The sequence below is a fragment of the Gordonia sp. ABKF26 genome (assembly GCF_041103195.1).
Lineage (GTDB): Bacteria > Actinomycetota > Actinomycetes > Mycobacteriales > Mycobacteriaceae > Gordonia > Gordonia terrae.
The window spans coordinates 2,870,820-3,793,565 of the sequence record NZ_JBGCVZ010000003.1 but is presented as its reverse complement, the minus strand read 5'-3'; the positions used below and the strand labels follow the sequence as shown (position 1 = coordinate 3,793,565).

General features: G+C 68.0%; 842 protein-coding genes, 10 tRNA genes, 3 rRNA genes, 11 pseudogenes, 3 riboswitches and 2 other annotated features (2 of these 871 running past the window's edge). Of the genes and pseudogenes, 503 read left to right on the top strand and 363 right to left on the bottom strand.

All coding sequences use genetic code 11. The features are described 5' to 3' along the window. The 5 genes from AB4Z55_RS17555 to orn form a co-directional block, all read right to left on the bottom strand. Nucleotides 1-764, bottom strand: the start of a protein-coding gene (locus AB4Z55_RS17555; RefSeq protein ID WP_369520192.1) for a neutral/alkaline ceramidase. Its footprint begins 1,291 nt before the window's first position; only the first 764 of its 2,055 coding nucleotides appear in the window; the start codon lies at nt 762-764; its stop codon lies beyond the left edge, outside the window. A 354-nt stretch (nt 765-1,118) separates the two neighbouring features. Next, nucleotides 1,119-2,387 (bottom strand): RNA polymerase sigma factor, encoded by a 1,269-nt coding sequence (locus AB4Z55_RS17550; RefSeq protein WP_369520191.1) that lies wholly within the window; start codon nt 2,385-2,387, stop codon nt 1,119-1,121. 51 nt (nt 2,388-2,438) lie between these two features. Continuing rightward, nucleotides 2,439-2,783, bottom strand: coding sequence for a YciI family protein (locus AB4Z55_RS17545; RefSeq protein WP_004019567.1), 345 nt, complete (start codon nt 2,781-2,783; stop codon nt 2,439-2,441). 173 nt (nt 2,784-2,956) lie between these two features. Then, nucleotides 2,957-3,029: transfer RNA gene (locus tag AB4Z55_RS17540), tRNA-His, on the bottom strand. A 102-nt stretch (nt 3,030-3,131) separates the two neighbouring features. After that, nucleotides 3,132-3,731: an oligoribonuclease gene (orn, locus tag AB4Z55_RS17535; protein ID WP_369520190.1), complete on the bottom strand. Its 600-nt coding sequence runs from the start codon at nt 3,729-3,731 to the stop codon at nt 3,132-3,134. Nucleotides 3,732-3,799: 68 nt separating this feature from the next. Between orn and AB4Z55_RS17530 the strand changes: the two genes are divergently transcribed. After that, nucleotides 3,800-5,359: a helicase HerA-like domain-containing protein gene (locus AB4Z55_RS17530; protein ID WP_369520189.1), complete on the top strand. Its 1,560-nt coding sequence runs from the start codon at nt 3,800-3,802 to the stop codon at nt 5,357-5,359. A 15-nt stretch (nt 5,360-5,374) separates the two neighbouring features. On the opposite strand, the gene cmrA is transcribed toward AB4Z55_RS17530, so the two are convergent. The 3 genes from cmrA to AB4Z55_RS17515 all read right to left on the bottom strand — a co-directional run bounded on the left by cmrA (nt 5,375) and on the right by AB4Z55_RS17515 (nt 8,900). Then, a complete protein-coding gene (gene cmrA, locus AB4Z55_RS17525; protein WP_369520188.1) occupies nt 5,375-6,181 on the bottom strand; it encodes a mycolate reductase in 807 nt (268 codons plus the stop codon). A gap of 41 nt (nt 6,182-6,222) precedes the next feature. Continuing rightward, nucleotides 6,223-8,286, bottom strand: coding sequence for an FAD-dependent oxidoreductase (locus AB4Z55_RS17520; RefSeq protein ID WP_369520187.1), 2,064 nt, complete (start codon nt 8,284-8,286; stop codon nt 6,223-6,225). Between the two features lie 65 nt (nt 8,287-8,351). After that, nucleotides 8,352-8,900, bottom strand: a complete 549-nt coding sequence (locus AB4Z55_RS17515; RefSeq protein WP_369520186.1) for a PadR family transcriptional regulator — start codon at nt 8,898-8,900, stop codon at nt 8,352-8,354. Between the two features lie 137 nt (nt 8,901-9,037). Between AB4Z55_RS17515 and AB4Z55_RS17510 the strand changes: the two genes are divergently transcribed. Next, a complete protein-coding gene (locus tag AB4Z55_RS17510) occupies nt 9,038-10,357 on the top strand; it encodes a uracil-xanthine permease family protein (RefSeq protein WP_369520185.1) in 1,320 nt (439 codons plus the stop codon). On the opposite strand, the gene AB4Z55_RS17505 is transcribed toward AB4Z55_RS17510, so the two are convergent. The 3 genes from AB4Z55_RS17505 to AB4Z55_RS17495 all read right to left on the bottom strand — a co-directional run bounded on the left by AB4Z55_RS17505 (nt 10,340) and on the right by AB4Z55_RS17495 (nt 12,642). Further along, nucleotides 10,340-12,073, bottom strand: coding sequence for a hypothetical protein (locus AB4Z55_RS17505; RefSeq protein WP_369520184.1), 1,734 nt, complete (start codon nt 12,071-12,073; stop codon nt 10,340-10,342). The two genes, AB4Z55_RS17510 and AB4Z55_RS17505, sit on opposite strands and share 18 nt — an antisense overlap. Beyond that, nucleotides 12,073-12,435, bottom strand: coding sequence for a hypothetical protein (locus AB4Z55_RS17500; RefSeq protein WP_369520183.1), 363 nt, complete (start codon nt 12,433-12,435; stop codon nt 12,073-12,075). The genes AB4Z55_RS17505 and AB4Z55_RS17500 overlap by 1 nt, the downstream gene beginning before the upstream one ends. Nucleotides 12,436-12,568: 133 nt before the next feature. After that, nucleotides 12,569-12,642, bottom strand: a tRNA-Arg gene (locus AB4Z55_RS17495). Nucleotides 12,643-12,775: 133 nt separating this feature from the next. Between AB4Z55_RS17495 and AB4Z55_RS17490 the strand changes: the two genes are divergently transcribed. Further along, on the top strand, nt 12,776-14,800 hold the full coding sequence (locus AB4Z55_RS17490) for a cytochrome c oxidase assembly protein (RefSeq protein ID WP_369520182.1): 2,025 nt from the start codon (nt 12,776-12,778) through the stop codon (nt 14,798-14,800). Between the two features lie 12 nt (nt 14,801-14,812). Here the strand turns inward: AB4Z55_RS17490 and AB4Z55_RS17485 are convergent, their stop codons facing one another. Beyond that, nucleotides 14,813-15,397 carry a chorismate mutase gene (locus tag AB4Z55_RS17485; RefSeq protein WP_369520181.1) on the bottom strand — a complete coding sequence of 195 codons (585 nt, stop codon included), beginning with the start codon at nt 15,395-15,397 and terminating at the stop codon, nt 14,813-14,815. Nucleotides 15,398-15,554: 157 nt separating this feature from the next. Here AB4Z55_RS17485 and AB4Z55_RS17480 point away from each other — a divergent pair, with 157 nt between their 5' ends. After that, nucleotides 15,555-15,983 carry a single-stranded DNA-binding protein gene (locus AB4Z55_RS17480; protein ID WP_004019578.1) on the top strand — a complete coding sequence of 143 codons (429 nt, stop codon included), beginning with the start codon at nt 15,555-15,557 and terminating at the stop codon, nt 15,981-15,983. A gap of 9 nt (nt 15,984-15,992) precedes the next feature. Here AB4Z55_RS17480 and AB4Z55_RS17475 read toward each other — a convergent pair whose 3' ends face one another. From AB4Z55_RS17475 to AB4Z55_RS17450, 6 genes are all read right to left on the bottom strand, one after another. Beyond that, nucleotides 15,993-16,118 carry a three-helix bundle dimerization domain-containing protein gene (locus AB4Z55_RS17475; protein WP_369520180.1) on the bottom strand — a complete coding sequence of 42 codons (126 nt, stop codon included), beginning with the start codon at nt 16,116-16,118 and terminating at the stop codon, nt 15,993-15,995. A gap of 61 nt (nt 16,119-16,179) precedes the next feature. Then, nucleotides 16,180-16,593 (bottom strand): ATP-binding protein, encoded by a 414-nt coding sequence (locus AB4Z55_RS17470; RefSeq protein WP_004019579.1) that lies wholly within the window; start codon nt 16,591-16,593, stop codon nt 16,180-16,182. A 39-nt stretch (nt 16,594-16,632) separates the two neighbouring features. Next, nucleotides 16,633-16,971, bottom strand: a complete 339-nt coding sequence (locus tag AB4Z55_RS17465) for an STAS domain-containing protein (protein ID WP_004019580.1) — start codon at nt 16,969-16,971, stop codon at nt 16,633-16,635. Then, nucleotides 16,971-18,947: a glycosyltransferase family 2 protein gene (locus AB4Z55_RS17460; protein ID WP_369520179.1), complete on the bottom strand. Its 1,977-nt coding sequence runs from the start codon at nt 18,945-18,947 to the stop codon at nt 16,971-16,973. The genes AB4Z55_RS17465 and AB4Z55_RS17460 overlap by 1 nt, the downstream gene beginning before the upstream one ends. Then, complete coding sequence (locus AB4Z55_RS17455) at nt 18,944-20,176, bottom strand: PP2C family protein-serine/threonine phosphatase (RefSeq protein WP_369520178.1); 1,233 nt, start codon at nt 20,174-20,176, stop codon at nt 18,944-18,946. Before AB4Z55_RS17455 ends, AB4Z55_RS17460 begins: the two co-directional genes overlap by 4 nt. Continuing rightward, nucleotides 20,173-21,165, bottom strand: coding sequence for a glycoside hydrolase family 26 protein (locus AB4Z55_RS17450; RefSeq protein WP_369520177.1), 993 nt, complete (start codon nt 21,163-21,165; stop codon nt 20,173-20,175). The genes AB4Z55_RS17455 and AB4Z55_RS17450 overlap by 4 nt, the downstream gene beginning before the upstream one ends. A gap of 274 nt (nt 21,166-21,439) precedes the next feature. Here AB4Z55_RS17450 and ettA point away from each other — a divergent pair, with 274 nt between their 5' ends. The 5 genes from ettA (at nt 21,440) to AB4Z55_RS17425 (ending at nt 31,461) form a co-directional block, all read left to right on the top strand. After that, complete coding sequence (gene ettA / locus AB4Z55_RS17445) at nt 21,440-23,113, top strand: energy-dependent translational throttle protein EttA (RefSeq protein WP_004019585.1); 1,674 nt, start codon at nt 21,440-21,442, stop codon at nt 23,111-23,113. A 40-nt stretch (nt 23,114-23,153) separates the two neighbouring features. Further along, nucleotides 23,154-27,884: an NAD-glutamate dehydrogenase gene (locus AB4Z55_RS17440; RefSeq protein ID WP_369520176.1), complete on the top strand. Its 4,731-nt coding sequence runs from the start codon at nt 23,154-23,156 to the stop codon at nt 27,882-27,884. A 60-nt stretch (nt 27,885-27,944) separates the two neighbouring features. Further along, nucleotides 27,945-30,206 (top strand): molybdopterin-dependent oxidoreductase, encoded by a 2,262-nt coding sequence (locus tag AB4Z55_RS17435; RefSeq protein ID WP_369520175.1) that lies wholly within the window; start codon nt 27,945-27,947, stop codon nt 30,204-30,206. A 74-nt stretch (nt 30,207-30,280) separates the two neighbouring features. Continuing rightward, nucleotides 30,281-30,772 (top strand): thioesterase family protein, encoded by a 492-nt coding sequence (locus AB4Z55_RS17430; protein ID WP_354559766.1) that lies wholly within the window; start codon nt 30,281-30,283, stop codon nt 30,770-30,772. After that, nucleotides 30,772-31,461, top strand: a complete 690-nt coding sequence (locus tag AB4Z55_RS17425; protein WP_354559764.1) for a hypothetical protein — start codon at nt 30,772-30,774, stop codon at nt 31,459-31,461. Before AB4Z55_RS17430 ends, AB4Z55_RS17425 begins: the two co-directional genes overlap by 1 nt. A gap of 13 nt (nt 31,462-31,474) precedes the next feature. Here the strand turns inward: AB4Z55_RS17425 and AB4Z55_RS17420 are convergent, their stop codons facing one another. Together AB4Z55_RS17420 and AB4Z55_RS17415 are read right to left on the bottom strand one after the other, a co-directional pair. Next, nucleotides 31,475-33,280, bottom strand: a complete 1,806-nt coding sequence (locus tag AB4Z55_RS17420) for a glycoside hydrolase family 13 protein (RefSeq protein ID WP_369520174.1) — start codon at nt 33,278-33,280, stop codon at nt 31,475-31,477. 77 nt (nt 33,281-33,357) lie between these two features. Next, the gene (locus tag AB4Z55_RS17415; protein ID WP_010841643.1) at nt 33,358-33,795 is read right to left on the bottom strand and encodes a globin; all 438 of its coding nucleotides are present in this window, start codon (nt 33,793-33,795) and stop codon (nt 33,358-33,360) included. A 215-nt stretch (nt 33,796-34,010) separates the two neighbouring features. On the opposite strand from AB4Z55_RS17415, the gene AB4Z55_RS17410 reads away from it, so the two are divergent. The 3 genes from AB4Z55_RS17410 (at nt 34,011) to AB4Z55_RS17400 (ending at nt 35,456) form a co-directional block, all read left to right on the top strand. Beyond that, nucleotides 34,011-34,571 (top strand): HNH endonuclease, encoded by a 561-nt coding sequence (locus AB4Z55_RS17410; RefSeq protein ID WP_369520173.1) that lies wholly within the window; start codon nt 34,011-34,013, stop codon nt 34,569-34,571. A gap of 149 nt (nt 34,572-34,720) precedes the next feature. Further along, the gene (locus tag AB4Z55_RS17405) at nt 34,721-34,975 is read left to right on the top strand and encodes a hypothetical protein (RefSeq protein WP_004019594.1); all 255 of its coding nucleotides are present in this window, start codon (nt 34,721-34,723) and stop codon (nt 34,973-34,975) included. Further along, a complete protein-coding gene (locus tag AB4Z55_RS17400; RefSeq protein ID WP_193363240.1) occupies nt 34,962-35,456 on the top strand; it encodes a DUF5130 family protein in 495 nt (164 codons plus the stop codon). Before AB4Z55_RS17405 ends, AB4Z55_RS17400 begins: the two co-directional genes overlap by 14 nt. 75 nt (nt 35,457-35,531) lie before the next feature. On the opposite strand, the gene AB4Z55_RS17395 is transcribed toward AB4Z55_RS17400, so the two are convergent. After that, nucleotides 35,532-36,965 (bottom strand): cation:dicarboxylase symporter family transporter, encoded by a 1,434-nt coding sequence (locus tag AB4Z55_RS17395; protein WP_369520172.1) that lies wholly within the window; start codon nt 36,963-36,965, stop codon nt 35,532-35,534. A gap of 115 nt (nt 36,966-37,080) precedes the next feature. Here AB4Z55_RS17395 and AB4Z55_RS17390 point away from each other — a divergent pair, with 115 nt between their 5' ends. Beyond that, nucleotides 37,081-38,640, top strand: a complete 1,560-nt coding sequence (locus AB4Z55_RS17390) for an ATP-binding protein (protein WP_369520171.1) — start codon at nt 37,081-37,083, stop codon at nt 38,638-38,640. Beyond that, a complete protein-coding gene (locus tag AB4Z55_RS17385) occupies nt 38,637-39,317 on the top strand; it encodes a response regulator (protein WP_369520170.1) in 681 nt (226 codons plus the stop codon). The genes AB4Z55_RS17390 and AB4Z55_RS17385 overlap by 4 nt, the downstream gene beginning before the upstream one ends. Before the next feature lie 56 nt (nt 39,318-39,373). Here AB4Z55_RS17385 and AB4Z55_RS17380 read toward each other — a convergent pair whose 3' ends face one another. After that, nucleotides 39,374-40,435, bottom strand: a complete 1,062-nt coding sequence (locus tag AB4Z55_RS17380) for a fatty acid desaturase (RefSeq protein WP_369520169.1) — start codon at nt 40,433-40,435, stop codon at nt 39,374-39,376. A gap of 417 nt (nt 40,436-40,852) precedes the next feature. On the opposite strand from AB4Z55_RS17380, the gene AB4Z55_RS17375 reads away from it, so the two are divergent. The 3 genes from AB4Z55_RS17375 (at nt 40,853) to AB4Z55_RS17365 (ending at nt 42,012) form a co-directional block, all read left to right on the top strand. Then, nucleotides 40,853-41,038, top strand: a complete 186-nt coding sequence (locus AB4Z55_RS17375; protein WP_369520168.1) for a hypothetical protein — start codon at nt 40,853-40,855, stop codon at nt 41,036-41,038. 63 nt (nt 41,039-41,101) lie between these two features. After that, nucleotides 41,102-41,509 (top strand): hypothetical protein, encoded by a 408-nt coding sequence (locus AB4Z55_RS17370; RefSeq protein ID WP_369520167.1) that lies wholly within the window; start codon nt 41,102-41,104, stop codon nt 41,507-41,509. A gap of 5 nt (nt 41,510-41,514) precedes the next feature. Further along, the gene (locus AB4Z55_RS17365) at nt 41,515-42,012 is read left to right on the top strand and encodes a DUF5994 family protein (protein ID WP_369520166.1); all 498 of its coding nucleotides are present in this window, start codon (nt 41,515-41,517) and stop codon (nt 42,010-42,012) included. Nucleotides 42,013-42,115: 103 nt separating this feature from the next. On the opposite strand, the gene pepN is transcribed toward AB4Z55_RS17365, so the two are convergent. Further along, on the bottom strand, nt 42,116-44,716 hold the full coding sequence (gene pepN, locus AB4Z55_RS17360; RefSeq protein WP_369520165.1) for an aminopeptidase N: 2,601 nt from the start codon (nt 44,714-44,716) through the stop codon (nt 42,116-42,118). Nucleotides 44,717-44,914: 198 nt separating this feature from the next. On the opposite strand from pepN, the gene AB4Z55_RS17355 reads away from it, so the two are divergent. Beyond that, nucleotides 44,915-45,535, top strand: a complete 621-nt coding sequence (locus AB4Z55_RS17355; protein ID WP_369520164.1) for a DsbA family protein — start codon at nt 44,915-44,917, stop codon at nt 45,533-45,535. Between the two features lie 35 nt (nt 45,536-45,570). Here the strand turns inward: AB4Z55_RS17355 and AB4Z55_RS17350 are convergent, their stop codons facing one another. After that, nucleotides 45,571-46,617 (bottom strand): M48 family metallopeptidase, encoded by a 1,047-nt coding sequence (locus AB4Z55_RS17350; protein ID WP_354559753.1) that lies wholly within the window; start codon nt 46,615-46,617, stop codon nt 45,571-45,573. Nucleotides 46,618-46,639: 22 nt separating this feature from the next. On the opposite strand from AB4Z55_RS17350, the gene AB4Z55_RS17345 reads away from it, so the two are divergent. From AB4Z55_RS17345 to AB4Z55_RS17330, 4 genes are all read left to right on the top strand, one after another. Next, nucleotides 46,640-47,122, top strand: a complete 483-nt coding sequence (locus AB4Z55_RS17345) for a ribose-5-phosphate isomerase (RefSeq protein WP_064571045.1) — start codon at nt 46,640-46,642, stop codon at nt 47,120-47,122. A gap of 15 nt (nt 47,123-47,137) precedes the next feature. Further along, nucleotides 47,138-47,941, top strand: coding sequence for a DNA-formamidopyrimidine glycosylase family protein (locus AB4Z55_RS17340; protein WP_239402728.1), 804 nt, complete (start codon nt 47,138-47,140; stop codon nt 47,939-47,941). A 105-nt stretch (nt 47,942-48,046) separates the two neighbouring features. Then, nucleotides 48,047-48,484 carry a hypothetical protein gene (locus AB4Z55_RS17335; RefSeq protein WP_004019608.1) on the top strand — a complete coding sequence of 146 codons (438 nt, stop codon included), beginning with the start codon at nt 48,047-48,049 and terminating at the stop codon, nt 48,482-48,484. Between the two features lie 86 nt (nt 48,485-48,570). After that, a complete protein-coding gene (locus AB4Z55_RS17330; protein WP_239402729.1) occupies nt 48,571-49,479 on the top strand; it encodes a PE-PPE domain-containing protein in 909 nt (302 codons plus the stop codon). Between the two features lie 60 nt (nt 49,480-49,539). On the opposite strand, the gene AB4Z55_RS17325 is transcribed toward AB4Z55_RS17330, so the two are convergent. Next, nucleotides 49,540-50,244 (bottom strand): L,D-transpeptidase, encoded by a 705-nt coding sequence (locus AB4Z55_RS17325; RefSeq protein WP_004019610.1) that lies wholly within the window; start codon nt 50,242-50,244, stop codon nt 49,540-49,542. A 311-nt stretch (nt 50,245-50,555) separates the two neighbouring features. Beyond that, nucleotides 50,556-50,741: a hypothetical protein gene (locus AB4Z55_RS17320; protein WP_039865834.1), complete on the bottom strand. Its 186-nt coding sequence runs from the start codon at nt 50,739-50,741 to the stop codon at nt 50,556-50,558. Between the two features lie 249 nt (nt 50,742-50,990). On the opposite strand from AB4Z55_RS17320, the gene AB4Z55_RS17315 reads away from it, so the two are divergent. Beyond that, the gene (locus AB4Z55_RS17315) at nt 50,991-51,257 is read left to right on the top strand and encodes a hypothetical protein (RefSeq protein ID WP_101818652.1); all 267 of its coding nucleotides are present in this window, start codon (nt 50,991-50,993) and stop codon (nt 51,255-51,257) included. Nucleotides 51,258-51,296: 39 nt separating this feature from the next. On the opposite strand, the gene AB4Z55_RS17310 is transcribed toward AB4Z55_RS17315, so the two are convergent. Next, a tRNA-Gly gene (locus tag AB4Z55_RS17310) sits at nt 51,297-51,370 on the bottom strand. A gap of 232 nt (nt 51,371-51,602) precedes the next feature. Here AB4Z55_RS17310 and AB4Z55_RS17305 point away from each other — a divergent pair. From AB4Z55_RS17305 to clpX, 5 genes are all read left to right on the top strand, one after another. After that, nucleotides 51,603-51,676: transfer RNA gene (locus AB4Z55_RS17305), tRNA-Pro, on the top strand. An 87-nt stretch (nt 51,677-51,763) separates the two neighbouring features. Beyond that, nucleotides 51,764-53,131, top strand: a complete 1,368-nt coding sequence (tig, locus tag AB4Z55_RS17300) for a trigger factor (protein ID WP_064571047.1) — start codon at nt 51,764-51,766, stop codon at nt 53,129-53,131. A gap of 278 nt (nt 53,132-53,409) precedes the next feature. Then, complete coding sequence (locus AB4Z55_RS17295; RefSeq protein ID WP_004019614.1) at nt 53,410-54,009, top strand: ATP-dependent Clp protease proteolytic subunit; 600 nt, start codon at nt 53,410-53,412, stop codon at nt 54,007-54,009. A 65-nt stretch (nt 54,010-54,074) separates the two neighbouring features. Next, on the top strand, nt 54,075-54,770 hold the full coding sequence (locus tag AB4Z55_RS17290; protein ID WP_101818935.1) for an ATP-dependent Clp protease proteolytic subunit: 696 nt from the start codon (nt 54,075-54,077) through the stop codon (nt 54,768-54,770). A 210-nt stretch (nt 54,771-54,980) separates the two neighbouring features. Beyond that, nucleotides 54,981-56,261, top strand: a complete 1,281-nt coding sequence (gene clpX / locus AB4Z55_RS17285) for an ATP-dependent Clp protease ATP-binding subunit ClpX (RefSeq protein WP_004019616.1) — start codon at nt 54,981-54,983, stop codon at nt 56,259-56,261. A 77-nt stretch (nt 56,262-56,338) separates the two neighbouring features. On the opposite strand, the gene AB4Z55_RS17280 is transcribed toward clpX, so the two are convergent. Beyond that, the gene (locus AB4Z55_RS17280) at nt 56,339-58,639 is read right to left on the bottom strand and encodes an FdhF/YdeP family oxidoreductase (RefSeq protein WP_369521031.1); all 2,301 of its coding nucleotides are present in this window, start codon (nt 58,637-58,639) and stop codon (nt 56,339-56,341) included. Nucleotides 58,640-58,715: 76 nt separating this feature from the next. Between AB4Z55_RS17280 and AB4Z55_RS17275 the strand changes: the two genes are divergently transcribed. The 11 genes from AB4Z55_RS17275 to proB all read left to right on the top strand — a co-directional run bounded on the left by AB4Z55_RS17275 (nt 58,716) and on the right by proB (nt 72,794). Further along, nucleotides 58,716-59,363, top strand: a complete 648-nt coding sequence (locus tag AB4Z55_RS17275; RefSeq protein WP_369520163.1) for a molybdenum cofactor guanylyltransferase — start codon at nt 58,716-58,718, stop codon at nt 59,361-59,363. A gap of 95 nt (nt 59,364-59,458) precedes the next feature. Beyond that, nucleotides 59,459-62,122 (top strand): valine--tRNA ligase, encoded by a 2,664-nt coding sequence (locus tag AB4Z55_RS17270; protein ID WP_369521030.1) that lies wholly within the window; start codon nt 59,459-59,461, stop codon nt 62,120-62,122. Beyond that, a complete protein-coding gene (locus AB4Z55_RS17265) occupies nt 62,119-63,651 on the top strand; it encodes a folylpolyglutamate synthase/dihydrofolate synthase family protein (protein WP_369520162.1) in 1,533 nt (510 codons plus the stop codon). The genes AB4Z55_RS17270 and AB4Z55_RS17265 overlap by 4 nt, the downstream gene beginning before the upstream one ends. After that, a complete protein-coding gene (locus tag AB4Z55_RS17260) occupies nt 63,648-64,040 on the top strand; it encodes a DUF4233 domain-containing protein (RefSeq protein WP_369520161.1) in 393 nt (130 codons plus the stop codon). The genes AB4Z55_RS17265 and AB4Z55_RS17260 overlap by 4 nt, the downstream gene beginning before the upstream one ends. A 219-nt stretch (nt 64,041-64,259) precedes the next feature. Next, nucleotides 64,260-64,721: a hypothetical protein gene (locus AB4Z55_RS17255; protein WP_369520160.1), complete on the top strand. Its 462-nt coding sequence runs from the start codon at nt 64,260-64,262 to the stop codon at nt 64,719-64,721. Nucleotides 64,722-64,759: 38 nt separating this feature from the next. Continuing rightward, nucleotides 64,760-65,176 (top strand): nucleoside-diphosphate kinase, encoded by a 417-nt coding sequence (gene ndk / locus AB4Z55_RS17250; protein WP_064571050.1) that lies wholly within the window; start codon nt 64,760-64,762, stop codon nt 65,174-65,176. A 426-nt stretch (nt 65,177-65,602) separates the two neighbouring features. Then, nucleotides 65,603-69,184 carry a translation initiation factor IF-2 N-terminal domain-containing protein gene (locus tag AB4Z55_RS17245; protein WP_369520159.1) on the top strand — a complete coding sequence of 1,194 codons (3,582 nt, stop codon included), beginning with the start codon at nt 65,603-65,605 and terminating at the stop codon, nt 69,182-69,184. Nucleotides 69,185-69,467: 283 nt separating this feature from the next. Continuing rightward, nucleotides 69,468-69,779, top strand: coding sequence for a 50S ribosomal protein L21 (gene rplU, locus AB4Z55_RS17240; protein WP_004019625.1), 312 nt, complete (start codon nt 69,468-69,470; stop codon nt 69,777-69,779). A gap of 38 nt (nt 69,780-69,817) precedes the next feature. Next, complete coding sequence (gene rpmA / locus AB4Z55_RS17235; protein WP_004019626.1) at nt 69,818-70,081, top strand: 50S ribosomal protein L27; 264 nt, start codon at nt 69,818-69,820, stop codon at nt 70,079-70,081. A gap of 95 nt (nt 70,082-70,176) precedes the next feature. Then, complete coding sequence (gene obgE, locus AB4Z55_RS17230) at nt 70,177-71,646, top strand: GTPase ObgE (protein WP_239402735.1); 1,470 nt, start codon at nt 70,177-70,179, stop codon at nt 71,644-71,646. Next, on the top strand, nt 71,643-72,794 hold the full coding sequence (proB, locus tag AB4Z55_RS17225) for a glutamate 5-kinase (protein ID WP_248645254.1): 1,152 nt from the start codon (nt 71,643-71,645) through the stop codon (nt 72,792-72,794). Before obgE ends, proB begins: the two co-directional genes overlap by 4 nt. 15 nt (nt 72,795-72,809) lie before the next feature. Here proB and AB4Z55_RS17220 read toward each other — a convergent pair whose 3' ends face one another. Both AB4Z55_RS17220 and AB4Z55_RS17215 read right to left on the bottom strand, forming a co-directional pair. Beyond that, nucleotides 72,810-73,688 carry a Sir2 family NAD-dependent protein deacetylase gene (locus AB4Z55_RS17220; protein ID WP_369520158.1) on the bottom strand — a complete coding sequence of 293 codons (879 nt, stop codon included), beginning with the start codon at nt 73,686-73,688 and terminating at the stop codon, nt 72,810-72,812. 21 nt (nt 73,689-73,709) lie between these two features. Continuing rightward, the gene (locus tag AB4Z55_RS17215) at nt 73,710-74,345 is read right to left on the bottom strand and encodes a helix-turn-helix domain-containing protein (RefSeq protein WP_354559736.1); all 636 of its coding nucleotides are present in this window, start codon (nt 74,343-74,345) and stop codon (nt 73,710-73,712) included. Between the two features lie 76 nt (nt 74,346-74,421). Here AB4Z55_RS17215 and AB4Z55_RS17210 point away from each other — a divergent pair, with 76 nt between their 5' ends. After that, entirely contained in the window at nt 74,422-75,276 is an 855-nt protein-coding gene (locus AB4Z55_RS17210; RefSeq protein WP_248645257.1) for an alpha/beta fold hydrolase, read from the top strand. A 48-nt stretch (nt 75,277-75,324) separates the two neighbouring features. Here the strand turns inward: AB4Z55_RS17210 and AB4Z55_RS17205 are convergent, their stop codons facing one another. The 3 genes from AB4Z55_RS17205 to ectA form a co-directional block, all read right to left on the bottom strand. Then, a complete protein-coding gene (locus AB4Z55_RS17205) occupies nt 75,325-75,759 on the bottom strand; it encodes an ectoine synthase (RefSeq protein WP_004019634.1) in 435 nt (144 codons plus the stop codon). Next, the gene (gene ectB, locus AB4Z55_RS17200; RefSeq protein WP_354559734.1) at nt 75,756-77,027 is read right to left on the bottom strand and encodes a diaminobutyrate--2-oxoglutarate transaminase; all 1,272 of its coding nucleotides are present in this window, start codon (nt 77,025-77,027) and stop codon (nt 75,756-75,758) included. Before ectB ends, AB4Z55_RS17205 begins: the two co-directional genes overlap by 4 nt. A 238-nt stretch (nt 77,028-77,265) precedes the next feature. Beyond that, nucleotides 77,266-77,793, bottom strand: coding sequence for a diaminobutyrate acetyltransferase (gene ectA, locus AB4Z55_RS17195; RefSeq protein WP_064571055.1), 528 nt, complete (start codon nt 77,791-77,793; stop codon nt 77,266-77,268). A gap of 23 nt (nt 77,794-77,816) precedes the next feature. On the opposite strand from ectA, the gene AB4Z55_RS17190 reads away from it, so the two are divergent. The 28 genes from AB4Z55_RS17190 (at nt 77,817) to AB4Z55_RS17055 (ending at nt 102,904) form a co-directional block, all read left to right on the top strand. Beyond that, entirely contained in the window at nt 77,817-77,876 is a 60-nt protein-coding gene (locus AB4Z55_RS17190; protein ID WP_354559857.1) for an SWIM zinc finger family protein, read from the top strand. A gap of 81 nt (nt 77,877-77,957) precedes the next feature. Further along, a complete protein-coding gene (rsmD, locus tag AB4Z55_RS17185) occupies nt 77,958-78,509 on the top strand; it encodes a 16S rRNA (guanine(966)-N(2))-methyltransferase RsmD (protein ID WP_239402740.1) in 552 nt (183 codons plus the stop codon). 16 nt (nt 78,510-78,525) lie between these two features. After that, nucleotides 78,526-79,014 (top strand): pantetheine-phosphate adenylyltransferase, encoded by a 489-nt coding sequence (coaD, locus tag AB4Z55_RS17180; RefSeq protein WP_004019642.1) that lies wholly within the window; start codon nt 78,526-78,528, stop codon nt 79,012-79,014. A 117-nt stretch (nt 79,015-79,131) separates the two neighbouring features. Next, nucleotides 79,132-79,983 carry a DivIVA domain-containing protein gene (locus AB4Z55_RS17175; protein WP_033203506.1) on the top strand — a complete coding sequence of 284 codons (852 nt, stop codon included), beginning with the start codon at nt 79,132-79,134 and terminating at the stop codon, nt 79,981-79,983. Nucleotides 79,984-80,088: 105 nt separating this feature from the next. Next, complete coding sequence (locus tag AB4Z55_RS17170; RefSeq protein WP_248645258.1) at nt 80,089-80,736, top strand: DUF177 domain-containing protein; 648 nt, start codon at nt 80,089-80,091, stop codon at nt 80,734-80,736. Further along, entirely contained in the window at nt 80,729-81,454 is a 726-nt protein-coding gene (gene rnc, locus AB4Z55_RS17165; RefSeq protein ID WP_004019647.1) for a ribonuclease III, read from the top strand. Before AB4Z55_RS17170 ends, rnc begins: the two co-directional genes overlap by 8 nt. A 51-nt stretch (nt 81,455-81,505) precedes the next feature. Next, the gene (mutM, locus tag AB4Z55_RS17160) at nt 81,506-82,423 is read left to right on the top strand and encodes a bifunctional DNA-formamidopyrimidine glycosylase/DNA-(apurinic or apyrimidinic site) lyase (RefSeq protein ID WP_369520157.1); all 918 of its coding nucleotides are present in this window, start codon (nt 81,506-81,508) and stop codon (nt 82,421-82,423) included. A gap of 110 nt (nt 82,424-82,533) precedes the next feature. Beyond that, nucleotides 82,534-82,992, top strand: a complete 459-nt coding sequence (locus AB4Z55_RS17155) for an OsmC family protein (RefSeq protein WP_248645260.1) — start codon at nt 82,534-82,536, stop codon at nt 82,990-82,992. A gap of 4 nt (nt 82,993-82,996) precedes the next feature. Beyond that, nucleotides 82,997-83,302 carry an acylphosphatase gene (locus tag AB4Z55_RS17150; RefSeq protein ID WP_004019654.1) on the top strand — a complete coding sequence of 102 codons (306 nt, stop codon included), beginning with the start codon at nt 82,997-82,999 and terminating at the stop codon, nt 83,300-83,302. 44 nt (nt 83,303-83,346) lie between these two features. Continuing rightward, complete coding sequence (gene smc, locus AB4Z55_RS17145; protein ID WP_101818669.1) at nt 83,347-86,955, top strand: chromosome segregation protein SMC; 3,609 nt, start codon at nt 83,347-83,349, stop codon at nt 86,953-86,955. After that, nucleotides 86,952-88,529, top strand: a complete 1,578-nt coding sequence (gene ftsY, locus AB4Z55_RS17140; RefSeq protein WP_369520156.1) for a signal recognition particle-docking protein FtsY — start codon at nt 86,952-86,954, stop codon at nt 88,527-88,529. The genes smc and ftsY overlap by 4 nt, the downstream gene beginning before the upstream one ends. Before the next feature lie 228 nt (nt 88,530-88,757). Continuing rightward, nucleotides 88,758-90,107 (top strand): ammonium transporter, encoded by a 1,350-nt coding sequence (locus AB4Z55_RS17135; RefSeq protein ID WP_369520155.1) that lies wholly within the window; start codon nt 88,758-88,760, stop codon nt 90,105-90,107. Nucleotides 90,108-90,157: 50 nt separating this feature from the next. Next, nucleotides 90,158-90,496, top strand: a complete 339-nt coding sequence (locus AB4Z55_RS17130) for a P-II family nitrogen regulator (protein WP_004572306.1) — start codon at nt 90,158-90,160, stop codon at nt 90,494-90,496. A 110-nt stretch (nt 90,497-90,606) separates the two neighbouring features. After that, on the top strand, nt 90,607-93,147 hold the full coding sequence (locus AB4Z55_RS17125; RefSeq protein ID WP_354559726.1) for a [protein-PII] uridylyltransferase: 2,541 nt from the start codon (nt 90,607-90,609) through the stop codon (nt 93,145-93,147). 37 nt (nt 93,148-93,184) lie between these two features. Further along, a complete protein-coding gene (gene ffh, locus AB4Z55_RS17120) occupies nt 93,185-94,762 on the top strand; it encodes a signal recognition particle protein (RefSeq protein WP_239402747.1) in 1,578 nt (525 codons plus the stop codon). A 25-nt stretch (nt 94,763-94,787) separates the two neighbouring features. Next, a complete protein-coding gene (locus AB4Z55_RS17115) occupies nt 94,788-95,864 on the top strand; it encodes an amidohydrolase family protein (RefSeq protein WP_369520154.1) in 1,077 nt (358 codons plus the stop codon). 463 nt (nt 95,865-96,327) lie between these two features. Beyond that, nucleotides 96,328-96,765, top strand: a complete 438-nt coding sequence (gene rpsP / locus AB4Z55_RS17110; protein ID WP_004572302.1) for a 30S ribosomal protein S16 — start codon at nt 96,328-96,330, stop codon at nt 96,763-96,765. Further along, on the top strand, nt 96,762-97,004 hold the full coding sequence (locus AB4Z55_RS17105) for an RNA-binding protein (RefSeq protein ID WP_004572301.1): 243 nt from the start codon (nt 96,762-96,764) through the stop codon (nt 97,002-97,004). Before rpsP ends, AB4Z55_RS17105 begins: the two co-directional genes overlap by 4 nt. 26 nt (nt 97,005-97,030) lie before the next feature. After that, a complete protein-coding gene (rimM, locus tag AB4Z55_RS17100; RefSeq protein WP_004572300.1) occupies nt 97,031-97,564 on the top strand; it encodes a ribosome maturation factor RimM in 534 nt (177 codons plus the stop codon). Further along, nucleotides 97,564-98,283, top strand: coding sequence for a tRNA (guanosine(37)-N1)-methyltransferase TrmD (gene trmD, locus AB4Z55_RS17095; RefSeq protein WP_369520153.1), 720 nt, complete (start codon nt 97,564-97,566; stop codon nt 98,281-98,283). The genes rimM and trmD overlap by 1 nt, the downstream gene beginning before the upstream one ends. A gap of 40 nt (nt 98,284-98,323) precedes the next feature. Next, nucleotides 98,324-98,668: a YbaB/EbfC family nucleoid-associated protein gene (locus AB4Z55_RS17090; protein ID WP_369520152.1), complete on the top strand. Its 345-nt coding sequence runs from the start codon at nt 98,324-98,326 to the stop codon at nt 98,666-98,668. Further along, nucleotides 98,655-99,011: a hypothetical protein gene (locus AB4Z55_RS17085; RefSeq protein ID WP_369520151.1), complete on the top strand. Its 357-nt coding sequence runs from the start codon at nt 98,655-98,657 to the stop codon at nt 99,009-99,011. Before AB4Z55_RS17090 ends, AB4Z55_RS17085 begins: the two co-directional genes overlap by 14 nt. Then, complete coding sequence (locus tag AB4Z55_RS17080; protein ID WP_354559719.1) at nt 99,008-99,979, top strand: hypothetical protein; 972 nt, start codon at nt 99,008-99,010, stop codon at nt 99,977-99,979. Before AB4Z55_RS17085 ends, AB4Z55_RS17080 begins: the two co-directional genes overlap by 4 nt. A 207-nt stretch (nt 99,980-100,186) precedes the next feature. Continuing rightward, nucleotides 100,187-100,528: a 50S ribosomal protein L19 gene (gene rplS, locus AB4Z55_RS17075; protein WP_004572295.1), complete on the top strand. Its 342-nt coding sequence runs from the start codon at nt 100,187-100,189 to the stop codon at nt 100,526-100,528. A gap of 18 nt (nt 100,529-100,546) precedes the next feature. After that, entirely contained in the window at nt 100,547-101,389 is an 843-nt protein-coding gene (lepB, locus tag AB4Z55_RS17070) for a signal peptidase I (protein ID WP_369520150.1), read from the top strand. Nucleotides 101,390-101,399: 10 nt separating this feature from the next. Further along, a complete protein-coding gene (locus AB4Z55_RS17065) occupies nt 101,400-102,089 on the top strand; it encodes a ribonuclease HII (protein ID WP_004572293.1) in 690 nt (229 codons plus the stop codon). After that, entirely contained in the window at nt 102,086-102,397 is a 312-nt protein-coding gene (locus tag AB4Z55_RS17060) for a DUF2469 domain-containing protein (protein WP_004572292.1), read from the top strand. The genes AB4Z55_RS17065 and AB4Z55_RS17060 overlap by 4 nt, the downstream gene beginning before the upstream one ends. A 102-nt stretch (nt 102,398-102,499) precedes the next feature. Then, nucleotides 102,500-102,904: a YraN family protein gene (locus AB4Z55_RS17055; RefSeq protein ID WP_369520149.1), complete on the top strand. Its 405-nt coding sequence runs from the start codon at nt 102,500-102,502 to the stop codon at nt 102,902-102,904. A gap of 6 nt (nt 102,905-102,910) precedes the next feature. Here the strand turns inward: AB4Z55_RS17055 and AB4Z55_RS17050 are convergent, their stop codons facing one another. Continuing rightward, entirely contained in the window at nt 102,911-104,251 is a 1,341-nt protein-coding gene (locus AB4Z55_RS17050) for a DUF4185 domain-containing protein (protein ID WP_369520148.1), read from the bottom strand. A gap of 129 nt (nt 104,252-104,380) precedes the next feature. Here AB4Z55_RS17050 and AB4Z55_RS17045 point away from each other — a divergent pair, with 129 nt between their 5' ends. Continuing rightward, nucleotides 104,381-104,971: a GIY-YIG nuclease family protein gene (locus tag AB4Z55_RS17045; RefSeq protein ID WP_369520147.1), complete on the top strand. Its 591-nt coding sequence runs from the start codon at nt 104,381-104,383 to the stop codon at nt 104,969-104,971. Here the strand turns inward: AB4Z55_RS17045 and bluB are convergent. Beyond that, on the bottom strand, nt 104,968-105,606 hold the full coding sequence (gene bluB, locus AB4Z55_RS17040; RefSeq protein ID WP_369520146.1) for a 5,6-dimethylbenzimidazole synthase: 639 nt from the start codon (nt 105,604-105,606) through the stop codon (nt 104,968-104,970). The genes AB4Z55_RS17045 and bluB overlap by 4 nt on opposite strands. A gap of 225 nt (nt 105,607-105,831) precedes the next feature. Here bluB and AB4Z55_RS17035 point away from each other — a divergent pair, with 225 nt between their 5' ends. From AB4Z55_RS17035 to dprA, 3 genes are all read left to right on the top strand, one after another. After that, the gene (locus AB4Z55_RS17035; protein ID WP_369520145.1) at nt 105,832-106,173 is read left to right on the top strand and encodes a hypothetical protein; all 342 of its coding nucleotides are present in this window, start codon (nt 105,832-105,834) and stop codon (nt 106,171-106,173) included. 131 nt (nt 106,174-106,304) lie between these two features. Then, nucleotides 106,305-107,813, top strand: coding sequence for a YifB family Mg chelatase-like AAA ATPase (locus tag AB4Z55_RS17030; protein WP_239402755.1), 1,509 nt, complete (start codon nt 106,305-106,307; stop codon nt 107,811-107,813). Next, nucleotides 107,810-108,955, top strand: coding sequence for a DNA-processing protein DprA (gene dprA, locus AB4Z55_RS17025; protein ID WP_369520144.1), 1,146 nt, complete (start codon nt 107,810-107,812; stop codon nt 108,953-108,955). The genes AB4Z55_RS17030 and dprA overlap by 4 nt, the downstream gene beginning before the upstream one ends. Before the next feature lie 2 nt (nt 108,956-108,957). On the opposite strand, the gene AB4Z55_RS17020 is transcribed toward dprA, so the two are convergent. After that, on the bottom strand, nt 108,958-109,536 hold the full coding sequence (locus AB4Z55_RS17020; protein WP_369520143.1) for a TetR/AcrR family transcriptional regulator: 579 nt from the start codon (nt 109,534-109,536) through the stop codon (nt 108,958-108,960). A 174-nt stretch (nt 109,537-109,710) separates the two neighbouring features. Between AB4Z55_RS17020 and AB4Z55_RS17015 the strand changes: the two genes are divergently transcribed. Both AB4Z55_RS17015 and AB4Z55_RS17010 read left to right on the top strand, forming a co-directional pair. Further along, complete coding sequence (locus AB4Z55_RS17015) at nt 109,711-110,577, top strand: siderophore-interacting protein (protein WP_369520142.1); 867 nt, start codon at nt 109,711-109,713, stop codon at nt 110,575-110,577. Nucleotides 110,578-110,663: 86 nt separating this feature from the next. After that, nucleotides 110,664-111,548 carry a tyrosine recombinase XerC gene (locus AB4Z55_RS17010; protein WP_101818939.1) on the top strand — a complete coding sequence of 295 codons (885 nt, stop codon included), beginning with the start codon at nt 110,664-110,666 and terminating at the stop codon, nt 111,546-111,548. Nucleotides 111,549-111,573: 25 nt separating this feature from the next. Here the strand turns inward: AB4Z55_RS17010 and AB4Z55_RS17005 are convergent, their stop codons facing one another. Continuing rightward, nucleotides 111,574-112,047, bottom strand: a complete 474-nt coding sequence (locus tag AB4Z55_RS17005; protein WP_239402783.1) for a M23 family metallopeptidase — start codon at nt 112,045-112,047, stop codon at nt 111,574-111,576. A 369-nt stretch (nt 112,048-112,416) separates the two neighbouring features. Between AB4Z55_RS17005 and rpsB the strand changes: the two genes are divergently transcribed. Then, nucleotides 112,417-113,238: a 30S ribosomal protein S2 gene (gene rpsB, locus AB4Z55_RS17000; RefSeq protein ID WP_064571072.1), complete on the top strand. Its 822-nt coding sequence runs from the start codon at nt 112,417-112,419 to the stop codon at nt 113,236-113,238. A gap of 56 nt (nt 113,239-113,294) precedes the next feature. Further along, on the top strand, nt 113,295-114,119 hold the full coding sequence (gene tsf / locus AB4Z55_RS16995) for a translation elongation factor Ts (protein ID WP_004572281.1): 825 nt from the start codon (nt 113,295-113,297) through the stop codon (nt 114,117-114,119). 54 nt (nt 114,120-114,173) lie between these two features. Here the strand turns inward: tsf and AB4Z55_RS16990 are convergent, their stop codons facing one another. Together AB4Z55_RS16990 and AB4Z55_RS16985 are read right to left on the bottom strand one after the other, a co-directional pair. Beyond that, nucleotides 114,174-115,859 (bottom strand): MFS transporter, encoded by a 1,686-nt coding sequence (locus AB4Z55_RS16990; RefSeq protein ID WP_369520141.1) that lies wholly within the window; start codon nt 115,857-115,859, stop codon nt 114,174-114,176. Next, nucleotides 115,856-117,277: a condensation domain-containing protein gene (locus tag AB4Z55_RS16985; RefSeq protein ID WP_369520140.1), complete on the bottom strand. Its 1,422-nt coding sequence runs from the start codon at nt 117,275-117,277 to the stop codon at nt 115,856-115,858. The genes AB4Z55_RS16990 and AB4Z55_RS16985 overlap by 4 nt, the downstream gene beginning before the upstream one ends. A 303-nt stretch (nt 117,278-117,580) precedes the next feature. Here AB4Z55_RS16985 and AB4Z55_RS16980 point away from each other — a divergent pair, with 303 nt between their 5' ends. The 4 genes from AB4Z55_RS16980 (at nt 117,581) to AB4Z55_RS16965 (ending at nt 120,913) form a co-directional block, all read left to right on the top strand. Then, nucleotides 117,581-118,612 (top strand): alpha/beta hydrolase family protein, encoded by a 1,032-nt coding sequence (locus tag AB4Z55_RS16980; RefSeq protein ID WP_004572278.1) that lies wholly within the window; start codon nt 117,581-117,583, stop codon nt 118,610-118,612. Nucleotides 118,613-118,713: 101 nt separating this feature from the next. After that, nucleotides 118,714-119,448 carry a UMP kinase gene (gene pyrH / locus AB4Z55_RS16975; protein ID WP_004572277.1) on the top strand — a complete coding sequence of 245 codons (735 nt, stop codon included), beginning with the start codon at nt 118,714-118,716 and terminating at the stop codon, nt 119,446-119,448. A gap of 59 nt (nt 119,449-119,507) precedes the next feature. Then, nucleotides 119,508-120,065, top strand: a complete 558-nt coding sequence (frr, locus tag AB4Z55_RS16970) for a ribosome recycling factor (protein WP_004572276.1) — start codon at nt 119,508-119,510, stop codon at nt 120,063-120,065. Beyond that, nucleotides 120,062-120,913 carry a phosphatidate cytidylyltransferase gene (locus AB4Z55_RS16965; RefSeq protein WP_004572275.1) on the top strand — a complete coding sequence of 284 codons (852 nt, stop codon included), beginning with the start codon at nt 120,062-120,064 and terminating at the stop codon, nt 120,911-120,913. The genes frr and AB4Z55_RS16965 overlap by 4 nt, the downstream gene beginning before the upstream one ends. A 7-nt stretch (nt 120,914-120,920) precedes the next feature. Here AB4Z55_RS16965 and AB4Z55_RS16960 read toward each other — a convergent pair whose 3' ends face one another. Next, entirely contained in the window at nt 120,921-121,328 is a 408-nt protein-coding gene (locus AB4Z55_RS16960; RefSeq protein ID WP_004572274.1) for a lipopolysaccharide assembly LapA domain-containing protein, read from the bottom strand. A gap of 30 nt (nt 121,329-121,358) precedes the next feature. Here AB4Z55_RS16960 and rlmN point away from each other — a divergent pair, with 30 nt between their 5' ends. Beyond that, entirely contained in the window at nt 121,359-122,465 is a 1,107-nt protein-coding gene (gene rlmN, locus AB4Z55_RS16955; protein ID WP_101818689.1) for a 23S rRNA (adenine(2503)-C(2))-methyltransferase RlmN, read from the top strand. Nucleotides 122,466-122,542: 77 nt separating this feature from the next. Here rlmN and AB4Z55_RS16950 read toward each other — a convergent pair whose 3' ends face one another. Further along, on the bottom strand, nt 122,543-122,845 hold the full coding sequence (locus tag AB4Z55_RS16950) for a DUF2631 domain-containing protein (protein WP_064571075.1): 303 nt from the start codon (nt 122,843-122,845) through the stop codon (nt 122,543-122,545). Between the two features lie 125 nt (nt 122,846-122,970). Between AB4Z55_RS16950 and dxr the strand changes: the two genes are divergently transcribed. The 5 genes from dxr (at nt 122,971) to AB4Z55_RS16925 (ending at nt 129,484) form a co-directional block, all read left to right on the top strand. Further along, nucleotides 122,971-124,164 (top strand): 1-deoxy-D-xylulose-5-phosphate reductoisomerase, encoded by a 1,194-nt coding sequence (gene dxr / locus AB4Z55_RS16945; protein WP_369520139.1) that lies wholly within the window; start codon nt 122,971-122,973, stop codon nt 124,162-124,164. A gap of 51 nt (nt 124,165-124,215) precedes the next feature. Continuing rightward, nucleotides 124,216-125,442 carry an RIP metalloprotease gene (locus AB4Z55_RS16940; RefSeq protein WP_248645275.1) on the top strand — a complete coding sequence of 409 codons (1,227 nt, stop codon included), beginning with the start codon at nt 124,216-124,218 and terminating at the stop codon, nt 125,440-125,442. Nucleotides 125,443-125,527: 85 nt separating this feature from the next. Then, nucleotides 125,528-126,715 (top strand): flavodoxin-dependent (E)-4-hydroxy-3-methylbut-2-enyl-diphosphate synthase, encoded by a 1,188-nt coding sequence (gene ispG, locus AB4Z55_RS16935; protein ID WP_369520138.1) that lies wholly within the window; start codon nt 125,528-125,530, stop codon nt 126,713-126,715. Between the two features lie 33 nt (nt 126,716-126,748). Beyond that, nucleotides 126,749-127,585, top strand: a complete 837-nt coding sequence (locus AB4Z55_RS16930) for a GNAT family N-acetyltransferase (protein WP_004572268.1) — start codon at nt 126,749-126,751, stop codon at nt 127,583-127,585. Nucleotides 127,586-127,642: 57 nt separating this feature from the next. Next, complete coding sequence (locus AB4Z55_RS16925; protein WP_033203486.1) at nt 127,643-129,484, top strand: penicillin-binding transpeptidase domain-containing protein; 1,842 nt, start codon at nt 127,643-127,645, stop codon at nt 129,482-129,484. Here the strand turns inward: AB4Z55_RS16925 and AB4Z55_RS16920 are convergent. The 3 genes from AB4Z55_RS16920 to AB4Z55_RS16910 are packed head-to-tail and all read right to left on the bottom strand — an operon-like array spanning nt 129,426 to nt 132,417. Beyond that, nucleotides 129,426-130,268, bottom strand: a complete 843-nt coding sequence (locus AB4Z55_RS16920; RefSeq protein WP_004572266.1) for a heme ABC transporter ATP-binding protein — start codon at nt 130,266-130,268, stop codon at nt 129,426-129,428. The genes AB4Z55_RS16925 and AB4Z55_RS16920 overlap by 59 nt on opposite strands. Further along, entirely contained in the window at nt 130,262-131,398 is a 1,137-nt protein-coding gene (locus tag AB4Z55_RS16915; RefSeq protein WP_064571080.1) for an iron ABC transporter permease, read from the bottom strand. The genes AB4Z55_RS16920 and AB4Z55_RS16915 overlap by 7 nt, the downstream gene beginning before the upstream one ends. Continuing rightward, nucleotides 131,395-132,417 carry a hemin ABC transporter substrate-binding protein gene (locus AB4Z55_RS16910; RefSeq protein WP_369520137.1) on the bottom strand — a complete coding sequence of 341 codons (1,023 nt, stop codon included), beginning with the start codon at nt 132,415-132,417 and terminating at the stop codon, nt 131,395-131,397. The genes AB4Z55_RS16915 and AB4Z55_RS16910 overlap by 4 nt, the downstream gene beginning before the upstream one ends. Nucleotides 132,418-132,539: 122 nt before the next feature. Between AB4Z55_RS16910 and map the strand changes: the two genes are divergently transcribed. Continuing rightward, on the top strand, nt 132,540-133,403 hold the full coding sequence (map, locus tag AB4Z55_RS16905) for a type I methionyl aminopeptidase (protein WP_033203484.1): 864 nt from the start codon (nt 132,540-132,542) through the stop codon (nt 133,401-133,403). 75 nt (nt 133,404-133,478) lie between these two features. On the opposite strand, the gene AB4Z55_RS16900 is transcribed toward map, so the two are convergent. Next, a complete protein-coding gene (locus AB4Z55_RS16900) occupies nt 133,479-135,743 on the bottom strand; it encodes a protein kinase (RefSeq protein ID WP_369520136.1) in 2,265 nt (754 codons plus the stop codon). 171 nt (nt 135,744-135,914) lie between these two features. Between AB4Z55_RS16900 and AB4Z55_RS16895 the strand changes: the two genes are divergently transcribed. Together AB4Z55_RS16895 and AB4Z55_RS16890 are read left to right on the top strand one after the other, a co-directional pair. Beyond that, nucleotides 135,915-137,462: a cobyric acid synthase gene (locus tag AB4Z55_RS16895; protein WP_369520135.1), complete on the top strand. Its 1,548-nt coding sequence runs from the start codon at nt 135,915-135,917 to the stop codon at nt 137,460-137,462. 68 nt (nt 137,463-137,530) lie between these two features. Then, nucleotides 137,531-138,334, top strand: a complete 804-nt coding sequence (locus AB4Z55_RS16890; RefSeq protein WP_064571096.1) for an alpha/beta fold hydrolase — start codon at nt 137,531-137,533, stop codon at nt 138,332-138,334. A 23-nt stretch (nt 138,335-138,357) separates the two neighbouring features. Here AB4Z55_RS16890 and mtr read toward each other — a convergent pair whose 3' ends face one another. Further along, the gene (mtr, locus tag AB4Z55_RS16885; protein ID WP_369520134.1) at nt 138,358-139,755 is read right to left on the bottom strand and encodes a mycothione reductase; all 1,398 of its coding nucleotides are present in this window, start codon (nt 139,753-139,755) and stop codon (nt 138,358-138,360) included. Then, nucleotides 139,752-140,780, bottom strand: coding sequence for an alpha/beta hydrolase (locus tag AB4Z55_RS16880; protein ID WP_004572258.1), 1,029 nt, complete (start codon nt 140,778-140,780; stop codon nt 139,752-139,754). Before AB4Z55_RS16880 ends, mtr begins: the two co-directional genes overlap by 4 nt. A gap of 198 nt (nt 140,781-140,978) precedes the next feature. Here AB4Z55_RS16880 and mqo point away from each other — a divergent pair, with 198 nt between their 5' ends. The 6 genes from mqo to AB4Z55_RS16850 are packed head-to-tail and all read left to right on the top strand — an operon-like array spanning nt 140,979 to nt 148,765. Beyond that, nucleotides 140,979-142,505, top strand: a complete 1,527-nt coding sequence (gene mqo / locus AB4Z55_RS16875; RefSeq protein WP_064571083.1) for a malate dehydrogenase (quinone) — start codon at nt 140,979-140,981, stop codon at nt 142,503-142,505. 47 nt (nt 142,506-142,552) lie between these two features. Next, nucleotides 142,553-143,032 (top strand): GNAT family N-acetyltransferase, encoded by a 480-nt coding sequence (locus AB4Z55_RS16870; RefSeq protein WP_004572256.1) that lies wholly within the window; start codon nt 142,553-142,555, stop codon nt 143,030-143,032. Continuing rightward, nucleotides 143,029-145,017: a VWA domain-containing protein gene (locus tag AB4Z55_RS16865; protein WP_369520133.1), complete on the top strand. Its 1,989-nt coding sequence runs from the start codon at nt 143,029-143,031 to the stop codon at nt 145,015-145,017. The genes AB4Z55_RS16870 and AB4Z55_RS16865 overlap by 4 nt, the downstream gene beginning before the upstream one ends. A 42-nt stretch (nt 145,018-145,059) precedes the next feature. Then, on the top strand, nt 145,060-145,677 hold the full coding sequence (gene cobO, locus AB4Z55_RS16860; protein ID WP_064571085.1) for a cob(I)yrinic acid a,c-diamide adenosyltransferase: 618 nt from the start codon (nt 145,060-145,062) through the stop codon (nt 145,675-145,677). Beyond that, nucleotides 145,671-147,152 carry a cobyrinate a,c-diamide synthase gene (locus AB4Z55_RS16855; protein WP_239402770.1) on the top strand — a complete coding sequence of 494 codons (1,482 nt, stop codon included), beginning with the start codon at nt 145,671-145,673 and terminating at the stop codon, nt 147,150-147,152. Before cobO ends, AB4Z55_RS16855 begins: the two co-directional genes overlap by 7 nt. Then, on the top strand, nt 147,152-148,765 hold the full coding sequence (locus AB4Z55_RS16850) for a GAF domain-containing protein (protein ID WP_101818942.1): 1,614 nt from the start codon (nt 147,152-147,154) through the stop codon (nt 148,763-148,765). Before AB4Z55_RS16855 ends, AB4Z55_RS16850 begins: the two co-directional genes overlap by 1 nt. Nucleotides 148,766-148,778: 13 nt before the next feature. Here the strand turns inward: AB4Z55_RS16850 and AB4Z55_RS16845 are convergent, their stop codons facing one another. Further along, nucleotides 148,779-149,474 (bottom strand): response regulator transcription factor, encoded by a 696-nt coding sequence (locus AB4Z55_RS16845; RefSeq protein ID WP_004572251.1) that lies wholly within the window; start codon nt 149,472-149,474, stop codon nt 148,779-148,781. Nucleotides 149,475-149,615: 141 nt separating this feature from the next. Between AB4Z55_RS16845 and AB4Z55_RS16840 the strand changes: the two genes are divergently transcribed. The 5 genes from AB4Z55_RS16840 to AB4Z55_RS16820 all read left to right on the top strand — a co-directional run bounded on the left by AB4Z55_RS16840 (nt 149,616) and on the right by AB4Z55_RS16820 (nt 154,456). Then, a complete protein-coding gene (locus tag AB4Z55_RS16840) occupies nt 149,616-150,623 on the top strand; it encodes an acyl-ACP desaturase (protein WP_354559695.1) in 1,008 nt (335 codons plus the stop codon). A gap of 41 nt (nt 150,624-150,664) precedes the next feature. After that, nucleotides 150,665-150,931 (top strand): hypothetical protein, encoded by a 267-nt coding sequence (locus AB4Z55_RS16835; RefSeq protein WP_369521029.1) that lies wholly within the window; start codon nt 150,665-150,667, stop codon nt 150,929-150,931. 28 nt (nt 150,932-150,959) lie between these two features. Beyond that, nucleotides 150,960-152,249 carry a uroporphyrinogen-III C-methyltransferase gene (cobA, locus tag AB4Z55_RS16830; protein ID WP_369520132.1) on the top strand — a complete coding sequence of 430 codons (1,290 nt, stop codon included), beginning with the start codon at nt 150,960-150,962 and terminating at the stop codon, nt 152,247-152,249. 86 nt (nt 152,250-152,335) lie between these two features. Continuing rightward, nucleotides 152,336-153,886, top strand: coding sequence for a DHA2 family efflux MFS transporter permease subunit (locus tag AB4Z55_RS16825; RefSeq protein WP_354559693.1), 1,551 nt, complete (start codon nt 152,336-152,338; stop codon nt 153,884-153,886). Nucleotides 153,887-153,889: 3 nt separating this feature from the next. Then, nucleotides 153,890-154,456, top strand: coding sequence for a pyridoxamine 5'-phosphate oxidase family protein (locus AB4Z55_RS16820; protein WP_369520131.1), 567 nt, complete (start codon nt 153,890-153,892; stop codon nt 154,454-154,456). Nucleotides 154,457-154,474: 18 nt separating this feature from the next. Here the strand turns inward: AB4Z55_RS16820 and yaaA are convergent, their stop codons facing one another. Beyond that, nucleotides 154,475-155,257, bottom strand: a complete 783-nt coding sequence (gene yaaA / locus AB4Z55_RS16815) for a peroxide stress protein YaaA (RefSeq protein WP_180819256.1) — start codon at nt 155,255-155,257, stop codon at nt 154,475-154,477. On the opposite strand from yaaA, the gene AB4Z55_RS16810 reads away from it, so the two are divergent. Next, on the top strand, nt 155,256-156,986 hold the full coding sequence (locus AB4Z55_RS16810) for a proline--tRNA ligase (protein WP_064571101.1): 1,731 nt from the start codon (nt 155,256-155,258) through the stop codon (nt 156,984-156,986). The genes yaaA and AB4Z55_RS16810 overlap by 2 nt on opposite strands. A gap of 7 nt (nt 156,987-156,993) precedes the next feature. Here AB4Z55_RS16810 and AB4Z55_RS16805 read toward each other — a convergent pair whose 3' ends face one another. Further along, nucleotides 156,994-157,476 (bottom strand): ferritin-like domain-containing protein, encoded by a 483-nt coding sequence (locus AB4Z55_RS16805; protein ID WP_369520130.1) that lies wholly within the window; start codon nt 157,474-157,476, stop codon nt 156,994-156,996. Further along, on the bottom strand, nt 157,473-158,036 hold the full coding sequence (locus AB4Z55_RS16800) for a hypothetical protein (RefSeq protein WP_369520129.1): 564 nt from the start codon (nt 158,034-158,036) through the stop codon (nt 157,473-157,475). Before AB4Z55_RS16800 ends, AB4Z55_RS16805 begins: the two co-directional genes overlap by 4 nt. Before the next feature lie 96 nt (nt 158,037-158,132). Between AB4Z55_RS16800 and rimP the strand changes: the two genes are divergently transcribed. From rimP to truB, 10 genes are all read left to right on the top strand, one after another. Continuing rightward, nucleotides 158,133-158,729, top strand: a complete 597-nt coding sequence (rimP, locus tag AB4Z55_RS16795; RefSeq protein ID WP_101818707.1) for a ribosome maturation factor RimP — start codon at nt 158,133-158,135, stop codon at nt 158,727-158,729. A gap of 16 nt (nt 158,730-158,745) precedes the next feature. Then, nucleotides 158,746-159,756 (top strand): transcription termination factor NusA, encoded by a 1,011-nt coding sequence (nusA, locus tag AB4Z55_RS16790; RefSeq protein ID WP_004572239.1) that lies wholly within the window; start codon nt 158,746-158,748, stop codon nt 159,754-159,756. Nucleotides 159,757-159,859: 103 nt separating this feature from the next. Further along, nucleotides 159,860-160,144, top strand: coding sequence for a YlxR family protein (locus tag AB4Z55_RS16785; RefSeq protein ID WP_338085710.1), 285 nt, complete (start codon nt 159,860-159,862; stop codon nt 160,142-160,144). A 99-nt stretch (nt 160,145-160,243) separates the two neighbouring features. Continuing rightward, nucleotides 160,244-163,102: a translation initiation factor IF-2 gene (infB, locus tag AB4Z55_RS16780; protein ID WP_369520128.1), complete on the top strand. Its 2,859-nt coding sequence runs from the start codon at nt 160,244-160,246 to the stop codon at nt 163,100-163,102. 100 nt (nt 163,103-163,202) lie between these two features. Further along, nucleotides 163,203-163,655, top strand: coding sequence for a 30S ribosome-binding factor RbfA (gene rbfA / locus AB4Z55_RS16775; protein WP_004021895.1), 453 nt, complete (start codon nt 163,203-163,205; stop codon nt 163,653-163,655). Beyond that, nucleotides 163,652-164,608, top strand: coding sequence for a bifunctional oligoribonuclease/PAP phosphatase NrnA (locus AB4Z55_RS16770; protein WP_369520127.1), 957 nt, complete (start codon nt 163,652-163,654; stop codon nt 164,606-164,608). The genes rbfA and AB4Z55_RS16770 overlap by 4 nt, the downstream gene beginning before the upstream one ends. A gap of 17 nt (nt 164,609-164,625) precedes the next feature. Next, a complete protein-coding gene (locus tag AB4Z55_RS16765) occupies nt 164,626-165,957 on the top strand; it encodes an MATE family efflux transporter (protein WP_004021893.1) in 1,332 nt (443 codons plus the stop codon). A 28-nt stretch (nt 165,958-165,985) separates the two neighbouring features. Further along, nucleotides 165,986-166,987 (top strand): metallophosphoesterase, encoded by a 1,002-nt coding sequence (locus AB4Z55_RS16760; RefSeq protein ID WP_172622053.1) that lies wholly within the window; start codon nt 165,986-165,988, stop codon nt 166,985-166,987. Next, the gene (locus AB4Z55_RS16755) at nt 166,984-167,640 is read left to right on the top strand and encodes a 4'-phosphopantetheinyl transferase (protein ID WP_239403431.1); all 657 of its coding nucleotides are present in this window, start codon (nt 166,984-166,986) and stop codon (nt 167,638-167,640) included. The genes AB4Z55_RS16760 and AB4Z55_RS16755 overlap by 4 nt, the downstream gene beginning before the upstream one ends. Nucleotide 167,641: 1 nt before the next feature. Then, nucleotides 167,642-168,541 (top strand): tRNA pseudouridine(55) synthase TruB, encoded by a 900-nt coding sequence (gene truB / locus AB4Z55_RS16750; protein WP_004021890.1) that lies wholly within the window; start codon nt 167,642-167,644, stop codon nt 168,539-168,541. 27 nt (nt 168,542-168,568) lie between these two features. Here the strand turns inward: truB and AB4Z55_RS16745 are convergent, their stop codons facing one another. Then, entirely contained in the window at nt 168,569-169,261 is a 693-nt protein-coding gene (locus AB4Z55_RS16745) for a metal-dependent transcriptional regulator (RefSeq protein WP_033203472.1), read from the bottom strand. A 76-nt stretch (nt 169,262-169,337) separates the two neighbouring features. On the opposite strand from AB4Z55_RS16745, the gene AB4Z55_RS16740 reads away from it, so the two are divergent. From AB4Z55_RS16740 to AB4Z55_RS16730, 3 genes are all read left to right on the top strand, one after another. Next, on the top strand, nt 169,338-170,306 hold the full coding sequence (locus AB4Z55_RS16740; protein WP_081487019.1) for a bifunctional riboflavin kinase/FAD synthetase: 969 nt from the start codon (nt 169,338-169,340) through the stop codon (nt 170,304-170,306). A 146-nt stretch (nt 170,307-170,452) separates the two neighbouring features. Next, nucleotides 170,453-170,722, top strand: a complete 270-nt coding sequence (rpsO, locus tag AB4Z55_RS16735) for a 30S ribosomal protein S15 (protein WP_004021887.1) — start codon at nt 170,453-170,455, stop codon at nt 170,720-170,722. Nucleotides 170,723-171,195: 473 nt separating this feature from the next. Further along, nucleotides 171,196-173,484 (top strand): polyribonucleotide nucleotidyltransferase, encoded by a 2,289-nt coding sequence (locus AB4Z55_RS16730; protein WP_369520126.1) that lies wholly within the window; start codon nt 171,196-171,198, stop codon nt 173,482-173,484. A 72-nt stretch (nt 173,485-173,556) separates the two neighbouring features. On the opposite strand, the gene AB4Z55_RS16725 is transcribed toward AB4Z55_RS16730, so the two are convergent. Continuing rightward, complete coding sequence (locus AB4Z55_RS16725; protein WP_369520125.1) at nt 173,557-174,297, bottom strand: hypothetical protein; 741 nt, start codon at nt 174,295-174,297, stop codon at nt 173,557-173,559. Nucleotides 174,298-174,433: 136 nt separating this feature from the next. Here AB4Z55_RS16725 and AB4Z55_RS16720 point away from each other — a divergent pair, with 136 nt between their 5' ends. Both AB4Z55_RS16720 and AB4Z55_RS16715 read left to right on the top strand, forming a co-directional pair. Next, nucleotides 174,434-175,915: a putative nucleotidyltransferase substrate binding domain-containing protein gene (locus AB4Z55_RS16720; RefSeq protein ID WP_369520124.1), complete on the top strand. Its 1,482-nt coding sequence runs from the start codon at nt 174,434-174,436 to the stop codon at nt 175,913-175,915. A gap of 6 nt (nt 175,916-175,921) precedes the next feature. After that, entirely contained in the window at nt 175,922-176,701 is a 780-nt protein-coding gene (locus AB4Z55_RS16715) for an NRDE family protein (RefSeq protein ID WP_369520123.1), read from the top strand. Nucleotides 176,702-176,711: 10 nt separating this feature from the next. Here AB4Z55_RS16715 and ald read toward each other — a convergent pair whose 3' ends face one another. Then, nucleotides 176,712-177,827, bottom strand: coding sequence for an alanine dehydrogenase (ald, locus tag AB4Z55_RS16710; protein ID WP_369520122.1), 1,116 nt, complete (start codon nt 177,825-177,827; stop codon nt 176,712-176,714). 145 nt (nt 177,828-177,972) lie between these two features. On the opposite strand from ald, the gene AB4Z55_RS16705 reads away from it, so the two are divergent. The 4 genes from AB4Z55_RS16705 (at nt 177,973) to AB4Z55_RS16690 (ending at nt 180,276) form a co-directional block, all read left to right on the top strand. Next, nucleotides 177,973-178,455, top strand: a complete 483-nt coding sequence (locus AB4Z55_RS16705) for an Lrp/AsnC family transcriptional regulator (protein ID WP_369520121.1) — start codon at nt 177,973-177,975, stop codon at nt 178,453-178,455. Between the two features lie 68 nt (nt 178,456-178,523). Further along, on the top strand, nt 178,524-179,273 hold the full coding sequence (gene dapB / locus AB4Z55_RS16700; RefSeq protein ID WP_101818948.1) for a 4-hydroxy-tetrahydrodipicolinate reductase: 750 nt from the start codon (nt 178,524-178,526) through the stop codon (nt 179,271-179,273). 3 nt (nt 179,274-179,276) lie between these two features. Next, the gene (locus tag AB4Z55_RS16695; RefSeq protein ID WP_369520120.1) at nt 179,277-179,816 is read left to right on the top strand and encodes a hypothetical protein; all 540 of its coding nucleotides are present in this window, start codon (nt 179,277-179,279) and stop codon (nt 179,814-179,816) included. Between the two features lie 4 nt (nt 179,817-179,820). Further along, nucleotides 179,821-180,276 carry a flavodoxin family protein gene (locus AB4Z55_RS16690; protein WP_101818717.1) on the top strand — a complete coding sequence of 152 codons (456 nt, stop codon included), beginning with the start codon at nt 179,821-179,823 and terminating at the stop codon, nt 180,274-180,276. A gap of 114 nt (nt 180,277-180,390) precedes the next feature. Here AB4Z55_RS16690 and AB4Z55_RS16685 read toward each other — a convergent pair whose 3' ends face one another. After that, the gene (locus tag AB4Z55_RS16685) at nt 180,391-180,564 is read right to left on the bottom strand and encodes a hypothetical protein (RefSeq protein ID WP_180819258.1); all 174 of its coding nucleotides are present in this window, start codon (nt 180,562-180,564) and stop codon (nt 180,391-180,393) included. A gap of 457 nt (nt 180,565-181,021) precedes the next feature. On the opposite strand from AB4Z55_RS16685, the gene AB4Z55_RS16680 reads away from it, so the two are divergent. After that, a complete protein-coding gene (locus tag AB4Z55_RS16680; protein ID WP_369520119.1) occupies nt 181,022-182,401 on the top strand; it encodes a DUF222 domain-containing protein in 1,380 nt (459 codons plus the stop codon). A gap of 129 nt (nt 182,402-182,530) precedes the next feature. Next, entirely contained in the window at nt 182,531-183,853 is a 1,323-nt protein-coding gene (gene nhaA / locus AB4Z55_RS16675) for a Na+/H+ antiporter NhaA (RefSeq protein WP_101818949.1), read from the top strand. Here the strand turns inward: nhaA and AB4Z55_RS16670 are convergent. Then, on the bottom strand, nt 183,838-184,761 hold the full coding sequence (locus AB4Z55_RS16670; protein WP_369520118.1) for an NAD(P)H-binding protein: 924 nt from the start codon (nt 184,759-184,761) through the stop codon (nt 183,838-183,840). The two genes, nhaA and AB4Z55_RS16670, sit on opposite strands and share 16 nt — an antisense overlap. A gap of 42 nt (nt 184,762-184,803) precedes the next feature. On the opposite strand from AB4Z55_RS16670, the gene AB4Z55_RS16665 reads away from it, so the two are divergent. After that, a complete protein-coding gene (locus AB4Z55_RS16665; protein ID WP_369520117.1) occupies nt 184,804-185,883 on the top strand; it encodes an AraC family transcriptional regulator in 1,080 nt (359 codons plus the stop codon). On the opposite strand, the gene AB4Z55_RS16660 is transcribed toward AB4Z55_RS16665, so the two are convergent. Further along, nucleotides 185,884-186,258 carry an HNH endonuclease gene (locus tag AB4Z55_RS16660; protein ID WP_369520116.1) on the bottom strand — a complete coding sequence of 125 codons (375 nt, stop codon included), beginning with the start codon at nt 186,256-186,258 and terminating at the stop codon, nt 185,884-185,886. Nucleotides 186,259-186,366: 108 nt separating this feature from the next. On the opposite strand from AB4Z55_RS16660, the gene AB4Z55_RS16655 reads away from it, so the two are divergent. The 4 genes from AB4Z55_RS16655 to AB4Z55_RS16640 all read left to right on the top strand — a co-directional run bounded on the left by AB4Z55_RS16655 (nt 186,367) and on the right by AB4Z55_RS16640 (nt 189,809). Next, nucleotides 186,367-187,200, top strand: a complete 834-nt coding sequence (locus AB4Z55_RS16655; RefSeq protein WP_369520115.1) for a thymidylate synthase — start codon at nt 186,367-186,369, stop codon at nt 187,198-187,200. Further along, on the top strand, nt 187,197-187,724 hold the full coding sequence (locus tag AB4Z55_RS16650; protein ID WP_369520114.1) for a dihydrofolate reductase: 528 nt from the start codon (nt 187,197-187,199) through the stop codon (nt 187,722-187,724). The genes AB4Z55_RS16655 and AB4Z55_RS16650 overlap by 4 nt, the downstream gene beginning before the upstream one ends. After that, nucleotides 187,724-188,953 carry a winged helix-turn-helix domain-containing protein gene (locus tag AB4Z55_RS16645; protein ID WP_369520113.1) on the top strand — a complete coding sequence of 410 codons (1,230 nt, stop codon included), beginning with the start codon at nt 187,724-187,726 and terminating at the stop codon, nt 188,951-188,953. Before AB4Z55_RS16650 ends, AB4Z55_RS16645 begins: the two co-directional genes overlap by 1 nt. Before the next feature lie 76 nt (nt 188,954-189,029). Further along, nucleotides 189,030-189,809, top strand: a complete 780-nt coding sequence (locus AB4Z55_RS16640) for an HAD-IIB family hydrolase (protein WP_064571803.1) — start codon at nt 189,030-189,032, stop codon at nt 189,807-189,809. Here AB4Z55_RS16640 and AB4Z55_RS16635 read toward each other — a convergent pair. Next, nucleotides 189,806-191,464 carry an alkaline phosphatase gene (locus AB4Z55_RS16635; RefSeq protein WP_369520112.1) on the bottom strand — a complete coding sequence of 553 codons (1,659 nt, stop codon included), beginning with the start codon at nt 191,462-191,464 and terminating at the stop codon, nt 189,806-189,808. The genes AB4Z55_RS16640 and AB4Z55_RS16635 overlap by 4 nt on opposite strands. Nucleotides 191,465-191,613: 149 nt before the next feature. On the opposite strand from AB4Z55_RS16635, the gene thyX reads away from it, so the two are divergent. The 6 genes from thyX to AB4Z55_RS16605 all read left to right on the top strand — a co-directional run bounded on the left by thyX (nt 191,614) and on the right by AB4Z55_RS16605 (nt 200,306). Next, entirely contained in the window at nt 191,614-192,366 is a 753-nt protein-coding gene (gene thyX, locus AB4Z55_RS16630; protein ID WP_004021867.1) for an FAD-dependent thymidylate synthase, read from the top strand. 38 nt (nt 192,367-192,404) lie between these two features. Then, nucleotides 192,405-193,310: a 4-hydroxy-tetrahydrodipicolinate synthase gene (dapA, locus tag AB4Z55_RS16625; protein WP_064571729.1), complete on the top strand. Its 906-nt coding sequence runs from the start codon at nt 192,405-192,407 to the stop codon at nt 193,308-193,310. After that, nucleotides 193,310-195,286 carry a ribonuclease J gene (locus AB4Z55_RS16620; protein WP_248645301.1) on the top strand — a complete coding sequence of 659 codons (1,977 nt, stop codon included), beginning with the start codon at nt 193,310-193,312 and terminating at the stop codon, nt 195,284-195,286. Before dapA ends, AB4Z55_RS16620 begins: the two co-directional genes overlap by 1 nt. Nucleotides 195,287-195,332: 46 nt before the next feature. Next, complete coding sequence (locus AB4Z55_RS16615; RefSeq protein ID WP_369520111.1) at nt 195,333-195,965, top strand: TIGR03085 family metal-binding protein; 633 nt, start codon at nt 195,333-195,335, stop codon at nt 195,963-195,965. Between the two features lie 81 nt (nt 195,966-196,046). Continuing rightward, a complete protein-coding gene (locus tag AB4Z55_RS16610) occupies nt 196,047-199,040 on the top strand; it encodes a DNA translocase FtsK 4TM domain-containing protein (RefSeq protein WP_369520110.1) in 2,994 nt (997 codons plus the stop codon). Between the two features lie 219 nt (nt 199,041-199,259). Further along, nucleotides 199,260-200,306 carry a TerC family protein gene (locus tag AB4Z55_RS16605; RefSeq protein ID WP_004021861.1) on the top strand — a complete coding sequence of 349 codons (1,047 nt, stop codon included), beginning with the start codon at nt 199,260-199,262 and terminating at the stop codon, nt 200,304-200,306. Between the two features lie 37 nt (nt 200,307-200,343). Here AB4Z55_RS16605 and AB4Z55_RS16600 read toward each other — a convergent pair whose 3' ends face one another. Together AB4Z55_RS16600 and AB4Z55_RS16595 are read right to left on the bottom strand one after the other, a co-directional pair. Beyond that, nucleotides 200,344-200,628 (bottom strand): YciI family protein, encoded by a 285-nt coding sequence (locus AB4Z55_RS16600; RefSeq protein WP_004021860.1) that lies wholly within the window; start codon nt 200,626-200,628, stop codon nt 200,344-200,346. A 2-nt stretch (nt 200,629-200,630) separates the two neighbouring features. Beyond that, entirely contained in the window at nt 200,631-201,146 is a 516-nt protein-coding gene (locus tag AB4Z55_RS16595) for an amino-acid N-acetyltransferase (RefSeq protein ID WP_369520109.1), read from the bottom strand. A 163-nt stretch (nt 201,147-201,309) separates the two neighbouring features. On the opposite strand from AB4Z55_RS16595, the gene pgsA (AB4Z55_RS16590) reads away from it, so the two are divergent. The 7 genes from pgsA (AB4Z55_RS16590) to AB4Z55_RS16560 all read left to right on the top strand — a co-directional run bounded on the left by pgsA (AB4Z55_RS16590) (nt 201,310) and on the right by AB4Z55_RS16560 (nt 206,724). Beyond that, nucleotides 201,310-202,011 (top strand): CDP-diacylglycerol--glycerol-3-phosphate 3-phosphatidyltransferase, encoded by a 702-nt coding sequence (gene pgsA, locus AB4Z55_RS16590; RefSeq protein ID WP_369520108.1) that lies wholly within the window; start codon nt 201,310-201,312, stop codon nt 202,009-202,011. 146 nt (nt 202,012-202,157) lie between these two features. Next, the gene (locus AB4Z55_RS16585) at nt 202,158-202,535 is read left to right on the top strand and encodes a helix-turn-helix domain-containing protein (RefSeq protein ID WP_064571734.1); all 378 of its coding nucleotides are present in this window, start codon (nt 202,158-202,160) and stop codon (nt 202,533-202,535) included. A 143-nt stretch (nt 202,536-202,678) separates the two neighbouring features. Continuing rightward, a complete protein-coding gene (gene pspA, locus AB4Z55_RS16580; RefSeq protein ID WP_033203461.1) occupies nt 202,679-203,494 on the top strand; it encodes a phage shock protein PspA in 816 nt (271 codons plus the stop codon). Nucleotides 203,495-203,531: 37 nt separating this feature from the next. Further along, the gene (locus AB4Z55_RS16575) at nt 203,532-204,740 is read left to right on the top strand and encodes a glycosyltransferase (protein ID WP_369520107.1); all 1,209 of its coding nucleotides are present in this window, start codon (nt 203,532-203,534) and stop codon (nt 204,738-204,740) included. Beyond that, nucleotides 204,731-204,925, top strand: coding sequence for a DUF3046 domain-containing protein (locus AB4Z55_RS16570; RefSeq protein ID WP_004022862.1), 195 nt, complete (start codon nt 204,731-204,733; stop codon nt 204,923-204,925). Before AB4Z55_RS16575 ends, AB4Z55_RS16570 begins: the two co-directional genes overlap by 10 nt. Before the next feature lie 198 nt (nt 204,926-205,123). Continuing rightward, the gene (recA, locus tag AB4Z55_RS16565; protein ID WP_004022863.1) at nt 205,124-206,167 is read left to right on the top strand and encodes a recombinase RecA; all 1,044 of its coding nucleotides are present in this window, start codon (nt 205,124-205,126) and stop codon (nt 206,165-206,167) included. Between the two features lie 8 nt (nt 206,168-206,175). After that, a complete protein-coding gene (locus AB4Z55_RS16560; RefSeq protein WP_248645304.1) occupies nt 206,176-206,724 on the top strand; it encodes a regulatory protein RecX in 549 nt (182 codons plus the stop codon). Nucleotides 206,725-206,739: 15 nt separating this feature from the next. Here AB4Z55_RS16560 and AB4Z55_RS16555 read toward each other — a convergent pair whose 3' ends face one another. From AB4Z55_RS16555 to AB4Z55_RS16540, 4 genes are read right to left on the bottom strand one after another with little or no spacing between them, the layout of a single operon-like run. Beyond that, nucleotides 206,740-207,630 (bottom strand): amino acid ABC transporter permease, encoded by an 891-nt coding sequence (locus AB4Z55_RS16555; RefSeq protein WP_248645305.1) that lies wholly within the window; start codon nt 207,628-207,630, stop codon nt 206,740-206,742. Continuing rightward, the gene (locus tag AB4Z55_RS16550) at nt 207,627-208,304 is read right to left on the bottom strand and encodes an amino acid ABC transporter permease (RefSeq protein ID WP_064571738.1); all 678 of its coding nucleotides are present in this window, start codon (nt 208,302-208,304) and stop codon (nt 207,627-207,629) included. Before AB4Z55_RS16550 ends, AB4Z55_RS16555 begins: the two co-directional genes overlap by 4 nt. 15 nt (nt 208,305-208,319) lie before the next feature. After that, complete coding sequence (locus tag AB4Z55_RS16545; protein WP_248645306.1) at nt 208,320-209,312, bottom strand: glutamate ABC transporter substrate-binding protein; 993 nt, start codon at nt 209,310-209,312, stop codon at nt 208,320-208,322. 1 nt (nt 209,313) lies between these two features. Then, the gene (locus AB4Z55_RS16540) at nt 209,314-210,042 is read right to left on the bottom strand and encodes an amino acid ABC transporter ATP-binding protein (protein WP_180819281.1); all 729 of its coding nucleotides are present in this window, start codon (nt 210,040-210,042) and stop codon (nt 209,314-209,316) included. 134 nt (nt 210,043-210,176) lie between these two features. On the opposite strand from AB4Z55_RS16540, the gene miaB reads away from it, so the two are divergent. After that, entirely contained in the window at nt 210,177-211,715 is a 1,539-nt protein-coding gene (gene miaB, locus AB4Z55_RS16535; protein WP_033203552.1) for a tRNA (N6-isopentenyl adenosine(37)-C2)-methylthiotransferase MiaB, read from the top strand. Nucleotides 211,716-211,792: 77 nt separating this feature from the next. Here the strand turns inward: miaB and AB4Z55_RS16530 are convergent. Further along, a pseudogene (locus AB4Z55_RS16530) lies at nt 211,793-211,978 on the bottom strand (hypothetical protein); the annotation flags it as partial. Between AB4Z55_RS16530 and AB4Z55_RS16525 the strand changes: the two are divergent. Next, nucleotides 211,893-212,438, top strand: coding sequence for a hypothetical protein (locus AB4Z55_RS16525; protein WP_110117494.1), 546 nt, complete (start codon nt 211,893-211,895; stop codon nt 212,436-212,438). The pseudogene AB4Z55_RS16530 and the gene AB4Z55_RS16525 sit on opposite strands and share 86 nt — an antisense overlap. A 78-nt stretch (nt 212,439-212,516) precedes the next feature. Here the strand turns inward: AB4Z55_RS16525 and AB4Z55_RS16520 are convergent, their stop codons facing one another. Continuing rightward, on the bottom strand, nt 212,517-213,920 hold the full coding sequence (locus tag AB4Z55_RS16520) for a DUF349 domain-containing protein (RefSeq protein ID WP_033203456.1): 1,404 nt from the start codon (nt 213,918-213,920) through the stop codon (nt 212,517-212,519). A gap of 261 nt (nt 213,921-214,181) precedes the next feature. On the opposite strand from AB4Z55_RS16520, the gene AB4Z55_RS16515 reads away from it, so the two are divergent. The 4 genes from AB4Z55_RS16515 to hflX all read left to right on the top strand — a co-directional run bounded on the left by AB4Z55_RS16515 (nt 214,182) and on the right by hflX (nt 218,361). Then, a complete protein-coding gene (locus tag AB4Z55_RS16515; RefSeq protein ID WP_369520106.1) occupies nt 214,182-214,952 on the top strand; it encodes a hypothetical protein in 771 nt (256 codons plus the stop codon). Then, a complete protein-coding gene (gene miaA, locus AB4Z55_RS16510) occupies nt 214,949-215,884 on the top strand; it encodes a tRNA (adenosine(37)-N6)-dimethylallyltransferase MiaA (protein ID WP_369520105.1) in 936 nt (311 codons plus the stop codon). The genes AB4Z55_RS16515 and miaA overlap by 4 nt, the downstream gene beginning before the upstream one ends. Nucleotides 215,885-215,945: 61 nt before the next feature. Further along, on the top strand, nt 215,946-216,836 hold the full coding sequence (gene dapF / locus AB4Z55_RS16505; RefSeq protein ID WP_369521028.1) for a diaminopimelate epimerase: 891 nt from the start codon (nt 215,946-215,948) through the stop codon (nt 216,834-216,836). Nucleotides 216,837-216,888: 52 nt separating this feature from the next. After that, nucleotides 216,889-218,361 (top strand): GTPase HflX, encoded by a 1,473-nt coding sequence (hflX, locus tag AB4Z55_RS16500; RefSeq protein WP_369520104.1) that lies wholly within the window; start codon nt 216,889-216,891, stop codon nt 218,359-218,361. Between the two features lie 20 nt (nt 218,362-218,381). Here hflX and AB4Z55_RS16495 read toward each other — a convergent pair whose 3' ends face one another. From AB4Z55_RS16495 to AB4Z55_RS16480, 4 genes are all read right to left on the bottom strand, one after another. Beyond that, on the bottom strand, nt 218,382-218,642 hold the full coding sequence (locus tag AB4Z55_RS16495; protein WP_369520103.1) for an HPr family phosphocarrier protein: 261 nt from the start codon (nt 218,640-218,642) through the stop codon (nt 218,382-218,384). 110 nt (nt 218,643-218,752) lie between these two features. Next, a complete protein-coding gene (locus AB4Z55_RS16490) occupies nt 218,753-220,858 on the bottom strand; it encodes a fructose-specific PTS transporter subunit EIIC (RefSeq protein WP_369520102.1) in 2,106 nt (701 codons plus the stop codon). Between the two features lie 77 nt (nt 220,859-220,935). Beyond that, nucleotides 220,936-221,901 carry a 1-phosphofructokinase gene (gene pfkB / locus AB4Z55_RS16485; protein WP_354559648.1) on the bottom strand — a complete coding sequence of 322 codons (966 nt, stop codon included), beginning with the start codon at nt 221,899-221,901 and terminating at the stop codon, nt 220,936-220,938. Beyond that, nucleotides 221,898-222,668, bottom strand: coding sequence for a DeoR/GlpR family DNA-binding transcription regulator (locus tag AB4Z55_RS16480; RefSeq protein WP_010840857.1), 771 nt, complete (start codon nt 222,666-222,668; stop codon nt 221,898-221,900). Before AB4Z55_RS16480 ends, pfkB begins: the two co-directional genes overlap by 4 nt. Before the next feature lie 149 nt (nt 222,669-222,817). Here AB4Z55_RS16480 and AB4Z55_RS16475 point away from each other — a divergent pair, with 149 nt between their 5' ends. Next, nucleotides 222,818-224,527, top strand: coding sequence for a phosphoenolpyruvate--protein phosphotransferase (locus AB4Z55_RS16475; RefSeq protein ID WP_369520101.1), 1,710 nt, complete (start codon nt 222,818-222,820; stop codon nt 224,525-224,527). Here AB4Z55_RS16475 and lexA read toward each other — a convergent pair. After that, nucleotides 224,505-225,209: a transcriptional repressor LexA gene (gene lexA / locus AB4Z55_RS16470; RefSeq protein ID WP_004019393.1), complete on the bottom strand. Its 705-nt coding sequence runs from the start codon at nt 225,207-225,209 to the stop codon at nt 224,505-224,507. The genes AB4Z55_RS16475 and lexA overlap by 23 nt on opposite strands. A gap of 242 nt (nt 225,210-225,451) precedes the next feature. Here lexA and AB4Z55_RS16465 point away from each other — a divergent pair, with 242 nt between their 5' ends. Together AB4Z55_RS16465 and nrdR are read left to right on the top strand one after the other, a co-directional pair. Further along, a complete protein-coding gene (locus tag AB4Z55_RS16465) occupies nt 225,452-225,991 on the top strand; it encodes a LysM peptidoglycan-binding domain-containing protein (protein WP_369520100.1) in 540 nt (179 codons plus the stop codon). Nucleotides 225,992-226,090: 99 nt separating this feature from the next. Beyond that, entirely contained in the window at nt 226,091-226,603 is a 513-nt protein-coding gene (gene nrdR / locus AB4Z55_RS16460) for a transcriptional regulator NrdR (RefSeq protein WP_369520099.1), read from the top strand. On the opposite strand, the gene hrpA is transcribed toward nrdR, so the two are convergent. Beyond that, nucleotides 226,577-230,566, bottom strand: coding sequence for an ATP-dependent RNA helicase HrpA (gene hrpA, locus AB4Z55_RS16455; RefSeq protein WP_369520098.1), 3,990 nt, complete (start codon nt 230,564-230,566; stop codon nt 226,577-226,579). The two genes, nrdR and hrpA, sit on opposite strands and share 27 nt — an antisense overlap. Before the next feature lie 83 nt (nt 230,567-230,649). Between hrpA and AB4Z55_RS16450 the strand changes: the two genes are divergently transcribed. Continuing rightward, nucleotides 230,650-231,903, top strand: a complete 1,254-nt coding sequence (locus AB4Z55_RS16450) for an aspartate aminotransferase family protein (RefSeq protein ID WP_033203550.1) — start codon at nt 230,650-230,652, stop codon at nt 231,901-231,903. Nucleotides 231,904-231,979: 76 nt separating this feature from the next. Here AB4Z55_RS16450 and AB4Z55_RS16445 read toward each other — a convergent pair whose 3' ends face one another. Next, nucleotides 231,980-232,513 (bottom strand): alkyl hydroperoxide reductase, encoded by a 534-nt coding sequence (locus AB4Z55_RS16445; RefSeq protein WP_004019398.1) that lies wholly within the window; start codon nt 232,511-232,513, stop codon nt 231,980-231,982. Nucleotides 232,514-232,524: 11 nt separating this feature from the next. Continuing rightward, entirely contained in the window at nt 232,525-233,112 is a 588-nt protein-coding gene (locus tag AB4Z55_RS16440; protein ID WP_004019399.1) for a peroxiredoxin, read from the bottom strand. Between the two features lie 126 nt (nt 233,113-233,238). On the opposite strand from AB4Z55_RS16440, the gene AB4Z55_RS16435 reads away from it, so the two are divergent. Beyond that, on the top strand, nt 233,239-234,171 hold the full coding sequence (locus tag AB4Z55_RS16435; protein WP_239403463.1) for a hydrogen peroxide-inducible genes activator: 933 nt from the start codon (nt 233,239-233,241) through the stop codon (nt 234,169-234,171). Here AB4Z55_RS16435 and AB4Z55_RS16430 read toward each other — a convergent pair. Together AB4Z55_RS16430 and AB4Z55_RS16425 are read right to left on the bottom strand one after the other, a co-directional pair. Then, entirely contained in the window at nt 234,168-236,300 is a 2,133-nt protein-coding gene (locus AB4Z55_RS16430; RefSeq protein ID WP_033203449.1) for an RNA helicase, read from the bottom strand. The two genes, AB4Z55_RS16435 and AB4Z55_RS16430, sit on opposite strands and share 4 nt — an antisense overlap. Nucleotides 236,301-236,317: 17 nt before the next feature. After that, complete coding sequence (locus tag AB4Z55_RS16425) at nt 236,318-237,289, bottom strand: proteasome assembly chaperone family protein (protein ID WP_004019402.1); 972 nt, start codon at nt 237,287-237,289, stop codon at nt 236,318-236,320. Nucleotides 237,290-237,467: 178 nt separating this feature from the next. Here AB4Z55_RS16425 and AB4Z55_RS16420 point away from each other — a divergent pair, with 178 nt between their 5' ends. Together AB4Z55_RS16420 and AB4Z55_RS16415 are read left to right on the top strand one after the other, a co-directional pair. After that, nucleotides 237,468-238,172, top strand: a complete 705-nt coding sequence (locus AB4Z55_RS16420) for a hypothetical protein (RefSeq protein ID WP_239403464.1) — start codon at nt 237,468-237,470, stop codon at nt 238,170-238,172. A gap of 93 nt (nt 238,173-238,265) precedes the next feature. Beyond that, nucleotides 238,266-239,396: a DUF4192 domain-containing protein gene (locus AB4Z55_RS16415; RefSeq protein ID WP_369520097.1), complete on the top strand. Its 1,131-nt coding sequence runs from the start codon at nt 238,266-238,268 to the stop codon at nt 239,394-239,396. 47 nt (nt 239,397-239,443) lie between these two features. On the opposite strand, the gene AB4Z55_RS16410 is transcribed toward AB4Z55_RS16415, so the two are convergent. Further along, nucleotides 239,444-240,139: a metal-dependent transcriptional regulator gene (locus tag AB4Z55_RS16410; protein WP_004018860.1), complete on the bottom strand. Its 696-nt coding sequence runs from the start codon at nt 240,137-240,139 to the stop codon at nt 239,444-239,446. A 185-nt stretch (nt 240,140-240,324) separates the two neighbouring features. On the opposite strand from AB4Z55_RS16410, the gene AB4Z55_RS16405 reads away from it, so the two are divergent. Together AB4Z55_RS16405 and AB4Z55_RS16400 are read left to right on the top strand one after the other, a co-directional pair. Further along, the gene (locus AB4Z55_RS16405; RefSeq protein ID WP_064571751.1) at nt 240,325-241,569 is read left to right on the top strand and encodes an acetoin utilization protein AcuC; all 1,245 of its coding nucleotides are present in this window, start codon (nt 240,325-240,327) and stop codon (nt 241,567-241,569) included. Next, on the top strand, nt 241,562-244,411 hold the full coding sequence (locus tag AB4Z55_RS16400) for a GNAT family N-acetyltransferase (RefSeq protein ID WP_369520096.1): 2,850 nt from the start codon (nt 241,562-241,564) through the stop codon (nt 244,409-244,411). Before AB4Z55_RS16405 ends, AB4Z55_RS16400 begins: the two co-directional genes overlap by 8 nt. 56 nt (nt 244,412-244,467) lie before the next feature. On the opposite strand, the gene AB4Z55_RS16395 is transcribed toward AB4Z55_RS16400, so the two are convergent. Continuing rightward, nucleotides 244,468-245,406, bottom strand: a complete 939-nt coding sequence (locus AB4Z55_RS16395) for a sigma-70 family RNA polymerase sigma factor (protein WP_369520095.1) — start codon at nt 245,404-245,406, stop codon at nt 244,468-244,470. Nucleotides 245,407-245,682: 276 nt separating this feature from the next. Next, the gene (locus AB4Z55_RS16390) at nt 245,683-246,135 is read right to left on the bottom strand and encodes a DUF3099 domain-containing protein (protein WP_369520094.1); all 453 of its coding nucleotides are present in this window, start codon (nt 246,133-246,135) and stop codon (nt 245,683-245,685) included. Nucleotides 246,136-246,235: 100 nt separating this feature from the next. On the opposite strand from AB4Z55_RS16390, the gene AB4Z55_RS16385 reads away from it, so the two are divergent. Next, nucleotides 246,236-246,508 carry a DUF3039 domain-containing protein gene (locus tag AB4Z55_RS16385; RefSeq protein WP_010840877.1) on the top strand — a complete coding sequence of 91 codons (273 nt, stop codon included), beginning with the start codon at nt 246,236-246,238 and terminating at the stop codon, nt 246,506-246,508. 52 nt (nt 246,509-246,560) lie between these two features. Here the strand turns inward: AB4Z55_RS16385 and AB4Z55_RS16380 are convergent, their stop codons facing one another. Then, on the bottom strand, nt 246,561-247,766 hold the full coding sequence (locus AB4Z55_RS16380) for a YihY/virulence factor BrkB family protein (RefSeq protein WP_369520093.1): 1,206 nt from the start codon (nt 247,764-247,766) through the stop codon (nt 246,561-246,563). A gap of 283 nt (nt 247,767-248,049) precedes the next feature. On the opposite strand from AB4Z55_RS16380, the gene AB4Z55_RS16375 reads away from it, so the two are divergent. Further along, nucleotides 248,050-249,810 carry a DEAD/DEAH box helicase gene (locus AB4Z55_RS16375; protein WP_369520092.1) on the top strand — a complete coding sequence of 587 codons (1,761 nt, stop codon included), beginning with the start codon at nt 248,050-248,052 and terminating at the stop codon, nt 249,808-249,810. Between the two features lie 131 nt (nt 249,811-249,941). On the opposite strand, the gene AB4Z55_RS16370 is transcribed toward AB4Z55_RS16375, so the two are convergent. The 4 genes from AB4Z55_RS16370 to ppgK all read right to left on the bottom strand — a co-directional run bounded on the left by AB4Z55_RS16370 (nt 249,942) and on the right by ppgK (nt 254,275). After that, nucleotides 249,942-250,148: a hypothetical protein gene (locus AB4Z55_RS16370; RefSeq protein WP_004018852.1), complete on the bottom strand. Its 207-nt coding sequence runs from the start codon at nt 250,146-250,148 to the stop codon at nt 249,942-249,944. A 258-nt stretch (nt 250,149-250,406) separates the two neighbouring features. After that, nucleotides 250,407-251,456, bottom strand: coding sequence for a sulfite exporter TauE/SafE family protein (locus tag AB4Z55_RS16365; RefSeq protein WP_369520091.1), 1,050 nt, complete (start codon nt 251,454-251,456; stop codon nt 250,407-250,409). Nucleotides 251,457-251,849: 393 nt separating this feature from the next. After that, on the bottom strand, nt 251,850-253,415 hold the full coding sequence (locus AB4Z55_RS16360) for an RNA polymerase sigma factor (RefSeq protein WP_239403468.1): 1,566 nt from the start codon (nt 253,413-253,415) through the stop codon (nt 251,850-251,852). Nucleotides 253,416-253,471: 56 nt separating this feature from the next. Further along, nucleotides 253,472-254,275, bottom strand: a complete 804-nt coding sequence (gene ppgK / locus AB4Z55_RS16355) for a polyphosphate--glucose phosphotransferase (RefSeq protein ID WP_248645323.1) — start codon at nt 254,273-254,275, stop codon at nt 253,472-253,474. A gap of 157 nt (nt 254,276-254,432) precedes the next feature. Between ppgK and AB4Z55_RS16350 the strand changes: the two genes are divergently transcribed. Beyond that, nucleotides 254,433-255,359: an inositol monophosphatase family protein gene (locus AB4Z55_RS16350; protein ID WP_248645324.1), complete on the top strand. Its 927-nt coding sequence runs from the start codon at nt 254,433-254,435 to the stop codon at nt 255,357-255,359. A 1-nt stretch (nt 255,360) separates the two neighbouring features. Here AB4Z55_RS16350 and cei read toward each other — a convergent pair whose 3' ends face one another. Continuing rightward, on the bottom strand, nt 255,361-256,053 hold the full coding sequence (cei, locus tag AB4Z55_RS16345; protein WP_004018847.1) for an envelope integrity protein Cei: 693 nt from the start codon (nt 256,051-256,053) through the stop codon (nt 255,361-255,363). A 411-nt stretch (nt 256,054-256,464) separates the two neighbouring features. Between cei and AB4Z55_RS16340 the strand changes: the two genes are divergently transcribed. Continuing rightward, complete coding sequence (locus AB4Z55_RS16340; protein ID WP_004018846.1) at nt 256,465-256,764, top strand: DUF4193 domain-containing protein; 300 nt, start codon at nt 256,465-256,467, stop codon at nt 256,762-256,764. 81 nt (nt 256,765-256,845) lie between these two features. Here AB4Z55_RS16340 and AB4Z55_RS16335 read toward each other — a convergent pair whose 3' ends face one another. Continuing rightward, nucleotides 256,846-257,418, bottom strand: a complete 573-nt coding sequence (locus AB4Z55_RS16335; protein WP_064571759.1) for a DUF3093 domain-containing protein — start codon at nt 257,416-257,418, stop codon at nt 256,846-256,848. Nucleotides 257,419-257,440: 22 nt separating this feature from the next. Here AB4Z55_RS16335 and dut point away from each other — a divergent pair, with 22 nt between their 5' ends. Both dut and AB4Z55_RS16325 read left to right on the top strand, forming a co-directional pair. Continuing rightward, the gene (dut, locus tag AB4Z55_RS16330) at nt 257,441-257,926 is read left to right on the top strand and encodes a dUTP diphosphatase (protein ID WP_101818756.1); all 486 of its coding nucleotides are present in this window, start codon (nt 257,441-257,443) and stop codon (nt 257,924-257,926) included. A gap of 84 nt (nt 257,927-258,010) precedes the next feature. Then, nucleotides 258,011-258,907 carry a DUF3710 domain-containing protein gene (locus AB4Z55_RS16325; protein ID WP_369520090.1) on the top strand — a complete coding sequence of 299 codons (897 nt, stop codon included), beginning with the start codon at nt 258,011-258,013 and terminating at the stop codon, nt 258,905-258,907. A 7-nt stretch (nt 258,908-258,914) separates the two neighbouring features. Here AB4Z55_RS16325 and AB4Z55_RS16320 read toward each other — a convergent pair whose 3' ends face one another. Next, on the bottom strand, nt 258,915-259,646 hold the full coding sequence (locus tag AB4Z55_RS16320) for an alpha/beta hydrolase (protein ID WP_369520089.1): 732 nt from the start codon (nt 259,644-259,646) through the stop codon (nt 258,915-258,917). Between the two features lie 214 nt (nt 259,647-259,860). Between AB4Z55_RS16320 and AB4Z55_RS16315 the strand changes: the two genes are divergently transcribed. Continuing rightward, complete coding sequence (locus AB4Z55_RS16315; protein WP_004018839.1) at nt 259,861-260,235, top strand: OB-fold nucleic acid binding domain-containing protein; 375 nt, start codon at nt 259,861-259,863, stop codon at nt 260,233-260,235. Beyond that, nucleotides 260,232-260,924, top strand: coding sequence for a DUF3159 domain-containing protein (locus AB4Z55_RS16310; RefSeq protein WP_369520088.1), 693 nt, complete (start codon nt 260,232-260,234; stop codon nt 260,922-260,924). The genes AB4Z55_RS16315 and AB4Z55_RS16310 overlap by 4 nt, the downstream gene beginning before the upstream one ends. Here the strand turns inward: AB4Z55_RS16310 and AB4Z55_RS16305 are convergent. Both AB4Z55_RS16305 and AB4Z55_RS16300 read right to left on the bottom strand, forming a co-directional pair. After that, nucleotides 260,905-261,567 carry a TrkA family potassium uptake protein gene (locus AB4Z55_RS16305; RefSeq protein WP_004018837.1) on the bottom strand — a complete coding sequence of 221 codons (663 nt, stop codon included), beginning with the start codon at nt 261,565-261,567 and terminating at the stop codon, nt 260,905-260,907. The two genes, AB4Z55_RS16310 and AB4Z55_RS16305, sit on opposite strands and share 20 nt — an antisense overlap. A 22-nt stretch (nt 261,568-261,589) precedes the next feature. Then, nucleotides 261,590-262,258: a TrkA family potassium uptake protein gene (locus AB4Z55_RS16300; protein ID WP_004018835.1), complete on the bottom strand. Its 669-nt coding sequence runs from the start codon at nt 262,256-262,258 to the stop codon at nt 261,590-261,592. A 78-nt stretch (nt 262,259-262,336) separates the two neighbouring features. On the opposite strand from AB4Z55_RS16300, the gene AB4Z55_RS16295 reads away from it, so the two are divergent. The 4 genes from AB4Z55_RS16295 to AB4Z55_RS16280 all read left to right on the top strand — a co-directional run bounded on the left by AB4Z55_RS16295 (nt 262,337) and on the right by AB4Z55_RS16280 (nt 268,958). Next, nucleotides 262,337-264,352, top strand: a complete 2,016-nt coding sequence (locus AB4Z55_RS16295; protein WP_004018834.1) for an APC family permease — start codon at nt 262,337-262,339, stop codon at nt 264,350-264,352. Beyond that, nucleotides 264,349-265,653, top strand: coding sequence for a class I SAM-dependent RNA methyltransferase (locus AB4Z55_RS16290; RefSeq protein ID WP_369520087.1), 1,305 nt, complete (start codon nt 264,349-264,351; stop codon nt 265,651-265,653). The genes AB4Z55_RS16295 and AB4Z55_RS16290 overlap by 4 nt, the downstream gene beginning before the upstream one ends. 151 nt (nt 265,654-265,804) lie before the next feature. Continuing rightward, nucleotides 265,805-267,763, top strand: coding sequence for a 1-deoxy-D-xylulose-5-phosphate synthase (gene dxs, locus AB4Z55_RS16285; protein ID WP_004018832.1), 1,959 nt, complete (start codon nt 265,805-265,807; stop codon nt 267,761-267,763). Nucleotides 267,764-267,842: 79 nt separating this feature from the next. Beyond that, a complete protein-coding gene (locus tag AB4Z55_RS16280) occupies nt 267,843-268,958 on the top strand; it encodes a glutamate--cysteine ligase (protein ID WP_369521027.1) in 1,116 nt (371 codons plus the stop codon). Nucleotides 268,959-268,971: 13 nt separating this feature from the next. On the opposite strand, the gene AB4Z55_RS16275 is transcribed toward AB4Z55_RS16280, so the two are convergent. The 3 genes from AB4Z55_RS16275 to AB4Z55_RS16265 all read right to left on the bottom strand — a co-directional run bounded on the left by AB4Z55_RS16275 (nt 268,972) and on the right by AB4Z55_RS16265 (nt 271,421). Continuing rightward, nucleotides 268,972-269,400, bottom strand: a complete 429-nt coding sequence (locus tag AB4Z55_RS16275) for an SRPBCC family protein (protein WP_086536809.1) — start codon at nt 269,398-269,400, stop codon at nt 268,972-268,974. Nucleotides 269,401-269,520: 120 nt separating this feature from the next. After that, the gene (locus AB4Z55_RS16270; protein WP_369520086.1) at nt 269,521-270,798 is read right to left on the bottom strand and encodes an HRDC domain-containing protein; all 1,278 of its coding nucleotides are present in this window, start codon (nt 270,796-270,798) and stop codon (nt 269,521-269,523) included. After that, complete coding sequence (locus tag AB4Z55_RS16265; protein ID WP_033203548.1) at nt 270,795-271,421, bottom strand: DUF3000 domain-containing protein; 627 nt, start codon at nt 271,419-271,421, stop codon at nt 270,795-270,797. The genes AB4Z55_RS16270 and AB4Z55_RS16265 overlap by 4 nt, the downstream gene beginning before the upstream one ends. Before the next feature lie 91 nt (nt 271,422-271,512). On the opposite strand from AB4Z55_RS16265, the gene hemE reads away from it, so the two are divergent. From hemE to hemQ, 3 genes are read left to right on the top strand one after another with little or no spacing between them, the layout of a single operon-like run. Further along, entirely contained in the window at nt 271,513-272,577 is a 1,065-nt protein-coding gene (gene hemE, locus AB4Z55_RS16260; RefSeq protein ID WP_082932142.1) for a uroporphyrinogen decarboxylase, read from the top strand. Continuing rightward, on the top strand, nt 272,577-273,983 hold the full coding sequence (locus AB4Z55_RS16255; protein ID WP_369520085.1) for an FAD-dependent oxidoreductase: 1,407 nt from the start codon (nt 272,577-272,579) through the stop codon (nt 273,981-273,983). Before hemE ends, AB4Z55_RS16255 begins: the two co-directional genes overlap by 1 nt. A 57-nt stretch (nt 273,984-274,040) precedes the next feature. Then, nucleotides 274,041-274,736 (top strand): hydrogen peroxide-dependent heme synthase, encoded by a 696-nt coding sequence (gene hemQ / locus AB4Z55_RS16250; RefSeq protein WP_004018825.1) that lies wholly within the window; start codon nt 274,041-274,043, stop codon nt 274,734-274,736. A gap of 15 nt (nt 274,737-274,751) precedes the next feature. On the opposite strand, the gene msrB is transcribed toward hemQ, so the two are convergent. The 4 genes from msrB to AB4Z55_RS16230 all read right to left on the bottom strand — a co-directional run bounded on the left by msrB (nt 274,752) and on the right by AB4Z55_RS16230 (nt 279,073). Then, nucleotides 274,752-275,183 (bottom strand): peptide-methionine (R)-S-oxide reductase MsrB, encoded by a 432-nt coding sequence (gene msrB, locus AB4Z55_RS16245; protein ID WP_101818957.1) that lies wholly within the window; start codon nt 275,181-275,183, stop codon nt 274,752-274,754. A gap of 37 nt (nt 275,184-275,220) precedes the next feature. Beyond that, nucleotides 275,221-276,525: a glycosyltransferase family 87 protein gene (locus AB4Z55_RS16240; protein ID WP_354559614.1), complete on the bottom strand. Its 1,305-nt coding sequence runs from the start codon at nt 276,523-276,525 to the stop codon at nt 275,221-275,223. Between the two features lie 60 nt (nt 276,526-276,585). After that, nucleotides 276,586-278,196 carry an alpha/beta hydrolase gene (locus AB4Z55_RS16235; protein ID WP_369520084.1) on the bottom strand — a complete coding sequence of 537 codons (1,611 nt, stop codon included), beginning with the start codon at nt 278,194-278,196 and terminating at the stop codon, nt 276,586-276,588. 76 nt (nt 278,197-278,272) lie between these two features. Continuing rightward, nucleotides 278,273-279,073 carry a pyrimidine reductase family protein gene (locus tag AB4Z55_RS16230; protein WP_369520083.1) on the bottom strand — a complete coding sequence of 267 codons (801 nt, stop codon included), beginning with the start codon at nt 279,071-279,073 and terminating at the stop codon, nt 278,273-278,275. Nucleotides 279,074-279,108: 35 nt separating this feature from the next. Here AB4Z55_RS16230 and zapE (AB4Z55_RS16225) point away from each other — a divergent pair, with 35 nt between their 5' ends. Then, nucleotides 279,109-280,122, top strand: coding sequence for a cell division protein ZapE (zapE, locus tag AB4Z55_RS16225; protein ID WP_239403482.1), 1,014 nt, complete (start codon nt 279,109-279,111; stop codon nt 280,120-280,122). A gap of 176 nt (nt 280,123-280,298) precedes the next feature. Here zapE (AB4Z55_RS16225) and zapE (AB4Z55_RS16220) read toward each other — a convergent pair whose 3' ends face one another. The 4 genes from zapE (AB4Z55_RS16220) to AB4Z55_RS16205 all read right to left on the bottom strand — a co-directional run bounded on the left by zapE (AB4Z55_RS16220) (nt 280,299) and on the right by AB4Z55_RS16205 (nt 284,768). Further along, entirely contained in the window at nt 280,299-281,321 is a 1,023-nt protein-coding gene (gene zapE / locus AB4Z55_RS16220; protein WP_369520082.1) for a cell division protein ZapE, read from the bottom strand. A gap of 90 nt (nt 281,322-281,411) precedes the next feature. Beyond that, complete coding sequence (locus AB4Z55_RS16215; RefSeq protein WP_369520081.1) at nt 281,412-281,987, bottom strand: GNAT family N-acetyltransferase; 576 nt, start codon at nt 281,985-281,987, stop codon at nt 281,412-281,414. Further along, entirely contained in the window at nt 281,984-282,802 is an 819-nt protein-coding gene (locus AB4Z55_RS16210; protein ID WP_239403959.1) for a sulfurtransferase, read from the bottom strand. The genes AB4Z55_RS16215 and AB4Z55_RS16210 overlap by 4 nt, the downstream gene beginning before the upstream one ends. 22 nt (nt 282,803-282,824) lie before the next feature. Further along, entirely contained in the window at nt 282,825-284,768 is a 1,944-nt protein-coding gene (locus tag AB4Z55_RS16205) for an NAD(P)/FAD-dependent oxidoreductase (protein ID WP_064571774.1), read from the bottom strand. Nucleotides 284,769-284,906: 138 nt separating this feature from the next. Between AB4Z55_RS16205 and AB4Z55_RS16200 the strand changes: the two genes are divergently transcribed. From AB4Z55_RS16200 to AB4Z55_RS16185, 4 genes are read left to right on the top strand one after another with little or no spacing between them, the layout of a single operon-like run. Then, nucleotides 284,907-285,545, top strand: a complete 639-nt coding sequence (locus tag AB4Z55_RS16200) for a nitroreductase family protein (protein WP_369520080.1) — start codon at nt 284,907-284,909, stop codon at nt 285,543-285,545. Beyond that, nucleotides 285,542-287,152, top strand: a complete 1,611-nt coding sequence (locus AB4Z55_RS16195; protein ID WP_369520079.1) for a class I adenylate-forming enzyme family protein — start codon at nt 285,542-285,544, stop codon at nt 287,150-287,152. The genes AB4Z55_RS16200 and AB4Z55_RS16195 overlap by 4 nt, the downstream gene beginning before the upstream one ends. Beyond that, nucleotides 287,133-287,777, top strand: a complete 645-nt coding sequence (locus tag AB4Z55_RS16190) for a TetR/AcrR family transcriptional regulator (protein WP_369520078.1) — start codon at nt 287,133-287,135, stop codon at nt 287,775-287,777. The genes AB4Z55_RS16195 and AB4Z55_RS16190 overlap by 20 nt, the downstream gene beginning before the upstream one ends. Further along, entirely contained in the window at nt 287,774-288,868 is a 1,095-nt protein-coding gene (locus AB4Z55_RS16185; protein ID WP_369520077.1) for a CaiB/BaiF CoA transferase family protein, read from the top strand. Before AB4Z55_RS16190 ends, AB4Z55_RS16185 begins: the two co-directional genes overlap by 4 nt. 49 nt (nt 288,869-288,917) lie before the next feature. Here AB4Z55_RS16185 and AB4Z55_RS16180 read toward each other — a convergent pair. The 3 genes from AB4Z55_RS16180 to AB4Z55_RS16170 form a co-directional block, all read right to left on the bottom strand. Further along, a tRNA-Val gene (locus AB4Z55_RS16180) sits at nt 288,918-288,992 on the bottom strand. 21 nt (nt 288,993-289,013) lie between these two features. Further along, a tRNA-Cys gene (locus AB4Z55_RS16175) sits at nt 289,014-289,087 on the bottom strand. A 22-nt stretch (nt 289,088-289,109) separates the two neighbouring features. Then, nucleotides 289,110-289,182, bottom strand: a tRNA-Gly gene (locus tag AB4Z55_RS16170). A gap of 253 nt (nt 289,183-289,435) precedes the next feature. Between AB4Z55_RS16170 and AB4Z55_RS16165 the strand changes: the two genes are divergently transcribed. Continuing rightward, nucleotides 289,436-289,507, top strand: a tRNA-Val gene (locus AB4Z55_RS16165). An 85-nt stretch (nt 289,508-289,592) separates the two neighbouring features. Here AB4Z55_RS16165 and AB4Z55_RS16160 read toward each other — a convergent pair. Next, complete coding sequence (locus AB4Z55_RS16160) at nt 289,593-290,354, bottom strand: GTP pyrophosphokinase family protein (protein WP_369520076.1); 762 nt, start codon at nt 290,352-290,354, stop codon at nt 289,593-289,595. A gap of 271 nt (nt 290,355-290,625) precedes the next feature. On the opposite strand from AB4Z55_RS16160, the gene AB4Z55_RS16155 reads away from it, so the two are divergent. Continuing rightward, on the top strand, nt 290,626-290,955 hold the full coding sequence (locus tag AB4Z55_RS16155; protein WP_369520075.1) for a hypothetical protein: 330 nt from the start codon (nt 290,626-290,628) through the stop codon (nt 290,953-290,955). 43 nt (nt 290,956-290,998) lie between these two features. Here the strand turns inward: AB4Z55_RS16155 and AB4Z55_RS16150 are convergent, their stop codons facing one another. Continuing rightward, nucleotides 290,999-291,532, bottom strand: coding sequence for a hypothetical protein (locus tag AB4Z55_RS16150; RefSeq protein WP_369520074.1), 534 nt, complete (start codon nt 291,530-291,532; stop codon nt 290,999-291,001). A gap of 148 nt (nt 291,533-291,680) precedes the next feature. On the opposite strand from AB4Z55_RS16150, the gene AB4Z55_RS16145 reads away from it, so the two are divergent. The 24 genes from AB4Z55_RS16145 to AB4Z55_RS16030 all read left to right on the top strand — a co-directional run bounded on the left by AB4Z55_RS16145 (nt 291,681) and on the right by AB4Z55_RS16030 (nt 316,540). Then, on the top strand, nt 291,681-293,078 hold the full coding sequence (locus AB4Z55_RS16145) for a glycosyltransferase 87 family protein (RefSeq protein ID WP_369520073.1): 1,398 nt from the start codon (nt 291,681-291,683) through the stop codon (nt 293,076-293,078). A gap of 85 nt (nt 293,079-293,163) precedes the next feature. Next, complete coding sequence (locus AB4Z55_RS16140; protein ID WP_369520072.1) at nt 293,164-293,676, top strand: TIGR02611 family protein; 513 nt, start codon at nt 293,164-293,166, stop codon at nt 293,674-293,676. 121 nt (nt 293,677-293,797) lie between these two features. Further along, nucleotides 293,798-295,891 (top strand): threonine--tRNA ligase, encoded by a 2,094-nt coding sequence (thrS, locus tag AB4Z55_RS16135; protein ID WP_369520071.1) that lies wholly within the window; start codon nt 293,798-293,800, stop codon nt 295,889-295,891. Then, nucleotides 295,884-296,447, top strand: coding sequence for an HIT domain-containing protein (locus AB4Z55_RS16130; protein WP_004018806.1), 564 nt, complete (start codon nt 295,884-295,886; stop codon nt 296,445-296,447). Before thrS ends, AB4Z55_RS16130 begins: the two co-directional genes overlap by 8 nt. Before the next feature lie 96 nt (nt 296,448-296,543). After that, nucleotides 296,544-297,245, top strand: coding sequence for a phosphatidylinositol phosphate synthase (pgsA, locus tag AB4Z55_RS16125; RefSeq protein ID WP_369520070.1), 702 nt, complete (start codon nt 296,544-296,546; stop codon nt 297,243-297,245). Next, nucleotides 297,242-298,165, top strand: coding sequence for a phosphatidylinositol mannoside acyltransferase (locus AB4Z55_RS16120; RefSeq protein ID WP_369520069.1), 924 nt, complete (start codon nt 297,242-297,244; stop codon nt 298,163-298,165). Before pgsA (AB4Z55_RS16125) ends, AB4Z55_RS16120 begins: the two co-directional genes overlap by 4 nt. A gap of 46 nt (nt 298,166-298,211) precedes the next feature. Continuing rightward, nucleotides 298,212-299,336 carry a glycosyltransferase family 4 protein gene (locus AB4Z55_RS16115; protein ID WP_101818781.1) on the top strand — a complete coding sequence of 375 codons (1,125 nt, stop codon included), beginning with the start codon at nt 298,212-298,214 and terminating at the stop codon, nt 299,334-299,336. Beyond that, entirely contained in the window at nt 299,336-299,881 is a 546-nt protein-coding gene (locus tag AB4Z55_RS16110; RefSeq protein ID WP_248645347.1) for a LemA family protein, read from the top strand. The genes AB4Z55_RS16115 and AB4Z55_RS16110 overlap by 1 nt, the downstream gene beginning before the upstream one ends. Nucleotides 299,882-299,976: 95 nt before the next feature. Beyond that, entirely contained in the window at nt 299,977-300,888 is a 912-nt protein-coding gene (pdxS, locus tag AB4Z55_RS16105; protein ID WP_004018801.1) for a pyridoxal 5'-phosphate synthase lyase subunit PdxS, read from the top strand. 131 nt (nt 300,889-301,019) lie between these two features. After that, the gene (locus tag AB4Z55_RS16100; protein ID WP_101818783.1) at nt 301,020-301,886 is read left to right on the top strand and encodes a PP2C family serine/threonine-protein phosphatase; all 867 of its coding nucleotides are present in this window, start codon (nt 301,020-301,022) and stop codon (nt 301,884-301,886) included. Between the two features lie 11 nt (nt 301,887-301,897). After that, nucleotides 301,898-302,665 carry an FHA domain-containing protein gene (locus AB4Z55_RS16095; RefSeq protein WP_354559588.1) on the top strand — a complete coding sequence of 256 codons (768 nt, stop codon included), beginning with the start codon at nt 301,898-301,900 and terminating at the stop codon, nt 302,663-302,665. A gap of 170 nt (nt 302,666-302,835) precedes the next feature. Further along, on the top strand, nt 302,836-303,330 hold the full coding sequence (locus AB4Z55_RS16090; RefSeq protein ID WP_354559587.1) for a LuxR C-terminal-related transcriptional regulator: 495 nt from the start codon (nt 302,836-302,838) through the stop codon (nt 303,328-303,330). A 64-nt stretch (nt 303,331-303,394) separates the two neighbouring features. Continuing rightward, nucleotides 303,395-304,237: an acyl-CoA thioesterase II gene (locus AB4Z55_RS16085; protein ID WP_004018797.1), complete on the top strand. Its 843-nt coding sequence runs from the start codon at nt 303,395-303,397 to the stop codon at nt 304,235-304,237. Then, nucleotides 304,234-304,854, top strand: a complete 621-nt coding sequence (pdxT, locus tag AB4Z55_RS16080) for a pyridoxal 5'-phosphate synthase glutaminase subunit PdxT (protein ID WP_064571788.1) — start codon at nt 304,234-304,236, stop codon at nt 304,852-304,854. The genes AB4Z55_RS16085 and pdxT overlap by 4 nt, the downstream gene beginning before the upstream one ends. Before the next feature lie 155 nt (nt 304,855-305,009). Beyond that, the gene (locus AB4Z55_RS16075; protein WP_004018794.1) at nt 305,010-305,765 is read left to right on the top strand and encodes a YebC/PmpR family DNA-binding transcriptional regulator; all 756 of its coding nucleotides are present in this window, start codon (nt 305,010-305,012) and stop codon (nt 305,763-305,765) included. 104 nt (nt 305,766-305,869) lie between these two features. After that, complete coding sequence (gene ruvC, locus AB4Z55_RS16070; RefSeq protein WP_064571789.1) at nt 305,870-306,439, top strand: crossover junction endodeoxyribonuclease RuvC; 570 nt, start codon at nt 305,870-305,872, stop codon at nt 306,437-306,439. Further along, the gene (gene ruvA / locus AB4Z55_RS16065) at nt 306,436-307,029 is read left to right on the top strand and encodes a Holliday junction branch migration protein RuvA (RefSeq protein WP_239403945.1); all 594 of its coding nucleotides are present in this window, start codon (nt 306,436-306,438) and stop codon (nt 307,027-307,029) included. Before ruvC ends, ruvA begins: the two co-directional genes overlap by 4 nt. After that, nucleotides 307,030-308,118, top strand: a complete 1,089-nt coding sequence (gene ruvB / locus AB4Z55_RS16060) for a Holliday junction branch migration DNA helicase RuvB (RefSeq protein WP_004018789.1) — start codon at nt 307,030-307,032, stop codon at nt 308,116-308,118. It abuts the gene before it with no gap. A 149-nt stretch (nt 308,119-308,267) separates the two neighbouring features. Further along, the gene (gene yajC / locus AB4Z55_RS16055; protein WP_239403944.1) at nt 308,268-308,651 is read left to right on the top strand and encodes a preprotein translocase subunit YajC; all 384 of its coding nucleotides are present in this window, start codon (nt 308,268-308,270) and stop codon (nt 308,649-308,651) included. 162 nt (nt 308,652-308,813) lie between these two features. Beyond that, the gene (gene secD / locus AB4Z55_RS16050; RefSeq protein WP_101818788.1) at nt 308,814-310,529 is read left to right on the top strand and encodes a protein translocase subunit SecD; all 1,716 of its coding nucleotides are present in this window, start codon (nt 308,814-308,816) and stop codon (nt 310,527-310,529) included. Beyond that, entirely contained in the window at nt 310,526-311,722 is a 1,197-nt protein-coding gene (gene secF / locus AB4Z55_RS16045; protein WP_004018786.1) for a protein translocase subunit SecF, read from the top strand. The genes secD and secF overlap by 4 nt, the downstream gene beginning before the upstream one ends. A gap of 10 nt (nt 311,723-311,732) precedes the next feature. Further along, a complete protein-coding gene (locus AB4Z55_RS16040) occupies nt 311,733-313,454 on the top strand; it encodes an ABC transporter substrate-binding protein (RefSeq protein ID WP_239403942.1) in 1,722 nt (573 codons plus the stop codon). A 16-nt stretch (nt 313,455-313,470) separates the two neighbouring features. Then, on the top strand, nt 313,471-314,046 hold the full coding sequence (locus tag AB4Z55_RS16035) for an adenine phosphoribosyltransferase (RefSeq protein ID WP_004018784.1): 576 nt from the start codon (nt 313,471-313,473) through the stop codon (nt 314,044-314,046). A 109-nt stretch (nt 314,047-314,155) separates the two neighbouring features. Next, nucleotides 314,156-316,540: a bifunctional (p)ppGpp synthetase/guanosine-3',5'-bis(diphosphate) 3'-pyrophosphohydrolase gene (locus AB4Z55_RS16030; protein ID WP_239403941.1), complete on the top strand. Its 2,385-nt coding sequence runs from the start codon at nt 314,156-314,158 to the stop codon at nt 316,538-316,540. Nucleotides 316,541-316,931: 391 nt separating this feature from the next. Here the strand turns inward: AB4Z55_RS16030 and AB4Z55_RS16025 are convergent, their stop codons facing one another. Further along, the gene (locus AB4Z55_RS16025) at nt 316,932-317,852 is read right to left on the bottom strand and encodes a peptidylprolyl isomerase (protein ID WP_033203425.1); all 921 of its coding nucleotides are present in this window, start codon (nt 317,850-317,852) and stop codon (nt 316,932-316,934) included. Nucleotides 317,853-318,062: 210 nt separating this feature from the next. Here AB4Z55_RS16025 and AB4Z55_RS16020 point away from each other — a divergent pair, with 210 nt between their 5' ends. Next, nucleotides 318,063-318,803, top strand: a complete 741-nt coding sequence (locus tag AB4Z55_RS16020; protein WP_354559581.1) for an MBL fold metallo-hydrolase — start codon at nt 318,063-318,065, stop codon at nt 318,801-318,803. Then, nucleotides 318,800-320,065 carry a histidine--tRNA ligase gene (hisS, locus tag AB4Z55_RS16015; RefSeq protein WP_004018779.1) on the top strand — a complete coding sequence of 422 codons (1,266 nt, stop codon included), beginning with the start codon at nt 318,800-318,802 and terminating at the stop codon, nt 320,063-320,065. Before AB4Z55_RS16020 ends, hisS begins: the two co-directional genes overlap by 4 nt. Before the next feature lie 15 nt (nt 320,066-320,080). Here hisS and AB4Z55_RS16010 read toward each other — a convergent pair whose 3' ends face one another. Further along, nucleotides 320,081-320,752 (bottom strand): TetR/AcrR family transcriptional regulator, encoded by a 672-nt coding sequence (locus AB4Z55_RS16010; protein WP_004018778.1) that lies wholly within the window; start codon nt 320,750-320,752, stop codon nt 320,081-320,083. 113 nt (nt 320,753-320,865) lie between these two features. On the opposite strand from AB4Z55_RS16010, the gene AB4Z55_RS16005 reads away from it, so the two are divergent. Beyond that, a complete protein-coding gene (locus AB4Z55_RS16005; protein WP_239403939.1) occupies nt 320,866-321,543 on the top strand; it encodes a hypothetical protein in 678 nt (225 codons plus the stop codon). Continuing rightward, nucleotides 321,540-322,355, top strand: coding sequence for an SDR family oxidoreductase (locus AB4Z55_RS16000; protein WP_354559579.1), 816 nt, complete (start codon nt 321,540-321,542; stop codon nt 322,353-322,355). The genes AB4Z55_RS16005 and AB4Z55_RS16000 overlap by 4 nt, the downstream gene beginning before the upstream one ends. A 16-nt stretch (nt 322,356-322,371) precedes the next feature. Here AB4Z55_RS16000 and AB4Z55_RS15995 read toward each other — a convergent pair whose 3' ends face one another. Together AB4Z55_RS15995 and AB4Z55_RS15990 are read right to left on the bottom strand one after the other, a co-directional pair. After that, nucleotides 322,372-324,045, bottom strand: a complete 1,674-nt coding sequence (locus AB4Z55_RS15995; protein ID WP_354559578.1) for a DUF885 domain-containing protein — start codon at nt 324,043-324,045, stop codon at nt 322,372-322,374. A 10-nt stretch (nt 324,046-324,055) separates the two neighbouring features. Continuing rightward, the gene (locus AB4Z55_RS15990; RefSeq protein WP_239403936.1) at nt 324,056-324,919 is read right to left on the bottom strand and encodes a neutral zinc metallopeptidase; all 864 of its coding nucleotides are present in this window, start codon (nt 324,917-324,919) and stop codon (nt 324,056-324,058) included. A gap of 140 nt (nt 324,920-325,059) precedes the next feature. On the opposite strand from AB4Z55_RS15990, the gene aspS reads away from it, so the two are divergent. From aspS to aroB, 14 genes are all read left to right on the top strand, one after another. Further along, nucleotides 325,060-326,892, top strand: a complete 1,833-nt coding sequence (aspS, locus tag AB4Z55_RS15985) for an aspartate--tRNA ligase (protein WP_239403935.1) — start codon at nt 325,060-325,062, stop codon at nt 326,890-326,892. Nucleotides 326,893-326,990: 98 nt separating this feature from the next. After that, the gene (locus AB4Z55_RS15980; RefSeq protein ID WP_369520068.1) at nt 326,991-330,476 is read left to right on the top strand and encodes a DUF2126 domain-containing protein; all 3,486 of its coding nucleotides are present in this window, start codon (nt 326,991-326,993) and stop codon (nt 330,474-330,476) included. Beyond that, nucleotides 330,473-333,178, top strand: a complete 2,706-nt coding sequence (locus tag AB4Z55_RS15975) for a circularly permuted type 2 ATP-grasp protein (RefSeq protein ID WP_354559574.1) — start codon at nt 330,473-330,475, stop codon at nt 333,176-333,178. The genes AB4Z55_RS15980 and AB4Z55_RS15975 overlap by 4 nt, the downstream gene beginning before the upstream one ends. After that, a complete protein-coding gene (locus tag AB4Z55_RS15970) occupies nt 333,175-334,080 on the top strand; it encodes a transglutaminase family protein (RefSeq protein ID WP_004019012.1) in 906 nt (301 codons plus the stop codon). The genes AB4Z55_RS15975 and AB4Z55_RS15970 overlap by 4 nt, the downstream gene beginning before the upstream one ends. Nucleotides 334,081-334,228: 148 nt before the next feature. Further along, entirely contained in the window at nt 334,229-335,407 is a 1,179-nt protein-coding gene (locus AB4Z55_RS15965; RefSeq protein ID WP_033203545.1) for a hypothetical protein, read from the top strand. A 7-nt stretch (nt 335,408-335,414) separates the two neighbouring features. Then, entirely contained in the window at nt 335,415-336,800 is a 1,386-nt protein-coding gene (locus AB4Z55_RS15960) for a replication-associated recombination protein A (protein WP_369520067.1), read from the top strand. 123 nt (nt 336,801-336,923) lie between these two features. Then, complete coding sequence (gene alaS, locus AB4Z55_RS15955) at nt 336,924-339,635, top strand: alanine--tRNA ligase (protein WP_239403931.1); 2,712 nt, start codon at nt 336,924-336,926, stop codon at nt 339,633-339,635. Next, nucleotides 339,635-340,096, top strand: coding sequence for a Holliday junction resolvase RuvX (gene ruvX, locus AB4Z55_RS15950; protein WP_239403930.1), 462 nt, complete (start codon nt 339,635-339,637; stop codon nt 340,094-340,096). Before alaS ends, ruvX begins: the two co-directional genes overlap by 1 nt. Then, nucleotides 340,083-341,942 carry an endolytic transglycosylase MltG gene (mltG, locus tag AB4Z55_RS15945; protein WP_369520066.1) on the top strand — a complete coding sequence of 620 codons (1,860 nt, stop codon included), beginning with the start codon at nt 340,083-340,085 and terminating at the stop codon, nt 341,940-341,942. Before ruvX ends, mltG begins: the two co-directional genes overlap by 14 nt. Beyond that, nucleotides 341,939-342,826 carry a shikimate dehydrogenase gene (locus AB4Z55_RS15940; RefSeq protein ID WP_369520065.1) on the top strand — a complete coding sequence of 296 codons (888 nt, stop codon included), beginning with the start codon at nt 341,939-341,941 and terminating at the stop codon, nt 342,824-342,826. The genes mltG and AB4Z55_RS15940 overlap by 4 nt, the downstream gene beginning before the upstream one ends. Before the next feature lie 86 nt (nt 342,827-342,912). After that, entirely contained in the window at nt 342,913-343,317 is a 405-nt protein-coding gene (locus tag AB4Z55_RS15935) for an A24 family peptidase (protein WP_239398569.1), read from the top strand. 51 nt (nt 343,318-343,368) lie between these two features. Next, nucleotides 343,369-344,577, top strand: a complete 1,209-nt coding sequence (aroC, locus tag AB4Z55_RS15930) for a chorismate synthase (RefSeq protein ID WP_004020875.1) — start codon at nt 343,369-343,371, stop codon at nt 344,575-344,577. Then, entirely contained in the window at nt 344,574-345,122 is a 549-nt protein-coding gene (locus AB4Z55_RS15925; protein WP_004020876.1) for a shikimate kinase, read from the top strand. Before aroC ends, AB4Z55_RS15925 begins: the two co-directional genes overlap by 4 nt. An 11-nt stretch (nt 345,123-345,133) precedes the next feature. Continuing rightward, nucleotides 345,134-346,249, top strand: coding sequence for a 3-dehydroquinate synthase (gene aroB, locus AB4Z55_RS15920; protein WP_248645366.1), 1,116 nt, complete (start codon nt 345,134-345,136; stop codon nt 346,247-346,249). 41 nt (nt 346,250-346,290) lie between these two features. On the opposite strand, the gene AB4Z55_RS15915 is transcribed toward aroB, so the two are convergent. After that, nucleotides 346,291-346,821: a B-4DMT family transporter gene (locus AB4Z55_RS15915; protein ID WP_004020878.1), complete on the bottom strand. Its 531-nt coding sequence runs from the start codon at nt 346,819-346,821 to the stop codon at nt 346,291-346,293. A gap of 96 nt (nt 346,822-346,917) precedes the next feature. On the opposite strand from AB4Z55_RS15915, the gene AB4Z55_RS15910 reads away from it, so the two are divergent. The 18 genes from AB4Z55_RS15910 (at nt 346,918) to AB4Z55_RS15825 (ending at nt 366,896) form a co-directional block, all read left to right on the top strand. After that, nucleotides 346,918-348,027 carry a Xaa-Pro peptidase family protein gene (locus AB4Z55_RS15910; RefSeq protein WP_354559568.1) on the top strand — a complete coding sequence of 370 codons (1,110 nt, stop codon included), beginning with the start codon at nt 346,918-346,920 and terminating at the stop codon, nt 348,025-348,027. A gap of 21 nt (nt 348,028-348,048) precedes the next feature. Further along, nucleotides 348,049-348,612, top strand: a complete 564-nt coding sequence (efp, locus tag AB4Z55_RS15905) for an elongation factor P (RefSeq protein WP_004020880.1) — start codon at nt 348,049-348,051, stop codon at nt 348,610-348,612. Between the two features lie 3 nt (nt 348,613-348,615). After that, the gene (gene nusB / locus AB4Z55_RS15900) at nt 348,616-349,092 is read left to right on the top strand and encodes a transcription antitermination factor NusB (RefSeq protein WP_004020881.1); all 477 of its coding nucleotides are present in this window, start codon (nt 348,616-348,618) and stop codon (nt 349,090-349,092) included. A gap of 118 nt (nt 349,093-349,210) precedes the next feature. Further along, nucleotides 349,211-349,795: a bifunctional pyr operon transcriptional regulator/uracil phosphoribosyltransferase PyrR gene (gene pyrR, locus AB4Z55_RS15895; protein ID WP_354559567.1), complete on the top strand. Its 585-nt coding sequence runs from the start codon at nt 349,211-349,213 to the stop codon at nt 349,793-349,795. Further along, nucleotides 349,795-350,745 (top strand): aspartate carbamoyltransferase catalytic subunit, encoded by a 951-nt coding sequence (locus AB4Z55_RS15890; protein WP_354559846.1) that lies wholly within the window; start codon nt 349,795-349,797, stop codon nt 350,743-350,745. The genes pyrR and AB4Z55_RS15890 overlap by 1 nt, the downstream gene beginning before the upstream one ends. A gap of 31 nt (nt 350,746-350,776) precedes the next feature. Continuing rightward, entirely contained in the window at nt 350,777-352,102 is a 1,326-nt protein-coding gene (locus AB4Z55_RS15885) for a dihydroorotase (RefSeq protein ID WP_354559565.1), read from the top strand. Further along, nucleotides 352,099-352,773 (top strand): hypothetical protein, encoded by a 675-nt coding sequence (locus AB4Z55_RS15880; protein WP_248645369.1) that lies wholly within the window; start codon nt 352,099-352,101, stop codon nt 352,771-352,773. Before AB4Z55_RS15885 ends, AB4Z55_RS15880 begins: the two co-directional genes overlap by 4 nt. Next, nucleotides 352,770-353,957 carry a glutamine-hydrolyzing carbamoyl-phosphate synthase small subunit gene (gene carA / locus AB4Z55_RS15875; RefSeq protein ID WP_354559563.1) on the top strand — a complete coding sequence of 396 codons (1,188 nt, stop codon included), beginning with the start codon at nt 352,770-352,772 and terminating at the stop codon, nt 353,955-353,957. The genes AB4Z55_RS15880 and carA overlap by 4 nt, the downstream gene beginning before the upstream one ends. Further along, entirely contained in the window at nt 353,957-357,292 is a 3,336-nt protein-coding gene (gene carB / locus AB4Z55_RS15870) for a carbamoyl-phosphate synthase large subunit (protein ID WP_239398579.1), read from the top strand. Before carA ends, carB begins: the two co-directional genes overlap by 1 nt. Further along, nucleotides 357,289-358,119 carry an orotidine-5'-phosphate decarboxylase gene (gene pyrF, locus AB4Z55_RS15865; protein WP_239398581.1) on the top strand — a complete coding sequence of 277 codons (831 nt, stop codon included), beginning with the start codon at nt 357,289-357,291 and terminating at the stop codon, nt 358,117-358,119. Before carB ends, pyrF begins: the two co-directional genes overlap by 4 nt. A gap of 506 nt (nt 358,120-358,625) precedes the next feature. Next, nucleotides 358,626-358,940, top strand: a complete 315-nt coding sequence (mihF, locus tag AB4Z55_RS15860; protein WP_004021989.1) for an integration host factor, actinobacterial type — start codon at nt 358,626-358,628, stop codon at nt 358,938-358,940. A gap of 40 nt (nt 358,941-358,980) precedes the next feature. Beyond that, on the top strand, nt 358,981-359,610 hold the full coding sequence (gmk, locus tag AB4Z55_RS15855) for a guanylate kinase (protein WP_180819267.1): 630 nt from the start codon (nt 358,981-358,983) through the stop codon (nt 359,608-359,610). Between the two features lie 41 nt (nt 359,611-359,651). Further along, nucleotides 359,652-359,951 carry a DNA-directed RNA polymerase subunit omega gene (gene rpoZ, locus AB4Z55_RS15850; protein WP_004021987.1) on the top strand — a complete coding sequence of 100 codons (300 nt, stop codon included), beginning with the start codon at nt 359,652-359,654 and terminating at the stop codon, nt 359,949-359,951. A 13-nt stretch (nt 359,952-359,964) separates the two neighbouring features. Further along, nucleotides 359,965-361,236: a bifunctional phosphopantothenoylcysteine decarboxylase/phosphopantothenate--cysteine ligase CoaBC gene (gene coaBC / locus AB4Z55_RS15845; RefSeq protein WP_354559560.1), complete on the top strand. Its 1,272-nt coding sequence runs from the start codon at nt 359,965-359,967 to the stop codon at nt 361,234-361,236. An 86-nt stretch (nt 361,237-361,322) separates the two neighbouring features. Next, nucleotides 361,323-362,534, top strand: a complete 1,212-nt coding sequence (gene metK / locus AB4Z55_RS15840) for a methionine adenosyltransferase (protein ID WP_211255327.1) — start codon at nt 361,323-361,325, stop codon at nt 362,532-362,534. A 64-nt stretch (nt 362,535-362,598) separates the two neighbouring features. Further along, complete coding sequence (locus AB4Z55_RS15835; RefSeq protein ID WP_369520064.1) at nt 362,599-364,563, top strand: primosomal protein N'; 1,965 nt, start codon at nt 362,599-362,601, stop codon at nt 364,561-364,563. Next, nucleotides 364,564-365,526 carry a methionyl-tRNA formyltransferase gene (fmt, locus tag AB4Z55_RS15830; RefSeq protein WP_369520063.1) on the top strand — a complete coding sequence of 321 codons (963 nt, stop codon included), beginning with the start codon at nt 364,564-364,566 and terminating at the stop codon, nt 365,524-365,526. Next, nucleotides 365,523-366,896 carry a transcription antitermination factor NusB gene (locus AB4Z55_RS15825; RefSeq protein WP_354559557.1) on the top strand — a complete coding sequence of 458 codons (1,374 nt, stop codon included), beginning with the start codon at nt 365,523-365,525 and terminating at the stop codon, nt 366,894-366,896. The genes fmt and AB4Z55_RS15825 overlap by 4 nt, the downstream gene beginning before the upstream one ends. 147 nt (nt 366,897-367,043) lie before the next feature. Here the strand turns inward: AB4Z55_RS15825 and AB4Z55_RS15820 are convergent, their stop codons facing one another. Genes AB4Z55_RS15820 through AB4Z55_RS15810 form a run of 3 tightly spaced genes read right to left on the bottom strand, consistent with a single transcriptional unit; the run spans nt 367,044 to nt 368,340 of the window. After that, nucleotides 367,044-367,532 (bottom strand): dihydrofolate reductase family protein, encoded by a 489-nt coding sequence (locus tag AB4Z55_RS15820; protein ID WP_354559555.1) that lies wholly within the window; start codon nt 367,530-367,532, stop codon nt 367,044-367,046. Beyond that, a complete protein-coding gene (locus AB4Z55_RS15815) occupies nt 367,529-368,008 on the bottom strand; it encodes an SRPBCC domain-containing protein (protein WP_354559553.1) in 480 nt (159 codons plus the stop codon). Before AB4Z55_RS15815 ends, AB4Z55_RS15820 begins: the two co-directional genes overlap by 4 nt. Next, entirely contained in the window at nt 368,005-368,340 is a 336-nt protein-coding gene (locus AB4Z55_RS15810) for a helix-turn-helix transcriptional regulator (protein ID WP_064570765.1), read from the bottom strand. Before AB4Z55_RS15810 ends, AB4Z55_RS15815 begins: the two co-directional genes overlap by 4 nt. Nucleotides 368,341-368,530: 190 nt before the next feature. Between AB4Z55_RS15810 and AB4Z55_RS15805 the strand changes: the two genes are divergently transcribed. The 19 genes from AB4Z55_RS15805 (at nt 368,531) to ppc (ending at nt 390,082) form a co-directional block, all read left to right on the top strand. Beyond that, nucleotides 368,531-369,790 carry a DUF222 domain-containing protein gene (locus tag AB4Z55_RS15805; protein ID WP_354559845.1) on the top strand — a complete coding sequence of 420 codons (1,260 nt, stop codon included), beginning with the start codon at nt 368,531-368,533 and terminating at the stop codon, nt 369,788-369,790. A 96-nt stretch (nt 369,791-369,886) separates the two neighbouring features. Continuing rightward, entirely contained in the window at nt 369,887-370,195 is a 309-nt protein-coding gene (locus tag AB4Z55_RS15800) for a hypothetical protein (protein WP_064570767.1), read from the top strand. A 41-nt stretch (nt 370,196-370,236) separates the two neighbouring features. Then, nucleotides 370,237-372,705 carry a hypothetical protein gene (locus AB4Z55_RS15795; RefSeq protein WP_369521026.1) on the top strand — a complete coding sequence of 823 codons (2,469 nt, stop codon included), beginning with the start codon at nt 370,237-370,239 and terminating at the stop codon, nt 372,703-372,705. Nucleotides 372,706-372,925: 220 nt separating this feature from the next. Next, on the top strand, nt 372,926-373,486 hold the full coding sequence (locus tag AB4Z55_RS15790) for a hypothetical protein (protein WP_369520062.1): 561 nt from the start codon (nt 372,926-372,928) through the stop codon (nt 373,484-373,486). A 52-nt stretch (nt 373,487-373,538) separates the two neighbouring features. After that, nucleotides 373,539-374,243: a ribulose-phosphate 3-epimerase gene (gene rpe / locus AB4Z55_RS15785; RefSeq protein ID WP_239398599.1), complete on the top strand. Its 705-nt coding sequence runs from the start codon at nt 373,539-373,541 to the stop codon at nt 374,241-374,243. A 4-nt stretch (nt 374,244-374,247) separates the two neighbouring features. Further along, nucleotides 374,248-375,273 carry a bifunctional diaminohydroxyphosphoribosylaminopyrimidine deaminase/5-amino-6-(5-phosphoribosylamino)uracil reductase RibD gene (ribD, locus tag AB4Z55_RS15780; RefSeq protein WP_369520061.1) on the top strand — a complete coding sequence of 342 codons (1,026 nt, stop codon included), beginning with the start codon at nt 374,248-374,250 and terminating at the stop codon, nt 375,271-375,273. Between the two features lie 82 nt (nt 375,274-375,355). Continuing rightward, nucleotides 375,356-375,512, top strand: a riboswitch (FMN riboswitch). A gap of 44 nt (nt 375,513-375,556) precedes the next feature. Beyond that, complete coding sequence (locus AB4Z55_RS15775; protein WP_101818961.1) at nt 375,557-376,195, top strand: riboflavin synthase; 639 nt, start codon at nt 375,557-375,559, stop codon at nt 376,193-376,195. A 20-nt stretch (nt 376,196-376,215) separates the two neighbouring features. Continuing rightward, the gene (locus tag AB4Z55_RS15770; RefSeq protein ID WP_064570772.1) at nt 376,216-377,541 is read left to right on the top strand and encodes a bifunctional 3,4-dihydroxy-2-butanone-4-phosphate synthase/GTP cyclohydrolase II; all 1,326 of its coding nucleotides are present in this window, start codon (nt 376,216-376,218) and stop codon (nt 377,539-377,541) included. After that, a complete protein-coding gene (gene ribH, locus AB4Z55_RS15765) occupies nt 377,538-378,050 on the top strand; it encodes a 6,7-dimethyl-8-ribityllumazine synthase (protein WP_101818827.1) in 513 nt (170 codons plus the stop codon). The genes AB4Z55_RS15770 and ribH overlap by 4 nt, the downstream gene beginning before the upstream one ends. After that, complete coding sequence (locus AB4Z55_RS15760; RefSeq protein ID WP_004021969.1) at nt 378,047-378,541, top strand: PH domain-containing protein; 495 nt, start codon at nt 378,047-378,049, stop codon at nt 378,539-378,541. Before ribH ends, AB4Z55_RS15760 begins: the two co-directional genes overlap by 4 nt. A 10-nt stretch (nt 378,542-378,551) precedes the next feature. Then, nucleotides 378,552-380,603 (top strand): excinuclease ABC subunit UvrC, encoded by a 2,052-nt coding sequence (gene uvrC, locus AB4Z55_RS15755; protein ID WP_239398605.1) that lies wholly within the window; start codon nt 378,552-378,554, stop codon nt 380,601-380,603. Continuing rightward, nucleotides 380,596-381,528: an RNase adapter RapZ gene (rapZ, locus tag AB4Z55_RS15750; protein ID WP_248645384.1), complete on the top strand. Its 933-nt coding sequence runs from the start codon at nt 380,596-380,598 to the stop codon at nt 381,526-381,528. Before uvrC ends, rapZ begins: the two co-directional genes overlap by 8 nt. Next, nucleotides 381,525-382,550: a uridine diphosphate-N-acetylglucosamine-binding protein YvcK gene (gene yvcK / locus AB4Z55_RS15745; RefSeq protein WP_101818829.1), complete on the top strand. Its 1,026-nt coding sequence runs from the start codon at nt 381,525-381,527 to the stop codon at nt 382,548-382,550. Before rapZ ends, yvcK begins: the two co-directional genes overlap by 4 nt. Before the next feature lie 70 nt (nt 382,551-382,620). After that, nucleotides 382,621-383,598, top strand: a complete 978-nt coding sequence (gene whiA / locus AB4Z55_RS15740) for a DNA-binding protein WhiA (RefSeq protein ID WP_174316851.1) — start codon at nt 382,621-382,623, stop codon at nt 383,596-383,598. A 192-nt stretch (nt 383,599-383,790) separates the two neighbouring features. Next, a complete protein-coding gene (gap, locus tag AB4Z55_RS15735) occupies nt 383,791-384,810 on the top strand; it encodes a type I glyceraldehyde-3-phosphate dehydrogenase (RefSeq protein WP_004021964.1) in 1,020 nt (339 codons plus the stop codon). 33 nt (nt 384,811-384,843) lie between these two features. Continuing rightward, nucleotides 384,844-386,055, top strand: a complete 1,212-nt coding sequence (gene pgk / locus AB4Z55_RS15730) for a phosphoglycerate kinase (protein WP_064570775.1) — start codon at nt 384,844-384,846, stop codon at nt 386,053-386,055. Nucleotides 386,056-386,058: 3 nt separating this feature from the next. Continuing rightward, nucleotides 386,059-386,847, top strand: coding sequence for a triose-phosphate isomerase (gene tpiA / locus AB4Z55_RS15725; protein ID WP_369520060.1), 789 nt, complete (start codon nt 386,059-386,061; stop codon nt 386,845-386,847). A 121-nt stretch (nt 386,848-386,968) separates the two neighbouring features. Continuing rightward, nucleotides 386,969-387,205 carry a preprotein translocase subunit SecG gene (gene secG, locus AB4Z55_RS15720; protein WP_010841002.1) on the top strand — a complete coding sequence of 79 codons (237 nt, stop codon included), beginning with the start codon at nt 386,969-386,971 and terminating at the stop codon, nt 387,203-387,205. A gap of 45 nt (nt 387,206-387,250) precedes the next feature. After that, on the top strand, nt 387,251-390,082 hold the full coding sequence (ppc, locus tag AB4Z55_RS15715; RefSeq protein ID WP_369520059.1) for a phosphoenolpyruvate carboxylase: 2,832 nt from the start codon (nt 387,251-387,253) through the stop codon (nt 390,080-390,082). 8 nt (nt 390,083-390,090) lie between these two features. On the opposite strand, the gene pgl is transcribed toward ppc, so the two are convergent. The 5 genes from pgl to tkt are packed head-to-tail and all read right to left on the bottom strand — an operon-like array spanning nt 390,091 to nt 396,594. Then, a complete protein-coding gene (pgl, locus tag AB4Z55_RS15710; RefSeq protein ID WP_369520058.1) occupies nt 390,091-390,828 on the bottom strand; it encodes a 6-phosphogluconolactonase in 738 nt (245 codons plus the stop codon). Continuing rightward, nucleotides 390,825-391,757, bottom strand: a complete 933-nt coding sequence (locus AB4Z55_RS15705) for a glucose-6-phosphate dehydrogenase assembly protein OpcA (protein ID WP_369520057.1) — start codon at nt 391,755-391,757, stop codon at nt 390,825-390,827. The genes pgl and AB4Z55_RS15705 overlap by 4 nt, the downstream gene beginning before the upstream one ends. 49 nt (nt 391,758-391,806) lie before the next feature. Next, nucleotides 391,807-393,360 carry a glucose-6-phosphate dehydrogenase gene (gene zwf, locus AB4Z55_RS15700; RefSeq protein ID WP_369520056.1) on the bottom strand — a complete coding sequence of 518 codons (1,554 nt, stop codon included), beginning with the start codon at nt 393,358-393,360 and terminating at the stop codon, nt 391,807-391,809. A gap of 6 nt (nt 393,361-393,366) precedes the next feature. After that, nucleotides 393,367-394,488 (bottom strand): transaldolase, encoded by a 1,122-nt coding sequence (tal, locus tag AB4Z55_RS15695; RefSeq protein ID WP_369520055.1) that lies wholly within the window; start codon nt 394,486-394,488, stop codon nt 393,367-393,369. A gap of 27 nt (nt 394,489-394,515) precedes the next feature. Further along, on the bottom strand, nt 394,516-396,594 hold the full coding sequence (tkt, locus tag AB4Z55_RS15690; RefSeq protein ID WP_004021954.1) for a transketolase: 2,079 nt from the start codon (nt 396,592-396,594) through the stop codon (nt 394,516-394,518). Between the two features lie 338 nt (nt 396,595-396,932). Here tkt and AB4Z55_RS15685 point away from each other — a divergent pair, with 338 nt between their 5' ends. Beyond that, nucleotides 396,933-397,928 (top strand): heme o synthase, encoded by a 996-nt coding sequence (locus AB4Z55_RS15685; RefSeq protein WP_086535445.1) that lies wholly within the window; start codon nt 396,933-396,935, stop codon nt 397,926-397,928. A gap of 7 nt (nt 397,929-397,935) precedes the next feature. Here AB4Z55_RS15685 and AB4Z55_RS15680 read toward each other — a convergent pair whose 3' ends face one another. Further along, nucleotides 397,936-398,910, bottom strand: coding sequence for a quinone oxidoreductase (locus AB4Z55_RS15680; RefSeq protein ID WP_369520054.1), 975 nt, complete (start codon nt 398,908-398,910; stop codon nt 397,936-397,938). Between the two features lie 32 nt (nt 398,911-398,942). Between AB4Z55_RS15680 and AB4Z55_RS15675 the strand changes: the two genes are divergently transcribed. Next, nucleotides 398,943-399,329, top strand: coding sequence for a hypothetical protein (locus tag AB4Z55_RS15675; RefSeq protein WP_004021951.1), 387 nt, complete (start codon nt 398,943-398,945; stop codon nt 399,327-399,329). 12 nt (nt 399,330-399,341) lie between these two features. Here AB4Z55_RS15675 and AB4Z55_RS15670 read toward each other — a convergent pair whose 3' ends face one another. The 4 genes from AB4Z55_RS15670 to mptB form a co-directional block, all read right to left on the bottom strand. After that, a complete protein-coding gene (locus AB4Z55_RS15670) occupies nt 399,342-400,385 on the bottom strand; it encodes a heme A synthase (RefSeq protein ID WP_239398621.1) in 1,044 nt (347 codons plus the stop codon). Next, entirely contained in the window at nt 400,382-401,197 is an 816-nt protein-coding gene (locus AB4Z55_RS15665; protein WP_004021949.1) for an ABC transporter permease, read from the bottom strand. The genes AB4Z55_RS15670 and AB4Z55_RS15665 overlap by 4 nt, the downstream gene beginning before the upstream one ends. After that, complete coding sequence (locus AB4Z55_RS15660; protein ID WP_248645393.1) at nt 401,194-402,225, bottom strand: ABC transporter ATP-binding protein; 1,032 nt, start codon at nt 402,223-402,225, stop codon at nt 401,194-401,196. The genes AB4Z55_RS15665 and AB4Z55_RS15660 overlap by 4 nt, the downstream gene beginning before the upstream one ends. Nucleotides 402,226-402,291: 66 nt before the next feature. Next, the gene (gene mptB / locus AB4Z55_RS15655; RefSeq protein ID WP_248645594.1) at nt 402,292-404,124 is read right to left on the bottom strand and encodes a polyprenol phosphomannose-dependent alpha 1,6 mannosyltransferase MptB; all 1,833 of its coding nucleotides are present in this window, start codon (nt 404,122-404,124) and stop codon (nt 402,292-402,294) included. Nucleotides 404,125-404,257: 133 nt separating this feature from the next. On the opposite strand from mptB, the gene AB4Z55_RS15650 reads away from it, so the two are divergent. From AB4Z55_RS15650 to AB4Z55_RS15615, 8 genes are all read left to right on the top strand, one after another. Then, the gene (locus AB4Z55_RS15650) at nt 404,258-405,112 is read left to right on the top strand and encodes a helix-turn-helix transcriptional regulator (RefSeq protein WP_369520053.1); all 855 of its coding nucleotides are present in this window, start codon (nt 404,258-404,260) and stop codon (nt 405,110-405,112) included. Beyond that, on the top strand, nt 405,109-406,557 hold the full coding sequence (sufB, locus tag AB4Z55_RS15645; protein ID WP_354559540.1) for a Fe-S cluster assembly protein SufB: 1,449 nt from the start codon (nt 405,109-405,111) through the stop codon (nt 406,555-406,557). Before AB4Z55_RS15650 ends, sufB begins: the two co-directional genes overlap by 4 nt. Beyond that, on the top strand, nt 406,557-407,744 hold the full coding sequence (gene sufD, locus AB4Z55_RS15640; protein ID WP_369520052.1) for a Fe-S cluster assembly protein SufD: 1,188 nt from the start codon (nt 406,557-406,559) through the stop codon (nt 407,742-407,744). The genes sufB and sufD overlap by 1 nt, the downstream gene beginning before the upstream one ends. 55 nt (nt 407,745-407,799) lie before the next feature. Then, nucleotides 407,800-408,573 (top strand): Fe-S cluster assembly ATPase SufC, encoded by a 774-nt coding sequence (gene sufC, locus AB4Z55_RS15635; protein WP_239398630.1) that lies wholly within the window; start codon nt 407,800-407,802, stop codon nt 408,571-408,573. A gap of 44 nt (nt 408,574-408,617) precedes the next feature. Continuing rightward, the gene (locus tag AB4Z55_RS15630) at nt 408,618-409,907 is read left to right on the top strand and encodes a cysteine desulfurase (protein WP_369520051.1); all 1,290 of its coding nucleotides are present in this window, start codon (nt 408,618-408,620) and stop codon (nt 409,905-409,907) included. 3 nt (nt 409,908-409,910) lie between these two features. Further along, nucleotides 409,911-410,378, top strand: coding sequence for a Fe-S cluster assembly sulfur transfer protein SufU (sufU, locus tag AB4Z55_RS15625; protein WP_004021941.1), 468 nt, complete (start codon nt 409,911-409,913; stop codon nt 410,376-410,378). After that, the gene (locus tag AB4Z55_RS15620) at nt 410,375-410,767 is read left to right on the top strand and encodes a metal-sulfur cluster assembly factor (protein WP_101818846.1); all 393 of its coding nucleotides are present in this window, start codon (nt 410,375-410,377) and stop codon (nt 410,765-410,767) included. Before sufU ends, AB4Z55_RS15620 begins: the two co-directional genes overlap by 4 nt. A 101-nt stretch (nt 410,768-410,868) precedes the next feature. Further along, the gene (locus AB4Z55_RS15615) at nt 410,869-411,261 is read left to right on the top strand and encodes a DUF1992 domain-containing protein (protein WP_004021939.1); all 393 of its coding nucleotides are present in this window, start codon (nt 410,869-410,871) and stop codon (nt 411,259-411,261) included. On the opposite strand, the gene AB4Z55_RS15610 is transcribed toward AB4Z55_RS15615, so the two are convergent. Both AB4Z55_RS15610 and AB4Z55_RS15605 read right to left on the bottom strand, forming a co-directional pair. Next, nucleotides 411,262-412,389: a lycopene cyclase family protein gene (locus AB4Z55_RS15610; RefSeq protein ID WP_354559536.1), complete on the bottom strand. Its 1,128-nt coding sequence runs from the start codon at nt 412,387-412,389 to the stop codon at nt 411,262-411,264. A 57-nt stretch (nt 412,390-412,446) separates the two neighbouring features. Then, nucleotides 412,447-413,259, bottom strand: coding sequence for an SDR family oxidoreductase (locus tag AB4Z55_RS15605; RefSeq protein WP_004021937.1), 813 nt, complete (start codon nt 413,257-413,259; stop codon nt 412,447-412,449). A 100-nt stretch (nt 413,260-413,359) separates the two neighbouring features. Between AB4Z55_RS15605 and AB4Z55_RS15600 the strand changes: the two genes are divergently transcribed. Continuing rightward, nucleotides 413,360-414,988: an ABC-F family ATP-binding cassette domain-containing protein gene (locus AB4Z55_RS15600; protein ID WP_033203399.1), complete on the top strand. Its 1,629-nt coding sequence runs from the start codon at nt 413,360-413,362 to the stop codon at nt 414,986-414,988. On the opposite strand, the gene AB4Z55_RS15595 is transcribed toward AB4Z55_RS15600, so the two are convergent. The 6 genes from AB4Z55_RS15595 to AB4Z55_RS15570 all read right to left on the bottom strand — a co-directional run bounded on the left by AB4Z55_RS15595 (nt 414,972) and on the right by AB4Z55_RS15570 (nt 422,859). Then, nucleotides 414,972-416,030, bottom strand: a complete 1,059-nt coding sequence (locus AB4Z55_RS15595; RefSeq protein ID WP_354559534.1) for an aminotransferase class I/II-fold pyridoxal phosphate-dependent enzyme — start codon at nt 416,028-416,030, stop codon at nt 414,972-414,974. The two genes, AB4Z55_RS15600 and AB4Z55_RS15595, sit on opposite strands and share 17 nt — an antisense overlap. Further along, nucleotides 416,027-417,058 (bottom strand): 3-oxoacyl-ACP synthase III family protein, encoded by a 1,032-nt coding sequence (locus AB4Z55_RS15590; RefSeq protein WP_064570809.1) that lies wholly within the window; start codon nt 417,056-417,058, stop codon nt 416,027-416,029. The genes AB4Z55_RS15595 and AB4Z55_RS15590 overlap by 4 nt, the downstream gene beginning before the upstream one ends. Further along, nucleotides 417,055-417,720, bottom strand: a complete 666-nt coding sequence (locus AB4Z55_RS15585; protein WP_354559532.1) for an SRPBCC family protein — start codon at nt 417,718-417,720, stop codon at nt 417,055-417,057. Before AB4Z55_RS15585 ends, AB4Z55_RS15590 begins: the two co-directional genes overlap by 4 nt. Beyond that, a complete protein-coding gene (locus tag AB4Z55_RS15580) occupies nt 417,717-419,399 on the bottom strand; it encodes a thiamine pyrophosphate-binding protein (RefSeq protein ID WP_354559531.1) in 1,683 nt (560 codons plus the stop codon). The genes AB4Z55_RS15585 and AB4Z55_RS15580 overlap by 4 nt, the downstream gene beginning before the upstream one ends. A 219-nt stretch (nt 419,400-419,618) precedes the next feature. Then, nucleotides 419,619-421,181 (bottom strand): acyl-CoA synthetase, encoded by a 1,563-nt coding sequence (locus AB4Z55_RS15575; protein WP_354559530.1) that lies wholly within the window; start codon nt 421,179-421,181, stop codon nt 419,619-419,621. A 112-nt stretch (nt 421,182-421,293) separates the two neighbouring features. Beyond that, the gene (locus AB4Z55_RS15570; RefSeq protein ID WP_239399254.1) at nt 421,294-422,859 is read right to left on the bottom strand and encodes a GMC oxidoreductase; all 1,566 of its coding nucleotides are present in this window, start codon (nt 422,857-422,859) and stop codon (nt 421,294-421,296) included. A 196-nt stretch (nt 422,860-423,055) separates the two neighbouring features. Between AB4Z55_RS15570 and AB4Z55_RS15565 the strand changes: the two genes are divergently transcribed. Further along, complete coding sequence (locus tag AB4Z55_RS15565) at nt 423,056-423,919, top strand: hypothetical protein (protein WP_239398640.1); 864 nt, start codon at nt 423,056-423,058, stop codon at nt 423,917-423,919. Between the two features lie 3 nt (nt 423,920-423,922). On the opposite strand, the gene AB4Z55_RS15560 is transcribed toward AB4Z55_RS15565, so the two are convergent. Both AB4Z55_RS15560 and AB4Z55_RS15555 read right to left on the bottom strand, forming a co-directional pair. Then, on the bottom strand, nt 423,923-424,489 hold the full coding sequence (locus AB4Z55_RS15560) for a TetR/AcrR family transcriptional regulator (RefSeq protein ID WP_101818848.1): 567 nt from the start codon (nt 424,487-424,489) through the stop codon (nt 423,923-423,925). A 15-nt stretch (nt 424,490-424,504) separates the two neighbouring features. Beyond that, nucleotides 424,505-427,327, bottom strand: coding sequence for an aconitate hydratase (locus tag AB4Z55_RS15555; RefSeq protein ID WP_085944170.1), 2,823 nt, complete (start codon nt 427,325-427,327; stop codon nt 424,505-424,507). A gap of 372 nt (nt 427,328-427,699) precedes the next feature. Between AB4Z55_RS15555 and AB4Z55_RS15550 the strand changes: the two genes are divergently transcribed. From AB4Z55_RS15550 to AB4Z55_RS15510, 9 genes are all read left to right on the top strand, one after another. Further along, entirely contained in the window at nt 427,700-428,311 is a 612-nt protein-coding gene (locus tag AB4Z55_RS15550) for a DUF6676 family protein (RefSeq protein ID WP_239398643.1), read from the top strand. Between the two features lie 373 nt (nt 428,312-428,684). Then, complete coding sequence (locus AB4Z55_RS15545) at nt 428,685-430,196, top strand: NlpC/P60 family protein (protein ID WP_033203537.1); 1,512 nt, start codon at nt 428,685-428,687, stop codon at nt 430,194-430,196. Nucleotides 430,197-430,389: 193 nt separating this feature from the next. Further along, a complete protein-coding gene (locus AB4Z55_RS15540) occupies nt 430,390-431,589 on the top strand; it encodes a MoxR family ATPase (RefSeq protein WP_004019125.1) in 1,200 nt (399 codons plus the stop codon). Next, nucleotides 431,579-432,517, top strand: coding sequence for a DUF58 domain-containing protein (locus AB4Z55_RS15535; RefSeq protein WP_004019124.1), 939 nt, complete (start codon nt 431,579-431,581; stop codon nt 432,515-432,517). Before AB4Z55_RS15540 ends, AB4Z55_RS15535 begins: the two co-directional genes overlap by 11 nt. 4 nt (nt 432,518-432,521) lie before the next feature. Continuing rightward, on the top strand, nt 432,522-433,490 hold the full coding sequence (locus tag AB4Z55_RS15530; protein ID WP_354559528.1) for a VWA domain-containing protein: 969 nt from the start codon (nt 432,522-432,524) through the stop codon (nt 433,488-433,490). Nucleotides 433,491-433,576: 86 nt separating this feature from the next. After that, nucleotides 433,577-434,311 carry a 3-oxoacyl-ACP reductase FabG1 gene (fabG1, locus tag AB4Z55_RS15525; protein WP_004019122.1) on the top strand — a complete coding sequence of 245 codons (735 nt, stop codon included), beginning with the start codon at nt 433,577-433,579 and terminating at the stop codon, nt 434,309-434,311. A 76-nt stretch (nt 434,312-434,387) separates the two neighbouring features. Beyond that, the gene (gene inhA, locus AB4Z55_RS15520) at nt 434,388-435,227 is read left to right on the top strand and encodes an NADH-dependent enoyl-ACP reductase InhA (RefSeq protein ID WP_004019121.1); all 840 of its coding nucleotides are present in this window, start codon (nt 434,388-434,390) and stop codon (nt 435,225-435,227) included. Then, entirely contained in the window at nt 435,224-436,357 is a 1,134-nt protein-coding gene (locus AB4Z55_RS15515) for a ferrochelatase (protein WP_369520050.1), read from the top strand. The genes inhA and AB4Z55_RS15515 overlap by 4 nt, the downstream gene beginning before the upstream one ends. A gap of 286 nt (nt 436,358-436,643) precedes the next feature. Next, on the top strand, nt 436,644-437,303 hold the full coding sequence (locus AB4Z55_RS15510; RefSeq protein ID WP_369520049.1) for a hypothetical protein: 660 nt from the start codon (nt 436,644-436,646) through the stop codon (nt 437,301-437,303). Here the strand turns inward: AB4Z55_RS15510 and AB4Z55_RS15505 are convergent. Then, nucleotides 437,289-438,158, bottom strand: a complete 870-nt coding sequence (locus AB4Z55_RS15505) for a serine/threonine protein kinase (protein ID WP_369521025.1) — start codon at nt 438,156-438,158, stop codon at nt 437,289-437,291. The genes AB4Z55_RS15510 and AB4Z55_RS15505 overlap by 15 nt on opposite strands. A 143-nt stretch (nt 438,159-438,301) precedes the next feature. Here AB4Z55_RS15505 and AB4Z55_RS15500 point away from each other — a divergent pair, with 143 nt between their 5' ends. The 3 genes from AB4Z55_RS15500 (at nt 438,302) to AB4Z55_RS15490 (ending at nt 440,914) form a co-directional block, all read left to right on the top strand. Further along, nucleotides 438,302-439,129, top strand: a complete 828-nt coding sequence (locus AB4Z55_RS15500; RefSeq protein WP_064570799.1) for a DUF3097 domain-containing protein — start codon at nt 438,302-438,304, stop codon at nt 439,127-439,129. A gap of 82 nt (nt 439,130-439,211) precedes the next feature. Further along, nucleotides 439,212-439,640, top strand: coding sequence for an NfeD family protein (locus tag AB4Z55_RS15495; RefSeq protein WP_004019116.1), 429 nt, complete (start codon nt 439,212-439,214; stop codon nt 439,638-439,640). Between the two features lie 50 nt (nt 439,641-439,690). Continuing rightward, a complete protein-coding gene (locus AB4Z55_RS15490) occupies nt 439,691-440,914 on the top strand; it encodes an SPFH domain-containing protein (protein WP_369520048.1) in 1,224 nt (407 codons plus the stop codon). Between the two features lie 16 nt (nt 440,915-440,930). Here AB4Z55_RS15490 and AB4Z55_RS15485 read toward each other — a convergent pair whose 3' ends face one another. The 3 genes from AB4Z55_RS15485 to AB4Z55_RS15475 all read right to left on the bottom strand — a co-directional run bounded on the left by AB4Z55_RS15485 (nt 440,931) and on the right by AB4Z55_RS15475 (nt 443,056). Continuing rightward, a complete protein-coding gene (locus tag AB4Z55_RS15485; protein WP_369520047.1) occupies nt 440,931-441,581 on the bottom strand; it encodes a hypothetical protein in 651 nt (216 codons plus the stop codon). Continuing rightward, the gene (locus tag AB4Z55_RS15480) at nt 441,578-442,189 is read right to left on the bottom strand and encodes a hypothetical protein (RefSeq protein ID WP_101818860.1); all 612 of its coding nucleotides are present in this window, start codon (nt 442,187-442,189) and stop codon (nt 441,578-441,580) included. The genes AB4Z55_RS15485 and AB4Z55_RS15480 overlap by 4 nt, the downstream gene beginning before the upstream one ends. A gap of 81 nt (nt 442,190-442,270) precedes the next feature. Beyond that, complete coding sequence (locus AB4Z55_RS15475) at nt 442,271-443,056, bottom strand: TVP38/TMEM64 family protein (RefSeq protein WP_004019112.1); 786 nt, start codon at nt 443,054-443,056, stop codon at nt 442,271-442,273. 145 nt (nt 443,057-443,201) lie between these two features. On the opposite strand from AB4Z55_RS15475, the gene AB4Z55_RS15470 reads away from it, so the two are divergent. Genes AB4Z55_RS15470 through meaB form a run of 3 tightly spaced genes read left to right on the top strand, consistent with a single transcriptional unit; the run spans nt 443,202 to nt 448,431 of the window. Next, nucleotides 443,202-445,148 carry a methylmalonyl-CoA mutase family protein gene (locus AB4Z55_RS15470; protein WP_369520046.1) on the top strand — a complete coding sequence of 649 codons (1,947 nt, stop codon included), beginning with the start codon at nt 443,202-443,204 and terminating at the stop codon, nt 445,146-445,148. Next, nucleotides 445,145-447,433: a methylmalonyl-CoA mutase gene (gene scpA, locus AB4Z55_RS15465; RefSeq protein WP_369520045.1), complete on the top strand. Its 2,289-nt coding sequence runs from the start codon at nt 445,145-445,147 to the stop codon at nt 447,431-447,433. Before AB4Z55_RS15470 ends, scpA begins: the two co-directional genes overlap by 4 nt. Next, nucleotides 447,433-448,431: a methylmalonyl Co-A mutase-associated GTPase MeaB gene (gene meaB / locus AB4Z55_RS15460; RefSeq protein WP_004019109.1), complete on the top strand. Its 999-nt coding sequence runs from the start codon at nt 447,433-447,435 to the stop codon at nt 448,429-448,431. The genes scpA and meaB overlap by 1 nt, the downstream gene beginning before the upstream one ends. Nucleotides 448,432-448,517: 86 nt before the next feature. Here the strand turns inward: meaB and AB4Z55_RS15455 are convergent, their stop codons facing one another. The 3 genes from AB4Z55_RS15455 to AB4Z55_RS15445 all read right to left on the bottom strand — a co-directional run bounded on the left by AB4Z55_RS15455 (nt 448,518) and on the right by AB4Z55_RS15445 (nt 451,968). Next, the gene (locus tag AB4Z55_RS15455) at nt 448,518-449,582 is read right to left on the bottom strand and encodes an IS110 family transposase (RefSeq protein ID WP_369519140.1); all 1,065 of its coding nucleotides are present in this window, start codon (nt 449,580-449,582) and stop codon (nt 448,518-448,520) included. A gap of 363 nt (nt 449,583-449,945) precedes the next feature. Next, on the bottom strand, nt 449,946-450,896 hold the full coding sequence (locus AB4Z55_RS15450; protein WP_369520044.1) for an LLM class F420-dependent oxidoreductase: 951 nt from the start codon (nt 450,894-450,896) through the stop codon (nt 449,946-449,948). A gap of 4 nt (nt 450,897-450,900) precedes the next feature. Then, nucleotides 450,901-451,968, bottom strand: coding sequence for a nucleoside hydrolase (locus AB4Z55_RS15445; protein ID WP_369520043.1), 1,068 nt, complete (start codon nt 451,966-451,968; stop codon nt 450,901-450,903). A 112-nt stretch (nt 451,969-452,080) separates the two neighbouring features. Between AB4Z55_RS15445 and AB4Z55_RS15440 the strand changes: the two genes are divergently transcribed. Next, nucleotides 452,081-453,343: a M23 family metallopeptidase gene (locus tag AB4Z55_RS15440; RefSeq protein WP_369520042.1), complete on the top strand. Its 1,263-nt coding sequence runs from the start codon at nt 452,081-452,083 to the stop codon at nt 453,341-453,343. A 92-nt stretch (nt 453,344-453,435) separates the two neighbouring features. Then, complete coding sequence (locus AB4Z55_RS15435) at nt 453,436-454,365, top strand: mechanosensitive ion channel family protein (protein ID WP_064570804.1); 930 nt, start codon at nt 453,436-453,438, stop codon at nt 454,363-454,365. Nucleotides 454,366-454,436: 71 nt separating this feature from the next. Here AB4Z55_RS15435 and AB4Z55_RS15430 read toward each other — a convergent pair. Then, a tRNA-Leu gene (locus AB4Z55_RS15430) sits at nt 454,437-454,525 on the bottom strand. A 108-nt stretch (nt 454,526-454,633) separates the two neighbouring features. Between AB4Z55_RS15430 and AB4Z55_RS15425 the strand changes: the two genes are divergently transcribed. Beyond that, nucleotides 454,634-455,968, top strand: coding sequence for a M20/M25/M40 family metallo-hydrolase (locus tag AB4Z55_RS15425; protein ID WP_369520041.1), 1,335 nt, complete (start codon nt 454,634-454,636; stop codon nt 455,966-455,968). A gap of 130 nt (nt 455,969-456,098) precedes the next feature. After that, nucleotides 456,099-456,644 (top strand): YbhB/YbcL family Raf kinase inhibitor-like protein, encoded by a 546-nt coding sequence (locus AB4Z55_RS15420; protein ID WP_248645411.1) that lies wholly within the window; start codon nt 456,099-456,101, stop codon nt 456,642-456,644. 66 nt (nt 456,645-456,710) lie between these two features. Here AB4Z55_RS15420 and AB4Z55_RS15415 read toward each other — a convergent pair whose 3' ends face one another. From AB4Z55_RS15415 to AB4Z55_RS15405, 3 genes are all read right to left on the bottom strand, one after another. Continuing rightward, entirely contained in the window at nt 456,711-457,847 is a 1,137-nt protein-coding gene (locus AB4Z55_RS15415; RefSeq protein WP_369520040.1) for a quinone-dependent dihydroorotate dehydrogenase, read from the bottom strand. Beyond that, on the bottom strand, nt 457,841-458,176 hold the full coding sequence (locus AB4Z55_RS15410) for a DUF5703 family protein (RefSeq protein ID WP_369520039.1): 336 nt from the start codon (nt 458,174-458,176) through the stop codon (nt 457,841-457,843). Before AB4Z55_RS15410 ends, AB4Z55_RS15415 begins: the two co-directional genes overlap by 7 nt. Before the next feature lie 95 nt (nt 458,177-458,271). After that, nucleotides 458,272-459,348, bottom strand: coding sequence for a hypothetical protein (locus AB4Z55_RS15405; protein ID WP_369520038.1), 1,077 nt, complete (start codon nt 459,346-459,348; stop codon nt 458,272-458,274). A gap of 100 nt (nt 459,349-459,448) precedes the next feature. Here AB4Z55_RS15405 and AB4Z55_RS15400 point away from each other — a divergent pair, with 100 nt between their 5' ends. From AB4Z55_RS15400 to AB4Z55_RS15375, 6 genes are all read left to right on the top strand, one after another. Next, nucleotides 459,449-460,291 carry an undecaprenyl-diphosphate phosphatase gene (locus tag AB4Z55_RS15400; RefSeq protein WP_004019098.1) on the top strand — a complete coding sequence of 281 codons (843 nt, stop codon included), beginning with the start codon at nt 459,449-459,451 and terminating at the stop codon, nt 460,289-460,291. 69 nt (nt 460,292-460,360) lie between these two features. Further along, complete coding sequence (locus AB4Z55_RS15395; protein ID WP_004019097.1) at nt 460,361-461,122, top strand: MSMEG_4193 family putative phosphomutase; 762 nt, start codon at nt 460,361-460,363, stop codon at nt 461,120-461,122. 25 nt (nt 461,123-461,147) lie between these two features. Next, entirely contained in the window at nt 461,148-461,882 is a 735-nt protein-coding gene (locus AB4Z55_RS15390) for a DUF3090 domain-containing protein (protein ID WP_004019095.1), read from the top strand. Next, on the top strand, nt 461,845-462,708 hold the full coding sequence (locus AB4Z55_RS15385; protein WP_004019092.1) for an SCO1664 family protein: 864 nt from the start codon (nt 461,845-461,847) through the stop codon (nt 462,706-462,708). The genes AB4Z55_RS15390 and AB4Z55_RS15385 overlap by 38 nt, the downstream gene beginning before the upstream one ends. 84 nt (nt 462,709-462,792) lie before the next feature. Beyond that, complete coding sequence (mshC, locus tag AB4Z55_RS15380) at nt 462,793-464,043, top strand: cysteine--1-D-myo-inosityl 2-amino-2-deoxy-alpha-D-glucopyranoside ligase (RefSeq protein ID WP_369520037.1); 1,251 nt, start codon at nt 462,793-462,795, stop codon at nt 464,041-464,043. Between the two features lie 56 nt (nt 464,044-464,099). Further along, nucleotides 464,100-464,408 carry a hypothetical protein gene (locus AB4Z55_RS15375; RefSeq protein ID WP_004019090.1) on the top strand — a complete coding sequence of 103 codons (309 nt, stop codon included), beginning with the start codon at nt 464,100-464,102 and terminating at the stop codon, nt 464,406-464,408. A gap of 16 nt (nt 464,409-464,424) precedes the next feature. Here the strand turns inward: AB4Z55_RS15375 and AB4Z55_RS15370 are convergent, their stop codons facing one another. Continuing rightward, nucleotides 464,425-465,303 (bottom strand): PAC2 family protein, encoded by an 879-nt coding sequence (locus tag AB4Z55_RS15370; protein WP_004019089.1) that lies wholly within the window; start codon nt 465,301-465,303, stop codon nt 464,425-464,427. A gap of 51 nt (nt 465,304-465,354) precedes the next feature. Here AB4Z55_RS15370 and metH point away from each other — a divergent pair, with 51 nt between their 5' ends. After that, entirely contained in the window at nt 465,355-468,945 is a 3,591-nt protein-coding gene (gene metH, locus AB4Z55_RS15365) for a methionine synthase (RefSeq protein WP_369520036.1), read from the top strand. 38 nt (nt 468,946-468,983) lie between these two features. Beyond that, nucleotides 468,984-469,751: a crotonase/enoyl-CoA hydratase family protein gene (locus tag AB4Z55_RS15360; protein ID WP_239398677.1), complete on the top strand. Its 768-nt coding sequence runs from the start codon at nt 468,984-468,986 to the stop codon at nt 469,749-469,751. Here the strand turns inward: AB4Z55_RS15360 and AB4Z55_RS15355 are convergent. Continuing rightward, nucleotides 469,748-470,671 carry a manganese-dependent inorganic pyrophosphatase gene (locus AB4Z55_RS15355; RefSeq protein ID WP_239398679.1) on the bottom strand — a complete coding sequence of 308 codons (924 nt, stop codon included), beginning with the start codon at nt 470,669-470,671 and terminating at the stop codon, nt 469,748-469,750. The genes AB4Z55_RS15360 and AB4Z55_RS15355 overlap by 4 nt on opposite strands. A 127-nt stretch (nt 470,672-470,798) precedes the next feature. Here AB4Z55_RS15355 and AB4Z55_RS15350 point away from each other — a divergent pair, with 127 nt between their 5' ends. Continuing rightward, a complete protein-coding gene (locus AB4Z55_RS15350; RefSeq protein ID WP_004019084.1) occupies nt 470,799-471,251 on the top strand; it encodes a MarR family winged helix-turn-helix transcriptional regulator in 453 nt (150 codons plus the stop codon). After that, entirely contained in the window at nt 471,248-472,723 is a 1,476-nt protein-coding gene (locus tag AB4Z55_RS15345) for an MFS transporter (protein WP_369520035.1), read from the top strand. Before AB4Z55_RS15350 ends, AB4Z55_RS15345 begins: the two co-directional genes overlap by 4 nt. A 3-nt stretch (nt 472,724-472,726) precedes the next feature. Here the strand turns inward: AB4Z55_RS15345 and AB4Z55_RS15340 are convergent, their stop codons facing one another. Next, nucleotides 472,727-473,545, bottom strand: coding sequence for an alpha/beta hydrolase (locus tag AB4Z55_RS15340; protein ID WP_369520034.1), 819 nt, complete (start codon nt 473,543-473,545; stop codon nt 472,727-472,729). A 119-nt stretch (nt 473,546-473,664) separates the two neighbouring features. Here AB4Z55_RS15340 and AB4Z55_RS15335 point away from each other — a divergent pair, with 119 nt between their 5' ends. The 5 genes from AB4Z55_RS15335 to hisG all read left to right on the top strand — a co-directional run bounded on the left by AB4Z55_RS15335 (nt 473,665) and on the right by hisG (nt 476,950). Beyond that, nucleotides 473,665-474,135 carry a CinA family protein gene (locus AB4Z55_RS15335; protein WP_369520033.1) on the top strand — a complete coding sequence of 157 codons (471 nt, stop codon included), beginning with the start codon at nt 473,665-473,667 and terminating at the stop codon, nt 474,133-474,135. Nucleotides 474,136-474,206: 71 nt separating this feature from the next. Then, nucleotides 474,207-475,007, top strand: coding sequence for a helix-turn-helix transcriptional regulator (locus AB4Z55_RS15330; protein ID WP_033203530.1), 801 nt, complete (start codon nt 474,207-474,209; stop codon nt 475,005-475,007). A gap of 80 nt (nt 475,008-475,087) precedes the next feature. Then, nucleotides 475,088-475,759: an HAD family phosphatase gene (locus AB4Z55_RS15325; RefSeq protein ID WP_051987029.1), complete on the top strand. Its 672-nt coding sequence runs from the start codon at nt 475,088-475,090 to the stop codon at nt 475,757-475,759. Then, a complete protein-coding gene (locus AB4Z55_RS15320) occupies nt 475,756-476,019 on the top strand; it encodes a phosphoribosyl-ATP diphosphatase (protein WP_004019076.1) in 264 nt (87 codons plus the stop codon). The genes AB4Z55_RS15325 and AB4Z55_RS15320 overlap by 4 nt, the downstream gene beginning before the upstream one ends. 85 nt (nt 476,020-476,104) lie before the next feature. Next, nucleotides 476,105-476,950, top strand: coding sequence for an ATP phosphoribosyltransferase (gene hisG / locus AB4Z55_RS15315; RefSeq protein WP_004019075.1), 846 nt, complete (start codon nt 476,105-476,107; stop codon nt 476,948-476,950). A 122-nt stretch (nt 476,951-477,072) separates the two neighbouring features. Here the strand turns inward: hisG and AB4Z55_RS15310 are convergent, their stop codons facing one another. Together AB4Z55_RS15310 and AB4Z55_RS15305 are read right to left on the bottom strand one after the other, a co-directional pair. Next, the gene (locus AB4Z55_RS15310) at nt 477,073-477,924 is read right to left on the bottom strand and encodes a thioesterase family protein (protein WP_369520032.1); all 852 of its coding nucleotides are present in this window, start codon (nt 477,922-477,924) and stop codon (nt 477,073-477,075) included. Nucleotides 477,925-477,993: 69 nt separating this feature from the next. After that, complete coding sequence (locus AB4Z55_RS15305; protein ID WP_239399260.1) at nt 477,994-478,884, bottom strand: RecB family exonuclease; 891 nt, start codon at nt 478,882-478,884, stop codon at nt 477,994-477,996. 199 nt (nt 478,885-479,083) lie between these two features. Here AB4Z55_RS15305 and AB4Z55_RS15300 point away from each other — a divergent pair, with 199 nt between their 5' ends. The 3 genes from AB4Z55_RS15300 (at nt 479,084) to AB4Z55_RS15290 (ending at nt 484,587) form a co-directional block, all read left to right on the top strand. Next, nucleotides 479,084-479,914: a tRNA (adenine-N1)-methyltransferase gene (locus AB4Z55_RS15300; protein WP_064571363.1), complete on the top strand. Its 831-nt coding sequence runs from the start codon at nt 479,084-479,086 to the stop codon at nt 479,912-479,914. 179 nt (nt 479,915-480,093) lie between these two features. Further along, complete coding sequence (gene arc / locus AB4Z55_RS15295; protein WP_354559493.1) at nt 480,094-481,911, top strand: proteasome ATPase; 1,818 nt, start codon at nt 480,094-480,096, stop codon at nt 481,909-481,911. Between the two features lie 117 nt (nt 481,912-482,028). Continuing rightward, nucleotides 482,029-484,587, top strand: coding sequence for an FHA domain-containing protein (locus AB4Z55_RS15290; protein WP_369521024.1), 2,559 nt, complete (start codon nt 482,029-482,031; stop codon nt 484,585-484,587). Nucleotides 484,588-484,628: 41 nt separating this feature from the next. Here the strand turns inward: AB4Z55_RS15290 and AB4Z55_RS15285 are convergent, their stop codons facing one another. Together AB4Z55_RS15285 and glgP are read right to left on the bottom strand one after the other, a co-directional pair. Next, entirely contained in the window at nt 484,629-485,054 is a 426-nt protein-coding gene (locus tag AB4Z55_RS15285) for a nitroreductase family deazaflavin-dependent oxidoreductase (RefSeq protein ID WP_369520031.1), read from the bottom strand. 86 nt (nt 485,055-485,140) lie between these two features. Next, nucleotides 485,141-487,738 (bottom strand): alpha-glucan family phosphorylase, encoded by a 2,598-nt coding sequence (glgP, locus tag AB4Z55_RS15280; RefSeq protein WP_369520030.1) that lies wholly within the window; start codon nt 487,736-487,738, stop codon nt 485,141-485,143. A 67-nt stretch (nt 487,739-487,805) separates the two neighbouring features. Here glgP and dop point away from each other — a divergent pair, with 67 nt between their 5' ends. From dop to AB4Z55_RS15225, 11 genes are all read left to right on the top strand, one after another. Next, entirely contained in the window at nt 487,806-489,305 is a 1,500-nt protein-coding gene (gene dop / locus AB4Z55_RS15275) for a depupylase/deamidase Dop (protein ID WP_004019065.1), read from the top strand. 294 nt (nt 489,306-489,599) lie between these two features. Next, nucleotides 489,600-489,791, top strand: a complete 192-nt coding sequence (locus AB4Z55_RS15270; RefSeq protein WP_004019064.1) for a ubiquitin-like protein Pup — start codon at nt 489,600-489,602, stop codon at nt 489,789-489,791. Then, nucleotides 489,788-490,669, top strand: a complete 882-nt coding sequence (prcB, locus tag AB4Z55_RS15265; RefSeq protein ID WP_239398691.1) for a proteasome subunit beta — start codon at nt 489,788-489,790, stop codon at nt 490,667-490,669. Before AB4Z55_RS15270 ends, prcB begins: the two co-directional genes overlap by 4 nt. Beyond that, entirely contained in the window at nt 490,666-491,487 is an 822-nt protein-coding gene (prcA, locus tag AB4Z55_RS15260; RefSeq protein ID WP_004019053.1) for a proteasome subunit alpha, read from the top strand. The genes prcB and prcA overlap by 4 nt, the downstream gene beginning before the upstream one ends. 75 nt (nt 491,488-491,562) lie before the next feature. Further along, nucleotides 491,563-492,921: a Pup--protein ligase gene (pafA, locus tag AB4Z55_RS15255; protein WP_004019052.1), complete on the top strand. Its 1,359-nt coding sequence runs from the start codon at nt 491,563-491,565 to the stop codon at nt 492,919-492,921. A 68-nt stretch (nt 492,922-492,989) separates the two neighbouring features. Beyond that, nucleotides 492,990-493,982 (top strand): helix-turn-helix transcriptional regulator, encoded by a 993-nt coding sequence (locus AB4Z55_RS15250; protein ID WP_369520029.1) that lies wholly within the window; start codon nt 492,990-492,992, stop codon nt 493,980-493,982. Continuing rightward, nucleotides 493,982-494,953 (top strand): YafY family protein, encoded by a 972-nt coding sequence (locus AB4Z55_RS15245; protein WP_004019050.1) that lies wholly within the window; start codon nt 493,982-493,984, stop codon nt 494,951-494,953. Before AB4Z55_RS15250 ends, AB4Z55_RS15245 begins: the two co-directional genes overlap by 1 nt. A 106-nt stretch (nt 494,954-495,059) precedes the next feature. After that, a complete protein-coding gene (tatA, locus tag AB4Z55_RS15240; protein WP_004019049.1) occupies nt 495,060-495,332 on the top strand; it encodes a Sec-independent protein translocase subunit TatA in 273 nt (90 codons plus the stop codon). Between the two features lie 93 nt (nt 495,333-495,425). Then, nucleotides 495,426-496,346 carry a twin-arginine translocase subunit TatC gene (gene tatC / locus AB4Z55_RS15235; protein ID WP_101818884.1) on the top strand — a complete coding sequence of 307 codons (921 nt, stop codon included), beginning with the start codon at nt 495,426-495,428 and terminating at the stop codon, nt 496,344-496,346. After that, a complete protein-coding gene (locus tag AB4Z55_RS15230; protein WP_101818885.1) occupies nt 496,343-499,153 on the top strand; it encodes an RNA helicase in 2,811 nt (936 codons plus the stop codon). Before tatC ends, AB4Z55_RS15230 begins: the two co-directional genes overlap by 4 nt. Before the next feature lie 217 nt (nt 499,154-499,370). Then, a complete protein-coding gene (locus tag AB4Z55_RS15225) occupies nt 499,371-500,267 on the top strand; it encodes a DUF4333 domain-containing protein (protein WP_239398723.1) in 897 nt (298 codons plus the stop codon). A gap of 31 nt (nt 500,268-500,298) precedes the next feature. Here the strand turns inward: AB4Z55_RS15225 and AB4Z55_RS15220 are convergent, their stop codons facing one another. Further along, nucleotides 500,299-501,270: a 5'-3' exonuclease H3TH domain-containing protein gene (locus AB4Z55_RS15220; RefSeq protein WP_369521023.1), complete on the bottom strand. Its 972-nt coding sequence runs from the start codon at nt 501,268-501,270 to the stop codon at nt 500,299-500,301. A 54-nt stretch (nt 501,271-501,324) separates the two neighbouring features. Here AB4Z55_RS15220 and AB4Z55_RS15215 point away from each other — a divergent pair, with 54 nt between their 5' ends. Beyond that, nucleotides 501,325-502,485 carry a M24 family metallopeptidase gene (locus AB4Z55_RS15215; RefSeq protein WP_369520028.1) on the top strand — a complete coding sequence of 387 codons (1,161 nt, stop codon included), beginning with the start codon at nt 501,325-501,327 and terminating at the stop codon, nt 502,483-502,485. Between the two features lie 360 nt (nt 502,486-502,845). Here the strand turns inward: AB4Z55_RS15215 and AB4Z55_RS15210 are convergent, their stop codons facing one another. Both AB4Z55_RS15210 and AB4Z55_RS15205 read right to left on the bottom strand, forming a co-directional pair. Further along, nucleotides 502,846-504,492, bottom strand: coding sequence for a DUF222 domain-containing protein (locus AB4Z55_RS15210; protein WP_369520027.1), 1,647 nt, complete (start codon nt 504,490-504,492; stop codon nt 502,846-502,848). 213 nt (nt 504,493-504,705) lie between these two features. Next, the gene (locus tag AB4Z55_RS15205; RefSeq protein ID WP_369520026.1) at nt 504,706-505,107 is read right to left on the bottom strand and encodes a PPOX class F420-dependent oxidoreductase; all 402 of its coding nucleotides are present in this window, start codon (nt 505,105-505,107) and stop codon (nt 504,706-504,708) included. 48 nt (nt 505,108-505,155) lie between these two features. Between AB4Z55_RS15205 and AB4Z55_RS15200 the strand changes: the two genes are divergently transcribed. From AB4Z55_RS15200 to AB4Z55_RS15185, 4 genes are read left to right on the top strand one after another with little or no spacing between them, the layout of a single operon-like run. Beyond that, nucleotides 505,156-505,953, top strand: coding sequence for an SDR family NAD(P)-dependent oxidoreductase (locus AB4Z55_RS15200; protein ID WP_248645427.1), 798 nt, complete (start codon nt 505,156-505,158; stop codon nt 505,951-505,953). Then, complete coding sequence (gene cbiE / locus AB4Z55_RS15195; RefSeq protein ID WP_369520025.1) at nt 505,950-507,275, top strand: precorrin-6y C5,15-methyltransferase (decarboxylating) subunit CbiE; 1,326 nt, start codon at nt 505,950-505,952, stop codon at nt 507,273-507,275. Before AB4Z55_RS15200 ends, cbiE begins: the two co-directional genes overlap by 4 nt. Continuing rightward, a complete protein-coding gene (locus AB4Z55_RS15190) occupies nt 507,272-508,048 on the top strand; it encodes a cobalt-precorrin-4/precorrin-4 C(11)-methyltransferase (protein ID WP_239398737.1) in 777 nt (258 codons plus the stop codon). The genes cbiE and AB4Z55_RS15190 overlap by 4 nt, the downstream gene beginning before the upstream one ends. Beyond that, nucleotides 508,045-508,824, top strand: a complete 780-nt coding sequence (locus AB4Z55_RS15185; RefSeq protein WP_239398739.1) for a cobalt-precorrin-6A reductase — start codon at nt 508,045-508,047, stop codon at nt 508,822-508,824. Before AB4Z55_RS15190 ends, AB4Z55_RS15185 begins: the two co-directional genes overlap by 4 nt. On the opposite strand, the gene cobJ is transcribed toward AB4Z55_RS15185, so the two are convergent. The 3 genes from cobJ to cobG are packed head-to-tail and all read right to left on the bottom strand — an operon-like array spanning nt 508,777 to nt 512,184. Further along, nucleotides 508,777-510,384 carry a precorrin-3B C(17)-methyltransferase gene (gene cobJ / locus AB4Z55_RS15180; protein ID WP_354559477.1) on the bottom strand — a complete coding sequence of 536 codons (1,608 nt, stop codon included), beginning with the start codon at nt 510,382-510,384 and terminating at the stop codon, nt 508,777-508,779. The genes AB4Z55_RS15185 and cobJ overlap by 48 nt on opposite strands. A gap of 2 nt (nt 510,385-510,386) precedes the next feature. Beyond that, nucleotides 510,387-511,010 carry a precorrin-8X methylmutase gene (locus AB4Z55_RS15175; RefSeq protein WP_239398743.1) on the bottom strand — a complete coding sequence of 208 codons (624 nt, stop codon included), beginning with the start codon at nt 511,008-511,010 and terminating at the stop codon, nt 510,387-510,389. Between the two features lie 13 nt (nt 511,011-511,023). Beyond that, nucleotides 511,024-512,184 (bottom strand): precorrin-3B synthase, encoded by a 1,161-nt coding sequence (cobG, locus tag AB4Z55_RS15170; RefSeq protein WP_354559476.1) that lies wholly within the window; start codon nt 512,182-512,184, stop codon nt 511,024-511,026. 60 nt (nt 512,185-512,244) lie between these two features. After that, nucleotides 512,245-512,323, top strand: a riboswitch (cobalamin riboswitch). Nucleotides 512,324-512,395: 72 nt separating this feature from the next. Here cobG and AB4Z55_RS15165 point away from each other — a divergent pair. From AB4Z55_RS15165 to AB4Z55_RS15145, 5 genes are all read left to right on the top strand, one after another. After that, nucleotides 512,396-516,187, top strand: coding sequence for a cobaltochelatase subunit CobN (locus AB4Z55_RS15165; RefSeq protein WP_369520024.1), 3,792 nt, complete (start codon nt 512,396-512,398; stop codon nt 516,185-516,187). Nucleotides 516,188-516,313: 126 nt separating this feature from the next. Continuing rightward, the gene (locus tag AB4Z55_RS15160) at nt 516,314-516,823 is read left to right on the top strand and encodes an FxsA family protein (protein WP_369520023.1); all 510 of its coding nucleotides are present in this window, start codon (nt 516,314-516,316) and stop codon (nt 516,821-516,823) included. A gap of 105 nt (nt 516,824-516,928) precedes the next feature. Continuing rightward, on the top strand, nt 516,929-518,563 hold the full coding sequence (locus tag AB4Z55_RS15155) for an amidohydrolase (RefSeq protein WP_369520022.1): 1,635 nt from the start codon (nt 516,929-516,931) through the stop codon (nt 518,561-518,563). Then, nucleotides 518,560-520,251, top strand: coding sequence for an apolipoprotein N-acyltransferase (gene lnt, locus AB4Z55_RS15150; protein ID WP_369520021.1), 1,692 nt, complete (start codon nt 518,560-518,562; stop codon nt 520,249-520,251). Before AB4Z55_RS15155 ends, lnt begins: the two co-directional genes overlap by 4 nt. After that, complete coding sequence (locus AB4Z55_RS15145) at nt 520,235-521,053, top strand: polyprenol monophosphomannose synthase (RefSeq protein ID WP_004019028.1); 819 nt, start codon at nt 520,235-520,237, stop codon at nt 521,051-521,053. The genes lnt and AB4Z55_RS15145 overlap by 17 nt, the downstream gene beginning before the upstream one ends. A gap of 77 nt (nt 521,054-521,130) precedes the next feature. Here AB4Z55_RS15145 and AB4Z55_RS15140 read toward each other — a convergent pair whose 3' ends face one another. After that, entirely contained in the window at nt 521,131-521,475 is a 345-nt protein-coding gene (locus AB4Z55_RS15140) for an RNA polymerase-binding protein RbpA (protein ID WP_004019027.1), read from the bottom strand. A gap of 416 nt (nt 521,476-521,891) precedes the next feature. Between AB4Z55_RS15140 and AB4Z55_RS15135 the strand changes: the two genes are divergently transcribed. The 6 genes from AB4Z55_RS15135 to AB4Z55_RS15110 all read left to right on the top strand — a co-directional run bounded on the left by AB4Z55_RS15135 (nt 521,892) and on the right by AB4Z55_RS15110 (nt 526,032). Continuing rightward, nucleotides 521,892-522,173, top strand: coding sequence for a hypothetical protein (locus AB4Z55_RS15135; protein ID WP_033203387.1), 282 nt, complete (start codon nt 521,892-521,894; stop codon nt 522,171-522,173). Next, nucleotides 522,170-523,321, top strand: a complete 1,152-nt coding sequence (locus AB4Z55_RS15130) for a DUF475 domain-containing protein (protein ID WP_369520020.1) — start codon at nt 522,170-522,172, stop codon at nt 523,319-523,321. The genes AB4Z55_RS15135 and AB4Z55_RS15130 overlap by 4 nt, the downstream gene beginning before the upstream one ends. A gap of 219 nt (nt 523,322-523,540) precedes the next feature. Next, nucleotides 523,541-523,762, top strand: coding sequence for a DUF3263 domain-containing protein (locus AB4Z55_RS15125; protein ID WP_004019024.1), 222 nt, complete (start codon nt 523,541-523,543; stop codon nt 523,760-523,762). A 96-nt stretch (nt 523,763-523,858) separates the two neighbouring features. Further along, complete coding sequence (locus tag AB4Z55_RS15120) at nt 523,859-524,182, top strand: hypothetical protein (protein WP_101818899.1); 324 nt, start codon at nt 523,859-523,861, stop codon at nt 524,180-524,182. Beyond that, complete coding sequence (locus tag AB4Z55_RS15115; RefSeq protein WP_369520019.1) at nt 524,179-524,904, top strand: VOC family protein; 726 nt, start codon at nt 524,179-524,181, stop codon at nt 524,902-524,904. Before AB4Z55_RS15120 ends, AB4Z55_RS15115 begins: the two co-directional genes overlap by 4 nt. Nucleotides 524,905-525,024: 120 nt before the next feature. Beyond that, the gene (locus AB4Z55_RS15110) at nt 525,025-526,032 is read left to right on the top strand and encodes an oxygenase MpaB family protein (protein WP_369520018.1); all 1,008 of its coding nucleotides are present in this window, start codon (nt 525,025-525,027) and stop codon (nt 526,030-526,032) included. Nucleotides 526,033-526,052: 20 nt separating this feature from the next. Here AB4Z55_RS15110 and AB4Z55_RS15105 read toward each other — a convergent pair whose 3' ends face one another. Continuing rightward, entirely contained in the window at nt 526,053-527,228 is a 1,176-nt protein-coding gene (locus AB4Z55_RS15105) for an NAD(P)/FAD-dependent oxidoreductase (RefSeq protein ID WP_369520017.1), read from the bottom strand. Nucleotides 527,229-527,340: 112 nt separating this feature from the next. On the opposite strand from AB4Z55_RS15105, the gene AB4Z55_RS15100 reads away from it, so the two are divergent. The 5 genes from AB4Z55_RS15100 (at nt 527,341) to AB4Z55_RS15080 (ending at nt 533,736) form a co-directional block, all read left to right on the top strand. Beyond that, nucleotides 527,341-528,570: a glucose-1-phosphate adenylyltransferase family protein gene (locus AB4Z55_RS15100; protein ID WP_248645437.1), complete on the top strand. Its 1,230-nt coding sequence runs from the start codon at nt 527,341-527,343 to the stop codon at nt 528,568-528,570. Next, nucleotides 528,567-530,237 carry a phospho-sugar mutase gene (locus tag AB4Z55_RS15095; protein WP_369520016.1) on the top strand — a complete coding sequence of 557 codons (1,671 nt, stop codon included), beginning with the start codon at nt 528,567-528,569 and terminating at the stop codon, nt 530,235-530,237. The genes AB4Z55_RS15100 and AB4Z55_RS15095 overlap by 4 nt, the downstream gene beginning before the upstream one ends. A 25-nt stretch (nt 530,238-530,262) precedes the next feature. Then, nucleotides 530,263-530,694, top strand: coding sequence for a helix-turn-helix domain-containing protein (locus tag AB4Z55_RS15090; protein ID WP_369520015.1), 432 nt, complete (start codon nt 530,263-530,265; stop codon nt 530,692-530,694). A 19-nt stretch (nt 530,695-530,713) separates the two neighbouring features. After that, nucleotides 530,714-531,124: a VOC family protein gene (locus AB4Z55_RS15085; protein WP_064572129.1), complete on the top strand. Its 411-nt coding sequence runs from the start codon at nt 530,714-530,716 to the stop codon at nt 531,122-531,124. A gap of 206 nt (nt 531,125-531,330) precedes the next feature. Further along, the gene (locus tag AB4Z55_RS15080) at nt 531,331-533,736 is read left to right on the top strand and encodes an ATP-binding cassette domain-containing protein (RefSeq protein WP_369520014.1); all 2,406 of its coding nucleotides are present in this window, start codon (nt 531,331-531,333) and stop codon (nt 533,734-533,736) included. A gap of 626 nt (nt 533,737-534,362) precedes the next feature. Here the strand turns inward: AB4Z55_RS15080 and AB4Z55_RS15075 are convergent. Together AB4Z55_RS15075 and AB4Z55_RS15070 are read right to left on the bottom strand one after the other, a co-directional pair. Beyond that, nucleotides 534,363-535,625, bottom strand: coding sequence for a DUF222 domain-containing protein (locus AB4Z55_RS15075; RefSeq protein WP_369521022.1), 1,263 nt, complete (start codon nt 535,623-535,625; stop codon nt 534,363-534,365). A gap of 399 nt (nt 535,626-536,024) precedes the next feature. Continuing rightward, the gene (locus AB4Z55_RS15070) at nt 536,025-536,558 is read right to left on the bottom strand and encodes a glyoxalase superfamily protein (RefSeq protein ID WP_369520013.1); all 534 of its coding nucleotides are present in this window, start codon (nt 536,556-536,558) and stop codon (nt 536,025-536,027) included. 457 nt (nt 536,559-537,015) lie between these two features. On the opposite strand from AB4Z55_RS15070, the gene AB4Z55_RS15065 reads away from it, so the two are divergent. The 4 genes from AB4Z55_RS15065 to AB4Z55_RS15050 all read left to right on the top strand — a co-directional run bounded on the left by AB4Z55_RS15065 (nt 537,016) and on the right by AB4Z55_RS15050 (nt 541,715). Then, on the top strand, nt 537,016-538,287 hold the full coding sequence (locus AB4Z55_RS15065) for a reverse transcriptase family protein (RefSeq protein WP_369520012.1): 1,272 nt from the start codon (nt 537,016-537,018) through the stop codon (nt 538,285-538,287). A 119-nt stretch (nt 538,288-538,406) separates the two neighbouring features. Further along, complete coding sequence (locus AB4Z55_RS15060) at nt 538,407-538,853, top strand: globin domain-containing protein (RefSeq protein ID WP_369520011.1); 447 nt, start codon at nt 538,407-538,409, stop codon at nt 538,851-538,853. A 71-nt stretch (nt 538,854-538,924) separates the two neighbouring features. Continuing rightward, complete coding sequence (locus tag AB4Z55_RS15055; protein ID WP_369520010.1) at nt 538,925-540,199, top strand: glycosyltransferase 87 family protein; 1,275 nt, start codon at nt 538,925-538,927, stop codon at nt 540,197-540,199. 100 nt (nt 540,200-540,299) lie between these two features. Continuing rightward, nucleotides 540,300-541,715: a cytochrome P450 gene (locus AB4Z55_RS15050; protein ID WP_369520009.1), complete on the top strand. Its 1,416-nt coding sequence runs from the start codon at nt 540,300-540,302 to the stop codon at nt 541,713-541,715. 161 nt (nt 541,716-541,876) lie between these two features. On the opposite strand, the gene AB4Z55_RS15045 is transcribed toward AB4Z55_RS15050, so the two are convergent. The 13 genes and pseudogenes from AB4Z55_RS15045 to AB4Z55_RS14985 all read right to left on the bottom strand — a co-directional run bounded on the left by AB4Z55_RS15045 (nt 541,877) and on the right by AB4Z55_RS14985 (nt 553,342). Then, nucleotides 541,877-542,485 (bottom strand): FKBP-type peptidyl-prolyl cis-trans isomerase, encoded by a 609-nt coding sequence (locus AB4Z55_RS15045; protein ID WP_369520008.1) that lies wholly within the window; start codon nt 542,483-542,485, stop codon nt 541,877-541,879. Nucleotides 542,486-542,514: 29 nt separating this feature from the next. Beyond that, nucleotides 542,515-542,979, bottom strand: coding sequence for an SRPBCC family protein (locus tag AB4Z55_RS15040; protein WP_369520007.1), 465 nt, complete (start codon nt 542,977-542,979; stop codon nt 542,515-542,517). Continuing rightward, nucleotides 542,979-544,013, bottom strand: a complete 1,035-nt coding sequence (locus AB4Z55_RS15035) for an LLM class F420-dependent oxidoreductase (protein WP_369520006.1) — start codon at nt 544,011-544,013, stop codon at nt 542,979-542,981. The genes AB4Z55_RS15040 and AB4Z55_RS15035 overlap by 1 nt, the downstream gene beginning before the upstream one ends. Further along, nucleotides 544,010-544,420 carry a nuclear transport factor 2 family protein gene (locus AB4Z55_RS15030; protein ID WP_369520005.1) on the bottom strand — a complete coding sequence of 137 codons (411 nt, stop codon included), beginning with the start codon at nt 544,418-544,420 and terminating at the stop codon, nt 544,010-544,012. The genes AB4Z55_RS15035 and AB4Z55_RS15030 overlap by 4 nt, the downstream gene beginning before the upstream one ends. After that, nucleotides 544,386-545,426, bottom strand: a complete 1,041-nt coding sequence (locus AB4Z55_RS15025; protein WP_369520004.1) for a DMT family transporter — start codon at nt 545,424-545,426, stop codon at nt 544,386-544,388. The genes AB4Z55_RS15030 and AB4Z55_RS15025 overlap by 35 nt, the downstream gene beginning before the upstream one ends. After that, nucleotides 545,423-546,535 carry an MSMEG_0565 family glycosyltransferase gene (locus AB4Z55_RS15020; RefSeq protein ID WP_369521021.1) on the bottom strand — a complete coding sequence of 371 codons (1,113 nt, stop codon included), beginning with the start codon at nt 546,533-546,535 and terminating at the stop codon, nt 545,423-545,425. Before AB4Z55_RS15020 ends, AB4Z55_RS15025 begins: the two co-directional genes overlap by 4 nt. 20 nt (nt 546,536-546,555) lie before the next feature. After that, entirely contained in the window at nt 546,556-547,404 is an 849-nt protein-coding gene (locus tag AB4Z55_RS15015; protein ID WP_369520003.1) for a carbon-nitrogen hydrolase family protein, read from the bottom strand. A gap of 64 nt (nt 547,405-547,468) precedes the next feature. Then, nucleotides 547,469-548,899, bottom strand: coding sequence for an MSMEG_0567/sll0787 family protein (locus AB4Z55_RS15010; RefSeq protein ID WP_369520002.1), 1,431 nt, complete (start codon nt 548,897-548,899; stop codon nt 547,469-547,471). A 1-nt stretch (nt 548,900) separates the two neighbouring features. Further along, entirely contained in the window at nt 548,901-549,956 is a 1,056-nt protein-coding gene (locus AB4Z55_RS15005; protein WP_369520001.1) for an MSMEG_0568 family radical SAM protein, read from the bottom strand. Between the two features lie 174 nt (nt 549,957-550,130). Continuing rightward, nucleotides 550,131-551,403, bottom strand: a pseudogene (locus tag AB4Z55_RS15000) (MSMEG_0569 family flavin-dependent oxidoreductase). Further along, on the bottom strand, nt 551,400-551,801 hold the full coding sequence (locus AB4Z55_RS14995) for an MSMEG_0570 family nitrogen starvation response protein (protein WP_369520000.1): 402 nt from the start codon (nt 551,799-551,801) through the stop codon (nt 551,400-551,402). Before AB4Z55_RS14995 ends, AB4Z55_RS15000 begins: the two are co-directional and overlap by 4 nt. Beyond that, a complete protein-coding gene (locus AB4Z55_RS14990) occupies nt 551,794-552,699 on the bottom strand; it encodes a carbon-nitrogen hydrolase family protein (RefSeq protein WP_369519999.1) in 906 nt (301 codons plus the stop codon). The genes AB4Z55_RS14995 and AB4Z55_RS14990 overlap by 8 nt, the downstream gene beginning before the upstream one ends. Before the next feature lie 118 nt (nt 552,700-552,817). Further along, nucleotides 552,818-553,342, bottom strand: a complete 525-nt coding sequence (locus AB4Z55_RS14985; RefSeq protein WP_004019804.1) for an MSMEG_0572/Sll0783 family nitrogen starvation response protein — start codon at nt 553,340-553,342, stop codon at nt 552,818-552,820. A gap of 551 nt (nt 553,343-553,893) precedes the next feature. Between AB4Z55_RS14985 and AB4Z55_RS14980 the strand changes: the two genes are divergently transcribed. Then, nucleotides 553,894-554,580 carry a ZIP family metal transporter gene (locus AB4Z55_RS14980; protein WP_064570247.1) on the top strand — a complete coding sequence of 229 codons (687 nt, stop codon included), beginning with the start codon at nt 553,894-553,896 and terminating at the stop codon, nt 554,578-554,580. 135 nt (nt 554,581-554,715) lie between these two features. On the opposite strand, the gene AB4Z55_RS14975 is transcribed toward AB4Z55_RS14980, so the two are convergent. After that, nucleotides 554,716-555,831, bottom strand: coding sequence for an alpha/beta hydrolase (locus tag AB4Z55_RS14975; RefSeq protein ID WP_101818921.1), 1,116 nt, complete (start codon nt 555,829-555,831; stop codon nt 554,716-554,718). 124 nt (nt 555,832-555,955) lie between these two features. Here AB4Z55_RS14975 and AB4Z55_RS14970 point away from each other — a divergent pair, with 124 nt between their 5' ends. From AB4Z55_RS14970 to istB, 9 genes are all read left to right on the top strand, one after another. Next, nucleotides 555,956-557,470 carry a DUF3375 domain-containing protein gene (locus AB4Z55_RS14970; RefSeq protein ID WP_369519998.1) on the top strand — a complete coding sequence of 505 codons (1,515 nt, stop codon included), beginning with the start codon at nt 555,956-555,958 and terminating at the stop codon, nt 557,468-557,470. After that, a complete protein-coding gene (locus tag AB4Z55_RS14965; RefSeq protein ID WP_369519997.1) occupies nt 557,467-558,411 on the top strand; it encodes a DUF4194 domain-containing protein in 945 nt (314 codons plus the stop codon). The genes AB4Z55_RS14970 and AB4Z55_RS14965 overlap by 4 nt, the downstream gene beginning before the upstream one ends. Then, a complete protein-coding gene (locus tag AB4Z55_RS14960; RefSeq protein WP_369519996.1) occupies nt 558,408-561,752 on the top strand; it encodes an ATP-binding protein in 3,345 nt (1,114 codons plus the stop codon). Before AB4Z55_RS14965 ends, AB4Z55_RS14960 begins: the two co-directional genes overlap by 4 nt. A 235-nt stretch (nt 561,753-561,987) precedes the next feature. Beyond that, a complete protein-coding gene (locus AB4Z55_RS14955) occupies nt 561,988-565,083 on the top strand; it encodes a BPTD_3080 family restriction endonuclease (RefSeq protein ID WP_369519995.1) in 3,096 nt (1,031 codons plus the stop codon). Then, nucleotides 565,073-566,854, top strand: a complete 1,782-nt coding sequence (locus AB4Z55_RS14950; protein ID WP_369519994.1) for a site-specific DNA-methyltransferase — start codon at nt 565,073-565,075, stop codon at nt 566,852-566,854. The genes AB4Z55_RS14955 and AB4Z55_RS14950 overlap by 11 nt, the downstream gene beginning before the upstream one ends. 68 nt (nt 566,855-566,922) lie before the next feature. Next, nucleotides 566,923-567,795, top strand: a complete 873-nt coding sequence (locus AB4Z55_RS14945; protein WP_369519993.1) for a hypothetical protein — start codon at nt 566,923-566,925, stop codon at nt 567,793-567,795. Between the two features lie 44 nt (nt 567,796-567,839). Beyond that, nucleotides 567,840-570,641: an ATP-dependent helicase gene (locus AB4Z55_RS14940; protein WP_369519992.1), complete on the top strand. Its 2,802-nt coding sequence runs from the start codon at nt 567,840-567,842 to the stop codon at nt 570,639-570,641. Between the two features lie 976 nt (nt 570,642-571,617). After that, nucleotides 571,618-573,243, top strand: a complete 1,626-nt coding sequence (gene istA, locus AB4Z55_RS14935) for an IS21 family transposase (RefSeq protein ID WP_354563582.1) — start codon at nt 571,618-571,620, stop codon at nt 573,241-573,243. Continuing rightward, nucleotides 573,243-574,034 (top strand): IS21-like element helper ATPase IstB, encoded by a 792-nt coding sequence (istB, locus tag AB4Z55_RS14930; protein ID WP_354563584.1) that lies wholly within the window; start codon nt 573,243-573,245, stop codon nt 574,032-574,034. The genes istA (AB4Z55_RS14935) and istB overlap by 1 nt, the downstream gene beginning before the upstream one ends. Before the next feature lie 21 nt (nt 574,035-574,055). Here the strand turns inward: istB and AB4Z55_RS14925 are convergent, their stop codons facing one another. The 6 genes and pseudogenes from AB4Z55_RS14925 to AB4Z55_RS14900 all read right to left on the bottom strand — a co-directional run bounded on the left by AB4Z55_RS14925 (nt 574,056) and on the right by AB4Z55_RS14900 (nt 580,472). Then, on the bottom strand, nt 574,056-576,374 hold the full coding sequence (locus tag AB4Z55_RS14925; protein ID WP_369519991.1) for a S8 family peptidase: 2,319 nt from the start codon (nt 576,372-576,374) through the stop codon (nt 574,056-574,058). A 142-nt stretch (nt 576,375-576,516) separates the two neighbouring features. Then, the gene (locus AB4Z55_RS14920; protein WP_369519990.1) at nt 576,517-577,485 is read right to left on the bottom strand and encodes an AAA family ATPase; all 969 of its coding nucleotides are present in this window, start codon (nt 577,483-577,485) and stop codon (nt 576,517-576,519) included. Nucleotides 577,486-577,774: 289 nt separating this feature from the next. After that, nucleotides 577,775-578,101 (bottom strand): annotated as a pseudogene (locus AB4Z55_RS14915) (ATP-binding protein); the annotation flags it as partial. Nucleotides 578,102-578,279: 178 nt separating this feature from the next. Next, nucleotides 578,280-578,459, bottom strand: a pseudogene (locus AB4Z55_RS14910) (hypothetical protein); the annotation flags it as partial. A gap of 83 nt (nt 578,460-578,542) precedes the next feature. Beyond that, nucleotides 578,543-579,106, bottom strand: a pseudogene (locus tag AB4Z55_RS14905) (ADP-ribosylglycohydrolase family protein); the annotation flags it as partial. Between the two features lie 94 nt (nt 579,107-579,200). Then, a pseudogene (locus AB4Z55_RS14900) lies at nt 579,201-580,472 on the bottom strand (VWA domain-containing protein). A 393-nt stretch (nt 580,473-580,865) separates the two neighbouring features. Between AB4Z55_RS14900 and AB4Z55_RS14895 the strand changes: the two are divergent. Beyond that, nucleotides 580,866-581,357: a nuclear transport factor 2 family protein gene (locus AB4Z55_RS14895; RefSeq protein ID WP_369519989.1), complete on the top strand. Its 492-nt coding sequence runs from the start codon at nt 580,866-580,868 to the stop codon at nt 581,355-581,357. A 58-nt stretch (nt 581,358-581,415) separates the two neighbouring features. Here AB4Z55_RS14895 and AB4Z55_RS14890 read toward each other — a convergent pair whose 3' ends face one another. From AB4Z55_RS14890 to AB4Z55_RS14865, 6 genes and pseudogenes are all read right to left on the bottom strand, one after another. Next, entirely contained in the window at nt 581,416-582,021 is a 606-nt protein-coding gene (locus tag AB4Z55_RS14890; RefSeq protein WP_369519988.1) for a trans-aconitate 2-methyltransferase, read from the bottom strand. Nucleotides 582,022-582,094: 73 nt separating this feature from the next. Then, a complete protein-coding gene (locus tag AB4Z55_RS14885; RefSeq protein ID WP_369519987.1) occupies nt 582,095-582,442 on the bottom strand; it encodes a hypothetical protein in 348 nt (115 codons plus the stop codon). Continuing rightward, a protein-coding gene (locus tag AB4Z55_RS14880) for an IS3 family transposase (RefSeq protein ID WP_369519986.1) occupies nt 582,439-583,601 on the bottom strand; the annotation gives its coding sequence in 2 pieces (ribosomal slippage) (nt 582,439-583,314 and nt 583,317-583,601; 1,161 coding nt in all). Before AB4Z55_RS14880 ends, AB4Z55_RS14885 begins: the two co-directional genes overlap by 4 nt. A gap of 429 nt (nt 583,602-584,030) precedes the next feature. Then, nucleotides 584,031-584,558 (bottom strand): annotated as a pseudogene (locus AB4Z55_RS14875) (uracil-DNA glycosylase); the annotation flags it as partial. A gap of 6 nt (nt 584,559-584,564) precedes the next feature. After that, nucleotides 584,565-585,281: a DUF3558 family protein gene (locus AB4Z55_RS14870; RefSeq protein WP_369521020.1), complete on the bottom strand. Its 717-nt coding sequence runs from the start codon at nt 585,279-585,281 to the stop codon at nt 584,565-584,567. Next, the gene (locus tag AB4Z55_RS14865; RefSeq protein ID WP_369521068.1) at nt 585,223-585,474 is read right to left on the bottom strand and encodes a hypothetical protein; all 252 of its coding nucleotides are present in this window, start codon (nt 585,472-585,474) and stop codon (nt 585,223-585,225) included. Before AB4Z55_RS14865 ends, AB4Z55_RS14870 begins: the two co-directional genes overlap by 59 nt. A gap of 366 nt (nt 585,475-585,840) precedes the next feature. Between AB4Z55_RS14865 and AB4Z55_RS14860 the strand changes: the two genes are divergently transcribed. Genes AB4Z55_RS14860 through AB4Z55_RS14845 form a run of 4 tightly spaced genes read left to right on the top strand, consistent with a single transcriptional unit; the run spans nt 585,841 to nt 593,790 of the window. Continuing rightward, nucleotides 585,841-586,233 (top strand): SseB family protein, encoded by a 393-nt coding sequence (locus AB4Z55_RS14860; RefSeq protein WP_369519985.1) that lies wholly within the window; start codon nt 585,841-585,843, stop codon nt 586,231-586,233. Then, complete coding sequence (locus AB4Z55_RS14855; RefSeq protein WP_369519984.1) at nt 586,230-586,877, top strand: hypothetical protein; 648 nt, start codon at nt 586,230-586,232, stop codon at nt 586,875-586,877. Before AB4Z55_RS14860 ends, AB4Z55_RS14855 begins: the two co-directional genes overlap by 4 nt. Beyond that, a complete protein-coding gene (locus AB4Z55_RS14850) occupies nt 586,878-593,363 on the top strand; it encodes a putative T7SS-secreted protein (RefSeq protein ID WP_369519983.1) in 6,486 nt (2,161 codons plus the stop codon). It begins immediately after the preceding gene. A gap of 25 nt (nt 593,364-593,388) precedes the next feature. Beyond that, the gene (locus tag AB4Z55_RS14845; RefSeq protein WP_369519982.1) at nt 593,389-593,790 is read left to right on the top strand and encodes a hypothetical protein; all 402 of its coding nucleotides are present in this window, start codon (nt 593,389-593,391) and stop codon (nt 593,788-593,790) included. A gap of 301 nt (nt 593,791-594,091) precedes the next feature. On the opposite strand, the gene AB4Z55_RS14840 is transcribed toward AB4Z55_RS14845, so the two are convergent. The 4 genes from AB4Z55_RS14840 to AB4Z55_RS14825 are packed head-to-tail and all read right to left on the bottom strand — an operon-like array spanning nt 594,092 to nt 598,111. Further along, a complete protein-coding gene (locus tag AB4Z55_RS14840) occupies nt 594,092-595,453 on the bottom strand; it encodes an MFS transporter (protein WP_369519981.1) in 1,362 nt (453 codons plus the stop codon). Continuing rightward, nucleotides 595,453-595,989 (bottom strand): 3-isopropylmalate dehydratase, encoded by a 537-nt coding sequence (locus AB4Z55_RS14835; protein WP_369519980.1) that lies wholly within the window; start codon nt 595,987-595,989, stop codon nt 595,453-595,455. Before AB4Z55_RS14835 ends, AB4Z55_RS14840 begins: the two co-directional genes overlap by 1 nt. Then, nucleotides 595,986-597,242 (bottom strand): aconitase family protein, encoded by a 1,257-nt coding sequence (locus AB4Z55_RS14830; RefSeq protein ID WP_369519979.1) that lies wholly within the window; start codon nt 597,240-597,242, stop codon nt 595,986-595,988. The genes AB4Z55_RS14835 and AB4Z55_RS14830 overlap by 4 nt, the downstream gene beginning before the upstream one ends. A gap of 5 nt (nt 597,243-597,247) precedes the next feature. After that, nucleotides 597,248-598,111: an oxaloacetate decarboxylase gene (locus AB4Z55_RS14825; protein WP_369519978.1), complete on the bottom strand. Its 864-nt coding sequence runs from the start codon at nt 598,109-598,111 to the stop codon at nt 597,248-597,250. 109 nt (nt 598,112-598,220) lie between these two features. Between AB4Z55_RS14825 and AB4Z55_RS14820 the strand changes: the two genes are divergently transcribed. Further along, on the top strand, nt 598,221-599,057 hold the full coding sequence (locus tag AB4Z55_RS14820) for an IclR family transcriptional regulator (protein WP_369519977.1): 837 nt from the start codon (nt 598,221-598,223) through the stop codon (nt 599,055-599,057). A gap of 77 nt (nt 599,058-599,134) precedes the next feature. Here AB4Z55_RS14820 and AB4Z55_RS14815 read toward each other — a convergent pair whose 3' ends face one another. Continuing rightward, the gene (locus AB4Z55_RS14815) at nt 599,135-599,890 is read right to left on the bottom strand and encodes a M23 family metallopeptidase (RefSeq protein WP_369519976.1); all 756 of its coding nucleotides are present in this window, start codon (nt 599,888-599,890) and stop codon (nt 599,135-599,137) included. Nucleotides 599,891-600,054: 164 nt separating this feature from the next. On the opposite strand from AB4Z55_RS14815, the gene AB4Z55_RS14810 reads away from it, so the two are divergent. Then, nucleotides 600,055-600,339 (top strand): hypothetical protein, encoded by a 285-nt coding sequence (locus AB4Z55_RS14810; protein WP_369519975.1) that lies wholly within the window; start codon nt 600,055-600,057, stop codon nt 600,337-600,339. A 3-nt stretch (nt 600,340-600,342) separates the two neighbouring features. Here AB4Z55_RS14810 and AB4Z55_RS14805 read toward each other — a convergent pair whose 3' ends face one another. After that, nucleotides 600,343-600,948 carry a TetR/AcrR family transcriptional regulator gene (locus AB4Z55_RS14805; protein ID WP_369519974.1) on the bottom strand — a complete coding sequence of 202 codons (606 nt, stop codon included), beginning with the start codon at nt 600,946-600,948 and terminating at the stop codon, nt 600,343-600,345. A 360-nt stretch (nt 600,949-601,308) separates the two neighbouring features. Here AB4Z55_RS14805 and AB4Z55_RS14800 point away from each other — a divergent pair, with 360 nt between their 5' ends. The 5 genes from AB4Z55_RS14800 to AB4Z55_RS14780 all read left to right on the top strand — a co-directional run bounded on the left by AB4Z55_RS14800 (nt 601,309) and on the right by AB4Z55_RS14780 (nt 607,045). Beyond that, nucleotides 601,309-602,544, top strand: a complete 1,236-nt coding sequence (locus AB4Z55_RS14800) for an ABC transporter substrate-binding protein (protein WP_101822950.1) — start codon at nt 601,309-601,311, stop codon at nt 602,542-602,544. A 66-nt stretch (nt 602,545-602,610) separates the two neighbouring features. Further along, the gene (locus AB4Z55_RS14795) at nt 602,611-605,406 is read left to right on the top strand and encodes an ATP-binding cassette domain-containing protein (protein WP_369519973.1); all 2,796 of its coding nucleotides are present in this window, start codon (nt 602,611-602,613) and stop codon (nt 605,404-605,406) included. Next, the gene (locus tag AB4Z55_RS14790) at nt 605,403-606,125 is read left to right on the top strand and encodes an ABC transporter ATP-binding protein (RefSeq protein ID WP_369519972.1); all 723 of its coding nucleotides are present in this window, start codon (nt 605,403-605,405) and stop codon (nt 606,123-606,125) included. Before AB4Z55_RS14795 ends, AB4Z55_RS14790 begins: the two co-directional genes overlap by 4 nt. Before the next feature lie 234 nt (nt 606,126-606,359). Next, nucleotides 606,360-606,644 carry a helix-turn-helix transcriptional regulator gene (locus AB4Z55_RS14785; protein ID WP_231895883.1) on the top strand — a complete coding sequence of 95 codons (285 nt, stop codon included), beginning with the start codon at nt 606,360-606,362 and terminating at the stop codon, nt 606,642-606,644. Further along, nucleotides 606,641-607,045, top strand: coding sequence for a VOC family protein (locus AB4Z55_RS14780; RefSeq protein ID WP_369519971.1), 405 nt, complete (start codon nt 606,641-606,643; stop codon nt 607,043-607,045). Before AB4Z55_RS14785 ends, AB4Z55_RS14780 begins: the two co-directional genes overlap by 4 nt. Here AB4Z55_RS14780 and AB4Z55_RS14775 read toward each other — a convergent pair whose 3' ends face one another. Beyond that, entirely contained in the window at nt 607,046-608,236 is a 1,191-nt protein-coding gene (locus AB4Z55_RS14775) for a DUF2235 domain-containing protein (RefSeq protein WP_369519970.1), read from the bottom strand. A 104-nt stretch (nt 608,237-608,340) separates the two neighbouring features. Between AB4Z55_RS14775 and AB4Z55_RS14770 the strand changes: the two genes are divergently transcribed. The 4 genes from AB4Z55_RS14770 (at nt 608,341) to fadD5 (ending at nt 612,667) form a co-directional block, all read left to right on the top strand. Next, on the top strand, nt 608,341-608,850 hold the full coding sequence (locus AB4Z55_RS14770; RefSeq protein ID WP_369519969.1) for a M15 family metallopeptidase: 510 nt from the start codon (nt 608,341-608,343) through the stop codon (nt 608,848-608,850). A gap of 235 nt (nt 608,851-609,085) precedes the next feature. Next, nucleotides 609,086-609,463, top strand: a complete 378-nt coding sequence (locus tag AB4Z55_RS14765; protein WP_369519968.1) for a YciI family protein — start codon at nt 609,086-609,088, stop codon at nt 609,461-609,463. Continuing rightward, nucleotides 609,460-610,713, top strand: coding sequence for an RNA polymerase sigma factor (locus tag AB4Z55_RS14760; protein ID WP_369519967.1), 1,254 nt, complete (start codon nt 609,460-609,462; stop codon nt 610,711-610,713). The genes AB4Z55_RS14765 and AB4Z55_RS14760 overlap by 4 nt, the downstream gene beginning before the upstream one ends. Nucleotides 610,714-611,056: 343 nt before the next feature. Then, nucleotides 611,057-612,667 (top strand): fatty-acid--CoA ligase FadD5, encoded by a 1,611-nt coding sequence (fadD5, locus tag AB4Z55_RS14755; protein WP_064570210.1) that lies wholly within the window; start codon nt 611,057-611,059, stop codon nt 612,665-612,667. Between the two features lie 268 nt (nt 612,668-612,935). Here fadD5 and AB4Z55_RS14750 read toward each other — a convergent pair whose 3' ends face one another. The 10 genes from AB4Z55_RS14750 to AB4Z55_RS14705 form a co-directional block, all read right to left on the bottom strand. Continuing rightward, entirely contained in the window at nt 612,936-613,736 is an 801-nt protein-coding gene (locus AB4Z55_RS14750) for a crotonase/enoyl-CoA hydratase family protein (protein ID WP_369521019.1), read from the bottom strand. A gap of 4 nt (nt 613,737-613,740) precedes the next feature. Then, nucleotides 613,741-614,454, bottom strand: coding sequence for a hypothetical protein (locus tag AB4Z55_RS14745; protein ID WP_369519966.1), 714 nt, complete (start codon nt 614,452-614,454; stop codon nt 613,741-613,743). Between the two features lie 52 nt (nt 614,455-614,506). After that, on the bottom strand, nt 614,507-615,628 hold the full coding sequence (locus tag AB4Z55_RS14740) for an FAD-dependent oxidoreductase (RefSeq protein ID WP_369519965.1): 1,122 nt from the start codon (nt 615,626-615,628) through the stop codon (nt 614,507-614,509). Beyond that, on the bottom strand, nt 615,625-616,554 hold the full coding sequence (locus AB4Z55_RS14735; protein WP_369519964.1) for a DUF1295 domain-containing protein: 930 nt from the start codon (nt 616,552-616,554) through the stop codon (nt 615,625-615,627). The genes AB4Z55_RS14740 and AB4Z55_RS14735 overlap by 4 nt, the downstream gene beginning before the upstream one ends. 4 nt (nt 616,555-616,558) lie before the next feature. Beyond that, entirely contained in the window at nt 616,559-617,035 is a 477-nt protein-coding gene (locus tag AB4Z55_RS14730) for a glutathione peroxidase (RefSeq protein WP_004018565.1), read from the bottom strand. A 60-nt stretch (nt 617,036-617,095) separates the two neighbouring features. Next, on the bottom strand, nt 617,096-617,812 hold the full coding sequence (locus tag AB4Z55_RS14725) for a ferredoxin reductase (RefSeq protein WP_369519963.1): 717 nt from the start codon (nt 617,810-617,812) through the stop codon (nt 617,096-617,098). Then, complete coding sequence (locus tag AB4Z55_RS14720) at nt 617,809-618,405, bottom strand: sulfite oxidase-like oxidoreductase (protein WP_239398923.1); 597 nt, start codon at nt 618,403-618,405, stop codon at nt 617,809-617,811. The genes AB4Z55_RS14725 and AB4Z55_RS14720 overlap by 4 nt, the downstream gene beginning before the upstream one ends. A 141-nt stretch (nt 618,406-618,546) precedes the next feature. Continuing rightward, complete coding sequence (locus AB4Z55_RS14715) at nt 618,547-619,890, bottom strand: permease prefix domain 1-containing protein (RefSeq protein WP_248645499.1); 1,344 nt, start codon at nt 619,888-619,890, stop codon at nt 618,547-618,549. Continuing rightward, the gene (locus tag AB4Z55_RS14710) at nt 619,887-620,246 is read right to left on the bottom strand and encodes a PadR family transcriptional regulator (protein WP_101823231.1); all 360 of its coding nucleotides are present in this window, start codon (nt 620,244-620,246) and stop codon (nt 619,887-619,889) included. Before AB4Z55_RS14710 ends, AB4Z55_RS14715 begins: the two co-directional genes overlap by 4 nt. Nucleotides 620,247-620,317: 71 nt before the next feature. Then, nucleotides 620,318-620,521, bottom strand: a complete 204-nt coding sequence (locus tag AB4Z55_RS14705) for a DUF2945 domain-containing protein (RefSeq protein WP_004018570.1) — start codon at nt 620,519-620,521, stop codon at nt 620,318-620,320. Nucleotides 620,522-620,619: 98 nt separating this feature from the next. On the opposite strand from AB4Z55_RS14705, the gene AB4Z55_RS14700 reads away from it, so the two are divergent. Both AB4Z55_RS14700 and AB4Z55_RS14695 read left to right on the top strand, forming a co-directional pair. Then, nucleotides 620,620-621,585 carry an ABC transporter ATP-binding protein gene (locus tag AB4Z55_RS14700; protein WP_248645500.1) on the top strand — a complete coding sequence of 322 codons (966 nt, stop codon included), beginning with the start codon at nt 620,620-620,622 and terminating at the stop codon, nt 621,583-621,585. 4 nt (nt 621,586-621,589) lie between these two features. Further along, nucleotides 621,590-623,179 (top strand): ABC transporter permease, encoded by a 1,590-nt coding sequence (locus AB4Z55_RS14695; protein WP_248645501.1) that lies wholly within the window; start codon nt 621,590-621,592, stop codon nt 623,177-623,179. Between the two features lie 103 nt (nt 623,180-623,282). Here the strand turns inward: AB4Z55_RS14695 and AB4Z55_RS14690 are convergent, their stop codons facing one another. The 3 genes from AB4Z55_RS14690 to AB4Z55_RS14680 all read right to left on the bottom strand — a co-directional run bounded on the left by AB4Z55_RS14690 (nt 623,283) and on the right by AB4Z55_RS14680 (nt 626,461). Then, nucleotides 623,283-624,143, bottom strand: a complete 861-nt coding sequence (locus AB4Z55_RS14690) for an LLM class F420-dependent oxidoreductase (protein WP_369519962.1) — start codon at nt 624,141-624,143, stop codon at nt 623,283-623,285. Between the two features lie 52 nt (nt 624,144-624,195). Next, entirely contained in the window at nt 624,196-625,083 is an 888-nt protein-coding gene (locus AB4Z55_RS14685) for a hypothetical protein (RefSeq protein WP_369519961.1), read from the bottom strand. Nucleotides 625,084-625,252: 169 nt separating this feature from the next. Continuing rightward, complete coding sequence (locus tag AB4Z55_RS14680; protein WP_369519960.1) at nt 625,253-626,461, bottom strand: beta-ketoacyl synthase N-terminal-like domain-containing protein; 1,209 nt, start codon at nt 626,459-626,461, stop codon at nt 625,253-625,255. Nucleotides 626,462-626,754: 293 nt separating this feature from the next. Here AB4Z55_RS14680 and AB4Z55_RS14675 point away from each other — a divergent pair, with 293 nt between their 5' ends. From AB4Z55_RS14675 to AB4Z55_RS14660, 4 genes are all read left to right on the top strand, one after another. Further along, the gene (locus AB4Z55_RS14675) at nt 626,755-629,154 is read left to right on the top strand and encodes an EAL domain-containing protein (RefSeq protein WP_369521018.1); all 2,400 of its coding nucleotides are present in this window, start codon (nt 626,755-626,757) and stop codon (nt 629,152-629,154) included. 221 nt (nt 629,155-629,375) lie between these two features. Beyond that, nucleotides 629,376-630,842, top strand: a complete 1,467-nt coding sequence (locus AB4Z55_RS14670; protein WP_064570301.1) for a sugar porter family MFS transporter — start codon at nt 629,376-629,378, stop codon at nt 630,840-630,842. Beyond that, nucleotides 630,843-631,856 carry an NAD(P)H-dependent flavin oxidoreductase gene (locus AB4Z55_RS14665; protein ID WP_369519959.1) on the top strand — a complete coding sequence of 338 codons (1,014 nt, stop codon included), beginning with the start codon at nt 630,843-630,845 and terminating at the stop codon, nt 631,854-631,856. 131 nt (nt 631,857-631,987) lie between these two features. Beyond that, nucleotides 631,988-632,965, top strand: a complete 978-nt coding sequence (locus tag AB4Z55_RS14660; protein ID WP_369519958.1) for an IS481 family transposase — start codon at nt 631,988-631,990, stop codon at nt 632,963-632,965. 108 nt (nt 632,966-633,073) lie between these two features. Here AB4Z55_RS14660 and AB4Z55_RS14655 read toward each other — a convergent pair whose 3' ends face one another. Next, on the bottom strand, nt 633,074-633,832 hold the full coding sequence (locus AB4Z55_RS14655; RefSeq protein ID WP_369519957.1) for an SDR family oxidoreductase: 759 nt from the start codon (nt 633,830-633,832) through the stop codon (nt 633,074-633,076). 101 nt (nt 633,833-633,933) lie between these two features. Here AB4Z55_RS14655 and AB4Z55_RS14650 point away from each other — a divergent pair, with 101 nt between their 5' ends. Continuing rightward, nucleotides 633,934-634,785 (top strand): helix-turn-helix transcriptional regulator, encoded by an 852-nt coding sequence (locus AB4Z55_RS14650; RefSeq protein WP_354563173.1) that lies wholly within the window; start codon nt 633,934-633,936, stop codon nt 634,783-634,785. 18 nt (nt 634,786-634,803) lie between these two features. Here the strand turns inward: AB4Z55_RS14650 and AB4Z55_RS14645 are convergent, their stop codons facing one another. Continuing rightward, nucleotides 634,804-635,274, bottom strand: a complete 471-nt coding sequence (locus AB4Z55_RS14645) for a MarR family transcriptional regulator (protein WP_354563175.1) — start codon at nt 635,272-635,274, stop codon at nt 634,804-634,806. Between the two features lie 114 nt (nt 635,275-635,388). On the opposite strand from AB4Z55_RS14645, the gene AB4Z55_RS14640 reads away from it, so the two are divergent. From AB4Z55_RS14640 to AB4Z55_RS14630, 3 genes are all read left to right on the top strand, one after another. Next, nucleotides 635,389-635,853 carry a DoxX family protein gene (locus AB4Z55_RS14640; protein ID WP_354563177.1) on the top strand — a complete coding sequence of 155 codons (465 nt, stop codon included), beginning with the start codon at nt 635,389-635,391 and terminating at the stop codon, nt 635,851-635,853. Nucleotides 635,854-635,942: 89 nt separating this feature from the next. Further along, nucleotides 635,943-636,287 carry an SMR family transporter gene (locus AB4Z55_RS14635; protein WP_354563179.1) on the top strand — a complete coding sequence of 115 codons (345 nt, stop codon included), beginning with the start codon at nt 635,943-635,945 and terminating at the stop codon, nt 636,285-636,287. 2 nt (nt 636,288-636,289) lie between these two features. Next, nucleotides 636,290-636,610, top strand: coding sequence for a multidrug efflux SMR transporter (locus tag AB4Z55_RS14630; RefSeq protein WP_004018584.1), 321 nt, complete (start codon nt 636,290-636,292; stop codon nt 636,608-636,610). A 157-nt stretch (nt 636,611-636,767) separates the two neighbouring features. On the opposite strand, the gene AB4Z55_RS14625 is transcribed toward AB4Z55_RS14630, so the two are convergent. The 6 genes from AB4Z55_RS14625 to AB4Z55_RS14600 all read right to left on the bottom strand — a co-directional run bounded on the left by AB4Z55_RS14625 (nt 636,768) and on the right by AB4Z55_RS14600 (nt 643,667). Beyond that, complete coding sequence (locus tag AB4Z55_RS14625) at nt 636,768-637,772, bottom strand: YihY/virulence factor BrkB family protein (RefSeq protein ID WP_354563180.1); 1,005 nt, start codon at nt 637,770-637,772, stop codon at nt 636,768-636,770. A gap of 137 nt (nt 637,773-637,909) precedes the next feature. Beyond that, nucleotides 637,910-639,244 (bottom strand): NAD(P)H-binding protein, encoded by a 1,335-nt coding sequence (locus tag AB4Z55_RS14620; protein WP_354563182.1) that lies wholly within the window; start codon nt 639,242-639,244, stop codon nt 637,910-637,912. A 130-nt stretch (nt 639,245-639,374) separates the two neighbouring features. After that, a complete protein-coding gene (locus AB4Z55_RS14615) occupies nt 639,375-640,730 on the bottom strand; it encodes an LLM class flavin-dependent oxidoreductase (protein ID WP_354563184.1) in 1,356 nt (451 codons plus the stop codon). 38 nt (nt 640,731-640,768) lie between these two features. Next, nucleotides 640,769-641,986 (bottom strand): oxidoreductase, encoded by a 1,218-nt coding sequence (locus tag AB4Z55_RS14610; RefSeq protein WP_354563185.1) that lies wholly within the window; start codon nt 641,984-641,986, stop codon nt 640,769-640,771. Then, nucleotides 641,983-642,894: a haloalkane dehalogenase gene (locus tag AB4Z55_RS14605; protein ID WP_354563187.1), complete on the bottom strand. Its 912-nt coding sequence runs from the start codon at nt 642,892-642,894 to the stop codon at nt 641,983-641,985. Before AB4Z55_RS14605 ends, AB4Z55_RS14610 begins: the two co-directional genes overlap by 4 nt. A 323-nt stretch (nt 642,895-643,217) precedes the next feature. Next, nucleotides 643,218-643,667, bottom strand: coding sequence for a nuclear transport factor 2 family protein (locus AB4Z55_RS14600; protein ID WP_354563188.1), 450 nt, complete (start codon nt 643,665-643,667; stop codon nt 643,218-643,220). Between the two features lie 369 nt (nt 643,668-644,036). Here AB4Z55_RS14600 and AB4Z55_RS14595 point away from each other — a divergent pair, with 369 nt between their 5' ends. The 3 genes from AB4Z55_RS14595 (at nt 644,037) to AB4Z55_RS14585 (ending at nt 646,989) form a co-directional block, all read left to right on the top strand. Continuing rightward, entirely contained in the window at nt 644,037-644,831 is a 795-nt protein-coding gene (locus AB4Z55_RS14595; RefSeq protein ID WP_354563190.1) for a PfkB family carbohydrate kinase, read from the top strand. A gap of 99 nt (nt 644,832-644,930) precedes the next feature. Further along, the gene (locus AB4Z55_RS14590) at nt 644,931-645,371 is read left to right on the top strand and encodes a DUF1622 domain-containing protein (protein WP_004018594.1); all 441 of its coding nucleotides are present in this window, start codon (nt 644,931-644,933) and stop codon (nt 645,369-645,371) included. Nucleotides 645,372-645,456: 85 nt separating this feature from the next. Continuing rightward, nucleotides 645,457-646,989: an NAD(P)/FAD-dependent oxidoreductase gene (locus AB4Z55_RS14585; protein ID WP_354563191.1), complete on the top strand. Its 1,533-nt coding sequence runs from the start codon at nt 645,457-645,459 to the stop codon at nt 646,987-646,989. Here the strand turns inward: AB4Z55_RS14585 and AB4Z55_RS14580 are convergent. Beyond that, nucleotides 646,962-647,909, bottom strand: a complete 948-nt coding sequence (locus tag AB4Z55_RS14580; protein ID WP_369519956.1) for a GlxA family transcriptional regulator — start codon at nt 647,907-647,909, stop codon at nt 646,962-646,964. The two genes, AB4Z55_RS14585 and AB4Z55_RS14580, sit on opposite strands and share 28 nt — an antisense overlap. A gap of 122 nt (nt 647,910-648,031) precedes the next feature. Between AB4Z55_RS14580 and AB4Z55_RS14575 the strand changes: the two genes are divergently transcribed. Beyond that, complete coding sequence (locus tag AB4Z55_RS14575) at nt 648,032-648,667, top strand: isochorismatase family protein (protein WP_369519955.1); 636 nt, start codon at nt 648,032-648,034, stop codon at nt 648,665-648,667. A gap of 27 nt (nt 648,668-648,694) precedes the next feature. Here the strand turns inward: AB4Z55_RS14575 and AB4Z55_RS14570 are convergent, their stop codons facing one another. The 8 genes from AB4Z55_RS14570 to AB4Z55_RS14535 all read right to left on the bottom strand — a co-directional run bounded on the left by AB4Z55_RS14570 (nt 648,695) and on the right by AB4Z55_RS14535 (nt 655,429). Further along, the gene (locus AB4Z55_RS14570) at nt 648,695-649,513 is read right to left on the bottom strand and encodes a DUF1206 domain-containing protein (protein ID WP_369519954.1); all 819 of its coding nucleotides are present in this window, start codon (nt 649,511-649,513) and stop codon (nt 648,695-648,697) included. A gap of 79 nt (nt 649,514-649,592) precedes the next feature. Continuing rightward, nucleotides 649,593-650,684, bottom strand: a complete 1,092-nt coding sequence (locus tag AB4Z55_RS14565) for a YihY/virulence factor BrkB family protein (RefSeq protein WP_369519953.1) — start codon at nt 650,682-650,684, stop codon at nt 649,593-649,595. 68 nt (nt 650,685-650,752) lie between these two features. After that, entirely contained in the window at nt 650,753-651,478 is a 726-nt protein-coding gene (locus AB4Z55_RS14560; protein ID WP_369519952.1) for a lysophospholipid acyltransferase family protein, read from the bottom strand. Nucleotides 651,479-651,560: 82 nt separating this feature from the next. Continuing rightward, entirely contained in the window at nt 651,561-652,604 is a 1,044-nt protein-coding gene (locus tag AB4Z55_RS14555) for an NAD(P)-dependent alcohol dehydrogenase (RefSeq protein WP_369519951.1), read from the bottom strand. Nucleotides 652,605-652,718: 114 nt separating this feature from the next. Further along, complete coding sequence (locus AB4Z55_RS14550; RefSeq protein ID WP_369519950.1) at nt 652,719-653,090, bottom strand: TraR/DksA family transcriptional regulator; 372 nt, start codon at nt 653,088-653,090, stop codon at nt 652,719-652,721. Nucleotides 653,091-653,112: 22 nt separating this feature from the next. Beyond that, nucleotides 653,113-654,618, bottom strand: coding sequence for a YdiU family protein (locus tag AB4Z55_RS14545; protein ID WP_369519949.1), 1,506 nt, complete (start codon nt 654,616-654,618; stop codon nt 653,113-653,115). Between the two features lie 88 nt (nt 654,619-654,706). Next, nucleotides 654,707-654,910, bottom strand: coding sequence for a zinc-ribbon domain-containing protein (locus tag AB4Z55_RS14540; protein WP_033205967.1), 204 nt, complete (start codon nt 654,908-654,910; stop codon nt 654,707-654,709). A gap of 54 nt (nt 654,911-654,964) precedes the next feature. Continuing rightward, nucleotides 654,965-655,429 carry a GNAT family N-acetyltransferase gene (locus AB4Z55_RS14535; protein ID WP_369519948.1) on the bottom strand — a complete coding sequence of 155 codons (465 nt, stop codon included), beginning with the start codon at nt 655,427-655,429 and terminating at the stop codon, nt 654,965-654,967. Nucleotides 655,430-655,672: 243 nt separating this feature from the next. Between AB4Z55_RS14535 and AB4Z55_RS14530 the strand changes: the two genes are divergently transcribed. Then, a complete protein-coding gene (locus AB4Z55_RS14530; protein ID WP_101822439.1) occupies nt 655,673-656,428 on the top strand; it encodes a hypothetical protein in 756 nt (251 codons plus the stop codon). Nucleotides 656,429-656,467: 39 nt separating this feature from the next. Here AB4Z55_RS14530 and AB4Z55_RS14525 read toward each other — a convergent pair whose 3' ends face one another. Continuing rightward, the gene (locus AB4Z55_RS14525; protein WP_369519947.1) at nt 656,468-657,307 is read right to left on the bottom strand and encodes a helix-turn-helix transcriptional regulator; all 840 of its coding nucleotides are present in this window, start codon (nt 657,305-657,307) and stop codon (nt 656,468-656,470) included. Between the two features lie 122 nt (nt 657,308-657,429). Here AB4Z55_RS14525 and AB4Z55_RS14520 point away from each other — a divergent pair, with 122 nt between their 5' ends. Beyond that, complete coding sequence (locus AB4Z55_RS14520) at nt 657,430-658,371, top strand: SDR family oxidoreductase (RefSeq protein ID WP_369519946.1); 942 nt, start codon at nt 657,430-657,432, stop codon at nt 658,369-658,371. Nucleotides 658,372-658,501: 130 nt separating this feature from the next. On the opposite strand, the gene AB4Z55_RS14515 is transcribed toward AB4Z55_RS14520, so the two are convergent. After that, a complete protein-coding gene (locus AB4Z55_RS14515; RefSeq protein ID WP_180819487.1) occupies nt 658,502-658,642 on the bottom strand; it encodes a hypothetical protein in 141 nt (46 codons plus the stop codon). 205 nt (nt 658,643-658,847) lie between these two features. On the opposite strand from AB4Z55_RS14515, the gene AB4Z55_RS14510 reads away from it, so the two are divergent. Further along, nucleotides 658,848-659,591, top strand: coding sequence for a DUF6319 family protein (locus tag AB4Z55_RS14510; RefSeq protein ID WP_248642647.1), 744 nt, complete (start codon nt 658,848-658,850; stop codon nt 659,589-659,591). A gap of 18 nt (nt 659,592-659,609) precedes the next feature. Here the strand turns inward: AB4Z55_RS14510 and rsgA are convergent, their stop codons facing one another. The 3 genes from rsgA to AB4Z55_RS14495 form a co-directional block, all read right to left on the bottom strand. Beyond that, on the bottom strand, nt 659,610-660,695 hold the full coding sequence (gene rsgA / locus AB4Z55_RS14505) for a ribosome small subunit-dependent GTPase A (protein WP_248642649.1): 1,086 nt from the start codon (nt 660,693-660,695) through the stop codon (nt 659,610-659,612). A 264-nt stretch (nt 660,696-660,959) separates the two neighbouring features. After that, nucleotides 660,960-661,100, bottom strand: a complete 141-nt coding sequence (locus AB4Z55_RS14500) for a LuxR C-terminal-related transcriptional regulator (protein WP_369519945.1) — start codon at nt 661,098-661,100, stop codon at nt 660,960-660,962. Between the two features lie 1,426 nt (nt 661,101-662,526). After that, entirely contained in the window at nt 662,527-663,441 is a 915-nt protein-coding gene (locus AB4Z55_RS14495) for an AAA family ATPase (protein WP_257881350.1), read from the bottom strand. Nucleotides 663,442-663,628: 187 nt separating this feature from the next. Between AB4Z55_RS14495 and AB4Z55_RS14490 the strand changes: the two genes are divergently transcribed. Continuing rightward, nucleotides 663,629-664,447 (top strand): class I SAM-dependent methyltransferase, encoded by an 819-nt coding sequence (locus AB4Z55_RS14490; RefSeq protein WP_058250547.1) that lies wholly within the window; start codon nt 663,629-663,631, stop codon nt 664,445-664,447. Then, on the top strand, nt 664,444-664,968 hold the full coding sequence (locus AB4Z55_RS14485; protein WP_058250548.1) for a hypothetical protein: 525 nt from the start codon (nt 664,444-664,446) through the stop codon (nt 664,966-664,968). The genes AB4Z55_RS14490 and AB4Z55_RS14485 overlap by 4 nt, the downstream gene beginning before the upstream one ends. Before the next feature lie 84 nt (nt 664,969-665,052). Here the strand turns inward: AB4Z55_RS14485 and AB4Z55_RS14480 are convergent, their stop codons facing one another. Further along, the gene (locus AB4Z55_RS14480) at nt 665,053-666,852 is read right to left on the bottom strand and encodes an ABC transporter ATP-binding protein (RefSeq protein ID WP_369519944.1); all 1,800 of its coding nucleotides are present in this window, start codon (nt 666,850-666,852) and stop codon (nt 665,053-665,055) included. A gap of 110 nt (nt 666,853-666,962) precedes the next feature. Between AB4Z55_RS14480 and AB4Z55_RS14475 the strand changes: the two genes are divergently transcribed. Further along, the gene (locus AB4Z55_RS14475; protein ID WP_369519943.1) at nt 666,963-667,538 is read left to right on the top strand and encodes a TetR/AcrR family transcriptional regulator; all 576 of its coding nucleotides are present in this window, start codon (nt 666,963-666,965) and stop codon (nt 667,536-667,538) included. A gap of 470 nt (nt 667,539-668,008) precedes the next feature. Here the strand turns inward: AB4Z55_RS14475 and AB4Z55_RS14470 are convergent, their stop codons facing one another. The 9 genes from AB4Z55_RS14470 to AB4Z55_RS14430 form a co-directional block, all read right to left on the bottom strand. After that, nucleotides 668,009-668,245 carry a hypothetical protein gene (locus tag AB4Z55_RS14470; protein WP_101822478.1) on the bottom strand — a complete coding sequence of 79 codons (237 nt, stop codon included), beginning with the start codon at nt 668,243-668,245 and terminating at the stop codon, nt 668,009-668,011. 55 nt (nt 668,246-668,300) lie between these two features. Next, the gene (locus tag AB4Z55_RS14465; protein ID WP_180819485.1) at nt 668,301-668,474 is read right to left on the bottom strand and encodes a hypothetical protein; all 174 of its coding nucleotides are present in this window, start codon (nt 668,472-668,474) and stop codon (nt 668,301-668,303) included. 26 nt (nt 668,475-668,500) lie between these two features. Further along, entirely contained in the window at nt 668,501-668,695 is a 195-nt protein-coding gene (locus AB4Z55_RS14460) for a hypothetical protein (protein ID WP_101822429.1), read from the bottom strand. Between the two features lie 22 nt (nt 668,696-668,717). Then, nucleotides 668,718-669,404, bottom strand: coding sequence for a hypothetical protein (locus AB4Z55_RS14455; RefSeq protein ID WP_101822427.1), 687 nt, complete (start codon nt 669,402-669,404; stop codon nt 668,718-668,720). Between the two features lie 29 nt (nt 669,405-669,433). Further along, nucleotides 669,434-669,601 (bottom strand): hypothetical protein, encoded by a 168-nt coding sequence (locus AB4Z55_RS14450; RefSeq protein WP_180819484.1) that lies wholly within the window; start codon nt 669,599-669,601, stop codon nt 669,434-669,436. A 21-nt stretch (nt 669,602-669,622) separates the two neighbouring features. Continuing rightward, nucleotides 669,623-669,868, bottom strand: a complete 246-nt coding sequence (locus tag AB4Z55_RS14445; RefSeq protein ID WP_101822425.1) for a redoxin NrdH — start codon at nt 669,866-669,868, stop codon at nt 669,623-669,625. A gap of 115 nt (nt 669,869-669,983) precedes the next feature. Then, the gene (locus AB4Z55_RS14440) at nt 669,984-670,475 is read right to left on the bottom strand and encodes a hypothetical protein (RefSeq protein WP_101822424.1); all 492 of its coding nucleotides are present in this window, start codon (nt 670,473-670,475) and stop codon (nt 669,984-669,986) included. Continuing rightward, nucleotides 670,472-670,657 (bottom strand): hypothetical protein, encoded by a 186-nt coding sequence (locus AB4Z55_RS14435; RefSeq protein ID WP_101822422.1) that lies wholly within the window; start codon nt 670,655-670,657, stop codon nt 670,472-670,474. Before AB4Z55_RS14435 ends, AB4Z55_RS14440 begins: the two co-directional genes overlap by 4 nt. Nucleotides 670,658-671,173: 516 nt before the next feature. Continuing rightward, nucleotides 671,174-672,133: a DUF4192 domain-containing protein gene (locus AB4Z55_RS14430; RefSeq protein WP_369519942.1), complete on the bottom strand. Its 960-nt coding sequence runs from the start codon at nt 672,131-672,133 to the stop codon at nt 671,174-671,176. Nucleotides 672,134-672,571: 438 nt separating this feature from the next. On the opposite strand from AB4Z55_RS14430, the gene AB4Z55_RS14425 reads away from it, so the two are divergent. The 5 genes from AB4Z55_RS14425 to AB4Z55_RS14405 are packed head-to-tail and all read left to right on the top strand — an operon-like array spanning nt 672,572 to nt 675,581. Further along, nucleotides 672,572-672,934 (top strand): metalloregulator ArsR/SmtB family transcription factor, encoded by a 363-nt coding sequence (locus AB4Z55_RS14425; RefSeq protein WP_020173050.1) that lies wholly within the window; start codon nt 672,572-672,574, stop codon nt 672,932-672,934. Next, complete coding sequence (arsB, locus tag AB4Z55_RS14420) at nt 672,931-674,031, top strand: ACR3 family arsenite efflux transporter (RefSeq protein ID WP_005193688.1); 1,101 nt, start codon at nt 672,931-672,933, stop codon at nt 674,029-674,031. The genes AB4Z55_RS14425 and arsB overlap by 4 nt, the downstream gene beginning before the upstream one ends. Then, complete coding sequence (locus AB4Z55_RS14415; RefSeq protein WP_369519941.1) at nt 674,024-674,707, top strand: three-helix bundle dimerization domain-containing protein; 684 nt, start codon at nt 674,024-674,026, stop codon at nt 674,705-674,707. Before arsB ends, AB4Z55_RS14415 begins: the two co-directional genes overlap by 8 nt. A gap of 41 nt (nt 674,708-674,748) precedes the next feature. After that, complete coding sequence (locus AB4Z55_RS14410; protein WP_006360546.1) at nt 674,749-675,174, top strand: arsenate reductase ArsC; 426 nt, start codon at nt 674,749-674,751, stop codon at nt 675,172-675,174. Further along, nucleotides 675,171-675,581, top strand: a complete 411-nt coding sequence (locus AB4Z55_RS14405) for a low molecular weight phosphatase family protein (protein WP_005193685.1) — start codon at nt 675,171-675,173, stop codon at nt 675,579-675,581. Before AB4Z55_RS14410 ends, AB4Z55_RS14405 begins: the two co-directional genes overlap by 4 nt. Nucleotides 675,582-675,607: 26 nt before the next feature. Here the strand turns inward: AB4Z55_RS14405 and AB4Z55_RS14400 are convergent, their stop codons facing one another. Next, nucleotides 675,608-676,096 carry an ArsI/CadI family heavy metal resistance metalloenzyme gene (locus tag AB4Z55_RS14400; RefSeq protein WP_174351863.1) on the bottom strand — a complete coding sequence of 163 codons (489 nt, stop codon included), beginning with the start codon at nt 676,094-676,096 and terminating at the stop codon, nt 675,608-675,610. A 99-nt stretch (nt 676,097-676,195) separates the two neighbouring features. Between AB4Z55_RS14400 and AB4Z55_RS14395 the strand changes: the two genes are divergently transcribed. Continuing rightward, the gene (locus AB4Z55_RS14395) at nt 676,196-676,558 is read left to right on the top strand and encodes an Rv2640c family ArsR-like transcriptional regulator (RefSeq protein WP_005193682.1); all 363 of its coding nucleotides are present in this window, start codon (nt 676,196-676,198) and stop codon (nt 676,556-676,558) included. A gap of 569 nt (nt 676,559-677,127) precedes the next feature. Here the strand turns inward: AB4Z55_RS14395 and AB4Z55_RS14390 are convergent. Next, nucleotides 677,128-677,724 (bottom strand): class I SAM-dependent methyltransferase, encoded by a 597-nt coding sequence (locus AB4Z55_RS14390; protein WP_005193680.1) that lies wholly within the window; start codon nt 677,722-677,724, stop codon nt 677,128-677,130. Nucleotides 677,725-677,816: 92 nt separating this feature from the next. Between AB4Z55_RS14390 and AB4Z55_RS14385 the strand changes: the two genes are divergently transcribed. From AB4Z55_RS14385 to AB4Z55_RS14370, 4 genes are all read left to right on the top strand, one after another. Then, entirely contained in the window at nt 677,817-678,218 is a 402-nt protein-coding gene (locus AB4Z55_RS14385; protein WP_101822417.1) for a helix-turn-helix transcriptional regulator, read from the top strand. Beyond that, nucleotides 678,215-680,215 carry a cation-translocating P-type ATPase gene (locus AB4Z55_RS14380; protein WP_005193676.1) on the top strand — a complete coding sequence of 667 codons (2,001 nt, stop codon included), beginning with the start codon at nt 678,215-678,217 and terminating at the stop codon, nt 680,213-680,215. The genes AB4Z55_RS14385 and AB4Z55_RS14380 overlap by 4 nt, the downstream gene beginning before the upstream one ends. Next, the gene (locus AB4Z55_RS14375) at nt 680,212-680,727 is read left to right on the top strand and encodes a signal peptidase II (RefSeq protein ID WP_005193672.1); all 516 of its coding nucleotides are present in this window, start codon (nt 680,212-680,214) and stop codon (nt 680,725-680,727) included. Before AB4Z55_RS14380 ends, AB4Z55_RS14375 begins: the two co-directional genes overlap by 4 nt. Nucleotides 680,728-680,994: 267 nt before the next feature. Next, on the top strand, nt 680,995-681,648 hold the full coding sequence (locus tag AB4Z55_RS14370; protein ID WP_006360542.1) for a thioredoxin: 654 nt from the start codon (nt 680,995-680,997) through the stop codon (nt 681,646-681,648). 9 nt (nt 681,649-681,657) lie between these two features. Here the strand turns inward: AB4Z55_RS14370 and AB4Z55_RS14365 are convergent, their stop codons facing one another. Beyond that, nucleotides 681,658-682,866 (bottom strand): IS110 family transposase, encoded by a 1,209-nt coding sequence (locus AB4Z55_RS14365; RefSeq protein ID WP_005193666.1) that lies wholly within the window; start codon nt 682,864-682,866, stop codon nt 681,658-681,660. Between the two features lie 302 nt (nt 682,867-683,168). Here AB4Z55_RS14365 and AB4Z55_RS14360 point away from each other — a divergent pair. After that, a pseudogene (locus AB4Z55_RS14360) lies at nt 683,169-683,446 on the top strand (hypothetical protein). 618 nt (nt 683,447-684,064) lie between these two features. On the opposite strand, the gene AB4Z55_RS14355 reads toward AB4Z55_RS14360, so the two are convergent. The 4 genes and pseudogenes from AB4Z55_RS14355 to AB4Z55_RS14340 all read right to left on the bottom strand — a co-directional run bounded on the left by AB4Z55_RS14355 (nt 684,065) and on the right by AB4Z55_RS14340 (nt 687,534). Further along, nucleotides 684,065-685,237, bottom strand: a complete 1,173-nt coding sequence (locus AB4Z55_RS14355; RefSeq protein WP_006357614.1) for an Ig-like domain-containing protein — start codon at nt 685,235-685,237, stop codon at nt 684,065-684,067. 436 nt (nt 685,238-685,673) lie between these two features. Next, a pseudogene (locus tag AB4Z55_RS14350) lies at nt 685,674-685,916 on the bottom strand (M23 family metallopeptidase); the annotation flags it as partial. A 301-nt stretch (nt 685,917-686,217) separates the two neighbouring features. Then, nucleotides 686,218-687,057, bottom strand: a complete 840-nt coding sequence (locus tag AB4Z55_RS14345; RefSeq protein WP_035718240.1) for a F510_1955 family glycosylhydrolase — start codon at nt 687,055-687,057, stop codon at nt 686,218-686,220. 111 nt (nt 687,058-687,168) lie between these two features. After that, the gene (locus AB4Z55_RS14340) at nt 687,169-687,534 is read right to left on the bottom strand and encodes a hypothetical protein (protein ID WP_006357617.1); all 366 of its coding nucleotides are present in this window, start codon (nt 687,532-687,534) and stop codon (nt 687,169-687,171) included. Nucleotides 687,535-687,721: 187 nt separating this feature from the next. Between AB4Z55_RS14340 and AB4Z55_RS14335 the strand changes: the two genes are divergently transcribed. Next, nucleotides 687,722-688,672, top strand: a complete 951-nt coding sequence (locus tag AB4Z55_RS14335) for a M56 family metallopeptidase (RefSeq protein ID WP_006357618.1) — start codon at nt 687,722-687,724, stop codon at nt 688,670-688,672. 28 nt (nt 688,673-688,700) lie between these two features. Here the strand turns inward: AB4Z55_RS14335 and AB4Z55_RS14330 are convergent, their stop codons facing one another. Continuing rightward, nucleotides 688,701-689,354: a DUF305 domain-containing protein gene (locus AB4Z55_RS14330; protein WP_035718242.1), complete on the bottom strand. Its 654-nt coding sequence runs from the start codon at nt 689,352-689,354 to the stop codon at nt 688,701-688,703. A 269-nt stretch (nt 689,355-689,623) separates the two neighbouring features. On the opposite strand from AB4Z55_RS14330, the gene AB4Z55_RS14325 reads away from it, so the two are divergent. Further along, entirely contained in the window at nt 689,624-690,559 is a 936-nt protein-coding gene (locus tag AB4Z55_RS14325) for a M23 family metallopeptidase (RefSeq protein ID WP_006357620.1), read from the top strand. Between the two features lie 22 nt (nt 690,560-690,581). On the opposite strand, the gene AB4Z55_RS14320 is transcribed toward AB4Z55_RS14325, so the two are convergent. The 7 genes from AB4Z55_RS14320 to AB4Z55_RS14290 form a co-directional block, all read right to left on the bottom strand. Next, nucleotides 690,582-690,911 (bottom strand): metal-sensitive transcriptional regulator, encoded by a 330-nt coding sequence (locus AB4Z55_RS14320; protein ID WP_006357621.1) that lies wholly within the window; start codon nt 690,909-690,911, stop codon nt 690,582-690,584. Next, nucleotides 690,908-692,842, bottom strand: a complete 1,935-nt coding sequence (locus tag AB4Z55_RS14315; protein ID WP_006357622.1) for a heavy metal translocating P-type ATPase — start codon at nt 692,840-692,842, stop codon at nt 690,908-690,910. Before AB4Z55_RS14315 ends, AB4Z55_RS14320 begins: the two co-directional genes overlap by 4 nt. Before the next feature lie 263 nt (nt 692,843-693,105). Continuing rightward, nucleotides 693,106-695,460, bottom strand: coding sequence for a cation-translocating P-type ATPase (locus tag AB4Z55_RS14310; protein ID WP_010844647.1), 2,355 nt, complete (start codon nt 695,458-695,460; stop codon nt 693,106-693,108). A 77-nt stretch (nt 695,461-695,537) separates the two neighbouring features. Continuing rightward, nucleotides 695,538-696,488, bottom strand: a complete 951-nt coding sequence (locus AB4Z55_RS14305) for a hypothetical protein (protein ID WP_006357624.1) — start codon at nt 696,486-696,488, stop codon at nt 695,538-695,540. 92 nt (nt 696,489-696,580) lie between these two features. Beyond that, a complete protein-coding gene (locus tag AB4Z55_RS14300) occupies nt 696,581-696,787 on the bottom strand; it encodes a heavy-metal-associated domain-containing protein (RefSeq protein ID WP_006438347.1) in 207 nt (68 codons plus the stop codon). Nucleotides 696,788-696,890: 103 nt separating this feature from the next. Further along, nucleotides 696,891-698,159 carry an MFS transporter gene (locus tag AB4Z55_RS14295; protein ID WP_006357626.1) on the bottom strand — a complete coding sequence of 423 codons (1,269 nt, stop codon included), beginning with the start codon at nt 698,157-698,159 and terminating at the stop codon, nt 696,891-696,893. Nucleotides 698,160-698,162: 3 nt separating this feature from the next. Then, nucleotides 698,163-699,296 carry a PLP-dependent cysteine synthase family protein gene (locus AB4Z55_RS14290; protein WP_035718250.1) on the bottom strand — a complete coding sequence of 378 codons (1,134 nt, stop codon included), beginning with the start codon at nt 699,294-699,296 and terminating at the stop codon, nt 698,163-698,165. 207 nt (nt 699,297-699,503) lie between these two features. On the opposite strand from AB4Z55_RS14290, the gene AB4Z55_RS14285 reads away from it, so the two are divergent. The 3 genes from AB4Z55_RS14285 to AB4Z55_RS14275 are packed head-to-tail and all read left to right on the top strand — an operon-like array spanning nt 699,504 to nt 701,930. Next, entirely contained in the window at nt 699,504-700,280 is a 777-nt protein-coding gene (locus AB4Z55_RS14285) for a response regulator transcription factor (RefSeq protein WP_006357628.1), read from the top strand. Next, a complete protein-coding gene (locus AB4Z55_RS14280; protein ID WP_006438349.1) occupies nt 700,270-701,502 on the top strand; it encodes a cell wall metabolism sensor histidine kinase WalK in 1,233 nt (410 codons plus the stop codon). The genes AB4Z55_RS14285 and AB4Z55_RS14280 overlap by 11 nt, the downstream gene beginning before the upstream one ends. A 47-nt stretch (nt 701,503-701,549) precedes the next feature. Next, on the top strand, nt 701,550-701,930 hold the full coding sequence (locus AB4Z55_RS14275; protein WP_006438350.1) for a BlaI/MecI/CopY family transcriptional regulator: 381 nt from the start codon (nt 701,550-701,552) through the stop codon (nt 701,928-701,930). 38 nt (nt 701,931-701,968) lie between these two features. Here AB4Z55_RS14275 and AB4Z55_RS14270 read toward each other — a convergent pair whose 3' ends face one another. After that, nucleotides 701,969-702,298, bottom strand: a complete 330-nt coding sequence (locus tag AB4Z55_RS14270) for a hypothetical protein (protein ID WP_248642662.1) — start codon at nt 702,296-702,298, stop codon at nt 701,969-701,971. A gap of 27 nt (nt 702,299-702,325) precedes the next feature. Beyond that, a complete protein-coding gene (locus AB4Z55_RS14265; RefSeq protein WP_231380857.1) occupies nt 702,326-702,769 on the bottom strand; it encodes a hypothetical protein in 444 nt (147 codons plus the stop codon). 1,010 nt (nt 702,770-703,779) lie between these two features. On the opposite strand from AB4Z55_RS14265, the gene AB4Z55_RS14260 reads away from it, so the two are divergent. Next, entirely contained in the window at nt 703,780-704,013 is a 234-nt protein-coding gene (locus AB4Z55_RS14260; RefSeq protein ID WP_051995443.1) for a helix-turn-helix transcriptional regulator, read from the top strand. 498 nt (nt 704,014-704,511) lie between these two features. Here the strand turns inward: AB4Z55_RS14260 and AB4Z55_RS14255 are convergent, their stop codons facing one another. Next, entirely contained in the window at nt 704,512-704,904 is a 393-nt protein-coding gene (locus AB4Z55_RS14255) for a hypothetical protein (protein ID WP_040005028.1), read from the bottom strand. 307 nt (nt 704,905-705,211) lie between these two features. Here AB4Z55_RS14255 and AB4Z55_RS14250 point away from each other — a divergent pair, with 307 nt between their 5' ends. The 7 genes and pseudogenes from AB4Z55_RS14250 to AB4Z55_RS14220 all read left to right on the top strand — a co-directional run bounded on the left by AB4Z55_RS14250 (nt 705,212) and on the right by AB4Z55_RS14220 (nt 711,333). Continuing rightward, nucleotides 705,212-705,772 (top strand): hypothetical protein, encoded by a 561-nt coding sequence (locus AB4Z55_RS14250; protein WP_006438310.1) that lies wholly within the window; start codon nt 705,212-705,214, stop codon nt 705,770-705,772. 166 nt (nt 705,773-705,938) lie between these two features. Next, nucleotides 705,939-706,715, top strand: a pseudogene (locus AB4Z55_RS14245) (DUF4158 domain-containing protein); the annotation flags it as partial. A gap of 52 nt (nt 706,716-706,767) precedes the next feature. Next, a protein-coding gene (locus tag AB4Z55_RS14240; protein WP_085949824.1) for an IS3 family transposase occupies nt 706,768-708,050 on the top strand; the annotation gives its coding sequence in 2 pieces (ribosomal slippage) (nt 706,768-707,056 and nt 707,056-708,050; 1,284 coding nt in all). Beyond that, nucleotides 707,046-707,174 (top strand) — a sequence feature (AL1L pseudoknot). (Overlaps the previous gene by 129 nt.) 124 nt (nt 708,051-708,174) lie before the next feature. Further along, nucleotides 708,175-708,576, top strand: a complete 402-nt coding sequence (locus tag AB4Z55_RS14235) for a MerR family DNA-binding protein (protein WP_006438312.1) — start codon at nt 708,175-708,177, stop codon at nt 708,574-708,576. Further along, a complete protein-coding gene (locus AB4Z55_RS14230; RefSeq protein ID WP_369519940.1) occupies nt 708,573-709,574 on the top strand; it encodes an alkylmercury lyase family protein in 1,002 nt (333 codons plus the stop codon). The genes AB4Z55_RS14235 and AB4Z55_RS14230 overlap by 4 nt, the downstream gene beginning before the upstream one ends. Before the next feature lie 12 nt (nt 709,575-709,586). Beyond that, nucleotides 709,587-710,869 (top strand): IS3 family transposase gene (locus AB4Z55_RS14225; protein ID WP_085949824.1). Its coding sequence is split into 2 segments (ribosomal slippage): nt 709,587-709,875 and nt 709,875-710,869, totalling 1,284 coding nucleotides; the frame shifts between segments, so codons are not numbered across the junction. Further along, nucleotides 709,865-709,993 (top strand) — a sequence feature (AL1L pseudoknot). (Overlaps the previous gene by 129 nt.) Before the next feature lie 203 nt (nt 710,870-711,072). Next, nucleotides 711,073-711,333 carry a hypothetical protein gene (locus AB4Z55_RS14220; RefSeq protein ID WP_248642666.1) on the top strand — a complete coding sequence of 87 codons (261 nt, stop codon included), beginning with the start codon at nt 711,073-711,075 and terminating at the stop codon, nt 711,331-711,333. Between the two features lie 53 nt (nt 711,334-711,386). On the opposite strand, the gene AB4Z55_RS14215 is transcribed toward AB4Z55_RS14220, so the two are convergent. Continuing rightward, the gene (locus AB4Z55_RS14215; protein WP_248642668.1) at nt 711,387-712,001 is read right to left on the bottom strand and encodes a hypothetical protein; all 615 of its coding nucleotides are present in this window, start codon (nt 711,999-712,001) and stop codon (nt 711,387-711,389) included. Between the two features lie 221 nt (nt 712,002-712,222). Here AB4Z55_RS14215 and AB4Z55_RS14210 point away from each other — a divergent pair, with 221 nt between their 5' ends. Continuing rightward, entirely contained in the window at nt 712,223-713,167 is a 945-nt protein-coding gene (locus AB4Z55_RS14210) for an NADP-dependent oxidoreductase (protein ID WP_248642670.1), read from the top strand. 29 nt (nt 713,168-713,196) lie between these two features. Here AB4Z55_RS14210 and AB4Z55_RS14205 read toward each other — a convergent pair whose 3' ends face one another. After that, the gene (locus AB4Z55_RS14205) at nt 713,197-713,694 is read right to left on the bottom strand and encodes a hypothetical protein (protein WP_248642671.1); all 498 of its coding nucleotides are present in this window, start codon (nt 713,692-713,694) and stop codon (nt 713,197-713,199) included. A gap of 160 nt (nt 713,695-713,854) precedes the next feature. On the opposite strand from AB4Z55_RS14205, the gene AB4Z55_RS14200 reads away from it, so the two are divergent. The 3 genes from AB4Z55_RS14200 (at nt 713,855) to AB4Z55_RS14190 (ending at nt 717,452) form a co-directional block, all read left to right on the top strand. Continuing rightward, nucleotides 713,855-714,322 carry a hypothetical protein gene (locus AB4Z55_RS14200; protein WP_064570179.1) on the top strand — a complete coding sequence of 156 codons (468 nt, stop codon included), beginning with the start codon at nt 713,855-713,857 and terminating at the stop codon, nt 714,320-714,322. A 545-nt stretch (nt 714,323-714,867) separates the two neighbouring features. Further along, nucleotides 714,868-715,824: an adenylate/guanylate cyclase domain-containing protein gene (locus AB4Z55_RS14195; protein ID WP_369519939.1), complete on the top strand. Its 957-nt coding sequence runs from the start codon at nt 714,868-714,870 to the stop codon at nt 715,822-715,824. Between the two features lie 465 nt (nt 715,825-716,289). Further along, a protein-coding gene (locus AB4Z55_RS14190) for an IS3 family transposase (protein WP_369519938.1) occupies nt 716,290-717,452 on the top strand; the annotation gives its coding sequence in 2 pieces (ribosomal slippage) (nt 716,290-716,574 and nt 716,577-717,452; 1,161 coding nt in all). Between the two features lie 342 nt (nt 717,453-717,794). Here the strand turns inward: AB4Z55_RS14190 and AB4Z55_RS14185 are convergent. Beyond that, the gene (locus AB4Z55_RS14185; protein WP_369519937.1) at nt 717,795-718,079 is read right to left on the bottom strand and encodes a carboxymuconolactone decarboxylase family protein; all 285 of its coding nucleotides are present in this window, start codon (nt 718,077-718,079) and stop codon (nt 717,795-717,797) included. A 148-nt stretch (nt 718,080-718,227) separates the two neighbouring features. Here AB4Z55_RS14185 and istA (AB4Z55_RS14180) point away from each other — a divergent pair, with 148 nt between their 5' ends. After that, entirely contained in the window at nt 718,228-719,853 is a 1,626-nt protein-coding gene (gene istA, locus AB4Z55_RS14180) for an IS21 family transposase (RefSeq protein WP_354563582.1), read from the top strand. After that, complete coding sequence (locus AB4Z55_RS14175) at nt 719,853-720,644, top strand: ATP-binding protein (protein WP_369519010.1); 792 nt, start codon at nt 719,853-719,855, stop codon at nt 720,642-720,644. The genes istA (AB4Z55_RS14180) and AB4Z55_RS14175 overlap by 1 nt, the downstream gene beginning before the upstream one ends. A gap of 21 nt (nt 720,645-720,665) precedes the next feature. Here AB4Z55_RS14175 and AB4Z55_RS14170 read toward each other — a convergent pair whose 3' ends face one another. Beyond that, a complete protein-coding gene (locus tag AB4Z55_RS14170; protein WP_369519936.1) occupies nt 720,666-720,893 on the bottom strand; it encodes a carboxymuconolactone decarboxylase family protein in 228 nt (75 codons plus the stop codon). Nucleotides 720,894-721,023: 130 nt separating this feature from the next. On the opposite strand from AB4Z55_RS14170, the gene AB4Z55_RS14165 reads away from it, so the two are divergent. After that, nucleotides 721,024-721,497, top strand: coding sequence for an Rrf2 family transcriptional regulator (locus AB4Z55_RS14165; protein ID WP_239399013.1), 474 nt, complete (start codon nt 721,024-721,026; stop codon nt 721,495-721,497). Between the two features lie 248 nt (nt 721,498-721,745). Here the strand turns inward: AB4Z55_RS14165 and AB4Z55_RS14160 are convergent, their stop codons facing one another. The 5 genes from AB4Z55_RS14160 to AB4Z55_RS14140 all read right to left on the bottom strand — a co-directional run bounded on the left by AB4Z55_RS14160 (nt 721,746) and on the right by AB4Z55_RS14140 (nt 726,126). Beyond that, a complete protein-coding gene (locus AB4Z55_RS14160) occupies nt 721,746-722,054 on the bottom strand; it encodes a hypothetical protein (RefSeq protein ID WP_369521017.1) in 309 nt (102 codons plus the stop codon). A 175-nt stretch (nt 722,055-722,229) separates the two neighbouring features. Beyond that, complete coding sequence (locus AB4Z55_RS14155; protein WP_369519935.1) at nt 722,230-723,123, bottom strand: SGNH/GDSL hydrolase family protein; 894 nt, start codon at nt 723,121-723,123, stop codon at nt 722,230-722,232. Between the two features lie 158 nt (nt 723,124-723,281). Further along, a complete protein-coding gene (locus AB4Z55_RS14150) occupies nt 723,282-723,662 on the bottom strand; it encodes an SRPBCC family protein (protein WP_004018650.1) in 381 nt (126 codons plus the stop codon). Between the two features lie 314 nt (nt 723,663-723,976). Next, a complete protein-coding gene (gene sigJ, locus AB4Z55_RS14145) occupies nt 723,977-724,882 on the bottom strand; it encodes an RNA polymerase sigma factor SigJ (protein WP_369519934.1) in 906 nt (301 codons plus the stop codon). A gap of 29 nt (nt 724,883-724,911) precedes the next feature. Then, the gene (locus AB4Z55_RS14140; protein ID WP_369519933.1) at nt 724,912-726,126 is read right to left on the bottom strand and encodes an NAD(P)/FAD-dependent oxidoreductase; all 1,215 of its coding nucleotides are present in this window, start codon (nt 726,124-726,126) and stop codon (nt 724,912-724,914) included. Between the two features lie 85 nt (nt 726,127-726,211). Here AB4Z55_RS14140 and AB4Z55_RS14135 point away from each other — a divergent pair. Next, a pseudogene (locus tag AB4Z55_RS14135) lies at nt 726,212-726,871 on the top strand (DUF3500 domain-containing protein); the annotation flags it as partial. A gap of 55 nt (nt 726,872-726,926) precedes the next feature. On the opposite strand, the gene AB4Z55_RS14130 reads toward AB4Z55_RS14135, so the two are convergent. Continuing rightward, nucleotides 726,927-727,763, bottom strand: a complete 837-nt coding sequence (locus tag AB4Z55_RS14130; RefSeq protein ID WP_369519932.1) for a DUF4436 family protein — start codon at nt 727,761-727,763, stop codon at nt 726,927-726,929. A gap of 240 nt (nt 727,764-728,003) precedes the next feature. Between AB4Z55_RS14130 and AB4Z55_RS14125 the strand changes: the two genes are divergently transcribed. Next, on the top strand, nt 728,004-728,306 hold the full coding sequence (locus AB4Z55_RS14125) for a hypothetical protein (protein ID WP_248642688.1): 303 nt from the start codon (nt 728,004-728,006) through the stop codon (nt 728,304-728,306). A 212-nt stretch (nt 728,307-728,518) separates the two neighbouring features. Here AB4Z55_RS14125 and AB4Z55_RS14120 read toward each other — a convergent pair whose 3' ends face one another. Beyond that, nucleotides 728,519-728,962 carry a DUF1801 domain-containing protein gene (locus AB4Z55_RS14120; RefSeq protein ID WP_369519931.1) on the bottom strand — a complete coding sequence of 148 codons (444 nt, stop codon included), beginning with the start codon at nt 728,960-728,962 and terminating at the stop codon, nt 728,519-728,521. A gap of 179 nt (nt 728,963-729,141) precedes the next feature. Here AB4Z55_RS14120 and AB4Z55_RS14115 point away from each other — a divergent pair, with 179 nt between their 5' ends. Together AB4Z55_RS14115 and AB4Z55_RS14110 are read left to right on the top strand one after the other, a co-directional pair. Further along, on the top strand, nt 729,142-729,663 hold the full coding sequence (locus tag AB4Z55_RS14115; protein ID WP_369519930.1) for a DoxX family protein: 522 nt from the start codon (nt 729,142-729,144) through the stop codon (nt 729,661-729,663). A gap of 134 nt (nt 729,664-729,797) precedes the next feature. Then, entirely contained in the window at nt 729,798-730,238 is a 441-nt protein-coding gene (locus AB4Z55_RS14110) for an SRPBCC domain-containing protein (RefSeq protein WP_004018658.1), read from the top strand. Nucleotides 730,239-730,301: 63 nt separating this feature from the next. Here the strand turns inward: AB4Z55_RS14110 and AB4Z55_RS14105 are convergent, their stop codons facing one another. Beyond that, a complete protein-coding gene (locus AB4Z55_RS14105; protein WP_101823131.1) occupies nt 730,302-731,189 on the bottom strand; it encodes a DUF5996 family protein in 888 nt (295 codons plus the stop codon). Nucleotides 731,190-731,382: 193 nt separating this feature from the next. On the opposite strand from AB4Z55_RS14105, the gene AB4Z55_RS14100 reads away from it, so the two are divergent. Next, entirely contained in the window at nt 731,383-731,730 is a 348-nt protein-coding gene (locus AB4Z55_RS14100) for a hypothetical protein (protein WP_369519929.1), read from the top strand. A 73-nt stretch (nt 731,731-731,803) separates the two neighbouring features. Here the strand turns inward: AB4Z55_RS14100 and AB4Z55_RS14095 are convergent, their stop codons facing one another. Then, nucleotides 731,804-732,379: a TetR/AcrR family transcriptional regulator gene (locus AB4Z55_RS14095; protein ID WP_248642693.1), complete on the bottom strand. Its 576-nt coding sequence runs from the start codon at nt 732,377-732,379 to the stop codon at nt 731,804-731,806. A 22-nt stretch (nt 732,380-732,401) separates the two neighbouring features. Between AB4Z55_RS14095 and AB4Z55_RS14090 the strand changes: the two genes are divergently transcribed. The 3 genes from AB4Z55_RS14090 to AB4Z55_RS14080 all read left to right on the top strand — a co-directional run bounded on the left by AB4Z55_RS14090 (nt 732,402) and on the right by AB4Z55_RS14080 (nt 734,879). Further along, entirely contained in the window at nt 732,402-733,262 is an 861-nt protein-coding gene (locus AB4Z55_RS14090; protein ID WP_369519928.1) for an SDR family NAD(P)-dependent oxidoreductase, read from the top strand. A 138-nt stretch (nt 733,263-733,400) separates the two neighbouring features. Continuing rightward, nucleotides 733,401-734,240: a PE-PPE domain-containing protein gene (locus AB4Z55_RS14085; RefSeq protein WP_004018663.1), complete on the top strand. Its 840-nt coding sequence runs from the start codon at nt 733,401-733,403 to the stop codon at nt 734,238-734,240. 105 nt (nt 734,241-734,345) lie between these two features. Beyond that, complete coding sequence (locus AB4Z55_RS14080; RefSeq protein ID WP_004018664.1) at nt 734,346-734,879, top strand: hypothetical protein; 534 nt, start codon at nt 734,346-734,348, stop codon at nt 734,877-734,879. 128 nt (nt 734,880-735,007) lie between these two features. Here AB4Z55_RS14080 and AB4Z55_RS14075 read toward each other — a convergent pair whose 3' ends face one another. Beyond that, on the bottom strand, nt 735,008-735,457 hold the full coding sequence (locus AB4Z55_RS14075; RefSeq protein ID WP_239399042.1) for a GNAT family N-acetyltransferase: 450 nt from the start codon (nt 735,455-735,457) through the stop codon (nt 735,008-735,010). Nucleotides 735,458-735,625: 168 nt separating this feature from the next. Here AB4Z55_RS14075 and AB4Z55_RS14070 point away from each other — a divergent pair, with 168 nt between their 5' ends. Beyond that, nucleotides 735,626-735,919, top strand: coding sequence for a hypothetical protein (locus AB4Z55_RS14070; protein ID WP_101822705.1), 294 nt, complete (start codon nt 735,626-735,628; stop codon nt 735,917-735,919). A 15-nt stretch (nt 735,920-735,934) separates the two neighbouring features. On the opposite strand, the gene AB4Z55_RS14065 is transcribed toward AB4Z55_RS14070, so the two are convergent. After that, complete coding sequence (locus tag AB4Z55_RS14065; protein ID WP_248642697.1) at nt 735,935-736,450, bottom strand: MarR family winged helix-turn-helix transcriptional regulator; 516 nt, start codon at nt 736,448-736,450, stop codon at nt 735,935-735,937. 78 nt (nt 736,451-736,528) lie between these two features. Between AB4Z55_RS14065 and AB4Z55_RS14060 the strand changes: the two genes are divergently transcribed. Next, a complete protein-coding gene (locus tag AB4Z55_RS14060) occupies nt 736,529-738,640 on the top strand; it encodes an MMPL family transporter (protein ID WP_248642699.1) in 2,112 nt (703 codons plus the stop codon). A 60-nt stretch (nt 738,641-738,700) separates the two neighbouring features. On the opposite strand, the gene AB4Z55_RS14055 is transcribed toward AB4Z55_RS14060, so the two are convergent. From AB4Z55_RS14055 to AB4Z55_RS14040, 4 genes are read right to left on the bottom strand one after another with little or no spacing between them, the layout of a single operon-like run. Next, on the bottom strand, nt 738,701-740,392 hold the full coding sequence (locus tag AB4Z55_RS14055; protein WP_369519927.1) for an ATP-binding cassette domain-containing protein: 1,692 nt from the start codon (nt 740,390-740,392) through the stop codon (nt 738,701-738,703). Further along, nucleotides 740,389-741,285 (bottom strand): ABC transporter permease, encoded by an 897-nt coding sequence (locus tag AB4Z55_RS14050; RefSeq protein ID WP_369519926.1) that lies wholly within the window; start codon nt 741,283-741,285, stop codon nt 740,389-740,391. Before AB4Z55_RS14050 ends, AB4Z55_RS14055 begins: the two co-directional genes overlap by 4 nt. A 1-nt stretch (nt 741,286) precedes the next feature. Further along, nucleotides 741,287-742,357 carry an ABC transporter permease gene (locus AB4Z55_RS14045; protein WP_248642703.1) on the bottom strand — a complete coding sequence of 357 codons (1,071 nt, stop codon included), beginning with the start codon at nt 742,355-742,357 and terminating at the stop codon, nt 741,287-741,289. Beyond that, nucleotides 742,357-743,952, bottom strand: a complete 1,596-nt coding sequence (locus tag AB4Z55_RS14040) for an ABC transporter substrate-binding protein (RefSeq protein ID WP_248642704.1) — start codon at nt 743,950-743,952, stop codon at nt 742,357-742,359. Before AB4Z55_RS14040 ends, AB4Z55_RS14045 begins: the two co-directional genes overlap by 1 nt. Nucleotides 743,953-744,191: 239 nt before the next feature. Between AB4Z55_RS14040 and AB4Z55_RS14035 the strand changes: the two genes are divergently transcribed. From AB4Z55_RS14035 to AB4Z55_RS14015, 5 genes are all read left to right on the top strand, one after another. Beyond that, nucleotides 744,192-745,394 (top strand): GNAT family N-acetyltransferase, encoded by a 1,203-nt coding sequence (locus AB4Z55_RS14035; protein WP_248642706.1) that lies wholly within the window; start codon nt 744,192-744,194, stop codon nt 745,392-745,394. A 54-nt stretch (nt 745,395-745,448) separates the two neighbouring features. Further along, nucleotides 745,449-746,699 carry an acyl-CoA dehydrogenase gene (locus AB4Z55_RS14030; protein WP_248642708.1) on the top strand — a complete coding sequence of 417 codons (1,251 nt, stop codon included), beginning with the start codon at nt 745,449-745,451 and terminating at the stop codon, nt 746,697-746,699. Nucleotides 746,700-746,702: 3 nt separating this feature from the next. Beyond that, a complete protein-coding gene (locus tag AB4Z55_RS14025; protein ID WP_248642709.1) occupies nt 746,703-747,602 on the top strand; it encodes a N5,N10-methylene tetrahydromethanopterin reductase in 900 nt (299 codons plus the stop codon). A 58-nt stretch (nt 747,603-747,660) separates the two neighbouring features. Continuing rightward, the gene (locus tag AB4Z55_RS14020) at nt 747,661-748,956 is read left to right on the top strand and encodes an NtaA/DmoA family FMN-dependent monooxygenase (protein WP_248642711.1); all 1,296 of its coding nucleotides are present in this window, start codon (nt 747,661-747,663) and stop codon (nt 748,954-748,956) included. A gap of 168 nt (nt 748,957-749,124) precedes the next feature. Beyond that, nucleotides 749,125-750,720, top strand: coding sequence for an APC family permease (locus AB4Z55_RS14015; protein WP_369519925.1), 1,596 nt, complete (start codon nt 749,125-749,127; stop codon nt 750,718-750,720). Between the two features lie 83 nt (nt 750,721-750,803). Here the strand turns inward: AB4Z55_RS14015 and AB4Z55_RS14010 are convergent, their stop codons facing one another. Further along, nucleotides 750,804-751,976, bottom strand: a complete 1,173-nt coding sequence (locus AB4Z55_RS14010) for an acetyl-CoA C-acyltransferase (protein WP_369519924.1) — start codon at nt 751,974-751,976, stop codon at nt 750,804-750,806. A gap of 124 nt (nt 751,977-752,100) precedes the next feature. On the opposite strand from AB4Z55_RS14010, the gene AB4Z55_RS14005 reads away from it, so the two are divergent. The 3 genes from AB4Z55_RS14005 to AB4Z55_RS13995 all read left to right on the top strand — a co-directional run bounded on the left by AB4Z55_RS14005 (nt 752,101) and on the right by AB4Z55_RS13995 (nt 754,042). Continuing rightward, the gene (locus tag AB4Z55_RS14005) at nt 752,101-752,604 is read left to right on the top strand and encodes a helix-turn-helix domain-containing protein (protein WP_248642715.1); all 504 of its coding nucleotides are present in this window, start codon (nt 752,101-752,103) and stop codon (nt 752,602-752,604) included. Continuing rightward, nucleotides 752,601-753,107, top strand: coding sequence for a putative immunity protein (locus tag AB4Z55_RS14000; RefSeq protein WP_248642717.1), 507 nt, complete (start codon nt 752,601-752,603; stop codon nt 753,105-753,107). The genes AB4Z55_RS14005 and AB4Z55_RS14000 overlap by 4 nt, the downstream gene beginning before the upstream one ends. A 188-nt stretch (nt 753,108-753,295) precedes the next feature. Next, the gene (locus tag AB4Z55_RS13995; RefSeq protein ID WP_369519923.1) at nt 753,296-754,042 is read left to right on the top strand and encodes an MBL fold metallo-hydrolase; all 747 of its coding nucleotides are present in this window, start codon (nt 753,296-753,298) and stop codon (nt 754,040-754,042) included. 98 nt (nt 754,043-754,140) lie between these two features. On the opposite strand, the gene AB4Z55_RS13990 is transcribed toward AB4Z55_RS13995, so the two are convergent. After that, on the bottom strand, nt 754,141-755,517 hold the full coding sequence (locus AB4Z55_RS13990) for an NAD-dependent succinate-semialdehyde dehydrogenase (protein ID WP_369519922.1): 1,377 nt from the start codon (nt 755,515-755,517) through the stop codon (nt 754,141-754,143). Nucleotides 755,518-755,767: 250 nt separating this feature from the next. On the opposite strand from AB4Z55_RS13990, the gene AB4Z55_RS13985 reads away from it, so the two are divergent. Then, the gene (locus tag AB4Z55_RS13985; protein WP_248642722.1) at nt 755,768-756,763 is read left to right on the top strand and encodes an alpha/beta hydrolase family protein; all 996 of its coding nucleotides are present in this window, start codon (nt 755,768-755,770) and stop codon (nt 756,761-756,763) included. 1,023 nt (nt 756,764-757,786) lie between these two features. Next, nucleotides 757,787-759,148, top strand: coding sequence for an NADP-specific glutamate dehydrogenase (gene gdhA / locus AB4Z55_RS13980; RefSeq protein WP_082932020.1), 1,362 nt, complete (start codon nt 757,787-757,789; stop codon nt 759,146-759,148). Between the two features lie 56 nt (nt 759,149-759,204). On the opposite strand, the gene AB4Z55_RS13975 is transcribed toward gdhA, so the two are convergent. Further along, nucleotides 759,205-759,420 (bottom strand): hypothetical protein, encoded by a 216-nt coding sequence (locus AB4Z55_RS13975; RefSeq protein WP_369519921.1) that lies wholly within the window; start codon nt 759,418-759,420, stop codon nt 759,205-759,207. 27 nt (nt 759,421-759,447) lie between these two features. Between AB4Z55_RS13975 and AB4Z55_RS13970 the strand changes: the two genes are divergently transcribed. From AB4Z55_RS13970 to AB4Z55_RS13960, 3 genes are all read left to right on the top strand, one after another. Next, nucleotides 759,448-759,810 (top strand): hypothetical protein, encoded by a 363-nt coding sequence (locus AB4Z55_RS13970; protein ID WP_369519920.1) that lies wholly within the window; start codon nt 759,448-759,450, stop codon nt 759,808-759,810. Continuing rightward, nucleotides 759,807-760,328 (top strand): hypothetical protein, encoded by a 522-nt coding sequence (locus tag AB4Z55_RS13965; protein WP_369519919.1) that lies wholly within the window; start codon nt 759,807-759,809, stop codon nt 760,326-760,328. The genes AB4Z55_RS13970 and AB4Z55_RS13965 overlap by 4 nt, the downstream gene beginning before the upstream one ends. Before the next feature lie 100 nt (nt 760,329-760,428). Next, complete coding sequence (locus AB4Z55_RS13960; protein WP_369519918.1) at nt 760,429-761,307, top strand: hypothetical protein; 879 nt, start codon at nt 760,429-760,431, stop codon at nt 761,305-761,307. A 208-nt stretch (nt 761,308-761,515) separates the two neighbouring features. Here the strand turns inward: AB4Z55_RS13960 and AB4Z55_RS13955 are convergent, their stop codons facing one another. Continuing rightward, the gene (locus tag AB4Z55_RS13955) at nt 761,516-761,815 is read right to left on the bottom strand and encodes a putative quinol monooxygenase (protein ID WP_101822672.1); all 300 of its coding nucleotides are present in this window, start codon (nt 761,813-761,815) and stop codon (nt 761,516-761,518) included. A 157-nt stretch (nt 761,816-761,972) separates the two neighbouring features. Between AB4Z55_RS13955 and AB4Z55_RS13950 the strand changes: the two genes are divergently transcribed. Further along, nucleotides 761,973-763,616 (top strand): alkaline phosphatase D family protein, encoded by a 1,644-nt coding sequence (locus tag AB4Z55_RS13950; protein WP_369519917.1) that lies wholly within the window; start codon nt 761,973-761,975, stop codon nt 763,614-763,616. Between the two features lie 23 nt (nt 763,617-763,639). Here the strand turns inward: AB4Z55_RS13950 and AB4Z55_RS13945 are convergent, their stop codons facing one another. Beyond that, nucleotides 763,640-764,077, bottom strand: coding sequence for a VOC family protein (locus AB4Z55_RS13945; RefSeq protein ID WP_369519916.1), 438 nt, complete (start codon nt 764,075-764,077; stop codon nt 763,640-763,642). Between the two features lie 80 nt (nt 764,078-764,157). Beyond that, complete coding sequence (locus tag AB4Z55_RS13940) at nt 764,158-764,589, bottom strand: PPOX class F420-dependent oxidoreductase (RefSeq protein ID WP_369519915.1); 432 nt, start codon at nt 764,587-764,589, stop codon at nt 764,158-764,160. A 125-nt stretch (nt 764,590-764,714) separates the two neighbouring features. Between AB4Z55_RS13940 and AB4Z55_RS13935 the strand changes: the two genes are divergently transcribed. Both AB4Z55_RS13935 and AB4Z55_RS13930 read left to right on the top strand, forming a co-directional pair. Beyond that, the gene (locus AB4Z55_RS13935) at nt 764,715-765,275 is read left to right on the top strand and encodes a DUF4334 domain-containing protein (protein ID WP_369519914.1); all 561 of its coding nucleotides are present in this window, start codon (nt 764,715-764,717) and stop codon (nt 765,273-765,275) included. Nucleotides 765,276-765,515: 240 nt separating this feature from the next. After that, nucleotides 765,516-765,761 carry a hypothetical protein gene (locus AB4Z55_RS13930; RefSeq protein WP_369519913.1) on the top strand — a complete coding sequence of 82 codons (246 nt, stop codon included), beginning with the start codon at nt 765,516-765,518 and terminating at the stop codon, nt 765,759-765,761. A gap of 31 nt (nt 765,762-765,792) precedes the next feature. Here AB4Z55_RS13930 and AB4Z55_RS13925 read toward each other — a convergent pair whose 3' ends face one another. Beyond that, nucleotides 765,793-766,689: a hypothetical protein gene (locus tag AB4Z55_RS13925; protein ID WP_369519912.1), complete on the bottom strand. Its 897-nt coding sequence runs from the start codon at nt 766,687-766,689 to the stop codon at nt 765,793-765,795. 130 nt (nt 766,690-766,819) lie between these two features. Here AB4Z55_RS13925 and AB4Z55_RS13920 point away from each other — a divergent pair, with 130 nt between their 5' ends. The 5 genes from AB4Z55_RS13920 (at nt 766,820) to upp (ending at nt 772,960) form a co-directional block, all read left to right on the top strand. Further along, a complete protein-coding gene (locus AB4Z55_RS13920) occupies nt 766,820-767,251 on the top strand; it encodes a Fur family transcriptional regulator (RefSeq protein WP_064570279.1) in 432 nt (143 codons plus the stop codon). Between the two features lie 80 nt (nt 767,252-767,331). After that, nucleotides 767,332-769,593 (top strand): catalase/peroxidase HPI, encoded by a 2,262-nt coding sequence (gene katG, locus AB4Z55_RS13915; RefSeq protein WP_369519911.1) that lies wholly within the window; start codon nt 767,332-767,334, stop codon nt 769,591-769,593. Nucleotides 769,594-769,777: 184 nt separating this feature from the next. After that, nucleotides 769,778-771,025: a GTP cyclohydrolase II gene (locus AB4Z55_RS13910; RefSeq protein ID WP_004018696.1), complete on the top strand. Its 1,248-nt coding sequence runs from the start codon at nt 769,778-769,780 to the stop codon at nt 771,023-771,025. After that, nucleotides 771,025-772,269, top strand: a complete 1,245-nt coding sequence (locus tag AB4Z55_RS13905; protein WP_369519910.1) for a URC4/urg3 family protein — start codon at nt 771,025-771,027, stop codon at nt 772,267-772,269. Before AB4Z55_RS13910 ends, AB4Z55_RS13905 begins: the two co-directional genes overlap by 1 nt. A 61-nt stretch (nt 772,270-772,330) precedes the next feature. Beyond that, the gene (gene upp / locus AB4Z55_RS13900) at nt 772,331-772,960 is read left to right on the top strand and encodes a uracil phosphoribosyltransferase (protein WP_369519909.1); all 630 of its coding nucleotides are present in this window, start codon (nt 772,331-772,333) and stop codon (nt 772,958-772,960) included. Between the two features lie 80 nt (nt 772,961-773,040). On the opposite strand, the gene AB4Z55_RS13895 is transcribed toward upp, so the two are convergent. Further along, on the bottom strand, nt 773,041-773,751 hold the full coding sequence (locus AB4Z55_RS13895) for a lysostaphin resistance A-like protein (protein WP_369519908.1): 711 nt from the start codon (nt 773,749-773,751) through the stop codon (nt 773,041-773,043). A 36-nt stretch (nt 773,752-773,787) separates the two neighbouring features. Between AB4Z55_RS13895 and AB4Z55_RS13890 the strand changes: the two genes are divergently transcribed. Further along, nucleotides 773,788-774,789, top strand: coding sequence for an arsenic resistance protein (locus AB4Z55_RS13890; RefSeq protein WP_369519907.1), 1,002 nt, complete (start codon nt 773,788-773,790; stop codon nt 774,787-774,789). Here AB4Z55_RS13890 and AB4Z55_RS13885 read toward each other — a convergent pair. After that, complete coding sequence (locus AB4Z55_RS13885) at nt 774,764-775,498, bottom strand: glucose 1-dehydrogenase (RefSeq protein ID WP_004018701.1); 735 nt, start codon at nt 775,496-775,498, stop codon at nt 774,764-774,766. The genes AB4Z55_RS13890 and AB4Z55_RS13885 overlap by 26 nt on opposite strands. 134 nt (nt 775,499-775,632) lie before the next feature. Between AB4Z55_RS13885 and AB4Z55_RS13880 the strand changes: the two genes are divergently transcribed. Continuing rightward, nucleotides 775,633-776,718, top strand: a complete 1,086-nt coding sequence (locus AB4Z55_RS13880; protein WP_369519906.1) for a diacylglycerol kinase — start codon at nt 775,633-775,635, stop codon at nt 776,716-776,718. A gap of 74 nt (nt 776,719-776,792) precedes the next feature. Here AB4Z55_RS13880 and AB4Z55_RS13875 read toward each other — a convergent pair whose 3' ends face one another. Together AB4Z55_RS13875 and AB4Z55_RS13870 are read right to left on the bottom strand one after the other, a co-directional pair. Then, nucleotides 776,793-777,443: a response regulator gene (locus AB4Z55_RS13875; RefSeq protein ID WP_369519905.1), complete on the bottom strand. Its 651-nt coding sequence runs from the start codon at nt 777,441-777,443 to the stop codon at nt 776,793-776,795. Further along, nucleotides 777,440-778,573, bottom strand: coding sequence for a sensor histidine kinase (locus AB4Z55_RS13870; protein WP_369519904.1), 1,134 nt, complete (start codon nt 778,571-778,573; stop codon nt 777,440-777,442). Before AB4Z55_RS13870 ends, AB4Z55_RS13875 begins: the two co-directional genes overlap by 4 nt. 159 nt (nt 778,574-778,732) lie before the next feature. Here AB4Z55_RS13870 and AB4Z55_RS13865 point away from each other — a divergent pair, with 159 nt between their 5' ends. The 5 genes from AB4Z55_RS13865 (at nt 778,733) to AB4Z55_RS13845 (ending at nt 783,877) form a co-directional block, all read left to right on the top strand. Then, a complete protein-coding gene (locus AB4Z55_RS13865) occupies nt 778,733-779,647 on the top strand; it encodes an ABC transporter ATP-binding protein (RefSeq protein WP_239399081.1) in 915 nt (304 codons plus the stop codon). Beyond that, nucleotides 779,644-780,456, top strand: coding sequence for an ABC transporter permease (locus AB4Z55_RS13860; protein ID WP_101822655.1), 813 nt, complete (start codon nt 779,644-779,646; stop codon nt 780,454-780,456). The genes AB4Z55_RS13865 and AB4Z55_RS13860 overlap by 4 nt, the downstream gene beginning before the upstream one ends. A gap of 101 nt (nt 780,457-780,557) precedes the next feature. After that, complete coding sequence (locus AB4Z55_RS13855; protein WP_239399085.1) at nt 780,558-782,309, top strand: alpha/beta-hydrolase family protein; 1,752 nt, start codon at nt 780,558-780,560, stop codon at nt 782,307-782,309. Between the two features lie 66 nt (nt 782,310-782,375). Beyond that, a complete protein-coding gene (locus tag AB4Z55_RS13850) occupies nt 782,376-783,323 on the top strand; it encodes a helix-turn-helix transcriptional regulator (protein ID WP_248642741.1) in 948 nt (315 codons plus the stop codon). Beyond that, nucleotides 783,323-783,877 carry a dihydrofolate reductase family protein gene (locus AB4Z55_RS13845; RefSeq protein ID WP_239399089.1) on the top strand — a complete coding sequence of 185 codons (555 nt, stop codon included), beginning with the start codon at nt 783,323-783,325 and terminating at the stop codon, nt 783,875-783,877. The genes AB4Z55_RS13850 and AB4Z55_RS13845 overlap by 1 nt, the downstream gene beginning before the upstream one ends. Before the next feature lie 58 nt (nt 783,878-783,935). On the opposite strand, the gene AB4Z55_RS13840 is transcribed toward AB4Z55_RS13845, so the two are convergent. Continuing rightward, complete coding sequence (locus AB4Z55_RS13840) at nt 783,936-784,595, bottom strand: PaaI family thioesterase (protein WP_248642743.1); 660 nt, start codon at nt 784,593-784,595, stop codon at nt 783,936-783,938. Between the two features lie 124 nt (nt 784,596-784,719). On the opposite strand from AB4Z55_RS13840, the gene AB4Z55_RS13835 reads away from it, so the two are divergent. After that, on the top strand, nt 784,720-785,562 hold the full coding sequence (locus AB4Z55_RS13835) for a crotonase/enoyl-CoA hydratase family protein (protein WP_248642745.1): 843 nt from the start codon (nt 784,720-784,722) through the stop codon (nt 785,560-785,562). 159 nt (nt 785,563-785,721) lie between these two features. Here AB4Z55_RS13835 and AB4Z55_RS13830 read toward each other — a convergent pair whose 3' ends face one another. After that, nucleotides 785,722-786,690 carry an N-acetylglucosamine kinase gene (locus AB4Z55_RS13830; RefSeq protein WP_248642747.1) on the bottom strand — a complete coding sequence of 323 codons (969 nt, stop codon included), beginning with the start codon at nt 786,688-786,690 and terminating at the stop codon, nt 785,722-785,724. Between the two features lie 150 nt (nt 786,691-786,840). On the opposite strand from AB4Z55_RS13830, the gene AB4Z55_RS13825 reads away from it, so the two are divergent. Beyond that, nucleotides 786,841-787,308: a nitroreductase family deazaflavin-dependent oxidoreductase gene (locus AB4Z55_RS13825; protein WP_101821475.1), complete on the top strand. Its 468-nt coding sequence runs from the start codon at nt 786,841-786,843 to the stop codon at nt 787,306-787,308. Between the two features lie 11 nt (nt 787,309-787,319). Here AB4Z55_RS13825 and AB4Z55_RS13820 read toward each other — a convergent pair whose 3' ends face one another. Both AB4Z55_RS13820 and htpG read right to left on the bottom strand, forming a co-directional pair. Continuing rightward, complete coding sequence (locus AB4Z55_RS13820; RefSeq protein WP_248642748.1) at nt 787,320-788,345, bottom strand: hypothetical protein; 1,026 nt, start codon at nt 788,343-788,345, stop codon at nt 787,320-787,322. A gap of 31 nt (nt 788,346-788,376) precedes the next feature. Next, nucleotides 788,377-790,386, bottom strand: coding sequence for a molecular chaperone HtpG (htpG, locus tag AB4Z55_RS13815; RefSeq protein ID WP_239399099.1), 2,010 nt, complete (start codon nt 790,384-790,386; stop codon nt 788,377-788,379). Between the two features lie 173 nt (nt 790,387-790,559). Here htpG and AB4Z55_RS13810 point away from each other — a divergent pair, with 173 nt between their 5' ends. Then, complete coding sequence (locus tag AB4Z55_RS13810; RefSeq protein WP_004018721.1) at nt 790,560-791,315, top strand: PIG-L family deacetylase; 756 nt, start codon at nt 790,560-790,562, stop codon at nt 791,313-791,315. An 89-nt stretch (nt 791,316-791,404) separates the two neighbouring features. Here AB4Z55_RS13810 and recD read toward each other — a convergent pair whose 3' ends face one another. From recD to AB4Z55_RS13790, 4 genes are read right to left on the bottom strand one after another with little or no spacing between them, the layout of a single operon-like run. Beyond that, on the bottom strand, nt 791,405-793,312 hold the full coding sequence (recD, locus tag AB4Z55_RS13805) for an exodeoxyribonuclease V subunit alpha (RefSeq protein ID WP_369519903.1): 1,908 nt from the start codon (nt 793,310-793,312) through the stop codon (nt 791,405-791,407). After that, on the bottom strand, nt 793,309-796,689 hold the full coding sequence (locus tag AB4Z55_RS13800) for a UvrD-helicase domain-containing protein (RefSeq protein WP_369519902.1): 3,381 nt from the start codon (nt 796,687-796,689) through the stop codon (nt 793,309-793,311). The genes recD and AB4Z55_RS13800 overlap by 4 nt, the downstream gene beginning before the upstream one ends. After that, complete coding sequence (gene recC / locus AB4Z55_RS13795) at nt 796,686-800,225, bottom strand: exodeoxyribonuclease V subunit gamma (protein WP_369519901.1); 3,540 nt, start codon at nt 800,223-800,225, stop codon at nt 796,686-796,688. Before recC ends, AB4Z55_RS13800 begins: the two co-directional genes overlap by 4 nt. Nucleotides 800,226-800,256: 31 nt before the next feature. Beyond that, nucleotides 800,257-800,763 carry an acyl-CoA thioesterase gene (locus tag AB4Z55_RS13790; RefSeq protein WP_369519900.1) on the bottom strand — a complete coding sequence of 169 codons (507 nt, stop codon included), beginning with the start codon at nt 800,761-800,763 and terminating at the stop codon, nt 800,257-800,259. A gap of 134 nt (nt 800,764-800,897) precedes the next feature. Between AB4Z55_RS13790 and AB4Z55_RS13785 the strand changes: the two genes are divergently transcribed. Together AB4Z55_RS13785 and AB4Z55_RS13780 are read left to right on the top strand one after the other, a co-directional pair. Then, a complete protein-coding gene (locus tag AB4Z55_RS13785; RefSeq protein WP_369519899.1) occupies nt 800,898-801,503 on the top strand; it encodes a GNAT family N-acetyltransferase in 606 nt (201 codons plus the stop codon). A 170-nt stretch (nt 801,504-801,673) separates the two neighbouring features. Beyond that, nucleotides 801,674-803,203, top strand: a complete 1,530-nt coding sequence (locus AB4Z55_RS13780; RefSeq protein WP_369519898.1) for an NAD(P)/FAD-dependent oxidoreductase — start codon at nt 801,674-801,676, stop codon at nt 803,201-803,203. A 20-nt stretch (nt 803,204-803,223) separates the two neighbouring features. Here the strand turns inward: AB4Z55_RS13780 and AB4Z55_RS13775 are convergent, their stop codons facing one another. The 7 genes from AB4Z55_RS13775 to AB4Z55_RS13745 form a co-directional block, all read right to left on the bottom strand. Next, nucleotides 803,224-803,952 (bottom strand): urease accessory protein UreD, encoded by a 729-nt coding sequence (locus AB4Z55_RS13775; protein ID WP_369521016.1) that lies wholly within the window; start codon nt 803,950-803,952, stop codon nt 803,224-803,226. A 2-nt stretch (nt 803,953-803,954) separates the two neighbouring features. After that, entirely contained in the window at nt 803,955-804,641 is a 687-nt protein-coding gene (ureG, locus tag AB4Z55_RS13770) for an urease accessory protein UreG (RefSeq protein ID WP_064570111.1), read from the bottom strand. Nucleotides 804,642-804,701: 60 nt separating this feature from the next. Further along, on the bottom strand, nt 804,702-805,358 hold the full coding sequence (locus tag AB4Z55_RS13765; protein ID WP_369519897.1) for an urease accessory protein UreF: 657 nt from the start codon (nt 805,356-805,358) through the stop codon (nt 804,702-804,704). Then, on the bottom strand, nt 805,358-807,076 hold the full coding sequence (locus AB4Z55_RS13760) for an urease subunit alpha (RefSeq protein ID WP_369519896.1): 1,719 nt from the start codon (nt 807,074-807,076) through the stop codon (nt 805,358-805,360). The genes AB4Z55_RS13765 and AB4Z55_RS13760 overlap by 1 nt, the downstream gene beginning before the upstream one ends. Before the next feature lie 3 nt (nt 807,077-807,079). Continuing rightward, complete coding sequence (locus AB4Z55_RS13755) at nt 807,080-807,457, bottom strand: urease subunit beta (RefSeq protein WP_369519895.1); 378 nt, start codon at nt 807,455-807,457, stop codon at nt 807,080-807,082. An 85-nt stretch (nt 807,458-807,542) separates the two neighbouring features. Then, the gene (locus tag AB4Z55_RS13750) at nt 807,543-807,845 is read right to left on the bottom strand and encodes an urease subunit gamma (RefSeq protein ID WP_004022149.1); all 303 of its coding nucleotides are present in this window, start codon (nt 807,843-807,845) and stop codon (nt 807,543-807,545) included. 132 nt (nt 807,846-807,977) lie between these two features. Beyond that, the gene (locus AB4Z55_RS13745) at nt 807,978-808,400 is read right to left on the bottom strand and encodes a PaaI family thioesterase (protein WP_004022150.1); all 423 of its coding nucleotides are present in this window, start codon (nt 808,398-808,400) and stop codon (nt 807,978-807,980) included. Between the two features lie 353 nt (nt 808,401-808,753). On the opposite strand from AB4Z55_RS13745, the gene AB4Z55_RS13740 reads away from it, so the two are divergent. From AB4Z55_RS13740 to AB4Z55_RS13700, 9 genes are all read left to right on the top strand, one after another. Continuing rightward, nucleotides 808,754-809,152, top strand: coding sequence for a BlaI/MecI/CopY family transcriptional regulator (locus tag AB4Z55_RS13740; RefSeq protein ID WP_004022151.1), 399 nt, complete (start codon nt 808,754-808,756; stop codon nt 809,150-809,152). Between the two features lie 44 nt (nt 809,153-809,196). Beyond that, the gene (locus AB4Z55_RS13735) at nt 809,197-810,150 is read left to right on the top strand and encodes a M56 family metallopeptidase (protein WP_004022152.1); all 954 of its coding nucleotides are present in this window, start codon (nt 809,197-809,199) and stop codon (nt 810,148-810,150) included. Nucleotides 810,151-810,236: 86 nt separating this feature from the next. Continuing rightward, nucleotides 810,237-811,694, top strand: coding sequence for an NADP-dependent phosphogluconate dehydrogenase (gene gndA / locus AB4Z55_RS13730; protein ID WP_004022153.1), 1,458 nt, complete (start codon nt 810,237-810,239; stop codon nt 811,692-811,694). A gap of 16 nt (nt 811,695-811,710) precedes the next feature. Further along, on the top strand, nt 811,711-813,144 hold the full coding sequence (locus tag AB4Z55_RS13725) for a GuaB1 family IMP dehydrogenase-related protein (RefSeq protein ID WP_004022154.1): 1,434 nt from the start codon (nt 811,711-811,713) through the stop codon (nt 813,142-813,144). Nucleotide 813,145: 1 nt separating this feature from the next. Next, nucleotides 813,146-814,588, top strand: coding sequence for a hemolysin family protein (locus tag AB4Z55_RS13720; RefSeq protein ID WP_369519894.1), 1,443 nt, complete (start codon nt 813,146-813,148; stop codon nt 814,586-814,588). Continuing rightward, nucleotides 814,581-815,654, top strand: coding sequence for a hemolysin family protein (locus tag AB4Z55_RS13715; RefSeq protein WP_004022157.1), 1,074 nt, complete (start codon nt 814,581-814,583; stop codon nt 815,652-815,654). The genes AB4Z55_RS13720 and AB4Z55_RS13715 overlap by 8 nt, the downstream gene beginning before the upstream one ends. Then, complete coding sequence (locus AB4Z55_RS13710; protein ID WP_369519893.1) at nt 815,651-816,562, top strand: 3-methyladenine DNA glycosylase; 912 nt, start codon at nt 815,651-815,653, stop codon at nt 816,560-816,562. The genes AB4Z55_RS13715 and AB4Z55_RS13710 overlap by 4 nt, the downstream gene beginning before the upstream one ends. A 74-nt stretch (nt 816,563-816,636) precedes the next feature. Then, nucleotides 816,637-818,829 (top strand): malate synthase G, encoded by a 2,193-nt coding sequence (locus AB4Z55_RS13705; RefSeq protein ID WP_369519892.1) that lies wholly within the window; start codon nt 816,637-816,639, stop codon nt 818,827-818,829. A 140-nt stretch (nt 818,830-818,969) separates the two neighbouring features. After that, a complete protein-coding gene (locus tag AB4Z55_RS13700) occupies nt 818,970-820,205 on the top strand; it encodes a substrate-binding domain-containing protein (RefSeq protein WP_369519891.1) in 1,236 nt (411 codons plus the stop codon). Between the two features lie 172 nt (nt 820,206-820,377). Here AB4Z55_RS13700 and gcvP read toward each other — a convergent pair whose 3' ends face one another. From gcvP to secA2, 8 genes are all read right to left on the bottom strand, one after another. Further along, nucleotides 820,378-823,287 (bottom strand): aminomethyl-transferring glycine dehydrogenase, encoded by a 2,910-nt coding sequence (gene gcvP / locus AB4Z55_RS13695; protein ID WP_369519890.1) that lies wholly within the window; start codon nt 823,285-823,287, stop codon nt 820,378-820,380. A gap of 173 nt (nt 823,288-823,460) precedes the next feature. Further along, nucleotides 823,461-823,562: riboswitch (glycine riboswitch) on the bottom strand. Between the two features lie 29 nt (nt 823,563-823,591). Next, nucleotides 823,592-824,236 (bottom strand): MerR family transcriptional regulator, encoded by a 645-nt coding sequence (locus AB4Z55_RS13690; RefSeq protein WP_064570103.1) that lies wholly within the window; start codon nt 824,234-824,236, stop codon nt 823,592-823,594. Between the two features lie 295 nt (nt 824,237-824,531). Beyond that, entirely contained in the window at nt 824,532-825,044 is a 513-nt protein-coding gene (locus AB4Z55_RS13685) for a bifunctional nuclease family protein (RefSeq protein WP_004022163.1), read from the bottom strand. A gap of 161 nt (nt 825,045-825,205) precedes the next feature. Continuing rightward, nucleotides 825,206-825,892, bottom strand: a complete 687-nt coding sequence (locus AB4Z55_RS13680; RefSeq protein WP_004022164.1) for a MerR family transcriptional regulator — start codon at nt 825,890-825,892, stop codon at nt 825,206-825,208. Nucleotides 825,893-825,933: 41 nt separating this feature from the next. Continuing rightward, nucleotides 825,934-826,386, bottom strand: a complete 453-nt coding sequence (gene garA, locus AB4Z55_RS13675) for a glycogen accumulation regulator GarA (RefSeq protein WP_086536550.1) — start codon at nt 826,384-826,386, stop codon at nt 825,934-825,936. A gap of 316 nt (nt 826,387-826,702) precedes the next feature. Beyond that, nucleotides 826,703-827,107 carry a glycine cleavage system protein GcvH gene (gcvH, locus tag AB4Z55_RS13670; RefSeq protein WP_004022166.1) on the bottom strand — a complete coding sequence of 135 codons (405 nt, stop codon included), beginning with the start codon at nt 827,105-827,107 and terminating at the stop codon, nt 826,703-826,705. A gap of 21 nt (nt 827,108-827,128) precedes the next feature. Further along, nucleotides 827,129-827,758, bottom strand: a complete 630-nt coding sequence (locus AB4Z55_RS13665) for a CDP-alcohol phosphatidyltransferase family protein (RefSeq protein WP_239399135.1) — start codon at nt 827,756-827,758, stop codon at nt 827,129-827,131. Beyond that, the gene (gene secA2, locus AB4Z55_RS13660; protein ID WP_369519889.1) at nt 827,755-830,196 is read right to left on the bottom strand and encodes an accessory Sec system translocase SecA2; all 2,442 of its coding nucleotides are present in this window, start codon (nt 830,194-830,196) and stop codon (nt 827,755-827,757) included. Before secA2 ends, AB4Z55_RS13665 begins: the two co-directional genes overlap by 4 nt. A gap of 152 nt (nt 830,197-830,348) precedes the next feature. Between secA2 and AB4Z55_RS13655 the strand changes: the two genes are divergently transcribed. Then, nucleotides 830,349-831,899, top strand: coding sequence for a hypothetical protein (locus AB4Z55_RS13655; RefSeq protein WP_369519888.1), 1,551 nt, complete (start codon nt 830,349-830,351; stop codon nt 831,897-831,899). 21 nt (nt 831,900-831,920) lie between these two features. Here the strand turns inward: AB4Z55_RS13655 and AB4Z55_RS13650 are convergent, their stop codons facing one another. Then, nucleotides 831,921-833,135: a hypothetical protein gene (locus AB4Z55_RS13650; protein ID WP_369519887.1), complete on the bottom strand. Its 1,215-nt coding sequence runs from the start codon at nt 833,133-833,135 to the stop codon at nt 831,921-831,923. A gap of 164 nt (nt 833,136-833,299) precedes the next feature. On the opposite strand from AB4Z55_RS13650, the gene AB4Z55_RS13645 reads away from it, so the two are divergent. Genes AB4Z55_RS13645 through AB4Z55_RS13630 form a run of 4 tightly spaced genes read left to right on the top strand, consistent with a single transcriptional unit; the run spans nt 833,300 to nt 835,834 of the window. Beyond that, nucleotides 833,300-833,716, top strand: a complete 417-nt coding sequence (locus AB4Z55_RS13645) for an META domain-containing protein (protein WP_004022171.1) — start codon at nt 833,300-833,302, stop codon at nt 833,714-833,716. After that, nucleotides 833,713-834,696: a malate dehydrogenase gene (locus AB4Z55_RS13640; RefSeq protein ID WP_064570098.1), complete on the top strand. Its 984-nt coding sequence runs from the start codon at nt 833,713-833,715 to the stop codon at nt 834,694-834,696. The genes AB4Z55_RS13645 and AB4Z55_RS13640 overlap by 4 nt, the downstream gene beginning before the upstream one ends. 11 nt (nt 834,697-834,707) lie before the next feature. Further along, nucleotides 834,708-835,538, top strand: coding sequence for a polyphosphate kinase 2 (ppk2, locus tag AB4Z55_RS13635; protein ID WP_239399146.1), 831 nt, complete (start codon nt 834,708-834,710; stop codon nt 835,536-835,538). Continuing rightward, a complete protein-coding gene (locus AB4Z55_RS13630) occupies nt 835,538-835,834 on the top strand; it encodes a DUF503 domain-containing protein (protein ID WP_004022174.1) in 297 nt (98 codons plus the stop codon). Before ppk2 ends, AB4Z55_RS13630 begins: the two co-directional genes overlap by 1 nt. Here the strand turns inward: AB4Z55_RS13630 and AB4Z55_RS13625 are convergent. Further along, nucleotides 835,815-836,402, bottom strand: a complete 588-nt coding sequence (locus AB4Z55_RS13625) for a mismatch-specific DNA-glycosylase (protein ID WP_369519886.1) — start codon at nt 836,400-836,402, stop codon at nt 835,815-835,817. The two genes, AB4Z55_RS13630 and AB4Z55_RS13625, sit on opposite strands and share 20 nt — an antisense overlap. Nucleotides 836,403-836,442: 40 nt before the next feature. After that, nucleotides 836,443-836,811, bottom strand: coding sequence for a VOC family protein (locus tag AB4Z55_RS13620; protein WP_369519885.1), 369 nt, complete (start codon nt 836,809-836,811; stop codon nt 836,443-836,445). 115 nt (nt 836,812-836,926) lie between these two features. Between AB4Z55_RS13620 and AB4Z55_RS13615 the strand changes: the two genes are divergently transcribed. The 10 genes from AB4Z55_RS13615 (at nt 836,927) to AB4Z55_RS13570 (ending at nt 849,505) form a co-directional block, all read left to right on the top strand. Beyond that, entirely contained in the window at nt 836,927-840,127 is a 3,201-nt protein-coding gene (locus tag AB4Z55_RS13615) for an AAA family ATPase (protein ID WP_369519884.1), read from the top strand. 122 nt (nt 840,128-840,249) lie between these two features. Then, nucleotides 840,250-841,674 carry an FAD-binding oxidoreductase gene (locus tag AB4Z55_RS13610; protein WP_369519883.1) on the top strand — a complete coding sequence of 475 codons (1,425 nt, stop codon included), beginning with the start codon at nt 840,250-840,252 and terminating at the stop codon, nt 841,672-841,674. Between the two features lie 55 nt (nt 841,675-841,729). Further along, nucleotides 841,730-842,140: a hypothetical protein gene (locus AB4Z55_RS13605; RefSeq protein WP_101821422.1), complete on the top strand. Its 411-nt coding sequence runs from the start codon at nt 841,730-841,732 to the stop codon at nt 842,138-842,140. 118 nt (nt 842,141-842,258) lie between these two features. Continuing rightward, nucleotides 842,259-843,887: an FAD-dependent monooxygenase gene (locus tag AB4Z55_RS13600; RefSeq protein ID WP_369519882.1), complete on the top strand. Its 1,629-nt coding sequence runs from the start codon at nt 842,259-842,261 to the stop codon at nt 843,885-843,887. A 73-nt stretch (nt 843,888-843,960) separates the two neighbouring features. Next, the gene (locus AB4Z55_RS13595) at nt 843,961-845,274 is read left to right on the top strand and encodes a polysaccharide pyruvyl transferase family protein (protein ID WP_239399157.1); all 1,314 of its coding nucleotides are present in this window, start codon (nt 843,961-843,963) and stop codon (nt 845,272-845,274) included. A gap of 70 nt (nt 845,275-845,344) precedes the next feature. Then, complete coding sequence (locus AB4Z55_RS13590) at nt 845,345-846,541, top strand: serine hydrolase (protein ID WP_239399159.1); 1,197 nt, start codon at nt 845,345-845,347, stop codon at nt 846,539-846,541. 29 nt (nt 846,542-846,570) lie between these two features. Further along, complete coding sequence (locus AB4Z55_RS13585) at nt 846,571-847,056, top strand: PPOX class F420-dependent oxidoreductase (RefSeq protein WP_064570092.1); 486 nt, start codon at nt 846,571-846,573, stop codon at nt 847,054-847,056. Between the two features lie 31 nt (nt 847,057-847,087). Further along, on the top strand, nt 847,088-848,056 hold the full coding sequence (locus AB4Z55_RS13580) for an ATP-binding cassette domain-containing protein (RefSeq protein WP_369519881.1): 969 nt from the start codon (nt 847,088-847,090) through the stop codon (nt 848,054-848,056). Continuing rightward, nucleotides 848,053-848,856 carry an ABC transporter permease gene (locus AB4Z55_RS13575; RefSeq protein ID WP_369519880.1) on the top strand — a complete coding sequence of 268 codons (804 nt, stop codon included), beginning with the start codon at nt 848,053-848,055 and terminating at the stop codon, nt 848,854-848,856. The genes AB4Z55_RS13580 and AB4Z55_RS13575 overlap by 4 nt, the downstream gene beginning before the upstream one ends. Nucleotides 848,857-848,866: 10 nt before the next feature. Continuing rightward, nucleotides 848,867-849,505 carry a GyrI-like domain-containing protein gene (locus AB4Z55_RS13570; RefSeq protein ID WP_239399286.1) on the top strand — a complete coding sequence of 213 codons (639 nt, stop codon included), beginning with the start codon at nt 848,867-848,869 and terminating at the stop codon, nt 849,503-849,505. Nucleotides 849,506-849,534: 29 nt separating this feature from the next. On the opposite strand, the gene AB4Z55_RS13565 is transcribed toward AB4Z55_RS13570, so the two are convergent. Further along, nucleotides 849,535-850,575: an LLM class flavin-dependent oxidoreductase gene (locus tag AB4Z55_RS13565; RefSeq protein ID WP_369519879.1), complete on the bottom strand. Its 1,041-nt coding sequence runs from the start codon at nt 850,573-850,575 to the stop codon at nt 849,535-849,537. Between the two features lie 131 nt (nt 850,576-850,706). Between AB4Z55_RS13565 and poxB the strand changes: the two genes are divergently transcribed. Then, nucleotides 850,707-852,443 carry a ubiquinone-dependent pyruvate dehydrogenase gene (poxB, locus tag AB4Z55_RS13560; protein WP_369519878.1) on the top strand — a complete coding sequence of 579 codons (1,737 nt, stop codon included), beginning with the start codon at nt 850,707-850,709 and terminating at the stop codon, nt 852,441-852,443. On the opposite strand, the gene AB4Z55_RS13555 is transcribed toward poxB, so the two are convergent. Beyond that, on the bottom strand, nt 852,440-853,090 hold the full coding sequence (locus AB4Z55_RS13555; RefSeq protein ID WP_369519877.1) for an MBL fold metallo-hydrolase: 651 nt from the start codon (nt 853,088-853,090) through the stop codon (nt 852,440-852,442). The two genes, poxB and AB4Z55_RS13555, sit on opposite strands and share 4 nt — an antisense overlap. A gap of 143 nt (nt 853,091-853,233) precedes the next feature. Between AB4Z55_RS13555 and AB4Z55_RS13550 the strand changes: the two genes are divergently transcribed. Further along, the gene (locus AB4Z55_RS13550; RefSeq protein WP_369519876.1) at nt 853,234-854,493 is read left to right on the top strand and encodes an oxygenase MpaB family protein; all 1,260 of its coding nucleotides are present in this window, start codon (nt 853,234-853,236) and stop codon (nt 854,491-854,493) included. 65 nt (nt 854,494-854,558) lie between these two features. Beyond that, on the top strand, nt 854,559-855,611 hold the full coding sequence (locus AB4Z55_RS13545) for a fused (3R)-hydroxyacyl-ACP dehydratase subunits HadA/HadB (protein WP_239399176.1): 1,053 nt from the start codon (nt 854,559-854,561) through the stop codon (nt 855,609-855,611). 9 nt (nt 855,612-855,620) lie between these two features. Here the strand turns inward: AB4Z55_RS13545 and AB4Z55_RS13540 are convergent, their stop codons facing one another. Next, complete coding sequence (locus AB4Z55_RS13540; protein WP_354563104.1) at nt 855,621-856,097, bottom strand: phage tail protein; 477 nt, start codon at nt 856,095-856,097, stop codon at nt 855,621-855,623. Between the two features lie 80 nt (nt 856,098-856,177). Beyond that, nucleotides 856,178-856,603: a nitroreductase family deazaflavin-dependent oxidoreductase gene (locus AB4Z55_RS13535; protein WP_369519875.1), complete on the bottom strand. Its 426-nt coding sequence runs from the start codon at nt 856,601-856,603 to the stop codon at nt 856,178-856,180. Nucleotides 856,604-856,748: 145 nt separating this feature from the next. Here AB4Z55_RS13535 and AB4Z55_RS13530 point away from each other — a divergent pair, with 145 nt between their 5' ends. Then, the gene (locus tag AB4Z55_RS13530; protein WP_369519874.1) at nt 856,749-857,228 is read left to right on the top strand and encodes a methylated-DNA--[protein]-cysteine S-methyltransferase; all 480 of its coding nucleotides are present in this window, start codon (nt 856,749-856,751) and stop codon (nt 857,226-857,228) included. A 198-nt stretch (nt 857,229-857,426) separates the two neighbouring features. On the opposite strand, the gene AB4Z55_RS13525 is transcribed toward AB4Z55_RS13530, so the two are convergent. After that, entirely contained in the window at nt 857,427-858,335 is a 909-nt protein-coding gene (locus AB4Z55_RS13525) for an alpha/beta fold hydrolase (RefSeq protein WP_369519873.1), read from the bottom strand. A gap of 230 nt (nt 858,336-858,565) precedes the next feature. Between AB4Z55_RS13525 and AB4Z55_RS13520 the strand changes: the two genes are divergently transcribed. Both AB4Z55_RS13520 and AB4Z55_RS13515 read left to right on the top strand, forming a co-directional pair. Further along, nucleotides 858,566-860,164: an AMP-binding protein gene (locus tag AB4Z55_RS13520; RefSeq protein ID WP_369519872.1), complete on the top strand. Its 1,599-nt coding sequence runs from the start codon at nt 858,566-858,568 to the stop codon at nt 860,162-860,164. Nucleotides 860,165-860,254: 90 nt separating this feature from the next. Further along, nucleotides 860,255-861,109: a LuxR C-terminal-related transcriptional regulator gene (locus tag AB4Z55_RS13515; RefSeq protein ID WP_369519871.1), complete on the top strand. Its 855-nt coding sequence runs from the start codon at nt 860,255-860,257 to the stop codon at nt 861,107-861,109. Nucleotides 861,110-861,192: 83 nt separating this feature from the next. Here AB4Z55_RS13515 and AB4Z55_RS13510 read toward each other — a convergent pair whose 3' ends face one another. Continuing rightward, the gene (locus tag AB4Z55_RS13510; protein ID WP_064572051.1) at nt 861,193-861,948 is read right to left on the bottom strand and encodes an enoyl-CoA hydratase/isomerase family protein; all 756 of its coding nucleotides are present in this window, start codon (nt 861,946-861,948) and stop codon (nt 861,193-861,195) included. A gap of 290 nt (nt 861,949-862,238) precedes the next feature. On the opposite strand from AB4Z55_RS13510, the gene AB4Z55_RS13505 reads away from it, so the two are divergent. The 9 genes from AB4Z55_RS13505 (at nt 862,239) to AB4Z55_RS13465 (ending at nt 870,327) form a co-directional block, all read left to right on the top strand. Then, entirely contained in the window at nt 862,239-862,808 is a 570-nt protein-coding gene (locus tag AB4Z55_RS13505; protein WP_101821395.1) for a recombinase family protein, read from the top strand. Continuing rightward, nucleotides 862,805-863,107: a hypothetical protein gene (locus AB4Z55_RS13500; protein ID WP_239399196.1), complete on the top strand. Its 303-nt coding sequence runs from the start codon at nt 862,805-862,807 to the stop codon at nt 863,105-863,107. Before AB4Z55_RS13505 ends, AB4Z55_RS13500 begins: the two co-directional genes overlap by 4 nt. A gap of 289 nt (nt 863,108-863,396) precedes the next feature. Then, on the top strand, nt 863,397-863,816 hold the full coding sequence (locus AB4Z55_RS13495) for a chorismate mutase family protein (protein ID WP_101821393.1): 420 nt from the start codon (nt 863,397-863,399) through the stop codon (nt 863,814-863,816). Nucleotide 863,817: 1 nt separating this feature from the next. Then, entirely contained in the window at nt 863,818-865,935 is a 2,118-nt protein-coding gene (gene pabB / locus AB4Z55_RS13490) for an aminodeoxychorismate synthase component I (RefSeq protein WP_369519870.1), read from the top strand. Beyond that, complete coding sequence (locus AB4Z55_RS13485; RefSeq protein ID WP_101821390.1) at nt 865,932-866,822, top strand: prephenate dehydrogenase dimerization domain-containing protein; 891 nt, start codon at nt 865,932-865,934, stop codon at nt 866,820-866,822. Before pabB ends, AB4Z55_RS13485 begins: the two co-directional genes overlap by 4 nt. Next, on the top strand, nt 866,819-867,760 hold the full coding sequence (locus AB4Z55_RS13480; protein WP_101821388.1) for a diiron oxygenase: 942 nt from the start codon (nt 866,819-866,821) through the stop codon (nt 867,758-867,760). Before AB4Z55_RS13485 ends, AB4Z55_RS13480 begins: the two co-directional genes overlap by 4 nt. 52 nt (nt 867,761-867,812) lie before the next feature. Further along, complete coding sequence (locus AB4Z55_RS13475; protein WP_101821479.1) at nt 867,813-868,286, top strand: GNAT family N-acetyltransferase; 474 nt, start codon at nt 867,813-867,815, stop codon at nt 868,284-868,286. Between the two features lie 38 nt (nt 868,287-868,324). Then, on the top strand, nt 868,325-869,413 hold the full coding sequence (locus tag AB4Z55_RS13470; protein WP_242697077.1) for an ATP-binding protein: 1,089 nt from the start codon (nt 868,325-868,327) through the stop codon (nt 869,411-869,413). 182 nt (nt 869,414-869,595) lie between these two features. Continuing rightward, nucleotides 869,596-870,327, top strand: a complete 732-nt coding sequence (locus tag AB4Z55_RS13465; RefSeq protein ID WP_369519869.1) for an alpha/beta hydrolase — start codon at nt 869,596-869,598, stop codon at nt 870,325-870,327. 15 nt (nt 870,328-870,342) lie between these two features. Here AB4Z55_RS13465 and AB4Z55_RS13460 read toward each other — a convergent pair whose 3' ends face one another. Beyond that, nucleotides 870,343-870,813, bottom strand: coding sequence for a DUF6389 family protein (locus tag AB4Z55_RS13460; RefSeq protein ID WP_239399214.1), 471 nt, complete (start codon nt 870,811-870,813; stop codon nt 870,343-870,345). 57 nt (nt 870,814-870,870) lie between these two features. On the opposite strand from AB4Z55_RS13460, the gene AB4Z55_RS13455 reads away from it, so the two are divergent. Further along, entirely contained in the window at nt 870,871-871,410 is a 540-nt protein-coding gene (locus AB4Z55_RS13455; RefSeq protein WP_239399216.1) for a hypothetical protein, read from the top strand. A gap of 76 nt (nt 871,411-871,486) precedes the next feature. Here AB4Z55_RS13455 and AB4Z55_RS13450 read toward each other — a convergent pair. From AB4Z55_RS13450 to infC, 42 genes are all read right to left on the bottom strand, one after another. Continuing rightward, a tRNA-Pro gene (locus AB4Z55_RS13450) sits at nt 871,487-871,560 on the bottom strand. A gap of 150 nt (nt 871,561-871,710) precedes the next feature. Further along, entirely contained in the window at nt 871,711-871,974 is a 264-nt protein-coding gene (locus AB4Z55_RS13445) for a GlsB/YeaQ/YmgE family stress response membrane protein (RefSeq protein ID WP_033204961.1), read from the bottom strand. Nucleotides 871,975-872,024: 50 nt separating this feature from the next. Beyond that, nucleotides 872,025-873,464, bottom strand: a complete 1,440-nt coding sequence (gene der / locus AB4Z55_RS13440; RefSeq protein ID WP_369519868.1) for a ribosome biogenesis GTPase Der — start codon at nt 873,462-873,464, stop codon at nt 872,025-872,027. Then, nucleotides 873,461-874,174 carry a (d)CMP kinase gene (gene cmk / locus AB4Z55_RS13435; RefSeq protein WP_369519867.1) on the bottom strand — a complete coding sequence of 238 codons (714 nt, stop codon included), beginning with the start codon at nt 874,172-874,174 and terminating at the stop codon, nt 873,461-873,463. The genes der and cmk overlap by 4 nt, the downstream gene beginning before the upstream one ends. Beyond that, nucleotides 874,171-875,106 (bottom strand): pseudouridine synthase, encoded by a 936-nt coding sequence (locus AB4Z55_RS13430; RefSeq protein WP_064572061.1) that lies wholly within the window; start codon nt 875,104-875,106, stop codon nt 874,171-874,173. Before AB4Z55_RS13430 ends, cmk begins: the two co-directional genes overlap by 4 nt. Before the next feature lie 6 nt (nt 875,107-875,112). After that, nucleotides 875,113-875,871 carry an SMC-Scp complex subunit ScpB gene (gene scpB, locus AB4Z55_RS13425; RefSeq protein ID WP_239399234.1) on the bottom strand — a complete coding sequence of 253 codons (759 nt, stop codon included), beginning with the start codon at nt 875,869-875,871 and terminating at the stop codon, nt 875,113-875,115. After that, a complete protein-coding gene (locus AB4Z55_RS13420; RefSeq protein ID WP_248642837.1) occupies nt 875,868-876,746 on the bottom strand; it encodes a ScpA family protein in 879 nt (292 codons plus the stop codon). The genes scpB and AB4Z55_RS13420 overlap by 4 nt, the downstream gene beginning before the upstream one ends. Further along, nucleotides 876,743-877,690, bottom strand: coding sequence for a ParA family protein (locus AB4Z55_RS13415; RefSeq protein ID WP_101821374.1), 948 nt, complete (start codon nt 877,688-877,690; stop codon nt 876,743-876,745). Before AB4Z55_RS13415 ends, AB4Z55_RS13420 begins: the two co-directional genes overlap by 4 nt. A 178-nt stretch (nt 877,691-877,868) precedes the next feature. Beyond that, nucleotides 877,869-878,789 carry a site-specific tyrosine recombinase XerD gene (xerD, locus tag AB4Z55_RS13410; RefSeq protein ID WP_004022215.1) on the bottom strand — a complete coding sequence of 307 codons (921 nt, stop codon included), beginning with the start codon at nt 878,787-878,789 and terminating at the stop codon, nt 877,869-877,871. Further along, nucleotides 878,786-879,421: an NUDIX hydrolase gene (locus tag AB4Z55_RS13405; protein ID WP_064572064.1), complete on the bottom strand. Its 636-nt coding sequence runs from the start codon at nt 879,419-879,421 to the stop codon at nt 878,786-878,788. Before AB4Z55_RS13405 ends, xerD begins: the two co-directional genes overlap by 4 nt. Nucleotides 879,422-879,427: 6 nt before the next feature. Next, nucleotides 879,428-881,227, bottom strand: a complete 1,800-nt coding sequence (locus AB4Z55_RS13400) for a CTP synthase (RefSeq protein ID WP_004022217.1) — start codon at nt 881,225-881,227, stop codon at nt 879,428-879,430. A gap of 143 nt (nt 881,228-881,370) precedes the next feature. Continuing rightward, nucleotides 881,371-882,390, bottom strand: a complete 1,020-nt coding sequence (locus AB4Z55_RS13395; protein ID WP_369519866.1) for an IS481 family transposase — start codon at nt 882,388-882,390, stop codon at nt 881,371-881,373. Nucleotides 882,391-882,504: 114 nt separating this feature from the next. Then, complete coding sequence (locus AB4Z55_RS13390; RefSeq protein ID WP_239399240.1) at nt 882,505-883,440, bottom strand: copper transporter; 936 nt, start codon at nt 883,438-883,440, stop codon at nt 882,505-882,507. 3 nt (nt 883,441-883,443) lie between these two features. Next, nucleotides 883,444-884,631: a putative cytokinetic ring protein SteA gene (gene steA, locus AB4Z55_RS13385; protein WP_369519865.1), complete on the bottom strand. Its 1,188-nt coding sequence runs from the start codon at nt 884,629-884,631 to the stop codon at nt 883,444-883,446. A 103-nt stretch (nt 884,632-884,734) separates the two neighbouring features. Beyond that, nucleotides 884,735-886,489 carry a DNA repair protein RecN gene (gene recN, locus AB4Z55_RS13380; protein WP_239399242.1) on the bottom strand — a complete coding sequence of 585 codons (1,755 nt, stop codon included), beginning with the start codon at nt 886,487-886,489 and terminating at the stop codon, nt 884,735-884,737. Nucleotides 886,490-886,491: 2 nt separating this feature from the next. After that, nucleotides 886,492-887,514, bottom strand: coding sequence for an NAD kinase (locus AB4Z55_RS13375; protein WP_239399244.1), 1,023 nt, complete (start codon nt 887,512-887,514; stop codon nt 886,492-886,494). A 76-nt stretch (nt 887,515-887,590) separates the two neighbouring features. Beyond that, a complete protein-coding gene (locus AB4Z55_RS13370; protein ID WP_004022222.1) occupies nt 887,591-888,478 on the bottom strand; it encodes a TlyA family RNA methyltransferase in 888 nt (295 codons plus the stop codon). Between the two features lie 43 nt (nt 888,479-888,521). Further along, on the bottom strand, nt 888,522-888,812 hold the full coding sequence (locus AB4Z55_RS13365) for a hypothetical protein (RefSeq protein ID WP_004022223.1): 291 nt from the start codon (nt 888,810-888,812) through the stop codon (nt 888,522-888,524). A gap of 11 nt (nt 888,813-888,823) precedes the next feature. Then, a complete protein-coding gene (locus AB4Z55_RS13360; protein WP_369519864.1) occupies nt 888,824-890,860 on the bottom strand; it encodes an HAD-IIA family hydrolase in 2,037 nt (678 codons plus the stop codon). Nucleotides 890,861-890,898: 38 nt separating this feature from the next. Next, nucleotides 890,899-891,054: a hypothetical protein gene (locus AB4Z55_RS13355; RefSeq protein ID WP_369519863.1), complete on the bottom strand. Its 156-nt coding sequence runs from the start codon at nt 891,052-891,054 to the stop codon at nt 890,899-890,901. Between the two features lie 136 nt (nt 891,055-891,190). Then, nucleotides 891,191-891,307: ribosomal RNA gene (gene rrf, locus AB4Z55_RS13350) — 5S ribosomal RNA — on the bottom strand. A gap of 114 nt (nt 891,308-891,421) precedes the next feature. Next, nucleotides 891,422-894,555 (bottom strand): 23S ribosomal RNA (locus AB4Z55_RS13345). A 430-nt stretch (nt 894,556-894,985) separates the two neighbouring features. Then, nucleotides 894,986-896,508: ribosomal RNA gene (locus tag AB4Z55_RS13340) — 16S ribosomal RNA — on the bottom strand. The 16S, 23S and 5S rRNA genes sit together here, the layout of an rRNA operon. A gap of 447 nt (nt 896,509-896,955) precedes the next feature. Continuing rightward, nucleotides 896,956-898,272 (bottom strand): tyrosine--tRNA ligase, encoded by a 1,317-nt coding sequence (tyrS, locus tag AB4Z55_RS13335; protein WP_101821495.1) that lies wholly within the window; start codon nt 898,270-898,272, stop codon nt 896,956-896,958. An 87-nt stretch (nt 898,273-898,359) separates the two neighbouring features. After that, complete coding sequence (locus AB4Z55_RS13330) at nt 898,360-898,575, bottom strand: Trm112 family protein (RefSeq protein ID WP_033206417.1); 216 nt, start codon at nt 898,573-898,575, stop codon at nt 898,360-898,362. A gap of 5 nt (nt 898,576-898,580) precedes the next feature. Next, nucleotides 898,581-901,577: an AMP-binding protein gene (locus AB4Z55_RS13325; protein WP_101821497.1), complete on the bottom strand. Its 2,997-nt coding sequence runs from the start codon at nt 901,575-901,577 to the stop codon at nt 898,581-898,583. 94 nt (nt 901,578-901,671) lie between these two features. Further along, nucleotides 901,672-903,144: an argininosuccinate lyase gene (argH, locus tag AB4Z55_RS13320; protein ID WP_004018768.1), complete on the bottom strand. Its 1,473-nt coding sequence runs from the start codon at nt 903,142-903,144 to the stop codon at nt 901,672-901,674. After that, complete coding sequence (locus tag AB4Z55_RS13315; RefSeq protein WP_004018767.1) at nt 903,141-904,340, bottom strand: argininosuccinate synthase; 1,200 nt, start codon at nt 904,338-904,340, stop codon at nt 903,141-903,143. The genes argH and AB4Z55_RS13315 overlap by 4 nt, the downstream gene beginning before the upstream one ends. Before the next feature lie 159 nt (nt 904,341-904,499). After that, nucleotides 904,500-905,006 (bottom strand): arginine repressor, encoded by a 507-nt coding sequence (locus tag AB4Z55_RS13310; RefSeq protein ID WP_004018766.1) that lies wholly within the window; start codon nt 905,004-905,006, stop codon nt 904,500-904,502. Between the two features lie 47 nt (nt 905,007-905,053). Then, on the bottom strand, nt 905,054-905,977 hold the full coding sequence (gene argF / locus AB4Z55_RS13305; RefSeq protein WP_369519862.1) for an ornithine carbamoyltransferase: 924 nt from the start codon (nt 905,975-905,977) through the stop codon (nt 905,054-905,056). Continuing rightward, complete coding sequence (locus AB4Z55_RS13300) at nt 905,974-907,167, bottom strand: acetylornithine transaminase (protein ID WP_004018764.1); 1,194 nt, start codon at nt 907,165-907,167, stop codon at nt 905,974-905,976. Before AB4Z55_RS13300 ends, argF begins: the two co-directional genes overlap by 4 nt. Then, nucleotides 907,164-908,081, bottom strand: coding sequence for an acetylglutamate kinase (gene argB / locus AB4Z55_RS13295; RefSeq protein WP_004018763.1), 918 nt, complete (start codon nt 908,079-908,081; stop codon nt 907,164-907,166). Before argB ends, AB4Z55_RS13300 begins: the two co-directional genes overlap by 4 nt. Continuing rightward, entirely contained in the window at nt 908,078-909,346 is a 1,269-nt protein-coding gene (argJ, locus tag AB4Z55_RS13290; RefSeq protein ID WP_369519861.1) for a bifunctional glutamate N-acetyltransferase/amino-acid acetyltransferase ArgJ, read from the bottom strand. Before argJ ends, argB begins: the two co-directional genes overlap by 4 nt. Beyond that, nucleotides 909,343-910,401 carry an N-acetyl-gamma-glutamyl-phosphate reductase gene (gene argC / locus AB4Z55_RS13285; RefSeq protein WP_239404039.1) on the bottom strand — a complete coding sequence of 353 codons (1,059 nt, stop codon included), beginning with the start codon at nt 910,399-910,401 and terminating at the stop codon, nt 909,343-909,345. The genes argJ and argC overlap by 4 nt, the downstream gene beginning before the upstream one ends. Before the next feature lie 65 nt (nt 910,402-910,466). Further along, the gene (pheT, locus tag AB4Z55_RS13280; protein ID WP_239404040.1) at nt 910,467-912,944 is read right to left on the bottom strand and encodes a phenylalanine--tRNA ligase subunit beta; all 2,478 of its coding nucleotides are present in this window, start codon (nt 912,942-912,944) and stop codon (nt 910,467-910,469) included. Between the two features lie 63 nt (nt 912,945-913,007). Then, nucleotides 913,008-914,060: a phenylalanine--tRNA ligase subunit alpha gene (pheS, locus tag AB4Z55_RS13275; protein WP_004018759.1), complete on the bottom strand. Its 1,053-nt coding sequence runs from the start codon at nt 914,058-914,060 to the stop codon at nt 913,008-913,010. A gap of 125 nt (nt 914,061-914,185) precedes the next feature. Beyond that, entirely contained in the window at nt 914,186-915,595 is a 1,410-nt protein-coding gene (locus tag AB4Z55_RS13270) for an acyltransferase (RefSeq protein WP_239404041.1), read from the bottom strand. Between the two features lie 159 nt (nt 915,596-915,754). Beyond that, nucleotides 915,755-918,226, bottom strand: a complete 2,472-nt coding sequence (locus AB4Z55_RS13265) for a Tex family protein (protein WP_369521015.1) — start codon at nt 918,224-918,226, stop codon at nt 915,755-915,757. Nucleotides 918,227-918,272: 46 nt separating this feature from the next. Further along, nucleotides 918,273-919,082 carry a TrmH family RNA methyltransferase gene (locus tag AB4Z55_RS13260; RefSeq protein WP_369519860.1) on the bottom strand — a complete coding sequence of 270 codons (810 nt, stop codon included), beginning with the start codon at nt 919,080-919,082 and terminating at the stop codon, nt 918,273-918,275. A 47-nt stretch (nt 919,083-919,129) separates the two neighbouring features. Then, nucleotides 919,130-919,510, bottom strand: a complete 381-nt coding sequence (gene rplT / locus AB4Z55_RS13255; RefSeq protein WP_004018755.1) for a 50S ribosomal protein L20 — start codon at nt 919,508-919,510, stop codon at nt 919,130-919,132. Between the two features lie 43 nt (nt 919,511-919,553). Beyond that, entirely contained in the window at nt 919,554-919,748 is a 195-nt protein-coding gene (gene rpmI / locus AB4Z55_RS13250) for a 50S ribosomal protein L35 (protein ID WP_004018754.1), read from the bottom strand. Between the two features lie 131 nt (nt 919,749-919,879). Then, nucleotides 919,880-920,521: a translation initiation factor IF-3 gene (infC, locus tag AB4Z55_RS13245; RefSeq protein ID WP_239404045.1), complete on the bottom strand. Its 642-nt coding sequence runs from the start codon at nt 920,519-920,521 to the stop codon at nt 919,880-919,882. 266 nt (nt 920,522-920,787) lie between these two features. Between infC and AB4Z55_RS13240 the strand changes: the two genes are divergently transcribed. Next, nucleotides 920,788-921,213, top strand: a complete 426-nt coding sequence (locus tag AB4Z55_RS13240; protein WP_369519859.1) for a DUF1844 domain-containing protein — start codon at nt 920,788-920,790, stop codon at nt 921,211-921,213. Nucleotides 921,214-921,302: 89 nt separating this feature from the next. Then, nucleotides 921,303-921,590, top strand: a complete 288-nt coding sequence (locus tag AB4Z55_RS13235) for a hypothetical protein (RefSeq protein WP_004018749.1) — start codon at nt 921,303-921,305, stop codon at nt 921,588-921,590. 45 nt (nt 921,591-921,635) lie between these two features. Here the strand turns inward: AB4Z55_RS13235 and uvrA are convergent, their stop codons facing one another. Further along, nucleotides 921,636-922,746, bottom strand: partial view of an excinuclease ABC subunit UvrA gene (gene uvrA, locus AB4Z55_RS13230; protein ID WP_064572033.1) — the 3' end only. The gene runs 1,772 nt beyond the window's last position; the window shows 1,111 of its 2,883 coding nt (coding positions 1,773-2,883); its start codon lies beyond the right edge, outside the window; the stop codon is at nt 921,636-921,638.

The following is a 922,746-nucleotide window of genomic DNA, read 5'->3' as shown; positions in this document are numbered from 1 at the left end:
ATGAGGACGTTGCGGTCGGTGAGGGACGTTCCGTGGGTCGGGAACCATGTGATCGCGCCGATGTCCCGGCCCCCGGAACGGTCGTGCTGACGCAGTCGGAGGACCGTGACCTGCGGGTCGATCGCGTTCGGGAAGTGGCGCCTGTCCGACGACGGGTTCGCGTCGAAGGCGACCCGGGATCGGTTGCGGCTGGCGTCGTGCAGTTCCTCGCGGCCGATCGTCAGGGTGCCGGGCGCGAGGTTCTCGTGTGCGCGGACGATGGCCGCGAACATGCCGTCGACTTCGGCGTCATAGGAGTTCTTCTTGAACCCGAACGCGGCGAGGGAGTACGCGTAGTCCCACGATGTGCCACCACACGACGCGTGCGTGTGCTGCGCGTTCAGGTTCACGTTCGATTCGGTGTAGAGCGACCCGAACCGCTTGCGCAACTTGGTCATCAGCCCCATGTGATGTGACTGGAACAGACAGGCGAGGTCGGCGGTGAGGAAGACGATGCGCTTGCCGGTGGCGCGGTCGACCACGATGTAGGCCCGCGCCCAGCAGCGCTGGAGAAGTCCGGCCGCGATCTGCTCGGGATTGGAGTACCCCATCATGCCCTGCCCGGCGACCGCGCCGGTGACGTCCGCGATCCCGCAGCCGACGAGAAGGTTCGTCGATTCGGCAGGCGATGCGGTGGTCTGGCCCGCGGCGAGGGTGCTGCCGAGCGCCGCACCGGCGGCGGTCGTGGCGGCACCGGCCAGCCACTGTCTACGTGTGAGGTCCACGTGGCGTCCTTCCGGGCGTCGGACGACACCGCCAGACATCCGGTGTCATCGCGGCACGCACCCCGACGGTACGGCCGTGTGATCGTGCCTCGTCCGAGGCGTCGACCTCAGTCCTTGTCGCTGTGGTCCCGGTCGCCGGGGATTCCGACGATGAAGCCGATCCCGATGATGATGCACGAGATCAGCGCGACAGCAGGCATGACCCAGTAGGAAGGCATGGGGTGGACGTTACTGCGCCGCATGCTCATGCGCCGGGCTTCGGGGACTTTTGAGGTCGAAGGTCCCCGGTCGGGGTGCGACCACCGAAACGACGGGCCAGATGTAGTGCGTCGTTGCGCCAGGAGCAACGACGCACTACATCTGCGGGCCCGACCGGAGTCCGGCCAATGCATCGGCCAGGTAGTCGTCCTCGGCATCGTTTCCGGGCAGGTCGAGTGCTCGGCGGTACGCGTCAGCCGCGCCGACGTCGTCGCCCAGTTCCGAGAGCGTGAGCGCTCGCGCGATGTGGAACGGCCGGAAGCGGTCGAGCTGTGGATCCGACCGCAACTCATCGAGCATCGCGATGCCGCGCGCCGGGCCGTAGGCGCGACCCACGGCGACGGCGCGGCCGACGCGCACCACGGGCCCGGGATCATGTGCCTCGAGCAGCCGGTACAGAACCGCGATCTGAGCCCAGTCGGTCTCCGTCGCGGTCGGAGCCTCGGCGTGCACCGCGGCGATTGCCGCCTGGATCGTGTACGGACCCGCATCTGGTTGTGCGGCCGCATTTTCGGCGAGAGCGATGCCCTCGTCGGTGAGGCTTCGGTCCCAGAGACGGCGATCCTGGTCGCCCAGCGGGACCGGCCTTCCGTTCCCGTCGAGTCGCGCCGGACGGCGAGCCTGGGTGAGGAGCAGCAAGGCGAGCAGCCCGGACGTCTCGGCGCGAGGGAGCAGAGACCGCAGGGTTCGTGCGAGGGTGAGGGCCTCGCCGGTGAGATCGTCGCGGATGTGCGCGTCGCCGCTCGAGCGGGCGAATCCCTCGGAGAACATCAGGTAGACCACGCGCAGAACCCCGCCGAGCCGGGCGGAGAGGTTGTCGTCGCGCGGTGGGGTGAACGGAACCCCCAGCGCGCCGATTCGCTTCTTGGCGCGCACGATTCGCTGCTGAGCCGTCGGGACGCCGATCAGCAGGGCGTGCGCGACCTCCGCGGTGGTCAGGCCGGCAACGAACCGGAGGGTGAGCGCGATACGGTCCTCGGTGCGAAGCACGGGGTGGGTGCAGGCGAAGAACATGCCGAGTCGCTCGTCGGGGAGCTGCGGCGGCGGCGCATCGGCCGGGTCCGCGAAACCCGCAGGCGCCGGGGCGCGTTCGGTCTCGGCGTGCAACCGGGCGAGCTTGCCGGCGAGAACGGATTCACGTCGCACCACATCGAGTGCCTTGCGTTTGGCCGTCGTCGTCAGCCACGCCTCCGGCGAGTCCGGGACGCCGCTCCGGGGCCAGGTGGTCAGCGCCTGGGCGATCGCGTCCTGAACCGCGTCTTCCGCGAGGTCGAGGTCGCCGAATTTCCGAGTCAGAGTGGCGAGTACACGCGCGCGGACATCTCGGTCGATGCCGGACACCGCCCGGCGGGTCACGGACCCCATGGACCTCATGGACTCCGTGGCCGCCGGACGATGCAAAGGACTCGTCATCGCTCAGTAGGGTGCGAGCGGTCGGATCTCGACGTGGCCGCCGGGCGCCGAACCGGGGCTGCGTCGGGCCCACTCGATCGCCTCGTCCACGTTCGCGACGTCGATGACGTAGACCCCGCCGACAAACTCCCGCACCTCCGCGAACGGTCCGCTCGACGCCACGACACGTTCGCCGCTGTCGTCGGTGTGCACCACCGCGCGCTCGTCCTCCAGGGCGAAGGAGCTGACCACGACACCGGCCTTGGTGATCTCCTCGTCGAAGGCGAAGAACTCCTCGGGACTGGCGCCCCCGTCCTCACCACACGCCGGATCGTTGACGTGTCCCATGAGCAGCAATGCGTACTTCATCGTTCCTCCAGTTCTCGGCCGGACGCACCTCGGTGCGGATGTGGCCATCATGTCGAACCGGATCGGTCCGACACCATGGTGACGTACGGGGAACACAGGTATCGACAGCCCTGCGAAAAAAGATTCGGGGACGAGAAAGCCCCGCCTGCGGATCGCGGGCGGGGCTTCGTCGGGGTGGATGACGGGACTCGAACCCGCGACAGCCAGGATCACAACCTGGTGCTCTACCAACTGAACTACATCCACCATCGGCGTCGGAAACCTGGGCGTCAGCGCCGGGTCTCAGAGCCATCAACACTCTAGCGGGTCGGTGCCGCAGAACTCCAATCGGTTAACCGACCAGCGTGTTCACGCGGGGCCGAGGTCTTTCACGATGTCGGCAAGAGCGTCGGTGTCGGGTCCGGGAGGCGGCACGAACGCCGCTGCGCGGTAGTAGCGCAGCTCGCGGATCGACTCGCGGATGTCGGCCAGTGCCCGGTGTGCGAGACCCTTCTCCGGCTGACCGAAGTAGACCTTCGGATACCAGCGACGGCATAGCTCCTTGATCGAGCTGACGTCCACCATGCGGTAGTGCAGGTAGGCGTCGAGTTCGGGCATGTCCCGGGTGATGAATCCGCGGTCGGTGGCGATCGAGTTGCCCGCGAGCGGAACCGCTCCGGCTGTGGTCACGTGCTTGCGGATGTAGTCCAGGACCATCTTCTCCGCCTCGGCGAGGGTGACCGTGGACGCCCGCACCTCCTCGGTGAGACCCGACGCCGCGTGCATCTTGGTCACCACATCCGGCATCGAGGCGAGGGCGGCATCGTCGGCGTGGATCACGACGTCGACGCCGTCGCCGAGGATGTTGAGGTCGCCGTCGGTCACCAGGGCCGCGATCTCGATGAGTTTGTCCGATTCGAGTCGGAGTCCGGTCATCTCGCAGTCGATCCACACCAGTTTGTCCTGCACCCGACAACCTTAGCCAACCCAGCGCGCAGAACCGCGGGAGATCGGCCCCCGAGGGCTATCGTGTGCTCGTGACCGAAGCCTCCAGTCCCGCCCAGGGCATCGCCGCCGGATACGCGTTCACCTCCACCGCACTCGAGCTGGGCGCCGTCTCGGTGTCGGGGCAGGTGAATCCCGAGGCGAAGGTCCGTATCCCACTGTCGATGATGAACCGACACGGTCTCGTCGCAGGTGCGACCGGGACCGGAAAGACCAAGACGCTGCAACTGATCGCCGAGCAGCTGTCGAGCAACGGCGTCCCCGTCGTGATGGCCGACATCAAGGGTGACCTGTCGGGACTCAGCCGGCCGGGCGTGAGCAACGACAAGATCGCCGACCGTTCCCGGCAGACCGGTGACGACTGGCAACCGGCCGCGCACCCGGTCGAGTTCGTCTCGCTGGGGTCGGAGGGGATCGGGGTGCCGATCCGCGCCACGATCACCTCCTTCGGGCCCATCCTGCTCAGTAAGGTGTTGGGACTCAACGCCACTCAGGAGTCGACACTCGGCCTCATCTTCCACTGGGCGGACAAGAAGGGTCTGCCGCTCCTGGATCTCAAGGACCTGCGGTCGGTCATCGCCTTCCTCACCGGCGACGAGGGCAAGGCCGAACTGAAGGGGATCGGCGGGGTGTCACGTCAGACGGCGGGCGTGATCCTGCGTGCACTGTCGAATCTCGAGGCCGACGGCGGTGACACGTTCTTCGGCGAGCCCGAGATCGATCCCGCCGACCTCATCCGGATGGCGCCCGACGGGCGCGGCATCATCACGCTGTTCGAGCTCGGTACCCAGGCGGCCCGCCCCGCTCTGTTCTCGACGTTCCTCATGTGGATCCTGGCCGACCTGTTCGAATTCCTGCCCGAGGTCGGCGACCTCGACAAACCCAAGCTGGTCTTCATCTTCGACGAGTCGCACCTGCTGTTCGACGACGCGTCGAAAGCCTTCGTGGACCAGGTCGTCCAGACCGTCAAACTCATCCGGTCGAAGGGCGTCGGCGTCTTCTTCTGCTCTCAGCTGCCGACCGACATTCCCAAGGAGGTGCTCTCGCAGCTCGGTGCGCGAGTCCAGCACGCGCTGCGGGCCTTCACACCCGACGACCAGAAGGCGCTGCGCACGACCGTCAAGACGTATCCGGTGTCGGAGGTCTACGACCTCGAACAGGCCCTGACCTCCCTCGGTACCGGCGAGGCGATCGTGACGGTGCTGTCCGAGCGCGGCGCGCCGACACCGGTCGCCTGGACGGTGATCCGTGCGCCGCGCTCGTCGATGGAGGCGATCGGCGCCGACGCGATCACGGCGGCTGCGAAAGCCGGACCGCTGTATGCGAAGTACGGCACCTCGGTCGATCGGGAGTCGGCCTACGAGATGCTCGCCGCCAACACCCTGGCGCCGGGCGAGCCCGCCGATGCGCCGGCTCCGGTTCCGTCGCCTGCGCCGGCCCCGACACCGGGTCCTGCATCAGAGGAGCCGGGGCTGCTGACCGAGGTGCTGACCAGCAAGCCGATGCAGAGTTTCCTGCGCTCGGCGGCCAGTGCGGCCGGACGTGAGTTCAGCCGCGCGATTTTCGGTACCGGACGTCGCCGGCGGCGCTGAACGTTGCCGCGAGGGCTACTCGGCGCCGAACTTGCGGTAGAAGCCGCCGACGATGGGCGCCACCACGGCGCGCGGTGTGTAACCGCCCGCCACCGACATCGCCTTCGACAGGGTGCCGGGAACGACCCGCATCTTGTTGTGCGCCAATGCATCCAGACTCATCTCGGCGACCTTGGCCGAGGAGTGCCACAGGAAATCCGGGACGACCTTGTCGACGATGGACGCCTCGTCGGGGGTGGGGGTGTGCGTGCGCACCGGTCCGGGCGCGAGCAGGGTGACGTGCACGCCCTGCGCGGACACCTCGCCGCGCAGGGACTCACTGAAGCTGTTCACGAACGCCTTCGACGCCGCGTACGTCGCGTTGTTGGGGATCGGCATGTTCCCGGCTGCCGACCCGACCATCAGGATGCCGCCGGAGCCGCGCTTCACCATCTGGGGCAGTACCGCCAGGGTGAGGTCGTGAACGGCGTTGACATTCAACCGGACCTGCGCGCGTTCGTAGTCGGCGTCGAGCTCGGCGACCGGACCGAATGTTGCGATGCCCGCGTTGTTGCAGAGGATCGAGATGTCGCGCCCGGCGAACTCGGCGGCGAGCACCTCGACCTTCGTGGGGTCGGACAGGTCGACAGCACGCACCTCGACCGAGACCTCATGGGCCGTCCGCAGTTCGCCCGCGAGCTCTTCGAGCAGTTCACCGCGACGGGCGACGAGGATCACCGAGTGGCCCCGAGCGGCCAACGCACGGGCGAGTTCTCGTCCGATCCCGGACGAGGCGCCGGTGACGACGGCGCGGGCGGTGGCGGAGGGCGGCGGTACCGGCATGTCGCAATGGTAGCCGCCGCCTCTCACGCCGAGGCCGACCGTCAGTCGATACCCGCGGCCACCTCGGTGCCCTGGCGGATCGCGCGCTTGGCGTCGAGCTCACCCGCGTAATCGGCCCCGCCGATGACGTGTGTGGTGACACCGGCCAGCGTCAGCGGGTCGACGAGATCCCGGACCGATTCCTGGCCCGCGCAGATGACCACGTTGTCGACCTCGAGAACGCGGGTGTCGGTGACGTTGCCCTCGTCGTCGCGGAAGCTCAGATGCAGTCCCTGATCGTCGATCTTGTCGTAGGTTGCGCCGGTGATCTGCTCGACGCCCTTCATCTTGATCGTCGCGCGATGCACCCAGCCGGTGGTCTTGCCGAGCGACTTGCCCTGTTTGCCGGCCTTGCGCTGGACCAGGTAGACCTGGCGCACCGGGGGGAGGGGCCGCGGCTTGGTGACGAATCCGGGCTTCTCCGGGTCGTCGGTGACACCCCACTCCTGTTCCCATTCTTTGAGATTCAGGGTCGGCGACTCATCGGTCGTGAGGAACTCGCTGACGTCGAAACCGATACCGCCGGCGCCGATCACAGCCACCCGCTTGCCGATCTCCCGATGCCCGAGCACGGCCTCGGCGTACGACATCGCCATCGGATGATCGACGCCGGGGAAGCTCGGGATGCGCGGCACGACGCCGGTCGCGACGATCACGTCGTCGAACTTCTCGGCGATGATCGCCTCGGCGTCGGCGCGGGTGTTGAGCCGGACCTCGATACCGAGCACATCGATCTGGCGGGTGAAGTAGCGGATCGTCTCCTTGAACTCCTCCTTGCCCGGAATGCGTGCGGCGATGGAGAACTGGCCGCCGATCGAGTCGCCACCCTCGAACAGGGTGACCTTGTGGCCGCGTTGCGCACCGGCCACGGCTGCCGACAGGCCGGCCGGCCCCGCACCGATCACGGCCACGCGCTTGGCCTTTCGCGTCGGACCCAGGATCAGGGTGGTCTCGCGGCCCGCGATCGGGTTCACCAGGCACGACACGTGTTTGCCGACGAAGGCGTGGTCGAGGCAGGCCTGGTTGCAGCCGATGCAGGTGTTGATCTCGTCGGACCGGCCCTCGCGGGCCTTGTTCGCCAGGTGGGGGTCGGCGAGGAACGGGCGCGCCATCTGGATGGCGTCGACGCGGCCGTTGGCGAGGATCTCCTCGCCGAGCTCCGGGGTGTTGATGCGGTTGGCCGCGATGAGGGGGATCGAGACCTCGTCACGGAGGCGTTCGGTGAACTTCACGAACGCGCCGCGCGGCACCGAGGTGACGATCGTCGGGACCTGCGCCTCGTGCCAGCCGATGTCGGTGTTGATCGCGTCGACGCCGTACTGCTCGGCCTTGCGGGCCATCAGCGCGACCTCGTCCCAGGTCTGGCCCTTGCGGATCAGGTCGGCGATCGACTGGCGCAGGATCACCGGGTAGTCGCGCGGGACCTGACGGCGGATCTCCTTGATGACCTCGACGAGGAAGCGCTGGCGGTTCTCGGTGTTGCCGCCCCATTTGTCGGTGCGGTCGTTGGTGTGGGGGCAGAGGAACTGGTTGATGAGATAGCCCTCGCCGCCCATGATCTCGATGGCGTCATAACCCGCCTTGCGTGCGAGCTTGGCGGACTGGCCGAACGACCGGATGACGTGGCGGATGATCGGCTCGGTCATCTTCAGGTGCTTGAACGGGTGGATGGGCGACGGATCGGTGCCCGGTGCGACCTTGAACGGTGTGTAGCCGTATCGGCCGGCGTGGATCAGCTGCATCGCGATCTTGCCGCCCTCGTCGTGCACGGCCTTGGTCACGCGCTTGTGGCGGGTCATGTCGACGACGTTGGTCATCTTGCCGCCGGCGAACGCGAGCAGGCCTGTCCGGCTGGTGCCGAACCCGCCTGTGATGATGAGTCCCGCACCACCTTTCGCTCGTTCGGCGAAGTACGCGGCCAACTTGTCGGTGTCCCAGAACCGATCTTCGAGACCGGTGTGCATCGACCCCATGACCAATCGGTTCTCGATGGTCATGCCGCCGATCTGCAGGGGCGTGAACAGGTGCGGATAGTGCTGATTCGGTTGTGCCGTCGGGGCTGACATGGCGCGACCTTTCATCTCGGTGGGACCTGGGTGGGCGGTGTTCGTGGTCTGGGGGACTGGCGGATTCAGCTCTCGGCCAGTTCGCGTTCAAGGCTGTGGATGACCTCGTCGCACCATTCGATGTATCCCTCCTCCTGGCGAATGCCGCCGCGGAGGACGAGGTATTGGTGCAGTTTGCGGCCGATCAGCGCGTCGGGATCGGGGTAATAGTCGGCCTGGAAGCCGGTGTAGAGCTTGAGCTGTGCGAGATGTTCGTCGCGGTGTGCCTTGAGTTCGCCGATGATGGCGGCGAGGTCACCGAACTCCGCGGCCCGTAGCTTCACGCCGATGTCGCTGCGAAGCGGTTGCAGCGGAGTCGGACTCATGGCCCACTCGGCGAGGGCGTCGCGACCGGCATCGGAGATCGTGTAGACCTTCTTGTCCGGGCGACCATCCTGGCTGAACGATTCGACGCTGACGAGGTCGTCGTCGAGAAGCTTCTTGAGTGTCCGGTAGATCTGCTGGTGCGTGGCCGACCAGAAGTAGCCGATGCTGCGGTCGAACTGCTGACCGATCTCGTAGCCCGTTCCCGGTCGCTCGGCCAGCGACACCAGAATCGCATGTTCGAGCGCCATGAGAGCAAGCTAACACTGCAACAACGCACTATGCAACAAGGTGTATATGAGTCTAGTTGCATATCGAGCGGGCGTGCCGAGGTGACCGCGGACCCGAAGTGAGGCGTCGGTGAGGTCTGTGCCGCACACTGTTCGGCATGAGTGAACCGGAGACGAGGTCTCTGAAACTGCTGTCGTGGAGGCTGACCGACAACGCGGTGGTCGCGCCCGAGGAACGATTGACCTGGCCTCGCACGGTCAGCATCGGTCTGCAACATGTGGTCGCCATGTTCGGGGCGACGTTCCTGGTGCCGGTGCTGACCGGGTTCCCGCCGTCGACGACGCTGTTCTTCTCCGGTATCGGCACGATCCTGTTCCTGTTGATCACCCGCAACCGGTTGCCCAGTTACCTCGGTTCGAGCTTCGCCGTCATCGCGCCGGTGACGGCCGCCGTCGCCTCCGACGGCGCGTCGTCGGCGCTGGGCGGACTCGTGGCGGTCGGCGCGATGCTCGTCGTCATCGGACTCATCAGCCACTTCGCCGGTGTCCGATGGATCGAGACCCTCATGCCACCGGTGGTGACCGGCGCGATCGTCGCGCTGATCGGCCTCAATCTCGCACCGGCGGCGAAGAACAACTTCGTCGAGGATCCTGTTCTCGCGACGATCGTGCTGGTGTTGCTGGTGGCTTCGGCAGTGCTGTTCCGCGGCCTGCTGGGACGCCTCGCGATCTTCCTGAGCGTCGTGGTCGGTTATGTCCTCGCGTTGATCCTGGACCGGATCGACAGCGGCAAGGACTACATCGACACCTCCGGCATCGCCGACGCCGCGTGGATCGGGCTGCCCGACTTCCAGACGCCCACGTTCGAGCTGGGTGTGCTGCCGCTGTTCCTCCCGGTCGTGCTGGTCCTCGTCGTCGAGAACATCGGCCACGTGAAGTCGGTCGCGATGATGACCGGTAAGGACTACGACGCCACCATGGGTCGTGCGCTGGCCGCGGACGGAGTGGCCACCATGCTCGCGGGCAGCGGCGGTGGTTCGGCCACGACGACCTATGCCGAGAACATCGGCGTGATGTCGGCGACCAAGGTGTACTCGACCGCGGCCTACTGGGTGGCGGGCGGCGCCGCGATCCTGTTGGGGCTCTCGCCCAAGGTCGGTGCCGTGATCGCCGCGATCCCGCCGGGTGTGCTCGGCGGTGTCACGACGGCGCTCTACGGTCTGGTCGGCGTCATCGGCGTACAGATCTGGGTGCGGAACAAGGTCGATTTCTCCAAGCCCATCAACCAGTTCACCGCGGCGATCCCGCTCATCATCGGCATCGCCGACTACACCTGGCAGGTCGGCGACCTCGTCTTCGCCGGCATCTCGCTGGGATCGGTCGCGGCACTGGTCATCTACCACTCCATGCGGCTCATCGGCGGATGGCGGGGGACGGTCGACGTCGACCGGGAGGAGCACTCACCACGGCAGCCGTAGCGGGATGTCGGGAAACGGGCCAGGTAGGTCGATGTCCCCATCGGCACGATCGTTGAAGAGATAGAGCCACCACAGGGGAGCGGGTGCGCCGACCGGCGGTGGGAGTTCGGCGACATCGGGTTTGCGTGGCACGTAGAGATCGGGCTCGGCGCCGGTGATGACCTTCACCATGTTCTGGAAGGCCGTCGACTCCGGATCGTTCCAGTAGGCGCCGTGGGTGACGAGCCCCCCGTCGACTGTGCGTCGGTTTTCGTTCACTGTGCGTCCGTCTGCATCGACTGTGCGTTCATGCACCTCGACTGTGCCGGTGTCGAGCCTGATCACGCCGGGTGCGGTGTCGGGGTCGTGCCCGTGGGGGTTGCCGGGGAGTGACTGCACATAGTGGATGGGGTCGCCGGGGAAGGTCAGCGAGTAGCGATCGACGCCCTGGGGATGCGGGGTGTCGTAGATTCCGGTGCCCGCCGACGACGCATAGATGACGCGGTCGGGGGCCAGACCGAGCTGTTCGGCCGAGCCCACGATCGATCCGCCGTAGCTGTGGCCGATGTAGGTGGTGGTCGCCGCGGGCGCGTGACGCGCGATCTCGACGTCCAACTCCGAGCCGAACAGTTCCAGGCGGTGCGCCATGGCGGCAGCGAAACTCGGGCTCGCCGCCGCGCGTAGGTCCGGGGGCAGGTCGCCGTCGAGGTAGAGAAAGACGGGCCCGCCCGTGCGGGTCGCGAGTTCGGTTGCCGCCGTGCGGTTGCGGCCGACTGCGGTGTCGAGGTTCGTCCCGGTGCCCGGAACGTAGATCGCGGTGTTCGTGGTGCCGGGCCGCAGCGCTCCGATCATCTCGACCAGGCGGCCCCGGGGTGTGTTGACGAAGGTGAGGAAGGTCCGCTCGACGAGCCCGTCGTCACCGCGGGGTGTTCCCGCCGTGGTCGGCTCGGGTGTCGGCTCGAGAAGCCCACGGAGAGTCCGGGCCCGGAGTCCCTCTGCACGGCCGGCCCGGATCTCGTCCACGAGAGCGTTCCGGATGTTGATTTCGTTGGCCTGCGCCCGGATGGCGAACGGGACACCGGGCAGGTTTCCGACGACGTGCGGGTTCGATTGCATCAGACGACGCACGTCGTCCGGGTCCATCTGTTCGACGATGTCCCGCACCTGGGTCGGCGGGAGCGCTTCCAACTTGCGGACGACAGCATCGGCATCCATGGCTGTTCCGCCCGGTACTCGGACATCGGGCTGACCGGTGATCATCGACGCGAGGTCGGCGGTCAGATCCTCGAGCCGTTCGCCATACCGCTCGTCGAGTGTGTCGACGGTGTCGAGCGCATCGGAGACAGAGTCCGCGAGGAGGGCGGCCTGGCCGGCGCGGTCGGTGTCGGGATGGGTGACCGTGCCGTCGTCGAAGACGGTGAAGCCCAGCCCCTCGGCTCCGCGGACCACGCCCAGCGCGAAGTCGCGGGCGTGACAGAGGTCGGCACCGGCGTCGGTCGCCTCGTCGGCGACCATGTGCAGCACATTGCGTATCTCGCCCGCATGATCGTGTTCCGCCCAGATGGCTCGGTTCGCGGCATCATGAGTGACACCCGACCACGACGACGCGCTGTCGACGGCGCGGACCGCGGTGTCCACGCCGGTGTCGAGGGACCCGGCGACCGCGACCGCGGCGGATCCGGCGTCGGTGAACGACTGTGGACTCCATGCGCGCAGCTGCGAGACGGTGGGCCGCATCAGCGGTCCGCCAGGTCGCCGAAGAGCCCGCCCGATCGCGCGTCGGTGGCGGCCACCGTCGAGTCGAAGGTCCGCAGCATCCCGCTCATCGAGGTGAGTCGTTCGCCGATCGAGTCGACCGCCAGGCGCGCGGGGCGGGCGGCCGCAGCGAGGGCTCGAGCCACCCGGCTCGACGGCGCGAACGCCGCACCGATGGCCTCGACATCCGCGGCGTGGATCGCGATCCCGGAGGCCCGCCAGGTGCGCGCGATCTCCTGGACCTCGGCGGGATCGATGCCGAATTGTGAAGTCGTCGAACGGCTTCCAAATCGTCGCCCGCGGGACGGCGGCGGAAACCCGGACAGGGGGGCGGGGAGCATCATGATCCTCCAGGGAGTCGCGACCCACCGAAGTGGTGGTGCAGGACTTTGACGCGCGGAGTGCCCTGGTCGGTTCCCGATCTGGCGGTGCGGATCGGGAAGCCACACCGGCCGGAGGCCGGCAAGACTGTCACGGTGCCCCCGGCAGGACTCGAACCTGCGACCTAGGGATTAGAAGGCCCTTGCTCTATCCACCTGAGCTACGGAGGCTGACCGGCGGGCGTGACATCGCACACCAGTTGCCGGGCAGAGAGAGTCTACGACACGGCCGCGGGTATGCCGTGCGCCACGGCGGGCCAGGTCGAATTGGGATCGCGTCAGCTGCCGGTCCTACAGTTGAGGGATGACCCGCACGTCGACGCCCGCCTCCGCGGAGCAGCATCGCGACGCGATGAACGAACCGCGCGGCGTCGTCACCGCGATCCTGTGGGCATCGGGTTGGCTCGCCGCGATCGTCGCAGTCGCCGTCACCGCGATCTCCGCGGCGTCGGCGCTGCGGCTGACCGGCGTACCCGATCCGGGGCCCCTCACCACCTACGGCGCGCCGGCGCTGACCGCGGTCGGCGAGTTCGCCGCGGCCATCGCGCTCGGTTCGGCCGTGTTCGCCGCGTTCTTCGTCCCGCCCCAAGCGAGTGGTGTCCTCGACGTCGGGGGTTATCGCGCCATCCGCATCGTCGCGGCGAGTGCGTTGACATGGTCGGTCTGCGCCCTCCTCCTGATGCCGTTCTCGGCGTCGGAGGTCAGCGGGGCCCCCCTCGGCGAAGCGATCCGACCCGCCAATCTGCTGACCGCGTACAGCCAGGTCGCAGAGGTGCGCACGTGGTTCTGGACCGCAGTGTTCGCGCTGGTGGCGGCCATCATCGCGCGGATCACCCTGCACTGGGGCCCCACGATCGCGGTGATCGCGTTCGCCGTGTTCAGCCTGATGCCCTCGGCGCTGGCAGGCCACTCGTCGTCGGGCGGCAACCACGACGTGGCCACCAACAGCCTGATCCTGCACATCATCGGGGCGACCCTGTGGCTCGGTGGGCTGGCCGCCGTCGTGGTCTACGCCCTCGCCGACGGACGGTGGCGTGCGCTCGCGGTTCGACGGTTCTCTCGCGTCGCGTTCTGGTGCATCCTCGTCGTCGGCGCCAGCGGCGTCGTCAACGCCTTGGTGCGGGTACCGGTGGGGGACCTGTTCACCGACACGTACGGCCGCCTCGTCGTGGCCAAGGTGGTGGCCCTCGTCGTCCTCGGCGGATTGGGTGCCTGGCATCGGCGGGTGACCATCGCGCAACTGGATTCCGACGCCAAGCCGTCACTGTTCGTCCGGTTCGGCCTGGTCGAGTTGGCGGTGTTCGCGGCGACCTTCGGGCTCGCCGTCGGTCTGGGCCGTACTCCGCCGCCCCTCGTCGACACCGCGGAGATCTCGGCGACCGAGAACGCGATCGGATACGACCTCGACGGACCGCCGACGTTCGTCCGCCTTCTCACCGAGTGGCGCTTCGATCTGATCTTCGGTCTCGCCGCCATCGTCCTGGCCGTCGTGTATCTGCGCGGCGTCATCCGCCTGAAGCGCCGGGGCGACGCCTGGCCGGTCGGCCGTACCGTGGCATGGGTTCTCGGGTGTCTGCTGCTGTTGCTGGCGACGTCCTCGGGATTAGGCCGCTATGCGCCGGCGATGTTCAGCATCCACATGATCGCGCACATGCTGATGTCGATGATGGTGCCGGTGCTGCTCGTGCTCGGCGGCCCGGTGACGCTTGCGTTGCGGGCGCTGCCGCCGGCAGGACGGGGCAATCCGCCGGGACCACGCGAATGGATTCAGCTGGGTGTGCACTCGGCGCCGTCCCGGATTCTGACCCACCCGCTGATCGCCGCGGTCATGTTCGTCGGCAGCTTCTACGTGCTGTACTTGGGCGGTCTGTACGAGGCCGTGGTCCAGTATCACGCGGCTCATCTGCTGATGAATCTCCACTTCCTGATCAGCGGCTACCTGTTCTACTGGCTGGTGATCGGCATCGACCCGGCGCCGCGTCAGGTGTCACCGGTGGCCAAGCTCGGCCTCGTGATGGCCTCGATACCGTTCCACGCGTTCTTCGGCATCGCGCTGATGATGACCACCGCGGTCATCGCCGAGACCTACTACCGTGGACTTAATCTCCCGTGGAACTACGACCTGTTCGACGATCAGCGCGTCGGCGGCGGAATCGCCTGGGCTGCAGGTGAGATCCCGCTCGTGGTGGTCTTGCTCTCGCTGTTCGTGCAGTGGCAGCGAAGCGACACCAGGCAGGCGCGACGCTATGACCGCAATGCCGTGCGCGACCACGACGCCGACCTCGGCAGCTACAACGAGATGCTCAAGGAGCTCAACAAGCGCGGTTGAGCCGTATCCGCCTCAGCTGGACCCCGTCGACACCGCGCAGACCGACGACCCGGCCTGGACGAGGGCACCGATGTGCAGCGGATCGAAGCCGAGCCCGGCAGCGGTGGATCCGGTCGCGGCGACCAGCTCCGGTGGGCACCGAAGGCTTGTCACGAGTCCTCGTGCTGCGGCCAGCTCGTCGACGATCGCCACGGTGAACGCGTTGATCGCCGTCCGGACCGGGCCGAGATCCGGCGTCGCGGGCGGCGCCGTCTGACCGGGCAACTGCCATCGGGCGAACAACCCGCGCTGCACGGTCTTGCTCGCCTCGATCTGGTCGCGGAAGACGCTGCGGACGTAGGCGGGATCGAGGTCGCGGTCGAGCGCCAACTGCGACACCGTGTCCAGGACCACCTGTTCGCGGGCCGGGTCGTCGATGGCTGCGCCGGAGGCCCACTTGGTCGCGGCGACGGTGTCGGCCAGTGCGAGTCGGCCTGCCATCGCCTCGGTCAGGCCGGTCAACCCGGTCTGTGTGCTCGGCGCCGCGCCCGCGAGGGGCGGGGCCAGCAGCATCATGACTGTCGCGATCAGACCGACCAGAAACCCGCGCATCCGCATTCCGCGATCCTAGGGTGGGAACGACCGGTGCGCCGGTGATCTGTGGGTAACCCGTTCGATTCTCCACAGCCGGGGAAGGTGGACGTTTTCTGATGCCGTCGCGGGTGATCCTGGTGCGGCCACACCTTCCCGTGGCCGACACCCGTAGGAGACGACCATGTTTGAGACGTACACGACCGTCATCGGAACCGTAGTGTCCGATCCCCGCCGGCGTCAGACGACCACCGGCGAGGATGTGATCTCGTTCCGCGTGGCATGCACGTCGCGCCGCATCGACAAGAGCACCGGCGAATGGACAGACGGTCCCACGCTGTACCTCACGGTCAGCTGTTGGCGGCGGCTGCTCACCGGCGTCGGCCTGGCGATCGCCAAGGGGCGGCCGGTGATGGCACACGGCCAGATCAAGACCAACGAGTACCCATCGGCGGACGGGTCACGCCGCTCCGATCTCGAGATGACGGCGGTGGCCGTCGGGCTCGATCTGAGCCGCTGCGTCGTCACCTATCGGGGCACGCCCGCGCAGGGACGCGCGGTCGACGCGCCGACCGTCGCGCCGGCGCCGGCAGCCCAGGAGTCGGCGGCGTGACCTGACGGGTCAGATCTCCGCCGGTGCACGCAGTGATTCGACGACGCGGCGCTCGACGAGCAAGGGGACGAAGTCTCGTACCCGGACGTCCCGGAAATGACGGTAGGCCTCGTCGACCGTCCGGTCGATCTCCACGGGGGGCCGCCCGGGATTCGATGCCCGGACGCGGGATCGGACCTGTTCGATGGATTTTGGTTCAGGCCGAACGGTTCCGGACCAGACGCCAGTGGTTCTTCCCGTCGGCGCGGCGGTATCCCAGTTCGTCGAGCACGTTGATCGCGATCGCCAGGCCACGACCGCGCTCGGCGAAGTCGTCGGGCAGGCTGATCGCGTCGAGATCGACGCGAGCGGGGTTCCCGTCGTCGGAGTAGCGGGCCTCGACCCGATCCGGTGCGACCTCGAGTTCGAGGCGCAGCGTGACCGTGGAGCCCTCGCCGGCGTGTTCGACGACGTTCGCGCCGATCTCGGCGACCGCGAGCTCGAACTGCATGGCATCCATGTCGTCGATCGGGCACTCGGCGAGAAGGTCGGCGAGCAGGGCGTGGATGTGATCCATCGTCTCGAGGGAGGTGATCTCCTCGAGGATGCGGGTCGCGGTGTTCTCGGTCATCGCCGGGTCCTCGATCTCTGGATGAGCGGGCGGTCCCCGTCAGGCTCCGTCGAACGCGGAGTCGGCGGATGGGTGAACGCGGAGAACGCGATTGAGGTTCGTCAACTCGAGCACGGTGACCACCTGCGGTGTGGGAGCAGCGATCCGGAGGTCGCCGCCGGCCTGACGCGCCACCTTGAGGCCGGAGACCAGCGCACCCAACCCCGACGAATCGATGAAGTCGGTACCGGACAGATCGACGACGATCCGAGACGACCCCGATCCGACCAACTCGTGCAACTGGTCGCGGAGCCGTGGGGCGGCAACCATGTTGAGCCGACCCTCGGGCCGAATCACCACCGCACCTCCATCAACGCTGCGGGTCGCGAAATTCGCCATCACTGCCTTTCCTCATCGGGACCGCGGTACCGCACCGCGGTGATGACAACACTCAGGATCACCAGATCGAACAGTACCCAGAACAGGTTCACGCCCACCCCGAGAACGGAGATGGCCCCCCGATACAACTGCACGATGCCGATCACCGACGCCACCACGAGCAGCGCCATCGCGATCAGCTGCGGCCGGACGATGTGCCACGGCAGGGCATCCTGCGACTGTTTGGTCTTCGGGGTCACCGCGAAACCGAGCGGACGATTCATGTAGACGTTGCGGAATGCGGTGGTACAGGCCTTGATCCACACCGGGAACAGGGCAAGGCTGTACTGCTGGCCGCGCCAGGTCGGCGTGCCCCGCGCGACGACTAGGAACAGCAGTTGGTTGATCACCAGGAACGGGATGAGCCGCAGGAAGAAGTCCCAGCTGTAGGCCTGCACGGGCAGGATGCCCAACACCAGGTAGACGACCGGCGCCGCGATGTAGGCGATGGCCGCGAACCCGGCGAGATAGCTCCACATGGTCGCAAAGTACATGAGTCGCTGCGTGATCGTGAGACCCTTCTGGACCAGCGGGTTCTCTCGCAGCATCACCTGGATGGTGCCCTGCGCCCACCGGAGTCGTTGCGTGACCATGGTTTTCAGGTCTTCCGGGGCCAGGCCGAAGGCGAGGTTCTCGTGATGATAGGCCGAGTTCCAGCCGAGGGCGTGGAGTCGCATGCAGGTGGCCATGTCCTCGGTCACCGAGATGGTCGCGAGGGGGAGCATCGGCTGAGCCTCGTCGGATCTCCCGACGTCGACGGCCTCGACCATCGCCCGGATCGATTCGATCGCGCCCAGCGGAGACCATTCGCGCTCGGCGAGGACCGCGAGCGCGTCGTAGTCGACGGCGCCGGCGCCCGCTTCCCGCTCGCTCAGCTCGGTGAGCGCCTCGATCGCCTCCAGGTCGGCGCGCATCGCCTCGACGTCGGCGTCGGCGAGACCGCGCGCCGCCTCGTCGACCCGGGCCTGGAAACGGTAGGTGATGTCGGCGAGCGGCTCCTTCTTCTTCAGTTGTGCCCGTGCGTCTCTGACCGCCGCGTCGACGGCATCGAGGGCGGCCGAGGCGGTGGGGTTGTCGCGGCCCACCTGCTTGCGAGTCGACTTGAGCACCGATCGCGCGGTGCGCAGGGCGCGGTCGATGCCGTCGGAGACGGCCGAGACGTACTGGGTGATCCCGAGCTGCATCAACGCCTCCCGGCGCAGCACGGCATTGGAACCGCAGAAGAAGGCTGCGTTCCACCCGTCCTTGCCCTGCTGGATCGGGCCGTAGAACAGCGGCGCCTGGCTGCCGAGCGGGTCCGAGGGTGGCACGTTCACGAAGTACTGCGGGGTCTGGACCAGGGCCATCTTCTCGTCGTGGAAGTACCCGAGGGTACGGTCGAGGATCTGCGGTTCGGGGATCTGGTCGGCATCGAGGATGAGCAGGAACTCGCCCTCGGTCTGCATCAGCGCGTTGTTGAGATTGCCCGCCTTGGCATGGCGGGGTTTGTCCAGCCAGTTCGACGATCTCGTGATGTACCCGATGCCCGCCTGCGCCGCGGCCTCGGCCATCTCGGCGCGATCACCGTCGTCGAGGATCCACGTGGTGTGCGGATACGTGATCGCCTTCGCCGCGATCGCGGTCGTCATCACCAGGTCCAGCGGCTCGTTGTAGGTGGTGATGAAGACGTCGACCGTGGCGCCCTCGGGCGGGGGAGGAGGCTCGGGACGGTGCTGCAGCCGCCACATCGTCAGACCGAACAGCAGCGAGTCGATGAGACTGTAGGTCTCCGCGACGACGAGCGGTACCGCGATCCACCACGCGTCCCAGTTCACCGAGGCGAGCCACCGCCACACGATGTAGTTGATGCCCAGGACCGCGGCGACGACGATCAGCAGTCGCAACCACGGCGACGGGGCAGTCCGCGCCAGGGTGGCCTCCTCGACGCTCTCGCTCATCCGGTGTCGTCTCGACGGATGGCCACGACGGTCACATCGTCGATCGGCGGTTGTGCGGCCACGAGTTCGCGCACCATCGAGCACACGTCCGACGGTGTGGCAGTGCCGTCGAAGAGCGCGCGCAGCGCCGCGTCGTCGCCGGTGGGCAGGAGGTCCAGCAGCCCGTCGGAGGTGATGACCAGCATGTCGCCCGGAGCCAGGTCGATCTGTGCGGTGTCCCAGGTCTCGTCGCGCAGGATGCCGATCGGCAGACCGCCGCCGTTGAGCGACTCGACGCGTCCGGTGCTGCGGCGGACCACCGACAGGCCGTGGCCGGCGTCCACGTACTCGAGCCGGCCGTCGTCGGTGTGCAGCCGCGCGTGGAATGCGGTCGCGAACGTCTCGGTGCCGGCGAAGTCGTCGGCGAGCTGATCGGCGACCGTGCCCACCACCTGACCGAGGTCGGCGTCGGTCGAGTCCCGGGCCGCGGCGTCGAGGGCGCGGGAGGCCGCGCGGATCGCGGAGCGGACCGTCGCGGTGAGGATCGCCGCGCCGAGACCCTTGCCCATCACGTCGGCGACCGTGAACACCAGGCCGTCGGTCCAGGGGTAGTGGTCATAGAAGTCTCCGCCGACGGCGAAGGCAGGCAAGCACATCGCGGCGATCGACCAGCCCGGGACGACGTCGAGCGGCGGCGGCAACAGCTGGCGCTGCACTAGCGCGGCACGTTCCAGGTCGTCGGTGTTCGCGATCTCCCGCTGCGCCCACGCGGCGAGTTCCCGGAACGCCGCCTGCTGGTCGGCGGTCAGTTCCCGCGGTTGCGTGTCGTACAGACAGAACGTTCCCACCGGATGCCCGCCCGGGCCGTACAGCGGATAGCCGGCGTAGAAGCGGATTCCGCCCTCGGCGGCGATCTGGGGGATCGTGGCGAAGGCCTCGACCTTGGAGACGTCGGGGATGATGAGGGCGGGATCCTCGGGATGATCGTAGGCGCGGGCCACGGTCACCTGGCACACCGTCTGTTCGCGCGGCAGATTCTGCAGATCGATGCCGTCGACCGCCTTGAACCACTGCCGGTCCCGGTCGAGCAGCGACACCGTCGACATCGGTACGCCGAAAACGGCTTTCGCCATCCTCGTGATCTGCGCGAACCGGTCTTCCGGCGGTGAGTCGAGCACGTTCAGCTGCTGCACGGAGTGCAGGCGTGCCTCTTCGAGGTCAGCATCGATGTACGCGTCCACCAGGGTCACCTCAGTCCCGCTTTCTCGAGTGCGCGCGCCATCGCGGCGCCTGCTGCCGCCGTGCTGCCCAAGCCCCAGTCCGCTTCCTTGTCGTGGTCGAACCAGACGAAGCCGGTGACGTTGTCGGCCTCGTCGAGATAGGTCACCAGGTCGGCGATCCACTCGGCCTTCGACCCACCGACCTCCGCCGACCCGACCTCGGTGACGAGTATCGGTTTCTGCGGGGACAGGGCACGGAGCTGCTCCAGGGAGTCGGCGAACAGCTCTTTCGGGGAGGTCCATCGATGGCCGGGTACCGCGCCCCAGTTGTAGCCGTCGATCCCGAGGACGTCGACGTACTCGTCACCCGGATACCAGCGGGACAGGGGAGCGTCGTCGGCGAGTGGAACATTCGGGGCCCATACCCATTTCACGTTGCGCGCGTTCTTGGTGGCGAAGAGATCGTGGACGTGCCGCCATGCGGCGATGTACAGCTCGGGAGGTGTCCCTCCCGCGGGACTCCACGGATACCAGTCGCCGTTCGGCTCGTGCGCGAACCGCAGGTAGACGACCTGGCCCCAGGCGACGAGTTCATCGGCCCAGCGGTACAGGTAATCGTCGTGGACGCCGGCGACGATCGAGGACATCGAGAACGCACCCCGGTCGTAGGCGGCGCCACCGAGATGACGCCACGGCTCCCAGGTGACCACGGGCTCGGCGCCCTCGGCGACCACCGCATCGAGTGCGGCGATCGGCGGGATGGCGGTGAAGTCCTCGAAGAACAGATTGACGGTCGGCCGGACCCCGACCAGTTCGGTGACCGATGCGACCTCGGCCGGTCGGAGCGGGCCGCTCGGGGTGCTGACACCGAACCGCAGACAGTCCCCGGCCGGGCCGGACAGGGGCGAGATCGTCGGCGGACACTCCCGTGGCGGCGGGGTGCAGGCGACAACGCCCATCGAGCCGACCATCACGCCCAGAACCACGGACACGACCGTCCATCTGGGTAACCCACCCATCGATCGCTCCCATCGCCACGCCACCGTGCACCCGCACGGCCGCCTCACCCGATTCCCCCTTCTATGCCCCACGACATTGTCCCGGTAAACCCTCGCCACCGCGAGCCAACGTGGAAATGTCGGCTCACGGCGAGGCGGGTGCAAGCGCACCGGACCGTCGCCCGGCATCCGGCGGCGACTAGGCTGGATTCCATGTGTGTGCGCTCTGGGCGCCCACCCCCGCGTCCGCGGCTGACAATCACACGGCATCGAGCAGGTCCGAAGGAGTTTTCACGTGGCTGAGTTCATCTACACGATGAAGAAGGTTCGCAAGGCGCACGGCGACAAGGTCATCCTCGACGACGTCACCATGTCCTTCTACCCGGGCGCCAAGATCGGCGTGGTGGGTCCCAACGGCGCCGGCAAGTCGTCGATCCTGAAGATCATGGCCGGCCTGGACCAGCCGTCGAACGGCGAGGCCTTCCTCGACCCCGACGCGACGGTCGGCATCCTGCTCCAGGAACCGCCTCTGAACGAGGAGAAGACGGTCAAGGAGAACGTCGAAGAGGGCATGGGCGAGATCAAGGTCAAGCTCGACCGCTTCAACGAGATCGCCGAGCAGCTCGCCACCGACTACTCCGACGAGCTGATGGAGGAGATGGGCAAACTCCAGGAAGACCTGGACAACAACGACGCCTGGGACCTCGACTCGCAGCTCGAGCAGGCCATGGACGCCCTGCGGTGTCCGCCGGCCGACTCGCCGGTCACCCACCTCTCCGGCGGTGAGCGGCGCCGCGTCGCGCTGTGCAAGCTGCTGCTGCAGAAGCCCGACCTCCTCCTACTCGACGAGCCGACCAACCACCTCGACGCCGAGTCGGTGCTCTGGCTCGAGCAGTTCCTGGCGAGCTACCCCGGCGCCGTGCTGGCCGTGACCCACGACCGGTACTTCCTCGACCATGTCGCGCAGTGGATCTGCGAGGTCGACCGCGGCAAGCTGCACCCGTACGAGGGCAACTACTCGACCTACTTGGAGAAGAAGGCCGAGCGTCTCGAGGTCCAGGGCAAGAAGGACCAGAAGCTCCAGAAGCGGCTGAAGGAAGAGCTGGCCTGGGTTCGTTCGGGCGCCAAGGCCCGTCAGACCAAGAACAAGGCCCGTCTGGCCCGGTACGAGGAGATGGCCGCCGAGGCGGAGAAGACCCGCAAGCTCGACTTCGAGGAGATCCAGATCCCGACGCCGCCTCGTCTGGGCGACGTCGTGGTCGAGGTCTCCCACCTGGACAAGGGCTTCGAAGGCCGGGTTCTCATCAAGGATCTGTCGTTCACGCTGCCGCGAAACGGCATCGTCGGCGTGATCGGACCCAACGGCGTCGGCAAGACGACCCTGTTCAAGACCATCGTCGGGCTCGAGCAGCCGGATTCGGGCACCGTCAAGGTGGGCGAGACGGTCAAGCTGAGCTATGTCGACCAGAGCCGCGCCAACATCGACCCCAAGAAGACGGTGTGGGAGGTCGTGTCCGACGGACTCGACTACATCGAGGTCGGTCAGAACGAGATGCCCTCGCGCGCGTACGTCAGCGCCTTCGGGTTCAAGGGGCCCGACCAGCAGAAGCGCTCCGAGGTGCTCTCCGGCGGTGAGCGCAACCGATTGAACCTCGCGCTCACCCTGAAAGAGGGCGGCAACCTGATCCTGCTCGACGAGCCCACCAACGACCTCGACGTCGAGACCCTGGGCTCACTGGAGAACGCGCTCGAGCAGTTCCCGGGTTGTGCCGTGGTGATCAGCCACGACCGCTGGTTCCTCGACCGGACCTGTACCCACATCCTGGCGTGGGAGGGCAACGTCGAAGAGGGGCAGTGGTTCTGGTTCGAGGGCAACTTCGAGGCCTACGAGGCGAACAAGATCGACCGTCTCGGCGCCGACGCCGCCCGCCCCCACCGCGTCACACACCGCAAACTCACTCGCGATTAATCCCGACCCCGTCCGGCGCGGGTGACTAGCATCGGCAGATGTGACGTCACTCGTTCCGGACGCGGTGAACCACTACTTCAGGTCGCGGACCGACGGGTCGGCAGGCGAGTCGGCCGCTGACCAGGTCATCAGGCATCTCGATGCCGCTCGCGTCCGCCGTCGCGGGCAGGCGCTCGTCGAGGTGACTGCGGGTGAGGGCGGAACGGTCGAGATCCTCGTCGTCAACGACGACATGCCGATGCTCGTCGAAGCCGTCCTGGCCACGGTCGAGGCACATGACCTCACCGTCGATCGGATGGATCATCCGGTGATGCCGGTACGACGCGACTCCGAGGGCACACTCGTCGCCGTCGACGCCGGCGAGACGACCTCTGAGTCGTGGATCGTCGTCAGCGGTCTCGCGCGTCATCCGGGGATCGACCCGGAGCCGTTGCGCGAAGATCTCCGCGAAGTCGTCTCGCGGGTCATCGACGTCGATGCCGACGCATCGGACATGCGTGCGCGCATGGTGGCGTGTGCCGGCGAGATGGCCGACGCGCCGCTCGCACGGACCGGCGTCGGCGATGCCGAGCGCGGTGAATACGCAGCTCTGCTCGAGTGGTTCGCGGGTAATCACTTTCATCCACTGGGCTATGCGCGGGTGGGTGTGGACGGCTCCGTGGCGGACGCCGAACGTCTCGGCGTGTGGCGAACCGACTCCATCGACCGCGATTTCCCGTCGGTGTCCGACCGCCGACTGATGCCCAGGGTGAGCCGGGTGTTCGTTGCGACCGGCATCCAGCGGACGAATTTTCCTGTGCTGCTCCAGGTTCCGACGTTCAACGGGAGCGGTGAACACAACGGTGAGCACCGGTTCCTCGGCACCCTCACCTCGGCGGGCAACCACCAGGCCGTTCTCGACGTCCCGGTGCTGCGGGGCAAGGTGCACGATGTCCTCGCGCACGCCGGTGTCGAGGAGGACTCCTTTGCCGGGCAGTCGATGATCGAACTGTTGCAGAACTACCCGCTGGTGGAGATGTTCTCGTCGACCGAAGACGAGCTCGAACGTCGGCTCACCGAGATGCTCGACGCGGTGGCGACGCGGTCGTTGCGCCTCTTCGTGCGCACCAACTTCGACGGACGCACCGCGGTCGCGCTCATCTACCTTCCCCGGGACCGCTACAACACCGACAGCCGGCTGGCACTCGAACGTGCGCTGGTCGCCGAAGTCGACGGGACGGCACTGGAATACACGGCGCGCGTCAGTGAGATGCCGCTGGCGCTGTTGCAGGTGCTGGTCTGCATCGACCCGACGACCGCTGCCGAGCTCGGGTCCGTCGACACGGGATCGCCGGCCCACGCGCGGATGCAGGCCTCGCTGGCGGCCGCGATCCGCGGTTGGGACGAGCGGGTTCGCGAACTGGCTGCCGCCGAGGACATCCCCGGGCTCGGGGGCGGCCCGGACGTGCTGCTGCGCCAGTTGTCCTCGTTGTCGGAGGATTACAAGGAGCTTCGTGAACCGCGCGCGGCGCTCGCCGACCTGATTCGCGTCGTGGGTCTGCAGCCGGGCGAGATCGACGTGACCCTCGACGCCGCCGAGTCGGGAGGAGACGCGCAGCAGGACCGGTGGATCTTCACGCTCTACCTCTGCGGAGCGTCGGCAACACTCACCGACGTCCTGCCGGTGCTGCACAGTCTCGGCCTCGACGTCCTGGAGGAACATCCCTACGAGATCCATCGGTTGGATGAGACAGTCTGCTGGGCATACGAATTCAGTGTCCAGCTCGCGGCCGGGATGACCGTGGACCTGGATCACGCCGACGATCTCGCCGACCGGTTCACCGAGGCCTTCCGGCGCATCTGGCTGGCCGGCGCGGACGTCGACGCCTACAACGAACTCGTCATCCGGTCGGGTCTGGACTGGCGGTCGGCGGCGATGCTGCGGGCCTACGGCCAGTACCTGCGCCAGTGCGGATTCTCCTACAGCTCGGCCCACGTGGCCGCCGTACTCGGGCAGCATCTCGCCATCACCCGCGGGCTGGTGGATCTTTTCGTGGCGTCCTTCGACCCCGAGACCGCCGACGAGAAGCGCCGAGAACGACTGCGCGAACGGCTCGCCGAGGAGATCGGGCTCGTGCTGAGCCTCGACGCCGACCGCATCGTCTCCGCGTTCGCCGCGGTCCTCAGCGCGACCGATCGCACGAACTACTTCGTCGGCGGCCGGGACCCCGACACCGACCACTGTCCGGTCATCTCGTTCAAACTCCGTCCGCGCGACATCCCGCAGACCCCGAAACCCCGTCCGCTGCATGAGATCTTCGTCTACTCACCGCGTGTCGAGGGGGTCCACCTCCGATTCGGTTCGGTCGCCCGCGGCGGCCTGCGGTGGTCGGACCGTCGCGAGGACTTCCGAACCGAGATCCTCGGACTCGCGAAGGCGCAGGCGGTGAAGAACGCCGTGATCGTTCCGCTCGGCGCGAAGGGCGGTTTCGTCGTCAAGCGACCGCCGCCGCCATCCGGGGACGCCGCGCGGGACCGGGAGGCGCAGCGGGCCGAGGGAATCGCGTGCTACCGGCAGTTCATCGCCGGGTTGCTCGACGTCACCGACAACATCGATCTCACGACCGGCGAGGTGATCCCCGCCCGCGGGGTCGTCCGGCTCGACTCCGACGACACCTACCTGGTGGTCGCGGCCGACAAGGGCACCGCGTCGTTCTCCGACATCGCCAACGACGTGTCGACGTCGTACGGGTTCTGGCTCGGCGACGCCTTCGCCTCCGGCGGCTCGGCCGGATACGACCACAAGGCCATGGGCATCACCGCCCGCGGGGCGTGGGAGTCGGTCAAGCGTCATTTCCGCGAGATGGGCACCGACACCCAGTCGCAGGACTTCACCGTCGTCGGGATCGGTGACATGAGCGGCGACGTCTTCGGGAACGGCATGCTGCTCAGCGAGCACATCCGACTCGTCGCCGCCTTCGACCATCGGCACATCTTCGTCGACCCCGACCCGCAGGCGGCGGCGTCGTTCGAGGAGCGCACGCGGCTCTTCGAACTGCCCCGTTCCTCATGGGCCGACTACGACACCGACCTCATCAGCGCCGGCGGCGGAGTGTGGGCGCGCGATCTCAAGTCCATCCCGATCACCCCGGAGATGGCGGAAGCACTGGGCTTCGACGAAGCCGTCGATGAGCTGTCGCCGCCCGACCTGATCCGCGCGATCCTGCTCGCCCCGGTCGACCTGCTGTGGAACGGCGGCATCGGCACCTACGTCAAGGCCTCGACCGAATCGCACGGGAGCGTCGGCGACAAGTCCAACGATCCGATCCGCGTCGACGGCAACGAGGTGCGGGCCAAGGTGATCGGCGAAGGCGGCAACCTCGGGGTCACCGAGCGCGGTCGGATCGAATTCGACCTGGCCGGGGGCCGCATCAACACCGACGCCCTGGACAATTCGGCCGGTGTCGACTGTTCCGACCACGAGGTCAACATCAAGATCCTGCTCGACTCGGCAGTCTCGGCGGGTGAGCTCGACGCCGCCGATCGGGACCCGCTGCTGGAGTCGATGACCGACGAGGTCGCCGAACTCGTTCTCGCCGACAACATCTCGCAGAACTCCGAACTCGGATTCTGCCGGACCTTCGAGCTGACACGCGTGGAGGTGCACGCCCGCATGCTCGAACACCTCGCCGCCAAGCGCGGTGTCGACCTGCGCCTGGAGGCACTGCCCGAGCCACGCGAATTGCGGAGACGAGTCGACGGGGATCTGCACCGCGGCCTCACCTCACCCGAGTTCGCCACGCTCATGGCGCACGTCAAACTCGAGTCCAAAGCCGACCTGCTCGCCACCGACCTGCCCGACAACGACGTGTTCGCGCCCCGCATCGCGCGCTACTTCCCGGACGCGGTCCGTGCGAGGTACCCCGATGCGATCGGCGGGCACCGTCTACGCCGCCAGATCGTGGCGACGACCCTCGTCAACGATGTGATCGACCACGCAGGCATGACCCATCTGTTCCGGTTGAGCGAGGGGAGCAGCTGCACCACCGAAGAGGGTGTGCGTGCATACGTGGTGTCCAACAAGGTCTTCGGCATGAACGAGGTCGTCGAGGGCATCCGGCACGCGCCCGCGCCGGTCGAGGCCGTCGACGAGATGATGCTCTACGCGCGACGCCTGTTGTTCCGGGCCTCCCGGTGGTTGCTCGCCTTCCGGCCGCAGCCGCTGGCCATGGCCGCCGAGATCACTCGTTACGGCGAGCGGGTCGCGTCGTTGTCCGCCGTCGTCGATGACTGGTACGGCCCGACGTCGCTCCGCGATATCACCGAGCGTGCCCGGGGCTTCGCCGACCGCGGGGTGCCCGAGGACCTCGCCCGCACCGTCGCGGCGAGCCTGCACCGGTTCTGCCTGCTCGACATCATCGACGCCGCCGAGATCGCCGACCGCGACGCCGCCGAGGTCGGCGAGCTGTACTTCGCCGTGATGGAACACTTCGAGCTCGAGCAGTTGCTCACGGCGGTGTCGGGACTCGAGTACGGCGACCGGTGGCATGCGCTCGCGCGGCTGGCCGTGCGCGACGACATGCATGGTGCCCTGCGAGCGCTCACGCTGAAGATCCTCGAGGTGAGCGAACCCGAGGAGAGCACGGCGGAGAAGATTGCCGAATGGGAGTCCTCACAGTCGAGCCGGCTCAGTCGGGTTCGCAGCGTGCTCCGAGAGATCGACGAGACCGGGACCGCAGACCTCGCCACCCTCACGGTCGCCGCCCGCCAGTTGCGCAGCGTGATCCGCTGAGCCCGCGGCCGTCGGAGTAATCGTCCGACGACCGGTGTCACGACGGCCTAGCCTGGGCGTATGACTCGAATTGCGCCGCGCATCTGTCCACTCTGCGAGGCCACCTGCGGTCTTACCCTCAGTATCGACCGGGATTCCACGACCGGCCGCGAGATCGTCACCGGGGCACGCGGCGATGCCGAGGACGTGTTCAGCGCCGGATATATCTGTCCGAAGGGCGCGAGCTTCGCGCAGCTCGACAACGACCCGGATCGTCTCGACCGGCCGATGATCCGGCGCGACGGGCGGCTCGTCGACACCGATTGGGACACAGCGTTCGCGGCCGCCGTCGACGGGCTGACCGAGGTGATCGCGACCTCCGGCGGCGAATCGATCGGCTTCTATCTCGGCAACCCGTCCGCGCACACCGTCGCCGGCACGATGTACGCGCCGTTGCTCATCCGGGCCCTCGGCACCCGCAATGTGTTCAGCGCCAGCACACTCGACCAGATGCCGAAGCAGGCGGCGACCGGTTATCTGGTGGGACACGCGGGGACCTTCGCGGTCCCGGATCTCGATCGCACGGACCACCTCGTGATCATCGGGGCGAATCCGGTGGTCTCCAACGGCAGCGTCACCACGGCCGCGGACTTCCCCGGAAAACTCACCGCGTTGCGCCGGCGTGGCGGACGGCTCACCGTCATCGACCCGGCCCGTACCCGTACGGCCAAACTCGCCGACACCCATCTCGCTCCGCGTCCGGGCACCGACGCGGCCCTGTTGTCCGCGGTCGTGCACTGCCTGTTCGACGACGATCTCGTTGCCGACGACCTCGGCGGAATCGCCACACACGTCATCGGCGTCGATGCCCTGCGCCGGGAGATGGCCGCCTTCACGCCCGAACGTGTGGAGGCGTACTGCGGTGTGTCGGCGGCCGACATCCGAGCGCTCGCGCGATCGATCGCCACGTCCCCCTCGGCTGCCGTGTACGGCCGGATGGGTACCACCACAGTGCGATTCGGCACGCTGGGCAGCTGGCTCATCGACGTGATCAACATCCTCACCGGCAACTTCGACCGGCCGGGCGGAGTGATGTTCCCGCTCGCTCCGACCGCGCCGGCCCCTCGCCCGGCCCGCGCGGGACGGGGATTCCGCACCGGACGGTGGCGCAGCCGGGTGTCCGGTCATGCGGAGGTCGGGGGCGAACTGCCCGCCGTCGCGATGGCCGAGGAATTCGAGACCCCCGGGGACGGACGGCTGCGCGCGCTGGTGACGGTGTCGGGCAACCCGGTGCTCTCCGCGCCCAACGGTGGACGCCTGGGGCGCGCACTCGACGACGCGCGATTCGTGGTCTGCGTCGACCCGTACCTGAACGAGACGACACGGCACGCGCACGTTCTGCTGCCGCCGCCGCGTCCATCGCAGAGCCCGCATTTCGACGCCATCCTGAACAATCTGGCCGTCCGGGCCACCGCTCGCTACTCGCCGCCGGTCCTGCCGCTGCCGCCGGGTCGGCCCGACGAGATCGAGATCGTCGCCCGGCTGATCCTCGGTCTCTCGGGCGCCGACGTCGATGCCGATCCCGGGCTCGTCGACGAGCAGGTCATCGGAGCGACACTGGCCAAGGAGGTCGCCGACCCGCATTCACCGGTCGCGGGTCGCGACGTCGACTCACTGGTCGCGATGCTCCCCGACGCGCCGGGACACCGGCGTCGCCTGGACATGCTGCTGCGCGTCGGCGCGTACGGCGACGCCTTCGGAGCCCGCGCGGGACTGACGTTCGCGGATCTGCTGGCCGCACCCCACGGCATCGACTTGGGGCCGATGCGACCACGGCTGCCCGGGGTCCTGCGGACGGCGTCCGGGAAGGTCGAGCTCGCTCCCGACCCGCTCATCGGCGACCTCGCCCGTCTGTGGGCCGAGGTGTCCGCGGACCACGACGCGGTTCCCGTCGCCGACGGCGGCGTGTTGCTGGTCGGTCGTCGTCATCTGCGGTCCAACAACAGCTGGATGCACAACGTGCCGGCACTCACCGGCGGTACCAACCGCTGCACCCTGCAGATACATCCCGACGACGCCGACCGGCTCGGGATCTCCGACGTCGCCAAGATCCGCGGCTCGGGCGGGTCGCTGACGGTACCCGTCGAGATCACCACCGACATCCGGCCCGGCGTCGCGTCCCTGCCGCACGGATGGGGCCACGATGTCGAGGGCGTCCGACTGAGTGTCGCCGCCACCGAACCGGGGGTCAACGTGAACGAGCTCAACGACGGCACCCTGTTGGACCCGCTGTCGGGAACCGTCGTCCTCAACGGGCTTCCGGTGGACATCGCGCCTGCCTGACCTGGTGGCCCGGTGCGTAGGGTGGCACCCGGGCGGCCGCGAGGGCCACCCCGGGGATACCGATCTGACAGGGGATGACGTACGTGCTGAACGAGGACGCCGGGACCGCGACCGCCGCCGGATATGTGGTCGAGGTGCCGGTCCGGTGGTCGGACATGGATGTCTACGCGCACATCAACCATGCCCGGATGGTGACGTTGCTCGAAGAGGCTCGTATCCCGTGGCTGTTCTACGACGGCCGGCCGACCGCTCCGCTGCGGGACGGTTGTCTGGTCGCCGATCTACACGTGAGATATCAAGCGCAGCTGCGTCATTCCGAGGGGCCCATCGAGGTCACGATGTACGTGGAGCGACTGCGCGCTGTCGACTTCACCGTCGGTTACGAGGTGCGGGCGGCGGGCGCCGACCCCGCCTCGCGCCCGGCCGTCGTCGCGAGCACCCAGCTCGTCGCCTTCGACGTCGAGGCGCAACGCATTGCGCGGCTGACCCCGGAGCAGAAGGACTACCTCGCCGGATTCCGCCGGGTGAGAGACGAATCCAGCACTCGATCCGCCGGACCCAGCTGATGGAGCGGTTCATCGAGATCGCGTCGTCCGACCGATCCAATGCTCTCGCGTTCCTGGCACATGCCGTGCGTCTCGACGACGCCGCGGTCGTCCGGGTGGTGGCGCGATCGGATGGGCTGGTGGCCCTGTGGGCACACACCGGATTCGATGTCCTCGCCACGCGTTCGGTGACCGGACGGGTCGCGCCGACCGACGTCGTGTGCGACGCGTCGACCCTGCGATCCAAGGTCGAGGCGGCCGGCCCCGGCGACGCGGTCGACCCCGGTTTCTCGCTCGACAGTGCCTGGCGCGGAGCGCTTCCCGCCGCGGTCGGCTTCCGGCACATCGACGACGTCCCCGCCCGTAGCATCGTCGAACTGTCCAGGGAGGGCGCCCGTGTCGCGCGCGAGGACGGCAGCGGGCACGGTCCCGCAACCGGTCTGCTCGACCAGGATGTCCTGGAGGTCACTTCCGACGACGGTGCACTGCGGGCCGCGGTGAGCATGAGGTCGGTCTTCGCCCTCACCGGTATGGGGTTCATCCGCGACGCGGCCGGGCGCGCGGTCACCGAGACCTCCGACACCGGCGCGATCGCCGCCGACGAACCGGTGCGAATCCGGATGTCTGCGGCGTGGATTCGGATCGACGCGCGCTTCGGGTCGGTCTACCAGCGCCGCCATCGCGATCTCGCGGTCACCGTCCTGAATTAGGCGGCCGGGCCCGTCACACGAGCCAGGCCGCCGCGTCCGGCGGGAGCATCCCGTCGATGAGAGGCGAACTGACGAGCAGCAATTCACCGGGCGGGAGCGGAACCGGCACCTCGCCGGCGTTCAGTGCACAGACCAGCCGGCCCTCGGAACGGCGGAACGCCAGGCACCCCTCGGGTGCGCCGTACCATTCGATGTGCTCGCCGGCGAACTCCGGTCGCGTCACGCGCAGGTCGATGGCGGCGCGGTAGAGCGACAACATCGAACCCACGTCCTCGAGCTGGGCTTCGACGCTGAGGGCCTGCCACGAGGCGGGCATCGGTAACCAGGTGTCGGTCGACGTGCTGAATCCGAATGGGGGCTCGGTCCCTTCCCAGGGGATCGGGACGCGGCATCCGTCGCGGCCGCGTTCGGTGCGTCCCGAACGCTCCCACACCGGGTCCTGCAGGGCGTCGTCCGGGAGGTCGTCGACGTTGGGCAACCCCAGTTCGGATCCGTTGTAGAGGAAAATCGTTCCGGGCAGCGCCATCTCGACGACGAGCATCGCACGCGCGCGCCTCGTTCCCCGTTCGACGTCGAGCGAGCCGGTCTCCGGATCGACCACCGCGTAGCGGGTGACCTCGCGGGCCACATCGTGATTCGACAGTGTCCACGTGGGCGTGCCCGACACCGACAGGACCGCGTCGAGAGAGTTCTCGATGGCCTCTCTGATCGCACCGGAGTCGAACGGCGCCTTGGCGAGCCGGAAGTTGAAACCGAGATGCAGTTCGTCGGGGCGCAAGTACTCGGCGAAACGCTCGTTGTCGCTGACCCAGATCTCGCCGACATTGGCCGCACCGGGGTACTCGTCGAGAACCTTGCGGATCTTGCGGTGGATCTCGTGCACCGCATAGTTGTTGAAGCGCGGATCGTCGTCCGAGTTCTGCAGGAGTTTGGTCGCCGACAGATCCATGTCCGGCAGATCGGCGGGCTTGGCCATCCCGTGGGCGACGTCGATGCGGAAACCGTCGACGCCGCGGTCGAGCCAGAAGCGCAGGGTCTCCTCCAGATCGGCGAAGACGTCGGGGTTCTCCCAGTTCAGGTCCGGCTGTTCTTTCGCGAAGATGTGCAGGTACCACTGTCCGGGCGAACCGTCGGCCTCCGTCACCCGGGTCCAGGCCGGTCCGCCGAAGATACTGTGCCAGTTGTTCGGCGGCTCGTCGCCGTCGTCGCCACGGCCGTCGCGGAAGATGTATCGCGCCCGCTCGGGACTGCCGGGTGCCGCCGCGAGCGCGGCGACGAACCACTCGTGCTGATCGCTCGTGTGATTGGGGACGAGGTCCATCGTGACGCGGATGTCGCGCTCGTGGGCCTCGGCGATGAGGTCGTCGAACACGTCGAGATCGCCGAACAGGGGATCGATGTCGCGGGGGTCGGCGACGTCGTAACCGTGATCGGCCATGGGGGAGGCCATGATCGGACTCAGCCAGATGGCATCGATTCCGAGGAGTTCGAGGTAACCGAGTTTGTCGATGACCCCGGCGAGGTCGCCGATCCCGTCGCCGTCGAGATCGGAGAAGGAGCGCGGGTAGATCTGGTAGAACACCGCGGATTTCCACCACGAGGTGTCGGACGGATCCAGCTGCGGGACAACGGGCGGTGTGACCGGTGTGTCAGCGGCCACGACGGCCGCCTCGGTGACCGACTCATCCGGGGTCGGCTCGTCGAGCGCATCGACATCGGACTCGATCGCGCCGTCGTCGTACGGCGCGTCCTCGGGCTGGCCCACGTCAGATGACTCGGCGGGGACAACATCTGGTGTCTCGTCGCTCACCGTGGTCATTGTGCCTTACCTGAGTTTTCTCGGAGAAATCCAGGTCAGTCGGCGAGTCGGGCGGCGTGTCGGGAGGGAAACCGCTCTCAGATGGGCGAATTCATCATCGATTGCGCCGCCATCTCCATGTAGTCGATCAACGCTCGGCGGTGCGGGGCGTCGAGGGTCTCCTCGTCGATGGAGGCGATCGCGGTGTGCATGCAGCGCAGCCACGCGTCCCGTTCGATCGGCCCGACGCGGAACGGATTGTGGCGCATGCGGAGCCGGGGGTGGCCCCGCTCGTCGGAGTAGGTCCGCGGACCGCCCCAGTACTGCTCGAGGAACATCCGCATCCGGCGTTCGGCGGGGGCGAGGTCTTCCTCGGGATACAGCGGGCGCAACACCTCGTCGCGCGCCACCTCGGTGTAGAACACAGCGGTGAGGCGCCGGAACGTCTCGGCGCCGCCGACCTCGTCGTAGAAGGTCCGCGCGGGGGTTTCCGGCGCCGGTGGGGTCGGAGGGGATGTGTTGGGTTCGCCAGTCACCTACGCCATTGTCCTCACCCCGGCCGCACCTCTCAACGTCGCGCCGGTTCCAGGGCTCTGAGCTGGCCCGACACCGCGAAACGGTTCCCACGGAGACCGCCGCCGTGATGGACTTGTGCTCGTCGGAGTGGTGGGAGGCGAAAATGACGCACAGATCACACGCGAGGGCGACGCACGGTAGGGCGAGGTCGCGGGCAACGGGCGGTGCGACACCGATGCGGGACGTCGACACCGAGGAGAACGCGACCGGCACCCGCACCTGGACACGTCGTCGGGTGCTGCTCCTCAATGCCACCTACGAACCGCTGACGGCCGTGACGGTCCGGCGTGCCGTGGTTCTCGTGCTGCGCGGTCGCGCGGACCTCGTGCACGCCGACGAACACGGCGGTGCGATGCACTCGGTGGGTACCGCGGTCCCGATCCCGACCGTGGTCCGGCTCCGGAAATATGTCCACGTGCCCTACCGGGCGACGGTCCCGATGACCCGGGACGCACTGATGCGCCGGGACCGGGCGCGGTGCGGCTACTGCGGTGCACGGGCGACGACGATCGACCACGTGGTCCCGCGGAGCCGGGGCGGAACGCATACATGGGAGAACTGCGTGGCGTGCTGTGCGTCGTGCAATCACCGCAAGGCGGACCGCCTCCTCGGGGAGCTCGGGTGGGCGCTGCGTACGGTTCCGGTCGCGCCGAAGGGCAGGCACTGGCGGTTGCTCGCCACGATCAAGGACATCGATCCGGCCTGGCTCCAGTACATCGGCTCCGGCGCTGCGTGAGGCGTCGCGGAGGCCGCGCGGGGGCGCCTCGCGCGTCTACGACGCGCTGTAGGCCCCGGTGCGCCGGGCGGTGTTCGGTGGGTTAGATTGATCAACGATGACCTGCGCCCACAACCGGGCGGGTCCGGCGCGACCATCGAAAGGGTGACATGGACGTCGACAGCCTGATCGTCCCCATCGGAGTGCCAGTCACGATCGTGACGGTGCTCTTCGTGCTGCTCTGTGTTGTCGCGATGGTGTTCTCCTCCGGGGTCAAGTACCCGAAGGTCAAGGAGTACACCCTCGACCAGCAGTGGGAGCATGCACCGCTTCTCTTCAGTGCCACCGACATCGAACCGATGGCACTTCCGCGGCACGCGGAACCAAGCGACGTTGACGGGAGTTCGGCCAGTGGCAAGTGGTGAGGTTACGCACGCGAATGTGAGCGCCGAGGTCGCGGCCCGTTCGGCCGCCGAGCTGCCGGTGGGCGCGGTGTTCACCAACAGCGGCCGCATCTCCGCGGCTCGCTACCCCGGTGACTCGCCGACGACGCCGCCCTTCAGCAAGCGGGACCTGATCGCGCTCGACGACACGCTCAAGGCCGCCAGCGAGAAGGCCCTCGTCCGTTTCTCGGTGTACATCGGTGACCTCGACGGCGACGTGGAGGCCAGTGCCCGCGAGATCCTCGCGAAGTCGCCCGAGCCCGCGTACGGCACGCTGATCGCCGTGTCGCCGAACTCGCGCGACGTGGTCATCGTCTCCGGCAGTTCGGTCTCCACCCGCGTGAACGATCGTGTGGCGGCGCTCGGCGTCACCGCCGCGGTCACCGGTTTTCGTCAGGGCAACCTGATCGACGGGCTGATCGCCTCGCTGCGGGTGATGGCCACCGCGGCCGCCGCCGGCTGACCCGCCCTTCTGCACAGACGACGAGGCCGCCCCACCTTCCGGTGGGGCGGCCTCGTCGTTGCCGTGGTGTCCGCGTCAGTGGGTGAGGACCTTCTCGTGTGCACCTCGCGCGGCGGTGGCGTCCGATTCGAGTTCGTCGTCGACCATGTTGGACTCGTCGAACGGGTCCCGACCCGACAGCACATCGTCGACGCGCTGCTTGTCGACGGTGCTGGTCCATGAGCCGACGAGCAGGGTGGCGACCGCATTGCCGGAGAAATTCGTGACCGCACGTGCCTCGGACATGAACCGGTCGATACCGACGATGAGGCCGACGCCGTCGAGCATCTCCGGCCGGTGGGCCTGCAGTCCGCCGGCGAGTGTGGCCAGTCCCGCTCCGCTGACGCCGGCGGCGCCCTTGGAGGCGATGATCATGAAGGCGAGCAGGCCGATCTGCTCGCCGACCGACAACGGGTCGCCCATCGCATCGGCGATGAAGATCGACGCCATCGTGAGGTAGATCGCGGTGCCGTCGAGGTTGAACGAGTAACCGGTCGGCACCACGACGCCGACGGTCGTCTTCTCGACGCCGAGATGCTCCATCTTGGCGATGAGGCGGGGGAGCGCCGACTCCGACGACGAGGTGGCGAAGATCAGCAGGTACTCGCGGGCGAGGTAGCGCACCAGGCGGAAGATCGAGACCCCGGAGACCGTGCGCAGCAGCACGCCGAGCACGCCGAAGACGAAGACCAGGCAGGTGAGGTAGAACGCGAGCATCAGGGTCAGCAATTGCTGGACCGCGGCCCAACCGGTCTGTCCGACCACATTGGCGATGGCGCCGAACGCGCCGACCGGGGCGACCCAGAGCACCATCGTCAGAACCTTGAAGACGAGCTTCTGGAAGTACGAGACCGCGGTGAGGATCGGTTCCCCGGTGCGGCCCATGGCCTGGATCGCGAAGCCCACGAGCAGGGCGACGAACAGGGCCTGCAGGACACTTCCCTCGGTCAGCGCGGACAACATGGACTCGGGGATGATGCCCTGGATGAAGTCGAGGGTTCCGCCCGATTCGTGTGCGTCCTCGGCCAGCTCGGCTCCCTTGCCCGACATCGCGTCGATGTTGAGGCCGTCGCCGGGCTGGATGATGTTGCCGACGACCAGGCCGATCGCCAGTGCGACCGTCGACATCGCCAGGAAGTAGACGAACGCGAGGCCGCCGACCTTGCCGACCGTCGCGGCCTTGCGAACCGAGCCGATGCCCAGCACGATCGTGCAGAAGATGACCGGCGCGATCATCATCTTGATCAGGCTGACGAACATGGTGCCGAGCACGCCGAGGTCCTTGCCGACGCCGGGCGCGACGAGCCCGACCACGACACCCGCGACCACCGCGATGATGACGGCGATGTAGAGCCAATGGGTGCGGTCCCGCTTCTTCGCGGGCGCGCCGGACGTATCGTCGGGCGTGGTCGCGATCGGGTCGGAATCTTCTCCGGCCGGTGAGCCACCGGATCTGCCTCGGATGTTCATCGGTGATTCTCTCCTCATCCACCTCGGACAACTGTGATTAGGATTGTGGCCCGGTGGGGTGACGCGGGTCACGATTGTGTTCATTACGTTCAGAGTGGGAACGAGGTCGGCTGGGATGCGGTGGTACCCGCGAACGCTCGCCGGGCAGGTGGCGGCCCTCGCGCTGTCGGTCTTCGCGGTGGTCGTCGTCGCCGAGAGCGTCCTCGCGGCCGTGGACGCCCGGATCGACGGAAATCGCGCGGCGCGCGCGGAGGTCACCGCGGTGGCGGTCAGCCTCGCGGAGTCGCCGTCGACCGTTGCCGCGCTGACGTCCCCGGATCCGAGCGCGATTCTCCAGCCGGTGACCGAACGCGTGCGCGCTGCGACCGGGATCGCCTTCATCACCATCCTGGCGCCGGACCGGACCCGCTACACCCATACCGACCCCACCCGGATCGGGGAGCCATATCTGGGGAGCATCGATGCGGCCCTTCGCGGGCAGACCGTGACCGAGAACTACACGGGCACCCTCGGGCCCTCCATCCGCACGATCGCACCCGTTCGCACCACGGACGGGCGGGTGGTGGGGATGGTCGCCGCCGGCATCACACAGAGCACCCTGACCTCGGCGTGGCGTGGCCAGTTGCCGCTGATCGCCCTCGCCGCCTTCGCGGCCCTGGCCACCGCTGTCGGCGGTGTGTGGTGGATACGGCGACGCCTGCTGCGGCAGACCGGCGGTCTGGCGCCCGCGGAACTGCGGTTGATGTACGACCATCACGACGCCGTGCTCCGGTCGGTGCGGGAGGGATTGGTGGTCGTGGAGGACGGACGACCCGCCCTCGTCAACTCCGAAGCGCGACGGCTTCTCGGCATCGAGGCCGACACGTCTCCCGACGAACTGCCCGCGTTCCTCACCGACGGCGACGAGGAGACGGACGTGACCTACGCCGAGCGGGGCCGGGTGCTGCTCGTGAGCCGGTCCCCGGTGTCCGGCCGCCGTCGATCGTCGGTCGTGACCATCCGTGACCGCACCGAACTCGAGGACGCGATGGGTGAGCTCGACTCGATGACGCGGTTCGCCGAGGCCCTCCGGTCCCAGGCACACGAGGCCGCCAACCGGTTGCACACGATCGTCGCGCTCGTCGAGATGGGCCGGCCCGACGAGGCGGTCCGACTCGCGACCACCGAGTTCGAGTTGTCCCAACAGCTCATCGACCGGATGACCCAGGCGGTGGCCGAACCCGCACTGGTCGCCCTGCTGCTGGGCAAGACCGCGCAGGCCGCCGAGCGCGGCATCCCGCTGTCGCTGACCGAGGAGTCGCAGGTGAGCGATGCCGCCACCCGGGTGCTCACACCCGGCGAGATGATCACGGTCGTGGGCAACCTCATCGACAACGCACTGGACGCCTGCGACCCGGCCGATCCATGGGTCGAGGTGACCGTCGTCGGCGACGACCGCATGCTCGACATCGTGGTCGCCGACAGCGGAGCCGGCATGAACGCCGAACTGTTCGAGCGCGCGACCACCCGGGGTTATTCGACCAAGGCGGGTGGTGACGCCGCCGGCCGCGGCCTCGGCCTCGCGCTGGTCTCGCAGGTCGTCGCACGCAAGCACGGGACGATCAGCGCCGAGAACACCTACGGTTCGGTCATCTCGGTACACATGCGCGTCGACGAGCAGGCGGGCACACCGTGATCCGCGTCCTGATCGTCGAAGACGAACCGGTCATCGCCGAGGCGCACCGGGACTATCTCGTCCGGTTGGGCGGCTTCGAGGTCGTGGGTGCCGTGTCCACGGCCCAGGAGGCGCTGCGGATGGCCGCCGCCGGTTCGGTGGACCTGGTTCTGCTCGACCTGGGTCTGCCCGACGCCCGCGGGGTCGACCTCGCGTCTGCGCTGTCGGGGGTGCGCCCGGCGCCCGATGTCATCGCGATCACCGCCCAACGCGACCTCGCGACCGTCCGAAGCGCCATGTCCCGCGGAGTGTTGCTCTACCTGCTCAAACCCTTCACCTTCGCCGCGTTCCGAGAGAAGATCGAGCAGTATCTGCGCTATCGCGAGGCCCTGACCGGCGAGGCCGACGCGGTGAGCCAGCGCGACGTCGACCGTGCGCTGGCGGAATTGCGCACGAGCGACACCCGTCGGTCGGCCAAGAAAGGTGCCGCACCGCAGACCGAGGACGCGGTCAGCCGGGCGGTCCGCGACAGTCCCGACGGACTCACCGCCTCGGAGGTCGCACGCGCCCTGGGATCGTCTCGGGTCACCGCGTGGCGCTACCTCGAGCGGCTCGCGGACGACCACGTCCTCGAACGTGACACCCAATACGGCTCCGCGGGCCGCCCGCAGGTGCGTTATCGATGGCGACGGCGCTGACGTTCGGCCGGCAGGGACGTGCTCCGGCAGGGACTCGGGCGCGTGGATGCCCGCCCCTAGCGGTAGGTGCGAACCAGGGGACAGGTGAACGGATCGCGCTCACCGATGCCCACCTGGTTCAGGTAGCGGATCACGATGCCGTAGGACGCGAGGAGGGAGGTCTCGGTGTAGGTCACGCCGTGCCGGGCGCAATGGGCACGGACGAGCGGCTGCAGTTTGGCCAGATTGGGTCGTGGCATGCTCGGGAAGAGGTGGTGTTCGATCTGATAGTTCAACCCACCCATCATGAAATCGGTGAGGCGCCCACCCCTGACGTTGCGGGACATCAGCACCTGTCGCCGCAGGAAGTCCACACGTAAGTCCTTCGGTACCAACGGCATCCCCTTGTGGTTGGGTGCGAAGGCGCCGCCGAGCAGCATGCCGAAGACGCCGAGCTGGATGCCGATGAAGCACATCGCCTGCATCGGTGTCATCACGAGCAACGGCACCGCGACGCCGAGAGCCAGGCGGGCCACGATGAGGGAGATCTCCAGCGCACGGTGTGGAACCGGCGTGCGCTCGGCGAGCCCGCGCAGGCTGGCGATGTGCAGGGACACGCCCTCGAGCATGAGCAGCGGGACGAACAGCCACCCCTGACGCCGAGCGAACCAGCGAGAGAATCCGGTCCGGGCGGCGGCGTACTCGGGCACGAACGCGATCGCGCCGTCGGCGATATCGGGGTCCACGCCGATCTGGTTGGGCGCCTTGTGATGCTTGTTGTGCTTTCCCCGCCACCAGTGCAGCGACAGCCCCGCTCCCGACGCGGCGAGGAGCCGTGCCGCCCACTCGTTGGCACCGGCGGAGCTGAACATCTGCCGGTGCGCGCCATCGTGGCCGAGGAACCCGAAGTGCGTACTGATCACGCCGAGGGCGACGGCGAGCACGAGTTGCCACCAGGTGTCGCCGAGCATGACGACGAGAGTCCAGGCAGCCAGAAAAGCGACGACGGTGACGGTGATCCGGTGAATATAGAAAACCCGTCTCCGGTCGAGGAGTCCGGATGCGCGGACCTCGGCGGCCAAGTCCGTATAGGAACTCACGAATTTTCGGCTGACGGCGGGTGTGTCGATCGGGGACATGTTGGTCCTCGTGGCCTTCTGTGGTGGCCTGGTGCGTCTTCGGTATCGGAAACCGGAGCGCGTCACGAAATTCATGAACCGGACACCGATGGTCGCGGCGGCCCCGTCAGTATGCCAAAGATCTGCCGATCCGGCCGACCGTGCACTTCGCGATCTCGAATGAGGCGTACGGTGGTGGTACAGGACCGGCACGAGTTCGGCGGATTCACCGCCCACAGCACCGGCCCTGGCGACCGCACGGTTGCGGCGGAGTCAGGCATTCGACATGATCACCACCTCCAGGTTCCTCACCACCACCATTCCCCGATATCGTCCTCATGACGACGCCCACGACGACGAGCGAGTACGGCCCGACCACCTCGTCCAGGGTGGGACGTTCTCGGATGTTCCTCTCGGGCACCATGAGTCGGCGCGCTGATGGCTGGACGACTGGATCTCCCACCCAATGCTCGCCGGCTCAACGTCCGCCTGGCAGAGGGCGTCCACGCCAGCGGTCTCGACGATGAGACCATCGCCGTGCTCGACGAGATGCGCTCACTCGTCGTCAACGCGGTGACCGAGCTCGAAAACGACCAGATCATCGGCTGCTCACTCACTCGCTGAGCGTCAATCCACCTTGCCCGACGGAAGATCCACTGCTGTCGGGGGCAATGGAAAGGGGCCGTTATGACGGTCATCATCGGAGTCGTCATCCTCGTCGCGGCAGTGCTCGCGGCGGCGGTGGGATTCATCGCCAACAACGGCAGTGCGCAAACACTGCCCCCGGATAGTTTCGCCGTCTTCGGGTACCACGTCTCCGGAACGACCGGCGCGCTCCTTCTGCACGGAGTTGTGTTGGGCGCCCTGGGAATGCTGGGTCTTGCCATGATCCTCGCCGGGGCCCGACGTTCGTCCCGCCGGGGACGCGTGGCACGGCAAGAACTCAAACGCTCCGAACGACGAGTTGCCGCCTACGACAACAACGGTGGTGACGACCGGGCGCCCCGCGACCCGGACACCGCCACGGACACCTCGGACCCACCACACCGAGCCGGGCTGCCACGAAGCTGGCGTCACCCGTTGGCAAGTCGGTGACGCGCGTGTCCGGGAACCCGGCGGTCCGCGACGCCGGCGCCGACACCGTGGCGGACGAACCGGTGGTCGATGGTTCTGATCAACAACGCTTCTCGCTCAAGCCCGAAGGTTCGGCGCGGGGCGCGGTGGATGGTGCGTGGTGGCCCAGGACGCACGATCTCGCGTCCGAACTGCCCGCGATCACCCAGGCGGTCGGTCGCCGCCTGATCCGACTCGAACGGGTCGGCTACGGCCTGGTCGACTGGGACGCGGCGGCTTCGGGCAAGGTCACGTTCGACGGGCAGACGGTGCGGCTCGAAGGTTTCCGGACGTGGACTCCCGGCGTTGTTCGATTCATGGGTCCCGGCGGCGCTCTCACCGTCACCGTGATCGGCTCGGACACCGACCCTGAGGTAGCTCGCGCCACGATGACCCGCGCCACCGGCTCGACCAACACTCAGTCTGCCGCGACGCTCATCGACGCGGCGGCCACGGAAGTGGCGGGCGCCCGCTCGGGCCGGTAGACGGCAGGACGCCGGGACTCCGAGGGTGGCATCGCCACACCGCGAAACCCCGGCGCCCGCTGTCGCATCCGTCCGCGGTCAGGCGTCGACGACGTCCGAGACGTCAGGCTTCGGCGTCGAACGCCCGAGCCCGCAGCGAACGTGCGACACCGTCGCGACCCTCGGAGATCAGTCGCTTGAGCGCCGACGGATGGTCCCCGGACAGGAATTCCTCGGCGAGGTCGAGGGCGTGCTGCGACATCGCCCAGCTCGGGTACAGGCCGATGACGACCGTCTGTGCGACCTCGCTGGATCGTCGTGCCCACACCTGGGGAACCGCGTCGAAGTACTTCTCGACGTAGGGCTCGAGGAGTTCGCCCTGTCCGGGGCGGGCGAACCCACCGATCATGGTGCGGGTGTAGACGTTCGAGAGCGTGTCGTCCTCGACGGCCCGAGTCCACGTGTCCGCCTTGGCCTCCGCCAGTGGACGTGCTGCCCGCGCCAGGGCCGCCGACCGCGTGCCGGTCGCGGTGTTGTCACGCTCGGCCTCGGCATCGATGACCGGAGTCGACGCCGGGTCGGTGTCGATGGACCCGGCCGTGGCGAGCGCGGTCACCAGTTTCCACCGCAGGTCGGTGTCGACGGCGAGACCGCCGAGTCCGTGCTCGGCAGGGTCGGCGCCGCCGAGGAGCGCGTGGGCCACGTCGGTCTGGTCGTCGTTGATCCGGCCGGCGAGCCAGGTGTTGACGAACGCGAGCTGATGGTCGGAGCCGGCATCGGCGGCGCGGGCGAGTTCGAGCATGCGCGAACTGAACCCGGGACGGCCTGTCGTCGCCGCCCACTCGGGATCGGCGTAGGACTCGATGGCCGTCGTCGCCTGCAACAGGACTCGCTGCACCACACCGATTTCCGACTCGCCGGCGATGCCCCGGCGTACCAGCTCGACGAAGTCGCGGGCCCGCATCTCGGCCTGGCGGGTCATCTCCCACGCCGCCGACCACACCAGGGTGCGCGGCATCGGATCGCTGATGTCGCCGATCCGGGCGGTCGCGGTGGCCAGCGACTCCGGGTCGAGGCGGACCGAGGCATAGGTCAGGTCGCCGTCGTTGAGCAGCACCAGATCTCCGCGGTGCACACCGACGAGATCGGCGACATCGGTGCGTTCACCCTCGATGTCGAGCTCGACGCTGTGCGTCTGTTCGATGGCGCCCGATCCGTTGTCGGCGTAGACGCCCACACGCAGGCGGTGGACCCTGGTCTCGCCGGCGCCCGGAGCGGCGCCGTCCTGGACGATGGTGAACCGGGTGAACGCGCCGGAGTCGTCGAGCTCGAAGTCGGGCCGGATGACGTTGATGCCCGTGGTGCGCAGCCATTGGGCGCCCCAGTCCGACAGGTCGCGTCCCGACGACTTCTCCAGCGCGCCCAGCAGATCGGCGAACGTCGCGTTGCCGAACTCGTGCGCGGCGAAGTAGCTGCGCAGCCCGGCGAGGAAGTCGTCGAGACCCACGTAGGCGACGAGTTGCTTCAACACCGACGCGCCCTTGGCGTAGGTGATGCCGTCGAAGTTGACCTCGACCGCGGCGATGTCGGGGATGTCGGCGGCCACCGGGTGGGTCGAGGGCAGCTGGTCCTGGCGGTAGGCCCAGGACTTCTCGACGTTGGCGAAGGTCGTCCAGGCGCTGGTGTACTCGGTCGCCTCGGACTGGCACAGCACCGAGGCGAACGTGGCGAAGGACTCGTTGAGCCACAGGTCATCCCACCACTGCATGGTGACGAGGTCGCCGAACCACATGTGCGCCATCTCGTGCAGGACGGTCTCGGCGCGACGCTCGTAGAGGTATTTGGTCACGCGGGACCGGAAGACGTAGTCCTCGAGGAAGGTGACGGCGCCGGCGTTCTCCATCGCACCGGCGTTGAACTCGGGGACGAACAGCTGGTCGTACTTGCCGAAGGCGTAGGGGATGCCGAAGTTCTCGTGGTAGAACCCGAATCCCTGCTTGGTCTCGGTGAACAGTCGCTCGGCGTCCATGAACTCGGCGAGCGACGCGCGGCAGTAGATGCCCAGGGGGATGTCACCGTGCTCGTCGGAGTAGACGTCGGTCCACTCCGCGTAGGGCCCTGCGATGAGGGCGACGAGATAGGTGCTCATCGGGACGGTCTCCCGGAAGCGATGCACCACGGCGGAGGTGGCGCCGTCCGGGTCGGCCGGGTCCTCCGCGTGCGCCGCGTTGGAGATGACCTTCCAGTCCGCGGGCGCGGTGACCGTCACGGTATAGGTCGCCTTGAGGTCGGGCTGGTCGAAGCACGCGAACATCCGCTTGGCGTCGGCGGTCTCGAACTGCGAGTAGAGGTAGACCGAGTCGTCGGACTGGTCGACGAACCGGTGGAGACCCTCCCCGGTGTTGGAGTAGGCGCAGTCGGCGACCACCGTCAGCGTGTTGTCGGCGGCGAGGCCGGTCAACGGGATGCCGACCGACTCGTCGAAGCCGGACACGTCGAGGTCGGTGCCGTTCAGGGTCGCCGAGATCAGGGCGGGAGCGACGAGGTCGACGAACGTCTCACTGCCCTCCGTCGCCGTGAACCGCACCGTCGTCGTGGATCTGAACGTCTCGGACCCGGGCGCCCCGGAACCGTCGGTGAGGTCGAGCTCGATCTGATAGTTCGACACGTCGAGGATTGCTGCGCGGTCGCGGGCCTGGTCTCTGGTGAGGTTCGGAGCAGTCACGCAGGCCAGCTTATCCAGCTCAGGACGTGGGTGGTGTCCTCCGCAACGCGACGGGTCCGGGATCGCTCGGCCGGTTGCCGTGGGTCCGCCCGCGATCTCGGGAACAGTTCGGTGCGCGGCGATGTTGAGGCGTCCGACGGCGCCGCCGGGCCGGCCGCCCGGCACCCGGTGAACAGCAGACCCTCGAGAGGACGTTTCATGTCAGTGCAGGCACAGACCACCGACCGCGTCGATTTCTGGTTCGACCCGCTCTGCCCGTGGTGCTGGATCACCTCGCGCTGGATCCTGGAGGCCGAGCAGGTCCGGCCGATCGACGTGCACTTCCACATCATGAGTCTCGCCGTCCTCAACGAGGGCAAGGACATTCCCGAGGAGTACCGCGAGGGACTCAAGCACGCGTGGCGCCCCGTCCGCGTCATCGCCGCTGCAGCCGCCCAGAAGGGCGACGAGATACTCGCGCCGCTGTACACCGCGATGGGTACCCGCATCCACAACCAGGGCATCAAGGATCTCGACGAGGTCATCGCCGGAGCGCTCGACGAACTCGGCCTCGACGCCTCGCTCGCGGAGGCGGCCGACGGCACCGACTTCGACGAGACGATTCGCACGAGTCATCACGCCGGGATGGACAAGGTCGGCGACGACGTCGGAACGCCCACCATCCACGTCAACGACGTGGCCTTCTTCGGCCCCGTGCTGTCGCGTATCCCGCGCGGTGAGGACGCCGGAACGGTGTGGGACGGTGCGCGCGCCCTGGCGTCCTACCCCCACTTCTTCGAACTCAAGCGGACGCGCGACGAAGACCCGCAGTTCGACTGACCGGGTCCGGTTGCGCGACAACGGCTCCGCACGTTTCAGAAACGCGGCGGGGGCTCGATGCCGTTGGGTAGTGCGTCCGGTGCGAGTGTCGCGGGATGCGGCGGCGGCGCCACCGCCACCACGTTGCCGCTGCCGACGCCTCGGACGATCTGGCGCGGGCGCAGCAGCATCGCCCCCGGCCGGGTCCGGTCGCGGAGAGCGGCGGCACGCCAGGTCAGCACCGGATGTGACGACATCGCGTTGGTCAGGAAGGTGAAGAAGCCGCGCTCGTGGGTCGCCCGGTCGGCGAACTGGTCGAAGTCCACCGCCGAGAGCATGTACTTGCCCGCGGCCAGGACCCCCATCGCCCCGGGCGCCCCGCCGGGTCTGGCGTAGTAGCCGTAGTTGTCGGCGCTGTACTCCTGCGCGCGCGACAACGCGGCGCCGAGGACCGGGATGTTCATCCCGACGATCGTCGAGAGCTGTCGCCAGTACGAGGTGTGCCCGGCCGCGATGTGGCCGACCTCGTGCCCGATGATGAACTCGAGCGCCTGTGGGTCCCGGGCGGCGCCGCCCACCTCGAAAAGGTCGGAGTAGACGACGACGAAACGCCGGAACCCATGCCCGGACGCGAACGCGTTGATCGCACCGTTGCCGAGGACGACATAGGCATCGGGCACGTACTCGAGTCCGAAGCGTGCGGCGGCCTCGACGACCATCCGGTGCCCGTCCGGGAACTGGGTCGGCGTCATCTGCACCCCGTTCACCCGCGGCGATGCATAGGTCAGACCGCGGATCACGAAGAGCAGGAGCGGGAACAGCAACGCGCCCAACAACAGCTGGTCGAGCGTGCCCAGCGCGACGAGCAGGATGATCGCCCCGTATCCCACCACCGTCGTGACGATCACCACGACGAGCGCCGGGATCTCCCAGGGGTGGAGACGGGGTCGCGCCGCGTAGTGGGCCGGCCGCAGCCACCGACGGCCCGGGTCGGCCGGAGCGGGTGGCGGCGGGTCGGCGACACCGGGCACGTTCGGGATCGGCGCCCCGGCGGTGGGTGCGCCGCCGTTCGGCTGGTGGGGGATGGGCAGGGGCGTGTCCACGCCCTCAATCTATAGTGGCGCCATGCGTGTCTATCTCGGTGCCGACCATGCCGGATTCGAACTCAAGAACCAGATCGCCGACCATCTCGCGACGGCCGGTCACGAGGTCGTGGACTGTGGAGCCCATGTGATGGATCCCGCCGACGACTATCCGGCGTTCTGCATCGCCGCCGCGGCCCGGACCGTCGCCGACCCCGGCAGCCTGGGAATCGTGCTGGGCGGCAGCGGAAACGGTGAGCAGATCGCCGCCAACAAGGTCCCCGGCGCGCGCTGCGCCCTCGCCTGGAGCGTCGAGACCGCACAGCTCGCCCGGCAGCACAACAACGCGCAGCTGATCGGGATCGGCGGCCGGATGCACAGCACCGAGGAGGCGCTCGCCATCGTCGACGCCTTCCTCGCCACCCCGTGGTCGGAGGAGGCGCGGCACCAGCGCCGCATCGACATCCTCGCCGAGTACGAGCGCACCGGTGAGGCTCCCGAGGTGCCGGGGGCCCCGGCCGAGTAGTCGCGGGCCGAGCCCGTGCCCGAGGGCCACACGCTCCATCGACTCGCGCGCCGGCAGCAGCGTCTCTTCGGCGGGCAGCAAGTTCGTGTCAGCAGCCCGCAGGGACGGTTCGCCGACGGAGCGGCAGAGGTCGACGGATTGACCTTTCACGCCGCCGAGGCGTGGGGCAAGCATCTCGTCCATCGTTATCGAGACGGCCGTGTCGAGCGCCTCGTGCACATCCATCTCGGGCTCTACGGTGCCTTCACCGAACTCACCGTGCCCCTGCCCGAACCCGTGGGTCAGGTTCGACTCCGCATCGAGGGTGAGACGGCCGGCACGGACCTCCGCGGTCCGACCGCCTGTGAGATCTACCACCCCGCCGACCTCGAGACGTTGCTCGCCCGACTCGGGCCGGATCCCCTTCGGCGCGATGCCGACCCCGAGCGGGCGTGGACCGCGATCTCGCGGTCCGCGCGACCCGTCGGCGCTCTCCTCATGGACCAGAAGGTCGTCGCCGGAATCGGCAACGTGTATCGGGCCGAAATCCTGTTCCGGGCGGGCATCGACCCGATGCGTCCCGGAAAGCGTGTTCTCCGTGGCGAATTCGATGCACTCTGGGCCGACCTCGTGGCCCTCATGAAGATCGGGGTGCGGCGTGGGCGCATCCACGTGATACGTCCGGAGGACGACTCCGGGGCGCCGGCGTACGCGCCGAATCGTCCGCGGACATACGTGTACCGGCGGGCCGGCGAGCCGTGCCGGATCTGTGGGACAACGGTCCTGATCGCCGAACTCGAGGGCCGCAAGCTCTATTGGTGCCCGGTCTGCCAGACCTGACAAGTTACTCCCCGGTCGGTGTGGATAGCCGAACCTTAGTAGCATCGTGCGGGACCGTGAGGTCGTTGCTCATGCGAAGGGTCGGGGATGACAAGAGGGGGCAGTGTGACAGTCAGCGAAAGCATCCGGTCTCATGCCGGACTGATCTCGCGGGGTGAGGTGTCTCCACTGAAGGACGTTCCTTTCCACGGCGCCGCCGACGCGCCGATCACCCGACGCGTGCTGGCCGGCGGGGACCTGTTCCCGGAAGCCGAGAAGCGGGTCGTGGCGCACGAGATGCGGGCCGTCTCGGCCGCTTCCCGTGACTACTGCGAACCGCACGTGCACGACTGCCCGGAGATCAACATCCTGCTGTCGCTCGACCGTCTCGTCTACGAGATCACACTCGGGGACGAGGTCTATGAGGTCGAGGCGCCGGCGAGCATCTACATCCCCGCCGGGCTGGTGCACAGCGCCAACGTGATCGAGGGCAGCGGATTCTTCGTGGCGATCATCGAGACCGCCGACTACGTCGCCAAGCCGCCGCCCGCCCAAGCATCCTGACCCGTTCGGCCGGCAGCGGAGGACTCTCAGCGAGCACTCAGCGCTCCTGCGGTCGGTTCTCACCTGCCGTCGCCACCATGGGGGAGGTGCAGCAGAGTGTGGGGGTCCGCGCCGGACAGCCGGGCGGCGCGTCGTCGACGATCACCGTCTTCGTGGTGGGCGGCACAGGGGAGTCCTTCGAGGACGACGCCCGGACCGACGTGTCCGGTCTGCTGGCGGGCGTGGCGGACGAGCTCGACGACCGCTTTGTCTGCCGGTGGGTCGGGTACCCGGCGAGTTACGGGCCCGCGCCGGCTCCGGGCGGCATGAGTTTCGTCGACAGCGTGGCCATCGGAGCGCGCCGACTGCGCGCGGCCATCCACACCTCGACAGGTTCGATCGCACTGGTGGGTTACTCACAGGGTGCCGTGGTCATCCGGACGGCCCTCGCCGACCTGGACGTCGACGGCGCGCCCGACTCGGACCGGATCCTCGGTGTGGGCCTGGTCGCCGATCCGCACCAGCCGCCCGGTGCGGTTCCCGGTTGTCGCGGATGGGGCGTGGCCGGACCGGGAGTCGGTCTACCCGCGGGACTTCCGGTGCGCTGGGTGGGCGCAGCCGAGGACATGATCTGCAACGCGGCTGCCGATTCACTGGTCCGCGACATCGCCGATCTCACCGGGTCGATGACCTTCGCCGGGGTCGGCAGGTGGGGTCGAAGTGCGTGGAAGGTCCTGCGCACCAACGACTTGCAGAATGCGCGCCGTACTTCTGTCCGGCCGGCACAGTGGCGACGCGACCTCGCGCGTCTCACGGCTGCCTGGCGCGAGATCCGGTGGTACCTCCCGCCACGGATACGCATCAGCGGCCTGTGGGTCAGCAATGCCGCCGGCGGACGGCACACGTCCTACCGCAGCGAACCCTACCGGCGTACGTCGGTGACGGATCCCGCGTCGACCGGGTGTCAGGTGATCGCCCGGTGGCTCCAGGTGCAGGCGACCTTCGCGGCCGGGTAGCGACATGACGAGGGGCCGGTCACCTCTGGTGACCGGCCCCTCGTCATGTCTGTTCCGGACTCAGGTGTTCTGGTACTTCGGTCCGATGGTGTTACGCACCACGATCGGGGTGTTGCGGGGCACGTTGTCGTACACCCACTTGCCGTACTCGGTGGTCACGTTGATGCAGCCGTGGCTGACGTTGCTGCGGCCCTGCTGATTGACCGACCAGGGTGCGGCGTGGATGAAGATCCCGTCCCACGACATGCGGGTCGCGTACTCGACGTAGGTGCGGTAGCCCTCTGCGGAGTCCACCGGGACGCCGTACGTGGACGAATCCATGTACATGTCGCGGTACTTCTCCTTGGTGTAGTACACGCCGTGGGGGGTCGGGTTCTTGTCGGACCCCATCGAGATCGGCATCTTCTTGACGACCTCGCCGTTGTGCCACCAGGTGATGGTGTGGGTGTTGTCGTCGGCCAGCGCGATGTAGCCGGTCTCGGTCTTCACGTTCGGGATGGCCGGGTCGGCCGGCTTCTCCTCGGTCGTCGTGGTCGACGACGGCGGCTGCGGGGCCTCGGGGGTGCTCGGCGCCGGCGGTGTCGGCAGGCCGGGAATCGCCGGGATCTCGACCGGCGGCAAGCCGGGGATCACGGTGACCGGTACGGCGTTCGCGACGCCGGGAAGTGCGAGGGCCATCGCCAGGACGCCGAAGACGACAGCCGTGAGGCGTCGAGCCGAGCGGCGACGCGAGGCGCGCGGGGTCGGCACAGGGGAGTTCAACACAGGTCGTACCTTCGGTTCGATGGGTCTTTCCGCGCATCGGCCTGAGCGCTGCACCATCGTTACACAACCGTTGTCATGGGTCCAAGGAGTCGGGCACCCTGAATGACCCCGCGATCGCGAACGGGCGATACGACGTGGCAAAACCCGAGGTGAGCGTGGCTACGCACCTCGTGTGTGACGGTTGTCACATTCGCGAGTCGTGATGGTCTGTCGGCGGCTGGTGCGACTCATCTTCGTCGACGTACCGACGATGTCAACAGGATCGTTTGTCCCAGTGTTACTTGGGCTTTGGGGACCGTTGGGTTTCGGGGTCAGACGGGCTGTGGGTGTTCGGTCCGAAGGTGGCGCGCGGGCTGCGAACACGCTTCGTCCCGGCAGACGAGCATCACATCGACGCGGCCGACGCCCGCCTCGGACTCGGTGACGTCGCGACGGAGGTACAGGGGCGCGCCGCAGGAGCCGCAGCGACGCTGGGTTTTCGTGTGGCTGGAGGACATGGATCAACGGTACGCCACGTGTGGCGTGGATCACAGTCCGGTCTGCCGGCGGTGGCCGTCCGCAGGTGTGTGGTCCGGTCGGGTGACTCTGGCTGGGATTTGAGACATCCCGCGCGAAACCGCAGGTGGCCGAAGGCGAGCGGAGGAACGTCGACCGTGGGGGCGGTGAGCGGTGCCCTCGGAAAGGAGCGCGTTCGCATCCTCGAAACCTCTCCGGCATGAGAGGTGATTCACCGTTAAGGAACCTCGATGACCAGACTCATAGCAACACTAACATTCGCCGCGGCGGCATTCGTCGGAAGCGCTGGACTCGTGGCGGGCGCGGGGCTCGCAGACGCCGAGCCGTGCAAGATGGCGGTCGGCAACGGTCAGTTCGCACCCTGTCCGCCGCCGATCATCTCGACCGGGCCCGGCGATCCATCGGCGCCCGGACATCCCGCCGAGGAGCCGGCCCCGGAGATCGAGTACGAATATGTCCCGCTGCCGTTGCCGTGGGACGCGCCCCCGGAGCCCTGACACGTCGAAGGCCCGGAGGCGTTGCGCCTCCGGGCCCGGTGGAGCGGGTGACGGGAATCGAACCCGCGTAGCTAGTTTGGAAGACTAGGGCTCTACCATTGAGCTACACCCGCGTTGCCTGCGTTGCCGTCGAAATCCGGCGTCGCGTGCGATGAGTGACTGTACCGGCAGGGTGGCCGGAACCCGAAATCGGGGTGGGTCCGAGGGTCGGCAACTGTCGGGCCCCGGGGCATTCATCGCCGCTGTGCGGTACCCGTCGGCGGGCTCGGCCGTGGGGGCACGTACTATCTCTTGTTGGCCCTGATGCGCGGTCGCCCTCCGGGGTCCTCTCGCGTGTTCGGACCCCGGGATGTGGCGCAGCTTGGTAGCGCATCCGCTTTGGGAGCGGAGGGTCGCAGGTTCAAATCCTGTCATCCCGACTTGATCGACGTGGCCAACCGGTCACCCGGTGCACGGCCCGCGAACGACCGAACTTCCACCACCGTAGATATAAGGAGTATTCAGGCGTGAAGAGCACTGTCGAGCAACTCACCCCGACCCGGGTCAAGCTCAACGTCGAGGTCCCGTTCGAGGAGCTGTCGGCAGACTTCGACCGGGCCTACCAGTCGTTGGCCCAGCAGATCCGGATTCCCGGCTTCCGTCCGGGCAAGGCGCCCGCGAAGCTGATCGAGGCCCGCGTCGGGCGCGACTCGATCCTCGCGCAGGTCGTCAACGACGCGATTCCGGTCAAGTACTCCGAGGCCGTCGCCGAGACCGAGACCAAGGCCATCGGCCAGCCCGAGATCGACCTCTCGGAGCTGAAGTACGGCGAGTCGGTGACCTTCACCGCCGAGGTCGACGTCCGCCCGGAGATCACCCTGCCCGACTACTCGACCCTGTCGGTCGAGGTCGACGCGATCGAGGTCGACGAGGCAGCCGTGGACGAGCAGCTCGAAGGACTGCGCGCCCGCTTCGGCACCCTCAAGGGCGTCGAACGCGGTGTGGAGAACGGCGACTTCGTCTCCATCGACCTGGCTGCGACCGTCGACGGCGAGACTGTCGAGGAGGCCACCACCGAGGGCCTGTCCCACGAGGTCGGTTCCGGCCAGCTGATCGACGGGCTCGACGAGGCACTCATCGGCTTGACGGCGGGCGAGGACAAGGAGTTCACGACCAAGCTCGTCGCCGGCGATCATGCCGGTGAGGAGGCGCTGGTGAAGGTGACCGTTCAGTCGGTCAAGGAGCGCGAGCTGCCCGAGGTCGACGACGAGTTCGCCCAGATGGCCAGCGAGTTCGACACCGTCGACGAGCTGCGTGCCAGCCTGGCCGAGCGCGTCGAGCAGTCGGCGAAGCTGGAGCAGGCCAACAAGATCCGCGACGCGGTCCTCGAGAAGCTGCTCGAGACCGTCGAGATCCCCGTGCCGGAGAAGGTCGTCGACGAAGAGGTCGAGGGTCAGCAGCACCAGGTCATCCACGCCCTGGGGCACGATGACGAGCAGGTCGCCAAGTTCCTCGAGGCGCAGGGCAAGACCCGCGAGGAGTGGGACGCGGAGTCCCGCGACGAGGCCGAGAAGTCGGTCAAGCAGCAGCTGCTGCTCGACGCCATCGCCGACCAGCAGGACACCGAGGTCAGCCAGGACGAGCTGACCCAGCAGATCATCTTCACCGCCCAGCGCTATGGCATGCAGCCGCAGGAGTTCATCCAGCAGCTGACACAGGCCAACCAGGTCGGCGCCGTCTATGCCGACGTCCGTCGCGGCAAGTCGCTGGCCGCCATCGTCGGCGACGTGACCGTCACCGACACCAATGGCGCGACCGTCGACACCGCCGAGTTCTTCGGCGGCAAGGACGACGCCGAGGAGTCCGACGCGGAGACGTCCGACACCGACAACTGATCGACTTCGGCCGCGGCGCCGAGTGCCGCACCTGATCCGCGCCATCGCCGGTCCTCGTCCACGAGGACCGGCGATTGCCGTCGGTCCACCATGGCGCACAGATCGTTCACGGTGCCGAAGGTGGTTCTGCTCTCAGCGAAGTGGCGTGTCCTCGGGAGTGCCCGCGGGTCTCGATTGGTTAGTGTCGGTGAGGACGTCATCAGAGAAGTATTCGATGAGCGTGTGCGTCGCCCGCGGGTGACGCACAGGTCATGACAACAAGGCAAAGGTAGGAACCCGTGAGTGAGCCGACCATCCACACACCCACGATGAGTTCGGGTGTGGCTGGGTTGAACCTGACCGATTCGGTGTTCGAGCGTCTGCTGCGCGAGCGCATCATCTTCCTGGGCACCCAGGTCGACGACGACATCGCGAACCGTCTGTGCGCGCAGATCCTGCTGCTCGCGGCCGAGGACCCGCAGAAGGACATCCACCTCTACATCAATTCGCCCGGTGGGTCGGTGACCGCCGGCATGGCGATCTTCGACACCATGCAGCTCGCCGAATGCGACGTCGCGACCTACGCGATGGGCATGGCGGCGTCGATGGGGCAGTTCCTCCTCGCCTCCGGCACCAAGGGCAAGCGGCACGCACTGCCGCACGCGCGCATCATGATGCACCAGCCGTCCGCGGGTATCGGTGGTACCGCCGCCGACATCGCGATCCAGGCCGAGCAGTTCGCGCTCACCAAGAAGGAGATGAACCGGCTCAACGCCGAGTTCAGCGGTCAGCCGCTCGAGAAGATCGAGGCCGACGCGGACCGTGACAAGTGGTTCACCGCGGAAGAGGCCAAGGAATACGGCTTCGTCGACAAGGTGATCTCGCGTCCGGGTCAGTGAGACCCGGGGTCGATGACCGCGCCTGACAGCCACCGCCGAGCCACCTCTACTCAATGGAGCAACAGATGACCAACTCCCTTTCCCACGACGGCATGCCCGCCGAGGTCGCCGCCGGGATTCCCGCGTCGGCCCTGGCGCTGAAGAACATCGAGGCGCGGTACATCCTGCCGCAGTTCATCGAGCACACGCCGAACGGTCAGCGTCAGTACGACCCGTACGCCAAGCTCTTCGAAGAGCGGATCGTGTTCGTCGGCACCCCGATCGACCAGGTCGTGTCCAACGACGTCATGGCGCAGCTGCTGGTCCTGGAGTCGCAGGATCCCGACCGCGACATCACCATGTACATCAACTCGCCGGGCGGCAGCGTGCCGGACATGCTCGCCATCTACGACACGATGCAGTACGTGCACTGCGACATCGTCACCGTCTGCCTCGGCGAGGCGGCCTCGGCCGCGGCGATCCTCCTCGCCGGCGGAACGCCCGGCAAGCGCGCGGCACTGCCGAACGCCACGGTCCTGATCCACCAGCCGCGTACCGGCGGTGCGTACCAGGGTCAGGTGTCCGACCTCGAGATCCAGGCCGCCGAGATCGAGCGCATCCGCGACCGGCTCGACGAGATCCTGGCCGGCCACACGGGCCAGGACAAGGAGAAGATCCGTAAGGACACCGACCGCGACAACATCCTGACCGCCGCGGCGGCCAAGGAGTACGGGATCATCGACGAGGTCTTCGAGTACCGCAAGAAGTCGATGAAGAAGTAGTCGTCGCAAAAGAAGTAGTTGTGGCAGTACAGAAGTCCCGGTGATTTTCTGCCGCGACATTTGGCCTTATCGGTCGAAGTTCGGGCGGCACGCGGGTACCGTCGGGTTACTGGGCATTCGAGTGTCGATCAAATGACCCATGCCCGGCTGCGTGCGACGCGACGGACAAGACACGACAGTCCGGCAACGAGGAAGTAGGTACAGCGCGAGATGGCACGAATCGGAGACGGCGGCGACCTGCTCAAGTGCTCTTTCTGCGGCAAGAGCCAGAAGCAGGTGAAGAAGCTCATCGCCGGCCCCGGCGTGTACATCTGCGATGAGTGCATCGATCTGTGCAACGAGATCATCGAAGAGGAACTGGCCGAGAACGGCGACGTCAAGCTCGACGAGCTGCCCAAGCCGACGGAAATCCGTGACTTCCTCGAGAAGTACGTCATCGGTCAGGACACGGCCAAGCGGACACTCGCGGTGGCGGTGTACAACCACTACAAGCGGATCCAGGCGGGAGAGAAGAAGGACTCCCGAACGGGCGAGACCGTCGAGCTGATGAAGTCGAACATCCTCATGCTCGGCCCGACCGGGTGCGGCAAGACATACCTGGCGCAGACTCTGGCGAAGATGCTCAACGTGCCGTTCGCGATCGCCGACGCGACCGCCCTCACCGAGGCCGGTTACGTGGGTGAGGATGTGGAGAACATCCTGCTGAAGCTGATCCAGGCCGCCGACTACGACGTCAAGCGGGCCGAGACCGGCATCATCTACATCGACGAGGTCGACAAGATCGCGCGCAAGAGCGAGAACCCGTCGATCACCCGCGATGTGTCGGGTGAAGGTGTGCAGCAGGCACTCCTGAAGATCCTCGAGGGTACGCAGGCGTCGGTGCCGCCGCAGGGCGGGCGCAAGCACCCGCATCAGGAGTTCATCCAGATCGACACGACGAACGTGCTCTTCATCGTCGCCGGCGCATTCGCGGGCCTCGAGAAGATCGTGTCCGAGCGGATCGGCAAGCGCGGCCTCGGCTTCGGCAACGAGGTGGCGAGCAAGGACGAGGTCGACACATCGGATCAGTTCGCCGATGTGATGCCGGAAGACCTGATCAAGTTCGGTCTGATCCCCGAGTTCATCGGACGCCTGCCGGTCGTGGCCTCGGTGACCAACTTGGACAAGGATTCGCTGGTCAGCATCCTCTCCGAGCCGAAGAACGCGCTGGTGAAGCAGTACACCCGGCTGTTCGACATGGACAACGTGGAGCTGGAGTTCACCAAGGATGCACTCGAGGCGGTCGCCGACCAGGCGATCCACCGCGGGACCGGTGCCCGTGGCCTGCGCGCCATCATGGAAGAGGTCCTGCTGCCGGTGATGTACGACATCCCGAGCCGGGACGACGTCGAGAAGGTCGTCGTCACCGGTGAGACCGTCCGGGACAACGTGCTTCCGACGATCGTGCCGCGAAAGGCCTCCAGCGACGAACGTCGCGACAAGAGCGCCTGACCCGCAGCTCACCACTCACCGACGACAAGCGAGCCCCGCCCGGTCCTCCGGGCGGGGCTCGCTGCTGTCGTCTCCGGCTAGGCGGATTCGACCGGTTCGATGCGGATAATCACCGCCTTGGAGACCGGTGTGTTCGACTCCTTGGCAACCGATCCGAGCGGGACCAGCGGGTTGGTCTCGGGGTAGTACGCGGCCGCGTTGCCGCGCGGTGTGTCATACGGGACGACCTCGAAGCCGCGGACCCGTCGTTCCTCGACTCCGGCCTCGCCGTCGAACTCCGAGACGATGTCGACGAGTTGCCCGGCGCGCAGGCCGAGGGACGCGATGTCGTCGGGATTGACCATCACGATGTGGCGGTTGCCGGAGATGCCCCGGTAACGGTCGTCGTGGCCGTAGACGGTGGTGTTGTACTGGTCATGGCTGCGGAGTGTCTGCAGGACGAGGCGGTCGGCCGGGACGTCCACCCATTCGAGGGGATGGACTGCGAAGTTGGCCTTGCCGTTCGGGGTGTCGAACGACCGGGTGTCGCGGGGCGGGTGTGGCAGCACGAAGCCGTCACTCCGGCGGACGCGGATGTTGAAGTCATCGAAGCCGGGTACAACCCGCTCGATCCGGTCGCGGATGCGGTCGTAGTCGCGCTTGAGTTCCTGCCACGGAACCGGGTGATCGGCACCGAGAACGCGGGTCGCCAGGTCGCAGATGATCGCGACCTCACTGCGCAGGTGCGCCGACACCGGCGGCAGCGACCCACGGGACAGGTGCACTGCCGACATCGAGTCCTCGACCGAGACACGTTGTGCCACACCGTCGATGATGTCCCGGTCGGTGCGCCCGAGGGTGGGCAGGATGAGTGCGCGACGACCGGTGACGAGGTGGGATTCGTTGAGTTTGGTGGATACGTGCACGGTGAGTGCGCAGCGCCGCAGGGCGTCGGCGGTGACGTCGGTGTCGGGTGAGGCGGACACGAAATTGCCGCCCATCCCGACGAAGACGCGGACCTTCCCGGCGGCCATCGCGGTGATGGCGGCGACGGTGTCGTACCCGTGCTCGCGTGGGGACGTGATGCCGAACTCGGCGTCCTGAGCAGCGAGGAAGGACTCCGGCATCTTCTCGAAGATCCCCATGGTGCGATCGCCCTGCACATTCGAATGGCCGCGAACGGGGCAGAGGCCGGCGCCGACGCGGCCGATCATGCCGCGCAGGAGCAGCACGTTCGTGCCCTCGGCGATCGTCGCGACGCCGTGGCGGTGCTGGGTCAAGCCCATCGCCCAGCACAGCACGATGCGGCGCGAAGTGGCGACCGTCCGTGCGAGCTCGTCGATCTGGGTGCGGGTCACGCCGGTGACCTCGACGACCCGGTCGAGGTCGACGTCGTCGAGCAGGTCGAGGTACTCCTCGACCCCGGCGCACGACTCGTCGAGGAACTGGTGATCGAAAACCGTTCCGGGGGCGGCTCGTTCGGCGTCACGGAGCAGACGTGCGACGCCGCGGAACAGAGCCATGTCGGACCCGAGCCGGACCTGGAGGAAGTCGTCGGCCAGCTTGGTACCCGCGCCGACGACCCCGCCGACCTTCTGCGGATCCTTGAAACGCATCAGGCCTGCCTCGGGCAGCGGGTTGATCGCCACGATCCGGGCCCCGTTGTGCTTCGCCTTCTCCAGGGTGGCGAGCATTCTCGGGTGATTGGTGCCGGGATTCTGGCCCGCGATGAGGATGAGGTCGGCCGCCTCGAGATCGGGGACGGTGACCGAACCCTTGCCGATGCCGATCGACGCGCCGAGAGCGGCGCCGGAGGACTCGTGGCACATGTTCGAGCAGTCGGGGAGGTTGTTCGTACCCAGGCTTCGGGCGAAGAGCTGGTACAGGAAAGCGGCTTCGTTGCTGGTGCGACCCGACGTGTAGAACACGGCCTCGTCCGGCGAGTCCATCGCGGCGAACTCGTCAGCGATGACCGCGTTGGCCTCGTCCCAGCTCAGCGGGCGGTAGTGGGTGTCACCCGGACCGAGATACATCGGGTGCGCCAGGCGTCCCTGCTGTGAGAGCCAGTAGCCGCTGCGTGTCCGGAGGTCGTCGACGCTGTGGGCGGCGAAGAACTCGGGGGTGACGGCTCGACGCGTGGCCTCCTCGGCGACCGCCTTGGCGCCGTTCTCGCAGAACTCGGCGTGTTTGCGGTGGCCCGGCGTCTCCGGCCAGGCGCAGCCGGGACAATCGAACCCATCACGCTGATTGAGCTTGATCAAGGTCTGTGCCGTCCGGAGCGCGCCCATCTGCTCGACTCCGCGCTTGAGGGCGACCGCGACCGCCGGGACTCCGGCGGCGTAGGACTTCCGGTGCGTGCGCCGGACCTCGTGCGGCTCGTCGACGGGGTGCGTCGCCATCGATTCGGTGTCGTGAGTCTTGCTCATGATGTCCATCTTGCCCCGCCCGTGCGCCAGATCGCGCACACTGGGCACTGTGACTCAACACACGGAATCGGACACATCGGTGATCGCCGCCCTGGTGCTCGCGGGCGGACGCTCGCGGCGTATGGGCAGTGACAAGGCCGCACTGGACTGGGACGGCGAACCGATGCTCGCCCGGGTGGTGCGCGTGGTGTCGCAACGGTGCGATCCGGTGCTGGTCGTCGCGGGTGAGACATCCGCCGCATTCCGCGGCGTCGACGACATCCGGGATCGCGCGGCGCCGGGTATCGATGCGTCGAAGGTGCGCTGGGTGACCGACGAGCAGGAGGGGACGGGCCCGCTCGGGGGTCTCGTCGCGGGTCTGTCCGCCGCTGCCGCCGCGGGCGCCGAGTATGCGTTCGTGTGTGCCACGGACATGCCGCTCATCGCCCCCGAGCTCATCGACGAATTGCGGCTGGGCGTGACCGGGTCGGCTCAGGCGGTCATCGCGCACGACGCGCAGCGGGATCATCCGATGGCGGGCATCTACCGCACGGACGCGGCCGGACTGATCGCCGACATCGTCGCGGGGGGCGAACGGCGGATGCTGGGGGCGATCGAGGCACTCACCACCCACCGTGTCGGAATCTCCGATCCGGACTGGCTCGTCAACGTCAACGCACCCGAGGACCTGCACAGGTTGCGCGTGTCGGCGGGCTAGCGGCGGGCGCGGTCACGCGGACGGGTCCCGGGCGAGGTCCGGCCCGGCGAAAACATAGAATAGCGCCCGTGACATCACCCGACCAGACATCCGCGTTGCCCGAGACAGCGTCGCCCCGGACTGCCGTACCCGAGACCGGGTTGCCCAAGTCCTGGGATCCCGCTGAGCACGAGGCGTCGCTTTACCAGGGCTGGGTGGACGCCGGGTACTTCACCGCGGACGCGGCGAGTGACAAGCCGCCGTTCTCCATAGTGATCCCGCCGCCGAATGTCAACGGCTCCCTGCACATGGGCCACGCCTACGAGCACGTCCTGATGGATGCGCTCTCGCGTCGTCGACGCATGCAGGGCTACGAGGTGCTGTGGCTGCCCGGCATGGACCATGCGGCCATCGCGATGCAGACGATGGTCGAGCGCAAGCTCGCCGCCGAGGGCAAGACGCGTGACGATCTCGGCCGGGAGGCGTTCATCGACCGCGTGTGGGCCGAGAAGGCCGAGATCAGCGGCAACATCGGTGAGCAGATGCGGCGGCTCGGCGACAGCGTCGACTGGTCGCGCGAACGCTTCACGATGGACGAGGGTCTGTCGCGGGCGGTGCACACCGTCTTCAAGAAGATGTTCGACGACGGGCTGATCTACCAGGCCGAACGTCTGGTCAACTGGTCGCCGGTCCTCAAGACCGCCGTCAGCGACATCGAGGTGAGTTACGCCGACGTGGAAGGCGAGCTCGTCAGCTTCCGTTATGGATCGCTCGACGACGCCGAACCCCACATCGTCGTCGCGACGACCCGGTTGGAGACGATGCTCGGCGACACCGCGATCGCGGTTCATCCCGACGACGAGCGTTATGCCCACCTGGTCGGTACCGAGCTGCCGCATCCGTTCGTCGACCGGATGATCCCGATCGTCGCCGACGACTATGTGGACCCCGAATTCGGCAGTGGCGCAGTGAAGATCACTCCTGCGCACGACCCCAACGACTTCGCGCTCGGGCAGCGGCACAACCTCCCGATGCCGACGATCATGGATGAGTCGGCCCGGATCGCCGACACCGGAACCGAATTCGACGGCATGGACCGGTTCGAGGCGCGCGTCAAGGTGCGTGAGGCGCTGGCCGAACAGTGGCGCATCGTCAAGGAGGTGCGTCCGTACCTGCACAGCGTCGGCCACTCCGAGCGCACCGGTGAGCCGATCGAACCGCGGCTGTCGATGCAGTGGTGGGTCGCGGTCGCCACGCTGGCCGCAGCGGCCGGCGACGCGGTGCGCGACGGGTCGACGGTGATCCACCCGACGTCGATGGAGCCGCGCTGGTTCAGCTGGGTCGACGACATGCACGACTGGTGCATCTCGCGTCAGCTGTGGTGGGGTCACCGGATTCCGATCTGGTACGGACCCGACGGCGACGTGGTGTGCGTCGGACCCGACGAGCAGGCCCCCGAGGGTTATGTGCAGGAGACCGACGTCCTGGACACCTGGTTCTCCTCCGGGCTGTGGCCGTTCTCGACCATGGGCTGGCCCGACCAGACCGCGGATCTCGAGAAGTTCTATCCGACCTCGGTTCTCGTCACCGGGTACGACATCCTGTTCTTCTGGGTGGCCCGCATGATGATGTTCGGCACCTATGTCGGCAAGGATCTGGGGCCGGGCAACGAGATCCCGTTCCACAACCTGTTCCTGCACGGGCTGGTGCGCGACGAACACGGTCGCAAGATGTCGAAGTCCAAGGGCAACGGCATCGACCCGCTCGACTGGGTGGAGCGCTTCGGCGCCGACGCCCTGCGCTTCACGCTCGCCCGCGGTGCCAATCCCGGCTCGGACATCTCGGTCGGTGAGGACCACGCCCAGTCGTCGCGCAACTTCGCGACGAAGCTCTACAACGCCACCAAGTTCGCGCTGATGAACGGCGCGAAGCTCGGTGAACTGCCCGATGCCGAGGCGCTGACCGACGCCGACCGGTGGATTCTCGGCCGCCTGGACGAGGTGCTCGCCGAGATCGACGCCGGATTCGAGTCCTACGAGTTCTCCAAGGCCTGCGAGGCGCTCTACCACTTCGCGTGGGACGAGGTGTGTGACTGGTACCTCGAACTGGCGAAGGTGCAGATCGCCGAGAACGACGAGAAGCGTTCGGAGGCAACCGCTCTCGTTCTCGGCGCGGTCCTCGACCCGCTGCTGCGGGCGTTGTCGCCGGTGATGCCGTTCGTCACCGAGGTGCTCTGGAAGGCACTCACCGGGGGCGAATCGCTGGTGATCGCGCCGTGGCCGACCACCTCCGGACGTGACTGGTCGTCGGATTCGGCAGCCCGCGTGGACGATCTGCAACGGTTGATCACCGAGGTCCGGCGTTTTCGCAGCGACCAGGGTCTGCGTCCCGGCCAGCGCGTCGCCGTGCAATTCGACGGGCTCGGCGAAGCCGGGCTCGAACCGCTGCTGCCGTACGTGACCTCGTTGGCGCGCCTCGACCCGGCCGGCCCCGGTTTCGGTGCCACCGCGACCATCGAGGTCCGCCTCAGCGTCGCGACGGTGGTCGTCGCGATCGACACCTCGGGCACCGTCGACGTCGAAGCCGAACGCAAGCGGCTCACCAAGGACCTGGCGGTCGCCGAGAAGGAACTGTCGACGACGTCGGCGAAACTGGGCAACGAGCAGTTCTTGTCCAAGGCTCCCGACCACGTGGTCGCCAAGATCCGGGATCGTCAACGGATCGCGACCGAAGAGGTCGAACGGCTGAGCGCGAAGCTGGCGAGTCTGGCCGGCGCGTGAGCGACGACACCGGTTTTCCCGAAGAGGATCCCGCCGTCCTGGGAATGGATGCGGCGGGCGACCCCCTGGGTCTGTCCGCGATCCTGGGAGAGGACGAACCGGATCCGGATGCCGAGCCGGCTCGGTTGCGCGTCACCGACAGCGCCGACGATCTCGCCGAACTCGCCGAGGTCGAGGCCGAACTCGACACCCGGTGGCCCGAGACGAAGATCGAGCCGTCGCTGACCCGCATCGCCACGCTCATGGACCTGCTCGGTTCTCCGCAGCACGGGTACCCGGCGATCCACATCGCCGGGACGAACGGCAAGACATCGGTCACCCGCATGGTCGATGCCCTGCTGTCGGCGTTGCACCGGCGCACCGGACGGATCACGAGTCCGCACCTGCAACGCGTCACCGAGCGGATCTCGGTGGACGGCAAGCCCATTGCGGCCCGCACGTACATCGACACCTATCGGGAACTCGAGCCGTACATCACCATGGTCGACGATTCGTCGACCGCCGCGGGTGGGCCGCGGATGAGCAAGTTCGAGGTCTTGACCGCGATGGCGTACGCGGTGTTCGCCGAGGCGCCGGTCGACGTGGCCGTCGTCGAGACCGGTATGGGCGGACGCTGGGACGCGACCAACGTCATCGACGGCACGGTCTCGGTCATCACGCCGATCGCGATGGATCACGCGGACTATCTCGGCGACACCCTGACCGCGATCGCGGGGGAGAAGGCCGGAATCATCAAGGCTGCCGAACCCGATGCCGCCGGAACCGTCGACCCCGTCACGGTGATCGCCGAACAGAGCCCCGAGGTCATGGACGTGCTGCTGCGCGCGGCCGTCGACGCGGGCACCATCGTCGCCCGCCAGGGTTCGGAGTTCGCGGTCCTCGATGTGGGCATCGCGGTGGGCGGACAGATGCTGACCATCCAGGGGCTCGGCGGTGTCTACGACGAGATCTTCGTGCCGTTGCACGGCGCGCACCAGGCGGCGAACGCCGCGCTGGCCCTCGCGGCGGTGGAGGCGTTCTTCGGTGCGGGTGCCGATCGGCAACTCGACATCGATGCCGTCCGTGCGGGTTTCGCGACGGTCGACAACCCCGGGCGGCTCGAGCGGTTGCGCAGCGCGCCGACGGTGTTCGCCGACGCGGCACACAACCCGCACGGAGCGGCCGCACTGGCGCAGGCCCTGGCCGAGGAATTCGACTTCCGCCGTCTCGTCGGCGTGGTCGGCGTGCTCGGCGACAAAGACGCCCGCGGGGTCCTCGAGGCCCTGGAGCCGGTGCTCGACGCGGTCGTCGTCACCGACAACGGATCACCGCGCGCCCTCGACCCCGAGACGCTCGCGGAGTACGCGCGCGAGGTGTTCGGTGAGGACCGCGTCGTCGTCAAACCCTTCCTGCCCGACGCCGTCGAAGAGGCCATCGCCCTGGCCGAGGAAGCCGACGGGGAGCGTGTGTCGGGCGCGGGCGTGGTCATCACCGGGTCCGTCGTGACCGCAGGCGCCGCGCGAACCCTTTTCGGGAAGGAACCTTCATGACCACCCGGTACACCCCACCCACGAACGATCCGTGGAAGGGGCTGCGCGGCGTGATGGCCGGCACGATGATCCTCGAAGTGATCGTCATGATCCTGGCTTTCCCGATCGTGTGGCGCCTGGGCGATGGGCTGACCTGGTTGTCCGGTGGTTATCTCACGGTGGTCGTCATCGCGATGATCGTCGCCGCGGGGATGCAGGCCAGGCCGTATGCCATCAACCTCGACCTCGGCTTGCAGATCGTCGTGATCGCCGGCGGGGTCTTCCACTGGTCGATCGCGGTGGTGGGCGTCGTCTTCGGGTCGGTCTGGCTCTACATCCGCTACATCAAGGGCGATGTCGAGAAACGCGTCGAGCGCGGAATGCTGCCCGGCCAGGAACCGATCGACTAGCGGGAACGGTTCGGCACCGTCCGCATGGGCGCCTGACCAGCCGTGTTCGCGGTGCTCAGTACGGGCTTTGGTGGCCGCAAGAGCTGTGGCCGGACCGTTACCGCCGAACCGGGGCGGCCCGGCGGGTCGGCTGCAACAATGGCCCAAGCCGCGGGGGCGACAGGTCGTTCCTCGCAGCCTGTCGAACCACTTCCCGCTATACCCGATGTGAGGACATACGTGCAGTTCCAGCTCTCCCGGACCGTCATCTCCGACCGCACCCGCCGCTCCGCGTTGCCCGCGGTTCTGCTCGCCGCCGCGGCACTCGCGCTGACCGTCCCGGCGACGGCCGCCGCCGCGCCCGAGGACGAACAGGCCCCGCTCGCGATCGTGAACCTCACGGGTGCGCCGGAAGCCGGTGCGCCGGTTCCGGTCGGGCCGGGGGAGTACAGCTACGTCGCCACGCACGCGATCACCGAGCGTGCCGCGTCGATGAAGGCGCCCGAGGCGATCGCCGGCCTGCCGGTACCCACTCAGTACCGGCCCGCGAATCTCGGTCTGGCGCAACAGTTCGACCTCGCGTTGGCCGGGGCTCTCGCCTCACCGGGCGGTTGCATCCAGGTGGTCGTCGATCCGCGGTCCCGAACCGGCAGCCTGTTCAATTACGGTTTCTTCCCGGTCGCGGGTGAGTACTGCTCCTGACCGGTGCGGAAGCGTCACCGGTCGATAGGGTGTCAGTCGTGACTGAACGCACTCTCGTACTCATCAAGCCGGACGGCGTCGAACGCGGCCTCGTCGGCGACATCATCAGCCGTATCGAGCGCAAGGGACTGACCCTGGTGGCACTCGAGCTCAAGACCGCGGACGACGCGGTCGCCCGCGGGCACTACGCCGAGCACGAGGGAAAACCGTTCTATCCCTCGCTGCTCGAGTTCATCACCTCGGGTCCGCTGGTCGCGGCGGTCCTCGAGGGGGACCGCGCGGTGGCGGCGTTCCGGCAGATCGCCGGCGGCACCGATCCGGTGGAGAAGGCCGTGCCCGGAACCATCCGTGCCGACTTCGCCCTCAACACTCAGTACAACCTGGTCCACGGGTCCGATTCGCCCGAATCGGCGGAGCGTGAGATCGCGCTCTGGTTCCCCGGTCTCACGGGCTGAAACAGGTTCGTCAGCTCGACGCGCGCCGTCAAACGCTCATCCTTTGCGGTCATCCGACCGCGGTGTGGGATACTTGTGCAGTTATCGCCGACACACTTTGTCGACGGCAACCGGATGACGCGCCCTGGTTCCGGCGCGTCGCGGTGCGTCACCGACGCATCGCGACGCCACGGAACCGCAGCTGACCCCACCGAGTTCGCACTGCTGCCAGCAGCCGAACACTCAGGTTCTCCTGTGCCCGGTGGCGTGGAAGGCGTCCGGGGATGCGGTCATCGACACAGCAAGAGCGTCGTCGGGTGACCCGCAGATCGGGTCGTCGCAACGACGCGCAGACCACACAACACCGGTCCGATCAGGTCCGGGACACAGAGCAGACCCTCGCGTGGCCGCGTCAGCCCGACGCGCCCGGGGGTTCGAGGAGACTGAGTGACCGACAACGGGTCGCCGGCTGACGCGAACGCAGCGTCGGAATCGGCGGAGGAATTTCCCAGCAAACTTCGTGTGCACGCCCTGGCGCGCTTCTTGGGCCTGACGAGCCGACAGGTGCTGGCTCACCTGGCGAGCCTCGGTGTGCAGACTCGCAGCCCGCAGTCCAGCGTCGAACGCGACCTGGCGAAAGCCGTGGCCGACCGGGTGCGCGCCGGGGTCGACGAGACCGCGGCGACGCCGGCGCAGACCCCGCCGGCCGCAGACGGCCCGGCGGAGGCTCCGGCGGCGGAGTCCTCGCCGGCCCAGGCCGAAACAGCCGAGGCCCGATCTGGCCGGGCCGAATCAGCCCAGGTGGAAACAACCGAGACCGGTTCAGCCGCTCCGGTGCCGGTCGCGGTCGAGGAGACCGAGACCGAACCGATCCCGTCGCCGACGGAGACGTCGGCGGACGAGGCCGGCCCGACGCCGGCAGCGGAGGCCCCGACACTGTTCTCGGCGGCGTCGGCGCAGTACAACGCGCCGGTGGCGCCGTCAGCAGGCGAGGCCGAGCCATCTGCCGGCGTGCAACCGCTGTTCTTGCAGCCGCAGGCCCCGGCCGACAAGCCCCGCTCCGCCCGGTCCGGGCGCGCGAAGGCCAAGGCCGACGCGAATGCCCCTGCGCCGACCACCGGTGACGAGTCGGCCGGCGCCACGACCTCCGAGGCCCCGACCTCCCAAGCCGCGACAACCGAGGCAGAGACAACCGACGCCGCGACACCCGAGGCCGCGACACCCGAATCCGGGGCAGGCGGAGCGGCGGACCGGCCGGTGGTCGACGAGTCGAAGGCCGACGACGCCGGCGATTCGAACGCCACCGATTCGAATGCCGAAGACTCGAACGCCGAGGATTCGAACGCCGAGGATTCGAACGACGACGATTCTGCCGACGATTCGGGTTCGGGTCGGAGCCGCCGCCGTCGTCGTGGGCGTCGTGGTCGCGGACGCGGTCGAGGCGACCAGGGTGGAGACGGCGAGTCCGACTCCGACGAGTCGGATGCCGACGACTCCGCCGGTACCGACGCGTCGAGCGACGACGCGACCCGTGATTCCGACAGCACCGCCGGTGAGACGGACTCCGAGGACAGCTCGTCCGAGGACGAGTCGGCCGACGAGTCACGCTCGGATGAGGGCCGCCCGTCGGGGAAGCGCACACGGCGCCGCAGTCGCAGGTCGGGTTCGGACAAATCAGCCGACGCCGAGTCCGCCGGTGCATCGAGCGGCCGCGCCGACGAGGCCGGCGACGACGCCGACACCGGCGATGATGACGGTGACGACGCGTCCGGCGACGATGACAACGGCGATTCGTCGTCGACCCGCCGCCGGCGCCGGCGGCGCCGCCGCAAGGGCGGGGGCGAGGCCGACGAGGCGTCTCCCGACGATCCGCCGAACACGGTGGTGCACGAGCGTGAGCCGCGCAGCAAGCGGGCCCGCGACGAGGTGCAGGGCATCTCGGGCTCGACCCGCCTGGAGGCCAAGCGTCAGCGTCGTCGCGACGGCCGCGATGCCGGTCGCCGTCGGCCGCCGATCCTGACCGAGTCGGAGTTCCTCGCGCGCCGCGAAGCGGTCGACCGTGTCATGGTCGTCCGGGAACGCAGCGCCAACAGTCGCATCTCCGGCAACGACGGGCACGAACACGCCGCGGTCGAGGACTACACCCAGGTCGCGGTCCTCGAGGACGGCGTCCTCGTCGAACACTTCGTCACCACCGCGACGTCGTCGTCGATGGTCGGCAACATCTACCTCGGTCGGGTTCAGAACGTCCTGCCGGGCATGGAAGCCGCGTTCGTCGACATCGGCCGCGGACGCAACGGCGTGTTGTACGCGGGCGAGGTCAACTGGGACGCCGCCGGACTCGACGGCGGTTCGCGCAAGATCGAACAGGCACTCAAGCCGGGCGACAATGTCCTCGTCCAGGTCAGCAAGGACCCGGTCGGGCACAAGGGCGCTCGTCTGACCACCCAGATCTCCCTCGCCGGTCGCTACCTGGTGTATGTGCCCGGTGGTTCGTCGACCGGGATCAGCCGCAAGCTGCCCGACGTCGAACGCAAGCGTCTCAAGCAGATCCTGGCCAAACTCGTCCCCGACGAGGCCGGCGTCATCATCCGCACCGCCTCGGAGGGGGTCAGCGCCGAGGAACTCGGAGCCGACATCGCACGCCTCGAGTCGCAGTGGAAGACAATCGACGAGGCGGTCGCACAGGCCAAGAAGGGCGGGTCGTCGAACCCCAAACCGCTGTACGAGGAGCCCGATCTCCTGGTGCGAGTGGTCCGCGACCTGTTCAACGAGGACTTCAAGAAGCTCGTCGTCGAGGGCGACAAGGCCTGGAACCTGGTCGAGGGCTACGTCAGCTCGGTGGCGTCGGACCTGATGGAGCGTGTCGAGAAGTTCGACAAGCCGCACGCCGACGCGCCGGATTCGTTCGTGGTGCATCGCATCGACGAGCAGCTCGCGAAGGCGCTCGACCGCAAGGTGTGGCTGCCGTCCGGCGGCACGCTGATCATCGAGCACACCGAGGCGATGACCGTCGTCGACGTGAACACCGGCAAGTTCACCGGCTCGGGGGGCAACCTCGAGGAGACGGTGACGCGCAACAACCTCGAGGCCGCCGAGGAGATCGTGCGCCAGATGCGGCTGCGCGACATCGGCGGCATGATCATCGTCGACTTCATCGACATGGTCCTCGAGTCCAACCGGGATCTGGTGCTGCGCAGGCTCACCGAGGCCCTCGCCCGTGATCGCACCCGCCACCAGGTCTCCGAGGTGACCTCGCTCGGTCTCGTCCAGATGACCCGCAAGCGCCTGGGAACGGGTCTGCTCGAAGCCTTCTCGACCACCTGCACGGCGTGCAGCGGCCGGGGCATCATCGTGCACGCGAATCCCGTCGAGGTGAAGACCGAGGACTCCTCGCGGGGGGAGGGCTCGGGCTCGAAGCGGTCGCGTCGCGGCAAGAAGAAGGCCGACGCACAGCCGGAGGCCGCTCCGGCGGTCGCGCCGGCCCACAAGCCCGCCGAGCATCCGATGTTCCGGGCGATGGCCGCGCACTCCCACGACGACGAGCACGCCGAGGACAACGGCGGAGATCAGCCGGACCGTGACACGCCGCAAGGTTTCGGCGGGGACGCGGCACCGGGCGTCGACGCGCCGGCCGGGCAGCCGGTCACCGACGCCGAGTCGGACGCAGCTGCGGACAGCTCGACTCCGGCCGCCGACACCTCCGCGGAGCCGGTCGGGGCACAACCAGTCGAGGCGGAAGCGGACACGACCGAACGGGAAGCGCCGGAACCGGCGGCTGCCGGGACCGCCGCATCCGACGGTCAGGCGCAGGCGCGACGACGGCGTCGGGTCGTCCGTCGTCCGGCCCAGACGACCACGGCACCCGAGAACGTGGTGATGACCGCGGTGGACGTGGTCCCGGACACACCGCTGACGACCTCGGGGCCGGTCTCCTCCGGAACTCCGGAGACGGCGGTCGCGGTCCGGCGCCGACCGCGTAAACGCGGCGCCGGGCGTCCCGCGGGACCACCGCCGGCCGACGACTGAGGGGCGGTGGCCGGACGGTGACGGGCCGGCGTCGGGTGAGTTTGACCCGACCGCCGACATTCCCGTAACCTTGGAAAGTCGCCTCCCGCGGAGGGTCTGCGCTGTTCTGCCCGCTTCGGCACAGCAACGGTGCGAATCCCGTCGGCAGGCCCTCTGGTGCGAACCGCAGCTTCCCGGCCACGTGACTGGGTGCCCTGCGGCCCGCCCCGGCACGCACAACACAAACGCCCCAGGAGCGCCCGCGCCCCGAGGGTCCGAGTAGACGAGTAAGAGGAATACTTCGATGGCAACGTACGCGATCGTCAAGACCGGCGGAAAGCAGTACAAGGTCGCTGAGGGCGACACTGTGAAGGTCGAGAAGATCGACGGAGAGATCGGCAGCACGGTGAGTCTGCCGGTCGCGTTGGTCGTCGACGGGTCGAATCTGACCACCGATGCCGACAAGCTGGCCAAGATCTCGGTCACCGGCGAGGTCGTCGACCACGTCAAGGGCCCCAAGATCCGCATCCACAAGTTCAAGAACAAGACCGGCTACCACAAGCGCCAGGGTCACCGTCAGAAGCTGACGGTCCTCAAGGTCACCGGCATCAAGTAGTTCGACCCGCTTCGAGAAGACCTCAGGAGGACTGACACATGGCACACAAGAAGGGCGCGTCCAGCTCGCGCAACGGTCGCGATTCCAACGCCCAGCGACTCGGCGTGAAGCGCTTCGGCGGCCAGCAGGTGAGCGCAGGCGAGATCCTGGTCCGCCAGCGCGGCACCAAGTTCCACCCCGGCGTCAACGTGGGTCGCGGTGGCGACGACACCCTGTTCGCGCTGGCCGCGGGCGCGGTGGAGTTCGGCTCCAAGCGTGGCCGCAAGACGGTCAACATCGTCCCGGAAACCGCTTCGGTCTGACCTGAGCAACCGGCACGACACAGCTCTACACAGGGCGGGCAGGGTCATCGCGTACCCCGCCCGCCCTGTTCTTTTTTGACGGAAGAAGGATTTCGATGTCTCGGTTCGTCGACCGCGTGACCATTCACGTCGCCGCGGGGAACGGCGGCCACGGCTGCGCGTCGGTCCATCGCGAGAAGTTCAAGCCTCTCGGCGGACCGGACGGCGGCAACGGCGGCAACGGCGGCTCGGTGCGCCTCGTCGTCGACCCCCAGGTGCACACCCTGCTCGACTTCCACTTCCACCCGCACGCCAAGGCGTCGAACGGCAAGCCCGGGGCCGGCGACAACCGTGACGGTGCCACCGGAGGCGACCTCGTCCTCAAGGTGCCCGACGGCACGGTCGTCCTCGACGAGCGCGGCACGATCCTCGCCGACCTGGTCGGGGAGGGTGCGGTCTTCGAAGCCGCGCAGGGCGGTCGGGGCGGACTGGGGAATGCGGCGCTCGCGTCGAAGGCCCGCAAGGCCCCCGGCTTCGCCTTGCTGGGGGAGGAGGGCCAACAGCGTTCGCTCGTCCTCGAACTCAAGTCCGTGGCCGATGTCGGCCTCGTGGGGTTCCCCTCGGCGGGCAAGTCCTCGCTCGTGTCGGTGCTCTCGGCCGCGAAACCGAAGATCGCGGATTACCCCTTCACCACGCTCGTCCCGAACCTCGGGGTCGTGCAGACCGCCGGCGACGTCTTCACGATTGCCGACGTCCCCGGTCTGATCCCGGGCGCCTCGACCGGCCGCGGGCTCGGACTGGAGTTCCTCCGACACCTCGAGCGCTGCGCGGTGCTCGCGCACGTCGTCGATTGCGCCACACTGGAACCCGGGCGTGACCCGATCTCCGACATCGATGCGCTGGAGGCCGAGCTGGCCGCCTACGTCCCGGCACTCGACGACGATCACGGACTCGGCGACCTCGCCTCTCGCCCGCGTGTGGTGATCCTCAACAAGCTGGACGTACCCGACGCCGCCGAGCTCGCCGATCTGATCGAACCCGAACTGGCCGAACGCGGTTGGCCGGTGTTCCGGATCTCGGCGGTCGCCCACGAAGGTCTGCGCGAGCTCACCTTCGCACTGGCACGCATGGTGCGCGAGTACCGGGAGTCCCAGCCCGCCAAGGTCGCCCGGCGTGCGATCATCCGGCCCAAGGCCGTCGACGACACGGGCTTCACGATCGAGGCCGATCCCGACAACGAGGGCGGGTTCATCGTCCGCGGCGCACGCCCGGAACGCTGGATCGCGCAGACCCAGTTCGACAACGACGAGGCCGTGGGCTACCTGGCCGACCGGCTCAACCGTCTCGGCGTCGAAGACGAACTGGTGAAGCGGGGTGCGCAACCGGGTGCGCCCGTCACCATCGGTGCGGTCACGTTCGACTGGGAGCCGTCGACGCCCATGGGCGACGACGTCCCGATCACCGGCCGCGGCACCGACATCCGCCTCGACCGCTCCGATCGCGTGGGGGCCGCCGAACGCAAGCAGGCCCGACGCCTGCGGCGCGGCCTGCCGGACGAGGACGGCGGGGAGCGGGACCTCCCGTGACCGCCGGCTCCGTCGATCGGCTCCACGACGGATCGGTGCGCGACCGGATCGCCCACGCGCGCAGCGTGGTCGTGAAGATCGGGTCGTCGGCGCTGACAGACCTCACCGAGGGACTCGACCGCAACCGACTCGACGCCCTGGCCGACGCCCTCGAGGCCCGGATGCGGGCCGGGTCGGATGTGATCGTCGTGTCCTCGGGGGCCATCGGCGCCGGGATCGCACCCCTCGGCCTCAAGCGACGGCCCACTGATCTGGCCACCAAGCAGGCGGCGGCCAGCGTCGGGCAGCTGGCCCTCGCGCACGCGTGGGGTACCTCGTTCGCTCGGTACGGCCGCACGGTCGGTCAGGTCCTGCTCACCGCCGACGACATCTCCAACCGCAGTCATCACGCGAATGCGCAACGGACGCTTGACCGTCTGCGTTCGCTCGGCGCCGTCGCGGTGGTCAACGAGAACGACACCGTGGCCACCAACGAGATCCGCTTCGGCGACAACGACCGCCTCGCCGCGCTTGTCGCCCATCTGTCGGGAGCCGATGCACTCATCCTGCTCTCCGATGTCGACGGCCTGTACGACGGCGATCCGCGCAAGGTCGACGTCGACGGACGGCGTGCCCGGCTGATCCCGGAGGTCAACGGCCCCGAGGATCTCGACGGGGTGATCGCCGGATCCGGCGGCGCGCTGGGCACCGGCGGCATGGCGTCCAAGCTGGCCGCCGCACGGTTGTCGGCCGATGCCGGCGTGCCCGTGCTGCTGGCGGCCGCCTCGTCGGCGGCTCAGGCGCTGGCCGACGCCTCGGTGGGGACGGTGTTCGCCGCGCGACCCGAGCGACTGTCCGCCCGGCGCTTCTGGGTGCGTCATGCCGCCGACGCGCGGGGCCGGATCGCGCTCGACGACGGAGCGGTCGATGCGGTGTCGCGCAAACGGCGTTCCCTGCTCGCCGCGGGCATCGTCGGGGTGACGGGCAGGTTCTTCGAGGGCGACGTCGTCGAACTCGTCGACCGATACGACACCGTTCGGGCCAGGGGAGTCGCGGCCTACGGTGTCGACGACGTGACGTCGATGGTCGGTCGTTCCACGCGCGACCTCCCGCCCGAGCTGCAGCGTCCGGTGGTCCACGCGGACGATCTGGTGGTCGTCTCGCGCTGAGCTGTCGCTCGGATGTCAGAAGGTCGCCAGCGCCGGGAGAACGAAGCCGGCCTCGTGATCGATCTTCAGGGTCGAGATCTCATCGGCACGCGTCACTCCCCGGTTGACGATGATGAGCGGCTTGCCGGCGCGGTGTGCCCGCCGGGCGAACCGCAGACCGGACATGACGGTGAGTGACGATCCGACGACCACCAGGGCGTCGGCATCGTCGACCACCGAATATGACTCGTCCACAACGTCTTTGGCGACGGTCTCGCCGAAGTAGACGATGTCGGGCTTGAGGATGCCGCCACAGTTCGGGCAGTCGATCATCACGAAGTCCGACGTGTCCGACAGGGTGGCATCGGCATCGGGGGCGACCTCGATGGCCCCGCGCCCGCGGACCCGCCGGGCGAACTCGATGTTGACCTCCTCGAGGAGTTCGGCGAGGCGGTGCCGCGAGATCCGCCAGTCGCAGTCGAGGCAGCGGACTCGTCCGTAACACCCGTGCAGCTCGATGACCCCGCGTGTGCCGGCCTTGGTGTGCAGCATGTCGACGTTCTGCGTCAGGACCCGGGAGAGCCACCCGCGCTGCTGTAGCCCCGTCAGTGCGAGATGAGCGCGGTTGGGGACCGCGGCGTCCATGTGCCGCCAGCCGAGGTGATTGCGGGCCCAGTAGTGGCGGCGGAAGTCGGCGGAGGACAGGAACATCTCGAGGGTCATCGGCGTGCGCGGCGGCGACCCGGGGCTCCGGTAGTCGGGAATACCGGAATCGGTGGAGATGCCCGCTCCGGTGAGCACCGCGAAACGGCGCCCGGCGAGGATGTCGGCGGCCAGCGCGATCCGGTCCGCGACGTCGTCGTCGAGCGGGGTGTGCTCGGCCGGGGTGGAGCCGAGCTGGAGACGAGTACGCACTCTCGCCAGGATAGGCCGGTCTCAGATCTCCTCGATGCGGTCCGCCGTGGCCGTGGTCTGCGCGATGAACCACTGTTCCCATCGGGCCGCGGTCCAGCCGCGCTCCCGCGTGAGGCGGAGCCACAGGGTTCTCGAGGCGAGCATCCACATCGAGTCCACGGTGTGGTCGTCCGGCTCCCGGTCGAGGACGAGTGTGAGGGCAAAGCGGACCTCGTGCCAGCGGGTCTGCTCGCGTGCACTGCGAAGCGCCGCCGCGTCGCCGTCGGTGACCGCGGCTTCGTCGAGAACGTGCTGGATGGCCGCCGATCGGAGGTGCGCGTCGCGCAACCACGAGGCCGCCGCGCGAATGCGAGCGTGCCGGTCGCCGCGTCCCATGGCCTGGTAGTCGGCACTGTCGCGAACCGGGACGTCCTCGTCTCGTCGCAGGGCCGAGACGATGCAGGCGTCGAGCAGGTCGAGCTTGTTGTCGAACTGTCGGTAGACGGTCGGTCGGGTGAGTCCCGCGCGGGTCGCCACCCCCGACATCGTCGTCGCCACCCACCCGTCTTCGCAGAACATCTCGGTGGCGGTCTCGAGGACCAGGGCGCGGTTGTCGCGGGCTCGCTCCGCGCGAACTTCCGATGAGTAGGTCCTGGCCACGTCGACGAGTCTAGACATAATTGAAGATACACTGTGTAATGTGAATTAAAGGGTGGTCCGACTCGAGTGCCACCTCGTCAGGCAGGGAGCACCGATGGACGACTTCTTCGTACCGACGACGCTGGGGCGTCTGCACGTCCGTGCTGTGGGCAACGGGCCCCCGGCGGTGCTGTGGCACAGCATGTTCGTCGACTCGGCGGCCTGGGATCGTGTCGTCCCGGGCCTGGCGGCACACCGGCGTCTGTTCATCGTCGATGCGCCCTGGTGCGGGGAGAGTGACAAGTCGGCCGAGCCCGCCGACATCGCCGCGTGTGCGGACGCCGCGGTCGAGATAGTCGCGACCGTTCGCGACCTCACCGGTTCGGCCGCGGTGGACTGGGTCGGCAACGCCTGGGGTGGGCACGTCGGCCTGCATCTCGCCGCGGTCGAACCCACACTCGTCACCACGCTGGTGGCGATGAGTGCGCCGACGGGTCCGATCGAACGCGACCTACGACGACGGATTCGGCTCCTGCTGCCGATCTATCGGGTGATCGGCGCACGCGGCCCGGTGTGGTCGGCCATCGTGGCGACGTTGTTCACCGACGACACACGTCGAGACGATCCCGAGGCGATCGACCTGCTGCGGCGCTCGCTACGGGTCTCCGGACGGTCGATGATCCGGGCCGTCCGCACCGCCATTCTCCACCGCACCGACCTGACCTGGGCGGCCGAGGCGATCACCTGTCCGGTGCTGTTCGTGACGACCGATGATCGAGGGGAGTGGACTCCCGAGGAGGCGAGGTCGGTGGCGCGCACAATGCATGATGCGCGCGAGATCACCGTTCGCGGGGCCCGGGTGATCCCGTCGGTCGAGCAGGCGGCTCAGACGGTCGACGCGGTGCTGGCCTTCTGGGAGGCGATAGAACGACAATCGCCACCTCCGAGGGCAGTCGCGACAGACATCTGAGCGACTGCCACGCGGGGTGGCGATTGTTGGGGGGCTTGTGTCAGCAGATCAGGAGGACACGGCCTCGTCGGCGTGCTTGCCGGTCGGTTGCGGCACGGCCACCAGCGGATACACGCCGTTCTCGTCATGCACCTCGGTGCCGACGACCGGCGGGTTGAACACGCACAGCATGCGCATCTGCGTGTCGGCGGTCACCGTGTGGCGCTCGTGTCCGTTGAGCAGGTACATGGTGCCGGGCGCCAGGGGATAGGTCTCGCCCGTCTCACGATCGAGCAGGTTGCCGGTGCCCTCGACGAGCCAGACCGCCTCGACGTGATTGGCGTAGTGGAATTCGTTCACCGAACCGGCCTTGATGGTGGTCTCGTGGAACGAGAAGCCCACCTGGTCGCCGCCGAGCACGATGCGCTTGGAGACCCAGTTTCCCTTCGGGTCGGCGACCTCGCGTTCGGTACCGGTGATCTCTTCTGTGGTGCGGACGATCATCCGATCACCTCCTTGACTGCGTCGGACAGGATGGTCAGGCCACGGTCGAGATCCTCGCGGGAGATGGTCAGTGGCGGGAGCAGCTTGACGACCTCGTCGGACGGACCCGACGTCTCGGCCAGGAGCCCCGCGCCGAAGGCCTGCGCGCAGACCTTGCCGGCGGCGGTGTGGTCGTCGAAGGCGAGTCCGCGCACCATGCCGCGACCGCGGGTGGAGATGCCGTCGTAGCGGCTGCACAGGTCGGTGAAGACCTCGTGGATCCGCTCACCCTTGGCATGGATGTCGCGGGTCAGCGCGTCATCGGCCCAGTAGGTCTCGATGGCCTTGGCGGCGGTGACGAACGCGGGATTGTTGCCGCGGAAGGTCCCGTTGTGCTCGCCGGGGGTCCACACGTCGAGCTCGGGCTTGAACAGGGTCAGCGCGAACGGCAGGCCGTAACCGCTGATCGACTTCGACAGCGTGACGATGTCGGGCTTGATGCCGGCTTCCTCGAACGAGAAGAACTCGCCGGTGCGGCCACAGCCCATCTGCACGTCGTCGACGATCAGCAGGATGTCGCGACGCTCACAGAGCTCGGAGAGCGCGCGCAGCCACTCGGCGCGGGCGACGTTCACGCCGCCCTCACCCTGGACCGTCTCCACGATGACCGCTGCCGGACGGTTCAGGCCGCTGCCCGAGTCGTCGAGCACGCGCTCGAACCAGTGGAAGTCCTCCATGACACCGTCGAAGTAGTTGTCGAACGGCATCGGGGTCGCGTGGACGAGGGGGATACCGGCGCCGGCGCGCTTCATCGAGTTGCCGGTCACCGACAGCGACCCGAGGGTCATGCCGTGAAAAGCGTTGGTGAAGCTGATGATCGACGTACGTCCGGTCACCTTGCGGGCCAGCTTCAGCGCCGACTCGACCGCGTTGGTACCCGTCGGTCCGGGGAACTGGATCTTGTAGTCGAGGCCGCGCGGCTCGAGGATGTGGCTGGTGAACTTCTCGATGAAGTTCCCCTTGGCAACGGTCGCCATGTCGAGACCGTGCGTGATGCCGTCGGCTTCGATGTACTCGAGGAGCGCCTTCTTCAGGACCGGGTTGTTGTGGCCGTAGTTCAGCGAACCGGCGCCGGCGAAGAAGTCCAGGTACTCACGACCGTCTTGGTCCTTGATGTGTGAGCCCTTCGCGGTGGTGAACACGGCAGGCCAGTTGCGGCAGTAGCTGCGCACCTCGGACTCATGGGTGGTGAAGATGGCGTCGTCGATCTGGGTGTCGAGAAGTTGCATGTCTTGTGCTTCCTTCTGGTGTGACAATGTGGGGCTCTTCAGGTGTGCCCGGCTCGTCATTCGCTTCGTTGCGATCGCCGGACCGGATGGGTCCCACGGGGCGGGGTCGGCGATGGTCGAGATGTCATCGGGGACAATCGATCACGGGGTCTGCGTCCGACAAGTGGTGTGCGGGCCGGAAGCCCGGACGCGCAGCGTCCACCTGCGATCTGCGCAGGCGGACCCAGTGCTCAGAACCTCAGGGCTCGGGGATCTCCGGTTCGAGCATGTAGAGGTCCTCCGGCTCATGAGAGTCGGGGAACGTGTTGGCAGCGAACAGATCCCGGCGTTCGAAGCGGAGTCCGCGAGCCTTGGCGACCGATGCGAACAAGCGCTGCGACGGGATGTTGTCCGGGCTGATGGTCGTGTGCATGGCCACCATGCCCTGCTGGTTGACGCGATCGAACAGTTGATGGAGCATCGTCGCGGCGATGCCGTGTCCACGGACGTCGTCGTCGACGGCGACCTGCCACACCATGAGGGTGGACGGATCGCTCTGCCGACGGTAGCCGGTGACGAAACCGACTGCGCGACCGTCTACTTCGGCGACGATGGACGTGGTGGCGAAATCGTGGCACCACAGGACGTAGGAGTAGCTCGAGTTGACGTCGAGAACCTTTGAGTCCGAAGCGATTTCCCAGAGGCGGGTGCCGTCGTCGACTGTGGGTGTCCGATAGTCGACGGCGAGGGTGGTTGTTGGGGCCGTTCTTGTTTGGGAAGGGCTCATAACGCATTCGACGTTAACAACGCGTGTCGGCGAAGTCATGTACCTGCGGAAATTGGTCCGCGGAACACCTACCTTGTCCCTGATCAGACATGCAATGTGAAGTGGGTCACAAAGACGTGATTCACGATTGGTTCGGGCGGCTTCCCGGGTTGCAGAATGGCTTCATGACGAGGATCATCGCCGGCCGCTTGGGGGGTCGCCGGCTGCGCGTTCCGGGAGAGGGCACCCGACCCACGTCGGACCGGGTTCGCGAGTCGGTGTTCAACATGCTCGCCGCCAGATCCGACCTGGACGGCCTCTGGGTGCTCGATCTGTATGCGGGGTCGGGGGCGCTGGGGCTCGAGGCGATCTCACGGGGGGCCGCCGGGGCGACGTTCGTCGACTCCGGCCGCCGGGCCGCCGCCACGATCGCCGCGAACGTGCGGGCCTGCGGGGTGGCCTCGAACGCCACCGTACATACGCGTGCGGTGTCCGCCTACCTCGCCGGCGCCCCGGAACGGCGCTTCGGAGTGGTCTTCGCCGACCCGCCGTACGACGTCGTCGCCGAACGGATCACCGAGGACCTGACCCTGCTGACCGCACATCTGGACGACGACGCGCTGGTGGTCGTCGAACGGTCGGCGCGGTCCATCGGAGAGGTCTGGCCGTCGGACTACGAGGTGGTCGTCGACAAGTCCTACGGAGACACCCGGGTGGAGATCGGCCGCCTGGTCTGACCGGTAGGTTCGGACCATGACGACGGCTGTGTGTCCCGGTTCCTTCGATCCCTTCACCCTCGGTCACCGATACGTGGTCGAACGCGCTGCGGCGTGTTTCGACGAGGTCGTGATCACGGTGGTGGTCAATCCCAACAAGCGCGGCATGTTCGCGGTCGACGAGCGCATCGCACTCATCGAGGAGGACTGCGCCGACATCCCGAACGTGCGGGTCGATCGGTGGGAGGGCCTCCTCGTCGACTATCTACGCCAGGAGTCGATCCACACGATCGTGAAGGGACTGCGTTCCGCGGTGGACTTCGACTACGAGGTGCCGATGGCTCAGATGAATCGCGAGCTCGCCGACGTGGAGACCGTTTTCCTGCTCACCGACCCGCGGTTCGCGCACGTGTCGAGTTCGCTCGTGAAAGAGGTGGCGAAATTGGGAGGCGACGTCTCGCCGTTCCTGTCGAAACACGTGCACGGCCGATTGCTGGGTCGACTGTCCGGCGAGCTTACGGCCTGATCGGACACGAGCTGCGACACACCCCACGCGCTTCACGAGTCACAGACGCACCATTCGGCACAATAGTCACAGATTCACCAACTGTTGCAACCAGGCAAGCGCCGGATTGGGGTGGCTGTGTACCGGGTATTTGAGGCTCTCGACGAGCTGGTCGCGATCGTCGAAGAGGCACGGAGTGTGCCGATGACCGCAGGCTGCGTCGTCCCGCGCGGCGATGTGCTGGAACTCCTCGACGACATCAAGGACTCCATCCCCGGCGAGCTCGACGACGCGCAGGACGTGCTCGATCAGCGCGACACGCTCATCGGCGATGCCCGCGAGCATGCCGAGACGACGGTGGCGAAGGCGGATTCGGAGTCCGAGGCCGTTCTCGCGCACGCCCGCGCCGAGGCGGACCGGATTCTGTCCGAGGCGAAGGCGCAGGCCGACCGAATGGTCGACGAGGCGAGCGCGCACTCGAACTCGCTGGTCGGGGATGCCTCCGAGGAGGCCCATCGCCTGCAGACGAGCGCTGCTCGCGAGTTCGAGGCCGTCACCGGCCGGGCGCGGGCCGAGGCCCAGCGCACCATCGACGCGGCCAACAACTCTTACGACAAGTCGGTGGCCGACGGCATCGCCGAGCAGCAGCGGCTGGTCTCCGAGACCGAGGTCGTCGGCGCCGCGAAGTCCGAGGCGGAGCGCATCATCGATGCCGCCCACGCGGAGGCGGATCGTCTGCGCGGTGACTGCGACGTCTACGTCGACGAGAAGCTCGCCCAGTTCGAAGAGGTCCTGACCGGCACGCTGCGGTCGGTGAACCGTGGGCGGCACCAGCTGCGCACCGGTGCCGGAATGCACGATTACGTCGAGTACCCCCGCGGCGTCGACGAGTCCGGCCGGACCGAGAACAAGGGTGACGGTTCACGCTCACGTGAGGCGTCCGCGCGTCACACCTACGACCGGGATCATGGTTCGCCGCTCGCGGTGTGACCCTGGGTGTGACACGGTCGTCGACCCGGCTGTCCACACGCCGCCGGCGTCGGTCGATCATTCGGGGACGCCAGCGTATGGTGGGCGTTTGTGGCTGATCATGCTGTGACATCAGAGCCGTCGCACGGTCCCGGTTCGACCCCCAGGCGCGAGCCGTTCGTGCTGGATGTGCGTTCGATGGGACGCCGCCCGGGCACCATGTCCGAGGTGCACCGAACGGTGCGGACACCCGAGCGGCTCGGCGTCGAGATGGTCGGTATCCCGGCGGATTCCGACGTCGATCTCGACCTGCGCCTCGAGGCGGTGTCCGAGGGGATCCTGGTGACCGGAACGGTGTGCGGCGAGACCGTCGGTCAGTGTTCACGGTGCCTCGAACCCGTCGACGGAACGGTCACGGTCTTCCTCACCGAACTGTTCGCCTATCCGGACAGCGCGACCGAACAGACGACCGACGCCGACGACATCCATCGCATCGCCGATGACCGCATCGATCTCGAGCAGTCGATCATCGATGCGGTCGCGCTCGAGCTGCCGATGTCGCCGTTGTGTTCCGAGGACTGTCAAGGTCTGTGCCAGGTGTGCGGCGTCCGGCTCGCCATCGCCGAACCGGGCCACTCCCACGAGGTCATCGACCCCCGGTGGGCTGGTCTCGCGAGCAAGTTCGCGGACCTCGACGCCGACGACTCGGTATCGGCGTCGGAGGGCGACGCCGCCGACACCGCGGATCCCGACCGGAAACGACATCGTGACTGAGGCCGTGCGGGAGGATGGTCCGCGAGCCGCGCTGCTCGACGCCCTGGACACCGACATCCCCGACGAGCTCCTCACGCTGGCGCTGACCCATCGGTCCTACGCGTACGAACACGGCGGCCTCCCCACCAACGAGCGCCTGGAGTTCCTCGGCGACTCGGTGCTGGGCGTCGTCATCACCGAGCGTCTCTACCTGCGCTATCCCGATCGTCCCGAGGGTGAACTGGCCAAGATCCGCGCGAGCGTCGTCAACATGCACGCCCTCGCCGATGTGGCCCGCGGGCTCGGGGACGAGGGCGGGCTCGGAAAATACCTGTTCCTCGGTCGCGGCGAGGAGATGACGGGCGGCCGCGACAAGGACTCGATCCTGGCAGACGGTCTGGAATCACTGTTCGGCGCGGTCTTCCTCAGCCATGGTCTCGAGACCTCGCAGCGGGTCATCCTGCGCTTGTTCGACGAGCGTCTCGACCGTGCCGGCAGCCTCGGCGCGGGCCTGGACTGGAAGACCTCGCTCCAGGAGCTGAGTTCCGAGCGCGGCTTCGGTCCGCCGCAGTACCAGATCAGCGCGACCGGTCCAGACCACAACAAGGAGTTCACCGCGACCGCGCTGGTCGCGGGCGAGAGTCTCGGCGAGGGCGTCGGCCGGACCAAGAAGGAAGCGGAGCAGCAGGCCGCTGCGCATGCCTGGAAAGTGCTCACCGAGCGCGCTTCCGCCTCGTGAACCCCGGCCTCGTGAACTTCCGCCTCGTGCACGACCTGCCCGCGGTGTCGCATGCCTGAACTGCCCGAGGTCGAGACCGTCCGCAGCGGTCTCGAGACCCATCTCGCCGGGCGCGTGGTGACCTCGACCGAGGTCCTCCATCCCCGCGCGATCCGTCGTCATGCCGGGGGTGAGCCGGATCTGATCGGCCGGCTCGCCGGCAAGCAGGTGACCGGCGTCCGCCGCCGCGGCAAGTACCTGTGGATCGATCTCGCCGACTCCACCGACCGGGCGGCGCTCGTGGTCCATCTCGGGATGAGCGGCCAGATGCTCATCGCACGGGTCGGAACCCCCGACCACACGCATCTGCGGGTCCGCGCCGTCCTCGACGACGAGAACGAACTCCGCTTCGTCGACCAACGCACCTTCGGCGGTTGGCATCTCGACGACTACACCCCCGATGTGTATGCGCCCCAGTATAATTCCGGCACGACCGACGCGGCATCCGCTGACGTCCCGATATCGGTGGCGCACATCGCCACCGATCCCTTCGACCCGGCTTTCGATCCCGGCCGTGTCGTGGAACGCATGCGCGCCAAGCACTCCGAGATCAAACGGGTGCTGCTGGACCAGACCGTCATCTCCGGGGTGGGCAACATCTACGCCGACGAGGCGCTCTGGCGCGCGCGTCTGCACGGCGCCCGGGTCGCCGAGACGATCAGCCGCAAGAAGCTACGCGAACTGATCGACGCCGTCACCGAGGTGATGGCGGCGGCGCTGAAGGTCGGCGGTACGTCGTTCGATGCCCTGTACGTGAACGTCAACGGACAGTCCGGGTACTTCGAGCGCTCGCTCAACGCCTACGGACGGGCAGGGGAGCCGTGCCGACGCTGCGGAGCGATCATGCGGCGGGAACAGTTCATGAACCGGAGCTCGTTCTTCTGCCCTCGCTGTCAGCGGCCCCCGAGTGAGCGATCGAACGCGCGCTGACCCAAGCGACTTCGCCGAGGCGCCGGGAACAATTCATGTGCCGGGGCTCTTACTATTGTTCGCGATGCCGGTGGCACCCGCCGGAAAGACTGTGAGAGGACCCGCCTTCGATGACCACCGAAGCAACTGCCCCCGCCGCCGGGGTTCCCGCCGACCAGGTCCACACCGACCTCTGGGTCGAGCGCACCGGCACGCGCCGCTACACCGGACGCAGCTCGCGCGGCGGCGAGGTGCTGATCGGCTCACAGGATGTCGACGGTGTGTTCACCCCGGGTGAGCTGCTCAAGATCGCATTGGCCGCCTGCACCGGCATGTCCTCGGATCGCCCGCTGGCGCGTCGCCTCGGTGACGACTACGACGCGACGATCCGGGTGAGCGGCGACGCGGACCGCGACAACGAGGTCTACCCGCGCATCGAGGAGACCCTCGAGATCGACCTGTCCGAACTCGACCCCGATGCCGCCGCGCGCCTGCTGGTCGTCGTCGAACGGGCCATCGACGCGGTGTGCACGGTCGGGCGCACGGTGAAGGCCGGTGCCGAGGTGGATCTGCGGATCGAGACGGACTGACCCGATGACCGACGAGACCCGGATCGGGGACGGCGCCGACCGCATCAGGCTGACCGCGCATGTCCACGGACACGTGCAGGGCGTGGGCTTCCGGTGGTGGACGCGGTCCCGCGCCCTCGAACTCGGTCTGGTCGGCTACGCATCGAACCAGGCCGACGGCCGGGTGCTCGTCGTCGCCGAAGGGACACGGGACTCGGCGCTCGCCCTGCTGGAGGCGCTCCGGTCCGGCACCACGCCGGGACGGGTCGACCTGGTCGTCGAGCGTGTGGATGAACCGCGCGGGGACCTCGACGGCTTCGTCGAACGGTGAGCGGAGCCCGGAACATGTCGCGATGGTGAGTAGTCTGTACCGTCGTGCACCTCAAAAGCCTGACCCTGAAGGGCTTCAAGTCGTTCGCCTCGGCGACGACCCTGCGCTTCGAGCCGGGTATCACGTGCGTGGTGGGCCCCAACGGCTCCGGTAAGTCGAATGTCGTCGACGCCCTGACCTGGGTGATGGGCGAGCAGGGTGCCAAGGCGCTACGCGGCGGGAAGATGCAGGACGTCATCTTCGCCGGCACATCCGGCCGGCCGCCGCTGGGCCGCGCCGAGGTGACATTGACGATCGACAATGCCGACGGCGCGCTGCCCATCGAGTACTCCGAGGTGTCGATCACGCGCCGGATGTTCCGCGACGGTGCGGGTGAGTACGAGATCAACGGCAGTACGTGCCGGCTGATGGATGTGCAGGAGCTGCTCTCCGACTCGGGCATCGGCCGAGAGATGCACGTCATCGTCGGCCAGGGCCGGCTGTCGGCGATTCTCGAGTCCCGGCCCGAGGACCGCCGCGCGTTCATCGAAGAGGCGGCGGGCGTCCTCAAACACCGCAAGCGCAAGGAAAAGGCGGTCCGCAAGCTCGACGCCATGCAGGCCAATCTCGCGCGCCTGTCCGACCTGACCGCCGAACTCCGTCGTCAGCTCAAGCCGCTCGGCCGGCAGGCCGAGGTGGCGCGCCGCGCCCAGACCGTCCAGGCAGATCTCCGCGACGCGCGGTTACGCCTGGCCGCCGACGACCTCGTCACCCGCCGGACCGAGATGGCCGAACACGCGGCCGTCGAGGACGAGGTCCGTCGCAGGCAGGACGAGGTGGCCGCCGAGCTGGACCGCGCGAACGCGGAAGTGGCCGAACACGAACAGCATCTCGCCGAGATCACGCCCGCCGCGGCCGCCGCGAACCGCGCGTGGTTCCGGCTGTCGGCGCTGGCCGAGCGCGTCGACGCGACCCGCCGGGTCGCCGCCGAACGCAGCCGATACCTCAGTGAACCGTCCGGCGAGGCGTCCGGACCCGACCCCGACGAACTCGACGAGCAGGCCCTGGAGGCCGCCGAACTCGAAGCCGAACTCACCGAGGGCGTCGAGATCGCCGCGGAACAGCTGGAGACCGCCCGAGAAGTCCTCGGTGAGCGCGAGTCGATCGCCGAAGCCGCCGAGGCCGCTCACCTCGCCGCCGTCCGCGCCATCGCCGACCGTCGGGAGGGATTGGCGCGTCTGGAAGGGCAGGTCGACAACCTACGGACGCGTTCGGAGTCGGTCGACGCCGAGGCCGAACGCCTCACGAACGCGATCTCGGCGGCCACCGAGCGCGCCGAAGGTGCTGTGACGCAACAAGACTCGGCCGCCGGAGAGCTGGCGCAACTCGAGGCCGCCGAACGCGCTCTCGACGAGCACCACGAACGCTGCGTCGCCGCGCTCAACCTGTCCAACGAGCGCGTCGCGACCCTGCAGGCATCCCACCGCGAGGCCGAGCACGCCATCGCCTCGCTGTCGGCGCGGGTGGACGCGCTCGCCATGGGACTCGAACGGGGCGACGGCGGTGCCTGGTTGCTGGAGAACGCGCCCGAGGGTCTCCTGGGTCCGATGTCCGAGCTGGTCACGGTCGAGGCGGGCTTCGAGACGGCCATCGCCGGGGCGCTCGGACCCGCCGTCGACGGCATCGTCACCGTCGACGGGATAGCCGCGGTGCGAGCGCTGGCGGCCCTCAAATCCGGCGACGGGGGACGGGCGGCGCTGATCTGCGGCGGGCTCACCGGTCCGGACCGGAAGAGTGAGGTCGCGTTGCCGGACGGGGCCAGGTGGGCCGCCTCGGTGGTCGACACCCGGCCCGAGATCCGCGGTGCCATCGACACCGTCCTGGCCGACACCGTCATCGTCGACGATCCCGCCCAGGGACTCGAACTCGCCCGCCGCCTCGGGGTGCGGGCGGTGACCCCCGCGGGCGACCGCATCTCGGCGGCGTCGGTCGAGGGGGGTTCGTCGCGCCGACCCTCCACGCTGGAGGTCCAGTCCGCGATCGATGCGGCGACCGCCGAACTCGGCGCGACGCGCCGACGCGTCGAAGAACTGGAGGCGGCGCTCGACGGTGCGCTGACCGAACAGCACGAGCGACGCGAAGCGGCCGAGGAGGCGCTCGCCGCGCTGCACGAGTCCGACGCCGGCGTCGGCGCCGCGTACGAGCAGATGGCCCGGCTCGGTCAGGAGATCCGGGCGTCGCGCGCCGAGGCCGACAAACTGACGCGCCAGCGGAACCTCCTCGAGAAGGGTCGCGCGGAGACCCTCGAATCGTTGCAGGAACTCACCGAGCGGCTTCGGCTCGCGCGCGACGAGCCCGAGGTGGGGACCGAGATGTCGGCCGACGACTCCGAGCGCGCGACCGCATCGGCGGCGGTCGGGGTGGCGCGCAGCGCCGAGATGGAGGCGCGTCTGACGTTGCGGACCGCCGAGGAACGCCTCGCCTCGGTCCGGGGCAAGGCCGACTCGCTGCGTCGCGCCGCCCAGCGCGAGCGGGAGGCGCGCGAACGAGCCCGCCGCCAGGACGAGATCCGGCGACAGGCCGCCGGCGTCGCGGTGGCCGTCGAACGCGCGGGCGCGCAGGTCAGTGAGCGCCTCGCGGCAGCGGTGGCCTCGGCGCAGGCCGGGCGCGACGAACTCGAGGAGATACGGACCGCACGTACCGCAACCCTGGACGAGCTCCGCGTTCGGGCGGGCGAGCTGACGACCACGCTGAACTCACTGCGCGACACCGTCCACCGCGACGAGGTGGCGCGAGCCCAGGTCGCGCTCCGCATCGAGCAACTCGAAGAGCAGGTGCTCGAGACGTTCGCGATGGCACCCGACGATCTGATCGCCGAATACGGACCCGACGTGCCGATGCCCCCGTCGGCGCTGGAGATGGCCGAGTACGAGCAGGCGAGGGAACGCGGCGAGCAGGTCGTCGCGCCGGCGCCGATGCCGTACAACCGGGCGACCCAGGAAGCCCGCGCGAAGAAGGCGCAGAAAGACCTCAACACGCTCGGCAAGGTCAACCCGCTCGCACTCGAGGAGTTCGCCGCGCTCGAGGAGCGATACAACTTCCTGTCCTCACAGCTCGAAGACGTCAAGGCGGCGCGCAAGGATCTCCTCGACGTGGTCGAGGAGGTCGACGCCCGCATCCTGCAGGTGTTCACCGAGGCCTATGCCGACGTCGAACGCGAATTCGCGCAGGTCTTCCAGACGCTGTTCCCGGGCGGCGAAGGGCGACTGGTCCTCACCGAACCCGGCGACATGCTCACGACCGGCATCGAGGTCGAGGCGCGTCCGCCCGGCAAGAAGGTCAAGCGGCTGTCACTGCTGTCGGGTGGGGAGAAGTCGCTCACGGCCGTCGCGATGCTGGTGGCGATCTTCCGGGCACGGCCGTCACCCTTCTACGTCATGGACGAGGTCGAGGCCGCTCTCGACGACACCAACCTGCGGCGACTCATCACATTGTTCGAGCAACTGCGGGAGAAGTCCCAGCTCATCGTCATCACCCACCAGAAGCCCACGATGGAGGTCGCGGATGCGCTCTACGGGGTCAGCATGCGCGGCGACGGCATCACGACGGTCATCTCACAACGCATGCGCGGAGTGAACATGCCCGTCGGACAACAGGAGGACACCAGCCAGTGAACACCGGAATCATCATCGGCATCGTCGTCGCGGTGCTCGTCGTGATCGCGTTGATCGTGCTCGGTCTGGTGCTGTCGCGCCGCCGGCGCATCTCGCTCACCGACGAACGACAGCCAGAGGTCGTCGACGGCACGACCCGTCAGGTCGACCGGTCGGGCGGTTACCAGGCCGGGTCGGGCTTCAGTTTCAGCCGCGGGGACGCCGGTACGGCGCTCGCGGAACCGCCGGCGCGCAAGCCCGAACCCGTGCGCAAGCCGGCCGAGCCAACCGTGCGGCCGCCGGGAGATCGCACCGACGTGGACGGTCAGCCGGGTGTCGGCGACGACGCCGCGGTCCCGCGTGACTCGATTCGACGCGGCGTCACCGACGTATCCCTTCCCGAGCCGGACACCGCCGAGCCGGCGACCGCCGAGCCGGAGGCGAGCAAGCCCGGGACAGCCGAGCCCGAGGCTGCTGAGCCCGAGACGGTTGAGCCCGAGACGGTGGAACCGGAGGCCGCCCGGCCTGCGACCGCACCGCCGGACACGGTGGTTCCGGACACGGCTGAACCGGACACGGCGGAACCCGCGGCAGTCGAGCCGGAGATCGTCGAACCCGAGACGCGGGTGCCCGACGATGTCGCGGAGGCGACCACGGCGCCGCCGCTGGACGACATCGCGCCGACGGCGGGCCGGATCGGTCGGCTGCGTGGCCGGCTGTCCCGGTCGCAGGGCGCGATCGGCAAGGGTGTGCTGGGACTCCTCGGTGCGGGCGATCTCGACGAGGAGAGCTGGGAGGAGATCGAGGACACGCTGGTGATGGCCGACCTCGGCGCCGCGACCACCGCCACCGTCGTCGAGACGTTGCGAACCGAACTCGCGGCCAATCCGGTCCGGACCGCGGGGGAGGCCCGGGCCTTGCTCAAGCGGGTCCTGATCGAGCAGCTCGACCCGACCCTCGACCGGTCGATCCGGGCGCTGCCGCACGCCGGTCGCCCCGCCGTCGTGCTCGTCGTCGGGGTCAACGGCACCGGCAAGACGACCACGACCGGCAAACTGGCGCGCGTGCTCGTCGCCGATGGTCGTCGCGTCCTGCTCGGAGCCGCCGACACCTTCCGCGCCGCCGCCGCCGATCAGCTGCAGACCTGGGGTGAGCGTGTCGGTGCCGAGATCGTGCGCGGCAAGGAACAGGCCGATCCCGCCGCGGTCGCGTTCGACGCGGTCGACCGCGGCATCGAGACGGGTGTCGACGTGGTCATGATCGACACCGCGGGCCGCCTGCACACCAAGACCGGCCTGATGGACGAGCTGGGCAAGGTCAAACGCGTCGTCGAGAAGAAGGCACCCGTCGACGAGGTGCTGCTGGTCCTCGATGCGACCGTCGGACAGAACGGCCTCATGCAGGCCCGCGTGTTCGCCGAAGTCGTGAACATCACCGGTGTGGTGTTGACGAAGCTCGACGGCACCGCGAAGGGTGGCATCGTCTTCCACGTCCAGAAGGAACTCGGGGTACCGGTCAAGCTCGTCGGGCTCGGCGAGGGAGCCGACGATCTCGCGCCGTTCGAACCGGACGCATTCGTCGACGCCCTGCTGTGAACTCCGCTGCTGCTGTGAATTCCGAATCTGTGATCGGAAATGTCGGGTTAGACGTCGGACGAGGAGTCTGAGAGTCGGCTCAGAGCCGAACTGGGACGTTACCTGTGCGCAATACAAACCGCTCAGGGGGTTACGCGCCCGAAACGTCAGGGCACCACGGCTGAAACCGACTGCCGACAATCTCTGTGGAGGCGCCGAGCCGTCGGCGCATCCTGAGGAGGTTTCGTAGTGGATTTGGCTCAGTTGCCAAACGAATCGTTTGGCCCGATCGACACGGGCAACACGGCATTCATGCTCGTGTCGGCCGCGCTCGTGTTGCTGATGACCCCAGGCCTCGCGTTCTTCTACGGGGGGTTGGCGCGAGGCAAGTCCGTCCTGAACATGATGATGATGTCCTTCGGCGCGCTGGCGTCGATCAGCGTCGTGTACGTGCTGTGGGGCTTCTCGATGTCGTTCAGCGACGGGATCACCGGTAGCAGCGACATCGGCGGGATCTTCGCGAACCCGTTCGCTCTGTTCGGGTCCGACCAGTTGATGAGCACCATCGGCGAGGGCGACACCGAGCTGTACGTCACCGGCGGCCTCTCGATCCCGGCGATCGTCTTCATGGGCTTCCAGCTGACCTTCGCGGTGATCACCGTCGCTCTCATCAGCGGTGCCCTGGCCGAGCGCGTCAAGTTCTCCACCTGGATTGTCTTCACCGTCCTGTGGGCGACGATCGTCTACTTCCCGCTGTCGCACATGGTCTGGGGCGGCCTGGTCGGCGGCGGCGGTCTCCTGGGTGCGGGTGAGGACGGCCTGGCGGCCAAGATGTTCGGCACGACCGACGGGGAGGCCAACGTCGCCCCGATCGACTTCGCCGGCGGCACGGTCGTCCACATCAATGCCGGCATCGCGGCGCTGGTCCTGGTCCTGATCATCGGCAAGCGCGTCGGCTTCGGTCGCACCGCGTACCGTCCGCACAACATCCCGTTCGTCATGCTCGGCGCCGCCCTGCTGTGGTTCGGCTGGTTCGGGTTCAACGTCGGCTCCGAGCTGGGCGCCGACCTCCTCGCCGGACAGGTGTGGGTCAACACCACCGCCGCGACGGCTGCCGCGATCATCGGCTGGCTCGTGGTCGAGGTCATCCGCGACAAGCACGCGACGAGCGTGGGCGCCGCATCGGGCATCGTCGCCGGTCTGGTCGCGATCACCCCGGCGTGTGGCTCGCTGACCCCGATCGGCTCGTTGATCCTCGGTCTCGTCGCAGGTGCGCTCGCCGCGACGGCCATCGGACTGAAGAACAAGTTCGGATACGACGACTCGCTCGACGTCGTCGGCGTCCACCTCGTCGCGGGCCTCTGGGGCACGGTGGCCATCGGTCTGATCGGCGAGGACGTGGGCCTCTTCTGGGGCGGCGATTACAAGCAGCTGGTGGTCCAGGTCGTCATCGCACTGTTCGCGCTCGTGTTCACCGCTGTTCTCACCGCGATCATCGCCTTCGCGCTCAAGCCGCTGGGTTGGCGCGTCAGCGATGAGGACGAGAAGACCGGCATCGACGAGGCGGAACACGCCGAGACGGCCTATGAGCTGGCATGACGCTCGAAGCCATTCGCTACTACGCTGAATCCTGTGGAGAGGGATAACTTATGAAGCTGATCACTGCAATCGTCAAGCCGTTCACGCTCGAGGATGTCAAAGCCGGGTTGGAGCAGGCCGGCATCCTGGGCATGACCGTGAGTGAGGTCCAGGGCTACGGACGCCAGAAGGGCCACACCGAGGTCTATCGCGGCGCCGAGTACTCGGTCGACTTCGTGCCCAAGGTCCGCGTCGAGGTCGTGGTGGACGACGCGGCCGTGGACAAGGTCGTCGATGTGATCGTCGAGGCCGCCCGGACCGGCAAGATCGGTGACGGCAAGGTGTGGGTGTCGCCGGTGGAATCCGTGGTCCGCGTCCGCACCGGTGAGCGCGGCGGCGACGCTCTGTAGCGAGCCCGTGCTGCGTTGACGAACTCCCGGTGAACGGCCCCGTGCCCGACGACCAGTCGGACGCGGGGCCGTACCGTTCGACAGCTCGAATCATCTCTCTCCCACACACTTTGGAGGCAGTCGTAAGCGCCGCAGACCTGGCCAAGACCCGACGGCAACTCACCGAGTCCGGCCGCTCGGGAAAACTCGATGCACCGGCACTGCGCCAGGTGCTCGTCGACCTGCACGAGTTCTGGCTGACCAGCAAGGGTGCCGAACTCGGCATCAAGCCGCACAGCGGTTTTGCGATCGTCGCCGTGGGCGGGCTCGGCCGCGGTGAGATGCTCCCGTACTCCGACCTCGACCTGATCCTGTTGCACGACGACATGCCCGTCGAACGGGTGTCCGAGGTGGCCGATGGGCTCTGGTATCCGTTGTGGGACGCCAACATCCCGCTCGACCACAGCGTGCGGACGGTGCCGCAGGCGCTGCAGGTCGCGGGGGATGACGTCACCGCGGCGCTCGGCTTGCTCGAGGCCCGCCACATCGCGGGTGACGAGGATCTGTCCACGCTGCTGATCGGCGGCGTCCGTCAGCAGTGGCGCAACGACATCCGCACCCGGTTCCCCGAAGTCGTCTCCCACGCCCAGGACCGCTGGCGGCGCGCCGGCGATATCGCGCACCGTGCCGAACCCGATCTCAAGAGCGGCCGGGGCGGGCTGCGCGACGTGCAGTTGCTGGGAGCGCTGGCGATCGCGCAGCTCACCCATGGGATGGCGAGCCTGCGGCCCGACTCGCCCGGTGCCGGACCGCAGGTCGCCTACACCAGGCTCCTCGACATCCGCACCGAGTTGCATCGCATCGCCGGACGTCCCCGCGAGCACGTGCAGGCGCAGGACGCCGACGAGATCGGGGCAGCACTCCGGATCGGGGACCGGTTCGACCTCGCGCGGGTCATCAGCGACTCGGCCCGCACCATCAGCTACTCCATCGACGCCGGCCTGCGGACAGCAGGCAACGCCCTGCCGCGTCGCGGTCTGGCCAAGCTGCGGCGCTCGCCGCTGCGTCGTCCGCTCGACGAGGGCGTCGTCGAACACAGCGGCGAGATCGTGTTGGCGCGCAACGCGATCCCGAGCAAGGACCCGGGACTCATCCTGCGGGTGGCGGCGGCGTCGGCACGCACCGGTCTGCCGATCGGCGCATCGACGCTGAGCCGGCTCGCCGACTACGCGCCGGAACTGCGTGAGCCGTGGCCGGCCGAGGCGCGCAGCGACCTGCTGGTGCTGCTCAGTTCGGGGCACCACATGGTCGATCCGATCGAGGCCCTCGACCGCACGGGTCTGTGGGGCCGGCTGCTGCCGGAGTGGGGCGCCGTCCGCGACCTGCCGCCCCGCGATGCCATCCACACCTGGACCGTCGACCGTCACCTCGTGGAGACCGCCGCGTACGCGAGCGCGATGACCACGCGGGTGTCCCGGCCCGATCTCCTCGTACTCGGCGCGCTCATCCACGATCTGGGCAAGGGGCGGGGTGCCGATCACAGCATCGTCGGCGCGGATCTGGCCGTTCAGGTCGGCAACCGGTTCGGGCTCTGGCCCCAGGACGTGACGATCCTGTCGGACATGGTCCGGCATCACCTGCTGCTGCCCCAGGTCGCCACCCGCCGCGACCTCGACGACCCCGCCACGGCCGAATCCGTCGTCGAGACCCTCGGGCACAACCGTGTTCTCCTGGAACTCCTTGCCGCACTTGCCGAGGCGGACTCGCTCGCCACCGGACCGGGGGTGTGGGGGGAGTGGAAGGCCTCGCTGATCCTCGACCTCGTCCGCCGGTCGATGCGGCTCATCGACGGGGAGAAGCCGAGCGCTCCCGATCCGCTGACCGCCGAGCAGCTCGCCACCGCGGCCGAAGGTGATTTCGCGGTGCGGCTCGTCCGGGCCGAGGGCCAGCACACCTATCGCGTCACCATGGTCGCGCCCGATCAGCCCGGCCTGCTGTCGAAGATGGCCGGGGTCCTCGCCCTCGGCGGGCTGCGCTCCCACTCCGCCTGCGCTCAGAGCGCCGACGGCAAGGCGATCAACTCGTTCCTCGTGGTGCCGATGTTCGGCAGTCCGCCCGATGCCGGACTGCTGCGCCAGCAGCTCATAGCCGCGATCGACGGCAAGATCGACGTGCTCGCGCGGCTCGACGCGCGCGAACGGGACTCGCCGGTCCCGACGATCGGCACGGTCACCACGATCCCCGGCACCGTCGTGACCATCGGCGCCAGCGCCGGCAGCACCGATCCCGAGGTGGACGGGGCAGGCCATCCGAAGAACGCGGTTCCCGCGCTGTTCGCCGTCGCGCCGCCACGGGTGACGTGGCTCGATGCGCCGGCGGGGGAGGCAGTGCTCGAGGTCCGCTCGGACGACCGGATCGGCCTGCTCAGCCGGGTCAGCGCGGTCCTGGAACGCCACGGCGCCGACATCCGGTGGGCCAAGGTCGCGACCCTGGGGGCGACCGGCGTGGACATCTTCGGCCTGCGACTGGCGACCGACACCGACGCCGCGCGGGCGGAGCTGGCCGACGCCGTCGTCGCGGTCTGCCCGCCTCCGCAACCGGTGCGCGAGGAAGACGGCGACGGGCCACAGTCATACGGCGGGACCGGGCGGTCCGGAGTGCCGATCTCCTAGCTGTTCGGTCCCGGGACCCACATGGAAGGATGGGGCCATGTTCGATTCCCTCTCCGACCGGTTGACCGGTGCCCTGAAGGACCTGCGTGGCAAGGGGCGGCTCTCCGACGCCGACATCGACCGCACCTGTCGCGAGATCCGGCTCGCCCTGCTCGAGGCGGATGTCTCGCTCGCCGTGGTCCGGTCCTTCATCGCCCGGATCAAGGAGCGAGCGAAGGGCGCAGAGGTCTCCGCGGCGCTGAACCCGGCGCAGACGGTCGTCAAGATCGTCAACGAGGAACTCATCGGCATCCTCGGCGGCGAGACCCGCCGCGTGCGGTTCGCCAAGAACCCGCCGACCGTCATCATGCTGGCCGGCCTGCAGGGCGCGGGTAAGACGACCCTCGCCGGAAAGCTGGGCAACTGGCTCAAGCAGCAGGGTCACACGCCCCTGCTCGTCGCCTGTGACCTGCAGCGTCCGGGGGCCGTGTCGCAGCTCCAGATCGTCGGCGAACGCGCCGGCGTCCCGGTGTTCGCGCCCCATCCGGGCACGAGCGTCGGCGGCGACGGCGTCCTCGGTGTGACCTCGGGCGATCCGGTCTCGGTCGCGCAGGCAGGCGTGGACGAGGCGCGGGCCAAGCACTACGACGTCGTGGTCATCGACACCGCCGGTCGCCTGGGTATCGACGCGGAGCTGATGAAGCAGGCGTCCGACATCCGGGATGCGACCTCGCCCGACGAGGTGCTCTTCGTCGTCGACGCCATGATCGGTCAGGACGCGGTGACCACCGCCGAGGCCTTCGCCGACGGTGTGGGGTTCACCGGCGTCGTGCTGACCAAGCTCGACGGTGACGCACGCGGTGGTGCGGCGCTGTCCGTGCGCGAGGTGACCGGCCAGCCGATCATGTTCGCGTCCTCGGGCGAGAAGCTCGAGGACTTCGACGTCTTCCACCCCGACCGCATGGCCAGCCGCATCCTCGGCATGGGCGACGTGCTGTCCCTCATCGAGCAGGCCGAACAGCACTGGGATGCCGAACAGGCCGAGGCCGCGGCCGCCAAGATCACGCAGGGCGAGCTCACCCTCGAGGACTTCCTCGACCAGATGCTGATGATCCGCAAGATGGGACCCATCGGCAACATCCTGGGCATGTTGCCCGGCGCGGGCCAGATGAAGGACGTGCTGTCGCAGGTCGACGACAAGCAGCTCGACCGGGTGCAGGCGATCATCCGCGGCATGACGCCCGCCGAGCGTGACAATCCGAAGATCATCAACGCCTCCCGCCGCATCCGGATCGCGAACGGCTCGGGGGTGACGGTCAGCGAGGTCAACCAGCTCGTCGATCGGTTCTTCGAGGCCCGCAAGATGATGGCGCAGATGTCGGGACGCATGGGCATGGGCGGGATGAACCGCAAGTCCAACCGCAAGAAGGGCAAGGGCAAGAAGGGCGGCGGAAAGAAGAGCACCGGCCGCGGCCCCACGCCGCCGAAGGTCCGCGGCGGCTTCCCGGGCATGCCCGGGGGGATGCCGGCCGGGTTCCCGGACCTGTCGAACATGCCGGCCGGCCTCGACCAGCTGCCGCCGGGACTCGAAGGTCTCGACGTGTCGCAGTTCCAGCAGCCCAAGAAGAAGAAATAGTCACGTGGGCGCGAGCAGGGACGGGATGGGAGCGCCGAAGCACTACCGCGGCACCGACCCGCTGACCGCGGAGCCGGTCGAGTTCTGGGTCAGCGGTGACACCATCAGTGCGACACCGGTTCCCGACGCCGAGACGGCCGTCGACGGCGGCTGGATCCTGCCGGGCCTCGTCGATGCCCACAATCATGTGGGCATCGCCCCCGGTCTTGGGGTCGACATCGAGCAGGCCCGCGGCTTCGCCTATGCCGATGCGCGCGCCGGCACCCTGCTGATCCGCGAGGTCGGGTCGCCGCTGGACACGCACCCGCTGGACGACGATCCCGCATGCCCGCGCTTCATCCGATCGGGCAAGCACATCGCGCGACCCAAGCGATATCTGCGCGACTACGGCGTCGACCTCGACGATCCGAACGAACTGGCCGCCGAGGTGGCCCGGCAGGCGCAGGCCGGCGACGGCTGGGTGAAGATCGTCGGGGACTGGATCGATCGCGAGGTCGGCGATCTGGCCCCGCTGTGGACGCGAGCGCAGATCGAGTCGGCGGTCGCGGTCGCGCACGAGCACGGTGCGCGGATCACTGCCCACGTCTTCGGAACCGACGCCCTGGTCGACCTGATCGGCGCGGGTGTGGACTGCATCGAGCACGGCACCGGACTGACCGGTGATCTCGTCGACCAGCTCGTCGAACGCTCGATTGCCTTGGTGCCCACCATGATCCAGGTCGAGAACTTCCCCGGGATCGCCGACGGCGCCGAGCGCTTCCCGACCTACGCCGCGCACATGCGGGCTCTGCACGCGGGTGCGCCGAGCGTGTTCGACGCCGCATACGAGGCCGGAGTGCAGATCTACGCCGGAACGGACGCGGGCGGATTCGTCGAGCACGGTCGCATCGTGGACGAGATCGAGGCGCTGTCGGGCATCGGGCTCGGTCCCGCGGCCGCGATCGCGGCGGCGTCGACGGCGGCGCGGGGCTGGCTCGGTGCCGACGTCCTCGAAGACGGTCATCGTGCCGACTTCGTGGTCTACGCAGACAACCCATGTGACAATCTGGGCGCGCTGCGGCACCCGGTAGCAGTGGTGTCGTCGGGTCGCCACATCGTGTGAGCAACGCCACACGATGGCATCTGGTTGCTCTTCTTACCGCCGCGTAACGTAGCAACGGCGTTGCAACGGTTCGGCCCACGATGCCGACCAGTCCACGCCGGAATCCCTTCAGCCTGGGTCCGGCGACGCGGAACCGTCGGAGCCGGGGGTCGAGGGAGGCTCCGGCGGTGTCGTGATCTCGGACACCGATGAGCCGACACCGATGAGTGACGGAATGGCGACGTGCGGCATGTGGTCGCCTTCGCGGGGTGGGTGACCACATGCCGGTACATCGGCCGCCTTCGTCGGCATGGACGCCGGTGCCGGATTCGGTGTCCGCCGTCTGGTCTGGCACAATGGCTCGCTGGTTCGTCGGATCCGGTCACGGCCGCCCGACGGTCACACCGATACAGACGCAAAACCGGGTCCGCCATTCCGGGCGGTCTGCTGAATTGCGCAGTGACCATACGAAAGCGAAGTAGACATGGCTGTCAAGATCAAGCTCACGCGGCTCGGCAAGATCCGCAACCCGCAGTACCGCATCGTCGTCGCCGATGCCCGCACCCGCCGCAACGGCCGGGTCATCGAGACCATCGGCAAGTACCACCCGAAGGAAGAGCCCTCGCTGATCGAGGTCGACTCCGAGCGCGCACAGTATTGGCTGGGAGTCGGCGCGCAGCCGACCGAGCCCGTCGCCGCGATCCTCAAGGTGACCGGTGACTGGCAGAAGTTCAAGGGCCTGCCGGGCGCCGAGGGCACCCTGAAGACCGCCGAGGCCAAGCCGTCGAAGCTCGACCTGTTCAACGCTGCGCTCGCCGCCGCCGACAACGAGCCCGTCGCCGCCGCGACCACCCCGAAGAAGAAGGCCGCCAAGAAGGACGACGAGGCAGCCGAGGCGCCCGCCGCCGAGGGTGACGCGTGAGCGCAGTCGTCGCCGACGCGGTCGAACATCTCGTCCGCGGAATCGTCTCCAACCCCGATGACGTCCGGGTCGACCTCGTCACCGGCCGCCGCGGCCGGCTCGTCGAGGTCCACGTGAACCCCGACGATCTCGGCAAGGTGATCGGACGCAACGGTCGGACCGCGACCGCACTGCGGACCCTGGTCTCCGGAATCGGCGGACGCGGGATGCGCGTCGACATCGTCGACACCGACCGCTGACCGAGAACCCGAACACCGAACGCATCGTGGATCTCGTCGTCGGCCGTGTGGTCAAGTCGCATGGAATCCGTGGAGAACTCGTCGTGGACGTCCGCACGGACGAGCCCGAGATGCGTTTCGCACCGAACTCGGTGCTGCGTGGCCGTCTGCCGCGCGGCGCCGGGGAGCGGGACTTCACCGTCACAGCCGCCCGGGAACATTCCGGGCGGCTGTTGGTATCCCTGGCCGGTGTCGCCGACCGGAATTCGGCCGACGCCCTGCGCGGCACGCTGTTCCTCATCGACTCCTCTCAGGTCGAGCCGTCCGACGACCCGGATGAGTTCTACGACCACGAACTCGAGGGCGTCCCCGTACAACTCGTCGACGGTTCCGCGGTCGGCGTCGTCGAATCGGTCCTGCACCTGCCCGGCGGTGAGCTGCTGTCGGTGCGGACCACCGACGACCGCGAGGTGCTCGTCCCGTTCGTGCGGGAGATCGTGCCGGGCGTCAGCCGCGAACTCATCGTGATCGACCCACCCGACGGACTGCTGAATCCGGACTCGCTCGACGAGGCGCCCTGATGCGTCTCGACGTCGTGTCGATCTTTCCCGAGTACCTCGATCCGCTCCGAGTCGCCCTGCTGGGCAAGGCGATCGACGCCGGACGGATCAGCGTCGCGGTCCATGATCTACGAAACTGGGCCCACGACGTCCACCGCAGCGTGGACGACTCGCCCTATGGCGGCGGACCCGGGATGGTCATGAAACCCGAGGTGTGGGGACCGTGCCTCGACGAGGTGTGCCCCGACGACGCCCTGCTGATCGTGCCGACGCCCGCCGGTGTGCCGTTCACCCAGGAGACCGCGCGTCGCTGGAGCGCCGAGAAGCACCTGGTGTTCGCCTGCGGCCGGTATGAGGGCATCGACCAGCGCGTCTTCGACGACGCCGCCCGACGCGTGCGCGTCGAAGAGGTCTCCCTGGGCGATTTCGTCCTCATCGGGGGAGAGGTCGCGATCATGGCCATGATCGAGGCGACCGTGCGTCTCCTCGACGGCGTGCTCGGCAATCCCCGGTCGCATCAAGAGGATTCCTTCTCCGACGGACTCCTCGAAGGTCCGAGCTACACGAGGCCGGTGAGCTGGCGCGGCCTCGACGTCCCGCCCGTGTTGCTCAGCGGCGACCACGCGAAGGTGGCCCGCTGGCGTGCCGAGCAGGCCCTCGAGCGCACGCGTGTGCGGCGCCCCGACCTGCTTCCGGACGCTGTGGACACCGCCACGGACCATCCGGGCGATTCCGGCTAGGATCTGCCGGAGAGTCGACTCGCAGGGGGTTCGGGGGACGATGCAGGGATATTCGGCCATGGTCGACGAGCTCGACCGTCAGCGCACCGAACTCGAGCGCATCCGGAAGGTTCTGTCGCAGCTGACCTCTCGGGCCACCAGTCACGACCGGCTCGTCGCGGCGACGGTCGACGCACGCGGGCTCGCGGTGGACATCGCCATCGAACCCGCCGCGCTGCGGCGCTACCGCGCGGATCAGTTGTCGACCCTGCTCACCACGCTGATCGCCGAGGCGGACACCGCCCTGCGCGTCCGTGTCGCCGAAGTGCTCTCCGGCGCACCGGATCTGGCGATCGACTACGCCGACATCCGCCTCGAGAGCGTGATGGCCGATGACGAATCCTGATCCGGTCGCCGGAGGACAGAACCACGCCGACCGGGTGAGCGCCGATCCCGCCGCGGCCGTCGCCCTCGCGCTGCGTCTTGCGCAGGCCGCCGAGGGGCTGGCGGCGGTGCGCGGCGAACTGTCCACGCTGCTCCTCGACATCGACGCGGCGGTGGGCGCCGATGGCGCAGCCGGTGCGTTCCGGACGGGGTTCGCGCCGGCGGCCACGGAGGTCGCCGCGTCCCTGCGGGACGCCGAGGATCGACTCGGAGAACACCGTCGGGCCCTCGAGACCGGCGTCGACGCACTGGTCGGCGCCGACGCCGACGCGTCCGCGCATCTCGGCCGGAGCGCGGCGCGATGAGGCCGGGCGAGGCCGAGCGGATCGCGGAGGGGCTGGCACCAGGGGTGTGGCCGAGAGCCGACGCCGTCGCCCTGCACGACTCGGCGCAGCGGGCCCGCGCGCTGGCCGCGACGCTGGACGGCCTTGCCGAGACGGTGACGTCGGCGATCGGGTCGTACACGGCCGGCGACGTGACCGCAGGCCGGTTCCATGAGGCCGTCGTGGGCGGGGTCGGGCGCACTGCCGGCGCCGACCTGCCCGGAGCGGCGGAACGACTCCGTGCGCTGGGGACGTCGTTGGACGCCTATGCCCGGACGGTGACCGACACCCGACAGCGGATGACGGTGATCGCATTGATCGCCGACCGCGACGCGCGGCGGGCCGAGGTGAACGCCGCCGTCGGAGACGACACGTGGCGGGTGGAGGCCGCGGGTGCGGGCCGGATGGCACTCACCGCCGCCGGTGACGACCACACCGAACGGTCGGAGGACGCGGGTCAGAGTGCCGGCGCGCCTGCGGCGACGAGCGGCATGATGCCGATGATGCCGCTCGGGGCGATGGGCGCGGCAGGAGCGGTGGCAGCCGGCGTCGTGGGTCTGGCCGGTGGGCGGGCTCATGCCGCCCACAGCGGGGTCGGCGCGAGCGATCTCACCTGGCTGCGGACCCGCGCCGAGCGACTGCAGACAACGGTTCCGTCGTCGATCGCCGGGTGGTTCCGGACGGCGGTCGGGTTGGGGACCGGTGACCGCGGTACCCGGGTGGTCGTCGTGGGGACGAACGATCCGCAGCCCTACCAGCGGGCCGGCGTCGAGCTCGCCGACGACGAGGCGATCACGGCCAACGGTCGGGCGCCGGAGCTCGCGATCCTCGACCACATGGTGCACGCCGGTGTCACGCCCAGGGCGATCGCGGCGGCGACCCCGATGGACGCCGCCACCATCTCCGCCCTACAGGCCGAGGACGTCGTGGTCATCGGGCCGCGCGCATAGCCACTCCGCGATTTCGTCGGCTCGGGGTGTCTCTGGCACAATAGTCGGGTTGCCTGTCGACGATGCCCCGCCACGGGGCCGTCCGTGACCGCGATGTCTGTGACACCGTCGACAGTGACGCCAACGACTCGGAGCACGAACCGGTCGAGCCCTCGGGCCGCCAGGTTCCTCTGCTCAACGTTTCCCGCCAGACAAGGACCACGACACATGAACACGCTCGACTTCCTCGACAAGCAGTCCCTCCGCGACGACGTGCCGGACTTCGGCCCCGGCGACACCCTCGACGTCCACGTCAAGGTCATCGAGGGCAGCAAGGAGCGCGTGCAGGTGTTCAAGGGTGTCGTCATCCGCCGCCAGGGCGGCGGCGTGCGCGAGACCTTCACCGTCCGCAAGGTGTCCTTCGGCGTCGGCGTCGAGCGCACCTTCCCCGTGCACAGCCCGAACATCGCCAAGATCGACGTCCTCACCCGCGGTGACGTCCGTCGCGCCAAGCTGTACTACCTGCGCGATCTGCGCGGCAAGGCAGCCAAGATCAAGGAAAAGCGCTGACGCGTCTAACCTGACGAGGTGGCCGACACACAGCGACCCGACGGTGACCGCGACGAGGACGCCAAGCGTCCGTGGCGGTTGAAGACCGACCGGGACGACCCCACCGACGACCGCGGAAAGCGTAAGTCCGGATCGGGCTCGCTCCTACGCGAAGTCGTGATCATCGTGGGGTGCGTCCTGCTCCTCACCTGGGTTCTGCAGACCTTCATCGGTCGGCAGTACGTGATCCCGTCGGAGTCGATGGAGTCGACGCTCATCGGCTGCGACGGGTGCACCAACGACCGCATCGTCATCGACAAGCTGACGTACCGGTTCGGCGATCCGCAGCCCGGTGACGTCGTCGTGTTCAAGGGTCCGTCGGAGTCGTGGAACGGCGCCTGGGTGTCACCCCGGTCGACGAACCCGGTGATGCACAAGGCGCAGGATGCCCTCTCGTGGTTCGGGTTCGCGCCACCGGACGAGAACAATCTCGTCAAGCGCGTCATCGCCACCGGTGGTCAGACCGTCGAATGTCGCAACGACGAGGGTGTCGGCGTCAAGGTCGACGGGCGACCGCTGCGTGAGCCCTACATCGACATGAAGCTCCAGGAGGAGACGGTCACCTCGTTCGGCCCCGGCGTCGCCGGGCCGGGCAACCAGGTGCCGCCGTGTCTGGGTCCGGACTTCGGTCCGATCAAGGTCCCCGAGGGCAACGTGTGGGTGATGGGCGACAACCGGCTGAACTCCCAGGACTCCCGGTACCACGTGGACGACCAGTATCAGGGCACGGTCCCGGTCAGTGACATCCGCGGCAAGGTGCGCTTCATCATCTACCCCTTCTCGCGGATCGGTGGTGTCGGTTCGTTCAATCCGCAGCAGTGATGGGTGCACTGTGACGACTCGATGGCCTCCGCGCTCTCCCGTCCGCCGCGCCGCGGGGCTGCGGACGTTCGAATTCGCGCTGCATCGCCAGGGCCTCGGACCTGTTGCCGGCGTCGACGAGGCCGGTCGCGGTGCCTGCGCCGGGCCGCTCGTGGTCGCGGCGTGTGTGCTCAAACCCACGCAGCTCGTCTCGCTGGCGGAACTCGACGATTCCAAGCGTCTCTCGGAGCGCACGCGCGAGGGTTTGTACCGCTCGGTGACGCGCTACGCCCAGAGCTGGAGCGCGGTGGTCATCGAGGCCGCGGAGATCGATCGCATCGGGATCCACGTCGCCAACATCGAGGGCATGCGACGTGCGGTGGCGGCGCTCGACGTGAAACCCGGATACGTATTGTCCGACGGCTTCGCGGTGCCGGGACTGACCGCGCCGTCACTGCCGGTGATCGGGGGAGACGGGGCGGCCGCGTGCATCGCCGCCGCCAGCATCATCGCCAAGGTCACCCGAGACCGCATCATGGTCGCGATGGACGACGACCTGCCCGGCTACGACTTCGCCATCCACAAGGGCTACAGCACGGCGCTGCACATGTCGCGCATCGACGCGGCAGGCCCCTCACCCCAACACCGCATGTCGTACCGTAATGTCGCGGCACGTGTGGTCACCAGCGCAAACGACAACAGGGATAGGCTGACAGGATGAGTGCTGAGGATCTCGAGAAGTACGAAACCGAGATGGAACTCTCTCTGTACCGCGAGTACAAGGACATCGTCGGGCAGTTCACGTATGTGGTGGAGACAGAGCGGCGCTTCTACCTCGCCAACGCGGTCGAGATGATCCCGCGCAACACCGACGGCGAGGTCTACTTCGAACTCCGCATGAGCGATGCGTGGGTGTGGGACATGTACCGGCCCGCGCGTTTCGTCAAACAGGTTCGCGTGATCACGTTCAAGGACGTCAACATCGAAGAGCTGGAGAAGTCGGAACTCCGCCTGCCCGACGAGCCCTGATCGAGATCGAAATCTGTTGACAACGCCCTGATCCTCCACAGATCAGGGCGTTGCTCGCTCTCGAGGGGTCGCCGAAAGCGGTTCTGCGCGAAGCTGATCGGCATGAGTTCTGAACCGCGCGGACATCCCCGCCCCGATCGACGTGGCCACATCGGCCGACTCGGCGAGGACGTGGCCGCGGACTACGCGACGTCGCTGGGTTGGGTTGTCCTGGATCGCAATTGGCGTACCAGATATGGCGAGCTCGATCTCGTTGCGTGCGATGGGTCGATCCTGGTGATCGTCGAGGTCAAGACGCGAGCGAGCCGCACCTACGATGATCCGGTCATGGCGGTGACGCCGACCAAGCTCACCCGGATGCGTCGACTCGCCCGGTTGTGGCTGGCCGCGCAGGACCGCCGGTGGTCGCAGATCCGGTTCGACGTCGTCAGCGTGCGGCTCGATCAGGCCACGCCCGATGATCTGGCTCGCGCGCGGGTGCGGCATCACCGGGGCGTGTACGTGTGAGGTGCGTCAGAGTTTGCTCAGGTCCGTGCGGATCAGCATCACGTTGTAGTCGCTCCACCTCGACGCATTGAAGTACAGGTCCTTCGAGTCACTCTGCAAGGCAGGGGAGTTCGGCAGCATCATCGGCCCGTACAGCACCAGTGCGCCGCGGGGCACGATGGTTTTCGGAGCGCTCCACGGTCCTTCGGGATGGTCGGAGGTGCGCAGCGTGATGTCGTTGTCGCCGTCGAGCATGATGTATTTCTCGAGGTATGGGCTCCAGGCGACCGAGAGTTCGGTGACCGGCTGCCGGACGACCACCGCGGAGCCGTCGTCGGGGATGGCGGCGATGTCGTTCACCCACCCCCGGCTGGTTCCCGCCCAGTACTCGTAGGCGTCGAGTTTCAGGATGTCCGCCGGCTTGAACCGCGCGAGGAACGCGGCGCCGAAGCGGCCGTTCGGCGTGCCGTACTGGTAGACGTAGTCCGCTTCGGGCGTCCCGGGGCGACCGCGGACGTAGGCGTTCTGCTGGAACTTGCCGTTGTTGAACTCCACCGGACGGAACTCGCCGGGGAGTCGGAGCGAGACCGGCGCGTTGACGAGGATCGTGTCCTGGTCGGTGACCCAGGTCTGGCCGTTGTCGTCGGAATGGGCGATCGCCGAGAAGTTGGTGACCCAGTTGCCCGGCGATCCCCACGATCGCACCGACATGTAGTTGATGTACTGGCGGAAGCCGTCACCGTGTGGGAGGGAGATGGCCGCGGTCGGGATGGTCGTGACCTCGACGTTGGAGATGCCGACCGACGGGATGAGTTCCTGCGCGTAGTTCGGTTGTCCGGGCGCGATGACCGAACCGGACGTCACGTCGCCAGCCCGGCCGTCGGGCACCGACAGTCCGTTGGCGAGGTTGTCGTCGTCGGTGCGCAGCAGCACGTTGTGACGCCACTGCTGTCTCGGGGCGTTGCAGTTGCCGAAGGTGTCACCGAACGCCATCAGGGTCTGGCCGCGCCCGTTGTCCCAGGCGACGCCTAGGTCGGTGCCGCCGATGCCGAACCGGCTGAACGTCCGGTTGGCGCTGAGCGGGCCCGTCACCCAGCCGACGGTGCGGGACTTGGCGCCGACGTAGGGCACGAGCGGGGCCTGCGGACCCGGATTCGGGATGTTCGAACTGCCGGAGGAGCCTGCTGAACCGCTCGATCCGCTCGAACCGCTGGATCCGGAGCCGAGAAAACTCGATCCGGTGCTCGCGTTGCCACAGGGTGCAGCGTGCGCGACGCCGGCGCCGGTCGTCAGGGCGATTGCGGTACCGCTGAACGCGATGACCCCGGCGAGCGCCAGCCGGACACTCGTGGTGAGACGGCTCGACACGCGCGTCCTCCAGTTACTCTCGTGGCAGAAGTGATTGACGTGACTATTGTTACTGGAGTTACTACCGGTTCGCGCGATCCGAGGGGTCACGATCTGGTGTCGAGGCGCGTGCGTCGGAAGAATGCTGACATGACGGAGTTCTCCGATCGCTTCGCACCTGTCCGATTCGGCGAGTTCTTCCGCCAACCGCTGTACGGTCGCGATGAGGTCATCCGGGTTGATTCTGTGGTCCCTGCATTGTCGGGCGTATACGGGTGGTGGTTCAGGCGCCCGCCGTCCCGGCTCATCGACACTTCAGGGTGTAGAAGCCGGGATGGCCTGACACTGCTGTATGTCGGCATCAGTCCTCGGAGGCCCTCCAATTCGGGCGTAGTCAGTCGGCAGAACCTTCGTCGACGGTTGCGAACCCACTACAAAGGACGTGCGTCGACGTCGACCTTGCGCCTCAGTCTCGGTGTGCTCCTGGCTGATGAGCTCGGCATCCAGCTCGCCTTGCACGGGACCAGAAGGCATTTCGGTGCCGGCGAGCCGGTCCTCAGTGAATGGATGGGAAACAACACCCGGGTCTCGTGGTTGGCGGACGACGAACCCTGGCTGGTTGAGGACGCGGCGATCCGCCACTTGATTGTGCCACTGAATCTGGAAGGTAACTCGCACAACCCCTTCTACCGCGAGCTCAAGCTGGCCCGGGCTCGAGCTGCGGCCTCCGCGAATTCCTAGCGCACGAAGAACCGCTCCTCGGACCTCGTCCGTGACTGCCAGCCGACGCGTTCGAGCTCCGGCGTCTCCGAGTCGTGGGCGGGGTGGCCGATGCACAGATAGGCGACCAACTTCCAGGAAGACGGTACGTCGAGTGCCGTGGTCACCCGGTCGGGTTCGATGATCGACACCCACCCGACCCCGACGCCCCGCGCCCGCGCCGCGAGCCAGAGCGTGGAGATCGCGGTGACGACCGAATACTCCAACGTCTCGGGCACTGTTTGTCGGCCGAGTCCCCGGCCCTGCTCGACAGCGGGTTCGCAGAAAACGGCGAGGTGGACGGGAGCGTCGTCGAGCCCGGCGAGCTTGAGCGACGAATAGAGCTGTGCGCGTTCGCCCGTGTAGCCGCCGAGCGCACCGGCATTGCAGCGAGTGAAGCTCTCGCGCACCGATTGTCGGGCTTCGGCGGACCGCACCTCGACCCAGCGCCACGGCTGACTGTTGCCCACGGACGGTGCCAGTTCGGCCGCCTCGAGGATCTCGGGAAGCACGTGGGGTTCGAGTGGTTCGCGGCGGAAGCGACGGACGTCGCGCCGCCATCGAAGTAGTCGGTCGAGATCGCCGACGAACTCATCGTCGAAAGTTCCGTCGCTCATCGGTTGTCGAGCCTAGTCTGCGTGTCGACCGACGGAGCGGGTCCCGTGTGTGCGTGCCGACCGACGGGGCGGGTCCCGTGTGCGCGTGCCGACCGACGGAGCGGGTCCCGTGTGTGCGTGCCGACCGCTGGGTCAAATCGCTGGACAACCTCGGGTTCGCGCGGGGAGTCTGTATCTTTCGTCGTCAGGAGGGCAGATGGACGCATACAGCGCGCACGCGCTTCCTTGTTCGAGCGGTACGTCACCGAGGTGTGGGGCGAACGCTGCGAAACCACTGACCTGGAGGACTTCCCGGAGCTCGAGACGGAGTCCAGGTCGACTCGTTGCGGTGTCTGTGTGGCGTGGGAGGAAGCCGACCAGTTCAGAGAATGGCTGTTGGCCACGTCGAAGGACTCGCGATCCGCGCCCGCTCCGAGCGATGTCACTCGTTTCGAGGTCATCGATCACACCACAGGCGGTGAGGGCCGCGCCTACGTGAAGTACGACGTATCGGCGGAGTTGAGCTACCAGGATGACGGGAGGACGCTAAAGGTGTTCGTGAGAGATCGGAAGGTCGCCGATACCTAGCTCGGCACGACTGACGAACGACCCCGCTTGCGCCTGCAGGGCGACGTGCACAACCACGGGGTCATCCACAGATCGGCTGTCGGAGCGGTTCGGCGCCGTCCGCCACGCGCGTCACCGCCGAGACTGTGCTCATGCTGGGGCAAACACAGGCGGTGGGGCTCAATGCCTTTGCCGCAAGCGTCGTCGACGTGCAGGCGAGTGTCAGTTCGGGGTTGCCGGGATTCGCGGTGACCGGCAACCCGGATCCGTCGGTGCGAGAGGCGCGGGACCGGGTGCGGGCCGCGATCAAGAACTCCGGGTTCAGTTTTCCCGAGTTGAAGGTGACGGTGGCTCTGTCGCCGGCCGACATACCGAAGATCGGTTCGGGGTTCGATCTGTCGATGGCCGTCGCGATCCTGGCTGCCACCCAACAGGTGTCGGCGGAGAGACTGTCATCGACGATCTTCTTGGGCGAACTCGGTCTGGACGGCAACGTGCGGCCGATCCGCGGAGTCCTGCCGGCGGTGATCGCGGCGCGGCAGGCTGGCTACTGCCGGGCGGTCGTGCCGATCGAGACGGTCGCCGAGGCGGCGCTGGTCGTCGGGATGGACGTCGGCGGCGCGACGAGCCTCAAGGAGGTGACGCAGTGGCTGGCCGGTGATCACGTGCTCGACACCGTGCACGAGGCGACGACGACGAAGCCGCCGCCGATCCCGGACATGGCCGACGTCGTGGGGCAGCAGGAGGCGCGGCATGCGCTCGAGATCGCCGCGGCCGGAGCGCATCACGTGTTGATGACGGGGTCGCCGGGGATCGGCAAGACGATGTTGGCGCGGCGGTTGCCGGGTATTCTGCCGCCGCTGGGCCTCGAGGATTCCCTGGAGGTGACGGCCATCCATTCGCTGGTGGGCGAGTTGTCGCCCGGGCGTCCGCTGATCACCGAGCCACCGTTCATCGCCCCGCATCACAGTTCGACGACCACAGCCCTGCTCGGAGGGGGTACGGGTTTCGCGCGTCCGGGTGCGGTGTCCAAGGCACACCGAGGGGTGTTGTTCCTCGACGAGTGCGCCGAGATGAGTGTCAAATCCCTGGAGTCGCTTCGAGAACCCCTCGAGGACGGTGAGGTCCGGGTGCCGCGACGAGACGGCGTGGCGGTCTACCCCTCCAGGTTCCAGCTGATCCTGGCGGCGAACCCGTGTCCGTGTGCGCCCGCCCACGACGTGGATTGTGTGTGCTCGGCCGTCGTTCGACGACGCTATCTGGGCAAGTTGTCGGGGCCACTGCTGGACCGCGTGGACATCCGCGTACGCATGGATCCGCCGGGAAACACGGCCCTGATGAGCGGTGCGGGGGAGTCCAGCGCCGATGTCCGGGCCCGCGTGACCACTGCGCGCGCCACCGCGATCGACCGGTGGGCGCAGTTCGGGTGGCGCACCAATGCCGAGGTCCCCGGGTCCGCGCTGCGACAGCGGTTCCGACTGCCGCCGGACGTGTTGCGGCCCATCGAATTGTTCCTGCGCGACGGCCGCGTGACGGCTCGCGGCGCCGATCGCGCGCTGCGCCTGGCGTGGACCCTCTGTGATCTGCGCGGTACGGGTCGTCCCGTGGAAGACGATGTCGCGCAGGCGCTTCTGTACCGAGACCGAGGAGCGACCTGGTGACCGCCGCCCATCCGTCGGAGTCCCGTTCTCCCGAATCGATCGCGTGGGCTTATCTGGCTCGGGTGGCCGAACCGCCGTGTGCCGCGATCATCGCGCTCGTCGACGACATCGGTCCGGTCGAGGCCGCATCGGCGATTCGTCGACGCACCGTGCCCGGGGGTCACGACGCGGTGCTCGGCGCGACCGCGGCCCGGTGTGATTCCGACTGTGCGACAGTCGACCTCGACACCGCCGACCGGATCGGCGCACGGTTGGTGACCCGCGCCGACCCGGAATGGCCTGCCTGGTCGATGCTGGCACTGGGACAGGCCGACACCGCGGCGCGTGGGGGCGAACCGCTCGCCCTGTGGGTGCGCGGTCCCGCCCGCCTCGACGATCTCGCCGCCGCGTCGGTGGCGGTGATCGGGTCCCGCGCCGCGTCGGCCTATGGCGAACACGTCACGCAGACACTCGCGTCGGGACTGTCGGGCGAAGGTTTCGCGGTGCTGTCCGGGGGTGCGTTCGGCATCGATGGCGCCGCCCACCGTGCGGTGGTCGCGGCGGGTGGAGTGACCGCGGCGGTGATGGCGTGCGGCATCGACCGGGACTATCCGGCGTCGCACGCGGCTCTGCTGACCGCGATCGCGCGCACGGGTGCGGTGATCAGCGAGTACCCGCCGGGGACGACGGCCGCCAAACACCGGTTCCTCACCCGGAACCGTCTCGTGGCGGCGATGAGCGGTGCGACCGTGGTGGTCGAGGCCGGACGACGGTCCGGCGCGGCGAACACCGCCGCGTGGGCGCGCAAGCTCGGCCGGCCGCTGGGCGCGGTGCCCGGCCCGGTCACCTCGGCGACCTCGGTCGGCTGCCACCGCATGATCGCCGACGACCTCGCGGTGCTGGTCTCCGACGTCGCCTCGATCGTCAACCTGGTGCGCCCCGACGGAGGGGGTGACATCGGCCGCGGTCGCACGAAGCCGACGGACGGACTCGACGCCGAGCAACTGCGTGTCCACGACGCCATTCCCGGCCGCGGCGCCGTGGGGATCGACGAGATCGCCTTCGCCGCGGGTCTCGACATCGGGGCGGTCCGGTCGGCGTTGGCGCACCTCGACATCAGGGGGTATGTGCAGAACGTCGATGGACGATGGCGGCTGGCGTGAGCTCAGCGGCGGGTGAGGACGTCGATGATGACGCGCAGATCGTCGGGGGTCGCCTCGTTCAGCCGGCCGTGCGCGTGGACATAGCCGATGCCCGCGTACAGCAACGTCGTGGCCCGAGCGTGTGTCTCGGCCTCCGAGAAGCCGAGCTCGCGCATCGCCGAGATCGCGATCGAGAAGATCCGGCAGTCGAGCTGGTCGACCGAGTCCGCGATCGATGCGTCGGTGTCGGCCCACCGGCGCAGAGCCGACTCCATCGCCCAGCGGCGCGGGTCGGACAGCAGGCGCGCCATCCCTTCCACCCGTTCGACCGGCGGTAGGGCTTCGAGCGCCTCGATCCGATCGGCTGCCGCCGACTGAGCCCGCCGACAGTGTTCCGCGAGCGCGGCCTTCAATGCGCCGATGTCGGTGAAATGCCAGTAGAAACTGCCCTTGGTCACACCGAGACGCGCGCTCAGACGCGAGATCTTCAGTGCGTCGATGCCGTCGTCGACCAAGATCTGGGTCGCGGCCTCCAGCCAGTCGTCCACGCTCAACCGCGAACCGCGGCGCGGGGTGGATTGATCCACGGGCTGATCCGGCATGGAGTCACCTCTGGTCGGGTCTCGCGACGTCTGATTTTAGTAATGGCAAAGTCTCAGATACACATCGCTCGATCGAAGAGAAACCTTACAACCGCGGATGGGTGGTTCGCTCGACTAAAGCTAAGGGTCACCTAATCTGGAAGGCGTAGGGTTGACGCCTGAAAGGGAGGTTCGATGGCGAAACGCGTGAACACGATGACGGTGCTGCGGAGCAAGCGGATCAGTCCGCACTTCGTACGCCTGTTCCTGGGTGGAGAAGGATTCGACGACTTCCAGCCGGCGCTGGGGAAGTCCGGGGAGCCCGACACCGACATGTACGTGAAGTTCGTCTTCGCGCCGCCGGGTGTCACCTACCCGGAGCCGTTCGATCTCCAGGAGATCCGTTCCGCCGAGCCGGCGGAACGCCAACCGGTGCTGCGCACCTACACCGTCCGCCGCGTGGATGCGGCGGCCCGCGAGCTCGTCGTCGACTTCGTCGTCCACGGCAGCGAGGGCATCGCCGGCCCCTGGGCGGCGTCGGTCCAGCCAGGGGAGACGATCCGCTTCATCGGCCCGGGCAGCGGTTACCGCCCGCGGACAGACGCTCCCTGGCACCTGCTGGCCTGTGATGAGGCCGGACTCCCTGCGGTGGCGGCCGCACTGGAGGCGTTGCCCGCCGACGCCGTCGCCAAGGTCTTCATCGAGGTGGCCGGTCCCGAAGACGAGCTCGAACTCCGGGCGCCGGTCGGGGCGGAGATCTCCTGGGTGCATCGCGGCGGGCCCGCGGGCGAGGTGGACGACTCACTCGCCGGCGACAACGCCCCGCTGATCGAGGCGGTCCGCGCGGCGGAATGGCTCGACGGCGAGCCGCACGTGTTCATCCACGGTGAGGCGCAGGCGGTCATGCACAACCTGCGGGCCTATGTCCGCAAGGAGCGCGGAGTGGGGGCGGCGAACGCGTCGATCTCCGGCTACTGGCGGCGCGGACGGACCGAGGAGGGCTTCCGGCAGTGGAAGGCCGACCTGCGTGCCGAGGAAGAGGGTGTCGGCGCCCAGGGCTGACGCGGACCGACCATCGTGGCACCGATTCGGCCACGACGCCGCGTGTGCTGTTGCGCCCGGCTGTCCGACACGGTGAGGTCGTGACCATGCTCGACGACTTCGCCGACCACCTGCGCCTCGAGAAAGGGCGCAGTGAGCACACGATCCGTGCCTACGTCGGTGGTGCTCGTGCGCTGGTCTCGTTCGCCGGTGCCCGGGGGATCGAGGTCGGCGCCATCGACCTCGCATTGCTGCGGGCCTGGCTCGCCGAACTGACCCGCCGTGGCGCTGCGCGGACAACCGTCGCCCGACAGGTCTCGGCGGCGAAGACCTTCTGCGCGTGGGCGGTCCGCGAGGGCTACCTGGCCACCGACCCGTCGCAGCGGCTGAAGGCGCCCAAGGCGCACCGGACCCTGCCCGCGGTCCTGGCCCCGGCCCAGGCCGAAGCCGCGATCGCGGCCACCGGCGTGGACCGAGCGGCCGACGACCCGATCGCATTACGCGACCGGGTGATCCTGGAGCTGTTGTACGCGAGCGGGGTTCGCGTGGGGGAGCTGTGCGGGCTCGACGTCGGTGACGTCGATGCCGACCGGCGGGTGGTGCGCGTGATCGGCAAGGGCGACAAGGAACGGTCGGTGCCCTACGGTGAGCCGGCCGCGCGCGCGATCGACGACTGGCTCCGGACCGGACGCCCGGCCCTGGTGACCGACGCCTCGGGGGCGGCGCTGCTCCTCGGTGCCCGCGGGGGCCGGTTGGACCAGCGGATGGCGCGCTCGGTCGTGGCACGGGCGGTCGACGCGAGCGGCGGGCCGGCGACCGGACCGCACGGGCTCCGCCACAGCGCCGCCACACACCTGCTCGAGGGCGGTGCCGACCTGCGCGTCGTCCAGGAACTGCTCGGGCACTCGTCGCTCGCGACGACACAGATCTACACCCATGTGAGCGTCGAGCGCCTGCGCGCCGTCCATCGTCAGGCGCACCCGCGGGCCTGAGGACTCCGGGCGGCGCGCCCGTGGGTCATCCAACCGGTTTGAGTCGGACTCGGACCGCGCCGAGCAGTCCCAGCGGGTCCATGTAGTCCGACCCGCGGCCGCTGCCGCGCCGAGCTCCCCAGTGCAGGCAGACGACCACCGGGCAGCCCGGATGCCCGCCGATCACCGTCCCGATGATCTCGCCACGAGAGACGTGGTCACCCGCCGCGACGCGGGCCTCCACCGGCTCGTACGTCGTGATCACACCGTCGGGATGCGCCACCGAGACGACCGGCCGTCCCACGACCGTTCCCGCGAACCGCACCCGCCCGGCACCGGCCGCGCGGACGGCCTGTCCGGGCCCGGCGGCGAGGTCGACGCCCCGGTGCCCCCGCTGCCAGCGTTTCTCCGGTTCGTCGAAGGCCGTCACCACGGTCGGCCGAGGTGTCAGCGGGGCCGAGTACACCCCGTCGGTGGAGGCAGTGGCGATCGGACCGGCACACCAGAGGGCGGCGAGCACGAGCGTGGCCACGACACGCGGTGAAGGAAATGGCACCTGGATTGGACGCAGCAGAGGCCGTGCGGGATCCGCCGGTTGGTGCACCGCTGCCGGATTCGCACTCCGACGTGGGCGAAGGCGTTTTGGTGTTCCTTCTGCGGCGGCGTAAACTTCTCACCGCACCTCATCGATCGTTGATGAGGTGACTTCGCGCGCCTGCATTCGGTTCCGTGTTGCTCAGCGGCTTCGACGCCCTGACCAGCACAGTCGAGAAAACACACGCCAAGTGAGCAGTCCCGGAACGGTCCATGCCGTCCCGGGTGGCACTCGGCCGCAGGCGCCAGGGTCGGTACCGACGGTGCCGACGACAACTGCGAGAAAAGGACGATCATGGCTGTCGTGACCATGAAGCAGCTGCTTGACAGCGGCGCACACTTCGGGCACCAGACCCGCCGTTGGAACCCGAAGATGAAGCGATTCATCTTCACCGACCGCAACGGCATCTACATCATCGATTTGCAGCAGACGCTGACCTACATCGACAAGGCGTACGAGTTCGTCAAGGAGACGGTCGCCCACGGTGGCACCATCCTCTTCGTCGGCACCAAGAAGCAGGCGCAGGAGTCGATCGCCGCGGAGGCGACCCGTGTCGGCATGCCGTACGTCAACCAGCGCTGGCTCGGTGGCATGCTCACCAACTTCTCGACCGTCCACAAGCGCTTGCAGCGCCTGAAGGAACTCGAGACCATGGAGCAGACCGGTGGCTTCGAGGGTCGCACCAAGAAGGAAATCCTCATGCTCACGCGTGAGAAGAACAAGCTCGAGCGCACGCTCGGCGGTATCCGTGACATGGCCAAGGTCCCCTCGGCCGTGTGGGTCGTCGACACCAACAAAGAGCACATCGCCGTCGGTGAGGCGCGGAAGCTGAACATCCCGGTCATCGCGATCCTCGACACCAACTGCGATCCCGACCTCGTCGACTACCCGATCCCGGGCAACGACGACGCCATCCGCAGCGCCGCGCTGCTCACCCGTGTCGTGGCCTCGGCCGTGGCCGAGGGTGTCCAGGCCCGTGCCGGTGCCGCCAGTGGCGACGCCAAGCCCGAGGCCGGCGGCGGCGAGCCCCTGGCAGAGTGGGAGCAGGAACTGCTGACCCAGGCTGCCGCGCCGGCAGGCGGCGACGCCGCGACCGACGCACCGGCCGCTCAGTAGTCCCGACTGCTCTGCAGTCCGGTCCCAACACACTTCCCGAAGGAGGCTCGCCGACGATGGCGAACTACACCGCAGCTGATGTGAAGCGTCTCCGTGAGCTCACCGGCTCTGGAATGCTCGACTGCAAGAACGCGCTGGCCAACAACGACGGCGATTTCGACAAGGCCGTCGAAGAGCTGCGCATCAAGGGTGCCAAGGACGTGGGCAAGCGCGCTGAGCGTTCCACCGCCGAGGGCCTGGTCGCGGCCAAGGACGGCGCGCTCATCGAGATCAACTCCGAGACCGACTTCGTCGCGAAGAACGGTGAGTTCCAGCAGCTCGCCGACGACATCGTGAACGCGGCGGCCGCGGCCAAGACGAACGATCTCGACGAACTGAAGAAGGCTCCGCTCGGCGACGGGACCGTCGACGAAGCGGTCGCCGCCCTCTCGGCCAAGATCGGCGAGAAGCTCGAGCTCCGTCGCGTGGCGTACTACGACGGCCCGGTGGCCGTGTACCTGCACAAACGTGCCTCCGATCTGCCCCCGGCGGTCGGTGTGCTCGTGTCCTACACCGGTGAGGGCGAGGGTGCCGAAGAGGCCGCTCGCGGCGCCGCGATGCAGGTCGCTGCCCTGAAGGCGCGCTACGCCACTCGTGACGAGGTTCCCGCGGACGTCGTCGAGAACGAGCGTCGTATCGCCGAGCAGACCGCCAAGGAAGAGGGCAAGCCGGAGCAGGCTCTGCCCAAGATCGTGGAGGGTCGCGTCAACGGCTTCTACAAGGATGTCGTGCTGCTCGACCAGTCGTCGGTGCAGGACTCCAAGAAGACCGTGAAGGCACTGCTCGACGAGGCCGGCGTGACCATCAAGGGCTTCACCCGGTTCGAGGTCGGCCAGGCCTGATCGAACTCGCTCCGCATCGCCCCGTCTCCGTCGAGGAGACGGGGCGATGTGCGTTCACGGGGTCTGTCGTGCCCGCAGAGCAGTCGTGAGTGCCGCGATCGCCATGGCGACGAGGCCCAGTGTCACCAGGGTCGTCTGCAGCGCGGCCAGGAACGTCCGGGCGGTCACCGACCGCGCCGCATCCTGGGTCCAGGGTCGGGCCTGCGCGGCGACCGCGGCGACCGCCGGCGACGTCGGTCCGCCCGCGCAGGCGGGCACCGGTCGCTCCGGATGAGCGGACCGCAGCTGATCGCTCGCGCAGGAGGCGAAACGGTCGGCGACCGCCTCATGGAACATCGGCTGAACGGGTGACTCCGACAGCGAGGCAACGAGTTCGGCTCGAACCGCCGGAACCGTCTCGGTTGTCTGGCCGGCCACCTGACCGAAGAAGAAGAGGGTGACGACCGCCAGGCCGAGCGAGGCGCCGATCTGCTGGACCGTGGGGATCGTCCCGGTTGCCGTGCCCGCCGTGGCCTCGGTCGTGTCGGAGAGGATCACCGCCTGCAGTGGTGCGATGAACAAACCCGTGCCCACGCCGCCGAGTACGAGGGGACCGAGAATCCCGGGCATCGGCAAGCTCTCCGCCGCCGGTTCGATGATCATCGCGAGCCAGACGAATCCGGCTCCGACGGCGAGAGATCCGGCCATCAGGGTGTACGGAGCCGTGAACCGGGCAACCACCCGGGGCGAGCAGAGCGAGCCGACCGCGGCGCCGATCGCGAAGGGCAGGGCCAGTAACCCGGTTCGGAACGCCGAGTAGCCGAGTCCGAACTGGGCCGAGATCGACACGGTGAAGAAAAATCCCGCGAACACGCTGAAGAACACGAGGGACAGGAGAAGTCCGACCGCGAACCGGCGCGAGGCGAACAGCTGTGGTCGCAACAGGGGAGTGCCTCCGCGGGCGTCGACGCGGACCTCGTGAAGGGCGAACAGCGCCAACAGGACTCCGGCTGCCCCGATCATCATCCACAGGATCGGGGGCCACCCCATCTCGCGTCCGAGGGCCAGTGGGTACAGCAGCAGGAACAGCGCCGTCGCCGACAGAACCACGCCCGGGACGTCCACGCGTCCCGGCGCCGGCTCGCGCGCGTCGGGTAGGCGGCGGTGGGCGAGCAGACAGGAGAGCAGGCCGAGCGGGACGTTGACGAAAAAGATCGCGCGCCAGCCCCATCCGAGGACGTCGGCGTCGACGAGCACGCCGCCGATCACCGGACCGAGGATGGCGGCGAGACCGGCGACGGCCCCGTAGACGCCGAAGACGAGTCCGTGACGCCTCTTGTCGAACAGGGCCGCGATGAGCGCCAGGGTCTGTGCGGACATGAGCGCCGCACTGACGCCTTGTATCCCGCGGAGGGCGATGAGCTCACCAGGGCCGGTCGCCACCCCGCACAGGACCGAGGTCAGCGTGAACGCCACCATCCCGGCGACGAACATCCGGCGGCGTCCGACTCGCGCCCCGAGCGTTGCCGCGGTCAGCAGGGTGCAGGCGAACGACAGCGTGTACACGGTCAGCACCAGGAGTTGCTGCGAGGTCGACGCACCGAGATCCCGTGCGAGATCGGGCAGAGCGATGTTGACGATGGTGGTGTCCAGCATCTGCATGAACACACCGAGCAGGCATCCCGCGAGGGCCGCCCATGCGCCCGGACGATCGCGCAGAGCGCCGGCGGTCTCCCGGCCCGCCGCGGGACCGGCGGTCACGGAGCGAGAGCCGGCAGCGATGGTCGGTAATCGCCGAGGTCGGCGACCGCCGACATCACCGCGACGAATCGTTCGACGTACTGCGCCACGGAGTCGTGCGCGATCTCGGTGTCGGGGTACAGCAACGTGATCGAGGTCTGGCCGGAGAACCGGTTGACCCACATGTACACCTCTTCGCTGCTCCCGCGATTGCCGAAGAGGCACCCGTTCCCGGCCTCGAAGATCTCGACGCCGGGCAGTTTGCGGACGTCGATGTAGGACACCATCGGTACCGCCCAGCCGGACCGGACCGCGATCTCGTCACCGGGTTCCACGAGTTCGAGCACCCGGTGAAACGAGATGTCGGTCAGCTCTTTTCCGGATTCGTAGCTGCGCGCGGCCGCCGGCGCGAGGGAGCGGAACGTGGTGTCGTCGCCGACGGTGAGCGGAACGGGGATCAGGCTCGTGAACCAGCCGACCGACTTCAGTTCCGCGGCACCCGATCTCGTGCTCTTCGGGGTCATCCCGAAATACTCGGTCCGACCGGTGAACTCGGCATACACGAGGGCGGCCGCCGTCATGATCCCGGCGATCATGTTGGCGCCCAGATCGCGACAGATCTGCTCGAAGCGCGCGGCCGTGGGCTCGTCGAACAGGGTCGAGTTCACGATTGCGCTGCGGGTGTAGGTCTGCGCGCCGGTGCCGAGCGGCAGCGGGAAGCCGGGCAGGTGCCCACCGTTGGCCTGAACAAGGTCGATCCAGCGCTGGACGTGCGGTGATCGGCGGGTCAGCCGGCGCGACACGGCGCGCTCGCGCACGCAGTAGTCGAGGTAGCTGCCGACCGGGGGCAGCTCGGCATCGCCGCCGAAGGCCTCGTTCATGTAGAGCGTCAACAGGTCCACGCAGGTGATGGCCTGGGAGATCCCGTCGGTGTTGAGATGGTCGGCCGCGGCGTAGAGGGTGAACCCGCCCTCCCACTCGATGGCCCCGAAGGTGAAACAGTCCCAGTTGAACGGCCCGGAGGTCTCGTCCTGCACGTGCGTCCGCAGTTGCGACGCGTCGCGGTCGCCGTGTGCGACCGGAACCAGTTCGACGACCTCCGGGGGCACGAGATGGCGGAGGACCGAACCGTCGTCCTCCATCGAGAACCAGGACCGGAAACTGTCGTGGCGCTTCACGAACTCGTTGACCGCCTTCGTCATCGCGGACACGTCGAGCGGTGCCGAGACGTCGAAGGCCATCAGGCAGAGCCGCGCGAAGCGGAACCCCGCGGACTCGTTGCGCCACGCCACCCGCAGGTACTCCTCCTGCTGGTGGGACGGCGGGGAGGGATGCACAGGAGCCCGATCGGCATTCGTCACCGAAGCGAGGGAGGCGACCCAGCTGGTCAGGTGACCGGGACGTGGCTCCCATTGCTCGATGAGGCCGAACTTCATCATGTGTGTTCCTCGATTCGCCTGTGGGAAAGTGGATCCGGCGACCGCTCGCTCGAGAGGCGTCCGAGGTCTCCCGGACGGTGGAGCGGCCGACCGGGACGCACCCTACCGCACGGTAACCTCGACGGTCGGGGAAACGGGACAACCTCGATGCGATGAGACGGTGTATCGGTTCGTGTATCTCTGTGTCATCGAATGCCGTTGCGGTGCTGGACGATTGACCCATGTGGACATCGGGCGGTGCGTCGGGCACACTGCCGGGGTTGCGCGTGTGACGCCGGTCGCACCCGAATGAAGGCGAGGGGTATGGACGACGGGTCTGTCAACGAGGACCGACCACGGCACCGGCACACGCCGGTGCGACCGGCCGTGCTCGTGATCGCGCTGGTCGCTGCGACTCTCGGGCTGGCGGTGCCCGCCGCCGCGACACCCGCGCCCGCTCGCATCGTCGGCGAGACGGTTCAACGCGGTGGTGAGATCGACGTCGCCGTCCGGTCGGCGGCGATGCGCCGGGTGGTCCCGGTCAAGGTGTGGCCCGCCCGCGGGAACCGGCCCGCGCCGACGCTCTATCTCCTCAACGGCGCGGCCGGCGGCGAAGGTGGGAGCAGTTGGTTCGACCGGACCGACATCCGGACCTTCTTCGCCGACGAGAACGTCAACGTCGTCGTCCCGATGGGCGGTGCGGCGAGCTACTTCACCGACTGGCACCGCCCCGACCCCGTGTTGGGGAGGCAGAAATGGGCGACCTTCCTCACCGAGGAACTGCCCGGGACGATCGACGACCGATTCGGCGGCACCGGGCGCAACGCGATCGCCGGGATCTCGATGGCGGGCACGTCGGTGTTCCAGTTGGCCTTGCACGCGCCGTCGGTGTACCGGGCGATCGGCTCGTTCAGCGGCTGCGCCCAGACCAGCGATCCGCTTGGCCAGGCTGTCGTCCGGATGGTCGTCGAGGGGCGTGGCGGCGCCAACACCCTGAACATGTGGGGCCCCCCCGACGATCCCGCCTGGCGTGCCAACGACCCCTATCTGCATGCCGAGGCGTTCCGGGGGATGTCGATCTATGTCTCGAACGGGTCCGGGATGCCGGGACGGTATGACACCCTCGACGGTCCCGGCATCGACGGCAACGGCTCCAAGCTGTTCGACCAGATCGCGGTCGGGGCGGTGATCGAGACCGCCACGGCCCAGTGCACGCGGAATCTCCAGCGCCGGATGCGCGACATCGGTGTGCCTGCGACGTTCCACCTCTACGAGGGCGGCACGCATGCGTGGCCGTACTGGCAGGACGAACTGCATCGCGCCTGGCCGCAGTTCGAGGCGGCGCTGCGCGGCTGACCTCGCGCGAGGCGGTTTCCCGAGGCGCGCACGACGCGTGTCGCGGGTCGGTTCCGGTGACGACGTACGATAGTTCACCGAACCGACGAGTGAGGAAGCCGATGAGTGAAGCGTCCGACCCCATCCGGCGGGATGGATTCCGTAGGGTCTTGCTGAAGTTGGGCGGCGAGATGTTCGGTGGCGGCGAGGTCGGGCTCGATCCCGACGTCGTGGGCACCGTCGCCGACCAGATCGCCGACGTCGTCAATTCCGGTGTCCAGGTCGCTGTCGTGATCGGCGGCGGAAACTTCTTCCGCGGCGCCGAGCTGCAGCAACGAGGCCTCGACCGGAGCCGCTCGGACTACATGGGCATGCTCGGCACGGTCATGAATTGCCTTGCACTGCAGGACTTCCTGGAGAAGCGGGGAGTCTCGACCCGCGTGCAGACAGCCATCACGATGGGACAGGTCGCCGAGCCGTATCTGCCGCTGCGCGCGCAGCGGCATCTGGAGAAGGGGCGCGTGGTCATCTTCGGCGCCGGCATGGGCATGCCGTACTTCTCCACCGACACCACCGCCGCCCAGCGCGCGCTGGAGATCAAGGCCGAGGTGGTCCTGATGGCCAAGGCGGTCGACGGTGTGTACGACGCCGACCCGCGCACCAACCCCGATGCCACCCTCTTCACCGAGATCACCCATCGCGAGGTGCTCGACAAGGAACTCAAGGTCGCCGACGCGACGGCCTTCAGCCTGTGTATGGACAACAAGATGCCGATCTTGGTGTTCAATTTGCTCCAACAGGGCAATATCGCCCGTGCGGTCGCAGGCGACCGCATCGGCACCCTGGTCAGCACCTGACCCGACGCCCCACCCCGAGATCGACGAGAACCCCGACCGAACGGAACAAGGACGAACACATGATCGACGACGCGTTGCTCGACGCCGAGGAGAAGATGGAGAAGGCGGTCAACGTCGCCAAGGAGGACATGGGTTCGATCCGGACCGGGCGCGCCAACCCGGCCATGTTCAACAAGGTCAACATCGAGTACTACGGCTCGTTGACCCCCGTCACGCAGGTCGCCAGCATCAACACGCCCGAACCGCGCCTCGTCGTGATCAAGCCGTACGAGGCGTCCACGCTGCGCGACATCGAGACCGCGATCCGCAACTCCGACCTCGGGGTGAATCCGACCAACGACGGCACGATCATCCGGGTGGCCGTCCCGCAGCTCACCGAGGAGCGACGCCGCGACCTCGTCAAGCAGGCCAAGGGCAAGGGTGAGGACGCGAAGGTCGCGATCCGCAACGTGCGCCGCAAGGCCGCCGACGAGCTCAAGCGCATCCAGAAGGACGGCGAGGCCGGCGAGGACGAGGTCACCCGCGCCGAGAAGGAACTGGACAAGACCACGGCGACCTACGTGCATCAGATCGACGAGCTGGTCAAGCACAAAGAAGACGAATTGCTCGAGGTGTGAACGAGGTTCCGCAACGAGGCGGTGAGAAGAAGTCGCGCGCGGGGCGCGACCTGCCGGCCGCCATCGCGGTCGGCGGCACACTCGGCATCAGCATCATCGCGATACTGATCTTCGTACCGAAGGTCTGGTACGGCCTCGTGGCGGTTGCCTTCGCGATCGCCACCTGGGAGGTCGTCAAACGCCTCCGCACCGGGGGTTACGAGGTTGCGCTCTGGCCGCTGCTCATCGGCGGGCAGGCCATCATCTGGGCGAGCTGGCCCTGGGGTCCGACCGGCGCGCTCGTCGCGTTCGTCGCGACGGTCCTGGTGGCCATGGTGTGGAAGCTCCTCGGGCAGGGCATCAACCATGCGCCGGTCAACTACCTGCGCGACCTCGCGGTCACCGTCTTCGTGCTCGCGTGGCTGCCGCTGCTCGCCTCCTTCGGCGCACATCTGGTGGTGCAGGACGACGGAGCCGCGCGGGTCGCCACGCTGATGGTGGTCGTGGTGTGCTCCGATGTCGGCGGTTACGCCGCGGGCGTGCTGTTCGGCAAACACCCGATGGCACCGGCCATCAGCCCGAAGAAGTCCTGGGAAGGCATGGTGGGGTCGCTGGTCGTCGGCACGGTCGGTGCCGTCGGCTGCGTGGTGTATCTGCTCGGGAGCCACTGGTGGATCGGCATCATCCTCGGACCGGTCCTGGTTGTCTGTGCGACCCTCGGCGACCTGGTCGAGTCGCAGGTGAAGCGCGACCTCGGGATCAAGGACATGGGCACGCTGCTGCCCGGGCACGGCGGGATCATGGACCGGCTCGACAGCCTGCTGCCGTCGGCGTTCGTGGTGTGGGTCGTGCTGACCGGATTGCTCTGACCGGGCGCTACTTCGCGGCTTTCTTCAGCGCACGCCGCAGTTGCAACATGCGCAGGCCACCCACCAGTGCGACGATCAGCGCGCCGGCGATCGCCGCGATGAGCAGGCTCACCCCGAGCGGCAGATTCACCTCCCAGAACAGCAGCTCGATGGTCTGCGAGCCGAGGTTCTGGACGATGAAGACCAGCAGCAGGACGAGGATGATCGCACCGATCACCACTCCGAACCAGGTGGCTCTGGTGCGTGTGTGCTCCACGTCGGCGACCGTGCGACGGAGACGATCGCGGGGGTCGGGCTCGGGGGAGTGCTGCTCGGGGGTGTGCGGGTGGCCGGCCGCCGGGACCGGCGACCCGGCGGGTTGTTCGCCCCACGCTGGTACCGAACCCGTGTGCGGTCGATCCTCGGGTGTCGTCATCGCTTCATCATGACATGCGACAATGGCGAAATGACCTCATTGCCACTTGTGTTCGACGCGCCCCGACGCGGGCGTCCGCCGACACACTTCGCCGACCTCGACGCCGCCGGTCGCGTCGCGGCGCTGGCCGAGCTGGGGCTGCCGAAGTTCCGGGCCGACCAGTTGGCCCGGCAGTACTACGCGCGTCTCAACGGGAACGTCGACGAGATGACGGACCTGCCGGCCACCTCTCGTGAAGCGGTGCGGGACAAGCTCTTCCCGCAACTGCTCACCCCGGTCCGGCACATCTCGTGCGACGACGACTCGACACGCAAGACGCTGTGGCGCCTGCACGACGGCACTCTTCTGGAGAGCGTCCTCATGCGCTACACCGACCGCAACACCCTGTGTATCTCGAGCCAAGCCGGGTGCGGCATGGCCTGCCCGTTCTGCGCGACCGGGCAGGGCGGGCTCGACCGCAACCTGTCGACCGCGGAGATCGTCGACCAGGTCCGGGCCGCGGCGCGCGCGCTGCGGGACGGCGAGCTCGGCGAACCAGGGCGCTTGTCGAATGTCGTGTTCATGGGCATGGGCGAGCCGCTGGCCAACTACAAGCGAGTCGTGAGCGCGGTCCGGCAGATCACCTCGCCCGCGCCGGACGGACTCGGCATCTCGGCGCGCTCGGTGACCGTCTCGACCGTCGGTCTCGCGCCGTCGATCCGTCGGCTCGCCGACGAGGGGCTCGCGGTCACGCTCGCCGTCTCGCTCCACACGCCCGACGACGAACTCCGCGACACCCTCGTCCCGGTCAACAACCGGTGGTCGGTCGCCGAGGTGCTCGAGGCTGCGCGATACTACGCCGACACCACCGGACGGCGCGTCTCGATCGAGTACGCCCTCATCCGGGACGTCAACGACCAGCCCTGGCGCGCCGATCTGCTGGGGGAGAAGCTGCACCGCGCGCTCGGATCGTTGGTGCACGTGAATCTCATCCCGCTGAATCCGACCCCGGGCTCGGAATGGGACGCCAGTCCCAAACCGGTCGAGCGCGAATTCGTCCGGCGGGTCCGCGAGCAGGGAGTCTCCTGCACCGTCCGCGATACGCGCGGTCAGGAGATCGCCGCCGCATGTGGCCAGCTCGCGGCCGAAGAGCGCTGAGTCTCGACGAGGCAGACACGAGAAACGCCGAGCGGATCACCGCTCGGCGTTTTCTCTGGGTCTGGCGAGGTGGCCGGTCAGGACCACTTTCCGCGGTTCATCCACCAGCCGCGGACCGCGAAGAACAGCGTGCCCACGGCGAAGGCGATGAGGTAGAGGTCCTCGATGTGGCCGGTGTGGTTGCCGATGATCATCGCGAGCAGGAACAGCGCGAAGAAGATGGCCGCACCGTAGAAGGTCTTGGTCGCCGCGCCGTGCCAGCCGAACCGGGCGGACGGGGCATCGGCGGGCTCGCGGCGCCAGCCGGTGTCGATGACCTCGACTTCGCCATGCCCCCCATCGCCGTGCCCCACAGTGTGCTCCACATCGGTGCTTGCCACAGCCACTCCTCACAGCGCGGACGTCAGATGTCTGACGATCGGTAGTAGTTCTCCGAGCAGCATAGCGGCACGCCCCGCCCGCGGGTCGGTCCGGTGTCGCCGGCCACGGTGGGCCGCGCGACCCGATGGTCCAGAATGGGTGCGTGCCCACACGTGTGCTGATCCTCGGTTCCACCGGTTCCATCGGCGTCCAGGCGCTCGAGGTGATCGCCGAGCATCCCGACCTCTTCGAGGTCGCCGGTCTCGGTGCCGGCGGGTCGAACCCCGATCTCCTCGCCGACCAGGCCGCCGCGTTCGGCGTTCCGGCCGCGCGGATCGCCGTCGCGGACACCGCGCGGGCGCAGGAGCTCGCGGACCGTCTCGGCGGCCGGGTCCTCGGCGGACCCGACGCCATGTGTGACCTCATCGACGCGGTTGTCGCGGACACCGGTGTGGATGTGATCCTCAACGCGGTCGTCGGCTCGATCGGGCTCGCACCCAGTCTCGCCGCGCTCCGCTCGGGTGCCCGGCTCGCGCTGGCGAACAAGGAGTCGCTCGTCGCCGGCGGCGCCCTCGTCCTCGACGCCGCGGCGCCCGGGCAGATCGTGCCGGTCGATTCCGAACACTCCGCCATCGCCCAGTGCCTGCGCGCCGGGACGGCCGCCGAGGTCGACCGGCTGGTCCTCACCGCGTCGGGCGGCCCGTTCCGCGGGTGGTCCCGCGCACAGCTCGAGGACGTCACCCCCGAGCAGGCCGGCCGACACCCCACCTGGTCGATGGGTCCGATGATCACCCTCAACTCGGCGACCCTGGTCAACAAGGCTCTCGAAGTCATCGAGGCGCACCTGCTGTTCGACGTCGACTACGACCGCATCGACGTCACCGTCCATCCGCAGTCCATCGTCCACTCGATGGTGACCTTCGTCGACGGCGCGACGGTGGCGAAGGCCTCGCCGCCGTCGATGAAGCTGCCCATCGCGCTGGCGCTGGGCTGGCCGGACCGGGTGCCCGGTTCGTCGGCGGCGTGCGACTTCTCGACCGCGTCGTCGTGGACCTTCGAGCCGGTCGACGACGCGGTGTTCCCCGCGATCGATCTGGCGCGGCGCGCCGGCGATGCGGGGGGCAGCCTGACGGCGGTCTACAACGCGGCCAACGAGGCCGCCGCGGCCGGGTTCTTCGCAGGTGTGATCCGGTTCCCGCGCATCGTCGAGGTGATCGAGGAGGTGCTCGGCGAGGCCGATCAGTGGCGCCGGACGCCAGGTACTGTGGAAGAGGTCTTCGCCGCCGATCGGTGGGCCCGGGATCGCGCCGCGCAGCTGGTCGCGGCGGCATCCCGCTGATCGGCGGCCCTCGTGAGCGGGTGCGTCCCGTGATCCGGATGGAGTAGGTACGTGAGTTTCGCGATCGGCGTCACGCTGTTCGCCGTGGCGCTGTTGCTGTCGGTCGCCTGGCATGAGTGTGGTCACATGTGGGCCGCCCAGGCGACGGGCATGAAGGTCCGACGCTACTTCGTCGGCTTCGGTCCCACGATCTGGTCCACCCGCCGCGGCGAGACCGAGTACGGGATCAAGGCGCTGCCGCTGGGCGGTTTCTGCGACATCGCGGGGATGACCCCGCACGAGGAGCTCGCCTGGGACGAGAAAGACCGGGCGATGTACAAGCAGAAGGCGTGGAAGCGCCTCGTCGTGCTGTTCGCCGGTCCGGCCCAGAACTTCATCCTCGGTTTCGTCCTCATCATCATCGTCGGATTGAGCTTCGGGCTGCCCGACCTCAGTCCGCCGCCGGTACCCGCGCGGGTCGCGGAGACACAGTGCGTGTCGTCGACCATCACCATCGCCGGAAACGAACAGAACAACTCGCCCTGCACCGGCACCGGTCCCGCGGGCGCCGCCGGACTGCTCCCCGGCGACGACATCGTGGCGATCGACGGCCGGCCGGTCGGCCAGGCCTCGGACCTGACCCCGGTGATCCGCGAGTCCACCGGCCCGGTCGCCCTGACCGTCGACCGCGACGGTCGGCGACTCGACCTGACGATGACCCCCGAGCCGGTCACGGTCACGGCGACGCGTGCCGACGGCACCAGCGAGACCCAGACCTACAACATGGTCGGCATCGCCTACGACGTCCCGCCCGGGATCATCCAGTACGGCGTGACCGACATCGTGCCCGGCGCGTTCGCCTTCACCGGCGACCTGATCGTCGAGACCTGGAACGCGCTGCTGTCGCTGCCGTCGAAGATCGGTGACCTGTGGACGGCGGTCACCGGCGGGGAGCGCGCGCTCGACACCCCGGTCAGCGTGTACGGCGCGTCGGTGCTCGGCGGGCAGGCCGTCGAGCGCGGTCTCTGGGACATGTTCTGGATGCTGCTGATCAGCATCAACTTCTTCCTGGGCCTGTTCAACCTCGTGCCGCTGCTCCCGCTCGACGGCGGGCACATGGCCATCGTCGGCTACGAGAAGGGCCGCGACACGATCCGCCGCTGGTTCGGCCGCGCGCCCGGCGGAGCCGTCGACTACTACAAGCTGCTCCCGATCACCTACGCGGCGGTGGTGGTGATGGCGGGCTTCATGGTCCTCACGTTGACCGCCGACATCGTCAACCCGATCAACCCGTGGTGAACACATCCGGGGTGAGCCCGCACGACGAACACCTTGTGACCCAGCCCGAACACACCGACACTCCGATTCCCCAGAGGTGAACGAGATGAACGCCCCGACTTCCGCGAACGCCGTGCCGATCGGACTCGGCATGCCCGCCGGACCGCCGCCGGTGCTCGCTCCGCGCCGCCAGACCCGCCAGCTGTTCGTCGGCTCGGTCGGGGTCGGCAGCGACCACCCGATCTCGGTGCAGTCGATGACGACCACCAAGACCCACGACATCAACGCGACCCTGCAGCAGATCGCCGAGTTGACCGCCTCCGGCTGCGACATCGTGCGGGTCGCGTGCCCGCGTCCGGAGGACGCCGAGGCGCTGCCGATCATCGCCAAGAAGTCCAAGATCCCGGTGATCGCCGACATCCATTTCCAGCCGAAGTACATCTTCTCCGCGATCGACGCCGGCTGCGCCGCCGTGCGCGTCAACCCCGGCAACATCAAGGAGTTCGACGGACGCGTCAAAGAGGTCGCCAAGGCAGCCGGTGATGCGGGTATCCCGATCCGCATCGGCGTGAACGCCGGCTCCCTCGACAAGCGCATCCTGCAGAAGTACGGCAAGGCGACGCCCGAGGCGCTGGTCGAGTCGGCTCTGTGGGAGGCGAGCCTGTTCGAGGAACACGGCTTCGGCGACATCAAGATCTCGGTGAAGCACAACGACCCGGTGATCATGGTCGAGGCCTACCGGCAGCTCGCCGCCGCCAGCGACTACCCGCTGCATCTCGGCGTCACCGAGGCCGGCCCGGCATTCCAGGGCACCATCAAGTCCGCGGTCGCCTTCGGCGCGCTGCTGAGCGAGGGCATCGGCGACACCATCCGGGTCTCGCTCTCGGCGCCGCCCGCCGAGGAGATCAAGGTCGGCGACCAGATCCTGCAGTCGCTGAACCTCCGCCCGCGCAAGCTCGAGATCGTCTCGTGCCCGTCGTGCGGCCGCGCCCAGGTCGACGTCTACAAACTCGCCGACGAGGTCACCGCGGGACTCGAGGGCATGGAGGTCCCGCTGCGCGTCGCCGTGATGGGCTGCGTGGTCAACGGTCCCGGTGAGGCCCGGGAAGCCGACCTCGGGGTCGCGTCCGGCAACGGCAAGGGACAGATCTTCGTCAAGGGTGAGGTCATCAAGACCGTCCCCGAGGCGCAGATCGTGGAGACCTTGATCGAAGAAGCGCTGCGGATCGCCGAGGAATCAGGAGAAACTGGAGACAGTACTCACGTGGGCCCACCCGTGGTGACCGTCTCGTAGGTCGGGCGCAAGGCTCGAGAGGGAGGAGCGGCGTTGCTGAAGCTTCTGGGCGACAAGCCGCTCGGTGCTCGTGATGCGGCTGTCGTCGAGCGCGTCCTCACCTCGGACCCGGTGGCGATGTGCATGGTCGCGGCCCGATTCGAGACGCACGGGATCAATCCGCGCCTGCTCGGTGGTGAACTGTGGACGGCGCACGACCCGGCGTCGTCGCTGTGTTTCTCCGGGGCCAACCTGATCCCGCTCAGCGGGTCGCCCGGAGACCTGGACTACTTCTCCGATCGCGCCATCGCCGGACCGCGAGCCTGTTCGTCGATCGTCGGCCGCGCCGAACTCGTGCTCCAGATGTGGGATCAGATCGAGCCGGTATGGGGTCCGGCGCGCGAGGTCAGACCGGTGCAGCCACTGCTCGCGCTCACGACCTGCTCGGCGGTGCCTGTCGACCCGCTCGTGCGGCTGGTCACCCTCGACGACCTCGACGCGTACATGCCCGCGGCCGTCGACATGTTCATCGGGGAGGTCGGCGTCGATCCGACGGCCGGGGACGGCGGCCGGTCGTACCGGCGGCGTCTCGCCTCGCTCATCACCGCGCAGCGGGTGTTCGCGCGGTTCGACGGCCCCGACGTGGTGTTCAAGGCCGAGATCGGCTCACTGTCCCGTCGAGTCGGCCAGATCCAGGGTGTCTGGGTCGCCCCGGACCGGCGTGGTGAGGGGCTCGGGCTGGGCGGTACCGCGGCGGTCGCCGAGGCGGTGGCCGCGCACGGTCGCATCCCGAGTCTGTACGTGAACAGCTTCAACGTCACCGCACGCGCGGTGTACGACCGCATCGGGTTCACCGAGGTCGGCACCTTCGCCACCGTCCTCGTCGACTGAACGCCCCACCGCGTGGCGTCCCGGTAATCCGACCCCGCCACCCTAGACTCGACGTCGATGTGGCACATGCGAACTCGATGGACCCCGGCGGTGATCGTCGCGCTGTGTGCTGCCGTGACGGTGGCGACGGTCGGCTGTTCGGCCTCCGAGGACGACGGCCCGCGCCATGCCGCGGAACGTTTCCTCCAGGCCTACGCCGACCGTGAGGTCGGATCCGCGGCCGCGTTGACCGACGCGCCCGCCGCCGCCGAGTCCGCGATGGAGGCGGCCTGGTCCGGTCTGGGTGCCGAGGCACTCGAGTCGCAGGCCGGCCGTGTCCGCGTCACCGGTGACACCGCCGAGGTCGACGTCGACTACCGCTGGGCGCTGCCGCGCGGTCGCGACTGGGCCTACGACGCCACCCTGCGGATGGGCCGGTCCGACACCGGGTGGGCGGTGCGCTGGGCGTCGACGAACATCCACCCGAAACTCGGCGCGGATCAACGACTCTCGCTCCAGATCGTCGAGGCGCCGCGCGCCACGGTCAACGAGGCCGACGGCTCGGAGGTGATGGTCAACGGCAGCGTCGTCGGCATCAACTTCGATGCGTCCGCCGCCGCCGAACAGGGCGCGCCGATCGCGGAGTCGGTGACCGCTGCGGTGGCGGTGCTGCGTCGGTTCAGTCCGTCGCTCGACGAACAGACGATCACCGAGCAGGTCACCGCGAACCGGCAGCAGTACCCGCTCGCCCGGCTTTCGCATGAGCAGTTCGACCGCCTGCGCGATCAGCTGGCGATCCCCGGTGTGGTGACCAACGAACAGGCCGAACTGGTCCCCGAGGACCCGCAATTCGCGCCCGCCCTGCTCACCGAGGTCAAGAAGGTCGTCGACTCCGAGGTATCGGGTCGGGCGGGCTGGCGCGTGGTGACGGTCAATCCCAACGGGCTCGACGCCGACGTGCTCGCCGACCACGACCCGGATCCGGCGCCGGCGGTCTCGCTGAGCCTGTCGCGGACGGTGCAGAACGCGGCCCAGCGAGCGGTCAACGCCACCAATCGTTTCCAGATCGCGCTGGTGGCCGTGCAACCGTCCACCGGACGCATACTCGCGGTCGCGCAGAACCCCGCCGCCGACCGACAGGGCCCGATCGCCACGACCGGTCTGTACCCGCCCGGTTCGACGTTCAAGATGGTGACCGCCGCGGCTGCCATCAGCCACCGGATGGCCACCCCCGACACCCCCGTCGGATGTCCGGGCGCGATCCAGATCGGGCCACGACTGATCCCGAACTACGACGGCTTCTCGTTGGGGACCGTGTCGATGCTCCGGGCGTTCGCGCAGTCCTGCAACACCACGTTCGCCAAGCTCGCCAGTGAGATGGGGCCGTCGGACCTTGCGCATGCCGCGGCCGCGATGGGCATCGGACAGCAGTACGAGATCGCCGGCCTCGACGCGGTGTCCGGCTCGGTGCCGATCGAGAACGAGCTCGTCGCCCGCAGCGAGGACGGCTTCGGGCAGGGCAAGGTGCTCGTGTCCCCGCTGGGCCTCGCGCTGGTGGCGGCAACCGTCGCCAACGGCACCAAGGCGCCGGTGCCCCAACTCATCCTGGACAAGCCCACCAAGGTCGAGGGCCCGAGGCCCACCATGGCGCCCGAGGTCTACGACCAGCTGCGTCCGATGATGCGTGCGGTCATCACGAGCGGAACCGCGTCGGTGATCGACGGTCAGGGAGCCGTGTTCGGCAAGACCGGTGAGGCGGAGTTCGCCGGCGGTTCGCATGCCTGGTTCGCCGGGTACCGCGGCGACATCGCCTTCGCGACCCTCGTCGTCGGTGGTGGTGACTCGAACAACGCGGTGGCCGTCACCCGGGATTTCTTCGGTGGTCTCGGACCGGGGTACGCGATTCGCTCGGCGTCCTGACCGGCAGGACCACGCGTCGACCGGCGTGCTCGATCACCTCGACGGGGTGATCGTAGGTGCGACTGAGTAGATCGACGGTCATCACCTCCGACGTCGGTCCGATCGCCAGCAACCGGCCGTCCTTCATCACTGCCACCCGGTCGGCGTAGGCGGCCGCGAGGGTCAGGTCGTGGACCACGAGCAGCACCGCGTTCCCCGCGTCGCGGTGAACCCGCAAGATGTCGAGGACCTGCTCCTGGTGGTGGATGTCGAGGGCGGCGGTCGGCTCGTCGAGCATCATCACCGGGGTGTCCTGGGCGAGTGCGCGTGCCAGGGATACGCGTGCCTGCTGGCCGCCGGAGAGCTGCCCGAACGGGCGGTCGGCGATGGCGCCGAGTTCGCACAGAGCCATCGCGTCGGCGATGACGGCGGGGGAGTTCGCGGCGCGCGGTGTCCGCAGCCACGGGTACCGGCCCATCGCGACGACCTGGGCCACGGTGAAGGGCGTGTCCACGCGGTTCAGCTGCGTGACCAGCGAGCGGTGTCGGGCGAGTTCGCGCATCGAGGTCGAGGTGACGTCCCGACCGTCGACCTCGATGTGTCCCCGCTGTGGTGCGCGGGTGCCCGACAGTGCCGACAGCAGCGTCGACTTGCCGCACCCGTTGGGGCCGACCAGCGCGACGAGTTCGCCCGGACCGACGTCGAGGGAGACCCCGCGGACCACCTCGCGCCCGCCCAGGACGACCGAGACGTCCCGGGCGTGGATACCGAGGACCGTGGTCGCCGGCTTGTCGGCGGTCACCATCCGGCACCCGCATGACGGCTTCGACGCAGCAGGATGAAGAAGACCGGACCGCCGATGAGGGACGTGAACATCCCCAGCGGGAGGTCGGCGTCACCCAGCATCGTCCGGGCGGCCAGGTCGGCGCCGGTGATGACCAGTGCTCCGCCGATGACGCTGGTCGGCAGCAGGATCGCGTGGCGCGGCCCGACGATGAGACGCATCACGTGCGGCACCACCAGGCCGACGAACGCGATGATCCCGGCGAAGGCCACTGCGGCGGCGGTCAGCACCGCGGTCAGGACTATCGCCTGTCGGCGGACGGCCTCCACGTTCACGCCGAGAGAGGCGGCCTGGATGTCACCGAGGGCCAGCAGGTCGAGCTTGTGCACGAGGAACAGACAGGCGGCGACACCACCGATCACCAGTGGTGCCACGACCCAGATCTCGCTCCAGGTGCGGCCGGCGAGCGAGCCGAGCTGCCAGAAGATGATCTGCTCGCGCGCCGCGGTGGTGGCGACGAAGGTGAGGAACGCGATGATCCCCGCGGCGAACGCGTTGACCGCGATACCCGTGAGGACCAGCATGATCGCCGACGACGAACCGTCTCGGAGCGACAGCAGGTACACGGCCGCGGCCGTGATGAGGCCGAACACGAAAGCGGCCCCGGCGAGAGCCCAATTGCCCGCGGCGCCACCGACTCCGGCGGTGCCGCCGGCCAGCACGATCATCAGACAGGCGCCGACCGCGGCGCCTGAGGAGACGCCGATGATGCCCGGTTCGGCCAGCGGATTCGCCAGCACCCCCTGGAGGAGGCAGCCCGCGGCGCCGAGTGCGGCACCGACGAACAGACCGAGCACGATGCGGGGGAATCGCACATTCCAGAGTGCGCCCTCGCCGTTCGGGTGTGACGGGAGTGGTCCCAGGTCGAGGTGGAAGTGGTGGGCGATGCTGCCGAGGACCTCGAGTGGCGGCACCGACACCTTGCCGGTACCGGCCGACACGATGACGAGAACGACGGTGGCGGCCAGCATCACCGCCACCACCGTGAGGTCGCGGACCCGGTGCGGTGTGCCGCCCGGGGGAGTGGCGACGGCCGACGAGGTCGTCGGCTCGGTCGTCGGCTCCGTCGTGGTCCGCGCGGGGTCGGTCATGCGTAGATCGACTTCGCGAGGGCGCCGAGCACCAGTCCGACCTCGGGTCCGAACGCCAGCATCTGACTCTCGTCCATCTGCACGACCCGTCCGTTGCGGCCGGCCTCGGTGTCGGCCACACCCGGCAGGGTCAGCACTCCCTCGGGCCCGCCGACGGTGGCGGCGCCCTGGGTCATCACGAGGATCACGTCCGGGTCGGCGGTGATCATGGCCTCGGCGCTGATCGCGGTGAACGCGCCGGTGAGATCGGCTGCCGCGCCGGCATCCCGGCCACCGAGCGCCTCGATCAGGTCGTCGGCGCCCGATCCGGGCCCGGCCAGCAGCAGCAGGTTGCGTCCGCGGATGTAGAGGAACGCCATCGTGGGGTCCCCGGACGGGTTCGGTACCAGTGCGCGCGCCTGCTCGATCTGGGCGTCGGTCCGCGCGACGAGCTTCTCGCCGGCGTCGGCGACGCCGACAGCGGCCGCCACCGAGCGGATCAGGGTGTCATTCGACTCCAGGTTGCGGGCGGCCGGGAACACGACGACCGCGACCCCGGAGTCGCGGATCTGGTCGACTGCGGCGGTCGGCACGGTGGACTCGCTGACCAGCAGGACGCTCGGGTCGAGTGCGAGAACCGATTCGGCGTTGAGACTGTGCCCGCGGTTGGTGACGACCGGGAGCGACCTCGCCGAGGGGAAGGCGGTGGACGTGTCACGCCCCACCACGCGAGACCCGAGTCCGAGGGCGTACACGATGTTGCCGAGGGTTCCGTTGATGTCGACGGCGATGATCCGGTCGGCGTCGTCGACGCTCACGTCGCCATACCGCAGTGAGTCGACGGTTGCGGGCAGCCGGGGAGCAGGGTTCTCGACGACGGGAGTGACATCGGACTCCACGAGCGTCGCGGTCTGGGGGCCGGTGCGCAGATGCGCGCCCGGCGAGTGCCGGTCCTGCTCGATCGGGGTCACGAAGCATGCCGACAGGCTCAGTACGGCCAGCACCATCACGAGCGCCGCCCGCCACCCCCTGGTCCGCACTGCCTCACCTCCACCGTCGACCCCGATGGCCTCCCATCGGCTCCTCCCGGCGAGCTTAGTGGCGTTCGGTCCGGAGTCCGCCCACGGGCCTCGCCGCGACGGGCAGGGATAGTCTGGACCGCATGCCAGTTCGTAGTGCCCTCACGCCTGGGATCGTGTCGCCCGTCCGGTCCGTGCCCGACTCCATCGAACGTCCCGAGTACGTGTGGAAGCCCACGGTCAACGAGGGCCACGAGCCCTGGGTGCAGACCGCCGAGACCATCGAGAAGATGCGCATCGCGAGCAAGATCGCGGCCAACGCACTCGCCGAGGCGGGCCGGGCCGTCGCCCCGGGTGTGACCACCGACGAGCTCGACGCGATCGCGCACGAATACATGATCGACCACGGCGCATACCCATCGACGCTGGGCTACAAAGACTTTCCGAAGTCGTGCTGCACGTCGCTCAACGAGGTGATCTGCCACGGCATCCCGGATTCGACGGTGATCGAGGACGGGGACATCGTCAACATCGACGTCACCGCCTACATCCACGGCGTGCACGGCGACACCAACGCGACGTTCCTCGCCGGCGACGTCGATCAGGAGGCTGTCGACCTCGTCGACCGGACCCGGATCGCCACCGAGCGGGCCATCAAGGCCGTCAAGCCGGGCCGCGAACTGAATGTCGTCGGTCGCGTCATCGAGTCCTACGCGAACCGCTTCGGCTACACGGTCGTGCGCGATTTCACCGGCCACGGCATCGGTGAGACCTTTCACAACGGGCTGATCGTGCTGCACTACGACGAACCGAATGTCGACACGGTCCTCGAACCCGGGATGGTGTTCACGATCGAGCCGATGATCAACCTCGGCGCGCTGCCGTGGGAGATGTGGGACGACGGCTGGACCGTGGTGACCGCCGACCGCCGGTGGACCGCCCAGTTCGAGCACACCCTCGTCGTCACCGACGACGGCGCCGAGATCCTCACCGTGCCAGACAACTGATACGGGCCAGACAACTGAATCGGGCCAGACAACTGAATCGGGCCAGGCAACTGACACGGGCCAGACGACTGAGGGTCAGGCGGGGAACCGGACGGGTTGCGGTTCGCTGCTCGTCGTGGTGGTCCCGTTGCCGAGCTGCCCCTTCCCGTTGAGGCCCCAGCAGTACATCTCGTCGTCGGCGACGGCGCACACGTTCGCCGAACCGGTGGTGACCTCGGTGACCCCGGACAGTCCGTTGACCCGGTCGGGGCTCTTGTCGGGCTGGTCGCTGCGCGAACCCCAGCAGTAGGCGGAGCTGCCTGCCGCGGCACAGCCGCCGTAGGCCGCGGTCGACACCTCGGTGGCACCCCGGACGTCGATCCGGGTGGGCGTGCGCCGGTTCTGCTCGGTTCCGTCGCCGAGCTGACCGCTGGTGTTCTGTCCCCAGCAGAACACGCCACCGGAGCCGGCCACCGCGCACGTCGAGTACAGGCTCGTACTGATCGACGTGGGCGTGTCGAGTCCGAGAACGCGGGTCGGGGTCAGTCGGTCGATGGTGGTGCCGTCGCCGATCTGGCCCTCCCGGTTGTTCCCCCAGCAGTACGCGGAGCCGCCGGCGATCGCGCAACTCGTGGTGTGCGAGGTGGAGACGGCGGTGACGTTCGACAGGCCGGCGACACGGGTGGGCTCCTCCACCGACCCGGTGCTGCCGTTGCCGACCTGTCCGCTCGCGTTGTTACGCCAGCAGTAGGCGTCGCCGTCGCTGATCGCGCAGATGGTCAAGCCGACCGACACCGCTGTCACCCGGGACAGACCGGCCACCTTCGTGGGGAGCGGTACGTTCTGCCCCGGTTGGCCGACCCCGTATCCCCAGCAGTACAGGTCGCCCGAACTGATCGCGCACGTCGTGCCGAGGCCGCCCATGCTGACCGCCGACACGTCGGAGATGCCGGTGATCGCGACGGGCCGCGGCCGGTCGGTCGTGGTTCCGTCGCCGAGAGTGCCGCGCTCGTTGCCGCCCCAGCAGTACAGCCGACTCTCGCGCACCGCGCACGTACTGTCGCCGCTGGAGGCGATGGACTCGAAAGTGCCGCCGCCCGAGGATGATCCGCCCGAGGTGCTGGGCCCGGTCGTCGACGATCCGGCGACCGTCGTCCCGGGTTCCGACTCCGATCCGCTGAGCGCGATGGCGGCGCCGACGACGCCGACGACGAGGACGAGGACGCCGAGAACCGCGGCGATGATCCATGCGGTGCGTGAGCCCGATCCCCGGGGTCCCGGGCCGTGCCCCTGGGGCCCGCCGGGGCCGGTCAGGTATCCGGGAGGGGGGCCGGGCGGTGGCCCGGCCGGACCGTACGCCGGGAACGGGGTGTACCGGCCGCCGCCGGGCGGTGGGGGGTTGTGGGCGGGTGCTTGCTGGGTGGGCTGGTGCTGACCCGGCGACTGGTGGTGTGGGAACGACGGTGTGGGAGCCGGGGTGGTCGCGACCCATCCCTCGGGCATCATCGGAGACGGTTCCGGCCGCCTGGCGTGCGGACTCGTCGGAGCGGTCTCGACAGCCCGCGCCAGCGTCGCCGCGAACTCCGAGCACGACGAGAACCGGTCGGCCGGGTTCTTGGCGAGGGCACGTGCGAACACCTGGTCGAGATGGCCGAGATCGGACCGACGCTCGGAAATCCGCGGCGCGGGTGAGTTGACGTGGCCGGCGATCAACGCCATGGGGGTCTGTCCGGGGAAGGGCTGGGTTCCGGTGAGCAGTTGGAACATGGTGCAGGCGAGCGCGTACTGGTCCGACGCCGGGATCGCCGCGTCTCCGGTGAGGATCTCGGGCGCGGCGTAGGCGAGAGTGCCGACGAACAGATTGGTGGCGGTCATCTTCGCGCCGTCCATCAGCCGCGCGATGCCGAAGTCGAGCACGGTGACGCGCGTGATCCGGCCATCGGGCCCGCGCGCGATCACGATGTTCGCGGGCTTGATGTCGCGGTGGATGACGCGTTGTGTGTGGGCGTAATCGAGGGCGTCGGCGACCTTGCCGGCGATCGTCACCACGTCCTCGATGGGCAGGACCGGTGCGGCGGTGAGGTCATCGCCCTCGAGATAGGTCATCGAGAACCACGGGCTCCCGTTCTCCACGCCATGCGTGTAGACGGTCACGATGCCGGGATGATCGAGTGCGGCCGCGGTGCGGGCCTCGTTGCGGAACCGCTCGGCGAAACTGGGGTCGGCGGGATTCGGTGAGATGATCTTGAGCGCCTCGCGCCGGCCCAGCGTCGGATGTTCGACGAGCCAGACCTGTCCCATGCCGCCGTGTCCGAGCAGCGAGAGAACGCGATACCCGGCGAACACGGATCCGGGCTTCACGACCTCCACGTCCGACGACCCCCCGTTGCTCGACGACAGGCTGTCCACCTGTTCGATGGGGTCACTGTATCCAGCGCTGCCGGTTCGCGAGGCGAACGGTGTGTCGTGTGAACGACGCCACTGGGGTCGGCGCCATCCGGCGGTGTGTCCCGGGACCACTACGCTGTTCGGGTGGACGGACTCGGTGGCGCGCTGCTCGTGGGTGGTACCAGCAGCGATGCCGGCAAGAGCCTGATCGTCGCCGGACTGTGCCGGGCGCTGAGCCGGACGGGCGTGCGTGTCGCGCCGTTCAAGGCGCAGAACATGTCGAACAACTCGGTGGTCACCCTCGACGGCGGCGAGATCGGGCGCGCGCAGGCGTTGCAGGCGTTCGCATGCGGGCTCGAACCGTCCACCCGGTTCAACCCCGTGCTGCTCAAACCGGGCAGTGACCGCCGCTCGCACGTCATCCTCCGGGGCCGGCCGGCCGGTGACGTCGGCGCCGCCGACTACCTGGCCTGGCGGGCACGTCTACGCGCCGTCGTCGCCGACGAATTGGCGGGTCTGCGTGCGGATTTCGACGTCGTCATCTGCGAGGGTGCGGGTTCGGTCGCCGAGATCAATCTGCGCGCCAACGACATCGCGAATCTCGGTCTCGCCCAGGCGGCACGTCTCCCCGTGCTGCTGGTGACCGACATCGACCGGGGCGGATCGCTGGCCCACCTGTTCGGGACCACCGCAGTACTCGACGACGCCGATCAGGCGCTGATCGCGGGTTTCGTGATCAACAAGTTCCGCGGCGACCCGTCGATCCTCGAACCCGGGCTTCGCCAGGTCGAGGCGATCACCGGACGGCCGACGCTCGGCGTGGTGCCGTTCGCCGACGACCTGTGGCTCGACGCCGAGGACTCCCTCGCCGCGCCGGTCGGGCGCCGCGTCGGGCCGCCACGGTCGTTCACCGAGTCCGGCTCCGGCCCTTGCGCCCGGTTACGGGTCGCGGCCATCCGTCTGCCGCGGATCTCGAACTCGACCGACGTCGAGGCGCTCGCCTGCGAACCGGGAGTCGACGTCACCTGGGTCGACGACCCGGCCGGGGTCGCGGCCGCCGACCTCGTGGTCGTGCCCGGCACCCGCGCCACCGTCGCCGACCTCGAGTGGGTGCGGGCGCGCGGCATCGGCGAGGCGCTGAGCGAACGCGCCGCTCGCGGCCGTCCGATCGTCGCCGTCTGCGGCGGTTTCCAGATGCTCGGGCGCACGCTCGACGACCGGGTGGAATCCGGTCGCGGGCGGGTGCCGGGACTGGGGTTGTTCGACCTCGACATCGAGTTCCACACCGACAAGACCGTGCGGCAGGTCACCGGCACCGGGGCCGGCCCGATCAGCGGTTACGAGATCCATCACGGCCGCGTGGTCCGGTCGGCGGAGGACACCTGGATCGTCGACGACAGGTACGGACCGGAGGGTGCGGTCCGCGGAGCCGTGCGGGGTACGCACTGGCACGGACTGCTGGCGTGCAACGATTTCCGTCGCCGTCTGCTCGTCGACGTCGCCGCCGAGGCCGGGGTGCGCGGATTCCGTGTGGCACCGGACACCGACGTCGACGCCGAACGCCGACGGCAGGTCGACCAGATGGCCGACCTCGTCACCGAGCACCTCGACCTCGACGCCGTGACGCGCCTCATCGAACAAGGGCCGCCACACAATCCGCCGATCATCCGGCACCACCTCGAAGCCTTCTAGGCGTTGCGGCCACCGTCGACGGGTGGTGCCGGCCGGGTTATCGTGGCCCAATGACTGAAGCCACGCAGGTGACCGTGAACGGCCTCACCTTCGACGTCCGGATCGGGGGACCGGAGACCGGTCCGTGGGTTCTGCTGCTGCACGGCTTCCCGGTGAACGGAAGCTGCTACGACCAGGTCCTCCCGCGCCTGCACGAGTCGGGTCTGCGCACCCTGGTGATCGATCAGCGGGGATACAGCCCGGGCGCGCGACCCGCCGAGGTGGACGACTACCGCCTCACCCACCTCGTCTCCGATGTGATCGGTGTGCTCGACGCGCTGGGCATCGGCTACGCGATCCTGGTCGGACACGACTGGGGTGGCATCGTCGCGTGGCACCTCGCCGGGAAGTATCCCGACCGGTTCACCGGACTCGTCGTCGGGAGCACCGGGCACCCGTCGGCCATGCGCGACGCGCTCGTCGGCAGCGATCAGCGTGAACGTTCGTCGTACATCCTCGATTTCGTCGCCGACGGGGCCGAGGAGAAGTTGCTCGCCGACGACGGGGCGGAGCTGCGGGCCGTCGGGATCACCGCGGACGAGCTCGCCCCTCTCCGAGAGCCGGGGGCGCTGACCGCGGCGCTGAACTGGTACCGCGCGAACTTCACCGGCGACATCAAGGCGACGATGGCATGCCCGCCCGTCGAGATCCCGACGACGCTGCTGTGGAGCGACGCCGACACCGCGCTGGGCCGCGAACAGGCGCAGGGTAGCGGCCGGTACGTCTACGGCGACTTCCGCTTCTGCGAACTCGCCGGCGTGGACCACTGGATCCCGCAGCACGCGGCTCCGGCCCTCGCCAGCGAGATCGCGCTGCGCTCAACGATCTTCTGAGCCGCCCGGCGATCGCGGCTCGGTCAGATCTCGAGCCCGAGCAGTGCGTTCTCGAGGACTTCGGGCATCGCCGGGTGGATCCAGTACTGCCCGCGCGCCAACTCGTGTGCGGTCTGTCCGAAGTGCATCGCCTGGATGACCGGCTGGATGACGGTCGGTGCCTGCGGGCCGATGAGATGCGCGCCCAGCAGCCTCCCGGTGCCCCGCTCGGCGATCAGCTTGCAGAATCCGGTGGTGTCCTCCATGGCCCAGCCGTAGGCGACGTCGCCGTAGGCCTGCACCTTGACGGCGATGTCGAGGCCGGCGTCGAGGGCCTCTCCCTCGGTCAGGCCCACCGATGCGATCTGGGGGTGGGTGAACACCGCGGCCGGCACGAACCGGTGGTCGAACGCATCCAGATCGGCTGCGTCCCAACCTTTCAGGAGATTGGCCTGGACGACCCGCTGCTCGTGGTTGGCGACGTGCTTGAGCTGGTAGGGCGAGCTGACGTCGCCGAGCGTCCACACGCCGCGCGCGGCGGTGCGCCCGTGCTGATCGCACCGCACCCGGCCCTCGTCGTCGAGTTCGATGCCGACGGAGTCGAGGTTGAGCCGGTCGCCGTTGGGCTGCCTCCCCGTCGCGACCAGGAGCACATCGGCCTCGATCGTCGTGCCATCAGAAAGCTCCACTCGCACACCGCCGTCGGGCAGGTTCTCGGCGTCGGTGATCGTGGTCTCGAGCCGGGCGTCCCACTTCTCCCGGGCGACCTCGGTGAAGCGGTTGGAGATGTCGGCGTCCTGCTTGCGCAGCAGTGCCGGTCCGCGCGCGATGATCGACACATGTGAGCCCAGTGCGCCGAAGACGTGCGCGAACTCGGCGGCGATGTAACCGCTCCCGGCGATGATCAGGCGTTCGGGCAGCTCGGGCAGACGCATGACGTCGTTGTTGGTGTAGTAGGTGACACCCGAGTCGGCGATGACGTCGGGGATGACCGCGCGCGACCCGGCGGCGAGCACCACCTCGGCGGCGAGGACCGTGTCGCCGTCTCGCGTGACCAGTCGATAGCGGCCGTCGTCGTCGCGTCCGTCGAACTCGACATGGGAGTCGTACACGGTGATGTTCTCGCACCGGTCGACGCGATACTCCTTGCCGCCCTGCGACAGTGGATCGATGCGGCCGAACACGCGCTCTACGATCCCCGGCCAGTCGACCGAGTCCACCTTCGCGTGGACGCCCAGGCGGGCGCCGTGGGTGGCGATCTCGGCCACCTCGGAGGCGTAGACGAACATCTTGGTCGGGATGCAGCCCACGTTGAGGCAGGTGCCGCCGTAGACGCCCTCCTCGAAAATCGCGAGGGTCTTGTCCGCGAACCGGTCGTCGGGGATGGCGTTGCCGCTCCCGGAGCCGATGATGGCCAGGTCGACGACCTGTGTGGCGGTCATAGGGGGTTCTCGCTTTCGGTTGAGAGGACGGCGGACAACCAGTGATCGACCTCGCGATACGCGTGTTCACGAGCGTGCCGGACGGACAGGAATACGTCATGCCGGGCGTCGGGGATCGGTACCGCGGTCACCCGGCCGCCGAGACAGCCGCTCCAGCGGGCGATGTGGGTGACGTCGAGGACGGCGTCGGCGTGATCGGTGGACGCGGAGTAGGTCCGGGCGAAATGCGTTTTGTCCGAACGTAACACGAGTGCAGGAACGCCGACGTCGATGCCGCGGTGCAGGCGCCGCTGCCCGGTGCGGACCGCGTCGAGGAACCCGAAGGTGACCGGGAAGCCGCCCAGCGGTTTCGCCGACAGGTCGTAGTTCCACTCGCCGTGGGCGCTGTCGTGCAGGCTCTCGCCGTAGGCCTGCGAGAGTTCCTTCGGGATCACCCTCGTCGGCGCGACAGCGGCGACCGCCTTGATGAGCATGGTCACCGGGAGCGTGCGCAGGATCGCATCGCCCTGCAGATCGAACCAGGGGGAGTTGAGCAGCAGCCCGTCGACCGCGGCGTGCAGGTCGGGCTCACGCTGCCGCAGCCGGTCGAGCCAGAGCGCGGTGATGAGACCGCCGGTCGAGTGGCCGGCCACCACGACCCGACAGTCGGGGCCGACCTCGCCGAGGATGATCCGGAGCGAGGCGTTGAGCTCCTCGTCGTACATCGCGAGGTCGGTGGTGAAGTGTGGCGTGTGGTGCGCCTGGCGTGACCGTCCGCATTTACGGAGATCCACGGCGTAGAACGCGTAACCGCGGTCGACGAAGAAGTCGGCGAGCGGCTCGTGGAAGAAGTAGTCGGTGAAGCCGTGGACGTAGAGCACCGCACCGCGTGCGGGTGACGTCTCGGCGCGGCGCACCAGGGTTGCGGTGACCGGCGACTCGCCGTCGGGGTCGGGGCCCAGCGGGAGCACGCGTTGCCGGTAGTCCTCGAGGAATCGGTCGGGCCGCCAGTCGGCGGCGTCGGATGCGCTCACGGCAGCCAGCATAGTGACAGGTCACCGACTGCTCAGGTGTCGTGCAGCACACAGTTGCGCAGGTCGATTCTGTCGGGGGACATGCCATGCTGGACAATGGCGGTTGAGAAGGATCGGGCGAGAAGTGCCCGGTAGAAGAAGTTGCCATCCGGGACGACGTGCCGCGACGAACTCAGGTCACAGTGTCCCACCAGGTGAAGTGGAGTCCAGGTGTCGAAAACGGAGATCACGACCGACGTCGCGTTGGTGGGTGCGGGAATCATGAGCGCCACCCTCGGTGCACTGCTCCGGCAGTTGCAGCCCGACTGGTCGATCAGCCTGTTCGAGCAGCTCGACGCGGCAGCCGCGGAGAGCAGCGACCCGTGGAACAACGCCGGCACCGGCCACTCGGCGCTCTGCGAGCTCAACTACACGCCGAAGACCGCCGACGGTGACGTCAACATCGACAAGGCGCTCACCATCAACGAGCAGTTCCAGGTCTCGCGCCAGTTCTGGGCCCATGCGGTCGACAACGGCATCCTCGGCGACCCGTCGGAGTTCATCAACCCGATCCCGCACGTCGCGTTCACGCACGGCGCGGAGGGGCAGAAGTACCTGCGCAAGCGTTACGACAATCTCGCCACGCAGACCCTGTTCGAGGGCATGGAGTACATCGACGACCCCGCCGAGTTCACCGCGCGGCTGCCGCTGATGTCGCAGGGGCGCGACTTCGCCGACCCGGTCGCATTGAACTGGTTCGATCAGGGCACCGATGTCGACTTCGGCGCGCTCACCCAGCAACTCCTCAACTACGTCGCCCAGGGCGCCGACATCTACTTCGGCCACTCGGTCACCAACCTGTCCAAGCAGTCCGACGGCAGCTGGATCGTCAAGGTCCGCAACGGGCGGACCGGGGAGAAGCTGTCCGTGCACGCGAAGTTCGTCTTCGTCGGTGCCGGTGGTGGCGCACTGCATCTGCTGCAGAAGTCGGGGATCAAGGAGGCCAAGGGATTCGGCGGGTTCCCGGTGTCCGGTGAGTTCTTCCGCTGCACCAACCCCGATCTCGTCGCCGAGCACCACGCGAAGGTCTACGGGCAGGCTGCCGTGGGTGCGCCGCCGATGTCGGTGCCCCACCTCGACACCCGGGTCATCAACCACAAGCCCGGCCTGCTGTTCGGTCCGTACGCCGGGTGGTCCCCGAAGTTCCTCAAGAGCGGCAAGATCACCGATCTGCCCGCGTCGATCAAGCCGGGCAACCTGCTCCCGATGGTGTCGATCGCACCCAAGGAGTTCGGACTCCTGAAGTACCTCATCAGCGAGCTCGCCGCCGGCCCCGCCGACCGGGTGAAGACGCTCTCGGAGTTCGTTCCCCGCGCGCTCGGCGCCGACTGGGAGCTCATCACCGCCGGCCAGCGCGTGCAGGTCATCCGCAAGACCGGCGTGGGTGGGCAGCTGGAGTTCGGCACCGCGGTCGTCGCCGCAGGCGACGGCACCATCGCCGGTCTGCTGGGTGCATCCCCCGGTGCCTCGACCGCCGTCCCGGCGATGATCTCGGTGCTCGAGCAGTGCTTCCCGAAGGAGTACGCGGGCTGGTCGTCGAAGCTGTCCGGGATCATCCCTTCCTTCGGCCAGAAGCTGAACGGCAACCGCGACCTGTACCGCCAGGTCTGGGACTGGACGAACAAGTCCCTGCAGCTGACCGAGCGGACCGAGACCCCGGCCGAGACGGGTCGGCTCGCCCCCGCCACCGCCGGCTGATCACTCGCGAGATGAAGTCCGGTCGCGTTGTGTGCTAACCACGACACATGATCTCCGAACCGCGGGTGCATCGCGCCCTGGCCGATGACATCGACGCAGCCACGCTGTATCGGATACTGCGGCTGCGGGTCGAGGTCTTCGTCGTCGAGCAGGCGTGTCCGTACCCCGAACTCGACGGACGGGATCTGGAACCGACCACGCGACAGTTCTGGATCACCGACGAGAACGGGTCCGGCGAGGCGGGGTCGGTGCTGGCCACCCTGCGTCTGCTGGAGGAACCGCAGGCCGATGGCGGTCAGGTCTTCCGGATCGGGCGGGTGTGCACCGAGCGGAACCATCGGGGCCACGGTCTCGTGTCAACCCTCATGACCGCGGCGCTCGACGAGGTCGGGGACCGGCCGTGCCGGATCGAGGCACAGGCCTACCTGACCGACATGTACGGCAAGTTCGGCTTCGCCCGCGACGGCGAGGACTACCTCGAGGACGGGATACCCCACGTGTCGATGCTCCGCGCCGGGTCGCGATGACCCCCTACGGTGAACCTCCCGCCCCTGCCGGTCCACCTGCTGAGGTGCGGTACCCCTTCAGCGCCGTCGTCGGCCAGGAGCAGCTGAAACTCGCGCTGATCCTCTCGGCCATCTCGCCGGGCATCGGAGGTGTCCTGATCCGCGGCGAGAAGGGCACCGCGAAGTCGACGATCGTCCGTGGACTCGGACCCTTGCTGAATTCCCCCGGGGCGGCGGACGAGTCCGTCGGCCGCGTCGTGGAGCTGCCGATCGGCGCGACCGAGGACCGGGTGATCGGCTCCCTCGACCTCACCTCGGTGCTGCGGGACGGCCGCGCGGAGTTCACTCCCGGTCTGCTCGCCCGTGCGCACCGCGGGGTCCTCTACATCGACGAGGTCAATCTGCTCGCCGACCATCTCGTGGACGTGCTGCTCGATGCGGCGGCGAGCGGGCGGGTCACGATCGAGCGCGACGGCGTGTCGCACACGCAGGCCGCCGATTTCGTGCTCGTCGGCACCATGAACCCGGAGGAGGGGGAGCTCCGTCCGCAGTTGCTCGACCGGTTCGGGCTCGCCGTCGACGTGGCGGCCGGTCGCGAGGTCGACGAACGCGTGGAGGTGGTGCGCCGGCGGATGGCCTACGACGCCGATCCGGCATCGTTCGTCGCCGCCCACGCCGACGCCGAACACGAACTGACGCAACGCATTGCGACCGCGCGGGCCGCAGTGGGCGCCGTCGGACTCCCGGACCGGGAGTTGCGGCGGATCGCCGGGATCTGTGCGCACCTCGACGTCGACGGCCTGCGCGGCGACATCGTGGTGGCGCGGACCGCGCTCGCGCACGCCGCCTGGCGCGGTGCCGACGTGGTCGAGGACGTCGATGTCCGCGCGGCCGTCGAACTCGCGCTGCCACATCGCAGGCGCCGCAATCCCTTCGACGAATCCGGGCTCACCCAGGATCAGCTCGACGAGGCCATGTCGGCGGGCGACGAAGCCGCCGGACCCGAGACGCCCGACGACGACCCGGGACCACCCGAGACGCCACCACCCGGTGGTGGAGGCGAGCCGCCGGCGGCACCAGAGGCCGGCACGGCACCCGATGCCGCACCCGAGGCCGCCGACGCACCCGGCACCGACGACGCCCCGCAGCACGCACCCGGCCCCGCATTCGGCGCGGCGCCGGCCCCCACCGGTCGCCGGCTGAGGACCCTGCGCGTCGACGGCCTCGGCGACGGCGACCCGGGCCGCCGCTCGAAGGCCCGCAGCCGCCGCGGGCACACCACCCACGCCGTCGACTTCGACGCCGCCCGACCGGTCCACCTGTTCGGCACCGTCCTCGCCGCCGCCGGCCGGGCCGCCGGACGCGAGCAAGGGACCGGGCCCGGCAGTGTTCGGATCGCCGCCCCGGATCTGCGGTCCGCGCAGCGGATCGGTCAGGAGTCGAACCTGGTCGTGTTCGTGGTCGATCTCAGCGGTTCGATGACCGCCCGGCGGCGGCTGGCCGCGGTGTCCGAGCTGTGCGTGGAGATGCTGCGCGACTCCTACACCCGCCGCGACCGCGTCGCCGTCGTCGTCGCGCGGGGGTCCGCCGCGACACTCGCGGTGCCGCCCACGAAGTCGGTCGAGATCGCGGTGCGCCGACTGGAGGAGATCCGTACCGGTGGCCGGACGCCCCTCGGTGAGGGTCTGCAACTGGCGGCCGACGTCGTGCAGCGGTGTCGCCGCGCCGAACCCGACCGGCGGCCGCTGCTCGTGGTGCTCACCGACGGGCGGGCCACGTCCGGCCGTGACGCGTCGGGACGGAGCGCGATGACACGCGCACGGGAGGCCGCGGACGGCATCCGGCGGCGCGGCATCGGATCCGTGGTCGTCGACTGCGAGCAGGGAATGGTCCGGCTCGGGTTGGCCGGCGATCTCGCGGCCCACCTCGGCGCGAGCCTGATCCCCATGGACGAACTGTCGGCCACCGCCCTCACCGGACCGGCACCCGCACGCGGGGCGGCCTGACCCGCCACCGAACCGACCACTGACAGCGCGAGGAGAAGTCGAGTGCCCCAAGGAGTTCCGGTCAGCATCCCCGACGACGGGCTGACGACGCGACAGCGCCGCAATCAGCCTGTGCTCGCGGTGCACACCGGCGACGGCAAGGGCAAGTCGACCGCTGCCTTCGGCATGGCGATGCGCGCGTGGAACGCGGGCATGCGCGTCGCGGTGTTCCAGTTCGTCAAGAGCGCGAAGTGGAAGGTCGGGGAGGAGTCGACGATGCTCGCCCTCGATCGGGTCCACGCCGAGACCGGTGCCGGCGGTCCGGTCGAGTGGCACAAGATGGGCCAGGGCTGGTCGTGGCTGCGCGCCAACTCCGACCACGATGACGACCACGCCGCCGCCGCGCAGGCGGGGTGGGCCGAGATCGCCCGCCGTCTCGACGCAGGCGAACACGACTTCTACGTCCTCGACGAGTTCACCTACCCGCTGCACTGGGGATGGGTGGACACCACCGAGGTGGTCGAGACCCTCGCCCGACGTCCCGGACGCCAGCACGTGGTCATCACCGGCCGGCGCGCGCCGGCCGAACTCGTCGACGCCGCCGATCTGGTCACCGAGATGCGCAAGATCGCCCACCCGATGGACGCCGGCCGCAAGGGGCAGAAGGGGATCGAATGGTGACACCCACGGGGGCCACCACCGGGGCTCCGGCCGCCGGTTCGACGCCGGCCGTCGTGATCGCCGCGCCGTCGTCCGGCAGCGGCAAGACGACCGTGACCACCGGCCTCATCGGTGCCCTGCGGGCGGCCGGTCACCGGGTGGCGCCCTTCAAGGTCGGTCCGGACTACATCGATCCCGGGTACCACGCCGTCGCGGCCGGCCGGCCGGGGCGCAATCTCGACCCGAATCTGGTGGGCGCCGACCGTATCGCGCCGCTCTTCGCCCATGGCGCCGCGGGCGCCGACATCGCGGTCGTCGAGGGCGTGATGGGCCTGTTCGACGGCCGCATCGTCGACTCCGGCACCGCGGACGAGGACGGCTCCCTCGGTGTCGGGTCCACCGCGCACGTCGCGTCGATCATCGGCGCGCCGGTGATCCTCGTCGTGGACGCCGCGGGCCACAGCCAGTCGCTGGCCGCCGTGCTGCACGGATTCCTGTCCTACGACCCCTCGGTGTCGATCGCGGGCGTGATCCTGAACCGGGTCGGTTCGCCGCGTCACGAGATGGTGCTCAGGCAGGCGGCCGCGCGGGTGGGACTGCCGGTCCTCGGCGTGCTGCGCCGTCACCCGTCGCTGACGGTGCCCTCCCGCCACCTGGGCCTGATCCCGGCCGCCGAACGCAATGCCGATGCGGTCGCGGCGGTGGACGCGATGACCGAGCACCTGCGCGGTGCCCTCGATCTCCCGGCCATCGTCGCCGCCGCCCGCGGCCGGTCGACACCCGACGCGGCGCCGTGGTCGGCGGCGGAAGCCGTTGCGCCCCATCGCCCCACTGATCTGACCGGGTCTCCGGTGATCGCCGTCGCCGGGGGAGCGGCGTTCACCTTCGGCTACACCGAGCACGCCGAGATGCTGACGGCCGCCGGCGCGCGCGTCGTCGTGTTCGACCCGCTCGTGGACCGGCTGCCGGCCGACGCGGCCGGTGTCGTGATCGGCGGTGGCTTCCCGGAGGAACACGCCGAGGCGCTGGCCGCCAACGAGGTGCTGCGCGCCGACCTCCGCGCGCATGCCGCCGCGGGCCGACCGATCCACGCCGAATGCGCGGGTCTGCTGTACCTGTGCGAGCAGCTCGACGGGCACCCGATGAGCGGCGTCCTCGACATCCCCGGCCACTTCGGCCCCACTCTGACACTCGGTTATCGCGACGCCGTCGCCGTGAGCGACTCGGTCCTGTTCCGGACCGGCGAACGCGTGACCGGCCACGAATTCCACCGCAGCGGGGTCGGGGACGGGGCGCTCGCACCCGCCTGGGCGTGGCGGGACACAGCCGGCCGGGCTTCGACGCACGGGGTGACGACCTCCTCGGTGCACGCCTCCTACCTGCACCTGCACCCCGCGGCGATCCCGGAAGCGCTGTGTCGCTTTGTCTCCCGTGCCGCCGCGGTGGCCCCGGCGAGATCGGCGTCGCGGGCCGGGAACACCGCCGGGATGTCCTGATGCTCGACCATCGGCTCCGGGAGACGCTCGACGCGTTGGCCGACCACGGCGCCGACGACCCGGCGCTGCTCCGGGAACTGCTGGAGGCGGTCCTCGTCGTCGGGCAGGGCGTCGAACTCGACCGGGCGCTGCAGCGCATCGTCGAGGTCGCGGCGGGGCTGGTCGATGCCCAGTACGGCGCCCTCGGCGTGCGCGGTCCCGACGGCGGCCTGAGTGAGTTCGTGCACATCGGGATCACCGATGCCCAGCGGGCCACCATGGGGCACCTCCCCGTCGGACGCGGGGTGCTGGGCCTGCTCATCGACGACCCCCGCCTGCACCGCATCCACGACCTCGGCGCCCACCCGACCTCGGTCGGATTCCCGCCGAACCACCCGCCGATGCACACGTTCCTCGGGGCGCCGATCATGGTGCGCGGGGAGGTCTTCGGCAGTATCTACCTGACCGAGAAGCGGTCCGCGGAGGACTTCTCCGAGGTCGACGAGACCGTCGTCGCGGTGCTCGCGGTCGCCGCGGGGATCGCCGTCGACAATGCGGGCCTGTTCGAGCGGGCCCGCACCCGGCACCGCTGGATGCAGGTCCTCGCCCGGCGCGGGTCGGAGCCGCTCGCCGGAATCGCGCTGTCGGACACCATGTCCCGCATGTGTGCCGACGTCGCCGATCTGGTCGGCGCCGTCGACGTGTACTTGTTCACCGAGCTGGCCGGACAGGTGGAACTGCGTGGTCACACCGGTGACCCGGTCGAGGTCGACACCTTCATCGCGCCGGACGCCACGGCCCTGCGGGTGCAGCGAGCCGGTCAGATCGCCGACTCGCTCATCCGCCACGGCGCGCGCTGGACCTCGGTGCAGCCGCTCCAGCGCGCCTCGGGGGCGTTCGGGTGGATGCTCATCACCCACCGCAAACGGCCGTACTGGGACGACGAGGAGATCGCCGGTCTCGCGGGTGTCGCCGAAGTCGCCTCACTGGCGGTGGTCTACGCCGAGCAGCAGCAGATCGCCCGCGATCTGGAGGTCCTCGAAGACCGGCACCGGATCGCCCGCGACCTGCACGATCACGTCATCCAGCGACTCTTCGCGGTGGGGATGTCGGTCCAGACGCTGCTGGCCGGGACCACCGACCCGGCTGCCGCGACCGCGCGCCTCGAACAGATCATGACCGATCTGGACCGCACGATCGCGCAGATCCGGACCTCGATCTTCGACCTGCAGACGGCGTATGGACCCGATGCCGATCCGACACTGCGACGGCGGGTCCTCGACATCGTCGCCGAATTGTCCGGGCACGCATCCATCTCCCCGAGCGTGGAGTTCGACGGCCCGGTCGACACGGTGGTGCCGGATTCCCTCGGACCGCACATCGACGCGGTCCTGCGGGAGGGGTTGAGCAACGCGCTGCGGCACGCGCGGGCCGAGCACATCGAGGTCTCGGTGACCGCCGACGACGTGCTGACGGTCGAGATCAGCGACGACGGCATCGGCATCGGCGCCGACGTGACCTATCGCGGACTGGAGAACCTGACACGGCGGGCCGAGGACTGCGACGGGACGTTCAGCGTCTTCACCCGCACGGGCGGGACGACGCTCACCTGGTCCGTGCCGCTCCTGGGATAGCTCGCCTCCCGGCTCAGTCCCTGCCGTCGCGAAGCTTGGTCGCCATCACCGCGACCTGGGTGCGTCGCTGCATGTCCAGCTTGCCCAGGATGCGCGACACATAGTTCTTGATCGTCTTCTCCGCCAGGAACATCCGCTCGGCGATCTGGCGGTTGGTCAGCCCCTCGCCGATGAGTGCGAACACCTCGCGCTCCTGGTGGGTCAGCTCGGCGAGCGGGTCCTTCTCGGTCTGCTTTCCGTCGCGCAACTTGGCCAGCAGCGCCGCCGTCGACCGGTCGTCGAGCAGCGAGCCGCCCCGGCCGACGGTCCGGACGGCGGCGACCAGGTTGTGGCCCAGGATCTGTTTGAGGACGAAACCCGACGCTCCGGCGAGAACCGCGGCGAGCAGCGCGTCGTCGTCGGCATAGCTCGTCAGCATCAGACATTGGATCCCGGGTTCGGCGGCACGGACGTCCCGGCACAGCTCCACCCCGCTGCCGTCGGGCAGGCGGACGTCGAGGACGGCGACGTCGGGCCTGGTCGCGAGGATGCCGACGAGGGCCTCGCCGACCGACGCCGCCTCACCGACCACCTCGATGTCGCCCGCGGTCCCGAGAAGGTCCCGCAGGCCGCGCCGGACGAGTTCGTGGTCGTCGACGAGGTAGGCGCGTACGGGGGTCGGTGACGCGGTCGGATCGGTGGTGGGCGAATCCGTCGTGACAGGGGCCATGGGTCTGAAAGTACCGGATGTCCGGCTCCGCCAACTCGCGACGTCGGACCCCATCCAGGCGGGACTTTTGCCTCACGAACACCACCCGTCCCGTCGCGCAGAGTGAACGGTACGACCCCCGGCCCGCGACCAGGAGAGCATGTGACAACCCTCATCGGACCCCCCGACACCGACCTCGGCAACCCCGGCATGACCGGCTCGGACCTGCTGCGCGAACTGCTGCCGGTGTGCGAGACCGAAGTCGAACGGCACATGAAGATGACCCGGGACTGGCACCCGCACGACTACGTGCCCTGGGACGACGGACGCAACTTCGCGGCCCTGGGCGGACACGACTGGGATCCGTCGCAATCCCGGCTCTCCGATGTCGCCAAGGCCGCGATGATCACCAACCTGCTGACCGAGGACAACCTGCCGTCGTATCACCGGGTGATCGCCGACAACTTCACCCTCGACGACGCCTGGGGCTGGTGGGTGGGCCGCTGGACCGCCGAGGAGAACCGCCACTCGATCGTCATGCGGGACTACCTGGTGGTGACCCGCGGCGTCGACCCGGTCGAACTCGAAGAGATCCGGATGGCGCACATGACGTCCGGGTTCAACCCGCTGCCCGACGACGACGGCCAGCGCGACCACAGTTTCGACATGCTCTTCGCGGTCGCCTACGTCAGCTTCCAGGAACTGGCCACCCGGGTGTCGCATCGCAACACCGGAAAGGCGTGCGGTGACCCGATCGCCGACCGCATGCTGCAACGTGTCGCGGCCGACGAGAACCTGCACATGCTCTTCTACCGCAACATCGTCGCGGGTGCCCTCGACCTCGTTCCCGATCAGACCATGGCGGCCATCCACGCGATCGTGACGAACTTCCAGATGCCCGGCGCGACCATGCCGAACTTCCGGCGCAACGCGGTGCTGATCGCCAAGGGCGGCATCTACGATCTGCCGCAACACATGTCGGATGTCGTCATGCCGGTCCTGCGCAAGTGGCGGATCTTCGAGCGCGACGACTTCGGCCCGATCGGCGAGCACTACCGCGAACTGCTCGCGCAGTTCCTGGAACAGATGGACATCAAGGTGCGCAAGTTCGAGGAGTCGCGCGAGCGCGCACTAGAACGACAGCGCGCACGCGAGCAACGGACACAGTGACCGGCATGACAGTGATCGACTCGACGATGACCGACCCGACCATGACCGACCCGACGATGACCGACCCGGGGTCCTCGGCCACCACACCCGCCGGGTTCACCACCGCGATCGCCATGGCCGAGGCCGCCGCGGATCGCAACCCGTTGTGGTGGAACGAGATCCGGGTGAACGCCGACGACTCGCTGGATGCCGCGTTCTGCACCTCGACCCTGCTCGGCGTGCTCCTGCAGTCCACAGCCCATCGCCTCGGGGTCCCGGCGGCCGACGTGTGGGCGCACATCCGCTCCACGGGTGAGGTGCCGCTCTGACCCGGCCGTCCCGGTAGTGTCAGCTCCCATGTCCGAGCCTGACTCCGCCCTGTCGAATGTCCCGGGGTCGAATGTCCCAGGACCCCCGCACGTCCCCGGGCCCGACGCCTTCCCCTCCGGCGAGGGGCACTACCTGGTCGGCCTCGACCTCCGCGGACGGAAGGTCGTCGTGGTGGGTGGTGGGTCCGTCGCCCAGCGGCGCCTGCCCAACCTCGTGGCGGCCGGCGCCGACGTCCACGTCGTCGCGCTCGACCCGACGCCCGCCGTCGAGTCCTTCACCGGCATCACCGTCACCCATCGTCGCTACGTCGACGGGGACCTCGAGGGTGCCTGGTACGCGATGGCCTGCACCGACGACCCGGCCGTCAACGAGGCGGTGGTCGCCGAGGCCGAGCGCAGGCACACGTTCTGCGTGCGCGCCGACGACGCCCGCCACGGCACCGCCGTCACACCGGCGTCCGGGCGTCACCGCGACGTGCAGTTCGGCGTCCTCGCCGGCGGCGATCACAAACTGTCGGCCGCGCTCCGCGCCGCGATCAGCCGCGCGCTGGCCGAGGGTTCGCTCAGCGTCGACGACGCCGCACCACATGCCGCAGGCGTGGCCCTCGTCGGCGGCGGTCCGGGTGACCCCGACCTCATCACCGTCCGCGGGCAGCGGCTCCTCGCCGAGGCGGACGTCGTGGTCGCCGACCGGCTCGCGCCGCCCGAACTGCTCGCCGAGCTCGGCCCGCAGGTCGAGATCATCGACGCCGCGAAGGTGCCCTACGGCCGCGCGATGAAGCAGGAGGCCATCAACGACGTCCTGGTCGAGAAGGCCAAGGAGGGCAAGTTCGTGGTCCGTCTCAAGGGCGGCGACCCCTACGTGTACGGACGGGGCTTCGAGGAACTGCAGGCCTGCGTGGCCGCCGGCGTCCCGGTGACCGTGGTCCCGGGGATCAGCAGCTCGATCGCCGCACCGGCGTCGGCGGGCATCCCGGTCACGCACCGCGGCGTCACCCACGAGATCGTCATCGCCTCGGGGCACGTGCCACCCGGTCACCCCGACTCGCTGATCGACTGGTCGGCGATGGGCAGGCTGCGGGGCACCCTCGTCCTGATGATGGCCGTCGAACGCGTCGACGTCTTCGCCGACGCGCTGCTCGAGGGCGGCCGCCGACCCGACACCCCGGTCGCGATGATCGAGAACGGGTCGCTGCCGACCCAACGGCTGTTGCGTACCGATCTCGCCCACGCCGGCGAGGTCGCCGAGGCGGAGGGACTGCGCCCGCCCGCGATCGTGGTCATCGGCGACGTGGCCGCGTTCACCGAGGGCGCCTGACCGAACCGGCACCCGGCCGAACCGGCGCCCGACCGAATCAACGGGGATTGGCATGTCCCGGCCGTCGGCCGGTACGGTCGTTCTCTATGTCGACTCCCGGACCTGTGAACACCGGAACCGTGAACACTGGAACGGTGAACAGCGAGCAGTTCCGTCCGGTCTTCGGCCTGCCGATCCTGGTGCTGTCCGGAATGCAACTGCTCGTCGTGCTCGACGGCACCGTCGCCGCGCTCGCGCTGCCGAGCATCCGGGACGCACTCGCCCTGTCGGAGTCGAGCGCCAACTGGGTCATCAGCAGCTATGTGCTGGCCTTCGGCGGGCTCATGCTCCTCGGCGGCCGACTCGGCGACACCTTCGGTCGCAAGCGGATGTTCATCGTCGGGGTCGTCGCCTTCACACTCACGTCATTGCTGTGTGGTCTGGCATGGAACGAGGCCAGTCTTCTCGCCGGGCGGGCTCTGCAGGGTGCGTCGGCCGCGATCGCGGCGCCGACCGCGATGGCCCTGGTCGCCACGACCTTCGCGCCCGGCAAACCGCGCAGCCAGGCCTTCGCGGTCTACGCGGCCATGACCGGTGTCGGCTCGGTGGCCGGGCTGATCCTCGGCGGGGTGCTGACCGAGTTGTCGTGGCGTCTGGTCTTCCTCATCAACGTGCCGATCGGTCTGATCGTCGTGGTCGGGGCGATCGTCGCGCTCCGGGAGTCCCAGGGCGAACGACTGCCCCTCGATGTCCCCGGCGCGGTCCTCGGCACGCTGGGCTGCACCCTGCTCGTACTCGCGGTGAACGAGGGACCGAACGGCTGGACCGCGCCGGTCGTCGTCGGGTCGTTCATCCTCGGCGCCCTCGCCCTGGCGGCGTTCATCGTGGTCGAACGTCGTGCCCGCAACCCGCTGCTGCCGTTCTCCCTCTTCGACAACAGCTCCCGTGTCGCGGCGCTGCTCGCGATCCTGCTGGCCAGCATGATCATGATGTGCATGGCGGTCTTCATCTCGCTGTACCTGCAGGGCATCCTGCAGTACTCACCGATCCAGAGCGGGCTCGCGGTGGTGCCCTTCGCGTTCGGACTCGGCATCGCCGCGGCGATCGCGTCGAAGCTGGCGCTGATGATCCAGCCGCGCTGGCTCGTCCTGGTCGGCGGCGCGGTGATCCTCGTCGGCTGCCTGTACGCATCGTCGATCGCGACCGACTCGCCGGATTATTTCCCGAGCATCTTCATCCCGGTCGTCGTCATCGGCTTCGGCGTCGGTCTGGCGGTCATCCCGCTGACCCTGTCCGTGGTGGCCGGGGTGGGCACCACCGAGATCGGACCGCTGACCGCACTGGCCCAGGTGGCGCAGAACCTCGGCGGCGCCGTCGGCCTGGTCGTCGTCGGTGCGATGGTGACCTCGCGAGCACTGTCGAAGGGCGGCACCACCGCGCCCGTGGAGACGATGAATCCCGCTCAGCTCGCGGCGCAGGCCGAGGGCTACGGACTGGCCTTCGGAGCCTGCGCCGGCATCGCCGTCCTCGCCGCGATCGTCGTGCTGTTCATGCGGTTCACGCCCGAACAGGTGGCCGAGGGACAAGCCGCTCAAGAAGCCGCCGACGCAGGCGTCGACGCCGAGACGAGCACCCCGGGCCACGACGCCCAGCGATGAGTTGTGACCGCCGGCGCGGTCGACCTCTGTATGGACGCCAAGAATCTCGCTGAGCTCTACGACATCGACATCCTCGACTGGCAACCCGTCGCGGCGCGACTGGCGGCCGGGGTGTCCCAGGCACCCGGCACCGGCGGTCCCGACCGGCACACGTGGTGGATCGCCACGATCAACTCCGACGGCAGTCCGCACGTCACCGGCATCGGGGCGCTGTGGCATCGAGACGCGCTGTGGCTCGAGACCGGACCCTCGACCCGGAAGGCGCGCAATCTCGCGCGCGACCCGCGCTGCACCCTGTCGGTCGCCCTCGACGACGCCGATCTCGTCGTCGACGGGCACGCGCGCCGGATCACCGAACCCGACATCGTCGCCGAACTCGCCGAACTGTGGGCGAGTGACGGCTGGCCGTGTCGCGTCGACGAGTCCGGGATCGCGCTGACCGCCGACTTCAGTGCGCCGTCGGCCGGCCCGCCGCCGTGGCACGTCTACCGCGTCGCACCGAGGAGGGCGACCGTTCTGCAGACCGTCGAGCCCGGTGGCGCGACGCTGTTCGAGTTCGACGAGCGGTAGCGCCCCATCGAGTTGGGGTCAGTCGGTCAGCACGACGATGCGGTCGGGAGCCTCGATCTCCACCCGCTGCCCGGCGTCGGCGAGGACCGCGGCCAGTCCGTCGATGTCGCGGACGGTGCGGCGCGTGCGGACCAATTCGCGCGCCATGAGGCCCTTGTAGTGCTTGTTGAAGTGGCTCACCACTTTGCGCGATCCGTCGGCCTGCTCGGTCATGACCGTCGCCGTCACCGCGTCGCGTACCGGTCCGAGCTGGTGGTAGACACCCGACCGCAGGTCCACGACGAAGTCGTCGACCGCGTCCAGCGCGGGGGACAGGTCCGATTTCCACAGCGCTGCCAGGGTCGGCATGCCGGGCAGCTTGGACCCGCCCGAGAGGCGGTAGGCGGGAATCGGATCGGGTGCTCGCACCACGCCGAACAGCGCCGAGCCGATCGCCAGCCGGTCGGCCGCCTTCGTCTTGCCCGCCCGGGTCAGCGACCGGTGGTCGAGCGCGTCGTACAGGACGCCGGTGTAGCGCTCGAGCGCCGGCCGCGTGGGCGAGAGCCAGAGTTCGGCGTTGCGGTCGACCTCGTCGAGCTGGGTGGCCCCAAGACCGAGCGCGGTGCGGCTGGCGTCGAGGTCGGCGGACAGGGCGACGAGCGCCTCGGCGAGCTGTTTGCGGACGGGGTTCAACTCGGGGAAGGACAGCGTGTCGAGATCCAGGGGAGCCCCGCGGCCGCCGTCGGATTTCGTCTCTGAGGGAGGCAGGATGACGAGCACCGCAACACCATAACTAAGCTGGTTGGTCGTGATCACACGCATGTCGACCCTGTTCCTGCGGACCCTGCGCGACGACCCCGCCGACGCCGAGGTCCCCAGCCACAAGCTGCTGGTCAGAGCCGGTTACGTCCGCCGGGTCGCACCCGGCGTGTACTCGTGGCTGCCGCTGGGATTGCGCGTGCTCAAGGCGATCGAGAACGTCGTCCGCGAGGAGATGAACGCCATCGGCGGCCAGGAGATCCTCCTGCCGGCCCTGCTGCCGCGTGAGCCCTACGACACCACCAACCGCTGGACCGAATACGGGGACGCGCTGTTCCGCCTCAAGGACCGCAAGGGTGCCGACATGCTCCTCGGCCCGACGCATGAGGAGCTGTTCGCGACCCTGGTCAAGGGCGAGTACTCGTCCTACAAGGACATGCCGGTCATCCTCTACCAGATCCAGACCAAGTACCGCGACGAGGAACGGCCGCGCGCGGGCATCCTCCGCGGCCGCGAGTTCGTGATGAAGGACGCCTACTCCTTCGACCTCGACGACGACGGGCTCAAGGCCGCCTACAACGCGCACCGCGAGGCCTACCAGAAGATCTTCGAGCGCTTGCGGATCGAGTACGTCATCGTCGCCGCGACCTCCGGCGCGATGGGAGGCAGTGCGTCCGAGGAGTTCCTGGCGGAGTCCGCGGTCGGCGAGGACACGTTCGTGCGCTGCGTCGAGTCCGGCTACGCCGCCAACGTCGAGGCGGTCATCACCCGCGCGCCCGACCCGTTGCCGTACGACGACCTGCCCGCGGCGGTCGTCCACGACACACCCGGTACCCCGACGATCGACAGCCTCGTCGACTGGGCGAACGCGACGCTCGACGGGCAGTACAGCGGCGCCGACACACTCAAGAACGTCTTGGTCAAACTCCGTGCGCCGGGTGGTGATTGGGAGATCACCGGCATCGGCGTCCCGGGTGACCGCGAGGTCGACTTCAAGCGTCTCGAGGCCTCGGTCGAGCCGGCCGAGGTGGAGTTGCTCACCGATGCCGACTTCGCCGCGAACCCCTTCCTGGTGAAGGGATACATCGGACCGAAGGCGCTGGCCGCGAACGGGGTCCGCTACCTCGTCGATCCGCGCGTCGTCGACGGGACCGCGTGGATCACCGGTGCCGACGAGCCGGGCCGGCACTACGTCGGGCTCGTCGCGGGTCGCGACTTCACGCCCGACGGAACGGTCGAGGCGGCCGAGATCCGGGACGGCGATCCGTCGCCCGACGGCGCCGGACCCCTGGTGAGCGCCAAGGGTATCGAGATCGGGCACATCTTCCAGCTCGGCCAGAAGTACACCGACGCCTTCGAGGTCGACGTCCTCGGCGAGAACGGCAAACCGGTCCGCCTCACGCAGGGGTCGTACGGGGTCGGGGTGTCGCGTCTGGTCGCGGTCATCGCCGAGCAGTCCCACGATGACAAGGGTCTGCGCTGGCCGAAGTCGGTGGCGCCGTTCGCCGTTCACCTCGTCATCGCCAACAAGGACGAGGCCGCCGTCGCGGGCGCCGAACAGCTCGCCGCCGACCTCGACGCGGCCGGGCTCGAAGTGCTCCTCGACGACCGGAAAGCCTCTCCGGGTGTGAAGTTCAAGGATGCCGAACTCCTCGGCATGCCGACCGTCGTGGTCGTCGGACGGGGATATGCCAACGGCACCATCGAGATCCGGGATCGCTTCACCGGAGAGGCCGCCGAGGTCGCGGTCGACGCCGCGGTCGACACGGTGGTGGCGGCCGCCCGGGCCTGATCGCGGCTCAGCCCTGTGCGGGAGACCCGGGGAACGCCACCGTGACCGGGCTCTCCTGCAGCACCACCCGCCACCGGGCGGCGCGCACCGAACTCTCGGTCAGTCCGTCGACGCCGATCCGCCGGCCGGTCTCGTCGTCGGCCTGTTCCAGCAATGCGCGATAGGCGACCGTGCAGTCGATCTCGGCGGCGAGGGCCGCGCGGGCCGCGGTGGTCGGATCGGTGACCTCGACGGGAAGCGTGTAACCGGCGGCGGCCGGCGGCGGTGTGTTCCCCGCCGCCTGGATCGCCCGCTCGATCTCGTCGCGACGCGCCCGGTGCGCGTCGGCGTAGTCGGCGACGGTGCGTCGGCGCGATGCGGCGACGAACGCGGTGATGACGCCGTAGGTGAAGACGGCGGCGTTCTCCGCCTCGGCGGCGACGGCGAGCGGATCGTCGGAATCGGCCTGTGCGGCCGGGCTGTTCGGGGTCGTGCTCAGTGGTGAGGTCATGCCAGCTGCACCTCTCGCATCGATGTGACCGCGGCGGCGACGGAGCCGGTGAGCCCGGAGACATACCCGCCCGCGGCGAGGGCGATCGTACGGGCCTGCAAGGCCGCGGCATCGAGATCGGTGCGGAGCCGGGCCAACGACGGTGCGGCGGGGGGCGCGCCCGCAGCCGAGGTCGCGGCGGTCGAGGAGGTGGCCGGGCGATCGAGGGTCGCCGCCACGTCCTGGTCGAGGCGGATGATCTCCTCACGCAGCGCGCGGGCGTGCTGCGCGCGCTGATCGGCCACGACCCCGAGCGCGGTAGCGTAGGCGGGCTCGACGGCGACCAGGGCGCGCGCGGTGCTCTCGTCGACGGTCGCCGACCGCACCAGAGGCACGAGGTCTTCGGCGAGGAGGGTCTCCGCGGAGGGTGACGAATCGCAACCGGTCAGTCCGACACCGGCCGCGCCGGCACCGATCACGGCGGCACCCGCGAGGAGTCCGCCGCGCAACGCCGTGCGCCGGTCGATCGGGTGCCGCACGGTCCGTCGCGCGATCGGGGGCATGCTCACCCGGGACATCATGCCAGCAGTTCTCCACCCGATCGATCCACTACGATGTTCGGAGCAACGTCGTGCGACACCCGGCACGGCCCGACAACTGAAGACGAGGGGAGTGGCATGCCGATCAGCCCGACGCACGTGAGCGAACTCGTCCAAAAGCTTGTCGCCGAACGGGGATTCGACCTCGAAGACGTCGCGGTACGCACCCGTGACGGTCAGGAGGAACTGTCGATCGTGGTCGACCGCGACGGCGGCAGCGACCTCGACGTCCTCGCCGGCCTCAGCACCGAGATCTCCGACCTCCTCGACGCCACCCCCGCTTTCGCCGACCTCGCATATGTGCTCGAGGTGACCTCGCGCGGCGTCGAGAGCCCACTGACCCTGCCCCGGCACTGGCGCCGCAACACCGGCCGCCGGGTGGTCGTCGAGCTGACGGGCGACCCCGGCTCGCCCGCGCGCACGGTCACCGGCCGCATCGGCAGGCTGCTCGACGACCCGGCCCCGGCGGTCGAGGTGGTCGCGAACCACAAGGGACGGATAGCGGTGGAGACGGTCGAGCTCGGCTCGGTGACCACGGCCGTGGTGCAGGTCGACTTCTCCCAGCCCAGCGTCCGCGAACTGGAACTGTGCGGCCTCGAACCGCACGAGATCGAGGCGCGCCGCGCACCCGCCGCGGCACGCCGGCTGGACACGACAACCGAACACGACAAGTGAATAGGAGACCGACGACATGAACATCGACATCGCCGCCCTGCGAATGATCGAGGCCGACAAGGGCATCTCGATCGAGACCGTCATCACGGCGATCGAGACCGCGCTGCTGACCGCCTACCGGCACACCGACGGATTCGCGCCGCACGCCCGCGTCGACGTCAACCGCAAGTCCGGCGCAGTCCGTGTGATGGCACAGGAGGTCGACCAGGACGGCAATGTCGTCCACGAGTGGGACGACACCCCCGAGGGATTCGGACGCATCGCGGCGACGACCGCGCGGCAGGTCATCCTGCAACGTCTGCGCGACGCGGAGAACGAGAAGAACTTCGGCGACCTCGTGGCCCACGAGGGCGAGATCGTCGGTGGCGTCGTGCAGCAGGACTCACGCGCCAACGCCCGGGGCATGGTCGTCGTCCAGATCGGCAGCGACGCCAACTCCACCGAGGGGATCATCCCGCCCGCCGAGCAGGTGCCCGGCGAGGTCTACACCCACGGCGACCGGATCAAGTGCTACGTGGTCGGGGTCAGCCGTGGACCCCGCGGACCCCAGATCACCCTGTCCCGGACCCACCCGAACCTGGTGCGCAAGCTGTTCTCGCTCGAAGTGCCCGAGATCGAGGACGGCAGCGTCGAGATCGTCGCCGTGGCGCGGGAGGCCGGACACCGGTCGAAGATCGCCGTACACACCGGGGTCTCCGGCCTCAACGCCAAGGGCGCGTGCATCGGGCCGATGGGTCAGCGCGTGCGCAACGTGATGAGCGAACTCGCCGGCGAGAAGATCGATATCATCGACTTCGACTCCGACCCGGCGGCCTTCGTCGGGAATGCACTGTCACCCGCGAAGGTTGTGTCGGTGACCGTTGTCGACGCCGAACTCAAGGCCGCGCGAGTCGTCGTGCCCGACTACCAGCTCTCGCTGGCCATCGGCAAAGAAGGCCAGAACGCCCGACTCGCGGCCCGGCTGACGGGGTGGCGGATCGACATCCGATCCGACGCCGCGCCGGCCGCCGAGGCGGGGCAGGAGTGACGCGCGCGACGGTCGATTGTCCTCCGCGCGTTCGCTCGCGCTAGACTGATCGATGGTTCAGCGATCCGCCCCACGGTCGCCCGCCGACGGCACACCCATCCGGATGTGCATCGGCTGTCGGCAGCGGGCAGAGGCCGTCGAGTTGGTTCGTGTCGTGGCGCAACTGCGCGACGGCACCCCGACAGTCGTGGTCGATCCCGCGAAGACCATGCCGGGGCGAGGCGCGTGGCTGCACGCGCGGGCGGAGTGCATCTCCACCGCGACGCGACGCCGGGCCTTCGCCACGGCGCTCCGGACCCCCGGTCTGACCGTGGACCCGGACGATCTCACCGAACAGCTCGGCGCGATCACCCACCAGAGGAAGGCTCCCCGGAGCCAGAACAGGTAGCAGAAGACATGAGCACACCGTGAAGTCACGATGAGCATGTACCGGACTTAAATCGAGGCCGTAGCGGGTGAGCCGCTTGGCCTCCAAGTGAGGAGAGCAGTGGCAGGCAAAGCCCGCGTGCACGAACTGGCCAAGGAACTCGGCGTCACCAGCAAACAGGTGCTCGAGCGACTCAAGGAACAGGGCGAGTTCGTCAAATCGGCGTCGTCGACGGTAGAGGCCCCCGTGGCCCGTCGACTGCGTGAATCATTCCCCGGCAAGGACGGGGGAGCCAAGGACTCCAAGTCGTCCCCGGCCCCCGGCCCGCGCCAGAGCGCAAAGCCCGGACCCAAGCCGTCCGGCACCACCGGTGCACCGAAGCCCGGTGCATCTGCGACCCCGGCGGCACCCGCCGCCGACCGCCCGAGCCCCGGTCCGCGTACCGGCGGCCCGAAGCCCGGCGCACCCAAGCCCGCACCCGCACCGGTGGAGACCCCGGCGCCGGCTGCGCCCGCACCGGCGGCGGAACGTCCCAGCCCGAAGCCCGCCCCCGCGGCACCCGCCCCGCAGGCCCCGGCCGCGTCGGCGGCACCTGCGGCCCCGGCACCGTCCCCGGGCGCGCGTCCCGGCCCGAAGCCGGGCCCGCGCACACCGCGGGTGGGCAACAACCCGTACTCGTCGGCACCGGCGCCCGCGCCGCGTCCGGCTGCCCGTCCCGGTCCGGGACAGGGCGGTCCGCGTCCCGGCGGCGGTCGTCCCGGCCCGGCCGGCCAGGGTGGTCCGCGTCCCGGCGGCGGTCGTCCCGCTCCCGGTCAGGGCGGCCCCCGACCCAATCCCGGCAACATGCCCCCGCGCCCGAGTCCCGGCGCCATGCCGTCGCGCGCGGCCCGTCCGGACGCCCGCCCGGGTGGTCGTGGCGGACCCGGCGGTGGCGGCGGCCGTGGCGGTGGCGGCGGCGGATACCGCGGTGGCCCCGGTGGCGGCGGCGGTGCACCCGGTGCACCCGCAGGTGGCGGCTTCCGCGGTCGTCCCGGTGGCGGTGGCGGCCGTGGACGCGGCGGCGCAGCAGGCGCCTTCGGTCGTCCCGGTGGTGCACCGCGCCGCGGTCGCAAGTCGAAGCGGGCGAAACGCGCCGAATACGAGAACATGCAGGCACCGGCCGTCGGTGGCGTCCGGCTGCCGCGCGGCAACGGCGAGATCATCCGTCTCGCCCGTGGCGCGTCGCTGTCCGATTTCGCCGACAAGATCGACGCCAACCCGGCATCGCTGGTCCAGGCGTTGTTCAACCTCGGCGAGATGGTCACCGCGACCGAGTCGGTCAACGACGAGACACTCGAGCTGCTCGGCTCGGAGATGAACTACCGCGTCCAGGTGGTCAGCCCCGAGGACGAGGACCGCGAGCTCCTCGACAGCTTCGACCTCACCTACGGCGAGGACGAGGGCGGCGAGGAAGACCTCGAACAGCGTCCGCCCGTGGTCACCGTCATGGGCCACGTCGATCACGGTAAGACCCGACTGCTCGACACGATCCGCAAGGCCAACGTCCGTGAGGGCGAGGCCGGCGGTATCACCCAGCACATCGGTGCCTACCAGGTGAACACCCACCTCAACGGCGAGGATCGCCTGATCACCTTCATCGACACCCCGGGTCACGAGGCGTTCACCGCCATGCGTGCCCGCGGTGCCAAGGCGACCGACATCGCGATCCTCGTGGTCGCGGCCGACGACGGCGTCATGCCGCAGACGGTGGAGGCGGTCAACCATGCCCAGGCGGCCGACGTGCCGATCGTGGTCGCGGTGAACAAGATCGACAAGGAAGGCGCCGACCCGCAGAAGATCCGCGGACAGCTGACCGAATACGGTCTGATCCCCGAGGAGTACGGCGGCGACGCCATGTTCGTCGACATCTCGGCCAAGCAGGGCGAGAACATCGACGCGCTGCTCGAGGCCGTCCTGCTCACCGCGGACGCGTCGCTCGACCTGCGGGCCAACCCGGACATGGACGCCCAGGGTGTCGCCATCGAGGCGCACCTCGACCGCGGCCGTGGCCCGGTGGCGACCGTGCTGGTCCAGCGCGGCACGCTGAAGGTCGGCGACTCGATCGTCGCCGGTGACGCCTACGGACGTGTCCGTCGCATGGTCGACGAGCACGGCGACGACGTCCCCGAGGCGCTGCCGTCGCGTCCGGTCCAGGTCATCGGTTTCACCTCGGTCCCCGGCGCAGGCGACAACCTGCTCGTGGTCGAGGAGGACCGCATCGCCCGGCAGATCGCCGACCGGCGCAACGCGCGCAAGCGCAACGCGCTGGCCGCACGCAGCCGCAAGCGGATCAGCCTGGAAGACCTGGATTCGGCGCTCAAGGAGACCAGCCAGCTCAACCTCATCCTCAAGGGTGACAACTCGGGTACGGTCGAGGCCCTCGAAGAGGCGCTGCTGAACATCGAGATGGGCGACGAGGTCTCGCTGCGGATCATCGACCGCGGCGTGGGTGGCGTGACCGAGACCAACGTCAACCTGGCGGCGGCCTCGGATGCGATCATCATCGGCTTCAACGTCCGTGCGGAGGGCAAGGCCACCGAGCTGGCCAACCGCGAGGGCGTCGACATCCGGTACTACTCGGTGATCTACCAGGCCATCGACGAGATCGAGAGCGCGCTCAAGGGCATGCTCAAGCCGATCTACGAAGAGGTGGAGCTCGGCCGCGCCGAGATCCGCGCGATCTTCAAGTCGTCGAAGGTCGGCAACATCGCCGGTTGTCTCGTGCAGTCGGGCATCATGCGGCGCAACGCCAAGGCCCGCCTGTTGCGCGACAACGTGGTGGTCGCCGAGAACCTCACCGTCTCCTCGCTCAAGCGCGAGAAGGACGATGCCACCGAGGTTCGCGAAGGCTACGAATGTGGTCTCACGCTGACCTACTCGGACATCAAGGTGGACGACGTGATCGAGACCTACGAGCTGCGGGAGAAGCCGCGCGACTGATCGCGGCAGCGACTGCCCTCGTACGACATCTCGACAGCTGTGGTGCGCGCCGACCGGTTTCCGGTCGGCGCGCACGCAGCGCTACGGAAGGAGTCCTGTAATGGCTGATCCGGCACGAGCTCAGCGCCTGGCCAAGCGGATCTCGTCGATCGTCGCGTCGGCGATCGCGCACGAGATCAAGGATCCGCGACTGGCGTATGTCACCGTCACCGATGCCCGGGTGACCAACGACCTGCACGACGCGACGATCTACTACACCGTGATGGGCGAATCCATCGATGCCGAGCCCGATGTCGAGGCCGCGGCCGCGGGGCTGGCGAAAGCGACCGGCGTGCTGAGGTCGAAGGTCGGCGCGGGCACCGGGGTGCGCTTCACCCCGACCCTGCGTTTCGTGCTCGACACGGTGCCCGACGCGGCACGTCAGATGGAGGAGCTCGTCGCCCGCGCCCGCGCGAACGACGAAATCGTCGCCCGGCGTGCGGCGGAGGCGAAGCCGGCGGGCGATTCGGACCCGTACCGTTCGGCGGACGACTCCACCGGTACCGAAGAGTGAGCGGTTCGTCGAGCGCGGCGATCGCCGCGACGCTGGCCTCTGCGACCGCGGTGACCATCTGCTGTCATGTCCGCCCCGATGCGGACACGATCGGCAGTGGTCTGGCGCTGGGGCTGGCACTCGACCGCCGGGGCGTCGACGTCGAGGTGTCCTACCCGGGGACCGAGCAACTGCCGGCGTCGCTCGCCGGGCTGCCCGGCAGCAAGCTGCTGTGTTCGCCCGCGCAGGTCGTCGGACATCCGCTCGTGGTGTCGGTCGACGCCGCCAACCTCGATCGTCTCGAGTCGCTCGGCGCGACGTTCACCGCGGCGCAGACCTCGGTTGTGATCGACCACCATGCGTCGAATCCCGGCTTCGGGGACCTCGACCTGGTCGACCCGGACGCCGACTGCACCGCGGTCCTGGTGCTCGACGTCCTCGACGACCTGGGCGTCGAACTCGACGCCGACATCGCCACCTGCATCTACGCCGGTCTCAGCACCGACACCGGTTCGTTCCGGTGGGCTCGTCCGGCGTCGTTCCGGGTGGCGGCCCGACTCCTCGAGACCGGCGTCGACGCGCGGAGGTGGAGCCGCATCCTGTTCGACTCGCATCCGTTCGCGTGGTTCTCGATGATGTCGGGCGTCCTGGCGTCGGCGCAGCTCGCCCCGTCGGCGTGCAACGGCGAGGGTCTCGTCTACGCGATCGTCGATCACCAGGCACTGGCCGGGATGAGTTGGGACGAGGCCGAGAGCGTGATCGACACGATCCGTACCGCGCGCGAAGCCGAGGTGGCCGCGGTCTTCAAAGAGAGCGAGCCGGGGAGGTGGACGGTCTCGCTGCGATCCAAGGACATCGTCGATCTCGTCCCGATCGCCCGGGCCCATGGTGGCGGCGGACATCGTCAGGCCTCCGGGTACAGCGACACCGGTACCGCTGACGACGTGGTCGCCAGGTTGCTGGAGTCGCTCTGAGCGAGGATTCCCCAGGCGTGGCGCGCATCGCCACGCTGACCGTCTCGGCTCTCGCGGTTCTCATCGCGCCTCCGCTCTACCTCCTGCTGGACCTTGCCGTCGTGGGACGTCTGGGCGGCGAACAACTGGCCGCACTGGGAGTCGGCACCCTGGTGCTCTCGATCGTCAGCACCCAACTGACCTTCCTGTCCTACGGCACCACGGCCCGGTCCGCGCGACGCTTCGGTTCCGGTGACCGGCCCGGTGCGGTCGTCGAAGGCGTGCAGGCGAGTTGGATCGCGGTGGCGGTCGGCATCCTGATCGTCGCGGTGGCGTATCCGTGTGCCCCGGTCGTGATGCGCCTGCTGGTCGGAACGTCGTCGCCGGAGTCGGCCGCGGTCGCCCAGGACGCGGCGGGCTGGCTGCGGATCGCGATGTTCGGTGTCCCGCTGATCCTGTTGTCGATGGCGGGCAACGGGTGGATGCGCGGAGTGCAGGACACGCGTCGTCCGGTCGTCTACGTCGTGGTCGGCCTGTCCCTCGCCGCGGTGCTCGTCGTCGGCCTGGTCCACGGCATCGGCCCGTTCCCGCGTCTGGGCCTCGACGGCAGCGCGGTGGCCAACGTGATCGGACAGGGTGTGACCGGCATGCTGTTCGCCGTGCGAGTGGTCCGTGAGGCGCGACGGGTCCCGGGTTCGCGCGCCTTCGCGCCCGACTGGTCGATCATCCGCGCCCAGCTGGTCATGGCGCGTGATCTGGTCGTGCGCAGTCTGTCGTTCCAGATCTGCTTCGTGTCCGCGGCCGCAGTCGCCGCCCGATTCGGGGTGGCCCAGGTCGCCGCTCATCAGCTGGTGCTGCAGCTGTGGGAGTTCATGGCGCTGTTCCTCGACTCGCTGGCCATCGCCGCCCAGGCCCTGGTCGGCGCCGCACTCGGTGCGGGACGCCTCGGCGCCGCCGACTCCGTGGCCCGTCGCGTCACCGCGGTGTCCGTGGTCGCCGCCACCGCGATGGGTGCACTGTTCGCCGCCGGCGCGACGCTGATCCCGCGCATCTTCACCTCCGACGCCGCGGTCCTCGATGCCGTGGGTGTGCCGTGGTGGTTCTTCGTCGGGATGCTGCCGATCGCCGGGGTGGTCTTCGCGCTCGACGGCGTCCTGCTCGGCAGCGGCGACGCCGCCTTCCTGCGCACCGCGACACTCACCGGCGCCCTGGTCGGCTTTCTGCCACTGATCTGGCTGTCGCTGGTGTTCGACTGGGGCCTCGCCGGCGTCTGGTCGGGCCTGGTGGTGTTCATGCTCGTCCGGCTGGCCACCGTGGTGTGGCGGATCCGATCCGGACGCTGGCGGCAGGCGGGTGCGGTCCGCGCCTGAGACCGCGACTCTGGCACGATGGATCCTCGTGGCTACTCTGTGGGCGATCAGCGATCTGCACATCGCACATCGGGGCAACGAGCACATCATCGACAGCATTCGGCCGACGTCGCCGGAGGACTGGCTCATCGTGGCCGGTGATGTCGCCGAACGCACCGACGACGTCGTCGACACCTTGCGTCGACTGCGGGCGCGCTTCGCCACCGTCGTCTGGGTGCCGGGCAATCACGAGCTGTACACGACGGCCAAGGATCCGCTGCAGGTGTTCGGGGTCGCGCGCTACGACTACCTGGTGCAGGCCTGCCGCGACATCGGTGTGGTCACCCCGGAGGACATCTATCCGCTCTTCGACCCGGGTGACGGCTCGGATCCGGTCCGCGTGGTCCCGATGTTCCTGCTCTACGACTACACCTTCCGCCCCGAGGGCACGGCGAACAAGCTGACCGCGCTCGCGCTCGCCCGGGAGCGCAACGTGGTGGCGACCGACGAGTTCCTGCTGTCGCCCGAGCCGTTCCCCACCCGCGACGCCTGGGGGCGAGCGCGGATCGAGATCACCCGACGCCGGCTGGAGGCCATCGATCCGGCCGAGAAGACGATCCTGATCAATCACTGGCCCCTGCGTCGGGAACCGTGCGACGCACTCATCTATCCCGAGTTCGCCCTGTGGTGCGGCAGCGAACTGACGGCCGACTGGCACACCGAGTTCAACGCGGCCTGCTGTGTCTACGGCCATCTCCACATCCCGCGGACCACCTGGTACGACGGCATCCGGTTCGAAGAGGTGTCGGTCGGCTACCCGCGGGAATGGAAGCGTCGCGGACTGCCGAATCCGTTGATGCGCAACATCGTTCCCGGCGATGGGCTCGGCGCGGCCGATCTGCCCGAGCACGGGGTCCGGTTCGATCTGCCCCCGGACTATGCCGAACGCGCCGCCGAGTTCCGCCAGCGCGTCGAGCAGCGGCAGGCGGAGCGCCGCACCCGACAGGCCGAGAGACAGGCCGAACGCCAAGCACGAGAGGACAACCGATGATCGAGCAACTCCTGCCGGCGGGCGTCGCCTCGGCGGAGGCGTTCGCCGACCCGCCCGGTCTGGTCCTGATGCCGGCCGAGCAGAGCCTGATCTCCCGTGCGGTGGAGAAGCGCCGCCGCGAGTTCACCACCGTCCGGCACTGCGCCCGCCAGGCGCTGGGCGAGCTCGGTCACGAGCCGGTCCCGATCCTCAAGGGCGACAAGGGTGCACCCGTCTGGCCGGCCGGGATCGTGGGCAGCCTCACACACTGCGACGGCTATCGCGCCGCGACGGTGGCGTATGCCATGTCGGTGCGGTCCCTCGGCATCGACGCCGAACCGCACGACGCCCTGCCCGACGGCGTGCTCGAGCACACCAGTCTGCCGGCCGAGCGGGAGGTCCTCGCGACGCGATCGGGCGACCTGCACTGGGACCGATTGCTGTTCTGTGCCAAAGAGGCCACCTACAAGGCGTGGTTCCCGGTCGCCAAGCGCTGGCTGGGTTTCGAGGACGCGCACATCACCTTCGAGCAGTCCACCCCGACGTCGGGCACGTTCACCTCGCGCATTCTCATCGACCCGGCCGCGACCGACGGGGGGCCGCCGCTGCTCGAGTTCTCCGGTCGCTGGCTGGTCGAGCGGGGCATCATCACCACCACGATCGCGCTGACCTGACGTGGCCGACGCAACCATCGAGAACGCCGGGCTGCTCGTCGTCGACAAGCCGGCCGGTATGACGAGCCACGACGTCGTCTCGCGCTGCCGGAAGATCTTCAACACCCGCCGCGTCGGCCATGCGGGCACCCTCGACCCGATGGCGACCGGCGTCCTGGTCGTCGGGATCGAGAGGGCCACAAAACTTCTCGGTCTGTTGTCGCTGACCACGAAGTCCTACACGGCGACGATCAGGCTCGGTGCGTCCACGACGACCGACGACCGCGAGGGGGAGATCCTTTCCACCGCGGACGCATCCGGGGTGTCCGATACCGAGATCGCCACGGCGATGGTCGAACTCACCGGTGACATCCAGCAGGTCCCGGCGAAGGTCAGCGCGATCAAGGTCGACGGCCGACGGGCGCACGCGCTCGTGCGTACCGGCGCCGACTTCGACCTCGCGGCGCGCCCGGTCACCGTGTCCCGCTTCGAGCTGCTCGCCACCCGACGCGACGGGGAGTTCGTCGATCTCGATGTGGTGGTGGACTGTTCGTCGGGTACCTACATCCGATCACTGGCACGCGATCTCGGCGCCGCCCTGGAACTCGGCGGGCACCTCACCGAACTCCGCCGGACCGCGGTCGGCCCGTTCACGCTCGACCATGCGCGCACGCTCGACGACGTGCGCGAGGAGCCGCGCGTCAGCCTCGACATCGACGAGGCGGTCAAGATCTCGTTCCCGCGCCGGGACATCGACGACGACGAGGCCGAGTCGATCAGTCAGGGACGGTGGCTGGAGCCGATCGGACGCAAGGAGATCTATGTCGTCGTCGACCCGCGGGAGCAGGCGATCGCGCTGATCCAGGAGAAGGGTCGTCGCGCGAGTTCGGTGATGGTGGTCCGGCCGGCGACGCTGCGCTGACGCCGGTGACCGCGCTCCCGGACCGGGTCAGGCGCGCGGGACGACGAAGATGGCGCGCGCGGCGATGTCGCCGAGGTCGATCGGATCGGCATCGTCGAGCGACACCGAGATCGTGCCCGCGAACGGGCGTTTCTCGGCGACGGTCACCACGCAGTCGAGCGCGACGCCCACCTGATCGAAGTAGCGCAGCATCTCGGGATCGGTGTCGGAGATCCGGGCGATGGCGCCCGACGCCCCCACATCCAGGTCGGCCAGCAGGGCCGCGTCCGGCGCGGGGATCGTGCCGTCCAGGGCGGGGATCGGGTCACCATGTGGATCCCGGTCGGGGAAACCGAGTTTCGCGTCCAGCCGGGCCATCAGACGGTCGGAGACCGCGTGCTCGAGGATCTCCGCCTCATCGTGCACCTCGTCCCACCGGTATCCGAGTTCGCGCACCAGGAAGGTCTCGATCAGACGATGGCGGCGCACCATCAGGATGGCCGCGGATCGACCCTCGTCGGTCAGGGTGACCGCGCCGTACGGTTCGTGGGAGACGAATCCCTGGTCGGCGAGCTTGCGGATCGCCTCCGAGGCGGTGGATGCGGACACACCGAGGGACTGGGCCAGCAGCTTGGTGGTGACCTTGACGTCCTCCCACTCCTGGCTGGTCCAGATCACTTTCAGATAGTCCTGGGTCACCTGTGACAGTTCTGTCACCGGACGATCCGATCCCCGAGGCATGACCAAGAGCTTAACCCCACCGCAAACGCGAGTGGCGGTGGTGGTTTGGAACACCGGGTGCCCGTAGTCTGGTCGCGTGTTGCGATGGCGAGGTCTGGACGACATCCCCGCGGACTGGGGACGGTGCGTGGTCACCATCGGTGTCTTCGACGGTGTCCACCGGGGACACGCCGAGCTCATCAGCGCCGCCACCACGGCGGCGAAGGAGCACGGGGTGCCGGCGGTGCTGATGACATTCGATCCGCATCCGTCCGAGGTGGTCCGGCCGGGATCCCATCCGCCGCAACTGACGACGCTGACGCGGCGCGCCGAGCTGGCCGAGGAACTCGGCATCGACGTCTTCTGCGTCATGCCGTTCACCCCCGAACTCGCCGCCCGGTCGCCGAAGGACTTCGCCCACGACATCCTCGTGGAGACGTTGCACGCCGCCGTCGTGGTGGTCGGCGACAACTTCACCTTCGGTCGCAAGGCGGCCGGGGACGTGTCCAAGCTCGCCGAACTCGGTGGGAAATTCGGCTTCTCGGTGGAATCGGTGTCGCTGTTTGGTGAACACGCGGTGACGTTCTCGTCGACCTACATCCGTTCCTGTGTCGCGGCCGGTGACGTGGACCGTGCCACCGAGGCGCTCGGTCGACCGCATCGGGTCGAGGGCGTCGTGGTGCGTGGCGACGGCCGCGGCCGCGACCTGGGCTACCCGACGGCCAATGTGGCGCCGCCGATGTACGCCGCCATCCCGGCCGACGGCGTCTACGCCGCCTGGTTCACGATCCTCGGCGCCGGTCCGGTCGTCGGCGAGGTCGAGCCGGGGGAGCGGTACGAGGCCGCGGTGTCGGTGGGCACCAATCCGACGTTCTCCGGCCGGACTCGCACCGTCGAGGCGTTCGTGCTCGACAAGAGTGCCGATCTGTACGGCCAGCACGTCGCCGTCGACTTCGTCCATCGCATCCGCGGCATGGAGCAGTTCGACGGCGTCGACGACCTGATCACCGCGATGGGTGACGACGTCACGAAGACCAGGGAGATCCTGGCCGCGGCCGAGAGCTGAGGGTTCACGGCCCGCTCGCTGCGCTCCCGGCGCCGATTTGGGCCGCGTCCCACCCGGGCTGTAGCCTGATCAGTCGGTGTTGCTGCAGTCCGCGGTGGCGCACCGTTGTCGTTTCGGACGCGGTACTGAGAAACAGGAGTATCTCCATGGCTTTGACTGTCGAGCAGAAGAAGGAAATCCTCGCCGAGTACGGTCTGCACGAGACCGACACCGGTTCGCCCGAGGCCCAGGTCGCGATGCTGACCAAGCGCATCACCGACCTCACCGAGCACCTGAAGCAGCACAAGCACGACCACCACAGCCGGCGCGGCCTGCTCCTGCTGGTCGGACGCCGTCGTCGTCTGCTCAAGTACGTCGCCAAGGTCGACATCAACCGCTACCGTTCGCTCATCGAGCGCCTCGGCCTGCGTCGCTGATCCCACGACTTCGACCGGCCGCCCCCGAATCCGGGGGCGGCCGGTTTGTCGTATGCATGTTCGTCGTATTGAGGTATTGACAGTCGGCGGTGATACGCTGACAGACGGATCGTGCCGGAACTCGAGGCAGTACGGAACGACCAGCCAGATCGGTCCTCGGTAGTGGCCGCCGGAAACCTCGCCCGGGCAATCCCCGGGCGCGCAGGATTCCGGCCGCTTCGATCGAAGGCCGTCTGAGCACTCATCCGGCGCAGATACGCTGCGCCATTCACCGTGCTGCCGCGCATTCTCGGCGCGTTCTGGGTCGGTCCGATCCGCGCGTGCGCTCTCGAGGACATGTCCGCTCGATGCGGCATGTGAGTACGTGCTGCGCACCTCCGCGATGACCACCCCCAACCGCACAAGCGGCCGACTTCGCGTGGCCGCGTCAGACGGCCGCCACCGGCAGCCGCTACGAAGGGATTCCACCCCACATGACAGATGTGAACACGACCGAAGACTTCGCCGACGACTACGACGACGCCATCACCGAGGCGACCGCCGTCATCGACAACGGGAGCTTCGGCACCCGCACGATCCGGTTCGAGACCGGACGCCTCGCGCTGCAGGCCGCCGGGTCGGTCACCGCCTACCTCGACGACGAGAACATGCTGCTCTCGACCACCGCGGCGTCGAAGCACCCGAAGGAGCACTTCGACTTCTTCCCGCTCACCGTGGACGTCGAGGAGCGGATGTACGCCGCCGGACGCATCCCCGGATCGTTCTTCCGTCGCGAGGGCCGCCCCTCGACCGACGCGATCCTGACCTGTCGCCTCATCGACCGTCCGCTGCGCCCGTCGTTCGTCGACGGTCTCCGCAACGAGATCCAGGTCGTCGTGACCGTCCTCTCGCTCAACCCCAACGACCTCTACGACGTCGTCGCGATCAACGCCGCGTCGGCCTCGACCCAGCTCGCCGGCCTTCCGTTCTCCGGCCCCGTCGGCGGCGTGCGCGTCGCGCTCATCCCGACCGAGGAGAACAAGGCCGGACAGTGGGTCGCGTTCCCGACCGTCGAGCAGCTCGAGGGCGCCGTGTTCGACATGGTCGTCGCGGGCCGCATCGTCGCCGGCTCCGGTGACACCGCCGACGTCGCGATCATGATGGTCGAGGCAGAGGCCACCGACAACGTCATCGACCTCGTCGCCGGTGGCGCACAGGCGCCGACCGAGGCGATCGTGGCCGAGGGCCTCGAAGCCGCCAAGCCGTTCATCGCCCGCCTCTGCGAGGCGCAGAAGTCCCTGGCCGCCGCCGCGGCCAAGGAGACCGCCGAGTTCCCGCTGTACCCGCCGTACCAGTCGGACGTCTACGACGCCGTGGCCGCCGCTGCCACCGATCGCCTGTCGGAGATCCTGACGATCGCGGGCAAGCAGGAGCGCGACGACAAGACCGACGAGCTCAAGGCCGACATCCTGGCCCAGCTCGGCGAGCAGTTCGAGGGTCGCGAGAAGGAGATCGGCGGCGCCTACCGGTCGCTGACCAAGAAGCTCGTGCGCCAGCGCATCCTGACCGACCACTTCCGCATCGACGGTCGCGGCATCACCGACATCCGCGCGCTCTCGGCCGAGGTCGCGATCATCCCGCGCGCCCACGGCAGTGCGCTGTTCGAGCGCGGCGAGACCCAGATCATGGGTGTCACCACTCTCGACATGGTCAAGATGGCGCAGCAGATCGACTCGCTCGGACCCGAGACGTCCAAGCGGTACATGCATCACTACAACTTCCCGCCGTACTCGACCGGTGAGACCGGTCGCGTCGGGTCGCCCAAGCGTCGCGAGATCGGCCACGGTGCTCTCGCCGAGCGTGCCCTGATGCCGGTGCTGCCGAGCGTCGAGGACTTCCCGTATGCGATCCGTCAGGTCTCCGAGGCACTGAGCTCCAACGGCTCGACGTCGATGGGCTCGGTCTGCGCGTCGACCATGTCGCTGCTGAATGCCGGTGTGCCGCTGCGCGCCCCGGTCGCCGGTATCGCCATGGGTCTCGTCTCCGACACCGTCGACGGCGAAACCCGTTATGTCGCACTGACCGACATCCTCGGCGCCGAGGATGCGTTCGGCGACATGGACTTCAAGGTCGCGGGCACCAAGGACTTCGTGACGGCCCTGCAGCTCGACACCAAGCTCGACGGCATCCCGTCGCAGGTGCTCGCGGGTGCGCTCAGCCAGGCCAAGGACGCCCGGCTGACCATCCTCGACGTGATGGCCGAGGCCATCGACGAGCCGGACGAGATGAGCCCGTTCGCGCCGCGGATCACCACCATCAAGATCCCGATGGACAAGATCGGTGAGCTGATCGGCCCCAAGGGCAAGACGATCAACGGCATCACCGAGGAGACCGGCGCGAACGTCTCCATCGAGGACGACGGCACCGTGTTCGTCGGCGCCGCCGACGGCCCGTCCGCGCAGGCCGCGATCGACCGCATCAACGCGATCGCGAACCCGCAGCTGCCGAAGGTCGGGGAGCGTTTCCTCGGCACCGTCGTCAAGACCACCGCGTTCGGTGCGTTCGTGTCGCTGCTGCCGGGTCGCGACGGCCTGGTGCACATCTCGAAGCTCGGCAAGGGCAAGCGCATCAACAAGGTCGAGGACGTCGTGAACGTGGGCTCCAAGCTCCGCGTGGAGATCGCCGACATCGACGAGCGCGGCAAGATCAGCCTCGTCCCGGTCGACGACGACGCCGACAAGGCGGAGGCACCGGCTGCCGAGGCAGCCACCGCAGACGCCTGATCTGACACCGAGTGGGTCCGGAAGGGGCCCGTCGTCCATGCGGACGGCGGGCCCCTTCGCCGTGTCGTGGCTCTACCGACGATCGGGTTCGTCGAACCAGATCTCGAATCCGTCGGTCCAGGCCGTTCCGGAGCCGGCGATCTGCTCGTACAGACCCTCGATGGTCTGGGCCGTCGAGATCGCCTGGTCGGGGTTCTGGGTACCGAAGTTCCCGCTCGAGGAGATCCCGACGAGGACGTACCGGCCGGCGCGGGTCTCCTGGTACCAGGGCGACCCGGAGTCGCCGCCCAGGACGACGAGCTCGGCGTTGACGAGCCGGTGTTCGGGTGCCGCGTCCTGATGCAGCAGTCCCGTCACGGTGCCGACTGTCGTGCCGGTGCGTTCACCGGTCTTGGCCACCGGTTCGCCGACCTCGGGGTCGGCCGCCGTCACGAACACCGGGTCCACGTCCCATTCGTCCTCGATCGCGATGACGGTGTAGCCGCGGGGATCGGCGAGGGTGATCGACCCGTCCGGGGTGCCGCCGTCGTCCTTCCATTCCACGACCTCGCCGATCGGCTCGCCGTCGGTGGTGGTGACCTCGTCGCCGACACCGTCGGCGCAGTGTCCGGCGGTGACCGCGAGACGGTCGCCGTCGGCATTGGTCCCGAAGAATCCGATGGAGCACAGTCCGTCGCCGATCAGGATGCCCTGCCCGGCGGTGAGCGTGTCGGCGTACCGGGGCGTGACCGCGGTTGCGGGGGTTGCGGTGCCCAGCGCCACGGCCAGGGCGGCCAGCAGGGTGGTCGCGGCGGCGACGTGAGGCTTGATCATCGGGGTGTCCTTTGCTCCGAGCGGGTGTCTGCTCCGTTGGAGTGCCGCACGGGTCCTGTGGTGTCCGGCCCGACCCGGAATCATCCGACCGGCCGACGGCCCGGTCGGTCGCGACGCGCGCCTAGACTCTGCAGAGATGTCCGGTGAGGAGAAGGTGCAGCTGACGGTCGCGCGCCGTCGCGACGCCGGCGACGTCTCCGCCGCGCGCGCCGTCGCCGAACTCCTGCGCACCGCACCGGTGATCGGCCGGGCCGACATGACCGTCCGTCAGGCGGCCGCGCTGATGACCGAGCGCGGACAGGATTATGTGGTCATCCCGCTGCCGGACCGACGCCACGGTGTGCTGACCGACGGCGACATCCGGGCCGAGGTGGTCGCGGCCGGGCGCAGCGTCGACACCGAGGTCGGGGAGATCGTGACGGAGCCGGCGTTCGTCGTCGATGCCGGGGCGGCCGCCGTGGACGTCCTGACCGAACTCGTCGATCGTGACCTCTCGATCGTCCCGGTGTGCGACGCCGACGGCGATGTGGTCGGTGTCGTCGGTCCCGGCGATTTCGTCGCCGACCCGGCGGGTGCCGGAATCCCTCTGCGCGAACAGATCCGGCGGTCGATCGACGTCGACGAGCTGCAGGGGCACGCGCGCCGCCTGCCGCAGTTCGTCGCCGACCTGGTGCGCCGCGACCGGCCGCCGTACGAGATCACCCGCGCGGCGTCCCTGATCGTCGATTCGGTCGTCGGTCGTGCGCTCGATGTCGTCCTCGCCGCCCATCCCGAGCTCGATCCGGCGGCGTTCACCTGGCTGTCGCTGGGCAGCACCGCCCGTCGGGAACCGGTCTTGAGCTCCGACGTGGATTCGGCTGTCTCTCTCGGTGATTCGGTCGCCGACGAGATCGATCGGTACCGGGCGGCGTTCGGTGAGGTCGACGAGGTGTTGCGGAACGCTGGACTGCGGGTCGACGCCAACGGCGCCCTCGCATCGAAGCCGCTGTTCGCGCGGACGCACTCGCAGTGGCAGGCGGCGGCGCGGGGCTGGATCGACGACCCGCTCGCGGGCAAGGGGATGATCTTCACGTCGCTGATGCTCGACGGCCGGCCGGTCCGCGGGGGCGGCGCGTCGTCGGCGACGCCGGCGGTGGCGATGATCGCCGGCCTGCGGCGTGACCCGAGGACGATGAATCTGCTTCTGGCCGAGACTCTGTCGAGGCGTGCCCGGTTGCGCTCCCGGCGTGATGTGCTGACCGGGCGGGGCAACGTCGTCGACATCAAGAAGCATGCGGTCACACCGCTGGTCAACATCGCGCGATGGGCTGCGGTCAGTGTCGGTTCGACCGACGTCGACACCCGGGGCCGTCTGCGCGCGGCGTCCGGCAGCGAGATGCTGCCGGACGAGCAGGCGTCGATGCTCATCGAGGTCTTCGACGTGTTGCAGCGCGTCCGACTGCGATATCAGGTCGCGCAGTTCGACAACGGCGACCCGCCCGGCGATCGGTTCGACGTCAGACAGTTGTCCCCGCTGGACCGCAGCCTCCTCGGGCAGGCGGTCCGCGAGATCGCCGGTGTGCAGCGGCGGATGTCCACCATGAGCCGACTCCTCCCCGGACCCGAGCAGGTGACCTGAGACCCGATGTGTCTGATCCTCTTCGCGTGGAACGCCCACCCCACCCGGCGTCTGATCGTCGCCGCCAACCGGGACGAGCAGCACCGCCGCCGCACGTTCGCGCTGTCGCACTGGGACGACCTGCCGATCCTCGGGGGTCGCGATGCCGTCGCCGGCGGGACGTGGATGGCCGTCTCGGCGGAGACGCCCGACCGGGTGGCGATGGTCACGAACGTTCGCGTCGGTCCGGCTCGACGAACCGGAATCCGTTCGCGCGGACAGCTTCCGGTGGACTATCTGGTCGGTGACGACGATCCGAAGGTGTACGCGCACCGGGTCGTCGACGACGCTGCCGCGTACGACCCGGTCAATCTGCTCGTCGCCGATCGGAACGAGCTGTGGTGGATGACGAACTGGCCGGAGCCGCGCGCCGAGCGGGTTGCCGACGGCGTGCACGGTCTCTCCAACGGGGCCCTGGACAACGACTGGCCGAAGGTCGTCGACGGTGCGGCGGCGCTGGGTGAGCTGGTCGAGGCGGAGGGCGCCGATCCAGCCGCCGCCACCCTGGACGAGTCCTACTTCGCCATGCTGGCCGACCAGGATCGGCCGGACCCGGCGAGGCTGCCCGACACCGGCGTCGGCCCACAGGCCGAGGCGGCGCTGTCGTCGATGTTCATCAACATCCCCGGATACGGCACCCGGGCGTCGACCCTTCTGCGGGTCGGGCACGACGGCCACGGATCGATGACCGAGCGACGCTATGGCTGGCGTGCGCGACGTCGAGGCACCACGACGCTGACCTTCTGACCGCTTGTGCTCAGTTGTGCGCGAAGGGGTTCGGCGACACTTCCAGGTCGAGTGCGGCGCCGACCTCCGCGGTGAACAGTTCGCCGTCTCGCGTGCTCAGCCCCGAGGCGAGTGCCGGGTCGGCCGCGCACGCCTTCGTCGGTCCCGAATCGGCCAGCCGGAGGACGTGCGGGAGGGTCGCGCCGGTGAGCGCCTGGGTCGACGTACGCGCGACATTGCCGGGCATGTTCGCGACGCAGTAGAAGACGGTCTCGTGGACGGCGAAGGTCGGATCATCATGCGTGGTGGGCCGGGAGTCCTCGAAACAACCACCCTGGTCGATCGCGACGTCGACGAGCACCGCGCCCGGCTTCATCCGGGCGACAGTGCTGTTCGAGACGAGGACCGGTGCCTTGGCGCCCGGGACGAGAACGGCTCCGATCACCAGGTCGGCGTCGACGACGGCGGCCTCGATCGCGAGTGCCGTGCTGTACCGGGTGTGCACGCGACCGCCGAAGCGGGCGTCGACGGCCCGCAGTTTGGCGATGTCGATGTCGAAGACGGTGACCTGGGCGCCCATACCGAGCGCGATCTGGGCCGCGTTGACGCCGCTGACGCCACCGCCGAGAACGACGACGTCGGCGGGCTCGGTTCCCGGGACGCCGCCCATCAGTACGCCCCGGCCACCCGCCGAACGCATCAGGTGGTAGGCGCCCACCTGCGGTGCGAGGCGTCCGGCGACCTCGCTCATCGGGGCCAGGAGGGGGAGTGCACCGTCGGCGCTGCGGACCATCTCGTAGGCGATGGAGGTGATGCCCGAGGCAAGCAGTGCCTGTGTGCACTCTCGGCCCGCCGCGAGGTGAAGGTAGGTGAACAGGGTCTGATCCCGGCGCATCAGCGGGAACTCGGAGGCGATCGGTTCCTTGACCTTCAGCAGCAGATCGGCCTGCTCCCACACCTCGGCGGCCGATCCCAGGATCTGAGCGCCCGCGGCCTTGAAATCGTTGTCGGGAATCGCCGAGCCCTCACCCGCACCGGCCTGGATCACGACGTCGTGACCGCGATTGTGGAGTTCGGCGACGCCGGCCGGGGTGATGGCCACCCGGTACTCGTGGTTCTTGATCTCGGTGGGGATGCCGATACGCATGGTGACTCCGTACTGGTTGCGTCTCCTGAATGTTCCTCGATGAACTGATTCCAGCGTGAAGGAACGTCGACCGTGTCACAATGTGACTGAAGAATATTCTCGACAGTCGGGATTCGCCGACGATTCTGTGATCGGAGAGCATGCGATGCCCGCGACGCCGAAGGATGTTCGGACGGGCGACCTCGACGCGACGGACCAGGAGCTATTGCGACTACTGCAGTCGGATGCGCGGATGCCCAACAGCGAACTGGCCCAGCGCGTCGGCATCGCCGCGTCGACCTGCCATGGGCGGCTGCGGAGGCTCATCGAACTCGGCATCATCCGCGGCTTCTTCGCCGATGTCGACCCGGCCGCGCTGGGACGTCCGTTGCGCGCGATGGTCGCCGTCAGCCTGCAGTCCGACGCGCGCGGGCGGATTCGGCAGTTCGTCGGCGAGATCGCCACCCACGACGAGGTGATCGACGTGTTCTTCCTCGCCGGCACCGACGACTATCTGCTGCATGTCGCCGCTGCCGACACCGAGGCGCTGCGCCAGTTCGTCGAACGACTCAACGGCCGGCCGGAGGTCGCCGGCACCACCACGTCGCTGGTGTTCGAGCACCGCCGCGGCGGTGCCCCGATCTTCTGAGGCTCCGACGCCACTAGACTGGCCCGGCAACGGTTGGGATGTGGCGCGTCGACAAGAAGAGGGTGGGCATGAGCGGTATCAAGGTGGGCGTCCTGGGCAGCCAGGGCAAGGTCGGGCAGGCGATCGTTGCCGCGGTCGAGAACGCCGACGACCTCACCTACACCGTGGGTGTCGACAAGGGGGACTCCCTGGAGTTCTTCACCGACACCGAGACCCAGGTCGTCGTCGACTTCACCCACCCCGATGTGGTGATGGACAACCTGAAGTTCCTCATCGCCAACGGGATTCACGCCGTCGTCGGCACCACCGGATTCACCGAGGAACGACTGGACACGGTCCGTGGCTGGCTGTCGGACAACCCCGGCGTGGGCGTCCTCATCGCACCCAACTTCGCGATCGGCGCCGTGCTGTCGATGCGTTTCGCCGCGCAGGCCGCCAAGTACTACGAGTCGGTCGAGGTGATCGAGTTGCACCACCCGCACAAGGCCGACGCGCCGTCGGGTACCGCCTATCGGACGGCAGAGCTGATCGGGCGGGCGCGGGCCGAGGCCGGAGTCGGACGGAGCCCCGACGCCACGACCGAGGAACTCGACGGCGCCCGCGGCGCTGTCGTCGACGACGTGCGCGTCCACTCGGTACGGCTCGCCGGACTCGTCGCCCATCAGGAGGTGCTGCTCGGCACCGCCGGTGAGACGCTCACCATCCGGCACGACTCCCTCGACCGGGCGTCGTTCGCACCGGGAGTGCTCCTGGGCGTGCGCAGCATGGCCGGCCGCCCGGGCCTCACCATCGGGCTCGAAGAACTGATGGACCTCTGACCGATGACCCCCGCCGACCCGCAGGGTGAACCAGCCCACGACGACGACACCGAAGGCGGCGCACCGCGCCTGGGCCCGCGGAAGAAGGACTCCCGGCCGATCGTCTGGATGATCGGCTTCCTGGTCGTGGCGCTGATCGTCTACTTCGTGTTGCTCGGATGGCGCGGCTTCCAGCTGATCGCCTCCGGTTCGCTGGCGGGCATCGGTCTGGGCGTGGGAGTCATCGCGCTGCCGCTCATCGGGGCATGGCTGGTCTACGCGACGCTGCGGGCGGGGCTCGAGCACCAGAAACTCGCCGCGATCATCGCCGACGAAGGTCGCGAACTCGACATCTCCCACCTGCCGCACCGCGCATCGGGCCGCATGGAGCGCGACGCGGCCGACGAACTCTTCGCTCAGGTGAAGGCCGAGTGGGAGGCTGACCCGAACGACTGGCGCAACACCTACCGCATCGCCCGTGCCTACGACTACGCCGGCGACCGCACCCGCGCCCGCTCGATGATGAAGCGGGCCGTCGCCCAGTACCACGGCCGGGAACAGTAGACCGGTGAGCCGGCTGCTGATCGTCCACCACACGCCGTCTCCGGCGTGCCAGGAGATGTTCGAGGCCGTCGTGTCCGGCGCGACCGATCCGGAGATCGAGGGCGTCGAGGTGATCCGACGGGCCGCGCTCGCCGTCACCGCCTCCGACTTCCTCGACGCCGACGGGTACCTCCTCGGCACGCCCGCCAATCTCGGATACATCAGCGGCGCACTGAAACACGCCTTCGACGTCAGCTACTACCAGATCCTCGACTCGACCCAGGGCCGGCCGTTCGGGCTGTACCTCCACGGCAATCAGGGCACCGAAGGTGCTGTGCGAGCGGTCGATTCGATCACCGGCGGGCTCGGTTGGACCAAGGCCGCCGAACACGTCATCGTCTCCGGGGCCCCGGGCAAAGACGACCGCGAAGCATGCTGGGAGCTGGGTGCGACGGTTGCCGCGGGGTTGATGGAGGGGTGAGCGAGCGGGGCGCGGCCGTTGCTGCGCTTATCGTGTCGACCAAGAGCGCCTGTATCTTCCTCGAGCGGCCTGAATGACAACGCATTCTTCGATAGGATCGATTGTGGCGCAGCATTATTCAATCGGTCCGTGTCGATCGGCCCCAGATGCACTGTTCTCGGCGTGCTCGGTCTCGGCGTTGATGACCTGCTCGATCTCGTCGAAGTCGACCAACCCTGCGTCGATGAGTGCCTGGTGAACTGATAGCCACTGGGTGGGGTCGAGATCCTGTGACGGGTCGCTGGGCATCGGCGGTGGTTTTCCGTCCTCGCCCGCGGGAGCCCTGGGGCGGCTGCGTGGTAGCGGTCGTCGATGCTGAGGTCTTTGATCACTGGGGATCGCGGTGTGGTGGCGTGAACCAAGTCGCCGTAGATCCAGGCGTACACGAGCTTGCGGTCGGTGATTTGGCCGCTTGCGGTGCCGACTAGGTCCGCCCGGTCTAGGTCGGCCTGGGTTGCCGCTCGTCGATCAGCGCTCTCTCGGCGAGCTGTGAAAGTACAGAGATGGACGCGGGATCGACGTCATCGCGACGATTCGTTTTGAGCTTCTGGAGTGGCTGGCGAGTGTTCCGCGGAACACTCGTGACTCGGCTTGAGGCCCGCGCGATTGTCGGTGCCGGGCGATACCTTGTTGCTGTACTTCTCGTTTGTTTCAGGGGGTTGCGGTGGGGGTCAGTGCTTTTCGTTCGGGTGGGGATGTGTCGTCGATGTTCGATGATGCGCATCCGGAGTCGCTGTCTGATGAGGTGCTCGAGGGTCGGGTGCTGGGGTATGCCGCGCAGATCACGGCACTGACAGCGAACTTCCTTGAACTGGTGGCGGAATTGGATGGGCGGGAGTCGTGGCGGGGGCCGGGGATTCACTCGCTGGCGCACTGGTTGTCGTGGAAGGCCGGCATCGCACCGCGAACGGCGCATGAGCATGTGAGGGTCGCGAAGGCGATCCGAGGATTGCCGTTGATCGGCAACGCTTTTGGCGAAGGTCGGCTCTCGTATTCGAAGGTCCGCGCCCTGACGCGGGTGGCCACGCCTGAGCGTGAGCAGGAGTTGGTCAATCTGGCGTTGTCGTGCACGGCGAGTCAGTTGGATCGGGCGGTACGGGCGATGGGCCAGATCGACCGTAACCGTGGCGTCGAAGACGAAAGCCGGCCGCCGGTGGAGTCGACGGGCCGGTGGAAGTGGAACTTCGACGGTTCGTTGTCGGTGTCGTTGACCCTGTCTCCGTTGGACGGTGCACGTTTCCTGGCGGGCACGGTGCGCGCCGAGTATGAACGCACCCGGACCTGTGATGACCCGGATCTATCGTCGGCTGAGAGTGTTCCGCGGAACACTGAACCTGATTCGGAGATGGTTCCGTCGCGGCGGCGGGATCTGTGGCGGCAGGTGCCGTCGAATGTGGCGCCGGCGGTGGTGGCGATGGCCGACATGGTGCATGAGGGGATCGCGATGCCCGATCTCGCGCCGGGTGCGGAGATTCTCATTCATGCCGGTGAGGGTGTGGACCAGTCTCATCTCAATGATGGGCCGGCGTTGTCGGAGGCTGAGGTGGCCGAAGCCCGGTGTGGTGCGTCGACGCGGGAGGTGGTGAGCCGCAGAATTGCTGGCCAGCCGGGGAAACTGGCGTTGTTGGGGGTGGGTCGTCGGAAGCGGTCGCCGAACAAGGCGTTGGTGCGGGCGTTGTTCGTGCGGGATCGGTGTTGTCAGATGCCGGGGTGTGGTCGGACGCGTCATCTGCATGCTCATCATGTGCGGTTCTGGTCGGCGGGTGGGCGGACGGATCCGGATAATCTGATCTTGTTGTGTGGGTCGTGTCACCGCTCGCTGCATCGGGGCGAGTTCTCGATCACCGCACACGGGAAGCAGCGGTTCACGTTTCATCGACCGGACGGCACTGAGATCGAGGTGGCGCCACCTACGTCGAAACCGGGCGGGTGGCGACCCGATCAACGGATCGGGGTAGATGCGACGGTGCCGATCGGTGGTGGTCGGATGGACCTGGGGTACACGACCGAGGTGCTCTACGCGGTGTGGGAGTGGAAGGCGCGCAACGCAACTCACTCCGGGTCTGCTGTGCACAGGGCTGCGTAGATGCGTAGCTGTTAGACTGAGACGCGGTGTGCCGGGAAGTCTGGTCGGCTGCGCGTTGACGGTGAGCCCTGCACGATGGGCGGCCACGACGCGTACGTAGCCCACCCGACGAAGGACTCCGTACGCACCATGACTGACACCGACTCACGTCGGGCCACCCCGACGCTCTTCTCGCGCGGCTCCTGGCCCGAGGCTTCTCGCATCGCCGACATCTTCCGGCGCGAAACCATCGGCGGCATGCTGCTTCTCGTCGCCGCGGTCGTCGCCATCATGTGGGCGAACTCCCCGTGGTCCGCCGCGTACTTCGGTCTCGGCGACATCCATGTCGGATCCGACGCGCTTGGTCTGCATCTCGATCTGTCCCTGGCGACCTGGGCTGCCGACGGCCTGCTCGCCATCTTCTTCTTCGTCGTCGGACTCGAGCTCAAACGCGAGTTCGTCGCCGGCGACCTCCGCGACCCCGCCCGCGCAGCCCTGCCCATTGCGGCGGCGGTCGGCGGAATGGCCGTTCCCGCACTCATCTTCGTCACCATCACGATGCGGGCCGGCGACGGCGCGGTTCAGGGTTGGGCCATACCCACCGCCACCGACATCGCGTTCGCGGTCGCCGTGCTGGCCGTCATCTCCACGCACCTGCCCGTTGCGCTACGCACCTTCCTGTTGACCCTTGCCGTGGTGGACGACCTGCTCGCCATCACGGTGATCGCGGTGTTCTACACCGATTCCATCAACGGCACCGCGCTCGCGGTGGCCCTCGTCCCGCTCGCGGCGTTCGCCGTGCTCGTGCAGCGGCGAATCACCTCGTGGTGGCTCCTGCTCCCGCTGGCGGCCTTCACGTGGGCGTTCGTCCACGAGTCCGGAGTCCACGCCACCGTCGCCGGCGTCGTCCTCGGCTTCACGGTCCCGGTGCTCCGTCGGGCCGGGAGCGACGAGACGGATACCCCGCATTGCCTGGCAGAGCATTTCGAACACCGGATCCGGCCCATCTCGGCCGGCTTCGCCATCCCGGTGTTCGCCTTCTTCGCCGCCGGCGTCACCATCGGCGGTCTCAGCGGCCTCCGCGAGGCGCTCACGAATCCCGTTGCGCTGGGCATCATCTTCGGTCTGGTGGTCGGCAAGACGGTGGGCATCGTCGGCACCACCGCACTTCTCGCCAGGTTCACGCGCGCCACCCTCGACGCCAGCATCCGATGGATCGACGTGACCGGGGCGGCCATGCTCGCCGGCATCGGATTCACGGTCTCCCTGCTCATCGGCGACCTTGCGTACGACCCGGAATCCGACCGCGCGGAGTACGTCAAGATCGGTGTCCTGGTCGGTTCACTGACGGCCGCCTCGGCCGCGGCGGTCATCCTGCGGATGCGCAACCGGCACTACCGCCGGGTCGCCGAAGAAGAGTCCCGGGACGACGATCACGACGGCATCCCGGATGTCTATCAGCGGGACAGCTGATCGGTGGGACTGGAGGTCGTCGCCATCGCGGCTGCCGCCAGGCCTGTGGCGTAGTCGTCGATCGTCGTCGGACCGGTGATCACCGTGGTGCCCGGACGTCGGCCGACGACCCGGCCGTCGTTGATGGCTCGGGTCATGCCCACATGGTGACGCGCGACGTCGGGGCTGAAGCCGGCCTCGGCGACGAGGGTCGCGATCATGTCGTCGTCGGACAACCGCTGGTAGTGCAACTCGGGGAGACCGAAGGCGTCGCCCAGTGCGTTTGTCACAGTCCGCTGATCGACGTCCACCGGACCCAGGATTTCACTCGTCAGATGTCCGCCGCCCCAACCCGTTTCGACCAGCGCGTCCAGCGCTGCCGCGGCGATGTCCCGCGTGGCGACCATCGGAACACGCACCTCGGCGTCGAGCGAGTCCGCGATCAAGCCCGCGTTCTGCATCAGCGGGAGGTAGGAGCGGGCGTTGTCGTAGAACCAGCCCGCACGCAGAGCGAGCACCTCGACATCGGACAACGCCGCCAAGCCCTCCTCCAGGATGTGCAGACCGACGAGAAACCCGGTGCCGGCCGGGATCTCCGCTCCGACACTGCTGAGGGCGACCACTCGCGGAACGTCCGACTCACGGACCGCACGGACAATCGATTCGGTCATCGTCCGTTGCGAGGCGAGATGGTCGGTGGCGGTGTAGTCCGCGGGCTGCAGAACGAACACGGCCGACGAGCCGCGCAGCGCTGCGGCGAGCGCGGACGGATCTGTTGTGTCGCCGACCGCGGTGTCGGCGCCCAGCCGAGCCAGGGCGTCGAGCCGCTCGGGCGAACGGCCGACTGCCCGAACCCGATGTCCGCCGTCGAGCAGGCGGGTGGTGACCTGTGCGCCGACGGTGCCCGTCGCGCCGAGAATTGTGTACATGAGACCTCCTTGACTGATGCTGTGAGTCCAGAATCGTCAGAGATGGCCGGACGTTCCATGGCGAAGAGTCCGTCATTCCTGTCCAAACGTCCGAATTCTCCGGACGTTCTGCACGCGATGGTCGATCATGGAGGGGTGCGCACCGCCGACGACATACATCCGGACCCGTTCCACACCCCCGATCCGCTCGGGGAGGCCCTGCACTTCTTCCGGCTGAACGGCGCGTTCTACTGCCGATCCGAACTGAGCGAGCCGTGGGCCCTCACGATGCCGGTGTGGGAGGACTGCCTGTGTGTACACCTGGTCGTGTCGGGAGTCCTGCGCCTGTCCGCGCCGAATGGTGAGACGCTGAGCTTCGGGCCGGGGGATCTCGTCGTCGTGCCACACGGCCGGTCGCACGTCATCCGCGGACACGCCGAGGCGACCTTCGCCCCGGTCGTCACCGATCTGCCCCATGACTACCTGAGCGACCGGTATGCCATCCTGCGCCACGGCGGCGACGGACCCGATCGAACTGTCCTCATCTGTGCGGTGGTCAGATTCGACCATCCCTCGGCGCGATCGTTGACGTCGATGCTGCCGCCGGTCCTCGCCATCCGCGCCACCGAATCCCGCTCGGGTGCGAACGCATCGTGGCTGCGGGACCTCATGCGCATCGTGATCGACGAGGCCGGCGAACTCCGCCCCGGAGGCGAAGCGGTCATCACCCGGTTGTCCGACATCATCGTCATCCACGCCATCCGTTCGTGGTTGCAGGACGCGGAGGGCACCCGCACCGGATGGCTCGGAGCTCTCGCCGATCCCCAACTCGGCCGAGCGGTCGCCGCGGTCCACCGGGATCCGGCTGCACCGTGGAGCGTCGATCGTCTGGCCCGGGTGTGCGCCATGTCGCGGTCGACATTCGCAGCGCGGTTCACCGCCGTCGTCGGCGAGCCGGCGATGCAGTACGTCACCCGGTGGCGGATGTATGTGGCGGCAGATCGTCTCCGGGATCAGGACGCGTCGGTCGCATCGGTGGCGGGCGGTCTCGGCTACTCGTCCGAAGCGGCGTTCAGCCGGGCGTTCAAGCGGGTCAACGGGTCATCGCCCGGCCGGGTTCGACGCGAGGCGCGAGCGGGGTGATCACCCGTCCTTGTCGGCGTCCGGGTCGACGGCTTCGGCGAGCGCCCTGCTCACCTCGAACTGCCGGACCAGGAACGCCTTCTCGTCCAGCTTCTTGCGCCGCATCCACGTCGTGACCTCGGAGTTGCACTTGCTCGCATTGCACGAACCGCAGCACGGCACGACATTGGCGACGGTGTAGCGGCCGCCCCGGGAGATGGCCAGCATGCAGTCCCGCTGCAAGGCGACACCGACCGCGCCGCAGTACGCGCATCCACCCCAGGCATCCTGCAGGGCAAGCCACTGGGTGTCGGTGAGGTCGTTGTCGCGCGCGGCGACACGCTTTCGACGACGCTTCGCGTAGCGATTGGCGCGGGTCGTGCTGCGGGTGGCCACGAGGGGAGAGTACCGCCCGGACCACATGAGTCACAGCTGTCACAACCCGACGTGGCGTCGTGTCGTGCGCCCGGCGGTACGACCGCGGCTTTGCCTAGACTGGCAGCCGTGAGTACGGCCATCCGCGACATGTCATCGACCGGGACCATCCCGACACCGTACGAGGACCTGTTGAGCCTCGTCATGGAGACCGGGACACCGAAGGCCGACCGCACGGGAACCGGGACACGCAGCCTGTTCGGTCGACAGTTGCGCTACGACCTCGCCGAGGGCTTCCCGCTGATCACCACCAAGAAGGTGCACCTGAAGTCGATTGTCTACGAGTTGCTGTGGTTCCTGCGCGGTGATTCCAACGTGCGGTGGCTGCAGGAGCGCGGGGTGAGCATCTGGGACGAATGGGCCGACGAGAACGGTGAACTCGGACCCGTCTACGGGGTGCAGTGGCGGAGCTGGCCGACCCCGTCGGGCGAGCACATCGATCAGATCGCGGCCGCTCTGGATCTACTCAAGACCAACCCCGATTCGCGCCGGAACATCGTGTCCGCGTGGAACGTGGGGGAGATCCCGCAGATGGCCTTGCCGCCCTGCCACGCGTTCTTCCAGTTCTACGTGGCCGACGGCAAACTGTCGTGCCAGCTGTACCAGCGCAGCGCCGATCTGTTTCTCGGGGTCCCGTTCAACATTGCGTCGTATGCGCTGCTGACCCACATGATGGCCCAGCAGGCGGGCCTCGAGGTCGGCGAGTTCGTGTGGACCGGCGGCGACTGCCACATCTACGACAACCACGTCGACCAGGTGACGCTGCAACTGTCGCGCGAGCCGTATCCGTATCCGAAACTGGAACTGCGCAGGCGGGACTCGATCTTCGACTACGAGTACGACGACATCGCCATCGTCGATTATCAGTCCCACCCCGGGATCAAAGCCCCGGTGGCAGTGTGACATCCGACCTCGCGGGGGAGGGGTCGCGCCAGGTGCGGCTGGTCTGGGCGCAGGGACGGGGCGGGGCGATCGGCCGGGACAACACGATCCCGTGGCGGGTCCCCGAAGACTTGGCTCGATTCAAGGAACTGACGGTCGGGCACCCGGTTGTCATGGGGCGCAAGACCTGGGATTCGCTGCCGCCGCGCTTTCGGCCGCTGCCCGGCCGTACCAATGTGGTGGTCACGCGCGACGCGGGATGGTCCGCCGACGGGGCGACGGTCGCGGGGTCGGTCGCCGACGCGCTCGAGCTGGCCGGCGGCGACTATATCGGGGTCATCGGTGGTGGCGAGATCTACCGGCTGGCAATGGAATTCGCCACCGAACTGTGCGTGACAGAGATCGACGTCGAGGTCGACGGTGCCGACGCGCATGCGCCGGAGATCACCGACGACTGGACGGTGGCGGTCCGTGGCGAGTGGCAGACCTCGACGAGCGGGATCCCGTACCGATTCGTCGACTACCGGCGGACCCGGCAGGCCTGATGCCGCCGGATCGTCTCTCGCCGGCTCAGGCGCGCCGAACCGCGCTGGCCGCACAGGGTTTCACCGACCGCCGGCCCGCCGCGGCACCCACCATGGCGCACCTGAAGCGGGTCGTCGGCCGGACCAGGCTCCTGCAGATGGACTCGGTCAACATCGCCGCGCGAGCCCACTACATGCCGCTGTACTCCCGGCTCGGCCCCTACGACCCCGATCTGCTGCACCGCGCCGCGTGGCGACCCGGGCGGAGTCAGCGGTTGCTCGTCGAATACTGGGCGCACGAGGCCGCGCTGATCCCGGTGGCCGACTGGCCGCTCTTCCGGTGGCGGATGGACGAATTCGCCGATGGACGGTATCGGCACACGCGAGACGTGATGCGTCGCAACCGTTCTCTGGTGAGTGACGTCCGGGCGGTGATCGAGGCGCTGGGCGCGACCACGCCCCGCGCCATCGAAGCGGAATTGGGCATCGAACGGGCACCCGGGGCGGCAGGCAGCTGGTGGCAACGCGGCGAGGTCAAGCACCTGTGCGAGGCCATGTTCGCCGCAGGTGACCTGTCCGCCGTGCGCAACGGCAACTTCGTACGCCACTACGACCTCACCGAACGGGTCGTCGGCGCCGACATTCTCGCGCAGCGACCCAGCCGCGCCGAGGCGCACCGTGAACTCGTCAGCCGCGCCGCACAGGCACTCGGAGTCGCGACCGTCGCCGATCTGGCGGACTACTACCGGCTCCGGCCGGCCGACGCGCGACCCGCGGTCGCCGAACTCGTCGAGAGCGGGGCGCTGCAGGAGATCTCCGTGGACGGCTGGCGCGACCCCGCCTACCTGGCCGCGGGCGCAGCGATGCCGCGACGCGTCGACACCTCGGCCATCCTGTCGCCGTTCGACCCGCTGGTCTTCTTCCGTCCGCGGGCCGAGCGTCTCTTCGACTTCCACTACCGCATCGAGATCTATGTGCCCGAACACAAACGCGTGCACGGCTATTACGTGCTGCCGTACCTGTTGGGCACCGACATCGCGGCGCGCGTGGACCTCAAGGCCGACCGCAAGAACCGCACACTCCTGGTCCTCGGGGCGTACTGCGAACCGGGGCATCCCCGGGATCTCGTCGCCGAGCGGCTGTCCGCGGATCTGCGGAACTTCGCCGGCTGGCAGGACCTCGACGACGTCGTCGTGGCCGGGCGCGGGGACCTCGCGCCCGACCTGCAACGCCTCGCGCACGGTGGGTGAGTCACGGCGGGTGCTGTGCACCGGTTGATGCAATCCTGGAGATCAGAAGTTCACGACAGCGATGGGAGACGAAGAGATGACCGTGTCGTATGAGGGCAACGACTACCGATTGGTGATGTTCGATCTCGACGACACCCTGGCGCCGTCGAAGAGCCCGCTCGACGACAAGATGGTCGAGCTCCTGCGTCGCATGCTCGACGTGAGCCTGGGCTGCATCATCTCCGGCGGCAACTTCACCCAGTTCGAGAAGCAGGTGCTCGCGCGCCTGGGCAGTTTCGACAGCGTCGGGAACCTCCACCTCATGCCGACCTGCGGAACCCAGTACGTGCGATGGTCCGGCGACGAGTGGGAGACGGTCTACGCGGAATTCCTCACCGACGACGAGAAGCAGCGCACTCTCGACGTGCTGGAGACCGGCGCTCGGGAACTCGGCCTGTGGGCGAGCGAGACGTGGGGTGACATCCTCGAGGACCGCGGCAGCCAGATCACCTTCAGCGCGCTGGGCCAGAAAGCCCCGGTCGATGCGAAGGCGGCCTGGGACCCCGACGGGGCGAAGAAGGAGTCACTGCGCGCCTACGCTGCCGAGCGACTTCCCGACCTCGAGGTGCGCAGTGGCGGTTCGACGTCGGTGGATGTCACCAAGAAGGGCATCGACAAGGCCTATGGCGCACTGAAGTTGATGGACATCCTCGGACTCGGCACCAGCGACATCCTGTTCTTCGGCGACCGGCTCGACGAAGGCGGCAACGACTACCCGGTCAAGGCCCTCGGGATCACCTCGATCGCGGTCCACGGCTGGCCCGACACCCACGCCAAGCTGTCGGCGCTGCTCGATCAGGTCGACACCGGCAGCTAGACCGCGGGCCCGCCCGCCGGGACGACCCGCTGGGTGCCGCTGGCGACCCGATAGGACTTCGCGTAGTACTGGCCCGACTGCGGGTTCGTCTTGTCGTGCACGAAATACCAGTCCATCTGGGTGGCCACCGGGGTCACGGTCAGGACCGAGTAGCCGTGCGCGTCGAACTCGCTCCAGCGCACGTGGTGGTTGGTGGCACCGAAGGCCGAGGACACGGCGACCCCCGCGGTGTTGGCGGGCACGTTCAGCATGTCGTCGATGTTGGTGGACGTGATCGATGTGCCGACCAGTTCGGTCGCGACACTCCCGCCGCCGGGGTAATTCGCCGGGTCGGCAGGGATGTCGCAGGCCCACGACGAGTGGATGTCGCCGGTGATGAACACGACGTTGTCCACACGATCGCGGCGGAGCGATTCCAGCAACCGCCGGCGATCGGCCGCGTAACCGTCCCACTGGTCGGCGTTGTACGGGATACCCTCACGCGGGATGCCCAGCAGTGCGGTGACCGCCCCGGTCGTCTGCGGATCCAGCGGGGGGATCAGCACCGGGGCGATCATCACCGGATTGCCGACGATCTTCCAGCGGGTCTCCGACGACGTGAGTCCGTTGGTCAGCCACGACATCTGCGCGCGGCCGAGGATCGAGCGGGCGGGATCGTCGATGGCCGCCGACCGCGCGCTGACCTGCAGGTCGCGATAGGAGCGCAGATCGAGCATGGACAATTCGAGCAGACGGCCGAAGCGGAGCCTGCGGAACAGATGCCGGCCCGCGGTGTCGACGGCGGGGCGGATCGGCATCCACTCGGCGTAGGCGCGAAGCGCCGCGGTGCGCCGCGCGGCCCAGGACCCCTCGCCCGGTTGGTGATTCTCCGCGCCGCCCGACCACGAGTCGTTCGACGACTCGTGGTCGTCCCAGATGCAGATGAACGGCTGTTCCCGGTGCAATGCGGCCAGATCCGGGTCGGTCTTGTATTGCGCGTGGCGAGTTCGGTAGTCGCGCAACGTGATGATCTCGTGCCGGGGCTCGTGCGCCCGAACGGTTCCGGTCTTGCCGGTGTAGCGGCCGGTCTCGTACTCGTAGAAGTAGTCGCCGAGATGGACCACCGCGTCGAGTGCGGGCTGCGCGGCCAGATGACGGTAGGCGGCGAAGTAACCGGCCTCCCAGTTGGCGCACGAGACGACGCCGAAACGGATCTTCGCGACGTCGGCGCCGGCCGCGGGCGCGGTGCGCGTCCGCCCCACCGGCGACACCGCACCGGCCGCCGGGCCGGACACGACGGTGAAGCGGTAGTGGTACCGGGTCCGCGGGGCCAGGCCGGTGACATCGACCTTCACCGTGTGGTCGGCGTCGGCCGAGGTGCGGGTCTGGCCCGACGCCACGACAGTCCCGAACCCGGGATCACCGGCGACCTCCCAGCGAACCAGACTCTCCGGTCCGATCCCGGAACCGGGCGTCGCCGCCGGGGTCGGGGTGATGCGGGTCCAGAGGATGACGGCATTCGAAAGAGGGTCGCCCGAAGCGATGCCGTGGGCGAAGACGCGCGCGGACGAGGACGCGGGCGACCGCGGTGCCGCGTGGGCGACGACTGCGGGTGCGGCGAGCGCGGTCCCGGTCACGACCGCACCGGTGCGCAGGAAATCGCGTCGTGTCGTCATCGCATCCCACCCCCGGTCGTCGAGCACGCCCCCAGGGACTCTACCCGCGGGCACAGCCCGAAGGTGCGGTACGGAGGCGGTGGGGGAGAATCGGGTACCGCAGGGCACGCGGAGGTGTGGCCGTACGTGAGGGACGACAGGAGACATGCGTGTCCGAATTGGTGCCGCTGAAGGTGCAGATGGTGGCGATGACCCAGTTCACCCCTCCGGAGGACGTGCCGTGGAGCACCGACGCCGAGGGTGGTGAGGCGCTCGTCGAGTTCGCCGGTCGGGCGTGCTACCAGAGCTGGGACAAGCCGAACCCGCGCACCGCGACGAATGCCGGCTACCTGCGGCACATCCTCGAGGTCGGGCACCTGTCGCTGCTCGAGCACGCCTCGGTGACCTTCTACATCAGCGGCATCTCGCGGTCGTGCACCCACGAGCTGATCCGGCACCGGCACTTCTCGTACTCGCAACTGTCCCAGCGGTTCGTGCCCGAGCACGACTCGAACGTCGTCGCGCCGCCGGCGATCGTGGGCGACCCCGAACTCGAGGACCTGTTCACCGCGGCGACCGACGCCAGCCGGGCCGCCTACACCGAACTCCTCGCGGCGCTCGAGGCGAAGTTCGCCGACGTCCCCAACGCCATCCTGCGTCGGAAACAGGCACGTCAGGCCGCTCGGTCCGTGCTGCCGAACGCCACCGAGACCAAGATCGTCGTCACCGGCAACCACCGGGCCTGGCGGCACTTCGTCGGCATGCGTGCCACCGAGCACGCCGACGTCGAGATCCGCCAGCTGGCGGTGGAATGCCTACGCCAGCTGATGCGCGTGGCGCCCACCGTGTTCGGTGATTTCGAGATCGGCACCCTGGCCGACGGGACCGAGGTCGCGACCTCACCGTTCGTGCTGGAAGGGTGAGGATCGTCACGGACAGGGAGGCGGTAGCCTTGAGCACCATGAACGCAGTCCAGGAACCGCTGCACGAGCATCCCTTCGGGACGAACGTGGTTGCGATGGTCACCCCCTTCCGCACGGACGGAAGCCTCGATCTGGACAAGGCGGCCGTCCTCGCCGACCACCTGGTCTCCAAGGGCTGTGACGGGCTGGTCGTGTCCGGTACCACCGGCGAGTCGCCGACCACCACGGTGCCGGAGAAGCTCGAGCTGCTCCGGGTCGTCCTCGACGCGGTGGGCGACCGGGCCCGGATCACCCAGGGCGCAGGCAGTTACGACACCGCCGAGAGCGTCCGGTTCGCGATCGAGTCCGAGAAGATCGGCGCCCACGCGCTGCTCGTCGTGACCCCGTACTACTCGAAGCCGCCTCAGGCCGGCCTCCTCGCGCACTTCCGGACCGTCGCCGACGCCACCGCGTTGCCGGTCCTGCTCTACGACATCCCGCCACGGTCGGTCGTCCCGATCATGAACGAGACGATGCTCGCTCTCGCCGAACACCCCAACATCCGCGGGGTCAAGGACGCCAAGGGCGATCTGCACTCGGCGGCCGGTCTGATCGCGAGCACCAGCCTCGAGTACCTCTCCGGTGAGGACGCGCTCAACCTGCCGTGGCTCTCGATCGGTGCCACCGGGTACGTCAGCGTGATCGGCCACCTCGTCCCGGATCGGTTGCGGGACATGCAGATCGCCGTCGAGAAGGGCGATCTCCACGCCGCCCGGGCGATCAACACCTCGATGCTCCCGCTGGTCAACGCCATGGGCCGGCTCGGCGGGGTCACGATGGTCAAGGCGGCACTGCGCATCCTCGGGCTGGAGGTCGGCGACCCGCGCCTTCCGCAGGTCCCGGCGAACCCGGCGCAGATCGAGCAGCTGATCGTGGATCTGCGTGCGGCAGGTGTCCTGGTCTGATGACGGACAACGACACCACCGGTCCCCACACCGGCAACGACACCCCCGGCACCGACACCCACGGCACCGACCGTCCCCGGACCCGACGCCGGGCGGCCGCCCGCAAGGCCGGCCCGCCCAGTCCGCCGCCGGCCGTGGCCACGCCGCCCGCCACTCCCGCCACCTCTGACGCGACCGCCCCGAAGCATGCGGCCAAGCGTCCGGCGAACCCCGCGTCGAACACCCGCCGGCCGCGTCACGAACGCGGTGATGCCCGCGGTGGGCGTCGGACCGAGCCGGCGACCCCGGCCCCCGTCGACCGGTTGGGCACACCCCGACGACTGCCCAAGGGTGGTCTGCGCGTGGTGGCTCTCGGCGGTATCGGCGAGATCGGCCGCAACATGACCGTCTTCGAGTACAACGGCCGTCTGCTGATCGTCGACTGCGGTGTGCTGTTCCCCGAGGACGCACAGCCGGGTGTCGACCTGATCCTGCCGGACTTCCGGTACATCGAAGACCGCATGGACGACGTCGACGCGGTGATCCTGACCCACGGCCACGAAGACCACATCGGCGCCCTGCCGTTCCTGCTCCGGCTCCGCAGCGACATCCCGGTGATCGGTGCGAAGTTCACGCTCGCCCTCGTCGAGGCCAAGTGTCGCGAGCATCGCCTGCGACCCAAGCTCGTCGAGGTCGTCGAAGGCCAGAAGACGTCGCACGGCCCGTTCGAGTGCGAGTACTTCGCGGTCAACCACTCGATCCCCGACGCGCTCGCGGTGGCGATCCGGACCCCCGCCGGCGTGGTGCTGCACACCGGCGACATCAAGCTCGACCAGCTCCCGCTCGACGGCCGCCTGACCGACCTCGCCGGCTTCAGCCGACTGGGCGACGAGGGCGTCGACCTGTTCCTGGTGGACTCCACCAATGCCGAGGTGCCGGGCTTCGTCACTCCCGAACGCCAGATCGGCGGGGTTCTCGACCAGGTCATCGGCAAGGCCAAGCAGCGCGTCATCGTGGCGTCGTTCGCCAGCCACGTCCATCGCATCCAGCAGATCATCGACGTCGCCCACACCCACAACAGGCGGGTGACCTTCGTCGGCCGTTCGATGGTGCGCAACATGCAGATCGCGCAGGACCTCGGCTACCTCTCGGTCCCCGACGGCGTCGTCGTCGACCTCGACACCGCCGCGAGCCTGCCGGACCATCGCGTCGTGCTGATCTCCACCGGTTCGCAGGGTGAGCCGCTGTCGGCGCTCTCGCGGATGGCACGCGGCGAGCACCGGCAGATCAACATCCGGGCCGACGACCTCGTCGTGCTGGCGTCCTCGCTCATCCCCGGCAACGAGAACTCGGTGTTCGCCGTCGTCAACGGTCTCGCCAAGCGCGGCGCGACCGTCATCACCCAGCAGAGCGCGAAGGTCCACGTCTCGGGCCACGCGTCGGCCGGCGAGCTCCTCTACCTCTACAACGCGGTGCGCCCCTCGAATGCGATGCCCGTGCACGGCGAATGGCGGCACCTGCGTGCCAACGCCGCACTCGCGGTCGCGACCGGTGTGCCCGAGGACCGGGTGGTCCTCGCCGAGGACGGCGTCGTGGTCGACCTCGTCGACGGCCGGGCCGACATCGTCGGACGGGTTCCGGTCGGGCACGTCTACGTCGACGGCCTCTCGGTCGGCGACGTGGGGGAGTCGACGCTTTCCGAACGCCTCGTGTTGGGTGAGGGCGGCTTCATCGCCATCACGGTGGCCGTGGACGTGGCGACGGGCCGGGCAGTGAGCACGCCCGAAGTCTCCGGCCGCGGATTCTCCGATGACCCCGACGCGCTCAAGGAGGCGGCGAACATCGTCAACCAGACGCTCGATTCGTTGGCCGCCGAGGGCGTCTCCGACACGCACCGGATCGCCCAGGGGATCCGGCGAGCGGTCGGGCGCTGGGTGTCGACCGCCTATCGTCGCCGGCCGATGATCGTGCCCACGGTCATCGCGGTGGGGGACTGACCGGCGCCAAGGAACGAATTCCCGGTGATGTCGCTACCGTGGTCGTGTGACCGGTGCACAGAACGAAAGAGCAGCCCTCGTCGAGACCCTCGCGAAGGTGGGCCCCGACGCGCCCACCCTGTGTGAGGGTTGGACCACCCGCGACCTCCTGGCCCATCTCGTCGTCCGCGAGCGGCGACCCGACACCGGCCCGGGCATCCTCATCCCCGCCTTCGCAGGCCACACCGAGAAAGTGCGGGTCCAGGCGACGTCGAAGGACTGGGATGAGCAACTCGCGCTGCTGGCGTCGGGGCCACCGGTCTTCTCGCCGTTCAAACTGGTCGACCGATTCGCCAATCTGGCCGAGATGTTCGTCCACCACGAGGACGTCCTGCGTGGCGGCGCCGATCCCGACGGCCCCTGGACCCCGCGGGCGCTGACCCCGGAACTCGAGGCGGAGCTGCGCACTCCGGCGAAGTCGATGGGCAAGATGACGCTCAAGAAGGTCCCGGCCCGGGTGACGCTGCGTACCCCCGACGGCGAGGACCTCGTCACCGAGGGATCGGGCGAGGAGGTTGTCGTCACCGGCCGGATCGGTGAGCTGGTGCTCTTCGCGTTCGGTCGTTCCCCCGTCGACGTCACCTTCACCGGCGACGACTCGGCGATCTCAGGTGTCCGAGCGAGTTCCCGGGGTCTGTAGAGCGGTCACAACTTCGACACGTACCCCGTTGTCCGTGTTGCCCGTGTGACTGATGTGATCACCGCCCACTAGTCTGTCCGTATGGCTTCGAAGGCAAGCACGGGTACGCGCGCGTCCTCTTCGCGCGGCGCCGCCGGCTCCACACGCGGCGGTTCCGCACGCGGTGGGTCGACGCGCGGGAGTTCGACATCGGGGAATCCGACCGCCGGCCGGCGTTCGACGAGCGGTTCGAAGGGTGGCGCCTCGAGGAGCGGCAAGTCCACCGGCAAGCCGACGAGCGGCGGTACCACGAGGTCGAAGGCCGGGGCCTCGCGAGGCGGCTCCCGCTCCACCTCACGATCGGCGCCCGCCGAGTCGGTGGACCTGCATCGCCGGTCGGTCGCCGCGGCCGGGGCGTCCGCGGTCGGCAAGGGCATCGGCGCCGGGTGGTCGCTGTTCGCGCGCGGAGTCGGAAGTGCCGCACGGGCGGGTTCAGGCGTCGGGCGCGGGCCGCGCACGGAAGTGGTCGGGGAGTACGACGACGACTCGGACTTCGATGCGGACCTGTTCGACGACGACGCCGGGGTGGACGAGCGTGGTCGGCCCCGCGCCGGCGGTCACAGCCATCGACGTGACGGAATCGCGCTCGGGCTCCTGGCCTTCGGCCTGCTCGTCGGTGCCAGCGTCTGGTTCGGCGCGGCCGGCCCGGTGGGCGCTTTCATCGAAGCCCTCATCCGTGCGGTGATCGGCACCGCGGCGGTGGTCGTGCCGGTCGGTCTGCTCGCGCTGGCCGTCGTCCTGATGCGCCGCCCGGCTGCTCCGGAGCGACGCGGTCGCTACCTGGCGGGCGGGTTCCTCGTGGTCCTGCCGCTACTGGGTCTGATGCACCTCGTCGCCGGGGCGCCGGTTGATCTCCCGGGCCGTTCCGGGGCCGCAGGCTTTGTCGGTTTCGCCGTCGGCACACCGTTGACGGCGGGTGTCACCGCCTGGGTGTCCGTCCCGATCTTGTTGCTGTGCATGGCATTCGGCGTGCTCATCCTCAGTGGTCGAACCGTCCGCGAGGTGGTGGACGCCGCCGCGGGCTACCTCGGTCTCGGGGTGGGGCGCGCCGACGACGCGCCGTGGGACGACGACGAGTGGGACGCGGAGGCGTGGGACACCGACGCCGAGAACTACGAGGATCCCGACTTCGGCGATCCGGCCGGCGGCGATGCGGACGCCGACTCGGACCGCTGGGATTCCGACGCCCTCGCATCGCGGTCCCGGCGCCGCCCGTACTCGTCGAATCCGTACGACAACTACCCGCCGGACTCGACGCCCGCGCGGACCTCGGGACGAACGGCGCGGCGCAAGCCCACCGACGTCGCCGACGCCGCACCGCTCGAGGAGGCCGTCACCGAGAATTTCGCGGATGCCCCCGGTGGTGTCACCGATCAGGTCACCGAGGTGATCGCACCGAGCCCCCGTACCCGCACCACCCCCGCCCGGCGGGCGACTGCGCGGCCGGCACCGCGCCCCGCACCCGAACCGGAACCCCAGCCCGACCCCGCGGACGAGAGTGCGGACGACGAGGCGTTCGTCCCGTCGGACCCGACGGGAGACGGGGACTATCGACTGCCGCCGCCCGATCTGCTCCTCGAGGGCGATCCGCCCAAGATGGGCAGCAGCGCCAACGACGACATGATCGACCGGATGACCGGGGTGCTCGAGCAGTTCAAGATCGATGCCGCGGTGACCGGATACACCCGCGGCCCGACCGTCACGCGCTACGAGATCGAACTCGGCCCGGGCGTGAAGGTCGAGAAGATCACCGCGCTGCAGCGCAACATCGCCTACGCCGCGGCGACGGACAACGTCCGCCTGCTCGCGCCCATCCCCGGCAAGTCCGCGGTCGGCATCGAGGTCCCCAACTCCGACCGCGAGATGGTCCGCCTCGCCGATGTGCTGAACTCGCCGTCGACCCGAAAAGACAAGCATCCGTTGGTGATCGGCCTCGGCAAGGACATCGAGGGCGATTTCGTCAGCGCGAACCTGGCGAAGATGCCGCACCTGCTCGTCGCCGGTTCGACCGGTTCGGGCAAGTCGAGCTTCGTCAACTCGATGCTGGTCTCGCTGCTCAGCCGGGCGACCCCGGAGCAGGTGCGGATGATCCTCATCGACCCGAAGATGGTCGAGCTCACCCCGTACGAGGGGATCCCGCACCTCATCACGCCGATCATCACCCAGCCCAAGAAGGCCGCCGCGGCCCTGGCGTGGCTCGTCGAGGAGATGGAGCAGCGCTACCAGGACATGAAGGCCTCGCGCGTGCGTCACATCGACGACTTCAACTCGAAGGTCCGGTCCGGTGACATCACCGCCCCGCTGGGCAGCGAACGCGTCTACAAGCCGTATCCGTACATCCTGGCCATCGTCGACGAGCTCGCCGACCTGATGATGACCGCGCCGCGCGACGTCGAGGACGCCATCGTGCGGATCACCCAGAAGGCGCGCGCCGCCGGTATCCACCTGGTGCTCGCGACGCAGCGCCCGTCGGTCGACGTGGTCACCGGTCTGATCAAGACCAACGTGCCGTCGCGGCTGGCGTTCGCGACGTCGTCGTTGACCGACTCACGCGTCATCCTGGACCAGCCGGGTGCGGAGAAGCTGATCGGCATGGGCGACGGGTTGTTCCTGCCGATGGGCGCCAACAAGCCGATCCGCATGCAGGGCGCCTACATCACCGACGAGGAGATCGCGGCGGTCGTCGACTTCTCCAAGGAGCAGGCCGAGCCGGAGTACACCGAGGGCGTCACCGCGGCGAAGGCCGGCGACAAGAAGGACATCGACAGCGACATCGGCAACGACCTCGACGATCTCCTGCAGGCCATCGAACTGGTCGTGTCGAGTCAGTTCGGCTCGACGTCGATGCTGCAGCGCAAGCTGCGGGTCGGTTTCGCCAAGGCCGGCCGGTTGATGGACCTCATGGAGACGCGTGGAGTGGTCGGACCCAGCGAGGGATCGAAGGCGCGGGAGGTGCTCGTCAAGCCCGACGATCTCGCCGGCGTGATCGCCTCCATCACCGGCGGGGACGGCGAAACGGACAGTTCCGACACCTGACGCATTCGCCTGACCAGCGGTTTCTGCGCGTCACCGGCGGTTTGTATATGGTGGCCGAAGATCCATGAGGGGAGTATCCCCAAAGCGGCGTCTCCGTCAATACGGTCACGACCCCCGACGATGCCGATCATCGTCGCGGCCGGGACCCGGAGCGTCGGCCCCCGTTCGGTGGGAGAGACCTCTGGCTCGTCAGCTCATGCTGCCTGCTGGAGGTATGGAATGGATGTGTCGCTGTCCGTATGGCTGATCACCTGTGCGGTGATCCTCGGACTGTTCGTGTTCGACTTCTTCACCCACGTGCGCGTGCCCCACGCGCCGTCGCTGAAGGAGTCGGGCATCTGGTCGGCGGTCTACATCGGCTTCGCCGTCATCTTCGGTCTCTTCGTCTGGTGGAACTGGGGTTCCACCTTCGGCGGTGAGTACTTCGCCGGGTACGTCACCGAGAAGGCCCTCTCGGTGGACAACCTGTTCGTCTTCGTCATCATCATGGCGAAGTTCGCGGTGCCCAAGGAGTACCAGCAGAAGGTCCTGCTGCTGGGCATCCTGATGGCCCTGGTCATGCGCGGCATCTTCATCGCCGTCGGCGCCGCCGCGATCAACGCCTACAGCTGGGTGTTCTATCTGTTCGGCGCGTTCCTGATCTTCACCGCCGTCAAGCTGCTCCGCGAGAGCGACGACCCGGTCGAGCACGAGGAGGAGCGCGAGACGCGCCTCGAGCGCTTTGTGAAGCGCTACCTGCGCACGCATGACTCGTACGACCGCGATAAGCTGTTCACCCGCGTCAACGGCAAGCGCCTCGCGACCCCGATGCTGATGGTCCTCATCGTCATCGGCTTCACCGACGTCCTGTTCGCGCTCGACTCGATCCCGGCGATCTACGGACTCACGTCCGAGCCCTACCTCGTCTTCACCGCCAACGCGTTCGCGCTGATGGGTCTGCGTCAGCTGTTCTTCCTCATCGGTGGACTGCTCGATCGTCTCGTCTACCTGTCCATCGGCCTGTCGATCATCCTCGCGTTCATCGGCGTCAAGTTGGTGCTGCACGCCCTGCACGAGAACACCCTGGGATTCATCAACGGCGGCGAGCACGTGGCGGTCCCCGAGATCTCGACGGCCCTGTCGTTGTCGGTGATCCTCGGTGTCCTGGTGATCACGACGGTGGCCAGCCTGATCAAGAGCCGTGGGATGGCCAAGACGCCGGAGGTCGAGTCCGCCGGTGATCCGACCGGCTCCGACACCCCGGCGCCGAAGACCAAGGACCTCTGACCGGTCGGTCCGTCCCGGATCGACGGGTGGACGTGGGTCAGGCCGGGAACGGCCCGAACACCTGCGTCCACTCGTCGATGCGGATGGCGTCGACTGCCTGATGGGCCTGGAACGGATCATTGGCGAGGAACGCCTCGGCCGCCTCGAGATCGGCGGCGCGGATGACGATGAGTGCGCCCGAACCGTCGGGGTACGGGCCGGCGATCAGCACGTTCCCGGCCGAGTGTTCCTCGGCGAGCCACTCACGATGCAGTGGCCGGTGCTGATCCCGCAGGGCGGCCTTGGCGGGACGGTAGGTGTACTGCACGGCGAAGAACGGCATGGTCACTCCTGCTCGATGGTTGCCAGCATCCGGGTGTTGCCCAGGGTGTTGGGTTTGACATAGCTGAGGTCGAGAAATTCCGCGACGCCGGTGTCGTACGACCGGCACATCTCCTCGAAGACCTCCCGCGTGACGGGGGTGCCCTGGATCTCGGCGAATCCGTGGCGTGCGAAGAAGGTCGTCTCGAAGGTGAGCACGAAGACGCGCGAGAGCTGCAGCTCCCGCGCGACCGCCATGAGCCGGTTGACGAGCAGGTGGCCGATGCCCCGCCCGGCGTGCGCGTTGTCGACGGCGACGGTGCGGACCTCGCCGAGGTCGGCCCAGAGCACGTGCAGCGCACCGCAACCGACGACCACCCCGTCGATGTCGGCGACCCAGAACTCCTGGACGGACTCGTAGAGCGTGACGAGATTCTTCTCGAGCAGGATCTTGCCGGCGTACTGATCGATCAGTTCTTTGATCCGCGGGACGTCGGAGGTGCGCGCACGACGGACGACGACGTGTTCGGCGGGGGGCATGGGAATCCACTTTAGTCCTGTCCGGCGCGCGCGCAGTCCACGCCGGCGCGGCGCGCAGGACCGACCTGTTCACCACGTTCACCGGGCCTGCCGATACCCTGATGGGCGTGTACATGAGGACTGCCCCGAACTGCGGCACGACGCCGCGATCGGGGACGAGCTCATGACCGACCGGATCAGGCGGGCCGTCGACGAGAAGGGCATCGCCAACGTCGGCCGCGGGCCCGATCACATCACCGACCCGGTCGACCCGGTGCCGGTGGTCAACATCGCGAACGCGCTCACCGTGTTCCGCATCGTCCTGGTCCCGGTGTTCCTCGTGGCGTTGTTCATGGAGTCCGGTGAGTCGACGCTGTGGCGCGCGATCGCGACGATCGTCTTCGGTGTCGCGGCGCTGACCGATCGCTACGACGGGATGATCGCCCGGCAGCGTGGCCTGATCACCGACTTCGGGAAGCTCGCCGACCCGATCGCGGACAAGGCGTTGATCGGCGGTGCGCTCGTCGGCCTGTCGATCCTCGGCATCCTGCCGTGGTGGGTGACCGTGGTGATCGTCGCCCGCGAGGTGTGGGTGACCGCGCTGCGTTTCTGGGTGTTGCGGCACAAGGTCATCCCGGCCAGCCGGGGCGGCAAGCTGAAGACGCTGTTGCAGGCGCTCGCCATCGGCCTCTACCTGCTCCCGCTGGGCGGTCCGTGGCAGGTCGCCGCCGACATCCTCATGGGACTCGCGGTGGTGGTGACGATCTACACCGGACTGGACTACACCTGGCAGGCCGTCAAGGTCCGGTCCGACCGCGATGATCCGGAACCGCAACCGTCGGCACCGCGGCGACGTGCTGTGGGAGGAACCGGCGGCGGCCGCTGAGTTCGACTATCGTCGACCAGACGGTGCTTCGGTGACCCCACCGGTCGGTCTGCGGGAACTCGTCGACGCCGCGAAGCGTTGGCTAGGGCAGCAGACGCGCCACCGTCAGGTGTGCGTGGCGAGAAGGTCAGTAGGGAGGAGACTCGATGGCGATGCTCTTACGCGAGGCGCTCGGCGACAGCCTGCGTCGGGTCCGCACGCAACAGGGCCGAACCCTGCGCGAGGTGTCCACCGGAGCGCGGGTGAGTCTGGGGTACCTCTCGGAAGTCGAGCGCGGGCAGAAGGAGGCGTCGAGCGAACTGCTCGCCGCGATCTGCGATGCGCTCGACGTGGAGATCGCCGACCTCCTCCTCGAGGTCGGGAGCGCCATGCGTCCGGCCGGTGCCGAACCGGTCGTGGTCGGCGCCGAGCCGATGGGCGACGCCGCCGGTGTGGATGCAGCAGACGCCGGCCTGACCGCGACCAAGGTCGTCATCCCCGCTCCCACCGGGCGGCGTGATGCCACGGCTCTGGCCGCTGCCTGATCCCCGGTTCCGCCGAAGGACGCCGTGTGCACGGTCCGACGGGCGCCGGTTTGCACCATCCGAACGACACCGAATCACCCGGGACTCACAGACGCTAGATTGGTCACCAGAGTTCTCAGACCCCGGAATGGAGTACGACGAGCATGGCGAACCCGTTCGTGAAGTTGTGGCGCTACCTCACAGCACTCGGCAACGCGAAGATCGACGAGCACGCAGACCCGAAGGTCCAGATCCAGCAGGCCATCGAAGACGCCCAGCGCCAGCACCAGGCGTTGTCGCAGCAGGCGGCCTCGGTGATCGGCAACCAGCGCCAGCTCGAGATGAAGCTGAACCGGCAGCTCGAGGACATCGAACGGTTGCAGGCCAACACGCGTCAGGCCCTGACCCTGGCCGACCAGGCCGCCGCGGCGGGTGACACCCAGAAGTCGACCGAGTACACCAATGCCGCCGAGGCGTTCGCGGCGCAACTCGTGACCGCCGAGCAGAGCGTGGAGGATCTCAAGTCCCTGCACGATCAGTCGCTGCAGGCCGCCGATCAGGCCAAGAAGGCCGTCGAGCGCAACGCGATGATCCTGCAGCAGAAGCTGTCCGAGCGGTCGAAGCTGCTCAGCCAGCTCGAGCAGGCCAAGATGCAGGAACAGGTCTCGGCCTCGCTCAACCAGATGAGCGAACTGTCGGTTCCCGGCAACACGCCGAGCCTGGATCAGGTCCGCGACAAGATCGAGCGCCGCTACGCCAACGCGCTCGGTTCGGCCGAACTGGCCAAGAACTCCGTCCAGGGCCGCATGCAGGAGGTCGAGCAGGCCGGCGTCCAGATGGCCGGTCACTCTCGCCTCGAGCAGATCCGCGCCAGCATGCGCGGCGACGCGCTGCCCTCGGGCGGTGCCACCGCACCCGGCCTGCAGAAGCCCGCGACCCAGGCTGCGCCGCCGACCACCGAACCGCCCCAGCAGAATTGACGCGGTCGAGCTGACGCGTCCGGGAGGCGGTCGCGACGTGCCCGTCCGCGTCGCGATCGTCGCGGGTTCCGACGCCGGGCACGCTTTCCCGGCCTTCGCGCTCGCCCAACGATTTCGAGCGGCCGGTGACGATCCGATCGTGTTCACCTCCCTGGGGTGGTCGGACGCCGCGCGTCGCCGGGGGATCGAGATCGCCGAACTGCCCGGATTGCGTGCCGAGGACTCCGACGACGACACCGACGCAGGGGCCAAGCTGAGCGCACGCGCCGCCCGGATGGCCCGGCAACTCGTCGGGCCGATGCAGTCGGCCGGTACCGAACTCGTCGTCTCCGATGTCATCACGGTGGGCGGTGGCTGGGCTGCCCAGCTGTGTGGCCTGCCGTGGATCGAGCTGTCCCCGCATCCGCTGTACCGGCCGTCCCGGGGACTGCCGCCGATCGGTTCCGGACTCGAGCCGGGCCGCGGCATCGGCGGACGGCTGCGCGACACCCTGATGCGGGCGGCCACCGCGTCGTCGATCCGGCAGGGCGTGCGGCAGCGTGAGGTCGCCCGACGCTCGATCGGTCTGGGCGCAGCCGACGCGGAGCCATCAGCGCGCCTGATCGCCACCCTGCCCGGGCTCGAGGTCCCGCGACCGGACTGGCCGGCGGCCGCGCATCTCGTCGGGCCCCTGGTGTGGGAGCCGACCGACGAACTCTTCGCCGTGCCGGCCGGGGACGATCCGCTCGTCGTCGTCGCACCGTCGACGGCCGAGACCGGTGCCGCCGACATGCTCGGCGCGGCCCTCCACGCGCTGTCGCCCGCCTCGCTGGGCAGGACGGTTCGAGTGGTGGTCTCCGGGCTGCGGTACCCGGCCGACGCCGACCTCGCGAGATTCGACGGCCGACTGATCACCGTCGGAGCGGGCCGGCAGGACGAGGTGCTCAGCCACGCTGATCTGCTGATCTGCGGTTCCGGGCACGGCATCCTCGCCAAGGCGATGATGGCATCGGTGCCGGTGGTCGCGGTGCCCGGTGGGGGAGACCAGTGGGAGCTCGCCACGCGCATCCGGCGTGCCGGCGCAGGCCGCGTCGTCCGCCCGGTCACCCCGGTCTCCGTCGCCGAGGCCGTGCGCGCGGTGCTCGACGATCCGGCGCACGCCCGAGCCGCGGGTGCGATCGGGGAGTCGGTGGCCGACGTCGTCGACCCGGTGGCGGTGGCGCATCGGGTCCTGGCGTCGTCCCCTAGGCTGGACCCGTGCGTCTGACCGAGTTCACCGAGCTGATGACCGCCGAATTCGGTGTGCCCTCGGCGGATTCGATCCTGTCCGATCACATCCTGATCGATGTCGGCGGCCGTACCGGCGCACAGGCGATCGACGACGGGGTCGACCCGCGCGACGTCTGGGTCGCGATCTGTCGCGACTTCGACGTGCCGCGCCACCGCTGGTGACACGCGACCGCGTGTCGCACTTGCCATCGAACAGGTGTTCGTCCATCCTGGTGCCCAGAGGTGAAATCAGACGGAACCACACGGGCCGCGTCTGCGTCTGAAGAGTTGTCGGACCCACCGGCTACCTTTCATCACATGAACGCCCGGACCGCACAGACCGCCCGCCGGAAATCCGGCTCACAACCGAGGAGAACTCCCATGGCACCTGCGCCCCAAGACCGCGAGAAGGCTCTCGACCTCGCCCTCGCGCAGATCGACAAGAACTTCGGCAAGGGCTCGGTGATGCGGCTCGGCGAGGAGACCCGTCAGCCGATCGAGATCATCCCCACCGGGTCGATCGCGCTCGACGTCGCCCTCGGCATCGGCGGGCTGCCCCGCGGCCGCGTCGTGGAGATCTACGGCCCGGAGTCGTCGGGTAAGACGACCGTCGCCCTGCACGCGGTCGCCAATGCCCAGGCACAGGGCGGCATCGCCGCGTTCATCGACGCCGAGCACGCACTCGATCCCGACTACGCCGCCAAGCTCGGTGTCGACACCGACGCGCTCCTGGTGTCCCAGCCCGACACCGGTGAGCAGGCTCTCGAGATCGCGGACATGCTCATCCGGTCGGGTGCTCTCGACATCCTGGTCATCGACTCGGTGGCCGCGCTGGTCCCCAAGGCCGAGATCGAGGGCGAGATGGGCGACAGCCATGTCGGTCTGCAGGCCCGTCTGATGAGCCAGGCGCTGCGCAAGATGACCTCGGCACTGAGCCAGTCGAAGACCACCGCGATTTTCATCAACCAGCTGCGCGAGAAGATCGGCGTCATGTTCGGTTCGCCCGAGACCACCACGGGTGGTAAGGCGTTGAAGTTCTACTCCTCGGTGCGTCTCGACGTCCGTCGGATCGAGACCCTGAAGGACGGAACCGACGCGGTCGGTAACCGGACGCGCGTCAAGGTCGTGAAGAACAAGGTCGCACCGCCGTTCAAGCAGGCCGAGTTCGACATTCTCTACGGCCAGGGCATCAGCAAGGAGGGTTCGCTGATCGACATGGGCGTGGCGGAGGGCTTCATCCGCAAGTCCGGCTCGTGGTTCACCTACGAGGGCGATCAGCTCGGTCAGGGCAAGGAGAACGCCCGTAAGTTCCTCCTCGAGAACGTCGACATCCGCGACGAGATCGAGAAGAAGATCAAGGAGAAGCTGGGCATCGGTGCCACGGTCGACGCCGACGACATCGCCCCGGCCCCGGTCGAATTCTGAGGTAGTTCTTGAGCGAGGCATCGGACCCCGACCAGACACGCAGGCAGCGGGACAGTGATCCCGACCGCAAGGGTCCCAGCGCATGGGACTCGGCGTTGCGGCTGCTCGGGGTCCGTGCGCGTTCTCGGCAAGAGATGCGGGATCGGCTGACGCGCAAGGGTTTCGAGCCCGAGGTTGTCGACGAGGTGATGGCACGCCTGGAACAGCACAAGCTGCTCGACGACGAGGAGTTCGCGTCGGAGTGGGTGCGGTCCCGGCACCTCAATTCCGGTAAGGGACGCGTGGCGCTACGGCATGAATTGCGCACCAAGGGCGTCGACGAGTCGGTCATATCCGAGGCGTTGGCCGATATCGACCCCGACGACGAACGAGAGATCGCGTCCGGTCTGGTGGCCCGCAAACTCACACCTTCGGTCGTCGACCGTATCGGCGATGATCGCGCCGAGCGTGACAAGGCGATGCGTCGCCTCGTCGGGATGCTGGTGCGGCGCGGGTATTCCCAGTCCCTCGCCTTCGAGGTCGTGGGTGAGGCGCTCAGCGCGCTTCGTAGCGGCTGAGCGCCTCACCTCGTACTACTTAGCGGTCGGCATGTTCTCCGACGCCGCGAGTTCCGTAGCCTCGGGGTCCGCGGGCGGCCCGGACGACCGGCGCCCTTGCCGAAGCCGTCGCTCGAGAGCGGTGGCGAAGGTCGAGAGCCCGAAGTTGATCAGGATCATGATGATGGCGACGACGATCAGCGCGGGGATGTAGTTGCCGTAGCGCGATGCCGAGAGCAGGCCGCTGCGCACCACCTCGGAGTACCCGATGATGTAACCCAGCGCGCTGTCCTTCAAGGCCACGACCATCTGCGAGATCAGCGCGGGCATCATCGCGGTGATCGCTTGCGGCAGAAGGACGATGCGCATCATCTGGCTCTTGCGCAGCCCCAGTGCCATCGACGCCTCGGTCTGGCCCTTGGGCAGCGAGTTGATTCCCGACCGCAGGATCTCGGCCATGACCGACCCGTTGTAGAGGGTCAGACCGGTGACCACGGCCGCGAACGCCAGGAACGACGACGGGAAGATGCCGTAGATGGCGAACAGGAACCACGTGAACACCATCAGGATCAGCACCGGGATGGCACGGAAGACCTCGACGAACACCCCCGAGAGCGTCCGCACCCACAGGTGGTCGGAGAGCCGACCGATGCCCAGGACGGCCCCGAGCAGCAGCGACAGCACGATGGACACCGCCGCGGCCGCCAGGGTTCGCCACAGGCCCGGCAGGATGTAGCCGGTCCAGGTGCTCCACGTGACGAACGGCGACCACTTCTCGGCGGTGAACTGTTCGTTGGCGGCGAGGACGGCGATCACGTAGATCGCGATGGCGGCCAGGATCGCGAGGAAGGCGATCGCCAGCAGGCGGTTGCGGGCCCGGGCGCGTGGTCCCGGCGCGTCGTAGAGAACGGTCGAGTCGGCACTCATCGTTTCACCGCCAGTCGCTTGGCGAGGTAGCCGAAGACGGCACCCTCGCTGAGTGTGATGATCATGAACCCGACTGCGATGACGCCGAAGATGACGAACAGCTGATCGGAGTAGGTCTCGATCTCGGTCTTCATCAGGGCCGCCGCCTCGGCGACACCGATCACCGAGGCGACCGTGGTGTTCTTGGTGAGCGCGATCAGGACGCTGCCCAGCGGACCGATCACCGACCGGATCGCTTGCGGCAGCACGATGATCCCGAAGACCTGCGCGAATGACAGACCGAGGGAACGAGCAGCCTCGGCCTGGCCGAGGGGGACCGTGTTGAAGCCCGACCGCAACGTCTCACAGACGAACGTCGACGTGTACAGCACGAAGGCCAGGACGGCGAGCCAGAAGTTGTTCGACTCGATCGTCGGCGCGAACGTGAGTCCCAGGTTCTGATACAGGCCGATCGCACAGAACAAGACCACCAGGGTCAGGGGTGTGTTCCGGACTATGTTCACGTACACCTCGGCGAATCCGCGCATGACCGGCACGGGGGAGACGCGCATGGCGGCGAGGATCGTGCCCCAGACCAGCGAGCCGATCGCCGAGTAGAAGGTCAACTGGATGGTCACCCAGAAGGCCGGCCACAGTTCGGGACCCATGCTCTCCCACAGAGAGACGTCATTCATCGGTTGCTCCGTCGCTCACTGGAGCCCGGGCGGGCACGGGGTGGAGGGCGAGTCGAGGAAGTCGAGATCGCCGGGATCGGGCAGGTACGGGAACTTCGAGTCCGGCCGGTCGGCACGGGCGATGATCTCGTCCACGTAGGGGTTGCCGAGCGCCTCGCGCAGTGCGGCGTTCCAGGCGGACTCGCCGTCGACCGCGGGCGCGAGCATGGCGTCGAGCGCCTTGTTCACCGCGTCCTGCGAGGCGGTGTCGTCCAGGGCGAGCCCGACGCCGTAACGCTCGGTCGAGAACGGGCTGCCCGCGGTCTTCAGGGCGTCCTTTACGCAGGCGTCCTTGAGGTAGGTCATCTCGACGAGCTTGAACTCGCCCTCCCAGAAGTTGGAGTAGCCGGCCAGGATCGCCTCGTCGGTGGTGACCGCGTCGACCTTGTCCCGGCGCAATGCCTCGACGCACGCCGAGTAGGAGTCGTACTCCTGCAACTGGACCGCGGGCAGCTGTGCCTTGACGTTCTGCGCGGGGGTCGAACCGGTCACCGAGCAGAGCTTCTTGCCCTTGTCGAGGTCGGCGAGCTCATCGATCGTGTTGTCGTCGGCGCGCACCATCAGACCCTGATAGGTGACGAGGTACGGGCCGCCGAACGACACCTTCTTCGAGCGCGCCGCGTTGATCGAGTACGTGGCCGCGATGAGGTCGACCTCGCCGTTGTCGATCATCGCCTCGCGTCGCGCCGAAGGTGTCTCGCGCCAGGTGACCTCGGGATGGGGGACACCGAGCTCGTCGGCGATGTGGTTGACCACATACCGCGACACCGACGCGTCGAATCCCTCGACGTTGCCGTCCGGCTCGTACAGACCGAGGCCCGGCTGATCGAACTTGACACCCAACACGACCGAACCGTCGCGGATCGAATCGAGCAGATTGCGGGGTTCGGTGCTGCCACACGCCGACAGCACGGTGGCCAGCAGGGCGCCGACTGCCAGGATCAACCCGGCGGTGCGTACCTGTCTCATGTCAGTGCCCCAGGATCTTGCCGAGGAAGTCCCGGGCACGGTCGGTCGAGGGGTTGCTGAAGAAGGTCTCCGGGTCGGAGTCCTCGATGATCGCCCCGTCGGCCATGAAGATGATGCGGTCGGCTGCCTTGCGCGCGAAGCCCATCTCGTGGGTCACGACCACCATCGTCATGCCGTCCTTGGCGAGGGACACCATCACGTCGAGCACCTCGTTGACCATCTCCGGGTCGAGCGCCGAGGTCGGCTCGTCGAACAGCATGATCTTGGGGTCCATCGCCAGCGAGCGGGCGATCGCCACCCGCTGCTGCTGGCCGCCGGAGAGCTGGGCGGGATACTTGTCCTTCTGGCTGGCGATGCCGACCCGTTCGAGCAGTTCGAGGGCGCGCTTACCGGCCTCGTCCTTGCTCTTCTTGCGCACCTTGATCGGTGCGAGGGTGACGTTCTCGAGAATCGTCTTGTGCGAGAACAGGTTGAAGGACTGGAAGACCATTCCGACGTCGGCGCGGAGGCGGGCGAGATCCTTGCCCTCGGCCGGCAGGACCTGACCCTCGACGAGGATCTCGCCGCCGTCGATCGGCTCGAGGCGATTGATCGTGCGGCACAGGGTGGACTTGCCCGAACCCGAGGGTCCGAGGACCACCACGACCTGGCCGGCGGGCACCTCGAGATCGATGTCCTTGAGGACGTGCAACGACCCGAAGTGTTTCTGCACCCCGCGCATCGCGATCATCGGCTTGGACCCGGGGTCCGCGGACTTGCTCGGCGAAATGGTCATTGGGGAACCCTATCCGCCGACGTGCATCCGGGTGTCCTGTGGGAGTCGATTTGCTTGCGCCCCGTACCCTCGTAAGAGTGAGTATCGAGTTGTCGGATCGGCCTGAGCAGGCAGCACCCGCCGCGCGCAGCTATCAGGTTCGTACCTACGGCTGCCAGATGAACGTCCACGATTCCGAGCGGATCGCCGGTCTCCTCGAGGACGCCGGGTACGTGCGCGCGGCCGAGGACGACGCCGCCGATCTGGTCGTCTTCAACACCTGCGCCATCCGCGAGAACGCCGACAACAAGCTGTACGGCAACCTGTCGCATCTCGCGCCGGTCAAGTCCGACCGGCCGGGCATGCAGATCGCCGTCGGCGGCTGCCTCGCCCAGAAGGACAAGGACACCGTGCTGTCGCGGGCCCCGTGGGTCGACGTCGTGTTCGGCACGCACAACATCGGTTCGTTGCCCGCGCTGCTGGATCGCGCCCGCCACAACGACGCCGCCCAGGTGGAGATCCTCGACGCACTCGAGCGGTTCCCCTCGAACCTCCCGGCCAAGCGCGACTCCGCCTATTCGGGTTGGGTCTCGGTGTCGGTGGGCTGCAACAACACCTGCACGTTCTGCATCGTGCCGTCGCTGCGCGGCAAGGAGGTCGATCGACGGCCGGGTGAGGTGCTCGCCGAGGTGCAGGCTCTCGTCGACCAAGGCGTCGTCGAGGTCACCCTGCTCGGACAGAACGTGAACGCCTACGGCATGTCCTTCGCCGATCCCGACCAGCCGCGCAACCGGGGTGCCTTCGCCGAACTGTTGCGCGCCTGCGGCGACATCGAGGGACTCGAACGCGTCCGATTCACCTCACCGCATCCCGCCGAGTTCACCGACGATGTGATCGAGGCGATGGCGCAGACGCCGAACGTGTGTCCGCAGCTGCACATGCCGCTGCAGTCCGGGTCCGATCGCATCCTGCGCGCCATGCGCCGCAGCTACCGGCAGACCAAGTTCCTGGGCATCCTCGACAAGGTCCGCGAGGCCATGCCGCATGCGGCGATCACCACCGACATCATCGTCGGCTTCCCCGGCGAGACCGAGGAGGACTTCCAGGCCACCCTCGACGTGGTCGAACGGGCCCGGTTCTCGAGCGCGTTCACCTTCCAGTACTCGCCCCGCCCCGGCACCCCCGCGGCGACGATGGCCGAGCAGGTCCCGCCCGACGTGGTGGCCGACCGCTACCGACGGCTCATCGCCCTGCAGGAGCGGATCTGTCTGGCGGAGAACGAGGCGCTGGTCGGCACCGAGGTGGAACTGCTCGTCGTCGCCGACGAGGGTCGCAAGTCGGCGAAGACCCAGCGCATGACCGGACGGGCCCGCGACGGCCGGCTGGTGCACTTCGCACCCGGCACGGCGGCGGGTATCCGCCCCGGCGACATCGTGCACGCGCAGCTCACCGCGGCCGCGCCGCACCATCTGATCGCCGACTCCGGCGTCCTCGCGCACCGTCGGACCCGCGCCGGCGATGCGCATGAACAGAGCCGTACCCCCACCACTGCGCCCGTCGGCGTCGGGCTCGGGTTGCCGGGGGTCGGTGCCCCCGCCCCGGCCCCGATCGAGGCCGACGCCGGTTGCGGTACCGGTTGCGGCAGCTGACCACCATCACGAAGTGAGGCGATGACCATGTCCGACCCCGGCAAGTCCGACCCCGGCAAGTCCGACCCCGGCAAGTCCGACCCCGGCAAGTCCGACCCGGGAAAGCCCGACCCCGAGAAGACGGCGTTCGAGAAGTCCGTGACCGAGAAGTCGACGTTCGAGCAGTACGAGCGTGACCTGCGCAAGGCCGAACGCCGGGTCGCCGGCGAGATCGATCCGGGAGCCCGTGCGGTCGTCGTCGCCGTGGCCGTCGTCCTGGCCATGGTGTCGATGGTGTTGCCGCACACTGGTTCGGTGACCGGCCTCGAGGTGCTCACCTTCACGCCCGAGGCGGCCGCCGAACGCGTCACGATCGTCTCGAGGATCTTCGTCTATCTGGTGACGATCTTCGGCATCGTCGTCTCGATGCTCGCGCTGCTCACCCGACGCTGGTTCCTGGCCTGGATCGCGCTGTGCGGGTGCGCCATCGCATGCGTCGCCGGGATGCTGGCGTGGTGGTCGCGCAACACCCCGGGAGTCGGTGGCGTCGAGCCGCCCTCGGGCGTCGGCGTCGGGCTCGTACTCGGCTGGATCGCGGTCTTCGTGCTGACGTTCCACTGGTCGCGGGTGGTGTGGGCACGTAGCTCTTACCAGCTCGCCCTCGAGGACGAACGCCGCCGCCAGGCCGCCGAGCAGGAGGCATATGCCTCGGCGCTCTACCACAAGAAGCCGCAGCAGCCCTGACCGCTCAGATCTGACCAGCGAGGTCTGACCGCCGACAACTGACCGCCGAACCCCGACCGGGGTCGGCGGTCAGCGGATTCAGCGGTCGGTGACGGCGTTCTCGGCGGCGTCGGCCCACTCGCGCCACTGCGCCGCCTGGTCGCGCAGTTTCGCGGCGTCCCGGTCCTTGCCGCGTTCGGCGGCCTTGCGTGCCTGGTCCTCGAGTTGCGCTGCGCGATCGGCGAATTGCGCCGCCCGCGCCAGCGCCTCGGGATCGGTGCGCTGCCACTGCGCGTCCTCGGCGTCGCGGATGCGCTTCTCCAGTGCCCGCGCCCGGGCCTCGAGGCTGTGCATCTGGTCGCGCGGGACCTTGCCGAGTTCGTCCCACTGGTCGCGGAACGACCGGAACTCGCGCCGGGCGGCGTCGAGGTCGGCAGCCGGGTCGATGGCCTTCTCGGCGGCGTCGAGCAGCGCGATCTTGGCAGTCGCGTTCGCGCTGAACTCGGCGTCGCGTTCCGACGATGCCGCGTTGCGCGCTCCGAAGAACACGTCCTGGGCGGCCTTGAACCGCTGCCACAGCGCCTCGTCGGTGTCACGCGGTGCGCGCCCCGAGGCCTTCCACTCGCCGAGCAGTTCCCGGAACTTCGCCGACGTCGGGCCCCAGTCGGTCGAGCCGGACAGCTCCTCGGCGCGGGCGATCAGCGCCTCTTTGCGTTCTTTCGCTCCGGCGCGCTCGCGGTCGAGTTCGGCGAAGTGCGCACCGCGCCGGCGGTTGAACGCGTCGCGCGCCTTCGCGTAGCGCTTCCACAGCGCGTCGTCGGTCTTGCGGTCGACGCCCTTGATGGACTTCCACTCGTCGAGGATCTCGCGCAACCGGTCGCCCGCGCTCTTCCAGTTGGTCGCGTCGGCGCCGATCTGCTCGGCCTCGGTGGCCAACACTTCCTTGCGGGCGACCGCCTCGGCGCGGTTCTTCTCGCGCTCGGCGCGGATCGTCTCGGCGACCTCGTCGGCGCTGCCGACGATGGCCTCGAGCCGGCGCTGCAGCGCGGCGACGTCACCGATCACATGCGCGTTGGGCAGTTCGTCGAGCAGATGCTTGGCGGCACCCTGCGCTTTGCGCGGGTCGCCCGACCGGGCGCTGAGTCGTTCCTCGAGGATCTCGACCTCGGTGGCCAGATCATCGAACCGGCGTCCGAAGTGCGCGAGTCCCTCTTCGACCGTCCCGGCCTGCCACGACGCGATCTCGCGTTCGCCGTCCTCGGTCTTGAGCCACACGACGCCCGCTTCGTCGATCCGGCCGAAGCGGTGCGGATCGGCCGTGACCAGGTGCGTGACGACCGGCTCCGATGCGACGCCCGGCCGCGGGCCGGGTTTGGGGCGCGGGCCGGGTTTGGGCGCGGGTGTCGGAGAGCTCTGGCCTGCCTGCGCCGGCTGGGTGTCGGGTGAAGCGTCGCCCGGGGCGGACGATCCGGTCGCTGGTGCCGATTCGGTCGGGTTGGTCATGTGCACGTGTCCTGCCGCTCAGTGGTGCCGCGCGTCACGGCTGCCGGTCGCTGGAGTCGGCTCCCGCCGGGCATCCGATGCCCGCGATCGCCGAGAAGTACCGTTCCATTCAAGCAGTTCAGGCCCGTCGATGTGGCGTCCGTGCCGAGTTGGTGGGTCGTGGGCCGGATGTCCCGGCGCCGGGAGCGGAGCGAGCGGGCCGAATGTCCCGGCGCCGGGAGCGGAGCGAGCGGGCGCTTTGTTTTCGACTAGCGTCGTGGTGTGCTTGCGGCCCTCGTCTTCGTTCCGAGTGCTCCTCTGCTCGTTCCCGAACTGGCCGGACCGGCCGCCTCCGACACCGAACCGGTGCGTCGGGCGGTGCTCGACGCGGTGGCGGCGGTGCGCGACAACGGCATCGACCGGTGGGTGGCTCTCGGCGCCGCCGACGTGCCGACCGCGGGTCCGGCGTGCGAGCCGGTCCGGGGGACCTTCGCGCGGTTCGGCGTCGACGTCGCGGTCGCGACAGACACGGTGACCCCGATGATCACGGGGGATACGGACCCCGGCGGTGCGTCGCGTCGGATGAGTCTGTCGATTCTCATCGCCGGCTGGCTTGCGGAGCGGATGGCGCTCGGACCCCTGCAGGTGTGCAGTGTCGGTTCGACGACGCCGCCCGCGGAGTGCGTGGCCCTCGGTGCCGGATTGTCCGCGCGGCTCGACGAGGGGACGGAGCGGGTCGGTGTCCTCGTGGTGGGGGACGGGTCGACCGCGCTCACCGACAAGGCCCCGGGCGGGGGTCGTCGGGAGTCGGCGGTGGCGCTCAACGACACGGTCGTCGCAGCGCTCGGTGCGGCGGATACCGCGGCGCTGACGGCACTCGATCAGCAGCAGTGCGATGTCGAGGTTGTCGGCGGCCGGGTCGCGTGGCAGGTTTCGGCCGGCCTCGTCGGCGACCGTTCGGTCCGGGCCGCACTCGACTTCGACGACGCGCCCTTCGGGGTGGGGTATGCGGTCGCGACGTGGACCGTCGACCGCGGCGGACGTGTTCGGTGAGCGAGGCATCCCTCCCGTCGGCTCCCACCCCGATCGCTGTCGTCGGGCCGACTGCCTGCGGCAAATCCGACCTCGCCCTCGACCTGGCCGAACGGCTCGGCGGGGAGATCGTGAACATCGACGCCATGCAGCAGTACCGGGGCATGGACGTCGGAACGGCCAAGCTCCCGCCCGGCGAGCGCCGCGGCATCCCGCACCACCAGCTCGATGTGCTCGACGTGACCGAGGTGGCGACCGTCGCGCGTTATCAACAGGCCGCGCGGGCCGACGTCGACCGGTTGCGCGCCGCGGGCCGGGTCCCGGTGATCGTCGGCGGATCGATGATGTACATCCAGGGACTCCTCGACGACTGGCAGTTCCCGGCCACCGATCCCGACGTCCGGCGGCGCTACGAGGACATGCTCGACGAGCGCGGGGTGGGCGCGATGCACCGGTTGCTCGCGTCGGTCGACCCGGCCGCGGCGGCGACCATCCTCGCCACCGACGGCCGCCGCATCGTGCGAGCGCTGGAGGTGGTCGAGTTGACCGGTGCGCCGTTCGCCGCGTCACAGCCGACGATCGGCGAGCCGCGGTGGGGCACGATCATCCTCGCCCTCGACCGGGACACCGAGGAACTCGACGACCGCATCCGACGGCGCACGAGTGCGATGTTCGAGCAGGGTCTCGTCGACGAGGTGGAGGAACTCTGTGCCCGTGGCCTGCGGGACGGGCGCACGGCCTCGCAGGCGATCGGCTACAAGCAGGTGCTCGCCGCCCTCGACGGCGAATACGACCTCGCGCAGGCCGAGGAACTGACGTTCATCGGGACCCGGCGGTACGTCCGGCGGCAGCGGTCGTGGTTTCGGCGCGATCATCGGGCCGTGTGGCTCGACGCCGCCGTACCCGACCTCCTCGACCGAGCGCTGCGTGTCGTCGCCGGCGACGCCCCGTAGGCTGTTCTCCGTGACTTCCGCCCCGCAGAGCAGTGCGAACGACGGCCTGGCCCCACCGGGTGTGCAAGCCGGCGGCCTGCCTTTCGTCAAGGGGCACGGCACCCAGAACGACTTCGTGGTCCTCGCCGACCCGGAGGCCGAGCTGTCCCTCGACGCCGAGATGGTCGCCGCGCTGTGCGACCGGCAGCGGGGGATCGGCGCCGACGGATTGCTGCGCGTCGCGCGGTCGGGTGCCCTGGTGGCCGCCGGTGTCCTCGACGCGCTGCCCGACGGGGTGTCCGCCGACGACTGGTTCATGGACTACCGCAACGGCGACGGCTCGGTCGCCGAGATGTGCGGCAACGGCGTCCGGGTGTTCGCGCACTTCGTACGCGCGTCGGGCCTGGTCGACACCGAGACGTTCCCCGTCGGTTCCCGCGCGGGCGCGCGAGGCGTCACCATCCACTCCTTCGACGCGGTACACGCCGAGGTCACCGTGGAGATGGGCGTGGCACGGCTGGACGGATCGTCGGTGGTCCGCATCGGCGACGACATCTACCCGGGCGCGATGGTCGACGTGGGCAATCCCCACCTGGCATGCGTCGTCGCGGACATGACCGCCGACGATCTCGCCGCCATCGACTTCGGGGCCGGGGTGACGATCGAGGCCGACGACTTCCCGCACGGCGCCAACGTCGAGCTCCTCACGCCTCCTGTCGACGGACCCGACGGCGGGCTGACCGCGCGCATGCGGGTCTTCGAGCGGGGTGTCGGGGAGACGCGCAGCTGTGGGACCGGCCTGGTCGCGGCCGCGCGCGCCGCGCTGGACGCCCGCGGAACGGACGCGGGGGAGCTGCGCATCGGTATCCCGGGCGGAGAGGTCACGGTGACGATCCGTCCCGACGGATCGACCCTGCGCGGGCCGTCGATGCTCGTCGCCGACGGGGTGCTCCGGCCCGGCTGGCAGCGCTGAGCTCGATATTCGCGTGCTCGCATCCTGGTGGACGTGAGACCATGGATCTCGTATGACCGAATCACGAGAAGACATCATGTCCGCAGCCGATCTCGGTGTCCGGGACACCGCAGGTCCCACCAGTGGGGACCCGAACGGCGTGGACCCCACCACCGGCGAACTCCAGCTCTCCGAGCGTGCATCTCTGCAACGCGTCGCGGGACTCTCCACCGAACTCACCGACGTCACCGAGGTCGAGTACCGGCAGCTCCGACTGGAACGCGTGGTCCTGGTCGGCGTGTGGACCGAGGGCAGCGCGGCTGCCGCCAAGGCCAACATGACCGAGCTGGCCGCGCTCGCCGAGACGGCCGGATCCCAGATCCTCGACGCGGTGATCCAGCGTCGCTCCAAACCGGATCCCGCCACCTACATCGGCAGCGGCAAGGCCGAGGAACTCCGCGAGATCGTCCTCGCGACCGGCGCCGACACCGTCGTCTGCGACGGTGAACTCACCCCCGCCCAGCTGAACGCGCTGGAGAAGGTGGTGAAGGTGAAGGTCATCGACCGCACCGCCCTGATCCTCGACATCTTCGCCCAGCACGCGACCTCGCGGGAGGGCAAGGCGCAGGTCTCCCTCGCGCAGATGGAGTACATGCTCCCGCGGCTCCGCGGTTGGGGTGAATCGATGTCCCGGCAGGCCGGTGGCCGGGCGGGCAGCAACGGCGGCGTGGGTCTTCGCGGTCCGGGTGAGACCAAGATCGAGACCGACCGTCGCCGGATCCGGGAGCGAATGGCCAAGCTGCGCCGCGAGATCCGCGGCATGAAGAAGGCGCGGACGACGAAACGCGCTGCGCGCAAGAGTGGTTCGATCCCGACGATCACCGTCGCCGGGTACACCAACGCCGGCAAGTCCAGTCTGGTCAACGCGATGACCGGTGCCGGGGTGCTCGTGCAGGACGCCTTGTTCGCGACCCTCGATCCCACCACCAGGCGTGCCACGCTCGACGACGGGCGCGCGGTCGTGTTCACCGACACCGTCGGGTTCGTCCGCCATCTGCCGACCCAGCTCGTCGAGGCATTCCGGTCCACGCTCGAGGAGGTCGTCGACGCCGACCTGTTGCTCCATGTCGTCGACGGCGCGGATGCCTTTCCGATGGAACAGATCTCGGCCGTCCGTCAGGTCATCAACGACATCGTCGCCGAGGAGGGCGTCACCGCGCCGCCAGAGCTGCTGGTGATCAACAAGATCGACGCCATCGACGGCAACCGCCTCACCGAGTTGCGCGGTGCGCTCGGTGCGGATGCGGTCTTCATCTCCGCCCGGACCGGCGAGGGACTGCCCGAACTGTTCGGACGTGTTCGCGAGTTCGTCGGTCGCGAGGACGTGGAGATGACCATCGAGGTGCCGTTCGACCGGGGCGACGTCGTCTCTCGTGTTCACAGCGAGGGTGAGGTCATCTCCTCGGAGCACACCGAGGCCGGCACGACGATGAAGGTCCGCGTCCCGGCCGCGTTCGCGGGCGAGATCGCGGACCTCCGGATCTGAGCGGGTTCGCTGCGTACGTACTAATCCGCGTCGAGATCCTTCTCGACGAGATCGACGATGGTGTCGAGCGCGGCCTGGTCGTCGGCTGTGACCACCACCCGGGTCCCCTTCTCGGCCCCCAGCGTCATGATCATCAGCGCCGATCCCGCGTCGACCGGATCGCCGCCCTCGAGACCCAGCGTCACGGGGCTGCCGATCTCGGCGACCGCCTCGGCGATGATCGTGGCGGGTCGGGCGTGCAGTCCGACGGCGGAGCCGACGGTGGCGGTGGTGCTGGGCATGGGAACTCCTTCGAGTGGGTGGGGGTGTCGGGTGGGGTCGGTCATCGTGCGATTCGGTGCCGGGGTCTGACCCGGATGTCGGGTGGTCGGGTGGTCGCGTCGTCGAGGCGTCAGGCGGCGACCGCCTCGAGTTCGTCGAACGCGACGGCGTCGCGACTGCGATGGACCTGCTTGGCCGCGATCACCAGGACGGCGGACAACACGGTACCGGCGACGAGTGCGACGAGGAAGAGCACCCAGTTGTTCATCGCGAAGAAGACGAAGATGCCGCCGTGCGGAGCACGGAGTTCGACGCCGAACGCCATGATCAGTGCACCGCTGAGCGCGCCGCCGGCCATCATCGAGGGGATGACGCGGAAGGGATCGACCGCCGCGAACGGGATGGCGCCCTCGGAGATGAACGACGCGCCGAGAAGCCATGCGGCCTTGCCGTTCTCGCGCTCCGGCTCGGTGAACGGGCCGGGGCGCAGGACGGTGGCGAGTGCGAGCGCCAGCGGCGGGACCATGCCGGCGCACATCACGGCCGCCATGATCTGGTACTGCGCGGTGCCTGCGGTCGCGGCGTCGGCGATCCCGGCGGTGGCGAACAGGTAGGCGGTCTTGTTGACCGGCCCGCCGAGATCGAAGCACATCATCAGACCGAGCACGATCCCGAGGGCGATGGCCGATCCGCCGGACATGCTCTCCAGGCCGCTGTTCATCTGCTCGGTCAGCCAGGCGAGCGGCTTGCCGAGCACCATGTAGAGCAACCCGCCGACGATCATGCTGCCGAACAACGGGATGACCACGACCGGCATGAGGCCGCGCGCCCACTGGGGCACCGGGGTCCGCGCGATCCACAGGCACACCACACCGGCGATGAGGCCGCCGATCAACGCGCCGATGAAGCTGGCGCCCACCGCGAGCGAGACGATGCCGGCCACGAAACCGGGTGCGATACCGGGTCGGTCGGCGATCGCGAACGAGATGTAGCCGGCGAGCACCGGGACCGCGAGTCCCATCACCCCCGAGCCGATCGCGAAGCTCACCGCACCCAGGTACTGCAGGAGTCCGCCGGACGGCAGGTCCCACAGACTGTTGTTCAGGGCGATGAAGGCGCCGTCGCTGAGGGTGCCGCCGTCGTCGAGGGTCGTGTTGGCGACCTCGTAACCGGCGAGGAGAAAGCCGAGTGCGATGAGCAGTCCGCCGGCGGCGACGAACGGGATCATGTAGCTGACACCGGTCATGAGGGCCTGGCGCGTGCGGCCCGCGAGGCCCACGCCCGACGTTGCGGTGTCGGCCGACTCGGCATCGGCCCCATCGCCGGTGACGCGCGTCGCGTTCGGGTTGCGCCCCGCGGCCACCGCCTCGGCGATCATCGCGTCGGGTTCGTTGATCGCCCGTTTCACCCCGGATGCGATGACGGGTTTGCCGCTGAACCGGTTGCGACCCTTCACCCCGACGTCGGTGGCGAAGATGACGGCATCGGCCGAGGCGATCACCTCCGGGTCGAAAGCGGTCGTGGCCGAGGACCCCTGGGTCTCCACCGCGAACTCGACACCGGCCCGCTCGGCCGCGTACTTGAGCGCATCGGCGGCCATGTAGGTGTGGGCGATCCCGGTGGGGCACGCGGTGATCGCCACGATGCGCGGCTTCGAGTCCGCGGTCTGGGCCGGATCGGTCGGGGCCGGGTCCTTCTGGGCCGGTGCGCTCTCGGACTTCGCGGTCGACACCGCTGCAGCTGCGGGCGCTGCGGCCGCCGGAGCGGCGGGGGCGGGGGGTGCGGGGTTGATGGCCTCGTCGACCAGTTCGATCACTCGCTCCTCGTTCTCCGCCGCGCGGAGCGAGGCCACGAAGTCGGGCCGGACGAGTGAGCGGGCCAGGGAGCTGAGGAGTTTCATGTGCGCGCTGGCGCCCCCCTCGGGGGCGGCGATGAGGAAGACCAGGTCGGCAGGCCCGTCCGGCGCGCCGAAGTCGACCTTCCGGGACAGCCGCGCCATGGCGAGACTGGCCGTGGTCACCGACGCGGTCCGGGCGTGCGGGATGGCGATGCCGCCGGGAAGCCCGGTGGCGGACTTGGCCTCCCGGTCCAGCGCGGCCCGCGCGAGATCGGCGGGATCGGTGGTCCGGCCGGCCGCGGCGAGCGCGTCGGCCAGCGTGGTGATGACGGCGGCGGGATCGCCGCCGGCGTCGACGTCGAGACTCACCGTCTGGGCGGTGATGATCTGCTCGGTCATGGGATGTCCTTCGGTGACAGGGGGTACGGGGTCAACGGGTGGTACTGGATGTGCGGTGCGGGTCCGTGAAGGTGGCGTCAGCTCATGCGGGCGGCTCCCGACAGTTCGGTCACCCGGACGCCGGGGAGGTCGAGATGGTCGGGAGTCGGGGCCTGGGTGCCCGCTAACGAGGCGGCCGCGGCGCCGTAGGCCACCGCCGACCGGAGGCAGTCCGCGGGCGAGGCCCCCGTGCTCTGGGCGATGAGGAAGCCGGCGAGCGAGGAGTCGCCGGCGCCGACGGTGCTGCGCGGCACGATCGGCGGGGGTGTCGCCGACCAGACGCCCGATGCGGTGACCAGGACGGCGCCGGCGGCTCCGAGTGTGGCCAGGACGTTGCCGCCGATCTGTTCCGCGATCGTGGTCGCGGCTTCGACCACGGGTTCGAGGTCGTTGCGCGACAAGGCTTCCCGCAGCGTGGCCGGGTCGGCGCCGGTCAGTTCGGCGAGTTCGTCCTCGTTGGGTTTGATCAGGTCGACGCGACCGGCAACGGTCGCCCGGAGCGGGGCGCCGGAGGTGTCCACCGCGACGCGGCACCCGGCCAGGACCAGGTCGTCGGCGATCGCGCGGTACCAGTTGTCGGGTACGCCGGGCGGGAGGGAGCCGCAGAGGGTGACCCACTGGGCGGAGTCGGCGTGCGCCCGGATGAGTTCGACGAGCGCATCGCGATCCCGCGCGGTCAGCGCGACACCCGGAGCGTTGATCTTGGTGGTCGTGCCGTCCGACTCGGCGATCGTGATGTTGGAGCGGACCTCGCCGTCGACGGGCACCGCGTCGTAGGGGAGTCCGAGTTCGTCGAGTGCGGTACACAGCGGGTCGCCCGTCCGCGCGGGGAGCAGGGCTCGGGTGGACAGGCCGGCGGCCGCGACGACGCGGGCCACGTTGACGCCCTTGCCGCCGGGTTCGGTGCGGACCGTACCGGCGCGCTGCACCTCGCCGCGTGCCAGCGGTGCGCCGAGCTCGAGGGTGCGGTCGAGGCTGGGGTTCGCGGTGACGGTGACGATCATGCGATCACGACCTCGACGCCGCGCGCGGACAGTGCCGCCGAGAAGGCCGGGTCTATCCCGGAGTCGGTGATGAGGACGTCGACGTCGTCGATCCCGGCGAAGGAGGAGAGGTCTTCGCGATCCATCTTCGAGCTGTCGGCGAGGACCACGACGCGTTGCGCGGCCGCGACCATCGCCGCTTTCACCGCCGCCTCGTCGGGATCGGGAGTCGACAGCCCATGGGACTCGCTCAGACCGTTGGTGCCGAGGAACGCGGTGGTGACCCGCAGGCGGCGGAGCGCGTCCACCGTCTCGACGCCCACCGTGGCCTGGGTGAGACCACGGACGCGTCCGCCGAGCGCATGGAGCCCGTCGGGGTGGGTGCCGGCCAGCAGGCCGGCGATGGGCAGGCTGTTGGTGAACAGGGTGAGCCTCCGATCGGGCGCGGTCGCCTCGGCGGCGCGGTAGGTCGTGGTGCCGGCGTCGAAGAGCACGGAACCGCCGTCCGGCGGCAGGAAACGGATCGCCGCCCGGCCGATCGCCGTCTTCTGTTCGATCTGGCTCGACTCGCGCTCGTCGATGCCGAGCTCGCCCAGGGCGCGCATGACCTCGGCGCGCACGGCACCGCCGTGGACCCGCTGCAGATGTCCGGCACGCTCCAGGACGGCGAGGTCTCGACGGACGGTCTCGCTCGTGACGTCGAACTTCTCGGCGAGCGCAGCCACCGACGCCCGTCCGGCGACGCGCACCTCGTCGACGATCGCCTGTTGTCTCTCCTCGGCGTACACACCGCTCCGATCTCCGGTTCCGACCACCCCGCTTGTTGAGGCGTGTGGGATTGCATGTTGTAGTAATTGTGTTTACGCCTGTTTGTGTTGACAAGTCAAGCACTTTTTGTAACGGTGGTCACATCGGTAGTCGAGTGAGAGGCAAGACGATGGCGCAGATCCTGACAGGGACCCCGGTGGTCGGCGGACTGGCCCACGGTCCCGCGCTGTGGCCGGGCGAGCGACCCGATCACTCGCCGGAGAAGCTCGGCGTCGGCGTGGAGATCCCCGAGGAGCGTCGTGCCGACGAGGTGACACGCTTCGCCACGGCGGCCGGCGCCGTCGCCTCGCGACTGCGTACGCGCGCCTCCCAGAACACCGGGGTGACCGCGGAGGTGCTCGCGGCGACCGCGGGACTCGCCGAGGACCGGGGGTGGATCGGGGCCGCGAGCGCGCTCATCACCAAGGGCGCCACGGCCGAGGCCGCTGCCGTCGCCGCGACCGATCAGTTCGCGGCGGTGTTCACCAAACTCGGCGGGTTGATGGCCGAGCGGGTCACCGATCTGAACGATGTGCGCGACCGCGTGCTCGCCGAACTGCTCGGTCTACCCGAACCGGGCGTGCCGACACCGCAGGTGCCCTCGGTGCTGCTCGCCGACGACCTCGCACCCGCCGACACCGCCGGTCTCGACCCGACGACCACGATCGCGCTCGTCACCCGGCTGGGTGGGCCGACCAGCCACACCGCGATCATCGCCCGGCAACTGGGGATCCCGTGTGTGGTGGCCGTGGCCGATCTCGCCGAGATCGGACCCGGCACAACGGTTCTCGTCGATGGGACGACCGGCCGGGTCGAGGTGGAGCCGGACGCGGAGACGGCGCGGGCGCGAGTCGAGGAGGATCGTCGGCACGCCGAGCTCGTCGCCGGGTGGACGGGTCCGGGGCAGACCGCCGACGGCATCGCCGTCTCGGTGCTCGCCAATGTCGCCGACGGATCGTCGGCGCGGGCCGCCGCCGGGCACCCGGTCGAGGGCGTCGGACTCTTCCGCACCGAACTCGCCTTCCTCGAACGCGCCGACGAACCATCGGTCGACGAGCAGGCGGCGATCTACCGCGAGGTACTCGATGCCTTCGACGGCCAGAAGGTGGTGATCCGTACCCTCGACGCCGGCTCGGACAAGCCCTTGAGGTTCGTGACCCACCCAGACGAATCCAATCCCGCGCTCGGTGTCCGTGGGGATCGAATCGCCCTGGCGCATCCCGAGATCCGAGCCCACCAGCTCGACGCGATCGCGCACGCCGCGTCGGGTTCCGACGTCGCGCCGTGGGTCATGGCGCCGATGATCGCCTCGCCGTCCGAGGCGCGCGCCTTCGCCGCGGAGGTCCGCGGCCGGGGCCTGGTCGCCGGGGTCATGATCGAGGTGCCCGCGGCCGCCATCCTGGCCGAGGCCGTGCTCGCCGAGGTGGACTTCGTGTCGATCGGCACCAACGATCTGACGCAGTACACGATGGCGGCCGATCGGATGTCGGCCGATCTCGCCGGATTGACCGATCCGTGGCAGCCTGCGGTGCTCAGCCTGATCGCGGGTGTCGCCGCAGCGGGTGTCCGCCAGGGCAAGCCGGTCGGGGTGTGCGGTGAGGCGGCTGCCGATCCGAATCTCGCCTGCGTGCTCGTCGGTCTCGGGGTGACCTCGCTGTCCAGCGCGCCGACCGCGGCCGCCGCGGTGGGGGCTCGGCTCGGCGAGGTGACCGCCCAGGACTGCCGCGCCGCCGCCGACGCCGCGCTGGCCACGTCCGACCCCGCCGCGGCGCGAGAAGCTGCCGCGGCGGTGCTCGACCGTTCGGTCGGGGGAGAGGTCAGACTCGCCGCATCACGGTGACGACCTTGCCGAGGATCACGGCGTCGTTGCCCGGGATGGGATCGAACAGCTCGTTGTGCGGCATCAGCCACACATTGGCGCCCTGACGCTTGAAGGTCTTCACGGTGGCCTCGCCGTCGATCATCGCTGCGACGATGTCGCCGTTGTCGGCGACGTTCTGCTGCCGCACGACGACCCAGTCGCCGTCGCAGATGGCGGCGTCGATCATCGACTCGCCCACGACGCGCAGCAAGAAGAGCGAGCCCTCGCCGACCAGCTCGCGAGGAAGCGGGAACACGTCCTCGACCGCCTCCTCGGCCAGGATCGGGCCACCGGCCGCGATCCGGCCGAGGACCGGCACGAAGGTCGGCTCGGGCAGCCGGCCGGCCGACGGGGTCTCCGGCGACGGCGATTCGCTCGGCGCGATGTTGACCGCACGCGGCCGGTTCGCATCCCTCTTGAGCAGACCCTTGCGCTCGAGGGTCCGTAGCTGGTGGGCGACCGACGATGTCGAGGCCAGGCCGACCTCGTCGCCGATCTCGCGGATGCTCGGCGGGTAACCGCGCTCGCGTACCGAGCGGCGGATGACTTCCAGGACCCCGAGCTGGCGCGGGGTGAGTGAGGCCTCGGCGGCGGCGACGTCGATAGGGGCCTCGTCGTCGGCTCCCCGCGCTCGGCCGCGCCTATCGCCGGTGTCACTCATGTTCGGTTCCTCTCGTTTTCGGAACGTGCTGGTAGATGGCCCGTGGGGATGTTCAGCCGCGTCCGAGCCTAGCGGAGTGCGACCTGCACCTCAAACATTTGTTCGATGTGTCGCGAGACTTTGTCGGTGCGCCGTGCTACAAATTCGAACATCAGTGCATCGAACATCTGATCGAAGTTCGAACACCGAACGCCAGACACCCGAACACCCGAAGATCCCGCACCGAACACCCGGAGGGCACCATGCGCACCGCCACTCTCGTCGCTCCCGTCCGTACCGAGCGTCCCGACACCATCCGGGCGCGCACCGACCGCGCCGACCGTATCCGGACCCGGACCCCGCTGTCCGACGGTTCTCGGCCCGTCGACAACCGGCCGGCAGGCAACCGTCCGGTGGGCGGGTCGCCACTGACGCCACGCGTCGGCGGCACGCACTGCGGCTCCCCGGTGGGTGCCCGGGGCCGCGGGCCGGTCGGTCCGGATGCAGCGGTGTTCCGTCGCCGTCGCCGCACCGCCGTCGCGGTCCTCGCCGGCGTCGGCCTCGCGTTCGTCGTGTGGGTGTTCGGTGTCGTCGGTCAGAACTATTCGGACTCGATGACGCCCGCCGCGGTGAGCGCAGAGGTCGTCCACGTGCGCGCCGGGGATTCCCTCAGCACGATCGCCGGCCGGGTGGCGCCCGAGATGCCCCGCGACATCGTGATCGACGAGATCGTCGCGATGAACGATCTGCCGTCGAGTGCGCTGCAGGTGGGTCAGCCCCTGCTCACCCCCCGGTACCGCTGAGGCCGGGCGGTATCCTCGATGTCACAGGGGCCGGCCGAGAAGCGGCCGGGCGCACGGTTTCGGTGCGTTCCAGCGTCCCGCGACCTGCGTGAGGACACGATGCGCTGCCCCTTCTGCAAGAACGACGACACCAAGGTCATCGACTCGCGTGTCGCAGATGAAGGGCAGGCCATCCGACGGCGTCGCTCGTGTGTGGAGTGCGGGCGCCGATTCTCCACGGTGGAGAGCGCCGTGCTCGCCGTGGTCAAACGCAACGGGGTCACCGAGCCGTTCAGTCGCGAGAAGGTCATGCGCGGTGTGCGTCGTGCCTGTCAGGGCCGGCACGTCGCCGAGGACGCACTCGCGCAACTCGCCCAGCAGGTCGAGGACACGGTGCGCGCGAGCGGATCGGCCGAGATCCCCAGCAACGAAGTCGGTCTCGCGATCCTGGGTCCGCTGCGTGATCTCGACGAGGTGGCGTACCTGCGGTTCGCGTCGGTGTACCGGTCGTTCGACTCGGTGGACGACTTCCAGCGCGAGATCGACGATCTGAAGTCGTCGGCGTCCGGTGGCGGACGTGTCGAGACCGCCACCACCGATCCCGTCTCAGCCGAGTCGGTCCAGAGCTCGTAGGACGCGCTTCTCCGACACGGGGAACGCGGTACCGAGACGCTCGGCGAACAACCCGACCCGTAGTTCCTCGACGAGCCACTGCGCCTCGTCGTCGACGATCGCCCGTCGGTGCTCAGGGACCTGTTCGAGCCGTTGGGCCCACCGCTCGACGACGCGATCGACGACCGCGACGCCGGCCTTGTCGCGCGCGGCGGACGCGGGCAGCGCCTCGAGACGTGCCCGCGCACCGTCGAGGTACCGCGGCAGGTTCTCCAGATGCCGCCGTGCGGTGGCTGCCACGAAGCCGTCGAACACGAGATGGTCGATCTGCTCGGCGACGTCGTCGGCAGCCAGCGATCCGGCGTGCCGGTCGATCGCCGCGCGGACCGGCGCCAGCCGTTCGAGCGCCGCGACGGCGAGCGAGAAATAGTCCGGGGCGGCCTCGGCGACGCGCGGCCTGATCCGCTCGAGGAAGGCCGAAAAGGACTGTGGCGAGCGGACTGCCGCCAGCTCGGCGTCGGCGACACCGATGGTCGCGTCCCGGATGGCCCGTCGAGTGCAGTCGGCGAGCAGTGCCTCGATGTCCGCATAGGGACTCAGGCTCAGGGCGAGTCGTTCGGCCGGATCGAGTGAGCCGGCGAGGCGTTTGGACAGCGGGGGAATCGCCAGTTCGAGCAGGGCGACGAGCCCGCGACGACGGAGACGCTCGCGGGCGTCGGGGGAGGACGCGTCCACGACGATCACGCCACGCGGGCGGCCCTTGTCATCGGCGACCACGTCGATCGTCGGGTACCGGGTCAGCCGCTGCCCGGCGACGTCGACCGTCGTCTGTTCGGGGAGCGTGCCGATCCCGTCGGCGGTCCAGGCCCGGTACAGCGTGCGTGACACCGTTCGCGGCGCCGCGGGCACACCCTTCTGCTGGAGCTCGGACAACGAGTCCGCGCGGGCGATGATCCGTCCGGCATCGTCGGCGACCGCGAAGTGCATCCGGAGGTGAGCCGGCACTCGTTCGACGTCGAAATCAGCTGCAGTGACCCTCATCCCGGTGATCGCCGACAGCTCGCGCGCCAGTCCGGCGGCCAGCGGCTCCTTGCGGGGGGTGAGTCGGCCGAGGGCGAGGTCGGCGAATCGTTGCGCGGGGGACATGCTCTTGCGGAGTTGCTTCGGCAGGGACTTGACCAGTGCGGTGGCCAGTTCGGCGCGCATGCCGGGGACCGACCAGTCGAATCCGGCCGGACGCACATGGGGGAGCAAAGCCTGCGGGATCACGACCGTGACCCCGTCGTCGGTCGCGCCGGGTTCGAAGCGGTAACGCAGTTCGAGTCGGGTGTCGCCCTGCTGCCAGGCGCCAGGGTAGTCCGTCGGCGCGACATCGGTGCCGCCGGTGACGTCCTCGGGACGCAGATCCAGCAGATCCGGTTCGGCCCGGCGGGCCTTCTTCCACCATGAGTCGAAGTGCCGCGCGGAGGTGACGTCGGCCGGTAGCCGCTGGTCGTAGAACTCGAAGAGCTGGTCCTCGGTGATCACCAGACCCCGGGTGCGCGTGCGGTTCTCGACGTCCGAGGCGGCGTCGAGGAGTGTGCGGTTGCGCTCGAAGAAGGCGTGCTGCGTACGCCAGTCGCCCTCGACGAGAGCGTGCCGGATGAACAGCTCCCGCGAGACCACCGGGTCGATGGGGCCGTAGTCGACGCGCCGCCGGGCGACGAGGGGGACGCCGTAGAGGGTGACCCGCTCGTAGGCCATCGCGGCCCCGCGTCTGGCGGACCAATGCGGCTCGCTGTGGGTGCGCTTCACGAGATCCCCGGCGAGTTTCTCGGCCCACAGCGGATCGATCCCGGCGACGGTGTGGGCGAAGAGTCGGGACGTCTCGAGGATTTCGGCCGCCATGATGAAGGCGGGTGGCTTCTTGGCGAGCGGAGAGGCGGGGAAGATCAGCAGTGTGGTGTTGCGCGCACCGGTGAACTCGCGGCCCTCGGTGTTGCGGGCGGCGATGTTGCTCAGCAGACCCGACAGGATGGCCCGGTGGACGGCGTCGGCGTCGAGTTCGGTGGGCGCGACCGACCAGTCGAGGTCCTTGACGATCTCGGTCAGCTGTCGATGGAGGTCCTGCCACTCCCGGATGCGAAGGAAGTGTAGGTACTCCCGCTCGCACATGCGCCGAAAGCGGCTGCCGGACAACTCCTTGCGCTGTTCGCCGAGGTATCGCCACAGCTCCACGTAGGACAGGAAGTCCGACTGTGGGACGATGAAGCGCCGGTGTTGGGCGTCGGCGGCCTCCCGGTGCTCGGCCGGCCGTTCCCGAGGATCGGGGAGCGACATCGCGGCGGCGATGACGAGAAGGTGGTCGAGACAGCCGAGCTCGTGTCCGGCGATGAGCATTCGGGCGACCCGCGGATCGACCGGAATCCGCGACATCGACCGGCCGGTCGGGGTGAGCCGAGGCGGGCCGCCCTCGCGTGGGACGGTGATGGCGCCGAGTTCGGTGAGAACGCCCATACCGTCGCGGATCGCGCGGTCGTCGGGCGGCTGGACGAACGGGAAGTCGGCGATCTCGCCGAGCTTGAGGGAGGTCATCTGCAGGATGACGGCGGCCAGGTTGGTGCGCAGGATCTCGGGGTCGGTGAACGCCGGCCGGGATTCGAAGTCGTTCTCGCTGTAGAGGCGGATGCAGACACCCGGCGCGACGCGACCGCATCGGCCTGCGCGCTGGCGGGCGCTGGCCTGGGAGACCGGCTCGATGGGCAGGCGATTGACCTTGGTCCGGGTGGAATACCGGCTGATCCGGGCGGTGCCGGTGTCGATGACATACCGGATGCCGGGCACGGTGACCGAGGTCTCGGCGACGTTGGTCGCCAGCACGATCCGGCGTCCGTCGGACGGGGAGAAGACCTTCTGCTGTTCGGCGATCGACAGCCGCGCGTAGAGCGGCACGATCTCGGCGCCGGGCCCCTTGCCGCCACCGGTGCGGCGGCGCAACGCGTCCGCGGTCTCCCGGATGTCGCGTTCGGTCGGCAGGAACACCAGGATGTCGCCGCGGCCACCGGCCCACAGTTCGTCGACGGCGGCGTCGATGCCCTGGATCTGGTCGAGGTCGGCATGCTCGCCGCCGCCGGCATCGTCGCCGTCGTCGGGGCGCTCCTGCAGGCTCAGCGGCCGGTAACGGATCTCGACCGGATAGGTGCGACCCGACACCTCGATGACCGGGACCGATGTCGTCGGCGTACTGAAATGCCGTGCGAACCGGGCCGGTTCGATCGTCGCGGAGGTGATGATGACCTTGAGATCGGGTCGTCGCGGCAGCAACCGGCGTAGGTATCCGAGGATGAAATCGATGTTGAGGCTGCGCTCGTGCGCCTCGTCGATGATGAGGGTGTCGTAGCGGCGCAGCATCGGGTCAGTGGCGATCTCGCGCAGCAGGATGCCGTCGGTCATGACCCGGACGAGGGTGTCGGCGCCAGAGCGGTCGGTGAACCGGACCGAGTAGCCGACCGCCTCGCCGAGTTCGGTGTCGGTCTCGTCGGCGATGCGTTTGGCGACCGAGCTCGCGGCGATCCGCCGGGGCTGGGTGTGCCCGATCGACCCGCGGATGCCCCGGCCGAGTTCGAGGCAGATCTTCGGGAGCTGCGTGGTCTTGCCCGAACCGGTCTCACCCGCGATGACCACGACCTGGTGGTCCCGGATCGCCTCGGCGATCTCCTCCCGTGCCGCCGAGACGGGGAGTTCGTCCGGGAAGCGCAGGATGGGGACGCTCGCGCGCCGCCGGTCGAGTCGTGCACGTGCCTTGTCGACGTCGGTGACGAGCTGCTCCCACTTCGCGTCATCCGGACGCGCCGTGAGGCGGTCGATGCGACGCCGCAGCCGGTCGGCGTCGACGAGGCCCACGTCGTCGAGTGCGCGGAGCAGGTCCGGGCGCGACACACCCGGTGAGCCTGCAGACGGGGCACTTCCCGGCGACGGGGAAGGTGAGGAAGACGGGTCCGGCATGATCCCTCCAGGATATGGGTCGGTGCGCGCGGGACTTCACCCCAGTGGCCGTGCAGGGTGCGCGGACCGGCATCATTGGGGCCATGGCTGATGGTTCGAGTACCGGAATTCCGGGGTCGCTGTGGCACGGTTTCGCCGACATGGGTGCGGTGACCGCGAGCGGTCCGTTCGTCGTCACCCGGGGCGAGGGTGCGCGCATCTTCGATCGCGACGGCAAGTCCTATCTCGATGCGACCGCGGGTCTCTGGTTCACCAATGTGGGCCATGGTCGTACCGAGATCGCCGACGCCGTCGCCCGGCAGCTCGGCTCCATCGCGCACTATTCGAACTTCGGTGACATCGCGAGCGACACGACCCTGCAACTGGCCGAGGAACTCGGTGCGATCGCGCCGGTGCCCGGGTCGAAGATCTTCTTCACCTCCGGCGGCAGCGACTCGATCGACACCGCTGTCAAGCTCGCCCGTCGCTACTGGGTGGAGCAGGGACGCGAGTCCAAGCGGGTCGTCGTCAGCCGCACCAAGGCCTACCACGGCATGCACGCCGCGGGCACCTCGCTGGCCGGCATCCCGCTGAACCACGACGGGTACGGCGAACTCATGCACGACGTCCAGAACGTCGAGTGGGACGACGCCAAGAGCCTGCTCGGCCTGATCGAACGGGTGGGCGCCGACAACATCGCCGCGTTCTTCTGCGAGCCGATCATCGGTGCCGGCGGCATCTACCTGCCGCCGGAGGGTTACCTCGCCGAGGTGCGGAGCATCTGCCGCGACCACGACATCCTCTTCGTCGTCGACGAGGTCGTCACCGGCTTCGGTCGCATCGGCGGCGAATCCTGGTTCGCCTCGGCACGATTCGGCCTCGAACCCGACATGATCACCACCGCCAAGGGCCTCACGTCCGGCTATGTCCCGATGGGCGCGGTGTTCATCGCCCCCTGGATCGCCGAGCCGTTCTTCGCCGGTGGCGTCTGGTGGCGGCATGGCTACACCTACGGCGGGCACGCGGGTGCGGCGGCGGCCGCCCTGGCCAACCTGGACATCATCCGGCGCGAGAACCTCCTCGCCGAGGCGACGCGTCTGGAGGGTGACCTCGCCGCGGCGCTGTCACCGCTCACCGATCTCGATGCGGTCGCCGAGGTCCGGACCGGTCTGGGTGCGGTCACCGCGGTCCAGCTCGCCGACGCCGCCACCGCTCCGGCCGCGGTTCGCGCGCTGCGCGAGCACGGCGTCAGCACGCGCGCGGCGGGTCAAGGGGCGCTGCAGATCTCGCCCGCCTTCGTGATGACGACCGCCGAGGTCGGCGAACTCGCCGACCGGATGCGCGCGGCCCTGAGCTGACCCCGGCCGAGATCGAGCGCGACAAGGGCCCGGCTGCTCGAGCAGCCGGGGCCCTTGTTCGTCGCGCTGCGGCGGATCAGGCGTTGGCGAGCACCTCGGTGGTGGCGATCGCCTGGGCGACGCCGCTGACGATCGAGGCGACCTTGAGCGCCTCGAGGATCGCCTCACGGTCGACGCCGGCCTCGCGCAGGGTGTTCTCGTGTGCGGCGACGCAGTGGCCGCAGCCGTTGATCGAGGACACCGCGAACGACCACAGCTCGAAGGCGGCCTTGTCGACACCTGGGTTGCCGATGATGTTCATCCGCAGGCCGGGACGCAGGTCGTCGTACTTGCCGTCGAGGAAGCCGCGACCCCGGTAGAACACGTTGTTCATACCCATGATCGACGCGGCGCCGAGTGCGGCGTTGTAGGCCTCGGCGGACAGCGTGTCGGCGGCCTCGTCGGCGATCTCGCTCAGCACCTTGGCATTACGGCTCGCCGCTGCGGTCGACAGCAGGGTCCCCCACAACTGCTCCTCGCTCAGCGCGGTGGTCCGGCTGATCGATCCGAGGTTGAGTTTGAGGTCCTTGGCGTACTCGGGGAGTGCGTTCTTCAGATTCTCGATGCTCATCTGTTCTCCTCTCAGACGCCGGCCGTCATGAGCTCGCCGGCGTCGATGGTCGGATCGCCCTTCTTCCAGTTGCATGCGCACAGCTCGTCGGACTGCAGCGCGTCGAGGACCCGCAGGACCTCGTCGACGTTGCGGCCCACCGAGCCGGCGGTGACCGACACGAACTGGATCTCGTTGTTCGGATCGATGATGAAGGTGGCGCGGTCGGCGACTCCGTCGGCATTGAGAACGCCTGCAGCGGTGGCCAGTTCACGCTTGAGGTCGCTCAGCATCGGGAACGGGAGGGTCTTGAGGTCCTCGTGCTGTGCGCGCCACTGGAAGTGGACGAACTCGTTGTCCACCGACGCGCCGAGGACCTGGGTGTCGCGGTCGGCGAACTCGTCGTTCAGCTTGCCGAACGCGGCGATCTCGGTGGGGCAGACGAAGGTGAAGTCCTTCGGCCAGAAGAACACGATGCGCCACTGACCGGGGTGATCGTCGGACGACACGGTGGTGAAGTAGTCGTCGGGCTGCTGGGCATTGACCTTGCTGAGGTCGCCACCGATGACGGCGGTGAGGTTGTAGGCGGGGAACTGGTCACCGATGGTGAGCAGGGCCATGTGTCGCTCCTTCAGCTGGTGAATGTACGGAAACTTGCGCGCGAAAGAGTTTCGCGACGTACGAGTACCATCGTGCCGGATTCTGGCCGAAAGCGAAACGTGATGATTAGCACTACACTGATAGGCATGCCCGATAGAACTTATCAGCCCACCGTCGCCGGTCTGCGCGCCTTCGTCGCTCTCGCTCATCGCCGTCACTTCGGAACTGCCGCAGCCGATCTCGGTGTCAGTCAGCCGTCACTGTCGCAGGCGCTGTCCGCGCTGGAGTCCGGGCTCGGGGTGACCCTCGTCGAACGCACCACGCGGCGTGTCCAGTTGACGGCCGACGGGGTCGAACTCCTGCCGCGGGCGATCGCGGCGACGGAGGCCGTCGACGAGTTCACCTCGGCGGCCGCGGGCGCCGGACAACCGCTACGCGGGGTGCTGCGGCTGGGGGTCATCCCGACGGTGGCACCCTACGTCCTGCCGACGCTGCTGCGCGGGCTCGGCGAGCGGCTTCCGGATCTCGTGCCCCGGGTGGTGGAGGAACAGACCGCGCGACTGGTCGAGCAGTTGCGCACCGGCACGTTGGACGTGGCGTTGCTCGCCCTCCCCGTCGAGGTGCCCGGCATCGTCGAAGTCCCCATCTACCGTGAGGATTTCGTTCTCGCGCTCCCGTCCGGACATGCCCTCGCCGGACGTCGCCGTGTCGACCCCACCGCCCTGGCGGACCTGCCGTTGCTCCTCCTCGACGAGGGGCACTGTCTGCGCGACCAGGCCCTGGAGGTGTGCCGGCTCGCCGGCGTGCGGCCCGATCTCGGACAGACCCGGGCCGCCTCGCTGACCACGGCGGTCCACTGCGTCGTCGGCGGTCTCGGTGTGACGCTCATCCCTCAGACGGCGGTGGCGTCGGAGACGGCGTCGGGCGACCTGGCCACCGCGACGTTCGCGACCCCGCGTCCGGGCCGTCGGATCGGCCTGGTCTTCCGGGCCTCCGCACGCCACGACGAGGCCTACCGCGAACTCGCTTCCGTCATCGGTGATCTCGTCGGCGCGACCGGGGCCGTGACCCCGCTCTAGACCGGCTCGCCCGTCGAGGCGAGTGACTCGGCGGCGGCCGCCTGCGCGGCCAGGGCCTCCCACTCGTCGACGAGACTCGAGTCGACCTCGCGGACCATGGTGCCCAGATCCTCGACGATCCGCTCGATCTCGGGTGTCACCACGCTCGTCGGAACACCCTGGCGCAGAACTCGATAACAGTCCGACAGGTAGCGCAGCAACACGCCTTCGCTGCGGGCGAGGCCGTAGGCGGAGATCAGCTCGGTGAAGGTCATGGCCTTCTCCAGCATCTCGCGCAGGACCGCCTTCGGCGCCGGCGGGAACGACGACACCCAGGGATGGCCGCGACGATAGATGTCGAAGGCGGCGAAGATCTCCTCGGCCAGCGGCTGCGGCCAGGTGATCTCCTCCAGTCGGGTCATGCGCTCCTCGTACTCGATGCCGTCGGCCTTCATCTCGGCGATCGCGGCGTCGCGGGCCACCTTACGCTGGGCGAGCAGCAGCGGGCGGGGATTCTCCAGCGTCGATTCGAGGACGGAGACCACATCGAGTGCGTACGTGGACGATTCGGGGTCGAGGATCTCGAAGGTCGCCAGCGCGAAGGCGGACAGCGGATTGGTCAATGCGAAGTTCGCCGGCATGTCCACGCTCAGCGCGATGTGCCGTCCGGTGTCGTCGGGTTCGTCGAGCTGCACGACGATGCCGGCATCTCGCAACCCGCGGTAGAGCTCGATCGTGTGCTTGATGGTGCGCAACTGCCGGTCGCGGGGTTCGTGGTTGTCCTCGAGGAGGTGGCGCACCGCGGCGAAGCAGTCGCCCGGTCGGCCGAGCACCTCGAGCAGCATGGCCGTCGTCATCTGGAAGTGGCTGCGCAGCGGCTCGTCGGGGGCGTCGACGAGCTGGGTGAACGTCTTCTCACCCCACGACACGAAGCCCTCGGGGGGCTTCTTGCGCACCAGCTTTCGCAGTTTCTTGGGATCGTCGCCGGCCTTGGCCACCGCGCGGGCGTTCTCCACGTCGTGATCGGGGGCCTGGGCGACGACGTAGCCGATCGTGTCGAACCCGGCACGCCCGGCGCGGCCGGCGATCTGATGGAACTCGCGCGCCCGCAGGCGCCGGACCCGGCGCCCGTCGTACTTGCTCAACGCCGCGAACAGCACCGTACGGATGGGCACGTTGATCCCGACGCCGAGCGTGTCGGTCCCGGCGATGACCTTCAGCAGACCCTGCTGGGCGAGGCGCTCCACCAGGCGCCGGTACCGCGGGAGCATCCCGGCGTGATGCACACCGATCCCGGCGCGCAGGAGTTTGGACAGGGTGTTGCCGAAGCCGGTGGAGAACCGGAAGTCCCCGATCGCTTCCGCGATGGCGGCCTTCTCGGCCTTGTCGCAGATGCGGACGCTCAGCAGTGCCTGTGCGCGCTCGACCGCGGCGGCCTGGGTGAAGTGCACCACGTAGATGGGCGCCCGGCCGCGGTCGACCAGTTCCTCGATCGTCTCGTGGACCGGCGTCATCGCGTAGGTGTGTTCGAGGGGGACGGGCCGCTGCGCACCGGTGACCTCGACGGTCTCGCGTCCGGTGCGGCGGGTCAGATCGTCGACGAAGAACGAGACGTCGCCAAGCGTCGCCGACATCAGCAGGAACTGCGTCGACGGCAGTTCGATGAGCGGCACCTGCCATGCCCAGCCGCGGTCCGGTTCGCCGTAATAGTGGAACTCGTCGGCGACCAGGGTGCCGATGTCGCTCTCACCGCCCGCGGCCAGCGCGAGATTGGCGACGATCTCGGCGGTCGCGCACACGATCGGCGCGTCGGCGTTGACCGCGGCGTCACCGGTCAGCAGACCGACCTGGTCCGCGCCGAACATCGCGCACAGCTCGAAGAACTTCTCGCTGACGAGCGCCTTGATCGGGGCGGTGTAGAACGCGCGCTCGCCGCGGCAGCGCGCGAAATACAGCGCACCCGCCGCGACGAGTGATTTACCCGAGCCCGTCGGCGTCGCCAGGATCACGTGGCTGCCGGCGAGGAGTTCGAGGAGTGATTCCTCCTGATGGGGGTAGAGGTCGAGACCACGCCCCGTCCACCAGTCGGTGTACCGCTGCAGGGCGGCGTCCTCGTCGTCGGTCGGGACCAGGACGTGGGGTCCGGGAATCGATGCGGTCTCGGGGATCAGATCGGTGATCGTGGACCCTCGTCCCCGGGGTCCGCCTCACCGTTGCCGGTCTGCTCGGCCAGGAACCGCTCGAGTTCGGCTCCGAGTTCGTCGCCGCTGGGCAGGGATTCCTCGGCGGCGAGCAGCGAGGCCCGCTCCTGGGCGGCCTGGGTGAACGTGTCGTACTGGGTCTCCAGCGCGGCCACCACCGACTCGATCTCGCTGTTGCCCTCGACCTCGGTGTCGACCTGTGCGCGCACCTTCTCCGCGGCGCTGTCCAGAGCGGCGAGGGGGAGGTCGAGGCCGGCGAGTTCGGCGACCGCCGCCAGCAACCGTGCCGAGGCCGCCGGATAGTTGGTCTGCGCGAGGTAGTGCGGGACGTGTACGGACAGCCCCGAGGCGCGGTAGTCGTGCTCACCCATGCGGAGTTCGAGAAGCATCGACGCGCTGGCGGGCAGCTTCATCGCCGATCCCCACCGGGGCAGGTCGCCCAGGGCGTCGGGATCGCTGCCGTGCGCGGTGATCGACGGCGGGCGGGTGTGCGGCACGGCCATCGGGATCGCGTTCAGGCCGATGACGTCGGTGACGCCGAGGCCGTCGCTGAGGCGACGGACCGCGTCGACGAACTGTTCCCACCGGAGGTCCGGCTCGGAACCGGCGAGGAGGAGAAACCCCTTGCCGGAGTTGTCGCGGATGGCGTGCAGCGCCAGCGACGGCATCTCCACGTCGGTGAAGGTCTCGCCGCTGAACGAGATGGTCGGCCGGCGCGAGCGGTAGTCCATCAGTTCGTCGGACGAGAAGGTCGCGACCAACTCCGACTCGAGGCTGTCGCGCAGATGCGCCGCCGCCAGGGCGACCGCATGCCCGGCATCGGCGAACCCTTCGAGTGCGTGGATCAGTACCGGACCCGTGCCGTCGGGCCGGGTCACCTGCGGAGCGGGAAAGGCGAGTTCATACAGCGCGTCGTCGCGCGCGGGCTGCTCGTCCACGTCGTCCCTCCTTCTGCTGGCAGCTGTCCATCGAGACAGCTGAACGTCCATTGTCCCGCACCGGGGTGCTGAGAGTCATCTGGGTGCAACCACCTCGGCACGCGGGTGATTCCCGGCCTGGTGCGCGCGGTGTGTCGGAGGGCGTGCGGGGCGTGCGGCGGTGGCACAGTAGACCGTTGTGACCGAGCCGCGTGTGCCCCGACCGTGTCTGCCTTTCCCGGGCCGGACCCGTGTGCCGGCCGCCTGCCTGGTGGCCGCCGCGGTCCTGCTCTCCGCGTGCTCGGTGGCCGGGGAACCGGCGCCGTCCGGCCCGGACCTCTCCGCGCGATCGGTGTCGGCCGCAGACTTCCCGGGTGGCGCGGCGAGCGAGATCCCGGCGTCCGCGGTCGCGAACGCGCTGGCCGACGTGACCGGCGCACCGATGCCCGGACAGACCGGCACCGAGGTGTCGCCGCCGGACTGCGCGCCGGCCACCGTCGCCGCCGACGGCGCGGTCGCCTACCTGGGGCCCGGCCCGGGGGAGCGGTCCACCCTGACCACGGTCGTGGCCGGCGTCGACACGACTCTCGACGACGTGGTCGACCTGGCGCAGCGGTGCGGGCAGACCACGACGACGACGTTCGGTGCGTCGTCGACGGTCACCACCGAGGTCCTACCTCCGCCACCGGCGCTCGACGGGGTCGACACGGCCACCATCCGTCGCACGATCGTGACCGGCGGCGGCGTCCCCACGACGACGAGTGCCCTCACCCTGCTCGGCGAGCGCGACGGGGTCCGGGTCTACACCGAATACCGTTGGCCCGCAGCCGGTCCGGTGGCGCCGGAGGCGGCCGCCGCGCTCGACGCACTGTTCGTCAAGGCGAACGCGGCCGCATTCGGCTGATTCCCCACCGCCCCTGTGGATGACTCGACCCGAGTTGTCCACAGGACGAGTTCCCCGGCGTTCGCGCGGCCGCCTGCGGGTGACGCTGCGTCCATGCAGATGTTCGAATCACGTCCGTCGGGGCCACACGACCCGTCTACGCTGCTCACCTCGATCCCCGCACGTCTCGGATTCGTCCCGGAGCGATCGATCATCGTGATCGCCTTCGCCGCCGACCGGACCGTGAACGCGACCATGCGACACGACCTCGCCCTCGAGGACGACGGCAGCCCCAGCCGGGAGTTGGTCACCGTCCTCGGCGGGCTCGGAGAGATCACCTCCACCTATGGCGTCGAGGAGATCGTGGTCGTCATCGCCGACGACCGGCATCCCGTCGACGACCACCGCCACCGCCGGATCATGGCGATGAGCGACCGGTACTTCGGTGAGGTAGGCGGCGTCGCGGCGGGATTCGCGCTGGCGACCTTCGACGCAGGCGCCGAGTGGACCACCATCTGGTGTCCCGAGGACCGAGCATGGTCGGTCGAGGTGTCTGCCGACGCGGTCGGGCGCATCGACGACCCGCACACGAGTCCGACGGCGATCGCCGAAGCCGTGCGCTCGGGCCGACGAATCCTCGGACGGCGCTCGGAGATGAGGTCGATGCTCGAACCGCTGGACGGCGAGTGCGGTCCGGGTCGCCCCCGGCCGGAGTGCCATCTGTGCCGCGGCCACGACCTGGACCGGACCGATCTCGACCGGTTCGATCCCGACACCGACGACGTCGAGGTCTCGGCGCTGGCGCTCGACCTGGTGATCAGCGCGATGATCGGAGCGGACCGGGCGCTGGACTGCGACGAACTGGACCTGCTCGAACGGGCGATCCTCCGCCCCGACGTCCGCGACGCCGCGCTCGCCCTGGCCGTCACCGAACTGCGGGGAGCTGCCGAACGCCTGTGGCGAGAACTCACCAGACGACTCGCCGGACGCGGACGCGGACGCGCAACCGCCGCAACACTTCTCGCGCACCTGCACTACATCGGCGGGGACGGGGCCTATGCCGGTGTCGCGCTCGACGTCGCGCTCGCGTGCACAGAACCCGGACCGCTGGCCACGCTGCTGGACTCGGCCCTACGGGCAGGCGTACGCCCGGCCAGGCTGTGGGGCACGATCGACAAGTCCTACGACGCGGCGAAACGTCTCGGCGTCGTCATCCCGGCGGCGACGTTGCGCACCGCCGGGTGACCGGACCCTGTTGGGTCAGACCTTCGCTGGGTCAGACCTTCGCTGGGTCAGACCTTCTCGACGACCTTCTCGACGAACAGCGAGTGCGCCATGTCGGGCGAGAGCTCGAGACCGTCGTGACCGGGCGTGTCGATGGTGATGGTGCCCGCGGTGTTCGAGACCGTCACGCGGGCGTTGGGGACCACACCCGCCTCCCGGAGCGCGCCGATGAGTTCGGTGTCGGACTGCGCGTGCTCCGACAGACGACGGACGATGACCGGCACCGTCTCGCCCGGCGGGAGGTCGGCGAGACGGGTGGCACCGTCGTCGGAACTCGGCACCTCCACGCCCAGCAGCTCCAGGCCCGGGATGGGGTTGCCGTACGGCGACGTCGTCGGGTACTCCAGGACCGCGAGCAGGCGACGTTCGACGTTCTCGCTCATCACGTGCTCCCAGCGGCAGGCCTCCTCGTGGACCTGATCCCAGGGCATCCCGATGACATCGACCAGCAGACGCTCGGCTAGACGATGCTTGCGCATCACCGCGACGGCGAGCGAGCGGCCGCGGTCGGTCAGTTCGAGGTGTCGGTCGCCGGCAACGCGGAGCAAACCGTCGCGCTCCATCCGGGCAACGGTCTGCGACACGGTGGGACCGGATTGGTCCAGACGCTCGGCGATACGTGCCCGCAGCGGCACGATGCCCTCTTCTTCGAGATCGTAGATCGTTCGCAAGTACATCTCGGTGGTGTCAACCAGGTCGTTCACTGTGCGCAATCCCTTTCGTCCCCGCCAAGATTACCCTCTTTGCGAGCGGTGACCGCGATCTCACCGCGGCCGGGTGGTCCGCGACGAGGATGGTGCGGTGCCCGCTCGTGTCCGACGCGACATCCGTGGCCGCTGCGCGAGGTGTACCACTAGCCTGAGGTCGTGATCAACACTACGAGCGCCCGATGACGACGGCGGTCATCTGGAGCGAGGACTTCCTGTCCTATCGCTGGGCCCACACGCACCCGATGAACCCGGTCCGACTCGCCCTCACGATGACCCTCGCGCAGAGCCTCGGGGTCCTCGACGACGTCGAGACGGTCCCGCCGCAGGCCATCGACGACGACGCGCTGACCGTCGTCCACAGCCGCGACTACATCGACGCCGTGCGTGCGGTCGGCTCCGGGACCGCGTCGCTGTCGGGCCCGTTGCTCGAGCGGTTGTTCGGTCTCGGTGACGCCGACAACCCGGTCTTCACCGGGATGCACGAGGCCGCGCGCCTGCTCGTCGGCGGCACGCTGGCCGCGGCCCAGACGGTGGTCTCGGGGGCGGCGACGCGAGCGGTCAACATCGGTGGTGGCATGCACCACGCGATGCGCTCGCGCGCGGCGGGGTTCTGCATCTACAACGACTGCGCCATCGCGATCAAGTACCTGCTCGACAACGGCTTCGACCGGATCGCCTACATCGACGTCGACGCCCACCACGGCGACGGCGTCCAGGTCGAGTTCGCGGCCGACCCGCGTGTGATGACGGTCTCGCTGCACCAGCATCCGGCGACACTGTGGCCGGGCACCGGATGGCCGACCGAGGTCGGCGACGGCGATGCCGCGGGCAGCGCGGTCAACCTGGCCCTCATGCCCAACACCGAGGATCGATTGTGGCTGCGCGCCTTCCACGCCGTGGTGCCGTCACTGATCGCCGAGTTCCGGCCGCAGATCATCGTCAGCCAGTGCGGCGCCGACAGTCATCGGGCCGATCCGCTAACCGACCTCTCGCTGACCGTCGACGGCCAGCGGGCGGCGATGATCGCCATGCGCGACCTCGCCGACAAGTACTGCGAGGGCCGCTGGATCGCGGTGGGCGGCGGCGGCTACGGCGTCGTCAACGTGGTGCCGCGCAGCTGGACGCACCTGCTGGGGGTGGCTCTCGGGCGCGAGGTCGACGTATCGTCGGTCATCGACGAATCCTGGTGTGCCACAGCCGAACAGATCTCTGAGCAGGTGCATTCCGACTACGCCGCCCCGCCGGTTCGGGTCATGGGCGACGGGGGCATCGTCGACTACCAGCCGTGGGCGGGTGACGCCGGTCAGGAGCCACCCGAGGGCGTCGCCGCCAACGCCCAGCGCCAGACCGATCGCGCAATCCTCGCCACGCGACGCGCGGTGTACCCGCTCCACGGTCTCGACCCGGAGGATCCCCGTGACTGACGACACCACGACCGCGACGGACGCTTCGCCTTCCGACCCGCCCGCCGCGGTGGCCGATCAGCCGGAACCACGCAGCCCGTGGGACTACCCGCGGCACTGGATCGCCGACGTGCTGGCCTCCGACGGCGGCGTCGTGCATCTGCGGCCGATCGTGCCCGACGACGCCGACCGCATCGTGGCATTCCACTCCAAGCTGTCCGAGCGGACGCGCTACATGCGTTACTTCGGTCCGACCCCGACCCTGCCGCCGCGCGAGGTCGCACGGATGACGACCGTCGACCATCAGCAGCGGGTCGCGATCGTCGCCGAACTCGGGGGCGAGATCATCGCGGTCGGCATCTACGAGGGCCTCGGCTTCGACGGCAAACCCGAATCGGCGGAGGTGGCCTTCGTCGTCGCCGACGAACACCAGGGGCGTGGTCTCGGACCGATCCTGCTCGAACACCTCGCCGGGGCGGCGGCGGAGAACGGCTTCACCCGCTTCGAGGCCGAGGTGCTCAGCGAGAACCCGAACATGGTCGCGGTGTTCCGCGACGCCGGGTATCAGCTGGCGCGGAGCTTCGACGGTTCGACCGTGCACGTCGAGTTCCTCATCGACCCCACCGAGGCGATGCTGTCGGTGCGCAACGCCCGGGAACGCGCCTCGGAGGCGCGCAGCGTGGCGAACCTGTTGCGTCCCACCTCGGTCGCGGTCATCGGCGCCTCGACGGACCCGAACAAGGTCGGCAACGCGCTGCTGGCGAACATCATCGCCGGGGGGTTCACCGGACCGGTGTTCCCGGTCAACGGACCCGCCCGGGTCGAGGACGAGGAGTCCGAACCGGGCCGACGCGGGGCCGGTCGTGAACCGACGCCGGCGCGTCGACGCACTCGGGAACGCCCGCCGTCGGTGCGCGGGATCCGTGCGTACGAGACCGTGCGGGACATCCCCGATCCCGTCGACCTCGCGGTGGTCGCGGTGCCGGCCGCGCGCGTGGACGACGTGCTCGACGACTGTCTCGTGAAGGGTGTGCGCACGCTCGTCGTGGTGTCGTCGGGCTTCGGCGAGTCCGGTGAGGAAGAGGGGTTGGAGAACGAGCGCCGGCTGGTGGCCCAGGTCCGCGAACACGGGATGCGTCTGGTCGGGCCGAACGCCCTGGGGGTGGCGAACAACGACCCCGCGGTCGCACTCAACGCGACCCTCGCGCCGCGCATCCCGGGCGCGGGCCGGGTGGGGTTCTTCTGTCAGTCCGGCGCGCTGGGGATCGCGATCCTCGACACCGCAGCCCGACGCCAGATCGGCCTGTCGACGTTCGCCTCGGCCGGCAACCGCGCAGATGTGTCGGGCAACGACCTGCTCCAGTACTGGGACACCGATGCCACCACCGACGTCATCCTGCTCTACCTCGAGAGCTTCGGTAACCCGCGCAAGTTCTCCCGCATCTCGCGCCGGGTGTCCCGCTCGAAGCCGATCATCGCGGTCAAGTCCGGACGGGGCGCCATGACACCGGTCCGCGCGGCGCGATCGGCGGCCACCCTCGACGACCAGATCGCCCGGATGATGCTCGAACAGGCGGGGGTGATCCAGGTCGACACGATCCCCGAATTGTTCGACTGCGCGGCGTTGTTCGCCTATCAGCCGCTCCCGCGGGGACCGCGCGTCCGGATCATCGGCAATTCCTCGGTGCTCGGCAGCCTGGCGGCCGACACCGCGCGCAACGGCGGCCTCGAGGTCGTCGACACGATCGATCTGGGAGCCGGTGCCTCCGAGGAGGAGTTCGAGTCGACGGTCTCCGCGGCGATGGCCGACCCGGGTATCGACGGGATCATCGTCGTCTTCGTGCCGCCGGTGGCGGTGGGCGCCGACTGGCATGCCCGCGCCCTCATGGCGGCGGCGAACACGCCCGACGCCGATGGCGACAAACCGATCGTCACGACCTTCCTGGCCGTGGACGGCATCCCACCGGGCCTGACCAGGCCCGGTCCGGGCGGGATGCCGACGAAGGGGTCGATCCCGTCGTACGGCTCACCCGAGCGGGCCGCGGCAGCGTTGGCGAGGGCCTGGCAGTACGCCCGGTGGCGCCAGCGGCCGGAGTCCGTCGTGCATCGTCCCGAGGGCACGGACCCCGAGACGGCCCGGATGTTCGTGCGTGAGGCCATGTCGGGCGAGGGTGTCCCCGACACTCCCGGCGAGCGATTGCTCGGACACGTGGAGTCGGCGAAGTTGTTGCGCTGGTACGGCATCCACGTGGTCCCGTTCCGGGAGGTCACCACCATGCACGAGGCGTCCGCGGCCGCGCGCGAGCTGGGACTACCGGTGGCGGTGAAGGCGACGTCGGACAAATGGCGCGGCCGGCTCGACCGCGAGGGCGCGCGCCTCGACCTGCCCGACGCGACATCCGTGGTGACCGCGTTCGCCGAACTCACCGAGCTGACCGGTGATCGGGTGCTTCACGTGCAGAAGATGGCACCGAAGGGCGTCGGCACGGTGATCCGGGTCCGCGACGACCCGTCGTTCGGTTCGGTCATCTCGTTCGGTCTGTCCGGGCGGACGTTCGATCTGCTGGGCGATCACGGTTATCGCGCCGTCCCGCTGTCCGAGCTCGACGCTCGTGAACTGATCGAGGAGCCGCGGTCGGCTCCGCTGCTGTCGGGATATCGCGGGGAGGAGCCGGCCGACAAGGAGGCGCTCGCGGATCTCCTGCTCCGCATCTCGACCCTCGTCGACGACATCCCGGAGGTACGCGAAGTCGTCTGCGACCCGATCCTGGCCTCGGTCGACGGGGTGGCCGTGCTCAATGCCCGGATACGAGTGGGCCCGGTGCCCGACAGGCGGGACACCGGACCCAGACGACTCGGCTGATCGGCGGACCCGACCGAGAGACTCAGTGAAGGCGGCAGTCGAGCGAGGGGGGACGCTCAGCTCGCGTAGGCACGCAGGCGCTCGGCACGGTCACCGTGGCGGAGCTTGCCCATGACCTCGCGCTCGATCTGACGGACGCGCTCTCGCGACAGCCCGAAAATGCGGCCGATCTGGTCGAGGGTGCGTGGCTGGCCGTCGTCGAGGCCGTAGCGCATCCGGATGACCTGCTGTTCCCGCTCGTCCAGCGTGGCGAGGACGGCCCGGATGTCGGAGTGCAACAGTCCGGCGATCACCGCGTTCTCGGCGGAGGTGGCCTCGGCGTCTTCGATGAAGTCTCCGAGCGGTGCTTCCTCGTCGCTGCCCACCGGCATGTCCAGGCTCACCGGGTCGCGGCTGTGGTCGAGGAGGTCGGCGATCTTCTCCGCGGGGATGCCCGACTCGTTGGCCAGTTCGTCGTCGGTCGCCTCTCGGCCGAGCTGCTGGTGCAGCTCGCGCTTGATACGGGCCAGCTTGTTGACCTGCTCCACGAGGTGGACGGGGAGCCGGATCGTGCGACTCTGATCCGCCATGCCGCGGGTGATCGCCTGACGAATCCACCAGGTGGCGTACGTCGAGAACTTGAAGCCCTTGGCGTAGTCGAACTTCTCCATGGCCCGGATCAGACCCAGATTGCCCTCCTGGATCAGGTCGAGGAGCGGCATGCCGCGGCCGGTGTATCGCTTGGCCAGCGAGACGACCAGGCGGAGGTTCGCCTCGAGCAGGTGCGCACGGGCGGCCTCACCTTCCCGGACGATGACCGCGAGGTCACGCTTCTTGGCGGCGGAGAGCCGCTTCTTGTTCGCCAGAACGTGTTTGGCGTAGAGGCCGGCCTCGATCTGCTTGGCGAGTTCGACCTCCTGCTCCGCGTTGAGGAGAGCGGTACGACCGATTCCGTTCAGATAGACACGGACCAGATCCGCCGCTGGAGACTGGGCGTCGAGATCTTGTTCGGTCATCGCCGGCCGGGTACCCGGAGGGGTGACTTCGGCGAAACCTTTGGTCGGGGTCGAACGTGCAACTGTCGAGCGTGACATGCGGCCTCCTGACTTGAGTGCGTTCACTGGGTCCAACGTCCATGTGTGGCCGATAGTTCCCGAGAGTGCTTCGGAGCAAACCTCGATGAGGCTTGGTGACCTGCGCATTCTTTTTCGCGACTCGACAAGCGGCTGAGAAGTTGCTGAGATGTCGCGCGCGACGGAACCGCGCCGCGATGCGGTGAACGGGTCGAGGTGTCAGGCGCGGGGATCGTCGGGGTCGACGACCTGCCCGTCGACGGTGCGCGACAGCTTGTTCTCGGTGTCGGGGAGTGCGGGCGGGCCCACGACGTGGTGGTCGGCGCCGTACTTGTACTGGGGGACCTCGCCGCGCTTGCGCGGTGGACGGTCGTTGGCGATGAGGACCGCCGCCCAGGGCAGCGGGATGGAGATCGCGACGATCGCCAGCGCCAGGAGGCCCGACCCGGTGATGCCGTAGGCGATGCCGGCGATCAGGAGGGCGGGTACGCGGAAAGCCATGAGGAACAGGTATTTCCGAACGCGTGCCCGGTGCTGGGCCTCCAGCGAGTCCGGCGCGTCGGTGATCAGGTAGGTCTCGGCGGCCGACCATTTCGACAGGGGGTGGCCGTGCTCGTCGACGTGTGGTGACGCGCTCCTGTGGCCGTACTGACCGCGACCGGTCTCACCCATGGATTCCCTTTGTTCGAACACCCTCTCCACTGTCCCACTTTCGATCATCGAATGCACCCGCGGCTTCGCCCGCCGCCGCCTGTTGACGCACAATGGACGCATGGGAACCGAAACCATCGAACGCCCGGACCTCGACGAATGGTCCGACACCAAGACCGACGAGCGTCCCGACGCCGACGCGACCGATCGGGATGACGACGACCGCCCCAAGTTCTTCCACTACGTGAAGAAGAACAAGATCGCCGAGAGCGCGGTGATGGGGAACCACGTCGTCGCCCTCTGCGGCGAGACCTTCCCGGTGACGCGGTCGGCCAAGCCCGGGTCTCCGGTGTGCCCGAAGTGCAAGAAGATCTACAGCAAGATGCGTAAGTAGCGGCTGCCTGATCGGGCCCGCCCGCTGCCGCCCGGCGGCGGGCCCGGCACCGTCAGCCGCGCCCGCGTTCGCGCGGCTGCCTGCGGATCGGACCGGAGGACAGCCGGTCGGGCAGGGTCCGGAGCTGTCCGGTGAAGTCCGAGGTCTGCGAATTCACCCAGTGGCGCACCTGAGTCGTGGTCGAGGCCTTCGCCGGCCAGAACTGTTGCACCGCGGCGTTGAACTCCGCGCCGATCACGATGCCGAATCCCAGCGAGAACGTGAAGAGCAAGAACGCGATCGGCGTGGCCAGCGCTCCATAGGAGACCCCGGCCTCGGTGATCTTGGTGAGGTAGATGCGCAGCAGATAGCTCGCCACCCAGAAGAACACGCCGGCCACCACGGCGCCGCCGATGAGCCGATGCCACGGCAGGGGATTGGGCAGCGCGAGGTGATAGAGCGTTGTGAGCACGAACAGGAGCAGGACCGCGACGAACGGGAAGTAGCCGTAGTCGATGAGGGTGGTGACGAACGATCCCCACGATTCCGGCACGATCGCCCGGAGGTAGTTCGGTCCGAGGGCGACGAGGGGCAGCAGGAACACCGCCACGCTCAGGAATCCGACGTAGAGGAACAGCGCGAAAAACCGCTGCCACACCGGATTACGGACCTCGTGCTGATCGTGGGCGTGGGCGATCGAGGCGATGAAGCACGATACGGCCGACGATCCCGCCCACAGTGACAGGACGAAGCCGACGGACATCAACCCGATCCGTCCGCGACCGAGCACGCTGTCGACGGTGGGGGTGATCAGGTCGTCGACGACGGTCGGGGTGAACGTGCGGTCGGCGAAGTCGATGATGCGGGCGTACACGACGTCGACGGTGTCGGGACCGAACCAGCCCGCGACGTAACCGACCGAACCGAGCAACCCGAGCAGCAGCGGCGGCAGGGACAGCGCCTGCCAGAACGCGGCCTGCGCGGCCCAGCCGATGATCCCGTCGTCCCAGGACTTGACGATGGTCCGCCAGATCACGCGATGGATGTTCGGCAGCACCGGCAGGCCGGGCCCGGTCGGTGCCTCGTCCCGAACCGGGTCGTCGTTGCCCGGCTTCGCCGAACGGCCGGCGTCGGCGGGCACCTCGACGTCGCCGGACGCGGCCGCGGCCCGCAACGCGGCGGAGCGCAGGGGTTCGGTCGCGGTGTCGCCGATCGGGGCGGTGATCGCGGCCGACACGGGCGCGGGTGGCGCCCCCGCGGGCAGGCTCGGCGCAGCCACCGACGACGTCTCGTCGGCCAGCGGGACCGGATTCCTCTTACGCGTTGTGATGTGTTCAATATCCCTGATCGGAGGGGCGGTTGGGTACTCGGGTCACCAGGCGAGTCGTTCGGATCGCCCACGAGGGGCGACTTCCGTGGGCACCTCGGCCCGGTGTCGGGATGCGGGAGCTGTCGCCGGTCGGCGGTACGATTGGCGGGTCCCCTTGGGCGCGGGTGCCGCACGCGAGGGGTCATTTCATGTCCGGCAGTACACCCGCACGCGTGGAGGAGCAGCACTGAAGGTGACGTCAGCCGAACCCTCCGCCAGTGGTCCGTCCGGGTCCACGAGCGCCCCCACACAGCAGCTCCGCGCCTGGCAGCGTCGTGCGCTGACCAAGTACCTGACGCAGAAGCCGAAGGACTTCCTCGCCGTGGCGACCCCCGGCGCAGGCAAGACGACCTTCGGTCTGCGCATCGCCCGCGAACTGCTCGACGACCGCACCGTCGACAAGATCACCGTGGTCGCGCCCACGGAGCATCTCAAACACCAGTGGGCCGAGGCCGCGGCGCGCGTCGGGATCGCGCTCGACTCCCGGTTCACCAATGCCGCCGGACAGACCAGTTCGGACTTCCACGGCGTCGTGGTCACCTACGCGCAGGTGGCCGCCCACCCGGCTCGGCATCGGGTGCGCACCGAGAACTACCGCACGCTGGTCATCCTCGACGAGATCCACCATGGTGGCGATGCCAAGTCCTGGGGTGAGGCGATCCGCGAGGCCTTCGACGACGCCGAGCGCCGGCTGCTGCTGACCGGTACGCCGTTCCGCTCGGACGACTCGCCGATCCCGTTCGTCACCTACGAACCGGAGGCCGGCGGGCATCAGCGTTCCAAGGCCGACCACACCTACGGCTACGCCGACGCCCTGAAGGACGGCGTCGTCCGCCCGGTCGTGTTCCTCGCCTACTCCGGTGAGGCCAGTTGGCGGGACAGCGCGGGCGAGGAGTACACCGCGCGCCTGGGCGAGCCGCTCTCGGCGGAACACACCACGCGCGCCTGGCGCACTGCCCTCGACGCTCACGGAGACTGGATCCCGGCGGTGCTCACCGCCGCCCACACCCGCCTCGGACAGTTACGCGCGACCGGCACACCGGACGCGGGCGGCCTGGTGATCGCCACCGATCAGACCGCGGCCCGCGACTACGCCGAACTCCTCACCGCCATCACCGGTAGAGAACCGACGGTCGTGCTCTCCGACGACCCGAAGTCGTCGTCGCGGATCGGCCAGTTCGCCGCGTCCACCGACGAGTGGATGGTCGCGGTCCGCATGGTGTCCGAGGGTGTCGACGTGCCGCGCCTGGCCGTGGGCGTGTACGCCACCAGTTCGTCGACCCCGCTGTTCTTCGCGCAGGCCATCGGCCGCTTCGTGCGATCGCGTCGGCCGGGTGAGACCGCGAGCGTCTTTCTGCCGTCGGTGCCGGTGTTGCTCGACCTGGCCAGCCAGATGGAGGTCGAGCGCGATCATGTGCTCGGCAAGCCGCACCGCGAGAGCGACGGCCTCGACGACCAATTGCTGATCGACGCCAACAAGCAGGAGGACGAGCCGGGGGAGGACGAGCCGAAGTTCCAGTCCCTGCACGCCGACGCCGAGCTCGATCAGGTCATCTTCGACGGCACGTCGTTCGGCACGGCGACGTTCGCGGGCAGCGATGAGGAGTCGGACTACCTCGGTCTTCCGGGGCTGCTCGACGCCGATCAGGTGCGTGCCCTCCTGCGCAAGCGGCAGGAGGACCAGGTCACCGCGCGGACGGCTGCGTCGACCGCGGAGTCCCCGGGGAATGCCGAGCAACCGACGCCCGGCCGACCCCCCGGGACGACCGGTGAGAACCTGCACGCGCTGCGCAAGGAACTGAACACTCTCGTCGCCATGCATCACCATCGCACGGGTAAACCGCACGGCATGGTGCACAACGAATTGCGGACCCGTCTCGGTGGGCCGCCGACCGCGATGGCCAGTGCCGAGCAACTCAAGGAACGGATCGCCGCGCTGCGCGAGTGGCGCTGATCGGTCGGGTCGGGCGAAGGCCCGGACATGACCGACACGACGGACAGACGCACGACACGACAGAGCCCGGCCGGATGATCCCGGCCGGGCTCTGTGCGCGTAGGAACGCCCGTGTCAGATCGTCGGGATCGTCAGACCAACTCGCCGGCGGACTCGACGACGGTGGCGCTCAGCTCGACGAGACGGGCTTCGTGCTCGTTGAAGTGATGGCGGCAGAAGAGAAGCTCGCCGCCCTTGGGCAGGACGGCCCGTACCTTGGCTGCGGCGCCGCAGCGATCGCAGCGATCGGCGGCAGTGAGCGGCAGGTAGATCGGGGCTGTGGTGGCGATGTCAGTCATGGTTGTCGTTCCTCCGTCCCGGTCCGGCGCCGGTGTCCGGTCGCCTTCCCTTCGAGCCGACACATCCGGGCGATGCGTCTACCTCACTCTGTCAGACGCTCGAGGCGTTCGTATTGTTCCGGGGTTGCGCTCGGTGTGTCGTCACTCACCGTTTACCTCGCGCAACAACTGGACAACGATCGCCCGAACGCAATGCGACCCGGCCATGGGGGCCGGGTCGCACCACTCTACGTGTTCTGCGCGGGTCGGGTCGGACGGTCAGCTCGTCCGGGTGGGGGAGTGCGTGCCGCTCGCGCCCGCGTCGGGTTCGGGTTCGGTGTCGGCGGCCGGGATGTCGGACGTTGATGCCGCCTCGGTGCCCGAACGCTCCGTGCCCTCGGCGCCCACGAGCGCCTCTTCCTGCTCCTCGCGGAAGTGGGTGACCGCGTCCGAGGACTCGTTCTCACGGTCGCGCAGGTACTCGCGAAGCGAGTAGGCGAACGCCGCTGCCCAGGCGATGGCGATCACGACGTAGAAGACGTTGCGCACCGAGCCGGGGGCATCGATGAAGTCGCTCTTCAGCAGGCTGCGGGTGTTGGTGAGGACGATCAGGCCGCCGACCGAGGCGCCCAGAAGGCGCGGCGGAATGTGGCGCACGAGCCAGGCGGCGATCGGCGCGGCGATCACGCCGCCGACGAGGATGGCGCCCACCCACGCGAAGTTGATGCCCTGCGAACCGAGGCTGAACAGGAAGCCGAGGCTGGCGGCGACGGCGATGATGAACTCGCTGGTGTCGATCGAACCGATCACCTTGCGGGGTTCGAGGCGGCCGCTGGCCAGGATGGCCGGGGTGCCGACCGGCCCCCAGCCGCCGCCACCGGTGGCGTCGACGAATCCGGCGACGAATCCGAGCGGGCTCAGGAAACGCTTGCGCAGCGGCTTGCCGAGGTTGTGCCGGGGGATGCCCTGGAAGGTGAAGCGCACCAGGATGTAGAGACCCAGCAGCAGGAGGATCACGGCCATGACGGGGGCCGCGGTCTCGGTGGAGAGATTCGACAGGATCGTCGCGCCGAGGAATGCGCCGATGGCACCCGGAATCGCGATCCGGCGCACGACGCGCCAGTCGACGTTGCCGAACTTCCAGTGCGAGACGCCGGACACCAGCGTGGTGCCGATCTCGGCCAGGTGCACCGTTGCCGACGCGGCGGCCGGGTTGGTGCCGATGGCGAGGAGGAGGGTCGTGGTGGTGACGCCATAAGCCATGCCGAGACTGCCGTCGACGAGCTGTGCAGCGAAGCCGACGAGGCCGATCAGGACAATCGTTCTCATAGTGGGTCTTTCCGGGAAGTCACACCGTCAGGGGCGTGACGAGGCTGGAGCGGGCACGATGCGGCCGCGAGAAGAGAAACGCAGAAGGTGGGGACGCACGTGGGCCCCGGGGCGGGTTGGGTCGCCTCACAGACACAGCATCGAGGCTGTGCGCAGCAGGTCAACGGTGGCGCGGCGCACCAACATGGCGCCGCGTCTGCTCCCGGTCACTGCGTAAGTCACCGCGCCATCCTATGTAGTGCCTCGCCGAAACTCCGACTCTCCGCCTGTGTCGAAATCGGAGCGCGCGCAAACCTTGACAAATCTGCCTTCGCGTGTGCGTGCGGGCACGAAAACGCCGTCGCCCCCGTACCGGTGAGGCACGGGGGCGACAGCGTCGAACGAAACGGTGAGCTAGTCCAGGTAGTCGCGCAGGACCTGCGACCGCGACGGGTGGCGCAGCTTGGACATCGTCTTGGACTCGATCTGCCGGATGCGCTCGCGGGTCACGCCGTACACCTGGCCGATCTCGTCGAGCGTGCGGGGCTGACCGTCGGTGAGACCGAACCGCAGGCGGACGACGCCGGCCTCGCGCTCGGACAGGGTCTCCAGGACCGACTGCAGCTGATCCTGCAGCAGCGTGAAGCTGACCGCGTCCACCGCGACCACGGCTTCGGAGTCCTCGATGAAGTCACCGAGCTGACTGTCACCCTCGTCGCCGATGGTCTGGTCCAGGGAGATCGGTTCCCGGGCGTACTGCTGGATCTCCAGCACCTTCTCCGGGGTGATGTCCATCTCCTTGGCGAGCTCCTCGGGCGTCGGCTCGCGGCCGAGGTCCTGGAGCAGTTCGCGCTGGATTCGACCGAGCTTGTTGATGACCTCGACCATGTGCACCGGGATACGGATGGTGCGGGCCTGGTCGGCCATGGCACGGGTGATCGCCTGGCGAATCCACCAGGTGGCGTAGGTCGAGAACTTGTAACCCTTGGTGTAGTCGAACTTCTCGACCGCGCGGATCAGACCGAGGTTGCCCTCCTGGATCAGATCCAGGAACGCCATGCCGCGGCCGGTGTAGCGCTTCGCCAGCGACACGACCAGGCGGAGGTTCGCCTCGAGCAGGTGGTTCTTGGCGCGGTTGCCGTCGCGCGAGATCCAGTTGAGATCGCGTTTCTGGGCGGTGCTGAGCTTCTCGCCGGCATCCATGATGCGGCGGAGACGTTCGGTGGCGAAGAGCCCGGCCTCGATCCGCTTGGCGAGCTCGACCTCTTCCTCCGCATTGAGGAGGGCGACCTTGCCGATCTGCTTCAGATACGCGCGGACGCTGTCGGCCGAGGCGGTGAGTTCGGCGTCCTTGCGCGCCTGGCGCAGGGCCTCCGATTCCTCCTCGTCCCACACGAAGTCGCCCGACTTCGCAGCGGCGGACTCGTCTTTGGCGCCCGCCTTCGCGGTGGCGGAGGCGGCGCCGGCGGCGGCCGGGGCCTTCGCGTCCGCGGACTCCTCGTCGTCGTCCGACTCGTCGGAATCGTCATCGTCGTCGACCTCGAGGTCGTCGATCTCGACGTCTTCCAGCTCGGCGTCGGGACCGTCGATGTCGTCGATCGAGTCCGGGTCGTCGGGCTCGGCGTTCGGATCGTCGCCGGCGCCCTCGGCCGACGCGGCCTTCTTGGCAGCTTTCTTCGGGGCCGCCTTCTTGGTGGCCTTCTTCGCTGCTGCCTTCTTGGCGGGAGCCTTCCGGGCGGCGGTCTTCTTCGCAGCCTTCTTGGCGGTCCGTTTGGCCGGGGCGTCGGTCGCGGCGGGGGTCGACTCGGTCGACTCCTCGGCCTCTACATCACCCTGATGGGTCGTGATGGCTGCCACGTACAACCTTTCGAACTGTCTTCTGTGGTGTCTACTGTCGTCTGTCACCAGACGCGACACGGCAGCACGAGCCGCCGTGGACGAGGTCTTGGTTTCGCGGTTGGAATGACCGGTGACGACCATTGTAACGACATCGTCCGGTCCGGTGTGTCAAAGACCTGGTCAATGGACGCGCGGCGCTAGGTTTTGAGGCCCCGCGAGACCGCCATGGCGGCGCCGACGATGCCTGCTGTGTTGAGCAGTACCGCCGGTACCACCGGGGTCTTGTTGGTCAGCAGCGGAATCCACTTGTCGGACTTGCGGCTGATGCCTCCGCCGGCGACGAAGAGCTTCGGCCAGAAGAGTGCTTCGTAGGTCTCGAGCACCTCGGAGACCTTCTCGGTCCACTTCTCGTAGGACCAGCCCTTCTCCTCCCGGACGCGGGAGGAGGCCTGATGCTCGGCTTCCTTCTTGCCGACCTGGAGGTGTCCGAGCTCGGTGTTGGGCACGAGGGTGCCGTCGATCAGGATCGCCGATCCGATCCCGGTCCCGAACGTCAACAGCATCACGACCCCTGCGACGTCCTTGCCGGCGCCGTACGCGTCCTCGGCCATGCCCGCGGCGTCGGCGTCATTGAGCACCGACACCTGCCTGCCGTCGAGGTGTTTGCTGAACAGCTCGTAGACGTCCGTGCCGATCCAGGCCTTGTCGATGTTGGCGGCCGTGCGCATGATCCCGTCGGTCACGACGCCGGGCAGGGTGATGCCCACCGGGCCCGTCCAGTCGAAATGCGCAACGACCTCGGCCACCCCGTCGGCGACGGCGTCGGGTGTCGCCGGCTGTGGGGTCAGCACCTTGAACCGCTCGCCGACGAGCTCACCGGAATCGAGGTCCACGATCCCGCCCTTGATCCCGGACCCACCGACGTCGACGCCGAAACCGAGGTTGGTCGAGGGCGTCGAACCGTCGGGGTCGGACGATTCGGGGACGGACGTGTCGGTCATGGCGGGGCTCCCTGTCCGGGTCGGCGGCAATCGACATCCAGGCTATCCACGCGACCTGCCGAACGCGCGACATCGCAACACTTGTCGACACCTTTCGCCCGTTCGAGGCGAGAGATCGGTCACCGCGATCGGCGATGCGGTCGGGCCATGTGCTGACATGGAAGGCGTGGATCAGACAATTCCGGTGGACGAGCTCGCCGCGGTCGCCGACGCCGTGGCCCGGGAGGCCGCCGCGCACGTGCGTCGCCGCCGGCCCGAATTGTTCGGTGCGACACCGGGACACGGCGAGCCGCCGGAACCGGGCACCGTTGACGCGACGGTGCAGCCCGGGTCGACGACGTCGACGGTGCAGGCTGTGTCGACGAAGTCGACGGAAACCGATCCGGTCACCCTCGCCGACACCGAGACCGAGCGACTGATCCGCTCGCTGCTCCGTCAGGCGCGCCCCGACGACGAGGTGCTGGGTGAGGAGGACGGCGGCACTCGCGCGGTGCCCTCCGGCGTCCGATGGGTCGTCGACCCGATCGACGGCACCGTCAATTTCATGTACGGCGTCCCGGCCTACGCGGTGTCGGTCGCGGCGCAGGTCGACGGGCGGTCGGTGGCCGGGGTGGTCGTCGACGTCGCCCGCGACGTGACCTACGGCGCGACCCTCGGCGGCGGAGCCTGGGCCGCGGACTCGACCGGGGTCCGGCGCCCGTTGCGCTGCAACCCTGTCAGTCGTGCCGAACTGGCCCTGGTGGCAACGGGTTTCGGGTACGACGCAGCACGACGCCGACAGCAGGGCCGCATCGTCGCCGAACTGCTGCCGCGCGTGCGGGACGTGCGTCGCATCGGCGCCGCAGCCCTCGACCTGTGCATGGTCGCCGCCGGCGCGGTCGACGCGCACTACGAGCACGGGCTGAGCCCGTGGGACTGGGCGGCGGGAGGCCTCATCGCTGCCGAAGCCGGCGCCGTCGTCCAGACGCCGCCGCCGGACTCCCGGGCCGACGAGGGACACATCACCGTCGCTGTCGCGCCGGGTGTGGCCGACGAATTCCTCGCGCTGCTGGACGAATTCGATGCGCGTCGCCCGCTGACCTGAGTCAGCAGGGCGTGGAGTGCACGGCCTCGACGAGTACCGGGTCGACGCCGCTCGCCGGGTTCTTCGGGTCCGCCGAGCGCAGTGCCTCCAGGGCGGCCTGCGCGTCCTGCGACATCTCGCCGCCCGAGTGGTGGACACCCAGGGCGACATCGACGGCCGTCCCGCGCCGGCCGTCGTCGACGAGCTGGGCGCACGGGAACGCGAGCCACGTGGCCGCCGCGGCGGCGCGACCCGCCGGGCCGAACCGGATCTGCGCGACGCAGTCGAGATCCCGGTTGGGGTACACCGGATCATCGGCGTATGGGTTGTCCGGCACGGGCGTGAAGCCCTGGGCGGTGAGGTCGTCGGACACCGTCCGGGCAGCGCCGCGTTCGTCGGAGGCGTTGAGTACCCGCACACCGAAGGTCGACAGCGGAGCCGGTGCGACCCCGAGCATCTCGTCGCGCCCGACGACGGTCAGCGTCGGCGGTGCGGCCGGTGCGGGTGCGCCGGCCTCCACCGACGTCGGGGGAGTCGGCTGATTGCAGGCCGTCGGTACGGATTCGGTGTCGCCGCCACCGAGCGCGATCGCCCACACCACCACACCGACGACCATCAGGACGACGACCGTGATGATCGCGGGCGCGTAGCGGCGCCGACGGTAGGGTCGGCCCTGCTCGTCTGTCGGATAGCCGGACGTAATCTTCGACACCACCGTGAACTGGCTCCTCAACTGGGCGTTGCGTGATCTCGGATCACTCTAGAGGGTGGCCCCGCGGCGGACCGCGTGCCTCGCCGGGAGCGGTGTCGGCCGCGCGAATCGGGTCGTCTGCCGACGGACGAGGTGAAACTTACCGACGAGTTGGGTGCAGTGTATTGACCTTGGATGGGGCGTCGACTATGCTTCGGGCGCCCGCGCTTCCAGACCCGGGGTGCGCCTGATATCTAACCGTGATCGAAATCACGCAATACGTTTGTTTCTCTGGTACGAATCTCGCCCGAGACGACGTTGCAGTGACCCCATCGGTAAGACAATCCCGGCGGAGTCGTGCGCAAGAACACCGGGTGGCGACGTCAGCGCCGTCACCGTGAGCGCCCCTCACACTCTCGACAAGTTAGGCACAGAATGGCTACAGATTATGACGCGCCACGGCGGACGGAGACCGAGGACCTCAACGAGGACTCGCTCGAAGAGCTGAAGGCCCGGCGCAGCGAGGCCCAGTCCTCGGCGGTGGATGTCGACGAGAGTGACACCGCGGAATCCTTCGAACTCCCCGGCGCCGATCTCTCCGGCGAAGAGCTGTCGGTGCGTGTCATCCCCAAGCAGGCCGACGAGTTCACCTGTACCAGCTGCTTTCTCGTCTATCACCGCAGCCGGCTGGCCGAGGAGAACGGAAGCTCGCTCATCTGCGTCGACTGCGCGTGAGCAGGTCCGCCGCCAGCGACTGACAGCTGACGAAAGGGGCCGTCGCCGAACACCGGCGCGGCCCCTTCGTCGTGTCCGGGGTCAGGCGGTGGGGGCGGGACGGTCGGCCGCGGCGTCCTCGATGCCCAGGGCGGCGAGGAGTTCGGCCGGGCGCCGGGTGGACACGAGCCAGTACGGGGTCGGGTCGTCGGGATCGTCGAGCACGATGAGGACCATCGTCTTCACCCAGGACCGGTGCACGAGGTAGGCGGCCGGATCGAGCTGGCGGCCGAGTGCCGCGCTCTTGGCCGACGCCGGAACCGTGGCCCCGCGGGCCACGACGCCGCGCGGCAGGACGGCGCGATGGGCGTGCAGTTCCCGATCCGGGGTCACCCGGATGCGGGTGCGGCCCATCGACCACAGCATCACCGCGCACAGCACGCCGGTGGCGACGTAGCCGATGATGCTCCAGGCGCTCCCACGCGCCGACAGCTGGATCTCGTAGCCCACCACGCCGGTGAGGACCACGGCGGCGAGCCACCACCACCAGGGGACGTACAGGCGTTCGTCGAACCGATCGGTCGTCGAGTCGGTCACGCCGGCGTTCCGCCCGGTGGGTGCGGGGGAGGCGTCCGACGTGCCCCCGGGGCGCTCGGGCGAATGATCTGCGGTCACGTGACCAGCGTAGTCTGCGTCCGTGACCCCAGATCTCCCCCCTGCGCAGCCCTCCGCCCCGGCGTCGATCGCGGTCCGTCGCCTCGACCCCGACCTACCCCTGCCGACCAGGGCGCACCCGGGTGATGCGGGGGTCGACCTCTATTCGACGATCGATCTCGAACTGCCCGCCGGGCGCCGGCAGCTCGTCGGAACCGGGATCGCGGTGGCCCTGCCGGTGGGCACCGTCGGGCTGATCCACCCGAGGTCGGGCCTCGCCGCCCGGGCCGGCCTGTCGGTCGTGAACACCCCGGGCACCATCGACGCCGGCTATCGCGGAGAGATCAAGGTGTGTCTGATCAACCACGACCCGGAGCAGACGATCTCGATCGCGCGCGGCGACCGGATCGCCCAGCTGATCGTGCAGCGGGTCGAGCTGCCCGACTTCGTCGAGGTCGACGAACTCGACCAGACCGCCCGGGGCGACGGCGGTTACGGATCGAGCGGCGGTTCGGCGATTCTCGCCTGACCGCTGCCCGGCGGTGGTGGATTACTGTTTTCCGTGTGGCCGGCAGATCGTCGTCGCCGGCGGTGACGAACCAGGAGTGACGCGATGGCACAGGACGGATCAGAGGAACTGCGGGTCGGTCAGGCGCGCGGTCCCTACGACCTCGAGGCGCTGACCACCCGACCGCAGGAGCTCGAGAACTCCCATCTCGACCTCGGCTCGGTGCTGGTGCCGGTGGTCGAGGGTGGCCAGGTCACCGTGGAGATGTCCGAGGCCCACCAACCGCAGAACGTGTACCTGGTGACCCCCATCGGCCGCATCTCGGTGACGGCCTTCGCGGCACCGAAATCCCCGGGGATGTGGCGCGAGGTGGTCCGGGAACTGGCCGGTTCGCTCCGCGACGACGGCGCCACCACGAGTGTCGAGGACGGGCACTGGGGGCGTGAGGTGGTGGCCGAGGTGGACGGTGTCACCCATCGGTTCATCGGGGTCGACGGGCCGCGCTGGCTCGTCCGGTGTGTGGGCAGCGGGCCCACCGAGAACTCCGAGGACCTCGCACGGCTGAGCCGTGCGGTGCTCGCCGAAACCGTCGTCCGGCGCGGTTCCGAACCCTTCCCCCCGCGGGACCCGCTCCCGATCGTGCTGCCCCCGGTGCTCGCCGAGCAGGTCGCGGCCGCCCAGCAACAGATGTTCGCCGACCCCGCGGCCGGACAGAATCCCCAGAACCCGAGCGCCCATAACCCGACGGCCCAGGCTCCGGTCGCCGGGGCCGACGCGGACGCGACCGACGAGTCGGGTCCCGTCGCCGGCGGCGCGCTCGATCAGGTCGCGCACGCCACCGTGTACGGCGAGAACACCTATCGCGATGACGCGGATGCCGCTGTCGAGGTCCCCCAGGACGAATCACCCGCGGCCGAGGCGCCCGATGTGCCGGCGGACGCCGATGACCAGGAGCCGCCGTCGTCGGGATCGGCGATGCAGCGCTTCCTGCGACGGCGCTGACGTCCGGTCACGCCTGCGGGTCCATCAGACCGAGGATGCCGTCCCGCGTGCCGGCTCCGAGGAGCCCCGGGTTCCGGCCCCAGTCGTCGAGGGCGACCTCTGCGAGAGCCGATCGCGGTGCGGCGGCGTGCCATTCACGGGCGACGGCGATCGGGTGCACGGGATCGTCGGGGGCCGCGACGATGGCGAGGGGCACCGTGAGGCCGCCGATCTCGGCGGGCACCGGAGCCCGGTAGCCGGCCGCCTCGCGCAGGGCGGCGGCGAGTCCCGGGTGCAGGCGCCGCCACGACCGGGTCAGTTCCGCGGCCAACCAGCCGGGGCTGCTGCTCGCCATCGCGGCGATGGTCGCCTCGAGTCCGTCACGCTCGAGGGCCTCGGCGGTGGCGACGGCACTCGCGGCCGCGGGGGCGGTGTGGGCCTCACCACTCCATGCCGGCAGCGCGGCGAGCACTCCGGAGCACCGTCGTCCGGCATCACCGATGGCCCAGTCGAGCGCGATCGCGGCCCCGATCGAGACGCCGCCCACCAGGATCGACCGATGCGCTCGAGCGGCACGCTCCAGCCCCAGTCGGTGGCCGTCGATCAGCGACGCCGTCGGTTCCAGGGCGATGAGCTCGATGCCGAGGTCGGCGGCGGCGACGCCGAAGGAGCGGGAGGCGTGGTCGGCGTCGGAACCCGTTCCCGGGATCACGACCAGAGCGGTCGGCGGCGGGCGGTGCAGACGGTCGGTGCCGGGCATCAGGGCATCATCCCCTAGTGTGTCCCGGGGCCCCGCGCAGACCCGAGTTCGCGGCGGCCCGGCACCGCGGAATGCCCCCGTGGTCGTCTACGTTGTCACTGGCACGGGCCGGGGTCTACGCTGGCGGACAGGTCACCGATCACTCGTTCGGCGACCCACGGTCACCGCTCTGCACAGCCCGCGGTACCGGCCGAAATCCATTGGGAGGGTCGAGATGCCCACTGCCGGCTATCTCAAACGACTTACCCGTCGGCTGACCGAAGATCTCGGTGACGCCGACGCAGAGAAGATCGCCGAGGAATCCAAGGCGACGGGCGCCCAGCGCGCATCCGAATGCTGCCGCGGTGACGAGGTCACCATGCACGGCGAGCTCCGCGCCGTCGAGACGTGTTCGCGGTCGGCCAAGGCGGGTGTGAAGGCCGAATTCTTCGACGGTTCCGACATCGTGATGCTCAAGTGGCTGGGTCGCAACCGCATCACCGGGATCGAACCCGGCCGCAAGGTCACCGTCCGCGGCCGCCTCGCCGAGCAGGACGGACACAAGGTGATCTACAACCCTTATTACGAGCTGCACGGCGTCGACGAGTGACCGGCCCGGCGCCCGACCAGTCGGCATCTGAACCGTCGGCTCCCGAGCGGACGACGCCGACGGTCCTCGAACAGATCGGTGGCGTCTCGGGCCTCGTCTACTCGACGGTGCCCGTGGTGGTGTTCGTCCCAGTCAACTCCTTCTTCGACCTCCGCACGGCCATCTACGCCGCGCTCGGCGTGGCAGCGCTGCTCTTCGTCGTACGACTCGTACGCCGCGAACCGCTCACACCCGCGATCTCGGGCCTGCTGGGTGTCGGGATATGCGTCTTCATCGCCGATCGGGTGGGGGATGCGAAGGGCTACTTCCTCTTCGGCATCTGGAGCACCCTCGTCTACGCGATCGTCTTCGTGATCTCGATCCTGGTGCGCCGGCCCCTCATCGGTGTGGCGTGGCACTTGGTCAACGGCGAGGGGTCGAGCTGGCGCAGACAACGCTCCATCCTGCGTGCCTACGACATCGCCACGGCGCTGTGGGCGCTGCTCTTCGCGGCGCGCTACCTCACCCAATCGGAACTGTACGACGACGGCGCGACCGGGTGGCTGGCCTTCACCCGCATCGCGATGGGGTGGCCCCTGACCGCTCTCGTGGTGCTCGCGACGATCCTGCTCGTCCGCCGCGCGCAGCGCGCCGAAGCGGCCCGCGCGGCGGCCTCGGCGGACGCCGAGATCACCGCACGATCTGCATAGCCTCGTAGAGGGCGGGTTCGGCCTCGGTCGGCGCGATGAAGATCAGTTCGTCGCCGCCCTCGATGGGGTCGTCGCGCTGCGGGACGATCACCCGGCCGCCGCGCAGGATCGCGACGAGTGCCGCGTCCCGGGGGAGTTCCAGCTTGCGTACGGGTTTGCCCGCGAGCGGCGTGTTCGACGGCAGGGTCAGTTCGACCAGATTGGCCTGTCCCTGGCGGAAGGTCATCAGCCGGACCAGATCGCCGACCGACACCGCCTCTTCGACGAGGGAGGCCAGCAGTCGCGGCGTCGACACGGCCACGTCGACGCCCCAGTCCTCGCCGAAGAGCCACTCGTTGCGGGGATCGTTGACGCGGGCGACCACCCGGTTGACCGCGAACTCCGTCTTCGCGAGGAGGCTGACGACGAGGTTGGCCTTGTCGTCGCCGGTCGCGGCGATCATCACGTCGTAGGTCTGCAGCTGCGCGTTCTCGAGATTGGCGAGTTCGCACGCGTCGGCGAGCACCCAGTCCGCGCCGGCGACGGCGTCGGTGTCGATGTGTCCGGCGTCGCGCTCGAAAAGCGTGACCTCGTGGGCGTTCACGAGCAACTCGCGTGCGATGGAGCGCCCGACCGCGCCGGCTCCGGCGATGGCGACCTTCACTTCAGGACTCCTTCGGCCCGGATCATCCGGACTCGTTCTGGGTGAACGGCTTCGCGGCGAGGCCGCGGGCGTTCTTGAGATTGTCGAGCATGACTGCCCCGTAGATCACATCGTCCTGTTGGACAACGGTTTTCGCGTCGGGCAGGACCGGGCGTCCGACGCGGCTGAGGAACACGACCCGCGCGCCGGTCTGTTCCTGGAATCGGGCGACCGAGATGCCGATCCAGGACTCGTCGACGTCGATCTGCGCGATGGCCAGCGAACCGGACGGGTCGCGCCACTCCATCGTCGTCGTCTCGCCGAGTGCCGAGACGAACCGTTCGGTCGTCCACGGCACGGTCGCCACCGTCGGGATCCCGAGACGCTCGTACACCTCGGCGCGCTTGGCGTCGTAGATGCGGGCCACGACGCGCTCGACGTCGAAGGTCTCGCGGGCCACCCGCGCCGAGATGATGTTCGAGTTGTCCCCGGACGACACCGCGGCGAAGGCGTCGGCGTGTTCGATGCCCGCCTTGACCAGGATCTCGCGGTCGAACCCGACCCCGGTGATCGTGCGGCCCGCGAAATCGGGACTCAATCGCACGAACGCGCTCGGATCGCGGTCGATGATCGCGACGTCGTGTCCGCGCTTCTGCATCGCCATTGCGAGCGAGGATCCGACCCGCCCACAACCCATGATGACCACCTGCACGGCATTCCTCTCCACATGCGGCTCGTCTGCCGCGAGTCGAACCTACCCGGCTCGGCGCCGACGCTCTAGGGTTGCCTGGTGTCCACCGTCTCCAAGGTGTCCGTCGCGACGAAACGCCTGCTGCTCGGCAGGCCGTTCCGCAGCGACACCCTCGGTCATACCCTTCTGCCCAAGCGGATCGCCCTGCCGGTCTTCGCGTCCGACGCGATGAGCTCGGTGGCGTACGCGCCGCAGGAGATCTTCCTGGTCCTGTCCGTCGCGGGGATCAGCGCACTCGCGTTCACGCCGTGGGTGGCGATCGCCGTCGCGATCGTCATGATCGTCGTCGTCGCGAGCTACCGGCAGAACGTGCACGCCTATCCGTCGGGTGGCGGCGACTACGAGGTGGCGACGGTCAACCTGGGACCCAACGCGGGCCTCACCGTCGGCAGCGCCCTCCTCGTGGACTACGTGCTCACGGTGGCGGTCTCGGTCACCTCCGCCGCGGAGAACATCGGCTCGGCGATCCCGTTCGTCGGTGAGCACAAGGTGTGGTTCTGCGTGGGCGCGATCATGCTGCTCGCCGCGGTGAACCTCCGCGGCATCAAGGAGTCCGGCGCCTTTCTGGCGATCCCCACCTACGGGTTCATCATCGGTGTCCTGGGCATGCTCATCTGGGGCTTCACCGAGATCTTCGTGCTCGGGCAGGACATCCATTCCGAGACCGCGGACTTCGGGATCGTGCCCGAGCAGGACAACCTCACCGGGCTGGCACTCGTCTTCCTCGTCGCCCGGTCGTTCTCGTCCGGCTGTGCGGCGCTGACCGGGGTGGAGGCCATCAGCAACGGCGTGCCGGCGTTCCGGAAACCCAAGTCGCGCAACGCCGCGACGACGCTGCTGCTGTTGGGTGCCTTCTCGATCACGCTGCTGCTGGGCATCGTCCTGCTGGCCGAGAAGATCGGCGCGAAGTACGTGATGAATCCGGAGCAGGATCTCATCGGCGCGCCCGAGGGCTATCAGCAGAAGGCGATGATCGCGCAACTCGCGCACGCGGTGTTCGACTCGTTCCCACCCGCGTTCTTCTTCGTCGCCACCGTCACCGCCCTGATCCTGCTGCTGGCCGCCAACACGGCCTTCAACGGGTTCCCGGTGCTGGGTTCGGTACTCGCGCAGGACCGTTACCTCCCGCGGCAGCTGCACACCCGGGGCGACCGGCTGGCGTTCAGCAACGGCATCCTGTTCCTGGCGATCGCCGCGATCATCTTCGTGGTCGCCTTCGGCGCGCAGGTGACCGCGCTGATCCAGCTCTACATCGTGGGTGTGTTCGTGTCGTTCACCCTGAGCCAGACCGGCATGGTGCGGCACTGGACGCGCCTGCTGCGCACCGAGACCGATCCGAGCGCGCGCCGCCGCATGATGCAGTCCCGGGTGGTCAACACCGTGGGCTTGGTGATGACGGCCACCGTCCTCGTCGTGGTGCTCCTGACCAAGTTCACCGAAGGGGCCTACATCGCGGTCATCGCTATGGTCGTGCTGTTCGTGATCATGAAGCTCATCCATCACCATTACGCATCGGTGCAGCGGGAACTCGACCGCGCTGAGGAGGACGACGAGGCCGTCCTGCCGAGCCGCACCCACTCGATCGTGCTCGTGTCCAGCCTGCACATGGCGTCCAAGCGTGCCCTGCGGTACGCGCGGGCGACCCGGCCGGACGTCCTCGAGGCGATCACGGTCAACGTCGACGACCGCGACACCCGCAAACTCGTCTCGGAATGGGAGGCCAGCGACATCACGGTGCCGCTGAAGGTCATCGCGTCGCCGTACCGCGAGATCACCCGTCCGGTCGTCGAATACGTGCGCCGGGTGCGCCGCGAGTCGCCGCGTGACGTGGTCACCGTGTTCATCCCGGAGTACGTCGTCGGACACTGGTGGGAGCAGATCCTGCACAATCAGTCGGCGCTGCGCCTCAAGGGACGCCTGCTGTTCGAACCCGGCGTCATGGTGACCTCGGTGCCGTGGCAGCTCACCTCGTCGGACCGGCGCAAGGAAGACCGTGCGTACTGGGCGCCGGGGGAGACCCGCCGCGCACTGGGCGAACCCGAACGGCGACCGTGACCGGGTCGGGATCGCCCCGCCGGGTCGAGGTCACCGTCGACCGATCGGCCAACGGCGGTGAGGCGGTGGGCCGCGCGGACGGCCGGGTCGTGTTCGTGCGCGGGGCGATCCCCGGCGAACGGGTGGTCGCCGAGATCACCGACGACCGGCACGACTCGTACTGGCGGGCCGATGCGGTGGACGTGCTCGCCGCCTCACCCCATCGGGTGCCCTCGCCGTGTCCGGCGGCGTCCGCCGGAGCCGGCTGCTGCGATCTCGGCCACGTGGCGCCCGATCACGCCCGGGACCTGAAACAGGCTGTGCTGCTCGATGTCCTGGACCGGGTGGGCCACCTCCCGCGGAACGTCGTCGCGAGCACCGAGCTCGCGACCGCCGGTGTCCGGCGGCTCGGGGACGCCGACCTCGGCTGGCGGATCCGTACCCGCCTGGCCGTGGACGGGCAGGGGCACCCGGGCCAGTCGGCGTTCCGCGGCCGGACGATCGTGACCGAGCCCTGCGTGCAACCCGCCGCGGGGATGCTCGACGGACTCGCCGACGGTCGCTTCACCCCGCACTCCGAGCTCGCGGTCGTGCTCGACGCCGACGGCGCACGCCACGTCACCGAGCTGGCACCGGTCGAGAAGCCGCGGCGGGGCCGCGCCGACAGCCGGCGCCGCGCGCAGCAGAACCGTGTCCGGCGGTCGCGACCCCGCGCCCAGGCGATCCTCGAAGGCGGCGCGAACGCGGTGCACCGTGTCGGCGAGCGGTCCTGGGACATCCCGGTCACGGGATTCTGGCAGGCGCACCGCGAAGCGCCCCGGACCTATTCCGAGACCGTCGCCGAACTCGTCGGTGCGCATCTCGGGACGCCGCCGCGCGTGGCGTGGGATCTCTACGGCGGCTCGGGAGTGTTCGCGGGCGCGTTGCTCGACGGTCCGGGTGGGCTGGACTCCGTTCACATCGTCGATTCCGATCCGGCCGCCCTCGACGCCGCCGACCGTGTTTTCGCCGGCGAGGGCGATCGGGTGCGCACCCACAGGGGCGAGGTCGCGACCCAGATCGCGGACCTGACCGGGCGGCCCGACGTCGTCGTGCTCGACCCGCCCCGCACGGGTGCAGGCGAGCGGGTGATCACCGCGGTCGCCGACGCCCGGCCCGGCATCGTCGTCCACGTGGGCTGTGACGCAGCCCGGTTCGCACGTGATCTCGGACTCTTCGCCGAGCGCGGATTCCGCGTCGCGGAGATCCGCGGTTTCGACGCGTTCCCGCTGACACACCACGTGGAAGCGGTGGCCTGCCTCCTCCCGTCCGCGCCCGGGTGAGCAACGCGGGCCCGGACGGTCCGGCGACGGCGGTGTCCCGGCCATCCGCCGGTCCGGCTCGCGACGAATGCTTCCGTAGACTGACCTGACATGTGCCGGACGTCGTCGGCACAACAGCCGACCCGGCCTCGCGCCGGTGATGGAGGAAACGATGGGTGTGCTCGACCGGATCAGCTCACCGGCCGATCTCCGGCCGCTGTCGGACGAGGAGATGGAAACCCTCGCGTCCGAGATCCGGACGTTCCTGATCGAGAAGGTCGCGGCCACCGGCGGGCACCTCGGTCCGAATCTCGGTGTCGTCGAGCTGACGCTCGGCATCCACCGGGTCTTCGACTCGCCGTCGGACGCGATCCTGTTCGACACCGGCCACCAGTGCTACGTCCACAAGATCGTCACCGGACGCAAGGACGGCTTCGATCAGCTGCGTCAGCGTGCCGGGCTCACCGGCTACCAGGAGCGCGCGGAGTCCGAACACGACTGGGTGGAGTCCTCGCACGCCTCGGCGGCGCTGTCGTACGCGGACGGACTGGCGAAGTCCTTCGAGCTGACCGGTCAGTCGCACCGCACGGTGGTCGCGGTCGTCGGTGACGGCGCTCTGACGGGCGGTATGTGCTGGGAGGCGATCAACAACATCGCGGCCTGCAATCGCCCGGTGGTCATCGTCGTGAACGACAACGGGCGCTCGTACGCGCCGACAATCGGCGGTCTGGCCAGCCATCTGTCCGGGCTCCGGCTGCAGCCGGGGTATGAGAAGTTCCTCGACGAGGGGCGGCGCGTCGTCAAGCAGGTGCCCGTCGTCGGCGAACCGGCCTATGCGGTCCTGCACGGGATGAAGAGCGGACTCAAGGATCTGCTGGCCCCGCAGGCGATGTTCACCGACCTCGGTCTCAAGTACGTCGGGCCCGTGGACGGTCACGACATCGACGCGGTCGAATCGGCTTTGCGGCAGGCACGCGACTTCGGCGGACCGGTGATCGTCCACACCGTGACCCGCAAGGGCATGGGGTACGCCCACGCCGAGAACCACGTCGCCGACCTGATGCACGCCACCGGGATCATCGATCCGGTCACCGGGCGACCCACGAGTGTGTCACCGCAGGACTGGACCGCGGTGTTCTCCGCCGCGCTGCTCGACGCCGGCGCCAACCGCCCCGATGTCGTCGCCATCACCGCGGCCATGCCCGGACCGACAGGACTCACCCCGTTCGGCGATCGCTACCCGGATCGCATGTTCGACGTCGGCATCGCCGAACAGCATGCGATGACCTCGGCGGCCGGGCTCGCCCTCGGCGGACTGCATCCGGTCGTCGCCATCTACTCGACGTTCCTCAACCGGGCATTCGACCAGCTGCTGATGGACGTCGCGCTGCTGAAGCAGCCGGTGACGCTCGTCCTCGACCGTTCCGGCATCACCGGCCCCGACGGTCCGAGCCACCATGGCATGTGGGACCTCTCGCTCATGGCGATGGTGCCCGGTCTGCGGGTGGCCGCACCGCGGGACGCGGTCCGGCTCCGCGAGGAGTTCGACGAGGCACTCGGTGTCGCCGACGGTCCGACCGCGCTGCGGTTCTCCAAAGGCGCGGTCCCCGAGGACATCCGGGCCGTCGAGCGGCTCGACGACGGGGTCGACGTACTGCACCGGACCGACCGTGACCTCGGCCCGGCCGGCGGCGACGTGCTGATCGTCGCGGTCGGCGCGTTCTGCGGACTGGCCGTGGACACCGCCGAACGCCTCGCGCGTCAGGGCATCGACGCGACGGTCGTCGATCCGCGGTGGGTGCTGCCCGTACCGACATCGGTGGTCGAGGTGGCGCGCCGCCATCGGCTGGTCGTCACCCTCGAGGACGGATGCACCAGCGGCGGTGTCGGTTCCGCCGTCGCGACCGCGCTGTCGACGGCCGAGGTGCTGGTGCCGGTGCAGATCAAGGGCATCCCGCAGGAATTCGTCCCCCACTCCTCCCGGGGTGAGATCCTCGCCGATCTCGGGTTGACCGCACAGGACCTCGCCCGGTCGATCACCGCCACGGTGTCGGGCATGCAGGCCGGGCCGGGCCTCGACCGCGCGATCCAGAACGCGCCCGACGCGGCGGAGAGCCGCGCAGAGGACTGACACCCACAGTGGACTGAACGCGACGGTCCCCATGCCGGACAGGTCCGGTTTGGCCGGTACCGCGGCTGGGCATTTTCACCTGGTGAACGATGACCCGCCGGCACCGACCCTCGGGGTCGAGGAGGAGTTCGTCCTGGTCGACCGGGAAACCGGACGGCCGGTCGGGCGCAATCGTGAGGTGGCTGCGGCGGCGTCGGCGCGCGGTCTCGACCTCGAGTTGGAGCTCACCTCCTCGCAGATCGAGATCGCGACGCCCACGGCCGGCTCGGGTCCGGAGATCGGCGATCACCTCCGTCGGCTACGTGACATCCTGGCCGCGGCCGCCGAGGAGGTGGGTGTCGACGTGGTCGCGTGCGGGGTGCCGCCGCGCGTGCCCGACTCGTTCCCGGTGACCGACACCGGCCGGTACCGCGCGATCGCCGACCGTTACGGCATGCTCGCCCACGAGCAGGGCATCAGCGGTTGCCACGTCCACGTGGGCGTGCCCGACACCGAGACGGCGGTCACGGTGTGCAACTGGCTGCGGCCGTGGCTACCCCTGCTGCTGGCGCTGGCGGCCAACTCGGCGATCTATCGCGACGCGGACTCGGGCCACGCGAGCTGGCGGTCGGTGCTGTGGTCGCGGTGGCCGGCATCGGGGCCACCGCCGCATCTGCGCTCGGCGGAGCACTTCGCCGACACCGTCGAACTCCTCGTCGCGACCGGCGCGATCCTGGATCCGCACATGCTCTACTGGGACGCCCGACCGTCGGATCACCTACCCACGGTCGAGGTGCGGGTCGGCGACGTGCAGATGCGGGCGGAGGAAACACAGGTCTTCGCCACCGTCGTCCGGGCCGCGGTGATGAGCGCTCTCGACGACCTACGGCACGGGGGACGACGGTCACGCTCCGGCGCGGTCCTCGATCCGGCGCTTCTGTCCGCCGCCTACTGGATCGCCGCTCACGACGGGATCGACGACCGCGCGCTGGACCCGGCGACCGGGGCGCTGATGTCCATCTGGACCCGCGCCGATCAGCTGTTCACGACCCTCGCACCCGCGCTCGACCGGCTCGGCGAACGTGAGCACGTCGAGCAGGCGCTGAGTGCGATGCGACGGGACGGTAACGGGGCCACCCGGCAGCGGCGGATCTTCGAGGAGTCCGGGTCGGCGCTCGCCGTCGTCCGGGCGGCCACGCTGCGCCGGGCCGGCTGACCGCAGCCAGGGTTCAGCGCAGCGTCGCCAGGTTCGAGATCGACTTGTGCACATCGGCTTCCAGTACCTTGGCGACGAGCCGGCCGACCGGACCGTTGAGCAGCCCGCCGGACAGCTCGGCCGAGAGGTCGAAGTGGGAGCCGTCGACGATCTCGTCGACCTTCATCGCCAGATCGATGTTCACGCCGCCGCGTCCGGTTCCGGAGAGTGCGATCAGGCGCGGCTCGTCGTAATCGGTGACCGTCCAGTGGATGACGTTGCGGAAGCCCTTGACCTTGATCAGCGACGAGATGGTGGTTCCCTCGGCGATCGTGTCGGGCACCGGCGAACGCCAGCCGCCGAAGATGGTCATCCATTCGTCGAAGCGCGAGAGGTTGCTCGCGAGAGCCCAGGCCGCGCTGGGGTCGAGGTCGGAGTCGATGCCGACGGAGACTGTGGCCACAGAACTGCTCCCATCGCAGGAGGTGGTCCGCTCGGGAAGATGACTTCCCCCGGGCGGTTCGTGCACTCGGGTGGTTCGCATTCGGGTCGTGACCGAATGTACGCGAACGACGCCTTGTGGCTACTCGCCCGCTGCTGTCGGCCCTGGTCGAGCGGCCTCGAGGAGGGCCTGCGTCAGGGGCTCGGCACACAGTGTCCGCTGCCAGACGCGGGCGCCCGCTGCGGCCAGGTGCGCATCGAGCGCCGCGGCCGTGATCGGCTCGGGCAGCCCGTCCCAGCACAGTTGCCGCACCACATCGGGAGCGAGAAGGTTCTCCATCGGCAGGGTGTGGGTTTCGGTGATCTCTTTCAGCGCCGGACGCACCGCCTGCAGTCGTGCCGCGGCCTCCGGATTGCGCTGATCCCAGCGACTGACCGGTGGCAGGCCCGGCCCGGCCGTCTTGCGCGACGGGAGCTTGCTGTCGGGGATCTCGCGGGCCCGTTGCAGCGCCGACAGCCAGATCCCGGCCTGGCGTCGTTGCCGCGGACCGCCGAAGACCGGCAACTTGGTGAGTTCGGCGATGGACTCGGGGTTCACGGTCGCGGCGTTGACGATCGCGGTGTCGGGCAGGACGCGGCCGGGTGCGACATCCCGGCGCTGCGCCAATTCCTCACGCACGGTCCACAATTCGCGCACAGCAGCCAGTGCGCGGGTCGACTTGACGGTGTGGATGTTCGAGGTCTTGCGCCACCTGTCGGTGCGCGGCGGGGCGGGCGGCCGGGAGAGGATGTATGCGAATTCCTCGCGCGCCCAACCGTCTTTGCCGGCCGCGGCGAGCGCGGCGTCCATCGCATCACGCAGTTCGACGAGGACCTCGACGTCGAGTGCGGCATAGTTGAGCCACTCGTCGGGCAGGGGACGACGCGACCAGTCGGCCGCACCATGACCCTTGAGGAGCCCGAGCCCGAGGAACTCGGCCACCATCGCCGCCAGGTTGACCTTGGCCAGGCCCAGCAGGCGTCCGGCCAGTTCGGTGTCGTACAGCTCGACGCACTCGAAACCGAGTTCACGCAGGCACGGGAGGTCCTGGTCGGCGGCGTGCAGCACCCACTCCGGTCCGCGCAGAGCGTCGATCACCGGTGCCAGTGCGTCCGGATCGCCGATGGGGTCCAGCAGGAAGCTGCCCGACCCGTGTCGTTTGATTTGGATCAGATAGGCCCGTTGTGAGTAGCGGTAGCCCGATGCGCGTTCGGTGTCGATGGCGATCGGTCCGCTGCCCGCCGCGAGAGCTGCTGCGGCGTCTGCGAATTCGGCAGCCGTCGCGAGGACCGGGGGTACGCCGTCGGCCGGCTGGAGCAGTGGGGTGACCTCCGGTGTGGGGTCGTCGGGAGCCGGGTCGTCGGGCGCGGGATCGTTCACGTCGCGCCGAGTTCGGTCACCCCGACCGGTGGGAGACCGGCTGCGGAGGCGAGGACATCGCAGAACGCCTCGAGATGGCTCCCGAGCCCGTCCGCGCTGAGTGCGGTCCACGAGGCTCGCACCTCCAGTTGGTGTGCACGCGGCGGCCCGGCGATGTCGCCGTAACGGACCGACGTGGTGGAGGTGACGGTGCCACCGAGGGCGGTCACCTCGACGCGGTGCGCCGACCCCTCCGGTGTGGCGGTCGCGCCGACCGGTACGCCGAGCGCATCGCTGATCCAGCTCCAGGCCACCTCGGGCAGCAGGGGGTCCATGGCCAGTGCGGCCTCGACCTCGGCCTGTAGGAACGCGACGAGACGCATGGTGCCGTTCCAGGCATCCTGGCCCGCGGGGTCGAAGAGCAGGATGAGCCGCCCGAACGCGCTGCCCTGCGAATCGGTGGGCACCACGTCGAGGTCCTCGGGCGGACGCACCTCGGCGCCGACGGCGTAGCTGTAGGGCGCCAGGCGCTGCGGCGGGCGGATGGGTCCGACCTCGATCTCGCGGCGCACCCGGGCAGCATGCAGCGACTCCACCGCCGCGCGGAAATCAGCAGGCTCGTCCGGAGCTCCCGAAGAGGTCACCGTTCGACCGTAGGGCGGGCGCGCCCGGCCACGGCGGAGGCGCGCCGACACCACACGTGCGGGATCGGGGGGCATGGCAGAGTAAGCGGTGATGTCGAACGCAACTGGTACCCGGGTCCATAGGTCGCACCTGCCGCTCGTCGCCGCGGCCACCGGCGCGACCCCCTCACGCCGTCCGGTGTGGTTCATGCGGCAGGCCGGCCGGTCGCTGCCCGAATACCGGGCCATTCGCGCCGATCACGGCATGCTGGAGTCCTGCTTCGACGCGGAACTGGTCTGCGAGATCACGATGCAGCCCGTCCGCCGGCACGACGTCGACGCGGCGATCCTCTTCTCCGACATCGTGGTGCCGCTCAAGGCCGCAGGCATCGACCTCGACATCGTCGCCGGAACCGGACCGGTGATCGCCGAGCCGGTGCGCTCGCCCGACGCGGTGTCGCGCATACCGCGACTGGAGCCCGCTGCCGTCGGCTCGATCGCGCGGGCCATCGAACTCCTGCTCGGCGAACTGGGCGACGCCACGGCGCTGATCGGCTTCGCCGGTGCACCGTTCACCCTCGCCTCGTACCTCATCGAGGGCGGGCCGAGCCGCAACTACGAGCGGACCAAGGCGATGATGCACGGCGACCCGGAGACGTGGGGCGAACTCATGGCACGTCTCGCCGACATCACCATCGCGTTCCTGCGCGTCCAACTCGACGCGGGCGTCGACGCGATCCAGCTGTTCGACTCGTGGGCCGGCATGCTGTCGGCCGCCGACTATCAGCGTTTCGTGGCGCCGCACAGCGCCCGCGTGCTGGCCGAGGTCGCCGAATACGGGGTGCCGCGCATCCACTTCGGTGTGGGCACCGGTGAGCTCCTCGCCCCCATGGCGCATGTCGGCGCCGACGTCATCGGCGTCGATTGGCGCGTGCCGCTCGAGGAGGCCGTCCGCCGGGTGGGTCCGGGCAAGGCCGTGCAGGGCAACCTCGACCCGACACTCCTGTTCGCCGGCCAGGACGTGGTCGACAGTGAGGTTCGGCGGGTCGTCGCCGACGGCGACCGCGCGGTGGCGGCCGGGGCGATCGGGCACATCTTCAACCTCGGTCACGGCGTGCTGCCCGGCACAGACCCGGATGTGCTGACGCGGGCCGTCGAAGTGATCCACAGCCTCTGATGTCTCCGCGCGTCCGGATCGCGATCGTCGGCGGCGGGATCTCCGGCCTGACCGCCGCGTACCGCCTTCGTCGTGCGCTCGGGTCCGACGCCCACATCGACCTCGTCGAGGCATCCGGACGGCTGGGTGGTGTGCTGCACACCGCGACCGTCGGCGAGCGGGCCGTCGACGTCGGAGCCGAGGCGTTCATCGTCCGGCGTCCCGAGGCGCTCGACCTCGTCACCGAACTCGGCCTCGCCGACCGGATCGTCTCACCGACACCGCGGCGTCCCGCCGTGTGGTCGGGGGAGCGGTTGCATCCGCTGCCCGGTCCGGCATTGATGGGGATCCCGGCCGGCCCGGCGGTCGTCGAGGGTCTCGCCGACCCCGCCGACCTCGTTCGGATGGCCGACGAACCCGGACGGCCGTTGAGTTGGCAGGCCGGCGCCGACATGTCCGTCGGGGAGCTGGTCGCCGAGCGGTTCGGGCCCTCCGTCGTCGCTCGGAGCGTCGATCCGATGCTCGGCGGGGTGTACTCCAGTCTCGCCCGTGACATCGGGGTCCGTGAGGCGCTCCCGGCCCTCGCGACGAGTCTGGACGCGGGTACGCCGTCGCTCAGTGCCGCCGTCGACGCCCTCATCACCGCCGGCGCGGGTGCCTCCGGCCCCGTCTTCGGTGCGCTCGTGGGCGGCTACGCGGTCCTCCTCGACGCCCTGCGGACCGCGGCCGGTATCGATCCCCAGATGGCCGGTCCCGTCACCGATGTCACTCCGTCGGCAGACGGCTGGGTGCTCGGATCCGATGGTGCCGTGGATCGGCCTCCGTACGACGGGGTGATCCTGGCGGTGCCCGCCTGGCGGGCCGGCGACCTGCTGCACCGGTCCGTGCCGGAGCTGTCCGCTCCGCTGCGGGCGGTCCGGCGCGCCTCCTCCGTCGTGGTGTCGATCGCGCTTGCGCCGGGAACGGTGCTACCCGAACACTCCGGCGTGCTGGTGGGCACTGGAGAAGGATTGCGCGCCAAGGCTTTCACGTTCAGCTCGCAGAAGTGGGCCCACCTGTCCGACACCGGCCGGCCGGTGTCGGTCCGGGCGTCGTTCGGACGGTTCGGTGCGCCGGTTCCGGATGAGACCACCGAACCCGGGGTCGACGAGCGGTTGCGGCACGATGCGCTCGAGGATCTCGACGAGGTGTGCCGGGCCGCCGGCGTCCCGCCGGTGTCGTCGCGGGTCGTCGACGTGTATGTGCAGCGCTGGGACGAGGGACTGCCGGTCTATGCGCCCGGACACCTCGCCGCGATGGCGCAGGTGCTGAGTGTGCGGCCCCCGCGTCTTGCCCTGGCCGGGTCGTCGTACGCCGGGGTCGGGGTGCCGGCCTGCATCGGCCGGGCCGGTCGCGCGGTGGCCGAACTGCTCGACGATCTGGCGTGACCCGGCAGGGTTGACCTGCCTCGTCGTCGGGTGGGCTGCGGTGGCACGATGGCTTCCATGAGCCGCTTGGATTACGCAGAACTCAACTCGACGATTCGCTACCTGATGTTCTCGGTGTTCGCGGTCCGCCCCGGTGAACTGGGTGCCGATCGTGATCAGGCCAAATCGGATGCCGCGGACTTCTTCAAGTCGCTCGAGGACAGCGGCGTCGTGGTGCGCGGTGTCTACGACGTGTCCGGACTGCGCGCCGACGCCGACTTCATGATCTGGTGGCACGCCGAAGACGTCGAGCCGATCCAGGCCGCCTACGCCAGGTTCCGCCGCGAGACGGTTCTGGGACGCGCGTGCAACCCGGTGTGGAGCAACGTCGCGTTGCATCGCCCGGCCGAGTTCAACAAGAGCCACATCCCGGCGTTCCTCGCGGGCGAGGAAGCCGGCAACTACATCTGCGTGTACCCGTTCGTGCGGTCCTACGAGTGGTACCTGCTGCCCGATGAGGAGCGTCGCAAGATGCTCGCCGACCACGGCAAGGCGGCCCGTGCGTACAAGGACGTCCGCGCCAACACCGTGTCGTCGTTCGCGCTCGGCGACTATGAGTGGCTGCTGGCGTTCGAGGCGCCCGAACTGCACCGCATCGTCGATCTGATGCGTGACCTGCGCGCCACCGAGGCCCGGTTGCACGTCCGCGAGGAGACGCCGTTCTTCACCGGTCCGCGCGTCGAGGTGTCCGCGCTGATCGACGCGCTGCCCTGAGCCGGGGAGCGGACGCTAGTCGGCGGACTCCAGCTTGAGGCTGATGCTGTTGATGCAGTAGCGGAGGTCGGTGGGGGTGTCGTAACCCTCACCGGCGAAGACGTGACCGAGGTGGCTCTTGCAGTTCGCGCAGAGCACCTCGACACGCCGCATGCCGAGTGAGTTGTCCTCGACCTCGATGATCCTGTCACCGGCCAACGGGGAGAAGAACGACGGCCAGCCGCAATGCGATTCGAACTTCTGCTCGCTGCGGAACAACTCGGCGTCGCAGGCGCGGCACCGGTATACCCCGACCGTCTTGGTGTCGGTGTACTCGCCGGTGAACGGTGCTTCGGTGCCTGCCTGGCGCAGGACCCGGTATTCGGCGGGGGTCAGGCGCTGCTTCCACTGGTCGTCGGTCAGATCGGCGAGATTCTCGGCGTCGGTCGACGGGGTGCTGTCGGTCATGCCCTCCACGGTAGCGCGCCTGGCCGGACCGACTGTGTCAGCGCTGTTTCGACAGGCTGACCGCGTCCTCGGCGCCGGTGGCCGTGTCGGCGGAGGCGTCGATCCCGCCGGCGGGGACACGCGGCGCATCGGACTCCGGCCGGACCGGCGGCACCATGCCGGCCACCCCGTCGGACCGCATGTCGAGGTAGCGGAACAGCAGCGAGCAGAACACCGCGATCATCAGCAGCGACCAGCCCCACGTGACCTTGTTGTACTCGACCATCCAGCCGAACGCCGTCCATCGGTCGGAGTAGAAGCCGTCGAAGGTCATACAGCCGTAGACGCCGAGCCACGCAGGCCAGTTGCGCATCGGCGACCCGGGGAGCAATACCGTCATGAGCAGCGGGAACAGGAGCATCGAGTAGTAGCCCTGACCGAGTGAACCGACCAGGAACGTGGTGCACAGCAGGACTCCCGACGAGACCGCCAGCCACATCAGCTCGTTGGTCTTGCGGTAGTAGCGGTACAGGAACCACAGCGAGAACGCGGCCATCAGCACGAACGCCGCGCGCAGCAGCAGGATCAGCCACGGGGCGACACCGAAGTAGGCACCGTTGCCGGCGATCGAGCTGTTGTAGTAGTCACGCGCCTCCCCGAGGTACGGGACCGTCCGACTGATGAAGTCGTTCGCGTCGACCGAGAGGGGCCAGGCGACGACCGTCAAGACGACCGGGATGACGATGGCGAGGGCGAACACCCGCCACTGGCGGTTGAGCAGCGGCAGGAGCATCAGGGGCGCCAGCACCGGCTTGACGGCCAGGGTCAATCCCATCGGTACACCGGCCCACCAATCGTGCCGGTTGAGCATCAGCATGAGGAATGCGATCAGTCCCAGCAGTACGAACGAGTTGAAGTTCGTGAAGATCAGTGTGTGCGAGACGGTCTCGGTGCTGAAGAAGAAGAACAGGACCGTCGGCATGACCCACGAGTCGAGGGCGTAGCCGAACATCCGGGTGAGCAGGTAGGCGCAGATGAGAAGCGCGATGACGCTGACGGCGATGAAGGCCCAGCGGGCGCGCTCGTAGTCGATGATCGCCACCGGCGCCATCAGCAGGGTGCCCGACGGCGGGTAGAGGTAGTGCGGGTCGACGGTGGCGTAGTTCTCGCCGTAGACCGGCAGGTTGTTCAGGAAGTTGTAGGCGGCGGCGTACACCGGCTTGAAGTCGTCGGTGCGGTCACCGTTGACACCCAGGAACACCGAGCGGTGCACGACCATGAGCAGGCTGATCGGCCACAGGACCATCGGGATGATCCGTTGAGCACTCATCGGTGGATAGAGATACCTGTCGAGATTCGCCACCCGCGAACCGTACTACGCTCGCCGTCGAGCTCAGAACCCCGAGCGCGCCTCCGGCGTTGCTCAGGTCGGACAGCCGCGTTGGGTCGGGCCCTGCAGCGGGGCCCGGTCGACATACTCGGTGACCACCTCGGCGGCACAGACGCTTCGGCCCAGCACCGAGAACCCCAGTCCGTCCCAGGCGACCGTCACCGGTTCGGCGTCGGCGTTCATGAACAGCGGGACCAGGGCGGCGGCTCCCTCGCCGCCGTTGATCGGGTCGCGTGTCCCGTTGAGGATCAACGGGTCGGCCGGCAGCGACGTGGGCGGCCGGACCGGATTGCCCGAGGCCCAGCCGTTGCACCGGACGAGCGAGAGCGCGCTGTCGGCCCCGGTGAGAGGGTTCTGCTTCGACCACGCGTCCACGAGACCCGGCACCTCGTTCTGGCCGACCGGTCCGGTGACGTCGTTGCACCGGGAGACCAGGGCGCCGTCGGGAAGCCGGAGGGTGGCGGCGCGATCGGCGAGACGGACGAGCGCGGCGGTCTGCCCGCGGTCGGCGGCCGCGATCGCGTCGGCGAGGTCGAGGAGAGACTGCGGCCGGTCCGAGGCGAGGGCGAGGGTCGTCGTGATCGCGTTGAGCGCGGCGGTGTCCGACAGGGAGGGGAGCTCGCCTGCGCGCGCCTTGGCCAGCACACGGGTCATCGTCGCGACTCCGTTGGTGCCGAGGGCGCAGCCGCCCAGCGCCGAACAGCGCTGTGCGAAGCCCTGCAGCGCCACCTGGACGCCCCGCGCCTGTGACAGGGCGCGTTCGCGCGCGTTCGCGCCGAACGGCGTCGGGGTGTCCAGGATGATCCGCCCGGCGCGCCCGCCGTACAGGGAGGCGTAGGCGAGCACGACATCGGAACCCTCGCCGGCGCCGATGAGTCCGAGGTGTTCGACCCCCCAGCGCTGACGAAGGGACTCGAGATCTGCGGCGGCGTTCGTCGCCCCGAAACTCAGCTGGTACGGGGTGAGTGTCTCGGTACAGCCGTCGGACGCCGACGACGCTGCCGATGCGAGCCGGGAGATCCGCGCGTCGGTGGTCGTCCCTCGCTCGGTGAGGCCGTTGTTCGCGATCGTCTCGCGTTCGAGTCGGGTCATGCAGTCGATGTCGGTGCTGAGTGGGATCCCGCGATGGTCGACCGCGACCACCGGGTGCGATGCGAGGAGCGCCCGTCCCGGTCCGGCCGTCATGACCATCAGGGTTCGCGACGACGGCAGGTCCGAGCCGGAGGTGAGGACGAGCGGCGCGGCATCGGGTGGCGTCTCGGCCGTCCGGGCGCGGGTCACCGCGATCGAGACCGCTTCGCCGTCCGGCTTGTCGCGGTCGATGGGCGAGTCGTACTCGGCGCACTCGATGGTCACACCCTCCGGACGTGCCACCCCGTACCGTTCGGTCGTCTCGGCGGCACAGTCACTCCACGCCAGATCGGTCTTCGGCGCCGCGAGCGCCGGCACCGGCGGGGCGGTCGACGAGGACGGGGCAGGCCCCTGCTGGCCGCCGCCACCCGGGATCAGGTCCGGTCCGCGATCGGGGCCGACGGCACAGGAGGACAGGACGATCGCCGCGACCGCGCCGGCGACGACACCCGCGAGAGCCCTCGGACGGGTGCGTGGTCCTACGCCGACGGCCGGGGTGTGCGCTCTTGGCATGTCCGCGAGAGTAGTCAACGCCACCGCGAAGACGCCCCGGCCGGGTGCGGGGGCGCGTCGGGATGGGACCGGCGGGTCACCGGGTCGACGAGCGCCCGTGGCGGAGCCACCGGGTGAACACGAACCCGTCGTCGTCGGTGAGGATCGACGCCGGGCGCAGCGCGTGCAGGACGGCGGATGCTCCGCCGGACTCCGCGCCGCCGGTGGTCACGATGCGTCCGGCATCGCCGCCCACCAGGTGCGGGCTCGTGGTGAGGCAGAGTTCGTCCAGGGCGTCGGCGGCCACGAGGGAACCGAGCAGACGGGGTCCGCCCTCGCACAGCACGCGGGACCATCCGCGGTCGGTGCAGTGTTCGAGGATCGCCGACGTCGCGACGGTGTCGTCACCGCAGTCCACCAGTGTCGCGCCTGCGTCGATCAACGCGCGTCGACGACCCGCGGGGGCGTTCGTGCAGGTGAGGACGACCGTGTTCGGGTCGGCGACGGGCTCGAAGTCGGGTGGGATGGACAACGACCGAGACACCAGCGCCAGTGCCGGCGCGGGTGCCTGCCCCAGCGATTCGCGATGCGCGGCGAGCGCGTCGTCGGCCTGGGGCCGGCCGTACCCCTCGGTGGTCGCGGTACCGGCACCCACGAGGATGACGTCGGCCAGTCCGCGCAGCACGCGGAACAGGGCCTTGTCGCCGGGTCCGCCGAGTCCGCCGGATTTACCGTCGTAGGTGACCGCACCGTCGATCGACGACACCATGTTGGCGCGCACGAAGGGGGTGGCGGCGTTGGAACCCGACGCCGGGCGCGGTGGGTACCGGTACAGCTCGGCCAACCGGCCCAGCTCGTCGTCGGATGTGACCTGGGTCGCTTTCTGCAGGTGGAACATGTGTTCATCATTCCGCGGATGGCTACTCTCCACACATGGTGGCCCGACTCTGCGATCGCAACCCTGCGACCTCGCCCGACGCACTCATCGACGAGATGGTGCCCCCGTCGACGTTCGACGACGTGAGCTTCGACTCCTACATCCCGGACCCGAACGAGCCGTCGCAGGCCGAGGCGGTGGCCAAGGCGCGCGACTTCGTCGTGCGGGCGTCCAAGGCGCGCTCCGGGAAGAAGGGCCTCTTCTCGCGGAAGGCGCCGGCCCAGGGAGTCGGTCTCTACCTCGATGGCGGTTTCGGCGTGGGCAAGACCCACCTGCTGGCATCGATCTACCACTCGATGCCCGCGCCGAAGTCGTTCGCGACGTTCGTGGAGGTCACCCACGTGGTCGGTGCGCTCGGCTTCGTCAACGCGGTCGAGCGGCTCTCGCAGCACACGGTGCTGTGTATCGACGAGTTCGAACTCGACGACCCGGGCGACACCATGCTCGTCTCCCGCCTGCTCACCGAGCTCACCGCCAAGGGCGTCTCGATCGTCGCCACCTCGAACACGCTTCCCGGCCAGCTCGGCGAGGGCCGGTTCGCCGCCCAGGACTTCCTGCGGGAGATCCGCAAACTGTCCGCGGTGTTCGAGACCATCCGTGTCGACGGCCCCGACTACCGCCACCGTGACCTGCCGCCCGCGCCGGAGCCGCGAAGCGAGTCCGAACTGACCGAGATCGCCGAGTCCACCGAGGGGGCGACCCTCGACGACTTCGACGCCCTGTGCGATCACCTCAGCACGCTGCACCCGTCGAAGTACAAGGATCTCGTCGACGGCGTCTCCCTGGTCTGCATCTCGGGAGTGCACCCGGCCGAGGACCAGTCGGTGGCGCTGCGCCTGGTGGTGCTCGCCGACCGCCTGTACGACGCCCACATCCCGGTCACCGTCGCCGGCGCGAAGCTCGACGAGATCTTCACCGACGAGATGCTCGCCGGCGGCTATCGCAAGAAGTACCTGCGTGCCACGTCCCGCCTGCTCGCGCTCTCGCGGTTCGCGGAGTCGGCTGCCTGACAACGTAACCGGCAAACCCACCCCTTTTCCGTAAACCCAGCCGGTCCGAGCGCGGTGGGTTTACAGAAGAGGGGTGGGTTTGCGGGTGGGCGTCAGGGCATGAGTAGGGCGCGAGCTCACATGTGGCCGCACAAGAAAATCAACCGGCGGTCGACCACGCCGGCGGAACGCTGCGACTACGCAGTCGGCCGGAGCAACTGCAGACGACTGGTCATGCGGAAGGCATCGGGCCGGGAGGCCGTTGCGGCGGTGCAGAAGTCCGGCAAGGTGTGCGGCGAGGTGAAGGTGACGGCGATGTTCTCGTCGACCAGGATGTCCACCAGGTTGACGAACCTCTGCTGTGCCTCCTCGTCGGCGCCATCGAATGTCGGAACGTCGGTGATCGTCCAGCGGGGATACGTGCGAGCCCACGTCAGATACTCGATAGTCGACACCGGCGCGTCACACAGTTGCGCAAACGAGGCCTGCAGCCATCCGTCACGCGCGGAACGGACCTCGAAAGTTCGGCCGCGAACGGTGAGCCCGACTGTCTCGGCGGTCTCGGACAGGCGATTCGACGGCGGTGCTGTGATCCAGGTTCCCGCGGCGAAGCCGACGGAGTCCCCGCGGGGAGATGCGCGATAGTCGGTCTGCCCGTCCAGGTGATGGACGTCGAAATGGACTTTGATCATCGTGATCCCGGGCTCGAAGAGGTGATGCCAGATGGGGTTCGGCAGCAGATCATCCGGGGCGTAGTTCGACGTCGCCAGGACGGTGATCCGCCGGGCGAGTACATGGTCCAGCAGCCGGGTGAGGAGACGTGCATCCCCGGAGTCGTGCACGTGAAGCTCGTCGAAGTACAGCAACTCGCTGTTGCCGACGACATCGTCGATGCCCAGGCGTAGCGACTGTGGGTCGTTCCGATGCGCGTGTACGCGGCGATGGAGCTCCTCGAAGAAGCTGTGGAAGTGGACCCGCGTCTTCCTCCATGTCGGAGTGGCGTCGTAGAAGGCGTCGGCCAGCCACGTCTTGCCCCGGCCGGCCGATCCGTAGATGTAGAGTCCGCGCCGGCCCGACGAGCGTCGTGTTCGCCGGCGTCCCTCCGGAACGAGGTCGGCGAGCCGATCGACGAGCAGCCGTTGCTGGGTGTCCAGCACGATCCCGTCGTCGGCGGCCGAAGCGGAGATCGCGGTGATCACTTCCTGACGTACTGCGAACACACTGGAATGGTCACACGGAACGCGTGGTGCCTCGGCCGCGCGTGGCCGAAGTCACCAGGTCTCGTCGCGACACCCGATCGAGCCGCAGGATCAAAGCCGTTGCGTGAACACGTAATCGTGTTCGGTGCTCTCCCCGAGGGTGAAGGTCTTCACACCGACGCGTTCGAAACCCATCTTCGTGTAGAACCGCTGGGCGCGGGCGTTCAGCTGATTCACCCCCAGCCAGATGAGCGTGCTGCCGTGTGACCGTGCGCGTTCGATCGCGGTGCCCATGAGCAGATGCGACGGGGTCGCGCCCTGCCGCGAATGGTGGTCGCGCAGCACGTACATCTTGGACACCTCGCTCACCGGACGTTCGGTCACGACCGCGCAGACGTCGGGGTGTGCCGGTTCGGTGTGCATCACGAGCGCGTAGCCGAGGATCGGGCCGCCGACGCCGTCCCGCGCGACCAGGACATCGGCGCGCGGATCGGTGATGTGGGCACGAAAGTTGCTCTCCCGCAGGTTCGCCGCGACGAAGTCCTCGATGTCGGTCGGCGACGCATGCGGTGGGCACGCGAGCGGAAACGTGATGGCGGCGACCTCGGCGACACCCCCCGCCGCGGCGGGGTCGGTCACGACCTCGACGACGACCTCGGTCGTACCGGTGACATCGGGGCCGCTCACGACAGCGGGCGGGCCGGGTCGGCGGTCCAGGCGTTCATCGACCCGTCATAGACGGCGACGTCGTCCCGGCCGAGGGTGCGCAACGCGAATGCGGCTGCGGTGGCGGCGATCCCACCGCCGCAATAGGTGACCGGTCGCACCGACGGGTCGAGGGCGCCCGCGTCGTCGAACAGTCGGCGGAGCTCGTCGAGCGGCCGGAGCCGGCCGGCGTCGTCGACCAGTTCGGCGAACGGCACGTTGACACTGCCGGGGATGTGGCCGCCCGCGAACGATTCCCGGTCGAGTGCGTTCACCAGCAGGACGGACGGATCGCCGGTGGCGGCGGCGACCTCGTCGGTGGACACGATGCGCTCGGACCGGCGGCTCGGGGTGAATGTCGCTGCCGGACGGGTGACCTCGCCGGTCTCGACCGGCAGGTCGGCTGCGGTCCAGGCGCTGTATCCGCCGTCGAGGACGAGCACGTCGTCGAATCCCTCGAGTCCGAACTGCCACCACAGGCGGGTGGCCCAGATGCCGTTCACGGTGTCGTAGACGACGACGGTCGAGTCGTCGCCGATCCCCAGCCCGCCGATCGCCGTGGCGAACCGCGCCGAGTCGGCCGCGGCGAAGGGAGCTTCGCCGTCGGGATCGCTCAGATCGGCGATCTGGTCGGCGAACACCGCGCCGGGCAGGTGACCGGCCAGATAGGTGTCCCGGCCGGAGGCGACATGTGCGCCGTCGGCATCGAAGGTCAGGTGCACGGTGGCGTCGACGATGCGCAGGTTCTCGTCGTCGAGACGGGTGGCGAGGTCGGTGGCGGAGATGAGCGAGGTCATGACAGACACCGTAGTCCCGCCGTCATCGGAGGGGCTCGGTGGTGAAGTCGGCGAGCTCGACGCGGCGGGTCTTGTCCCAGTAGTCGACGATCCGCCACGGCAGGACGGCGACCACGCGTCCGTCGGGGTTGCGATACCAGTTGGTCATCGCCGGATGCGTCCACACCATCTGCGCGTGGGCGCGGTCGACGGCGTCGTTGTACTCCTCGGTGACGTCCCGCCGGACTTCCAGTGCGCCCAAGCGGTTCTCGATCATCGCGCGGATGGCGTCGCAGACGTAGCGCACCTGGTATTCGAGGATGCTGATGAAGCTGCCGCCGTGTCCCAGTGCGGTGTTCGGTCCGGTGAGGATGAACAGGTTCGGGAAATCGGGCGCGGTGATGCCGAGGTAGGCATACGCGTCGTGGTCACCCCACGCCTCGACCGTGTTCTGCCCACTGCGCCCCACGATGTCCATGGGGTAGAGGTAGCGATCGCTGTGGAACCCGGTCGCGAAGACGATGATGTCGAAGTCGTGCGCGGCGCCGGTGCCGTCGACGAGTCCCTGGGACGTGACCCGCTCGACGCCGTGCGGGACCAGTTCCACATTCGGCCTGCGCAACATGCGAAACCAGCCGTTGTCCAACAGCATCCGCTTACCGAAGGGCGGGTAGTCGGGAGTCGACAGTTCGATGAGGTCGTCGCGGTCGCCCAGTTCGGTGCGCAGGTAGCGCAGGTAGAACTCGCGGTGACCGTGGTTGACGGCGTTGATCGACGCGGTCGGCTCGGGCCACTCCGGGTCGACGCGCAGGGTCGAGTGGACCTTGTCGTTGAAGATCCACGACAGACGTGCGCGGTACCACTCCCGGTACCCGGGGAGATTGTCCATCAGCCAGTGCACGGCGTCGCCGACCGGTGCGAAGTAGTCGTCGTTCGGCGCGATCCACTGCGGTGAGCGCTGGAAGATCGTCAGCGACCCGACCCGATCGGCGATCGCCGGCCCGATCTGCATCGCGCTGGCGCCGGACCCGACGATCGCCACCCGCTTGCCGGTGAGGGCGTCGGGCTCGTCGAGTTCGTCGGGCCACTGGGCGGAATGGAAGATCGGACCGGTGAAGTCGGCCAGGCCCGAGAGCTGGGGGAGCTTGGGGCGGTTGAGGAGTCCGACCGCGCTCACCAGGATCCGGGCCGTGAGGGTGTCCTGACGGCCGTCGCGATCCCGGACGTGGACCGTCCAGCGCTGGGTGTCGGCGTCGTAGGTCGCCGAGATGACCTCGGTGCCGAAGCGGACGCGATCACGCACCGCGTGCCGGTCGGCGAAGGCCTGAAGGTAGCCCTGCACCTCGTCGCGTTTGCCGAAGTGCGTCGACCACGGGTGGTCGAAGGACGAGATGGAGTACAGGTAGCTCGGCGTGTCCACGCCCGCGCCGGGGTAGCGGTTCTCGTACCACGAGCCGCCGACCTCATCGTTCTTCTCCAGCACGGTGTGCTCGACGCCGGCTTCGGCGAGTTGCGTGGAGATCAGCATGCCGGCCACCCCGGCGCCGATCACCAGCGCGTCGATCGACGTGGCGAGATCGGCGGGCACGGTCGGCAGGTGTGTACCCCGTAGGTCGCCGCGGACGATCTCGGTCATCATCGGCGCGAATTCCGGGGCCACCTGCTCGCCCGCGGTGAACGACATCAGGGCGGCCACGAGTGTCTCGTCGGCGGGCGTGCGCGTCGGCTGCCCCCGGTCGTACCAGTCGTCGAGAGCCTCGACGACCGCCTCGCGGATCTCCTGCTGGATGTCCGCTGCGAGCCCGCCCGAGGAGTTGTCGTCCATGCCGCGGCTGCGGGTCGGCCGGTATCGGTCGGCCATCCACCGGCGGTCACCGGTCATCTCCACGAGAACGGCGAGCAGGGTCGGGATGTTGCCGGCCGCGACCGCCGCGCGGATGTCCGCGGTGCGCGGCCGGGTGTCCGAGGGCGAGGAAACGGATGTCATGACTAAAACTAACCACTGTTAGTACTTCGACGTCAATACCGGATCGATGCACTCCTCGCGGCTATTGACGTCGCGAATCGGGTGTGTAAGTGTGTGCTCAGTCATACTAACAACGGTTAGTGATCACGGAGGGTTGACATGGAACTCAGCGAAGCAATGCGCACCACGGGCACCTGCCGCTACTTCAGCGAGCGGCCCGTCGAGGACGAGGTGCTGTACCGGGCGTTCGACGACGCGCGATTCGGCCCGCAGGGCGGGAACCGTCAGCCCGTCCGCTGGGTGGTCGTCCGCGACGAGACGACGAAGAAAGCTCTCGCCGACCTCTACCTGCCGTTCTGGGAGGGTTACTACGCCGCGGTCGTCGAGGGTTCGAAGAAGGTCGGCGCGATCCCCAAGACCGTGGAGAGTGCCAACTACTTCGCCCACCACCTCGCCGAGGTGCCGGCGCTGATCGTGGTCTGTGCCGAGATGGACGGTCTGCATCCCACCGACCACGAACTGGGCAGGCTCAGCGTCGTCGGCGGGGCGTCGATCTACCCGAGTGTCCAGAACCTCACGCTCGCGCTCCGGCAACAGGGCGTGGCGACCGCACTGACGACCCTGCTCTGCGCCGCCGAGAACGAGGTGAAAGACCTGCTCGGCATCCCCGACGGCTACCTCACCGCAGCGCACATCGCCGTCGGCTACCCGCGCGACGACTTTCCCCGCAAGCTGACCCGGACCCCGGTCGAGGACATCACCTTCCTCGACCGCTTCGACAACCAGATGTTCGCGTGAGTGCCCCCGCCATGAACCCGACCACGCGCGCCCTGTCGCCCGCACAGACCTCGATGCTCGGCCGGGCCACCATCGGTGACCAGCTCCGACGACTGGCCCGGTCCCAGGGATCGACCCCGGCGATCGTGGCGTACGACGCACAGGGCGGACGGACGTCGACGTCCTACGCCGAGCTCGACGCGATGGCCAATCGCGTCGCGCATGTTCTGCTCGACCTCGGCGTCGGGCGAGGGGACCGGGTGGCGGTGATGAGCCGCAACCGCGTCGAAACGGTCGCCACCTACTACGGCGCATTGAAGGTCGGCGCCGCGTACTCCGGCGTGAGCCCGATGTTCCGCGAAGGCGAGGTCGCACAACAGCTCCGCCACCTGGAGCCGACGGTGCTGGTGGTCGAACAACCGCTGTCCGCGCTGGCCGGCCCCATCGCCGACAGTCTCGGCATCTCGGTCCTCGTCGTCGGCGACGCCGAGGGGAACTCGTGGAACTCCTTCGACGAGTCGGTGGCCGCGGCGGACGACTCCGAACCGGAGTGTGAGGTCGACGAACACGACCTCGCGATGATCGTCTACACCAGCGGGACCGAGTCGACACCCAAGGGCGTCGAGATCGCCCACCGCAACTACCTCATCTCCACCTCGCCCGCGTACACATGGGGACTTCGCTGCCGCAACGACGACGTGTGGCTCTACGTCATGCCCTTCCACACCATCGCCGGGATCGGTTCGCTGACGTCGCTGACGCTGCTGGGTGCCACCCTCGTCCTGCCGGCCGCGGTCGACCCGGCGACGGCGTTGCGGATGATCCGGGACGAGAAGATCTCCGTCCTGGCGCAGACGCCGACGTTCTTCATCGCACTGGCCAATCACCCCGATTTCGGCCCCGACACCGTGGGTACGGTGCGTCGCTGCCTGACCTACGGCGGCCAGGTGTCGCCGCACGCGGTCGACGCGTGGGCCGCGGCCACACCCGAGTCCGTCTGGGGCACATACTGGGGACAGTCCGAGCTGACCCAGCTCGGCTCGGTCGGCTGGTTCCGGCGGCTCGAAGACGTACCGGACCAGGACCCGACCTGGATCGGCAAGCCGGTCGGGCACCTGGAGGTCCGGGTCGTCGACGCCGACGGCAACGACGCCGAAGAGGGCGAGCTGCTCTGTCGCACACCGTCGGTCATGCTCGGTTACTTCAAGGACCCCGAGCGCACCGCGCAGGTCTTCGAGGGTGGCTGGGTGCACACCGGTGACATCGTCCGCATCGATGCGGAGGGCAACCTGTTCTTCCGCGACCGGCGCAAGGACATGATCAAGACCGGCGGGTTCAACGTCGCATCACAAGAGGTCGAGCGTGTCCTGCAGGCGCACCCCGACGTCGAGCGCGCCGCCGTCGTGGGGCTTCCGGACCCCTATTGGTCGGAGGCCGTCACCGGCTTCGTGGTCCTGCGCGCGGGTGCAGAGGTGAACGGCGACGACATCCGTGAGTACTGCCGCACCGACCTGGCAAAGTACAAGGTGCCCAAAGAGGTCCACGTCGTCGACGCACTGCCGACCGACGCCCAGGGCAAACTGCTCAAGCGCGAGTTGAGGAAGGCCTATGGAACCGGTCAGGGCTGAGGACGACGCCGTCTCGGCAGCCGACGATCAGCGGCAGCGAACAGATCGACGGCCACGCCGGCGCCGCGACGAGATCGTCGAGGCCGCCGCGGGATACTTCGCCGAACACGGATACTCCAACGCCGGGATGCGTGACATCGCGCAGGCGGTCGGCATGCGGGGCGCGAGCCTCTACAACCACTTCCAGTCCAAGGAGGAGATCCTCTACGCGATCGCCCTGCGGATGACCGAGGATCCGCAGCAGGACCTGTTGCTGCTCGACGGCGAAGGCGGTCCCGTCGAGCGGTTGACCAAGCTGATCGAGGCGCATGTCCGGCGATTGGCGCGACACCGGGTGGAACACCTTGTCGCCCTGCGGGAGCTGTCGGCGCTCACGCCCGAGCATCGCCGCGTGGTCACCGACTATCGCAAGTACTACCAGCGTCGGATCCGCGATGTCATCGATGCCGGCGCGCGGCTGGGCCTGTTCGAGGTTCGCGACCCGCACCAATCGGCGATCGCGGTGCTCGACCTGATGAACGGGATCAGCTGGTGGCTCAACGATTCCCACGACGTCGACCAGTTGGTGCGCGACTACGTCGACTTCACGATCGGTGGCGTTCTCCACCACCGTCCGGCGTCGTGAGCGGCCCGCTCGCCGGCGTGCGGGTGGTCGAGATGCCCGGCCTCGGGCCGACCCCGCACGCTTGCATGCTGCTCGCGGATCTCGGTGCCGACGTCATCCGGATCCGGCGCCCCGGCCCCGATCTGCCCGGGCCCGACGGTATCCCGGATGCCGACGCAGGTCTGTACCGGTCACGGTGCAGCGTCGACGCCGATGTGAAGGATCCCACCGACCTCGCGCGCATCCGCGAGTTGGTCCTGCGCGCCGATATTCTCGTCGAGGGTTTCCGGCCGGGTGTGATGGAGCGCCTCGGCCTCGGGCCCGAGATCTGCTCCGACGCTCCGCAACTCATCTACGCGCGGATGACCGGATGGGGCCAGAGCGGTGACCGCGCCGCCACTGCGGGACACGACATCAACTACCTGGCCGTCACCGGTGTGCTCGAGGCAATGGGTCCGGCCGGATCGCCACCGGTGCCGCCGCTGTCGCTCGTCGGCGATTTCGGTGGGGGATCGATGCTGCTCGTCGTCGGGGTGCTGGCCGCCCTGCACGACCGCACGCGTACCGGCCGCGGTCAGGTGATCGACGCCGCGATGGTCGACGGTGCCGGACTCCTCGCCGCGCTCCAATGGTCGTGGAAGACGGCCGGACGCTGGGGTTCTCGGGATCAGGGCAACCTGCTCGACGGGTCGGCACCGTTCTACGCCACGTATCGGTGCGCCGACGGCAGATTCGTCGCCGTCGGTGCGCTCGAGGAGAAGTTCTGGCGGAACCTCGTCGACACCCTCGGGGTGGGCGATCTGCCCGATCGGTGGGACCGGGCCTCGTGGCCGGTGATCGGCGCGGCACTGCAGGCCCGCTTCGGTACGCGCACGCGCGACGAGTGGGGGAGCGTCTTCGCGGACGTGGATGCCTGCGTCACACCGGTTCTCGACTTCGACGAGGCCGCCGTGGACCCGGTCGCGGTGCAGCGGGGCTCGTTCGTGCGCGTCGACGACGCGATCACCCCGGCGCCGGCACCCCGCTTTTCGCGGACCGTGTTGCCTGCTCCCTTCGCGCCGTCGGCGGCGTCGCTGGGGGAAATCGTGGGCGAGTGGTCGGCGTCGAGGTAGCGAATTCATGACAACGAAAAACCCCCGGGGCGGCCCGGGGGTTTTGTCGTGGTGCGCGATACAAGGATTGAACTTGTGACCTCTTCCGTGTCAGGGAAGCGCTCTCCCACTGAGCTAATCGCGCGGGTATCAAATTGTGTAGCGGTGGAGGTGGCGACGGGAATCGAACCCGTGTACACGGCTTTGCAGGCCGTTGCCTCACCACTCGGCCACACCACCAGATGCGAGTCGACTCGCGCCGAGCGGATGACGGGATTCGAACCCGCGACCCTCACCTTGGCAAGGTGATGCGCTACCAGCTGCGCTACATCCGCATGCCCACGAGCGATCTTGTGGATCTTGCTGCTCGCGGTGCGAAGAGAAACTTACGCGATGGTTTCCGAACTATCCAAATCGCCTGGTCAGAAGCGTGGGACAGAGTGAATCCCCAGCATGTGATTCACCAGGCGACCCGAAACTCCTCGCTGTGACGTGGCCCACCGTCGGAATTTGGGACTTCTGCGCAACCCGTGTAATCTTCTGGCTCGTGCACAGGCGCCCCTGGCATCGACAGTAGGCGCCCGACACGGTCCCGTGGCTCAGTGGAAGAGCGTCCCGTTCACACCGGGAAGGTCGCTGGTTCGATCCCAGCCGGGACCACCGGATCACAAGAGCCTCGCCGGATTCCGGCGAGGCTCTTGTCGTTGACCGGGTTCCGTGACATCCGAATCCGCCGGCGGGGAGGTCAGGGGGCTTCCGGCCGGCCTTCCTCGACCTCCGGCCACGACGAATGCTGCCGCAGATACCGGATCACGTCGTCGTTGATCGGGTCGCGCCCCGAATCGGGCCCGTCGCCGTGAACCTCGGCGTGCAGCCGTTCCATCCGTTGATCCAGTTCGTTCGCGGTGCGAGCCGCCGAGGCGAGCTCGGCGGACAGATGATCGGGGACGCGGCCGTCGTACTTGTAGAAGATCTTGTGCTCCAGCGACGCCCAGAAGTCCATCGCGACGGTTCGGATCTGGATCTCCACCACCACCTCGACGGGTCCGGTGGACAGGAAGACCGGGATCGCGACGATCGCGTGCAGACTCTTGTAGCCGTTGGGCTTGGGCGCGGCGATGTAGTCCTTGATCTCGATGACGCGGATGTCGTCGTGCGAGGTCAAGGTCTCCAGGATTCGATAGGTGTCGGCGATGAAGCTGCACGTGACGCGGATGCCCGCGATGTCGGTCAGCTGGGAGCGGATCGTGGGCAGGTCGGGGGCGATGCCCTTGCGCATGGCCTTGCGCAAGATGCTCTCCGGTGTCTTGACCCGCGAGGTCACGTGCTCGATGGGGTTGTAGTGATGCAGGTGAAGGAACTCGGTGCGCAGGATGGTGACCTTGGTCAGGATCTCGTCGACCGCGAACTGATGTTCCATCTGGAATCGGGTCATGTCGCCACGCAGTCGCGCCAGATCACCCAGGATCTCGCGGTCGGTCGGACTGTCGCTGTCTCCTGCGGTCATCGGTCCTCCACTTTCTCGCTCCGATGGACGCACAACCTGGCCATCGACCATCGACGATAGAAGCTCTCGCGATTTCGCCGCGTCTGGGCGAAACATCGGGCGTTCGACCGATCAGATGAACAGCCCCTTCACCTCGATTTTCGTCGCCATTCAGTGGATATGCTGCGGACTCACGTGGGCTGTCCACAGCGGACGGATTGTTCCTCGGCAGCGACCATGCCCTCTGTCCCCGCCCCGCCTACCGCTACGAGAACTTCTGAGGAGAACCGTAATGGCAAAGAAGAGCATCGCCGGATTTGCCGTGGCCGCAGCAGTCATCGGCGCATTGGCTGGTGTCGGCGAGGCGTCGGCGGCGCCGTCTTCGGTTCAACGCGAAGGCGGACCCTGTTACCAGCACGAGTACGGCATGGACTCTGCCGACGGCGCGCTGTACTGCTCCGCCGAAACGGCAGGATGGCGCAGTCACGCCGTGACCAGTGCGCCCAAGGTCCGACTCGGCACCCCCTGCCCCACGCTCGGTGCTCGCGCGATGGTGTACCAAACCGACGGCATCGCCACCTGCCGGCAGTCGAACAATGCCGGTTTGCGATGGCAGTGGTAGTTGCCGCACCGGCGTTCTGCGGGTGTAGCACGTCCGGTCGCGGTCAGTAGGGACTGCACCCCTGAACGAACACGGGCCGGTATGGCTGTCCCGCAACCGCATCGAGGTCGGCGAGAACCCGGGCCAGCACGACGACCGCGGCATCCGCTGACCGCTGCTGCGGCGCAGTCAGGAGCGCATGACCGTGCCGCATCGTCACCGTGGCGAGGATGCGCACCTGCCAGCCCGGCGCGTCGGCCGGCGGTGACTGGATGGCGTTCAGGACGCGGCAGGTCGACCGCTGCGCGAGCTTCTCGCCGGCGTTCCCGGTCGAAAGGTCGACCAGTGCCTCGGTCGCACGCTGTTGGTCTGGCCGGAGCGCGGCGTCGTCGGGGAGTGGCCACGGATCGATGTGTGGGCGTACGGGCTCGGACGGACTGTCGACGGCGATGCGAATCGGTGGCGCCGGCCCCTCGACCACGGGATCAAACGCGCCGGCGCGCGTCATCGCCGCCGGTTCGATGCCGCTGCCCGTGCAGGCGGCGATGGTCACTGCCAGAGTTGCCGCGGCCAGTGTGCCGAGTGCTTTCGGTGGCATGGTGTCGTCCCCAAGGTGATCTCGTCACCCACCGAGATCGACGGTAGTCCGGCCCGGGCCGCCGAGACCGGGCTGTCTGTCGAACAACCGACCTCGTCACGCGGCGTTTCGCGTGAGCGGGCTCACAATTGGGGCGTACTCTCGCCGCGTGGCCGCGAAGACTGCCGTCGATCTGCCGGAGTCGCCACGTGCTGTGCCCGCACCGATCCCGACGGCGGCGATCGTCGTCGCGGCCGTCGTCGCGCTCGGGGTGATCGCCTGGCACGTCGCGGCATTCCCCATCACCAACCCGTTCTACGGACTCTTCGAGAACGCCACCGATGTCCGTGTCTACCGCGCAGGCGCTGCCACGGTGCTCGACGCCGGACCGCTGTACGACGCCCCTGTCCTGTGGCGACTGCACTTCACCTATCCGCCGTTCGCCGCGGTGGCCTTCGTCCCGCTGGCCCTGCTCACCGAGACTGTCGCCAACATCGTGTGGTGGACAATCGGATTCGCGGCGCTCACCGGCGTCGTCGCGATGAGCCTCCGCAGCCTGAAATACCGCTTCGATACCCGCCTCGGCGCGTTCGCCGTGCTGATCGCGATCGCGTCCACCGCCCTCGAACCCATCCGCACGACCATCTGGCTCGGGCAGGTCAACCTCCTGGTGATGACGCTCATCCTGGTCGACCTGGTGTTCCTCGGGAAGAGTTCGCGGTGGCGCGGAGTCGCGATCGGGATCGCGGCCGGAATCAAACTGACACCGCTGTTCGCGGTCGTCTACCTGGTGGCGAGCCGGCAATGGCGCGCGGCCGGTACCGCGGTGGCGACCTTCGCGGCGACCGTGGCCATCGGATTCGTCGTCATCCCGGGCGATTCGTGGGCCTACTGGACCCGCCACCTGACCGAGACCGACCGTGTCGGCCGGGCTGATTCGCCCGCCAACCAGTCGATACGCGGCTCCGTGTCACAGTTGTTGGCCCACTTCGACATAGGACGATTCGCCGAGCGCGCGCCCGGCGGGCCCGTCTTCGTGGCGCCGACCTGGTTGTGGCTACCGCTCGCGGTGATCGTCGCCGGTCTCGGGCTGCTCGCCGCGGTGCTCGCCCATCGCGAGTCGCGCGACCTCCTGGCGGCGACGATCGTCGGGATGACGATGTGTGCGGTCTCGCCCTTCGCGTGGGGACACCACTGGGTCTGGTGCGTACCCCTCTTCATCGTCGGGCTCGACCTGGCCCTGCGGCGGGGGACGACGGCTCGTACGTGGTGGTACTGGCTCGCCCCGGCGGGCGTGGTGGGCCTGACGTTCACCTGGTGGCGGCACTGGTGGGACAGCGGGCCGTATCTGACGTCGGATCACGCGATCGCTCTGGGGCTGTTCATGATGCCGCGTGACCCACCTGGCTCCCTCGTCGGGGACGTGCTGGTCGTTCTCTACTCGGGGTGTTACCCGTTGCTGCTCGCGGTCACGGTGTCGGCGACCCTGGTCGACGCTGCGCGGACGCGGCACCGGCGTCGTACGTCGACACTGCCGGCGCCGGAGGACGCTGCCTCGATCGCGTAGCCTGGACGTCACTTTTCCGGCACGTACGGCCGGGACGCACACCGGCCCCACACATCATCGGGCCGGACGAACAGGGTGGGAGACGATGCCGACACCGGGGGCGAGCGAGTCCGGAGTGAACGAGACCTCCACGCCGGACACCGCGCGGCGTGGATCGTCGACGTCGGACCGGGCCGATCGCGGGTCCCGCCGGCACCGGCTCCGGATCCTCGCGCGTCACCGTCGCTTCGCCGTACGCAGCAATCCGCGGTGGCACGGCATCTACCGCATCGCGGTCGGGACCATCGGCACGATCGTCCTGCTCTGCGGGATCGTCGCGATCCCGTACCCGGGCCCCGGATGGCTCATCGTGTTCCTCGGCCTCGGAATCCTGGCATCGGAGTTCGAGTGGGCCCACCGCCTGCTGAAGTTCGCGCGCGCCAAGTACGACGCCTGGATGGAGTGGATGGGCCGTCAGCACTGGTCGGTGCAGGCGATCTTCTGGCTCGGCACCTGCGCGATCGTCATCGCGACCCTCTGGGTGCTCGGTGCCCTGCACACCGTCGCCGGCTGGGTGGGTCTCGACTACGAGTGGCTGGCGAGCCCCGTCTTCGGCTGACCGCCGGCGCCACGAGGTAGGGGTGCACCCCGCGACGACCCGGCGCGGATACCATCAGAGTCGCAAACGTCCCGACCCGGACGCGTCTTCGCGTGTCCGCCCCGACCCTAGGAGCGCCCCCGTGCCCGACGACGTCCAGGTGACCAGCCCCGCCACGATCCGTGTGCCGGCTGGGACGACCGCGGGCACCGCACTGCGCGAGGCCGAGTTGCCCAACAAGGGGCCGGAGGCCGTCGTCGTCGTCCGCGACGCGGGCGGCGATCTGCGCGACCTGTCGTGGGCACCCGACGCCGACATCGATGTCGAACCGGTCGCCGCGAACACCGAGGCCGGCCGCAGCGTGATCCGGCATTCGACCGCACACGTTCTCGCGCAGGCGGTCCAGGAGCTGTTCCCCGAGGCCAAGCTCGGCATCGGCCCGCCGATCAAGGACGGCTTCTACTACGACTTCGACGTCGCCGAGCCCTTCACACCCGAGGACATCGCAGCCCTCGAGAAGAAGATGAAGCAGATCATCAAGTCGGGTCAGCGATTCTCGCGCCGGGTCTACGCGTCGAAGGACGAGGCCCGCGCCGAACTGGCCGGCGAGCCGTTCAAGCTCGAGCTCATCGACGACAAGGGTGCCGCCGACGACGCCGAGGTCATGGAGGTCGGTGGTGGCGAACTGTCGGTCTACGACAACCTCAATCCTCGTACGGGCGAACGGATCTGGTGCGATCTGTGCCGCGGGCCGCACGTCCCGACCACCAAATACATCGCGGCTTTCAAGCTGACCCGCAGCTCGGCGGCCTACTGGCGCGGCGATCAGGCCAACGCCGGTCTGCAGCGCGTGTACGGCACCGCGTGGGAGTCGGCGGAGGCCCAGGACGCGCATCTCGAGATGCTCGCGGAGGCCGAGAAGCGCGACCACCGCCGCCTGGGTTCCGAGCTGGACCTGTTCAGCTTCCCCGACGAGATCGGCTCGGGCCTGCCGGTCTTCCACCCCAAGGGCGGCATCATCCGCAAGGAGCTCGAGGACTACTCGCGACTCCGCCACTCGCAGGCCGGCTACGAGTTCGTCTACACCCCGCATGCGACGAAGGGCGAGCTGTTCAAGCGGTCGGGTCACCTCGACTGGTACGCCGACGGCATGTACCCGCCGATGCAGCTCGACGAGGAGGTCGACGCCGACGGCACCGTCCGCCGACCGGCCATCGACTACTACCTCAAGCCGATGAACTGCCCGATGCACAACCTGATCTTCAACTCGCGGGGCCGTTCGTATCGTGAGCTGCCGCTTCGCCTGTTCGAGTTCGGCACGGTGTACCGCTACGAGAAGTCCGGCGTCGTCCACGGCTTGACCCGTGCGCGCGGCTTCACCCAGGACGACGCCCACATCTACTGCACCCGGGAGCAGATGGGCGATGAGGTGCGGTCGCTGCTGCAGTTCGTGCTCGATCTGCTGCGCGACTACGGTCTCGACGACTTCTACCTGGAGCTGTCGACCCGCAATCCCGACAAGTCGATCGGCTCCGACGAGGCCTGGGAAGAGGCGACCGAGGTCCTGCGCGACGCCGCGTCGAGCTTCGGACTCGACCTCGTCGACGACCCCGGGGGCGCCGCGTTCTACGCGCCGAAGATCTCCGTGCAGGCCCGCGACGCCATCGGCCGGACGTGGCAGATGTCGACCATCCAGGTCGATCTGATGCTGCCGGACCGGTTCGAGATGGAGTACACCGGTTCCGACGGCGCCAAGCACCGCCCGGTGATGATCCACCGCGCCCTGTTCGGGTCGATCGAGCGGTTCTTCGGTGTACTCACCGAGCACTACGCGGGAGCGTTCCCGGCCTGGCTGTCCCCGGTCCAGGTGGTGGGCATCCCGGTCGCCGAGGCGTTCGTCGAGCACCTCCAGGGCGTCGTCGACGATCTGTTCGCCGCCGGCGTCCGCGCCGAGGTCGACTCGTCCGACGACCGGATGCAGAAGAAGATCCGCAACCACACCACCGGCAAGGTGCCGTTCATGTTGCTGGCCGGCGAGCGCGACGTCGAGGCAGGCGCGGTGAGCTTCCGCTTCCGCGACGGGACGCAGGTCAACGGCGTGCCGGTGGCCGACGCGGTGTCCGTCATCGTCGAGTGGGTCCGCAGCAGGCGCAACGAGTCGCCCACCAAGGAGCTGATCGAGATCGCCCTGGGCGACGTGGAGACGGTCGTGGTGGCGGGGGCGCTCGATGAGTGACGCCGCCTTCGGGGACGCGCCCGGCGAGATCCGGGACGAGGGGGTCGGCGTCGGCGATCGCCTGCAGCGGCTGTGGAGTCCGCACCGGATGACCTACATCGCCGACCCGCAACCGGCGGAGAAGACCGGACACCCGTTCCTCGACATCCCGACCATGTCCGACGAGGACGGTCTCATCGTGGCGCGCGGCGAGGCCGTCTACGCGGTGCTGAACCTCTATCCGTACAACCCGGGGCACACCATGGTGGTGCCGTACCGGCAGGTCGCCGACCTCGAGGACCTGACCGCGACGGAATCGGCCGAACTGATGTCGTTCACGCAGCGGATGATCCGGACCATCAAGTCGGTGTCGAATCCGAACGCCTTCAACGTGGGACTGAACCTCGGTTACGCCGCGGGCGGTTCGCTCTCCGAGCATCTCCACCAGCACATCGTGCCGCGGTGGATGGGCGACGCGAACTTCATCACGATCGTGGGCGAGACGAAGGTCATGCCACAGCTGCTGCGAGACACCCGCGGACTGCTGGCCGATGCCTGGCAGCGTCTGGGCGACTGACGTCCGCGGCGTGCGATCAGGTGAGGCGAGTCAGACGATGAGTGACCGGGACGCGCCGGCGCGCGGCGCGCGGCGAGATGGGGGAGGAACTCGGCGATGCTGAGCATTCTGGGTCGGGCGTCGGTCTCGAAGGTGACCCTCCCGATGGGTCGGGCGCTCCTGCGGACCGGGCTCACGCCGGACTCGGTGACGGTGATCGGCACGCTGGCCGGCGTCGCGGCCGCGCTCACCCTCTTCCCGATGGGACAGCTCTTCTGGGGCACGCTGGTCATCTGGCTGTTCGTGATGTTCGACATGCTCGACGGCGCGATGGCCCGTGCCCGCGGCGGTGGTACGCGCTTCGGTGCGGTCCTCGACGCGACATGCGACCGAGTCGCCGACGGCGCCATCTTCGCCGGCCTGGCGTGGTGGTGCGCCATCACCGAACCCCACGATCTGTTGCTCGTCGCGACCCTGATCTGTCTGGTGACCTCCCAGGTGATCTCCTATGCCAAGGCCCGCGCGGAGGCGAGCGGTCTCTACGGCGACGGCGGTCTCATCGAGCGGCCGGACCGGCTCATCATCGTGCTCGTCGGCACCGGGCTCACGGGCCTCGGGTTGTGGTGGGCCGTGCATGTGGCGATGTGGCTCCTCGCCGTCGCCAGCGTCATCACCGTCGGGCAGCGGATGTGGTCGATCGCCCAGTCGCCGGGCGCGCGGGACCTCATCCCGATCACGCCTGCACCCGAGGACACCGCATCCGAGGACGGCCCGACGGCCGGCCCGGACGGACCGACGCCACCCGTGGGAGAGCGATGACCGATCTCGGCGCACTGGCGGCCGACCTCGGGTACCGGGCGGGCTGGGCCGCGGTCCGATGGGCACCGGAGCGGGCGGCGCGGGCCGTGTTCGACCGCGCTGGGAACTTCGCCGGGCGCCGGTCCGGCGGTCCGGATCAGTTGCGGCGCAATCTCGCCCGTGTCCTCGGTGTCGAACCGGCGGAGGTGCCCGACGACCTCCTCGCCGACGCGATGCGGTCGTACGCGCGCTACTGGTGTGAGGCGTTCCGGCTGCCCGCGCAGGATCGCGCGACGGTGGCGCAGACCGCGGTGCTCCCCGACGCGGACCGGGCTCGTCTGGATGCCGCGCTGGCCCCCGGCAAGGGCGTGATCCTGGCCCTGCCGCACACCGGCAACTGGGACATGGCCGGAGTCTGGCTGGTCCAGCACTACGGCCGATTCGCGACCGTCGCCGAGCGACTCAAGCCGGAGACGCTGTTCGAGCGGTTCGTGGCCTACCGGGAGTCGCTCGGCTTCGAGATCTTCCCGCTCAGTGGCGGCGAGCAGCCGCCCTTCGGGCTGCTGGCCGACCGGCTGCGTGCCGGGGGCATCGTGTGCCTGCTCGGGGAGCGGGACATCGCCCGGCACGGGGTGCCGGTGACCTTCTTCGGCGAGCGAACCCGCATGCCGGCCGGGTCGGCGCGGCTGGCGATCGAGACCGGCGCGGCACTGTTGCCGGCCCATCACTGGTTCGAGGAGGCGCCGTACTCCCGCATGAGCCTCGGCGAGCCGATCGACGTCTCCGGCGGCATCGAATCCGCCACGCAGGCGCTGGCCGACGCCTTCGCGGACAACATCGCCGCGCATCCGGCGGATTGGCACATGCTGCAGCCGCTCTGGGAGGCGGACTGGACCGATCGGCAACGCAGTCGCGTGGAACGGGACGGGCCGCCGCGATGACCGGCCCGCACCATCAGGATTCGGGAACGACGACCAGGGGAGTGCCATGCGTATCGGGATGATCTGCCCCTACTCGTTCGATGTGCCCGGCGGGGTCCAGGCCCACGTCACCGAACTCGCCGACGTCTTCCTCGACCGCGGTCACGAGGTGAGTGTGCTCGCCCCGGCCGCCCGCGACACCGACCTGCCGGAGTACGTCGTCCGGGCGGGGCCGGCGCTGGCGATCCCGTACAACGGGTCGGTCTCCCGCGTGAATTTCAGTCCCAAGGGCTATCTCCGACTGCGACGCTGGGTCGCCGAGAACGGCTTCGACGTCCTGCACGTGCACGAACCGAATTCGCCGAGCATCTCGATGCTGTCGCTGATGGTGGCGTCCGGGCCGATCGTCACGACGTTCCACACAGCGACGTCGAAGTCGTTGTGGCTGAGTGTTTTCCAGGGAATCCTGCGGCCCTATCACGAACGGATCGCGGGCAAGATCGCCGTCTCCGAGCTCGCGCGCCGGTGGCAGATGGAATCGCTCGGCTCGGATGCCGTCGAGATCCCGAACGGCATCAACGTCGCGTCCTTCGCCGACGCGGAGCCCCTCGAGGGATATCCGCATCCCGGTGGGACGATCCTGTTCCTCGGTCGCTTCGACGAACCACGCAAGGGCATCGACGTGCTGATGCGCGCCCTGCCCGCGGTGGTGGAGAAGTTCCCGTATGTGCGGGTCCTCGTCGTCGGCGGCGGCAATCAGGCGGCGTTGCGCCGTCGGGCGGGCGCGCTCGCCGAGCATCTCGTGTTCCTCGGGCAGGTCGACGACGCGACCAAGGCGCGGGCGCTGGCTTCGGCCGACGTGTACTGCGCACCCAACCTCGGCGGCGAGAGCTTCGGCATCGTCCTGGTCGAGGCGATGGCGGCGGGTGCGGCGGTGATCGCCAGCTCGCTGAACGCTTTCCGCCGGGTCCTCGACGACGGCCGGGCGGGTCGGCTGGTCGAGACTGGTTCCCCCGATCAGCTCGCGGCGGGGCTCGTCGAGCTGCTGACCGATCCGGAAGCGCGCGCCGACCTCGTCGCCGCCGGCCGGATCCGCGCCGACAAATACGACTGGTCGCGGGTCGCCGATCAGATCCTCCGGGTCTACGACACCGTCACGGTGGGAGCCGGTCCGGTCGTGGTGTCGGACTGATGGCCACCTGGATCGTTCTCGGTGTGGTGGCCGTGCTGCTCGTGATGGGCTGGGCGTACCACACCGCGAACCGGCTCGACCGCCTCAACGTGCGGGTCGACCTCGCCCGTCAGGCGCTCGAGTCGAGTCTCGACCGTCGAGCGGTGGTCGTGCGTGCCGTCGCCGCCGAGATGATCGCGGGCGACGGTTCCGCGGGGTACCGCAAGCCCGTCGGCGACGACGTCGCCGCTCAGGCGCGCGAACTGGCGCTGCTGGCCGACCGGGCCGAGCGTGCGGCTCCGTCGGCGCGTGAGGACGCCGAGAACGCCGTGTCGGCGGCGCTGGCGCGCACCGACCCGAACCGTCGGTCCGCGGCGCTCGTCGTCGAGCTCGCCGATGCCGAGACGCGGGTGATGATGGCCCGTCGCTTCTACAACGACGCCGTCCGCGACACCAGGGCTCTCGCGCAGCGGCGGCCCGTCCGGTGGCTCCGGCTCGGCGGGCACGCCACGCCCCCGGAGTACTTCGAGATCATCGAGCGCGTCACCCCAGGCCAGGCTGACTGACCCTCGTCGGGGGCGATCGGCCGCTCACCTAGACTGGTGGGCGTACCGACGCCGCGATCGCGGCTGGTCGAGACTGCGACACGAGGAGATCTTCAGTGAGTCACAACGGCGCGACCGTTCCCGAGGTCGGCCAGGGCACGGCCCGGGTCAAGCGTGGCATGGCAGAAATGCTCAAGGGCGGCGTGATCATGGATGTCGTGACCCCCGAGCAGGCGAAGATCGCCGAGGACGCCGGCGCGGTCGCGGTCATGGCCCTCGAGCGGGTGCCCGCCGACATCCGCGCCCAGGGTGGCGTGTCGCGGATGAGCGACCCGGACATGATCGACGGCATCATCGCCGCGGTCTCGATCCCGGTGATGGCCAAGGCCCGCATCGGTCACTTCGTCGAGGCGCAGGTCCTGCAGAGCCTGGGCGTGGATTACGTCGACGAGTCCGAGGTCCTGACCCCGGCCGACTACAGCAACCACATCGACAAGTGGGCGTTCACCGTGCCGTTCGTGTGCGGTGCGACCAATCTCGGTGAGGCCCTGCGCCGCATCACCGAAGGCGCGGCGATGATCCGCTCGAAGGGCGAGGCGGGCACCGGCGATGTGTCCAACGCGACCACGCACATGCGTCAGATCCGCGATCAGATCCGTCGGCTGACGTCGCTGCCGAAGGACGAGTTGTACGTCGCGGCAAAGGAATTGCAGGCGCCCTACGATCTCGTGGCCGAGGTTGCCGAGGCAGGCAAGCTGCCGGTCACGCTGTTCACCGCCGGCGGCATCGCCACCCCGGCCGACGCCGCGATGATGATGCAGCTCGGCGCCGAGGGCGTGTTCGTGGGATCGGGGATCTTCAAGTCGGGCAACCCGGCACAGCGCGCCGCGGCCATCGTGCAGGCGACCACCTTCCACGACGACCCCGACGTGCTGGCGAAGGTCTCGCGCGGTCTGGGCGAGGCGATGGTCGGCATCAACGTCGACGACATCCCGCAGCCGCACCGCCTCGCCGAGCGCGGCTGGTGACCGGTTCGACCGAATCGTAGGTGGTCAGACGGACCGCCGTCCGCCGCGGAGCACCCGCCCAACACGCCCGAGACCGAACAGTCGACAGGCGTAGCGGGTCAAGGGCTCCGCGGCGGTAGTATCTGCTGATCATGGATGCGGCGACCATCGTTCGAGACGCTTCGGTCTCGGGCACACACATCGTGGGTGAATTGCGGCTCGAGTGGTCTGCCGCGTGCAACGTCGGACGAGTCCGCGAGACAAACGAGGACGCTGCGCTCGCGCTGCCGGGGATGTACCTGCTCGCCGACGGCATGGGCGGTCACGACAGCGGGGAGCTGGCCAGCGAGGCAGCGCTTCTCACCCTGTCGGAGGCCACCAGCGCGGGGGAGCTCAAGGCCACCCAGCTGCAGCTCGATGATCTGCTGCTCGCCGCCCAGCGTCGGATCGGGGAGATCGACACCGAGACCGAGCGTCGCGCGGGCACCACCGCGACCGGCGTCGTGCTCGTCACGCACGAGCAGAGCCCCCACTGGCTCGTGCTCAACATCGGCGACTCGCGGACCTACCGATTCCAGAACGGGTCGCTCAACCAACTCACCACCGACCACTCCCAGGTCCAGGAATTCATCGACGCCGGCTTCCTCACCCCCGAGCAGGCCCGCACCGACCCGCGTCGCAACGTGATCACCCGTGCGTTGGGCGCCGGCATGGTCGACCCGGTGGCCGACTACTCGAGCACCCCGGCTTTCCCGGGTGACGTGCTGCTGCTGTGCACCGACGGCCTGACCGGTGAACTGCCCGACGAAGAGATCGGCGACATTCTGCGCAACGCCGCGGATTCCCAACAGGCTGCCGAGCGGCTCGTCGACGCCGCGCTGGCACTCGGCGCGCACGACAATGTCACCGTGATCGTCGTGTCCGTCCACGAGTCGGTGCCGACCCTGACGATGCCCGCGCTCGACGGTTCGGCGCAGGGAGAGGCAGCCGGACAGGCTCCGGCACCCGACCCGAGCTGATCGGAGAGCAGATGACCACGGGGCAGGATCGAGCCGCGACCCCCGCAGAACCCGGCGACGCCGCGCTCGATACCGGGGCAACCTACGTCGAGTACTGCGGCGAACGCATCGCCCTCGACGCCGATCGCCGATTCTTCATCGGTCGGGAAGCCGATCTGTCGATCGACGACAATCCCTACCTCCATCGTCGATTCCTGGTCATCCACAACGAGAACGGGCTGTGGTGGCTGACCAATCTGGGTACGCACCTGTCGGCCAGCGTGTCGGCGGGCGATGTCGGGTTCTCCGCGACGTTGGGTCCCGGCGCGCGGATGCCGCTCGTCTTCGGCGAGACGACCATCGTGTTCACCGCGGGCCCCACCACCTATGAACTGAGCCTGTTCGCCCGCGCGCCGCAGGTGAAGTCCGTGACCCGCCCGGAGTACAGCGGCGGTCACACCACCCAGGGCGTGCCGACGCTCACCGAGAGCCAGAAACTGCTCATCATCGTGCTGGCCGAGGAGATCCTCCGACGCGAGGGGACAGGGTCGAGTGCCATCCCGTCGTCGGCGCAGGCGGCCCGACGGCTGGGCTGGCCGCTCACCAAGTTCAACCGCAAGCTCGACAACGTCTGCGACAAACTCGACCAGCTCGGCGTGAGCGGAATGCGCGGCGGCGGAGGCAAACTCGCCAGCAATCGCCGGACCAAACTCGTGGAATACGCGGTGTCGTCGCGCATCGTCACCCGCGAGGACCTCCCGCTCATCGACGCCGAGGCGGCACGGAACGCCGAGGGCTGAGGTCGACTCTCCTTTGCACGCTGTTGACCTGCGGTTTCACCGTGGGTAGTTCTCCCCACGGGTAGGGGAGTTCTCCCCATCGACCAGCGGGCCATCAGCCCATAATCTTCATTTCATCGCCGGGAAGACCCGGAAGACCACCGGTTCGAATGAGTGAAGAGGAAGCACACATGACTGCGATCGCCCACCAGGCTCCCCAGCACCTGCGCTCGGTCAGCGCTCGTCGCGATGCGGAGGCCATCGCCCGCCGGAAGGAAGCCCTGGCGCGTCTCGCGGCCCGCCGGATGCCGTTGCCCGGCCACCAGATCCAGACGTCGCGTGCGGGTCAGCCGCTGGGTCTGGGACATCGACCGGGCCACCCCCACCTGCACCGGGCGGTCGCCGTGTCCGCCACCACCGACATCCCCGAGGTCGCCGCGGCACCGGCCGTCGACCGGGCGAAGCCCAACCTCACCTCACGCGAGGTCGAGGTGCTGCGCACCTGGATGCTCGTCGACTCCAAACCTGCTGTGGCACAGGAGCTCTACATCTCGCTCGGCACGGTCAACACCCACCTCACCCGTATCCGGGCCAAGTACGCCGAGATCGGCCGTCCGGCCCCGACCAAGGCGTCGCTGGTCGCCCGCGCCATCCAGGACGGGATCATGACGCTCGACGAGCTCTGATCGCGGAACGCCTGGCCGGCGGGCAGGGGAGTGTCCACCGGTCCGGTGCGCGATACTGGTCTGCGTGGCAGCCATCGAGGACATACTCCAGGTCGAGCAGATCGACAACGACATCTACCGTGGCGGTGCCTTCCCGAGTCGCCTGCAGCGCACTTTCGGCGGTCAGGTCGCAGGCCAGGCCCTGATGTCGGCGACCCGGACGGTGTCCGAGGAGTTCGACGTCCACTCGTTGCACGGCTACTTCCTTCGCCCCGGCGATCCGGACCGCCCGGCGGTGTTCCTCGTCGACCGCATCCGGGATGGACGATCCTTCGTGACCAGGCGGGTGACCGGAGTCCAGAACGGTGAGGCCATCTTCACCATGTCGGCGTCGTTTCACGTCCGCACCGACGAGGGCTACGAGCACCAGGACCGGATGCCGCCGGCGCCGCGCCCGGATGAGCTCGCCGACCGATCCGAGGAACTGAGTGAGAGCGAGCGCGCGGTCTTCCAGGAGTGGCGCAACTTCGACCTCCGCATCGTCCCGGCCGACAAGCTGGTCACGTCGCCCTATTTCGCTGCCCAGCAACGGGTGTGGTTCCGTTACCGACATCCGCTGCCCGATGACACGGTGTTCCACGTCGGCACGCTCGCCTACATGAGCGACATGACCCTGATCGGTTCGTCGCGCGTGCCGCATCCGGACTCCAAGCCGCAGGTGGCCTCCCTCGACCACGCCATGTGGTTCATGCGGCCCTTCCGCGCCGACGACTGGCTCCTCTACGACCAGACCTCGCCGTCGGCGGGAGCCGGACGTTCCCTCACCCAAGGGCGGATCTTCGACCTACAGGGACGACTCGTGGCCGCGGTCACCCAGGAGGGCCTGACCCGCACCGGGCGGCGCGACCCCGCCCGGACCGATCGGTGACCGCGACGAACCGGCCGCGTATCGGGGTCCTCGCGCTGCAGGGTGACGTCCGCGAGCACGTCCACGCGCTCGAGGCCAGCGGTGCCGACGCCATCGCCGTTCGTCGTCCGGCCGAGCTCGACGAGATCGACGGGATCGTCATTCCGGGCGGCGAGTCGACCACGATGAGCAAATTGCTCGGCATCTTCGACCTGTTCGACCCGCTCGCGGAGAAGCTGTCCGACGGGCTCCCGGCCTACGGGTCGTGCGCCGGCATGATCATGCTCGCATCCACGATCCTCGACACCCGACCGGACGCGCGGCACCTCGATGCCCTCGATGTGACGGTGCGCCGCAACGCATTCGGCCGCCAGGTCGAGAGCTTCGAGACCGATCTCGACTTCACCGGGATCACCGACGTCGAGGGTGCTGCGCCGATGCGCGCGGTGTTCATCCGCGCGCCGTGGGTGGAGACGATCGCCCCCGAGGTCGAGGTGCTGGCGCGCGTGCCCGACGGTCCGGCGGCCGGGCGGATCGTCGCGGTCCGTCAGGGAAACGTCCTCGCGACGTCGTTTCACCCAGAGGTGACCGGCGACCGGCGCGTACATGAATACTTCGTGGAGATGGTGCGTCGGTAAGATCGTGCCGAACCAGAGGTAGACCATGAGCCCGGCACGCCGGGCGCAACCAACAGGGCGCACAACAAGTTGGGCGGCCGAACAGAGGCAGGAGTGCGCCGGATGCGGGCTGCGGCCCGCCGCACGTGCCGGCGCCGGGAAAGGAATCGACGGACATGAGCGGCCACTCCAAATGGGCCACCACCAAGCACAAGAAGGCGGCCATCGACGCCAAGCGCGGCAAAATGTTCGCCAAGCTCATCAAGAACATCGAGGTGGCGGCACGGACAGGCGGCGGCGACCCGGCGGGCAACCCCACGCTGTTCGACGCCATCCAGAAGGCGAAGAAGTCGTCGGTCCCCAACGACAACATCGAGCGCGCGCGCAAGCGCGGCGGTGGCGAAGAGGCCGGCGGCGCCGACTGGCAGACCATCATGTACGAGGGCTACGGACCCAACGGCGTGGCCGTGCTCATCGAGTGCCTCACCGACAACCGCAACCGCGCGGCGGGCGAGGTCCGGACCGCGATGACGCGCAACGGCGGCAACATGGCCGACCCGGGCTCGGTGTCCTACCTGTTCACCCGCAAGGGCGTGGTGACGCTCGAGAAGAACGGGCAGAGCGAGGACGACGTGCTGATGGCTGTGCTCGACGCCGGTGCCGAAGAGGTCACCGATCTGGGTGAGTCCTTCGAGATCGTCAGCGAGCCAAGCGATCTGATCGCAGTCCGCAGCGCCCTGCAGGAGGCCGGGATCGACTATGACTCCGCCGAGGCGAGCTTCCGGGCGTCGGTCGAGGTGGCCGTGGACGCCGACGGCGCCCGCAAGGTGTTCAAGCTGATCGACGCGCTCGAGGACTCCGACGACGTCCAGAACGTCTACAGCAACGTCGACATCAGCGACGACGTCCTCGCCGAACTCGAGAACGACTGACCTCAGGACTCGGCCCGGTGTGTTGATCACCGGCGTTGTCCACCCGTCCCGATAGGATCTCGAACAGTTGTTCGCAACTGTCCGCGAGGCCTGGGAGGGTACGAGTGCGCGTCATGGGTGTCGATCCGGGTCTGACCCGGTGCGGTATCGCGCTGGTCGAGTCGGGGCGTGGGAGGTCGGTGACGGCGCTCGACGTCGACGTGGTGCGCACCCCGAGCGACATGGACCTCGCCGAGCGGTTGCTCGCCATCTACACCTCGGCGTGTCACTGGCTCGACGTCCACCAGCCCGACGTGGTCGCCATCGAACGCGTCTTCGCCCAGAACCAGGTGTCCACCGCGATGGGGACCGCGCAGGCCGGTGGCGTCATCGCGCTCGCCGCGTCGCAGCGCGATGTCCCGGTCCGCTTCCACACCCCCTCGGAGGTGAAGGCGGCCGTGACCGGCAGCGGGCGCGCCGACAAGGCGCAGGTGACCGCGATGGTCACCCGGATTCTCGGCATGCAGACCAAACCGCGTCCCGCCGACGCGGCCGACGCGCTCGCGCTGGCGATCTGTCACTGCTGGCGCGGACCGATGATGGAACGGATGGCCGCCGCGCAGAAGCAGGCCGACGCCGCCGCGGCCCGTCACCGCGCGCGGGTGGCCCAGGCACGAGAGGGGAGTCGCGCATGATCGCGTCAGTTCGCGGACCGGTGTTGGAGATCGCTCTCGACCATGCCGTGATCGATTGCGGGGGAGTGGGTTACCGCGTGCTCGCCACACCCGCGACGCTGTCCCGGCTTCGCCGGGGCGACGAGGCGACGCTGCTGACCTCGATGATCGTCCGCGAGGACTCGATGACGCTCTACGGCTTCACCGAGCCGGACGCCCGCGCCCTCTTCGCTCTGCTGCAGACGGTGACCGGTGTCGGCCCACGACTGGCGATGGCCACCCTCGCGGTGCTCGAACCGGATGCGCTGCGGCGAGCACTCGCGGAGTCCGACACCAAGGCCCTCACGTCCGTGCCCGGCATCGGCAAGCGGGTGGCCGAACGGCTCTGTGTCGAACTCCGGGACAAGGTCGACCGGCCCACCGGCGAGCCCGCGAGCGGTGTGACCGTCGTCGGCGGCATCCGAGAGCAGGTCGCCGAGGCCCTCGTCGGGCTGGGATTCACCGCGGGCCCCGCCGAGAAGGCGGTCACCGCGGTCCTCGCCGAACACCCCGGCGCCGATGCGTCGACGGCGCTCCGGCACTCGTTGTCGCTGCTGGGGAAGGCGTCCTAGATGTTCGACGACACCGATGACGTCGACGACCGGGACGTGAGCGCGACCCCGGTTCGCTCCGACGGCGATCTCGACGCGGGTCTGCGCCCGAAGTCGCTCGCCGACTTCATCGGGCAGCCGCGGGTCTGCGAGCAGCTCGAACTCGTTCTGCACGGTGCCAAGGGGCGTGGCGGCACACCCGACCACATTTTGCTGTCGGGTCCGCCAGGGCTCGGCAAGACGTCGCTCGCGATGATCATCGCCTCGGAGATGGGGGCCGCCATCCGGGTGACCTCGGGGCCGGCCCTGGAGCGCGCCGGCGACCTCGCGGCCATGCTGTCCAACCTCGTCGAGGGCGATGTGCTGTTCATCGACGAGATCCATCGCATCGCGCGTCCGGCCGAGGAGATGCTGTACCTCGCGATGGAAGACTTTCGCGTCGACGTCGTGGTCGGCAAAGGACCCGGTGCGACCTCGATCCCGCTCGACGTCGCGCCGTTCACGCTGGTCGGGGCGACGACCCGGTCCGGTTCGCTCACCGGGCCGCTGCGCGACCGGTTCGGATTCACCGCCCACATGGAGTTCTACGAACCCGACGAGCTCGTCCGGGTGCTTCATCGGTCGGCCGGGATTCTGGGCATGGAACTCCGCGGCGACGCCTCCGGCGAGATCGCTCGCCGCTCGCGGGGCACGCCCCGTATCGCGAACAGGCTGCTACGCCGGGTCCGTGACTACGCCGAGGTGCGCGGCGACGGCTCGATCACCGTGGACGTCGCCCGCGCGGCGCTCGCGGTCTACGACGTCGACGAACTCGGTTTCGACCGGCTCGACCGAGCCGTGCTCGACGCCCTGATCCGTGCCTTCGGCGGCGGACCGGTCGGCGTGTCGACGCTGGCCGTGGCGGTCGGCGAGGAGCCGGCCACCGTCGAGGAGGTCTGCGAACCGTTCCTGGTGCGCGCCGGGATGATCGCCCGGACGCCCCGCGGGCGGGTCGCCACCGCCGCCGCCTGGCATCACCTCGGTCTCACCCCACCGGCGGGTGCGATGAACGCCACCTTCGGCGTGCGTCCGCGCGACGTCGGCGCGGAGACGTTGTTCGACGACCTCTGACCACACCGGCACCACCTGCGGGGATGACCTCCGCGCAAGACGTGGCACACTGTGTGGAGCACAGCTGAGCTGATGCTGCCCGGATCACCTCCGGACAGGCCGCTCGCTCACGCCGTACATCCCGATACCCAAAGGACTGACTCGCACTCATGGACGCTCTGCTCTTCCCGCTCCTGCTCGCCCTGCTGGCCGGCTTCATGTTCCTGTCGATGCGGAAGCAGAAGAAGCGTGTGGCCGAGATGCAGGAGATGCAGAACTCGGTGTCCACCGGAACCCGCGTCCAGCTGACCTCCGGCCTCTTCGGCACCGTGATCGATGCGAGTTCGCCCGACGTCGTCGACGTCGAGATCGCGACCGGCGTGGTCACCCGCTGGAACCGGCTCGCGGTCATGCGCGTGGTCCCGACCGACGAGGCCGCCGCCACCTATGCGGGTCACGTCGCCCCGGACATCCCGGCCGACGACTACGACGACGTCGACTCGGTCAGCCTGGACAAGCCTGCCGCCGACGACGCGCGCGACACCGACAAGTAAGCCGAATCCGCGCCGCGTCGATTCTGCGACGCGGCGCGCCCACCTGCCCGCACGGCCGCGTCGTACGCGGCTCCGGCGGGACCTGGCCGCGGGCCGGTGGTGGGTCGTGCCGGTCGTGATGCCCGTCGGCCGGTTGACGCTCTCAAGGAGACCTGAACAGCTGTGACAACTCCCTCTCGGACTTCGGGGAAGGGCCGGACTGCAGGGAAGCGGTCGCGACCGGCTCGAGAGATCCCGCCGTGGCGCCCGCTCGTGGCCTTCATCGGCCTGCTCGCGGTCGTGTACGGCCTGATCTTCTTCACCGGACCCCAGACCATCGAACCGAAACTCGGCATCGATCTGCAGGGCGGTACGCGGGTCACGCTGACCGCGCGGACCGAAGACGGGCAGGCGGCGACCCGAGAGCAGCTCGACCAGGCGAAGCAGATCATCGAGCAGCGTGTGAACGGCCTCGGTGTCTCCGGTTCCGAGGTCGTCGTCAGCGGCGACAACCTGATCATCACGGTTCCCGGCCAAGACGGTGCGCAGGCCAAGTCGCTGGGCCAGACGGCGCGCCTGTACGTCCGGCCGGTGGTCGGGCAGCCGGCCATGGCGACCCCGCAACCCCCGAAGCCCGAGAGTGCCGACGACCAGGCCGACGCCCTGCCCACCGAGGCCGCGGCCGCCGCGATCGACGAGCAGCGCAGACTGCGCCAGGCGCCGGCGAACGCGACCCCGCAGCAGCTCGAGGCACTGCAGCAGCAGATGGCGAAGATGGACTGCTCGCCGACGGCGAACGATCCGCTGCTGGGCAACGATCGCCCCGACCAGTACCTCGTGGCCTGTTCGACCGACGGCTCGGAGGTCTACCTCCTGGGCCCGGAGATCATCGACGGTCGCGACATCAAGAACGCCAACGCCGGTACCGATCCGCAGACCGGCGAATGGGTGGTGACCCTGGAATTCGAGGGTGAGGCCGCCAACTTCTGGCCTCGGTACACCGCCGAACAGGCACCCAACCGGACCCAGACCGCGTTCACGCTCGACTCGCGCGTCGTCTCGGCACCGGCGATCAACGAGCCCATCCCGGGTGGTCAGACGCGGATCAGCGGCGGTAGCGCCAGCCCGTTCACCGAATCGTCGTCGAACGAGCTCGCGAACGTGCTGAAGTACGGCTCGCTGCCGCTCTCGTTCACCGCGTCGGACGCCGAGACGATCTCGGCGACACTGGGTCTCGCCTCGCTGCAGGCGGGCCTCATCGCCGGACTGGTCGGCCTGATCGCGGTCTTCATCTACGCCCTGGCCTACTACCGAATGCTCGGCATCCTCACGGTGCTGTCGCTGGTCCTGGCCGGCGCCATGGTCTACGGCATCATCGTCCTGCTCGGCCGCTGGATCGGATTCACACTCGACCTGGCCGGTATCGCGGGTCTGATCATCGGTATCGGTATGACCGCCGACTCCTTCGTCGTCTACTTCGAGCGAATAAAGGACGAGATGCGCGAGGGGCGCAGCTTCCGGTCCGCGGTGCCCCGCGGCTGGGCGAGCGCGCGCCGCACCATCTGGTCCGGCAACGCGGTGAGCTTCATCGCCGCCGCCGTCATCTACGTCCTGGCGATCGGCGAGGTCCGCGGCTTCGCGTTCACGCTGGGTCTCACCACGATCCTCGATGTCATGGTCGTGTTCCTGGTCACCCACCCGCTGGTCGTCTACGCGAGCCGCTCGACGTTCCTGTCGAAACCGAGCGTCAACGGCCTCGGAGCGATCAGCGAGGTCGCCCGCCAGCGTCGCGTCGCGGCACACCGACAGGCGAGTGCTGCCCCCGACGGCACGCCCGCTGGCACCGCGGACGCCGACGACACCACTGATGCCACTCGGGAGAAGGGGACGGTGCGATGACCGGGCCGGACAACAAGGCAGCCGGCGACTCGGCCGTTCTCGACGCCGACAAGGCCCAGCCCGGCGCGGACGCCGACTTCGTCGCCGATCGCAACCGCTCGTTCCTGTCCCGGCTCTACACCGGTACCGGTGCGTTCCAGATCGTCGGGCGTCGGCGCATGTGGTACGGCGTGACCGCCGCGATCCTGCTGATCTGCCTGGCCTCGATCGGAATCCGTGGGTTCACCCTGGGCATCGACTTCGAGGGCGGCACCCAGATGTCGGTACCGGTGGCCTCCTCGGAGATCACCGCGGAGTCGGTGGAGAAGGTCGTCGCCGACACGCTGGGCGAGGCTCCCGAGTCGGTGCAGACCGCGGGTGCCGGCGGCAGCCAGACGGTCCAGGTGCGCACCGAGACACTCGATCTCGCCCAGGCGGAGTCGGTGACGCGTGCGTTGGCCGACGAGTTCGGACCGGAACTCGCGCCCGCCGAGGTGAGCATCTCGGATGTGAGCTCCACGTGGGGCAGTGAGATCACCGAGCGAATGCTGATCGCGCTGGTGGTCTTCCTGGTCATCGTCTTCGTGTACATCGCGGTGCGGTTCGACCGGGAGATGTCGATCGCGGCGATGGGGTCGCTGTTCTTCGACCTGATCGTCACCGCCGGGATCTATTCGCTGGTCGGCTGGGAGGTCACGCCGGCAACGGTCATCGGTCTGCTCACCATCCTCGGCTTCTCGATCTACGACACGGTGGTCGTGTTCGACAAGGTCTCGGAGAACACCCGCTCGGTCCTGCAGACAACCCGCCGCACGTACGCCGAACAGGCCAACCTCGGCGTCAACCAGACGCTGATGCGATCGATCAACACCACCGTCATCTCGGTGTTGCCGATCATCGCGCTGATGGTCATCGCGGTCTGGCTGCTCGGTGTCGGCACACTCAAGGACCTCGGTCTGATCCAGCTCGTCGGTGTCCTGGTCGGTACCTTCTCGTCGGTCTTCCTCGCGGCGCCGCTCCTGGCGACCCTGAAGGAACGTCGCCCCGAGATCGCCCGCCACACCGACAAGGTGCTCAAGCGTCGCGCCGCGGTCGAGGCCGGTGCGCCGGTCGGCGACGCGCGTCCCGTCCGGACCCAGCGACGAGGCGAGACCGTCGAGACCGACGAGGCGGACCGCGCGGTCCCGACCGGCAAACGCCGCCGGAACCGCTAGTCTCTCCGACGTGATCGTTCGGCGCCGGGAGTTCGTCAGGGTCCTGAGCCTCCTTGTCGGGGTCGTCTCGGTCGCCGGGCTGCTGACGGCATGCGGCGACGACGGGCCCCCGACCATCGACTACGTCGTCGACGCCCGGATCTCGACCTACAACGCGAACACGGTGGGCGGCAACGCCGACGGCGTGCTGATGGCGACCACCCGGTTGCTGCCCGGGTTCAGTCTGCTGGGCCCGGCCGGTCAGGTGATCCCCGATCGGGACGTCGGCACGGTCACCCAGGTCCCCGGCCGGTCGCCGACCCTGCGCTACGAATTCCGTCCCGAGGCGACCTTCTCCGACGGGGTGGCCCTCGATTGCGACGATCTCCTGCTGGCCTGGGCGGCGATGAGTGGACGGATGCCCGGCTTCACCCCGGCGACCACCGCGGGATACCGGGACATCGAGTCGGTGGACTGCGCGGCAGGCGACAAGAGCGCGACGGTGACCTTCGCGCCCGGGCGTGAGTACCGCAACTGGCTCTCCCTCTTCGGCGCCGGCACACTGATGCCGGCGCACGTCGTGGCCCGCGTGGCCGGACTGTCCGACGTCATCGACCCGATCCGGGCAATGGACCGGGCCGCCGTCGGACGCATCGCCGATGCGTGGAACACCGGATTCGATCTGGGTTTCGGCCCCGTCGATCACGCGCACTACCCGGCGTCGGGTCCCTACCGCATCGACCGGTATTCGCGATCGGGCGGGCTCGTCCTGGTGTCCAACGACAAATGGTGGGGTGACAAGCCCGAGACCTCGCGCATCGTCGTCTGGGGACGCGGTACCGACGCCACCCGCCGGCTCCCCGACGGACGGTTCGACGTCGTCGACGTGACGGCGGGCCTCGTCGACGGTGATGTCGCCGGATCCGCGGGTGCAGCCGGGCCGGCCTCGCCGGCGCGCGCGCTCGGCGTCGAAGAACTCGTCCTGGCCGGCCGCGGCGTGTTCGGCGACGTCCGCACGCGACGGGCGTTCGCCTCGTGTGTGCCGCGCGCCGACCTGGCGCGCGACTTCGGCGGAGGTGCGCAGGTCTGGAATCTGCGGGTGCTCTCTCCCGCCGACAACCTCGCCGGCCAGATGAACACCGAATTCGGTCAGGCCTACCAGCGACCCGACATCGAACGGGCGCGGGGACTCGTGCGGGCGGCGACCGGCCAGGGCGAGGATTCGGCCACCGGTGACACGACAACCTCGGCCGTCGCGACCCGGACGGTGCGCATCGGCTACGTCGCGCCGACACCACGGTGGCAGCAGATGACCGCGGCGATCGCGGCGTCGTGTCGCGGCGCGGGCCTCGCGGTCGAAGACGTGTCGTCACCGGACATCGGACCCGACGCGCTCGGCCGCGACGCCGACGTCCTGATCGTCGCCGGTGGCGCGTCGTTCGCGGCGGCCGGCGCCGCCGACCCGAGCCGCGACGCCTACGCCCTGCGCGGCGGGGACCCGTTGAACTTGTCCGGAATCCGGGAACCGATGGTGAGTCGAGGGGTCGATCAGCTCGCGACGACGGTCTCGGCGCCCGACCGGCTGCGTCTGGCGCGGTCCATCGAGAACGCGACCTGGTCGACGATGCCGTCAGTGCCCCTCTTCGCGGCACCGCGGGTGCGGCAATGGAAGGATCGGGTGGGCAACGTGGTGGCCGGGATGGGCCGCGACGGCACCGGATGGAACATGGATCGGTGGACGATCCGTGGCTGAGCAGGGGAGTGAACCGATGGGTGGTGTCGTGCCCGAACGTACGGCGGAGGCGGTCTCGCGAGCACGGGCGGCCATCGCCGAACACGCTCGCCTCGTGGACGACTTCCCGGCTCCCGGAATCGCATTCAAAGACCTGACCCCGGTACTCGCCGACCCGGAGGGGCTGTCGACGATCGTCACTGCGCTGACCCACGGTTGCTCCTCGATCGATCTCGTGGCCGGCATCGATGCGCGCGGCTTCCTGCTGGGCGGTGCGGTCGCACGTGAGCTCGAGGTCGGGGTGCTCGCGGTCCGCAAGGGAGGCAAACTCCCGCCGCCGGTCATCGCCGTCGACTACAGCCTCGAATACGGGCAGGCGACGCTCGAGATCCCGGCGAACGGCCTGAACCTGACCGGCCGTCGTGTGCTGCTCGTCGACGACGTGCTCGCTACCGGGGGGACCGCGGTGGCCGCGGCCGAATTGCTGCACCGCGCCGGTGCGCAGGTCGTCGGGGTCGCGGTGATCATGGAGCTCGCCGGTCTCGGCGGCCGGGACACGATCGCCCGGGGTCTCGGACCGGACGTTCCCGTCCACGCGGTCGCGTCGGACTGACGGCGTCGACACGGTGACGGCTGGACCGCGACTAGAATCGTCTGAGCCCGCCCGGGCAGGCGCGATGGGCTCATCGTGTGTCGACAGACAACCGTGAGGAGGACCGCTGATGCCCGATGAATCCGACACGGCGCAGCGCGGCGTGACCCCCGCGGAGAACGCCGGGACGACGCCCGAGAGCGCCGACCGGCCGGTCGGCGGCACGGGTGCGGTGGGTTCCATCCAGCCGGGCGCGTCCGCCTCGGCGTCGCGCCGGGTGCGCGCACGCCTCGCGCGCCGCATGACCGCGACCCGCAGCCAGGTCCGCCCCGTCCTCGAACCGCTGGTCACCCTGCACCGCGAGATCTACCCGAAGGCTGATGTCGCGCTGCTCCAGCGCGCCTACGACGTCGCCGACGAACGGCACAGCGGGCAGAAGCGCAAGTCCGGCGATCCCTACATCACCCATCCGCTGGCGGTCGCCACGATCCTCGCCGATCTGGGCATGGACACCACCACGCTCATCGCGGCACTCCTGCACGACACGGTGGAGGACACCGGCTATTCCCTGCAGGCACTGGAGAAGGATTTCGGGCCGGAGGTGGCCCACCTCGTCGACGGCGTGACCAAACTCGACAAGGTCGCCCTCGGCAGTGCGGCCGAGGCCGAGACCATCCGCAAGATGATCATCGCGATGGCGCGCGACCCCCGCGTTCTCGTCATCAAGGTGGCCGACCGACTGCACAACATGCGCACGATGCGCTTCCTGCCGCCGGAGAAGCAGGCCCGAAAAGCTCGCGAGACGTTGGAAGTCATTGCGCCACTGGCACATCGACTCGGTATGGCGACGGTCAAGTGGGAGCTCGAGGACCTGTCCTTCGCCATCCTGCATCCCAAGCGGTACGAGGAGATCGTCCGGCTCGTCGCCGATCGCGCACCGTCCCGCGACACCTACCTCGCCCGCGTGCGCGCCGACATCAACAACGCGCTCGCCGGCGCGCGCATCAACGCCACCGTCGAAGGGCGTCCGAAGCACTACTGGTCGATCTATCAGAAGATGATCGTCAAGGGTCGCGACTTCGACGACATCCACGACCTGGTCGGCATGCGCATCCTCTGCGAGGAGGACCGCGACTGCTATGCCGCCGTCGGCGTGGTGCACTCGCTGTGGCAGCCGATGGCAGGTCGCTTCAAGGACTACATCGCCCAGCCGCGATTCGGTGTGTACATGTCGTTGCACACCACCGTGATCGGTCCCGAGGGAAAACCCCTCGAGGTGCAGATCCGCACGCACGAGATGCACCGCACCGCCGAGTTCGGGATCGCCGCGCACTGGCGTTACAAAGAAAACGGTTACCGCAAGTCGGGCAAGAAGTCGGACACCGCCGAGATCGACGACATGGCCTGGATGCGTCAGCTGCTCGACTGGCAGCGGGAGGCCGCGGACCCGGGTGAGTTCCTCGAGTCGCTGCGCTACGACCTCGCCGTCCGCGAGATCTTCGTGTTCACCCCGAAGGGCGACGTGATCACGCTGCCCGCCGGGTCGACGCCGGTCGATTTCGCCTACGCGGTGCACACCGAGGTCGGTCACCGCTGTATCGGCGCGCGCGTCAACGGCCGGCTGGTCGCGCTGGAACGCACGCTCGAGAACGGCGAGGTCGTGGAGGTGTTCACCTCCAAGGCCCCGACCGCGGGCCCGTCGAAGGACTGGCAGACCTTCGTGGTCTCGCCGCGCGCCAAGGCCAAGATCCGGCAGTGGTTCGCCAAGGAGCGCCGCGAAGAGGCCCTCGAGGCAGGCAAGGACGCCATCGCCAAGGAGGTCAGACGCGGCGGACTGCCACTCCAGCGGCTCCTCAGCGCGGAATCGATGTCGGCGATCGCGCGCGAACTGCGCTACACCGACGTGACCGCGCTGTACACCGCGGTCGGCGAGAACCATGTCTCTGCACGGCATGTCGTCAACCGGCTGGTCGCGTCACTGGGTGGCATCGAGGACGCCGAAGAAGCGATCGCCGAGCGGTCGACACCGTCGACGATGCCGACGCGGTCGCGGCAGGGCGGCGACGCCGGTGTGATGGTCGACGGCATCGACAACGTCGTGATCAAGCTCGCCAAGTGCTGCACCCCGGTACCCGGCGACGACATCCTGGGGTTCGTGACGCGCGGCGGCGGGATCAGCGTGCACCGCACCGACTGCACCAACGCCGAATCGCTGCGCCAGCAGGAGGAACGCATCCTCGACGTGTCGTGGGCCCCGTCGCCGGAATCGGTGTTCCTTGTGGCGATCCAGGTGGAAGCGCTCGACCGGCACCGTCTGCTGTCGGATGTGACCAAGGTGCTCGCCGACGAACGCGTCAACATCCTGTCCGCGTCGGTCACGACGAGCCGCGACCGGGTCGCCATCAGCAAGTTCACCTTCGAGATGGGCGACCCGAAGCACCTCGGCCACGTCCTCAACGTCGTGCGCAACGTCGAGGGTGTCTATGACGTCTATCGGGTGACCTCGGCCGCCTGATCGCGACGTGGGCGGTCACCAAATCGGGGGCATCGGGGAAGGTCTTTCGTGGCCCACGAGGGTCGCCAGGCCGCAGGTGCTGAGGTGTGAGGAGCGCAAGCGATCCTCCCTCTGCTCCCTGAGGTGTGAGGAGCGCAAGCGATCCTCCCTCTGCTCCCTGAGGTGTGAGGAGCGCAAGCGACCCTCTCTCTGCTCCCTGAGGTGTGAGGAGCGCAAGCGACGAGCCTCGAAGGGTCACCATGCCCTTCGTGGCTCGCTTCGCTCGCACCTCAGGGAGCAATGGCGGGCCGCTTCTCTCGGATTGGTGAGCAGAGGTGGGTTGCTTCCGAAAGCGTTGGCCGCCAACACTCCTCGCACCTCAGCGAGCGGTGGCTCGTCGACATAGGTCGGCCTAGTTGATGGTGGCCGTCTCGATGGTCACGGGGAGCTTGGGCTCGCCGTCGCCCGGTTGGCTGCCGACCGGTCCGGGGTTGATGCCGCCGGCGTAGACCTTGTCGAGCACCGCGAGTCCGGGCTCGTCGACCTTGCCGACGATCGAGTAGTCCGGGCCGAGCTGGCTGTCGTTGATGACGATGAAGAGCTGGCTCGAGCCGGTGTTCGGATTCTGACCGCCCTGGCTGCTGTTGGCGATCGCGATCGTGCCGCGCGGGTAGGTGACGGGCGCGGAACCGGTCTGCGGATCGGGTTGTCCGGCGGGCTGCAGGTCGGTCGGCGGCTCGTCCGGGCTCGTCCAGCCGGGCCCGCTCATGCCGGTTCCGGTGGGGTCGCCACACTGCAGGATCTTCAGCGTCTCGCTGGTGGTCATGCGGTGACAGGTCGAGTCGTCGTAGAACTTGTTCTCGATCAGGGAGGTGACCGCCGCGGTGTTGCACGGGGCGCCGTCGCGTTCGAGCGTGATCGGCAGGGTGCCCTGGGTGGTGACGAAGGTGGCCTGTTCGGTGCCCGACTTGAGGACCCGTTCGTCCGGCTTGGGGGAGGTCCGCTCGTTCTTGGCGGCAGCCTTCAGCTCGTCGAGCTCGGCCTGGTACTGCGGCCGCTGCTCGGCCGGAACGGTGTCCGGCACCTGGTCGGGTAGCTGGTCGAAGCGGCTCGGGGAGTCCTCGTAGGCGCAGGTCGTCCAGCGGGCGGCCTCGCGGTCGTCCATGATCTTCTTCACCACGACGGCTGTCACGCCCGCGACGACGGCCACCACGACCGCGGTCGAGACGGAGGCGATGACGATCTTCCGCTTGCGCCGGGCGCGTCGCTCGGTCTCGAGGCGTTCTTCGAGCTTCCGCTTCGCCGCCTCACGGCGCTCCTCATTGGTGGACACGCGGGTGAATCCTCCTGAATCCCGGCACTCCAGTGCCGACGGTCTGCCGGCATGGGTGTGCCGACATCGTCGTGGATGTCACTTACTCGGGGGCAAGTGTGCCAGTTGTACCTGAGAACAGGGTGCGGCGGGTGGCGAGCCATGCCGCCTACGCAACAATGGACATCGACGTGTGCGCGTCGTCCTGTCCGTGCCGACCCGAGGAGCATCATGCTCATCACCGGATTTCCCGCCGGGATGTTCCAGACGAACTGTTACATCGTCGCCGCCGAGGCGGGATCGGACGCGGTGATCATCGACCCGGGTCAGGACGCGGCGCCCCGGGTGCGCGAATTGCTCGCCGAACACGACCTCACCCCGGTGGCGGTTCTCCTCACCCACGGTCATCTCGACCACACCTGGAACGCGACGGAGCTCTGCGACGAGTACTCCATCCCGGCCTACATCCACCCCGCGGACCGTCCGATGCTCGCCGACCCCGGTCTGGGAATCGGGCGGGCCCTGGGCGCGATGATCGGCGACGAGGTGTTCACCGAGCCGGAGAAGGTGATCGCCTTCGCCGACGGCGAGCCGGTGGAACTGGCCGGGATCTCGTTCTCGGTCGATCTCGCGCCCGGACACACGCAGGGTTCGGTGCTGCTCGGCGTCGAGGTCGACGTCCCGGACGAGGCCCGCGACCAGGCCGGAGCCGACACGCCCGCGGTCGTCGGGGTCTGCTTCGCCGGTGACGTACTCTTTGCCGGGTCGATCGGACGGACGGATCTGCCCGGTGGCAACCATCAGCAGTTGCTCGACTCGATCGCGGCGAAACTGCTGCCGCTGCCCGCGGAGACACTGGTGCTGCCCGGGCACGGACCCCAGACCACGATCGGCCAGGAGAGCGCGAGCAATCCCTTCCTGGCCGGACGCGACAGCGAGAGCACACGACCGAAGGGACGACACGGACTGTGAGCGGAGCATTTCAGGCCCCCCGGGGCATCCCGGACTACTTCCCGCCGAACTCGGCGGACTTCCGGAGGGTCCGGGACACGCTCACCGACGCGGCGCGTCGTGCCGGCTACGGCCACATCGAGTTGCCGGTGTTCGAGGACACCGCACTGTTCGCGCGTGGGGTCGGCGAGTCGACCGATGTGGTGAGCAAGGAGATGTACACCTTCGCCGACCGCGGCGACCGGTCGGTGACGTTGCGTCCGGAGGGCACCGCCGGTGTGGTGCGTGCGGTCATCCAGCACGGACTCGACCGTGGTCAGCTGCCGGTGAAGGTCTGCTACGCCGGGCCGTTCTTCCGATACGAGAAACCGCAGACCGGTCGTTACCGTCAGCTGCAGCAGGTCGGGGTCGAGGCGATCGGCGTCGACGACCCGGCGCTCGACGCCGAGGTCATCGCGATCGCCGACGAGGGTTATCGGCGCCTCGGTCTGACGGGGTTCCGGCTCGAGATCACCTCGCTCGGTGACGACGAGAGCCGTCCGCGGTATCGAGAAGCGTTGCAGGAGTTCTTGTTCGGTCTCGACCTCGACGAGGCGACCCGTATGCGCGCCGAGATCAACCCGCTGCGGGTCCTCGACGACAAGCGTCCCGAGATCAAGGCGGCGACCGCGGGTGCACCGCTGCTCATCGACTACCTGTCCGAGGACGCCAAGGCGCACTTCGATCTCGTGCTCGCGCACCTCGACCGACTCGGGGTGGTCTACGAGATCAATCCGCGCCTCGTCCGCGGGCTGGACTATTACACGAAGACCACGTTCGAATTCGTCCACGACGGGCTCGGTGCGCAGTCGGGCATCGGCGGCGGCGGCCGCTATGACGGACTGATGCGACAGCTCGGCGCCAAGCAGGACCTCTCCGGTATCGGATTCGGGATCGGCGTCGACCGCACCATGCTCGCGCTGGAAGCCGAGGGTGTGGCGGGCACCGAGGCGGCTCGCTGCCAGGTCTTCGGAGTGCCGCTCGGCACGGCGGCAAAGGCCGAACTCGTCGGCGTCGCAGGCGCTTTGCGCGCCGCCGGGATCAGCATCGATCTCGCCTACGGCGATCGTGGCCTCAAGGGCGCGATGAAGGCGGCCGACCGCTCGGGGGCACGCCTGGCTCTGGTGCTCGGCGAGAACGAACTCGCCGAGCGGCAGCTGGAGATCAAGGACCTGAGCAACGGTGAACAGCACCGGGTGGCTCTCGACGAGGTCGTCGCCGAGGTCGGTCGCCTGCTGGGCTGAGCCGCCCGGCCCGGATCACTCCACCCTGCCGGACTCCAGTCGTGCGCGGGCGAGTTCGCTCGCGGCGGTACCCAGCGCGAGCCACAGGGCGCTGATGTCGTCGACGAGATCGGCCCGGGAGACCGGCAGGGTCCCCTCGGCCCACGCGAGGATCGCCTGGGCGCTTCCCCCGATCACGAAGGCGGGGGCGGTCCGCGCCAGCGAGTCGGCCTCGAGTTCGACGTCGTGGATGGTCCGTGCGTGCTCGATCAGCACGGCGGTCAGACCCGTCATCGCCTCGGTGCGCCGTTCATCCGCGGCGGGGGTCCCGGCCGCACCGCCCAGCAGGATCCGCGCCTTGCGTCGGTCGGTGCCCAGGACGCCGACGACCGCGTCGACGGCACCGCGGGCCTGGTCGGCGAGCGGACGGTCGAGGAGGCCGAGGTAGGCGCCGACCGCCGCCTGGACCACCTCGCCGGAGATGTCGTCGATCACCGCATCGGCCAGGGCGTCGAGATCCGGAAAACTCTCGTAGAAGTAGCGCTTGTTGAGTTGCGCGTCGGTGCAGAGACCCGCGACCGTCGCGGCCCGCCACCGACCGTCGGACATCACCGTCGACGCGGCATCGACGAGAGCAGCGCGCCGTCGCGCCGTCCGTCCGGCCGCAGATTCGCCGCCATAGCTGCGGTCGGTGCTGGTCGAACTCACCGGCTCATCCTTCCATCCCTCCACACGGGAGCGGCCATTGACAGCCCGCACTCCATCTGGCACATTCTGGTACCACATTAAGTGGCACGACACAGTGCCAGATGGGAGATGTAATGAGCGCAGAGCTGAACACCGCACGAGATGTCGACGAGGCGAGCCCGACGGAGCTCCAGATGCTGGCCGAACTGCGGAGCCTCGCCGATCACAGCCCCCTCCGGGCGCGCTGCGAGGCATGGGGCTTCCTTCGGCAGCTCGGTGACCGCGACGACCGGGAGGCGCTCTCGACGCTCTTCGGTGCCGGAAGTGACCCGCAAGGCCTCGACGGCAGGCTGGAGGGACTGATCGTGGGCAAGCTGTTCGGGATTCCCGAAGCCGCCCTTGCCAACCCGCTGATGAAGATCGATCCGACGTGGCGGGGCAAGTCCTTCGACCAGCGGTCGGGAACCGGCCTCAACCGGCTGTCGCCGATCGCGGCGCTGGTGATGCCGATCATCACCGCCGGATACCTCGGCCTGCGCCCGGTCGACGGCGAGATGGAGGGATTCCATTTCGAGCACGAGCCGAGCCTCGGACTGATCGAGCCGAAGGTGCGCGTGCGCGCGCTCGACTACGGGGTGCCGAAGTACAAGAATCCGGGAGTCCGCACGTTTCCGATCCGCAAGACGCGCGACGAGATCGTCGAACTCGTCCCCGGCGTGTACCTCGGCCGGGCACTGCTGTTCCGGAGCAGCGGTGAGATCCGCCTGATCGCGTACTTCGCCCTGCGCCACCCGATCGGCAGCCCGCTGTGATCGCACTCCAGGGCGCGCGGGTGTGCGTCACCGGGGGAGCCCGCGGTATCGGTGCCGCCACCGCCGCCGCCCTCGTCGAGCGCGGCGCGACCGTGTGGATCGGCGACCGCGACCTCGACGCCGCGACCGCCACGGCCGAGCGACTCGGGCGCCGGGCCCACGCGGTGCACGTCGACGTCACCGACGCCGACTCGTTCGCCGCCTTCGTCGACGCCGCGAAGTCGACGGGACCGATCGACATGCTCGTCAACAACGCCGGGATCCAGCACATGGGGCGACTGGTCGACCAGGATCTCGCCGGACTGCACCGTGAGTTGGCGATCAATCTCGGAGCGGTCGTCACCGGCACGCACCTGGTGCTACCCGGGATGATCGAGCGCGGGCGCGGCCACATCGTCAACGTGTCGTCGATGGCGGGCAAGGTCACCACGCCGGGGATCGCGACCTACTGCGCGTCGAAGTTCGGCGTGGTCGCCTTCTCGAAGGCGATACGCGCCGAACTCACCGGGACCGGCGTCACGATGACGACCGTCCTGCCCGCGGCCACCCACACCGATCTGACCGCTGGCGTTCGCCTGCGGTTGCAGCCGACCCTCGAACCGGCCGACGTGGCAGCCGCGATCGTCGCCAGTGTCGAGCACGGGCGCGGGGAGGTCACCGTCCCGCGTTACCTCGCGCCGATCGGCATCCTCGAGGACCTCATCCCGTCGCCGATCATGTGGCGCCTCAAGCGGTTCGTCGGGGGCGCGGACTACGGCGCGTTCGACGAGGGGCAGCGGCAGGCGTACCTGGACCGCAGTCGGGCGTCCTGAACGGTGCCGGGCCGCCTCAGCTCGCGGGCCGGCCGGCGACCTCGGCCGCGAGCACATCCAGCGAGACACCGCCGAGAGCCAGTGCGCGCGAATGGAAGTCCTTGAGGGTCCACTCCGGGTGCAGGCGGAGTGCGGCCGTGCGGGTCTGTTCCCAGACGCGCTGGCCGAGGGCGTAGGAGGGGGCTTGACCGGGCCAGCCCAGATAGCGGTCGAGTTCGAAGCGCAACACCGAGTGATCCATCGCGACCGACGAGGTCAGGAACGCCCACGCCTTGTCGGCATCCCAGATGCCCCCACCGAGCGACTCCGGCGCGGGCAGTCGGCAGTGCACCCCGATGTCGACGACGACCCGCGCTGCCCGCAGCCGCTGCGAGTCGAGCATCCCCATTCGGTCGCCGGGATCCTCGAGCCAGCCGAGTTCGTCCATGAGGCGCTCGGCGTAGAGGGCCCATCCCTCGCCATGACCGGAGGTGAACGAGGCGAGTTTGCGCCAGGAGTTGAGGTCGGGGTCGACGATCGCCGAGCCGAGCTGGAGGTGGTGTCCGGGGACGCCCTCGTGGTAGACGGTCGTCTTCTCCTGCCAGGTGTGGAAGACGGTCTGGTCGTCGGGCACCGCCCACCACATGCGGCCGGGCCGGGACAGATCCGCGCTGGGCTGGGTGTAGTAGATGATGCCGGTCGACGAGGGGGCCAGCCGGCACTCGAGCCGGGACAACCGGGCCGGGAGGTCGAAGTGGATTCCCGACAGGCCGGTGACCGCCGCGTCGGAGGTCGCCTGCATCCAGTCGACGAACTCGGCGCGATCGTGGATCCGATACTGCGGCTGGCGGTCCAGCCAGGCGAGGGTCGCGCCGATGCCCTGTCCGGGGAGCAGTCCCTCGGCGATCTCCTGCTGTTCGGCGATGATCTGCTGCAGGCGGGTCATCGCCCAGGCGTACGCATCGTCGGGATCGGCGTCGGCGCCCAGATATGCGGGAAGGTGCAGCAGATACCGGTCGCGGCCGACGGCGTCGTCGTCGAGGGCGTGATCGAGAACCTCGGTGCGCAGGTAGTGGGCGAACGTCCCGAACGAGGTGCGTGCGGCGTCGAGCGCGGTTGCGAGCGTGCCGGCCAGCGCCGTGTCCGCAGCGATCGGCCCGGTGGCGCCGCCGATGGCGTCGGCCGCCGAATCCGCCTGGCGGGCGACGGCTTCCACCTGCCGGCGTGCCGGCGGTGGGCCGTGCCGAAGGCGATGGGCCAGACCGTCGACGACGCCGGTCAGCGAGGCCGGGATGGCGGTGAGCCGGGACAGGAAGATCTCGCGCTGTTCACGGGTGTCGGTGGGCATGAGGTCGAAGACGTCGCGCAGTGCCTGCAGCGGGGACGCGATGACGTTGCATTCGCCGATGTGCTCGCCGGCGTCGGCGAGCGCGAGCTCACGACGCAGTGAGGCGCTCATGGTGGCGACGGTGACGCGGTCGATCGGATCGGTGATGTCGGCGTCGGCCAGCGCGGACAGCGTTCCGGCGGCGACCTCGGCGCGTTCGGCGCACCCCTGCGCGGAGAAGTCGGTCATCCGGTCGTCGTGCTCGCCGTGGCCGATCTCGGTGGCGAAGAGCGGATTCAGCGTGCACAGCCGGTCGAGGTGCGCCTCGGCGATCGCGTCGACGGTGGTGGGCCGACGCGCGCCGACGGTGTCGGTGGGGTTCACAGGCCGGGGTTCACAGGTCGTCGGTGGCGAAGGTGTCGCAGCGATCCGGGTCGCCGCCCTGGTAGCCGACGGAGAACCAGCGCGTGCGCTGCGCGGCCGAACCGTGGGTCCACCCCTCGGGATTGGACCCCGGACCCTGGATGGTGTCGTCGCCGATGGCCTTCGCGGTCTGGATCACGCCGGCGATCTGTTCCTCGGTGATCGGTGCGAGCAGTGCGTCGGGGCCGTCGTCGGCGTGGTGGGCCCACACCCCGGCGAGGCAGTCGGCCTGCAGCTCGACCCGGACCGAACCCGATCGCGGCCCCTGCGAACCCATCCGCTGCCCCTTCGCCAGGGCGCCGGTGAGGTTCTGGACGTGATGCCCGTACTCGTGGGCCACCACGTACTCCTGCGCGAGGGGCCCGTCGCTGCCGCCCATGCGGCGGAGTTGGGCGAAGAACGTCGGGTCGAAGTACGCCGTCGAATCGGCGGGGCAGTAGAACGGGCCCGTCGCCGAACTGGCCGGGCCGCACCCGGTGTTCACCGCGTCGGCGAAGATGACCGTCTGCGGTGCCTCGTACTCGGGCCAGAGGTCCGACCACACCGAGTCGACGCTCACGGTGGTCGCCTTGATCCGGCAGATCGTGTTCTCGTTGGCCATCTCGTAGGTGCACGAGTCCAGTTGCTGCTGGATCTGCGCCGCGTCGGACGACGTCCCGGGCGCCGGACCGCCGGAGCCGAGCAGGTCGCCGGGATTCACGCCGAAGAACAGCGCGACGATCGTGATGAGGAGCCCGGCGCCACCGCCCAGCGCGATCCGGCCGCCACCGCCACCGCCCCCGCCGCCGCCGGAGACGTTGCCGGTGTCGATCGATCCGCTGCCTTGGAAGGTCACGCGGCCATTCTGGCACGATCGGCACCCGCCCTCGGCGCAGTCGCGGAGGTATGCGATTGACGCCCCGGGTCGTGGATACGGCACCATGGACACCTGGTCTGCGTTTCTGCCGACCGATTTCGACGTTGGAAGGATTCTCAGTGCTCCGCACGCATTCCGCAGGTTCGCTGCGCCGCGCCGACGCGTCGCAGACCGTCACCGTCGCCGGGTGGGTCGCACGCCGTCGCGACCACGGTGGCGTGGTCTTCATCGACCTGCGTGACGCCACCGGACTCGTCCAGGTGGTCTTCCGCGACGAGTCTGTCGCTTCGGCCGCCCACCGTCTGCGCGCCGAATACTGCGTCGCGGTGACCGGTGTCGTCGAGGTACGACCCGAGGGCAGCGAGAACCCCAACCTGAGTTCCGGCGAGATCGAGATCAACGCCGTCGGACTCGAGGTCCTCAACGAGTCGGCACCGCTGCCGTTCCAGCTCGACGAGTCGCCGGGTGAGGAGGCGCGGTTGCGCCACCGCTACCTCGACCTCCGCCGCGAGGGCCCGAGTGCTGCCCTGCGTCTGCGCTCGAAGGCGAATGCGGCCGCGCGTGGGGTGCTCGCCGCGCATGACTTCACCGAGATCGAGACCCCCACGCTGACCCGGTCCACCCCGGAGGGTGCGCGTGACTTCCTGGTGCCCGCGCGCCTGCAGCCGGGTACGTTCTACGCACTGCCGCAGAGCCCGCAGCTGTTCAAGCAGTTGCTGATGGTGGCAGGTATGGAGCGCTACTACCAGATCGCACGCTGTTACCGCGACGAGGACTTCCGGGCCGACCGGCAGCCCGAGTTCACCCAGCTCGACATCGAGATGAGCTTCGTCGACCAGGACGACGTCATCGCGGTCGCCGAAGAGGTCCTGACCGCCCTGTGGAAGCTCATCGGTGTCGACATCTCGACCCCGATCCCGCGGATGACCTACGCCGACGCGATGCGCCGATTCGGTTCGGACAAGCCGGATCTGCGCTTCGGCATCGAACTCGTGGAGTGTGCCGAGTACTTCACGAACACCCCGTTCCGCGTGTTCCAGGCGCCGTACGTCGGCGCCGTGGTCATGCCCGGCGGCGCGTCGCAGCCGCGTCGTCAGCTCGACGCCTGGCAGGAATGGGCCAAGCAGCGCGGCGCCAAGGGCCTCGCGTACGTCCTGATCGCCGAAGACGGCACGCTGTCGGGTCCGGTCGCCAAGAACCTGTCCGACGACGAGCGCGCCGGTCTGGCCGCCCACGTCGGTGCGCAGCCCGGTGACTGTGTGTTCTTCGGGGCAGGAGAGGTGAAGTCGACCCGCGCGCTCCTCGGCGCGGCGCGCGGCGAGATCGCCTCGAAGCTCGGTCTCATCAAGGACGGCGACTGGGCGTTCACCTGGGTCGTCGACGCGCCGATGTTCGAGCCGGCCGCCGAGGCGACCGCGTCCGGTGATGTCGCACTGGGACATTCGGCCTGGACCGCGGTGCACCACGCATTCACCTCGCCGAAGCCGGAGTCGGTCGACGCCCTCGAGTCCGATCCCGGTTCGGCGCTGGCCTACGCCTACGACATCGTGTGCAACGGCAACGAGATCGGCGGCGGATCGATCCGTATCCATCGACGGGACGTGCAGGAGCGCGTCTTCGAGATCATGGGCATCGGCCACGACGAGGCCCAGGAGAAGTTCGGCTTCCTGCTCGACGCCTTCGCCTACGGCGCACCGCCCCACGGCGGCATCGCCTTCGGCTGGGACCGCATCACCGCACTGCTCGCCGGTGAATCGTCCATCCGCGAGGTGATCGCCTTCCCGAAGTCGGGCGGCGGCGTCGACCCGCTGACCGACGCGCCCGCGGCGATCACCGCGCAGCAGCGCAAGGAATCGGGGATCGACGCCAAGCCCGCACCGCGGGGCGGCGATCAGAAGGACGCCGATCAGAAGGACGCCGGGCAGAAGGACGCCGGGAGCACCTCGGTCTGACCCGAAATGCGGTGGCCGGACGTGAGTTCGGCCACCGCCATCCGACGGTGGTGCTCGCCACCCGGCGCCCGCCGGTCATCTGTGATGAGATTCCCAGCATGACGATCAAGGTCGCACTCGAGCACCGGACGGTGTACTCGTTCGATCGGCCGGCCAAGATCTACCCCCACGTCGTCCGCCTGCGTCCGGCGCCGCACTCGCGCACGCCCATCGAGGCCTACTCGCTCACCGTCGAACCCGGTGCGCATTTCCTGAACTGGCAGCAGGACGCGTTCAGCAATTACCTGGCGCGCCTGGTGTTCCCGGAACCCTCGACCTCCCTCGGGATCACCGTGAGTCTCGTCGCGGATCTCACCGCGATCAACCCGTTCGACTTCTTCATCGAGGAGTGGGCCGAGTTCTACGGGTTCGACTATCCCGCCGAACTGCGCCGCGACCTGGAGATCTTCCTCCGTCCCGCCGGCGTCACCGAGGGTGAATTCGCGGGCGCGCCAGTACATCCGGAGATCGCGAGGTTCGCGGCGAAGCACCGGCCGGCGGGCCGGACGCGGGTCATCGACTTTCTCGTAGGTCTCAATGCCGCGGTCCGCGACGCCGTCGGCTACACCGTTCGGCTCGAGGCGGGCGTGCAGTCGCCCGAGTACACGCTCTCCAGCGCCATCGGATCCTGCCGCGACTCGGCCTGGCTGTTGGTCGCACTCCTGCGCGAGCTCGGGTTCGCGGCGCGTTTCGTCTCCGGCTACCTCGTCCAGCTGACCTCCGACGTCAAGGCCCTCGACGGACCGTCGGGTCCCGACGCCGACTTCACCGACCTGCACGCGTGGACCGAGGTGTACCTACCCGGTGCCGGCTGGGTGGGCCTGGACCCGACGTCGGGCCTGTTCGCCGGCGAGGGACACATCCCGCTGGCGGCCACCCCGCATCCGGTCGGTGCCGCGCCGATCACCGGTTCGACCGGTCCGTGCCACGCGACGCTCGACTTCACCAACACGGTGACCCGCTTCCACGAGGACCCGCGGGTCACGCTGCCCTACACCGCGGAACAGTGGAACCGGGTGACCGATCTCGGCGCGCTGGTCGACGAGCGGATGGATCGCAACGACGTGCGCCTGACGATGGGCGGCGAGCCGACGTTCGTGTCCATCGACAACCAGACGGACCCGGAGTGGCGGACGGCCGCGGACGGTCCCCACAAACGGCTGCTGGCCGGGCGGCTTGCCGGTCGACTGCAGAAGGCTTACGCGCCCGATGGCCTGATCCGGCGCAGCCAGGGCAAGTGGTACCCCGGCGAACCGCTCCCGCGCTGGCAGCTCGAACTCCTGTGGCGCAGTGACGGTCTGCCGATCTGGCGGGACCCGGGTCTGCTCGCCGACCCGTGGGCGACGCCGGAGCAGTGCGCGGCCGCCATCGAGACCGAGACCCACGGTCCGGATCCGGAGATCACCGGCGATGCCGGCCCGGCGCGGGAACTGCTCACCGCGTTCGCGGCGGCGCTCGGTCTTCCGGCCGGGCAGGTGATGCCGGCCTACGAGGATCCGCTGGTGCGGATGCGTGAACTCGCCGCGATGCCCCCCGGTGATCCCGGTACCGACCCCACCCTCCCCGCCGCGCGCGCCTTCGCGCAGGCCGACATCATCGTCGACGCGGACTCGACGGACGGCGAGGACGACCAGAGCCTCGCGCCGGCAACGGATTCCGTCGCCCGCAGGCGGGCGCTGATCGCCCGGCTCGACGCCGCGGTCACCGAGCCGTGTGCGCACCTGGTGCCGTTGAGTCGATCGGAGGATCGGACCGCGTGGCAGAGCGCGGTGTGGACGACCCGGCGGGGGCGCATCGTGCTGACCCCGGGCACCTCACCGGCCGGCCTGCGGCTGCCGCTCAACTCGCTCTCGTGGGGTCCGGCTCCGACGCTCTTCGAAGCCGACCCGTCCGCGCGCCACGAGGACCTGCCGGCCGACCCGTCGACGGCGTTGGGCCACGCCGTCCGCGATGTCGACCCCGTCCAGTTCCTGCCCCGCACCGCCCTGGTCGCCGAGGTGCGTGGTGGCGTCGTCCATGTGTTCATGCCGCCGACCTCGACCCTCGAGGAGTACCTCGCGATCGTCGAACTCGTCGAGGACGCCGCTGCCGCGACGTCGACACCGGTCGTCGTCGAGGGATACGGACCGCCCGCCGACCCGCGCCTGGTGTCGTTGTCGGTCACGCCGGACCCGGGTGTCGTCGAGGTCAACATCCAGCCGACCGGGAGTTTCGCCGAGCAGTCCGAACTGCTCGAGTCGCTGTACGACCATGCGCGACATGTGCGTCTGGGCACCGAGAGTTTCGACCTGGACGGCAGCCACGGCGGGACCGGCGGTGGTAACCACATCACCCTCGGCGGCGTCACGCCCGCCGACTCACCGATGCTGCGCCGCCCCGATCTGCTGGTGTCGATGCTGACCTACTGGCAGCGGCATCCCGCGCTGTCGTACCTGTTCTCCGGCCGGTTCATCGGCACCACGTCGCAGGCACCCCGCGTCGACGAGGGGCGCGAGTCGGCGCTCTACGAGTTGGAGATCGCCTTCGCCGAGATCGACCGGCTGGCGGTCAAGGACACCGTCGGCGGGCGATTCGACGGGGCGCCACCCAATCCCTGGGTCACCGACCGGGCCCTGCGGCACCTGCTGACCGACATCACCGGCAACACCCACCGGGCCGAGTTCTGCATCGACAAGCTCTACAGCCCCGACTCGGTGCGCGGGCGGCTGGGTCTGCTGGAACTGCGGGCGTTCGAGATGCCGCCGCACCATCGGATGGCGATGGTCCAGTCGCTGCTCGTGCGCAGCCTGGTGTCCTGGTTCTGGGAGAAGCCCTATCGCGCCCGGCTCATCCGCCACGGTGGCGACCTGCACGGCAAACACCTGTTGCCGCACTACGTGATCGCCGACATCGCGCTCGTCGCCGAGGAGCTCCGTGAGGCGGGCTACCCGTTCGAGACCGCGTGGCTGGACCCGTTCACCGAGTTCCGGTTCCCGCGTCTGGGGACCGTGCAGATCCGAGACCAGGAGATCGAGCTGCGCAGTGCCATCGAGCCGTGGAACACGCTGGGGGAGGAGTCGACCGGAACCGGCACCGCTCGTTATGTCGACTCGTCCGTCGAGCGGGTGCAGGTGCGGGTCCTGGGTGGTGAGGACGTTCGATACTTGTTGACATGCAATGGTTTTCCGATCCCGCTGCGGGCCACGGGGCGCACCGGGGAACGCGTCGCCGGGATCCGGTTCCGGGCCTGGCAGCCGCCGAGTTCGCTGCATCCGACGATCACCATCGACACCCCGCTCACCTTCGATCTGATCGACACGGTCAACGGCCGGTCGGTGGGTGGCGCCACCTATCACGTCGTCCATCCCGGCGGACGGGCCTACGACCGTCCGCCGGTCAACGCGGTCGAGGCCGAGTCGCGCCGCAACGGGCGGTTCGAGGCGGCCGGACACACCACCGGCACCGTCGACGTCGGACTGTTGCGCGAGCGAGCGTCCCGGCAGGCCATCGACTTCGGGGTGCCCGGAGTCCTCGACCTCCGGCGGGCACGTACAGTTCTTCGGTGATCTCTTCGCCGGGCGACGCCTCCGCGGTGTTCGACCGCTACCGCGCCGCGGGCCAGACCCTCTTCGACCCGGACCGGCCGGTCGAATCCTACGACGAACTCCTCGAACCCGGTGGGGCGATCCGTCCGGCGTGGGCGGACCTCGCCCGCATCTACCGGTTGCGCGGCACCGACCGGCTCCGGGGCTCCGCGGCGCGCCTGGCGGCCGCGGTGAGCGACGACGGCGTGGTCTACAACGAGTTCGACGGCCACGACACCGTGACCCGCGACTGGGAGGTCGACGCGGTGCCGCTGGTCGTCGACGGAGTCGAGTGGGCCGAACTCGAGAAGGCCGTCACGCAGCGGTCGATGCTGCTGGACCTGCTGTTGCGCGACCTCTACCGCGACCAGAAGACGATCGCCGCCGGACTCGTCGCACCCGAGATGGTCTTCGGACACCCCGGGTACATCCGGAAGGCAGCCCGTCTGGAGGTCGCCGGACCCCATGCGCTGTTCCTGCATGCGGTCGACATCTCACGCACCGCTGACGGCGACTTCGTCGCATACCGCGACCGCACGCAGGCGCCGTCGGGGGTCGGCTACGCGATCGCCGGGCGCCGGCTGATGTCGAAGACCTTCCCGCAGCTGTTCCAGGCGTGCGCGCCCCGGCCGATGGCCAACTTCGCCGGCACCATGCGCCTCGCGCTCACCGAATACGCCCCGCCGGGGGTCGACGATCCGACGGTGGCGGTCCTCAGTCCCGGCAGCATGTCCGAGACCGCCTTCGACCAGGCCTACCTCGCCTCGGTGCTCGGCTTCCCGCTCGTCGAGGGCGCCGATCTCACCGTCCGCGACGGTGCGGTGTACATGCGGTCGCTCGGTCGGTACAAGCGTGTGGACGTGTTGCTGCGGCGGATCGACGCCGCCTACGCCGACCCGCTGGACCTGCGAACGGACTCCCAGCTCGGTGTCGCCGGTCTGGTCGAGGCGATCTCGCGCGGCACGGTGACGGTCCTCAACACGCTCGGTTCGGGAGTGCTGGAGAACCCGGCTCTGCACACCGTGCTGGAGCGGCTGGCGCCGGTCCTGCTCGACGAGGAGCTGAAACTGGGTTCGGTCACCACCTACTGGGCGGGAGATCCGCTGCAGCGCAGCCTGATCCGCGATCGATTGGCGTCCCTCGTGCTGACCGACACGTGCACGGGAGAGGAAGTCATCGGCCCGCTGCTCGCCGCGTCCGAGCGCGCCGACCTCGCCGCCCGGATCGAGGCGCAGACCTGGCAGTGGGTCGCGCGCGAACTCGAGGCGTTCTCGGTGGCCCCCACGGTCACCCCCGGCAGCGCTCCGGGCGGGTCGCAGGCGCCGCTTCGTGCGGCGCCGGTGTCGGTGCGCGCCTTCAGCGTGGCGCAGGGTCCCGGTTACGCGGTGATGCCCGGCGGGCTGGGGGCGGTCCTCGCCGACGGGGTGGAGGGCGCCGCCCACCACGTGATCGCCGCCAAGGACGTCTGGGTCACCAGCACCGAGGTGGGCGGGCACGTCTCGCGCCGTCCGGAGACCCGCACCGAGCCGGCCGCCGAGGTCGTCGCAGGCGCTGCGGCGGGCCGTCCGGTGACGCGCGAGTACTCCGACGTCGCGGCCGCGGCCAGCCCACGAGTGCTGGCGGACCTGTTCTGGCTCGGCCGCTACGGCGAGCGGACCGAGCTCGTGACCCGACTGGCGAAGGTCTCCCGCGAGCGCTATCAAGACTTCCAGTATCGGCCGTGGATGTCCGGCACGCCGGCGGTACCGCGGCTGCTGCATGCCGTCGCCACGGTGACCGGCACCGCGCGTTACCTCGACACCGCCGGGCTGCTGATGTCGGGGTCGGACCGGCCGCCGTCGCCCGAGCAGGTGAACGAGGCGATCGAGAAGATCGCCGACCTCACCGTGTCGCGGTCGGTGCCCGGGACCATCGCGTATTCGATCGACCGGCTCATCAGTACGGCCCGGGCGGTCCGGGACCAGATGTCGACGAGCACCTGGATGGTGCTCGCCCCGGTCGAACGCGTCATGGCGAGCACGACGAGGCTGGTCGTCCGGTCGCGGGCCGAGGCGGGCGCAGGCGACGCCGCGCTCGACCTCGGCCCCGACCTGGCCCGCGCGCACGACGAGATCCTGCACGGTGTGCTGGCCCTCACCGGACTACAGGCCGAGTCGATGGTGCACGACCCGGGCTGGATGTTCATGGATGTCGGCCGGCGCATCGAGCGGGCGGTGACCCTCGCCGACCTCACGCTCGCGATGTTCGCCGACGCGCAGGACACCGACGTCGAGCAGGCGCTGCTGGAGTCGTACCTGGTGGCCAACGAGTCGTCCATCATCTACCGGCGCCGCAACCGCGGTCTGTACCAGCCGGCCGGCGTCGCCGAGCTGCTGCTGTTCGACCCGACCAATCCGAGGTCGATGATCTTCTCACTGGAGCGGTTGAACTCAGCCCTGTCCTCGGTGCCGGAGACCCTGCGGTCGGCCGGGGCCGAACGCGCCGTCCAGGACATGATCGCCGAGCTCCGGCGAAGCGACCCCGTGGATCTCGTGCACGTCGACACCGAGCGGCGCCGTCCCGAACTCGTCGAACTGATGACGACGCTGCGCACCGGTGCGCGCGAACTCTCCGACCTGCTGACCCGGACCCGCTTCGCCACCCCCCGTCAGGCGCGACCGATCTGGGCCGGTGGGGAGTCGTGAGTTCGCGCACCTACCGCGTCATGCACCGGACCACCTACACCTACGACGACGACGTGTCGTCGTCGTACGGGCGGTGCCACCTGACGCCGCGTGACCTGCCCGGGCAGCGCGTGCATTCGACGTCGCTGGAGATCGAACCCGAGCCCGACGACCGGTCGACGGGGCTCGACGTCTATGGCAACCACGACAGCTACTTCCACGTGCGGACGTCGCATCGCGAGCTCACCGTCACCGCGCGGTCCGTCGTCGAGGTGGACCCGGTGGACCCGGGTGTCCTCCTGAGCCCGGCCGCCCGTACCCCGTGGGAGCAGGCACGTCCGGCCGCCGTCGACGGCCGGGAGGGTGCCCTGGCCGCCGAGTTCGTCCTGGATCTGGAGCGGCCGGAGATCACCCCCGCGGTCCACGAGTACGCCGCCGGGGTCTTCACCCCGGGCCGGCCGCTGGTCGAGGCCGTCACCGAACTCACCTCACGGATCTTCGCCGACTTCACCTACCGCTCGGGGTCGACGGCCATCACCACCCGGGTCGACACGGTCCTGCAGCGGCGCGAGGGCGTCTGCCAGGACTTCGCCCGCGTCGCGATCGCCTGCCTGCGGTCGCAGGGCCTCGCGGCGAGGTACGAGTCGGGGTATCTCGCGACCGAGCCGCCGCCCGGCACGGAGAAGGTCTTCGGCGCGGATGCCAGCCACGCGTGGGCTGCGGTCTGGATGCCCGACGGCCGCTGGCTGCCCTTCGACCCGACCAACGACAAGCTGGTCGACGAACGCCACGTCACGGTCGCCTGGGGACGCGACTACGACGACGTGCCGCCGCTGCGCGGGGTCATCTACACCGACTCCACCAAGAGCCGGATCGAGGTGTCGGTGGACGTGAGCCCGGCGGATGGCCCCGCGCCGGGCTGAATCGGACACGGTTCCGCGACCCATGCGGTAACCCGCTGTGCCACACCGTGTTCGGTGCCCGATCTGCTGACGCCCCGATCGCGACGTGGTACAGATGAACGAACAGTGCTGTTGCGACATCGTTGCAACGGGTAGGTTGGTGGGCGACATGACGGTCATTACGGAAAGCCGCATCACCAGCGTGGTGCGGGCGGCAGAGGCGCTGCTGTCACACCGCGCCGGATCAGCAGTGGTCCTCGATGATCCCGAGGACCTCGGCGGCAGCGGGCGCACCACGGTGGTGCGGGTCCGGGTCGCCCAGAACCCTCTCAGCCTGGACCGATCGCTCGTGATCAAGGCCCTTCCCGAGCACGAGGACCCGCAGGCCTTCCACCGGGAGATCGCGTCGTACAAGTACGCGACCGCGCTGCCCAACGAATCGCGTCCGGGGCCGCAACTCATCGCCTCGGATCCCGACCTGCGGATCATGGTGCTCTCCGACCTCGGCCACGGCCGCTCGATGCTCGAGTACCTCGCCGGCGTCGACCCCGTCGAGACCTCCCGTGCGGTCAGCGCCTGGGGTCAGGCCCTCGGCCGGATGCATGCGGCCACGGTCGGTGGCGAAGGAGACTTCCTCGCGCTGCTGCGCCGCGGACCGTCGGGTACGCAGGGGCGCGACATCCTGCGCGACGAGGCGCTGCGGTCGATCGATTCGGTGGTCGGGCACGCTGCCGCGCTCGACGTCGTGGTCCCGGAGCAGGTCGTCGAGTCGTTGCGGAGCGCGGCGACGCTGTTCGACGAGGGCGACCACCGCGCCTTCAGCCCCTCCGACGTCGGACCCGAGAACATCCTGCTCAACGACGACGGTGTCCAGTTCATGGACTACGAGTGGGGCGGATTCCGCGACGCGACCCTCGACATCGCCTACGCGCTCGTCACCATCACCGCCCAGCTGCCGCCCCGGACCTCCGCGCGTGCCACCGACCTCGAGGTGTCGATGGTGGACGCGTGGCGGTCCGAGGTGCACTCGATCTGGCCGGCCCTCGCCCACGAGCGGGAGATGCAGCGCAAGGTGCTGCTCGCCCGCCAGCTCTGGGTGTGGCTGTCGACGGTGTGGATGTTGCCGGGCGATCCGGAGACGACCGACCAGCCAGATGCCGAGTTCGATGTGGCCGACTTCGGTGCCGCCGGCTTCACCCACGACTGGGCCCTGCACACCAACGACCCCCGCGTGATCGTCAGCCGCTGGACCGATCTCGCCGCCGCGGCCGGACGGGCGGGGGACGACGAGACCGCCGTGTTCGCGACCGCGATGGGCGTCGCGCTCCAGCGCATCTGGCTGGCCTGACACGCTCGTGGACGGACTGTTCGACCCACCCGACGATCCTCGGGCAGGTTCTGCCGGGCCCGGCAACGCGGGCGGCCTCACCGCGCCGCCGTCCCCGACCGCGCCGCTCGCGGTCCGGATGCGCCCGCAGAACCTCGACGAGATCGTCGGGCAGCAGCACTTGCTCGGGACCGGCTCGCCGCTGCGGAAGCTGATCAGCGGGTCGGGCGCGGCGTCGGTGTTGCTCTACGGGCCGCCGGGCACCGGCAAGACCACCATGGCCTCGCTCATCGCGCGGGCCACCGGCGGCCGTTTCGAGGCGCTGTCCGCGCTGACCGCAGGGGTGAAAGAGGTGCGGGCGGTCATCGACGTGGCCCGCCGCCGGCTCATCGGCGACGGCAAGAACGGCGGTCAGCAGACGGTCCTGTTCATCGACGAGGTGCACCGATTCTCCAAGACACAGCAGGATGCATTGCTCGACGCGGTGGAGAACCGCATCGTCCTGCTCGTCGCCGCGACGACCGAGAACCCGTCGTTCTCGGTGGTCGCCCCGCTGCTGTCCCGGTCGCTGGTCCTGCAGCTGCGGTCCCTGACCGACGCCGACATCCGCGAGGTGCTGACCCGGGCGGTCGCCGACCCGCGGGGGCTGGACGGCAAGGTCGAGGTCTCCGACGCCGCCTACGACCACCTCGTCGCGGTGTCGGGCGGGGACGCGCGCCGGGCGCTGACCGCCCTCGAGGCGAGCGCCGACTCGACCGAGTCCATCGACCTGGCCGACGTCGAGACCGCCATCGATCGCGCCGCGGTGCGCTACGACCGGGACGGCGACCAGCACTACGACGTGACGAGCGCGTTCATCAAGTCCATCCGTGGTTCGGACGTCGACGCCGCCGTGCACTATCTCGCGCGGATGATCGCGGCGGGGGAGGACCCGCGGTTCATCGCGCGGCGCCTGATGATCCATGCCAGCGAGGACATCGGGATGGCCGACCCGACGGCCCTGCAGACCGCGGTCGCGGCCGCTCAGGTCGTGAACCTGGTCGGGATGCCGGAGGCCAAACTGGCACTCACCCAGGCGACCATCCACCTCGCGACGGCCCCGAAGTCGGCGGGTGTGGTGTCGGCCATCGGCGCGGCCCTCGCCGACGTCGAGTCGGGCAAGGCCGGCGCGGTTCCGGCCCACCTGCGCGACAGCCACTATCCGGGGGCCAAGAAGCTGGGCAACGGCGTCGCCTACCGATATCCGCACGATGATCCCGATGGCGTTGTGGCGCAACAGTATGCGCCCGATGAGCTGGTCGGGAGGGACTACTACGTCCCCACCGACCACGGGCTGGAGCGCGAGATCGGTCCGCGAGTGGCGAAGTTGCGGTCGATCGTGCGCGGCGCGGTGTCGCGGCGCCGGTCCCGCTGACGTTCTCGCAGTTGAGAGTCCCTGCGCCGTTCGACGACCCGCCGACGGTAGGCTGGGATGTCGCGACATCAACGGCCGCCACCACCAACGGCTGCGATCACCAACGGCAGGACGAAACCCACAGTGCAGACGCATGACATCCGGAAGCGGTTCCTGGACCACTTCATCAAGGCCGGGCACACCGAGGTGCCGAGCGCTTCGTTGCTGCTCGACGATCCCAACCTGTTGTTCGTGAATGCCGGCATGGTCCCGTTCAAGCCGTTCTTCCTGGGTGAGCAGACCCCGCCCTACTCGCGGGCCACCAGCGTGCAGAAGTGTGTCCGGACCCTCGACATCGACGAGGTCGGCATCACCACCCGGCACAACACCTTCTTCCAGATGGCGGGCAATTTCTCCTTCGGCGACTACTTCAAGCGGGAGGCCATCACCTTCGCCTGGACGCTGCTGACCAACAGCGTCGCCGACGGCGGCTTCGGCATCGACCCGCAGAAGCTGTGGCCGACCGTCTACCTCGACGACGACGAGGCCGAGGCCATCTGGCGCGATGAGATCGGTGTCCCCGCCGAACGCATCCAGCGACGCGGCATGAAGGACAACTACTGGTCGATGGGCGTGCCCGGCCCGTGCGGTCCCTGTTCGGAGATCTTCTACGACCGCGGGCCCGAGTACGGCGTGGAAGGCGGCCCCGAGGCCGACGAGGACCGTTACATCGAGATCTGGAATCTCGTGTTCATGCAGAACGTCCGCGGCCCCGGCGGCGGCAAGGACAACTACGAGATCCTCGGTCCGCTGCCGAAGCAGAACATCGACACCGGCATGGGCGTCGAGCGCGTGGCCTGCATCCTGCAGGGCGTCGACAACGTCTACGAGACCGACCTGTGCAAGCCCATCATCGATCTCGCCGCGCAGCTGTCCGGGCGGGCCTACGGCGCCGGTTCGCACGCCGACGACGTCCGGTTCCGCGTGGTCGCCGACCACGCCCGCACGTCGGCCCTGCTGATCGGCGACGGAGTGCTGCCCGGCAACGACGGCCGGGGATATGTCCTGCGTCGTCTGCTGCGGCGGGTCGTCCGGTCCATGCGTCTGCTCGGCGCCGGGAGCGGAGCGAGCGGGCCGAATCAGCTCGGTAGTGGCGACAGTCAGCCCACCATGGGCACGATCATCGGCAAGGTCATCGATCTGATGGCGCCGTCGTATCCCGAACTCGAGACCCAGCGCAAGCACATCGTCGACGTGGCGGTGGGCGAGGAGACCTCGTTCTCCAAGACCCTCGCCGCGGGTTCGAAGCTGTTCGCCGACGCCGCGACCGCCACCAAGGCCGCGTCGCGCAGCACCATCACCGGGTCGGACGCCTTCACCCTGCACGACACCTACGGTTTCCCGATCGACCTCACCCTGGAGATGGCGGCCGAGGCCGGTCTCGCCGTCGACCAAGAGGGCTTCACCGCGCTCATGGCCGAACAGAAGCAACGCGCCAAGGCCGACGCGACCGCCCGGAAGACCGGGCACGCCGATCTCAGCGTCTACCGCGACTTCCTCGACCGCGGGCCGACCGAGTTCACCGGCTTCGACGAGCTGGTGTCGGAAGCCCGCGTCCTCGGCCTCGTCGCCGACGGTGCGCGATTGCCCGCCGCATCGGCCGGGCAGGAGCTGACGGTCGTTCTCGACCGCACGCCGCTGTACGCCGAGTCCGGTGGACAGATGGCCGACATCGGCACCATCAGCACCGGATCCGGAGTTCGCATGTCGGTCACCGACGTGCAGAAGGTCGGGAAGTCGGTGTGGCTGCACAAGGTCCGCATCGACGAGGGTGAGATCGAAGAGGGCGACGAGGTCCTGGCCGCGGTGGACACCGCCTGGCGTCACGGCGCCACCCAGGGCCACTCGGGCACCCACATGGTCCATGCGGCGCTGCGCGAGGTCCTCGGCCCCGGGGCGACGCAGGCCGGGTCCCTGAACCGTCCCGGTTATCTGCGTTTCGACTTCAACGCCGGCGGTCCGGTGACCGAGGCCCAGCGTCGTGAGATCGAGGAGATCAGCAACGCCGCGGTCGAGGCGAACTATCAGGTCAACACCTTCGAGACCGGTCTGTCCGAGGCCAAGGCGATGGGCGCGATGGCGCTCTTCGGCGAGAACTACGGCGACGTCGTCCGCGTCGTCGAGATCGGCGGGCCGTTCTCGATGGAGCTGTGCGGCGGCACGCACGTCGCGTCGTCGTCCCAGATCGGACCCATCACCCTGATCGGCGAATCCTCGGTCGGCTCGGGCGTCCGGCGCGTCGAGGCGTATGTCGGCATGGACTCGTTCCGGTTCCTGTCGAAGGAACGGGCGCTGCTGGCCGGGCTGGCGTCGTCGCTGAAGGTGCCGTCCGAGGAGGTGCCGGGCCGCGTGGAGCAGCTCGTCACCAAGCTGCGCGACGCCGAGAAGGAACTCGAGCGGGTGCGCGCCGACGCCGCACGGGCCGCGGTCTCCGGTCTTCTCGAGACCGCGACGACCGTCGGTGCGACGCTCGTGGTCGAGGGCCGGGTGCCGGGCCTGGACGCCAACGGGCTCCGCTCGGTGGTGACCGACCTGCGTGGCCGGGTCGCCGACCGGCAGGCGGTGATCGCGCTCTTCTCGCCGAGCGGTGACGGGCCGGATGCCAAGGTGCCGTTCGTGATCGCCACCACGGCCGCCGCGCGGGACGCCGGTATCAAGGCCGGCGACCTCGTCAAGGAAGTCGCACCGCTGCTCGGCGGACGTGGCGGCGGCAAACCCGACCTGGCTCAGGGTGCCGGTACCGATCCGTCGGGCATCGCCGCCGCGCTGACCCGCATCCGCGAGTTCGTCGCCTGATGCCCGACCCGCAATCCCGGCCCGACGCTGCGCCGCGGACCCGAGGACGACTCCTCGGCATCGACGTCGGGAGCGTGCGGATCGGCGTCGCCGTGTGTGACCCCGACGGCATCCTCGCCACGCCGGTGGAGACGGTGCGCCGGACTCCGTCGCGCACAGACGATCTCGACCGGATCGCGGCCCTGGTCACCGAGTACGAGGCCGTCGGCGTGGTCGTGGGCCTCCCGAAGACACTCAAGAACACCGCGGGCACGGCGGCGGAGACCGCACGTGCTTTCGGGGACCGACTCGCGTCCCGGATAGACCCGGTGGCGGTGCAGTGGCACGACGAACGTTTCACGACGGTGACCGCACAGCAGGCACTGCACGCGAGCGGCCGGACGGTGAAGTCCTCGCGCGCGGTGATCGACCAGGCCGCGGCGGTCGCTATTCTTCAGGGGTGGTTGGATGCACGACGGTGAGTCAGGGGAGCCTCCGGTGACCGACGATCGGCGTCGCACACGCCACCGCGACGGCCAGGGACGCCGAACCGAGGGCATGGATCCGGAGCGTCTGCGGTATTTCACCCAGTCCGCCGAGGGGTCCCCGCACACGCGGCATCGTCGCCGCCGGACCGGTCCGGACTCCGCGGACCCGGCCGGCCGTCGGCCGGTCCCGCCGCCCGTCCCGCCCGCCGAGCAGGCGCGTCCGGTGGCCGGCTCGCCGCGGCCGCGCGCGACGCCGGTCCGCATCCCGCCGGGACAGACGCCGACCCCGCCGCCGGTCGCGCCGCGCCCCGCGCCGCCGCAGTCCGACACCGATGCCACGATGGCTCGTCCGCCCGCCCCCGAGCAGCCCGCCCCGAAGCGGCCCGCCCCCGAGCGGCCCGCCCCGGAGCCGCCTGCCCCGGAGCCGCCCGTCCGCGGGTCCCGCGACGACGGATTCCGTTCTGCTCCAGTCGCTTACGAACCCGCCGGGTACGAGCAGGATCGCTACGCCGACGAATCATACGACGACTCGCGGTACGGCCCGCCTGTCGAGACCGCACGTCAGGTTCACGACCCCGCTCCGGCGGCCCCGGCATCGGGCCGGGGTGTCGACGAGCCCGACGACTGGTGGGCCGGGGTCGACGACACCGAGTCCGAGCCGCAGACGCGCCGTGCCCCGCGCCGCACGCGCAGCCGGGGTAGACGTCGTGCGGTGCTGGCTCTCGCGATCGTCTTCATGCTCGCGCTCATCACCGGCGTCGGCTACTACGGCGTGCGCGCCACCGGCCTGCTCGAGTCGCGCAAGGACTACACCAACGCGGCGGGTGCCGGCGACGTGGTCGTCGACATCCCGGACAACTCCACACTCGCCGATTTCGGCCGCATCCTCGTCGACGCCGACGTGGTCGGCAGCGTGCGCGCCTTCGTCGATGCCGCAGGCGGACAGCCGATGTCGGGTGGGCTGTACAAGATGCGCACCCAGATCCCGGCGACCACCGCCGTCGAGATGCTGACCGACGACGGTGCCGAACACCGGGTCGGGCGGGTGGTGATCCCGCCGGGACTGCAGCTCGATTCGAAGACGGGTATCGACGGCAAGGTCACCCCGGGCATCTTCCAGCTCATCGAGAACGCGACGTCGTTCTCGGTCAACGGACAGCAGGAGGGGGTGACCGTCGCCGACCTCGAGAAGGCCGCGGCGCAGGCCACCCCGGAGGAGCTCGGCGTACCCGAGTGGGCCCGCCAGAACGTCGCCGCGATGACGGGCGACCACCGGCGGATCGAAGGACTCATCGCGCCCACCACCTGGGAGCGGGTCGAACCCGATCACACCGCCACACAGATCCTGCAGGAGATGATCTCCAAGAGCGGGGCGATGTTCGAGCAGTGGGGGCTGCTGGACCGCAACAACTCCGGGCTCGAGCCGTACGAGACCCTCATCGCGGCGTCGATCGTGGAACGCGAGGTCCGTCACGTCGAGGACGCGCCGAAGGTGGCGCGGGTCATCCGCAACCGCCTCGACCGCGACCAGTTGCTGCAGATGGACTCCACGCAGAACTACACCGCCGACATCACGAACATCGACGTCCACGGCGAGGCCTACAAGAACGACAACGAGTGGAACACCTACCGCTACAAGGGGTTGCCGCCGACACCGATCGCGGCGGTCGGCGTACCGGCCCTCGAGGCGATGCTCGACCCGGCCCCGGGCGGATGGCTGTACTTCGTCACGGTCGACACCGCCGGGACGACGCTGTTCGCCAACACCTTCGAAGACCACAAGCGCAATCGCGAGGTCGCCTGCCGTAACAAGCTGGTGGCCACGGGATGTAGTCAGTGACCGGCGGACCCGCCGTGAACACCGTGCCCGCCGACATCCGCTCCCCGTACGGCGCTCACCGCCGGGCCGCGGTCCTGGGTTCGCCGATCACCCACTCGCGCTCGCCGCGTATCCATCTGGCCGCTTACCGGACGTTGGGGCTGGCCGACTGGCGATACGACCGGATCGAGTGCACCGCCGATCGTCTGCCCGAGATCGTGTCCGGCGCCGACGCCGACTTCATCGGCTTCTCGGTCACCATGCCCAACAAGCGGGCGGCCCTCGACTTCGCGGCCGAGCGCACCGAGCGCGCCGAGCTCGTCGGGTCGGCCAACACCCTCGTGCGGGTGCCGTCCGGATGGCGCGCCGACTGCACCGACATCGACGGAATGGCCGGTGCACTCACCGATCTCGCGGTCGGCGCCGACATCGCGTCCGGGACCACGCCCCTCGCCGTGGTCGTCGGGGCGGGCGGGACGGCCCTGCCGACGATCATGGCCCTCGCCGGCGCGGGCGTCACCGACGTCGTGGTCGTCGCCCGTGACGCCGGCCGCGCCGCGCCCGTCCTCGACCTCTGTGAACGGCTGGGCCTGAGTGGCGAGGTCCTGCCCTTCGAACCCGCCGAGGCCCTGGACCGCCGGTGTCGGGACTCCGCCGTCGTCGTGTCGACCGTGCCCGCCGAGGCGGCCTCCGGACTGGCGTCGACGCTGGCGCAGGCCCGCAAGGTCGTGGACGTGATCTACGACCCCTGGCCGACGCCGCTCGCGACGGCGGTCGGTGCGGCCGGCGGAACCGTCGTCGGCGGTCTGGTCATGCTGGTGAACCAGGCGTTCCGGCAGGTCGAACTCTTCACCGGGCTCCCCGCACCCCGCGAGGCGATGATCGAGGCCCTCACCGCCGACTGACGCCGCGACGTTCGAGGTCGTCCACACGACGAATGGCGTGTGGACAGAGGTGCGGTGATGCGTCGGTCCCGCGTCATGCTCGGCGGATGGGTGAATGCGCAATCCTGGTGTGGCTGTCGGTGGTCGCGGTGACCGACGCCGAGACCCGCCGGATCCCGAATACGCTCGTCTGGCCGGGGATCTGCGGTGCCATGGGCGCGTGCATGGTCCACCCGGGGGTGGCGGTGGCCGTCCTGACGGCCGCGACCCCGTACGCGCTGGCGTTCGGAAGGCGATGGTGCGGCGGCGGGGACGTCAAATTCGCCGCGGCGTGCGGTGCGCTCGCCCTCGACTGGGGCGCCGCGCTTCTCGTCGTCACACTCGCGTCGCTCATCGCGGTGGGCGTGGTACTCGCCGACCGAGTGGCCCGCCGGGAGCCGGCCGGTACCGCCGCGCATCCGCACGGGCCGGCGCTCGTCGCCGCGACGATCGTCGTCGCCGGTCTGCTGTGACGCGTGCTACCCGTGATTCGGCGGCGCCGCCGTCGGACGGGGCACGGCCGCATGGAACAATCGACCACTGTGTTGCGCTGGATAACTGCCGGAGAATCCCACGGCCCCGCCCTGGTCGCCATCGTCGAGGGCATGGTGGCCGGTGTCGAGGTCACCTCGTCCGACATCGGCGAGCAACTGGCTCGCCGCCGGCTCGGCTACGGCCGCGGAGCGCGGATGAAGTTCGAGGCCGACAAGGTCACCGTGCTCGGCGGGGTCCGCCACGGTCAGACCATGGGCGGTCCGGTCGCCATCGAGATCGGCAACACCGAGTGGCCCAAATGGGAGACGGTGATGGCCGCCGACCCCGTGGACGAGGCCGAGCTCGAAGGCAGCGCGCGCAACGCGCCGCTGACCCGTCCCCGGCCCGGCCACGCCGACTACTCGGGCATGCTCAAGTACGGCTTCGACGACGCCCGGCCGGTGCTCGAGCGTGCCAGCGCGCGAGAGACCGCGGCCCGCGTCGCAGCGGGCACGGTCGCCCGCAACTTCCTCCGTCAGGTGCTCGGCATCGACGTCGTCTCCCATGTCATCTCGATCGGCGCGAGCGATCCCTATGTCGGCCCCCCGCCGCGCATCTCCGACCTCGAGGCCATCGACGCCAGCCCGGTCCGGGCCTTCGACGCCGATGCCGAGAAGTCGATGATCGCCGAGATCGAGGCGGCGAAGAAGGACGGCGACACGCTCGGTGGCGTCGTCGAGATCGTCGCGACCGGGGTACCGGTCGGGCTCGGCTCGCACGTGAGCGGTGAGACCCGCCTGGACGCCAAGCTCGCGGCCGCGCTGATGGGCATCCAGGCCATCAAGGGCGTCGAGGTGGGCGACGGATTCACCACCGCGCGCCGTCGCGGCAGCGAGGCCCACGACGAGATGGTGCCCGGCGCCGACGGCGTACTGCGCTCGACCAACCGCGCGGGCGGGCTCGAGGGCGGCATGACCAACGGCGAGGACCTCCGCGTGCGCATCGCCATGAAGCCGATCTCGACGGTGCCGCGCGCACTGTCGACGATCGACATGTCGACGGGGGAGACGGCCAGCGCGATCCATCAGCGTTCCGACGTCTGCGCCGTGCCCGCGGCGGGTGTGGTCGCCGAAGCGATGGTCGCACTCGTCGTCGCCCAGGCCGCCCTGGAGAAGTTCGGCGGTGACTCGGTCGGCGAGACCGCCGCGAACCTCGCCGCCTACCGGGCCGCGGTCGACGCGCGTCCGCCCCGGGCATGACCCAGCCCCCGACCCCGACGCGTGCGACGACCGGTCGTCGTCCGGCGGCCGTGCTGATCGGTTTCATGGGGGCGGGTAAGTCCACGGTCGGCCGCGTGCTCGCCGACCGGCTCGGTGTCGACTTCATCGACACCGATGTCGAGCTCGTCCGCCGCACCGGACGCAGCATCCCGGAGATCTTCGAATCCGATGGCGTCGAGGCGTTCCGGACGATCGAGGAGAACGTCGTCACCGATGTCCTGGACAACCACGGTGGGGTGGTGTCGCTGGGCGGCGGTGCGGTGACGACCGCAGGCGTGCGCGACGCCCTGACCGATCAGCGCGTCGTGTACCTGCGAGTCTCGCCCGAGCGCGGATACGAACGCGTGTCCGGTACCGACCGCCCACTGCTGGCGACCGCCGACCCCGCCGCCCGATATGCCGAACTGCTGGCCGGGCGGACGGCCGTCTACGAGGCGGTGTGCACCTTCGACGTCGATGCCGATGCCGACCCCGACACGGTTGCCGACGCCGTCGTCGTCCGACTCGCCCGCGAACTGATGTGAGGAAGCCGAGAATGTCCGAAACCGAACCCATCGCCATCCGGGTCAACGCCGGCGCGCCCTATGACGTGACCATCGGCCGGGGACTCCTCGGCGAGGTGGCCGCCGCGGCACAGGGCGCCGACCGCATCGCGATCCTGTATCAGCCGCCGCTGGCCAAGACCGCCGAGCAGGTTCGAGAGTACCTGGCGGGCAAGGGATTCGACGCCCATCGCGTGGAGATCCCGGATGCGGAGGCCGGCAAGGACCTGTCGGTCGCGTCCTTCTGCTGGGAGGTGTTCGGCCGCATCGGCCTCAAGCGCAACGACAAGGTCATCAGCCTCGGCGGTGGCGCCGCCACCGATCTCGCCGGCTTCGTCGCGGCCACCTGGATGCGCGGCATCGGGGTCATCCACATCCCGACGACGCTGCTGGCGATGGTCGACGCCGCCGTCGGCGGCAAGACCGGCATCAACACCGAGGCCGGCAAGAACCTCGTCGGGTCGTTCCACGAACCCGACGCCGTGCTCATCGACACCGGCACCCTGGAGACCGTCCCGCGCAACGAGATCGTCGCCGGACTCGCCGAGGTCATCAAGACCGGGTTCATCGCCGATCCCACCATCCTCGACATCATCGAGGCGGATCCCGAGGCCGCCCTCGACCCGACGTCGCCGGTGCTGCCCGATCTCATCCGGCGCTCGGTCCAGGTGAAGGCGGATGTGGTGTCGGCCGATCTCAAGGAGTCGTCGCTGCGCGAGATCCTGAACTACGGCCACACCCTGGGACATGCGATCGAGCGGCGGGAGCGCTACCGGTGGCGTCACGGCGCGGCGGTGTCGGTGGGCCTCGTGTTCGCGGCCGAGCTCTCGCGCCTGGCCGGCCGCCTCGACGATGCGACCGCGGATCGGCACAAGACCATCCTGGATCTCGTCGGGCTCCCCACGACGTATGACCCCGACGCGTTCGCCGATCTCCTGCAGGGCATGGCGGGGGACAAGAAGAACCGCTCGGGCGTTCTGCGCTTCGTGGTCCTGGACGGCCTGGCCAAGCCGGGTCGTCTCGAGGGGCCCGATCCCGGATTGATCGCGGCCGCCTACTCCGCGGTGGCGGGTGGCCCGGCGGCGAAGAGCACGTCGGTGCTGCTGTAGGCCTGACGCTCGCTCAGCTGCCGGTCACCCTTTGCGCCGACTCAGCGAATGCGCTGGGTCGGCGCGTCCGCGTCGGCCGGGATGCCGTCCTCGTGATGGGTCGAGCGATCCTCGTGGACCGACCAGTCGTCGTCGGCGGCGCCCTTGTTCTGGTCGCGCCGCACGAGGAAGCGGCCGATGGCCGCGCCGACGAAGGCCGGGACGAAGACGAGCAGCGCGGTGAACGACGCACCCGCGACGAGTTCGACGAACAGGCTGGCCTGTCCGATCCCGGCGAGGACGACCGTGCCGAGGATCCAGGAGATCAGTCCGGCGAGGACGCCGGCCAGGACACCGGCCTGCAGCCACCGCACCGTGAGGTCCTCGTAGTCGTCGGGGTCCGGGTTGGCGCGCGCGTCACGGATGCCGTCGTAACCACCCCACAGCAGGGCGATGAGGACGACGACGGCGATCGCGATGGTGCGCCAGACGGTGGAGTTCAGCGGCGCCTGGACCACTGCGAATCCGAGCAACACCCGGGCGAGGACGTGAACTGCGGTCATCGTCAGACCGCGCACCAACCACGAAGACATGCGCGTCATCTTACGCACGGTGCTGGTGACAGCGGACACACCTGGTCGAAGTGGTCCGGTTCGCGCGGTTCGGGTGCCCGCCGTAGCGTGGCGGGGGTGCCGATCAACCATGACACGGCCGGGCGTCGCGCCCGGTTGCGTACCGAACTGCGGGCCGCCGACGACCCGGTCTCGTTCCTCGTCGTCTCCGACCTCGTCAACGTCCGCTATCTGACGGGTTTCACCGGCTCCAATGCCGCTGTGCTGATCGATGCGGACGACCCGGCGGGTGACCGCATCGCCACCGACGGCCGCTATCTCACCCAGGTCGCCCAGCAGGTGCCCGACGTCGAACCGATCATCGAACGCGCTGTGGCGCGGGCCCTCGTCGATCACGCCCGCTCCGGCGGGGCCGATCGAATCGGCTTCGAGTCCGACACCGAGACCGTGGCCGGGCACCGGGCACTCTCCGCCGCCGTCGGGGACTCCGGGGTCGAACTGATCGGCACGTCGGGTCTGGTGCAGAACCTCCGGGCCGTCAAAGAGCCGGGGGAGATCGAGCTGCTCCGGGTGGCGTGCGCGATCGGGGATGCGGCCCTGGCGCAGATCATCGCGGACGGCGTCCTGCGGGCCGGGACGACCGAACGCGAGGTCGCGCGGGCCCTCGAATGGGAGATGTACCGCCTCGGGGCCGACGGGATCGCGTTCGAGACCATCGTGGCGGCCGGCGCCCACTCCGCGATCCCGCATCACCGGCCGACGCACACCGCGCTGGCCGACGGCGACCTCGTCAAGATCGACTTCGGCTCCGTCGTCGGCGGGTACCACTCGGACATGACCAGGACCTTCGTCCTGCGGCGCGCCGCATCGTGGCAGCGTGACCTCTACCAGCTCGTCGAGACCGCGCAGGCCGCCGGCCGGGCGGCGCTGACCCCGGGCGCCGACCTCCGTTCGGTCGACGCGGCGGCGCGCGACGTGATCGACCGCGCCGGGCACGGGGAGCACTACGTGCACGGCCTGGGCCACGGGGTGGGGCTGGAGATCCACGAAGCACCGGGAATCGGCAAACTCGCGGCGGGTACACTGCCATGCGGTGCAGCGGTCACCGTGGAGCCCGGTGTGTACCTGCCCGGATGGGGCGGGGTCCGGATCGAGGACACACTGGTGGTCACCGACGGCGACCCCGACCTGCTGACCGCCACCGACAAGACATTCACCGTCATCTGACTGCAAGGGAACACAAACCACATGGCATCCACCGCCGACTTCAAGAACGGCCTCGTGCTGCGCATGGACGACCAGCTCTGGCAGATCCAGGAGTTCCAGCACGTGAAGCCGGGCAAGGGTCCCGCGTTCGTGCGCACCAAGATCAAGAACGTGCTGAGCGGCAAGACCGTGGACAAGACCTTCAACGCGGGCGTGAAGGTCGAGACCGCGACCGTCGACCGTCGTGACATGACCTTCCTCTACAACGACGGCACCGACTACGTGTTCATGGACGCGCAGGACTACGAGCAGTTCTCGCTGCCGCCGGCCACCGTCGGCGACGGCGCGCGCTTCCTGCTGGAGAACATGACCGTGCAGGTCTCGCTGAACGAGGGCAATCCGCTGTTCGTCGAGTTGCCGGTCACCGTCGAGCTGATCGTCGCCCAGACCGATCCCGGCCTGCAGGGCGATCGTTCCACCGGCGGGACCAAGCCCGCCACGCTGGAGACCGGAGCCGAGATCCAGGTGCCGCTGTTCATCAACACCGGGGACAAGCTCAAGGTCGATTCGCGCGACGGCAGCTATCTCGGCCGCGTCAACTCCTGACCTGTGAAACAACCCGGAACCCGACACAAGGCCCGACGCCGCGCGGTGGACCTCCTCTTCGAGGCGGAGGCCAAGGGCGTCAGTCCCGCCCAGCTGGTCACCGAACGACGCGAGTACGTCCGATCGGACGAGAGCGTCGGCTCCATCCACGACTACACCGCGACCGTGATCCAGGGACTGGCCGACGACCAGTCCCAGATCGACGCGGTCATCTCGTCGTATCTGCGGGACTGGACCCTCGAACGGCTCCCTGCCGTCGACCGCGCCATCATGCGCCTGGCGACCTGGGAGCTGTTCAACTCGCTCGACGTCGACACGATCGTGGTCGTCGACGAGGCGGTCGAGCTCGCCAAGGAACTCTCCACCGACGACTCGCCCGCCTTCGTCAACGGGGTGCTGGCCAAGATCGCCGAACTCGCTCCCCAGGTCCGGGCGGCCGCGTCCGCCGAACCCGCACCCGGACGGCCGGAGCAGAACTGATCCGCACCGGGTGTGGCGTACGTCGCGGGAATTCGTCGGCGTCGCCGCCCGGTGTAGAGTGTCGCGAGACAGACATCCTTTAACGATCCGTCCTGCGAGGCGGAGAAGGAGGTCGGCTTTGGCCAGCCCCGCTCCCAGGGTGCTGCTCGATGCCGCCGACGTGTCGCGCACGATTGCTCGTGTCGCGCACCAGGTCATCGAGAAGACTGCTCTGGACTCGCCCGACGCACCCCGCGTCGTTCTCATCGGAATCCCCACTCGCGGAACATCTCTCGCCACCCGGCTGGGTGCCAAGATCGGTGAGTTCGCGGGTGTCGACGTGCCGGTCGGTTACCTCGACATCACGCTGTACCGCGACGATCTGCGCGGCAAGCCGCACCGTCCGCTGGAGCGGACGATGGTGCCCGCGGGTGGCGTCGACAACGCCATCGTGATCCTGGTCGATGATGTCCTCTACTCGGGCCGGACGGTGCGCGCGGCGCTCGACGCCCTGCGCGATCTCGGTCGTCCCGCGGCCGTCCAGCTCGCGGTCCTCGTCGACCGCGGCCATCGCGAACTCCCGTTGCGCGCAGACTATGTCGGCAAGAACATCCCGACGGCCCGGGACGAGCAGGTCTCGGTCCATCTCGTCGAGCACGACGGCATCGACGAGGTCGTCCTCGCGTCGACATCGAGTTCGGCTGCGGCGGAGAGTGATTCGTGATGCGGCATCTGCTGTCGACGCAGGACCTCAGCCGCGACGATGCCACTGCTCTCCTCGACGACGCCGAGCGCTTCGAGCAGGCGCTCACCGGGCGCGAGGTGCGCAAGCTGCCGACACTGCGCGGGCGCACGGTGATGACCGTGTTCTACGAGAACTCGACCCGTACCCGGGTCTCCTTCGAGGTCGCGGGCAAGTGGATGAGCGCCGACGTCATCAACGTCAGCGCCTCGAGTTCCTCTGCGGGCAAAGGGGAGTCGCTGCGCGACACGGCCAAGACCCTGCACGCCGCGGGCGCCGACGCGCTGATCGTCCGGCACCCGGCCTCGGGTGCGCCGGCCCAGATCGCCGACTGGACGACGACTCCCGACGGTGACGGCCCCGCGGTCATCAACGCCGGGGACGGCACGCACGAGCATCCCACGCAGGCACTCCTCGACGCGCTGACCCTGCGTCAGCGCCTCGGATCACTCGACGGTCGGCGCATCGCCATCGTCGGCGACATCATCCATTCCCGTGTCGCCCGGTCCAATGCGCATCTGCTCTCGACACTCGGAGCCGAGGTCGTGCTGGTCGCACCGCCGACACTGCTGCCGGTCGGGGTCGAGCAGTGGCCGGTGAGCGTCTCCGGCAGCCTCGACGCCGAACTCCCCGCCGTCGACGCCGTCATGATGCTCCGGGTCCAGGCCGAGCGCATGAACGGCGGGTTCTTCCCGAGTGCCCGCGAGTACTCGGTCCGGTTCGGGCTGAACGACCGCCGACTGTCTCTGCTGCCCGATGACGCGGTCGTCCTGCATCCGGGACCGATGCTGCGCGGCATGGAGATCGGCTACTCGGTGGCCGATTCGCCCAAGGCCACCGTGCTCGAACAGGTCCGCAACGGCGTGCACGTCCGGATGGCGGTCCTGTTCCGTCTGCTCGTGGGTTCCGATTCCGCGGGAGCCCACCTATGACCCCCCTCACAACCATTGCAGGAGTTGGACAGTGAGCGCCACAACCGGATCCGTACCGCCGACCGGGTCCGTTCTCATCAGAGCCGTCCGCCCGTACGGCGAGGGAGACCCGATCGACGTCCTCGTCGTCGACGGTGTCATCAGCGAGCTGGGCTCGGCGGTCACCGCACCCGAGGGGGCCGAGGTGATCGACGGCAAGGGCGGAGTGCTCCTGCCCGGCTTCGTCGACCTGCACACCCACCTGCGTGAGCCGGGCCGCGAGGACACCGAGACGATCCGCTCGGGTTCGGCAGCCGCGGCGCTCGGCGGCTACACCGCCGTCTTCGCGATGGCCAACACCAGCCCGGTGGCCGACAACTCGACCGTCACCGACAACGTGTGGCGGTCGGGGCGCGAGGTCGGGCTCGTCGACGTCTACCCGGTCGGCGCGGTGACCGTCGGTCTCGGCGGCAAGCAGCTCGCCGAGATGGGCATGATGGCGGCCGGCGCCGCGGGCGTGCGGATGTTCAGCGACGACGGCAAGTGCGTCGACGATCCGCTGCTGATGCGTCGTGCTCTGGAATACGCCACCGGGCTCGGGGTCCTCATCGCCCAGCACGCCGAAGAACCGCGGCTGACCGTCGGTGCGGTCGCCAACGAAGGGCCGACGGCCTCGCGTCTCGGCCTGGCGGGCTGGCCGCGCGCCGCCGAGGAGTCCATCGTCATCCGCGACGCCCTTCTCGCGCGCGATGCCGGGGCGCGTATCCACATCTGCCACGCCTCCACGGAGGGCACCGTCGAACTGTTGCGGTGGGCGAAGGAACAGGGGATCGCGATCACCGCCGAGGTGACACCGCACCACCTGCTCCTCGACGACTCGGTCCTGCACACCTACGACCCGGTGAACAAGGTGAATCCGCCGTTGCGCGAGGTCCGCGACAAGCAGGCGTTGCGGCAGGCGCTCGCCGAGGGGATCGTCGACTGTGTGGCCACCGACCACGCCCCGCACGCCGCGCAGGAGAAATGCTGCGAGTTCGCCCAGGCCAAGCCCGGGATGCTCGGCCTGCAGACGGCGCTGCCGATCATCGTGGAGATCCTGGTGAAGCCCGGCCTGCTGGACTGGCGCGGCGTCGCGCGGGTCATGAGTGAGCGACCGGCGCAGATCGTCGAGCTCACCGATCAGGGCCGGCCGATCGAGGTGGGTGAACCCGCGAACCTCGCCGTTGTCGATCCGGACACGTCCTGGGTGGTCCATGGTCCCGACCTGGCGAGCCTGTCGGACAACACCCCGTTCGAAGCGATGACCATGCCCGCAACGATCACCGCGACCGTGCTGCGCGGCGTGGTGACCGCTCGCGACGGGCAGGTGACCCGATGACCCCGGCGCCGGGAGCGAAGCGAGCGGGCCGAACCAGACCCGCGAGGACAAGGCGCGGACTGATCCCGGGGATTCTCGCGGTCCTGGTCGTCGCCTCGGTGATCGCCTCGCTGCTCGGATACGGCAAGATCGTCTTCAACGCCTGGTTCATCGGCGTCGTCGCACTGCTCGCCATCGGGATCCTCTCAGTGTTCTACCTGCTGGTGACGGGGAACCGGAAGAAGACCGCGGCGCAGGCCGACCTCATCGGCGCACTCCCGACGATCCCCGCCGACCCGGGCACAGTGCTCCGAGGCCCGGACACCGGCCTCTACCTCGGCAGCACCGTCGCGCCGAGCTGGCAGAACCGGGTGACAGTCGGTGACATCGGTGATCGTGCGTCGTCGGTGCTGACCGAATTCGAGACAGGCATCCTCATCGCGCGCCAGGGTGCGAGTGACATCTGGATTCCGCGCGAGTCGGTCACCGCGGTCCGGACGGAGCGCGGCATCGCGGGCAAGGTGATGACCGCCGACGGCGTCCTCGCCATCCGCTGGGTCCTGCCCAGCGGAACCGAGATCGACTCCGGGGTGCGCGCCGACGACAAATCGATCTACCCCGGCTGGGTGAACGCCTTCGCCGGGACGCATGACAGTGGACACGGTCCACAGGGACAAGGGGCACAGGAATGAACACAGCGGTCTTGGTGCTGGAGAACGGTCAGGTGTTCACCGGCCGGAGCTACGGCGCAGTCGGCGAGACCCTTGGCGAGGCGGTGTTCTGCACCGCGATGACCGGCTATCAGGAGACCCTGACCGATCCGAGCTACCACCGGCAGATCGTGGTGGCCACCGCGCCGCAGATCGGCAACACCGGTTGGAACACCGAGGACGGCGAGAGCACCGGTAGCGCCGGGAGCACCGGCGTCGACGGTGACTCGGGCAAGATCTGGGTCGCCGGTTATGCCGTGCGCAACCCCACCCGACGCGTCTCCAACTGGCGTGCGACGACCTCCCTGGAGGAGGAGCTGGACCGCCAGGGCGTCGTCGGCATCGGCGGCATCGACACCCGCACCGTCGTCCGCATCCTCCGCGACCACGGCTCGATGAAGGCCGGCATCTTCTCCGGTCCGGCCCTGGCCGACACCGACGAACTCGTCGCCCGGGTCCGCAATCAGCCGGACATGAAGGGCGCCCGGCTGGCCGACGAGGTCACCACCAGCGACGGCTACGTCGTCGAACCCCTCGATCAGCACCGTTTCACGGTGGCCGCCATCGATCTGGGGATCAAGACGAACACGCCGCGGATGTTCGCCGAACGGGGAGTGCGCACCCACGTGCTGCCCGCGACGGTCGCGCTCGACGCGATCGCCGACCTCGAGCCCGACGGCGTCTTCCTCTCGAACGGTCCCGGCGACCCGGCCACCGCCGACGACATCGTCGAACTCACCCGCGGGGTTCTCGGCCGGGACATCCCGCTGTTCGGCATCTGCTTCGGCAACCAGATCCTGGGCCGCGCGCTCGGCCGTTCGACGTACAAGATGAAGTTCGGACACCGCGGCATCAACATCCCGGTCGTCGACCACACCACCGGCAAGGTCTCGATCACCTCGCAGAACCATGGCTTCGCACTCGAAGGCGAGGCGGGGGAGGAGTTCGACTCCGACTTCGGCCGCGCCCGCGTCAGCCATGTCTGCGCCAACGACGGCACCGTGGAGGGCGTCGAACTGCTCTCCGGTCGCGCCTTCTCCGTGCAGTACCACCCGGAAGCGGCGGCCGGCCCCCACGATGCCGCGTATCTGTTCGACAAGTTCGTCACCCTGCTCGAGGGCGACCGTGAGTCCCGCAAGACCAAGAACCAAGGAGCGAGTGCCTGATGCCGCGCCGCGAAGACATCAACCACGTCCTCGTCATCGGGTCCGGGCCGATCGTCATCGGTCAGGCCTGCGAGTTCGACTACTCCGGGACCCAGGCGTGCCGTGTGCTCAAGGCCGAAGGCCTGCGCGTGTCCCTGGTGAACTCCAACCCGGCGACGATCATGACCGACCCGGAATTCGCCGACGCGACCTACATCGAGCCGATCACGGCCGAGTACGTGGAGAAGGTCATCGAGGCCGAACGCGACGCCGGACATCCCATCGACGCGGTGCTGGCCACCCTCGGCGGGCAGACAGCGCTGAACACCGCTGTCGCACTGCATGATCGGGGTTCGCTGGAGAAGTACGACATCGAACTGATCGGTGCCGACTTCGACGCGATCCAGCGTGGTGAGGACCGCCAGATGTTCAAGGACATCGTGGAGAAGGTCGGCGGTGAGAGCGCCCGGTCGCGGGTCTGCCACACCATGGACGAGGTGCGCGACACCGTCGCCGAACTCGGCTTCCCGGTGGTCGTCCGACCCTCGTTCACCATGGGCGGCCTCGGTTCCGGCATGGCCTACGACGACGCGGACCTCGACCGCATCGCCGGCGGCGGCCTGGCCGCGTCGCCGACGGCCAACGTCCTCATCGAGGAGTCGATCCTCGGGTGGAAGGAATACGAACTCGAGCTCATGCGCGACAACCGCGACAACGTCGTGGTCGTCTGCTCGATCGAGAATCTCGACCCGGTCGGCGTACACACCGGCGACTCGGTGACGGTCGCCCCGGCGATGACGCTGACCGATCGCGAGTACCAGATCATGCGTGACCTCTCCATCGACATCCTCCGCGAGGTCGGCGTCGACACAGGCGGTTGCAACATCCAGTTCGCGCAGGACCCGCGCGACGGCCGGCTCGTCGTCATCGAGATGAACCCGCGCGTGTCGCGGTCGTCGGCACTGGCGTCGAAGGCCACCGGCTTCCCGATCGCGAAGATCGCCGCCAAGCTGGCCATCGGCTACAGCCTCGACGAGATCGTCAACGACATCACCAAGGAGACCCCGGCCTGCTTCGAGCCGACGCTCGACTACGTGGTGGTGAAGGCTCCGCGGTTCGCGTTCGAGAAGTTCCCGGGCGCGGACGACACGCTCACCACCACCATGAAGTCGGTGGGTGAGGCGATGAGCCTCGGCCGCAGCTTCGCCGAGGCGCTCGGCAAGGTCATGCGCTCGCTCGAGACGAAGGCCGGTGGATTCTGGGCCGAGCCGAACCGCCCGGACCCGGCCACGGTCGACCTGCCCGCGCTGCTGGAGGACATCAGGACCCCGAAGGACGGTCGGCTGTACAAGCTGATGCTGGCCTTCGACGCGGGCGCGACGATCGAGGACCTCTACGAGGCCACCGCGATCGACCCGTGGTTCCTCGCCGAGATCGGGGGCATCGCCGCTCTGGGAGCAGAGCTGCGCGATGCCGACACCCTCGACGAGGCTTTGCTCCGCGAGGCGAAGTCGACCGGCTTCTCGGACCGTCAGATCGCCGCGCTGCGCACGGATTTCGCCGACGAGGCGGCCGTGCGCGCGCATCGGATCGAGCTGGGCGTGCGTCCGGTCTACAAGACCGTGGACACCTGCGCGGCCGAGTTCGAGGCGAAGACGCCGTACCACTACTCCAGCTACGAGCTCGATCCGGCGGCGACCAGCGAGATCGCACCGCAGACCGATCGGGAGAAGGTCCTGATCCTGGGGTCGGGCCCCAACCGCATCGGACAGGGCATCGAGTTCGACTACTCGTGTGTGCACGCCGCGCTCACGCTGTCGGAGGCCGGGTACGAGACCGTGATGGTCAACTGCAACCCGGAGACCGTGTCGACGGACTACGACACCGCCGATCGCCTGTACTTCGAGCCGCTGACCTTCGAAGACGTGCTCGAGGTGTACCACGCCGAGTCGCAGTCGGGGACGGTCGCCGGAGTCATCGTGCAGCTCGGCGGACAGACCCCGCTCGGACTGGCGCATCGGCTCGAGGAGGCCGGCGTACCGATCGTCGGCACCAGTCCGGCCGCCATCGACCTGGCCGAGGACCGCGGTGAGTTCGGCAAGGTCCTCACCGCTGCCGGGCTACCGGCACCGGCGTTCGGCACCGCGACGAGCTTCGCCGAGGCGCGCGACACGGCCGCCCGGATCGGTTATCCGGTGCTCGTCCGGCCGTCGTACGTTCTCGGTGGACGCGGCATGGAGATCGTCTACGACGAGAAGTCCCTGGAGGACTACATCTCTCGGGCGACCGAGCTGACCCCGGATCACCCGGTGCTGGTCGACCGGTTCCTCGAGGATGCGGTGGAGATCGACGTCGACGCCCTGTGCGACGGTGACGAGGTCTACATCGGCGGCGTGATGGAGCACATCGAGGAGGCCGGTATCCACTCCGGTGACTCCGCCTGTGCGTTGCCGCCGGTGACTCTCGGGCGCGCCGATCTGGAGATGGTGCGTTCCTCGACCGAGGCGCTCGCCAAGGGCATCGGCGTGAAGGGGCTGCTCAACGTCCAGTACGCGCTGAAGGACGACATCCTCTACGTGCTCGAGGCGAATCCGCGTGCGAGCCGGACGGTTCCGTTCGTCTCCAAGGCGACCGCGGTGCCGCTGGCCAAGGCATGTGCCCGGGTCATGCTCGGCGCGTCGATCGCCGACCTGCGCGAGCAGGGCATCCTGCCGGCCACCGGCGACGGGGGCGAGGCCCCGGCCACCGCACCCATCTCGGTGAAAGAAGCGGTCCTGCCGTTCAACCGGTTCCGGCGACACGACGGAAGCGGCGTCGACAACCTGCTCAGCCCCGAGATGAAGTCGACCGGTGAGGTCATGGGCATCGACGCCGACTTCGGGCGCGCCTTCGCCAAGTCGCAGACCGCCGCCTACGGGTCTCTGCCCACCAGCGGCAAGATCTTCGTGTCGGTGGCCAACAAGGACAAGCGGGCGCTGATCTTCCCGGTCAAGCACCTCGCCGACCTCGGATTCGAGATCCTGGCCACCGAGGGCACCGCGGACGTGTTGCGGCGCAACGGGATCAAGTGTGAGACGGTGCGCAAGCACTTCGAGGCCGCCGAGGGGCAGCGCACGATCGTCGACATCATCCGGGGCGGCGAGGTGACGATGGTCATCAACACCCCGTACGGCAACTCCGGTCCGCGCGTCGACGGCTACGAGATCCGCAGCGCGGCGGTGTCGGTCAACATCCCGTGTATCACCACCGTGCAGGGGGCCTCCGCCGCCGTGCAGGGCATCGAGGCCGCGATGACCGGAGACATCGGGGTGCGGTCACTGCAGAATCGGCACGCCGACCTGGCCGGCCGGTCGTGATCGACGCGTCCGGGTTCGGAGACCGCTACGCACGTGTGGTCGCCGAGCGCGGGCGTCTGTGTGCGGGGATCGATCCGCACGGGGCGCTGCTCGAGGAGTGGGGGCTGCCGGTCACCGTCGACGGCCTGTCCCGCTTCGCCGACATCTGCGTCGATTCGCTCGGGCCGGTGGCCGCGGTGATCAAACCTCAGGTCGCGTTCTTCGAGCCGTTCGGCGCGGCCGGTTTCGCGGTGCTCGAGCGGGTCATCGCGGGTTGCCGGGATGCGGGTGCGCTGGTGATCGCCGACGCCAAACGCGGTGACATCGGATCGACGATGGCGGCCTACGCGCAGGCGTGGTTGTCGGAGTCGTCGCCGCTGTGCGCCGACTCGGTGACCGCGTCGCCGTACCTCGGCTACGAGTCCCTCCGCCCCGCGCTCGACCTCGCTCGCGAGGGCTCCCGGGGAGTGTTCGTGTTGGCGCGGACCTCCAACCCCGAGGGCGGCGACATCCAGCGGGCGCGAGCGGGGGAGCAGACGGTCGCTCAGTCGATCGTCGATGCCGCCGCCGCCGAGAACACTGACGGCACCGCGACGGTCGGTCTGGTCGTCGGAGCCACCCGCGAGCACGGCCTGGATCTGGCGGATCTACGCGGCCCGATCCTGGCGCCCGGTCTGGGCGCCCAGGGTGCCACGGCCGCCGATCTGCCCGTGGTGTTCGACGGCGCCGATCCGGCCTGGGTGCTGCCTGCCAGTTCTCGCGGGGTTCTTCGCGCCGGGCCGGACCCGACCTCGTTGCGCGACGCGTTCGTCAGGACTCGCGACGAGGTCGAGGCCGCGCTGGGCTGAGACACCGGTGGCGGGCCTGCCCGTCACCCGCACGTCCGCCGGCCCCCCGGACGGCGCGACACGCGCGACCCCCCACCTCAATCGCAGAAATTCAGGTCACACCACTCGTGTCACACGCGTATCAGCGCGTCCGGGGTCCGGACGCGGGTCTTTCGCGTTGCTAGCGAACCGCTGGCTGCGCGATGCCGCGCTGACCTGCGGTGATGATGCAAAACACGTAGTCAGGGCGATGGCGCGAACAGTGAATCGGCGCTGTGCCCGCGTGAACGCACCGAGAGCCCTACAACATGAGAAAAGACCGCGAAAACGGGGGGTCGCACTCGCAAATGCCTGCTCACGTCGGTACGGTCGCAGTCGCCGCCAACATTTGATGGCGTCGGCCGGGTGCACACCCGGCTGACAGGCCGGCGATGGCGATCCAGCCGCGGTCGCACGGCAACAGCGCCTCGGACGCCTTCTGGGCGAACGATGCAGTCCCACTCGAGAACGAAAGACGGAGGAACCCCGTGGCCCTTCCCCAGTTGACCGATGAGCAGCGCGCCGCTGCGTTGGAGAAGGCAGCTGCCGCTCGTCGTGTCCGCGCGGAGCTCAAGGAGCGCCTCAAGCGCGGTGGCACCGATCTCCAGCAGGTGCTCAAGGATGCCGAGAACGACGAGATCCTGGGCAAGATGAAGGTCTCGGCCCTGCTCGAGGCCCTGCCCAAGGTCGGCAAGGTCAAGGCGCAGGAGATCATGACCGAGCTCGAGATCGCCCCGACCCGCCGCCTGCGCGGTCTCGGCGACCGTCAGCGCAAGGCTCTGCTCGAGAAGTTCAGCTCCTGAGCGTGAGCAAGCGAACCGAATACGGCAGCGGGACGAACCCGTGGTCCGGACGGTGAACAACCGCCCGGACCGCGAGGGAACCGGACGCACGAGGGGTCGACTGATCGTTTTGGTCGGCCCCTCGGCCGTCGGCAAGTCCACCGTGGTCGCCAAGGTCTGCGCCGCGATGCCCGATGTCTACTTCAGCGTGTCGGCGACGACCCGCGATCCGCGGCCCGGCGAGGTCGACGGCCGCGACTACCACTTCGTCTCCGCCGCCGACTTCGACAAGATGATCGCCGCCGACGAGCTCCTGGAGTGGGCCGAGATCCACGGCGGCCTGCAGCGTTCGGGCACCCCGATCGCCCCGGTCCTGGCCGCACTGGAGGCCGGCAAGCCGGTTCTGGTCGAGGTCGACCTGGTCGGCGCACGCAATGTCGTCGCCCGACTCCCCGAGGCGGTCACCGTGTTCCTCGCACCGCCGAGCTGGGACGAACTCGTGTCCCGACTGACCGGCCGGGCCACCGAGACGCCCGAGGCCATCGAGCGCCGACTGGCCACCGCACGCACCGAGATGGCCGCTCAGGACGAGTTCGACCACGTCATCGTGAACAGCGAAGTCGACCGAGCAGCCGATCAGTTGGTATCCTTGCTGGTCGGACCTGAACAGCCGGCCGCATCCGCGACCTGACCGGCCCTTTCCGACACCCAGACCTCGACGCAGGAGTTCGTGTGAGCACCCCGACCAATTTCGACATCACCGAGATCGCCGACGCACCGGCCTACGACACGCCGTTGGGCATCACGAATCCGCCGATCGACGACCTGCTCGATCGCGCGTCGTCGAAGTACGCGCTCGTGATCTACGCGGCCAAGCGTGCACGCCAGATCAACGACTACTACAACCAGCTCGGCGACGGCATCCTCGAATACGTCGGCCCGCTGGTCGAGCCCGGCCTCCAGGAGAAGCCGCTCTCGATCGCCATGCGCGAGATCCACTCCGACCTGCTCGAGCACACCGAGGGCGAATAGTCCCGGCCCCCTGATGACGACAGCGACCGGAACCCGGCGTCGCGTCCTGATCGGCGTCGGCGGCGGGATCGCGGCCTACAAGGTCTGTTCGGTGATCCGGCACTTCACCGAGGCCGGCAACGACGTCCGTGTCGTGCCGACGCCGGCAGCACTCGAGTTCGTCGGCAAGGCGACCTTCGAGGCGCTGAGCGGTAATCCCGTCTCCACGACCGTGTTCGACGACGTCGACGAGGTCGCCCACGTCCGCCTCGGGCAGGGTGCCGACCTGGTCGTCATCGCCCCGGCCACCGCCGACCTCATGGCCCGCGCCGCCCAGGGACGCGCCGACGATCTGCTGACCGCGTCGCTGCTGACCGTCCGCTGTCCGGTGCTGTTCGTCCCGGCCATGCACACCGAGATGTGGGAGCACCCCGCCACGCAGGCCAATGTGGCGACGCTCCGGTCCCACGGCTCGGTCGTGATGACCCCGGCGTCGGGGCGCCTGACGGGTACCGACTCCGGCCGCGGCCGCCTCCCGGACCCGCAGGAGATCGCACTGATCGGTGAACTGCTCCTCGCCCGGTCCGATGCACTCCCATACGACCTCGCCGGGGTCCGGGTGCTCATCAGTGCCGGCGGCACCCGAGAACCACTCGACCCGGTCCGCTACCTCGGCAATCACAGCTCCGGCAAGCAGGGCTTCGCGCTTGCCCGCGCCGCTGCGCAACGCGGTGCGAGCGTCACCGTCGTCGCCGGGTCCACCGCCGACCCGGGTGACCCGGCCGGTGTGTCGATCGTGCGGATCTCGACCGCCGAACAACTCGCCGACGAGATGACCAAGCGCGCGGCCGACGCCGACGTCGTCATCATGGCCGCCGCGGTCGCGGACTTCCGCCCGATCGCCGTCGCCGACGCCAAGATCAAGAAGGGCGACACGGGCCCGGCGCCCATCGAACTCACCACCAACCCCGACATCCTGCGCGGGCTGGTCACCGCCCGCGACGAGGGCCGGATCCCCCGCGAGACGGTGATCGTCGGCTTCGCCGCCGAGACCGGCGACGAGACGGGCGGAGTCCTCGACCACGGTCGCGCAAAACTCGCTCGCAAGGGCTGTGACCTGCTCGTCGTCAACGCCGTCGGCGACGGCAAGGCCTTCGGGACCGCGGACAACACCGGTTGGTTGCTCGCCGCCACCGGCGACGAGACCGCATTGCCCTTCGGGTCGAAAACACTCATGTCGAGCCGGATACTTGACGAAGTGCGCCAACTGGTGCCTGATGGTCGAGGAGCTCGACCGACCGATTAGGTTGGATGTATTCACCCGGCCAGTCGGACCTGGCCGACACTGCCAGCGGCGCGTCGACCACCGACGCGCGTAGATCTCGAGAGGATCTGATGACCACCTCGTCACGCCTGTTCACGAGCGAATCCGTCACCGAGGGACACCCCGACAAGATCTGTGACGCGATCAGCGACTCGATTCTCGACGCCATCCTCACCGACGATCCGAAGGCGCGTGTCGCGGTCGAGACCCTCGTGACCACCGGGCAGGTGCACGTCGCCGGCGAGGTCACCACCACCGCCTACGCCGACATCCCCAAGATCGTGCGCGACAAGGTCCTCGAGATCGGCTACGACTCCTCGACGAAGGGATTCGACGGTGCGTCATGCGGCGTGAACGTCGCCATCGGTGCGCAGTCCCCGGACATCGCCGGCGGCGTCTTCAACTCGCACGAGAGCCGCAGCGGCATCTCGGAGGACGAGATCGACAGCCAGGGCGCCGGCGACCAGGGCCTCATGTTCGGCTACGCCACCAACGAGACCCCCGAGCTCATGCCGGTGCCGATCGCGCTGGCCCACCGCCTGTCGCGCCGCCTCACCGAGGTGCGCAAGAACGGCACGCTGCCGTACCTGCGCCCGGACGGCAAGACACAGGTCACCATCGAGTACGACGGTGACACGCCGGTTCGTCTGGACACCGTGGTCCTGTCGACGCAGCACGCGGCCGACATCGACCTCGACAACCTCCTCACCCCGGACATCAAGAAGCAGGTCGTCGACGCGGTACTCGCCGAGATCGACCTGCCGACCCTCGACACCACCGACTACCGCCTCCTGGTCAACCCCACCGGCAAGTTCGTCCTCGGCGGTCCGATGGGTGACGCCGGGCTGACCGGTCGCAAGATCATCGTCGACACCTACGGCGGCATGGCCCGCCACGGGGGTGGCGCGTTCTCCGGCAAGGATCCCTCGAAGGTCGACCGCAGCGCCGCCTACGCGATGCGCTGGGTCGCCAAGAACGCCGTGGCGGCGGGGCTCGCCAACCGCATCGAGGTCCAGGTCGCCTATGCCATCGGCAAGGCCGCACCGGTCGGGTTGTTCGTCGAGACCTTCGGCACCGAGAAGGTCGATCCGGCCGTCATCGAGCGCGTCATCAAGGAGAACTTCGACCTGCGTCCGCTCGCGATCATCCGCGACCTGGACCTGTTGCGCCCGATCTACGCGCCGACCGCTGCCTACGGCCACTTCGGCCGCACCGACGTCGACCTGCCGTGGGAGCGGACCGACCGCGCGGAGAAGCTGCGGGCCGCCGCGGGTCTGTAGACCCTCTGCGGAAGTACTCTCACTGACACCCAAAGGAGCACGGGTCCCGGCCGCTGAGCTGCCGGTGGCCCGTGTTCTGCCTGTTCTGGGACTCGCGCATCTCGACCGGCCGTTCGACTACCTGATCGACGCCGACCAGGACGAGGCCGCGCAGCCCGGCGTGCGCGTCCGCGTGCGATTCTCCGGCCGGCTCGTCGACGGTTACCTTCTCGATCGCATCGAGAAGAGCGATCACCCCGGCAAGCTGGGATGGCTCGACCGTGTCGTGTCCGCGGAACCGGTGCTGACCCCGCAACTGGCGACGCTATGTCGCGCCGTGGCCGATCGGTATGCGGGGACCATGGGCGACGTCGTGCGTCTGGCGATCCCGCCGCGGCACGCGCGCACCGAGAAGGAGACGACTCCAGAACCGACTTCCGTCGTGGAGACGCCCGAGCTCGCCGACTGGCATCGGTATCCGCTCGCCGATTCCTACGTCGAGAATCTCGTCGACGGCCATCCGCGCGCCGTCTGGCAGGCCCTGCCGGGGGAGGACTGGCCACGTCGTCTCGCCGAGCTCGCCGCGGCGACGCTCGCGTCCGGGCGCGGGTGCATTCTCATCGTCCCCGATCAGCGGGATCTCGATCGCGTATGGGCGGAGTGTGAGCCGCTGATCGGCGATCGTGGTGTCGCGCTGTCGGCCGGTCTCGGACCCACCGCGCGCTATCGCAGGTGGCTGGCCGTGCGGCGGGGCGCCGCGCAACTGGTGATCGGCACCCGCAGCGCGGTGTTCGCGCCGGTCGCCGATCTCGGCCTCGTCGTCGTGTGGGATGACGGCGACGACAGCATGTCGGACCCGCGGGCGCCGTATCCGCACCCCCGCGAGGTTGCGGTGCTGCGCTCGCACCACGAGCGATGCGGCCTGCTGCTCGGCGGTTTCGCCCGGACCGCCGAGGCCCAGGCGCTGGTCGCGTCGGGCTGGGCGCACGATCTCGTCGCCGATCGCGCGACCGTCCGTGGCCGCAGCCCACGCGTCCAGGCCATCTCCGACGACGACCGCCAGATCGCACGCGACCCCATGGCGAGGTCGGCACGTATCCCCGAAGTCGCGTTCGACGCGGCACGCTCGGCGTTCGCGGCCGATCGTCCGGTGGTGTTCAGCGTCCCGCGGCGCGGGTATGTGCCGTCGCTGGCGTGCACGCGCTGCCGGGAACACGCGCGCTGCCGCGCCTGTCACGGTCCCCTCCAACTCGACGCCGACCAGCGGCTGAGCTGCCGATGGTGTGGGCGTCCCGAACGGTCCTTCCGCTGCCCGGAGTGCGGCAACACCTCGGTGCGGGCGACGGTGACCGGCGCTCGCCGGACGGCCGAGGAGCTGGGTCGCGCGTTCGCCGGTGTGCCCGTCCTGACCAGCGGGGGCGACACGATCCTCGACGAGATCGAACCCGGTGCGCGGCTCGTGGTCGCGACACCGGGCGCCGAACCAGTGGCTCCGGGCGGGTACGGCGCGGCGGTCGTCATCGACACCTGGGCGCAGCTCGACCGTGCCGACCTGCGCGCCGAGGAGCACGCGGTCCGGCGCTGGATGGCACTCGCCGCGATGGTCACGCCGCACGGCGATGGCGGTCGCGTGGTGATCGTCGCCGACTCGTCACTCGCTCCCGTGCAAGCGCTGATCCGTTGGGACCCGGTGGGATTCGCGTCGATCCAGTTGCGGCAGCGGGTGGAACTCGGCTTTCCGCCGGCCGTCACGATGGCCTCGGTCGACGGACCGACCGGGGTGATCACGGACTTCGTCGAGCATCTCGAATTGCCCACTGACGCGGACGTTCTCGGACCCGTGCCCCTACCTCCAGGAGTGCGGCCCCCCGCCGGAAGCGCTGACTGGGAGGCCGCGGCAGATGACGAGATGGATCGAATTCTGGTGCGGTTGCCGCGTAAGGACGGACGGTTCCTCGCGGAGGCGCTCGTCGCGGGCCAGGTACGCCGGAACACGCATCGGCAGACCGGGCCGATCCGGGTGCAGATCGACCCGCCTACGATCGGATGAATGCGCATCGTTTTCGCCGGGACCCCCGAGGTCGCCGTGCCGTCGTTGCAGGCCCTCATCGACTCGCCGTCGCATGAGGTCGTCGGGGTCATCACCCGCCCCGATGCGGTGTCCGGCCGCGGCCGCAAGGTGATGCGGTCTCCCGTCGGCCTGCTCGCCGACGAGCACTCGCTCGAGGTGATCACCCCTCGTCGGCTGTCCGAGCCGGAGGTCGACGACGTGCTCCGGCGCTGGGGTCCCGACTGCGGCGCCGTCGTGGCCTACGGCGGGCTCGTACCACCCGGACTGCTCGACCTCCCGCGACACGGCTGGATCAATCTGCATTTCTCGGTGCTGCCCGCCTGGCGCGGTGCGGCTCCGGTCCAGGCCGCCATCGCGGCCGGCGACGAGGTGACGGGCGCCAGCACGTTCCGGCTCGAGAAGGGCCTCGACACCGGCCCGGTCTTCGGCGTGCTGACCGAGACCATCCGGCCCACCGACACCAGCGGCGACCTCCTGGCACGGCTGGCCGATGCCGGCTCCGGGTTGTTGCTGTCCACCCTCGACGGCCTGGAGGCCGGCGAACTCGCCCCCGAACCACAGCCCACGGCCGGCGTGAGCCACGCGCCCAAGATCGAGGTCGACGACGCCAAGGTCCGATGGGACCTGCCGGCGCACATCATCGATCGACTGATCCGCGCGTACACCCCCGCCCCCGGACCGTGGACGAGTCTCGACGACGCGCGGATCAAGGTGGGGCCGGTGTCGATCGTGTCGTCGACCGATGATCCCGGCCTGCCCGAGGCGGTGCGGGACGGTTCACTCGCGCCCGGTGCTCTCGCGGTCAGCAAGAAGGCGGTGTTCGTCGGAACGGGCTCGCAGCCGGTGACACTGGGCACCGTGCAACCGCCCGGAAAGAAGCCGATGCCCGCGCCCGACTGGGCCCGCGGCGCGCGTCTGACCGACGGGACGGTACTGGGATGAGCGGGAAGTTCCGGCAGAAGGATCTCGATCCCGCCCGCGTGGCGGCCCGCGACACCTTGCGCGCAGTGCGCGAACGCGACGCCTACGCCAACCTCGTTCTTCCGAAGATGCTGCGGGACAGAAGAATCGAAGGACGCGACGCTGCCTTCGCCACGGAACTGGCCTACGGTGCGGCGCGAGCACAGGGTTTGCTGGACGCGGTGATCTCGGCCGCCGCGAAACGGCCCATCGCCGACATCGACGGCACGGTTCTCGACGTCTTGCGCCTGGGTACCTATCAGCTGTTGCGGACGAGGGTCGGTGCGCACGCCGCGGTGTCCACGTCGGTCGATCTGGTGCGTTCCGAGAACGGAATGGGGCCGTCGGGTTTCGCGAATGCCGTGCTGCGCAAGGTATCGCAGAAGGACGAGGACATGTGGGTGGAGGAGCTCGCTCCGTCACCTGCCGACGACCTCGTCGGCTACCTCGCCTTCCAGTACGCGCATCCACGATGGATCGCGGAGGTGTTCCGCGATGCGCTGGGCGGTTCGGCGGGACAGCTGCAGGCTGCGCTGGCCGCCGATGACGAGCGACCGCCGGTGCATCTCGTGGCGCGTCCCGGTCTCATCACCGCCGAGGAACTCGCTCTCACCAGCGAGGGCGAGGTCGGCGACTTCTCCCCGTACTGCGTCTACCTGCCGGGCGGCGATCCCGGCGACGTCGCCGCGATTCGCGAGGGGTACGCGGGCGTGCAGGACGAGGGCAGTCAGCTGATCGCTCGTGCGGTGACCGTGGCGGAGGTCGCCGACGACGGCGGTCGATGGCTCGACATGTGCGCCGGCCCCGGCGGAAAGGCCGCACTCATCGGTTCGCTCGCCGAGATCGACGGTGCCCGACTCGATGCGGTCGAGGTATCCGAGCATCGTGCCGGCCTGATCCGCAAGGTCGTGTCCGACCTGCCGGTGACCATCCATGTCGCCGACGCCCGGTCCAGTGGGCTCGATGGTGGTTACGACCGGATCCTGCTCGACGCCCCGTGCTCGGGGCTGGGGTCGCTCCGCCGACGCCCCGAATCCCGGTGGCGCCGGACCGCTGCCGACGTCGACGAACTCGTCGTCCTCCAGCAGCAACTGCTCACCGAAGCCCTGCGGTTGGTCAAACCCGGTGGTGTGGTGGTCTATTCGACGTGTTCGCCACACCCGGCCGAGACGACCGCGGTGGTGGCCGACGTGGTGGCATCGGTCGACGGCGTGCGCCAACTCGATGCCCGCCCGCTCGTGACGGTGGGCAAACTCGGCCCGGACCTGTTGGGCGACGGCCCCCACGTACAGCTCTGGCCACATGTCCACGGCACCGACGCCATGTTCCTGGCGGCGTTGACGCGGGACTAGGTGCCCATCACGGAACGGGCCCCCGCGTAGTCCGCGACCGCGGCCGGACCCACCGGCTCGTACTCCAGGATCAACAGCCCCCCCGGCAGTGGCATCGTGCCGAATCAGCCGGAATCCGAGTCCGATCTCGTTGCGTCCGAACAGCGATCACCCGCAGCCGAGTGCGGTCGGAGCCACGACGAGACGGAGAACGTCCACGACGCCGGCCTCGAGCAGTGCGGCCGCCAGCATCGCGCTCCCGTGCACCTGCAGTTCTCGATCGGAGTCCGCGCGCAGGTCCCGGATCGCGTCGATGGGGTGGTCGGACAGCAGGGTAGCCGGTTGCCACTCCAGTTCCGTATCGGTGAGCGACGTGCTCACCACGTACCTCGGCAGCCCGTTCATCCGAGCGGTGAACGGGTCGTCGGGATCGGTGATCGCGGGCCAATCGCGGGCGAATGCCTCATAGGTGCGCCGCCCGAGAAGCAGTCCGTCGGCCAGATCGAGCCACTCCGACGCCTGGCGGATGAAGTACTCGTCCATGTGAGGTACCAGCCACCCGCCCGCGTGAAATCCGTTGGAGGTGTCTTCGTCGGCGGCGCCGGGACCCTGGGTGACCCCGTCGAGCGTGACGAACTCGGTGACGGTGATCTTCACTGCACGACTTCGTTTTCGACGATGGCCGCGAGCGCAGCGGTGACCGAACCCCAGCCGTCGTAGAACCCCAGCTCGTCGTGTCGGTCACGGTCGGACGGGCTGCGATGGCGCACCACGACGTTGTATTCGGTCCCGTCCTCGTGTTCGCCGAGGGTGATCTCCGCGGTCATGGGAACCGGCGATGGATCGGCGGGACGCCATGAGCTGTCGACGGCATTGGTGAACACCAGGCGCTCGTGGGCGTCCGCGACCAGGAAGACAGCGTCCATGTGTGGGACGAAAGTGGTTCCGTCCTCGCTCATCCGGGTCACGAGCGCGCCGCCGGGCTTGGCTTCGAGTCGGTCGACGCGGGTGACCGTCGGAGCCGGCGTCCACCACTTGGCGAACAGCTCCGGTCGGGTCCAGGCATCCCAGATCCGTTGTCGCGGAGCGCGGATCACCCGGTGCAGCGTGAGGTCGAGTTCGGGGTCGATCATGGTGTCTCCTCGGTGTCGGTGACGAAGTCTTCGAGACGGTCGGTGCGTTCGGTCCACACGGTGCGTTGGTGTTCGAGCCACGTGGACAGACGGCGCATACGGCGCCTGTCGAGCGTGCACATCCGCGTGCGTCCGACCTTCTTGGTCAAGACGAGCCCGCTGTCCTCCAGAACGCGGAGATGCTTCATGAACGACGGCAGGGTGATGGGGAAGGGGTCGGCGAGTTCGCCGACACTCGCCGGCCCATGACCCAGTCGTTCGACGACTGCGCGGCGCGTTGGATCCGACAGAGCGCCGAAGATGTCGTCCAGAGGTGCCGAACCATGTGCCATGTGGCTAAGTGTTGCAGGATTGTTCACTGAACTCAACGGCTAAATGAAAGAGACTGCTCGGAGCTGCGTAAACTTGCTCCCAAACAGCGCATATTCAGGTACTATCGAATGTATGTACGAGGCATTTCCGGACATAAAATCCTTCTTGGGTACCGACCATCTGCGGGCCATCGTGGATGGCTTGTCAGCGATGCCGGTCGGCCTCGACGAGTCGGAATCGGTGGGCAGGCTCACCCTTCTCGAGGAGATCAAGTCGGCCTGCACCGCGGCTCAGGTGCGTGAGACTGCGAATCTCGATGACCTACGCGCGGCTGACGAGGCCGCGCGCAACGTCCCTCAACGGCGGCGCGGGCGCGGCCTGGCTGCCGAAGTGGGTCTGGCACGGAAGGTGTCGCCTCGCAAGGGGAGTCAGTGCCTCGGGTTCGCCCGCGCCCTGGCGCACGAGATGCCGCATACTCTGGCGGCGCTCACCGCAGGAGTCCTCACCGAGTGGCGCGCGACGATCCTGGTTCGTGAGACCGCCTTCCTGATACGTGAATCGCGTGAGGAGGTCGACCGTCGCATCTGCGGTGATCCAGCGGCGCTGGTGGGTATGTCCGACCGCGAGATCGAGGCGCTCGCCAAGTCTCATGCCTATGAGTTGGAACCCGAAGCAGTGGTGGCTCGGAAGGCCAAGGCGGAAAAGGATCGTCACGTGAGCGTCCGGCCGGCACCCGACCTGATGACGCAGTTCTCGGCACTTCTGCCGATGACGGACGGCATCGCGGTGTACGCGGCGCTCAAGAAACACGCCGACTCGGTGCGCGGGTCCGATGGCCGCTCGCACGCAGAAGTCATGGCCGACACCCTGGTTGAACGCGTCACCGGTCGTTCCGTCGCCGAGCCGACGCCGGTGGCGCTGAATCTCGTCCTTTCCGAGCAGTCCTTGCTGGGGTTCGACGATTCGGCTGCGGACGTCCTCGGGTATGGACCCATCCCGGCGACCGTCGCCCGACACCTGGTCGCTGATTCGGTGACACCGGAGGGTGAGACCGCGTCGACGCTCCGCCGCCTGTATGCCCGACCGTCGAACGGGGCGCTGGTGACGATGGAATCGCGATCGCGCGGCTTTCCGACCGCACTCGCCGGATACATCCGTCTACGAGATCAACGGTGCCGCACCCCGTATTGCGGTGCGCCGGTCGCTGAGATCGACCACGCCACACCGCATCGCCGCCACGGCCCGACCAGCGCCGTCAACGCCGACGGAACCTGCGTCGTGCACAACCGCGCGAAGGAGGCCCGCGGTTGGTACTACGACGTGAAGGTCGTCGACGGCGTGCGCGTGATCGACGTGATCACACCGACCAGGGCCCGACATCGGAACGCGCCTCCACCTGCGGTCGGGCACCGGCCGAGGACACGGAGTGGCGTCGAAACGCGCCTGATCCAGATTCTCGCCGCGTCCTGAGTGTGGATAGAGGACGCGTGGCGGGGTGATGTCGTACTAGGTTGTTCGTCGTGGCGGTGTGCCATGTCGTAGATTGCTGCAAACTCGGGGGTTTGTATGGCTGAGCGGTTCGGGGTCGAGGAGCTGGGAATCATCACCGGCGTCGGCGACACACTGGCTCGATGCTCGTCGGAGACGCGAGCGTTGTGGTCGGGGAAGTCTGCGTTCGATGATGCGTCGGCCGCGATGCCGGCGTCGGCGATCGGCGCGGCGTGCGCAGGCAAAGACGGCACTGTTCGTTCGTTGTTGGGTCGCGCGGCGGCGAGGATGGACCAGGTGTCGCAGACCTGCTACCAGGCAGCCGGAGACGTTGCCGACACGGAGGAGTCACTGGCCAGCGGCTTCCGCGCGATCAGCGAGTTCTGATGTCACGACCATCGAGGTCCATTGTCAATGGGTGGGACGTGATGTCGCTGGATGCTGCGGCGAACGCGCTCGACGCCGGGGTGGATGGTCTACGGAAACAGACGCAGGCGATGGCGGACGCGCCGATGAGGGCCGGTGACTCGAAGGGGTGGGTCGGCGCCTCACAGCTCGGATGTGAAGCCCGCGCCGGCTCTGATCGGGTCGAGATCAACAAGCTCGGCGCCGACCTCACCCACGCTGCCAACGTCCTACGAAATACCTCGTCAGCGATCGGCCCGAATCGCACCACGGCGCTGCTTCGCGCGCTCGGACTGGAACGGGACAAATTCAGCGTTGCCGACGACTGGACTGTACGAGACACCCGGGACTATGCGGCCGAGCTCAAGGGCGTGGAGGCGGGGAGCGCGACCGAAAGTGCGATTCTCGCCGACCAGGCGTCGCGTTCTGAAGAAGCCAAAACGGCCACCCTCTCGCTTCAGTCACTGGCAGACCAGATGGGTGAGGACGATCGCAATGGGGCGCGAGTGCTCGCGACGGCCTTCGGGGACGCGGAGGGCAATGCGCCGTTGGCGTCGAGCTACTCACCGGGCCAGGCCAGTATCGATGTCCAAGCCATCATGAGTGGGACCGCCACGAGGGAGCAGAAGGATCGGTTCTTCAGCGCGACCAGCCTGACCCCGGAACAGCGTGCAGCGCTGGCCCGCGGAGATTTTGCGGTCATTCCCAAGGAGCAGTTCGACTACCTGAAGGCGATCTATACGCCGAACTGGGGTGGCGGTCCCGAAGGGCACCCACTGTCCCTCGGCGCCTTGGTGTCGTTCGGCGACAAGCACACCGGCGCTGAGCGAGAAACTCTGAAGCAGAGTCTCGCTGACGGTGTGTACATGCTCGGGAACCGCAACCTGCGGACCGGGCAGACCGACTCGAATGTGTTTGCCGAGATCTGGGGGACTCAAGCACCATTCGTGACCGGCGGGATGAGTCAGCTCCCGGCGCCGATCCGGGACGCGCTGACCGAATCTGCTGCGAGTAAGGGCCGACTGACGGTTCCGGACTCAGGCGCGCACTCCGGCGGCCACAGGTCGGTCACCGATCTGAAGACCTTCGACGACCTCAAGTCGGTGATGGACATCTTGGAACATCGCTCGGTCGATCCGGCAGGTGGAGTGTACGGTTCGGAGTCCGTGCAGTTGGGAAGCGACGTCGACCGGGCATTGATCGCGAGAGCCAGTGAGATCGCAGGTGCAGGTGCCACTGAATATGCCTCCAATCCGGGCCTGTTGGATCACAATCTCGTCGGTAAGGGCGAAGTCGAAAGTCTCCTGGTTCACATGCTCGGGGTCGCGGGCAGTGATCACATCGCGGTACACGACGCAGTGATGTCGGCAACCGGCAATCCGTCCAGCAGCACGATGCCGACCACGTTCGATATGGACGGCACCGAGCGGTCATTCAAGGATGCCGAAGCCCTCAAGCATCTACTGACGTTCGATTGGACCGATGAGGCGGGGCATGAGAGCGACGGCATCAACAAACTCTTCAACTGGATGCCAGGCGCGGCATATGCGCCGGACGGCAGTTCTCCGGAGGCGATACTCGAAAGCCAGCGAGCCGGCAATATTTCGACTGCGCTCACGCAGTACTTCGGCGACAACAAAGATGCGCTGATCGATATAGGAGATCGGAAACCGGCGCTGGGAGAACTCAACCCCGAGCTCACTCGCACGCTGGCCTCCGCGATCGGCTCGCACACTGCTGTTCTGGCAGGCGCCGATCCACAGCTCTTTCACACGCATGGAGTGTCGGAAGTCGACGCGAGCGACTTGAAGTCGACCTTCGAAATACTGAACTCGGATGCAGCCGCAGGAAGGATTGTCAACTCCTTGACCGCCCTGCAGATCGATGTCATGCAACAGGAGTTCGGCAAGAACCCGCACGACTACGGGCTCGGAGAGGTCACCGGACGCCTCGAAGGAGCCATGATCGGCGGACTGGATGCACACATCGAGGAAACGAAGATCGACGGCAGACACCTGGCCGCCCACGACGCGGCGGTTGCCGGCGCCATGTTCGACAGCGCGAAGGCGCTTCTCACCGCGGTTCCAGGTCTTGATCCAGCCGTCAAGCTACTCGTCGACGCCGCGGCGCCCCAGGTCAAGCTGAATTTGTCCGGGCTACCGACCGATCCGGACATGATCAAGGCCGACCCGGAAATCCAGCAGCTGCGCAACGACATGTTCGACGACGATGTCAATCCCAACGCGAAATACGTGCAGATTCTCGCGGGATACTTCGAGACCCATCCGGAACTCGCGGATGATCCCGACTTTCGTGATCTGTTCTTGGGTGACAGCAGCGCAGATTTCGCCGAAATGAAGCGCTCCGGTGTGATGTCGAACGTTACTGACGAAAGCGAAGCTGCTTCGTTCATCCAAAGAAAGATGCGAGTAGACATCAGTCTTTTCGCTGATCGCCACAATGAAAACCTAGAAGATGCTTACAAACGTTAGAGGCGGCAACTTTGGCCGCTCGCCAGGTGTCTTTGTCGCGGCGATGCTTAGTATGGCCCTGTTCATCGCTGGTTGTGGTGTAACACCGTCGCCCTCCGAGCAAACGACGACTAGCTCTTCGGTAGTACCCGCTGGGAAGCGGCTACCACCTGATTTGGATATTTCCTTCCGGTGGATTCCGACAGACATCCTCGACCTGTCTAGCGCTGAAGCAACTTTTGTGCGTGCGTACACGGAGTCGTTCGAACTTGCCTTTGAGGGGCAGTCGATGGAGTGGGGATATCCGGGTTTCGCGGCGGCATCGCCGCCAGGTACCGACGAGCGAATCCGTCTGGTGGCGAGCAATAGCCTGACAAGCCGGGTGGTGAACACATTGTTTATGCGGCCTCTGCGCCGAGAGGACGCCGGTGATCGCAGTCGGTTCACGCTATGCCGCAGTGAGTTGCTGTCCATCGAGCAACGATCGGATTCTGGCGTCGAGTGGCGCAATATCGGGAAACGTTGGGCGTATCCGATCACGATCGAGTTCATACGCACAGGGGAGAGGTTGCCGCCTGCTGATCGCCATGGACATCAGATCACGCCTTCAACTCCGGTTTTCGGTAGCTGGCAGGTATCGTTCTTCGACCGCTTGGGAATGGGTCCGGAGAATCGGGCCGACCACATCGCGTGCAACGCATTGCCGCCGAACCCCGACCTTCCGAGAGTCGGGGTCGAGACGGGACCCGAGCCGTGGCCGGTGCTGCCACCCACACCCGGCTGGCCGGCCAACGGCCTCTGAGACCCCGGAGCGCTTTCGTCCGTACGAACCCCGCGCCCTACACTTGTCGACCATGTGCACCGCTGGTACCGCGCCCATGATCGCCCCGTCCATCCTCTCCGCGGACTTCGCGAACCTCGCGGCCGAGGCCGCTGCCGTGGCGCGGCCGGGCGAGACCCGCGCCGATTGGCTGCACGTCGATGTCATGGACGCGCACTTCGTGCCGAACCTGACCCTGGGACTCCCCATCGTCGAGAGCCTGCTGAAGGCCACCGACATCCCGCTCGACTGCCATCTGATGATCGAGAACCCGGAGCGCTGGGCGCCGCCGTATGCCGAGGCCGGCGCGCACAACGTCACCTTCCACGCCGAGGCCACCGAGAACCCGATCGGCGTCGCCCGTGACATCCGCGCGGCGGGGGCGAAGGCGGGGCTCTCGATCAAGCCGGGAACCGCGCTGGAGCCGTACCTGGAGATCCTGCGCGACTTCGACACCCTGCTGATCATGAGCGTCGAACCGGGCTTCGGTGGTCAGAAGTTCATTCCTGAGGTCCTCGAGAAGGCCCGCGCCATCCGGAAATTCATCGACTCCGAGGATCTGCGGCTGCTCGTCGAAATCGACGGTGGGATCAACGCGGACACGATCGAAGAGGCCGCCGAGGCCGGCATCGACTGCTTCGTCGCCGGATCGGCCGTCTACGGTGCGGACGACCCCGGACAGGCCGTCGCCGCGCTCCGCGAATCGGCCGCCACCGCTCGGGCTCAGAGCCAGGGCTGACCCGATGGACATCGCCGCCGCCATGGAACGCGCGATCAGCGCGTCCCGGGAGGCGATGGGGATCAGCTCACCGAATCCGCCCGTCGGCGCGATCATCCTCGACGCCGACGGCTCCGTCGTCGGCGTCGGGTCGACCCAACCACCCGGCGGACCGCACGCCGAGGTGATGGCACTACGAGCCGCGGGCGACGCCGCGCGCGGTGGCACCGCGATCGTCACCCTCGAACCGTGCAACCACACCGGTCGGACCGGCCCGTGCGCGCAGGCCCTCGTCGAGGCGGGCATCGCCGAGGTCCACTACGCGGTGAGCGACCCCAACCCGGTCGCCGCCGGCGGCGCCGACACACTGCGGGCCGCCGGGGTGCGCGTCACCGGGGGAGTCGGCGCCGCCGACGTCGAGAACGGTCCGCTCCGCCCCTGGCTCACCCGGCAGCGTCTCGGCCGCCCGCACGTCACCGCGAAGATCGCCGCCGGAATCGACGGCCGGATCGCCGCGCCCGACGGCACCAGCCAGTGGATCACCGGTCCGGCGGCCCGCGATCACGCGCACGCACAGCGCGCCCGGATCGACGCCATCGTCATCGGTACCGGCACCGCGCTGGCCGACAACCCCACGCTCACCGCGCGCACGGCCGACGGCATGCTGTATCCGCACCAGCCGGCGCGGGTCGTTCTCGGCCATCGCGACCTCCCGGCCGACGCCCGCCTCCGCGAGCCCGCCGGTGGCCCGCTGATCCAGGTCGACTCCCACGACCCCGCCGACGTCCTCACAGCACTGCCCGACGCGTTGTGGGTGCTGGTCGAGGGCGGGCCACACATCCTGGGGGCGTTCTTCGCGGCCGGACTCGTCGACGAGGTACACACCTACGTCGCCCCGCTGGTGCTGGGCGCCGGTCGCAGCTCGGTCGAGATCCCGGGGGTGACCACCCTCGCCGACGGCCTGCGCTTCAGCACGAGCTCGGTGACCCGGCTCGGCGAGGACGTCCTCGTCACCCTGGCGCGACCGTCGACAACCTCGCGCGACAACTGAGCGACGCGACATGTCGGCGACGCTTTTCACTCACCGGAATCGCAATGCGACTGACATCGCGGACCGTGCTAGCGTCGATGTCACCAGTTCTCGGGGCGGGGTGAGATTCCCCACCGGCGGTGATGAGGGTGCGGTGGATCCGCATCGTCCAGCCCGCGAGCGCCTGCCACCAGGCAGGGACAGCAGATTCGGTGCGAATCCGAAGCCGACGGTCACAGTCCGGATGCGAGAGAACAGGCGACACGAGGCCGCCCTGTCTGCTCCGAGCGAGCAGGAGGAGTGCGTGTTCACCGGAATCGTGGAAGAACTCGGCGTCATCGCCGACCGCGAGGATCTCTCCGACGCCGCCCGATTCACCGTGCGCGGGCCAGTGGTCACCGCCGACGCCGGTCATGGCGACTCGATCGCCGTCAACGGCGTGTGTCTGACCGTCGTCGACCTCCGTCCCGGTGAGTTCACCGTCGACGTGATGGGCGAAACGCTGCGCCGCAGTTCGCTGTCCGACCTCGCCGCCGGAAGCACCGTCAACCTCGAGCGCGCCATGCCCGCGAACGGTCGTTTCGGCGGCCACATCGTGCAGGGACACGTCGACGGCACGGGAACGATCGCTGCGGTCAGCCCGTCGGAGAACTGGACGGTCGTGCGGATCGCCGTTCCCGCGACGCTCACGCGCTACCTCGTCGAGAAGGGATCGATCACCGTCGACGGTGTCTCCCTCACCGTGTCGGCGGTCGGCGGATCGGGCGACGACTCCTGGTTCGAGATCTCCCTGATCCCGACGACCCTCAACGAGACCAATCTCGGCGCCGCCCGGCCCGGCACCGTGGTCAATCTCGAGGTCGACGTCATCGCCAAATACGTCGAGCGCCTTCATCTGGGTTCGGACACGACTGGTACTCCTGATGTTGCGGGGACGAAATGAGCACAACGAGTGAGGTTCTGATGAGCGAGTCGCCAAATGACGGTGATGACGTGACCGCAGCCGGGCAGACCGGCGTCGCGTTCGACACGATCGAACGCGCCATCGCCGACATCGCGGCGGGCAAGGCCGTCGTCGTGGTCGACGACGAGGACCGCGAGAACGAGGGCGACCTGATCTTCGCGGCCGAGAAGGCGACCCCCGAACTGGTGGCCTTCATGGTGCGCTACACCTCCGGCTACCTGTGCGTCCCGCTCGACGGCGACGCCTGCGACCGACTCGGTCTGCCGCCGATGTACTCGATGAACCAGGACAAGCACGGCACCGCCTACACCGTGACCGTCGACGCCCGCGAGGGCATCGGGACCGGCATCAGTGCCGCCGACCGTGCCACGACGATGCGCCTGCTGGCCGATCCCGACGCCGCCGCGGCCGACTTCACCCGCCCCGGCCACGTGGTCCCGTTGCGGGCGAAGGAAGGCGGCGTGCTGCGCCGTCCCGGGCACACCGAGGCAGCGGTCGACCTCGCCCGCCTCGCCGATCTGGCGCCGGCCGGGGTGATCTGCGAGATCGTCAGCCAGAAGGACGTCGGCTCGATGGCGCAGACCGACGAGCTGCGTGTGTTCGCCGACGAACACGACCTGGCGCTGATCTCGATCGCCGACCTCATCGCCTGGCGTCGTCGTCACGAAAAGCATGTGGTGCGTGTCGCCGACGCCCGGATCCCCACGCGCCACGGCGATTTCCGCGCGGTCGGGTACTCCAGCGTCTACGACGACGTCGAACATGTCGCGCTCGTGAAGGGCGACATCGCCGGCGGTGACGCCGACGGACACGACGTGCTGGTGCGCGTGCACTCAGAGTGCCTGACGGGTGACGTCTTCGGTTCTCTTCGCTGCGACTGCGGTCCGCAACTCGATGCGGCGATGGAGATGGTGGCCGCCGAGGGCCGGGGCATCATCCTGTACATGCGGGGCCACGAGGGCCGCGGCATCGGCCTGCTGCACAAGCTGCAGGCCTACCAGCTGCAAGACGCCGGCTCCGACACCGTCGACGCCAACCTCGAACTCGGTCTGCCCGCGGATTCGCGCGACTACGGACTCGGTGCCCAGATCCTCGTCGACCTCGGGGTGCGGTCCATGCGACTGCTGACCAACAACCCGGCGAAGCGCGTCGGGCTCGACGGATACGGCCTGCACATCGTCGACCGCGTCCCGATGCCGGTGCGCGCCAACGCCGAGAACCTGCGCTACCTGCGCACCAAGCGGGATCGGATGGGCCACGACCTCGTCGGCCTCGACGATCACGCACAGCCCACCGACGGCGCATCCGAAGGAGCACCTGCATGAGCGGCCACGGAGAGCCGACCCTCGAACTCGCCGACGCCGGGGCCCTGCGTCTCGCCATCGTGTCGTCGCAGTGGCACGAGACCGTCTGTGGCGCACTGCTCGACGGGGCCATCCGGGCCGCGCGCGACAACGGCGTGACCGAACCGACGATCGTGCAGGTCGCGGGCGCCATCGAACTGCCCGTGATCGTGCAGGCGCTGGCCCGCACCCACGACGCGGTGGTCGCCCTCGGTGTCGTGATCAAAGGCGAGACACCGCATTTCGACTACGTGTGTGACGCCGTCACCGCGGGTCTCACGCGGGTGTCGCTCGACGAGTCGACACCGGTCGGCAACGGCGTGCTCACGGTGCTCACCGAGGACCAGGCGATCGCGCGTGCCGGCCTCCCGGGCTCGACGGAGGACAAGGGCGCCCAGGCAACCGTCGCCGCGCTGGCGTCGGCGCTGACCCTGCGCGCACTGCAGCGCGGCGAGAGCCTCCCGGCGGCCGTCGGAGGAGCATCGGCGTGAGTCCTGCGGACACCCCGCCGACCGGATCCGACGCGGCCGGGTGGGACCTGGTCTACCGGCCCCGCAACCTGCCCCGGTGGGCCATCGCGGCGGCCGTGGTGGTGCTCGCGATCCACATCACGTTCGGTCTGCTGCTGACGATCGACGACGTCGGCGTCCGCAACCTCGGCGGTTCCGACCAGGTCGCGATCATCCTCATCGGGGTGCTGGTCTCGGCGGCCATCCTGCTGTTCACCCGGCCGCGGCTGCGCGTCGGCGCCGCCGGTGTCGAGGTCCGCAATCTCGCGACGGTCCGACTCTTCGAGTGGGATCGTGTTCTCGGTCTCACGTACCCGGAGAAGGGTTTCGGCGCGTGGCTGTTGTTCCCCGCCGACGAACACATCACCGTCCTGGCTGTTCAGGCCGGTGACGGTCAGCGCGCCATCGACGCGATGGGCCGGTTCCGCGAGCTGGAGGAGCGCTACCGCGGGACTGTCCGGCCCGGCCACTAGCCTGGAACACGTGGCCGACCCGACTACCTACCGCCCCGCGCCGGGGTCCATCCCGACCGATCCCGGGGTGTACAAGTTCCGCGACGAGCATCGTCGCGTCATCTACGTGGGCAAGGCCAAGAACCTCCGGTCGAGGTTGACGTCGTACTTCGCCGACATCACCTCGCTGCACCCCCGCACCCGCCAGATGGTGACGACGGCCGCGTCGGTCGAGTGGACCGTCGTCGGCACCGAGGTGGAGGCGCTCCAGCTCGAATACAACTGGATCAAGGAATTCGATCCGCGCTTCAACGTCCGGTATCGCGACGACAAGAGCTATCCGATGCTCGCGGTCACGCTGAACGAGGAGTACCCGCGCCTGTTCGTGTACCGGGGGCCGCGTCGGCGCGGCGTGCGGTACTTCGGCCCGTACGCTCACGCCTGGGCGATCCGCGAGACGGTCGACCTGCTGACCCGGGTGTTCCCGGCCCGCACCTGTTCGGCCGGGGTGTTCAAACGGCACCGGCAGATCGACCGGCCGTGCCTGCTCGGTTACATCGACAAGTGTTCGGCTCCCTGTGTGGGACGGGTGGACGCCGAGGAACATCGCGAGATAGTCGAGGACTTCTGCGACTTCCTCGCCGGCCGCACCGACCTGATGATCCGCAGGATGGAACGAGACATGTCCGCCGCGGCCGAGGACCTCGACTTCGAGCGTGCCGCCCGGCTGCGTGACGACATCGGTGCGATGCGACGCGCGATGGAGAAGCAGGCCGTCGTGCTCGGCGACGGCACCACCGCCGACGTCATCGCGCTCGCCGGCGACCAGCTCGAGGTGTCGGTCCAGGTCTTCCACGTCCGCGACGGACGGGTGCGCGGTCAGCGCGGATGGGTCGTCGAGCGCAGCGACAACGGCACCGACGGCGATGTGGTGGGGGAGTTCGTCACCCAGTTCTACGGCGCCCAGGTCGATTTCGATGCCACGGTCGACGTCGGTACCGACCGTGCACACGGCGAGTCGATCCCGCGCGAGGTGCTGGTCCCGGAGTTGCCGTCCGACGCCGGGGAACTCGAGGAGTGGCTGTCCGGTCTCCGGGGCAGCCGGGTGCGGCTGCGGGTGCCGCAGCGCGGCGACAAGAAGGCGCTGTTCGAGACCGTCGCCCGGAACGCGGGCGAAGCCCTTGCGCAGCACAAGCTCCGGCGCGCGGGCGACCTCACGACCCGCTCGGCGGCCCTCACCGAGCTACAGGAGTCCCTGCTGCTCGACCAGGCGCCGCTGCGCATCGAGTGTGTCGACATCTCGCACGTCCAGGGCACCGACGTGGTCGCCTCGCTCGTGGTCTTCGAAGACGGTCTGCCGCGCAAGTCCGACTATCGGCACTACTCGATCCGGCATGCGGCCGGCGAGGGGCACTCCGACGACGTCGCGTCCATCGCCGAGGTCACGCGACGCCGGTTCCTCCGGCACCGCACCGACTCCGACGCGCCGCCTCCGGTGTCCGGGGAGATCAGCGCCGCCGCCGACACGCCGGCCCAGCCCCGGAAGTTCGCCTACCCGCCGAACCTCTTCGTCGTCGACGGTGGCGCGCCCCAGGTGCACGCCGCGGCGGCGGTGCTCGACGAGCTCGGCATCACCGATGTCTCGGTGATCGGACTCGCCAAACGCCTCGAGGAGGTGTGGGTGCCCGGCGACGACGACCCGATGATCCTGCCGCGCAACAGCCAGGCCCTGTTCCTGCTGCAGCGCGTCCGCGACGAGGCGCATCGCTTCGCCATCACGTTCCACCGCAGCAAGCGCAGCAAGCGGATGACCGAGTCGGTGCTCGACGGCGTCCCCGGTCTGGGCCGGACCCGCCGCACCGCGCTCGTGACCCACTTCGGGTCGGTGGCGCGCCTCCGTGAGGCATCCTTGGACGAGATATCCCAGGTGCCCGGAATCGGTCTCACCACGGCGCGTGCGGTCAAGACCGCGCTCTCCGACGAGACCCCGGCGCCCGAACAGACCCCGACCCCGGCCCCGGCGGGAGCCGAGAAGGAGATGACGGTGGCGACCGGTGACGCGGGACGTGGTGGCGATGAGTGACCACACCGAAGGGGAGAGCACGGTGACCGCGACGCAGACCGGAACCGATTTCACGGTGCTGTTCGTGACGGGGATGTCCGGTGCGGGGCGATCCACCGCGGCGAACGTGCTGGAGGACGACGGCTGGTACGTCGCCGACAACGTGCCCCCGTCACTGATCTCGACGATGGTCGGGATGGTCCGGGCGGACGATCCCGCCATCACCCGGCTCGCCATGGTGCTCCGCGCCTCCGACGACAACCTCGCCCACCAGCTCGAACAACTGCGGGACAGCCTGGGGCAGTCCGGGATTCGCACCCGGCTGCTGTACCTCGACGCCAGTGACCAGGTGCTGGTCCGGCGCTTCGAACAGGTACGCCGGCGGCACCCGTTGCAGGGCAAGGAGACCCTCGTCGAAGGGATCGCCCGCGAGCGCGCGATCCTGGCCCCGATCAAGAACGTCGCCGACCTGGTCGTGGAGACCTCCGCGCTGACCGCGGCCAAACTCCGCGCGATCGTCGAGGGCGTCGCGCCCGGTGACACCGAACCCCGGCTCTCGATCGCGGTGCAGTCGTTCGGCTTCAAGTACGGGCTGCCCATCGACTCCGATCTCGTCGCCGACGTCCGGTTCCTGCCCAACCCGCACTGGATCGACGAGTTGCGCGATCACAACGGCCGGGAGGCGCCGGTCCGCGACTACGTCCTCGGTCAGCCGGACGCGGACGGATTCCTCGACCTCTACACCGGGCTGGTGTCGATCGTCGGACGGGGTTATCTCCGGGAAGGCAAGCGCTATATGACGATCAGCGTCGGGTGCACCGGCGGGAAACACCGCAGTGTGGCCATCGCCGAGGAACTGTCGGCTCGCCTGCGCCGCGCCGTCGACGACGCCGGGACCGCGTCCTACGACGTCCGGGTGATGCACCGCGACCTGGGGCGCGAATGAGTGCCCGGGAGCCCCGCATCGTCGCCCTCGGCGGCGGACACGGCCTCTACGCCACGCTGACCGCGATGCGCTACCTCAGCGCCGACATCACCGCGGTGGTCACCGTCGCCGACGACGGCGGATCGTCCGGGCGCCTGCGTGCCGAGCTCGGACTCATACCGCCCGGCGACCTGCGAATGGCGCTCGCCGCGTTGATGAGTACCCCCACGGGGCTCGAGGACTCGCCGACCGCCGATCCGCTCGCCCGCCGTCGACAGGAGCTGTGGGCCGAGGTCCTGCAGCACCGATTCGGCGGCCGCGGGGCACTGGCCGGACATCCCATCGGCAACCTCCTCCTCGCCGGGCTCACCGAGGTCCTCGGCGACACGGTCGGGGCGCTCGCCGAGTTGCGGGCCATCTTCGGCATCACGGGGCACGTGCTGCCGATGTCGACCGTGCCGCTCGACATCGAGGCCGACGTCTCCGGACTCGAGGCGGACCCGCGGATCAGTCGCGAGATCCGCGGCCAGGTGGCCGTGGCCACCACACCCGGCAAGGTTCGCCGGGTCCGGTTGCTGCCGAACGATCCGCCGGCCTGCGAATCAGCCCTCGCGGCAATCGAATCGGCCGATCTCGTGATGCTGGGGCCGGGTTCCTGGTTCTCCAGTGTGATCCCGCACGTGCTGGTGCCCGAGCAGCTGAAGGCACTGCAGCGCAGCCACGCTCGCAAGGTGCTGGTGGTCAATCTGGCACCCGAGCCGGGGGAGACGCCGGGGTTCTCGGTCGAGCGGCACCTCCATGTGCTGCACGCGCACGCGAACACGTTCCGGGTCGACCACGTCCTCGTGGACGCGTCGTCGGTCCCCGCCGGGCGGGAACGTGACCACCTGGTGCGGGCGGCCGGATTGTTCGGCGCCGAGCTGAATGTCGGGGACGTCGCGGTGCCCGGCCGACAGGTCCATGACCCGGCGAAAGTCGCCGCCGTGGTGAACGAACTGTGCGAAGGTGAACTGACCCGTTACTCTGGCCGAGCGGACGCCTGACCCAGGCGAAGTCTCCGCGATTCTTCGAGGGACGTGTGGTCTGTTGACAGGAGGACAGGTACCGGTGGCGATGACGGCGGCGGTGAAGGACGAACTCAGTCGCCTGTCGGTGACTCAGGTGAGTTGCCGGAGAGCCGAGGTGTCGGCGTTGCTTCGATTCGCCGGTGGCCTGCACATCGTCGCGGGCCGCGTGGTGGTCGAGGCCGAGGTCGACATGGGCAACGTGGCCCGCCGGCTGCGACGCGAGATCCACGACCTGTACGGCTACGCCTCCGACGTCCACGTCCTGCGGGGCGGCGGACTGCGCAAGTCGGCGCGCTACATCGTGCGGATCACCAAGGACGGCGAAGGCCTGGCCCGGCAGACCGGACTCCTCGACCTGCGTGGCCGGCCGGTGCGCGGCCTGCCCGCACAGGTCGTCGGCGGCAGTGTCGCCGACGCCGAGGCCGCTTGGCGCGGAGCGTTTCTCGCCCACGGCTCGCTCACCGAACCGGGCCGGTCGTCGGCCCTGGAGGTCAGTTGCCCCGGACCGGAGGCGGCGCTCGCCCTGGTCGGCGCGGCGCGGCGACTCGGTGTCACGGCCAAGGCGCGTGAGGTCCGCGGCGCCGATCGGGTCGTCATCCGCGACGGCGAGGCCATCGGGGCGCTGCTCACCCGCATGGGCGCCCACGACACGAGGCTCGTCTGGGAGGAACGCCGGATGCGGCGGGAGGTCCGCGCGACCGCCAACCGCCTGGCCAACTTCGACGACGCCAACCTGCGTCGCTCGGCGCGTGCGGCGGTCGCGGCCGCGGCCCGCGTGGAACGCGCGCTGGACATCCTCGGCGACGAGGTGCCCGACCATCTCATCGCCGCCGGGCAGCTCCGCATCACGCACCGGCAGGCGTCACTGGAAGAGCTCGGCCAGCTCGCCGACCCGCCGATGACCAAGGACGCCGTCGCCGGTCGAATCCGGCGGCTGCTGTCGATGGCCGACAAGAAGGCGCGCCAGGACGGCATCCCCGACACCGAATCCGCGGTCACCTCCGAGCTGCTCGACGAGGCCTGAGTCACGCGCCGGAGGACCACCGGTGTGCCCGACCCGGACCTGCGGTGTGCCGAGCACAGGGTCGCCTACTAGGCTGGTGGCGACGTGCGCGGAAGCGTGACCACTCAGGTGTGCTTTCGCTGACCGCTCACGCGCGGCCAGACAGGGCTTGACCACCAGGCCCGACCATGAATACCGCTAAGGAGCACAACTGTGACTGTTCGGGTAGGCGTCAACGGATTCGGCCGGATCGGCCGCAACTTCTTCCGCGCCGTCGAAGCGCAAAAGGCTTTGGGCACCACCGACATCGAGATCGTCGCGGTCAACGACCTGACCGACAACGCGACCCTCGCACACCTGCTGAAGTTCGACTCCATCCTCGGTCGCCTCGCCGACGACGTCACCCTCGAGGGCGACGACACCATCGTCGTCGGTGAGCAGAAGATCAAGGCCCTGGAGGTCAAGGAAGGCCCGGCCGCGATCCCGTGGGGCGACCTGGGCGTCGACGTAGTCGTCGAGTCGACCGGCATCTTCACCGCTCGCGCCAAGGCGCAGGGGCACCTCGACGCCGGCGCCAAGAAGGTCATCATCTCCGCTCCGGCGTCGGATGAGGACATCACGATCGTCATGGGCGTCAACGACGACAAGTACGACGGCAGCCAGAACATCATCTCCAACGCGTCGTGCACCACCAACTGCCTCGGCCCGCTGGCGAAGGTCCTCAACGACGAGTTCGGCATCGTCAAGGGCCTGATGACCACCATCCACGCCTACACCCAGGACCAGAACCTGCAGGACGGCCCGCACAAGGACCTGCGTCGCGCCCGCGCCGCGGCCATCAACATCGTGCCGACCTCGACCGGTGCCGCCAAGGCCATCGGCCTGGTGCTCCCGGAGCTGAAGGGCAAGCTCGACGGCTACGCCCTGCGCGTCCCGATCCCCACCGGTTCGGTCACCGACCTCACCGCGCAGCTGTCGAAGACCGCCACCGCCGACGAGATCAACGCGGCGCTCAAGGCGGCTGCCGACGGTCCGCTCAAGGGCATCCTCAAGTACTACGACGCGCCGATCGTCTCGTCCGACATCGTCACCGACCCGCACAGCTCGCTGTTCGACGCCGGCCTGACCAAGGTGATCGACGACCAGGCCAAGGTCGTGTCCTGGTACGACAACGAGTGGGGCTACTCCAACCGCCTCGTCGACCTCATCGGTCTCGTCGGCAAGTCGCTCTGACCCGCCCCCAACGACCTTAGGAGTCAACGCCTCATGGGTGTTCCCACTCTGAAAGACCTTCTGGACGAAGGTGTTTCGGGCAGGGGTGTGCTGGTCCGGTCGGATTTCAACGTCCCGCTCGACGGGTCGACGATCACCGATCCGGGTCGCATCCTCGCGTCCCTGCCGACGCTCAACGCACTCATCGACGCCGGAGCCAAGGTGATCATCACCGCGCACCTGGGTCGTCCGAAGGGTGAGCCGGATCCGGCGTTCTCGCTGGCGCCGGTCGCCGCCCGTCTCGGCGAGGAACTCGGCCGCAACGTGCAGCTGGCCGGTGATGTCGTCGGAACCGACGCGCTCGCCCGTGCGGAGGGTCTCACCGACGGTGACGTCCTGCTCCTGGAGAACATCCGCTTCGATCCGCGGGAGACCTCCAAGGACGACGCCGAACGCGAGAAGCTCGCCAAGGCGCTCGTCGAGCTCGTCGGCGACGACGGCGCGTTCGTCTCCGACGGTTTCGGGGTGGTGCACCGCAAGCAGGCGTCGGTCTACGACGTCGCCAAGCTGCTCCCGCACTACGCGGGAGAGCTGGTGGCCGCGGAGGTCGACGTCCTGTCGAAGCTCACCGACGAGGTGACCCGTCCCTACGCGGTCGTCCTCGGCGGGTCGAAGGTCTCGGACAAGCTCGGGGTCATCGAGGCCTTGGCTCCCAAGGTGGACACGTTGGTCATCGGCGGCGGCATGGCGTTCACATTCCTTGCCGCACAGGGCCATTCGGTCGGTACGTCGCTCCTGCAGGAAGATCAGATCGATGTCTGCAAGAGCCTGCTGGAGCGGTTCGGCGACGTGATCCACCTGCCCGTCGACGTCGTGGTGGCCGACAAGTTCGCCGCTGACGCCGAGTCGGACACGGTGGCCTCCGACGCCATTCCCGACGGCTGGATGGGTCTGGACATCGGACCGGAGTCGGTGAAGCGTTTCGCCGCGGTCCTCTCGGGTGCCAAGACCATCTTCTGGAACGGCCCCTCGGGCGTGTTCGAGTTCGAGAAGTTCTCGGCCGGTACCCGTGGCGTGGCCGAGGCCATCGCGGGCGCGACCGGAAACGGCGCGTTCACCGTGGTCGGCGGCGGCGACTCGGCGGCCGCGGTGCGCACCCTGGGTCTGCCCGACTCCGATTTCTCGCACATCTCCACCGGAGGTGGCGCATCGCTGGAGTACCTCGAGGGCAAGGAACTCCCCGGACTGAAGGTTCTGGAGAGCTGAACCATGGCAACTCGTAAACCGCTCATCGCGGGCAACTGGAAGATGAACCTCAACCACCTCGAGGCCATCGCGCTGGTTCAGAAGATCGCCTTCGCCCTTCCGGCGAAGTACTTCGACAAGGTCGACGTCACGGTGATCCCGCCGTTCACCGACATCCGCAGCGTGCAGACCGTCGTCGACGGCGACAAGCTCCTGCTCACCTACGGAGCGCAGGACCTGTCACAGCACGACTCGGGTGCATACACCGGCGAGATCAGCGGAGCGTTCCTAGCCAAGCTGGGCTGCACGTTCGTCGTCGTCGGACACTCGGAGCGTCGCACGCTGCACGGCGAGACCGACGAGATCGTGCTCGCCAAGACCAAGGCGGCCCTCAAGCACGACCTCACCCCGATCGTCTGCATCGGTGAGGGTCTGGACGTCCGCGAGGCAGGCGACCACGTGGCCTACAACGTGGCGCAGCTCAAGGGCTCGCTCGCCGGTCTGTCCGCGGCCGAGATCGCCAAGACCGTCATCGCCTACGAGCCGGTCTGGGCGATCGGCACCGGCCGCGTGGCCGGCGCGGACGACGCCCAGGAGGTCTGCAAGGCCATTCGCGAGGCGCTGGTGGAGATCGCCGACGCCGAGACCGCGGCGTCGGTGCGCATCCTCTATGGCGGATCGGTCAACGCGAAGAACGTCGGCGACCTCGTCGGACGTCCGGACGTCGACGGCGCTCTGGTCGGCGGCGCATCGTTGAAGTCCGACGAGTTCGCGACGCTGTCGGCGATCGCCGCGGGTGGCCCCTTGCCCTGACGGGTCATACCCACGCGTACACTGTGGCAGGTTGGCCTCGAGTCGATTCACTTCGTCGATCGGGCCGGCCTGCCACAGCTGTATGTAGGGGCTTTACGGAAGGGCGTTGCGACTCGTGACTGTGCAAGGTGCACTCGACATCGGATTGATCGTGACCAGCGTGTTGCTGATCGTGCTCATCCTGCTGCACCGCGGCAAGGGTGGCGGTCTGTCGTCGCTGTTCGGCGGCGGTGTCCAGTCCAGCCTGTCGGGCTCGAGCGTCGTCGAACGCAACCTCGACCGGCTGACCATCTTCGTCGGACTCATCTGGGTGATCTTCATCGTCGGCGTGGGCGTCGACATCAAACTGTCCGGATAGCATCTCGGGATGCCGCGCCCGGGCTGTCCCGGGATACTTGACGGCATGAGTGAAACCGCCCCCGCACGGGGAGTCCCGGACTGGCGCCCATCCATCTCCATCGTCGACCACATCGTCGTCGACGACGAGGGCCGGGCACTCACCGAACCGCTGCGCGAGGACATTCGCCTCCTCGGCGGAATCCTCGGCGACGTCGTCCGAGAACATTCGGGACGCGACGTGTTCGATCTCGTCGAATCCGCCCGTGTGGCCGCGTTCCGCGTGCGCCGCAACGAGATCGACCGGACCGAGCTCGCCGACATGTTTGTCGATCTCGACGTCTCCACTGCCGTCCCGGTCATCCGGGCGTTCAGTCACTTCGCGTTGCTGGCCAATCTGGCCGAGGACATCCACCGCGAGCGGCGCCGGGCCATTCACGTCCGAGCCGGCGATCCGCCCCAGGACAGTAGTCTCGCCGCCACCTACCGCAAACTCGCCGATGCCGGTCTCGGCGACGACGAGGTCGGTCGAGCCCTGACCGACGCCGCGGTGATCCCGGTCATCACCGCACACCCCACCGAGACTCGCCGCCGCACCGTCTTCGAGGCCCAGAACCGCATCACCGAGCTGATGCGATTCCGCGGCCGCACCGAGCTGATGCCGGACGAGGACGCGGAGGTCACCGAGTCCATCCGGCGTCAGATCCTGACGCTCTGGCAGACCGCCCTCATCCGCCTCGAACGTCTCACCATCCAGGACGAGATCCGTTCGGGTCTGCGGTATTACGACGCGTCGTTCTTCGAGGTCGTGCCGGCGATCAACACCGCGGTGCGCGCCGCGCTGCGCTCGACATACCCCGATGCCGGGCTCGCCGACGATCCGATGATCCGGATGGGGTCGTGGATCGGCGGCGACCGCGACGGCAATCCGTTCGTGAACTCCGACGTGGTGACCCTGGCCACGACCCTCGCGGCGCAGGCCGCCGTCGGACACCACCTGTCCGAACTCGAGAGTCTCGCACAGGAACTGAGCATGTCGGCGCGACTGATCGACGCCACGGACACCCTGTTCGACCTCGCCGGGGCCGACGCCGACGATCCGGGGGCCGACGAACCCTTCCGACTCGCTCTGCGCGCCATCCGCTCCCGTCTGCTGGCGACCGCGCGGGACATGTTCGACGGCGACTTCCTCACCTCGAGCGAGGAGAATCTGATCGATGGACGGCAACCGTACGGCGACGCGGCCGAACTGCTCGCCGACCTCGATGTGATCGACGGCGCACTCCGCGCCAACAACGACGACCCGATCGCCGACGATCGGCTGCTCGCTCTCCGGGAAGCCGTGCGCACCTTCGGCTTTCACCTGTCCGGGCTGGACATGCGGCAGAACTCCGACACGCACGAGGAAGTGGTCGCCGAGCTGCTCGCGTGGGCGGGGGTGCATCCGGACTACGCGTCGCTCGAGGAGTCCGCGCGGGTGGAGATCCTCTCGGCCGAGCTGAGCGCGCGTCGTCCGTTGACCAGCCCCGACGCCGAACTCAGCGAGCTCGCGACCAAGGAGCTCGGTATCGTCCGGGCGGCCGCCAGAGCGGTTGCGACCTTCGGGCCGGCGGCGGTGCCCAACTACATCATCAGCATGTGCACCTCGGTGAGTGACATGCTCGAGGCGCTGATCCTCCTCAAGGAGGCCGGCCTCTACGACCCCGATGGCGGATCACCGCGCTGTACGGTCCGTGTGGTCCCGCTCTTCGAGACCATCGAGGATCTCCAGCAGGGTGCGCAGACACTGCTCGCGGTCCTCGACGTCCCGTTCTACCGAGCGATGGTGGACTCCCAGAACGGGATTCAAGAGATCATGCTCGGGTATTCCGATTCCAACAAGGACGGCGGCTACATGGCCGCCAACTGGGCGCTCTACCGTGCCGAACTCGATCTGGTCGCCGCGGCCTCGCAGTCGGGGATTCGGTTGCGGCTGTTCCACGGACGCGGGGGCACCGTCGGCCGTGGCGGCGGTCCCAGCTACGACGCCATCCTGGCCCAACCGCCGGGCGCGGTCCAGGGCTCGCTGCGCATCACCGAGCAGGGTGAGATCATCGCGGCGAAATACGCCGAGCCGGTCGCGGCGCGGCGCAATCTCGAGACCCTGCTCGCCGCGACCATCGAGTCCTCGCTCCTGGACACCGAGGGCCTCGGTGACGAATCCGACTCGGCCTACGAGATCATGGACGACATCGCGGCGAAGGCCCGCGCCGCCTACAGCCGCCTGGTGCACGAGACACCGGGTTTCGTCGAGTACTTCACCACCTCGACGCCGCTGTCGGAGATCGGCGCGCTCAACATCGGCAGCCGTCCGGCGTCGCGCAAGCAGACCGAGAAGATCTCCGATCTGCGCGCGATCCCGTGGGTCCTGTCGTGGACGCAGTCACGCGTGATGCTGCCCGGCTGGTACGGCACGGGGTCGGCGTTCGAGGAATGGGTCGCCGACGACCCGGACCGCCTGGAGACCCTGCGCCGCTACTACGCGAAGTGGCCGTTCTTCCGCACCGTCATGTCGAACATGGCCCAGGTGCTGGCGAAGTCCGACATGGGCCTGGCACACCGGTACGCGCAGCTCGTTCCCGACGAGGAGTTGCGCGACAAGGTGTTCGGCATGATCGTCGCCGAGCACGAACGCACGATAGCGATGTGCGCGAAGATCACCGGCACCGACGACCTGCTCCACGACAATGCCGCCCTCAAGCGGTCGGTGTACAACAGGTTCCCCTACCTCGAACCGCTGAACCTGCTGCAGGTCGAGTTGCTCCGCCGCTTCCGGGCGGGGGAGGACACCCCCATCGTCCGACGCGGAATCCAGCTCACCATGAACGGTCTCGCGACCGCGCTACGGAACTCGGGCTAGCCGGGGAATCAGGTCAGTTCGGCAGCGGCCGCGTCATCGAGGAACCAGATCGTCTCCTCGGTGCCGCGGGCGCCCGCGGCGGGCCAGTCGGCCGGATCCGCCCCGCGATGGGCGGCGCCGACGGCCTCGGACTTGTCGGCCCCGGCGACGAGGAACCACACCTGCCGCGAGCGGTTCACCACGGGCAGGGTCAGGGTGAGCCGGCGGGGCGGCGGCTTCGGTGAATCCTCGACGGCGACAACCGACTTCGTGGTCTCCGCGGTCGCGGCGGTGTGCGGGAACAATGAGTTGATGTGTCCCTCACCACCCATGCCGAGCAGGTGGAGGTCGAACTCGGGTGCCACGCCGTCGCTCGACCGCCCGGCGAGGATCGCGGCGTAGTCGGCGGCGGCCGCCTCGATGTCGTCGCCGAGCGGACTGTCGGACGGTGCCATCGGGAACACCCGCGACGGGTCGACGGGCACCTTGTCGAGGAGTGCCTCGCGTGCCTGACCGGAGTTGCGTTCCGGATCGTCGGCGGGGACGAATCGGTCGTCGCCCCAGTAGATGTCGACCTTGGACCAGTCGATGGTGCCGCTGTCCGCGGCCAGTGCCGTGAGGATTCCGATACCGTTGCTGCCACCGGTCAGCACGACGCTGGCGACGCCGCGTTCGGCCTGGGCGCGGGTGACGAGGTCCACGAACCGGGTGGCGGCGGTCTCGACCAGTTCCTGCTTGGAATCGAAGACGAGGGTCTCGGTGGTCATCGGGCGGCAACTCCTTCGGCGTCGTCTGCGAACTCGACCTCGGGCACTCCCTTGAGTGCCTCGACATACACCTCGTCGGTGTCGAGTCGTCGTAACTCTTCGGCGATACAGGCGGGCAGTTCGCGTCGGCCCATCGCCACGCGTCCGTCGGGTTTGCCCGGCATCGAGAGCACCGCGTTGTTCTCCTCGTCCACCGCGAGGATGGTCGGGCCGTCGTCACGGAGGAGCCGGATCTCGAAACTGCCGCGGCGTCGTCGCGTCGGAACCCGCAGGGTCGACCGCAACCACCCGGCGAGGAGATCCACCGACGGCGAGTTCTGCGCGCCCGTCACCTGGACCTCGGTGACCGGGGTGTGCGGCGGACGGTCGAATGCGGAGGCGAGGATCGCGCGCCAGTGCGTGACGTGCGTCCAGGCGAGGTCGGTGTCGCCGGGGGAGTAGGTCGCGAGCCGCTGGGCGAGTATCGCGACCGAGTCGTCGGCCTTGCCGGCGTCGACGATGCGCCGGTGTCCGAGCTTGCCGAGTGGATCGTCGGCGGGCCGCTCGGGACCTTTACCGGGCCACCAGGTGACGACGGGGGTGTCGGGGAGGAGGAACGGGGTCACGACACTGTCCGGGTGGTCGGCGAGCTCACCCTGAAGCGACAGCACCACCACCTCCGAGGCCCCGGCATCCCCACCCACGCGGATCTGCGCGTCGAGCCGAGAGTCTCCCTCGCGCACACCGCGATACACGACGATCACGCGGCTGGGATGTTCGCGGCTGGCGCCCACCGCGGCCTCGATGGCACCTTCCATCGGTTCGCCGAGTTCGACGCACACGACCAGGGTGAGGACGCGCCCGAGGCTCAGTGCGCCACCCGCGGCGCGCACCTCGATGATCTTCTTCGCGACCTTTCCGGTCGACGTGTCGGGCAGTTCGACGATCATCGGGAGGCCTCCTGAGCGGAACGGTCGGTGAGGGCGTGTGGACTTCTCGTCACGGTCGGCGCCACGCGCGACCGGTGCGGGCCATCATCTCCTCGGCCGAACGCGGACCCCACGTCCCGGACTCGTAGGTGTCGGGCGACCCCGACGCGGCCCAGTGTTCGAGCACCGGATCGAGGATGCGCCAGGACAACTCGACCTCTTCGTTCACGGGGAACAGCGAGGGTTCACCCAGGAGGACGTCCAGGATGAGCCGCTCGTAGGCCTCCGGGGAGGCCTCGGTGAAGGCGGTGCCGTAGCTGAAGTCCATGTTGACGTCCCGCACCTCCATGCTCGACCCGGGGACCTTGGAACCGAAGCGGAGGGTGATGCCCTCATCCGGCTGGACCCGGATCACCAGCGCGTTCTGACTGAGCTCCTCGGTCATGGTCTGGTCGAACGGCAGGTGCGGCGCGCGTTTGAAGACGAGCGCGATCTCGGTGACCCGCCGCCCCAGCCGTTTGCCGGTGCGCAGGTAGAACGGCACGCCCGCCCAGCGGCGGGAGTCGACTTCCAGGGCGATGGCGGCGAAGGTCTCGGTGGTCGAGTCCCTCGCGAAACCCTCCTCCTCCTTGAGGCCCGGCACCTTCTCGCTGCCCTGCCAACCGGGGCCGTACTGGCCGCGGGCGGTGTTCTCGTCGATCGGCATGGCGTTGCGTGTCGCGGCGAGAACCTTGATCTTCTCGGCCTGTAACTGCTTGGGCTCGAAGGAGATCGGCTCCTCCATCGCGATCAGGGCCATCAGCTGGAGCAGGTGGTTCTGGATGACGTCGCGGGCCGCGCCGATGCCGTCGTAGTACCCGGCCCGACCGCCGAGGCCGATGTCCTCGGCCATGGTGATCTGGACGTGGTCGATGTAGTGCGAACTCCACAGCGGGTCGAACAGCTGATTGGCGAACCGCAGGGCCAGGATGTTCTGGACGGTCTCCTTGCCCAGGTAGTGGTCGATCCGGAACACCGACGACTCCGGGAAGACGTTGTTGACGATCGCGTTCAGCTCGCGGGCGGACTCGAGGTCGTGACCGAAGGGCTTCTCGATCACCACTCGCCGCCAGCTGTCGCCGGTCGGGGCGGCGAGCCCGCTGCGCTCGAGCTGCTCGCAGACCTCGGGGAACGCCTTGGGCGGGATCGACAGGTAGAACGCATGATTGCCGTCGGTCCCGCGCTCGGCGTCGAGTGACTTGAGCGTGTCGCGCAGCCTGTCGAAGGCGGCGTCGTCGTCGAAAGCGCCTTGCACGAACCGGAATCCCTCGGCGAGCCGCTCCCACACCTCTTCGCGGAATCCGGTTCGCGCGTGGTCGCGAACGGCGTCGTGGACGACGGCGCTGAAGTCCTCGTCGGTCCAGTCGCGCCGGGCGAAACCGACCAGGGCGAACGAGGGTGGCAGGAGGCCCCGGTTGGCGAGGTCGTAGACCGCAGGCATCAACTTCTTGCGTGCCAGATCGCCGGTGACCCCGAAGATGACCAGGCTGCACGGTCCCGCGATGCGCGGCAGCCTCTTGTCCTGGGGGTCACGGAGCGGGTTGGTCCACGGACCGGTCCTGGTTGAGTCCTCGCCTCCCGCCACCTGGGTTCAGCCCTTGTTCGCCGCGGACAGTTGTTCGGCGGTCGCGCTGAGCAGGTCGTTCCAGGCGTCCTCGAACTTGCTGACGCCCTCGTCCTCGAGAACCTTGAAGACGTCGACGACGTCGACACCGACCGCGGCGATCTTGTCGAAGACCTCCTGCGACTCCGCGGCGAGACCGATGATGGAGTCGGTGTTGACCCAGCCGTGGTCGGCGAAGGCGTCCATCGTCTTGCCCGGCATCGTGTTGACCGTGTTGGGTGCGACGAGCTCGCTCACGTAGAGGGTGTCCGGGTAGTCGGGGTTCTTCACACCCGTCGACGCCCACAGGGCGCGCTGCGGCCGGGCGCCCTTGGCGAGCAGGTCGGGGAAGCGGGATTCGACCTCGAAGACCTGCTGGTACGCCGAGTATGCGAGGCGCGCGTTGGCCAGTGCCGCCTTGCCCTTCAGCTCGACGGCCTCCGGGGTGCCGATGGCGTCGAGCCGCTTGTCGATCTCGGTGTCGACCCGAGACACGAAGAACGATGCGACCGAGTGGATGCGCGAGAGGTCGTGGCCGGCCTGGGCGGCGGCGTCGAGTCCGTCGAGGTAGGCCTCGATGACCTTCTCGTAGCGTTCGACCGAGAAGATCAGCGTGACGTTCACGCTGATGCCCTCGGCGATGACCTTGCTGATCGCGGGGAGCCCGGCCTCGGTGGCCGGGATCTTGATGAGCAGGTTCGGCCGGTCGACGATCTTCCACAGTTCGACGGCCTGTGCCACCGTCGCGTCGGTGTCGTGGGCCAGGCGGGGATCGACCTCGATCGACACGCGTCCGTCGACGCCATCGGTCGACTCGAAGGTCGGGGCGAGGACGTCACAGGCGTTGCGCACGTCGTCGGTGGTGACCGTCCGGATGGTCGCGTCGACGTCGGCGCCCCGTGCGGCCAGTTCGTTGACCTGGTCGTCGTAGGCATTGCCCTTCGACAGCGCGGCCTGGAAGATCGACGGGTTGGTGGTCACCCCGACGACCGACTTGGTCGCGATGAGGTCCGCGAGATCGCCTGAGCTGATCAGGTCCCGGGACAGGTCGTCCAGCCACACCGAGACTCCGGCGGCGGACAGTTCGGCGAGCTTCTCGTTCTGGGTCACGATTCTCTCCTCTTGGGTTGTGGGCACTCAGCCTGCGACGGCGCGCTCGGCGGCCGCGGTCACGGCCTCGGCGGTGATGCCGAACTTGGTGAACAGCACCTTGTAGTCGGCGGAGGCCCCGAAGTGCTCGATCGAGACGATCTCGCCACCGGCGCCGACGATGCGGTACCAGGGCATGGCGATGCCGGCTTCGACCGCCACGCGCGGAACCGACGGCGGCAACACGTGGTCGCGGTAGCCCTGCGGCTGCTCGTCGAACCACTCGACACACGGCATCGAGACGACGCGCGCCTTGATTCCCTTCTCCGCCAGCGCCTTCTGCGCATCGACGGCCAGGTGGACCTCGGAGCCGGTGCCGATGAGCACGACGTGGGGGTCGCCCTCGGAGTCGCTCAGGACGTATCCGCCGTTGGCGACTCCCTGCGCGGAGGTGCCCTCGAGGATCGGGATGTTCTGGCGGGTGAGCGCCAGGCCGACCGGGTGGTTGCGGCGGGTCAGCAGGTGCTGCCACGCGTAGGCGGTCTCGTTGGCATCGGCGGGACGCACGACGTCGAGATTCGGGATCGCCCGCAGCGCGGCCAGGTGCTCGATCGGCTGGTGGGTCGGGCCGTCCTCGCCCAGACCGATCGAGTCGTGGGTCCAGACGTAGATCGGGTCGATCTCCATCAGTGCCGCGAGGCGGACCGCGGGACGCATGTAGTCGGCGAACTGCAGGAAGGTGCCGCCGTAGGCGCGGGTCGGACCGTGCAGGGCGATGCCCGACAGGATCGATCCCATCGCGTGCTCACGGACGCCGAAGTGCAGGGTGCGGCCGTACGGGTTCGCCGACCACTTCTTGGTGCTGATCGACGTCGGTCCGAACGACGGCTCGCCGTCCATCGTGGTGTTGTTCGAGCCGGCGAGGTCGGCCGAGCCGCCCCACAGCTCGGGCAGCACGGGCGCGAGGGCGCCGAGGACCTTGCCCGACGCGCTGCGGGTCGCGACGTCCTTGTCGCCCACGTTCCAGCTGGGCAGCACATCGGTCCAGCCCTCGGGCAGTTCGTGGGCGGTGAGCCGGTCGAACAGCTTCTTCGCGTCGGGGTTCTTCTCCGCCCAGGCGTCGAACGACGACGTCCACGCCGTGCGCTCCTCCGCGCCGCGGTCGACCAGCTTGCGGGTGTGGCCGATCACCTCGTCGGTGACCTCGAAGTTCTTCTCCGGGTCGAACCCGAGGACCTTCTTCGTCGCCGCGACCTCGTCTTCGCCGAGGGCCGCGCCGTGCGCCATGCCGGTGTTCATCATGTTCGGCGCGGGGTAGCCGATGATCGTGCGCAGACAGATGATCGACGGCCGGTCGATGACCTCCTGGGCTGCCTTGATCGCCGCCTCGATGGCGACGACGTCCTCGCCGCCCTCCACGGTCTGCACATGCCACCCGTAGGCCTCGTAGCGCTTGGCGACATCTTCCGAGAGCGCGATGTCGGTATCGTCCTCGATCGAGATCTGGTTCTGGTCGTAGAACACGATCAGGTTGCCGAGCTGCTGGGTGCCGGCCAGCGAGCTGGCCTCCGATGTCACGCCTTCTTCGATGTCGCCGTCCGAGGCGATGACGTAGATGTAGTGGTCGAACGGGCTCTTGCCGGGTGCGGCGTCGGGGTCGAAGAGGCCGCGTTCGCGACGGGCGGCCATCGCCATACCGACCGACGAGGCCAGACCCTGGCCCAGCGGTCCGGTGGTGATCTCGACGCCCCGCGTGTGGCGGAACTCGGGGTGACCGGGTGTGAGGGAGTCCCAGGTCCGCAGCGCCTCGATGTCGGAGAGTTCGAGCCCGAACCCACCGAGATAGAGCTGGATGTAGAGCGTGAGGCTCGAATGTCCACACGAGAGCACGAAGCGGTCGCGGCCGGCCCAGTCGGTGTCGGTCGGGTCGTGACGCATCACCCGCTGGAACAAGGTGTAGGCGAGCGGCGCGAGGCTCATCGCGGTGCCGGGGTGGCCGCTTCCGCACTTCTGCACTGCGTCGGCCGCCAGGATCCGGGCGGTGTCGACGGCGCGGGTGTCGAGGTCGGTCCAGTCGTCCGGGTGACGGGGGGTGGTCAATGCGCGGATCTCGTCTGTGTCGGCCACGATGCTGATTGTCTCCTGTGCCTGCTCGGTGCGATTCGTACTCGGTCCGTCTTGTACTGGGTGATCGGTACTCGGGGCGATCGGTACTGGGCTATCCGTATTCGGGCAACCGACGATCGTCGGCGCGTACGAGTCCAGAGTAATCGGCGCGGGGGACACGCTGCGCGGCGACCGATGGTTACCGGCGAGTTCGGGTGTCGTCGCCGGTCGTGGGCCCGCTCGCGCCGTCGCCCCGCCTCGATTCACGGTTCGCAAAGGCAAACGTCTACCATGCTCTGTAGTAGCCCGCGGGCGTCTGTGCGGGCGGACGAGGAGTGTTCGTGAGGATAGGGGAGCGTGTGAGCGGGGACAGTTCCGCCGCATCTCACTCGACCGACACCGCATCGAATCCGCAGGTATCGACCGATCCGGTCGCGCCGGCCGATCAGTCGTGGGCCGGGCGCGTGCGTGCGACGGTGCTCGCCTACATCGCACTGACCAAGCCGCGTGTCATCGAGTTGCTTCTCGTCGCGACGATCCCGGTCATGCTGCAGGCCGACCGGGGCCACGTCGACATCGCGGTCATCGCTTTCACGCTGATCGGCGGCTGGCTCGGAGCCGGGAGTGCCAACACACTCAACATGGTGGCCGACGCGGACATCGACAAGAAGATGAAGCGCACCGCCCGGCGTCCGCTGGCGCGTCGTGCCGTCGCGACCCGCAGCGCCCTCATCTTCGGACTCCTCCTGTGGGCGGCGTCGTTCGCGGTGCTGTACTTCGCCGCCAATCTGCTCTCGGCGTTGCTCGTCTCGGCGACGATCCTCTTCTACGTCGGCGTCTACACGCTCATCCTCAAGCGCCGCACCTGGCAGAACGTGGTCTGGGGCGGTGCCGCCGGATGCATGCCGACCCTGGTCGGCTGGGCCGCGGTCACCGGCTCGCTGAGCTGGCAGCCGATCGTGCTCTTCGCCGTCATCTTCTTCTGGACGCCGCCGCACACCTGGGCGCTCGCGATGCGCTACAAGGAGGACTACAAGGCCGCCGGCGTGCCGATGCTCCCGGTCATCGCGACCGAGGAACGCGTCACCCGGCAGATGCTGATCTACACGTGGCTCACCGTGGTGAGCTCGCTCCTGCTCATCCCGGCGACCAGCTGGATCTACACCGTGATCGCCCTGGCTGCCGGTGGCTGGTTCCTGGAGCGCGTGCACAAGCTCTACCGCGACACCAAGCGTGGTGCCGAGGTCGCTCCGCTGAAGGTGTTCCTGCAGTCCAACGAGTACCTCGCCATCGTGTTCTGCGGACTCGCGATCGACGCGGTCGTCGGACTGCAGACCATCTCGTCGTACTTCTGAGTCCGGCTCACACCCCGGCCGGCAGCAGCACCGTGGTGCCTGTCGTGACGCGAGCCTCCAGGTCGGCGTGCGCGACCGCCGCGTCGGCCAGTCGGTACCGCTGACCGACGCGCACCTCCACGCCGCCGTCGACGATCGCCTCGAAGTACTCACCGGCTCGCCAGTCGAGTTCCTCGGCCGTGTCGGTGAAGTGGGCCAGCGTCGGCCGGGTCACCGACAGTGATCCCGCCGGGTTGAGCCGCTGGAGATCGAACGGGGGCACCGGACCGCTCGCCGCCCCGAACAACACGACGATCCCCCGGATCGCCGTCGACGCCAACGACTGCTCGAAGGTGTCGGCGCCGACACCGTCGTAGACCACCGGCACGCCGCGCCCGTCGGTCAGTTCACGCACCCGGGAGCTGAGGTCGTCGCCGTAGCGCAGGACGTGGTCGGCGCCCGCCGCCCGGGAGAGTTCTTCCTTCTCGTTGGACGACACCGTCGTGATGACCGTCAGTCCGCGACGTTTGGCGAGCTGGGTGAGGATCAGTCCGACACCGCCGCCACCGGCGTGCACGAGAATCGGATCGCCGGCCTGTGGACGAGCACTCCCGTCCAGGAGGTAGTGCGCGGTGAGGCCGCGCAGCAGCGACGAGCCGGCCACCGCGTCGTCGACCGCGTCGGGCACCCGCACTGCCTTCGACGCCGGGACCGCGACGAGCTCGGCATAGGAACCGGGCGCCGCGCACCACGCCACGCGTTGCCCCTCCTGCAGCGAGGTCACCTCCGAGCCGGTCGCGACGACGACGCCGGCACCCTCGGTGCCGGGAATGTAGGGCGGCGTCGAGGGATACAGGCCGCGGCGCAGATACGTGTCGATGAAGTTGACGCCCACCGCGGCGGTCCGGACGATCACCTCGTCGGGAGCGGGGATGGGGTCGTCGACGCTGCCGAAGGTCAGGACGTCGGGTCCGCCGTGGCGGGTCACCTGGATAGCTCGCACGACACCGTTCTACACGCCGAAATCGTCCCGGTATGCTGACCCCCATGACGAACACCACCGCCGACGAGAACTCGAGCACGCAGCAGAAGGTCGAGGCACCCACCGAGGTCGTCGCCTCGGTACGCAAGTTCGTCGCACGCGAGGGTGGAAGCGCGAAGGTCGTCCTCCAGGCGATCGGCGACGCCGGCGTGCGTATCACGCTGGTCGGCGACGCGAACGGCATCCTCGGTGACCGGGTCGTTCCCGACCTCGCCACGGCGCAGGCAGTGGTCGACGCGGTCGACGGTCTCGAGATCGCCGAATGGGATCGTGACCTCACGTCGGAGACGACGGTGTCGACGTCGCACTACCGCAAGATGGCCGGTTGGGTCGCGCGGCAGAAGCGGTTCCCACGCGCACGCAACCGCGCCATTCTCTGAGGTCGGCGTCGATCAGGCAGACTCGCGCAGCGGGTCTGCCTTTTTCGTGCCCGTGTCCCGCGCGACCAGGAGCTGCCAGGTGGCTCCGATGAGCAGGACCGCGCTGCCGAACATGTGCGCGATGACGAGCGCGATCGGCAGGTCGGTGGCGAACTGGACGAACCCGATCAGACCCTGCAACAGCAGCAGCAGCATGAACACCACGGCCGACCGCTGCTGCGGACGCGCGAAGACGCGCGCGTAGACGAGGGCGGCGATCGCCAGCCCGACGAGAGCGAAGACGGCATCAGCGTGCAACTGTGTCGCATTGCCCGGGTCCAGACCGTTGCGCGGGGCGTCGGCGTCGCCGGCGTGGGGGCCGGAGCCGGTCACCACCGTGCCGAGGTAGATCGCCGCCCAGGTGACGACGTAGACGAGCCAGGCGAGATAGATGCCGAGGCGGCGGGTCGCGGTCGGCGGGGCGTCGGGGTCGGGCGAGTCCGGCGCGGCGGGAGTCGGATACGGGCGCATCCGGAAGACCAGGACGGTGGACGCGGACACCAAGGCCATGGACAGCAGGAAGTGCAGCGCGACGACCCACGGGTTGAGCTGCGTGAGCACCGTGATGCCGCCGATGACCCCCTGGAAGGGGATCCCGAGCGCGATCAGAGTGACCAGCCACTTGTCGCGTCGTGCGGACCCGGCGAGGCGCAGGACCGCCACCCAGGTCGCGATCGCGATGACGACCAACACGAAGGTGAGGAGGCGGTTGCCGAACTCGATCGCGCCGTGCAGACCCAGTTCACCGTGCGGCACGAAGGACTCGTCGGTGCACCGTGGCCAGGTCGGACAACCCAGTCCCGAGCCGGTGAGGCGTACGGCGCCGCCGGTTGCGACGATGCCCACGTTCGAGATCAGCAGCGCGATGGCCCAACGGTGCACGAATCGGGCTGTCGGCCGGCCGAAGCCGGGGACGAACCGCCACGGACCGGTCAGCGGGCGCGGTGCGTCGTCGGTGGACGTGGGTCGCGCGCCGGACCGGGACCCGGCCGGTGCGTTCGAAGTATCGGATGTCATCGGAATCGGAACCACCTCACGGCCAAGGTGCCGGCCACTGCGGCCCACACCAGCAAGACACCCACCCCGAAGGCGTCGAACGAACCCTCGGAGGCCATCTCGAGTGCCTCGCTCAGGGCCCCCGACGGGATGCACCGCGCGATCCAGTGCACGGCGTCGGGGATGTTGGAGTCGACGACGACCAGGCTGCCGAGGCCGATGAACGCGAACCACAGCAGGTTCGCCAGCGCCAGGACGACTTCCGCTTTGAGCGTGCCGCCGAGCAACAAACCGAGCGCCGCGAAGCACGCGGTGCCGACCGCCAGGACCACCGCGCCGATCAGCAGGCCGACGGGGCTCGGGCGCCAGCCGAACGCGGCACCGATCGCGCCCAGGATCACCGACTGCAACGCGACCACCAGGAGCACGGCGATCGATTTGCCCACGATGATCCCCCAGCGCGGAATCGGCGTGGCGCCGAGGCGTTTGAGGGCGCCGTAGCGACGGTCGAAGCCCACGGCGATGGCCTGTCCGGTGAACGCGGTCGACATCACGGCGACGGTCAGGATCGCCGGGACGAACAGCGCCGCCCGCTCTGCCGGACCGTCCCCGAAGCCGGTGTCGATCGGTAGCAGGCACAGCCCGACGAGCAGCGTGATCGGGATGAACATCGTGAGCAGCAGTTGCTCGCCGTTGCGGAGCAGGAGCTTGAGTTCGAGGGTGGATTGCGCGGCGATCATCGCGGGCAGGGACGCCGGGCGCGGGGCCGGGCGGAACAGGCCGTCAGGGAATGTGCCGGAACGCTGCGCGTCGGTGGGAACGGAGGAGGTCACGGTCGTAGGGCCCGTCCGGTGAGGTCGAGGAACACGTCTTCGAGGCTGCGGGTCTCGACCCGGAGATCGGTGGCGAGGACATTGATCTTCGCGCACCACGCCGTCACGGTGGCCAGCACCTGCGGCGTCATCGGACCGATCACGAGATACGAACCGGGGGTGGCCTCGGTGCAGTGGTAATCCTCCGGCAGCGCCAGGACCAGCATCGACAGATCGAGACCACGCGGTGCGGTGAAACGCAGTTCGTTCTCCGCGCCGGTGCTGGTGAGGTCGGCGGGTGTGCCGTCGGCGACGACCCGCCCGTGGTCGATGATCGCGACGTGGTCGGCGAGTTCTTCCGCCTCGTCCATCAGGTGCGTGGTCAGCAGCACCGACGCACCGTCGGCCCGCAGACGGTCGATCAGCTCCCACACGACGAGTCGGGCGTGGGCGTCGAGGCCGGCGGTCGGCTCGTCGAGGAAGACCAGTTCGGGCCGATTGACGACCGCGCAGGCCAGCGCGAGGCGCTGCTGTTGGCCGCCGGACAGACGCCGGTAGGAGGTGCGACGCACCTCGGTCAGGCCGAGCGCGTCGAGGAGGAACTCCGGGTCGATGGGGTCTGCCGCGTACGCCGCGACGAGGCGCAGCATCTCCTCGGCACGCGCACCCGGGTAGGCGCCGCCGCCCTGCAGCATGACGCCGATGCGGCGCCGGAGCGCGTCGTTGTCGGCGACCGGGTCGAGTCCGAGGACGCGGACGGTGCCGGCGTCGGGCGTGGTGAATCCTTCGCAGATCTCGACGGTGGTCGTCTTGCCCGCACCGTTGGGCCCCAGCAGGGCCAGGATCTCGCCGCGACGGAGGGTGAGGTCGAGCCGGTCGACGGCAGTGCGGTCGCCGAAGCGTTTGACCAGGCCGCTGATCTCGACCGCGAGACCGGCCGACCCGGGCCGATCCGCGGCGACCTCACCGGATGACGACCCGGGATCGCGGAGCCGACGATCGTTCACTCGATCGTCGTCGCTGATCTGCCGAGAGGTCGTGCTTCGCACACAGGTCAGACTAGGCGCTCGGAGCCCAGGGACGAAAAACGGTGACCCGGCCCACCACGCAGGTGCTCAACGTCGTGTCGACGGCGGGTCGGCCGGTGCCCGGTCGACGGTCGGGGCCTCGTCACGACGACGCCGGCGGCCGGGCGCGCGGTCTTCGAAGAACAGCGCGGTGAGGACCGCGACCATGATCACGCCTGCCAGAAGTCCCTGTGCCAGCACCACTCCGCTGGTGTTGGAACTGGTGGGCATGACCACGATGGCGATGATCGCCGACGCGGCGATGGTGGAGATCCGGAACCAGGCGCCGGTCGCCCACGCGGCCAGTGGGATGACGGCCCAGAGGAGATACCAGGCCTGGACGAACGGGAAGAACAGCACGACTGTGGCCATCGACACACCGAGGGCGCCGAGCGGGTGGAGCCGGCCGCCGAGGGTGGCGAGCATCCACCGGACGATGAACAGCGCGGCGACGAGCTGCCCGATGGGCCGGGCCACCTCGAGGATCGCCTGGGTGTGCTCACCGAGACCCAGGGTGACCCCGATCCGGCCGGTGGTCACCGACAGCAGGGTCGGCATCGACATCCAGGAGCGCACGATCTCGCCCGTCGACAGCGTGCCGGTCCAGCCGAAACCGAGTCCGGTGCCGAGCGAGATGCCCATCATCACGATGCCGAGCACCACCACATAGAAGGCCGCGGACGCGCTCAGCATGTACACCGACCACCGCGATCGGTCCCACCACTCGCGGATCGGCGCATGCCGGAGCGCGGGCAGGGTGGCACCCCAACGCATGGCGAGGGCGATACCGACGAAGCCCAGCGCGAGCATCGACGTGACCTTGATCATGGCCGACGCCGCGAGCACCGCGCCCCCCGCGATGAGCAGCCAGCCCGCGCGGGTGGGGACGAGGGTTCCGGGTCGGCGTAATCGTTCGGCGCCGTAGATCGCACGGAAGCTCAACTCGAGGCCGACGAGCATCAGCCCGAGCATCAGGGCCTCGTTGTGGATACCGCCGACGAGATGAAGGATGACCAGCGGATTCATCGCGCCGAGCCAGAGTGCGGCCACCGAGGACACCCCGCATCGGCGTGCCAACCGGGGGAGTGCCCAGACGATGAGGGCCACACCGATCAGCGCGACGATGCGGTGCAGGAAGATCGCGGCGGTGATGTTGTCGCCGGTGACCTTTGTGATGCCCTCGCCGATCCACAGGAAGAAGGGACCGTAGGGCGCCGGGGTGTCCCGCCACAGATTGGGGACCGACCTGGTCAGGATGTGGTCGACCCCGAGCCCGCGGACGGGGCTCACCGAATAGGGGTCCATGCCGCGGAACGCGATCGCGCTCTGCGCGAGGTAGGAGTAGATGTCCTTGCTGAGCAGTGGGGGCGCCACGATGATCGGCGCGATCCACAGCATGAGGGTCCGGTCGGCCTGGCGGCGGCTCATGCGGCGCTCCGGGCTCCGGCCGTGTCGGACCTCGACGCTGAACCGGCCGACCGCGAACCGGCCGAGAAGCAGCCACGCGACGACCAGCGTGATCGCACCGCCGATCGACAGTGCGAGGGCGGTACCGAACATGCGCGACGGCAGCGACAGCACCCGCATCCCGGCCACCGGGTTCTGCAGCACGGGCACCGCCCCGGTACCGAGGGCGCCGATGAGGATGAGGACCGAACCGGTGGCGCCGAACAGCTTGATACGGCGCAGCCGGCGGGTCTCCTCGGCGTTGAGCGGTCCGACCTCGCGCTCGTCGTCGTGGTGGAGGCGGGCGACGGTCTTGCCGTAGTCGCCGCGATCGGTGTCGGTGGGAACGGCGTCGGCGGGGCGCTGTTTGCGCAGCCCGAGATAGGTCAGCACGCCGAGCAGTCGGGTCCACACGAGTCCGAAGTAGTCCGGCACGCGGCGCGGAGCTGTGGTTTCGGGCACACGACGACTGTAATCGCCGGACGTGGTGGCCTCACGACCCCCCGCGATAAGGGCACCCTTGCTGGCAGGCGGGAAGCAATTACGTCACACTCGTGTTGTGAAAACCATGCGGAACGATGTTGTGCTGCCTTCGGGCGGCGTCGGCGCCGTGCCATCCGCTGGTACGGGCGCCACGGGAACGGCCGGTGGTGCCGACGCGCACCACGACGGTCAGACACGCGAGGCCGTGGTCACCCTTCTGGTCGAGGACGGCCCGCTCACCGCGGGTGACATCGGCGAACGTCTCGGGATCTCGGCGGCCGGTGTCCGTCGTCACCTCGACGCCCTCGAGGGCGCCGGCGACATCGAGGTCGCCTCGCCGGGCTTCGGGCAGCGCGGCCGCGGACGTCCCGCCAAATACTTCCAGCTGACGGCGTCCGGTCGCGGCAAGATGCGGCACGCGTACGACGACCTGGCCGGCGCGGCGATGCGCAAGCTCCGCGACCTCGGCGGTTCCGATGCGGTTGCCGAATTCGCCCGGGAGCGCGTCGAACGCATCGTCGCCGATGTGCTTCCCAGCACGAACCCGGTGACGGTGGCCGACACCGTCGAGGAGATCGCCGACGCGCTGACCAGCGCCGGGTACTCCACCAACACCCGTCAGGTCGGGACCGGCCTGCAGATCTGTCAGCACCACTGCCCGGTGGCACATGTCGCCACCGAGTTCCCGGAGCTGTGTGAGGCGGAGACCGCGGTCTTCACCGAACTCCTCGGCACGCACGTGCAGCGTCTGGCGACCATCGCCAACGGTGACTGCGCCTGCACCACCCATGTGCCGATCCACCCGCCGCCGGGCGGGACGCACGAGGCCAGACCCGACCCACCCGGGGCCGGCGCGGATCCCGATACCCAGCCCGTATCGCGCCGCGCGGCCCCTGCTCCGACACCGACTGCCACGACAACCCGAAAGGCCACGCGATGACTGTCACCGATCCGGCCACCCCGACCCCAGCGGCGCCCCTCTCGCAAGAGGAGACGATCGCCGCCCTCGGCAAGTACGGCTACGGCTGGGCCGACTCCGACGTCGCGGGCGCGAGCGCCAAGCGCGGACTGTCCCCGGCGGTCGTCGCCGACATCTCGTCGAAGAAGAGCGAGCCCGAGTGGATGCTCGAGCAGCGCCTCAAGGCGCTCAAGATCTTCGACAAGAAGCCGATGCCGGGCTGGGGCGCGGGGCTCGAGGGCATCGACTTCGACAACATCAAGTACTTCGTGCGTTCGAGCGAGAAGCAGGCCGCCACGTGGGACGACCTGCCCGAGGACATCAAGAACACCTACGACAAGCTCGGCATCCCCGAGGCGGAGAAGCAGCGTCTGGTCTCCGGCGTCGCGGCGCAGTACGAGTCCGAGGTCGTCTACCACTCGATCCGCGAGGACCTCGAGAAGCAGGGCGTGATCTTCCTCGACACCGACACCGCGCTCAAGGAGCACCCGGAGATCTTCCAGCAGTACTTCGGGACCGTCATCCCGGCCGGTGACAACAAGTTCTCCGCGCTCAACACCGCGGTGTGGTCGGGCGGTTCGTTCATCTACGTGCCGCCGGGAGTCCACGTCGACATCCCGCTGCAGGCCTACTTCCGGATCAACACCGAGAACATGGGCCAGTTCGAGCGCACGCTGATCATCGTCGACGAGGGTGCCTACGTGCACTACGTCGAGGGCTGTACCGCGCCGATCTACAAGACGGACTCGCTGCACTCCGCGGTCGTCGAGATCATCGTGAAGAAGGGCGGCCGCTGCCGCTACACGACCATCCAGAACTGGTCGAACAACGTCTACAACCTGGTGACCAAGCGCGCGAAGGCCGAGGCCGGCGCGACCATGGAGTGGATCGACGGCAACATCGGTTCCAAGGTGACGATGAAGTACCCGGCCGTGTGGCTGACCGGTGAGCACGCCAAGGGCGAGGTCCTCTCGGTCGCATTCGCGGGTGAGGGTCAGCATCAGGACACCGGCTCGAAGATGGTCCACCTGGCGCCGAACACCTCGAGCAACATCGTCTCCAAGTCGGTGGCGCGGGGCGGCGGCCGGGCGTCCTACCGCGGTCTGATCAAGATCAACAACGGCGCGCACGGCAGCCGGTCGACGGTGAAATGTGATGCACTGCTGGTGGACACGATCTCCCGCAGTGACACCTACCCCTACGTCGACATCCGCGAGGACGACGTGACGATGGGTCACGAGGCGACCGTCTCGAAGGTCAGTGACGATCAGCTGTTCTACCTGATGAGCCGTGGCCTGACCGAGGACGAGGCGATGGCCATGGTGGTCCGCGGCTTCGTCGAGCCGATCGCCAAGGAACTCCCGATGGAATACGCGCTCGAGCTCAACCGCCTGATCGAGCTTCAGATGGAAGGAGCTGTCGGCTGATGGCCGATCCCACACTGCCCGTGTCCACCCCAGGTTCCCAGGCGCCGGTCGTCAACAAGGGTGAACTGTTCACCTCGTTCGACGTCAACGCCTTCGAGGTGCCGAGTCCCCGTGAGGAGGCGTGGCGGTTCACCCCGTTCCGTCGTCTGCGCGGTCTGCACGACGGCTCCGCGCAGCGGACCGGCGAGGCCACGACCGATGTGACCGGGGCCGTCGAGGGTGTGACCGTCGAGACCGTCGGTCGCGACGACAAGCGACTCGGCGAGGGCGGCGTTCCGTTCGACCGCGTTGCCGCCCAGGCGTATTCGTCGTTCACCCAGGCGACCGTGGTGACCGTCGGCCGCGAGGTCGAACTCGCCGACCCGGTCACCATCGCGGTCACCGGGCCCGGTGAGGGCGAGACCGCCTTCGGCCACACCCAGATCCGTCTCGAGGCGTTCGCCCGCGCGGTGGTCGTCCTCGACCAGAAGGGCAGCGGAACCTTCGCCGAGAACGTCGAGTTCGTCGTGGGCGACAGCGCGGCCCTGACCGTCGTCAACATCCACGACTGGGCGGACGACGCGGTCCACGTCGCGACGCACCATGTGCGCGCGGGCCGCGACGCGGTGGTCCGGCACTTCGCGATCAGCTTCGGCGGCAACCTGGTTCGCCTGTCGCCGATCGTGCACTACGACGCACCCGGCGGTGACGTCGAGATGTGGGGTCTGTACTTCGCCGACGCGGGCCAGCATCTCGAGCAGCGCCTGCTCGTCGATCACAGCCAGCCGCACTGCCGCTCCAACGTCGTCTACAAGGGCGCACTACAGGGCGACGTCTCGGGCGACCGGACCCGCGAGGCCCACACCGTGTGGATCGGTGACGTGTTGATCCGCGCCGAGGCCGAGGGCACCGACACCTTCGAGCTCAACCGCAACCTGGTGCTCACCGACAACGCGCGCGCCGACTCGGTGCCCAACCTCGAGATCGAGACCGGCGAGATCGTCGGCGCCGGACACGCCAGTGCCACCGGACGTTTCGACGACGAGCAGCTGTTCTACCTGCAGGCCCGCGGTATCCCGGAGGATCAGGCCCGCCGCCTGGTCATCCGCGGCTTCTTCGGCGAGGTGATCGCGAAGATCGGTGTGCCCGAACTGCGCGAGCGTCTGTCCGCCGCGGTCGAGCAAGAACTCGAACTCGCCGGCGCCTGACCGCCGGACACCAGCCACACGAACTTCCCCAGCCCGGAGAAAGAATCCTGAGACTATGACCACACTGGAAATCCGCGATCTGCACGTCGACGTCGCGCAGACCGACACCGACGCCGAGCCCATCCACATCCTCAAGGGTGTCAACCTGACCGTGAAGTCGGGGGAGACCCACGCGATCATGGGCCCCAACGGTTCCGGCAAGTCGACGCTGTCGTACGCCATCGCCGGCCACCCCAAATACGAGGTGACCTCGGGCTCGATCACCCTCGACGGTGAGGACGTCCTGGAGATGAGTGTCGATGAGCGCGCTCGCGCCGGCCTGTTCCTGGCGATGCAGTACCCCGTCGAGGTGCCCGGCGTCTCGATGTCGAACTTCCTGCGGACCGCCGCGACCGCCGTGCGCGGCGAGGCGCCGAAGCTGCGCCACTGGGTCAAGGAGACCAAGGAGGCGATGACCTCGCTCGACATCGATCCGTCGTTCTCCGAGCGCAGCGTCAACGAGGGCTTCTCCGGCGGCGAGAAGAAGCGTCACGAGATCCTGCAGCTCGACCTGCTCAAGCCGCGCATCGCGATCCTCGACGAGACCGACTCCGGTCTCGACGTCGACGCCCTGCGCGTGGTCAGCGAGGGCGTGAACCGCTACAAGGACCGCGACAACGGCGGCATCCTGCTGATCACGCACTACACGCGCATCCTCCGCTACATCAAGCCGGACTTCGTGCACGTCTTCGTCAACGGACGCGTCGTCGAATCCGCCGGTCCCGAGCTCGCCGACGAGCTCGAGGAGAAGGGCTACGAGCGCTTCACCTCGGCCGCCAAGGCCGGCTGAGCTCCCTGACCGGTCCGAGTCCCTCAGCACAGGAGGTGTACCAGGTGACACTCTCGACCGAGGCAACGTCAAAGGCTCCCGCAGCACTGGACGTCGCCGCGTTGCGGGCCGACTTCCCGATCCTGTCGCGGACTGTTCGCGACGGGAAACCGTTGGTGTACCTGGATTCCGGCGCCACTTCGCAGCGTCCGGTCCAGGTGCTCGACGCCGAGCGGTATTTCCTCACGCATCACAACGCCGCGGTGCACCGCGGTGCGCATCAGCTCGCCGAAGAGGCGACCGACGCCTACGAGGACGCCCGCGAGGTCATCGCGGCGTTCGTGGGGGCCTCGGCGGACGAACTCGTGTTCACCAAGAACGCGACCGAGGCGCTCAACCTCGTGACCTACACCCTCGGCGACCCGCGGTCGGCAGACGTCCTCGGCGGGTCGGCTCTCGGACCCGGCGACACCGTCGTGATCACCGAGCTGGAGCACCACGCCAACCTCGTTCCGTGGCAAGAACTGTGCCGCCGCACGGGCGCGACCCTGCGCTGGTACGGCGTGACGGACGACGGTCGGATCGACCTGGACTCGCTGACCCTCGACGAGTCGGTGAAGGTCGTCGCCTTCACGCACCAGTCGAATGTGACCGGCGCGGTCGCCGATGTGGCCGAACTCGTCTCGCGCGCCCGCGCGGTGGGGGCGCTGGTCGTGCTCGACGCGTGCCAGTCGGTGCCCCACATGTCGGTCGACTTCGGTGCTCTCGGCGTCGATTTCGCCGCCTTCTCGGGGCACAAGATGTTCGGGCCCAGCGGTGTCGGTGCCCTGTACGGCCGCGCTGAACTGCTGACTGCGTTGCCGCCGTTCATCACCGGCGGATCGATGATCGAGACCGTGACGATGGAGGGGTCGACCTACGCCCCGCCGCCCCAACGTTTCGAGGCCGGCGTGCCGATGACCTCACAGGTCGTCGGACTCGGTGCCGCGGTGCGGTATCTCACCGATCTCGGCATGGACGCCGTTGCCGCGCATGAGCACGCGCTCACCGCACGAACGCTGGACCAGCTGAGTGACATCGACGGTCTGCGCATCGTCGGCCCGTCGACCGCGGAGGATCGCGGTGGGGCCGTGGCCTTCCTCGTCGACGGCATCCACGCGCATGATCTCGGCCAGATCCTCGACGACGAGGGCGTGGCCATCCGGGTGGGTCACCACTGCACCTGGCCGCTGCACCGGCGCTTCGGTGTCGCGGCGACCGCACGCGCATCGTTCGCCGCGTACAACACGTTCGCCGAGGTCGACGCGCTCGCCGCCGCCATCGTCAAGGCGCAGAAGTTCTTCGGGACGGTCTGAGCCATGCGGATGGAACAGATGTACCAGGAAGTGATCCTCGATCACTACAAACACCCGCACGGCCGCGGACTCCGCGAGCCGTTCGGCGCCGAGGTCCATCACGTCAACCCGACCTGTGGCGACGAGGTGACGTTGCGCGTCGCGGTGTCCGATGACGGCTCCAGCATCGACGACGTGTCCTACGACGGACAGGGATGTTCGATCTCCCAGGCCTCGACATCGGTGCTGCACGACCTGATCGTCGGCCTGCCGGTCGGGGAAGCGCTGGCCACCGTCGAGTCGTTCAACTCGATGATGACCTCGCGCGGTAAGGACGCCGGAGACGAGGACGTGATCGGCGACGGGATCGCCTTCGCCGGGGTGAGCAAGTACCCGGCACGCGTCAAATGCGCACTTCTGGGCTGGATGGCGTTCAAGGACGCACTCGCACAGACGATGGACAGTCACGAGACACGAGCGGAGACAGCATGAGTGACGACACAGCGACGACCACCACCCCGACCGACACCGGTGTGACCGGCACACCTCCGGCACCCGCGACCTCGCTGCCTGCCATCGAGGACGTCGAAGAGGCCATGCGCGACGTCGTGGATCCAGAACTGGGCATCAACGTCGTCGATCTCGGCCTGGTCTACGGCATCGAGGTGACCGAGGACGCGGTCGCCAAGATCGACATGACCCTCACCTCGGCGGCCTGTCCGCTGACCGACGTGATCGAGGACCAGTCCCGTGGAGCACTGGTGAGCAGCGGACTGTGCACCGAGCTGGAGATCAACTGGGTCTGGCTGCCGCCGTGGGGCCCCGACAAGATCACCGACGACGGCCGCGAGCAGCTGCGCGCCCTCGGCTTCACCGTCTAGTAGACGCCGCAGGCACCCCGAGCGCCGGCTTCGGTCACGATCGATGACCGGGTCCGGCGCTCGTCGGTTCCACAGCACCTTCCGTGCGAGGAGTAGATCGCATGAGACGCTTCGAATCACGAGTCGAGCGGATGATCCGTGAGGCGACCGAACGCGGCGAGTTCGACGATCTCCCGGGTGCGGGCAAGCCCCTCGATCTCACCGACAGCGACGACCCCGACTGGTGGGTGAAACGGAAGATCCGCGACGAGAATCTGGACTCGTCGGCGTTGCTCCCGGCGCCGCTGCAACTGCGCCGGGAGGCGCAGGACTTCCCGGAATCGCTGCGCGACATCGCCGACGAGGACGCGGTCCGCGATATCCTCGTCGACTTCAATCGCCGTGTGCGCGAAGCACATCTGGCGTCGCGTCAGATGGCGCTGCCGCACAGTGTCGTCGCGCACACCGTTGACGTCGACGACGTGATCCGGCGGTGGCGGGCGTTGCGGAGCTGATCAGTCGGTGTCGCCGGCCCACGCCGGTGTCGACATGGCGCCACGTGCCACCACTGCGCGGGTGCGCATGTCCACCGCTGTGATGACCCGCGTCATCGCGCCCATCGTGCCGGTGAGGTCGTCGCGCCCGCTGAGGTAACTGCGTTGGGCGGCAACGGGCATCGCGAAGAACGCCTCGAAGAAGGCGATGGTCTGCGACGGGCTCAGCCGCAGCAGCGCGCTGAGCCCGCGTAGACGCAGATTGTGGACCGCGCGTGCAGACGACGGCCACAGGTCGACGGCGGGGTCGCGACCCGCGGCGAGCGCGTCCACCACTGCGTCGGTGCACATGAGGGACGTTGCGACGCTGTAGCCCGTCGTCGGGTTCTTGAAGCCGCCCGCGGCGCCGAATCGGAACGTGCGGTCGCGCCACGGTTGTGGCGACGAACCGGTCAGCGGGAAGTCGACGTGTTCGACCCGCAGAACCTCGGTCGGCATCCCGCCCAGACGGGCGGCGAGTCGGCGTTCGAGTTCGTCGAGGCCCAGGGCGGGATACCCGGCGAGGCAGGTCTCCTCGAGGAGGTACTCGCCGCCCCCGAGGGGCACGACGTACAGGAACGACGGCAGCGACCGGCGGTCCGCGGCGCCGCCCCGCCAATCCATCAACATCGCCTCGTGTCCGGCCAGGATCGGTTCGGCGGTCCGCGCCCCGACGACGATCCCGTACGCGGTCTGCCGGGGCGCGTCGTGGGGGAGCGCGCCGCGGGAGTCGACCACCGCGTCCCCGGTCAGGACCGTTCCGTTGTCGAGATGCACACGCGCACCGTCGATCTCGACCACACGGGCGGCCACGGTCGCAACCCCGTCCAGGGACAGTGACCGTTGCAGGCCCGAAGTGTCGAAGACGGTGTACCCGCGGGCGACCTCCTCGAGGTCGCGGCCCGCAACGCCGACGCGCTCGGTGCGGGCGGCGATCGCGGACGGATCGATCCAGTCGGGCAACTCGTCGGACCAGCAGGCGAACGTCGACCGCCAGACCCGATCGGGAGACGGGTCGACCAGCGTGACGGCAACACCGGCACCGACCAGCCGGTGTGCGAGGGCACGGCCGGCCGGTCCGGCCCCCGCGACGATGACTCCGGAATTCACACCCCGTCCTTCGTCACGGGCGGCGATCCGGACGGGGTGTGGCGTCGGACGACGATGTCATGAACCGCCGGTCGCCAACATGCCGCCGTCGACGGCGAGGGTCTCGCCGGTGATCCACGCCGACTCGTCGCTCGCCAGGAAGGCGACCGCGCGGGCCACGTCCTCGGGCTCGCCGATCCGCTTCATGGGGTACGAGGCCGCCGCACGCGCCTCGTTGTCACCTTCGGTGAACACCGATGCGAACTTGGTCCGCACGATCGAGGGGGCGATCGCGTTGACCCGGATGTTCGGCCCGAGTTCCCAGGCGAGTTCGGCGGTGAGCCGGATCAGCGCCGCCTTCGATGTTCCGTACGCCGCGATGACGCCGGTCGACCGCAGGCCCGCGACGGACGAGATGTTGACGACCGAACCACCGGTGTCCTTCATGCCCGCCCGGTAGGCCTCCTGGACGAATCCCAGCGCGGCGACCACATTGGTGTCGAACGTCTTGCGGTAGGCAGACAGGTCGGCATCCATCAGGGGGCCGGCCAGCGGTGCGATGCCGGTGTTGTTGACGAGGATGTGGATGCCGCCGCCCTGGGCGACGGCGGCGGCCACCGCGGCCGCCCGATCGTCGGCGTCGCCGGTGTTTCCCGCGCACGCGGAGACCGTCGCGCCGGGCACCGACTCCCGAATCCGGCCGGCGGCCTCCTCGAGGGGCTCGGCCTTGCGGCTCGTGATGACGACCGACGCCCCACGTCGGGCCAGCTCGGTCGCGATCGCCTCGCCGATGCCGCGACTGGCACCGGTGACCAGTGCGGAGCGGCCGGTCAGGTCGGAGGTCTGCGGAAAATTCTGCGGAATCGTTGTGGAGTGCGTCACGCCCCACACCGTATCGGGCCACCATGTCACCGCGGGCCGACTCGCGCATGCGGTGCGCCGGCCCGTGCGTGGACAAACCAGTGGCGCGGCACCGGTAGAATCGACCGTCGTGATCACCGCGACCGACCTGGAAGTGCGAGCGGGTGCTCGGACCCTGTTGTCGGCGCCCGGCGACGCCCTACGCATTCAGCCCGGCGACCGGATCGGCCTCGTGGGCCGTAACGGTGCCGGCAAGACCACCACGCTGCGCATCCTGGCCGGCGAGACCGAACCCTATGCGGGGTCGATCCGCCGGTCCGGCGAACTCGGCTACCTCCCGCAGGACCCCAAGGAGGGCGACCTCGACGTCCTGGCCAAGGATCGGGTGCTCTCCGCCCGCGGTCTCGACCAGATCCTGCGCGACATGGAGAAGCAGCAGGCGCAGATGGCCGAGGCCGCCGACGACAAGCTGCGTGACAAGGCCGTGGCGCGCTACGGCCGACTCGAGGAGCGGTTCGCGTCGCTCGGCGGGTACGTCGCGGAGTCCGAGGCGGCGCGGATCTGCAACAGCCTGGGGCTGCCCGATCGGGTGCTGAACCAGCCGCTTCGGACATTGTCCGGCGGGCAGCGGCGCCGCATCGAACTCGCGCGGATCCTGTTCGCGGCGTCGGACGGTTCGGGGAAGTCCGACACCACGCTGCTGCTGGACGAGCCGACCAACCACCTCGACGCCGATTCGATCGCCTGGCTCCGCAGCTTCCTGCAGAACCACGACGGCGGTCTCGTCGTGATCAGCCACGATGTGGATCTGCTGGCCGACGTGGTGAACCGGGTGTGGTTCCTCGACGCGGTGCGCGGTGAGGCCGACATCTACAACATGAGCTGGAAGCGATACCTGGATGCCCGGGCGACCGACGAGCAACGCCGTCGCCGGGAACGCGCCAATGCCGAGAAGAAGGCGTCCGCGCTGCGTGCGCAGGCCGCGAAGCTGGGTGCCAAGGCCACCAAGGCGACGGCCGCGCAGAACATGCTGAAGCGCGCCGAGCGGATGATCGATGCCCTCGACGACGAGCGGGTGGCCGACCGCACCGCGCGGATCCGGTTCCCCGAACCCGCCACCTGCGGCAAGACCCCGCTGATGACGTCCGGTCTGTCGAAGAGCTATGGCTCGCTGGAGATCTTCACCGGCGTCGACCTCGCGATCGACAAGGGCAGCCGGGTCGTCGTCCTCGGTCTCAACGGTGCGGGCAAGACCACGCTGCTGAGAATGCTTGCCGGAGTGGAGAAGCCGGACACCGGACAGATCGAGCCCGGCTTCGGCTTGAAGATCGGTTACTTCGCGCAGGAACACGACACCCTGGACGATCAGGCCTCGGTGTGGGAGAACATCCGGCACGCCGCCCCCGACGCCGGGGAGCAGGATCTCCGAGGTCTGTTGGGCGCGTTCATGTTCAGCGGCGCCCAGCTCGATCAGCCGGCCGGCACGCTGTCGGGTGGTGAGAAGACCCGTCTCACTCTGGCCGGGCTGGTGTCGTCGGCCGCGAATGTGCTGCTCCTCGACGAGCCGACCAACAACCTCGATCCGATCTCGCGTGAACAGGTCCTCGACGCCTTGCGCAGCTACACCGGTGCCGTCGTCCTGGTGACGCACGACCCGGGCGCCGCGGCCGCGCTCGATCCTCAGCGCGTGATCCTGCTGCCCGACGGCACCGAGGACCACTGGAGCGAGGAGTATCAGGAGCTCATCGAGCTCGCCTGATCGCCTCGACGACCCGGTCGGTACCGGCCCGGTCGGGCACCGTCAGTCGGTGGCCGTGACCGTCGAATTCCCGTCCGACGACTCCGGCCGCCCGTAGCCGCCGGCCGAACTCGATGCCGTCGGCGCCCGGCACGAACAGGAAGTTCGCCTCGCTCGGCAGCGCGGGATGGCCCGCCCGCCGCAAGGCGTCGGCGAGTCGGTCGCGTTCGCGGCGCATCGCCGTGACCCGCCCGGCCAGTTCGTCGGACGCGCCGAGCGCCAGCGCGGCGGCCTGTTCGGCGGCCGCGGTGATCGCGAACGGGATCTCGAGGCGCCGGGCGCCGCGTACCGAGGTCGCCGACCCGAACGCGTACCCGACGCGCAGCCCTGCCAGGCCGTGGGCCTTGGAGAACGTCCGGACGACGATCAGGTTGGGGTGCTCGTCGAGCAACATCCGGACATCGGGCGTGTCCCGGCAGTACTCGACATACGCCTGGTCGAGGACCACCGGAATGGACGGATCGACACACGCCAGCAGCGCGCGCACCTCGTCATCGGTCAGGACCGCTCCAGTCGGGTTGTGCGGGCTGCACACGACGAGGGCCGCGGTCTCGGGACCCGCGGCGGCCGCGAGCGCAGCCAGGTCGGGACGCCCGTCGTCGAGCAGCGGCGTCGTGTCGAGCACCAGGCCGATCATGTCGGCGAGCAGCGCGAAACCCTCGAAAGTCGGTGCCGGGGTGACGATCGGAGGGACGAAGTGGCCCGCCGTCCGGCGTCGCGTCGCCGAGTCGTGCAGGATCGCCGCGAGTACGGCGGTCGCACCGGCGCCGACGGTGATGTGGTCGATGTCCGACCCGGTGTGCTCGGCGATGGCCCTGCGCAGATGGTCGGGACGGAACGACGGGTAGTGGTGCGCTGCGGTCGTGTGACGGCGGAGCGCGGACACGACCGCGGGTAGGGGTGGGTACGCCGACTCGTTCCGGTCGCACCACACGGTATCCGTCGAGTGCGTGATCGAGTCGTCGACGCGTGCACCCGCCGGGCCGGGGAGGAGGACGGTCACGAACGTCCGCTCCACCGGATCGCACCGGCCGCGGCGAAGTCGCCGGCGTGGGCGAACGCCGACATCATCACGACATCTCCGGGACGGACCCGTCCGTCGTCGACAGCCGCGTCCAAGGTCATCGGGATTCCGACCGCGAACAGGTTCCCGCACTCGTCGAAGGTGTCGGGATGCCGCGACTCGGGCAGCTCGAGGGCCTCGCGCCAGTTGCGCAGGAAGATCCGGTTGGGCTGATTCGTGACGAGCACATCCAGGTCGGCGGGTCGCACGCCGATTCGGTCGGCCAGTGCCGCAGCCACTTCCGGAACCATCCGGTTCCCGCGGGCCAGGACCTTGGCGATCTTCGCCTCGGTGAAGCCGACGTGGATCTGTCCCGGACCCGCCTCCCAGTACTTGCGCTCCGGTTGCGCGACGGCGGTCATGTCCGCCGAGAACTGGCCGAAGGACCGCGACTCGGTGCCCAGCACCGGGTTCCCGGAGTCGCCGAGCGTCAGGGTCGCGACCGCCGCCCCGTCGCCGGGGATCGCGGCCTGGGCCTTCACCCGGACCTGCTCCTGGGTGAAGATCTGTCCGGCGCTGTTCTGCGCCAACCCGATCAGGGCCTTGCGACCTCCGCCCGCGCGCAGCAGTGCGCCGGCGATCTCGATCAGGTGGACGAATGCGGCACAGCCGCCGTTGTGCACGTCGAGTACGGTCCGCGGCGCGAGTCCGAGTCGATGGGCGACCTCGCCCACACACCCGCGGACGGGGACCTCCGGCAGCTGACTGTGGGTGAGGACGACGTCCACGTCGTCGAGATAGGTGTCGCCGTGCCGATCGAGCAGACGGCGTGCGGCGGCGACGATCATGTCCGCGGAGGTCTCATCGTCGGCCGCATGATGCCGGAAGGCCGGTGCCCGGAACATCACGTTGTCGGCGAGTTCGTCGTCCTCGGCGTACTGCGCGAAGAACTCCGCAGGGACCCGCGCGGCCGGCCGGTAGGTGGCGAGATCGGCGAGGGAGATCGACGGGGCGGGGGCGGCGGTCATGAGCGCATCCATTCGGGGGTCAGCGGAAGGCCGTGGCGATGGCGGTGTTCGGCGATGGCCGTGAGGTTGTCGAGTTCGATCTGGTGTCCGGCACCGAACATGTCCCACAGGTCGCCGACCCACTCCTCGCGACCGGCCGGTGCGGTGTCGGGGTAGGGGTTCTCGTCGTAGAACGGGTGGTGGCAGTTGTTCCACAGGACCACCGAACCGGGGCGGTTCAGGACGAGCTGCGCGTCGACGACCCGCATCAGATAGATCATCCAGAGGTGCTCTCCCTGGTCCCAGGCGCAGTGGTAGTCGACGGTCATGGACTCGGCGTTGGCCACAGTCCGGACATAGATCTTGGTGTCCTCGTTCAGTCGGTCGTATCCGACCCAGAGGTTCGGCTCCCCGGCCGGCTCGAAACCTCGTGTGCTGTAGGTCCATTCCTCGAGTGAGCGGGTGTCGGCCAGCCATTCGTACAGTTCGCGCGGGGGTGCGTCGACGTAACCCTGCACGGGGCAGAAGTCGCCGAACACCTGGTGATGGGGATACACCGAGCGGACCTTGTCGACGACGAGTGCCGTGTTGGCGGACCGGGGGTGGGTCTCCACCCGGACCACGCCGTCGAGCGTGGCCGCGGTGTCCCCGAGGTCGGACAGGGCCGGGGAGTGCGTGGTCATGGGGTACCTCTCGCGATCAATGGGGCGAACGGGGGTGTCTCGTCGGGATCGACATCCACGACGATGCAGTTGGGTCCGGGACGTGCCAACAGCTCGTCGCACGCCGAACGCAGGGACTCCAGGTCGGGAGCGGAGCGCACCGGCAGACCGGCGAACATCGCGGCCAGCCCACCCGCGATGTCGGTGTGGCGGAACCGGTTGACGCTCGGCGCGTCGGGAAAGAAGCGCGCCTCCCGCGTGACGCACATGCCGTGTGCGTCGTTGTTGAGCACGATGAGGGTGACCGGCGCATCGTGTTCGATCGCGGTGTGGATCTCCATGCCGTGCATGAGGAACGAGCCGTCGCCGGCGATGACGACGACCCGGCCGTCGGCATCGGGGGCTAGGGCGATCGCGGAGCCGATCCCCGCTGCGATGGCCCATCCCATCCCGCCCATGCCCAGAGCGACGACGAACCGCCCGTCGCGGAATGGGAGGTGATGGATCGCCGCCGCACCGGTGTTCCCGGCGTCGGCGAACACCGCGCTTCGCTCGGGGAGGGCGTCGCCGATGGTGTTAAGAACCTCGCGCATCCCGACGGCCCTCGACGGCGGGTCCACGGGCAGATGGTCGATCGGATGGGCCCGCGGCGACCGGCGGTGGCCGACTCGGTCGGCGAGCGAGTTGCGGAGCGCGTCGACGGTGTCGGCGAGGTGCGGGGTTCGGATGTGTTCGGCGGCAGCGGGTGTGCGCGGCGGCGCGCTGCCGAGATGGACGATCGGGATCGTGGCGAGCGCGTCGTCGAGGCCCGCGCGATCCGTCATCGACATCCGGCAGCCGAGCACCAGGAGCAACTGCGCATCCCGCACGGCGCGGTGCGCCGACGGGTGTCCCATCACCCCGGTGACCCCGGAACATGTGGAGCGCCCGACGTCGCGCCCACCGGGGGACACCACGACCGCGGCGCCGAGAAGGTGAGCGAGATCGTCCACCGCAACCGACATCTCGAGACGGGACGCCTCCTCGCCGGCCCAGATGCACACGGTCCCGCCGTCGCGCACGACGTCCGCGAGCCGGCCGGCGAGTCCGTCGACCACGGCCGCGGGCACCGTGCCGGTGTCTTTCGGCCGGTCTGCGTTCGCATCTGCACCCGTCCAGGGCGAGCACTGGACGTCCTTCGGCACGATCACCGCGGCCGGCAGACCGCGCGCCATGGTGGCGAACGCAGCGTCGAGGACCAGGTCGAGACCAGACGGCTCGTCGACGAGTTCGCAGAAGCCGGTCACACCGGACAAGACCGCGCGCAGATCCACGGTGTCGGGCGGATCGAGCATGTCCTGGAAACCGCCGCGTCCCACCGAGGGGGTCGGCGCCGAACCGATCAGGGCGATCACCGGGACGCGGCTGTCGTAGGCCTCGCCCAGCGCCGGTACGACATTCAGCGCCCCGCCGCCCGACGTCGTCAGGACCGCGGTCGGCTCACCGGTGAGCCGCATGTGCCCGTCGGCCATCGCGCCGGCCCCGAACTCGTGCTTGGCGATGACCGGGCGCAATCGAGGATGCCGAAGGGCCGCGTCGAAGACGTCTTCGATGTTGGCGCCGTGAACGCCGAATGCGGTCCGCACACCGGCGTCGACGAGTCGCCCGGCGACCCGGTCGGCCACCGTTGCGCGGCCGACCGGTGCGGGTGAGTGCCCCACGCGTGTGTCCACAACCCTGCACTCCCAGCCCCGAACATCGTGCGGCACCGGTCGATTCGCCGGAGTCCGACTCACACGGACAACTCAGTTCGAGTTAGCTTAGCGTAAGCTAATGTCCGACGGCAGGGGGTATGGTCTGGACGAGTGGTCGGGTCACCAGGTGGCTTCGACTCGGCTCCTCGCTCCGCTCGGTGTCGGCTCGACCAGCGGTGGGGCGGCTCAACCAGCTGAGGGGCTTGGTGTCTCCGGCCAGTACCGCTTGCGCAGGTCGCCCTTCACGAGCTTGCCGGTGGGCGTGCGCGGCAGCTCGTCGACGAAGTCGACCGATCGGGGCGCCTTGTACGCCGCGATGCTGTCGGTGGTGAACGAGATCAGCTCCTCGGCGAGCTGATCGGTGGGTTCGTGACCGTCCGCGAGCTGGACACATGCCTTCGCCACCTCGCCGAGGTCGGCGTCGGGGACGCCGATCACCGCGACATCGAACACCGCGGGGTGATTGATGAGGACGTTCTCGGCCTCCTGCGGATAGATGTTGACGCCGCCGGAAATGATCATGAACGCCTTGCGGTCGGTCAGGTACAGGTAACCCTCCGCGTCGACGTACCCGACATCGCCTGTGGTGGACCAGTTCTCGTGTTCGGGATGCTGGGCCTTGCGGGTCTTGTCCGGATCGTTGTGGTACTGGAAGGCCACGTCCTCGCGTTCGAAGAACACCTGCCCGACCTCGCCGGTCGGGAGTTCCTTGCCGTCCTCGTCGCAGATGTGGACGACGCCGAGCAGTGGCTTGCCCACCGAACCGGGATGGTCCAGCGCCTCCTGGGGGCCGATGAACGTGGCCCCCGCGGCCTCGGTCGACGCGTAGTACTCGTGGATCACCGGGCCCCACCACTCGATCATCGCGCGCTTGACCTCGACCGGACACGGCGCGGCCGCGTGGACGGCGACCTTCAGGCTGCTGACGTCGTACTTGGTGCGGACGTCCGCCGGGAGCTTGAGCATCCGGATGAACATGGTGGGGACCCACTGGCTGTGGGTCACCTTGTACTTCTCGATGGCCGCGAGGGCTGCTTCCGGATCGAAACGATCCATCATCACGACCGTGCCGCCGACGGAATTCGTCATGCCGCAATAGCGCAGTGGCGCAGCGTGATACAGCGGTGCGGGGGAGAGGTAGACGGCGGTGTCGTCGTAGCCGTACATCGGCGCGAAGATCGCGGTGTAGGCGTCGGGGACCTCGTCGACCTGTCCTTCGGGCATCGGTGTCTTGATGCCCTTCGGGCGGCCGGTGGTACCCGAGGAATAGAGCATGTCGGTGCCGCGCGGTTGATCGGTACGGGTTTCGGATGAGGCATTGGCCAGTACCTCGTCGAAGCTGTCGAAGCCGTCGATGTCGCCGCCCCAGACGACGCGCCGTCCCGGGCCCGCCAGTGCCTCGATCTCGCCGGACGCCGACACGGCATCGACGACCGATGCGCCGGCGAACAGGACCTGGGCATTGCAGTCGGCGAGGATGTAGTTGGTCTCGGCTGCGGTGAGGTGGTGGTTCACGGCGGTCACGTACAGGCCGCTGCGCAGGGCCGCCCAGTAGACCTCGAACACGTGGAAGTCGTTGGCCGAGACCACTGCGATGCTGTCGCCGCGGCGAAGGCCGAGGGACTCGAGGTAGTTGGCGAGGCGGGTCGAGTTCTCGTCCAGCTGCCGGTACGTCAGTCCCTCACCGGTCGCGGCACGGACGACGGCCGGCTTGTCGGGAGTGGATTTCGCGAAGACTCCAGGAAACAAGGGAGGCGCTCCTCGTGACGAAGGGATGGACACCCCGAACGGCCGTATCTAACGATCGTTCGGGGTGGTGCGAGTCACATTACCCTAGCGTCGTGTCCGATTTCTCAGACCCTCACCGCGTCGCGAGAAACCTGTCCATGGTGCGTTCCGCGAGAGCGGTGATGGTGAGCGCGGGGTTCACCAGGCCCACGGCGCCCGGGACGAAGGAGCCGTCGACGACCCACAGGTTGTCGTAGCCGCGCACGCCGCCGTCCATGTCGGCAGCGGCACCCATCACCACGCCGCCGAGTCCGTGATAGGTGCTCGCGGAACCGAATCCGAGCGCCCGCGACGACACATGGGTACCGTTCGCGCCGAACCCGAACCGGCCCTCGGTGCGTTCGTGGAACCGCCTGATGAATGCGTTGCTGCGACGGTCGAGGTCGTTGCGGTCGGCCGGGTGGGGGTAGTTCAACTGCGCCCGACGCGTGCGATGGTCGTAGTCGATCGTGCCCCGCTCGTCGGTGTGGGCCTGGACGAGGTGGGTGGTCGCCGCCTTGCCGAGCGGCGCGGGCAGCGGGGTGGCCTGGTAGACCATCGAGACCGGCCCACCGGGCAGGTTGTCCTCATAGATCCGGGCATAACCCGGTCCGCCCTGGACGGCGCCGAAGTCCTCACGCGGGTTCGCGCGGATGGTGAGGAAGTCGCCGTTGACGCCGAAGCCGTCACCGATGCGCGGCGACAACCGCGGGAGGCGCCCCTGGGCGCGCGCCTGGACGAGCAAGCGAGTGGTGTGGAACGACCCCGCGGCCATGAAGAGGTGATCGGCCTCGGCGGTGACGGTACGCACCGAGCGTCCCTGCTCGTCGAGAACCCGTGCGGTGACGACGAATCCGGCGCGCCGTGACCGGGGCCGGATGTCGAAGACCTCGTGCATCGGCATGACGGACACGTTGCCGGTCCGTTCGGCGGCGAGGAGATAGCTGCGGTCGAGCGACTTCTTGGCGCCGCTGTTGACGCCGTAGCTCAGTTCGCCCGCGGTGACCGACGGGGTTGCCCGGCCGGCCAGTTCGTCGCGGACGATGTCCCAGTCGATCGCGAAGTCGAAGAAGTGTGGGGACGCTCCGTAGCGCTCGATGACCTTCAGCCACGACCGCGCGCCGACGTACTTCGGGTGCGCGAGGATGTCCGCGGGCAGCGGCGAGACGCCGAGCCCGGCCTTGGCGCGCGGAAAGTAGGTCTGGGCGAGCTGCGCGTAGTCGGCGGCCGCCGGGAAGATGTGGTCGAAGTCCTGGCGGCGGGGGACGGGAGTGAAAGAACCGAACACGAGGGATCCGCCGCCGACGCCCGCGCCGTACACGGCCTCGACACCGTTGCCCATCACATGGTCGAGGACACCGGGGTAGGGCTCGACCGGCAGTCCACTCGCCGCACTCGCGCCGGCCGGGCTGCCGAACCACGCCGCGCGCTTGTCGGGATTGGTGGTCGTGGCGAAGGTGTTGCCGTCCGGCCGAATCGGCCAGCGGCGGCCACGCTCGAAAACTGTTGTGCGATAACCGGCCTCGCCGAGCCGGCGGGCGGCCACCGCGCCGCCGAAGCCGGTGCCGATGACGATCGCGGTCTGCCCCGGCGCCGCCTGCGCCGGAGTGACAGTCGCGCCGAGCGCGACGAGTGCTCCGGCGCCGGCCGCCGAGCGCATGAGGGTCCGGCGAGAGACGGCCGGACCGGAGATGTCGTGGTTCACCTGGGCACCTTAGCGTGAGCTAAGTAAGGTTAGGAACTCCTCAACGTAGGTGAGAATGTGGGATGGATCACCGTTCGGGCCGGTTCTTTCCCATGACGTCACGGGATGTCTCGACGAGCCGGTGGGCGCGCCCGGACGATAGGCTCCGGGCGTGACGGCTTCGCTGGTGATCGGGGTGGACCGCGACAGTGTGTCGATGGGGGATGATGTCTCGCCACACGGGTATTCGCTCGCGGTGCAACCGGGTACGGCGCTGAGTGTCGTGCTCGAGTCGGCGGCGCCCGAGATCCGTGCCCGGGGGTGGTCCTGGGTGGCCGACGTCGACGGCCGGGTCGCCGCCGTCTGGTCGGTGGACCACGGCGTGCAGATGCTCGTCGAGGACGCTCCGGTGTCCGCCTCGGACGGGCCGCGACGGATCCACTACCGGTACTTCCTGCAGATCGACCCGGCGTGGCTGCATCGGCGGCTCGCCGACGGTACGGCCGCGAACCGGCCCGCATTGGAACGGGAGTACCGCCCCATCGGCGACCGGCGACGTGAGGAGGAAGAGCGTCGCCGGGAGAGCGACTCGTCGGCTCGGTATCTGACCGACGACTGCACCGCGGCGTTGCGTGGGTTCGGCGCGGAGTTCGATCTGCACAACGACCGGCTGGCACGCTTCACGCTGTTCGGATCGCCCATACGGGTACAGCGCGCCGACACCATGACCATGACCTTCGACGGCACGCATGGGGTCATGTCATCGATCCGGCCCGTTGCGGTCGCCGAGTGCTGGTTGGTTGCCGTCGCCGGACAGCGGGCGAGGCAGGCACGGGGACTGGCCCCGGTCATCGACGCCTCCCGGATGCCGGCGCCGGAGCTGTGGCCGATGGGGTCGGGGGTCGCTGGAACGGAGCGCTGGACGACGAGAGGCGATCCCGTCGTCCAGCTGACGGGCGACGAGGCGGTCCGGGCCTACCGGTTGTCGGCGAACCGTTCCATCAGTGAGGTCGTCACCATCCTGAATGCGCGGTGAGCGTCACTCGTGAGCGCGCACCGACGCCTCGACCAGGTCGAGCACCGCGTGCAGGTCGTCGGTGGGCTGGCCGGTGGCCAACCGGGTGATCAGGCCGTCGAGGACGAGGTCGAGATAGTTCAGCAGGACGTCTGTCGGCACGTCGTCGCGCAGGCGTCCCGCCTGGCGGCCCCGTTCCAGCCGACTCAGGGTCGCCTGCTCGACCTCGGCCGAGTACGACACCCACTCCGCCCGGAAACCGTTGTCCGTCCGTAGTTTTCGGGCGATCTCCAACCGGGTGCCGAGCCAGTCGAAATCCTGCGGCCGGGTGAGCATGTCGCGCATCACCTGCACCAGACCCTGTTCGGCAGCCACATCGGCCATGCGCTCGGCATCTTCCCGGGCAAGCGCGAGGAACAGCGCTTCCTTGTCCCGATAGTGGTGGAAGATCGCTCCGCGGGACAGGCCCGTGGACTCCTCGATGCGCTTGACGGTGGCGCCGTCGTATCCGTACTCCGCGAAGCAATGCCGCGCGCCGTCGAGAATCTCCCGACGACGCGCGGCAAGCCGGTCATCGCTGACCTTGGGCACGTCGAGTGCCTCCTGTCAGCTCTTGATCATGTTGCGCAGCACGTACTGCAGGATGCCTCCGTTGCGGTAGTAGTCGGCTTCGCCGGGGGTGTCGATGCGGACCTTCGCATCGAACTCCACCGTCGAACCGTCCTCCTTGGTGGCGGTGACGTGCACGGTCGACGGCGTGGTGCCGTTGTTCAGCTCCTCGATCCCGGCGATGTCGAAGGTCTCCGTGCCGTCGAGGCCCAGCGACTTGTGCGACTCACCCTCGGGGAACTGCAGCGGGATCACGCCCATGCCGATCAGGTTCGAGCGGTGGATGCGCTCGAAGCTCTCGGTGATGACGGCCTTGACGCCGAGCAGGCTGGTGCCCTTGGCGGCCCAGTCACGCGACGACCCGGTGCCGTACTCCTTGCCGCCGAGCACGACGAGCGGGATGTTCTGCTCGGCGTAGTTCTGCGCGGCGTCGTAGATGAACGACTGCGGTGCACCCTCCTGGGTGAAGTCGCGGGTGTAGCCGCCGGTGACACCGTCGAGCAGCTGGTTCTGCAGACGGATGTTGCCGAAGGTCGACCGGATCATCACCTCGTGGTTGCCGCGGCGGGCGCCCAGCGAGTTGTAGTCCTTGCGGGCCACACCGTTCGCGTCGAGGTACTGCGCGGCGGGGGTGCCGGGCTTGATCGTCGACGCGGGGGAGATGTGGTCGGTGGTCACCGAGTCGCCGAGCTTCGCGAGCACGCGTGCGCCCTTGATGTCGGAGACCGGCGACGGCTCACGCTGCATGCCCTCGAAGTACGGAGGCTTGCGCACGTAGGTGGACTCGTCGTCCCACTCGAAGGTCTTGCCCGACGGGGTCGGCAGGTTCTGCCAGCGCTCGTCGCCCTTGAAGACGTCGGCGTAATCCGAGGCGTACTGCTCCGGCGAGATCGACGAGGCGATGGTCGCCTCGATCTCCTCGTTGGACGGCCAGATGTCCTTGAGGAACACGTCGTTGCCGTCGGTGTCCTGGCCGAGGGCGTCGGTCTCGAAGTCGAAGTCCATCGTTCCGGCCAGTGCATAGGCGATGACCAGCGGCGGCGACGCGAGGTAGTTCATCTTCACGTCGGGGTTGATGCGACCCTCGAAGTTGCGGTTGCCCGAGAGCACCGCGGTGGCGGTCAGGTCGTTGTCGTTGATCGCCTTGGAGATCTCCTCCGGCAGCGGGCCCGAGTTGCCGATGCAGGTGGTGCAGCCGTAGCCGACGAGGTAGAAGCCGAGCTTCTCCAGGTACGGCCACAGGCCGGACTTGTCGTAGTAGCCGGTGACGACCTGCGAACCGGGTGCCATCGAGGTCTTGACCCACGGCTTGGAGCTCAGGCCCTTCTCGACGGCCTTCTTGGCGAGCAGCGCCGCACCGAGCATGACCGACGGGTTGGACGTGTTGGTGCAGCTGGTGATCGACGCGATGGTCACGATGCCGTGGTCGAGGATCATCGAGCCGCGCTCCTCGGAGTCGACCCGGACCGGGTTGGTCGGCCGACCCTCGGCGCCGTTGGCGGCCGAGTGCAGTGGCTCGGCGTCGTCGTCGGCGAAGGACAGCGTCGCGGGATCGGACGCCGGGAAGGTCTCCTCGACGGCCTCGTCGAGCTTCGTCTGCGGGGCGGAGTTGCCGTTCTCGACGTAGTTGTGGATGTCCTTGCGGAACGCGTTCTTGGCGTCCCACAGCTCGATCCGGTCCTGCGGGCGCTTCGGGCCGGCGATCGAGGGCACGACGTCGGCGAGATCGAGTTCGAGGTACTCGGAGTAGACGGCCTCCTCGGCGTCCTTCTCCAGCCACATGCCCTGTTCCTTGGCGTACGCCTCGACGAGCGCGAGCGTCTCCTCGCTGCGGCCGGTGAGCCGCAGGTACTTCACGGTCTCCTCGTCGATGGGGAACATCGCACAGGTGGAACCGAACTCGGGGCTCATGTTGCCGATGGTGGCGCGGTTGGCCAGCGGGACCTCGCCGACGCCGTTGCCGTAGAACTCGACGAACTTGCCGACGACGCCGTGCTTGCGGAGCATCTCGGTGATGGTGAGGACCACGTCGGTGGCGGTCACGCCGGGCTTGGCCGAGCCGGTCAGCTTGAAGCCGACGACACGCGGGATCAGCATCGAGACCGGCTGGCCGAGCATCGCGGCCTCGGCCTCGATGCCGCCGACGCCCCAGCCCAGGACGCCGAGACCGTTCTCCATGGTGGTGTGCGAGTCGGTGCCGATACAGGTGTCGGGGTAGGCCACGCCATCGCGGACCATGATCGAGCGCGCGAGGTGCTCGATGTTGACCTGGTGGACGATGCCGGTGCCCGGCGGCACGACGCGGAAGTCGTCGAAGGCGCCCTGGCCCCAGCGGAGGAACTTGTAGCGCTCTTCGTTGCGCTGGTACTCGATCTCGACGTTGCGCTCGAAGGCCTGCGCGTTGCCGAAGGCCTCGATGATGACCGAGTGGTCGATGACCATCTCGGCGGGCGCGAGGGGGTTCACCTTGTCCGGGTCGCCGCCGAGTTCCTTGACCGCGTCACGCATCGTGGTGAGGTCGACGATGCAGGGCACGCCGGTGAAGTCCTGCATGATCACGCGCGCGGGGGTGAACTGGATCTCGATGCTGGGGTCCGCGTTCGGATCCCAGTTCGCGATCGCCTCGATGTGTTCCTTCGTGATGTTGGCGCCGTCTTCGGTGCGCAGCAGGTTCTCCGCCAGGACCTTCAGCGAGTAGGGGAGTTTGCCGGTGCCCTCGACCGCGTTCAGACGGTAGATCTCGTAGCTGTTGTCGCCGACGTCCAGCGTGCCGCGGGCGTCGAAGGAATTGATACTCACGTCTAAATCCACTCTCCTCATGTACCGGCGGGCTGCGCCGGCGATACTCGATGATCCACTTGCGGTCGGGCGTGACCGGCGGGCGGGCGTCGCTCCCGTTCCGTCGGTGTGTGCGCCGTCTGACGTTCTGCACCGGCGGGCTGCGCCGGCGCCATCGGATGTCCGCGAGGGCCACCCGCGACAACATCGTCCAGTCTAACAGTACGAGCGTACTGTTACCAAGCTCGTGCCCGGGACGCGCCGGGCGGACGTGCCGCCACCGGAGTACCCAGACGACTCCATTGTGTCGTACGGTGCAGGGCGGGGTTCGGCGAGTGGACACTCGACGTCGGCGCGATACCGGCCGTCCACGTCTGCGCAACCCCGGTGATCTCGAGAGGACAGGGGTGGCGGATGGGTCCGCAGGCGACGACGTTGGTGCTGGCAGCTCCTGCGGAGAACAACGAACTCACCGGACTCGTCGGGGTCGAGATGGGCGAGCTGTCCCGGGACATCGCCGATGACGGTGTCGCCGGTGCGACACCCGAGCAGTTGCCCCGGATGCTCGAGGTCGTCGAGTACGCCCACTCCAAGGGTCACGACGTGAGCTTCGTGGTCATCGATCAGGTGCAGCCGCGCTTCACGCTCTACCGCGACATCGCGAACCAGTTGCAGGAGCAGGTCGGCGGAACCGTCATCGTGCTGGGCCCCAACTCGGTCGGTAGCTCGTCTCCGGATTTCAGCCGCGTGGTGCAGGAGCAGGCCACCGACGGCCTCACGCTGACGGACCCGGCCGGGGCGGCTCGCCAGATGATCGACACGATGACCGGTCCGAATGTGGACTGGACGATCGTCGGCGTCCTGCTGGTCCTCGTCGTCGCGATCGGTGCGGTGCTCGCCAGGCTGCGTCGGATCCGCACCCGCAAGAACCTGGCCGCCGGTCCGCTGGGACCCGTGCAGCCCGCCGGCACGACATCGGACGAACCGTCGTCGCGCCACCGCGAGTCGTCTTCTTCCGGCAGGTAGTCGCGAGGCTCCGGCGCCGCTCGACGCGACAGCCGGGGCGCCCGATCTCGACCCCCTGACACCCGTCTCGTCCCTCCCTGCGGACCATGGCCGGCGTGTCGTCCGGTCTGTTGCCAATTCGAGACCTCGACAACTGCTCGAGCTTTCGCCAGTTCACGGCATTTTCGCAGGTAATCACGCGTTTGTAATTCACGAACGCGGTTTTCTCGTGTGGTTGATGTGACGTACGGTTCTGATGTCACGTGTGATGCCTGTGTCCCCTACAGGGTCCGATGTGGCGCAAGTGCAGTGCGTGATCGCCGCGGTTTCGACGACCCGGACGATCGCCGGCCGGGGATCGCGAGATCCCCGCACGAATCGCGAGGAGTTCCAGGTGAGGCGAGGAAGAACTGGTGCGTCGTGGCCGGCGCGCGTCTCGGCAGCCCTGGCTGTCGTACTCATCTGCGCGCTCGGCGCGGGTCACGCCGACGCGGCACCCAAGAAGACGCCCGAGTCGCCCATCTCCGGTCTGATCAACCGCATCGCGACGGTCAACCAGGACATCGCCGACCTGGATCAGGCGCTCGCCGCCCGCCAGGAGAACGTGAACCGGTCGATCGCCGATTTCCAGAACTCCCTCGCCCAGCGACGCCTCGCCACGGTGGCCGCACGCGGCGCCCGGACCGAACTCGATCGCTCCAGCAAGGCCGTCGTCGATGCGCAGAAGGAGTTCGACCGGTTCGCGCGGCTGGCCTACCAGCAGGGACCCGAGCAGGGCTCGATGTCGAACTACGTGTCCTCGGAAGACCCGCAGGCCGTGCTCGACCGCATGAAGCTGATCGACCAGGTCGGCAAGAAGCAGCAGGAGATGATCCGGCGGCTGCAGGTCGCACGCAACCAGAAGGCCAACCGTCTCGCCGCGGTGGAGGCCACCCGTCGACAGGCGTCGTTCGCGGCCAAGAGCGCCGAGCAGCGCAAGATCGATGCGATGGCCGCGGTGACCGAGGCCAAGACCGCCATCACGACCCAGCAGAAGCGCAAGGCCACCCTCATCGGTGAGCGCGATCGGGTACAGAAGCGTCTCAACACCATTCGCGGCTATGTCCCGAAGAAGACGGTCGAGGGGCCGTCGGCGAGCGATCTGCTGTCCAACCTGTTCCCGAAGGACCCGTCGGCCGAGGGTGCCCTGAAGGCGCTGCCGGCCACGCCGGTCACCGACAACCAGGCGCTCGCCGTCGCGGCCGAGGCCGCCGCACGCCTCGCGGTCGATGTCGGTCAGTCGATCCTCGCGGGTCTCGTCGGTCAGCAGCAGCTGCCGCAGTCGGAGTTGCTGAATGAGCTCGGACTCGGTGGTGCGGATGTCACCGGCAGCAGCGGTGGCGACACCCTCAGCGCGCGACTCGGTTCCGGAAGCCTCGGCACCCTGTTCGGCAGCTCCTCCGGCGGTGGCGGCGGAGGTGGGATGGTCCGACCCGGACTGCGCGGCCCGCAGGCGGTGGAGATCGCGGTCAACCGCGCCCTCTCGCAGCTGAACGTGCCCTACGCCTGGGGCGGCGGCGACGCCAACGGGCCCACGCAGGGCATCCGCGACGGCGGCGTCGCCGACAGCTACGGCGACTACAACAAGATCGGCTTCGACTGCTCGGGTCTGATGATCTACGCGTTCGCCGGAGTGGGTATCGAGTTGCCGCACTACACCGGCTACCAGTACACCTCGGGACCGCAGTTCCCGCTGTCGCAGATGCGCCGCGGCGACATGATCTTCTACGGCCCCAACGCGAGTGCGCACGTCGCGCTCTACCTCGGGGACAACAAGATGGTCGAGGCGCCGCAGTCCGGAGACGTCGTCAAGGTGTCGCCGCTGCGCACCGACGGCGCGATGCCGAACGTGGTGCGTCTGCTCTGACGGCCGGCGGTCCGGGCGGGGGTCGTGAACGACCGACAACCGCCGAGTCTTCTTGGCACCTTTTCAGTTCGCACGGCTAGGCTGGCACAGACACGCGGGGTCGACGCCTGCGCGCTGCGCGATCGCGGCCGCACCCAGGGCTGACGCCTCGCCGCCCGAGAAGAACAGCAGTTCAGAGGAACAGGAGCACGGGTTGACCGAATCGCACTCCCTCGGCAAGGCGGCCACGGGGGATCCCGGGGCGGCAGGAGCGGACTCCTCGGTGCTGAGCGACGCCGACGTCGCCCTGCTCGAACGGGCCATCTACGAGGTCAAGCGCGTCATCGTCGGCCAGGATCAGCTCGTCGAGCGCATTCTCGTCGGTCTGCTCGCCCGAGGCCACATCCTGCTGGAGGGTGTGCCCGGTGTCGCGAAGACGCTCGCGGTCGAGACGTTCGCCCGCGTCGTCGGCGGGTCGTTCTCCCGCGTCCAGTTCACCCCCGACCTGGTGCCCACCGACCTGATCGGTACGCGTATCTACCGCCAGGGCCGTGAGGAATTCGACACCGAGCTGGGCCCGGTCGTCGCGAACTTCCTGCTGGCCGACGAGATCAACCGCGCACCCGCCAAGGTGCAGTCCGCCCTGCTCGAGGTGATGGCCGAGCGGCATGTCTCGATCGGCGGCAAGACTTACTCGATGCCGGATCCGTTCCTGGTGATGGCGACCCAGAACCCCATCGAGAACGAGGGCGTCTACCCGCTGCCCGAGGCCCAGCGGGACCGCTTCCTGTTCAAGGTGCTCGTCGACTACCCGTCGGTGGAGGAGGAGCGAGAGATCGTCTACCGGATGGGCAACGTCCCACCGACCGCGTCCCAGGTCCTCGATCCGGCCGCGATGCTGCGCCTGCAGCGGACCGCGGCGAACGTCTTCGTCCACCACGCCCTCGTCGACTACGTCGTCCGCGTCATCAACGCGACCCGCCGCCCGGCCGAGCTGGGCCTCAACGACGTCGCCTCCTGGCTGTCCTACGGGGCATCGCCGCGCGCGACCCTGGGCATCGTGGCCGCCGCTCGCGCGCTGGCGCTGGTCCGCGGTCGCGATTACGTGATCCCGCAGGACGTCGTCGAGATCATGCCCGACGTGCTCCGGCACCGACTGGTGCTGTCCTACGACGCGCTCGCCGACGAGATCGACGCCGACCAGGTGATCGCCCGGGTCCTGCAGACCGTCGGACTGCCGCAGGTCGGCGCGCAGCCGATCCCGCAGGGGCAGTACCCGGCCGGGCAGCCGCAGGCGCCCAACGGTGGACACGGGCCGAATGGGTATGCGGGACAGCAGGTCTCGCAGTCCGCCGGACCGGTTGACCCGAATTCGGCACCGGCGAACCGGAATTCACCTCAGTATGGCGGCTAATCGCGACCTTCCGCGCCTCGGAGCCGGTCTGCTCGACGAGCCGCAGCTGACCGCGGCCCTGAAGATGCTCGAGCTCACCGTGCGGCGCAAGCTCGACGGCGTGCTGCAGGGTGAGCACCTGGGACTGATTCCCGGACCGGGTTCGGAACCGGGGGAGGCACGGGCCTACCAGCCGGGCGACGACGTCCGGCGGATGGAGTGGTCGGTCACCGCGCGCACCACGCAGCCGCATGTCCGGCAGATGATCGCCGACCGCGAACTGGAGACCTGGCTCGTCGTCGATGCCTCGGCCAGTCTCGACTTCGGCACCGTCGACTGCACCAAGCGTGACCTCGCGGTGGCTGCGGCCGCGGCGCTGGTCCATCTCACGACCGGCGGCGGCAACCGGCACGGCGCGCTGGTGGTGACCGGCGACGACCTCGTGCGGGTTCCCGCCCGGGCGGGACGCGCGCACGCACAGAACCTCTTGAAGGCCATCGCCACGACCCGACGCAGTTCTCCCGGGGTGCGCGGCGATCTGAGGGCGGGCATCGAGGCCCTCCGCCGGCCCCAGCGTCGGCGCGGGCTCGCGGTCGTCATCAGCGACTTCCTCGGACCCATCGACTGGGAACGCTCGCTCCGCGCCATCGGCGCGCATCACGAACTGCTCGCGGTCGAGGTCCTCGACCCCCGCGACCTCGATCTGCCGGCGATCGGCGAGGTCACGCTGGCCGATGCGGAATCCGGCGAGATCCACGACGTGACGATCACCGAAGATCTCCGACGCGACTTCGCGGCCGCGGCCGCGGCGCACCAGCAGCGGGTCCACCGCACGCTGCGCAGTTGTGGCGGGGCGGTCCTGACCCTGCGTACCGATCGCGAATGGATCGCCGACACCGTCAAGTTCGTCGCACAACGCCGTCGCGGCCTCGCGGCGGGGGTGGGGTAGGCCGATGCTGTCCAGTCCCTGGTGGTTGCTGCTGCTCCTGGTCGTGGTGCTGCTCGGCGTAACCTACGTGTACATGCTGCGGCGCCGTAGGCAACGCGCGCTGACCTTCGCGAACCTCGACCTGCTGAAGTCGGTCGCCCCGGCCGACCGCGGCCGGTTGCGTCACCTGCCGATCGCGCTCCTGATCATCTCGCTGATCCTGCTGACGGTCGCGCTCTCCGGCCCGCAGGCGGATCGGAAGGTGCCGCGCAACAAGGCGACGGTGGTGCTGGTGATGGACGTGTCGCGATCGATGAACGCCACCGACGTGTCGCCCTCCCGGATCCGCGCGGCCCAGGAGGCGGCCAAGAAGTTCGCCGACGAGCTGACCGAGGGGATCAATCTCGGTCTGATCTCCTTCGCCGGGACCGCGGCGAGCCTGGTGTCACCGACACCCGACCACAACGCGACCAAGGTCGCCGTGGACAAACTCCGTCTCGACGACAAGACGGCAACCGGCGAGGGCATCTTCGCGGCGCTCCAGCAGATCAGCACCCTGAACGCGGTGCTCGGCGGCACCGAGGGCGCGCCGCCCGCGCGCATCGTGCTGCTCTCCGACGGCAAGGAGACCGTGCCGGACGACCCCGACGATCCGCGCGGTGCCTTCACCGCTGCCCGCAAGGCCAAGGAGGAGAAGATCCCGGTCTCCACCATCTCCTTCGGCACCCGGACGGGCACCGTCGAACTCGAGGGTGACCGGGTGCCGGTCCCGGTCGACGACGACTCGCTGCGCAAGATCGCCAACCTGTCCGGCGGCGACTTCTTCACCGCGGCCAGCCTCGACGAACTGAACAAGGTCTACGAGCAGCTGCAGGACGAGATCGGTTATGAGACCCGGCGAGGGGACAATTCGAAGCCGTGGCTGATCGCGGGTACGTTGTTTGCGCTGGTGTCGGCGTTCGCCGCGCTGGCGATCAATCGCCGGCTGCCCTGACGCGGAGGTGTCCGGGGTGTGCCGCCGCGCCCCCGCGCGCCGACCGCGTGCCACCCACGCAACGAGAACGGATAGGTTGAACACCCATGACGGCAGCTAGCAACGAAGCGCAGAATCCCTCCCGCTCGGTCCTGGTCACCGGCGGCAACCGCGGAATCGGCCTGGCCGTGGCACAGCGCCTCGCGGCCGACGGTCACCGGGTCGCGGTGACCCATCGTGGTTCCGGGGCCCCGGACGGACTGTTCGGCGTGAAGTGCGATGTCACCGACTCCGAGTCGGTGGACCGCGCGTTCGCCGAGGTCGAGGAGCACCAGGGCCCCGTCGAGATCCTCGTCGCCAACGCGGGCATCACCGACAACATGCTCCTCATGCGACTGTCCGAGGACTCCTTCGAGAAGGTCGTCGACGCGAACCTCACCGGCGCATTCCGGTGCGCCAAGCGCGCCACCAAGGGGATGCAGCGCGCCAAGTGGGGACGCATGATCTTCCTCGGCTCGGTGGTCGCGATGTCCGGCATCCCCGGACAGGTGAACTACGCCGCCTCGAAGGCGGGCCTGATCGGCATGGCGCGCTCGATCGCACGTGAGATCGGGTCCCGGAACATCACCGCCAATGTCGTGGCGCCCGGATTCATCGAGACGGACATGACCGCGTCGATGGAGGACCGCTACATCGAGATGGCCAAGCAGGCCATCCCGCTCGGCCGTACCGGCAAGCCCGAGGACGTCGCCGCGGCCATCAGCTTCCTCGCCTCCGACGAGGGCGGCTACATATCCGGTGCGGTCCTGCCCGTCGACGGCGGCATGGGCATGGGGCACTGACCGTCACCCGATCACCGAGCCGCCATGCGCGGCCACACGGCACGTCAATCAACGTCGATCTCAGGAGCACATCCACGTGAGCGGAATCCTGGACGGGAAGACCGTCCTCATCACGGGCATCATCACCGATGCGTCGATCGCCTTCCACGCTGCCGCCATGGCGCAGGAGCAGGGCGCGACCGTCATCATCACCGGCATCCCCGAGCGGCTCCGGCTGATCGACCGGATCGCCAAGCGGTTGCCCAAGGAGGTGCCGCCGGCCATCGGTCTCGACGTCACCAACGAGGACGACCTCGACGCACTCGCCGGGAAGATCACCGAACTGGCACCGCAGGGCATCGACGGCGTCATGCACTCGATCGCCTTCGCGCCCCGGACGTTGATGGGCCCCGAGGCCAAGCCGTTCCTGGAGGGGCCCGGCCCCGACGCCGCGAAGGCCTTCGAGATCTCGGCCTGGAGCTACGCCTCGCTCGCCCGGGCCGTGCTGCCCGCCATGAACGAGGGCGGATCGATCGTGGGCATGGACTTCGACCCCCGCACCGCGATGCCGTACTACAACTGGATGGGCGTGGCGAAGGCTGCGCTGGAATCGGTGAACCGGTACGTGGCGCGCGAGGTCGGCAACGCCAAGAACGTCCGATCGAATCTCGTGGCCGCCGGTCCCATCAAGACCCTGGCCGCGAAGGCCATCGCCGGGACCGCGACAGACGACGCCAAGCAGCTCAACATGCTCAACGAGTACTGGGACGGTGCGTCGCCGATCGGCTGGGACGTCGATGACCCGACCGTCGTCGCCAAGTCGGTCTGCGCACTGCTCAGCGACTGGCTGCCGGCCACCACCGGTTCCATCGTCTACGTCGACGGCGGCGCCAGCCACAACACCTGGTTCCCGGAGGGCATGACCACCGGCTCATGAGCTCGCCAGCACCGGGCGACACCGCGCCCTTCGATGCCGTCCTGTTCCTGTCGTTCGGCGGGCCGGACGGACCCGATGACGTGATGCCGTTCCTGGAGAACGTCACCCGTGGTCGCGGAATCCCGCGTGAGCGGCTCGAGTCGGTGGCCGAGCACTACCTCCACTTCGGTGGTGTCTCGCCGATCAACCGGCTCAACCTGGAGATGATCGACGCGCTCCGCGACGAGCTCGGCCGGCGCGGTGTCGACCTGCCGGTGTACTTCGGAAACCGCAACTGGCACCCGATGGTCGAGGACACACTGGCCGAGATGTATCGGGCCGGACATCGCCGGATCCTCGTGTTCCCGACGTCGGCGTGGGGTGGCTACTCCGGCTGCCGGCAGTATCACGAGGACATCGACCGGGCGCTGACAGCACTGGCCGAACGCGAGCCGGGCAGCAGTCGTCCCGACGACGCGGTGGTGTTGCGCAAACTTCCGCAGTACTGGTCGCATCCGGCGTTCGTCGCGGCCGGGGCCGACGCGGTACGCCGCGCGTTCGAGACGCTCGGCCCCGGTGACGAGACCCCGCGGCTGGTGTTCACCGCCCACTCGGTACCGACCTCGGCCGACGCCGCGTCGGGGCCCGCAGCGGACGGCGGCGGCCTGTACTCGCGCCAGGTGATGGCTGCCTCACAGGCTGTCGCCGACGAACTCGGCGTCACCGACTTCGATCAGGTCTGGCAGTCGCGGTCGGGTCCGCCGCAGATCCCATGGCTCGAGCCGGACATCTGTGATCATCTGGAAAGCCTTGCTGCCCAGGGGGTCCGGCGCGTGGTGGTGTACCCCGTGGGGTTCATCTCCGACCATCTCGAGGTGATCTGGGATCTGGACAACGAGGGCGCCGAGGTCGCCGAACGGCTGGGCATCGACTATGCGCGCGCCGCCACCGTGGGTCCCGATCCGCGTTTCATCTCGATGATCGGCGACTTCGTCCAGGGTTACGCCGGGGGCGACGGCGATCTGTCCGCCATGGGGTGCGGCGACAACGGTCGTACGTGTCGAGATCGGTGTTGTGTGCCTGCGGCGCGACCGAAGAGGAGGGTGGCCGACCAGATTCGGCCGACAATGGGAAGCGATTCGCGAACATAACGATTCGGTATAGGAATGGATCAAAATGTAATCTGTGCCTCAACCGAAATGCAACTCTCTTGGTACGCGCACCTGAATCAGGGTGCGAATGTGAGAGAGGAATCCCCATGGCAGAAGGACCTATCGAACTCGAAATCGATTTTCTCGGACCGATTCTCGAAACACTCTCCACCGGCTCCGCCGAGGGCAGCAGCGAACCCGTCAGCTGAGAGTGTTCGCCTCCGGTGGGCTGCGTCGTCGACGCGGCCCACCGCTGTGTGACCACCCTGTTTGGACGTGTGACCAAGTGTTGACCGCAGAGCGGACACTCACCACAGCCGATCTACGGCCCGCCGCCGAGCTCCTGGCCCGGGCGGTCGACGAGATCCCGCTGTACCGGTGGGTATTGGGCGAACACATCGCCGATCCCACCCTTTGTGAATGGCTGGCCGAGATATTGGTGCGGCCTCATCTCGAGGCCGGATATGTGATCGGATCTCACCAAGACGGTCGGCTCGTGGGAATCCTGATCTGGCATCCGCACGATGCCGATCTGTCACCCGACGGCTCGCCGCCACTCGTTCCGGCCGATTTTCTCCGGGCCGCGACCATTCCCGGACTCCGGGAGCGGCTGATCGATTTTCTCACCAGCGCGCAGTTGCCATCGCCGGCTGCCGATGCCGTCGACGTGCGCCTCGCCGCAGTGCTCCCGGAATGCCGTGGTGGCGACGCCCTCACCGGCATGATGCGCGAAGTGGAACGGTTCTGTGTCGCGGCGGCCCGGCCGTACTACGCCTGGACCGGCTCCGAGCGGCTGCGGGACTGGTTCGTCCACGAATGGGGAGCGTCGTTGTTCGCGACGGAGAGCCGGGACGGACTCGACCTGTACGGCGTCGTGTCCGAGCGCCCACCCAGACTGCGAGAAGTCCGTGCCGGTGAACAGCACCGCGACTCAGTGACGCAGTAACTCCAGAATCGTCTGGTTGACCGCGGCCGCCCTCGCGGTCCGGGTCAACACCTGGAGACCGCGGAGGGTCGCGTCGCCGGAATCCCATTGTCCGGCACTGTCGCCGATCTCCACGCCGCGCGCGCCCGCGAGGTCGACGATCGCCTCCACCTGCGCCGCGGTGTCGATCAGGCGGGTCGACCGGGCGTCCAAGATGTGGGGCGGCAGGGCGACCCGATGCCGCGAGGTGAGCGCGACCAGCTGCGCGCGGAGGTCGGTCGCGTCCGTCGCCCGTCGGCCGCCGAGACCGCCGATGATCGTGGTGGCGTCCCGGACGGCCTGCCGCAGCTCGTACTCCAGGTCGCCCGCGCTGGGTCCCGCGGAGACGAGGTGTCCGAGGTCGAGTGCGGTGTCATATCGGTGGGCGTACCACGTGCAGATGACGGACGGTGGTTCGGCGACGTCCACGGCGGACGTCGTGACGGTGAAGGTCGGCACGAGGGCGAGCGTGCCGGTGCCCGTCGCGTCGTCGACGAGCAGGACCTCGCCCGCGCCGAGGGCGGCCGATGTCGCCGCATGGGGCGGGAGCCCCTGTGGATCGCCCGTCGAGGGCAGACGGACAACGAGTCGCCGGGCCGGTCGTAGAAGCGCCAGGAGGTCGAGCACTCCGCTTCCCGAACCCGTTGGGAGCAACTCCTGTTCGACTGCCGGACCGGGGGCGTCCGGCCACTGCACCAGGTGCCGGTCGGCGGACTCCGCCAGCGTCTCGATCACGTCGTCGGGCGAGCAACGGCCGGTCAGCCAGGCGGCCGACCACGCGCCGAGAGCACACGTCGGCCACGCGACGGTCGAGGAGAGGAGGCGGCTGCGATTCATCAAGATGCCAGGGTACCGCCGCGGCCGACGGTCGGGTCGGGCGTGGCAACCCGCTGAGCGGGGCGTCGGGGCATACGGTGTGTGCGCCGCGGCAACGCTCTCCGCTGCGGCGGCGAGAGGTCGGATCGAGAAGGTGGTGTGCGATGGATGACCGCTACGGGCGCGACGTGCTCTCTCAACCCCGCCGGGCGAAGCCGCGTCCCGCGGAGGTCGCCGCGGAGCGGGACCTGGTCGTCGAGGACGCCGCCACCGGATTCTGCGGTGCGGTCGTCGGCCTCGAGAAGAGCTACGCCGGCGACCTCGTGCGACTCGAGGACCGGCGGGGGCAGACGCGGGTCTTCCTCATGCACCCCGGTGCGTTCCTCATCGACGGCCGCCCCGTGACGCTCGTCCGGCCGCGCACCAGGGGCCCGCAGAAACCGGCCATGACGGCCTCGGGTTCGCGAGCCGCGCCGCGTGCACGCGCGCGCACCGCCCGCGCGAGCCGGATCTTCGTCGAGGGCGTGCACGACGCGACGCTTCTCGAACGCGTGTGGGGCGACGATCTCCGCGCCGAGGGTGTGGTCGTCGTCAGTCTCGACGGACTCGACAACCTCGATGCGGCGCTCGAGGAGTTCCAACCCGCGTCTCATCGACGCGCGGGGGTCCTCGTCGACCATCTGGTCGCCGGGTCCAAAGAAGCACACCTGACCGCCGAGGTCGGGGAGCACGTCCTCGTGTGCGGGCACCCCTACATCGACGTCTGGGAGGCCGTGAAGCCCGCGTCGGTGAAGATCACTGCGTGGCCGCGGATTCCGCGGGGCACCGACTGGAAGACGGGGGTGTGCGCGGAACTCGGCTGGGGGGAGCCGCGCGACGGCTGGCGCCGGGTGCTGAGCGGCGTGAGCAGTTTCCGAGACCTCGAGGTCGACCTCCTGCGCTCGGTGGAAGAACTCATCGACTTCGTGACCGCGGCCGAAGAGCCCAGGTGACCACTCCGGCCGGACGCGGACAGGGATGCGTCCGCGTCGCGAGCGCCGAAGGGGGTTCGGACATCTCTGGCAGACTGGACGCATGAGCGCCCTGCTGTGGTTGGCGGCCGCGATCGTCCTGACGGTCGCGGAGATGTTCGGGGGCGAACTGGTCCTGCTCATGCTGGCCGGTGGCGCACTCGCTGCTGCGGGCGTCGACTTCGTCTTCGAGCCACCGCTCTGGGTGGACGGCGTCGTCTTCGCACTCGTCTCGGTGTTGCTGCTCGTCGCGGTTCGTCCGATCGCCCGCAGGCACATGCTCAACCGGCCCGCGGTGCTGATGAACACCGAGGCTCTCGAGGGTCGGCCCGCGGTGGTGACCGAACAGGTCGACGCCACCGACGGTCGGGTCAAGATCGACGGCGACGTGTGGTCGGCCCGCACGATGGATCCGTCTCAGGTGCTCGAACCGGGAACCCACGTGACCGTCGTGGAGATCGACGGCGCGACCGCGGTGGTGTGGCGCGCCTGATCCGCGGCGGCAGTGCGGACACGTAGGAACGACAACGCAGGAAGGTGACCATGGAGTACGAGATCTTCGGCCTGACCGTCCTCGTCTTGCTCGTGTTGCTCGTGGTGGTGATGCTGGTCAAGTCGGTGGCTCTCATCCCGCAGGCGGAGGCGGCGGTGATCGAGCGACTGGGCCGCTACACGCGGACCGTGTCCGGGCAACTCACGCTGCTGTTGCCGTTCATCGACCGCATCCGCGCTCGCGTGGATGTCCGTGAGCGGGTGGTCTCGTTCCCGCCGCAGCCGGTCATCACCGAGGACAACCTGACCCTGTCCATCGACACGGTCGTCTACTTCCAGGTCACCAACCCGCGGGCCGCCGTGTACGAGATCGACGACTACATCGCCGGCGTCGAACAGCTGACCATCACGACCCTGCGCAACGTGGTCGGCGGGATGACACTCGAGGAGACCCTGACCTCTCGCGACTCCATCAACGGTCAGCTGCGCGGCGTCCTCGACGAGGCGACCGGCCGCTGGGGACTCCGGGTCGCGCGCGTCGAGCTGAAATCGATCATGCCGCCGCCGTCGATCCAGGAGTCGATGGAGAAGCAGATGAAGGCCGACCGCGAGAAGCGGGCGACGATCCTCTCCGCCGAGGGCCAGCGCGAGTCGGCGATCAAGACCGCCGAGGGCAACAAGCAGTCGCAGATCCTCGCCGCCGAGGGTGCCAAGCAGGCCGCGATCCTCGCGGCCGAGGCCGACCGGCAGTCGCGCATCCTCCGGGCACAGGGCGAGCGGGCCGCGTCGTACCTCAACGCGCAGGGTGAGGCGAAGGCGATCGAGAAGACCTTCGCCGCGATCAAGGCGGCCAAGCCGACGCCCGAGCTCCTGGCCTATCAGTATCTGCAGCAGTTGCCCGAGATGGCGAAGGGCGAGGGCAGCAAGGTGTGGGTCGTACCCTCCGACTTCGGTTCGGCCCTACAGGGATTCGCCAAGTCGTTCGGTGTGCAGGGGGACGACGGGGTGTTCCGGTACGAGCCGACGAACTCGCCGCCCTCGCCGATCGACGACACGGAGACCGAGGACTGGTTCTCGATGGCCTCGGATCCGAAGGTCGCGCAGGCGGTCGCCGAGGCCGAGGCGGTCGCCCGTACCCCGGTCGCGCCCGAGATCACGGCGCGCGCCGGGCGCGCCTCACGACATGTACCGCCGGTCGGGACCGAGCCGGCCGAACTCACCGATGGCGGTTGGTCCGAACCCGCGGATCCGGGCACGTCCGAGCCCACGACGTAGTCGGTCGGCGCCGCGTTCAGCGGATGACGAGGTGTTCGATCCCCGCCATCCCGACGGCCCACATCACCGAGGCGAAAGTGCCCATGATGAACTGCTCGGCCGCGTGCGGCGCGCGGAGTTCGGGATAACGGGCGAGGCTCTTCACGGCGAGGATGATTGCGAGGCCCTCGGGCCATCCGGCCATGAGCGTGGTGACGACCGCGAGTCGTTCGAGATAGCCGATGACGCGGCCGCCGCGCAGCGGGCCGCCGTCGGTGGCCCCGGCCGGTCCGTCGGCGTCGGGTGCCGGGTGCTCCGGGGCGTCCGGTGATTCGGCGTCGCCGCCCGGTTCGTGGTCCGGCGAGTCCGGGGCGTCGGGCCCGCGGCCTGTTCGCGCGCCGACCCCGCCGGCGACGAGAACCGTCCGGACCACGGGTCCGCCGCCGGTGACCGCCGCGAGGGCGGCGACGACCGGGACCGCCGATGCGAGGAAGCCGGTCGCGGGCCCGGCTGCGGCGGCGAGCACGGCGGCGATCGAGGCCAGCAGGAGGAGTACGACGGCTCCGATCACGTCGAGTCTGCGGACGACGGCCACCGGAGCCCGGCCGCGCCGTGTGCGCGTCGCGAGTGCCCAGATCGGCGTCGTCAGGGCGGTCAGGAGCAGCAGGACGATCGCGGCGGTGGTCATTCCGGTCCTCCGGTCGGTGCTGTCATCCGTCGGTCTGCCTCGGCGAGCGCATCGGCGACGAGGTCGAGGGAGTCGGATTCGAGATCCCAGCCCGCGGCACGCAGGCGTTGGCTCATGGCCTGCGGGGTGATGGCGAGTTCGGCGGCTGCGTCGACCTGGGTCAGGCCGCGCCGCATGAGTTCCACCGCCTCCCGCCCGGCGGAACTGCGCGCGGTGATGACGTCGGCGATGAGCCGGCCGGCTGTCTGGGCGTGGCGGCACCAGCGGGCGTCGGGGCCGCGGACGCACAGCGGTATCCGCTGCCGTTTGGCGGCCTCGACGGCGTCGCGGGCGTGGACGAAGGCGGGTCCGCGCCCGGCGCGGGTGGACGGGGGGAGGGGCTCGTCGACATCGCCGGCGCCGATGCCGACACTCCAGTGCCCGTCGGCGGTGAGTTCGACGGCCAGTCGGGCAGTGGCCACCGGGTCGGCGAGGATGCCCTGGATCTCGTCACCCGCGGTGCGTTCGAAGGCGCGGACGGTGTCGACCGCCTCGAGTGCGGCGAGGACGGGGTCCACCCGGTCGATGTCGCGCCGGCTGCCCCGTTGGTCGACGGTCACAACGAACATCACTCAAGGCTATATGCTTGATCAGGGTGAATCAAGGCATGGAGCTGGATGAATCAAGACTGATGGCTTGATCGGTGGCCATCAACGCTCGGAGCTTGTCGCCCCGGCGCGCACCACCGGCAGGCGCGAGTCCAAGACCAGGCCGGCGATGCCGATCGCGAACAAGCCGCCGGTGACCGCCAGCTGAGCCGGATGCGTGTCACCGGTCAGGGAATCGCCGAGCATCACCACGGCCGCGGTACCCGGGGCCATCCCGAGGATGCTGGCCACCGCGTACGGCACGGGACGCACCGACGACAGGGCCGAGCAGTAGTTCGCCACCGAGAACGGGCAGGCCGCGATGAAGCGCAGTGACCCGACCGCCAGCCAGCCGCGTCGCTCGAGCCGGTACTCGACGGCCCGGACCACCGGCGTCTTCAGATAGGGCTGCACGCGATCACGCCCGACCCGGCGGACCAGGGCGAACGCGGCCACCGCCGCGATGGACGAGGCGATCATCGCCCCTGCGAAGCCGACGAGCGGCCCGAAGAACACCCCGGACATGACGGTGAACGTCGAACGCGGGATCGGCGCGATGGTGATCACCGCGTAGGCGAGGAAGAACACCCACACGAAGGCCGGGCCGAGGTCGGCGCCCCAGTCGCGCACGCTCACGATCGAGGGCAGCGGGACGAAGTAGGAACCGGCGAGGACGGCTGCGAGGAGTGCGGCGGCGAAGAGCGCCCGGCGCACGGTTCGGCGATCGAATCGCCGGCGGCCGGGTACCGGGGTCCGGGCGTCGCCGGTCGCTCCCGCGTCCGCGGCATCGGCGGCATCGGTCCCGATCGGGTCGGCGACGTCCTCGCTGACAGTGGAAGGATCGGGCACCCGGACACTCTACTCTGGACCCCGCGACGGTCAGCCTGCTCGAGTGGGCCACGTCACGCCCACCTCGGCGCCGGGCCGAGCGAGCGATCGGCTAGTGTCGTCTACGCGCTCATCACAGTGCATTCACGGAGGTGTGCTTCCCCACATGCCACAGCAAACTGACCAGCCCAAACCGGACCCAGAACTCGATCAGGCCTACCAGGCGTGGTCCACGGCCGCCGCGGCCGTTCTGGCGAAGTCGCGACGTGTCGACGTCGACGAGCTGCCCGACACACCCGAGGCGCTGCTCTCGACCGACACCGCCGACGGGCTGACCATCCGACCGCTCTACACGCGGCGCGACGAACTCGCCGAACCCGGTGTTCCCGGTCGCTTCCCGTTCGTCCGCGGTGCCGATCCCGCTCGTGATGTCACCACCGGCTGGCGTGTCACCGAGCGCTTCGGCGACGACGCGGCCTCCCCGGAGGACCTCAACGAGCTCATCCTCGAGGCGATGGCCAATGGGACGAGCGGACTCTGGCTCTCGGTGAGCAGGCCCGGCTACGGGCTCGGGGTCGCCGACCTCGCGACAGCGCTGCGCGGCGTCTACCTCGATCTGGTGCCGGTGACCCTCGATGCGGGCACGGAGGGGATCGCGGCAGCCCGCGAACTGCTCACCCTGAAGGAACAGGCCCAGTCGGCTCCGGTCGCCGCCGCTCCGACGGCGGCCACCGTCCACTCCTTCGGACTGTCGCCGCTGACGGCGGCCTTCTCCGGCCGACCCACCGTCGATCCGGACGAGGCGACCGCGCTCGCGGCCTCCGGGCTGCCCGACGGGGTGCGTACGTTCCGCGTCGACGGAAGCGACTTCGCCACCGCGGGCGCCGACAACGGCCTCGAACTGGCCCTCACGGGGGCGGCCGCGGTCGCCCATCTCCGGGACCTCACCGCCGCCGGCCTCTCGGCCGAGGCAGCGCTGGGTCAGATCACCTTCGGCGTCTCGGCCGATGACGACCAGTTCGCCACGATCGCGAAATTCCGTGCGCTGCGCAAGATCTGGGCCCGAGTGGCCGAGGTGGTCGGCGCACCCGCAGCCGGCGGTGCGCTGACCCACGGCGTGACCGATCTGTCGATGTACTCCCAGCGCGACCCGTGGGTGAACATGCTCCGCAGCACCATCGCGGCGTTCGGTGCCGGTGTCGGCGGTGCCGACCAGCTCACCGTCCTGGGCTACGACGCGACCATCCCGGCCGACAAGCGCACCTCGAGCGCCTCGTTCTCACGTCGTATCGCGCGCAACACCCAGTTGCTGCTGCTCGAGGAGTCCAACGTCGGCCGTGTCCTCGATCCGGCCGGTGGCTCGTGGTTCGTCGAATCGCTGACCGACGAGATGGCCACGAATGCGTGGACGGTGTTCACCGAGGTCGAGGCCGCGGGCGGTTACCGTGTCGCGCTCGACACCGGCTGGATCGCCGAGAAGGTCGACGCCTCGCTCGCACGCCGCGACACCGAGGTCGCACACCGTCGGATCTCGGTGACCGGTGTCAACGAGTTCCCGAACATCGACGAGCGCGCGCTGTCGGAGACGACGGGGGCCCCGGCTTCGGCGGTCACCGATGTCGTCACCGGAACACCGCGTCTCGCGCGAATCGGGCGCGCCTTCGAGGAGTTGCGGGATCGTTCCGACGTCGTGCTCGCCGAGCACGGGGCCCGGCCCTCGATCCTGCTGATCCCGCTGGGCAGCGTCGCCCAACACAATGGTCGCACCACCTTCGTCGCGAACTTCCTGGGGGCCGGCGGCATCACCGTCGTCAACCCGGGCCCGCTGACCGCCGACAAGATCGGCGACGCGGTGGCCGGGGCGAGCACCCCGATCGCGGTGATCTGTGGCACCAAGGCCCGGTACGCCGAGGAGGGGCCCGCCGCGCTCGCGGCCGCTCGCGCGGCCGGACTGTCGAAGGTCCTGCTCGCCGGACCGGACAAGGAATGGCCCGAGGGAGACGATCGCCCCGACGGTTCACTACGGGTCGGCATCGACGCGGTGAGCACCCTCGGTGACCTTCTCGACCAGCTGGCCTCGACATCCCCGACGACGGCGGGAGCTACGGCATGACCCAGACCGAACCCGATGTGACACAGTCGATCCCGAGCTTCGCCGGGATCGGGCTGACGTCGGACGACACCGGCTCGTCGACCGCAGGCGGGGGACCGTCCGGTTCCGCGGCCGCGGTCACCGACGAACTCGCCTCGGCGCACGGCTACTCGGTGGACCAGGTCACCTGGAACACCCCCGAGCAGATCGACGTCACGCCGGTCTACACCCGTGCCGAGCGCGACGCCGTGCTCGACGACGCCGAGCATCCGTACCCGCTCGACTCGGTTCCCGGTGCCGCGCCGTTCATCCGGGGCCCGTACCCGACGATGTACGTCAACCAGCCGTGGACGATCCGCCAGTACGCCGGCTTCTCGACCGCCGCCGAGTCCAACGCCTTCTACCGCCGTAACCTCGCGGCCGGCCAGAAGGGACTGTCGGTCGCCTTCGACCTCGCGACCCACCGCGGATACGACTCCGACCATCCGCGCGTCGCCGGCGACGTCGGCATGGCCGGTGTGGCGATCGACTCGATCCTCGACATGCGTCAGCTCTTCGACGGCATCGACCTCGGCAACGTGTCGGTGTCGATGACGATGAACGGCGCCGTGCTGCCGATCCTCGCGCTCTACGTCGTGGCCGCCGAGGAACAGGGTGTGCCGCCGGAGAAGCTGGCCGGGACCATCCAGAACGACATCCTCAAAGAGTTCATGGTCCGCAACACCTACATCTATCCGCCGAAGCCGTCGATGCGGATCATCTCGAACATCTTCGAGTACACCAGCCAGAAGATGCCGAAGTTCAACTCGATCTCCATCTCCGGCTACCACATCCAGGAAGCCGGAGCGACGGCCGACCTGGAACTGGCCTACACCCTGGCCGACGGCGTGGAGTACATCCGCGCGGGCCTCGAGGCCGGTCTGGACATCGACAAGTTCGCGCCGCGCCTGTCGTTCTTCTGGGGCATCGGCATGAACTTCTTCATGGAGGTCGCCAAGCTGCGGGCCGCGCGTCTGCTGTGGAGTGAGCTCGTCGCCGACTTCGAGCCGAAGAACGCGAAATCGCTGTCGCTGCGCACACACTCGCAGACCTCCGGTTGGTCGCTGACCGCCCAGGACGTGTTCAACAACGTGGCCCGCACCTGTGTGGAGGCGATGGCCGCGACCCAGGGGCACACCCAGTCGCTGCACACCAACGCCCTCGACGAGGCGATCGCGCTGCCGACCGACTTCTCGGCGCGCATCGCCCGCAACACCCAGCTGCTGCTGCAGCAGGAGTCGGGCACCACGCGCCCGATCGATCCGTGGGCCGGTTCGAACTACGTCGAGTGGCTCACCCATCAGCTGGCGCAGAAGGCGCGCAAGCACATCCGCGAGGTCGAAGAGGCCGGCGGCATGACGCAGGCGATCAACGAGGGCCTGCCGAAGCTGCGTATCGAGGAAGCCGCGGCACGGACCCAGGCGCGCATCGACTCGGGCCAGCAGCCGTTGGTCGGTGTGAACAAGTACCAGGTCGCCGACGACGAGGAGATCGAGGTCCTCAAGGTCGAGAACTCCAAGGTGCGTGCCGAGCAGCTGGAGAAGCTGGATCGGCTTCGCGCAGAGCGTGACTCGGCAGCAGTCGAGGCGGCCCTGGCTGACCTGACCCGCGCCGCCGCGTCATCCGAAGGTGGTCTGGAGAACAACCTGATGGCGCTGGCCATCGAGGCCGCGCGTCACCAGGCGACCGTCGGCGAGATCTCGGAGGCACTCGAGAAGGTCTATGGTCGCCATCAGGCGGAGATCAAGACGATCAGCGGGGTGTATCGGCATGAGGCGGGCGAGGTGAGCAACATCGATGCGGCGATCGAGGCCGTGCGCCAGTTCGCCGAGGCGGAGGGTCGTCAGCCGCGTGTCCTGGTCGCGAAGATGGGCCAGGACGGTCACGATCGCGGTCAGAAGGTGATCGCGACCGCCTTCGCCGACCTCGGCTTCGACGTCGACGTCGGCCCGCTGTTCGCCACGCCCGAGGAGGTGGCCGCCCAGGCCGCCGACAACGACGTGCACGTGGTGGGAGTGTCGTCGCTGGCCGCCGGGCACCTGACGCTGGTCCCCGCCCTGCGGGAGGCGCTGAAGGAGGTCGGCCGCGAGGACATCATGGTCGTCGTCGGCGGTGTGATCCCGCCCGGTGACTTCGCGGAGCTGTACGAGGCCGGCGCCGCCGCGATCTTCCCGCCCGGATCGGTCATCGCCGACTCGGCCGTGGAGCTCATCGGCAAGCTGGCGGATACGCTCGGCCTGGAGCTGCCCGGGGCGACCGCGAACTGATGGCGGTGCAACCTCGACGTCCCGTCGACGTCGACGCGCTGGCCGACGCCGTGCTGGCGGATCGCCGCGCCGACCTGGCGCGTGCGATCACGCTCGTCGAGTCCAAGCGCGCCGACCATCGCGCAGCCGCGCAGGAACTGCTCCTGAAGCTGACCCCGCACGCGGGCAAGTCGTTCCGGGTCGGCATCACCGGGGTTCCGGGCGTCGGCAAGTCGACGACGATCGAAGCGCTCGGTATGCATCTGCTCGAGCTCGGACACAAGGTCGCGGTGCTCGCCGTCGATCCGAGTTCGACGCGTACCCGCGGCTCGATCCTCGGCGACAAGACGCGCATGGGCCGGCTGTCGATGTCGGAGAATGCGTACATCCGGCCGTCGCCGACCTCGGGCACGCTCGGTGGCGTCGCCAAGGCCACCCGCGAGAGCATCGTGCTCGTCGAGGCGGCCGGGTTCGACGTCGTGCTGGTGGAGACCGTCGGCGTCGGCCAGTCCGAGGTGACGGTCGCCAACATGGTCGACACCTTCACGTTCCTCACCCTGGCCCGCACCGGAGATTCGTTGCAGGGCATCAAGAAGGGCGTCCTCGAGCTCGCCGATGTGGTCGTCGTGAACAAGGCCGACGGCAAACACCTCAACGAGGCCAAGGGCGCGGCCCGGGAACTCACCAACGCGCTGAAGCTCATCTACCCACACGACGCCTTGTGGATGCCGCCGGTGCTCACGATGAGCGCGATCGAGAACACCGGGGTGGACGAGTTCTGGAAGACCGTCGTGCGCCACAACGAGACCCTCACCGAGGCGGGGGAGTTCACCGCGCGCCGCAACCAGCAGCAGATCGACTGGACGTGGGCGATGGTCAACGACATCGTGCTGTCCCGGCTCGGCGACTCGTCCGCGGTGCGCGGAATCCGCGGCGAGGTCGAGCAGCAGCTGCGTGACGGGTCACTGACCCCCGCACTCGCGGCGCAACGGATCGTGGACGCGTTCGACGAACGCTGAGTGACCCACCTCTGCTCCAGTGAGGTGCAGGAGCGGCCGGTTCTGATGTTCCCTGAGGTGCGAGGAGCGATAGCGACGAGATGGTCCTATAGATTGTCAAGCGCTCCGAGGTCGGTGGTGAAGGCTTTGTAGAGTTCGCGGGCGACGTAGCGTTTGAGGCATCGGATGATTTCCTTCTTCGTTTTCTCGTTGCCGCGTCGGGCGAGGTAGGCGCGGGTGGGGTCGTGGGATTTCATCCGTCCGACGACGATCATGTGCAACGCGCTGTTAGCCGCCCGGTCACCGCCACGGTTGAGGCGGTGACGCACGGTCTTGCCCGACGATGCCGGTAACGGCGCGACACCGACGAGTTTGGCGAAGGTGGCTTCGGTGCGCATGCGTTCGGCATTGTGCCCGATCGTGATCAATAGCCGTGCGCTGGTGATCGGGCCGACCTGAGGCAGGCCCAGCACGGTAGGCACCAATGGTTTCAACAGCTTGTTGAGTTCGCGGGTCAACGTGGTGACCTCGCGGTGGGTCTGCCGGTACCGCCCGGCGATGGACTTCGCCGCGAACACAAACGCCGCGCGCGGATCGGTCAACGACGCCGGGGCCGTGAATGATTCGACCAGTGCGAGTCGTTGAGGCGTGGTGGTGCGGGTTTTGAGTTGATCAGCGAACTCATCGGGTGCCGTGGTGCACAGGTCACGGAGTTGGTCACCGAGTTCGGTGCGGTGATCGACCGCCATTCTCCTTGCCACGTACAGCATTCGGATCGACTCGACAACGCCTGTGGTGTCTTTGGCGTGGCCAGTGGCCCGCCCGGTCAGCACAGCCATCGCCGCGGCGTAAGCATCGAGCTGGTCGGACTTGCCCTGGGCTCGGCGGGCCCGCACGTCCGGGGCGTTGACCTCGATCACCTCGATACCGGCGGCGGTCAACTCGCGGGTGAGTCCCGCGCCGTATGAGGCGCTGGATTCGACCCCGGCTTGTTCGAGGCGACCGTGGGTGCGGGCCCAGTCCAGCAGCTGCTGGTAGCCGGCAGCCGAGGCGGGGAATTCGAGATCGGCCAACGGCAGGCCGAGGGTGTCGATGATCGCTGCGTGGTGGGTTTGCTGATGGGTATCAACCCCGAGTACGACCACTTGCGTAGCCGTTGCTGTCTCGGTCATTCTGGCGGTGTCTCCTTCACTGCGGTGATGGATGACCTCGCCGGGGCGGGTGGACACGACAGTGAGGAGTCACGGGCTCAAGCCCGAACACGGCCCTTATTAGGTCACACCCGCCCCGGTCTCCCAAGGTCGTTGTGTTGCGGTGATCGCCAGCGCAGTGAGGCCGACAGATCTCGTCCATGACAGCACCGTCAGCCACGAAGCAGGTCAGGCCTCAACCCATGACGACCACCACACCCATTCTCACTGCCACGAAGGGCTGCCGACGCACGAGACCGTGCCCTTCGTGGCTCGCTCCGCTCGCACCTCAGGGAGCAGGGGCTCGCTCCGCTCGCACCTCAGGGAGAGCAGAGGCGGCCGCGGTCAGGCCAGCAGCGGTGCCAGCGTCTCGCCGAGCAGCGAGACACGTCCCGCCACATGGCCGTTGGCGGGTGCGTTCACCGTGACACCGTCGATACCGGTCGCGAGCAGGTCGGCGTACCGGGCGGCCACCTCGTCGGGGTCGCCGACGATCGTCGATCCGCGACGCGACTCGGCCGCCGGTGTGCGCTCCAGGTATGCCTCCAGCTCGGCGGTCGCCTCGGCGGAGGTGGGCGCCACGCACGCCGACGTCTGCACGGTCACGGTGATCTCCGAGCGGTCGCGACCGAGTCGTTCGCAGTGTTCGGCGAGGGCGTCGAGTTTGCGGGGGATGTCGGCGGGCGTGCAGAGCAGGTTCGATTCGTCGGCGTACTGCGCGACCATCCGCAACGTCTTGCGTTCACCGCCGCCACCGATCATCACCGGGATCTTCGACAGCGGCGCAGGCACATTGAGGGCATCGGCGACCCGGTAGCGCTTGCCGTCGAGGCTGGGAGCCTCCCCGGCGAGCATGCCGAGGATGATCTGCAGCGCCTCCTCGAGACGCTCGAACCGGTCGGTGAACGTCCCGAACTCGTACCCGAGTGAATCGTGTTCCAGCTCATACCATCCCGCGCCGATGCCGAGCTGAGCCCGACCACCGGACACCACATCGAGTGCGGTGACCGTCTTCGCGAGCAGGGTCGGATTGCGATAGGTGTTGCCGGTGACCAGCGATGACAGACGGACCTTCGAGGTGTGCTGCGCGAGGGCCGCGAGCAGGGTGTAACACTCGATCATCGGATCGTCGGGTTCACCCAGCATCGGCAGTTGATAGAAATGGTCCATCACGAGAACGGTGTCGAATCCGGAGTTCTCGGCTTCTCGCGCCTGCGCCACCACGGTGGGGAACAGCTGGTCGGCGGGCACGCCGGGGTAGGTGAAGTTCGGGATCTGGTATCCGAGTCGAGTCACCCGTTCAGACTAGTCGGGCGGACTCCGCCGTGGCGCCGTTCATTTCCGTTGCACGGCGTCGGGCGAACGCGCCGATCGTCTCGATGAGTTCGTCGAACACGGCGTCGACGTCGGCCGATGTCGCGATGCGGACGTTGGGGCCGGGTGAGGTCATCCAGCGTTCGTCGGCCACGGTCATGCCCCGGGTCAGGGTCCCGGCGAGCTCGACGTCGACATACGCCGCGCGCGTCTGCACCGTGTCGGGGACCAGCGCGACGAGCGCGGCGAACGGATCGTGGAGGTGGGCGATGTAACCCTCGTCGTGGTCGTCGTGGAACTCGAAGTAGAACCGCAGGGCGTCGACGAGATGCCGGACGATCTCGTTGTCGGCGACCGACCGGAGGCCGCGGTCGTCGGTCGGGTCCGGGCATTCGACGGGTGCGCTGCCGGCCGCGGCGGCGAGCCGGACCACATGATCGGGGGTCAGCACGACCGATTCGGTGAGGTCGAGTGCGCAGACGATGGGTTCGGGCGCACCCGCGGTGCCGAAGGCCGCGAACACCTCGGCGGCGGCCTCCGGATCGACGGCGACGTTCCACTCCGAGGTGGGTGTCGTGTTGCCGTGCGTGTGAAAGGCGCCGCCCATGATGACCAGTCGCCGCAGGCGTTGCGGCAGGCCGGGGTCCCGGCGGATCGCGGTCGCCAGGGACGTGAGCGGTCCGGTCACCAGGCCGACGAGTTCACCGTCGTGCGCCTGCGACGCCTCGATCCAGGCGTCGGCGGCATCGAGATGGCTCGGCGTCGTCGTGGGGGCAGGCAGCTCGGCGTGCCCGACACCCAGCGGTCCGTGTGTGTCCTCGGTGGTCATCAGTGCCGCGACGAGGGGAGTGGCCGAACCGGTCGAGACCGGTACCTCGGGACGGCCGCAGAGTTCCAGCCAGGACAGGTTGTTGGACGTGACGACGTCGACGGGCACGTTGCCGGCCGTGGATGCGATGCCGACGAGATCGACGTCGGCGCGTGCGAGTAGGTAGATCAGGGCGAGCGAGTCGTCGATGCCGGTGTCGCAGTCGAAGAACAGGCGCTGGGTCACCACACAATTGTGCCGGGTCCGGCGCGAACGTCGCCGCACCACCCCGCCGGAGCCCTACGCTCGCCGCAGCCGGGACGAACCGACGTCGGCCCGATGAGCCCGGAGGAAACCGATGGCCTCGACACGACTCATGCTGGCCGCCCTCGGTGCCGCTGCGGTACTCCTCATGAGCGCATGCGGCCCGAACTCGTCGGATTCGGATGCCTCCGCGAGCAGTGATACGGCCGGGTCGAGCGGCACCCCGCCGGAACCCGTCGTCACACCGGTGGTCGGTTCGGTGATGTTCGCCCCCACGCCGTTCGCCGGTTCCGACGGCAACAACCATCTCGTCTACGAGATCTCGCTGACCAATTTCATGCGCGCACCGGTGACGATCACCGGGGTGGAGGTTCTCGACGCCACCGCCAATGGCGAACCGCTCCTCGCTCTCGACGAGAACGGGGTCCGCAGCCGGCTCAAACCCACCGGCGCACCGTCGGTGCCGACGGCCCCCGGCACACCGGAGGGGTACGCGGCCGTGCTGGCCGCGGGTCAGAACGGCGTCCTCTTCCTGCACGTGATCTTCTCGGGGAACGCGCCGAAGGAACTGGTCCACGAGATCGCGGTACGCGCTGACGAGGCGCCAGCGGGGATGCAGAGCGTCAACGAACGCATCGCGCCCGTCACGGTCAGCGACTCGACCGTCCCGGTCCTGGGACCGCCACTCGCCGGCGAGTACTACATCGCTGCCGATGCGTGCTGCGACGCCGTCCGGCACACCCGTGCGGTCCTTCCGCTGAACGGATCGCCGGTCCTCGCCCAGCGGTATGCGGTGGACTGGGAACAGGCGGCCGCGGACGGACGGATCTTCGTCGGCGACGCGAAGAACCCGGCGAGTTATCGGATCTTCGGCGACGACGTCCTCGCCGTCGGTGACGGCACCGTCGTCGCGAGCCGCAATGACCTGCCCGAGCAGACCCCGGGAGAGTATCCGGCCGGACTGCCGATCGACGACGCCGACGGCAACAATCTCGTGCTCGACATCGGCGATGGCTTCTACGTGAACTACGCGCACATGCAACCCGGTTCGGTGCGCTTCGCAGCGGGCGATCGCGTGCGGCGCGGCGACGTCCTCGGCAAGGTCGGCAACAGCGGGAACTCGGTGGCGCCGCACCTGCACGTGCACGTGATGAACGGACCGGAGTTCCTCGGGTCGGAAGGCGTCCCCAGTGTGACCGACAGATTCACGGTCACCGGGCGCGTGGCCGACACCGCGGCCTTCGACGCGTCGGAGGGGACCGGGGTACCGCTTCGGCTCACGCCTGGCGTGACCGAGAGCACACATGAGGATCAGATGATCCTCGATCAGAACATCGTCTCGTTCACCGCAGGCTGACAACGGTTTTCGACTCCGTCACACGCGGCCGCCCGCGATGACGCGGCCCGTCGCGACTGGACATCGAGGTCATCATCCGTACGGTCGGACCCATGTCGATTCAAGACTCTGCCTTCGAATGGACGGAAACGAATCGCGAATGGCTGATCGAGAATCCTGCTCGCATCGTCGCTTACGTGGTCGTCGCGTTGATCGTCCGTTTCGTGATCCATCGCTCCATCGACCGCGCCACCCGGCCGCGAACCGCCGGTGGCGAGCCGGGCCGGGGGACGGCCCTCATGCGTGGGCTCCGGTCGAAATCGCCCTCGCCCGAACGCAGCGCGCAGATCGCCGCCCGGCGGGCGCAGCGCGCGGCGACGATCGGCTCGGTCCTCAAGTCCACGGTGTCGATCGTCCTGCTCGTCTGGGTCGTGCTCAGCGTGCTCAGCGTCCTCGGCGTCAACATCGCACCGTTCATCGCCTCGGCCGGGATCGTCGGCCTCGCCATCGGTTTCGGCGCGCAGAATCTGGTGCGGGACTTCGTGACCGGCGTGTTCATGCTCCTCGAGGACCAGTACGGCGTGGGTGACATCGTCGATCTCGGCGAGGCGGTCGGCGAGGTCGAGTCGGTGGGTCTCCGGGTGACCACGCTGCGCGACATCGACGGCACCCTCTGGTACGTCCGCAACGGCGAGATCGCCCGGGTGGGCAACATGAGCCAGGAATTCGCGGTCGCGCGTGTCGACGTCCCGGTGGCACCGGGTGCCGACATCGACAAGGCGCAGCAGGTGGCGGACGAGGCGGCCCGCACCGCGGTCGAGGAGGACTCGACGGACATCCTCGGCCAGATCGAGATGCTCGGCGTGCAGGAGGTGTCGTCGGATCAGGTCGTCCTGCGGCTGACGGTGAAGACCAAGCCGAACGGCCAGTGGGCGGTGCAGCGGCGTCTGCGCCGTGCCATCCTGCGGGCCTTCGTGGAGAACTCGATCGACCTGCCGTACTCGCGGGCCTGGGCGGCGCTGGCGGATTCCGTCGCGCCGTGACGGGCTGCGCAGACGACTGCTGACAGAACGAGAAGAACCCCGGCTCAGAGCCGGGGTTCTTCTCGTTGTTCTGGTGTCCGAGGGGGGACTTGAACCCCCACGTCCGTTAATAGGACACTAGCACCTCAAGCTAGCGCGTCTGCCATTCCGCCACTCGGACCTGCATGCCGCGGTGAGTGTTTCCGGCGGTGTCCCGCCGTCATCTCGCTGCAGCGGGATAACCCTAACCGAGGTTGCCCGCGTATCCCAAATCCCGTAGGAGTGAGTGGTGTCTTCACAGTCTGCGACCGACGAAGTCGTCGATCTGGTCAGCCAGCTGATCCGGTTCGACACCTCCAACACGGGTGAACCCGAGACCACCAAAGGCGAAGAGGATTGCGCCAGGTGGGTGGCCCAGCAACTCGAGGAGGTGGGCTACACCACCCAGTACGTCGAGTCGGGACGTCCCGGCCGCGGAAACGTCTTCGCGCGGCTGGCCGGACCGGCGGATTCCGACCGCGGCGCGCTGCTCGTGCATGCGCACCTCGACGTCGTCCCGGCCGAGCCGGCCGACTGGAGCGTGCATCCGTTCTCCGGCGCCATCAAGGACGGCTACGTCTGGGGCCGCGGCGCCGTCGACATGAAAGACATGGCGGGGATGGCACTCGCGCTCGCCCGGCAGTTCAAGCGCGACGGCACGGTTCCGCCCCGGGAGATCGTGTTCGCGTTCCTCGCCGACGAGGAGGCCGGTGGCGCCTGGGGTTCGCACTGGCTGGTGGAGAACCGTCCGGACCTGTTCGAGGGCATCACCGAGGCGGTCGGCGAGGTCGGTGGCTTCTCGCTCACCGTCGACCGGCCGGACGGAACCCAGAAGCGTCTCTATCTCGTGGAGACCGCGGAGAAGGGTCTGGCCTGGATGCGCCTGACCGCCGAGGCGCGGGCCGGACACGGGTCGTTCCTGCACGACGAGAACGCGGTCACCGAGGTCGCCGACGCAGTCGCCCGGATCGGACGGCACACGTTTCCCCTGGTGATGACGGAATCGGTGAGCCAGTTCCTGGCCGAGGTCAGCGCGGAGACGGGTCTCGACCTGAGCCCGGAGGCCCCCGACTTGGAGACGTCGCTGTTCAAACTGGGCAATCTCGCGCGGATCATCGGTGCGACACTGCGCGACACCGCCAATCCCACGATGCTCAAGGCGGGCTACAAGGCCAACGTCATACCGCAGAAGGCCGAGGCGGTCATCGACTGCCGCGTCCTGCCCGGACGCCAGGCCGCCTTCGAGAAGGAGATCGACGAACTCATCGGGCCCAACGTGCGCCGCGAGTGGATCACTCATCTCGATTCCTACGAGACCACGTTCGACGGTGACCTCGTCGAGGCGATGAACGCCGCCATCCTCGAGCACGATCCGCACGGAAAGACGGTGCCGTACATGCTCTCCGGCGGCACCGATGCCAAGGCGTTCGCGAAACTCGGGATCCGCTGCTTCGGCTTCGCGCCGCTGCAGCTGCCGCCCGAACTCGACTTCGCGGCACTGTTCCACGGCGTCGACGAGCGCGTTCCCGTCGACTCGGTTCTGTTCGGCACCAGGGTCTTCGAGCACTTTCTGCGGCACAGCTGAACGCATCCGAGACACACCACTGAGACACATCACTACAGTGGGCGGCACGGCCTTCCTCCCGACCGGGATCACCCGCGTCGGAGAATGCCCGGCACTCTTCCGACGCGCGAAACGTGAGAAAGGTGAACACATGTCGTCATTCGACCCGTACTCCCCGCTACCGAGCCTGCCCGGCTTCACCCTGACCTCGGAGAGCCTCACCGACGGGGCCGCGCTGGCCAACGGGCAGGTGAGCGGGATCATGGGCGCGGGTGGGGAGGACCTCTCGCCGCAGCTCAGCTGGTCCGGGTTCCCCGCCGAGACCAAGAGTTTCGCCGTCACCGTGTACGACCCCGACGCTCCGACCGCCGCCGGATTCTGGCACTGGGCGGTCGCCGACATCCCCGTCTCGGTCACGAGCCTGCCCGAAGGCGCAGGTGACGAGGAGGGGGCCGGGTTGCCCGATGGTGCGGTCACGCTCACCAACGACGCCTCGCTGCGCCGCTACATCGGTGCGGCGCCGCCGCCCGGACACGGTCCGCACCGGTACTTCGTCGTCGTCCATGCCGTGGACACCGAGTCCCTGGGGCTACCGGAGAACGCGACACCCGCGTACCTGGGCTTCAACCTGTTCTCCCACGCGATCGCGCGCGCGACCCTCATCGGCACCTACGAACAGCCGGGCGAGAACGTCTGAGTCCGCCCACCTGCGCCCTCTGTCGCCGATCGCCCGGTACGAGTCGTGCCGGGCGATCGGTGTCTTTCAGGGCTGGTTGCGAGCCGCGGACCCCACCGCGTCGGAGATCGAGGCGAAGCCACCGGCACGCACCCGCTGCGCGAGGCCGGCGTGCAACTCGGCGAGCCACACCGGGCCGCCGTAGATGAAGCCGGTGTAGACCTGCAGTAGGTCGGCGCCGGCGCAGATGCGTTCCCAGGCCTGGTCGACGGTCTCGATGCCACCGACGCTGACGAGCGCGATCCGTCCGCCGACCCGGTTGTAGAGGCGCCGCAGCACGGTCAGCGACCGCGCGGCGACCGGTGGCCCGGAGAGTCCACCCGCACCGATCTCCCGGACCTCGTCGGATGCGGTGCGCAAACCCTCGCGGCCGATCGTGGTGTTGGTGGCGACGATCCCGGCCAAGCCGAGCTCGACGGCCAGGTCCGCCACGGCGTCGACGTCGTCGTCGACGAGATCCGGCGCGATCTTGACCAGCACCGGTACATGCACCGCGGCGAGCACCGCGGCCAAGATGGGCCGAAGTGAATCCACGGCCTGCAGATCACGCAGCCCCGGGGTGTTGGGCGAGCTCACGTTCACGACGACGAAATCCGACAGCGGACCCAACAACTCGGCCGAGCGCCGGTAATCGTCGATCGCGTCATCGACCGGAACGACCTTGGTCTTGCCGATGTTGGCGCCGATGGGCACCGAGACCGGGCCCCGTCGCACGCCGGTCAGATGCTGCGCGGCCACCTCAGCGCCCGGATTGTTGAAACCCATGCGGTTGATGAGCGCGCGGTCGGCGGGAAGCCGGAACAGACGCGGCGTCGGATTGCCGGGTTGCCCCTGACCGGTGATCGTGCCGATCTCGGCGAAACCGAACCCGATCTGACCCCAGGTGTTCACCGCGCCCGCGGTCTTGTCGAACCCGGCCGCCAGACCGATCGGGGCGGGGAAGTCGACACCGAAGACCCGCGTGCGCAGGACCGGATCGTGCCGGGCCAGCAATTTGGCGGTCGGGAACGCCAGGGGCGGAAACCGTCCGACGACCCGCAGGACCGCGAAGACGATGTGGTGGATCCGCTCCGGATCGACACGGAACATCGTCGAACGCAGCAGGGGATAGCACCACCGGTTGAGCACGACGAGCGCTCCGGTGGTGCCGCGGGACATCAGCATGCGCGTGCGCTCCGGGGATCGTGGCCGTTCTGGTCAGGGGACTGCTCATGGGTCGGGTCGGGGCCGCGGGATCCCCGCGGCGGTCGGCGCCGCTTCAGCAGTACCTTGCGGGTGCCGTCGGAGTAGAGCCGCACCCGCGACAGTTCCCAACCGCCGAACTCGGCTTCGAGGGCCAACCGCATCGAGGCGGTCACGCGGGTCACGTCGGGCGGCAGACGGAGCAGTACGCACTCGACATCCTCGGTGGTGACCTCCCACCCGTCCGGATAACGAGAACCGTGCCGTGCCGAGGTACGCGCGGATCGCGTGGTCGAACGGTCAGAAGTCATTCGGCCCGCTCGCTTCGCTCCCGGCGCCGGGAGTCATTCGGCCCGCTCGCTTCGCTCCCGGCGCCGGGAGTCATGCGGCCCGCTCGCTTCGGGAGTCATCTGGCCCGCCCATCAGGGACGACCTGCAGCCCGCCGTCCCGTGCGGAGAGCACATAGACGGTGCCCGACGAGTCGACGGCGATCCGGTCGGGCTGCACGACCGACGCGAACCGCTGGATCTCGGTGGGTTCACCGTCTGCCAGGTCATATGCCACCACCTCGTTGTTGCCGGTCGTCGACACCCAGAGCCGGTCCCGGGTGTCGTCGTAGTCTACGGCGTACGGTCCGTCCGCCACCGGATAGCGAAACCGCATCACCAGCGGCGAACCGAAGAACCCGAGGATCTCGCCGTCGCGGGTGTTGGCGACCAGCACCCGTCCGAACTCGTCCACGGTGGAGTTGGTGGCCCCGTTGCCCGCTCGCAGCGCCGGCCCCAGGTCGCCGGACTCCGGGTCGACGGGGGTCACCGACGACTGTGCGCGGTCGAGGACGACGACCTGCCCGCCGAGCCCCTCCGCGGAGTCCGGCGCCGCGGTCAGCGAGTCCACCCGCACGAACCGATCGAGATCGTGCTTCTTCGCGAAGTTGTTGTCGTACACGATAACTCGTCCGTCCGCAGTGCCGACGACGAGAAAGCCGGACGTGGTCCGCGCCACCGCGGTCGGTTGGTCGGATTCGAGGTCGCCGGTCTGGACCCGGCCCTCCGCATCGACGACGACGAGGACACCCGGGCCGGCGCCGACGTATGCGCCGTCGTCACCCGCGGCCAGGGCGGTGAGGCCGGGCACGGTGATGGTCTGCGGTGGCGAGGTCACCCTGCCGGTGTCGTACCGGAGGATCTGGTTGCCGTCGGCGGAGAGCACCGCGACGCTGCCGCCCGACGTCGCGAGGGCGCGCGCTCCGGCAGGCGCCGGGACGACGGTGCCCGCGGGCGCCGTCGCCGAACTCGCCGGGGCCTCCGGCGCGGTCGCCGGCGTCACGGTCGGTACGTCGGGGGTGCTGTCGTCGGAGCCGCACGCGGTGATCATGCCCACACCGATCACCAGAGCCGCCGCTGCGGCGACCGGACCCCGCAGGCGCGACATGCCCGTGCGGGACTGGTGAGGGGTGCGGGATGGTCGCGGCGAGGACATGACCCCATCTTGCGTGACCGCGTCCGCGCGGCACTCAGGCGGGTCGAGGGCGCGTGCCGTGTCGGGTCGGGCGCCGCGGTCCCAAGTAGCATCGGGCGCCGTGACCGACACCATGACGTGGACCCAGTCGATCGTCCTCGGGGCGTTGCAGGGCCTCACCGAGTTCCTGCCGATCTCCTCCTCCGGGCATCTCCGGATCGCCTCCGAGCTGATGTTCGGCGAGGACGCCGGCGCCTCGTTCACCGCGGTCACCCAGCTCGGAACCGAGGCCGCCGTCCTCGTCTTCTTCGCCCGGGACATCGTCCGCATCATCACGGCCTGGTTCCGTGGTCTCCGGCATGCCGACGAGCGGAACCTCGACTACCGGATCGGTTGGTATGTGATCTTCGCGACCATCCCGATCGGCCTGATCGGCTACCTGTTCAAAGACGAGATCCGCACCACGGGGCGCAACCTGTGGCTCGTCGCGATCATGCTCATCGTGTTCGCGGGGGTGTTCTGGCTCGCCGAGCGGTACGGGCAGAAGCAGCGGAACCTCGAGCAGCTCACCCTCCGCGACGGTCTCGTCATGGGCGGTGCCCAGTGCCTCGCGCTGATCCCGGGGGTGTCCCGTTCCGGCGCGACGGCCAGTGCGGGCCTGTTCCTGGGGCTCGAACGGGAAGCCGCCTTCCGTTTCTCGTTCCTGCTGGCCATCCCGGCGGTCACCGCGTCCGGTCTGTTCAGCCTGCCGGACGCCTTCAACCCGAGCGGCGAGGGCATGGAGGCCAGTGGGTCCCAGTTGCTCGTCGCGACGCTGATCGCGTTCGTCGTCGGCTATGCCGCGATCGCGTGGTTGCTGAAGTTCGTCAGCGCGCACTCGATGAACTGGTTCGGCGCCTACCGCGTCGTGCTCGGCGTGACCCTGATCGTGTTGCTGTCGACGGGCGTGATCTCGGCTACCTGACGCCCCCGCCCGCCGCGCCGGACTCCGCGCGCTGTGCGGCCCCGCGGGGCCGGTGCCTATGGTTGTGGGATGACCGTGATCCTTCTCCGGCACGGCCGTTCGACGGCGAACACCTCGGGGGTGCTCGCCGGTCGCAGCGCCGGCGTCCATCTCGACGACCGCGGGCGCGCCCAGGCCGATGATCTGGTTCGACGCCTCGGCGACCATCTCGGCTCCATCCGGGCGGTGGCACGTTCGCCGCTGGACCGATGTGCCGAGACGGTCGCGCCGCTGCTGGCCGCGCTGGGCGCGGACGGGCAGGCCCCGCCCGAGATCGTGGTCGACGACCTCGCGGAGGTCGACTACGGCGGGTGGACCGGGCGGTCGATCTCCGAACTGCTCAAGGAACCGCTGTGGAAGGTCGTGCAGCAACAACCGTCGGCCGCGGTGTTCCCGGACGGGGAGGGGCTGGCCGACGTCCAGGCGCGGGCGGTGCGCGCGATCCGTGAACTGGACCGGATCCACGGCGGGCCCGACGGTTCCGGGGTGTGGATCGCCTGCTCGCACGGCGACGTGATCAAGGCGATCATCGCCGACGCCATGGGCACCCACCTGGACGCCTTCCAACGCATCGTCGTCGAACCGGCGTCGATCAGCGTGATCAGGTACGCCTCGTCGCGGCCGTACGTGCACACCGTGAACACGACCGAGACGCTGTCCATACCGAAGCCCCCGCCGCCGGCACAGGACGGGCAGCGCCCGGCCGACGACGCGGTCGTCGGCGGGGACACCGGGGCGGATGTCACGCCGTCGGCGAACGGCGCCGCGACGATCCCGGCGACATCGGGATAATGAACCAGACGACGAAGGAGGTGTGATGTCTCGAGCCATCCATGTGTTCCGCAGCCCGGACCGCTTCGTGGCGGGCACGATCGGGCAGCCCGGCGACCGTACGTTCTACCTCCAGGCGGTCCACGAGGCCCGCATCATCAGCGTGATGCTCGAGAAGCAGCAGGTCCAGATCCTGGCGGATCGGATCGGTGCGCTGCTCGACGAGATCCACCGCCGCTTCGGCACGCCGATCCCGCCGGAGACCGACCGGGTCGGCGACCTGAGCCCGCTGGTGATGCCCGTCGACGCCGAGTTCCGCGTCGGCACGATGGGTCTGGGGTGGGACGCGGAGTCCGAGGCCGTGGTGGTCGAGTTGCTCGCCATCACCGAGGGGGAGTTCGACGAGAGTGTCGTTCTCGACGACACCGACGAGGGTCCGGACGCCGTGCGCGTCTTCCTCACCACCGCCGCCGCCCGCGAGTTCGCCGCACGGTCGTCGAAGGTGATCTCGGCCGGCCGGCAGCCGTGCCCGCTGTGCAGCGAACCGCTCGATCCCGAGGGGCACCTGTGTATCCGGACCAACGGCTACAAGCGGGACGCGGAGTTGAGCAAATCCCTCGACTTCATCGATCCCGAGGTCTTCAACAGCCTTGCCGCACAGAGCGACCCGGGTCTGACGGCCGACGAGGAACCGTTCGACCAGGCGGGGGACGCACCCCAGCCCGGTGATCCGGACGAACCCGATGAGCCCGGTGACACCGGCCCCTCCGCACGTGACTGACGAGCCCGCGGTCGACCACGTCCTCCGCGAAGGCGAACTCACGATCCTCGGCCGGATTCCCTCGGCCAGCAACGCGACCCTCGTGTGCGACGCGGTGCTCGACGGCCGGACGTCGGTGCGCTGTGTCTACAAGCCGGTCCGCGGCGAGGTCCCGCTGTGGGACTTCCCCGACGGCACCCTCGCCGGGCGAGAGGTGGCGTCCTATCTGATCTCCGAGGCACTGGGCTGGGACACGATTCCCACGACGGTGCACCGCGACGGCCCGCTCGGGCCGGGGATGGTGCAGCGCTGGGTCGAGACACCCGACAACACCGACCATCCGATCCCGGAGACCGAGCCGCGGATCGACCTCGTCGACCTCTGCCCGGTCGGGGCCGTGCCCGCCGGGTACCTCGCCGTGCTCCAGGCCTACGACCCGTACGGCGACCCCGTCGTCCTGGTACACGCCGACGACCCGCGGCTGCAGCGGATGTCGGTGCTCGACGTCATCCTCAACAACGCCGACCGCAAGGGCGGACACGTGCTCGAGGGTCTGGACGGTGTCGTCTACGGGATCGACCACGGCATCTGCCTGCACGGCGAGGACAAACTGCGGACAGTGCTGTGGGGTTGGGCGGGGGAGCCGGTGCCCGGGCACCTCGTCGCCGACGTCGCCGAACTCGCCGAGCGGCTCGAGACCGACGGGTCGACGCTGCGCACGCAGCTCGCCGAGCACATCACCGCCGACGAGATCGAGTCGCTGGCGATCCGGGCGATCGTGGTCGCCGAGAGCGCGACCATGCCTCATCCGCCGGGTCATCGGCCGATACCGTGGCCGCCGTTCTGAGGGAGTCCGGCGCACTCGGCACGAGGGGACCGAACTGCTCGCCCCCGAACGCGATACACGGCCGGCGGGCAATACAGTGGACGCATGCAGTCGTGGCCCGATCTCGAACTCCCCGCCGTTCCGGGTAGTGGACCCGCCCTCCGTCTCTATGACAGCGCCGATCGCGCGGTCCGACCCGTCGCACCCGGCGCCACCGCGACCATGTACGTCTGCGGTATCACCCCCTACGACGCCACCCACCTGGGGCACGCGGCCACCTACGTGACCTTCGACCAGGTCAATCGGGTGCTGCGCGATCAAGGCCACGAGGTCCACTACGTCCAGAACGTGACCGACGTCGACGACCCGCTGTTCGAGCGGGCGGACCGCGACGGCGTCGACTGGCGCGACCTCGGGGCCCGGGAGACGCAGCTGTTCCGCGACGACATGACCGCCCTGCGGGTCCTGCCGCCGCGCGACTACATCGGCGCGGTCGAGTCGGTCGACGAGGTCGTCGAGGTCGTCGACAAGCTGCTCGCCTCCGGCGCCGCCTACACCGTCGACGACGCCGAGTTCCCGGATGTGTACTTCCGTACCGACGCCACCGAACAGTTCGGCTACGAGTCGGGGTACGACCGCGAGACCATGGCGCGGTTCTTCGCCGAACGCGGCGGCGACCCCGATCGTCCCGGCAAGCGCGACCCGCTCGACGCCCTGCTGTGGCGTGCCGTGCGGCCCGGCGAGCCGTCGTGGGACTCACCGTTCGGTCCGGGCCGGCCGGGCTGGCACATCGAGTGTTCGGCGATCGCGTTGAACCGCCTCGGCATCGAGTTCGACATCCAGGGCGGCGGCAACGATCTCATCTACCCGCACCACGAGTATTCGGCCGCCCACGGCGAGGCCCTCACCGGTTCACGGCGGTTCGCCCGGCACTACGTGCACACCGGGATGGTCGGCCTCGACGGCGAGAAGATGTCCAAGAGCCGCGGCAACCTGGTGTTCGTCTCGGTGCTGCGTCGCGACGGGGTGGACCCGGCGGCGATCCGCCTCGCCCTGCTCGCCGACCACTACCGAGGTGACCGGATGTGGACCGCGGAGGTCCTCGACACGGCCGTCGAACGCCTCGCCCGGTGGCGGACGGCGCTCGGCGCGAGCACCGGTCCCGACGCCGAGCCGGTCATCGCCCGCATCCGCCAGCACCTCGCCGACGATCTCGACACCCCGAAAGCGCTTGCCGCAGTCGACGGTTGGTGCGCGGACGTGCGCACCGGCATCGGTTCGTCGACGACGGCGCCGGCCGCGCTCGCCGACGCGGTCGACGCCCTGCTGGGAATTCCGCTCGTCCCCGGCGCCTGAGCGGCGTCGTCCCACACCGAGATGTCGGCTCGCCGGCGTCTGGGTAGAGTGCTGACGTGGCGCGCGTGCAAGAGATCCGACCCGAGACCGACGCCGGGGTGTACACCGTCGTCACCCGGACGTCGACCTACCTGCTGGATTTCACCGAGATGACGCTTCTCCGGGCTCCCGGGGTCGGTGGCACCGACAACGAGGACTGGACGGTCAGCCGGCTCCGGCGTGACTCCGAGGACATCCCGCTGCTCGGCGTGAAGTCGTGCCGCCTGGGCGAATCCGCACAGTTCTGGGTGCGGGCCGCCGACGACCCGGACGTCCGCACGTGGCGGATCACCACCCCCGTGGTCTCGATCGAGAAGATCGGCTGACGCCCGGTCGCTCGATTCAGGACCCGAACGGCCCCTGGCCGCGGCGCTTGAGGTAGCGCTCGAACTCGGCGGCGAGTGCGTCGCCGTCGATCTTCGCCATCACCTCGTCCGGATCGACCTCGGCGTCCCCGCGCTCCTCGAGCCCGCGCACGTAGTCGGCGATCTCCTCGTCGTCCTCGGTCATCTCGGTGACCGCGCGTTCCCATTCCTCGGCCTGCTCGGGGAGCGTGCCGAGCGGTACCTCGATGTCGAGGACCTCCTCGACGCGGGTCAGCAGCGCCACCGTCGCCTTCGGGTTCGGCGGCGTCGACACATAGTGGGGGACCGCCGCCCAGAACGACACGGCCGGCAGGCCCGCCTGGACGAAGAGGTCCTGCAGGACCCCGGTGATGCCGGTCGGGCCCTCGTAGCGGCTCTCGGCGAGGTTGTACCGGGCCGCGGACTCGCTGCTGTAGGCCGCGCCGGTGACCGGCACCGGCCGGGTGTGCGGGGTGTCGGCGAGCAGCGCGCCCAGCATCACCGTGGTCTCGACCCCGAGCTCCTGCGCGAGGTCGACGATCTCGGCGCAGAACGCCCGCCACCGCATGTTCGGTTCGATGCCGCGGACCAGCACGATGTCGCGGTCGGCGCCGCGCGGGCTGCAGTACGAGATGGAGGTGGTCGGCCAGTCGATCCGGCGCGTGACACCGTCGATCTGATTCACAGTGGGGCGATTGACCTGGAAGTCGTAGTATTCATCGGAGTCGATGTCGGCGAGGGGTCGGGCGTCCCATTCGAGTGCCAGGTGCTCGACAGCGCTGCTGGCGGCGTCCCCGGCGTCGTTCCACCCCTCGAAGGCCGCGAGCAGAATGGGTCTGCGCAGCTGGGGAAGGTTCGACGTCTGCTCAGCGTTCACCGATCCAGCCTACGACCGAACACGCAGAGAGGGCGAACTACGCTGTCAACCATGTCCCCTGATTTCTCCGGAACCGATCCTCGCGATTTCGACACGACCTTCCTGTCGTCGATGTCGCGCCGGGTGCTGATCGGCGACGGGGCGATGGGCACCATGCTGCAGGCCGCGGATCTGACGCTCGACGACTTCCGTGGCCTCGAGGGTTGCAACGAGATCCTCAACGACACCCGGCCCGACGTCCTCGAGGGCATCCATCGTGCCTATTTCGAGGCCGGCGCCGATGCCGTCGAGACCAACACCTTCGGTTGCAACCTCTCGAATCTCGGCGATTACGACATCGCCGACCGCATCCGGGAGCTGTCGTACAAGGGCACGGCCATCGCGCGCGGCGTCGCCGACGAGATGGGTCCCTCGACCGACGGCACCGCCCGGTTCGTCCTCGGATCGATCGGGCCGGGCACCAAGCTGCCCAGCCTCGGCCACACCACCTATGCGGCCATCCGCGACGCCTACCTCGAGTGCGTGATCGGCATGCTCGAGGGCGGCGCCGACGCGGTCCTGATCGAGACCTCCCAGGACCTGCTGCAGGTCAAATCGGCAGTGGTCGCCGCGCACCGCGCGATGGAGCGGGTGGGTCGCAGGATCCCGATCATCTCCCACGTCACGGTCGAGACGACCGGCACGATGCTCCTCGGTTCGGAGATCGGGGCCGCACTGACGGCGCTGGAACCCCTCGGCATCGACCTCATCGGCCTCAACTGCGCCACCGGTCCGGCGGAGATGAGCGAGCATCTGCGATACCTGTCCAAGCACGCCCGCATCCCGGTGTCGGTCATGCCGAACGCCGGTCTGCCGGTCCTGGGCGCCAACGGTGCCGAGTACCCGCTGACACCCGAGGAACTGGCGCAGGCCATGGCGCAGTTCGTCGGCGAGTTCGGACTGGAGTTCGTCGGCGGCTGCTGCGGGACGACGCCCGAACACATCCGGCAGGTCGCGGCGGCGGTCGCCGAGGTGACCCCGGCGACCCGCACCCCGGAGCACGAGTCGGAGACGTCGTCGCTCTACTCCGCGGTGCCCTTCGACCAGGACGCCAGCTTCCTGGTCATCGGTGAGCGCACGAACACCAACGGCTCCAAGGCTTTCCGCGAGGCGATGATCGCCGAGGACTACCAGAAGTGCCTCGACATCGCGAAGGACCAGACCCGCGACGGCGCGCACATGCTCGACCTCAACGTCGACTACGTCGGCCGCGACGGTGCCGCCGACATGACCGCCCTCGCCAGCCGGTTCGCGACCTCGTCGACGCTGCCGATCATGCTCGACTCCACCGAGCCGGAGGTCATCCGTGCAGGTCTGGAGTCCCTGGGCGGGCGTTGCGCGGTGAACTCGGTGAACTACGAGGACGGCGACGGACCGGACTCCCGGTTCACCAAGATCATGCAGCTCGTCGTCGAACACGGCGCGGCGGTCGTCGCGCTGACCATCGACGAAGAGGGGCAGGCGCGCACCGCCGACTGGAAGGTCCGGGTGGCCGAGCGGCTGATCGCCGACATCACCGGCAACTGGGGCCTCGCCGAAGAGGACATCATCCTCGACACGCTGACCTTCCCGATCTCGACGGGTCAGGAGGAGGTCCGGCGCGACGGCATCGAGACCATCGAGGCCATCCGCCGCTTGCACGAGGCCCACCCCGACGTGCACTTCACACTGGGCATCTCGAACATCTCGTTCGGCCTCAATCCCGCTGCGCGACAGGTGCTCAACTCGGTCTTCCTGCACGAGTGCGTGCAGGCCGGCCTCGACACGGCCATCGTGCACGCGTCGAAGATCCTGCCGATGGCCCGGATCCCGGAGGAGCACCGCGAGGTCGCCCTCGATCTCGTCTACGACCGTCGTCGCGAGGGTTACGACCCGCTGCAGAAGTTGATGGAGCTCTTCGAAGGTGTCTCCGCGGCCTCGGCGCGCGAGTCGCGGGCCCAGGAACTGGCGAAGCTGCCGCTGTTCGAGCGGCTGGAGCGCCGGATCGTCGACGGCGAGCGCAACGGGCTCACCGACGATCTCGACGAGGCGATGACCCAGGTGCCGCCGCTGTCGATCATCAACGACACTCTGCTGTCGGGGATGAAGACCGTCGGCGAGCTCTTCGGTTCGGGTCAGATGCAGCTGCCGTTCGTGCTGCAGTCCGCCGAGGTGATGAAAACCGCGGTGGCGCATCTCGAGCCGCACATGGAGGCCACCGGCGAGGACGGCAAGGGCCGCATCGTGCTCGCCACCGTCAAGGGCGACGTGCACGACATCGGCAAGAACCTGGTCGACATCATCCTGTCCAACAACGGCTACGAGGTCGTCAACATCGGCATCAAGCAGCCGATCGCGACCATTCTCGACGTCGCGGCGGACAAGCGGGCCGACGTCATCGGCATGTCCGGGCTGCTGGTGAAGTCGACCGTGGTGATGAAGGAGAACCTCGAGGAGATCAACTCCCGCGGTCTCGCCGACGAGTACCCGGTGCTGCTCGGCGGCGCCGCGCTCACCCGCTCCTACGTCGAGAACGACCTCTCCGAGACCTACGAGGGCGACGTGCATTATGCGCGTGATGCTTTCGAGGGTCTGCGCCTGATGGACGACATCATGGCGACGAAGCGCGGCGGGGGGCCCGATCCGGACAGCGCCGAGGCGAAGGCGGCGGCGGAGAAGGCCGCCGAACGCAAGGCCCGGCACGACCGGTCGAAGCGCATCGCCGCGAAACGCAAGGCCGCCGAGGAGCCCGTGGAGGTGCCGGCCCGCTCGGATGTGGCCGCCGACAACGAGATCCCGACGCCGCCGTTCTGGGGCTCGCGGATCGTCAAGGGCGTCCCGATCGCGGATTACATGCAGCTCCTCGACGAGCGCGCGCTGTTCCTGGGCCAGTGGGGTCTTCGCGGCGCCCGTGGTGGTGACGGACCGTCGTATGAGGAGCTCGTCGAGACCGAGGGCCGGCCGCGCCTGCGCCACTGGATCGATCGCCTGTCGACCGAGAACATCCTGCAGCACGCCGCGGTCGTCTACGGGTACTTCCCGGCGGTCAGCGACGGCGACACCGTCCACGTGCTCACCGAGCCGGAACCGGATGCGCCGGTGCGGTTCAGCTTCACGTTCCCGCGTCAGCAGCGGTCGCGGTTCCTGTGCATCGCGGACTTCATCCGGTCGCGCGACGACGCGAAGGCCGCGGGCAAGGTCGACGTGCTGCCCTTCCAGCTCGTCACCATGGGTCAGCCGATCGCCGACTTCGCCAACACGCTGTTCGCCGAGGACGCCTACCGCGACTATCTCGAGGTGCACGGCATCGGCGTCCAGCTGACCGAGGCGCTCGCCGAGTACTGGCATCAGCGCGTGCGCAGCGAGCTGACGTTCGGCGACCGCACGATGGACAGCGAGGACCCGGAGAACGCGCAGGGCTTCTTCGATCTCGAGTACCGCGGCGCGCGTTTCTCGTTCGGCTACGGGGCCTGCCCCGACCTCGAGGATCGGGCCAAGATGATCGAGCTGCTCGAGCCCGGTCGGATCGGTGTCGAGCTGTCGGAGGAGTTGCAGCTGCATCCCGAGCAGTCGACCGATGCGTTCGTGCTGCACCATCCGGAGGCGAAGTACTTCAACACCTGAGGTACGTCCGCGGCCGATCGAGGGACGGGGGACAGGCGATGACGGTTCTGGAGCGGACCGAGGGGCCGGTGCGGATCATCGGGATCGACCGGCCGGATCGGCGCAATGCCGTCGACCGGGCGACGGCCGACGCGCTGGCGGATGCGTTCCGCCGGTTCGACGCCGACGACTCGGTGTCCGTCGCGGTGCTCTACGGCGAGGGCGGGACGTTCTGTGCCGGGGCCGATCTCAAGGCGATCTCGGACGGCGTCCCGAACCGGGTGGCGCCCGACGGCGACGGGCCGATGGGTCCGACGCGGATGACGTTGTCGAAACCGGTGATCGCGGCGATCTCGGGGCACGCCGTGGCCGGCGGACTGGAGCTGGCGCTGTGGGCGGACCTCCGTGTCGCCGACGACGACGCCGTCTTCGGGGTGTTCTGTCGCCGTTGGGGCGTCCCGCTGATCGACGGCGGCACCGTCCGTCTGCCGCGCCTGATCGGCGAGAGCCGGGCCATGGATCTCGTGCTGACCGGCCGGGCGGTCCCGGCGGAGGAGGCGTTGTCGATCGGGCTCGCCAATCGCGTCGTACCGTCGGGGACGTCGCTGCCGGCCGCGATCACCCTGGCCACCGAGATCGCCGGGTTTCCGCAGACCTGCATGCGCGAGGACCGGCTGTCGGTCCTCGAACAGGACGGCCTGGACACCGATGCGGCGATCGGCAACGAGTTGCGGCACGGCATGGTCTCCCTGGCGACCGACACACTCGCCGGGGCAACCCGATTCGCCGGGGGAGCGGGCCGGCACGGTGAGGGCGTCGGCAGCTAGAGGTCCAGTACCTCGGTCAGCTGCGGCACGATCTGCTTCTTGCGGGACACGACGCCCTTGCCGAAGGCGTGGCCGTCGGCGACGGTGACCCCCAGTGCCTGCTCGACGGCCGTAACGGGTTCGCCGACCACCAGGAGGTCCGAGTCGCAGGCGATCACGTCGGTGATCAGCAGGAGGTAGAGGTCGTAGCCTGCGGCGTCCTTCTCGGCGGTCATCGCGGCGAAGAACTCGTCGCGGCGGTCGAGCACCTCGGCGGAATCGACCGTGGTGAGCTGTGAGACCCGCACCGTCTTCGGTCCCATCGCGAAGCTCTTGGAGTCCCGGCCGATGATCGTCGACGCCGGCTCGTCGCCGAGGGCCGTGCCCGCGCGGAGCAGTGCGTCACCGTACTCGTCGGCGTCGACGCCGGCGATCGCGGCGAGCTCCGCGGCGGCCGCGCGGTCGGCGTCGGTGCAGGTCGGCGAGTTGAACAGGAGGGTGTCGGAGATGATCGCCGAGAGCATGATCCCCGCCTCGGCGCGCGGGATGTCGACCCCGTTCTCCGCATACATGCGGGTGAGGATCGTGCACGTGCACCCGACGGGCTCGACCCGGACGTAGAGCGGCGCCGCGGTCTCGAAGTTGGCGATCCGATGGTGGTCGATGACCTTCAGCACGGTGACGTCGGTGATGTCGGCGACGCTCTGCTGCCGTTCGTTGTGGTCGACGAGCATCACGTCCGACGGAGCCGCGGTCTCGATCACGCGGGGCGCGTCGAGGCCGAAATGCTCGAGCGCAAAGGCGGTTTCGAGACTCGGCCGGCCCAGGGCGACGGCCTCGACGTCACTGCCCAGCGCGGCTTCGAGGGAGGCGAGGCCGATCGCGGCCCCGATGGCATCGGTGTCGGGGTTGCGGTGTCCGATGACCAGGATCTTCGACATGGCGACTCAGCTTTCGCTCGACGTTGCTGAATCCCAGCCTACGGTGGCGCTACATCGTGAACCCCCGGAACACGGCTCCATCTCGACGATCATTGCCGGGCGATAGTTGTAAATATACAATCGTTGTATGTCTACAACTGATGGCACGATCGGCGCACACTCGCAGACCGCGACCGACGTGTGGTTCACGATGAACAGTCTGGTCCGCGATCAGGCCAAGCAATCGCGCGACCGCATCAGCGAAGTCATCGACATCCCCTTCAGCCGGTTCCGGGCACTCCGCCGCGTCGCGGTACGGCCGATGACCCAGCGGGACCTCGCCGAACGGATGGGCGTCGACGCATCGGCGATGAGCGGCATCGTCAACGATCTCGTCATCCGCGGGCTCGTGACCAGGGAGCCCGACGCCGACGACGGCCGATTCAAACGCGTCACGATCACCGACGTCGGACGTCGTGTGGTGGACGAGGTGGCCGCGAACCCGGCCACGGCCCCCGGCATGTTCGCCGCGCTCGACGAGGAACAGCTCCGTCAGCTCGCGGACCTGCTCGGCCTCCTCCGCGAGGCGGCCGAGTCGTGAACGCTGCACGTGCAGCGTTGCGCGCCCGCTCGGCCGACGGCGTCCTCACGCGTAGGGATCGGCTCGTCATCCTCGCCACCTGCTGTCTCAGTCTCTTCATCGTCGGCCTGGACGTCTCCGCGGTGAACGTCGCACTGCCGTCGATCAGCTCGGACCTGGGTGCGACGCCTGCACAGCTGCAATGGGTCCTCGACTCGTACGCGCTGGTGATCGCCAGCCTGCTGATCTTCGGTGGATCACTCGGAGATCGTCTGGGCCGCAAGAGGGTCTTCCAGGTGGGTCTGGTGACCTTCGGTGTCGCCTCCGTGCTGTGCTCGCTGGCGCCCACACCCGAGGCGCTCATCGGGGCGCGCATGCTGCAAGCCGTCGGCGGGGCGATGCTCAACCCGGTCGCGCTGTCGATCGTCACCAACGTCTTCGTCGATCCACGAGAACGCGCCCAGGCAATCGGATTGTGGGGCACCGCATTCGGCATGAGCCTGGCATTCGGGCCGGTCGTCGGTGGCGCGCTCGTCACCGGAATCGGTTGGGAGGCGATCTTCTGGCTCAATGTCCCGGTCTGCGTGCTCGCCGTCGCTCTGACGATGCGTTTCGTCCCGGAGTCCAAGGCCGACCGAGCCCGTCGGGCGGACCCGGTCGGCCAGGTCCTGATCCTGACCTTCCTCGCCACCCTCACCTTCGCCATCATCGAGGGGCGTCCCCTGGGCTGGACGTCCCCGGCCGTGGTCGCGTGTTTCGTCGTCTCCGCCGGTGCGCTCGTCGCGCTGATCGCCTACGAGAGTCGCCGCACGGAACCACTTCTCGACCCGCGGTTCTTCCGAAGCGCGCCGTTCTCGAGCTCGGTGGCGTGTGCGGTCCTCGCTTTCGCCGCCACCGGTGGCTTCCTGTTTCTCAACACGCTGTATCTACAGGAGGTTCGCGGGATGTCGCCGCTGAGCGCCGGACTCATGATGTTGCCGATGGCGGCGGCTTCGGTGGTCTGCGCACCGATCGCCGGTCGGCTCGTGGGCGACCGGGGAGCCCGGACGCCGATGGTGATCGGGGGAATGGCGATGGTGGCGGGCGCACTGATGCTCACCGGCCTGGGCAACGACACCGCTCTCGTCTACGTCGGTGCGTCGTACCTGGTCTTCGGACTGGGTTTCGGGTTCCTCAACGCACCGATCACCAACGGTGCGGTGTCCGGGATGCCGCGCACACAAGCGGGGCTGGCGTCGGCGATGGCCTCCACCGGTCGACAGGTCGGCACTGCCCTCGGCGTCGCGGTGTTCGGAGCGGTGGCATTCGCCGGGATCGAGGGGGCGGTCGCCGACGATCTCGCCGCGGCCGCGCGCCCGGTGTGGCTGATCATGGCCCTGTGTGGTGTCGCAGTCCTCGTTCTCGCCGTCGTCTCGACCGGTGCGTGGGCTCGTGGCACCGCCGCCCGTACCCGGGAACGGATCGAGTCCACGTCGGGGACCTGGGCGCCCTGACCGTCACTGTCGGACAGCGTCGGACTCGGTGGTCGCCGGCGTCACGATCGTGTGCGAGTCCCACCAGTCCGCGATTCGCTGCGCGACGGGGTCGGGCGTGCGGACCCATCCGATGTGAGTGGTGGTCCCGCCCGCCGGGCAGTGCGCGTCGTCGTAGCGCCAGTGGGTGATCGCCTCCGCCGCGAACGCGGCGTCGAACGCCGAGGCCGCACGGTCGGTGACGACCTCGTCGTCGTGTAGCCGGATCGACAACACCGGCACCGCGATTCGGGAGTCGAGTGGGAACGGCGCCCGCCCGGTCAGCACCATGCGTGCCCACTCCCGCATCAGCGTGCGTGGCGTCGGACCGCCGAAGCCGCGTCGTGGCCACCGGCCGGTGATCCCCGCGATCGGGGCGACCGACGCGGCCAGTGCGGCGAGCGGGACCCCGCGCACGCCGTAGTGGCGACAGTGGGGGACCGACGCGCCGATCGCCACGATCCCGTCGGGGGCATCCTCCTCCCACCGGGCCACCATGGCGGCCAGTTGCGCACCCAGGCTGTGACCGAGCACGAGAACCCTCGTCTCGGTGTCGTCCGCCCGGACCGCGGCCACGGCGTCGGCCAGATCAGCCGCCTCGTCGGCATAGGACCAGTCGGACCGTCGAGATGGTGGGTCGCTGCCCTCCTCGATCCCGCGGCGCGGGACGATCCGGGCGTCGAATCCGCTCCTCGTCAGCGCCTCGGTCAGGCGACGGTACACACGCGCGGGCACTCCCATCGCCGGCGCGACGAGCACCGTCGTGTGCAGTGCGGAAACCGGGTGGCTCTCGATGCGGGTCATGTCCCCAACCTCTCGCACCCGGTGCCGCCGGCACCACTACCTACCAGGTAGTCGTTTCAGGGTGCGGTCGAATGGATACGAACCAGCGATGACCGACGCCGACTCGAAGGGAGCGACACATGTCGGACGTGAGTGATTTCTCGGAGACCTGCCGACGCGTGGCCGACGCCGCGATGAAAGCCGGTGTACGGATTGCGGTCGCGGAGTCGCTGACCGGTGGGAATCTCGCGACGGAGCTGAGCAAAGCGCCCAATGCCGGGACGTGGTTCCGCGGAGGCGTCGTCGCATACCACAAGGACGTGAAGTACAGCCTGCTCGAGGTGCCCGAGGGGCCGGTGGTGAGCGAGACGGCGGCGCGCGCAATGGTGGCGACGACCGCGCGCCTCTTCGACGCCGACCTGGTCGTCGCGGTGACCGGCGAAGCCGGGCCCGAACCGGATGAGGCGGCGCCGGGCACGGTGTGGTTCGGACTGGATCACCGAGGACGGGTCAGCGCGTCCCGGGAGGTGTTCGACGGCGAACCCGAGGAAGTGTTGGCCAAGACCATCGGCCACTCGCTGGAGCTGATCGAGTCCTGCTTGAAGTCCTGATGTCCCGGACTTGGTGGCCGATACCCGCGAGGTAGTCGTGGCGGCACCGTCCGGGACCTAGCATGGCCCTCATGACGGTCGAGGTGGGGAGCATGCTGCGGCAGTGGCGCTCTCGTCGCTCGCTGAGTCAGCTGGACCTCGCCTACGAGGTGGGTGTGTCGCCACGCCACCTCAGCTTCGTCGAGACCGGTCGGTCCCGGCCGAGTCCTGCACTCCTCGAGGCCCTGTCCGAGCGGCTCGATGTGCCTCTGCGGGAGCGCAACTCGCTCCTCCTCGCGGCAGGGCACGCGCCTCGATACAGCGAGGAACCGCTCGATGCGGACACCATGGTGCGTGTACGGTCGTCCGTCCAGCGGTTGCTCGACGCCCACAACCCGAACATGGGCGTGGCCCTCGATCGCGCCTGGAACGTCGTCCTGGCCAACGACACCGCGCTCACGCTCCTGGAGATGCTGCCCCGCGAACTGCACTCGGTCCCGGTCAACCTGTTCCGGGTCTCGTTGCATCCGGACGGCTTCGCACAACGGACGCACAACTTCGACGACTGGGCGACCTACCTCCTCGACCTGCTCCGGCGGATGGCGCGGATCACCGGCGACCCCCGCCTCGCCGATCTCGAACGGGAGGTGTCGGCGTATCCGTCCGTCGCCGACCTCGACGGTCGCCTGGCGCGCGACCGTGCCGGCCCTCCGGACAAGACGGAGTTGCTGGTGCCCTTCCAACTCGAACTCGGCGATCAGGTCCTGTCCTTCTTCAGCACCCTCACCACGTTCGGTTCGCCGCGCGATGTCACTCTCGACGAGCTGACCATCGAGCTGTTCTACCCCGCCGACGAGCCCACCGAGCAGTGGGTTGCGATGATGCAGGGGTGACAGACACCGCCTCCGCCCGCACGTCCACCACCTCGATGACGCCCTCGGGGACTCGTTTGCCCGCCGCGGTCCTGTGGGACATGGACGGCACGCTGCTCGACTCCGAACCGATCTGGGATGTCGCGATGGCCGAGCTGGCCGCGCGGCACGGCCTCGTCATGTCGCCGGAACTCCGCGAATCCACCCTCGGGAACTCGCTGCCCGACGCGCTGGCGAAGGTGCACGACGCGGCTGGTCTGTCCGCCGCGGACCGCGATCCCGATGCCGACGGACGCTGGACCCTCGACCGGGTCGCCGAACTGTTCGCCGACGACCTGCCGTGGCGTCCCGGCGCACCCGAAGCGCTGGACCTGGTGGCCGCGGCGGGGATCCCGATGGTGCTCGTGACGAACACCGTTCGGGAGCTCACCGAGGTGGCCCTCGAGACCATCGGGCGAGAACGCTTCACCACGACGGTCTGCGGCGACGAGGTCGCCGTGGGCAAACCGGCTCCCGACCCCTACGTGCGCGCCGCAGAGCTCCTCGGTGTCCCGACAGCCGACTGCCTGGCCGTCGAGGACTCGCCGACCGGTGCCGCGGCGGCGTCGGCGGCCGGTTGTCCGACGCTCGTCGTCGAGTCCGCAGCACCGGTCGAGCCGGGTCGGCTGCGAGTCTTCCGGACCTCCCTCGTCGGGCTGGACCTCGACGATGTCGCCGACGCATGGACCGGCGGTCTCGCGCGCATCTCGACATGCAAAAATGAGGAATCGTGAAGACTTTCGAGGAGCTGTTCGCCGAACTCAGCGACAAGGCGCAGACCCGTCCCGAGGGTTCGGGTACCGTCGCCGCCCTCGACTCCGGTGTGCACACGCTGGGCAAGAAGATCATCGAAGAGGCCGGTGAGGTCTGGCTCGCCGCCGAACACGAGTCCGACGAGTCGCTCGGCGAGGAGATCTCGCAACTCGTCTACTGGCTGCAGGTGATGATGATCAAGCGGGGACTGACGCTGCCGGACGTGTACCGACATCTGTGACCGGCTGACCCGGTCCAGATCGATCCCGCACGACCCCACTGTCACCGCGCCCGACGGGCGCGACCCCCACGAAAAGGACATCGAGATGCTGCGAGTGGCCGTACCCAACAAGGGTGCGCTCTCCGAATCCGCGTCGGCCATCCTCTCCGAGGCCGGATACCGCCGCCGGACCGACGCCAAGGACCTGACGGTCCTCGACAACAACAACGACGTCGAGTTCTTCTTCCTCCGCCCCAAGGACATCGCGATCTACGTCGCATCCGGCCGCCTGGATCTGGGCATCACCGGGCGCGACCTCGCCCGGGACTCGGGCGCCGAGGTCTCCGAGCAGCTGGCGATGGGCTTCGGCTCGTCGACCTTCCGCTACGCGGCGCCCGCCGACCAGCAGTGGAGCGTGGCCGATCTCGCGGGCAAACGCATCGCCACGTCCTACCCGAACCTCGTGCGTGCAGATCTGGCCGGACACGGCATCACCGCCGACATCATCCGGCTCGACGGTGCGGTCGAGATCTCGATCCAACTCGGTGTCGCCGACGCGATCGCCGATGTCGTCGGCTCCGGCCGCACGCTGCGTCAGCACGATCTGGCCGCGTTCGGGGAGTCGCTGTGCGATTCCGAGGCGGTGCTGATCTCCCGTCGCGACGCCGACCTCACCAAGGCCGAACGCCAGTTCGTCGCCCGGGTGCAGGGCGTCGTGTTCGGACAGCAGTACGTGATGATCGACTACGACTGCCCCCGTTCACTTCTCGACCGGGCATCGCTGCTCACCCCGGGTCTCGAGTCGCCGACCGTGGCACCGATGGCCGACCCGGACTGGGTCGCCGTCCGCGCGATGGTGCCCCGCAAGGATCACCAGAACCTGATGGACGAGCTGTCCGAGCTGGGCGCGAAGGCAATCCTGGCGACCGACATCCGCTCCTGCCGGTTCTAGCCCTTGCTCCCTGAGGTGCGAGGAGCGCAAGCGACGAGCCACGAAGGTTTGGCGACGCATCTCACCAGAACCCTTCGAGACGGCCTCCGCAGGCTCCGGCCTCCTCAGGGGGCAGTGGGTGGCTACGGCACCGCGCTGAGCATCACCGTTTGGGCCGACCGGCCGATGTGCCCGGAGGCGTCGTAGAGGTCGGCGAAGGTGCTGCCGAATCCGTCCGGGCCGGTGATCATGTGGGCGTCGATGCCGACCCACGGTCCGCTCGGGACGCGCGTCAGGTGCACGGTGGTGTCGGTGTTCATCCAGGTCCACCGATTCGGCCGAAGCCGGGTTCCCAGCCCGTTGGCGACGTCGATGACGGTGAACATCGACTCGAGGTCCGCGATCTTCTCGTCGGCGACGAGCGGGATCGCCGGCCGTAGCCACACCGCGGGAGTCGTCCCGTTGCGTCCCTCGACCCGGATCGACTCGACGGTCCCGATGAATCCCAGCGTGCCCCAGTCGACCGCCTCGCCGCTGTCGTCGGAGAAACCGATCAACGCCTTCGACTCGTCCGGTTCGGGGGTCAGGGGAGCGGGACCGTCGGCGATCTCGGCGGTGTCGGCGACGCGCAGACGCCAACCCACCGATCGTGCGGCGGCGCGGAACGTCCCGTCGGCCTGCTGAACCTGCAGTTCGGTCTCCACGAGGCTGATCTGGCGGCCGGGTCGTACGACCCGGGCGGACACCCGGTTGACGCCCAACCCCACCGGGCCGAGGATCTCGGTGGTCACCCTCGTGAAGTGCTGGGCCGGGTCGGGCTCGCACCGCAGCAGCGACCGCATCAGGAGGGCCGACGGGGGACCGCCGTGCTGCATGGTCGGCGACCACACGCTCAGCGTGGCGTCGGTCGGGCGGAAGTACTCGAAGTCGTGCTCGGAGTCAGACCTCGCAGCATCCGACGGGGCGTCGATGGGTTCGTAGTACGAGTTCTCCACCCGGCCACTCTATGACCATCGACATAGTCGTCCGGTGCGGGGGCACGCCGACGGGCTGCCGGCGTGGGATCAGGCCGCGAATCCCGGCGGCGGGCCCGGGTACGGCGGGACCTCACCGCCGAACTCGGGACAGCGGGCGTGGTGCTCGCAGAACTTGCACAGCCAGGACTTCTTCGGTCGGAAATCGCCGGACGTCACGGCCGCGCGGATCGCCTGCCAGATCGCGCGCAGGGTGCGCTCGAAGCGGAGCAGTTCGTCGTGATCCGGGCGATAGATCAGCTGCTGCCCGTCGGAGAGGTACATCAGTTGCAGGCGGGCCGGCACCACCCCGCGGGTGCGCAGGATCGCGAGCGCATAGAACTTCATCTGGAACAGCGCCTTGGCCTCGTAGGCCTCGCCCGGGGATCGTCCGGTCTTGTAGTCGACGACCCGGATCTCGCCGGTCGGCGCGACGTCGATGCGATCGATGAAGCCGCGCATCAGCATGTCTTCGGCGTCGATCTCGACGTGTTCCTCCACCGCGTCGGCGTCGAACGCGGTGGGGTTCTCCATCGTGTAGTAGGTGGCGATCAGCTTGTACGCGTCGGCGAGGAAGGCCTCCTGCCCGCCCTCGCCGATCACCTTCGCCAGGTCCGGGTCGCCCTCGCACAGCGCGGCCCAGGCGCCCTCGACCAGGAGCTCGGCGGAGTCCTGGGTGCGGAGTTCGGCCGGGAGGTCGAACAGGTTCTCCAGCGCCGCGTGCACCACGGTGCCCCGGGTCTGCGCGGCCGTGGGTGTCTCCGGGAATCGGTCGATCGCGCGGTACCGATAGAGCAGGGGGCACTGCTTGAAGTCCGCGGCGCGGGACGGGGACAGCGCCAGCGGCCGCCCGACGATGCCGCGCCCACCGGTGCCCTGGGAATCCGGGCCGGGCACCCCGGCTGGGGTCGTGCTGGTCGAGGTGTCCCCGACACCGGTCATCGTGCTCACCCTTCGCAGGGTAGGCGCCGGCCCCGACAGGCCGACGCCCCGACACTCGGGTCGCACGGGACCGCGTCTCCGACCGCGCGACGGGTGACACGAGGCGGGTCGGACCCACCTGGTCGGGTAACGTCCACACGGCCCACGAACCGCTGCGCGCAGGCGCGCGGGTTCGGATCGTTCACGAGAGGAAGCACCAGTGCCCACCACCGGACCGTTCGCCATCGGCGACCGGGTTCAGCTGACCGATGCCAAGGGGCGCAAGTTCACGGTGCTGCTCGACGAGGGAAAGCAGTTCCACACCCACCGCGGGGCGATCTCCCACGACGATCTGATCGGCTCGCCCGAAGGCAGCATCGTCTCCGCGACCAGCGGGACCCAATATCTCGCGTTGCGGCCGCTGCTGGTCGACTACGTGCTGTCGATGCCGCGCGGAGCCCAGGTCATCTACCCCAAGGACGCGGCGCAGATCGTGCTCGAGGGCGACATCTTCCCGGGTGCGCGGGTGCTCGAGGCCGGTGCCGGGTCGGGTGCGCTGACGTGTTCGCTGCTGCGGGCGGTCGGTGCCGACGGCGAGGTCGTCTCCTACGAGATCCGGGATGACCACGCCGAGTACGCGACCCGCAACGTCGAGACCTTCTTCGGCGGACGCCCGGACAACTGGCACCTGACGGTCGACGACCTGGCCAACGTGGATTCCGACGAACGGTTCGACCGGGTCATCCTGGACATGCTCGCGCCGTGGGAACCCCTCGACGTGGTCCGCACGGTGTTGAAACCAGGCGGGGTCTTGACGGTGTACGTGGCAACCGTCACCCAGCTGTCCCGGGTGATGGAGGCCCTGCGCGAACAGGAGTGCTGGACCGAGCCCCGGGCCTGGGAGACTCTGCTGCGCGAGTGGAGTGCGGTGGGCCTCGCGGTGCGGCCCGAACACAAAATGCAAGGCCACACCGCCTTTCTGATCACCGCCCGGCGGCTGGCCGACGGGACCACCACGTTGCGCCCGCAGCGTCGACCCAGCAAGGGCTGACCCCGTCCGAGGTCGCGGTGAAACATCGCGAATACGTTGCGAAGACGCACATTTAACACACCGTCAACACCGGCGATTGCGCGGCAGACGGCGATTCCGCGTCGCGGCCGGTAGCGTAGGGATACGGCGCGAGCATTCCGATCGAGGGATCGGGTGATTGCCGGCGAGAGGAGTCAGCAATGACCGAATCTGACCGCCACGACGCACTGGGGGACCGCGGGGTTCCCGAGAGCGCCAGTGCATCCGACGAGGGCTTCGTCCCCGCCTACACTCCGCCCCCGCCGCGGAGCGGCTCCGAGTCGCCGCTGTCGCGGAGCGGCTCGGACTCGTCTGCGCGCGGCGCAGCCGGCCGGCCGGCCGGGGACCTCCAGGAGCGAGTGGACAGTCTCACCGCACGCAACGCGAAGCTACTCGACACTCTCAAGGAAGCCCGACAGCAACTCATCGCCCTGCGCGAGGAGGTCGACCGGCTCGGTCAGCCGCCGAGCGGCTACGGCGTACTGCTGGACGTGCATCCAGACGCCACCGTCGACGTGTTCACCTCCGGCCGCAAGATGCGGCTCACCTGTTCGCCGAACATCGACACCGAGACGCTGACCAAGGGCCAGACCCTGCGCCTGAACGAGGCGCTGACCATCGTCGAGGCCTGCGAGTTCGACACCGTCGGCGAGATCAGCACGCTGCGCGAGGTGCTCGGCGACGGCAAGCGCGCCCTGGTCGTCGGCCACGCCGACGAGGAGCGGGTGGTCTGGCTGGCCGAGCCGCTGCTCGGCGAGGTCGACGGAGAGGATGGCCTGCGCCGCAAGCTGCGTCCCGGTGACTCGCTGCTCATCGACACCAAGGCCGGTTTCGCCTTCGAGCGCGTGCCCAAGGCCGAGGTCGAGGATCTCGTTCTCGAAGAGGTGCCCGACGTCGGATACGAGGACATCGGTGGTCTGGGTCGCCAGATCGAGCAGATCCGCGACGCCGTCGAACTGCCGTTCCTGCACAAGGACCTGTTCCGCGACTACCAGCTGCGTCCGCCGAAGGGTGTGCTGCTCTACGGTCCGCCCGGGTGTGGCAAGACGCTCATCGCCAAGGCCGTGGCCAACTCCCTGGCGAAGAAGATCGCGCAGGTGCGCGGCGACGACGCCAAGGAGGCGAAGTCGTACTTCCTCAACATCAAGGGCCCCGAACTGCTCAACAAGTTCGTCGGTGAGACCGAACGCCACATCCGGCTGATCTTCCAGCGGGCGCGTGAGAAGGCCTCCGAGGGCACTCCGGTCATCGTCTTCTTCGACGAGATGGACTCGATCTTCCGCACGCGCGGGTCGGGTGTCTCCTCCGATGTGGAAACGACCGTCGTCCCGCAGCTGCTCAGCGAGATCGACGGCGTCGAGGGTCTCGAGAACGTCATCGTGATCGGTGCGTCGAACCGCGAGGACATGATCGACCCGGCCATCCTGCGCCCGGGCCGTCTCGACGTGAAGATCAAGATCGAGCGTCCCGACGCCGAGTCGGCGATCGACATCTTCTCCAAGTACCTCACCGAGGAGCTGCCCATCCACGCCGACGACATCGGCGAGTTCGGCGGTGACCGGACGGCCTGCGTCAACGCGATGATCGAGAAGGTCGTCGAGCGAATGTACGCCGAGAGCGAGGACAACCGGTTCCTCGAGGTGACGTACGCCAACGGCGACAAAGAGATCATGTACTTCAAGGACTTCAACTCCGGCGCGATGATCCAGAACGTCGTCGACCGGGCCAAGAAGTACGCGATCAAGTCGCAACTCGACACGGGTGCACCGGGTCTGCGCGTCCAGCATCTCTTCGATTCGATCCTCGACGAGTTCGCAGAGAACGAGGACCTGCCCAACACGACCAACCCCGACGACTGGGCCCGGATCTCGGGCAAGAAGGGTGAGCGGATCGTCTACATCCGCACGCTGGTCACGGGCAAGAGCGCGGGCGCGAGCCGGGCCATCGACACCGAGACCAACACAGGTCAGTACCTGTAGCGACAGACGACTCCGCCGAGCAGACAGCCGACTCCCACGGGGTCGGCTGTCTGCTCGACAGAACGGCGTGAACAGCCTCTTCACGCACTAGAGTTGTCGGCGATGAACAGCACATCGATGACGCGTGGACGGGTGATCGTCGACGGTGGGGCACCGCACCCACTGGGCGGGTCCCGCCGCGTCACCCTGGGCCGGGAACCCGACAACGACATCGTGATCAACCATCCGATGGTGTCGCGTCGACATCTCGCCATCGAGTGGCGCGGGGCGGCCTGGTGTCTGGTGGACATCGGCAGCACGAACGGCTTCTTCGTCAACGGTCAGCGGATGGCCGAGTTCATGGTGCCGGGCTCGATGCAGGTGCGCCTCGGAGACGTGAACACCGGTCCGGTGGTCGATCTCGTGGTCGACGTGCCCGTACCCGGTGGGCGGGCCCCCTCGAGTGGGCCCCATCCGGGCTTGCCGTCCCGGCCGGTTCCGCCGGGCTCGCGCCCGACGCCCTCGGGTCAGCCGCCGTCGGGTCCGCGCTCGGCGGGTTTCCCGGGGACCGGGGTGCCGGCTTCCGGCCAGATGCCGGCGCGCGCACCCGGCTATTACGATCGCGCCGGGAGCGCGCGGCAATTCGGTGGCCTGGATCCGATGCCGCAGGAAGTGCTGAACGCGCCGCATCTACAGGCGCTGCAGCAGAACGTGTCCGCGGTGTACCGGTTGCCCGGGGCGCCGACTCCGCCGGAGCGCGAGTCGATCTCACTGCGCGGCGTCCAGCGCATCGGACGCACCCCCGACAACGACATCGTGGTCAGCGACGTGCTCGCGTCTCGGCACCACGCCCAGGTGTCGAGCCGCGGGTCCGCCCTCGTGATCGAGGATCTCGGCAGCGTCAACGGGACCTTCGTCAACGGCCGGCGGGTGTCGAGCGCGCCCCTGACCGACGGTGACGTCGTCACGATCGGCAACAGCGACTTCGTGGTGTCCGGCGGCACCCTGATGCGCGGGCAGGAAAGTGCCGCGGTCGCCGACGGCCTGCACGTCCACGGGGTGAGCCTCGTCGTCGACGGCGGCAAGCGCCTGCTGGCCGATGTCGACTTCAGCGCCAGTCCCGGCACGTTGACCGCGGTGATCGGTCCCTCGGGCGCGGGCAAGTCGACGGTGTCGAAGATCGCGGCCGGACTCAATTCCCCGACAAGCGGTCTGGTCACCTTCGAGAGCCGCAACGTCCATGCCGAGTACGACGCGCTGCGCACCCGCATCGGGATGGTGCCGCAGAAAGACGTGCTGCACCACAAGCTCACGCTCCGGCAGGCGTTGCGTTACGCCGCCGAGCTGCGTCTGCCGCCCGACCTCTCGAAGGCCGACCGGGACCGGGTCATCGACGGGGTGCTCAGCGAACTCCAGCTGACCGAACACGTCGACACCCGGGTGGAGAAGTTGTCCGGCGGCCAGCAGAAGCGGGCGTCGGTGGCGATGGAGTTGCTGACCGGCCCGTCGCTGCTGATCCTCGACGAGCCGACCTCCGGTCTCGATCCCGCGCTCGATCGTCAGGTGATGGCAACACTCCGGCGGCTCGCCGACGCCGGACGCGTCGTTCTCGTGGTCACCCACTCACTGACCTACCTGTCCATGTGCGACCAGGTGCTGCTGCTCGCACCCGGCGGCAAGACCTCGTTCTGCGGCCCACCCGCGCAGGTGCAGGGCGAGATGGGAACTTCCGACTGGGCCGAGATCTTCGCCTTCGTCGCCGACCAGCCGGACACGGCGCACATGCGGTATCTGGACCGGCATCGCCGTGCACCGAATCCGCCACCGCCGCAGCGTCCGCCGGGGCCGCCGATCCCGGTGCCGCACACGAGTTTCACCCGCCAGTCGTCGACCATCGCCCGACGGCAGGTGCGGCTGATCTTCGCCGACGTCGGGTACCTGGTCTTCCTCGTGCTGCTGCCCGTGGTGCTGGGGTTGCTCACCCTGGTGATCCCGGGTTCGAGCGGATTCGCGCGTCTCGAGGTGATCCCCAACGCGCCGCCGCCGAAGGACGGTGCGGAGGCGATCCAGATCCTGGTCGTGCTGGTCGTCGGCGCCGCGTTCATGGGAGCCGCGCTGACCGTGCGCGATCTGGTCGGTGAGCGCGACATCTTCGAACGTGAGCGTGCCGTCGGATTGCGCCCAGGCGCATACCTCTTCGCGAAGATCGCCGTGTTCTTCGTCGCCGCCGTGCTGCAGACGATAATCATGGTCGGCATCACCTTCGCCGGCCGTGGGCTGCCCGACTTCGGCGGCCCGATCCTGCCGCCGCCGCTCGCGTTGCTCGTCGCGGTGTCCGTGCTGGCCTGTGTGAGCACCCTCGTCGGACTCGCCATCTCCTCGGCGGTCAAGTCCAACGAGCAGGTCATGCCGCCACTGGTCATCGTCGTCATGGTCCAGCTGGTGTTCTGCGGCGGTCTGTTCAAGCTCGACGGCATCGGACTCGAGCAGCTGTCGTGGATCTTCCCGTCGTTCTGGGGTTACGTGGCCGCAGCCGGCAGCGTCGACCTGTACACCATCAACGTCGCCGCCCCGCAGCGGATCACGCTGTGGGAGACCTCGGTCGCGCACACCGCGCTGGCCTACGGCGTGCTCGCGGTGATCAGCGCCCTCCTGCTCGCCTTCACCTATTCGCGTCTGCGACTCAAGAAGCGCTGACGAGACCCACCGCCGGGCTCAAACCAGGGGGGGCGGCTGACTCACGCGTCTCGCAGGATCGCGCTGAGCACTTCTCGTTCGTCGTCCAACCGATCGGGGAGCGGCGCACGGCTGCGGGATGCCGGTTCCACCCGGACGTCTTCTAGTCGACGCTGCCGACCGCGGTGCCGGATCGAGGCACCCTGGGCGGCGAGCACATTCGTCACCCAGTCCGACCCGGCGCCGTAGTTGAGGACCACCCAGAACCCCTCACCCGACACGATGGCCATGACCGGTGTCCGGTAGCGACGTCCGCTGCGACGGCCCACGTGCTCGACGACCGCCATCCCCGGCACGCGCCCGGCCCAGAGCAGCACGATCGGGTTGGTCACGTGCTTGTTGAGCACCGCGACCAGCCGCATGCGTCGCGCACCGAGCATCGAGGCGATCTGCGACGCCGTCCTCGCGACCGTCGACGACACGGACATCCGGCCCTCCCGTCACTGGCAACGTTCGACCAGTGTGGCGCGGCGAGGGCGGCGACGGCATCCGGGAAGACCCTGAAATCGTGAGCTCACCCGGTCGTCGTCGGGAACCGCACGAAGCCGAGTTCGGACTCGGACGACAGCTGCGGATGACGCGGCAGAACCCGGACGGTGTAACCGAGATGGCCGGACGCCGACGGCGGCACGAGTGCGGTGAACACCACCCGGTCCGACGCGTCGCGGTCGGCTCCGGGCGTCATGGCGGTGAACGTCGGATCGAGGATGTCGCCGTCATCGCCGACCCTGCCGAGCACGACCTGTACCGTCACCGACTCGGGAGCCAGGTCGCCGAGTCCGACATGAGCCGTGACGTGCAGACCATCCGCGCGCCTCTCGTCCTCGACACCGGCGACGAGGACCGAGGACCACCCCGTCTCCAATGCCCGGCGGTAGGCCGCGAGGTCGCGTGCCCCCGCGTTGGAGTCGGCGCACGCGGACTCGTAGGACCGGGCGGCCGGGCAGTAGAGCTCGGTGGTGTAGTCGCGGACCATTCGTGACGCCAACACCCGTGGCCCGAGTCGGGTGAGTGTGTGCCGCATCATCTCCACCCACCGGCGGGGTACACCGTCGCCGTCGCGGCGGTAGAACAGCGGGATCACCGTCTCCTCCAAGAGCGTGTACAACGCCTGCGCCTCGAGATCGTCGCGGCGGTGCTCGTCGGCGATCCCCTCCGCCGACGGGATGGCCCAGCCGTTCTCGCCGTCGGCCATCTCGTCCCACCAGCCGTCGAGGATCGACAGGTTGAGTCCGCCGTTGAGCGCCGACTTCATCCCCGACGTCCCGCAGGCCTCCATCGGCCGTACCGGATTGTTCAGCCACACATCACAACCCGCGTAGATCGCGCGCGCCATCGAGATGTCGTAGTCGGGGAGGAACACGATCCGGTCGCGCAGTTCCGGGTCCTCGGTGAACTGCACGACCTGCTGGATCAGCGACTTGCCGCCGTCGTCGGCGGGATGCGCCTTGCCCGCGATGACGAGCTGTACCGGACGATCGGGGTCGGTGAGGATGGCGCGCATGCGCTCGGGATCGCGGAGCATCAGGGTGAGGCGCTTGTAGGTCGCCGCGCGCCGCGCGAATCCGATCGTCAGCACACGCGGGTCGAACAGGTCGGCGGTCCAGCCCAGTTCGGCGTGGGTGAAGCCCCGTTCGAGGCCGCTCGCGAGCGCACGGCGGCGCACCTCGCCGACGAGCCTCGAGCGCAACTCCTCGTGTGTACGCCAGATGGTGTCATCGGACAGGCCCGCGTACACCTCAGGCGCGGAATCCTCGTCCCCGCCGGCGAAGTCGCGCCACTCCGGGGCCACCCAGGTCGGTCCGTGCACACCGTTGGTGACCGCCCCGATGGGGACGTCGGCGGCGTCGAACCCCGGCCAGAGGTCGGCGAACATCTCGCGACTCACCTCGCCGTGCAGTTGCGAGACCCCGTTGCTGCGCTGTCCGAGCCGAAAGCCCATGTGTGCCATGTTGAACACCCCGGGGTCCGCCTCGTCGCCGAGTTCGGCGACCGTCGCCGCGCTCAGCCCCGGCAGCAGCCGGGACCGACCGTCCGCGTCGGCGTCGAGGTATCGGGCGACGAGGTCGGCGGGGAACCGGTCGATACCGGCCGGGACCGGGGTGTGGGTCGTGAACACGTTCGACGCCCGGACCACCGCCTCCGCGGTGTCGAAGTCGAGCCCGCCGGCCACGAGTTCCCGGATGCGTTCGACACCGAGGAAGCCCGCGTGTCCCTCGTTCATGTGGAACACCGTCGGCTCGGCTCGGCCGGTGAGCCGCACGTACTCGCGGAGTGCGCGGACACCGCCGATGCCCAGCAGGATCTCCTGCGCGATGCGGTGTTCCTGGTCGCCGCCGTAGAGCCGGTCGGTCACCGCGCGCAGGACGGCGCCGTCGGGCTGGTCGTCGTTGTGGGCGATGTCGGAGTCGAGGAGCAGCAACGGGATTCGCCCCACGGTCGCGATCCACACCTGTGCCGACAACGTGGCGCCACCGGGCATCGCCACCTCGATGATCACCGGGTCGGCGTCGCTGCCCGCGTCCCCGAGAAGCGTGAGCGGGAGTTCGTCGGGATCGTTGACCGGATACCGCTCGATCTGCCAGCCGTCGTGATCGAGGCCCTGGCGGAAGTACCCGGAGCGGTACAGCAATCCGACGCCGATCAGTGGCAGCCCGAGGTCGGAGGCCGCCTTGAGGTGATCGCCGGCGAGGATGCCGAGGCCGCCCGAGTAGATCGGCAGGACCTCGGAGACGCCGAACTCCATGGAGAAGTACGCGATTCCCGGCGGCACCACCCGGTCGGTGCCCGCATCGTCGCGCGCCGGTGATTCCGCCGCGTACCGCTGAAACCACTGCGGGGCGTCGAGATACTGCCGGAGGTCGGCAGACGCGTCGGCCACCCGCGCGACGAAGCCCTCGTCGGAAGCCAGTTCGGTCAGTCGCGTCGGGTCGGCGTCGGCGAGGACCCGCAGCGGGTCGCCGGTCGAGGACCACAGCGCCGGGTCGATCGTCGCGAACAGTTCCTGGGTGGGGAGATGCCACGCCCAACGCAGGTTGGAGGCCAGCGGCGCGAGGTCGGCGATCCGGTCGGGCAGCGGGACTCGAACGGTGAACCGGCGGAATGCTTTCACGGCGTCGACCGTACTCAGCACCTGCGGTGGTTGCGACCGGTGGCAAGTGAACATCTACCCTCGAAGGATGCAGCGAATCATCGGGACCGAGGTCGAGTACGGAATCTCCGCGCCCGGCGACCCGACCGCGAACCCGATCATGACGTCCACCCAGGCCGTTCTCGCCTACGCGGCGGCCGCCGGTGTGCCGCGCGCGAAGCGCACACGCTGGGATTACGAGGTGGAGTCGCCGCTGCGCGATGCTCGTGGCTTCGACCTCGGCCGCGGCTCCGGGCCGGCCCCGATCATCGACGCCGACGAGATCGGCGCGGCCAACATGATCCTCACCAACGGCGCTCGGCTCTACGTCGACCACGCCCATCCCGAGTACTCCGCGCCCGAGGTCACCGACCCGATGGATGCGGTCATCTGGGACAAGGCAGGCGAGCGCGTGATGGAGGCCGCGGCCCGTCACGTCGCGAGCGTCCCCGGCGCCCCGAAGCTGCAGTTGTACAAGAACAACATCGACGGCAAGGGCGCGTCCTACGGCACCCACGAGAACTACCTCATGGCGCGGGAGACACCGTTCACCGCAGTCATCGCGGGGCTGACCACCTTCTTCGCGTCGCGCCAGGTGATCACCGGCTCGGGACGCGTGGGCATCGGCCAATCCGGCGACGAGGCCGGCTACCAGCTGTCGCAGCGGTCGGACTACATCGAGGTCGAGGTCGGCCTCGAGACCACCCTCAAGCGCGGCATCATCAACACCCGGGACGAACCGCACGCCGACCCCGAGCGTTACCGGCGGCTGCACGTCATCATCGGCGACGCCAACCTCGCCGAGACCTCGACCTACCTCAAGGTCGGGACGACCGCGCTCGTCCTCGATCTCATCGAGGCCGGCGTCGACTTCTCCGACATCGAACTCGCGCGTCCGGTGCAGGCCGTGCACACCATCAGTCACGACCCGTCGCTCACGGCCACGGTCGCCCTGACCAACGGTCGCGAACTGACCGGACTGGCCCTGCAGCGGGAGTACCTGGAGCGCTGCCAGAAGTTCCACGAGCAGGAGCATTCCGACGACGAGCGCGCCGCCCACGTCCTGCAGACCTGGGCGGACGTGCTGGACCGCCTGGAGCGCGATCCGATGGAGTGCGCCGACATCCTCGACTGGCCCGCGAAGCTGCGCATCCTCGAGGGCTTCCGCCAGCGCGAGAACCTGTCGTGGTCGGCGCCCCGTCTGCAGCTCATCGACCTGCAGTACTCCGACGTCCGGCTCGACAAGGGGCTGTACAACCGGCTCGTCGCGCGCGGGTCGATGAAGCGACTGGTCGACGAGAACGACGTACTCGCCGCGATCAGCGAACCGCCCCGCGACACGCGGGCCTATTTCCGTGGCGAGTGCCTGCGCCGGTTCGGCGCCGACGTCGCGGCCGCGAGCTGGGATTCGGTCATCTTCGACCTCGGTGGGGACTCGCTGGTCCGCATCCCGACCCTCGAGCCGCTGCGCGGCACCGCGGCACACGTCGGCAAGCTCCTCGACTCGGTGGACTCGGCCGCCGAACTGGTGGATCAGCTCACCACCTGACATGCCGCGGCGCCCCGCGCCCATCTCCGCGGCGCCCCGCGCCCATCTCGGCCGCGCCCCGCGCCTATCTCCGGCGTGCTTGTGCTTCGTTCCGCCACACTTGTCGCCCCCACAGGTAGTGTGGGAGCACACGATTCCGCAGGGTCGAGACACGAGGGATCACCGTCGCGGCAGCGACACCCGGATTACCGTCGCGGCAGCGACACCGGATGGCTGCCGCGACAGCGACACCCGATCCCGACTCCTCGACCGCGGTAGCCCGCCAAGGGGCGATCGGTTTCAAGGAGGCAGCAGATGGCGCAGGAACAGACCAAGCGTGGTGGCGGCGGCGACGACGAGGGCGTGGGCCCCGATTCCGGCGCCGGGCAAGAGCGTCGCGAGAAGCTGGCCGAGGACACCGACGACCTGCTCGACGAGATCGACGACGTGCTGGAGGAGAACGCCGAGGACTTCGTGCGCGCCTACGTCCAGAAGGGCGGCCAGTGAGCGACAGGTTCGGTTCACTGCCCCCGCTGTCCTCATCCCGTTCCGGTTCCTCGTTCGGCGCCGACATCTCGTCGTTCACCGAGTTCCTCCGGACCCATGCACCCGACCAGCTGCCGCAGGCCCAGGTAGACCGCGTGGGGTCGTTCGCCGGCGGCACCGACGGGGCCGGTGACATCCCGCACGGCACCACGATCGTCGCGGTGTCGTACCCGGGTGGGGTGATCCTCGCGGGCGACCGCCGGGCGACGATGGGCAATCTCATCGCTACGCGGGACGTCAAGAAGGTCTACATCACCGACGAGTACTCGGCGGCCGGTATCGCCGGCACCGCCGGGATCGCGATCGAGATGGTGCGCCTGTTCACCGTCGAACTCGAGCACTACGAGAAGATCGAGGGCGTCCCCCTGACGCTGGACGGCAAGGTCAGCCGTCTGGCGTCGATGGTTCGGGGCAACCTCGGCGCCGCCCTGCAGGGTCTCGCAGCCATCCCGCTGCTCGTCGGCTACGACATCGATCACGACGATCCGACCGAACGCGGACGCATCTTCAGCTTCGACGTCGCGGGCGACCGGCACGAGGAGTTCGGCGGTTACACGGCCATCGGCTCGGGGTCGGTGTTCGCCAAGTCCTCGCTCAAGAAGCTGTACCGGCCCGACCTGACCGCCGACGAGGCGCTCGCGATCGCCGTCGAGTCGCTCTACGACGCCGCCGACGACGACTCGGCCACCGGTGGACCCGATCTGGTCCGCAAGATCTTCCCGATGGCCGCGATCGTCGGAGCCGACGGAGCCCGGGAGGTGGACGCGACCGACATCGAGGCGGCGGCACGCGCCGTCATCGAACGCCGTGGTGCCGAGCACGAGGGGGGTGCCCGATGACATTCCCGTATTACGCCAGCGCCGAGCAGATCATGCGCGATCGCTCCGAGCTCGCCCGCAAGGGCATCGCCCGGGGGCGGAGCGTCGTGATCCTGACCTTCGCCGACGGCGTCCTGTTCGTCGCCGAGAACCCGTCGAACACACTTCGCAAGACCAGCGAGATCTACGACCGGATCGGTTTCGCGGCGGTGGGCAAGTACAACGAGTTCGAGAGCCTGCGCAAGGCCGGCATCCAGATCGCGGACATGCGTGGCTACAGCTACGACCGGGCCGACGTGTCCGGGCTGTCACTGGCCAACACCTACGCCAACGCGCTGGGCAGCGTCTTCACCGAGCAGGCCAAGCCGTTCGAGGTGGAACTCTGCGTCGCCGAGGTCGCCCGCCCGGGCAAACCGAAGCGTTCGCAGCTGTACCGGATCTCCTACGACGGGTCGATCACGGACGAGACCCGCTTCCTCGTGATGGGCGGTGCGACCGAACCGATCGCGGCGGCCCTCAAGGAGAGCTACGAACCCGACATGGAACTCGGCCGCGCCATCGGCGTCGCGGTGACCGCACTGACGGCCCCGGCCGACAGCGGCAACGGGGCCCCGGCCGAACGGCGGGTGCTGGCCGCGGGCGACCTCGAGGTCGCCGTCCTCGACCACAACCGTCCGCGGCGCGCGTTCCGGCGCCTGACGACGTCTGCGGTCGAGGGCCTGCTCCCGACGGTCGCCGGGGCCCAGGCCTCGGATACCCAGGACTCGGATACCCAGGACTCGGATACACAGTCCGGTTCCGACGAAGCCCCTGGTGAGAAGCCGTCTCCCGAACAGTGACGAGAACGCCGCGGGTCGCGGCGACCGGTGCGTGTCGACCGGTCCGCCGCGGTCCGCGCGAGTAGGGTTGGTCAAGTGCAGCGACGAATCATGGGCATCGAGACCGAGTTCGGTGTCACGTGCACCTTCCACGGCCACCGCCGGCTGAGCCCGGACGAGGTCGCGCGCTATCTCTTCCGCCGGGTCGTGTCCTGGGGCCGGTCGTCGAACGTCTTCTTGCAGAACGGCGCCCGCCTCTATCTGGACGTGGGCTCGCACCCCGAATACGCGACGGCGGAGTGCGACAGTCTCATCCAGCTGATCAATCACGACCGGGCCGGCGAGCTCGTTCTCGAGGACCTGCTCGTCGACGCCGAACAGCGCCTCGCCGACGAGGGCATCGGCGGCGACATCTACCTGTTCAAGAACAACACCGACTCGGCAGGCAACTCCTATGGATGCCACGAGAACTACCTCGTCGTCCGGGCGGGGGAGTTCTCCCGCATCTCCGACGTCCTGCTGCCGTTCCTCGTCACGCGCCAGCTGATCTGTGGCGCAGGAAAGGTGCTGCAGACCCCCAAGGCGGCGACCTTCTGCCTGTCGCAGCGCGCCGAGCACATCTGGGAGGGCGTCTCCTCGGCGACCACCCGCTCGCGCCCGATCATCAACACACGCGACGAGCCGCACGCCGACGCCGAGAAGTACCGCAGGCTGCACGTCATCGTCGGTGACTCGAACATGTCCGAGATGACGACCCTCCTCAAGGTCGGCTCGGCGGCACTCGTACTGGAGATGATCGAGGCAGGCGTTGCATTCCGGGACTTCGCGCTCGACAACCCGATCCGCGCGATCCGGGAGGTCAGCCACGACCCGACCGGCCGACGTCCGGTTCGCCTCGCCGGTGGTCGGCAGGCCAGTGCTCTCGACATCCAGCGCGAGTATCACGCCCGCGCCGTCGAACACCTCACCAACCGACGTCCCGACCCCGAGATGGACATGGTCGTGGACCTGTGGGGTCGCATGCTCGATGCCGTGGAGAGCGACGACTTCGCCAAGGTCGACACCGAGGTCGACTGGGTCATCAAGCGCAAGCTCTTCCAGCGCTACCAGGACCGGTACTCGATGGAACTGTCGGATCCGAAGATCGCGCAACTCGATCTGGCCTTCCACGACATCAAACGCGGACGCGGCGTCTTCGACGTCCTGATGCGCAAGGGCCTGGTCGCCCGGGCGACCACGGACGAGGCCATCAAGACCGCGGTCAACGAGCCGCCCCAGACGACCCGCGCCAAGCTCCGTGGCGATTTCATCTCGGCCGCGCAGAAGGCCGGCCGCGACTTCACCGTCGACTGGGTGCACCTCAAACTCAACGACCAGGCTCAGCGGACGGTGTTGTGCAAGGACCCGTTCCGCAGCGTCGACGAGCGCGTCGACCGCCTCATCGCCTCGATGTGAGCACCGGTATACCGGCCGACGCCGCGTGCCTCCGTACGCGGCGAACGGCCACGTTCTAACCTGACTCGGTGGCAACCCCCAAAGTCGAGCGTCTGCTCAACCTCGTCATCTGCCTGCTGTGGACGCGGCAGTACGTCACCGCCGACTACATCCGCCGCAACGTCGCGGGCTACTCGGATGACGGGCAGTCCGACGAGGCGTTCAACCGGATGTTCGAGCGGGACAAGAACGAGTTGCGCGACCTCGGGATCCCGCTCGTCACCGGCCGGTCGCCGATGGCCGCCGGCGCCGAGGGATACCGCATCGACCGCGATTCCTACGAGCTGCCCGAGATCTCCCTGGAGTCCGACGAGGCGGCGGCCATCGCCATGGCCGCCGCGCTGTGGGACACGCCGGAGGTCTCGACGCTGTCCCAGACGGCGATCCTCAAGTTGCGGGCCGCGGGGCTGGATGTCCGTTCCGAGGACGATCTGGGGATCACCACGGGCGGGTCGTCGCGATCACTCGGGTCCGAAGAAGTCATCGCGGGTCTGCTCGCCGCGGTCCAGGACGGGCGTGCCGTCGAGTTCCGGCATCGGTCGTCGGCGGCCGCCGCGCCGACCACGCGGCGCGTCGAACCGTGGGGAGTGGTGTCCCATCGGGGTCGGTGGTACCTCGTCGGGCACGACCGGGATCGCGACGCCACCCGGACCTTCCGGCTGTCGCGCATCGCGGCGGTTTCCGCGGTCGGTGCCGCTGACGCGGTGGTGGTCCCGGCCGGCACCGATCTCCAGCAGATCGTCTCCGCCGCCGTCGATTCCGCGTCCGGGTCCGACGGCCGGACCGCGCGGATCTGGGTGGCGGCCGACCGGGCGTTCGGCCTGCGTCGCGCTGCGACGGTAACCGAGCCCGCCGACTTCGACGGCGAACCCGGCGACATCGTCACCCTCGAGATCCACTCGCTGACCGCGGTTGCCCGCATGGTCCTGAGTGTGGGCCGGGACGCGGTCGTCCTGGATCCGCCGGAGCTGCGCGAACTCGTCGTCGCGAGCCTCGACCGCCTGAGCGGGGTGAGCGCCTGATGGCCGCCGCAGCACCGTCGCGCCTCAACAGGCTGCTGGCGATGGTCCCGTACTTCCAGGCCCGCCGCGGCATCTCGATCGTGCAGGCCGCGGCCGAACTCGGGGTCACCCAGGCACAGCTCACCAAAGATCTCGAGCTGCTCTTCGTCTGCGGGCTGCCCGGGTACTACCCCGATGACCTCATCGAGCTCGAGTTCAGCGAGGGCTTCGTGACGGTCGGCTTCACCGCCGGCATGGACCGGCCGTTGCGGCTGACGACCGTCGAGGCCAGCACGCTCCTCGTCGCATTACGGGCGCTGGTCGAGACGCCGGGTGTCGTCGACGTGGCCGCGGCGCGCCGGGCGATCGCGAAGATCGAGCAGGCGGTGGGTGCGACGGTGCCCGGGGTCGCGGGGGCGTCCGACGCGGCACCCGATCCGTCGGGGGAGAACCCGACGTATTCGACGATCCGCGAGGCCACCAAACAGGCGCGGGCACTGCGACTGCGGTACTACTCGGCCGGGCGCGACAGCGTCACCGACCGGGTGGTCGACCCGATCCGTCTCCAGGTCATGGACCAGCACACCTATCTGGAGGCCTGGTGCCGGATGGCCGAGGGGGTGCGACTGTTCCGGTTCGACCGGGTCGACACCGCGTCGGCCCTGGACGAGCCGAGCCGCCCGCCGGCCGAGGCCGCGGCGTCGAATCAGTCGGTGCTGGTGGCCGAGAACCCCGACCTCCCGGCCGTCGAGATCGAGATCGACGCCGACCATCTGTGGGTTCTCGACTACTACCCGCTCGACCCCGTCGAGAACGTCGAGGACCGACCCGACGCCGACCTGCCCGTTCGCGCCCGACTGGTCTACGGGTCGCCGGAGTGGCTCACCCGCTTCCTGCTCGGATTCGCCGGTGCCGTGCGGGTCGTCGACGAACCGACGGTCGCCGCGGCGGTCGCCGACTCCGCGGCAGCCGCACGCGCGCGCTATCGCTGAGGGTCACCGCCGCTGGGCTGGGGGGATCATCCCGACTGGCCCCTCCCGGCCGGCCGCATGTCGGGTAGCATTGGGCACTGTCTGATCCGATCTGAAGGGTGATCTCATGGGCTTCACGTCATGGTGGCACTGGGCGATCGTCGCCATTGTGCTGCTGATCCTGTTCGGCTCGAAGAAGCTGCCGGACGCCGCCCGAGGTCTGGGACAGTCGCTGCGCATCTTCAAGAGTGAGGTCAAGGAGATGCAGAAGGACGACGACAAGGACTCGCAGGCCACCGCCGACGCGACGCCGGCCGATCCGTCGCGGCGTGAGCTGCCCGCGGGTGACTCCACCCAGCCCACCACGCAGCGCGACGCCGACGTCAAGAAATCGGCTTAGGGGCGCGTCGGAGCATCGCCAGTGCGCTCTCTTCCGATTCCCCGACGACTCGACCCCCGGCAACGTAAGCGAAAGCTCAATCCCGACGGCACCATGTCGTTGGTCGAGCACCTGTACGAGTTGCGCACTCGTATGGTCATCTCGCTGCTCGCCATCATCGTCACCACGATCTTCGGGTTCGTCTGGTACAGCCACGGCTTCCTGGGTATCTCGTCGCTCGGCGACGTGCTGCGCGGACCGTACTGCGATCTGCCCGCGTCGTCGCGCGCGACGTTGACCCCGGACGATTCGTGCCGACTTCTCGCGACCGGACCGTTCGACCAGTTCATGCTTCGTCTGAAGGTCGCGCTGACCGCGGGTGTCGTGCTCGCCTGCCCGGTCTGGATCTATCAGGTCTGGCAGTTCATCACCCCGGGTCTCCACTCCCACGAACGTCGCTACGGCATCATGTTCGTCGCGATGGCGACGACCCTCTTCGTCAGCGGCGCCGTACTGGCCTACCTGGTGGTCGCCAAGGCCTTCGACTTCCTGCTGACCGTGGGCAACGAGGTCCAGGTCACGGCTCTGGCCGGTGACCAGTATTTCGGCTTCATGCTCAACGTGCTCGTGATCTTCGGCGTGAGTTTCGAACTCCCGCTGCTGATCATCGCGCTGAACGTGGTGGGCGTGCTGACGTACGCCCGGCTGAAGAGCTGGCGGCGTGGCCTCATCTTCGCGGTCTTCGTCTTCGCAGCCATCGCGACACCGGGACAGGACCCCTTCACGATGCTGGCCTTGGCGCTCGCGCTCACCGTGCTGCTCGAGTTCGCGATCCAGTTCGCACGCATCGTCGACAAGCGCAAGGCCAAGAAGGCATCGGCCTGGGCCGATCTCTCCGATGACGAGGCCAGCCCGCTGCCGCCGACGAAGCCCATCGCTCCGGCGTCGCCGATCCCGGCTCCCGCGAGTCGTGTCGGCGCCGGTACGAGCCGTGCGTCGGCCCGCGAACGCGCAACCTTCGACGACGTCCTGTGACACAACTCGACTCGTTCACGTCGAGACTCGCTTTCCGGCTCGACGCCTTCCAGCTCCGGGCGTGCGAGGCACTCGAAGGCGGGCACGGCGTGCTGGTGTGCGCGCCGACCGGCGCGGGCAAGACCATCGTCGGCGAGTTCGCCGTGCATCTCGCGCTGGCCGGGGGCACGAAGTGCTTCTACACCACGCCGATCAAGGCCCTCAGCAATCAGAAGTACAACGACCTGGTGGCCGTTCACGGGTCCGAGTCGGTCGGGCTGCTGACCGGCGACAGCTCCATCAACCCGGATGCGCCGGTCGTCGTGATGACGACCGAGGTCGTGCGCAACATGATCTATGCCGAATCGCGGGCGCTGGACGGGCTGTCGCACGTCGTCATGGACGAGGTCCACTTCCTGGCCGATCGGTTCCGCGGGGCCGTGTGGGAAGAGGTGATCCTGCACCTCGAACCGTCGGTGCGGGTGGTGAGTTTGTCGGCGACGGTGAGCAATGCCGAGGAGTTCGGCGACTGGATCCAGACGGTCCGCGGGGACACCTCGGTGATCGTCGACGAGCACCGGCCGGTCCCGCTGTCGCAGCACATGCTCGTCGGCCAGCGGTTGTTCGACCTGTTCGACCCGGCCGACACCGGACCGGCGCGCAAGGCCGGAACGCGCCCGCGGGTCAATCCGGAGCTGAAACGTCAGATCCGGCACCGAATCCTGATGGCCGACGACGAGCGGGAGTCGGCGCGCGGCCGCGGCCGAGGGCGCGGCAGCGGACCCCGCAGGCGGGACGGACGGGGACCGGCATTGTCCCGCCCGAACCTCGTCACGCGACTCGACCGGGAGGCCCTGCTCCCGGCCATCGGCTTCATCTTCTCGCGTGCCGGATGCGACGCCGCCCTGGCGCAGTGTCTGCGGTCGGGTCTCTCGCTCCTCACACCGGCGGAGATCGGTGAGGTCGACGCGATCGTCGACCGCCACCTCACCGAGTTGTCGCCGACCGACCTCGATGTACTGGGGGTGCACGAATGGCGGGAGGGCCTGCGCCGCGGCCTCGCTTCCCACCACGCGGGCATGCTCCCGACATTCCGGCACACCGTCGAAGAACTGTTCGTGCGCGGACTGGTGCGCATGGTGTTCGCCACCGAAACCCTCGCGCTCGGCATCAACATGCCCGCCCGCTCGGTGGTTCTCGAGCGACTCGTCAAGTACAACGGCGAAGCCCACGTCGATCTGACCCCCGGCGAGTTCACGCAGCTGACCGGACGCGCCGGTCGTCGCGGGATCGACGTCGAGGGCCACGCGGTCGTCGTGTGGACACCCGAGGTGGTCCCGGAGGAGGTGGCCGGCCTCGCCGGTGCCCGGACCTTCCCGCTGCGCAGCTCGTTCTCGCCGGAGTACAACATGGCGGTCAACCTGCTCGGGCGGTTGGGCCTCGACGGCGCCCGCGAGCTGCTGCACCGATCGTTCGCGCAGTTCCAGGCCGACCGTTCGGTCGTCGGGCAGGCGCGGAAACTGGACGAGGCGCAGCGGGCGCTCCGTAAACTCGACGGCGAGCTCGCTCGCGCGGCGCAGGCACGCGGTCTGGAACCTGCTGAGGCTCAGTCGGATTCGGAGGACGAGCCCTACGCCGGGTTCCTCGGTTACGTCACCCTGCGCGAAGACATCCGGCGTCGCGAGCGAGATCTCAAGTACCGCAAGCGGGTCGACACGCACGACGCCATCACCGCCGACCTGGCGGCACTCAAACGCGGGCATGTCATCGGCGTTCCGGTCGGCCGGCACCGTGGTCTGGCGGTCATCATCGAACCGGCCACTCAGGCACAGGATCCCAAGCCGCTCGTGCTGACCGAGGACGCCTGGTGCGGACGCGTCGGCACCCGCGACTTCGTCAACCCGCCCGAGGTGCTGGGCAACATGCGGCTGCCGAAGAACGCGGACCGACGCACCGGCCGCGGGCGGCGCGATCTGGCGTCGGCGCTGCGCTCGACCGGCATCGAGATGCCGCGCGGACGCCAGAAGAAGCGCGCCGACGCCGCCGACGACACCGAGCTCGCGCACCTTCGGCGCACCTTGCGCGCGCATCCGGCGCATCAGCTGCCGAACGGCGACGACCTGTTCCGGCTCGCCGAACGCCGTAACCGGCTGGTGCGCGACATCGTCAACGCCGAGCGCAGTATCGGGGAGCGGACGTCGACGCTCGGCGTCACGTTCGATCACATCGTCGGCGTCCTCAGCGAACTGGGATACCTCGAACGCGTCGCCGAATCGACCGAGTCCACCGGCCACACGATGGCCGTGACGGACTCGGGCAAGCTTCTCGGCCGCATCTACAGCGAGAGCGACCTGGTGGTGACCGAGTGCATCCGGGCCGGCGTCTGGGACGACCTCTCCGCGGCCGACCTCGCCGCGGTGGTCGCGGCGCTCGTCTACGAGAGCCGGCGTGACAGTTACAGCGGAGTCGACGCACTGCCGGGCAGCAGCTCGATGCGTGCCGCGATGGCGGCGACGGTGGAGATCTGGTCGCGGGTCACGGCGATCGAGCAGCGTCATCGGGTGAGTCCGACACGCGAACCCGACACCGGATTCTCGGTCGCCGTGGCGACCTGGGCCTCGGGACGCTCGCTCGGGGAGGCTCTGCTCCTGGCGGGTGAACGCGGGCAGCTGCTCTCGCCGGGCGACTTCGTGCGGTGGAACCGGCAGGTCGTGGATCTTCTCGAACAGATCCGGCTCGGGGTGGGGTCGGACACCCGCCTCGGCGGGACGGCGCGGGCAGCGGTCAAAGCGATCCGCCGCGGCGTGGTCGCCGCCGAACTCGGCTGAGCCGCCGCGCACCAGGCTGAGTCGGGAGGCCGGTCCGCGGGTGTCGGTTCACCGGACGACGCGTCCGCGGGGCACGTGCGATGTTTGCTGATAGTCCCAGGCAGCTGAGGTAACGTTCATCCCGCATTCGGTGTCGGCGTGCTCTGCCCCGACATCGCCGCGACGTCACAGTTCGCCGGCACCCGTCAGCGGGTGGACGGCCGAGTGGGAGGGATTCATGACCGACCCGTACAACCCCAATCCGTCTCACCCGAATCCGCAAGCGAACCCGGGCCCTTCCGGCGATCAGTCCGGTACGGACGGCAAGACCGAGATCGTGAACCTTCCCGGCGGCGGGCAGTCCGGCGCGCCGCAGGCGGATCCGACCACCATGGCCCCCAACCCGGCCGCGCAGAACCCGGGTCATGGTCAGCCGCAACCGGATCCGTACCAGCAGAACCCGTACCAGCAGCCTTACGGAGCACCGGGTCAACCACCGTATTCGGGCCCGGCCCAGTCGCAGCCGACGCAGGTGGGCAATCCCGGTCAGTACGGTCAACCGGGCGCACAGCAGCAGTACGGCCAGCCGGCTGCCCAGTACGGGGCACCGGGCCAGTACGGGTCCGGGGCCGGCCAGTACGGGGCGCCCGGGCAGGGTCAGTACGGCCAGCAGCCCTACGGCCAGAATCCGCAGGGCGTTGCGGGACCGAACGCCCAGAACCCCTACGGCCAGAACCAGTACGGCCAGAATCAGTACGGTCAGAATCAGTACGGGGGCGGCGACCAGTTCAGCGGGATGGCGACCGGGAAGTCGAACAAGACCGCCCGGACACTGATGTTCGTCGGCGGCGGTGCGCTGATCCTCATCGCCGCGATCGTGCTGATCACCGCGTTCCTGTTCCCCGGCTGGGCACCGAAGAACCTCGACCAGCAGGCCGCGCAAGACGGTGTGCAGAAGATCCTGACCGAGGACTACCAGGCCAGCGAGGTCTCCGACGTGCAGTGCCCGTCCGGCCAGCGGGTCGAGACCGGTGCGTCGTTCACCTGCTCGGTCACCGTGGGCGGACAGCAACAGCAGGTCACCGTCACGTTCATCGACGACGACGGACGCTACGAGGTCTCGCGCCCCAGCTGATCGAACCTGAGCCGGCTGGCACGTAGAGGCCTCAGCCGGCCTGCGGCCATCCGAGGGCCTTCGCCAACCGCCCGACCGACGCCCCGATGCCGAGTTCCTCGACGAGCTCGGCGAGCGCCGCGGGATCGGCGGGTTCGGCCGGCAGGACGTCCGAGCCGCTGTCGATGGTGTCGGCGTCGGTACGCACCGAGACGACGATGCGTGCCGCCTGCAGGTAGTCGACCGACGCGAGCAGTGACTTCCGGCTCCGGGTGGGCACCGACGACGACGGGTCGGCGGCGGCCGCCTCCAGGGCGTCGAGGCTGCCGTACTCGGTGATCAGCTTCGCCGCGGTCTTCTCACCGATACCGGCCACACCCGGCAACCCGTCCGAGGGGTCACCGCGCAACATCGACATCTCCGCGTAGCCGATCCCGGCGCGGTCGACCGGCACGCCGTACTTCTCGGCAACTTCCACCGGACCCATCATCTCGGCTTTCGCCAACCCTCGGCCGACGTAGAGGACGCGCACCGGTACCGGATCGTCGGCGACCACCTGCAGCAGGTCCCGATCCCCGCTGACGACGATCACCGGATCGTTCGCCTCGTCGTAGGCAAGGGTGCCGATCACATCGTCGGCTTCACATCCGACGGCGCCCGAGGTCGCGATGCCCGCCGCTGCGAGAACGGCCATGATCATGTCGACCTGCGGGGTGAGCGTGTCGGGCACCTCTTCGACGTCGACCTCCCGGCCCTCGACATCGGTGCCCCCGGCCTCGGTGTCACCGTCGGGGACCGCGACGCGATGGGCCTTGTAGGTGGAGATCAGGTCGGTGCGGAACTCCGGGCGCCAGTCGAGGTCCAGACACACCACCAGGCGCGACGGACGTTCGCGCACCACGAGATTGGCGATGGTGTCGACGAAACCGCGGACCGCGTTGACCGGGCGTCCGTCCGGACTCGTCATCTTCTCCGGGAGGGCGAAGAACGATCGGAACCACAGGCTCGCGCCGTCGAGCAGCATCAACGAATCCGTCACCCCCACACTCTGTCATGAGTCGGCGGTAGTGTTCGTCGCATGGCATCTGGGAACGGAGCAGCACGGGTCGCGACATCGGGAGTGGGGGCCGCACCGCTCTTCGGCGCGGAGGTGTACCGGGACCGGGTCCGCCGTGCCGCCGACCTCACCCGCGCCGCAGATCTCGACGCGCTCGTCGTCGCACCCGGACCGGACCTGCGCTATCTGGTGGGATCGCGGGCGGAGACCTTCGAACGGCTCACGGCGCTCGTGATCCCCGCGGCCGGTGACCCGCGACTGGTGATCGCGCGGCTCGAGGTCCCGTCGCTATCGGCCTCGGCGGTGGGCGATCTCGACATCGAGGTGGCCGACTGGGTCGACGGTGACGACGCCCACGCGCTGGCGCTGACCGGGTTGCCGCCGCAGCCGCGCATCGCCGTCTCCGACTCCATGCCCGCCCTGCACGTGATCCCGCTCGCCCGGCACACCGGCGCCACACCGCAATTGGCGACCGACGTCCTACGCGAACTCCGGATGATCAAGGACGCCGCGGAGATCGACGCTCTCCGCCGCGCCGGCGCCGCGATCGACCGCGTGCACGCGCGAATGGGCGACTGGCTGGTCCCCGGACGCACCGAACGGGAGGTCGCCGCCGACATCGCCGCCGCGATCCTCGAGGAGGGGCACACCGAGGCGGCGTTCATCATCGTCGGGTCCGGCCCCAACGGCGCCGATCCCCACCATGAGTTCTCCGACCGGGTCATCGAGCGGTCCGACATCGTCGTGGTCGACATCGGTGGTCCGGTGGAGCCGGGCTACAACTCCGATTCCACGCGCACGTACTGCTTCGACGATCCGCCCGCCGACATCGCCGATGCTTACGCCGCACTGCTCGAGGCGCAACGCGCGGCCGTGGCCGCTGTCCGGCCCGGGGTGACCGCGTCGTCTATCGATGCCGCGGCGCGCGATCTGCTCGCCGAGCGCGGCCTGGCCGAGCGGTTCATCCACCGCACCGGGCACGGCATCGGGCTGTCGGTGCACGAGGAGCCCTACATCGTCGGTGGCAACGACATCCCGCTGCGGGCCGGCATGGCGTTCAGCGTGGAGCCGGGCGTCTACGTCTCCGGCCGATGGGGTGCCCGGATCGAGGACATCGTCGTCGTCACGGAGGATGGCTGCGAGTCCCTCAACAACCGCCCACACGAACTCGTCCGGCTGTAAGTCGCGGCTGGTGTCACGCGACATCGACTCATCTGCACCCTGACCAGCGCGATAGGGGTGTTTGAGCAGTTCGGCACCGACTTCCGACGACGATGGCCGTGCGGTTGAGTCGTGGACTCGTCGTGTGGCCAGGGGTACCGCCTCACCGCTGGTCGAGCCGGCACCGAGCGCAGCCGCCGGGCCGAGCAAGCGACGAAGGAGCGGGTCGAGGTCGAGGAGCCGAGTCGAAGCCACGCGCCACAACCACCCCATTGCTGGTTGAAGACACTGGCGAATGTCGTTTCGGCTGCCGGACTTCGGTCCAGGTCAGTCGGTCGACTTGAGGTTCGTTGGTGTGATGGGTGTCGCTCCGGGTGCAGGTCAGAGGTCGGCGAGAAGCGTCATCAGATGCGCCTCCACGAGCGACGGGCAGGGCATCGGTGGTCCGGGCCGTGGTGGGCGGACGTCGATGACGTGGCTGGTGGTCAGCCATGAGCGGCGCGCGTCGTGGGGGTGTGGCGTCTCGGGGCGTGCTTGATCGCCGGGCTGCGTTGGCGGTCCGTGGATCTCGGCGCGTATGTCGCGTAGGTGTGCGGCGAACTGCCGGGGTATGTCGGGCCGGCGGTTGATGCGTTCGGGGTTGGGTGGCGCGCCGGGTTCGGCGTTCAACCGCCAGAGGCAGCGGCCTTCGTCGGGTCCGGACCGTTCGATGCGGGTGGTGTACTGGCCGGGCTGGTCGCCGACCATCCGGTTGTGCCGCGGGCAGGCCGGGGCGAGGTCGTCGATGTCGGTGAGACCACCCTTGGCCCAATCCTTGTGGGCGTGATGGAGTTCGACCTGGGTGGCGGGTTGATCGCAGCCGGGAGCCGAGCACACCTCGCCGTCGGGGCGGGCGAAGGACACGAGACGTTGTTCGCGGGTGGCCAGACGCTTGCCCCTACCGAAATGCAGCGGCACCGCGGTGGCGTCCTTGAATACTGCCAACCATGGTTGAACGTCGCCGGCCATCGCGATCAGGTCGGGGATGGGCAGCAGGGTGCCGGTGGCGGTGGTCGCGAGCCCGGCTTCACGGATCAGGTCGCCCAGATCGGCTTTGATGATCAGATGGGCGGGCAGGCCGCGGTGCGACTTTCCGAGAATCCCGTCTGAAAAGCCAGCGGTGAGTGCGGCGTCGAGCGCATCGTGATTCGTCTGGGCGAGGGTGCGGCCGTCACGATCGGCTGCGAGCGCGAGCGCGAGGGCGTCGGGGTCGGCGGTGCCGGCGGGTCCGCTGGGTGAGGCGGGGTCGTCGGGGTTGTTGAGTCCGGGTTTGCCCCAGACGGCGAACATCATCGTGAGTCGGGCGGCGAGTTCGGGGGTGAGGGTGCCGGAGATGGTGGCGGTGCCGTCGGCTCGTTGGCGTCCGATCCACAGGTTGCGGCGTCGTTTCTGGTCGGTGTCGTCGGACGGTGTGCCGTCGGGGTCGAGGTGGGCGAGGAGCCGCGCGCCGAGTTGGGTGATGTCGGCGGGGCTGTGGGCTTCGGCGATCTCGGCCATCTGACGCTCGGCAGCGACTTTCACATCATGCTCGACGGCGTGGGGGATCTGGTCGAGGACATCGAGGGCGGCCTGCACGTGTGCAGAGCCAACCGCTCCCGCAGCGAACGCCTCAGCGAGGCAGGGGTGTTCGGGCGGTAGGACCTCGCCGCCGAGGCTGGTGCGGGTGGCGGTGGCGTCCATCTGCTTACGACGCCGCACAGGGTTGGAGACCCGCAGCCGGTGGGTCATGAACTGCATGAGTGTCCTGCAGCCGGACTTGCGGGGTAGGTCACGAGCCTCGACCTGATCGATCTGCCGGTCACCGGCGACGGTCAGTCGTGCGATGGCACGTTCGGTATCGGCTGCCACGTCGGCCAACTCGGTATCGGTACACGGCGACAAGTCCACAGTCTGCAACTCATCGAGGATCGCATGCAGCTCTGTCACCAGCTCGACGGCACGCGTCTTGGGCGCTGCCGAATCGCCTCCGACGGGTGTGGTGTCGGCCATGACGGCCACCTCCCCCGAGACCCGTTGCTACGAATGTACGTTCGAGTGTACACGCGATCGGAGGATCAGGACAGGCGAAAAGTATTGTCTGGCTACTGATCTGACGGCCGCATAGCGCAGTAAGGTTGTCGGTGACGTGTGATAGAGGCGGGAACCCCGTCGACGACATCCACGCCCACGGCGAGCAGAATCCGACCTCACATGCTAGCGGCGCTAGCTGAACAACGACGCGGACCCCAGGATCCGGCTCACACTGATCTCGATCACCACGCGGCGCGGATTCGGCCTGGGTTCCCGGTATCGCTGCGCGTAGCGCTGCTCGGCCTCGCGCACGTGGTCGGGTTCGCGGCGGACCGTCGCGGGTCCCTCCAGGGTCAACCACCGCGGGCCGTCGACATTCGTGACGGCCGCGTAGGCGCCACGCTCGGCGTTGCGGACCTTCTGATTGCCGTCCGAGGTGATGACCCGTGCCAGTCCGGCCTCGGGATCCCACGTGAAGCCGACGGCGACGGCGTGTGGCGTGCCGTCGGCGCGCAGCGTGGTGAGGGTCCCGAGGTGGCGTTCGGTGAGGAACGCGAGCGCATCGGATCCTAGGTCGGCGGCGGTGCGAGGCATGACCCCACGATAGAGGTCGGTCTCGGGGCCGGTGCGATACTGGTGGTCATGTCATCACGCAGCAACGGGGCATCGGCGCGTCCGGACGCCGACCCGGCCGGCACCCTCGTGCTGTTCGGCGGCCGCAGTGAGATCGGCGTGGCCACCGCCGCGCGTCTCGCTCACGGGCGGACCGTCGTGCTGGCGGCTCGTCGCCCCGACGACCTGGCCGACGAGACGGCTCGCCTCCTCGACGCCGGGGCGGTGGCGGTGCACACCGTCGCATTCGACGCGAACGACACCGACTCCCACCCCGCACTCGTCGAGTCACTGGCGCAGCGGTACGGGCCGATCGGGATCGCGATCGTCGCGTTCGGCATCCTGGGGGACCAGGCCCGCGCCGAAACCGATGTGGCACATGCGCTTCAGATCGCCCACACCGACTACTACGCCCACATCAGCGTGCTCACACCGCTCGCGTCCGTCCTGCGCGCTCAGCGCTCAGGCACGATCATCGTCTTCTCGTCGGTCGCGGGTATCCGGGTGCGCCGTGCCAACTACGTCTACGGCTCGACGAAGGCCGGACTCGACGGGTTCGCGAGCGGTCTCGCAGATGCGTTGCACGGCACCGGCGCCCGCCTGCTGTTGGCCCGTCCCGGGTTCGTGGTCGGCGCGATGACCCGCGACCTGATGGAGTCCGGAGTGAAACCCGCACCGCTGTCGCGCAATCCCGAGCAGGTGGCCGACGCGGTGGCGCGCGCCTTCCACAAGGGACGCGGCGAGGTCTGGATCCCGGGTGTGCTCCGCCCCGTGTTCTTCGGGATGCGCCTGCTGCCACGCGCCGTGTGGCGGAGACTTCCCCGATGACGGCCCCGGATACAACTCACGGGTCGCCACCCGCATCCGAGTTCGTCGTGATCGGAATCGGTGCCGATGGTTGGCCCGGACTCGGCGAGACGGTGCGTGACGAGTTGCGTCGTGCGCAGGTGATCTACGGTGCCGCACGACAATTGGCGCTCCTCGACGGCGCTGCATCCGAACTCGGCGCGCAACTGCGACCGTGGCGGTCACCGATGTCGGAACACCTGGCCGAGGTCGTGGCGGGCGCCGGGAGCGCAGCGAGCGGGCCAATCGAGGACGGCACCGCGCACGCGGGCATCGTCCACATCCTGGCCAGCGGCGACCCGATGTTCCACGGGGTCGGCGCCAGCATCATCGGCCGCGTCGGCGCGGACCGGGTGCGGGTGTATCCGGCGGTGTCCAGCGCAAGTCTGGCCTGTGCGCGCCTCGGCTGGGATCTCGCGACCACCCGGATCGTCAGCGCGGTGCGGGCCGAGCCGAGCGTCGTGCTCGGCGAGGTCACCGACGGGGCTCGCGTGCTGATACTGAGCCGCGACGAGACCACCCCCGCGGCCGTTGCGACGCTGCTCGTCGATGCCGGTTTCGGGTCTTCGACGATGACCGTTCTCGAGCAACTCGGTGGCCCTGCCGAACAGATCGCCACCGACACCGCGGAGTCGTGGCGCCGTCGGGCCGGGGACCCGCTGAACATTGTCGCCGTCGACTGCGTTGGGCCCCGCCGGTCCCGCCTCCCCGGCCGGCCGGACGATGCCTATGAGCACGACGGCCAGATCACCAAGTCGACGATTCGCGCCCTGACCGTGTGCGCGCTCGGCCCGGCCGGGGCGCAGACCCTGTGGGACATCGGGTCCGGTTCCGGCAGCGTGGCGATCGAATGGTTGCGTGCCGACGACCGTGGGACGGTCGTCGCCTTCGAACGCGACTCCGAACGTGCTGAGCGGCTGCGCCGCAACGCAGCCCGCCACGGGGTGGCGCACCGGCTCACGGTGCGGGGGCCGGCTCCCGACGAACTCGCCGACGCACCCCGTCCCGACGCGGTCTTCATCGGCGGCGGACTCGACGAGGAGATCCTGTCGCTCGCCTGGGCGGCGCTCGCCGACCGCGGCCGGCTCGTCGTCAACGCGGTGACGGTCGAGAACCAGGCCCTCGTGACCCGGCGGCACGGCGAACTCGGGGGCACGTTGCGCCGACTGTCGGTCGAGACCGTGGCGCCCCTCGGCACGATGAGCACCTGGCGTCCGGCACTGCCGATCGTGCAGTGGGCGGTCGACAAACCGGCGCCGTCGACGCCCGACCCCGGGCCCGAACCCGCGGAGGCAGTCCGATGACCGTCTACTTCATCGGGGCCGGTCCCGGCGCGGCCGACCTCATCACCCTCCGGGGTGCGCGCCTGCTGGGGGAATGCGGCACCTGTGTCTACGCGGGATCGCTGGTGCCGCCGGAACTCCTGGCGCTGTGTCCCGACGGGGTCGAACTCGTCGACACTGCACGGATGCCGTTGCCGGACATCATCGATGTCATCGCCGCCGCCGACGCGCGGGGTCATGACGTGGCGCGCCTGCACTCGGGTGACCTCAGCCTCTACTCGGCGCTGGCCGAGCAGCAGCGCGAACTGACCGCACGCGGTATCGATCACCGGATCGTGCCGGGTGTCCCGGCGTTCGCGGCGGCCGCGGCCGCTCTGGGCACCGAACTGACCGTCCCGGGCGTCGGCCAGAGCCTGTTGATCTCGCGGGTGTCGACACTGTCGACCGACATGCCGCCGGGGGAGGACCTCGCGAGTCTCGCCGCGACCGGGGTGACGCTCGCACTTCATCTCGCGGCACACCGCGCCGAGGAGATCGTGGCGGCGCTCGCCCCGCACTACGGCAGTGAATGTCCTACCGCGACAGTGGCGTTCGCGAGTCGCGCGAACGAGCAGATCGTACGGTGCCCGCTGCGCCGGTTGCCCGAGACACTGGACGCCGCCGACATCCGCAGGACCGCGGTCATCTTCGTCGGTCGTGTGCTGGACCCGGCGAGGTCCGAGGCCACCGACAGCTACCTGTACTCGCACGCGCGCATGACCAAGCTCCGCACCGACCGTGAGTCGACGCGGTGACCGGTCCCGACACAACCGATTCGAGCCCGCCGGATGACGCTCGGCGCATCCTGATCCTGGGCGGGACGGGGGAGGCGCGGGCGTTGGCCTCGGCCCTGAGCGAGTCCGGCATCGAATTCATCAGTTCCCTTGCGGGTCGGGTGAACGACCCCCGTCTGCCGGTCGGCCCGGTGCGCATCGGCGGATTCGGTGGATCCGATGGTCTCCGCGACTGGTTGCAGAGCAACCGGATTCAGGCCGTGGTCGATGCCACCCACCCGTTCGCCGCGACCATCACCCGCAATGCGGCGCGAGCCACGGCCGACGCGGGGCTACCGCTGCTGCGTCTGCGCCGCGATCCGTGGGTGCCCGGCGACTCCGACACCTGGATCCGTGTGCCCGACCTGCCCTCTGCCGCACGAGAAGTGGCCGCCCGGGGCGGGCGGGTCTTCCTGACCACCGGACGTCAGGACGTCGGGGTCTTCGCGGGGATCGAGTCGGCGTGGTTCCTGATCCGGGTCGTCGACGCCCCGACCGGAGCGCTCCCGCCTCACCACGAGGTGGTGCGCTCGCGCGGGCCCTACGACCACGCGTCGGAGTCGAGGCTGTTGCGCGACAACGACATCGACATGCTGGTCACCAAGAACAGCGGCGGGCCGCTGACGTCGGCGAAGCTGGCGGCCGCCGCCGAACTCGGGATCGAGGTCATCATGGTCGACCGGCCCGACGAGCCCGACTCGCCGGTCGTCTCAGAGGTCGGGGCCGCCCGGGACTGGCTCGAGGCGCTGCTCGGCTGACTCGTCGGCAGTCTGATCGGTGGTGTCCACCGGGCGGTGGCTGCGTGGCGTGAACACGAGCGGGCCCGCTGCGCGCTGCACGACCCGGGTCGCCGACGATCCGATGATGATCATCGTGCGCATGTCCACGACGGCAGGGTCGAAGTCCGCGACCGTGGTGATGGTGAGCTGCTGCTCCGGACCGCCGACATCTCGCCCGAGCACCACGACGCGGTCGGGCGACACCGTCTGGGTGAGCGTGTGCTGCAGGGCGCCGACCTGCCAGGTGCGGCTCGCCGACCCCGGGTTGTAGATGGCGATGACCAGATCGGCGCCGAGCGCGGCACGGATGCGTCGTTCGATGACCGACCACGGCTTGAGCCGGTCGGAGAGCGAGATGACCGCGAAGTCGTGTCCGAGGGGCGCGCCGACCGCTGCGGCGACCGCGGTGGCCGCGGTGACGCCGGGCACCACGCGGACGGGCACCTCGTGCCACCGCGGTTGTGCGGCAACCTCGGCGACTGCGGCGGCCATCGCGAACACGCCGGGATCACCGGAGGAGACGACGGCGACACGCGCGCCGCGTCGGGCGAGGTCGAGGGCGAATTCGGCGCGTTCGGCCTCCACCCGGTTGTCGCTGGCATGCACGCGCTGGCCCGGGCGAGGGGTGACGCGCTTGAGGTAGGTGGTGTACCCGACGAGGTCGGTGGCCGTGGCCAGCTCGGTGCGCACCTCCGGGGTGGTCCAGCTGTCGTGGCCCGGGCCGAGCCCGACGACGACGAGCTCACCGGGCACGGGTTCCGGCTCGAACCTCGGATTGTTGCGGCGTCCCGGGACGACGAGGATCGAGAAGTAGGGCACCTCCGCGGGATTCACGTCGGCGGCCGGGAGCACCCGTTCGACCGTCGTGGAGGCCCGCTCGACGTAGAACGCCTCGTCGAGACGCCCGGCCTCGCGGAGCGCGTCGCGCACCCGCTCGAAGGTCCGGCCGAGTTTCATCACGACGATCGCGTCCCCGGAACGGAAACGGAAGAGCAGCTCCGACGTCGACGCCGTACCCGGAACCACCGTGAGGGTCTCCTCGCCCTCGACGAGCGGGACTCCGGTGGCCGCCGCCGCCGCGCTCACCGAGGTCACGCCGGGCACGATCTCGGCGTCGAAGTGCGGCGACAGCCGCTTGTGCATGTGCATGTACGAGCTGTAGAAGAGCGGATCGCCCTCGGCGAGGAGGACGACGTCACGCCCGGCCCGCAGGTGGACCGCGAGGCGTTCGGCGCTCTCGGTGTAGAAGTCGTCGAGTGCGCCCTGGTAGCCGCCGGGGTGGTCAGTCGTCTCGGTGGTGACCGGGTACATCAGACGTTCCTCGGTCTGGCCCTCGCGCAGGTACGGCTCCGCGACCGACCTCGCGATGCTGTTGCCGTGCCGCGCAGAGTGATACGCGATCACATCCGCGGTGGTGATGAGGCGGGCGGCCTTGACCGTCATCAGTTCGCTGTCGCCCGGGCCGAGCCCGATGCCGTAGAGCGTGCCCTGACCCGACGTCTGTCCGGCGGCCGAGCTGTCCGAGTGCATGGGGGCCATCGTCATTCCTTCGGGGTCGCGAGCGCGTTGACCGCGGCCGCGGTGATCGCCGACCCGCCACGCCGGCCCGTGACCGTGATGAACTCGAGGTCGTCGCGCTCGGCCAGGGCCGCGCAGGATTCGACCGCGCCGACGAAACCGACGGGTGCGCCGACGATCGCGGCGGGACGGGGCGCACCGTCGTCGATCATGTCGAGCAGCGCGAACAGTGCGGTCGGCGCGTTGCCGATCGCGACCACCGCACCTTCCAGGCGGGGCAACCAGAACTCCAGTGCGGCAGCGGTTCTCGTGGTCCCCAGCTGCTCGGCAAGAGTCGGGAGAGTGGGTTCGGACAGGTGGCAGAGCACCTCGTTGTCCGCGGGGAGGCGTTTGCGGGTGATGCCGGAGGCCACCATGTTGGCGTCGCAGAGGATCGGGGCGCCGGCCTCCAGCGCGCCGCGCGCGGCGGCCACGACACCGGGCGTCGCGATCACGTCGCGCGTCAGGTCGGTCTGGCCGCATGCATGGATCATCCGGACGACCACGGTCGCGACGTCGGGCGCGAACGCGGAGAGGTCGGACTCGGCGCGGATCGTGGCGAAGGACTGACGGTAGATCGCGGCGCCGTCTCGTAGGTACTCGGTCATGGTGCTGACGAGCCTAACGGCGCCGCCGTTCGTATCCGCCGTCGGGCGTGGCCTCCACCGAGAGGTGGGATTCGGCCGGCGATCCGCAACCACGGGCGCAACCGACCCAGTGCTCGCGTTCGTCGACGGGGTCGCCGGCCTGCACACGGGCCATCAGGTCGTCCCGGACCGGGGCGTGGGCGGACGCGCACCCCGGCGCTCCGACGCAGCAGCTGACGGACGCCCAGGGCGACGCGGCATCGAAGATCAGGCCCATCGGGGCGAGCACGCGGACGACGGTCTCGGCCACGCCCTCGCCGAGATCGCAGAGCAGGATCTCGCGGTCGGGCGTGAACACGATCGGCGCCTGGACCGCCGCGATGAACTCCGCCAGCCGGGCCGGCAACCGACCGAGTTCGACGACCGCGCCGAGCAGGACCGCGCCGTCGTCCTGGTCGAACCAGCCGACGATCGGCTCGCCGGGGGCGCTCGGCGTGGTGTCCGGGTCGTCGTCGATCACCGGGTCGAGACCCGACGCGACGAGGTCGGTGAGTCGACGCCGGGCGTCGGTGTCGAGGTCGCGGACCCGCCACGCGCCGGGCGAGACCTCGCCCAGACCGGCAGCCACCGCGATCAGCGCGCTCACGATGGATTCCGGACCGGTGGCCGACCCGACGGCGACCCCGGCGATGCTGATGTCCGCCGCGAACGGCGTGTCGGCCCGGATCACCGCGCACGCATCCGGGCGTCGGGCGGCGATGTCCCCGCGGCCGTCGTCGATCCCGAACAGGAACCGGCCGGACAAGGAGGCCGCGGCCGGGTCGGCACGCAGCGCGTCGTCGAGGGCCGCGGCGAGCGGACGCGCGTCGGCGACCCCGCCGATACGCCCGGTCAGTGGGCTCAGCTCGATGTTGCGCACCTTGTCGTGGGTGCTGCTCGGCGCGAGCCCGGCCGCGACGACCGCCTCGGCGACGGCCTCGACGTCGGTGATCCCGCGCAGCTGGAGGTTGCCGCGCACCGTCAACTCCAGGTGCCCGTCGGCATGGTCGGCGGCCGCCCGGGCGAGCACCTCAAGCTGATCCGGACGGATCCGCCCGCCCGGCAGCCGGACCCGGGCCAGTGCGCCGTCGGCCGCCGGATGCGTGTCGAAGACCCCTGGGCAACGGTCGGCGGCGGCCCGGGCTGGCTGGTTCATCCCACCAGCCTACGACCGGCGGGTGCGGTGGCCGTAGGCTGAACGCACCGCGAGCGGGCTGAAGCCGGTGCGATTCCGGCGCGGTCGCGCCACTGTGATCGGGGAGCCGGGATCGACCGGCCATCCGGGAGTCAGACCAGTCCCTCGCACTGCACCCGCCACCCACGGCACCGACACGCACCCGGGCGCGACAACCCGGCGAGGAGACACGATGATCCTGCTGCTCTCGACCTCGGACACCGATCTGCTCACGGCCTCGGCGGCCCATGAGGAGAACACACCGTCGGGCAGTGCTCCGACGGAGGCGTCGGTGTCCTACCGCGGCGCAAACCCCTCTCGCATCCTGGTCGAGGACATCCCGCGACTCGCCGCCGACGCCGATCTCATCGTCGTACGCATCCTGGGCGGAGTGCGCGCGTGGGAGGACGGGCTCGCGGCGGTCGAGGCGACCGGCAAGCCCCTGGTCGTGTGCTCCGGCGAGCAGCAGCCCGACCCCGACCTGATGGCGCACTCCACCGTGCCGTCCGGTGTCGCCGCGCAGGCCCACGACTACCTCGCGGCCGGCGGCGTCGCGAACCTCGTGAACCTGCACCACTTCTTGTCCGACACCGTCCTGCTGACCGGCAACGGGTTCGAACTCCCGCAGCAGACGCCCGCGTGGGGTGTGCTGGAACGTTCTTCGGTCGTCGAGGTGCCCGCCGAGCCTTCTCCGCTCCCTGAGGTGCGAGGAGCGCACGCCGAGCCTTCTCCGCTCCCTGAGGTGCGAGGAGCGCAAGCCGCCGGGCCGAGCAAGCGACGAAGGAGCGCGTCGAGGTCGACGAGCCACGAAGGGCCCGACGCCCCCACGATCGCCGTGCTCTACTACCGCGCCCAGCACCTGGCGGGCAACACCCGCTACATCGCCGCGCTCTGCGATGCCATCGAGGCGAAGGGCGCGCGAGCGCTGCCGATCTTCTGTGCGTCGCTGCGGACCGCGCCCGACGACCTCCTCGAATTGCTCGGTACGGCCGACGCGCTCGTGGTCACCGTGCTCGCCGCGGGTGGCGCCACCCCGGCCACCGCATCGGCCGGTGGCGACGACGAGGCGTGGAACATCGAGCGACTCGCCGCGCTCGACGTCCCGATCCTCCAGGGTCTCTGCCTCACCGGTTCCCGTGCGGACTGGGAGGACAGCGACGACGGACTGTCACCGCTCGACGTCGCCACCCAGGTGGCGGTGCCCGAGTTCGACGGTCGGATCATCACCGTGCCGTTCTCCTTCAAGGAATTCGACGACGACGGATTGCCGTGGTACCAGCCGGATCTCGAGCGCTGTGCCCGGGTGGCAGGCATCGCCACCGCGCACGCCCGGTTACGTCGGACACCGGCCGCGGACAAGCGGATCGCGGTCATGCTGTCGGCCTACCCGACCAAGCACGCCCGGATCGGCAACGCCGTCGGACTCGACACCCCGCGCAGCCTCCTGCGCCTGCTCGATGCGATGCGCGCGGCCGGGTACGACATCGGACCGGAGTCCGGTCCGGGATCGGTTCCCGGTCTCGCCGAGGATGATTCGGACAAACTGATCCACGAGATCATCGCCACCGGCGGCCAGGATGCCGACTGGCTCACCGAGGAGACCCTCGCCGCCAACCCGATCCGCCTCTCGGCGGGCGATTACCGAGCGTGGTTCGACACCCTGCCCGAGGGACTGCGTTCGGCGGTCACCGAGCACTGGGGTCCGGCTCCGGGCGACCTGTTCGTCGACCGCACGCAGAACCCCGACGGCGACATCGTCATCGCCGCACTGACCTTCGGCAACACCGCGATCATGGTGCAACCGCCGCGCGGCTTCGGCGAGAACCCGGTCGCGATCTACCACGACCCCGACCTCCCGCCGTCGCATCACTACCTCGCGTCGTACCGGTGGGTTGCCGCGCACGACACCGGCTTCGGCGCCGACGCGATCGTGCACGTCGGCAAGCACGGCAACCTGGAATGGCTGCCCGGCAAGAATCTCGGCATGTCGGCGGACTGCGGCACCGACGCCGCGCTCGGCGACCTCCCGCTCGTCTACCCGTTCCTGGTGAACGATCCGGGGGAGGGGACGCAGGCCAAACGCCGTGCCCATGCGGTCCTTGTCGACCATCTGATCCCGCCGATGGCACGCGCCGAGTCCTACGGCGACATCGCCCGGCTGGAGCAGCTGCTCGACGAGCACGCCAACATCTCCGCGCTCGACCCGGCGAAGCTGCCCGCGATCCGCCAGCAGATCTGGACGCTCCTCACCGCGGCGAAGATGGATTCCGACCTCGGTCTGACCGAACGGCCCGACGAAGAGGTCTTCGACGACATGCTGCTGCACGTCGACGGCTGGCTCTGCGAGATCAAGGACGTCCAGATCCGCGACGGCCTGCACGTCCTCGGCGAGCCCCCGCGCGACGACGCCGAGGTCGACCTGGTCCTCGCCATGCTGCGCGCCCGCCAACTCTGGGGCGGCACATCGGCTCTGCCCGGCCTCCGCGAGGCTCTCGGACTCGTCGAGGACGGCTCGGCCGAGCGGGGTTCCGTCGACGCCGTCGAGGCCCAGGCCCGCGAACTCGTGGCCGCCTGCGCCAAGGACGACTGGTCGTCCGAGGCAGTCGCCGCCGCGACCGCGGGACTGCCGACAGCGGTCGGGGACGTGCTCACCTTCGCCGCCACCGAGGTCGTCCCGCGCCTGCGCCAGACGACCGGTGAGGTCCCGCGTGTGCTGCACGCTCTGAACGGCGGGTTCATCCCGGCCGGGCCGAGCGGGTCGCCGCTGCGCGGCCTGATCAACGTGCTGCCCACCGGACGCAACTTCTACTCCGTCGACCCGAAGGCGGTGCCCTCGCGGCTGGCGTGGGAAACCGGTCGGGCGATGGCCGACTCGCTGCTCGAGCGCTACCTGGCCGATCACGGCGAATACCCCCCGTCGGTGGGACTGTCGGTGTGGGGGACCAGCGCGATGCGCACGTCGGGTGACGACGTCGCCGAGGTCCTCGCGTTGCTCGGTGTCATGCCCGTGTGGGACGAGATGTCCCGGCGCGTCTCCTCGCTGGAGCTCATCGGGCTCGAGGAACTCGGCCGTCCCCGCATCGACGTCACCGTGCGCATCTCCGGCTTCTTCCGGGACGCGTTCCCGCACGTGGTCACGATGCTCGACGACGCGGTCGCGCTCGCCGCGGGTGCCGACGAAACCGACGAGCAGAACTTCGTCGCCGCCCACGTGCGTGCGGCGATGGCCGAACACGGCGACCGGCGTCGTGCCGCGATGCGCGTCTTCGGGTCCAAGCCCGGCACCTACGGCGCCGGGATCCTGCAACTCATCGACTCGCGGGACTGGCGCAGCGACGAGGACCTCGCGCGGGTCTACACCGAATGGGGCGGCTACGCCTACGGACGCGACCTCGACGGTGTGCCAGCGGTCGACGACATGCGCTCCGCGTACAAGCGGATCGCGGTGGCGGCGAAGAACACCGACACCCGCGAGCACGACATCGCCGACTCCGACGACTACTTCCAGTACCACGGCGGCATGGTCGCGACCGTCCGCGCGCTGACCGGGTCCTCACCCGAGGCCTACATCGGCGACAGCACCCGGCCCGACTCCGTCCGCACCCGGACGCTGTCGGAGGAGACCAGCCGCGTGTTCCGCGCCCGCGTGGTCAACCCGCGGTGGATCTCGGCGATGCAGCGCCACGGCTACAAGGGCGCCTTCGAGATGGCCGCCACGGTCGACTACCTCTTCGGTTACGACGCGACCACCGACGTCGTCGCCGACTGGATGTACGAGAAGCTCACCGAGTCCTACGTCCTCGACGAGACCAACCAGCAGTTCATGCAGCAGTCCAACCCCTGGGCGCTGCACGGGATCGCCGAACGTCTGCTCGAGGCCGTCGAACGCGACATGTGGCGCGAGCCGCCGGCCGAGCTGCTGGACGCCCTGCGCAACGTCTACCTGCAGACCGAGGGCGACATCGAAGGCCGCGGCGAGGACTGACCGCCCACCGCTGGTTGAGCTTGTCGAAACCACCCCCTCGGGAGAAAAATCGGGCACTCGTTCGTTACCGATGCAGACCCTGACGTCAACGGGTGCCGAAGGGCACCGAAGGACAGGTGAAGCATCATGGCTCTCCGCTGGTTCGCGGCCTACGCCGTACTGGAGATCGCCGCATTCGTCGCGATGGTCATGACCCTCGGGTTCGGCTGGGCGGTGCTGATCAGCCTCGCCGCCGTCGTCCTCGGGGTCGTGGTCCTGCGCTGGCAGGGCCGCAAGGTCTTCGGCGAGTTGCAGCGGGCGTCCCGGAACGAGGTCGACGCCCGTGCACCGCTGGCCGACACCGCGCTCGTCGCCGTGTCGACCCTGCTGCTGGTCATCCCGGGTGTCGTGTCGACCGTGGCCGGGACCCTCGTGCTGTTCCCGCCCACCCGTCGGGTGATGCGTCCGGTCGTCGTGGCCGTCGGTGCGCGCCGGGTCGCGACCGCGATGGACCGGGCCGGGGTCTACGCCACCGGCGTCTACGGCGCGGGACGTGGCGCAACCGTCGTCGAGGGCTCCGTCGTGGAATCCGACACGCCCGAACCGGGGTCGGCCACCACGCCGTTCGGGACCCGGGGCCTGCCACAGGGCCGCTGAGCCCGTTCTGTACTGCGTCGGACTGGCGGCACCGCCCGGGATCCCGACGCCCGGCAACCGGACCCCTCGCCACCCTTCACCGACGGCAAGGCACACTGAACGATCGTGGCAACCCAACTGCTTCTCGGCGGCGCCGTGTACTCGCCGGCCGCCCCCGACGCGACCGCGATGGCCGTCACCGACGGAATCGTCGTCTGGGTCGGGACCGACGACGTCGGACGTGCGCTGCACCCCGACGCCGAGATCATCGATCTGGGCGGACTCTTCGTCAGTCCGGGCTTCGTCGATTCCCATGTGCACCTGACCTCCACCGGACTCGGGCTCGATGGATTGACCCTGAACGAGGCGTCGAGCCGCACGCATTGTCTGCGGCTCGTGGAGAAGGCGGTGGCCGCCGAATCCGCGCACGAGGGAGGCGACCTCATCTGGGGTCTCGGCTGGGACGACTCGACCTGGGCGGGTGCCGAACCCGACGACGGCCGGTTCCCGACGACCACCGAGCTCGACGCCGTGGTGGGGACGAGACCGGTCTATATCGCCCGGATCGACGAGCACTCGGCGGTGGCGTCCACCGCGCTTCGACGCCTCATCCCGGACCTGGCCGACGCCGTCGGGTACCACCCGGAGGAACCGCTGGTCGCCGAGGCACACCACCTTGTCCGGGGCGCTGCCCGGCTCCTCGTGACCGCCGCGCACCGTGAGCGTGCCCAGCGTCGTGCGCTGGACGGGGCCGCGGCCCACGGTGTGGTCGCGGTCCACGAGAACGGCGGACCCGACATCAGCGGTCTGGACGACTTCTTGGCGCTGGCCGAACTCGACCACCCCGTCGAGGTCCGGCGTTACTGGGGACAGGCTGTCACCGACGCCGACCACGCCCGCGAACTGATGTCGATCACGCGGGCCGACGCCCTGGGCGGCGACCTGTTCATCGACGGCGCCATCGGCTCGCACACCGCGTGGCTCTCCGAGCCCTACACCGACGATCCGCACACCCACGGCATCAGCTATCTCGACGCCGAGGCGATCCGCGACCACCTGCGGGCCTGCACGATCGCGGGCATCCAGGCAGGCTTCCACGTCATCGGCGACGCTGCGACCGGTGTGGTCGTCGGCGCCCTCGCCGACCTCGCCGACGAACTCGGCACGCCCGCACTGGCACGGTGCGCACACCGGCTCGAACACGCCGAGATGGTCACCGCCGCCGACGCGGAGGTCCTCGCGCGCTGCGGCGTCATCGCCAGCATGCAACCGCTGTTCGACGCCGAATGGGGCGGACCGGGCGACCTGTACGACGCCCGTCTGGGCGCACCCCGTGCGGCAACTCTCAACGATTTCGCGATGCTGGCCAAAACGGGAGTCGCCCTGTCGTTCTCATCGGACGCACCGGTCACTGCGATCGACCCGTGGTCGACGATCCGTGCTGCCGTGCATCACCATCAGCCGGCAAACGCGATCTCGGCACGCGGCGCCTTCGCCGCGACGACGCGCGGCGGCTGGCGGGCCGGGGGAGTCAACGACGGCGTGACCGGCACCCTCACGCCCGGTGCCCCCGCCAGCTACGCGGTCTGGGAGGTCGACGACCTCGTCGTCGCGGGATCCCACGAGAAGGTCCAGCGATGGTCGACGGATCCGCGGTCGCGGGTCCCGGCGCTGCCGGACGTCTCGCCGGGGGCCGACCTACCGCGCTGCGTACGCACCGTGCACCGGGGCCGGACCCTGTACGACCGGGACGCCGGATGAGTCCGCCGCGGGTCTCCCGGTCCTGGCTCACACAGACCGGAACCGCCGTGGCCGCGGGCGTCGCGATGTGGGCGGCCTTCCCGCCGCGCAACTGGTGGTTCCTCGCCGTCCTCGGACTCGGCCTCCTGTTCGCCGCGATGTACGTCGGGACGCCCCGGGTGCGCACCGGCGCCTGGATCGGTTTCGTCTTCGGCCTGGCGTTCTTCGTGCCGCTGCTCCCGTGGATCGGCGTCTACGTCGGCCCGCTGCCGTGGCTCGCTCTGGCAGCGATACTCGCCGGATATCTCGCGCTCTTCGGCGCGATCGCCACCGTGACGATGCGGCTACCCGTGCCACCGGTGTGGTTCACGTTGTGCTGGGTGCTCGTCGAGGCGCTGCGCTCCGCGTTCCCGTTCGGCGGATTTCCCTGGGGGCGAACGGCTTTCAGTCAGGTCGACGGTCCGCTGCTGCCGCTGGCCTCGGTGCTCGGCGCACCGGGGTTGTCGGCGGGTGTCGCGCTGTTCGGCTCCTCGGTCGCCTGGCTGCTCGTGGTCCTCGTCCGCGCCTACCGACGCACCCGCTCGAATGGCGGTCCGACGCCGGCCCCGGCACCCACTGATGGCCCGGTTCCCGTCGCCGAACGTTCCTCGGGTGTCGTGCGCATCGCCACCACGGCGGTTGCCATCGCGCTGCTCGCCCCGATCGCCGCAATCGCGGCGACCCCTGCCAGCCTCGACCGGAACATCGCCACGTCCTCGGCCCGCATCGGCGCCGTGCAGGGGAACGTGCCGCGTCTCGGGCTGGACTTCAACGCCCAGCGCCGTGCCGTCCTCGACAATCACGTGCGCACCACGATGGCCTACGGCCGGGCGATCGACACGGGGCAGACCGAGCAACCCGACTTCGTCCTCTGGCCCGAGAACGCCTCGGACATCTCACCGCTGGACAACGCCGACGCCGCCGCCGAGATCACCGCCGCCTCCGAGGCCGTCGACGCACCGATCCTGGTGGGCACCCTCATCCGCAACCCCGACGGCCGGCCCACCAACTCGGTCCTGGTGTGGGACGGGGCGAAGGGTCCGGTAGCCCGCTACGACAAGCACATCGTCCAGCCGTTCGGGGAGTACCTCCCGTGGCGGCCGTTCTTCCGCCTGTTCTCGTCCTACGCCGACATGGCCGGAGACTTCCGCCCCGGCACCGGACCCACCGTCGTCGACGTGCCCGGTCGTTCCGGGACGGTGACCGTCGGGGTCGCCACCTGCTGGGAGGTCGCCTTCGACCGGGCCGCGCGACAGTCCGTGCGGGAGGGCGCGCAGATGCTCTTCGTCCCCACCAACAACGCGACCTTCGGCCGTACCGAGATGACCTACCAGCAGTTGGCCATGTCACAGGTCCGCGCGGTCGAACACGGGCGGGCCGTCGTCGTCGCGGCCACCAGCGGTGTGAGCGCCGTCATCGAGCCCGACGGCTCCATCAGTCGGCAGTCGGGCATCTTCACCTCGGATGTGCTGACCGGACGTCTTCCGCTGCACGACGACATGACCCTCGCGACCCGGCTGGGCCCGTGGCCTGAGGTCCTGGCGATCATCGCCGCAGTGGTCGGGCTTTTGTTTGCGCTGCGCTCGCGTACTAGGTTCTCACTCAGGCCACGCAGGGTCGCCGCACGGGCGACCGGTGACACGAAGGAGCTCGATGGCATCGGGGATTGACGCCACGGCAGGGCAGCGGCGGCCCGACGACGCGCCGCAACGCGTGGTCGGCGCCGACGGCACGGGCGCATTGGTCGTCGTGCCGACGTTCAACGAACGCGACAATCTGCCGCTCATCATCGGACGACTGCAGGACGTGCTGCCGGGGGCGCACGTGCTCGTCGTCGACGACTCGAGCCCGGACGGTACGGGCGACGTCGCCGACGAACTCGCGCGGGCCGACGATGCCGAACGCGTCCACGTGATGCACCGCGTCGAGAAGGACGGCCTGGGCAAGGCCTACCTCGCCGGTTTCGCGTGGGGACTCGACCGCGACTACGCCGTCATCGTCGAGATGGACGCCGACGGCAGTCACGCACCCGAACAGCTGAACCGGCTCTTCGACGCCGTCAACGACGGTGCGGATCTGGTGATCGGGTCTCGCTACGTCCCCGGCGGCAAGCTCGTGAACTGGCCCAAGCGCCGCGAGTTCCTCTCGCGCGGGGCCAACACCTACGCCCGGCTCGCCCTCGGCGCGGGTGTCCACGACATCACCGCCGGCTTTCGCGCGTACCGCCGCATCGTGCTGGAGAAGATCCAGCTCGACACCGTCGAGTCCGCCGGATACTGCTTCCAGATCGATCTCGCGTGGCGGACCGTGCGCGCCGGGTTCGACGTCCGAGAGGTGCCGATCACCTTCACCGAACGTGAGATCGGCGTCTCGAAGATGAGCGGTGGCGTGATGTCCGAGGCATTCACGATGGTCGCCCGCTGGGGTGTCCAGAGCAGGCTCGAACGCTGGGGGCTTCTCCGGACGCGGTGAGCCGCTGAACAGACGAACAGACCCGGCAGGTGATCCTGCCGGGTCTGTTCGGTTCGGGGCGTCGAGCGCCCGCTTTGTCAGTTGGTGATGCCCTTGCGTCGCTGCTTGAGGAGGTCGAGGCGCTCGTTGAGCAGCACTTCGAGTTCTTCCTCGCTGCGACGTTCCAGGAGCATGTCCCAGTGGGTGCGCGGCGGCTTGCCCTTCTTCTCCTCGGGCTCGGCGCCCTCGAGGATGGTGCCTTCCATGCCGTTCTTGCACGGCCACTTCGACGGGACCTCCGCGTCGTCGGCGAACGGCACGTCGAAGATCTCGCCGTTGTCGGTGCGGTACTGGACGATGCGTCGTGGCGCGAGGTCGTGGTCTCGATCGGTCTCGTAGCTCACCGCGCCGAGGCGGCTACCCCGAAGTACTCGATCTGCCATGAAGGGTTCCTCTCAACTTCGTCGGATCTCCCGGTCTGCCGGGTGATCTCTGTTGCATTCCTGCTTCGCACGCAGCGCTGCGCACGACTTTCGGGTCGTCAACAGGAACATTCTACGCGCATCCGCGCGCAGGTTCCTCATCGGCGACGCCCCGTGTTGCCCGACGCGGTCAGCACGGCCGCCGCCGGGAGCGCAGCGAGCGGGTGACTGGCTGGCCGCCGCCGGGAGCGCAGCGAGCGGGGCGACTGGCTGGCCGCCGCCGGGAGCGCAGCGAGCGGGGCGACTGGCTACAGCGGTACGGTCTCGGTGTGGATCCAGGCACTTCGCACCGTGTGGAGACCGGCGCCCCAGGCGGTGACCGACTCGGCGCCGCGCGCCGGCGCCGGCCCTACTCATGCGCCTGGTGCGGTCGCACGATGGTGGACTCCGAGTTGGGGCGTCGTCGGAAGTACTGCAAACGTTCGTGCAGGCAGCGTGCCTACGAGCAGAGAACGTTGCTCGAGGGCACATCCATTCCCGACGACGCGGTGATCCTGTCCTCGGCCGAGGCCGCCGACTTCGGTGACCGGATGTTCGCACTGCGGTGTGCGGCCGAGGACCTCGGCACCGCGGTCGCCGAACGCGCCGACCATGACGTTCTCGCCGGCCTCACCGAGACCCTGCTCGAGCTCGCGCGGGAAGCCGAGAAGTTGCGGTGATCGGGCGCATCTTCGCACCGTCGCTCGTCGTCACCCTCGTGGCGCTGGTCGTCGCCTACCTCTATCTCGGCTGGACCGGACTCGCGCTCTGCGCCATCCTCGGCGTCCTCGAGGTGTCGCTGTCCTTCGACAACGCGGTCATCAACGCGACCATCCTGGAACGGATGAGCGCGTTCTGGCAGCGCATGTTCCTCACCGTCGGCGTCCTCATCGCGGTGTTCGGCATGCGTCTGCTGTTCCCGCTCGTGATCGTCTGGATCACCGGCAACCTGAACCCCGTCGAGGCGCTCGACCTGGCCATGAACCCGCCGCCCGAGGGCCAGACGCACTTCGCCGACGGTCAGCCCAGCTACGAGACGATCCTCACCGAGGCGCACCCACAGATCGCGGCGTTCGGTGGGATGTTCCTGCTGTTGCTGTTCCTCAACTTCGTGCTCACCGAGCGCCCGCAGACGTGGCTCACGTGGCTCGAGCGGCCGCTCGCGACACTCGGCAAGCTCGACCAGTTGGCGGTGGTCATCGCCTCACTCGCGCTGGTGCTCACCGCCGAGTTCCTCGCACCCGACGAGGTCCGCGCGACGGTGCTGATCGCCGGGATCCTCGGCATGGTCACCTACATCACCGTCGACGGACTGAGTTCGCTGTTCATGGCCGAACCCGACGCTGACCCGGCGACTGAGGGCGACGCAGATTCAGACGGGGCTGGGGCAGAGCAGGCCGGCCGGGGGCGGTCCGGCCCGCACCCCATCACCGTGGCCACCGGCAAGGCCGGGTTCTTCCTCTTCCTCTACCTCGAGCTGCTGGACGCCTCGTTCTCCTTCGATGGGGTGATCGGCGCGTTCGCCATCACCTCGGACCCGATCATCATCGCGCTCGGGCTCGGTTTCATCGGCGCGATGTTCGTGCGGTCCATCACGATCTATCTCGTCCGCAAGGGGACGCTGGGGGAGTATCGCTACCTCGAGCACGGCGCGCACTGGGCGATCGGAGCCCTCGCCGCGATCCTGCTCATCAGCATCGAGTTCGAGATCAACGAGGTGGTCACCGGGCTCGTCGGGGTGGCGTTCATCGGCGCGTCCCTGGCGAGCAGCATTCGTGCGAACAGACGCGAGGCACGGGCGGCGAGCCCCGACCGACTGGCCGTCTGAGGGTCGGTCCCGCGCCCTCCTCGAACGTGCGATGAACGTTTGCGGCACCTTTGGAATCAGCCTGGGCCACCCGCTGTCTTATGTCGGTCGACAGGTGTACAAATGACGTCGTCGGTGACGTGCATCACGCGTAGGCCCACAGGTAGAGGTAACTGCCGGCACGGGCTCCGCGACGCACGTTCAGGTTCTAGGTCGAAAACGCAGAATTCGGTGGCTTCCATGGACAGCAAGCAGCAGCAGATGATCCAGTTCGAGACGAACTGGTACCCCTTGGGCGGGGGTTCGTCCCGGCAGATCGGCGAGGAGTTCGGTCTCACGGATCGGGACTTCTTCTCCGAGGTCGATCGTCTCGTCGACACCGATCCGCCGTCGGCGCTCACAGCGTCGGAGCTACGTCGTATGCGTGAGGTCATCCGCCGCCGACTCTGGATGGCGCGCTGATCCTCCGCTGCTCTCGATCCGTCAGCTCTCGATCCCCTTGCGCACAACCAGGCCCGCCCGGCGCGACGAACGCCCGGCTCGGGGGATAATCGACCGGTGCCCTTCTCCGACGACGATCTCGAGGCGTTCTATCGCGACGTCGAGGCACGCACCGCATTTCGCGATCAGCCTCGTCCCGCCCGCCGCGGTGGCGTCGACTATCCGGCGTGCCCGACGCCCGACAAGTTGCCGTTCGCCTCACCCGCGGACGCGCGCGAAGGGATCGATCGGCTGCGCCGCCACCTCATCGGCACATCCTCGGAGCTGCGGTACTACGAGTGCTCCTGCGGCGCTTGGCATATCACCAGTTCCGCGCAATTGATCCACCGACGGGTGCCGCCGCCGGCGGCCCGTCGTCGAAAAGGTAAGAAGAAGCGGTGACGATACTGCCCGGACCGCACGCCCTCGTCGACCTCGCGAGCGACGATCCCTCGTCGACCGCCGCGACCTATGAGCGACTGCTCGGACGGGTGGTCGGTACCGACACCGACGGCCGGCGGACGCTGGCCGTCGGCAATGTCGTGCTCTCGCTGCGGGCGCCGTCCGGCGGGTCCGACTCCCATGGCGTCTACTTCACCGTCGACGACGTCCCGGCGACCCGACGCCTGCTCGGTCGGCGCGGTTACCCACTCACCGACTCCGTGCTCGGCGCGCTCGGCGAGACGTCTCCGATCGGGATGGCGGCGCGCCACGATCCGGTGGCCGGCCCCGACAGCGACCTCACCGGTCTCGACCATCTGGTCTTCACCTGCGACAACCGGGATGTCGCCGTCGCGCTGTTCGCGGGGACCTTCGACCTCGACTTCCGGCTCGATCAGCCGATCGGGCAGGACGCCCGCCAGTTGTTCTTCCGGCGGGGCGACCTGATCGTCGAGGTCGTCGCGGCGCCGCGACCGCCGGCCGACCCGGTGCCGTCATCGCCGGTCACACTCTGGGGCGTCGCGTGGCGCTCGATCGATGTCGATGCCACCCACGCACGTCTGACGGACGCCGGGCTCGATCTCAGCGAGATCCGGGTCGGCCGCAAGAAGGGCACACGGATCTTCACGGTCCGTCACCGCGAACTCGCCACGCGGACCGTGGTCATCGGCCCCGAGGCCTGAGTCCGGCTCCCCTCCGAGCACCTGAAATCCGGCAAACGGTGGGTTTTCGGGAACGGCTGCGCTAATCTGACTACGAATGTTGTCGAATTAGCAGTTTCCGAGACCATCGTTGGGGGCACCATGACCGCGGTACATGACGAGCGGACAGCAATCGAATCCGAAACCGGAGATTCCGTGGCGGCCGAGCCTCTGCTCAACCACCGCGATGACGAGATCGAGCTGATCCCGCCGGACTCGCTGACCGCCAAGCTCACGGGGATGTACACCTTCCTCCCGATCAACGGAGCGGCGTTCGTGATGCAGGTGATGCACCCGGTCATCGGCGACGTCGTCGGCAAATACTCCGTGTTCCGTACCGATCCGGTCGGCCGTGCGATCCGGTCGGCCGACTCCGTGCTGCGCTGGACCTACGGGGGGCAGGAGGCCCTGGAAGAGGGCAAACGACTCCGCAAGCTCCATCAACCGCTACAGATGCGCAATGCCGAAGGAAAGCACATCAGCGCGCTGAACCCGGAAGCGTACGCCTGGGTGATCGCCACTGCGCTACCCACGATCGAGACCGCCGCGCCGCTGGTTCTGGGCCGACACTTCACCCTCGAGGAGCGCCGGGAACTCCTGCGGGACAACCGTCGGATTGCGAAGATCGTCCAGGTGCCGATGAACAACTATCCCGAAACCCTCGAGGAGTTCGACGAGTACTTCGACGACTTCATCGAGAACAAACTGGTCCGGCACCCGGTCGCCCTGGAGCTGATCGATCAGATGCGTGCCGCACCGGTCATCCCGAAGTCGGTACCGAAAGCTCTGCGGCCCGCCGCCAAGAAGGCGGCCGCCACCGCGTCGGTGCCGTTCCAGAACTTCAACTACCTCACCACCGTCGGTGTGATGGACCCGCGGGTCCGCGAGATTTTGGGGCTCACCTGGACCGATGCCGAGCAGCGGCACCTCGAGCGCATCCATCGCAATCTGCGATTCGCCTACCGCACCCTGCCCGAGCGGCTCACGTATTTCCCGCTGGCCTATCACGCGCGGCGCCACCACGACGCGATCCAGGCCATGAAGGTTCGCGAGAAGGCCAGTGCCGCCTACCAGTACCACCCGAAGCCGGGTGACTCACCGCAGAGCTGAGCTCTCTCCGGTCGGTCTGGTCACGTCGTCGGGGGCGTGACCAGACCGACGACATGTTCGGCGATCGCCAGCGACGACGTGATGCCCGGCGATTCGATACCGAACAGGTTGACCACCCCGGCGATCCCGTGCGTCGCCGGGCCGTGGATCTCGAAATCGCCTGCCGCAACGCCCGGCCCGGTGACCTTCGGCCGAATGCCCGCGTACGCGGGAACCAGGGCCGCCGTGGGCAATCCGGGCCAGTAGGTGCGGATCGCGCGCTCGAACGCCGCGGCGCGCGCATCGTCGACGGCGTAGTCGAGCTCGTCCTCGGTGGCTGTCTCGCCCGCGGTCACGTCCAGCCACTCGACGTCGGGTCCGAATCGTGCGGCGCCGGCGAGATCCATCGTGAAGTGCACGCCCAGTCCACCGTCGGCGGGTACCGGATACACGAGGTGCCGGAACGGCGCTCGGACGCCGGACAGCCCGAAGTAGTTGCCCTTCGCGAGGAATCGAGGCGGTAGAGGCCCGTCGAATCCGGTCAGACTCCGGGCCACCTGCCACGCGCCGATCCCGGCGCAGTTGACGAGTATCCGCGTGACGGCCGACTCACCGTCATCCGTGTGCACGGTGATCCCGCCGCGGTCGATGTGTCCGCCGATCACTCTGCTGCGCAGGGCGATTCCGCCGCCCAGTGCCTCGAGGTCCCGGCGGAGTGCACGGACCACGCCGTCGACGTCGACGATCCCGGTCGCCGGCGAGAACAGTGCCGCGACGCCGTCGATCTCGGGTTCGCGGTCGCGTAGTTCGTCGACACCGATCCGACGCAGGTCGGTGACACCGTTGGCCAGGCCGCGCCGGTGTATCTCGTCCAGTCGTTCCCGCTGGGTGTCGTCGGTGGCGACGACGAGTTTGCCCGGTTGCGCCCACGACACGTCGTGTTCGTCGCAGAACCGCGTCAGCAGCCGTCGACCGCCGACGCACAACCTCGCCTTGAGGCTGCCCGCGGGATAGTAGAGGCCCGCGTGGATGACCTCCGAACTCCGCGACGTCGTCTGCGCGCCAACGGAATCCGTGGCCTCCAAGACGACGACCTCGCGCCCCTGCAGCGCGAACGCGCGGGCCACGGCCAGACCCACGATCCCGCCGCCGACGACCAGACAGTCGACCTCGACACGCTCCGTCGTCGCGTGCTCGGCCGGTCGGATGCGCGCCACCGATGTACCTCCTCGTCAGACCGGACCGACAGATCTGTGGTCGAGCATGCCACCCAGCGCTCCGTGGCCCCGCCATCCGGGCAAACCCGGCGCAGTGCGGCAGACTGGGGTGATGCGGTATTCGGAGGTTCTCGCGATCGTGCAGGCCGGTGGACGTGGTTCGCGGATGGAGGTGCTGACCGATCGGCGTGCGAAACCGGCGTTGCCGTTCGCAGGCAACTATCAGCTCATCGACTTTCCGCTGTCCAACCTGCACCACAGCCACATCGACGATGTGTGGCTCTGCGTGCAGTACGAGGCCGAGACCATCACGCAGATCGTGGCCGGCGGTCGGCCCTGGGACCTCGACCGCACGAGCGGCGGTCTGCGCGTCGTGACGCCCGAGCAGACCGACGCCGCGGAGACCGAAGACGGCTTCGCCACCGGCAACGCCGACCTGCTGTACCGCATCCGCGGCCGCATCGCCGCCCACGCCCCGGCCGAGGTCATCGTGATGAGCGCCGACCACGTGTACGACTTCGACTTCCGCGACGCCATCGAAACCCACCGCCGTCATGGGGCCGAATGCACCGTCGTCACCACGACGTGTCCGCTGGACGAGGCCACCCAGCACGCCACCGTCAAGGCCCGCCGCGACGGGACGGTCCGCGAGTTCCGCTACAAACCCGAGCGCGCCACCACGCGCACGATCGCCACCGAGATCTTCGTCTACGACCCTGCCGTCCTCATCGAGGGCTTGGAGTACCTCGAGAGCCGGACGACGGAGAGTTCTCCGAAGGACGACACCGGCCTGGGGGACTTCGGCGAGCACCTGCTCCCGTGGTTCGTCGATCGCGGCAAGACCGTCGCCCACGCGATGCCGGGGTACTGGATCGACGCCGGTCGTCCCGAGACGTACCTGCAGGCGCACCGCGACCTGATCTCCGGGGCGCTCGACGTCTTCCGCGGCGACCGCCCGATCCTCACCAATCAGCCGCAACGTCCGGCCGCCCGCATCGAGACCGGGGCGGTTGTCGAGGACAGTCTGGTCAGCGGCGGTGCCCATGTGCTCGGCACGGTTCGGCGTAGCGTGCTCGGACCGGGCGTGGTCGTCGAGAAGGGTGCGGTGGTGGCCGATTCGGTGGTCTTCGGCGATGCCGTCATCGGCGCCGGCGCGTCGGTTGCGTGGTCCGTGCTCGACGAACGCGTTCGCGTCGGTCCGAACGCAGTGATCGGCGGGCATCCTCGCACGCGGCCGGTGCCCACGGAGAAGATCACGCTCGTCGGCATGGACACACAGATCCTGCGAGGTGCCCGCGTCACCCTCGGTGACCGTGTCGACCCGGGCCGTCGTATCCGGTGACGACGATCGAGAGCGCACGCCGCTGGCGAGACCATGATCCCGATCCGTCGACCCGGGCCGTGCTCACCGCACTGATCGACGCCGCCGAGCACGGCGACGACGCGGCGGCCGGCGATCTCGCGTCCCGCTTCGACGGCCCGCTGGCCTTCGGTACCGCGGGCCTGCGCGGTGAGGTCGGTGCCGGTGAGTCGCGGATGAACGTCGCCGTCGTCACCCGGGCCACGGTGGGTCTCGCCCGATATCTGCTCGACACGGTCGGTCCCGATGCCCGCGTCGTGGTCGGTTGCGACGCCCGGCACGGCTCCGCGGAGTTCTTCGACGTGGCGACCGAAATTCTTGCCGCGCAGGGGATCACCGTGTTCGCGGTGCCGCCCAGACTGCCGACCCCGGTGATCGCTCACGCCACACGGTCACTGGGTTGCGACGCCGGGGTGATGATCACCGCCTCGCACAATCCGCCGGCCGACAACGGCTACAAGGTCTACCTGGGCGGCCGCGCCACCGATGATGCGGGCAGGGGAGTCCAGATCATCTCGCCCGCCGACGGCGACATCGCCGACCGGATCGCGCAGGCGCCACCCGCCGACCAGGTGCCCCGTGACTCCGCGGCCGTGATCCACCTCGACGACGCGATCGTCCGCACCTACGTGCAGCGAACCGCGGGGTTACGACCCGACTCCGGTCCCTCACCGGCTCGTGTCGTCCTGACGCCCCTGCACGGTGTCGGCGGCGGTGTTGCCCGAGATGTGTTGCGCGCCGCGGGGATCGGCGACGTCCATGTCGTGGCGGCGCAGTCCGCTCCCGACCCCGACTTCCCGACCGTGCCGTTTCCCAACCCGGAGGAACCCGGGGCCCTCGACCTCGCGCTGGATCTCGCGCGCGACGTCGACGCGGATGTCGTGATCGCACTCGACCCCGACGCCGACCGTTGCTCGGTCGCCACGCGCGGTGCCGACGGCCGATGGCGGCAGTTGACCGGTGACGAGATCGGCGGATTGTTGGGGGAGCAGGCGGCGCGTGACCCGGCGCGACCCGGCGACACCCTGGCGTGTTCGATCGTGTCGAGCCAGTTGCTGGGCCGGATCGCCGCGCACCACGGGCTCCGGTTCGCGGCGACGCTCACCGGCTTCAAATGGATCGCCCGCACGCCCGGCCTGCGTTTCGGCTACGAGGAGGCGATCGGCTATTGCACCGACCCCGACACCGTTCGCGACAAGGACGGCATCGGTGCGATGGTCCGGGTGATCTCCCTGGTCGAGGAACTGGCCCGGGACGGCCGCACGCTCACCGACGAACTCGACCACCTGGCCCGCCGCCACGGTCTGCACGCGACCGCGCCGTTGACCATTCGCGTCGAGGACACCGCGCTCATCGGCGAGATGATGGAGCGTCTTCGGTCCACGCCGATCGGTCGTCTCGCCGGCTCGCCGGTGGTGGAGAACCGCGACCTCGCACACGGATCCGCCGATCTGCCGCCCACCGACGGCATCTTGCTGCGGACCGCCGCCGACGACCGGGTCGTCGTCCGCCCCTCGGGCACCGAACCGAAGCTGAAGTGCTACCTCGAGGTCGTGCTGGACTGTCCCGACGGCGTCGTACCCCACGCCGAGGCCTCGCGTCGTCTCGACGCACTCGGCGCCGACATCGCCGCATTGCTCCAGCTGTGAACCGTCGGCGCACTACCATCGATTCGTGCCGCGAACCGATTCCGATCAGCGCCTGCGCGACCTGACCCTGCTGCGTCAGGTCCGCGACCGCATCGACCGCGAGTACGCGCAACCGCTCGACGTCGAGGCGCTCGCTCGCGGGGTGAACATGTCGGCCGGTCACCTGAGTCGCAAGTTCCGCCAGACCTACGGTGAATCGCCCTACTCGTACTTGATGACTCGTCGTATCGAACGCGCGATGACCCTCCTCCGGCGCGGCGATCTGAGCGTGACGGAGGTGTGCTTCGAGGTTGGATGCTCCTCGTTGGGCACGTTCAGCACCAGGTTCACCGAACTCGTCGGGGTGCCGCCGACGGTCTACCGCGAACAGTCGGCCGACGCGACGGACGGGATACCGGCGTGCCTGGCGAAGAACATCACCAGACCGATCAGGAATCGAGAAGCACAGCTTGGGTGAGACTGCCTAGCCTGATCCCATGAACATCACGATCCAGTACACCTTCCTCCCGCACACCGACGGCGACGCCGCCCTCGGCTTCTACCGCGACCTCCTCGGCTTCGAGCTCCGCAAGGACGTCGGCTACGAGGGCATGCGGTGGCTGACCGTCGGCCCGCCCGGTCAGCCGGGCACGTCGATCGTCCTGCATCCGCCGGCCGCGGACCCCGGCATCTCCGATGAGGAACGCCAGACGATTCTCGAACTGATCGCGAAGGGAAGCTACGGCGCTCTCACGCTGGCGACCGACGACCTCGACGGCCTGTTCGAGAAGCTGCAGGGCAGCGGTGTCGACATCGTGCAGGAGCCGATGGATCAGCCGTACGGCGTGCGCGACGCCGCCGTCCGAGATCCCGCAGGCAACCTCATCCGCATCGACCAGGCCGGCTGAGAGATGTGCGGACCCGGTCGATTCCCGCCCCCGGAAGCACTCGTCGCGGGCGTCGATGGAGAACCTGCCGCGACCGTGCCCTCCGGACTGGTTAGATCGACCGGGAGTCCGCGCACCGATCTGGCGGAACCGACCCTCCGAGATGACACGAGCACCCCGAACCCCGGCGACCGCCCACGTGCGGTCGCCGCATTGATGGAGAGACGATGAGCCGAACCGCGACCCGTTCCGAGACAAAGGTCGACGCCGTGCGGGCCGACGGCGTCCACCCCGCCGACACACACGACCTCATCCGCGTCCACGGCGCACGGGAGAACAACCTCAAGGACGTCAACGTCGATCTGCCCAAGCGTCGGCTGACCGTGTTCACCGGTGTGTCGGGTTCCGGGAAGAGCTCGCTGGTCTTCAGCACCATCGCCGCGGAGTCCCAACGCCTCATCAACGAGACGTACAGCGCGTTCGTCCAGGGCTTCATGCCGTCGATGGCGCGGCCGGACGTCGACATCCTGGAAGGTCTGACGACCGCGATCATCGTCGACCAGGAACGCATGGGAGCCAACGTCCGGTCGACGGTGGGTACGGCCACCGACGCCAACGCGATGCTGCGTATCCTGTTCAGTCGCTTGGGAACTCCGCACATCGGTTCACCGCAGGCCTTCTCGTTCAACGTCGCCTCGATCAGCGGGGCGGGTGCGGTGACGATCGAGAAGGGCGGCCAGAAGGTCAAGGAGCGGCGGAGCTTCTCCATCACCGGCGGCATGTGCCCGCGGTGCGAGGGGCGCGGGGACGTCTCGGACTTCGACCTCACCGCGCTCTACGACTCGTCGAAGTCGATCAACGAGGGCGCGCTGACCATTCCCGGCTACTCGATGGACGGCTGGTACGGCCGGATCTACCGCGGTTGCGGCTTCTTCGACCCGGACAAGCCGATCGCGAAGTACACCAAGAAGCAACTCAACGACCTGCTCTACAAGGAGCCCACCAAGATCAAGGTCGAGGGCATCAACGTCACCTTCGAGGGTCTGATCCCGAAGATCCAGAAGTCGATGCTGAGCAAGGACCGGGAGGCGATGCAGCCGCACATCCGCGCCTTCGTCGACCGCGCGATCACCTTCGCAAAATGCCCGGACTGTGAGGGCACCCGCCTCACGGCCGAGACCCGGTCGTCGAAGATCAAGGGCATCAGCATCGCCGACGCCTGCGCGATGCAGATCAGTGATCTCGCCCAGTGGGTCGCCGAACTCGACGACCCATCGGTGGCGCCGCTGATCGCCGCGCTGCGCGATCATCTCGACGCGTTCGTCGACATCGGTCTGGGCTACCTGTCGCTGGAACGTCCGGCCGGCACACTCTCCGGTGGCGAGGCCCAGCGCACCAAGCTGATCCGACATCTCGGTTCGTCGCTGACCGACGTGACCTATGTCTTCGACGAGCCGTCGATCGGTCTGCACCCGCACGACATCACCCGGATGAACGATCTGCTCCGTGCGTTGCGGGACAAGGGCAACACCGTGCTCGTCGTCGAGCACAAGCCGGAGGTGATCGCGATCGCCGACCGCGTGGTCGACATCGGCCCGGGCGCGGGCACCGACGGCGGCGAGATCGTCTTCGAGGGCACCGTCGACGAACTGCGTGTCGCCGACACACTCACCGGACGCCACCTCGAGGATCGCGCCGCCGTCAAGGACGAGGTCCGCACGCCCAGTGGACATCTCGAGGTCCGCGGGGCCGACGCGAACAACCTGCGCGACGTCGACGTCGACATCCCCCTCGGCATGCTCGTCGTGCTGACGGGCGTTGCCGGTTCGGGCAAGAGCTCGCTGATCAACTCGACGGTGGCGAAGGAGGACGGGGTCGTCTCCATCGACCAGAGCGCGATCAAGGGGTCGAGGCGCTCCAACCCGGCGACCTACACCGGGCTGCTCGAACCGATCCGCAAGGCGTTCGCCAAGGCCAACGGCGTCAAACCGGCGCTCTTCAGCGCCAACTCCGAGGGTGCCTGCCCCAACTGCAACGGTGCCGGTGTCGTCTACTCAGACCTCGCGATGATGGCCGGAGTCGCCGCGCCCTGCGAGGTGTGCGAGGGCAAGCGATTCCAGGCCGAGGTGCTCGACTACACCTTCGGCGGCCGCAACATCAGCGAAGTGCTCGAGATGTCGGTGGCCCAGGCCGAGGCCTTCTTCGCCGACGGCGACGCCAAACTCCCGGCAGCGCACAAGATCCTGCATCGGATGGTCGACGTCGGCCTCGGTTACATCAAGGTCGGCCAGCCGCTGACCACGCTGTCGGGTGGCGAACGCCAGCGACTGAAGCTGGCGAGCCACATGGGGGAGAAGGGCGACGTCTACATCCTCGACGAGCCGACCACCGGCCTCCACCTCGCCGACGTCGAACAACTCCTCGGGCTGCTCGACCGTCTCGTCGACTCCGGGAAGTCGGTGATCGTCATCGAGCATCATCAGGCCGTCATGGCGCACGCCGACTGGATCATCGACCTGGGCCCGGGCGCCGGCCACGACGGCGGTCAGATCGTCTTCGAGGGCACACCGGCCGACATCGTCGCCGACCGATCCACACTCACCGGCGAACACCTCGCCGAGTACGTTGCCTGACAAGGGAATCCCAGGGAACTGCTATCTATCCGAAAGAAGCGACCCCCTCTGATCCCTGAGGAGCGGCCGGAGCTTGCGGAGGGCGCGTCACCCCTCTGATCCCTGAGGAGCGTCCGGAGCTTGCGGAGGGCGCGTCACCCCTCTGATCCCTGAGGAGCGTCCGGAGCTTGCGGAGGGCGCGTCACGAAGGGTCTGGCGACCGAGGTTGCGAAACCCTTCGTGACGCTCGCAAGCTCGCTCCTCAGGGACCAGAGTTGGACGCGCAAGCCGGCCCCGCTGCTTCATGAGGTGAGAGGAGCGCAAGCCGGCCTACTGCTCCATGCGGTGCGAGGAGCGCAAGCCGGCCCACTGCCCCCTGCGGTGCGAGGAGCGCAAGCCGGCCCCACTGCTCCATGAGGTGCGAGGAGCGCCAGCCGGCCCACCGCCCCCTGAGGTGCGAGGAGCGCAAGCCGGTCCACTGCCCCCTGAGGTGCGAGGAGCGATAGCGACGAGCCACGAAGGGCGGCAACAGTTTTCCGCCTACACACCCGCGGGCTCAGTCAGATCCCACTATGGAGTTGTCAAGGTACAGATGCGGTCCCGGGAAGCCCGGGTGCAGAAGTGCTACGCGTGAGACTGTGCTCAGGTCACGCGGCGTCGTCGAGTCGCATGGTGCGGCGGTTGTGGGCGGGTAGGGGTCGGCGTTGTGGGTCGATGGTCGCGGGCGGGACGAGCCAGGGATGTCGGTCGAAGCCCATCACGACGTCCCAGCCGTGGTGGTGGACTTGGGTGTGGCATCGTTGGCAGAGCAGGCATCCGTTGTCGAGGTCGGTGGGGCCGCCGTCGGCCCAGTGGCGCACATGGTGCACCTGCGTATATGACGGTGGTGCACCACATTTGATACAACAGCCATCTCGTACGATCACTGCCTTGCGTAGATGTGGTGGGAACAGTCGGTGGGTGTGTCCCATCTGCAGGGGTACACCTCCGTCGTCGAGGACGATCTCGGTCAGGCTCCCGTCGCACGAGATCTGTCGGGTAGTTGCCTGGCTGACGGATCCGGTCCATGGCAGTGTTGCCGGATCGACGCCGGTGGCGGGGATGGTCAGCATGAGTTGGGTCCGTGGACTGCCGACGCTGTCGATACTGGCACCCAGTGTGGCCTGGTCGAGGATCAACTCGAATGCGTCCGCGCGGCGTTGCTCGGCGGTGCGTCGGTCGTTGGCTCCGTCGGGTTCGGGCCTTGGGCAGGACCGTTCGTCGATCATCGACAGAAACTTCTCGCCGACGGTCTGGGTGAGGTCGGCGCGGATGTCGACGCGGCCGTCGTCGGTGGTGTGCGCATTGACGGTGTTCAGAGACGGATCATCCGCGGCGGGGATTCCGCTGTCGACGGCGTCGGCGAGAGTGTTGCCAACCGCGCGGGCGTGTTCGAATACTTGCGCCGGCGTCGCACCGGACAGGGCCTGGGCGAGGAGGTCGGTCTCGTGCGTCGCCTTGACCTCATCGGAAGACGCCTCACCACAACATTTCTCGATGTAGCTGATCCCTCGAAGGATGGCGTCGACGAGTTCCGATGACAGTCGTCCGTCGGCGGCGTGGCGAGCCACAGCGGGCAGCGAAGCCAATCCGTCGACGCTTCGCATGATGCGTAGGGCTGCTGCGGGCGCGTGGCCTGACTCGATCAGCATCTTCTTGGTGGTGTCGCCGGCCTTCTGTGCGACGCCGAGTTCGTCGAGTTGTGCTGTGTGGGTGACGATCTGAGTATCGACGGTATTGCGGATCAACCGCAGTGTGTTCAACGCGTCGAATGTTGCTGCACCCGTGGGGTCATCGACGGGCGGGCTGGTCTCGATGAGCTGATCGAGGAGTGTGGCGAGCTCTGGCATGACCCCACTGTACGGGAACAATCGTTCGTTCTCGAGGACTATCCACAGGCTCAAATCGACGAATTTGGCGACTGTGCAGGGTATTTCGTCGACTGTGCGTCTCCCTGCGTTGACTGTGCGTTGATCGTCAACAGTGGTGAACTCCAGTCACACCAGTATTAGGATTCGCGACCAAGAACCGCGCCTCTGCCGACAATCGGCGAATCTGTAGCGGCGGCCACCGCCTGAGAATTCATGAGGGGGGATCGGATGAAGGCAACTCGCGAGAATCTGCCTCACCGGGACCTGCCGATCGACAACCCACATGTGTCACCCCCGGCGTGCCAACAGATCTCGGCCAGAGCGCCGGGTCGCCCTCACCCGGTAACCCCTCGCGCGATCGGACGACGTGGGCGGTACGGTGCGGAACCAGACCGAAACCTACCGCGATTCGCATATTCGCAAGACGTTGTGGAACGGGTCGATGAGCTCCATGGTGGGTCCACCCGGGGCGGATCGATCGATCCCCGGTCGTATCGACGTCAGGTGGTCGCGCGAGCGTAGCTCGCCGTGCAGCGCATCGAGCCCTGTCGCGTCGATCCACACAACGCTGCCTGGAGTCCCATCGCCATGGTGTTCGGAGAGGTCCAGTTCGATCTCGCCTCGGCCGACCCTCAGATACAGAGGTAGATCGTCGGCGAATCGATGCTCGAACAGCACTTCACAACCCAGGTACTCACAATAGAAGCGCCGTGCCGCCGCGACGTCGAAGATCCGTAGGACCGGGACCGCGAACAGAGGGCGGGCCGCGGTCAGTGCTGCGCTGTACGAGGTCCAGTCGGGGTACCCGGCGGTGTGGGACAGGATCTCCAGTGCTTGCGGATCAGTCGGCTCGGGAAAGCCATTCAGTGCAAGCGAGTTGCGCAACGCTTGTGCGGCTCGTCTGGCGTCCGCGACATTCGACGGCGTCATCATTCGGTCTCCTTCGGGGGCTGCCGGCCACGGCCGGCGCTCGCATCTCTGTCGACACTGTGCCTCAACCCAGACGCTTCGAAGCGCAACCGCACACCCGATTCGTTCACACCTTGGCGAGGGATCGGCCGACCATGGAGTCTCTCTGCATGAGTCTGGCAGGGTTTTCTGCTGGCAGGGCCGCACAATGGCGTCGGCACAGCCGCTCACCGACCGTTGGGCATCCGCTCGGTTGTCACACCACCGTGGCACGATGTCGGTTGATGAACGACGGGCGAGGTGAGAGGGGATCGTCGCGATCCGTCTCAGGGGTAACCCCTGGGTGCACTTCACAGTTGGTTCCTGCGTCCGACGCCGGCGCGCACGCTCCACGTGCCACCCGGCGCCGCTGCACCACAGCTCTGGTCACCACACCCGTCGTTCATCACCGGCCGTCGACCCGCACACAGGCGACGACGCCGTGACCGACCCGTTCCTCCACGCACACGAGGCCGCCGAAGTCGCTGCGGCGTTCTCGCGGACGTACTCGGCATGGACGTGGCCGGAGGTCGTCGACGCGCTGCGTACCGTTCTGCCTGCCGAAGCCATCACCGACGTGGCCGACCGCCTCTTCGACCTCTCGCCGCACGAACCGAGACACCCCGCATCCGTGCTCGTCGACGCATTGCTTCCGTGGACCCACCCGACGCCCGAACCCCGCCGGCCCATCCTGCTTCACGAACCGGAGTCGACGGGAACGGTGCCCAACGACCTGCCCGATCTCTACGACGTGGAGAACTTCGCGCACTGGCTCGACTTCACCGTCCCGGAACTCGAGTGGTTCGCCGACCGTGGACAGTGGCTGCGAACGGCACGTCCTCCGTTGCGGCACTACCGAATCTGGCGGCGCGACAAACGCGACGGTGTGCGCGTCATCGAAGCCCCGAAGCCGCGGATGCGCGAAACCCAACGGCGCCTGCTCAGACGTCTGGTCGAACGCATCCCGGCACATTCGGCGGCACGCGGGTTCGTGCCCGGGTCGTCGCCGGCCGCGTTCGCCTGGCCGCACACCGACCGTCCGGCGGTGGTGCGCGTCGACCTCCGGCACTGCTTCGAGACCATCACAGTTGAACGCGTTCGTGCGGTGTTCCGCGACGCCGGGTACCCATCGCATATCGCGCGCCTGCTGGCCGAATTGTGCACCACGGCAACCCCCGTCGACGAGCTCCGGGGAATCGACCGCACGCACGCAGCTGTCCTTCGCGAACGTCATCTCCCGCAGGGCGCACCGACGTCGCCCCATCTCGCCAACCTGGTGATGCGGTCGCTGGATCGGCGGCTCGACGGCTATGCCCGCCGCAACGGTCTCCGGTACACCCGATACGGCGACGACCTCGCGATCTCGGGCGACGCGATCGACGCCGACCGGGCGCTGTGGACGATGCTTCGCATCGTCGAAGCCGAGCGCTTCACCGTCCACCCGGACAAGGTCCGCATCATGCACCGCCATCAGCGCCAACGCCTCGCCGGACTCGTCGTCAACGACCGACCCCAGGTCGCCAGATCCGACTACGACAACTTGAGAGCGCTGCTCCACAACGCCCGCCGCCACGGTGCGTCGTCGCAGAATCACGACGACCACCCGGACTTCCGCGCACACGTCTACGGACTCATCGCATGGATCGGGGCGTCGGGGGAGACACGTCGACGTCGGCTTCTGGACCTGGCCGACGCGGTCGACTGGGACACCTGAGAGCGTCGACCCGAACCATCCGTAACCTCACTCCCTACGCGCTTCGATGTGAGATCCCGTTTACCTCGGTCTGCAGCGTCGTGAGTCCATTCGCAATACCCGCGCACCAAGGTTCGTACATGGACAAGCAACTGCTCCGCGACAGCCTCGCTCTTGTCGACCTGCCCGACGCAGGACTCGCGGTTCGCTGCTACGAGATCTTGTTCGACCGCTATCCCACAATCCGGGCGATGTTCGGCCGCGACACACGCGTGCAGGCGCCCAAGCTACACACCGCACTGCTGTCGGTCGTGGACCATGTCGACGACGCCGAGTGGCTGACGACGACGCTCCACGCGCTGGGTCGGCAACACGCCCGGTTCGGCGTCACCAGGCCGATGTACTGTGCGTTCGCGGAATGCACGATCGCCGCAATGCGCGAGATCGGCGGCGATGCCTGGACTCCGGTCATGACGTCGGCGTGGGATCGTGCGCTCGCCGCGGTCGCGACGATCATGCTCGACGGCTACCCGGACCAGCCCGCAATTCCGGCACGCGCGCCTCGACGTAGCGCCGGGGCTGCCTGAGGAGTCCCCGGACTCCGCTCCGCTGCACCGGGCGCGCCCCGCGATACGATCCCGCTCGGAAGTGAGGGCTCGTGACTGCTGCTGGAACCATCCGACATGCGCTGGATCGCTACCTGGGAACGCCGTGGGCCCGATGGGCGACACTCGCCGCCTTCGTCCTCAGTTCGGCGGTCGCGATCGTCGTCCTGCCGAATCAACCGCCCACCCCGTATCGCATCGACTTCGACGTCTACCGCATGGGTGGCCGGGTCCTGCTCGACGGCGGCCACCTGTACGGCATGCTGCCTCAGCTCGCCGAGGGTTCTTATCTGCCGTTCACCTACCCACCGCTCGCCGCCGCACTGTTCTCTGTGTTCACCGTCGTACCGCTCGGCCTGGGCCAGGCCCTGTTCACCGCGATCTCCATCGGCTGCCTGCTCGTGGTGTGCCGGATCGTCGTGTCCGGCCTCCTCGACCGGCCGGTGAAAGACCTCTGGTGGCTCGCAACGGCGGCCACGACAGTCGCCCTCTGGCTCGAACCCGTCCGCGACACCCTGAACTTCGGTCAGATCAACATCGTGCTGATAACGCTCGTCGTCGTCGACGCCCTACTGGGCCGGGGCAAATGGTGGAACGGTCTGCTCGTCGGCCTCGCCATCTCGATCAAGCTCACCCCCGCGGTCTTCCTGCTGTATTTCTTCGTCCGCCGGGATTGGCGCGCACTTGCCGTCGCCGCGGTGTCAGCGATTGGCTACGCCGCTCTCGGCCACCTGCTGACACCGAGCGACTCGACCACCTACTGGACCTCGACCCTCTTCGACACCGACCGCATCGGGAGCCCGCACTTCGCGAACAATCAGTCGATCAAGGGTGAACTCGGGCGCCTGGGCATCGAGTCCGACGCGGCGTGGTTCCTGGTCTCGCTCGTCGTCGGGTTGTTCATCGCGTGGGTGGCATGGCGCCTGCTGTCGCCGGCACCGGCGGACCCGCAGACGACGACACCGCACGACGTTGCCGCCCTCATCGCGGTCGCCTTCGCCGCTCTGTACTGCTCGCCGGTCGCCTGGGACCACAGCTGGGTCTGGGTGGTCCCGCTGCTGCTCGTGCTGACCTACCTCGCGACGCGCCCCGCCGCGTCGTCGATCTGGTGGTGGCTCCTCGGCCTGGGAGTGGTCATCTTCGCCGTCGCACCACACCAGCGCATCCCGCAGCGGTACGACGCCGAGCTGTCCTGGGCCTGGTGGCAGCACCTCGTCGGGTCGTCGTATCTGCTGTGGGGCCTCGCCGTGCTGATCGCTCTGGGCGTCTCGGCGCCGCGCGTGCTCGCTTCGCGGAGAGCGGCCGACACGCTCGCCCAACCTGCTTGAGCACCCCGTCCGCATCAGCCCCTTGAAACAAGCGCTAAAATCCGTTCCAATGGTGCATAGTGATGTAACGCACATCGGATCAACGGGGAGTGGCAGGTTCATGACGAGTCGGAAGAAGCAGATCCAGAGCGTGCTGGCGAAGGCGAGCAGCATGTACCCGAGCTCGGAACGCCCGCTGGCCGAGCCGCCCGCCGGGTCCGACCTCAAGCCGGTCATGGGTGACCCGGGGATCCCGTGGCTCGGCAACACGCTCGAAGCGCTCGTCGACCCCCTCAAGTCGGCGATGGAGCGGTTCGATCGCTACGGGCAGGTCTCGTGGTCGGGTGCGCTGGGCATGAACATGGTCACGCTCGTCGGCCCGGAAGCGATCGAGGCGGTCTGGATGAACCGCAAGAAGGCGTTCTCCAGCGAACTCGGCTGGGAGCCGATGATCGGCCCGTTCTTCCGCCGGGGTGTCATGCTGATGGACTTCGACGAGCACATGCAGCATCGGCGCATCATGCAGCAGGCCTTCAGCAAGCCCCGGCTCACCGGCTACCTCGACATCATGACCCCGCACATCGAGAAGACCCTTGCCAACTGGGAGGCGGGCAACGGCTTCAAGATGTACTCCCGCACCAAGGACCTCACGCTGTCGCTGGCGACCGAGGTCTTCATGGGCGCCCACGTCAGCGAGTCCGAGGCCCACCGCCTCGAGCACGCCTTCGAGGCGGCCGTGCGTGGCGGTCAGGCGATCGTGCGTAAGGATGTCGGCAACTGGACCTGGGCCAAGGGACTCCGAGGCCGCGAGGTGCTGCAGGAGTACTTCCGCTCCGAGATCCCGTTGCGTCGCGGCAACGACGCCGACGACCTGTTCAGCGTGCTCTGCAACGCCGAGAGCGACGAGGGCGAGACGTTCTCCGACGAGGACATCGTCAATCACATGATCTTCGTGATGATGGCCGCGCACGACACCAGCACCATCGCGCTGTCGATGATGACCTACTTCCTCGGCCGCCATCCCGAATGGCAGCAGCGCCTGCGCGAGGAGTCCCTGGCCCTCGACAAGCCGACGATCGACTACGACGACGTCGACAAGCTCCCCAGCATGGAGCTCGCCTTCAAGGAGACGCTGCGGCTCAACGCCCCGGTCGGCATGCTCTTCCGGATGGCGATCGAGGACACCGAGGTCTGCGGGCACTACATCCCGAAGGGCACACTGCTCAGCATCCACCCGTGGGCGACGATGCTCCGTAAGGAGTGGTGGCCCAACCCCACCCACTTCGACCCCGAACGGTTCTCCGCCGAGCGCCGCGAGGACAAGGTCCACCGCTTCGCGTGGGCACCCTTCGGTGGCGGCGCACACAAGTGCATCGGCCTGTATTTCGGTGGGATGGAAGTGAAGTCGATCCTGCACCAGATGCTGCTGCGCTTCGAGTGGGACGTCCCCGCCGACTACCGCCCGGAACTGACCTACGGCACCGGCCCGACCCCCGCCGACGGTCTGCCGATCAACCTGCGGCACCGCAAGATCTGACCTGGTGACCAGAAGCGCCACTTCCGACAAACGGAAGTGGCGCTACTGTTTTCAACTCTGTGACCCTCTGCTGATTGAGCCGGCACCGAGCGGAGCGAGGAGCCGAGTCGAAATCACCCGGCGACCCGAAGTCACCAAGTGATTCCGCGTGCCACCAACCCCTACGACGCCGCGAGAATGCTGATCTCGAAGACGAGCGTGTCGCCGACCTCGATGCCCGCCTGGGGATTTCCGGAAGCGTAGCCGTCCGCCGACGTCATGGCGACGCCCACCTTCGACCCGACCTTCTGTCCGGCGATGGCCTTGCTGAAGCCCGGGATCACGCCGTCGAGCGGGAAGGTCGCGGGGGAGCCGTTGGCGTAGGCGCTGTCGAAGGTCTCGCCGGTGCGGCCGTTGACGCCGACGTAGCAGACCGACACCGATGCGGTCTCCGGCACCACCGCGCCGTCACCCTCGACGAGCACCTTGACCTGGGTGGCATCGACGCTGAACGGGTTCTCGACGGTGATGTCCGGGGCCTGGGTCGCGGTGGACGCGACCATCTGCAGACCGCCGGTGGTGCCCTTCTCGGTCCACTGCGGTGTGGCGTCGGCGTTCGCGGGTGCGCTCGGGCAGCTCTCCGCTCCCGCTGCCGGGGTTTCGGCGCCGCCGGTCGCCGCGGTCGCAGTGGGTTCGGTTGTGCCCGAACCGGAATCGGAGTCGGAGCTGCAACCGGCGACGGCCAGGACGAGAGCGGTGCCGAGGACGAGTGTCGCGTTCTTGATGTTCACCCAGGGAACGCTACCCGAGGCGGGACCGCTCACCGAGCGTCGCGACCACCCAGCACACGTGCGGCCCGTTCGAGATCGGCCCGCACGGCTCGCGCGGCCGGCCATCGCGTCGCGGCCAGTACCAACCCACCGACCGCGGGCACCGTCAGCACCGCCTCGGCATGCACGTCGGTGCCGGCCTCGCGTTCGGCGAACGTCAATGTCAGCACCGCGTCGACCGACCGCCACCGTCCGATCTCCTGCCATATCCGGCGAGGCTCACAGGCGGTCACCTCCATCCGCGGGGACACCCCGGGGACCACGGTGACGTCGGTCCAGCTGGTGCCGACGTCACCCGCCCGGTCACCGATGGGCCGCAGGTCGTCGACCCGACGCAGGCTCGATTGCCACTCCGGACGATTCGCGGGGTCCGCGAGGTAGTCGAAGGTGACGTCGAGCGGCGCATCGAACGGCACCACGGTGTCGATGACGGTGACGCGGGCGGGGGAGAGCATCAGTGGATGAGCTCGGCGAGCTGCTCGACCTCGGCGACGCTGCCCGGCGACACGAGCATCATCGTCACCCCGCAGGCTTCCCAGACCTTGATCTGTTCACGCACGTGCTCGAGGTCGCCGACGATCGCCGAGTCGTCGACGACGGCATCGGGGATGATCTGTGCTGCTTCGTCTTTGCGGTTGTTGCGGAAGAGTGCGGTCACCTCGTCGACGACGTCGGAGTAGCCCATCCGCCGGTAGACCTCGGCGTGGAAGTTGGTGTCCTCGCTGCCCATTCCGCCCATGTACAGCGCCAGGAACGGTTTGATCGCCGCGTAGGTGCCCTCGCGATCGTCGGTGACGACGATCTGGGCGGTCGCGCACACCTCGAAGTCCTCGCGGCTGCGTCGTGCACCCGGGCGCGCGAATCCCTCGTCGAGCCATTCGTTGTACGTGTCGGCCATCCGCGGCGTGTAGAAGAGCGGCAGCCACCCGTCGGCGATCTCGGCGGCCAGGGCGACGTTCTTCGGTCCCTCGGCACCGAGCATGACCGGGATGTCGCTGCGCAGCGGATGCGTGATCGGCTTGAGTGTCTTGCCCAATCCGGACGCACCGTCACCGTCGAACGGCAGCGGGTAGTGGGGTCCGGCGCTGCTGACCGGGGCCTCGCGGGCCCACACCTGGCGCATGATGTCGATGTACTCGCGGGTCCGGGCGAGGGGTTTGGCGAACTTCTGCCCGTACCAGCCTTCGACGACCTGCGGCCCCGAGACGCCGAGCCCGACGATGTGGCGACCGCCGGACAGGTGATCGAGGGTCAGCGCGGCCATCGCGCAGGCGGTCGGTGTACGGGCCGAGAGTTGCAGCACCGACGTCCCGAGCCGGACACGTTCGGTCGACGACCCGAGCCAGGCGAGCGGGGTGTAGGCGTCGGATCCCCAGGCCTCGGCGGTGAAGATGCTGTCGAAGCCGGAGGCCTCGGCCGCGGCGACGATCTCGGCGTGATGGGTGGGCGGTTGCGCACCCCAGTAGCCCAGTTGCAGACCGAGTTTCACTGGTAGACTCCTTCTGACTCGGCGGCGGCTTCCGCGGCGATCTGGTCGAACTGTGCGCCCATCGCCGCGGCGACGGCCTGTGCGCCCGACAGCGGGCGGACCATGACCATGAGGTCGTCGATCTTGCCGTCGTCGTCGACGTGGATGAAGTCGCAGCCGGTGATCTTCTTGCCGCCGACCACCGCTTCGAAGACGAGCGCCGAGTCGTGTCCGCCGGCGTCGTTGATCTCGCGGATGTAGCGGAAGTCCTCGAAGACCCGCAGCACGCCACGCAGGATGGCCGATGTGATCGCCTTGCCCGGGTACGGCTTGAACGCGACCGGACTGGTGAAGACCACATCGTCGGCGAGCAGCGCCCTCATCGCCTGCTCGTCACGCGCCTCGACGGCCTCTCGGAACTGCTTCATGCGTCGACCTCCCTGTCGGTGATTCTGCTTCGACGCTAATGGATGCCGGGCCGGTTGATGAAGGCAGGCGAGGGGCCAGGAGTACGAGCAACGCCGTCGCGAGCAGGGTCATGCCCACCCACCCGATCGCCGTGATCGGTTCCGCGAGCACCCCGACGGCCAGCGCGGTCGCCACGGCGGGCTCGATCAGGGTGATCGTGGTGGCGGTGCTGCTGTCGATCCGGCCGAGTCCGCGGCTGAACAGGACGTAGCCGAGGAACTGCGGCACCAGGACGAGGTAGGCGAGAACGCCCAGGGTGTCGGGGTGCTCGATCACCGCGGGTATGCCGACCGCGACGATCGGCAGCAGGAACACCCCGCCCAGACCCATGACGGTTCCGGCCGCCGCGCCGCGCGGCACCGACCGGCTCATCAGTCGACGCATCGCCCACGACAACCCGGCATAGGTGACGCCCGCGAGTACGCCGAGCCCCACACCCAGCGCAGCGGAGTGGCTGCCGGACAGTGCATCTCCGTGCGAAGACTCGCTCCGCGACACCGCCAGGGCCACACTGCCGACGATGCCGAGCAGACATGCGACCGACCAGCGCGTCGTCAGCCTGCGGCCGTCGGCGACCCGCTCGATCACCGCCGAGAACAGCGGCGCCGACGCCAACGACACGACGGTCCCGAGCGCGACGCCGCCGACGCGCATCGACCCGAAGAAACAGAGCGGGTAGATCATCACGCAGATGCCGCCGAGCAGCGCGACCGGCCACTGTGCGGTCACCTGGGACGGTGTCATTCGGCCCGCTCGCTCCGCTCCCGGCGCCGTCCATGCGGTTCGAATCCCGCGGGCGTTGACCGCCGCCTGCAACAGCCCGCCACCGCACATGGCGATCGCACCGATGGTCACCGCGCTGAGTTCGGGCGCCATCGCCGCCGCGGTGCCCGATGTGCCCCACAGGATCGCGGTGAGCGCCACCGCGAGCATCCCGGCGCGTTCGGTCCGGCGGGGGTCTGTCATCCGTATACGCCGACCGGTGACACCGGATATGGATGTCGCGCGTAGAACTCGAGGTGCCGACGGGCCGCGTCGTCCCACGTCAACGAGGCGGCCAGGGCACGGCCGGTCGTGATGCGTTCGGAGTCGGCCGTGAGCGACGCGTCGAGGGCCTCGGCGAGTTCCGCGACGGTCGAGGCGTAGGCGACGGTGTCACCGAACACCTCGCGCAGGATGGGGAGGTCTCGCGCGACGACCGGCCGCCCCGCGGCGAGTGCCTCCATCGCCGCCAGACCGAAGCCCTCTTTCACCGACGGGAACGCGAACACGCGGCAGGCCGCGACCAGTGACGGCAGGTCGTCATCGGGCACGTTCCCGAGCACGACCGGTTCGACGTCGAGTTCGGCGCGCAAACGGTCGAAGTCGGCACGGTAGTCGCGGTAGTCGAACAGTGTTTCGCCACCGGCGAAGACGAGCTTCAGTCCTGGGTGCCTCTCGCGCAGTACCGCATACGCCTCCAGGAGGTCGATGCTGCCCTTGCGGGGCTCGATTCCGCCGACGGCGAGCACGTAGTCGCCCAGCTGGTCCGTCCATCGTCGTCGCGCTTCGACGGACGTGGGGGAGTCCGACTCCGCATCGGCGAAGCGTTCGTACGCAACGCCATTCGGGATCACCGTCGGCGTCAGACCCCAGCCGTGTTCGACTTCGTCGGCGACGGCACGCGACACACAGATCCGCGCATACGGGTTGACCACCGCCTTCTCGTGGCAGTCGACGAGGATCGGCGTCGTGAACTGATCGAGATGGTGAATCGTGCGGATGCACGTCCCGACGGCGTTGGCACTGATGCAGTCCTGTGCATGCACGATGTCGAAGTCGGCCGGGTCGAAGGCGGCGCGCAGGGTGTCGATGGACCGCACGATACGTTCGGTGATCGTCTCGTTCTCCCGGTCGGGGAACGGTACGAGCTGCACCCGCACAGCCGGATCCACAGCGCGGAAGAAACCCTCGTCGCCACCGCGGGCGAGCGACCACACCGTGACGTCGGCGCCGAGCCGAGCCATCGCCTCGGCGAGGTTCAGCGTGTGCACCACGCCGCCACGGGGTTTCGTCGAATAGGTCAAGAGACCGATGCGGAGATGCTGCGTACCGGTCACCGTTGGTCCGCCGGCATCGTCGACCGGTACGTGTCCGGCCGGAGTTCGGCGAGGTGACTCAGGACGCGCCGCGCCCGGTCGACCTCGGCGTCGACATCGACGGTCACCGTGGCCATCCCGCCTTTCGAACGGGTGGTTGCCAGGATGTCGCCGCCTGGTCCGACGACCTTCGCCTGTCCGAGGAAGCGCAGCGACCCCATCACCCCCGTCTGGTTCGACGACACGACGAACACCTGATTCTCGGCAGCTCGGGCGCTGTCGTAGAGATCGAACAACCGGGACTGGCGGTCGGCCGGTAGGCGTGCGGCGCGGTCGGTGACACTGGCCGGCCACGCGGACAGCGCCGCGATGATCCGTGCGCCGTCGAGCGCCAGCGTGCGTGCCGACTCCGGAAAGGTCTTGTCGTAGTCGATCAGCATGCCGACGCGGCCGACCGGGGTGTCGAAGGCACCGAAGGAGTCACCGGCCGCGTAGGCCAGTGCCTCGCCGGCGGGCTGATGCACCTTGCGGTGCGTGCCGAGGATGCCGTCCCCCGAGAGACAGACGGCGGTGTTGAATCGCTGCTCGCCGACCGCTTCGGTGTAGCCGATGCAGACGGTCATGTCGCCGGCGGCGGCGGCGATCGCGGCGAGTTCCGGACCGTCGGGTTGGAGAGCGGGTGGCAGCTCGGTCGGATCGGGCTCACGGAGATCGCCGAGATAGCCGCCGAGCGAGGCATCGGGGAAGACAAGGAGGTCGACGCCGTCGGTCGCGGCGGATTCGACGATGCCGACCGCCTTGGCAACACCGCGTTTCACGTCGCGTCCGAAGTGCGCGGCGAGGGCCCCGAGGGTGACCGTCCTCATGGGCGAACTGTACCGGTCGAGACCGTCGTCGAGGTCGGTCGCTCGAGAGTCATGCCCACGGGGTTCATGCGGCCCCCAGCCCGGTGACCGTCGATGCGACGGCGACGGTCGTCTCGCCGTCGGGCCACCGCAGTCGTACGCCGGGTTCCGTGGTCAGCCGGCCGCAGTCGGCGGTCGTGACCGGAGCAGGAGTGGGGACCGGGCGTCGGGCGCCGGCGCGATCGGTGCTGAGCATCGCATAGCCGGGGAAGCAGGTGAGCCACCCACCCATCGGCGCGTCGCCGGGGCGCGGTACTGCCGTCACATCCAGTTCGGCGCCCGTTCCCGACGCTTCGGCGAGCATGCCGAGCGTCCCCACGATCCCGGCCATGCTGACGTCCTTCGCCGACGCCGGACGCACGGTCGCGAGATGCGACGCCATGGCGACGAGTTCGTCGCTGCTGCGCGAACTCGTCGAGTCCCACTGACGATCGTGATAGCCGGGCCGCCATGAGCCGCCGAGGTCGGCGTGGAGGGTCACGGTGTCGCCGACCGCACCGCCGCCGGCCCGGAGCGGGCGATCCGTCGTGCCGAGCGCGGTGACCGACAACGCCGACGGCACTCCGACCTGCGTGTGGCCACCGAGAACGGGCGTGCGCCACGCGGCGGCCGCGGAGGAGATCCCGCGGATGATCCGTGTCAGGTGCGACGTCGTGGGCGCCCCCACGGCATCGAGCAGGCCGAGTGGGTGGGCACCCATCGCGCTGAGGTCGTTGATGTTGACGAGCACCGAACACCAACCCGCCCATTCGGGATCGCGTTCGATCATCGACGGGATGATGGCGTCGCAGGCGGCGATCACGTCGGTGCCGGGCAGCGGCACACCGTCGTCGCCGCGGAACCCGGCGGCTCCGAGGCCGCCGGGCATGTTCGCGAACGGCGCGAGCGCATCGGCGAGAACCGCTTTCGTCCCGTCGACCGTGCGTTGAATTCTGTCGAGTGGGTAGCGCATCTCGCGGTGCGACCGGCCTTCGATCCGCGGGCCGGGACCGCGGTCCAGCCAGCCGAGTCTCGAGAACATGGGTGCATAACGGTCCTGCACAGTCGCGTCGAACCGCAGGGCACCGAGTTGTTCGACGTGTGCGCAGGCCGCTCGTACGAGTGCTGCGCCGATTCCGGCTGCCAGTCCCGGATCGGCGACGACGAGCCGCGAGCCGAACCACCATCCGATGTCGGCGTGGACCGATCCCGCCCAGGGGGTGGGGGCGATCCGCACGCCACCCGCGATCGTCCCGTCGGCCAGGGTCGCGACGAGGACGGTGGTGCGCGGGTCCTCGTCGGTGTCGTCGAGATCGGTGCGCTCGAAAAGTGCCTGACGCTCGACGAATTCGCGGTGCCGCAGCGCCCGATAGGCCGCATGGTCCCGCGGGCTGCCGGCGACGGTGATCAGGAACTCCGACCGTGGCGTCGTTCGCGGAAGCCCGGACAGGATCGACAGTTCGCCCCGTGACAACACGTCAGCCTCCGACCGTCGGCAACACGCTGCAGGCACCACAGGCCGCGCAGCCCGCACGTTGGTCCGACCCGGACATCCCGATGAAACTCAGATGACCGGCGACCTCGCGGCTGATCTTCTCGACGATCGTCGGGTCGGGTGCGGGAGCGTTGTCGACGTCGACGGCGAGGGTCCCCGCGTGACGCCGGAACGGCACGATGAAGGGGTACACGCCCATGTCGGCGAGTTCTTTGGCACCCGCGACCATCTCGTCGGTGTCCTCGCCGAGTCCGACCAACAGGTAGGTCGACACCTGGTTGCGACCGAACACCCGGACCGCCTCGGCCCAGGCCGCGCGATATTCCGACATCGGGACCGTCGACTTGCCGGGCATCCAGCGACGCCGTACGCCGTCGTCGAGGGATTCGACGTGGATGCCGATGGCGTCCGCACCGGCGTCGCGGAGTTCGGTCAGGACGGCCAGGTCGGCGGGCGGTTCGCACTGGACCTGGATGGGCAGTTCGGGCACCGCCGCCTTGATGGCCCGGACGCACCGCGCGAGATGACGAGCCCCGCGGTCGCGTCCACCGCTCGTGCCGGTGGTCATGACCATGTTCGTCACGCCGTCGAGATCGACGGCCGCACGGGCGACTTCGGCGAGTTGCTCGGGCTTCTTCACCGCGATCGTCGAGCCGGACTTCAACGACTCCTCGATCGAGCAGAATCGGCACCGCTGGTCTTCGGCGTACCGGATGCAGGTCTGCAGGACGGTTGTCGCAAGCACGTTCCGACCGTGCAAGCGGGCGATCTTCTCGTAGCTCACCCCGTCCGCGGTCTGCAGGTCGTAGAACCGGGGCCGCCCGATCGCGCTGACCTCGACACCGATGTCGACCCCGTCATACAGCACACGATCGCCGTCGAAGACGAACGGACTCCGCGGGTTCCGCGGGATCGCGGCATGCAGCCCGTCGACCATCAGGTGCCCATCGTCGCTGGGCCCCGCTCCGCCGCTGCGCTGCAACGGAGGGTTCCCGCGAATCCCGAGCAACGCGAGGTCAACTCGTGTCGATACCGTCATGGGTACTCCCTTTCATTGCTGGTTGAGCCGACTCCGAGCGACCCGCTGCTTGTTGAGCCGACCCCGAGCCCCTCTGCTGGTTGAGCCGACACCGAGCGAAGCGAGGCGTCGAGTCGAAACCACCCGGCGACCGACCCCGCCAACGCAACGCACTACGGACCACAACCCCGAAACCTACTGCGCCACAACCAACCGCGCGCGCCCACCACAAACCGCCCCAACAACATGCTCCGCCACAAACCGAGCGTCACGATCAATGCCCAGGAACCGCCCTGACCCCCACGTATGCATCCACGGCAACCCGACGAAGCTGAGCCCGGGCACTTCGGTGACCCCGCGCGTCTGCATGGGGCGGCCGCCGCCGTCAAAGGCGCTGGCCTCGATCCACCGGTAGTCGGGTCGGTAGCCGATCGCCCAGATGATGGAGGTGACGCCTTCTCCCGCGAGGTCGAGTTCCACAGGATCGACCTCAGGCGCCCACACCGGTTCGTACCGAGAACTCTCCGGCGCCTCGATGCCGTGCTTCTCGATGTGCCGGTCGATGTCACCGCAGATGGAGTTGTACACCGCGTCGGCCCGGTCGAGCGCGGCGGTCAGCGTCGGCGCGAACTGCAGCGTCGAGTCCTTCCCGTCGTCGAGAACGCCGTACAGCTTCATCCCCTCCGCCGCGAAACGTCGGAGGTCGATGTCGCGGCCTCCGTCGCGGCCGGTGACGTAGTGATTGGTCTTCTCCTGCGCGGCCCGGCCGCCGGGGTACTCCTGGGTCGGTGTGTCGTAGAGACCCATGTCCGACAGCCACGTCATGCAGTCGCGCCCGCGATAGAACCGGGCGACTCTCGGCGCGTTTCCGATTGCGAGGTGCACCTGCCGACCCGCGAGGTGGAGGTCCTCGGCGATCTGCGTGCCCGACTGTCCCGACCCGACGACCAGCACGGCACCGTCGGGCAGTTGCTCGGGGTTGAAGTATTCCTCGGAGTGCACCTGGTGCACAGCCGGAATCCAGCGACGACGCGAACGGCGGCACCACCGGCAGTGGGTATCCACCGGTCGCGATGACGGCCTGGTCGCAGGTGAGCGACTGCATTCCGTCCGGGCCGTCGAGAGTCAGCTCGAACCGATCACCGGACAGTCGCTGCAGGCGAGTGACCTTCGTGTGGTCGACGAGCGGCGGTTCGAAGGTTTCCAGCCATCCGTGCAGCCACTCCACGACCTCGTCGCGCGTCATGAACCCGTCGGGGTCGGGACCCTCGTAGGCGTATCCGGGGAGTTTGCAGTGCCAGTTGGGTGTCACCAGCGTGAAGTTGTCCCAGCGCTTGTCGGCCCACGCATGAACCGCGGTGTCGGCTTCGACGACGAGATGGTCGACGCCCGCCTGCCCGAGGTACCAGCTGACCGAGAGGCCGGCCTGTCCGCCGCCGATGACGACGACCGGCACATGTGCGTTCATGACTGCTCCTCGAGTTTGCCGCTGGTTGACCCTTCACCGCTGATTGAGCCTTTATTGCTGGTTGAGCCGGGCCGGAGGGGAGCGACGCCCCGAGTCGAAGCCACCTCCGCACCCGGCAACGGCGGGTACATCGACACCACCTCGACCTGAGCGGAATCCGCATGCCGCCCGGCGTCGACCGCGATCTCCTCCGCCGACGCCGCGGCCGACGTGCAAGCGAATCCGTACTTGGCGCGGACCCGCGCGCTGGCCTCGTCGAGTGCGGTGGTGGCCCGCGACCGGAAGTCGTCGACGCGATAGGTCCCGGGTGCGAGATGGTCGTGCAGGACGAGGCTGGGGGAGTAGTACTGGCGGAACAGGCCGTCGGGCCAGCGCACCTGGACGGTCATCTCAGGCATGGGCGAGGTCCCGCCATGCGAAGTCAGTGTCTGCGTCGGACTCAGCCTCGACGAGCAACCCGTACACCTCGGGACGCCTGTCCCTCAGATGGAACATGCCGGCTCGCATGGCGGTGAAGCTCTCGGCAATGTCCACGTCGGCGACGGCCAGACCGCTGCCGAGAAGCGTTGTGTCGAGGATGTTCCCGCCGGGGTCGACGATCTTGGCGTTGCCCACGTAGCGCAGCGACCCGAAGGTGCCGCTCTGGTTGGCGGCGACCCAGAACACCTGATTCTCCAGGGCACGCGCGGTGTCGAAGAGGTTGAATCGGTAGGTCCAGCGGTCGTCTTGCAGGTTCTCCGCGGTCGCGGTGCGCGCTGCCGGCCAGGCGGACAGGCTCGCGATGATCTCGGCACCCTTGAGCGCCATGATGCGGGCCGCCTCGGGAAATGCCTTGTCGTAACAGATCTGGAGACCGATCCGGCCGACGGGAGTGTCGAAGACGTCGTACCCGGTGCCCGACGAGTAGGACATGTTCTCGCCCAGGGGCTGGTGGACCTTGCGGTAGCTGCCGTAGATGCGGGTCCCGTCGAGGACGGCGGCCGCGTTGTAGCGGGTCTCGCCGTCCTCGCCGAGCTCGCAGAATCCGATCGCCACCACCAGATCTCCGACGATGGACTGCACCCGAGCGATCTCGGGCCCGTCGAGGGAGATCGCCGGCGGCAACGATCGTGTGCTGTTCTTCTGGGTGTCGCCGTGGTTGCCCAGCGACGACAGGTATCCGCCGATCGCCGCCTCCGGGAACACCAGGAAGTTGACGCCCCGCGTTCGTGCCTCGGCGACGTACTGTTCGATGGTCGCGTAGTTCTGCTCGAGATCGCGGGTGAAGTTCGCCGCGACGGTTCCGATGGTGGTCATGTGCTTCCCAAAGTCGGTGATGGTTGTACTGGTTGATCAACCCTGTTGGTTGAGCAGGCGAGGAGCGCAGCGACGAGCCGTGTCGAAACCACTCTCGCCCAACAATTCTGGACCGATATCAGACCATGTAGGTCGAGTTGATGATGGCGCCCTTGCGTGCGTAGTGGATGAGTGCGTCCTGGACGTCGAGCGGATGTGCCGGGATGACGCCTTCGATCAGGTCCTCCTCGCGTCCGCCGTGTAGGGCGAGACCGAAGCGACAGCAGAACACGGTGCCGCCCTCGGAGATGAAGGTCTCGAGCGAGTTGTTGATGTTCTGCTCGCCCGGGAATCCGGAGTCGCCGGTCGTCGGGAATCCGCGTGTGGCAAGGCAATTGATGGCGCCGGGGCCGTAGAAGTACATGGCCGATTCAAAGCCCTTGCGCAGCGCACGGGTGGCCTGAAGGACGGCGACGAACGACACCGACGACTCGTGCGCGATGCCGTGCACGAGCGTGAAGTACGACTCCCCGTTCTCGGCCTGGTAGTCCGGGAAGATCTTGGTGCCGCCGTAGATGTTGGAGCCCTTGGGAAGTGAGGGGTGCGGGATCTCCGCCAGCGACGCGGCGATGTTCTCGGTGATGGTTTCGTCGAAAGAAGGCACAAGAACTCCTGGGATGGCGAGACGAGACAGTGTCTGATGGTCGGGCCGCATGGCGGCGGCTCGACGTGCGAGGGTGGATCGGGCATCATTGCCCTGAGTGGTTCGACCGGAGATCCGGTCTCATCGAGTAGCGCTTGCTTGCTACGACACTCAGTTCACTCGCCATCGATTACCGAATGGTTTCCGGCGGAATAAAGAAACCGCGAATTCACGTAACACGACCCTGGTCGGTCGACCGTCACACGCGGAGCAACCCGGTCATAAAAATATCCGACGAACCGGTCGGGTCGGGGGTCTGACCGGTTCGTCGGACGAGACCCAGTGTATCCCTCGCGCCGCAGCACGGTCCATCGAGGTATCCGCAATTCTGTGACCTCTTGGATTGCAGATCCTTCATCGCGTCTTGTTCCCTGAGGTGTGAGGAGCGCAAGCCGCCGGGCCGAGAAAGCGACGAAGGAGCGCGTCGAGGTCGACGAGCCTCGAAGGGCGCCCAAAATCGCTCCTGCGCGCCGCGCACGCCATCGACCGCGACACGGAGCAACCTGGACGTCATGCTCACTGCAGTTCTCTACGGGCTCGCGACCGCCATACCTATCGCGGTCGGCGCTGCGATCGGTCTGCGCTGGAACCTGCCGAATCCGATCCTGGCGACGCTGATGGCGTTCGGCGCAGGCACGATGATCGCGGCGGTGTCGACCGAACTCTTCGAACCGGCCTTCACCCAAGCCGGTACGGGTGTTGCGGCGGTCGCGCTCTTCTCCGGGACCGCGGTCTACGTCGTCGCCGACCGTCTCGTCGAGACCAAGCTCGGGTCGTCGGCGATCGGTCCCGCACTGATGATCGGTGTCTTCCTTGACGGTGTGCCGGAGAACACCGCGCTCGGCGTCTCGCTGACCGCGGGAGGCTCGCTCGTGCTGGTGGTGGCGATCGCGGTCGGCAACGTCCCCGAAGCGGTGAGCGGCGCGTCGTTGATGCGCCGCGAGCACGACGCCTCGGGCCGCTCGGCGCTCGCGATGTGGATCTTCACCGCCGTCGTCCTGGTCGCTGTCACAGTGGGCGGTTACGCGATGGCCGACGCCATCCCGTCGACCGCGATCAGCGTCGTCCAGGCGTTCGCCGGCGGCGCGACGCTCGGTGTGCTCGCCAACTCGCTGATGCCAGAGGCCTACCGCGAAGGCGGGTGGTGGGTCGGCCTCGCGACCGCAGCCGGATTCCTTCTCGCATTCGTCCTCGGCTGATCTTCATCACTCTCGGGAGAAGGCCCCCAGGCTCGCGGAGGAACGTCACCCACCGCTCCCTGAGGAGGCCCGGAGCTTGCGGAGGGCCGTCACGAAGGGTCCCCCGAGCACCCACCCAAAACGCGACCCCACAATCTAGTGCGTCTGCACCGCCTCCGGGTCACTCTCGACATGCCCGTCCGCCAGCTCCGACAATGCCCGGAACACGCGTTTCGACGCTTCGGCCCACGGCATGAGGATGGGGAAGACGTGGAACATGCCGGGTTCTTCGATGGCGTGCGTCGGTACCTCCGACGCCTCGAGTCGTGCCGCGAAATCGCGTATGCCGTCGCGGAACATCTCGCTGCCGCCCCAGCACACGAACGTCGGCGGGAACCACGACGGGTCGGGTTCGCCGTTGATGGGGGACACCCGCGCATCGTTCGGCTGCACGCCGTGCAGGTACGGCGTCACCGGGATGCTCCACGGCAGGATGTCGTAGGGGGCGTTCTCGGTGATCGACGGATGGTCGAGGTCGAGATCGATCTCGGGGGAGAACAGCGCGAGCGCGCCCGGACGCGGCAGGTCGTGATCGCGGAGGTAGGCGACGAGCGACGCCGCGAGCCCACCGCCACCGGAATCGCCGGCAACGATGATGTGGTCGGGGTCGACGCCGCGTCCCAATAGCCCGCGGTAGACATCCGCGGCATCGTGAACGCCTGCGGGGAAGGGAAATTCGGGGGCCATCCGATAGTCGGCGATGAACACCTCGTGCCCGGCGATCCGCACGAGCGACGACGCGAACGCCGAGTACATCATCGGCGATGTCCCGATGTATCCACCGCCGTGCAGGTAGAGGATCGTCGCGCCGATCTCTTCTTTCTCGCAATCGTCGTCGACGTAGGCGTCGGTGCTCGCCTTGGCGCGACACCACAGCCCGGGCACGCCGCCGACGATGTCGTCGGTGAGTTCGACGCCGTCGGTCAACTCGACGAAGGGTGGCATCACGACGCGGCACACGTCGTCGAGGATCTTCTCCATCGACCGGAACTCCTCGATCGGCAGTCCCATCGAGTAGCCCATGAACGCGCGGATGGTCTGGCGGGTGACCGACTGGCCGAGGTTGTCGAGAAGCCCGGACGGGCCCGACCACGGCTTGCGGAACGGCACCCGCGCGAGGCCGTTGACCATGCTCTGCGCGAGCCCGACGACGGTCAGCGCGGTCACCGGCGCCGACGCGGTCTGGACCTCCGGACGATCAGCCATCACCATGCCGCTCAGAGTAACGAGAGCGTCGATGCCCGGCTGGACACGCGACCCACCGGGTGGGGCGGCAGCCGCCGGGCGTGGCAGACTACCCGGGTCCTCTAGTCCCCGAGATCCCCGTGAGGCGGCGATGGAGTTCTCAGCCTTCCCGGCTCCGGTCGAGGCCCCCGGCACGTCGAGCGGTTCCGAGTCCGCGCAGGTCACGCTGGTCGACGCGTGGGAATCGAACCGATCGATCCAGAAGTCGGCCGTGGGACGACTGTTCGCGGCCACGAACTCGGCCCTCTACGTCACCTTGATGGAACGTCACCTCGATTACGGCACCAAACTGTCGGAGACCGAGCTGACGGTGCGCCTGGACCGCGACCTCGCCGACCTCGACCTCACCGACCAGGCCACCGGCCTCGAGCTGGTCAAGCTCTGGGCTCGGCAGGGCTGGCTGCACCGAGTCACCGACACCTCCGACCCGCACGCCCCCAACCTGTGCCATCTGACCAGCGAGGCGCGGTCGGTTCTGGACTTCATGCGTCGTCAACGGCGTGAGGATTCGATCGCCACCGGCGGCTCCATCACCGGTATCGCGTCGGAGCTCCGACGCGTCGCCGGTCAGGTCAGCAACGATCCCGACCAGATCCGCTCGGAGATCGAGGCACAGATGTCCGACCTCGATGCCGAGCTCGCCGACCTCGACGCCGGCCGACGCCCCCCGGTCGACCTGCGCGTCGCCGAGGACGCCGCCCGCACCATCGGCTACCAGATGGAGCAGATCGTCTCCGACATCGGCCAGTACGGCACGATGCTCGACCGCATCACCACCGCGCTGCTCGACGACCCCGGAGACTCCGACCTCGCCTACCGCGACCGTCAGCGTCAACTCTTCGACGACTACGAGGCGCTCCTCGACTCGCCGCAGTCCGCGTCGTACCAGGCGTTCTCGCACCTGATCCAGGATCCGGAGCGTCGCGCGCGCCTGAAGTCCGACATCGAGACGATCATCGACAGCTTCCCGGGCATGGATGCGGGCCTGCGGTCGGTGATGGACAACTTCTTCGGCCTCGTCACCCAGCAGATGGCCGAGGTCGGGCGTACCAGGCAACGCTGTGCGCGCCGTATTCGACGCTTTGTCGCGTCGGGCACCCTCGAGCAGAGCCGCGGCCTCGCCCGCCAGCTCAACGACGCCCTGGCCACCGCCAACGAGCTGCTCAAGACGTCCCTCGCCGATCGCCGCATCGGCTACGAGCTGCCCCTGGCCGCGCCGACGGTGAACTCGATCGGTCGACTCGCCTTCGAGATCCGGGAACACGTACCGCCCGCACCCGCGCTCCCGGCCGCGGTCGACGCCGACCTCACCTCGTTCGCCTCGCTGTCCGGCCAGGTCGACACGACCGAACTCACCGACACGGTGAACGCCGCGGTCGCCGCCGGCCCGGTCGCACTGGCCGACGTCATCGAGGGACTCGAGGAGCCGTATCTCGCCCACGTCATCGTCCTATGGTCGTGGGCCTCGAAACAGCAAGCGGCAGGGGAGAAGGTGCCGATGACCACCGTGCGATTCCGGTCCCTCATCGGCGACGACCACGCGATCGAAGTGCCCGACCTGACCTTCACCGAACCGATTCCGACTGCGGAGGTCGACGCCGAATGACATCTTTGCCCCCGAACGTGGACGCCGATACTTCGCTCCCCGAGGTGCAAGCGGACGAATCCAACCCCGTGCTCCCTGAGGTGCGAGCGCAGCGAGCCACGAAGGGCGACCCTGAGACGCGAGCGGAGGACCCTCTGCCCCCTGAGGTGCGAGCGAAGCGAGCCACGAAGGGCGACCCAACCCCCACCGAATTCGCCGGCTTCGACGACTTGCCCACCGTCGCGAACCGAGCCGCGACCCACACGCCGACCGCCCCGCGCTTCGACGGCGACGTCAGCGAGCTTCCCGACCGTGCGTGCTGGGCGCTGCAGAACCTGTTGACCCGCCGCTACATCAGCGGTGACCGGCAGCCGCAGCTGTGGTCGTGGGTGGCCGAGTACCAGGACGTGCTGCGGGGCCGCCTCTCCGAACTCGACCTCCGGCTGCGCATCGTCGACGAACTGCAGGTCGCCTTCGTCGAGCAGGCCGGCTACGACTCCCGTTGGGGCCGAAAGATCCTCAAGCGCGAGACGATTCACACCTACGACGCCATCCTGGCGCTCCACCTGGCCAAGTACGTGCGCGCCGCTCGCGACGAGCCCGTCCTGATCACCCGTGAGGAGATCCACGAGCTCTTCGCCGGCGTCACCAACACCATCGACCGCGACCTCGCACTCTTCGACAAGCGCATCGAACGCGCCCTCGACAAGATGGAGGAGCTCGAGTTCCTCCGCAAGCAGCGCGACGACACCGACACCTTCGTCGTCAGCACGGTGATCTCAGCGGTGATGACGGCGTCGGTGATCACCGATTTGCAAAGACAATTCGAGCAGTTCATCGGTTCCGGTGACACCGGGGAAGTGCCGCCAGAGGACCTCGCCGACGAGCCTGCGGAGCGCGACGAGGACGCAGCCGACATAGACGGCGCCTACGGCGAGAACGACGAAGGAGACGACTGGTGAGCGGGCAGGTCGACCAGTACCACCTGTCCCGGTTGCAGCTGATCAACTGGGGCGTGTTCGACGGGTATCATTCGATCCCGTTCAGTCCCAACGGTTCTCTGATCACCGGGTCGTCGGGTAGCGGTAAGTCGTCGTTGCTCGACGCCATCTCGCTGGCGTTCCTGCCGGATCATCGACGCAACTTCAACGCCTCGGGTGATGCGACGGCGGCCGGATCGTCCAGCGGCAAGCGCACGGTCGGCAAGTACGTGCGCGGCGCGTGGGGTGAGCGGCGCGACGGCACCAACGCCCACCGCGAGATCATGTACCTGCGGGGCACCGGCCCGGCGTGGGCGGCCATCGCGGTCACGTACACCTCAAGCTCCGGCGAGGCCATCACCGGCCTGGTGCTGAAATGGCTTGCCGCGGGCAAGATGACCGACGCGCACAGCTCGTACTTCATCTACGACGGCGACGCCGACATCGTCGAGGCCTGCAACGAGTGGGCCGCGAACAACTACAACTCGGCCAAGTTCCGCGACCGCGGATGGCGCGGCGGACCCGGCGAGGGCAAGTACCTCTCGACGCTGTACTCGCTCATCGGGATCCGCGGTTCCGACGCCGCGCAGCAGCTCCTCGGAAAAGCCAAGTCGCTCAAGAGCGTCGGCGGTCTAGCGCAGTTCGTGCGGGAGTTCATGCTCGACGCCCCGACCAGCATCGTCGGGATCGCCGACGCCCTCGACCAGATCGACCCCCTCGTCGAAGCCCGCGAACTGCTCGACGTCGCACGCCGCAAGCGCACCATCCTCGGCAACATCGAGGAGGTGCACGAGCGGTACGCGGGGGAGTCGGCCACCTTCTCTGTCCTCGACACCATCGACAACACCACCATCCGCAGCTACGTCAACAACCTGCGGATCCACAACGCGCAGCCCGAGGTCGCCGACCTCGACGACCAGATCACCCGCCTCGACGGCGATCTCGCCGCGCTGACCACCCAGCACGACCAGCTCCGCCAGGACCACAGCCTGCTGTTGTCCCGGATCGCCACGTCCACCGGCGACCTCGCTCCGCTGCGCGAACAGCTCGGCGGCGCACAGAAACGCAGCACCGAGGTCACCGCCCGACGCAACGCGTACGAGGACAAGGTCTCCGCGCTCGGCTTCACCCCGCCCACACGAGCGGAGGGATTCTGGCTGCTCCGCGAGGAACTCACCGAGGAAGCCGCCAAGATCGATGGCCAGCTCGACGCCGGGCGCGCCCACTATGCCGAGGCACTGGCCAGCGAGGTCGCCGCACGTACCCGCCGCGACGCCGCGATGGAGGAATTGGGCCGCGTCGCGAACGCCGGCTCCGCGCTGCCGCGCACCGAGCACGAGATGCGCCGCGCGATCGCCCACGGACTCCAGATCGACGAGTCCGAGCTGAAGTACGTCGCCGAACTCGTCGAACTCGACCCCGACGAAGAGCGGTGGCGCCTGGCCGTCGAGAAGGTGTTGCGCAACGTCGGTCTGCGCCTGCTGGTGCCCGACAAGCACTTCCGCGCCGCTCTGCGCTTCGTGAACTCGCACGACATGCGCGGCCGGATCCAGCTGCACCAGGCCGACTCTCGCCCGATGCCGGTTCTGGAAACGGGAACACTCGCGTCGAAGCTGCGTCCCGTCGACGCGTCACACCCGTGTGCCGCCGAGGCGATGACGGTCCTGTCGAAGCTGGGCAACCACATGTGTGTCGACAGTCCCGGCGAGTTCTCCCAGCACGCCAAGGCGGTCACCGATCAGGGTCTGCGCAAGGATTCGGCGAAGCTCGCGGTCAAGGACGACCGTCAGCAGCTCCGTCGGTCGCAGTACATCTTCGTCGGCGACGTCGCGTCGAAGATCGCCGCCCTGCGCGACGAACTCGAGTACGAGGAGCGGGCGTTCGAGGATGCCCGCCAGGATTGTGCCGAGCTTGACCGTGAGCGCAGTGCCAAGGAACGACGCCGCGACGCGTATCGCCGTGTGTGCGAGCAGTTCACGCAGTGGAACGAGATCGACGTCGACTCCGTGGATGACCGGGTCGACCAACTCACCGACCAATACGACCTGCTGATCGAAGAGAACCCCGACGTCGAGGCATTGCAGCGCAAGGCCGAAGACCTGTGGGAGCAGGTCCGCAACGCGATCTCGCAGGCCGCGCTGGTCAAGGACAAGATCGCTCGCCAGGACGCGCGGCGTACCCAGCTCCTCGACCTCATGGATCGGTTGAAGCCCGAAGACGTTCCCGCGCAGGCAGAGAAGACGCTCGACGGCTTCCGCGAGGATCTCTCTGCGACCCTCGACGTGCTCAATCCAGAGCCGTATCGACAGGAGATCGTCAAGGCCGCCGGCCGCGAGCGCGACCGGATGCGTTCGGATGCCCGACGCTCCCGCGACGAGCTGGCCCGCATCCTCGATACCTACGACGAGGAGTTCCCGGACGCCATCCCGAATGACAGCGACGACTTCGACGAACGTCTCCACGACTACGTCGCCGTCTGCCGCCGCATCGACGAGCGCGAGCTGCCCGCCGCCTACGAGCGGATGCGCCGGCTCATCACCGAGCAGGCCCCGGGCGCGATCCTCGGTCTCCATATGGCCGCCGACGCCGAGGAACGACGCATCGTCGAGCAGATCGAGCGCGTCAACACCGGCCTCGGCGCGGTGGCCTTCAACCGCGGTACCCGCCTGCGCCTGCGTCCGGGCCGCAAGAAGCTCGCTGCGGTCGAGGAGCTGACCGAGAAGGCTCGCCAGATCTCGAATCGTGCCACCGCGGTCAGCTTCGGCGACGAGCAGGCCATCCTCGAGCAGTACTCTGACATCCTGCTGCTGCGCGAACGCCTCGCCGGCAACACCCCGGAGGACCGCCAGTGGACGCGCGACGCTCTCGATGTGCGCAACCGGTTCGACTTCTACTGCGAGGAGCACGACGCCGAGTCGGGGGAGACCATCCGCACCTACTCCAACGCCGGCGACAACTCCGGCGGCGAGCAGGAGAAACTGATGGCCTTCTGTCTCGCCGGTGCGCTGAGCTTCAACTTGGCCAGCCCGCACGGCAACGACAATCGACCCATCTTCGCCCAGCTGATGCTCGACGAGGCGTTCTCCAAGTCCGACCCACAGTTCGCTCAGCAGGCATTGAGTGCGTTCCGCAAGTTCGGATTTCAGCTGATCATCGTGGCCACCGTCCAGAACACCAGCACGATCCAGCCGTACGTCGACAACCTGGTGATGGTGTCGAAGACCGAGGCCGGGCCGGAGTTGCGGCCGGTTGCTACCGCTACGTCGACGGGGATCAAGGCGTTCTCGGAGTTGCGGCGGTCGGGGAGTCAGTTGCCGGTGTAGCAGTTGATTGCGGACCTACCGAGCCATTGTTTGCGGTTGGTGGTCCTAGCGAAATTGGCGCATTCGGCGGTACACCCTGGTGGGCGCCGTCGTTCAGCGCCCACGATCTCATTTGACAAAGATCTGACATGAAATGGTGGGACATGGTCTGAGCGTGCAGCGCGTGTCCTTAGAGGGGCTCCCTCTAAGGTCGGTATGGTTCTCCTATGGCTTTGGCGATTCGAGGTAGTTTGCGTTGAGCGGCGGCATCGAGAATCCAATTCTGAACGGGCCCTACGACGCTCCCGATCGGCACTATGAGATCGGACCGTCAGGCCCGACCGGCGTCATCATCCAAGGCCGGCGACCCAGCGAGTCCTTCATCCCTATCGCGGTGACCAGGAAGGGTAACAAGGGGACCGATGGGTCGGTGCAAGAAGGCTTCGACTTCGATCTAACCGGCGAACGTCGTGAGAAGAACAGCCTAATTAACGACATCCGTCGTGACGTCGACAAGTGGCGGGCGAGCGGGCACTACGACGGCGTCACCCCTATCAGTCGCAAGCTCCTTCAGCACTGGGCTGATCCCAGCCGGGAAAACCGGGTTATCTTCGCCCAACGTGAGGCCGCCGAGACCGCGATCTTCCTCACCGAGGTGGCCGGTAGGCACCCGTCCTATGCCGACTGGCGCAATCGGCTGGAGCCGGAGAACGAGGCCCACAACGACGGGTTGCCACGAGCAGCCCTCAAGATGGCGACGGGCGCCGGCAAGACGATCGTGATGGCGATGCTGATCGCCTGGCAGACGCTCAACAAGACGCAGTCGCCGAACGACGCACGGTTCACCAACCGGTTCCTCATCGTCGCTCCTGGCATCACTATTCGCGACCGCCTCAACGTCCTACTACCCGAGACCGACGGCAACTACTACGACCTGCGCAACCTCATCCCCTCCGACCTCAAAGGCGGCATGGCGAGCGCGCGGATCGTCATCACGAACTTCCATGCGTTCCAGCTCAAGGACGCCAAGGAGATCAAGGGCGTCGCCCGGAACACTCGCCTCCTTCTGAAGGGAAACAAGACCAGCGATCCCTTCAAGGAGTCGCCGAAGGCGATGGTCAGCCGCGTGCTTCGCGGCCTCGGTGTCACCGAGGCGGGCAAGAAGCAGCAGATCATGGTCTTTAACGACGAGGCGCACCACTGCTACCTCGCAAGGCCCTTGGCATCGGGCAAGGAGACCAGCGAAGAGAAAGACGCCAACGAGAAGGCCGGGCTGTGGTTCAACGGACTTCGCGCAATCGCGAAATACGTGGGGATCAAGCAGGTTTTCGACCTCTCCGCGACCCCCTTCTACCTATCTGGGTCGGGTTACGCCGAGGGCTACATCTTCCCGTGGGTTGTCAGCGACTTTTCCCTGATGGACGCCATCGAGTCCGGCATCGTCAAAGTGCCAAGAACCCCAGTCGACGACGATGCAGAGACCGAGCACGTCGTCTTCCTCAGGCTCTGGGACTTCGTGGGCAAGGAGCTGCCGAAGAGGGCAGCCAAGGATGCGGTCACTGATTGGGCACCACCGAAGGAACTCGAGGCAGCCCTACGCAGCCTGCATCGCTCGTACGAGAAGGCCTTCGCGCACTGGGAGGAAAACCTCCAGCAGTACGGCGGGACCCCGCCGGTCTTCATCGTGGTCTGCCCGAACACTGTGGTCAGCAAGCTCGTCTATACGTGGATTGCGGGAGAAGAAGTGGTCCGCGACGACGAGATCATCGCCCACAAGCCTGGGGAACTTTCTCTGCTCAGCAACGTCGTCGACGGTAGGCCGCTGTCCAAGCCCCGGACGATCCTGATCGACTCCGCGCAGATCGAGTCCGGCGAAGCCATGAAGGCTGACTTCAAGCAGGCGGCTGGTGCCGAGATCGCTCAGTTCAAGGCCGAGTACCGCAAGACCAACCCGGGCGCCGACGTAGAAAAGCTCACCGACGAGGACCTCCTGCGCGAAGTCATGAACACGGTGGGCAAGCCCGGCAAACTGGGTGCCGACATCCGCTGCGTGGTGAGCGTCTCCATGCTCACAGAGGGCTGGGACGCCAACACAGTGACCCACATCCTTGGAGTTCGAGCGTTCAAGTCTCAGCTCCTCTGTGAGCAGGTCGTCGGCCGAGGCCTACGTCGCCGCTCCTACGAGGTAAGTGACGAGACAGGCAGGTTCGAGCCTGAGTACGCCAACGTCTACGGGATCCCGTTCCAGTTCGTCGCCGGTGAACCCGCCGAAGGTGAGTCGGCACCTCCCAAGCCGTCCATCCATGTCCATGCGGTCGAGGGACGTGAGCACCTGCGGATCAACTTCCCCAAACTCGACGGTTACCGAGTCGAGATCCCCGACGAGGACATCCACCCCGACTTCGACCAGGCGCCGGAGTTCCCCATCGGCAAGGACACCGTCCCGTCATGGGTCGAACTGGGTGGTCTCGTTGGCCAGAAGGAACTCGAAGAGGGTGACCCGACGATCTACCGAACGCAGGAAGTCGCCTTTCGTTTGGCTAAACGCATCCTCGACCAGCACTTCACGCGCGCGGGCGACAAACGACCGTGGCTCTTCCCGAAGCTCGTCGGCATCTGCTCGGAGTGGATTGACACGAAGGTTGTCGTCCACGAGGGGTATTCGCTGGGCTTCCTCGTCACCATCACCCAGGCTCAGATACTTGCCGCCGAGCAAGTCTGGAACGCTATTCTCCGGCTGCCCGGCAATCGCCGCGAGCGATTGCGGCCGATGGTCAACCGGTTCGACCCGGAGGGATCGACCGGTGACGTCGACTTCGTGACGCGGAAGAGAACCATCCCAGTCGAGAAGTCCGAGATTTCGCATGTGACGCTCGATGGGAACGGTCCCGAGGGGAACGCATGGGAGAAACGGATGGCCGCGATCCTCGAGGATGACTCGAACGTCGCAGCGTTCGTCAAGAACGACCAGTTAGGTCTCACCATCCCGTACGTCCACAAGGGCCGCAGCCATTCGTACATCCCAGACTTCTTGGTCCGTCTGAAGCGCACGGATGAAGACGTCGAGCGGACCCTGATCATCGAGATCTCCGGCAGCCAGAAGAGTCCCGGTCCGACGAACCAGAAGGCGGAGACTGCCAGGAACTCTTGGTGCGTAGCTGTAAACAACCACGGCGGATGGGGCCGATGGGCCTACATCGAGATGACGGAACCCGACCAGTTCAAGACAAGGTTGGCAGACGCGATCCAGAGTCTGTACGGCGACAAACCAATCATCGGCGACCCCGACCTACTTGACTTCGCCGAAACGAACGCAGACATCAACACCACAAGGAGCGCTCGTGGCGCGTAAGACTTCCAAGGGCCCGACCCCGATTGACTCGATCAAGCACGGCGAGACCCGCAAGAACATTCCCACGGCCGACGCACAGGACTTCGTGACCCCCGAGATCGAGGCCTTCCGCAAGGTCCGTTATCAGCGCGACGAAACCCTCGACCCCCAGCTCGTCTGGCTCGGCAAGTACCCGGCCGCCCCTAACGAAGCCGGCGACGATTCCGACCTCGTCACGGATGCTCCTCCCATCTACATCCAAGAGAAGGTCGACCCGCGCGTGCTGGTCGAGAACCTCCGCCGAACAACGGCACGTCCCGAGGATGAACCGGAACTGGCTCTCTTCGATACCTTCGACGGTCTCGACGAACTCGAGCAGGTCGATTTCTACGAGCACGACGCCAACTGGTCGAACCGCATGATCCTCGGCGACAGTCTGCAGGTGATGGCTTCGCTTGCTGAACGCGAGCATCTGCGCGGCAAGGCCCAGATGGTATATGTCGACCCGCCTTACGGCATCAAGTTCGGCAGCAACTGGCAGGTTTCGGCCCGCGATCGGACTGTCCGAGACGGCAAGATGGAGGACTCTGCTCGTGAAGCCGAGCAGATTAAGGCCTTTAGAGACACGTGGGAGCTGGGTGTCCACTCCTACCTGACTTACCTTCGAGATCGACTCCTCGCTGCGCGGGATCTTCTTACCGAGTCAGGATCGTGTTTCGTTCAGATAGGCGACGAGAACGTGCATCTCGTTCGATCGCTAATGGACGAAGTTTTCGGCCCCGAAAATTTCGTTAGCCAAATCGCATTCGCTACTACTAGCGGGGCTGGGAGCTTCGCCGGAGGCACGAACGTACTGGCCAATGTCTTGAACTATGTGGTCGTCTTTGCCAAAAACCTTGAGGCGGTGAAGTACCGCCAGCTCTTCAAGACCAAGGCTCTCGGCGGCGACTCTGTCTCGCTCTACACCTCAGTTGTACTTGAAGATGGGTCCACTCGGCCACTGACGAAGGAAGAAAAGTCCGGAGGGAACCTGCCCCCAGGCGCTCGAGCTTTCGGTATCGACAACCTCACATCGCAAACCACCCGCGTAGGACAAACTACTGTCTTTCCTGTCACGGTGAGCGGTAAAACGGTGACGCCAGCAAAAGGCGGGTGGAAAACTAATCGTGTGGGCATGGAAAGATTGGTGGCTGCCAACCGAGTTTACGCGGGTTCAGGAAAGAACCTTGGGTACATCAGGTACATCGATGACTTTCCGGCCGCGCCACTCTCAAACAGTTGGACAGATACATTCGGGCAGGGACAGTTCGGTGGCGACAAGGTTTATGTCGTGCAGACTGCCACCAAAGTCATCGAGCGTTGCGTGTTGATGGCGACGGACCCAGGTGACCTTGTCATAGACCCCACCTGCGGTTCTGGGACGACGGCCTATGTCGCCGAACAGTGGGGACGCAGGTGGATTACCGTCGACACGTCGAGAGTGGCCCTGGCCCTGGCTCGCCAGCGGCTGATGTCATCTCTATTCCCGTGGTACCTCCTGGCTGACACTCCCGAGGGTCACAAGAAGGAGCAGTCGCTTACCGCCAATTTCGTCCCACGGCACCAGTTCGGCGGTGACATCCGCCAGGGGTTCGTTTACGAGCGTGTGGCCCACGTGATGTTGAAGTCGATTGCCAACAACCCCGACATCAAGGCGGGAATGAGTCGATCGGAAATCGATGCGGCGATTAAGCGACATGCTGAATTTGAGCTGCTCTATGACAGGCCGAGGATGCCAGGAAGGTCCGCGTAGCTGGCCCATTCACTGTTGAGTCACTCAGCCCGCACCGGGCTCTGTCGTTCGGTGATGCGCCGGAATCCTTGTCCGAGAAAGATACGGGCAGGAAAGCGGACGGTCCGAACTTTGAGCAGTCGATCCTCGAGAACCTCGCCAAAGCCGGCATTCAAAACGGCAAGCGGGCGGAGAAGCTGAAGTTCGAGACGTTCGAGACCTATGCGGGCCAGTACATCCAGGCCATCGGCCGGCAGATCTCGAACGGGGAGCACGCCGCCCCAAGCCGCATCGGCGTCGCGATCGGGCCGCAGTACGGGACTGTCAGCGCGAAGTACGTGAAGGACGCCGCTCGGGAAGCTATCCGTGATGGCGACGTCGACTTGCTCTGCGTCCTAGGCTTCGCGTTCGATCCTCAAGTGACCAACGTGACGGAAGAGGACGGCTACACAATCGAACCTTCCGACGAAGGCTTCGCTCAGATCGAAGGAGCACGCAACGTCGGCCGGCTACCAGTCTTAATGGTCCGCATGAATGCCGACCTCCTCATGGGCGAGGAACTGAAGAAGACTGGATCGGGCAACCTCTTCACCGTCTTTGGCGAGCCCGACATTGACCTGCGTTCCACGGACGAGGGCTACATCGTCGACCTCAAAGGGGTCGATGTCTACGACCCCACGACGGGGGAGGTCCGGAGCAGCGACACCGGCCAGATCGCGCTCTGGATGATCGACACCGACTACAACGAGGAATCGTTCTTTGTCCGGCACTGCTACTTCACGGGCGGCAATGATCCATACAAGCGACTCAAGACGGCTCTGAAGGCAGACATCGACGCTGACGCCTGGGAGTCCTTGTACAAGACAGTCTCGCGGCCCTTCGCCAAGCCCTCCACGGGAAAGATCGCAGTCAAGGTCATCAACGACTACGGCGACGAGGTCATGAAGGTGTTCGAGGTGTAGTGCCGGACCTTTGTCGATCGGTGCTGATGTGGTCATGAGCGTAAGTGAGGGAAGTTGTGGCAGAAGGTCTGACGACCTTATACACGGCAGATCAGGTGGCCGCGATCAATACGATCGACGAGCCGCTGCAGATCATCGCCTGCGCTGGTTCAGGCAAGACCCAGGTGATCTCTCAAAGGATCGCGAAGATCTTGGGACGGCCGGGGGTCGAACCGCGCAACGTCGTCGCCTTCACGTTCACAGAGAAGGCTGCGGCGGAACTGAAGGAGCGAGTTCTGGGGATCCTTCAGGAGGAGCGAGGCGAAGTCACCGGCCTCGCTGAGATGTATATCGGCACCATGCACGGGTACACGCTCGACCTCCTGCAGCGGCTAGTGCCCGACACGTTCAAGTACTCCGTGCTGACCGAGATCACGTCACGACTTCTCGTCGACAAGTACAGCAAGCAGTCCGGACTCACCACCTGCCCCACCATCGGGACGAAGCAGAGTCATCTCAAGCGCTGGCAGAACTCTCGGCTCTACCTGCAGGTCCTCGGGACGCTTCGAGAGGACGAGATCGACGAGTCTCTGGTCCCAGCCGGGGTTCTGGATTCTCTTGACTCCTATGTCAAGCTGGTATACGGGCAGGCCAACTTCGACTTCACTGCGATGATCGCACTCGCGGTCGAACTCCTGGAGATCGATCCTGACGAGGACGACAACGCCGAGGTCATCCAGCGGCACATCCGAGATGACATTAAGTACCTCGTCGTCGACGAGTACCAAGATGTCAACCCTTTGCAGGAGCGCCTGATCCGCGGGCTTGTCCAGTACGGCGCGAACCTGTGCGTCGTCGGAGACGATGATCAGACGATCTACCAGTGGCGGGGCAGCGAAGTCGCGAACATCATCGACTTCGCCCATCGGCACGGCGACGTCAAGCAGGTCGTGCTGAACGACAACTTCCGCTCGTCCAAGGGCGTCGTCGAACTGGGGCGATCTGTAGCGGAGCTGATTCCAACCGGTGACCGTCTTCCGAAGAAGATGGTCGCTTCTGGCCACCAGAACTGGGAGCGAGGCGACCTCCTGGCCCTCGACTTTGCCACCCCTGAGGATGAGGCAGCCTGGATCTGCGATCGGATCGAGCACCTTCAGGGCGTGCCCTTCACGGACAAGCCAAGAGCGGAGCCGCGCGGCTTGTCGTACTCCGACTGCGCCGTGCTGTTGCGCTCGGTCGCCAAGGACGCGGGGCCGATCGTTGAGGAGATGAAGAAGCGCCAGATCCCCTACGTGATAAAGGGGTTAAACCGCCTCTTCGACGCGGACGAGATCAAGGCGTGCGTCGGCATCTTCCGGTACATGGTGAACGAGATCGACACGAGCCTGCTCCGAGAGCTATGGGCAAAGTCCGATTTGCTTCCAAACCCCGCCAAGTGGGCCTCAGCTGTGGCGATCCTGGACGCCGGCAAGGACTTCAAGAAAGGCGAGCGTTGGGGGGTCTACAACATTCAACGCCTCTACCTCGACTTCCTCGCTGCCCTCGAGATCCGAGAAGAGACAATCCCCGGACCGAAGGGTCGGGGGGAACTCGTGTTCTACGAATTGGGGAAGTTCAGCCAGGCCATCTCCGACTTCGAACAGATACACTTCTCGAGCGAGCCGAGCGAGAAGTACAAGACGTTCGCTGGCTGGCTCGAGCACCAGGCGCCCGACTACTACGCCGAGTCGGATGGTGACGTTGGCTACGCGACCCCCGACGCCGTCACCATCGCCACAGTCCACCAGTCGAAGGGCATGCAGTGGCCAGCCGTCTTCCTGCCTTGCATGCGCGCCAACAGGTTTCCAGCCCAGCGCATCGGCGGACTGTCGATGTTCCACGTCATCCCGGCGGAGGCGATCAAGGATCCCGACCGGTACAAGGGGACGAAGGACGACGAGCGGCGCCTGTTCTACGTCGCGGTAACCAGGGCACAGAAGTTTCTGAACGTCACCTTCTCGCCCGGGGTTGGCCGCAACCACAAGCGACAGTCCGAGTTCTTTATCCACTGCACCGGTAACCAGTGGGTGTCGACGAGCACTAGCCCGATCACGGGTAAGCGCCTCGAGCCTCGAGCCATCCACGAGATCCCTCAAGTAACTCTGTCGTTCTCGGAGTTGAAGTACCTGTTCGAGTGCCCCTACGAGTTCAAGCTCCGATTCCTCTACGGCTTCAACGCACCGCTACACGAGGCGCTCGGATATGGAAAAGGCCTTCACGATGCGCTGTCGGAAGTGCACAAGAAGGCGACCGCAGGCGAGATCATGACAGCAGATGACGCCACAGATTTGGTTGATAGGCATCTACACACTCCGTTTGCCTACCCTGAGTTGCGGCGCAACCTCGAGCGAGCTGCGGCCGAGGCGATTGAACGTTACTTCAAATTGCACGGAAGCACGATCGGGAATACTGTGCACTCCGAGAAGCAGATCCAAGTGCACATCGCCCCCGGGATCACGGTCGATGGCCGCATCGACTTGATTCGGAAGCTCGATACCGACGAGCTGGCGATTGTGGACTTCAAGTCGACCGAGCGAGCCCAGGACGAGGATGTCACTCGGGATCAGTTGCACGTATACGCGCTCGGGTACGAGGAGCTAACAGGCGATAACGCTGACGTCGTCGAAGTGCTGAACCTCGATGCCGGTGGTAAGAGCCATCGAGACCAAGTGGACGACCATATGCTAGATGACGTGCGTGAACGGATACGCACGTCGGGTGAGAAACTCCGCAAGAATGAGTTGCCTCGGCTCCCTACCTTTGGGGCCAAGTGCTCGACATGCGACGTTGTTGAGCTGTGTCGGCCCCGGCCAGAAAGCGCGCCGTAGCAAAACTCCGTTATCTGGTGGGCAAGCTTGTCTTATCCCGAGTCCGAGGCGTTAATCCGATAGTCATGTTGTTTCGTCACCACGGCGGTTAACTCGTTAGCCTGTCGGTCCAGCCACGTAGCGTCAAATTGGCAGTCCGCAAAGTAGTTATAAGAGACGAATGGCTAGGGCGTCTTTAAGTGGCGGGTCGAGTGCAGTTGCTGCGTCGTCATTAACACCTAATATTGTCGATTCGTAGTGACGATGGCCAACTAGATCTACAAGTTCTACAAGTTCTACAATACTGACCGAATCCACAGCCACATCGGTAACATCAGCCCTGACCAGTACAAGGCCTTTGGGCCTCAACCCAACAACTCCAGTAACCCACGGTCAAGAAGAGGGGAACACATCACCCGGACCGGTTCACGGGGACATCCCAACGACACTCGACGATCGGGATGCTCAGCCCAATGAACGATGAAATTCTCTGACCGCGGAGTTTCTGCCGCGAAAAACAACACTCCACTATTCGGGGAAAATTACGGTATGGCGGGCGACCGCCGATATCGACCACTCCGTTTGTCAGATCATCAGCATCTCGGGAGGTCCGGCCTCGCTGGCGGAGCACACACACAGGCGAGCATCACTGGGGAGTTTTGCTCAGCGCCGTCAGATGATGTCCCAGCGTGTTCCGTTTCGTGCGATGACCCCTAGGTCGTTACCTCAGTCTCAACGGGCACGCGGAGCTGCACCGCGATCGGAGTGTAGAGGTCTACGTCCTGCTCGTCCGTTGCCAGCGACAGAATGAGTGCGTATCGAACGGGCATGTCTAGTGTCATTTGCCACGGTGAAGGGACCGCTGTGAGCTGATTTTTGCCATGTGGATGGGACCACCTGGATTGCCAGTTATGGGACCACCGGCGCGTTGCGCTGGTGGTCTCTTGTTTTGTCAGTTGACTCGGCCGTGACGAGCAGTCATGGAAGGGGCGGCGGCATGGGCTATCGGGAGGTTGCTGTGGAAGAGATCAGAGAAGTCCTGCGGTTGTGGCTGGGTCTGGCGGTGGGGTTACCGTCGCCGGGTCTACGCACGATCGCCGCGCATGCGGGGGTGGACCGCAAAACGGTGCGTCGCTACGTCGTGGCCGCGCAGGCAGCTGGTGTGACGCGCGAGTCAGGGGCGGCGGGGCTCACCGATGAGGTGATCGGTCAGATCGTCGCTGCGGTCCGTCCGGCCCGCCCGAACGGGCATGGGCAGTCCTGGGAGCTGTTGGTGCCGTTCACCACGCAGATCAAGGCCTGGGTGGCCGGGTCGGACGACGCGAAACCGTTGACGGTGACCAAGATTCACGAATTGTTGGGCCGTCGAGGCTGTGTGGTGCCCTACCGGACGTTGGTGCGGTTCGCTACCGAGGAGTGCGGGTACCGGCGCACGGCGACGACGGTACGGGTCGCCGATGGTGAGCCGGGGGTGGAGTGCCAACTCGACTTCGGCTATCTGGGGATGCTCACTGACCCGCAGACGGGCCGGCGCCGCAAGGTGCACGCGCTGGTGCTCACGGCGGTGTATTCGCGGCACACATTCGTGTGGCTGACGTATTCGCAGACGCTAGCCGCGGTGATCGCCGGCTGCGAGGCGGCGTGGGAGTTCTTCGGCGGCGTGTTCGCGGTCCTGATCCCGGATAACATGAAAGCGATTGTCACTCAGGCGCATAAGCTGGAACCTCAACTCGGTCGCGGATGGCTCGACTATGCCCAGCATGCCGGATTCGTCACCGACACCGCCCGGGTACGCACCCCGACCGATAAACCACGGGTGGAACGCACGATCCATTTCGTGCAGAACAACTTCTGGGCCGGCGAGAACTTCACCAGCCTGTCCGAGGCGCAAGACGCGGCCCAGGTGTGGTGTGCCGATCGGGCCGGCCTGCGGGTGCACGGCACCACCGCGATGGCGCCGGCGCTCGTGTTCGCCGCCGACGAAGCTGCCCTGCTGTTACCGGTACCGGCCGCCTATGATGTGCCGATCTTCAAACAGGTGAAGGTACACAGAGACTTTCACGCCTCAGTCGGCAAGGCGTTGTACTCGCTGCCCGAAACGTGGATCGGCACCGTCCTCGACGTGCGCGCCGACAGCCAGAGCGTGAAGTTCTATCACCGCGGGCAGTTGGTCAAACAGCACCCTCGCCAGGCGCCGGGCGGGCGCAGCACCGATGCCAACGACTACCCTGCGGACAAGAGTGCGTACGCGATGCGCAACATCACCGCCCAACTCGACAGTTGTGACCGTCATGGCCCGAATATCGGAATCTACGCCGCCCGCCTGGTCGACGACCCGCAGCCGTGGTCACGGATGCGGTCGGTCTACGCGCTGATCGGGCTGGTCAGCCGCTACGGGCCCGGTCCGGTCGATACCGCATGCGCCACCGCGTTGGCCCTCGACGTGATCTCGGTGCCCAAGATCGGCTCCATGCTCGCCCGCGCCACCGAGAAGTCCACTCCGGCCCTGCCCGCCGCTGCCGGCCAGTCACCGACCCGATTCTCCCGCGACCCAGCCGAATACGCGACCACCCCAACGCAACTCACCCTCATCATCACCGATGCCGACAGTGAGGACAACTGATGACGACCCGACCGACGACTCCCGAACCGCTCGGCGCCGACATGATCGGCATGCTCAAAACGCTCAAGCTCGGTGCGCTCGCCGACACGCTGCCCGCCCGCGCCGCCCTGGCCCGACAGCACAAAACCTCCCACCTCGGGTTCCTCGAACAGCTACTCGCCGATGAAGTTTCCCGACGCGAATCCAGCTCAGCAGCACGACGATCAGCCAAAGCCGGTCTCGACCCGGCCATGCGCATCGAGGGCTGGGAAGCCACCGACGACCTCCGCTATGACCGCACCCTCCTCGAGGACCTGACCGCACTCCGCTTCCTCGACGCCGGGCACTCCGTCATCCTCCTCGGCCCCGTCGGAGTCGGCAAAACACATCTAGCAAATGCACTGGGCCACATGGCCATCGGACGCCGGCGCTCGGTCGTTTTCGGACGTGCGGACAAACTGTTCCACCGCCTCAAAGCCGCCCGCCTCGACAACAGCGTCGACGCCGAACTCCGCCGCCTGACTGCCGTCGACATCCTGATCATCGACGACTTCGCACTCCGCGCGCTCGACGCCACCGAAACCAACGATTTCTACGAACTCGTCGTCGAACGCCAAACCAAGACCACCATCATCACCTCCAACCGAGAGCCCGCCGAATGGCTCACCATGACCGCCGACGCTCTGCTCGCCCAATCGGCCATCGACCGCCTCACCTCGCGCGCCCACACCCTCGTCATCGAAGGCCCGTCCTACCGGCAACGCGACCGCACTCGTCTTGACGGCCGACACCACGACGAGCATCCTCAATAACGCGCCACGGTGGTCCCATCCTCATGGCAACACGGCGGTCCCATAGCCGTGGCAAATGACATCTAGTCTGTCGCGGCGCTTGTTGTTCTTCCACCATCCGCCGATTGGATAAATTGCGACTGAGTTGCACTGTGCTAGTTCTGCACCGGTTCCGGTCCACTCATCCTGATGCAGCGAGCCGAGAGTCCTCTGCATCTCGCCTAATAGCCACCGGTCAGATGTCGTCGCGGCGGAAGCCGACTGTCTGCCTTCCTGTGCCTCAGCGTTCCGGTTCACCCTATCGATGAATTCTCTGCGAGTTTCAAGTGCACCCTGCAGGTCGAAGCGAAGGGAATGCGACGCGTAGGCATATTTCTGCCTCCAACCTCTGCGGGAGGCAGACGGCTCGATGAAGTAGGAGAGGGTTACTCGGAGGCGAACGGTGTGATCCCCCAGCTCCGACAACGCCTCTGAGGGCCAGGGAAGAGTGTGCACGCGGAAGCGCCGTGAGCTGTATTCCATTCCCTCGAACGGAATGAACTGGTCCTGAGTAACCAGCGTCACCGCGCGACTTGAGGAGTTGAGCACTGAGTCCTCGGTAGGAACTCCCCAACCAAATCGGCGGAGCTGTTCCAACCGCTTCCTGCGGCCACTAGTCCCGGTCACGGCGTCGGCCATCGCGGACGTCCACTCAGCTTCGTGCGTCAGCAGGCCGCGCACAGTCTCCGGCCAATAGTCCGGGTAGCGGTCCATTGCGAGCGCAGCCAGCCGAGCAGCCTGGGCGGTCGCAGCGCTGGTTGCGTTCGCGGACGTCATGGCGGTGCTATTGGCCGCGCCAGTTGACCGTAACGAGAGGATCGGCAGTTTGTCCTCGAACAGGCCAGCACCGTCGGTGAGAACGTTGCCGCCCTCCATGCAGATGTCAGGCTTCACAGGCGTGTGCCGATGCCGGAACATCATCGACGTGCGGCTGTGGGGTGAAAGCTCACCGGAACCGGCGAGCACAGTCCATCCGCTGTACTGCGGATGCTGCGGGGCCTCAACCAGCTCGGTGTGAGCACCGACGGTAAGTGCGTTCCACGCTTGCGCAGGGTCCTCTATGGGCGATAGATCGCAGTTGTCCGCGTAGTTGCTCGCGTAGTCCCCGACGTTGCCAGCAGCGACGACTATCAACCGCGACGCGTCGGGGTCGGGCTCCGATACGAGTTGGAACTCATCTCCATCTCGGCCGGACTCTGTGCCGACCGCGAGTGCGTCGACTGCTGCGGACCACAGGGTCGGTTCCCCTGGATTGTCCGGCTCCGCGCTGAGAGTCAGAGCGAAGACTCTGCGCCTGCTGCGGGTGATCTCGGGAAGCGCGACTGCTTGCACAGTAGCGCTGCCGAAGTCCAGGTGGTCGGTTGCGGTTTCACCGGGACCGGGCATCAGTCGAACTGATTCCAGTCGATGCCGAAGTAAGATCGGGTCGTTTCCCTGTAGTGCAGCATCGAGATCGCCAAATAGGGCGAGACCTGCCATCGACGTTCCGTGCCCGAATGAGCTCACGTCGGAACCGCTCACTCCGATCACAGTGTGTAGGTCATCCGGATCAAGCGAGTCTTCAAGAAGTACGTGGGTGCGGAGTACCCCGGTGTCTAGGTGACATACAGCCGGAGCATCGTTCTTAGCGGCGGTCGTCCGCTGCGCCAGGTCGGTGACGTACTCGTCCTGCTCGGCGGCGGGCAGATCCTCGATCGTTTCGATGAACTCGGGGCGACGAATCTCCGCTAGCGGTACCGCGGTGAACGGTAGCGGTTGAAGCTGTGCCCACGTCGCTTCGACCCAGACAACCAGGCGGTCGCGGAAGCGGACAGATCGACGCAGCGTTCTCAACTCATGCACTTGGGCGTACCCGTCCAGCGCTTGCACGTTGCCACCGGACGTGTCTAGCCAGATTTCCCACCAGTGAACTCCCCTCTCGGGAGGGGCTCCATCTGATGTCCACAGATCCAGCAGAACTGCCTGCCGAATCCGAGAGATGTTCGCTACCAGCTCACGGTTCTTCGGCTGACCCGTAAGGGTCACTTCCCCGTCGCGAAAGTCTTCGAACAGCTTCAGAAAACCGGCACGATGCTTGTCGGACACCCACACCGTTGCTCGCTCCGGTTCGGTGTCAGATCCCGGGCGAACCGACAGCAGCAGCCACCGCGGCTGCTTCGGTCGCTTCGTATGCCGAGTGATCTGATTGAGCGAGTCCACTTTGAGTGGGTGGGCTGCATCGACACCCTCCAGGACGATGATCGTCCCCTGAGCCGCGAGCTCATCACCAGAGAGTTCCAGCGCCGCGCGATCCTCGGTAGCGGCGTCGAACGAGTCCTCCAAGTCCTTATTCAGAGCCGCGCCATGCGCAGCTCGGTCGACATCTCGCGCCTTCGAACCGCCCCCTCCCGGACCGGAGTACCGGCTAAAGGGCTCTGACGCCGCGGACCGCGGGACGTAAAGGTGATCCCGGGTCCGGCCGGCGTCAGTCAAGGCTGGCCGATCGACGGAGGTTCAATGCAGCGATGAGGTCGTCGCGTTGGACCACAGACTGTCCGCGCATCAGTACCGCCTTCGCCGCGTTCTCAGCGGCCTTGACTAGATCGGCGTGGCTAAGCCCGTTGGTGTACTCGCCAAGCTTTGTGAGACTCGACTTGTCGACGAGCGAGCCGAGACGTGCCCGCATCACCGCCGTTGCCTGTCGCGCATCTGGCAAAGAGTAAACGAGGACAGCGTCAAATCGGCGGAACAGCGCGCGATCAAGGATCGATCGATGGTTGGTGGCGGCGATAACGATCGACTCCGGACTAGAGTCCTCCAAGAACACAAGGAACGAGTTGAGGATTCTGCGAGCTTCCCCCACATCGTTCCCCGAGCGGTCTGCGCCGAGAGCATCGAACTCGTCGAAGAGATACACCGCCCGTTCAGCTGCAACGACGTCGAAAACCAACCTCAGCTTCGACGCGGTCTCGCCCATGTACTTGCTCAGCAACCCGTCGAGACGCACGGTGTAGAGCGGTAGACCTAACTCCGTGGCAATCACCGACGCAGTCATTGTCTTGCCGGTCCCCGGCGGCCCTTCCAAGAGGAGGCGATGTGCAGGAGTGAACCCGTGATCAAGCAGGTTCTTGCGTTGACGCTGCTCGGCGAGAACTTGTTTAATCTGGGCAAGACGGTCTGCTGGCGCTACGAGTTCTTTGAGCGGAACGGACGGATGCGAGACCTCGACCAGTTCACCTATGTCGCCACGTACCCGAGGAAGACTGCTCACCGTCGAGAGTGGGGCTCGCTCGCGAGAGGCCTCCACAGCGTTCTTGATGTTCTTCGCAAGCACGTGGTGCCCCTGCCGTGCCTCCCGCGCCGCGATCTGAAGGGCAATCGAGTAGAACGCGGCGTCGTCACCAGCCGCGTGGTTACGAATCATCGCGGTGATGTGCTCACCCAACCCCGCCATCGCATCTCCGTCTCGCCGCCAGGTTCACCGTGGTAACTAATGCTACGGTCCCGACATCCCTGGGCGTACCCGCGGTCGATCCCATGTTGCGCTCGTAACTCTCAGCTGGGCTTCGCCTGAACAAACGCCGATCCCGCCCCGGAGCGCACGCACACCGCTTAAACCCCTTCGGCGGTGATTGTGAACGAGGCTCATCGATTCTCCCTAGGTGCGCTCGTTGAAATTCCACACCTGTAGGTGACTCGTACTCTAGCGTTCGTCGGACTCGTGCGGCCGCAATGCGCTGGTTCTGGGAGCGTGCGTGGTGGTCGCGCAGGCGGTAGGAATCGCCGTCGAGTTTGAGGACGACGGAGCGATGCAGTAGCCGGTCGAGCATTGCAGCGGCGACGGTGGTGTCGCCGAGGACTTGGCCCCATTCGGCCACTGATCGGTTGATGGTGATGACGATGCTAGTTTCAAATATCGTTGTGCCGCAGCCTGAAACAGTGCCGTGGCTGCTTCGACGGGCAACGGTAGGTAGCCGAGTTCGTCGATGACCAGCAGTGTCGGGCCGGCGAAGAACCGCATGCAGATCGCCCAGCGTCCCTCGACGGCGGCTTTGGCAGCGGGCGGCCAGCCTTGTCATCGGGTTCGCCACCGCGGACCGCCAACGTCGCCAGCGCCACCAAGTCGCGCGAGTCGCTGGGACGCCCGTCGCGCTCGGGCAAACCGTGCACGGCACGACTCCAGAACCACGGGACCGCACTCGCACTCCACCGGGCGCCGAGAAGACCGCCGGCGATCGCGGCCACGGTGTCGGTGTCGTTGCCGACGCGGATTGCGGTGTCGAGCGCACTCTGCAGGTGACGGCACGGCATCGCGTCGGGGATCGGGGCCTGCGTGATGGCCGCGGCCGCCGATTGAAGTGCGGTAAGTGAACCCGTTCGGCGAGAACGACTTCGGAGGCTCCGAAGCAGCCGCGTCGGGCCAACCACTGGTCGACTCGCTCGTCGGGTAGTAGGTCGAGTCCGGCGCGGACGTCGAACTTGCCGTCCAGAACCGTCACCCGGATCGCCTCGCACCACAAGACACACGAATCACCGGCGAGGGGATCGGCGTGGGTGAGTCCGGCCACCAGCCGCGCGGCGTCGGCTAGGGCGTCCCGATCGTCGAGGTGCGCGAGCGCGACGGGTGCGGTTCTCATCAACGCACCGTTGCCGGCCGAGTGCGGGTGCTGCTCGGCGTAGGCGTTCGCCTCCTCGCGCATGATCGCGCCCGCGCCGAGTCCACCGCCGCTGAGCCGACGCCTCGTCGCGCTCAGAACAGCGCGGGTTTGGATGCCGATATCGGCCGGGCCGCCGTCGAACCAGCGCAGGAAGTTGTCGGCGATAGCGTCAAGCGCCTCGTCCGTGGTGAGGTCGGCACCGGTCGCCGCGACGTCGGCGATCGCCATCGCCATGGACGTGTCGTCACTCCATTCGCCGGGAGCGAAGTCGCCTAGACCTCCGCCGAGCATCTGGGGCGCCTCGTCGCCGCGCAGGACGCGGGACTCGAACTCGTACGGAACGCCGAGCGCATCACCAGCGGCTGTCCCGAGGAGAACACCTGCGGCGCGGTCGAGTTGGGCGGTGGTGAGGTGCATATCGTTCCTCCTGGTGAAGAGTTCAGTCGCGCTCGGCGCGGTGAGTCGTCGGCGTTGAGGGCAGAACCTGGGGACAGTGTCATAGAGGACGAGCTCAGTCCCGGCGCCGGCCACGCTTCCGGTTGGACATGTGGTACGAGTCTCGGGTTGCTTTCGAAACGTAGGCTGCGCCAGACTCATGCAGTCTGAACGCCAGAGCGCGAAGCGCCCGCAAATCGGCATTGATCGCGCCACGGTCGTCCGGCGAGCTCAAATTGGCGGCTTCCGCCAGCCGTGCCCGCGCGCGCCGGAGCGCATCTTGGCCGGTCGCGAGGTCGCCACGCTCGAAGGCACGCGAGGCATCCAGCTTCTCGGCCTGACCTTCTTGGTAGAGCTTCTCGGACTGCACCTTCGGATCGGGTATCCGATCACCCAGCTCGTCGCCCGGCACCACGTTGACCGAAATGGGCAGCGTCACCGTGTGCTCGGTCAACGTGGCCGTTTCTACGTAGCGCAACTCCAGGTCGGCAACCTGTGTGACCCCGAGCGCGACAAGCCCGTCGACCTTCATCTGCAGCAACAGCTTTCGCTCCTCCAGCGCGTGCAGGTCACCGAGCTCGATCATCAGCTCGCGCTCAGCGGTCTGGTGGACCGGAAGGTCGTTGTACAGAGCCAGCTTCTGCACCTGCGGTACGAAACGCACGGTCAGGGTGACGGCCTGAGCCGATTTGGCCAGCAACCCGTCCACCTCACCAGCGATTGCCGCACCGGCAGCATCCGGGTCGTCGGCGAAGACGTGGTTACCGTTGCCCGCCTTCGCCATCGCGGACAGCAGCGTTTCGTCGTACCCGCGGCCGTAACCGAGCGTCGACGTGACGATGCCGTCAGCGGCAGCTTTCGCGGTGACGCCGGCGAGGGCGTCGACGTCTTGAATGCCTTGATTCACGTGACCATCGCTGACGATCAGCACGGTCCCGCCTCGAATACCTGCCGCGGTAGTTCCGCGTCGCAGCTCCTGCAGTGCGCGTAGGTAGCCCGACGACAGGTCGGTGAGGCCCCCGGCGTCGATGCCAGCAACGGCATCGGTCGCGCGTTGCTTGTCTGTGAGAGGACCGGCGGGGACCACGACGTCGGCCTAGTCGTCGAACGTAACCAGCCCGAACACATCGGTCGGGTCGAGTTGGGCGACCACGCTCGTGAGTGCTTTGCGTGCGCCGGCCAGGGGAGCGCCCGACATCGACCCGCTCCGGTCGAGCACGACCTGGAACGCTGTCGGTGTCCGGTCCGTGACAGGACCGGCCGGTGCCTGCAGTTCGAGCAGCACGGTCACCTCGTCGGCGGCTTCGTGGGCGACGACCTCGACATCGAGCGCAGCAGAGAGTTTCATCCGTCTTCCTTCCTCCAACCCGCCTCGATCGTGTTGTCACCGAAGCCGAGGCGACGACGCTGCTCGTGGTGCGGGAGCGCGACGGCGGTAAGGCTTTGACGGCGAACGCAGATCTGGGGCGAGAACCCCTCATGACTCACTGATGATCGCATCGACCACCGACAATTTCGGTCCGCCTTGCGACTGCGGGATGACGCCGCACCGTTCTGGCGTCCGCGGGGCCAACGTGCCCCAACTCGCGTAGTGTCCCGAATCTTCGGGGCGAACGCTGCCTCCCGCAGACCAGCCTGGCGGTGTCCGCGAATCCGGTTCAGGTTGGTGCGATCGGACTTAGGCTGCCCCTGACGCCCGAGCGGACCGCGGGCGGGCCTGTGCAGCTGAGAACGGATGACGATGACGACTGATTCGGAGCATGATCACGTCGCTGCGATCGAGCGACTCAAGTACCGCTACTGGCGAGCGTCAGATGCCAAAGACGCGGACGCATTTCGCGGCTGCTTCGTGCGCACCGGCGCGCGGATCGACTACGGGCCGATGGGCAGCTTCGACGATGCCGACGCCCTGACGGACATCTTTCGGCGGGTCGCTCTGCACAAGGTCGACGACCGGTTCGCCATCCTCGACATGCACCACGGCATGCATCCGGACATCACCCTCTCCAGCGATACGACTGCGACGGGGCGGTGGTCGTTGCGCTTCCGACAGGTGAACCTGCTCGACCGGACCGAGACGGTCATGCTGGGGGAGTACGACGACGAGTACGTCGTCGAAGACGGCAAGTGGAAGATCGCCGCGTCGAAGCTGACTGAACGCTGGCGGCTGCAGCAGCCACTGTCACCTGACGTGGAGATCACTGAGGGGACGTTCGGGACCGCAGACGGCTGATTCGGGTGTCGCTCATAGCTCTTGACGGTTGGCATTACAGATGCCAAGCAGGTGACCTCTATGCGGGCCGCAAAACCGCCACGAGGAACTCCGACTTGTCGGTGAACGGCCGGACGTCCCAGGATTCCAGGAGCAGATCTTGAGCGAACCCGGCGGTGGCTGCGTTCTCGAGGAATTCGTCGAATGCGTAGTCCCGGCCGGCACCGAAGCCGATCACTGCGCGGCCGTCGTCGCGCAGATGTGCGCGCAACCGCTCGAGGACGGTGACACGGGTGCTCGGCGCGAGGAACGCCATCACGTTGCCGGCCGAGACGATGAGGTCGAACGGTTCGTCGATGCCGCGGGCGGGGAGGTCGAGTTCGGCGAGGTCGTTCACCAGCCAACGTGGGCCTGGGTGGTCTTCTTCGGCGGCCTGGATGAGGACCGGGTCGACGTCGACGCCGACGACATCATGTCCGACCTCGGCGAGGTACCCGCCCACCCGTCCCGGACCACACCCGGCGTCGAGGATGCGGGACCCACGCGACGCCATCGCATCGAGGAGCCGAGCCTCACCGACCAGGTCGTTGCCCTCGCGCGCCAGGGTGCGGAAGCGTTCGACGTACCAGCTGGAGTGGTTAGGATCCGCGGCGGACTTCTGCATCCAGATGCTCTGTTCGACCATGCCCGCATTCTGCCAAACGCGCCGGAAGCATCGACCGTGCCGAAACGCAGCGGGGCGTTGGCCGACTGTCAGGTCACTTCTGGCGCAAGTGGGGCGCTGAACGCGGATGCCAAAGGAGACTCAGTACGGCGACTTCGATGACCAACAGCAGGACGTCGAGCGTGCTGGTCACTGACCTGTCATAGGTTGCTACGGAAATGATCCCGGAGACGATGCCTACCGCGCCGATGACGGTGGCCGCCACGCGTGCCCAGCGGAAACCGCGCAGGTTGGCGTACGCAAGCAACAGCCAGAGTCCGGCGAGTGCGAGGCAGGACGCGACGATCAAACCGGTCGCGACGTTGGTCCCGGTCTCGCTCGCGACATCGAGTGCGTCAGAGCTCGGGACTGCTGCACGAATAGGTGACAGGTTGGGTGTCATGCCGCGGCAGCGGCTGTGTTGATCATCGCTTCGAACTCGACAGGCGTCAACCGGCCGAGGCGGACTTGCCGTCGCCGGCGGTGGTAGGTCCGTTCGATCCAGGTGACGATTGCGATCCGTAGCTGTTCACGGGTGTCCCAGCGTTGGCGGTCGAGCACGTTGCGTTGCAGCAGCGCGAAGAAGCTCTCCATAGCTGCGTTGTCCCCGCACGCTCCGACCTTGCCCATCGACCCCGTGAGTCCATGAGTGTTCAAGGCGTGTACGAATTTTCGCGATCGGAACTGCGACCCTCGATCCGAGTGAACGATGCAGCCGGCCACCTCACCACGACGAGCCGCCGCGCTGTGCAACGCCGCCACGGCCAGTCGGGACTTCATCCGCGAATCGACGCTGTAGCCGACGATCCGCCCGGAGTGCACGTCCTTGATCGCACACAGATAGAGCTTGCCCTCACCGGTGTGATGCTCGGTGATATCAGTGAGCCACAACCGATTTGGCTCCTCGGCGGTGAAGTCGCGCTGGACCAGATCGTCGTGGACCGGCGGCCCGGATCGTCGGCCGTTACGACCTCGTTTCTTGCCGAACACCGACCACCAGGCGTTGTCGCGGCAGATCCGCCACGCGGTCCGCTCGCACATTGCTCCGACGGTCGTGGCGGCCTCGCCGGCCAAGAATCGGTAACCGAACTCTGGGTCCTCACGGTGGGCTTCGAACAGGGCATTCGCCCGATACGCCGCGGCCAGCTCGGCATTGGTGACCGGGCTGGTCAGCCACCGGTAGTAGGGCTGGCGCGAGAGCTGAAGTACCCGACACGACACCGCCACGGCAATCCCGTCGGCGGCGAGCTCTTTCACGAGCGGGTAGAGCCTTTTCCCGGCAGGTTCGCCTGCGACAGATACGCCGCCGCTCGACGCAGCACCTCGTTCTCCTGCTCAAGCAGGCGGATCCGCTTACGGGCCTCGCGCAGTTCAGCGGACTCGGTCGAGGTCACGCCAGGGCTGCGGCCCTCATCAATATTCGCGCGTCGCATCCACTTGTGCAGCGTCATCGGGTGCACACCGAAGTCGTTGGCGACTTGCTCGATCGTGACTCCTTCGCCACGATCACGAGCCACCCGGATCACATCGTCTCGGAACTCCTGGGGGTACGGCTTGGGCACAGCTACATCCTTCCCGACCGCTCGAAGGCAAGCCAGATCAGATGTCACCTATTCGTGCAGCAGTCCCCTCCGATAAGTCGATCCGTCACTGAGGCGAACGGACTGCCGCAGACGTGCTTCTCCCTGACTGCGTCGACCAACGACAGCGCGTGGAACATGCCGATGAGCTGGATGCTTGCTCCGGTGATCATCAGTCCGGTGGCTAGCCACACCGTGGACGGTGTGGACGCGGAGCGTGTTCGTAACACTCGTTGCGCACCATGCGTGTCAGTCGTCATGCGATGACAATAGGGCGGTTCGGCGGCAGCGAGAGATTCTGCTGCACAGCGCATTGGCCCATGCTGGTCGGAACCGTGTAGGCGTCCCGAAGCTGCGACTGCACGCCGTGGCAGAACGTCACCGCAGTCCTCATCCGTTCCAGGTGGGTGCTCAGGCCAGCATGAGTCTCGTCGATACGTCGGCTATCGCGGCTTCGAACCGCTCGCGCCCGCCCGCGGTGTTCAAGCCGCGCATCGAACAGTGCGGAATCTTGCCTGCCGGCACGTAGTTGCCGACGCGCGTAATGGATGCACGACGCCAACCATCGCGAGCGGAACCACCGAGAAGCAGGACGATCTCGAGATTCGGGAGAAGACTTACCGCTTCCCGCGCCCAACGGGCCCCGCGCGCCCGCTCCGCCGTGGTCGATCAACCGTTCTTCAAACCGGCAACCGGGAACGGCGCCACATTCCAGTGGACGACATCGCCCCAGTCGACTCCGTGGCGCGCATACGCCTCTCGGCAGTTCCGTGCGATCCGGTCGTTGTTGTCCAAACTCAAAAGGCCCGAGCCGCCGGTCGATTCGGCCTTAGTCGACGGATTGTCCAAGAGCACGAGCATGCGGGCGTTGACACCGCCTGTGTCGGGGTCCACATACGGAACCTCGCCTAGGTGTCGTCCTTCGGCACCGCTCAATCGCGTCTGCTACAGGGGAATATCGGCAATCGTTGCGCGAAGGAACTCAACAGCTGTGTTGCAAACTTCAGCAGTCGGCGGTCGGACTATATCGAACCTGCTGACAGAGGTTCCGACGACCGCATCGCCGGATCGGACGAAGACTGAACAGCTTCCTTGACCTTTCGACCCTCGTATGACAGTCCTTCCCGCAACCTCGATGTCGGGTAGCAAGTCGAAAGCGATGGAGATCCGGTCCTTGTGGCCCTGAAGGCCCAAGCCGGGTCGCACCAAGTTGCCGACTGACTGACTGAGCGACGAAAGAGAGTCATCAAAGTAGTACCACCGGCATCCACGCGCAGTTTGAAAGTCGGATAGTGCTGCATCCTCAACTGAATCGGAATTCAGTCCGAATCGAGAAAGCGTGACGTTACTCACGTAGGTGCATGGCTCATATGTAGTGCCATTGTTATTTATACTCCAGCGATTAGGAAACTTATTCTCGAACGGGAGAGCACGTCCACGATCGTCGGTTTGCCTGATTTTGGTGTGCGGATCTACGGACTCGGACATCGATGAGCTAACCGCAACCTCGTCAGCAAGCGGAGTTCCCGATACAGCACATGATGCCACCAGGCAAGGCGCGCCTGCGATTACAAGCAATCGGATTACCTGCGAGATCGCAGCTCTACGTTTCAATATCCGTAGCGCTTTCAGAGTCGGTAGACGAGATTCGCCACGAAGCATCATTGCATTGGGTAGCTAAAATGCGCGCAGTTGCGAGATTATCGTCGATTTGTAAGGACAGTCGCGCGAGCGCGCCCGACAACGCTTTAAAAAAGCTATCGCCTTCGACACAATCGCCGAAATAGTTATATGAATCGATCTCTTTCAGGCTGTTGAAAGCCGCGGCTAGGTCGCGCGCGGCCTCGGTGGCCACCGTCGCACGACGTTCCCAAGCTGCACGATCCGAACGCAGAACAGTAGCGGGCCCGTGCGGACTCGTTGGCATGTCCGGGACGGGCCTCGGCAGCAACGAGTCGTCTCCGAAGGGCGTACTCACAGGCTTCCTCCCGTTGTCGGGCGTGCGAATTGGTCTACCTCGACGAACACACTAGTACGGCGTCCAGGGTCGCAACGTCAACCATCGGCCTTGTGAGTTGGCGGACGACTCTTCCTTAAACCACAGCTGACCCAACTACAAGATCAGCGATTTGCTGACGTCCCCTGTGGACACCACCGCGAGAACCTGGGCTTCATCATCTAGCATCAACCGGCACGGTGATGACTGCGGGGGAGTCCGGTGATGACGACATATGTCGATGAGGTGCGGGCGTATTTGTCCGGTTTCGGCGATCCACCTCGCCTATACAACGCGCTGCGGGACGCCACTCTCACCGTTCCTCTCGACTTCCAAGGCCGGCTGTTCACCCTGGTAGAGGCCGGTATCCCTTGGATGCTGGCGTTCACGACGCCTGAGCATCTACGCAAATTCGCCGAACTCACCGACCGGAACCTCGACGAGGTCCGCTACCTCGACGTTCCCGGTTACGCGCTGATCGACCGCGTCCTCGACCAGGCGCCCGAACCCACCGGCCTCGTCGTCGACCCCGCGACGCCCTCGACGATGACGTTCCCGCCAATACGCGAGCTGACGCCGCACTGCTACTACGACGACCAGGGCAAGGTGGTCCGGTGACCGACAATCTGAAGGTCGACCCCGGCGCCCTCGATAAGGCCAGCGCCGGCATCAACGGCGTGATCGACGGACTCGCCGACACCGGCGTCGGGTCGGACTACAGCGCCGCGCTCGGTCGCGGGTACGGCGACCTCGACCTCGACGGCCGCACCATCGGACACGCCGACCCCAAGAGCGGACTCGAGGAATACTGCGACCGCTGGGAATGGGGCGTACGGGCGCTGGTCACCGGCGCGGCAGAGATCTCGAAAGGCCTCGGACTCGGAGCGAGTCACTACGAGCGTGAAGAGAAATGGGCGGGCGACCAGCTCAAGAATTTCACGATGGACCTGATCGGCGACCCCAACCTCACGCCGGAGGATGTCAAAGACAAGTCGTGGGGCGAGTTGTGGGAGCACAACAAGAACGCCATCACCGACCCGCAGTGGGCCCTGACGCCCGAGGAGATGGCAGCGCATCGGCAGTTGGGCCAGGAACTCAGAGGAACACTGATCGAGGACCTCGAGACCATCGCCCGCCACCAGGTCGACCCGTCGACTCTTGTCACCGACACGATGGCCGGGTTCGAGCGGGACGGATTCACCGCGGACTCGCCGGAAGCCGGGCCTCAGACCAGGCCGGGTGCACGGCCTGAGGCCAACTGAATGGGCCTCTTCGACGCCCTCGAGGGCGGCAAGGAAGTGCTCGGGGGACTGGTCGACGGTGCTACCGAGATACTCGGCGGCGGTTTGCGGGCCGTCGGCCTCGACAGCATTGCCACCGGCGTCGAGGATTTCGGCGACGACGTCGCGAACTCGCTGGGCGCCATGCCCGACGAGAAGAACCTCGACGACACCAAAGACCCCAAGGAACTGATCCTCGGCGACCCTCCCGGCATCACCGCTCTCGCCGAGAAGTTTACCGGCTTTGCCGGCAACTTCGTCGCGGCGGGGGAAGGTTTACGAGGGATCTCGGTCGGTGACTGGTCCGGCACCGGCGCAGTGGAATTCCGTGGCGCCACTGGACGCCAGGTCCCGCAGTGGTTCGCAGCCGGCGACGCCGCCGCCAAAGCGGCTGCGGCGCTCTCTGGTTGGGCCGGCGTCGTCACCTTCGCGCAGCAGAAGGCCGCCGAGGCCGTCCGCATCTGGGAAGAGGGCGAGCGCAAACGGGACGAGTGGGTCACCAAGGCCAACATCTACAACGACGAGCTCGACGACTACAAGAACGACCGCCGCGACACCCCGCCCACACATCCGGGGCCCGACCCATGGCCCGGATACAAAGCCGAGGCGGAGCGAGTCCTGAAAGTCGGTCGCGACCATCGCAACTCATCGGCCCCGGGAGTCAAGGGCGAACTCAGCGGTGCTGCAAACATGGCACCGCCCATGCCATCTGCGTTCGACCAGGCACGCATGACTGCCAGCGACGTCGGGACTGCCGGGCTCACCGGCTTCAACCACTTTGAAGCGGGCCTCATCGGATCGGTCACCGAGGTCGTCAAAGGGCTCAACACGCTGAGCCCACAGAATCCCTACAACGTCGCCAATCCTCATCAGTACATGCGTAATTCGGCAACCATGGTGACGGGGATCGTGCACCAAGTCGCGCATCCGGACGAGTTCGTCCGAAGCTTCGCAGGCGCCGGATGGTCGACGGATCCGTCGCAGGCGCTGGGCAACGTCATCGGTAACACGGCCATGATGATCGCCCCGGGGCCTAAGGGCGGCGGAATGTTGACCGGCTTCATGAAGACCAGTCGCAACGTCCCTTCGACGCCGCCGACGCCACACATCAGCCCGGCGTCACATCACCCCGACGCGCCACCCGCGTCATCACATCCCACACCCGCACCGCACGGGTCGTCGCCGAGCACGCCTGGTGCCAGTCCCAGCGCCGAGCTGCCCGGTCGGCACGGTCCAGACATCCCCGTCGATCACGACGCGCCTCCTGTCCCCAGGGCCGAGGGTCCCGCGCCGGAGGCTCCGGCCGCCGAGCCCCCGTCTCCGGGCAGCTCGCCGAATCCGGCTCCCACGCCCGAATCGTCTGCGCCACCGGCAGGAGCCATCGACCCTCCGCCCGCCGGGGGAGCACCCGAACCGCCCGCACCGCGGTCTGACGCAGCGTCCCCGGATCAGCCCGTCGCCGGCGGATCTGTCGACGGTCCTGGCCCACACGCACCCAGTCCCGACACTCCGGCCCCTGCGCCGAAACCCGAGCCTGCGCCGTCGCCTGTTTCGGATGGGCCGGGATCCCCGGCGCCGGGCCCCTCGGACACTCCGACGGTCCCGCGAAATCTGGGCGACGACGACCCGCCCGGACCCAACCGCGGCGACACCACCACACCCGCAGCCGCACCCGGTGGCGACCACTCACCCGGCCAATCGACCCCCGGACACCACGACGGCGACGGAGCGCCGAACCAAACACACGACGAACCGTCACCGACCAAACCCGACGAGCCCGTCGTCGACCGGACCCCGATACGGCATGACGAGCCGGCCGGCGGCCACCCGCCAAAAGCCGACGAAGCCACGCCGACGACACCTCATGCGCGACCAGACACAGACGCGCCTGGTCCACGTCCGTCGACGCACCCGGATGCACCGACAATTCGACCCGACACCGTCGACACCCCGACACGCACGCCTGACCAGGCAGACACACCCGCAACCGGGCCCATCGCGCCGGTCGGCGGGCATCATCCGGTGTCGACGCCGCATGCCACACCGGATGCCGCGCAACCGAGGCCAGGCGCGACGCCAGCCAGTCCCGGCGCTCCGAGCCGGGCAGATGCTCCAGCGGCCCCTCCGCGCACTTCCGACCACACCCCGGACCGCACGCCTCCTACGCGCACCACACCAGAATCCACCACACCGCGCGACGTCGACCGCGGACGTCCGGTGCCGACGAACACCCATCATGTGCCCGAACCCGCCGTCCGGAACGCGCCGGAAACCACTCCCTCGCCTCGCAGCGGCCCCGATGATCGGCCGATCCCACCGGCCGTGATTCCGGACCGCCCGTTCACACCGGAACGCCCCGCTGCGGCCAACCCACGGCCAGCGGGCCCGGACGCGCCGTCGTCACCGCGCGACCCCGAACCGTCGAACCGACCCGACGGCGACCACCCAGACGGCACCAACTCCACCCCGGACAATGACACCGGCCAACTACACGACGCCGGTCACCCAGACCGCACGGACGCGGGCACGACCGAGCGCGCCGACACCAGCGAGGGCAACGAGTCGCCCGAGCAGTGCCGCAGCAACGGCGAACCGGTCAATGTCGCGACGGGCGAGTACTTCCTCCCGCTGACCGACGTCGACCTCCCGGGAGTTCTTCCGCTCCGCCTGACTCATCGACATCGATCCCGCTACCGGTGGGGACGGTGGCTCGGACCGACGACGCCGTCCACCTTCGACGCCCGTGCCATCGTCGGCGACGATCTGGTGACCATCGTCGACGCCGACGGCACCATGACGAATTTCCCCAGGCCGCAGGCGGACTCCGTGTCGCGAAGCGTGAACGACACCGACTGGGAACTGCGAGCAACCGCGACAGACGGCTACCAGCTGACCCATGTGCGCACGCTCATCAGTTGGTTCTTCATTCCGGTTCCGGAGCTGGACGGCGTCGACGTCGCGGCCGGGAGCATCGCTGTCACCGCCATGACCGACCGGCATCACAACCGGATCCGTTATGTCTTCGACGAGTACGGAAGGCCCTCGGCGGTCGAGCATTCCGCCGGTTATCGCGTCGATGTGCAGTGCGACGGCGCCCGAATCCTCGGGTACCGCCTGGTCTCTGGGGTGGATGGCGTCCCGGTCGACCAGCAGGTGTGCACCTTCACCTACCACCGCGGCCATCTCGCCGCGTCGACCAACGGCGTCGGTGCGACAACCCATTTCGGCTACGACGATGCGGGTCGAATGACCTGGTGGCGGGACTCGATCGGGATGGAGTACTGGAACCGGTACGACGACCTCGGCCGTGTGACCATCCAGTCCGGCATGAACGGAGTGTGGTCCGGGCGGTTCGATTACGAACTCCGGACGGCGGGTTCTGGGTCGATGACGACCTACACCGACGCCGTCGGCGCGACGACGCTGTACGGCATCGATGCAGACAGTCGGGTGCGGCAGGAGATCGATCCGCTGGGACGGATCATCCGGACCGACTACAACGACAGCCGGCAACCGTTGGTGCTCACCGGTGCGGATGGCGTGTCGACGCGGTTGCACTACAACGTCTTCGGTGACGTGGAGCGGATCGTCGGTCCCGACGGCGCGGCGACGGAAGTGGATTACGCGGGTCCGGGTCGTCCGGACAGGATCGTCGAGCCGGGACCGATGACGACGCGTATCACCTATACCGACAGCGGAAATCCGCTGACGGTGACCGACAATGCCGGCGCGGTCACGTCGTACACCTACGACGAACACGGCGCGCTGACGTCGCATACGGATCCTGACGGCGTGGTGGTGCGGTACCACAACAACTCGGCTGGCTTGCCGACCGAGATCGCGGACATCCTCGGCAACTCGACGCGGATTGCATACGACGCGTTTGGACGGCCCGTCGAGGTCGTCGACGCCGAGGGTGCCAGAACCGTTGTCGCGTATGACGCGATGGGGAACCAGACCAGTCTCGTCGCTCCCGACGGCGGACAGTCGCGGTGGGAGTACGACGGCGAAGGCAACTGCGTCGCCTACGTTGATCCCGTTGGCGCGACCACACGTTGGGAGTACGGCCACTACGACCTGCCGGTGGCGCGGGTCGACGCGGACGGATCGCGAACCGCGTTCACCTACGACACCGCACGCCGGCTCGTCGCCGTCACCAACCCCGACGGTCTCGTGTGGAGCTACTCCTACAACGCTGACGGTTCGTTGCAGTCCGAGACCGACTTCAACAACGCGACAACGACCTACACATACGACGCGAGCGGACGGCTCGCCATGCGGACGAATGCGGCCGGACAGACAGTGGCGTTCGAGTACGACGCAGCCGGTCGTGTTGTTGCCGAACGCAGTTCCGACCCGCTGAACCCCGACTTCGACGGCGAGGTTATTGAGTACAGCTACGATTCCGCGGGTCGGCCGGAGAGTGTTGCGGGCGTTTTCGGTCGGTGGCACTCGACGTACAACGCGGCGGGATTGCCGCAACTGACCGGAGTGAACGACGGGTCTACCGACTGGGTGATCGCGTCGGGGTGGACTGGCGCGGGCCGGTTGGCTTCGGTGACGACGCCGACCGCAGTGCACACGCGTTACGGCTACGACCCGCGCGGCGTGCTGGACTTCATCTCGTCGGCGGGTCGTAGCTGCGACATCACCACCAGCGCCACAGGGCGCGAACAGCGTCGGCGCTTCGAGGGCACGGCGATCGATTCGTCGTGGGATCCGGTCGGACGGCTCGTTGGTCGATCAGTCGCGACGGTCTCCGCAAATCCGGCGACGCTGAACTTCGGGTCTGGCGGTGCGGCTGGCGAGGGACCGGAACGCACTGTCGCACGAGCTGAGTACACGTACCGCCCTGATGGCATCCTCACTGCTTCGACGACGACGCTCGCCGATCGAGGCCGGACCGACTATCAGGTTGATGTGCTTGGACGGATCACTGCGGCGGTCGGTGTCTCCAGCTCGGAGCAACTGTCCTACGACGCGACCGGCAACATCACCGAGTACGGGATCTCAGCGACCACGTCTCCTGGTGCGCACGACACCGGCCAACCTCCGTCCCCTGAGTTGCGAAACGGCAGTCAGTCTCCGCTCCCTGAGGTGCGAGGCGCTAGCCAGTCTCCGCTCCCTGAGGTGCGAAACGGCCGCCAGTCTCCGTTCCCTGAGGTGCGAGGCGCTAGCCGAGCCTCGAAGGGTCCCCGCTGGCGATACTCCGGCACCCTGCTCGTCGACGACGGCCGGACGTCGTACCGGTACGACCCCGCCGGTCGCCTCACCTCGATGAGTCGTAGGCGACTGTCTCGGAAACCCGATGTGTGGCATTACGTCTGGGACGCTCACGATCGACTGCGCAGCGTGACCACTCCCGACGGGACCACATGGGCGTACACCTACGACCATCTCGGGCGACGCCTCAGCAAGAGGAACACGGCAACCGGTGCGGTCACGAGGTTCCACTGGCACGGCGAGCAGCTGGTCGAGCAGACCGAGTCGACGTCTGAAGTGTCGGCCGCCGAATCCAACGATGGTATTGAGGCGACTACCTGGACGTTCGCTCCCTATGCGTACACGCCTTTAGCTCAAACTCGCAGCACCGAATCGATCACGGCGTCGGACAGCGTTGACTTCGATGACGGCGCCCCTGATGGGGAGGTGAGCCTCAACCTGGGTACACCTGCGTTCGCGCCGTCCAAGCCGGTCGACTGGACGCAGACCGAGGTCGATCGAGAGTTCTTCGCGATCGTGACTGATCAGATCGCGGCTCCCACCGCACTCGTTGACCCGCTGACCGGCGAAGTCGCAGGGCAAGCGGCAAGAACGCTCTACGGCGAGAGCACGTGGGTTGGCTCATCGACGCCCTGGGCGTTCCCCGGACAGTACGTCGACCGGGAAAGCGGCCTTCACTACAACCGGTACCGGCACTACCATCCCGGAAGTGGGCGCTACATAAGTCCAGATCCGCTGGGGTTGGTGCCTGCGCCGAATCCGCACACCTATCCTGCGAACCCAGTGTCAAACTGCGACCCAACAGGCTTGACGCCTTGCGACGGTGCGGAGACTGTACGCAAATATGGACCGCACGAGGTTGGTCCCCTTCCACCAGACACAGTTCAGACGTTTCGTGGAGGTGTGTACACGGAGAGAATCACAACGGAACCCCTGATTCTGCACCGCGCCTACACCGCCGGGAAGAGTCCTGTCGGCGGTTTCTGGTCGCGAGATATGCCCCAAGGGCCAATGCAGACGCAAATGGACAGCGCCTTGAATCCGAAGTGGGGGAACCAAGCAAACGCGGTGAGCTCGATCGAAGTTCCAGCCGGAACCAGGTTCTTCGAGGGTTCAGTCGAGTTGCAAGAGCTGGGTTCGACCGGAACCCGCATTCCGTCCGGGGGCGGCGTGCTCTTGGGAGGGGGCAACCAGATCGTATTCGCGCCACGCTTCCATGTGCCTGAGGCATGGTTACTAAAGTGATTGCTCGAACCGCAGGAGAGCGCAAATGACAATGACACTGGCTGATGCCGCAAAGGCAGCGATCGAATGTTTTTTTTCGGCATACAAATCAGTGGTTATCAACATGAAGCTGCCGGATGGGAACTTTGGAAAACCGTTCGACAATTACTACAAACTTGAATCAGTAGACATTGATGACAGGCAAGTGAACGTTGACTTGGGGTATGGCCTGGTACTGCACGCCACCCCTAAAAGCGTTGCTTTCGGTCATGGATTTTTTGACTTGAAGATAGATGCCAGCAATATTCTCCTTGAATCAGGAGATTTACGACTCCGATACGATTCAGGAATTGTGACTTTCGAGGTATATTCCGACGATTCGTCGTCCATCGATGCGAGAGACGCGGCTCTGTCAAACCTGAAAGATGCGGCTTCGAACTTCAAATAATTTATGGCCCGGGTGGTGATGTAGAAGCAGGCCAGGGACCGATGCACGTCGTATGTCGATCCTTCTGTGCCACGAGGTGATTGCCGACCAAATATCGAGTGGGGGCTGCACGGACCCGCTCAAAAGGCCAGGGCAGTGACTAGCTCGAACGCACCGGGAACTAAGCGTCGCGTCCTGGTCAATGGCGCGGCCGAGGTTTCGAGAGAATCGGACTCGGACGACTCGACACTTTGCAGACAACCCCGCGAGGCGGGTTCTTCATGAACCCGCCTCGCCGGTCTGAAATAACCCTGGACCACGCTTAAGCTGGGAGAGCCGCCCTGCTGGTCTCCCGAATGGCCAACAGCGTGACCGTTCCGATCAAGCAGACACCGACCACCCAGAAGGCGGGCGCCATGGCATTGCCGGTCGACTCCACCAGCAGCGCCGCCACGTACGGCGCGGTTCCGCCCGCGGCGATGGTGCCGATGTTGAACCCGAGCGAGACACCGGTGTAACGGGTTGCGCGGGGGAACAGCTCGGTGAACAGCGGGAACGCGGGCACCTGTACGACACCGTTGAGCGTCATGTAGACGAAGTAGACGAGTCCGACGACCACGATGCTGCCGGTGGCGCCGAGGATCATGAACGCGGGGAACGCGATCACGATGTAGGTGAGGTATCCGAAGAGCAGCACGGGCCGACGTCCGAAGCGGTCGGTCATCATGCCGCTGATCGGGAACGTGGCACACGCCAACGCGATGGCGATCGCCGATGTCCAGTAGACGGAGTCCTTGCTGAAGCCGAGGTCGTTGATCAGGTAGACGTTGAAGTACGTCAATCCGATGTAGCCCGAACCGTTCATGGCGATCGCGATACCGACGACCTTGAGGACCGACCTCGGGTTGTTGCGCACGACGTCGAGTAGCGGGCTCTTGGCGACCTCCTGCTTCTCGGCCATTTCCTCGAATTCTGGTGTGTCCTCGAGCTTCATGCGCACCCGGAGGCAGATCAGGGCGAGCGGGAGTGCGAGGAGGAACGGGATTCGCCAGCCCCACGACTCCATCTGTTCGTCGGTCGTCAGGAGGGTGACGAGACCGACGACGGCTGCGGCGACGGCGAATCCGAGCGTCGAACCGATCGGGGTGAACGAGCCGAAGAAGCCGCGCCGGTGCGCCGGGGCCGACTCGGCGATGTAGGTGGCGGCGCCACCCACCTCACCGCCCGCGGAGAATCCCTGAGCCAGACGCACCAGGACCAACAGGATGGGCGCCAGGACTCCGATCGACGAATGGGTCGGCAGCAGACCGAGAATGCCGCACGCAATACCCATGCAGACGACGGTCGCCACCAAAGCCGAGCGTCGTCCGCGGCGGTCGCCGAGGCGGCCGAAAAAGATGCCGCCCAACGGCCGCGCCACGTATGCCACGCCGAACACCGCGAGGGTCGCGAGGATCGACGTACCAGGACTGTCCGACGGGAAGAACAGTGGCGCGATCACCACGGCGAGGAAGCCGTAGACGGCGAAGTCGTAGTACTCGATCAGGGTTCCGACGCCGCCAGCGATCGCGGCCCGCCGCGCCATGGTCGGCGACTTCTGCGGCTCCCCGGCTCGATGCGGTTCCGGCATTGGGGCGCCGGCGGGTCGGTCGTCGGCCCGGACGGGCTTCTCCACGCTGGTCATCAGGGCTGTCCTTGTCGTGCGGGGGAGTGTTCGGCTAGCAGGAGCTGGTAGGAGCCACCCGCTTCGATGATTTGAATCGTGCGGGGGTTGGGTGGGGTGCCCACGAGTTCCTCACCGGCGGAGGTGCGCAATGTTGCGGCACGCCAGTCGAGGACGACCGGCTCGTCGACCGATACGGCCGACGACACCCCGGGGATCGTGATCAGCGGCATCCCGTTGAACGTCTCGCCCCGCCAGAAGCCGGGGGAGAACGATTCGGCGACGATTGCCGAGATCCCGGCATTGCGCAGTGCCACCATCGGCGGGTAGTGCGGATGCCCGTACCCGAAATTGCGTCCGCCGACGATGATGTCGCCGGGACGCACCCGATCCGCGAAGCCGGGGTCGTAGGCGCTCATACACACCGAGCGAAGGTGGTCGGGATCGTAGGACTTGATGTTGGAGACGCCGACCACCAGATCGATGTCGAAATCGTCGCCGAAGATCCACGCAACCTTGCCCTCGATCAGCTCGGGTGGTGGCGGGTAGCTGCTCATCGGACCGACTCCGCGATCGAACCGCTGACTGCACTGGCGGCGACGGTGTACGGCGAACCCATGTAGATGTTCGCCTCCGGGCTGCCCATGCGCCCGTTGATGTTGAGAACACCTGTCGAGATGCAGTTCTCACCGGGCTGCAGCGGCTGCTGATAACCGAAGCAGAAGTCGCAACTCGACATGGCGATAGTTGCCCCCGCCGCGCGCAGCACGTCCAGCAGGCCCTCCTTCTCGGCCTGGTCCAGGACCTCGCGAGACGTGGGTACCACATTGAGTTCGACGGTGGGCGCGACCTTCCGGCCGTCGAGGACCAGCGCGGCCGCGCGAAGATCCTCGATCCGGCCGCTGGCACACGATCCGATGAACGCGCGGGTGATCGGCGTACCCTCCAGTTCGCGGGCGGTGGCAGTGTTGGCGACCCGCGCCGATCCCGGTCGAACCACCCTGGGCACGAGTGCATTCAGATCGATGGTGTACCGAGCGGCATATACCGCATCGGAATCTGGGTGGACGGGTTCGAAATCCGTTCGCGCGACCTTCCGCGCGTAGTCGAGCGACAACTCGTCGGGCTCGAACACCGCCGAGACCGCACCCGTGAACATCGCCATCCCACACAGGCCTTGGCGATGGTCGATCTTCATGGCCCGGGCTCCTGGTCCGCCGAACTCCATGACCTGGTGGGCGCAACCGTCGGCCCCGACCATCTCGATGATGGTGTGGACGAGGTCGCGGCTGTCGACGCCCTCGGGGAACTCCCCGACGAGGTCGAACCGGGTGGTCGCCGGAATGTCGAGGTGGATCTGCCCGGTCACCCACGCCTCGATCAGGTCCCGTCGAATGCCCCAGCCGAGCGCGTTGAACGCACCGACGCCAGAGATGTGACCGTCGAAGTGGACGAGGAAATCGCCGGGGATCGCGAGCCCCAGCTCTGCCGTGAGCTGGTGCCCGATGCCCTGCGCCTCGTGCAGCTCGATGCCGTAGAACGCGCACCAGTCGCGCGTCACCTGATGGACTTCCGCCTCGCGTTCGTTGCCCTTCGTCAGCATGTGATCGATGAACACGACATACCTGCTCGGGTCCTCGAGCTCGGTGATCCCGAAGTCGTCGCGCATCTGCTTGAACATGACATCGGTGTACCCGGGGAAGTCGTAGGCGATCATGCGTGACGGCCGAACCGCGTGATTCTCTCCGGCGCGCACGGACTCGAGACCACTGGCGCGGGCGAGGATCTTCTCGGTGATCGTGTGGCCCATCGTCATCACCGCGCTGCCGGGAGGTACTTGCGCTGCATCGCCTCGACCTCGCCGAAACCGATCAGATCGACGAACTCGTGGTGCGGCAGCGCATCGGCGCTGACGTCGGCGGGAGCTTCGCCGGCGGCGAGCCGTCGCAGCGTGGTCTGGGCGGCGCCGGTGACCGCCATCAGAACCTGGGTGGGCAACAGTGCAAGTCGAACACCGATCTGGCCGAGCACTTCTGGGGTGAACTCGCGTTCGGTCCAGGTCGACGCGGTGAGAGTTGCCATCAGCGGCACACCGACTTCGGAATGACACCGCTCCCATTCTTCGACGGTCTCGAACGTCTTGGTGACCGGCATGATCATGTCGGCGCCGGCCTCGACGTAGGCGTGCGCGCGTCGCATCGCTTTGTCGCCGCGCGCGTCGGTGCGTGCGATGAGCAAGACGTCTGCCGGACTCGCGTCGCGTACCGCCCGGATCTTCCCGGTCGCCTCCTCGACGCTGATGAGGTCGACGGGATCGCCGACACAGATCGGGCACGACTTCGGGGAGACCTGGTCCTCCATGAACATCCCGCCGACCCCGGCGTCGACGAACTTCGACGCCGTGCGGGCCGCGTTGACCGCATTGCCGTAGCCGGTGTCGATGTCGGCGACCAGCGGGAGCGTCGAGGCCGAGCGGATCGTCCGGACGGCCTGGAGATTCTCGGTCATCGTGTAGAGCTCGGCGTCGGGCAGACCCAGTGCGGCCGAGACAGCGAAGCCCGACGCACAGAGCGCGTTGAATCCAGCCTGCTCGGCCAGGCGTGCGGTCAAACCATCCCAGACACCGGGGGCATAGACGAGACCGCGTGACGTGAGTTCCTTGACCGAGGGTGCGCTCATGCAAATCATCTCCGTTTCGTGATGCGGAATGCATATCGCAATACGTAACGAGACGCTAAGGTGGTCTGAGTCACATGTCAAGAAGCCTGTACAGAGTTGTCTTCGTAAGATGTCGGAGACGGTCGCCCTACTACCCGGAAGCGAGACACCGTTCGTGGCTACGTTCGCCGACCCCGAGACGCCCTCGAGCCGGGAGGTCGTCGGTGCCGTGCTGAAGGCCTGCACCCTGCTCGAACACTTCAGTGCCGACCGGCCGTCGTGGACCCTGAACGAGCTCACCTCGGCCAGCGGGATGAACAAGACGACCGTCCACCGGCTCATGGCCACCCTCATCCACGCCGGGTGGATCGAGCGCACCGATAGCGGCGCCTACCGCGTCGGCCTGCGGGTCTTCGAAGTCGGCTCAGCTGCCTTGAGTGACCTCGACATTCGCTCCGCGGCAAAGCCGTTCATGACCGAACTCGCCGCCGACTTCGGGGACACCGCCTACCTCATGGTGCCCGCGGAGCAGGGCGCGGTCTGCATCGACCTCGTGGAGGGGAACAGCTCACTCGTGGTCGCCGGCATCTCGGTGGGCACCGTCCTGCCGTATCACGCGGCGGCTGGACCAACAGTGATGCTCGCGATGTCGGATACGTTGCGCGCCAGATGGATCAGCGATCGCCTGCCCGCGTTCACCGATCGGACCCTGACCGACGCGGCGGCATTGACTAGCCACCTCGATCGCATCCGCGAAATCGGCTACTCCGTGAGCGACTCGGACTACCTCGATGGGGTGGCAGCCGTCGCCGCGCCGATCACGGACCGATCGGGTGATCTGATCGCCTCGATCAGCATCGGCGGTCGGATCGAGGGGTTCGCCGGAGATACGCTGGCAGCAAAAGTCGATCGAGTCTGCGACGCCGCAGCTCGGATATCCGCAGTGCTGCAATCCGTTCCGCGATGAAGGTGCCATCTCGGACAACGACAACGATCCCACCGGCAAGAGCCGGTGGGATCGTGTGTTGAAGGGTCAGGCAACCGTCACGGATGCACGCCGCGCTTGTTGAGCCAGGCCTGCGGATTGATCTTGGTGCCGTTTGCATCCCAGACCTCGTAATGCAGGTGGGGACCGGTGGACTGGCCGCGGTTGCCGACGGTCGCGATCTTCTCACCGGCGCGGACCTTCTGGCCCGGGTGCACGAAGCTCTGGTCGACGTGCCCGAAGACGCCGACGGTGCCGTCGTCCTGCTTCACGCGGACCCACTGGCCGAAGCCGGAGGCCGGGCCGGACTCGAGGACGACGCCGTCGGTCACGGCGTAGATGGGGGTTCCGACTTTGTTGGCGATGTCGACTCCATTGTGGTGGGTACCCCAGCGCGGGCCGTAGCCCGAGGTCACGGTGCCGCTGACCGGCTTCACTGCCTTCTTGAATCCGGGGAGGTCGGAGCTGCCTGGGCCGAATGCCGACGGTGGCAGGACGTCGCGAGCGAGGTCGTCGATCTCGGGCGGCAGGACCAGACCGGCCGGGAGCTTCACGTTGTCGGGCAGAGCAATCTTCGGCGCAGGCGGGGGAGCGGGCTGCGCCGTTGCCTGTGCGGCGGTTCCGGCAGTCAGGCCGACCGCGCCGACAAACGCGGCCAGAGCGCCCGTGTGCAGCGCTGTGCGGGTGGCAGAACGCGTGGTGGCACGATGGCGTCCGGGGCGCCGAGTGCTCGACGTCGAGTGGAACAGTGCGCGGGTGGCGGGGCGCGTCGCAGAGTCGGTGTTCAGTCGGTGAAGAGGCAAAGCGTTGTCCATCTCAGTTTGGGTAACAGTTCGGTATCGGCAAGGACACGGCGAGGTTACCCACGGCGACTTAAGCAGACCCTGAGAAGTAACGATCAGCGCGTACAGAATCACTGCTCACGCGGCCTGAGAGATCCGGGTCACAGCACCCGCGACGGTCGTGGCACGGTGGAAACATGCCCGAACCCGAACACACCCCGGACGGCCACCATATTGTCGTCAACGGCCGGAAGTGGCGGGCGACGGATCCACTGATCCCGGACGAGCGCCGGTCCGAACTCCAGTCGATCCTCATGGCGTGGCGTCGGGACGTGAAACGGACGAAGGGCGCACCCGAGTCGCGTCAGGGCGTCCAGGCGGCGAAGGTCGCGCTCGGCGAGCGCGGAACCCCGTGGTGGGAGCAGACCGACGAGGAGCGTCGCGAACGGTGGGAAGCCGACGTCGCTCGACCTGAGGGCTGAGTCCTACCGCGGCAGCAGCGACTCTGCGGCGTAACGGCCGGCGCGCTCGAAGCTCTCGCTCACCTCGAAGCCGGGATCGATCTGCCAGTACCGCATGCTCGACACATAGATGGCCGCCACCATCTGGGCGAGAAACTCCGGCGGGTGGTCGGTGCGCACATCCTGCTGTTCGACGCCGCGCTCGATGAGCCGCAGCACCTCCGAGGTGAACACATGGCTGCGTTCGCCCAGTGTCCCGGACATCGACGAGATTCGTTCTATCTCGCTCGTCACCGTCCGCATGTAGTCCGGGTCGGCGACCGACGACCGCGCGAAGTCGACGAACACACCCACCACGCGCTCATACGTGCTGAGCGGCTTGCCGAGCATGGCGTCGACGACATACGAGAACGTCCCCATCAGCTGCCCGTACAGCTCGGTGAGCAGATCGTCCTTGCTCGGGAAGTAGTTGAAGAACGTCGCCCGCGACACCTCGGCCCGCTCGGCGATCAACTCCACCGTTGCGGCGCTCCCGTCGGACGCCAGCAGTTCGCGCGCAGCGATCAGCAGGCGCTCACGCGTCTGCTGCTTGTTGCGTTCCCGGCGGCCGATGGCCGGAGCTTCGGTCAATGTGGTGCCTTCCGTACGAGCGGGGCGACCCCGACCGACCAATTCTTGCATTCCGCCACCAAAGTTTGGATGGTCGTCTAACTTTTGCCTCTGAGTCCAGAGTGAGTTCGTCGGCAGCACGTCGACGAGGCCACGCGAGTCGACCGCGGGGGGTCTTCCGGTGCCGGACCGACGATCGATGCTGCCGTGCGCATGGATCGCCTCGAAGGCCGAGACTCATTGCAGGACAGATTATTTCGAAACCATCCAGCGACGACGACCCGACGGTTACAGTCGCCACCGAGTCATCAAATCCGACATTTCGTCCCATCTCCACACCAGGGGACGGCGTCGTGTCGAATCACGATCGAAGGGGATCGCATGAAATCACCCAGTTCACTCAGGCGTGTGCTTCGGACCGCGACGGTGATCGGCTGTTCCGGGGTGCTCGCGCTCGGAGCGCTCACGGCCTGCGCCGACGACAGCTCGGAGAGCTCGACTGCGGGCGAGACCAGCCAACTCCCCAGCAATCCGGCGACGGGCGACCCGGTCAAGGTCGGCCTGATCGTCCCCGAGGGCGGTGCGGTGACGACGCCGATGGTGCGCGAGGGCAGCGAAGCCGCCGTCGAATACCTGAACAACAACGGTGGCGGCATCGGCGGCCATCAGATCGAACTGGTGGTGTGCAAGCAGCAAGAAGAGCCCGCCTCGGCCACCAAGTGCGCGAATCAGATGGTGGAGCAGCAGGTTTCGGTTGTGGTCTCGCCGTTGGGCGCGCAGGGTGCGGTCATGCTGCCGATCATCGCGGGCGCCAAGATCCCGTTCGTCGCACAGGCTCCGGTGTCACAGGCCGAGATGGCGACCCCCGGCTCGTTCATGCTGTCCGGCGGGATCGTCGCCGTTCTCGCGGGACAAGCCGCCACCGCAGCCAAGGACGGACTCAAGAAGGTCACCCTGATCATCGGCGACTCCGGTGACGCAGCCGCATCGGTGAAAGCGCTCGGCGACCCGATGTTCCAGCGTGCCGGCGTTGCTCTCAACGTCGTCACCGTGCCGGTCGGCGCCGCCGACCTGACACCGCAGATCACCGCCGGTCTCGCCGACAACCCGGATGCGGTCAGCATCCTCGGCGACACCCGCCAGTGCATCTCGGTCCTCAAGACGCTGCAGACCGTCGCCCCCGACGCCTCGAAGTACCTCATCGCCAGCTGCCTCGACAAGCCCGTTCTCGACGCCGTCGGCAACGAAGCGGTCTCCGGCGCCAAGGCGTTCACCACGGTCAACCTCAGCTCCGACGACCCGAGCGTCACCCAATACCGCAGCGTGATGGCGCAATACGCGCCCGACACCGACCCGGCGGGCCTCGCCTACATCGGGTACCAGGTCATGACCGCTCTCGGCGAACTGACCGGGCTCGAGGGCACCGTCAGCGCCCAGACGTTCACCACCGCACTGTCGCAGGCGAAGAACGTCCCGCTTCCGGCCGCACCCGGCATCACCTTCACCTGCGACGGCAAGGCCTTCCCGCCGCTGACGTCGCTGTGCAGCAAGGCGATCCTGGTCAGTGACGTGACCTCCGACGCCAAGCTCGAGAACACCGTCGTCACCAACAACTAGTTCCTCTCCAGATCGGGGGTCGCGTCCGCGCGACCCCCGATCCCCGCACTTCCCAGTGGGAGTTCCATGACTGACCATCTCGCGTTCCTGGTCCTCGGCCTCGGCAACGGCGCCGTCTTCGCCGCCCTCGGCCTGGCGCTGGTGATGACGTTCAAGAGTTCCGGCGTCGTCAACTTCGCCACCGGAGCCGTCGCCCTGTACGCCGCGTACACGTATGCGTTTCTGCGCCAGGGGGAACTCCTCAACCCGATACCCGGTTTCCCGGCGACCATCTCCCTCGGCTCCGACCTGGGAGTTGCTGGGGCGCTGCTCATCTCCGTCGTCGTCGCAGCGATCCTCGGAGTCATCCTCTACCTGCTGGTGTTCCGCCCGATGCGCGCCGCCCCGGCCCTGGCCAAGGCCGTCGCCGCGATCGGTCTGATGCTCGTCATCCAGGCACTCATCGCGCTCCGGGTCGGCGAGAACGCACCGAGTGTCGGCCCCATCTTCAAGGTCGACACGTTCACGATCGGCTCCAGCGCGGTTCCGACGGACCGTCTGATGCTCGCCGTGGTCATCGTCGGCCTTGCTGTCTGTGCGGGACTCGTCCTGCGCTACACACGCTTCGGCGTCGCGACCGAGGCTGCCGCCGAATCCGAGAAGGGCGCACTGGTCACCGGACTCTCGCCGGACCGCATTGCCGTCGCCAACTGGGCGCTGTCGTCCGCCACCGCGGGACTCGGCGGTGTACTGATCGCACCGATCGTCCCGCTGAACCCGGTGGCCTACACCATGTTCATCGTGCCGGCCCTCGCGGCGGCGCTGGTCGGCAACTTCACCGCGATCTCGATCACCGTCGGCGCCGGACTCGTCATCGGCATGCTGCAGTCGGAAGCCACCAAGCTCCAGACCACCTGGGACTGGATGCCCGACGCCGGTGTCGCCGAAGCGGTCCCGCTGATCCTCATCATCGGCTTCCTCCTCATCCGCGGGCGTCCATTGCCGGGCCGTGGCGCGGTCACCCGCAACGACCTCGGCCGGTCGCCGCGTCCGAACCATCTGGTGATCCCGGGGATCCTCGGTGTTGTCGTCGCGGTCCTCGCCCTCGTCACCACCTCTGGCAGTCTCCGCCTCGCCGTGATCGCCACAATGATCTACGCGATCATCGCGCTGTCTCAGGTGGTCGTCACCGGTTATGCGGGGCAGGTCTCCCTCGCACAGCTGACCCTCGCCGGCGTCGGCGCCTACGCGCTCAGCCGACTCACCGACGACCTCAACATCCCGTTCCCGCTCGCCCCGCTGCTCGCGGCCTGCGCCGCGATGGTCATCGGCGTGATCGTCGGCCTTCCCGCACTCCGGGTCCGTGGACTGCCACTGATGGTCGCGACGCTCGCTCTCGCCGTCTTCTGCGAAGCGTTCTGGTTCCGCAACCCGTCACTCAACGGCGGACTACAGGGTGCGCCAGTCGACGCGCCGTCGCTGTTCGGCATCGATCTGGGAATCGGTGCGGGCGAGGGCTATCCGCGCATCGCGTTCGGCGTCCTGTGCCTCGTCGTGCTGATCCTGGTCGCGTATGCGGTGGCAGTTCTGCGCCGCAGCGGACTCGGCGCGTCGATGTTGGCCGTCCGCGCCAACGAACGGTCCGCGGCCGCGGCCGGGATCAACGTCGGCGCAACCAAACTCATCGCCTTCGCGATTGCGTCCTTCCTCGCCGGCCTCGGCGGATCGCTGCTGGCCTACCAGCAGACCCTCGCCACCGCGGGCAGTTACGCCGTCTTCGCCGGGATCGGACTCTTCGCGGTCTTCTACATCGCAGGCGTGACGTCGATCTCCGGAGCGATCCTCGCCGGGATCATCGCCCCGGGCGGGGTCATGTATTTCGCCGCCGACAAGTACGCCTCCTTCGGCGACTACTACATGTTGATCAGCGGAATCCTGCTGGTACTCACCGTGGTCACCAGTCCCGACGGCATCATCGGATACCTGCACAAGATCCCGCTGCCGGGTCGACGCCGCCGCCCGGCACCGACGCAGGTCGACGATCAGTCCGTCGCGACTGCGCCGGTACCTTCGCCGACCAACGGCAAGGTGCTCCTCTCGGCCCGCGACGTCACGGTGCGCTACGGGGCGGTGACCGCTGTCGACAACGTCAGCTTCGACCTGCGTTCCGGCGAGATCGTCGGCCTCATCGGTCCCAATGGCGCCGGCAAGACGACCCTGATTGACGCCATCAGCGGTTTCGCGACCGCGGACGGAACCGTGACCCTCGGCGGCACAACCCTCAACGGCCTTGCACCGCATCGTCGCAGCAGGGCGGGGCTCGGTCGGACATTCCAGGACATCGAGCTCTACGGCGAGCTGTCGGTCGCCGAGAATCTGGCGATCGCCGCACGTCGCGCACCGGGCGACACTGCGGACAACGTCCGCGACGTCCTGGCGATGCTGGAGATCGGTCACCTCAGTGAGGTTGCCGCGGCTGACCTCTCGCAGGGACAGCGTCAACTCGTCGCAGTCGCGCGGGTGCTCGCCGGCCAACCCGAGGTCGCGTTGCTCGACGAGCCGGCCGCCGGGCTCGACAGCACCGAGAGTCGGTGGCTGGGGGACAGGTTGCGCGCTGCCCGGGCGCACGGTGTCTCGATGGTCCTCGTCGATCACGACATGGATCTCGTACTCAGCCTCTGTGATCGGGTCGTCGTCCTGGACCTCGGCGCCGTCATCGCCGAAGGCACCCCCGACGAGATCCGACGATCACCGGCGGTCGTCAACGCCTACCTGGGCACGCCGTCATCGGCGGCTGCGGGAATCGGCGAGCCCGATGAGCTCTCGCCATCGAACGGCGCTGGCTCCGAACCTCATTCGACGACCAAGGAGATGACGCCGTGACTGTGCTCGAATGTCGCGGGCTCGACGCCGGGTATGCGCGCGGTAAGGCCTGCGTCCACGGTCTCGATCTGTCCGTCGAGGCGGGCGAGATCGTCGCGCTGCTCGGTCCGAACGGTGCCGGAAAGACGACACTGCTCACGACGCTGGCCGGTCTCCTGCCGCGCCTCGGCGGCGAGATCAGCGTCGCCGACCAGTCCGTTCGTGCGGGGGATGCGCGCGCAGCGGTTCGCGCCGGGCTTGTCCTGGTGCCCGACGACCGGTCGCTGTTCAAGCAACTGACGACACGACAGAACCTGCAATTGGCCGTTCGACGTCGCGGCGCGGCTCGGACCGAAGCGATTGACCGGGCGCTCGAGCATTTCCCCGCCCTGCGTGCGCGATTGAAGGTCGCAGCCGGGGAGCTGTCCGGGGGAGAGCAGCAGATGCTCGCCATCGGGCGCGCCCTGTTGCAGGAACCCAAGGTGCTGCTGATCGACGAACTGAGCATGGGCCTGGCGCCGATCATCGTCGAATCGATCCTGCCGGTCCTGCGGGAGGTCGCCGACACCGACGGCGCCGCAGTTGTTTTGGTTGAACAGCACGTCCGGCTGGCGCTGGGTGTCGCCGACCGGGCGGTCGTCCTCGTCCACGGCGAGATCGCGCTCGCGGACTCCGCCGCCGCCCTTGCGAATGACATCGGACGGGTCGAGGAGGCGTACCTCGGGAGCGCTGCCCACTAGCGCCAGGGAGCTGCCGTCCCCTGCTCCCTGAGGTGTGAAGAGCGATAGCGACGAACCACGAAGGGCGTCGCGCGATACCTCACCAGGCCCTTCGAGGCTCGTCGCTTGCGCTCCTCGCACCTCAGGGAACAGAGAATCGGCACCTCTAGGAGCAATGGGTGCGCACCTCAGGGCACTAGGGCAAGCGCGGTGGCCGCCGTTGACATGCAAGCAGCCGCTTGCCTATCGTCAGGTGTGGCTGACGTGTTCCATGCACTCGATGACTCGACGAGGCGGGCAATCCTCGACGAACTCGTCGAGCGTGACGGTCAGACGCTGTTCGAGATCTGCGGACGTCTCACATCTCGGCGTGGGCTGAACCTGAGTCGTCAGGCGATCTCGCAGCACCTGGGCGTGCTGGAGACGGCCGGACTCGTCCACACCGAGAAACGTGGACGCTCCAAATTCCACTACTTCGACCCCGCACCGCTCGACGAGATTGCCGACCGGTGGCCCGCCCATCGAAAGGACCTCCCATGAGACTCACATTGATGTCCGTCTTCGTCGACGACCAGCGCAAGGCGCACGAGTTCTACACCGAGATACTGGGATTCACCACACGGCACGACATTCCGATGGGGGAGGACACGTGGTGGCTGACGGTCGTCTCCCCTCAAGACCCAGAGGGGATGGAACTCCTCCTCGAACCGTCCGGCCACCCCGCTGTGAAACCCTACCGGGATGCGCTCATCGAAGACGGGATCCCGCTGGCGCAGTTCGCTGTCGACGATGTGCAGGCCGAGTACGAGAGGCTGAGCGGACTCGGCGTCGAGTTCACCCAGGAACCCACCGACATCGGCCCCGCGGTCGTCGCGGTGTTCGACGACACGTGCGGCAACCTGATCCAGATCGCCGCTACGAAAGACCCGGCCCCGCAGTGACTATCGCGGGGTAGCCAGCGGCGGTGCCTTGGGGACCGACGCAGCCGGAGGTTTCGGCGCGGTGACCGGTCGCTCGAGCGGAGGAATCCCGACCGCGCGGACCGACAAGTCTTTGATCAGCGCTTCCCACGCGCCGATGTTCGTCGCCCTCTTCTTACGTGACCCGACATCGTCATTCCACCGAGTGAGCGCAGGCGCGGCTATATACAGCGGCCTTGCAGGATCATTCTTGTCCGCCTCGAGCAATCGCGACTGACCCTTGTGACGCACGGTTTCTCCGCGCATCCGGAGCGGGCCGAAGGCGAGCTTGACGATGTTGACGATGCGGTACGCGGCGTTCATCGACTTGTTGGTCGTGTACCTCTCGTTCGACGGGTCGATGGGGAAGCTGATGGGCGTGAATCGCTTGTAGCAGAACTGCAGGCCGGCAAGGTCCGCCTCGCGCACCATCCAGGACAGACTCAGTTCCGAGGGTTCAGTGACTGCCAGACCACCGCCGATGTCGGAGTGGACCCCCTCGAACCACACCTGTTTGACGTCGATCTTGCCCTCATTTGCCTTGTCGACTTCCCAGACGCAGGGATCGAATGTCAGCCGACGTTCGTCGATGGCGAGCGCCTGTCTGGCCACTGCGACGTTCTTGCCGAGCTTCACGTCGTGGAACTTGTGCTTGACGCGGGTGATGCCGGGAACGCCGAGGGCACCGACGGTGTCGAACACACCGATGAACTTGACCGGCACCGGGGCGCCTGGGGTCTTCGCCGGACGATCTTCCCGCTTCATCCGGTAGTACCGCAGGACGGTTTCGAAGAGGTTCTCGGTCGGATGCTGCGCGAGTTCGAGCGGTGAAACCAACCCGACCTGCCAGATCATGCCCCCAAGACTCCGTGCGGTGTACGCGCCGCGACTGAACCCGAAGACGAAGATCTCATCGCCGGGCTCGTAGTTCAGAGCGAGGAATCGGTAGGCATCGACCAGGTTGGCATCCAGCCCGCGACCGAATGCACCGCCGATGATCCGGTCCGACCAGCCGGATCCGGTTCCGACTCCGTTGACATAGTGAACGAGTTGGACCGTCCCGTCGTCGGCATCAGTGGTGACGGCCCGGGCGATCTTCTCCACATTCGAAATTCTCGGGTCCTTCGACGACTTCCACGTACCGTCGCAGCAGACCACCAGACGCTTCTTCATTTTTCCGACCCTCCACAGGCTCGCACGCGGCCCACCCGACGATGACGATAGTCGCTTCGCGCAGACGGGTGCAGCAGTTGTCGGTCGTACGGTTTACTGCGGTCATGAGCTTTCTGGACGTTCTACCGAGCCGATTCGCGATCGTTTGTGCCACCGTCCTCGGCGTCCTGCTCGTCGCAGCGTTCGGCGCCGCGCCGGCCACCGCCGCGCCGCCGACCACGGGCCTCGACCCGGTCCTGGCGACGGCCTATCAACAGGCGTCGAATGCTTCTCGTGCACAGGGGGTTCCGTTGTGGATCACCTCCGGCAAGAGAACTCACGCCGAGCAGCGTCAGATGTGGCGGGATGCGATCGCGACCTACGGAAGCCCCGAAGCCGCCCGACGGTGGGTCCTGCCACCGGAGCAGTCGAGCCACGTGCACGGTCGGGCCATCGACGTCGGACCGCGGGAAGGGGCCGCCTGGCTCCAGCGCACCGGATATCGCTGGGGCCTGTGTCGGACGTTCGCGAACGAGTGGTGGCACTTCGAGATCGCGACCGTGCCCGGCCTGCCGTGTCCGGCGATGTGGCCCGACGCCGCTGTCCGCGCCGATCGCGGCGGCGACCCTTCGTGACGGCCCTCCGCAAGCTCCGGGCCTCCTCAGGGAGCAGTACAACCGCCCCCCGCAAGCTCCGGGCCTCCTCAGGGAGCAGTACCACCCCCCCCCCCCCCCCCCCCCCGCAAGCTCCGGGCCTCCTCAGGCGAGAACGACCGAAAATATCTCTGCCGAAGATGTCGAATGGCGCCCCGCGAGGTCGTCATCACTGCACACGGACCGATGAGCGGCCCGACGAACGAGAGGTCAGACCATGCATTACTCACTGCTCCTGCACTACCCGGAGATGGACGCGTCGACCCTCGGTGACGAGGCCATCGCACAGGGAGAAGCTGCGTTCGCGGCCTACACCACTGCCCTCCAGAAGGCAGGCGTGCTCGTGAGCGCCGAAGTCCTGCAACACTCGGACGTCACCACGACGCTGCGCAAGGTCGACGGTCAACTCGTGGTTCAGGACGGTCCGTTCGCCGACACCAAAGAGCAACTCGGCGGAACCGTCGTCATCGATGTCGACGACCTCGACGCCGCCATCGAGTGGGCGCGTCAGGCACCGCCTGTCGAGTGGGGAGTCGTCGAGATCAGGCCCGGCGCCACCTACACCGTCGACGGTGCCTGGACACCCAACGCATGACCCGACGAGAAGCGCACACCGCCGCCGAACATGCCGCCCGAGCGTCATATTCGCGGTTGGTGGCGCTTCTCGCAGCTTCCTCGGGCGACCTGGCTCTGGCCGAGGACGCTCTGGCAACCGCCTTCGAACGGGTGCTCGTCACCTGGTCCGCCGACGGGGTGCCCGCGAACCCGGAGGGATGGCTACTCACGGTCGCGCGCAATGAGCAGCGCGACGTCTGGAAGTCGGCGGCGCATCGCACGTCGACCGTTCTGGACGACGCCCTTTCTCCAGGAGCCACCGCCGTGACCCCCTTCGACGATGTGGACCCGGACGCCATCCCCGACAAGCGACTCGAGCTCCTGTTCACCTGTGCGCATCCGGCCATCGACGCCGCAGCCCGAACCCCGCTCATGCTGCAGTCGGTGCTCGGCTTCGAAGCGACCGACATCGCTGGTGCGTTCGCAGTCGCGCCGTCGGCGATGTCGCAACGTCTGGTTCGTGCGAAGCGTCGTATCCGCGATGCACGCATACCGTTCGTCGTTCCCGACCGCGCGTCGATGCCCGGACGCCTACCCGCAGTCCTCGAGGCCGTCTACGGATGTTTCGCGATCACATGGAACGACGCGGACGGCGCCGACCCCGACACCGTCGAATCGATGGCGGGGGAGTCGCTGTACCTGGCCGTCACGCTGGCCTCGCTGCTCGACGACCCGGAGGCCTGGGGTCTCGCCGCGCTCATCGCGCTGTCGCTGTCGCGGGCTCCGGCGCGAATCGGGCCGTTCGTTCCGCTCGACGAGCAGGATCCCTCGACCTGGGATGAAGAGCTGATCCGCGATGGCGAGGTGATGCTTCGACGCGCCTCGTCGTTCGGCCGACCACACGGCCGATTCCAGCTCGAAGCGGCCATGCAGTCCGTTCACGCCGACCGCGCACGCACCGGTGTCGTCGACTGGGCTGCACTGCGGTCGCTGTCGTCCGCGCTGGTGTCCGTGTCGCCGACGCTCGGTGCACGGGTTGTTCACGCCGGGATCGTCGGGCGTGCGAGTTCTGCGCAGGACGGACTGTCCCTGCTCGACCAATTGAGCGATGATGCAGCGGATTTCGGACCGTTCCACGCTGCGAGAGCGGATATTCTGGTACGGGCCGGGCACTGCGACGCGGCGCGTGAGCACTTCGAACGGGCCGCGGCGCTCACCGGCGACGAGCGCGCACAGGACTACCTTCGACGCCGTGCGGGCGAGGTGTCGCAGGACCGTCGGGTGACCTAGAAGTAATCACGACCGACCAGCGGAGAATTCTCCGCTCACTGAGCTCGCGCCCCGTGGTTGCCTACGCTTCGGCTGGGTTCGATGGATGCGTCTCATAACGCTCAGTGGACGAGAATCGGAGCACAGTCGACGAAGATCGGCGCACAGTCAACGGAAACTGGCGCACAGTCGACGGAATCCGATGCACAGTCGACGGGTCGCCGGCGGGTCTCACCCAAACCGCGGGAATGCCTGAATCTGGCAACACGGACGACCTAATGTGTGACGCGAGACACAACAGTGCCGACCCCTCGACGAGGGAGTTCACAACGGGTCGAGTCCGCTCGACGAATGGGAGGCAGTCATGACTGCAAGTGCCGACGTCACCAGCAATCTGACGACGGAGCCGTACCGCTCGCGCCGCAATCACTGGAACAACCAGGTGCGCCGGCACGCCATGATGACCCCGGACAAGACAGCGATCACCTACCTCGACAAGAACACCAGCTGGAAAGAACTCGACGACCGGTCGCACGCCTTCGGCGCGGCCCTCCATCGGCGTGGCGTCCAGTTCGGGGATCGGATCCTGATGGCCTTGCTCAATCGCACCGAGTACATCGAGGCGATCCTCGGGGCCACCCTCATCGGTGCCATCCCGGTGCCGGTGAACATCCGCATGAGTCCGGCCGAAGTCGCGTACCTCGTCACCGACAGCGGGGCGAAGGTCGTCGTCACCGAAACGCTGCTCGCGCCGATAGCCGACGCGGTCGCCGGGTCGACCGGCCAGATCGAGACCATCATCGTCGTCGACGGCAGCGACAACGACGCCCACCTCGACTTCGAGACCCTCCTCGCCGAGGACGCATCGGACCTGCCGGAGGTCGACGTTCCGGAGGACACCGTCGCCGCCATCATGTACACGTCGGGCACCACGGGAAAGCCCAAGGGCGCCATGCTCACCCACCAGAACATCCAGGCGCAGGCCGTGACGACGATCGCCACGGCCGGGGCACAGTCCGGTTCCGATGACGTCGCGTCGATCGTGCCGCCGCTGTTCCACATCGCGGGGATCGGCGGCTTCGCACCGATCTTCTACCGCGGGGTGCGCGCGGTACTGCACCCGCTCGGCGCCTTCGATCCTGACACGATGCTCGACACCCTCGAACGCGAAGGCGTCACCTCGGTGTTCATGGTGCCTGCGCAGTGGCAAGCGGTATCTGCGGCACAGAAGGCGCGACCCCGGGACCTCAAGCTGCGCACCATGAGCTGGGGCGCAGCGCCGGCCTCGGACACTGTGCTCAATGCCATGAACGAGTCCTTCCCGGGAGCCGCGAACATGACCGCGTTCGGGCAGACCGAGATGTCGCCGGTGACGACGATCCTGGAGGGCAAGGACGCGCTACGCAAGCTGGGTTCCATCGGCAAGGTCGTCCCGGCGGTCACCGCACGGATCGTCGACCCGCTCATGAACGACGTCAAGCCCGGTGAGGTCGGGGAGATCGTCTACCGCGGACCCAACATGATGATCGGCTACTGGAACAAACCCGAGGCGACCGCAGAAGCGTTCCGCGGCGGGTGGTTCCACTCGGGCGACCTCGTCCGACAGGACGAGGAGGGGTTCCTCTACGTCGTCGACCGTGCCAAGGACATGATCATCTCGGGTGGCGAGAACATCTACTGCGCCGAGGTCGAGAACGCGCTGTACGGGCACCCGAGCATCGCCGAGGCGGCCATCATCGGTCGTGCGGACGAGAAGTGGGGCGAGGTACCGGTCGCGGTGGTGGTGCTCGCCGAGGGCGTCGATGATCTCACCCTCGCCGAACTCGAACCGCACCTCAACGAGAACCTCGCCCGGTTCAAGCACCCGAAGGACCTGGTGATCATCGACGAGTTGCCCCGCAATGCGGGCGGCAAGGTCGTGAAGCCGAGACTTCGGGAAGCCTACGGCAGCAAGGACGCCGGCCTGTCCAACTGATCCAATGCCGGCCCGGGCGGGCTACAAAAGACTCCGCACCCGAATCCGAAAGAAGCGTCCCCCCTGCTCCCTGAGGAGCGCCCGGAGCTTGCGGAGGGCGCGTCACGAAGGGTCGTGGCGAGATGCGTCGCCGACCCTTCGTGGCTCGTCGCCAGCGCTCCTCGCACCTCAGGGACCAGGGGTCATACGGTTCCTTCGGATCAGGGACCAGTGCTTTTGCGGTTTCTTCGAATTGGGGAGCTTAGATTGACACAGGGCCGGGGTCCGGTCACTCCGGGTCGGCGAAGCTCGGCTCGCGCCGCGCCATCCCGGCGTGGACCGCCTCCATCTGATTGGGCGAGCCCATCAGGCCGACCTGGAGTTCACTCTCCAGCATCAGGGCCGCAGCCGGATCCGTGCCCGCCCACGACTCGTCGTAGAGACGTTTGGCGGCGCGGACCGCGTGCGGCGACTTCGACGCGATCTCGTGGGCCAGCTCGAGCGCAGCGGTGAGCGGATCATCGACGACGCGCGTGACCAGGCCGAGCCGCTGGGCCTCCGCGCCGTCGATGATGCGTCCGGTGAACGTCAGTTCCTTTGCGACGTCCGCGGACACGAGTCGCGGCAGCGTCTGCGTGATGCCCATGTCGGGCACCAGACCCCACTTGACCTCCATGATGGACAGGCGCGCATCAGGGGACGAATAGCGGATGTCGGCGCCCAGCGCGATCTGCAGGCCACCGCCGAAACAGTTTCCGGTGATGGCCGCGATCACCGGCGCGGGGATCCGGCCCCAGTCCAGCGACACCCGCTGCGCGTGGTTGCCGAGCACACCCGGTTCGCGGTCCAGCAGCGAGTTCACGCCGCCACCTTGACCCAGGCTCGACACGTCGAGTCCAGAGCAGAAGCTCTTGCCCGAACCGTGCACGACCACGGCCCGGACGCGCTTGTCGGCGGCCAGCGTGCCCGTCACGTCGATGAGGGCTTCGAACATCGCCGGGTCGAGGGCGTTGTGTTTGTCGGCCCGGTTGAGTGTCGCGGTGGCGACGCCCGCATCGTCGATGTTCACGATGATCCGCTGCTCGGTCATGAGGTCATTTCCCATCTGTTGCAGGGTGTTTGATCTGGTCGAGTTGACGACCGCGGCGCCGGTAGCGCCAGATGAAGTAGCCGACCCCGATCGCCAGAACGATTCCGATGACCACGCCCCACGCGGTGGCGGCTCGAAAGCCGGGCGCGTCGACGTCGAAGATCCGTTCACCGGCGTGTGCGCCGTTTCCGCCGCCGGCGACCACGGTGAGGGTGAGCAGATTGGGGATCGCGATGACCACGCCGAGAACGGCGAACATGATCGTCGGGACGTTCTTCATCCGGCTGCGGTTGACGAACGCCAGGGTGAAGAACAGCACAGGCAGGAAGGTGCAGACGATCCCCAGCACCAGCCCGGTGCCGATGCCGCGGCTGAACGATCCCTCGACGCGCTGTCCGATCTGACCGGCCCACCAGCGCGGCAGGAACGCCTCGAGGATGAAGTACGTGACCACGAGCAGGGCGGCGATGACGAGACCGATCACCACCTTCTTCACGACGGCGTTCGCACGCTCGCCGGCCGTCGGTGTGGCCGGCGGCGCGTCCGTCGTCGATCCATCCGGTGGCACCGCACCCGGGGTCTCGACGGGATACGAGGTGGCCGGCGGAGTTTTCCCGGGTGGCGTATGTCCCGGTGGGAACGCGCCTGACGGAGTCTGTCCCGGCCCGCCCGGCGTCGGGTGGCCGGAGGGATTCGCAGAGAACGGTTCGTTGCTCATGCGCCGAGTCTATGCGCGGTCGCCACCCTGTCCGCCGGGATGAGCGACACGGTCACCGGGGCTTCCGGATGCCGCCGTAGATCCCGCGCCGGACGATCCACGGTTGCAGGATCGTGTCGACCGACCACGCCGGAAAGCGGAACGGACGACCGTTGGGCGCGAAGACCTGGAGTCCGTCGGCCTGCACCCCGAGCACCGAACCCCACCGACGCCGTGGGGGAACGTAGCGTCGCGCCCGGTCGGGCCGCCCGCCGAGGTCGGCGCGGATGTTGTGTGCGAGCAGACGATCGGCACGATTGCGAGCCGAACTGCGCAGATCGTCGGTCGCCGCGACGTCGCCGATGGCGTACACGGAATCGACCCCGGGCACCCGCAGTTGAGCAGACACACGGACGAATCCCGATTCGTCGAGCACGTCCGCAGGCAGCCAGTCCGTGTTCGGCGCGACCCGGCCGATGGCCCACAGCACGGCGTCGGCCTCCACCGCCGGCTGCCCGGTCGAGAAGTTCACCGGTCCCGGCGTGATCTCGTCGCACGCGAATCCGTCCGGCACGACAGCGCGATGGCCGCCGTGGACACCGACCCCGAGCCGACACAGTCGGGCGCGGACCGTGGCCCAGGTACGCAGATGATGCTGCTGCAGGGCGCGATCGCCCGGGTGGTAGAGGTCGATCCGCTTGTCCCGCCAGGTGGCGGCCAGGTTGGCGGCGGCGCTCACCGCCGCCGCACCGCCACCGATCACGGCAATGGAGTCGGCGTCGGCGAATCGCCGATGCGCAGAAAGCAAGTCGGCGTCGATGTCGGCCGCGGACTGTAACCCGGGTTGTCGCCAGAAGCCGTTCCGTACCCCGGTGGAGATGACCAGCGCGTCGAAGCCCTCGACGGTCGCGGCGCCGGCGGCATCGACAACGGAGACGGTGCGGTTGTCGAGATCGGCGGCCGTCAGCGTGCCGTGGACGGTCCGGATGCCGTCGAGTTTGCGGAAGCGCCCGAACGGGATCCGATAGTCCCGGGCCCACTCATCGGGCCGGCTGATCCGCAGACCGAGCTCCTGGCCGCTGACCAGTCCCGGCTTCGACGAGATACCGACGACATCGGCATGCGAGGCGAGGTGGATCGCGGTCAGCAGTCCGGCGTCGCCGAGGCCGGCGACCACGACGCGGGGTCGGCTCACGCAGTGACCTGATCCGGTGGATGTGCGGCCGAACGCGGCGGCCGGGGGATGAACCGCGGCACCCGGTCGATGACGTCCTGGTAGCCGGGACGTCGCTCGAGACTTCGCTTCTCCATCATCGGGATGCTCGCGCCGAGGAACATGGCGAGCATCAGCACCGCGCCCACGAACAGCCACCACCAGTCACCGGGCGAGGCGGCAAGGCCGAACAGGGCCATCGACACCCAGAACATGACCTCGCCGAAGTAGTTCGGGTGCCGCGACCACGCCCAGACGCCGGTGTCGAGGACGGCGCCGGGCTTTCGGTGGGCGGCGAAACGACGCAACTGTCCGTCGGCGATGTACTCGAGCGCGGTGGCGGCGAGTCCGACGACGGCCGCGAGGGCGGTCAGCCATGCCACCGCGCCGGTGTGGGTGACGGCGACGTAGATCGGGATCATGCCGAGGAACACCTGGAAGGTGGGGAAGACGTGGATGGCCATCAGATCGACGGGCAGCTCGGCGCGCCCGGCACCGGACTTCAGCATCGGGTAGCGCCAGTCCTCGTGCTGCAGTCCCGGCCAGCCGATCGCCCAGTTCGCGGTGAGTCGGATCGCCCAGGCGCCGATGACGACGGCGATGACCCAACAGTGCACTGCATCTATCCCGACGTCGCCCGCCGCCCACCAGTAGAGGAATAGTGCGGGCGGTACCACACTCCAATAAGCGTCGTAGAAGCTGGAATTGCCGTAGTACCGGCTGAACCCGAAGATGACCAACGTGGCCAGCAGGTCGGCGATGAGGGTGTCCAACCACAGGTACGCGGTGGTCGGACCCCAGATCAGCCAGGCGGCAGCGACTGCGAAGGCCAGCAAGTACGCGATCGTGATCCGGGCGAACGAACCGGTCCGACTGTAGGTGCGCTCGGTGTTCACAGGGTCACCCATCTCGTCACAGCTGTTCTTCGATGGACCCGGCGAGCTTCTCCGGCTTCGTGGTCGGCGCATACCGCGCGACCACCGAACCGTCCCGCCCGATCAAGAACTTGGTGAAGTTCCACTTGATGCGGCCGCCGAGCACGCCGGACTTCTGGTCCCGCAACCAGGCGAACAACGGGTGTGCCTCCGGCCCGTTCACGTCGACCTTCGCGAACATCGGGAACGTCACGTCGTAGGTCAGCGAACAGAAGTTCTTGATCTCCTCCTCGTCGCCCGGTTCCTGATGTCCGAACTGATCGCACGGGAAGCCGAGTACACGCAGCCCCTTGTCGGCGTAGTCCCGGTGCAGGGCTTCCAGACCGCGGTACTGCGGGGTGAATCCGCACTGCGAGGCGGTGTTCACGATGAGCAGGGGACTGCCCTGGAAGTCCGAGAGTTCGACGGGTGTGCCGTCGATGCCGGTGGCGGTGAAGTCGTACGCGGAGGTCATGCCGCTACGCTACTTCCCAATCAAGCACTTGCTCGGGAGAATCGGCGAAGGATCCGCCGATCACTCCCCGAACCGCTCCGTCCGGATGCGGGTGCGATCGTGTCCGGCGTCGACCATCCATTGAGCGCAGCTCTCGACGAACCGATTGGGACCGCAGATGAACACGGTCGGCGACGTCGCGGGATCGAGTGTCAATCCGGCGAGCTCCTCGGCGGTGAGACGTCCCGCAGGTCGTGTCGCATCGTCGGGCGCCACCCGGGTGTGGATCAGGTGGACGTCCATGCGCCGGTGTTCGATCAACTGCCGCAGCTCGTCCCGGTAGTAGACGCGGTCGGGACTGCGGACCGAGTAGACGAGGGAGATCGGCGTCTGCGGGGCCTCGACCTCGCGCCCGCGGATCATCGACATCAGCGGTGCGACACCGGAGCCGCCGCCGATCAGCTGCACGGGACGATCGTCACCGGACGGCCAGGTGAACCAGTACCCGTGCGGATCGCTGATCTCCAGCGGATCGCCCACCTCGACGACGTCGACGAGGTACGGCGACACCTCACCGTCTTCCAGGCGTTCGACGGTGACCTCGACCGAACGCGTCTCGCGGACATCGGACAGCGAGTAGGCGCGTGCGGTGGAGTACCCGTCCTCCGCGGTCAGCCGGATGTCGACGTGCTGACCGGGTAGCGCGTGGACGGCCTCGGGGAGAGCGAGACGCAACGTACGCGCGGTCGGGGTGATGTCGACGACCGAGGTGACCGTCGTGAGATGCCAGGTCGTCACGAGTAGCGCTGCTCGCGCCAGGGATCGCCGTACATGTGGTATCCGCGTTCCTCCCAGAACCCGGGTGCGTCCTCGGTCATGAAGCGCAGTCGCCGAACCCATTTCGCGCTCTTCCAGAAGTACAGGTGCGGTACGAGGAGTCGGGCGGGGCCGCCGTGCTCGGCGGCGAGCGGCTCGCCGTCGTAGGTGTCGGCGATCCAGCCGCGGCCGTCGACGAGATCGGCGAGCGGCACATTGGCGGTGTACCCGCCGTGGCAGTGCGCCATCACGAACGGCGCCGGCTCCCATGGCAACGCACGTAGCAGCGTGTCGAAGGAGACGCCACGCCACCGCGTATCGAACTTCGACCACCGTGTGACGCAATGGATGTCGGTGGTGACGTCCTCGTGAGGGAGGTCCTGGAACTGCTCCCACGTGAACGTGGCCGCCTTGTGGTCTGCCGACTGCACGGCCAGCATCCAACCGGCCGGGGCGACCGCGGGCGTCGGCTCCGACGAGAGGACGGGGAAATCGAGGGTCGTGTACTGCCCGGGCGGGAGACGCCGGGCGTCCCGGTCGCGGCGTCCCACGAACCCTCGGTTGACGATCGCCATGATCGCGGAGTCTACGCGGCAGCACACTATTCGGCCCGCTCGCTCCGCTCCCGGCGCCGGCGCATCATTCGGCCCGCTCGCTCCGCTCCCGGCGCCGGTGCATCATTCGGCCCGCTCGCTTCGCTCCCGGCGCCGGTCCGGTCAGGCGAAGTCGAACAGCGGCGGCACCGCGACGACGACCGCGGCCGCCCAGAGTCCGAACACCGGCAGGTAGTCCGTCTGCCACCGCTCCGTTGCGTCGAACCCGCGGCGCCGACGCACGAAGCCGAAGAGCAGATACGCAGCCCACGACAAGTTCACCAGCAGAACGAGGTTGAGACCCAGGGCCACGGTCTTGTTGGCGGTGAATCCGAACTCGGCGATCCGCGAGGCCATGATCGTCAGCATGACCGCGTCGACCGCGAGCGCGGTGACCACCAACACCAGCTGCAGCCGGTCGAAGAGCTCCGGTCGCAGATGCGGATCGCGCGCCGAGATCGCGTACAACAGCAGGCCGAGGACGACGACAAGGATCAGGTCGATCAGGATCAACAGCTCACGATCGACGTCCACGACGTCGCCACTGGTCACCATGGCGACCAGCAACACGACGAGCATCACCGCGGTGACCGGGGTGAACACCTTGGTCAGCACCGGCGCGATGTTCTCGACCACGCTCTGCTTCGCCTCGACCAGCCACGCGGCGAGCAGCACGATGCCGGTCGCTGCGATCGGCGCCAGCCACTGACTGATCACGGTGTCCACGTTGATGTCGAGGGCACTGAAGGCGCCGGCGGTCAGCCCCGTGAGCACCGCCGCGCCGAGACCGAGAAGCGTTGCGTACACGACCCACTCACCGGTGAAACGGATGAAGTCCATGCGTCTGGGTCCCGACCGCCACCGACCGCCGACGTACGTCACGCCCACCAGGAACCACAGCACGATCGGCGCGTGGATCGCGACGATGGCCTGGGTGGGCCCGTCGGCGACGAACGGGTACATGTTGACGATCACTGCGGTCCCGACGAACGCGGTGGCCACCGCGACCGCGATGCGTGGCGTGATCCCACGCTTCCATCCGAAATACACCGCGAGGAACGGCAACACGAGAATCGTCGCGTTGCGGACGAGGACCCATTCGGGCATGACTTCCAGCGCGATGCGGACCGTCGCGGCCGCTGCGACGACGAGACCGATCACCACACCGAGTTCGTGACGCCGCCGGCCCAGGCCGTCGGTCGGTTCCGCGGTCAGAACCAGCTGTTTCCACAACCTGTCGGAATGCTCGCGGGCGAACTCGCGCGAGAGCGCATCGACCCGTCCCATCCGCTTGACGGCGACCAGGAACGCCTCGTCGTCGTCGAGACCGCCGGCGGCGAGGTCGGCGATCTGACCGCGCAGGTGATCTTCCATCTCGTCGGCATCGGTGGTGGCGATGGCCTGATGGCGCAGCACATAACCGCGCCACCGGTCGATCTGGTTCTCGAGTTCGGTGCCCGCGTTCACGTCAGGCCCTCCGCAGCCGGCGGCAGGGCGACCGTCCGCCACACCTGATCGAGCGCGTCGGCCACGACCTCCCACTGCGACCTCCGCTCGGCGAGCGCGGCCAGCCCCGCGGCGGTGATCGTGTAGTGCTTGCGACGCCGTCCGGTGTCGGCCCTGCCCCACGACGCCTCGACGTGACCGGCGCGTTCGAGACGATGAAGAAGTGGATAGAGCATCCCGTCGGTCCACTCCATCCGACCGCCGGACATCTCCCGGACGCGCTTCAGGATCGCGTAGCCGTACGACTCGCCCTCGGCGAGAATCCCGAGCACCAGCGGGGTGGCAGAAGCGGCCACCAGGTCTTTCTCGATATACATAGAACCCCTATACCTAGAGCTGCTAGTAGCATAGCAGTTCTAGGTATAGAGGTGGTCGAGCCAGGGGAGAGCTACTTCTTCGAGAGGGACGACTCCTTGTGGGCTGCCTTCGAGCCCGTCTTCGACGACTTGACGATCCAATACGGCTCGTCCTCACTCGCCTTGAACTTCTGCCCCTCGAAGGTGAATTCTTTCGTCCGCTTCTCCTCAGCGGTCCCTTCGGTCTCGCCCTGAGAGGTGTTCCAGCGCACGGTGTCGTTCTTCTTGATCGCCATGTCGGCAGTGTGCCCCGCCGATGTCGACGGTCAAACCTCCTCCGCCCCATCGGTCGCTGTGGAACGATCAGCACGTCGTGTCGAGCCGGAGGTACGTCATGAGCGTCGAACGTTCCGACAGTCGTCGGGGGGCCGATCCGGCCATCGATGTCCGGGGCCTGCGAAAGTCCTTCGGCAGGTTCGAAGCACTCCGCGGACTCGACCTCGAGGTCGCCCGCGGCGAGGTCCACGGCTTCCTCGGACCCAACGGCGCGGGCAAGTCGACGACGATCCGGGTCCTCCTGGGTCTACTGAAGGCGGACGGGGGAGAGGTCCGGCTCCTGGGCGGCGATCCCTGGCGTGATGTCGTGGAACTGCACCGTCGACTGGCGTATGTGCCCGGTGACGTGGCGCTGTGGCCGACGATGACCGGCGGCGAGATGATCGACCTGCTCGGCTCGATGCGGGGCGGACTCGACGACGCGAGACGCGCCGATCTCGTGGCCCGATTCGAACTCGACACCACCAAGCGTGGCCGGCAGTACTCCAAGGGCAACCGGCAGAAGGTCGCGATCGTGGCAGCCCTGGCATCGGATGTCGAGTTGCTCATCCTCGACGAGCCGACGTCGGGCCTGGACCCGTTGATGGAGAACGTCTTCCAAGAGGTCGTGGGCGAGGCGACCGCCCGCGGTACCACCGTGCTGTTGTCGAGTCACATCCTCGCCGAGGCCGAGACCCTCGCCAACCGGCTCAGCATCATCCGCGACGGGGCCGTCGTGGCGACCGGGACGTTGGCGGAACTGCGTGGCCACACCCGCACTTCTGTTCGCGCCGAACTGGATTCGCTGCCGGGTTCGGATCTGCTGGCGCAGTTGCACGACGTCGACGTCCAGGGCCTCGACGTGCACGACACCGGTTCCGGTGGTCATCGCCTGAGCGCGACGGTCGATTCGGCTCGGATCGGTCCGGTGATGTCGGTGCTGTCCTCCTGTGGCCTACGCTCACTCACGGTCGAACCACCATCGCTGGAGAGTCTCTTTCTCTCGCTGTACGAGGGGGCCGACCAGCCCGCGGGAGAACGGTGAGGTCATGACGGCGTCGACGATCGGCACCGCCCCGCTGGTACGGGCCTCCCTCCGCCACGAAGGTCGCGGCTTCGCCCCGTGGATCGTATTGCCGACCGCGCTCACCGTGTCGTCGGTCATCGCCTATCCGCTCCTGTTCCCCGACGCCGCGGAGCGCGCCGCCTTCGCCGCGACGATCGGCTCGAACCCGGCGCTCGGGTTGATCTTCGGACCCGCCTACGACCTGTCCACGGTCGACGGGTTCGTCGCCTGGCGCAGCCTTGCGCTCGGTGGATTCATCGCTGCCCTCGGCGCGATCTTCATCGTGGTCAAAGCCGCTCGTGGTCAGGAGGATTCCGGCCAGGCCGAACTCCTCGCCGCCGGGGTACTCGGACGCGCCGCACGGTTGTCGACCGCGTTGATCATGGCCGGAGTGTGCGCGATCGCGATCGGACTCGTGGCGGGCCTGGCGACATCCCTGTGCGGTGGGGAGTGGGAATCGTCGTTTCTGCTGGGAGCCGGGTTCACGGTCACCGGTTGGATGTTCGGCGCCGTCGCGGCGGTGAGTGCCCAGGTGGGTTCCGACGCACGGGCCGCCACGACGATGGCCGTGTCGCTTCTCGGTGTGCTGTTCGTGTTGCGCGGCTTCCTGTTCTCGGTGGAGGCGCCCGCGTGGACCACGTGGATCAACCCACTCGGGTGGGTTCAGGAGACCCGCCCGGCAACCGGCGATCACTGGTGGCCTCTGCTTCTCGGGCTCACCTTCACGGTCGTCGTCGGAGCGGCCGCCTTCGTGTTGCAGCGCGCGCGGGACTTCGGTCAGGGTCTCGTGCCGGCACGTCCGGGGCCGGCACGGGGTGGCATCGGCTCGCCGCTGGCCCTGGCCATCCGCCTCAACCGGGCTCCGATCGGCTCGTGGGTACTCGCGTTCGTCGGACTCGGCATCATCTTCGGCTACTTCACCAGGTCGGTTCGCGGCCTGCTGACCGCGAATCCGGCGATGGCCCAGATCTTCGCCTCCGGTGCGGCGTCACCTGCAGACCTGGTGTCGGCCTTCGTCACGACGATCCTCGGCCTGGTGGGGATCATCGCGTCTGTCGCCGGGGTGCAGATCGTCAACCGTATCCGCACCGAGGAACTGGAGGATCGCGCGGAAGCGGTGCTCGCCACCGCGGTCAGCCGTCCGAGTTATTTCGGTGCCGTCACCGCAGTCGCCCTCGTCGTCCCTGCGGCGCTCGTCGCCGTTGCCGGGCTGGTCATCGGCATTTTCGCCACGACGGCCGATCTCGGCCTCGGCTTCGGCGACGTCGTCCTCCAGTCGATCGCCACCATCCCCGCGGTGTGGGCCGTCGTCGGGATCGCCGTCGCCGTCATCGGCGCCCGACCCCGCGTGCGGCCCGCGATCTGGCTGGGAGTCCTCGTGTCGTTCGTGCTGACGATCCTCGGCCCCAGCTTCAAACTCCCGGAGTGGGCGTTGGGATTCAGTCCGTTCCACCACGTGCCCGATGTGTCTGCCGCGCAGCCCGATTGGTGGGGACTCGGCGGAGTGGGGGTGGTCGTGGTGGTGCTCATCGCACTCGGATTCGCCGGGTTCCGCAGACGGGACATCCCGTAGGCACATCGCGCCCGGAGAAGTGAGCTTGCGAGCCCGACCCTCCTCAGGGAGCGACAGGGCGGCGACCCCCGCAAGCTCCGGCCGCTCGGCGAGGAGCAGAAACTCAGCCCAGGGCTGCCGCGAGGCGGCGCCACTGCTCGCGCGGGAAGCCCCGGTGGTCCGCCTGCAGGACCTGCACGCACACATGGTCGGCGCCGGCGGCTCGATGCTCGTCGATCCGCTTCAGGATCGCGGTCTCGTCACCCCAGACGATCAGGGCGTCGAAGAGTCGATCGCTCACCGACGTCAGGTCGTCCTCGGAAAACCCGAGGCGGCGGAGATTGTTGGCGTAGTTGGGCATTGCGAGGTAGCCCGTGAGCCACTTCGTGCCGACCGCCCGTGCTTCGTCGCGGTCGGCGGCGATGATCGCGGTCTGCTCGGGCGCGAGGAGCGGCCCGTCGCCGAGGGTTTCGCGCGCGATCTTGGTGTGGTCCGGGGTCACCAGGTAGGGATGGGCGCCTGCGGTCCGGTCGGCCGACAACTGGAGCATCTTCGGTCCGAGCGCGGCCAGCACTCGAGCATCGCTCGGCACCGGTTGCGGCGCGTCGTCCAGTCCGTCGAGGAACGCCTTGGTGGTCGCCAGCGGCTTCTTGTAGCGTCCCGCTTCCTGGGCGTCGATCAGCGGCGCGTGGCTGATGCCGAGGCCGAGGAGGAAACGTGCACCGTGCTGCTCGGTGAGGCGGGCGTGTGCCGCCGCGACGTCGTGCGGCTCGTGCATCCACATGTTGAGAATCCCGGTGGCGACGACGGCGTTCTGAGTGGCGCCGAGCAGGTTCTCGACCGACTCGAGGACCGGACCACCCACGTCGGGGATCCACAGTGCCGTGTAACCCAATTCGTCCAGCTCGGCCGCGGCTTCGGCGGCCTCCCCGGTGTCTCCGTACCGTAGCGGTGAACTCCAGATTCCTACGCCGTCGAGTTTCATGTCGTCGACACTACCGATCGAGCGATCGGGCCGCGCCGACTGCCGGGTCCGCTCAGCCGTGCGCCGGTCGGCCCGACTGGGCCTCCAGCCGCGCGTCCATGGCGGCCGTCATGCGCTTGAACACAGTGATCGCGACCACGCCCGCGACGATCAGCACGACACCGGCGACCGAACCGAGGGAGTCGGTGACCAGTCCGGAGATGCCGATCGCGAGAACGTAGATCGGCACCCACCCGAACAGGTGCAGGATGCTCTCGGGCTTCTCGTCGGTGGCCCAGCCCTCTCGAACCGCAGCCCGATAGGTGGCGTAGTCGGGATAGAACTCGGTGAACGCGATCGCGAAGATCGTGCCGCCGATCTGGATGATCCATCCGGTCCAGAAGTTGTTCGGGTCGTCGAGCACCAGATCGCCGAACGCGCCGGAGATCGCGGCGACGCCGAATCCGGCGACCCACGCCCAGGTGATGACGTAGTTGATGTGGATGAACAGCGGGCTGTCCCAGAATTCCTTCTCGGTGGTCTCCCGCGCGTACTGGAGGGTGAACGGCTGGCGCACGAGGATCGACCCGAGCGCGAAGGCGACCAGCGCGATGTTGGTCATCTCCCCGCCCCAGCGCTCCAGCCAGTCGATGACGCCGTCGGAGGCGAACAGGGCGATGATCGCCATCGTGCCGAAGTAGGTGACGTCGAAGACTTCGAGGAGTTTGACGCTCGTGCCCCGCTTGTGACCGCCGATCACCAGCAGGAGTGACAGCGCGAACGCCGACGCCGCGGCCTCTTCGAATCTGCCGGGCCCCGCGAGGAGCGCCATCAGGATCCACGGGGACATGCCCGCGAACGGAGAGTTGAGGAACAGCGTCAGTGCGTGCCGTGCGCCCGACGTCGGTGGTGGGTCGGTCCGCGTCGAGTCGGCCACCGGCGGATTCGGGTCATCGCTCATGGCTGAATTGTGAGGCGCGCGGCGGCATTCCGCAGCGGACTGCGACAATCCGGACGATCTCGGGCAACCGGGCGGCGCGTGCCGGAGATGGTCGGCAGGTGCGTACCCGGTGCGATGCGCCCCGGCGGGTCGGCCGAGGCCGCATCGCCTCATCAGGTAGTCAAGACCCTCACGCATGGGGCGCGAGAACGACCGCCGCGTTGTGTCCGCCCATTCCGAGTGAGGTCTTCAACGTCAGCCCGTGCTCGAGATGGGTACGCCCGTCGAGCAATTGCGGGATGACCGCGTCGGCGACCCGCGGTGTCGCGGGGACCTCGCCGCGTTCGTAACCGAGCAGCGACGCCGCGAGTTCCACGGCCCCGGCAGCGCCCTGGCAGTGCCCGGCGAGCGGCTTCACCGAGAACACCTCGGCATTGGGCAGCATGGTGTCGGCGATCGCCGCCTCGGCGCGGTCGCACTGCCGGGTTCCCGGGCCGTGCGCGTTGAGATACCGGATGCGCTCGCCGCTGACGCCGGACATCGTGAGCGCCTGCTCCACACACGACCGCACGCTTGTCAGTTCCGGATCGATCGACGTGACGTGAAAGGCGTCATGAGACATCGCCCCGCCCAGCACATCCGCGTACCCGTCGGCGCGACGGTTGGTCATCGCGAACGCGATCGCCGCCTCGCCGAAGGTGAATCCGCGGCTGCCCTCCTGGAACGGTCTGCACGCATTGAGCGCATCAGTGTCGGTGATGGCGACTCCGAGTTGAACGAACATCGTGACCACTTCCGGTTTCGCCGAGAGATCTGTCGCCACCACCACGACGTCGTCGACGAGGTCGGAGTCGAGCCACGATTTCGCGGTGACGATGGCCGCCGATCCCGAGGTGCACATCGCCGACACGTTGATCGCGGGCCCGTGGAATCCGTATTCCTGCATGAGCAGCGACACCGGAGTCGACGGGGTCACCGAGAGGTACTGCCGTCCGCTGTACCGTCCGACCCCCGACGTCACCATCGGATACATGTCGAGGTCACCGAGGACGCAGGCGTGTACGAGGCCCACCCGTGCGCCCGGTGTCCAGCCCCGTGCCATCGCGTCTTCGATGGCCTCCCGTGCCGCGGCACGCATCGCCCGCGAGAAGCGTGTGCGTCCGTCGGACTGTTCGCCGCCCTCGGGTACCCGCACGATCCACCCGGGTCCGTCCGATGCGGGCTGCCCGGCCCCGGCGGCATCCTGGCCGACCGACGGCCGGCCGCCGCCGAAGCCGAAGCCGTGGTGCAGCGCGGCTGCGGACTTGCCGGACGCCAGACCGTTCCACAAGGCCTCTCGGCCCCAGCCGTAACCGGTGACAGCTCCCAGGCCGGAGATGGTCGAACGCTGAATAGTCATGATCGTGAACTTTCTGTGGGATATGCGATGACGGAGGGGTCATCGCGGCCACCCAGGTGGGTGGTCCGTCCTCAGGATCCCGCGCAAACCCGACATTCGGCCAGTTCACGCGGGTATTCGTCGGGTGCAATATCCGTTTTGGCGCACTCTTGCATCTCGCAGCGCGCCCTTTTCGATGACTCGTAGGGGAGGATGAACGGTGGGGGATGACGGATCGAGGGGGTGACGCAGTGGGACGACCGAAGGACGACGGCGACGACCGCCCCGGACTCGTGGCACCGGACGCCGAGCCGATGGCCCGTCCCAGCGACGCCGCGGTTGCCGAACGCTATCGCCTTCTCCTCGAGCTGAGCCCGGACGCCATCGCGGTCCACCAGGACGGTCTGATCGTCTATGTGAACTCCGCCGCGCTCGCATTCGCGCGCGTCGAGGACCGCAACGCGATGCTCGGTCGTTCGATCGCCGAATTCGTCCATCCCGACGAACTGCCGCAGATGATCGAGCGGATCATCGGGATGGGCGACGAGGCCGGTGCCTCGACCACACCCGAAGAGGTCGTGATGGTCGACGCGCAGGGCGTCGCCCGCCCCATGGAGGTGACCTCGGTCCGCACGGTCTGGCACGACCTGCCCGCTTATCAGGTGATCCTGCGCGACATCACCGCACAGAAAGCCGTCGAATCCGCTCTGCGTCGACAGGCGGCGCTGTTGGATCACGTGAGCAACGCGGTGATCGCGGTCGACGACCAGATGACGGTGCGCTCGTGGAATCCGGCCGCGGAACAGATGTACGGCAGGGGAGCGGCCGACGCGATCGGACGGAATCTCGACGAGGTCGTCGGAGCGCACGTCGACCCGCATGCGGCGGTCTCGCTGGGCGGCACCGTCGATCAGCTCCACCGCCGTTCCGACAACGGACGATCATTTCTCGCGCACACGTCGGTGACGACCATGGACGACGGCTTTCTCGTCGTCGCCGAGCCGACCCGTCGCCCCCTGATCGAACGGCTGGGAACGATCCTCGCTGCACTCCATCAGGCGGTGATCGTCGTTCGGGAGGACGGCGACATCGAACTCGCCAACCCGGCAGCCGGAACCATGCTCGGTCCCGAGGCGATCCCCGGCGCCAGTGTCCACCAGCTGCCGCTCGTCTTCGTCGGTGACGAATCACCGATCGCGCGCTGCCTGCGCACCCGAGAAGCGGTCACCGACACGACCGCGACGATCACCACGCCGACCGGCGAACGCTGGCTGTCGTGCAGTTGCCGCCCGATCGACGACGACGGCACCGACGTGGTCGTCCTGGTGTCCTTCGTCGACATCACCGATCGCTACCGGGAGCGCACCCAACTCGCGTGGGAGGCCGTGCACGACCCGTTGACCGGTCTGTACAACCGATCCGGCATCATCCGCGAACTCGAATCCCACATGGCCCGGCTCGACGCGGAGCACGACGCCTGCTGCGTCGCGATCTTCTACATCGACCTCGACAACTTCAAGCTCGTCAACGACTCGCTCGGCCATGCCGTGGGTGACGAGGTGTTGCACGCCGTCGCACAACGATTGGCCGCGGCGACGCCCGACGAGGCGGCGGTGGGCCGGATCGGCGGCGACGAGTTCGTCCTCGTCGCGACCCTCGGTATCGCCTGTTCCGCCGAGGAGATCGAGCAGCAGATCGACGGTATCCGCGGCACGGTCTACGAGCCGATCACGGTCAGTACCCGCAGCGAACCGCTCAAGGTCGAGGTGAGTATCGGTGTCGCCACGGTGAAAGCCGGTGACGAGTACACCGCCACCGACCTGCTGCGCGACGCCGACATCGCCCTCTACCAGGCCCGCAAGGCTTCTCGCGCACGCTACGTCCGGTTCCAGACGCAGCACCGCGAAGAACTCCAGCGCCGCCAACGCATCGAGGAAGAGCTCCGACGCGTCCTCGACACCGACACCGAGCAGCTGGAGATCCACTACCAACCCATCGTGTCGACCGGCGACGGCACGCTTGTGGGCCTGGAGAGCCTGTTGCGCTGGCGTCACCCGGAGTTGGGATCCATCTCACCGACCGAGTTCATCCCGCTCGCAGAAGGATCCAATCTCATCGACCGGGTGGGAAACTACGTCCTGGAGACCGCCACCGCCGAGGTGGCCGCCATTCCCGAACTGCGTCGGGTGATGTTGTGCATCAACGTCTCCCGGCGAGAACTCACCAACGGTCAGTTCCCCGAACGGCTCCTGGACACGATGACCCGGTCCGGGATGGACCCCGCCGCGTTCTGCCTGGAGATCACCGAAAGCGCGCTCGACCCGCTCGACGGGGACCTGCTGACCCTCTTGGGCAACGTGCGCGACCTCGGAACACAGGTGTCACTCGACGATTTCGGCACCGGAGCGTCGTCGCTCAGTGAGTTCTACCGCCTTCCGGTGAGCGTGCTGAAGACCGCCAAATCCTTCGTCGACGCCCTCGAGGAACACCCCAGTGCGAAGTCGATCCTCGCCGGCATCGTGACGATGGCCCACGCCGCCGGGATGCGGGTGGTCGCCGAGGGAGTCGAGACCGAGTCGCAGGCCGCCATCGTCGCCGAGGTGGGGTGCGACCTCGCGCAGGGGTATCACTACGGCCGCCCCGCCCCGCTGGCGGAGGTGATCGCGTCCGGAGTCCGGATCCAGGCGAATCCCGGTGTCTGGGAGACCGCCTGACCGGTGCCCGGATCCGTCGACCGCCGCGGCCACCCGACACGACGCCTCCCGGCGCGTGCCTGCGATCCCAGCTCGGCTGTGTCCGATAGCGTCAGGCTCGGCGGCTCACGCGAGTAGATTGAGCGCCACGTCGATTACCCGGCGTCCATGCAACCGGACAGCGAGGTCACGGACATGACACACATTCTGCGGTGGACTCCTCCGACGGTCAGGACGACGCCATGACCGACGCGCAGCGCGAAGTCGCCGAACAGCACACGGCAAAGGTCATCGGGGTCACGGTCGCCGCCGCGGTCGGCGGATTCCTGTTCGGTTTCGACAGTTCGGTCGTCAACGGCGCGGTCGACTCGATCGAGGCGGACTTCGGACTCGGCAAGCTCATGACCGGCTTCGCCGTCGCGATCGCGTTGCTGGGCTGCGCGCTCGGCGCGTGGTTCGCCGGCCGGTTGGCCGACGTCTGGGGCCGCAAGCGCGTGATGTTGCTCGGCTCGGCGCTTTTCATCATCTCCGCGATCGGGACCGGCTTCACCCAGACGATCCCCGACTTGCTCCTGTGGCGCGTCCTCGGCGGCATCGGCATCGGCATCGCGTCCGTCATCGCGCCCGCCTACATCTCCGAGATCGCCCCGGCCCGGTATCGCGGGGCGCTCGCCTCGATGCAGCAGCTGGCCATCACACTCGGCATCTTCGCGGCACTGCTCTCCGACGCCCTGCTCGCCGACAGTGCCGGCAGCGCCTCGAGCGACTTCTGGTGGGGACTGGAGGCGTGGCGGTGGATGTTCCTCGTCGGCGTCGTGCCCGCGATCGTCTACGGCGTGCTGGCCCTGCTGATCCCTGAGTCGCCGCGATACCTGGTGGGCCGCAACCGCGACGCCGAGGCGGCGCGGATCCTGCAGGAGGTCACCGGCGAGGAGAACCCGCTCGAACGGGTCAAAGAGATCAAGCTGACGGTCAAGCGTGAGGCGAAGTCGTCGATCAAGGACATCACCGGGCCCTCGTTCGGCCTCCACCCGCTCGTCTGGGTGGGTATCTGGCTGGCCATCTTCCAGCAATTCGTCGGCATCAACGCGATCTTCTACTATTCGACGACGCTCTGGCAGTCGGTCGGTTTCTCCGAGGCCGACTCCTTCAAGACATCGGTGATCACCGCCGTCATCAACGTCGCGATGACCTTCGTGGCCATCCTGTTCGTCGACCGCATCGGACGCCGGAAGCTGTTGCTCGGCGGATCGGTGGGCATGTTCATCGGCCTGCTCATGGCGTGTATCGCGTTCACCCAGCAGATCGGTGAGGGCGAGAACATCACGCTTCCCGACCCCTGGGGCGTGGTGGCGCTGATCGGCGCCAACCTGTTCGTGGTCGCGTTCGCCGCGACCTGGGGCCCGGTGATGTGGGTGATGCTCGGTGAGATGTTCCCCAACCGAATCCGCGGTGTCGCGCTGGGCGTCTGTACCGCGGTGAACTGGGTCGCCAATTTCACCATCTCGATGCTGTTCCCACCGATGACGGAGGCCGTGGGACTGGGGATCATCTACGGCTTCTTCGCCTTCTGCGCCGCGGCGTCGTTCTTCTACGTGCTCCGCAAGGTGGAGGAGACGAAGGGAATGGAGCTCGAGCAGATGGACTCGGTGGCAGAGGCGAGACTTTCGCAGTTCACCGCCGTCCGCGCGGCGAAGGACAAGGCCTGAATGTTCGACCTGCGTGCGCTGTCCAGACGCGTCGTCGCCGCTCCCATGGCCGGTGGTCCGACCACCCCGGAACTCGTGGTGGCGGCGGCGTCGGCCGGCGGCGTCGGCCAGCTCGCCGCCGGGTACCTGACGCCCGACAAGGTGCGCGCCGACATCGCGGCCGTGCGGGCGTCGCGCACCGAGGCCTTCGGCGTCAACATCTTCGTCCCGGAGTCCGAGCCGATCGATCGAGACGCCGTCGCCCGCTACCGCGCCGAACTCGTGCCGTACGCCCGTGGTCTCGGGGTGACCCTCCCGGAAGTGGACGACCTGGGGGAGGACGACGACCACTTCGACGCCAAGATCCGGCTGATGTGCGACGAGCGAATCCCGCTCGTCTCCTTCGCCTTCGGGTGTCCGGCGGCCGATGTCTTCGACGAGCTGCACCGGCACGGGTGCAGTGTCGGGGTCACGGTGACCACTGCCGCCGACGCCGATATCGCACAGCAGGCCGGCGCCGACTGGCTCTGCGTGCAGGGCCCGGACGCCGGCGGACACCGCTCGGTCTTCGACCGCCGGACCAGCCCTCCCACGCTTCCGCTCGACGAGCTGATCGGCGAGGTCGTCGAGCGGGTGCCGCTGCCGGTCGTCGCCGCGGGCGGGATCTCGACCCCGGCCCGTGCCGAGGAGGTCCGCTCGCTGGGACCCGTTGCAGTGCAAGTGGGTACCGTGCTCCTGCGGACCGACGAGGCCGGTACCAAACCCGCGCACGCGGCGGCTCTCGCCGATCCGGACCGAACCGAGACAGTGGTCACGCGGGCATTCAGCGGGCGGCCGGCACGAGCGCTGCGCAATCTGTTCACCGACAGGTTCTCCGCAGCGGCGGTGGCCGAGTACCCCGCCGTCAACACGCTGACGGGCGGCATCCGACGCGCCGCCGCCAACGATCCCGACGGCATCAATCTCTGGGCCGGAAGCGGATACGGCGACGCGGTGGAGGAATCCGCGGTGGAGACCATTCACAGGCTCGGTTGACGGCACCCTTCGTGGCTCGTCGCTAGCTGTAACTCTTGGGGAGGTTGTGAACGGCGTGGTTCCGGTCAACAGGTGAGGGCCTCCGGTATCGATGTGGTTACCACACACACGCCGATCACCAAGAGGCCCTCATGACCCACCGTAATGCTTTTCTCACCGAACGTGGCCGTCTGGCCCTGGCTCAGTGCGTCGTCGACCAGGGTTGGCCTCTGCGACGAGCCGCGGAACGATTCAACTGCTCCACCGCGACCGCCAAGAAGTGGGCTGACCGCTACCGGCAGACCGGTGAGGCCGGCATGGCAGATCACTCCAGCCGCCCCCGCCGCTCACCCACCCGACTTGCGGTGCGCCGTGAACGTCGAATCATCAAGCTGCGGTTTGTCCGCCGCTGGGGCGCTGCACGTATCGCCGCACACCTGCGGCTGGCGAGATCGACCGTTGAGGCGGTGTTGCGCCGGTATCGGATGCCGCTGTTGCGTCACTTGGATCAGGCCACCGGTCTTCCGGTACGCCGGACCCCGCCACGCCGCTACGAACACGACGCTCCCGGCGACCTGATCCACGTCGACATCAAGAAGCTCGGCCGCATCCCTGAAGGCGGTGGGCACCGCAAACTCGGGCGTACGATCGGCAACCGGCACAACAAGAAACACCGCCCGGGGTACGCGTACTTGCACCACGCCGTCGATGACCATTCCCGGCTGGCGTACTCGGAGATCCTCACCGACGAACGCAAAGAGACCGCCGCGCAGTTCTGGGACCGGGCGATGGCCTTCTTCCAAGGGCACGGCATCACCGTGCGGCGAGTGATGACCGACAACGGATCGTGTTACCGATCAAAGGTTTTCGCGGAATCTCTCGGCGTCGAGATCAAGCACAAGAAGACCCGTCCCTACCGTCCGCAAACCAACGGCAAGGTCGAGCGCTTCAATCGCACCCTGGCCTCGGAATGGGCCTACGCCGAGTTCTACAGCTCAGAGACCGCCCGCACAGCCACCTACGACGACTGGCTGCACCACTACAATCACCACCGAGCCCACAGCGGTATCGGCGGACTCACCCCGATCGAACGCCTACACGTTCACAACCTGCCCGGGTCTTACAGCTAGCGCTCCTCGCACCTCAGGGAGCATAGGGGGGCGCTTCTTTCGGATTAGGGAGCAGAGGGGTCACGCTCCTCGCACCTCAGGGAGCAGAGTGGTCGCGCTCCTCGCACCTCAGTGCGGGTCATGGTCGTTCAGCGTGGCCACGACGCCGGCGTAGTCGCCGCGCGCCTCGCCCCAGCGCAGGAACTTCACCCGCTCGACGAGTAGCTCGGTGGCGTCGGGGTGCGTGCCGATGAGGTCGATCACCTCGTCGGCGAACTCGTCGAGCGGCATGGCGAAGTCGCTGTCGCGCTGTCCCGGCATCAGGTCGGTGCGTACTGCCGGCGGCACGAGTTCGATGACCTCGACCGAGGTACCGGCGAACTGTAGGCGCAATGACTCGCTCAGCATGTGGATGGCGGCCTTGGTGGCGTTGTAGGTCGGTGTCACCCGCAGCGGGGCGAACGCCAGGCCCGAGGACACGGTCATGATCGTGGCGGCTGGTCGCGTCTGCAGATGGTCGATGAATGCCGCGACGAGCCGAATGGGACCGAGAAGGTTGGTCGTGATGGTCGCTTCGGCGGTGTCGAGAAACCCTGCCGGGGACGACCAGTCCTCGGCGCGCATGATCCCCGCCATCGCGATGAGGACGTCGAGGTCCGGATGCTCGGCGATGACCTGTCGGGCCGCCGCGTCGACACCCGCCGGGTCGGCGATGTCGATCGCGACGGTGTGCAGACCGGGGTGGTCCTCTCGAATCCGGTCGAGGAGTTCGGTGCGCCGCCCGCCGACGATGACGGTGTTGCCCTTGTCGTGCAGGCGGGTGGCGAGCGCCAGGCCGATCCCGCTGGTCGCGCCGGGGATGAAAATGGTGTTTCCGGTGAGGTTCATGCCTTCGAGTCTCCGATTTGCTGGCAAGCCGATCCAGAGTGCGGTCATCGGGGGATCGCCGATCCCTGGCAACGCGGTTTCCGTGCCGCGATACTGGCCAGATGGATCGTGATGCGCTGGCCGGTTTCCTCGTGAGCCGACGCAACGGGCTGCAACCGTCGGATGTGGGTATCCCGACAGGCGCCCGCCGGCGGACAACCGGTCTTCGTCGCGAAGAGGTGGCACAGCTGGCAATGATGTCGACCGATTACTACACCCGGCTCGAGCAGCGGCGTGGACCCCAGCCCAGTACCCAGATGCTCGCGGCGCTGGCCCGCGCCCTGCGGCTCACCGCCGATGAGCGCGACTACCTGTTCCGCGTCGCCGGGCACAGCGCACCGGATCGGATGGTTGCGTCGGACCACATCGCTCCCGGGCTTCTGCGCGTTCTGGACCGCTTGGCCGGGACGCCTGCCCTCATCCTCTCCGCCCTCGGCGAGACCTTGATCCAGAACGACTGCGCGCGAGCGCTGTTCGGCGACAACGGCCATCTCACCGGAATGGATCGCAGCGCCATCTACCGGTGGTTCGTGCACCCCGACGACGAGCGCAGCCGCTATCCGGCCGACGACCACGAGCGGCAGAGCCGGGCACAGGTCGCCTCACTGCGGGCCGCGTACGGCGTGATGGGCGCACAATCGCGTGCCGGGGCGATGGTCGCCGAACTCCTCCGCCGGAGCAGCGAATTCGCCGTGCTCTGGGACACCCACATGGTGAGTCGACGCTTCGAGGACCACAAGATCCTGCTCCACCCCGAGGTCGGCGCGATCGAGGTCGATTGTCAGGCCTTGTTCACCGAGGACGAGACCCAGGTGCTGCTCGTGCTGACGGCGGCACCACGGACCGATGCGGCCGGCAAGATCGAGTTGCTCAACGTACTCGGAACACAGCAGCTCGGACTCGGCCCGCGCTGACGGTCCGGCAGATCCGGACTACGCCGTCCCGGCGGGCCGGGTGTTGATCCGACGCCCGATCGCCGACACCTGCCGGAGCTGCGCACGCGTCAGCCGATCGACGACGAGTTCGCGCACATTGGCGAGATATCCGGGGGCGGTGGCGACCACCTTCTCCCAACCCGACTCGGTGAGAACGGCATTCGTGAACCGTCCGTTCTCCGGGCACGGGTGACGTCGAACCCAACCCCGCTTCTCGAGCCTGGAAACCACGTGTGACAGCCGCGACAACGAGCCATAGGACAGCTCCGCGAGCTGGCTCATCCGCAGAGTGCGCTCGGAAGCTTCGGACAGCGCAGACATCACCTCGTACTCGAAATGGGTGATCTGGGCGTCGCGGAGGAGCTGGGCGTCGAGCGCGTGGGGCAGGTGGGCGAGCGCCGTTGCCACCTGAATCCAGGCGTCCATCTCCTCGTCGTCGAGCCAGTTCGGCTCGGGGGCAGTGGACATCTGCGCAGTGTATACGAAGTGAACACGTCCGCGATCAGGTTGACGCATCAAGTGTGACCACCTAGCCTTCACTTGATACTTCAAGTCAAACCCACCTAGTAAGGCGGCTCAGTCATGACCAACCCCATCGTCCGCAGCGCGGGCATCCTCATCGGACGCGTCGCTCTCGGCGTGATCTTCCTGGCTCACGGCCTGCAGAAGTTCCAGCAGAACGGCTGGACGGGACCGCAGACCGGGTTCGACATGATGGGTGTGCCGGCCGCGTCGTTCTCGGCGTTCGTGGTCACGTGGCTCGAGATCCTCGGCGGCATCGCCCTGATCGTCGGGGTGCTGACCCCGATCATCGCCGCGCTGTTCGTCATCGACATGGTCGGCGCGCTGTTCATCGCCCACGTCGACAGCGGGATCTGGGTCTCCGACGGCGGATACGAGTTCGTCCTCGCACTCGCGGCCGGTTCGCTGCTGCTGGCGGTCGTCGGCGCCGGCCGGTTCAGCGTCGACGCCGCGCTGGGCTCGAAGGTGAATTGGCTCGCCACCGACGATTCCCGCTCGGGTGAGCTCGCCGGCACCTCTCGCTGACGCCCGCATGACGCCACGCCCTGGTCCATCGGCCAGGGCGTGGCGTCGTTCGCCTAGAGTCGCCATAGACCCCGAGCGGAACGAGAGACATGACCTGGCTGATGCTGATCGCGGCGATCGCCTCGGAGGTGGCGGCGACGTTGTCGCTGAAGGGTTCAGAGACCGAACCGGCGCTGTATGCGGTCGTCGCCGTGGGCTACACGATCGCGTTTGCACTCCTCGCCGGAGTCCTCAAGCGCGGCATGGGGATCGGCGTCGCCTACGGGATCTGGTCGGCGTCGGGGGTAGCCCTCACCGCGATTCTGGCGACCTGGATCTTCGACGAACCCTTCGGGATCGTGATGGGGATCGGCATCGTGTGCATCATGGTCGGGGTGGTGCTGGTCGAGACCGGCCACCGGCGACCTGTCGACGCCGGCGCACCGGAGGCCTGACCGTGGGCTATCTCTTCATCGTCGCGGCCATCATCGCCGAGGTCACCGGCACTCTCGCACTACGCGCCGCAGCCACCGGAAGTCGGCGTTTCTACGGACTGGTCGTGGCCGGGTACCTGACCGCGTTCGTCGCATTGACACTCGGACTGAGACACGGTGTGCCCCTTGGTGTCGCCTATGGCATCTGGGCGGCCGCCGGGGTCGCGGCCACGGCGGTCGCCGCACACTTCCTGTTCCGCGAACGCCTCAACCGCCGGATGGTCACCGGAATCGGCGTGATCATCGTGGGTGTGCTTCTCATCGAGTTGGGTGCGCTGCACTGACATCCGGGCTTCGTTCACGAGGCCGGGTCACCGGGTGGCTTCGACTCGACGCCTCGACCTCGACACGCTCCTTCGTCGCTCGCTCGGCCCGGCGGCTGCGCTCGGTGTCGGCTCGATCAGCGGGTGGGCGCGCGCACGTGACGCGTGAGCGGTCGTCTCACTCACGCGTCCGCGGGTCCTCCAATTCGGCGTCGGAGTCGACGTCGCGCGGGTTGTCGAAGGAGACATCGATCTCCTGGAAGCCCTTGTTGCGCTGCGCGAGAACCTGTGCGGCGTATGCCGCCTCATCACCCTTCGTCAAGCTGACGTTGTCGGTGAAGGGGGTCAGCAGCGACCGCGGGTAGAGGCGATCGACACGGACCGCATTGGTCTCGAGACAGAACACGATCACGATCGACGACACGTACAGAAACGCCAGCAGGCCGAGCACGATCGCGAAGACCCCGTTGGTCGAACTCGCGTTCCCGATGACGTGCTGCACGTAGACCGCGCCGAAGGTCTGGATGATCTGCCAGCAGACCGCTGCGCCGAAAGCTCCTGGCAGAACGTTCCGTACCGACACGTCACGGGCGGTGCCGATCCGGAACGCAATCGTGAACACCAACGTACTCAGCGCCACCGACGCCAGGATGGCAAGCCAACGGCCCACGATCCCAAGCTCGAATGCCGCCGAGACGCCGTTGACAATGGTCAGGCCGATCACCGCGACGCCGATGGTGGACAGCAACAACAGCCCACGCAGACGGGCGAAGATCGGATCGGGGCGCTCATTGCGCGGGACCGCCCAGATCGTGTTCATCGCGTTCTGGGCGGCGACGGCGACACCGAGGCCGCCGTACAGCGACACCACGATCCCGATGACGATCGCAGTGACCCCGCCACTGAGTTTCTCGGGTTCCTCGAGTTGCCCGCCGATGACCGGGATCTGACTCATCGCCGAGTCGAGGATTCGTTCCTGCAGGTCGGGGTTGTCGGCCAAGACGATCCCCAGCACGGTCGCGAACAGCAGGAGCAGCGGGAACAGCGAGATGAACGCGTAATAGGCGCACAGCGCAGCGAGATACGCGCCCTGATCGTCGACGAACTTGTAGATGACCGCGAGCGGAAAGCCCGTCGCGGGATGACGCCGCTGGAACCGGTCGACCCGCTCGGTCAACGACACCCGATCATCCCCTTCCTCGACGGATCGTCATTCGTCACCCGCTCCGTCGAACGAGTCGCTCACCGGGGGTTACCACGGTGCTGCCGACTCTAACCCGGGGGCTGACGAATCCATCGCTACGTCATCGGATCGGCGGTTCACCGAAGTGGATCAGCGCCGGGGATGCCGAGTGCGCGAAAAGGTCGGCCGAGACGCCAGAACGCGAGGCCGGCGAGACCGCGCGGAAAGAACCGCTCCGTGGTCGTGATCTCCACGACGCCGGCCGTCCCGGCCGCATCATCGATCTGATGCTCCCGATACGATCTGCCGAATCGATTGTCGCGGAGTCGTACTCGAAGGAGATCGGGACGTCGGGCGAGCGCGATCTCGCCTCCGTGCCGCGCCTGCCGTTCGAGCCGGTCCCAGACCGTCGTGGTGCTGGCGCGCTCGCTGGTGCGGGTGACCCGCTCGAAGATCTCCTCACCGGCCCAGTCCGGGTCGGTGGGAAGGGGTTCGGCCGGAGACACGTCGGCGGAGGCATTGGCCCACGAGGCCCGGCCGTCACCGCGCGCAGACCGCTCGAGGGTGCGGGCCACCGCCTCCGAGTAGGGGGTCAGGCCGCCCTCCGGCCGATCGATGATCGCGTCGACCGCCCGGTCGCGACACACGGCGTCGCATTCGAGAGATTCGATCAGCGGCCGAGCGATCTTGCCGCGAATGGGCGTGACGAACCGGACCCATCGACTGGCCAGTGCCGGAGTGAGATAGGGAAGCACCACCATGATGCGGGGACGGAGGCCGGCGACCTCGGCGTACACCTGCATCATGCCGCCGTACTCCAGGACGTCCGGTCCACCGATGTCCCACGTTCGTGACGACGGGACCATGGCGGTGGCCGCCTCGACGAGGTAGTGCAGCGCATCGTCGACCGCGATCGGCTGGATCTTGTTGTGGACCCATCGAGGAGTGGTCATCGCGGGCAAGCGCTCGGTGAGGTGCCGGATGAGTTCGAACGACGCCGATCCCGAGCCGATCAGCGTGCCCGCCTGCAATGCGACGGTCTCGATCGGCGAGTCGATCAGGATGTCACCGACCTCGGCTCGGGACGCGAGATGTTCGGAGAGATCGGTGCCGGTGGGGTGCAGGCCACCCAGATACACGATCCGGGCGACCCCGTTCTGCTGGGCCGCCGCGACCACGTTCTCCGCAGCGCGCCGCTCCTCCGCGGCGAAGTCGGCGTCGGTGCTCATCGAATGCACCAGGTGGTAGACGACGTCGACTCCGGCGAACGCCTTCACCAGTGAGTCACGGTCGGAGAGGTCGCCTTCGACCACCTCGGCACCCGGATCGGACAGCCACGGTGCACCGGACAGCTTGTCCGGCGTCCGCGCCAGCGCGCGGACGCTGTGTCCGCGTGCCAGCAACCGCGGCGCCAACCGACCTCCGACGTAGCCGGTTGCTCCGGTGACCAGACAGGTTCGCGACTCGTCCACCTGACTCCTCTGCTCGGGGTTTGTCCCCAGGTTAGGAGCGCGTTGGTGTCATGTCGTCCGGTCGGAGCGGTCGGTGCACGATCGTTCTCTGCGGCCACGATTCAGTAACGACAAGGCGGACCGGCGCAGCTCACCGCGCTCGATCGGCGCTGCTCGTCGACTCCCGAACCCGGTTCGGACGAGGCAGACCAAGATGGTCGCGCAAGGTAGTTCCTTCGTAGCCCTCGCGGAACAGGCCCCGTGTGCGCAGGATCGGCACCACGGTCTCGGCGAACGTGTCGAACCCACCGGGGAGGTACGGAGGCATGACGTTGAAGCCGTCCGCGGCACCGGCATCGAGCCACTCGACCATCGTGTCGGCGATCTGTTCGGGCGTGCCCGCCACGACCCGGTGTCCGCGCGCCCCGGCGAGGCGGTGCAACAACTGCCGCAAGGTGGGGCGTTCGCGGCGGACGATGTCGGCGTAGACCTGGGTGCGCGATTTCTTGTTGTTCGTAACGTCCCCCGCATCGCCGAAGGCCTCGATCGGCACCGGTGCGTCGAGTTCGAGGTCATCGAGGTCGACGTAGGCGAAGTCCTTCAGCTGCATCAGTCCGAAGGCCGGGATGGTCAGCTCGTTGAATTCGGTCTCGAGTCTGCGTGCCTCGGCTTCGGTTCCGCCGATGAACGGACTGAGACCGGGCAGGATCTTGATGTGCTCGGGGTCGCGACCGAGCGCGGCCGCCTTGCCCTTGACGTCGGCGTAGAACGCCTGCGCGTCGTCGATGCGCTGCTGGGCGGTGAAGATCGCCTCGGCGTGACGCGCCGCGAACTCCCGGCCGTGATCGGAGGACCCGGCTTGCACCAACACCGGGTGTCCCTGCGGCGGACGCGGAGTGGTCAACGGCCCGGCCACGTTGACGTGTGGACCGCTGATGCGAGGCGCCGTGATGCGGGTGGGATCGGCGTACTGTCCTGCCTCCCGATCGATCCGGACTGCATCGTCGTCCCACGAATCCCACAGCGTGAGAACTGCTTCGACGAACGCATCCGCTCGTTCGTACCGCGTGCCGGCATCCGGATTACCGGGTAGTCCGAAATTGCGGGCCGCGTCCGGGGAGTCGGTGGTGACGATGTTCCACGCCGCGCGCCCCCGGGACAGATGGTCGAGGCTCGAGAGCGCGCGGGCGAGGTGCCACGCGTAGGAGTACGTGGTCGACGCGGTGGCGATGAGGCCGATGCGCTCGGTGGCACCGGCGATCGTGGCCAACGTCAGCAACGGGTCGAGTCGGCCGGCAGCGTTGAACTCGATGTTCGCGTCGAGTTTCGGGATGTCGGCGAGGAACACCGCGTCGAAGGCTGCTGCCTCGGCCGATCGAGCCAACTCGGTGTAGAAAGCGGGGTCGAACATCCGCTCCGGCGTCGAACTGGGGTGACGCCAGGCCGCCTCGTGATGCCCGGAAGACAGAATGAACAGATTGAGATGGAGTTGGCGACGATCAGCCATGGGGGACGCGGTGTTCCTTTTCGGAAGTGATGACTTGGTCAGAAGTACGTGTTGTCGGGCAGGGTCGTGTCGTTGACCAGCAGGTCACCGATCGCGCGGTTCTTGAATCGAGTGGGGTTGTGCGACGCGACTGTCCGGATGTTGCGCCAGTGGCGGTCGAGATTGACCGATCGTTTGACGGCCGACGCACCGCCCACGTCGAACAGCAACGTCGCGGCGCGAAGGGCCAGGTCGTCGACGACGACCTGGGCCTGTGAGGCGCGCAGCGCTGCTTCGTGCACCACGGCATCGTCGGTTCGACCGTCGACAACCGTGCCGGGGATCCGGGCGAGATCATCGGCGACGTCGAGGACAACCGAACGCGTGGCCTGTGCCAGCGACGAGATCTCACCGACGACCTCGAGCAGCACCGGATCCTCTCTCGGTACATCTGCGGACCCGTGGGTGAAGCTGCGTGTGCGACCTCTGAGGAGGTTCACCGCGTCATCAACGACCGCAAGGGCGTTCCCGGCGACGACGGCGTTGAGGTAGTGCTGGTAGAAGGGACCGAGGTGCCAGCGTGGGATCGTGCTCAGGTCCTCCGGAGGGAGGGTCACCTCGTCGGCGAGAACACTGACTCCCTCGAAACGGGTTGTGCCGGTACCGGTCAGGGACTGGCCGAAGCCGTCCCAATCGTCCTCGACGATGATCCCGGGCCGATCGAGCGGTATCAGTGCCTGCACGGGCACGCCGCCCGGGGTGACACCGGTGACGAAGGTGTGCTCGGAGTACAGCGTGCCCGTCGAGTAGTACTTGACGCCGTCCAGCCGATAGCCGTCGCCGTCGGGCGTGAACGTGGTCGACTTGGCGAAGTCCCCGGCATCCCTGCTGCTCAGTTCGTTGTTCCCGTTGCCGATCAGCTCGCCGGCCGCGACCCGCTGTAACCACAGCTCACGGCGCGGAGAATGCGGCCACAGCAAGATGTCCTCGACGGTGCCGTAGTGCGCCCGGAGCAGATGGCCGAGGTTGGAGTCCGCGCGACTGAGCCGGATGACGAGATCGAAGAGTTCGCGGACGGTGGCACCCCCGCCGCCGTCGGCGGGCGTGAGCCGATAGGCGCCCAGTTTTGCTGCCTTCAGCCACCGCACCTGTTCGTGGGGTGCGGTCCCGGTGTGCTCGCGCTCGAAACTGCCGTCCGCGATCCGGTCCAGCAGGGCGTCGAGTTCGATCGAGCCCGGGCGGACCGGGACCTGGGTGGGATCTGCGGAGATGGTCATCGGACGTCTCCCGCCCGCGCCAGGAGGTCGACCACGCCGTCCGCGATGGCCTGTGGCTGTTCCTCCTGGACGAAATGCACACCCTGGCCGGCGGCCCGGACCTCGAGATCGGCGATATGTGCGGTCGCCCAGGACAGGATGTCCGGCGTCAGAAGGAATCCCGGCTCGAAGGTCAACAACAGCTTGGGAACTCCGGAGCTGCTCTCCAGCCATTCGACACTGCGGTCGAGGAACTCGACGGTCCCGACAGGGTTCCCGTCGATCGGCAGATTCCGGGGGAACCGGATGAGGTGCGCGCGGCCTTCCACGGTGGGGAAGGGAGCGAGGTACACGTCGAGATCTTCCTGGGCAGGCCGTTCCAGGAACGCGCCGGGGAAGACCTGGGTGAGGAACTGGTTGTCCTCGACCACGAACTTCTCCCCGTCACCCGGGGTCCGGATGAGTTGCTGCGCCTGCACGAAGGGCTGGGGCAGATCGGCCGAAGCGATGTCACGAAGCACCGGCTCGGCGAGAAGCACCGCCTTCACACGATCAGGATGCCGTGCCGCCCAATCGATCCCGAATGCGGCGCCGTAGTCCTGCAGAACGAGCGTCACCCGGCTCAGGTCCAGGGCCTCGAACCAGGCGTCGAGGTATCGAACGTGGTCGTCGAGCTCGTAGGCGATGTCCGGTCGGCCGGAATCACCGAAGCCGATGAGGTCGGCGGCGATCAGACGTCCGCGTCCGGTGAGGCGGGTGAAGACGTGACGCCACAGGTACGAGCTCGTCGGGCTGCCGTGGAGGAACACGATGGGGTCGCCGTCACCGTGCTCGACATGGTGGATGTGGGAATCCAGGACCGGGGTGTCGACGCTACGGGCGTCGGGTCCGAAGGCGCCGAGCGGAATCGCTCGAGAAGTCTGGGTCATCGAAGATCCTTGTCGAGATGTGGCATTGCTGCCGATGGGGGTCGTCGGCACAAGTTACCCAGCGCGAGACATGCCCAGATCGTTGCGCGATGCGGGTGACGACGGTCTCCCTCCGAACCGAGGACGAGAACCCGCGCGCGGGATGAGGGCGCACCGGTCGACGGATCAGTGAACTGGGACAACACAAGTGAGGCACGCATGTGACACGCGGCCGGACGCCCCGTTGCCGACATCGTCAAGGTCCACGAAAGATAAACCTCTACAGGTTTTAAGTCCCGGAGATCGGCGACCCGACGCCCTCGGCACCGCGACTCGGCCGCGCGTCAGCTACCTTCTGTGCCCGCGGGGGAGTTCTCGAACCACAGGCACTCTTCCACGAGCCCGGAGCTCTTCCAGCCGTCGGGTGTTCGGACCATCGTGTGGTGGTAGTTACCACCGCAGGTGCTGAGTTCGGGCATCCCCACGAAACGCATCGGGTTGTAGAACATCGCCCGCACGCCGGCACGGTCACCCGTGCCGTCGTGGTCGAAGGTGCACTCGATGTTGGTGATGAAGTGCTGGCTCACCGACACGAATGCGAAACTCTCCTCGAGCCAGGCCGCGATCTCGTCGCGCGTGCCCGCCTGACCGAACGGCGTCGACGAGTAGTCGACCACCGCCTCCGGGGTGAACACCGAGCGCCACAATTCCCAGTCCTTGGTGTCGACGGCGCGTGAGTACCGGTACAGCGTGTCCGCGATGCCGAACCGGTCGCTGATCTCCTGCAGGTCCATCGTTCTCCAGTCCGTCGAACTGCGGTCCGGGGCGGCCGTGACGCAGCGTCCCATGGCCGCGATCCGCCTCGTCGCCGACTATAGACACCGGTCCAGACGAGTGTCAGGGATTTCGGGACTGCGCGGCGTCGGGTCGCGGTCCCCGGATGCCCGGGCTCAGCCCGGCGCCACGGTGTCTCCCAATCCGAGTCATCGAGAAACCGTCGAAGCGAGCGAAGGATCAGGCAGTGGGCCGCGCCGTGGACGCACCGGAAACCGAGATCGCCCCCGCGGACGGTGCGGTGCGAGCAGACCGGTGGTTCGCGAAGGGGTGCGCGACGGGGTGTAGAAAAGGACCCGAGTCCAGGAAGGCCACGGGAGGAGATCGTGATGTCGGTGGTGTCGTATGTGATCGCCGGGTCGGAGGCCAGCGGGGGAGCGGGCATCCAAGCCGACCTGCGCACGTTCGCGCAGCTCGGCACCTACGGGGTCGGGACCATCACCTGCATCGTGTCCTTCGACCCGAACAACGGGTGGGCACATCGATTCGTACCCGTCGAGTCCGCGGTGATCGCCGATCAGATCGAGGTGGCCACCGTCGCGCATGAACCCGACGTCGTGAAGATCGGCATGCTGGGCACGCCGGCCACCATCTCGACCGTCGCGAAGGCCTTGGCCGCGCGTGCGTGGCGCGACGTGGTCGTCGACCCGGTGCTCATCTGCAAGGGCCAGGAACCCGGGGCGGCCCTCGACACCGACAACGCGCTGCGTTCGGAGATCCTGCCGCTGGCCACCGTGGTGACCCCCAATTTGTTCGAGGCAGCAACCCTGGCCGGCATGGACGAGCTGGCGTCGATCGATGACCTCGCCGAAGCGGCGCGTCGAATCCACGACCTCGGGCCTCGGGTGGTCGTCGTCAAGGGCGGGGTCGGGCTGCCCGGCGACGAGGCGGTCGATGTGGTCTTCGACGGCACCGAGGTCACTGTCTTGCGCGCCCCGAAGGTGGGTAACGAGCGCGTCTCCGGGGCCGGTTGCGTGTTCGCCGCCGCCACGACCGCCGAACTCACCAAGGGCGTCGAGGTTCTCGACGCGATCCGGACCGCCAAGCAGTTCACCCACGACGGCATCGTCGGTCGTCTCGCCTCGCGTGCGCCGTTCGACGCCGTGTGGCACGGCTCGAAGTAGTCCCGGTAGCGCGCCCGCGGGGAACGCCCGCACGACGCATCCGGTCGGTGCGCGCGATCGTTGGTCCCGAGCCGTCTCGCTTCCCGTAATCTGACGCGCATGAGCGGCGAGGACGTGTTCACCACGGTCGCGGTCGGGTTCGAGGCTGTCGGCGCATTCGCGATGATCGTCGGCGCGATCATCGCCTGCGTGCTGGGGGTCCGGTCACTCCGCCGCGGGGAGGGCGGAGGGACCGCATTCTCCGTCCTCCGCAACACGCTCGGGGCGGCCATACTTCTCGGCTTGGAGGTACTGGTCGCGGCCGACCTCATCCGGACGATCACCTCCAAACCCTCGATCGAGGACGCACTCATCCTCGGGATCATCGTCCTCATCCGGACCGTGCTGTCCATGTCCATCCAGATCGAGATCGAAGGTGTGGCACCGTGGCGTCGTGCGCTCGTGACCAGCGGCGGACGCCTGCTGGGCGCGGCGGTCGCCCAGGACTCGGCAGCGGCGCGTCCAACGGCCGAAACACCAACTCACCCGGCTGACAGGTGAGTCCAGCACACCAGCACAGCGGAACGACGGATGTGCGGCATCCTGGATGGGCACCGTACGGGGAGTATGACCGAAGGAGAATCGGGTGACGACCACGCCACACGAAGTCGATGTCCTCATCGTCGGGGCCGGGATCTCGGGCATCGGCGCGGCGCGCTGGGTGCGGACCGAGCATCCCGGCAAGTCGATCGTCGTCGTGGAGGCCCGGGAAAAGGCCGGCGGCACGTGGGACCTGTTCCGCTATCCGGGTATTCGGTCTGACTCGGACTTGCACACCTTCGGTTACGACTTCAAGCCCTGGACTGATCGACAGGCCATCGCCGATGCCCCGCGCATTCTCGACTACCTCCACGAGACGATCGACGAGAACGACCTGGGATCTCTGGTCCGGTACGGACATCGAGTCGTGTCCGCCGCCTGGTCGTCCGATGCGGCTCGGTGGCTCGTCGACATCGAACGCGCCGGCACCGCCGAACGGGTGCAGATCAGTGCCCGGTGGATCTTCTGCGGCTCAGGCTATTACGACTATGACGAGGGATTCTCGCCGGAGTTCAACGGGACCGAGCGGTTTCGCGGCGAGATCGTTCATCCGCAGCACTGGCCCGAGGACCTCGACTACACGGACAAGCGAGTCGTGGTCATCGGCAGCGGCGCCACGGCGGTCACACTGCTGCCCGCGATGGCCGGTCAGGCGGCACACGTCACCATGCTGCAGCGAACCCCGACCTACATCATCCCGCTGCCGCGCGAAGACGCGATCGCCAACGCCCTGAAGAAGGTCTTCGGCACCGAACGCGGTTACGCACTGACCCGGCACAAGAACGTCGCGCAGCAACGGGTGTTGTTCGAACTGTGTCAACGGTTTCCATCGGTCGCACGCCGGATGATCCGCAAGATCAACGAATCACAACTGCCTGACGGTTATCCGGTGGACACCCATTTCAATCCGCCCTACAACCCATGGGATCAGCGGTTGTGTGTGGTCCCCGACGCCGACCTCTTCCGGACCATCCGTGCGGGGGAGGCCTCGATCGTCACCGATCGGGTCGACACCTTCACCGAGACCGGCATCCGGACCGCCGGCGGCGAAGAACTCGAGGCCGACATCGTCGTCACCGCAACAGGATTGAACATCAAGATCATCGGCGGCATCGAGCTGACGGTCGACGGTCAACCGGTGTCGCTTCCCGACACCGTCGTCTATCGCGGGATGATGCTGTCCGGGGTCCCGAACTTCGCGCTGGCGATCGGCTACACCAATGCGTCGTGGACCCTCAAGATCGGCTTGCTGTGCGAGTACTTCTGCAAGCTGCTCGCACACATGGACTCCCAGGGATACGACAGCGTGTGGGCGGTGGCCGACCCGGAGATGCCGACGCGGCCGCTGCTCGACTTCGGGGCCGGATATGTGCAACGGGCGTTGGACACCCTGCCCAAGCAGGGCCCCGAGGAACCGTGGGTCATGTCGATGAGTTACTACGCCGACCGCCGGTTGTTCCGGGGCGAGGTCGACGACGACAGACTGCGTTTCGCACGGGCCAGAGATCGGGCGAGGCCGGGAATCGGGGAGTCGGCCGGACGCACCACGAGTCACACACCCCGGAACTGCCGCCGATAGCTGGCCGGTGACGTCGCGAACGCGGCGGCGAAGTTCTGACGCATCGTGACGGCGCTGCCGAAACCGCAACGGCGAGCGACCGTGTCGATCGCGAGATCAGTCGTCTCCAGGAGGACACGGGCCGCATCGAGGCGTTGGGACAGCACCCACTGCGCGGGGGTCGTTCCGGTTGCGACCTTGAAGTTGCGGACGAAACCGCGCGTACTCATACAGGCCTGCGCCGCGAGTCGGTCGACGGTCAGCGTCTCGTCGAGATGCTCCAGCGCCCAATCGATCACGTCGCCGATCGGGTTGCCCGTGTGCGTCTCCGGAACGGGACGGCGCGTGTACTGGGCCTGGCCACCGTCGCGGTGCGGGGCGACGACCAGGCGCCGCGCGACGTCGTTGGCGATGTCGGCGCCCAGCCGGTTCCGCACCAGATGCAAACAGGCATCGACTGCGGAGACCGTGCCGGCCGACGTCATCACGTCACCGTGATCCACGTAGAGAACCAGCGAGTCGACCTCGATGTCGGCGTGCCGCGCCCTGAGGGCGTCCATGACTGCCCAATGCGTCACCGCGGGCCGTCCGGCGAGCAGACCGGAGTCCGCGACGGCGACCGCGCCCAGGCACAACCCGACGATCGTCGCACCCCGCTCGTGCGCACCGCGCAGGACTTCTCGAAGAGCGTCATCGAGCGCGGGAAGATGTTCAGGCCATGAGGGCACGACGACGATGTCAGCGGTTGTCGCCGAGTCCGGTCCGGCCACACCGGACAGGCGGTAGCCCTCGGCAACCGTCACGTCGCCACCGGTGAAGCTCCAGAGGGTTGTCTCCCACGACACGGACGGCAGCACGCGGGTGACCTCACCGAACACCAGTTGGGGAGCAGCCAGGTGAAAGGTGGACACACCGTCGAAAGCGTAGATCGCGATTCTCATCGTGGCTCATTCTCATCGATGGAGGGCATCTGCGCCACTTCCGGTCGAGGGCTCGCCCTCGCACAATCGGGGGACCCGCGTCTCGCCGTACGGGTAGACGCGAACCATCAGAAGGAGCCTTCGTGGCCGCACCCAGACGCGCACTCGTTCTCGTCGACATCCAGAACACGTACTTCGACGGCCCGCTTGCCATCCAGTACCCGCCGAGAGACACGAGTCTGTCGAACATCACCCGGATCATCGACCACGCCGAAGCCAATGGCATCCCGGTGGCCGTTGTCCAACACACACTGCCGGCGGAAGCTCCGGTCTTCGCCGAAGGCAGTCCGGCGTGGGAACTGCATCCCGACGTGGCCGCCCGCGTCACGCCGTCATGGAAGTCGGTGCACAAGAGCGTCGGCAGCGTCTTCGGCGGTACCGACCTGGCGGACTGGTTGCGAACTCAGGACGTGGACACGATCACGCTCGTCGGTTACATGACCAACAACTGCGATCTGGCATCGGCGGCGGGCGCGGAGGAACTCGGCTTCGGCGTGGAGATCATCTCCGACGCCACCGGTGCCATCCACCTCGCGAACGCTGCCGGGAAGGCATCTGCCGAAGACGTCCACAACACCCTCATGGCACTGCTGAACTCGAATTTCGCCGCGGTGGCCACGACCGACGCGTGGATCGAGGCCATCACCTCCGGCACCGGGCTGGACCGGGACAACCTCGTGAACTCGGCGATCGAGGGACGAAACGCGTTCGGCGCGTGAGTGATCGGCGGTGCGATTCGCGGGGACTCACATCCGCGCGAATCGCACCAGCCAGTAGCAGTACACGCCGTAGGCGGCGATACCCACTGCCGCCAGCACCATCAACACCTGACCGGCAGGCAGTCCGGACAGCGATTTGACCGCGCCGTCGATTCCCGTGGCCTTGGATGGGTCCGCGGTCACGACCGCCACGATGACCAGGATGCCCGTACCGGCGAGGACGACGCCTTTACCGGAGTAGCCGATCACGCCCGCGATGGTCGCAGCCTTGTCGTCGGAGATCTTGAGATCGTCGAGGAACGAACGACTGGCGCCCTTGTACACGTGATAGATCCCGACTCCGATGATGATCAGACCGGCTGCCACGAGAACGAACTTGCCGCCACCGGACTGCAGAAGCCGCGCCGTCAGACCCGCGTTCTCCTGACCACTCGACTTTCCCTGGCCGGTGGCGAAACGGATTGCCGACCACGCGAAACCGACGTAGACGACGGCCAGCGACAGTGCTTTTCCGCGGTCGAACCACTGCTCGGCGCCGTCACTGTCCTCACCCGGCTCGGTGGCGTGAGGGCCCACGATGGCCTCGGCGAGTCGCCACAGTGCAAGAGCGGCGAACGCGACCGCGGCGACCCACAGCACGAACCGGCCGCCTGCTGAGTCGGCGAAGATACCCAGCGCCCCCGATTGATCGGCGTTTCCACCCCCGCCGAACGCGAGGCGCAGAATGATATAGGCGATCAGCAGATGGAGCAGACCGCTGACCCCGTGTCCGGCACGCGCAAGACGCTCGAACCATGGGCTGTCGGTGGCGCGGTCCACCGCGCCGGTCACTTGATTGCGGCTCATCGTGCCACGTTCCTTCCGCCGATCGACCGAGCTCGTGCCAGGTCGGTTGTACTGACGTTACGGGGTACCGCCCCGCAGCTCAGTTCCCTTGCGACTCGCGAAGCGCGCGCGCCTGTTCGATGAACCTCTGATCCTTCTCGTCGTTCTTGTCCGACGCGGTGGTGTCCCGCGGCGGCAGCTGCAGGTGCTCCTCGGCGGGCATGCCCGCCTGGAGTTGCCGGCCGCGTTCGAGTTCCGAATCGAATTCGGCGCCAAAGAGCAGTGCGAGGTTGGTCAGCCACAGCCAGAGCAGGAAGACGATGACCCCGGCGAGGGCTCCGTAGGTCTTGTTGTAACTGCCGAAGTTCGAGACGTACAACGCAAACGCTGCCGACGCGACGATCCAGGTGATGATGGCGAGGACCGCACCGGCGCTGATCCAGCGGAACTTCGGCTGCTGCACGTTCGGCGTTGCCCAGTACAGGATCGCGACGATCAGGACGACGAACAGCAGCAGGATCGGCCAGCGGACGATGTTCCACACGGTGAGTGCGGTGTCACCGAATCCGACGACGTCACCGATGGACTTCGCGATCGGCCCACTGATCGCGAGCATCAGTGCCACTGCCGCCGCGAGGACGAGAGCGACCAGTGTCACCAGCAGCATGATGGGTCGGAGCTTCCAGATGGGTCGGCCCTCGTCGATCTCATACATCCGGTTCATCGCACGGCCGAATGCTCCGACGTAACCGGACGCCGACCACAGGGCGCCGACCAGACCGAGGACGAGCGCGAAACCGGCGCTGGGGGCGGACACCAGCTGTTCGACGGGGCCCCGCAGGGTGTCCACTGCCGAGGACGGTCCGAGGTCGTCGACCATTTGCAGGACGGCGTCGGTCGTCTTCTCGCCCTGGCCGAACACGCCGAGCAGCGACACCAGCGCGAGGAGGGCCGGGAACAGCGACAGCACCGAGTAATAGGTCAACGCGGCAGCCAGGTCCGTGCACTGGTCCCGCGAGAACTCGCGCGCCGTCTTCTTCAGGACGAAGACGATCGACGGCTTGGTCAGATCCGTCGGCGAGTCCGGCTTCCTCGGGTCGTCGGGATCGGCGGAATCCGGATCGTCGCGGACGTCCCGGTCAGATACGGCCGTGTCTCGTTCAGCTGGATCGGCGGCGTCATCTCGTTGCATCTCCTGCGCTTAACCCTGGGGCGCGTAAGCCAAACCCGATCGGCGTCGTCACCCGGGCGGACCCTGAGTCAACGGACCTGGCTGCACGCGTCGTCGACCACCCCTTGCAGATCCCGCTGGATCCATCGGGTGACCGCCGCAGGCGTGTCGTCCCGCCGCGCAGCGAGGTCTACCGGATCACCCAACGCGACGACGGGGCGCCCGCCTCCGTCCGGGTAGGCGATCCCCGCCGAGATCAACCACACCCCGACGTCGTCGCGCAGCGCCCGATGGGCGATGAGGCCGATTCCGGTGCCGAGTCGTTGCACCTGCGTGGGGTCGCCCTCGTTGCACGTGCCTTCCGGAAACACGGCGATGCTGTCACCGCGCGCCATCCGTTCGACGCACACGCCGATCATCTGACGACCCGCATCCGCGGCGGCGCGCACCCCATGGTCCTTCCCGCGGAAGACCGGGATTCCCCCGAGGGTGTCGATCTTCCTGCGTTGCTCGGCATCGGCAAACAGCTCGTCCTTCGCGAGGACCCGCAGATTGCCGATCCGCCTCCGGAGCGGCGACCGGAATCCGGCCGCGGCGAGCACCAGCGGATCCCGTTCGGAGACGTGGTTGGCCGCGATCAGCAACGGTGCACCGCTGCGAACAACGCGCGTGAGACGGTCCCGGGAACGGAGGCGCACGACCGGTCGAATCCGGGCGGCCAGCACTCCGTACATCAGCCGCGCCCGGGTTCGATCCTGCTGATGCGTCAGGTAGTGCTCGTACACAGCCTGGGATTCGGACAGGTCGACCTTCACCTAAGTTACGGTACCGTAGGTTATGTGGGCGCGGGACGGTTGGGGAATTCTCGCCGACGGCTCGATGTGCGTCCTGCGGACGTCAGTCGGGAATCACGACCGCCCGTCCGCGCAGCTCGTTCGCAGCGAGCCGGCGATACGCTTCGAGCCCGTCGTCGAGGGAGAACTTCTCGACGGCGACCTCCAGTACGCCGTCGCGGGCGAGGTCGAGGACCTCGATGAGTTCGTCCCGGGCACCCCAGTACGGTGCGCGTACCGACACCTCGTACGGCTGCGAGAAGAACCCGACCTTGGCGGCCGCGGCCCCGTCACCGATGCCGACGATCACGACATCGCCCATGGTGCCGACGACTCCCATCGCGGTGTCGATCGTCGGCTGCAGTCCGACGAAGTCGAATACGGCTGTGGCCCCGTCATTTCCGGTGATCTTCCGAACATTCGCGACGGCGTCGGCATCGCTGAGGACCGTCTCGTGGGCGCCCACTTCGCGCGCGAACGCGAGCTTGTCATCGCTGACATCGAGGGCGATGATCCGCGCCGGGGTCAGGTGCCTCAGCAGCTGAATCCCGATGTGCCCGAGACCACCCGCGCCGATCACGACCGCGGTGGTGCCGCCGACGAGCTTCGGCAGCGACGGTTTGATCGCATGGTAAGGAGTGAGGCCGGCATCGGTGAGCGGTACCGCCGCAACCGGGTCGAGATCACCGAGCGGCACGAGATGCCGAGCATCGTCGACGATCATGTACTCGGCCATCGCGCCCTCGTTGCCGAGTCCGGGCGGGGCGATGCCGAGTTCGGCGGCGCGGGTGCAGTAGTTCTCGAGGCCACGCGAGCAGAAATGACAGACGCCACAGCCCCACGGGCCGTAGACCGCGACCGCGGTTCCCTCGGTAAGTGATGTGACGCCGCTACCGATCTCGGCGACCACGCCTGCGCCCTCGTGCCCGAGCGTCATCGGCAGCGGATAGGGGAAGCCTTCGGCGGGCATGTTGAGCACGAAATCGTCGGAGTGGCACGCACCGGCCGCGGTCACCTTCAGCAGCACCTGCCCCGGTCCGGGTGTCGGCTTGTCGACCTCGCGGAGTTCGGGCGGATTTCCTGGCTTGACGATCTGGATGGCTTTCATGCCGGACACCTCTCGGTTCGAGTCGTTGCGTGCTCTACCGCCCTCCGGTCTACCCGCGTATGGCCACACGCGCATATGTGGGAGGCGAACCGGACACGAATTCCTGGTCCCTCCTCACCACCGTCTCGACGGACTCCGCGCCGCGCATCGCACGCACTGCCGGGCGGCCGGTAGCACTTCGAGTCGCTCCGCACCGATTGGCGCACCGCAGGTTTCGCACCGGCCGTACGAGCCGGAACCGACTCGATCCAGGGCGGCACCGATCTCGTCGAGCCGGACCCGTGAGCGTTCCAGCTGGGCGACCAGATGTCCGCGTTCGACCGCCAGAGTCGACCCCTCCGGGTCGTGCTCGTCGTCGGCCGCGGCGTCACTCGTCGCCTCGACGACAGCGGCCAGGCGGCTCGACAAGGACTCGATCAGTGCGGCGGTGCGTTCCCTCTCGGCGATGAGTGCCTCGCGGGAGTCGACGTCCTCACCGGGGTTCACGAGTCCTCATCCGACGGTCTCGCTAGGTGCCGCAGAAGGTCTGGAAGGAATCGCTGAAGGCCTGCGGGGCCGGCGCCGCGTAGTGCGCCCACTGGGTGCGACGTTCGAACGGATGCGTGACGGCCGCCAGCAGCCGACCGAAGGGTTCCAGATCTCCCTCGGTCGCGGCGCGCAGGGCTGCGTCGACCTGGTGATTGCGCGGGATGTACACGGGATTGACCCGATCCATCGTCGAGGCGACCGCCGCGGGTTCGCGGCCGGCTGCGGCCAGCGCGGCTCGCCACCGGTCGAGCCACGGACCGATGTACTCGCGCGGTAGGAGACTGGTGATCGGGACCTGATCCCCGCGGAGCTCATCCGCGAGCGCGCGGAAGGTACCCGTCCAGTCGGCGCGATGCTCGCGCATCAGGGTCAGGAGGTCGGCGATCAGGTCGGGGTCGGCGGACGCATCTTCCAGACCGATCTTCGACGCCATGCCGGTCGCGAAGTGGCGCTCGTACCGCGCCTCGTAGGAGTCCAGCACCTCGGTCGCCGCGGTGATCGCCTCATCGGGCGTCTCGGCCATGAACCTGAGGAGGGTCTCGGCGAACCGGGCCAGATTCCACTTGAGGACGGCCGGCTGATTGCCGTACGCGTACCGACCCGCGTGGTCGATCGAACTGAACACTGCCGACGGGTCGAACGCGTCGAGGAAGGCGCAGGGCCCGTAGTCGATGGTCTCACCCGAGATCGTGGTGTTGTCGGTGTTCATCACCCCGTGCACGAAGCCGACCAACATCCACTGGGCCACCAGAGCGGCCTGACGTTCGAGGACGGCTTCGAAGAACTCGAGGTAGCGGTTGCGACCGGACTCCGAGTCCCGCGCGAGCTCCGGATAGTGACGATCGATCGCATAATCGGCGAGCTGCTGGGTCAGATCGGTGTTGCGCACCGCGTACTCGAAGGTTCCGACGCGGAGATGGCTCGCGGCGACCCGGGCGAGCACCGCGCCCGGTTCGGCACCGGTCCGCTGGATGTCGCGGCCGGTCGCCACGACCGACAGCGAACGCGTCGTCGGAATCCCGAGCGCGTGCATGGCCTCGCTGATCAGATACTCACGCAACATCGGCCCGACGACTGCGAACCCGTCGCCGCCCCGGGAGAACGGCGTGCGCCCGGATCCCTTGAGTTGCAGATCGACTCGCCCGCCATCGCGGTCGATGAGCTCGCCGAGCAACAATGCCCGGCCATCGCCGAGAAGTGGGGAGTAGCCGCCGAACTGATGACCGGAGTAGGCGGTTGCGACGGGAACCGCGTCCGCCGGGGCGGCCGCACCCGACAGGAGCGCGACGCCGTCGTCGGTTCGGAGCGCCTCGACGTCGAGCTGCAGGTCGGCGGCGAGTGACCCGTTGACGACGAGCAGCCGCGGGGCGGGCGCGTCGGCCCCCTGCCACGGCACCGTCAGGGCCGTCAGCGCATCGACGAAGGTGCGTTCGAAGCCGGTGATCGCGGCACTGGTGCGTGCGGGGGAATCGGGGGAGGCGGACACCCTTCCGAGGGTAACCAGTTTCGCACTCGGCAAACCGGGTCCGCGTCCGGCATGAGACCGAGCCTCCCCGAGTCACCCCGGACGCCGCTCAGACAGCCACTGCCGCGCCGCAGATCCCGCAGGCCTCGAAGTTGCGCCGGTTCCACCGCGCGATCGGGATGAAGAAGACGGAGAACTGCGAGTACTCGCGCATCCGCGCCCACTGGGTGGTGTTGTGGCAGCGGGGACACGCGCGGGTCTGACCCGCCCCGAGATGCTTCTGCCTACGGCCATAACCGAACAAGAAGAACACGCCGCCATGGTAGAGATCCCGGCACGGCGGACCGCCCGGCAACGTGCGTCGCGGTCACCGGCGTCGGATCATGAGGTCGTTGTTCATAACGAAACCGCATCGCTCGTAAAGGCCCACTGACCGTTCGGTTGGTGAAAGGACCGTCTTGGCGTATCCGCCATCGTCGGCGGTCCCGGTGGCGTGCCGGATCAGGTCCCGTCCGATTCCGGACCCGCGGAACGCGGGGCGCACGTAGAGGTGGCCGAGATAGCCCCAACGGCCACCGGCGGCGCGGCGAGGACTGGGCATCCGGACGTGTTCGGTCAAGCACACCATTCCGACAGCGAGATCACCGGCACCGGCGGTCCAGACCGTTCGGCGATCGTCGTCGAGCCAGGCCGTGACCGCTGCGATGAACGCACCATCGGCCCGCCACGGCCCGACGCCGGGATCGGCCTCACGCGCCCATTCCCAGCGGAGCTCGGCCACGCGCGTCCCGCTGTGACTGCCCAGTACCCGGATTCCGCTGCCATCGGTCACCTCACAAGGGTGACCGATGGCTGCGTCGGCCGTGCAGCGCGGCATCGTTCGTGATGGTCACCTGCATTCGTCACCGGGTCGAACACGCAATCGCGGATTCAGGTCCTCGACGAGAATGGTCAGCGCGTCGGCGCCGCTCGTCGACCGGGCAGCGGACCGATGGTCATCGGTACGCTCGGTGGTGTCCGAATTGTCGGTTGGTGACGACCGGCATGCCGCGGACACGCGAAACCGGAGGGAAGCATGGAAGCACTGATCTTGATCGCCGTCATCGTCGTGGTCGTCGTCGGGGTGGTGGTCTTTGCCCAGCAGCGTTCCGGCGCCAACGCGGCCCGCACCCTCGACGACGCGAAGGCCGATGCGCGACAAGCCATCGAACGACTCGGGGGACAGGTGTTCATGCTGGTCGGCGACGGACCGGCGTCGAAGCAGGCGCTGGCCGACGCGGGGGAGCGGTACACCGCGGCCGGCTCGCAGATCGAGCAGGCCAACTCCCCGACGCAGGCCCGACTGGCGAAGCAGACCGCCATCGAAGGTCTGTACTACATCCGGGCGGCCCGCGCCGCGATGAACCTCGACCCCGGACCGGCGATTCCCGAACTGGACGGACAGAAGAGCGCCGGCGCGGTCACCGAAGACCGCACCGTGGAGTTCGAAGGACGGCAGGTCGCAGCCTCGCCGAACCCGTCGGAGCAGACCCCGAACTACTACCCGGGCGGTCGTGTCGCAGGGCGACCGGTGCCGGCGGGCTGGTACTCGGAGCCGTGGTGGAAGCCGGCATTGGTCGCCGGCGCGTGGGGACTCGGTTCGATGTTCCTGTTCTCGGCGATGTTCTCCGGCATGGCAGGCGTGCCCTACGACGCGCAGGGATTCGAGAGCGGCGCCGGTGACGGCTCCGACACCGGCGCGCTCGACGGCGGGGACTCCGGGGACTTCGGCGGCGGCGATTCGGGAGACTTCGGCGGTGGGGGAGACTTCGGCGGCGGGTTCGACTTCTGACCGTCCCCCGAACTCACCCCGTGCAGCCCACGGATTCGATCAGAGCGCCGACGGCGCTGCGACGACAGAAAGCAGTCGGAGTTTCTCCGAACTCGCGCTGCCAGGGGTCGCGGTGTAGGCGAGCAGCGAGTGCGAACACCGCGGGTCGACAAGGATCTGGCAATTCAACTCCAGGAACCCGACTTCCGGATGCACGTACCTCTTGAGGTCTCGCGGGGCGATTCCCACCTCGTGCCGGGCCCAGATGTCGCGGAATTCCGGACTCTCCCCGCGGAGTCGTTCCGCCAGCGAGGCCGCGTGGGATTCCGGGCCACGGAGCGCCAGCACACCTCTCAGGCCCGAAACGTACATGCGCGAGTAGAACTCGTGGTCCTCGACAGGATGCAACCGGCGAGAACCGTAATCGGTGAACCACCGGTACCCGATACTTCGCGCGGGACCATCGAAGCGCATGAGGTCGCCGACAAGGGCGACACCGAGTCTGTTCTGGCGCAACGTCTCACCGAGTTCGGTGACTATCTCGGCAGGAGTGTCGGTGAGACGGTCGAAGATGCGCATCATGCCCGGAGAGACGTGCTCACCCTCGGTTCCCCGCACCGGCGGCTGGTGGCCGGCGAGAAGGAACAAATGATCTCGCTCCTCGCGCGAGAGGTGCAGTCCTTGCGCGATGGCCGCGATCATCTGCGGCGACGGCTGCGGGCCGCGCTCGCGCTCCAACCGGGAGTAGTAGTCGGTGGACATGTGGCTCAACGCGGCGACCTCCTCGCGCCGGAGTCCGCCCGTGCGACGGCGTTTCCCGCGCGGCAGCCCCACGTCCTCTGGCTGCAGGGCGCCACGCCGCACCCGGAGGAAGTCAGCGAGGCCGGCACGATCGATCATGCGGGTCATTCTTCCGCGGACGGGTGGCGCGCAGCCACGGATCGACAGGTCGTGGTTAAAGGTTCGACACCACGCGACACTCGGAACACGTGGGAACGAACCCGACCCGACGAGGAGCTCCGATGTCACGAGGCAGCAGGTATGACCTGACCATCCCAGATCTCACCGGTCGACGAACGGTGGTGACCGGCGCGAGCGACGGTGTCGGGTGGGAGATCGCGGCAGCTCTGGCCGGCGCCGGCGCCGAAGTGGTCATGCCGGTGCGCAATCCCGGCAAAGGTGCGGCGGCTGCCGAGCGTATCCGGGAACGTCATCCCGCGGCCACGCTCGCTGTCGAAGAAGTCGACCTGGCTGTCTTGTCTTCCGTGGAGGCATTGGGCGCGCGGCTCCGGACCGACGGCACACCGATCAGCATCCTCGTCAACAACGCCGGCGTCATGACCCCGCCGGAGCGCATGACCACTGCCGACGGATTCGAGCTCCAGTTCGGCACCAATCACCTTGGGCATTTCGCTCTCACCATCGCCGTCCTCCCACTGCTCCAGGCAGGGAAGGCGCGGGTCACCTCGCAGACCAGCATCGCAGCGAGACGCGGCGCAGTGCGGTGGAACGATCTCAACTGGGAGCGCGACTACGACGGGATGAGCGCATACCGCCAGTCGAAGATCGCTTGCGCCCTGTTCGGGCTCGAGCTGGGACGCCGAAGTCGCGCCGCCGGCTGGGAGGTGACGAGTACGATCTCGCACCCTGGCGTCGCTCCGACGAATCTCCTCGCGGCGCGACCGGAGGTCGGCAGGACGGTGCCGACCGGTGGCCGCCGGGTGATCGAGTGGTTGTCGAGACATGGTGTCGGTGTGGGCACCGTCCAGACGGCGTCTCTCCCCGCACTGATGGCTGCCACGACGCCGGGTGCGGTCGACGGCGCGTTCTATGGGCCTCAGTGGCCTGGCCATGCGGGCGGACCGCCCGGCGCGCAGACACCGTGGGTGCCGTTCCGCGACCGCGAAGCGGCAGAACGTCTCTGGGATGTGTCCGAGCAGCTGACCGGGGTGCGAGCGGGCTGACCGTCAGACATCGGCTGCCGAGCCGGCCGATTCAGTGGTGTGTGCCACCTGCGGACCGAAGTCAACGCAGGTGACACACCGGCAAGGAGCACTTGTGGTGCTTTCCACTCGAAGTCTGGCGGCGTACGAATCAGGGGAAGAGCGTGAGGAATGTGGCGGCCGAGGTCACGCACAGCAGCGCGGCGATCGTCATCCCGGCGTACGCGTGGTCGGCGATCGGGACCTCACGCGCGGAGGTCGACGTGTGTGCCGGGGTGTTCGCTTGAGTCACTGGTTTTCCCTCCGAAGGCCCGTTACCGTCCCTCAGAACATTAGGGCCGCGAACGGTCTCGATCGTCCCGCCATTCACCATCGAGGCCAGTCCGATGCTTTAGGTCACGAAAAAGTAACGGTCGGCTTCTCAATGGTTTGACCCGCGTCGAAGCGCCTCACCCCCATTCCGGGCTCTGCCGCACTGTCGATGACCGTTCGCACGCATGTGCGACAATGGCGCGGTGAGTTCACAGACAAAGGCCGGACTGACTCCCGGCGACCTCGAGTCGCTGTCCGCTGCACTCGCTTCCGGAAAGCGGGTCACCGTGTACCTGCGGGACGCGATGCCGTCGTTGAATCTGGAGGCCGGCGCCTCGGCACGGGTCGTGTCGATCGATGGTTCGACAGTGACAGTGAGCCCCAGGGGCGTCGACGATCAGTTGCCGTTCGAGGCCGACGAGTTGCGGCGGAATCGAACGGCGCCCGCGTCGGCCGCCGGCGGACGAACCTCGAAACGGCAGCCCGCGCAGGACGTTCCCGTCCCGGTCGCCAAGCCCGCCACCACCGAATCGAGTCCGCGCCAGACACCCAAGAGGGCGCAACCCGTCGCCGACACTCAGTCCAGAGCCGGGGAGCCGGCGCCCTCGCCCGCCACGAGCAAACCGCCGCGAAAGACGAAGGCGCCGACCGCTCCGACGACCGTGACCATCACCGCGGCCGGAGAGAGCACCTGGACGGTGGCAGTGTCACACGGCACCAGGAAGCAGGGGAGACCCACCGAGGTGACCGCCGACCGAGTGGCCAGGGCCATGCGCGAACTGGGCGACGAGACCGCGATCACCGCGGTCGACACCGTCATCGAGTCGGCACGCTCGGCCGCTCAGCGTCGCATCGAGGAACTCAGTCAGGAGCTCGAAGCCGCGCGGGCCGCCCTGGCGCACCTGGACGGTCCCGTCGGCGACGACTGACCAGTGGGCTGAGTCCGCTCAGCCCTGTCGGTCCCGAAACCGATACATCGCGCGTATGTCCCGCGTGATGGCCTTGTCCCGCTTGCTACGCTTGCTCGCCTGGCGGGCATCGCCCCGGGCCGCCGACCATTCGCTTTCGCGAAGCAGTTTGCGGTAGCGCTCCAATCGACCCTCATCAATCCGACCGTCTCGAATTGCTTCCTGCACCGCACATCTGGGCTCGCTACGGTGCTCACAGTCGCGGAATGCGCAGTCGTGTGCCAGCTCCTCGATCTCGGCGAAGGTCTGACCGGCCGCGTCCGCGACATCCTGGACCCCGATACCGCGCAGACCAGGAGTGTCGATGAGGGCCTTGCCTCCGGGAAGAATCAACAGCTCACGGTGCGCCGTGGTGTGTCGTCCCTTACCGTCGACGGAACGGATCTCGTTGGCCGCCATGTGATCACGTCCCAGCAGCGCATTGGCCAGGCTCGACTTGCCGGCACCAGACGAGCCCAGCAGAACGGCGGTGCCGGTCATGGTGGCCGCGAGCGCGTCGACACCGACACCGCTGACCGTGCTCGTCACCACCATCTCGGCGCCCGGGGCCACCGCGGTGACCGCGGCTTCGCCGGCGACGATGTCGTCGACCAGGTCCGACTTGGTCAACGCGATCACCGGTCGCGTGCCGGCGTCGTAGGCCAGCGTCAGCAGGCGTTCGATCCGGCCGAGGTTCACCCGGTTCGCCACCGACACCGCGATGATCACCGTGTCGACGTTGGCAGCGAGCACCTGCCGTTCGGACGTCCGATCCGAACTCGCCCGCGTGATCGCCGTCCGGCGCGGCAACACGTCGACGATGTGGGCCGGCTCGTCATCGCGGCGCAGCACGACCCAGTCGCCGGTGCAGACCGTCCGCTCGCGGTCGGTGCCGAGTCCGGAGCCGCGGATCGCGCGAACCGGACCCGTTGCGGTCAGGGTGTCGCACCCGCCGCGATCCACCCGCGCGACGCGCGCGGGCACGTCGCCGTCACGGGCGTGATCGGCGAACAGAGTCGAAAAATAGTCGTCCCAGCCGAGCGTGGTCAGCTCGATACGGCAGGACGAATGATCTGGAGAATTCACTGTTGAGACCTTCGGATGTGCCCGCCGCCCCGGAAGCGCAGCCGATCCGCGACTCAGTCGCATGCACGGGAACAGCTTTCGAGGGTCAGAGACGGGCTGGAGGAATGGGGATGGTTCGGATGCTGTGGGCGACAGCGATCTCGACGGCAACCATCGACTCACCTCCAGGTCTCGCGCTGTCCATCATCGAACAGCGCGGCTCACGCTAGCACCGGCCGAAAGGGCCCGCCACTTCTTTTTCCGACGAGGCACGCCCACCCGGCACTATCTCAGCCCCAACTCGACGCCCTGCGCGAGAATCTCACGACGCGAGGTCATCCCCAGCTTGGACAGCACCGCCGAGACGTGGTGGTCCGCGGTCTTCGACGAGATGTACAGGCGCCCGGCGATCTCGGTGTTCGACAACCCTCGGCCACCAGACGTGCGACTTCCAATTGCCGGTTCGTCAGGCCGCCGGGATTCACCCGCGTCGCCGGCCTGGGTCGCTGGGGGACAGAGGCGCAACCTCGTTCACGCAGCATCGCCCGTGCTCGATCCGCGGTACCCACGGCGCCGAGTCCGTCGAGCATCGTCACACCGCGTCCGGGATCGTCGGAGTCCAACCAACACAGCGCCGACGAGAACGGATCACCCGCGTCCGACCACCATCGCGCGGCGTCGGCGTGCCGGCCGTCGAGCGACAGCCGATACGGTTCCGCGATCCGGCCGGTCTGCGTCGGCAGACCCAGCCGGGACCGCCACACGGCGAGACTTCCCGACCCCCACTCGGTTCCGTCGTCGTCGAGGGTGTCCGACGCGACGACCCGCGCATCCTCGATCCCGGTCATCCAGCTGATCTCCGCGAGCGCGGTCAGAACCGCGAGTCGCCGTAGGGGTTCGTCGATCTGGCTGGCCAGCGTCCACGCGTTCTCGATCTCGGCGGCATCGAACGGGGCACCACGGCGAAGTGGCACCAACACCGTGACCAGGAGCGGCCACAGCCTGGCGATCGGCATCCCGTCGGCCTCGATGACCGCACCGGCGTCCTCGAGGGCACCGTTCCAGTGGCCACGCGTCAACTGCAGCCGACTCCGGACCGCCGTCTGCCAGTGGCGACAGATCTGGATGTCCCGTTCGACCGTGAACGGGAGTCCGACGTCGAGAATCCGGTCGGCAGCTCGGTATCTGCCCTGTTCGACGTCGAGGCTGGCCACTTGTGAATAGACGGTCGACGCCAGTTCGTCGAAGCCGCGTGCGCGCGCGGTCTCCATGTGCGCGAGAAGCCTGCGGCGCGAATCCTCCTCACCACCGGACAGCGCGGCCGATTCCGAGACGACCCGAGTCCACAGCTGGAGTTCCTCATCGGGAGCCGAGGCGGTGTCGGCCAGTAGGGATGCGGTACCCGTCACGTCGCCGCGCATGAACGCCAGGAACGCGCGCTGGATCTGGGCCTGGCTGTACACCGTCGTGGCGCCCGTGCCGTACGCGATCTCCGCCGCACGAGTCAGGTGCGACTCGGCACGCTGCCGGTTGGCGCTGTAGTACTCGTAGACCCCGACGGCCACATGCGCTGTCGCCAAAGCGGCGTCGTCGCCGAGCTCGGCCCACAACGGGAACGTGTCGTCGACGCTGGCTATCGCATCGCGCAGTCGGCTGACCATGTACTGCTCGTTGGCCAGCGCAAGCAGCAACTCCGCACGCTCGCGCGCAGAAGCGTTGCGCTGATGCTGCTTCGCGATCTCGTAGTAGGCGACGGCCTCCGTGTGTGCGCCACCGCGGATGGCGTCCTCGGCCGCCGCGAACGCATGACGGATGGCTCGGCCGGAGTCTCGGGCTGCGACGGCGTGATGGGTCAGCACCGACGGGTGCACGGTACCCAACTGTTCCAGCGCGTCCAGGAGCTGCGCGTGCAGATGTGCGACCCCACCCGGTGGGATCGTGGATTCGATTGCCCGCCGGGCCAACTCATGTCGAAAGAGATGCCATCGGGTCGCCACTCCAGCAGCCCGGTGTCGGCGAGCCGATGGAGTGTGGGGTAGTCGATGCGCAAGGCGGGCAACGCGGTGTCGGCGACGCGTTCCGGCGAAGCAGCTATCAGCTGGAGCGCCTCGAAATCTGTCGCGCTGACCTTCGTCGTCCGTGCCAGCACCGCGTCACGCACCGAGGACGGGATCGGCAGATCGGGTTCACGAGAGACCTCGGTCGCGAAATAGGGGTTGCCGCCGGTCGCGGCATGCACACGCGCGGGATCGAGACCTGTGCCCTCGACCAGCTCTGCGATCGCCGCGACGCTGAGCGGCGGCAGTTCGATCCGACAGACGTCTTCGGCGAGAAGTGCACGCGCCGCCGCCTGCGGTTCGAGATCTCGATGAGTCAGCAGCAAGAGCAGCGGCACCGACTCGATCCGGCGACACAAGAACCGCAGCACATCGGTCGAGGCGGCGTCGACCCAGTGCAGATCTTCCACCACCAGCAGCGTCGGCTCGGCGCCGAGATGGGCGAAGGCGGCCTCGCAGACGTCGGCCAGCATCATCGGCTCGCGGCCGATCCCGAGATCCTTCACCGGTCCCAGTGGTCGCGGGGTGTCGAGCGGATCGCAGGCCACCCGCAGGACGCGCACATCTGCAGCGGTCGCACAGATCTGCGCGACCAGCGTCGTCTTGCCCGCGCCGCTCTCGCCCGTGATCGAGAACGCCGAGCCGGTCGGGAACCGGGCAAATGCCGCGCTGATCTGCGACAACTGATCGGTTCTCTCCAACAGACGCACCGTCCGAGTGTAGGCCGCGAGACGGCCGAATAGGTGGGTCTACCCATTCAAGGGCAGGACGCTCGACGAAAGATGGGAGGTCCTCACCGATGTGGCCCGCATGCCCGGTGACCGACTGTTGTGGTGCGCCGGTACCGACATCGGTCACCGACGGCCAGTCGTCCCACCACATAGAATGGACAATCCAATGACGACATCCCTCTCCCCGGACCTCGTCTCGTTGCGCGACAAGCAGCAGAAGGTCTGGAGCAGCGGCGATTACAACCGTATCGCCGCGCTGACCGTGCCGGTCAACGAAGCGACCGTCGCCGCGGCGTCGGTCATCCCCGGCGACCGTGTTCTCGACGTCGCGACCGGCACCGGCCACTCGGCACTCGCCGCAGCCCGGCAGGGCGGCGACGTCACCGCGATCGACTATGTGCCTGCACTTCTCGACATCGCCCGCAGCCGTGCAGCCGCAGAGCATCTCGACGTCGACTTCATCGAGGCCCCCGCCGAGGTTCTGCCGTTCGGCAACGGGGCCTTCGACACCGGCATCTCGACGATCGGCATCATGTTCGCCGCCGATCACGAACAGGCGGCCCGCGAGCTGACCCGCGTCGTCCGACCGGGTGGGCGGATCGTCGTCACGAGCTGGACTGCGGACGGTTTCGTCGGCGGGATGCTCGCCGCCGTCGGCCGCCACGTGACGCCACCTCCCGGAGCTCGTCCCGCCACTCGTTGGGGCGACCAGGAGTACGTCGCCTCGCTGCTCGGTGACCGTGTGCAGTCGCTGGACTCGCACACTGCCGCGCTGACCGTGAGGTTCGTCGACGCGTCCGCGTTCGCGGACTTGTTCCTGAGCCATTACGGGCCGACGTTCACCGCCGCGTCGAAGCTCGACGACGACGGTGAGCAGGCACTCCGAGCCGATCTCATCGCACTCGCAGAGTCCCACGAGCGGCCGGTCCCCGGCGGGATCTCGATCGACTGGGAGTACCGCGTGGTCGAGGCGGTGCGGTCGTGAACGCTTCTCGCAGACACCGCAAGGTCATCACCCGCCTGGCTTCGGCGGTGGCGATCGCCGCTGCCGTCGGGGTGGCGGCACCGCTGGCGACGACGGCATCGGCAGCGCCCGCCCGCACGCCGGGCGCGACTCTGACGATCGTCGATCAGAACATCACCGGCGCCGGCAAGAACCGCATCATCATCCAGGGTCTGTATCCGATGACCCGTGCGGACGCCGTCGGGTTCGTCACCCACATCAACGATCGGGGCTGTGGTGGCATGCACTACATCGTGCTGGGAGACGACGGGAAGGAGCAGTACCTCTACGATCGCAACTTCCCGGGCACCTCGGTGAGCACCGACGGATTCCTGCGTGCATCGGACCGTGGACTCGAATATCTTCGCCAATTCGTGGTTCCCAGTTCGGTTCTCGATGAGGACCGGGACGGTGCCGACGAGGTGTTCGTCCGGGTCCGGTTCACCGACGGTGACTGCCGGGCGCGCGTCCAGACCACCAACGTGGTGGTCGGCAGGTTCTGACCCGACAGCCACCTGGCAGCGCCCACCCGACAGCGCCCACCCGGCAGCGCCCACCCGGGCTCGACCGGGTGGGCAAGTGCCGGACTACGTGCGGTCTGCGGGTTCGAGGTCGGTGTCGATACGCATGGCGGCCACCAGCTCGCGATAGAGCTCGTCGGTGGCGAGCAGGCTTCGATGGTTGCCGACAGCGCGCACCCGACCGGCCTCGAGGACGACGATCTGGTCGGCGTCCATGATGGTCGAGAGCCGGTGGGCGATCGTGACGACGGCTCCGCGGGTCGCCTGTCGTCGGATCCCCTCGGCCACCGAGGCCTCGGTGAGCCCGTCGAGCTGGGCGGTCACCTCGTCGAGCAGGAGGAGTTCGGGGTCCACGACCAGCGCCCGGGCGAGTGCGATCCGCTGCCGTTCCCCGCCGGAAAGGGTGGACGTGGTGACGTCGGTGAGGAGACCGTCCGGCATCGCACGGACCCGGTCATCCATCCGAACAGCCGCGAGTGCGCGCCAGACCTCGTCGTCCGAGGCCTCGGGTGCCGCATAGACGAGGTTGTCGCGCACGGTTCCGGGAACGAGCGGGGTGTCCTGTTCGACGTAGGCGATCCGGGCTCGTAAATCGTGAAGTGTCCACTGATCCAACGGTCGGCCGTCGAGCACGATCTCGCCGCGATCCGGCCGCAGGAACTTCAGGAAGAGGGAGAAGATCGTCGTCTTCCCGGCACCCGACGGTCCGACGATGGCGGTGTGCCCTCGGCGTGGAATCGTCAGGTCGATTCCGTCGAGCGCGGCGGGAGCATCGGGCGCGTAGCGGTACACCACATCGCGAAGTTCGAGCGCGGCAGCGGTCCGGTCGACACGGGCCGGCGCGGGCTCGGACACCGCGTCGTCCGATTCCGTTCTGAGATCCGAGATCTCGGAGATCCGAGCGGCAGCGGCAAGTCCGGACTGCAGTGCGGTGACACTCATGGTGAGCAGCGAGACCGGCATCATCAGCTGGAACCCGTAGAGCAGGAAGGCGATCAGGGTACTGACGGTCATCGAGCCGTCCGCCACGCGCCAGGCCCCGAACGCCAGCACGATCATCACCGCGAGGTTGATCCCCGCACCGGTGATCGTCCAGGCCCACGCCTCGATACGGACGGCCCGGATGCCTTTCCTCGCCGACCGATGCGCGAACTCGCCGATCCGGTCGGACTCACGTGCCTCGGCGCGACTCGCCTTGACGGTGCGGATCGATCGGAGAATCCCTTCCAATCGTCCACCCAGGTAACCGATCTCGGCCTGCGCGTCTTGCTGCGCCTTGGCGAGACCGGGCATCAGGACTGCTGCGGCGACACCGACCATGATGATGACGACCATCGTGGTCGCGAAGAGCGGGAGGTCCAGAACCGCCATGAGTACCAGCGCGCCGGCCATCCCCACGAAGCCGTTGACACCGTTGACGATGCTCGATGTCGTCGCTTCCCGGATCAGCAGAGTGTCGGAGGTGACGCGGGCGACCATCTCGCCGCTCGGTCTGCGAGCGAGTTCGGGGACCTCGACGCGGAGCAGGTGGCCGATCAGCCCGGTTCGGGTGGCCAGGATGATGCGTTCGGCCAGCGTGCCCAACATGATCGTCTGGATCAGCCCGATCACAGATCCGGCGACGAGCAGCACGGCCAGAACCGTGATCGGCGCCGTAAGGGACTCGGACACCGCGAGACCGTCGAGTACCCACTTCGTGACCAGAGGAGTGGCGAGTTCGGCGGCGGTGCCGAGTAAACCGAGGAAGACACCCAGGGCGAGGAGTCCCCGGTACGGGCGCATGTACCCCCACAGAATCGCCAATTCGGTGCGCATCGGCATGTCCGGGGTCTGCCCGGGGTCGGCCGTGGATACCGAAGTCGTCATCGAGTCAGCCCTCCCGAGCGGAACATTCAAGATCTAGAATGACACATCAATGTCTCATTTTCAACGCATGACGTTGCTGTGGTCACCGCGCGGTGGATAGTCTCGGCCATGTGAACGAAGCGCCGGAGCCGGCCGCCGTCTCGGGCGTGCGCCTGCGCACCCGACAGGCCATAGTGTCAGCCGCCGTCGCGGCATGGGCAAGTGATTTCTCGACGTCGCTCGGCGACATCGCCGACCGGGCCGATGTCAGCCGGAGCACTCTGCACCGGCATTTTCCCGACCGTCAGTCATTGGTCGATGCCGCCCTGGTGGAAGCGAGCACCATCCTCGATCGACAGTCAAAGGAAGCAGTGGACGGCTGCGAATCAGCTCGCGCAGAACTGGAGTCGTTGATGCGCGTCATTCTCGGCATCGGCGACATCATCATGTTCCTGTTCTCCGACCCGAACCGATTCGAGGGCAACCCGGAATGGTCTGAGGAAGAGGACCAGATGCTCCCCGAGATCCTCACCCGGGCACAGAAGGAGGGAGCCATTGCCGACGACCTCGAGACGCGATGGTTGGTCGGGGTGTTCTATTCGCTGTGCTTCGTGGGTGCGGTCTCGATCGCGACCGAGGGGATGTCACGGCGTCGCGCCGCCGATGTCGCCCTCCGGACGTTCTTCTCCGGAGTCTCTGCCGACTGATTTCGTCCGGTGTCTGCGTGTTCGTCACCGCCCGGGGAGTCGGCGTCGGCGATGACTTTCGTCCCGTGGTGTGGTCACACTTCGCACAGACACACGATCGGATGAGACATGAGCAACGTGAACGTATGGGCTTGTGCGGTGGCAGTTGTCGCGGCATTCGCGGCGAGCGCCGTGTACTACGGCATTCTCGGCGAACCTGCTGCCACGGAGGTTCGGCGACCGGCTTGGGCGACGCCGATTGTGGAGTTGGCGCGTAACGCGTTGCTCGTCGTGCTCGTCGCCGGCCTGGTCTCTCGCCTCGATCCGGGTTTCACCGGCGCACTGCTGCTCGCCGCGGGACTGTTCCTCGTCCCGCTTGTGCTGCTCGCGGGTGCCGTTTTCCACGAGGGAACTGCGATGTCGGCGGCGGCGGTACACCTGGGGGACTGGCCACCGGCGGTGATGCCGCTACGACCGGTCACAGGTGACCCTCAGTCGGTCGGCCTAGCCCGCCTAGCGCGGCTAGCCATCGCGACTGCCTCAGCGATCGCTTCGGCGTCGGTGAACTCACCGCGCGCGGCGCGGGTCAGAAACTCGATGTCCTCGCGTTGCGGGTCCCACCCCTCGAGGACGTTGTTGTCGATTGCCTGGACCACTCCGCGGACCTGGGTGTCGGTGAGGCCGGCGAACAACTCGGGCCAGCGCTTGATCCACCTCGAATCGGTCATCGAAAGCACTCCATTCCTTGGGCCTCGCGTCAGAACCCGTTGGGGATCGTCGCGCTCAGACCGACGAGAGGATGGCGGCGTAGATGAATGCGAGAACGCCGAGACCGGCCGCAGCCCGGTAGATGGGTTGCGGGTCACGAACTTTGCTCTGCCACTGTCCGAGCAGCGTGAGTCCGACCGCGATGAGCAACAGCACAATCGTGGGGCCAAGGATCATCAGTGTGGGCATGAACCTCTCTCTATCAGGGAGGTCTGTCAGAACAGGGCGATCTGGTCGCGGGCCGCGAGTTCAGCGGCACGCTGGTGGGCTTGGTCGGCGGCTCGTTTGACGACGACTTCGGGTAGGGCGAGGTCGTGGGCGATGTCGGCCCAGCTGCGCCCGTGCTCGCGCATCTCGGCGGCGAGGTCCTGGACTTCGCGGTCCTGCGCGTCAGGATCGTCGTCTGTCATCACGATGGCCGTGCCTTTCCGTTCAGATGCGGGCGAGGGTGTCGCGGATGGCCAGCCACCGGGTCTCGGCGGCTTGTTGATGTCCGGTGAGAGCCGTCCAGTGGCCGGCGAGTTCGGCGGTCGGGCGCTCGGCGGTCACTTGGGTCATGCGGGCCAGCAGCGCGCGGTAGCCGCGGCGGTACCAGCCGTCGATGAGGGCCGCGGCCAGGTGAGGCAAGTCGGCGCTGTCGGCGACGGGGCGACCGTGCCGCGGCGAGGCGATCTCGAGCATGACGCTACGGGTGCGGGTGGTCAGTCCTCGATCGGCAAAACGTGCATTGACCAGAACCGGTGTGGCGGGGCTACCTTCGTCGAGCAACGTCACCGCGGTGTTGAACACGTCCTGATGCACGGCACTGAGGAACACCACACTGCTGGCGGGAAGCACAGTGCTGGTGGTGCCTGCGTCACGGTCGGCGCGCGACCCGATCAGCGCCTCGACGACCTGGCGGGCCCGGGCCGGTGGCGCCCACAACAACGCGGTGAGCATGTCCAGCTCCAGGGCCAGGGTGTTGTCGACCTCGGCGGTGTCCTCACCGACAGCGCCGGTGAGGGTGAGGTCATCTGCGGCTGTGACGGTTTCTAGCTCCGGCAGCGGCTCGATCGCGGTGGCCGGCGGCTGCGGCACATCAGGGGGTGCGACCTCGGGGTTCTCGGCCATGACGATCACCTGCTGTCTCCTAGTTGGTATCGGCGGTGTCAGGCGACGTCGCTACGGACGCCGGTGAGGTCGTCGTACGCCCACTGTTCGTTCTGGGCGGCCAGTTCGGCGAGCTCGTCGCCGTAGCGAGGATCACCCTCGGCATAGGCCTGTTCGGACTTCACCCAGTAGGCCACGGCACGCTGTGCGTAGTCGGTGGAAGGCATTGGTCTCGTGGTCCTTTCGGGTCAGGCGGCCGCAGCGCCGAGCGCCTTGATGTGGTCGGGTCGGAAACCCGACCAGTGCTTGTCGCCGGCCACCACGACGGGGGCTTGCAGGTAGCCCAAGCTCATCACGTAGTCACGGGCCTCGGGGTCCTGCGTGATGTCGACGATCTCGTAGGACAGTCCCGCTCTATCGAGAGCCTTGTAGGTGGCGTTGCACTGCACGCACGCGGGCTTGGTGTAGACGGTGATCGTGGTGTTCTCGCTCATCTTCCAACCTTTCTTTCATCCGCATCGCGAGCGGTGTTTCTTGCTTCCATTGTAGGCTGTATTATGTTGCCGCGCAACCTATTTCGGCTGTTCAACGCCGTTTCGGCGAGTGAGTTTAGGCGCGGTGGGGGCGGTGGCGTTCGATGTCGGTCCAGCGTCCTGGGGTTAGTCCTTCGGCGGCGTCACCGGGTTGGCAGGCGAGTTCGGCTGCGGCGGCGAAGATCTCCCAGAGTTTGGGGCCGGGGTGATGGTGGTGGTCGCGTTCGTGGGCGATGACGGCTTGCTGCCAGCTCATCCATGCTCCAGGGGAACCGTGGCGTTCAGGGGTGAGTAGGGGATTGCTGGCTGCTGCTGCTCGGCGGGCGGCCGCGCCGGCGGCGTGGTGGGTCTTGATGAGGGTGCGTTCGCGGCGGGGGTGGTGCTCGATGAGGGTGTCGAGTGTCCAGGTGAGCAGGTCGACGTCCAGGAGCATCCGGTGGCCCGCGCGGCGGCGGGTGTCTGCTGCGAGGTTCGCAGCGGTCCAGAGAAAGCCGGCTCGGGTGGCGGCGTAGTCGGCGGGCACGGCGGCGGGGGTGTAGATGTTCGGCGCTGTGAGTGTTGCGGTCATGTCGGGTTGCCCTTTCGTGGGTGGGGGAGGTCAGTGGTCGCGGGCTTCGCGCCCCGGCTGGCGGCGCGGTCCTGGCGGTTGGCCTGGCGCTTGGCGGCGCGGATGGTGTGCGGGCTCTGGTGGCTGCGGCTTGCGCGGCTAAACACGTCGCGCTGGGTGCCGTTGCGGGTCTGACGTGCCATCGGGGTTCCTCCCGCGGCCGGGTGGTTTGTTTGACACCTGCCATCTCGTCGCCGGCGGGAGGTCGGTGCAAGGGTGTTCACAGCGAAAAAGTCATCCGGGGCGCAGCCCTGCAAACCCGTAGGGCGGATTAGTTTTTCGCGGCCCTTGTCGCCGGGCCGACCAGAGGTACGAGACTGGAAGGGGGCAACAAACAAACCCCTGCCTGTGCGGCGGCAGCCGCACAGGATTCGAGTCCGGCCCGTGGGCCGGTCCTTTGGGGTCGCCGGGCGCCAGCTCGGCCAACAGGTCTGTTCGGCGTAGCCGATCCGCTGGCCTGGCCGTTACCGTGAGGTATGTCTTCTTCGGTTGAGCGTGCTTTGGCTGATCTGTGGGTGCCGTTGGCGTCTGAGATGCGGGCGGTGGTTGATGGTCGTTCTCGCGCTGCGGCTCCGCGGGTTGATCTGTGGTGGCGGGAGGCCATGCCCGAGGGTGTGGAGGCTCAGATCTTCTGACCTGAGCCTCCTGCCCTGCCAGGCTTAGGCGAAGTCCTCGGGGGTGGGGAAGTGGCCGCGGAACAGTTCGTCGGCGAGTTCGGCGGTCGGGATGATGGTGCGGAGCTCGTCGGGGGAGATGCCTGCCCGGATTGACTGGTCGAGTAGGCGGGCGAAGCTGGGGAGCTCGGTGTCCTCGGCGATGTGGTCGAGGATCACGTTGACCACCGATCCGTTCCCGGCGAAGTAGTAGCAGGCGGCGGCGAGGGTGAGCACGTTCGCACGGTCAGTGTCGCGCAGGGGTCGGGCGAGTTCGGTGAACACGGCGGCGGCGGCGGCCGGATCGTAGGCGGCGGTGCGCACGAAGGCGTCTCGGTAGACCAAGTGGCGGCCGATCATCGCGGCGACCTGGGCGGACAGCTCGCGCGGGATCTCGGTGGGCCAATTCACCATTGCCGATACGACAGCCTTGGCGGCGACGTCGGGCTGTAGCTCGACACCTGTGATGTCGAGGGCGGGTTCGGTGGTGGCGGCGATGCTGGCCCGCAGGTCGGATCGCTGCTCTTGGATGGGCTGTCCGTCCATGACGCGACGGGTTGAGGCGAAGCTGTCGCGGTAGTCGCCGCTGATGCCGGTGTCTCCGGTGATGAGGTCACGGTAGGGTGCGGGCTGGTCACACCGGGTGACTACGGCACGGTGGTCGGTTTCGATGCCGTAGCTGGTGAGTGCATCGCTCATGAGGCGGACGGCGGCGCCGCCGGTCTCGTCGTCTGGGGTGATCGCGATGACTGCGGCGCGTGGGGTGTTGTGGGTGTTGAGGATGTTGGCGAAGTAGTTGGCGAAGTTGGCGTCTGCGGCGGCGATGTCGTGGCGTCCGGTGATGCCGATCTTGAGGCCGCGCTCGTGATCGGAGATACCGATGACTACGAGGGAGTCGGCGGGCACGAATCCGAGCAGGCCGGGGATTGCGGCGATGACGTCGGCGGTGGTGAGGATGCGCTGCATGGGTGTGGGTGTCCCTCCTGTGTCGGCCCTGGCGGGCCGGTGCTTTGCTTGACACCTGCCATCTCTTGCCGGCGGGAGTGCGTGGCAAGGGTGTTCACAGCGAAAAAGTCATCCGGGGCGCAGCCCTGAAACCCGTAGGGCGGATTAGTTTTTCGCGACCCTTGCTGCGCGCGACCAGAGGCGGGAGAATGGAAGGGGTCAGCAAAGCAGACCTGCGAAATACCGTGCGGCGTAGCCGCTCCGATCAGGTGACAGCGCAGCTGGCAGTCGATGACGGCGGATGCCGGCACCTCACACGAGACCGACCGTTGACGGCCAGCTCGACGGGACCACACCGGACGCACGTGGCAGTCGGGGATCTCAATGCGGGAACGCAAGTGCGCTCCCGGGTATCGGAGGGCCTTGTCCCGTTGAATCGATGTATGTCAATATTGACGGGTGTCGAATAAGAACTTGCTTCTCTTGCCAGGCCGCGGCCTGAGTGGTGACGAGACCGGAGCGGTTACCCCGCTGCTGAAGGCGCTCGCGGATCCGGTTCGGCTGCGGTTGCTGTCGGAGGTCGCCGCGCATCCGGGAGGTGAGGCGTGCGTGTGCGACATCTCCGGGCCGTTCGAGCTGTCGCAGCCGACGATCTCGCATCATCTCAAGGTGCTGCGTCAGGCGGGTCTGGTGACGAGCGAACGCCGCGCGACCTGGGTGTACTACCGTGTGAACACCGAAGCACTGCAACAACTGTCGGTCCTGCTGGGCGATCTCGCCATGGTTGTGGGGGAAACTCGTTCGTGCGAGGCCGACCAGTGACCACCACCGACACCGCGGTCGCGGCGAAGTTGTCGATGCTCGACCGGTTCCTGCCGGTGTGGATCGGCGCAGCAATGGTCGCGGGCCTGATGCTGGGCCGCACCGTTCCCGGCCTGGGTGACGCCCTGGCGGCCGTGGAGATCGACGGCATCTCGCTGCCAATCGCTCTCGGACTGCTGATCATGATGTATCCGGTGCTGGCCAAGGTGCGCTACGACCGACTCGACTCGGTCACTGGCGATCGTCGCCTGCTCCTGGGATCGCTCCTGCTGAACTGGATCGTCGGACCCGCGTTGATGTTCGCGCTGGCCTGGCTTCTGCTCCCGGACCTACCGGAATACCGGACCGGACTGATCATCGTCGGTCTGGCGCGCTGTATCGCGATGGTCATCATCTGGAACGACCTGGCGTGCGGCGACCGCGAGGCGGCTGCCGTCCTCGTCGCACTGAACTCGGTGTTCCAGGTGATCATGTTCGCCGTGCTGGGCTGGTTCTACCTTTCGGTGCTACCCGGATGGCTCGGCCTGGAACAGACGACCATCGACACCTCGCCGTGGCAGATCGCGAAGTCGGTGCTGATCTTCCTCGGAATCCCGTTGATCGCCGGCTATCTCACCCGCCGCATCGGCGAACGGGCCAGAGGCCGCGAATGGTACGAATCCTCGTTCCTCCCGCGATTGGGGCCGTGGGCCCTCTACGGTCTGCTGTTCACCATCGTCATCCTGTTCGCCTTGCAGGGGGAGCAGATCACCTCTCACCCGTGGGACGTCGTGCGGATCGCGCTGCCGCTGCTGATCTACTTCGCGGTGATGTGGGGTGGCGGATTCGTCCTCGGCGCCGCGATGGGGCTGGGTTACGCACGGACCACCACGCTGGCGTTCACCGCCGCCGGCAACAACTTCGAACTCGCCATCGCCGTCGCGATCGCGACCTATGGTGCGACCTCCGGCCAGGCTCTCGCCGGGGTCATCGGGCCACTGATCGAGGTCCCGGTTCTCGTCGCCCTCGTCTATGTGTCCCTGGCATTGCGGAAACGCTTCACAACTCCCACTGCTTCTAGCCTAGATGTGTCGAAGGAGCCTGCTCGCGATGTCTGAGAATGCGTTGGACGAACACCTACGTCGCGGTGAACACCGCGAGCAGCCCGAACTGTTGATGCCTCATACCGTGTTGGCCCGTACCGCCGCCGACTTGGCCGCCAAGTACGAAGGGGTGGTGTCTCGCCAGACGGTAGAACGCTGTGTCTTCGAGTCCTACACCGTGTTACGGCGTACCTCCCGGGTGCATACGCATCTGACGACCTTGGCGGGCCGGTTCGCGGCTGATCGGTTACGCGCCCTCGCCCAGGCTGAGGGCGCGGTGCCCAAGGATGTGCCCGAGGTTCTCTTCATCTGCGTGCAGAACGCCGGCCGCTCGCAGATGGCCGCAGGATTGTTGACCCATCACGCCGCTGGGCGGGTACACGTGCGCTCAGCCGGGTCAACACCCGCGCACTCGATCAACCCGACCGTCGTCGAAGCAATGAGCGAGATCGGCGTCGACTTGGGTACGCAGTACCCCAAACCGCTAACCGACGATGTGGTCGCCGCCGCCGACGTGGTCGTAGCGATGGGTTGCGGCGACGCGTGTCCGATCTATCCCGGTAAGCGGTATCTCGACCGGACGGTCTCCGATCCTGAAGGCCGTCCACTAGGCGAGGTTCGCGCCATCCGCGATGACCTTGATGCCCGGGTTCGCGAGCTCCTTGCCGAGCTCACGGCCGACCGTGTGTGACTTTCCGAGCTTTCCTCCACAGCTGAAAGGGCCTGTGTTTCATGTCTTCCTCTCGACCTAGCGTGCTGTTCGTGTGCGTCCACAATGCTGGCCGCTCACAGATGGCCGCGGGGTTCCTCACCGCTCTGAGCCAGGGCAGTGTCGAGGTCCGCTCCGCCGGATCTGCTCCCGCCGACTCAATCAATCCCGCCGCTGTCGCGGCGATGGCCGAAGTCGGTATCGACATCTCCGCGCAGTCACCGAAGATCCTCACCCCCGACACGGTCGAATCCTCCGACGTGGTGATCACCATGGGCTGTGGCGATGCATGTCCAGTATTCCCCGGCGTCAGGTACCGCGACTGGGCCCTCGACGACCCAGCCGGCCAAGGCATTGACGCGGTCCGCCCGATCCGCGATCAGATCCGCGGACTCGTCGAGGACCTCCTCGACGAACTCGTACCCGCCGACCAGCAGGTCGGCCGGTGAGCACGACACCGCAGGTGCTGTTCGTGTGCGTGTCCAATCGCGGCAAATCGGTGATGGCCGAACATCTCACACCGACAGTCACCGCCCGGATCACCCCATCCTCGGCCGGCACCAGCGCGAAGATCGGCGGCCAGGTCAACGACCTGTCCGCCCAGGTGCTCGCCGAAGTCGGCGCCACCGTGGACGGACATCAGCCGCGCCAACTCACCGACGAACTGATGCAAACTGCAGATCTCGTCGTGGTGGTCGGCACCGCCGACGTCACCCCACCCGACGGCGTCGCCCTCGAGGTGTGGAACACCGACGAACCCTCCGAACGGGGCATCGACGGCATCGAACGGATGCGGTTGATCCGCGACGACATCACCGCGCGGATCCGCGCCCTCGCCGACCGCATCGCGCGGTAGGCGGGAGCGCGGGCTGAACGTCGGGCTCAGCAGCAGGCCGTGCGCGCTTCGGCCGGTTCGGCGGCGCTGCCACCGCAGCACACCGAACCCTGCTCGGCGTCGTCGGCGGCGGCGTTCTGTTCCAACAGTTTCGGGCTGGTGCCGAAGGTGTCGGAGTCGGCGAGCACGGTGTAGACCTCCCACTTCTCGTTCGCCGGGCCGGTCACCCAGACCTTGTCCTGGGTTGCGAAACAACAGGTGGAGTTGATCTCCTCCTGCGTGAACAGGCCCTCCCCGGACAGCCTGGCGATCTCGGCGTGCACCTTCTCGCTCGATTCGACCTCGACGCCGAGGTGGTTGATCGTGCCGCCCTGGCCGGGGTTCTCTAGCAGCACCAGTTTCAGCGGCGGCTCGACGACCGCGAAATTGGCGTATCCCGGCTTGCGTTTGGCCGGGGTGGTGTTGAACAGCTTGGAGTAGAACTCGATCGCGGTATCGAGATCATCGACGTTGAGCGCCAACTGCATACGGGACATGACCATCACCTTCACCTGTGAGACATATATCGAACTGTGGTCACTCTGCAGCGTGCCCACCTTTTCGACATATGTCAAGTAGGGGCGTACGATCTGGTCATGCCGAAGCCCTTGCCGATGGTCGACATCAGCGCCCCGATCTGCTGCGCACCGGTATCGGCGGCACCGCTCGATGACGACACCGCGCTGCAGATCGCGTTGCGGCTCAAGGCGCTTGCCGATCCCGTTCGGATCAAGCTCGTCTCAATCCTGCTTACCGACACCGGTGACGGGACCTGCACCTGCGACCTCGCGACCGCGGTCGGCCTCACCGAAGCCACCACCAGTCACCACCTGGGGCAGCTCCGCAAAGCCGGCATGGTCACCCCCGAGCGCCGCGGCATGAACGTCTACTACCGAGCGCAACCGGACTCGTTGGAAGCACTACGCAACGTTCTCAGCGCTACGACGGGTTGCTGTTGAACGGCGACGGCACGAACTGAGCGAGCCTTATCCGGGTGTCCTTTTGGCAGGCCAACTCCGGTGTCTTTCAGCAGGTCAGCGAGCATGGCGAGCAATCCAGCTCGGCTGGTGGCGGGCAGATCGGATCGGTGATCACGGCGTGGCCGGCGCCAGCGAGGGCGGTGATGCGGGCGGCGACGCTGACCGCGTGCCCGAACAGGTCTCCGTCGCGGACGACTGCGCTGCCGTAGTGGATCGATCCCGGCGCGTAGGGCGATGAATCCGTCTTGACCGGCGGCCGCGGCCGCGGGGGCGGTGATCGTGGCGAGGATCACTTGGGGGGCGTCGGCGGTGAGCATCACCGCATCGCCGATGGCCTTGACCAGCCGCGTGCCCGGTCGTAGAGCCTGCCTGCCAGGTCTGAGAGGCCAACCGTATGGCCAGTTCTGCGGCTTCCTGGTCGCCGCAGAACTCGGTGAACACGCTGTATCCGGCGAGGTCGACGAACGCCACCGCGGCGTCACGCTGCTCGAGCTCGGCGAGCTCGTCCGAGGGAGGGCCATGGTGATGCCCGTGCAGTGGTGGCGTGGTCATCGGTCACCGGCACGGCGGGCACGGAACCGGGCGAGCGCAGGGTTCTCGCGGACCGTGATGTCGGTCAGAGGCAAAGACGTCAGGCGCAGGCGGAGTTCGCCACGGGGGATGAACCGGTGCGGTGCCCCTTCGAGGTTGTGCAGCAGCCGCGCCGGTGCGCTGCCGAGCAGGTCGTAGCCGACCAGCATTCCGCCGGGCGCGAGCACTCGGGCGGCCTCGGCGAGTGCGCGTTCCCAGTCGATGACGTGGTGCAACATGATGAACGAGACGACGGTGTCGAAGCTTCCGTCCTCGAACGGCAGGGCTGTGGCGTCGGCGACCTGGGCGTGAGCGCGGGCCCCGAAACCCTGCAGCCGATCGCTGGCGGCGGCGACCATGACCGGGTCGAAGTCGGTGACGGTCACATCCACGAGTTCGTCGGGGTTGGTGGTGAGGATCTGTTCGGTCATCGCGCCGGCGCCGCCACCGATTTCAAGGACCCGGCCTCGGGGATGGATGCCTTGCAGCGCCCACGGGAGTACCCACCTGCCGGTGGCCGCCTGCCACGGTGCGCTGCGGCAGAACAGAGACTCGATCGTCGACATCGACGGCATACCAACAGCTCCCACCATCTCGCCCGGCCGCGCCTGCTGCCACTTCTTCGTGATGATTCGATTACAGCACACAATGCCGCTATCATCGTCATATGACGATGAATGAGTGCTCGGTGGCGACTAGGGCGGACCTCGATCCCGCGGTGGCGTTGTTCCACAGCCTCTCCGATGGGACCCGTCTGGCAATCGCAACCCGCCTCGCGCACGGTGGCGAGGCCCGGGTGGCGGATCTGATGGCGGAGCTGGGGTTGGCGCAATCGACGGTCTCCGCGCACGTGGCGTGCTTACGGGACTGTGGGCTCGTCGAAGGCCGCCCGCAGGGGCGGCAGGTGTTCTACAGCCTGGCCCGACCGGAGCTGATGGACGTGCTCGCCGCCGCCGAAACCCTCCTGGCAGCGACCGGAAACGCGGTTGTGTTGTGCCCGAACTACGGCACCGAAGCCACCACCTCCTGCTGCACAACGGGCGACACGAAGGCGGGGGTGCGGCGATGAGCGACGCATGCGGATGCGGGCACGACGAACCGGCCAGTGAGGACGAGCAGGCTCCGGAGCACTGGTGGCAGGTGCGGGAGCTGCAGGCTGCCGCCGCGGCCGCGGTGTTCCTGCTCGCCGCGTACATCACCAGCTGGTCCGGCGGCCCCGAACCGGTCGCGCTCGCCCTGGAGTGGGTGGCGCTGCTGATCGGGGCGTGGACATTCGTCCCCTCGACCCTGAGCCGGTTGGCGAAGGGCAAAATTGGCGTCGGCACCCTGATGACGATTGCTGCGGTCGGCGCGGTGATCCTCGGCGAGGTCGGCGAAGCCGCGATGCTCGCTGTGCTGTTCTCCATCAGCGAAGGCCTTGAGGAGTACGCCGTCGCCCGCACCCGCCGCGGGCTGCGGGCGCTACTAAATCTGGTCCCGGACTCCGCGACCGTGCTCCGCGACGGCACCCCGGTCACCGTCTCCCCGGCGGAATTGGCCGTCGGGGACCAGATGTTGGTCAAACCCGGCGAGCGGATCGCCACCGACGGCACCATCACCGAAGGCCGCACCGCACTGGATGTTTCGGCGATCACCGGCGAATCCGTGCCTGTCGAAGCCGGACCCGGCACGCAGGTCTACGCCGGGTCGATCAACAGCACCGGCGCCCTGAGCGTGCATGTCACCAGCACGGCGGAGAACAACTCGCTGGCCAAGATCGTGCAGATCGTCGAGGCCGAACAGTCCCGCAAGGGCGACGCGCAACGCCTCGCCGACCGGATCGCCAAGCCCCTGGTACCGGCGATCATGATCTTCGCCGCCGCCATTGCGATCCTCGGCTCCCTGCTCGGTGACCCGGCCACGTGGATCGAACGGGCCCTGGTCGTGCTCGTCGCCGCGTCGCCGTGTGCGCTGGCGATCTCTGTGCCGGTGACCGTGGTCGCGGCGATCGGCGCCGCCAGCAAGATCGGCGTCCTGGTCAAAGGAGGTGCCGCCCTCGAAGCCCTCGGCCGGGTCCGCACCGTCGCCCTCGACAAGACCGGCACTCTGACCGCGAACCGGCCCACCGTCGTCGACATCGCCACCACCCCCACCGACACCGCTGCTCCTAGCACCGGGAGCAGCCTGGGCGACCGCACTCCGGGCCAGGAGCGGGTGCTCGCCGTCGCCGCGGCGCTGGAAGCGCACAGCGAACACCCGCTCGCCCGCGCGATCCTCGCCGCCCACGGCGAGACCACCGCCGCGCGCGATGTGCAGGCTGTTCCCGGGGCCGGCCTGACCGGCCTCGTCGACGGACGGCCCGCGCGGCTGGGCCGTCCCGACTGGATCGAGCCCGGCCCGCTCGATGAGCGGGTCGCGGCCATGCAGGCCGACGGCGCCACCGCCGTCCTGATCGAACACGACGGTCAGGTCATCGGCGCGGTCGCCGTCCGTGACGAGCTTCGCCCCGAAGCCGGCGCGGTAATCGAGCACCTGCACCGCATCGGCGCCACGGTCGCGATGCTCACCGGCGACAACACCGCCACCGCCAACGCGCTGGCGAAGATCGCCGGCATCGACGACGTACACGCCGACCTCCGCCCCGAAGACAAGGCCCGCATCATCGGCGACCTCCGAACGAACTCGTTCACCGCGATGGTCGGCGACGGCATCAACGACGCTCCCGCCCTGGCCACCGCCGACCTCGGCATCGCCATGGGCGCAATGGGATCGGACGTAGCGATCGAAACCGCCGACGTCGCCCTCATGGGCGAAGACCTCCGCACCCTCCCGCAGGCACTCGATCACGCCCGCCGCGCCCGGAAGATCATGCTGCAGAACGTCGGCCTGTCCCTCGCCCTGATCGCGATCCTCATCCCTCTCGCGCTGTTCGGGATACTCGGCCTCGCCGCCGTCGTCGCCGTCCACGAACTCGCCGAGATCGTCGTCATCGCCAACGGAGTCCGCGCCGGCCGGGTCAAAGCGCTAGCCCGGGCGAGGACCGGAACTGGCCAGCGGACTCCGTCCGTAGTGACGGTCGGGCAGTGATCACCGCGGTTCCGGTGGCGCACCGCCGCGTACGCCTCACACGGCGGTGCGGGCTGCTGGCCGTCGCTGTCGGACTCGCGGCCACCGATCTGGCCGTCAAGGCATGGGCCACAAGCGCGCTCGCGGACGGCGCAGTCATCGGAACGGGGCCGGTGCAGCTGCGGCTGGCATTCAATCCGGGCGCGGCGTTTTCGATCGCCGCCGATGCCCCGGCATGGGTGCTGCCCACAGTCACCGGAATCATCACCTTCATCGTCGCGGTCACCTCCTGGCGGATGGCGCCAGGCACCGGGCACCTCGGGCGGCTGGGGTTAGCAGCGATCCTCGGCGGGGCAAGCGCCAATCTCATCGATCGGTTCCCCGACGGAGTGGTCACTGACTATCTCCACACCGGTTGGTGGCCAACGTTCAACCTCGCTGACACATTCATCGTCGGCGGCGCTGCCATCTTGATCACCCTCACCGCATTCAGGAGTCCCGACGAACGAGCGCAGCATTCACCCGAGCGCTGACCCCCCCCCGATCCGGCGCAGGGCCCGGCTGGCCGCGCTGGTCACTGCCCGGCTCACCGTCTGCCCGGAGTCTCGATGGTCCGCTCCCAGAGGAAACGCCAGAGACTCCTCGCTGCCGGATACAGAATCTGATCCGCTTGTAGCGCGCACCCATGAAGACTGAGAACAGACATCAGGTTCATACATTCCGGGCGCTACCCCGAAGGCACCCCCCGGCCTGATGAGACCGATCCTCATTCCCGCCGACATCGCCTCTACGTTGAACGTATGACCAGACCAACCAAGTTCGCGTGGGCGTTCTTCGTAACCATTATCGTCGGTATCGGAGTCGCCGTCCTCGTCGATCAGGACACTTCCACACCCGCCCCGTCCGATACCGCCGCGGTGTCTGATCTGGTGGCCCGGCCCGACAGTCATCGGCTGACGTCGCCTGCGCAGAGCCGGGCGCAATTCGTCGAGTTCCTGGACTTCGAGTGCGAAGCCTGCGGAGCCATCTACCCGGTCATCGAGGATCTGCGGCGAACCTACGGCGACCGCGTTACGTTCGTCGTCCGCTACTTTCCGATGCCCGGACACTTCAACGCCGAACGTGCTGCTCGCGCGGTCGAAGCCGCCGCCCAGCAGGGGCGGTTCGAGCAGATGTACCAGCGCATGTTCACCACCCAAACCCATTGGGGCGAACAGCAAGTCCCCGCTGACGACCTGTTCCGTAGCTTCGCCGTCGACCTCGATCTCGATATGGCGGCCTTCGACACGGTCTACAACAGCCCGGCCACGCTCGAACGGATCCGCGCCGACGTCGCTGACGGTCTGGCTCTCGGGGTCCAAGGCACCCCCACATTCTTCCTCGACGAGAATCGGCTACAACCGAACACGATCGACGACCTCACCGCGGCGGTGCGTGCAGCGGCGTCTGAATGATCTCAGGGGCTAGGCGGCAGCCTCCGCGATGGGCGGGCCGGCGCCCCTCGGAGTCCATTCTCGGCCATCACGGATGAGTGCCCACACAACATCAATCAACCGTCTGGCCAGCGAGATGAGCGCATGCACGTGAGAGCGGTTCTCGCGTCGTTTGCGCTGGTAGAACTCCCGTGATGGTCCGTCGCGTTGCGAGCTGTTGAGTGCGGCCATGTAGAACACCTTCCGCAGACCCCGGTGGTAGCGCTGCGGTCTACGCAATGTGCCCCGCCGGTTACCTGAATCATGCGGGACGGGAGCAAGACCGGCGTAGGCAGCCAGTTTGGCAGCCGAGCCGAACGACGTGAGGTCGCCACCAGTGAACGCGATGAGTTCGGCACCACTTCGGGTGCCGATACCGGGTACGGATTCAAGAATCCGGGCGTGGCGGTCTCGGCGGAACACCTCGGCGATCTGTTTATCCAGGTAGGTGATCTGGCGAGTGAGCGCCATCAGCGAGGTAGCCGCCTGCTGCACCAGCAATGCCGTGGTCGCCTCACCAGGCAGAGCGACGGTCTGCGCGGCCGCGGCGGCACGCGCCTTGCTGATCATCTTCGGGATGGTCGGCCGGCGGACTCCTTGACCGCGTAGGTGGTCGTAAATCTCCTCGTCGGAGACCCCATCAATCGCCGACGGTGTGGTGAAGCGGGTGACGAACGCCAAACCAGTCAACGTCGAGTAGTCGAAGCACCGTTCGAGACCGGGGAAGATGCGGGTCAGCAGGCCGCGCAGTCGATTGATGCCTCGTGTGCGTTCGGTGACCAAGTCGCGGCGATGCCCGGTCAACAGGTCGAGTTCGATCGCGACGTCATCAGGGACCGCGACCGTCGCGAGATCACCACGCAGGCGCGCGGTCTGGGCGATCACCACCGCGTCGCGGGCGTCGGTTTTGCCTTCGCCGGCGAAAGCGCCGGTCATGCTGTGCACAACGCGACCAGGTACATAGCGAATGTGTTGGCCGCGGCGGGACAACACCCCTCGGAGGAGGGCCGATTCCGGCGCGGTCATGTCGATCGCCCACACCACCGATTCGACACGGCACGCCTGGTCCACAATCGCTTCGATGGCCGCCTGATCGTTCGGTACCCGACGTGACCACAGCACCGTCCCCGCGTCGTCCACAGCGGCGGCGTGGTGTGCGTGACGGCCGACATCGATTCCTACCCAGATTGTTTCGACCACATGAACCTCTCTGCTCGAACCTGTTGACCTCGTCAGGGGTTGTTTCGCCGGCGCACCTTTACACAGCGACAAGTTCGCGAACACTTCTCAATCAGCGGCCGAAACGACCCGTCACGGTCCGGGGTGGCCTTCCACGCCGAGCCACCGAGGGCACACAGGTGATTGTCGAGCCACGCCCCGAACCGCGGACGAGCGTCCGAGGCGACCGCCCCGGACGTACTCCAACGTAAAGGTGATTGTGCGGGAGCGACGCGGGCCGCGGTAGGGCTCGGTGTCGCGGCAGCACAACGTCGTCTTTGAAAGTGGGCGCATCTCGTGGCGCTCACGCCCTCGTGGTGGGTGCGGCGGCGGATGCCGAGTCGATCAGTACTGACGTAGAAGCCACGGCGGGTGGCCTCGAAGCTCAGTGCGGATACCTGGCCTACCCAGACTCCGATGAGATCGTGACACCGGACGGCAAAGGTCGCTTTAATTCGTTTCAGAATGGCTCATTTACCCCACAACTGGCGCACATCCTGTCAACGAACCTATTATGGACATTTGGGCGGATGCTGGATATGAAGCCGGAAAGTGGGGTTAGCCCATCGCCGCACCGGTCATCGACCGCATCAACAACAAGGTCTTTAGGGTCCTCTCCGAAATGCTCGGCCATCAGAGGTAGCGCGGTGGATCGACCGTAGGGTCGTCGTCGATGGTGTCGACGTGCGGGTCGGCGAGAATGTTGGTAACCGCAAGGGAGCTGGCACCGAAGGTGGCGAAGTGCGGGTTGACGTCTCTGACGACACTCCGTGCACGGTCCGCCGGCCAAACGAACGCCGGGATCGGCCAAGAAGACCCGAACGGCCCGCGGCGTGGTTGTCGTCCCACGCGGCCAGATCAGCCTCGCCTCGCACAGGTAGTACCGACGGACGCTATGCCGCCGCTGCTCGTTATTGATGTTGATCCTCACGGCACCGGTTCGCCCGCACAGGGTCTCGACATGACTGACCAACGGCCCTCGTGAATTAACCCCTGGCTCAGTGGGTGACCGGTAGTAGCACTCGTCGCGAGTGGTGGTGTGCTGCATTCGAGCGAAGTTCTGTACACCGCGAGAAGCGCCTGAGACAGTGAGCGGGTGAGCCCGTCGTGAACTCGCCCCGGCCGTGCATGGTCGGAAGAACGTGCTGAGCGTCGACGAACTCCAGCCAGGCGGGGGCGCCTAGGTGTCTGCGTTGCCGTTCTTCCATTGTGGCCACGGGATGTTCCAATCGCCGAGTCCATCAACTCCCGGCAGTGTGTCGGCGTTGGTGTTCTTGACCGTGACGGGGTCACCGCGCAGGGTGTTCTTCACGAGCCATTCCGCGTCAGTGGGACTCAGGTTTGGGCAACCGTTGCTGACGTTGCTGCTGCCTTGCGCCGACATCGACCACGGTGCGCCGTGCATGTAAATGCCGCTGTAGGACATTTGCACCGCCCATTGAACGGGTGTGCGGTATCCCGCTGCGGACTCGACAGGCACTCCGTAGGTGGACGAGTCCATGATGATGTGCTCGACGCGATCTCCGATCATGTAGATACCGCGGGGCGTCGGAGTGCTGTCTTTGCCGAACGAGGTCGGCATCGTGCGGATGACCTTGCCGTCTCGTTTGACGACTATCGTTTTGGTGTTGTCGTCGGCAACGATTTCCTGAGCTCGGCCAATCGTGAAGTCGTAGGACAAGTTCTCGTCGCCGTAGAGCCCGTCGCCGAGGTCGACTCCGTAAATGTTGACGGCGACACTGACTTTGGTGCCCGGCGTCCAGAAGCGTTCGGGCCTCCACCGGACTTCGGAGTCGCTGATCCAATAGAACGCACCCCGCATCTGGGGGTCAGACGACACGGTGATCGCCGCCTGTGCCTTCTTTCGGTCGGGGATGGGATCGGCGAACCGCACCCCGACTGTGTGGGCGATCCCGACGGTTTTCTCGCCGAGGATGGCAGCGCTGGTCAGTGACTCCGGTGAGGTCGTGGTGAAGCGCTGCGAGACGACCGATCGACCGCCCACGCCCACGGCCTCGGCTTGAACGGAATACCGCTTCGAATATCCCAGGGGTTGGGTGCTTGTCCACGTTGAGCCGTCCTCGCTCAGTGAGCCCGCCAAGGGACGGCCGCTGGCTGTGGGGATACGGACGTTTGTCAACGCGCCGCGGCTGGCCGTGACAACAATAGGAAGCCCAGGTTCGACAACCGCGTTGGGCGCGAGTCGACCGCCACCTTCGGTGGCCACAGCAATGGAAGGCTGTGCGATGTCGGCGAAGCTGTCAACGGCCTGAATCTCGTTGCTGTAGGCGGCGCCTCCGGTTGAGCTGCACGAGGTCAATAACATCACCACAGCCGTCAGGGCTGCGAGCATCAGCAGTCGCGGAATACCTGCCCGGACCGACCCGCGGCATCCACGAGCGCTCGAGCACTGCGGCTGCGCACCGTAAGCCGCCAAGAGATCACGTGGCTCTTCGATAGCTCGAGTCCTTCTTACGCGGCCCATCGATTGTGGCGAACCCTCTCACTCGGCGCCTGGACTAGGTTTACTATCCACGATAGTAGTTGAATGCTGTGCGCTCCTCTACCCGCTGCACAGCGCGAGAGAAGGTTCGAAACGTCTTCGTGGTGGGCGACCGCCGAGCGGTCACGTCGACCTCATTATTGCCGTGTGGCGACACCCCACAGGTAGTCCCCGCCGATGCGTGTTCGCCACCGCTCGCCGACGTCGAGGCCGTGGTGCGACAACTCTCGCGACACCTGCGGGACCACTCGTCCTCATACCTCCCGCGCGCCGATAAGGCGGGTCGTCCGACGACGTAGACTCCCCGGGTTCTCAACCACGGTGCAGGATCGAGTTTGGGTCCATCTTGCTGCCACACCTTGTAGTGCAGGTGTGGGCCGGTGGAGTAGCCGCGGTTTCCTACCGTTGCGATCTGCGCGCCGGCCAGGACTCGCTGCCAGACGCTCACCAGTGTCTCGCTGATGTGCCCATACACGCCGATCGTGCCGTCGTCTTGCAGCACTCGCATCCACAGCCCGAAGCCGGCGGCCTTCGATAACCGTCCCCGCCCAAGGCGATCTTTGAGGTCGCGGGTTCGGTGTGCTCACGCAGCTGTGACACGCGCAGCAAGTTCGTGGGGTAGTCGGGGCTGCTCGTCTCATCGATAACGACAGTGACGTCTTCGAAGACGTGGCGTTTCTGGGTGCCGTCAGGTGGTCGAGAGTGACCACCCAGGTCGGCCGGGTGCCACCGTCTGTCAGATCCTGCTCGTGGAGTGGGTGGAGTGGACGTGATCAAAAGCGCGTCCGGATCTGAGTCGCCTCCTTCCTTCGTTGCTCCACACGAGTCCGTTAGCTGAGCGTGTAGAGCAATTGTTCGTTTGCGGCGTATGCATTTTCGGCGTTTCTGGCGACCAGCGCGTTGACACTATTGATGGTGCTGCGTTGTTCCCAGTGTGTGCCGTCTGGGCTGCGCCAGACGGTGTCGGCGGTGTCGATGCCCCAGAGCGTGCCATCGGGTGCGGCCGCCAGGAGAGCTAGGGCCGGCGCATCGGGAACGGTTGTGAAGGTCTGGGCGTCGTCGGTGCTGTGTTGCAGGCCATCTGGGGTAGTCGCCCATACGCCGCGGTCGGTGATCGCGAGTGCTGCTGCGGCCAGGGGCGCGCCGGGGGTCCAGCTTCTCCCGTCATCGGTCGATACGAGCAGGCCGTTGATTCCGTCGAAGCCTACGAGTAGTTGTCCGTTGGTGGCGAGCGCGTGGAAGTCGATGTCGCCGGCCACCGATCTCGGTGTCCATGTCTGCCCGCCATCTTCGCTGGCGACGAGTCCCAGCGGGTTGGGTGCCGAGCTCCGCGGGCCGGGATGGCCGGAGGCGAAGATCCGATCAGAGCCGGTTACCCCGGCCAGTCCCATGAAGTCGTCGTCGGAGACGCCGACCCGGCTGGTGGTTCCATCTGCGGTGAGGGCGATTACGCCGGTGTGAGTTCCGGCGAGGATAGTGCCGTCGGCGCGGATGTGCAGGGCGTGGAGGTGGTCGAGTTCTGGGGTCAGTGTTGCGCTCTCTGCTGAGGTTGCCGACGGTGGTGGGGATGTGGGTTGTTCCCGGGTGGAGCAGCCGGTTAGCACAATCAGCGTGGCGATGACTGCGAGGACGACCGCAGCGGTGCGGTTGGACGGGTTTGAGGCAGGCAAGCGGCTAGGACTTTCGTGTGGGTAGGACTGAGTTCGGGCGTGGGTGGTGTGGTGATCGGGGTGGTGGCGAGACCGGGTAGGAGCCGCCCTAACCCTCTGGGGGTGTCGTGGTCACGACTTCTGGATGGGGGTGGAAGGCTGTGAAGGCTTTTGGCCGCAATGCTTTTGGAGGACGAGGGAGATGAGGACGTTGCCGAGGTGGTGACGTGCCCCGGAGAGGTCGCCGATCGCAGCGAGGTGGCGGACGAGACCGATGTGTGCGGCGAGGTGGCGGCGTCGGTTCGAGGTGACGCTGAGGTGGTGGGCGCGGTGGAAAAACTGGTGGGTCGAGTATGGCGTGGGTGCTCGGTAGACGTCTCGCATGGCATGCAGATACTGACGACGGTGGTCGTCGGGGGGCGAGTGCGTCTCCTTCGGGTTCTCGGTCACGGCGCATTCCTCGGACTGGTACGCGCAGGCCGGGTCAACCCGCGTCAACTAACTACTATAAAACCTAGTAATTGGCGGCGCGGTCGGTGCCTGAGTTGCGGCGTCACCGACGAACTTCTGGGGCATACTGGCTGGTGGTGCAGGTGGTGGGTCGCCGGGAAGGTGTGTTGAGTGTGGGTCTCAGCGAGCTGACGGCGGGGCGTCGAGGATCGAGGCGAACGATGGGTGAGCATCCATGAGTGCAGCGGTGGTGTTAGTTGTTGCCGCGGGTGTGCTGGGCTGGTTGTGGCCTCGATGGATGGTTCGGGTGCAGGGCCGTATCGATGCTCGTTGGGTGTTGGTGGCCTGGCCGGCCGCGCAGGTCGTGTTTGCGATGTTGTGGGTGGGAGCTGTTGTGACGCTGGCGGTTCCCGGCCATTTCGGCATCCATTCGTTGTCCGAGGTGGTGTCGTGTCTGCGGGTGTTGTCACACGGCGCATCCCCGCGGGTGGAGGCGATCTCCGGTGGCGTGCTGGCGGTGGTGACCGGGGCAGCGATTGTCCGAGCGGTGACGATCGCGGTGCGATCGGCGGTGCGGATGCGTGGTGCTCGTGAGGAGTATCTGCAGTCGTTGCGGTTGGTGGGCGCCCGCAGTGAGCGCTATCCCGACGTGTGGTGGCTCGCCGACGGGCGGCCGATGGCGTTTTGTCTGCCGGGTAAGGATGCCGGGATCGCCGCCACGACTGGGTTACAGGCGGCGTTGTCCGGTGAGGAACTCGATGCCGTCGTTGCCCATGAGCGCGCGCACCGGCGGCAACGTCATCACACCGTGGTGTTGGCGGCCCGCGCTCTCGGGCGTGCGTTTCCGCTGATTCCGTTGTTCAGCCGCGCGGGCCGTGAGGTCGCCGGCTTGGTCGAGCAAGCCGCCGATGCCCGCGCCGCCCAGCTGGTGGGTGCGCGGGCGGTCTGCTCGGCGTTGGGAACGTTGGCCCGTTCGGGGCCCGTGGCGGGCCCGGTGGGTGTGTTGTCGATCAGCGATTCGTCGTCCGTGGGGCCGCGGCTGAGCCGCTTGGACTCCGGTCACCGGTGCCGGTCGCGGCGTCATCATGTGGGTGCCGCCGCGGCGGTGGCTGGTGTGGTGGCGGTACCGACCACGCTGGCGGCATCCGGTGTCGTCGCGGCGATGGTGATCGCGATGTGTGTGTAGCCGAGGCAAACCCGGGCGGGTCGGGCCGCTAGGGGTTGTTGAGAAGCTGCTGCATCCTGGCGATTTCACTTTCCTGGTCAGTGACGATCTGGCGTGCCAGCGCGATCGCCTCGGGCGATTGGCCGTCTTGAATCTCGGTCTTGGCCATGGCGATGGCGCCGCGGTGGTGTTCGATCATCTGGGTCAGGAACAGGCGCGACGCCTCGGCGCCTTGCGCGTCGCGTAGCTGCTGCATCTGTTCTGGCGACATCATGCCCATCATCGACGGCATCGGGGAGGTACCCGGTGCCATCGAGGTACCCATGTCCATGTTGTGCCCCTGGCCCTCGAGTGGGGCTCCCCATTGCTTCAGCCACGACTGCATCTGCTCGATCTCGGGCTGCTGAGCGTCTTTGATCTGCTGGGCCAGACTGACGACCTGGGGGTTGATGTTGTCCTTCTCCAACAGGATGTCGCTCATCATGATCGCCTGGGTGTGGTGCGGGATCATCTGCTGGGCGAACGAGATGTCCGCGCTGTTGTGTTCGGCAGTGGCCGCCGCTGAGGATTCGGTACTGGCCGCGCTGGTACCCATCCCCGACATCGAGGAATGATCCTCAGTCGAGGTGTCCGAACACGCGGCCACCACTGTCAGAACAGCCGCTGCGGCAGCAACGACGACACCGGTTCGTGTGGCTCTCATCGATCTCCTCCTCAAGGGTGCTACTTCGCCACCGCCCGGCGGCGCTTCGATAACGATTCTACTAACGCCGATAGTAGTTACTCGCCTGTCCGGTGCCGGGAAAACGGGCTGTGAACTGCGCAAACAACGCCGCTAATGCCCGATTAGTTCGCTTCGTGGCGGGATGTTGTGTGACTGGTGGGGCACAAGTGACTTGTGGTGTGATCTCGCGGGTACACGCATGGCACTAGTGCGTGGGTCTACGACGTCCGTGGGGAAGGTGCGACCGCATGCAGATGGTGTTGACATCGCTACGGGTCAAGGCGGGGCAGCGGTGGGGCCCCAAGGCGCTGGGGGTGGCGGTGGCGGTGTGTGTGGGCGTTGCGCCTGTGATCGCCACCGCACCGGCGGCGGCCTCGACCGATGGACATGTGGCCGGGGAGTTGATCGCGATCGTGCAGGACTCGGTGAAGGCCGCATTGGGTGGTGCTGCAGCGGCGAGTTTGGGGGAGCCGATCACGCAGGCGGCGTCCTGCCTGGGCGCTCAGGCCCAGTCGGGCAGTGTCGGCGATGCGGGCAGTGTGGCCGCGCTGCAGTGCTTCGGAACGTTTTCGCGCATCGATCCGATAGACGGGTTCCGGATCATCGACGCGTTACCGCTGGCCCGGCTGGTGGCCACCCTGATCGCCGCGATCGTGCCGCACGATCCGAACGAGCCGCATGGCCCCCAACCGCAGGAACCCGGAACGCCGACGCCGCTGCTGCCCGGTAGTGGCGGCGCGGTGGCGCCGACTGCGGGTGAGATCACGTCCACCTTCGGTGACGGACGGGGCCATCAGGGCATTGATATCGGTAATGATCTGGGTGCGCCGATTGTCGCTGTGGCTGACGGGGAAGTCATCACCTCCGGACCCGCTGAGGGGTTCGGGTTGTGGATGCGGATCCGCCACGATGACGGCACGATCACCACCTACGGCCACAACGACGAGAATCTGCTCGAGCAGGGCGCGCGAGTACGGATGGGGCAATCGATCGCCACGGTGGGCAACCGTGGGGTGTCGACCGGCCCGCATCTGCATTTCGAGGTTCTCGATCCGACGGGAGTCAACGTTGATCCGGCACAGTGGCTGGCCGATCGTGGGGTGGTTCTGGCGATGGCCGCTGATGCCGACGCCCCCGCGCCGGGGCCGGTGGTGCCCCAGTGGGTCGGCGAACGACGCCTGTGACGAGCCAGCGCGGTGTGGTGGGTCAGGAACGAACGAGGCGAGCGATGGCCGCCGAGGCTTCAGCGATCTTCTCCTGTGCCTCGTCGCCGCCGGAGTGGGCGGCATCGAGCACGCAGTGGGTGAGGTGGTCGTCGAGCAAGCCCAGCGCCACCCCCTCCAGTGCCTTGGTCAGCGCCGAGATCTGGGTCAGGATGTCGATGCAGTACTGCTCCTCATCGACCATCCGGTGGATACCTCGGGATTGGCCTTCGATGCGCTTGAGCCGGGCCAGGTATTTGCCCTTGTCGCTGATGTAACCGTGGGAGGAGTGTTCCGGTGCGGAGGAGTTTCCCGGGGCGGAGGCAGTGGTCATGGACTCACCTTCTCAGTGGATCGCGGTCGGTTGTGCTGCAGTGCACGCACTGTACTCGCGCCTGGGTGCAGGTCGAGTCGGCGCAGCAGTTGCGCGTTGAGTGCGACCACGACCGTCGAGGCTGACATCAGGATCGCTCCGACCGACATCGGCAGGACGAACCCGATGGGCGCAAGAATTCCAGCGGCCAGCGGTACCGAGATCAGGTTGTATCCCGCTGCCCACCACAGGTTCTGCTTCATTTTTCGGTAGCTGGCGTCCGACAGCTCGATGACCGACAGCACCGAGCGGGGGTCGTCGCTGGCGAGGATGACCCCGGCCGAGGCGATCGCGACGTCGGTACCGGCCCCGATCGCGATGCCCACATCGGCTTGGGCCAAGGCCGGGGCGTCGTTGACGCCGTCGCCCACCATCGCCACCTTGCGTCCTTCGTGCTGCAACTCAGCCACCTTGCTGGCTTTGTCTTCCGGGCGTACACCGGCGAACACCCGGTCGATACCGAGGTCGTGAGCGACGGTGTGCGCGACCGCTTCAGCGTCGCCGGTGATCATCACGACCTCGACCCCGCGGGCGTGCAGCGCCTCGACGGCTTGGCGGGATTCCCCACGCACCTCGTCAGCGAGTTTGACAGCTCCGATCAGCTCAGTGTCGCGGGTGACATGCAAGATGATTGCGCCGTCGGCGCGCCAGCGATCAGCGATGGCCAGTTCCTGATGGCCCTGTTCCTCGAGCATGCGGGGCCCGCCCACCCGCACCGTGGCACCCTCGACGCGAGCGGTCACACCAACCGCCGGTGACGAGGTGAAGTCGGTGGCCGCGGGAACCGGCTGGGCGCGGTCGCCGGCCGCTGCGACAATTGCTCGCGCCAGCGGGTGCTCGCTGTCGGCTTCGGCGCTAGCTGCCAGGGTGAGCACGGTGTCCTCATCGACACCGTCGGCGCCCGCGATCTCGATGACGGTGGGCTCACCCTTGGTCAGGGTTCCGGTCTTGTCGAACAGCACCGCATCCACAGTGCGCATGGCCTCAAGTGCCAACCGGTCTTTGACCAGCACGCCGCCGCGGGCGGCGCGTTCTGTGGCAATGGCCACCACCAGAGGGATAGCCAAACCGAGTGCGTGAGGGCACGCGATGACCAGCACGGTGATGGTACGAATCACCGCCTGGTCGGGTTGACCGATGACCGTCCACACGATGGCGGTGATGATCGCTGAGCCGAGCGCGAACCAGAACAGCAGCGCTGCGGCGGAATCGGCCAACCGCTGGGCGCGGGAGGTGGAGTTCTGCGCGTCTGCCACCAGGCGCTGAATCCCGGCCAGCGCCGTGTCGTCGCCGGTGGCGGTGATCTGGACCCGCAGCCCCGAGTCGGTGGCCACCGTGCCGGCCACCACCTGATCGCCGATGCCGCGGCGCACCGTGCGCGATTCTCCGGTGACCATGGATTCATCGAGCTCGGCCGAGCCGTCCACGACGCGACCGTCGGCCGGGACGCTGGCCCCGGGGCGCACGATCACCACATCTCCGACCTGCAGCTCACTGGGAGCAACGGTGGTGATGTGGTCGCCCTCGACGCGTTCGGCCTCATCGGGCAGCAGCGCGGCCAGCGAGTCCAGGGCCGAAGTTGTCTGGGCCAACGACCGCATCTCGATCCAATGCCCCAACAGCATGATCACGATGAGCAGGGCCAGTTCCCACCAGAAGTCCAGTTCATGGTGCAACACACCGATGCTCGCACCCCAGGACGCCACGAAGGCCACCGTGATCGCCAAGGCGATCAACAGCATCATTCCCGGTGCGCGCGACCGCAGTTCTGCAGAGGCGCCTACCAGGAACGGCCGCCCACCCCAGCAGTACATCACCGTACCCAGCACCGGTGAGACCCACTGCAGCACTTGACTATCGGGTAGGTCGTAGCCGATGAGCATCGCGAACATGGGTGAAAAGGCTACGACCGGCACAGCCAGGGCACCCATGATCCAGAACAGCCGGCGGAACTGCCCGACGTGATCACCATGGCCCGCATGCCCGCCATGCCCAGCGTGATCATGTTCGGCGTGATCATGGTCTGCGCGGGCGCGCTCAGCATGGTGATCGTGGTGGTTGTGTGACGCTGCGGCGAGTTGGCCGTGGTGGCGTTCGTCGGCGGCGTCGTGACCGGCGTGCTCAGGGGAAGAGTGCTCGGAGGAGGAGTGCTCGTTCATACCGTCACCTTATACCCCTGGGGGGTATACGTCGAGGGGGTGGTGGATGGAGTTGTGGTCGATGAGTGGGGCGGGCTGGTGAAGGCGCGTAACCGCAGGCTGTTGCTGACGACGAACACGCTGGACAACGCCATGGCGGCGCCAGCCAGCATGGGGTTGAGCAGTCCCAGCGCGGCCAGCGGTATCGCGGCGATGTTGTAGGCGAATGCCCAGAACAGGTTCATTTTGATCGTTTTCAGAGTGCTGCGTGCCAAGGCGATCGCGTCGGCGGCAGCGTTGAGGTCGCCGCGGACCAGGGTGATGTCGGCGGCATGCATGGCGGCGTCGGTGCCGGTGCCCATCGCCAGCCCGAGATCGGCGTGGGCCAGGGCAGCGGCGTCGTTGACGCCGTCGCCGATCATGGCCACAACCTTGCCTTCGGATTGCAGATCGGTGATGACGGCGGCCTTGTTGGCCGGCAAGACGTTGGCGATGACGGTGTCGATCCCGACCTCAGCGGCGACGGTGTCGGCGACGGTCTGGTTGTCGCCGGTCAGCAGGATGGGCGTCATACCCAGTGCGGTGAGCCGGGCGATGGCGTGTGCGCTGGTGGGTTTGATCGCATCGGCGACCGCCAGGACCGCATGAGCGCGGCCGTTCCAGCCGACGAGTACGGCGGTCTGTCCGGCTTCCTCAGCGGCGGCCTGTGCCTCGTTGAGGTGGGGGTCATCCACGGCGATGTCGTGTTCGGCCAGCAGCGTCGGACGCCCGACGGTGACAACTCGTCCCTGGACCGTGCCGCGCACGCCTCGACCTTCGAAGCTGCGGAAGTCTTCGACCTCGTCGAGCTGTCCGACTTCGGCGGCTGCACCAGCAGCAATGGCGGCCGCGACGGGGTGCTCGGAGGCGTTTTCCACCGCTCCAGCGAGGGCGAGCACGTCGGCGCGAGTGGTGGTGGGGGAGGTGGTGACCTGGACGAGTGTCATCTGGCCCGTGGTGACCGTGCCGGTTTTGTCTAGGACAACGGTGTCGATGGTTCGGGTGGATTCGAGGACTTCGGGGCCTTTGATCACGATGCCGAGTTGGGCTCCGCGGCCGGTACCGACCAGCAGTGCGGTCGGGGTGGCCAGTCCCAGCGCGCAGGGGCAGGCGATGATCAGCACAGCGACCGCGGCGGTGAACGCCGCTTGCAGGGGATAGCCGGCGCCGATCCACGCGCCGAGGACTGCGATGGCGACGGTGATGACCACCGGCACGAAGACGCTTGAGATCCGGTCGGCCAGTCGCTGGGCGTGGGCCTTGCCGGTCTGGGCGCGTTCGACCATCGCGGCCATTTGCGCGAGTTGGGTGTCTGCCCCCACGCGGGTCGCCCGCACCCGTAGGTGTCCGCCGGCGTTGACTGTCCCGCCGGTCACGGTGTCGGCGGGGGCAACCTGGACTGGCATCGACTCGCCGGTGACCATGCTGGCGTCAACTGCCGAGGTGCCAGACACCACCACACCGTCGCTGGCGATCTTCTCGCCGGGCCGCACAATGAACTCGTCGTCGACGGCGAGCTCGCCGATCGGTATCCGATGCTGGTGGCCGTCCCTGACCACCGTGACGTCTTTGGCGCCCAGCTCCAACAAGGCCCGCAACGCCGCACCGGCTTGCCGTTTGGACCGCTTCTCGAAGTATCGGCCGGCCAGGACGAACATCGTGACCCCCGCGGCGACCTCGAGGTAGATGTTGCCTGCACCGTCAGAGGCGCCGACCGTCAAGGTGAATCCGTGGGTCATGCCTGGTTGTCCGGCGGTGCCGAAGAACAACGCATACAACGACCACAACAGCGCCGCGGTGGTGCCGACCGAGATCAGGGTGTCCATCGTGGCCGCGCCGTGGCGCAGGTTGAGCAACGCGGCGCGATGAAACGGCCAGGCCGCCCACACGATCACCGGCGCGGCCAACGTCAACGACGCCCACTGCCAGTAGGTGAACTGCAACGTCGGGACCATTGCCAGCGCGATCACCGGTACCGAGAGAACCACCGCACCGATCAGTCGGTGACGCAAGGCCACGAGCTCCCCGTCGTCGTCCGAAGGGTCGTCGTCGGGGTCGGCGCCTGTGGGAATGGCGGGCAGCGCAGCGCGGTACCCGGCCTGTTCGATGGTCTCGATCAGCAGGTGGGGGTCGACACCGGCGCGTGCGCTGACGTGAGCTTTTTCGGTGGCGTAGTTCACCGAGGCGCTCACTCCGTCGAGTTTGTTCAGTGTGCGTTCGATGCGTGCCGCGCACGAGGCACACGTCATGCCCGACACGGCGAGTTCGACATCGACGGTGCCTGTCTGCTCGGCGGTGGCCGCAGGTGGGTGGATCGGAGCTGAGGTGGTCATGGGGAAGTTCCTCGAAGGGTGAGCGCCTCGGCGCAGTGCCTCGGTGCAGTGGCCCCGGGGTGGCGCTGGTTAGCGAGTTAGTGTCCGGCGTGCGGATCGGCCGAGGGGGCCGTGGAGTTGGTTGTCGGGGCCGGGGCGCCGGTGGGGGCGTCGAGAACGAAGGTGGCGGTGTGCACAGCGCCGTCGACCTGGAAGTCGAGGTAGAGCAGATAGCGGCCCGGGGTGGGGGCGGTGGTGGCGAAGCGGACCTGTGGTCCCGCGAGTTGACCGGCGGTCGGTGCCGCGCCCTCAGGGTGAACATGCAGGTAGGCCAGGTCGCCCTGACGCAGAGCCACCAAGTGACCGAAAGCGCCCAGATACGGCTGCAAGGTAGTGACCGGTTGTCCTGCTCGCCGCACGGTGACGGTCAATTCGGACTCGGCTCCCGCGCGCAGGTGCCCGGCCAGCTCGATGTCGAACCCGTCGACGGATGACTGTCGTGATTCGGCGGCGGCTGGGGCCGGCTGGTAGTCACCGCTGACTTCGACGGTGCTGGTCAGGGTGAGGGGTTGACCGGTGGCGGCGGGCACGAAGTCGGCATAGATCCGGTAGCTGCCTCCCGTCGCCCACTGCCAGGGCAGCGACCAGCGCCCTTCGGGCGAGAGAGTGGGGTGCACGTGTCGAAAGTAGGCGCCATCCGCGCGGACGACGATCAGGTGCAGCTGCTTGTCGTGCTCGGTGGCGAAGTCGGTGACCGCGGCCCCGGCGGCGTCGAGGATCTCAAAGCTCAGCGGTGCTTGCATCCCGGGCGCATGGGGTGCCACCACATTTCCCAGGATGAAGCCGCCTGCTGCCAGCGAAACCCCGCGAACCTGATCGGCACCGGGGGACGCAGATGATGACGGTTGGGCAGTGTGGCCGACATGGGTGGACTCGGCCGACGACGGTCGTGGCCGATCGGGTGCGACACCCGCGGCGATGGCATAGGCCGCGGCGAAAACTATCAGCAGAGCCGCAGCGAAGACGCCGAGCTTGGTTGGAACATTCATCGCTGGATTCCTGTCATCGGTGGTGGCGACACACACGCCGCCCGGAGAAGGGCTGAAGTCGCCAGTGGGCAGACACTTCAGCCCCTCATCGGCTACTGCGCCAGGTGGTAGCCGGCCTCTTCGACCGCGACGCGGATCGCGTCGGGCTCGATCGGGGCCGAGCTGGAGATGGTGACTTGCCCGCTGGCCACGTCGACCTCGACGTCGGTCACGCCGGCCAGTGCTCCGACTTCTTCACGCACCGACGACGCGCAGTGCCCACACGTCATTCCGGAGACGATCACTGTCGATGTGCTCATGAGATGTGCCCTTTCGGTACAGCAGTGGTGCCGACGACCCTCAGGAGGCCTGTCGCTGTGGCGTCTCGCCACACCACCTTTATACCCTACCCCCCTAGGGTAATCAATGGGTGGAGGTGGGTTGAGCTTCGGTGGGGGCGGAGACGCTGAGCCATCCGCGGCGGTGCAACATCAACAGGGCGGACGCCGCCGCTATGCCGGTGAGGACCAAAGCGATCCACACCAGTTCGGGCATGTCGCGGGTGGTGGCCGCGCTGAACAGCCACCCGGTCGCGGCATTGCCGAGCAGAATCCCGATCCCGACGATGGTGTTGTAGAGCCCGTAGTGGGTGGCGACAAGCGTGCCGCGGGCCAGTCCCACCACAGTGTCCATTTCGAATGGGAACACTGCTGCGGTGGCGGCGGCGAGCAGGGCTGCGGTGAGTAGCAGTGCGGCGATGTTGAGGGCGATGTTGCGCTGATGCGTTGCGGCGCTGGCGACTAGGGGCAGGAAAGCTGCAGCCATCAGTGTCATTCCCACGCTCAGGCTGCCGGTACTGCCCCAGCGGTTGCCGAACCATGCGGTGATGCGTAGCTGTCCGGCGATGGCCACCAGACCGGTCACCACAAACATTGCGGTGACAATGCTGGTGGCGAGGGTGGGGTTGTCCGCTATGCGGTCGGCGTGCAGGGGCAGCGCGAGGTAGACCTGAAAGGACAGCACATACGAGCTGGCCATCGCCACAGCGAAGAGCAGGAATCGCCGGTTACGTACGACGCTGCGCCAGTCCTGAATGATCGAGGTGTTGCTTGGGGCTGGTGTTGTTGCGGGTAGCGCTTTGATCTGCACGAGGGTCAGGACCGCGAAAACTGCTGCCGCACACAGGGAGGTGAGCCGAAAATCCAAAGCGGTCAACGCCAGTCCGACCAGCGGCCCGAGCAGGATGCCGGCCTGGTAGAAGACGTTGAACACGGCGAATGCTTCGATGCGACGTTCACCGGCGTCGGCGGCCAGGTAGGCGCGGACGGCGGGGTTGAACAGCGCCCCGGCGAATCCCGTTGCCGCCGAGGCGATCAGGATCGCGGGCAGCGAACTGGCCAGGGCCAGTAGGATGAATCCGATGACCCGCATCAGGCATCCGGCGATGATGAGCGGTTTGTACCCCCAGCGGTCAGCGAGTGTTCCCCCGATCAGGAACATGCCCTGCTGGGAGAAGTTGCGTATCCCCAGGACCAGGCCCACTGCCCATGCCGCCAGGGCCAGCGGGCCGGCGAGATAGGCGGCGAGATAGGGCATGAGCATGTAGAAGCCGAGGTTGATGGTGAACTGGTTGACCATCAGCACTTGGCTGGGGCGATCGAAGCTGCGGAAACTGCGGTAGAGGCGTCGCATAGGTCAGCTCGTGGGCTCGGTGTGCGGCATGTGGGTGGGGTCGATGATGGTGGGGCACCGGGTCCAGCTACTCGCGACCTGGGTCAGCGGATCGTTGATGGTGTGGGGGGCAGTGGGCGCTGGGGCGTCCATCAGGTCGTGAGCTTGGCAGTACTCGTCGTTGTAGATGGTTCCGTAGTAGCGGGCGGGGCCATCGGGGAAGACCGCCGCGATGCGCGTATCGGCCGAACGAGTGCGAGCCAGCCAGCCCGAGACCAGGGCCACCGCGCCCACGCTCCAGCCGCCGGTGGCGTACTGCGTGGCGGCCAGGGTGCGGCATGCCCAGACTGCTTCGGCCGGCGCCACCCAGTGCACCTCACTGAACTGGTCGTAGGCGACGTTGCGGGGGTAGATGCTCGAGCCGAGTCCCCGCATGATCCGTGACTGTGCGGGCTGGCCGAAGATCGTCGAGCCGATGGTGTCTACGCCCACGACTTCCAGCTCAGGGTTGAACTGCCGCAGAGTATGAGCCACACCGGCTGAGTGCCCACCGGTGCCCACCGAACACACCAGGACATCGATATGGCGCAGCTGCGCGATCAGCTCCACACCCAGTGAGCTGTAACCGGTCACGTTGTCGGGGTTGGAATACTGGTCGGGACACCACGCAGCCTCGTCGAGTGCGAGCAGGGCGCGCACACGGTCGCGGCGGGCTTGTTGCCAACCCCCGACCGGGTGGGGCTCGCTGACGACATCGACCCGGGCGCCGTAGGCGGCGAGCATTTGCCGCAGGATCGGTTCCAGTCCGGGGTCGGTCACCAAGGTCACCGGATGACCGAACACAATGCCCGCTAGCGCTAACCCCAATCCCAGTGTGCCGCTCGTTGATTCGATGATCTGCGCCCCCGGGGCCAGCTCGCCGCGGGCGCGGGCGCGTTCGACCATGTGCAGCGCCGGCCGGTCTTTCATGCCACCGGGGTTGAAGCCCTCCAGCTTGGCCCAGAAACCGTGCCCGTGCTCGGCAAAGGGTTCTTCGATCCGCAGTACCGGGGTGCCGCCGACCAGCTGACGACTCAGCCCAGCACGGCGCGATGTGGCCTCGGCAGGGAAGGTGGTGGCGAATGGATCACTGGTGGTGAGGCTGTAGGAGACAGTCACACGGGCATCCTCTGCATCGATGGACAGGATGTCGCCGGGCCGAAAGCAGATCAACAGTGTGAGAGGGAACTGGGACATATCGTTCGGCGCGGCGACACCGCCACCTTGCCCACTCAACCTCAAGGCTGATCGGCGGTCGGGATCAAGATCTGCTCAAGAATGCCCGCGGGGTTGGATGGTCGTGTAAACCACCGCCACCATAGGGACGTGCCTCATGACCGCGTCATCGTCGACGACGACCTTCGTGGGCCGGCGGCCCGACCACCGCACGGGCTACACGCGCTGGTCATCGAAGATGAGCCTGACATCGCCGAGGTTGTCGCCGACTACCTGCAGCGCAGCGGATTTGTGGTCACCATCGCCCACGACGGCCAAGAGGGGATCGCCGCCGCACGCACCGTGAGTCCTGCGGTAGTCATCCTCGATCTGGGTTTGCCCTCGATCGACGGCGTCGAGGTGTGTCGGCAGTTACGCACCTTCACCGACGCCTACATCGTGATGGTCACCGCCCGCGCCGACGAGGTCGACACCATCATCGGTCTCGCGGTTGGAGCCGACGACTACCTCACCAAACCGTTTCGTCCTCGTGAGCTGATGGCGCGCATCGACGCCATGCTGCGCCGTCCGCGCCCGACCTCGGCGGTAGACACAGCACACCCGCGGACACTGGGGGAGCTGACCCTGGACCCACAAGGCCGTGAAGTGCGGGTACAAGACACACTCGTGGAACTGACCCGCACCGAATTCGACGTTCTGGAAGCCCTGAGCCGACGGCCCGGTGTGGTGTTCAGTCGAGAACAACTGCTCACCGAAATCTGGGGACCCAACTGGGTCGGCGATGCCCACGTTGTCGAAGTTCATATCGCCAGCCTGCGCCGCAAACTCGGCGACAGCGCCGCGGCCGGTCGATTCATCCGTACCGTGCGCGGCGTGGGCTACCGGATGGGTGACGGCCAACCTCGAGGAGACAGCCATGAACGGTGATCGACGACGGGCACGTATCCCGGGCAGCTTCGGCTCCCGGTTGATGCTGGCCCAGGCCATCGTGATCGGCGGCGGCGGCATCAGCGTCGCGATCGTGGCACTGTTCGTCGCGCCGCACACCTTCCACGATCACCTCGGCCAGTCCAGCCTCGAACCGGGATCAGCACAGGCCGAACACGTCGAGGCCGCATTCACCTTCTCCATCGTCGTCTCGATGACCGCAGCCCTGGTCACCTCGACGATCCTGGCCACGGCCGTCAGCTGGTTCCTGGCTCGCCGCGTACAACAGTCAGTCGCCAGCGTCGCGCGCTCGGCTGTGGCGATCGGCGCAGGCAACTACCGCACCCGTGTTCCCGATCGCCAGCTCGGCACTGAGTTCACCCAGCTCAGCCGAGCCATCAACCAGCTGGCACAACGTTTGAACTCCCAGGAAGACATCCGCAAGCGGATGCTGTCAGACCTCGCCCACGAACTGCGCACCCCGTTGACCACCATCGGCGCGATCACCGACGCCCTCGAGGACGGTGTCCGCGCGCCCGACTCCCACACCTTCGACGTCGTGCGCACCGCCACCACCCGGTTGCAGCGCCTCGCCGAGGACATCGCGACCGTATCCAGCGCCGACGAGCATCAGATGCCATTGCAACCCTCGACGATCACTGTCAATGAACTACTCATCGCGACCTACGAAGAAGCCGCCGAGCTGTTCACCGACGCCGGCGTCACGCTGGGCATCGTCACCACCGCCGCGCGCGTACACATCGATGTCGATGCCGAACGAATGAGCCAAGTACTGCTCAATCTGCTCACTAACGCGCTGCGACACAGCTCCCCGGGCCAGCGGGTCGTAGTGAAAGCCGACACCGCCCCGGCACACGCGGTGCGCATCAGCGTCGTCGACTGCGGGGACGGGATTCCCGCTCAACACCTTCCACACATCTTTGACCGCTTCTACCGCACCGACTCCTCACGGACCCGAGACGCCGGCGGCAGCGGTATCGGACTCACCATCGCCCGCTCCATCGTCGAAGACCATGGGGGCACCTTGCTCGCCGAAAGCCTGGGAACCGGGCACGGAGCCACCTTCACCATCACGTTGCCGACCACAACACGACGTCACATCCACCGCAGCACCCCTGGAACCGAATTCTCCGCAGCCATCGAACACCGCCCGCCTCGCGGCGCTGCCGATGCGCTCCAACGGGACCGAGCTACTAACTGAGGTAGTCCGTCGTAAGATTGACCCGCATCTAGAGATGGTGGGTGAAAATGACTGGGCTGGGTTCGCTGGAACGCGCAGTGATGGACGTGCTGTGGTCGGCCGGTGCGGCGATGTCGGTGCACGACCTAGTCGAGGAACTCCACGACCGCGAACCGGCCTACACCACAGTGCTCACCGTCGTCACCAACCTGCACAAAAAAGGGTTCGTCGGTCGAGAAAAAGTCAGCCGCGCCTACCGGTACTTCCCCATGCAGACCCGCGAGGAGGCCACCTCACGCACCTTGCGTCAGGTCCTCGACGCCAGCGGAGACTCCGCGGCAGTACTGATGCACTTCGCCCAGACCGTGACACCCGCCGAGCGGGAAGTGCTCAGCGAATACCTCAGCCGCAAACCTCGCCACACCCGCGGCGGCGGCACCAAAGCCTAAGCCACAGAAACGTTCCAAGAGTCGAAATCCCGGCCCGACTACTCAACCGGCGCGCGCCCCTTGACTGCGGGAAGTAGATGCGCCGCCAGCGCACCGGCCACACCCGCAGCGAAGGCCGCAGCACTCAGCGCCGACACCCAGTCGTGCACATCCACCGCGGTCAGCATCCGCAGCTCGACCTGATCACCGCGCCCGACTCCTGACGGGTCGGATGGCACGAGATCCGACGTTCGGAGCAGCATCACCAGCCAGAACGCGGCAACCGCCTCAAGCATCACCACGGCAAGGCCCACCGCACGAGAGATCGTACGGGCAGGACCGCGCGGGCCGAACCGATCCGTACGCGGCACCTCGACACCGTCAGTCATGCCCACCACCTCCTCCGCACACTCGCATCACGCCCCACTTCTACTAACCACCTTCGTATTTTGTGGGAATCGGGCGTGGGCGCCGGGAACGAGGGCGTCGAAGCCATCACCGCGGGAGGCCGGCCGGGCCAGGCGGAAGACTATCGCGGCCACCAGACCGAAGATCGCGATCACACTGCCTGTGCGGGACCACCTCGGGGTTCGATTGAGCTCCGCCCTCAACGCCAGCTCGGCGATCGGATCAGCAGGCACCGCGCCAATCTCGATCGGCGCGCCCGTGGCGGCGAACACGATGAACACCCACATCGCCGAGGCCATCCACACGAGCGGGTCAACCATTACAGCCAACGACGTACCGTGCAGATGAGCAGAAAACAGCATGAGCGCCCCAACACAGAGCATCACCAACACGATCGCCGACGAGAAATCGCCCTGGGGAGCAACCACCATCACGCCGACGGCCGCACTCACGGCCACCGCACACGAAACAAGCGCCCGCCACGCCTCCCCACCTCGATCCGGCTGGCGGGCAGCGGCGACACCACACGCTACGACCGCACCGAACAGTCCCAGGAGTGTCCCTTGGGCCACAATGTTTGCGATCACCACGCCTCCAACAGCCAACCTAGAAACTATGCTAGATAGTAGTTTAGGTGGGCTGGAGGGCGCTGACGGAGGGGGAGTAGCTCTATCTTCTTCGTCGGTGGGACCGCCGCCTGCATCGATGAGTTGGTCCTCGCCCCCGATTTGGAAGCCTGGGACATCGAACTCGACCACGAATCATGGCTCACGACGCGTTCAACCCGCTGCCACCCGCTACGCGCTGACTTCGTTCCTAGCCCGTCCTACCTCACGATCAACGTTTTCGCGACGTCTCCCCGCGGAGCTGTGACGGCTACGGTTAAGCAATGTCGTCGACGGGCGTTGTGCGGGTATGGCATTTCAGTAAAGGGTGGGGTGTGTTCGACTCACCGGACACTCCCGGCGGGGTGTACGCCGACGCTCAATCGCTCAGACTCCTAGCGGTAGCCGATCTGAACGATCCACTCGCTTCGATGGGTTTGCGTCCGGGGACGGAAGTCGAGTTCGTTTGGTCAGATGCTGCGGATGACCCGCTCGAAGGTTTGCGCTACGAAGTACAGCAGGCGTGGCCGATCGGCGTGGCCGCTACTCCGCCGTCGCCGCCGGCCGGGGCGTTCTCCACCACCTTTTGGACCAGCGAGGGTGACGCCGGCCCAGATGGTTTGACATCGATGCGCGAGCACCGCCACGAGCAACACTTCAGGTCCCCGCGATCTCTCGATGTTATGTAAGGAGCGCTTGAAAGATACTCTCCCCCAGTGATTTACAAGTGCCATCTAGCTATCTCACTCGAAGATTCGCGTGTGATGTGAGCGTTGAGACGAGATTAGGCGAGGTAGGTTTCACCACCCGCACTGTCTACTATAGTTGACATCCCCGCCGTCGCATATAGTTGGCGCGTGAATATTCGGGACCGTAGCGACAACCTGCGTGCGGTAGGCCTCGGCCTTCGTGCGTTGCGCCAGTTGCGCGGGGAGACCCAGGCAGAGACCGCTACTGCCATCGGGGTCTCGCGCCAGTACGTCTCCGAGGTTGAGGGCGGCCGGAACATAACGCTTGACCTGGTCTTTCGATTCTCCGCACACTTCGGCGTCCCCCCGTCCGCGATCGTTGAACCCAACCGTAAACAGTAGGTACGACACCTCGCGCGCGCGACCGCCAACACGAGCGACACTTCACCACCGTCGAGCTAGGTCACCGTCGAACGAGGCAACGGGTTCAAAGTCCATCCAGTGGGAGTTCGAGTGCCGCAGAAGGCACAGGGGGATGATCAGTGCAGTCAGAACCAAGGCCCGAGTCTGGACATACTGCGGTATATGAGTTTCCCTACCGACAGGGCGGGGCCAAAGTGCGCCTCACGCTGCGTGTTCGCTGGGAATCCGATCTGGAGCGGGGACTGAGCACTGCGTGGTGCGCGTCGTTCAGCCGCCCACCGTGGCGACTGGATGGGGAGGCCTGCGGCCTGGTCCCCGTCGATGCCCTGAAGGATGTGGTCGCCGCCGAGCACCAAAACGCCGGCCCCGTTGGCCCCGCGCCGTAGAGAGATGGCGAGCACTCGCGAGTCCAAACGATAATCGCCGCGTCCGACAAAGCCTGTCGGACGCGGCGATTGGTGGTTTGTCAGACGCTAGTCAGCGACCCTTCGGCTGCTCTTTGAGGAGCATGTTGCCGATGGGCACGCCGAAGTTGTACGTCGTGCCGACGTAGCCGTTCTTGGTTCGGCGATACTCGGTCCGGTAGTACCACTCGACGGCCGGGTGCGACGAATAGCTAGCCACGCCACCGTTTTTCGTCGGCCGGATCGAGTACTGATACACGTTTGCCGGGCCGACGCCGTAGTAGTCCTGCTGGTAGGTGTTTCCGATGACCCGAGCATTCGACTCAGGTGTCGGCACGACGCCATACATGAGGAGCTGATGCTTGTAGCGCCCCTCTTTGATCTTCGCGTCAGAGTCGCCGGCACCGGCGACCAGTCCGAAAGTTGCTGCTCCGGCGATCAACGCCCCCGCTATTAATCGTTTCACAAGGTTCGACGCTAGCAGCCGAACGCCGGTTTCCACTCGGGCAAAGTCGATCCCGTGAAAGTGGCTCGGTTGTCCGAGCAGCACGCTTCGAGTCCGGCCAGTTCCACGAAGCGAGCATAGGCAGAACGTATGACATTCGGTGTCGCGAGCCTAGCCAGAAAACGTGATGCATGTACAGTTACGTCACTGGTGACGTAACCCGTTGTCCCACAACGCATTTCGCCGATAATAGCGATTATGTCAGGTAAGCCTGACGTCGATTCGGGTTGCGTCTGGGCATCCTGACATTCGGGTGTACCCTACCAGCATGGGTTGGATACATGAGACCGACACTCATTTGCACGAGGCGGCGTTGGTGGCGGTATTCGAGGACGGCGCCGAGAGCCACGCATCGACCATGGTCGACGGCGCCGACTACGAGATCGTTGAGCGGGGCCGAACCTCGAGCGAGGATCGTTTGCGGCCGTCGACCGAGATTGTCGGCTGGCTTCTGCGGTGCCATTGCGGCCGCTCGAACAGTTCCGACGGCTCATCCTGGACCGATCCCGTCCAGTGGACACGGGTGCCCTCAGCCTCCCTCGAGGACCTGGCCCGGCATCGTGTGTTCGCCCCAGACGCTGACCTCGACGTCGGCGTGCGAGCCGAGGTCGCCGCGGCCGCCACAGCAGTGTGGCGGCGTGAGCATCTTGACCCGCTCGACGTCGACGGCGAGATCCGGGCGGCGGTCACAGCCCGCAGGGACGCCGACGCACAACTCGACGCCGCGGTGGCCAAGGCCCGTCGACTGGGCCGTTCGTGGGCCGAGATCGGCGCGGCGACCGGCATGACCCGGCAAGCAGCAAACGAGCGCTGGAAAGACCGCACGTGAGCGTTGTCGGGTCATTCCGGGGTCCCGGTAGTAATGGCGCAAAAAACAACGAGGTTCGCGTAGCGCCTGGTCGGCGGTGATTTCTCGGTTCGGGCTGCGGGCCGGGGTGGTTGGTGCTTGGCTTGGCTGCCGATGAGGTTGGTCGGCGTTTTGGAGGCTGGGGTTCGTGGCGACGCGGGTATTCGCGGACGAGGAGTTGCAGCGCCTGCGGGAGTTCCCGGAGATCAGTCGTGAGGAGTTGTTCCGGTACTTCACGCTGACCCCGGCGGATCTGGCGTTCGTTGCTCCGCAGGGCAGGGGCCCTGCGGTCCGTCTGGGCCTGGCGGTGGCGTTGTGCACCTTGCCGTGGCTGGGGTTCGTGCCGGACAAGGTGTCGTCGGCGCCGCCGGTGGCGGTGGCCCGGTTGGCGGATCAGCTGAATGTCGATGCGGTGCAGCTTCGTTCGTATGGCAAGCGGGCGCAGACGCGGACCGAGCATGTGCGGCTGGTGGCCCAGTATCTGGGGTGGCGGCCTGCCGGGTCGATGGAGTTGAAGGAGCTGGATGAGTTCCTGCTGGCGCGGGCGATGGAGCACGATTCGCCGACTCTGTTGTTCCGGCTGGCGTGTGAGTACCTGATCTCGGCGCGGGTGATCCGGCCGGGCCCGGACGCGGTGGTCCGGCGGGTCGCGCATGCTCGCACGCAGGCGCAGCGGGAGACCTATGACCGGTTGGCGCGCGAGTTCACGCCGCAGCGGTGTAAGGAACTGGATGCGTTGCTGGTCGTCGACCCGTCTATCGGGATGTCGCGGTTGCGGTGGTTGTCGACCGGCCCTGTGGAGGCGTCGGCGACCGCGGTGAAGGCCGAGGTCGAGAAGCTGGTGTTCCTGCGCAACCTGGGCGCGGATGAGCTGGATATGTCGGTGCTGCCGGCGGAGCGGCGGCGGTTCCTGGCGACTGTGGGCTGAACCGCCCCGGGTCTGTCGGAGGCTCTCGAACCTGTGAAGGATGGAGAGCATGGCAGCACCACGCAAGTACAGTGAGGAACTCAAGGACCGGGCCACCCGGATGGCATGTGAAGCGCGACGAGATCCCGATTCGTCGAGAGGTGCGATCAAGCGGATCGCCGATCAGCTCGGAGTCCATCCCGAGGCGTTGCGCAATTGGGTTCGTCAGGCCGAGATCGACGGCGGGGTCCGCCCGGGCACCACGAGTGAGGACGCTGACCGCATCGCGGCGTTGGAGCGGGAGAACCGTGAACTGCGGCGAGCGAACACGATCTTGAAGCAGGCTTCGGCTTTCTTTGCGGCGGAGATCGACCGCCCACAGCGCTGATCGTGGAGTTCGTCGCGGCTCACCGCGATGAACACGGAGTCGATCCGATCTGTGCGGCATTGCGCGATACGTCCGCCCAGATCGCTCCGTCCACGGTACGAGCCCACCTGAGCCCCCAGAAGACCGAGGCGCCTCGTGTGGTGCGTGACCGGGAGCTCCTTACCCAGGTCCGCGCGGTGCATGCCGACAACCTCGGCGTCTACGGTGCCCGCAAGGTGCATGCCCAATTGCGCAGACAGGGCCATAGTGCTGCCCGCTGCACCGTCGAGCGATTGATGAAAGCCGATGGGCTGCAAGGGATAGCGAGACTCAAGACACGCAAGACCACGCGCAGCGAGGGAGCTGAAACACCCCGGCCGGCTGACCGGGTCAACCGTCAGTTCACCGCGGCGGCACCGAACGCGTTGTGGGTGGCGGACCTGACCTACATCCGCACCCACTCGGGCTGGGTGTACGCGGCGTTCGTCCTGGACGTGTTCTCGCGGATGGTCGTCGGCTGGCAGGTCTCGACCACCATGCACACCGACCTCGCCCTCGACGCCCTGAACATGGGATTGTGGGCACGGTCGCGTGCCGGCCACGACGTGGCCGGGCTGATCCACCACTCCGACCGCGGAGTGCAATACCGAGCCATCCGCTACACCGAACGACTGGCCGAAGCCGAAGCGGTGACATCTGTTGGCTCCAAAGGGGATTCATACGACAACGCGATGGCTGAGGCGTTCAACTCGCTGTTCAAAGCCGAATGCATCCGTAACCCCGTGATGCGCCCGCGAGGCGGCTGGGCAGGTGTGGGCGAGGTCGAGATCGCCGTCGCTGAGTACGTCGAATGGTTCAACCACCGCCGCCTGCACGGCGAGATCGGACACGTCCCACCCGTCGAGTACGAGAGCGCCTACTGGTCGACCCAAACCGTCACCAGCTACCGTGAGAACCCGGTCCCCGCAAACGCTGGAACCAACTAACCGAGCCTCCAGCAAACCCGGGGCGATTCAGGCCGACGCTTGACGGGCCAAGCCTTGGAACGCCGGGATCCGGCGGCTGCGCGGCCTTGACCCTGTACTCGGGTACAGGGTTGAGAATGTGTGCATGCGGACCGGTGAGCTGGCAGCCAGGGCGGGGATCAACGCGCAGACCCTGCGCTATTACGAGCGCCGTGGTCTGCTCGCGCGACCGGCGCGGTCCCCGGCAGGCTACCGCAGCTACCCCGACGAGGCGGTCGCGGTGGTCAGGTTCGTCAAACGATCCCAGGAGCTGGGGTTCACCCTCGACGAGGTCGCCGAACTGCTGCGGCTGGCCGACGGCGGCCCCGACGACTGCGACACCGCCCGCGCACTGGCCGAGTCGAGGGTTGCCGAGCTGGAACGGCGTATCGCGGACCTGCAGCGCATGCGCGGCTCGCTGGCAGAGTTGATCGCGACGTGCGAGCTGCCCCGCAACCGCCGGTCCTGTCCGATCCTGACCTCGCTGCACGAAGGAGACCACCCGTGAAACTGGAAATCCTCCAGGTCCCCGACTGCCCCAACGTGGCGGTACTCGAACAGCGCATCCGGCAGGCGACCGCCGGCCAGCCGGTGCAGCTCGAGATCACCCGCCGTGTGATTGACGATCCCGGCCGGGCCGCCACCGCGGGTATGACCGGATCACCCACCCTGCTGGTCGACGGCTGCGACCCGTTCGCAACGCCGGGCCAGGTCCCGAGCCTGTCGTGCCGCCTCTACCCCTCCGACACCGGGCGGCTCGACGGCGCACCCTCGGTCGCCGCGTTGCGCGCCGCGTTGCGGCTCGTCCCGGACGGCACCGCGGCACTCGGGGACGACACCGCATCCTCATGCTGCACCCCACCCGCCGCCGAATCTCCGGCAACAGTGCTCCGCGCCTGGCGCGCCGCCGCGCAACCGGCAGACCCCACCGAAAAGGCTGTGCACCAGGCGATCCTGCGTGCCTTCGCCACCGATGGGCAGGCGCCGACCGGTGACGATCTGACCGAGATGGCCGCCGGGCCCGACGTGCCGGTCGAGCAGCTACTGCGCCGCCTGCACGACGCCGACATCGTCCGCCTCGACGCGACCGGGAGCATCGCGGCGGCGTATCCATTCTCGGCCACACCGACGCCGCATCGAGTCCGGATCGCTGGTGGAGCCACGGTTTCGGCCATGTGCGCGGTCGACGCGCTCGGTATGGCCGCGATGCTCGACACGCCGGTGACGATCACCTCCGCCGACCCGGTGACCGCCGACCCGATCACGGTCACCGTTGACGGCGGGCACGTCACCGCCGACCCGGCCACCACGGTCGTCTTCGTCGGCGCACAGGCCGGCCCAGGCCCGTCCGCCGACACCTGCTGCCACTACCTCAACTTCTTCACCGACCGCGCCAGCGCCCAGGGCTGGGCAGACACCCACCCCGGCATCGGCGGCGTTATCGTCGAACTCCCCGACGCCCACCATGAACCGCCCCGGGTCTGTCGGAGGCTCTCGAACCTGTGAAGGATGGAGAGCATGGCAGCACCACGCAAGTACAGTGAGGAACTCAAGGACCGGGCCACCCGGATGGCATGTGAAGCGCGACGAGATCCCGATTCGTCGAGAGGTGCGATCAAGCGGATCGCCGATCAGCTCGGAGTCCATCCCGAGGCGTTGCGCAATTGGGTTCGTCAGGCCGAGATCGACGGCGGGGTCCGCCCGGGCACCACGAGTGAGGACGCTGACCGCATCGCGGCGTTGGAGCGGGAGAACCGTGAACTGCGGCGAGCGAACACGATCTTGAAGCAGGCTTCGGCTTTCTTTGCGGCGGAGATCGACCGCCCACAGCGCTGATCGTGGAGTTCGTCGCGGCTCACCGCGATGAACACGGAGTCGATCCGATCTGTGCGGCATTGCGCGATACGTCCGCCCAGATCGCTCCGTCCACGGTACGAGCCCACCTGAGCCCCCAGAAGACCGAGGCGCCTCGTGTGGTGCGTGACCGGGAGCTCCTTACCCAGGTCCGCGCGGTGCATGCCGACAACCTCGGCGTCTACGGTGCCCGCAAGGTGCATGCCCAATTGCGCAGACAGGGCCATAGTGCTGCCCGCTGCACCGTCGAGCGATTGATGAAAGCCGATGGGCTGCAAGGGATAGCGAGACTCAAGACACGCAAGACCACGCGCAGCGAGGGAGCTGAAACACCCCGGCCGGCTGACCGGGTCAACCGTCAGTTCACCGCGGCGGCACCGAACGCGTTGTGGGTGGCGGACCTGACCTACATCCGCACCCACTCGGGCTGGGTGTACGCGGCGTTCGTCCTGGACGTGTTCTCGCGGATGGTCGTCGGCTGGCAGGTCTCGACCACCATGCACACCGACCTCGCCCTCGACGCCCTGAACATGGGATTGTGGGCACGGTCGCGTGCCGGCCACGACGTGGCCGGGCTGATCCACCACTCCGACCGCGGAGTGCAATACCGAGCCATCCGCTACACCGAACGACTGGCCGAAGCCGAAGCGGTGACATCTGTTGGCTCCAAAGGGGATTCATACGACAACGCGATGGCTGAGGCGTTCAACTCGCTGTTCAAAGCCGAATGCATCCGTAACCCCGTGATGCGCCCGCGAGGCGGCTGGGCAGGTGTGGGCGAGGTCGAGATCGCCGTCGCTGAGTACGTCGAATGGTTCAACCACCGCCGCCTGCACGGCGAGATCGGACACGTCCCACCCGTCGAGTACGAGAGCGCCTACTGGTCGACCCAAACCGTCACCAGCTACCGTGAGAACCCGGTCCCCGCAAACGCTGGAACCAACTAACCGAGCCTCCAGCAAACCCGGGGCGATTCACCACCTCGGCACCACCATTTTCGGGCACCTGCTGCACAGCTGACCGCACCCGGGCGTGCCACAGATAACACCCTGTTATCTGTGGCACCATGAAACCCGGCCTGCGACGACTCCGCTCCGGCGGTGCGCGAAGCGGCCCTGTTATCTGTGGCAAGCAGGCCAGGGAGGTCACAATGTTGCCGTCCGGGATCACCGTCCGCGCCGCCGGCGACAGCTTCCTCGACTCGATCCACTCCCCGAACACCCGCCGCTCCTACGCCATCGCCGTCGACAAGACCACCGCCACGCTCGGCGAGACCCGGCCGCTGGCCAACGTCGCCGACGACGAGATCGGCGAAACCCTCGAAACCCTGTGGGGCTCCTCAGCAGTCCATCAAGCTGATCATTCTCGTCGTGATCGTGTCACTGTGGCGGTGAGGGCGCGAATCGGGTGATTCATCTCCTGCTCACCGCTTTTCGGATCGCAACGGTCCGGGCACGTGGACCCTCAGGCCGGCTCCAGGGCCCGCTTGGCCTTCTCCAGTGCGGCGAGCGTTCGCAACACCGAATCGCGCTTGGCGGTCAAGTCGGACACCTTGGCCTTCCCGCTCAGGCCGGAATCCGCCTGGGCGACGGCCAGCCGTTCCTCGATTTCGGTGAGCTGCCCCAACAAGGACTGGGCGCGGCTCATCAGCTCCGCACGGTCGGGTCGGGAGACCCCCGCCGTCCGGGCGCTTCCGGCCCCGACGTTCTTGGCGTTGGACGACGTCGGGTTTCCGCTCGCCTTCGTGGTGGTGGATGCCGGTCGTGCGACGCCCCGCTGCCCGGACCGGGCGCGCCGTGGGGGCTGTGTGCGGGTCCCATTCAGCACTGCCCAGGCATCACGGGCGGCCACCCGGTGGTCGCGTTCTTCGTCGTCGTCGGACGTCAGGGACGCGCCCAGGGGTCGCAGACCATAGAAGCCGACGAACTCGCGAGCCGCCGCGATGGTCTGTTCTGCTTCGCGACAGCGCCCGCACCGCGGTTCGCCGCGGAGTTCTGCGATGTCGTCGCTGGATGAGCACCACACACAGGCACGGGCAGTGGGATCGGTCACGAGGGCGTCAGCAGCAGCGAGATTCACGGGTGAATACACTACGGCACAATGTCTTTCACACTGAAACCGGGCTTCGTCCCACGGCTCCGGATCGGGCTTGCACTGGTAGTTCCCACGTCGGACCACATTTTCACGCCCGCCGAAGGCGGGCACGTCTGGTCGCCCGGGCCGATCTCCACGACGTGTGGCGTCGGCGGACACCGCAGGGTTCTCGGAATCATTCCGCCGAGCCACCCGTTGGTGCCAGCATGCGAGCAATCACTTACGACCGCTTCGGCGGTCCCGATGTCCTGGAACTGACCGATCTCCCCACGCCCAAGGTCGGTCCCGACTCCGTGCTGGTGCGCGTGCGGGCCTCGAGTGTGAACCCGGTGGACTGGAAGGTCCGCGAAGGCTACCTCGCCGAGATCATGGATACCGTGTTCCCGGTCGTCCCGGGCTGGGATGTCGCCGGTGTGGTCGAGCAGGTCGGCTTGGACACGCCCGAGTTCGAGGTCGGCGACGAGGTGTTCGGTTATGTGCGCAAAGACGTGGTCGGTGGGGAAGTGGCGGGTGGTACGTTCGCCGAGCTGGTCGCCGCTCCGGTACGGACGCTCGCGCACAAGCCGTCTGGCTGGTCGTTCGAGGAGGCCGCGGCGGTTCCGCTCGCCGGCCTGACCGCCTACCAGACGATCCGCCGCGCGGGCGTGCAGTCAGGGCACACCGTCTTGGTGCATGCCGCTGCCGGCGGCGTCGGATCGTTCGCGGTGCAGATCGCACGGTCGCTCGGCGCACGGGTGATCGGCACCGCCTCCGACTCCAACCACGAGTTCCTTCGAACGCTGGGCGCCGAACCCATCACCTACGGCGACGGTCTGGCCGACCGTGTCCGCGCACTCGAATCCGAGGGGGTCGACGTGGTCCTCGACTACGTCGGTGGTGACGCGCTCGACTCGGTCGGCGATGTGCTGCGCGACGGCGGCACCGTCGCCTCCATCACCGACGCACGGGCGCGAGACGAGTTCGGGGGCCACTATGTATGGGTACGGCCCGATTCAGCGGATCTCGCCGAGCTGGCCCGACTCGGCGAGGCCGGCAGCCTCACGCCCGAGATCGCCGAGGTGTTCGAACTGGCCGACGCCGCCGGCGCCCACGAACGCAGCGAGTCCGGTCACGTACGCGGCAAAATCGTCGTACGCGTCGCGACCGACTGACAGCGCGGGTGACCCCTGGTGACCACCGATCAGGGCATCTCCATCGTCTGGGCACGACGGATCTCCTGCACAGCTCGGGTCAAGTACGCCGTCGGGTCGACCCCTGCACGTGCGGCGAGGTCGGTGATGACCACCAGTGCAGCAGCGGTGGTCTCGGTGTCCAGTGGGCCGGCGGACGACATCGCATCGGAGCCGGCTGTGTCGCCCACCCCCAGGGCACCGGTCAGCACCAGCGCGATGCCTGCGGGACTGACAGCAGGGTTCCACGAGGCGGCAGCACGGCTCGTGGAGGTGATCACCTCGGACACATCGTCGCCGGTCAGCCCATCCGGAAAGACGGTTTCGAGCAACTCACGCAGCATGAGCGCGTGCACCTCACGCGACTCGGGCTGCAGCGCAAGAGAATCAGCCGCGGCACCGAACGCTTCCGACTCGTGGGCGCGCGCAGCATGGAGGGCGTGATCGGTGGCCTGCGTGACCCTGTCCGCTATCGGCGACCGGTCGGAGTGTGATTCGTTGTGAGGCATGGGAACTACTCTTCCTGTGTGTCCGGTGGCAAATAACCCGGAAATGTACGAGGACGGTCACCCCAGGTGACACTCCACAGGGCACCGGCCACAACGGGAGTTCTCCACACCGGCGTCCGACCTCCGGGCACGAGCCGGTTCCCCTGTCAGTATTCCGCACATGGGAATTCGCTACTACGCCTACCCGTTGCAGCCAGGCGATGTGAACGAGGCTCGACGCAATCCGTATCCGTTCCTCTCGCCGGACCCGCTGATCGATGCATGGGGACCTGAGGAAGACCGCCCCCGGATGCTGTATCTCGACAAGGCGTGGCGAGAGCTCCAGCACGTCTTCGCCGTGACCGACGGCCGGTTGCAACCGCGGATCTCCTTGGAGCTCGTCAAAGGAAACGTGACCCCGGTGGGGCCGTACGGCGGTCATGTCGGGTTCGTGCACGTGCTGTCTCCCGATGTGGTCAAAGAGGTTGCGGAAGACATCGTCATGGTTGAGCCGATCGTGGAGACCGACATCATCGAGGCAGTGCCGTACTCGAACGCCGACTACGCCAACTCGTTTCTCCGTGAGGCACAAGACTTCATGGTCGCCCTCGCGGACGATGGCCTGGGACTGGTCTACACAATTCGATGAGGCGACCGGTGGCGTAGCCCAGCCGCGCGACTCCGTTCCCATCATTTCGTCACGGGTGACGAAATGTACTGACGCCATTGCGCATTGGCAACGGGCACACCTCGAGGCGGGATGGGTTCCACAGCGTGCTGCCTGCGAGGCAGCCACGCGCAACGGGTGCCAATGGTGATGGTGACAGGTTCGTCGCTGTCGCCGCCGCCTAACGCCGATCCCGGAGAAGTGACGGGAGCCGATCGCTGGGCTGCCATGGCGACGGGACGCTGGCGATGAGCCTGCTTGGTTACCCGCGGCGCAGAGCCGAGTCCTCGTGCCTGCTTCGACCCGGCTTCCTTCTGTGCCGATAAGATACATTATGTCAAGTAAAGCCCCGCATCTCGCATCAGCTGCATCAGGCTGGCCGCCCCTCACTGTCGGGTGACGGCGAGACGCAGGCACAGGTCGCTGTGGTCGAAGACGGGCCGGATGACGCCCGCGGTGCGGGCACGGTGTCACCGAGGACGCGGCGGTGTCGGTCTCGCGATGAGCGGGGCCACTAGACTCAAGGCGTGACCGGAGCCGACGACTCGACACGTGACCGCGGCCGCGACGGTCTCCCGGATGATCCCGGTCCGACCGACAACGATGCGACATCCGCAGCGGACGGCCCGGACGAACCCTCCTCAGCGAACGATAGGACCGGTGGGTCGACCCGTCGTCGGGGCGACCGGCTTCCCGTCCGACGCGACGATCCCGACCGTCCCGGACCCGGGCGCCGGATGGCCGACCTGCTGGCCCGCACCGACTCCAGCGCCGGGGTCGTCAAGGCGGCTCGCGCCGCACGAGATCTGATCCCGCACAACGAGAACCCGATCACCGGGCCGCGTGCATCCGACCGCGTGGCACGCCTCATCAGCGAGTCCCGGCCCGAGAAACCCAGTGCCATACGAGAGCTCGGCCTCGCATCGGTCCAGGTGTGGCAGGCGTTGGTGACCACACGACGTCGTCGATCCGATCGCACCCCAGTCCCCGCCACCATCTTGTTCACCGATCTCGTCGGATTCTCGACGTGGGCCCTGCATGCCGGAGACGACCAGGTCCTCCGACTCCTGCGCGACGTCAACGACGTCACCGAGAACATCGTGCGCAGCCGCGGCGGACGCATCGTCAAACATCTCGGCGACGGGACGATGGCCGTGTTCGTCGACGGTGTCGAGGCGATCGAGGCAGGTCACGAGGTGATCGTCGCCGTGAGTGCCCTGACGGTCGGGGGCTACCGGCCACAGCTGCGAGCCGGTCTCCACACCGGCGAACCGCGGGCGGTCGGTGACGATTTCCTCGGTGTCGATGTGAACGTCGCCGCTCGGGTCGCGGCAGCCGCGGGAGCCGGTGAGCTGTTGGCCAGCGGAGCGACCGTCGAGGCCGCCGGCGCCGATCGGTATGCCACTCGTCGCCGGCGATTCCGCGCCAAGGGGGTACCGCGCGACATCGAGGTGTTCGCCGTCGTGCCCCGCTACTCCGACTGATCGATCCCCGACCTCATGAAGGTCCGACAGTCGAATCCTTGGATCGCGACCAACAAACCTCACGTCAGACAGTACCGAGAACCGTTCTCCCCCAGCCTCATCGAGGTGCCAATCATCCCCTCATGCCACCTACCGTTAGAGGGAGCCCGCCAGCGGTACGAGGCCACCCCACCACGGCCTGTTCGCGACGGCCGGGACGGTCAATACTTCCGCCCAGTCGCTGGCGACGGATAGATTGTGGGCTGTGCTGCTAGCTGAGGCCGGACTGTCCGAATGTGCGCGCGATGCTGCGTGCAGCGCGGACTTCAACCGGCCGTTCTACTTCGCCTTCGCGATGCTCGTCCTGTTTTCCGTCTGGAGCACTCTGGCGATGTTTGCGACAGTCGACGTCATCAGTCGGGACTGCTGCACGAATAGGTGACATCTGATCTGGCTTGCCTTCGAGCGGTCGGGAAGGATGTAGCTGTGCCCAAGCCGTACCCCCAGGAGTTCCGAGACGATGTGATCCGGGTGGCTCGTGATCGTGGCGAAGGAGTCACGATCGAGCAAGTCGCCAACGACTTCGGTGTGCACCCGATGACGCTGCACAAGTGGATGCGACGCGCGAATATTGATGAGGGCCGCAGCCCTGGCGTGACCTCGACCGAGTCCGCTGAACTGCGCGAGGCCCGTAAGCGGATCCGCCTGCTTGAGCAGGAGAACGAGGTGCTGCGTCGAGCGGCGGCGTATCTGTCGCAGGCGAACCTGCCGGGAAAAGGCTCTACCCGCTCGTGAAAGAGCTCGCCGCCGACGGGATTGCCGTGGCGGTGTCGTGTCGGGTACTTCAGCTCTCGCGCCAGCCCTACTACCGGTGGCTGACCAGCCCGGTCACCAATGCCGAGCTGGCCGCGGCGTATCGGGCGAATGCCCTGTTCGAAGCCCACCGTGAGGACCCAGAGTTCGGTTACCGATTCTTGGCCGGCGAGGCCGCCACGACCGTCGGAGCAATGTGCGAGCGGACCGCGTGGCGGATCTGCCGCGACAACGCCTGGTGGTCGGTGTTCGGCAAGAAACGAGGTCGTAACGGCCGACGATCCGGGCCGCCGGTCCACGACGATCTGGTCCAGCGCGACTTCACCGCCGAGGAGCCAAATCGGTTGTGGCTCACTGATATCACCGAGCATCACACCGGTGAGGGCAAGCTCTATCTGTGTGCGATCAAGGACGTGCACTCCGGGCGGATCGTCGGCTACAGCATCGATTCGCGGATGAAGTCCCGACTGGCCGTGGCGGCGTTGCACAGCGCGGCGGCTCGTCGTGGTGAGGTGGCCGGCTGCATCGTTCACTCGGATCGAGGGTCGCAGTTCCGATCGCGAAAATTCGTACACGCCTTGAACACTCATGGACTCACGGGGTCGATGGGCAAGGTCGGAGCGTGCGGGGACAACGCAGCTATGGAGAGCTTCTTCGCGCTGCTGCAACGCAACGTGCTCGACCGCCAACGCTGGGACACCCGTGAACAGCTACGGATCGCAATCGTCACCTGGATCGAACGGACCTACCACCGCCGGCGACGGCAAGTCCGCCTCGGCCGGTTGACGCCTGTCGAGTTCGAAGCAATGATCAACACAGCCGCTGCCGCGGCATGACACCCAACCTGTCCCCTATTCGTGCAGCAGTCCCGTCGTCATCTCGGCCTGCGACGCAGCGTGACATGGCTTGGCGTCGTCTGGGTCGTTCCGATCGTCGGCGCGGCCACGTGGCGGTTGAGCCGGTCGCGATGGCTGATTCGTCAGTGGCGCGGCGACGGTTCTGTCAGCTCGACGTCCGTCTGAGCCGGCCCAAGCTACGACGGGACCTCATCGCCGCCCCGCCTCGATTGCAACTGTAAACACAATCGCGTCGCCCGCAGCCAGTACGTCAGACGCGCACCTGCCCGCGTTCAGAAACCATCCCGCGAGGAGCTGGACCGTTGGACGGTTCCCATGCCCCTAGGGCGCCACGGGATAGTGGCTCGCGATGGCGATCCGGTTCCACCCGTTGATCGCCACGGCAAGCCATGTGACGGCAGCCACCTGCTGTGGCGACAACGCTTGCTCGACGTCTATTGCCGGCGGGGCGGCAGTGTGCTCGTCACCAATGCGGGTGACTTGCTCTGCCAGCGTGAGAGCCGCCTGCTCTTCGCTGGTGAAGTACTGAGACTCCCACCATGCAGGCAAGACCGCGAGCCTATCGGCGGTCTCCCCCTTCTGGATCGCATCTCTGTCATTTGCCACGGTGAAGGGACCGCTGTGAGCTGATTTTTGCCATGTGGATGGGACCACCTGGATTGCCAGTTATGGGACCACCGGCGCGTTGCGCTGGTGGTCTCTTGTTTTGTCAGTTGACTCGGCCGTGACGAGCAGTCATGGAAGGGGCGGCGGCATGGGCTATCGGGAGGTTGCTGTGGAAGAGATCAGAGAAGTCCTGCGGTTGTGGCTGGGTCTGGCGGTGGGGTTACCGTCGCCGGGTCTACGCACGATCGCCGCGCATGCGGGGGTGGACCGCAAAACGGTGCGTCGCTACGTCGTGGCCGCGCAGGCAGCTGGTGTGACGCGCGAGTCAGGGGCGGCGGGGCTCACCGATGAGGTGATCGGTCAGATCGTCGCTGCGGTCCGTCCGGCCCGCCCGAACGGGCATGGGCAGTCCTGGGAGCTGTTGGTGCCGTTCACCACGCAGATCAAGGCCTGGGTGGCCGGGTCGGACGACGCGAAACCGTTGACGGTGACCAAGATTCACGAATTGTTGGGCCGTCGAGGCTGTGTGGTGCCCTACCGGACGTTGGTGCGGTTCGCTACCGAGGAGTGCGGGTACCGGCGCACGGCGACGACGGTACGGGTCGCCGATGGTGAGCCGGGGGTGGAGTGCCAACTCGACTTCGGCTATCTGGGGATGCTCACTGACCCGCAGACGGGCCGGCGCCGCAAGGTGCACGCGCTGGTGCTCACGGCGGTGTATTCGCGGCACACATTCGTGTGGCTGACGTATTCGCAGACGCTAGCCGCGGTGATCGCCGGCTGCGAGGCGGCGTGGGAGTTCTTCGGCGGCGTGTTCGCGGTCCTGATCCCGGATAACATGAAAGCGATTGTCACTCAGGCGCATAAGCTGGAACCTCAACTCGGTCGCGGATGGCTCGACTATGCCCAGCATGCCGGATTCGTCACCGACACCGCCCGGGTACGCACCCCGACCGATAAACCACGGGTGGAACGCACGATCCATTTCGTGCAGAACAACTTCTGGGCCGGCGAGAACTTCACCAGCCTGTCCGAGGCGCAAGACGCGGCCCAGGTGTGGTGTGCCGATCGGGCCGGCCTGCGGGTGCACGGCACCACCGCGATGGCGCCGGCGCTCGTGTTCGCCGCCGACGAAGCTGCCCTGCTGTTACCGGTACCGGCCGCCTATGATGTGCCGATCTTCAAACAGGTGAAGGTACACAGAGACTTTCACGCCTCAGTCGGCAAGGCGTTGTACTCGCTGCCCGAAACGTGGATCGGCACCGTCCTCGACGTGCGCGCCGACAGCCAGAGCGTGAAGTTCTATCACCGCGGGCAGTTGGTCAAACAGCACCCTCGCCAGGCGCCGGGCGGGCGCAGCACCGATGCCAACGACTACCCTGCGGACAAGAGTGCGTACGCGATGCGCAACATCACCGCCCAACTCGACAGTTGTGACCGTCATGGCCCGAATATCGGAATCTACGCCGCCCGCCTGGTCGACGACCCGCAGCCGTGGTCACGGATGCGGTCGGTCTACGCGCTGATCGGGCTGGTCAGCCGCTACGGGCCCGGTCCGGTCGATACCGCATGCGCCACCGCGTTGGCCCTCGACGTGATCTCGGTGCCCAAGATCGGCTCCATGCTCGCCCGCGCCACCGAGAAGTCCACTCCGGCCCTGCCCGCCGCTGCCGGCCAGTCACCGACCCGATTCTCCCGCGACCCAGCCGAATACGCGACCACCCCAACGCAACTCACCCTCATCATCACCGATGCCGACAGTGAGGACAACTGATGACGACCCGACCGACGACTCCCGAACCGCTCGGCGCCGACATGATCGGCATGCTCAAAACGCTCAAGCTCGGTGCGCTCGCCGACACGCTGCCCGCCCGCGCCGCCCTGGCCCGACAGCACAAAACCTCCCACCTCGGGTTCCTCGAACAGCTACTCGCCGATGAAGTTTCCCGACGCGAATCCAGCTCAGCAGCACGACGATCAGCCAAAGCCGGTCTCGACCCGGCCATGCGCATCGAGGGCTGGGAAGCCACCGACGACCTCCGCTATGACCGCACCCTCCTCGAGGACCTGACCGCACTCCGCTTCCTCGACGCCGGGCACTCCGTCATCCTCCTCGGCCCCGTCGGAGTCGGCAAAACACATCTAGCAAATGCACTGGGCCACATGGCCATCGGACGCCGGCGCTCGGTCGTTTTCGGACGTGCGGACAAACTGTTCCACCGCCTCAAAGCCGCCCGCCTCGACAACAGCGTCGACGCCGAACTCCGCCGCCTGACTGCCGTCGACATCCTGATCATCGACGACTTCGCACTCCGCGCGCTCGACGCCACCGAAACCAACGATTTCTACGAACTCGTCGTCGAACGCCAAACCAAGACCACCATCATCACCTCCAACCGAGAGCCCGCCGAATGGCTCACCATGACCGCCGACGCTCTGCTCACCCAATCGGCCATCGACCGCCTCACCTCGCGCGCCCACACCCTCGTCATCGAAGGCCCGTCCTACCGGCAACGCGACCGCACTCGTCTTGACGGCCGACACCACGACGAGCATCCTCAATAACGCGCCACGGTGGTCCCATCCTCATGGCAACACGGCGGTCCCATAGCCGTGGCAAATGACAGCATCTCTGGTGTGCATCCGTAGACAGAATCCGCATCCATTGAGCTGAGACACTCGAATCTTGATCAGCTCGACCAGCGTGGCTGAGAGACCTGCGGCCTCTCCTGCCTCTTCGGCGCTCTTGTCGAACGCCAGAAATGCTTCATACGGGGCACTGAACTGCTTACTGATATTCACGTGCGGCAACATGCGAACTTCTTCCTGGCCCACCTCGGGCGTGACTCAAGCGAGCCACGGCTCGCTGTGGTTATCTCGGACAGTTTGTGTCCGAGATCAGGATACTCGGATTCCACCTGTCTGGGTCAAGTAGCGTAGAGACATGAAGTTGTCTGGAGGCATCGAATGGGCGGTGCACTGCTGTGTGGTGCTCTCCGGCGTCACCGCCCCGGTGCCCGCCGCGCGACTGGCTGAGTTTCATGATGTGTCGGGGACCTACTTAGCCAAACAACTTCAGAGCCTCTCTCGCGCCGGACTCGTGCAGTCGGTGCAGGGTAAAGCCGGCGGTTACGTGCTGACCCGGGCGCCGGCGGAGATCACGCTTCTTGATGTCGTTGAGGCGATCGACGGTTCCCAGTCCTCGTTCACATGCACAGAGATCCGACAGCGCGGCCCGTTGGCAGCCTCGCCGAGCGACTGCACCCGCCCCTGCCCGATCGCGCGGGCGATGTACGCGGCCGACAGCGCCTGGCGCGCATCGCTGCGTGAGATCACCATTGCCGATCTGGTGACAGAGGTCGATTCGGATGGGGACGTACTCTCGCCGGTGCGAGCTTGGTTGACCGGGACGCGGTAATCGCAGCCCTTGCAGCGATCTGAGGGCGAGTCGTCGGCACAGCCGGCGTGAGCCGAAGCGGCGAACCGATCGCGTCACTCACGGCCCTGGCCGACCCACAGCTCCTAGAAGTGCAATTCCGCGATCTGGGCCCGTTACTCAGGTGTTGTGTCTCCCCTACCGGTTGGGTCTCGGATGCATATCTCCTGCCGTGACTACCGCTCCTACGCCGAAGCGCTGTCGGACATCGGCAACTGACCCGGCTGGCCCTACTGGCCGTAGGTGTATCGCAGGTTGGCGTTGATCAGGGTGCCGATACGTTGGCAGAGGTGACGCAGTTGGCGATCATCCGGTGCGGGCTGGTCGGTGAGCAGCGTCCACCGCAGATCGGTACCACTGCGCCCACCGCTCAGATCGAAGACCACCTGAGCGTCCGGCCGTTTCGTCCACAACGACGACCACACCACCCGCGTGGGCCGCGCCGACTCGAGGACGGTGGGCGCAACCTCGTCGTCAAGCAGGTGGAGCCACGGCCGTGACGGCTGCCTGTTCGGGCTCACGAGATCATCGAAGATCACATGCGGCGGCGCCGGCTGGTTCTTCTCTTTCGACGCAACAGTTTCCACACGGCAAGCCTCGCAACGACTCACGGGGCGTTGCAACCGCTTTATCAAGGGAACGTGGATACAAGGTTTGTGAGGCCCCCGGTATTGAAGGCAGCGATGATCACCTTGACTCACAGCGGTCAGGTCCTCAGCGCAGCGCGGCCACGACCTGATCGGCCATCGCCTGCTGGCCACGAACGTTGGCGTGCATCGCCGGGAAGCTGACAGCTCCCAACGTCGGCTCCACCCACCGCCGATCGCCCGCGCAGGCATCGTGACCGGCGGAGACCTTGGTCATGTCGACAAAGGTCGCGTGAGTGGTCGCGGCGGCTCGGCGCATGGCGTCGTTGAGAGCCGCAAAAGCCCGGTGCAGATATGCGGTGTCTCCGGGTGCCGTGAGCAGCGACGCCGAGCAGAGCACATTCCCGGCGGCCGGGAAGATCTGCGGATACCCGACGAGCATGACGCGGGCGCGCGGCGCGGCGCGGTCGATGTCACGCAAAGCGTTCACCAGGGCGGGGTAGGTCGAGGAATTGATCTTGTCCACCAACGAGGTACCGAACTCATCGCGGCACGGGGCGGCCGACAGCGGCGCGGACATCCAGGCCTGCTGGCAGGCCGAGGTCGAGTCGTTGAACAGACCGTTGTTGTTCGCGCCGATCGTCAGAGTGACCAAACGGGTGGCCGGTCCCACCGCGTTGATCTGCGGTCCCTGCCATCGGTATTGCGATTGGGTCAGGTGCTCGGTCGTCGCCCCCGCGCAACTGACGTCGGCGACCGGGGTCCCGCGTCGCTTGGCGACCAGGCTGGAGTAGTTGACCAGCGAGTTCGAACAGAAGGTTGCCGCCCGCGTCGCCTGAGGGAACACTGCTGCGCCCGCGCTGTAGCTGTCACCGAGATTCACGTACGGGTACCCGTCCGCTGCATGAGCCCCGCCGGCCTGGGCGAGTCCGCCGACGAGGGCGACGGCGGTGGCCACCGCGGCCTGCACGGTTCGGATGCCGAGGCGTCGGCGAGGGCTGCGGCCGTACGACAAAGGCATTCGATAGCTCCGGATCATGGTGCTCGAGTTACTCAAGTTACTGATGGTGTTTATGATACTTTAACACTACCGTGTCGACGAACCCGCCCCGTCTGCGCGTGGTCACGAGCGCGGCAACAAACAGTGCTGGGAAGAGCGGGAATCACCGACCGGAAACGTCAGTCCCCCAGTCCTGAAGCGATCCGTTCGATCCGCGGCAATGCGATTGCCAGTACCGGCAGGTAGGCCACCGCCCAGGCCGGCGCGCCGAAGCTGAGAACGCAGCCACCCGCCACCGGGATCACCTCGTGTCGTGTCGCGTTCACGCCGGCCACCTTCCAGGCCCACGACCGTCCATCGACGAACTCGGTGATCTCAAAGGGCAGGGGCACCCCCGCGATGGTCGTGATCGTGCCGCGTGTCCCCGACGCCAACTCGACGTCACCATCCACACGTGCGCCGACGACCGTGGGCCCCCATGACGGCCAGGCCTGCACATCGGTGATCGTGGCCCACACCGCCTCCGGGGGCAGGTTCGTCCGCAAGTCAGTGGTGGGCATGCCACGCCGCAACCCAGCCCGAACTCTCAGCGCCGACCGCAGCGGGGTGTGAGTCACCGAACGTCCGACCCCTCGGAGAGGCACTCCCAGGTCCGCTCATCAGCTCGTGGCACTCCCACCCATCCCGGTTGATCCGGAATACCGTGGCCGAACGCGTTTCGCATCATCGACCCATCGTCGCAGAAGGATCCCGGCCCGGCACCCATGGACCTGATCCCGCGACAGCACACCATCGGTGGATACAGCAGTCGAGCCCGCCGTGGTCCAGCTGTGTCGAACCGTGCAGGTGAGAATGGATATGCCCCGGCCGGAACTCACCGTGCGATGGTTCGCGGCTCCTCGACCCCACCGAGCTTGTCCGGATTGCGCATTGCGTAGATCTGTTCGATCACGCCGTCGACAATGTGAAACGTGAAGACGCCCTGCAGCTTTCCGTCGAAGTACACGATCATGCCCGGTTCGTGATTAAACAGGGCCACCTCGGCACGATAGTCGTCAATCGTCGTCCCCAACCGCGCGAAGCCGGCGAGCAGGCGTGCCACCGGCAACGAGCCCTGGATGGGCCGCTTCACCGCCGTCGCCTTTCCGTCGCTGTCGGCGGTGAACACGACGTCGGGTGAGAGCAGCGCGATGAGCGACTCGATCTGCCCCGACTGCGCGGCGTCGAGGAACTCCTCGACAACCGCTCTGGCCCGTTGCGCGTCGACCGGGTCGAAACGGGGCCGCCGTGACTCGACATGCGACCGGGCGCGGTGCGCGATCTGGCGCACCGTGGCCGGAGGTTTCGAGACCATCGACCCGATCTCGATGTAGGAGAAGCCGAAGACCTCGCGCAGCACGAACACCGCACGCTCGTCGGGACTCAGCGACTCCAGCACCACCAGCATCGCCGTGGACACCGACTCGGCGAGTACGACGTCGTCGGCGAGGTCACGATCGTCGAGCAGGATCGGCTCCGGAAGCCACGGGCCGACGTACTCCTCACGACGCCGCGAGCGAGACCGCAGCGCATTGAGCGCCTGGCGTGTGACGATCTTCGCGAGGTAGGCCTTCGGATCGACCACATCGGCGTCATCGACCTCCGCCCACCTCAGGTAGCTCTCCTGCAGGACGTCGTCCGCGTCGGCCGCGGACCCGACGATCTCGTACGCGACGGTGAACAGCAGCGGCCGGAGGTCGGCGAACCGAGCTGCGCGACGGTCGGATTCGCCGTGTGCCATGGACACCCCCTTCTCCGTCCGTTCGCTGGTCATCGCCCTGCCGGTTCAGGCTCGACGGCCGTTGCCTTCGCGCCGCTGAACCAGCTGAACCTACCGGGTCGCGCGGCCTCACGCCGGATGTTCGCCACGGTCTGACGGCAGACCAACTCCTTGGTCAAGGCCGCGAGGCGACCTGTCACCACGGCACGCGTCGGCGCATCGTCACGGCGCGTGAACTGCAGAGTGGCCGCGTGTCGGCCGATGCTGGCACACTGCGCGACGAAGCCCTGATCGACGGCGGTCGGCTGCTCACCGTCGATCCTCGCAAGCACCGCGTCAGCGGCCTGAGCGCCCAGCGGCTCGGCGGCCTGGCAGCTCATCCGCAACGAGATCCCCTCGACCGCAACCGCATCACCGGCGCCGACCACCCGATCGTCGTCGATGCTGCCCAGCGTTACGTCGGCGCGGAGACGGCCGATCTCGTCGGTCGCCAGGCCGCTGGCGGCTGCGAGTTCCGGAGCCTCGAAGCCGGTGGCGAGAATCGTTGCCGTGCTGGGAAGTACGGTGTGTTCGCCGTCGAGATCGACGGTGACGGTCCGCTCCCCTATCTCGACCACGCGTCCCTGATCCACGACATCGACACCGAGTCGGTGCAGCTGCTTCTCCGTGGCGCGCCGGGCCCGGCCGCCCACCGAGGTCGCGATCCCTCCGCCGCCGACCAGCCGGACGTCGTGTCCGCTCTCGGCGAGTTCTGCTGCGACTTCGATCCCGGTGAGCCCCCCACCGATGACAGTGACCGTCTCGTGCGCCCCCAGACTCCCGACGCGTTCCCGGATGCGTTGTGCACTCGCCCAATCGGCGATGAACAGAGCATGTTCCGCTGCACCTGCGATGTCCGGGGTGCGGTGCCGGCTCCCGATCGCGTAGATCAGGTAGTCGTAGTCGAGGTGTGCGCCCGACGCCAGATGAACCCGACGCCCGCCGGTGTCGATGAGCGTGGCGGTGTCGACGACAACCCGAATGTCGTCGACCAGCATGCCGTCGAGTCCGACCTGGGGATCGCCGGTCCCCGACGCAAACTGGTGAAGCCGGATGCGCTGCACGAAGAACGGCTGCGGGTTCACGATCGTGACGTCAACGAAGGGGTTGCGCCGAAGCCTGTTGGCCGCCATCGCGCCGGCGTAGCCCGCGCCGAGGACGACCACGCGTGGCCGTTGCGCGTCGACCCGCTCGTCGTCGATCCGTGTGATGCCGGTGGTGTTCATGATCCTGCCTTTCGTCGATGTTCGAAGTGCTCTCACCCTCAAGACACCGACGGCATCGGGAATGTGACAGCCGTCGACCGCGACATCGACCTCTGCGTCGTCTGCGGCCACCACCCAGGACACGGCCACGACCGCTGCGACGATCACGTCGTCCGTTCAAGCGGCTCAGGCGTTCCTGACCACCCTGACCGACGAACAGCGTGAGCAGGTCACCTACGACTACGACGACGAAACCAAGACGACGTCATGGTCGACCTTTCCGGTCACCCTCGTCGACCGCGCGGGCGTGAATCTCGCCGATCTGAGCGATGAACAGCGGACCGCCGCACTGAGAGTTCTCGATGCACTGCTGAGCGACGAGGGGTACGCCACAGTCACCGGAATCATGGGCGGCGACGAGTACACCGCCGGCGACGGCACCGAGGTTCAACAGATCGCGGCATCTCTCGACGAGACCTACGTCAACTGGTCCGGAGCCACCACCTACGACATGACCCAGGGTGACGGAATCTACTTCCAGATCTCCGGCCCCGATGTATACATCGAGTTCGCCGCGCAGCAAGGTTCGGCCGGCGCCGATGTCGACGGTGTCACGACGTCGGGCTGGGGACACGTCCACACGATCTACCGTGACCCGACTGGCGACTACGCCGGCAGCGTCACCCAGCAGGCCGCCACCGGAATGGGTTCGGGCGGTCCCGGCGGCGGCCAGCCTCCCGTCGGTGCAGGACCTACCAGGGGCTAGCCCGAGCCGCCGGAATCCGGATCGACATCGGCCCGAAGATTCGGGTGGTTCCTGCTCACGGAGCCTGCTTCCACCACGCGATGACATACAGCGCGAGCGATGCGACGAGACCGCCGAGGACCCAGAGCACCACCGAGTAGTCGACCCACGACCCGAACGGAGGCGATCCGGGGAAGATGTTGCGCAGCGGGAGCACGGCGAACAGCATCACCGCGAACCAGGTGACCATCGGGGGTTGAAATGCCTTGCGACGCCGCACGGTTTGAATGGAGACGAAGAGAGTGCAGATCGGTAAGACGACCAGCATCACGCACAACGCGAGATCGAACGTCAGGGATCCGGCCGTCCTCGACGACGTGATCGTGAACGCCTGCCCACCGGCGTAGTCGCTGTCGGCCGCTCCGACGTGCCAGCCGATCAGTGAGTCGGTGACAGCGACCTCCGTCGGCAATTCCACGTCACCCGGGCCGTACGCCTGAACGGTGACCGAATCCGACACGTAGCTGTCGAATGGCCACAGTCGGATGTCACCATCGCTGTACATCGTCACCGGGAGGGTGCCCGGCCGCGTACCCGCAGAGAACTTGAGTTCGGTCGACGACGTCAGCGGTGAGACGTCGATCGTCACATCCTCGTCGAGGTCACCACGCGCATCGAGCAGATCGTCCCCGGCATAGACCGTGATGTGACCGCCGATTTCGAAGGCGCCACCGTTCACGGCGTCGACGTCGATGTACACGAGTACCCCGTTCGCCGCGGGTTTCCGTGTGTCCGAATCATCGCCGGAATCGCCGGCGGCATAGACCGCCAGAACGGCGACGTACAGAATCAACAGACCGACAACGATCGCCAGACCCTTGACCCACGCCTTGTGCTCACCGGCTTGCGCCATCCGCCAGCCTCCACGATCGTCGTCGTTCGGCGGCCGCGGATCAGGCGCCGGTTGGCGGTGAGTGTATCGGCAACTCTCAGGAGCCGACGATCGATCCGGAAACGTCCGCCGTGGTGGCGTCGAGATGCTGCGATTCTGTGCCCATGTGTCCCATGCCGACCAGATCACGCCCACCGTGGGTCCCGGCCGACCGATACTGAATCCCGTCCAGATCACCTTCACCGAACGCGAGGAGAACCGATGTCGATCAGCGAGCCCGCGGGCGGCCGCGGCACATTCTTCGGCGACCCGATATCGATCGATGAGCGCACCACGATGATCCCCGTGTCGCGCAGCGGGTTCCGCGGTCGACCGGTTGCGATCGGCGCCTATACGGTGACCGATGGCGCGACGACCTGGACCCCGGCAGTCGACGGCGGCCGGGTAGCCCTCATCGGGGTGATCACCGGCCTCGTCGCAGCAGCACTGGGATCAGCCGCGGTCCTGCGGCAACCGCCTTGGCCTCGCATGACCATCGAACAAGGCCATCGCCCCGGCCACTGATCACCGACGAGCTTCGTTCGACACGAGTTCGACTTCGGCGCACCGACGTTCGACCACCACGTCATCCGCCCGCGAAAACCGTGCGGCCCCGCGCCCAGGTCCGCCACAGCAGCCAGATCGTGAACCCGTTCGTCAGCACGAAGCCGACGAAAGGTATCGACGAACGTATTTCGGGTCCGTGTCATCTGCTCACCCGTGAGTCGCTGTACGCCTCAACCCTCGTGGGTTGCACGCGTCTCCGCCAGAGATCGCTCGAGAAGCGTTCGCAACACCGCACGATCCACGTCGTCGAGGCGGGTCAGATGCAGGCACGACTTTCCTACTCGGTTCTTTCCGAGCGTCTCGACGAGATCTGGCCACCGGGTCGCGAAATCGCTCACCAGGTAGATGGTGTGATTCTTGGGCCCTGTTGCGAAGGCGAGTTCGGGTGCCCGGCCGCAGTGTCCGCTGGCGTACCGGTACTCGTATTCGCCGAAGCCGACCATCCGGCCGGCCCACACCACGGGCTCCCTCCCGGTGACCTCCGACAACAACGAGAGCAGTTCGTCGGCCTCACCTCGACGCGGACCAACCGCCCGGTCGAGTGCTTCCCCGATCGGTACCGCCGACGGACTCATCGTCGGCGCTGGGCCTCGGGCACGCTTGTTGTCGTTCACGGCAACCACTTCCAGTTCGATCGTCAGCGAATCGACTGTCCATCACTCCCCTCCGTCGGAGCGACCTCCCCCGTGAATCGACGATTCGCCCGGTCATCCCACCGGACCACGAGCGTAACCCCTGTGATGTGAGTCGCTACCCAGATCGTAAAGCGGCACGCCCGTGCAATAGTTAGGCAATGCTTGCCTCAACTGAGAGTGCCGGTCCGTGGTTGATCGGCGTCTATCGCATGGTCATCGGTTTCCTTTTCTTCTGTCATGGGACGACAACGCTGTGGGCGTGGCCGATCGAACCGTACGGTGGCGCGACTGCGGAGTTCGGCGCTTGGCCATCCTGGTGGGCCGCCGCGATCCAAGTGGTCGGCGGTTTGCTGATCATGATCGGCGTGGGAACCCGGGTTGCCGCCTTCGTCAGCGCGGGAAGCATGGCAGTCGCATATTTCTGGAAGCACCAGGGCGATGGCCTGCTGCCGGTTCAAAACGACGGCGAGTCCTCGGCGCTCTTCTGCTGGGCGCTCCTGATCCTGGTCGTGATCGGGCCCGGAAAGCTGGCTGTGCAGCCTGTGCTCGATCGTCTACGCGGTCGAGCGACACCCGCGAACACGACCGGCTCGGGCACTGTTCCACGGCACCCGAGCCATCCATGGCTCAGCACTGAGACGCGGACCCGACAGCTACGGCCTGCAACGGTCTCGGTGTGACCGCTTGCGCACCTCCGCGGCTGCGGGCGCCGATGAGTTCTGACCATCCCGAGGGTCTGCCTCGGTGCGGACAATGTCGTCCGCACCGAGGCACCGATGTCCGCGGACGTCGACGACCAGAAGGAAGGTTCACGATGACCGACACCACCGGGGCTACCCTCACCTACACTTTCGCCGCTTCACCCGACGCCGTCTTCGACGCGTGGACGACACCTGAGCTCTTTGCGACCTGGTTCGGAGGCGGAGCGAACGAGGTGCCCGTCGACTCGGTCACGCTCGACGCCCGCCCCGGAGGCACCTGGACGGCAACGATGATCGTCAGCGACGACATGCCCGAATTCCACTGGCGCGGCGAGTACATCGAGGTTCATCGACCGACCAGGCTCGTCCTGACGATGACCGACGAACCCGGGGACGCGCGTGAACGCCTCACCGCCGACTTTCTCGCCGTCGACGCCGGCACCGAGGTCCGATTCGGTCAGACGGGCGGGAACCTCACGGACGAGCAGTACGAGTACGCCGCCGCCGGATGGCGCGCGGCGTTCGAGACGCTGGACGCATTGTTGGGCGAGTAACCGGGCGCCGTCAGGACTCGGTCGACGACGCCGAGGTCCGAGCAACTCCGGGACCGGTCGCGCTCACTCCCAGCCGGCGGTCTCGGCCGCCGCCTGGTGAGTTTGGCGAAGGAATTTCAGCACCACGGCGTCCGGATCCGGCGCTTGGCGAACGAGGTGATACGGCAGGACGTACTCCCCCAGCGCGGCATCCCAGTGCGCCGGGGCCTCCACCGCAGGGTGGGTGTCGTATCCCTCGGGATGCGGATACGCGTAGGCGTAAAAGGCACCTTCTTCGGCGCCTCCCGGCCAGTATCCCGCGCTCGACACCTCGTCGCTGTAGGCCTCGTGCATGACCCAGTCGGGACAGTTCGGAACCCCGCCGGGATGCTGCGGCGCGCTCCGCCCCGAAAAACGAGTGACCGCCAGATCGAAAGCGCCCCAGAAGAAATGCACAGGCGACGACTTACCTCTGAACTCACCACGGAACGTCGACAACACCCGCTGAGCGCTGACGAGCGACCACCAGAACCTCGTCATGGCTTGCGGGTCGTAGGACGAGTGGACTGTGTCCTCTGCGAACGGGGTGGCGTCAGGCAGTTCGACGGGGGTCCCGACGATGTCGATGTCGAAACCGAGGTCGGTCAGGTGGCCGGTGTATTCGGCGTAGAAGTCGGCCACCGTCCGCGGTTCGAGCTTCATCCGACGAGTGGATCCGTCGGTGACCAGGAAGACCAACTCGTGGTCCACGAAATCGAAGCGGATCTCGAGCCCGCGAGTTCCGACGGCCATCAGCGACGTGGTGAGTCCACGCCCGTCGACATACAGCGGCACCCCCCACCAGTGATTGATCTCGGGACCGAGAGCGAGACGCGTCTTACCGACGATCTGGGTCCACAACTGCACCGTGTCCCTGGTGTCGCTCCACGAATCAACCGGTAGCGCGGGCCAGGCCTCGTATTGGGTTTCCATGACTCCATGATCCCGAACGCGTCAACTCGACGAGCGCTCCGCAAGACGCGGCGGGATCGGCGATCGTCTTCCTCGGTCCGCCGACGTCGCCTCATGCCTGTGGAGACTCGGCGCGTGTCGATCGACAAACCCCATACCCTGTCGACATCGAAGCGCCCGTCAACTCGGTGCGCTACACCGTGAGGAGGACAAGGTGCCGCGCATAACCCTTGGTGCGATTCTCGTTCTGGTCGCGATCGGAAGCGCGATGATCGTCGCCCTGCTCGGGGCACCCGACTGGTTGATCGTCGTCGTACTCACTGGACTCTGCGTGTCCGCCCTCGTGCTTCCCACTGCGATCCGAGAATTCAGGCCGGATCCGCAGCGCGCTGCCGGCCGGCCAGATTTCGAGGATTCCGAGAGTCCCCGTCCGACTCCGGCGCACCAACGCCGCAGTGCCCAGGGTTCCGATTCGTCCTCGAGTTGGTCCGGCTTCGACGGCGGGTGGTCGGGTGACGGCGGTTCCGACTCATCCGGCGGCAGCTCGAGTGGCGGCGAGTGACTGACGGTTGAGTCAGATTCAGCACGACGTCGAGTTCGCGGATGGCCGGTGAGGTGTCGGGGACCGAACTACTTCAGCGAGGGTGCTGGATCGCCTCGACCAACTGCCGGCAGTGACGGGTGACGTCGGCGGCGGTCAGGTCATGATGCTCTGTCCACCAGTCGATCACCGCGGAGACGACGCTGAACCAGCACGCGAGCAACAGCGAATGCGTCTCCGACGACATCGGACCAGACCGCACCGACAGGACCTCGGCCACCCCTTGTGAACCCAGTGCGTTGAGCGCCTGCTGGTAGTGGCGCGTTCGATCATGTGCGGCGCTCGGCTTGGGCGGGGTGAAATCGTAGAGCACCCGCCATTTCTCGGTACCGCCGTCGAGCGCCTCGACGATCGCTGTCAATGTCGCCAGAGCGCGCAGCTGGGCCCCCTGCACCTGTTGCGCAGCGGTCACCGCCTCGACGAGTTGCTCCCCCGCCCGCTGAACGCACGCCGCGTGCAGACCATCGCGCGACCCGAAGTAGGTGTAGATCAACGGCTTCGAGATACCTGCCGTCGCCGCTATGTCGACCAGGGAGGCGTTTGCGTAACCGCGTAGAGTCAACGCCGCTGTCACGTCGTCGGCACGGGTGCGCGATGGTCGACTCGGCACCGTGAACAGAGGAGGAGATCCGATGAGCAGGATCGGCACCGAGCTGCAAGCAGTCCTCGGCCGGAGCGTCGGGATGGCGCTACAACGCCGCACGCTGCTACCCCGCGTGGTTTCCGAGGCGATCGCCGGTGACGGGCGCGATGTCCAGGGGCTGACGGTGGTGGTGACCGGCGCATCGGCAGGGATCGGGCGGGAATCGGTGCGGCAGCTCACCGCCCGCGGCGCGCACGTGATAGCCGTCGCACGACGCCGACAGGAACTGATCGAACTGTCCGAGGAGACAGGTTGTGACCACACACTCTGCGACCTCTCCGACGAGGTGTCGACCGCGGCGTTGATCGACGAACTTCGCAGTGAACCGATCGACGTGCTGGTCAACAACGCAGGCCATTCGATCCGTCGGACGATCCTCGACTCCACCGACCGGCTCCACGACTACCAGCGCACCATGCGTCTCAACTACCTCACCCCCGTTCAACTGTCGCTCGGCCTGTTGCCGGACATGGTCGACCGTCGGTCAGGACATATCGTCAACGTGTGCACGTGGGGCATCATGGCGAACACCTTTCCCAGGTTCTCTGCATACGCCGCGTCGAAGAGTGCGCTGGCCATCTTCGGCCGTAGCCTCAACGCAGAGAATCCCCATCCACAGATTCGGGCCACGAACGTCTACTTCCCCCTCGTGCGAACCGAGATGATCGCTCCCACAGCCGCTTACGACAACACCCCGGCACTCACCGTCGAGGAAGCCGGGCGGTGGATCGTCCGCGCGATCACCCATCGTCCGACCTCGGTGGCGCCGGCAGCTGTACGCACGCTGCTGCCTGTCATCGACTATCTCGCACCGACGGCCGCCGACAGGGCGATTGCATCGCTCACCTGACGGCCCGTCGTCAACGGTTCACGGGTGCTCCACGTATCGGAGATTCGTTCACATACGGACCGCCGTCCCTATTTCTGATCGTCCTGCGGCCATTTATCCATGTGATAGACAGTGTCGAGACCGTGAGGCGGCGAATCGATGACGAAGCGATATCTGCGGACCATTCTAGTGCTCATTCTGGCGGCCGGGATCGGACAATGGTCACCGGTCGCCGGTGCAGTCCCGGATCCGGGCGGCGCGACCGTCCTGACGCTCGACCCTGCGTTCCGTTCCCTGCCGATGAATTGGCTGCGCGGCGAGTTGTTCGCATCACCGAATCGCGTCGTGAAGGTGCCCTACAACAACTTCCCCGGCGCGACGAACACCCACCGCGGGCGGGACAAGCTCAACGAGATGCTGCACGAGATCCCGGGCCGGAAGATCGTAGTGGGTCACAGTCAGGGTGCGCAGGTTCAAGACGATTGGCTGCGCACCTATGGGCCCACGAGCGACATCGACCCCGCGACAGTGATGTTCGTACTCACCGGTGATCTCGAATCCAAATACAACGGATGCGCCAATCAAGGCGGCTGCCGAGCAGACTATGGCGGAAACAACTTCCCCGACAACACCCGATACACCGTCAAGATCGTTGCGAGGCAGTACGACTACTGGGCCGACGCACCCAACCGCGATCTGATGACCGACGCCGCTCGTCGAAACCACAGCGCGTCGAATTCTGTTGGCGGACAGGGTGAAGGCCGTCCCGTGCACAACGACTACAGCATGATCGGACTCCACGATCCGGCCAACAAGACCTTCGTCGAGGGCAATGCCACGTACATCCTCGGGTCTCCGGCCACCTACTATCTGCCGATGGTCACCCAGATGTGGACCACTGCAGCCCGCAAGGCGACCGAGGACGCCCGACTCCGCCCAGAGGTCGAGAAGGCCTACGACCGGCCGATGGGGGCGCCACCGGCAACCTCGGGTACCTGAACCGCTCCTCGTGTCGCGAGAATTAGGCGGAAACCGAGCTCGAAACGGACGCCGACATCTACCATCAGGTGCACCAACCGGACGATGTGGTGAAAGAGGACCGGCATGAAAAAGACTCTGAATTCTCTGTCAGAGAGCGAATATCTCCTCGTCCGGGAGACCAAGAAGTCGCAGATGGCCGGGCTCGACGAGGACGGTTTGATCGACCTCCACTCCCGCATCCGGCGCGCTCGGAACAAACACGTCACCTTGTACCGACGAGCTGGGGCCGAGAAGGTCAAGGCCAAAGGCGGACGCGGGAGCGCCAAGGCAGCGAATGTCCGGAACGCCGCCAAAGCGGAGGTGTTCGAGGACGCCCTGAGCCGGGTGAGTAGGCGATTGGCCCGGGTTTCCCGCGACGCGGCCCTCGAGCTGAAGGCCGAGCGATTGGCACGCGCACGGACCGAGAACCCGGCACCATCCACGGACGGCGGCAAGCCCCGCAAGAACAAGAACGACAGCAAGGGCAAGGTCGCCTCGTCGGGACGAATCCGTACCGACGACACCCGCGACTCGCCAGGCCGCAAGAAGTACGAGGCGTCGACCATCGCGGCCGGCGCACGCCGCCAGACCAAGAAGGACCGCCGACACGACTCCTGACCCCGGCGGCAAACGTCGGCCCGGCCCGTCGCAGCGCTCAGCGAGGACCGATTCGCGACCCATGTGCCCGCGAAGGGACGCAGTCTCGACCAGGTGGTCGAACACATCGGAAACAGCGCGCAGTGTCGCTATGGAACCGCGCGGCGGCGCAGGTGTAGAAGCGGGAACGGCCGGCCATCCGAGTCGACCGGCGAACGCCCCACCTGGTCGAAACCTCTGCGCCGATAGAATTCCACGGCACCCGGATTCTGCTCGTTGACGTCGAGCTCGTCGATGCCCACGCGTTCCACCGCATGATCGAGCAGCACCGTGCCGATGCCCCGGCCGTGGGCGGCAGAATCGACGAACAGCATCTCGAGCCGGTTGTCGGCTGTCCCGCTGAAGCCGACGATGACTCCACCGACCTCAGCGACGACCAATTCCACCGCGGGGAAGAAATCCCGCGCGAGTCGACTGGCAAAGCCGTCGATGTCAGCGGGAGTCAGAAAGTGGTGCGTTGCCTCGACCGCAGAGCGCCACACGGCCACCAGTCGGTCCGTGTCCGCGCCGTCGGCCTGTCGGAGCCTCACCTCAGCCATACGTCATCAAGGGGGATCTCGGTCCACGGGTCGGTGAATGCACGCCCGGCACAGTAGTAGGCACGGGTCCCGATGGACAAGGGTATTTCGATCTCGCACAAACCCCGGCGTCGACGTCCCCGGCGGATATCGTGATCACGACACATCCGCAGGGACAAGGGGTATCACGTGCTCGAGATCCATGGTCTGTCGAATGAAACGGTCGTGCTCGACGGGGAGTGGTTCGAGAAGCTCCGGGGCGGCACCTCCAAGACACGGTTGCCGGCGGCGTCGTTCGTGTCTGCCGAGGTCACGGAGACCGATCGGCGGAAAAAGTTGTTCGGCGGCGAACGGGAACAACTCCTCCAGGTGACCCTCACCTTCTCGCGTCCGCCGTTCGTCGGGCTGATGACATCGGCGGAGAACCGGGCGAAGGTCGACGCTCTCGTGGCCGGCCTCGAAGCCGCACGCGACGCGGGCTGAGTCCAGCCTCGCCCGTCATGATGATCCTGCGGTCCGATCCTGTTGCGCTCGAATCAGTTCGAGCAGCAACCGACGAAGTTGTGATTCCGATTCACCGATGGACGCGATCAACGCCGGATCGGTTCGCTCTCGCTCGAGGAGTGCGTGATAGACCTCGGTCCCGGCCGGAGTCGAGCTCACATGTTTACGCCGCTCGTCGTCGGGATCGACCTGCCGGCGCACATAACCCATGCGTTCGAGTCGTTCGATGGTGCGGCTCGCCGTCTGATCCGTCACCCGCGCCTTCCTGGCGATCTCCCGCTGAGTGGCAGGCCCCGTACTCACCACATGCAGAACGACGAGTCCGGCGCTGGAGATGTCGTACTCCCGCAGCACCGCCTCCCACGCGTGTTCGACCATTCTCGCCGCCGCTGACAGCAGCCGACCCGTCGGCCAGCCGTCCATCCCGTCGTTCCCGTTGTCCACCGCGTCCTGCCGATTCTCTACGTCACACTCCACAGACTTGCAATTGTTCAGCCTGCTGAACATCATGGTGCTGTCCCGCGTCAGCCGCAACCAACGAACGGAAGCTCCGTGAACCCACCCACTCCTGCTCGACGAGTCAGTCGTTTGCGATGGATTCTGCCAGCCCTGTTGGTCATCGGATGGCTGGCCCTGGGCTCCGTCGGCGGGCCGTTCGCCGGAAAACTCGGCGACGTGCAGGCGAACGACAACACCTCCTTCTTGCCCGCCTCTGCGGAGGCCACCGAGGTCTCCCGCCTCGAAGCCGACTTCGTCGACTCGTCCGAGATCCCCGCCGTGGTCGTCGCCGAACGCACCAGCGGCATCACCGACGCCGACCTCGCCTTCGTGTCCGACGCCGTGAGCAAGGTGGCCGGCACCGACGGCATTTCCGAGCGCACGTCGCCACCGATCCGCTCTCAGGACGGCAAGGCGATCCAGATGATCGTGCCCGTCGACTCCTCGGGCGAGGTCTCGGAAAGCGTCGAGGCCCTGCGCACCGAACTCGCGAACGGCCCGCCCCAGGGGTTGTCGGTGTACGTGACCGGACCGGCGGGTACCGCGGGTGACCTCACCACCGCGTTCGGCGGCATCGACGGACTGCTGCTGCTGGTTGCCGGCGCGGTCGTCATCCTCATCCTCATCGTGGTGTATCGCAGTCCGATCCTTCCGTTCGTCGTGATCGTCTCCGCCGTCTTCGCGCTCGGGCTCGCGAGCCTCCTGGTCTACGTGCTCGCATCGAACGACGTGCTGACGCTGAACGGCCAGAGCCAGGGCATCCTCTTCATCTTGGTCTTCGGCGCGGCAACGGACTACGCGCTTCTACTGGTGTCGCGGTACCGAGAAGAATTACGACTCACGGCCGACAAGTACGACGCGATGAGGGCGGCGTGGCGCGCGACCCTCGAACCGGTCGCGGCCTCCGCCGGTACGGTGATCGCCGGCGTGCTGTGTCTGTTGCTGTCGGACCTGAATTCCAACCGCGGACTCGGCCCGGTTGCGGCGATCGGTATCGCGGCCTCCTTCCTGGCCTCGATGACCTTCCTCCCCGCAGCTCTGACCCTGTTGGGACGCGGCGCCTTCTGGCCGAAGCGGCCGGTCATCGAACCCGAGGCCGCGCAGCGTGACGACAGCAGCAACCACCGATTCTGGGGCGCCCTGGCGAACCGCATCGGGCGACACCCCCGCCGTTTCTGGGTGGCCACCACGCTGCTGCTCGTCCTGTTCGCACTGTTCCTCCCCCAGTTCAAGGCCGACGGGGTCGCGCAGTCCGACACCTTCCTCCTGAAGGTGGAATCGCAGGAGGGCCAGGAGGTTCTCTCCGCCCACTTCGACGCCGGAGACGGATCGCCTGCGGTCATCATCGCCAACGGGGCATCGCTCCAGCAGGTCCAGAGCGCGGCGACCGGCGTCGACGGTGTCGCCGAGGTCGTCCCGGTCACCGATCCAAGTGGCGCACCCAAGACCGTCGACGGACGGGTCGCACTGCAGGCGACCCTGACCGACCCGGCGGATTCACTGGCCGCCGAGGAGACCATCGAACGCCTTCGCGACTCGGTCGGGAACGTGAACGGCGCCGATGCACTCGTCGGCGGCCCGACGGCTGTCGACCTCGACACGAAGACGACCGCCATCCACGACCGGAATCTGATCATCCCGATCGTCAGCATCGTGGTGCTGCTCATCCTGTGCGCACTGCTTCGCGCGATCGTCGCGCCGATCCTCCTGATGGCCACCGTCATCTTGAGTTTCGCGGCGACATTGGGAATCTCGTCGATCGTGTTCAACCACATCCTCGGGTTCCCCGGTGCCGACCCGGTCGTACCGCTGTTCGCGTTCGTGTTCCTGGTGGCCCTGGGCATCGACTACAACATCTTCCTGATGACCCGTGTTCGCGAGGAGGCTCTCCAGATAGGTACGCGCCGAGGCGTTCTCCGCGGACTGACCGTGACCGGCGGAGTCATCACGTCCGCCGGCGTGGTCCTCGCCGCGACGTTCTCCGCCCTGGCGGTCATTCCGCTGATCTTCTTGGCGCAGATCGCGTTCATCGTCGCCTTCGGCGTCCTCCTCGATGCCCTGATCGTCCGGACGCTCCTGGTCCCGGCGCTGGTCTACGACATCGGCCGACCGGTGTGGTGGCCCAGTGCGCTGGCCAAGAAGGAGGACGTGCCGGAAGAAGCGCAACTGGTGGGCGCTTCGGAGGGTGACCGCGAAGCCTGAGTCAACCGTGGTCGCGGTAGGTGCCGCGGGTCCGGTCGTCATCGCCGACCCGCGGCACTTCTACGCCGTTGTCACTGATCGCACGGCCGGAGGGCGTGGTGGCAACACCGCGTCGACCAGGCGGCGGGTGACCGGATCTCGTTCCGGGGCAGTGAGATCCCGGGCATCGAAGCGGTCGACCACGCGACCCCGATCCAGCACCACCACATCGTCGGCGAACGCCTGCACCACGGCCAGATCATGCGCGATCAGCACGAACGTCACCGCCGTCGTCGATCGCAGATCCGCGAGCAGACGCAGGATCTCGTCCTGAGTCGTCACGTCCAGAGCCGACGTCGGCTCGTCCAGGATCACCAGTGCCGGTTCGACACCCAGGGCACGGGCGATGCCGACCCGCTGCCGCTGGCCACCGGACAGCTGGTGCGGGTATCGATCTCGGATGACGTCCGGTTCCAGACCCACGAGCGCGAGCAGTTCGTCCGCGCGCCGCCGCAACGACCGCTTGCCCGTCAGCAGCCCCGATCGCCGGATCGGCCGAGAGATCTGTTCGCCGACCCGAACCCGGGGGTTGAGCGCACTACCGTGATCCTGGAAGACGAGTTGCACATGACGCGCACGGTCGGCACCGCGCAACCGGGACACCTCGACCTCACCGCTGTCGCGATGGATTGTGGCGTGTCCGCTCGTCGCGACATCGAGGCCCGCAAGGATTCGAGCGAACGTCGATTTGCCGGAACCCGATTCGCCGATCACCCCCAAGGTCCGGCCGCGCTCGATCCGGATCGACACATCGTCGAGGGCGGTGAAGTCCTCGGCACGCCATCCCGTGGCATCGAAGACCTTTGACACCCGATCGATCACCGCGGCGGGAACGGCATCATCCGACGACACCGCGCGGTCGGCGAGGTGCGCATCCGCGGACAGTTCCGGCACTGCGGTGATCAGCGTCCTGGTGTACTCGTGCTGCGGGTCCTCGAGCACCTTCCTCGTCGGACCGTGTTCCACCAGGCGCCCGCGACGGAGGACCGCCACGGTATCGCTGAGCCGGGCCACCACCCCGAAGTCGTGGGTCACCAACAGGACGGCCATCCCCAGTTCGCTGCGCAAGTCCTCGATGAGATCCAGGATCCGAACGGAAAGCGTCGGATCCAAGGCGGTGGTCGGTTCGTCGGCGATCAAGAGATCAGGCTCGGGAATGCACGCCACCGCGATCATCACCCGCTGACGCATCCCCCCGCTCAGCTGATGCGGGTAACTGCCGAGGACCCGGGCCGTGTCGGGAATCCCCACCCGTAGCAGCCACTCCGCGGCCACCTCGCGGGCATCGGATCTGCTGATGTCGCGATGCAACCGGATCAGCTCGACCAGTTGGGAACCGATGGTGAATGAGGGGTCGAACGACGTGGCCGGGTTCTGGAAGATGGTCCCGACCCTCGTACCGCGCAGCGCGTTCAGGTCCTTCTCGGTGGCTCCGACGATCTGGCTACCGGCCAATGAGATCGATCCCCGGACTTCCGGACGAGCACTGGCGGGCAAGAGTCCGGCGATGGCCGACGCGGTCACACTCTTGCCCGATCCGGACTCACCCACGAGGGCGAGAACATGGTTCGACGAGAGGTCGAACGTCAGGTCGCTGACGGCCTCCACCCCGCCATTGCGTTGCGGGAACCGGACCGACAGGCCGTCCACACTGAGCATCGGCGTGTCCGGAGGCGTCGTGCGGAGCTCGACACTGTGTTCTGTCGTGGTCATCGGCGGGGGCTCCATCGGGGGTCGAGAACGTCTCGGAGTCCGTCACCGAGCCAGTTGAATGCGAGTCCGACCACGAGGATCGCGACGCCGGGAACGATGGCGACGAATGGGCTACCCGAGATCAGCACCTTCGCCCCCTCGGCCACCATTCGACCCCAATCGGGCGTGGGCGGTTGCACACCGATACCCAGCGCACTGAGGCTCGATGCCAGGACGATGAGAATACCGATCAGGCTCGTCCAGTAGACGATGATGGTGGCGCCGACGTTCGGCAGGACTTCCGTCCTGAGAATCGTTGACGTGGATGCGCCCAGACCGATTGCTGCGTCCACGTATTCGAGTTCGCGCTGTCGCCGGGTCTCGGCGTAGACGATCCGCGTGACGTAGGGCACGGCGGCGAACACCACCGACGCGGCCACCACCCACACGCCCATGCCGATGACTTCGGCGAGTGCGAAGGCCACGATGACGACCGGGAAAGCGAACAGGATGTCCACGATCCGCATGACCCCGCCGGATACCCAGGACCGTGACCACCCGGTGAGCAGGCCGATCGAGGAGCCGATCGCCACGGCGACCGAGGTGGCGATCGCGGTCGGCACGATCGTGGCACGACCGCCCCAGATGAGTCGGCTCAGAATGTCCCGGCCTTGTTCGTCGGTGCCGAGAACGTGACCGTCGGTTCCGGGCGACAGATAGCGTGACGCGGCATCACCGACCGTCGGGTCACTCGGCGCCAACCAGGGCGCGAGGACCGACACGATCAGCACGAACGTCAACACCGAAACAGCCGCCACCAGTTGTCGGTGGTATGTCCACGCCGGCCGGGTCCACCTGTGACCCAGTATCTTCGGCCGCGTCTGTCCGAACGGTCCCTCTTCGGTGACGGTCACATCAGCTCCTCAACCTCGGGTCCAGGAGGTCCGCGATGATGTCGGTCGCGAGATTGACGATCACGAAGACCACGGTGACCAACATGACTCCACCCTGGATGACGGGATAGTCGTGCGCGCTGATCGCGTTCATCAGATCGGTTCCCACCCCCGGCCAGCTGAACACGAACTCGACGAACACCGCCCCACTCAGCAACGTGCCGATCTCCAGGCCCGTCGTCGTCACGATGATGGGCGCGACGTTGCGTCCGACATGTTTGGCCAGAATCCGCCGGCGCGGCAGACCTTGGCTGCGCAGCGTCCGTACATAGTCGGATTCCAAGCTCTCGATCACACCGGCACGCGCGAACCGTGCCAGTATCAGCATCGAGATCAGAGCAGCCGAGAATGCGGGGAGAATGAGGTGGTGGAGCAGGTCGCCCACCCCGCCGTCGCCACCCGCATCACGCATACCGGTGGCGGGCAACACTTTCCACTCGAGCGCGAAGACCCAGATCAGGATCAGGCCGAACCAGTAGACCGACAGGTTGGACCCGATCTGTACCAGCAGCATGATCGCGCGGTCGACGAATCGATTGTGGTTCAGCGCGGCGATGGTGCCGATGAGCACTCCGAACACCACCGACACCACAACCGCTGCCGCGGTGAGGACCAGGGTGTTGACGAAGGCGGTGCCCAACGTGTCGAACACGATCGACCCGTTGATGATCGAGCGACCCCCGCCGTCGGTGAACAGGCTCGACACCCAGCGGAGATACTGCACCACCAGGCCGTCGTCGAGACCGTAGGCCTGCTGCAGATCGGCCACCGCGTCGGGAGAGAGCACCCCGTGCAGACTCGCTTTGATCGGGTCGCCCGGACTCGCCTTTCCGAGTAGGAAGACCAAGATCGAGATGACGAACAACACGGGCACGAGCAGGAGTACGCGGCCCGCGATGCGCACGGCCAGACGGTGCCCGCGCGCTCTGCGTCGCAGCGTGTTCCAGCGCGTCGTCGGAGGACAGGCGGCGTCTTGCTCGCCGTCCTCGACTGTCCTGGACCGCGGTTCGTTCTCGAGCAGCGTCGTCGCCATCAGCCCTCCTTCGACACCGGGCCGAGGTCGTACCAATTGGTGTTCGGCCACACGAACCCCTGCACCTGGGGCGAGATCGCGTAGTAGCGGGTGAAGTTCACGGTCGGAATCACCGCGTGCTCGGCGGCGATGATTCTGTCGGCGTTCTGCCAGTTCGCGATACGCGTGTTCGGGTCGCTGGTGTAGCGCGCCGCGTCGAGTGCCCCCGTGATCGCCGGATAGTCGACGTAGCCTTCACCGCCGTTGGCCACGACCGTCGAGTTGAATCCCTCCAGCGCCCACTCGGGGTATGTGCCTCCGTATTCGCCGAGGTGGAACCCGTCGTCGGGTTGCGGGTTGGAGATACGGGACGAGTAGTTGCCCCGTTCGAGGGCGACAACCGGCGCGTCAATGCCGACCGCCTTCAGATTCGCCGAGATGGCCTCCGCCTCGGGCTGACCCGCGAGGTCAGCGATGATGTTGAACGACACCTGGCCGTTCGCGATGGCGTTGTCGGCCAGTATCTGCCGCGCACGATCGGGATCGTAAGAGTAGTTGCGGAGTTCCGGGTCATACGCCTCGTTACCGGGGTTCAGGAACGACCACAGGGGCTGCGCATGTCCGGAGTAGATGTTGTCGGCGAGGCTCTGCCGGTCGATCGCGAGTGAGACCGCCTCGCGCACGGCGGGATTCTGGGCCCAGCGGTTCCCGAAGAGAAAGGACACGTAATCCAGCTGGGCTCCGGTGCCCGCCGGAACCGAAGCGCCCTGCCGCTCCAGAAGTTCGACGTCGGTCGGCTGGACTCGGGTGAGGATGTCGATCTCACCGCTCTGGAAGGCCGCCAGCCGGCTCTGGTTGTTGGGGATCGTCCGGAACACCAGCCGTCTGAGGGCCGGCGCCGTGCCCCAGTAGTCGTCGTTCCGGTCCAGGGTGATGTGGTCGTTGATCTTCCGCTCGACGAAGCGGTACGGGCCGGTACCGGTAGGGTGTTCGGATAGACCGTCGTTGCCGTACTGACGCAGCGCGGCGGGGCTGAAGATCAACGGCGACCCGATGGACTGTGCGAGAAGGCGCGGGAAGCCCAGGTACGGCCGGTTGAAGGTGAACTCGTAGGTGTGGTCGTCGACGATGCGGGTACCCGCGAGATCGTTGAAGCGCGCCTTGAGCATCGCCGCGCTCTTCTCGTCGTAGAACTCGAACTCGGGGTCGGAGAACCTCTTGACATTGAAATCAACTGCGGCGGCGTCGAAGTCGGTCCCATCATGGAACTTGACGCCCTTGCGGAGGTCGAAGGTCCAAGTGGTGGCGTCGGGACTGTGGCGCCAAGCCGTCGCCAGACCGGGCGACAGTTCGGTCACGCCCTGGTTGGTCGACAGCACTTCTTGCACCAGCGGCTCGTAGATGTTGCGCGACGCACGGAACGTTTCCCAGAAGTACTCACGCTGCGGGTCGATGGCCGTCGGCTCCGTGTAGAGCCCGACCACCAGGGTGTCGGCGGGGTTCTTCGACGTGATCGAGCCACCACCACCTCCACCGCAGGCGGTCGCCACAACGGCGACCGCGAGTGTCAGTGCGGCCGCGAGGGCGCCACGACGACGAATCCGCTTGATCAGCATGGGCGTGAAGACCGTTCCTCGTAGGGGTGCGCCGAGGATTCGCAGCGCACATCGGGGCACGACCCTACGGGCCGGGTGCTTGGTCCGGCATCTCTTCGGCTCATCGTGATCCGATGGTTCACGCCCGGAATAGCGTTGACCGGTTTCGTTGCACGACAGATTGATTCCCCGATGATGAGATGAAATCCGGTCGGGTGAAACACTCGCTCCCCGACCGCGCGACGAAGATACTCGTGCAAGTGACCCTCGAGTTCCGGCATCTGTTCGACCCCGACGAGGTGAGGTCGGGCTTCGGCACCTTCCTCCGAGCCATGGTCGGCCTACCGACGATGGACATCGATGCCACGACCATCACCGAGGACGGCCGATTCATCGGCGCGCTCGAGTCCGGCGTGGTCATCGGCGGAGTCGATTCCTACAGCGGCTGGCTCGCAGTCCCCGGCGGCGCCCGGGTCCCCCACGCGGCTGTCACCCACGTCGGCGTCCTGCCGACCCACCGCCGGCAGGGTGTCCTCAGCAGGCTCGTCGCGGCCCAGTTCGACGACGCGCACAAGCGCGGGGAGATCGTCGCGACCCTGCGGGCGTCCGAGGCGGTGATCTACGAGCGGTTCGGCTACGGGGTCGCGTCCTCCGCCCGGTCGGCACGCCTGGATCGCCGGCACGCCCGCCTGCGTTCCACCGTGCCCGGCGATGACCGCATCAGGCTGGCCGACGGCGACGCGACGACCGAACAGCTCCGGGCGGTGATCGAGCGGGTGAACTCACCGGGGACGGTGGGACTGCCGGCCCCCTGGTGGGAGTTGCAGCGGATCCGTCGCACCGGAGGGTCGGCTCCGATCTATGTGGCGCTACACAGCACCGCCGCGGGGGTCGACGACGGTTACGTCGTGTACCAGGCCGAGGACCCGGAGCACTGGTTCGGAAGCCGGGGGCGGACCATAACGGTCACCGAGTTCGCCGCCGCGACCGACGTGTCGCGTGCCGCCCTCTGGCGACACCTCCTGTCACTCGATCTGGTCGACTCGGTGGTGATCAATGACCTGGCCCTCGACGACCCCATCGTCGTTGCCCTCGAGGACCCAAGAGCCGTCGAACTCGGGCCGGAGCACGACGAGACGTGGCTGCGCCTCATCGACGTCGAGGCGGCCCTCGACGCGCGGACCTATCGTGACGAGGACCCGGTGGCCGTCGCGGTCTCCGATCCCCTCCTGGCCGCGAATTCCGCTGTTTTCCAGATCGGTTCGAAATCGGTGCGCCGCGTCGAGACCGATCCCGACGTCAGTGTCGGCGTCTCGGCCCTGGCCACCACCTACCTCGGTGGCACCCGGTGGCGACAACTTGCGGCCGCCGGCCGGGTCGTCGAACATCGGCCCGGTTCCGTTGGCCGCCTCGATGCGCTTTTCAGCACCGACCGGTTGCCGTTCGCCGGGGTCGGGTTCTGACCCGCTACACCGCCGGCAACGGCCTTTCCCGTCTCGACAGAAAGCAGTGAGCACATGACCGACACCGCGGCCCCGACTGCGCCGGTGTACCTGGAGCCGGCGACGGCCACGGACAACGAACTCGACGAACGTTTCGGGCCGATATTCAGACGCATCGCCGATGGCAATCTCGAACGAGAACGAGGACGAGAGTTCGCCCACGACCAGGTGTCCTGGCTCAAGGCCGCCGGGCTGGGCCGGATTCGTATCCCGGTTGCCGACGGCGGACTCGGCGCGTCGCTGGAGCAGACCTTTGCCCTGCTGGCCGCGCTCGCCGAGGCCGACGCCAACGTCGCGCATGTCTGGCGCAATCACCTGGCGTTCGTCGAGGACCGGCTCAACGCACCGCGTTCGGCGGCCAACGACCGGTGGATCTCCCGGTTCCTGGCGGGCGAGTTCGTGGGCGGCGGGTGGACCGAAGCGAACAACGGAACCCTCGCCGCGATGGCCACCACCATCCGGCCGGACGGCGAGGGCCACCGCGTCACCGGCGCCAAGTTCTATGCGACCGGCAGTCTTTTCGCCGACTGGCTCGACGTGATCGGTCGCACCGACGACGGCACCCTGTTGACCGCTCTCGTCCGACGCGACCACCCCGGCGTCGAACTCGTGGATGACTGGACCGGGTTCGGCCAGCAGACGACGGCGAGCGGGACGGCCAACTACAGCGATGTACCCGCCGAGCACGGTGACGTCTTCCCGGTGACCGAGCGCTTCGCGTATCAGGGGCACTTCTACCAGGTCGCGATTCTCGCAGTCCTGACCGGGATAGTCCGGGCGACCCTGCGCGATGGGGTCACCGCACTGCGGTCGCGTGGCCGGAACTACCCGCAGGGACTCGACCCCGTGCCGGCCTCGGATCCGCAACTGCTGCAGGTCATCGGCGGCGTGTCGGCCCATGCGTTCGGCGCGGAGTCCACGCTTCGGCAGACCGCACGCGAGCTGGACAGGTTGGCCGCCGCGCACGCCGCCGACGACGCGGCCGAGCGCGCACGCCTCATCCGGACCTCACAGGTCGCCACAGATCAGGCACAGCTGGTGATCATCGATGCGGCGCTCAATGCGACGACGACGGTATTCGACGCGCTCGGCGCCTCCGGCGTGTCGACTTCGGCACTCCTGGACCGGCATTGGCGCAACGCACGAACCCTGGCGTCACACAACCCGCGTGTCTACAAGGCACGCATCCTCGGCGACTGGGTGGTGAACGGGGTCGACCCGGTACCCGATCTCTTCGCGGCCGGGCGTGGCGGGCAGGGCAACTGACCCATGGCCGCGCCCACCGTCGGACTCGGGCTGTCCGGCAACCACATCGTGCAACTTCTGGGTGATGAGAGACTCGTCACCGCCTGGGATGAACTGCCACTCGCATTCTCGATCCTCGGCACCGATCAGCTCGACGACCGTGGCGTCGAGGCCGACCACGTCGCCTTCGACGGCAGCGCTGCAGCCGCCATCCTCATGGCACGCACGACGAGCGCACGCGTGCTCATCGCGACACCCCCACGGCGCGACCATCCCTATAACCTCGCGCGTCGCATCGCGTCCCTGGGCCACCTCTCGGGCGGCCGTACCGGCGCGGTGTTCGGACTGCCGAGGCACTCCCTCGGCGAGATCGACCCGTGGGTCCGTCGTCGCGATGATGCCGAGATCACGCAGCGCCACACCGACGCCGTGGCGCGAGCAGTGCGCGACCTGGAACAGAGTTGGCCGCTCGACTCGGTGATCGGCGATCGCGAGACGGGGATCTTCGTGCGCTCCGACCGGATTCAGCACGTCGACATCGAGGGCGTGTATCCCATCGCGGGTCCGCTGACCATCCCCGAACCACCGTTCGGCCCGTCCCCGCTCGCCTGGTGGGTGGAACGCGGTGAACCGACTCCCACAGCCGCCGTGATCGATTCGGTCGACATCGTGCTCGGCGACCCGAGGACACCGCTGCTCGGCATCGGCGAGACACCGCCCCACGGTGCCCGTCGCGTCATCCTCGATGCGAGTCCGGACGCCGAACTCGCCGACGTGCTCGACGCCGCGCGAACGCTGCTGACCGACGCCGCGACTCACACCGACCGCGCGCTGCCCCTCCGCTCGGTTCTCGCGACATCGGTGTCGCCGCGCCGACGAGCTCGCTCGGCTTTCCCGGTGCCTCAACCATATCCGTGGCTGTGACGACCATCCCCCGCGCACCCGGCAACGGCATGCGCCTTCACCATGCTCAGGAGTGTCAATGACCGATCGGCGCGACGGACACGTCATCCTCGGTATCAACGTGCTGGTGCTCGGTTACCTGCCTGCGGCCTGGCAGTCGGCAGAGCTCGATGCCCGATCGTTTGTCGATCCCGCATACTGGCATCGGATCGGAGCCGCCGCCGAGCGGGGCACCCTCGACGCACTGTTCCTCGCCGACGTCCCGGCCCTCGGAGACCCCGCGTACGACGCGAATCCGGCGCACCTCGAGCCCACCGTCAACTGGGGATACGTGGCAGGTTCCACCGAGAACGTCGGTCTCGTGGCCACCGCGTCGACGACCTTCAACGATCCGCTGGAGTTCGCCGAGCGACTGCTGTCCTTCGACTACGCCAGCGGTGGACGAAGCGCCTGGAACATCGTCACGACCCGCGGTACGGCTCCCGCGCGCAACTTCGGGCTGCCCGACGTCCCGCTCCGCGACGATCGGTACGAGCGCGCCGCAGAGTTCGTCGATGTCGTTCGCGCACTCTGGGATTCGGTTGAATCCGGGCGCGAGGTGCATCATCGCGGCGAGTTCTTCTCGGTGGACGCCCGGTTGCGGGTGCCGGCCTCACCCCAAGGTCACCCGGTTCTCTTCCAGGCCGGCGGTTCGGCGAAGGGCCGCGCGCTGGCCGGCCGGGTCGCCGAAGGCGTCTTCGCAGCCGAACTCACCCTCGACAAGGCGATCGAACACTATCGCCTGGTGAAACGTCTGGCAGGCTCGGCTGGACGTTCTCCGGATGACGTCAAGATCCTTCCCGGACTACTGCTCTCCCTGGGCAGCACCGAGGAAGAGGCGCGGAGGCGGAGCGACGAACTGCACGACCGCGGTCCCGCTGCGTACTCCATCGGCTGGCTGTCGCAGGCCATCGGATACGACGCGTCGAAACTCGAACTCGACGAGCCGTTTCCGGAGGAGGTGCTGGCGGCACCCGCCGACTCGCAGACGTTCACCGGGAGTCTCGGCTTCCGCGAATCGATCGTGGCCCAGATCCGGCGGACCAATCCGACGGTGCGCGAGTACCTGAAGCAGACCCGCTACACCGGGTCCGGACACGCCGGCTTCGTCGGGACACCGGAGCAGCTCGCCGACCACATCGAGCACTGGTTCCACTCCGGGGCGATCGACGGTTTCAACCTTCAGCCGGACGTACTGGTCGACGGACTCGACGTCATCGTCGACGAACTCGTGCCCATCCTCCGGCGGCGGGGACTGTATCGGCACGAGTACGAGACCCACACCCTGCGCGAGCATCTTCGCGCCGGCGCGCCGACTCCGCCTTCCGCACTCTGACGGCGCCGGAATCGGACACATAGAATCTGTTCGGGCGCAACACATCTCCCGGTGTCGGCGCGCGCGCATACTCCTTCTCGACCGGCTCATCACATGAACGATCTCCGCCGAGGCGTTGCGCGTCGACGCACCTCACCCGAGATCGGCCAAGCAGAAGGACAGGGAGTCATGACTGCATCGGCAGAGACCCCACAAACCACCGACCGCGCTCTCGCACCGGCACCGGCGACGGACTCGTCACCGCCGACGGTGTCGTTCCGGGGGCGCACGCTCACCTCGGCCGACACCACCGGCCTGCGGAAGAACGAGCTGGGCGGATGGGGCGTGTTCGCCCAGGGCCTGGCCGCTGCCGCCCCGAGCGTCGCGATCGCCGTGGTTCCCTTCGCGCTCTTCACCGCGGCGGGCAAGGGTGCGGCATGGGCAGCCGTCATCGGCCTGGTGATCGTCCTGCTCATCGCCCTCACCATCGGCTTCCAGGCGCGCCGGACGGTGTCCAGCGGATCGCTGGGCACCTACACCGGCAACGGCCTCGGCCCGGGTTTCGCTTTCGTCGCCGGTACGAGCCTGCTGCTGGGTTACATCGGATTCGCCACCACCGGAGCGCTCGGCGGCGTCCTCTACGTCGACGCGTTCCTGTTCGAGATCGGGTTGGGCAGCGAGTCGACATGGTTCAAGCTGCTGCTCGTGCTGATCGTCGTCGGTGTCGGGGTCTACCTGCCGCTGCGCGGGGCAACTCTCGCAGCCAGATACGAACTCGCATTCGAGATCTTGGCGCTGATCGCGATCGCCGTGATCATCGGCGCGTCCTATGTGGCGTACGGCTTCCGCATCGACAGCGAGCAGTGGAGCCTGTCAAACCTCGGAAACAGCGCGACATTCGTCGCGGCGGTGACGGCCGTCGGCTCCTACGCAGGATTCGAGAGCGTCGCGTCGCTCGGCGCCGAAGCCCGCGACGCCCATCGCACGATCGCTCGTGCACTGTTGCGGGTGGTGCTCATCATCGGTGTTCTGTATCTGCTCGCAACCTATCCGCAGGTCCTGCACTTCGATGGCATCGACACCGACAAGGCGGTCCTGCCCCAGCTCGCCGATGAGACCGGCGTCTCCTGGATCAACACCTTCGTCAGCGCTGCGGTCGCCATCGCATTCATCGTCTTCGTCACCGCCGTCACCACGTCGGCGGCGCGCACCCTGTTCACATTCGCCCACGAGGGCGCACTGCCCCGTGCCCTCGCGCGTGTCCACCCACGCCATGGGACTCCGTGGGTCGGCATCCTCGTCGTCGGTGCGGCCGCCCTGACCTTCTCGGTGGTCGCGACCTTCAGCTCGGCAGGTCGCCTGGTCTTCGACGTATACGGCGCCTACGTGGCCAACTGGGGGTTCCTCATCAGCTACCTGCTCGTGGTGATCGCCACCCCGATCTGGCTGTACCGGATCAAGGCTCTGACGCCGGTCAGCGCAACGGTCTCGGGTCTCGCCGCACTCGGTCTGGGCTACGTCATCGTCAACAATGTGTATCCGCAACCGGAGTGGCCGTTCAACGTGCTTCCCCTCGTGTTCGGCGCCTTTCTCGCGATCGCCGTCGGGTGGTACGTCTACTTGCGCCGTGCGCGCCCGGAGGTCGCACGCCGGATCGGCAGCATCCAGACCCTGTCGGTCACCGAACAGGAACGGCTCGCCGACCTCGGCATCGTCGCGGTCCTCGACGGCGACTCCGAGCGGAATCCCGGCAGACTCGACTCCGAACGAGACCCGATCGCCTGACGGCGCAACGGCTCCGAGCGGGCGGGCGTGCACTTCCTCATGGATGACCGTCGATCACCCCGCTCCGCTCGGGGCCGTTGGCGTCAGCCGAGTCGTTCGTAGATGGTCGCGTTCGCGAGTCCGCCTGCCTCACACATGGTCTGCAGGAGGTAGCGACCCCCGCGTTGTTCGAGGGCGTTGAGTCCGGTGGTCGCGAGGCGGGCACCACTGGCACCCAGCGGATGACCGAGCGCGATCGCACCGCCGTTGACGTTGACCTTGTCGACGTCCACACCGAACTCCCGAGACCACGCCAGCACCACCGGCGCGAAGGCCTCGTTCACCTCGAACAGGTCGATGTCCTCGATACGCAGCCCACTGCGCGACAGCGCCTTTCGGGTCGCCGGGATGATACCGGTGAGCATCAGCAGCGGATCGTCGCCGGCGACTGCGATGGTGTGTACCCGAGCGCGCGGGCGCACACCGAGTTCGGCGGCCTTCTCGTCACTCATGAGCAGCACCGCCGAGGATCCGTCGCTGATCTGGCTCGCGCTCGCGGCGGTGATCTCCCAGCCGATCTCGGGGTATCGGCGTGCGATCGTCTCGTCGAAATAGGCGGGCTTCAACCGCGCCAGATCATCGAGACTGCCTCCGAGACGGATTCCCTCGTCCGACGTCAGGCCCGCAAGAACAGCGAGCTCGTCGTCGAAGAGTCCGTTCTTGGTCGCGGTGGCCGCCAGATCGTGTGATCGCAGCGAGAATTCGTCGATCTCACGGCGCGAGATGTTCCATCGGGCTGCGATCAGTTCGGCCGAGATGCCCTGCCCGACGAGCCCCTCCGGGTAACGCTCCTCGAACGCCCGCCCGTTCAGATCGGCGGTGCCGGCCGCGGCCGAGCCCATCGGTATCCGGGACATGGATTCGACCCCCGCCGCGACCGCGACGTCGTAGGTGCCCGCGATGATGCCCTGCGCGGCGAAAGCGATGGCCTGTTGACCACTGCCGCACTGGCGGTCGACAGACACCCCCGGCACCGATTCGGGATAGCCCGCGGCGAGGAGCGCCCGCCGCGCGAGGTTGAAGCTCTGCTCCCCCACTTGGCTGACGACTCCGGTGATCACATCGTCCACGCGTCCGGGCTCAACACCCGAGCGGTCCACGATCGCGCGCAGGCTGTGCGCGAGGAGGTCGACAGGGTGGACGTCGTGCAAGGCGCCGGTGGGCTTGCCCTTCCCGATGGGCGTACGAACGGCGTCGACGATGACCGCTGATCTCATGACTGATCCTCCATCAGTGCGCGGGCCGGAACAGGCGCCGGCCCGGATACCGGCTGACTTTTGTCTGCCATAGTCAGGACTACGCTCTGACTATGGTTCTGTCAAGTCAGGGTAGAGTGGGGTCATGATGCACCTGAAGGGACCGCTCGCCGAGCGCGACAGCTGGGAGGCGAGCGGCTGCTCGATCGCCAAGGCGATCGACCTGGTGGGGACCCGGTCCGCGATCCTCATCTTGCGCGAGGCCTTCTACGGCGCAACCCGGTTCGATCAGTTCAGTCGCCGTGTCGGGATCACCGACGCGGTAGCGTCGAGCCGCCTCCGAGAACTCACCGAGGCCGGGATCTTCACCAAGGTGCCCTACCGCGAAGCCGGTCAGCGGGAGCGGTTCGAGTATCAGCTCACCGACAAGGGCCGCGACCTCTTTCCGGTGGTGATGTCGTTGATGCAGTGGGGTAACGACCATCTCCAACCCGGCGGTGCGCCACTCACCGTGACCGACACGGAGCAGGCCCCCGTTCGGGTCGGGGTCGTCCCCGAACACACTGCCCTGCTCGCACCCGAGGACGTCGAGGTGCGTGTCGCCCGGCGCACCCGCCCGGTCCCGCGCCGACCGGAGCGGTCGGGATGATCCTGCCCACGATCTTCGATCCTCGCCTGGTCACCATCCGTCGTGGCGGGACGCTGACCGACGCCGATCATCACTCCCTTGCGCTCTGGGCAGCGACATGCGCCGAGCACGTCCTCCCCCTGTTCGAGTCGGCCCGTCCCGAGGACGCGCGACCCCGCGAAGCCATTGCCGCCGTCCGCGCGTGGACCCGGGGCGAGCTGGCGATGATGGCGTCGCGGGCCGCCGGCGGACATGCCATGGGTGCCGCACGCGACCTGCGTGGTGCACCGCGCTTCGCCGCATACGCCGCCGGGCAGGCGGCGGTGACGGCCCACGTCGCATCGCACGATCTGGGCGCCGCGGCCTACGCGATCAAGGCGGTGCGAGCGGAGCGTGGGGCCGATGCGGGCAAGCTCGAATGCGCTTGGCAGCGTGGACAACTCCCGAACCGGCTGCGCGAGCTGGTACTCGACGACCAGCGTGCCCGGAATGAACTGTGCTGGTTGGCCTTCTCCGACGACTGACCCGGTACCGATGTCCGCGATTGGCTTTCTGTGCGGCAACACTGATAGTGTCGCTATCACGCTCACGCGGTGCTGTAACCCGCATGTCGAGCCAGAGGCCGGGGTGATTACAGAAACCCCCGGTCTTGTCCAAGCCTCCACGGTCGTGCCACGGTTTGCGGCTGCCCCCAGCGGGTATGCGCCCGAGCATGACCTTCCATCGCGACGTCGTACCAGGCATTCACTGGCTGGAACACGCGCACACGAATCAGTACATCGTCGAGGACCGAGATCGGCTGGTCCTCGACGACTGCGGACTCCCCCGGTCGTATCAACCCCTCGTCCGGGCCATCCGTGAACTCGGCCGGGACACCGACGCCGTCTCCGATCTGGTCATCACCCATGGCCACTTCGACCACGTGGGCACGGCGCGCCGACTGGCACGCGAATGGCGGATACCGGTCCACGTTCACCGCGACGATGCCTGGCTGGCATCGCATCCCTATCGTTATGCACATCAGAACGCCACCAGATTCGGAGTGCCCCTTCGTCATCCGCGGTCTCTGTCCCTACTCGGGCGGATGGCGGTGGCGGGCGCGTTCACAGTCCGTGGCGTCGATCACATAGATGTGACGAGCTTCGGCGACGCCGCGGTGCTCCCCGGCGGCGCGCAGGTGGTACCCACCCCGGGCCACACGTACGGCCATGTGTCACTCCACTTCCCGTTACGTGATGCGGTGATCGCCGGCGATGCCCTGGTGACTCTCGATCCCTACACCGCGGCTACCGGCCCCCGCATGATCGCCGGGTCCGCGACCGCCGACCTCGATCGCAACCGCACGTCGCTCGACGCCCTGGCAGCGACGGAGGCGAAGTCCCTCCTTCCCGGTCATGGGGTGCCGTGGCATCATGGAGTGGACGTCGCGGTGGCCCGGGCGCGCGAGACCAGCGGCTGACCCCGCAGACAGACGTGAGGGCGGGCCGACGCGTGTCGCGTCGCCCCGCCCTCACGGCTTGGTGGCGTCCCCACCGATGATCGCCGGCGTGGCTCGGTCTATGCCGAGGCTGTCCGACGCAGCTTGGTGTTGACGAACTCGCCCATACCCCAGCGCCCGAGTTCACGACCGTAACCGGATCGCTTGACCCCGCCGAACGGGAGGCCCGGCAACGTGGTGCCGTGCTCGTTGACGTAGGCCATCCCGACCTCGAGCCGGTCGGCGACCTTCTCGGCCCTGTCGATGTCGTCGCTCCACACCGACCCGCTCAGGCCGAACTCGACGTCGTTGGCGAGCGCCACGGCGTCCTCCGCGGAGGCGACCTTGTAGATCATCGCGACGGGACCGAAGATCTCCTCGGAGTATGCGTCCATCTCCGGGGTGATGTCCGTCAAAACGGTGGGTTCGAAGAACGCGCCGTCGCGCTGCACCGGCTTGCCACCAGTCCGCAACGTCGCACCCTGTTTCACGGCCGTGTCGACCTGCTCGGCGACGGTGTCGCGTGCCGAGAGCGACGACAGCGGTCCCATCTGAGTGGACTCGTCTGCCGGATCACCGACGGCGGTCGACTCGAACTGTTTCACAACCCCGTCGACGAAATCGTCGTACAGGTCATCGAGCACGATGAAGCGCTTCGGTGAGTTGCAGGCCTGCCCGGCGTTCGACAATCGCGCCCGGGCCGCGATCTTCGTCGTGCGTTCCATGTCGGCGGAGTCGAGGAGGATGAACGGGTCGGATCCCCCGAGCTCGAGCACGGACTTCTTCAGGTTCGCCGCCGCCACCGTGGCCACGGCTGCACCGGCTTTCTCGCTTCCGGTGAGCGACACACCGCGTATCGCATTGTGCGCGAGCAGGTCTGCGATCTGATCACTGCTCGCGTACACGTTGATGTACGCGTCTCCAGGCACGCCCGCGTCGTGCAGGATCTCGGCCATCAGGGCCGACGAGGCCGCGCAGATCGACGCGTGCTTGAGGATGACGGTGTTGCCCGCCAACAGGTTCGGCGCGGCGAATCGCGCGACCTGATAGTACGGGTAGTTCCACGGCATGACGCCGACGAGCGGACCGATCGGAGCGACCTGCACGATCGACGACTCCGCACCCTGCGGATCGAGCGCCTCGGTTTCGAGGAGATCGGGCCCGTGCTCGGCGTACCAGCGATAGATGTCGGCGGCGAGCTGCACCTCCCCGGCCGCCTCCTTGGCGGGCTTTCCCATCTCGGTCGTGATCACGGACGCGAGCTCGCCGGCTCGCTTCTCGTACAGATCAGCAGCCCGCGCGAGCACCGCGGCACGTTCGGACGCTTCGGTCGAACGCCAGTCCTGATACGCGGCCAGGGATCGTTCGGCAACCGTGGCCACCTCGGCGTCCTCGAGCCCGGAGAACTCCCGGTCGGTGACACCGGTGGTCGGATTCGCGGTGACATATGTGCTCACAGAGCACCTACCTTCCTCTGTCGTTGAGAATCCCGACTGTCGACAGCCCGGAATCGGTCGGGTACCCGGATCGCATGGACCAAAACCCGGCCGTCGGCGCGCTCCGGGCACACAAGCGCCGCCGACCTGTTCTAATGGGTCCGCGGTCCGTGTTCGGACCAGTGATCGACCGACACACGATGAACGCCGGACGTCGACCTGGGGGTGGGTCGCCGGCTCGTGACGGGCAGTGCCCGAGGGGGAACGAAGAGTGTCACGCTGGCAGCGGGCCGTAGGGCTCGGTTGTGCATTTCTGATCGCGGTCGTCGCGAGCCTGTCGACGGGGCAACCGGCGGGGGCGACTCCACCGAGGCTCGCCGACACGGCGCGGATTCTCGCGGTGTCCCCGGAGACCGCGACGCGGACGACGATGACCGTGTACTCCGCGGCCATGAAGCGGCCTGTTCGGGTGAGTGTGCTCGTCCCCCGCGACCGGACCGGGCCCCGGCCCACCGTTTACCTGCTCGACGGGATCGATGGTGGGGTCTACACCAACTACACGCAGAGTGGGTGGACGTTCCAGACCGACCTCGCGCGCTTCGTCGCCGACAAGAAGGTCAACGTGGTCCTGCCCATCGGGGGTACGGGTTCGTACTACACCGACTGGCGCCGACTCGACCCCGTCCTGGGCCGGAACATGTGGGAGACCTTCCTGACCGAGGAACTCCCTCCACTGGTCGACCGACGCTTCCGAGGCAACGGGCGGAACGTGATCGGCGGGCTGTCGATGGGGGCGCTGGGTGCGATGTCCATCGCCGTGCGCAATCCGGATCTCTACCGGGGCGTCGTCGCCTTCAGCGGGTGTCTCGATCAGGGTTCGCCGGAGTTCCGGCAGGCGACCGCCACATCGGTCAGCACGAGAGGTGGGAATCCGGAGAACATGTGGGGACCGCTCGATCACGACACCTGGGATGCCCACAATCCCGCCGATCATGTGTCCGCGCTGCGTGGTAAGCCCGTGTACGTCGCGGTCGGCAACGGCCTGCCCGACCCAGCACTCGGACTGGCCGGGCTGGCGTCACCCGTCGGCGGCGTCCTCGAAGGCATCGTCGCCCGATGCACCGAGAGCTTCAAGCGTCGCGCGGACCGTGCCGGGGTCGACATCACCTACGACTTCCGTGCCGGTCTCCACTCGTGGGGTTACTGGAATCAGGATCTGCATCGAGCCTGGCCCACGATCGCCCGGGCGCTGAACAGCGCGGGCTGACACGAGTCATCGTCAACGCGCACTTTTTCTCTTCCGAATCAACGAGACATCGTCGCGTGCCCGCTTTCGCTCCCGGCGTTCCTTGAGTTCTTGTCGACGCTTTTTCGAACTCGAATTCTTTTCTGCCACTTTTCCTCGATGGGTTGTCTTCTACAAACGGGTCGGTCCCGCTCACCTCCGTGACCATAGCCCAGAAACCAGAGAAGTCCAGCCCACCCACATTCCTCCGATCTAATCCGCTCTAATTAGGTGTTGCACATCATGTTTCGTAGCCGACAGGTTCGCGACAAACGCCGGACTGGCTTTTATTTTTTTCTGGGCTAGAGTCCATGGCACCGGTCGCAGATGGCCGGAAACAGCGAAAGGAAGCGTGGCCGTGAAAGCGGTTGTGATGGAGTGTCGGATACGCGTGTGCGGTTCCCCCGGTCGGGTGAAGGAATTCGTGGATCGAGCGTCGATTCGCGCTCGGGACGCCTTTCCCCACCCCGCGAGGTGTTCAATTGTCGTCGAAGGGTCGGACTCGTTGCTCCTGCGACGCCAATGGCACCGTGAGAACGACGTGGACGTGTTCGGAGTGCCGGAGGGGCGGGATGTGTGCTTCGGTTTCGCGGACTCGTCCGGACGGTTGACCGTCGCGAGACTCGAGAGTCTGTCACGCGACATCCTGAGCCACCTCGAAGTGGATCCGTGGGTGTCCGACGACACCGAGTCCGTGCCGTGGATTCTGACTCTCACCACCGGTGCCGATCCGAGGTCCAGGCGTGAGATCGTGACCCGCCATCCGTCGCTCGAGGTGCGACGACCTGTTCTCGCGACTTCGTGATGGTGCACCACGGTGCGACCTGACTGCGTGTCGGAAACGAGCGGCCCCCGACCACCTCACCCCGATCAGGTCACCGCAGACACACCCGTTGTCACCGTCTGTCGGACCGGTCTGCGGTCGAATTCCTGTCACTCGATAGGGTGCGGGTGGCGACGTGCCCATCCGGGTACGTCGCCGTCCCACACGTATCGGAGAAGGAAGTGGTCGCCATCGTGGCCGTGCTCGACGAGAAGATCAGCGATCTGTACGCGCAGGTTGTTGCGCGAAACCCCGGGGAGGCCGAATTCCATCAGGCCGTCCGGGAGGTCTTCGACAGTCTGGGTCCGGTCTTGGCGAAACACCCCCACTACGCGGACGCCGGGATCATCAAGAGACTGACCGAGCCCGAGCGCCAGATCATCTTCCGGGTGCCGTGGGTCGACGACCAGGGTCAGGTACAGATCAACCGCGGGTTCCGGGTGGAGTTCAACTCCGCTCTCGGCCCGTACAAGGGCGGGTTGCGCTTCCACCCGAGCGTCTACCTGGGCGTGGTCAAGTTCCTCGGATTCGAACAGATCTTCAAGAACGCCCTGACCGGACTCCCGATCGGCGGCGGCAAGGGTGGCGCCGACTTCGATCCCAAGGGACGCTCCGACGGCGAGGTGATGCGCTTCTGCCAGTCCTTCATGACCGAGCTCTACCGCCACATCGGCGAGTACACCGACGTACCCGCCGGCGACACCGGCGTGGGCGGCCGCGAAATCGGTTATCTGTTCGGTCAATACAAGCGCATCACCAACCGCTACGAATCCGGCGTCCTCACCGGTAAAGGGCTGGCGTGGGGTGGGTCGCAGGTGCGTACCGAGGCGACCGGGTACGGCGTCGTGTTCTTCGTCCGCGACATGCTCGCCGCAGCCGGTGACGATCTCGACGGCAAGACCGTGGTCGTCTCCGGCTCGGGCAATGTCGCGATCTACGCCATCGAGAAGGTGCAGCAGCTCGGTGGCCGTGTGATCGCCTGCTCGGACTCCGGGGGTTACGTCGTCGACGAGGCCGGGATCGACCTGGATCTGCTCAAGGACATCAAAAACGTTCGGCGCGGACGTATCTCGGACTATGCCGACGCCCGCCCCGATACTGCCCGCCACATCGCATCCGGCTCGTTGTGGAACGTGCCCACCGACATCGCCATCCCCTGCGCGACACAGAACGAGCTGAACGGGGTCGACGCCGCCGAACTGGCGAAGAACGGTTGCCGCATCGTGGCCGAGGGCGCGAACATGCCCAGCACCCCCGAGGCGGTGCGCATCTTCTCCGAGGCGGGCGTCAGCTTCGCGCCGGGCAAGGCCGCGAATGCGGGCGGGGTGGCCACGAGCGCACTCGAGATGCAGCAGAACGCCTCCCGAGATTCGTGGACGTTCAGCCACACCGAGGAGCGGCTGTCGGAGATCATGACGTCGATCCACGATCACTGCCTCCACACGGCGGACGAGTACGGGGCGCCCGGCAATTATGCGGCCGGAGCCAACATCGCGGCCTTCACCCAGGTTGCCGACGCGATGCTCGCCCTGGGTCTCATCTGACCCGACACCGGAGTTCGGACAGCAGCGGGGTTCGGACATCAGTCGGCACTTGACCTTCAGGTAGGTCGAAGCCGGATGATCTGCCGACCGGCGAACCGAGTGTCACCCGGTGGTCGGGAACGCTGTGTGCCGGGGACCTCCGCGATGGTCTGTCCGACCTGGCCCGAGGTGGCGTCGTCGGAATCGAGGCCGGGACCCGCGCGGTACGGTTCCGGCTCACCGGTCGGGACGATCTGTGGTGCCGTCTGCTCGACGATCCCTTCCCCTCTCACCACGCCATGGTCGATGTACTGCCGCCGGTGACCACGCGTGCGAGCGTCGCCCCATCCGGTGTGCTGCCGTATTTGGAGGGCTGCGTCGACGAGCGAGTACACCTGGACTTCACGTCGACAGCACTGGTGTTGAGCGACGCAGCGTCGGTGGGGGTCACCACCCTGCCCGCCGACATCCACGGGCCGCCGGTCGAGATGTGGTTCGAGGTCTCGACCCTCTTCCCCGCGGTCGGTGTGTCCATCGGCGCCGAGCTGTTGCTCGACGTGCGGGCCGCCGACCTGCCTATGACGATTCGTTCCGCCGACGGCGGCGACCTCACGACGATCGTCATGCCGGTCCGGCACCCGACCGCATCGATCGATCACCAAGACGGAGGCCCGGTGACATGACCGAACCCGACGAAGACTCCACGATGCACGAACTGACCGAGGCGGTGGCCCTCGGACAGGGAGGCGACACCACCGGGGCCCGGGACAGACTCCTCGCCCTGTGGGAGTCGATCGGCGTCGACGGTGACGCGCTCCATCGATGCACTCTCGCGCATCATCTCGCTGACCTGTGCAGCGACCCGGCGGACTCGCTCGCGTGGGATGTACGTGCGCTCGACGCCGCCCTTGCACTGACCGATGAGCGGGTGCGGTCTCACCACGCCGATCTCTCCGTGGCGGGTTTCCTTCCCTCACTACATCTCAATCTCGCCGACGATCATCGACGGCTGGGGTCATTCGAGGCGGCGGGCCGACATCTCGACGAGGCACTCCGCGCCGCGGCCGAACTACCAGAAGGACCGTACGGCAGCATGATTCGAGACCTGATCAAGGACATCGCCGGCGCGGTCGAGCGCCGGGACACGACTGCCAGACAATCACATCCGGGGATGTCCGGTTCCGAAGGCAGAGCCGGGTGACCGCACACCAGGCCACCCCGCCCAGATCCCTTGACACCCCGTTGACCAGGGTCTTCACTGAGGAGTGCGTGTTCGTCACTCGATCGGCAGGGGCATGCGTATGGCAGGGAACCGACCCGAACCACGGTGGCGACGACTCATACCCCGGCCGTGGCCGCCGTACACGGTGGTGGCCCTGATCGCCGTCGTCGGGCTCATCTCGCCACTGCTTCCCCGCGCCGATGCCCGACCGGGCACGAGCACAACCGGTTTCGCGATCCCCTTCGCCGGCGCCCCCGCCTTCGCCGGCCTGGCACCGCCGAAGTCGACAGTCGCGGAGCTGATCAACGAGCCACTGGGCGCGGAACGAACCGAGCGCATCGCCGCCGGCATCGGCTTGTCCTCTCGAGATGCGCTGTCGGCGGAGCAATTTCGTGAACTGACGACCGGCGGTGGAATCGGAGGCAGGCGCGATGCGGCCCAGATCATCGATGCGTGCCTGCAGATTCTCACCAACTCCGCGGGTCGTCCGATGTTCGGTGGGTCGGTTCTCGGCAGTTACGGCCTCTATGTGACCCGACAAGGTCTGCTGCAGAGTCCGGCAAACGCGAGCGCCCCGACCCGACAGGTCAATTCACTCCTCGCGCCCGGCGGTTACGTCGGCACCTGGTTGCGCGCCAACGGCGCCACCGACACCCTGGTCGCACTCTATCGCTCGGCGTACACCGTCGAGGTGCCGTTCGGGTTCGTCGCGCAACAGACCTCGGCGGCAGCGCAACTGGTTCGCAACACCAAGGACTCGGTGACGACGACGGTCGGTATGTCGATGGCGCCACCGCTGTGGATCGTCAACTTCGCCCTGCTCTACGTCGTGAAACCGTCCCTGGCCGCCGCGATGCCGGCCTATTGGACGCCGATTCCACCTGTCGTGGCCGAGGCGATCGAGGCGAGTCCCACCGGCCAGGTCCCCTACGCGGAGTATGAGAACAACTTCCGGTGACGAGTGCGCGGGTCAGCCCTCTCGGCGTCGAACGATCTCGGCGATCCACACCGGCGCGGACGGTGAGGTACCACCCGCCGCCGCGACACCGGCGTCGGGGTCGTTCATCCAGGACGTCCGCAATTCCTCTCGATGTCGATACTCCCGGTCATGGCCTCTGCCCGCGCAGCGCACACAGCCCACGACCGTCGCCGATGGGGCCCGGACGTCAGTCCGGCGCGCCCGCCAGGACCCGCATGTCCGCGACGTCGTACTCGGCCACCGTCGCCGAAAGGATGGCCCGCGCCTGGTCGTCGCCGACCCCGGCACCCCGGAAGGCCTCGACAGCCGACTGCGAGTCCCACCGCTCGAAGATGTTGATGCGGCCCGGGTCCGTCGAGTCCGCGCTGATCGCGAAGTCTCGACATCCCGGTGCCCGGCGGGCCGCTGCGACGACGCCCTCGCATCCTGCGAGGTAGTCCGCGCGCCCGCCCGGGTCGACCCGAAGACAGCCGGCGACGATCACCATTTGTTCCTCCTTCGATTCGCCATACACCTGCCCTGCCGCCGTCGGCTTGCATCCCTGCAGGCAGACGCACCAGGAGTACAGACTCGTCGACCCGGGCGAAGTCATCGCGCCGATCGACGTGGCCGCACGAGCCGACGCGACGGCCTACTCTGATCGAATGGCTTTGGTTCTGGGTCCGATCCTCCGGCACGTCGACGAGACCTCCGCGCTGGTCTGGGTGCAGACCGACGAACCGGGCGAGGTGGAGGTCCTCGGGTGCGGCACCCGGACCTTCGAGGTATCCGGTCACCATTACGCGTTGGTCGAGGTCACCGGCCTGGTACCCGACACCACCACCGAGTACCAGGTCCGCGTCAACGGTGCCCTCGAGTGGCCGCTCCCCGACACGGAGTTCCCGCCCAGCGTCATCCGGACCCGTGGCCCCGAGACCGCCGACCGGCACCGCTTCGTGTTCGGATCCTGCCGGTACCCCCGGGCCGAGGATCCGAAGCTCGACGAGAAACTCGGACTCGACGCGCTGGACTGCTATGCCATCCGCATGCGCCATCTCCCCGTCGAAGAATGGCCGGACACGCTCATCCTGCTCGGCGACCAGGTGTACGCCGACGAGCTGACCCCGCAGGTGAAGGAGTCGCTCGAATCGAGTCGGACGTCGACCGCCGGACCGGCGGACGAGGTCGTCGACTTCGAGGAGTACGAAGGCCTGTATCGACACACCTGGGGAGACCCCGAGATCCGGTGGATCCTCTCGACCGTGGCGACCGCCATGATCTTCGACGATCACGACATCCGCGACGATTGGAACACCTCCGACACCTGGCGTCGACAGATGGGTGAGAAGCCCTGGTGGCAGGACCGGATTCGTGCGGGCCTGGCCTCGTACTGGGTGTATCAGCATCTCGGCAACCTCTCCCCGGCCGAACTCCGCGAGTCCGAGGACTACCGCCGCGTCCGCGACATCGACGGCGACTGTTGGCCCCACCTCGTCGACGTTGCGGATCGCGCCGATCGCGAGACCGACGGGACGAAGGGCATCCGGTTCAGTTTCCGCTGGGATCTGGGCAACACCCGGCTGATCATGATCGACTCCCGCAACGGGCGCATCCTCTCCGGCGGAACGCGGAAGATGTTGAGCGACGTCGAATTCGAGTGGGTCGAGAACCAGGTCGAGGATGATCTCGAACGGCTCGACCACCTCGTGCTCGGTTCGTCGCTGCCGTGGTTGCTGCCGCCGGTCATCGGTGATGCGGAGACCCTCAACGAGATCGGCGCCCGGCAGTCGGGGCGTCGAGGACGACTGGCCGAGAAGATCCGGCAGGGGGCCGACCTCGAGCACTGGCCGGCCTTCTTCGACTCCTTCGTCCGGCTCAGCGAGATGATCCGCCGGGTCGCGAGCCGCGACCCGGGACCGGCGACGATCAGCGTGCTGTCCGGCGATGTCCACCACAGCTATGCGGCGCGTGCCACGTTTTCGGATGCGACCAGTGCGGACGTGCACCAGTTGGTGTGTTCACCGGTGCACAACGCGATCCCGCCCTATATCAAGGTGGTGTTCCGGGTGGGGTGGTCCACTCGGCTCGCCTCCGTTGTGCGTCGGTGGGCCCGTCGCGGCGGATCGCCCGACCTACCGGTCGCCTGGCGCAACACTCTCGGCCCACTGTTCGGCAACACCATTGCCACACTCTCGGTGGAGGGGCGTTCCGCCGAGGTCACCTTCGAACAACCAGACCTCGACGGGACGCTGGGCAGGGCCGGAAACATCTCCCTGACACCGGATTCCGTAGCGACAGAGCGGACATAGCGCGCTCGGTCGCGTCGAGAACCCTAGTCCAGGCAGAACTCGTTGCCCTCGGGGTCCTGCAGAACGATGTGCCCCTCGCCGAGCGGTGGTGCGGGGTCGTGCCGTTCGACCCTGGTCGCGCCCAACGCGACGAGCCGGTCTGCCTCGGCTTCCAAGGCGGCCATCCGATCATCGCCGCGCAGACCGGGCGCCGCACGAACATCGAGGTGTACCCGGTTTTTCGCCGCCTTCCCCTCGGGGACGCGCTGGAAGAACAACCGGGGCCCGCGTCCGTCGGGATCGATCACGCCCGACGCGTCGTTCCGGCGTTCCGGCGGGACACCAAAGGCCTCGAGCGCGGCATCCCAGCTGTCGAAGCCGGGCGGTGGGTCCTGGAGCCGGTAGCCGAGCACCTCGGCCCAGAACCCCGACAACAAAGCCGGGTCACCACAATCGAACGTCACCTGAAAGTCTGTCGCCATGGGAACCACTCTGCGTCATCGCGAGGACAGCCCGTGTCCTAATTCGTCATCGCAATCTCGTCGACCCCGGCGCCGCCACCTCAGCGAAGACGTTCGCCGTACACCCGGTCCACCGACATGACCATGAGAACGCGACGGTCGGCGACCATCACGCTGCGGTATTCGTCCCAGTCCGGGTGTTCGCCTGCGGCCTTGCGGTAATAGTCCACGAGCGCCTCGACCTCGGGTCCGTCCGTTTCGGTGCCCGGGCCGATCAGCGTGACGGTGCCCTCCGCGGTCGCCCAGGTGTAGCGGTCGGGCCCGGTGATCTCCAGGGCCGCGCGCGGATCGCGCCTGAGATTCGCGGTCTTGGCCCGGCCCTCGGTCATCGAGACATAGATGGTCTCGGCGTCGCGGTCGTAGAAAGGGGTCACCGGGGACAGCTGCGGAAGTCCCGATGCCTTGATCGTGGCGAGGACACCGAGACCACCTTCGGCGAGGAGATCACGGGGGTCATACGTGGAGTGGGTCATGCCTGCGGCAACCCGGTGAGCGGAACGGCTATTCCGGGACGTCGAGCGTCTCGCCGCGATCGCCCAGCCGGGCCATCGTTGCGACATTCTTCAGATCCTGTGTCTTTGCACGTACGATCGTCGACATGCATGTGCGCGAGATCCTGCCCACCACACCGACCACGACCGCCGAGGCGCTCAACCTGTTCGACTCCTCCCCCGCGGTCGAACCCGACTTCATGATCGGCACCTGGCGCGGTGCCGAGCTCCCGACCGATCACCCGCTGGACGGGTTCCTGGCCGCAAGCGGCTGGTGGGGAAAACAGTTCGTGGATGCCGAGACCGTGCACCCCCTGCTCTTCCCGACCCGCGACGGTTCGGCGCTGTGGGCGATGAACCCCGCGATAGCCTTCGGCGGACTCGGCGTCGCCGAGAAGGCACCGGGGGTCACTTCGATGTCCTTCGCGACTCCGATCGCGGCAACCCGTCTGCTGAGCCAGACCCGGCGGTCACGCGCCCGGTTGCGCACCACCCGGTACCGCGGCACCGACACCGCGACGATGTCGTATGACCAGTTGCCGATCAACGACGTCTTCCACCGGATCTCCGACGACGCCGTCTTGGGCGCCATGGATCTGAAGGGTTCGCCGAAGCCGTACTTCTTCGTGCTCCGACGCGACGACTCGCTCCGCCTCCTCGGCCACTGACCGTCGCTTTCGATTTCGCATCGGCATGGCCGATCCCAGGTCATCGAGATGGCACGGGCGTTCACTGGACAGATGAGCACCACACTCGACTCTCGATACAGGCACTGCGCCGCACCGGCGGCCGCGGTTGCGATCGCCGGAGTACTCACCCTTGTCGCCCCCGGGACAGCACTGGCCGCCCCACCGATGCCGAGTGGGTACTAACGCGGCAACGTCACCAGCGCACCCATCGCCGACACCGTGTGGTTCGGCAAGAACTTCACCGGCTCGCGTGTCGTCAACAGCACCGCGGTCGGCTGGGCCTTCCCCGGTGCGGTCTACCGCGGCCGCTCGGTGCAGGACGGCGCGCCCGTCATCGTCGTGGACTATTCGGGGACCACCGTCGGATTCGTGCGCGACGAACTCCGGGCCGACGGCCGGGGCGGGTACTGGGGTCGCGCGCTCAACGGCAGCACCGAGTTGCTGCGCTTCCATCTGACGCGCTGACCTACGGCGACGCGGGGGCACCGCGGCGCCCTCAGAGCTCGGCGAGCGCCGCGCGGATCTCGTTGGTGGCCGCGACCGCCTCACGGAGAGCGATCCGCGCCTCGGACCGCCCCTGCTCGGCGGTCGAGAGACGTTGCCGCGCAAAGCGCAACGATTCCTCGCACCGCGCCAGCTCCGCCCGCAGTTCCTGGGCTCGGCCGACGATCTCGTCGACCTCCGACGACACGCCGTCCACCGTGTCCGACGCATCCTCGAGGTGAGATCGCGCTGCCCGCTCGCCCGCCTCCGCGTCGGTCAACCGGGCTTCGAGCTCCCGACGTTCGCGGTCGGATTCGCGGTCGGTGTCATCGGACGACGAGGGTTCCGAATCGTCGGCAGCACTTGACGCGTCGCGCGTCTCGGCCTCGCTCCGATCGGCTTCCGGCGACGGCTCCGGAACCACGAACACCCCGGCGGGTCCGAAGCCGCTGTACTCGGCGGATGCGGTGAGGTTGCCCCGCAACACCTGCTCGAGCACGTCGTGGTCGGCCACTGCGGCGCGCAATGTCTGCGTGACCTCGCGAATGGCGCTGTCTGCCAGCCGCACCCGACGGTCGGCCGCGGCCCTCGCAACCGCGGTCACCGACGAGTTGATCAGTTCCTGGCGGCGTCGGGACAACGCGCGCATCTTGTCGACCGCCGAGCGACGCTGTGCCACGGTCAGTTCCGACGCCAACTCGGCGATGAGCGCACTGTCGTCGGGATGCGCGCGCACCCATTGATTGATGGCCCAAGCCGCTTGCGTCGGTCGACGGAGCTTGTCGATCCGCCCGGCGAGTTCACGATCACCGTCCGCCTTGGCCTCGCGAGCGAGTTCGTTCCGGCGCTTCACGAACGCGTCGGGCGCGAGACCGTAGAGCTCGTCGACGATCTCGTCGAATCGGCTCACCGGGTCACCCGCGCACGAGTCGGCGTCGCAGTCGGCATGGCCCGATCTTACGACGCCGAGCCTGCGTGATCGGCACCTCACTTTCTCGGTAAACTTGAATGATTCCAGAAACATGGGCACGATGGACGCCATGCTCACCGACGACGACTGCACCCGGCATCTCCGGGCGGCCGGTTTGCGGGTGACCCGTCCACGCATCGTGGTGATGCAGTCCGTACGTGCCCACCCCCATGCCGACACCGACGAGGTACTCCGTGCCGCTCGCGAACGGCTGCCCGAGGTCTCGCAACAGACGGTGTACGACGTTCTGGGCGTGCTGACCTCAGCCGGGCTGATCCGGCGTATCCAACCATCGGGCCACGCGTCTCGATATGAGTCACGCGTCGGGGACAACCATCACCACGTGATATGCCGTACATGCGGATTCATCGGCGACGTCGACTGCGCAACCGGCGAAGCCCCGTGCCTGACCCCGTCCGACGACCGGGGTTTCGTCATCGACGAAGCCGAGGTCATCTACTGGGGCTACTGCCCCGACTGCACCCCCGGCTCCGGCCGATAGCCCGACAACACACTCCGCTCCCGGTCTGTGATCACCGCCCCGGCGATCGCAGTTCTCATCGTGCCCGAAAGGAAACCCAGATGGCACCGCACGACCCCTCGTCCGTCTCTGCTCCGCCTTCCCCGGAAGCCCGGGAGCATCCCCCGATCGCCGAGGCGAACACCGAGCCCGCCGACGGGGGCACATGCCCGGTCGCGCACGGCCGGCTCAAGCCCCCCACCCAGGGCGGCGGCAACCGGGACTGGTGGCCGAACCAGTTGAATCTCAAGGTGTTGCAGCACAATCCGGATGTCGCGAATCCGATGGACGCCGACTTCGACTACGACTCGGCCCTGGAAACCCTCGACGTCGAAGCGCTGCGCGCCGATCTGACCGCACTCATGACCGACTCCCAGGACTGGTGGCCCGCCGACTTCGGCCACTACGGCGGCCTGTTCGTCCGCATGTCCTGGCACGCCGCGGGCACCTACCGGGTGGAGGACGGCCGCGGCGGCGCCGGTGCCGGCATGCAGCGATTCGCCCCGCTCAACAGCTGGCCGGACAACGCCAACCTGGACAAGGCGCGCCGCCTGCTGTGGCCGATCAAGAAGAAGTACGGCACGGCGTTGTCCTGGGCCGACCTGCTGGTCTTCGCCGGGAACGTCGCTCTGGAGTCGATGGGATTCACCACCGCCGGCTTTGCCTTCGGGCGCGTGGACGAGTGGGAGCCCGACGAGGTCTACTGGGGACCCGAACTCGAGTGGCTCGCCGACCAGCGGTACTCGGGCAACCGTGACCTCGAGAATCCGCTTGCCGCGGTGCAGATGGGTCTCATCTATGTCAATCCGGAAGGGCCGAACGGCAATCCGGACATTCTCGCGTCTGCGGTGGACATCCGGGAGACGTTCGCGCGCATGGCGATGAACGATGTCGAGACCGCCGCCCTGATCGTCGGCGGCCACACCTTCGGCAAGACCCACGGCGCCGGTGACGCCGGACTGGTGGGTCCCGAGCCCGAGGCAGCAGACGTCGCGGACGCCGGCCTCGGGTGGACCAGCTCACACGGGACGGGCAAGGGCGCCGACGCGATCACCAGTGGCCTCGAGGTGATCTGGAATCCCACCCCCACCACCTGGGACAACGCCTTTCTCGAGACCCTCTACGGTTACGAGTGGGAGCTCTACAAGAGCCCGGCCGGTGCCAACCAGTGGCGTCCGAAGGACGGGGCCGGGGCGGGCACCGTCCCGAAGGCGTTCGGCGAGGACACCACCCACCCGTCGATGCTGACCACCGACCTGGCGATGCGGTACGACCCGGGTTTCGAGCGGATCACCCGCCGCTGGTTGGACCGTCCCGAGGAACTGGCCGACGAATTCGCCAAGGCCTGGTTCAAACTGCTGCACCGCGACATGGGGCCCGCCGTCCGCTATCGCGGTCCGCTGGTCCCGACCGAGACCTACCTCTGGCAGGACAATGTCCCGGCGCATGAGGGACCGGTCGTGTCCGCGACCGACGTCGCGAACCTGAAGGCGACGCTGCTGGAGTCGGGATTGACTGTCGCGCAACTCGTCAAGACCGCCTGGGCGGCGGCGTCGAGTTTTCGCGGTAGCGACAAGCGCGGTGGTGCCAACGGCGGCCGCATCCGCTTGCAGCCGCAGTCCTCGTGGGAGGTCAACGAACCCGACGAGCTGGCACCTGTGGTCCGCACGCTCGAGGGCATCCGGGACTCGTTCACCGGGGAGTCCGGGGCGACGATCTCCTTCGCCGACCTGGTGGTCCTCGGCGGCGCGGCGGCCGTGGAGAAGGCCGCGCGAGACGCCGGCATCGACATCACCGTGCCGTTCACACCGGGGCGTACCGACGCCTCGCAGGAGGAAACGGACGTCGATTCCCTGGCGCACCTCGAACCGAAGGCCGATGGGTTCCGCAACTACGTCGGCAAGGCCGGCGTCCTCCCGGCCGAGTTCGCCCTCGTCGACAAGGCGGCGCTGCTGACCCTCAGCGCTCCCGAGATGACCGTGCTGGTGGGTGGACTCCGCGTCCTGGGCAACAACTTCGGCGGGTCGACCGCCGGTGTCCTGACCGATCGCCCCGGCGTCCTGACGAACGACTTCTTCGTCAACCTGCTGGACATGTCGACGGCCTGGTCGGCGTCGGATCAAGAGAACGTGTACATCGGTCGCGATCGCGCCACCGGTCAGCAGATCTGGACCGGCACCCGCGCCGATCTGGCGTTCTCGTCGAACTCCCAGTTGCGTGCCCTCGCCGAGGTCTACGCAACCGACGATGCTGCCGAGAAGTTCGTGAACGACTTCGTCGCGGCCTGGGACAAGGTGATGAACCTCGACCGGTTCGACGTCTGACGGAAGCCGACTCATCTGGTCGAGACGTCCGGGACGCGGCGGCGGCACCCTCGGTGGGTGCCGCCGCCGCGGCGTTCGGCATCGCCGTTCGGCATCACCCGGCGGACACGGGCATCCGGAACTATGCTGGCGCTTTCCCTGAAGTGGCGGGTGACCGTCTCGACAGAAGGTGAGGACGACGACGATGTCCGGCGAGCACAGGTCCCTGGGCCACATCCGACTGACCTCACACAGCGGCGGGATCGACGCGCCGCCCATCCGCTGGGGGGCCGGCACCGCGGCCGAACGCGGTCCCGTCATCGGGACGACGGGCACGCGAGCGCATCGCAACGTCATCGGCACCCACAGCGGCTCCTACAGCGTCTATCGCGCACTGGCCGTCGCCGCCGGCGCCCTCGCACGAGAACACCGGGCCGATCTCACCAACACCTCACCCACCGACCACATCGGGCCGTATCCGCAATGGGGTGACCCGCGCGCCATCGTCTCGCTGGATCCCTGGGGAGCAACGGTCGCAGAGAGTTTCCCCGACGAGATCCGCCGTGGGTACGACATCCGGCCGACCATCGCGGTGACCAAGGCCCACGTCATCCTCCCCGAGATCGCCGAGGCCATCGAGAAGGGCCGTCTCGTCCCCGACGGCGAGGTCCTGCTGCCCAACGGCGCCGCCCTGGTCACCAAGGCGGCGGTGGAACCGGTGTGGCACCTCCCCGGGGTGGCCGATCGTTTCGGTTGCTCCGAAGCCGAGCTGCGTCGGGTGTTGTTCGAGGAGACCGGGGGCATGTACCCCGAACTCGTCACGCGCTCGGACCTGGAGGTCTTCCTGCCACCGATCGGCGGACAGACGGTCTACATCTTCGGCGACGCCCGCGACCTCGCCGATCCCTCGGTGGAACTGACGGCACGGGTGCACGACGAATGCAACGGCTCCGACGTCTTCGGCTCGGACATCTGTACGTGCCGTCCATATCTGACACACGCGATCGAGGAGTGCATCCGCGGCACCCAGCGCGGTGGCGTCGGCCTGGTCGCCTACTCCCGCAAGGAGGGGCGTGCACTCGGCGAGGTCACCAAGTTCCTCGTCTACAACGCACGTAAACGGCAGCTCGGTGGTGACACCGCAGACCAGTACTTCGCACGCACCGAATGCGTTGCGGGCGTGCAGGACATGCGGTTCCAGGAGCTCATGCCCGACGTCCTGCACTGGTTCGGCATCACCAGAATCCATCACCTGGTGTCGATGTCGAACATGAAGTACGACGCCATCACCGGCTCGGGTATCGAGGTCGGCGAGCGCGTCAACATCCCCGACGAACTGGTCCCCGCCGATGCCCGGGTCGAGATCGACGCGAAGATGGCCGCCGGCTACTTCACCCCCGGACCGGTCCCCGACGCCGAGCAGTTGCGCCAGGTCAAGGGCCGGGGGTTGTGATGACCGGAGCGCCAGAGGTGGAGTTGTCGGCGTCGCAGGCGGCCCGCCTGCTGCGGTCGACCGCCACCGTCCGGAGCCGGTCGCGACAACTCCTCGAACGGGCACGGGCCGGTGACTCCCCGTGGTTTGTGGTCCACGACGTGAAACTGGACGCGGTGGCCGACCTCGTCGCGGAGACGACCGCATCCCGGTATCCCGACGGGGACATACCTTTTCACAGCCGGTGGCGACACTTCGAGGCCGGTGGCGTCGACCGTCTCGGCGCTCTCGACGCCGCTTTGCCGACGGCCGGTTCGGCCGAGCGGACCCGGGCCCTCATCGACGTCGTGCTCGTCAGTGTTCTGCTGGATGCCGGGGCCGGACCCGAGTGGTCGTTTCGCGAACAGTCGACCGGGCTCGTCCTGACGCGTTCGGAAGGACTTGGGGTCGCGAGCTGGGCGGCGTTCTGTGACGGACTGTTCTCGAGCGACCCGGCGGATCCGCTACGGGTCGATGCCGCGGGCCTGAACCGGATCAGCGCCGATGCTCTCGGCGCCGCCTTCCAGGTGGGTCCCGACAACTCCCTCACCGGACTGTCCGGACGGGCCGACCTCCTGCGTCGCCTGGGCGAGGTCCTGGCCGGCCGGCCCGAGATATTCGGTCCGGACGCACGACCCGGCGGCCTGTTCGATCACCTCACCCGCGGTGGGCGCGCGGAGGTGTCCGCGGTGGACATCCTGAACGCGGTCCTCGACCACCTCGGCGCGATCTGGCCGTCGGACAACGCGATCGACGCCCATCCACTGGGCGACTGCTGGCACCACGACGCGGTCGTCGGTCCGGGCCTCACCGCCGGCTGGGTGCCGTTCCACAAACTGTCGCAGTGGCTGACCTATTCACTGCTCGAGCCGTTTCGGTGGTCCGGTGTCCAGGTGACCGGACTCGACGAGCTGACCGGTCTCCCCGAGTACCGCAACGGTGGCCTGCTGCTCGACTCCGGTGTGCTCGAGCTCCGCGACGCGAGCTGGGCGGACCATGAGTGGGAGGTCGGCGACGAACTCGTCGTCGAATGGCGCGCGCTCACCGTCGCGCTCATCGACGAGGTCGCCGACCGCGTGCGCGCACGTTTCGGCGCGGATACGACCACCATGCCTCTCGCCTGCGTGCTCGAGGGCGGAACCTGGTCGGCCGGCCGGATCCTGGCGGGCCGGCTTCGACACGGACTGCCGCCGTTGTCGATTCGAAGTACCGGCACCGTGTTCTGAGCGCAGCATCGGCACACGGCCGGATCCGCACACCTCATCTACCGACGACCGAGAGGTTTCCATGAGCAGCGTCGCCGTCATCGACCATCCGCTCGTGCAACACAAGCTGACGCTGATGCGTCGTAAGGAGACGTCGACCAACGACTTCCGTCGCCTCCTCGACGAGATCTCCATCCTCATGGCCTACGACGTCCTACGCGACATCCCGATGCACGAGGTCACCATCGACACACCCCTCGAGACCACCACCGCACGGGTCATCGACGGCAAGAAGCTGGTGTTCGCCGCGGTGCTGCGTGCCGGTGCGGGCATCGCCGACGGCATGCTGACCGTGGTCCCGGGCGCGCGAGTCGGACACATCGGCCTGTACCGCGATCCCAAGACCATGGTGGTCGTCGAGTACTACTTCAAGATGCCGTCGGAGCTGTCCGAACGTGACGTCGTGATCGTCGATCCGCTTCTGGCGACCGGACATTCAGCGGTCGCCGCGATCGACCGCATCAAGGAGTACGGTCCGAAGTCCATCAAGTTCGTCTGTCTGCTCGCCTGCCCGGAGGGCATCGGGGTGCTCCACCGCGCGCACCCCGACGTGCCCATCTACACGGCCGCGGTCGATCGGGAACTCGACGACAACGGCTTCATCCGTCCAGGACTCGGTGATGCGGGAGACCGCATCTTCGGAACCGCTTGATCGTGCCGAACGCGAGTGAGGCGGTCGCTGGTCCCTGAGGTTTTGCGTTCTGCCGGAAGACGGAGCGGAGGCTTGCCGGTCTACGACACCTGCCACGCCACCGCGGCGCCGATGGCCCCGGTCGCGTTCAAGGCCCAGTGCAGCGCGATCGGCGCGAGGAGACTCGTGGTGCGCTGGCGCAGCCAGCCGAGTACGAAACCCGCGGCCCCCGTCGCCACGACGGCACCCGCGATCCCGGCGATCTGCGCAGGCATCCCGGAGCCGAGGATGCCGCTCAGGCCCTCGTTGCCCGCGGTGAGGCCCGTCGAGGAGAGGATGTGCCACAGGCCGAACGCGACCGCGCCGACGACCAGCGTCGTCAACGGGGCGAACAACCGGCCCAGAACTCCTTGCAGCACACCGCGGAACAAAACTTCTTCGGGCAGAACGGTCTGCAGCGGAATGATGACGAACGCCGCGAGGAGTGCCTCGGAGGTGTCGTCGTATCGGTCGGACAGGAAGAACTCGCGCGTCGCCGGGATGGCCACCGCCGTCGAGACCACGGCGGCGACCACCAGGACCGCAGCAACCGCGACCGGGATGCCGGCGCGTAGTTCGGCGCGGCTCAGGCCGAGGTCACGCCAGCCGAGGCCGGCCAGGCGGGCGATGACCACGGCCACGACGGCTGCAGCCGGGACGATCGCCACCGACAACACGCCGTCCGCGACATGCGCGCCGAAGTTCACCGCGACGAGGAGCGCGACCACGACGACCAGGAGCGCGACATCGGTACGCCGGGACGGGGTGGTCACCCGTCGAGTCTGCCGTACCGCGCCACCGCGGTGTCGATGAACGAGTGTGCGGTGTCGCAGAATGATGCGGTGCCCGATCCTGCGACCGCCGTCGATCGTCTCGAACGCCATCAGGTCGCGCTGTATCTCGCCGCCATCCTCGCCGGACTGGGTGCCGGACTGCTCGCGCCGGGCGCGGCCGGAGGTCTCGAGGCGGCGATCACGCCGCTGCTGGCCGCTCTGCTTTACGTCACCTTCTTGCAGATCCGCCTGTCCGACCTGCTCGCTTCGTGGCGCGACCGCAGGTTCATGCTCGCCGTGCTGCTGGTGAACTTCGTCGTCGCCCCACTCGTGGTCGCCGTGCTGTCCCTCGGACTACCAGCCGACGATGCGATACGGCTCGGCGCCCTGCTGGTCCTCTTGTGCCCGTGTGTCGACTACGTCGTGGTGTTCGCCGGTCTCGGCGGCGGCGACGCCCGCCGGCTCCTCGCGGCCACGCCGCTGCTGCTCCTCGTCCAGATGCTGTTGACACCGCTCTACCTGCTGGTGCTCCTCGGCGACGGGCGATCGGTGATCGAGCCGGAACCCTTCCTGTGGGCGTTTCTGATCCTCATCGTGTGCCCGTTGGCCTTGGCGTGGACCACCCAGGCGTGGGCGAACCGGTCTGCAACCGGCCGTCGGATGTCGGCCGGGGCCGACGCATCCATGGTTCCTCTGATGGTGGCCGTGCTGTTCGTCGCCGTGAGTTCTCAGGTACCCCTGGTCGGTTCGCGGTTCGCCGACATCGCCGGCGTCATCCCGGTCTACGCCGCATTCCTGGTCATCATGGTGGCGATCGGATTCGCGGTGGCGCGCCTGTTCCGACTGGCGCCGGAACCGGCGACCGCGGTCGTCTTCTCCGGTGCCACGCGGAACTCGCTCGTCGTCCTCCCACTGGCACTGGCCGTGCCGGTCGGCGCGGAACTCGCCGCGGCGACGGTCATCACGCAGACGCTCGTCGAACTGATCGGGATGGTCGTCCTGGTGTGGGCCTTCACTTGTGCGGCACGTCGGCGCTGAGGCCGCCGTCCATCACGAACTCGGCACCGGTCGCATACGACGACTCATCGCTCGCCAGGAACACCACGAAAGTCGACACCTCGCGTGACTCCGCGGCCCGGCCCATGGGGACGGTCACCATGTCATCGGGAATCCCCTCGGTCATCGGGGTGCGGATGAGACCCGGGTGGATCGAGTTGACCCGCACGTTGTGCGGGGCGAGTTCCAGCGCAACCGATTTCGCCAGACCGCGGACACCCCACTTGCTCGCGACGTAACCGTGCGCCCAGGGACTTCCGCGCAGGCCTTCCACCGAGGACACGTTGATGATCGACCCCCCGCCCGCGTCGATCATCAGGTCGGCGACCGCCTGGATGCCGAGGAATGTGCCCGTCAGGTTCACGTCCAGGATCTGCTTCCACTTGTCGAGCCGGAACTTCTGGATCGTCGACCCGTTCACGATGCCCGCGTTGTTCACCAGGACGTTGAGCTTCCCGAACTCGTCGACCGCGGTCGAGACCACGGTCTGCCAGTCCTCGGGCGAGGTGACGTCGAGGTGGACGTAACGTGCCGCATCCCCGAGTTCGGCGGCCAGGGTCTTGCCCTCGTCGTCGAGGATGTCGCCGATCACCACCTTCGCGCCCTCGGCAACGAGGGCGCGGGCGTGCTCGGCACCCATGCCCCGTGAACCGCCGGTGATCACTGCAACCTTGTCGTCTACGCGTCCCATGGGCGGCAACGCTACCGCGACCGGAACGAAAATAGAACAGGTTCCACCGAGAAATGGTCTACTGAACAGACAAACGTCCGGACAGGTGTACACCGCGCCTACCGGCGACAACCGAGTGCAAGGAGTCCCACGCCATGACCATCCGGGTAGCTCTCGTCGGAACCGGCAACGTCGGCCGGTTGTGTCTCACCCAGCTGATCGAGGACCCGCGGTTCGAACTCGCGGCGGTGTCCGTGTCCACACCGGAGAAGGTCGGAGTCGACGCCGCGACGCTGGCCGGAGTCGACACGCCCACCGGAGTCCTGGCGGTGGGCGACGTCGACGAGGCGATCGCCACGAAACCTGACTGCGTCGTCTACTGTGCCATGGGCGACACCCGTCCGGTCGAGGCATTCGACGATGTGGTGCGCATCCTCGCCGCCGGTGTCCATGTCGTCGGGTCCTCCCCCAACACCCTGCAGTACCCCTGGGACGTGATGCCCGCGAAGGCAATCGCCAAGATCGAGGAGACCACCGCCGCCAGCGGAGCCGGCCTGTTCGTGACCGGCGTCGACCCCGGCTTCGCCAATGACCTCATCCCGCTCGTCTTCGCGGGCACCTGCCAGCGGGTCGAGCAGGTGCGCTGCATGGAGATCGCGGACTACGCCACGTATGACGGGGCCACGGTGATGTTCGACGTCATGGGCTTCGGCAAACCGATCGACGAGACGCCGATGCTGTTCCTGCCGGGTGTGCTCGGACTCGCGTGGGGGACGACGATCCGGCAATTGGCCGCCGGTCTCGGCGTCGTCGTCGACGACATCGAGGAGGTCTCCGAAAGCGATCCCGCCCCAGAGGATTTCGACATCGCGGCCGGTCATATCGCCGCGGGCACCCGGGCTGCCGTCCGTTTCGAGATCATCGGCAAGGTGGCCGGCGAACCGGTGATCGTCATCGAGCACGTGACGCGGCTCCGGGGCGACCTCCGGCCGGACTGGGCCCAACCCGCCCAGCCGGGTGGGTGCTATCGGGTCGAGATCACCGGTGAACCGTCGTACACCGTCGACATCTGCCCGACGAGCCGGAAAGGCGACCACAACCACGCCGCCATCGTCGCCGCCGCGGGCCGGATCGTGAACGCCATCCCCGCGGTCGTCGACGGCCCCCCGGGACTTCGCACGACACTCGACCTCCCGCTGGTGACGGGACCAGGGGTTTCGACAGGCTCAACCGGCAGGTGAGGGCTCAACCGGCAGATAGGGGCTCGACCGGCACGTGAGCGCCAGCGACGGTAGATCTCGGCAGACCCACGCGCTCACACCATCCCGGCATCGTGCATGAGGATCGCGACCTGGACTCGGTTGGTCGCATCGAGCTTGGCGAAGATGTGCGAGATGTGCGCCTTGACGGTCGCGAGACTCATGTAGAGGCGTTGGGCGATCTCGGCGTTCGACGCGCCGCGGGCCAGTTCGACGGCCACGTCGCGTTCACGTGCCGTGAGCTGGTCGACCCGCCCGGACGCGGACGACGCACGACTGCCACCGGTGCTCACGACCTGCTTGATCAATGCGGCGGTCACCGAGGGACTGAGCGCGGGCCGACCGTCGAGAACCTCGTGGATCGCGGCGACGATGTCGTCGGGCGGTGTGTCTTTGAGGAGAAAGCCGTCGGCGCCCATCGCGAGTGCGCGGACCACATAGTCGTCGGCGTCGAAGGTCGTCAGGACGATGACCGCCGGCGGTGAGGTCAGCTCCTTGAATCGGCCGGTCGCCGCGATCCCGTCGAGGACGGGCATCCGCAGATCCATGAGCACGAGGTCCACGGGCGCGGCGCCGTGGATGTCGAGGGCCTCCTGACCGTTGCCGGCCTCGGCGACGATGTCGAGACCTGGATCGCCCCCGAGGAGAAGCCGGAGTCCGGAACGGACGAGCGGGTCGTCGTCGACGATCATGATGCGGGCGGTCATGACTGCCACGGTAGCCAGACGTGCAGCAGGAAGCGTTTGTCCTCACTGACCGTCGCCGACTGCCGGCCGCCGTGCAGCTGCACCCGCTCGGCGAGGCCGACGAGGCCGAATCCCGGTGAGGAAGCATTCGAACCCATCGACAGCGGTAGTGGGTTCTCGACGAGCAGGTCCACCCCGTGCTCCGGTCCGCCGCGGACGTGCAGGGTCACCGGCGCACTCGGTGAGTGGCGGCGCGCGTTGGTCAAGGCCTCCTGCACGCATCGGTACAACGTCCGCGAGATCCCCGGGCTCAACGAACTCACGTCGATGTCACAGCGGCTCTCCAGACGCATGCCCAACCGGCGGGCCTCCTCGATCAGCGCCGACAGGTCGGGCACCCCCTGCGGTTCTTCCGGAGTGGCGTCGCCGGGCCCTTCGCGCAGAACCCCGAGCACCTCCCGGAGCTCGGTCAGCGCCAGATGTGAGGTCTCCTGGATGGTCTGCGCCGTCTCGCGGATCTGCTCGCCGGACAGATCCGAGCGGTAGGCCAACGCACCTGCCGACATACTCATGGCCGAGATGCGATGCGCGAGGATGTCGTGCATCTCCCGGGCGATCCGCGCCCGCTCCAGCGAACGCGCCTGCATGACCTTCGCCTGCTGTTCCGCCTCGGACGCGAGAGCGCGCGCCTGCCAGCTGGCGAGAAGCTCACGGCGCGAACCGATGTAGAGGCCCCAGGCGACCATCGCCGCTGTCGCGACCGCCGTCACCGCGTACTGGACGATGATCGGGCCGTTTTGTTCGGCTGGGGTCGCGAAGAAGGTGAGTGCGATCATCCCGACTCCGAAGGACAGGGCAGCCTGCGGGATGATCTCGACCCACCGCCGTCGAGAGGACAGGGACACCATCGCGAGAAGGCCCGGTCCGAGCGTCGTCGACGACACCATGCCGACGATGTTGGTGAACGTGGTCACCGGTACGGGATGCGTACGCCGCCACCAGATCACGATGTAGGACAACACCCCGAACGCGAGATCGATCACAAACCACCAGCGTGCGTTGTCCCACAAGTAGGCGGCACGGGTCCCGAAGGCGACCCCGGACACGACGAGCATGACCGCGAGCCGCCACAGTCGGCCGGTCCACGTCATCGGGGGTTGATACTGCTCGGGACGCACACCGTCACCGTAGTCGTACTCCGACGTGGTCTGCGTCCGACCGATGGGTGCCCACCCCTACGACTTTCGGCCGATACGACGGTGTCCGGACGCCCGATGTGCGCTCCACGCGGGAACGACACGATGGACGACATGATCACTGTGAAGAATCTGACGAAGCGCTACGGCGACTACGTCGCGGTCGATGACGTGTCCTTCACCTGCCGCCCCGGGCAGGTGACCGGATTCCTCGGCCCCAACGGCGCCGGGAAGTCGACGACGATGCGGATCATCGCCGGACTGACGCCACCGACCTCCGGAGTGGCCCAGCTGTACGGCGTCGACTATCGGACGATCCCGAATCCGGCGACGCAGGTCGGCATCCTCCTGGACGCCTCGGCACAGCACGCCGGCCGAACCGGCGCAGAGGTGCTGCGCTTGTCGGCGATGACGATGGGCATCGGCCGCGACCGCGTCGACGAGATGCTCGAACTGGTCAGCCTCACCCCGGAGGAAGCCGGACGACGAGTGCGCAACTACTCCCTCGGTATGCGTCAGCGGCTCGGCATCGCCGCGGCACTGCTCGGCGATCCTAAGATCCTCATCCTCGACGAACCGGCCAACGGACTCGACCCGGCCGGTATCCACTGGATGCGAACCCTGCTGCGCGGCTATGCCGACCGCGGCGGGACGGTGCTGCTGTCGTCGCATCTCCTCCACGAGATCGAGATCGTCGCCGACGACATCGTCGTGATCGGCCAGGGCCGGATCGTGGCGCAGGGCACCAAGGACGAGTTGCTCGCCGGCGCCGGCACACGCGTCCGGTCGCTCGACGACGCCGCTCTCGGTGAGGCGCTCGTGGCCGCCGGTATCACCGTGCAACGCAACACCTCCGGTGGACTCGACGTCGATGCCGATCCGGTCGACGTCGGCCGCGCGGCGGCCGCTGTCGGGGTCGTCCTCACCGAACTGCGTCCGGCCGACGGCGCCCAACTCGAGGCCATGTTCCTGCAGTTGACCGCCGAGACCCAGCGCGAACACACCACTCTCGAAGGAGCAAACCGATGACCCTCGCCGACTTCGGTACGCCCGTACCGGCGGCCGACGCGATCGACGTCAACCGTCCCGGGATCCCGTTCTCCCGGCTCGTCCGGGTCGAACTCCGCAAGCTCGTGGACACCCGTGCCGGGTTCTGGCTGACCGCCTCCATCGGGGTCATCGCGGCCGTCGTGGTGGTCGCGATGCTCATCGCGAACCGCAACAGCCCCGAGAACCTCAACCTCGGACAGTTCTTCGGGATGATGAACATCCCGACCGGCATCATCCTGCCGATCCTGGCGATCCTGCTCGTGACCGGCGAGTGGAGTCAGCGCACCGCCCTGACGACGTTCACACTCGAGCCGCGACGCCAGCGCGTCATCGGGGCCAAACTGGTGGCGGCGCTCCTCACCGCGGTCGCGGCGGTCGCGGTCGCGCTCATCCTCGGCGTCATCGGCAACGGAATCGCGGGTCTGGCGTTCGCCGATCCCGCGGGCGCCTGGGACCTCACCCTCGCCGGGTTCGTCAATTCGTTTGTGTCGCAGACCTTCGGCTTGCTGCTCGGGTTCGGATTCGCCGCTCTTGTCCTGAACACCCCGGGCGCCATCGTCGCCTACTTCGCGTTGCCCACCGCACTGACCGTGGTGAGTCAGCTGGTTCCCTGGTTCAACGACAACCTCGGGCAGTGGGTCGACACCGGACTGACCAACGTGCCCTTCCAGGAAGCCGACTGGGCAACCGGGGGCGAATGGGCGAGGATGCTGGTCTCCGCCGTGATCTGGATCGGATTGCCCCTCGGTGTCGGTGTCCTGCGAATCCTGAGGTCCGAGGTCAAGTAACGGACGCCGACCGGTGGCACGACGGTCACGGTCGCCGTAAGCGCCGCTGCCACACCGCGACCGGTGCTACGGTTTTCGGGTTCTCGAGAAAAGAGGAACCCGTGTCGTCGACAACACCCACCGCGCAGCCACCCGCCGCTCCGGAACCGGATGAATCGCCGGTCCCGGAGCGCGTCGGCGTCACCGGTCCGGCCGACGAGTCGAAGCCGTCCTGGTGGCGACGCCGACTCCACCGGTATTCGTGTGTCGGGCTGACGGTCGCGCTCCTCTTCTTCTGGTTGGCGGTGACACCGTCGCTCCTGCCCCGCGGTCCGCTGTTCCAAGGCATCGTGAGCGGGGCCTCGGCGGCCGTCGGGTACGGCCTCGGCGTCGGCGTCTCGTGGCTGATCCGCTACATGATCTCCCGGGACGATCCGTGGCCCGCACCGATGCGCCGCCTCTGGGTGGCGCTGGGCCTGGCGGCGATCGCCGGGACGGTGGTCATGCTCGTCGCATTCCAGCGATGGCAGGACCAGGTCCGGACCATGATGGGCGTCGATCTCCTGTCGTGGACCGCCTACCCGCAGATCCTACTCATCGCCGTCGTGGTCTTCGCCCTGCTGATGACCATCGGACAGGCGTGGGGCGACGGTGTCGTGTGGCTCGTCCGGAAGCTCAACCGTGTTGCGCCTCCGCGCATCTCGGCATTCGCAGCGGCCACGATCGCCATCATCGTCACGGTCCTGGTGCTCAATGGCGTGGTTGCCAACTACGGGATGCAGGCCCTGAACTCGTCGTTCGCCGCGGTCAACGACGAGACCACCGCCGACTCCAACCCGCCGACGACCCCGCTGCGTTCGGGCGGACCGGGCTCGCTGGTGACCTGGGATTCGCTCGGGCGGCAAGGCCGCATCTTCGTATCCGTGTCGCCGACGGTGGCCGAGCTGAGCGAGTTCAACGGAACGCCTGCGATGGAACCGATCCGCGCCTACGTCGGACTCGGGTCGGGCAGCGACCTGCGAGCCAATGCCGAACTGGCCGCGGACGAACTCGTTCGCGCCGGTGGGTTGCAACGCAAACTCATCGCCGTCGCCTCCACCACCGGAACGGGCTGGATCAACCAGGCCACCGTGGACTCCCTCGAGTACATGTACAACGGCGACACCGCGACGGTCAGCATGCAGTATTCGTACCTACCGAGCTGGCTGTCGTTCCTCGTCGACAAGGAACGTGCCCGGCAGGCAGGACAGGCGCTCTTCGAAGCGGTCTCGGAACGGGTGAGCGAGGTGCCCGAGGCCCAACGCCCGAAGCTCGTCGTCTTCGGCGAGAGCCTCGGATCCTTTGCGGCCGAGTCCGCGTTCGGGACCATCCCCGCGTTGAGCGCACGTACCGACGGCGCCCTGTTCAGCGGCCCGACCTTCAACAACAAACTGTGGGTGGACACGACCGGGGCACGAGACGACGGGACCCCGGAGGTGTTGCCCACCTACGACGACGGCCGGCAGGTCCGATTCATCGCCGACGCCCCGGATCTCGACGAGCCGACCGCCGAATGGGTGTCACCGTCGGGTCGCGCGGTGTATCTGCAACACGCCTCCGATCCGATCTCCTGGTGGAATCCGCGGTTGATCCTGCGCGAACCGGACTGGCTCGAGGAGGATCCCGGCCGCGACGTGCTGTCGGCGATGCGCTGGATCCCGTTCGTGACGTTCCTCCAGGTCAGCGCGGACATGGCCGTCTCGGTCGGTGTCCCCGACGGGCACGGCCACAACTACCTGTCCGCGATCCCCGCCGCCTGGGCCAAGATCCTGCAGCCACCGGGTTGGACCGAGGCCAAGACCGAACGATTGATCCCGCTGCTGACCAGAGACTGATCCGCCGCCGAGGCCGGTGGAGCAATTTCGGTCGGGCGGGCGGGGGCCCCGCGGTTCCATACTCAGATGGTGACCTCCACCCCGGCCGACCGTGACCGCCTCCGGCAGCTGCTCGATGCGGTGCTGTCCGACGACAACACGTCGCTCGACGACATGGCCGCGGGCGCCTACGCGTCGCCGTTCCACTTCACCCGGCAGGTGCGGCGCGGCGCAGGCGAGGCACCGGTGGCCCTGCGCCGCCGGGTGCTCCTCGAACGTGCCGCGTGGTTACTGCAGCGCGGGCAGTCGGTGACCGATGTGGCCTTCGAGTCCGGATACTCGTCGGTGGACGGCTTCGCACGCGCGTTCAGCCGCGCCTTCGGGCACAGTCCCGGCCGGATGGGCGCGGTGGGCGAGCACAGCCACTGGCTGCCTGCGCCGAACGGCATCCACTTCCACTCGCCCACTGCGCTCTACGTCGACAGCGGCTCACCCACGACCGAGGACGCCGGCAACGTGGTGATGCTCATGGTTCGCCACGATCTCGACGACATCGAGGCGCTCCTGGACGCCGCGAAGAATGTCGACGTCGCATCATGGACCGCACCGCGCCTGGCCGGGAACCAGCTGCTGTCCTGGAGTGGGCCGGAAGAGAATCTCGCTCAAGTGATCTCGCATCTGGTCGCGGACAAGCTCCCCTGGTTGTCGACGATCGAGGGAGCCGACCTCCCGCCGGCTGCACCGACCGAGTTGACCGACCTCGTCGACCTCCATCGCGACATCGCACCGCGCTGGCTGGCTCTGGTCCGCGACATCGATCGCCGCGGCGCATGGCAGGACCGGGTCATCGATGCGTTGTGCGATCCACCCGAATCGTTCCTGCTCTCGCAGATCGTCGCGCACGTCCTGACGTTCTCCGCACACCGTCGGCTCGTCGCCCGGTGGATGTTGCGGGAGTCCGGCGTCGACGTGTCCGCACCGACCCTCGACCCCGACCCGATCATGTGGCATCGCAGACACTCCGGAGGATTCTGATGGCATTCCGCTACTACACGGCGACCACCCTCGACGGCTTCCTCGCCGACGACCACGACAGCCTCGACTGGCTGTTGAGTCAACCGCAGGAAGAGGGCGGCCCGATGAACTACGACGACTTCTTCCGGCATGTCGGGGTGGCCGTCATGGGTGCGACCACCTACCAGTGGATCCTCGACCACGAGGTCTCGGACGGGAAACCCTGGCCATATGAGATCCCCACGTTCGTCTTCACTCATCGGCCCCTCACGCCGGTGTCGGACACCATCACGGTGGTGGGCGGGGACCCCGCGGACCTTCGTGACCGTCTCACCGACGCCGCGGGCGGTCGTGACATCTGGATCGTGGGCGGTGGCGACCTGGCCGCGCAGTTCGCCGAGTCCGGCATGCTCGACGACGTCGTGGTCTCGATCGCACCGGTCACCCTCGGATCGGGACGGCCACTCTTCCCGCGGCGGTACGACTTCGAGCTCCGGGAATTCGCCCGCAACGGCGCCTTCCTGTGCGCGCGCTACTCGCCCGTCGGTCCACGATCGGCACCCGCCCAGGTCTGAGCATCGGGGATCCGACCGATTACAGATCCGAGCGGCTCTTGGTCCTCGACCGACGAGTTCAGCCCTCGCCGACCGACTTTCGCATGGCCTCGGGCACCTCGCCGCGGGCCCATCGGGGAAGGATGAAGATGCCCTCGGATTCGGCGGTGACCTCACCGTCGACCGAGATCGTCCCGGTGACGAAGGTCTTCACACCCTCCACCCGATCGACCCTCGCCTCGCCGCGGATCGGGCCGAGCGGCGTGCCGCGCCGGTACCGCACGGTGAGGGTCCCGGTCATACCGGGCACACCCTGGAACTCCGCGGCCGAACCCAGCAACTGGTCGAAGACGAGCGCGAGCACACCGCCGTGAACGAGTCCGGCCGGCCCCTCGTACTGGGGACCGAGGTCGACCTCGAGCCAGCTGTGGTCGGTCTCGTGACGGATCTCGACCGGCGGTGCGATCGGGTTACGCCGGCCGAGGACGGCGTTGCCCCAGGACCGCTTGGTCCCGTCCGCGTTGAACCGGATGCCGAACGGCCCCGGCAGCTGATCTTTCCGAAGGATGTCGGTGGCGGCGGCGATGAGGCGCCTCGCCTCCGCGATATCGGTTTCGCCGACCTCGGTGCGCACCGTCGCATCGATCAGTTCTCGGACGCTGCCCGCGATCGCGGACGCGAGTTCGGTCCGGTGCGCGAGCTCCTCCGGGTCGATGTCTTCCTGGATGTATCCGCTCATGTCCACATCTAACAGGGTTGGCGCGGTGTGACCGTCGGTGCCCGGTGACGACCTGGCCCGAACCGGGGCGCTGCGGGTCGGATCCGGCCACGAGCGGTTCTGACCGCCGAGTAGGCTCCCTCGCATGACAGACCACGCCTGGAACGACCGCGCCTGGACCGCATTCGATGTCACCGTCTCCGATCACATCGCCGAGATCACCCTGATCGGCCCGGGCAAGGGCAATGCCATGGGGCCGGACTTCTGGCAGGAACTGCCCGAGCTGTTCGGACACCTCGACACCGACCCCGGAGTGCGCGCGGTGGTGCTGACCGGGTCGGGCAAGAACTTCTCCTACGGCCTCGACCTCGTCGCGATGGGCGGAACGCTGTCGGGCGTCCTCGCCGGTGACGCGAAGGCAGCGCCGCGCACCGAGTTCCTCGACTCGCTCCGGAAGCTGCAGGCCGGGATCACCGCGGTTGCCGACTGCCGCAAACCGGTCGTCGCGGCCGTGTCCGGCTGGTGCATCGGTGGCGGCGTCGACTTGATCTGCGCGGCGGACGTGCGCTACGCGAGCGCTGACGCCAAGTTCAGTGTGCGCGAGGTCAAGGTCGGCATGGTCGCCGATGTGGGGACGCTCGCTCGTCTTCCGTTCATCATCGGCGACGGCCACCTGCGTGAGCTGGCGCTGACCGGTAAGGACATCGACGCCGCCCGCGCCGAGAAGATCGGTCTCGTCAACGACGTCGCCGACGATCAGGACGCCGTCCTCGAACTCGCCCGGTCGACCGCCCGCGACATCGCCGACAATCCGCCGCTGGTCGTCCACGGCATCAAATCCGTCCTCGACCATTCGCGCAGTGCCGCCGTCCACGACAGCCTCCGCTACGTCGCCGCGTGGAACTCCGCGTTCCTGCCCAGCGAAGACCTCTCCGAGGCAATCACCGCCGTCTTCGAGAAACGCAAGCCCGAGTTCAAGGGTCGCTGAGCCCTTCGTGACGCGCCCTCCGCAAGCTCCGGGCGCTCCTCAGGGAGCAGAGGGGTGGCCCTCCGCAAGCTCCGGGCGCTCCTCAGGGAGCAGAGGGGTGGCCCTTCGTGCTCTCTTCGCTCGCACCTCGGGGAGCGGTCGTAGTGCAGGCCGCATGCGCTAGTGAGGGCAGTCTGCGCGGTACACCTCCCCGGACAGCGGGTGCGTGGCGTCGAGGTCGGCCAGGAGTCGGACGCCGTCGAAGGGCCGGCCGTGCGGCGGCGCCACGGACACCCCGGGGGCACGACGAGACACGTTGTCGACGAACCGGTTTCGGAGTCGGTCACTGGCCGACAGCACGCCGCCCACCCAGCTCACGCGTGCGGGATCACCCGCTTCGCGTCCGCTGCGGTCCAATGCGGTGACCGCAGACGTGGCCAACTCGTCGGCGGCGTCGTCGATGATCCGCTGCGCCACCGCATCCCCGTCCTCCGACGCGGCGTCGACGGTCCGTGCGAAACCGGCGACGCGGGCGACCCGATCGGGATCGGCCTGCACCGACATGTACAACTCGGGCAGCGGACCGAATGCCTCCTCGGTGGCCGCGCGGAGTGCCGTGTCGGGTCCCCGGCCGTCGAATGCGCGCAGGGCCGCCGCGATGCCCGCGCGTCCGATCCAATACGCGCTGCCCGCGTCACCGAACAGGTGACCCCAACCGTCCACGCGGCAGACACCGCCCCGGCCGACGCCGAGCGTGACCACGCCGGTCCCGACCGCGGTGACCGCGCCGAACTCATGCCGATTCGCAGCCAGGTACGCGGTCACCGAATCGTGCGCCAGCGCAACGGAAACGACACCCACCCCGGCGAGCGCCTCGAGAAGGTCGACTGGGCGTGAGGCGCCGGGGGTGAGTCCGGATACGCCGGCCGCGACCCTCCACCGGCCCGACGGATCGTCGTGTCCCGGCGCTTCGGTCCCCGCCTCGATGATGTCCCGCACGGTCGCGGCTATCTGTTCCACGACCGGTCGGTCCGTACGGATCGGCGACGCGTCGTGGTCCGCGGCGTCGACGGCCGACTCGACCCGGACACGGGTCCCGGTCTGGCCACCGTCGATCAGGATCCGCGTCGCGCTGTCACCGGTCGTCACGGTGCGCAACGCTACCCGGGTGTCCGCCGGCCCGGAGGGCATCACGTCGGTCCGGCGGCACCGGCCGAGCCGTCTGCGGGCACGTCGACACGCCGTCACGAGGTCCGGGGAGTCGATGCCGGGGCCGGAACGTCATGGCACACTGGGCGGATGAAGGTGCGGCGCGGACTCGCGGTGAAGATCGGTTCGATCACCTGGATGCCCCGCTTTCTCCCGCAGATCGTGAAGTGCGACAGCGTCATCCAATCCGTGTCGGGCCATCGGCTCAGCCTGCTCGACATCGGCGACCTGCCGAACATCACGATCCGCGTGCCGGGACGAAAGAGTGGCGCGATTCGGACCACGCAACTGCTCGCCGTCCCGGACGGCTCGGACTGGTTGATCGCCGGCTCCTATTTCGGCGGGCCGACGATGCCGGCGTGGGTGTTCAATGTCCGTGCTGCCGACGAGATCGAGATCATCGTGCACGGTGAGGTGTCCGTGGCCGTGGCCACGGAGCTGTTCGATGCCGAGCGGGACGCGGCCTGGCAGACGTTGCGCTCGGTGTGGCCCAACTTCGATCTGTACGAGCAGCGCACCGACCGCCGTATCCCGGTGTTCCGTCTGCGGCCTCGCTGACCTGATGCCGGTCAGCCGTCGGTGACGAACTCGGGCCGGCTCTCGGTCAGGTCGACATGGCCCACGAGATACTGCTCGTCGGTCGTCTCGACCCGCGGACCGTCGGCGTCGTAGTCCGGGGTGTAGGAAACGCGCCAGCGTACGGGCCCGACGACGTCGACGACGCCCGGGTCCGGACCGCCCGCAGTGCCCTGGCTCGCGGGTGCACCCGGCTCCGGATCACGAAGCAGATAGCGCAGCCCGGACAGATTCCGCGGGGCCGTCCACCGGACACTGCCATCGACCGCGGAGCGGTACAGCCGTTGGGTGCAGCCCTCGACCTGCCGCCCCGCCTCGGCATCGGTCGACGCCGCACAGACGGCCAGGTGGGCCGACACCGCATCGCTGACGGCCCCGGCTCCGGTGGCACTCAGTTCGCCGACGACCCGCACCGCCATGGGTCCCCGGGGCGCGGTCGGATGATCGTCGTCCGATGCCCGCGCGGTGAAATCGGTGTCGCGCGAACCCCATCGCTGCGGCCCGGGGAACAGATGGACCGTGTCGCCCTCCTCGACCTCGGCACCGAAGAGCGTCGGTTGCACGACATGCAGTGATGCGATCCGCACCGCGACCGCGCCGTCGACGACCGCCCATCCGTCGGCGACCTGCGTCGTCCGGATCTCGGTGTCGATCACCCGCGTCCCCATCCGGTAGCGCACCGGGACATCGGTTTCTTGGCCATCGATTTCTGGGACAGCGGATTCCGGTTCGCCCTCAGCCGCAGGCCGGACCTCGATGTCGGTGAGCTGCGCGGCTGCACGTTGTGCGCGCAGGACATTGTCGGTCAGGAACCGAGTGTCAGGGCGGGGGGCGATGACCCCCAGGGCGGCGTCGGCGTCGGCGTCGGCAAGTGCGTGAAGGTAGGTCCGCACCGCGTCCACGGGTGTGGCCGCGTGGTCGTCCTCTCGGGCCAGACCCACGACGAGCGCGGCGACCAGCACCACTGTGAGCACAGCCGCCGAACCGCCGAAGACGATCACTCGTCTCCGGCGGCTCACCGGCGTGACGTCCGTTGTCGGGAGGACGGGATCAGGACTCCGAGCCGGCCGACGACCCGCTCCCGGCAAACGAGTCGGTGAGGCGGCCGGCGAGGATCTTCGCGAACTCGGCCGGGTCGTCGAGCTCGCCGCCCTCGGCGATGACGGCCATGCCGTACAGCAGCTTCGCAGTCGGCACCAACTGCTCGTGATCACCGTCGCCGTAGGCCTTGTTCAGGGCGGCGACCAGCGGGTGATCGGGGTTGAGCTCGAGGGCCCGCTTCGACTTGGGGAACTCCTGCCCGGACGCCCGGTACAGCTTCTCCAACTGCGGCGACATCGAGAACGTGTCCCCGACCAGACAGGCGGGCGACTCGGTGAGCCGAGAGGACAGCCGCGTCTCGCTGACATCGTCGGACAGGGTGGTCGTGAGCCAGCCCAGCAGATCGGCGTAGGTCTTGTTCTGTTCTTCCTTGGCCGAATCGTCGGTGTCCTCGTCGTCACCCTCGAGATCGACCGCGCCCTTGGCGATCGACTGGAAGGTCTTGCCGTCGAATTCGGCACCCGCCGAGACCCACATCTCGTCGACCGGATCGGACAGGACGAGGACCTCGATTCCCTTGGCGCGGAAAGCCTCCATGTGCGGCGAGTTCACGATCTGCTGACGGGACTCGCCCGTCATGTAGTAGATCGTCTCCTGACCGCTCTTCATCCGGCCGATGTAGTCCGCGAGCGTGGTGAGTTCGTCCTCGGAGTGGGTGGACGCGAACGACGACGCCTTCAGGAGCGCATCGCGGTTGTCCGGATCGTTGACGAGACCTTCCTTGAACACCCGGCCGAAGGCATCCCAGAAGGTGCGGTAGTCGTCCGGACGACCGGCGCGCATCTCGGTGACCGTCGAGATCACCTTCTTGGTGAGACGCCGACGGATCGCACGGATCTGCCGGTCCTGCTGCAGGATCTCGCGGGACACGTTCAACGACAGGTCGGCCGCGTCGACGACGCCCTTGACGAACCGCAGGTACTCCGGCATCAGTTCGGCGCAGTCGTCCATGATGAACACGCGCTTGACGTAGAGATGGATGCCGACCTTGCTGTCCCGCATGAACAGATCGAACGGCGGCTGCGTCGGGATGAACAGCAGCGCCTGGTACTCGAAGGTGCCCTCGGCCTGCAGCGTGATGGTCTCCAGCGGCGCATCCCAGGCGTGGGAGACATGCCGGTAGAACTCCTGGTACTCCTCGTCGGCCACCTCCGAGCGCGACTTCGCCCAGAGCGCCTTCATCGAGTTGATCGTCTCCGACTCGACGACCGTCTTGGTCTCGGGCGTCTTCGACTCGTCCGACTCGTCGGTCTCGGTCTCGGCGGCGGGGGTCTCGACCGGGACCGTCTTCTCGACGTCCATCCGGATCGGCCACGCGATGAAGTCCGAGTACCGCTTCACGAGCTGACGCAGTTTTGACTGATCCGAGTAGTCGTAGAGGTGATCCTCGGTGTCGACGGGCTTGAGCGCCAACGTGACCGAGGTTCCCTGCGGGGCGTCGGGAACATCGTCGATCGTGTACGTGCCGTCGCCGGTCGACTCCCATCGGGTACCGGTGCTCTCCCCCGCCTTGCGGGTCACCAGGGTGACCTTCTCGGCGACCATGAACGTCGAGTAGAAGCCGATGCCGAACTGGCCGATCAGCTCCTCGGCGGCCGCGTCGGACACCCCGTTCGCGCGTGCTTCCGCGAGCGACCGGCGCAGCTCGGCCGTGCCCGACCGGGCCAGCGTGCCGATCAGTCCGACGACCTCGTCCCGGGTCATGCCGATCCCGTTGTCGGCGACGACCAGCGTTCGGGCCTCCGGGTCCGGGTCGAGCGTGATGTGGAGGTCGGAGGTGTCGACGTCGAGATCCTTGTCGAGCAGGGACTCGAGCCGCAGCTTGTCCAGCGCGTCGGATGCGTTCGAGATCAACTCGCGCAGGAAGCTGTCCTTGTTGGAGTAGATCGAGTGCACCATGAGATCCAGCAGCTGCCGGGTCTCGGCCTGGAACTCGTGGACTTCGGGCTGAGCGCTCATCGCAGACCTCCATGTTCTGTTCTCGTGCACCGTGCGGCGAGGATCCCCGCCCCGGTGCGACACGTGGGGACGGACACCGACTTTACCGAGAGGTGGTGTGGCTACCCTGGGTCGGGGACCGACTAACCCGGACGACATCCGTGCCGTGCGGGAACGATCAGGAAGCCAGGTGGATGGGCACACCGCGACTGCTGTTGGTGCACGCGCACCCCGACGACGAATCCCTGTGGACCGGCGGCCTCATCGCGCGTCACACCGACGCCGGCGGCGAGGTGGACCTCGTGATGTGCACCTGGACCGACGGCACGGTCCGGCACCGCGAACTCACCGATGCCGCGACCATCCTCGGCATGCCCCGGCCACCGATCATGCTCGGCTACGCCGACGACCGGCGACCCGAATCGGCCCCCGACGCGCAACGACTGTGCGCCGCGTCGTTCGACGAACAGGTCCGGGCACTCACCCACCACATCCGTGCCCTCCAGCCCGACATCGTGATCACCTACGACCCGCTGGGCATCTACGGTCACCCCGACCACGTTCATGCTCATCGACTCGCATGCGCAGCCGCCGACGCCGCAGCGTCGACGAAGCTGTACCACCGCGCCGGGCCTGCTTGGCGAGTCCGCTCGCTGTACTTCGCCACGATTCCGGAATGGATGATGGACATCCTCGCGGAGAGCCTCTTCGCAGACATCCCCCGGGCGCAGCTGCCCGGGACGCCGGAGTCCGAGATCGACGTGGTCGTCGACGTGTCCGACCTGGCGGCCCGCAAGCGAGCCGCGGTCACCGCGCATCGTTCCGAGATCGATCGCAGCCGGGCCATCTCGGGGTTCATGTCGCTGCCCGACGACATCCAGGAGAAGTTGCTCGGCGTCGAGTGCTACCAGCGGCGGGACCTCGTCCCCGGTGGTTGCGACCTCATCTAGGACGTCGACGAACACATCGCGCAGTCACACCGCCGCGCCCGCACACCCATTCCTTGTCCGGATTCCCACCGCACTCGGAGCGGGTGGGTTCACGGAGACGGGGTGGGTGTGCCGGAAGGTGGCGACCATCGATCATCCCGGTCGTCGAACGGCGTGACCGTCGATCGCAGACCACTGGCCCGCTGCACGCGACGGTCGACCGCTGCGGCGAGCACCTCCGGCGTACCGACGATCCGCACGTGTTCGCGGGCACGGGTGATCGCGGTGTACAGCAACTCGCGGGTGAGCAGCTCCGAACCCGTGGGCGGGAGGATCACCGTCACCTGTCGGAACTGACTCCCCTGACTGCGGTGGATGGTCATCGCGTGGACCGACACGACGTCGGCGAGCTGCGTCGGATGCAACAGTCGCACCGTCCCGCCACGCCGGAAGGCGACCCGGACGGCGTCGGCTCCGGACATCCGCCCCTCGGGGTCGGCGATCACGACTCCCGTGTCGCCGTTGAAGGTCGAGGTCTGCCGGTCGTTGGCGGTGACCAGGATCGGCTGTCCCGGATACCATCCGGCGAGTTCGGCACCCGTGGTACCGAGCCACTCGGTGATCCTGGCCGACCACCCTCGGACCCCGGACGATCCCTCCCGGTGCGCGCACAGCACGCGGTGGGCGTCCAGTGCATCGAGCGCAGCTGCGGCATCGGCACGGCGGGCGGCGACACCCAGCGTCCTCCCCCACTCGACGAGATCGGCGCGTACATCGTCGAGCTCGTCGGGAGCCACGAGCTCGACATTCGGGACGTCCGCTGCCGCCACGAGCCTCAGGACCTCGTCGGCGTCACCGGAATTCACGGCGGCGGCCACTCGTGAGATACCGCCGCCGAAACGGAACTGCCGACGCAGGGTGATGACGCCGTCGGCGAGCTGATCCCTGTCCGCCGGGTCCGGTTCGTCGTCGGCATCCGCGAGCACCGCCTCGAGCGCGGTCCGCGACACCGCCACTGCGGTTTCCGAATCCTCTTGCGCCCCGGTCGCATCGGTTCGTTCGACGAGATCGGCGAGCACCGCCCCCGCCTCCACCGAGGCGAGCTGATGCGGGTCACCGACGAAGAGCACCCGCGCGTCGGGTCGGACCGCGTCGAGCAGGCGGCTCATCGCCGTCATCGACAGCATCGAGGTCTCGTCGACGACGATCACGTCGTGTGGGAGCGTACGTCCGCGGCCGTATCTCGGGTTGGCTCCCGGGCGCCATCCGAGCAGCGAATGCAACGTGACGGCGTGTGCCGTGACCGGGACCGTCGACTCCGCCTCCACCGAGGCCTGCAGCTGAGCCGCCGCGCGGCCGGTGGGCGCACACAACCCGATCCGCAGGCCGGGTCCCTGCAGCGCGTCCAGGACGGCGAGAATGCGTGCGACGGTGTAAGTCTTGCCCGTGCCCGGGCCGCCCGCCAGGACGGTGGTCCAGCGGGTCGCGGCCACCGCGGCGGCGAGCTTCTGCAGGTACCCGTCCTCGGGCGAGGTGTACACCGCGGCGATCGCGGCGCGCAGCGCGCCCGCGTCGACCACGGGCGAGGTCTGCGCACGCCGGGCCAGGGTGTCCCGGATCGTCTGCTCCTGCCGGAAGTACTTCTGGAGGTAGACCAGGGGGCCGTCGACGGAGCGCCGTACGACCAACGGACGCAACGGACCCGCCTCGCTGCCGGCCACCAGCGGGCTCTCGAGCAAGGCGTCGAGGACCGCTTCCGACGACGGGACCGTGAGATCCGGGATGGTCTCGCCGGCGAGCTCATCCAGCCGATCCAGCGCCAGGCACGTCGAACCCAGGCGCACGGCACGTACGGCGAGCGCGGCGCCGAGTCGCGCGGTCTCGGACACCGGCTCGGCGCACATGGCGACGAGACGATCGGTGATGTGCACGTCCGCGGCCGCCAGCACCCCGGCCTCGTTCCACTCGGCGAGCACACCGGTGGCCCATTCCGTCACCTGGACATCGGAAATGCTCATCGCGAAACCCCTGCCAGCGCGTCGGACAGGTCGACGACCAGCTCCGCGGGCAGCGCCCACTCGAACACGCCGCAACCGGGCGGCGTGTCCGGACCGGCCATTCCCCGCACGAAGTGGTACTGCACCGGACCGAGGTGCCGGACCGGATCGTAACCCGGTACACGCCATCGCAGATAGCGATGCAACGCAACGGAATACAGCATCGCCTGCAGTGGGTAGTGCGCGGCGGTCATCTCGCCCGCCATCGCCGTGGTGTCGAAGTCCTCGACGAGGAGGTCGCCCGGACGGATCCGGTTCGTCTTGTAGTCGACGATGACATAACGCCCATCCGGGGTCCGCAGCACCGAGTCGATGCTGCCCGTGAGGAACCCGCGCAGCTCCCGGGCGGGCAGTTCGCGGAGGTGGTCGGCGTAGTCCCGCAGCGGATCGTCGTCGGGCAGATGTCGGTCCAGGAGCTCGGCGAACCCACCCGGCGTCGCCCCGGCACCGCCGGGTGTGCGGTCCGACGGTCCCAGCGGGAGCTCGAAGTCGAGTTCGGCGAGGCGATCACCCGGTTCCACACCCCACAGGTCCCCGAACCCGAGTGGCGTGGTGAGAACGCCGACCAGCGCGGTGACCAGGGTGTCGGCGTCGATGTCGGCCGGCAGGACCCCGAGTGCGCGCGAACACAACTCGCGCACATGCGCGTCGATGTCGGGTGCCGAGGTGTCGACGTACTCCAGGACCTCGTGCACCAGGGTTCCGAACGCCGCACCGTAGGGCAGCCCGTTCATCAGCGACGGCGTACCGGTCCGTTCACCATCCGGGGCCTCGTCGATGTCGGCCGGGTCGACGGCCGGCTCGTCGTTCAGGATGTCCTCGGTGGGTTCGCTTCCGGTGGTGACGACCGGGCCACCGGGCGCTCCCGGCGCGCCGTGCGCGACGTCGGCGACGATGGCCGAGTACGACGTCCGACGCCATTCCTGATCGATGGCGCGCCGGAACCGCGCCACCCCGAGCGACGCTGCCTCGTCGACGGCCTGCGCCGGCGTCGTCACCCCGACGGCCTCGATCCGGCCGGCGGGCTCGACCGAGATCGCCGCGTCGCGTTCGGTCAGGGTGCGGAGCACGCTCACGCAGGTGGGGTCGTCGTCCGGGATGGACACGTCGGAAGCGACCGCCCAGACCGACTCTCCGGTCTCGGACGGAATCCGTGTCGCGGTGTCACGCCCGAAGATCAGCCGGTGCAACGGTCCACTCGTGGTGTTCATCGACGGCGCCCACCACGCCACGACCTGCGACTGCGCCCGCGTCAGCGCCACGTAGAGGAGTCGGAGATCCTCGCCGGCGGTCTCCTCGGCGTACCGTTTGCGTCGGGCCGCACGCCCGGGGGCCTGCCCACCGCCGACGTCGAGCCGCCGCGTACCCGACTCGTCGTGGTAGGTGATGTTGCCGCGGTCGCCGATCCACGTCCCGTCCCAGCCATAGGGCACATAGACGATCGGGAACTGCAGACCCTTGCTGGCATGCACGGTCATGATCTGGACCGCCTGGGTGTCACGGTCGAGTCGCCGGCTCTGGTCCTCGTACCGCTGTCGGGCGGACGTGTCCGTGATCCGCTCCGCCAGCCACTCCACGAGGCCGCTGAGTCCGGCCGAGGTCTCGACGACGTGCTTGTTGCACAGCGCGGACACCTGCAGGAGATCGGTGAGGACGCGTTCGCCGTTCTCGGTGGCCAGCACCCGGGCGGCGACCCCGTGCGAATCGAGGAGCCGCTGTGCCATGGCCGCGAACCCGCCCTGCCCGAACACCCGAGCCAACGACGACATCTCGGCCCCGAGCTCGGCGATCTCGGGTTCGCCCGCGGTCGCCACCCGCTCCGTCGACCAGCCGAGGAGCGTCGTGAGTGCGGCCAGCCGCACCCGCTCGGCACGCGACGGCTGCTCGACGGCGCGCATCACCCACAGCCAGTGCTGGGCCGCGGTCGTGGAGAACACGTTGACCCCCGACCCGATGACGGAGTTGATGCCGCGCTCGGCGAGTTCCCGTTGGAGTGGCTCGATGGTGCTGTTGAGCCGCACCAGGATCGCGATGTCACCGGGGTCGACCGGGCGGGGGGCGCCGTCGACCTCGATCCTGGTCCCCTGGGCGAGTGTGTGTGCGATGTCGTCGGCGACATCGATCGCGATCCGGGTCCGGACGTCCTTCACCGAGGGCAGGTTGTAGGAGTTGCGCGACGAGAAGTCGTTGCGCAGGAACGCGCGGATACGCAACGGCGGGCGGCCGTCCAGACGGCTCCCCGGATGGGCGGCCGAGACCGAATGCACCACGATGCCCGGATGTCCCAGCGCTGCTTCGCCATACAGGTGACCGAGCGCGTCGACCAGGGCGCCGTCGGACCGGCGGTTCACGTCGAGCGCCTGGAGGGTGTCGGCGGAGGACACCGCGGCGAGATAGCTGAGGACCTCCGCACCGCGGAACCCGTAGATCGACTGCTTGGGGTCGCCGACGAGGATGAGGCGACGGTGACCGTGGAAGCAGCGCCGCACGATCTCCCACTGCAACGGGTCGGTGTCCTGGAACTCGTCGACCAGGACGACGGTGAAGGTGTCGCGGATCCGCCGGCACGCGCGCTCGCCGACCACCGGGTCGGTCACGATCCGGTGCAGGATGGCCTGCAGGTCGTCATAGGTCCGCACCCGCGCATCGCGTTTCCGGGTCTCGACGATGCGGCGGACCGCGGAGGCGAAACTCACCCGGCGGGCGGCGACCGCGTCGGCGGCGGGCCCGTCGGTCGCCTCGGACTCGTCCGGCGCCAACGCGACCGACGCCTGACGCACCGCGTCGCGGGCGATGGCGCGGGCCTCGGAGAAGTCGAACTCGGGTGTGTCGCTTGCCCAGAAACCCCGCAGGTAGAGGTCCAGGGCCACTTCTTCGGTGAGCTCGTCGACCTCCTCGACGATCGAGTAGACCAGTTCGCGTTCACCGAGGAACCCGAGTGCCTCCAGCATGCGATTGCAGAACGTGTGGGTGGTCGCGATCGTCGACGCGTCGAAGTCACTCAGGGCCCGGGCCAGATTGCGACGCCGCGCGGCGACCTCGTCCGGTGTGCCATGCGCCAGCATCTGCAGCAGCGCGTCGTGGCCGGTGTCCGCGCCCGGGCGGGCCAGCCCGTCGAGCAACTCCCGCACGCGGTCTCGCATGCGTTCCCGCAGCTCGGCGGTCGCGGCCCGACTGAATGTCACGAGCAGCATCTCCGAGATGGGTACGCCTTCGGCGATGTGCCGGGCGGCGAGACCGACGATGGCATAGGTCTTTCCGGTACCCGCGCTGGCCTCCAGGACCGTGGTGTGGTCCGGCAGGTCGGCGGTGACGTCGAAGGTGGCCGGGCGTCTCATGTGCCCTCCCGATGCTGGTTGAGCGGCACCCACACAGTGCGCGCGAGGCCGGCGAACAGCGGTTCGCCGTCGGCCATCGGCAGTTCGACCCCGCCGAGCGTGCGAGGCCCGGAATCCACACCGCCGAGCGTGCGAGGCCCGGAATTCACACCGCCGAGCGCGCGAGGCCCGGAATCCACACCGCCGACCGTCCGGTCCTCGGGTGGCGGACAGGCGAGGAGGTCGTCGAATTCGACGTCGGCCAGCACGTCTCCGCCGAACGCCAACCGCACATGGGGGTCGCGCGCGGGACCGAATCTGTCCTCGAAGTTCCTGCGCGCGTTGGCCAGCGAGAACGTACTGCGCCGACCAGGACCGTCGTTCTCGACGAAGGTGCACGCGGGTTCGAGGGGCAACGGCAGCGGACGACGCAGACCCTCGTCGCGGAGTCGGACGAGGTCGTACAACAGCGGGACCGGGTCCTCGGGGCTCCGGAATCGCACGGTGCTGGTCCCGCCGCCACGGGCGGCGCGCCCGACCAGGACCGCCGACTCGACCGACCCGGCCGCGTCGTTGCCCTGGGTCGCCGCGGCCGCGACCGCGAGCAGCGTGATCCACCCGCTGAGTTGCTGTTTGGCCTTGAGCTTGGAATAGGTCGCCCGCACCACCGCCGCCGGCCCGGTGTCGCCGAACACCTCGCCGACCGTCCCGTGTACCCGCCGCCCGTCGGGCAGACGGACCAGGATGTCCAGGGTCCGGGGAGTTCCCGACCGCAACGGCTCGACGACACCGTGCAGGCGTGTCACCGCCCGGGAGATGGCGCGGAGCTCGCGGGTGCCGAAGGCGAACGGGGGCAGGGTGCCGCGCCGGAGCTCGGCGGCCTCGCAGTCCGAGATGGGCACCCCGGTCAGCATCCGGGAGAGGAATCGGTCGCCGATCCCCCACTTGTCCAGCGGTTCGAGTTCGACGTCGAGCTGATCGTCGTGCGGCCGGTCGTCGTCGGGAATGCGGGCACCGAGTCGTTGCCGGGTGAAGGCGACGATCGGATCGACGTGGAAGTCGATGAGGGTGGCGAGGTCGATGTCGTCGGTGTCGAGGGTGCGTTCCGGCGCCGGGAGGACCTCGCGCGCGGCCACCACCGGGCGTCGCGGCGGCTCGCGCAGCGCCTCGGCGCCGGCGAGCATCGACGAATCGTGACTGAAGGGTCCCGAGATCCCTCGAACGCCACCGGGAGTGAAGTTCCGCGCGTCGAATCCGTGGAGAGAGTGTCGACGGACCGGGTCGGCGCCGGTCAGGCCGGTCAGTGTGTCGACGAGTTCGCTGACGACGACGGCGGGCGGGATCCGCCGGCCGGAGACCGGGTCGGCACCGCTGTAGAAGACGAGAAGTGAGTCCTGCGCGGCGCAGATCGCGTCGAGGAAACACTGCCGGTCCTCGTCCCGCGGATTACGTTCGCCCACCAGCGGATCCACCCCGAGGACGTCGTCGCCGTCGATGCGCTGGACGCGTGGGAAGACCTCCGCGTCCACCCCGAGCAGCACGATCACGCGGTGCGGCACCGAGCGCATGGGCACCATCGTGCAGACGGTGAGTTCTCCGGTGCGGAAGTTCGAGCGGGTCGGTCTGCCGGCGACCAGTGCCGCCAACAGGTCTCGCACGTCCGCCAGCCGCAGCACCTCCTCCGGTTCGACCGGCCGGGTGTCTCCGAAGGCCTCGCTCAGCATCCGGATGGCCTGGGCGCGTTGCCAATCGTCGGCGGGCTCGGTCGCCGTGAGCGACGACACGGCGTCGATGAGCGTCTCGGCCCAGCGGTGCGCGGGAGCTGCTTCCCGCAGTTCCGCCAGCACCCGACCCAAGCGGTCGAGGAACTCGTCGAACCGGCCGACGAGGTCGATCCCGGTGCTCTCGACGCCGGCCAGCGGCAGTGCGGTGCCGAGCCACTCGTCGTCGGCCTCCTCGGCGACGACACCGAGGGCGATCCGATCCAGACCGGCATCGAAGGTTCCCTGCCGGAATCGTTCGAGGCCGTACCGGGCCCGTTCGGCGACACCCAGGCCCCAGCGGACGTTGCTGTGCGCCAACCATTCCCGGATCAGGTCGAGGTCGTCGTCGGTCATCGCGAACCGGGTGCGTACCGGCGGGGCGCCGAGGAGGTCGACGACCTCGCCGGCGGTCACGCGACCCGCGGCCAGCTCCACGACCCCGACGATGACGTCGAGGATCGGGTTGACGTGACGGATTCCGCGGTCGGCCAGGCGAACCCGTAGATCGAAGGCGGGGTGCGGCAGACCTGCCTGGCCGAACGCGCCACGGATCAGCGGCGCGAATGTCTCGACATCCGGGCACATGACGAGGACGTCCCGCGGCTGCAGCTCCGGATCGGCCGCGAACAGATGCAGCAATCGGTCCCGCAACACCTCGATCTGGCGCTCGGGTCCGTGACAGGCATGCACCTCGACCGACGGGTCCGCGGTATCCGGGATGTTCGAGCTCGCCGAGGCGGCGGTGAGGTCGGCCGCGGGGGCCAGGTCGTCGCGGATCCCCGACTGCACGGCGTGCAGTGCCGTATCCGCCACAACCGGCTGCCGCGGGGCATGGTGCAGATCCCGGTCCACGATCGGGGCCAGACGCAGCTGGAGTTCCTGGAGATCCCGGGAGAGGCCGGCCAGCAACGGGTTTCGTAGTTCGGGGAGCTCGCGCTCCCCGCGCCGCGGCGGGACCCCCTCGCCGGCATCGGCATCGACGAGGGCGCCGAGTTCCTCCCACAACCGGGGACTCGGGTGCGGCACGAACAGGTGGACATCGTGGTGGACGGCGGCGGCGGCGGCGATCCGACGGAACGACTCGGTGATCCGGGTGGGCCCGAACACCGACAACCGTTCCGGCAGTCCCCCGGCTTCGGGGTCGGTGCGCAGGCGATCGCAGACGGCGGGGAGATCCTCCGCGGGATGCGGGCGGCCGATCTCGTCGCGGACCGCGCGCCAGAATGCGGGTTGCCAGGCGAGGTCGTCCCGCAGGGGTCGACCGGCGCCGTCGAGGTCGTGACCGGCGGCCCAGTCGGCGATCAGGGACGGTCGCGACCGCCCGTAGCGGTCGAACAGCTCGGCCAGATGCCGTGCGGTGGCGTAGCGGCGTCCGATCCGGGGCGAGGAGGCGTCGCCGGCACCGATGTGCCGCGCGATGACGTCGAGAGCGGGATCGTCGATGCGGTCGTCGAGGACCCGCAGGACCGGCCATGTCAGCTCGGCCGCGCGCCACGGGTCGTCCGGCGCGGTGAGCGAGGCGGCGGTGTGCAGACGGGTATCGCCGAGCACCGCGGCGCCGATCGCATCCGCAAGCCGGGACGGCCCGGTGAAGTCGATGTTCGCGGCGATACCGTCCTCGCCGGTCCCGGTTCCCAGCCGTCGCGCCAGATGCTGGGCGAGCCATCGCTCGACCCCGGCAGCGGGAACCGAGACGATCTCGGGCCGCATGGGATCGCCGAGCGGACGCGCCAGCACCTCGGCCAGCGCATCGGCCAGGGTGTCGGTGCGTTCGGCGCGGTGCAGGATCAGCATCGGGTGGGTGTGCCGGTCGGGCGCGGGCCGGTCAGCCCGCTGCGTTCGTCCGAGGTGTGTGGAACCGCACCGGTTCCCCGAGCCGCGCGGACAGCAGACCCCGCGCGTCGTCGGGGATGGGGGTCGGCCGTCCGGTGTCCGGGTCGACGACGACCATCGTGGTCTCGGCGGTGGCGCACAACGTCCCGGCCTGGTCGAACAGGCGCAGGGCCATGACGAACGACGACCGGCCGACGCGTCCGATGCAGGTGCGGACGTGGACGGGGTCGAGCGAGTAGTGGACGGGCGCGGAGAACTCGATGTCCTGGCGTGCGACGAGGAACGAGAACTTCCGCGGCCGGTCGGGCATCCACTCGAAGAACGATCGCACGCGGCTCTCCTCGAAGATGCGCGAGATCTGCACGTTGTTGATGTGGTTGTTGATGTCCATGTCGCCCCAGCGCAGCGCGACCGGGATGTCGAGGTGATAGTCGGAACCGGCTGCGCGCGCGTTCGGATCGAGGGCGTCGGTATCGAGGGCGTCTGGGTCGAGGGCCACGGCGCAGATCTTAGTGCGGGACACGCGTGGGACGAACTGCAGGAGTCACCGTCATCCAGACCGTAGACTCACTCGCCGGGGCAGGACGACAAGCGAATCGGTGCGCGCACCCCCGCGCGCGGTGAGGGGCTCGGGTGAACATCGACACGGCACGGGCTCGTCTGCGCCCGGTGTCCGCGGTCGACGTCGACGAGCTCGTCCATCTCGACAGCGATCCCGAGGTCATGCGCTATGTCAGCGGCGGCGCCGCGACACCGCGCGCCGTCATCGAGGAGTGGGTGGTGCCCCGCGCCGAGACCGAGCACCGGAGATACGGCACCGGCACCTGGGTGCTGTGTGATCCCGCCACGACCGCCTTCCTCGGCTGGATCTCGCTGCGCACCCCGCGCCACAGTTGTCGCGCGGAACTGGAACTGAGTTATCGCCTCCGCCGCACGGTGTGGGGTCGTGGACTGGCCACCGAGGCGGCGTTCGCCCTCGTCGCCTTCGCCTTCGATCACCTCGGGACCGACCGGGTGTTCGCGAGCACCGTCGCGCGCAACGCTTCCTCGCGTCGTGTGATGGAGAAGTTGGGCATGACCCTCTGCGCGATCCACCTGTGCGACGACGCGGCCGACTCGGCCGAACTGCTCACCATCCACCCGGACCGGGACCGGTCCGAGGTCGAATACGAGCTGTTGCGCGCCGACTGGCAGGAGCGGTCCCAGCGCTGGTCGGCGGCCGGTGGTCTCACCGCGTGAACTCAACACCCCTCTGGCCGCGCCCATCGGATCATCATTGACTACCGTTGAGAACATGCACGGTCGTACTCCGGCCCCGGCGCTACGCGGCTCCCCCGGGTAGCGCCCCCACCGGGTCCGCCGAAGTCCGCACGACCGTCGCCCAACGACCTAGAAGGAGATGTCTGGAGATGAGCAGCCCCGCCGTCCAGGCCCCCGCTGGAGCAGCCACGACCCGCCGGAAAGTGGTCATCATCGGTTCGGGCTTCGGCGGATTGTTCGCCGCCCAGCGACTGGCCAAGGCCGACGTCGACGTCACCCTGATCGCGAAGACCACGCATCACCTGTTCCAGCCGATGCTCTACCAGGTCGCGACCGGCATCGTCGCCGAGGGCGAGATCGCTCCGGCCACCCGGGTGGTCCTGCGCAAGCAGAAGAACACCGCCGTCCTCATGGGCGACGTGTTCGACATCAACCTGGAGGCCAAGACCGTGACCTCCCGGCTTCTCGAGCGGATCACGGTCACCCCGTACGACGATCTGATCGTGGCCGCGGGCGCCGACCAGTCGTACTTCGGAAACGACCACTTCGCCGAATACGCACCCGGTATGAAGACCATCGACCACGCCCTCGAACTGCGCGGCCGCATCCTCGGCGCCTTCGAGCAGGCCGAGCTGTCGCACGACCCCGCCGAGCGGGCCAAGCTGTTGACCTTCGTGGTCGTCGGCGCGGGCCCCACCGGCGTCGAGCTGGCCGGGCAGATCGCCGAGATGAGCGACAAGACGCTCAAGGGCGCGTTCCGCAACATCGACCCGACCGAGGCACGGGTGATCCTGCTCGACGCCGCGCCGGCCGTCCTGCCGCCGTTCGGTCCGAAGCTGGGCGGCAAGGCCGCGGCCCGCCTCGAGCGCATGGGTGTCGAGATCCAGCTGAACGCGATGGTCGTCGACGTCGACTACGACGGCCTGGTCGTCAAGGAGAAGGACGGCACCACCCGCCGCATCGAATCGCAGTGCAAGGTGTGGTCGGCCGGTGTCCAGGCCAGCCCGCTCGGCCAGCAGCTCGCCGAGCAGTCCGGTGTCGAACTCGACCGCGCCGGCCGCGTCAAGGTGCTCCCCGACCTCACCATCCCCGGTCACCCCGAGGTGTTCGTCGTGGGCGACATGATGGCCGTCGACGGGGTGCCGGGTGTCGCGCAGGGCGCGATCCAGGGCGGCCGGTATGCGGCGGATGCCATCAAGGCCGAGCTCAAGGGGCAGACTCCCGACCAGCGCAAGCCGTTCAGCTACTACGACAAGGGGTCGATGGCGACCATCTCGCGGTACTCCGCGGTGATGCAGGTCCCGATCCCGGGCATCAAGAAGACGTTCGAGACCGAGGGTTACTTCGCGTGGCTCGGCTGGCTGGCACTGCATCTCGTCTATCTGGTCGGGTTCCGCAACCGGTTGAACACGCTGATCAACTGGTTCTTCGCGTTCACCACGCGTGGTCGCTCGCAGCTCGCGGTGACCGAGCAGCAGGTGTATGCGCGTACCGCCATCGGACAGCTGTCGGCTCTGGAGAAGGCCGGGACGTCCTCGGAGTCGGAGTCGGAGTCGGAGTCGGCCAAGACCGATTCCGGGACCGTGGACTCGGCGTCGACCGGCCCCGAGACCACGGGTTCGGTGCCCACCGAGGGCAAGGACGCCGACGGCAAGGAATCCGAGGCCGAGGCGAGCTGAGGCGCTTCGGCACCGGCCCGCTACTGCACCGGGGCCAGTGATCTGATCTCGAGGTCGTCGGCCAGCCGCTGCGCATCGCTGACCGATCGTGCGAGCGCAGTCGTCAGGCTGGCTCCGCCGGCCAGCTGGAGCCGAGCGGCGAACTCCGTCGCATGCACCTCGCCCGACCGGTCGTCCGGGTAGCGAAAGACGCTGCTGGCCGCGCGGTGGCCGGCCGCGCCAGCTGGGGTGCCGTGCCCCAGCGTGAGGCGATGCGCCAGCACCACCTCGCCGTCCACGTCCACCCGCAGTCCCCCGGTCCAGGCACCCGCCCGATCGCGGTCGGCCAGCGTCGAGTCGGTCATCGTGGCGGCCCGGCCTATCTGCACGTGCTCGTGCAGGTCGAGGGTGGCGCCGGACGCCAGGCGCACCGTGACGTCGGACCGATGCCGGGCACCGCCCGCGACGACGGTGGGTTGCGGGTCGAAGCGCAACCGGCCACCGTCACCGACCTCCATCTCCCACCGGGCCGACGAGTCGGCGCGGTCACGGGCGGGCAGTGCGATGGTCGCGGCGACGCTGCTCACCCGTAGGTGCGCGCCGGGTTCGACCTCGATACGGACCACGATCTCGTCGCCGCCCAACGGTGTCGCGGCCGTACCGATGAGCTGCACATGGCCGGTAGCGGTGACCCGTACGCCGAGGCCCCCGACCGCCCGGTGGCGCACACCGCGGTCGACGGTGGCGACGATGTCGACCTCGGTGCGCATGGTCACCCGGCGACGACCGGGGCAGCCAGCTGGGTCCGGACCCACGCCAGCACGTCGGTCGCGGCGGGATCCTCGGTCAGCGAGATCATGGCGGTCTGCCGGCCGTCACGGACCTTCGCCGCGTCCCGGCGCATGACGTCGAGGTCGGCGTTGACACGTTCGGCCAGATCGATCTTGTTGATCACCAACAGATCCGAGAACGTGACGCCGGGTCCGCCCTTGCGCGGCACCTTGTCCCCGCCGGCCACGTCGATCACGAAGATCTGCACATCGATCAGACCTGTCGAGAAGGTGGCGGTGAGGTTGTCGCCGCCGGACTCCACCAGGATGAGGTCGAGCGGCGGGTTCGCCTCGACGAGATCGTCGATGGCGTCGAGATTGGCGGTGATGTCGTCGCGGATGGCGGTGTGCGGGCATCCGCCGGTCTGGACCGCGGTGATCCGCTCATCGGGCAGAACGGCGTTGCGACGGAGGAAGTCGGCATCCTCGGTCGTGTAGATGTCGTTGGTCAGCACCGCCACCGACAACTCGTCCCGGAGCTGCCGGCACAGCGCGGCCACCAGCGCGGTCTTGCCGGACCCGACGGGGCCACCGATGCCGATCCGCAGGGCCTCGCCGGGTTCCCGCTTACGGCGCGGCCGGTCGTGATCGTGGGTGTGCGGCTGCCCGTCGATGAGATGCGGGGGCATGGGAACTCCTCTCGGTCGGCGATGTCCGGTTGCGCGACATCGTCTGGTCAGGTCGGGGGGTCAGGACATGAAGAGCGGCATCGGTTGCCGCTCATGACGTTCGGCGAAGATGTCGAGGACCGGGTCGGACAGGTCCGCCAGACCGACCGCGGCCTCGGCGGCGACCCGTTCGCACTCGGCGCTGAGTTCGGCGATCATGATCGACACGTCGGCGGGGTCGAGTGCGAGCAGACGCTGACCGGCGGTCGCCGACCCGCTCATCGTGGTGTACACGAGGATCAGCGCGGTGTGGAATCCCGAGAGCGCCGACACGGCGCCGATCGACCCGCTGATGACCGGGAGATGCGTCGCCGGCCGATGAGCCGACCAGTCGGTGTCCGGCCACATCCGGCGTGCGAGGCGCGCCATGCCACGGCCCTGCGCGAGCGACGCCTTCCGCGCTGCGGATGACGGTGTGCGCGCGTCGGTCTCGCGCTGGGCGCGGGACACGTCGAGTGCACCGTCGGCGACCGCCGCCGCCACCGACGCCGCGACCAGACCACTCGTGGTCACCCGGCGGTACAGGAAGGATGCGAGATCGCTTGCAGTGCGGATGAATCCGTCGGCGATGGCCTGTTCGACCCCGCCGGAGTGCACGTGCCCGCCCACCGGCAGTCGCGAATCCGCCAGTGCGAGCATCATCGCCAGGGGCGCGGAGGTGGTGTCGCCGGATCGCATCAGAACAGGAAATACCGTTGCGCCATCGGGAGTTCGGCGACCGGTTCGGATTCCCACACCTCACCGTCGACCCTCACCGTGAACGTGTCGGGATCGACCTCGATCGTCGGGCACGCGTCGTTGTTGATCATGTCGGCCTTGCCGACGCCGCGGGTGTTCTTGACGGGAACGAGCCTGCGGTCGACGCCGATCCGGCCGGCGAGGTCGGCGTCGGCACCCGGGGCCACGAAGCTGACCGACGTGGCGGCCGCGAGTTTCGGTGCGGCGCCGAACATCGGGCGCGGGAAGACCGGTTGCGGCGTGGGGATCGAGGCGTTCGCGTCGCCCATCGCCGCCCAGGCGATGGCGCCGCCCTTGATGACCAGATCCGGCCGGATCCCGAAGAACGCGGGATCCCACAGCACCAGGTCGGCGAGCTTGCCGACCTCGACCGAGCCGATCTCGTCGTCGAAGCCGTGCGCGCGCGCCGGGCAGATCGTGTACTTCGCGACGTAGCGCCGTGCGCGCGTGTTGTCGGCACGCCCGTCGCCGGGAAGGGACCCTCGCTTGCGCTTCATCACGTGGGCGGTCTGCCACGTGCGCAGCACGACTTCGCCGATCCGGCCCATCGCCTGCGAGTCCGACCCGATCATCGAGATGGCACCCAGGTCGTGCAACAGGTCTTCGGCGGCGATCGTGGACGGGCGGATCCGGCTCTCGGCGAAGGCCAGATCCTCGGGGACCGTGGGATTGAGGTGGTGACAGACCATCAGCATGTCGAGGTGTTCGTCGAGTGTGTTGACCGTGTGCGGACGAGTCGGATTCGTCGACGACGGAAGCACATTCGGGTATGCCGCGACCGTGATGATGTCCGGCGCGTGACCACCGCCGGCGCCTTCGGTGTGATAGGCGTGGATGCCCCGGCCCGCGATCGCGCCGAGAGTGGTCTCCACGAACCCGGCCTCGTTCAGGGTGTCGGAGTGCAACGCGACCTGAACGCCGGTCTCGTCGGCGACCCGCAGGCAGGCGTCGATGGCCGCGGGTGTACTGCCCCAGTCCTCATGCAGCTTGAAACCCGAAGCGCCCGCGCGGATCTGCTCGTGCATCGACTCGGCGCTGACCGTGTTGCCCTTGCCGAGGAGTGCGATGTTCATCGGCCAGTGATCGGTGGCGGCGAGAATCGACGCCAGGTGCCACGCGCCGGGCGTCACGGTGGTCGCCTTGCTGCCCTCGGCCGGTCCCGTCCCGCCGCCGACCACGGTGGTGATCCCGTTGCCCAGCGCCTCGTCCATGATCTGCGGACAGATAAAATGGACGTGGCAGTCGATCGCGCCGGCGGTGACGATCTTGCCGTTGCCCGCGATGATCTCGGTCGACGGTCCGATGACGAGGTCCGGATGCACCCCGTCCATGGTGTCGGGGTTGCCCGCCTTGCCCATCGCGACGATGCGGCCGTCGCGAATACCCAGATCCGCCTTGATGATTCCCCAGTGATCGAGGACGACGACACCGGTGATGATCGTGTCGGGAGCGCCGTCGGCGCGGGTGGCCCGGCTCTGGCCCATCGACTCGCGGATCACCTTGCCGCCGCCGAAGACCGCCTCGTCGCCTGCGCGTCCCGGCCCACCCGACAGATCGTCGGTCACCTCGATGAGCAGGTCGGTGTCGGCGAGCCGGATCAGGTCGCCCGTCGTCGGGCCGAACAGTTGGGCATAGCGGTCGCGTTCCAGGATGGCCATGCGTCACTCACTCTCGTCACTGGGGACGGCGCCGACCGGGCCGCAGGCGCCGGGAGGATCGATGGATATCCCGTACACCTCGCGGGTGCCGCCGAGCGGGACGAGGCCGACGGTCATCTCGATTCCCGGCTCGAAGCGCACCGCGGTGCCGGCGGGGATGTCGAGCCTGCGGCCGTGGGCCCGCGCACGGTCGAAGACAAGCGCCTCGTTCGACTGCGGAAAGTGCACATGACTGCCGACCTGCACCGGGCGATCACCGGAGTTCACGACGCGGAGCTCGACGGCGTCGACGCCCGCGTTGAGTTCGATGGTCCCGTCGGCGGCGATGACCTCGCCCGGCACGATCGTCGATCGCGGGCCGGTGGAGTGCGTACCCGACATCTCGGTCCTTCCTGGAGTGCTGCGGTTCGGCGGACGGGACGGGTCGCGAACGGACCGTCCACCACCTGTCTCGTTCGGTCGGGGCTCAGGCGATCGGGTCGTGCACGGTCACCAGCTTGGTGCCGTCGGGGAAGGTCGCCTCGACCTGGACGTCGTGCAGCATCTCCGGTACGCCGTCCATCACGTCGTCGCGCCGCAGGACCTCGCGTCCCGAGGTCATCAGCTCGGCCACCGAGCGGCCGTCACGGGCGCCTTCGAGGACGTGATCGGTGATCAGCGCAACCGACTCCGGGTGGTTGAGCTTCAGACCGCGCGCCTGCCGCCTGCGGGCCAGTTCGGCCGCATACGAGATCAGCAGCCGTTCTTGTTCATGGGGCGACAATCGCACCGGGAGCGCTCCTCGGGGGTGTTCGGCCGGCGGTCGATCGGTGTGGTCCGGCCGGGCAGTAGGAGACATCCTGCCATGCCGGGACAGGGTCGGCGCGCCGAGCGACGCCGGCGTGACGCGGGCCTCAGCGGCCTACTTGACCTCGATGTTCTGCAGTCGCACCTGCGACCGGGCCAGCAGCGCGCCGTCCTGGTCGACCATGTCGACGGCCCAGAGTTGCTGGCGGCGGCCCCGGTGGATCGGGGTGGACGTCGCGGTGACCGTGCCCGCCCGCACCGACCTCAGGAAGTCGGTGTTGTTGTTCACCCCGACGGCGGTGCCGCCGATACCGGAGTCCTGCAGCCACAGGAAGCCGCTCATGCTGGCGACACTCTCGCCGACCGCGCAGTAGACCCCGCCGTGCACGATCCCGAACGGCTGATGGTGACTCTCGGTGATCTCCATCGTCGCCACGATCCGGTCGGGCCCCGCCTCGACGACCCCGAGTCCGAGGACGCCGTCGAGTCCCTTGCCGAATGAATCCCGGAGAACCTCGTCCGCACTGTTCGCAGTCATGACGTCAACAGTCGCATGAGCCTTCGGACGTCGCGACACCAGTCCGGCTCGCGATCAGTGCCCCCGCGGGAACACGAGGAGGGGGCGGGCCGTTGTCCATCTGTGGATACCGAAAGGCCCCGCACCTCTGGGAGATGCGGGGCCTTCCGTGCCGTGGACCGGGGGTCTCTGCAGCCCTCAGGACTCTCACGCGGTCCGACGTGACACTTAATGTAGGCTAGCCTTACCAACGTGTCAAGCGCCGCGGGAATGTCCATGTCAGAGGCGTGATCGCTCCTCGGACACGTGCACGGCACGCATGTGAGCAACAACTGGGTATCCAGCGGACCCACTATCGGAGGCAGAGCAGTAAAATGCGAAAGATGAATGGCCTGGGCGACCTCGAACGCGCTGTGATGGACTCGTTGTGGGAGAGTTCTGCCCCGCAGACGGTGCGGCAGGTGCATGCCGACCTGTCGCGTGACCGTTCCCTCGCCTACACCACCGTCATGACCGTGTTGCAGCGGCTGGCGAAGAAGAACCTCGTGACGCAGATCCGCGACGACCGGGCGCACAAGTACGTACCGACCCACCCTCGCGAAGACCTCGTGGCGAGTCTGATGGTCGACGCGCTGAGCGAGGCCGATGCACCCGGGTCGCGTCACGCGGCGCTCGTGTCGTTCGTCGGACGCGTCGGCGCCGACGAGGCGGCCGCCCTCCGTTCCGCACTCGATGAGCTCGAAGCCGCACGCGGAACGAGCGACACCGGTTAGATTCGCGACACCACCACTCGCAGCCCACTTTTAGGAATCACCAGATGACCGCCTTGCTCTTCGGCATCGTCAGCCTGGTGCTCGCCGGACCCGTACCCGAGGCACTGTCGCGGGCACGATGGCCGATCCGAGCGCCACGCGCGGCGATGACGCTGTGGCAGGCCATTGCCCTGGCCGCCGTGTTGTCGGCGTTCAGCTGTGGCCTGGCGATCGCGGCGAACATCCTCGTGATCGGTCCGGACGGCACGCCGACCACCCATCCGGTCCGCGAGATCGAGCGGCTCGGCTGGCCGCTGTGGCTCCTCTGCGTCGGCGTCTTCGTCCTGACCCTCCTGGTCGGCGCGCGCCTGTTCTACACGGTGATCCGCGTCGGTGTGCGCACCCGCGCCCGGCGCAAGGCACACCGCCAGCTCATCGACATCCTCGACCGCTGCGATCGGACCGACGACGCCGACGACCCGCTCTACGCTCGTGACGTCCGGATGATCGACGTCGAGCAACCCCTCGCCTACTGCCTGCCGGGCCTGCGCCAGCGCGTCGTGGTCAGCGAAGGCGTCGTCCATCGCCTGACCCGAGACGAACTCGTCGCCGTCATCGCCCATGAACGCGCCCACCTGCGTGCCCGGCACGACCTCGTGCTCGAGGCCTTCATCGCCCTGCACGAGGCGTTCCCCCGATTCGTGCGCAGCAGCTCCGCCCTCGGCGCGACCGAACTCCTCGTCGAGGCGCTGGCCGATGATCAGGCCGTCAGGGCGACCACACCGACCACGCTGGGCCGAGCCCTGGTCGCCTGCGCCGACGCGGTGGCCCCGCGCGGTGCGATGGCGGTCGGCGGACCGACCACCCTGACGCGCGTCCACCGTCTGCGCGACGACCGCCCCGCCCGGGTCGTCGCCGCCGGCGCCTACGTCGCGGCCGCAGCGATCCTGGTGCTCCCGACCCTCGCGGTCGCCATCCCGTGGCTCACCGAGCTCAACCGCCTCATGTCGGCATTCTGACCGCCCGTCGCACCCGGCTTCGTCGGACCGGCATCACACGCGGAGGCAGATCGCCGGTTCGGACACAGAGGCAATAGGCTGTCCGCATGAACAACGTCGACTCCTCGTCCTCCTCCGCGAAGGCCCAGATCGGTGTCACCGGCCTGGCCGTCATGGGTTCGAACATCGCACGCAACTTCGCCCGTCACGGGTACACGGTCGCGCTGCACAACCGGAGCATCGCCAAGACCGATGCACTGCTCGAGAACCACGGCAGCGACGGTGAATTCATCCGCACCGAGACCGTGGCCGAGTTCGTGGCGGCCCTCGAGCGTCCGCGCCGGGTGCTCATCATGGTCAAGGCCGGCGACCCGACCGACGCCGTGATCGAAGAACTCGCCGACGCGATGGAGCCGGGCGACATCATCATCGACGGTGGCAACGCCCTCTACACCGACACCATCCGTCGCGAGGCCGCGATGTCGGCTCGAGGACTCAACTTCGTCGGCGCCGGCATCTCCGGTGGCGAAGAGGGGGCGCTGAACGGCCCGTCGATCATGCCGGGCGGCCCCGTCGAGTCGTACGAATCGCTCGGACCGCTCCTCGAATCCATCGCCGCTCAGGTCGACGGCGAGCCGTGCTGTACCCACATCGGCCCCGACGGCAGCGGCCACTTCGTCAAGATGGTGCACAACGGCATCGAATACGCCGACATGCAGCTCATCGGCGAGGCCTACGACCTCATGCGCAAGGCCTTGGACATGCCGGTCTCGGAGATCGCCGACGTCTTCCGCGACTGGAACACCACCGAACTCGAGAGCTACCTGATCGAGATCACCGCCGAGGTCCTCAGCCAGGTCGACGACGAGACCGGCAAGCCGCTGGTCGACGTCATCGTCGACGCCGCGGGCCAGAAGGGCACCGGTCGCTGGACCGTGAAGTCCGCCCTCGATCTCGGTATCCCGACGACCGGGATCGCCGAGGCCGTCTTCGCCCGCGCGCTGTCGAGCGCCACCGATCAGCGCGTCGCGGCCCGCGGGCTGTCGTCGGGCAACCTCGGCTCGGCCCCCGCCGATCGCGAGACCTTCGTCAACGACATCAAGACCGCCCTCTACGCCTCGAAGGTCGTCGCCTACGCGCAGGGCTTCGATCAGATCGCCGCCGGCAGCGCCGAATACGGCTGGGATGTCGACCGCGGCGCGCTGGCCACCATCTGGCGTGGCGGCTGCATCATCCGGGCGCAGTTCCTCAACCGCATCCGCGAGGCCTACCACGACGACCCCGCCCTCCCGAGCCTGCTGCTCGCCCCGTATTTCCGCGAGGCCGTCGAGGTCGGCATCGACAGCTGGCGCCGGGTGGTTTCGACCGCGACCCTCCTCGGTATCCCGGTGCCGGCATTCGCATCGTCGCTGTCGTACTACGACGGTCTGCGTGCCGACCGCCTCCCGGCCGCGCTGACCCAGGGCCTGCGCGACTACTTCGGCGCGCACACCTACCAGCGCATCGACAAGGAGGGCACGTTCCACACCCTGTGGAGCGGTGACCGCTCGGAAGTGACCGAATAGGAGCCTGCGAACTCCAGTGCGATTCATCGAAGGCCACCGGCCGACACACGATCTGACGTACGACGATCTGTTCATCGTCCCGGGCAGGTCGGACGTCAGTTCGCGCTTCGACGTCGACTTGTCGACGTCCGACGGCAGCGGGACCACGATCCCGCTGGTCGTGGCGAACATGACGGCGGTCGCGGGCAAGCGGATGGCCGAGACGGTGGCCCGCCGCGGTGGGCTCGTGGTTCTCCCCCAGGACCTGCCCATCGAGGCGGCCGCCGCGTCCATCGCGTACGTGAAGTCGCGGCACCTGGTCGCCGACACCCCGGTCACCCTCGATCCGGGGGCGTCGGTGACCGACGCGGTCGCGTTGATCCCGAAGCGGTCACACGGGGTGGCCGTCGTGGTCGAGGACGGCCGCCCGGTGGGGGTCGTCACCGAGAAGCGCTGTCGCGACGTCGACCGGTTCGCGCGAGTGCGTGACGTCGCCGACCCCGACATCGTGACGCTGCCCGTCGACACCCCGCCCCGTGAGGTCTTCGACGCACTCGGCGATCTGCACCTCGGCCTCGCGGTGCTCGTCGAACCCGACGGTCGGCTCGCCGGGGTCCTCAATCGGGTCGGCGCCCTGCGCCACGCGATCTACACCCCGAATGTCGACGCGGCCGGCTCGCTGCGCATCGCGGCGGCCGTCGGCATCAACGGCGATGTCGTGGGCAAGGCTCGAGCGCTGGTCGCCGCGGGCGCCGACCTGCTTGTCATGGACACCGCGCACGGTCACCAGGAGAAGATGCTCACGGCGCTGTCGGCGGTCGCCGGCGCGGACCTGGGCGTTCCGATCGCCGCGGGCAACGTGGTCTCGGCCGAGGGCACCCTCGATCTCATCGATGCGGGGGCATCGATCGTCAAGGTCGGAGTCGGACCGGGCGCGATGTGCACGACCCGGATGATGACCGGCGTCGGACGCCCCCAGTTCTCGGCCGTCGCCGAGTGTGCCGCCGTCGCGGCCGGACACGGTGCGTCGGTGTGGGCCGACGGCGGTGTCCGGCACCCGCGCGACGTGGCCCTGGCCCTGGCCGCGGGGGCGTCGAACGTCATGGTCGGCTCGTGGTTCGCCGGCACCCACGAGTCGCCGGGCGACCTGCTCGTCGATGCGCAGGGCCCGTACAAGGTCAGCTTCGGCATGGCCTCGAAGCGGGCGGTCGCGGCGCGGTCGAGCGGCGACAGCACCTACGACCGGGCACGCAAGAGCTTGTTCGAAGAGGGCATCTCGAGTTCGCGGATCCGTCTGGACCCGGATCGTCCCGGCGTCGAGGACCTGATCGATCACATCTGCTCGGGTGTCCGCAGCACCGCCACCTACACCGGTGCGCGGAACCTACGCGAACTGCACGACAAGGTGGTGCTGGGGATCCAGTCGCCCGCCGGCTTCGCCGAAGGACGACCCCTGCCGGGCGGGTGGTGACGTGGAGATCCTCCTCCTGGTCGCGAGTCTCGTCGGATTCATCGCCCTGACGCTGGGGACCGCCCTGTTCGTGGCGGCCGAGTTCTCGCTGACCGCGCTGGAACGCTCGACCATCACCGCCGATGTCGCCGATCGCGGGGACCGGCGAGCGCGGATGGTCCAGCGCGCGCACTCCACCCTGTCGTTCCAGCTCTCCGGCGCCCAGTTGGGCATCACCATCACGACGCTGATCACCGGTTACATCGCCGAACCGGTCCTCGCCCGGATACTGCGACCACCACTGAACGCACTGGGGGTCGGCGACTCCGTCGCGTCGGCGACGTCGCTGATCCTCGCGCTGGTGATCGCGACCTCGCTGTCGATGGTCCTCGGCGAGCTGATCCCGAAGAACCTGGCGATCGCCAAGCCGCTCGCGGTCGCACGGGCCACCGCGGGTCCGATGACCGTGTTCTCGGCGGTGTTCCGCTGGGCGATCAACGGACTCAACGGCACCGCGAACTGGATCGTGCGCCGTCTCGGCATCGAACCGACCGATGAGCTCGCCTCGGCGCGGTCGCCTCAGGAACTCGTCTCGCTCGTCCGCAATTCGGCCCGCCGCGGCGCCCTGGATCAGCAGACCGCGACCCTCGTCGACCGGTCGCTGCGTTTCGGCGAGCTCACCGCCGAGGATCTGATGACCCCCCGCGTCACGATCGACTGCCTCGATCGCGCCGACACCGTCCGCGACCTCGTCATGGCGTCGTCGCGCACCGGCCACTCCCGGTTCCCGGTCGTGATCGACGGTGACCTCGACGACCTCGTCGGGGTCGTCCACATCAAGCAGGCCTTCACCGTCGCACCGGAGCGGCAGGCCACCACGTCGGTCACCTCGATCGCCCGACCGGTCCCGCGGGTGCCGGCGAGCCTCGACGGCGATGCGCTCATGGAGCGCATCCGCGCCGACGGCATGGAGCTGTGCGTGGTGATCGACGAATACGGCGGCACCGCGGGCATCGTCACCACCGAGGACCTCATCGAGGAGATCCTCGGCGACGTGACCGACGAACACGACGACGAACGAGCCGACGTGGCTGTCGACGGCAACGGCTACCTGTGCGCCGGGTTGTTGCGGATCGACGAGCTGTACGACGCCACCGGCTACCACGCGCCCGACGGGCCGTACGACACGCTGGGTGGGCTCATCATGTACTGCCTCGGGCGCATCCCCGCCGTCGACGACGCGGTGGACCTCCCGCGTCGGTCGCCCGTCGGCGAGACCGACGACGACACCTCACAGTCGCCGGACCGCGGGCCGGACATCACCTGGCGGGCGACGGTCGCCCAGATGGACGGACGCCGGGTCGACGTCGTCGCCATCCGGCCCGCGCCGGAGGGACAGGATCTCCCGGTGCCCGCCCACCAGGGCATCGACGTGCCGACGGACGAGGGGAACTCCCGTGGGTGATCTCTGGGCGGTCGGCCTGACCGTCGTCCTCCTCGCCGGCAACGCGTTCTTCGTGGGCGCCGAGTTCTCCCTGATCTCGGCACGTCGCGACCGCCTCGAAGCGCTCGCCGAGAGCGGGAAGTCCCGTGCGCGCACCGTGATCCACGCCGGCGAGCGGCTGTCGTTGATGCTGGCCGGGGCACAACTCGGCATCACGATCTGCTCGATCCTGCTCGGCCGGGTCGGCGAGCCCGCGGTCGCGCACCTCATCGAGGCACCCTTGCACCTCGCACACGTTCCCGACGCCCTGCTGCACCCGATCTCGTTCGCCATCGCACTGTCGCTCGTCGTCGTGTTGCACATCCTGTTGGGCGAGATGGTGCCGAAGAACATCGCACTCGCCGGACCGGAGTCGTCGGCGATGCTGCTCGTGCCGGCGCACCTGCTGTTCATCCGGCTGGTCCGGCCGTTGATCGCCTTCTACAACTGGCTGGCGAACATCTCGCTGCGACTCCTCCGCGTGGAGCCGAAGGACGAACTCGAATCCACGGTGTCGCTCGGCGAACTGGCCGAGATGGTCGGCGAGTCCAAGCAGGAGGGTCTGCTCGACGCCGAGGAACACGAACGTCTGACCCGGGCCCTGCAGTCCATCGGCCGGACGGTGTCGGAGGTGATGATCCCGCTCGAACAGATGCGCAGCGTCGGCGTGCAGGTGTCCGGCACCGGTGGCATCGGGCCGACGCTGGGCGCCGTGGAGAAGGCGGTCACCGAGACCGGATTCTCCCGATTCCCGGTGCGCGGGCCCGACGGCACGTTCACCGGCTACCTGCATCTGAAAGACGTGCTGGACGAGATCCTCGACGAGCACATCGGATCGGACACCATCATCGGCGTCGACAAGATCCGGCCATTGCCGGTCATCGACTCGACCACCCCGCTCGACGAGGCCACCGGGGTGCTGCGTCGGTCCAGTTCGCATCTCGGCGCCGTGGTCGACGACAGCGGCCGGACCATCGGCATCGTCCCCCTCGCCGATCTGGTGGAGGAGTTCGTCGGCAACGTCCGCGACGAGACCCATCGGGTGTGACGACGGTGGCGAGTTCACGACTGCCGTCCACGGCCCCGGTTCGCGGCGCCTCCGTCCTGACGGCCGACCAGTGGCGATCGCGGCGTGCGGCGCATCGCCGGGCCGTCGACGAACTGATCGGTCCCTACCTCGACGCGCGCCGCCGCGGTGCCCGACATCCGGTGATCGACTTCCTGTTCACCTACTACTCCTCGCGACCCGCGCACGTGCTGCGCTGGCATCCCGGCTACGGCGTGATACTGGAAGACGCAGACGAATTCCTCGGCCTGCGCGGCTACGAACAGACCGACGCCGGGGTGCGCGTCGGAGCAGCGCACCTCCGGCACCGGGCCGACGCTCTCGTCGCGGCCGTGGACATGCTCGGTGCCACCGCCCGGCGGCCCGTCCGGCTCGGCTGTTTCGGCCTGCACGAGTGGGCGATGGTATACCGCACCGACGACACCCGGCACGATCTCCCGCTGCGTCTGGGGGGTGCGGGCACGGATGCCGTCGTCGAATCCATGCCGCTGCGGTGCACGCACTTCGACGCCTTCCGGTTCTTCACCGACCCGGCACGGCCGCGCAACGACACCACGCTCACCCGGGCGTCCCAGATCGCGCACGAACAACCCGGCTGCCTGCACACGACGATGGATCTCTACCGGTACTGCTTCACCCTGTCGCCGCTCGTGCCGTCGGACCTGACGCTCGACTGCTTCGCGCTGGCCCTCCGCGCGCGCGACCTCGACATGCGGGCCAGTCCCTACGACCTCGGCGACCTCGGGTACGAGCCGGTTCGCATCGAGACCCCAGCGGGCCGGGCCGACTACGTCCGCGAACAGTCGGCGATCGCCGAGCTCGGGACGACTCTGCGGTCTCGGTTGCTCACCCTCTGCACCGAGCTCGCGGAGCGCGCTCACCACACGTGACGGGAGGCGCCTGCCGCCCACCGTTACCGACGAGTAGCATGTATGCGTTGTCATTTCGCTCGAGAAAGGCTGCCATGTCTGACCGGATCACCGTCAACGGGTTGCAGGTCGCTACCGTCCTGCACGACTTCATCAACAACGAGGCGTTGCCCGGTACCGGTGTAGATGCGGACGCCTTCTGGGCCGGCGCGGCATCGGTGATCGCCGACCTCGCCCCGCGCAACCGCGAACTCCTCGCCGTCCGCGACGACCTGCAGAGCAAGCTCGACGCCTGGCATCGGGATCACAAGGACGCCGACCTCACCCCCGGTACCGCCGACTTCGACGCGTACAAGTCGTACCTGACCGAGATCGGTTACCTCGTCGAGGTGCCCGCGGACTTCCAGATCACGACCGCCGGCGTCGACCGCGAGATCGCCGACACCGCCGGGCCGCAGCTCGTCGTCCCGGTCCTCAACGCGCGCTTCGCGCTCAACGCCTCCAACGCACGCTGGGGTTCGCTCTACGACGCGCTCTACGGCACCGACGCGATCCCCGAGACCAACGGAGCCGAGAAGGGCAAGTCGTACAACAAGGTCCGCGGCGACAAGGTCATCGCCTACGCCAAGGACTTCCTCGACAAGGCCGTGCCGCTCGAACAGTGCAGCTACACCGATGTGCGGTCCTTCGCCGTCGTCGACAACGCGCTCCAGGTCAAACTCGACGGCGACAAGACGTCGACTCTCGCCGACCCGACCGCCTTCGTCGGGTACCGGGGCGACGCCGCCTCGCCGACGTCGATCCTGCTGCGCAACAACGGACTGCACCTCGACATCGAGATCGACCCGTCGTCGCCGATCGGTTCCACCGACCCGGCAGGCATCAAGGACGTCGTCGTCGAGTCCGCGATCACCACGATCATGGACTTCGAGGACTCCGTCGCCGCCGTCGACGCCGAGGACAAGGTCATCGGCTACCGCAACTGGCTCGGCCTCAACAAGGGCGATCTCGCCGAAGAGGTCAGCAAGGGCGGCAAGACCTTCACCCGAGTGCTCAACGGCAACCGCGAGTACACCGCGCCCGACGGCACCACGTTCGACCTGCACGGCCGCTCGCTGCTCTTCGTCCGCAACGTCGGACACCTGATGACCAACGACGCCATCCTCGACGCCGACGGCAACGAGGTCCCGGAAGGAATCCTCGACGGCCTGATCACGTCGCTGATCGGCATCCACGGCATGTCCGATGACGGACTGCAGAACTCGCGAACGGGTTCGGTCTACATCGTGAAGCCGAAGATGCACGGTCCCGACGAGGTCGCCTTCACCGTCGAACTGTTCGGCCGCGTGGAGAAGGTTCTCGGACTGCCCGAGAACACGCTCAAGGTCGGGATCATGGATGAGGAGCGCCGCACCACGGTGAACCTGAAGGCGTGCATCAACGCAGCTTCCGAGCGCGTCGTCTTCATCAACACCGGGTTCCTCGACCGCACCGGCGACGAGATCCACACGTCGATGGAAGCCGGCGCGATGGTGCGCAAGGGCGAGATGAAGCAGCAGACCTGGATCGGTGCCTACGAGAACTTCAACGTCGACACCGGTCTGCACGCGGGCCTGCAGCACAAGGCGCAGATCGGCAAGGGCATGTGGGCCATGCCCGACCTGATGGCCGACATGCTCGAGCAGAAGATCGGGCACCCGAAGGCCGGCGCCACGACCGCATGGGTTCCGTCGCCGACCGCCGCCACCCTGCACGCGCTCCACTACCACCAGGTGGACGTGTTCGAGCGCCAGAACGAGATCGCCAAGCGCGACCCCGCCTCCGTCGACGACGTCCTCACGATTCCCCTCGCCCCCAAGACCGATTGGTCCGACGAGGAGAAGCAGCAGGAACTCGACAACAACTGTCAGTCGATCCTGGGTTACGTCGTCCGCTGGATCGACCAGGGCGTCGGTTGCTCGAAGGTGCCCGACATCCATGACGTCGCGTTGATGGAAGACCGCGCGACACTGCGCATCTCGAGTCAGTTGCTCGCCAACTGGCTGCGGCACGGCATCGTGACCGAGGCCGACGTCGTCGCATCGCTGGAGCGGATGGCCCCGGTCGTCGACCGTCAGAACGCCGGCGACCCGACCTACCGTCCACTGGCGCCGGACTTCGACTCCAACATCGCCTTCCAGGCAGCGAAGGAGCTCATCCTGGAGGGCACCACACAGCCCAGCGGCTACACCGAGCCGATCCTGCACCGCCGTCGCCGCGAGTACAAGGCGGCGAACCCGGCGGGCTGACCTCGCCGGTCTCGACGTAGGCGATACGACCGTGCCGAACCGTCCAGGATCGGCACGGCGTATCGTCGTACCCTGCACTGCGCACCGGGTCGCCACGGCCGACCGGGCGAGGGACGCACCGAGCAGGGAGGGCATCGGCGTTGGCACATCATCGGAGTAGCGGCGGGGAGAGCATCCGTAGCCGCGGCGTGAGCCGAGGTGTCGTCGCCGCCCTCTTGTCGATCCTGCTCATCGCCGCAGTCGTCGTCACCTGGAGAGACCTCGGCGATCGGATCGATCGCCAGGCCGAACAGGCCGCCGCGCAATGCGTCGAAGGCCGTGAGTCGGTCCCGATCATCGCCGACCCCGACATCGCGCCGGGGCTCGCCGCGGTCGCCCGCAACTTCGGTGCGACCAATCCGGTCGTACGCGACAAGTGCGTCACCGTCGACGTCCGCCCGGGCGACGCCAAGATCACCCTCGACGGTCTGTCGGGGTCGTGGGACACCGAGTCGATGGGCGCCCATCCGGCCGCCTGGGTCCCCCAGTCGTCGGTGTGGTCGGCAGATCTCGCCGCGGCGAAACCCGATGCGATCGAGGGCAACACACGCTCCCTGGTCTCGACACCGGTCGTTCTGGCCGTGTCGCCCGAACTCGACACCGCCCTCGACGGACGTCTCGACTGGTCCCAGATCCCCACGCTGCAACGTCGGGACAACTCGCTCACCGACGTCGGCCTCCAGGGCTGGGGGTCGCTGCGGATGGCGATGCCGATCGGGGCACAGTCCGACGCGAGCGCACTCGCCGCCCAGGCGGTCGCCACCCGCGTCACCCGGACCACCGGTCCGCTGACCACCGCCGACGCCGAGTCCCCGCGGGTGAGCTCGAGCGTCCGCGCCATGCTCGAGGGCGCTCCGCTCTCCCCGGACGGGACACCCCAGGGCGCCGCGACGACGATCGCCGACGCTCCCGATGCCGCTCGGGCGCCGATCCACGTCGTACCCATCACCGAGCAGCGCCTGTTCCAGATGACCCGCGACGACGACCGTGCGCGGCTGGCCGAACTGATCCCGTCCGGTCCGACACCGATCGCCGACTATCCGGTGATCCGCCTGTCGGGACCGGAGGTGACCGAATCGGCGACCGATGCCGTCGCCGAGTTCATCCAGTTCGCCTCCGAACCCGAGCAGCTCCGGTTGCTCACCGAGCTCGGTTTCCGGGGCGACGCCCCGATGCCCGCGGCCACGCCGACGGTGACCTTCCCCCGGACTCCGAACCCGATGCCCACCCCCGAGGACGGCGCGATCGTCGCGATCAACCGGCTGGTCTACGGGCCGGCCAGCGTCCCGGCGAGCCCGACGGCATCGTCGGTGCCGTCGGGAACCGCGGGCGGTTAGAAGCGACGGCCGGGGTCGTTTCGATACGGCTCGTCGCTACGCTCCTCACCTACTCAACGAGCAGTAAGCGGCTCGTCGCTACGCTCCTCACCTACTCAACGAGCAGTAAGCGGCTCGTCGCGGCGCTCCTCACCTACTCAACGAGCAGGCGAGGAGCTTCCCGAGCGTCGGGTCAGCTGCTGTAGGCCTCGATGGGCGGGCAGCTGCACACCAGGTTGCGATCGCCGTACACCCCGTCGATCCGCCGGACGGCCGGCCACACCTTCGCCCGGCCACCCGCGGACGGCAGCCCCTGCGGGTAGACGGCGAGTTCCCGCGAGTACGGATGATCCCACTCACCGACCAGCGACTCGGCGGTGTGCGGGGCACCGCGGAGCGGGTTGTCCTCGGCGGGCCACTCCCCTCGTCCGACGAGTTCGATCTCGCCGCGGATCGCGATCATCGCGTCGCAGAAGGCGTCGATCTCGTCGAGGTTCTCGCTCTCGGTGGGCTCGACCATCAGGGTGCCCGCAACCGGGAAGCTCATGGTCGGGGCGTGGAAACCGTAGTCGGCGAGCCGTTTTGCGACGTCGTCGACGGTGACGCCGGTCGCCTTGGTGATGGCCCGCAGATCCAGGATGCACTCGTGGGCGACGAAGCCCTCCTCGCCGGTGTAGAGCACCGGGTAGTGCTCACCGAGCCGCTTGGCGACGTAGTTGGCAGCGGTGATGGCCGTCAGCGTCGCCCGGCGCAACCCGTCTGCCCCCATCATCGCGATGTAGGCGTAGGTGATCGGCAGGATCGCCGCCGAGCCGTACGGTGCGGCGGCGATGGTCGCCGAGCCGGGCAGCTCGCCGGCGAGCGGGTGTCCCGGCAGGAACGGGGCGAGGTGCTCCCGGACCGCGACCGGTCCGACGCCCGGTCCGCCGCCGCCGTGCGGGATGCAGAAGGTCTTGTGCAGGTTCAGGTGACTGACGTCGCCACCGAAATGACCCGGTCGTGCCACGCCGACCAGCGCATTGAGGTTGGCGCCGTCGACGTAGACCTGTCCGCCGGCGTCGTGGACGGCGCCGCAGACCTCACGCACGTCGTGCTCGAAGACCCCGTGCGTCGACGGGTACGTGATCATGATCGCCGCGATGCGACCCTCGTTGGCGTCGATCTTCGCGCGCAGATCGTCGAGGTCGACGTCGCCGTTGTCTCGGCACCCGACCACCACGACGCGCATTCCCGCCATGACCGCCGAGGCGGCATTGGTGCCGTGGGCGCTCGACGGGATCAGGCAGACATCGCGGTCGCCGTCGCCGCGGCTGAGGTGGTATCCCCGGATCGCCAGCAGGCCGGCGAACTCTCCCTGCGACCCCGCGTTCGGTTGCAGGCTGACGCGGTCGTATCCGGTGACCGCCACGAGCCAGTTCTCGAGGGTGGCGATGAGCTCTCGGATCCCCGCGGTGTCGTCGGCCGGAGCGAACGGGTGCAGCTGCGCGAAGCCGGGCCAGGTGATGGGTTCCATCTCGGTGGTGGCGTTGAGCTTCATCGTGCACGACCCGAGCGGGATCATGCTGCGGTCGAGCGCGATGTCCTTGTCCGACAGGGCTCGCAGGTACCGCAGCATCGCGGTCTCGGTGCGGTACCGGTTGAACGCCGGGTGGGTGAGGAACTCGCTGGTGCGGTTCTCGATCGGCTGCGTGAACGCACGCGGCGTGACGCCGGCGACGTCGAAGGCACGCAACACCGCATCGAGGTCGGCATCGACCGTGGTCTCATCGCAGGCGATGCCGATGGTGTCGGCGTCGACCCGGCGCAGGTTGACACCCTCCTGGCGAGCCCGGGCAACGACGGTATCGGCCTGACCCGGGGCGTGCACCTCGATGGTGTCGAAGAAGTTCGCGTGCGCGACCGAGAATCCGCCGGCCGCGAGCGAGTCGGCCAGCCGGGCCGCCGCGGCATGGGTGCGGCGCGCGATGGCGCGCAGCCCCTCGGCGCCGTGGTAGGAGGCGAACATGGCGGCCATCACCGCCAGGAGTACCTGCGCGGTGCAGATGTTGCTCGTGGCCTTCTCGCGGCGGATGTGCTGTTCGCGGGTCTGCAGCGCGAGCCGGTAGGCCAGGTTGCCGTCGGCGTCCTTGGAGATCCCGACCAGACGGCCCGGGAGTTGCCGGGCGTGCTTCGAGCCCACGGCGAGGTATCCGGCGTGCGGCCCGCCGAAGCCCATCGGCACGCCGAAGCGCTGCGTCGTGCCGAAACAGACGTCGGCGCCCTGCTCGCCGGGCGGTGTCAGCAGGGTCATCGCCAGGAGGTCGGCACCGGCCGCGACGAGTGCGCCGCGGTCGTGCGCCGCGTCGATGATCGCGGTGGCGTCGACGATGCGACCCGACGCACCCGGTACCTGGAGGATCACGCCGTAGAACTCGCAGTCGGGAAGTCCGCATCCGGGGAGCTCGGGATGCAGTGAGGCCTCGACGATCTCGATGCCCAGCGGCTCGGCGCGCGTGTCGAGCACCGCACGCGTCTGCGGAAAGAGGTCGGCGTCGACGACCACGCGCGGAGACTTGGACTTGCCCGCACGGCGCATCAGCGTCATCGCCTCGGCGGCCGCGGTGGCCTCGTCGAGCATCGAGGCGTTGGCCACTTCCATCCCGGTGAGGTCGGCGACCATGGTCTGGAAGTTGAGCAGCGCCTCGAGACGTCCCTGGCTGATCTCGGGCTGATAGGGCGTGTACGCGGTGTACCAGGCCGGATTCTCGAGCACGTTGCGGAGGATGACGCCGGGCGTGTGGGTGCCGTAGTAGCCGAGCCCGATCATCGACCGAGCGACGGTGTTGCGTGCGGCCAGGTCGCCGAGCTGAGCGAGAACCGCACTCTCGCTGAGGGGCTCGGGTAGTGCGCCGAGTACGTCGGAGTCGAGTTCGTCGGCGATGACCGCCGGGATGACGCGGTGGGCGAGGTCGTCGAGTGAGGTGGCGCCGATCGCTTCGAGCATGCGCCGGGTCTCGTCGGCGTCCGGGCCTACATGGCGGTCGACGAAGGCGGCCGAGACCCCGGGGGCGGGGGCTGTGGACGGGTCCGGGGTGTCGGACGGGGTCGCATCGGTGGTGGACACGGGTGGAGGGCACCTCTCGCAGGCGCCGGTGCGCGCACCGGCTGCTGGCCCTCCCCCTCTGTCATGTCGTCGGCGGCAGCCGATGTGACGCCTGAGAGATTCGGTGCCCCGCAGCGCTGCGCGACGACCTTTCACCGTGGGCGGACGACGGATCGTCACTTTCCAGAGACGTCGTCACCACCGCGGTCCTGGGTGCCTGAGAGTTTGACGGAGAGGTGTTGCTCCTTCGGCGGCCGCCGGCATCTCTGCCGTCGGCGCTCTCCCGCAGCGTAGCGACGCGGGGCCAGTCTACGCGGAACGCGGACTAGCCGGTGCGACGGGCGCGGTTCTTGCGGCGCGCCGCGAGTTCGTCCTCGGGCGCGGTCTCGCTGACACCGCCGTCGGCCCGTTCGCCGGGGAAATCCGCGATGGTGCCGGTCAGCTCACGCATGGCGCCGCTGACCGCGATCCCGAACACGCCCTGCCCGCCTTGGAGCAGGTCGACGACCTCTTCGGCCGACGTGCACTCGTACACCGTCGTGCCGTCCGAGAAGAGGGTGATCTTGGCGAGGTCCTCGACACCGCGCTGGCGCAGGTGGTCGACGGCGACTCTGATGTTCTGCAGCGAGATGCCGGTGTCCAGCAGACGCTTGACGATCTTGAGGACGAGGATGTCCTTGAACGAGTACAGGCGCTGGCTGCCGGATCCCGCGGCTCCGCGGATCGACGGGACGACCAACGACGTACGGGCCCAGTAGTCGAGCTGACGGTAGGTGATCCCGGCGATCTGGCACGCGCTCGGCACGCGGTAGCCGACGAGCTCGTCGGGCACGGTGTCGTCCGGGAACAGGCCCGGGGCGATGTCTCCGAGACTGCCCTGGGTCGGGACGGCGTCTACACGCTCGGTCACCGGACGATCGGGTGACTGGTCGCTCGACGTCGTTTCGTTGTCGACCGGACGATCGCCCACTTCTGACTCCCTCGCAAAGCTCGGATCGGACGCCGCACCACGGTGCCTGACGTCCACGTCCACAGTACGCGGTCCAGGCTGTTTCCGGTCGGCCGATCATCTTCATCGGCCCGTGTCCGGTGCTCGATGTCGCTGATGACGCTATGCGGCGGATGACCGGGGATCAACGCGACTCGCCACGACACTGAACCTCAACTTGAGATCGAGACAATCGGTGACCGGCCGGTGTCGATTCTGTGATCTGGCTTTCGGCTGCACAGCCGGCAAGTCTGCTCCGACCTATGGAACGAACCGCTCAGGCCCCGCTCGCCTTGAAGTCGTCGGGCGAGACGTTGTCGAGGAACTCCTTGAACTTCTCGACCTCGTCCTCTTTGACCTCGTCGGCCTGCGCCTCGGGCGCCTCGTCCGAGTCCTCGTCCGGGATGAGCAGGCCGGCCTCGGCGAGCACCTCTTCGTCGGCGATGATCGGGACCTCGGCGCGCATGGCGACCGCGATCGAATCCGAGGGCCGCGCCGACACACGCAGATCGCCGGTGAAGATCATCTCGGCATAGAAGGTGCCCTCTTGCATGTCCACGATCCGGACCTCGAGCAGGGTCTGCCCGAACTCTTTGATCAGGTTGACGATCAGGTCATGTGTGAGAGGGCGGGGAGGCTCGATCCCCTTCTGTCGCAATGCAATCGACGCCGCTTCGCTCTGGCCGATCCAGATCGGCAGGTAGCGTTCGCCGTCGACCTCACGCAGCAACAACACCGGCTGACTCTGCGGGGGTTCGACCCTGATGCCCACCACACGCATCTCGCTCATCTCGCACCTCCCAGACGCCTTGTACGGCGCTCGATTCAGTGACCTCGACGCTACACCGACTGAGTGAACAGCGGCGGCCGACTCGCGGCGGTCTTCCGACGGTCGTTGCTGTTCAGTCCGGTGCGACGACGCGCACCGGAGGCCGACGACGCGCCGGGAATTCAGTCCAGCGCGCCCTTGACCGCAGCCTTGACCAACTGCGTGTGCAGCGTCACCGACAGCGCGGCGATCTCGCGTACGAGTTCCTCGGCGCGATCCCGCGCACCCGTGCCCTTGCCCTTCGCGATCGGGCCGGCGATCTGGGCGACCAGACCCGCCTCCCGATCCGCGGAGACCTTGAAGGCCCGCAGATGGCGGGTCTCGAGGCCGTAGCTGGCCAATGCGGCCGCCGCCTCGACGAGCCGCACCGCGTCCTCGTCGAAGAAGCCGGCCGGGCCGGCGATCAGCAGACCGTTGCGCTGCAACTCGGTGACGAACGCCGAGTCGACGCCGGTGCGTTCGATCAGCGTCTCGCGCGACACACGCCCGGCTCGAGCACCGAAATCGGTGGCCGGCGCCACGGTCCCCCGGGCCGCGGAGAGCACCCGCGTCCCGCCGGGACCGAAGCCGCCGTTCCCGTTGTCGATCGCGTCGAGTTGTTCCTTGATCACCTTGAGCGGGAGATAGCGATCCCGCTGGGCGGTCAGCACGAACCGCAACCGATCGCAGTCGGCCTGGCTGAACCGCCGATACCCCGACGGTGCCCGTTCCGGGGTCACCAGACCCTCCGACTCCAGGAATCGGATCTTCGAGATCGTGATGTCGGGGAAGTCATCACGCAACTGGGCGAGGACCGTGCCGATCGACATCGATCCTTCGCCGCGGGGGGCCGTGGACGCCGTCACGGGTGTCAGGCGTCTGCTTCGTCGCGGGGACCGCTGAGGAAGACCAGGCGGAACTTGCCGATCTGGACCTCGTCGCCGTTGCTCAGGGACGCGGTGTCGACCGGTTCCCGGTTGACATAGGTGCCGTTCAGGCTGCCCACGTCGACGACCTGAAACTCGTTGTCGCCGAGACGGAACTCGGCGTGACGACGACTGACGGTCACGTCGTCGAGGAAGATGTCGCTGTCGGGGTGTCGACCGGCCGAGGTGGTCGGCTGATCGAGGAGGAACCGCGACCCGGCGTTGGGTCCTCGCTTCACGACAAGCAGCGCGGTCCCGGGAGCGAGTCGCTCGACCCCCGTGTCGGCCGGCTCACTCGAGGTGCTGGTCCCGGCGTCGAGTTCGTTGATGAACTCCTCCCGGAACACCGATGTGGTCTCCACCGGCGCCTCGAAGTCCCTGTCGTTTTCGCTCACCACTTCTCCTTCGTCGTCGTCAGTGCCAACCGCATAGTCGTCAACCGCGTCCTCGGAACCGTCGGAACAGCCCGGGACGATGCCCGCCCGATGTCACCGCGACGGCCGGTCGAATCTACATGACTTGTGCGGCCGGGTAGTTCTCGGCACGAGATCGTGAGCATCGGTGTCACGCCGCGCCTCGTTCCCACTGCCGTAACCGTACCGGTCATGCCGATCGCACCGGCGGGCGAGTCGACTCCGGCAACGACGATCATATCGTTCCGAGAGCCGTCAGCCGGGTCGATCGGGTCACCGGCCGCTCGCGGCCGCCGGGAACTCACCCCTCGATGACGGCGCGGTACCCCGCGGCGTCGAGTACCTCACCCAGGTGTTCGTCGAGGATCGCCTCGTCGGCGGCTTCGATCTCGACCAGCCAGCCCTCCCCGTACGGGTCGGAGTTGACCAGTTCCGGCGATGCGTCGAGCGCGTCGTTGACCGCCGACACCGTGCCCGCGAGGGGACCGAAGATGTCCGACACGCTCTTGGTCGACTCGACCTCGGCGAACGACTCCCCGACCGTCACCTCGGCGCCGCTCTCCGGCAACTGCACGAACACCACGTCGCCGAGGGCGTCCTGCGCGTAGTCGGTGATCCCGACGCGCACCGTGGTCGGCCCGAGTCGCTCGATCCACTCGTGCTCCGCGGTGTAGCGCAAGGTCTCTGGCACTTTGCTGTCGGTCACGCGAACCCCTTTCGTTCTCGGTCAGACCCTGCTGTCTGCCGAGGCGCCTGCCGGGTGACGCGGCGGCATGCGCCGCACCACCAGGATCGTCTGATACCAGTACAGGACGAAGGACCACAGATACAGTCCGACACCCCAGATCATGAAAGCCCAACCGATCGGGTAAGCGATGGTTCCCACGATCGAATCGAGTTGTCCGGCAAGAAGCCACGGGAAGGCACTCATGAGCGCGAACGTCCCGGCCTTGCCGATGTAGAGCACCGGGAGCGCCAGCACCCCGCGCGACCGCAACAGCGGCGCCGACGCGAACAGCAGGACGTCCCGCGCGATGATCACACCGATCAGCCACCACGGCAAGAACTCCCGGATGCCGAACGCGATCGGGATGATCACGATGTAGAGCCGGTCGGCGGCCGGATCCAGCAGCGCGCCGATCCGCGACGACTGATCGAGCAGACGCGCGATCTTCCCGTCGGCCCAGTCGGAGAAGCCGGAGAACATCAGCACGGCGAAGGCCCACCCGTCCGCCTTCTCGACGAGCAGCAGCCACACGAACACCGGGATGAGTGCGAGCCGAAGCACACTCAGCGCGTTCGGGACCGTGACGATCCGGTCCGGAGCCGGCGTGGTCGCCGCCTCCGGCTCGGTCACCGGAAGATCCCGATGATGCCCTGCAGTGTTTTCGCTCCGCCCGAGGAGAACAGATTGTCGTGGACCATGTAGGTCCACGTGGTCGTCGAGCGGTGCAGATCGGCGGAGCCGAGGTCGACGCCGTCGGGGGTGATGTCGGCCTCCCGGAACGTCTCACGCGCCTTCGTGAGCGCCGCGCCGGGGAGGTCGGCGAACTCGGCGAGGATCAGCCGATGGAACTCGTCGAGCGGGCTCTCCTTGCCCAGCGACCGCAGGTGGATGCTCGCGCGCACGTCGGAGACGAACGCGAGATGGTCGGCCCAGGCGCGGTCCAGATGGTAGAGCACGATCTCGCGAGCGACCTGCGACAGCACCTCCCGGGAGACCGGTGACACCGCCCGGGCGGTGCCGGCCATCGTCGGGTCGGCCTTCGTCGGGTCGGGCTCGGTCGTGTCGGGCTCCGTCGTGCCGGGGTCGGCGTCGGACTTGTCGCTGTCGGACTTGTCGCTGTCGGCCGTGTCGGTCGTCGTCTCGCCGGTCAGCTGCGCATAGCGTTCCGGTTCCAGATCCGCGAGCTCGTCGAGTGCGACGTCGGTGGTGAGGATCTGCATCCGGCGTTCGACGATGATGTCGCGCTGCTGGTTGACCAGCTTGTTGTAGCGCCAGGTGTTCGCGTGGAGTTCGAGCATCACGCCCTCGGCGATCCGCTGGGCCTGCTCGATGAGATCGATGCCCTTGCTGCCCATCGAACCGTCTTCGTTGGGCGACACCGGGTCTCGTTTGAACGCGAGGTTCTTGGTGACGACCGGGTCCTCGAGACTCGAGAAGAACACCGACGTACCCGGATCACCCTGACGGCCGGCGCGACCGCGCAGCTGGCTGTCGAGTCGCTCGGTGTCGTGCCGGCCCGTTCCGACCACGCACAGCCCGCCGAGTTCGATGACCTCGTCGTGGGCGTCCGCATCGTCCTTGGAGCCGCCCGGGCGGATGTCGGTGCCGCGGCCGGCCATCTGGGTCGACACGGTCACGGCCCCCCGCGCACCGGCCTCGGCGATGATCTTGGCCTCTTCCGCGTCGTTCTTCGCGTTCAGCACGACCGACGGCACCCCCGCCTTGTCGAGGAAGTACGCGAGTTCTTCGGACTCGGCCACGTCGTGGGTGCCGATGAGGACCGGCTGTCCGGTCTCGTGGATCTCCTTGACGTAGGCCACGATCGCCTCGACCTTGTTGGCCTTGGTGTCGTAGACCCGGTCGGGCAGGTCGGTCCGGACGTTGGGGGTGTTCGGCGGGATCTGGGAGACGCGCAGTTCGTAGAACTGCCGGAACTGCTCGCCCGCGGCGAGCGCGGTGCCGGTCATGCCGCACACCTTCGGGTAGCGGCCGACGAGCGCCTGGACGGTGATGGTGTCGATGACCTCGCCCGAATCGGTTTGGGTGAGACCCTCCTTGAGCTCGACCGCGGCCTGCACGCCGTCGGGCCAGCGCTGCAGCTGTGCGACCCGGCCGCGTGAGGCGTTGATGAGGTGCACCCCGCCGTCGCGCACGATGTAGTGGATGTCGCGCTCGAGGAGGTAGTGCGCGTGCATCGCGATGCTGACGTGCACGAGGGTCGTGCCGACGTGCTCCTCGCTGTAGAGGTTGATACCGCCCAGTTCTTCCTCGACGAACGCCGCACCCTCGTCGGTGAGGGTGACGTTGCGACCCTCCGCGTCGACCTCGTAGTGCTTGTTCTTCATCCGCGACACGACGTCGTGGATCGCCTCGTCGGGCACCTCGGTCTCGGTCGACCCGGCGAGGACCAGCGGCACCAGCGCCTCGTCGACCAGAACCGAGTCCGCCTCGTCGATGATCGCGACGTCGGGTGTGGGCGACACGAGGTCCGATTCGGACAGCGCGAGCTGATCTCGCAGGACGTCGAAGCCGATCTCGTTGACCGACCCGTAGGTGACGTCGGCGTCGTACGCGCGGCGACGTTCCTCCCGGTCGGAGTTCTCCGACACCGCGTGCACGGTGATGCCGAAGACCTCGAAGAGCGGCTTCATCCACTCCGCGTCGCGGGTCGCCAGGTAGTCGTTGACCGAGATCACGTGGACCTGATGTCCCTGCAGCACATGACCGATCGCGGCGATCGCGCCGGCGAGCGTCTTGCCCTCACCGGTGGCCATCTCGACGATGTCGCCCTCGAGAAGGCGCAGGGCACCCTGCAACTGGACGTCGAAGGGTCGCAGGTCGAGGGCGCGGTCGGCGGCCTCCCGGACCAGGGCGAGGAACTTCGCGCGGTCGGCCGGCTTCTCGGTGATGTCGAGTTTCTCGGCCTCCGCGCCGAACGCGTCGTCGGCGAGGTCGGCGGCCCAGTCGGTGTGGGCTTCGGCGTCCTTGATCACTCCCAACGACTTCGACTGATTGCGAGTCGACTGGGCGCCCAGAAGTCGCCACATGCTGTTGCTCAGCTTTCCCACCGAAACATTTCTCCTGATCGTTCCCGGTTTGCGTCGCGACCCGCCCACTCTCGGCGGCCAGGTCAGCAACAACGGTACGCGGCCGCTGGTCGACCGAGGACGCCGACATTATGATCAGTCCACCGATTCGGCTCGAGGACTAAGGACGGCCCATGACCAGGACTCGCCGGAACAGGGTTCGACGCCGCCTCGTCCGGGCGGTGGTCGCCGGCTCACTGATCGCGGTGGGTGTGGGCCTCGGTGCGTTCAACGACTGGTGGGTGGCGCTGTTCTTCGGCATCCCGCTGGTGTTCGCCGGTATCGCGATCAGTCCTCGCGCATCGCGGGTGTCGGAGCTGCCGGAATTCAGGCGAGCCACCTCACCCGACGCCCCGCAGGTCGAGGTGGAGGCACTCACACGCAGCAGCCTCACGGCCGACGACGTGCAGCCGACGATGGTCACCGCGACCATCAACCCGCCGGACGACACCGCGTATCGGGCCCGCTGGATCACCTCGATGACCAAGGGCAACTTCCAGTCGCTGACCGACACCCCGTTCACGGCCCTGCCGCCGGACGCACTTCCGCCGCGGGATCAGACCGACACCCCCGAGTTCGACGATCAGCCCGGGCGCTGGGCGCTCGCGTACCCGGCGGTGACCCTGTTCGTGGCCGGCGCACTGCTGTTCGGCGTCGCCGGCGGGTGGCACGTGGAGGGGCCCTCGCTGTCCGGCTTCGACTCGGCGGTCGACTCCGACGACGGGCCGTCCACCGAAGAAATCGAAACGAGCCTCGCCGACCGGCACCGCCGAATGATGGATGCAATCATCGAGTACGCGGGCCCTCAGGGCCTGCGTAACGTGCTGCAACTGAACTACCAGTTGGACTCTTCGTCTGACAGCGCCCGCATCTTCGATCCAGCCACCGGCCGCGCGACGATCATCAACATCTCGGACAACTACTCGAATCGCTCGGTGGTACCCAACTCGGATCGTGCGAACAAGACTTTCGACGCGGCCGCCATCGATCCGGCAAATCTGCGAGCCATTGCAGTGTCGATGCACGACGAAGTGATACCCGTCGCACCGGACTCGGTCCTCACCTCGATGACGATCTCGCGTCCGGTCCCCGGCGGCCCCGTCATCCTCGACGGTGACATCGACAGTCACGACGAGACGATTCGCGACGTCGAGATCCAGGCTCGACCCGACGGATCGGTCGCCGAGTTCTTCGACCCCGCGGACTTTGACAGGTCCTTCGAAGTGGCTCGGAGAGAGCTGGTCGCGGCACGCGTCCCCCTGGACGCGCCCGTCATCGAGGAGTTCGTGATCCGTGGGACCGCTCACAACACAGGTGGAATCGACGCCAGCGCCATTCAGAACAGCGGTGGCGTGTTGGTCGACTACACCTTGCCGAACCGCAGCGGCAAAGTCGTTGTTGTGCCGGGTCACTTCCCGGAGGTCACGAATCAGCCGGGCCGGAACCGTCCCGCCGGTTTCGCGTTCGACGCGATCTCACCTGAACTGTTCGACGCGGTGCGCAGAGACGCGATGGAACGCGGCTCGATCCCCGACTACGACCGCGACGCCGTCACCATCGAGATGTCCGACCCGCCATTCTTCGATGACATTCCGTTCGCCATCCGAATCGACATCGCGAACTCGGAAACTGCCGAGGGTCTGTATGCACCTGACGGGCGGTTCATCAAGCAGGGTCATTACTGACGGTGTGCTGTCCTCACGCCCTCACACCTTCGGCGTACCCGCTTCGAGCGCCCTTCTCGTGACCGCCTGCAGCTCGGCGACCGCCGCCTCGGGTGGGTGGAGCACCCCGCGATCGGTCATGGTGCTGACGATGTCGCGGACGCGACCGTAGTAGGTCGCCTGTTCGGCGGGCGTACTGCTGGCGGCTGCGTGGTTGTACAGCTTGAGCGCGCGATCGAGGTCGTCCTGATCGTTCTGCTCCAGGTAGCTCGCGCCCACCCGCCGGCCGTTCTTCTCACAGGCGATCCAGGCCCGCCGCAGCCGGGCGACCGATTGCTGATAGGCGTCCGCGCGCGAGCGGTTCCCCGGGTACTCGTCGGTGCGCAGGGTCATCGCCTCGTCGAGAGCGAGATGGAAGGTCTGTGTCTGGTCGACGGTCACGTCGGTGACGGCCGGGTACCGCAGCAGCATGGCGGGATCGAGTTCATAGGTGCCGTAGGCGCCGAGGACCTCGTCGTGGCGACGCGCCGCTTCCTCCCACAACCGTTGCGCCGCTTCGTCGGACCCCGCGTCGGCGATCCGTGGACCGCGCGACGGCGGCCGCGTCAGGTCGACCGGGTCGTCCGCCGCACCACTCGCCTCGGTGCCCGGTTTCGGCCCGGACGGCGTCGCAGCCTTCTTCTTGGTGGCGACCCGTTCGGGAGCGTGCCGCCGAAGGCGGGCCAGGATCTCCGCCACCGCGGGGTCCCCCTCGACCACTGCCACCCGCCAGAAGTCCGTCTCCGATGCGGAGTCGGCGCCGTTCTCGCGGTCACGTCGGGTCGCCTCGGCGGCGACCGGCTTTCCGTCCTGTGTCGCGAAGGTCAGCTTGAGGTACTTCTGACCGAGCACCGTCAGGTGCCGGGCGCGTTCGCCCGTCATGTCCGAGGTGGCATCGGCCGGCCCGCCCACCGCGACCGTGACCAGCGAATCGAGCGGATAGCTGACGAGCGTGCGGTCCTCGTTGCCGAAGTAGACCGCGTCCTCGTCGACGGTCAGCAGGACAGCACCTCGTTCGCCGAGTCGCCCGTAGGCCGCGCCGAGCAGCGACGCCACGAGCGCCCCGCCGACCACCGCCGAGGTGACCAGGCCGTCGACGCCGGCGACGTTGAGCGCCACGAGCGCGACCATGCCGGCGACCATGAGGAGCCAGGCGGCGGTCGCCGAACGATGGTGGCGACCGGTCAGGAACTCGGTCCGGCAGGTCACCGGGACCATGGAGCACCCACATTCGTCATATCCATACCCCTGTCCGGTCGGCTACCGTTGTGCACGTGAGTTCCGGCGAACGCCGTCAACCGGCGCAGAGACGTCAACCCGTATCGGGACGTCGATCCGCACACGACCGTCACCCAGCCCGCGAACACCGCATCAGCTTACGCATGGCGCTGCTGCTCAGCGCGGTGATCGTCGCCCTCGGTACGACGATCGTCGGCACCGGCTCCGCATCCGCCGCTCCCCCGGTCCCCGGCTTCGTCGGCAAGACCTACACCTCGACGGCGGTGACCGGAGAGCAGATCCCCGGTGGCGGGCCGCTGGAGGTCAGTTTCCCCGCCGCGAATCGGATCGCCCTGTCGGCCGGCTGCAACCGGCACATCGGCGACCTCCGCGTCGACAACTCGCTGCTGCGCCTGGGCTCCCTCGCCTCGACGATGATGGCCTGCCCCGGCCCGCGCGCCGACGCCGACGCCTGGGTCACCGAGTTCACGAAGGAACCGCTCACCTGGTATTCGGTGGGCCACGCCCTCGTCCTCGTCGGGCCCGCTGCGCAGGTCCTCCTCACGGAGAAGCCCGCGTGACCCGACGGATGCCCGTGACGGTGACCGTGACGGGCGCGGCCGGCAGCATCGGATACGCGAGTGTGTTCCGCATCGCCGCCGGCGCGATGCTCGGTCACGACCAGCCGGTCGCACTGCGGCTCCTGGAGTTGCCGCAGGCGATCTCCGGTGCGGTGGGCACCGCCATGGAACTCGACGACGGGGCCTTTCCCCTCCTGACGTCGGTGGACGTCCTCGATGATCCGCGCAAGGCGTTCGACGGCGCGAGTTTCGGACTGCTCATCGGGGCCCGACCGCGCACCAAGGGCATGGAGCGCGCCGATCTGCTGGCCGCCAACTCCGACATCTTCGCCGCCCAGGGCTCGGTGATCAATGAGGTTGCCGCGGATGACATCCGGGTGATCGTCGTGGGCAACCCCGCCAACACGAACGCCGCGGTGGCCGCCGCCCACGCCCCCGAGGTACCGGCCGAACGGTTCACGGCCCTGACCCGTCTGGATCACAACCGCGCGATCGCGCAGCTCGCCCGACGCACCGGCGCCGGCGTCGCCGAGATCAGCCGGGTCACCGTGTGGGGCAACCACTCCGCGACTCAGTACCCGGACATCTTCCATGCTCGGGTCGGCCATCGGAGCGGCTCGGACATCGCCGCCGACCGTGACTGGCTGGTCGACGACTTCATCCCCACCGTCGCCCGGCGCGGCACCGCGATCATCGAGGCCCGTGGATCGTCGTCGGCCGCTTCGGCGGCGAACGCCGCGATCGACCACGTCCACGACTGGGTTCTCGGCACCCGTCCGGACGACTGGACGTCGGTGGCGTTGCCGTCGCCCGGCGTCTACGGAATCCCCGAGGGACTCGTCTGCTCGTTCCCGGTGCGTTCGGTCGACGGCCGGTGGCAGATCGTGGAGGGTCTCGAGATCAACGACTTCTCCCGGGCCCGCATCGACGCGTCGGTCGCCGAACTGCAATCCGAGCGCGAGGCCGTCCGCACCCCGTAGTGTTTCTGCTCATGTCGAAGAAGGACAAGGCGAAGCAGCCCAAGGTCGGGAACGAGGTCTACGAGGCGGAACTGTTCCGGTTGCAGACCGAGCTCGTGAAGCTCCAGGAGTGGGTCCGCGAGAGCGGCACTCGCGTCGTGGTGATCTTCGAGGGGCGCGACGCCGCGGGCAAGGGCGGAACGATCAAACGGATCACCGAGTACCTCAGCCCACGGATCGCGCGGGTCGCCGCATTGCCCGCCCCGACGGATCGTGAACGCGGGCAGTGGTATTACCAGCGGTATGTCGCGCACCTGCCGGCTCCCGGGGAGATCGTGCTGTTCGACCGGTCCTGGTACAACCGGGCGGGCGTCGAGAAGGTGATGGGCTTCTGCACGCCCGAGGAGCACTCACGGTTCCTGCGGCAGACGCCGATCTTCGAGCAGATGCTTATCGACGACGGCATCCTGCTGCGCAAGTACTGGTTCTCGGTATCCGACGACGAGCAACTCAAGCGGTTCCGGTCCCGTATGAACGACCCTGTGCGGCAATGGAAATTGAGTCCGATGGATCTCGAGTCGGTGTACCGGTGGGAGGAGTACTCGCGCGCCAAGGACGAGATGATGGTCCACACCGACACCGCCCTGAGTCCATGGTACGTCGTCGAATCCGATGTGAAGAAGCATGCGCGGCTGAACATGATCTCGCACCTGTTGTCGACCATCGACTACACGGAGGTCCCGCGTCCCAAGGTGACCCTCCCCAAGCATCCGATCGAGTCGGGCAACTATCACCGCCCACCGCGTTCGTTGTCCAAGTACGTACCCGACCACGTGGCGACGCTGATCCGCACCGATCACTGATGTGGATCGGGTTCTGCGAGTTCGACTATCTGCTCGGCGATGTGCACTCGCTCAAGCAGAAGCGGTCGGTGGTACGGCCGATCGTCGCCGATCTCCGTAAGCGGTACACGGTCTCGGCCGCCGAAGTCGGTCACCTGGACGTGCATCGTCGGACCGTCATCGGGGTCAGTGCGGTGGCCGCCGACCGCGGACATGTCGTCGACGTGCTCGACGCGGTCGAGCGGTCGGCGGCGGGTCATCCCGAGGTGGAACTGCTGTCGGTGCGGCGCCGGGTCGTCAGCTCGGAGGACTTCTGAGGTCGTCGACGACCCCGGCGGCGACCGCGGCCCGTCGGTAGGCGGCGGCCAGGGTGTCCACCGTCTCGTGGGCGTTCAGTCCGCTCGGGTTCGGGACCACCCACAACTGCGCGCCGTCCCACGTCTCGTCCTGCCGTCCCGCCACCGCGTCGCGGTGGCCGAACGCACTGCGATAGGCGGTGATACCGGCGACCGCGACGACGCGGGGGGCGATCACGCGGACCCGCTCACGCAGGCGGCGTCCGCCGTCGCGGAACTCGTCGACGGTCAGTTCGGCGGCGGTCGCGGTGGCCCGCGACACCACGTTGGTGATTCCCACGCCGCGGTCGAGCAGCAGGGTCCGATCGGCGTCGGACATCCCCCGGGAGGCGTCGATCACGTGGTCGACGATGCCGGCCCGGGCGAGCGCGGGGTAGAACCGATTGCCCGGGCGGGCGAAATGCGCTCCGGTGGCCGCCGTCCACAGCCCCGGGTTGATCCCGACGAACAGCAGCTTGCAGTCCGCACCCACGAGGTCGTCGACGGTGCGGTCCTGGAAGGCGAGCAGTTCGGCTCGGGTGAAACCCATCAGCGCCGTCCGGCGTACGCCCGGCGGACTCTGCGACGTGTCAGGATGCCGCCTCCGCGTCGTGCCTGGCCGACACACAGAACTGGTTGCCGTCGGGATCGGCGAGCGTCACCCACGCGAACCCGGGCATCTCACGATCGGCGATCCGGGTCGCGCCGGCGGCCACGAGTCGGTCCACCTCCGACTCGAGATCGTCGGTCGTCAGGTCGAGGTGGATGCGGTTCTTCCCGGGTGTGGGGTCCTCGACCTTCTGGAACGCGAACAGCGGCGCGCCCTCCCCGACCGCGACGACGACGAAGTACCCGTCGTTGTCCTCGACGATGCGGCCGCCGAGCTGGTCGGCCCACCACGTCGCCAGCGGCGCCGGTGCAAGCGCGTCGACGGTGATCATGCCCAGTGCGAGAGTCATGGCTGTCAAGCTACTCCCGACCGCCGACATCTCCCGAGCGATCAGGGGCCGGATCGCCGGGCACGTTCGTCACTACTCGCCCGGAAGGTCGCCGGCAGCACCTAGACTCACGCTGATGCCCGAACTCTCGTACACGATCATGGGCGGTCTCGGCGCCCAGATCGGTTCCGATGCCGTCGAACTCGGCACGCGCAAGCAGCGGGCGACGCTCGCCCAGCTGATCCTTGCCGAGGGCGCGCCGGTGCGTGCCGACAGTCTGATCGAGGGCATCTGGGGCGATTCGCCACCGGAGCGCGCGGACGTGTCACTCCAGTCCTACATCTCGGGTCTGCGCAAGGTCCTCGAACCACACCGCAGGCCACGGACTCCCTCCACGGTCCTCCTCACCCACGGCACCGGATACAGCCTCCCCGTGACCGGCGAGCAGGTCGACGTGCGCCGGTTGACGACCCGCGTCGTCGCCGCGCGCGCTCTGATGCAGCAGGGCGAGGCCGCGGCGGCCGCCCCGCTGCTGGCACAGGTGCTCGACGACTATCGCCCGCTGCTGCCGGAGTTCGAGGGCCTGGCCTTCCGGGACGAGGCCGCCGACCAACTCGACCGCATGCTGCAGGCCGCCCGGGAGTTGTCGTTCGAGGCACGGATGGCCGACGGCGACCACCGCCTGCTCGTCACCGAACTCGAGAGCGAGGTCGAGCGTTCACCTCTCGACGAGGGACTGTGGGTCCTGTTCGCGACCGCGCTCTACCGTCTCGGTCGCCAATCCGACGCGCTCGGCGCGATCGCGACCGCCCGCCGGGTCCTGGCCGACGAGATCGGCGTCGACCCCGGGCCTCGGTTGCGGACCCTCGAAAGCGACATCCTCGACCACGCCCCGCACCTCGATCTCCCCACCGCCGCCCGTCGGGACATCACGACGACCGTGTCGGACGTCGCCGAACACGGCCTGACGACCCCGGCGGGCCCCGCTCACGACCTTGACGTCCGCGACCCCGAACCCGACGAGGCTCCGTCGATCGTGGGTCGAACCGAGGAACTGGCCGCATTGCATCGAGCGGTGCTCGCCTCGATGTCGGGGCACGGCGGCGTCGTCGTGGTCGAGGGTGAGCCGGGCGCGGGCAAGACCGCGCTGATCGACGAAGCCGGCCGCCGTGCCGCGGGTGCCGCCGATCTCCGAGTGCTGTGGGGCCGTTGTGTCGACGACCCGGCGGCCCCGTCGATGTGGCCGTGGGTCCAGATCCTCGGTGCCGTGCTGCCCCGGCTCGATCCGGCCGACCGGGAGCGACTCCTCGACAGCTCGCTCGGCCGGATGGTGACCGAGGGCGTCAACGTGATCCCGCCGCCGCGGCAGATGCCCGACGCCGCCGCACGATTCCAGTTCTACGACCAGGCAGCCGATCTCCTCGACGGCGTGGCCGCGACGTCGAAGCTCATCATCGTGCTCGACGACCTGCAGTGGGCCGATGGTGCATCGCTGGAACTGTTCGCACACATGGCTGCGCGCCGGACCGCCGGGGTGACCTTCTTCGCGTCGCTGCGCGCGCCGTCCACCCGACCGGTCGTCGCCGGCACGCTGGCCACGCTCGCCCGGCTTCCGGAGCACCGGCGCCTCCGCGTCGGCCCGCTCGACGGCGACGACATCTCCGAACTCATCCGGCGCGAGACCCGCCAGTGGCCGGAAGTCGCCACCGTCGCCTCGATCGAGCGACGTACCGGGGGCAACGCGTTCTTCGTCCGGGAACTCGCCCGCATCCTGGCCGATCGCGGGTCCATCGCGGGCAGCGCGGTCCCCTCCGGTGTCCGCGACGTCATCCGCCAGCGGTTGGTCGGTTTGTCATCGGAGACGACGGAACTCCTCGAACTGGCGTCTCTCATCGGCACCCGCGTGGACCTCGTCCTGGTGGCGGCCGCCGCGAGTCGGCCGGTGGACGAGGCGCTCGACCTGCTCGAACCCGCGGGCGAGGCGGGCGTCATCGATCTCGGACCCGACGACCCGTTCGGTTTCGGGTTCAGCCACGACATCATCCGGGAGGCGATCGCCGACGGTATCGCCGCGATGCGCGCCCGGCGACTGCATCTCGCGATCGCGGATGCGCTCGCCGGCAACTCCTCACCCCACGCGGTGACCAGGGTCGCCCGGCATCTGTGGTCCGCCGGTCCGCTGGCCGACCGGAAACGCACCACCACCGCCCTTCTCACCGCAGGCGACATCGCCTTGCGCACCTACGACTTCGACGGTGCGCGCCGGCATCTCGGAGATGCGGCGACGCTGGCCCGGGCGACCGGCGACCAGCAGGCGGAGCTCGTCGCGATCACCACACAGCTGGCCGGCGAGGTCGCGGCGCACGGCTACTTCGCCGCCGACCCCGATCTCCAGGACCGTGCCCGGACGCTCGCGTCCACTCTGGGCGACACGCGCCTGCTCGCGACACTCGACTACGCACGCTGCGCGGCCCACATCCAGATCGCGGACACGCACACCGGCCACCGCCTCGCGCTCGATCTGCGTCGCCGCGCCGAACGGTCCGACGACCCGGTCGTCACCCACCTGGGCATGCACGCCGCGGCCATCGACGAGTTCCACCGGGGGAACTTCGGTGCGGCGCATCGCATCCTGGAGACCTACGCGCCGATCGACGTGGATGTCGAGGGCCTCCGCGACGACCAGCTCGCGATGGCCCGCGGCTTTCGCGCCTGGGCGGCGACCGTGCATCTCGGCAGCGCTGCCGGCCGAGCGGTGTTCGCGACGATGACCGACGCGCACCCGGATCCGCGGTCGCAGCTCGGCATGGCGATCTTCGCGGTCGGGGCGGCGTCCATGCTCGGTGACGCGGAGTGGGTTCTGGAAGCCGGCCCGGCCATCACCTCCGACGGCGCCGCCGCGCTCGCCTACCTCCGCCGCGGCGGCGAACGCATGTACTGGTGGGCGCGGGCCATGACCGGCGACCTCGACGACGCCCTCGAACACATCGACCGGCTGGGGACCGAGGACCCCGCCATGGAGGACCATCCGCGTACCGGTGAGAGTTACTGGCTGGGTCTGCAAGCCGAGGTGCTCGTGGTCGCCGGCAAGCTCACCGACGCCGCGACACTCCTCGATCGGGCCGCCGACGTCGCCGACCGGACCGGCGAACGGTACGCCGACGCCCACCGCCTCGTCGTCCGCGCACGCTACGAGTACGCCAACGGTCGTCCGGCCTCGGTGGTGGCCGCGACCCTGTCCGCCGCGCGCGACACCGCACTCGCGCAGGAGGCGGCGGGGCTGGTCCGCAGGATCGACGCACTGTCGACGACCTGGGGACTCACCTCGCCCGCCTGAGGCGCACCAAGTCCGTCTCAAGTCGCTGTCAAGGACCCTCGGCGACCCTGGTCGGGAATCCGGCTCCGCCCGGAGACCGTCGAACCCGCCGGACCGTTCCGGCCGCAACCGAGGACCTGCCGATGACCGCAACCCCCGCCTCCTCGCCCGAGCACACCGAGCGACTGACCGTCCGCACCCGCACCTCGGTGCTCGCGCAACTCCGCGACCGGATCGCCGGCGACGTCTACGGTCCCGGCGACGCGGGCTACCTCGACGCACGGTCCGGATTCAACCGGCTCGACGTGCATCGGCCCGCCGTGATCGCCGTTCCCGCCAATCACTTCGACGTCGTGGAAGCCGTCCGGTTCGCCACCGAGGAGGACCTGCGCGTCGCGGTGCAGGCCACCGGCCACGGCACCGGGCGGGTCGCCGACGGCGGGTTGCTGATCAACACCTCCCGACTGTCCTCGGTGAGCGTCGACCCGATCACCCGGACCGCGCGCGTGGGCGGCGGCGCCACGTGGCGGACCGTTGTCGACGCCGCCGCCCCGTTCGGATTGGCGCCGCTGATGGGTTCGGCGAGCGGTGTCGGCGCGGTCGGTTACACGCTGGGCGGCGGTTTCGGCTGGCTCGGCCGACGCTTCGGTCTCGCGTCGGACACCGTGCGCTCGGTCGACCTGGTCACCCCGGACGGCACACCGATCCGGGTCACCGACACCAGCCACCCGGACATCTTCTGGGCGCTGAAGGGTGCCGGCGCAGGCGGCTTCGGAATCGTGACGTCCATGGAGATCGGGCTCGTCGACGTGTCGACCGTGTACGCGGGCAACCTGTTCTACCCGGTCGCCGACGCCGAGGAGATCATCCGCCGCTTCCGGGACTGGGCACCTGCGCAGTCCGACGAGCTGACGTCCGCCGTCGCGATCGTCAACCTGCCACCCACCGACGACGTCCCGGCACCGTTGCGCGGCCGGAGCTTCGCGGTCGTGCGCGGATGCTGGTCCGGGGATCTCGACGCCGGTCGCGCGGTCCTCGACGAGTGGCGTGCGTGGCGCGCGCCGATCGTCGACGCGTGGGATGTGCTGCCGTTCGCCGCGATCGACGCCGTCAGCATGGACCCGACCGATCCGATGCCGGTGATGGTCACCACCGAGTGGTTCGACGATCTCCCGGACGCCGCCATCGACATCGTCGCCGGCCGGGTCCGGCCGGCCCCCGCATCCGCGCCGCTCATCGTGTGCGGCGAGATCCGCCACGCGGGTGGGGCGATCGCGCGCGGGGCGCGGCAAGCACCCAATGACCGGGGCCGGGCGGGACGATTCCTTCTCGAACTGGTTGCTGCGGTGCCCGACCCCCACATCGCTCTGGCGGTCGAGTCGACGCTGCGGGTGACCCGCACCGAGCTGGCACCGTACGTCACCGGCGCCGCCTATCCGAACTTCACCTCGGGTACCGAACGGGTGGCCCGCGCCGCCCAGGCGTTCAGCGCCGACCACCGGCAACGGCTCGACGCGATCAAGGCTGTCCTGGACCCCGCGAACCGCTTCTGTCACGGCGACATCTGACGGTCGCAACCGGAACGCGCTTGCCCTCGACGCGCGGGTGTGGGCTGATGGTTCCATGTCCGACCCGTCCGGTGACCGATCCCCCCGCGCGGCACACCCACCCCTGCTGATCGTGGACGGCGCCAACGTCGTCGGATCGGTGCCCGACGGGTGGTGGCGCGACCGTCGCGGAGCCGCCGAGAGGTTGCGTTCGCGACTCGAGTCCGTCGCGGCCGGCGGACTCGAGGGACTGCCGGGACCGCTCGAGGTGGTGCTCGTCGTCGAGGGACGGGCCCGCGGTGTCGAGGCGAGCGAACACGTCCGGGTCGTCGACGCATCCGCCGTGGGCGACGACACGATCGTCGACGTCGTCGCCGAGGCGGACCCGCACCGGGACCGGATCGTGGTCACCGCCGACCGCGAGTTGCGAGCCAGGGTCGCGCGACTGGGCGCCCGGGCAATCGGTCCCGGGGCCATCCCGAGGTAGTCCGCCGCTGTGACGAGGACTGTTCGGGCGTCCGATTTCTCCGATCTCGCACCACGTCGGCGTCCGGTCGGTCGATAATCCTCACAGCGTCGGCGAGTGCCGACAACGGGAGGAATCCATGACCGAAGTCGATGTCCTGATCGCCGGTGCCGGACCCATCGGCTTGACCGCTGCAGTCGAACTGCGCAGACGCGGAGTGCGAGTACGTGTCGTCGACCCGCTTCTCGAGCCCCCGCAGTACGCCAAGGCCGTGGGCATCCAACCCCGCACCCTCGAGGTGTTCGAGAGCATGGGCATCGTGGGATCGGTGCTCGACGCGGGCCTGGAGATGCGTGGTCAGCTCGTCTACGTCAACGGCAACCAGGTCTCGCGAGTCGATCTCACGACACCGCCCGATGTCCCCTACCGTTTCCACCTGCTCCCCCAGTACGCCACCGAACGCATCCTGCGCGAGCGCCTTTCCGATCTGGGCACCGAGATCGACCGGGGCTCAGCGGTATCGGCGTTCGAGCAGGACGCCGACGGGGTGACCGTCACCCTCACGGGTCCGGACGCCGAGACCACCGTCCGAGCGGATTATCTGATCGGCGCCGACGGTGCGCACAGTGTGGTGCGCAAGGGATTGGGGCTGACCTTCGAGGGTGCTGCCTTCACCGAGCAGTACATGCTCGGTGACGTCGTGGTGGACTGGTCGATGCCGCGCGGATACGCCATCCGGTCGATGCATCAGACCGCGGACGGCACCACCGACGACCAGCTGGTGTGCATCCCGCTGCCCGGCCGTGGCCGCTACCGGATGTCGATGCTGGTCCCCGACGAGCTGGCCGTCGCGCCCACCACCGGCGGAGACGGTGTGGCGCACGGGTTCGAGGGAACCCGTGCACCGGAGTTGTCCCACATCCAGGCCGTGGTCGATCGACTCGCACCGGAACCTGCGACGGTCTCGGACCTGCGATGGTCCTCGGTGTTCCGGATCAGTCATCGCATCGTCGACTCCTACGGCCGCGGACGCGTGTTCGTCGCCGGCGATGCCGCACACATTCATCCGCCGACGGGTGCGCAGGGCATGAACACCGGAGTGCAGGACGCACACAACCTCGCGTGGAAGCTCGCGCTCGCCGTGGCCGGGGACGCCTCCGCAGCACTCCTCGACAGCTACGACCTCGAGCGCCGGCCCGTCGGCGAAGAGGTCGTGGGCCGCACCGTCCGGGACGCCCGCGAGGGCATCGGTACCGATTCCACCGACATCGACTTCGTCATGCGGCGCGAGGCGCAGTTGCTGATCTGCTACGCCGACAGTCCCGCCGTCGCGGGGTCGACGGTTCCGTCGGCCCCCGCCGCGCCGCGGGCAGGTGAACGCGCACCGGACGCCGCGGGCCTCAGTCGCGAGTCGGTCAACCACGCGCTTCGTCTGTTCGACGTGCTGGGTGGCGTCGACCACTCCCTCATCCTCTATGCGGACGCCGCCGCCGGTACCGGCGATGTCGCCGTTCTCGAGTCGCTCGCCGACGAGGTCTCCGCGAACGCCCACGGCCACATCGACATCCACGTGGTCGCGGCACCGACGGCGCAGGTCGGCAGCACCGAGTTGCCGCTGCTGCGCGACACCGACGGCCGGTTCGCCGACGGCTACCTCCCCGACGGTTCGACGGTGTTCGTCATCCGCCCCGACGGCTACGTCGGATACCGCGGACCCGTCACCGACACCAAGGGCGCGCTCGCCTACCTCGAGGGCACGTTCCGGTAGCTCTCGCAGACCACCTGCCCGACCACCGTGCGGGCGGCACCGGGTTCGCGCGCACGCCGTAACCTTGGGGACCGTGACCAGACGACCGGCGACCGCCCGCCCGCTGTTCCGGACCGCGGGCATCCTGGCCGATCGGATCGGCACCGCGGTCCGGCACCGCACCGCCGATTCCCGTCTCGCCCGCGAGATGGGGGCTGACGAGGTCATCTATCTGGTGGCGCCGGCCGGTCATCCCAACTACGGCGACGAACTCATCGCCAGGACGTGGCTGCGGCACCTGGCACGGGTGCGGCCCAACGCCACGGTCGTGCTCGACTGCCACAGCCCCGGCACGGCTACGACGCTGTTGCGCGATGCCCACCCCGACCTGCTCGTCGTCGACACCCTGTGGCAGATGACCACCTACGCGGCGGAGGCCGAATCGCAGTCGCCGTGGAGTTGGGTCGCTTCTGCCGTCATCGACGCCGGCCTGGCGCCGCGTCTGACCGCGGGCATCGATCTGCTGCACTCGGCGACTTCCATTCATCTACTCGGTGGCGGTTACCTCAACACCGTATGGCCGCACCATGTCTCGCTGTTCGTCGCCGCGGCCGCAGTGGCTCGGTCATCGGGCGCCCGACTCGCCGCGACCGGTCAAGGACTCGTGCCCACACTGCAGGGCCGGGCCTGGGCGGCGCTGACCGAGGCCTTTGCCGCGTTCGACATCGTGGACGTGCGTGACACCGCGTCGTACGACGAGATCGCCGACATCGGCGGCGCACGGCATTCCGGCGACGACGCGTGGCTGGCTCTGCACCGGCCCCGGCCCCGGCCTCCGCTGTACCGAGAGACCGATCCGCCGGCCGAGCACGGCGTCGTGCTCTGCCTGCAATCCGATCTCACCGAGAGATTCGCCGGGCCGCGATCGACCGGCGTCGAGGCGCTGGCCGATTTCGTGCGTACGACGCTCGACGCGTGGGACGTGCCCGGTTCGGCGGTGACCGTCGTCGAGGGAATCCCCGGACACGACAACGAGGTCCCGTTCCTGCTCGGCTCGCGCCTGGACGGGGCGACCATTCTCAACTTCCGCGATGTCTGGCTCGGCGGGTTGCCCGCCGGGCACCGCAGCACGTGGATCAGCACTCGGTTCCATCCGCACCTGATGGCCGCGGCCGCGGGCGATCCCGGGGTCGCGGTCGTGGCGATGCCGGGGTACTACTCCACCAAGCACCGGTCTCTGATCGATGCCGGCTCCGACTGGACCGTCGTCGATTCCGGTACGACCGTCCCGGACCGGCCGAACGGTCACGGCTTCGACGCGATCGCGCGCGACCGAGCGGTCTCGGCCAAGCTCGCCACGGCGGTCGACATCTACCCGGTCCCGCCGGTGCTGGCACACCGTATCTGAGCTCCCCCATGGCCACTCGGCTTTCGCGGCAAACCGCCTCGTCGCGCCGGTCTGCCGATACAGTGAGCGGATGAGCCGAAAGCCTGTGCGCGCCACGCTCCTCCTCCGCATGACGACGCTCGGCGCGGCAGCCGCACTCGGCCTGGTCGCGTGCTCGCCAGCGGAGACGGCTTCGGGTGCGGGATCGTCGACGGCATCGGTCACGGGGCAGCCGACATCGGTGCCCGCCGACGCCGCGGCGGCGTTTCAGAAGGCGATCGACGACACGCGGGCCGCCGGCGACTTCCCCGGGGTCATCGCCCGGGTCATCTCGCCGGCCGGAACCTGGACGGGAACATCCGGTGTGCGGGCGGCAGGCGGGGACGAACCCATCGAGTCCGGAGACCACACGCGTATCGGTTCTCTCACCAAGACGATGACCGCGACACTCCTGTTGCAACTCGTGCAGGAGGGTCGGGTCTCCCTCGACGATCCGATCGACAAGTACGTCGCGGGCGCACCCAACGGCTCCGCGACGTTACGGCAGGTCGCCGACATGACCAGCGGCATCCCGTCGTACACCGCGTCCGAGGCCTTCGACCGGAAGTTCTTCGCCGACCCCGAAACCGTCTGGACGCCCGCCGAACTGGTCGACACCGCGAAGGCGCTGCCGCCGAGCTTCCCACCGGGGCAGGGCTGGGAGTACTCCAACACCAACTACGTCCTGCTCGGACAAGTGATCGAGAAGGTGCTCGCGAAGCCCATCGGCGAGGTCTTCACCGACGGGATCTTCACACCCCTGGGGATGGACGAATCCTCCTGGCCCGGCGGGTCGGTCGAGATCCCCGATCCGCACCTGGACGGACTGACCGACCAGGGTCAGCCCGACGGGCAGACGGTGAACTCCACGCGCTGGAACCCCTCGTTCGCCTCCACCGCGGGCGCCGTCATCTCGACGATCGACGACCTGCAGACCTGGGGCGAGGCGCTGTTCACCGGACGCGGGGTGCTCGATCCGGCCACCCAGCAGCTGCGACGGGATTCGATCCTCACCTCGCCACCGCCCAACACCGCCACCTCGGGATACGGCATCGGAATCGGCAACCGCGACGGATGGTGGGGCCACGACGGCGATTTCCCCGGATACAACACCTCGCTGTTCCACGAGTACGACTCGGACACGACCATCATCATCGTGATCAACACCGACGACGCCGTCACCGTCGACGGCAAGTCCACGCCCCCGGTCTCCGCGGTGCAGTCCGCGCTCATCGCCGCACTGCCCTGAATCACCCCGTCCGGGCGTAAGGTCGGCGCATGGCCAGAACAGTCGCGAAAGCCGATGGTGTCGACCGTGCCGGACTGCTCGAGTTCATCCGGCCGCGTCACCACATGATCCTCAGCACCGTCCGATCCAATGGCAGTCCGCAGATGTCGCCGGTCACCGGCGGCGTCGACGAGCAGGGGCGGATCGTCATCTCGACCTACCCCGGACGCGCCAAGGCCGCGAACCTCCGCCGCACCCCCGTCGCCGGGGTCGTGGTCCTGTCCGACGAGTTCAACGGTGCCTGGGTCCAGGTCGACGGCGATGCCGAGGTCCTCGACATGCCCGAGGCCGAAGACGCGCTGGTCGACTATTTTCGCAGCATCTCCGGAGAACATCCGGACTGGGACGAATACCGCGCCGCCATGCGGACCCAGGGCAAGTCGCTGATCCGCATCACCCCGACCAGTTGGGGTCCGATCGCCACCGGCGGGTTCCCCGCCGACGTCGCGGCGCGGCTCGACGCACAGGATCGATGATCGACCCCCGCGGCGCGACGGGCCCGATCGGTTGACCACCGCCGCCGACATCGAGATCAGCGCGCTCACGAAAACCTATGGTGAGCATCGTGTTCTCGACGGCATCGACCTGCACGTACCCGCGGGAAGCGTGACCGCCCTGTTGGGGCCGAACGGGTCCGGCAAGACCACGACCGTCGGCATCGCGTCGACCCTGTTCCCCGCCGACTCGGGGACGGTGACCGTCGGCGGATACGACACGGTCGCACGGGCGCGCGAGGTCCGGGCGATCATCGGCGTCACCGGTCAGTCGGTCGCGGTCGACGAGTTGTTCAGCGGACGAGACAATCTCGTTCTCATGGCCGACCTGCGCCGGCTGGGCCGACGCGGTGGACGCGCACGTGCGCAGGAGTTGATCGAGCAGTTCGACCTCGTCGACGCCGCAGACCGGCCGGTGTCGACGTATTCGGGCGGAATGCGGCGCCGGCTCGACCTCGCGATGACGCTCGTGTCGATCCCGCGGGTCATCTTCCTCGACGAGCCGACCACGGGACTCGACCCCAGAAGCCGACGAATGCTGTGGGACACCATCTCTCGCCTGGCCGCCGACGGTGTCACCATCTTCCTCACCACCCAGTACCTCGAGGAGGCCGACCGGCTCGCCGACCGGATCGCCGTCCTGGACCATGGGCACATCGTGGCCGAGGGCACCGCCGCCGAGTTGAAGAGCCGGGTCCACGATTCCGAGGTGCGCCTGACCTTCCCCGACCGCGACTCGTTCGACGCGGCGGCCTCGCTCCTGCCGGATGCGCGTCCTGTTCTCGAAGCACGTCGCCTCGACATCGCGACCGACGACACCGTCGCCACTGTCCGGAACACGCTGAACCGACTCGACGCCGCCGGGATCCGGGTCGCCGACGTCGGAGTCCATGCCCCGACCCTCGACGACGTGTTCTTCGCCCTCACGGGCAACCCCTCTCCCGCGATCACCGACCCCGATGAGTTCGGCGGAACGTCATGACGGCCCTGGCGCACACGGTGTCGGACGCGCGGGTCATGGTCCGCCGCAACGTTCGGCGGCTCATCAAGTTCCCCGTCCTCACCGTGATGCTGGTCGGGATTCCGGTCGTCTTCCTGCTCCTGTTCGTCTATGTGTTCGGCGGTCAGCTCGGCGCCGGGATGACCACCCAGTCCGGCGACACCGGTCGGACCGCCTACCTCGACTACGTGGTGCCCGGGATCGTGCTGGTCACCGTCGCCTCGGCGGTCCAGGGCACCGCGATCGTCGTCGCGATGGACATGACATCGGGGATCATCAACCGCTTTCGCACCATGGACATCGCCCGCTCGGCGGTCCTCACCGGCCACGTGCTCGCCAGCCTTCTGCAGGCGCTGTTCAGCATCGTCGTGGTCCTGACCGTCGCCATCGCGATCGGTTTCCGTCCGTCGGCGGGACTGCTCGACTGGCTGGGCGCGCTCGGCGTGACCACCGTGTTCTCGATCGCGCTGATCTGGCTGTCGGTCTATCTCGGGCTGGCGGCCAAGAGCGTCGAGACCGCAAGCAACACACCGATGTTCCTCACGATCCTGCCGTTTCTCAGCACGGGGTTCGTGCCGGCCGAGTCCCTGCCCGCCGGACTTCGGCAGTTCGCCGAGTACCAGCCGTTCACCCCCGTCATCGAGGTGCTGCGCGGAACCCTCACCGACGCCCTGGTCCCGGTGGGGAGCGTTGCCGCGGCACTCGTGTGGAGCGTCGTCATCGGCGGGGCGTCGTATGCCCTCGCCCTCCGAACCTACGAGCGGCGGCGTGTTCCCGGATAAGGTCGTCGACGTGCCCGAGAAGGTCGACTTCAAGAAGACGCTCGACGCGTACAAGGCCCGCCGCGGCCGGATACGTGTTCTCGAAATACCCGTGATGCGCTACCTCATGATCGACGGGTCGGGCGACCCGAACACCACGCCGCAGTTCGCCGCGACGATCGAGACGCTGTACCCGGTCGCCTATGCGCTGAAGTTCGCGAGCAGCCGCGAACTCGGCCGCGACTACGTCGTGCCGCCGCTCGAGGGTCTCTGGTGGGCGGAGGACATGAGCGCGTTCACCGGGTCTCGCGACAAAGGCCGCTGGAATTGGACTCTCATGCTGATGGTCCCCGACTGGATCGACGCTGGCATGCTCGACGCCGCGGTCGTGCAGGCGGGCACGAAGAAGTCGCCGCCGCGGCTCGACGACCTCCGCATCGCCTCCCTGGACGAGGGCCTGTGCGTACAGACGCTTCACCACGGTTCCTTCGACGACGAGGGCCCGGTGCTGGCCGAGATGCACGATCGATTCATCCCGGACAGCGGCCTGCGTATGCGCGGCCGGCACCACGAGATCTACTTCAGCGACTTCCGTCGGGTCGCGCCGGACAAGCTCCGCACCCTCCTGCGTCAACCGGTCGGATCCGCGACGACCACCGGGACGGTGTAACGAAAGACGCCACATGGCACGCACTTCCGCTACGAATCCGCAGTCTGTGCCCCGGCCGGTGTCCAACCGAGCGCAGGCCCGAGCCGTTCGGCGAGATCACCCACGATATGCAGATAGTCCGGTTCGTCGAAGGAGAACGGCAACGCGAAGGCCACCTCGGTGGCGCGCTGGAATCCCGCGTGCTCGTAGAGCGTTTCGGCGAGTTCGGCGGACGGACCGACGTAGTCGGGCGAGAACAGCAGGCCGCGGGGCCCCTGCGGGGTGCGCGTGCGTTCCGATCGGCTCTCGGCGTACGCCCGGTACTTCCGTACCTGATCCGGGGTCGCCGAGTCGGTGGGGATCACCACCAGCCCCTGAGACACCCGCGCTCGGTCGGGATCGACGTGACTGGCGCGGTAGGCGTCGATGTGTTCGGCCTGGACGGTCGCGAAGTCCCGCGACCGCGTCCCCTCGACGGTCACCACCGACGAGGTCAGGTAGTTGATCCCCTGCCGACCCGCCCAGACCGCGGAGCTCAGCCCGCCTCCGTACCAGACCCGGTCGGCCAGTCCGGGCGAATGCGGCTGTACACGGCGGGAGAACGTCTCGATCCCGACGGTCCCCTCGAAGTCGCTGACCGGCTCACCGCGCAGGTTGTCCAGGAGCCGCGCCACCCGATCCTTCGAGAAGTTCTCCAGCGCATGTGTTTCGGGGTACAGGGCGGTCTTGACGTCGTCGTAGCGCATCGGTACGCCCACGGAGACACCCGGATTGAGCCGGCCCGCGCTGAGGATGTCGACGGTCGCCAGGTCCTCGGCCAGCCGAAGCGGGTTCTCCAGGCCGAGCGGGATCACCGCTGTGCCCAGCTCGATGCGGCTGGTACGCACCGCGGCAGCGGCCAGCACGGCCACCGGCGAGGAGATGCCGTACTGGAGATGGCGGTTGCGCACCCACACGCTGTCGAAGCCGAGTTCCTCGGCCAGCTCGATCATCCGCAGGGTTTCGAGATGGCCGGGGCGGGGATCGTCGCCGTCGAAGCGGCCGATGGTCAGGAATCCGAGCTTTCGGAGGGGTTCACCGCGTCGTGGCATGCCGTCGATTCTCACACCGCGGGCGGCCGGACGACGCCGGAAAATCAGTGTGGGCCGAAGTCCGGCGGGGCCGGTGTCCCCCGGCTCGCGTCTATAGTCGGGACACACCGACCCCGACCGAACGGATCGCCATGTCCACCACAGTCGCGGAGAGAATCGTCGAGGAACTCGAACGTGCCGGAGTCCGGCGCGTCCACGGGCTTCCCGGTGATTCGCTCAACGGTTTCACCGATGCCCTGCGCAGAAACGACGCCATCTCGTGGCGGCACGTCCGGCACGAGGAGTCGGCAGCGTTCGCCGCATCCGCCGAAGCCGCTCTCACCGGCGAGCTCGCGGTGTGTGTCGGAAGTTGCGGCCCCGGAAACCTGCACCTGATCAACGGCCTGTTCGACGCCCACCGCAGCCGTGTCCCCGTCCTCGCGATCGCCGCGCACATCCCGGCCACCGAGATCGGCACCGGCTACTTCCAGGAGACGCACCCCGAGCAGCTGTTCCGGGAATGCAGCGCCTACTGCGAAATGGTCAGCACCCCCGACCAGATGCCGCGCCTGCTCGACATCGCGCTGCGCACCGCCGTCGAGAAGCGGGACGTCGCGGTGCTCGTCATCCCGGGTGAGACGTTTCTCGCGCCCTGCCCCAAGCGACGAGCCGGCGCCCCCATCCGGCACATCCCACGCGTCACCCGTCCCACCGATGCCGAGATCGCCCGTGCCGCAGACACTCTCAACGCCGCCGAGCGTGTGACCATACTCGCCGGCGCGGGCGTGCAGGGCTCGCATGACGAGGTCGTCGAGCTCGCGCGGGTGCTGCAGGCACCCGTCGTCCACGCCCTGCGTGGCAAGGAGTTCATCGAATACGACAACCCCTATGACGTGGGAATGACCGGCCTTCTGGGCTTCTCATCCGGGTATCGCGCAATCGAGAAATGCGACACCCTGCTCATGCTCGGCACCGACTTCCCCTACGAGCAGTTCTATCCGTCGAAGGCGACCATCATCCAGGTCGACATCCGCGGTGAACAGATCGGTCGACGCTGTCCCGTCGACCTGCCTCTCGTCGGCGATGTCGGCGACACCGTCCGGGCCCTGCTGCCGTCGATCACCGCAGGCCGCGACAGCGAGCACCTGTCGACCTCGCTGGCCCACTACGCCACGGCGCGACGCCGCCTCGACGATCTCGCCGACAACGACCGCAACCGGGCACCGATCCACCCGCAGTACCTCACCCGCCTGATCAGCGAGAAGGCCAGTGCCGACGCGGTGTTCATCCCCGACGTCGGCTCACCGGTGGTGTGGGCGGCGCGTTATCTCGAGATGAACGGCACCCGGCGACTGATCGGTTCGTTCACCCACGGCTCGATGGCCAACGCCGTGTCCCAGGCGATCGGCGCACAGACCGCCTTCCCCGACCGCCAGATCATCGCGCTGGCCGGCGACGGCGGGCTCGCGATGTTGCTCGGCGAGCTGCTCACCATCACGCAGAACAAGCTGCCGGTGAAGATCGTCGTCTTCGACAACGCGTCCCTGAACTTCGTCGAGGTCGAGATGAAGGCTGCCGGATTCGTGAACTACGCAACCGATCTCGACAACCCGGACTTCGCCGCGCTCGCGGAGTCGCTCGGCATCCGGGGCCGGCGCGTCGAGCAGCCCGACGACCTCGCCGGCGCGGTCGACGACTTTCTCGCCCACGACGGTCCGGCGCTGCTCGACGTCGTCACCGCCCGGCAGGAGCTGTCCATCCCGCCGGCGATCACCGCTGCCCAGGCCAAGGGTTTCACCCTCTACGCCCTGCGCACCGTGTTGTCCGGGCGCGGCGACGAACTCATCGACCTCGCCGAGACCAACCTGTTCCGGCGTCTGTTCGACTAGCGGCTCGGGCCGGCGGCTGTCGACAGACCTGCGATCGCCTCGGTCACGTGAGCCGGCCAGGCCGAGGTGTCGACGCGGTGAACGGCGGAGTCCCCGGCATAGGCGCTGGATATGACAACGTCCGGGGCCACGGTGGCCAACAGTTCCAGGCTCGCGGCGAGCTGATCCGCGTCGCTCATGCCGGGGAGGTAACCGGCGGTCCACCGCCCCGAGGCGCTGAGATAGAGGGTGTCCCCGGTGAACAGATAGCGGTCACCGTCGGCGCCGTGCACCAGGTAGCTCGTGCTGCCCGGAGTGTGACCCGGCGACGGGATCACCTCGACCCCGTTGTCGTCGACGTGCCGGTCCGCGAGAGCGACACCGATCCGCGCGTGACCGCTGATCCGATCCGCTTCGGTGGCCGGCGCGTGCAGGTTCGCACCGAAGCGTGCCTGGATCGTGGCGAGCATGGGTCCGGCCTCGTCCTGGTGGGACAGGTACTGCTCATCGATCCCCCCGAGCCGGGCGAAGCTGTCGAACTCGGAATCGGAGGCGACCGAGTAGAAGATCACGTTCCGGCTCGAGGTCCACAAGTAGGCGTGCGTGGTGAGTCCGGGGAACGGGTTGTCGGAGCTGGTCTCCCACAAGTCGGTGAGAACGCGGCGCATCGGTGTCTCCTTCGGTTGTGCGGAATGTCCACTCCACGCTGCAACTTCAGGTTGGCTTGAAGTCAACGTCCATGAGTGCCAGGTGCGCGACAGTCGGCACGGGTGATACACATTAGGGAATCCGTCTCACGTCTGGAGTTCCTGTGTCCCTCTCGCCGCCACCCGACGCTCCGGCCTTTCCCGCGGCGGTCGCCTATGAGTCCGCGATGTCGAACCGCCGTCTGCGACGTGTCCGTACCCTGGTCCGGCGAGCGACCCGCAAGGATCTCTTCCCGGACCCGGAGCACCTGCGCATCTTCGCCGAGGACATGTTCCGCACCGACCCGGTCGCCGAACGTTTCGTCGACGAGGTGTACGGCACGCTGGGCGGTGAGACCGCGCGGGCGCTCCTCGATCAGGCACTCACCGACGGTCTCGACAGCATCAGCGATCCCCCACCTGCTCTGGTCGACCTGTTCGAGGAGTTCGAGACCGTCCCGGACTGGGTCGACACCGAGCTGATCGCGGAGGGCGAGGCCATCTGGCGCCGGTGGGGCACCGGCCTGTTCAGTGTCGCCGGCGGAATCACCCTGGAGATGTACACCGAGGCCGCTGTCGCGAAACCGCTCTCACTGGCCGGCGGTTATGCAGGCGACAACGCGCTGCGCCGGTTCCTGGAGACCTCGCGCTTCTGGATCGACGTCTCACAGCCCGGGGCGCTGCTCACACCGGGGTCGCAGGGTCGTGCGACGGCGATGCGCGTTCGGGTCATGCACGTATGGGTTCGTCGCACCGTCGCCGAGCATCCGGAATGGGATCGGCAACGCTGGGGGGATCCGATCAGTCAGTCGTATCAACTCCTGACTCTGCTGGGCGGCAGCGTGGTGCCGGCGATGGCGCTGTGGCTCACCGGAGTACAGACGACACCCCGCGAGATCCGCGTCCTGCTCCACTACCAGCGTTACCTCGGCCACCTGCTCGGTGTGCGCACGCAGTGGTACCCCGAGACGATCGCCGACTCCTTACGGCTGCTGGCCTTCGTCACCTCCACCCGCACGTACGACGCCGGGGACGATGGTGCCGAGCTCATCGAGTCGTTTCCGGCGGCGTTCGCGAAGAGCGGCTCGACCGGACTGCAGCGACTGCGCGGCAGATACAACGCGGCCATGTACGCGGCATATTCGAGCATCTACATGCTGCCCATGACACGGGTGCGCTACCGGATGCCGAGCCCGGTTCCGGGGATACTCGTCATCGCACTCCGTCTCCCCGCCGTGATCGCCATCGAGACCGCCCGTCGGATCTCACCCGGATTCCGCCGTCTGCACGAGCGGTGGATGTGCCGCCACCGGGAGAACTGGCACGACTGGCAGACCTCGGGGCGGCCGGCGGAGTACGCCCACGGCAAGGGGCTCCGACGCTGACGCGCGACGGCCGCAAACTTACTCCGGAGTTGGACTCGGATCGGTACACCGTTAGCGTGTTCGGGGTGACGCACACTCCGACGACCACCGCCACGACCGCCGATGATCCCGCCGGGATCGAATCCCGAGTCGGGCACTACTACGTCCTCGACGGCTCGTATCAGGTCGGACGCGAGAAGGTGCGCGAGTACGCCCGCGCGGTCCAGGACTACCACGGCGCGCACTGGGAACCCGAAGCCGCAGCCGCACTGGGCTATTCAGGACTCGTCACGCCGCTCACCTTCACCTCGATCCCGGCGATGGCGGCCAACCGGGAACTCTTCGAGAAGGTCATCGTCGGATATGACACCTACGTGCAGACCGAGCAGGTCTTCGAACAGCACCGGCCGATCGTCGCCGGAGACGAACTGACCACCGACGTCGAGCTGAGCAGCGTTCGTCGGATCGCGGGCAAAGACCTGATCACCGTGACCAACACCATGACCGACGCCGCGGGCGAACGAGTGCACACCATGCACACCACGGTCGTCGGCGTGACCGCGGACGAGGTCGATCCCGAACTGAGCAGTGCGGTTCGCAAGGTGATGATGCACGACGTCAACATCTTCAGCCACGACGAGGCTGCCCAACGCTACGTGAAATCGGTTCGTCCCGAGCGCGATGTCCCGGCCGCCGATGACACGGGTCGCACCTCCGGGGCCCGGAGCTTCGACGACCTGAGCGTCGGCGACGAGCTGCCGCCGCACACCATCCGACTGTCCCGCGGCGACCTGGTCAACTACGGCGGTGTCGCCGGCGACGCCAATCCGATCCACTGGGACGAGACGAGTGCGAAGCTCGCGGGCCTCCCCGATGTGATCGCCCACGGGATGCTGACCATGGGCCTCGGGGCGGCGTACGTGTCCTCGTGGTCGGGCGATCCGGGTGCCGTGACCCGTTACGCGGTGCGCCTGTCCCAGCCCGCCGTCGTGTCCCGCGCCGAGGGCGGGGAGATCGAGTACAGCGGGCGGATCAAGTCGCTCGATCCGGCGACCCGAACGGGCGTCGTCATCGTGGTGGCGAAGTCGGGTGGCCGCAAGATCTTCGGTCTCGCCACCCTGAACATCCGCTTCAAGTGACCGTCGGGGTCAGTACTCCCCTTTGATGACGAAGTAGGACCCGCGGATGACGCCGGCGAGTTTCGATTTCTGGCGGGCGAACTTGAACTTCGCCTCCAACTCGGCCGGGACGTCCATACCCTCGGACAGCTTGAACCCGACAGCACGTTTCCCGGCGGGGTCGATGCTGTACATGACGTTGACGGCCAGGCCCGACTCGTAGAACACGTACGACATGTGGAGTCTGCCGTCGTCCGGGCCCACCTCGAAGTCGCTGACCTCGAGAGCCGGCGACGCGATGGTGATGTCGCGCTCGTTCGCCAGGATCGTGGTCACCCGGTCGAGGATGTCGGGTGCTTCCGATGCCGGGACGACGACGAAATCGTGCCCGTACTTCGTCTTGTAGTACCGGGCCTCGTTGGCCCGGAGGCCGGCCAACGCCTCGGCGACCGGTGAACTGTCGAGTCCCGTGGTGGAGACATCCTTGAAATCGACGACGTTCCCCATGACGCTCCTTCCGCCTCACTGCCTGAGACAGCGTAAAGCCCCCGGCCGCGGCCGGGGGCTCCAACGGTGAAGCGCGCCCCTCACTCGAGCACGAACACCGGGATCTGCCGATCGGTCTTCGTCTGATACTCCGCATACGGCGGGAAAGCGGCGACGGCGAGCTCCCACCAGTGGTCGCGCTCCTCGCCATCGCTCAGCTCGCGAGCGGTCAGTTCTTTGACCTCGGCGCCGTCCTGCGCGGTCACCTGCGGGTTCGCCTTCACGTTGTGGTACCACGCCGGATGCTCCGGTGCGCCACCCTTCGAGGCCACCATGAGGTACTTGCCGTTCTCCTCGACCCGCATCAGCGGCACGAAGCGCTTCTTGCCCGACTTCGCGCCGGTGGTGGTGAACAGCACGATCGGACGGTCCATCACGGTCACACCGTCGGTGGTGCCCTGCTCGAGGATTTTCTCGGTCTGCTCGCGGACCCAGCCTTCAGGACTCAACTCTGCGTTAGCACTCATGGTGGGCGGAACACGACGGCCCAGCCGAATATTCCCAGATACTCCCGGAGCTGTCTCCACCGAAGGGCGCGACTCTGGCGCTACTGTGACCGCACCCCGACCCCGACCGTGAGACCCCGCGATGCCCCCAGCACACAGTGTTCTCGTGCCGACGCCTGTCGGCACCCTGGCCGTCGACAGCGACGGCTCGGCCATCGTGCGCGTGGCCTGGCGAGCGGACATCGAGGCACCGGCCGGCATCGACTCCGTCGATCCCGTTCTCCCCGAAGCCGTCCGGCAACTCCGCGCCTATTTTGCCGGCGAGCTCACCCAATTCGACCTCCCGGTCGACCTCGGCGGGATGTCGGATGCCGCCCGTGCGGTTCTGACCACGCTGCGCCGGGAGGTCGGCCATGGCGACACCGTCACCTACGGAGAACTCGCCGCGATGACAGTCACCCGGGTCTCCGCGCGCGGCGTCGGGACCATCATGGGCATCAATCCCGTGCCGCTGCTGATCCCCTGCCACCGCGTCGTCGCCGGTGACGGTCTCGGCGGCTACTCGGGAGGCGTGACCGGCCAGGGACTGTCGACCAAGCGCTGGTTGCTCGAGTTCGAAGGCGCCCTCCCGCCGACGCTGTTCTGACGGCCGCCCGACAGGCGACCACGCGCGACCGCCCCTCTGCCCCCTGAGGAGCGCCCGGAGCTTGCGGAGGGCGCCTGCCCTGCCCCCTGAGGAGCGCCCGGAGCTTGCGGAGGGCGCCTGCCCTGCCCCCTGAGGAGCGCCCGGAGCTTGCGGAGGGCGCGTCACGAAGGGTCCGGGCAACCGAGAGTGGAAAGCCCTTCACTCCACCGCGGCCAGGTGCTCACCGACCAACGCCTGGAGTCGCGACGCGTCGGAGCCGAGCCACATCGACAGGTGGGTGCCTTCGTCGATCGCCTCGAGGCGAGCATCGACCAGGGTGTCCACGGCATGGACACTCTGGTCGAAGGGGACGTCGGCGTCGGTGCGCGCGTGGATCGCCAGCACCGGCGCGGTGATGGCCGCGAGTGGTAGGTCGAGCTCGCGAAACTGGTCGAAGTCGTTGTCGAAACCTGCTTTTCGGCCCCCCGACACGGTGGCGAACAAATCGGTCGCCAGCGCGCGCTGGTCGTCGTCGGCGACGATGCGCGCCGTGAGCTCCCGGATCTGGGCGCGCGACAGATCGCCCTCCCCCGACAGCAGAGTCGAGATGGCCGTGGACGGGGCCTTGGCGGCGAGCGTCGTCGCGAGCCACTGGCCGAAGCGGCTGAACAGAAGCCTCTCCTCGGATAGTTCGAGTCGGCCGCGCAGACTGCTCCGCGGGTCGAACCGCGTGCTGACCGCGGCGACCGCGACCATCGATGCGACGCGGTCCGGCACCGCAGCGGCGAGCGAGTAGGCGGCGGGTCCGCCCCCGGACCAACACATCAGTGCACACCGCTCGATCTCCAGCGCATCCAACACGGCCACGGCCAGCTCCGCCTGCGCCGCCGGAGCACTCGTCTCGTGCGTGAGCGGCGTGCCCAGGTACCCCGGCCGCGAGATCGCGATGACCCGATGCGACCCGGCGAGAAAGCGCGTCATCAGGACGCCCTGGTCGTAACCGCCCGGCGACCCGTGCAGAAAGAGCACGGGCGGGCCCGACCCGACATCGACGGATTCGACCGGTCCCAACGGTGTATCGACAAGGTGCGGTCCGGACGCGTGGGCGCCCGAGTCTGCCAGTCCCATCAACATGCCTCCACCGCCGACGACAGGTGGTGCGACGGTAACGCCGGATCCGGGCTCTCGCGGCGAAAGCGCACGAACCCGAACAAAGAGATGACGCTCGCCCCCAACAGCGAAGCCCCTGTCGCGCCCCGGGGGCAGGGCAGACCCACTTTCGGGGGTAGCGAAGGGTCACGGCGACCGCGCACGATGGCACCGATTACGTCTCGTACCCGACGATTCGGAGGTTCAGCATGTCTCCCGACAACGCTCTGCCGGCCAACGACACCCCGCTGAGCCCGCTGTCGTTTCTCGAGCGCTCCGCGCGAGTGTTCCCGGACCGCCTCGCGGTGATCCACGGCGACCGGCAGCTCACCTACCGCGAGTTCGGGCACCGCGTGGAACAGTTCGCACGAGCCATCCGGACTCGCATCCGGCCAGGTGACCGGGTGGCGTTCCTGTCACCGAACACGCCGGAGTTGCTGTTCGCCCACTACGCGGTGCCGTTGGCCGGCGGTGTCCTGGTCGCACTGAACTCTCGACTGGCCGGGAGGGAACTCGAGTACATACTGGACCACTCCGGGGCCGTCCTGTTGTTCGTCGATGCCGAGTTGTCCTCGGTGGTAGACGGTTTCGGGGGTTCGGTGGCGTCCCTCGACAGCGTCGTGCGAGTCGTCGATCCGACCGTTCCCGACGATCACGCCGGCACCCGCGGCACCGAGGACTTCGCGGACTTCCTCTCCGCCGCGGCCGACGACACCGCCCCCATCCACTGGGGAGTCGACGACGAGAACCAGCCGATCTCGATCAACTACACCTCGGGGACGACAGGTAACCCGAAGGGTGTTCTGTACTCCCACCGCGGCGCCTACCTCAACTCCCTCGGCGAGACTTTCCACAACGGGTTCGACGGCCACACCCGATACCTGTGGACGCTGCCGATGTTCCATTGCAACGGATGGTGCACCACGTGGGCGGTCACGCAGGCCGCGGGCACTCATGTGTGTCTCCGCGCTGTGCGGGGTGCGGACATCTGGAAGGCGATCGACGACCTCGGCATCACACATCTGTGCGGTGCACCGGCGGTCTGCTCCACCATCGCCCAGGCGCCAGGGGCTCATCATGTCGACGAACTGCGCATCACCACCGCCGGAGCGCCGCCGTCTCCGACCGTGATCGGTCAGCTCGAAGCGCTCGGGTTCACCATCGTGCACGTCTACGGACTCACGGAGGTCTACGGCCCGTACACGATCTGCGAGCATCAGGATTCGTGGTCGGACCTGCCCGCAGACCAGCGGGCCGCGCTGCTCGCCCGCCAGGGCGTCGGCATGGTGCAGGCGGAGACCGCCAGGGTGGTCGACGAGGACATGGTCGATGTACCGGCGGACGGAAAGACCATGGGCGAGATCGTGCTTCGCGGGAACAATGTCATGATCGGGTACTTCCGCGACCCCGAGGCCACCGCAGCTGCCTTCGCGGGCGGGTGGTTTCACACCGGCGATCTCGGTGTGATGCATGCCGACGGATACATCCAGCTCAAGGATCGAGCCAAGGACATCGTCATCTCCGGGGGCGAGAACATCTCGACCGTCGAGATCGAGCAGGTTCTCGTCAGCCACGAGGAGGTGCTCGATGTGGCCGTCATCGGTGTCCCCGACGAGAAATGGGGTGAACGACCCAAGGCATTCGTGATCGTCGCGCCGTCGGCCACGGTGACCGCGGATGAACTGCGCGATCACGTACGCCGCCACCTCGCCCGGTTCAAGGTCCCCGATGACATCGTGTTCATCGATGAGCTCCCACGCACGTCGACCGGCAAGATCGTGAAATACGCTCTGCGAGAGCAGATCTGATCCGTTCGTGGACACTCTGCTACGCTGACCCCATCGGATGTGACGGGGGACACTCGACTATTGCAGCCGAGAAGTAGGAGACGAACAGTCGTGAACGACGCCCTGCGGCCCTCCGACCAGGACGCCATCCATGCCGAGTTGCGCGACCTCGGTCGCCGGACCGCTTTCCCGGTCCTGTTCGGCGGCATGGTTCACCGGGGCGATCTGAAGCTGTCCGGACTGGTCGGCACCCGCAGCCAGATCTTGCGCGGGTTGGTCATCCACGCCGAGTGCGGCGCGGGCGGGCGGGCGATCGCCGAACAGCGTCCGGTCGGTGTCCGAAACTACGCGCACTCACGAACGATCACACACGAGTACGACCATCACGTCGGCACGGAGGGTATCCAGACCCTACTCGCGGTGCCCGTCGTCGTCCGGCGAGAAACCCGCGGCGTGCTCTACGGCGGGCTCCGCCTGGACTCCGATCTGGGCGATCGAGCGGTCGAACCCGTCGTCGCCGGGGCGACCGCGCTCGCGCGCGAGTTCGCGATGCGCGACGAGGTCGACCGCCGTGTTCGGATCCTGTCGGCAACACCACGGACAACCGGCAACGATCCGACACGTGAGCTGCGGGTGTCCGAGGCGATCACCGAGAGTTACCTGGCGCTCCGCGACATCGCCGATCGCCTGGGTGACGATTCACTCAGCGCGGAGATCCACGCCGTCGAGGATCGGCTCCGCCGCCTGGCCGATCCGGATCCGGCACCGACGGTCCGGTTGTCCCGGCGTGAATCCGACGTACTCGCTCACGCCTCGCTCGGTTGCCGCAACGCGGAGATCGCCGAGCGGATGTCGCTGAGCCCGGAGACCGTGAAGTCCTACATGCGCAACCTCATGGCCAAACTCGAGGTGCACAGTCGTCATGAAGCCGTGGTGCAGGCCCGCAGGCTCGGCCTACTCCCGTAGGCCGCCCCGGGTCTCGGACGGCCCCTCGACCACCGATGGCACCGGCACGGTGTGCCGGTGCCATCGAGTCGTCCTTGCGACGCCTACTTCTGGGTGTCGAGGAAGTCGCCGGCGGAGCTGAGTGCGCCACCGGCCAACAGCATCCCCTCGGCGGTCAGCATGCCGAGTCCGACGGTGTTCAGATCCTGCAGCACATACTGATTGAGCCACTTCTTGCTCATCTTCAGGGCGAACGTGTCGTAGGACTTGAGTTTCGCCACCAGGGCGTCCACCTCGGCGTCGAGCGACTCCGCCGGTACCGACTTGTTGATCAGGCCGATCTCGACGGCCTCGTCGGCAGTTGCCACCCGGTCGGTGAGCAGGAACTCACGTGCCCGAGTCAGTCCGATTCGTGCCGGCCACAGCAGCGCGCCACCGTCGCCGGGCGGGACCGCGAAGCCGGAGAGGTGCGGATCGCTGAACGTCGCATCGTCGGCGGCATAGACGAAGTCGCAGGCCAAGGCGAGGGATGCACCCAGGCTGTGCGCGCCCGGCGCCCAGACCTTCGCCACCATCGGCTTCTCACAGGAGATCGAGTCACGAATGATCGCCTCACCCTCCTTGTACATGGTGAGCATCGCGTCTCGGGCTCCCGCCGCGACGATGTAGTCGGGGTCGTACTTGTCCGGGCTGAAGAAGGTGTGGTCTTTGCCCGTCACCACCACGACCTGGGCGTCGGACTCGTGCGCTGCGCGAAACACCCGGGACAGCCCGTTGTGTGTCGCCGCATCGAGTCGTCCTATCTCGATCGTGAAGACACCGTCTTCGATCCGAACGTCGATATCGCCGAACTCTGACATGGGCGGAACCTCTTTCTCTCGGCGGTGAGTTGTTCAGATCACATGCAACGGACGCCGATGCGCTCGGCGCTACCCCCGAAGTGGGGTGGACCACCCGGCGCGCCTGGCTCGGGGTCTCAAATCGTCTCATTTGTTTCGCGACGAGGCTTCTTATTTTGCGACAGCACGACCGACCAATGACTTGCAGTAAGCGACAAGCAGTCTCGAATCTCGGCGTGTCGCGAAATCGTGGCGAAACACTTTTGAGATACGCTGCCACGGTGACAGCAGATCCAACACAACCGTCGGGAATGGCCCTCGGTTACGCCCGCGAAACGGTCGGCACCCATCCACTCGCGCCGCAGATCGATGCCTTGACCGAGGCGGGTGTCGATCCCGCACGCATCTACACCGACGCAACAGACCGGTCCATCCCCGCCGGCCACCGCCCAGGCATCGCCGCGCTCCTCGACTACGCGCGTGCGGGAGACGTCACCGTGGTGGTCGGTATCGATCGCCTCGGCCGCACCGTGCCCGAGATCATGGAGATCGCGAACCAGATGACCGGACGCCGCATCGGACTGCGCTCGTTACGCGAGGGCATCGACACCGCCGACCCGGCCGGAGCGATGATCGTCGGGGTCTTGGCGTCGCTGGCCGAACTCGAGGACACGCGCACACCGACCGACCGCTCGACACCGAGAACGCTGCGCGGATCGACCTCGACCATCGGTCGACCACGAGCGCTCGACGCCGAGCAGGTGGCCCGAGCCGAGCAGATGCGCGCACGAGGTGTCGCCGTACCGAAGATCGCGCAGGAACTCGGTGTCAGTCGGGCGACCCTGTACCGCACGCTGGCCGAAAGGCGTTCGGTCCGTTGAAAACTCCCGACCCCGATCTTCCCGAGCTCGACATCGTCACCGAGCACGGCGTCGTCACGCGACTGCCGACATCGTTCCCGATCTTCGACGCCGAACTCGACGAACACCTCGACCCGGATCTGTTCCAGCAGGGTTTCCTCGACGCCGCCGCCGATCTCGACGCCCTGCCGGCGCCGTGGGCTCGACAACTCGCGTCGTCGACGCTCGCCTGTCCACCCCACCCCGATGACGAGGAACCCAGTTACACCCGCGGTTATCGCGCCGCACTGTACGGACACCTGCGGCACGCGGGAAAGTGAGGGCGGCAAAGGATTCGGCGGGAGCACCGCCCGGAAGGTCGGACTTGCCGCAATCGAACTGCCGCCCGGACAACGCATCTCGCCACGGTGACGTCCCGGTCGATGATGAATCGTGATCAGCTGGTGACGTCAACGCCTTCGAGATCTCGCAGTCGGTGCGACCATGGACCGAGTCGGGGTGTGGGTTCGTCGACGCGAGCCCGGGCGCAGGACCCACGGGGCGGCGCCGCATCTCGGGGCGGTTCAAGCCGGCGGGCCGCACATTCGGACACTTCTAGGTGGTCGCGCCGTGAACCAGACGACGAACATCGACGGGCGAGCGCTGGGTGAGAACGACCTCGGTGCACGCGAACTCGAAGCATTGCGAACGGAATTGGACGGGATCGACGATCGACTGCTCGACACCGTTCGTGCCCGGATCGAGGTGTGCACCCGCATCGCGCGACTCAAACGCCGGCATGCCATCGCGGTGATGCAGCCGGGTCGTGTCGGGGTCGTGCACGAACACGCCCACCGGTTCGCCGTCGAACACGACCTCTCCCCCGACTTCCTGCACGCCCTCTACGACCTGTTGATCGCCGAGACATGCCGCGTCGAGGACCTGATCGTGGCAACCGATCCGCGGCGGGCGATCAGCGATCCGGTGCCCGACGCAGAGCCGGATCGTCACCCTGTCCGGCGCGCGGCCGCCGGGTCGAGCACGGACTGAGGTGGCCGCGGTGCGCACCCTGCTGATCGACAACTACGACTCGTTCACCTACAACCTGTTCGCACTGCTGACCGACGTCAACGGCCGGGAGCCGGTTGTCGTCGCCAACGACGTGCCGTGGGCGTCGGTGGATCTGACGGCTTTCGACAATGTGGTGGTCTCCCCCGGCCCGGGCCGACCGGACTATGTCCGCGACTTCGGGATCAGCGCGCGGGCTCTGACCGACAGTGGGCTACCCGCGCTCGGGGTGTGTCTGGGGCACCAAGGTCTGTGCCACGTGTTCGGCAGTCCGGTGGTGGCGGCCCCGGAGCCGCGGCACGGGCGGGTCAGCGCCGTGCACCACGACGGCCGGGGCCTCTTCGCGGGGCTGCCGTCCCCGTTCCACGCGGTGCGATACCACTCACTGGCCGTGATGGACGTCCCCGACGACTTGGAGGAGCAGGCCTGGTCCGACGACGGCGTCCTGATGGCGGTGCGCCACCGGGATCTGCCGTTGTGGGGGGTGCAGTTCCATCCGGAGTCGATCTGCAGCGAATACGGCCGGGAACTGCTGGCGAACTTCGCCGCGGCAACCCCGGTGCGGGCGCACCGGCGGGGACGGGCAGCATCGAGGACGTCGCCGGCGACGACAAGCGTTTCGGCAGAACGCATGCCGGGACACCGCTACCGCGTGCGGTCGGTGCGGGTCGACCGGGCGGTGGACGCGCAAGCGGTGTACGAGAGGTTGTTCGCCGACGGTCCGAACAGTTACTGGCTCGACGGTTCGGCGTCCGACGACGAGGACGGCAGGTTCTCGGTCATGGGCGACTGCTCGGGCCCGCTCGCCGAGTACGTGACCTACCGCGTGCCGGAAATGACCGTACGAGTGGAACATTCGGATGGCTCCGGCGAGGTGGTCCGCAGCACATTCTTCGACTATCTCGGCGCGCGACTGCGGGAACGCTCGGTGGCACCGCGGTCGGACCTGCCGGGCGGGTTCGGTCTCGGCTACGTCGGCTATCTCGGTTACGAGCTCAAGGCGGACACCGGTGGACAGTTGGCGCACGCATCCGAGCAGGCCGACGCGGCACTGGTCTTCGCCGACCGCGCGGTCGTGATCGACCACGGGCGCGACTGCGCGTACGTTCTCGCACTGGAACCGCTCGACCGCTCGGAAACCGGCACGTCAGACCCCGATACCGCGGCATGGTTGCATGCGACGGCGTCGACCATCCGGGAGTCACCGGTGCCACTCGCCGACCCGGCGTCGACCCCGCCGCTGGTCCCGGTGGCGCAGGAGGCGCCGATCGTGTTCCGGCACGACCATCAGACGTATCTGGGACTCGTCGAGGACTGTCTGGCGGAGATCCGGTCCGGGGAGTCCTACGAGGTGTGCCTGACCAACTCGGCGACGGTGCATCGCAGGCTCGACCCCGTGTCCGGGTATTCGTGTCTGCGCGAGATCAGCCCGATGCCCTATAGTGCGCTGCTGCAGTTCTCGGGGTTGTCGGTGCTCAGCGCGTCCCCCGAACGGTTCCTGAAGGTGGCCGCGGACCGCACGGTGGAATCGAAACCGATCAAGGGCACCCGGCCCCGGTCGGCGGATCCCGTGGAGGACGAGCACTTGCGGTGCGATCTGCGAACGAGCGAGAAGGACCGGTCGGAGAACCTGATGATCGTCGACCTCGTCCGCAACGACCTGTCGCGGGTCTGCGAGTCGGGCTCGGTGCATGTGCCGTCCCTGTTCGACATCGAGACCTTCGCGCCGGTCCATCAGATGGTGTCGACGGTGCGCGGGACGTTGCGCGAGGGGTTGTCGGCGGTCGACTGCGTGCGGGCGGCGTTCCCCGGCGGTTCGATGACCGGCGCGCCGAAGATCCGCACGATGGAGATCATCGACAAACTCGAGGCGGGTCCGCGTGGTGTCTACTCGGGCGCCATCGGCTACTTCTCGCTGACGGGTACCGCCGACCTGTCGATCGTGATCCGCACGATGGTCGCGACCGAGTCGGAGGTGACGTTCGGGGTCGGCGGGGCCATCGTCGCGCTGTCGGATCCGGACGAGGAATACGAGGAGACGATGGTCAAGGCCCTGACCATGCGTCGCTGCCTGTCCGTCGCCGCCGAGAGCAGTCCGTGACCGCGTCGACCGCCCCCGGTGTGCGGTCGGTGGTCGTGGCCGGCGGAGCGGGGGCGGTGGGAACCATGTTGGCCGATCGGTGGCGCGGTGACGGCGACATGGTCCACGTCCTGGACGCCACCACAGGCGACGACATCCGGTCCCCGGCTCCGGAGGCGACCGCGCGGATGCGCGACGCCGATGTCCTGGTTCTCGCGGTACCGGAGGACGTGGCGCTCGCCGCGGTGGGAACGGTACGGTCCGTGCTGCGCCCGACGGCATTGCTGGTGGAGACGCTGTCGGTGAAGACGCGGTTCTCGGCGGCGCTGGCCGACATCGACCCCGGCGGGCCGACCGTCGGGGTGAATCCGATGTTCGCGCCGTCCCTCGGTCTGCCCGGGCGGGTGGTCGCGGTCGTCGTCCATCACCACGGACCCGGCGCGGACCGTCTGCTCGACGACCTGGCCCGGTGGGGTGCCCGGACGGAGGTCACCACCGCGGAGCGACACGACCGACTGTGCGCGTCGATCCAGGCGCTCACCCATGCGACGATCCTGTCGTTCGGGACAGCGCTCGCCGACCTGGGAGTCGACGCCGACGACACCGCGCTGCTGGCCACTCCCCCGTTCACGGCCATGTCGGCGATGCTGGCCCGGATCACCGGCGGGACGCCGGAGGTGTACCGGGACATCCAGGAGTCGAATCCGTGTGCGCCGGCGGCTCGAGAGGCCTTGTCGCGGGCCGTCTCCCGGGTGTCGGCCGCCTGCGCCGACGGCACCGGCACAGGCACTCACGGCGACGCCGGCGAGTTCGCGGCACTGCTGGCCCGGGCCGGCGCCCCCCTGGGCACCCGCGCGAACGGATATGCCGCGCTGTGTGCCCGGTTGTTCGACGGACTGGTGCCGTGACCGGCGGACTGCCCGACCACGACGCCTCCGACCCGGTGGAGTCGGCGGTGATCCGCGGGCTCGTCCGCAGCTGGCCGCGGCGAGCGACGGTGCGGCGCACCGAGGCCGAACTCGACGGCCCGACGATGGACGATCTCTACGACGACACCCGATCCGACTTCCCCGAGACGATGCTCCCGTTCGCGGGGCATCCGAGCTGGGATCGTCTCGACGACGACGTCCGGTCGAGAGTTCTGGCCTGGAGTTGGATCGCGTACAACAAGACCGTCATCGACATCGAACAAGACGTGGTGACACCCGGTTTCGGACTGCTGTTCCGAGACGCGTTCGGCACCGGCTTCTCGGATGCTGGTCGAGCGGCCGTGGTGCAGTCGATGGTCGACGAGGAGTACCACACGCTGATGCACCTGAACGCGTCTACACTGACCCGGCGACGGCGCGGCTGGGCGCTGCCGGACGCCGCGCTGCCGGCGTCGACGACGGTGCGGCGGCATCGGGAAGCGCTCGCGCGGGCGGAGTCGACACGAGACGCCGCGCTGACGACTCTCGCGTTCGCGACGGTCGCCGAGACGTCCATCGGGGACTATCTGACCCTGATCGCCGACGACCGGTCGATGCAGCCGGTCCATCAGGCGACCGTCGCCCTGCACCGCCGTGACGAGCGCGCACACGGCTCGGTCGCCGGCGAGATGATCGCCCTGGTCCACGACCGCCTCGACCCCGACGACCGGATCGTCTTGGCGCGGGCCCTGCGTGACGGTGTCGACGCGTTCACGGCCACCGACGGGGCGGTGTGGTCGGCGATCGTCGGCATCGAGCGGATCCCGGGCGGCGATGCGATGCTCTGCGATGTCGCCGCGGACCCCGGTCGCCGGCGCATCCTGCAGGACTGCAGCGCGGTCGACCGCCTGCTCACCCGGTTCGGCGGGGACGGCTGACCCACCACCGGAACGACTGCCCACCTACGGAGGCGCCGCTACCGTTGGACCCGTGAACGTCCACAACAGTGCCCGGTTGGCGACGCCGGCAGATGCGCCGGTGATGGCCGACCTCCTCGATGCGTTCAATCGCGAGTACGACGAGCCGTCGCCCGGTCCGTCGGTGCTGGCTCGTCGACTCCGCGAGCTGCTCTCGGGCACCACGACTTTCGCCATCGTCGCCGGCGACCCGGTCATCTCGGTCGGGTTGGTCACCATCCGGACCAACGTGTGGGTCGACGGCGGCATCGCACTACTCGACGAGATGTACACGACCCCCGCCGAACGGAGCCGCGGACTCGGTGGCGCGGTCCTCACCGCGGCCGTCGCCGAGGCGGCACGGCGAGGCGCCGGCGAGTTCGAGATCGAGGTCGACGAACCCGACGTCGACGCGCATCGTTTCTATGGCAGGCACGGGTTCCCGGTCCGCGACCCCGCCACCGGCGACCGTGCTTTCGTGTTGCGCAAGGAGTTGACCGGCTCGTAAGTCCGATGGAAAGCCGCCCGTGCCAGTAAGGTACGGACGTGGTTCAGCTGACAGTGGGAAATCATCGCGACAACGCGACGACCGACGTCCTCCTCGCCGCCGAGAAGTTCAACCGCCACACCTTCTGGTGCGGCCAGAGCGGTTCCGGCAAGACCTACGCGCTCGGAGTGGTGCTCGAGCAACTGCTGCTGCGCACCCGGCTCCCGCTGCTGATCCTTGATCCGAACGCGGACTTCACTCGGTTGCCGGAAACACGTGGCACCACCGACCCGGCGACGGCCGATGCGATCGCGGCCACCGACATCCGGGTACTCCACTCCACGCGGCGCGACGGACAGCAACTGCGGGCGCGGTTCCTCTCGCTGCCGCTCACCGCGAAGGCTGCGGTGCTGCAACTGGATCCGATCGCCGACGCCGACGAGTACAACGTTCTGCTGCACGCCGACGCCACCCTCACCGAGACGTCGGATCAGACCACCTACCTCGACGCGCTTCGCAGTTCGGCGGATCCAGGACACCAGCGGTTGGCCAAGCGGATCGAGAATCTGCAGGTCCTCGACTGGGCGCTGTGGGCGCGGGGCGACGTCGCGGCCACCGACATCATCGACGACCGTCCGCAGGCGACCGTGCTCGACCTCGGCGGGTTCGCCCACCCGGCAGAACCGAAGGTGGCGGCGCTCAGTGTGCTCGAACACCTGTGGGCGCATCGCGACGAGCGGCGCCCCGTCCTCATCGTCATCGACGAGGCCCACAACATCTGTCCGCCCCTCGCCACGAATGCGGTGGAGCAGACCCTGATCGATCGCGTCGTGCAGATCGCCGCCGAGGGTCGCAAATTCGGCCTCTGGCTCCTGCTGTCGACGCAACGACCGACCAAGATCCATCCCAACGTCCTGTCCCAGTGCGACAACCTGTGTCTGATGCGGATGAACGCGCCGCGAGATCTCGCCGAACTCGCCGACACCTTCGGCTTCGTGCCCGAACACCTTCTCGCGGAGTCCCCCGGATTCCGCCAGGGCGAGGCGCTCTTCGCCGGCGGTTTCATCGCGGCCCCCACCTATACCCAGATGGGCGCCCGGATCACCGAAGAGGGCGGCGCCGACGTCGCGGTGCCGCTGACCGTCTAGCGTCGACGACGATTCCCGCGTGGCAGTTGGTCGACCGCTGCTACTGTGTTCACCGTCCGTGCGACAGACCGAGGAGGCGATACCCATGAACGATTCGATGTGGGCGCTCCCCTACGGAGTCACGGTCGGGCGATAGGTCGTCCGGGGCGCGCCGTAGAAGCGCACTCCCGAGAGGCACGACCATGCATTTCATCTCTGAGACCCACCTCGCCGACGGCGTCGTCGAACGGAACTTCGTCCTCGGCGGCATCCCGGGCATCCTGTGGACTCCCGCGACGACCTCGTCACCCGTTCCGCTGATCCTGCTCGGACACCCCGGCGGCCTTCCACAGATGTATCCACGATTGGCAGCCCGGGCGCGTCGGGCCGTGACCGACGGCTTCGCCGCGGCGACCATCGAGACGCCCGGCGGTGGCGACCGACCGACATCGATGGACGCCGAGCACGCCCGTGCCGACCTGCGTCGGACGCTGCAGGCCGGCCATCAGGTCAGCGCCGACATCATCGACCGGCTCGTCCTGCCCCTGGTGGAGCAGTCGGTCCCGGAATGGCGGACGGCGATGGACCGGCTCCTCGAACTGCCCGGCATCGATGGGCCGGTGGGCTATTCCGGGGGCGTCATCTCCGTCGGCGTCCGACTGGCCGTGACCGAACCCCGGATCGCGGCCGCCGTGCTGTTCGCGGGGAGCTTCATCCCGCGAACGATTCTCGACGAGGCCCAGCGCGTCACGATCCCCCTGCACGTGTTGCTGCAGTGGGACGACGAACACAACGACCGGCAGGCTGCACTGGATCTCTTCGACGCCTTCGGTTCGGCGGAGAAGAGTCTGCACGCGAACATGGGCGGACACACCGGCGTCCCGGCGTACGCGGGTGAGAACGCCGCCGGATTCTTCGTCCGGCATCTGAGGTGACACGGGCGCCGGGCGTCAGATTGTGGAGCCGATTCCGTTCCCGTCGACGCTCGGCCCCACCGGCCGTGGGTCGAGTGTGCCTGCACCCGAACCGATTTCCCAGGCCAGTGGCCCACTGGGGATCAGCGTGTCGAGCCACGTCGCCACGACATCGACGATCGTTTCCTCCAGGTCGTGGCGCGACCACCCCCGCGGTCGCGACGGCACCGCCGGTTCCCAGCCGAGTTCGCCCCATTCGACACCGAACAGTCGTCTCTCGTCATCGAACCGGCGGTCCAGTTCGAACGCGTCCGCACCCTCGAATCGCGCCCACACATCGAACGGACCCTCGGCGTCCTGGTCGACGAACACGTCGATCGTCACCCCGTCGATCACCCCGGCGACGTCGGACGCCGCGCCGCCGAGGCGTTCCAACGTTGCTGCGACAACCGCGGATCGCGCCGCAAGGATGCGTGTCAGGCTGCGTCGGTACTCGGCTGCGTCCACGCCACGAGCCTAATTGGGTCGCCCCCCTCGTTCACGGCGTGTCCTAGTCTCATCGTCATGGCGAACCTCGACGTCCTCCGTGTAGGCGGCGAACCCACTCGGATGCACATCGACTTCGCCGCACTCGATGGCTTCTCCTTCGACGACGGTGGCGGGTTCCCGCCGTCCTATCGCGACTTCATCCGCCACTCGGGATGGGCGCGCACGTTCGGTCTGTGGCTCGTGTACCCGCCGGTCCTGCCCGGTTACGCAGACGGATTCGTCGGGCGCGGAGGGCAACTCACCCGCGCCTTCCGGGCCGCGTACCGAGACGGGCAGGATGAGAATTTCGATTGGATGATCGAGCCCGACGGCAGCTGGGAACTCGTCGCGTCGCTGACAGCCTTCGGCTGGAGCGAGAACGGCGACGCACTTCTCTGGGACACCACGGCGCGCGACGCTCACGGCGAGTTCCCGGTCTGGGAATCCGTGCACATGGACACGATGCATCGACGCGGGACGAATCTGACCGAGGTTCTCGACGGTCTGCGCAGCCGCGCCGGCGCGCTCGCTGACGACGTCGTCGACATCCAACCGCTCCCGCCGACTCGGGCCTGACCGTGACGAGTGCAATCGCAGTGCAGTCGGCGAACAGAACAAAACCCTGATGAGCAATGCTCATCAGGGTTTTCTGTCGGGCTGACAGGATTTGAACCTGCGACCACTTGACCCCCAGTCAAGTGCGCTACCAAACTGCGCCACAGCCCGTTGCTCCCTGGAGAAGCGGAGCGAGGTAAAGCCTAGCCGACGAGCACGGTCCCGAACCAATCGCCTGGTCAGGCCTCATTTCGGGCCGGTGGCCAGATGTAGTGAGTCGTTGCTTCTACCGCTACGGAGCGCTACATCTGACACCGGCTGCTAGACCGCCGAACGCTTCTTGAACCAGATCCACCCGGCGGTCACCAGGACCGCGCCCACGAGGGAGCCGATGATGCCGCTGGGGCGGAGTTCGAGTCCGTCGCCGGAGAGCAGACTGATGAGCAGTCCACCGACGAAGGAGCCGACGAGTCCGGCGACCAGGGCGAGACCCCAGTCGACGGTGCGCAGGTTCTTGCCGCCGAGGAGGATCTGCGCGAGGGCGCCGATGACCATGCCGAATACGATGATTGCCAGGATGAGCACGAGACGCAGTATCTCACAGCGGGTGTCGTGCGCCACAGACAGACAGCAGTTCAGCGCTTTCGGCGTTGCTCCCGCTTGTCGCGGACACGGACGTTGACCCGGACCGGCGAACCGTCGAAGTTGAATTCCTCACGCAGCCGCCGCTCGAGGAAGCGGCGATAGCCCGCCTCGAGGAAACCGGTGGTGAACAGCACGAAGGTCGGCGGCCGGACCGAGGCCTGAGTCGCGAACATCACGCGCGGCTGTCGGCCACCGCGCAGCGGCGGCGGGTTGGCGGCGATGACGTCCTTGAGCCAGTTGTTCAGCGGGCCGGTCGAGATGCGCTTGTCCCACGAGTCGAGCGCGGATTCCAACGCGGGCACCAGCTTCTGGACGGCCCGGCCGGTCGACGCCGAGATGTTGACCCGGCGCGCCCACGGCACGCGTGCCAGCTCGCGATCGATCTCCTTGTCCAACTGGTACCGACGATCCTCGTCGACGAGATCCCACTTGTTGAACGCGATCACGAGCGCACGCCCGCTCTCGATGATGAGCGACAGCACCCGCAGGTCCTGTTCGGTGATCGGTTCCGACGCGTCGATCAGCAGGATCGCCACCTCGGCCGCGTCGAGCGCCGACCGCGTCCGCAGTGACGCGTAGTACTCGTGTCCGCTCGCGGTCCGCACCTTGCGGCGCAGACCCGCGGTGTCGACGAAGTTCCACGTCCTGCCGCCGAGTTCGACGAGCTCGTCGACCGGGTCGACGGTCGTCCCGGCGACGTTGTCGACCACCGACCGCTCGGTACCGGTGAGCTTGTTCAGCAGCGAACTCTTGCCGACGTTCGGCTTGCCCACGAGCGCGACGCGACGGGGACCACCGAGAGTCGGTGCCTCCCGCGGGGTCTCGGGCAGCTTGTCCAGGATGATGTCGAGCAGATCGCCGGCCCCGCGGCCGTGTGCCGCCGACACGGGATACGGCTCGCCGAGCCCCAGCGACCACAGGGACGCGGTGTCGGACTCGAGACGTTCGCTGTCGACCTTGTTGGCACACAGGATGACCGGGGTCTTCGACCGCCGGAGGACCCGCGCGACGGCCTCGTCGGTCGCGGTCGCACCGACCGTGGCGTCGACCACGACGACGATCGCGTCGGCGGTGCGCATCGCCAGCTCGGCCTGCGCGGCGACGGCCTGCTGCAGCCCCTTCGCGTCGGGCTCCCAGCCACCGGTGTCGACGACGGTGAACCGGCGACCCGACCACGAGGCCGCGTACGACACACGGTCACGGGTCACGCCCGGGATGTCCTCGACCACGGCTTCCCGTCGGCCCAGGATGCGGTTGACGAGCGTCGACTTGCCCACGTTGGGTCGTCCGACGATCGCCACCACCGGCATGTGTTCGACGCCGGACGCGTCGTCGGAGCCCCCGACATCGGTCAGCTGCCAGTCGGATTCGTCCGACCACGTGCCGTCACCGGGCAGCGCGGTGAGATCGTCCGAGTAGTTGTCGCTCACCGTTCCACAGCTCCGATCCGGGTCGCCACGAGGCCGCTCAGTTCCTCGAGCACCTCGTCGAGGGTCTTGTCACTGGTGTCGACGACGGTCGCGTCGTCGGCCGCGCGCAGCGGCGAGACCTTGCGCGTCGAGTCGAGATGGTCGCGCCGGTTCACACTCGCCAGCACCGCGTCGTAGTCGCTGTCGCGTCCGCCGGCCAGATTCTGCTTGTGCCGCCGCTCGGCGCGCGCCTCGGGCGTCGCGGTCAAGAAGATCTTGACGTCGGCGTCGGGGAACACCACGGTGCCGATGTCGCGGCCCTCGACGACCACGAACCGGCCCTGTGCGTTCTGCTGTTGCAGCGCAACCAGTTTCGTGCGCACCTCGGCGACCGCCGAGACGGCCGACACGGCGCTCGTGACGTGGTCGGTCCGGATCGGACCGGACACGTCGCGGCCGTCGAGGAAGACCTTGGCACCGTCTCCGTCCGGGACCAACTCGATGTCGACGCCGGCCGCCACACGGGCGATACCGGCCGGATCATCCAGCGCCACACCGGCATCGAGAACGGCGAGCGTCACCGCCCGATACATGGCGCCGGTGTCGAGGTAGCTGGCCCCGACCTTCGCCGCGAGCAGTTTCGACACCGACGACTTCCCGGTGCCCGCCGGGCCGTCGATGGCGACGACGTGCGTGGTCCCGCCTGCGAACCCCGACGTGCCCTCGCTCACAGGCCGACCGCCTTGTACAACCCACCGACCTCGTCGCTGCCCAGAACACGCAGACTGCCCGGGCGCTGTTCGCCGAGTGCCACCGAACCGACGTGTGTGCGAACCAGTTTGACGACGGGGTAGCCGACCTCGTCCATCATCCGGCGCACCACCCGGTTGCGCCCCTCGTGCAGCGTGATCCGCACCAGCGACTGCCCCTCGTGGACCTCGATCACGGTGAACCTGTCGACCAGGACGGGACCGTCTTCGAGGTCGACGCCCTCCCGCATGCGTCGCGCGATCCCGCGCGGCACCTCACCCTTGAGGGTCGCCAGATAGGTCTTGGGCACCTCGAACGACGGATGCATCAATCGGTGCGCGAGTTCGCCGTCGTTGGTCAGCAGCAGCAGACCCTCGGTGTCGGCGTCGAGGCGGCCGACGTGGAACAGTCGCTGCCCCGCCATGACCCGCTCGGCGACGACATCACCGACGCAGGGACGACCCTGATCGTCCGACATGGTCGACTGCCAGCCCTTGGGCTTGTTGAACGCCAGGTACTGACGGGTCTCGTCCATGATCACGCGTGCACCGTCGACGCGGATGATGGCGGTGTTCGGATCGATCCGCAGACCCTGCTCGGTGACGATCTCACCGTCGACCTCGACACGACCGGCTGCGATCAGTTCTTCGGCACCGCGTCGCGACGCCACGCCGGCCTGGGCGAGCACCTTTTGCAACCGAACGCCGTCCTCGACGTAGTTGGCTCCGGCGCCCTGATTCTCATCGGCGGGCGTCTGGTGGCGCGCCGGCCGTGCATTGTTGAGCCGGATCTTGCCCACTTCGGCGTTCGGCTTCGACGACCCCTTGCGGTGGGTCTTCTTGGTTCGCGGCTGTTGTGCGGGCGCGCCCTTGCGGCGTTTTCCCGGTGAGCCATCTCGGCCAGCGGATGCCATGTTCTCTCAGTCCTGTGAGTCGGTGGTGGTGCCACCGTCGATGATCAGTTCCTTCGAGTCTGACGGTTGAGAGGACAGTTTGGCGAATCGGGGATCCGACAGCAGTTCCTCGTCGAGGTCGTCGATGAGGTCGACGTCGGGCAGCAGCGGCGCCAGATCGGGCAGTTCGGTTAGGGATGCCAGGCCGAGACGTTCCAGGAACAACTCGGTGGTGGCATAGGTCGTCGCGTTCGTGGTCGGTTCGGTGCCGACCTCGTTGATCAGTCCACGGGCGACGAGCGTGCGGATCACGCCGTCGACGTTCACGCCGCGGATGGCGCTCACGCGGGCTCGGGTGACCGGTTGCCGGTAGGCGATGACCGCCAGGGTCTCGAGGGCCGCCCGGGTGAGCTTCGACCGTGCCCCGTCGAGCAGCAACCGCTCGACGTAGGGGGCGTACTCCGCGCGGGTGTAGTAGCGCCAGCCGTCGCCGGCGAAGCGCAGATCGAAACCGCTCCCCGACGCGGTGAGCTCCGACGACATGGCGTTGAGCATCTCCCGGACCCGCGTGCGGTCCTGGTCGACCGCGTTCGCGAGTTCGTCGGTGGTCACCGGGGTGTCCACGACGAGCAGCACCGCCTCCAGCGCCGAGCGCAACCGATCGTCGTCGAGGTACTCCCCGTCGCCGTGGAGCGCGGTCTGCTCGGGCTCGTCCGGACCCGGGTCCTCCCCGCCGGCCGTCCTGGTCGGGTCGAGGACCTCGACCTCGGGAACCTGGTCTGTCATCCGTAATCCTCTGACTTGTCGATGCGCAGGTCGTCGGCGCCGCGTTCGCCCGTCCACATCACCGCGAGTTCCTCGAGCGCCACGGGCTGTTCGAACGCAACGGCCCGCTCGCGGAACAGTTCGAGCAGCCCGAGGAAGCTGCCGACGATCTCCAGCCCGTTCGCACAATCCGCGGTCAGTTCACGAAAACTCAGCCAGGTCCCCGAGGCCGCGCTGAGCAGCGAGGCCATCCGACGCGCCTGGCCCGGGACGGACACCTTCTGCACGTCGTGGAGGTGGTCCAGGCCGACGGTCGGCACCGGACGGGGCGTCAGCCCCGCCGCGGCGACCTGGGCGAAGCCGTCGGCATCGACGCCGAGGGTCACCTCGGGCAGCAGATCCTCGAACCGTTTCTCCAGCGACACCGCGCGTGGGTAGCGCTGCAGCGCGGCGGCCTCGAGTTCGCCGAACAGCGCGGCCACCTGCTTGTATGCGCGGTACTGCAGGAGCCGGGCGAACAACAGATCCCGCGCCTCGAGCAGAGCCAGATCCTCGGGGTCGTCGACCTCTCCGGACGGCAGCAGGCGGGCCGCCTTGAGATCCAGGAGCGTCGCGGCGACGACGAGGAACTCGGTCGTCTGGTCCAGGCCCATCTCCGGACCGAGTTCGCGCGTGTAGGCGATGAAGTCGTCGGTGACCTCGTGCAGCGCGACCTCGGTCACATCGAGACGGTGTTGCGAGATCAGGTTCAGCAAAAGGTCGAACGGGCCCTCGAAGTTGCGCAGTTTGACCCGGAAGCCCGGCTCCTGAGCGACCTCGGTCGAGTCCTCGCCCGCCGGTGCGTCGAGGTCGGGGGTCGCGGCGTCGGGCGGCGCCTGATCCGTGCCGAGCGTCATGCGCCTTTGACGTTGCGGGCGATGACCTCGCGCGCGAGCGCCCGATAGGCCTTCGCGCCGGCCGACCTCGGCGCCCAGGAGGTGATCGGCTCGCCGGCCACGCTGGTCTCCGGAAAACGGACGGTTCGAGCGATGACGGTGTCGTAGACCGCGTCGCCGAACACCTCGACGACGCGGGCCATCACCTCGCGCGAGTGCAGCGTACGGGCGTCGAACATGGTGACCAGGATGCCGCCGAGGTCGAGCCGCGGGTTGAGACGGTCGCGCACCTTGTTGATCGTGTCGGTGAGCAGCGCCAGTCCGCGGAGGCTGAAGTACTCACATTCCATCGGGATGAGCACGGTGTCGGCGCAGGCCAACGCGTTGACGGTGAGCAGACCGAGCGACGGCTGGCAATCGATAAGGACCACGTCGTAGCGATCGAGCACGGGATGCAGAGCCCGGCCGAGCGATTGCTCGCGACCCACCTCGGTGACCAGCTGGATCTCCGCGGCGGACAGGTCGATGTTGCTGGGCAGCAGGTCGAGGCCGTCGACGCGGGTCCGCATGAGGACCTCGTCGGTCGCCACCTGCGGCGGCACGAGCAGGTTGTAGACGGTCTGCTCCAGTTCGTGATGCGGCACACCGAGACCCGCGGACAGGGCTCCCTGCGGATCGAGGTCGACGAGCAGCACCCGACGACCATATTCGGCAAGGGCTGCACCGAGATTGATGGTCGACGTCGTCTTGCCCACGCCGCCCTTCTGGTTGCAGACCGCGATCACCGTGGCGGGTCCGTGACGGTCGAGCAGAGCCGGCTCGGGGACGTCGCGATACGGCCGCCCGGTGGGGCCGATCTCATCGGCGTCGTGCTCGGCTTCCTCGGTGTCGTTACCGGGCGACACCTGGATGCTGTACTGATCTCCCGGACGGGCGCCAGACCGCGGTGCGCTCGGAGTGGTCACGTGTCCGCCGCTCCCTTCGCTGTTCGATGCCGCTTCTGTTCGATGCCGCTGCTGTCTTGCCGATGTCGCCACTGTTCGGTGGTGCGGCCGGCCCGCCCGTCGGCAGCCGAACCTCGTATCAGCCTAGGACACCCGCCCGGTCATTCCGGCGTCGGCGCGCCCGAGGCCATCCGAGGGGTCAGCGCGCTCTCGGATGTGCGACGGCATAGACCTCGCGCATCGTGTTCACCGTCACCAGCGTGTACACCTGCGTGGTGGTGACCGAGGCGTGTCCCAGGAGTTCTTGCACGACGCGGACGTCGGCACCACCGTCGAGGAGGTGGGTCGCGAAGCTGTGCCGCAGCGTGTGCGGCGAGACCGCCTTGTCGAGTCCGGCGCGTTCGGCCGCGGTGACGAGCACCTGCCAGGCGCTCTGCCGGGACAGCCGTCCGCCGCGCGCGTTGAGGAACAGTGCGGGCGTCGCCCGGGACACCAGCGCGGGCCGCCCACGAACGAGATACGCCTCGAGTGCGTCGACGGCGGGTCCGCCGAGCGGGACCAGGCGCTCCTTCCCACCCTTGCCCCGAAGGCGAACCGCGCGCATGTCGTCGAGATCGAGATCGTCGACGTCCAGCGAGGTGGCCTCGGAGATCCGCGCCCCGCAGCTGTAGAGGAACTCCAACAGCGCGCGGTCGCGCAGACCACGTGGGTGGTCGTCGGCACCCGCGGCGTCGAGGATCGCGAGCACCTCGTCCACCGGCAGCGACTTCGGCAGCCGGCGTGCGGCACGAGGCGGCCGGACATCATGTGCGACGTCGGTCGCGACGATCCCCTCGTCCATCGCGAACTTGTGAAAGCGCCTGGTGGCGACCAGGGTTCGCGCGATCGAACTGTCGGCGAGCGGCGCGAACCCGGCGTCGGTGTCACCGCGCCGCAACTCCACGAGGAACTCGCGGATGTCTTCCTCGGCCACCGCGTCGAGTGCGGAGATCCCCCGGCGGTCGAGGTACCGCCGGTACCGCTCGAGGTCGCGCCGATACGACGAGACCGTGTTGGCCGCCGCACCCCGCTCCACCGTCAGATGGTCGAGGTATCGCGAGATGTCGGCGGCCAGGGTCACGACCGGCGGCCCCGATCGTCGGCCCGACGGTTGCGCAGCGCGGTCGGCTCATCCGGCCACGGTGCGTCGACGTCGCGCAGGCCGGTCGTGGAATCCCGGGCGGCCGCCGCGGCCAGGATCCCGGCGACGCTGGTCGCGTTGACGATCTCCCCCGCGAACACCTGGGCGACCGCGTCGTCGAGCGGCACCCATTCCACCGACATGTCGGCCTCTTCGTCGACGCGTTCGGCCGCGTCGAGATGGTGCAGGCCCTCGGCGAGGTACAGCCGCAACGCCTCGTCGGTGAAACCGGGTGAGAGCGCGAGGTCGACGAGGACGTGCCACGAGTCGGCGGCGAGGTCGGTCTCTTCGGCCAACTCGCGCTTGGCGGCGGCCAACGGCTCCTCGTCGGCCTGGTCGAGGAGCCCGGCGGGCAACTCGAGCAGACGGTGGCCGAGGGGATGGCGGTACTGCCGCACCATCGCCACGCGACCTGCGTCGTCGCGCGCCAGGATCGCGACCGCCCCGAAATGCTCGACGACCTCACGTTCGGCGACGCGCCCACCAGGCATCTCGACATCGTCGACCCGCAGGGTGATGATCGCGCCGTCGTAGACGGTGCGGCTGTCCTTGACCTCGAAGTCGTGGCCCAAAACGGGTCAGCTCCGGCCGGCCGAGTCGTCGAGCGCCGTCTCGCCGAGGCCGGCCACCGGCTCCACCGTGACCGCGTTGACGGCAGCCACCGCATCCGCGGGGGCGTCATTCGACTCGTAGTCGTCACCCAGGTCGACCGGGAGGCGCTCGGCGGCCTTGTACTTCAACGCCGCCTCGATGAACGACCGGAACAGCGGGTGCGGCCGGGTCGGCCGGCTCTTCAGCTCCGGATGTGCTTGAGTGGCAACGAGATACGGATGGACCGACTTGGGGTACTCGACGAATTCGACGAGATGCCCGTCGGGTGAGGTGCCCGAGAAGACGAGTCCGGAATCGGCGATCTTGTCGCGGTAGGCGTTGTTGACCTCGAAGCGGTGGCGATGACGCTCGGACACCTCGCGCGTCCCGTACGCCTCGGCGACGACCGAACCGGCCTTCAGCACGGCGTCGTAGGCACCGAGTCGCATGGTGCCGCCGAGGTCGGCGTCGCCGGCCACGGCATCGGCCTGATCGGCCATGGTCGAGATCACCGGGTGCGGTGTGTCCGGGTCGAACTCGGTGGAACTCGCCTCGTCGAGCCCGACCGACCGGGCCGCCTCGATGACCACGCACTGCAGTCCGAGACACAGGCCGAGCAGCGGGATCCCGCGCCGGCGCGCGTACGAGATGGCCCCGACCTTCCCCTCGATGCCACGGATGCCGAAGCCGCCGGGGATCAGGATCGCGTCGACGTCGCCGAGAGCGGCCTGTGCACCTGCCGGAGTGGCGCATTCGTCCGACGGCACCCACTTGATCTCGGTACGCGCCTTCCAGGCGAAGCCACCGGCCCGGATGGCCTCGGTCACCGACAGATAGGCGTCGGGCAGGTCGACGTACTTGCCGACCAGTGCGACGCGGACGGTCTCCCGCGGCTCGTGCACGCGGCGCAGGAGCTCGCCCCACACCGTCCAGTCGACGTCACGGAACGGCAGTCCGAGCTTGCGGACCACGTAGGCATCGAGATGCTCGCTGTGGAGCACCTTCGGGATGTCGTAGATGGACGGGGCGTCGGGAGTGGAGATCACGCCGTCGAGTTCGACGTCGCACATGAGCGCGATCTTCTTCTTGAGTCCCTCGGGCACGTCGCGGTCACAGCGCAGGATGAGCGCGTCGGGCTGGATACCGACGTTGCGCAGTGCGGCGACGGAGTGCTGGGTCGGTTTGGTCTTCAGCTCACCCGACGGCGCGAGGTAGGGCACGAGCGAGACGTGCAGGAAGAAGACGTTGTCCCGACCGACGTCGTGGCGCACCTGACGCGCGGCCTCGATGAACGGCAGCGACTCGATGTCGCCCACCGTGCCACCGATCTCGGTGATCACCACGTCCGGTACCTCGCCGTCGGCGTCCGGCTCGCCCATGGCCAGCACGCGCGCCTTGAGTTCGTCGGTGATGTGCGGGATGACCTGGACGGTCTCGCCGAGGTACTCGCCGCGGCGTTCCTTGGCGATCACCGTCGAATACACCTGTCCGGTGGTCACATTCGCCGACTGCGAGAGGTTCCGGTCGAGGAAGCGTTCGTAGTGTCCGACGTCGAGGTCGGTCTCGGCGCCGTCCTCGGTGACGAACACCTCTCCGTGCTGGAACGGATTCATAGTGCCCGGATCGACGTTCAGATACGGGTCGAGTTTCTGCATGGTGACCCGGAGGCCCCGTGAGGTGAGAAGCTGACCCAGGCTGGAAGCCGTGAGGCCCTTGCCCAGTGAAGAAGCAACGCCACCGGTCACAAAGATGTGCTTGGTGTCGTGTACATGGCGAAGTGGTCGCAAAAGAAGTGTCTCCCGTCGGCCGAATCGGGGCCGATGCCCTGATTACCTACGGGACTCCAGGGTAACACCACCGGCGCCCGACGCCGCACCGCCACACCGGAGGCGGGCGTGGCGGTACTGACGTTCGAGGCGGCGAGCCCGGCCTAGGTGTACTGACCCGCCAGGTTGGGTACGCGACTGACGGGTGAGTTGCCTCGCAGTGCGGTGTGGCCGCGTTCGTGATTGTAGGTGCGAAGGAACTCGGGGAAGGCTGCGACGCGTTCGGTTTCGCTGAGGTAGGGGCGGGCGTAGGCCCATTCCTCCTGCAGGGTGCGGTTGAAGCGTTCGACCTTGCCGTTGGTTTGCGGCCGGTACGGGCGGGTCCACTTGTGCTTGATCCCGTTGTCGGCCAACAACTGTCGGAACATTCGGGACCGATAACATGACCCGTTGTCGGTCATCACCCGCGCGGTGGTGACACCGATAGAGGCGAAGTGCGCCACTGCCCGGGTCATGAACGCGGTCGCGGTTTCCTTCTTCTCATCACCGAGGATCTCTGAGTAGGCGTAGCGGGAATGGTCGTCGACGGCGTGGTGGAGGAACGCGTACCCCAGGTTGGGGCGGCCGTGGACTTTGCGGGGTCGTGCGGGCTCGCGGTGGGCGCTGGAGTTGCGGGCGCCCAGGGCGCGTCCGTGGATGCGGTGTCCGCCACCGTCGGGGATTCTGCCGAGTTTCTTGATGTCAACGTGGATCAAGTCTCCGGGCGCTTGGCGTTCGTACTGATGAATCTCGCGTCTGCGGGCACGTACGGGCGCCCCTGTTGCGGGGTCGGTCCATGACAACCGTAGGCATCGGTACCGGGTCAGGATGCGGTGCACCGTGGAGACGTTCACCCCCAGGTGAAACGCGATCCTGGCAGGCCCCCAGCGGCGGGAGACGCGTAACCCGACGACCCGGCGTTCCCGGCGCCGGCTGGTGCGATGCGGACACGACCGGGGTCGGCTGGAGCGGTCGACCATTCCGGCTGACCCTGCCTCGCGGTAGCGGTCGGCCCACCGTTTGGCCGTGGTAACCGACACGTTGAATCGATCAGCCGCGCGACGCAGTGGCCACCGGTCGTCCACGACGCACCGAGCCAGACGCAACCGACCAGTCGGGGACAACGGTGAATTACGGTGAGACACGAAGACCTCCGGGTTGAGGAGCGGTTCCTAGACAGCTCCACACCTCACTCGGAGGTCTTCCCTATGTCACGCCGACTCGCCGAACGCCGTACCTAACGTCCCGGGTCAGTACACCTAGGCGGCGGGTCGGCCGTCGGCGCCGACGGTGATCGCGGTCGCCCCGGCCCCGGTGCCGTAGGAACCGGTCGTGCCGTCGACCTCGGCGGTGAGCGCGAGAATCGTCGTGATGAGGCCGGTCGGCTGGTCGATGTTGTCGACCGTCGATACGGCGTTGGCCAGCGACGGATCCGAGCGGACGATGGCGATGGGAGATCCGCCCGACGCCGAACCCGTGCGTCCGACGAGCACACCGCCGACGCCGCGTGCCGCCATCGCGGCGGCGAACCGGCCGACGAGCGCGCCCTGCGCGCCCGAGTCCGGGCCGAACTCGTCGCCGGTGACCACGACGACCAGATCGGTCGGGGTGATGGCGTTGTCGGCGTAATCGATGAACCCGCCGTCGCGCAGCGTGCCGAGACCCGTCCGACGATCACCGGACGACGCCGGACGCGCCGTCTCGTTGGACAGTACGAGGGCGCCCAGGAGGTCACCCACCCGTCCGCCGGAATCGGTCAGTTCGGCGCGGAGCATCGTGCCCGGCGGGATCGTCTGGTCGACGATCGTCCGCAGCTCCTCGGACTTGCCGTCGGTGAGCAACGCGTCGGTCAGGGCGAGTTGCCCACCGAAGCGGGCCCCCGCACCCGAGATCGACTCCTTGACCGCATCGACATCGGCATCCGCCGCGTTGGGCGCGGTCACCACCAACACGGACTGCCCCTTCAGCTTGTCCGCGATGAGTCGCGGCGCGATCGCATGGTCGAAGCTGTTGGAGGCGTTGAGCTTTGCATTGAGGTCGTCGCGCTCGTTCTCCAGATCGCCGATGCGGTCGCGACTCGTGCCGGTCATCGAGTTGACACGGTCACCGACGAAACCCGACCCGAGAAAGAGTCCCAGTGCGAGCGCGAGGAAGACCGCGACCAGCGAGATCGCGTGCTGTCGTAGCGAGATCATCGGCTACCTGTTCCAAACCTCTCGTGCCCAGTCGAGCAGCGCATTCCACTGCACGACGATCCAATCGGTGATGTCGGTGCCCGCGTTCGACAACATCACGGCCGCGATCACGGCCACCAGCGCCGCGAGGACGACACAGGCGATGGCAGCACCCGACACCCGGCTGCGGTACAGCGTGGCGACGGCCTTCGCGTCGACCAGCTTCTGACCGACCTTGAGTCGCGTCAGGAACATCGACGGGTTGCTCTCCCGACGCGACCGGTCGAAGAAGTCGTCGAGCGACCCGGGATAGCCGACGGTGACGATCAGGTCGGCACCGTGGTAGTCGGTGAGCAACAGCGCCAGGTCTCCCGCCGAGCCGGCGGCCGGGAACGTCGTGGCGCCGATGCCGAGGTCCTGGATGCGTTCGAGCCCGGTCGCGTGTCCATCGGTGTCGGCCGGAAGCACCAGCTGCGCACCGGATTTCAGCGTCGCCGTCTTCATGGTCTCGGGATCGCCGACGACGATCGAGGGCTTGTACCCGGCCTTCATCAGGGTGTCCGCACCGGCCCCGACACCCACCATGACGGGCTGGTACTCCTTGATGAACGGCTTGAGGGAGCGGAGATCGGCGGCGCGGTCGGCGCCTTCGCCGACGATGACGACATGGCGGCCCGCGACGTCGACGTCGATCTCCGGCACCCCGACCCCGTCGATCAGCAACGGCGATTCGCTGCGGATGAACTCGATCGTGTTGCCGGAGAACGCCTCGAGGTGGTCGACGAGACCGGCCTTGGCGCCGATCATGATGTCGGCGATGTCGCGCTCGTCGAGTTCGGTGCCGAGAGCCAGCCGCCGCTCGCCGACGTACAGCCGGTCGTTGTGGACCCGTACCTTGGCGCCGTCCTTGACCCGCTTGAAGATCTCCGGACCCACGTCGTCGAGCAGCGCAATGCCGGATGCCACCAGGACCTCGGGCCCGAGATTGGGGTACCGGCCGGTGATCGACCGCGAGGCGTTGACCACGGCCACCACGTTGGCCTCGACGAGGGCGTCGGCGGTCACGCGGTCGAGGTCGATCTCGTCGAGGATGGCGATGTCGCCCGGCCCGACGCGGTTGAGCAGCCGTTTCGTGTTCTTGTCAATTCTGGCGATACCGGTCACGCCAGGCAGTTCTTCGGTGGTACGCGCGAGCAGTGCAGGCATCTTCATGACGGCCATGATCGGCCGAAGGCATGCTTCAGCCGGGGAGGCGCGCCGTAACAGGAGCAACTTTTGTCACACACGCACCATGTGTTTCACCGCCCGTCGGCGGTCACTCGGCGGCGCGCTCCGCCTCCGCGGTCGCCAGCAGTTCCTCCGCGTGGGCGCGCCCGGTGTCGGACTCCCCCAGGCCCGCGAGCATGCGGGCCAACTCCGCGACCCGCTCGTCCCGATCGAGCGTGCGCACACTGCTGGTGACCAGCGCCCCCTTCTTGCTCTTGCCGATGACGAGGTGGTTGTCGGCGAAGGCCGCCACCTGGGGAAGGTGGGTCACCACGATGACCTGGTGGGCCCGGGCCAGCCTCGACAACCGCTTTCCGATCTCGACCGCCGCGCGGCCGCCGACGCCCGCGTCGACCTCGTCGAAGACCATCACCGATCCCGACGTCGGTGCGGCGAGCACGACTTCGAGCGCGAGCATGACCCGCGAGAGTTCGCCGCCCGACGCCGACTTCGCGATGGGCAACGGGGTGGCGCCGGGATGGGCGACGAGCGCGAACTCGACCTTGTCCGCGCCGTCGGCGCCGGCGTGCACCGAGGTGCCGCCGACCGTGACGGCCAACCGGTCATCGGGCGACGCCGGGTCCGGGTTGACCGCGACCGCCAACGCCGAGTCCCCCATCGCCAACCCCTTGAGCTCACGGGACACCTTGTCGGACATCGACTTGGCGGCCTTCGCGCGCAGCGTGTGGAGTTTCTCCGCCGCGGTCTGCACCCGGTCGCGCGCAGCCGCCGCGGCGACCTCGAGTTCCTCGATCGAGGCACGGGGGTCCTCGATCTCGGCCAGCCGCGCCTCGGCCTTGCGGCGCCAGTCGATCACCCCGTCGACGTCGGGTGCGTACTTGCGGACCAGGGTCTTCAGCTCGGCCTGACGCGCGAGCAACTTGTCGAGCTCCTCGGCGTCGGCCGGCAGGCTCGAGGTGAATGCGGTCAGTTCGGCACCGACATCGGTGATGACGGTGAGCGCTTCGGCCACGCGCGGCACGAGGTCGCGCAGGGTGTCGTCCGCCGCGGTCTCGAGAAGGGTCCGCACCGTTCCGAGACCCTCGATGACCGACGATCCCGAGTCGCCGGCGACGAGGTGGTGGGCTTGATCTGCGGCGCCGCGGATGGACTCCAGATCGGAGAGCCGACGGATGGTCGCGGTCAGCTCCTCGTCCTCGCCGGGCACCGGATCGACGGCGGCGATCTCGTCGATGCCGAACCGCAGCCGATCGGCCTCCTGCGCGAGCTCGCGGTGATTGGCGCGCCGGACATCGAGCTCGTCGAGCAACTCCACCCAGGCCGATCGGGCCTTGCGGTACGACTCGAGCGCCGCGACGGCCTTGGGTCCGGCGAAGGTGTCGAGCGCGGCCCGCTGATGTTCGGGGCGGAGGAGACGCAACTGATCGTTCTGGCCGTGAATGGCCAGGACCGCGGTGGTGAGTTGACCCATCACACCGACCGGCACCGATCGACCGCCCAGATGTGCACGAGAGCGTCCATCGGCGCTGACCGATCGGACCGCAATGACGGTGTCGTCGTCGTCGAGTTCGGCCCCGGTCGAGTCGAGGATCTCGGCAACGACCGGGTCCCGCTGCGTGGCGCCGTTGTCCGCGAGTCGAAACCGGCCCTCGACGATCGCCTTGGCCGCGCCGGTCCGGACTCGCGAAGCGTCGGCACGGGCACCCGAGAGCAGGTGCAGGCTGGTGACGATCATCGTCTTACCCGCACCGGTCTCGCCGGTCAGCACCGTGAATCCGGGATGGAAGCGCGCCTGCGCCTCCTCGATGACACCCAGACCGGTGATCGAGATCTCTTCGAGCACGCCTATGCCTGCCTCCCTCGCCATCCCGTGACCGGGAGGGCGAACTTGGTGACGAGTCGGTCGGCGAAGGGATCGGAGTCGATGCGGATCCAGCGCACCGACCGTTCGCTGCGTACGACCTCGACACGTGCGCCGGCGGGCACGTCGAGCGCGCGCCGGCCGTCGCACAGCGCCAGCGCCGACCGTCCGTTCTTGTCCACCTCCACCGCGATCCGCGATCGCGGACTGGTCACCATCGGCCGCGCGAACAGTGCATGGGCGTTGTTCGGCACGACCAGGATGGCCTCCAGATCGGGCCACATCACCGGCCCGCCCGCCGAGAAGGCGTACGCCGTCGACCCGGTCGGCGTCGACACCAGCACGCCGTCGGCGCCGAAGGCCGAGACCGGGCGGCCGTCGACCTCGGTCACGAGCTCCAGGACGCCGTTGTTGCTCGTGTTCAGTACCGCGACCTCGTTGAGGGCCCAGCTGCACGCGGTCGGCGGATCCGGGTCGGTCGGGTCGACGATGGCGATGTCGAGGGTCATCCGCGGTTCGATCCGGTAGTCCCGGGCGATCAGCTGGTTCATGACCTCGTCGACGCGGTGCGCCTCGGCCTCCGCGAGAAACCCGATGTGCCCGAGATTGATACCGAGGACCGGGACCTCGGCCGGGTAGGCCAGCTCCGCGGCCCGCAGGAAGGTGCCGTCACCTCCCAGGACGATGACGAGCTCGCAGCCCTCGGCCGAGGCGGACTCGGCCGTGGTGACCTCGACGACGGCGCCCAGCGATCGCAGGTACTCGGGATCGACCGGGACGTTCGGGGGTCGAGGCGACTCGCCCTCGTTGTTCCGGTACAGCACGTCGTGATCGGGGGCGTCGCGGTCGAGCGTGTCGTGATCGACCACGCGGAGCGCGACGTCGGCGGCCGCACAGCGTCGGGCGATCGCCTCGATGGTCTCGATGACGTTCTCGCGTCCCGTATGGGCGACCACCAAGAACTCGCGGGCACCGGGGTCGTGGTCCGGCACCGATTCGTCGGTCACTGGTGGTTCCCTCCATCGAAGTGCGGCCTGGAAAGAGTGCGGTGTCGGAGAGCGGCGACGCCACCGACCCGAGCGGTCAGCGCGGACCCGCGGCGACCGCTTGTTCGATCATGGCTCGGAGTTCGTCCGGGGACCCGGTGGTGCGATCCGCGTCGGTCGAGTCCGACCGGTCGACCCTATCGCCCTGCCCCGACTCCCCGCCTGTCCGGTGGGCCCGCTCCTTGTGCAGCCAGAGGAAGAACTCCACGTTCCCCGACGGCCCGGGCAGCGGGCTCGCGACCACGCCCCGGGTCCGTAGACCGTGGGAGGCGGCTTCGGTCGCGACCGCCAGGACCGCGTCGGCGCGCAGTTCCGGGTCGCGGACCACGCCGCCCGAACCCACCCGGTCCTTGCCGACCTCGAACTGCGGCTTGACCATCGGCAGCAGGTCGGCGCCCGGTGCGCAGCACCGGGCCAGTGCGGGGAGCACCAGCCCCAGCGAGATGAACGACAGATCCGCGACCACCAGGTCGACTTGGCCGCCGATGGCGTCGGGCTCGAGGTGTCGGACGTTGGTCCGGTCGTGGACCACGACGCGCTCGTCGTTCTGCAACCGCCAGATCAGCTGCCCGTAACCGACATCCGCGGCGACCACCTCACGGGCGCCGCGCCGGAGCAGGACATCCGTGAAGCCGCCGGTGGACGCGCCGGCGTCGAGGCAGCGACGCCCCTCGACCGTGAGACCCTCCGGCTCGAAGGCCTCGAGGGCACCGAGGAGTTTGTGCGCTCCCCGCGAGGCCCAATCGTCGCGTGGACCCTCGTCGACGACGATGGGGGTGTCGCGGGTGACGCCGGTGGCCGCCTTCGAGGCGACCGTCCCGTTCACCCGGACCGAACCGGCATCGACGAGCTCGCGCGCCTGCTCGCGCGAGCGAGCTAGGCCCCGACGGACGAGTTCGGCATCGAGCCGTGCTCTGGTGGCCACGGTCAGGACCGCGTCGCCGGCGACGCCTGGCATCCGGGCGGGGTCATCGGCGGTCGACGGCGTCGAGGGCTGCGGTCAGCGAGTCATGGGCCTGTTCGAGAAGCCCGGCCTGACGTTCGAGCGCCGCAAGCGAGAACGTGTCGCCCACCGACTCACGAATTTCGTCGACCTGCGCGAGGATCTCGGACACCTCGGCGTCCACGTCAGGCAACTCGCCCACCCCATCAGCCGTGCCGAACCCGTCGGCCACCGGATCGAACTGCCGACGTGGCATCCCACCCGGGGTGGGCCGGGACGGACCTTGGTCAGCCGGAGAGGCGCTCGGGTGATTCATCGTGCACCACGCTAGCCGACGAGTGTGACACCGAGAGATTCGAGCTTGGTCCTCGCCGCACCCTCCGCGACCACCCGCAACTCGTCCGGATCCGCCGAACCGGCATCGACGGCGGACCAGGTCGCCGCGGCGAGAGCGGGCACCAGACCGGCCTCCGCCCCGGAGCCTCCGACCCGAATGGTCGAACCGTCGATCTCGATCTCCCATCCGGGCTGGTCGGACACCCGCACGGCGTCGATGTCGACGAACAGCCCGGCGAGATCCTCGAGAACGTAGGTGGGCCGCTGCTCGGGCGGAGCAGCCAGCAGATCGTCGACGGTGCTCACACCGGTGAGGACCAGCGCGCTCTCGATACCGACGGCGTGCCCACCCTCGATGTCGGTGTCGAGCCGGTCCCCGACGACCAGCGGTGCGCTCGCACGGGCACGCGCGATCGCGTCGGCCATCAACGGGGCGGCCGGCTTGCCCGCCACCATCGGCTCTTTGCCCGTCGCGTTGCGCAGCGCGGCGACCATCGAGCCGTTCCCCACCAACAGCCCACGCTCGGACGGCAGGGTGGCGTCGACGTTCGTCGCGATCCACAGCGCGCCGGCCCGGATCGCGAGGGCGGCCTCCGACAGCTGCGCCCACCCGGTGTCCGGCGAGTGCCCCTGGATCACCGCGGCGGGCCGATCATCGGCACTCCGCGTGACACCGACGCCGACCTCTCGGACCTCCTGCGCCAGGCCGTCGGTACCGATCACCAGGGCGCGCGAGCCCGGTTCGAGATGTTCCGACAGCAGTCGGGCGCCCGACTGCGCGCTCGTCACGACAAGGTCGTCGGTCGCCTCGAACCCGAGTTCGCGCAGATGAGCGGCCACCTCGGACGGGCGCCGGCTCGCGTTGTTGGTCACGAAGAAGCGCGGTATCGCCAGGCGCGCGAGTGCGTCGAGGGCATTGGGCAACGCACGGTGCCCGGCGAACACGGTGCCGTCCAGATCGAGGAGAAGTGCATCGTGACGATCGACGAGCGCGACGACACCGCCGTTGTCCTCCGCAACGGACTCGTCCGAGGTCGATGGTGCGTCGGCGTCTTCCACTGTGGTCAGCGGATTCGGCACGCCTGCCACGATCGTCGACTCGGTGACCACCTCGTCGGTGGACACGGCTTCCGCTTCCGCATCGACCACAGAGGTGGCGTCCTCCTCGTCCTCGTCCACGTGCACTGCGCTCTCGGGCGGAGTCGAGGTCTGCGACAGATCGGCGGTTCCCGCAACGGTGTCGATCTCACGAGGGAGCGTCTCGGCTTCCGGAATGCTCGTCGCCGCGTCGACAGATGACTCACCGGCCGACACGGGCGCCGCGACGTCCGAAGTGGGTGCCGCATCCGGTTCGACGCCGGAGACGGAGACAGGCCGGGCGTCGATGTCGGCAGCGACGCCGTTCATCGACACGCTCTCGCCCGGCACATCGTCGTTGGCCAGCTCGGTGAGACGGAACTCGGCGTCGGTCACGTCGTCGACGTCGGCAGCAGCAGCATTCATGAACCAGGTGATCGCGTCGTCCCGGCGGCCGGCCGCCTCGAGTGCCGACGCATACGCATAGAAGAGCCGAGCCGGGCCCGTACCGAGCTGCCCCGGTGTGAGATTCTCGGCCTGGAGCGTGACGACGGCCTTCTCGGGTTCGCCCAGATCCATTCGGGCGCCCGCTTCGACGATCCGCATCTCCGTGGCGTCTTCGCCGGTCAGCGAGCGTCCCTCGTCACCACGGGCGATCTCGACCGCCCGCTCTGGCCGCCCGAGACCGCGCTCGCAATCCGCGATGAGCGGAAGCAGAGCAGGGTTGCCGGTGATGCGCTTGGCCGCTCGCAGCTCGGTCGCCGACTCCTGCCACTCCCCTGCGTTGTACGCCGCGATGCCAACGGTCTCGCGGACGACGCCGACTCGAGATGCGCGGGCGCGAGCTGCGCGTGCGTGCTCCAGCGCCTGCGCGGGATCCTCGAGCAGAATGCGCGACACCATCACCAGGTGCCGCGCGACGATCTCCGCATTGGCCTTGTCGAGTGTCAACAGATCACGCCGCACCTCGGGATCGAGGTCGGATGCTGCTACGTCATCGGGCAGCGGAGGTCCGGGCTGCCGGCTGCCACGATCAGACCCCCGGTCACGCCCCGGACGATCGGGACGGCCGCCACGGCCGCCGTCGCGTTGTCCGCGGGTGTCCCGCTGACCGCGCCCTTCGCGACGCGGACGATCACGATCATTCATAGCTGCCAATCTATGCTCTCGAACCTTGCTGGGAAGAGCCGACCGCCGATGACACCGGCGCGGCTGACACACGAGAAAGACCCCGTATCCGACGAAAAGATTTCATCGAATACGGGGCCTTTCTGAAATTGTGTTCGGCGGTGTCCTACTCTCCCACACTGATTAGGGTGCAGTACCATTGGCGCTGGAGGGCTTAGCTTCCGGGTTCGGAATGGGGCCGGGCGTTTCCCCTCCGCTATAGCCGCCGTAACTTTGTGAAACACTTTTTCACACAACAGTGTTTGTTTGTTGTGTGTTGTTTCAGAAGTACATAGTGGATGCGAACACCACCACAGTCACTTGCGTGGTGATGTTGTGGGTGTTGTTGGTAAGTCCTCGGCCGATTAGTACCAGTCACCTGAACACATTGCTGTGCGTACAGTTCTGGCCTATCAACCCCATGGTCTGTAGGGGGCCTTAACCCCGCTGAGGGGGTGAGAAACCTCATCTTGGAACAGGCTTCCCGCTTAGATGCTTTCAGCGGTTATCCCTTCCGAACGTAGCTAACCAGCAGTGCCCCTGGCGGAACAACTGGCACACCAGAGGTTCGTCCGTCCCGGTCCTCTCGTACTAGGGACAGGTTTCCTCAAGTTTCTTACGCGCGCGGCGGATAGAGACCGAACTGTCTCACGACGTTCTAAACCCAGCTCGCGTGCCGCTTTAATGGGCGAACAGCCCAACCCTTGGGACCTACTCCAGCCCCAGGATGCGACGAGCCGACATCGAGGTGCCAAACCATCCCGTCGATATGGACTCTTGGGGAAGATCAGCCTGTTATCCCCGGGGTACCTTTTATCCGTTGAGCGACACCGCTTCCACTTGCCGGTGCCGGATCACTAGTCCCGACTTTCGTCCCTGCTCGACATGTACGTCTCACAGTCAAGCTCCCTTGTGCACTTACACTCAACACCTGATTGCCAACCAGGCTGAGGGAACCTTTGGGCGCCTCCGTTACCTTTTAGGAGGCAACCGCCCCAGTTAAACTACCCACCAGGCACTGTCCCTGAACCCGATCAGGGTCCGAGGTTAGAAGTCCAATACGATCAGAGTGGTATTTCAACAACGACTCCATGAACACTGGCGTGCCCACTTCACAGTCTCCCACCTATCCTACACAAACCGAACCGAACACCAATACCAAGCTATAGTGAAGGTCCCGGGGTCTTTTCGTCCTGCCGCGCGTAACGAGCATCTTTACTCGTACTGCAATTTCGCCGAGTCTGTGGTTGAGACAGCAGAGAAGTCGTTACGCCATTCGTGCAGGTCGGAACTTACCCGACAAGGAATTTCGCTACCTTAGGATGGTTATAGTTACCACCGCCGTTTACTGGGGCTTAAATTCTCAGCTTCGCCACCGAAATGACTAACCGGTCCTCTTAACCTTCCAGCACCGGGCAGGCGTCAGTCCGTATACATCGTCTTACGACTTCGCACGGACCTGTGTTTTTAGTAAACAGTCGCTTCTCTCTGGTCTCTGCGACCCACACCAGCTCAAGCAGTACATGCCGTCACCAGGATGGGTCCCCCTTCTCCCGAAGTTACGGGGGCATTTTGCCGAGTTCCTTAACCACAGTTCTCTCGATCGCCTTAGTATTCTCTACCTGACCACCTGTGTTGGTTTGGGGTACGGGCCGTGTACCAACTCACTAGAGGCTTTTCTCGGCAGCATAGGATCATGGAATTCACCTCAACGGCTACGCATCACCTCTCAGGCTGCATGAGTGACGGATTTGCCTATCACTCGCCCTACAGGCTTACACCAGTACAACCACTGACTGGCCCCACTACCTTCCTGCGTCACCCCATCGCTTGCCTACTACCAGCCAAGGTCCCATGCATCACCCCAACTCGGCACCCGAAGGTGCTCCCGGGGGATCAGGATGGTTAGTACAACTGATTCAGCATGGGCGCGGATACACGGGTACGGGAATATCAACCCGTTGTCCATCGACTACGCCTGTCGGCCTCGCCTTAGGTCCCGACTCACCCTGGGCGGATTAGCCTGGCCCAGGAACCCTTGGTCATTCGGCGGCAGAGTTTCTCACTCTGCTTTCGCTACTCATGCCTGCATTCTCACTCCCACACCCTCCACACCTGGATCACTCCGGCGCTTCCACGGATGCAGGACGCTCCCCTACCCACCCACACACCTGGCCGACCCTCCGTAGAAGATCGACGGGCTATATGTGAGTGCCGCGGCTTCGGCGGTGTACTTGAGCCCCGCTACATTGTCGGCGCAGGATCACTTGACCAGTGAGCTATTACGCACTCTTTCAAGGGTGGCTGCTTCTAAGCCAACCTCCTGGTTGTCTTCGCGACCCCACATCCTTTTCCACTTAGTACACGCTTAGGGGCCTTAGCCGGCGATCTGGGCTGTTTCCCTCTCGACTACGAACCTTATCGCCCGCAGTCTCACTGCCACACTCTCACTTACCGGCATTCGGAGTTTGGCTGACGTCAGTAACCCTGTGGGGCCCATCGGCCATCCAGTAGCTCTACCTCCAGTAAGAAACATGTGACGCTGCACCTAAATGCATTTCGGGGAGAACCAGCTATCACGGAGTTTGATTGGCCTTTCACCCCTACCCACAACTCATCCCCTCCATTTTCAACTGAAGTGGGTTCGGGCCTCCACGACGTCTTACCGACGCTTCACCCTGGCCATGGGTAGATCACTCCGCTTCGGGTCTAGACCCGGCGACTCAAACGCCCTATTCAGACTCGCTTTCGCTACGGCTACCCCACACGGGTTAACCTCGCCACCGAGCACTAACTCGCAGGCTCATTCTTCAAAAGGCACGCCATCACCCGCAGCCACAAGGACTCACAGGCTTTGACGGATTGTAAGCGTCCGGTTTCAGGTACTATTTCACTCCCCTCCCGGGGTACTTTTCACCTTTCCCTCACGGTACTTGTCCGCTATCGGTCACCAGGAAGTATTCAGGCTTACCGGGTGGTCCCGGCAGATTCACAGCAGATTCCACGAGCCCGCTGCTACTTGGGGACACCGTCACGCAAGACCATGTGTTTTCAGCTACCGGACTCTCACCGACTACGGCAGACCATTCCAGGCCACTTCACCTAACACATGATTTTCTCACTCACGCTTCCACAGGCAGATGGAAGAAGACGAACCCCACAACCCCACACGCACAACCCCTACCCGGTATCACATGCGCATGGTTTAGCCTCCTCCGCTTTCGCTCGCCACTACTCACGGAATCACAATTGTTTTCTCTTCCTATGGGTACTGAGATGTTTCACTTCCCCACGTTCCCCCCACACAGCCTATACATTCAGCTGGTGGTAACACGACATCACTCGTGCTGGGTTTCCCCATTCGGACACCCTCGGATCACAGCTCGTTTGACAACTCCCCGAGGACTATCGCGGCCTACCACGTCCTTCATCGGCTCCTGGTACCAAGGCATCCACCGAACGCCCTTACACACTTACAACAACACCTACAAACAACCCCCACAACCACAACCCCACAACAGGGCCGCACCGCGAGGACCGAATGTAGACATCACACACTACAAATTCTGCTAAATCACAGACCAACAAAAAGTTGATTTGAAATAAAGATGCTCGCATCCACTATGCACTTCTCAAACAACACACACCGATCACCCCTTCGCCGCTCCACACCCCATCACAGGGTGGCTCAGCACGACGTCACAGTGATCAGCTCAGAGAAAACGTGTGTTCTCTCAGAACCCCGATAGTGTGTTGGGAGCAGCAAGCCGGTCGCCCGGAAAGCTCACCACCAGCGCCTGCCCATATGAGGCCGGCACCTTGCGTGGCGTGTTTGATGTTTCACCCTCGAACACACACGCGCCGCAGAACAAATGCCTGCTGAAACACGTGTTGTTGTGTGCTCCTTAGAAAGGAGGTGATCCAGCCGCACCTTCCGGTACGGCTACCTTGTTACGACTTCGTCCCAATCGCCGATCCCACCTTCGACAGCTCCCTCCCACAAGGGGTTAGGCCACCGGCTTCGGGTGTTACCGACTTTCATGACGTGACGGGCGGTGTGTACAAGGCCCGGGAACGTATTCACCGCAGCGTTGCTGATCTGCGATTACTAGCGACTCCGACTTCATGGGGTCGAGTTGCAGACCCCAATCCGAACTGAGACTGGCTTTAAGGGATTCGCTCCACCTCACGGTATCGCAGCCCTCTGTACCAGCCATTGTAGCATGTGTGAAGCCCTGGACATAAGGGGCATGATGACTTGACGTCATCCCCACCTTCCTCCGAGTTGACCCCGGCAGTCTCCTGCAAGTCCCCGGCATAACCCGCTGGCAATACAGGACAAGGGTTGCGCTCGTTGCGGGACTTAACCCAACATCTCACGACACGAGCTGACGACAGCCATGCACCACCTGTACACCAACCACAAGGGAACGACTATCTCTAGCCGCGTCTGGTGTATGTCAAACCCAGGTAAGGTTCTTCGCGTTGCATCGAATTAATCCACATGCTCCGCCGCTTGTGCGGGCCCCCGTCAATTCCTTTGAGTTTTAGCCTTGCGGCCGTACTCCCCAGGCGGGGTACTTAATGCGTTAGCTACGGCACGGATCCCGTGAAAAGGAACCCACACCTAGTACCCACCGTTTACGGCGTGGACTACCAGGGTATCTAATCCTGTTCGCTACCCACGCTTTCGCTCCTCAGCGTCAGTTACTACCCAGAGACCCGCCTTCGCCACCGGTGTTCCTCCTGATATCTGCGCATTTCACCGCTACACCAGGAATTCCAGTCTCCCCTGTAGTACTCAAGTCTGCCCGTATCGCCTGCACGCCTGCAATTGAGTTGCAGAATTTCACAGACGACGCGACAAACCGCCTACGAGCTCTTTACGCCCAGTAATTCCGGACAACGCTCGCACCCTACGTATTACCGCGGCTGCTGGCACGTAGTTGGCCGGTGCTTCTTCTCCAGGTACCGTCACTCACGCTTCGTCCCTGGTGAAAGAGGTTTACAACCCGAAGGCCGTCATCCCTCACGCGGCGTCGCTGCATCAGGCTTGCGCCCATTGTGCAATATTCCCCACTGCTGCCTCCCGTAGGAGTCTGGGCCGTGTCTCAGTCCCAGTGTGGCCGATCACCCTCTCAGGTCGGCTACCCGTCGTCGCCTTGGTAGGCCATTACCCCACCAACAAGCTGATAGGCCGCGGGCCCATCCCACACCGCAAAAGCTTTCCACCAACCACCATGCGACAGTTGGTCATATCCGGTATTAGACCCAGTTTCCCAGGCTTATCCCAGAGTGCAGGGCAGATCACCCACGTGTTACTCACCCGTTCGCCACTCGAGTACCCAGCAAGCTGGGCCTTTCCGTTCGACTTGCATGTGTTAAGCACGCCGCCAGCGTTCGTCCTGAGCCAGGATCAAACTCTCCATGAAAAAATGCAGAAACCAAACCGACCCGAAAGCCGACGTTTCAACACAAATGTTTCAACCAGGAAAGCAAAACCTGACCAAATAGTCCTCAAAAAAACTGGCATCAAAAAATAAACTCATCAGCGTCTCGCGACTTCGAGGTCGCGGACACATCATCCAAGCAAACCATCTGACACCAAAAATATGGCATCAAACAATCCACCAACACACTATCGAGTTCTCAAAGAACACACACCCGTCGGACGTCTTCGATGTGAAGCCGGCTCCGACGAGCTTCCCAGAGCGTGATGAATACACACGCTCTTGTTCTCGGGAGTGGCCCCGCACAGGCCGCCCGAGCGAATGGCTCGGGCACTTTTACTTCCCCGGGGCTTGCGGCTCCGGGGGAGTTGCTCTCTGCGGTGCGTCGATTAAGTTACACAGGCGCGAACAACGCGTCAAATCGCCTGGTCAGCGGCCTAGTTTGGCGCCGGCGAAACTCTTCTTGCCGCGACGGACCACCAACCACCGGCCATGGAGCAGGTCGGCATCGGCCGGCTGCCACTCCGGGTCGGAGATCTTGGTGTTGTTCACGTACGCGCCACCCTCCGACACGGCACGACGAGCGGCCTTGTTGCTCTCCGACAGCTTCGTGTCGACGAGCAGTTCGATGATGGTCGGCCGGCGATCGGGGTAGTCGGCGACCGAGGTCTCGCCGAGTGCGGCCGCGAGGGTCGCCTCGTCGAGCTCGTCGAGCTCCGCCCGGCCGAACAGTGCCTGGCTGGCCAACTCGACCGCGTCGGTGTTGGCCTTGCCGTGGATGAGGGTCGTCATCTCGGCGGCGAGGCGGCGCTGCGCCAGGCGCAGGTGCGGGGTCTCGACGGTCGCGCGCTCGAGTTCCTCGATCTCGTCCCGTCCGAGGAATGTGAACCACCGCAGGTAGCGGACGACATCGGCGTCTGCGGTGTTCACGAAGTACTGGTACCAGGAGTAGGGACTCGTCAGCTCCGGGTCGAGCCACAGACTGCCGCCGCCGGTGGACTTGCCGAACTTCTTGCCGTCCGAGGACGTGACGAGAGGAACGGTCAACGCGTGCAGCGCCGAGCCGTCGAGGCGTCGGGCCAGGTCGACCCCGCCGACGATGTTCCCCCACTGATCGGAGCCACCGATCTGGAGCGTGCATCCGTACCGGCGATGGAGCTCGACGAAGTCGTTCGACTGCAGGAGCAGGTAACTGAACTCGGCGTAGCTCATGCCGTCGGCGTCGAGACGACGCTTCACCGTGTCTCGGGCGAGCATCACGTTCACCGAGAAGTGCTTGCCCAGATCGCGCAGGAACTCGATCGCCGACAGCTGACCGGTCCAGTCGAGGTTGTTGACCACCACCGCACCTGTCGGGGAGTCGGCGATGTCGACGAATCGTCGGAGCTGCGCGTCGATGCGTCCGGCCCACTCGGCGACGGTGTCGGCCGAGTTCATCGTCCGCTCCCCCACGTCACGGGGGTCACCGATCAGACCGGTGGCTCCACCGGCGAGGACGATCGGACGATGGCCGGCGAGCTGGAACCGCTTGAGGGTCAACAGCGGTACGAGGTGTCCGGCGTGCAGACTCGCCGCTGTCGGATCGAACCCCGCGTACAGGGTGACCGGCCCGGTCGAGAGGGCATCACCCAGGGCAGCCAGATCGGTGGACTGAGCGATCAGCCCACGCCAGTGCAGCTCGTCGAGGATGTCGACGGTTGCGGGAACGGCGGTCGGCTCGGGGGTCTCGACGTTGTCAGCACTCACCCCTCGATCTTGTCATCCGACGAGATCGGGTCGCGGGTGAGGTGAGGCGCGCCGGAGCCCGGCACCCGGACCCGACCGACGATCGGACTACTTCGAGGAGACGATGCGCTCGTGCTCGGCGTCGTCGACCGCCCGCGCCTCGTCGACCAGCATCACCGGGATGCCGTCGGAGTCGATGCGGTACGCGACATGCAGCCGCGGGTTGTAGAGCTCGTCGCCGGCGTCGATCAGCGGACCGTGGTCCTGCGGGCAGGCCAGGCGTTCGCGCACGATCGGGTCGATGGCCTCAGCGCGTGTCGTCACCCCGATCACCCTAGGGCATCGCTCGTCCGGGAGCCGGTCCAGTCCAGCTTCTCCGCCACGGTCCGGGTGTACCTGCGGTAGCGGCCGTCATCGTCCCGGTACCAGACGCGCGCGCCGGGTTTCGGCAGTCCCTCCTCCACCAGGCCGGTGCTCAGCGGTCGGAAGGACGCCGACTTCGGGATCTCCTCGACGACGTGGATCAGGTGCGGTCGGGCGTCGGCTCGATACTCCCCCAGCGCGATCCGCAGTTGGCTGACCGTCAGCGAGTCCGGTTTGACTCCGGGCCGAAGGGTCATCGCGGCGACGACGACCTGGTGTCCGGGTTCGCCGACGCCGTACACGACGACCTGGTCGACACTCTTGAGCCGCGAGAGCGCGTGCGTGAGGGGCGGGATGAACACCGGCCCGTCGGCGGTTCGCAGCACGCGGTCGGTCGCCCCGAGGAAGTACAGGTCGCCGTCGGCGTCCCGGACGAACAGGTGTCCCGACACCTCCCACCGGTCCCGCGTCGTGAAGACGTCGCGAAGGACCGTCCCGTTGGTGTCGAACTTGTGCTTCGCCTTGGCCAGGAGCAGACCGGGCTCCCCCGTCTCGGCACGCCGGACGAAGCCGGAGTCGTCGATGAGCAACCGGTCGCCGACGATGTCGTAGGCCGCGACCTCGACGGGATTGGTCTCCGGCAGCGGCCGGCCGACGGAGGAGAGTTTGTCCCCGGACACGTTCGCGAGGATCGCCGAACCGTCGGCGGTGGCGAAGAACTCGAGGATGCGCGCGCGAGGGAAGCTGGCGCACACGTCCTCCCACAGTCCCGCCGACATGCCGGAGCCCATGAACAACCGGATCGGGTTGTGCTGGTTGATGTGGAAGTCGGGGTCGCGCACGATGCCGCTGAGCATCGACCACGTGTAGGACACGACGGTGATCCCGTAGCGCTGCACCTCCACCGCGAAGTTCGCGGGATCGATGCCGTTGGACAGCGCGATGCGTGAGCGCCCGACGACCGTCGCGCCCAGCGTCGTGAGCAGTCCCGACGCATGGTGCAGCGGAGGCAGGCAGTACACGGTGTCGCGGTCGGTGAGCGCCGCCGCCGACGCCGCGCCGAAGGCCGACATCGCGAACCGGTGGTTGGTCACCGGCCAGGGGACGAGTTTGCCGTACGCACGGCTGAACAGGATGAATGCGAGATCTCCCGCGAGCCCGGGATCGGGTCGGTACCAGGTCGGCATGACGACCTCGTCGGGGTCGATGCGCTCCATGTCGACGATAGATGTCCCGTCGGCGCCGTCGATCGCACGGGAATCGCCACTCCCCCCGCCGAGCACCAGCACCCGGTCCGAGGCGGCGGTCGCGAGGTCGAGGTTGGTGGGATCGGTGACGATCACCGAACTGTCGGCGAGCCGCATCATCTCGCGGACGTCGGCATCCGCGGCGAGCAGCACCGCCACCGCCCCCAGGCGGGAGAGCGCGGCGATGACGACCAGGGCGCTGGGCCGGGTGTCCATCAGCACACCGATGTGCTGGCCCGGACGGATGCAGCAGTCGACGAGGCCGGCGACCACGTTGTCGATGCGTGCGTTCACCTGGGCGTGGGTGAGCACGCGGTTCTCGAAGAGGAACAGCTCGCTGTCGCCGCCGCGTTTGGTGTTCTCGGCCATCAGTTTCGAGAGGGAGATGCGCGTCCCGCTCTGGATCTGTCCGAGGCGGAACAGTCGTGGCACGGTCCGCACCGATTCCGACGCCACCGCCCGCGAGGTCCGTTGCAGGGAGTTGGCCAGACCGAGCAGTTCGCGCGACGCAGCGGTGCCGGCGTCGGCCACCGAGCCCACTCCGTGCGTGATGCGCGAGGACAGACTGACCCCGCCGCCGTGGCCCGGTTCGACGAGCGACATCTCGGTGATGAGCTCGGGGCGCGGACCGTTGTCGGAGAGCCAGTTCACCCAGTCGGAGGTCGTCGGCCAGGTGTGCTCGCCGGCCGCGCTGCCGACCACGAGTCCGAAATGTCCGACCGGGAGCGCGGATTCGAAGACCTCGGCGTCGGGCGCGGCCCTGACTATCCCGCGCACCGCCGCGGGTTGGCCGATGTCGTCGGCATCGCCGACGAACGCGAGGACCGGGCAGGTGATCTCGGCGAGCGAGACGAGGTCGCCGTTGATCACGAAGCCCCCGGACACCATCCGGTTGTGCGCCACGAACTGCCGCAGCAGCTCGGCGATCGCCGGGCCCGACCAGGCGACCCAGCCGTCGGCTTCGAGGAAGCGGCGCTGGTCCTCACGTGGCAGGAGTGCCTCGCGGTCGTGTAGTCGACGGAGGAAGTCGATCCGGCTGCGCACCGTCTTCACCGGGTCGAGTAGCTGAAAGCCGGTGCGCGCCATCCAATCCCGCACCCAGAGATTGCGTGAGAAAGCCTTGTCCGCCAGGAATTCGGCCGCCGGCGCCACCAGGCCGGCGGGCAGCCCCAGGGGCAGCGCGGCGAGCACGTCCACCGGGCTGCCGAAGGTGATCAGACTCGCGATCCCCTTGGATCGGCGATACGCCGCGGTCTGGTACGCGAACATGCCGCCCTGGGAGTAACCGGCCAGGTGGATGTCGCGCCCGGTGGCCTCGACGATCAGGTCGATCGCCCGGCTGATGGCGACCACGTGGTCGGCGAGGTTCCGCTCCATCCCCCCTTCTTCGGAGTCCGGCGATCCGAAGTCGACGACCCACGGCGTGATGCCGTTGCGGTGCAGGATGGAAACCGCACCGTTGTGTTCGGTCACGTCATAGACGTTGGCCGACACCATCATCGGCGGCACCAGAACGATGTTGGGGCCGGTCGACGGATCGTTCGGGAAATACCGGCGCAGCCGGAACATCTTGTGCGTCTCGACCACCGCGAACGGCGCCGGCTCGGTACCTGTCTCCAGTCCGCCGAACCGCAACACCTCGAGGCCGTTCTGCGCGGTGGCCAACACCCTGCCGACCACCCCCGCGATATCGGGGCCCCCGTCCCACACCGCCATCGTGTCGATCCTCCAGTCGTCGGTGTCCCGGTCTCACCCGCGTGTCGAACACACAGCGTCGGTGACACAGGTCACTGTACTCAGTCGTACCGGATCAGCGTCGCCCGCCGGGCCCAGCAGTCCAACGAGTCCGCAGATCGTTGGTCGCAGCCGTCACCACCTTGATCTGTCGCTGCACCTGCTCGGGCGCGGTACCGCCGTGCGCGCTGCGCGATTCGACCGAACCGCGCACCGTCAGGACCTCGCGCACGGCCGCTGTCAGCGCGGGATGCACACCGGCCAGCGTCGCGTCGTCGAGCTCGTCCAGGCCGACGCCGCGTGATTCCGCCTCGCGGACACAGGCGCCCGCGGCCTCGTGGGCGACGCGGAACGGCACGCCCTGCCGGACCATCCACTCGGCGATGTCGGTGGCCAGGGTGAAGCCCGCCGGAGCGAGTTCGGCCATGCGGTCGGTGTGGAACTCCAGCGTCGAGACCAGTCCGGTCACCGCCGGCAGCAACAGCTCCAGCTGGGCGACCGCGTCGAAGACCGGTTCCTTGTCCTCTTGGAGGTCGCGGTTGTAGGCCAGCGGTTGTGCCTTGAGTGTCGCGAGCAACCCGGTCAGGTCACCGATGAGCCGCCCGGCCTTGCCGCGCATCAGCTCGGCGACGTCCGGGTTCTTCTTCTGCGGCATGATCGAGCTGCCGGTGGACCACGCGTCGGCGAGCGTCACATAGCCGAACTCCGGTGTGCTCCAGATGATCACCTCTTCAGACAACCGGGAGAGGTCCACCGCGATCATCGCGAACACGAACGCGGCCTCGGCGGCGAAGTCACGCGCCGAGGTGGCGTCGATCGAGTTCTCGGCGGGCGCGTCGAAACCGAGGTCGGCCGCGATCGCCGCCGGATCCAGCCCGAGCGACGAGCCGGCGAGTGCACCGGAACCGTACGGCGACACCGCTGTTCGACGATCAGCGTCGGCGAGCCGATCGATGTCGCGCAGCAACGGCTGTGCATGTGCCAGCAGATGATGCCCCAGCAGGACCGGTTGCGCCGCCTGCAGATGGGTCTTGCCCGGCATGATCGCGTCCGGATGGGCGGCCGCCTGCGCGGTCAGCGCCTCGACGACGTCGAGCACCCCGAGCGCCACCCGACGCATCGCGGCGCGCAGCCACATCCGGAACAGGGTCGCGACCTGATCGTTGCGCGACCGTCCGGCGCGTAGCCGGCCACCGAGTTCGGGTCCGACCCGCTCGATCAGCCCGCGTTCGAGGGCGCCGTGGACGTCCTCGTCGGACTCGGCCGGTCCGAAACTGCCGTCCGCGACATCGGCGGCGAGACGATCGAGACCGTCGATCATCCCGGTGAGGTCGTCAGCCGTGAGCAGCCCGGCCTTGTTCAGGACGCGGGCGTGCGCCTTCGACGCCTCGATGTCGAACGGGGCCAACGCCCAGTCGAAGTGGGTCGACTTGCTGAGCGCGGCCATCGCCTCGGCCGGGCCACCGGCGAAACGACCACCCCAGAGCGAACCCTGGTTGGTCGTCCCACCCGTCTCCGGGCCGCTACCGCCGCCGGTGCCCGCACTCACAGATTCAGGTCCCGCTTCGCGGCGATCTTCGACGACAGGCCGTGCAGCTCGACGAAGCCGCGCGCGGCGGACTGATCGAAGGTGTCGCCCTCGTCGTAGGTGGCGAGGTTGAAGTCGTAGAGCGACTCGGAGCTGCGGCGACCGGTGGCGGCGATGGTGCCGCCGTGCAGGGTCAGCCGGATCTCGCCCGTCACGTGCTCCTGCGTCGAGGCGACGAAGGAGTCCAGCGACCGCTTCAGCGGCGAGAACCACAGACCGTCGTACACCAGCTCGGCCCACTTCTGGTCGGTGCCGCGCTTGTAGCGCCCCAGCTCGCGCTCGAGGGTCACGTGTTCGAGCTCCTCGTGCGCGCGGATGAGGACCATGGCGCCGGGAGCCTCGTACACCTCACGGCTCTTGATGCCCACGAGCCGATCCTCGACGACGTCGAGTCGTCCGACACCCTGCGCACCCGCGCGTCGGTTGAGTTCCTGGATGGCCTCGAGCACGCTCACCGGACGTCCGTCGATGCTGACCGGGCGGCCCTTGTCGAAGCCGATGATGACCTCGTCGGGGGAATTCCAGTTGACGGTCGGATCCTCGGTGTAGTCGTAGACGTCCTTGGTGGGAGCGTTCCACAGATCCTCGAGGAAGCCGGTCTCCACCGCACGACCCCACACGTTCTGGTCGATGGAGAAGGGCGACTTCTTGGTCACGTTGATCGGGATGTCGTTCTCGCCGGCGAAGGCGATGGCCTTCTCGCGGGTCCACGCGTAGTCGCGGACCGGGGCGAGTACCTGCAGATCCGGTGCGAGAGTGGCGAACCCGACCTCGAAGCGGACCTGGTCGTTGCCCTTGCCGGTGCATCCGTGGGCCACGACGGTGCCGCCGTGATCGCGGGCCGCGGTGACGAGGTGCTTGGCGATCAGCGGCCGGGACAGTGCCGAGACGAGCGGGTACCGGTCCATGTAGAGCGCGTTCGAGGTGATCGCGCCGAGGCAGTACTCATCGGCGAACTCGTCGCGGGCGTCGACCACGACGGCCTCGACCGCGCCGCAGTCCAGTGCGCGCTGCCGGATGACCTCCATGTCCTCGCCGCCCTGACCGAGGTCCAGGGCCACGGCGACGACCTCTTTGCCGGTCTCCTTCTGGATCCAGCTGATCGCGACCGAGGTGTCCAGGCCGCCCGAGTATGCGAGTACGACACGTTCTGCCATGAGGTGAAGCTCCTGTTCTGCGCGTTGACCGAGTCCATCATCGGCCCCGGTGTTCCGGCGACACCGTCCGGGTACCGATTGGCGGTGTCGCGGCTGTTCGTTTGGTGTGGTGTGTCTGTTCTGTGCTGGTCGGCTGGTTCGGTTCAGGTCCGGGCGCGGCTACACGAGTCCCTCGATCCGCCGCGCGAGCCCGGCGCCGTCGAGCGGTTCGCGAGCCACCACGAAGATCGTGTCGTCCCCGGCGATCGTCCCGACGACGTCGGGCAGGCGTGCCCGGTCGAGCGCGGCCGCGAGGTAGTGCGCGGCGCCCGGAGGCGTGCGCAGCACCGCGAGGTTGCCGCTGCTGTCGGTCGACACCAGGAGGTCGGAGACCAGCCTGCCGAGTCGGTCGGTACCGCCGGACACCCCGCGGACGGGCGAACCGTCCTCGGGAACGACGTACACGCCCGCCCCGCCGTCTGCCGCGCGCAGCTTCACCGCGCCGAGCTCGTCGAGGTCGCGCGACAGGGTGGCCTGCGTGGCGTCGACGCCCTCCTCGGCGAGCAGCCGCTGCAGTTCGGACTGGCTGCGGACCTGATGCGTGGACAGGATCTCGATGATCCGCGCATGGCGTCCCGCCCGGGTGGCGGCCAGCCGGCTCTCCGAGGGCTCGGCCCCGGCGGTCATCGTGGATTCCCGGTCATGACGAACTCCTGCTCACTGCGATTCGCGAGTCACTGGTGCTCCAGCAGCCAGATCAGCAGGGCCTTCTGCGCGTGCAGGCGGTTCTCCGCCTCGTCGAACACGACGCTGCGCGGCCCGTCGATGACCGATGCGGTGATCTCGTCGCCGCGATGTGCCGGCAGGCAGTGCAGCACGATCGCGTCGTCGGCGGCGTGCGCGAGCAGCGCGTCGTTGATCTGGTACGGACGGAACGGCGCGGTGCGGTCCTTGCCGTCGTCCTCGTGCCCCATCGAGACCCAGGTGTCGGTCACCAGGACATCGGCACCGGTGGACGCGGCGACGGGATCGCCGACGAGCTCCACCGAACCACCCGTCTGCGCCGCGCGGCGCTCGGTGTCGGCGATGACGCCGGGATCCGGCTGGAAGCCGTCCGGTGCACTGATCCGAACGTGTATCCCGGCGGTGACACCGCCCAGGGCGAGCGAGTGCGCCATGTTGTTGGCGCCGTCACCCAGGTAGGTCATCGTGAGGCCGGCGGGAGAACCCTTGTGCTCGATGATCGTCTGCAGGTCGGCGAGCACCTGGCACGGGTGGAATTCATCGGAGAGGGCGTTGACGACCGGGACCGTGGCGGCCGACGACAGCGCATCGAGTCGATCCTGGCCGAAGGTGCGCCACACGATCGCGTCGACGAACCGGGACAGCACGAGGCCGGTGTCCTCCAGCGTCTCCTCGCGCCCGAGCTGCGTGGTGCGGCCGTCGACCACGACGGCGTGCCCGCCGAGTTGGGCGATGCCGACTTCGAACGAGAAGCGGGTGCGGGTCGAGTTCTTGTCGAAGATGACGCCGACTCCGCGGGGTCCCTCCAGCGGTCGGAAGTCGAACGGCTTCGCCTTGACCTCGGCGGCGAGGGCGAGCACCTCGGCCTGTTCGGCCGGGGACAGGTCGTCGTCACGCAGGAAATGTCGGGTCATGCCTTGTCTCCCTCGGTCGATGTGGCGGCGGTGTCGAGCAGTCCCGGCAAAGCAGCCACGAAGCTCTGGCCCTCCTCTTCGGTGAGGATCAGCGGCGGCGCCAGCCGTAGGACGTCGGGTGCGGGCGCGTTGATGAGGAACCCCGCATCCCGGGCCGCGGCCTCGACGCGCTGCGACAACGGCTGGGTCAGCACCACGCCGAGCAACAGACCGGCGCCCCGGACATGGGAGACCAGCGGGTGCTGCAGGTCCTCGATGCCGGCGGCGATCGACTTGCCCACCGCCGCAACGGAGTCGACGAGACCCTCGGAGTCGATGACGCGCAGTACGGCGAGCGCGGCTGCGGCACTGACGGGATTGCCGCCGAAGGTGGTGCCGTGCTGGCCCGGTTCGAACAGGTCGGCCGCGCGGCCGGTGGCGATGCACGCCCCGATCGGCAGTCCCCCGCCCAGTCCCTTGGCCAGGGTCATCACGTCGGGGACGATCCCGACCTGCTGGTGGGCGAAGAAGGTGCCGGTCCGGGCCACCCCCGTCTGGACCTCGTCCAGGATCAACAGCGCGCCACGCTCTTCGGTGATCCGGCGAGCCGCGGCCAGATAGTCCGCGGGCGGCACGATGACGCCCGCCTCACCGAGGATCGGTTCGAGGATGACCGCCGCTGTGCGGTCGGAGACCACCGCGTCGAGAGCGTCGATGTCCCCGTAGGGGACGAAGCGGACGCCGGCGGGCATCGGCTCGAACGGCTCCCGTTTCGCCGGCTGACCGGTCATGGCGAGCGCACCCATCGTGCGGCCGTGGAAGGCCTTCTCCGCGGCGACGATCTCCGGCCGCCCGGTCCGCCGGGCGAGCTTGAAGGCCGCCTCGTTGGCCTCGGTCCCGGAGTTGCAGAAGAAAGCGCGGCCCGGGTGGCCGAAACGGTCGAGCAACTTCTCGGCGAGTTCGACGACCGGCGGGGCGATGTACAGGTTCGACACGTGCCCGAGCGTCTGGAGCTGGGTGGTCACCGCCTCGACGATCGCCGGGTGCGCATGGCCGAGTGCGTTGACCGCGATCCCGCCGAGGAGGTCGAGGTAGCGCTTGCCGTCGGCGTCGGTCACGTGGGCGCCCGATCCGCCGACGAGGGCGATCGCCGGTGTGCCGTAGTTGTTCATCAGCGACTGTGCCCAGCGCTGTTGCAGTGGCGCGGTCATGATTCCTCCTCCGGTACGACGACGGTGGTGCCCGTCGAGCTCTCGGTCAGCAGTTCGGCGAGCACGGAATGTGCCACGCGGCCGTCGATCACGTGGGCACGGTCGACGCCACCGGTGACCGCGCGCAGACAGGCCTCCATCTTGGGGACCATGCCCGAGTCGAGTGACGGCAGCAGTCCGGTCAGTGTGTCGGTGTCGATCCGGGACACCAGGGATCCGCGATCGGGCCAGTTCGTGTACAGACCCTCGACGTCGGTGAGCATCACCAGTCGGGACGCACCGAGCGCCTCGGCCAGCGCCCCGGCGGCGGTGTCGGCGTTGATGTTGTGGACCACGCCGTCGCGGTCCGGGGCGATCGTGGAGACGACCGGGATACGGCCGGCGGCGACCAGATCCAGAACCGCCGAGGTGTTGACCGACGCGATGTCGCCGACGAGGCCGATGTCGGTCGGAACCCCCTCGACGAGCACCGTCCGCCGCGACGCGGTGAACAGGTGCGCGTCCTCGCCGGTGATGCCGACGGCGTACGGGCCGTGCGAGTTGATCAACCCGACGAGTTCGCGCCCGACCTGTCCGAACAGCACCATCCGGGCCACGTCCATCACTTCGGGGGTGGTCACGCGGAATCCGCCCTTGAACTCCCCCTGCAGACCGAGCCGCTTCAGCATCGCCGAGATCTGCGGCCCGCCACCGTGAACCACCACGGGATGCATCCCACATGCGCGCAGGAAGACCATGTCCGCGGCGAACGCCTTCTTCAACTCGTCGTCGACCATGGCGTTGCCGCCGTACTTGACGACGACGGTCGCGCCCGCGAGTCGTTGCAGCGCGGGCAGCGCCTCGGCGAGGACCTTCGCCTTCGCGAGACCTGCGGCGGGGTCGATCGGGTGGACTCCCGATGTCGTCTCGCTCATGACGAGTACGCCGAGTTCTCTTCGACGTACGCGTGCGAGAGGTCGGTGGTCCGGACGCTCGCCGCGGACTCTCCCAGCTTCAGGTCGACGACGACGGCGATGTCGGTGCCCGACAGGTCCACGTCCCGTGCGCCTTCGACGCCGAACCCGTTCTCGCACACCGGACTGTCGTTGAACGACACCGCGATGCGATCGGGGTCGATGGTGACCGGCGTCGCACCGACCGCGGCCAGTACCCGACCCCAGTTCGGATCCGAACCGAACAGGGCGGTCTTGACGAGCGAGTCGCGTGCGACGGCCCGGGCGACCGTCAGCGCATCGTCCTCGGTGTGTGCACCGGAGACCGTGATGACGACCCGCTTCGTGACGCCCTCCGCGTCGGCCATCATCTGCGCGGCGAGATCGTCGCAGACGGCGAAGACCGCGTCGTCCAGGTCGGTCTGGTCGACCGGGATCTGGCTGGCGCCCGAACTCAGCAGCAGCACCGTGTCGTTCGTCGAACACGAGCCGTCGATGTCCAACCGGTCGAACGTGCGTGCCGTCGCCCTGCGCAAGGCGGTGTCGAGTTGTTCGGCGGTCGCACTAGCGTCGGTCGTGAGGACCACCAGCATGGTGGCCAGCGACGGCGCGAGCATCCCCGCGCCCTTACCCATGCCGCCGACGTTCCACCCCTGCGGGTGATGCAGCGCAGCCTGTTTGGGGACGGTGTCGGTGGTCATGATCGCGTGCGCGGCATCCGTCCCGCCGGACAGACCGCCACCCATGTCCTGGACGATCTCGGTGACCCCCGCCAGGACCTTGTCCATCGGCAGTCGATCGCCGATCAGGCCGGTCGAGCAGACCGCGACCTCGACCGCGCCGGTACTCGTCCCCCAGTTGCTGAGCGCGTCGGCCACCGCCTCCGCGGTCCGGTGGGTGTCCTGGAACCCGCCCGGGCCCGTACAGGCATTCGCACCACCGGAATTCAGGATGACAGTGCGCAGCCGGCCGGTGGTGAGGACCTGCTGCGACCACAGCACGGGCGCGGCCTTCACCTGGTTGCGGGTGAAGACGCCGGCAGCGGCGTAGTCGGGCCCCTCGTTGAAGACCAGAGCGAGATCGGGGGCGCCGGAGACCTTGATCCCGGCGGCTATGCCGGCAGCTCGGAAGCCGAGGGGCGCCGTGACACCCTGGCCCCGCACGAGCCGCGGGTGATCGCCGGGCGCACCACCTTCGATCCGATCCTGCTCTGTTCCCGCGCTGTCGGTCTGTCCGGTTCCGGTCACGGTGCCACTCCCACGGTGCTCAGTCCCTCGTTCTCGGTCCAGCCCAGCGCCAGGTTCATCGATTGGACCGCGGCGCCGCCGGTCCCCTTGGTGAGGTTGTCCACCGCACCGACGACCACGAGGGTCCCGGCGCGTTCGTCGACGGTGACGCCGAGCTGCACGGCGTTCGACCCGATGACCGATCCGGTCGCGGGCAGTCTGCCCTCCGGCAGCACGTGCACGAATTCCTCGTCGGCATAAGCCTTCTCATACACCGCGCGTGCCTCGGCGGCCGATGCACCGGTCCGCGCGGTGCACGTGGCGAGGATGCCCCGCGCCATCGGCGCCAGGATCGGCGTGAACGAGACCGTCACCGGCTGCTCGGCCGCGGCCGAGAGGGCCTGGGAGATCTCCGGCGTGTGCCGATGGACGCCGCCGACTCCGTACGCGCGCGCGGACCCGATGACCTCCGAGGCCAGCAGATCGACCTTCGGAGACCGGCCGGCACCCGAGGCGCCGCTCACGGCGACCACCGTGACATGCGGGTCCGCGATCCCGGCCGCGATGGCCGGCAGCAACGACAGGATCGACACCGTCGGATAGCAGCCGGGTACCGCGATCCGGCTCGCATCCTTGAGGACCTCCCGATTGCCGGGCAGCTCGGGCAGACCATAGGGCCACGTCCCGGCATGATCGCCGCCGTAGTAGGCGGTCCACTCGCCTGCGTCCCGCAACCGGAAGTCCGCACCGCAGTCGATGATGAGTGTGGTCGGCGGCAGTGCGTCGGCGATCACCGCCGACGCACCGTGCGGCAAGCCCAGGAAGACGACGTCGTGTCCGGCGAGGACCTCCGGGGTCGTGTCCTCCAGCACCCGATCGGCCAACGGCAACAGGTGCGGGTGATGGGTCCCCAGGGGCGTGCCGGCATTGCCGCCGGCGGTGAGCGCACCGATCTCGAGGTCACCCGATCGCAGGCGGGGGTGCCCGCACAACAGTCGGAGGATCTCGCCACCCGCGTAGCCGCTTGCACCGGCCACCGCCACCTTCACACCGCTGGTTGAGCTCGTCGAAGCCATGTTGATCATTATGCAGCAGGATGCAAATCAATTCACGGCGGGGTGGTTCCCGCGCTGGGACCGGGTCAGCGCAGACGGGCACCCACCCGGGAGGCCGCGGCGTCGACGGCGGCCAGCTTCGCCTCGTTGGCCTCGTCTTCGGTGAGAGTCCGATCGGCCGCGCGGAACCGCAGCGAGAACGTGAGCGACTTGTTGCCCGCGCCGACCTGCTCCCCGGTGAAGACGTCGAACAATGCGATGTCCTCGAGCAGGTCGCCGGCTCCGTCGCGGAGTGCGGCCTGGACGTCTGCGGCCGGGACCTCACCGCCGACCACGACGTTGACGTCCTGCAGGACAGCCGGGAACACCGACACCGACGGCGCCGGGAGTCGCTGGTCCAGGGGAAGCGCATCGATGTCGATCTCCACGGCGCAGGTCCGCTTGGGCAGGTGCGCCCGCTCCAGCACAGCCGGATGCAGCTCGCCCGCGTAACCGACCGTGCGACCGTCGACCGTGAGCCGCGCACAGCGGCCCGGATGCCACGGCCGGTGATCGTCGGCGGTGAGCTCGACGGTCACCCCCGCCGCCCGGCCGATCGTGCGGGCCGCCTCGAAGGCGTCGAGGTGATCGGCAGCGCGTCCCGGCCCCCAGGGCCCGGCGGGATCGCGCAATCCGGTGAGCACGACGCCGACGTGCAGCGGCTGATGCGGCAGTGAGGCGTCGAGTGCGGCGATCTCCTCGTCGGTCGGGCGACGCGTCACATCGAGCGCGTCGACAGCGGCCACGTGATCACCGGCGATGACGACCTGTCCGATCGTGAACAGCGACAGGTCACGCTGTCCGCGGGCGATGTTGCGCGCCGCCATTTCCAGGAGGCCCGGAAGCAGAGTGGTGTTCAGTTCGGGACGGTCGGACTCGAGCGGATTGAGGACCTTGACGGTGCGTCGGCGTTCGTCGTCGGCCGGGAGGTCCCACAGGTCGAAGACGCCGGACGGCATGAACGGGTACGGCAGGACCTCGACGTAGCCGTCGAGCGCCAGGGTGCGGCCGACGCTGCGTCGACGACGTTGAACCGGGGTGAGTCCGGTGCCGCCCGGCGCTCGGGGCACCACCGCGGGGATGTCCTCGAGGCCTTCGAGCCGGAGGACCTCCTCCACGAGGTCGGCGCGCTGCCGGAGGTCGGGGCGCCACGAGGGCGGGAACACGTCGAGTTCTTCGGTTCCGGTCACCACGCAGCCGACCTCGGTCAGCCTGGTCAGGGTGGTGCCGGGCGGATACCCGATACCCGCGACGCGATCGGGTTCGTCGGCCGGGATCGAGATCGTCGACCGGATCGGGGTCTGGACGTGCGTCTCCGACAGCGGGGATGCGACGGTACCGCCGGCGATCTCGACGATCAGTCCGGCCGCACGGTCGGAGGCCACCGCGGTGATCTCAGGGTCGACGACCCGCTCGAATCTCTTGCTGGCCTCCGATGTCAGCTTGTGGCGCTTCGCGGTGCGGAAGACACGAACCGGGTCGAACGTCGCCGACTCCAGCAGCACGGTGGTGGTCTCCGGCCCCACCTCGGTGCTCGCGCCGCCCATGACGCCGGCCAGGGCGATCGGCCCGGTGTCATCGGTGATCAGCACATCCTCGGGGTCGAGGACGCGCACGGTGTCGTCGAGGGTGGTGAGCTTCTCCCCCGGTTGTGCCGAACGGACGGAGACGGTGCCCGTGATCCGGTCGGCGTCGAAGGCGTGCAGTGGCTGCCCGAGCTCGATCATCACGTAGTTGGTGATGTCGACGATCGCCGAGATCGGGCGGATCCCCGCGACCATGAGCCGCTTCTGCATCCACCACGGCGAGATGGCCGTGGGGTCGACGCCGGTGATCACCCGCGCGGTGTAGCGCGTGGCGCCGGAGTTCTCGTCGATGGCGACGGGCCACGCCGGGACCGAACCGTCGTCCGGCAGGTCCGCCGATCGCAGTCCCGGATCGACGAACGGAACCCCGAAGCTGCCGGCGAGTTCGCGCCCGAGTCCGCGCACCGAGAACGCGTAACCGCGGTCCGGCGTCACGTTCACGTCGATGGCCGCGTCGTCGAGTCCGAGCACCTCGCGGGCGTCGGCACCGGGCTCGGCGGTTCCGGGCGCGAGGACGAGGATGCCGCTGTGATCGGTACCGATCCCCAGCTCGGAGACCGAACAGATCATGCCGTCGGAAACGCGTCCATAGGTCTTGCGCGAGGCGATCTCGAACGGACCGGGGAGCACGACGCCGGGCAGGGCCGCGACGATCAGATCACCCTCGGCGAAGTTGCGTGCACCGCAGACGATTCCGCGTGGCTCGGCCTCACCGACCGCGACCGTGCAGAATCGGATCGGCTTCTTGAACTCGGTGAGTTCCTCGATGGTCTCGACGCGACCGATCACGAGCGGGCCGGTGATCTCCGGGAACCGCTCGATGTCCTCGATCTCGAAACCCACGCGGACGAAACCGGCGTCGATCTCCTCGGTCGTGGCCGACCACTGCGGGTCGCCGGCGCGGAGGACCTCGGTGTACCAGGACTGTGGTGCACGCACTGTGTATCAACTACTTTCGTCGCGTCGTGAGAAGTCGGCGGGGTCGGTCCGGGCCGGACGAGGTCAGGCGGCCGGACCGAACGGGAGGGTGAAGCGGATGTCACCCTCGACCATGTCGCGCATGTCGGAGATGTCGTTGCGGAACTGCAGGGTCCGTTCCAGACCCATGCCGAACGCAAATCCCGAGTAGACGTCCGGGTCGATACCGCTGGCGCGCAGCACATTCGGGTTGACCATGCCGCAACCGCCCCACTCCACCCAGCCCGGCCCGCCCTTCTTGGCGGGGAACCACACGTCGACCTCGGCGGAGGGTTCGGTGAACGGGAAGTAGCTCGCCCGCATGCGGGTCGTCGTCTCCGGCCCGAAGAGCGCACGGGCGAAGGTCTCGAGGGTGCCGCGCAGGTTGGCGAGCGTGAGTCCCTTGTCGACGGCGAGGCCCTCGATCTGATGGAACACCGGGGTATGGGTCGCGTCGAGTTCGTCGGTACGGAACGTACGGCCGGGGCACGCGACGTAGATGGGCAGGTCGCGGCTCAGCATGGAGCGGACCTGCACCGGTGACGTGTGCGTCCGCAGGACCTGCCGGGACCCCTCGGGTGCGATGTAGAAGGTGTCCTGCATGGACCGTGCGGGGTGATCGGGGAGGAAGTTCAGCGCGTCGAAGTTGTGATGCTCGGTCTCGACCTCCGGGCCCTCCGCGATCTCCCAGCCCATGCCGACGAACACGTCGGCCACCTGCTCGGCGATCACGGTGATGGGATGGCGTGCACCCACCGGACGTCGGCCGCTCGGCAACGTCACGTCGATGGATTCGGCGACGAGCACCGCCGCGTCGCGCTCGGCGTCGAGGACGGCGGTCCGCGCCTCCAATGCCGCCGACACCCGGCCGCGGACCTGATTCACCAGCTTGCCCGCCTCGGAGCGCTGATCCTTGGGGATGGAGCCCAGCGCGCGTCGGGCGAGCGCGATCGGCGAACGATCGCCGAGGTGCGCCGACTTGGCCGCCGCGAGCTGATCGAGGTCGGCCGCCGCCTCGAACGCCGCGATCGCCGCCGAGGCGGCCGCCTCGAGGTCGTCGGGTCCCGGGAATGCCGTTGCGTCGGCGGAAGTGGCCACGGTGGGCGTGCTCCTCATGCGTCGATCGGTGGATGGTCGGCATCGTCGTCGCGCTGTGCACGCCGACCCAGCGGGGCCGACGGGCGCCTCGGGTGCCGACGATGACTCCCGTCGAGGGTAGACGACTACCGCGGGGCGCTGACCTGCAGGGAGGCGTCGTCTCCAGGAGGCGATCCCGCCGCGGTCCGGCGACCGGCGGGAACCGCCAGCCGACGGGCGCCGATGGCACACGCGAGGCCCAGGACCAGCCACCACACGCCGTCCCCGGTCAGACCGCCACGCGCGAGCATCAGGATCGCCACGCCGAGGCCGGCCAGCACCGTCAGCAGGGCCGCGCTCCGCACCGGCCCGCTGCGCCGGGCGACCGGTTCGTCCCACCACGGGAGGGACCGGTTCTCGAGCGGAGACAGCACTGCGACCACCGGGACCATGACCGCGAGCAGCAGCACGGTCTGCGCCCCGACGATCACCGGGAACGACGCCGAGTGGACGTCGGCGCGGTCGACACCCAGCGCGGCGCACGTTCCGACGATCGCGGCGAGCACCGGCAGATGCCAGAGGTAGAGGGTCATCGCGCCGCGGTTGCCCAGCACGACCCACCACCAGATCATCGGACGGTCGGCGAGGACCGCGAGGAACCGGCGCACGGCGATCGCGCCCGCGCACAGCACGATCGCGTGGCCGGCGAGCAGCAGGCTCGGCGGGCTCATGTTCGACAGCTGCTGACCCGGCACGGTGACGAGCGAGACCTCATAGGGTCCCCACGAGACGAGGGCGGCGTCGACGGCGAGCCCGCCGACGGCCACCATGAGGGCGATCCCGGGCCGCAGGATCCTCTTGGCGTAGGCGATCCCGAGAACAGCGGGGATCGTCCACACGGTGAGGAAGTTCAGATAGCCCAGCGCAGCGGGTCCGTCCGCGAGCCGGACGGCGTCGACCAGTGCGGTACTCCCCCAGCACACGCCCAGCGCGACCGCCACACCACCGGCGGAGGAGAGCCGCTGCAGGAACGGGACCACGGCCAGGACCAGCAGGTAGGCGCCCAGGAACCACAGGAGTTGCACCCCGAGGCGCGCGACGACGTCGGCCGTGGCCACGGCACCGATACGGGACAGGACGGCGTAGGCGGCCACGACCGCACCGAGGTACCAGAAGACCGGACGCAGCAGCCGCTGAGTCCGCGCGAGGAGCCACTGCCCCGCCGTCGGGGTGTCGCTCTCGCCGCGCGAGGTCCAGCCGCGGGTCGCCGCGGCGGCGCCGGCGAAGAAGAACAGCGGCAGCACCTGCAGCAGCCAGGTCGCCGGTTGCAGCGCGGGTACCTCGCCGAGTGTGTTGCCCAGCTCGATCGAGCCGTCGGCGACCTCGACGGTGAGCATGATCGAGTGACCGGCGACGACCACGACGAGGGACACGATGCGGATGAGGTCGATGACGCGGTCCCGGTGTCCGGTGAGGGCGTCGAGTTCGCGGGGAGTGGGCAGACCCGTCGGAACCGAGCGTATTCCGGCCGGTCGGCCTGATTCGGTGCTGAGCATGGCGTCAGTCTCGGCCGCCGTCGCCGGGCGGGCCTGAGCAAAACTACTCGGCCGGGGTCAGCAATCCCCGTGCCGACCAACCGCTCCGGGACGCTCGGAGCCCGGCAGCGTCGACCGCGGCGGCCCGGTCCGTGCTGACCGGACCGCCGGGCCAGGACCCTACTTGCCGAAACCGGCCCGCTTGAGCGCGTCGGCCATCGCCCCGCTGGGCGCCGGCCGGCGATCGTTGCGGTTCCCGCCCCGGTTGCCCTGGCTCCCCCGAGCGCCCTGGCCCTGCGGGGCGCCGCGAGTACCGCCGCGCTGGTCGTTCCGGCGCGGCTGACCACCACGCGGACTGTCGTCACGTCCCTGCCCACGGGGTGCGCGAGCAGGCTTGCCGTCGGAGCCCGGCTCATCGTCGAGCCGCAACGAGAGCCCGATGCGCTTGCGCTCCACATCCACGTCCATGACCTTCACCTTCACGATGTCACCGGACTTGACGACCTCGTGGGGGTCGGAGACGAACCGATGCGCCATCGCCGAGACATGGACGAGCCCGTCCTGGTGCACACCCACGTCGACGAACGCACCGAAGGCGGCCACATTGGTGACCTGACCCTCGAGGACCATGCCCGGCGTCAGGTCGGAGACCTTCTCGATGCCGGTGGCGAACGTCGCGGTCTTGAACTCAGGACGCGGGTCACGTCCTGGCTTGTCGAGTTCGGCGATGATGTCGACGACGGTCGGACGACCGAAGGTCTCGTCGACGAACTCCTCGGGACGCAGCTTGGTGAGGGTCGGGGTGTCACCGATCAGCGACCGGACATCCGTGCCCACCTTCTCGATGATGCGGGTGACGACCGGATACGCCTCGGGGTGCACGCTCGACGCATCCAGCGGGTTGTCGCCATCGGCGATGCGCAGGAAGCCTGCGCACTGTTCGAACGCCTTGGGTCCGAGCCGGGGCACCGCGGTGATCTGCTTGCGGTCCCGGAACGCACCATTGGTGTCACGATGCGCGACAATCGATTCCGCGAGTCCTGCGGTGATGCCGGACACCCGGGACAGCAGGGGCACCGAGGCCGTGTTCACGTCCACACCGACCGCGTTCACCGCGTCTTCGACGACTGCGCCGAGCGACCGCGCGAGCAGGGTCTCGGAGATGTCGTGCTGGTACTGGCCGACCCCGATGGACTTCGGGTCGATCTTCACGAGTTCCGCGAGCGGGTCCTGCAGACGGCGGGCGATCGAGACCGCGCCGCGGATGGAGACGTCGAGGTCGGGCAGCTCCTTCGACGCGTAGGCCGATGCGGAGTACACCGAGGCACCCGCCTCGGACACGACGACGCTCGTCGGCGGCTTCTTGCCGGCCTCCTTGATCGCGGACAGGAGTTCACCGGCGAGCGCGTCGGTCTCCCGCGAGGCGGTGCCGTTGCCGATCGCGATGAGTTCGACACCGTGCTTCTCGACGAGTGCGCCCAGCACGGCCAGCGCGCCGGACTTGTCGCGTCGCGGCTCGTGCGGATAGATCGTCGCGTGGTCGACGACCCTGCCGGTCGCGTTCACCACCGCGACCTTCACGCCGGTGCGCAGACCGGGATCGAGGCCCATCGTCGTTCGGGAGCCGGCGGGCGCCGCCAGCAGGAGGTCCTTGAGGTTCGTGGCGAACACCGCGACCGCGTCGGCCTCCGCGGCCTGACGCAGCCGCATCCGGACGTCGAGCGACAGCCCGACGAAGAGCTTGGTGCGCCACGCCCAGCGCACCGTGTCGGTGAGCCAGCGGTCGGCGGGGCGGCCCTGATCGGCGATGCCGAACCGGGCGGCGATCCGCTGTTCGTACGGGCCGGGGCCGGCAGGTCGCTCAGCCGCTTCCGGGTCGGCGTCGAGGGTGACCGAGAGGATCTCCTCGCGCTCACCGCGCAGCACGGCCAGGACCCGGTGCGACGGCAACGAGGTGAACGGCTCGGAGAACTCGAAGTAGTCGGCGAACTTGGCGCCGGCCGACTCCTTGCCCTCGCGAACCGCAGTGCGCAGCACGCCCGTCTGCCACATCAGCTCGCGGAGTTCGCCGACCAGGTCGGCGTCTTCGGCGAACCGCTCCACGGCGATCGCGCGGGCACCGTCGAGTTGTTCGGCGGTGAACGTCGACGGATCCGTCGTCGGGTCCGAGAGCAGCGCATCGGCCACGGGCTCGTGCCCGGCCTCGCGCGCGATCTGGGCCTTGGTGCGGCGCTTGGGCTTGTACGGGAGGTAGATGTCCTCGAGGCGGGCCTTGGTGTCGGCTTCGAGGATGCGTGCGTCGAGGGCGGCGTCGAGCTTGCCCTGCGCGGCGATCGATTCGCGGACCGCCTGGCGACGGGCCTCGAGGTCGCGGAGGTAGCCGAGACGCTCCTCGAGCGTGCGGAGTTGCGCGTCGTCGAGGCCGCCGGTGGCCTCTTTGCGGTACCGGGCGACGAACGGGACCGTCGACCCGCCGTCGAGCAGTTCGATGGCCGAACGCACCTGACCGACCCCCACCCCGAGTTCGGCGGCGATCGCCGAGGCGATGCGGGAGTTCACGACCGCGGGATCGGGCGCGGGCACCGTCTGCGGTGCCGCGGCCGGCGAGCCGGGAGTCGCGGGTGCGGGTTCGGGCGCGGAGTCGGGTGACACAGTTTCTGACACGATCGCCGACCCTACCGGCCGACTCGGACAGCGGTCAGACTCGACCCGCCGCGCCGTGGACGCGCGCACTCTCGTACAGACAGATGGCCGCCGCGGCAGCGACATTCAGGCTCTCCGCGCGTCCGCGGATCGGAATGGACACACGGTGGTCGGCCGAACGCTGCACGTCGGCCGGCAACCCATGTGCCTCGTTGCCGAACAGCCAGGCGACCCGGCCGGAGAGGACATCGGCCGCGGAGTCCAGGTCGACCTCGCCGTCGGCCGCCGTCGCCAGCAGCGTGATGCCGGCGGCGCGGATGGCGTCGAGCGCGTCGTCGACGGAACGCTCGCGCACCACGGGCACCGTGAACACGCTCCCCGCGCTCGCCCGGACACACTTGCCGTTGTGCGGGTCGACGGCGTCGCCGAGCAGGACGACGGCGTCAGCGCCCATCGCATCCGCACACCGGATCAGCGTGCCCGCGTTTCCGGGTTCACGCGCCTCGACGGCGATGGCGAGAAGCCGCGGCGCCTCGGCGAGGACTGCCTCGAGCGACACGTCGAGGAGCGGGCAGATCGCGAAGATTCCTGCGGGCGTAGAGGTCTCACCGAGTTTCGACGCGGCGCGGGCCGTGATCACCGACACCGGGACGCCCGCCGCCGTCGCGGCGTCGACCAGCTCGCGGCGGCGTGGCTGCTCGTCTTCGGCGACCAGGAGCACCTCGATCCGTCCGACGGCGAGCGCCGACGCGACGGCGTTCGCCCCCTCAGCGAGGAATCGGCCCTGTTCGCGCCGCTCGGCGGCGCGATGCAGCTTTGCATACGACACGACCCGCGAGGATCGCTCGGACAGGATCTCCGTCATCGGAGACTCGTCCGCTCGACTCGCGGGTCGTGGGTGCTGGGGTGCAATCAGGCAGCCGGGGCGTTGACGTCGGCCGGCAGAGCCTTGCGGGCGACCTCGACGAGACCGGTGAAGGCCTCGGGATCGGTGACGGCGATGTCGGCGAGCACCTTGCGGTCGACCTCGACACCGGCGGCCTTGAGGCCCTGGATGAGGCGGTTGTAGGTGATGTCGTTGGCGCGGGCCGCGGCGTTGATACGCGAGATCCACAGCTTGCGGAATTCACCCTTGCGCGCGCGACGGTCGCGGTAGGCGTAGGTCAGCGAGTGGAGCTGCTGCTCCTTCGCCTTGCGGTACAGGCGCGACCGCTGTCCGCGGTAGCCCTTGGAGGCCTCGAGGGTGGACCGACGCTTCTTCTGGGCGTTGACGGCCCTTTTCACGCGTGCCATGTGTTAGATCCTTTTGCTTGTCAGATGTCTGGGGTCGCTGGCGTCAGCGGTTGAGCAGTCGCTTGATGCGCGGGGCGTCGTTCTCGCTGACGACGGTGGTGCCGTCGAGACGGCGAGTGCGCTTGGACGACTTGTGCTCGAGCAGGTGGCGACGGTTGGCCTTCTGGCGCACGATCTTCCCGCTGCCGGTCACCTTGAAGCGCTTCGCGGTGCCCTTGTGGGTCTTGCTCTTCGGCATGTTCTTCCTTCTCTCGGGCGAACTCGGGCACCGGACCTGGCGAGGTCCGGTGTGTGTCCGGGTTCGCGTGTCTGATCTCGGCCGGAACGGATCGGACTCTCGTCCGGCCGATCGACTCAGTTCTCGTCCGCTCAGTTCTCGTCCGGGGCGGCCTTCGGGCCACCGGAACGTTCGCGGCTCTCTTGTGCCTTCTGGCGGGTCTTCGCACCCTTGTGCGGGGCGAGGACCATGGTCATGTTGCGACCGTCCTGCTTGGCCGACGTCTCGACGAAGCCGTAGTCGGCGACGTCGTTGCCCAGCCGCTGCAACAGGCGGTAGCCGAGCTCGGGACGGGACTGTTCGCGGCCGCGGAACATGATGGTGACCTTCACCTTGGAACCCGCCTCGAGGAACCGGATGACGTGACCCTTCTTGGTCTCGTAATCGTGGTCGTCGATCTTGGGCCGGAGCTTCTGCTCCTTGATGACGGTCATCTGCTGATTACGACGCGATTCGCGCTGCTTCTGGGCTGCCTCGTACTTGAACTTGCCGTAGTCCATGATCTTGCAGACCGGCGGACGGGCGTCCGGAGCCACCTCGACCAGGTCGAGGTCGGCCTCGTAGGCCAAGCGAAGCGCATCTTCAACACGCACGATGCCCACCTGCTCCGAGTTGGGTCCGACGAGTCGGACCTCAGGGACGCGGATGCGCTCGTTGATGCGGGTCTCAGTGCTGATGGGGCCTCCTTGTTCAATCCTGCAGTGGTAACCGTCGCGTCGTGGCGAGGGACGTATGCAAGAGAACCTGCGGGACACCTCAGCAAGGAAGCCCCGGGACTGATGTCCGCGGGGCTCCGATACCGACCGGTTCGTTCTCCGCATGCCAGAACTGACACACGTCGCCGTCGACATGCAGCTCAGCATCGTAGGATGCGATCTGCGACGATCGGCGTGAACCGGACCGTGCAACTGCGAGAACCTCGCGTCGAACGGTGGGAGCGGAACTCCACTTACGACCCCGGCGCATACCAGGGCGGTCGTGCTATGGAAGTCTAACAGCCATGGCCGAGAACTCCTATTCGTCACCTGCACCGTTACCCCCGGAGGGTGCGACGGACGGCGGCGCCGGAACGGGAGCTCCGGCGGACACCGATCTCGACAACGTCCGTGACCTGGGCGATATTCCGGCGATCGAGGTCATCACCCGGTCCATCGTCATGCTGATGAGTGCGGCGGCCGAGAAGCTCGGGCTTGCCGAGGGCACCCCCGCGGAACGCATCGACCTGCCCGAGGCGCGCACCCTTATCACCGCCCTGGCCGGCATCGTCGACGCGTCGAAAGCGGATCTCGGCATCCATGCGGCACCGATCCGTGACGGCCTGAAGAGTCTTCAGCTGGCGTTCCGCGAGGCCAGTGCCTATCCGGACGGGCCCGGCGAGGGCCCGGGCGAGAAGTACACCGGTCCGGTTCGAGCGCCCCGGAAGTAGGTGGCCTCGACACGCGGCGACCGAGCCCCGCTGGTTGAGCAGGCGAGGAGCGTAGCGACGAGCCGTGTCGAAACCACTACCCTGGACCCATGACGAATGCCGATGAGCCCGGGCGGTCCGACGAGATCGTCGATGCGGAGATCGTGCCGACCGGCCCGGTGCCGGGAGCGTTCCCTGATCCGAATTACTCCGACAGCGGGGTCCCGACCTTCGACTTCGTCCGCGACAAAATCGAGAACCGCATCACGACTGCGATCGGCTCCCAGGAGCTCGCGGAGGCCGGCCCTGAGGGACAGAGCGTCGACGAGATGATGCGCAAGCGCGACGAAGCCGCGAAGAAGCGACTCGAGGAGATCCGCAAGTCGATGGGGTCCTGACCGACCTCACTCCCCCGAATCGCGTTCCGCGCCACCGGTCTGCGGTCAGCCGACCGACGCCACCGCCTGGTCGATGTCGACGATCTCGGCCAGGAACTTGCCGGTGTGGCTGCCCGGGGTCGCGGCGATGTCTTCCGGGGTGCCCTCGCCGACGACGGTCCCGCCGCCTGCGCCGCCCTCGGGTCCCATGTCGATGACCCAGTCGGCGGTCTTGATGACGTCGAGGTTGTGCTCGATCACGATGACCGTGTTGCCCTTGTCGACCAGGCCGTTGATCACCGTGAGCAGCTTCTTGATGTCCTCGAAGTGCAAGCCGGTGGTGGGCTCGTCGAGGATGTAGACCGTCCGGCCCATCGACCGCTTCTGCAACTCGGCCGCCAGCTTCACGCGCTGCGCCTCACCACCGGACAGGGTCGGGGCCGGCTGCCCGAGCCGGACGTAACCGAGGCCGACGTCGACGAGGGTCTTGAGGTAGCGGTGGATCGAGCTGACGGGCTCGAAGAAGTCGGCCGCCTCCTCGATCGGCATGTCGAGGACCTCGGAGATGGTCTTGCCCTTGTAGTGGACCTCGAGGGTCTCCCGGTTGTAGCGCGCACCGTGGCAGACCTCGCACGGCACGTAGACGTCCGGCAGGAAGTTCATCTCGATCTTGATCGTGCCCTCGCCGGTACATGCCTCGCAGCGGCCGCCCTTGACGTTGAACGAGAAGCGACCCGGCTGGTAGCCGCGCACCTTGGCCTCGGTGGTCGCCGCGAACAGGGTGCGGATCTTGTCGAAGACGCCGGTGTAGGTGGCCGGGTTGGACCGCGGGGTGCGGCCGATCGGCGACTGGTCGACCTGGACGAGCTTGTCCAGGTTGTCCAGGCCCTTGATGCGCGTGTGGCGTCCGGGCACCTGGCGCGCGCCGTTGAGCTTGTTGGCGAGCACCGTCGCGAGGATGTCGTTGACGAGCGTCGACTTGCCCGATCCCGAGACGCCGGTGACCGCGGTCATCACACCGAGCGGGAACGACACGTCGATTCCGCGCAGGTTGTGCTCCCGTGCGCCGACGACGGTCAGCTGCCGCTTGCGGTCGATCGGCCTGCGGATCTCCGGCACCGGCAGGGTGTCGCGTCCGGCGAGGTACGCACCGGTCAGCGACTTGCGGTTCTTCAGC

Coding starts and splice junctions, on each gene's coding strand:
- AB4Z55_RS17315 (WP_101818652.1), top strand. CDS start 50,991: ATGACCAGACTCATAGCAACACTAACATTCGCCGCGGCGGCATTCGTC.
- AB4Z55_RS14695 (WP_248645501.1), top strand. CDS start 621,590: ATGACGGCGTCGACGATCGGCACCGCCCCGCTGGTACGGGCCTCCCTC.
- AB4Z55_RS16405 (WP_064571751.1), top strand. CDS start 240,325: ATGACGACGGCGGTCATCTGGAGCGAGGACTTCCTGTCCTATCGCTGG.
- AB4Z55_RS17320 (WP_039865834.1), bottom strand. CDS start 50,741: ATGTCCTCCAGCCACACGAAAACCCAGCGTCGCTGCGGCTCCTGCGGC.
- AB4Z55_RS14860 (WP_369519985.1), top strand. CDS start 585,841: ATGACGACATATGTCGATGAGGTGCGGGCGTATTTGTCCGGTTTCGGC.
- AB4Z55_RS16385 (WP_010840877.1), top strand. CDS start 246,236: ATGGGAACCGAAACCATCGAACGCCCGGACCTCGACGAATGGTCCGAC.
- AB4Z55_RS16920 (WP_004572266.1), bottom strand. CDS start 130,268: ATGGTGACCGCCGACAAGCCGGCGACCACGGTCCTCGGTATCCACGCC.
- AB4Z55_RS15100 (WP_248645437.1), top strand. CDS start 527,341: ATGCGGTATTCGGAGGTTCTCGCGATCGTGCAGGCCGGTGGACGTGGT.
- AB4Z55_RS17260 (WP_369520161.1), top strand. CDS start 63,648: ATGACCACCCGGTACACCCCACCCACGAACGATCCGTGGAAGGGGCTG.
- AB4Z55_RS16200 (WP_369520080.1), top strand. CDS start 284,907: ATGGAACTCAGCGAAGCAATGCGCACCACGGGCACCTGCCGCTACTTC.
- AB4Z55_RS14975 (WP_101818921.1), bottom strand. CDS start 555,831: ATGGTGATGGCTGATCGTCCGGAGGTCCAGACCGCGTCGGCGCCGGTG.
- ppk2 (WP_239399146.1), top strand. CDS start 834,708: ATGTCGAAGAAGGACAAGGCGAAGCAGCCCAAGGTCGGGAACGAGGTC.
- AB4Z55_RS16005 (WP_239403939.1), top strand. CDS start 320,866: ATGAGCGCAGAGCTGAACACCGCACGAGATGTCGACGAGGCGAGCCCG.
- dop (WP_004019065.1), top strand. CDS start 487,806: ATGCAGCGAATCATCGGGACCGAGGTCGAGTACGGAATCTCCGCGCCC.
- AB4Z55_RS15495 (WP_004019116.1), top strand. CDS start 439,212: ATGAGCGCCCTGCTGTGGTTGGCGGCCGCGATCGTCCTGACGGTCGCG.
- AB4Z55_RS16925 (WP_033203486.1), top strand. CDS start 127,643: ATGTGGCACATGCGAACTCGATGGACCCCGGCGGTGATCGTCGCGCTG.
- AB4Z55_RS15815 (WP_354559553.1), bottom strand. CDS start 368,008: ATGATCGACCCCGAACTCGACCTCACGCTGCACCGGGTGATCCGCGCT.
- trmD (WP_369520153.1), top strand. CDS start 97,564: ATGCGTCTCGACGTCGTGTCGATCTTTCCCGAGTACCTCGATCCGCTC.
- AB4Z55_RS15390 (WP_004019095.1), top strand. CDS start 461,148: ATGTCTCGAGCCATCCATGTGTTCCGCAGCCCGGACCGCTTCGTGGCG.
- scpB (WP_239399234.1), bottom strand. CDS start 875,871: ATGACAGACCAGGTTCCCGAGGTCGAGGTCCTCGACCCGACCAGGACG.
- ribD (WP_369520061.1), top strand. CDS start 374,248: ATGGACATCGCCGCCGCCATGGAACGCGCGATCAGCGCGTCCCGGGAG.
- AB4Z55_RS16585 (WP_064571734.1), top strand. CDS start 202,158: ATGGCGATGCTCTTACGCGAGGCGCTCGGCGACAGCCTGCGTCGGGTC.
- AB4Z55_RS15405 (WP_369520038.1), bottom strand. CDS start 459,348: ATGTCCTCGCCGCGACCATCCCGCACCCCTCACCAGTCCCGCACGGGC.
- AB4Z55_RS13650 (WP_369519887.1), bottom strand. CDS start 833,135: ATGGTCCCGGTGACCTGCCGGACCGAGTTCCTGACCGGTCGCCACCAT.
- AB4Z55_RS13620 (WP_369519885.1), bottom strand. CDS start 836,811: ATGACTCTCGCACTGGGCATGATCACCGTCGACGCGCTTGCACCGGCG.
- AB4Z55_RS13935 (WP_369519914.1), top strand. CDS start 764,715: ATGCATGTGCGCGAGATCCTGCCCACCACACCGACCACGACCGCCGAG.
- yvcK (WP_101818829.1), top strand. CDS start 381,525: ATGAGTGCCCGGGAGCCCCGCATCGTCGCCCTCGGCGGCGGACACGGC.
- AB4Z55_RS16545 (WP_248645306.1), bottom strand. CDS start 209,312: ATGAGACAGGTACGCACCGCCGGGTTGATCCTGGCAGTCGGCGCCCTG.
- metH (WP_369520036.1), top strand. CDS start 465,355: ATGTCCCCTGATTTCTCCGGAACCGATCCTCGCGATTTCGACACGACC.
- AB4Z55_RS16325 (WP_369520090.1), top strand. CDS start 258,011: ATGGCACAGGACGGATCAGAGGAACTGCGGGTCGGTCAGGCGCGCGGT.
- upp (WP_369519909.1), top strand. CDS start 772,331: ATGAGCAGCGTCGCCGTCATCGACCATCCGCTCGTGCAACACAAGCTG.
- AB4Z55_RS15060 (WP_369520011.1), top strand. CDS start 538,407: ATGGACAAGCAACTGCTCCGCGACAGCCTCGCTCTTGTCGACCTGCCC.
- AB4Z55_RS14570 (WP_369519954.1), bottom strand. CDS start 649,513: ATGAGCCGCAATCAAGTGACCGGCGCGGTGGACCGCGCCACCGACAGC.
- AB4Z55_RS16915 (WP_064571080.1), bottom strand. CDS start 131,398: ATGACCGACCCCGCGCGGACCACGACGGAGCCGACGACCGAGCCGACG.
- AB4Z55_RS16730 (WP_369520126.1), top strand. CDS start 171,196: ATGACAGATGTGAACACGACCGAAGACTTCGCCGACGACTACGACGAC.
- AB4Z55_RS16695 (WP_369520120.1), top strand. CDS start 179,277: ATGACCCCCGCCGACCCGCAGGGTGAACCAGCCCACGACGACGACACC.
- ureG (WP_064570111.1), bottom strand. CDS start 804,641: ATGCCCCCGCATCTCATCGACGGGCAGCCGCACACCCACGATCACGAC.
- istB (WP_354563584.1), top strand. CDS start 573,243: ATGACGACCCGACCGACGACTCCCGAACCGCTCGGCGCCGACATGATC.
- AB4Z55_RS15705 (WP_369520057.1), bottom strand. CDS start 391,757: ATGATCGTCGAACTGCCCGACACGTCGACCGGAAAGGTCGCGAAGAAG.
- AB4Z55_RS13655 (WP_369519888.1), top strand. CDS start 830,349: ATGACCAGGACTCGCCGGAACAGGGTTCGACGCCGCCTCGTCCGGGCG.
- AB4Z55_RS13735 (WP_004022152.1), top strand. CDS start 809,197: ATGACCGCCTTGCTCTTCGGCATCGTCAGCCTGGTGCTCGCCGGACCC.
- carB (WP_239398579.1), top strand. CDS start 353,957: ATGCCGCGCCGCGAAGACATCAACCACGTCCTCGTCATCGGGTCCGGG.
- AB4Z55_RS14920 (WP_369519990.1), bottom strand. CDS start 577,485: ATGGCGGGGTTGGGTGAGCACATCACCGCGATGATTCGTAACCACGCG.
- AB4Z55_RS14760 (WP_369519967.1), top strand. CDS start 609,460: ATGACCCGACGAGAAGCGCACACCGCCGCCGAACATGCCGCCCGAGCG.
- AB4Z55_RS14685 (WP_369519961.1), bottom strand. CDS start 625,083: ATGAGCGATGACCCGAATCCGCCGGTGGCCGACTCGACGCGGACCGAC.
- AB4Z55_RS14450 (WP_180819484.1), bottom strand. CDS start 669,601: ATGCCTTCCACCGACTACGCACAGCGTGCCGTGGCCTACTGGGTGAAG.
- AB4Z55_RS16495 (WP_369520103.1), bottom strand. CDS start 218,642: ATGCCCAGCACCACCGCCACCGTCGGCTCCGCCGTCGGACTGCACGCC.
- AB4Z55_RS15485 (WP_369520047.1), bottom strand. CDS start 441,581: ATGACCACCGCCGCGATCGTCCTGCTGCTCCTGACCGCCCTGACGACG.
- AB4Z55_RS15160 (WP_369520023.1), top strand. CDS start 516,314: ATGGCTCTCCGCTGGTTCGCGGCCTACGCCGTACTGGAGATCGCCGCA.
- recC (WP_369519901.1), bottom strand. CDS start 800,225: ATGCTGATCCTGCACCGCGCCGAACGCACCGACACCCTGGCCGATGCG.
- AB4Z55_RS14075 (WP_239399042.1), bottom strand. CDS start 735,457: ATGGCTGAGGTGAGGCTCCGACAGGCCGACGGCGCGGACACGGACCGA.
- AB4Z55_RS13625 (WP_369519886.1), bottom strand. CDS start 836,402: ATGGGTTTCACCCGAGCCGAACTGCTCGCCTTCCAGGACCGCACCGTC.
- AB4Z55_RS16390 (WP_369520094.1), bottom strand. CDS start 246,135: ATGGGTGAGACCGGTCGCGGTCAGTACGGCCACAGGAGCGCGTCACCA.
- AB4Z55_RS16205 (WP_064571774.1), bottom strand. CDS start 284,768: ATGACATCCGTTTCCTCGCCCTCGGACACCCGGCCGCGCACCGCGGAC.
- AB4Z55_RS16465 (WP_369520100.1), top strand. CDS start 225,452: ATGCGCACCGCCACTCTCGTCGCTCCCGTCCGTACCGAGCGTCCCGAC.
- AB4Z55_RS15245 (WP_004019050.1), top strand. CDS start 493,982: ATGGCCGCCGCAGCACCGTCGCGCCTCAACAGGCTGCTGGCGATGGTC.
- AB4Z55_RS14005 (WP_248642715.1), top strand. CDS start 752,101: ATGATGCACCTGAAGGGACCGCTCGCCGAGCGCGACAGCTGGGAGGCG.
- AB4Z55_RS14840 (WP_369519981.1), bottom strand. CDS start 595,453: ATGACCAGCGTGGAGAAGCCCGTCCGGGCCGACGACCGACCCGCCGGC.
- AB4Z55_RS15285 (WP_369520031.1), bottom strand. CDS start 485,054: ATGTCCGTGTCGTCGACGGTCGCGAGGACGGCGTCGCAGATCGCCTCG.
- AB4Z55_RS15210 (WP_369520027.1), bottom strand. CDS start 504,492: ATGGCCGACACCACACCCGTCGGAGGCGATTCGGCAGCGCCCAAGACG.
- AB4Z55_RS14430 (WP_369519942.1), bottom strand. CDS start 672,133: ATGCAGCGCATCCTCACCACCGCCGACGTCATCGCCGCAATCCCCGGC.
- fabG1 (WP_004019122.1), top strand. CDS start 433,577: ATGACGGCAGCTAGCAACGAAGCGCAGAATCCCTCCCGCTCGGTCCTG.
- AB4Z55_RS17550 (WP_369520191.1), bottom strand. CDS start 2,387: ATGGGGTCCGTGACCCGCCGGGCGGTGTCCGGCATCGACCGAGATGTC.
- AB4Z55_RS16785 (WP_338085710.1), top strand. CDS start 159,860: ATGTGCATCGGCTGTCGGCAGCGGGCAGAGGCCGTCGAGTTGGTTCGT.
- AB4Z55_RS14250 (WP_006438310.1), top strand. CDS start 705,212: ATGGGTTGGATACATGAGACCGACACTCATTTGCACGAGGCGGCGTTG.
- AB4Z55_RS14015 (WP_369519925.1), top strand. CDS start 749,125: ATGACTGCATCGGCAGAGACCCCACAAACCACCGACCGCGCTCTCGCA.
- AB4Z55_RS13510 (WP_064572051.1), bottom strand. CDS start 861,948: ATGTCAGAGTTCGGCGATATCGACGTTCGGATCGAAGACGGTGTCTTC.
- AB4Z55_RS16370 (WP_004018852.1), bottom strand. CDS start 250,148: ATGACTGACATCGCCACCACAGCCCCGATCTACCTGCCGCTCACTGCC.
- AB4Z55_RS13300 (WP_004018764.1), bottom strand. CDS start 907,167: ATGACCGCGCCACTGCAACAGCGCTGGGCACAGTCGCTGATGAACAAC.
- ppgK (WP_248645323.1), bottom strand. CDS start 254,275: ATGACCGACACGTCCGTCCCCGAATCGTCCGACCCCGACGGTTCGACG.
- AB4Z55_RS16960 (WP_004572274.1), bottom strand. CDS start 121,328: ATGACGACACCCGAGGATCGACCGCACACGGGTTCGGTACCAGCGTGG.
- AB4Z55_RS14010 (WP_369519924.1), bottom strand. CDS start 751,976: ATGAGATCAGCGGTCATCGTCGACGCCGTTCGTACGCCCATCGGGAAG.
- AB4Z55_RS15455 (WP_369519140.1), bottom strand. CDS start 449,582: ATGACCGAGACAGCAACGGCTACGCAAGTGGTCGTACTCGGGGTTGAT.
- AB4Z55_RS16555 (WP_248645305.1), bottom strand. CDS start 207,630: ATGAGTGCCGACTCGACCGTTCTCTACGACGCGCCGGGACCACGCGCC.
- AB4Z55_RS16320 (WP_369520089.1), bottom strand. CDS start 259,646: ATGCCCGGCACCGACCGTCTGCACCGCCCGCCGCCGACCGCTCTGGTC.
- secF (WP_004018786.1), top strand. CDS start 310,526: ATGACCGGGCCGGACAACAAGGCAGCCGGCGACTCGGCCGTTCTCGAC.
- AB4Z55_RS16670 (WP_369520118.1), bottom strand. CDS start 184,761: ATGTACACAATTCTCGGCGCGACGGGCACCGTCGGCGCACAGGTCACC.
- AB4Z55_RS14175 (WP_369519010.1), top strand. CDS start 719,853: ATGACGACCCGACCGACGACTCCCGAACCGCTCGGCGCCGACATGATC.
- AB4Z55_RS13945 (WP_369519916.1), bottom strand. CDS start 764,077: ATGGCGACAGACTTTCAGGTGACGTTCGATTGTGGTGACCCGGCTTTG.
- AB4Z55_RS17380 (WP_369520169.1), bottom strand. CDS start 40,435: ATGTCCCCGATCGACACACCCGCCGTCAGCCGAAAATTCGTGAGTTCC.
- AB4Z55_RS13310 (WP_004018766.1), bottom strand. CDS start 905,006: ATGACCGCCGGGGCCGAGCCCTCGGAGAGCCGGCTGGCCGCCACCCGG.
- AB4Z55_RS14105 (WP_101823131.1), bottom strand. CDS start 731,189: ATGGAAACCCAATACGAGGCCTGGCCCGCGCTACCGGTTGATTCGTGG.
- AB4Z55_RS16550 (WP_064571738.1), bottom strand. CDS start 208,304: ATGAATGACGTCTCTCTGTGGGAGAGCATGGGTCCCGAACTGTGGCCG.
- AB4Z55_RS14605 (WP_354563187.1), bottom strand. CDS start 642,894: ATGACCCAGACTTCTCGAGCGATTCCGCTCGGCGCCTTCGGACCCGAC.
- AB4Z55_RS16395 (WP_369520095.1), bottom strand. CDS start 245,406: ATGACCGAACAAGATCTCGACGCCCAGTCTCCAGCGGCGGATCTGGTC.
- AB4Z55_RS14970 (WP_369519998.1), top strand. CDS start 555,956: ATGGAGTTCTCAGCCTTCCCGGCTCCGGTCGAGGCCCCCGGCACGTCG.
- AB4Z55_RS14830 (WP_369519979.1), bottom strand. CDS start 597,242: ATGGGCCACACGATCACCGAGAAGATCCTCGCCCGCGCCAGTGGTCTC.
- AB4Z55_RS17045 (WP_369520147.1), top strand. CDS start 104,381: ATGACGGAGTTCTCCGATCGCTTCGCACCTGTCCGATTCGGCGAGTTC.
- coaBC (WP_354559560.1), top strand. CDS start 359,965: ATGACGACAGCGACCGGAACCCGGCGTCGCGTCCTGATCGGCGTCGGC.
- AB4Z55_RS15125 (WP_004019024.1), top strand. CDS start 523,541: ATGGACAGCAAGCAGCAGCAGATGATCCAGTTCGAGACGAACTGGTAC.
- AB4Z55_RS15220 (WP_369521023.1), bottom strand. CDS start 501,270: ATGCTGCTCGACGGCGCGAGCCTGTGGTTCCGATCGTTCTTCGCCCTC.
- AB4Z55_RS13465 (WP_369519869.1), top strand. CDS start 869,596: ATGCATTTCATCTCTGAGACCCACCTCGCCGACGGCGTCGTCGAACGG.
- AB4Z55_RS14055 (WP_369519927.1), bottom strand. CDS start 740,392: ATGACCACGACAGAACACAGTGTCGAGCTCCGCACGACGCCTCCGGAC.
- AB4Z55_RS14660 (WP_369519958.1), top strand. CDS start 631,988: ATGACCCACCGTAATGCTTTTCTCACCGAACGTGGCCGTCTGGCCCTG.
- AB4Z55_RS15165 (WP_369520024.1), top strand. CDS start 512,396: ATGATCCTGCTGCTCTCGACCTCGGACACCGATCTGCTCACGGCCTCG.
- AB4Z55_RS14735 (WP_369519964.1), bottom strand. CDS start 616,554: ATGGGTGACCCTGTGAACACCGAGCGCACCTACAGTCGGACCGGTTCG.
- AB4Z55_RS15040 (WP_369520007.1), bottom strand. CDS start 542,979: ATGCTCTCCCCCGCCCGCGTCACCGTCATCGACACCGTGGTGCCGTTC.
- AB4Z55_RS17085 (WP_369520151.1), top strand. CDS start 98,655: ATGACGAATCCTGATCCGGTCGCCGGAGGACAGAACCACGCCGACCGG.
- AB4Z55_RS15085 (WP_064572129.1), top strand. CDS start 530,714: ATGAACATCACGATCCAGTACACCTTCCTCCCGCACACCGACGGCGAC.
- AB4Z55_RS14770 (WP_369519969.1), top strand. CDS start 608,341: ATGAGCTTTCTGGACGTTCTACCGAGCCGATTCGCGATCGTTTGTGCC.
- AB4Z55_RS16980 (WP_004572278.1), top strand. CDS start 117,581: ATGGACGACGGGTCTGTCAACGAGGACCGACCACGGCACCGGCACACG.
- AB4Z55_RS16140 (WP_369520072.1), top strand. CDS start 293,164: ATGCCGACACCGGGGGCGAGCGAGTCCGGAGTGAACGAGACCTCCACG.
- pgk (WP_064570775.1), top strand. CDS start 384,844: ATGGGTGTTCCCACTCTGAAAGACCTTCTGGACGAAGGTGTTTCGGGC.
- AB4Z55_RS14440 (WP_101822424.1), bottom strand. CDS start 670,475: ATGACCGCAACACTCACAGCGCCGAACATCTACACCCCCGCCGCCGTG.
- AB4Z55_RS17080 (WP_354559719.1), top strand. CDS start 99,008: ATGAGGCCGGGCGAGGCCGAGCGGATCGCGGAGGGGCTGGCACCAGGG.
- AB4Z55_RS16665 (WP_369520117.1), top strand. CDS start 184,804: ATGGCCGGACGTTCCATGGCGAAGAGTCCGTCATTCCTGTCCAAACGT.
- AB4Z55_RS17460 (WP_369520179.1), bottom strand. CDS start 18,947: ATGAGCGAGAGCGTCGAGGAGGCCACCCTGGCGCGGACTGCCCCGTCG.
- AB4Z55_RS13775 (WP_369521016.1), bottom strand. CDS start 803,952: ATGCGCACCGAGGTCGACATCGTCGCCACCGTCGACCGCGGTGTGCGC.
- AB4Z55_RS17130 (WP_004572306.1), top strand. CDS start 90,158: ATGAAGCTGATCACTGCAATCGTCAAGCCGTTCACGCTCGAGGATGTC.
- AB4Z55_RS14110 (WP_004018658.1), top strand. CDS start 729,798: ATGACCGACACCACCGGGGCTACCCTCACCTACACTTTCGCCGCTTCA.
- zapE (WP_239403482.1), top strand. CDS start 279,109: ATGGTGGCCCGACTCTGCGATCGCAACCCTGCGACCTCGCCCGACGCA.
- AB4Z55_RS15925 (WP_004020876.1), top strand. CDS start 344,574: ATGACCCAGCCCCCGACCCCGACGCGTGCGACGACCGGTCGTCGTCCG.
- argC (WP_239404039.1), bottom strand. CDS start 910,401: ATGGCTTCGACGAGCTCAACCAGCGGTGTGAAGGTGGCGGTGGCCGGT.
- AB4Z55_RS17510 (WP_369520185.1), top strand. CDS start 9,038: ATGAGTGAACCGGAGACGAGGTCTCTGAAACTGCTGTCGTGGAGGCTG.
- AB4Z55_RS16985 (WP_369520140.1), bottom strand. CDS start 117,277: ATGATGAAGTTCGGCCTCATCGAGCAATGGGAGCCACGTCCCGGTCAC.
- AB4Z55_RS15410 (WP_369520039.1), bottom strand. CDS start 458,176: ATGACTTCTGACCGTTCGACCACGCGATCCGCGCGTACCTCGGCACGG.
- AB4Z55_RS17435 (WP_369520175.1), top strand. CDS start 27,945: ATGACTCGAATTGCGCCGCGCATCTGTCCACTCTGCGAGGCCACCTGC.
- AB4Z55_RS17430 (WP_354559766.1), top strand. CDS start 30,281: ATGACGTACGTGCTGAACGAGGACGCCGGGACCGCGACCGCCGCCGGA.
- clpX (WP_004019616.1), top strand. CDS start 54,981: ATGGCACGAATCGGAGACGGCGGCGACCTGCTCAAGTGCTCTTTCTGC.
- AB4Z55_RS13905 (WP_369519910.1), top strand. CDS start 771,025: ATGACCGGAGCGCCAGAGGTGGAGTTGTCGGCGTCGCAGGCGGCCCGC.
- lexA (WP_004019393.1), bottom strand. CDS start 225,209: ATGAGTGACACCGGCGATAGGCGCGGCCGAGCGCGGGGAGCCGACGAC.
- AB4Z55_RS14390 (WP_005193680.1), bottom strand. CDS start 677,724: ATGCCGTCGATGTCGACGATCGAGTCTCTGTTCTGCCGCAGCGCACCG.
- AB4Z55_RS15135 (WP_033203387.1), top strand. CDS start 521,892: ATGGTGGACTCCGAGTTGGGGCGTCGTCGGAAGTACTGCAAACGTTCG.
- AB4Z55_RS13585 (WP_064570092.1), top strand. CDS start 846,571: ATGGCCAGAACAGTCGCGAAAGCCGATGGTGTCGACCGTGCCGGACTG.
- AB4Z55_RS16745 (WP_033203472.1), bottom strand. CDS start 169,261: ATGCCTCGGGGATCGGATCGTCCGGTGACAGAACTGTCACAGGTGACC.
- AB4Z55_RS15335 (WP_369520033.1), top strand. CDS start 473,665: ATGTCGGACGTGAGTGATTTCTCGGAGACCTGCCGACGCGTGGCCGAC.
- AB4Z55_RS14825 (WP_369519978.1), bottom strand. CDS start 598,111: ATGAGCGCACCCTCGGTCAAGGAACTCACGTCACGCGGTCTCGTCTAT.
- AB4Z55_RS15015 (WP_369520003.1), bottom strand. CDS start 547,404: ATGAGGACGGTCACCCTCGGGGCCCTCGCCGCGCACTTCGGACGCGAC.
- AB4Z55_RS14990 (WP_369519999.1), bottom strand. CDS start 552,699: ATGACCACCATCGGAACCGTCGCGGCGAACTTCACCCGCGATCTCGAG.
- AB4Z55_RS16825 (WP_354559693.1), top strand. CDS start 152,336: ATGTCGACTCCCGGACCTGTGAACACCGGAACCGTGAACACTGGAACG.
- argB (WP_004018763.1), bottom strand. CDS start 908,081: ATGAGCGAGACGACATCGGGAGTCCACCCGATCGACCCCGCCGCAGGT.
- AB4Z55_RS15570 (WP_239399254.1), bottom strand. CDS start 422,859: ATGCGCTCGGCGGCCGGCGCCGGAGCACTCGTCGCGCTCGGCGCGACT.
- AB4Z55_RS13885 (WP_004018701.1), bottom strand. CDS start 775,498: ATGGGACGCGTAGACGACAAGGTTGCAGTGATCACCGGCGGTTCACGG.
- AB4Z55_RS14590 (WP_004018594.1), top strand. CDS start 644,931: ATGAGCGGCGAGGACGTGTTCACCACGGTCGCGGTCGGGTTCGAGGCT.
- AB4Z55_RS16090 (WP_354559587.1), top strand. CDS start 302,836: ATGACTGCGATCGCCCACCAGGCTCCCCAGCACCTGCGCTCGGTCAGC.
- AB4Z55_RS15670 (WP_239398621.1), bottom strand. CDS start 400,385: ATGACATCCGATACTTCGAACGCACCGGCCGGGTCCCGGTCCGGCGCG.
- AB4Z55_RS14890 (WP_369519988.1), bottom strand. CDS start 582,021: ATGGTCGAACAGAGCATCTGGATGCAGAAGTCCGCCGCGGATCCTAAC.
- coaD (WP_004019642.1), top strand. CDS start 78,526: ATGACGACGGCTGTGTGTCCCGGTTCCTTCGATCCCTTCACCCTCGGT.
- AB4Z55_RS16605 (WP_004021861.1), top strand. CDS start 199,260: ATGGATGTGTCGCTGTCCGTATGGCTGATCACCTGTGCGGTGATCCTC.
- carA (WP_354559563.1), top strand. CDS start 352,770: ATGAACACAGCGGTCTTGGTGCTGGAGAACGGTCAGGTGTTCACCGGC.
- AB4Z55_RS15880 (WP_248645369.1), top strand. CDS start 352,099: ATGACCCCGGCGCCGGGAGCGAAGCGAGCGGGCCGAACCAGACCCGCG.
- AB4Z55_RS16705 (WP_369520121.1), top strand. CDS start 177,973: ATGCCCGCGACGCCGAAGGATGTTCGGACGGGCGACCTCGACGCGACG.
- AB4Z55_RS15355 (WP_239398679.1), bottom strand. CDS start 470,671: ATGTCGAAGATCCTGGTCATCGGACACCGCAACCCCGACACCGATGCC.
- AB4Z55_RS15080 (WP_369520014.1), top strand. CDS start 531,331: ATGAGCCGAACCGCGACCCGTTCCGAGACAAAGGTCGACGCCGTGCGG.
- AB4Z55_RS17405 (WP_004019594.1), top strand. CDS start 34,721: ATGGACGTCGACAGCCTGATCGTCCCCATCGGAGTGCCAGTCACGATC.
- AB4Z55_RS17155 (WP_248645260.1), top strand. CDS start 82,534: ATGACCACCGAAGCAACTGCCCCCGCCGCCGGGGTTCCCGCCGACCAG.
- AB4Z55_RS17010 (WP_101818939.1), top strand. CDS start 110,664: ATGCTCGACGACTTCGCCGACCACCTGCGCCTCGAGAAAGGGCGCAGT.
- AB4Z55_RS16255 (WP_369520085.1), top strand. CDS start 272,577: ATGTCTCCGCGCGTCCGGATCGCGATCGTCGGCGGCGGGATCTCCGGC.
- AB4Z55_RS15515 (WP_369520050.1), top strand. CDS start 435,224: ATGAGCTCGCCAGCACCGGGCGACACCGCGCCCTTCGATGCCGTCCTG.
- AB4Z55_RS14780 (WP_369519971.1), top strand. CDS start 606,641: ATGAGACTCACATTGATGTCCGTCTTCGTCGACGACCAGCGCAAGGCG.
- AB4Z55_RS17500 (WP_369520183.1), bottom strand. CDS start 12,435: ATGATGCTCCCCGCCCCCCTGTCCGGGTTTCCGCCGCCGTCCCGCGGG.
- whiA (WP_174316851.1), top strand. CDS start 382,621: ATGACGGCGGCGGTGAAGGACGAACTCAGTCGCCTGTCGGTGACTCAG.
- ispG (WP_369520138.1), top strand. CDS start 125,528: ATGAACGCCCCGACTTCCGCGAACGCCGTGCCGATCGGACTCGGCATG.
- obgE (WP_239402735.1), top strand. CDS start 70,177: ATGTCTCGGTTCGTCGACCGCGTGACCATTCACGTCGCCGCGGGGAAC.
- AB4Z55_RS17465 (WP_004019580.1), bottom strand. CDS start 16,971: ATGGCGAATTTCGCGACCCGCAGCGTTGATGGAGGTGCGGTGGTGATT.
- mutM (WP_369520157.1), top strand. CDS start 81,506: ATGCCTGAACTGCCCGAGGTCGAGACCGTCCGCAGCGGTCTCGAGACC.
- sufD (WP_369520052.1), top strand. CDS start 406,557: ATGGCCGATCCCACACTGCCCGTGTCCACCCCAGGTTCCCAGGCGCCG.
- AB4Z55_RS15225 (WP_239398723.1), top strand. CDS start 499,371: ATGACCGACCCGTACAACCCCAATCCGTCTCACCCGAATCCGCAAGCG.
- hemE (WP_082932142.1), top strand. CDS start 271,513: ATGTCGAACGCAACTGGTACCCGGGTCCATAGGTCGCACCTGCCGCTC.
- AB4Z55_RS15440 (WP_369520042.1), top strand. CDS start 452,081: ATGGCCTCGACACGACTCATGCTGGCCGCCCTCGGTGCCGCTGCGGTA.
- AB4Z55_RS16810 (WP_064571101.1), top strand. CDS start 155,256: ATGTCGACCCTGTTCCTGCGGACCCTGCGCGACGACCCCGCCGACGCC.
- AB4Z55_RS14745 (WP_369519966.1), bottom strand. CDS start 614,454: ATGAGCAACGAACCGTTCTCTGCGAATCCCTCCGGCCACCCGACGCCG.
- fmt (WP_369520063.1), top strand. CDS start 364,564: ATGCGCATCGTTTTCGCCGGGACCCCCGAGGTCGCCGTGCCGTCGTTG.
- AB4Z55_RS14530 (WP_101822439.1), top strand. CDS start 655,673: ATGGAAGCACTGATCTTGATCGCCGTCATCGTCGTGGTCGTCGTCGGG.
- AB4Z55_RS13565 (WP_369519879.1), bottom strand. CDS start 850,575: ATGCCACGACGCGGTGAACCCCTCCGAAAGCTCGGATTCCTGACCATC.
- AB4Z55_RS13520 (WP_369519872.1), top strand. CDS start 858,566: ATGTCTCCCGACAACGCTCTGCCGGCCAACGACACCCCGCTGAGCCCG.
- AB4Z55_RS17450 (WP_369520177.1), bottom strand. CDS start 21,165: ATGGGTGGGTTACCCAGATGGACGGTCGTGTCCGTGGTTCTGGGCGTG.
- recA (WP_004022863.1), top strand. CDS start 205,124: ATGGCACCTGCGCCCCAAGACCGCGAGAAGGCTCTCGACCTCGCCCTC.
- AB4Z55_RS14655 (WP_369519957.1), bottom strand. CDS start 633,832: ATGAACCTCACCGGAAACACCATTTTCATCCCCGGCGCGACCAGCGGG.
- AB4Z55_RS14665 (WP_369519959.1), top strand. CDS start 630,843: ATGTTCGACCTGCGTGCGCTGTCCAGACGCGTCGTCGCCGCTCCCATG.
- AB4Z55_RS15800 (WP_064570767.1), top strand. CDS start 369,887: ATGGCTGAGCGGTTCGGGGTCGAGGAGCTGGGAATCATCACCGGCGTC.
- AB4Z55_RS14310 (WP_010844647.1), bottom strand. CDS start 695,460: ATGACCACCTCAGCTCCGATCCACCCACCTGCGGCCACCGCCGAGCAG.
- AB4Z55_RS17425 (WP_354559764.1), top strand. CDS start 30,772: ATGGAGCGGTTCATCGAGATCGCGTCGTCCGACCGATCCAATGCTCTC.
- AB4Z55_RS14850 (WP_369519983.1), top strand. CDS start 586,878: ATGGGCCTCTTCGACGCCCTCGAGGGCGGCAAGGAAGTGCTCGGGGGA.
- fadD5 (WP_064570210.1), top strand. CDS start 611,057: ATGACTGCAAGTGCCGACGTCACCAGCAATCTGACGACGGAGCCGTAC.
- AB4Z55_RS14435 (WP_101822422.1), bottom strand. CDS start 670,657: ATGGCACGTCAGACCCGCAACGGCACCCAGCGCGACGTGTTTAGCCGC.
- AB4Z55_RS16685 (WP_180819258.1), bottom strand. CDS start 180,564: ATGCCCAGCGACCCGTCACAGGATCTCGACCCCACCCAGTGGCTATCA.
- tsf (WP_004572281.1), top strand. CDS start 113,295: ATGGCGAACTACACCGCAGCTGATGTGAAGCGTCTCCGTGAGCTCACC.
- AB4Z55_RS16340 (WP_004018846.1), top strand. CDS start 256,465: ATGGCTACAGATTATGACGCGCCACGGCGGACGGAGACCGAGGACCTC.
- AB4Z55_RS14385 (WP_101822417.1), top strand. CDS start 677,817: ATGACGATGAATGAGTGCTCGGTGGCGACTAGGGCGGACCTCGATCCC.
- AB4Z55_RS13610 (WP_369519883.1), top strand. CDS start 840,250: ATGACCGCAACCCCCGCCTCCTCGCCCGAGCACACCGAGCGACTGACC.
- frr (WP_004572276.1), top strand. CDS start 119,508: ATGATCGACGACGCGTTGCTCGACGCCGAGGAGAAGATGGAGAAGGCG.
- AB4Z55_RS16640 (WP_064571803.1), top strand. CDS start 189,030: ATGACCGTGTCGTATGAGGGCAACGACTACCGATTGGTGATGTTCGAT.
- AB4Z55_RS13800 (WP_369519902.1), bottom strand. CDS start 796,689: ATGAGACGCCCGGCCACCTTCGACGTCACCGCCGACCTGCCGGACCAC.
- AB4Z55_RS15890 (WP_354559846.1), top strand. CDS start 349,795: ATGCGGCATCTGCTGTCGACGCAGGACCTCAGCCGCGACGATGCCACT.
- AB4Z55_RS13865 (WP_239399081.1), top strand. CDS start 778,733: ATGATCACTGTGAAGAATCTGACGAAGCGCTACGGCGACTACGTCGCG.
- rlmN (WP_101818689.1), top strand. CDS start 121,359: ATGACCTCATTGCCACTTGTGTTCGACGCGCCCCGACGCGGGCGTCCG.
- AB4Z55_RS17375 (WP_369520168.1), top strand. CDS start 40,853: ATGGCTGGACGACTGGATCTCCCACCCAATGCTCGCCGGCTCAACGTC.
- AB4Z55_RS13680 (WP_004022164.1), bottom strand. CDS start 825,892: ATGTCGATCGGCACGGTCCTCGCCCAGTTGCGTGATGACTTCCCCGAC.
- AB4Z55_RS14380 (WP_005193676.1), top strand. CDS start 678,215: ATGAGCGACGCATGCGGATGCGGGCACGACGAACCGGCCAGTGAGGAC.
- AB4Z55_RS15550 (WP_239398643.1), top strand. CDS start 427,700: ATGGGTCCGCAGGCGACGACGTTGGTGCTGGCAGCTCCTGCGGAGAAC.
- AB4Z55_RS17290 (WP_101818935.1), top strand. CDS start 54,075: ATGACCAACTCCCTTTCCCACGACGGCATGCCCGCCGAGGTCGCCGCC.
- AB4Z55_RS13600 (WP_369519882.1), top strand. CDS start 842,259: ATGACCGAAGTCGATGTCCTGATCGCCGGTGCCGGACCCATCGGCTTG.
- AB4Z55_RS14315 (WP_006357622.1), bottom strand. CDS start 692,842: ATGTTCGCGATGCTCATCGGCTACGACCTACCCGATAGTCAAGTGCTG.
- AB4Z55_RS15270 (WP_004019064.1), top strand. CDS start 489,600: ATGGCGCAGGAACAGACCAAGCGTGGTGGCGGCGGCGACGACGAGGGC.
- AB4Z55_RS14410 (WP_006360546.1), top strand. CDS start 674,749: ATGTCTTCCTCTCGACCTAGCGTGCTGTTCGTGTGCGTCCACAATGCT.
- AB4Z55_RS14030 (WP_248642708.1), top strand. CDS start 745,449: ATGACCGACACCGCGGCCCCGACTGCGCCGGTGTACCTGGAGCCGGCG.
- yaaA (WP_180819256.1), bottom strand. CDS start 155,257: ATGCGTGTGATCACGACCAACCAGCTTAGTTATGGTGTTGCGGTGCTC.
- AB4Z55_RS15330 (WP_033203530.1), top strand. CDS start 474,207: ATGACGGTCGAGGTGGGGAGCATGCTGCGGCAGTGGCGCTCTCGTCGC.
- AB4Z55_RS14820 (WP_369519977.1), top strand. CDS start 598,221: ATGTCGGAGACGGTCGCCCTACTACCCGGAAGCGAGACACCGTTCGTG.
- AB4Z55_RS14795 (WP_369519973.1), top strand. CDS start 602,611: ATGACTGACCATCTCGCGTTCCTGGTCCTCGGCCTCGGCAACGGCGCC.
- AB4Z55_RS14705 (WP_004018570.1), bottom strand. CDS start 620,521: ATGGCGATCAAGAAGAACGACACCGTGCGCTGGAACACCTCTCAGGGC.
- AB4Z55_RS16880 (WP_004572258.1), bottom strand. CDS start 140,780: ATGCTGGCTGCCGTGAGCGCATCCGACGCCGCCGACTGGCGGCCCGAC.
- pgsA (WP_369520070.1), top strand. CDS start 296,544: ATGCTGAGCATTCTGGGTCGGGCGTCGGTCTCGAAGGTGACCCTCCCG.
- cmrA (WP_369520188.1), bottom strand. CDS start 6,181: ATGCCGGTACCGCCGCCCTCCGCCACCGCCCGCGCCGTCGTCACCGGC.
- AB4Z55_RS13920 (WP_064570279.1), top strand. CDS start 766,820: ATGCTCACCGACGACGACTGCACCCGGCATCTCCGGGCGGCCGGTTTG.
- AB4Z55_RS13525 (WP_369519873.1), bottom strand. CDS start 858,335: ATGGGACTGGCAGACTCGGGCGCCCACGCGTCCGGACCGCACCTTGTC.
- AB4Z55_RS14305 (WP_006357624.1), bottom strand. CDS start 696,488: ATGAATGTTCCAACCAAGCTCGGCGTCTTCGCTGCGGCTCTGCTGATA.
- rpsB (WP_064571072.1), top strand. CDS start 112,417: ATGGCTGTCGTGACCATGAAGCAGCTGCTTGACAGCGGCGCACACTTC.
- AB4Z55_RS14555 (WP_369519951.1), bottom strand. CDS start 652,604: ATGAAAGCCATCCAGATCGTCAAGCCAGGAAATCCGCCCGAACTCCGC.
- AB4Z55_RS16190 (WP_369520078.1), top strand. CDS start 287,133: ATGGAACCGGTCAGGGCTGAGGACGACGCCGTCTCGGCAGCCGACGAT.
- yajC (WP_239403944.1), top strand. CDS start 308,268: ATGGACGCTCTGCTCTTCCCGCTCCTGCTCGCCCTGCTGGCCGGCTTC.
- AB4Z55_RS13860 (WP_101822655.1), top strand. CDS start 779,644: ATGACCCTCGCCGACTTCGGTACGCCCGTACCGGCGGCCGACGCGATC.
- AB4Z55_RS13825 (WP_101821475.1), top strand. CDS start 786,841: ATGAAGGTGCGGCGCGGACTCGCGGTGAAGATCGGTTCGATCACCTGG.
- AB4Z55_RS15340 (WP_369520034.1), bottom strand. CDS start 473,545: ATGACCCGCATCGAGAGCCACCCGGTTTCCGCACTGCACACGACGGTG.
- AB4Z55_RS17390 (WP_369520171.1), top strand. CDS start 37,081: ATGCGGTGGTACCCGCGAACGCTCGCCGGGCAGGTGGCGGCCCTCGCG.
- AB4Z55_RS16360 (WP_239403468.1), bottom strand. CDS start 253,415: ATGGTCGTCACCGGTCATTCCAACCGCGAAACCAAGACCTCGTCCACG.
- AB4Z55_RS13630 (WP_004022174.1), top strand. CDS start 835,538: ATGTGGATCGGGTTCTGCGAGTTCGACTATCTGCTCGGCGATGTGCAC.
- rplT (WP_004018755.1), bottom strand. CDS start 919,510: ATGGCACGCGTGAAAAGGGCCGTCAACGCCCAGAAGAAGCGTCGGTCC.
- AB4Z55_RS17015 (WP_369520142.1), top strand. CDS start 109,711: ATGGCGAAACGCGTGAACACGATGACGGTGCTGCGGAGCAAGCGGATC.
- AB4Z55_RS15935 (WP_239398569.1), top strand. CDS start 342,913: ATGGGTGAATGCGCAATCCTGGTGTGGCTGTCGGTGGTCGCGGTGACC.
- AB4Z55_RS15770 (WP_064570772.1), top strand. CDS start 376,216: ATGAGCGAGTCGCCAAATGACGGTGATGACGTGACCGCAGCCGGGCAG.
- AB4Z55_RS16600 (WP_004021860.1), bottom strand. CDS start 200,628: ATGCCGTTCTTCGCCGTGCAGTACACCTACCGTCCCGCCAAGGCCGCC.
- AB4Z55_RS15915 (WP_004020878.1), bottom strand. CDS start 346,821: ATGTCTTCGTGGTTGGTGCGCGGTCTGACGATGACCGCAGTTCACGTC.
- AB4Z55_RS16150 (WP_369520074.1), bottom strand. CDS start 291,532: ATGCCACCGAAAGCACTCGGCACACTGGCCGCGGCAACTCTGGCAGTG.
- AB4Z55_RS15490 (WP_369520048.1), top strand. CDS start 439,691: ATGGAGTACGAGATCTTCGGCCTGACCGTCCTCGTCTTGCTCGTGTTG.
- map (WP_033203484.1), top strand. CDS start 132,540: ATGCCAGTTCGTAGTGCCCTCACGCCTGGGATCGTGTCGCCCGTCCGG.
- AB4Z55_RS14645 (WP_354563175.1), bottom strand. CDS start 635,274: ATGTCCACTGCCCCCGAGCCGAACTGGCTCGACGACGAGGAGATGGAC.
- AB4Z55_RS13590 (WP_239399159.1), top strand. CDS start 845,345: ATGAGCCGAAAGCCTGTGCGCGCCACGCTCCTCCTCCGCATGACGACG.
- AB4Z55_RS14815 (WP_369519976.1), bottom strand. CDS start 599,890: ATGGACAACGCTTTGCCTCTTCACCGACTGAACACCGACTCTGCGACG.
- recD (WP_369519903.1), bottom strand. CDS start 793,312: ATGAGCATTTCCGATGTCCAGGTGACGGAATGGGCCACCGGTGTGCTC.
- rbfA (WP_004021895.1), top strand. CDS start 163,203: ATGGCTGATCCGGCACGAGCTCAGCGCCTGGCCAAGCGGATCTCGTCG.
- AB4Z55_RS15500 (WP_064570799.1), top strand. CDS start 438,302: ATGGATGACCGCTACGGGCGCGACGTGCTCTCTCAACCCCGCCGGGCG.
- AB4Z55_RS14995 (WP_369520000.1), bottom strand. CDS start 551,801: ATGCCTGAGATGACCGTCCAGGTGCGCTGGCCCGACGGCCTGTTCCGC.
- AB4Z55_RS14300 (WP_006438347.1), bottom strand. CDS start 696,787: ATGAGCACATCGACAGTGATCGTCTCCGGAATGACGTGTGGGCACTGC.
- hisG (WP_004019075.1), top strand. CDS start 476,105: ATGCTGCGAGTGGCCGTACCCAACAAGGGTGCGCTCTCCGAATCCGCG.
- AB4Z55_RS14895 (WP_369519989.1), top strand. CDS start 580,866: ATGACGACTGATTCGGAGCATGATCACGTCGCTGCGATCGAGCGACTC.
- AB4Z55_RS13270 (WP_239404041.1), bottom strand. CDS start 915,595: ATGCTCAGCACCGAATCAGGCCGACCGGCCGGAATACGCTCGGTTCCG.
- AB4Z55_RS14460 (WP_101822429.1), bottom strand. CDS start 668,695: ATGACAGACGACGATCCTGACGCGCAGGACCGCGAAGTCCAGGACCTC.
- AB4Z55_RS14845 (WP_369519982.1), top strand. CDS start 593,389: ATGACAATGACACTGGCTGATGCCGCAAAGGCAGCGATCGAATGTTTT.
- AB4Z55_RS14280 (WP_006438349.1), top strand. CDS start 700,270: ATGAACGGTGATCGACGACGGGCACGTATCCCGGGCAGCTTCGGCTCC.
- AB4Z55_RS15025 (WP_369520004.1), bottom strand. CDS start 545,426: ATGACAGACCCCCGCCGGACCGAACGCGCCGGGATGCTCGCGGTGGCG.
- AB4Z55_RS16520 (WP_033203456.1), bottom strand. CDS start 213,920: ATGACCAACCCGACCGAATCGGCACCAGCGACCGGATCGTCCGCCCCG.
- AB4Z55_RS15030 (WP_369520005.1), bottom strand. CDS start 544,420: ATGAAGCAGTTCCGAGAGGCCGTCGAGGCGCGTGACGAGCAGGCGATG.
- AB4Z55_RS17410 (WP_369520173.1), top strand. CDS start 34,011: ATGCGGGACGTCGACACCGAGGAGAACGCGACCGGCACCCGCACCTGG.
- tatC (WP_101818884.1), top strand. CDS start 495,426: ATGTCGTTGGTCGAGCACCTGTACGAGTTGCGCACTCGTATGGTCATC.
- sufU (WP_004021941.1), top strand. CDS start 409,911: ATGCGGATGGAACAGATGTACCAGGAAGTGATCCTCGATCACTACAAA.
- cobG (WP_354559476.1), bottom strand. CDS start 512,184: ATGAACCAGCCAGCCCGGGCCGCCGCCGACCGTTGCCCAGGGGTCTTC.
- AB4Z55_RS17030 (WP_239402755.1), top strand. CDS start 106,305: ATGCTGGGGCAAACACAGGCGGTGGGGCTCAATGCCTTTGCCGCAAGC.
- AB4Z55_RS15200 (WP_248645427.1), top strand. CDS start 505,156: ATGTCATCACGCAGCAACGGGGCATCGGCGCGTCCGGACGCCGACCCG.
- AB4Z55_RS13995 (WP_369519923.1), top strand. CDS start 753,296: ATGACCTTCCATCGCGACGTCGTACCAGGCATTCACTGGCTGGAACAC.
- AB4Z55_RS13315 (WP_004018767.1), bottom strand. CDS start 904,340: ATGGCAGAACGTGTCGTACTCGCATACTCGGGCGGCCTGGACACCTCG.
- AB4Z55_RS15140 (WP_004019027.1), bottom strand. CDS start 521,475: ATGGCAGATCGAGTACTTCGGGGTAGCCGCCTCGGCGCGGTGAGCTAC.
- cobJ (WP_354559477.1), bottom strand. CDS start 510,384: ATGGCCCCCATGCACTCGGACAGCTCGGCCGCCGGACAGACGTCGGGT.
- AB4Z55_RS14150 (WP_004018650.1), bottom strand. CDS start 723,662: ATGCCCACCACTGACTTGCGGACGAACCTGCCCCCGGAGGCGGTGTGG.
- AB4Z55_RS14490 (WP_058250547.1), top strand. CDS start 663,629: ATGACGACATCCCTCTCCCCGGACCTCGTCTCGTTGCGCGACAAGCAG.
- AB4Z55_RS14525 (WP_369519947.1), bottom strand. CDS start 657,307: ATGATCGATCGTGCCGGCCTCGCTGACTTCCTCCGGGTGCGGCGTGGC.
- AB4Z55_RS16315 (WP_004018839.1), top strand. CDS start 259,861: ATGCCCACTGCCGGCTATCTCAAACGACTTACCCGTCGGCTGACCGAA.
- ruvX (WP_239403930.1), top strand. CDS start 339,635: ATGCCCGACCCGCAATCCCGGCCCGACGCTGCGCCGCGGACCCGAGGA.
- AB4Z55_RS16725 (WP_369520125.1), bottom strand. CDS start 174,297: ATGATCAAGCCTCACGTCGCCGCCGCGACCACCCTGCTGGCCGCCCTG.
- AB4Z55_RS14565 (WP_369519953.1), bottom strand. CDS start 650,684: ATGCAACGAGATGACGCCGCCGATCCAGCTGAACGAGACACGGCCGTA.
- AB4Z55_RS16130 (WP_004018806.1), top strand. CDS start 295,884: ATGAGTGACGCCGCCTTCGGGGACGCGCCCGGCGAGATCCGGGACGAG.
- AB4Z55_RS15965 (WP_033203545.1), top strand. CDS start 334,229: ATGACGGTCATTACGGAAAGCCGCATCACCAGCGTGGTGCGGGCGGCA.
- AB4Z55_RS14480 (WP_369519944.1), bottom strand. CDS start 666,852: ATGACGACTTCGGTATCCACGGCCGACCCCGGGCAGACCCCGGACATG.
- efp (WP_004020880.1), top strand. CDS start 348,049: ATGGCATCCACCGCCGACTTCAAGAACGGCCTCGTGCTGCGCATGGAC.
- pspA (WP_033203461.1), top strand. CDS start 202,679: ATGGCGAACCCGTTCGTGAAGTTGTGGCGCTACCTCACAGCACTCGGC.
- AB4Z55_RS14650 (WP_354563173.1), top strand. CDS start 633,934: ATGGATCGTGATGCGCTGGCCGGTTTCCTCGTGAGCCGACGCAACGGG.
- AB4Z55_RS14270 (WP_248642662.1), bottom strand. CDS start 702,298: ATGACTGACGGTGTCGAGGTGCCGCGTACGGATCGGTTCGGCCCGCGC.
- AB4Z55_RS16835 (WP_369521029.1), top strand. CDS start 150,665: ATGACCGACCCGACGATGACCGACCCGGGGTCCTCGGCCACCACACCC.
- AB4Z55_RS17355 (WP_369520164.1), top strand. CDS start 44,915: ATGTCAGTGCAGGCACAGACCACCGACCGCGTCGATTTCTGGTTCGAC.
- istA (WP_354563582.1), top strand. CDS start 571,618: ATGGGCTATCGGGAGGTTGCTGTGGAAGAGATCAGAGAAGTCCTGCGG.
- AB4Z55_RS16095 (WP_354559588.1), top strand. CDS start 301,898: ATGACCACGGGGCAGGATCGAGCCGCGACCCCCGCAGAACCCGGCGAC.
- AB4Z55_RS13740 (WP_004022151.1), top strand. CDS start 808,754: ATGCGAAAGATGAATGGCCTGGGCGACCTCGAACGCGCTGTGATGGAC.
- AB4Z55_RS16155 (WP_369520075.1), top strand. CDS start 290,626: ATGGCAAAGAAGAGCATCGCCGGATTTGCCGTGGCCGCAGCAGTCATC.
- AB4Z55_RS15480 (WP_101818860.1), bottom strand. CDS start 442,189: ATGTTCGTTGTGACCGTCGACCAACGGGGCAGCCGGCGCGACATCGAC.
- AB4Z55_RS15530 (WP_354559528.1), top strand. CDS start 432,522: ATGCTGTCCAGTCCCTGGTGGTTGCTGCTGCTCCTGGTCGTGGTGCTG.
- AB4Z55_RS16230 (WP_369520083.1), bottom strand. CDS start 279,073: ATGTTCCACCTGCAGAAAGCGACCCAGGTCACATCCGACGACGAGCTG.
- AB4Z55_RS14690 (WP_369519962.1), bottom strand. CDS start 624,143: ATGAAACTCGACGGCGTAGGAATCTGGAGTTCACCGCTACGGTACGGA.
- cobA (WP_369520132.1), top strand. CDS start 150,960: ATGTCCGAGCCTGACTCCGCCCTGTCGAATGTCCCGGGGTCGAATGTC.
- AB4Z55_RS13390 (WP_239399240.1), bottom strand. CDS start 883,440: ATGATCTCGCTACGACAGCACGCGATCTCGCTGGTCGCGGTCTTCCTC.
- AB4Z55_RS13355 (WP_369519863.1), bottom strand. CDS start 891,054: ATGATCGTGATCGTCCGCGTCGCGAAGGGCGCGGTCAGCGGGACACCC.
- arc (WP_354559493.1), top strand. CDS start 480,094: ATGACCGAATCTGACCGCCACGACGCACTGGGGGACCGCGGGGTTCCC.
- AB4Z55_RS16210 (WP_239403959.1), bottom strand. CDS start 282,802: ATGACCTCGCTCATCTCCGCCACCGACCTCGCCACCCGTCTCGACGAC.
- AB4Z55_RS14210 (WP_248642670.1), top strand. CDS start 712,223: ATGCGAGCAATCACTTACGACCGCTTCGGCGGTCCCGATGTCCTGGAA.
- AB4Z55_RS13455 (WP_239399216.1), top strand. CDS start 870,871: ATGGCGAACCTCGACGTCCTCCGTGTAGGCGGCGAACCCACTCGGATG.
- AB4Z55_RS13540 (WP_354563104.1), bottom strand. CDS start 856,097: ATGGGGAACGTCGTCGATTTCAAGGATGTCTCCACCACGGGACTCGAC.
- cbiE (WP_369520025.1), top strand. CDS start 505,950: ATGACGGCCCCGGATACAACTCACGGGTCGCCACCCGCATCCGAGTTC.
- scpA (WP_369520045.1), top strand. CDS start 445,145: ATGACCCAGACCGAACCCGATGTGACACAGTCGATCCCGAGCTTCGCC.
- AB4Z55_RS16035 (WP_004018784.1), top strand. CDS start 313,471: ATGGGTGGTGTCGTGCCCGAACGTACGGCGGAGGCGGTCTCGCGAGCA.
- AB4Z55_RS16635 (WP_369520112.1), bottom strand. CDS start 191,464: ATGACGACACGACGCGATTTCCTGCGCACCGGTGCGGTCGTGACCGGG.
- AB4Z55_RS15505 (WP_369521025.1), bottom strand. CDS start 438,158: ATGAATCGCAGCCGCCTCCTCTCCTCGACCGTCGCGTGGCCGACGTGT.
- AB4Z55_RS17515 (WP_369520186.1), bottom strand. CDS start 8,900: ATGGCGCTCGAACATGCGATTCTGGTGTCGCTGGCCGAGCGACCGGGA.
- rplU (WP_004019625.1), top strand. CDS start 69,468: ATGGCAACGTACGCGATCGTCAAGACCGGCGGAAAGCAGTACAAGGTC.
- AB4Z55_RS13535 (WP_369519875.1), bottom strand. CDS start 856,603: ATGAGTGCTAACGCAGAGTTGAGTCCTGAAGGCTGGGTCCGCGAGCAG.
- AB4Z55_RS14635 (WP_354563179.1), top strand. CDS start 635,943: ATGACCTGGCTGATGCTGATCGCGGCGATCGCCTCGGAGGTGGCGGCG.
- AB4Z55_RS13840 (WP_248642743.1), bottom strand. CDS start 784,595: ATGAGCGGATACATCCAGGAAGACATCGACCCGGAGGAGCTCGCGCAC.
- AB4Z55_RS17370 (WP_369520167.1), top strand. CDS start 41,102: ATGACGGTCATCATCGGAGTCGTCATCCTCGTCGCGGCAGTGCTCGCG.
- AB4Z55_RS14320 (WP_006357621.1), bottom strand. CDS start 690,911: ATGACCACTGCCTCCGCCCCGGGAAACTCCTCCGCACCGGAACACTCC.
- rimP (WP_101818707.1), top strand. CDS start 158,133: ATGCCGATCAGCCCGACGCACGTGAGCGAACTCGTCCAAAAGCTTGTC.
- mtr (WP_369520134.1), bottom strand. CDS start 139,755: ATGACCGCCACACAGGTCGTCGACCTGGCCATCATCGGCTCCGGGAGC.
- AB4Z55_RS14165 (WP_239399013.1), top strand. CDS start 721,024: ATGAAGTTGTCTGGAGGCATCGAATGGGCGGTGCACTGCTGTGTGGTG.
- pgl (WP_369520058.1), bottom strand. CDS start 390,828: ATGACCACCGAGACCCTCGTCTTCGATTCCAAGCAGGAACTGGTCGAG.
- AB4Z55_RS17060 (WP_004572292.1), top strand. CDS start 102,086: ATGAGTGCTGAGGATCTCGAGAAGTACGAAACCGAGATGGAACTCTCT.
- AB4Z55_RS16680 (WP_369520119.1), top strand. CDS start 181,022: ATGTTCGATGATGCGCATCCGGAGTCGCTGTCTGATGAGGTGCTCGAG.
- AB4Z55_RS17055 (WP_369520149.1), top strand. CDS start 102,500: ATGAGTTCTGAACCGCGCGGACATCCCCGCCCCGATCGACGTGGCCAC.
- AB4Z55_RS14115 (WP_369519930.1), top strand. CDS start 729,142: ATGCTTGCCTCAACTGAGAGTGCCGGTCCGTGGTTGATCGGCGTCTAT.
- pfkB (WP_354559648.1), bottom strand. CDS start 221,901: ATGATCGTCACCGTCACCGCGAACCCCAGCCTCGACCGCACCCTCGAG.
- AB4Z55_RS17210 (WP_248645257.1), top strand. CDS start 74,422: ATGGACGACTTCTTCGTACCGACGACGCTGGGGCGTCTGCACGTCCGT.
- htpG (WP_239399099.1), bottom strand. CDS start 790,386: ATGAGCGCTCAGCCCGAAGTCCACGAGTTCCAGGCCGAGACCCGGCAG.
- AB4Z55_RS14205 (WP_248642671.1), bottom strand. CDS start 713,694: ATGCCTCACAACGAATCACACTCCGACCGGTCGCCGATAGCGGACAGG.
- AB4Z55_RS17150 (WP_004019654.1), top strand. CDS start 82,997: ATGACCGACGAGACCCGGATCGGGGACGGCGCCGACCGCATCAGGCTG.
- aroC (WP_004020875.1), top strand. CDS start 343,369: ATGGAACAATCGACCACTGTGTTGCGCTGGATAACTGCCGGAGAATCC.
- AB4Z55_RS16020 (WP_354559581.1), top strand. CDS start 318,063: ATGCTCATCACCGGATTTCCCGCCGGGATGTTCCAGACGAACTGTTAC.
- AB4Z55_RS16865 (WP_369520133.1), top strand. CDS start 143,029: ATGACCCCCTACGGTGAACCTCCCGCCCCTGCCGGTCCACCTGCTGAG.
- AB4Z55_RS15615 (WP_004021939.1), top strand. CDS start 410,869: ATGAGACGCTTCGAATCACGAGTCGAGCGGATGATCCGTGAGGCGACC.
- AB4Z55_RS17505 (WP_369520184.1), bottom strand. CDS start 12,073: ATGCGGCCCACCGTCTCGCAGCTGCGCGCATGGAGTCCACAGTCGTTC.
- AB4Z55_RS15360 (WP_239398677.1), top strand. CDS start 468,984: ATGACGGTTCTGGAGCGGACCGAGGGGCCGGTGCGGATCATCGGGATC.
- AB4Z55_RS15385 (WP_004019092.1), top strand. CDS start 461,845: ATGAGCCCGGTGACACCGGCCCCTCCGCACGTGACTGACGAGCCCGCG.
- AB4Z55_RS15325 (WP_051987029.1), top strand. CDS start 475,088: ATGGACGGCACGCTGCTCGACTCCGAACCGATCTGGGATGTCGCGATG.
- AB4Z55_RS14140 (WP_369519933.1), bottom strand. CDS start 726,126: ATGAACACCACCGGCATCACACGGATCGACGACGAGCGGGTCGACGCG.
- AB4Z55_RS16870 (WP_004572256.1), top strand. CDS start 142,553: ATGATCTCCGAACCGCGGGTGCATCGCGCCCTGGCCGATGACATCGAC.
- AB4Z55_RS13940 (WP_369519915.1), bottom strand. CDS start 764,589: ATGACCCACTCCACGTATGACCCCCGTGATCTCCTCGCCGAAGGTGGT.
- AB4Z55_RS14220 (WP_248642666.1), top strand. CDS start 711,073: ATGTTGCCGTCCGGGATCACCGTCCGCGCCGCCGGCGACAGCTTCCTC.
- AB4Z55_RS13890 (WP_369519907.1), top strand. CDS start 773,788: ATGAACGAGTGTGCGGTGTCGCAGAATGATGCGGTGCCCGATCCTGCG.
- AB4Z55_RS14395 (WP_005193682.1), top strand. CDS start 676,196: ATGCCGAAGCCCTTGCCGATGGTCGACATCAGCGCCCCGATCTGCTGC.
- AB4Z55_RS14090 (WP_369519928.1), top strand. CDS start 732,402: ATGAGCAGGATCGGCACCGAGCTGCAAGCAGTCCTCGGCCGGAGCGTC.
- bluB (WP_369520146.1), bottom strand. CDS start 105,606: ATGAGCGACGGAACTTTCGACGATGAGTTCGTCGGCGATCTCGACCGA.
- rpmA (WP_004019626.1), top strand. CDS start 69,818: ATGGCACACAAGAAGGGCGCGTCCAGCTCGCGCAACGGTCGCGATTCC.
- AB4Z55_RS15110 (WP_369520018.1), top strand. CDS start 525,025: ATGACCGCGGTACATGACGAGCGGACAGCAATCGAATCCGAAACCGGA.
- AB4Z55_RS13420 (WP_248642837.1), bottom strand. CDS start 876,746: ATGACGCTCGGCACGGATCAGGCGCCGCCCGACGCCGCGACCCCCGAC.
- ppc (WP_369520059.1), top strand. CDS start 387,251: ATGAGTGAAACCGCCCCCGCACGGGGAGTCCCGGACTGGCGCCCATCC.
- AB4Z55_RS14080 (WP_004018664.1), top strand. CDS start 734,346: ATGAAAAAGACTCTGAATTCTCTGTCAGAGAGCGAATATCTCCTCGTC.
- hrpA (WP_369520098.1), bottom strand. CDS start 230,566: ATGCCGGACCCGTCTTCCTCACCTTCCCCGTCGCCGGGAAGTGCCCCG.
- AB4Z55_RS13555 (WP_369519877.1), bottom strand. CDS start 853,090: ATGCGCCGCGTTCTCACCGACTTGTGGGAGACCAGCTCCGACAACCCG.
- istA (WP_354563582.1), top strand. CDS start 718,228: ATGGGCTATCGGGAGGTTGCTGTGGAAGAGATCAGAGAAGTCCTGCGG.
- AB4Z55_RS15825 (WP_354559557.1), top strand. CDS start 365,523: ATGAGCGGGAAGTTCCGGCAGAAGGATCTCGATCCCGCCCGCGTGGCG.
- AB4Z55_RS13955 (WP_101822672.1), bottom strand. CDS start 761,815: ATGGTGATCGTCGCCGGCTGTCTTCGGGTCGACCCGGGCGGGCGCGCG.
- hemQ (WP_004018825.1), top strand. CDS start 274,041: ATGAGCCGCTTGGATTACGCAGAACTCAACTCGACGATTCGCTACCTG.
- AB4Z55_RS15805 (WP_354559845.1), top strand. CDS start 368,531: ATGCCGGTCGGCCTCGACGAGTCGGAATCGGTGGGCAGGCTCACCCTT.
- AB4Z55_RS14370 (WP_006360542.1), top strand. CDS start 680,995: ATGACCAGACCAACCAAGTTCGCGTGGGCGTTCTTCGTAACCATTATC.
- AB4Z55_RS14885 (WP_369519987.1), bottom strand. CDS start 582,442: ATGACACCCAACCTGTCACCTATTCGTGCAGCAGTCCCGAGCTCTGAC.
- AB4Z55_RS13505 (WP_101821395.1), top strand. CDS start 862,239: ATGGCCCTCGGTTACGCCCGCGAAACGGTCGGCACCCATCCACTCGCG.
- AB4Z55_RS13835 (WP_248642745.1), top strand. CDS start 784,720: ATGACAGACCACGCCTGGAACGACCGCGCCTGGACCGCATTCGATGTC.
- tatA (WP_004019049.1), top strand. CDS start 495,060: ATGGGCTTCACGTCATGGTGGCACTGGGCGATCGTCGCCATTGTGCTG.
- AB4Z55_RS17420 (WP_369520174.1), bottom strand. CDS start 33,280: ATGACCACGGTGAGCGACGAGACACCAGATGTTGTCCCCGCCGAGTCA.
- AB4Z55_RS15435 (WP_064570804.1), top strand. CDS start 453,436: ATGTCGATTCAAGACTCTGCCTTCGAATGGACGGAAACGAATCGCGAA.
- AB4Z55_RS15620 (WP_101818846.1), top strand. CDS start 410,375: ATGAGTGACGACACAGCGACGACCACCACCCCGACCGACACCGGTGTG.
- AB4Z55_RS14700 (WP_248645500.1), top strand. CDS start 620,620: ATGAGCGTCGAACGTTCCGACAGTCGTCGGGGGGCCGATCCGGCCATC.
- AB4Z55_RS17480 (WP_004019578.1), top strand. CDS start 15,555: ATGTTTGAGACGTACACGACCGTCATCGGAACCGTAGTGTCCGATCCC.
- AB4Z55_RS16350 (WP_248645324.1), top strand. CDS start 254,433: ATGGAAGGCGTGGATCAGACAATTCCGGTGGACGAGCTCGCCGCGGTC.
- AB4Z55_RS14600 (WP_354563188.1), bottom strand. CDS start 643,667: ATGGACCTGCAGGAGATCAGCGACCGGTTCGGCATCGCGGACACGCTG.
- argF (WP_369519862.1), bottom strand. CDS start 905,977: ATGACCCGACATTTCCTGCGTGACGACGACCTGTCCCCGGCCGAACAG.
- AB4Z55_RS14675 (WP_369521018.1), top strand. CDS start 626,755: ATGGCCCGTCCCAGCGACGCCGCGGTTGCCGAACGCTATCGCCTTCTC.
- AB4Z55_RS16800 (WP_369520129.1), bottom strand. CDS start 158,036: ATGATGTCCCGGGTGAGCATGCCCCCGATCGCGCGACGGACCGTGCGG.
- AB4Z55_RS13880 (WP_369519906.1), top strand. CDS start 775,633: ATGACCATCCGGGTAGCTCTCGTCGGAACCGGCAACGTCGGCCGGTTG.
- AB4Z55_RS13765 (WP_369519897.1), bottom strand. CDS start 805,358: ATGCGATCCGGCGACACCACCTCCGCGCCCCTGGCGATGATGCTCGCA.
- AB4Z55_RS16435 (WP_239403463.1), top strand. CDS start 233,239: ATGCCCGATAGAACTTATCAGCCCACCGTCGCCGGTCTGCGCGCCTTC.
- AB4Z55_RS16645 (WP_369520113.1), top strand. CDS start 187,724: ATGCCGCCGGATCGTCTCTCGCCGGCTCAGGCGCGCCGAACCGCGCTG.
- AB4Z55_RS16115 (WP_101818781.1), top strand. CDS start 298,212: ATGCGTATCGGGATGATCTGCCCCTACTCGTTCGATGTGCCCGGCGGG.
- AB4Z55_RS14000 (WP_248642717.1), top strand. CDS start 752,601: ATGATCCTGCCCACGATCTTCGATCCTCGCCTGGTCACCATCCGTCGT.
- AB4Z55_RS16160 (WP_369520076.1), bottom strand. CDS start 290,354: ATGACCGCAGGAGACAGCGACAGTCCGACCGACCGCGAGATCCTGGGT.
- AB4Z55_RS15050 (WP_369520009.1), top strand. CDS start 540,300: ATGACGAGTCGGAAGAAGCAGATCCAGAGCGTGCTGGCGAAGGCGAGC.
- prcA (WP_004019053.1), top strand. CDS start 490,666: ATGACATTCCCGTATTACGCCAGCGCCGAGCAGATCATGCGCGATCGC.
- AB4Z55_RS15305 (WP_239399260.1), bottom strand. CDS start 478,884: ATGACCGGTGTCGGGGACACCTCGACCAGCACGACCCCAGCCGGGGTG.
- AB4Z55_RS15590 (WP_064570809.1), bottom strand. CDS start 417,058: ATGACCGCCGCCCCCGCCCCGTCGATCTCCCTCGCCGATCTCGCCACC.
- AB4Z55_RS13760 (WP_369519896.1), bottom strand. CDS start 807,076: ATGGCCATCCTGGAACGCGACCGCTATGCCCAACTGTTCGGCCCGACG.
- AB4Z55_RS17395 (WP_369520172.1), bottom strand. CDS start 36,965: ATGAACATCCGAGGCAGATCCGGTGGCTCACCGGCCGGAGAAGATTCC.
- AB4Z55_RS15980 (WP_369520068.1), top strand. CDS start 326,991: ATGACGATCAAGGTCGCACTCGAGCACCGGACGGTGTACTCGTTCGAT.
- AB4Z55_RS16805 (WP_369520130.1), bottom strand. CDS start 157,476: ATGACCTCACCACTGAGCACGACCCCGAACAGCCCGGCCGCACAGGCC.
- AB4Z55_RS14400 (WP_174351863.1), bottom strand. CDS start 676,096: ATGTCCCGTATGCAGTTGGCGCTCAACGTCGATGATCTCGATACCGCG.
- pyrH (WP_004572277.1), top strand. CDS start 118,714: ATGAGTGAAGCGTCCGACCCCATCCGGCGGGATGGATTCCGTAGGGTC.
- AB4Z55_RS16620 (WP_248645301.1), top strand. CDS start 193,310: ATGACGGACAACGACACCACCGGTCCCCACACCGGCAACGACACCCCC.
- meaB (WP_004019109.1), top strand. CDS start 447,433: ATGGCGGTGCAACCTCGACGTCCCGTCGACGTCGACGCGCTGGCCGAC.
- AB4Z55_RS16845 (WP_004572251.1), bottom strand. CDS start 149,474: ATGGCCCCTGTCACGACGGATTCGCCCACCACCGATCCGACCGCGTCA.
- AB4Z55_RS16235 (WP_369520084.1), bottom strand. CDS start 278,196: ATGCCAAGAGCGCACACCCCGGCCGTCGGCGTAGGACCACGCACCCGT.
- AB4Z55_RS16030 (WP_239403941.1), top strand. CDS start 314,156: ATGCCCGATGAATCCGACACGGCGCAGCGCGGCGTGACCCCCGCGGAG.
- AB4Z55_RS15205 (WP_369520026.1), bottom strand. CDS start 505,107: ATGCCTCGCACCGCCGCCGACCTAGGATCCGATGCGCTCGCGTTCCTC.
- rpsP (WP_004572302.1), top strand. CDS start 96,328: ATGGCTGTCAAGATCAAGCTCACGCGGCTCGGCAAGATCCGCAACCCG.
- AB4Z55_RS14680 (WP_369519960.1), bottom strand. CDS start 626,461: ATGACTATTCAGCGTTCGACCATCTCCGGCCTGGGAGCTGTCACCGGT.
- AB4Z55_RS16490 (WP_369520102.1), bottom strand. CDS start 220,858: ATGACCGAGCAGATCATCACCGCCCAGACGGTGAGTCTCGACGTCGAC.
- AB4Z55_RS15470 (WP_369520046.1), top strand. CDS start 443,202: ATGCCACAGCAAACTGACCAGCCCAAACCGGACCCAGAACTCGATCAG.
- AB4Z55_RS15290 (WP_369521024.1), top strand. CDS start 482,029: ATGACGCGTGGACGGGTGATCGTCGACGGTGGGGCACCGCACCCACTG.
- AB4Z55_RS16445 (WP_004019398.1), bottom strand. CDS start 232,513: ATGAGCATCGAGAATCTGAAGAACGCACTCCCCGAGTACGCCAAGGAC.
- sufB (WP_354559540.1), top strand. CDS start 405,109: ATGACTGTCACCGATCCGGCCACCCCGACCCCAGCGGCGCCCCTCTCG.
- ribH (WP_101818827.1), top strand. CDS start 377,538: ATGAGCGGCCACGGAGAGCCGACCCTCGAACTCGCCGACGCCGGGGCC.
- AB4Z55_RS13705 (WP_369519892.1), top strand. CDS start 816,637: ATGTCTGACCGGATCACCGTCAACGGGTTGCAGGTCGCTACCGTCCTG.
- AB4Z55_RS15795 (WP_369521026.1), top strand. CDS start 370,237: ATGTCGCTGGATGCTGCGGCGAACGCGCTCGACGCCGGGGTGGATGGT.
- AB4Z55_RS14445 (WP_101822425.1), bottom strand. CDS start 669,868: ATGAGCGAGAACACCACGATCACCGTCTACACCAAGCCCGCGTGCGTG.
- AB4Z55_RS15585 (WP_354559532.1), bottom strand. CDS start 417,720: ATGACCACGCACTCCCCGGCCCTGTCCGACCTCGGGGACACCGCGGCC.
- AB4Z55_RS15395 (WP_004019097.1), top strand. CDS start 460,361: ATGACCGTGATCCTTCTCCGGCACGGCCGTTCGACGGCGAACACCTCG.
- AB4Z55_RS13235 (WP_004018749.1), top strand. CDS start 921,303: ATGACGAATGCCGATGAGCCCGGGCGGTCCGACGAGATCGTCGATGCG.
- AB4Z55_RS17490 (WP_369520182.1), top strand. CDS start 12,776: ATGACCCGCACGTCGACGCCCGCCTCCGCGGAGCAGCATCGCGACGCG.
- AB4Z55_RS14670 (WP_064570301.1), top strand. CDS start 629,376: ATGACCGACGCGCAGCGCGAAGTCGCCGAACAGCACACGGCAAAGGTC.
- AB4Z55_RS15005 (WP_369520001.1), bottom strand. CDS start 549,956: ATGACGGTATCGACACGAGTTGACCTCGCGTTGCTCGGGATTCGCGGG.
- pgsA (WP_369520108.1), top strand. CDS start 201,310: ATGACCGACCGGATCAGGCGGGCCGTCGACGAGAAGGGCATCGCCAAC.
- AB4Z55_RS14330 (WP_035718242.1), bottom strand. CDS start 689,354: ATGAGAGCCACACGAACCGGTGTCGTCGTTGCTGCCGCAGCGGCTGTT.
- sigJ (WP_369519934.1), bottom strand. CDS start 724,882: ATGGCACACGGCGAATCCGACCGTCGCGCAGCTCGGTTCGCCGACCTC.
- AB4Z55_RS16715 (WP_369520123.1), top strand. CDS start 175,922: ATGTGTCTGATCCTCTTCGCGTGGAACGCCCACCCCACCCGGCGTCTG.
- AB4Z55_RS16415 (WP_369520097.1), top strand. CDS start 238,266: ATGCAGATGTTCGAATCACGTCCGTCGGGGCCACACGACCCGTCTACG.
- AB4Z55_RS15810 (WP_064570765.1), bottom strand. CDS start 368,340: ATGGCACATGGTTCGGCACCTCTGGACGACATCTTCGGCGCTCTGTCG.
- AB4Z55_RS13745 (WP_004022150.1), bottom strand. CDS start 808,400: ATGACTGCGAACAGTGCGGACGAGGTTCTCCGGGATTCATTCGGCAAG.
- AB4Z55_RS14025 (WP_248642709.1), top strand. CDS start 746,703: ATGGCCGCGCCCACCGTCGGACTCGGGCTGTCCGGCAACCACATCGTG.
- AB4Z55_RS15070 (WP_369520013.1), bottom strand. CDS start 536,558: ATGATGACGCCGTCGAATGTCGCGGACGCCAGACGAGCCGCACAAGCG.
- AB4Z55_RS14325 (WP_006357620.1), top strand. CDS start 689,624: ATGCAGATGGTGTTGACATCGCTACGGGTCAAGGCGGGGCAGCGGTGG.
- AB4Z55_RS13850 (WP_248642741.1), top strand. CDS start 782,376: ATGGTGACCTCCACCCCGGCCGACCGTGACCGCCTCCGGCAGCTGCTC.
- rplS (WP_004572295.1), top strand. CDS start 100,187: ATGAACACGCTCGACTTCCTCGACAAGCAGTCCCTCCGCGACGACGTG.
- AB4Z55_RS14335 (WP_006357618.1), top strand. CDS start 687,722: ATGAGTGCAGCGGTGGTGTTAGTTGTTGCCGCGGGTGTGCTGGGCTGG.
- AB4Z55_RS13325 (WP_101821497.1), bottom strand. CDS start 901,577: ATGGCGGTGTGGGACGGGGGCCCCGATATCGCGGGGGTGGTCGGCAGG.
- AB4Z55_RS15675 (WP_004021951.1), top strand. CDS start 398,943: ATGCTGACCCCCATGACGAACACCACCGCCGACGAGAACTCGAGCACG.
- AB4Z55_RS14085 (WP_004018663.1), top strand. CDS start 733,401: ATGACGAAGCGATATCTGCGGACCATTCTAGTGCTCATTCTGGCGGCC.
- AB4Z55_RS14610 (WP_354563185.1), bottom strand. CDS start 641,986: ATGACCATCTCCGCAGATCCCACCCAGGTCCCGGTCCGCCCGGGCTCG.
- AB4Z55_RS16595 (WP_369520109.1), bottom strand. CDS start 201,146: ATGCCCCCCGCCGAACACGTCGTCGTCCGTCGTGCGCGCACCTCCGAC.
- aroB (WP_248645366.1), top strand. CDS start 345,134: ATGTCCGAAACCGAACCCATCGCCATCCGGGTCAACGCCGGCGCGCCC.
- AB4Z55_RS13685 (WP_004022163.1), bottom strand. CDS start 825,044: ATGAGCGAGATGCGTGTGGTGGGCATCAGGGTCGAACCCCCGCAGAGT.
- AB4Z55_RS15190 (WP_239398737.1), top strand. CDS start 507,272: ATGACCGTCTACTTCATCGGGGCCGGTCCCGGCGCGGCCGACCTCATC.
- AB4Z55_RS14125 (WP_248642688.1), top strand. CDS start 728,004: ATGTCGATCAGCGAGCCCGCGGGCGGCCGCGGCACATTCTTCGGCGAC.
- nhaA (WP_101818949.1), top strand. CDS start 182,531: ATGACTGACACCGACTCACGTCGGGCCACCCCGACGCTCTTCTCGCGC.
- AB4Z55_RS16440 (WP_004019399.1), bottom strand. CDS start 233,112: ATGGCCCTGCTCACCATCGGTGACCAGTTCCCCGCCTACAACCTCACC.
- dapA (WP_064571729.1), top strand. CDS start 192,405: ATGAACGCAGTCCAGGAACCGCTGCACGAGCATCCCTTCGGGACGAAC.
- AB4Z55_RS13645 (WP_004022171.1), top strand. CDS start 833,300: ATGGCGCTGCTGCTCAGCGCGGTGATCGTCGCCCTCGGTACGACGATC.
- AB4Z55_RS14155 (WP_369519935.1), bottom strand. CDS start 723,123: ATGCCTTTGTCGTACGGCCGCAGCCCTCGCCGACGCCTCGGCATCCGA.
- AB4Z55_RS17470 (WP_004019579.1), bottom strand. CDS start 16,593: ATGACCGAGAACACCGCGACCCGCATCCTCGAGGAGATCACCTCCCTC.
- AB4Z55_RS14965 (WP_369519997.1), top strand. CDS start 557,467: ATGACATCTTTGCCCCCGAACGTGGACGCCGATACTTCGCTCCCCGAG.
- hflX (WP_369520104.1), top strand. CDS start 216,889: ATGACCGAATCACGAGAAGACATCATGTCCGCAGCCGATCTCGGTGTC.
- AB4Z55_RS13875 (WP_369519905.1), bottom strand. CDS start 777,443: ATGACCGCCCGCATCATGATCGTCGACGACGACCCGCTCGTCCGTTCC.
- AB4Z55_RS17205 (WP_004019634.1), bottom strand. CDS start 75,759: ATGATCGTCCGCACCACAGAAGAGATCACCGGTACCGAACGCGAGGTC.
- AB4Z55_RS16610 (WP_369520110.1), top strand. CDS start 196,047: ATGGCTTCGAAGGCAAGCACGGGTACGCGCGCGTCCTCTTCGCGCGGC.
- ruvB (WP_004018789.1), top strand. CDS start 307,030: ATGTTCGACGACACCGATGACGTCGACGACCGGGACGTGAGCGCGACC.
- AB4Z55_RS16720 (WP_369520124.1), top strand. CDS start 174,434: ATGTCCGGTGAGGAGAAGGTGCAGCTGACGGTCGCGCGCCGTCGCGAC.
- AB4Z55_RS14465 (WP_180819485.1), bottom strand. CDS start 668,474: ATGCCCACACTGATGATCCTTGGCCCCACGATTGTGCTGTTGCTCATC.
- AB4Z55_RS14510 (WP_248642647.1), top strand. CDS start 658,848: ATGTGCGACAATGGCGCGGTGAGTTCACAGACAAAGGCCGGACTGACT.
- AB4Z55_RS17345 (WP_064571045.1), top strand. CDS start 46,640: ATGCGTGTCTATCTCGGTGCCGACCATGCCGGATTCGAACTCAAGAAC.
- poxB (WP_369519878.1), top strand. CDS start 850,707: ATGTCCACCACAGTCGCGGAGAGAATCGTCGAGGAACTCGAACGTGCC.
- AB4Z55_RS13240 (WP_369519859.1), top strand. CDS start 920,788: ATGGCCGAGAACTCCTATTCGTCACCTGCACCGTTACCCCCGGAGGGT.
- mshC (WP_369520037.1), top strand. CDS start 462,793: ATGCAGTCGTGGCCCGATCTCGAACTCCCCGCCGTTCCGGGTAGTGGA.
- mltG (WP_369520066.1), top strand. CDS start 340,083: ATGCACGACGGTGAGTCAGGGGAGCCTCCGGTGACCGACGATCGGCGT.
- AB4Z55_RS16475 (WP_369520101.1), top strand. CDS start 222,818: ATGGCGCAGATCCTGACAGGGACCCCGGTGGTCGGCGGACTGGCCCAC.
- AB4Z55_RS16855 (WP_239402770.1), top strand. CDS start 145,671: ATGGTGACACCCACGGGGGCCACCACCGGGGCTCCGGCCGCCGGTTCG.
- AB4Z55_RS14980 (WP_064570247.1), top strand. CDS start 553,894: ATGCTCACTGCAGTTCTCTACGGGCTCGCGACCGCCATACCTATCGCG.
- AB4Z55_RS15350 (WP_004019084.1), top strand. CDS start 470,799: ATGTCTACAACTGATGGCACGATCGGCGCACACTCGCAGACCGCGACC.
- AB4Z55_RS17485 (WP_369520181.1), bottom strand. CDS start 15,397: ATGCGGATGCGCGGGTTTCTGGTCGGTCTGATCGCGACAGTCATGATG.
- AB4Z55_RS15415 (WP_369520040.1), bottom strand. CDS start 457,847: ATGCTGATGTCCCGCGGCACCACCGGAGCGCTCGTCGTGCTCAACCGG.
- AB4Z55_RS13950 (WP_369519917.1), top strand. CDS start 761,973: ATGGCTTTGGTTCTGGGTCCGATCCTCCGGCACGTCGACGAGACCTCC.
- AB4Z55_RS14640 (WP_354563177.1), top strand. CDS start 635,389: ATGACCAACCCCATCGTCCGCAGCGCGGGCATCCTCATCGGACGCGTC.
- AB4Z55_RS14870 (WP_369521020.1), bottom strand. CDS start 585,281: ATGCTTCGTGGCGAATCTCGTCTACCGACTCTGAAAGCGCTACGGATA.
- AB4Z55_RS16755 (WP_239403431.1), top strand. CDS start 166,984: ATGATCGAGCAACTCCTGCCGGCGGGCGTCGCCTCGGCGGAGGCGTTC.
- rpe (WP_239398599.1), top strand. CDS start 373,539: ATGTGCACCGCTGGTACCGCGCCCATGATCGCCCCGTCCATCCTCTCC.
- AB4Z55_RS14355 (WP_006357614.1), bottom strand. CDS start 685,237: ATGCTCGCAGCCCTGACGGCTGTGGTGATGTTATTGACCTCGTGCAGC.
- AB4Z55_RS16075 (WP_004018794.1), top strand. CDS start 305,010: ATGAGCGGCCACTCCAAATGGGCCACCACCAAGCACAAGAAGGCGGCC.
- AB4Z55_RS17115 (WP_369520154.1), top strand. CDS start 94,788: ATGGGAGCGCCGAAGCACTACCGCGGCACCGACCCGCTGACCGCGGAG.
- AB4Z55_RS15420 (WP_248645411.1), top strand. CDS start 456,099: ATGTCGTCATTCGACCCGTACTCCCCGCTACCGAGCCTGCCCGGCTTC.
- AB4Z55_RS14835 (WP_369519980.1), bottom strand. CDS start 595,989: ATGAGCAGCTACCCGCCACCACCCGAGCTGATCGAGGGCAAGGTTGCG.
- AB4Z55_RS15535 (WP_004019124.1), top strand. CDS start 431,579: ATGGCGGCTAATCGCGACCTTCCGCGCCTCGGAGCCGGTCTGCTCGAC.
- AB4Z55_RS16100 (WP_101818783.1), top strand. CDS start 301,020: ATGGATGCGGCGACCATCGTTCGAGACGCTTCGGTCTCGGGCACACAC.
- ffh (WP_239402747.1), top strand. CDS start 93,185: ATGTTCGATTCCCTCTCCGACCGGTTGACCGGTGCCCTGAAGGACCTG.
- rpsO (WP_004021887.1), top strand. CDS start 170,453: ATGGCTTTGACTGTCGAGCAGAAGAAGGAAATCCTCGCCGAGTACGGT.
- AB4Z55_RS13960 (WP_369519918.1), top strand. CDS start 760,429: ATGGCAGGGAACCGACCCGAACCACGGTGGCGACGACTCATACCCCGG.
- AB4Z55_RS14710 (WP_101823231.1), bottom strand. CDS start 620,246: ATGTATATCGAGAAAGACCTGGTGGCCGCTTCTGCCACCCCGCTGGTG.
- AB4Z55_RS15650 (WP_369520053.1), top strand. CDS start 404,258: ATGCGGAACGATGTTGTGCTGCCTTCGGGCGGCGTCGGCGCCGTGCCA.
- AB4Z55_RS17090 (WP_369520152.1), top strand. CDS start 98,324: ATGCAGGGATATTCGGCCATGGTCGACGAGCTCGACCGTCAGCGCACC.
- lnt (WP_369520021.1), top strand. CDS start 518,560: ATGAGTCCGCCGCGGGTCTCCCGGTCCTGGCTCACACAGACCGGAACC.
- AB4Z55_RS13870 (WP_369519904.1), bottom strand. CDS start 778,573: ATGACGTGGACCGGCCGACTGTGGCGGCTCGCGGTCATGCTCGTCGTG.
- AB4Z55_RS13365 (WP_004022223.1), bottom strand. CDS start 888,812: ATGAATCACCCGAGCGCCTCTCCGGCTGACCAAGGTCCGTCCCGGCCC.
- rapZ (WP_248645384.1), top strand. CDS start 380,596: ATGAGTGACCACACCGAAGGGGAGAGCACGGTGACCGCGACGCAGACC.
- gndA (WP_004022153.1), top strand. CDS start 810,237: ATGAACAACGTCGACTCCTCGTCCTCCTCCGCGAAGGCCCAGATCGGT.
- AB4Z55_RS16450 (WP_033203550.1), top strand. CDS start 230,650: ATGGCTGATGGTTCGAGTACCGGAATTCCGGGGTCGCTGTGGCACGGT.
- AB4Z55_RS14470 (WP_101822478.1), bottom strand. CDS start 668,245: ATGACCGATTCGAGGTGGATCAAGCGCTGGCCCGAGTTGTTCGCCGGC.
- AB4Z55_RS14720 (WP_239398923.1), bottom strand. CDS start 618,405: ATGGCGATCGTCAACCGAGGGTTCGTGGGACGCCGCGACCGGGACGCC.
- AB4Z55_RS13780 (WP_369519898.1), top strand. CDS start 801,674: ATGAGCAGCCCCGCCGTCCAGGCCCCCGCTGGAGCAGCCACGACCCGC.
- katG (WP_369519911.1), top strand. CDS start 767,332: ATGGCACCGCACGACCCCTCGTCCGTCTCTGCTCCGCCTTCCCCGGAA.
- AB4Z55_RS14045 (WP_248642703.1), bottom strand. CDS start 742,357: ATGGCGACGACGCTGCTCGAGAACGAACCGCGGTCCAGGACAGTCGAG.
- AB4Z55_RS14200 (WP_064570179.1), top strand. CDS start 713,855: ATGGGAATTCGCTACTACGCCTACCCGTTGCAGCCAGGCGATGTGAAC.
- AB4Z55_RS13755 (WP_369519895.1), bottom strand. CDS start 807,457: ATGTCGGGTACGCACTCCACCGGCCCGCGATCGACGATCGTGCCGGGC.
- rpmI (WP_004018754.1), bottom strand. CDS start 919,748: ATGCCGAAGAGCAAGACCCACAAGGGCACCGCGAAGCGCTTCAAGGTG.
- AB4Z55_RS13605 (WP_101821422.1), top strand. CDS start 841,730: ATGTCCGACCCGTCCGGTGACCGATCCCCCCGCGCGGCACACCCACCC.
- tpiA (WP_369520060.1), top strand. CDS start 386,059: ATGGCAACTCGTAAACCGCTCATCGCGGGCAACTGGAAGATGAACCTC.
- AB4Z55_RS14580 (WP_369519956.1), bottom strand. CDS start 647,909: ATGAGAATCGCGATCTACGCTTTCGACGGTGTGTCCACCTTTCACCTG.
- sufC (WP_239398630.1), top strand. CDS start 407,800: ATGACCACACTGGAAATCCGCGATCTGCACGTCGACGTCGCGCAGACC.
- dxr (WP_369520139.1), top strand. CDS start 122,971: ATGGTCCAGAATGGGTGCGTGCCCACACGTGTGCTGATCCTCGGTTCC.
- ectA (WP_064571055.1), bottom strand. CDS start 77,793: ATGAGCCCTTCCCAAACAAGAACGGCCCCAACAACCACCCTCGCCGTC.
- AB4Z55_RS16365 (WP_369520091.1), bottom strand. CDS start 251,456: ATGAGAACGATTGTCCTGATCGGCCTCGTCGGCTTCGCTGCACAGCTC.
- ald (WP_369520122.1), bottom strand. CDS start 177,827: ATGCGTATCGGCATCCCCACCGAGATCAAGAACCACGAGTACCGGGTG.
- AB4Z55_RS13910 (WP_004018696.1), top strand. CDS start 769,778: ATGTCCGGCGAGCACAGGTCCCTGGGCCACATCCGACTGACCTCACAC.
- AB4Z55_RS13615 (WP_369519884.1), top strand. CDS start 836,927: ATGCCCGAACTCTCGTACACGATCATGGGCGGTCTCGGCGCCCAGATC.
- msrB (WP_101818957.1), bottom strand. CDS start 275,183: ATGACCGACAGCACCCCGTCGACCGACGCCGAGAATCTCGCCGATCTG.
- nusA (WP_004572239.1), top strand. CDS start 158,746: ATGAACATCGACATCGCCGCCCTGCGAATGATCGAGGCCGACAAGGGC.
- AB4Z55_RS15215 (WP_369520028.1), top strand. CDS start 501,325: ATGGCATCTGGGAACGGAGCAGCACGGGTCGCGACATCGGGAGTGGGG.
- AB4Z55_RS14750 (WP_369521019.1), bottom strand. CDS start 613,736: ATGACCGAGCAGCGGATCATCGTGAACATCGACGATGCGGGCGTCGCC.
- AB4Z55_RS14615 (WP_354563184.1), bottom strand. CDS start 640,730: ATGGCTGATCGTCGCCAACTCCATCTCAATCTGTTCATTCTGTCTTCC.
- AB4Z55_RS16110 (WP_248645347.1), top strand. CDS start 299,336: ATGGCCACCTGGATCGTTCTCGGTGTGGTGGCCGTGCTGCTCGTGATG.
- AB4Z55_RS17520 (WP_369520187.1), bottom strand. CDS start 8,286: ATGTCAGCCCCGACGGCACAACCGAATCAGCACTATCCGCACCTGTTC.
- AB4Z55_RS13845 (WP_239399089.1), top strand. CDS start 783,323: ATGGCATTCCGCTACTACACGGCGACCACCCTCGACGGCTTCCTCGCC.
- AB4Z55_RS14765 (WP_369519968.1), top strand. CDS start 609,086: ATGCATTACTCACTGCTCCTGCACTACCCGGAGATGGACGCGTCGACC.
- AB4Z55_RS14295 (WP_006357626.1), bottom strand. CDS start 698,159: ATGCGACGCCTCTACCGCAGTTTCCGCAGCTTCGATCGCCCCAGCCAA.
- AB4Z55_RS16850 (WP_101818942.1), top strand. CDS start 147,152: ATGCTCGACCATCGGCTCCGGGAGACGCTCGACGCGTTGGCCGACCAC.
- AB4Z55_RS14775 (WP_369519970.1), bottom strand. CDS start 608,236: ATGAAGAAGCGTCTGGTGGTCTGCTGCGACGGTACGTGGAAGTCGTCG.
- AB4Z55_RS14130 (WP_369519932.1), bottom strand. CDS start 727,763: ATGGCGCAAGCCGGTGAGCACAAGGCGTGGGTCAAGGGTCTGGCGATC.
- AB4Z55_RS14415 (WP_369519941.1), top strand. CDS start 674,024: ATGTCTGAGAATGCGTTGGACGAACACCTACGTCGCGGTGAACACCGC.
- AB4Z55_RS14595 (WP_354563190.1), top strand. CDS start 644,037: ATGTCGGTGGTGTCGTATGTGATCGCCGGGTCGGAGGCCAGCGGGGGA.
- AB4Z55_RS13260 (WP_369519860.1), bottom strand. CDS start 919,082: ATGACGGAGATCCTGTCCGAGCGATCCTCGCGGGTCGTGTCGTATGCA.
- AB4Z55_RS14040 (WP_248642704.1), bottom strand. CDS start 743,952: ATGCTGATCAAGCGGATTCGTCGTCGTGGCGCCCTCGCGGCCGCACTG.
- AB4Z55_RS17545 (WP_004019567.1), bottom strand. CDS start 2,783: ATGAAGTACGCATTGCTGCTCATGGGACACGTCAACGATCCGGCGTGT.
- AB4Z55_RS14235 (WP_006438312.1), top strand. CDS start 708,175: ATGCGGACCGGTGAGCTGGCAGCCAGGGCGGGGATCAACGCGCAGACC.
- AB4Z55_RS14520 (WP_369519946.1), top strand. CDS start 657,430: ATGTCACGAGGCAGCAGGTATGACCTGACCATCCCAGATCTCACCGGT.
- ectB (WP_354559734.1), bottom strand. CDS start 77,027: ATGCAACTTCTCGACACCCAGATCGACGACGCCATCTTCACCACCCAT.
- AB4Z55_RS13810 (WP_004018721.1), top strand. CDS start 790,560: ATGGGCACACCGCGACTGCTGTTGGTGCACGCGCACCCCGACGACGAA.
- AB4Z55_RS17215 (WP_354559736.1), bottom strand. CDS start 74,345: ATGTCTAGACTCGTCGACGTGGCCAGGACCTACTCATCGGAAGTTCGC.
- AB4Z55_RS15175 (WP_239398743.1), bottom strand. CDS start 511,010: ATGACCGAGTACCTACGAGACGGCGCCGCGATCTACCGTCAGTCCTTC.
- AB4Z55_RS14810 (WP_369519975.1), top strand. CDS start 600,055: ATGCCCGAACCCGAACACACCCCGGACGGCCACCATATTGTCGTCAAC.
- AB4Z55_RS14275 (WP_006438350.1), top strand. CDS start 701,550: ATGACTGGGCTGGGTTCGCTGGAACGCGCAGTGATGGACGTGCTGTGG.
- AB4Z55_RS15555 (WP_085944170.1), bottom strand. CDS start 427,327: ATGAGGAGAGTGGATTTAGACGTGAGTATCAATTCCTTCGACGCCCGC.
- steA (WP_369519865.1), bottom strand. CDS start 884,631: ATGAAGATGCCTGCACTGCTCGCGCGTACCACCGAAGAACTGCCTGGC.
- AB4Z55_RS14020 (WP_248642711.1), top strand. CDS start 747,661: ATGACCGATCGGCGCGACGGACACGTCATCCTCGGTATCAACGTGCTG.
- rsmD (WP_239402740.1), top strand. CDS start 77,958: ATGACGAGGATCATCGCCGGCCGCTTGGGGGGTCGCCGGCTGCGCGTT.
- AB4Z55_RS14065 (WP_248642697.1), bottom strand. CDS start 736,450: ATGATGTTCAGCAGGCTGAACAATTGCAAGTCTGTGGAGTGTGACGTA.
- dapB (WP_101818948.1), top strand. CDS start 178,524: ATGAGCGGTATCAAGGTGGGCGTCCTGGGCAGCCAGGGCAAGGTCGGG.
- AB4Z55_RS14800 (WP_101822950.1), top strand. CDS start 601,309: ATGAAATCACCCAGTTCACTCAGGCGTGTGCTTCGGACCGCGACGGTG.
- AB4Z55_RS13965 (WP_369519919.1), top strand. CDS start 759,807: ATGACCGAACCCGACGAAGACTCCACGATGCACGAACTGACCGAGGCG.
- AB4Z55_RS16120 (WP_369520069.1), top strand. CDS start 297,242: ATGACCGATCTCGGCGCACTGGCGGCCGACCTCGGGTACCGGGCGGGC.
- AB4Z55_RS17020 (WP_369520143.1), bottom strand. CDS start 109,536: ATGCCGGATCAGCCCGTGGATCAATCCACCCCGCGCCGCGGTTCGCGG.
- AB4Z55_RS13430 (WP_064572061.1), bottom strand. CDS start 875,106: ATGGCATCCGCTGGCCGAGATGGCTCACCGGGAAAACGCCGCAAGGGC.
- nrdR (WP_369520099.1), top strand. CDS start 226,091: ATGCGCTGCCCCTTCTGCAAGAACGACGACACCAAGGTCATCGACTCG.
- AB4Z55_RS13575 (WP_369519880.1), top strand. CDS start 848,053: ATGACGGCCCTGGCGCACACGGTGTCGGACGCGCGGGTCATGGTCCGC.
- ruvA (WP_239403945.1), top strand. CDS start 306,436: ATGATCGCGTCAGTTCGCGGACCGGTGTTGGAGATCGCTCTCGACCAT.
- AB4Z55_RS15145 (WP_004019028.1), top strand. CDS start 520,235: ATGGCATCGGGGATTGACGCCACGGCAGGGCAGCGGCGGCCCGACGAC.
- AB4Z55_RS14730 (WP_004018565.1), bottom strand. CDS start 617,035: ATGACCTCCGCGTACGACTTCACCGCCACCGGCATCGACGGCACACCC.
- AB4Z55_RS16540 (WP_180819281.1), bottom strand. CDS start 210,042: ATGATCGCGATGCGCGGGGTGCAGAAACACTTCGGGTCGTTGCACGTC.
- dxs (WP_004018832.1), top strand. CDS start 265,805: ATGGGTGTGCTCGACCGGATCAGCTCACCGGCCGATCTCCGGCCGCTG.
- AB4Z55_RS17280 (WP_369521031.1), bottom strand. CDS start 58,639: ATGGCGACGCACCCCGTCGACGAGCCGCACGAGGTCCGGCGCACGCAC.
- AB4Z55_RS14170 (WP_369519936.1), bottom strand. CDS start 720,893: ATGTTGCCGCACGTGAATATCAGTAAGCAGTTCAGTGCCCCGTATGAA.